Source organism: Haloplanus sp. XH21 (assembly GCF_023276355.1).
In the GTDB taxonomy this organism is placed as follows: Archaea; Halobacteriota; Halobacteria; order Halobacteriales; family Haloferacaceae; genus Haloplanus; species Haloplanus halobius.
In genome coordinates this window covers 1832542-2532274 of the sequence record NZ_JALLPL010000001.1, presented here as the reverse complement: position 1 = coordinate 2532274, position 699733 = coordinate 1832542, and the positions used below count along the sequence as shown (strand labels likewise).

Annotated in this window: 742 protein-coding genes, 10 tRNA genes and 15 pseudogenes (1 of these 767 cut by a window edge); 405 read left to right on the top strand and 362 right to left on the bottom strand. The window is 66.7% G+C overall.

What is annotated here, in order from left to right; translation table 11 throughout:
- On the bottom strand, nucleotides 1–390 hold a 390-nt coding region (locus MXB53_RS13395; RefSeq protein WP_345779713.1), incomplete at its 3' end, for a radical SAM protein.
- A gap of 98 nt (nucleotides 391–488) precedes the next feature.
- Between MXB53_RS13395 and MXB53_RS13390 the strand changes: the two genes are divergently transcribed.
- From MXB53_RS13390 to MXB53_RS13375, 4 genes and pseudogenes are all read left to right on the top strand, one after another.
- Nucleotides 489–1070 carry a cysteine hydrolase family protein gene (locus MXB53_RS13390; RefSeq protein ID WP_248898043.1) on the top strand — a complete coding sequence of 194 codons (582 nt, stop codon included), beginning with the start codon at nucleotides 489–491 and terminating at the stop codon, nucleotides 1068–1070.
- Nucleotides 1071–1151: 81 nt separating this feature from the next.
- Nucleotides 1152–1580: a CopG family ribbon-helix-helix protein gene (locus MXB53_RS13385; RefSeq protein WP_248898042.1), complete on the top strand. Its 429-nt coding sequence runs from the start codon at nucleotides 1152–1154 to the stop codon at nucleotides 1578–1580.
- A 53-nt stretch (nucleotides 1581–1633) separates the two neighbouring features.
- Nucleotides 1634–2531 (top strand): annotated as a pseudogene (locus MXB53_RS13380) (MBL fold metallo-hydrolase); the annotation flags it as partial.
- A 269-nt stretch (nucleotides 2532–2800) separates the two neighbouring features.
- Nucleotides 2801–2931 (top strand): annotated as a pseudogene (locus MXB53_RS13375) (ISH3 family transposase); the annotation flags it as partial.
- Between the two features lie 300 nt (nucleotides 2932–3231).
- Here the strand turns inward: MXB53_RS13375 and MXB53_RS13370 are convergent.
- The 4 genes from MXB53_RS13370 to MXB53_RS13355 all read right to left on the bottom strand — a co-directional run bounded on the left by MXB53_RS13370 (nucleotide 3232) and on the right by MXB53_RS13355 (nucleotide 7479).
- Nucleotides 3232–4524: a TRAP transporter large permease gene (locus MXB53_RS13370; RefSeq protein WP_248898041.1), complete on the bottom strand. Its 1293-nt coding sequence runs from the start codon at nucleotides 4522–4524 to the stop codon at nucleotides 3232–3234.
- A gap of 2 nt (nucleotides 4525–4526) precedes the next feature.
- Nucleotides 4527–5093 (bottom strand): TRAP transporter small permease, encoded by a 567-nt coding sequence (locus MXB53_RS13365; protein ID WP_248898040.1) that lies wholly within the window; start codon nucleotides 5091–5093, stop codon nucleotides 4527–4529.
- Nucleotides 5094–5095: 2 nt separating this feature from the next.
- A complete protein-coding gene (locus MXB53_RS13360) occupies nucleotides 5096–6322 on the bottom strand; it encodes a TRAP transporter substrate-binding protein (protein ID WP_248898039.1) in 1227 nt (408 codons plus the stop codon).
- A 98-nt stretch (nucleotides 6323–6420) separates the two neighbouring features.
- Entirely contained in the window at nucleotides 6421–7479 is a 1059-nt protein-coding gene (locus tag MXB53_RS13355; protein ID WP_248898038.1) for an SDR family NAD(P)-dependent oxidoreductase, read from the bottom strand.
- A gap of 30 nt (nucleotides 7480–7509) precedes the next feature.
- Between MXB53_RS13355 and MXB53_RS13350 the strand changes: the two genes are divergently transcribed.
- On the top strand, nucleotides 7510–8742 hold the full coding sequence (locus MXB53_RS13350; protein ID WP_248898037.1) for an MBL fold metallo-hydrolase: 1233 nt from the start codon (nucleotides 7510–7512) through the stop codon (nucleotides 8740–8742).
- Nucleotides 8743–8745: 3 nt separating this feature from the next.
- On the opposite strand, the gene MXB53_RS13345 is transcribed toward MXB53_RS13350, so the two are convergent.
- Nucleotides 8746–9552 (bottom strand): DUF7839 domain-containing protein, encoded by an 807-nt coding sequence (locus tag MXB53_RS13345; RefSeq protein WP_248898036.1) that lies wholly within the window; start codon nucleotides 9550–9552, stop codon nucleotides 8746–8748.
- A gap of 138 nt (nucleotides 9553–9690) precedes the next feature.
- On the opposite strand from MXB53_RS13345, the gene cbiT reads away from it, so the two are divergent.
- Genes cbiT through MXB53_RS13285 form a run of 12 tightly spaced genes read left to right on the top strand, consistent with a single transcriptional unit; the run spans nucleotide 9691 to nucleotide 19206 of the window.
- Nucleotides 9691–10245: a precorrin-6Y C5,15-methyltransferase (decarboxylating) subunit CbiT gene (gene cbiT / locus MXB53_RS13340; RefSeq protein WP_248898035.1), complete on the top strand. Its 555-nt coding sequence runs from the start codon at nucleotides 9691–9693 to the stop codon at nucleotides 10243–10245.
- Entirely contained in the window at nucleotides 10242–11057 is an 816-nt protein-coding gene (locus tag MXB53_RS13335) for a cobalt-factor II C(20)-methyltransferase (RefSeq protein WP_248898034.1), read from the top strand. Before cbiT ends, MXB53_RS13335 begins: the two co-directional genes overlap by 4 nt.
- Nucleotides 11054–11917 (top strand): cobalt-precorrin-4/precorrin-4 C(11)-methyltransferase, encoded by an 864-nt coding sequence (locus tag MXB53_RS13330; protein WP_248898033.1) that lies wholly within the window; start codon nucleotides 11054–11056, stop codon nucleotides 11915–11917. The genes MXB53_RS13335 and MXB53_RS13330 overlap by 4 nt, the downstream gene beginning before the upstream one ends.
- 2 nt (nucleotides 11918–11919) lie before the next feature.
- Nucleotides 11920–12897 (top strand): cobalt-precorrin 5A hydrolase, encoded by a 978-nt coding sequence (gene cbiG / locus MXB53_RS13325; RefSeq protein ID WP_248898032.1) that lies wholly within the window; start codon nucleotides 11920–11922, stop codon nucleotides 12895–12897.
- Nucleotides 12894–13814, top strand: a complete 921-nt coding sequence (locus tag MXB53_RS13320) for a precorrin-3B C(17)-methyltransferase (RefSeq protein WP_248898031.1) — start codon at nucleotides 12894–12896, stop codon at nucleotides 13812–13814. Before cbiG ends, MXB53_RS13320 begins: the two co-directional genes overlap by 4 nt.
- 2 nt (nucleotides 13815–13816) lie before the next feature.
- Nucleotides 13817–14812: a precorrin-3B C(17)-methyltransferase gene (gene cobJ / locus MXB53_RS13315; RefSeq protein ID WP_248898030.1), complete on the top strand. Its 996-nt coding sequence runs from the start codon at nucleotides 13817–13819 to the stop codon at nucleotides 14810–14812.
- On the top strand, nucleotides 14809–15042 hold the full coding sequence (locus MXB53_RS13310) for a ferredoxin (protein WP_345779729.1): 234 nt from the start codon (nucleotides 14809–14811) through the stop codon (nucleotides 15040–15042). Before cobJ ends, MXB53_RS13310 begins: the two co-directional genes overlap by 4 nt.
- Nucleotides 15039–15704 (top strand): cobalamin biosynthesis protein, encoded by a 666-nt coding sequence (locus MXB53_RS13305; RefSeq protein ID WP_248898028.1) that lies wholly within the window; start codon nucleotides 15039–15041, stop codon nucleotides 15702–15704. Before MXB53_RS13310 ends, MXB53_RS13305 begins: the two co-directional genes overlap by 4 nt.
- Complete coding sequence (locus MXB53_RS13300; protein WP_248898027.1) at nucleotides 15701–16951, top strand: CbiX/SirB N-terminal domain-containing protein; 1251 nt, start codon at nucleotides 15701–15703, stop codon at nucleotides 16949–16951. Before MXB53_RS13305 ends, MXB53_RS13300 begins: the two co-directional genes overlap by 4 nt.
- Nucleotides 16952–16953: 2 nt before the next feature.
- Nucleotides 16954–17325, top strand: coding sequence for a DUF3209 family protein (locus tag MXB53_RS13295; RefSeq protein WP_248898026.1), 372 nt, complete (start codon nucleotides 16954–16956; stop codon nucleotides 17323–17325).
- A gap of 60 nt (nucleotides 17326–17385) precedes the next feature.
- Complete coding sequence (locus MXB53_RS13290; RefSeq protein WP_425601209.1) at nucleotides 17386–18654, top strand: outer membrane protein assembly factor BamB family protein; 1269 nt, start codon at nucleotides 17386–17388, stop codon at nucleotides 18652–18654.
- Nucleotides 18655–18675: 21 nt separating this feature from the next.
- Complete coding sequence (locus MXB53_RS13285; protein ID WP_248898024.1) at nucleotides 18676–19206, top strand: OsmC family protein; 531 nt, start codon at nucleotides 18676–18678, stop codon at nucleotides 19204–19206.
- Here the strand turns inward: MXB53_RS13285 and MXB53_RS13280 are convergent.
- From MXB53_RS13280 to MXB53_RS13270, 3 genes are read right to left on the bottom strand one after another with little or no spacing between them, the layout of a single operon-like run.
- Nucleotides 19203–19925 carry a CbtA family protein gene (locus MXB53_RS13280; RefSeq protein WP_248898023.1) on the bottom strand — a complete coding sequence of 241 codons (723 nt, stop codon included), beginning with the start codon at nucleotides 19923–19925 and terminating at the stop codon, nucleotides 19203–19205. The genes MXB53_RS13285 and MXB53_RS13280 overlap by 4 nt on opposite strands.
- Nucleotides 19925–20113 (bottom strand): CbtB domain-containing protein, encoded by a 189-nt coding sequence (locus tag MXB53_RS13275; RefSeq protein ID WP_248898022.1) that lies wholly within the window; start codon nucleotides 20111–20113, stop codon nucleotides 19925–19927. Before MXB53_RS13275 ends, MXB53_RS13280 begins: the two co-directional genes overlap by 1 nt.
- 57 nt (nucleotides 20114–20170) lie before the next feature.
- Complete coding sequence (locus tag MXB53_RS13270; protein ID WP_248898021.1) at nucleotides 20171–22297, bottom strand: VWA domain-containing protein; 2127 nt, start codon at nucleotides 22295–22297, stop codon at nucleotides 20171–20173.
- A 34-nt stretch (nucleotides 22298–22331) separates the two neighbouring features.
- On the opposite strand from MXB53_RS13270, the gene cobN reads away from it, so the two are divergent.
- Genes cobN through MXB53_RS13255 form a run of 3 tightly spaced genes read left to right on the top strand, consistent with a single transcriptional unit; the run spans nucleotide 22332 to nucleotide 27775 of the window.
- Nucleotides 22332–26279, top strand: a complete 3948-nt coding sequence (cobN, locus tag MXB53_RS13265; protein WP_248898020.1) for a cobaltochelatase subunit CobN — start codon at nucleotides 22332–22334, stop codon at nucleotides 26277–26279.
- 54 nt (nucleotides 26280–26333) lie between these two features.
- The gene (locus MXB53_RS13260) at nucleotides 26334–27011 is read left to right on the top strand and encodes a precorrin-8X methylmutase (protein ID WP_248898019.1); all 678 of its coding nucleotides are present in this window, start codon (nucleotides 26334–26336) and stop codon (nucleotides 27009–27011) included.
- Entirely contained in the window at nucleotides 27008–27775 is a 768-nt protein-coding gene (locus MXB53_RS13255) for a cobalt-precorrin-7 (C(5))-methyltransferase (RefSeq protein ID WP_248898018.1), read from the top strand. The genes MXB53_RS13260 and MXB53_RS13255 overlap by 4 nt, the downstream gene beginning before the upstream one ends.
- A 15-nt stretch (nucleotides 27776–27790) precedes the next feature.
- Here MXB53_RS13255 and MXB53_RS13250 read toward each other — a convergent pair whose 3' ends face one another.
- Entirely contained in the window at nucleotides 27791–28579 is a 789-nt protein-coding gene (locus MXB53_RS13250; protein ID WP_248898017.1) for a CbiX/SirB N-terminal domain-containing protein, read from the bottom strand.
- A 216-nt stretch (nucleotides 28580–28795) separates the two neighbouring features.
- On the opposite strand from MXB53_RS13250, the gene MXB53_RS13245 reads away from it, so the two are divergent.
- On the top strand, nucleotides 28796–30094 hold the full coding sequence (locus MXB53_RS13245) for a cobyrinic acid a,c-diamide synthase (RefSeq protein ID WP_248898016.1): 1299 nt from the start codon (nucleotides 28796–28798) through the stop codon (nucleotides 30092–30094).
- Here MXB53_RS13245 and MXB53_RS13240 read toward each other — a convergent pair.
- Entirely contained in the window at nucleotides 30091–30366 is a 276-nt protein-coding gene (locus tag MXB53_RS13240; protein WP_248898015.1) for a WNWW family protein, read from the bottom strand. The two genes, MXB53_RS13245 and MXB53_RS13240, sit on opposite strands and share 4 nt — an antisense overlap.
- Complete coding sequence (locus MXB53_RS13235; RefSeq protein ID WP_248898014.1) at nucleotides 30366–31397, bottom strand: zinc metalloprotease; 1032 nt, start codon at nucleotides 31395–31397, stop codon at nucleotides 30366–30368. Before MXB53_RS13235 ends, MXB53_RS13240 begins: the two co-directional genes overlap by 1 nt.
- An 86-nt stretch (nucleotides 31398–31483) precedes the next feature.
- On the opposite strand from MXB53_RS13235, the gene MXB53_RS13230 reads away from it, so the two are divergent.
- Both MXB53_RS13230 and MXB53_RS13225 read left to right on the top strand, forming a co-directional pair.
- Nucleotides 31484–31864 carry a 30S ribosomal protein S6e gene (locus tag MXB53_RS13230; RefSeq protein ID WP_248898013.1) on the top strand — a complete coding sequence of 127 codons (381 nt, stop codon included), beginning with the start codon at nucleotides 31484–31486 and terminating at the stop codon, nucleotides 31862–31864.
- A gap of 2 nt (nucleotides 31865–31866) precedes the next feature.
- Nucleotides 31867–32295 carry a DUF7112 family protein gene (locus MXB53_RS13225; protein WP_248898012.1) on the top strand — a complete coding sequence of 143 codons (429 nt, stop codon included), beginning with the start codon at nucleotides 31867–31869 and terminating at the stop codon, nucleotides 32293–32295.
- A gap of 84 nt (nucleotides 32296–32379) precedes the next feature.
- Here MXB53_RS13225 and MXB53_RS13220 read toward each other — a convergent pair whose 3' ends face one another.
- A complete protein-coding gene (locus tag MXB53_RS13220) occupies nucleotides 32380–33369 on the bottom strand; it encodes a hypothetical protein (RefSeq protein ID WP_248898011.1) in 990 nt (329 codons plus the stop codon).
- 110 nt (nucleotides 33370–33479) lie between these two features.
- On the opposite strand from MXB53_RS13220, the gene MXB53_RS13215 reads away from it, so the two are divergent.
- Nucleotides 33480–33896 (top strand): DUF5807 family protein, encoded by a 417-nt coding sequence (locus MXB53_RS13215; RefSeq protein ID WP_248898010.1) that lies wholly within the window; start codon nucleotides 33480–33482, stop codon nucleotides 33894–33896.
- An 80-nt stretch (nucleotides 33897–33976) separates the two neighbouring features.
- On the opposite strand, the gene MXB53_RS13210 is transcribed toward MXB53_RS13215, so the two are convergent.
- The gene (locus tag MXB53_RS13210) at nucleotides 33977–35164 is read right to left on the bottom strand and encodes a DHH family phosphoesterase (RefSeq protein WP_248898009.1); all 1188 of its coding nucleotides are present in this window, start codon (nucleotides 35162–35164) and stop codon (nucleotides 33977–33979) included.
- A gap of 108 nt (nucleotides 35165–35272) precedes the next feature.
- A complete protein-coding gene (locus MXB53_RS13205; RefSeq protein WP_248898008.1) occupies nucleotides 35273–35728 on the bottom strand; it encodes a universal stress protein in 456 nt (151 codons plus the stop codon).
- 84 nt (nucleotides 35729–35812) lie between these two features.
- On the opposite strand from MXB53_RS13205, the gene MXB53_RS13200 reads away from it, so the two are divergent.
- Nucleotides 35813–36265 carry a universal stress protein gene (locus tag MXB53_RS13200; RefSeq protein ID WP_248898007.1) on the top strand — a complete coding sequence of 151 codons (453 nt, stop codon included), beginning with the start codon at nucleotides 35813–35815 and terminating at the stop codon, nucleotides 36263–36265.
- Between the two features lie 36 nt (nucleotides 36266–36301).
- Here MXB53_RS13200 and MXB53_RS13195 read toward each other — a convergent pair whose 3' ends face one another.
- Nucleotides 36302–36838, bottom strand: a complete 537-nt coding sequence (locus MXB53_RS13195) for a GNAT family N-acetyltransferase (protein ID WP_248898006.1) — start codon at nucleotides 36836–36838, stop codon at nucleotides 36302–36304.
- Complete coding sequence (locus MXB53_RS13190) at nucleotides 36835–37203, bottom strand: universal stress protein (RefSeq protein WP_248898005.1); 369 nt, start codon at nucleotides 37201–37203, stop codon at nucleotides 36835–36837. Before MXB53_RS13190 ends, MXB53_RS13195 begins: the two co-directional genes overlap by 4 nt.
- A gap of 78 nt (nucleotides 37204–37281) precedes the next feature.
- Here MXB53_RS13190 and MXB53_RS13185 point away from each other — a divergent pair, with 78 nt between their 5' ends.
- Nucleotides 37282–37878, top strand: a complete 597-nt coding sequence (locus tag MXB53_RS13185) for a DUF5806 family protein (protein WP_425601208.1) — start codon at nucleotides 37282–37284, stop codon at nucleotides 37876–37878.
- On the opposite strand, the gene MXB53_RS13180 is transcribed toward MXB53_RS13185, so the two are convergent.
- Nucleotides 37875–39173: a dihydroorotase gene (locus tag MXB53_RS13180; protein ID WP_248898004.1), complete on the bottom strand. Its 1299-nt coding sequence runs from the start codon at nucleotides 39171–39173 to the stop codon at nucleotides 37875–37877. The genes MXB53_RS13185 and MXB53_RS13180 overlap by 4 nt on opposite strands.
- Before the next feature lie 165 nt (nucleotides 39174–39338).
- On the opposite strand from MXB53_RS13180, the gene MXB53_RS13175 reads away from it, so the two are divergent.
- Both MXB53_RS13175 and MXB53_RS13170 read left to right on the top strand, forming a co-directional pair.
- Entirely contained in the window at nucleotides 39339–40151 is an 813-nt protein-coding gene (locus tag MXB53_RS13175) for a DUF8155 domain-containing protein (protein WP_248898003.1), read from the top strand.
- Between the two features lie 86 nt (nucleotides 40152–40237).
- Nucleotides 40238–40909 (top strand): DUF7119 family protein, encoded by a 672-nt coding sequence (locus MXB53_RS13170; RefSeq protein WP_248898002.1) that lies wholly within the window; start codon nucleotides 40238–40240, stop codon nucleotides 40907–40909.
- 3 nt (nucleotides 40910–40912) lie between these two features.
- On the opposite strand, the gene MXB53_RS13165 is transcribed toward MXB53_RS13170, so the two are convergent.
- A complete protein-coding gene (locus MXB53_RS13165; RefSeq protein ID WP_248898001.1) occupies nucleotides 40913–42457 on the bottom strand; it encodes a hypothetical protein in 1545 nt (514 codons plus the stop codon).
- Between the two features lie 129 nt (nucleotides 42458–42586).
- Here MXB53_RS13165 and MXB53_RS13160 point away from each other — a divergent pair.
- A tRNA-Lys gene (locus MXB53_RS13160) sits at nucleotides 42587–42697 on the top strand.
- Between the two features lie 115 nt (nucleotides 42698–42812).
- Here MXB53_RS13160 and MXB53_RS13155 read toward each other — a convergent pair.
- Nucleotides 42813–43286 (bottom strand): deoxyuridine 5'-triphosphate nucleotidohydrolase, encoded by a 474-nt coding sequence (locus MXB53_RS13155; RefSeq protein WP_425601221.1) that lies wholly within the window; start codon nucleotides 43284–43286, stop codon nucleotides 42813–42815.
- Between the two features lie 156 nt (nucleotides 43287–43442).
- Here MXB53_RS13155 and MXB53_RS13150 point away from each other — a divergent pair, with 156 nt between their 5' ends.
- From MXB53_RS13150 to MXB53_RS13120, 7 genes are all read left to right on the top strand, one after another.
- Nucleotides 43443–45419 (top strand): aconitate hydratase, encoded by a 1977-nt coding sequence (locus tag MXB53_RS13150; protein WP_248897999.1) that lies wholly within the window; start codon nucleotides 43443–43445, stop codon nucleotides 45417–45419.
- Between the two features lie 191 nt (nucleotides 45420–45610).
- Nucleotides 45611–46102: a ribosomal protein S18-alanine N-acetyltransferase gene (rimI, locus tag MXB53_RS13145; protein WP_248897998.1), complete on the top strand. Its 492-nt coding sequence runs from the start codon at nucleotides 45611–45613 to the stop codon at nucleotides 46100–46102.
- Nucleotides 46103–46223: 121 nt separating this feature from the next.
- Nucleotides 46224–46634, top strand: a complete 411-nt coding sequence (locus MXB53_RS13140) for a DUF5810 domain-containing protein (RefSeq protein ID WP_248897997.1) — start codon at nucleotides 46224–46226, stop codon at nucleotides 46632–46634.
- Between the two features lie 25 nt (nucleotides 46635–46659).
- Entirely contained in the window at nucleotides 46660–47073 is a 414-nt protein-coding gene (locus MXB53_RS13135; protein WP_248897996.1) for a DUF5809 family protein, read from the top strand.
- Nucleotides 47074–47194: 121 nt separating this feature from the next.
- Nucleotides 47195–47572 (top strand): hypothetical protein, encoded by a 378-nt coding sequence (locus tag MXB53_RS13130; RefSeq protein WP_248897995.1) that lies wholly within the window; start codon nucleotides 47195–47197, stop codon nucleotides 47570–47572.
- A complete protein-coding gene (locus tag MXB53_RS13125) occupies nucleotides 47569–48099 on the top strand; it encodes an NUDIX hydrolase (protein ID WP_248897994.1) in 531 nt (176 codons plus the stop codon). The genes MXB53_RS13130 and MXB53_RS13125 overlap by 4 nt, the downstream gene beginning before the upstream one ends.
- A gap of 158 nt (nucleotides 48100–48257) precedes the next feature.
- Nucleotides 48258–50222, top strand: coding sequence for an aconitate hydratase (locus MXB53_RS13120; RefSeq protein ID WP_248897993.1), 1965 nt, complete (start codon nucleotides 48258–48260; stop codon nucleotides 50220–50222).
- Between the two features lie 6 nt (nucleotides 50223–50228).
- On the opposite strand, the gene MXB53_RS13115 is transcribed toward MXB53_RS13120, so the two are convergent.
- The 3 genes from MXB53_RS13115 to MXB53_RS13105 form a co-directional block, all read right to left on the bottom strand.
- Nucleotides 50229–50486, bottom strand: a complete 258-nt coding sequence (locus MXB53_RS13115; RefSeq protein ID WP_248897992.1) for a hypothetical protein — start codon at nucleotides 50484–50486, stop codon at nucleotides 50229–50231.
- Nucleotides 50487–50527: 41 nt separating this feature from the next.
- Complete coding sequence (locus tag MXB53_RS13110; protein WP_248897991.1) at nucleotides 50528–50758, bottom strand: DUF2061 domain-containing protein; 231 nt, start codon at nucleotides 50756–50758, stop codon at nucleotides 50528–50530.
- 115 nt (nucleotides 50759–50873) lie between these two features.
- Nucleotides 50874–52490 (bottom strand): thiamine pyrophosphate-requiring protein, encoded by a 1617-nt coding sequence (locus MXB53_RS13105; protein WP_248897990.1) that lies wholly within the window; start codon nucleotides 52488–52490, stop codon nucleotides 50874–50876.
- A gap of 108 nt (nucleotides 52491–52598) precedes the next feature.
- On the opposite strand from MXB53_RS13105, the gene ddh reads away from it, so the two are divergent.
- Nucleotides 52599–53537 carry a D-2-hydroxyacid dehydrogenase gene (gene ddh / locus MXB53_RS13100; RefSeq protein ID WP_248897989.1) on the top strand — a complete coding sequence of 313 codons (939 nt, stop codon included), beginning with the start codon at nucleotides 52599–52601 and terminating at the stop codon, nucleotides 53535–53537.
- Between the two features lie 132 nt (nucleotides 53538–53669).
- Nucleotides 53670–55082, top strand: coding sequence for an MATE family efflux transporter (locus tag MXB53_RS13095; RefSeq protein WP_248897988.1), 1413 nt, complete (start codon nucleotides 53670–53672; stop codon nucleotides 55080–55082).
- Here the strand turns inward: MXB53_RS13095 and MXB53_RS13090 are convergent, their stop codons facing one another.
- From MXB53_RS13090 to MXB53_RS13080, 3 genes are all read right to left on the bottom strand, one after another.
- Entirely contained in the window at nucleotides 55083–55784 is a 702-nt protein-coding gene (locus MXB53_RS13090) for a TenA family protein (RefSeq protein WP_248897987.1), read from the bottom strand.
- 125 nt (nucleotides 55785–55909) lie between these two features.
- Entirely contained in the window at nucleotides 55910–57094 is a 1185-nt protein-coding gene (locus MXB53_RS13085; protein ID WP_248897986.1) for an MFS transporter, read from the bottom strand.
- A gap of 151 nt (nucleotides 57095–57245) precedes the next feature.
- Complete coding sequence (locus tag MXB53_RS13080) at nucleotides 57246–57413, bottom strand: hypothetical protein (protein WP_248897985.1); 168 nt, start codon at nucleotides 57411–57413, stop codon at nucleotides 57246–57248.
- 96 nt (nucleotides 57414–57509) lie between these two features.
- On the opposite strand from MXB53_RS13080, the gene MXB53_RS13075 reads away from it, so the two are divergent.
- Complete coding sequence (locus tag MXB53_RS13075; RefSeq protein WP_248897984.1) at nucleotides 57510–57800, top strand: hypothetical protein; 291 nt, start codon at nucleotides 57510–57512, stop codon at nucleotides 57798–57800.
- A gap of 7 nt (nucleotides 57801–57807) precedes the next feature.
- Here MXB53_RS13075 and MXB53_RS13070 read toward each other — a convergent pair whose 3' ends face one another.
- The 3 genes from MXB53_RS13070 to MXB53_RS13060 all read right to left on the bottom strand — a co-directional run bounded on the left by MXB53_RS13070 (nucleotide 57808) and on the right by MXB53_RS13060 (nucleotide 59071).
- Nucleotides 57808–58074, bottom strand: coding sequence for a hypothetical protein (locus MXB53_RS13070; protein ID WP_248897983.1), 267 nt, complete (start codon nucleotides 58072–58074; stop codon nucleotides 57808–57810).
- A gap of 9 nt (nucleotides 58075–58083) precedes the next feature.
- Nucleotides 58084–58518 (bottom strand): ribbon-helix-helix domain-containing protein, encoded by a 435-nt coding sequence (locus MXB53_RS13065; protein WP_248897982.1) that lies wholly within the window; start codon nucleotides 58516–58518, stop codon nucleotides 58084–58086.
- Between the two features lie 109 nt (nucleotides 58519–58627).
- Nucleotides 58628–59071: a transporter gene (locus tag MXB53_RS13060; RefSeq protein WP_248897981.1), complete on the bottom strand. Its 444-nt coding sequence runs from the start codon at nucleotides 59069–59071 to the stop codon at nucleotides 58628–58630.
- 88 nt (nucleotides 59072–59159) lie between these two features.
- Here MXB53_RS13060 and MXB53_RS13055 point away from each other — a divergent pair.
- A tRNA-Ser gene (locus MXB53_RS13055) sits at nucleotides 59160–59244 on the top strand.
- A 1-nt stretch (nucleotide 59245) separates the two neighbouring features.
- Here MXB53_RS13055 and MXB53_RS13050 read toward each other — a convergent pair.
- The gene (locus MXB53_RS13050; protein WP_248897980.1) at nucleotides 59246–59752 is read right to left on the bottom strand and encodes an OsmC family protein; all 507 of its coding nucleotides are present in this window, start codon (nucleotides 59750–59752) and stop codon (nucleotides 59246–59248) included.
- A gap of 80 nt (nucleotides 59753–59832) precedes the next feature.
- On the opposite strand from MXB53_RS13050, the gene MXB53_RS13045 reads away from it, so the two are divergent.
- Nucleotides 59833–60948: a DUF373 family protein gene (locus MXB53_RS13045; RefSeq protein WP_248897979.1), complete on the top strand. Its 1116-nt coding sequence runs from the start codon at nucleotides 59833–59835 to the stop codon at nucleotides 60946–60948.
- On the opposite strand, the gene MXB53_RS13040 is transcribed toward MXB53_RS13045, so the two are convergent.
- Both MXB53_RS13040 and MXB53_RS13035 read right to left on the bottom strand, forming a co-directional pair.
- Entirely contained in the window at nucleotides 60945–61787 is an 843-nt protein-coding gene (locus tag MXB53_RS13040) for a polyprenyl synthetase family protein (protein ID WP_248897978.1), read from the bottom strand. The two genes, MXB53_RS13045 and MXB53_RS13040, sit on opposite strands and share 4 nt — an antisense overlap.
- Before the next feature lie 51 nt (nucleotides 61788–61838).
- Complete coding sequence (locus tag MXB53_RS13035) at nucleotides 61839–62966, bottom strand: helix-turn-helix transcriptional regulator (RefSeq protein ID WP_248897977.1); 1128 nt, start codon at nucleotides 62964–62966, stop codon at nucleotides 61839–61841.
- A 128-nt stretch (nucleotides 62967–63094) separates the two neighbouring features.
- Here MXB53_RS13035 and MXB53_RS13030 point away from each other — a divergent pair, with 128 nt between their 5' ends.
- Both MXB53_RS13030 and MXB53_RS13025 read left to right on the top strand, forming a co-directional pair.
- The gene (locus MXB53_RS13030) at nucleotides 63095–64396 is read left to right on the top strand and encodes a DUF7096 domain-containing protein (protein ID WP_248897976.1); all 1302 of its coding nucleotides are present in this window, start codon (nucleotides 63095–63097) and stop codon (nucleotides 64394–64396) included.
- A 40-nt stretch (nucleotides 64397–64436) separates the two neighbouring features.
- A complete protein-coding gene (locus tag MXB53_RS13025) occupies nucleotides 64437–64886 on the top strand; it encodes a type IV pilin (protein ID WP_248897975.1) in 450 nt (149 codons plus the stop codon).
- Nucleotides 64887–64923: 37 nt separating this feature from the next.
- On the opposite strand, the gene MXB53_RS13020 is transcribed toward MXB53_RS13025, so the two are convergent.
- The 4 genes from MXB53_RS13020 to MXB53_RS13005 all read right to left on the bottom strand — a co-directional run bounded on the left by MXB53_RS13020 (nucleotide 64924) and on the right by MXB53_RS13005 (nucleotide 66399).
- A complete protein-coding gene (locus MXB53_RS13020) occupies nucleotides 64924–65544 on the bottom strand; it encodes a methyltransferase domain-containing protein (protein ID WP_248897974.1) in 621 nt (206 codons plus the stop codon).
- A 54-nt stretch (nucleotides 65545–65598) separates the two neighbouring features.
- Nucleotides 65599–65787 (bottom strand): hypothetical protein, encoded by a 189-nt coding sequence (locus MXB53_RS13015; RefSeq protein WP_248897973.1) that lies wholly within the window; start codon nucleotides 65785–65787, stop codon nucleotides 65599–65601.
- A complete protein-coding gene (locus MXB53_RS13010) occupies nucleotides 65784–65933 on the bottom strand; it encodes a hypothetical protein (protein ID WP_248897972.1) in 150 nt (49 codons plus the stop codon). Before MXB53_RS13010 ends, MXB53_RS13015 begins: the two co-directional genes overlap by 4 nt.
- A 199-nt stretch (nucleotides 65934–66132) precedes the next feature.
- Entirely contained in the window at nucleotides 66133–66399 is a 267-nt protein-coding gene (locus tag MXB53_RS13005; protein ID WP_248897971.1) for a thioredoxin family protein, read from the bottom strand.
- A 106-nt stretch (nucleotides 66400–66505) separates the two neighbouring features.
- Between MXB53_RS13005 and MXB53_RS13000 the strand changes: the two genes are divergently transcribed.
- From MXB53_RS13000 to hisE, 3 genes are all read left to right on the top strand, one after another.
- Nucleotides 66506–66670, top strand: a complete 165-nt coding sequence (locus MXB53_RS13000) for a preprotein translocase subunit Sec61beta (RefSeq protein ID WP_248897970.1) — start codon at nucleotides 66506–66508, stop codon at nucleotides 66668–66670.
- Nucleotides 66667–67266 (top strand): pyridoxal 5'-phosphate synthase glutaminase subunit PdxT, encoded by a 600-nt coding sequence (gene pdxT, locus MXB53_RS12995; protein WP_248897969.1) that lies wholly within the window; start codon nucleotides 66667–66669, stop codon nucleotides 67264–67266. Before MXB53_RS13000 ends, pdxT begins: the two co-directional genes overlap by 4 nt.
- Nucleotides 67267–67338: 72 nt before the next feature.
- On the top strand, nucleotides 67339–67638 hold the full coding sequence (gene hisE / locus MXB53_RS12990; protein WP_248897968.1) for a phosphoribosyl-ATP diphosphatase: 300 nt from the start codon (nucleotides 67339–67341) through the stop codon (nucleotides 67636–67638).
- On the opposite strand, the gene npdG is transcribed toward hisE, so the two are convergent.
- The 5 genes from npdG to MXB53_RS12965 all read right to left on the bottom strand — a co-directional run bounded on the left by npdG (nucleotide 67635) and on the right by MXB53_RS12965 (nucleotide 70817).
- The gene (npdG, locus tag MXB53_RS12985; RefSeq protein WP_248897967.1) at nucleotides 67635–68303 is read right to left on the bottom strand and encodes an NADPH-dependent F420 reductase; all 669 of its coding nucleotides are present in this window, start codon (nucleotides 68301–68303) and stop codon (nucleotides 67635–67637) included. The two genes, hisE and npdG, sit on opposite strands and share 4 nt — an antisense overlap.
- 42 nt (nucleotides 68304–68345) lie before the next feature.
- Nucleotides 68346–68540 carry a DUF7534 family protein gene (locus MXB53_RS12980; protein ID WP_248897966.1) on the bottom strand — a complete coding sequence of 65 codons (195 nt, stop codon included), beginning with the start codon at nucleotides 68538–68540 and terminating at the stop codon, nucleotides 68346–68348.
- Entirely contained in the window at nucleotides 68537–69403 is an 867-nt protein-coding gene (locus MXB53_RS12975) for a TIGR01548 family HAD-type hydrolase (protein WP_248897965.1), read from the bottom strand. The genes MXB53_RS12980 and MXB53_RS12975 overlap by 4 nt, the downstream gene beginning before the upstream one ends.
- A gap of 35 nt (nucleotides 69404–69438) precedes the next feature.
- Nucleotides 69439–69801, bottom strand: coding sequence for a VOC family protein (locus tag MXB53_RS12970; RefSeq protein ID WP_248897964.1), 363 nt, complete (start codon nucleotides 69799–69801; stop codon nucleotides 69439–69441).
- A 602-nt stretch (nucleotides 69802–70403) separates the two neighbouring features.
- On the bottom strand, nucleotides 70404–70817 hold the full coding sequence (locus MXB53_RS12965) for a UPF0146 family protein (protein WP_248897963.1): 414 nt from the start codon (nucleotides 70815–70817) through the stop codon (nucleotides 70404–70406).
- 39 nt (nucleotides 70818–70856) lie between these two features.
- On the opposite strand from MXB53_RS12965, the gene MXB53_RS12960 reads away from it, so the two are divergent.
- Nucleotides 70857–71378, top strand: a complete 522-nt coding sequence (locus MXB53_RS12960; RefSeq protein ID WP_248897962.1) for an archaemetzincin family Zn-dependent metalloprotease — start codon at nucleotides 70857–70859, stop codon at nucleotides 71376–71378.
- Here the strand turns inward: MXB53_RS12960 and MXB53_RS12955 are convergent.
- Nucleotides 71375–71827: a YbhB/YbcL family Raf kinase inhibitor-like protein gene (locus MXB53_RS12955; RefSeq protein WP_248897961.1), complete on the bottom strand. Its 453-nt coding sequence runs from the start codon at nucleotides 71825–71827 to the stop codon at nucleotides 71375–71377. The two genes, MXB53_RS12960 and MXB53_RS12955, sit on opposite strands and share 4 nt — an antisense overlap.
- 85 nt (nucleotides 71828–71912) lie before the next feature.
- Here MXB53_RS12955 and hmgA point away from each other — a divergent pair, with 85 nt between their 5' ends.
- Entirely contained in the window at nucleotides 71913–73124 is a 1212-nt protein-coding gene (hmgA, locus tag MXB53_RS12950; protein WP_248897960.1) for a hydroxymethylglutaryl-CoA reductase (NADPH), read from the top strand.
- Here the strand turns inward: hmgA and MXB53_RS12945 are convergent, their stop codons facing one another.
- Complete coding sequence (locus MXB53_RS12945; protein ID WP_248897959.1) at nucleotides 73125–73649, bottom strand: DUF5817 domain-containing protein; 525 nt, start codon at nucleotides 73647–73649, stop codon at nucleotides 73125–73127. It abuts the gene before it with no gap.
- A gap of 38 nt (nucleotides 73650–73687) precedes the next feature.
- The gene (locus MXB53_RS12940; protein ID WP_248897958.1) at nucleotides 73688–74464 is read right to left on the bottom strand and encodes a helix-turn-helix transcriptional regulator; all 777 of its coding nucleotides are present in this window, start codon (nucleotides 74462–74464) and stop codon (nucleotides 73688–73690) included.
- A gap of 187 nt (nucleotides 74465–74651) precedes the next feature.
- On the opposite strand from MXB53_RS12940, the gene MXB53_RS12935 reads away from it, so the two are divergent.
- On the top strand, nucleotides 74652–75545 hold the full coding sequence (locus MXB53_RS12935) for a winged helix-turn-helix domain-containing protein (RefSeq protein ID WP_248897957.1): 894 nt from the start codon (nucleotides 74652–74654) through the stop codon (nucleotides 75543–75545).
- 82 nt (nucleotides 75546–75627) lie between these two features.
- Here MXB53_RS12935 and MXB53_RS12930 read toward each other — a convergent pair whose 3' ends face one another.
- Nucleotides 75628–75801 (bottom strand): hypothetical protein, encoded by a 174-nt coding sequence (locus MXB53_RS12930; RefSeq protein ID WP_248897956.1) that lies wholly within the window; start codon nucleotides 75799–75801, stop codon nucleotides 75628–75630.
- A gap of 85 nt (nucleotides 75802–75886) precedes the next feature.
- Here MXB53_RS12930 and MXB53_RS12925 point away from each other — a divergent pair, with 85 nt between their 5' ends.
- On the top strand, nucleotides 75887–76207 hold the full coding sequence (locus MXB53_RS12925; RefSeq protein WP_248897955.1) for a thiamine-binding protein: 321 nt from the start codon (nucleotides 75887–75889) through the stop codon (nucleotides 76205–76207).
- A gap of 5 nt (nucleotides 76208–76212) precedes the next feature.
- Here MXB53_RS12925 and MXB53_RS12920 read toward each other — a convergent pair whose 3' ends face one another.
- The 3 genes from MXB53_RS12920 to nasA are packed head-to-tail and all read right to left on the bottom strand — an operon-like array spanning nucleotide 76213 to nucleotide 79837.
- A complete protein-coding gene (locus MXB53_RS12920) occupies nucleotides 76213–76380 on the bottom strand; it encodes a hypothetical protein (protein WP_248897954.1) in 168 nt (55 codons plus the stop codon).
- Entirely contained in the window at nucleotides 76380–77729 is a 1350-nt protein-coding gene (locus tag MXB53_RS12915) for an MFS transporter (RefSeq protein ID WP_248897953.1), read from the bottom strand. The genes MXB53_RS12920 and MXB53_RS12915 overlap by 1 nt, the downstream gene beginning before the upstream one ends.
- A complete protein-coding gene (gene nasA / locus MXB53_RS12910) occupies nucleotides 77726–79837 on the bottom strand; it encodes an assimilatory nitrate reductase NasA (protein ID WP_248897952.1) in 2112 nt (703 codons plus the stop codon). Before nasA ends, MXB53_RS12915 begins: the two co-directional genes overlap by 4 nt.
- 386 nt (nucleotides 79838–80223) lie before the next feature.
- On the opposite strand from nasA, the gene mch reads away from it, so the two are divergent.
- From mch to MXB53_RS12895, 3 genes are all read left to right on the top strand, one after another.
- Nucleotides 80224–81156 carry a methenyltetrahydromethanopterin cyclohydrolase gene (mch, locus tag MXB53_RS12905; RefSeq protein WP_248897951.1) on the top strand — a complete coding sequence of 311 codons (933 nt, stop codon included), beginning with the start codon at nucleotides 80224–80226 and terminating at the stop codon, nucleotides 81154–81156.
- A complete protein-coding gene (locus MXB53_RS12900) occupies nucleotides 81153–81650 on the top strand; it encodes a double winged helix-containing putative transcriptional regulator (RefSeq protein ID WP_248897950.1) in 498 nt (165 codons plus the stop codon). Before mch ends, MXB53_RS12900 begins: the two co-directional genes overlap by 4 nt.
- 66 nt (nucleotides 81651–81716) lie before the next feature.
- On the top strand, nucleotides 81717–82241 hold the full coding sequence (locus tag MXB53_RS12895) for a DUF8056 family protein (RefSeq protein ID WP_248897949.1): 525 nt from the start codon (nucleotides 81717–81719) through the stop codon (nucleotides 82239–82241).
- A gap of 6 nt (nucleotides 82242–82247) precedes the next feature.
- Here the strand turns inward: MXB53_RS12895 and MXB53_RS12890 are convergent, their stop codons facing one another.
- Nucleotides 82248–82745 carry a hypothetical protein gene (locus tag MXB53_RS12890; RefSeq protein WP_248897948.1) on the bottom strand — a complete coding sequence of 166 codons (498 nt, stop codon included), beginning with the start codon at nucleotides 82743–82745 and terminating at the stop codon, nucleotides 82248–82250.
- An 80-nt stretch (nucleotides 82746–82825) separates the two neighbouring features.
- On the opposite strand from MXB53_RS12890, the gene MXB53_RS12885 reads away from it, so the two are divergent.
- The 4 genes from MXB53_RS12885 (at nucleotide 82826) to MXB53_RS12870 (ending at nucleotide 86476) form a co-directional block, all read left to right on the top strand.
- Complete coding sequence (locus tag MXB53_RS12885) at nucleotides 82826–83425, top strand: hypothetical protein (protein ID WP_248897947.1); 600 nt, start codon at nucleotides 82826–82828, stop codon at nucleotides 83423–83425.
- A gap of 46 nt (nucleotides 83426–83471) precedes the next feature.
- Complete coding sequence (locus MXB53_RS12880) at nucleotides 83472–83951, top strand: DUF5812 family protein (RefSeq protein ID WP_248897946.1); 480 nt, start codon at nucleotides 83472–83474, stop codon at nucleotides 83949–83951.
- Nucleotides 83952–84044: 93 nt separating this feature from the next.
- Complete coding sequence (gene secF / locus MXB53_RS12875; RefSeq protein WP_248897945.1) at nucleotides 84045–84920, top strand: protein translocase subunit SecF; 876 nt, start codon at nucleotides 84045–84047, stop codon at nucleotides 84918–84920.
- Nucleotides 84920–86476 (top strand): preprotein translocase subunit SecD, encoded by a 1557-nt coding sequence (locus MXB53_RS12870; RefSeq protein WP_248897944.1) that lies wholly within the window; start codon nucleotides 84920–84922, stop codon nucleotides 86474–86476. Before secF ends, MXB53_RS12870 begins: the two co-directional genes overlap by 1 nt.
- Nucleotides 86477–86491: 15 nt before the next feature.
- On the opposite strand, the gene rnhB is transcribed toward MXB53_RS12870, so the two are convergent.
- A complete protein-coding gene (gene rnhB / locus MXB53_RS12865) occupies nucleotides 86492–87130 on the bottom strand; it encodes a ribonuclease HII (protein WP_248897943.1) in 639 nt (212 codons plus the stop codon).
- 260 nt (nucleotides 87131–87390) lie between these two features.
- Between rnhB and MXB53_RS12860 the strand changes: the two genes are divergently transcribed.
- Nucleotides 87391–88200, top strand: coding sequence for an alpha/beta fold hydrolase (locus MXB53_RS12860; protein ID WP_248897942.1), 810 nt, complete (start codon nucleotides 87391–87393; stop codon nucleotides 88198–88200).
- Between the two features lie 4 nt (nucleotides 88201–88204).
- Here the strand turns inward: MXB53_RS12860 and msrA are convergent, their stop codons facing one another.
- From msrA to MXB53_RS12845, 3 genes are all read right to left on the bottom strand, one after another.
- Nucleotides 88205–88747, bottom strand: coding sequence for a peptide-methionine (S)-S-oxide reductase MsrA (gene msrA / locus MXB53_RS12855; RefSeq protein ID WP_248897941.1), 543 nt, complete (start codon nucleotides 88745–88747; stop codon nucleotides 88205–88207).
- A 53-nt stretch (nucleotides 88748–88800) separates the two neighbouring features.
- The gene (locus tag MXB53_RS12850; protein WP_248897940.1) at nucleotides 88801–90081 is read right to left on the bottom strand and encodes a tRNA pseudouridine(54/55) synthase Pus10; all 1281 of its coding nucleotides are present in this window, start codon (nucleotides 90079–90081) and stop codon (nucleotides 88801–88803) included.
- A gap of 120 nt (nucleotides 90082–90201) precedes the next feature.
- Nucleotides 90202–90813 (bottom strand): DUF4112 domain-containing protein, encoded by a 612-nt coding sequence (locus MXB53_RS12845; protein WP_248897939.1) that lies wholly within the window; start codon nucleotides 90811–90813, stop codon nucleotides 90202–90204.
- Between MXB53_RS12845 and MXB53_RS12840 the strand changes: the two genes are divergently transcribed.
- Complete coding sequence (locus MXB53_RS12840; protein WP_248897938.1) at nucleotides 90800–91813, top strand: phosphoribosylaminoimidazolesuccinocarboxamide synthase; 1014 nt, start codon at nucleotides 90800–90802, stop codon at nucleotides 91811–91813. The genes MXB53_RS12845 and MXB53_RS12840 overlap by 14 nt on opposite strands.
- Before the next feature lie 27 nt (nucleotides 91814–91840).
- On the opposite strand, the gene MXB53_RS12835 is transcribed toward MXB53_RS12840, so the two are convergent.
- Nucleotides 91841–91999, bottom strand: a complete 159-nt coding sequence (locus MXB53_RS12835) for a hypothetical protein (protein WP_248897937.1) — start codon at nucleotides 91997–91999, stop codon at nucleotides 91841–91843.
- Nucleotides 92000–92039: 40 nt separating this feature from the next.
- Here MXB53_RS12835 and purS point away from each other — a divergent pair, with 40 nt between their 5' ends.
- Complete coding sequence (gene purS / locus MXB53_RS12830; protein WP_248897936.1) at nucleotides 92040–92291, top strand: phosphoribosylformylglycinamidine synthase subunit PurS; 252 nt, start codon at nucleotides 92040–92042, stop codon at nucleotides 92289–92291.
- Nucleotides 92288–92980 (top strand): phosphoribosylformylglycinamidine synthase I, encoded by a 693-nt coding sequence (gene purQ / locus MXB53_RS12825; protein ID WP_248897935.1) that lies wholly within the window; start codon nucleotides 92288–92290, stop codon nucleotides 92978–92980. The genes purS and purQ overlap by 4 nt, the downstream gene beginning before the upstream one ends.
- On the opposite strand, the gene MXB53_RS12820 is transcribed toward purQ, so the two are convergent.
- Nucleotides 92977–95082, bottom strand: coding sequence for a hypothetical protein (locus tag MXB53_RS12820; RefSeq protein ID WP_248897934.1), 2106 nt, complete (start codon nucleotides 95080–95082; stop codon nucleotides 92977–92979). The genes purQ and MXB53_RS12820 overlap by 4 nt on opposite strands.
- Before the next feature lie 121 nt (nucleotides 95083–95203).
- The gene (locus tag MXB53_RS12815) at nucleotides 95204–96274 is read right to left on the bottom strand and encodes an archaeosine biosynthesis radical SAM protein RaSEA (protein ID WP_248897933.1); all 1071 of its coding nucleotides are present in this window, start codon (nucleotides 96272–96274) and stop codon (nucleotides 95204–95206) included.
- Between the two features lie 190 nt (nucleotides 96275–96464).
- On the opposite strand from MXB53_RS12815, the gene MXB53_RS12810 reads away from it, so the two are divergent.
- The gene (locus tag MXB53_RS12810; protein ID WP_248897932.1) at nucleotides 96465–98399 is read left to right on the top strand and encodes an aldehyde ferredoxin oxidoreductase family protein; all 1935 of its coding nucleotides are present in this window, start codon (nucleotides 96465–96467) and stop codon (nucleotides 98397–98399) included.
- Between the two features lie 51 nt (nucleotides 98400–98450).
- Here the strand turns inward: MXB53_RS12810 and MXB53_RS12805 are convergent, their stop codons facing one another.
- Nucleotides 98451–99008, bottom strand: coding sequence for an NUDIX hydrolase (locus MXB53_RS12805; RefSeq protein WP_248897931.1), 558 nt, complete (start codon nucleotides 99006–99008; stop codon nucleotides 98451–98453).
- Between the two features lie 44 nt (nucleotides 99009–99052).
- The gene (locus tag MXB53_RS12800; protein ID WP_248897930.1) at nucleotides 99053–100300 is read right to left on the bottom strand and encodes an arylsulfotransferase family protein; all 1248 of its coding nucleotides are present in this window, start codon (nucleotides 100298–100300) and stop codon (nucleotides 99053–99055) included.
- A gap of 109 nt (nucleotides 100301–100409) precedes the next feature.
- Here MXB53_RS12800 and MXB53_RS12795 point away from each other — a divergent pair, with 109 nt between their 5' ends.
- Both MXB53_RS12795 and MXB53_RS12790 read left to right on the top strand, forming a co-directional pair.
- On the top strand, nucleotides 100410–101339 hold the full coding sequence (locus MXB53_RS12795) for a cell division protein CdpA domain-containing protein (RefSeq protein WP_248897929.1): 930 nt from the start codon (nucleotides 100410–100412) through the stop codon (nucleotides 101337–101339).
- A 194-nt stretch (nucleotides 101340–101533) separates the two neighbouring features.
- Nucleotides 101534–102568 (top strand): cell division protein FtsA, encoded by a 1035-nt coding sequence (locus tag MXB53_RS12790; RefSeq protein WP_248897928.1) that lies wholly within the window; start codon nucleotides 101534–101536, stop codon nucleotides 102566–102568.
- Here MXB53_RS12790 and MXB53_RS12785 read toward each other — a convergent pair.
- The 6 genes from MXB53_RS12785 to MXB53_RS12760 all read right to left on the bottom strand — a co-directional run bounded on the left by MXB53_RS12785 (nucleotide 102544) and on the right by MXB53_RS12760 (nucleotide 106898).
- Nucleotides 102544–103008 (bottom strand): hypothetical protein, encoded by a 465-nt coding sequence (locus tag MXB53_RS12785; RefSeq protein WP_248897927.1) that lies wholly within the window; start codon nucleotides 103006–103008, stop codon nucleotides 102544–102546. The two genes, MXB53_RS12790 and MXB53_RS12785, sit on opposite strands and share 25 nt — an antisense overlap.
- A 212-nt stretch (nucleotides 103009–103220) precedes the next feature.
- A complete protein-coding gene (fer, locus tag MXB53_RS12780) occupies nucleotides 103221–103859 on the bottom strand; it encodes a ferredoxin Fer (RefSeq protein WP_248897926.1) in 639 nt (212 codons plus the stop codon).
- 278 nt (nucleotides 103860–104137) lie between these two features.
- Nucleotides 104138–104210: transfer RNA gene (locus MXB53_RS12775), tRNA-Pro, on the bottom strand.
- A gap of 199 nt (nucleotides 104211–104409) precedes the next feature.
- On the bottom strand, nucleotides 104410–105006 hold the full coding sequence (trmY, locus tag MXB53_RS12770; RefSeq protein WP_248897925.1) for a tRNA (pseudouridine(54)-N(1))-methyltransferase TrmY: 597 nt from the start codon (nucleotides 105004–105006) through the stop codon (nucleotides 104410–104412).
- 180 nt (nucleotides 105007–105186) lie between these two features.
- Nucleotides 105187–105954, bottom strand: a complete 768-nt coding sequence (locus tag MXB53_RS12765) for an ABC transporter permease (RefSeq protein ID WP_248897924.1) — start codon at nucleotides 105952–105954, stop codon at nucleotides 105187–105189.
- Nucleotides 105951–106898 (bottom strand): ABC transporter ATP-binding protein, encoded by a 948-nt coding sequence (locus MXB53_RS12760; RefSeq protein ID WP_248897923.1) that lies wholly within the window; start codon nucleotides 106896–106898, stop codon nucleotides 105951–105953. Before MXB53_RS12760 ends, MXB53_RS12765 begins: the two co-directional genes overlap by 4 nt.
- A gap of 234 nt (nucleotides 106899–107132) precedes the next feature.
- On the opposite strand from MXB53_RS12760, the gene MXB53_RS12755 reads away from it, so the two are divergent.
- Together MXB53_RS12755 and aceA are read left to right on the top strand one after the other, a co-directional pair.
- Complete coding sequence (locus tag MXB53_RS12755; RefSeq protein ID WP_248897922.1) at nucleotides 107133–107363, top strand: hypothetical protein; 231 nt, start codon at nucleotides 107133–107135, stop codon at nucleotides 107361–107363.
- Entirely contained in the window at nucleotides 107360–108421 is a 1062-nt protein-coding gene (gene aceA, locus MXB53_RS12750) for an isocitrate lyase (protein WP_248897921.1), read from the top strand. Before MXB53_RS12755 ends, aceA begins: the two co-directional genes overlap by 4 nt.
- 18 nt (nucleotides 108422–108439) lie before the next feature.
- Here aceA and MXB53_RS12745 read toward each other — a convergent pair whose 3' ends face one another.
- The 12 genes from MXB53_RS12745 to MXB53_RS12690 form a co-directional block, all read right to left on the bottom strand.
- Nucleotides 108440–108778 carry an AzlD domain-containing protein gene (locus tag MXB53_RS12745; protein ID WP_248897920.1) on the bottom strand — a complete coding sequence of 113 codons (339 nt, stop codon included), beginning with the start codon at nucleotides 108776–108778 and terminating at the stop codon, nucleotides 108440–108442.
- Nucleotides 108775–109467 (bottom strand): AzlC family ABC transporter permease, encoded by a 693-nt coding sequence (locus tag MXB53_RS12740; protein ID WP_248897919.1) that lies wholly within the window; start codon nucleotides 109465–109467, stop codon nucleotides 108775–108777. The genes MXB53_RS12745 and MXB53_RS12740 overlap by 4 nt, the downstream gene beginning before the upstream one ends.
- A gap of 39 nt (nucleotides 109468–109506) precedes the next feature.
- The gene (locus MXB53_RS12735; protein WP_248897918.1) at nucleotides 109507–110139 is read right to left on the bottom strand and encodes an alpha/beta hydrolase; all 633 of its coding nucleotides are present in this window, start codon (nucleotides 110137–110139) and stop codon (nucleotides 109507–109509) included.
- A gap of 63 nt (nucleotides 110140–110202) precedes the next feature.
- Complete coding sequence (locus MXB53_RS12730) at nucleotides 110203–110592, bottom strand: DUF8048 family protein (protein ID WP_248897917.1); 390 nt, start codon at nucleotides 110590–110592, stop codon at nucleotides 110203–110205.
- Nucleotides 110589–110858, bottom strand: a complete 270-nt coding sequence (locus MXB53_RS12725) for a MoaD-like domain-containing protein (RefSeq protein ID WP_248897916.1) — start codon at nucleotides 110856–110858, stop codon at nucleotides 110589–110591. The genes MXB53_RS12730 and MXB53_RS12725 overlap by 4 nt, the downstream gene beginning before the upstream one ends.
- Nucleotides 110855–111139 (bottom strand): ubiquitin-like small modifier protein 1, encoded by a 285-nt coding sequence (locus tag MXB53_RS12720; RefSeq protein ID WP_248897915.1) that lies wholly within the window; start codon nucleotides 111137–111139, stop codon nucleotides 110855–110857. The genes MXB53_RS12725 and MXB53_RS12720 overlap by 4 nt, the downstream gene beginning before the upstream one ends.
- Before the next feature lie 58 nt (nucleotides 111140–111197).
- Complete coding sequence (locus MXB53_RS12715) at nucleotides 111198–111584, bottom strand: DUF7971 family protein (RefSeq protein ID WP_248897914.1); 387 nt, start codon at nucleotides 111582–111584, stop codon at nucleotides 111198–111200.
- Between the two features lie 40 nt (nucleotides 111585–111624).
- Complete coding sequence (locus MXB53_RS12710) at nucleotides 111625–111804, bottom strand: hypothetical protein (protein WP_248897913.1); 180 nt, start codon at nucleotides 111802–111804, stop codon at nucleotides 111625–111627.
- Nucleotides 111801–113618 (bottom strand): aldehyde ferredoxin oxidoreductase family protein, encoded by a 1818-nt coding sequence (locus tag MXB53_RS12705; RefSeq protein WP_248897912.1) that lies wholly within the window; start codon nucleotides 113616–113618, stop codon nucleotides 111801–111803. The genes MXB53_RS12710 and MXB53_RS12705 overlap by 4 nt, the downstream gene beginning before the upstream one ends.
- Nucleotides 113619–113643: 25 nt before the next feature.
- Nucleotides 113644–115401 (bottom strand): archaeosine synthase subunit alpha, encoded by a 1758-nt coding sequence (arcS, locus tag MXB53_RS12700; protein WP_248897911.1) that lies wholly within the window; start codon nucleotides 115399–115401, stop codon nucleotides 113644–113646.
- A 102-nt stretch (nucleotides 115402–115503) separates the two neighbouring features.
- Complete coding sequence (tgtA, locus tag MXB53_RS12695) at nucleotides 115504–116985, bottom strand: tRNA guanosine(15) transglycosylase TgtA (protein WP_248897910.1); 1482 nt, start codon at nucleotides 116983–116985, stop codon at nucleotides 115504–115506.
- A gap of 126 nt (nucleotides 116986–117111) precedes the next feature.
- Nucleotides 117112–117924, bottom strand: a complete 813-nt coding sequence (locus tag MXB53_RS12690) for a CPBP family intramembrane glutamic endopeptidase (RefSeq protein ID WP_248897909.1) — start codon at nucleotides 117922–117924, stop codon at nucleotides 117112–117114.
- 86 nt (nucleotides 117925–118010) lie between these two features.
- Here MXB53_RS12690 and pepF point away from each other — a divergent pair, with 86 nt between their 5' ends.
- From pepF to MXB53_RS12675, 3 genes are all read left to right on the top strand, one after another.
- Nucleotides 118011–119804 carry an oligoendopeptidase F gene (gene pepF / locus MXB53_RS12685; protein WP_248897908.1) on the top strand — a complete coding sequence of 598 codons (1794 nt, stop codon included), beginning with the start codon at nucleotides 118011–118013 and terminating at the stop codon, nucleotides 119802–119804.
- A 77-nt stretch (nucleotides 119805–119881) separates the two neighbouring features.
- The gene (gene pan2 / locus MXB53_RS12680) at nucleotides 119882–121111 is read left to right on the top strand and encodes a proteasome-activating nucleotidase Pan2 (protein ID WP_248897907.1); all 1230 of its coding nucleotides are present in this window, start codon (nucleotides 119882–119884) and stop codon (nucleotides 121109–121111) included.
- Between the two features lie 78 nt (nucleotides 121112–121189).
- The gene (locus MXB53_RS12675) at nucleotides 121190–121573 is read left to right on the top strand and encodes a DUF5811 family protein (protein ID WP_248898116.1); all 384 of its coding nucleotides are present in this window, start codon (nucleotides 121190–121192) and stop codon (nucleotides 121571–121573) included.
- Here the strand turns inward: MXB53_RS12675 and MXB53_RS12670 are convergent.
- Nucleotides 121554–121787, bottom strand: coding sequence for a DUF8015 family protein (locus MXB53_RS12670; protein WP_248897906.1), 234 nt, complete (start codon nucleotides 121785–121787; stop codon nucleotides 121554–121556). The genes MXB53_RS12675 and MXB53_RS12670 overlap by 20 nt on opposite strands.
- Nucleotides 121788–121920: 133 nt before the next feature.
- Nucleotides 121921–123723: a translation initiation factor IF-2 gene (gene infB, locus MXB53_RS12665; RefSeq protein WP_248897905.1), complete on the bottom strand. Its 1803-nt coding sequence runs from the start codon at nucleotides 123721–123723 to the stop codon at nucleotides 121921–121923.
- A gap of 127 nt (nucleotides 123724–123850) precedes the next feature.
- Between infB and MXB53_RS12660 the strand changes: the two genes are divergently transcribed.
- On the top strand, nucleotides 123851–124096 hold the full coding sequence (locus MXB53_RS12660; RefSeq protein WP_248897904.1) for a PRC-barrel domain-containing protein: 246 nt from the start codon (nucleotides 123851–123853) through the stop codon (nucleotides 124094–124096).
- A complete protein-coding gene (locus MXB53_RS12655; RefSeq protein WP_248897903.1) occupies nucleotides 124097–124555 on the top strand; it encodes an NOB1 family endonuclease in 459 nt (152 codons plus the stop codon).
- Here the strand turns inward: MXB53_RS12655 and MXB53_RS12650 are convergent.
- Nucleotides 124552–124746 (bottom strand): hypothetical protein, encoded by a 195-nt coding sequence (locus tag MXB53_RS12650; RefSeq protein ID WP_248897902.1) that lies wholly within the window; start codon nucleotides 124744–124746, stop codon nucleotides 124552–124554. The genes MXB53_RS12655 and MXB53_RS12650 overlap by 4 nt on opposite strands.
- 83 nt (nucleotides 124747–124829) lie before the next feature.
- Between MXB53_RS12650 and MXB53_RS12645 the strand changes: the two genes are divergently transcribed.
- The gene (locus MXB53_RS12645) at nucleotides 124830–125030 is read left to right on the top strand and encodes an HVO_0649 family zinc finger protein (protein ID WP_248897901.1); all 201 of its coding nucleotides are present in this window, start codon (nucleotides 124830–124832) and stop codon (nucleotides 125028–125030) included.
- Here MXB53_RS12645 and MXB53_RS12640 read toward each other — a convergent pair.
- The 7 genes from MXB53_RS12640 to MXB53_RS12610 all read right to left on the bottom strand — a co-directional run bounded on the left by MXB53_RS12640 (nucleotide 125027) and on the right by MXB53_RS12610 (nucleotide 130843).
- Nucleotides 125027–126934 (bottom strand): DUF2070 family protein, encoded by a 1908-nt coding sequence (locus tag MXB53_RS12640; protein ID WP_248897900.1) that lies wholly within the window; start codon nucleotides 126932–126934, stop codon nucleotides 125027–125029. The genes MXB53_RS12645 and MXB53_RS12640 overlap by 4 nt on opposite strands.
- Nucleotides 126935–126976: 42 nt before the next feature.
- A complete protein-coding gene (locus MXB53_RS12635; RefSeq protein ID WP_248897899.1) occupies nucleotides 126977–127525 on the bottom strand; it encodes a GMP synthase subunit A in 549 nt (182 codons plus the stop codon).
- A gap of 129 nt (nucleotides 127526–127654) precedes the next feature.
- Nucleotides 127655–128179: a DUF7097 family protein gene (locus MXB53_RS12630; RefSeq protein WP_248897898.1), complete on the bottom strand. Its 525-nt coding sequence runs from the start codon at nucleotides 128177–128179 to the stop codon at nucleotides 127655–127657.
- 38 nt (nucleotides 128180–128217) lie between these two features.
- On the bottom strand, nucleotides 128218–129363 hold the full coding sequence (locus tag MXB53_RS12625) for a multicopper oxidase domain-containing protein (protein ID WP_248897897.1): 1146 nt from the start codon (nucleotides 129361–129363) through the stop codon (nucleotides 128218–128220).
- Between the two features lie 86 nt (nucleotides 129364–129449).
- Nucleotides 129450–129617 (bottom strand): DUF8143 family protein, encoded by a 168-nt coding sequence (locus MXB53_RS12620; protein WP_248897896.1) that lies wholly within the window; start codon nucleotides 129615–129617, stop codon nucleotides 129450–129452.
- On the bottom strand, nucleotides 129618–129827 hold the full coding sequence (locus MXB53_RS12615) for a zinc ribbon domain-containing protein (protein WP_248897895.1): 210 nt from the start codon (nucleotides 129825–129827) through the stop codon (nucleotides 129618–129620). It lies immediately after the preceding gene.
- Between the two features lie 95 nt (nucleotides 129828–129922).
- Complete coding sequence (locus MXB53_RS12610) at nucleotides 129923–130843, bottom strand: hypothetical protein (RefSeq protein WP_248897894.1); 921 nt, start codon at nucleotides 130841–130843, stop codon at nucleotides 129923–129925.
- Nucleotides 130844–131012: 169 nt separating this feature from the next.
- Between MXB53_RS12610 and MXB53_RS12605 the strand changes: the two genes are divergently transcribed.
- From MXB53_RS12605 to MXB53_RS12595, 3 genes are read left to right on the top strand one after another with little or no spacing between them, the layout of a single operon-like run.
- Entirely contained in the window at nucleotides 131013–131720 is a 708-nt protein-coding gene (locus MXB53_RS12605) for a hypothetical protein (RefSeq protein WP_248897893.1), read from the top strand.
- Nucleotides 131721–131727: 7 nt separating this feature from the next.
- Nucleotides 131728–132075 (top strand): DUF192 domain-containing protein, encoded by a 348-nt coding sequence (locus MXB53_RS12600; protein ID WP_248897892.1) that lies wholly within the window; start codon nucleotides 131728–131730, stop codon nucleotides 132073–132075.
- A 42-nt stretch (nucleotides 132076–132117) separates the two neighbouring features.
- Nucleotides 132118–132456, top strand: a complete 339-nt coding sequence (locus MXB53_RS12595; protein WP_248897891.1) for a cupin domain-containing protein — start codon at nucleotides 132118–132120, stop codon at nucleotides 132454–132456.
- 86 nt (nucleotides 132457–132542) lie between these two features.
- Here MXB53_RS12595 and lysS read toward each other — a convergent pair whose 3' ends face one another.
- Together lysS and pyrH are read right to left on the bottom strand one after the other, a co-directional pair.
- A complete protein-coding gene (gene lysS, locus MXB53_RS12590) occupies nucleotides 132543–134153 on the bottom strand; it encodes a lysine--tRNA ligase (RefSeq protein ID WP_248897890.1) in 1611 nt (536 codons plus the stop codon).
- Entirely contained in the window at nucleotides 134150–134866 is a 717-nt protein-coding gene (gene pyrH / locus MXB53_RS12585) for a UMP kinase (protein ID WP_248897889.1), read from the bottom strand. The genes lysS and pyrH overlap by 4 nt, the downstream gene beginning before the upstream one ends.
- Before the next feature lie 132 nt (nucleotides 134867–134998).
- Between pyrH and MXB53_RS12580 the strand changes: the two genes are divergently transcribed.
- The 3 genes from MXB53_RS12580 (at nucleotide 134999) to MXB53_RS12570 (ending at nucleotide 137493) form a co-directional block, all read left to right on the top strand.
- Entirely contained in the window at nucleotides 134999–135781 is a 783-nt protein-coding gene (locus MXB53_RS12580) for a molybdopterin synthase (RefSeq protein WP_248897888.1), read from the top strand.
- Between the two features lie 223 nt (nucleotides 135782–136004).
- Nucleotides 136005–136259 (top strand): DUF7123 family protein, encoded by a 255-nt coding sequence (locus MXB53_RS12575; protein ID WP_248897887.1) that lies wholly within the window; start codon nucleotides 136005–136007, stop codon nucleotides 136257–136259.
- A gap of 106 nt (nucleotides 136260–136365) precedes the next feature.
- Complete coding sequence (locus MXB53_RS12570; RefSeq protein WP_248897886.1) at nucleotides 136366–137493, top strand: site-2 protease family protein; 1128 nt, start codon at nucleotides 136366–136368, stop codon at nucleotides 137491–137493.
- On the opposite strand, the gene thiL is transcribed toward MXB53_RS12570, so the two are convergent.
- Complete coding sequence (gene thiL, locus MXB53_RS12565) at nucleotides 137490–138359, bottom strand: thiamine-phosphate kinase (protein ID WP_248897885.1); 870 nt, start codon at nucleotides 138357–138359, stop codon at nucleotides 137490–137492. The two genes, MXB53_RS12570 and thiL, sit on opposite strands and share 4 nt — an antisense overlap.
- A gap of 75 nt (nucleotides 138360–138434) precedes the next feature.
- On the opposite strand from thiL, the gene MXB53_RS12560 reads away from it, so the two are divergent.
- From MXB53_RS12560 to yqeC, 5 genes are all read left to right on the top strand, one after another.
- Nucleotides 138435–139472, top strand: coding sequence for a lysylphosphatidylglycerol synthase transmembrane domain-containing protein (locus MXB53_RS12560; RefSeq protein WP_248897884.1), 1038 nt, complete (start codon nucleotides 138435–138437; stop codon nucleotides 139470–139472).
- A 60-nt stretch (nucleotides 139473–139532) separates the two neighbouring features.
- Nucleotides 139533–139988 carry a 30S ribosomal protein S19e gene (locus tag MXB53_RS12555; protein ID WP_248897883.1) on the top strand — a complete coding sequence of 152 codons (456 nt, stop codon included), beginning with the start codon at nucleotides 139533–139535 and terminating at the stop codon, nucleotides 139986–139988.
- A 122-nt stretch (nucleotides 139989–140110) separates the two neighbouring features.
- Nucleotides 140111–140470: a DNA-binding protein gene (locus MXB53_RS12550; RefSeq protein WP_248897882.1), complete on the top strand. Its 360-nt coding sequence runs from the start codon at nucleotides 140111–140113 to the stop codon at nucleotides 140468–140470.
- Nucleotides 140471–141097 carry a DUF7411 family protein gene (locus MXB53_RS12545; RefSeq protein ID WP_248897881.1) on the top strand — a complete coding sequence of 209 codons (627 nt, stop codon included), beginning with the start codon at nucleotides 140471–140473 and terminating at the stop codon, nucleotides 141095–141097.
- A 20-nt stretch (nucleotides 141098–141117) separates the two neighbouring features.
- Complete coding sequence (gene yqeC / locus MXB53_RS12540) at nucleotides 141118–141846, top strand: selenium cofactor biosynthesis protein YqeC (RefSeq protein WP_248897880.1); 729 nt, start codon at nucleotides 141118–141120, stop codon at nucleotides 141844–141846.
- On the opposite strand, the gene mobA is transcribed toward yqeC, so the two are convergent.
- From mobA to hisS, 3 genes are read right to left on the bottom strand one after another with little or no spacing between them, the layout of a single operon-like run.
- Complete coding sequence (gene mobA / locus MXB53_RS12535; protein WP_248897879.1) at nucleotides 141843–142460, bottom strand: molybdenum cofactor guanylyltransferase; 618 nt, start codon at nucleotides 142458–142460, stop codon at nucleotides 141843–141845. The genes yqeC and mobA overlap by 4 nt on opposite strands.
- Nucleotides 142461–142498: 38 nt before the next feature.
- A complete protein-coding gene (gene truA / locus MXB53_RS12530) occupies nucleotides 142499–143296 on the bottom strand; it encodes a tRNA pseudouridine(38-40) synthase TruA (RefSeq protein ID WP_248897878.1) in 798 nt (265 codons plus the stop codon).
- Nucleotides 143297–143347: 51 nt separating this feature from the next.
- Nucleotides 143348–144649, bottom strand: a complete 1302-nt coding sequence (hisS, locus tag MXB53_RS12525; RefSeq protein WP_248897877.1) for a histidine--tRNA ligase — start codon at nucleotides 144647–144649, stop codon at nucleotides 143348–143350.
- Nucleotides 144650–144759: 110 nt separating this feature from the next.
- On the opposite strand from hisS, the gene MXB53_RS12520 reads away from it, so the two are divergent.
- The 4 genes from MXB53_RS12520 to MXB53_RS12505 all read left to right on the top strand — a co-directional run bounded on the left by MXB53_RS12520 (nucleotide 144760) and on the right by MXB53_RS12505 (nucleotide 148813).
- On the top strand, nucleotides 144760–145716 hold the full coding sequence (locus tag MXB53_RS12520) for an AEC family transporter (protein WP_248897876.1): 957 nt from the start codon (nucleotides 144760–144762) through the stop codon (nucleotides 145714–145716).
- 73 nt (nucleotides 145717–145789) lie between these two features.
- Nucleotides 145790–146506, top strand: a complete 717-nt coding sequence (locus tag MXB53_RS12515) for a hypothetical protein (protein ID WP_345779728.1) — start codon at nucleotides 145790–145792, stop codon at nucleotides 146504–146506.
- A 49-nt stretch (nucleotides 146507–146555) separates the two neighbouring features.
- On the top strand, nucleotides 146556–147842 hold the full coding sequence (locus MXB53_RS12510) for a glucose-6-phosphate isomerase (RefSeq protein ID WP_248897874.1): 1287 nt from the start codon (nucleotides 146556–146558) through the stop codon (nucleotides 147840–147842).
- 29 nt (nucleotides 147843–147871) lie between these two features.
- A complete protein-coding gene (locus MXB53_RS12505) occupies nucleotides 147872–148813 on the top strand; it encodes a CPBP family intramembrane glutamic endopeptidase (RefSeq protein WP_248897873.1) in 942 nt (313 codons plus the stop codon).
- Nucleotides 148814–148817: 4 nt separating this feature from the next.
- On the opposite strand, the gene MXB53_RS12500 is transcribed toward MXB53_RS12505, so the two are convergent.
- On the bottom strand, nucleotides 148818–149792 hold the full coding sequence (locus tag MXB53_RS12500) for a hypothetical protein (RefSeq protein WP_248897872.1): 975 nt from the start codon (nucleotides 149790–149792) through the stop codon (nucleotides 148818–148820).
- 95 nt (nucleotides 149793–149887) lie between these two features.
- Between MXB53_RS12500 and MXB53_RS12495 the strand changes: the two genes are divergently transcribed.
- Nucleotides 149888–150457, top strand: a complete 570-nt coding sequence (locus tag MXB53_RS12495; RefSeq protein ID WP_248897871.1) for an NUDIX hydrolase — start codon at nucleotides 149888–149890, stop codon at nucleotides 150455–150457.
- A complete protein-coding gene (locus MXB53_RS12490) occupies nucleotides 150444–150881 on the top strand; it encodes a desampylase (protein WP_248897870.1) in 438 nt (145 codons plus the stop codon). The genes MXB53_RS12495 and MXB53_RS12490 overlap by 14 nt, the downstream gene beginning before the upstream one ends.
- On the opposite strand, the gene MXB53_RS12485 is transcribed toward MXB53_RS12490, so the two are convergent.
- From MXB53_RS12485 to MXB53_RS12465, 5 genes are all read right to left on the bottom strand, one after another.
- On the bottom strand, nucleotides 150857–151864 hold the full coding sequence (locus MXB53_RS12485; protein WP_248897869.1) for an AIR synthase family protein: 1008 nt from the start codon (nucleotides 151862–151864) through the stop codon (nucleotides 150857–150859). The two genes, MXB53_RS12490 and MXB53_RS12485, sit on opposite strands and share 25 nt — an antisense overlap.
- A 37-nt stretch (nucleotides 151865–151901) precedes the next feature.
- Nucleotides 151902–152270, bottom strand: a complete 369-nt coding sequence (locus MXB53_RS12480; protein WP_248897868.1) for a DUF7522 family protein — start codon at nucleotides 152268–152270, stop codon at nucleotides 151902–151904.
- A 50-nt stretch (nucleotides 152271–152320) separates the two neighbouring features.
- Nucleotides 152321–153283 (bottom strand): MFS transporter, encoded by a 963-nt coding sequence (locus MXB53_RS12475; protein WP_248897867.1) that lies wholly within the window; start codon nucleotides 153281–153283, stop codon nucleotides 152321–152323.
- Nucleotides 153284–153423: 140 nt separating this feature from the next.
- The gene (locus MXB53_RS12470; protein WP_248897866.1) at nucleotides 153424–154323 is read right to left on the bottom strand and encodes an alpha/beta fold hydrolase; all 900 of its coding nucleotides are present in this window, start codon (nucleotides 154321–154323) and stop codon (nucleotides 153424–153426) included.
- A 42-nt stretch (nucleotides 154324–154365) separates the two neighbouring features.
- Complete coding sequence (locus MXB53_RS12465; protein WP_248897865.1) at nucleotides 154366–154875, bottom strand: phosphate-starvation-inducible PsiE family protein; 510 nt, start codon at nucleotides 154873–154875, stop codon at nucleotides 154366–154368.
- 564 nt (nucleotides 154876–155439) lie between these two features.
- On the opposite strand from MXB53_RS12465, the gene yciH reads away from it, so the two are divergent.
- Entirely contained in the window at nucleotides 155440–155733 is a 294-nt protein-coding gene (yciH, locus tag MXB53_RS12460) for a stress response translation initiation inhibitor YciH (RefSeq protein ID WP_248897864.1), read from the top strand.
- A gap of 33 nt (nucleotides 155734–155766) precedes the next feature.
- On the opposite strand, the gene MXB53_RS12455 is transcribed toward yciH, so the two are convergent.
- From MXB53_RS12455 to MXB53_RS12445, 3 genes are read right to left on the bottom strand one after another with little or no spacing between them, the layout of a single operon-like run.
- A complete protein-coding gene (locus MXB53_RS12455; RefSeq protein WP_248897863.1) occupies nucleotides 155767–156132 on the bottom strand; it encodes a rhodanese-like domain-containing protein in 366 nt (121 codons plus the stop codon).
- Between the two features lie 46 nt (nucleotides 156133–156178).
- On the bottom strand, nucleotides 156179–157351 hold the full coding sequence (locus MXB53_RS12450; RefSeq protein ID WP_248897862.1) for an antitoxin VapB family protein: 1173 nt from the start codon (nucleotides 157349–157351) through the stop codon (nucleotides 156179–156181).
- A 58-nt stretch (nucleotides 157352–157409) separates the two neighbouring features.
- On the bottom strand, nucleotides 157410–158711 hold the full coding sequence (locus tag MXB53_RS12445; protein WP_248897861.1) for an ABC transporter substrate-binding protein: 1302 nt from the start codon (nucleotides 158709–158711) through the stop codon (nucleotides 157410–157412).
- A gap of 262 nt (nucleotides 158712–158973) precedes the next feature.
- On the opposite strand from MXB53_RS12445, the gene MXB53_RS12440 reads away from it, so the two are divergent.
- The 5 genes from MXB53_RS12440 to MXB53_RS12420 all read left to right on the top strand — a co-directional run bounded on the left by MXB53_RS12440 (nucleotide 158974) and on the right by MXB53_RS12420 (nucleotide 166132).
- The gene (locus MXB53_RS12440) at nucleotides 158974–160398 is read left to right on the top strand and encodes a branched-chain amino acid ABC transporter permease (protein ID WP_248897860.1); all 1425 of its coding nucleotides are present in this window, start codon (nucleotides 158974–158976) and stop codon (nucleotides 160396–160398) included.
- Between the two features lies 1 nt (nucleotide 160399).
- Complete coding sequence (locus tag MXB53_RS12435) at nucleotides 160400–162085, top strand: branched-chain amino acid ABC transporter permease (protein WP_248897859.1); 1686 nt, start codon at nucleotides 160400–160402, stop codon at nucleotides 162083–162085.
- Nucleotides 162082–163050, top strand: a complete 969-nt coding sequence (locus MXB53_RS12430; RefSeq protein ID WP_248897858.1) for an ABC transporter ATP-binding protein — start codon at nucleotides 162082–162084, stop codon at nucleotides 163048–163050. The genes MXB53_RS12435 and MXB53_RS12430 overlap by 4 nt, the downstream gene beginning before the upstream one ends.
- A gap of 14 nt (nucleotides 163051–163064) precedes the next feature.
- Entirely contained in the window at nucleotides 163065–163775 is a 711-nt protein-coding gene (locus MXB53_RS12425; protein ID WP_248897857.1) for an ABC transporter ATP-binding protein, read from the top strand.
- Between the two features lie 143 nt (nucleotides 163776–163918).
- The gene (locus MXB53_RS12420) at nucleotides 163919–166132 is read left to right on the top strand and encodes a type II/IV secretion system ATPase subunit (protein WP_248897856.1); all 2214 of its coding nucleotides are present in this window, start codon (nucleotides 163919–163921) and stop codon (nucleotides 166130–166132) included.
- A gap of 45 nt (nucleotides 166133–166177) precedes the next feature.
- On the opposite strand, the gene MXB53_RS12415 is transcribed toward MXB53_RS12420, so the two are convergent.
- Nucleotides 166178–166951 carry a phytanoyl-CoA dioxygenase family protein gene (locus MXB53_RS12415; protein WP_248897855.1) on the bottom strand — a complete coding sequence of 258 codons (774 nt, stop codon included), beginning with the start codon at nucleotides 166949–166951 and terminating at the stop codon, nucleotides 166178–166180.
- Between the two features lie 37 nt (nucleotides 166952–166988).
- Nucleotides 166989–167395, bottom strand: a pseudogene (locus MXB53_RS15830) (PIN domain-containing protein); the annotation flags it as partial.
- A gap of 478 nt (nucleotides 167396–167873) precedes the next feature.
- Here MXB53_RS15830 and MXB53_RS12405 point away from each other — a divergent pair.
- Together MXB53_RS12405 and MXB53_RS12400 are read left to right on the top strand one after the other, a co-directional pair.
- Nucleotides 167874–169229 carry an APC family permease gene (locus MXB53_RS12405; protein ID WP_248897854.1) on the top strand — a complete coding sequence of 452 codons (1356 nt, stop codon included), beginning with the start codon at nucleotides 167874–167876 and terminating at the stop codon, nucleotides 169227–169229.
- Nucleotides 169230–169525: 296 nt separating this feature from the next.
- Nucleotides 169526–170782, top strand: coding sequence for an RNA-guided endonuclease InsQ/TnpB family protein (locus tag MXB53_RS12400; RefSeq protein ID WP_248897853.1), 1257 nt, complete (start codon nucleotides 169526–169528; stop codon nucleotides 170780–170782).
- 210 nt (nucleotides 170783–170992) lie between these two features.
- Here MXB53_RS12400 and MXB53_RS12395 read toward each other — a convergent pair whose 3' ends face one another.
- From MXB53_RS12395 to MXB53_RS12380, 4 genes are all read right to left on the bottom strand, one after another.
- Nucleotides 170993–171520 (bottom strand): hypothetical protein, encoded by a 528-nt coding sequence (locus MXB53_RS12395; protein WP_248897852.1) that lies wholly within the window; start codon nucleotides 171518–171520, stop codon nucleotides 170993–170995.
- A 125-nt stretch (nucleotides 171521–171645) separates the two neighbouring features.
- Nucleotides 171646–172383: a DUF4396 domain-containing protein gene (locus MXB53_RS12390; protein ID WP_248897851.1), complete on the bottom strand. Its 738-nt coding sequence runs from the start codon at nucleotides 172381–172383 to the stop codon at nucleotides 171646–171648.
- Nucleotides 172384–172588: 205 nt separating this feature from the next.
- Entirely contained in the window at nucleotides 172589–173077 is a 489-nt protein-coding gene (locus MXB53_RS12385; RefSeq protein WP_248897850.1) for a FlaD/FlaE family flagellar protein, read from the bottom strand.
- Between the two features lie 22 nt (nucleotides 173078–173099).
- Nucleotides 173100–174806, bottom strand: coding sequence for a sensor histidine kinase (locus MXB53_RS12380; RefSeq protein ID WP_248897849.1), 1707 nt, complete (start codon nucleotides 174804–174806; stop codon nucleotides 173100–173102).
- A 101-nt stretch (nucleotides 174807–174907) separates the two neighbouring features.
- On the opposite strand from MXB53_RS12380, the gene MXB53_RS12375 reads away from it, so the two are divergent.
- From MXB53_RS12375 to crcB, 9 genes are all read left to right on the top strand, one after another.
- Nucleotides 174908–175543 (top strand): IS6 family transposase, encoded by a 636-nt coding sequence (locus MXB53_RS12375; protein ID WP_248897848.1) that lies wholly within the window; start codon nucleotides 174908–174910, stop codon nucleotides 175541–175543.
- 52 nt (nucleotides 175544–175595) lie between these two features.
- Nucleotides 175596–177602 carry a type II secretion system F family protein gene (locus tag MXB53_RS12370; protein ID WP_425601207.1) on the top strand — a complete coding sequence of 669 codons (2007 nt, stop codon included), beginning with the start codon at nucleotides 175596–175598 and terminating at the stop codon, nucleotides 177600–177602.
- Nucleotides 177599–178300 carry a DUF7289 family protein gene (locus tag MXB53_RS12365; RefSeq protein WP_248897847.1) on the top strand — a complete coding sequence of 234 codons (702 nt, stop codon included), beginning with the start codon at nucleotides 177599–177601 and terminating at the stop codon, nucleotides 178298–178300. Before MXB53_RS12370 ends, MXB53_RS12365 begins: the two co-directional genes overlap by 4 nt.
- Nucleotides 178297–178734 carry a DUF7266 family protein gene (locus tag MXB53_RS12360; RefSeq protein WP_248897846.1) on the top strand — a complete coding sequence of 146 codons (438 nt, stop codon included), beginning with the start codon at nucleotides 178297–178299 and terminating at the stop codon, nucleotides 178732–178734. Before MXB53_RS12365 ends, MXB53_RS12360 begins: the two co-directional genes overlap by 4 nt.
- On the top strand, nucleotides 178731–179399 hold the full coding sequence (locus tag MXB53_RS12355) for a DUF7263 family protein (protein WP_248897845.1): 669 nt from the start codon (nucleotides 178731–178733) through the stop codon (nucleotides 179397–179399). Before MXB53_RS12360 ends, MXB53_RS12355 begins: the two co-directional genes overlap by 4 nt.
- The gene (locus MXB53_RS12350; RefSeq protein ID WP_248897844.1) at nucleotides 179392–179796 is read left to right on the top strand and encodes a DUF7262 family protein; all 405 of its coding nucleotides are present in this window, start codon (nucleotides 179392–179394) and stop codon (nucleotides 179794–179796) included. Before MXB53_RS12355 ends, MXB53_RS12350 begins: the two co-directional genes overlap by 8 nt.
- Complete coding sequence (locus MXB53_RS12345) at nucleotides 179793–180341, top strand: DUF7261 family protein (protein ID WP_248897843.1); 549 nt, start codon at nucleotides 179793–179795, stop codon at nucleotides 180339–180341. The genes MXB53_RS12350 and MXB53_RS12345 overlap by 4 nt, the downstream gene beginning before the upstream one ends.
- 64 nt (nucleotides 180342–180405) lie before the next feature.
- Entirely contained in the window at nucleotides 180406–180816 is a 411-nt protein-coding gene (locus tag MXB53_RS12340; protein WP_248897842.1) for a fluoride efflux transporter FluC, read from the top strand.
- Nucleotides 180809–181162: a fluoride efflux transporter CrcB gene (crcB, locus tag MXB53_RS12335; protein ID WP_248897841.1), complete on the top strand. Its 354-nt coding sequence runs from the start codon at nucleotides 180809–180811 to the stop codon at nucleotides 181160–181162. The genes MXB53_RS12340 and crcB overlap by 8 nt, the downstream gene beginning before the upstream one ends.
- 20 nt (nucleotides 181163–181182) lie before the next feature.
- Here the strand turns inward: crcB and MXB53_RS12330 are convergent, their stop codons facing one another.
- Both MXB53_RS12330 and MXB53_RS12325 read right to left on the bottom strand, forming a co-directional pair.
- Nucleotides 181183–181617, bottom strand: coding sequence for a PIN domain-containing protein (locus MXB53_RS12330; RefSeq protein WP_248897840.1), 435 nt, complete (start codon nucleotides 181615–181617; stop codon nucleotides 181183–181185).
- The gene (locus MXB53_RS12325; protein WP_248897839.1) at nucleotides 181618–181869 is read right to left on the bottom strand and encodes an AbrB/MazE/SpoVT family DNA-binding domain-containing protein; all 252 of its coding nucleotides are present in this window, start codon (nucleotides 181867–181869) and stop codon (nucleotides 181618–181620) included.
- 130 nt (nucleotides 181870–181999) lie between these two features.
- On the opposite strand from MXB53_RS12325, the gene MXB53_RS12320 reads away from it, so the two are divergent.
- Together MXB53_RS12320 and MXB53_RS12315 are read left to right on the top strand one after the other, a co-directional pair.
- Nucleotides 182000–182554 carry a DUF1684 domain-containing protein gene (locus tag MXB53_RS12320; protein ID WP_248897838.1) on the top strand — a complete coding sequence of 185 codons (555 nt, stop codon included), beginning with the start codon at nucleotides 182000–182002 and terminating at the stop codon, nucleotides 182552–182554.
- 89 nt (nucleotides 182555–182643) lie between these two features.
- A pseudogene (locus MXB53_RS12315) lies at nucleotides 182644–182997 on the top strand (CBS domain-containing protein); the annotation flags it as partial.
- Nucleotides 182998–183062: 65 nt separating this feature from the next.
- Here MXB53_RS12315 and MXB53_RS12310 read toward each other — a convergent pair.
- On the bottom strand, nucleotides 183063–184124 hold the full coding sequence (locus MXB53_RS12310) for an isocitrate/isopropylmalate dehydrogenase family protein (protein ID WP_248897837.1): 1062 nt from the start codon (nucleotides 184122–184124) through the stop codon (nucleotides 183063–183065).
- Between the two features lie 135 nt (nucleotides 184125–184259).
- Nucleotides 184260–185399 (bottom strand): MBL fold metallo-hydrolase, encoded by a 1140-nt coding sequence (locus MXB53_RS12305; RefSeq protein WP_248897836.1) that lies wholly within the window; start codon nucleotides 185397–185399, stop codon nucleotides 184260–184262.
- Between the two features lie 54 nt (nucleotides 185400–185453).
- Here MXB53_RS12305 and MXB53_RS12300 point away from each other — a divergent pair, with 54 nt between their 5' ends.
- From MXB53_RS12300 to MXB53_RS12275, 7 genes are all read left to right on the top strand, one after another.
- Nucleotides 185454–186119 (top strand): ferritin family protein, encoded by a 666-nt coding sequence (locus MXB53_RS12300; protein WP_248897835.1) that lies wholly within the window; start codon nucleotides 185454–185456, stop codon nucleotides 186117–186119.
- Nucleotides 186120–186633: 514 nt separating this feature from the next.
- Nucleotides 186634–188817 (top strand): PAS domain S-box protein, encoded by a 2184-nt coding sequence (locus MXB53_RS12295; protein WP_248897834.1) that lies wholly within the window; start codon nucleotides 186634–186636, stop codon nucleotides 188815–188817.
- Entirely contained in the window at nucleotides 188777–189715 is a 939-nt protein-coding gene (locus MXB53_RS12290; RefSeq protein WP_248897833.1) for a sensor histidine kinase, read from the top strand. The genes MXB53_RS12295 and MXB53_RS12290 overlap by 41 nt, the downstream gene beginning before the upstream one ends.
- A gap of 86 nt (nucleotides 189716–189801) precedes the next feature.
- A complete protein-coding gene (locus tag MXB53_RS12285; RefSeq protein WP_248897832.1) occupies nucleotides 189802–190422 on the top strand; it encodes a response regulator in 621 nt (206 codons plus the stop codon).
- On the top strand, nucleotides 190419–191081 hold the full coding sequence (locus MXB53_RS12280; protein ID WP_248897831.1) for an RAD55 family ATPase: 663 nt from the start codon (nucleotides 190419–190421) through the stop codon (nucleotides 191079–191081). The genes MXB53_RS12285 and MXB53_RS12280 overlap by 4 nt, the downstream gene beginning before the upstream one ends.
- A 290-nt stretch (nucleotides 191082–191371) precedes the next feature.
- Nucleotides 191372–191494, top strand: coding sequence for a hypothetical protein (locus tag MXB53_RS15665; RefSeq protein ID WP_283102264.1), 123 nt, complete (start codon nucleotides 191372–191374; stop codon nucleotides 191492–191494).
- A 274-nt stretch (nucleotides 191495–191768) separates the two neighbouring features.
- A complete protein-coding gene (locus tag MXB53_RS12275; protein ID WP_248897830.1) occupies nucleotides 191769–193172 on the top strand; it encodes a cryptochrome/photolyase family protein in 1404 nt (467 codons plus the stop codon).
- Here the strand turns inward: MXB53_RS12275 and MXB53_RS12270 are convergent.
- Complete coding sequence (locus MXB53_RS12270; protein ID WP_248897829.1) at nucleotides 193169–193486, bottom strand: AzlD family protein; 318 nt, start codon at nucleotides 193484–193486, stop codon at nucleotides 193169–193171. The two genes, MXB53_RS12275 and MXB53_RS12270, sit on opposite strands and share 4 nt — an antisense overlap.
- Nucleotides 193476–194195 (bottom strand): AzlC family ABC transporter permease, encoded by a 720-nt coding sequence (locus MXB53_RS12265; RefSeq protein ID WP_248897828.1) that lies wholly within the window; start codon nucleotides 194193–194195, stop codon nucleotides 193476–193478. Before MXB53_RS12265 ends, MXB53_RS12270 begins: the two co-directional genes overlap by 11 nt.
- A gap of 90 nt (nucleotides 194196–194285) precedes the next feature.
- On the opposite strand from MXB53_RS12265, the gene MXB53_RS12260 reads away from it, so the two are divergent.
- The gene (locus MXB53_RS12260) at nucleotides 194286–194495 is read left to right on the top strand and encodes a DUF8149 family protein (RefSeq protein ID WP_248897827.1); all 210 of its coding nucleotides are present in this window, start codon (nucleotides 194286–194288) and stop codon (nucleotides 194493–194495) included.
- Between the two features lie 262 nt (nucleotides 194496–194757).
- Nucleotides 194758–195261, top strand: coding sequence for a halocyanin domain-containing protein (locus tag MXB53_RS12255; protein ID WP_425601220.1), 504 nt, complete (start codon nucleotides 194758–194760; stop codon nucleotides 195259–195261).
- An 85-nt stretch (nucleotides 195262–195346) separates the two neighbouring features.
- Here MXB53_RS12255 and MXB53_RS12250 read toward each other — a convergent pair whose 3' ends face one another.
- From MXB53_RS12250 to MXB53_RS12240, 3 genes are read right to left on the bottom strand one after another with little or no spacing between them, the layout of a single operon-like run.
- Nucleotides 195347–195976 (bottom strand): DsbA family oxidoreductase, encoded by a 630-nt coding sequence (locus MXB53_RS12250; protein ID WP_248897826.1) that lies wholly within the window; start codon nucleotides 195974–195976, stop codon nucleotides 195347–195349.
- A 49-nt stretch (nucleotides 195977–196025) separates the two neighbouring features.
- Complete coding sequence (locus tag MXB53_RS12245; protein ID WP_248897825.1) at nucleotides 196026–196223, bottom strand: DUF8015 family protein; 198 nt, start codon at nucleotides 196221–196223, stop codon at nucleotides 196026–196028.
- Between the two features lie 52 nt (nucleotides 196224–196275).
- Nucleotides 196276–196506, bottom strand: coding sequence for a DUF2249 domain-containing protein (locus MXB53_RS12240; RefSeq protein ID WP_248897824.1), 231 nt, complete (start codon nucleotides 196504–196506; stop codon nucleotides 196276–196278).
- Nucleotides 196507–196618: 112 nt separating this feature from the next.
- Between MXB53_RS12240 and MXB53_RS12235 the strand changes: the two genes are divergently transcribed.
- Both MXB53_RS12235 and MXB53_RS12230 read left to right on the top strand, forming a co-directional pair.
- The gene (locus MXB53_RS12235) at nucleotides 196619–197092 is read left to right on the top strand and encodes a molybdopterin-dependent oxidoreductase (RefSeq protein WP_248897823.1); all 474 of its coding nucleotides are present in this window, start codon (nucleotides 196619–196621) and stop codon (nucleotides 197090–197092) included.
- A gap of 42 nt (nucleotides 197093–197134) precedes the next feature.
- Entirely contained in the window at nucleotides 197135–197389 is a 255-nt protein-coding gene (locus MXB53_RS12230; protein WP_248897822.1) for a hypothetical protein, read from the top strand.
- Nucleotides 197390–197472: 83 nt separating this feature from the next.
- Here MXB53_RS12230 and MXB53_RS12225 read toward each other — a convergent pair whose 3' ends face one another.
- Genes MXB53_RS12225 through MXB53_RS12175 form a run of 11 tightly spaced genes read right to left on the bottom strand, consistent with a single transcriptional unit; the run spans nucleotide 197473 to nucleotide 206603 of the window.
- Nucleotides 197473–198009 carry a DUF8054 family protein gene (locus tag MXB53_RS12225; protein WP_248897821.1) on the bottom strand — a complete coding sequence of 179 codons (537 nt, stop codon included), beginning with the start codon at nucleotides 198007–198009 and terminating at the stop codon, nucleotides 197473–197475.
- A complete protein-coding gene (locus tag MXB53_RS12220) occupies nucleotides 198006–198779 on the bottom strand; it encodes a nucleotide-binding protein (protein ID WP_248897820.1) in 774 nt (257 codons plus the stop codon). Before MXB53_RS12220 ends, MXB53_RS12225 begins: the two co-directional genes overlap by 4 nt.
- Before the next feature lie 48 nt (nucleotides 198780–198827).
- Nucleotides 198828–200366 (bottom strand): cobyric acid synthase, encoded by a 1539-nt coding sequence (locus MXB53_RS12215; protein WP_248897819.1) that lies wholly within the window; start codon nucleotides 200364–200366, stop codon nucleotides 198828–198830.
- 3 nt (nucleotides 200367–200369) lie between these two features.
- A complete protein-coding gene (locus MXB53_RS12210; RefSeq protein ID WP_248897818.1) occupies nucleotides 200370–201011 on the bottom strand; it encodes a cob(I)yrinic acid a,c-diamide adenosyltransferase in 642 nt (213 codons plus the stop codon).
- Nucleotides 201012–201039: 28 nt separating this feature from the next.
- Complete coding sequence (locus MXB53_RS12205; RefSeq protein WP_248897817.1) at nucleotides 201040–201786, bottom strand: adenosylcobinamide amidohydrolase; 747 nt, start codon at nucleotides 201784–201786, stop codon at nucleotides 201040–201042.
- Complete coding sequence (locus MXB53_RS12200; protein WP_248897816.1) at nucleotides 201786–202796, bottom strand: threonine-phosphate decarboxylase; 1011 nt, start codon at nucleotides 202794–202796, stop codon at nucleotides 201786–201788. Before MXB53_RS12200 ends, MXB53_RS12205 begins: the two co-directional genes overlap by 1 nt.
- Entirely contained in the window at nucleotides 202786–203775 is a 990-nt protein-coding gene (locus MXB53_RS12195; RefSeq protein ID WP_248897815.1) for a nicotinate-nucleotide--dimethylbenzimidazole phosphoribosyltransferase, read from the bottom strand. Before MXB53_RS12195 ends, MXB53_RS12200 begins: the two co-directional genes overlap by 11 nt.
- Nucleotides 203772–204326 (bottom strand): NTP transferase domain-containing protein, encoded by a 555-nt coding sequence (locus tag MXB53_RS12190; protein ID WP_248897814.1) that lies wholly within the window; start codon nucleotides 204324–204326, stop codon nucleotides 203772–203774. Before MXB53_RS12190 ends, MXB53_RS12195 begins: the two co-directional genes overlap by 4 nt.
- Complete coding sequence (cobS, locus tag MXB53_RS12185; RefSeq protein ID WP_248897813.1) at nucleotides 204311–205096, bottom strand: adenosylcobinamide-GDP ribazoletransferase; 786 nt, start codon at nucleotides 205094–205096, stop codon at nucleotides 204311–204313. The genes MXB53_RS12190 and cobS overlap by 16 nt, the downstream gene beginning before the upstream one ends.
- Complete coding sequence (cbiB, locus tag MXB53_RS12180; protein WP_248897812.1) at nucleotides 205054–205977, bottom strand: adenosylcobinamide-phosphate synthase CbiB; 924 nt, start codon at nucleotides 205975–205977, stop codon at nucleotides 205054–205056. Before cbiB ends, cobS begins: the two co-directional genes overlap by 43 nt.
- The gene (locus MXB53_RS12175) at nucleotides 205968–206603 is read right to left on the bottom strand and encodes an HAD family hydrolase (protein WP_248897811.1); all 636 of its coding nucleotides are present in this window, start codon (nucleotides 206601–206603) and stop codon (nucleotides 205968–205970) included. Before MXB53_RS12175 ends, cbiB begins: the two co-directional genes overlap by 10 nt.
- Nucleotides 206604–206738: 135 nt before the next feature.
- Here MXB53_RS12175 and MXB53_RS12170 point away from each other — a divergent pair, with 135 nt between their 5' ends.
- From MXB53_RS12170 to ftsZ (MXB53_RS12160), 3 genes are all read left to right on the top strand, one after another.
- The gene (locus MXB53_RS12170; RefSeq protein ID WP_248897810.1) at nucleotides 206739–207248 is read left to right on the top strand and encodes a double zinc ribbon domain-containing protein; all 510 of its coding nucleotides are present in this window, start codon (nucleotides 206739–206741) and stop codon (nucleotides 207246–207248) included.
- Nucleotides 207249–207452: 204 nt separating this feature from the next.
- Complete coding sequence (locus MXB53_RS12165) at nucleotides 207453–207635, top strand: ribbon-helix-helix domain-containing protein (protein ID WP_248897809.1); 183 nt, start codon at nucleotides 207453–207455, stop codon at nucleotides 207633–207635.
- Nucleotides 207636–207637: 2 nt separating this feature from the next.
- Nucleotides 207638–208810 (top strand): cell division protein FtsZ, encoded by a 1173-nt coding sequence (gene ftsZ, locus MXB53_RS12160; RefSeq protein WP_248897808.1) that lies wholly within the window; start codon nucleotides 207638–207640, stop codon nucleotides 208808–208810.
- A gap of 28 nt (nucleotides 208811–208838) precedes the next feature.
- Here ftsZ (MXB53_RS12160) and ncsA read toward each other — a convergent pair whose 3' ends face one another.
- Complete coding sequence (gene ncsA / locus MXB53_RS12155) at nucleotides 208839–209807, bottom strand: tRNA 2-thiolation protein NcsA (RefSeq protein ID WP_248897807.1); 969 nt, start codon at nucleotides 209805–209807, stop codon at nucleotides 208839–208841.
- Between the two features lie 164 nt (nucleotides 209808–209971).
- Between ncsA and MXB53_RS12150 the strand changes: the two genes are divergently transcribed.
- The gene (locus MXB53_RS12150) at nucleotides 209972–210631 is read left to right on the top strand and encodes a DUF7095 family protein (protein WP_248897806.1); all 660 of its coding nucleotides are present in this window, start codon (nucleotides 209972–209974) and stop codon (nucleotides 210629–210631) included.
- A 108-nt stretch (nucleotides 210632–210739) separates the two neighbouring features.
- On the opposite strand, the gene MXB53_RS12145 is transcribed toward MXB53_RS12150, so the two are convergent.
- From MXB53_RS12145 to MXB53_RS12135, 3 genes are all read right to left on the bottom strand, one after another.
- Nucleotides 210740–211540 (bottom strand): class I SAM-dependent methyltransferase, encoded by an 801-nt coding sequence (locus tag MXB53_RS12145; RefSeq protein ID WP_248897805.1) that lies wholly within the window; start codon nucleotides 211538–211540, stop codon nucleotides 210740–210742.
- Nucleotides 211541–211569: 29 nt separating this feature from the next.
- Complete coding sequence (locus MXB53_RS12140; protein WP_248897804.1) at nucleotides 211570–212703, bottom strand: endonuclease/exonuclease/phosphatase family protein; 1134 nt, start codon at nucleotides 212701–212703, stop codon at nucleotides 211570–211572.
- A gap of 143 nt (nucleotides 212704–212846) precedes the next feature.
- The gene (locus tag MXB53_RS12135) at nucleotides 212847–213674 is read right to left on the bottom strand and encodes a deoxyribonuclease IV (RefSeq protein ID WP_248897803.1); all 828 of its coding nucleotides are present in this window, start codon (nucleotides 213672–213674) and stop codon (nucleotides 212847–212849) included.
- Between the two features lie 149 nt (nucleotides 213675–213823).
- On the opposite strand from MXB53_RS12135, the gene MXB53_RS12130 reads away from it, so the two are divergent.
- A complete protein-coding gene (locus MXB53_RS12130; RefSeq protein ID WP_248897802.1) occupies nucleotides 213824–214360 on the top strand; it encodes a redoxin domain-containing protein in 537 nt (178 codons plus the stop codon).
- On the opposite strand, the gene MXB53_RS12125 is transcribed toward MXB53_RS12130, so the two are convergent.
- On the bottom strand, nucleotides 214354–215178 hold the full coding sequence (locus MXB53_RS12125; RefSeq protein WP_248897801.1) for a lipoate--protein ligase family protein: 825 nt from the start codon (nucleotides 215176–215178) through the stop codon (nucleotides 214354–214356). The two genes, MXB53_RS12130 and MXB53_RS12125, sit on opposite strands and share 7 nt — an antisense overlap.
- Nucleotides 215179–215383: 205 nt before the next feature.
- Here MXB53_RS12125 and MXB53_RS12120 point away from each other — a divergent pair, with 205 nt between their 5' ends.
- The 17 genes from MXB53_RS12120 (at nucleotide 215384) to MXB53_RS12040 (ending at nucleotide 236160) form a co-directional block, all read left to right on the top strand.
- The gene (locus MXB53_RS12120) at nucleotides 215384–216238 is read left to right on the top strand and encodes an ABC transporter permease (protein WP_248897800.1); all 855 of its coding nucleotides are present in this window, start codon (nucleotides 215384–215386) and stop codon (nucleotides 216236–216238) included.
- A 2-nt stretch (nucleotides 216239–216240) separates the two neighbouring features.
- Nucleotides 216241–217296, top strand: a complete 1056-nt coding sequence (locus MXB53_RS12115; protein ID WP_248897799.1) for an ABC transporter ATP-binding protein — start codon at nucleotides 216241–216243, stop codon at nucleotides 217294–217296.
- A gap of 1 nt (nucleotide 217297) precedes the next feature.
- On the top strand, nucleotides 217298–218593 hold the full coding sequence (locus MXB53_RS12110) for an oligopeptide/dipeptide ABC transporter ATP-binding protein (protein ID WP_248897798.1): 1296 nt from the start codon (nucleotides 217298–217300) through the stop codon (nucleotides 218591–218593).
- A 117-nt stretch (nucleotides 218594–218710) separates the two neighbouring features.
- Nucleotides 218711–219685, top strand: a complete 975-nt coding sequence (locus MXB53_RS12105; RefSeq protein WP_248897797.1) for an ABC transporter permease — start codon at nucleotides 218711–218713, stop codon at nucleotides 219683–219685.
- Nucleotides 219686–219794: 109 nt separating this feature from the next.
- Nucleotides 219795–221603, top strand: a complete 1809-nt coding sequence (locus MXB53_RS12100; RefSeq protein WP_248897796.1) for an ABC transporter substrate-binding protein — start codon at nucleotides 219795–219797, stop codon at nucleotides 221601–221603.
- 70 nt (nucleotides 221604–221673) lie between these two features.
- Entirely contained in the window at nucleotides 221674–223185 is a 1512-nt protein-coding gene (locus MXB53_RS12095; protein ID WP_248898113.1) for an amidase, read from the top strand.
- 35 nt (nucleotides 223186–223220) lie between these two features.
- Nucleotides 223221–223940: a TlpA family protein disulfide reductase gene (locus tag MXB53_RS12090; protein WP_248897795.1), complete on the top strand. Its 720-nt coding sequence runs from the start codon at nucleotides 223221–223223 to the stop codon at nucleotides 223938–223940.
- Nucleotides 223941–223998: 58 nt separating this feature from the next.
- On the top strand, nucleotides 223999–225240 hold the full coding sequence (locus MXB53_RS12085; protein ID WP_248897794.1) for a Zn-dependent hydrolase: 1242 nt from the start codon (nucleotides 223999–224001) through the stop codon (nucleotides 225238–225240).
- Between the two features lie 157 nt (nucleotides 225241–225397).
- Nucleotides 225398–226555 carry a PstS family phosphate ABC transporter substrate-binding protein gene (locus MXB53_RS12080; protein ID WP_248897793.1) on the top strand — a complete coding sequence of 386 codons (1158 nt, stop codon included), beginning with the start codon at nucleotides 225398–225400 and terminating at the stop codon, nucleotides 226553–226555.
- A gap of 39 nt (nucleotides 226556–226594) precedes the next feature.
- Nucleotides 226595–227695 (top strand): phosphate ABC transporter permease subunit PstC, encoded by a 1101-nt coding sequence (pstC, locus tag MXB53_RS12075; protein WP_248897792.1) that lies wholly within the window; start codon nucleotides 226595–226597, stop codon nucleotides 227693–227695.
- Nucleotides 227692–229293, top strand: coding sequence for a phosphate ABC transporter permease PstA (gene pstA / locus MXB53_RS12070; RefSeq protein ID WP_248897791.1), 1602 nt, complete (start codon nucleotides 227692–227694; stop codon nucleotides 229291–229293). Before pstC ends, pstA begins: the two co-directional genes overlap by 4 nt.
- The gene (gene pstB, locus MXB53_RS12065; protein WP_248897790.1) at nucleotides 229286–230194 is read left to right on the top strand and encodes a phosphate ABC transporter ATP-binding protein PstB; all 909 of its coding nucleotides are present in this window, start codon (nucleotides 229286–229288) and stop codon (nucleotides 230192–230194) included. Before pstA ends, pstB begins: the two co-directional genes overlap by 8 nt.
- A gap of 2 nt (nucleotides 230195–230196) precedes the next feature.
- Nucleotides 230197–230874, top strand: coding sequence for a phosphate signaling complex protein PhoU (phoU, locus tag MXB53_RS12060; RefSeq protein ID WP_345779711.1), 678 nt, complete (start codon nucleotides 230197–230199; stop codon nucleotides 230872–230874).
- A gap of 106 nt (nucleotides 230875–230980) precedes the next feature.
- Nucleotides 230981–231901: a serine/threonine-protein kinase RIO2 gene (locus MXB53_RS12055; protein WP_248897789.1), complete on the top strand. Its 921-nt coding sequence runs from the start codon at nucleotides 230981–230983 to the stop codon at nucleotides 231899–231901.
- A 129-nt stretch (nucleotides 231902–232030) separates the two neighbouring features.
- On the top strand, nucleotides 232031–232621 hold the full coding sequence (locus MXB53_RS12050; protein WP_248897788.1) for a 50S ribosomal protein L15e: 591 nt from the start codon (nucleotides 232031–232033) through the stop codon (nucleotides 232619–232621).
- 144 nt (nucleotides 232622–232765) lie between these two features.
- Nucleotides 232766–234622: an aldehyde ferredoxin oxidoreductase family protein gene (locus MXB53_RS12045; RefSeq protein WP_248897787.1), complete on the top strand. Its 1857-nt coding sequence runs from the start codon at nucleotides 232766–232768 to the stop codon at nucleotides 234620–234622.
- A 17-nt stretch (nucleotides 234623–234639) separates the two neighbouring features.
- Nucleotides 234640–236160, top strand: coding sequence for a hypothetical protein (locus MXB53_RS12040; RefSeq protein ID WP_248897786.1), 1521 nt, complete (start codon nucleotides 234640–234642; stop codon nucleotides 236158–236160).
- On the opposite strand, the gene MXB53_RS12035 is transcribed toward MXB53_RS12040, so the two are convergent.
- Entirely contained in the window at nucleotides 236154–236558 is a 405-nt protein-coding gene (locus MXB53_RS12035) for a hypothetical protein (protein ID WP_248897785.1), read from the bottom strand. The genes MXB53_RS12040 and MXB53_RS12035 overlap by 7 nt on opposite strands.
- Before the next feature lie 100 nt (nucleotides 236559–236658).
- On the opposite strand from MXB53_RS12035, the gene ubaA reads away from it, so the two are divergent.
- Nucleotides 236659–237471: an SAMP-activating enzyme E1 gene (gene ubaA / locus MXB53_RS12030; RefSeq protein WP_248897784.1), complete on the top strand. Its 813-nt coding sequence runs from the start codon at nucleotides 236659–236661 to the stop codon at nucleotides 237469–237471.
- A gap of 54 nt (nucleotides 237472–237525) precedes the next feature.
- Nucleotides 237526–237598: transfer RNA gene (locus tag MXB53_RS12025), tRNA-Pro, on the top strand.
- Between the two features lie 870 nt (nucleotides 237599–238468).
- Here the strand turns inward: MXB53_RS12025 and MXB53_RS12020 are convergent.
- The 6 genes and pseudogenes from MXB53_RS12020 to MXB53_RS11995 form a co-directional block, all read right to left on the bottom strand.
- Entirely contained in the window at nucleotides 238469–239209 is a 741-nt protein-coding gene (locus tag MXB53_RS12020) for a type II toxin-antitoxin system death-on-curing family toxin (protein ID WP_248897783.1), read from the bottom strand.
- A gap of 547 nt (nucleotides 239210–239756) precedes the next feature.
- A complete protein-coding gene (locus MXB53_RS12015; protein WP_248897782.1) occupies nucleotides 239757–240644 on the bottom strand; it encodes a hypothetical protein in 888 nt (295 codons plus the stop codon).
- A 1-nt stretch (nucleotide 240645) separates the two neighbouring features.
- Entirely contained in the window at nucleotides 240646–240912 is a 267-nt protein-coding gene (locus MXB53_RS12010; RefSeq protein ID WP_248897781.1) for a winged helix-turn-helix domain-containing protein, read from the bottom strand.
- A 232-nt stretch (nucleotides 240913–241144) separates the two neighbouring features.
- Nucleotides 241145–241312, bottom strand: a pseudogene (locus MXB53_RS12005) (helix-turn-helix domain-containing protein); the annotation flags it as partial.
- Nucleotides 241313–241590: 278 nt separating this feature from the next.
- Nucleotides 241591–242111, bottom strand: a pseudogene (locus MXB53_RS12000) (DUF7983 family protein).
- On the bottom strand, nucleotides 242048–242521 hold the full coding sequence (locus MXB53_RS11995) for a DUF7983 family protein (RefSeq protein WP_248897778.1): 474 nt from the start codon (nucleotides 242519–242521) through the stop codon (nucleotides 242048–242050). The pseudogene MXB53_RS12000 and the gene MXB53_RS11995 overlap by 64 nt, the downstream one beginning before the upstream one ends.
- A 133-nt stretch (nucleotides 242522–242654) precedes the next feature.
- Between MXB53_RS11995 and MXB53_RS11990 the strand changes: the two genes are divergently transcribed.
- Entirely contained in the window at nucleotides 242655–243251 is a 597-nt protein-coding gene (locus MXB53_RS11990) for a DUF8173 domain-containing protein (protein WP_248897777.1), read from the top strand.
- An 85-nt stretch (nucleotides 243252–243336) separates the two neighbouring features.
- On the opposite strand, the gene MXB53_RS11985 is transcribed toward MXB53_RS11990, so the two are convergent.
- Complete coding sequence (locus MXB53_RS11985) at nucleotides 243337–243981, bottom strand: hypothetical protein (protein ID WP_248897776.1); 645 nt, start codon at nucleotides 243979–243981, stop codon at nucleotides 243337–243339.
- A 118-nt stretch (nucleotides 243982–244099) separates the two neighbouring features.
- On the opposite strand from MXB53_RS11985, the gene MXB53_RS11980 reads away from it, so the two are divergent.
- Both MXB53_RS11980 and eno read left to right on the top strand, forming a co-directional pair.
- Entirely contained in the window at nucleotides 244100–245125 is a 1026-nt protein-coding gene (locus MXB53_RS11980) for a phosphotransferase family protein (protein WP_248897775.1), read from the top strand.
- Entirely contained in the window at nucleotides 245122–246399 is a 1278-nt protein-coding gene (gene eno / locus MXB53_RS11975; protein ID WP_248897774.1) for a phosphopyruvate hydratase, read from the top strand. The genes MXB53_RS11980 and eno overlap by 4 nt, the downstream gene beginning before the upstream one ends.
- A 7-nt stretch (nucleotides 246400–246406) precedes the next feature.
- Here eno and MXB53_RS11970 read toward each other — a convergent pair whose 3' ends face one another.
- A complete protein-coding gene (locus MXB53_RS11970) occupies nucleotides 246407–246763 on the bottom strand; it encodes a Cdc6/Cdc18 family protein (protein ID WP_248897773.1) in 357 nt (118 codons plus the stop codon).
- Between the two features lie 190 nt (nucleotides 246764–246953).
- On the opposite strand from MXB53_RS11970, the gene MXB53_RS11965 reads away from it, so the two are divergent.
- Nucleotides 246954–247148, top strand: coding sequence for a cold-shock protein (locus MXB53_RS11965; protein WP_049935367.1), 195 nt, complete (start codon nucleotides 246954–246956; stop codon nucleotides 247146–247148).
- A gap of 253 nt (nucleotides 247149–247401) precedes the next feature.
- A complete protein-coding gene (locus tag MXB53_RS11960) occupies nucleotides 247402–247968 on the top strand; it encodes a DUF7504 family protein (RefSeq protein ID WP_248897772.1) in 567 nt (188 codons plus the stop codon).
- A gap of 4 nt (nucleotides 247969–247972) precedes the next feature.
- Here the strand turns inward: MXB53_RS11960 and MXB53_RS11955 are convergent, their stop codons facing one another.
- Together MXB53_RS11955 and MXB53_RS11950 are read right to left on the bottom strand one after the other, a co-directional pair.
- Complete coding sequence (locus MXB53_RS11955) at nucleotides 247973–248209, bottom strand: hypothetical protein (protein WP_248897771.1); 237 nt, start codon at nucleotides 248207–248209, stop codon at nucleotides 247973–247975.
- Between the two features lies 1 nt (nucleotide 248210).
- On the bottom strand, nucleotides 248211–249035 hold the full coding sequence (locus tag MXB53_RS11950) for a M48 family metallopeptidase (RefSeq protein WP_425601206.1): 825 nt from the start codon (nucleotides 249033–249035) through the stop codon (nucleotides 248211–248213).
- A gap of 124 nt (nucleotides 249036–249159) precedes the next feature.
- Between MXB53_RS11950 and MXB53_RS11945 the strand changes: the two genes are divergently transcribed.
- Genes MXB53_RS11945 through MXB53_RS11935 form a run of 3 tightly spaced genes read left to right on the top strand, consistent with a single transcriptional unit; the run spans nucleotide 249160 to nucleotide 253906 of the window.
- Nucleotides 249160–249489, top strand: a complete 330-nt coding sequence (locus MXB53_RS11945) for a DUF7518 family protein (RefSeq protein WP_248897770.1) — start codon at nucleotides 249160–249162, stop codon at nucleotides 249487–249489.
- 15 nt (nucleotides 249490–249504) lie between these two features.
- The gene (smc, locus tag MXB53_RS11940; protein ID WP_248897769.1) at nucleotides 249505–253083 is read left to right on the top strand and encodes a chromosome segregation protein SMC; all 3579 of its coding nucleotides are present in this window, start codon (nucleotides 249505–249507) and stop codon (nucleotides 253081–253083) included.
- Nucleotides 253076–253906, top strand: coding sequence for a segregation and condensation protein A (locus tag MXB53_RS11935; RefSeq protein ID WP_248897768.1), 831 nt, complete (start codon nucleotides 253076–253078; stop codon nucleotides 253904–253906). The genes smc and MXB53_RS11935 overlap by 8 nt, the downstream gene beginning before the upstream one ends.
- A gap of 66 nt (nucleotides 253907–253972) precedes the next feature.
- On the opposite strand, the gene MXB53_RS11930 is transcribed toward MXB53_RS11935, so the two are convergent.
- Both MXB53_RS11930 and MXB53_RS11925 read right to left on the bottom strand, forming a co-directional pair.
- Complete coding sequence (locus MXB53_RS11930; protein ID WP_248897767.1) at nucleotides 253973–254932, bottom strand: AEC family transporter; 960 nt, start codon at nucleotides 254930–254932, stop codon at nucleotides 253973–253975.
- A gap of 60 nt (nucleotides 254933–254992) precedes the next feature.
- The gene (locus MXB53_RS11925) at nucleotides 254993–255685 is read right to left on the bottom strand and encodes a phosphoribosyltransferase (protein WP_248897766.1); all 693 of its coding nucleotides are present in this window, start codon (nucleotides 255683–255685) and stop codon (nucleotides 254993–254995) included.
- 230 nt (nucleotides 255686–255915) lie between these two features.
- Between MXB53_RS11925 and MXB53_RS11920 the strand changes: the two genes are divergently transcribed.
- From MXB53_RS11920 to MXB53_RS11905, 4 genes are all read left to right on the top strand, one after another.
- Complete coding sequence (locus tag MXB53_RS11920; protein ID WP_248897765.1) at nucleotides 255916–256815, top strand: PhzF family phenazine biosynthesis protein; 900 nt, start codon at nucleotides 255916–255918, stop codon at nucleotides 256813–256815.
- 132 nt (nucleotides 256816–256947) lie between these two features.
- Nucleotides 256948–259215 (top strand): phosphoenolpyruvate synthase, encoded by a 2268-nt coding sequence (ppsA, locus tag MXB53_RS11915; protein ID WP_248897764.1) that lies wholly within the window; start codon nucleotides 256948–256950, stop codon nucleotides 259213–259215.
- 53 nt (nucleotides 259216–259268) lie between these two features.
- Nucleotides 259269–260345 carry a tyrosine decarboxylase MfnA gene (gene mfnA, locus MXB53_RS11910; RefSeq protein WP_248897763.1) on the top strand — a complete coding sequence of 359 codons (1077 nt, stop codon included), beginning with the start codon at nucleotides 259269–259271 and terminating at the stop codon, nucleotides 260343–260345.
- Nucleotides 260346–260380: 35 nt separating this feature from the next.
- Nucleotides 260381–260947 (top strand): YqaA family protein, encoded by a 567-nt coding sequence (locus MXB53_RS11905; protein WP_248897762.1) that lies wholly within the window; start codon nucleotides 260381–260383, stop codon nucleotides 260945–260947.
- Between the two features lie 6 nt (nucleotides 260948–260953).
- On the opposite strand, the gene MXB53_RS11900 is transcribed toward MXB53_RS11905, so the two are convergent.
- Both MXB53_RS11900 and MXB53_RS11895 read right to left on the bottom strand, forming a co-directional pair.
- Complete coding sequence (locus MXB53_RS11900) at nucleotides 260954–261922, bottom strand: glutathione S-transferase family protein (RefSeq protein WP_248897761.1); 969 nt, start codon at nucleotides 261920–261922, stop codon at nucleotides 260954–260956.
- A gap of 103 nt (nucleotides 261923–262025) precedes the next feature.
- A complete protein-coding gene (locus MXB53_RS11895) occupies nucleotides 262026–262457 on the bottom strand; it encodes an acyl-CoA thioesterase (protein WP_248897760.1) in 432 nt (143 codons plus the stop codon).
- A gap of 124 nt (nucleotides 262458–262581) precedes the next feature.
- Here MXB53_RS11895 and MXB53_RS11890 point away from each other — a divergent pair, with 124 nt between their 5' ends.
- The gene (locus tag MXB53_RS11890; protein WP_248897759.1) at nucleotides 262582–263508 is read left to right on the top strand and encodes a sulfide-dependent adenosine diphosphate thiazole synthase; all 927 of its coding nucleotides are present in this window, start codon (nucleotides 262582–262584) and stop codon (nucleotides 263506–263508) included.
- 21 nt (nucleotides 263509–263529) lie between these two features.
- Nucleotides 263530–264291: a DUF7001 family protein gene (locus tag MXB53_RS11885; RefSeq protein WP_248897758.1), complete on the top strand. Its 762-nt coding sequence runs from the start codon at nucleotides 263530–263532 to the stop codon at nucleotides 264289–264291.
- Between the two features lie 33 nt (nucleotides 264292–264324).
- Here MXB53_RS11885 and MXB53_RS11880 read toward each other — a convergent pair whose 3' ends face one another.
- Both MXB53_RS11880 and dcd read right to left on the bottom strand, forming a co-directional pair.
- The gene (locus MXB53_RS11880; protein WP_248897757.1) at nucleotides 264325–265263 is read right to left on the bottom strand and encodes a thiamine-phosphate synthase family protein; all 939 of its coding nucleotides are present in this window, start codon (nucleotides 265261–265263) and stop codon (nucleotides 264325–264327) included.
- Complete coding sequence (gene dcd / locus MXB53_RS11875; RefSeq protein ID WP_248897756.1) at nucleotides 265260–265841, bottom strand: dCTP deaminase; 582 nt, start codon at nucleotides 265839–265841, stop codon at nucleotides 265260–265262. Before dcd ends, MXB53_RS11880 begins: the two co-directional genes overlap by 4 nt.
- A 148-nt stretch (nucleotides 265842–265989) precedes the next feature.
- Here dcd and citZ point away from each other — a divergent pair, with 148 nt between their 5' ends.
- The 6 genes from citZ to MXB53_RS11845 all read left to right on the top strand — a co-directional run bounded on the left by citZ (nucleotide 265990) and on the right by MXB53_RS11845 (nucleotide 269820).
- A complete protein-coding gene (gene citZ, locus MXB53_RS11870; RefSeq protein ID WP_248897755.1) occupies nucleotides 265990–267126 on the top strand; it encodes a citrate synthase in 1137 nt (378 codons plus the stop codon).
- A 38-nt stretch (nucleotides 267127–267164) separates the two neighbouring features.
- Nucleotides 267165–267620, top strand: coding sequence for a gamma-glutamylcyclotransferase family protein (locus MXB53_RS11865; RefSeq protein WP_248897754.1), 456 nt, complete (start codon nucleotides 267165–267167; stop codon nucleotides 267618–267620).
- Nucleotides 267621–267810: 190 nt separating this feature from the next.
- A complete protein-coding gene (gene ilvA / locus MXB53_RS11860) occupies nucleotides 267811–269040 on the top strand; it encodes a threonine ammonia-lyase (protein ID WP_248897753.1) in 1230 nt (409 codons plus the stop codon).
- Between the two features lie 63 nt (nucleotides 269041–269103).
- Entirely contained in the window at nucleotides 269104–269484 is a 381-nt protein-coding gene (locus MXB53_RS11855) for a Rid family detoxifying hydrolase (RefSeq protein WP_248897752.1), read from the top strand.
- Between the two features lie 19 nt (nucleotides 269485–269503).
- The gene (locus MXB53_RS11850) at nucleotides 269504–269710 is read left to right on the top strand and encodes a DUF7981 family protein (protein WP_248897751.1); all 207 of its coding nucleotides are present in this window, start codon (nucleotides 269504–269506) and stop codon (nucleotides 269708–269710) included.
- 28 nt (nucleotides 269711–269738) lie between these two features.
- Nucleotides 269739–269820 (top strand) — tRNA-Ser (locus MXB53_RS11845).
- Nucleotides 269821–269945: 125 nt separating this feature from the next.
- Here the strand turns inward: MXB53_RS11845 and MXB53_RS11840 are convergent.
- Nucleotides 269946–270137 (bottom strand): hypothetical protein, encoded by a 192-nt coding sequence (locus tag MXB53_RS11840; protein ID WP_248897750.1) that lies wholly within the window; start codon nucleotides 270135–270137, stop codon nucleotides 269946–269948.
- A 111-nt stretch (nucleotides 270138–270248) separates the two neighbouring features.
- Here MXB53_RS11840 and MXB53_RS11835 point away from each other — a divergent pair, with 111 nt between their 5' ends.
- The 4 genes from MXB53_RS11835 (at nucleotide 270249) to MXB53_RS11820 (ending at nucleotide 273810) form a co-directional block, all read left to right on the top strand.
- Nucleotides 270249–270419: a hypothetical protein gene (locus MXB53_RS11835; RefSeq protein WP_248897749.1), complete on the top strand. Its 171-nt coding sequence runs from the start codon at nucleotides 270249–270251 to the stop codon at nucleotides 270417–270419.
- Between the two features lie 42 nt (nucleotides 270420–270461).
- On the top strand, nucleotides 270462–270857 hold the full coding sequence (locus MXB53_RS11830; protein ID WP_425601205.1) for a DUF7383 domain-containing protein: 396 nt from the start codon (nucleotides 270462–270464) through the stop codon (nucleotides 270855–270857).
- A gap of 376 nt (nucleotides 270858–271233) precedes the next feature.
- Complete coding sequence (gene thsB, locus MXB53_RS11825) at nucleotides 271234–272865, top strand: thermosome subunit beta (protein WP_248898109.1); 1632 nt, start codon at nucleotides 271234–271236, stop codon at nucleotides 272863–272865.
- 84 nt (nucleotides 272866–272949) lie between these two features.
- Nucleotides 272950–273810 (top strand): hypothetical protein, encoded by an 861-nt coding sequence (locus MXB53_RS11820; RefSeq protein WP_248897748.1) that lies wholly within the window; start codon nucleotides 272950–272952, stop codon nucleotides 273808–273810.
- Here MXB53_RS11820 and leuS read toward each other — a convergent pair.
- From leuS to hisH, 4 genes are all read right to left on the bottom strand, one after another.
- On the bottom strand, nucleotides 273798–276671 hold the full coding sequence (gene leuS, locus MXB53_RS11815) for a leucine--tRNA ligase (RefSeq protein WP_248897747.1): 2874 nt from the start codon (nucleotides 276669–276671) through the stop codon (nucleotides 273798–273800). The two genes, MXB53_RS11820 and leuS, sit on opposite strands and share 13 nt — an antisense overlap.
- Nucleotides 276672–276818: 147 nt before the next feature.
- Entirely contained in the window at nucleotides 276819–277226 is a 408-nt protein-coding gene (hsp14, locus tag MXB53_RS11810; protein ID WP_248897746.1) for an archaeal heat shock protein Hsp14, read from the bottom strand.
- A gap of 160 nt (nucleotides 277227–277386) precedes the next feature.
- Nucleotides 277387–278190 (bottom strand): prephenate dehydratase, encoded by an 804-nt coding sequence (gene pheA / locus MXB53_RS11805; RefSeq protein ID WP_248897745.1) that lies wholly within the window; start codon nucleotides 278188–278190, stop codon nucleotides 277387–277389.
- A gap of 51 nt (nucleotides 278191–278241) precedes the next feature.
- A complete protein-coding gene (gene hisH, locus MXB53_RS11800) occupies nucleotides 278242–278946 on the bottom strand; it encodes an imidazole glycerol phosphate synthase subunit HisH (RefSeq protein WP_248897744.1) in 705 nt (234 codons plus the stop codon).
- Nucleotides 278947–279069: 123 nt separating this feature from the next.
- On the opposite strand from hisH, the gene solA reads away from it, so the two are divergent.
- Nucleotides 279070–280218, top strand: coding sequence for an N-methyl-L-tryptophan oxidase (gene solA / locus MXB53_RS11795; protein WP_248897743.1), 1149 nt, complete (start codon nucleotides 279070–279072; stop codon nucleotides 280216–280218).
- Here the strand turns inward: solA and MXB53_RS11790 are convergent.
- The 3 genes from MXB53_RS11790 to MXB53_RS11780 are packed head-to-tail and all read right to left on the bottom strand — an operon-like array spanning nucleotide 280212 to nucleotide 281570.
- Complete coding sequence (locus MXB53_RS11790; RefSeq protein ID WP_248897742.1) at nucleotides 280212–280802, bottom strand: uracil-DNA glycosylase; 591 nt, start codon at nucleotides 280800–280802, stop codon at nucleotides 280212–280214. The genes solA and MXB53_RS11790 overlap by 7 nt on opposite strands.
- A 25-nt stretch (nucleotides 280803–280827) precedes the next feature.
- On the bottom strand, nucleotides 280828–281397 hold the full coding sequence (locus MXB53_RS11785) for an endonuclease dU (RefSeq protein ID WP_248897741.1): 570 nt from the start codon (nucleotides 281395–281397) through the stop codon (nucleotides 280828–280830).
- Nucleotides 281394–281570: a DUF5786 family protein gene (locus MXB53_RS11780; protein WP_248897740.1), complete on the bottom strand. Its 177-nt coding sequence runs from the start codon at nucleotides 281568–281570 to the stop codon at nucleotides 281394–281396. Before MXB53_RS11780 ends, MXB53_RS11785 begins: the two co-directional genes overlap by 4 nt.
- A gap of 103 nt (nucleotides 281571–281673) precedes the next feature.
- On the opposite strand from MXB53_RS11780, the gene MXB53_RS11775 reads away from it, so the two are divergent.
- Nucleotides 281674–282288 (top strand): MBL fold metallo-hydrolase, encoded by a 615-nt coding sequence (locus MXB53_RS11775; RefSeq protein ID WP_248897739.1) that lies wholly within the window; start codon nucleotides 281674–281676, stop codon nucleotides 282286–282288.
- Nucleotides 282289–282473: 185 nt separating this feature from the next.
- On the opposite strand, the gene MXB53_RS11770 is transcribed toward MXB53_RS11775, so the two are convergent.
- Nucleotides 282474–282623 carry a 50S ribosomal protein L40e gene (locus MXB53_RS11770; protein WP_248897738.1) on the bottom strand — a complete coding sequence of 50 codons (150 nt, stop codon included), beginning with the start codon at nucleotides 282621–282623 and terminating at the stop codon, nucleotides 282474–282476.
- 101 nt (nucleotides 282624–282724) lie between these two features.
- On the opposite strand from MXB53_RS11770, the gene MXB53_RS11765 reads away from it, so the two are divergent.
- On the top strand, nucleotides 282725–283189 hold the full coding sequence (locus MXB53_RS11765) for a TRAM domain-containing protein (RefSeq protein ID WP_248897737.1): 465 nt from the start codon (nucleotides 282725–282727) through the stop codon (nucleotides 283187–283189).
- 75 nt (nucleotides 283190–283264) lie between these two features.
- A complete protein-coding gene (locus tag MXB53_RS11760) occupies nucleotides 283265–283729 on the top strand; it encodes a Tfx family DNA-binding protein (RefSeq protein WP_248897736.1) in 465 nt (154 codons plus the stop codon).
- A gap of 11 nt (nucleotides 283730–283740) precedes the next feature.
- Here MXB53_RS11760 and MXB53_RS11755 read toward each other — a convergent pair whose 3' ends face one another.
- Nucleotides 283741–284775, bottom strand: coding sequence for a mannose-1-phosphate guanylyltransferase (locus MXB53_RS11755; RefSeq protein WP_248897735.1), 1035 nt, complete (start codon nucleotides 284773–284775; stop codon nucleotides 283741–283743).
- A 205-nt stretch (nucleotides 284776–284980) separates the two neighbouring features.
- The gene (locus tag MXB53_RS11750; protein ID WP_248897734.1) at nucleotides 284981–285253 is read right to left on the bottom strand and encodes a DUF7091 family protein; all 273 of its coding nucleotides are present in this window, start codon (nucleotides 285251–285253) and stop codon (nucleotides 284981–284983) included.
- A gap of 190 nt (nucleotides 285254–285443) precedes the next feature.
- On the opposite strand from MXB53_RS11750, the gene MXB53_RS11745 reads away from it, so the two are divergent.
- The 3 genes from MXB53_RS11745 to MXB53_RS11735 are packed head-to-tail and all read left to right on the top strand — an operon-like array spanning nucleotide 285444 to nucleotide 287454.
- Entirely contained in the window at nucleotides 285444–286373 is a 930-nt protein-coding gene (locus MXB53_RS11745) for a replication factor A (RefSeq protein ID WP_248897733.1), read from the top strand.
- A gap of 1 nt (nucleotide 286374) precedes the next feature.
- Nucleotides 286375–286995 carry an RPA family protein gene (locus tag MXB53_RS11740; protein WP_248897732.1) on the top strand — a complete coding sequence of 207 codons (621 nt, stop codon included), beginning with the start codon at nucleotides 286375–286377 and terminating at the stop codon, nucleotides 286993–286995.
- Nucleotides 286996–287052: 57 nt separating this feature from the next.
- Nucleotides 287053–287454, top strand: a complete 402-nt coding sequence (locus tag MXB53_RS11735; RefSeq protein ID WP_248897731.1) for a DUF8146 domain-containing protein — start codon at nucleotides 287053–287055, stop codon at nucleotides 287452–287454.
- On the opposite strand, the gene MXB53_RS11730 is transcribed toward MXB53_RS11735, so the two are convergent.
- Entirely contained in the window at nucleotides 287446–287901 is a 456-nt protein-coding gene (locus MXB53_RS11730) for a DUF5814 domain-containing protein (RefSeq protein WP_248897730.1), read from the bottom strand. The two genes, MXB53_RS11735 and MXB53_RS11730, sit on opposite strands and share 9 nt — an antisense overlap.
- 117 nt (nucleotides 287902–288018) lie before the next feature.
- On the opposite strand from MXB53_RS11730, the gene MXB53_RS11725 reads away from it, so the two are divergent.
- Nucleotides 288019–288090, top strand: a tRNA-His gene (locus MXB53_RS11725).
- Between the two features lie 125 nt (nucleotides 288091–288215).
- On the opposite strand, the gene MXB53_RS11720 is transcribed toward MXB53_RS11725, so the two are convergent.
- Both MXB53_RS11720 and MXB53_RS11715 read right to left on the bottom strand, forming a co-directional pair.
- Complete coding sequence (locus MXB53_RS11720; RefSeq protein WP_248897729.1) at nucleotides 288216–288959, bottom strand: PIN domain-containing protein; 744 nt, start codon at nucleotides 288957–288959, stop codon at nucleotides 288216–288218.
- Nucleotides 288960–289225: 266 nt separating this feature from the next.
- Nucleotides 289226–290113 carry a DUF8172 family protein gene (locus MXB53_RS11715; RefSeq protein ID WP_486606375.1) on the bottom strand — a complete coding sequence of 296 codons (888 nt, stop codon included), beginning with the start codon at nucleotides 290111–290113 and terminating at the stop codon, nucleotides 289226–289228.
- 920 nt (nucleotides 290114–291033) lie between these two features.
- Here MXB53_RS11715 and MXB53_RS11710 point away from each other — a divergent pair.
- Nucleotides 291034–292158: an AI-2E family transporter gene (locus MXB53_RS11710; RefSeq protein WP_248897727.1), complete on the top strand. Its 1125-nt coding sequence runs from the start codon at nucleotides 291034–291036 to the stop codon at nucleotides 292156–292158.
- A 30-nt stretch (nucleotides 292159–292188) separates the two neighbouring features.
- On the opposite strand, the gene MXB53_RS11705 is transcribed toward MXB53_RS11710, so the two are convergent.
- Nucleotides 292189–293376, bottom strand: coding sequence for a CBS domain-containing protein (locus MXB53_RS11705; protein WP_248897726.1), 1188 nt, complete (start codon nucleotides 293374–293376; stop codon nucleotides 292189–292191).
- Between the two features lie 101 nt (nucleotides 293377–293477).
- On the opposite strand from MXB53_RS11705, the gene MXB53_RS11700 reads away from it, so the two are divergent.
- A complete protein-coding gene (locus tag MXB53_RS11700; protein ID WP_248897725.1) occupies nucleotides 293478–293855 on the top strand; it encodes a cupin domain-containing protein in 378 nt (125 codons plus the stop codon).
- Nucleotides 293856–294074: 219 nt separating this feature from the next.
- Nucleotides 294075–296129: a DEAD/DEAH box helicase gene (locus tag MXB53_RS11695; protein WP_248897724.1), complete on the top strand. Its 2055-nt coding sequence runs from the start codon at nucleotides 294075–294077 to the stop codon at nucleotides 296127–296129.
- Nucleotides 296130–296210: 81 nt separating this feature from the next.
- On the opposite strand, the gene MXB53_RS11690 is transcribed toward MXB53_RS11695, so the two are convergent.
- Entirely contained in the window at nucleotides 296211–296609 is a 399-nt protein-coding gene (locus MXB53_RS11690) for an acyl-CoA thioesterase (RefSeq protein WP_248897723.1), read from the bottom strand.
- An 81-nt stretch (nucleotides 296610–296690) separates the two neighbouring features.
- On the opposite strand from MXB53_RS11690, the gene MXB53_RS11685 reads away from it, so the two are divergent.
- Nucleotides 296691–297644, top strand: coding sequence for a 3-hydroxyacyl-CoA dehydrogenase family protein (locus tag MXB53_RS11685; RefSeq protein ID WP_248897722.1), 954 nt, complete (start codon nucleotides 296691–296693; stop codon nucleotides 297642–297644).
- Nucleotides 297645–297653: 9 nt separating this feature from the next.
- Here MXB53_RS11685 and MXB53_RS11680 read toward each other — a convergent pair whose 3' ends face one another.
- Together MXB53_RS11680 and MXB53_RS11675 are read right to left on the bottom strand one after the other, a co-directional pair.
- Nucleotides 297654–297848 carry a DUF7511 domain-containing protein gene (locus MXB53_RS11680; RefSeq protein WP_248897721.1) on the bottom strand — a complete coding sequence of 65 codons (195 nt, stop codon included), beginning with the start codon at nucleotides 297846–297848 and terminating at the stop codon, nucleotides 297654–297656.
- 113 nt (nucleotides 297849–297961) lie between these two features.
- The gene (locus tag MXB53_RS11675; RefSeq protein WP_248897720.1) at nucleotides 297962–298609 is read right to left on the bottom strand and encodes a type IV pilin domain-containing protein; all 648 of its coding nucleotides are present in this window, start codon (nucleotides 298607–298609) and stop codon (nucleotides 297962–297964) included.
- Nucleotides 298610–298804: 195 nt separating this feature from the next.
- On the opposite strand from MXB53_RS11675, the gene MXB53_RS11670 reads away from it, so the two are divergent.
- The 6 genes from MXB53_RS11670 (at nucleotide 298805) to aspS (ending at nucleotide 307187) form a co-directional block, all read left to right on the top strand.
- A complete protein-coding gene (locus tag MXB53_RS11670; protein ID WP_345779710.1) occupies nucleotides 298805–299731 on the top strand; it encodes a DUF7972 family membrane protein in 927 nt (308 codons plus the stop codon).
- A gap of 52 nt (nucleotides 299732–299783) precedes the next feature.
- Entirely contained in the window at nucleotides 299784–301280 is a 1497-nt protein-coding gene (gatB, locus tag MXB53_RS11665; RefSeq protein ID WP_248897719.1) for an Asp-tRNA(Asn)/Glu-tRNA(Gln) amidotransferase subunit GatB, read from the top strand.
- Between the two features lie 100 nt (nucleotides 301281–301380).
- Complete coding sequence (locus tag MXB53_RS11660; protein WP_248897718.1) at nucleotides 301381–303897, top strand: DNA topoisomerase I; 2517 nt, start codon at nucleotides 301381–301383, stop codon at nucleotides 303895–303897.
- 60 nt (nucleotides 303898–303957) lie between these two features.
- Nucleotides 303958–304671 carry a phosphoglycerol geranylgeranyltransferase gene (locus tag MXB53_RS11655; RefSeq protein ID WP_248897717.1) on the top strand — a complete coding sequence of 238 codons (714 nt, stop codon included), beginning with the start codon at nucleotides 303958–303960 and terminating at the stop codon, nucleotides 304669–304671.
- Between the two features lie 50 nt (nucleotides 304672–304721).
- Nucleotides 304722–305822, top strand: coding sequence for a mandelate racemase/muconate lactonizing enzyme family protein (locus MXB53_RS11650; protein WP_248897715.1), 1101 nt, complete (start codon nucleotides 304722–304724; stop codon nucleotides 305820–305822).
- Between the two features lie 63 nt (nucleotides 305823–305885).
- Nucleotides 305886–307187 (top strand): aspartate--tRNA(Asn) ligase, encoded by a 1302-nt coding sequence (aspS, locus tag MXB53_RS11645; protein WP_248897713.1) that lies wholly within the window; start codon nucleotides 305886–305888, stop codon nucleotides 307185–307187.
- Nucleotides 307188–307825: 638 nt separating this feature from the next.
- Here the strand turns inward: aspS and MXB53_RS11640 are convergent.
- The gene (locus MXB53_RS11640; protein WP_248897712.1) at nucleotides 307826–308404 is read right to left on the bottom strand and encodes an LURP-one-related/scramblase family protein; all 579 of its coding nucleotides are present in this window, start codon (nucleotides 308402–308404) and stop codon (nucleotides 307826–307828) included.
- Between the two features lie 106 nt (nucleotides 308405–308510).
- Between MXB53_RS11640 and MXB53_RS11635 the strand changes: the two genes are divergently transcribed.
- The gene (locus MXB53_RS11635; protein WP_248897711.1) at nucleotides 308511–309386 is read left to right on the top strand and encodes a pantoate kinase; all 876 of its coding nucleotides are present in this window, start codon (nucleotides 308511–308513) and stop codon (nucleotides 309384–309386) included.
- Between the two features lie 37 nt (nucleotides 309387–309423).
- Nucleotides 309424–310173, top strand: a complete 750-nt coding sequence (locus MXB53_RS11630; RefSeq protein ID WP_248897710.1) for a 4-phosphopantoate--beta-alanine ligase — start codon at nucleotides 309424–309426, stop codon at nucleotides 310171–310173.
- A gap of 223 nt (nucleotides 310174–310396) precedes the next feature.
- Here MXB53_RS11630 and MXB53_RS11625 read toward each other — a convergent pair whose 3' ends face one another.
- Nucleotides 310397–310567 (bottom strand): hypothetical protein, encoded by a 171-nt coding sequence (locus tag MXB53_RS11625; protein WP_248897709.1) that lies wholly within the window; start codon nucleotides 310565–310567, stop codon nucleotides 310397–310399.
- 9 nt (nucleotides 310568–310576) lie between these two features.
- Here MXB53_RS11625 and MXB53_RS11620 point away from each other — a divergent pair, with 9 nt between their 5' ends.
- The 13 genes from MXB53_RS11620 to MXB53_RS11560 all read left to right on the top strand — a co-directional run bounded on the left by MXB53_RS11620 (nucleotide 310577) and on the right by MXB53_RS11560 (nucleotide 322783).
- Nucleotides 310577–311323 (top strand): class I SAM-dependent methyltransferase, encoded by a 747-nt coding sequence (locus MXB53_RS11620; protein WP_248897707.1) that lies wholly within the window; start codon nucleotides 310577–310579, stop codon nucleotides 311321–311323.
- 55 nt (nucleotides 311324–311378) lie between these two features.
- On the top strand, nucleotides 311379–313439 hold the full coding sequence (metG, locus tag MXB53_RS11615) for a methionine--tRNA ligase (RefSeq protein WP_248897706.1): 2061 nt from the start codon (nucleotides 311379–311381) through the stop codon (nucleotides 313437–313439).
- A 49-nt stretch (nucleotides 313440–313488) separates the two neighbouring features.
- Nucleotides 313489–315243, top strand: a complete 1755-nt coding sequence (gene pyk / locus MXB53_RS11610; RefSeq protein ID WP_248897705.1) for a pyruvate kinase — start codon at nucleotides 313489–313491, stop codon at nucleotides 315241–315243.
- 47 nt (nucleotides 315244–315290) lie between these two features.
- Nucleotides 315291–315485 (top strand): DUF7312 domain-containing protein, encoded by a 195-nt coding sequence (locus MXB53_RS11605; RefSeq protein WP_248897704.1) that lies wholly within the window; start codon nucleotides 315291–315293, stop codon nucleotides 315483–315485.
- Between the two features lie 53 nt (nucleotides 315486–315538).
- The gene (locus tag MXB53_RS11600) at nucleotides 315539–316108 is read left to right on the top strand and encodes an NfeD family protein (RefSeq protein WP_248897703.1); all 570 of its coding nucleotides are present in this window, start codon (nucleotides 315539–315541) and stop codon (nucleotides 316106–316108) included.
- A 141-nt stretch (nucleotides 316109–316249) separates the two neighbouring features.
- The gene (locus tag MXB53_RS11595) at nucleotides 316250–316771 is read left to right on the top strand and encodes a transcription factor (RefSeq protein WP_248897702.1); all 522 of its coding nucleotides are present in this window, start codon (nucleotides 316250–316252) and stop codon (nucleotides 316769–316771) included.
- Entirely contained in the window at nucleotides 316771–317436 is a 666-nt protein-coding gene (locus tag MXB53_RS11590) for a DUF2110 family protein (RefSeq protein WP_248897700.1), read from the top strand. Before MXB53_RS11595 ends, MXB53_RS11590 begins: the two co-directional genes overlap by 1 nt.
- A 3-nt stretch (nucleotides 317437–317439) precedes the next feature.
- A complete protein-coding gene (locus MXB53_RS11585) occupies nucleotides 317440–318231 on the top strand; it encodes a DUF5803 family protein (RefSeq protein WP_248897699.1) in 792 nt (263 codons plus the stop codon).
- A 53-nt stretch (nucleotides 318232–318284) separates the two neighbouring features.
- The gene (locus MXB53_RS11580; RefSeq protein ID WP_248897698.1) at nucleotides 318285–318971 is read left to right on the top strand and encodes a competence/damage-inducible protein A; all 687 of its coding nucleotides are present in this window, start codon (nucleotides 318285–318287) and stop codon (nucleotides 318969–318971) included.
- Between the two features lie 49 nt (nucleotides 318972–319020).
- A complete protein-coding gene (locus MXB53_RS11575) occupies nucleotides 319021–319656 on the top strand; it encodes a metal-dependent hydrolase (protein WP_248897697.1) in 636 nt (211 codons plus the stop codon).
- A gap of 64 nt (nucleotides 319657–319720) precedes the next feature.
- On the top strand, nucleotides 319721–320401 hold the full coding sequence (locus tag MXB53_RS11570; protein WP_248897696.1) for a DUF2238 domain-containing protein: 681 nt from the start codon (nucleotides 319721–319723) through the stop codon (nucleotides 320399–320401).
- A gap of 211 nt (nucleotides 320402–320612) precedes the next feature.
- The gene (locus tag MXB53_RS11565; RefSeq protein ID WP_248897695.1) at nucleotides 320613–321671 is read left to right on the top strand and encodes an ATP-NAD kinase family protein; all 1059 of its coding nucleotides are present in this window, start codon (nucleotides 320613–320615) and stop codon (nucleotides 321669–321671) included.
- Nucleotides 321672–321751: 80 nt separating this feature from the next.
- Nucleotides 321752–322783 carry a phosphate signaling complex PhoU family protein gene (locus MXB53_RS11560; protein WP_248897693.1) on the top strand — a complete coding sequence of 344 codons (1032 nt, stop codon included), beginning with the start codon at nucleotides 321752–321754 and terminating at the stop codon, nucleotides 322781–322783.
- A gap of 3 nt (nucleotides 322784–322786) precedes the next feature.
- Here MXB53_RS11560 and MXB53_RS11555 read toward each other — a convergent pair whose 3' ends face one another.
- The gene (locus tag MXB53_RS11555; protein ID WP_248897692.1) at nucleotides 322787–323986 is read right to left on the bottom strand and encodes an LEA/WHy family protein; all 1200 of its coding nucleotides are present in this window, start codon (nucleotides 323984–323986) and stop codon (nucleotides 322787–322789) included.
- Between the two features lie 104 nt (nucleotides 323987–324090).
- On the opposite strand from MXB53_RS11555, the gene MXB53_RS11550 reads away from it, so the two are divergent.
- Entirely contained in the window at nucleotides 324091–325167 is a 1077-nt protein-coding gene (locus MXB53_RS11550) for a phytoene/squalene synthase family protein (protein ID WP_248897690.1), read from the top strand.
- 7 nt (nucleotides 325168–325174) lie between these two features.
- Here the strand turns inward: MXB53_RS11550 and MXB53_RS11545 are convergent, their stop codons facing one another.
- The gene (locus MXB53_RS11545; RefSeq protein ID WP_248897689.1) at nucleotides 325175–325474 is read right to left on the bottom strand and encodes a DUF7410 domain-containing protein; all 300 of its coding nucleotides are present in this window, start codon (nucleotides 325472–325474) and stop codon (nucleotides 325175–325177) included.
- The gene (locus MXB53_RS11540; protein WP_248897688.1) at nucleotides 325471–326859 is read right to left on the bottom strand and encodes a hypothetical protein; all 1389 of its coding nucleotides are present in this window, start codon (nucleotides 326857–326859) and stop codon (nucleotides 325471–325473) included. The genes MXB53_RS11545 and MXB53_RS11540 overlap by 4 nt, the downstream gene beginning before the upstream one ends.
- 99 nt (nucleotides 326860–326958) lie before the next feature.
- Here MXB53_RS11540 and MXB53_RS11535 point away from each other — a divergent pair, with 99 nt between their 5' ends.
- From MXB53_RS11535 to MXB53_RS11520, 4 genes are all read left to right on the top strand, one after another.
- On the top strand, nucleotides 326959–327813 hold the full coding sequence (locus MXB53_RS11535) for a cytochrome c oxidase subunit 3 (protein ID WP_248897686.1): 855 nt from the start codon (nucleotides 326959–326961) through the stop codon (nucleotides 327811–327813).
- An 89-nt stretch (nucleotides 327814–327902) separates the two neighbouring features.
- Nucleotides 327903–328130, top strand: a complete 228-nt coding sequence (locus tag MXB53_RS11530; protein ID WP_283102261.1) for a DUF7385 family protein — start codon at nucleotides 327903–327905, stop codon at nucleotides 328128–328130.
- 131 nt (nucleotides 328131–328261) lie between these two features.
- Entirely contained in the window at nucleotides 328262–328483 is a 222-nt protein-coding gene (locus MXB53_RS11525; protein ID WP_248897683.1) for a CDGSH iron-sulfur domain-containing protein, read from the top strand.
- Nucleotides 328484–328692: 209 nt separating this feature from the next.
- Entirely contained in the window at nucleotides 328693–330618 is a 1926-nt protein-coding gene (locus tag MXB53_RS11520) for a DUF7527 domain-containing protein (protein WP_248897681.1), read from the top strand.
- On the opposite strand, the gene MXB53_RS11515 is transcribed toward MXB53_RS11520, so the two are convergent.
- Nucleotides 330615–330920, bottom strand: coding sequence for a hypothetical protein (locus MXB53_RS11515; RefSeq protein WP_248897679.1), 306 nt, complete (start codon nucleotides 330918–330920; stop codon nucleotides 330615–330617). The two genes, MXB53_RS11520 and MXB53_RS11515, sit on opposite strands and share 4 nt — an antisense overlap.
- A gap of 230 nt (nucleotides 330921–331150) precedes the next feature.
- On the opposite strand from MXB53_RS11515, the gene MXB53_RS11510 reads away from it, so the two are divergent.
- Entirely contained in the window at nucleotides 331151–332482 is a 1332-nt protein-coding gene (locus MXB53_RS11510; RefSeq protein ID WP_248897677.1) for an adenylosuccinate synthase, read from the top strand.
- A 107-nt stretch (nucleotides 332483–332589) separates the two neighbouring features.
- Nucleotides 332590–332724: a DUF7128 family protein gene (locus MXB53_RS15660; RefSeq protein ID WP_283102260.1), complete on the top strand. Its 135-nt coding sequence runs from the start codon at nucleotides 332590–332592 to the stop codon at nucleotides 332722–332724.
- Here the strand turns inward: MXB53_RS15660 and MXB53_RS11505 are convergent, their stop codons facing one another.
- Complete coding sequence (locus tag MXB53_RS11505) at nucleotides 332725–333156, bottom strand: DUF5796 family protein (protein ID WP_248897676.1); 432 nt, start codon at nucleotides 333154–333156, stop codon at nucleotides 332725–332727.
- Between the two features lie 65 nt (nucleotides 333157–333221).
- Nucleotides 333222–334436, bottom strand: a complete 1215-nt coding sequence (gene pan1 / locus MXB53_RS11500; RefSeq protein WP_248897674.1) for a proteasome-activating nucleotidase Pan1 — start codon at nucleotides 334434–334436, stop codon at nucleotides 333222–333224.
- Nucleotides 334437–334572: 136 nt separating this feature from the next.
- Between pan1 and MXB53_RS11495 the strand changes: the two genes are divergently transcribed.
- The 4 genes from MXB53_RS11495 to rad50 are packed head-to-tail and all read left to right on the top strand — an operon-like array spanning nucleotide 334573 to nucleotide 339062.
- A complete protein-coding gene (locus tag MXB53_RS11495) occupies nucleotides 334573–334833 on the top strand; it encodes a MarR family transcriptional regulator (protein WP_248897673.1) in 261 nt (86 codons plus the stop codon).
- 25 nt (nucleotides 334834–334858) lie between these two features.
- Nucleotides 334859–335182: a DUF7966 family protein gene (locus MXB53_RS11490; RefSeq protein ID WP_248897672.1), complete on the top strand. Its 324-nt coding sequence runs from the start codon at nucleotides 334859–334861 to the stop codon at nucleotides 335180–335182.
- Complete coding sequence (gene mre11 / locus MXB53_RS11485; RefSeq protein WP_248897670.1) at nucleotides 335179–336402, top strand: DNA double-strand break repair protein Mre11; 1224 nt, start codon at nucleotides 335179–335181, stop codon at nucleotides 336400–336402. The genes MXB53_RS11490 and mre11 overlap by 4 nt, the downstream gene beginning before the upstream one ends.
- Entirely contained in the window at nucleotides 336399–339062 is a 2664-nt protein-coding gene (gene rad50, locus MXB53_RS11480) for a DNA double-strand break repair ATPase Rad50 (RefSeq protein ID WP_248897669.1), read from the top strand. The genes mre11 and rad50 overlap by 4 nt, the downstream gene beginning before the upstream one ends.
- Here the strand turns inward: rad50 and MXB53_RS11475 are convergent.
- The 3 genes from MXB53_RS11475 to MXB53_RS11465 are packed head-to-tail and all read right to left on the bottom strand — an operon-like array spanning nucleotide 339059 to nucleotide 340089.
- On the bottom strand, nucleotides 339059–339496 hold the full coding sequence (locus tag MXB53_RS11475) for a DUF7346 family protein (protein WP_248897668.1): 438 nt from the start codon (nucleotides 339494–339496) through the stop codon (nucleotides 339059–339061). The genes rad50 and MXB53_RS11475 overlap by 4 nt on opposite strands.
- A gap of 25 nt (nucleotides 339497–339521) precedes the next feature.
- The gene (locus MXB53_RS11470) at nucleotides 339522–339866 is read right to left on the bottom strand and encodes a DUF7322 domain-containing protein (protein WP_248897666.1); all 345 of its coding nucleotides are present in this window, start codon (nucleotides 339864–339866) and stop codon (nucleotides 339522–339524) included.
- Between the two features lie 46 nt (nucleotides 339867–339912).
- Nucleotides 339913–340089: a DUF7331 family protein gene (locus MXB53_RS11465; protein ID WP_425601219.1), complete on the bottom strand. Its 177-nt coding sequence runs from the start codon at nucleotides 340087–340089 to the stop codon at nucleotides 339913–339915.
- Between the two features lie 107 nt (nucleotides 340090–340196).
- Here MXB53_RS11465 and MXB53_RS11460 point away from each other — a divergent pair, with 107 nt between their 5' ends.
- The 9 genes from MXB53_RS11460 (at nucleotide 340197) to MXB53_RS11420 (ending at nucleotide 352782) form a co-directional block, all read left to right on the top strand.
- Nucleotides 340197–345374 (top strand): DNA polymerase domain-containing protein, encoded by a 5178-nt coding sequence (locus MXB53_RS11460; RefSeq protein ID WP_248897664.1) that lies wholly within the window; start codon nucleotides 340197–340199, stop codon nucleotides 345372–345374.
- Nucleotides 345375–345487: 113 nt separating this feature from the next.
- Nucleotides 345488–346417, top strand: a complete 930-nt coding sequence (locus MXB53_RS11455) for an ABC transporter ATP-binding protein (protein ID WP_248897663.1) — start codon at nucleotides 345488–345490, stop codon at nucleotides 346415–346417.
- Nucleotides 346418–346443: 26 nt separating this feature from the next.
- Nucleotides 346444–347874 (top strand): Fe-S cluster assembly protein SufB, encoded by a 1431-nt coding sequence (gene sufB / locus MXB53_RS11450; protein ID WP_248897661.1) that lies wholly within the window; start codon nucleotides 346444–346446, stop codon nucleotides 347872–347874.
- A 2-nt stretch (nucleotides 347875–347876) separates the two neighbouring features.
- Nucleotides 347877–349088, top strand: coding sequence for a Fe-S cluster assembly protein SufD (sufD, locus tag MXB53_RS11445; protein ID WP_248897660.1), 1212 nt, complete (start codon nucleotides 347877–347879; stop codon nucleotides 349086–349088).
- Between the two features lie 103 nt (nucleotides 349089–349191).
- On the top strand, nucleotides 349192–349686 hold the full coding sequence (locus MXB53_RS11440; protein ID WP_248897659.1) for a ferritin family protein: 495 nt from the start codon (nucleotides 349192–349194) through the stop codon (nucleotides 349684–349686).
- Nucleotides 349687–349688: 2 nt separating this feature from the next.
- Nucleotides 349689–350123 carry a metal-dependent transcriptional regulator gene (locus tag MXB53_RS11435; protein WP_248897658.1) on the top strand — a complete coding sequence of 145 codons (435 nt, stop codon included), beginning with the start codon at nucleotides 349689–349691 and terminating at the stop codon, nucleotides 350121–350123.
- 77 nt (nucleotides 350124–350200) lie between these two features.
- Nucleotides 350201–350303, top strand: a tRNA-Gln gene (locus MXB53_RS11430).
- A 172-nt stretch (nucleotides 350304–350475) separates the two neighbouring features.
- Nucleotides 350476–351654, top strand: a complete 1179-nt coding sequence (locus MXB53_RS11425; protein ID WP_248897657.1) for a tubulin/FtsZ family protein — start codon at nucleotides 350476–350478, stop codon at nucleotides 351652–351654.
- 3 nt (nucleotides 351655–351657) lie between these two features.
- The gene (locus MXB53_RS11420; RefSeq protein ID WP_248897656.1) at nucleotides 351658–352782 is read left to right on the top strand and encodes a tubulin/FtsZ family protein; all 1125 of its coding nucleotides are present in this window, start codon (nucleotides 351658–351660) and stop codon (nucleotides 352780–352782) included.
- A gap of 30 nt (nucleotides 352783–352812) precedes the next feature.
- On the opposite strand, the gene MXB53_RS11415 is transcribed toward MXB53_RS11420, so the two are convergent.
- The 4 genes from MXB53_RS11415 to MXB53_RS11400 form a co-directional block, all read right to left on the bottom strand.
- Nucleotides 352813–353544, bottom strand: coding sequence for a hypothetical protein (locus tag MXB53_RS11415; RefSeq protein ID WP_248897655.1), 732 nt, complete (start codon nucleotides 353542–353544; stop codon nucleotides 352813–352815).
- 60 nt (nucleotides 353545–353604) lie between these two features.
- Nucleotides 353605–354000 carry a DCC1-like thiol-disulfide oxidoreductase family protein gene (locus MXB53_RS11410; RefSeq protein ID WP_248897654.1) on the bottom strand — a complete coding sequence of 132 codons (396 nt, stop codon included), beginning with the start codon at nucleotides 353998–354000 and terminating at the stop codon, nucleotides 353605–353607.
- A 161-nt stretch (nucleotides 354001–354161) separates the two neighbouring features.
- Nucleotides 354162–355202, bottom strand: a complete 1041-nt coding sequence (locus MXB53_RS11405) for a DICT sensory domain-containing protein (RefSeq protein WP_248897652.1) — start codon at nucleotides 355200–355202, stop codon at nucleotides 354162–354164.
- Between the two features lie 81 nt (nucleotides 355203–355283).
- A complete protein-coding gene (locus MXB53_RS11400) occupies nucleotides 355284–356579 on the bottom strand; it encodes a M28 family peptidase (protein WP_248897650.1) in 1296 nt (431 codons plus the stop codon).
- A gap of 175 nt (nucleotides 356580–356754) precedes the next feature.
- Here MXB53_RS11400 and MXB53_RS11395 point away from each other — a divergent pair, with 175 nt between their 5' ends.
- Together MXB53_RS11395 and MXB53_RS11390 are read left to right on the top strand one after the other, a co-directional pair.
- A complete protein-coding gene (locus MXB53_RS11395; protein WP_248897649.1) occupies nucleotides 356755–357921 on the top strand; it encodes a thiolase domain-containing protein in 1167 nt (388 codons plus the stop codon).
- Nucleotides 357918–358292 carry a Zn-ribbon domain-containing OB-fold protein gene (locus tag MXB53_RS11390; RefSeq protein WP_248897647.1) on the top strand — a complete coding sequence of 125 codons (375 nt, stop codon included), beginning with the start codon at nucleotides 357918–357920 and terminating at the stop codon, nucleotides 358290–358292. Before MXB53_RS11395 ends, MXB53_RS11390 begins: the two co-directional genes overlap by 4 nt.
- Here the strand turns inward: MXB53_RS11390 and MXB53_RS11385 are convergent.
- From MXB53_RS11385 to MXB53_RS11375, 3 genes are all read right to left on the bottom strand, one after another.
- On the bottom strand, nucleotides 358285–359211 hold the full coding sequence (locus MXB53_RS11385) for an alpha/beta fold hydrolase (protein WP_248897645.1): 927 nt from the start codon (nucleotides 359209–359211) through the stop codon (nucleotides 358285–358287). The two genes, MXB53_RS11390 and MXB53_RS11385, sit on opposite strands and share 8 nt — an antisense overlap.
- Before the next feature lie 130 nt (nucleotides 359212–359341).
- Nucleotides 359342–360388, bottom strand: a complete 1047-nt coding sequence (gene meaB / locus MXB53_RS11380; RefSeq protein WP_248897643.1) for a methylmalonyl Co-A mutase-associated GTPase MeaB — start codon at nucleotides 360386–360388, stop codon at nucleotides 359342–359344.
- Nucleotides 360385–360801: a cobalamin B12-binding domain-containing protein gene (locus MXB53_RS11375; RefSeq protein ID WP_248897641.1), complete on the bottom strand. Its 417-nt coding sequence runs from the start codon at nucleotides 360799–360801 to the stop codon at nucleotides 360385–360387. The genes meaB and MXB53_RS11375 overlap by 4 nt, the downstream gene beginning before the upstream one ends.
- Nucleotides 360802–360997: 196 nt before the next feature.
- Between MXB53_RS11375 and MXB53_RS11370 the strand changes: the two genes are divergently transcribed.
- A complete protein-coding gene (locus MXB53_RS11370) occupies nucleotides 360998–361408 on the top strand; it encodes a hypothetical protein (protein ID WP_248897639.1) in 411 nt (136 codons plus the stop codon).
- A 6-nt stretch (nucleotides 361409–361414) separates the two neighbouring features.
- Here MXB53_RS11370 and MXB53_RS11365 read toward each other — a convergent pair whose 3' ends face one another.
- The 8 genes from MXB53_RS11365 to MXB53_RS11330 form a co-directional block, all read right to left on the bottom strand.
- Entirely contained in the window at nucleotides 361415–363259 is a 1845-nt protein-coding gene (locus MXB53_RS11365; protein ID WP_248897638.1) for a S9 family peptidase, read from the bottom strand.
- Between the two features lie 37 nt (nucleotides 363260–363296).
- Nucleotides 363297–363557, bottom strand: coding sequence for an MTH865 family protein (locus MXB53_RS11360; RefSeq protein ID WP_248897637.1), 261 nt, complete (start codon nucleotides 363555–363557; stop codon nucleotides 363297–363299).
- 121 nt (nucleotides 363558–363678) lie between these two features.
- Nucleotides 363679–364740 carry a glycosyltransferase gene (locus MXB53_RS11355; protein WP_248897636.1) on the bottom strand — a complete coding sequence of 354 codons (1062 nt, stop codon included), beginning with the start codon at nucleotides 364738–364740 and terminating at the stop codon, nucleotides 363679–363681.
- 179 nt (nucleotides 364741–364919) lie between these two features.
- Nucleotides 364920–365537 carry a DUF420 domain-containing protein gene (locus MXB53_RS11350; RefSeq protein WP_248897635.1) on the bottom strand — a complete coding sequence of 206 codons (618 nt, stop codon included), beginning with the start codon at nucleotides 365535–365537 and terminating at the stop codon, nucleotides 364920–364922.
- A 157-nt stretch (nucleotides 365538–365694) separates the two neighbouring features.
- Complete coding sequence (locus MXB53_RS11345) at nucleotides 365695–366105, bottom strand: response regulator (protein ID WP_248897633.1); 411 nt, start codon at nucleotides 366103–366105, stop codon at nucleotides 365695–365697.
- Between the two features lie 106 nt (nucleotides 366106–366211).
- Entirely contained in the window at nucleotides 366212–366739 is a 528-nt protein-coding gene (locus MXB53_RS11340; RefSeq protein ID WP_248897631.1) for a redoxin domain-containing protein, read from the bottom strand.
- 199 nt (nucleotides 366740–366938) lie between these two features.
- Nucleotides 366939–367982, bottom strand: a complete 1044-nt coding sequence (locus tag MXB53_RS11335; RefSeq protein WP_248897628.1) for a PAS domain-containing sensor histidine kinase — start codon at nucleotides 367980–367982, stop codon at nucleotides 366939–366941.
- A gap of 89 nt (nucleotides 367983–368071) precedes the next feature.
- Nucleotides 368072–368251 (bottom strand): hypothetical protein, encoded by a 180-nt coding sequence (locus MXB53_RS11330; RefSeq protein WP_248897627.1) that lies wholly within the window; start codon nucleotides 368249–368251, stop codon nucleotides 368072–368074.
- Nucleotides 368252–368468: 217 nt separating this feature from the next.
- Here MXB53_RS11330 and MXB53_RS11325 point away from each other — a divergent pair, with 217 nt between their 5' ends.
- The gene (locus MXB53_RS11325; protein ID WP_248897625.1) at nucleotides 368469–369125 is read left to right on the top strand and encodes a helix-turn-helix domain-containing protein; all 657 of its coding nucleotides are present in this window, start codon (nucleotides 368469–368471) and stop codon (nucleotides 369123–369125) included.
- Nucleotides 369126–369263: 138 nt separating this feature from the next.
- Here MXB53_RS11325 and MXB53_RS11320 read toward each other — a convergent pair whose 3' ends face one another.
- Nucleotides 369264–370313 (bottom strand): NAD(P)-dependent glycerol-1-phosphate dehydrogenase, encoded by a 1050-nt coding sequence (locus MXB53_RS11320; protein ID WP_248897624.1) that lies wholly within the window; start codon nucleotides 370311–370313, stop codon nucleotides 369264–369266.
- A gap of 109 nt (nucleotides 370314–370422) precedes the next feature.
- Here MXB53_RS11320 and aroA point away from each other — a divergent pair, with 109 nt between their 5' ends.
- From aroA to MXB53_RS11280, 9 genes are all read left to right on the top strand, one after another.
- Nucleotides 370423–371718, top strand: a complete 1296-nt coding sequence (gene aroA, locus MXB53_RS11315; protein ID WP_248897623.1) for a 3-phosphoshikimate 1-carboxyvinyltransferase — start codon at nucleotides 370423–370425, stop codon at nucleotides 371716–371718.
- The gene (gene aroC, locus MXB53_RS11310) at nucleotides 371708–372871 is read left to right on the top strand and encodes a chorismate synthase (protein WP_248897621.1); all 1164 of its coding nucleotides are present in this window, start codon (nucleotides 371708–371710) and stop codon (nucleotides 372869–372871) included. Before aroA ends, aroC begins: the two co-directional genes overlap by 11 nt.
- A 51-nt stretch (nucleotides 372872–372922) precedes the next feature.
- Complete coding sequence (locus tag MXB53_RS15820) at nucleotides 372923–373060, top strand: globin domain-containing protein (protein ID WP_345779709.1); 138 nt, start codon at nucleotides 372923–372925, stop codon at nucleotides 373058–373060.
- Between the two features lie 23 nt (nucleotides 373061–373083).
- Complete coding sequence (locus MXB53_RS15815; RefSeq protein ID WP_345779708.1) at nucleotides 373084–373365, top strand: group I truncated hemoglobin; 282 nt, start codon at nucleotides 373084–373086, stop codon at nucleotides 373363–373365.
- Between the two features lie 211 nt (nucleotides 373366–373576).
- Entirely contained in the window at nucleotides 373577–375463 is a 1887-nt protein-coding gene (locus MXB53_RS11300) for a 2-oxoacid:acceptor oxidoreductase subunit alpha (RefSeq protein ID WP_248897619.1), read from the top strand.
- Between the two features lie 3 nt (nucleotides 375464–375466).
- The gene (locus MXB53_RS11295) at nucleotides 375467–376405 is read left to right on the top strand and encodes a thiamine pyrophosphate-dependent enzyme (protein ID WP_248897617.1); all 939 of its coding nucleotides are present in this window, start codon (nucleotides 375467–375469) and stop codon (nucleotides 376403–376405) included.
- 93 nt (nucleotides 376406–376498) lie between these two features.
- Nucleotides 376499–376927, top strand: a complete 429-nt coding sequence (lrpA1, locus tag MXB53_RS11290; RefSeq protein ID WP_248897615.1) for an HTH-type transcriptional regulator LrpA1 — start codon at nucleotides 376499–376501, stop codon at nucleotides 376925–376927.
- A gap of 45 nt (nucleotides 376928–376972) precedes the next feature.
- Complete coding sequence (gene dinB, locus MXB53_RS11285; protein WP_248897613.1) at nucleotides 376973–378241, top strand: DNA polymerase IV; 1269 nt, start codon at nucleotides 376973–376975, stop codon at nucleotides 378239–378241.
- A 67-nt stretch (nucleotides 378242–378308) separates the two neighbouring features.
- Nucleotides 378309–380219 (top strand): ATP-binding protein, encoded by a 1911-nt coding sequence (locus MXB53_RS11280; RefSeq protein WP_248897611.1) that lies wholly within the window; start codon nucleotides 378309–378311, stop codon nucleotides 380217–380219.
- Here MXB53_RS11280 and tpiA read toward each other — a convergent pair.
- The 9 genes from tpiA to MXB53_RS11235 all read right to left on the bottom strand — a co-directional run bounded on the left by tpiA (nucleotide 380216) and on the right by MXB53_RS11235 (nucleotide 387930).
- Entirely contained in the window at nucleotides 380216–380860 is a 645-nt protein-coding gene (gene tpiA / locus MXB53_RS11275; protein ID WP_248897609.1) for a triose-phosphate isomerase, read from the bottom strand. The genes MXB53_RS11280 and tpiA overlap by 4 nt on opposite strands.
- 31 nt (nucleotides 380861–380891) lie before the next feature.
- Entirely contained in the window at nucleotides 380892–381989 is a 1098-nt protein-coding gene (locus MXB53_RS11270; RefSeq protein WP_248897607.1) for a carbon-nitrogen hydrolase family protein, read from the bottom strand.
- Nucleotides 381990–382023: 34 nt separating this feature from the next.
- Nucleotides 382024–382557 carry a multiprotein bridging factor aMBF1 gene (locus MXB53_RS11265; protein ID WP_248897605.1) on the bottom strand — a complete coding sequence of 178 codons (534 nt, stop codon included), beginning with the start codon at nucleotides 382555–382557 and terminating at the stop codon, nucleotides 382024–382026.
- A gap of 44 nt (nucleotides 382558–382601) precedes the next feature.
- Nucleotides 382602–383201: a CDP-alcohol phosphatidyltransferase family protein gene (locus tag MXB53_RS11260; RefSeq protein WP_248897601.1), complete on the bottom strand. Its 600-nt coding sequence runs from the start codon at nucleotides 383199–383201 to the stop codon at nucleotides 382602–382604.
- A complete protein-coding gene (locus tag MXB53_RS11255) occupies nucleotides 383198–383716 on the bottom strand; it encodes an adenylate kinase family protein (protein WP_248897599.1) in 519 nt (172 codons plus the stop codon). The genes MXB53_RS11260 and MXB53_RS11255 overlap by 4 nt, the downstream gene beginning before the upstream one ends.
- Nucleotides 383713–384795, bottom strand: coding sequence for a histidinol-phosphate transaminase (gene hisC / locus MXB53_RS11250; RefSeq protein ID WP_248897597.1), 1083 nt, complete (start codon nucleotides 384793–384795; stop codon nucleotides 383713–383715). The genes MXB53_RS11255 and hisC overlap by 4 nt, the downstream gene beginning before the upstream one ends.
- Before the next feature lie 144 nt (nucleotides 384796–384939).
- Complete coding sequence (locus MXB53_RS11245) at nucleotides 384940–386565, bottom strand: GMC family oxidoreductase (protein ID WP_425601218.1); 1626 nt, start codon at nucleotides 386563–386565, stop codon at nucleotides 384940–384942.
- Between the two features lies 1 nt (nucleotide 386566).
- The gene (locus MXB53_RS11240; RefSeq protein ID WP_248897595.1) at nucleotides 386567–387106 is read right to left on the bottom strand and encodes a gluconate 2-dehydrogenase subunit 3 family protein; all 540 of its coding nucleotides are present in this window, start codon (nucleotides 387104–387106) and stop codon (nucleotides 386567–386569) included.
- A gap of 92 nt (nucleotides 387107–387198) precedes the next feature.
- Complete coding sequence (locus MXB53_RS11235) at nucleotides 387199–387930, bottom strand: fumarylacetoacetate hydrolase family protein (protein WP_248897594.1); 732 nt, start codon at nucleotides 387928–387930, stop codon at nucleotides 387199–387201.
- A gap of 101 nt (nucleotides 387931–388031) precedes the next feature.
- Between MXB53_RS11235 and MXB53_RS11230 the strand changes: the two genes are divergently transcribed.
- Nucleotides 388032–388766 (top strand): metal-dependent hydrolase, encoded by a 735-nt coding sequence (locus MXB53_RS11230; RefSeq protein WP_248897593.1) that lies wholly within the window; start codon nucleotides 388032–388034, stop codon nucleotides 388764–388766.
- A gap of 52 nt (nucleotides 388767–388818) precedes the next feature.
- Entirely contained in the window at nucleotides 388819–389217 is a 399-nt protein-coding gene (locus MXB53_RS11225) for an OsmC family protein (RefSeq protein WP_248897592.1), read from the top strand.
- Between the two features lie 2 nt (nucleotides 389218–389219).
- On the opposite strand, the gene MXB53_RS11220 is transcribed toward MXB53_RS11225, so the two are convergent.
- Nucleotides 389220–389369, bottom strand: coding sequence for a hypothetical protein (locus tag MXB53_RS11220; RefSeq protein WP_248897591.1), 150 nt, complete (start codon nucleotides 389367–389369; stop codon nucleotides 389220–389222).
- 224 nt (nucleotides 389370–389593) lie between these two features.
- Between MXB53_RS11220 and MXB53_RS11215 the strand changes: the two are divergent.
- A pseudogene (locus MXB53_RS11215) lies at nucleotides 389594–390220 on the top strand (APC family permease); the annotation flags it as partial.
- 2 nt (nucleotides 390221–390222) lie between these two features.
- Nucleotides 390223–390876: a potassium channel family protein gene (locus MXB53_RS11210; protein ID WP_248897588.1), complete on the top strand. Its 654-nt coding sequence runs from the start codon at nucleotides 390223–390225 to the stop codon at nucleotides 390874–390876.
- Here the strand turns inward: MXB53_RS11210 and MXB53_RS11205 are convergent.
- Nucleotides 390873–391649, bottom strand: coding sequence for an HAD-IIA family hydrolase (locus tag MXB53_RS11205; RefSeq protein ID WP_248897587.1), 777 nt, complete (start codon nucleotides 391647–391649; stop codon nucleotides 390873–390875). The two genes, MXB53_RS11210 and MXB53_RS11205, sit on opposite strands and share 4 nt — an antisense overlap.
- Nucleotides 391650–391741: 92 nt before the next feature.
- On the opposite strand from MXB53_RS11205, the gene MXB53_RS11200 reads away from it, so the two are divergent.
- The gene (locus MXB53_RS11200) at nucleotides 391742–392515 is read left to right on the top strand and encodes a GTP cyclohydrolase III (protein ID WP_248897585.1); all 774 of its coding nucleotides are present in this window, start codon (nucleotides 391742–391744) and stop codon (nucleotides 392513–392515) included.
- Between the two features lie 6 nt (nucleotides 392516–392521).
- On the opposite strand, the gene MXB53_RS11195 is transcribed toward MXB53_RS11200, so the two are convergent.
- From MXB53_RS11195 to MXB53_RS11180, 4 genes are all read right to left on the bottom strand, one after another.
- The gene (locus MXB53_RS11195; RefSeq protein WP_248897584.1) at nucleotides 392522–393685 is read right to left on the bottom strand and encodes a pyridoxal-phosphate-dependent aminotransferase family protein; all 1164 of its coding nucleotides are present in this window, start codon (nucleotides 393683–393685) and stop codon (nucleotides 392522–392524) included.
- A gap of 154 nt (nucleotides 393686–393839) precedes the next feature.
- Nucleotides 393840–394265 carry a DUF7475 family protein gene (locus MXB53_RS11190; protein ID WP_248897582.1) on the bottom strand — a complete coding sequence of 142 codons (426 nt, stop codon included), beginning with the start codon at nucleotides 394263–394265 and terminating at the stop codon, nucleotides 393840–393842.
- Between the two features lie 69 nt (nucleotides 394266–394334).
- Entirely contained in the window at nucleotides 394335–394910 is a 576-nt protein-coding gene (locus tag MXB53_RS11185; RefSeq protein ID WP_248897581.1) for a response regulator, read from the bottom strand.
- Between the two features lie 99 nt (nucleotides 394911–395009).
- Nucleotides 395010–395174, bottom strand: a complete 165-nt coding sequence (locus MXB53_RS11180; protein WP_248897580.1) for a hypothetical protein — start codon at nucleotides 395172–395174, stop codon at nucleotides 395010–395012.
- A gap of 145 nt (nucleotides 395175–395319) precedes the next feature.
- On the opposite strand from MXB53_RS11180, the gene MXB53_RS11175 reads away from it, so the two are divergent.
- From MXB53_RS11175 to MXB53_RS11160, 4 genes are all read left to right on the top strand, one after another.
- Nucleotides 395320–395541 (top strand): DUF5795 family protein, encoded by a 222-nt coding sequence (locus MXB53_RS11175; protein ID WP_248897578.1) that lies wholly within the window; start codon nucleotides 395320–395322, stop codon nucleotides 395539–395541.
- A gap of 40 nt (nucleotides 395542–395581) precedes the next feature.
- A tRNA-Trp gene (locus MXB53_RS11170) sits at nucleotides 395582–395758 on the top strand.
- 218 nt (nucleotides 395759–395976) lie between these two features.
- Complete coding sequence (locus MXB53_RS11165; protein ID WP_248897576.1) at nucleotides 395977–396342, top strand: hypothetical protein; 366 nt, start codon at nucleotides 395977–395979, stop codon at nucleotides 396340–396342.
- Complete coding sequence (locus MXB53_RS11160; RefSeq protein ID WP_248897574.1) at nucleotides 396339–397574, top strand: hypothetical protein; 1236 nt, start codon at nucleotides 396339–396341, stop codon at nucleotides 397572–397574. Before MXB53_RS11165 ends, MXB53_RS11160 begins: the two co-directional genes overlap by 4 nt.
- Before the next feature lie 91 nt (nucleotides 397575–397665).
- Here MXB53_RS11160 and MXB53_RS15970 read toward each other — a convergent pair.
- A pseudogene (locus tag MXB53_RS15970) lies at nucleotides 397666–398193 on the bottom strand (helicase HerA domain-containing protein); the annotation flags it as partial.
- Between the two features lie 1000 nt (nucleotides 398194–399193).
- Between MXB53_RS15970 and MXB53_RS15965 the strand changes: the two are divergent.
- Complete coding sequence (locus MXB53_RS15965; protein ID WP_425601204.1) at nucleotides 399194–399436, top strand: DUF7386 family protein; 243 nt, start codon at nucleotides 399194–399196, stop codon at nucleotides 399434–399436.
- Nucleotides 399437–400091: 655 nt separating this feature from the next.
- Here the strand turns inward: MXB53_RS15965 and MXB53_RS11155 are convergent.
- The 3 genes from MXB53_RS11155 to MXB53_RS11145 all read right to left on the bottom strand — a co-directional run bounded on the left by MXB53_RS11155 (nucleotide 400092) and on the right by MXB53_RS11145 (nucleotide 401401).
- Complete coding sequence (locus MXB53_RS11155; protein WP_248897573.1) at nucleotides 400092–400625, bottom strand: restriction endonuclease; 534 nt, start codon at nucleotides 400623–400625, stop codon at nucleotides 400092–400094.
- A 267-nt stretch (nucleotides 400626–400892) separates the two neighbouring features.
- Nucleotides 400893–401138, bottom strand: a complete 246-nt coding sequence (locus tag MXB53_RS11150) for a type II toxin-antitoxin system HicA family toxin (protein WP_248897572.1) — start codon at nucleotides 401136–401138, stop codon at nucleotides 400893–400895.
- Between the two features lie 2 nt (nucleotides 401139–401140).
- Complete coding sequence (locus tag MXB53_RS11145; RefSeq protein WP_248897571.1) at nucleotides 401141–401401, bottom strand: type II toxin-antitoxin system HicB family antitoxin; 261 nt, start codon at nucleotides 401399–401401, stop codon at nucleotides 401141–401143.
- 350 nt (nucleotides 401402–401751) lie between these two features.
- On the opposite strand from MXB53_RS11145, the gene MXB53_RS11140 reads away from it, so the two are divergent.
- On the top strand, nucleotides 401752–401991 hold the full coding sequence (locus tag MXB53_RS11140; RefSeq protein WP_248897570.1) for a hypothetical protein: 240 nt from the start codon (nucleotides 401752–401754) through the stop codon (nucleotides 401989–401991).
- Nucleotides 401992–402076: 85 nt separating this feature from the next.
- Nucleotides 402077–403477 (top strand): DUF7289 family protein, encoded by a 1401-nt coding sequence (locus MXB53_RS11135; RefSeq protein WP_248897569.1) that lies wholly within the window; start codon nucleotides 402077–402079, stop codon nucleotides 403475–403477.
- Nucleotides 403478–403501: 24 nt separating this feature from the next.
- On the opposite strand, the gene MXB53_RS11130 is transcribed toward MXB53_RS11135, so the two are convergent.
- The 7 genes and pseudogenes from MXB53_RS11130 to MXB53_RS11100 form a co-directional block, all read right to left on the bottom strand.
- Nucleotides 403502–404218, bottom strand: a complete 717-nt coding sequence (locus MXB53_RS11130) for a DUF7289 family protein (RefSeq protein WP_248897568.1) — start codon at nucleotides 404216–404218, stop codon at nucleotides 403502–403504.
- The gene (locus MXB53_RS11125) at nucleotides 404215–404694 is read right to left on the bottom strand and encodes a DUF7266 family protein (RefSeq protein ID WP_248897567.1); all 480 of its coding nucleotides are present in this window, start codon (nucleotides 404692–404694) and stop codon (nucleotides 404215–404217) included. The genes MXB53_RS11130 and MXB53_RS11125 overlap by 4 nt, the downstream gene beginning before the upstream one ends.
- Nucleotides 404684–406093, bottom strand: coding sequence for a DUF7261 family protein (locus tag MXB53_RS11120; RefSeq protein ID WP_248897566.1), 1410 nt, complete (start codon nucleotides 406091–406093; stop codon nucleotides 404684–404686). The genes MXB53_RS11125 and MXB53_RS11120 overlap by 11 nt, the downstream gene beginning before the upstream one ends.
- Complete coding sequence (locus MXB53_RS11115) at nucleotides 406081–406689, bottom strand: DUF7288 family protein (RefSeq protein WP_248897565.1); 609 nt, start codon at nucleotides 406687–406689, stop codon at nucleotides 406081–406083. Before MXB53_RS11115 ends, MXB53_RS11120 begins: the two co-directional genes overlap by 13 nt.
- Before the next feature lies 1 nt (nucleotide 406690).
- Complete coding sequence (locus MXB53_RS11110) at nucleotides 406691–407179, bottom strand: DUF7287 family protein (RefSeq protein ID WP_248897564.1); 489 nt, start codon at nucleotides 407177–407179, stop codon at nucleotides 406691–406693.
- Nucleotides 407176–409203: a type II secretion system F family protein gene (locus MXB53_RS11105; protein WP_248897562.1), complete on the bottom strand. Its 2028-nt coding sequence runs from the start codon at nucleotides 409201–409203 to the stop codon at nucleotides 407176–407178. Before MXB53_RS11105 ends, MXB53_RS11110 begins: the two co-directional genes overlap by 4 nt.
- 13 nt (nucleotides 409204–409216) lie before the next feature.
- Nucleotides 409217–411799 (bottom strand): annotated as a pseudogene (locus tag MXB53_RS11100) (type II/IV secretion system ATPase subunit); the annotation flags it as partial.
- Nucleotides 411800–412102: 303 nt separating this feature from the next.
- On the opposite strand from MXB53_RS11100, the gene MXB53_RS11095 reads away from it, so the two are divergent.
- Nucleotides 412103–412621, top strand: coding sequence for a cupredoxin domain-containing protein (locus MXB53_RS11095; RefSeq protein WP_248897559.1), 519 nt, complete (start codon nucleotides 412103–412105; stop codon nucleotides 412619–412621).
- Between the two features lie 142 nt (nucleotides 412622–412763).
- Here MXB53_RS11095 and tatA read toward each other — a convergent pair whose 3' ends face one another.
- On the bottom strand, nucleotides 412764–413051 hold the full coding sequence (gene tatA / locus MXB53_RS11090; protein ID WP_248897556.1) for a twin-arginine translocase TatA/TatE family subunit: 288 nt from the start codon (nucleotides 413049–413051) through the stop codon (nucleotides 412764–412766).
- 194 nt (nucleotides 413052–413245) lie between these two features.
- Between tatA and MXB53_RS11085 the strand changes: the two genes are divergently transcribed.
- Nucleotides 413246–413722, top strand: coding sequence for a redoxin domain-containing protein (locus MXB53_RS11085; RefSeq protein ID WP_248897554.1), 477 nt, complete (start codon nucleotides 413246–413248; stop codon nucleotides 413720–413722).
- A 125-nt stretch (nucleotides 413723–413847) separates the two neighbouring features.
- A complete protein-coding gene (locus MXB53_RS11080) occupies nucleotides 413848–414669 on the top strand; it encodes an HD domain-containing protein (protein ID WP_248897551.1) in 822 nt (273 codons plus the stop codon).
- On the opposite strand, the gene MXB53_RS11075 is transcribed toward MXB53_RS11080, so the two are convergent.
- The 3 genes from MXB53_RS11075 to MXB53_RS11065 all read right to left on the bottom strand — a co-directional run bounded on the left by MXB53_RS11075 (nucleotide 414666) and on the right by MXB53_RS11065 (nucleotide 416160).
- The gene (locus MXB53_RS11075) at nucleotides 414666–415565 is read right to left on the bottom strand and encodes a mechanosensitive ion channel family protein (RefSeq protein WP_248897549.1); all 900 of its coding nucleotides are present in this window, start codon (nucleotides 415563–415565) and stop codon (nucleotides 414666–414668) included. The two genes, MXB53_RS11080 and MXB53_RS11075, sit on opposite strands and share 4 nt — an antisense overlap.
- Entirely contained in the window at nucleotides 415562–415810 is a 249-nt protein-coding gene (locus tag MXB53_RS11070) for a YhbY family RNA-binding protein (protein ID WP_248897547.1), read from the bottom strand. Before MXB53_RS11070 ends, MXB53_RS11075 begins: the two co-directional genes overlap by 4 nt.
- A gap of 74 nt (nucleotides 415811–415884) precedes the next feature.
- Nucleotides 415885–416160: a ribonuclease P protein component 4 gene (locus MXB53_RS11065; RefSeq protein WP_248897546.1), complete on the bottom strand. Its 276-nt coding sequence runs from the start codon at nucleotides 416158–416160 to the stop codon at nucleotides 415885–415887.
- Between the two features lie 81 nt (nucleotides 416161–416241).
- Here MXB53_RS11065 and MXB53_RS11060 point away from each other — a divergent pair, with 81 nt between their 5' ends.
- Both MXB53_RS11060 and MXB53_RS11055 read left to right on the top strand, forming a co-directional pair.
- Nucleotides 416242–417294, top strand: a complete 1053-nt coding sequence (locus MXB53_RS11060; RefSeq protein WP_248897544.1) for a glycosyltransferase family 4 protein — start codon at nucleotides 416242–416244, stop codon at nucleotides 417292–417294.
- Between the two features lie 24 nt (nucleotides 417295–417318).
- On the top strand, nucleotides 417319–418434 hold the full coding sequence (locus tag MXB53_RS11055; RefSeq protein ID WP_248897542.1) for a glycosyltransferase family 4 protein: 1116 nt from the start codon (nucleotides 417319–417321) through the stop codon (nucleotides 418432–418434).
- 28 nt (nucleotides 418435–418462) lie between these two features.
- Here the strand turns inward: MXB53_RS11055 and MXB53_RS11050 are convergent, their stop codons facing one another.
- Nucleotides 418463–418861, bottom strand: coding sequence for a hypothetical protein (locus MXB53_RS11050; RefSeq protein ID WP_248897540.1), 399 nt, complete (start codon nucleotides 418859–418861; stop codon nucleotides 418463–418465).
- 137 nt (nucleotides 418862–418998) lie between these two features.
- On the opposite strand from MXB53_RS11050, the gene MXB53_RS11045 reads away from it, so the two are divergent.
- A complete protein-coding gene (locus tag MXB53_RS11045) occupies nucleotides 418999–419313 on the top strand; it encodes a hypothetical protein (RefSeq protein ID WP_248897539.1) in 315 nt (104 codons plus the stop codon).
- A gap of 30 nt (nucleotides 419314–419343) precedes the next feature.
- Here MXB53_RS11045 and MXB53_RS11040 read toward each other — a convergent pair whose 3' ends face one another.
- Nucleotides 419344–420108: a DUF2797 domain-containing protein gene (locus tag MXB53_RS11040; protein ID WP_248897538.1), complete on the bottom strand. Its 765-nt coding sequence runs from the start codon at nucleotides 420106–420108 to the stop codon at nucleotides 419344–419346.
- 20 nt (nucleotides 420109–420128) lie between these two features.
- Nucleotides 420129–421058 carry an NAD-dependent epimerase/dehydratase family protein gene (locus tag MXB53_RS11035; RefSeq protein WP_248897537.1) on the bottom strand — a complete coding sequence of 310 codons (930 nt, stop codon included), beginning with the start codon at nucleotides 421056–421058 and terminating at the stop codon, nucleotides 420129–420131.
- A gap of 85 nt (nucleotides 421059–421143) precedes the next feature.
- Between MXB53_RS11035 and MXB53_RS11030 the strand changes: the two genes are divergently transcribed.
- Together MXB53_RS11030 and MXB53_RS11025 are read left to right on the top strand one after the other, a co-directional pair.
- Nucleotides 421144–421674, top strand: a complete 531-nt coding sequence (locus MXB53_RS11030; RefSeq protein ID WP_248897535.1) for a tRNA (cytidine(56)-2'-O)-methyltransferase — start codon at nucleotides 421144–421146, stop codon at nucleotides 421672–421674.
- A 71-nt stretch (nucleotides 421675–421745) separates the two neighbouring features.
- Entirely contained in the window at nucleotides 421746–423800 is a 2055-nt protein-coding gene (locus MXB53_RS11025) for an archaea-specific SMC-related protein (protein WP_248897533.1), read from the top strand.
- Between the two features lie 503 nt (nucleotides 423801–424303).
- On the opposite strand, the gene MXB53_RS11020 is transcribed toward MXB53_RS11025, so the two are convergent.
- Nucleotides 424304–424939 carry an IS6 family transposase gene (locus MXB53_RS11020; RefSeq protein ID WP_248897531.1) on the bottom strand — a complete coding sequence of 212 codons (636 nt, stop codon included), beginning with the start codon at nucleotides 424937–424939 and terminating at the stop codon, nucleotides 424304–424306.
- Between the two features lie 102 nt (nucleotides 424940–425041).
- On the opposite strand from MXB53_RS11020, the gene rdfA reads away from it, so the two are divergent.
- Nucleotides 425042–425644, top strand: a complete 603-nt coding sequence (gene rdfA / locus MXB53_RS11015; protein ID WP_248897530.1) for a rod-determining factor RdfA — start codon at nucleotides 425042–425044, stop codon at nucleotides 425642–425644.
- Here rdfA and MXB53_RS11010 read toward each other — a convergent pair.
- A complete protein-coding gene (locus MXB53_RS11010) occupies nucleotides 425632–427023 on the bottom strand; it encodes an APC family permease (RefSeq protein WP_248897529.1) in 1392 nt (463 codons plus the stop codon). The genes rdfA and MXB53_RS11010 overlap by 13 nt on opposite strands.
- A gap of 612 nt (nucleotides 427024–427635) precedes the next feature.
- On the opposite strand from MXB53_RS11010, the gene MXB53_RS11005 reads away from it, so the two are divergent.
- Entirely contained in the window at nucleotides 427636–429183 is a 1548-nt protein-coding gene (locus MXB53_RS11005; protein ID WP_248897528.1) for an ammonium transporter, read from the top strand.
- Nucleotides 429184–429348: 165 nt separating this feature from the next.
- On the opposite strand, the gene MXB53_RS11000 is transcribed toward MXB53_RS11005, so the two are convergent.
- Nucleotides 429349–429840 (bottom strand): hypothetical protein, encoded by a 492-nt coding sequence (locus MXB53_RS11000; protein ID WP_248897526.1) that lies wholly within the window; start codon nucleotides 429838–429840, stop codon nucleotides 429349–429351.
- A gap of 466 nt (nucleotides 429841–430306) precedes the next feature.
- Here MXB53_RS11000 and MXB53_RS10995 point away from each other — a divergent pair, with 466 nt between their 5' ends.
- Nucleotides 430307–432307 carry a primary-amine oxidase gene (locus tag MXB53_RS10995; RefSeq protein WP_248897525.1) on the top strand — a complete coding sequence of 667 codons (2001 nt, stop codon included), beginning with the start codon at nucleotides 430307–430309 and terminating at the stop codon, nucleotides 432305–432307.
- A gap of 412 nt (nucleotides 432308–432719) precedes the next feature.
- Here MXB53_RS10995 and MXB53_RS10990 read toward each other — a convergent pair.
- Nucleotides 432720–433352, bottom strand: a pseudogene (locus MXB53_RS10990) (IS6 family transposase).
- A 66-nt stretch (nucleotides 433353–433418) separates the two neighbouring features.
- Nucleotides 433419–434052, bottom strand: a pseudogene (locus MXB53_RS10985) (IS6 family transposase).
- A 101-nt stretch (nucleotides 434053–434153) separates the two neighbouring features.
- Between MXB53_RS10985 and MXB53_RS10980 the strand changes: the two are divergent.
- Nucleotides 434154–435308, top strand: a complete 1155-nt coding sequence (locus MXB53_RS10980) for an SPFH domain-containing protein (protein WP_248897523.1) — start codon at nucleotides 434154–434156, stop codon at nucleotides 435306–435308.
- Nucleotides 435309–435327: 19 nt separating this feature from the next.
- Here the strand turns inward: MXB53_RS10980 and MXB53_RS10975 are convergent, their stop codons facing one another.
- The 3 genes from MXB53_RS10975 to MXB53_RS10965 are packed head-to-tail and all read right to left on the bottom strand — an operon-like array spanning nucleotide 435328 to nucleotide 438348.
- Nucleotides 435328–436185 carry a hypothetical protein gene (locus MXB53_RS10975; protein ID WP_248897522.1) on the bottom strand — a complete coding sequence of 286 codons (858 nt, stop codon included), beginning with the start codon at nucleotides 436183–436185 and terminating at the stop codon, nucleotides 435328–435330.
- On the bottom strand, nucleotides 436182–437612 hold the full coding sequence (locus tag MXB53_RS10970) for a hypothetical protein (RefSeq protein ID WP_248897520.1): 1431 nt from the start codon (nucleotides 437610–437612) through the stop codon (nucleotides 436182–436184). Before MXB53_RS10970 ends, MXB53_RS10975 begins: the two co-directional genes overlap by 4 nt.
- A complete protein-coding gene (locus MXB53_RS10965) occupies nucleotides 437605–438348 on the bottom strand; it encodes an ABC transporter ATP-binding protein (protein ID WP_248897518.1) in 744 nt (247 codons plus the stop codon). Before MXB53_RS10965 ends, MXB53_RS10970 begins: the two co-directional genes overlap by 8 nt.
- Nucleotides 438349–438493: 145 nt before the next feature.
- Here MXB53_RS10965 and MXB53_RS10960 point away from each other — a divergent pair, with 145 nt between their 5' ends.
- Nucleotides 438494–439522, top strand: coding sequence for an LLM class flavin-dependent oxidoreductase (locus tag MXB53_RS10960; RefSeq protein WP_248897517.1), 1029 nt, complete (start codon nucleotides 438494–438496; stop codon nucleotides 439520–439522).
- Between the two features lie 85 nt (nucleotides 439523–439607).
- On the top strand, nucleotides 439608–440234 hold the full coding sequence (locus MXB53_RS10955; protein WP_248897515.1) for a winged helix-turn-helix transcriptional regulator: 627 nt from the start codon (nucleotides 439608–439610) through the stop codon (nucleotides 440232–440234).
- A 10-nt stretch (nucleotides 440235–440244) separates the two neighbouring features.
- On the opposite strand, the gene MXB53_RS10950 is transcribed toward MXB53_RS10955, so the two are convergent.
- Nucleotides 440245–440481 (bottom strand): DUF7123 family protein, encoded by a 237-nt coding sequence (locus tag MXB53_RS10950; protein ID WP_248897513.1) that lies wholly within the window; start codon nucleotides 440479–440481, stop codon nucleotides 440245–440247.
- Nucleotides 440482–440727: 246 nt separating this feature from the next.
- Between MXB53_RS10950 and MXB53_RS10945 the strand changes: the two genes are divergently transcribed.
- Nucleotides 440728–442080 (top strand): alkaline phosphatase family protein, encoded by a 1353-nt coding sequence (locus MXB53_RS10945; RefSeq protein ID WP_248897511.1) that lies wholly within the window; start codon nucleotides 440728–440730, stop codon nucleotides 442078–442080.
- Between the two features lie 3 nt (nucleotides 442081–442083).
- On the opposite strand, the gene MXB53_RS10940 is transcribed toward MXB53_RS10945, so the two are convergent.
- The gene (locus MXB53_RS10940) at nucleotides 442084–443163 is read right to left on the bottom strand and encodes a tubulin/FtsZ family protein (RefSeq protein ID WP_248897510.1); all 1080 of its coding nucleotides are present in this window, start codon (nucleotides 443161–443163) and stop codon (nucleotides 442084–442086) included.
- A gap of 93 nt (nucleotides 443164–443256) precedes the next feature.
- Here MXB53_RS10940 and MXB53_RS10935 point away from each other — a divergent pair, with 93 nt between their 5' ends.
- The 12 genes from MXB53_RS10935 to MXB53_RS10880 all read left to right on the top strand — a co-directional run bounded on the left by MXB53_RS10935 (nucleotide 443257) and on the right by MXB53_RS10880 (nucleotide 456511).
- Entirely contained in the window at nucleotides 443257–443844 is a 588-nt protein-coding gene (locus tag MXB53_RS10935) for a DUF7310 family coiled-coil domain-containing protein (protein ID WP_248897509.1), read from the top strand.
- The gene (locus MXB53_RS10930) at nucleotides 443841–444293 is read left to right on the top strand and encodes a DUF7311 family protein (protein ID WP_248897508.1); all 453 of its coding nucleotides are present in this window, start codon (nucleotides 443841–443843) and stop codon (nucleotides 444291–444293) included. Before MXB53_RS10935 ends, MXB53_RS10930 begins: the two co-directional genes overlap by 4 nt.
- Nucleotides 444290–446251: a type II/IV secretion system ATPase subunit gene (locus tag MXB53_RS10925; RefSeq protein ID WP_248897506.1), complete on the top strand. Its 1962-nt coding sequence runs from the start codon at nucleotides 444290–444292 to the stop codon at nucleotides 446249–446251. Before MXB53_RS10930 ends, MXB53_RS10925 begins: the two co-directional genes overlap by 4 nt.
- A gap of 2 nt (nucleotides 446252–446253) precedes the next feature.
- The gene (locus MXB53_RS10920) at nucleotides 446254–447960 is read left to right on the top strand and encodes a type II secretion system protein (RefSeq protein WP_248897504.1); all 1707 of its coding nucleotides are present in this window, start codon (nucleotides 446254–446256) and stop codon (nucleotides 447958–447960) included.
- Between the two features lie 39 nt (nucleotides 447961–447999).
- Entirely contained in the window at nucleotides 448000–448467 is a 468-nt protein-coding gene (locus MXB53_RS10915; RefSeq protein ID WP_248897502.1) for a DUF7283 family protein, read from the top strand.
- Nucleotides 448448–448840, top strand: a complete 393-nt coding sequence (locus MXB53_RS10910) for a DUF7285 family protein (protein WP_248897500.1) — start codon at nucleotides 448448–448450, stop codon at nucleotides 448838–448840. Before MXB53_RS10915 ends, MXB53_RS10910 begins: the two co-directional genes overlap by 20 nt.
- Nucleotides 448837–449670 (top strand): DUF7284 family protein, encoded by an 834-nt coding sequence (locus MXB53_RS10905; protein WP_248897498.1) that lies wholly within the window; start codon nucleotides 448837–448839, stop codon nucleotides 449668–449670. Before MXB53_RS10910 ends, MXB53_RS10905 begins: the two co-directional genes overlap by 4 nt.
- The gene (locus MXB53_RS10900) at nucleotides 449667–452711 is read left to right on the top strand and encodes a DUF7286 family protein (protein WP_248897496.1); all 3045 of its coding nucleotides are present in this window, start codon (nucleotides 449667–449669) and stop codon (nucleotides 452709–452711) included. Before MXB53_RS10905 ends, MXB53_RS10900 begins: the two co-directional genes overlap by 4 nt.
- Nucleotides 452712–452743: 32 nt before the next feature.
- Nucleotides 452744–453175, top strand: coding sequence for a DUF5791 family protein (locus MXB53_RS10895; protein ID WP_248897494.1), 432 nt, complete (start codon nucleotides 452744–452746; stop codon nucleotides 453173–453175).
- A 6-nt stretch (nucleotides 453176–453181) separates the two neighbouring features.
- Nucleotides 453182–454063, top strand: coding sequence for an SDR family oxidoreductase (locus MXB53_RS10890; protein WP_248897492.1), 882 nt, complete (start codon nucleotides 453182–453184; stop codon nucleotides 454061–454063).
- A gap of 75 nt (nucleotides 454064–454138) precedes the next feature.
- Nucleotides 454139–455296, top strand: coding sequence for a DHH family phosphoesterase (locus MXB53_RS10885; RefSeq protein ID WP_248897491.1), 1158 nt, complete (start codon nucleotides 454139–454141; stop codon nucleotides 455294–455296).
- A gap of 126 nt (nucleotides 455297–455422) precedes the next feature.
- Nucleotides 455423–456511: an aldo/keto reductase gene (locus MXB53_RS10880; protein WP_248897490.1), complete on the top strand. Its 1089-nt coding sequence runs from the start codon at nucleotides 455423–455425 to the stop codon at nucleotides 456509–456511.
- A 139-nt stretch (nucleotides 456512–456650) separates the two neighbouring features.
- Here MXB53_RS10880 and MXB53_RS10875 read toward each other — a convergent pair whose 3' ends face one another.
- The gene (locus MXB53_RS10875) at nucleotides 456651–456821 is read right to left on the bottom strand and encodes an HVO_0758 family zinc finger protein (RefSeq protein WP_169719026.1); all 171 of its coding nucleotides are present in this window, start codon (nucleotides 456819–456821) and stop codon (nucleotides 456651–456653) included.
- A 90-nt stretch (nucleotides 456822–456911) separates the two neighbouring features.
- Between MXB53_RS10875 and MXB53_RS10870 the strand changes: the two genes are divergently transcribed.
- Genes MXB53_RS10870 through MXB53_RS10860 form a run of 3 tightly spaced genes read left to right on the top strand, consistent with a single transcriptional unit; the run spans nucleotide 456912 to nucleotide 459140 of the window.
- On the top strand, nucleotides 456912–458003 hold the full coding sequence (locus MXB53_RS10870) for a glycosyltransferase family protein (protein WP_248897489.1): 1092 nt from the start codon (nucleotides 456912–456914) through the stop codon (nucleotides 458001–458003).
- Nucleotides 458000–458488, top strand: coding sequence for a DUF7109 family protein (locus MXB53_RS10865; RefSeq protein ID WP_283102259.1), 489 nt, complete (start codon nucleotides 458000–458002; stop codon nucleotides 458486–458488). Before MXB53_RS10870 ends, MXB53_RS10865 begins: the two co-directional genes overlap by 4 nt.
- Nucleotides 458489–458540: 52 nt before the next feature.
- Nucleotides 458541–459140: an NUDIX hydrolase gene (locus MXB53_RS10860; protein ID WP_248897488.1), complete on the top strand. Its 600-nt coding sequence runs from the start codon at nucleotides 458541–458543 to the stop codon at nucleotides 459138–459140.
- Between the two features lie 7 nt (nucleotides 459141–459147).
- Here the strand turns inward: MXB53_RS10860 and MXB53_RS10855 are convergent, their stop codons facing one another.
- Entirely contained in the window at nucleotides 459148–459597 is a 450-nt protein-coding gene (locus MXB53_RS10855; RefSeq protein WP_248897487.1) for an Hsp20/alpha crystallin family protein, read from the bottom strand.
- Entirely contained in the window at nucleotides 459594–459752 is a 159-nt protein-coding gene (locus tag MXB53_RS10850; RefSeq protein ID WP_248897485.1) for a DUF7559 family protein, read from the bottom strand. The genes MXB53_RS10855 and MXB53_RS10850 overlap by 4 nt, the downstream gene beginning before the upstream one ends.
- Nucleotides 459753–459844: 92 nt before the next feature.
- Here MXB53_RS10850 and MXB53_RS10845 point away from each other — a divergent pair, with 92 nt between their 5' ends.
- Nucleotides 459845–461566, top strand: coding sequence for a radical SAM protein (locus tag MXB53_RS10845; RefSeq protein ID WP_248897483.1), 1722 nt, complete (start codon nucleotides 459845–459847; stop codon nucleotides 461564–461566).
- On the opposite strand, the gene MXB53_RS10840 is transcribed toward MXB53_RS10845, so the two are convergent.
- The 9 genes from MXB53_RS10840 to trpC are packed head-to-tail and all read right to left on the bottom strand — an operon-like array spanning nucleotide 461563 to nucleotide 469355.
- The gene (locus tag MXB53_RS10840; protein WP_248897481.1) at nucleotides 461563–462540 is read right to left on the bottom strand and encodes a hypothetical protein; all 978 of its coding nucleotides are present in this window, start codon (nucleotides 462538–462540) and stop codon (nucleotides 461563–461565) included. The genes MXB53_RS10845 and MXB53_RS10840 overlap by 4 nt on opposite strands.
- Nucleotides 462541–462576: 36 nt before the next feature.
- Complete coding sequence (locus tag MXB53_RS10835) at nucleotides 462577–462975, bottom strand: TRAM domain-containing protein (protein WP_248897479.1); 399 nt, start codon at nucleotides 462973–462975, stop codon at nucleotides 462577–462579.
- A gap of 52 nt (nucleotides 462976–463027) precedes the next feature.
- Nucleotides 463028–463678 (bottom strand): YkgJ family cysteine cluster protein, encoded by a 651-nt coding sequence (locus MXB53_RS10830; RefSeq protein ID WP_248897477.1) that lies wholly within the window; start codon nucleotides 463676–463678, stop codon nucleotides 463028–463030.
- A gap of 47 nt (nucleotides 463679–463725) precedes the next feature.
- Complete coding sequence (locus MXB53_RS10825) at nucleotides 463726–464481, bottom strand: MBL fold metallo-hydrolase (RefSeq protein WP_248897475.1); 756 nt, start codon at nucleotides 464479–464481, stop codon at nucleotides 463726–463728.
- Nucleotides 464481–465656, bottom strand: coding sequence for a 3-dehydroquinate synthase II (locus MXB53_RS10820; RefSeq protein WP_248897473.1), 1176 nt, complete (start codon nucleotides 465654–465656; stop codon nucleotides 464481–464483). Before MXB53_RS10820 ends, MXB53_RS10825 begins: the two co-directional genes overlap by 1 nt.
- Nucleotides 465657–465701: 45 nt before the next feature.
- Nucleotides 465702–466493, bottom strand: a complete 792-nt coding sequence (locus tag MXB53_RS10815) for a 2-amino-3,7-dideoxy-D-threo-hept-6-ulosonate synthase (protein WP_248897472.1) — start codon at nucleotides 466491–466493, stop codon at nucleotides 465702–465704.
- Nucleotides 466494–466522: 29 nt separating this feature from the next.
- Nucleotides 466523–467356, bottom strand: coding sequence for a tryptophan synthase subunit alpha (trpA, locus tag MXB53_RS10810; protein ID WP_248897470.1), 834 nt, complete (start codon nucleotides 467354–467356; stop codon nucleotides 466523–466525).
- Complete coding sequence (trpB, locus tag MXB53_RS10805; protein WP_248897468.1) at nucleotides 467353–468603, bottom strand: tryptophan synthase subunit beta; 1251 nt, start codon at nucleotides 468601–468603, stop codon at nucleotides 467353–467355. Before trpB ends, trpA begins: the two co-directional genes overlap by 4 nt.
- Nucleotides 468600–469355 (bottom strand): indole-3-glycerol phosphate synthase, encoded by a 756-nt coding sequence (gene trpC / locus MXB53_RS10800; protein ID WP_248897466.1) that lies wholly within the window; start codon nucleotides 469353–469355, stop codon nucleotides 468600–468602. The genes trpB and trpC overlap by 4 nt, the downstream gene beginning before the upstream one ends.
- A 90-nt stretch (nucleotides 469356–469445) precedes the next feature.
- Between trpC and MXB53_RS10795 the strand changes: the two genes are divergently transcribed.
- On the top strand, nucleotides 469446–469892 hold the full coding sequence (locus MXB53_RS10795) for an MGMT family protein (RefSeq protein WP_248897465.1): 447 nt from the start codon (nucleotides 469446–469448) through the stop codon (nucleotides 469890–469892).
- 9 nt (nucleotides 469893–469901) lie between these two features.
- On the opposite strand, the gene MXB53_RS10790 is transcribed toward MXB53_RS10795, so the two are convergent.
- Both MXB53_RS10790 and lonB read right to left on the bottom strand, forming a co-directional pair.
- Nucleotides 469902–470669, bottom strand: a complete 768-nt coding sequence (locus tag MXB53_RS10790; RefSeq protein ID WP_345779707.1) for a CPBP family intramembrane glutamic endopeptidase — start codon at nucleotides 470667–470669, stop codon at nucleotides 469902–469904.
- A gap of 54 nt (nucleotides 470670–470723) precedes the next feature.
- On the bottom strand, nucleotides 470724–472838 hold the full coding sequence (gene lonB / locus MXB53_RS10785; RefSeq protein WP_248897463.1) for an ATP-dependent protease LonB: 2115 nt from the start codon (nucleotides 472836–472838) through the stop codon (nucleotides 470724–470726).
- Nucleotides 472839–473005: 167 nt separating this feature from the next.
- Here lonB and MXB53_RS10780 point away from each other — a divergent pair, with 167 nt between their 5' ends.
- The gene (locus MXB53_RS10780; protein WP_248897462.1) at nucleotides 473006–473521 is read left to right on the top strand and encodes a nicotinamide-nucleotide adenylyltransferase; all 516 of its coding nucleotides are present in this window, start codon (nucleotides 473006–473008) and stop codon (nucleotides 473519–473521) included.
- Nucleotides 473518–474303: an SAM hydrolase/SAM-dependent halogenase family protein gene (locus tag MXB53_RS10775; protein ID WP_248897460.1), complete on the top strand. Its 786-nt coding sequence runs from the start codon at nucleotides 473518–473520 to the stop codon at nucleotides 474301–474303. Before MXB53_RS10780 ends, MXB53_RS10775 begins: the two co-directional genes overlap by 4 nt.
- On the opposite strand, the gene MXB53_RS10770 is transcribed toward MXB53_RS10775, so the two are convergent.
- Nucleotides 474288–475190, bottom strand: coding sequence for a glycosyltransferase family 2 protein (locus tag MXB53_RS10770; protein WP_248897458.1), 903 nt, complete (start codon nucleotides 475188–475190; stop codon nucleotides 474288–474290). The genes MXB53_RS10775 and MXB53_RS10770 overlap by 16 nt on opposite strands.
- Before the next feature lie 38 nt (nucleotides 475191–475228).
- Nucleotides 475229–475933 (bottom strand): class I SAM-dependent methyltransferase, encoded by a 705-nt coding sequence (locus MXB53_RS10765; protein WP_248897456.1) that lies wholly within the window; start codon nucleotides 475931–475933, stop codon nucleotides 475229–475231.
- A gap of 146 nt (nucleotides 475934–476079) precedes the next feature.
- On the opposite strand from MXB53_RS10765, the gene MXB53_RS10760 reads away from it, so the two are divergent.
- On the top strand, nucleotides 476080–476352 hold the full coding sequence (locus MXB53_RS10760) for a winged helix-turn-helix domain-containing protein (RefSeq protein WP_248897455.1): 273 nt from the start codon (nucleotides 476080–476082) through the stop codon (nucleotides 476350–476352).
- A gap of 6 nt (nucleotides 476353–476358) precedes the next feature.
- Here the strand turns inward: MXB53_RS10760 and MXB53_RS10755 are convergent, their stop codons facing one another.
- The 3 genes from MXB53_RS10755 to MXB53_RS10745 are packed head-to-tail and all read right to left on the bottom strand — an operon-like array spanning nucleotide 476359 to nucleotide 478506.
- Nucleotides 476359–476727, bottom strand: coding sequence for a DUF7575 domain-containing protein (locus MXB53_RS10755; RefSeq protein ID WP_248897453.1), 369 nt, complete (start codon nucleotides 476725–476727; stop codon nucleotides 476359–476361).
- Between the two features lie 27 nt (nucleotides 476728–476754).
- The gene (locus MXB53_RS10750) at nucleotides 476755–477438 is read right to left on the bottom strand and encodes a type I 3-dehydroquinate dehydratase (RefSeq protein ID WP_248897451.1); all 684 of its coding nucleotides are present in this window, start codon (nucleotides 477436–477438) and stop codon (nucleotides 476755–476757) included.
- Nucleotides 477439–477441: 3 nt separating this feature from the next.
- Nucleotides 477442–478506, bottom strand: coding sequence for a DNA-methyltransferase (locus MXB53_RS10745; RefSeq protein ID WP_248897449.1), 1065 nt, complete (start codon nucleotides 478504–478506; stop codon nucleotides 477442–477444).
- Nucleotides 478507–478589: 83 nt separating this feature from the next.
- Between MXB53_RS10745 and MXB53_RS10740 the strand changes: the two genes are divergently transcribed.
- The gene (locus MXB53_RS10740; RefSeq protein ID WP_248898107.1) at nucleotides 478590–479342 is read left to right on the top strand and encodes a helical backbone metal receptor; all 753 of its coding nucleotides are present in this window, start codon (nucleotides 478590–478592) and stop codon (nucleotides 479340–479342) included.
- Nucleotides 479343–479412: 70 nt separating this feature from the next.
- On the opposite strand, the gene MXB53_RS10735 is transcribed toward MXB53_RS10740, so the two are convergent.
- Complete coding sequence (locus MXB53_RS10735; protein WP_248897447.1) at nucleotides 479413–481248, bottom strand: flippase-like domain-containing protein; 1836 nt, start codon at nucleotides 481246–481248, stop codon at nucleotides 479413–479415.
- Between the two features lie 87 nt (nucleotides 481249–481335).
- On the opposite strand from MXB53_RS10735, the gene MXB53_RS10730 reads away from it, so the two are divergent.
- The 4 genes from MXB53_RS10730 to MXB53_RS10715 are packed head-to-tail and all read left to right on the top strand — an operon-like array spanning nucleotide 481336 to nucleotide 484522.
- Nucleotides 481336–481869: a CNNM domain-containing protein gene (locus MXB53_RS10730; protein WP_345779726.1), complete on the top strand. Its 534-nt coding sequence runs from the start codon at nucleotides 481336–481338 to the stop codon at nucleotides 481867–481869.
- Nucleotides 481870–481890: 21 nt separating this feature from the next.
- Entirely contained in the window at nucleotides 481891–482334 is a 444-nt protein-coding gene (locus tag MXB53_RS10725) for a DUF5788 family protein (protein WP_248897443.1), read from the top strand.
- Complete coding sequence (gene polX, locus MXB53_RS10720) at nucleotides 482331–484088, top strand: DNA polymerase/3'-5' exonuclease PolX (RefSeq protein ID WP_248897441.1); 1758 nt, start codon at nucleotides 482331–482333, stop codon at nucleotides 484086–484088. Before MXB53_RS10725 ends, polX begins: the two co-directional genes overlap by 4 nt.
- Nucleotides 484088–484522: a DUF5615 family PIN-like protein gene (locus MXB53_RS10715; protein WP_248897439.1), complete on the top strand. Its 435-nt coding sequence runs from the start codon at nucleotides 484088–484090 to the stop codon at nucleotides 484520–484522. The genes polX and MXB53_RS10715 overlap by 1 nt, the downstream gene beginning before the upstream one ends.
- On the opposite strand, the gene MXB53_RS10710 is transcribed toward MXB53_RS10715, so the two are convergent.
- Nucleotides 484523–485428 carry a cell division protein CdpA domain-containing protein gene (locus MXB53_RS10710; protein WP_248897438.1) on the bottom strand — a complete coding sequence of 302 codons (906 nt, stop codon included), beginning with the start codon at nucleotides 485426–485428 and terminating at the stop codon, nucleotides 484523–484525.
- A gap of 112 nt (nucleotides 485429–485540) precedes the next feature.
- On the opposite strand from MXB53_RS10710, the gene MXB53_RS10705 reads away from it, so the two are divergent.
- The 4 genes from MXB53_RS10705 (at nucleotide 485541) to MXB53_RS10690 (ending at nucleotide 487121) form a co-directional block, all read left to right on the top strand.
- The gene (locus MXB53_RS10705; protein ID WP_248897436.1) at nucleotides 485541–485840 is read left to right on the top strand and encodes a DUF5789 family protein; all 300 of its coding nucleotides are present in this window, start codon (nucleotides 485541–485543) and stop codon (nucleotides 485838–485840) included.
- A gap of 88 nt (nucleotides 485841–485928) precedes the next feature.
- Nucleotides 485929–486351, top strand: coding sequence for a universal stress protein (locus MXB53_RS10700; protein WP_248897434.1), 423 nt, complete (start codon nucleotides 485929–485931; stop codon nucleotides 486349–486351).
- A 60-nt stretch (nucleotides 486352–486411) separates the two neighbouring features.
- Complete coding sequence (locus tag MXB53_RS10695; RefSeq protein WP_248897432.1) at nucleotides 486412–486852, top strand: DUF302 domain-containing protein; 441 nt, start codon at nucleotides 486412–486414, stop codon at nucleotides 486850–486852.
- Nucleotides 486853–486896: 44 nt separating this feature from the next.
- Nucleotides 486897–487121 carry a hypothetical protein gene (locus MXB53_RS10690; RefSeq protein ID WP_248897430.1) on the top strand — a complete coding sequence of 75 codons (225 nt, stop codon included), beginning with the start codon at nucleotides 486897–486899 and terminating at the stop codon, nucleotides 487119–487121.
- Here MXB53_RS10690 and nreA read toward each other — a convergent pair.
- Entirely contained in the window at nucleotides 487118–488368 is a 1251-nt protein-coding gene (gene nreA, locus MXB53_RS10685) for a DNA repair protein NreA (RefSeq protein WP_248897428.1), read from the bottom strand. The genes MXB53_RS10690 and nreA overlap by 4 nt on opposite strands.
- Nucleotides 488369–488424: 56 nt before the next feature.
- Complete coding sequence (locus tag MXB53_RS10680) at nucleotides 488425–489390, bottom strand: transcription initiation factor IIB (RefSeq protein ID WP_248897426.1); 966 nt, start codon at nucleotides 489388–489390, stop codon at nucleotides 488425–488427.
- Between the two features lie 171 nt (nucleotides 489391–489561).
- Here MXB53_RS10680 and rnhA point away from each other — a divergent pair, with 171 nt between their 5' ends.
- Together rnhA and MXB53_RS10670 are read left to right on the top strand one after the other, a co-directional pair.
- Nucleotides 489562–490155: a ribonuclease HI gene (gene rnhA / locus MXB53_RS10675; RefSeq protein WP_248897424.1), complete on the top strand. Its 594-nt coding sequence runs from the start codon at nucleotides 489562–489564 to the stop codon at nucleotides 490153–490155.
- Nucleotides 490148–490708 carry a DUF7108 family protein gene (locus tag MXB53_RS10670; RefSeq protein ID WP_248897422.1) on the top strand — a complete coding sequence of 187 codons (561 nt, stop codon included), beginning with the start codon at nucleotides 490148–490150 and terminating at the stop codon, nucleotides 490706–490708. The genes rnhA and MXB53_RS10670 overlap by 8 nt, the downstream gene beginning before the upstream one ends.
- Here the strand turns inward: MXB53_RS10670 and MXB53_RS10665 are convergent.
- Nucleotides 490692–491048 (bottom strand): PadR family transcriptional regulator, encoded by a 357-nt coding sequence (locus MXB53_RS10665; RefSeq protein ID WP_248897420.1) that lies wholly within the window; start codon nucleotides 491046–491048, stop codon nucleotides 490692–490694. The genes MXB53_RS10670 and MXB53_RS10665 overlap by 17 nt on opposite strands.
- Before the next feature lie 378 nt (nucleotides 491049–491426).
- On the opposite strand from MXB53_RS10665, the gene MXB53_RS10660 reads away from it, so the two are divergent.
- Entirely contained in the window at nucleotides 491427–491960 is a 534-nt protein-coding gene (locus MXB53_RS10660; protein ID WP_248897418.1) for an inorganic diphosphatase, read from the top strand.
- Between the two features lie 158 nt (nucleotides 491961–492118).
- Here the strand turns inward: MXB53_RS10660 and MXB53_RS10655 are convergent, their stop codons facing one another.
- Together MXB53_RS10655 and MXB53_RS10650 are read right to left on the bottom strand one after the other, a co-directional pair.
- Nucleotides 492119–492304, bottom strand: coding sequence for a DUF5786 family protein (locus tag MXB53_RS10655; RefSeq protein WP_248897417.1), 186 nt, complete (start codon nucleotides 492302–492304; stop codon nucleotides 492119–492121).
- 53 nt (nucleotides 492305–492357) lie between these two features.
- Complete coding sequence (locus MXB53_RS10650; RefSeq protein ID WP_248898106.1) at nucleotides 492358–492879, bottom strand: nicotinamide-nucleotide adenylyltransferase; 522 nt, start codon at nucleotides 492877–492879, stop codon at nucleotides 492358–492360.
- Nucleotides 492880–493261: 382 nt separating this feature from the next.
- Between MXB53_RS10650 and MXB53_RS10645 the strand changes: the two genes are divergently transcribed.
- The 4 genes from MXB53_RS10645 to gltB all read left to right on the top strand — a co-directional run bounded on the left by MXB53_RS10645 (nucleotide 493262) and on the right by gltB (nucleotide 501347).
- A complete protein-coding gene (locus tag MXB53_RS10645; RefSeq protein WP_248897415.1) occupies nucleotides 493262–494212 on the top strand; it encodes a rhomboid family intramembrane serine protease in 951 nt (316 codons plus the stop codon).
- Nucleotide 494213: 1 nt separating this feature from the next.
- Complete coding sequence (locus MXB53_RS10640; RefSeq protein WP_248897413.1) at nucleotides 494214–494978, top strand: endonuclease V; 765 nt, start codon at nucleotides 494214–494216, stop codon at nucleotides 494976–494978.
- Nucleotides 494979–495023: 45 nt separating this feature from the next.
- Nucleotides 495024–496496 carry a proline--tRNA ligase gene (gene proS / locus MXB53_RS10635; protein WP_248897412.1) on the top strand — a complete coding sequence of 491 codons (1473 nt, stop codon included), beginning with the start codon at nucleotides 495024–495026 and terminating at the stop codon, nucleotides 496494–496496.
- 318 nt (nucleotides 496497–496814) lie between these two features.
- Nucleotides 496815–501347 carry a glutamate synthase large subunit gene (gene gltB, locus MXB53_RS10630; protein ID WP_248897411.1) on the top strand — a complete coding sequence of 1511 codons (4533 nt, stop codon included), beginning with the start codon at nucleotides 496815–496817 and terminating at the stop codon, nucleotides 501345–501347.
- 84 nt (nucleotides 501348–501431) lie between these two features.
- Here the strand turns inward: gltB and MXB53_RS10625 are convergent, their stop codons facing one another.
- Together MXB53_RS10625 and MXB53_RS10620 are read right to left on the bottom strand one after the other, a co-directional pair.
- Nucleotides 501432–502136: an HD domain-containing protein gene (locus tag MXB53_RS10625; RefSeq protein ID WP_248897409.1), complete on the bottom strand. Its 705-nt coding sequence runs from the start codon at nucleotides 502134–502136 to the stop codon at nucleotides 501432–501434.
- 119 nt (nucleotides 502137–502255) lie between these two features.
- Nucleotides 502256–502459 carry a hypothetical protein gene (locus MXB53_RS10620; RefSeq protein ID WP_248897407.1) on the bottom strand — a complete coding sequence of 68 codons (204 nt, stop codon included), beginning with the start codon at nucleotides 502457–502459 and terminating at the stop codon, nucleotides 502256–502258.
- 251 nt (nucleotides 502460–502710) lie between these two features.
- Here MXB53_RS10620 and MXB53_RS10615 point away from each other — a divergent pair, with 251 nt between their 5' ends.
- Nucleotides 502711–503184 (top strand): GbsR/MarR family transcriptional regulator, encoded by a 474-nt coding sequence (locus tag MXB53_RS10615; protein WP_283102374.1) that lies wholly within the window; start codon nucleotides 502711–502713, stop codon nucleotides 503182–503184.
- A gap of 81 nt (nucleotides 503185–503265) precedes the next feature.
- On the opposite strand, the gene MXB53_RS10610 is transcribed toward MXB53_RS10615, so the two are convergent.
- Together MXB53_RS10610 and MXB53_RS10605 are read right to left on the bottom strand one after the other, a co-directional pair.
- Nucleotides 503266–503817, bottom strand: coding sequence for a hypothetical protein (locus MXB53_RS10610; protein WP_248897404.1), 552 nt, complete (start codon nucleotides 503815–503817; stop codon nucleotides 503266–503268).
- A 52-nt stretch (nucleotides 503818–503869) separates the two neighbouring features.
- Nucleotides 503870–504274, bottom strand: a complete 405-nt coding sequence (locus MXB53_RS10605; RefSeq protein WP_248897403.1) for a VanZ family protein — start codon at nucleotides 504272–504274, stop codon at nucleotides 503870–503872.
- An 82-nt stretch (nucleotides 504275–504356) separates the two neighbouring features.
- On the opposite strand from MXB53_RS10605, the gene MXB53_RS10600 reads away from it, so the two are divergent.
- Nucleotides 504357–505223 (top strand): SDR family oxidoreductase, encoded by an 867-nt coding sequence (locus MXB53_RS10600; RefSeq protein WP_248897401.1) that lies wholly within the window; start codon nucleotides 504357–504359, stop codon nucleotides 505221–505223.
- Nucleotides 505224–505365: 142 nt separating this feature from the next.
- Entirely contained in the window at nucleotides 505366–505875 is a 510-nt protein-coding gene (locus tag MXB53_RS10595) for a metal-dependent hydrolase (protein ID WP_248897399.1), read from the top strand.
- On the opposite strand, the gene MXB53_RS10590 is transcribed toward MXB53_RS10595, so the two are convergent.
- The 8 genes from MXB53_RS10590 to MXB53_RS10555 all read right to left on the bottom strand — a co-directional run bounded on the left by MXB53_RS10590 (nucleotide 505872) and on the right by MXB53_RS10555 (nucleotide 512786).
- Nucleotides 505872–506606 carry a PHP-associated domain-containing protein gene (locus MXB53_RS10590; RefSeq protein ID WP_248898105.1) on the bottom strand — a complete coding sequence of 245 codons (735 nt, stop codon included), beginning with the start codon at nucleotides 506604–506606 and terminating at the stop codon, nucleotides 505872–505874. The genes MXB53_RS10595 and MXB53_RS10590 overlap by 4 nt on opposite strands.
- 129 nt (nucleotides 506607–506735) lie before the next feature.
- Nucleotides 506736–507173 (bottom strand): transcription elongation factor Spt5, encoded by a 438-nt coding sequence (locus MXB53_RS10585; protein WP_248897397.1) that lies wholly within the window; start codon nucleotides 507171–507173, stop codon nucleotides 506736–506738.
- Nucleotide 507174: 1 nt separating this feature from the next.
- On the bottom strand, nucleotides 507175–507348 hold the full coding sequence (locus MXB53_RS10580) for a protein translocase SEC61 complex subunit gamma (protein ID WP_248897396.1): 174 nt from the start codon (nucleotides 507346–507348) through the stop codon (nucleotides 507175–507177).
- A gap of 133 nt (nucleotides 507349–507481) precedes the next feature.
- Nucleotides 507482–508630 (bottom strand): cell division protein FtsZ, encoded by a 1149-nt coding sequence (gene ftsZ / locus MXB53_RS10575; protein ID WP_248897394.1) that lies wholly within the window; start codon nucleotides 508628–508630, stop codon nucleotides 507482–507484.
- 125 nt (nucleotides 508631–508755) lie between these two features.
- Nucleotides 508756–510123: a D-aminoacyl-tRNA deacylase gene (locus MXB53_RS10570; protein WP_248897393.1), complete on the bottom strand. Its 1368-nt coding sequence runs from the start codon at nucleotides 510121–510123 to the stop codon at nucleotides 508756–508758.
- Between the two features lie 61 nt (nucleotides 510124–510184).
- Nucleotides 510185–511027 (bottom strand): universal stress protein, encoded by an 843-nt coding sequence (locus tag MXB53_RS10565; RefSeq protein ID WP_248897391.1) that lies wholly within the window; start codon nucleotides 511025–511027, stop codon nucleotides 510185–510187.
- On the bottom strand, nucleotides 511017–512345 hold the full coding sequence (locus tag MXB53_RS10560; protein WP_248897390.1) for a sodium:calcium antiporter: 1329 nt from the start codon (nucleotides 512343–512345) through the stop codon (nucleotides 511017–511019). Before MXB53_RS10560 ends, MXB53_RS10565 begins: the two co-directional genes overlap by 11 nt.
- A 240-nt stretch (nucleotides 512346–512585) precedes the next feature.
- The gene (locus tag MXB53_RS10555; RefSeq protein WP_248897388.1) at nucleotides 512586–512786 is read right to left on the bottom strand and encodes an HVO_2922 family protein; all 201 of its coding nucleotides are present in this window, start codon (nucleotides 512784–512786) and stop codon (nucleotides 512586–512588) included.
- 97 nt (nucleotides 512787–512883) lie between these two features.
- Between MXB53_RS10555 and MXB53_RS10550 the strand changes: the two genes are divergently transcribed.
- From MXB53_RS10550 to MXB53_RS10540, 3 genes are all read left to right on the top strand, one after another.
- Entirely contained in the window at nucleotides 512884–513702 is an 819-nt protein-coding gene (locus MXB53_RS10550; protein WP_248898104.1) for a shikimate dehydrogenase, read from the top strand.
- A gap of 130 nt (nucleotides 513703–513832) precedes the next feature.
- Entirely contained in the window at nucleotides 513833–514354 is a 522-nt protein-coding gene (locus MXB53_RS10545; protein ID WP_248897387.1) for a helix-hairpin-helix domain-containing protein, read from the top strand.
- A 146-nt stretch (nucleotides 514355–514500) separates the two neighbouring features.
- On the top strand, nucleotides 514501–514929 hold the full coding sequence (locus MXB53_RS10540; protein ID WP_283102257.1) for a Rieske (2Fe-2S) protein: 429 nt from the start codon (nucleotides 514501–514503) through the stop codon (nucleotides 514927–514929).
- On the opposite strand, the gene MXB53_RS10535 is transcribed toward MXB53_RS10540, so the two are convergent.
- The 4 genes from MXB53_RS10535 to MXB53_RS10520 form a co-directional block, all read right to left on the bottom strand.
- The gene (locus tag MXB53_RS10535) at nucleotides 514926–515150 is read right to left on the bottom strand and encodes a hypothetical protein (RefSeq protein WP_248897385.1); all 225 of its coding nucleotides are present in this window, start codon (nucleotides 515148–515150) and stop codon (nucleotides 514926–514928) included. The genes MXB53_RS10540 and MXB53_RS10535 overlap by 4 nt on opposite strands.
- 176 nt (nucleotides 515151–515326) lie before the next feature.
- Nucleotides 515327–515401 (bottom strand) — tRNA-Met (locus MXB53_RS10530).
- 166 nt (nucleotides 515402–515567) lie between these two features.
- A complete protein-coding gene (locus MXB53_RS10525; protein WP_248897384.1) occupies nucleotides 515568–516032 on the bottom strand; it encodes a GtrA family protein in 465 nt (154 codons plus the stop codon).
- Nucleotides 516029–516799, bottom strand: coding sequence for a glycosyltransferase (locus MXB53_RS10520; protein WP_248897383.1), 771 nt, complete (start codon nucleotides 516797–516799; stop codon nucleotides 516029–516031). The genes MXB53_RS10525 and MXB53_RS10520 overlap by 4 nt, the downstream gene beginning before the upstream one ends.
- A 93-nt stretch (nucleotides 516800–516892) precedes the next feature.
- Between MXB53_RS10520 and MXB53_RS10515 the strand changes: the two genes are divergently transcribed.
- Nucleotides 516893–519202, top strand: a complete 2310-nt coding sequence (locus MXB53_RS10515; RefSeq protein ID WP_248897382.1) for a DUF2298 domain-containing protein — start codon at nucleotides 516893–516895, stop codon at nucleotides 519200–519202.
- Here the strand turns inward: MXB53_RS10515 and MXB53_RS10510 are convergent.
- Nucleotides 519199–519456, bottom strand: a complete 258-nt coding sequence (locus MXB53_RS10510) for an HAH_0734 family protein (RefSeq protein ID WP_248897380.1) — start codon at nucleotides 519454–519456, stop codon at nucleotides 519199–519201. The two genes, MXB53_RS10515 and MXB53_RS10510, sit on opposite strands and share 4 nt — an antisense overlap.
- 167 nt (nucleotides 519457–519623) lie before the next feature.
- Between MXB53_RS10510 and MXB53_RS10505 the strand changes: the two genes are divergently transcribed.
- Genes MXB53_RS10505 through MXB53_RS10480 form a run of 6 tightly spaced genes read left to right on the top strand, consistent with a single transcriptional unit; the run spans nucleotide 519624 to nucleotide 522452 of the window.
- Nucleotides 519624–519905 carry a 50S ribosomal protein L44e gene (locus MXB53_RS10505; RefSeq protein ID WP_248897379.1) on the top strand — a complete coding sequence of 94 codons (282 nt, stop codon included), beginning with the start codon at nucleotides 519624–519626 and terminating at the stop codon, nucleotides 519903–519905.
- A complete protein-coding gene (locus tag MXB53_RS10500; RefSeq protein ID WP_248897378.1) occupies nucleotides 519902–520075 on the top strand; it encodes a 30S ribosomal protein S27e in 174 nt (57 codons plus the stop codon). Before MXB53_RS10505 ends, MXB53_RS10500 begins: the two co-directional genes overlap by 4 nt.
- A gap of 5 nt (nucleotides 520076–520080) precedes the next feature.
- Complete coding sequence (locus MXB53_RS10495) at nucleotides 520081–520881, top strand: translation initiation factor IF-2 subunit alpha (protein WP_248897377.1); 801 nt, start codon at nucleotides 520081–520083, stop codon at nucleotides 520879–520881.
- A complete protein-coding gene (locus MXB53_RS10490; protein ID WP_248897375.1) occupies nucleotides 520878–521060 on the top strand; it encodes an RNA-protein complex protein Nop10 in 183 nt (60 codons plus the stop codon). The genes MXB53_RS10495 and MXB53_RS10490 overlap by 4 nt, the downstream gene beginning before the upstream one ends.
- Before the next feature lie 5 nt (nucleotides 521061–521065).
- Nucleotides 521066–521824: a proteasome assembly chaperone family protein gene (locus MXB53_RS10485; protein WP_248897373.1), complete on the top strand. Its 759-nt coding sequence runs from the start codon at nucleotides 521066–521068 to the stop codon at nucleotides 521822–521824.
- Nucleotides 521825–521867: 43 nt separating this feature from the next.
- Entirely contained in the window at nucleotides 521868–522452 is a 585-nt protein-coding gene (locus MXB53_RS10480; RefSeq protein ID WP_248897371.1) for a J domain-containing protein, read from the top strand.
- Between the two features lie 114 nt (nucleotides 522453–522566).
- Here MXB53_RS10480 and MXB53_RS10475 read toward each other — a convergent pair whose 3' ends face one another.
- A complete protein-coding gene (locus MXB53_RS10475; RefSeq protein ID WP_248897369.1) occupies nucleotides 522567–523868 on the bottom strand; it encodes an NAD(P)/FAD-dependent oxidoreductase in 1302 nt (433 codons plus the stop codon).
- Between the two features lie 71 nt (nucleotides 523869–523939).
- Between MXB53_RS10475 and MXB53_RS10470 the strand changes: the two genes are divergently transcribed.
- From MXB53_RS10470 to MXB53_RS10415, 12 genes are all read left to right on the top strand, one after another.
- On the top strand, nucleotides 523940–525112 hold the full coding sequence (locus MXB53_RS10470) for a pyridoxal-phosphate dependent enzyme (protein WP_248897367.1): 1173 nt from the start codon (nucleotides 523940–523942) through the stop codon (nucleotides 525110–525112).
- A 71-nt stretch (nucleotides 525113–525183) separates the two neighbouring features.
- On the top strand, nucleotides 525184–525858 hold the full coding sequence (locus MXB53_RS10465; RefSeq protein WP_248897365.1) for a metal-dependent transcriptional regulator: 675 nt from the start codon (nucleotides 525184–525186) through the stop codon (nucleotides 525856–525858).
- Entirely contained in the window at nucleotides 525855–526565 is a 711-nt protein-coding gene (locus MXB53_RS10460) for a TMEM165/GDT1 family protein (RefSeq protein ID WP_248897364.1), read from the top strand. Before MXB53_RS10465 ends, MXB53_RS10460 begins: the two co-directional genes overlap by 4 nt.
- Nucleotides 526566–526674: 109 nt before the next feature.
- Entirely contained in the window at nucleotides 526675–527295 is a 621-nt protein-coding gene (locus MXB53_RS10455; protein WP_248898102.1) for a LysE family translocator, read from the top strand.
- Nucleotides 527296–527349: 54 nt separating this feature from the next.
- On the top strand, nucleotides 527350–528519 hold the full coding sequence (locus tag MXB53_RS10450) for a M24 family metallopeptidase (protein ID WP_248897362.1): 1170 nt from the start codon (nucleotides 527350–527352) through the stop codon (nucleotides 528517–528519).
- A gap of 39 nt (nucleotides 528520–528558) precedes the next feature.
- Nucleotides 528559–529728 carry an MFS transporter gene (locus MXB53_RS10445; RefSeq protein WP_248897360.1) on the top strand — a complete coding sequence of 390 codons (1170 nt, stop codon included), beginning with the start codon at nucleotides 528559–528561 and terminating at the stop codon, nucleotides 529726–529728.
- 75 nt (nucleotides 529729–529803) lie between these two features.
- Complete coding sequence (locus MXB53_RS10440; RefSeq protein WP_248897358.1) at nucleotides 529804–529998, top strand: hypothetical protein; 195 nt, start codon at nucleotides 529804–529806, stop codon at nucleotides 529996–529998.
- 86 nt (nucleotides 529999–530084) lie between these two features.
- On the top strand, nucleotides 530085–530813 hold the full coding sequence (locus tag MXB53_RS10435; RefSeq protein WP_248897356.1) for a prephenate dehydrogenase/arogenate dehydrogenase family protein: 729 nt from the start codon (nucleotides 530085–530087) through the stop codon (nucleotides 530811–530813).
- A gap of 19 nt (nucleotides 530814–530832) precedes the next feature.
- A complete protein-coding gene (locus MXB53_RS10430; RefSeq protein WP_248897354.1) occupies nucleotides 530833–532224 on the top strand; it encodes a small ribosomal subunit Rsm22 family protein in 1392 nt (463 codons plus the stop codon).
- A 44-nt stretch (nucleotides 532225–532268) separates the two neighbouring features.
- Entirely contained in the window at nucleotides 532269–533057 is a 789-nt protein-coding gene (gene surE, locus MXB53_RS10425; RefSeq protein WP_248897352.1) for a 5'/3'-nucleotidase SurE, read from the top strand.
- Between the two features lie 66 nt (nucleotides 533058–533123).
- Nucleotides 533124–533753, top strand: coding sequence for a hypothetical protein (locus MXB53_RS10420; RefSeq protein ID WP_248897350.1), 630 nt, complete (start codon nucleotides 533124–533126; stop codon nucleotides 533751–533753).
- A gap of 82 nt (nucleotides 533754–533835) precedes the next feature.
- Nucleotides 533836–534813 carry an arsenic resistance protein gene (locus MXB53_RS10415; protein ID WP_248897348.1) on the top strand — a complete coding sequence of 326 codons (978 nt, stop codon included), beginning with the start codon at nucleotides 533836–533838 and terminating at the stop codon, nucleotides 534811–534813.
- A gap of 99 nt (nucleotides 534814–534912) precedes the next feature.
- Here the strand turns inward: MXB53_RS10415 and MXB53_RS10410 are convergent, their stop codons facing one another.
- From MXB53_RS10410 to MXB53_RS10400, 3 genes are all read right to left on the bottom strand, one after another.
- Nucleotides 534913–537297 (bottom strand): DUF2309 domain-containing protein, encoded by a 2385-nt coding sequence (locus MXB53_RS10410; protein ID WP_248897346.1) that lies wholly within the window; start codon nucleotides 537295–537297, stop codon nucleotides 534913–534915.
- The gene (locus MXB53_RS10405) at nucleotides 537287–538771 is read right to left on the bottom strand and encodes a proton-conducting transporter transmembrane domain-containing protein (protein WP_248897345.1); all 1485 of its coding nucleotides are present in this window, start codon (nucleotides 538769–538771) and stop codon (nucleotides 537287–537289) included. The genes MXB53_RS10410 and MXB53_RS10405 overlap by 11 nt, the downstream gene beginning before the upstream one ends.
- A 207-nt stretch (nucleotides 538772–538978) precedes the next feature.
- The gene (locus MXB53_RS10400; protein WP_248897344.1) at nucleotides 538979–539440 is read right to left on the bottom strand and encodes an Lrp/AsnC family transcriptional regulator; all 462 of its coding nucleotides are present in this window, start codon (nucleotides 539438–539440) and stop codon (nucleotides 538979–538981) included.
- A gap of 103 nt (nucleotides 539441–539543) precedes the next feature.
- On the opposite strand from MXB53_RS10400, the gene MXB53_RS10395 reads away from it, so the two are divergent.
- Together MXB53_RS10395 and MXB53_RS10390 are read left to right on the top strand one after the other, a co-directional pair.
- Nucleotides 539544–539810 (top strand): AbrB/MazE/SpoVT family DNA-binding domain-containing protein, encoded by a 267-nt coding sequence (locus MXB53_RS10395; protein WP_248897342.1) that lies wholly within the window; start codon nucleotides 539544–539546, stop codon nucleotides 539808–539810.
- Nucleotides 539811–539813: 3 nt separating this feature from the next.
- Nucleotides 539814–540167 carry a type II toxin-antitoxin system PemK/MazF family toxin gene (locus MXB53_RS10390; protein WP_248897341.1) on the top strand — a complete coding sequence of 118 codons (354 nt, stop codon included), beginning with the start codon at nucleotides 539814–539816 and terminating at the stop codon, nucleotides 540165–540167.
- On the opposite strand, the gene MXB53_RS10385 is transcribed toward MXB53_RS10390, so the two are convergent.
- The 4 genes from MXB53_RS10385 to MXB53_RS10370 are packed head-to-tail and all read right to left on the bottom strand — an operon-like array spanning nucleotide 540164 to nucleotide 543031.
- Entirely contained in the window at nucleotides 540164–540451 is a 288-nt protein-coding gene (locus tag MXB53_RS10385; protein WP_248897339.1) for a chorismate mutase, read from the bottom strand. The two genes, MXB53_RS10390 and MXB53_RS10385, sit on opposite strands and share 4 nt — an antisense overlap.
- Entirely contained in the window at nucleotides 540448–541314 is an 867-nt protein-coding gene (locus tag MXB53_RS10380; protein WP_248897337.1) for a shikimate kinase, read from the bottom strand. Before MXB53_RS10380 ends, MXB53_RS10385 begins: the two co-directional genes overlap by 4 nt.
- A gap of 39 nt (nucleotides 541315–541353) precedes the next feature.
- Nucleotides 541354–541836: a hypothetical protein gene (locus MXB53_RS10375; protein WP_248897336.1), complete on the bottom strand. Its 483-nt coding sequence runs from the start codon at nucleotides 541834–541836 to the stop codon at nucleotides 541354–541356.
- 1 nt (nucleotide 541837) lies between these two features.
- Entirely contained in the window at nucleotides 541838–543031 is a 1194-nt protein-coding gene (locus tag MXB53_RS10370) for a hypothetical protein (RefSeq protein ID WP_248897334.1), read from the bottom strand.
- A gap of 86 nt (nucleotides 543032–543117) precedes the next feature.
- Here MXB53_RS10370 and nth point away from each other — a divergent pair, with 86 nt between their 5' ends.
- Complete coding sequence (nth, locus tag MXB53_RS10365; RefSeq protein WP_248897333.1) at nucleotides 543118–543804, top strand: endonuclease III; 687 nt, start codon at nucleotides 543118–543120, stop codon at nucleotides 543802–543804.
- Here nth and MXB53_RS10360 read toward each other — a convergent pair.
- Entirely contained in the window at nucleotides 543801–544280 is a 480-nt protein-coding gene (locus MXB53_RS10360) for a DUF7321 family protein (protein ID WP_248897332.1), read from the bottom strand. The two genes, nth and MXB53_RS10360, sit on opposite strands and share 4 nt — an antisense overlap.
- A gap of 89 nt (nucleotides 544281–544369) precedes the next feature.
- Here MXB53_RS10360 and MXB53_RS10355 point away from each other — a divergent pair, with 89 nt between their 5' ends.
- Genes MXB53_RS10355 through MXB53_RS10325 form a run of 7 tightly spaced genes read left to right on the top strand, consistent with a single transcriptional unit; the run spans nucleotide 544370 to nucleotide 548572 of the window.
- Nucleotides 544370–545215, top strand: coding sequence for a DUF7319 domain-containing protein (locus MXB53_RS10355; RefSeq protein WP_248897330.1), 846 nt, complete (start codon nucleotides 544370–544372; stop codon nucleotides 545213–545215).
- Between the two features lie 56 nt (nucleotides 545216–545271).
- Nucleotides 545272–545910: a halocyanin domain-containing protein gene (locus MXB53_RS10350; protein WP_248897328.1), complete on the top strand. Its 639-nt coding sequence runs from the start codon at nucleotides 545272–545274 to the stop codon at nucleotides 545908–545910.
- Nucleotide 545911: 1 nt separating this feature from the next.
- Nucleotides 545912–546298: a DUF7318 family protein gene (locus tag MXB53_RS10345; protein ID WP_248897326.1), complete on the top strand. Its 387-nt coding sequence runs from the start codon at nucleotides 545912–545914 to the stop codon at nucleotides 546296–546298.
- Nucleotides 546299–546301: 3 nt separating this feature from the next.
- Nucleotides 546302–547096: a cytochrome b gene (locus tag MXB53_RS10340; RefSeq protein ID WP_248897324.1), complete on the top strand. Its 795-nt coding sequence runs from the start codon at nucleotides 546302–546304 to the stop codon at nucleotides 547094–547096.
- A 2-nt stretch (nucleotides 547097–547098) separates the two neighbouring features.
- On the top strand, nucleotides 547099–547869 hold the full coding sequence (locus MXB53_RS10335; RefSeq protein ID WP_248897322.1) for a cytochrome b family protein: 771 nt from the start codon (nucleotides 547099–547101) through the stop codon (nucleotides 547867–547869).
- A gap of 9 nt (nucleotides 547870–547878) precedes the next feature.
- The gene (locus MXB53_RS10330) at nucleotides 547879–548301 is read left to right on the top strand and encodes a DUF7315 family membrane protein (RefSeq protein WP_248897321.1); all 423 of its coding nucleotides are present in this window, start codon (nucleotides 547879–547881) and stop codon (nucleotides 548299–548301) included.
- Complete coding sequence (locus MXB53_RS10325) at nucleotides 548294–548572, top strand: DUF7314 family protein (RefSeq protein ID WP_248897319.1); 279 nt, start codon at nucleotides 548294–548296, stop codon at nucleotides 548570–548572. The genes MXB53_RS10330 and MXB53_RS10325 overlap by 8 nt, the downstream gene beginning before the upstream one ends.
- Before the next feature lie 137 nt (nucleotides 548573–548709).
- Here MXB53_RS10325 and MXB53_RS10320 read toward each other — a convergent pair whose 3' ends face one another.
- Both MXB53_RS10320 and MXB53_RS10315 read right to left on the bottom strand, forming a co-directional pair.
- On the bottom strand, nucleotides 548710–549150 hold the full coding sequence (locus MXB53_RS10320) for a DUF7313 family protein (RefSeq protein ID WP_248897317.1): 441 nt from the start codon (nucleotides 549148–549150) through the stop codon (nucleotides 548710–548712).
- Nucleotides 549151–549174: 24 nt separating this feature from the next.
- On the bottom strand, nucleotides 549175–549906 hold the full coding sequence (locus MXB53_RS10315; RefSeq protein ID WP_248897315.1) for an NAD(+)/NADH kinase: 732 nt from the start codon (nucleotides 549904–549906) through the stop codon (nucleotides 549175–549177).
- A gap of 118 nt (nucleotides 549907–550024) precedes the next feature.
- Between MXB53_RS10315 and MXB53_RS10310 the strand changes: the two genes are divergently transcribed.
- A complete protein-coding gene (locus tag MXB53_RS10310; protein ID WP_248897313.1) occupies nucleotides 550025–551122 on the top strand; it encodes a pyridoxal phosphate-dependent aminotransferase in 1098 nt (365 codons plus the stop codon).
- Here MXB53_RS10310 and MXB53_RS10305 read toward each other — a convergent pair.
- A complete protein-coding gene (locus tag MXB53_RS10305; RefSeq protein ID WP_248897311.1) occupies nucleotides 551119–551451 on the bottom strand; it encodes a DUF7979 domain-containing protein in 333 nt (110 codons plus the stop codon). The genes MXB53_RS10310 and MXB53_RS10305 overlap by 4 nt on opposite strands.
- Nucleotides 551452–551530: 79 nt before the next feature.
- Between MXB53_RS10305 and MXB53_RS10300 the strand changes: the two genes are divergently transcribed.
- Entirely contained in the window at nucleotides 551531–552634 is a 1104-nt protein-coding gene (locus MXB53_RS10300; protein WP_248897310.1) for an ArsA family ATPase, read from the top strand.
- Here the strand turns inward: MXB53_RS10300 and MXB53_RS10295 are convergent.
- Nucleotides 552626–553450: an SDR family oxidoreductase gene (locus tag MXB53_RS10295; protein WP_248897308.1), complete on the bottom strand. Its 825-nt coding sequence runs from the start codon at nucleotides 553448–553450 to the stop codon at nucleotides 552626–552628. The genes MXB53_RS10300 and MXB53_RS10295 overlap by 9 nt on opposite strands.
- A 37-nt stretch (nucleotides 553451–553487) precedes the next feature.
- The gene (locus MXB53_RS10290; protein WP_248897306.1) at nucleotides 553488–553967 is read right to left on the bottom strand and encodes a DUF7984 family protein; all 480 of its coding nucleotides are present in this window, start codon (nucleotides 553965–553967) and stop codon (nucleotides 553488–553490) included.
- Nucleotides 553968–554211: 244 nt separating this feature from the next.
- Here MXB53_RS10290 and MXB53_RS10285 point away from each other — a divergent pair, with 244 nt between their 5' ends.
- Nucleotides 554212–556137 carry a beta-CASP ribonuclease aCPSF1 gene (locus tag MXB53_RS10285; RefSeq protein WP_248897304.1) on the top strand — a complete coding sequence of 642 codons (1926 nt, stop codon included), beginning with the start codon at nucleotides 554212–554214 and terminating at the stop codon, nucleotides 556135–556137.
- Here MXB53_RS10285 and MXB53_RS10280 read toward each other — a convergent pair.
- From MXB53_RS10280 to MXB53_RS10270, 3 genes are all read right to left on the bottom strand, one after another.
- Nucleotides 556130–556933: an endonuclease III domain-containing protein gene (locus MXB53_RS10280; RefSeq protein ID WP_248897302.1), complete on the bottom strand. Its 804-nt coding sequence runs from the start codon at nucleotides 556931–556933 to the stop codon at nucleotides 556130–556132. The genes MXB53_RS10285 and MXB53_RS10280 overlap by 8 nt on opposite strands.
- Before the next feature lie 36 nt (nucleotides 556934–556969).
- Entirely contained in the window at nucleotides 556970–557383 is a 414-nt protein-coding gene (locus MXB53_RS10275; protein WP_248897300.1) for a DUF371 domain-containing protein, read from the bottom strand.
- A gap of 139 nt (nucleotides 557384–557522) precedes the next feature.
- On the bottom strand, nucleotides 557523–557678 hold the full coding sequence (locus tag MXB53_RS10270) for a hypothetical protein (protein WP_248897299.1): 156 nt from the start codon (nucleotides 557676–557678) through the stop codon (nucleotides 557523–557525).
- 324 nt (nucleotides 557679–558002) lie between these two features.
- On the opposite strand from MXB53_RS10270, the gene MXB53_RS10265 reads away from it, so the two are divergent.
- The 3 genes from MXB53_RS10265 (at nucleotide 558003) to MXB53_RS10255 (ending at nucleotide 561307) form a co-directional block, all read left to right on the top strand.
- The gene (locus tag MXB53_RS10265; RefSeq protein WP_248897297.1) at nucleotides 558003–558926 is read left to right on the top strand and encodes a coiled-coil protein; all 924 of its coding nucleotides are present in this window, start codon (nucleotides 558003–558005) and stop codon (nucleotides 558924–558926) included.
- 131 nt (nucleotides 558927–559057) lie between these two features.
- Entirely contained in the window at nucleotides 559058–560056 is a 999-nt protein-coding gene (sppA, locus tag MXB53_RS10260) for a signal peptide peptidase SppA (protein ID WP_248897295.1), read from the top strand.
- A 126-nt stretch (nucleotides 560057–560182) separates the two neighbouring features.
- Nucleotides 560183–561307: a DUF373 family protein gene (locus tag MXB53_RS10255; RefSeq protein ID WP_248897293.1), complete on the top strand. Its 1125-nt coding sequence runs from the start codon at nucleotides 560183–560185 to the stop codon at nucleotides 561305–561307.
- On the opposite strand, the gene MXB53_RS10250 is transcribed toward MXB53_RS10255, so the two are convergent.
- The 5 genes from MXB53_RS10250 to MXB53_RS10230 all read right to left on the bottom strand — a co-directional run bounded on the left by MXB53_RS10250 (nucleotide 561308) and on the right by MXB53_RS10230 (nucleotide 567457).
- Nucleotides 561308–562111 carry an aldo/keto reductase gene (locus MXB53_RS10250; RefSeq protein ID WP_248897291.1) on the bottom strand — a complete coding sequence of 268 codons (804 nt, stop codon included), beginning with the start codon at nucleotides 562109–562111 and terminating at the stop codon, nucleotides 561308–561310.
- Nucleotides 562112–562167: 56 nt separating this feature from the next.
- On the bottom strand, nucleotides 562168–563403 hold the full coding sequence (locus tag MXB53_RS10245) for a digeranylgeranylglycerophospholipid reductase (RefSeq protein ID WP_248897290.1): 1236 nt from the start codon (nucleotides 563401–563403) through the stop codon (nucleotides 562168–562170).
- 50 nt (nucleotides 563404–563453) lie between these two features.
- The gene (locus tag MXB53_RS10240) at nucleotides 563454–564686 is read right to left on the bottom strand and encodes an MFS transporter (protein ID WP_248897288.1); all 1233 of its coding nucleotides are present in this window, start codon (nucleotides 564684–564686) and stop codon (nucleotides 563454–563456) included.
- Between the two features lie 144 nt (nucleotides 564687–564830).
- A complete protein-coding gene (locus MXB53_RS10235) occupies nucleotides 564831–565694 on the bottom strand; it encodes a 2-oxoacid:ferredoxin oxidoreductase subunit beta (protein WP_248897286.1) in 864 nt (287 codons plus the stop codon).
- Nucleotides 565691–567457 carry a 2-oxoacid:acceptor oxidoreductase subunit alpha gene (locus MXB53_RS10230; protein WP_248897284.1) on the bottom strand — a complete coding sequence of 589 codons (1767 nt, stop codon included), beginning with the start codon at nucleotides 567455–567457 and terminating at the stop codon, nucleotides 565691–565693. The genes MXB53_RS10235 and MXB53_RS10230 overlap by 4 nt, the downstream gene beginning before the upstream one ends.
- A 213-nt stretch (nucleotides 567458–567670) precedes the next feature.
- Here MXB53_RS10230 and acs point away from each other — a divergent pair, with 213 nt between their 5' ends.
- Nucleotides 567671–569665, top strand: a complete 1995-nt coding sequence (gene acs / locus MXB53_RS10225) for an acetate--CoA ligase (RefSeq protein ID WP_248897283.1) — start codon at nucleotides 567671–567673, stop codon at nucleotides 569663–569665.
- A gap of 217 nt (nucleotides 569666–569882) precedes the next feature.
- Here acs and MXB53_RS10220 read toward each other — a convergent pair whose 3' ends face one another.
- Both MXB53_RS10220 and MXB53_RS10215 read right to left on the bottom strand, forming a co-directional pair.
- Nucleotides 569883–571364 (bottom strand): sodium:solute symporter family transporter, encoded by a 1482-nt coding sequence (locus tag MXB53_RS10220; protein ID WP_248897281.1) that lies wholly within the window; start codon nucleotides 571362–571364, stop codon nucleotides 569883–569885.
- 157 nt (nucleotides 571365–571521) lie between these two features.
- On the bottom strand, nucleotides 571522–572277 hold the full coding sequence (locus MXB53_RS10215) for a GNAT family N-acetyltransferase (RefSeq protein ID WP_248897279.1): 756 nt from the start codon (nucleotides 572275–572277) through the stop codon (nucleotides 571522–571524).
- 87 nt (nucleotides 572278–572364) lie between these two features.
- On the opposite strand from MXB53_RS10215, the gene MXB53_RS10210 reads away from it, so the two are divergent.
- The 7 genes from MXB53_RS10210 (at nucleotide 572365) to MXB53_RS10180 (ending at nucleotide 578787) form a co-directional block, all read left to right on the top strand.
- Nucleotides 572365–573036 (top strand): haloacid dehalogenase type II, encoded by a 672-nt coding sequence (locus tag MXB53_RS10210; protein ID WP_248897277.1) that lies wholly within the window; start codon nucleotides 572365–572367, stop codon nucleotides 573034–573036.
- A gap of 81 nt (nucleotides 573037–573117) precedes the next feature.
- Nucleotides 573118–574473, top strand: coding sequence for a substrate-binding protein (locus tag MXB53_RS10205; RefSeq protein ID WP_345779705.1), 1356 nt, complete (start codon nucleotides 573118–573120; stop codon nucleotides 574471–574473).
- A 119-nt stretch (nucleotides 574474–574592) separates the two neighbouring features.
- The gene (locus MXB53_RS10200; protein WP_248897273.1) at nucleotides 574593–575534 is read left to right on the top strand and encodes a branched-chain amino acid ABC transporter permease; all 942 of its coding nucleotides are present in this window, start codon (nucleotides 574593–574595) and stop codon (nucleotides 575532–575534) included.
- Nucleotides 575531–576616 (top strand): branched-chain amino acid ABC transporter permease, encoded by a 1086-nt coding sequence (locus MXB53_RS10195; protein ID WP_425601203.1) that lies wholly within the window; start codon nucleotides 575531–575533, stop codon nucleotides 576614–576616. The genes MXB53_RS10200 and MXB53_RS10195 overlap by 4 nt, the downstream gene beginning before the upstream one ends.
- Nucleotides 576616–577374, top strand: a complete 759-nt coding sequence (locus tag MXB53_RS10190) for an ABC transporter ATP-binding protein (RefSeq protein WP_248897272.1) — start codon at nucleotides 576616–576618, stop codon at nucleotides 577372–577374. The genes MXB53_RS10195 and MXB53_RS10190 overlap by 1 nt, the downstream gene beginning before the upstream one ends.
- Nucleotides 577371–578114, top strand: a complete 744-nt coding sequence (locus MXB53_RS10185; RefSeq protein ID WP_248897270.1) for an ABC transporter ATP-binding protein — start codon at nucleotides 577371–577373, stop codon at nucleotides 578112–578114. The genes MXB53_RS10190 and MXB53_RS10185 overlap by 4 nt, the downstream gene beginning before the upstream one ends.
- A gap of 1 nt (nucleotide 578115) precedes the next feature.
- Nucleotides 578116–578787 (top strand): thioredoxin family protein, encoded by a 672-nt coding sequence (locus MXB53_RS10180; RefSeq protein ID WP_248897268.1) that lies wholly within the window; start codon nucleotides 578116–578118, stop codon nucleotides 578785–578787.
- On the opposite strand, the gene MXB53_RS10175 is transcribed toward MXB53_RS10180, so the two are convergent.
- The 6 genes from MXB53_RS10175 to MXB53_RS10150 all read right to left on the bottom strand — a co-directional run bounded on the left by MXB53_RS10175 (nucleotide 578781) and on the right by MXB53_RS10150 (nucleotide 582813).
- On the bottom strand, nucleotides 578781–579179 hold the full coding sequence (locus tag MXB53_RS10175) for a universal stress protein (RefSeq protein ID WP_248897265.1): 399 nt from the start codon (nucleotides 579177–579179) through the stop codon (nucleotides 578781–578783). The genes MXB53_RS10180 and MXB53_RS10175 overlap by 7 nt on opposite strands.
- A gap of 33 nt (nucleotides 579180–579212) precedes the next feature.
- Nucleotides 579213–579470, bottom strand: a complete 258-nt coding sequence (locus tag MXB53_RS10170; protein WP_248897263.1) for a DUF7520 family protein — start codon at nucleotides 579468–579470, stop codon at nucleotides 579213–579215.
- A 311-nt stretch (nucleotides 579471–579781) separates the two neighbouring features.
- Nucleotides 579782–581482, bottom strand: a complete 1701-nt coding sequence (locus MXB53_RS10165; protein WP_248898100.1) for a cbb3-type cytochrome c oxidase subunit I — start codon at nucleotides 581480–581482, stop codon at nucleotides 579782–579784.
- Nucleotides 581483–581706: 224 nt separating this feature from the next.
- Nucleotides 581707–582000 carry a DUF6684 family protein gene (locus tag MXB53_RS10160; RefSeq protein ID WP_248897260.1) on the bottom strand — a complete coding sequence of 98 codons (294 nt, stop codon included), beginning with the start codon at nucleotides 581998–582000 and terminating at the stop codon, nucleotides 581707–581709.
- Between the two features lie 47 nt (nucleotides 582001–582047).
- On the bottom strand, nucleotides 582048–582410 hold the full coding sequence (locus tag MXB53_RS10155; RefSeq protein WP_248897258.1) for a DUF7541 family protein: 363 nt from the start codon (nucleotides 582408–582410) through the stop codon (nucleotides 582048–582050).
- 199 nt (nucleotides 582411–582609) lie between these two features.
- On the bottom strand, nucleotides 582610–582813 hold the full coding sequence (locus MXB53_RS10150) for a VNG_1110C family protein (RefSeq protein WP_248897257.1): 204 nt from the start codon (nucleotides 582811–582813) through the stop codon (nucleotides 582610–582612).
- A gap of 112 nt (nucleotides 582814–582925) precedes the next feature.
- Here MXB53_RS10150 and MXB53_RS10145 point away from each other — a divergent pair, with 112 nt between their 5' ends.
- From MXB53_RS10145 to MXB53_RS10125, 5 genes are all read left to right on the top strand, one after another.
- Nucleotides 582926–584038 (top strand): OBG GTPase family GTP-binding protein, encoded by a 1113-nt coding sequence (locus MXB53_RS10145; protein WP_248897255.1) that lies wholly within the window; start codon nucleotides 582926–582928, stop codon nucleotides 584036–584038.
- Nucleotide 584039: 1 nt separating this feature from the next.
- On the top strand, nucleotides 584040–584456 hold the full coding sequence (locus MXB53_RS10140; RefSeq protein WP_248897253.1) for a TIGR04206 family protein: 417 nt from the start codon (nucleotides 584040–584042) through the stop codon (nucleotides 584454–584456).
- Between the two features lie 125 nt (nucleotides 584457–584581).
- Nucleotides 584582–585367, top strand: a complete 786-nt coding sequence (locus tag MXB53_RS10135; protein WP_248897251.1) for a VOC family protein — start codon at nucleotides 584582–584584, stop codon at nucleotides 585365–585367.
- 82 nt (nucleotides 585368–585449) lie between these two features.
- Nucleotides 585450–585986: a helix-turn-helix domain-containing protein gene (locus MXB53_RS10130; protein ID WP_248897249.1), complete on the top strand. Its 537-nt coding sequence runs from the start codon at nucleotides 585450–585452 to the stop codon at nucleotides 585984–585986.
- A gap of 121 nt (nucleotides 585987–586107) precedes the next feature.
- Nucleotides 586108–587310 (top strand): alanyl-tRNA editing protein, encoded by a 1203-nt coding sequence (locus MXB53_RS10125; protein WP_248897247.1) that lies wholly within the window; start codon nucleotides 586108–586110, stop codon nucleotides 587308–587310.
- A gap of 95 nt (nucleotides 587311–587405) precedes the next feature.
- Here the strand turns inward: MXB53_RS10125 and cysE are convergent, their stop codons facing one another.
- Together cysE and MXB53_RS10115 are read right to left on the bottom strand one after the other, a co-directional pair.
- Complete coding sequence (gene cysE / locus MXB53_RS10120; RefSeq protein WP_248897245.1) at nucleotides 587406–588029, bottom strand: serine O-acetyltransferase; 624 nt, start codon at nucleotides 588027–588029, stop codon at nucleotides 587406–587408.
- Nucleotides 588013–588216 carry a hypothetical protein gene (locus MXB53_RS10115; RefSeq protein WP_248897243.1) on the bottom strand — a complete coding sequence of 68 codons (204 nt, stop codon included), beginning with the start codon at nucleotides 588214–588216 and terminating at the stop codon, nucleotides 588013–588015. Before MXB53_RS10115 ends, cysE begins: the two co-directional genes overlap by 17 nt.
- A 97-nt stretch (nucleotides 588217–588313) precedes the next feature.
- On the opposite strand from MXB53_RS10115, the gene MXB53_RS10110 reads away from it, so the two are divergent.
- From MXB53_RS10110 to idsA3, 3 genes are all read left to right on the top strand, one after another.
- Nucleotides 588314–588865, top strand: coding sequence for an HAD family hydrolase (locus MXB53_RS10110; RefSeq protein ID WP_248897241.1), 552 nt, complete (start codon nucleotides 588314–588316; stop codon nucleotides 588863–588865).
- A 206-nt stretch (nucleotides 588866–589071) separates the two neighbouring features.
- Entirely contained in the window at nucleotides 589072–590424 is a 1353-nt protein-coding gene (locus MXB53_RS10105) for a ribonuclease J (protein ID WP_248897238.1), read from the top strand.
- Nucleotides 590421–591467, top strand: a complete 1047-nt coding sequence (idsA3, locus tag MXB53_RS10100; protein ID WP_248897237.1) for a geranylfarnesyl diphosphate synthase — start codon at nucleotides 590421–590423, stop codon at nucleotides 591465–591467. Before MXB53_RS10105 ends, idsA3 begins: the two co-directional genes overlap by 4 nt.
- A 38-nt stretch (nucleotides 591468–591505) precedes the next feature.
- Here idsA3 and MXB53_RS10095 read toward each other — a convergent pair whose 3' ends face one another.
- From MXB53_RS10095 to MXB53_RS10070, 6 genes are all read right to left on the bottom strand, one after another.
- Nucleotides 591506–592456 carry a metal-dependent hydrolase gene (locus tag MXB53_RS10095; protein WP_248897236.1) on the bottom strand — a complete coding sequence of 317 codons (951 nt, stop codon included), beginning with the start codon at nucleotides 592454–592456 and terminating at the stop codon, nucleotides 591506–591508.
- A 79-nt stretch (nucleotides 592457–592535) separates the two neighbouring features.
- Nucleotides 592536–593087 (bottom strand): mechanosensitive ion channel domain-containing protein, encoded by a 552-nt coding sequence (locus MXB53_RS10090; protein ID WP_248897235.1) that lies wholly within the window; start codon nucleotides 593085–593087, stop codon nucleotides 592536–592538.
- A 43-nt stretch (nucleotides 593088–593130) separates the two neighbouring features.
- Nucleotides 593131–593463 carry a DUF7116 family protein gene (locus MXB53_RS10085; RefSeq protein WP_248897234.1) on the bottom strand — a complete coding sequence of 111 codons (333 nt, stop codon included), beginning with the start codon at nucleotides 593461–593463 and terminating at the stop codon, nucleotides 593131–593133.
- Between the two features lie 156 nt (nucleotides 593464–593619).
- Nucleotides 593620–593985 (bottom strand): HesB/IscA family protein, encoded by a 366-nt coding sequence (locus MXB53_RS10080; RefSeq protein ID WP_248897233.1) that lies wholly within the window; start codon nucleotides 593983–593985, stop codon nucleotides 593620–593622.
- A gap of 53 nt (nucleotides 593986–594038) precedes the next feature.
- Nucleotides 594039–595307, bottom strand: coding sequence for a histidinol dehydrogenase (hisD, locus tag MXB53_RS10075; RefSeq protein WP_248897232.1), 1269 nt, complete (start codon nucleotides 595305–595307; stop codon nucleotides 594039–594041).
- A gap of 84 nt (nucleotides 595308–595391) precedes the next feature.
- Nucleotides 595392–595655, bottom strand: a complete 264-nt coding sequence (locus tag MXB53_RS10070) for a DUF8028 family protein (protein WP_248897231.1) — start codon at nucleotides 595653–595655, stop codon at nucleotides 595392–595394.
- Nucleotides 595656–595944: 289 nt separating this feature from the next.
- On the opposite strand from MXB53_RS10070, the gene MXB53_RS10065 reads away from it, so the two are divergent.
- Nucleotides 595945–597042 (top strand): putative sulfate/molybdate transporter, encoded by a 1098-nt coding sequence (locus MXB53_RS10065; RefSeq protein ID WP_248897230.1) that lies wholly within the window; start codon nucleotides 595945–595947, stop codon nucleotides 597040–597042.
- Here MXB53_RS10065 and ggt read toward each other — a convergent pair.
- Together ggt and eif1A are read right to left on the bottom strand one after the other, a co-directional pair.
- Nucleotides 597039–598661, bottom strand: coding sequence for a gamma-glutamyltransferase (gene ggt, locus MXB53_RS10060; RefSeq protein ID WP_248897229.1), 1623 nt, complete (start codon nucleotides 598659–598661; stop codon nucleotides 597039–597041). The genes MXB53_RS10065 and ggt overlap by 4 nt on opposite strands.
- A 112-nt stretch (nucleotides 598662–598773) precedes the next feature.
- Nucleotides 598774–599058: a translation initiation factor eIF-1A gene (eif1A, locus tag MXB53_RS10055; protein ID WP_248897228.1), complete on the bottom strand. Its 285-nt coding sequence runs from the start codon at nucleotides 599056–599058 to the stop codon at nucleotides 598774–598776.
- A gap of 99 nt (nucleotides 599059–599157) precedes the next feature.
- Here eif1A and MXB53_RS10050 point away from each other — a divergent pair, with 99 nt between their 5' ends.
- Nucleotides 599158–600180 (top strand): alcohol dehydrogenase catalytic domain-containing protein, encoded by a 1023-nt coding sequence (locus tag MXB53_RS10050; protein WP_248897227.1) that lies wholly within the window; start codon nucleotides 599158–599160, stop codon nucleotides 600178–600180.
- Nucleotides 600181–600233: 53 nt separating this feature from the next.
- Here MXB53_RS10050 and MXB53_RS10045 read toward each other — a convergent pair whose 3' ends face one another.
- Both MXB53_RS10045 and MXB53_RS10040 read right to left on the bottom strand, forming a co-directional pair.
- The gene (locus tag MXB53_RS10045; protein WP_248897226.1) at nucleotides 600234–601892 is read right to left on the bottom strand and encodes a potassium channel family protein; all 1659 of its coding nucleotides are present in this window, start codon (nucleotides 601890–601892) and stop codon (nucleotides 600234–600236) included.
- Nucleotides 601893–601895: 3 nt separating this feature from the next.
- A complete protein-coding gene (locus MXB53_RS10040) occupies nucleotides 601896–603209 on the bottom strand; it encodes an MFS transporter (RefSeq protein ID WP_248897225.1) in 1314 nt (437 codons plus the stop codon).
- An 81-nt stretch (nucleotides 603210–603290) separates the two neighbouring features.
- Between MXB53_RS10040 and MXB53_RS10035 the strand changes: the two genes are divergently transcribed.
- Complete coding sequence (locus MXB53_RS10035; RefSeq protein ID WP_248897224.1) at nucleotides 603291–604295, top strand: sodium:calcium antiporter; 1005 nt, start codon at nucleotides 603291–603293, stop codon at nucleotides 604293–604295.
- Nucleotides 604296–604297: 2 nt separating this feature from the next.
- Here MXB53_RS10035 and MXB53_RS10030 read toward each other — a convergent pair whose 3' ends face one another.
- Entirely contained in the window at nucleotides 604298–605362 is a 1065-nt protein-coding gene (locus MXB53_RS10030) for a hypothetical protein (protein WP_248897223.1), read from the bottom strand.
- Nucleotides 605363–605423: 61 nt separating this feature from the next.
- Nucleotides 605424–607265, bottom strand: coding sequence for a formate/nitrite transporter family protein (locus MXB53_RS10025; protein ID WP_248897222.1), 1842 nt, complete (start codon nucleotides 607263–607265; stop codon nucleotides 605424–605426).
- A 93-nt stretch (nucleotides 607266–607358) separates the two neighbouring features.
- Here MXB53_RS10025 and MXB53_RS10020 point away from each other — a divergent pair, with 93 nt between their 5' ends.
- Complete coding sequence (locus MXB53_RS10020; RefSeq protein ID WP_248897221.1) at nucleotides 607359–608744, top strand: cytochrome P450; 1386 nt, start codon at nucleotides 607359–607361, stop codon at nucleotides 608742–608744.
- Here the strand turns inward: MXB53_RS10020 and MXB53_RS10015 are convergent.
- Nucleotides 608741–611311 (bottom strand): heavy metal translocating P-type ATPase, encoded by a 2571-nt coding sequence (locus tag MXB53_RS10015; protein ID WP_248897220.1) that lies wholly within the window; start codon nucleotides 611309–611311, stop codon nucleotides 608741–608743. The two genes, MXB53_RS10020 and MXB53_RS10015, sit on opposite strands and share 4 nt — an antisense overlap.
- 393 nt (nucleotides 611312–611704) lie before the next feature.
- Here MXB53_RS10015 and MXB53_RS10010 point away from each other — a divergent pair, with 393 nt between their 5' ends.
- Both MXB53_RS10010 and MXB53_RS10005 read left to right on the top strand, forming a co-directional pair.
- Nucleotides 611705–612079, top strand: coding sequence for a hypothetical protein (locus tag MXB53_RS10010; RefSeq protein WP_248897219.1), 375 nt, complete (start codon nucleotides 611705–611707; stop codon nucleotides 612077–612079).
- 3 nt (nucleotides 612080–612082) lie between these two features.
- Nucleotides 612083–612412, top strand: coding sequence for a hypothetical protein (locus MXB53_RS10005; RefSeq protein ID WP_248897218.1), 330 nt, complete (start codon nucleotides 612083–612085; stop codon nucleotides 612410–612412).
- Nucleotides 612413–612778: 366 nt separating this feature from the next.
- Here MXB53_RS10005 and MXB53_RS10000 read toward each other — a convergent pair whose 3' ends face one another.
- Nucleotides 612779–614149, bottom strand: coding sequence for an NAD(P)/FAD-dependent oxidoreductase (locus MXB53_RS10000; RefSeq protein ID WP_248897217.1), 1371 nt, complete (start codon nucleotides 614147–614149; stop codon nucleotides 612779–612781).
- 109 nt (nucleotides 614150–614258) lie between these two features.
- On the opposite strand from MXB53_RS10000, the gene MXB53_RS09995 reads away from it, so the two are divergent.
- On the top strand, nucleotides 614259–615227 hold the full coding sequence (locus MXB53_RS09995; protein WP_248897216.1) for a D-2-hydroxyacid dehydrogenase: 969 nt from the start codon (nucleotides 614259–614261) through the stop codon (nucleotides 615225–615227).
- Nucleotides 615228–615328: 101 nt separating this feature from the next.
- Here the strand turns inward: MXB53_RS09995 and MXB53_RS09990 are convergent, their stop codons facing one another.
- On the bottom strand, nucleotides 615329–616051 hold the full coding sequence (locus MXB53_RS09990) for a fumarylacetoacetate hydrolase family protein (protein ID WP_248897215.1): 723 nt from the start codon (nucleotides 616049–616051) through the stop codon (nucleotides 615329–615331).
- A 162-nt stretch (nucleotides 616052–616213) separates the two neighbouring features.
- On the opposite strand from MXB53_RS09990, the gene MXB53_RS09985 reads away from it, so the two are divergent.
- Together MXB53_RS09985 and epsC are read left to right on the top strand one after the other, a co-directional pair.
- Nucleotides 616214–617926: a glutamate--tRNA ligase gene (locus MXB53_RS09985; protein WP_248897214.1), complete on the top strand. Its 1713-nt coding sequence runs from the start codon at nucleotides 616214–616216 to the stop codon at nucleotides 617924–617926.
- A 161-nt stretch (nucleotides 617927–618087) separates the two neighbouring features.
- Nucleotides 618088–618960, top strand: a complete 873-nt coding sequence (epsC, locus tag MXB53_RS09980; RefSeq protein ID WP_248897213.1) for a serine O-acetyltransferase EpsC — start codon at nucleotides 618088–618090, stop codon at nucleotides 618958–618960.
- Nucleotides 618961–618992: 32 nt separating this feature from the next.
- Here the strand turns inward: epsC and MXB53_RS09975 are convergent.
- Nucleotides 618993–619136 (bottom strand): annotated as a pseudogene (locus MXB53_RS09975) (NADP-dependent oxidoreductase); the annotation flags it as partial.
- A gap of 75 nt (nucleotides 619137–619211) precedes the next feature.
- Here MXB53_RS09975 and MXB53_RS09970 point away from each other — a divergent pair.
- The 4 genes from MXB53_RS09970 to MXB53_RS09955 all read left to right on the top strand — a co-directional run bounded on the left by MXB53_RS09970 (nucleotide 619212) and on the right by MXB53_RS09955 (nucleotide 623617).
- On the top strand, nucleotides 619212–620528 hold the full coding sequence (locus MXB53_RS09970; RefSeq protein ID WP_248897212.1) for an aminotransferase family protein: 1317 nt from the start codon (nucleotides 619212–619214) through the stop codon (nucleotides 620526–620528).
- 50 nt (nucleotides 620529–620578) lie between these two features.
- Entirely contained in the window at nucleotides 620579–622255 is a 1677-nt protein-coding gene (locus MXB53_RS09965; RefSeq protein WP_248897211.1) for an aldehyde ferredoxin oxidoreductase family protein, read from the top strand.
- A gap of 207 nt (nucleotides 622256–622462) precedes the next feature.
- Nucleotides 622463–622792 (top strand): 4Fe-4S dicluster domain-containing protein, encoded by a 330-nt coding sequence (locus MXB53_RS09960; protein ID WP_248897210.1) that lies wholly within the window; start codon nucleotides 622463–622465, stop codon nucleotides 622790–622792.
- A gap of 75 nt (nucleotides 622793–622867) precedes the next feature.
- Nucleotides 622868–623617, top strand: a complete 750-nt coding sequence (locus MXB53_RS09955; protein WP_248897209.1) for a GNAT family N-acetyltransferase — start codon at nucleotides 622868–622870, stop codon at nucleotides 623615–623617.
- A gap of 137 nt (nucleotides 623618–623754) precedes the next feature.
- On the opposite strand, the gene MXB53_RS09950 is transcribed toward MXB53_RS09955, so the two are convergent.
- Complete coding sequence (locus MXB53_RS09950) at nucleotides 623755–626346, bottom strand: tRNA(Met) cytidine acetyltransferase TmcA domain-containing protein (protein ID WP_248897208.1); 2592 nt, start codon at nucleotides 626344–626346, stop codon at nucleotides 623755–623757.
- A gap of 84 nt (nucleotides 626347–626430) precedes the next feature.
- Between MXB53_RS09950 and MXB53_RS09945 the strand changes: the two genes are divergently transcribed.
- From MXB53_RS09945 to ndk, 5 genes are all read left to right on the top strand, one after another.
- Nucleotides 626431–627363, top strand: a complete 933-nt coding sequence (locus MXB53_RS09945) for a ring-cleaving dioxygenase (protein WP_248897207.1) — start codon at nucleotides 626431–626433, stop codon at nucleotides 627361–627363.
- 172 nt (nucleotides 627364–627535) lie between these two features.
- Nucleotides 627536–627898, top strand: a complete 363-nt coding sequence (rpl7ae, locus tag MXB53_RS09940; RefSeq protein ID WP_049936844.1) for a 50S ribosomal protein L7Ae — start codon at nucleotides 627536–627538, stop codon at nucleotides 627896–627898.
- 6 nt (nucleotides 627899–627904) lie between these two features.
- Nucleotides 627905–628129, top strand: coding sequence for a 30S ribosomal protein S28e (locus MXB53_RS09935; protein ID WP_248897206.1), 225 nt, complete (start codon nucleotides 627905–627907; stop codon nucleotides 628127–628129).
- The gene (locus MXB53_RS09930; RefSeq protein ID WP_248897205.1) at nucleotides 628129–628320 is read left to right on the top strand and encodes a 50S ribosomal protein L24e; all 192 of its coding nucleotides are present in this window, start codon (nucleotides 628129–628131) and stop codon (nucleotides 628318–628320) included. Before MXB53_RS09935 ends, MXB53_RS09930 begins: the two co-directional genes overlap by 1 nt.
- A complete protein-coding gene (gene ndk, locus MXB53_RS09925; RefSeq protein WP_248897204.1) occupies nucleotides 628317–628781 on the top strand; it encodes a nucleoside-diphosphate kinase in 465 nt (154 codons plus the stop codon). Before MXB53_RS09930 ends, ndk begins: the two co-directional genes overlap by 4 nt.
- A gap of 124 nt (nucleotides 628782–628905) precedes the next feature.
- Here ndk and MXB53_RS09920 read toward each other — a convergent pair whose 3' ends face one another.
- Entirely contained in the window at nucleotides 628906–629691 is a 786-nt protein-coding gene (locus tag MXB53_RS09920) for a TrmB family transcriptional regulator (RefSeq protein WP_248897203.1), read from the bottom strand.
- Between the two features lie 236 nt (nucleotides 629692–629927).
- On the opposite strand from MXB53_RS09920, the gene MXB53_RS09915 reads away from it, so the two are divergent.
- From MXB53_RS09915 to MXB53_RS09895, 4 genes and pseudogenes are all read left to right on the top strand, one after another.
- Complete coding sequence (locus tag MXB53_RS09915; protein ID WP_248897202.1) at nucleotides 629928–631871, top strand: primary-amine oxidase; 1944 nt, start codon at nucleotides 629928–629930, stop codon at nucleotides 631869–631871.
- A gap of 1 nt (nucleotide 631872) precedes the next feature.
- Nucleotides 631873–633550 (top strand): annotated as a pseudogene (locus tag MXB53_RS09910) (ammonium transporter).
- Between the two features lie 12 nt (nucleotides 633551–633562).
- Nucleotides 633563–634282 carry a hypothetical protein gene (locus MXB53_RS09900; protein WP_248897199.1) on the top strand — a complete coding sequence of 240 codons (720 nt, stop codon included), beginning with the start codon at nucleotides 633563–633565 and terminating at the stop codon, nucleotides 634280–634282.
- Nucleotides 634283–634303: 21 nt separating this feature from the next.
- A pseudogene (locus tag MXB53_RS09895) lies at nucleotides 634304–635319 on the top strand (RNA-guided endonuclease InsQ/TnpB family protein); the annotation flags it as partial.
- 145 nt (nucleotides 635320–635464) lie between these two features.
- Here the strand turns inward: MXB53_RS09895 and MXB53_RS09890 are convergent.
- The 7 genes from MXB53_RS09890 to MXB53_RS09860 are packed head-to-tail and all read right to left on the bottom strand — an operon-like array spanning nucleotide 635465 to nucleotide 641724.
- Nucleotides 635465–636529 carry a methionine synthase gene (locus MXB53_RS09890; protein ID WP_248897198.1) on the bottom strand — a complete coding sequence of 355 codons (1065 nt, stop codon included), beginning with the start codon at nucleotides 636527–636529 and terminating at the stop codon, nucleotides 635465–635467.
- On the bottom strand, nucleotides 636526–637518 hold the full coding sequence (locus MXB53_RS09885; protein ID WP_248897197.1) for a 5-methyltetrahydropteroyltriglutamate--homocysteine methyltransferase: 993 nt from the start codon (nucleotides 637516–637518) through the stop codon (nucleotides 636526–636528). Before MXB53_RS09885 ends, MXB53_RS09890 begins: the two co-directional genes overlap by 4 nt.
- A gap of 58 nt (nucleotides 637519–637576) precedes the next feature.
- Nucleotides 637577–638170, bottom strand: coding sequence for a HemK2/MTQ2 family protein methyltransferase (locus tag MXB53_RS09880; RefSeq protein WP_345779704.1), 594 nt, complete (start codon nucleotides 638168–638170; stop codon nucleotides 637577–637579).
- Nucleotides 638163–639281: a mechanosensitive ion channel family protein gene (locus MXB53_RS09875; protein ID WP_248897196.1), complete on the bottom strand. Its 1119-nt coding sequence runs from the start codon at nucleotides 639279–639281 to the stop codon at nucleotides 638163–638165. Before MXB53_RS09875 ends, MXB53_RS09880 begins: the two co-directional genes overlap by 8 nt.
- Complete coding sequence (locus MXB53_RS09870) at nucleotides 639274–640128, bottom strand: 16S ribosomal RNA methyltransferase A (protein ID WP_248897195.1); 855 nt, start codon at nucleotides 640126–640128, stop codon at nucleotides 639274–639276. The genes MXB53_RS09875 and MXB53_RS09870 overlap by 8 nt, the downstream gene beginning before the upstream one ends.
- Nucleotides 640129–640188: 60 nt before the next feature.
- Nucleotides 640189–640797 (bottom strand): DUF655 domain-containing protein, encoded by a 609-nt coding sequence (locus tag MXB53_RS09865; protein WP_248897194.1) that lies wholly within the window; start codon nucleotides 640795–640797, stop codon nucleotides 640189–640191.
- Between the two features lie 54 nt (nucleotides 640798–640851).
- Nucleotides 640852–641724 (bottom strand): hypothetical protein, encoded by an 873-nt coding sequence (locus tag MXB53_RS09860; protein ID WP_248897193.1) that lies wholly within the window; start codon nucleotides 641722–641724, stop codon nucleotides 640852–640854.
- Between the two features lie 112 nt (nucleotides 641725–641836).
- Between MXB53_RS09860 and mvaD the strand changes: the two genes are divergently transcribed.
- Together mvaD and MXB53_RS09850 are read left to right on the top strand one after the other, a co-directional pair.
- Entirely contained in the window at nucleotides 641837–642802 is a 966-nt protein-coding gene (gene mvaD / locus MXB53_RS09855; RefSeq protein ID WP_248897192.1) for a phosphomevalonate decarboxylase MvaD, read from the top strand.
- Between the two features lie 51 nt (nucleotides 642803–642853).
- Entirely contained in the window at nucleotides 642854–643984 is a 1131-nt protein-coding gene (locus tag MXB53_RS09850; protein ID WP_248897191.1) for an NAD(P)/FAD-dependent oxidoreductase, read from the top strand.
- A gap of 89 nt (nucleotides 643985–644073) precedes the next feature.
- On the opposite strand, the gene MXB53_RS09845 is transcribed toward MXB53_RS09850, so the two are convergent.
- The gene (locus MXB53_RS09845; RefSeq protein WP_248897190.1) at nucleotides 644074–644847 is read right to left on the bottom strand and encodes a BtpA/SgcQ family protein; all 774 of its coding nucleotides are present in this window, start codon (nucleotides 644845–644847) and stop codon (nucleotides 644074–644076) included.
- Nucleotides 644848–645066: 219 nt separating this feature from the next.
- On the opposite strand from MXB53_RS09845, the gene MXB53_RS09840 reads away from it, so the two are divergent.
- Nucleotides 645067–645732, top strand: a complete 666-nt coding sequence (locus MXB53_RS09840) for an RAD55 family ATPase (RefSeq protein ID WP_248897189.1) — start codon at nucleotides 645067–645069, stop codon at nucleotides 645730–645732.
- Here the strand turns inward: MXB53_RS09840 and MXB53_RS09835 are convergent.
- Both MXB53_RS09835 and MXB53_RS09830 read right to left on the bottom strand, forming a co-directional pair.
- Nucleotides 645729–647438 carry a hydantoinase B/oxoprolinase family protein gene (locus MXB53_RS09835; RefSeq protein ID WP_248897188.1) on the bottom strand — a complete coding sequence of 570 codons (1710 nt, stop codon included), beginning with the start codon at nucleotides 647436–647438 and terminating at the stop codon, nucleotides 645729–645731. The genes MXB53_RS09840 and MXB53_RS09835 overlap by 4 nt on opposite strands.
- Nucleotides 647435–649468: a hydantoinase/oxoprolinase family protein gene (locus tag MXB53_RS09830; RefSeq protein ID WP_248897187.1), complete on the bottom strand. Its 2034-nt coding sequence runs from the start codon at nucleotides 649466–649468 to the stop codon at nucleotides 647435–647437. The genes MXB53_RS09835 and MXB53_RS09830 overlap by 4 nt, the downstream gene beginning before the upstream one ends.
- Nucleotides 649469–649555: 87 nt before the next feature.
- Between MXB53_RS09830 and MXB53_RS09825 the strand changes: the two genes are divergently transcribed.
- From MXB53_RS09825 to MXB53_RS09815, 3 genes are read left to right on the top strand one after another with little or no spacing between them, the layout of a single operon-like run.
- Complete coding sequence (locus tag MXB53_RS09825) at nucleotides 649556–649930, top strand: YlbF/YmcA family competence regulator (RefSeq protein ID WP_248897186.1); 375 nt, start codon at nucleotides 649556–649558, stop codon at nucleotides 649928–649930.
- A gap of 39 nt (nucleotides 649931–649969) precedes the next feature.
- A complete protein-coding gene (locus MXB53_RS09820; protein ID WP_248897185.1) occupies nucleotides 649970–650596 on the top strand; it encodes a MinD/ParA family ATP-binding protein in 627 nt (208 codons plus the stop codon).
- A gap of 21 nt (nucleotides 650597–650617) precedes the next feature.
- Nucleotides 650618–651241 carry an RAD55 family ATPase gene (locus MXB53_RS09815; RefSeq protein ID WP_248897184.1) on the top strand — a complete coding sequence of 208 codons (624 nt, stop codon included), beginning with the start codon at nucleotides 650618–650620 and terminating at the stop codon, nucleotides 651239–651241.
- A gap of 3 nt (nucleotides 651242–651244) precedes the next feature.
- Here MXB53_RS09815 and MXB53_RS09810 read toward each other — a convergent pair whose 3' ends face one another.
- Nucleotides 651245–651505: a DUF8049 family protein gene (locus tag MXB53_RS09810; protein WP_248897183.1), complete on the bottom strand. Its 261-nt coding sequence runs from the start codon at nucleotides 651503–651505 to the stop codon at nucleotides 651245–651247.
- Between the two features lie 46 nt (nucleotides 651506–651551).
- Nucleotides 651552–652532 carry an FKBP-type peptidyl-prolyl cis-trans isomerase gene (locus MXB53_RS09805; protein WP_248897182.1) on the bottom strand — a complete coding sequence of 327 codons (981 nt, stop codon included), beginning with the start codon at nucleotides 652530–652532 and terminating at the stop codon, nucleotides 651552–651554.
- A 94-nt stretch (nucleotides 652533–652626) separates the two neighbouring features.
- Between MXB53_RS09805 and cyaB the strand changes: the two genes are divergently transcribed.
- The 6 genes from cyaB (at nucleotide 652627) to MXB53_RS09775 (ending at nucleotide 657369) form a co-directional block, all read left to right on the top strand.
- A complete protein-coding gene (gene cyaB / locus MXB53_RS09800) occupies nucleotides 652627–653160 on the top strand; it encodes a class IV adenylate cyclase (RefSeq protein WP_248897181.1) in 534 nt (177 codons plus the stop codon).
- A gap of 83 nt (nucleotides 653161–653243) precedes the next feature.
- A complete protein-coding gene (locus MXB53_RS09795; protein ID WP_248897180.1) occupies nucleotides 653244–654464 on the top strand; it encodes a methionine adenosyltransferase in 1221 nt (406 codons plus the stop codon).
- 76 nt (nucleotides 654465–654540) lie between these two features.
- Entirely contained in the window at nucleotides 654541–655734 is a 1194-nt protein-coding gene (locus MXB53_RS09790) for a tRNA sulfurtransferase (protein ID WP_248897179.1), read from the top strand.
- Nucleotides 655735–655757: 23 nt separating this feature from the next.
- Nucleotides 655758–656222 carry a DUF5804 family protein gene (locus MXB53_RS09785; protein WP_248897178.1) on the top strand — a complete coding sequence of 155 codons (465 nt, stop codon included), beginning with the start codon at nucleotides 655758–655760 and terminating at the stop codon, nucleotides 656220–656222.
- A 275-nt stretch (nucleotides 656223–656497) separates the two neighbouring features.
- Nucleotides 656498–656851, top strand: a complete 354-nt coding sequence (locus tag MXB53_RS09780; RefSeq protein WP_248897177.1) for a zinc-ribbon domain-containing protein — start codon at nucleotides 656498–656500, stop codon at nucleotides 656849–656851.
- Between the two features lie 5 nt (nucleotides 656852–656856).
- A complete protein-coding gene (locus tag MXB53_RS09775) occupies nucleotides 656857–657369 on the top strand; it encodes a hypothetical protein (RefSeq protein WP_248897176.1) in 513 nt (170 codons plus the stop codon).
- 136 nt (nucleotides 657370–657505) lie between these two features.
- On the opposite strand, the gene MXB53_RS09770 is transcribed toward MXB53_RS09775, so the two are convergent.
- Together MXB53_RS09770 and ligA are read right to left on the bottom strand one after the other, a co-directional pair.
- Nucleotides 657506–658402 carry a PLP-dependent cysteine synthase family protein gene (locus tag MXB53_RS09770; protein WP_248897175.1) on the bottom strand — a complete coding sequence of 299 codons (897 nt, stop codon included), beginning with the start codon at nucleotides 658400–658402 and terminating at the stop codon, nucleotides 657506–657508.
- Between the two features lie 39 nt (nucleotides 658403–658441).
- Entirely contained in the window at nucleotides 658442–660481 is a 2040-nt protein-coding gene (ligA, locus tag MXB53_RS09765; RefSeq protein ID WP_248897174.1) for an NAD-dependent DNA ligase LigA, read from the bottom strand.
- Nucleotides 660482–660568: 87 nt separating this feature from the next.
- On the opposite strand from ligA, the gene MXB53_RS09760 reads away from it, so the two are divergent.
- Nucleotides 660569–660949 (top strand): thioredoxin family protein, encoded by a 381-nt coding sequence (locus tag MXB53_RS09760; protein ID WP_248897173.1) that lies wholly within the window; start codon nucleotides 660569–660571, stop codon nucleotides 660947–660949.
- A 66-nt stretch (nucleotides 660950–661015) separates the two neighbouring features.
- Here the strand turns inward: MXB53_RS09760 and MXB53_RS09755 are convergent, their stop codons facing one another.
- Nucleotides 661016–663196 (bottom strand): thioredoxin domain-containing protein, encoded by a 2181-nt coding sequence (locus MXB53_RS09755; RefSeq protein ID WP_248897172.1) that lies wholly within the window; start codon nucleotides 663194–663196, stop codon nucleotides 661016–661018.
- A 109-nt stretch (nucleotides 663197–663305) separates the two neighbouring features.
- Between MXB53_RS09755 and MXB53_RS09750 the strand changes: the two genes are divergently transcribed.
- The 3 genes from MXB53_RS09750 to MXB53_RS09740 are packed head-to-tail and all read left to right on the top strand — an operon-like array spanning nucleotide 663306 to nucleotide 667602.
- Entirely contained in the window at nucleotides 663306–664391 is a 1086-nt protein-coding gene (locus MXB53_RS09750; RefSeq protein WP_248897171.1) for an ATP-binding protein, read from the top strand.
- 41 nt (nucleotides 664392–664432) lie between these two features.
- Nucleotides 664433–665284 (top strand): aldo/keto reductase, encoded by an 852-nt coding sequence (locus MXB53_RS09745; RefSeq protein WP_248897170.1) that lies wholly within the window; start codon nucleotides 664433–664435, stop codon nucleotides 665282–665284.
- Nucleotides 665285–665322: 38 nt separating this feature from the next.
- Nucleotides 665323–667602: a hybrid sensor histidine kinase/response regulator gene (locus MXB53_RS09740; RefSeq protein WP_345779703.1), complete on the top strand. Its 2280-nt coding sequence runs from the start codon at nucleotides 665323–665325 to the stop codon at nucleotides 667600–667602.
- A gap of 24 nt (nucleotides 667603–667626) precedes the next feature.
- Here the strand turns inward: MXB53_RS09740 and MXB53_RS09735 are convergent, their stop codons facing one another.
- Nucleotides 667627–668943: a phosphoribosylamine--glycine ligase gene (locus MXB53_RS09735; protein WP_248897168.1), complete on the bottom strand. Its 1317-nt coding sequence runs from the start codon at nucleotides 668941–668943 to the stop codon at nucleotides 667627–667629.
- A gap of 40 nt (nucleotides 668944–668983) precedes the next feature.
- A complete protein-coding gene (locus MXB53_RS09730; RefSeq protein WP_248897167.1) occupies nucleotides 668984–669226 on the bottom strand; it encodes a hypothetical protein in 243 nt (80 codons plus the stop codon).
- A gap of 70 nt (nucleotides 669227–669296) precedes the next feature.
- On the opposite strand from MXB53_RS09730, the gene MXB53_RS09725 reads away from it, so the two are divergent.
- Entirely contained in the window at nucleotides 669297–670907 is a 1611-nt protein-coding gene (locus tag MXB53_RS09725) for a phospholipase D-like domain-containing protein (protein WP_345779702.1), read from the top strand.
- Here the strand turns inward: MXB53_RS09725 and han are convergent.
- Nucleotides 670904–672811 carry a Hef-associated nuclease gene (gene han, locus MXB53_RS09720; RefSeq protein WP_248897166.1) on the bottom strand — a complete coding sequence of 636 codons (1908 nt, stop codon included), beginning with the start codon at nucleotides 672809–672811 and terminating at the stop codon, nucleotides 670904–670906. The two genes, MXB53_RS09725 and han, sit on opposite strands and share 4 nt — an antisense overlap.
- 257 nt (nucleotides 672812–673068) lie before the next feature.
- Here han and MXB53_RS09715 point away from each other — a divergent pair, with 257 nt between their 5' ends.
- Nucleotides 673069–673497: an FAD synthase family protein gene (locus tag MXB53_RS09715; RefSeq protein ID WP_248897165.1), complete on the top strand. Its 429-nt coding sequence runs from the start codon at nucleotides 673069–673071 to the stop codon at nucleotides 673495–673497.
- 31 nt (nucleotides 673498–673528) lie between these two features.
- On the opposite strand, the gene coxB is transcribed toward MXB53_RS09715, so the two are convergent.
- Nucleotides 673529–674329: a cytochrome c oxidase subunit II gene (coxB, locus tag MXB53_RS09710; protein WP_248897164.1), complete on the bottom strand. Its 801-nt coding sequence runs from the start codon at nucleotides 674327–674329 to the stop codon at nucleotides 673529–673531.
- Nucleotides 674330–674519: 190 nt separating this feature from the next.
- On the opposite strand from coxB, the gene cyoE reads away from it, so the two are divergent.
- From cyoE to MXB53_RS09695, 3 genes and pseudogenes are all read left to right on the top strand, one after another.
- Nucleotides 674520–675869 (top strand): heme o synthase, encoded by a 1350-nt coding sequence (gene cyoE, locus MXB53_RS09705; protein WP_248898097.1) that lies wholly within the window; start codon nucleotides 674520–674522, stop codon nucleotides 675867–675869.
- Between the two features lie 75 nt (nucleotides 675870–675944).
- The gene (locus MXB53_RS09700; RefSeq protein ID WP_248897163.1) at nucleotides 675945–676787 is read left to right on the top strand and encodes a deoxyribonuclease IV; all 843 of its coding nucleotides are present in this window, start codon (nucleotides 675945–675947) and stop codon (nucleotides 676785–676787) included.
- Nucleotides 676788–676832: 45 nt separating this feature from the next.
- Nucleotides 676833–677365 (top strand): annotated as a pseudogene (locus MXB53_RS09695) (dienelactone hydrolase family protein).
- A 10-nt stretch (nucleotides 677366–677375) separates the two neighbouring features.
- Here the strand turns inward: MXB53_RS09695 and MXB53_RS09690 are convergent.
- Nucleotides 677376–677813, bottom strand: a complete 438-nt coding sequence (locus MXB53_RS09690) for a universal stress protein (protein WP_248897162.1) — start codon at nucleotides 677811–677813, stop codon at nucleotides 677376–677378.
- Between the two features lie 99 nt (nucleotides 677814–677912).
- On the opposite strand from MXB53_RS09690, the gene MXB53_RS09685 reads away from it, so the two are divergent.
- Entirely contained in the window at nucleotides 677913–678377 is a 465-nt protein-coding gene (locus MXB53_RS09685) for a PUA domain-containing protein (protein WP_248897161.1), read from the top strand.
- Here the strand turns inward: MXB53_RS09685 and MXB53_RS09680 are convergent.
- The 4 genes from MXB53_RS09680 to MXB53_RS09665 form a co-directional block, all read right to left on the bottom strand.
- Entirely contained in the window at nucleotides 678374–679351 is a 978-nt protein-coding gene (locus MXB53_RS09680; RefSeq protein ID WP_248897160.1) for a presenilin family intramembrane aspartyl protease PSH, read from the bottom strand. The genes MXB53_RS09685 and MXB53_RS09680 overlap by 4 nt on opposite strands.
- A 76-nt stretch (nucleotides 679352–679427) precedes the next feature.
- Entirely contained in the window at nucleotides 679428–679652 is a 225-nt protein-coding gene (locus MXB53_RS09675; protein WP_248897159.1) for an H/ACA ribonucleoprotein complex subunit GAR1, read from the bottom strand.
- Entirely contained in the window at nucleotides 679652–679930 is a 279-nt protein-coding gene (gene srp19, locus MXB53_RS09670; RefSeq protein ID WP_248897158.1) for a signal recognition particle subunit SRP19, read from the bottom strand. The genes MXB53_RS09675 and srp19 overlap by 1 nt, the downstream gene beginning before the upstream one ends.
- Before the next feature lie 60 nt (nucleotides 679931–679990).
- Entirely contained in the window at nucleotides 679991–681091 is a 1101-nt protein-coding gene (locus MXB53_RS09665) for a PGF-CTERM-anchored ABC transporter substrate-binding protein (RefSeq protein ID WP_248897157.1), read from the bottom strand.
- 61 nt (nucleotides 681092–681152) lie between these two features.
- Between MXB53_RS09665 and btuC the strand changes: the two genes are divergently transcribed.
- The 4 genes from btuC (at nucleotide 681153) to MXB53_RS09645 (ending at nucleotide 684636) form a co-directional block, all read left to right on the top strand.
- Nucleotides 681153–682163 (top strand): vitamin B12 ABC transporter permease BtuC, encoded by a 1011-nt coding sequence (btuC, locus tag MXB53_RS09660; protein ID WP_248898096.1) that lies wholly within the window; start codon nucleotides 681153–681155, stop codon nucleotides 682161–682163.
- Nucleotides 682160–683458 carry an ATP-binding cassette domain-containing protein gene (locus MXB53_RS09655; RefSeq protein WP_248897156.1) on the top strand — a complete coding sequence of 433 codons (1299 nt, stop codon included), beginning with the start codon at nucleotides 682160–682162 and terminating at the stop codon, nucleotides 683456–683458. The genes btuC and MXB53_RS09655 overlap by 4 nt, the downstream gene beginning before the upstream one ends.
- Before the next feature lie 52 nt (nucleotides 683459–683510).
- Entirely contained in the window at nucleotides 683511–684509 is a 999-nt protein-coding gene (locus tag MXB53_RS09650; protein WP_248897155.1) for a class I SAM-dependent methyltransferase, read from the top strand.
- Nucleotides 684510–684563: 54 nt separating this feature from the next.
- Nucleotides 684564–684636: transfer RNA gene (locus tag MXB53_RS09645), tRNA-Thr, on the top strand.
- Nucleotides 684637–685541: 905 nt separating this feature from the next.
- Here the strand turns inward: MXB53_RS09645 and MXB53_RS09640 are convergent.
- Nucleotides 685542–685928, bottom strand: coding sequence for a DUF7522 family protein (locus MXB53_RS09640; protein ID WP_248897154.1), 387 nt, complete (start codon nucleotides 685926–685928; stop codon nucleotides 685542–685544).
- 985 nt (nucleotides 685929–686913) lie between these two features.
- On the opposite strand from MXB53_RS09640, the gene MXB53_RS09635 reads away from it, so the two are divergent.
- Together MXB53_RS09635 and MXB53_RS09630 are read left to right on the top strand one after the other, a co-directional pair.
- On the top strand, nucleotides 686914–688053 hold the full coding sequence (locus MXB53_RS09635) for a glycosyltransferase family 4 protein (protein WP_248897153.1): 1140 nt from the start codon (nucleotides 686914–686916) through the stop codon (nucleotides 688051–688053).
- Nucleotides 688054–688165: 112 nt separating this feature from the next.
- Entirely contained in the window at nucleotides 688166–689170 is a 1005-nt protein-coding gene (locus MXB53_RS09630; protein WP_345779701.1) for a zinc-binding dehydrogenase, read from the top strand.
- A 15-nt stretch (nucleotides 689171–689185) separates the two neighbouring features.
- Here the strand turns inward: MXB53_RS09630 and MXB53_RS09625 are convergent, their stop codons facing one another.
- The 3 genes from MXB53_RS09625 to MXB53_RS09615 all read right to left on the bottom strand — a co-directional run bounded on the left by MXB53_RS09625 (nucleotide 689186) and on the right by MXB53_RS09615 (nucleotide 691176).
- The gene (locus MXB53_RS09625) at nucleotides 689186–689734 is read right to left on the bottom strand and encodes a metal-dependent hydrolase (RefSeq protein WP_248897151.1); all 549 of its coding nucleotides are present in this window, start codon (nucleotides 689732–689734) and stop codon (nucleotides 689186–689188) included.
- A gap of 6 nt (nucleotides 689735–689740) precedes the next feature.
- Nucleotides 689741–690829, bottom strand: a complete 1089-nt coding sequence (locus MXB53_RS09620) for a DUF1616 domain-containing protein (protein ID WP_248897150.1) — start codon at nucleotides 690827–690829, stop codon at nucleotides 689741–689743.
- Nucleotides 690830–690906: 77 nt separating this feature from the next.
- Nucleotides 690907–691176 (bottom strand): DUF8044 family membrane protein, encoded by a 270-nt coding sequence (locus tag MXB53_RS09615; RefSeq protein WP_248897149.1) that lies wholly within the window; start codon nucleotides 691174–691176, stop codon nucleotides 690907–690909.
- 151 nt (nucleotides 691177–691327) lie between these two features.
- Here MXB53_RS09615 and MXB53_RS09610 point away from each other — a divergent pair, with 151 nt between their 5' ends.
- Nucleotides 691328–693661, top strand: coding sequence for a PGF-pre-PGF domain-containing protein (locus MXB53_RS09610; RefSeq protein WP_248897148.1), 2334 nt, complete (start codon nucleotides 691328–691330; stop codon nucleotides 693659–693661).
- 30 nt (nucleotides 693662–693691) lie between these two features.
- Here MXB53_RS09610 and MXB53_RS09605 read toward each other — a convergent pair whose 3' ends face one another.
- Genes MXB53_RS09605 through MXB53_RS09590 form a run of 4 tightly spaced genes read right to left on the bottom strand, consistent with a single transcriptional unit; the run spans nucleotide 693692 to nucleotide 699055 of the window.
- Nucleotides 693692–694918, bottom strand: a complete 1227-nt coding sequence (locus MXB53_RS09605; RefSeq protein WP_248897147.1) for an ABC transporter permease — start codon at nucleotides 694916–694918, stop codon at nucleotides 693692–693694.
- Complete coding sequence (locus tag MXB53_RS09600; RefSeq protein WP_248897146.1) at nucleotides 694915–696168, bottom strand: ABC transporter permease; 1254 nt, start codon at nucleotides 696166–696168, stop codon at nucleotides 694915–694917. Before MXB53_RS09600 ends, MXB53_RS09605 begins: the two co-directional genes overlap by 4 nt.
- Entirely contained in the window at nucleotides 696169–696894 is a 726-nt protein-coding gene (locus MXB53_RS09595) for an ABC transporter ATP-binding protein (RefSeq protein ID WP_248897145.1), read from the bottom strand.
- 46 nt (nucleotides 696895–696940) lie between these two features.
- Nucleotides 696941–699055, bottom strand: a complete 2115-nt coding sequence (locus tag MXB53_RS09590; protein WP_248897144.1) for a DUF4129 domain-containing protein — start codon at nucleotides 699053–699055, stop codon at nucleotides 696941–696943.
- 62 nt (nucleotides 699056–699117) lie between these two features.
- On the opposite strand from MXB53_RS09590, the gene MXB53_RS09585 reads away from it, so the two are divergent.
- Nucleotides 699118–699733, top strand: partial view of a DUF58 domain-containing protein gene (locus MXB53_RS09585; protein ID WP_248897143.1) — the 5' portion only. 917 nt of this gene lie beyond the right edge of the window; 616 of the gene's 1533 nt are visible here — the first part of the coding sequence; it begins with the start codon at nucleotides 699118–699120; its stop codon lies beyond the right edge, outside the window.

Here is a 699733-nt window from a genome sequence, read left to right as displayed (position 1 = left end):
CTCCAGCGGCGGGTGGAAGCGAATCTCGTCGAGTCCCGCTTCCGAGAGGCGGCGCATGTTCTCCCGGCCGCCCGTGATGCCGGTGTAGAGATGCGTGTGGTGGTCCTCACCGAACTCGTCTTTCAACAGGGAGAGGTAATGACAGGTCCGGTCCAGCGCCTCCTGGGGTTCGCCGCCCGTGATGGAGGTGCCGAGGGCGTCCATCCGGTGGGCCTCGGTCAACACGTCCTCGTCGGACTCGACCTGGCGTTCGTTGGCGTAGACGGTGTCGACGTTCTTGCGATTCTCTCCGAGCGGGCAGTAAAAGCAGTCACGCTGGTCGCAGTAGCCGTAGACGAACAGCACCATCTTTCCGCCCTTGGCGCACTGTTCACAGCCCTTCGAGATCATTCGTTGTCGGTACCAGAACGCCGAGGCGGGAAAAGCCGTCGGTACGGGCCGAAGCGACGGAACCAATCGTTTACGGCCATCGACGGCTAGGCCCGAGTATGCCGTACGATCCGGACCGGACGGCGGTGATCGTCGTCGACATGCAGAACGGGTTCTGTCACCCCGACGGGAGTCTCTACGCCCCGCCGAGCGAGGCGGCCATCGACGCGGTGACGACGCTCGTCGATCGCGCTCACAGAGCGGGCGCGCGCGTGGTGTACACCCGCGACGTCCACCCGCCCGAGCAGTTCGACGACACCCACTACTACGACGAGTTCGACCGCTGGGGGGAACACGTCCTCGAAGGGTCGTGGGAGGCCGAACTCGTCGACGACCTCGACGTGCGCCCCACTGACCACGTCGTCGAGAAACACACGTACGACGCTTTCCACGGGACGGAACTCGACGGCTGGCTCTCGGCCCGCGGCATCGACGACCTGCTCATCTGCGGGACGCTCGCCAACGTCTGTGTCCTCCACACCGCGGGGAGCGCGGGCCTCCGGGACTACCGTCCCGTCCTCGTCACCGACGCCATCGGCTACGTCGAGGAGGACCACCACGAGTACGCCGTCGACCACGCCGACTGGCTGTTCGGCGAGACGACGACCGGCGAGGCGGTCGAGTTCCTGCCCGACTGCTGAGAGGGCGTCCCGCCCCGGCGAGAACCACTGCTAGCGGCGACGATAGTAATCCTTAATATCTGAATCCGGTTGAGTTAATACATGACGGTCGTCAGCGTCTCGATGCCCGAGGAGTTGGTGGAACGGATCGACGCCTTCGCGTCGGAACACGGCTACACGGGCCGGAGCGAAGTCGTCCGCGAGGCGTCCCGCAACCTGCTCGGCGAGTTCGAGAACAAGCGTCTCGAGGACCGTGACCTCATGGCCGTCGTGACGGTCATCTTCGACTACGAGACGACGAGCGTCGAGGAGCGCATGATGGGGCTTCGCCACGACTACGAGGGCCTCGTCGCCGCCAACTTCCACAGCCACGTCGGGAGCCACTACTGCATGGAACTGTTCGTCCTCGAGGGCCAACTCCAGACCATCTCGACGTTCGTCGGCAAGATCCGGGCGACCCAGGACACGCTCAGCGTCGACTACTCCGTGATGCCCGTCGACGAGTTCGGCCCGTTCACGTCGCCCGAGTGACGGCGCAATCCGAACCAACGGAGCCAAACGCCCCGGCCGACTAGTCGCCGCCAATGGATATCCGGTTTCTCGGCGGCGCGCGCGAGGTCGGTCGGAGCGCCCCTCCTCGTCAACGACCGCCTTCTCCTCGATTACGGCCTGCTGACCGGCAACCCGCCACAGTTTCCGGTGTCGACGCCGTCCCCCGAGGCCGTCGTCGTCTCGCACGGCCATCTCGACCACGTCAGCACGGTGCCGTCGCTGCTCTCGGGCGACGACTGGCCGCCGATCCACTGGACGCCGCCGACACAGGAACTCGCGCTCACGCTCGCGCGCGACACGCTGAAACTCCACGGCGGGTCGTACAACTGCCCGTTCACCGCGAACGACATCAAACGCGTCTCCGAAGTCTCGGAGACCCACGGCTACCGGGAGACGTTCGAGGCCGCGGGTCACGACATCACCTTCTTCAACGCCGGCCACATCCCGGGGAGCGCACACGTCCTCGTCGACGACGGAGAAACCTGCCTCCTCTACACCGGCGACTTCCACACAGGGAACCAGCGCCTCGTCGCGGGGACGACCGCCTGCCCCGACGCGGATGTCGTCATCTGTGAGAGCACCTACAGCGACGTCGACCACGCGGACCGGTCGGCCGTCGAAGCGCGCTTCGCCGAGAGCGTCAAGACGACGCTGTGGGAGGGCGGGACGGTCGTCGTCCCTGCGTTTGCTATCGGCCGCACCCAGGAGATGCTGCTCATCTGTGCCGAACACGACATCCCGTGTTACGTCGACGGGATGGGGAAAGGGGTCACCGAGATGCTCCGTCGCCACCCCGAGTTCGTCCGCGACGCCGACGCCCTCCGACGGGCGAAGTCACACGCCCGATTCGCCACTGGCCGCGACGGGCAGCGCAAGCGCATCACCGACCAGAAGGCGGCGATCATCACCACCCGCGGGATGCTCGGTGGTGCAGATATACTATTACTTCAATTCGCCAAAATCGTGGGAGGGCGTTGCGATAGACTCTTACTGATAATCTCTCTTATAAGGGATTTTGAGGGTGTTTATGAGTCAGAAATAAATCGGCGAAAGGGGATTCTCAGCGTTTTCGAACCGCGTTCTCAATGCCACATAAGCCGACACAACCGTCTGGAACAGCTCGTGTATAGTCTCTTCCCGGATTTGGTGAAAGTACTATCAAATATCCTATATAGATGAGGGCTAGCATGCAAGATACAGAGGATGAGTTCACGTTCAAGACGTTCTGTGATTGGGTCCGTAACGAGCTGGAAGAAGGGTTACGACGCCGGTGGAAGTCAAAGCGAGCGGAGTTGGTGTGCCAGCGTCACAGGCAGCGGCCGCGGGCTGACCGGAGTCAGCCCACGGCCTGTCCGTTGGGCGGTGAGCAACAGCTGTCGGCAGATACCGTCGAGATGCGGTCTACCTCGTCTGTTCGGAACAATGAATTGGACCTGCCTTGATCGACTCCGCGATAGCAGCAGAGACTGACCGTCAAATCATACAGAAGTGACTATTTTGTGGTGTTCAGGCAGCTCTCTCTTGACTCGTTCGGGAAGTAACGAACATTCGTTTGTAGACGCTCTACATCGCGAAAACGTGTTGTGAGCTTATCGGTGCGTGCTCGCAGCGGGGAAAGAAGTGGTGCCCGTCAGACGGGCGAGAGAACGTTGAGTCCAGGGAAGAGGAAAAAGAGTAGCCAGACTCCGATCAACAGCAGGAGATACGGGACAGCAGCGACCGCGACGCGCATGTACTCCTGGTCGGTCAGTTCGCTGATGACGAAGAGGTTCAATCCGTACGGCGGGGTGATGAACCCGATAGCGTCGCTCATCATGAACACGACGCCCCATGTGATAGGATGCAGCCCGAGCGTTCCGGTGGCGATGGGGGCCAACAGCGGGGCGGTGATAATCATGTTCGGAAGCGACGCGAGCACCGAGCCGGTTAACAGCATCAGTGCCACCATCGCCAAGATGATGAGCCACTCCGTAGGGAGGCCGGTGATGAGGCCGGCAACGACCTCCTGGACGCCCTCGTAGGAGAGGTTCTGCTGGACCATCACCGACATCACGTACAGCGGGACAGTGATACCGGTCAGGGTGACACCTTGCTGGAGTGCGTTGACGACCTGACTGCGGTCGCCGAGTCGGCCGGTGAGGGCGCCGGTCACGAGGATGTACGTGAAGGCGATGCCAGCCGACTCCGAAGGGGTGAACAGACCGGCGAGGACGCCACCGACGAGCAGTGCGACAGTGACGAAGGCGTGTTTGGCCCGCCACGCCGCCCGCACGACGCGGGTCGCCTCGAAGTCGAAGTCCCCGACGCCGTAGCCGTTCTTGTGGGCCGTGTAACTACAGTACCCCGAGAGGACAAGCAACATCCCGATACCGGGGACGATGCCCGCCATGAACAGGTTCGTCACCGACACGTCGAAGGTGACGCCGTAGATGATAAAGAGGACGCTCGGCGGAATGATGATACCGACCGTGCCGCCGGAGGCGACCGTCGCCGCGGCGAAGGTGTCGGAGTACCCCTCCTCCCGCAGTTCGTCGTACAGTGCCTCGCCGACGGAAGCGGTCGTCGCCTCGTTCGACCCGGTGATCGCCGAGAACACGCCGGCCGTGTAGATAGCAGTGTTGCCGATAGTGCCCGGCAGCCAGCCGGCGACAGCGTTGGTGAACTCGACGATATCCTCGGAGATGCCGAACTCGTTGATGAGCGAGCCGACGATGACGAAAAGCGGGATAGCGACCCACGGGAAGGAGTTCAGCGACTCGTAGGCCACGATGGGCATGTTGATCGGCGGGAACAGCGTGTGCGTGATTGCATAGCCCAGCGCCCACACGCCAAACACGAGCAGGATGCGCACGCCAAGGAGGAACAGGACCACGGCGAGAATCGTCAGCGCGATGAGGATGTTCCCCTCGAGGAAACTCAACATCGTCACTCACCCCCGAGATCACTGCCGGTCAGCAACTCCTCACCGGCGCGGTACTTGCGGGTCACGATAACGAACTGCTGGAGGGTCCGGATGAACACGAGCGCGAACCCCACGGTGACGGAGAGATAGAGGAGATACTCCGGAATCGAGGTTCCGGTAATCGTGGTGCCCGACCGGACGAACTGCTCGATGTAGCGCAGAGAGTACTGAACGATGACGCCCGAGAGCGACAACCAGAGCAGCCACTCGATACAGTAGACGCCGTAGACGCCCCATCGAGGGAGCCATTTGATGACGGCCGAAAACCGGATGTGATCGTCAGAGCGAACGAGACTCGCCGTCGACAGCCACGCCGCCCAGACGAACAGCCCGATAATGACCTCCTGAAGCCAGACGAACGAGTAGGCGTCGAACAGGAGGCGGCTGAGAATCTTGTAGACGACGAGCACGGCATAGAGGAGAATAAACCCCATAGCGAGATACGATTCGAGATTCTTCTCCAGGTCGCGGAGCCGCGACAGGTGTCGCTGGGGAAGCGGTGCTGACTCTGAATCGAGAAGTGGGGACATACTTAGATTTCGTCGAGGTGGTCATCCCACCAAGACGTGAGGGTGAAGTCCGCAGTCGATTCGGGAGCCGAAGAACTCCGAGTCAGTTCGTAGATACTGTCCGCGAAGTCCCGCGCCGCGTCGGGACCGCCCAGCAGGGTACCGGCCTGCTCGAAGGTCTTGCTGTAGAGGTCGGAGTTCCGCTTGTAGGCGGTGTCGTCTTTCCACTGCTCGAGTTCGCTTTCGGACAGAACGTTGACCTTGATATTGCTTTTCCCGTAGTCCGTTCCATCGGGCGGCTCTTGGACGGCGCCAGCGCGGTCGGTGATGATCTCCTCGGTGTTGTGGATGAGTTCTTCTGTAACCCGTTCGCTCTCCTGAGCGACGAGCGACCGGTGCTCGTCGGGGAGGCTCTTGAGCCAGTCGACTTTGGCCCAACTCATCTCGATGCCGAGCGACCAGTTGTTCAGCACAGTCTGGTCGAGCGAGGGAAGCATTCCGTAGGCGGCGGCGTTCGTCAGCCACGTCTCCATACCGCCGATGAGGCCCGATTTGAGCCCCTGAATGGCGTCACCCCAGCTGACCTTGACAGGGCTGCCGCCCCACTCGGTGATTGCCTTCGCGGGAATTCGAGAGACAGTCCGGCGAATGTCCATTCCCTCTATCTGGTCGGGCGTGGTGACACGCTCCCCGTCGGCCTGTTTCGCACCGGACTGGCCGATGTGGATGACCCGATGCTGGGCCGGATAGCCGATGAACGGAACGTAGTTGTACTGCTTGGCGAAGGGGACCCAGAACTGCTTCCACGCCGTCTCGCTGAAGATGCCATACGAGAGCGCGGCGCGGTTGTCCGGCGGGAACAGGTACGGCAGCGCCCAGATGTTGTTCTCCGGCGAGAACTTCGTCGTGTTCCCGACCGAGGTCGTGCCCGCCTGGACGATATCGTTGCGTATCTTCCCGATGCAGTCCGACTCGCCACAGACCTGCGAGTCGCCGATGATGTCCATTTTCACGTCGCCGTCGGACTTCTCCGTCAGTCGGTCAGCGAGCGTCCAAGCACCGTACGGGTCAACGCTGCCCATGCCGTTGGCGCTCTCGGAGCCGACAGTCCCGTACTTGAACGTGCTTAGGGACTCCCCGCCTCCATTTCTGATGCCGCTGAGACAGCCGGCGAGACCAACAGTACCTGCGACACCGATACCGCTGAGATACCTCCGTCGGGAGATACCCGTCGCTGTTGTGTTAGACACGGTCGATTTCCATCGGCTGAGCCTCAAGAAAGCCGTGGTTTCTCGCGATATCGGTCCCCGTGAACGAGTCACGCGAGCCGCAAAAACGGCCCGGAAGCTCAGAGACGGATGCCGCCGTCGACGACGAGCGTCTGGCCGGTCATCGCAGACGTCGTGGCGAAGGTCCGGACGGCCTCGGCTACCTCGTCGGGGTCGACCAGACGGTCCAGCGGTGAGATGTCCCGCACGTCGGGGCGTCGCTCCTCCGCAAACATCTCCGTCTTGACCGGCCCCGGTGCGACGGCGTTCGTGCGGATACCGTCCTTGGTGTACTGTTTCGCCAGCGACTTCGTGAGGCCGAGAAGACCGCTCTTCGACGCGCCGTAGGCCACGTCGGTCGGACTCCCGTCCGTCCCGGCGGTCGAGGAGATGTTGACAATCCGTCCCTCACCCTGTTCGCGCATGGCAGGCAGGACGGCACGGGTACAGTAGACCGCTCCTTCGAGGTTGACACGGAGGGTCTGTTGAATCGTCTCGTCGTCGGCCTCTTCGAGCGGTGTCTCGTGCAACACGGCGGCGTTGTTGACGAGGACGTCGATAGCGCCGAGTTGCTCGCGTACGTCCTCGACCATCGCCGTGACCGCGTCGGGGTCGCTGATGTCACACTGAGCGACGAGAGCGTCCTGCCCCTGGTCTCGGACGTCGGCCGCGACGGCCTCGGCGCTCTCCCGGTCGCTGTTGTAGTGGACGGCCACGTCGTGGTCCGCCCCGAGGTTCCGTGCCGTCGCGCTTCCGATGCCGCCGCTGGCGCCAGTGACGAGTGCAGTACGCGTCATCGTCGGTCGTTCGGGTCGAAGACGGAAAACAGTCCACGGATCGAGCGCGTCGAAACAGGAGTCGGCGGCTTGCTCCTCTTCCTCTTCGCTTCCGCCGGCCGGACCGCCGCTGCCGGTCGGACCGACCGAGAAGTCGAACTCGTGTTCGGCTTCGGTCTCGAAGCAGTCGAGGATGTCACGGAGCGGCTGGGCGTACCGCTGGAGGTCGTTGGCTCGCTCGGTGACCTCGTTCAGTTCCGCAGCCTGTTCCTCGGCGGCCGCGGAGACGTTGTCGGTCTTGGACTGGGTTTCCTCGCTTGGACAGATAGCAGTAAGTAGGTTTCTACGACTATTCCGACGCATCCAAACAGTCCCAAAGCATAGCCATCTCAAATGGATATTCGGTTTCTGGGTGGGGCTGAGGAAATTGGGCGTAGTGCTGTTCTCGTCAACGGTTCTCTCCTGCTTGATTTCGGAATGAAGAGTGCTACCCCACCCCAGTTCCCTGTCGCATCACCCAGCCCCGACGCAGTCGTCGCCAGTCACGGCCATCTCGATCATGTCGGAGCGATTCCGTCGCTCCTCTCGGGTGATGATCGACCACCGATTCATTGGATGTCACCCACGCGCGAGCTCGCGCTCACGCTCGCTCGTGATACGCTCAAACTCCATGGCGGTACGTACAACTGTCCGTTCACTGAGGAAGAAATTAAACGCGTCACCCAGGTTTCCGAAACACACGGCTACCGTGAAACATTCGAAGCGGCAGATCACCAGGTCACCTTCTATAACGCCGGCCACATCCCCGGGAGCGCACATGTGCTGATTGACGATGGGGACACACGACTACTGTACACGGGCGACTTTCACACCGAGGATCAGCGACTCGTCGCAGGAGCGACCGCACGTCCTGCCGCAGACGTTGTTGTCTGTGAGAGCACGTATTCCGATGTCACGCACGGAAATAGAGAGGATCTGGAAGAGCAGTTTGCCACGAGTGTCAGAACGACCTTGTGGGAGGGTGGTACGGTTGTCATTCCTGCCTTTGCAATCGGGCGTACGCAGGAGATGATGCTGATCTGTGAGGCGAACGACATTCCCTGTTACGTCGACGGGATGGGCAAGCAGGTGACTGAGACGCTTCGCCAGTATCCGGCCTTCCTCCGTGATGGGGAGGCCCTTCGGCGAGCAAAGTCACATGCTCGATTCGTCACCGGGAGAGATGGGCAACGGGAACGGATTGCCGAAAAGAATGTGGCTATCATCACCACCAGCGGGATGCTCTCCGGCGGCCCCGCCATGACGTACATCCCCGCCGTTCGGGCGAACCCGATAAACAAGATCACGATGACGGGGTATCAGGTCGAGGGGACGCCCGGGCGCAACCTGCTGGAGCGTGGGCGGGCGGAAATCGACGGTCGGGTGATGCCCGTCAGCGCACAGGTCGAACAGTACGACTTCTCCGCGCACGCCGACTGCGAGGGGGTCCTCGATCTCCTCGGGTCCTACCGGGACGCCGAGATACTGGTCAACCACGGCGACCGCTGTGTGGCGTTCGCCGAGGAACTCGCTGCCGACGGCTTCGACGCGTCCGCGCCCGACCTGGGCGAGACGGTCACGGTGTAGCCGCTACTCGGCCGTGTCGACGACTTCGTAGTTGATGTTGCCCTCGCGGAGGCGGTCCAGGTGGGTCGAGAGTTCGTCCGAAACGGCGAGGAGGAGGACGTCGAGGCCGCGTGCCGCGGCCTCTTGGACGGCCCGTGGCGTGCCGAACCGGAGATCGGGGTCGACCCCGGCCGCCTGCGCGGCCGCGAGCGCTTCGGTTCCCGCCGTCGCCAGGAGGTCGGCTTCGGCGACGTGGTCGGTGATCGTCTCGGTCGAGACGGCGTCGCTCCCGCCGTCCTGCACGCGGGGAATCGACACGGCGGTCACGCGGCCGAGGTCGTAGTCGAGGACGCCCTCGAAGTCGGTGACGCCAACGTCGCGGCCGGACGCCGCGTCGGTGACCGCAACTGCGGTTGTGCTCCCGGCGGCGCCGGGGGTCGCCCGAAGGACGCCGTCGCGCATCGACAGCGAGACGGCGTCGCCCTCCGATATCGGCGCCGTCGCGAGCGCGGTCTCGATTTCGACCTGTCCGATCACGTCCTCCGAGACGTGGGTGACGAACTCCCGGAGTTCGTCCGTCTGCCCGATGAGCCAGTCGACGCCCTCCTTGGTGACTTCGTATCGACCGCGGCCGGGGCTCCGGACGTACCCCTCCTCGATGAGGTCCTGCAGGTAGTCGCTCACCGCCTGGGCGGTGATGCCGATGTCGTCCGCGATTTCCTGCTGACTGACGGCCGGTTGTCGCTCCGCGATGCCAACCAGGATCTGATACCGCGTCGCCGAGCGTTTGCTTCGGAGGACGCCCGACCCGCCGTCGGCGTTCTCTGCCATCGTTCCCACTCCGGACCCGGTACTCAAGTATCTTTACCATAATCCCGGTGCAGTTGCGCTTTCTCGGCCAAATCAGAAAGCACACTTTCTCTAAAACAACCAAAATTGTTTTACGTTCTACGGGAGTTGTGTCTCACGATGTCCCGCGTAGCGCTCCCTCACGACGCGAAGGCCGGACCGACCAAAGCGGAGGTGCGGGCCGTCCTCCTAAGCAAACTCGACTTGCGGCCCGACGACCACTTCGTCGAGGTCGGCCCGTGCACCGGCGCCGTCACCGTCGAGGCGGCGCGTCGTGCCGGGCGCGTCACCGCCGTCGAACGCAAGCCCGACCGCCTGTCGGTCGCCCGGAAGAACCTCGACGCGAACGACGTGACGACGCCCGTCGACCTCCGGGAAGCGGAGGCTCCCGAGGGCCTGCCCGACGACGCCGACGCCCTGTTTCTGGGCGGCAGTCGCAACTACGCCGCCGTCCTCGACCACGCCGTCGAGACGGGCGTGGACCGCGTCGTGATGAACGTCTCCCGCCTCGAAGTCGCTGGCGAGGCGACCCGCGCGTTCCGCGACCGCGACCTCCTCGACGAGGTGGTGCAGTTCCAGGTGAGTCACGGCTACGACCTCGCGGGCGCGACGAGTTTCGACTCGGACAATCCGGTGTACATGCTCGTCGGCGGCGTCGACGGAGGTGCCCAATGACGCTCTACGGCGTCGGCCTCGGTCCCGGCGAGAGCGACCTGGTGACGGTGCGCGGCAAGCGCATCCTCGAAGACGCGGACGTGGTGTACTCCCCCGGCCGCCTCTCCCGCGCCGTTGCGACGAAACACGTCCCCGAGGACCGCATCGGCGACCTGGATTTCCCGATGACGCGCGACGAGGACGAACTCCGGCGGGCGTGGAAGGCGGCCGCTGCCGAAATCGCGCCGCGGGCCCGCGACGGCACCGTCGCCTTCGTCACCCTCGGCGACCCCAACGTCTACTCGACCTTCGGCCATCTGCGCCGGACGCTCGACGCCTTCCACCCCGACGTGGACCTCGACGTCGTGCCCGGCGTGAGCGCCGTCACCGCTTTCGCCACCGCGCTGGGCGTCGAAGTCGCCGCGGGGTCGAGTCTCGCCCTGCGCGAGGCCGCCCGCGGTGCCGCGCCGACCGGTCCCGACCGGATGATTCTGTTCAAGGTGACCGACGTGCCCGCGACCCACGAGGCCTTGGTCGACGCCGGCTACGACGTGCAGTACGGCCGTCGCCTGTTCATGGAACAGGGGAAGACGGTCGTGACCGACGACCCGACCGACCTCGAAGACAGGGATTACTACACGCTGGCCTACGCGGAGAAACGCGACCTGGAGTCGACCCCCGCCACCGCCGCCTTCGACGCCGCGGAGTCGGAGACGGTGACCGACGGCGGCGAACGCGTCGACGACGAGGACCACCCCGTCGACCCCATCGCCTGGGAACTCGCCGAGGGCGAGGCCTGTGGCGACGTGGTGCCCGAGGTGCCCCCGCGATGACCGACACCGACCCGCAGGCGGCCATCGACGCCGAGACGGCGGCCCGCGGCCACACTCGCGACGACCGGGTGTACGACCGCACGGCCGGCGACGGCGAGGGGATTCCCTTCATCGGCGCCGGTCCCGGCGACCCCGGATTGCTCACCGTCACCGGCCGCGAACTCGTCGAGGACGCCGACCTCGTGGTCCACGCGGGGTCGCTCGTCAACAGCGAACTCCTCGACCAGTACTGCGCCGACGCCGAACAGGTGTCGAGCGTCGGGCGGGACCTGGAAGAACTCGTTCCGCTCATGCGCGACGCCTACGAGGACGGCCGGACCGTCGTCCGCCTCCACAGCGGCGACCCGGCCATCTACGGCGCAGCGTTGGAGCAGATGGACGCCCTCGAACACGAGGGCGTGCCGACGTACATCGTCCCTGGCGTCACCTCCGCGTTCGCCGCGAGCGCGACGCTGCGGACCCAACTCACCCTCAACGGCGTCGCCAACCACGTCGCCTTCACCCGGCCACAGGGGAAGACGCTCGACCCCGAGGAGGACCACATCTCCGACTTCGTGGGCATGGGCGACGTGACCACCTGCATCTATCTCGGGACCCACGCCGTCGGCGAGACGATGGACCGCCTCCTCGACGCGGGCCACGACCCCGAGACGCCGGTGACGGTCATCTACCACGCTTCCTGGCCCGACGAGGACATCATCGAGGGGACGATTGCCACCATCGGCGACCGGGTGGCCGAGGCGGGCTACCGCGCCTCGGCGATGGTCATCATCGGCGAGGCGGTCGGCGACGGCGGCTACGAGCGCTCCTATCTCTACGGCGACTGGGCGAACGGCAGCGACGCGGAGGCGGACGACTAACCATGAGTACGGACAACTCCACGGACGGCGACGACTCGGGCGGCCACTGCGCGACGCCGGATTCCGACGGCGAGGTGGCCGAAGAAATCGCGATCATCAGTTTCGGCCGCAAACTCGACACGGCCGAGGAGATCAAGGCCGGCATCGGTGCGGGCTACGACACGGTCGACATCATCGAGTACCACGGCGACGTCTTCGCCGAACACTGGGGCGAGTACGACTGCTTCGTCGGCCTCATGGCCTCCGGCATCGCGATGCGGAAGACGGCGCCCCTCCTCGACGACAAGTGGGACGACCCCGCCATCGTCGTCGTCGACGAGGAACTGACGTGGGCCATCCCCATCACGGGCGGCCACCACGGCGCGAACCAGGTGGCGAACGACCTGGCCGAACTCGGCGCCGTGCCCGCGATGACGACGGCCAGCGAGGCGGCGGGCAAACAGGGCGTCGAGAGCAAGGCCAAAGCCCTCGACACCCACGTCGTCAACGGCGATTCGACGGTCGCGACCAACCTCGCCGTACTGAACGAGAACCTCGGCCCCGTCGCCCGCCTCGACGGTCCCCGCGCCGTCCTCGTCGGCGACGACGTGACCGTCCTCAAGCGCAACGGCGACGAGGGCGTCGTCCTCGGTACCGGCACGGTGTCGGGCGTCGACGCCGACCAGGTTCGCGACGCCTGGGACGCCGCCCTCGCCGACTGCGGGCTGACCCTCGACGACGTGGACTTCGTCGCCACGGGCACCCGCAAGGAGGGCGAGGAAGGGTTGTACGAGGCGGCCCAAGAGGCGGACCTCGGCGTCGTCCTCTTCGAAAAGGCGACCCTGGAGGAGTTCGAGGGACCGTCGCCCTCGCGCTCGAAGGAACTCATCGGCTGGCCGGGCATCGCGGAGGCGTCGGCCATCGCCGGCGGCCGCGACCACGATCTCCTGCGGGAGAAGGAACGCTTCGACGACGCGGTGACCGTGGCGGTGGGGCGATGAGCGGTGTCGAGGCGGACGCTGACGCTGACGACCTGGGAACCCTCTACGTCGTCGGCATCGGTCCCGGCCTCCCCCACGCGATGACCCAGCGCGCGAAAGACGTCATCGCCACCGCGGACTGCGTCATCGCGTCGAACCTCTACCAGGAGTTCCTCCGCCGCGACGGCACCATCCCGCCGGAGGACGCGGTTGCTGACGGCGGGAGCGAGGCGGCGGCGCAGTCCGTCGAGAGCACCCACACCGACGCCGAGGGCCACGTCGCCGTCCGGCCGAACGGCCACCGCCAGGAAATCGTTCGGTCGTCGATGGGCCAACAGATCGAACTCGCGCGCGAGGCGTTCGAGCGGGTGCGCGCGGGCGAAGACGTCGTTCACGTCTCCGGCGGCGATCCGAACGTCTACGGCAAGAGCGACTTGCTCTACCTGATGGCCGACGAAGACGGGGCGACGGACATCCCCCTCGAAATCGTTCCGGGCGTCACGGCGGCCCTCGGCGGCGCGGCCAACGTGGGCGCGCCCCTTTCGAACGACTTCTGCACCGTCTCGCTGTCCGATAAGTGGCGGGGCTGGGACGAAATCGAGGAGAAACTCCGCGCGGCCGCCATCAGCGGCTTCGTCATCGTCCTCTACAACTGCTGGCGGGACTACGAACGCGCCATCGGGGTTATCCGGGAGGAGCGCGCCGACGACGTGCCCATCGCCATCGTCAACGACGCTGGCCGCGGGTCGGCCGGCCGCAACCGCGAGGACGAGACGGAGACCATCACCACCCTGGACCGGGCGACCGACCACGACGACGAGGTGGGGGGCATGGGCACCTCCATCATCGTCGGCAATCACGAGACCCGAGTCTGGGAGAACGACCACGGCAAACACCTCGTCACCCCGCGCGGCGGGCGTGACGTCGACGACTTCTAACCATGAGCACGGACGACACCATCGACACTGAGACGGAATCGAACTGTGGCGCGTCGACCACAGAGACCGAAACGGAGTCCAAATGTGGCGCATCGACAACGGAGACCGAAACGGAATCGAAGTGCGGGGCCTCCACCTCGACGACGAGCGATTCGCCCTCGTCGTCCTGCGGCGGCGGATCGACCGAGAAACAGGTCGAATCGACCGTCAACGACTTCGACGCCGACCCCGGTCGCTTGGTCGCCATCGGCCTCGGTCCCGGGCAACCGGAGGGAATGACCCAGCGCGCCCGCGGGGCGTTGCTGGACGCCGAACACATCGTCGGCTACACCACCTACGTCGACCTCCTGCCCGACGAGGTGACCGAGTCGGCGGACGAACTGTACGACACGCCGATGTGTGGCGAAGTCTCGCGGACCGAGGAGGCCATCGACCGCGCCCTCGCCGGCAACGACGTGGCCATCATCGGGAGCGGCGATCCGAACGTCTACGCGCTTGCGGGCCTCGCGCTCGAAATCCTCGAATCCAAAGGCGCGACGGCGTCGATGGTCGACTTCGAGGTGGTGCCGGGCGTGCCCGCCGCGCAGTCCTGTGGCGCCCGCCTCGGCGCCCCCCTCGTGAACGACACCGTGAGCATCTCGCTGTCGGATCACCTGACCTCGATGCCGACCATCGAGTCCCGCCTCCACGCCGCCGCCAAGGAGAGCTTCACCATCTCGATTTACAACCCTTGGAGTCGGAAGCGCCGCGAGAACTTCCAGAAATGCTGTGAGATCCTGCTGGAACACCGGGACCCGGAGACGCCGGTCGGCATCGTCCACGGCGCGGGCCGCGAGGACGAGACGACCGAAATCGTCGACCTGGGCGAGTTGGAGGACCTCGGCGAGACCGACCTCATCGACATGACGACGACCATCATCGTCGGCAACGAGGACACCTACGTTTGGGACGACCGCATGGTCACGCCGCGGGGCTACGAGAGCAAGTACGACTACTGATGACCCGCTATCAGATCCATCTCGACCGCGGGGCCTGCGAGGGCATCTTCGCCTGTCTCGTCCGTGACGACCGATTCGTGGAGGCCGACGACGGCCTCGCGACGGTCGAAGGCGCGACGGGCGAGGCGACGGTCACCGTCGACTGCGACGACGACCGACTCGCCGACGCCCGCGACGCGGCCGCGGCCTGTCCGGTCGACGCCATCACGGTCGAGGAGGGGAAGCCGTGACGACCACGCTCGACCCCCCCTCGGACCTGCTCGCCGGCCATCCCGAGACGGCGTACTTCTGGGGCCGTGTCGTCGGCGACGGCGAACTGACCGCCGACTGCGTGACCGTGCGGACGAACGACGAGACAGCGGCGGAGCGCCTCGCGGCCATCGCGGGCGCCCAGGCCATCGACGAGCGCATCGTCGAACGCGACTACGCCCACGACACCTCCATCACGCGCGCCGAAGAGGAGTTCACCGTGCAGGTGTTCGGCGACCTGGCGGAGCGTGCGAGCGCCGCCTTCGGCCTACCCATCGACGGCGACCCCGGCGGCTACCGCTTCGACACCTTCGACGACCACCGCCGCCAACTCCTCCGCGGCTTGCTCGAAGGCTGTGGCACCGTCTGTTTCAAGTCCTCGTCGGACGCGGTGGGCATCTCATTCGTCCACGACGACCGTCGCCTCCTCGAACGCATCGACGCCCTGCTCTCGGCCATCCCCGTCGACGCGCCGACCGGCGAGGTGTCGGAGAGTTCCTCCGGTGGCTACTGGTTCAGCGTCGCCGATGCTGCGGCTTCTGACCTCGGCCCGTGGCTCTACGAGGACAGCGAGGAGAGCGGCCTGTTCGCCCCGTCGCGGCGCGCGAAACTCCTGCGGAGCCTGGACCGCATCGACGCATGAGCGGGCGCACAGACGATTCGACGAACGCGATACCGACCGACGGCCCCGCCGCCCTCGACGACGAGGCGGTGTTGCTCGTCGGCCACGGATCGCGCCGCGAGAAATCGAACGAGCAGGTGCGCACGCTCGCGACGGCGCTGGAGGACCGCCTCGGCGTCCCCGTCGACGCCGGCTTTCTCGAACTCGCGGAGCCGTCGATTCCCGAGGCCATCGGTGGCCTCGCGCCCGCCGTCTCCGCCATCACCGTCGTCCATCTCTCGCTCTTTGCGGCCAGCCACGTCAAGAACGACGTGCCCCTCGCCGTCGAACGGGCGCGGGCGACCCACCCCGAACTCACCATTCAGAACGGGTCGCATCTCGGCATCCATCCGGCCATCGTGGACCTCCTCGACGACCGGGCGGCCGCCGTCGAGGCCGAGCTGGGGGTCGACCGCGCCACTGACGACGTGGCCGTCGTCCTCTGTGCCCGGGGATCGAGCGACCCCGACGCCAACGCCGACGTGGCGAAACTCGCCCGCCTGCTCGCGGAGGGCCGCGAGTTTTCGACCGTCCAACCGGCCTTCATCGGCGTCACCGAACCCCGCCTCGACGAGCGCCTGCACGCCGTCGCCAAGCGCCGCCCTGATGCCGTCGCCGTCCTCCCGTACATGCTCGGCGACGGCGTGCTGACGGGGCGCATCCGCGACGGTGCCGCCGAGTTCGACGACGACTACCCCTACGTCGACGCGGGCGCGGGCGACCCGCTCGGCACCGACTCCCGCCTGCTTGACGTTCTCGGCGACCGCTGGCAGGCCGCCCGCACCGACAGCGTGGATATGTCCTGTGACACCTGCAAGTACAAGGTGGAACTCGACGGCTACGAGGAGGACGTGGGCGGCGCGCGGGCGATGCTCCGCGCGCTCACCCATCAGGAGACCCACGCCGACCGCGAGAACGTCGACGACGACCCGCACGTCCACGACGCCCCCGCAAAACACGTCGCGGTCTGTACGAACCAGACGTGCGCGGCCGACGGCGCGCCCGCCGTCCTCGAACGCCTCCGCCAGGCCGCGCGCGACTCCGACGCCTGCGACGCCCGCATCACCCGGTCGTCGTGTCTCGGGCGCTGTGGCGACGGCCCGATGGTGGCCGTCTACCCCGACGGCGTCTGGTACGGCGGCGTCGACGCCGCCGACGCCGAACGCATCGTCGGCGACCACCTCGACCGCGACCGAATCGTTTCCGAACTCGTCGATCAAACCCTGTAACCATGACCTGTCACGAAATCGAAGCACTCCGACTCGGACTGATGAACGTCCTCGGCACCGAGGACCGAAGCGCGCGCGAACACGCCGAAACCGAACTCGAGGGGCATCTCGACGGCCCCATCGAGGCGCTGGCCGAGGCCGACTCGCTCGCCGAAATCGAGCGCCACCTCGACGCCGCGCTGGTCGACCTCGAGGCCGAAATCGCCGACGCCGACGAGACGGCCCCCGAATACGACTATCTCCGCGGGCGCCTCGTCGCCGTCCGCGACGCCGAGCGGGCGGTCCACCGCCTTACTGCGCAGGGCGAGGACGTCCTCGCCGGCCTCGGCGAGACCCACGACCTCCTGCACGAGGCGTTCCCGGTGGATGAATGAGACGGATTATTGTAACTGTTCACCGGCGGTTCGACGAACCGTCCCAGCGGCCCACCGGTAATGACTTACAATAAACCGTCTGAGTCCGTGACCGACGCCGTCGACCTCGGATCGATCGATTCCGCCGGGTCGCGCCACGCCGGGCAGCGGTCGGCCGTCGCCCTCGCCGACGACGTGATCGTCGCCGGCCGCGCCGACGGCGACTGCCTCGGAGTCGATCCGTCGACGCTCGCCGAGCGCTGGCGTGCGTGCTGTGCCCGCGAGTCGACGAGCGTCGTGTCGGCCGCTCCCTTCGCGGGCGGCGTCCTCGTCGGCGAGCGAAGCCCGTGCGGTGCGGTTCGACTGCACGACGCCGACACCGGGGCGGTGCGGTGGCGTCACGACACCAGCGAAACGGTCGGCGCTCCCACCCGCGACACCCGCTTCTTCCTCCCCTATGTCGCCGACATCGTGGTGGGAGGCGACTACGCGTACGTCGCCGCACGGCGGTACGAACGCGCCGGCGACGCCGGCGGCGAGCGAGCGTTCGAGAGCGTCGTCTTGGCGCTCGCCCCCGATGGACGGGTGGCCTGGCGCTACCGAACCGACGCCTCGCCCATCGCCCTCGCCACCGACGCCGACCGGGTCGCCGTCGCCTACAATCGGTGTCCGGGCGACCACGACGCGGGCCTGGTCGTCCTCGACGCGGCGACGGGCGCGGAACGACAGTGCTGGAACCCGCCTACGACCGATGCCCTCGAACGCTCCGGCGACCGACGGGTGGGCGACGTGTCCTTTCTCTCCGACGGCCTCGCCGTCACCAGCCACGCCGACTTCCGCGGCTACCGTCTCGACCGCGGCGGCGACGTGCGCTGGCGCGTGGATCTGGCGACGCCGACGGTGGTCGGGGACGAGACGCGGTACGCCTATCCGAATCACGTCCACGCGACGCCGGCGGGCGTCGTCTTCGTCACGGGCAACACCTACGCCGTCGAGGGACGGGAAACCGAGGGCACGCACGACCGCGCGACGGCGGCCTTCGGCTACGCGGCCGACGGCGACCAGCGGTGGTCGGCGTCGCTCGGCGGGTTCGCGACCGGTCTCGTCGCGACGGCGGATCGGGTCGCCATCCCCGTCGCGCAGGGGTTTCGCACCCGTGATCCCGAGGTTCACGGCGTCCGCATCGCCGACGTCGCGGCGGGCGATATCCGCCACGTCGCCACCGACGGAATCACCACGGCCGTCGCGGCCGCTGACGGGCGGGTCGCGGCCATTGAGGAACCCGTTCGCTACCACGACAACGGGGAGCGACGCGGCGCCTACCGCCTGCACGTCACAACCACTAACTGAGCCTCCCTCCTCTGCCGTTTCATGTCCGTCGTCGACACGACGCTACAGGAGCGGCTGAACAGACGCATCGAGGGGTTGCGAAACGCGAGGAAGCTCAAATCCGGTCACCCGAGCGTCGACACCGAGACGATTCGCAACTATCACGCCCGCGCCAGAGCGGACGGCTTCGTCTTCGACGCCGACGAACCCGTTTCCAAGATCGGTGGCACCGGCACCGCCCCGCGACCACTGCGCTACTTCCTCGCCGGCTTCGCCTTCTGTCTTCAGGCGCAGTACGTCCGTAACGCTATCCGCATGGGGATCGGGCTCGACGAACTCGCGGTCGATGTCGACAGCGAGATCGACCGCCGGGGCGGCCTCGGCTTTCTGGACGACCCCGCGTCGTTCGAGGAGATAGCGTACACGACCACGATTCGGACCGACGCGTCCCGAGACGACGTTCGCGACCTCGTTCGGGCCGCCGAGGCCTGCTGTTACGTTCACGGGACGCTCTCGAAGGCGCTCGATCTGGACGGAACGACGGTCGTCAACGGGACGCCGCTGGAGAACTAATCCGTCGTCGCCGTGGGCGTCCGCGCCCGCCGGCGTTCCGCTCGCCCTCGGCGGTGAAGCCACGCGTGGGTGACCGCGAGGACGGCCCAAAGCGTCACCTGCCCGAAGACGACCACGCCGCGGAACGCGGCGGTGAGCTCGGGCGAGACGGCGCCGGTCGGGGCCGTCGACGCGGGCACGAGCGTCGCCACCAGCACGACGCCGACGAACGGCGCGGCCGCCGCGACGACGCCCTCGCGCCGTCCGTATCGGTCGCTCGCGCGGTGATACGCCGCTCCCGCGAGCAGGCAGGCGAGGAGGCCCGCGACCATCATCCCGCCGTAGACGAGCAGACGCGTCCGCGTCGGCAGGGTCGCCTCGACGCCGGGCACGGCGGGCGGGAGGGCGAGCCACGGTGCGCCCGAGGCGGTGACGAAGCCAGCGGCGGCGAGGAGGTAGCTCCGAACGCCGCCGTCGGCGGGGATCGCCGGTTCGAGGACGAAGAAGGCGACCCCGAAGACGGCGCCGGCGAGCACGCCCCAGAGGACGCCGCCGCCGACGCTTACGAGCGTCGTGAGCGACGGCCCGGTGTGACCGCCGGCGCCGTGGGCGTGTGCTCCCTCGACCACCGCGTCGGCGTGGGCGACGACGGGATTCCCGACGAACGCCATGAACAGGCCGAACGCGAGGCCGGCGACAGCCCCCGCTTTCAGGCCGCGCGCGAGGTGCGCGGTGAGCATCAGTGACAGGTGACGCCCGCCGCGTGACGGAAGTTGTGGAGCGAGTCGTGAACCATCGGATCCTGCATGAACAGCAGCAGGAACCCCAGCGCGGCCACGAGGGCAACCCCCGCGGCGACCCGCGCCGGCGTCAGTTCGATGCGTGCGTGTTCGATCCGACCGTGGACCGAGTCGTTGGCGGCCGCCATACTAAAACACAGTTGGAACAGGAAAAGTATGGTTGTAAAACTTTCGCTCCGGCGAAACTACGGTTTATTTGCGGCGCCCGCCGCGGCGTCGATGGCGTCGGCCGACAGCGCGTCGAGGGGGACGTGGTACCCGTCCGTTCGCTCGACGAGTTCCGGGACGACGCCGGCGCGGGTATCCTCCCCCGCGTCGACGACGACGACGCGCGCCCCGAGGGCGGCCAGGCGGTCCGCGGCCTGCCGGGTCGCCGCGAGCGGACTCCCGTCGGCGACGTTCGCCCGGCCGTCGGTGACACAGACGACGACGCTCGCGGCCGGATCCGCGTGCTCGATGACGTCGCTCGCCGTCTGTAGCCCGGCCGGCAGCGGCGTCCGGTCGCCCGTCGGGAGGTCCTTCAGGTGTCGCGCCGCGAGGGTGACGCTGTCCGTCGGCGGGAGCAACACGTCCGCGCCCTCGCCCGCGAAGGCGACGAACCCGACCCGGTCGCGCTGCTGGTAGCTGTCTTCGAGCAGTTCGAGCACCGTCCCTTTCGCCGCCCGCATCGCGCGGCGCATCGACGCGCTCGCGTCCACCGCGAAGACGACGAGCGTCGACGCCTCCGCCGCCCGCACCGACTGTCGCAGGTCCCGCGATTCGACCCCGTCGCCGCCCCGAGCGGCGGCCGCCCGCACCGACGCCGCGGCGTCGACGCTCCGATCCGCCGCCGCTCGCTGAGTTCGGACGCGCGGACCGGCGCCGTCCGTCCCGGCCCGCGCCCCTGCTCGCCCCGTTCCGTCCGCGTCGTCGTCGGCCGTCATCTCGGGGAGCGACGGGGCGCGACTCTCACCCACGTCCGCCCGGCGTTCGCCGGGGACGAGGGGCGTGGCCTCGTCGTCCGCGCCGTCGTCGGGTTCGTCGCGGGACTCGTCGCCCTCTCCGTCGCTTCGGTCACCGGCTCCGTCGTCGGGTTCGTCGTTCCCCCCGTCACTGGCGGGCGACGGCGCGTTGCCGGCCGGTCGCTCGTCGCCCTCGTCGTCGCCGTCCGGTTCCGGAGCGCCGCCGTCGGCGGCGTCGTCGGGCTCGCCGTCCTCGCTCGCGGTGCCGTCACCGCCTTCGGCCTCCGACTCGCCGTCCGCCCCGTCGCTGTCGCCGTCGCTCCCCGCCTCGTCGTCCGCGGCGTCGTTCCCGTCCTCGAAGTGGTCGTCGACGACCGATTCGGGGTCCGGTGCGTCCTCGAACGGCCGGGACTGGAGGCGGTGGGGCAGGGCGAGCTCTGCCGCCCGGCGCACGTCCGATTCGATGACCGTCGGGCGGTCGTCGAGGGCGGCGAAGGTTCGGGCGGCCCGCGCCATCGCGATGTCCGCGCGGTGTCCCTCGACGCCGGCGTCACGGCAGCACTCCGCGATGTCGCGGGTGAACGCGGGCGGTAGGTTCACGTCGGCCAGACGCTTCCGCGCCGTCCGGAGACGTTCGCCGTGCTCCCCGTCTTCGGGACCGCTTCCCTCGTTCCGTCCGAGCGCCTGGTCGATGATTTCGACGCGCTGATCCAGGTCCGCACACCCCGTCACCGTCGCCTGGAGGGCGAAGCGGTCCCGGAGCTGCGGCCGCAGGTCGCCTTCCTCGGGGTTCATCGTCCCGATGAGCGTGAACGCCGCGGGGTGGGCGACGCTCACGCCGTCGCGTTCGACGCGGTTGACCCCGCTCGCGGCCGCATCGAGCAACACGTCGACGAGGTGGTCGTCCAGCAGGTTCACCTCGTCCACGTAGAGGATGCCGCGGTTGGCCCGCGCGAGGAGGCCGGGATCGAACTCGTAGTCGCCGTCGAGGGCGTCGGCAACGGAGAGCGTCCCGACGACGCGTTCCCGCGTCGCGCCGAGGGGGAGCGTCACGAGCGGAACGGGCCGCTCGGCGGTCGGCGGATCCGACCGCTCCCGACAGGTCTCACACTGCCGAGCTGGGTCGTCGGGCGGACAGCCGTAGGGACAGTCGGCGACGACCCGCTGGTCGGGGAGCAGGTCCGCGAGCGCCCGGACGGCCGTCGATTTCGCCGTCCCCTTCTCGCCGCGGACGAGGAGGCCATCGAGGGCGTCGTTCGCCGCCACTGCGAGTAAAGCGTGCTTGAGCTCGCGCTGCCCGACGATATCGCCGAAATCGCCCCCCTCACCCCGGATTCCCCAAGGGTTTTTGCCCCCGGCGTTCGCAACCATGATTGCAGTAACTCAACAGAGGTTTAACAACGTTATGCCTACCATCGGCCTGTACACTGCGACGGAGAACGAACTGGGGGCGGTCCAACGCGCCGCGAGCGACGTCGACGCCGACCTGATTGCCCGGTCCGAGAGCGACCTGGACGACGAGGCGGCAATCGAGGCGTTCGTCGACGCCGTCGAGGACGCCACGGCGGTCGTCCTGTGGCTCCACGGCTCCGAGGAGAGCATGCCCGGCTACGACCGCGTCGTGGACCGCCTCGACGCCGCCGGCGTCCCCCTCGTCGTCAAGTCCACCGGCGACGCCTACGCCGTGGAGGACACCACCGTCTCGCCGGACCACCGCGACAAAGTATACGAGTATCTGGACCGCGGCGGCGCCAGCAACGTCGCCAACTGCGTCCGGTTTCTGGTCGACACCTACTCGTCCGCCGACCGCGCCCACGACGACCCCGTCGCGCTGCCCACGGAGGGCGTCTATCACCCCGACCACCCCGGAGCCACGTACGACGAACTCGTGGCCACGTTCGACCCCGCGACCCCCACCGTCGCGGTCTGGTTCTACGAATCCCACTGGACCCACGAGAACACCCGCTACGTCGACGCGCAGGTGCGCGCCATCGAGGCCGAGGGCGCCGACGCCCTCCCCATCTTCTGTAACCCCGCGACCGACACCGAGGAACAGGAGGACGCGGAGTGGGTCACGGATACCTGGCTCCTGGACGACGGCGACCCCGTCGTCGACGCCGTGCTCTCCTCGTTCATGTTCTCCCTGTCGATGGAGGAACGCGGTCGGGCCGCGGACGACGAGGGCGACTCGGCCGAAGACGTCTTCCTGGATCGCCTCGGCGTGCCCGTCCTCCAGACGGTGACGACGATGCGCTCTCGCTCCCGCTACGCCGCCAGCGACACCGGCGTCATGGGCTTCGAACTCGCGCTCTCCATCGCGCTCCCGGAGTTCGACGGCAACGTCATCACCCACCCCATCAGCGGGAAGGAACGAACCGACGACGACGCCGGCATCGGCACCGCACCGAAGCAGCATTTTCCCGTCGACGACCGGGTGGACCACGCCGCCCGCCTCGCCGTCAACTGGGCGCGCCTGCGTCACACCCCCAACGAGGAGAAACGGGTCGCCGTCGTCCTCCACAACTACCCGCCGAGCGACGACGGCATCGGCACCGCCTTCGGCCTCGACACGCCCGAGAGCACGGTGAATCTCTTGGAGGAACTCGGGAGTCGAGGCTACGACCTGGGCGAGGCGCCACGCGCCTCGGATGGGTCGAGCGGGGAGAGTCGCGACCCGCGAGACGGCGGCAAAACGCCACCCGACGGCGCCACCCTCATCGACCGTCTCACCGCCCAACTCACCCTCGACGACCGCTGGGTCGCTCCAGAGGACGTGCGCGACCTGAGCGTCGACACCGTCTCTCCCGGCCAGTACCGCGACTGGTTCGACGGCGTGAACCAGGGCCTCCGCGAGAACGTGATCGAGGAGTGGGGCGACCCGCCGGACCGCCCATTCGCCATCCCCGGCGTCGAGTTCGGGAACGTCCTCGTCACCGTCCAGCCGCCCCGCGGCTTCGGGATGGATCCCTCGAAGGTGTACCACGACTCCGACCTCCAGCCACCCCACGACTACGTGGCCTTCTACGCGTGGCTCCGCCACTCCTTCGACGCCGACGCCGTCGTCCACCTCGGCACGCACGGCTCGCTCGAATGGCTCCCCGGCAAGACCGTCGGTCTCGACGGCGCGAGCGCGCCCGACGGCCTCGTCGACGACCTGCCCAACGTCTACCCCTACATCGTCAACAACCCCGGCGAGGGGACGCAGGCCAAGCGCCGGTCCTACGCCGCCATCGTCGACTACCTCACCCCCGTCATGGGTAACGCGGGGACGTACGACGACCTGGCCGAACTCGAAGAACTCGCCGACCGCTACCGGGAGGCGGGGATGGAGGACGCCCGCACCGACGACGGCGAGGCGCTCGAAGCCATGATCCGCGAGGCGGTCGACGAGCTCGACCTCGCGCTCGAACTCGGTATCGAGGGCACGGTCGACGAGCAAGCCGACGTGCGCGGCCCCGACGCCGCGGGGTCGACGCTCGCCGAAGGGGACGTGACGGGCGACGACCTCCCTATCGACGAACTCGTCGAGCGGATTCACGCCTACCTGACCGACGTGAAGACGACCCAGATCCGCCTGGGTCTGCACACGATGGGCGAACCGCCAATCGACGACCGCCTCGTGGAGTATCTGGTCGCGCTCACGCGCCTGGAGAACCCGGGCGCGCCGAGCCTCCGCGAGAGCGTCGCTGGCGTCCTCGGCGTCGACTACGAGCGCATGCTCGACGAACCGGGCACCGACGACGAGGACCTGGGCATGACCTACGCCCAGGCCGCCGACGCGGTGTACGAGACGAGTCGCGAACTGGTCGAGACGCTCGCCGAACACGGCTTCGACGTGCCCGAATCGGAGCGCGACGCCGGCCCCCATGACGAGGTGAACATGAACCTCCTCGTCGTCGACATCGACCCCCTCGGCGACGCGCGGGCGAAGTCCGGCGCCCACGACGACCTGCGGACCGTCCTCGCGTACATCTGCGAGGAGGCGGCCCCCCGCGTCGCCGGCGCGGAGACGGAGATTCCCCGGACGGCCGACGCCCTGAACGGCGAGTACGTCCCGCCCGGCGGGAGCGGCGCGCCCACTCGCGGCGGCGTCGACCTGTTGCCGACGGGACGAAACTTCTACACGCTCGACCCCCGCAAAGTGCCCGCGAAAAGCGCGTGGCAGGTCGGTCGCGAGGTGGCCGACGGGGTGGCGGAGCGCCACCGAGACGAAGAAGGTGAGTACCCCGAGGAAATCGGCGTCGTCGCGTGGGGCACCCCCACCGTTCGCACCCGGGGCGAGACGGTCGCGCAGGTGCTCGCGCTGATGGGCGTCGAACCCGAGTGGACCGACGCGGGCCGCGTCGACGACGTGACGCCCATTCCGCTGGAGGAACTCGACCGCCCCCGCATCGACGTGACGACGCGCGTCTCCGGCCTCTTCCGCGACGCCTTTCCGCAGGCCGCGAGCGTGATTCACGACGCCGTCGACGCCGTCGTCGCTCTCGACGAACCCCACGCCATGAACTACGTGAAAAAGCACGTCGAGGAGGAGCAAGACGAACTGGTCGCGGAGGGGATGGACCCCGACGACGCCGAGACGGCGGCGTCCCACCGCGTCTTCACCACCCGTCCCGGCGGCTACGGCGCGGGGACGAACAAGGCCGTCGACGAGGGCAACTGGGACGACAAGTCCGATCTTGCCGACGTCTACGTCCAGTGGGGCGGCTACGCCCTCGGCTCCCGCGGCCGCGTCTCGGAGGCCCACGACGCCTTCGAGCGCCGCCTCGGCACCGTCGAGGCGACGGTGAAAATCGAGGACACCGCCGAACAGGACGAGTTCGACTCCTCCGACTGGTACGCCTTCCACGGCGGGTTCATCACCGCCGTCACGGAGGTGTCGGGGAGCGAACCGGCCTCCTACGTCGGCGACTCCTCGGACCCCGACCACGTCGACGTCTACACCAACGAGGAGAAGGTGCGCAAGGCGATGCGCGCCCGCGTCCTCAACCCGAACTGGCTGGACAGCATGGCGGAACACGGCTACAAGGGCGCGGGCGACCTCTCGACGACCGTCGATGTCGCCCTCGGCTGGGACGCCACGACGGGCGTCGTCAGCGACCACCTCTGGGATGAAGTCGCCGAGAAGTACGCCTTCGACGCCGACCGTCAGGAGTGGCTTCGGGACGTGAACCCGTGGGCGCTCGCGAGCATCACGGACACCTTGCTGGAGGCCATCGACCGCGACCTCTGGGACGCCGACGAGGAAACCGAGGACCGCCTGCGCGACCTCAACCTGCGCGTCGACGGCGACCTGGAGGCGCGTGCGACGGCCGATTCCGACGCTGCGGAGGTGGCGAGCGATGACGACTGAGGTCGGGCGTCGCGTGTCGTCTGCCGTTACGCGTCGTCATCGGGAGGGAGAGCGATGACGACTGAGGAGTACGCCGACCTCGGCGCCACCACCGAGAACGCGATGGAGATCGCGGAGACGAGCATGGACCGCGTCCACGAACTCGTCCCCCAGGAGACGCTGGCCGACCGCATCCGGGCGAAGTCGGTCCACGCCACCGGCGACCCCGAGTTCCAGCACCTGATTCGCTTCACCGGCGACACCGACGACGACCCCGTCCGCGCCGGCGCCCGGGCCGTCCTCGACGAGCGCCCCATCGTCACCGACATCACGATGGTGAAAGCGGGTATCACCGGCCGCGGTCACGACTGCCCGGTGCGGAAGGCCATCGGCAACGGGAGCGAGTTGGCCGCGGAGACGGGGATGACCCGCACCGCGGCCTCGGTGCTCGAACTCGACCGCGAGGGCGTCTACGACGACGCCATCGCCGTCGTCGGCAACGCCCCCACGGCCGCCCTCGCCCTCGCGGACTGCATCGAAGACGGCACGCGCCCGGCCGTCGTCGTCGCCACGCCCGTTGGCTTCGTCAAGGCCGCCGAGAGCCGGAAGCGCCTGCGCGCCGTCGCCAGCGAGCACGGCGTGCCGACGGTGACGAACGTGGGTCGCCGCGGCGGGAGCGGCCTGGCCGCCGGCCTGACGAACGAACTCGTCCACGTCGCCAGCGACGTCCGGAACGGCGAGGTCGACCGGTGACCGTCGACCTCGATTCCGGGCCGGATCCCGCGGATATCGCGGCGGCGGACCCGGAAGCCGCTACCGACGCCACGCCCGTCTACGCCGTCGGCGTCGGCCCCGGCAACCCCGAGTATCTGACGCCGCGGGCGCGGCGCGCGATTCGGGAGGCCGACGCCGTCGTCGGCTTCGAGACGGTGGTCGATGTCGCTCGCGGAGCCGTTTCGACTGATGCTGACTGGCTCACCTGTGGCTACGCGGACGAGGCCGAGACGCTCGATACCTTCGCCGACCGGGTCGCTACGGGCGACACGGGGACGGCCGTCCTCATGGGCGACCCCAACCATTCGGGCTACCAGTTCGTCGGGAAAGTGCAGGCCGCCGTCGACGCGCCGGTGCAGGTGATCCCCGGCATCTCCTCGCTCCAGGTGGCCGCGAGTCGCGCCCGGACGCCGATGGAGGCGACGACGTTCGTCACGCTCCACAAGAGCGGGTCGCTCGATGCGGACCTCGACCGCCTGCGCGCAGACGTGGGTGACCGCCACCTGCTCGTCCTGCCCCGACCCTACGACTGGATGCCCGGCGATATCGCCGCCGATTTGCTTGACGCCGGCGCAACACCCAGGACGACGGCGTTGGTGCTGGAACGGTTGACCCACGACGACGAGGCCATCACGCGCACGACGCTCGGCGACCTGGCGACGCACGCGGGCGGCGCCGACCCGTCGGACACGCCCTTCTCGGACCTGTCGGTGTTCGCGGTTCGGCGCGACGGGTCGGAGTAATGGGGCGGCGATAATTCAGTCGTCCAGCCCCTCGCCGTCCGTGGCGAGCGGCGTCCGCGACTGCGTGAGCGTCGACTCGAACGTGGTCGGCGTGCCGTCGTCGGCCGTCGCCAACACGCGCTGGCGGGCCACCTCGGCTTCGAGCGCGTCGGTCACGTGGGCGTGGGTGCCGAGCGGATCGGCGTACTCGATGCCGCCGCGGTCGAGTTCGAGTTTTGCCGGAATCTCTCGTTCGGTCGCGTCGCTCCGCGTGACGAACAGCGGGACGGCGACGGTCCGATCCCCCGTCACGTTGTACCGGACGCATTCGACGGCGGGGTTCTGGAGGAGGAAGCACGTCCGCACCTCGCCGTAGGCCGTCCGCTCGCGCAGGCGATCGGCGTGATACTCGACCGCCTGCCGGTGGTACGGCTGTGAACTGTTGCCGAAACCGATCAGAACGAGCGACGCCGACGCCGCCGGGGGCACCTGTGCCGCCGCTCGCTGCTCCACGACGCCCGTCACGGCCGGACTCCGCCCGACCGGTTCGCCGTAATGGACCGTCCCCGGGACGTACGACAATGCCGCGGGGATATCCTCGGTCGTCTCGTAACTGTGTGCGAGGCACATCGGGAGAGCGTAGACGCGGTCGGCCGACAGCGCCGACAGGGACTCGCGCAGTTCGCGAATCGGTTCGTGCTCGTACGTCGCCGTCCGCACGGCGTCGGCGACGCCCCGCTCTCGCAACCGTCGCGCGTGGGTCTCCAACACGTCCTCGGTGTTCTCCGCCCGCCGTCCGACGAGCAGGACTGTTTCGCGTGTCATCTGTATGTTCCCGGTTGAACTCAATTTCCATTGAGTTAGAAAAACCGGGCTTGAGTTAGCGCACACTGCCGACCGACAAATAAGTTCGGGAAGCGGGCACTCCCCTCCCGGCACCAGCAGGTAGATGTGCCCCCAGCACCCACGTCGACCCGTGATACCGACGCGAGCGACCGTCGATGGACTGCCCGCTCGACCGCACCGCGACCGGAGGGTGGCGTGAGAGGCGTCGTCCTCGCGGGGACGCGGTCGGGCGTCGGCAAGACCGTCGCGACCCTCGCCGTCATTCGGGCGCTCGAAGCCGACGGAGCGACGGTCCAGCCGGCGAAGGCCGGCCCGGACTTCATCGACCCGAGCCACCACGAAGCCGTCGCCGGCCGGCCCTCCCGCACGCTCGACGTGTGGCTGGAAGGCGTCGACGGCGTCCGCCGCAACTACTATCGGAGCGACGCCGACGTCTGCGTCGTCGAGGGCGTGATGGGGCTGTACGACGGTGACGGCTCCAGCACCGCCGCCGTCGCCGAGGCGCTCGACCTCCCCGTCGTGCTCGTCGTCGACGCCAAGGCCGGGATGGAGAGCGTCGCCGCCACGGCGCTCGGCTTCGAGCGCTACGCCGCCGAGGCGGGGCGCGACATCGACGTCGCGGGCGTCCTCGCTCAGCGCGCCCACGGCGGCCGCCACGCCGACGGCATCCGCGAGGCCCTTTCCGACGGCCTCGACTACTTCGGCCGGATCCCGCCCCAGGGCGACCTGGAGATACCGGACCGCCACCTCGGTCTCCACATGGGCGCTGAGGCACCCCTCGACGACGATGCGCTCGACGCGGCGGCGGAGACGATACGGACCGACCGGCTTCGCGACGTCGCCCGCGAACCGCCTCGTGTTGCCGTCCCCGACCCAGGACCGGCGACCGGCGGCCGCCTCGCCGTCGCCCGCGACGACGCCTTTCGCTTCTGCTACCCGGCGACCCTGGAACGCCTCCGCGCCCGCGCCGACGTGACGACCTTTGCCCCCACCGCCGGCGACGACCTGCCCGACTGCGACGGCGTCTATCTGCCGGGCGGCTACCCCGAACTCCACGGCGCGGCCCTCGCGGGCAGTCCCGCGCTGGCGACGCTCGCCAACCGCGCGAGCGACGGCCTGCCCGTCCTCGGCGAGTGTGGCGGGCTGATGGCGCTCTCGCGGTCGCTGACGACCGCCGACGGCGACACCCACGCGATGGCGGGTGTCCTCCCCGCGGACGTGCGGATGCACGACCGCTACCAGGCGCTCGACCACGTCGAACTCCACGCCCGGACCGACACCCTCACCGCGGCGGGCGGCGAGACGCGGCGCGGCCACGAGTTCCACTACTCCAGCGCGGATGTCGACGCCGACGCCCGCTTCGCGTTCGACGTCGTCCGCGGCGACGGCATCGCTGATGGTCAGGACGGACTCACCGCCCACCGGACGCTCGGCACCTACGCCCATCTTCACGCCGAGAGCGGGGCGTTCGACGCCTTCCTCGACGCCCTCTAGTCGTAGCGACGCACCTGGAATTCCGTGTAGCCACCGTCGTAGGCGATCTCCAGCGCCCCCAGCCACCAGTTCCAGCGCTCGGCGAGCGACGACCCCTCGGGGGCGTCCCGCAGTTCCGCGACGAGGGCGTCGACCGCCGGCGGTTCGCCGCGGTCGGCCGTGAGACGGCCGGAGTCGGCCAGGTCGCGCGCCGCCCGGACCACCGCGCGTCGCTCGCCCTCGCTCGCCGCGAACGTCCGTTCGAGTTCGGCTTCGAGGCGCGCCTCGTCCACTACGCCCACCACGCGCTCCGGCGTTCGCGGTAACTCGCGTCCTGGAACGGCGGCGGTTTCTCGCCGTCGGGTTCAGCGCCGAAGACGTGCGCCAGCCAGTAGCCGACGTGCCAGCCCACCGCCTCCGTGTCGAGGCCGACGAGTCTGATCTCGACGCGGGTGTACTCCTCGATGGCGCCGTCGCCGTCGGGGTCGGTGCCGTACGTGCTCACGCAGGAACCGCTCGACGCGCGGCAGTCGGGCGTCGCGCCGAACAGGATCCGCACCTCGGCGTCGGCGTCGACCCGGTCGAACGTGAGATTCGTCGGCATCCCCGGCGGGTCGTCCTCGTAGTACGTCAGCGCGTGGTCGACCTGCCGGTCGGCGCCCGCGGGGTCCGCGGCGTCTTCGGCGGCGACGTGGACGGTGAAGTTGCCGTCGGGCCACGGGAACGCCCGTTCGGTCGCGTTCGGTTGCGGTTCGGTGTAGAGGACCGACGACGCCTGCATCACGTCACGCGGCGGGTCGTCGTGCCCCAGCCCCAGGGTGTGCCCGAGTTCGTGTTTCGTCACCAGCACCGTCGACTCGTTCGAGAGCCCGGTTTTCACCCACACCGTCTCCGGGCGGTCGATCATCCGCGAGTCCGTGATCCGTGGCGCACATCCCACCGCGTCCCGGGTCCCGCCACAGTCCGGAATCCGGTCGGTGAACGCCACCACGAGGTCGGGGTCCGGGGCGTCCGGGCGCACCTCGTAGCGCACCGGGAAGCCGAGATACCGCTCGTTGGCTTCCCAGAAGGCCGCCGCCTCGCGCACCAGCGATGCGAACGCCAGCTCGCGCGTTCCCTCGTTGCGGACGGCGACCACGATCGGTTCGGTCCCCCAGGGGTTCGATCCCGGCACGGCCGTCGACTCCGTTGCGGGCCGCTCCCCCGATGCCGTCGCGGGTGTCGCCGTCGGCGACGCCGGTTCGCCCGACGTTCCGGGCTCTATCGGCGTCACGCAGCCCGCGAGCACCACCAGACAGACGAGTGCGAGGGCGCGGCCGTTCATGCCTGGCCTGGGTGGCGAGCGCGGAAAAGCGGTTTCCCACGCTCTCTTTCGACGTGCTTTTTATCGGCGGCCGTCTGATTCACGCCATGGCAGACTTCAAGGTCGTCGTTTCGGACCCGGAGACGGGTCGCACTGCGCAAGTCGAAGTCGACGGACAGGACGCAAACCGGTTTCTCGGACGCGAACTCGGCGACGAGGTCGACGGCGAGGCCGTCAGTCTCGACGGCACCACGCTCGAACTGACCGGCGGGTCGGACACCGCCGGCCGCCCCCTGCGATCGGACATCACCGGCGCGGGCCTCAAGAAAGTCCTCCTCGAGGACGGCGTCGGCTACCAGCCCTCCCGCGACGGCGAGCGAAAGCGCGTCACCGTCCGCGGCCGCGAGATCAGCGAGGAAGTCGTCCAGATCAACGCCAAGGTGACGAGCGGCGACGCCGACTTCGATGCCCTCTCCGACGAAGAGTAATCGTGACTGACCGCGTCGCCAGCGATGGGGACGGGGTGACGACGTACCGCGCCCGCATCGCCCGCAGCGGCGGGACTCGCCGCCCCTGTCTTCGCCTCCCCGACGGCGTGGCGGTCGAGGGCGGCGACATCGTCCGTCTCGTCCTCGACGGCGACGAGTATCACGCGCGCATCGAGGCCGACGCCGACGGGTTCGTCGTTCGCGGCGCGTACGACAACCGCCGCCTCGCGCGGGCCGACCGCGAGGGGACGAACCGCCTGGTCGACTGGGTCCGCAGCACCGACCGCGAGACCGGACAGAGCGTCGAGTTCGACGAGGTGACGCCGGGCTATCTCTACGGCGTTCGCATCCCCGGCAAGCGCGCGGTGTACTCCGTCACCCGGCAGCCCGACTCGTCGCTCACGTCCATCGCCGAGGATCTGGACGGCTAATACGGATTATTGTAACTGTTCACCGGTGGTTCGTTAACCCGTCCCAGCGAATCACCGGTGCTGACTTACAATAATCCGTATAAGTTACTCCCCGTCGAGGATCGGCTGCACCGCCCGTATCTCCTCTACGACCGTCTCGTTTTCGCGGAGCGCCGCCCGCGCCCGGTCGCGGTTCCGGTCGGCCGCGTCCGACCGCCCCTCCGTCATCGCGACGGCGGCGTCGTGAAGGCGCTGGCTCCCTGCCTGGAGCGCGTCGACCACGTCCGTGACCTGCGCGCCGAACGTCCGGAAGGCCGCCGTCCACGCTTCGTCCAGGTGGGCGGCCGCCGAGCCGAAGTCCTCGACGGCCAGCCGGAACTCGTGGGTCGCGTCGTCGAACGCCTCCTCACGCCAGGCCGTCCATCCCGCCCCGAGCGCGGACGTGCCCGACAGCACCGACAGCAGCACGCTCGAGAGATCCCAGAGTTGGCGGTCCTCCGCTCCGAACTGGGTCCGTTTCGACCGAACCGTCGCTTCGTCGAGGGCGTCGAGCACGCTCGCGACGGCCGCCGGATCCTGCGCGGTCACGATGTCTGCGTGGGCGTTCGATTCCTCGAGGACACGCTCGACTGGGGAGCGTTCGGTTCGAGTGGGGTCCATCTCGTCCCGATAGACCACCCGACGGAGGTCGGCCAGCGCGTCCGCCGCGCGTCTGAGGTCGTGCTGGAGGGTGGCGCTTTCACGCAGGAACACCGACGCCGCCGCGAGTTGATCGAGCGTCTGTTGCTGGCCGCCGCTGGCGTTTCGTCGACCCTTCCGAATCGCCTCGTTCGCCGCCCGACACGCGTTCACGACGGGTTCCGGCGTGAACGCCCCCTCGCTCGTGGCGGTGATGTCGAGGAGGGTCGCGCCCGGCCCGGCGTGTTCGACGTAGGCCGACAGGGCGTCTCGCAGGTGGCGGCGGGCGGTCGAGATGGCAGCATCGGTATCGGAATGATCCGTTCCGGTCGGGGTGGCTGTCGAGTCGTCGGGGGCGTTGCATCCGGCGAGGACCGTGGCGACGCCAGCGAGCAGCGAACGGCGGGAGGGCGACATGACCGTGGGTGGCACGGGCGCGTTGATAGGCGTTTGGTCCGGAGGCGGTCCCGACGCCCCACTCGACCCCGAAACGACCGTCATTTAGGGCTCGACCACCTGCAACCCGTATGACTGAACTCGACGCGTTCCTCGCCGGCGACCGACTCGACCACGTTGCGCTCTTTCTCACCGACGGCTACCTCGACGACGAGGGTACCCTCGCGGACCACGGGTTCGAGGTCGACGGTGGCGTCGTCCTCGTCGTGCCCGGCGAGGAGGGACGTCGCCTCTTTTCGGCCGGCACCGGCATGGATGCGATGGAGTTCGCGAAGAAAGCGATGGACGTCGAGGGCGACATCGACCACGAGTTGACCGGCGGTGCGTGCCCCGACTGTGGCGCCGCCCCGACGTACGTCCTCGCGTTCGCCGAGGCACAGAACGAAGAAGTAGGCGGTATCTACGCCGAGGGCGACGTGATCCACGCCTACGCGGCCTGTCCCGACGGGACCGCGTTCTCCGACCGCTGGGTCGTCGGCGAGGCCTAATACGGTTTATTGGAAGTCAGTACCGGTAGTTCGCTTGACCGTCCCAGCGAACTACCGGTACACAGTTACGATAATCCCTATCACTCGTCGCCGTCGGCCGCCTCTTCCCCCGTCAGTCGCTCGAACGCCGCGAGGATCACCTGTCGCGTCGCGTACCCCTCCGACGACCAGTGGTGGGCGTAGTCGAGCATGTCGTCGTAGATGTCGGGCTTACAGCCCGCAGCGCGGGGGTGGCCCCCGCCGTTCACCTGTCCGGCCACCTCGTGACACCGCTCGAAGCCCTCGCTGCCGCGGATGCTCGCGCTGCCCGCGGGCTTGACGATGACGGCGGCGTCGGCCCCCTGTTCCCGGAGCGCCTCGGCCACCTCGTTCTGTGAACACCGGCCGTAGGTCACGCCGACGGTCCAGGGACCGACCGACTGCATCGACGCGCGGTCGACCGCCGCTTCGATCAACTGCTCTTTCTCCACGCGGCGGTGGTCGAGGAAGTCGACGACGGGATCGGGAAGGGCCGGGCCGTACTGTCCGACGACCGTGACGTACTCCTCGGCGCTCGCCCAGTGGGCGTAGTCCGCCAGGTCGTCGCTGCGGGGGTCCTCCTTGATCCAGAGGTCGTGATCCCGGGTGACCGACGCGAGCGCCGTCAGATGCTCGGGGAAGTCGTACTCGAGGGAGCGCAGCGCCACGTCGACCGTACACTCCTCGTCGGACTCGCCGACGACCAGGTCGACGCCGGCCGCGCGGACCGCGGCCGCGACATCGTCGTCCCACTGGTGGTGATCGAACCACTCGACCCTCGCCGCCCGGTCGATCAGATCCTCGACGATGGGCACGACGGTGTCGTCGTCGGGACAGAGGTCACAGACGTAGACATCGACGCCCGGATCGGCGTACTTCGCGACGCGTTCGAGGGCGTCGGTTAGCGAATGCGGACTCGCCGTGACGAGGCCGACCGGCGACTCCTCGCGGTCCTCGTTCTCGTCGTCCTCGCCGTCGCCGGCTTCGGGCGCCACCCGCGCCGCGAGCGACTCCTCGAACGGGGCGATGTCGAGGGCGGCGTCGTACATCTCGCGAACGAGCGCGGCACAGCCGAGGCCGTCGGCGTCGCCGTCGGCGACGACCACCGCCTCCGCGCCTTCGATGGCCTCGCGGGCGCGCCGGTCGGCGTACTCCTCGTCCAGCGAGTCGGGATAGAAAAAGCCCGCCCCGGGCAGTCGCGACTTCCGCGAGAGCGAGAGGCCGTCGTCGTCGATGAGATCGTCGTCCATACCGGCCGCAGGGTGGCCGTCCCGAAGTATCTCGCGGTTCGGCGCGTCGTCCGGATCATCGTCTCTGTTTATCGGTGATCTACCGGTCAACAGGGACAATAAACCGTCTCAGGCCGCCGCGGTCTCGGCGTCGCGTTCGCCCTCGTCGAGTTGGCGCACGGTCAACACGGGCACCGGACAGGTGCGGACGACGCGTTCGGCGACGCTCCCGACGAGAAACCGGTTCTCGCCGTGGCGACCGCGGGTCCCCATCGCCACCATGTCGGCGTCGTGTTCCAGCGCGTACTCCCGGATCTTCGTCGCCGGTCGTCCCTCGCGGACGGCCGTCGTCACCGAGCGGTCGGTGGTCGCCGCCACCTCCTCCAACGCCGTCCGGCCCGACTCGTCGAGCGCGCTCCGCATCTCGTCGCGGACCTGCTCGGGGGAGGCCTCGATCTCTCCGCGGTCGACCACGTAAAGCGCGTGAACCGCCGCGTCGAACCGACCGGCGAGGTCGAGCGCGACTGCCACCGCTCGGCTGGCGCTCTCCGATCCGTCAGTCGCGATGACGATGGTGTCGAACATGCGCCTGGATTCGGGCGGTCGAGGCATAAACCCGGTGTCCGATCGGGGGTGCGTTTTTTGCCCGTGGCCCGCCCACGGTCGCTCATGACCGATCCGCTCTCGCCGTCGCTCGTCCTCGTCCCCGTGGATGGGAGCGAGGAGTCGCTCTCGGCCGTCGAGTACGCGGCGGCTATCGCCGAGGAGTACGACGCGGCGGTCCACGCGCTCTACGTCGTCAGCGAGGATCTCGCCCGCGCCATCGACACCGGCGCCGTCGACGACGCGACGCTCGCGGCCGACACCGAGGCGTTTCTGGACGCGGTCAACGAGACCGTCGGCGACGCCGATGTCCCGCTCTCGATGTCGATGACCTACGGCTTCTCCACCGCCCGTCTCTCCCGCCATCCGGGGAGCGTCGTCCTCGACACCGCCGAGGATCTCGATGCCGACTTCGTGGTCGTCCCGCGCGAACCCGTCTCGGGGTCGGACGAGGAAGTCCTCGCGAAGGCCGCTGAGTACGTCCTGCTGTACGCGAGCCAGCCCGTCCTCTCCGTCTGATGGGGAGTCGATCCCCGACCGGGGCTCAAACCGGCGTTACTGCAGGCGTAGCGTCATCTCGTGTTCGAAGCTTTCGGCGTCGCTCGTCCGGAAGCCGACCTTCTCGTAGAGGCGGATCGCGGCGTCGTTCCAGCGCTCGACCGTGAGCCACACCCGTTCGACACACTCGTCCTGGCCGGCGCCCAGCAGCGTCTCGAGGAGGTGGGTACCGATGCCCGCGTGCTGGTAGTCCTGGAGGACAAAGATGGCGAGTTCCGCAGTGCCCTCCGGCTCGTCGGGAACGAGCGTCGCGTGTCCGACGACGGCGTCCTCGTGTTCGGCGACGACGTTGACGGTTTCCGGGCCGGTGATCGAGCCCAGCCAGTCGGCGATCCGCTCCGGATCGGTCGGCGGGATGCCCTGGGCGCGGTCGGCGGGGTCGAACGCCTCGTACATCGCCGCCAGCGCGTCGCGATCCGCCGCGTCGTCGTACCGCCGGACCGTGATCGTCCGTCCCTCGCGGTCCTCGAACGTCTGCGGCGGCGAGGGGAACTCGTCTGCGGGTTCGTTCGGGTAGGTTTTGTCGTCCGTCATCTGACGAGCGTTACCGAGACGTGGGAGTTCAGCAGGACGAACTCCGCGATGCTCCCGAGTTTGATCTTGCCCATCGGACTCGTCTCCCCGCCGCCGAGGACGATCCGGTCGAACCCCTCCTGCTCGGCCAGTTCGACCAGCCGACTCCGCGGGTCGCCGTCGAGATACCGGATCGTTGCCGACACGCCCGCCTCGTCGAGGACCGCCTGCGCCCGCCGTTCGATCTCCTCGGGCGTCGTCTCGGTCGCCGGATTCTGGAGGATCGCGACCGTCAGATCGTCGCCCGTCTCGGCAGCGCGGTCGACCGTGCGCTCGAGTGCGCGCAACGAGTCGTCGCTCCCGCCGATACCCAGCAGTAGTCTCATTGGCGTGGCCGTCGGGCGCGCGGGGCAAAAAGGTACGCGGCCGCCGTCAGACGCCCGCCCGACGCCGACGGAACGCTTTTGCACCGGCGCCCGGAACAGCGGGACATGAGCGACGACTCCACGGCCTCGGGTGACGGCGCCGATCGCGCGGACTCGGCCACCGAGTCGGACGCCGTCCCCCCGGACGTGCGCAAATACGAGCGGTTCAAGAAGATGGACGGCGCGGCGTACGACCGCGTCAACTCCTTCCTCCGCGACCGCACCTACATCACGGCCCGCGAGTGGGCCATCGCCCGCCTCTGTGTCGACTTCCGCACCGAGACGGGGGTCGAGATGACCAAGATCGGCGAGAACCTGCCCCGACTCGTCCCCTTCATGACCGACACCTACTCGCCGCAGGCGGTCAACCAGGCCCGCTCCGCCTTCGAGGAGAAGGTGCAGAAAGCCGGGGCAACGTTCCTCTACGGCGCAATGTCCGGCTTCTTCACCGCCGAGGAACTCGACGAGATGATGTACGAAGTGACCGAAACCGCGAAGTTCCTCCTCGAAGTCGAGGGTGTCGACCTCTCGGTCGCCGAGGAACTCGACGCCGAGGACCGCGTCTCCGAGGTCATGCGCGAGGTCCGCGAGTCCAGCGAGGAACTCCGCGACGACCTGGACGCGGACGCCGACTAGCGCACGTTCTCGCCGTCGACCTCGCGAACCGCATCCATCCCACCGTCGTAGACGCGCTCGCCCCGTCCCATCGTCCACTCCGGGAAAACGCCGTCCCGCCCCGCGAACGGCGTCCACCCGCATTTCGAATGCAGGAGCGACTCCTCGACCGCACGGGTCTGTTCTAGGTCGTAGAGGGCGAGGTCGGCGTGCATCCCCTCCTCGATCCGGCCTTTCCGGTCGAGGTCGAAGGCGTCGGCGGGCGCCGACGCCGTCAGTTCCCGCACGCGTTCGACCGTCAACGGGCCGGACCGCGTCTCGGCCAGCAGGAGGGGCACCATGGTCTCGACGCCGGGGACGCCGCTGGGTGCGTCCCAGAGCGTCGTCTCCTTCTCCGAGCGCGTGTGGGGGGCGTGGTCCGTCGCGATCATGTCGACCGCGCCGTCGATCACGCGGTCGTAGAGCGCGGTTCGCCGTTTCTCGCTCCGGAGCGGCGGGTTCATCCGCCCGAATGTGCCCAACTCGTCGAGGTCCGCCCGCGAGAGCAGGAGGTGGTGAGGGGTCACTTCGCAGGTCACCGTGTCGGGCGCATCAGCCACGATGTCGACCGCTTCGGGCGTGCTCGTGTGGGCGATGTGGAGACGCGCGTCCAGATCAGCCCCGGTTTCGACGGCGCGCTCGACCGCCGCAATCTCCGCCTCCGCCGTGCGGTACGCACTCCAGGCGTCCGCGTCCGCCTCCGCGCCCGTTCCACCGCCGCGCCCCGACTCGCGAACGCTCGAATCGAACCGTGTGGCGTCCTCCGCGTGGACGGTTACCGCGACGCCCTTCTCCGTCGCCCGGGCGACGGCGTCCTCGAACAGGTCACCGTCGATGCCCATGTCGCCCGTGGAGTCGGCAAGGAACACCTCGCCCAGCGCGAAGAGAGGCCGGTCGAACAGCGCCTCCGGGTCCCAGTCGGCGGTGACGCCGCCGTTGATGCCGTAGTCGATGACCGACGCTTCGGCGAGGCGTTCCTTCCGGCCGTAGGCCGCGCCGGTCGTCGTCGGCGGGTCGGTGTTCGGCTGATCGACGACGGTCGTCACGCCGCCCGCCGCGGCGCTTCGTGATCCCGTCTCCCACGTCTCCTTGTGCGATGCCCCCGGCTCTCGGAAGTGGGTGTGAACGTCGATGGCGCCGGGCAACAGGAGGCGTTCCCGGGCGTTGACCGTGCGGCCGTCGACGGCGAGGTCGGTTCCGACGGCGGCGATGCGTTCCCCGTCGATCCGGACATCACGCACCCGACCGTCGGCCAGCGTCGCGTTCCTGACGAGCATACGTCATCTGCGGGCTTGCGCGTCGTAAGTGTCCCGTTCCCCCTCGCGGGGGCGAGTATATTACCATCGGCTGTAACTGTACGGCCGATTCGGCATCCCAGCGTGCCGAAGCGTTCCACGGACTTACAGCCGGCAGTATAAGCCGCTCCGGCCGAACGACCGGGTATGGTCACGGTCCCGGCGGCGGTGCTCTCGCAGTTCCGGCGCTTCTCCCGGTACAACTCCCCGTACCCCGCCCACGACTGCGGCCGTGCGATCGATCTCTATCCCGAGACCGACCGCGCCGTCGCCCCCGTCGCCGGCGAGGTACTCGACGTTCGGCGCGTGCGTGCGCCGCCGCGACCGTACGCCGCCGACACGGACCACCTCATCCTGATCGACGCCGGCGCGCACGTCGCCCGGATCCTCCACGTCGACCCCGACGTTGCGCCCGGCGATGTGGTCGGCGTCGGTGAGCCGCTCGGCGAACTGGTCCGCTCGGGGTTTTTCGCACCCTGGGTCGATCACCACGTCCACCTCGGCTTTCGATCGCCGGACGCGAACCCCTATCGAGCCACCGGATCGCTGCCCGTCGAGGTCGCCGTCGACGTGCGCCCGCTATCATGGGACGGCACCGGTGTCGTCCGCGAGGTAGGCGAGACGTTCGTCGTTCTCGACGAACCGAGCCATCCGAATCCCGGTGCGTGGGCGGGCGTCGCCGCAGGCCCGAACCTCGTCCTCGATGGCGGCTGTCCCCACTACGACGGTGGGGGCGTTCTCCCCGCTATCGACGGCCCCGTTTCCGTCGCCGGGACGCGTGTCGGCGTCGCCGACGGTGGCGTCGTGGCGTGGGATCCGATCGAACTCCGGGCGAACGGCACGCCCGTCCGTGGCCTCTCGCTTTTCGCCACTCGCGACGCCACCGGTGTGAAACTCGTCTGTCCCGGTCACGACTTCGCCGTCGGTGCCCGGATCGACGTGACGATCCGTCGCGTGTGAATAAATCTCAGTGCCGTCGTCCGGTTCGATCGCTGTCATGCACGCACGAGACACCCTTTTGACGCTCCTCCACGTACCGGGCCGTAATGAGCGACGAGTCTGGTTCGGACGGCCGTCCCGCCGACCGAGAGTCACCGGTCGGCGAACCCGTCGTCCGCGCCGACCCGGCGGTGACGGGTGAACGGGCGGACGAAGCCGTCGGCTTCGACCCGGACGACCCCGAGAGCGTCCAGCTCGCGGCCGAGACGGTGCGCTCCTTTGCGGAGAACACCGTCGGCTCCGAGGACCACGTCTACATGCTCCGGGGCGCGGCGGCGTGTGCCGCCCTCGTTCGGGGCGTCGGGTCGTACAAAGCAGCGGCCGAACGCGCCGGCGGCGACGTCTCCGTCGCCTTCATCCGGAAGTGGGCGCGGGTCCACGACTTGCCGCAGGCGATTCGCCGGCACGTCGCCCGCGGCACCATCGCGCCGACGGCGGCGAAACACATCGCGCGCGTCTCGGGCGACGACCGCTACGCGCTGGCGTGGGCGACGCTCGAACACGACCTCACGGTGCGCGAGATTCGTCGCCTCGCCAGCGAGGTGGGCGACGGCACCACCGTCGAAGACGCCCTCGCCGAACGCGGCCACACCTTCGGCGAGATGTCGGTGACGCTGCCACCCGCGCAGTACATCGAACTCCGCCGCCGGGCGTCCATCGAGAACACCGATCCGGATGATCTGTTGGCGGCGGCGCTCGAGGACTTTTTGGACGCGTGACCGTCACAGACTAGCGACCAGATCCCAGTTCATTTCGTCTTTCTGTAGCTCTGACAGAATTCTGGTAGGGGAATCGACATCCCACGTTCGAACGTAGTCGTTTCGCCGAAGGCGGCGAGGGGCGTCACGGTCTGCGTGTGCTCGGAATGTCGTTCCGTGCTTGTCAGCACGCTCCCCAATCCGCGTGATGAGATCGATATCCGACGCCGTTCCTTTCGAGAGATAGATGATGTTGTCTGATTTAATGTCGATATCCACGGCTTCGAACAGACGTTCGTCAAAACAGTCTGCTTTCCGCTGAGCGAAGATGTCGATGCAGTGGTCGGTCTGCGGGACGATCCGTCTGGCCGTCGCCTCGTTCACTTGCTCTCTGGCCTCCAAACTGATGCTGGTGATGAAGTGTGGTGGACCTTGCTCAGCATCGAGCAACGGCTCGTACTCGTTGGTCAGATACACGTCGCGAGAGCAGAGGTCGAACCAGATCCACTCCTCATTCATCTCAGTAATCTGATACGGTCGGAACGTCCGTTGTGCAGCCTGTACCTTCTCAAAGATGTACTTTGCCTCAGGCGTATTTTCGAACCGCCCCCGGTTTTTCGCTGTAGAGTCCGTTTCGATGTCGAATTTCCCCGAACACTTCCGTTCGAAGTGACGACGGAAGTTGTCGATCCCCATCTCATCCGACATTTGTTCTTCGAGTTCGTCATGAATGAGTGGTCGTGGCGGGTTGATATAGACACAGGAGCTGACCTCATTTCCCTGCGAAAAGAAGACGGGACTCTGTGGTAAGATACGAACTGCCTGATCCAACACTGCCGCCGTTCCTTTCGCGGCCAAGTGCCTTTCTTGGTCTCCGTAGAGCGCCTGGCGCCCGTAGGAAAGTGACTCCCCACTATCCTCTCTCGTACGTAGTATCGTCCCGCCTTCGGTTATGATTGCGTCAGGGTCGTATGTCGTATGTATCTCTGTGCCTTGATCGTGTAGGTTCCATCCCGTTATCACGACGACAGTGTGATCCTCGACGAACGCGTCGAAGTTGGCCTGCTCATCGGGGCTGAGACGCTCTTGGTCGACCGTCCCGTGTGACGTGAGTACGACATCATACAATTTCGATTCTTCACCGATACGGGTACGATACATGTCGAGACACCGTGAGCCGAGACGCTGAAGTGCGTCGTACGCCAGACTCGGTAATATCGGGTCAAGTCCTGCGAACACCGGTTCGAGATAAAACTGATCCCACGACGAGTAGGCGACTGGGTCGCCATCTATCGAAAGCATCATGCTCCCGTCGAGGTCGTAGTGTGTTGCCCCGTCATCTTCGACGACGAGTTCGGGCTTGATGTCTCGCCGTCCCGTGTCCGAAAATGATTCTAGACGTGATTCGAAAAACTGTTCGAACAGGGAGGCTCGGCGGGCATCGTTGGTGAGATCCCACTCCCGAGTCTCGATACCTGTCGTTTTCGCGATCTCTAAAATATCCTCTCGGAGCTGATTTAGCTGGCGGTTGGGTCCCTCCCCGAATGCATGTAACGTAATCCCCGTCATACCCCTCGTCGACGAATGCCACAGTAGGGTGATAAATCCTGCTAGTGTGGTAATATTGATGTATCGATTGCTGGCCCGCCAGCGAACTCATCGTAACTGTTTATTACCCTGCCGACAACCTTCATACGAGGGCCGGTAGCTCAGTCAGGCAGAGCGTCTGGCTTTTAACGTGGCCGCCCACGCAAGCGGGAGGTTGCGGAAGTTACCAGACGGTCGGGGGTTCAACTCCCTCCCGGCCCGCTTCTGCGAGGAACGAACGTGACGAGCGAAGCGGTTACGGAGGAGTTGAACGAGAGACCGCCGAGCGGTAGCGAGGCGTTCGCGTTGTTCGACTCCCTCCCGGTCCAACTTCTCCCTACTCCACGTTCTCCCCCTGATAACTCCCGTCGTACGTCCCCTCGTGATCGGCTTCCGCGAAGACCAACTGCGCCACCCGCGCATCCGGTTCGATCTCCACGGGGTGGTGGACGACCAGCAGTCCCTCGCCGCGGCCCTCGTAGCCGGCGTCCCAGACGGCGGTGTGGAGCATGCAGCCGTTGCGCATGAGCGACGACCGGGGGTAGACGAAGCCGACGTGCCCCTCGGGGATGTGGACGGTTTCGCCGTATCGCAGGACGTAGCCGCCGGGGTCGAGGACGTAGGCGTCGCCGTCGGGCTGGATTTCTTCGCGGTCACCGATTCGCTTGTCGTCGCGGCCGATCCGGCCGCGCTCGGTGATTTCGAACACCGCGTCGGCGGTCAAGTCGACGCCGTTCGGCTGTACCTGGTCGGCGGTAGTCGGAGAGAGATGGTCGGCGACGAACGGTCCGGAACGGAACATATCCGCCACTCGCCAGCGGCTCACAAAACCGTGACGGTCGTTATTCCGATGTGACGTGAATGCCGAGGAGACGGCCCAAGACGCCGACAGACGCCGATACTGATTCACCAGCGCATCGCCAAAGGCACGGGATTTATGTCCGTCGGCGAGCGATGACCGGACGTTATGGGACAGACGCTCACGGAAAAGATCCTCGACGACCACCTCGTCGAGGGCGAACTCGATCCCGGCGAGGAGATCGGGATCGAGATCGACCAGGTGCTGACACAGGACACGACGGGGACGATGGTGTGGCTGCAGTTCGAGGCGCTCGAACTCGACGAGGTCCAGACCGAACTCGCCGCCCAGTACTGTGACCACCAGACCTACCAGTTCGACTTCAAGAACACCGACGACCACCGGTTCCTCCGCTCGGCCGCGGGCACCTACGGCGCGTACTTCTCCCGCCCCGGCAACGGCATCTGCCACAACGTCCACAAGGAGAACTTCGCCGCGCCGGGCAAGACGATGCTCGGCTCGGACTCCCACACGCCGACGCCGGGTGGCCTTGGCGAACTCGCCATCGGGGCGGGTGGCCTCGACGTCGCCGTCGCGATGGGCGGCGGCCCTTACTTCGTCGAGATGCCGGAAGTCGTCAACGTCCGTCTGGAGGGCGAACTCCCCGACTGGGCCTCCGCGAAGGACGTCATCCTCGAGATGCTCCGCCGCCTCTCCGTGAAGGGTGGCGTCGGCAAGGTGTTCGAGTACACGGGGCCGGGCGTCGAGAGCCTCTCCGTTCCCGAACGCACCACCATCACGAACATGGGGACGGAGCTCGGTGCGACCACCTCCATCTTCCCAACCGACGAGCGCACGAAGGAGTATCTCGACCGGCAGGGCCGCGGCGACGAGTTCGTCGACCTGTCGCCGGACGAGGACGCCGAGTACGCCGACGAAATCGTCGTCGACCTCTCCGACCTCGAACCGCTCATCTCCGCGCCGTCGATGCCGGACAACGTCGTGCCCGTTCGCGAAGTCGCCGGCGAAAACGTCGAACAGGTCATCATCGGTTCCTGTACCAACGGCGGCTACGAGGACATTCTCCCCGCCGCGAAGATGGTCGAGGGACGCGAGATCAAGAAGGATCTCGAAATGATCGTCGCGCCCGGCTCGAAACAGGCCGGCGAACTCCTCGCTCGCGAGGGCTGGACCGCCGAGATGATGGCCGCCGGCGTCAACGTCTCCGAGTCGACGTGTGGCCCCTGCATCGGCATCGGCCACGTCCCCGCCTCCGACTCCGTCTCGCTGCGAACCTTCAACCGCAACTTCGAGGGTCGCTCCGGCATCGAGAACGACTCCGTCTACCTCTGCTCGCCGCAGGTAGCCGCCGCCGCAGCGCTCGCGGGCGAGATCGTCGACCCGCGTGACCTGGCCGCGGAACTCGGCGACCTGGAACCGCCGGGTGTCGAACTCCCCGACCGCTACGACGGCTCCAAGGCCGACATCATCGAACCCGAGAACGCAGTCGACGACGAACTCATCAAGGGCCCGAACATCGGTGATGTCCCTCTCAAGGATCCCCTCGGCGCCGATGTCGGCGGCGAGACGCTCCTGAAGATGGGCGACAACATCACGACCGACCACATCATCCCGGCCACCTCGGACATCCTGAAATACCGGTCGAACATCGACAAACTGTCCGAGTTCACCCTCTCCCGCGTCGACGAGTCCTTCGCCGACCGCGCCAAGGAGACGGAGCGCAGCGTCCTCGTGGCCGGCGAGAACTACGGTCAGGGCTCCTCGCGTGAACACGCCGCGATGTGCCCGATGTATCTCGGCGTCGAGGCCGTTCTCGCGCAGTCCTTCGCCCGCATCCACAAGGCGAACCTCTACAACTTCGGTCTCCTGCCGCTGGTCATCGACGAGGAGACCTACGACCGCATCGAGGAAGGCGACGACATCGAAGTCGTCGACGATGTCGCCGAGGCCGTCGCGGCCGGCGCCGAGGAGTTCACCATCCGCGTCAACGGCGACTGGGAGGCGACGGCCGCCTTCGACGCCTCCGAGCGCGAGCGCGAAATCCTCGCCGCGGGCGGGAAACTCACGCTCACGAAACAGCAGTACGAAGAGGAGTCCGGCGGCGCGACCCCCGCAGACGACTGATCGGGCTTCTCGTCACTGTTGGGAGATTCGCGCCGGGACGGTCCGGCACGAATCTCTCGTGACTTCCGCTATGAGACGGCCCGGTGTCCCGGCGGCCGCCGTTCGCCGGAACCAACCGTCCGTACGACCGCCGACACCTCCGTGTCGGCCGTTGTCCGAGGGCTTTTGCGTCTTTCCGCCGTAGTCACCGTGTGGACGGTCCGACGCCCCCTGCCAACGTCACCATCCGCGAGGCTCGACAGTCGGATCTCTCGTCGGTCGTGCGCATCGAACGCGACTCGTTCGGGCAGCCCTGGCCGTACACCGCCTTCGAGCGCTTTCTCGACGACCCCGGTTTTCTGGTCGCCGCTCGCGACGGCGGCGTCGTCGGCTACGTCGTCGGCGACGTGACGCCCAACTTCGGGCGCGACATCGGTCACATCAAGGATCTGGCCGTCGCGCCGCCGGCACGCCGCCACGGTATCGGCCGCGCGCTGCTCGTGCGGTCGCTCGTCACGCTCGCCGTCGACGGCGCCCAACTCGTGAAACTGGAGGTGCGCGAGGGAAACGACGCCGCTCAGGCGCTATACCGCGATATTGGATTCGAGACGGCCCGGCGTGTCTCCCAGTACTACCGCGACGGCGAGGACGCTCTGGTGATGGTGCTGGATGTCCACGCGTGGCGCGAGAACGACGGTTCGTAGCCGCGAAACGTTTCAGACGGATCGTTGTCACTGTGTCCCGGCGGTTCGCCGACCTCTCTTGGCGAACCACCGGCACTGACTTACAATAAACCGTATCAGACACGGGGGTCTACACGGACACATGGGATACGCCTGCCCCGTCTGCGAGACGCCGCAACGCGACGCCGAGCATCTCGCGAACCACCTCGCCTTCACCGCGATGCTCCACGGCGACGCCCACGAGGAGTGGTTAGCGGAGCATGCCCCGGGGTGGGACGAGGACGGCGCCGACGAGCTGGCACCGGTCGTCGCCGAACACGCGACTGAGACGACCTACGACGAGGTGTTCGACGATACGGTGCCGCGAGAGCGGGAAAGTCACGAGCAGGGCCACGGCCACGGTCACGACCCCGCTCCCACTCGCGCCGACGCCCCCCTCGACACCGGAGAACTCGACGCCGACGCCCGTCGCGCCCTAGCGGAGGCCCGCGAGATGACCGAGGCGATGTTGAGCGAGGGCGACGCGGACGCCGACGGCAACGAAAAGGAGTAAATCGCTGTCGGCACGAGAGGCGTGTATGGAAACCGAGGGCGTATTCGATCCCGAGACGCTCGACGCCGCCCGCGAAGCCTACGAATCGGTCGGGCCGGCGGCCCAGACGGTCGTTCGCGAGGTAGCGACCGCGATGGAGTTCGATCGCGAGGAGTACCACGACCGGGTGACGAGCGATGTCGTGGAGACGGCACGCGAGGCGCTCTTTGCCTCGTTGCTCGTCGTCCACGTCGCCGACCGCGACGAGTTCGACGCCTGGCGATCGGCGGCCGATGTCGAGGTGACGACCTTCGGCAGTCCGGATGTCGACCGCGTCGTCTGGCACGTCGCGCCCTTCGCTGACGCCGCCGTCGCCGCCACGTTCCAGGCGGAGCGCGACGCGGCGATCGCGACCCTTCGACGCCAGGCGTTCGGCCACCTCTACAGCGACCGGCTCTGATACTGTCGGCTGTAACTGTTTCAGGATATCCGCCATCTCGGGGTGACGGATATCTTGATTGACTTACAGCCGGCAGTATAAGCGGCGAAACCGGTTTATTCACCCCTCACCAACCCCCGCTGTGCGACGGATCACGCGCCGTGCCCTCCTGGCGTTCGCTGCCGTCTGTCTGTGCTTGCTCGCGCTCGGCGCCCTCCCCTCGCTCCTGGGATCCGGCGACCCCTACTATCTGACGGCGACGCCCACCGACGCCGAGGGGCCGGCGGTGAACGCGACGGAGCTTTCGGAGCGACGCTACCCCTATCTCACCGCCGCCATCGAGACGGGACGGTCCGACCCCTACCGCACTGGCTCGGTCGGCCTGAAGGAGGCGTTCACCCACTCGCCGTTCGACGAACGCGACGGCCTCGTCGCGCGCAATCCCGAGGCGCGCCACGATGGCGGTATCGTCGTCGCGTCCGATGACAGCCGGTATCTGGTGGCGGTGAGACGCGCGTGACCGACGACTGGACCGTCCTCGAATCGGTCACGGAGTACGAGACGGGGTGGTACACCGGCGGCTACGACTTGGTCGAACAGCCGGACGGCTCGACCAAGCGCTACTACTGGGCGGAACTCTCGCCCGCCGTAGTCGTCGTCGCCGCCGTCGACGATCAGGTGCTCTTCGTCGAGCAGTTCCGGCCGACGATCCGCGAGACGCATCTCGAACTTCCGGCGGGCATCGCCGAGGACGGCGAGTCGTTCACCGCCGCAGCGGCGCGCGAGCTCCGGGAGGAGACTGGCTTCGCTCCCGACTCGACCGCGCTCCTCCAGGAGTTCTGGGCGTGCACCGGTGTGTTGCGACACCGGCGCGGCATCGTCTTCGCGGAGGGATTGACGCCCACCGACCGCGACCTCGACGGCAACGAGTTCCTCACGCCCAGGCCCGTCTCCGTCGCGGACGCTCTCGACGTGGCGCGGCGCGCGCCCGCCAACGATGCCACCATCGAGGGACTGTTGCTCGCGCGTGAAGCGGGCGTCCTCTGATACGGATTATTGTAACTGAGTACCGGTGGTTCGCCGACCTCTCTTGGCGAACCACCGGTACTGACTACAATAATCATGAGGGCGCGCCGTCCGTCGACTCCGCCGGTGGGAAACGGTTATATAACGCAGTACGCAAGCCACGACAGAGGATTTCCACTATGGGACAGACACTCACGGAGAAGATCATCGCGGACCATCTCGTCGACGGTGAAATCGAAACGGGCGCGGAGGTCGGCATCGATGTCGATCAGGTCATCGCCCACGACCTGACGGGGACGATGGCGTGGCTACAGTTCGAGGCGCTCGGCCTCGACGAGGTACAGGTCGAGGTCGCCGGCCAGCACTGCGACCACCAGACCTACCAGCCGGATTATAAGGTGTCGGACGACCACCGCTTTCTGCGGTCGGCGGCGGGCAAATACGGGGCGTACTTCGCTCGGCCGGGGACCGGCATTCTCCACCAGGTCCACAAGGAGAACTTCACCGCGCCGGGCAAGACGCTCCTCGGTGCGGACTCACACACGCCGACGGCGGGCGGTCTGGGCTGTCTTGGCATCGGTACCGGCGGCCTCGACGTCGCCACCGCGATGGGCGGCGCGCCGTTCTATCTCGACGTGCCCGAAGTCGTCAACGTGCGACTGGAGGGCGAACTTTCGGAGTGGACGACCGCGAAAGACGTCATCCTCGAGATGCTGCGGCGGTTCTCGGTCAAGGCGGGCGTCGGCAAGGTGTTCGAATACACCGGGCCGGGCGTCGAGAGCCTCTCCGCCCCCGAACGCACCACTATCGCGAACATGGGGACGGAACTCGGCGCGACCACCTCCATCTTCCCCACCGACGAGCGCACGAAGGAGTTCTTCGAGCGCCTTGGCCGCCCGGGGGATTACGTCGAACTGCAGCCGGACGACGACGCCGAATACGACGACGAAATCGTCATCGACCTCTCCGAAATCGAACCGCTCATCGCGTGCCCGTCGATGCCCGACAACGTCGTCCCGGTCCGCGAGGTCGCGGGCACGAGCGTCGACCAGGTGCTCGTCGGCTCCTGTACCAACGGCGCCTACGAGGACATCCTCCCGGTCGCCAAGATGCTCGACGGGCGCGAGGTGGCCAAACACACCGAGACCATCATCGCCCCGGCGTCGAAGCAGGCCTCCGAGATGCTGGCCCGCGACGGTTACACGGCCGAGCTGATGGCCGCGGGCGTCAACGTCTCCGAGGCGACGTGTGGCGCCTGTATCGGCGCTGGCCACGTCCCCGCCAGCGACTCCGTGAGCGTCCGCACGTTCAACCGCAACTTCGAGGGGCGCTCCGGGATGGAGGAGGACGCGGTCTATCTCTGCTCGCCGGAAGTCGCCGCCGCCACCGCGCTCGCGGGCGAAATCGTCGACCCGCGGGATCTGCCCGACGACCTCGCAGACCTCGAAGCGCCCGGTTTCGAGATGCCCGAGCGATACATCGGCGCCAGCGAGTCCGACCTCATCATGCCCGACGAGGCCGTCGACGACGAACTCGTCAAGGGGCCGAACATCGACGAGGTGCCGCTCAAAGAGCCGATGGGCGCCGATCTCGACGGCCCCGCGCTGCTGAAGATGCCCGACAACATCACGACCGACCACATCATCCCGGCGACTCAGGAGGTGTCGGTCTACCGCTCGAACGTCCCCAAACTCTCGGAGTTTACGCTGAAACGTGTCGACGAGACGTTCGCCCAGCGGGCGATGGAGTCGGACGGCGGCTTCCTCGTCGCCGGCGAGAACTACGGCCAGGGCTCCTCGCGTGAACACGCCGCGCTCTGCCCGATGTATCTCGGTATCCACGGCGTTCTCGCGCAGTCGTTCGCCCGCATCCACAAGTCCAACCTCATCAACTTCGGGCTCCTGCCCCTGGTCATCGACGAGGAGACCTCCGACCGTATCGACCAGGGCGACGATGTCGAACTCGTCGAGGACGCGGCTGCGGCCGTCGCGGATGGCAAAGAAACGCTCACCATCCGCGTCAACGACGACTGGGAGGCGACGGTTCGTCTCGAGGCCAACGAGCGCCAGCGGGAACTGCTCACCAGCGGCGGGAAACTCCCGCACACGCGCGAGCAGTTCGCCCAGGCGACCGAAGAGGCCTGACCCGGCCTACGCCAGCAGGTCGTCGTCGCAGTCGGCACAGACGTCGAGGTCGTTGACCGACCGGGTGGCGGGGTTTTCGCCGCAGAGTTCACACCGGTCGTCCGTTTCGACCGCGTGTTCGACGGGGTCGCTCTCGGCGCCTCTGCCTGTTGCGCCCTCCGCCACCTGCTCGTGTGGGAGCGACGGCCCACGGATCCGGGTGGCGTAGATGACGAGGCCGAGGAGCGCGAGCGATCCGACGAGAAAGCCCAGTTCGAAGGCCATCGGTCGTCATACGCGCTCGATGCCTGTTAGCGTTTCCCACGCTACGCCCCCGGAAGGCCCCATCCGATCCGGTCCCAGAGCCGTTCGTAGGCGTAGTACGTGCCCGTCTTGGCGACGTTGGCGACGAGGCCGATGCTCGCGGCCTCGCCCACGTCGCCGACGACGAACCACGCCACGACGACGGTGACGACCACCATCAGCACGCGGTAACAGAGCGTCTTCACGAGGGCGCGGGAGCGCGCCTGGCGTGGCCGGCCGACGCTCGGACACATGGTCGGCGAGACGACCGCCAGTCACGTAAATGTAACTGCAAACAGTATCGACAGACAGTGTTTGTAACCCAAATAGGTTATTCCGTACCCGAAACAGCGGCGGCCCGACGGATCGTTACTCTTCGAGGTCGGGGCGGGACAGCTCGGTGTACTTGGCGGTGATGAACTCCAGCAGCACCGGCGTTCCTTCCTTGGTCTTCTCGACGGCGCGTTCGATGGCAGGCCCGACTTCCTCGGGGTCCTCGACGCGTTCGCCGTAGCCGCCCATCGACTCGGCGAAGTCGGCGTAGTGACCCGAGAACGGCGTGTCGTAGCTCGCCATCTCGAAGTTGTTCAGCACGATTTCGAGGACGGGGATGTCCTCGCGGACGGCCGTCTCGAAGTCCATGCCGACCATGCCGATGGCGCCGTCGCCCATGACGTGGACGCAGGTCTTCTCGGGCTTGGAGAGTTTCGCGCCCATCATGAGACCGAGACCGTAGCCGAGCTGCGTCGTCTTGCCCCAGCCCAGATAGGAGAGCGGCTCGGTCACGTTGAAGAAGGGGGCCATGAAGTCACGCGCGTTGCCGGCGTCGGCCGTGGCGACGACTTCGTCCTTGTCGAGGGTCTGATCGAGTTCGTGGACGACCCGATAGGGGTTGATGGGCGTCTCGTCCGACGTGAGCACGTCGTCCCAGTCGTCGAGCCACTCCGCTTCGATCGCCGCGATTTCGGTGGTCACGTCGTCGTACCGGCCGAAGTCGCGGTCGTCGATGCGCCCCTCGATTTCGTCGATGAGGGCCTCGAGCGTGAGTTTGGCGTCGCCGATGACGGCGAGGTCGGACTTGTAATCCTTGTCGACGTCGCCGGGGTCGTTCGTCGAGTGGATGAGGGTGTTGTCCTCCGTCGGCGGCGTGATGCCGTACGCCGTCTTGGTGAAGCTACAGCCGATGCCGAACAGCACGTCCGCCTCGTGGATGAAGTGGTTGAGCTGTCGGGGTTCGCTCTTCGACCCGGCCCCGAGCGAGAGTGGGTGGTCCTCGGGGAACGCGCTCTTGCCGTTGAGCGTGGTGGCCACCGGCGCTTCCAGCAGTTCGGCGAGTTCCTTCAGCGGCTCCCACGCCTTCGCGTAGTGGACGCCCTGGCCGGCGTTGATGACGGGCAAGTCGGCGTCGAGCAGTGCGTCGGCGGCCGCTTCGACGGCTTCGGGATCCGGTGCCGTCCGCGTCGACGACGTGGTTTCGTAGTCGATATCGCCGACTTCCTGCTGGAACACGTCCTTCGGAATCTCGACGAGTCCGGGGCGCTGACGACCGTTGCGGGCGGACTGGAACGCCCGCCGGATCGTCTCCTCGACAGCGTCGGGGTCGGTCAGTTGTTCGGTCGTCTTCGTGACGTGCTGGTAGTTGATGAGCGAACTGAACTTGGGGTCGGTGTTCGTCTTCGCTCGGGAGTAGCCCGCCGGAAGCGCGACGATGGGCGCCGACTCGGCGTAGGCCTGGGCGATGCCGCCCACGGAGTTCTCGGTGCCGGGACCGTGCTGACAGGCGAAGGCCTCGACCTGATCGCCGGAGGTGATACGGGCGATGCCGTCGAGCATGTGGGCGCCGGTGCGCTCCTGCCGGACGACGATAGATCGAATGCCTGCATCTTCGGCTGCGTTTTCGTCAAACAGCGGATTGCTCGGGAATCCTATCAGGTGTTCTACACCTTCTTCGGCCAGGATTTCCGCGATGGCGTCTGTTACGTTCATCCTATCGACGTACATGCCCCCCCGGGGTTGTAAAGGTAAGGACAGACACCTAATGATCGCTCGTCATCTGTCGAAAAGTTGAATAACCAGAGACGGGTTTGCCGAGACATGCCCGAGAGACCAACGCTCGAACGACTCTGCGTCCACGAGTCGGTCGCCAACAAGATCCCGAAAGACGAGTTCGCCGACGCCTTCGCCGAACTCGACGTGCCGGTCGAGATCGTGGGCGACGACGAGGAGTTCGACGAGACGGACGCCGTTGCCTCGTTCCGCCCCCGTGACGCCTTCCTCGACGCCGGGTGGGTTCACTGCATCCGCGCCGGCTACGACGAGTTCGACACCGACGCCTACGAGGCGGCGGGCGTCCCCCTCACCAACAGCACGGGGATCCACGACACCACCGTCGGCGAAATCGCCGTCGGCTACATGGTGTCGCTCGCGCGGATGCTCCACATCTACCGCGACCACCAGAACGAGAACGACTGGTACGAACCGCCGTACGAACGCCCGTTCACCGTGGAGAACAAACGCCTCTGTGTCGTCGGCCTCGGCACCCTCGGCCAGGGCATCGCCCAGCGCGCCGACGCCCTCGGCATGGATGTCGTTGGCGTTCGCCGCTCCGACGAGCCCGTCGACGGCGTCTCCGAACTCTACCACCCCGACGACCTCCACGAGGCCATCGAAGACGCGCGCTTCGTCGCCATCGCCGTTCCCCACACCCCCGAGACCGAGGGGATGTTCTCCACCGAGGAGTTCGACCTGATGCGCGACGACGCCTACCTCATCAACGTCGCGCGCGGCCCCATCGCCGACGAGGACGCCCTCATCGACGCCCTCGACGCCGGCGACATCGCGGGCGCCGGCCTCGACGTGTTCGAGACCGAACCACTCCCGGAGGACAACCCGCTCTGGGACTTCGAGGAGGTCATCATCTCCCCGCATCGTGGCTCCGCGACCAACCGCTACCACCTCGACATCGCCGACCTGGTGAAAGAGATTTTCCACCAGTACCAGGGCGGCGAGGAACTCCGTAACCGCGTCGCGTGACGGCGTGACGGCGTGACGTAAGCCGATTCTACCCATCGTAGCTACTGACCGACGGCGGCCGATACACGGTTCCGACAGTCCGCTTCACTCGGTTTCGCAAGCTACTATACCCGGTGACCGCTACGTCGGCCGATGGCTGGCCGCCTCCGAGACGCCCTCGCCGGTGCTCTCGACCGCGCCGGCGTCATCGACCGACTGCGCTTCCACGAAACCCTCGACCTGGCGTGGCCCCGGATCGTTACCGGTCTCGCCATCATGTCCAAGAGCACGGTCGACCTGGCGATGGTTGGGTGGGACGTGGGCGCGGCGGCCGTCGCCGGCCTCGCCTTTGCCAACGCCTACTGGCAGGTCGGGAAGTATCTCGGTATCGGCCTCGCGGGCGGAACGGTCACCCTCGTCTCGCAGGCCTACGGCGCCGAGGCCTACGACCGGGCGAGCGCGATCGTCGCCGTCAGCCTCGTCGTCGCCCTCGCCATCGCCGCGCCCATCGTCGCCGTCTACGCCGCGTTCGCACCCACCCTCGTCGCCGTCCTCGGCTCCACGCCCGAACCCCTCGGCCACGCAGCGACGTATCTCGCCCTCGTCGCGCCGGCGCTCCTGTTCGAGTACCCCAACCTGATCGCCAGTCGCACCTACGCCGGCGTCGGCGACACCCTGACGCCGATGTGGATTCGCGCCGGCGGCGCCGCCCTCAACATCGTCCTTTCGGCGACGCTCATCTTCGGCTACGGTCTCGGTGTCGCGGGCGCCGCTCTCGGCACCACCCTCTCGACGGGCGTCGTCGCTCTCGTCTTCGTCTGGGGCCTCGCCGGCCGGTCGTACGCCGGCCGGGGCGCGTGCCCCGTCGCCGTGTCGCGGGCGACGACTCGGCTTGCCGACGTGCCGGCGCTTGCCCACCGACTGCTCGCCGTCTCCGCACCCCTGATGGCCCGCCGCACCGCCGAGATGCTCGTCGCCTTCCCGCTGGTCGCCATCGCGGCCACCTTCGGGCCAGCCGTGGTCGCCGCCTACGAGGTGGCTCGGCGCGTGCGGACGCTCCTCGACAGTTTCTCCTGGGGCTTCTCCATCGCCGCCAGCACGCTCGTCGGCCAATCGCTCGGCGCCGACGACGTGACCGCCGCCGAGGGCTACGCCCGCGCCATCATCCGCCTCTCGGCGACGGTGTACGTCGTCGCGGCCGCGGTCGTGCTCCTCCTCGCGCCCTGGATCGCAGGGCTGTTCGTCGCCGACCCGGCCGTCGTCTCGGTGGCGACGCCCTTCGTCGCTGCGGCCGCCGTGAGCGTCGTCTTCCTCGGCGTCGACGGCTCCGCGACGGGAACGCTCCGCGGCGCGGGCGACACCCGCTACCCCTTCGTCACGTCGCTGTTCGGCCGCTACGCCTGTGCGCTCCCCGTCGCGGTCCTCGGCCTCGTCACCGCGCTCGGTCCCGGCGTCCTGATGGCTGCGCTCGTCGTCGAGACGCTCGTCCCCGCCGGGTTGAACGTCGCCCGCGTCCGGTCGAACCGCTGGCAGGCCATCGGCCGCGCACACGTCGCCGCCGACTGATCAGGCTTCGTCGTACGCGGCGTCGAAGAAGGCCCGTTCCAGTTCGACCGTCCGCCGGAAGAGGGCGTCGAGGCGGCGCTGTCGGCGCGGCGAGACGACCGTCCCTTCCCGGTCGAGTTCGGCCCGAAGCCAGTCGACAAAGGAAACGAAATCGGGGTTGGCGTGGAGATCCACCCACTCCGCGAGATAGAACCGGTCGGGCAGAGGCTGTTCGACGGCCGTCGCCCACGTCTCGTACACCCACTCGGCGGGCACCAGGACGGCGAGCGTCTCGGCGTACCCGCCCTCGCGCCCGGCGCGTTCGAGCAGGTCGAGCAGCGCGCGCGTCGCGGGCGTCGTCCGCGGTGCCTCGTCCATCGAAACACCGAGAGCGTCGAACGAGCGCCCGAAGTAGTCGTTCTCCTCGTCGGTGAGCGTCCGCAAGAAGTCGGTGAGTCGAGCCTTCGCGGCCATCGACGGCGCCTCGCCGACGGCGTGGCCGAACGTCCCCACGAGCGTCTCGACGACGGCGTAGTCCTGGCGCAGATACCGCTCGAAAACGGCGTCGTCGACCGTTCCAGCCTCGAATTCGCGGACGAAGCGGTGCTCGACTGCCTCGCGCCAGTCCGGTTCGGACCGGTCACGAAGCCACTCGGTCAGTCGCGCCTCGTCGCGGCCGTCGGCGTACTGGTCGAACGTCGCCGGCGTCTCGGTGTTGGGCATACGGCCCGTTCGTCGGCCGATCAACATATGTGTTCGCCGTGACGGCGCCGACTCATACTGCCAGCTGTCCGTCGATACAGCCACTCGGCGTGGTGACTATCTTGGAACAGGTGCCGCCGCCGGTATCATACGCCTTCGCTGAGGGTGTCGACGTCGAGTCGGAGGAAGGCGGGGATCGTCGCCGCCACCACCGCCAGTTCGAGGCAGCCGACGAGGAGAAACGCCGTCGGATAGCCGTACGCATCGGCGGCGAACCCGCCGACGAGGATGCCGGCGAGAAAGCCCAGACTGCCGAAGATGTTGAACCCCGCCATCGCGACGCCCCGCTGTGACGGGTCTGCGAGGTCCGTCACGAGCGCCATCGTCGCCGGGACCATGAGCGCGCCGAGGACGCCGACGAGCACCATCGACGCCTGTGCGGCCCGGACCGTCGGCACGGCGCCGACGAGGATCACGGCACCGCCGTACAGCGTTGACCCCGCCACGATGGGGAGGGTCCGTCCGATCCGGTCAGAGACGACGCCGAAGGGGTACTGCAGGAGGGCGAAGGGAGCGAAAAACAGCGCCAGCGTCAGTCCGGTCGCGGCCGGACTCAACCCGAAGATCGTCCGGAAATACAGCGTGCCGACGAGAGAGAAGAATCCGGCAGTCAGGCGGTCGACGAAGCCGAACACGTACGGGAGGCCGAGTTCCGGCGTGCGACGGAGGCCGTCGAACGGCGACCGCGTTCGTTCCCGGACCTCGATTCCCTCGCCGACGACGAACGGGACGACGGCGGCGACGGCGACGAAGAGGCCGCTCGCCACGGCCAACGGAACCAATGCCCCGAGTTCGTAGAGGACGCCCCCGAGCGGCGCGCCCGTCGCCGTCCCGAGACCGATGGCGATGCCGGCGGCGCCCATGTTCCGCCCGTGTGAGCCCTCCAGGTCCATGAGCATCGTCATCGCGAGCGAGAACGCCCCGACCGTCGCCCCGCCCTGCAGGACGCGAAGCGCGAGGACGACCCCGAACGAGGGCTCTCCGAACGTCGGCAGGAGGGCGAGCGACGCGTAGCCCAGGCCGCCGAGGAGGGCGCCCGCCGCGACGAAGGGCACCCGCCGCCCGGCGGCGTCGCTCGCGGCCCCCCAGGGGATGGCGAAGGCGACGAACGCGGCGAACTCGGCCGTCAGAAACCACATGCTCCCGTCGAGTGCCGTGCCGGCACCGAGGGCGGCGACGAGCGTATCGATGCCGGGATAGAGGAGTACCTGCGCGAGCAAGACGACGTACACGACGGCCGCGAGCGCCACGCGGCTACGAGTTCTGGACACGACTCGATCCTGTTACGAGCGCAGGCTCCCACTCCTTACTGTCTTTCGGGGCACCGTCATCGAACTCCGGATGATCGAGACATCCGCACTCTCGGAGACCACTCGTGTCGTCCGTCACGGGCGGGAGACGGCACGCAGAACGTCTCGGCGGTTACTGCGTCGGTTCGACCGTTAGATCGCTGGCGATCCAGCCGTCCGTGTTACCGGATTCGATGAAGACCGTTCGACCGGGACAGCTCTCGCAGACCGACACCGTCGGCGTCTCGGGCGGCGACGGCTCCCCTTCGTCGTCCGCTTGTGACCGCGTTCCGGTTGGCATTGCAAGTGTTTAGGGGGACCTAAAATAAAAAGGATCCGGTTCCGATCATCCGTGCCGACCGCGACGCCTTTGTATCCGGCCGTGATTGGTCGGCGCATGTATCGAGACGTGTTGGGCTGGCTCGGCGCCCTCCTCGGCGTGACGATACTCGTACCGATCCTCCTCTATCTGATCACCGGCGCGGCCGTCGGCTTTCTCGTCTCCTGCGGTGGCGGTCCCGAGGCGACCATGGTCGTCGGTGCGTCGGGGTCGGAGAGTCTGGAACTCTCCTGTTCCGCCGTCCGGACGCTGGTGAAGACGGGCGTCGCCGTCGGTGGCAGCCTCGCCGCTACCGTCGGCGTTGCCCTCGTCGCCGTCGCTGACATTCTGCGCACCTCCTACCGCTAACGTCTCCTCACTCCAGCAGGACGTGATCGGAGTCACAGGCCGGACAGAGGCGAGAAATCTCGCCCGACCCCTCGGTGAAGCCGGAGTCACAGCGGATGCAGGTCCGTTCGCGGCGGCGGCCCACGACGGTCCCGTCGGCGGTGGCGTCGTGGGCGTCCGGTGTGCGCCGCCGGCACCGATCACAGATTCGGGTGAGTCGTCCCGCACGCTCGGTGAACTGGGTGTTGCATCTGACGCAGGTCCGCTCCCGCGAGGCGTCGATGGGGGTGGGCATCCGGCCGCGTTACTCGGCGTCCCCCGACTGTGGGTGGTGGGACTGTTCCGGCAGCGCGTCCGCGTCCGCCCGATACAGGCGAAGGATCTCTTCGAGGAGGATGGCGTGTCGGTCGCCCGCCGTGTACTGGTGGTCGATGAAATCCTCGGCGTCGGCGAACTTGCCTCGGAGGGCGAACTTCCGAACCAGCGCGACGGACTCCGGAAACGGCGGGTGCTCCGTCTCCTCGTCGGTACCAAGCCGCCGCTCGCCGTCCGGCATCACCTCCGCTTTGATCTGCTCGTAATCGATGGTTTCCGGGTCGTAGTCGTCGAGGACCTGATTCAGAACGTAGTCCGTAGAGAAGCGATAGAACTCGGATTTGCTCTCGAATCGGCCGTCATCGACGAGCGATTCGATCTCCCTCACGACCGATTCGGGAAAACGGACCGTACTCTTGACCATACGGATGGTAGTCCACGTGAAGGATATTATACTTTTGTCAGACGATATATCCGTTCCTCACCTGGCTGTATATTAGCTGCGCCCGGTCGAATCTCTCCCGCGATCCCGCTCAGAGCAGGATGCCGCCGAGAACGAGCAGGCCGATGGCGGCGACGCTCGCGGCCTGGAAAAACGGCGTCGCGTTCCGCGCCGGCCCCCGCACCTGCCGATTGTTGAGGCCGTCGGCGAGCCGTCCCGACCCGACTTCGACCAGTCCGGTCAGCGCGAGCCACAGCAGCACCATCCCGATGACGAGATGGCCACGGCTCGACCCCACGAGCGTCTCGGACGTGTATCGCGCCGCCGCGAGGTGGCCACCGGTGAGAAACAGCACCAGCGACGCGATCCGCGAGCCGAGTCGGAACCGGCCGATCAGGTCGGTGAGAGGTCCGGCGTCGAACCCCCCGTCTCGCGCGGTCGGCAACACCCCGAATGCGACGAAGATGACGCTTCCGGCCCACAACCCCGCGAACAGCAGATGGATCGCGTTGACTGCCGTGTCGATGGTCGCCATGCTTCCCGCTGGGTCTCCGCCGACTTCAATCCGCGGGACAGCGGGGAACCGAAACCGATTAAACTCCCGCACTCCCAGTTCGAACTGAGCCGAGGTAGCCTAGCCCGGCCAAGGCGGTTGCTTCGAGAGCAACTGTCCGTCAGGACACATGAGTTCAAATCTCATCCTCGGCGCTCATCCTTCGAACGTCCACTCGGGAGTTACGTCCGGCGACTCGACGAGCGTCCGGTAGACCACGCAGTAGCGCTCGGTCGCGTCCCGGATCGACGCCGCCGTCTCGGGGTCCAGATCCCCCGAAAGCGTCACGTCGAGGCGGATGTCCTGAAAGCCGACGGGCACGTCTGCGACGCCCATCGTCCCCCGGAGGTCCAGGTCGCCCTCGACGGCGACCGACACCGCGGCGTCGACGCCGAAGTTCTCGATGACTGCCTGCGCGGTCAGTTGTGCACACGCCGCCAGCGCCCCCAACAGCAGGTCGCCCGAACAGGCCGCAGTCCCCGACCCGCCGGCCCCCTCGTGGAGTTCGGCTTCGTACATCGCTTCGCCGACCTCGACGCTACAGGCCGTCGCGTCCGCGGCTTCGGCGCCCGTCGCCGTCAAGGTGATCTGTGCCGCCTCGGGATCGGCCTCGTACGTCTCTTTCAGCGGCGCCTGTGTCTCGCGGAGGTCACTGTCTGTCATGCGCTCCCATACGTCGTGGGCCGCAAAAGCGTTCGGGGGGCTCCCGAAAGCAAAAATAGTCAGCGGACCTACGTCCTGTCGTGCTCCTGGTGCTCTGTGTCGACCTCGACGACGACCTCGGCCGTAAGACCGGTCTCGAGACGCCGGTCGTCGGCCGCGACGCCGTGAGGGACGCCGCCGTCGCCCTCGCGACGGCCGATCCCGAGGACTCCGACGTGAACGTCATGTTCCAGGGGTTGCACGTCCTCGACGACCTCCGCGAATCCGACTCCGAGGAGGTGGAGGTGGCCGCCGTCACCGGACTCCAGGGGAGCGAGGTGCGGGCCACCCGCGCTGTCGGCGACGAAATCGATACGGTGCTCGCGGGCCTCTCGACCGGCGAACCCGTGCGCGCCGTCGTCATCACCGACGGCGCACAGGACGAATCCGTCTTGCCCGTCATCCGGTCGCGAGTCCCCATCGACAGCGTCCGTCGCGTGGTCGTTCGGCAGGCCCAGAACCTGGAATCCATGTACTACACCATGAAGCAGGTGCTGGCCGACCCGGAGACGCGGGGGACGATTCTCGTCCCGCTCGGCATCCTCCTGTTGATCTACCCTTTCGTCACCATCGCGACGTTCTTCGACGTGCCCGGCGCGGCCGTCCTCGGCCTCATCTCCGCGCTCCTCGGGCTCTACACCCTCTTCCGAGGGCTCGGCCTCGAGTCGACCGTCGACGAGGTAGCCGACCGCGTTCGGAACCTGCTCTACGCCGGCCGCGTGACGATCATCACCTACGTCGTCGCGGCGGCGCTGTTGATCGTCGGCGGCGCGGAAGGCGTCAGTACGCTCGAAACCGTCGAGGCGAGCGTCGATGGCTCTCCCTCGGCGGTGACGATGATCGCTGCCCTCGTCAACGGTGCGATCCGGTGGTTCGCGGCGGCGGGCATCACCAGTAGCCTGGGCCAGGTGACCGACGAGTATCTCGCCGACCGGTTCAAATGGCGGTATCTGAACGCCCCGTTTTACGTCATCGCCATCGCGGTCGTGCTCCACGCCGTCTCGGGATTCCTCCTGCCGCCCGTGCCGGCCGTGACGGCGTTCACCCTCACTGAACTCGCGGTGGCGCTCACCGCCGGGACGCTGCTGGGCGTCCTCAGCACGCTCACCTTCGCCGTCGCGGAGTCGCGGTATCCGACGGGCGTCGACCCGACCTAGCGCTCGCGGACGACGACGAACTCCGCGAGGTCTTCGAGATACTCCATCGCGTCGACGTCACCGGTTTCGGCGGCCGACAGCGCGGAGAGCGCCCGCTCCGATTCGCGTCGCGCGCGCTCGTTCGCCGCCTCGGGTGAGAGATCCGTCACCTGCACCACCGACGGGCGGTCCATCTCGGCGTCCTGCCCCGTCGGCTTGCCGAGATCCGCCGCCTCAGCCGTCGCATCGAGCACGTCGTCCCGGATCTGGAAGGCGACGCCGACCCGTTCCGCGTAGTCGCCGAGCGATTCGACGGTGAACGCGTCGGCGCCGCCCGCGACCGCGCCGAGTTCCGCCGCCGCTCGGAAGAGCACGCCCGTCTTCCGGCGGGCGAGTTCCATGTACTCCGCCTCCGACGTCGGCTGGGAGACGAGTTCCGTCGCCTCACCCTCGCCGAGTTCGACCATCGCTTCGGCGACGATTCGCATCGCGCGCTCGTTGCCGGAAAAGAGGGCGAACGCCTCGCCGAGGAGACCGTCACTGGCGACGATGGCTGGGCCGTAGCCGAACGCCGCCCACGCGCTCGGGGTGCCGCGGCGCACGTCGGATCGGTCGATGATGTCGTCGATCACCAGCGACGCGTTGTGAACGAGTTCGACGCCGACCGCGAAATCGACGGCGTCGGCCGGGTCGCCGCCGACGGCCTCGCAGGTCAACACCGTCACCGCCGGCCTGACCCGCTTGCCGCCCGCGAGCGCGACGTGTTCGAGTTCCGCCTGCAGCTCCGGCGGTTCGACCGCCTCGATGATCGACTCCAGCCGGTCGTTCACGAGGCCGACCCGACGGTCCAGATACTCCATCGGCCGGTGGAAGGGACGGGCGAGGCAAGTACGTGACGCTATCTGCCGGATCTACGACTCGTCCTCCTCGGCCAGGGAGATGAGGTTCTCCCGCCCGAGGCGGAGCTTTTCGATCCGGTCCTCGTCGGCCATCGTCGAGAGCAACTGGGACACTTTGGCGTCGGACCACCCGGTCTCGCGAACGATCTGTCCCTGCTTCATCCGCCCGCCGTTCCGTTCGAGGAGGTGTTCGACCCGCTCCTCGTCCGAGAGTAACGACGGATCGACCGCGGATTCGGTCTCTTCCGCCTCTCCGGACGCTTCTTCGGCCACGTCTCCGGTCGCTTCCTCCGTCGCCTCGGCCGCTGCGCCGCCCTCGGTCTCTCGGGGTTCGTCCGTCGTGGGCGATGGGACCACCTCGGTATCGACACCCCGTCGGCGGGCGTAGATGGCGGCGGCGACGAGCCCGAGACCGACCAGGAGCGCGCCGCCGATCAACGACCACGGCGGCTCCTGTTCGGTCGCCGTCTGCTGGTACGAGACCGAGAGCGGCTCCTCGAACGTGTGGGGGCCGTCGATGACGACCGAGCCGTTATCGAGGCCGAACCGTGTATCCGTCACCTGGTACTCGTCGGGCGTCTCGATGATCAGCCGCTGTGACGGACCGATCGAAGAGAGCCAGGTCCGGTTGCCGGGCATCAACACCGAGTCCTGCACCTCGAAGCCGTTCTCGGTGTCCGTCACGAAGTTCGTCCACGTGAACGAGAGGCTGATCACGCCCGTGCCGTTCCGGACGGTCGCGTTGCGGTCGGTGTTCCGTATCGACATCTCGCGGGCCGTCGACTCGCTCGCTTCGGCCGCCAGCGCTCGGAAGAAGTCGGCGTCGAGGCCGACATCAGTGTCCCCGTCCTCGAACGACCGTCCGTAGCGATCGAACGCTTGGCGATCGGTCTCCGACGAGAGGTTGTATCTGATCGAGACGGTCCACCGGGCGTCGCCGCCGGGATCGGGAGCGATGTAGATTTCGGTGAGACGGGGCTCGTCGATGCTCGCGACGGGTCCATTCAGGGTGAGGCGGTCGGCGGTCGCGGACGGGTCGGTCTCGGGGCCGACGGCATCACTGCCGTCGACGGCCGCTACCGCGGGGACGATCCCGCTGATGAGGACCAGAAGGGCGAGGAGGGACGCGGCAATCCGCATTACTTCGTGGATCTCGATGAGACGGGAAAACGCTTTCCATCGGTACAGAGCCCCTGTCGGGCGGTGAGCGGGCGTCAGACGCAGCCGGAAGGCGGGGTTTTAGTACCAGGCGACTGTACCGTCGGCCGATGAGAGCCCTCCCCGTCATCGTTGCCACCCTCCTCCTTCTCTCGGCTGCGGTGGTCGGACCGGTCGGCGGACTCCCCGTCGACCGCGGTACGTCTCCTCAGGCCGTTACCGAGCCGAGCGACGCCGTCGCACAGACCGAGGGTAATCGGACACCGCTCCAACAGATCAACGTCCTCGGCGTCCCGTCGGAGTCGGTCGATCGGTCGTCGGTCGACGAACAGTACGTCGATCTCGGCTCCGGCGTCGGTCTCTCCGCCGACGCGACGACGGAGCGACTCCGGACGCTCGCGATGGTCGAACGCATCGAGGCGGCGAACACGACCGACATGCGCCGTGCCCGCCTCCAGACGGCGCTCCGTGATCTCGAAGCCGCGGTCGACGACCTCGACCAGCAACAGATCCGGGCTATCCGAGCGTACAATCGTGGTGAGCACACCGAGAAGGAGTTGCTCGTCTCGCTCGTCCGCATCCGGAACACCGCCGACGAACTCGGCGAACGCCGCAGTCGGCTCGAACAACTGGCCGCGGAGACGCCCCGTTTCGAGATCGACCGCGGTCGTCTGGCCTCGATCGGGAACCGACTCTCGGCGTTCACCGGGCCGGTCCGCGCCCACGCCGCGTCGGTACTCCGTGGCGAGGCCGGCCCTCACCGCTTCTATCTCGCGACCGGTCCACAGAGCGTCACGCTCACCACCATCGTCGACGACGCGTACCTTCGCGAGGCGTACCGCGGTGACCTCCGGAACGGCGCCGGCGACCCGATCGAACTCGAAACGGCGCTCGATATCGTCGCGACGAGCTACCCCGTGATCTGGAACACGACCCGCGAACAGACGCAGGTGTTCGGCGGCGGCGAGACGTATCCCGTCCGCATCGCCCACGGGCGCGGAGATCTGACCGCCTTCGTCGACAGTAACGCCCGCGTCGTCTACGCCGAACACCAGCGCCGGCCGCTCGATACGATGGTCGTCGACCGCCGAGTCGAGCGATCGAACGGTGACCTCCATCTCACTGTGAACCACACGTACCCCGGCGGCCCGGTTCAGGCGCAGGTCGACACCGATTCTCCGTCCGATGTATCCATCTCGATGACGGCGGGGCCGGGAGCGGCGACCCCGATCGGCACCACCGGCGACGACGGCACTCTCTGGACGCTCTCGCCCAACCGGCAGTATACGATCACGGCCGCTGATGGCGACCGGAACGTCAGCGCCGTCGTCCCCGTCGGTACACCCCCGCTGGTGGTGGCCCCGGAGCGGAACGCCTCTGACTCGACACCAACGCCGACGCCCGAGGGCTGATCGAACCGACGTTTATCAGGCATGACGCGCCACCGACCCCATGGTCGACCGCGCTGCCATCGCTGGTTCGACCGCGATGGGGCTGTCCATCGTCGTCGCACTCGGCCTCGCCGTCGCGACGGTCACGCTCGGCGTCCTCCCCACGGCGCCCGGGCTCACCGCTGCGACGCTCGCCGTCGACGGGGATCGAATCGTGCTCACCCACCGCGCCGGCGATGCGGTCGGCGTGCGCCGGCTCGACGTGGTCGTTCGTGTCGGGGGTGAGTCACTCGCCCACCAGCCGCCGGTACCGTTTTTCTCCGCTCGCGGGTTCCGTCCCGGACCGACCGGCCCGTTCAACGCCGCCGCGGACCCGATCTGGGATCCCGGCGAGCGGGCCTCGATTCGGGTCGCGTCGACCAACCGGCCGTCGCTCCGGGCCGGCGCGAACGTCACCGTCGAACTCCGGTACGATGGCCGGCGGCTCCTGGTGCTTTCGGCGACCGCCTGAACGGTGTCCGGCGAGCCGTAACTCCCGACAGACCCGGTTACTCCGGCACGCGAGCCAGCGATGTGATGGCGATTTCGGGGTTGTACGACGGCCCCATCGTCACGTGGTTCACGTCCTCGAATCCAGCCTCGCTGAACATCCGGTCCGCCTCCTCGGCGTCGTAAAAGAGCATGATGGCGTCGGCGATTCGCTGGAAGACGGAACTGCTCGGATAGTTGGGGCCGACAACGAGTACGCTGCCACCGGGCTTGACGACGCGCCGGAGTTCGGTGAGGGCGTCCACGGGGTTGGGCCAGTACTCGATCGATCCCGACGACCAGACGGCGTCGAAACTGTTCTCGGCGAACGGGAGGCGTTCGGCGTCGCTGCGGTAGAAGTTCACGCGACCGGTCCGACCGAACTTCTCGAACGCCTTTGCCATCTGGTGGGCGCTCTGGTCGAGACCATGCACGTCGTCGGTGTACTGCAGGAGGCCTTCGGTCCCGAATCCGGTCCCGCAGCCGACATCGAGAACCCGGTCGCCGGCGTCGAGATCGAGAAGTTCGAGCGCTTCCGCGCGCATCTCCTCGTTCCAGATGAACGGGTTGATCCGGTCGTACACCGTCGAGAGGTACTTGTAAAACAGCCGCGCCCGCGACTTGTCTTCGAGGAGACCCATTTAAACCCCGATTGGGGAGCGACCGGCATAACGATGGGGATTCGTGGCCGACCGCTACCGCACCGCGTCGAGTGACACCGCTGTCGGCCGGTCTACGGTCAACCATTCCGTGGTACAGCGCTCTGTCTCCGGGGTGAACACCGTCAGCGTCGACGGGTTCGACGGCTCGTCGTACCGGTACGCCAGCTCGAACTGCGCGGTGGACGACACCGCCGGCTGTGGCGTCTCCGCTGGCTCGCTCATCGCGTCCCCGAACAGCGGACGCAGTGGGTCCCGTCGGCACCGATGCCGTCTCGCGGTACGCGCTCTCCACACCCGGGACACCGGATGCGGCCGCGAACGTACTCCGTGTGGGATTCGATGGTCGAACGTTGGGATGATTTGCTCATACAAGACCATACGTGTGATAATTTAAAAATATTCTGGTCAACTAATGTCATCTCACCCGAATAATATCTTATATCTTACTCCTATTCCTGAAATATCTCACGATCGTAAACAAACACCGTCAGCGAAGCTGGCGCTGGTGGCGATGACGACGAAAGGTGACTGGCGGTCTGCGGGCGGTGCGGCAGCGATGACGCCCGATCAGGCGCTCGCTTTCTCGATGGCGGCTTCGAGGTCCGGCCGCTGGGTGACACCGACGAACCGGTCGACGATGCCGTTGTCGTTCTCGACGACGACCGTCGGCAGGGACTGTACCTGGTACTCGTTGGCGGTGTCCTGGTCCTCGTCGACGTCGATCTTCTCGAACTCGACGCTCCCGTAGTCGGCTTCCAGCTCCTCGAGGATCGGGTCCTGTGCGTCGCACGGTCCACACCAGTCGGCGTAGAAATCGAGCAATCGAACGGTCATTATCCGTCTCCCGCATACCGGAGCGGGGCGCATAAGCGTTTGCCAACCGGCGACGCCAAACCGGGGAGCGAAACGTTTAGGCGGCCCAAGCGCCCAGCCTTCGGGTATGAGTGGAAGTCAGGGCGGCGGCGGACTGATGTCGAGTGCGGGTCTCGTCCGCTATTTCGACGCGGAAGACCGCAACGCCATCCGGATCGATCCCCGAACTATCGTCGCGTTCGGCGTGCTCTTCGGCGTGTTGGTGCAGGTGCTGAACGTCGTCTCGCTGTGACGGGCACGGGCCACCGCATCGGCGTCGTCGCCGTGCAGGGCAACGTCCGCGAACACGTCGCGGCCATCGAACGAGCCGCGCCCGACGGCGTCACCGTCGTCGAAATCCGCGAGTCGGGAGTCGTCCCCGACTGCGACGCGCTCGTTCTCCCCGGCGGCGAGTCGACGACCATCTCCCGCCTGCTCCGAACCGAAGGGATCGACGCGGAGATCGTCGCCCACGCCGACGCCGGCAAACCGATTCTCGCGACGTGTGCCGGCCTCATCGTCGCCTCGCGGGACGCCCGCGACGACCGCGTCGAGACGCTCGATCTGGTCGACGCCGTGGTCGACCGCAACGCCTTCGGCCGGCAGGTCGACAGTTTCGAGGCGCCCCTCGACGTGGCCGGTCTGGACGACCCGTTTCATGCCGTCTTCATCCGCGCCCCCGCCGTCGATGAAGTCGCCCCCGATGTCGACGTGGTAGCGACGTGGGAGGACCGCCCCGTGGCCGTGCGTGACGGCTCCATCACCGCCACCTCGTTCCACCCCGAACTCACGGACGACGCGCGTATTCATCGCCTCGCGCTGTTCGATCGACTCCCCGCGACGGCGTAGCGACAGGCCCTTGCCCCCGCCGTCCCTTTCCCGTCCCATGCAGCAGATTCGACACCCGGCGGTGGTCGACGCGTGACAGACGCCGAGACGGACGCCGTTCTCGATGCCCTCTTCGCGACCATCGAGGACCGCCGCGACCGACTCCCGGAGGACTCCTACACGGCCGCCCTGTTCACCCACGAGAAAGGCGAGAACGCCGTGCTGGAGAAGATCGGCGAGGAATCGACCGAGGCGATCCTCGCGGCCAAAGACGACGCGAGCGAAGAACTGATCGCCGAGTCGGCCGATCTCGTCTACCACCTGCTCGTCCTGCTGGCGATGCACGACCTGACGGTCGACGACCTGCGGGACGAACTCGAAGGGCGCTTCTAGTCGAACCGGACGCCCAGGTCGTGCATCCCCTCGTTGTGCATCGCGACGTTGATAAGCAGCGGCGTCAGCGCCTCGATTTCGGGGGCGTTTGCGAGGCCGCCGGCGTCGAGCGGTCGGAGGCCGTCGATACCGTCCGCCAGGAGCCGGACCGTCTCCTTCGCGTCCGGATCGTCGGCGACGAGCAGCGTGTCGATGCCGAGGTCCGCGTCCAGATCGGCCAGCCGACCGGCCGCGAGGTTGTGGAACGCCCCCACGACGGACACGTCCGCGGGTGCGGCGTCGACGGCCAGTTCCGTCACGCTCCCGGCGCTGGGGCGGTGGTAGTGGAAGCCGTCGTCGTCGCGTTGCATCCCCGTCGCGGGCGTGACGAGGATGTCCTCGTCGTCGAGGTTGTCGGCCACCGCCTCGACCGTGTCGCTGACGTGGTAGGCGGGCACCGCGAGAACGATCACCTGCGCCCGATCGGCCGCCATCGCGTTGTCGAACCCGTTGATCTTCCGGTCGACGCCGCGACTCGACAGCTCCGTCTCGTACTCCTCGGCCTTGGCTCGGGCGCGGTCCGGATCGCGAGAGCCGATGACGACCTCGTGGTCCGTGTGGAAGGCCCACCGGAGGGCGAGGCCCTCGCCGATCTCCCCGGTCCCGCCGAGTAATGCGATTCGCATGGTCGGACTGCGAACGCCCGAGAGGTAAGCCTTGCGCGACCGCTACTCGGTCTCGCTTCGGGCGATCCAGTACGCGAGGATCAGGGCGACGACGACGCCGGGCACGAGTCGGAACACCTGCGTGACCGGGTCCGGCGGGGCGCGGACCGCGGTGACGACCACGACGACCGCCACCAGCACGCTGGCGACGACGGCGAACCGGCGCCAGCGCGGCGGGGCATCGGCACCGGCGCTCACGGTTGCTCCAGCAGGTCGGGCAGGGCGTTCACGTCGTCGACGACGGCCGCCGCGCCGGCCCCGCGGAAGGCCCGTCGCCCCGATTCCCCCGTCAGGCCGCCGGTGAGCACGCCCACGCCGCGATAAGTTCGGTCCGGATCCGCGTTGGCGGCGTTGGTCGCCGTCCGCACGTCGTCGAGGGTGTCGCCCGCGAAGACCACCCGGGTCGCGTCCAGACGCTCGGCCAGCGTCACCAGCGCCCGCGGATGGGGTTTGCCCTCCTCCCAGTCGTCCATCGTGAACCGGTGGGCGTCGGGGACGGTCAGACCGACCCGCGAGAGCGCGATGTCCGCCTCGGTGGCCGGCCGCCCCGTCAACACGCCGACCGCGAACCGCTCGGTGAGGGCGTCGAGCGTCGCCGGATCGATGAGGACCGGTTCGTCGTGGATATACCCCGGCGACTCCAGCGGCGGCTCTCCACCCTCCAGCTCCCGATACAGATCCGTCCCGAGGTAGAGCGCCTGAAACACGTCTCGCAGCCGTTCGGGGTCCCAGCGGTCGAACACGGCGTCGTCGTCGACGGGCGCCTCGCGCACGACGGCTTCGGCGGCGTCGAGGCCGCCGCCCGCCTCGGCGATGGCGTCAGTCAGGGTCGCCACGTCGGCGTCGTAGCCGGCGTCGCGGGCGAGGACGTACAGCGCTGCGGCGTACGTGAGTTCCCAGTCGTTGTTGAAGCCGCCGGCGTCCTTGAACGCCTGCACCGCGTCGTCGTCGACCGTCCGCCCGTACACTCGGCCGATGGACTCGACGATGGCTCGGCGGTAGGAGTCCGCCACGTCCACTAACACGCCGTCGATGTCGAGAACGACCGCGTCCGCCTCCATACCACGGTGGCCGCGTCGCCGGGCCAAGTGCCTTTCTATAGCTCCTCGATCAGGTGGACGGTGTAGCCGTCGGGGTCGGTGAGCGCCGCGAGGCGGCGGTTCACTCGTTCCAGCGTCGCGGGTTCGCGCTCGACGGTGACGCCGTACTCCGACACGGCCGTCTCGACGGTGGCGTCCACGTCGTCGGCCGCGATGGCGATGTGGTCGATGCCCGCCGGGTCGGGCACCGCGTCGACGACGCGGAACTGGAGTTCGCCGGGGCCGGCGCCTGTCACGTAGTAGTTCCGGACGCCGTGCTGTTCGTACTCGCGGGAGCGTTCGAGGCCGAGGAGGTCCTCGTAGAACTCGCGGGTCGCGTCGAGGTCAGTCACTTCGATGGCCGTGTGGAGAACGTCCATGCTCCGAGTTGTGCGCGGCCGGACTATAAAGGTCGGCGGCGCCGCTGCGGTAACGTTTAGATAAGCTAGGAGATCTGAAACCACCTCGAAAGCCCCGACTCGCTGGAGTCGGGGGCCTCGCTGCGCGCGCTCGCTTCGCTCGCGTGCTTACGTCGGCCACCTTCCTCCAGCGAGTCGCCCCTTTCAGTCCCGCCCGCATCGGCTGGCCAATCGGCCGCCGCTGGGCGGGACTGAAAGGGGCCGGCGTCTCGGCGAACCCGGACGACGCAAGCACCGCAACGCAGTGAGGAGCGCAGCGAGTCCCGGGAGCCGAGACGCCGGGGGCTTTCGAGGTGTATTCAATTCAATCGCCCTAATTTGAACCGTATCGTCGCTACTCCGCGTTCCGCGTGCTGATGTCCTCGGCGATCCGCCCGCCCGGATACCGGAGTACGCCGCTCTCGACTTCGTAGACGTAGCCGTGGACCGTCGCGTCGACGCGGGCGTGGTGGTGCCACGCCCCGGTTCGTGCTCGTGGCCGTGATCGTGTTCGCTGTCCGGCGTATGCGGCCGTAGGATGGGAGCTGTTTCGTCGTTGAGCCGTCGGCGACGCTCGCTGCCCGCTATCTGCGACGCGGGGCGAGATAGAGCGTCTCGCCGCCGACCGTCTCGCGCTCGACGGGCAGGACCGGCTCCTCGAAGCCGAGAGTGGTGAAGAGGAAGTCCGCGTCGGCGGCGTGAGCGACGTCGCGGGCCGGTCGCTGGAGTTCGGCCGGCAGGTTCAGGCCGTAGACGGCGTCCACGTCGTACGGCGCGCCGGGGTGGCCGCCGTCGAGGGCGTCGCGGCGGGCCACGATGTCGTCGCGAACGAACGTGACCGACTTGGGAACGGGAGCGTCGAACACGTCGGTCGCGGTCACCTCGCTCCCGGCGTCGACGAGGGCGGCCGCCACCTCCGGGCGGCGGCCGACACCCACCTCGAGGAGGCGGTCGTAGGCGGCGAGTCGGGCGGCGAGTTCGGTGCGCGTGGCCGTCACGTCGGGATATTTATAGCGGGGCCGTGCTTAACTTCTCGCATGCTCGTCGACATCGTGCCGATCGGGGACGTGCCGGCACAGGTGAAACGCGAGGCCTCTGCCGGGTTGCGGTCGGTTTATGACTGCGACGTGACGGTCCACGACACCCAGACCATCCCCAACGGCGCGTTCGACCGGAACCGGAACCAGTACCGCGCCGAGGAGTTCATCGAACTCGCCAGCCGGGTCGGTCGCGGAGAGAAAAACATCGGCATCACCTCCGAGGACCTCTACTATCGCCGCCGAAACTACGTGTTCGGCCTCGCGTATCTCAACGGTAACGGCTCCGTCGTCTCCACGCACCGCCTGCAGACCTCCTCCGACGGTGGCATCTCCTCGAAGCCCCAGAGCGAGGTGTTCGCCGACCGGGTTCGCAAGGAGATCATTCACGAGATCGGCCACACCGTCGGCCTCGAACACTGCGACAACGAGCGCTGCGTGATGAGTTTCTCCCCGACCGTCCGCGAAGTCGACAAGAAAGAACAGAACCTCTGTGGCTCCTGCGACCGGACGCTGTTTTAGGGCGCGTACGTGCCTTCGTACGCCGCCGTCTCGATCACGTGGTCGTCCATCTCGCGTTCGACGCGGTCGAGTCCCGCGCCCCGCGGCGCGTCGAGGTCATCGTCGAGCGCGAACAGGCGGAACCGGTAGGTGTGCTCCCGGTCCGGGGGGTTCGGGCCGCCGTAGCCCACCTCGCCGTAGTCGTTCTCACCCTCGACGGCGGTCGCCGTGTCGGTCGACCAGTCCTCCGGGATGCGCTTTCGCGACGGTTCGACGTTCCACACGAGCCAGTGCAGCCACACCTTGCCGGCGGGTTCGACTGCGTCGGGGTCGTCGACGACGAGCACCAGTGACTCGGCGTCGTCCGGGACGCCCGAAATCTCGAGCGGCGGGTTGACGTTGCGCTCGGTGTAGCCGTACGCCTCGGGGATCGGTGCGCCGTCCTGAAACGCGGGGCTCGACAGGTCCATAGTCGATGATCGGGCGCAGGCGAGTTGACGTTTGGGGCGGAATCCAACGGCAACGCTTAGGCGGCGGGGAGCCAAGCACACGGGCATGACCGACGCGAACGCTCTCGTCCAGCGGGTTCGGGACGGCGACCTCTCACTGCACGAACTCGAAGACCACGCCGACGCCGACACGGCCGCGACCGCTCGGCGACGGCTCGTCGAATCCGACGCCGACGCCGCCCTCGATGCCGTCGGCTCCTACGGTTTCCCGGCCGAGCGCGCCGACGCCAACATCGAGAACATGGTCGGTGCGGCCCAGATCCCGATGGGCGTCGCCGGTCCCGTCACCGTCCACGGCGGCGCCGTCGATGGGGAGCGCTACCTCCCGATGGCGACGACCGAGGGCGCGCTGCTCGCGAGCGTCAACCGTGGCTGTTCCGTGCTCGACGACGCTGGCGGGGCGACGGCCCGCGTCACCAAGTCGGGGATGACCCGCGCGCCCGTCTTCCGCGTCGGCGACGTTGCCGAGGCCGAGGCGCTCGTCGAGTGGGTGCGCGACAACGAAGCGTCGCTGCGGGCGGCCGCCGAGGACACCACGAGCCACGGCGAACTCGACGCCGTCGTGCCCTACGTCGTCGGCGACTCGGTCTTCCTCCGTTTCCGCTACGACACCAAGGACGCGATGGGGATGAACATGGCCACCATCGCCACCCGCGCGGCCGCCGAGGTGGTCGAAGCCGAGACGACGGCCGAACTGATCGCGCTCTCGGGCAACCTCTGTGCGGACAAGAAGCCCGCGGCGATCAACGCCGTCGAGGGTCGGGGCCGGAGCGTCAGCGCGGACGTGACCATCCCCCGTGATGTCGTCGAGGAGCGCCTGCATACGACCCCCGAGGCCGTCGCCGAGGTGAACACACGCAAGAATCTCGTCGGCAGCGCCAAGGCGGGCAGTCTCGGCTTCAACGCCCACGTCGCCAACGTCGTCGCCGCCGTCTTCCTCGCGACCGGGCAGGACGCCGCCCAGGTGGTCGAGGGATCGAACGCCATCACCACCGCTGAAGTGCGCGAGGACGGCCTCTACATGAGCGTCTCGCTCGCCTCCCTCGAAGTGGGTACCGTCGGCGGCGGGACGAAACTCCCGACCCAGAGCGAGGCTCTCTCCCTGATGGGCGTCGCCGGCGGCGGCGATCCGCCGGGATCGAACGCCGACGCCCTGGCCGAATGCATCGCCGTCGGCGCCCTCGCCGGCGAACTCTCCTTGCTCTCGGCGCTCGGCTCCCGGCATCTCTCCTCGGCCCACGAATCGCTCGGCCGGTAGCTACAGGAGTCGATAGGTGCCGCCGGCGTCGGTGGCCTCGCCCCGTCGCACCAGCCGAGCGAGCAGGTCCGCGGCGGCGTCGGCGGGGACGCCGTGATCGGTGGCGTAGTCGACGACGGCCGCCTCGTCTGGGGCGTCGAGCGCGCGGAGCGCCTCGCGGACGATTTCGGGGCGGCTCGATCCGCCGCTGTCGGTCGAGCACTCGCCCGCCGCCGCGGCGGCGTCCGCGTCGATCCCGGCGGCGTCGAGATACTCGTCGTCGTCGACGACCGGCTCGTCGGTGTCGGCTTCCATCTCGGCGACGGTGGGCGTCGATTCGAAGGCGTCCGTCGCGCCGGCACGCTCCGCGAGCATGGCGGCGCGCGCCTCGCGGGCCGTCTCTCGGTCGTCTGCGGTGAACTGGCGCTTCAGTCGCTCCGTCCGGTGTTGGGTTCCACACTGGGGACAGGTCGCCGTCTCGGCCGTCTCGGGATCCGTGAGCAGCCAGAGCGCATTACACCCGGTACAGCCGACCACCGCGTACATGGCCGGGCGTTGCGCGCTGTCGGTAATGAACCCGTCGGCTACTCGAGCGGCGTCGCGGCGGCGAGCGCTGCTTCGAACCGCCGGTCCGCCCAGTCGACGAGCGCCGACTGCTCGCCGTCGATCAGGGTGTGTGGCATCCCGTCGGGTTCCATCGACCCGACGAAGGCGTGTCCGTCGGCGAGACCGAACGGGATTCGGACGCCGTCGGAGTTGGCGTACACGTCGACGCTCGGCGCGTCGAGCAGCGTTTCGAACTGCTCGCAGTACGCTTCGGTGTACTGCTCCGGCGTTGGCCGACCGTCCGCCAGCACGAGCGTCACTGAGGGCGGAGAGCGTTCGGCCGTGGCCCGCTCGACGAACTGCGAGACGCTGTCGCGGAGGAGAAACGGGGCACACTCCCGGATCCGCGACGCGTCCGTTCGGAGTTCCAGCAGTCGATCAGTCGGCGCGGTCGGATCGCCGGTCGGATCGACCAGGTTCGACCCGTTCAGCTCTCCGATGCCGAGGTCGAACGCCGAGGCCGGCGTGCGTTCGAGAAAGGGGCGGAACCGCTCGGCGATGCGTTCGTTCTCCCGGCACCGCTCGTACGCCGACAGGATCGCCACCCCGAGCGACGTGAGTTCGTACGTGCCGTCGACCGACTGCACCCATCCACGGGACTCCATCGTCCCGAGCGTCCGCTTCAGGGTGCGGCGTGAGACGGACGCCCGATCCTCGAGCGCTCGGATCGACAGTCGGCCGTGGTCCCGGAGCGCGGTCAGCGTCGCCGGCCGGGTGGTCGATCCGACCAGATACTCGAGCGCGGTGTCCGACATCTCTCGAACGTGACTGGAACTGCCTGCCGTGTAAAACCAGCGCGTGGACCGAGCGTCAGCCCCCGTCGTGACCGTGTGGTCGCCCGTCCCGTCGGTGAGGTGTCCGGGGTCCGGACCGGATCTCTGATCGCCGCGACGCAGCCGCCACGACAAAGCGTATTTGTGCCTCGGCGACACGTTCGGTATCGTGGAGGACTCCGAGAGCCTGCGTCCGGACGACGCCTTCACGCTTCTGGCCGACCGGACGCGAATCAAGATCATCCGTGCGCTGGGCGACGCCTCGACGCCCGGCGTCGCGGAGACGCTCCCCTTCTCCGAGTTACGACGCCGGGCCGACATCTCGGGGAGCGGGCGGTTCAACTACCATCTGAAACGGCTGCTTGGACAGTTCGTCGAGGAGACGGAGGAGGGGTATCGGTTGAGCTATTCGGGCGTCCGGGCGTACCAGGCGATGCAAGCCGGCACGTTCACCGACTGCGTCCGGATCGACCCGTTCGAACTCGACGGCTCGTGTCACGTCTGCGGCGCGTCACAGGAGGCGGCCTACCACGACAGCCTCTTTCGGGTGCGCTGTTCGGCCGCGGAGTGTGACGCCGTGTTCTACCGCTACTTCTGCCCGCCGAGCAGCCTGAGCGACCGTCCGACTGCGGGCGTGCTCCGGGCTGCAAACCAGCGCATTCGGCGCGACATCGCGTCGATGGCGCGGCGAGTCTGTCCCTGGTGTTCCGGTAACCTGTCCGCGCGTGTCCTCCCGCCCGACGAGGAGATGCCCCAGCGGGACAACCCCGCCATCGAACACCGCGTGCTGCACGCCTGTGACACCTGTGACGGCTCGGTCTACACCCGCCTCGGCGACCTGTTCGTCTCCCACCCCGCCGTGGTCGCGTTCTTCTACGACCGCGGCGTCGATGTCACCCGTCGCCACATCTGGACGCTGCCGTTCGCCGCTTCCGACCGACGGACGACCGTCACCGACGCCGAGCCCTGGCGGGCTATCGTCCGGATCGACTGCGACGGCGACACGTTGACGCTCCGCGTCGACGACGAGCCTTCGGTGGTCGACGCCGAGACGGGTGGCTGAGGCCGCGTGGCATCATTCGGGCCGTCGTGCCCGTTCGTACCCGAATCCCACGGCAGTCGGACATGACTCCCCGCAGTCCATCTCAGTCGAGTCGGCAGACAGCCCCCTGGGTTAGCCCTTCCTCCTCGATGTGCGCCGCGAGACAGCCATAGTTGCAGAACTGCCCGGCGGGAACGCGCTCGCCGTCCGCCGTCGCTTCGACGTACACCGGGTCGTGGGCGGTCACGTCACAGCCACAGTACGTACAGGACGCCATGCGTGACGGACGGGCCGTCTCACGCCTAAGGGTTCGGCGTCTGACCGGACGCAACGCACATCCCCCGGCGGCTCTCTCCCCGCCTATGACCGTCGTTGCACTCCTCAGCGTCGCGCCCGTTCGCAAGGGAAGCCTGGCCGAAGATGTTGCCGACGCCGTCGCCGCCCTCGATGCCTTCGACGTGAGTTACGAAACCAACCCGATGGGCACCGTCATCGAAGCCGACGACATCGGGACGCTCTTCGACGCCGTCGAGGCGGCCCACCGCGCGGTGGACGCCGACCGCGTGAGTACGGCCCTGAAGATAGACGACAAACGCGCGAGCGACGCGCCCGCCGCCGAGAAAGTCGAGGGCGTCGAGGACGCGCTGGGGCGGCCGGCGCGCGGGTCGCCCGACGAGGACTGATCCTCTCAGTGCGCCAGGAAGCCGGCCTGTCCCGTGAACGCCAGATAGAGCGAGAACGCCGTCACAAGGATGGCGATGCCCATCTCGGCGTAGAGGATGACCTTCCCCCACCGGTACCAGTCGTCGTGGCCGGGGTCGTCGGGGGTGCCGGCCGTCGGCGTGCCGCCGCCCATCAGTCGTCACCTCCCGGTGCGGCGGTCGTCTCCCGTCCGAGCCACCGACGCGCGGAGCCGATGCCGTGTTCGCGCGGGTCGTCCTCGTGGCGCATCGCCCAGACGTAAAAGAGGATGATCGGGACGAAACAGCCCAGCGCGACGACCGCATATCCTGTGTGGATGTTGGGCACGTAGCCGTAGACGAGGGGGTAGACGATGCCACCGCTGGTGGAGACGCCGCCGATGAACCCCGAGGCGGTGCCCGGGCGGTCCTCGAAGAGAACGGGAACGATGGCGAAGACCCCGCCGGTGCCGAAACTCACCGTGACGCCGAAGACGGCGAGGACGACGACGGAGGCCGGCAGGATGCCGGCGAGGCCGACGAGCGTCAGCGCGATCATCGTGAGCGTGATGAGGATGAGCGCGGTCATCAGCCAGTGGACGCGCGGCGAGTAGTCCTGCGTCGTCGAGAGCAGGGGGTACGGCGTCCAGCCCTTGCGCTGCCAGAGGTCGGACATGTAGCCGGAGAAGGGACGGAAGAGCGAGGCGTTGAACGACTGGACGGCCGCGAACGTCCCCGCGGCGGTCTGGATGGCCGCGGTTCCGGTGAAGCCGAGGTCGGCAATCGCGCCGTCGAAGCCCTGCGCGTAGTAACTCGGCAGCCAGGAGTTCATCGCGATTTCGAGGCCGAAGGACATGGCGTACGCGAGCATGAGACCGATGGCAGCGTAGCGCGTCCAGACGAACAGCGTGTCGCCGAGCGAGGTGTTCTGCCTGGCCGTTTCGGCGGTTTCGAGATCTTTGGCTGGCTCGCCCCGCCACTGGTACACCGCGGCGATGACCAGCGCGACGATCCCGAGATGCAGGAAGGCGTCGGAGAAGTTCGTGCCGTAGATGCGGGGCAGGAGGAGCGCACCGACACCGGCGCCGACGTTGCCGGTGCCCGCGTACAGCCCCTCCGCGGTACCGATTTCGTGCTCGTCGAACCACTGCGCGACGTGCTGGATGCCGACGACGAAACTGATGCCCGCGCTCGCGACGACTAGGCGCTCGATGAACAGCACCTGGAAGTCGGAGAGAAAGCCGATGCCGGAGGCGTACGCCGAGGCGATGCTGACGAGGCCCGAGTACGTGAGGATGATGGTGAAGACGTTGTGGGCCCCGACGCGGTCGGCGGCCCACCCGGCGAGGACGCGTCCGGGTGGCGCGAGCCAGATGGCCGAACTCGCCAGCAACGCGAGCTGGCCCGTGGTGAGGCCGTAGAACTCGCCGATGCTCGGGCTGAACGCCGCCGTCGAGAACCAGAGAAGGAACGCCCAGAAGAAGGCGACCGTGGCGAGCACCAGTTGCTCGATTTTGTTCGTCATGGGTGCTGTGGCGGTCGTTCGCGCTCGAAGGCGGGAGTCTCCGCCGCCGCAGAGGGGGCGACGAGACGCACCGCACACTGCTTGAAGTTCGGCTCATCGGAGCGCGGGTCGGTCGCGGGATGGGTCAGGTCGTTCGTCGCGGGGTGGTGGATCGGCAGCCAGACCATCCCGGTTGGAATCGCGTCGTCCACGACGACGCGGGCGACGGCGCGGCCCCGCCGCGACTCGACGCAGGCGTGGAGTTCGTCGGCCTCGTTCGGCTCCACCGCCGAGCGATGTGCCTCGACCGTGGCAGGATGTATGCGTGCGACGAGCGTCCCTGGTTCCGCCGGCGAGGACCGAGAACGGACGCCCGTGTTGTAGCCGTCTGCCTCGCGGGCCGTCGTGAGCACCAGTGGATAGTCGTCGTCGGTGGCCTCCGGCAGGGGTCGTCCCGTCCCGCCGCTGAACCGCGCCCGCCCCGAAGGCGTCGGGAACGACCAGTCGCCGTCGGCTTCGTGATACCGATAGCCGGCGCTGGTGTCGGCGTCGGGCGCCGGCCACCGCACCGCGAGTTCCTCGTCGAGACGGTCGTGACTGATGCCCGAGCAGTCGGCGTCGGTGCCCGCCGTCAGCGACGCGAACTCGTCGAAGACGGCGGCGGGGTCGGCCGTCGGGTCGAACAGGCCGTCGACGAGGACGTTCCCCAGCGTCGTGATGATGCCGAGGTCGGTCCGGACGCCGCGGGGCAGGTCGCTCGCGGGCCGCACCCGCGAGACGGTGCGCTCCATGTTCATCGCGGTGCCGTTCGACTCGCCCCACGTCGCCGCCGGCAACACCACGTCGGCGTGTTCGACCGTCTCGGTCCGGAACGCGTCCTGCACGACGAGGAAGGCGTCGTCGAGGCGGTCGGCGATGTCGGTGGCGTCGGGCATCCCCGCGACGGGGTTGGTGGCGACGGCGTACACCGCCTCCACCGGGCCGTCGTCGATGGCGTCGACGATGCCGACGGGACCGGGGCCGGCGTCGTCGGGCAGGCGGTCGACGGGCACGTCCCAGGCGTCGGCGACGGTCGCCCGTTCGTCGGGGTCCTCGAAGTCGCGGTGGCCGGGCCAGGTTCCTTTCGAGGAACAGACCCGCGTCCCCATCGAGTTGGCCTGTCCCGTCAGCGAGAACGGGCCGCTGCCGGGGCCGAGATTGCCCGTGGCGAGACAGAGGTCGATGAGCGCGCCCGCGGTGTCGGTCCCTTGGACGCTCTGGTTGACGCCCATGCCCCAGTAGATGAGGGTGTCCGTCGACAGCGTCTCCGCGAGGCGCTCGACATCCGCCATCGAGACGCCCGCGCGTTCGGCCGCCGTCTCTGCGTCGGGCAGGCCCGCCACGAGGTCGTCGAATCCGGTCGTCGCCCGGTCGACGAACGCCTCGTCGACGCCGTCCGTCGCCACGACGTGGGCCAGCACCGCCCGAGCGAGGTCTAGGTCGCCGCCGGGGTCGACGGCGACGTGATGGTCGGCCGCCCGCGCGGTCTTGGTCTCGACCGGATCCACCACGATCAGGTCGCCGTCCTCGGCGCTGCTGGTGATCCACCGGCACATGACGGGATGGGCGACCGCCGGGTTGGCGCCCCAGACGACGTGGCCATCCGCCTCGGGGATGTCCTCGTAGGTGGGCGGTGGGGCGTCGCTCCCGAAGGCGTCGTAGTACGCCGTGACGGCGCTGGCCATGCAGAGCGTCGTGTTGGCGTCGTAATACCGAGTGCCGACGCCGCCGCGGGCCAACTTCCCGAGCGCGTACGCCGCCTCGTTGGTCTGCTGGCCGCTGCCGAGGACGGCCACGGCATCCGGGTCCGCGTCCATCGCCGCCCCGAGGCCGCGCTGGGCCTCGAACAGCGCCGTATCCCAGGTGGTCTTCTGCAGTTCGCCGTCACGCCGGACCATCGGCCGCGTGAGCCACTCGCCGTCGGGGTCGGCCGTCTCGCTGACGCCGCGCTGACACGCCATTCCGCGGTTGACGGGGTGGTTGGCGTTGCCACGCACGGTATCGATGCCGTAGCCGATGTCGACGCCGCGCTGGATCAGGCCACAGCCCACCGCACAGCGCATGCACGTCGTCGGAACCGGATCGGTCATCGCGTCACCTCGACTCGCGTCGGTGCGCCGTGCGCTCGGCGACAACTGACTGAACGTTCACTGAAATGGCGACCTATCGCAGTAATATTGGGTATCATGGTCGTATACTGGTGTTTCTCAGCCACAGGCTGAAGATGACTGGACACCACTAACGCAAAAATGTTGTGTGTTCGTTCGTATTCTATTCTGAGAGATTAGTGGAAATACGATGAATGAGATGGGATTTAGGGCCTCTCTCTTCTCCTATTGGGCGCATTTCCGACCGAATATGTGTAGGCATCCCCAGCGAACCCTCGGGCGGCGTGGTCGTCGACGCGTCTCGCTGCCGGTGGGCGGGTCGCGCCCGACCGGCAACCCATTTAACCGAAACCGCCTAACCCCCGTGCATGGAGAGTCTCAACCGGATGGCCGTCGAACTCGTCGACGAGGCGATCGACTTCGCGGGCGAACTCAACGTCGACGTGATCGAACTCGAGTCGGGCGCGACGGTCCTGGATTTCGGCGTTTCGGCGGCGGGGGGCATCGAGGCAGGATTACTACTCGCGGAGATCCAGACGGCGGGCCTGGCGACGATTCAGACCCGGATGGATCGGGTAGCGGGAACGCCCTTCCCGCACGTCGAACTCACGACGGACAAACCGGCGCTCTCCCTGCTCTGTTCGCAGAAGGCGGGCTGGGAGCTCGTCGCCGAGGGCGTCGACGGTCTCGGCTCCGGCCCCGCGCGGGCGCTCGTCGGTGAAGAACACGAGTTCGAGGTCGTCGGCTACTACGACGAGTTCGATCTCACGGTGCTGACCGTCGAAGCGGAGACGCTTCCCGGTGATCCTGCCGCCGAGCAGGTGGCCGACCGCGCCGGCGTCGCCCCCAGCGGCGTGTTCCTGCCCACCTACGCCACGGGATCGATGGCCGGAAGCGTCAGCGCCGCCGCCCGCGCCCCCGAACTCGCGCTCTTCCGCCTGTTCGAACTCGGCTACGATCCGACGGACGTGGTGTCGGCGGCCGGGAGCGCCCCCGTCGCGCCCGTGAGTCACGACGAGGGCGTGGCGATGGGCCGCACCAACGACGCGCTGGCTTACGGCGGCGAGGTCTACCTCCAGGTGCGCGAGGACTTCGACCGGTTCGACGAGGTTCCCTCGACCGCCGCCGCGGAGTACGACACGCCCTTCGAGCAGGTGTTCGAGGACGCCGACTGGGACTTCTACGAGGTGCCCGAGTCGGTGTTCGCGCCCGCGAAAGTGACCATCGATGTCATCGACGGCCCGACCTACGCGCTCGGGGAGACGAACCACGACCTGCTGGCCGAGTCGTTCGGGCTGTGAAGTTCAAACTCGTCCCGCCCGTGCCGGACGAGTTCGCCTTCGTCGAGCGCGCGCAGCGCGCCGTGCCGCTGGTTCCCGGGACCGAAGACGACTGCTGCGCCCGCCTCATGGACCGCCTCGATATTCCGAGTCGTGACGTGGCGCGGACGTGGCTCACCTTCCTCCGGGCGCTCGAACTCGCCGAGGAGACGCCCTCGGGGTTCCGACGGACGGACACCGAGGCGACGGGCAAGCAGTGCCGCGAGACGCTTCTCGATCGCGTGTTCGGCGCTGCGGCCGTCCGCGACGCCCTCCGCGACGCCGCCGATCCGCTGACCGTCGACGAAGCCTTCGCGGCCGTCCGCGAGACGGTCCCCGTCTGGGAGCGCCACAAGAACCCCTCACGGTGGGAGGGTATCTGGCACGAACGCGTCGGCCACCTGCTCGACTGGTTGGTCTTGCTCGATGTCGCCGAACGCGTCGACGCCGATCCGGCCCGGTACGCGCTCAGGTGAGACGCGTCGCCGACGGATCGACCCGAACCCGCGCCCGTTAACACGCCGCGACGACTATCCCCTCCGATGGCAGACGACTACGGCGGGCTGCTCGGCGCGTTTCCGTACGCCTTCCGCGCGAGCGACTCCTGGCTGTTCCGGTCGTACGTCCTCTGTGGCGGGCTGCTCGCGGTGGCGGTCGGGTTTCTCTTTCTCGCCGCCGTCGTGAGCGTCATCGCGGCGACGACGGGCGGTCGAGGCGGCAGCCTCACCCTCTCGCGGTCGTTTTTCGCCGTGGTCGGCCTCCTCGTCGTCGCGCCGCTGGTCGCGCCCGTCCTGTTCGTCGCGCGCCGTCACCGGCGCCGGGAGTCGCGGACCGACGGCCAGTACGACGCCGCGCTTGCGGCCGCGGGCTACCTGTTCGTCGCGTCCCTCTACGTCGGCCTCGTCGTCTCCGTGCCGCCCGCCCAGCAGACGACGCCCGTCGGCGTGCTCGCGCCCGTCGTCGCCACGCTCTACGCCCTGCCGCAGGTCGCCGGCGTCGGGCCGCCGCTGCTCGCCGCCGTCGTCGTCTACGCGGTCCACCGCTGGCTGGAACGGGGCGACGGATAACCCGCGTCACCGCCGCCCGCTGTCGATGTCCTTGTACCACTCGGTGAGCCGGGAGAGTCGGCTCCGCGTGATGTCGGCGGTCACCTCGTCGCGCAACTCGACCGCGCGACGGGCGTGGCGGTACAGCCGCTCCGGGTCGTGATCCCGCCCCTCGCGTCGCCGCTCCAGTTCCGCCGTCACCAGCCGTGTGGCCTCGTAGAACTCGTACACCGACTCGATTTCCTTCGACGTGAGTTTGCTCATCCGCGCGGGGTCCGCGTCGAGAACGTCCGGTGACAGGCTCACCAGGGCCTCCTCGACGTCGGTGACCGTACACTCCCCGCTGCCCTCGTCGAGGAGATCATCCAGCGTCTCGGCCACGTGGTCGACTTCGTGGATCAGCGATCGCCGGAATCGGTCGCGCTCGACCCGCCGCTGGTTCCAGTTGAGAAAGGCGGAGCTGAACATGGCGATTCCGGCCCCGATGAGCACGTTGATCGTCGCCGAGTCGAGCCCCGGAATCATATTGATGGGTTGTCAACTGTCCGCTTAAAACCACGCCCGGCACCGAACCGCTATACGCCTGGCGCGGCGACGTTCGAGGCGTGATAGCCGTCATCCGTCGCGCGCTCGCCGCGGTGCTTTCGGGCGTCGCCGCGTCGTTCGGTTTGCTCCATGCGTACGGCCTGCCGTTCGACTGGAACTGCGGCCCCTCGGCCCGGTGGTGGGAGTCGGTTCGGCGTCGCCTTTCCCGGATCGCCGGGAGGTTTGACGACCGGGCCGGTCCCCGTCCCGTCACCGACGCGGAGTTCGCGGGATCGACCGACCGCTCTCTCGCCGCGTTCGAGCGACGCCTCTGGCGTACGGGGTTCGTTCGCAACCCGCTCTCGCGGCTGAAGACCCGCGGCGGCCGTCCGGAAGCGGGGTCGTGGGCCTACCGCGACTCGCCGCTCGCGCGCCGACAGCTGCACCTCATGCTGTTCGCCCGCGACGACGGCGGCGTGGATGTCTACGCCCACGAGGAGCCGTCGAGCGTCAACCCCGCCCTCGCCGCGACGCATTTCGCGGGACGCGGACAGTCGGTGGCGGCGGGCGTCGAACGGGCTCGCGCCCGCTTTTCGCTGGATGCGGGCGACGCAGCCGTCGATCCCGTCGATGGTCCCTGGGACGCCCAACCGGATGTCGACGGCGTGCCCCGCCGGTGATCCTGACGACGAAACCCGGAAATCCCTCGATCGCCTACCCCCTCGTATGACCGACGAGAAGACGGGCACGTTTCTGGTGACGGCGGCCGACGACGACGACTCGGCCGTCCTCACCGACATCGACAGCGGGCAGGTACACACGCTCGCCGACAACGCGGCGGCGGTGACGGTCGGCGAGGCCATCGAGGGGACGCTGGAACCGGAGCCCCCGCTCGAGGTCGCGTGGCGGCTGAGCGACGTGACCGAGCGCTGGGCCATCAGCGTCGAGGAGAGCGACGAGTCGCCGACGACGCTCGCCAGGGAGTTGGCGGCCGACCAGAGCGTCGGCGAACTCACCCGTCGCGAACGGGCGGGCACCGGCGAGGTGCACGTGCTGACGGTACCCGAAGGGGAGACGGACGCCGCCGTCGCGGATGTCCTCGACGACACGGAGAGCGTCCGTTCGCGTGCGGCCCGCCTCGGCGTCGACCGGGTGGTCGTCCGCTCCGCGCCAGGCGTCGTGAGTGTCCGGTATCTGCCATCGTAGCCGCTGTCTCGGGCGTGTGTCGGCGCGGCCGCCCTGACCGGCCGCTCGGCGGACATACAAAGGCTTAGTAGGCATCGGGGTGGACCGGCGGGCATGGTAGCGTTCGAAGTGCCGGAGATTGACTACACCCGGTACACGAATCGCCAGCTTGCGGCCGTCCCGCTCGCGGTGCTCGCCGTTGCCCTCCTGATCATCGGCGGGTGGTACGTCGCGACCGGCGCACCGGTCGATCCCGGCGTCGATTTCACCGGCGGCGCGGAGATACGGGTCGCCATCGACGCACCGGATGGTGAAGCGCGCGACCGAATCCAGCAGACGTTCGATCCGGCGCCCGAATCCATTCGGAACGTCCCCTCGGACGATACGTACATCCTGACGTTCCAGACCGACGAGGCGGGGGTGTCAGCGCTCGAAGAGCAGGCCCGCTCCGCGGGCTTCGAGGTCCAGTCGAGCTACACCGTCTCCGCGAACTTCGGGTCGCGGACCCAGACGCTCGCGCTCTACGGCGTCGCCTTCGCCTTCTTCGGGATGAGCGCGCTCGTCTTCCTCATGTTCCGCACGTTCGTCCCCTCCATCGCCGTCGTCATCTCCGCGTTCTCGGACATCGTGGTACCCGTGGCGCTGATGAACCTGCTCGGCATCGAACTCACGCTCGGCACCGTCGCCGCGCTCCTGATGATCATCGGGTACAGCGTCGACTCCGACATCCTGCTCAACAACCATATCCTCAGGCGGTCGGGCGGGTTCTACGAGTCGACCCACCGCGCGATGCGGACCGGCGTGACGATGACGCTCACCTCACTCTCGGCGATGATCGTCATGACCATCGTGGCGACGCTGTTCGGCATCCAACTGCTCGCCGCCATCGGGACGGTCCTGACGTTCGGACTCGCGACTGACCTCATGAACACCTACATGCTCAATCTCAGTCTCCTCCGCTGGTACAAGTACGAGGGGGTGGCGAACTGATGGGCGCCTTCCGTGACAACTGGCGAGTCATCCTGCTGGTCGTCGTCCTCTGTGCTAGCCTCTTCGCGCTGTTCTCGCCCACGATGGGCGACAGCGGGGCGTCGACTCCAGGGCTCGACAGTAGCGGCGTGACGAACCTCCAGTACGGACTCCAGCTTTCGGGCGGAACCCGGATCCGGGCGCCGCTCGTCGGCGTCACCGCCGAAGGCGTCGAGTTCGCGGGGACGGAGCCGCCACAGATCGAGCGCGATGTCGCTTCGGAACTGGACAACGTGTCCGTCGCCGATGTCATCGTCCGGCCCTCGGAAGAGGGGTCCGGCACGGTCGAAGTGACCACCGACGGTGTCTCGCCCGAACAGCTCGGGACCGCGCTCGACGGCGCCGGCTACACCTACGGCGAGACGCGGGACGGCGTCACCGAGGAGACGCGCACCCAGACCGTCGAAATCCTCTCGAACAAGATCAACGAAGCGGGCCTCTCGGGCGGGACGGTACAGCAGATCCAGACCCCGACGGGTGAGAACTACATCCTCGTCGAGGTGCCCGACGAGAACCGCCAGGAGGTCGTCGACCTGGTGAACCAGCGCGGGACCGTCCGCGTCGACGCCTACTACCCGACGAACGGCGACTACAGCCAGACGACGGTGCTGGAGCGTGACGACTTCCAGAGCATCGGGACCGCCCAACAGGGCGGTGAGGGACAACTGCCGCACGTCCCGGTCGTGGTCCGCGAGGATGTCGCCCCGCAGTTCCAGCAGCGCATGGTCGAAACCGGCCTGGCGTCACAGGGCGGCTCCCGGTGTCGCTACGAGGCGGCCCCCAACCAGACCGATCCGTGTCTACTCCTGATCGTCGACGGCCAGGTGGTCAACTCGTTCGGCATGAGTCCGGACCTGGCCGCCAGCATGCAAGGCGAGTCGTGGGCGCAGGACCCGCGGTTCGTCCTCCAGACGCAGAACTTCAGCGGCGCCCGTGACGTGGCGGTCAACCTGCGTGCCGGTGCGCTGCCCGCCGCCCTCGACCTCGGCCCGGACGGTGAGGGGACTTCCTCGTACATCGCCCCCAGTCAGGGCCAGCAGTTCCGCACGAACTCGCTGATCACGGGGATCATCGCCGTCCTCGCCGTCGCCGGCGTCGTCTTCCTCCGCTACGGTGAGATGGAAGTCGCCGTACCGATGATCGTCACCGCGCTCTCGGAGGTCATCATCCTGCTCGGCTTCGCGGCGGGCATCGGCTACCCGCTCGACCTCTCGGTCATCGCCGGCTTCATCGCCGTCATCGGGACGGGGGTGGACGACCTCATCATCATCGCCGACGAGGTGATGGCCCAAGGCGACGTGAACAGTCGCCGCGTGTTCCAGTCCCGGTTCAGGAAAGCGTTCTGGGTCATCGGCGCCGCCGCCGCCACGACCATCATCGCGATGAGCCCGCTCGCCGTCCTCTCACTCGGGGACCTGCAGGGCTTCGCCATCTTCACCATCCTCGGCGTGATCGTGGGGGTTCTCCTCACGCGGCCGGCGTACGGGGACATCCTCCGCGCGCTGCTGACGCGGTAACCCTGCGCGCTTTTCTTAAAATTCGCTGAGCGACGACTGTTCTGCCGCTGCCAGCACATCGTCACACGTCGCCCACGACGCCCGCGCACACGCCGGCAAGTCGCCGTGGTCGCGGACGTAGTCGGCCAGAAATTCGCGGGTCCGCTCGTCGCTCGGATAGCCGCTCCCGACGTCGCCGTATCGCTCGCTCAGTGCGTCGATGCGCGCGTCGCGTTCCACTTTGGCGATGACGCTCGCCGCCGCGACGTGAGCGTACTGCTCGTCCGCGCGGTGTTCGGCCCGCACGTCGACGGCCGCCTCCACGGCCTCGCTGACGCGCCGGCCGAACCGAGCGGCGTCCACGTCGCCCGCGTCGACGAGCACCGTGTCGCTAGCCGCCGCGACGGTGGTGACCGCCTCGGCCTGGCCGGCGACGGTCAGGCCGTTCATGTCCGTCTCGGGATCGTCGATGCGTGCCGGTGTTACCACCGCGACGCCGACATCGACGGCGTCGCTGTCGCGGAGGCGGTCGGCCAGCGTCTCACGCCGCTTGGCGCTGAGACGCTTCGAGTCGTCGACGCCGTCGGGAATCGCTTCCTCCGGCGCTCGGACCGCGGCCGCGACCATCGGCCCGAGCACCGGTCCCTTGCCCGCCTCGTCGGCACCGATGTCCATACCCGCAGGTGGCGAGGGGGCGTCAAAGCCGTTCGGGTCGAAAAATCAGTCAGTCCGCGGGAGCGACGAACGTCGGCGTCTCGGCCCCGTTCGCCTCGTCGTCCGACTCCGCCTCACGCTCCCGGCGAGCGATCAGTTCGATCGGCTTGTGTTGGTGACACACTGGCGTTCACCCCACGAAAGTTGTTCCCGAACCGGAATAAGTGTTGGGTGAGTGACGCCCCTGTCCCTCAAGTGGGCCGCGACCCAACGGTGACCGAATGGCCCGAATCGAAGTCGACGAGGCTGTCGAGTTGTACGTCCAGGACATCGGCGATGGCGAGCCGATCGTCTTCGTTCACGGGTGGCCCCTGAGCCACCGGATGTTCGAGTCCCAGTATCACCACCTCGTCGACGCGGGCTTTCGCTGCATCGGCGTCGACCTGCGAGGCTTCGGCGAGTCGGACAAGCCCGACGGCGACTACGGCTACGACACGTTTGCCGACGACCTGAACGCTGTCTTCGAGGCGCTCGATATCGACGGCGCGACGCTCGTCGGCTTCTCGATGGGCGGCGGTGTCGTCACCCGATATATGGGTCGCCACGACGAGGCCCACGTCGACCGCCTCGCCCTCCTCGGCGCCGCCAGTCCCTGTCTGATCGAACGGCCCGACTTCCCGCAGGGACTTCCCGAGGGGTCGCTGGACGAACTCATTCAGGGCGCCCGTCTCGACCGCCCGGGCCTGAACGCCCAGATCGGTGAGATGCTCTTCCACCAAGAGCAGAGCGAGGAACTGAAACGGTACCTCTGGACCATCGGCATGAACGCGGCCCACCACGCCACCGTCGCCGCGGCCGAAACCTTCCGCGACGCCGATCTTCGGGACGACATGGCGTCGATCACCGTCCCGACGCTCGTCTGTCACGGGACCCACGACGAAATCGTTCCGTTCGACGTGGCGGCGCCGGTGCTCCGCGACGGGATCGAGGACGCCGACCTCGTCCGGTTCGAGGAGAGCGGGCACGGACTCACCGAGGACGAGACGGCGAAACTCAACCGGGAACTGACGGCGTTCGCCGGCGGCGCGTAGCGCCTCACTCCCCCGCCACGCGGTCGGCGAACTGCTCGCGAACCTTCTGCAGCTTCGGTCGGATCTGCACCTGGCAGTACGCCCGTTCCGGGTTGTTCTCGTAGTAGTTCTGGTGGTGAGCCTCGGCGGAATAGAACGTCTCCAGCGGTTCGAGTTCGGTGACGATGGGGTCGTCGTACGCGTCGCTCAGGCGCTCCATGACCGCCTCGGCCGTCGCCCGTTGCTCCGCGTCGTGGTAGAAGATGGCCGAGCGGTACTGCGACCCCACGTCCGGCCCTTGCCGGTCTTTCGTCGTCGGGTCGTGGAGCGCGAAGAACACCTCGAGCAGGTCGTCGTAGCCGATGATGCTGGGGGCGTACTCGATCTGTACTGCCTCGGCGTGGCCCGTTTCGCCGGAACAGACCGCCTCGTAACTCGGGTCGGCCACGTCGCCGCCGCAGTAGCCGGAGGTGACGGCGTGGACGCCGGCGAGTTCCTCGAACGGCGCTTCGAGACACCAGAAACAGCCACCGGCGAGCGTCGCGGTGGCGTGGTCGTCGTCGGACATGGGGCGACGTAGGGGTCGGAGGCGTATGTACTCCGTGACCGCTCGCAACTACGCTACCGGAAGTACGCCTCGTCCTCGAACGCCTCGTCTTCGCCCTCCACCGCCAGCACGTCGAGCGCGGTGACGCGGGCGTCGACACCGAGCAGGCCGGCCAGACTCGGCTCGGTCCGGTCGTCGTCACCGGAGACAAGTTCCTTGATGTAGAGGCCGCCAGCGCCATGGATCTCGACAGTCGCGTGCTGCGGGTCCTCGAGGACGCCCGACGCGGCGTACACCTCGCGGGTCCGCGTCAGGTTCGCCCGCCGGTGGTCGACGCGCTGTGGCGTGTACTGCTCGACCGTTGCGCCGTCGAGTTCGTCGAGGGCGGCGTCCAACTCGTCGGCCTCGACTGCCGCGCCGAACTCGACGGCGGCGCGGTACACCTTGCTCGCGTCCAGGCGTTTCACGCGCTCCACCATGTCGTAGGTGGCGAGTCGCAGGCCCTCCACTTCGACGGCGCCGTCGGCGAAGGCGTTCACGTCCGACTCCAGACGCTCGATGTCGACGTCGCGGCGACGCGGCTCTTTCACCTCGACGACGAACGGCCGGCCGGTGCCGAGCATCCGCGCGTCGACGTCCTCGCGGCCCGCGCCGTGGAAGACCGCGTCGACGCCGTCCATCACGTCCTCGACGACCGGGGCGATCAGGCCCTCGACGCTCCGGTCGTAGAGATAGCCCGTGCCGCCGCAGTGATCGCAGGGGACGCCGCCCTGGCGTCCGCTCCCGTCGCATTCGCGACAGGGCCACTCCGTCTGCGGGATGTCGCGTTCGAGTTTCCTGTAGCGGCCGTAGACGAACGCGGAGTTGACCGTCGTCTCGACGCGGTCGTCGGCCAGATCGAGGACGAACTGGATGTCGGGCCGCTCGAAGTCCACTGCGGCGCCGGTCAGGTCGCCGATGCGCTTGCCGACCTCGCGGTTGAACTCCGCCTTGAACGGTTCGCCGGTGTCGGCGTCACGATCGGTCTCCTCGCGAAGCAGACGCTCGTTCTCCTCGATCAGGGGCGGCGTCCGGGTGCCGACCTGGTACGTTTCGAACTCCACGTCCTCGACGGCCGCGGCGGCGCGCGTGGCCCAGTCGTCGAACTCGGCACACCGACCTTCACACACCCAGCAGTCCGCGTCGTCGACGGGGTCGAAGTCGTCGTCATCGTCGAGGGCGGCGGCGACCCGGAGCGACCGCCCGCGCTCGGCGTTGGTCAGTCCGAAACTCCGGTCGGCGAAGACACGGCCGAGGCACGCGTCACACACCGGCCCGGTCGCGGCGAGGCGCCGCGTGTCATCGAGGAGGCTCATACTGCCAGACGGGGGCGCTCGCGTAACTGCCTTACTATCATCCGGTTTATTGTAAGTCAGTACCGGTGGGTCGCCGATCCGTCTTGGCGACCCACCGGGAGACGGTTACAATACTCCGTCTCAGACCCGACCCAGAAGCCACCACGCGAGGCTGCCGACGGCGGCCGCGGCGATCAGTCCGAGGAAGCCGGCGGCGACCCCGAGCCGCCACAGATATCGACGGTCGGCCGCCGCCGACGCGGGATCCGCGAGTCGTGTATCGAGAAGACGCACTGCCCGCAAGTTCGCCTTCCAGTAGGCGTCGAACACGTCGCCCGCGACGGGGACGGCACCCACGGCGGCGTCGATCCAGAAGACGACCGCGATGCGCGCCAGCGTCGCCCGCGGGACGCCCGTTCGGGCGGCGATGGCGAGGACGTAGACCGCGACGGCGGCACCGAGCGCGTCGCCGACGACGGGGAGGAGACCGACGACCGGTTCGACGCCGATGCGGTACGTGGTCCCCGGGACCCGAATCGAGTCGTCGAGCAGGTGGCTCACGTCCCGGAGTCGCTGGAGGTCGGCCGCCGTGGTGGCGTCGAGCGCGATCCCTCCATCGGCGTCCGGTGCACGAGCGGTCGGCGGGCGGGTCACGGTCGGGCCACGGTCGCTGACGTGAAAGCCTCGGGGGTGAGAGCGAACTGAAAGGTTCTTGCCGACGGCGCGCGCGTTCGCCACTATGACCAGCGTCAAGGAGTTTCGCGTCGAGCGCGAACCCACGGCGACGGCGACGGGGCGTGGACGCTTTGCCTTCACCGACGACTACTCCGTCTTCGACTGGGGGGCGATGCCCGATCAGATCCCGGCGAAGGGGCGCAGCCTCTGCACGATGGGGGCGTTCAACTTCGAACGCCTCGAAGCCGAGGGCGTGCCGACCCACTACCGCGGCGTGGGTCCGGGCGCGGTGTCGCTGAGCGAAGTCGACGACCCTCCCCGTGAACTCGCCATCGACCTCGTACAGGTGCCGGACCTGCCCTTCGCGGACGGCACGTACGACTACGACGCCTACCACGACGCCGCGGGCGACAACTATCTGGTGCCGCTGGAAATCGTCTTCCGCAACACGGTCCCCGTCGGGTCGAGTCTCCGCACGCGCGGCCAGCCGAGCGACTACGGCCTCGACGGCGACGAGTGGCCCGACGAACCGGTCGCCCTGCCCGAACCGGTCGTGGAGTTCTCGACGAAATACGAGGAGCAGGACCGATATCTCGACCGCACCGAAGCCGACCGCATCGCGGGCACGGCGTCCATCGACGCCCTCGAGTCGCTGGCGCGGGAGGTGAACCGCGTCGTCACCGACCGGGCCGAAGAGACCGGGTTCGTCCACGAGGACGGCAAGATCGAATGCCTCTACGACGACGGCACGGTGAAGGTGGCCGACGTGGTCGGAACCTTCGACGAGAACCGCTTCGCCTACGACGGCCAGGAGGTGTCCAAGGAGGTGGTGCGCCAGTACTACAAACACGCCCATCCCGAGTGGGTCGAGGCCGTGAGCGAGGCGAAAGCCGAGGCCGACCGACGGGACGTGGCCGACTGGCGCGCGCTCTGTGATGTCGACCCCGCCCCCCTGCCGCCGTCGGTCGTCACGGCCGTCTCGGAGATGTACACCGCCGGGACGAACGCCTACACCGGGGAGCCCTGGTTCGACGCGCCGTCGATCGAGGCGGCGGTCGACGCCGTGCGCGACCTCTGAGTACGGCAGCAGCGACAGGAGGAGCAGCTACCAGGGGAGGTTCGCGAGCAGGTGCGTCGTGAACCGGTAGAGCGCGATCGCGACGAAAAACGCCAGGAGCGCGAGGAAGGCATGATGGCCCCGGTCCAACGTGCCGACGACGTACTGTCGGCAGGCGGTGTGGGCCGATATATCGCGCGGAGTCACTCCAAAACGGCTTTGCCCCGGGGCCACGGACGGTCGACCGATGACGGCATACACCGCGACGGTCACGGTGCGACTCAAGCGGGGCGTCCTCGACCCCGAGGCCGAGACGACCCAGCGCGCGCTCGAACGACTCGGGTTCGAACTCGAGGATCTCCGCTCGACCGACCGCTTCGAAATCGACCTCGACGCCGACTCGGAGGACGAGGCCGCCGACCGCGCCGAGGAGATGGCCGAACGACTGCTCGCGAACCCGACCATCCACGATTACGAGGTCGAGGTCGAAGAGCGATGACCGTCGCGGTGCTCCAGTTCGGCGGGAGTAACTGCGACCGCGACTCCGTGCGCGCGCTCTCGCACCTCGGCATCGACGCCGAACGCGTCTGGTACGAGGACGGCCTGCCGGACGGCACGACGGGCGTCATGCTCCCCGGCGGGTTCTCCTACGGCGACTATCTCCGCGCCGGCGCGATGGCCGCCCGAACTCCCGTCCTCGAATCGGTCCGCGAGGCGGCGGCCGACGGCGTCCCCGTCCTCGGCGTCTGCAACGGCGCCCAGATCGGCTGCGAGGCGGGGCTCACCCCCGGCGCCTTCACCACCAACCGGAGCGCCCGCTTCCAGTGCGAGCGGGTTCACGTCCGCGTGGAGACGACTGACTCGCCCTGGACTGCCGGGTTCGAAGAGGGCGACGTGCTCGAACTCCCCATCGCCCACGGCGAGGGACGATTCGAAGCCGACGACGACACCTACGACCGCCTCGTCGACGAGGATCGGATCCTGCTTCGCTACTGCGACGCCGACGGTGCGGTCACGGACGTGGCTAACCCCAACGGCTCGCGGGGATCGGTCGCGGGCATCCTCGGCGAGCGCCGGACGGTCGCGGTGATGATGCCACACCCCGAACGCGCGACGCTGCCCGATCTCGACGGCACGGACGGCGCGGGCCTGCTCCGCGGGTTCGAGGCGTCGCCAGCGACGGTTTAGAGTTTTTCCGCCGCGATGGCCTGATTCGTCCGGCGTCGAGCCTCCCGAAACTGCCGATCGGTGGCCGCCGCGTGTGGATCGGGCACCGTCTCCCGCAGCGACTCGAAGCGCTCGATCGCGCGGTCGAGGTTCGCTGACAGCGCCTCCAATGCTTGGTCTGCCCCGCCCCGATCACCGACCTCGGCCCGTTCGGCCGCCCGTCCCGCCGCGCCGCTGACCGCTTCGAGTGCGCGGAGCAGGCCGCCGAGCGTCTGGGTCGTTCCGCCGCCGTTCCCTTCCGCACCGACCGTCCCGAGGCGGTCGGTCGTCTCCCCCGTCAGCGTTGCCACGAACGACGCGAGCGACGCCTTCCCCGTCCGCGGGCGGTCGATGCGCACGGGCGCGGTGTCGGACGGGTTGACGCGGAAGGCGCCGACGGCGTCGTCGACGTCGCGGACCTCCGTCGTGTACGCGCCCTCGCGATGGACGTAAACCGCGTCCGGGCCGTCCATCGGCGCCTCGTACAGCCGGCCGCCGAAGTCGTCGTCGACGGCCAGCGCCGTCAGGTCGGCCTCGGTGCCCTCGGCGTCGACTTCGAGTTTGACCGCGTCCGCTACCGGCGTCATCGCGATCTCCCCGTCGACGCCGGCGAGCGTGGCCGTGCTACCGCCCCCATCGGTCGTCTCCTCGACGGTCACTGGTTCCTCGTGTGGCGCGACTCCCGCGCCGTTCACGGTCAGGCGGTGCTCGCCCGCCTCGACGCCCCGGAGCATCGTCACGCCGCGGAACGTCGGCGCGGCGACCGGATCGCTCCGCAGGAGGGCGAACAGTTCGACCGAGGGGCTGGTTGTCTCCACGCCGCCGCCGTCGGGAGCGTCGTCGGACGCCAGCGTCTCGCTCACCGTGGCGACGAGGTCGTTGAGCGGTCCCGGGGGCGCGATGGCGTCGTAGCGGTCGGCGAGCGCCGCGCGGTGGGCGGGTTCGGTGATGTCGGCCGCCGGATCGTCGTACCGATCCTGTTGCCACGGCGTCCCCGCCGTCGTGATGTGGCTGGCGACGGCGTCTTCGGCGAACTGCGGGACGGCGAACTCGAAACTCAACTGCGGGCCGGTGAACGACGCGATGTCTTCGAGTTCGCTCGTCGGCACGAGGTCGTAGTCGACATCGGCGTCGGGGTTCGACCGACTGGCGTGATCGAAGACGGTCCCCGTCTCGCGGGTCGGGAGATCCGACGGCGGCGAGGAAAGGTCCTCGAACGACCGGACCGTGAGCGCCTCCGCCACCAGCGTCTCCCGGTCGACCGCGGGGAGTCGCTCGTGTTCGTAGATTGGTTGTCCGTCGAGTTCGGGGACGACATAGGGGAATCGGAGTCCCTCGTCGCGGGGGAGGCCGTACGCCGCCGGCAGGTCGGTCAGCGCCTCGATCCCCTCCAGCGCCCGGTTCGTGATGTCGGCCGGCAGGGTACCCAGCGGCAACCGCTGGAAGTCGTTCGGCCGGTCGTTCAGGGAGAGTGCGCTGGAGTGGGAGCCGAGTTCGGAGAGGATTCGCGGCACGCGCGAGGGGTCCGGGTCGAGATGCTCGTTGTTCGGCACGCGCGCTGAATGCGAGCTCGCGACGTACAGCTGTGGCTCGCCCGACTCGGTGTCGACGAAGGCGTGCAACACCTCCCAGTCGTGCCAGTGGAAGTTAGTGGTGAACTGATCGAACGCGGAGTAGTACCAGAACTGGGCGACGGCGAGCGGCGAGTCGACGTATTCCACGACGTGGTAGAACACCGTGGGGTCGGGCGGCGACCCGGCTTCGGCGTGCCGGCGGGTGTAGCCGTCGAAGGCGTCGAAGCCATCGACGATCGTCTCGCCGTCGCGGTCGCTGGCGTAGGGTCGCGGATCGGTCGGAAACCAGCGCTCGGCGCTGTCGAAGACGAGCGTCGGCGCGAACCGCTCGGCCAGTCGGCGGGCCGTCTCGGCGTCCGGCGTCTGCGTCCGGGTCGTCTCACCGTCCGGTGTCCCACCGTCACCCGGTCCCTCGGACGCCGAACATCCGGCGAGCGACGCCGTCCCGGTTCCGGCGAGCGCGGCGAGCAGGGCGCGGCGGCGAACGTCGGGATCAGCGTCGGGCGGCATCCGACTCACCCCCCTGGGCGGATGGCGCGGCGATCCATACCGCCACAGCGGTGACTGGTGGCGTGAACGACAGCGACATGCTCGTGTCTATGCTGGTGAGCGGAAAGGCTTTGTGGCGCGGTTAGCGCGCGAGCGGCATCGCGTAACTCGTCTCCTCGTCGATGACCGTCTCCCACGTCGCCTCGCAGTCACAGGTCACCTGCTCGAACACCGACGGGTCCTGGCGGAGGCTGAAGTCCTTGATCGCCCGCTCGACCTGCTCGTCGCAGTCGCCGCAGTTGTGGGGGCCGCGCTCGCTCCCGCCACCGACGGGGTCCGAGACGACGATGGCGTCGGCGTCGGCCGTGCGTTCGAGCACGTCGGCGACCGACCAGAGCCACGGCGGGCGGTAGCCGCCCTCGAAGTACAGGTCGTCGACCATGGTGTACCGCTGGACGTTACAGGGGTTCATCGAGACGGTGTGGCAGTACTCGGCACACTTCCGGACGGAGGCGACCATGTCCTCGACGGCCTCGGACTCCGAGAGGAAGGGCGGTTTCATCAGGAGATACGCCTTCACGCCCGCGCCGGCGGCTTCGGCTTCCTCCGTCGCTGCCACGAAGTCCTCGAAGTCGAAGTACTTGTTCACGCTGTCGTGGCGCACGCGGTCGGTGGCCGTCTCCAGCCCCACCGCCACGTCGGTCGTGAGCCCGTGGTCGGTGAAGTCGGCGAGTTTCTCGCGGTCGACGAAATCGGGAAGGGATTCGACGACGATGCGGTCGCGGTCGGCGAACGTCTCCGCGATGGCGGCGCGGGTCTCCGCGCCGACCTCGCGCTCGTCGAGGAACGAGCCGGAGGTGTATATCTTGATCAGACCGCTCTGCTCGTCGGCGTTCTCGCGTTCGTGCGCGAGGCAGGCCTCGATCTGATCCATGAGCGCATCGTGGGGGACCGAGCCGCCCTCGACGGATTCGGCGACGTAGCCACACATGGTACAGCCGCCGGCGCGCGCCCAGCGACAGCCGCCGGTGTTGAGGATGATGGTCAGCGACTGGTAGACGCCATCGGGCGTGTTGTCCTCGTCGATCCACACCCGCGTCGGCTCGTGGGGGTCGTACGTCTTGTCCTTGCGGGACCGAATCTCCCGCATCACCTGGTTGTGGGCGTCCATGCCCTTCCCCTGTTCGTACACTTCGGGGCTTGGCTGACTCATTGCCGGTGGTAGCCGACCGACGCGTAAAGCGGCTTCGGGGTGGCGTCGGACGTGGCGACTCCGCGCCGTGCGTTCGTGACACCTTTTCGTCACCCTCTCCGCCCCGATCAGACCGACGTAACTTTATCCGGTTACATCGCCGGAGCAACGACTAACAGCGTGGAGGTGCATCTAACTAACGTACGTTACCATGACAGACTTAGGTGGATTCAGAGATCACGTAGCGCACGTGGACCTCGGTTCGGGAGACGTCTCCTATCAGGGCGTCGACGACGAGGACGCGAAGAAATACATCGGCGGACGCGGCCTGGGCGTGAAGTACGTCTTCGACGCCGGGACGGACGTGGACCCGCTCGGTCCCGACAACCGGCTCGTCTTCATGAACGGCCCCCTGACCGGGTCGCAGGCCGTCATGAGTGGCCGCATCGCCATCTGTACGAAGTCCCCGCTCACGGGCACCGTCACTGACTCCCATCACGGTGGCTGGTCGGGAGCGCGACTCAAGTGGGCCGGCTTCGACGGCCTCGTCTTCGACGGCCAGGCCGACGACCCCGTCTACGCCGTCGTCGAGGACGGCGAGGTCGAACTCCGCGACGCCTCTCACGTCTGGGGCAAGGGCGTCCACGAGACCCGCGAAATCCTCGAGGAAGAGGTCGACGGGTCCTACGGCAAGAACCTCTCGCACATGGCCATCGGTCCGGCCGGCGAGAACGAGGTTCGCTACTCCTGCATCGTCAACGAGGACGACCGCGTCTCGGGCCGCGGTGGCACCGGCTGCGTGATGGGCAACAAGGGCCTCAAGGCCGTCATCGTGAAAGCGGGGACGGATATGCCCAAGCCCGCCGACTCCGACACGTTCGGCGAGGGCGCCCGTCAGGCCATGAAGGTCATTCAGGAGTCCGATGTCACCGCGCCCAACGAGGGCGCGCTCTCGATGTACGGCACCAACGTGCTCATGAACATCACGGAGGAGATGGACGCTCACCCGACCAAGAACGGGCAGTACACGTCCTCCTTCGCGATGAACGAGGCAGAGGGGACGGACATCGAGGCAGAGCGCATCAGCGGCGAGAACGTTCGCGAGAACATCCTCGTCGACGAGCCGACCTGTCACTCCTGCCCCGTCGCCTGTAAGAAGGAAGTCGAGGTCAACTACAAGCACAAGGGCCAGGACATGAACGTCCGGATGGAGTCCTACGAGTACGAGAGCGCGTGGGCTCTCGGCACCAACTCGGCGAACGACGACCGAGACGCCATCGCGGTCATGATCGACCGCTGTAACGACATGGGCATCGACACCATCGACATGGGGAACATCTTCGCCATGTCGATGGAGATGACCGAGAAGGGCAAACTCGACGACCTGGACGAGAACGTCGACTGGGGCGACGAGGAACACATGATCGACCTCATCGAAGAGGTCGGTCACCGCGACGGCGAACTCGCGGACCTGCTCGCCAAAGGCGTCAAGCGCATCGCCGAGGAGCAGGGCGCCCACGACTGCCGTCTCGACGTCAAGGGCCAGACCATCGCCGCCTACGACCCCCGTGCGATGAAGGGGATGGGCATCGGCTACGCGACGTCGAATCGCGGTGCCTGCCACCTGCGCGGCTACACGCCGGCTGCCGAGGTTCTCGGCATCCCGGAGAAGGTCGATCCCTACGAGTGGGAGGGCAAGGGCGAGCTGTGCGCCACCTTCCAGGACCTGCACGCCATCTCGGACTCGTTCGACATCTGCAAGTTCAACGCGTTCGCAGAGGGCATCGAGGAGTACATCAAGCAGTACAACGGCATGACCGGCCGTGACCTTACGGAAGACGAGCTCATGACGGCTGGTGAGCGCGTCTACAACCTCGAGCGCTACTACAACAACCTCGTCGGCTTCGACGGCTCGGACGACACGCTTCCGGGTCGGTTCGTCGAAGGCGACGACGAGGCCATCCCCGGCCAGCGCGGCTCCGAGGGTGAGCTGTGCGAACTCGACGAGATGAAAGACGAGTACTACAGCCACCGTGGCTGGGAAGACGGCGTCGTCACCGACGACACGCTCCAACGGCTCGACATCGACATCGGCCCCGGCACCGGCGTCTCCGGCTCCGGCGGTCAGGCTCCGGCAGACGACTAAAGCAGTCCGCAGTCCCGCAACTCCTCCGTTTTTTCACCCACGTAGCGACCGCTATCGCTCCTGTTCGTCGGTCCGGAGTTCGTACCCCGTCACGGCCCCGACAGTCCGCCCGTCGCGGATGTCGTCGTCGAGGACGGCCGCCAGCACGTCGTCGTACTCGGCCGTCGTGACGCGGATACTCTCGTTGAAATCAAGTTCCTGCGTGCCGGTCGGGGCACAATCGTGGGCAACGAAGTGGTGATGGACGGTGTTGGCGATGCCGTTGGTGGGTTCGGCGGTGAACAGGTGGGTGACGCTCCCGGCGTCGTACCCCGTCTCCTCGGCGAGTTCGCGTCGCGCCGCCGCGTCGAGCGACGCGTCGTCGGGTTCGACCGACCCCGCCGGAAGCCCGCGGTTCACCCGCCCGACCGCCTGTCGCCACTCCTCGATGAGGACCACCTCGCCCTCGGGAGTGAACGGTAACACGACGACTGCGGCAGGTTCGTCGACGTAGTGGTAGTCGGTTTCGGTGCCGTCGGGCAACGCCACGTCGTCGCGACGGACATCGAATCCGGGACAGGTGTAGTCGATGGTCGAGTCGACCGTTTCCCAGCGCAGGTCGTCGTCCATACCGGCCGTGGGGTCCGGGGTCGCAAAAGCGCCTCGGCGCGGCGTCAGGCGCCGTCGCTGCGGTGCCGCCACCGGTAGACGCCTCCCGTCACGACCAGTGCGAGGGAGACGAGCGTGGTGAAGAGGTGGAGTTCGCCGACCCAGCGCGGGAGGCGAACGGCGGCGCTGACGAGACGGAGCAAGGGCGTGAGTAGCGGGACCCGACCGCCAGTGTCGACGCCGGCAGTGTCCGCATCACCATAGGTCGGCCCGCCGACGGGTTCGCCGACCGGCAGCCGGTCGGCCTCGTACGGCAGGGCGCGGTAGTCGAACTGGTGCTCCCAGATGACGCGACCGGATTCGTTGACCTCGACGAGGCGGGCGTTCCGCGTGTCCGTGACCAGCGTGTTACCGTTGGGGAGCCGGTCGGCGTCACGCGGCCAGTCGAACCGCTGGCCGCCGGCACCGCGCAACACCCAGGCGGGTTCCCAGTTCCCCGACTCGGTGCGGTGGAGTTCGACCACGCGGTGGTTCTCGCTGTCCGCGACCAGCACGGCGCCGTCACCGAGCCACTGGGGGTTGTGCTGGTGGTTGAGCACGGCAGGGTCGCCGTCCTCGTTGATCACCTCGACGACGCCCGTGCCGCGTTCGAGGATCAGCAACTGGTTCGCGTTGCGCACGGACACGAGGAAGCGCCCGTCGCCGATGCGGTCCACGTCGTTGATGTGGAGCCAGTCGGTCGTGGTCGGGTCGTCGGGTGCGTCGTAGCGCGTGCTCGCTTTCCACTCCCAGATCACCTCGCCGTCCTCGACGATGACGATCCGTTCGTGCTCCATGTCCGCGAGGACGAACCCGCCGCCGGGAAGCGGCTCCACGTCATGAACCTCGCTGGCGACGCGGTTACGGACCGGGAAGGACCATTCGTACGCTACCTCGGGCGAGGGATCGGGGTCGATGATCCGGAAGCCGGTCCGGTAACACGGTGAGTCATAGGAGCCGCAGTCCTCGTAGCCGTCGGCCATGTAGCCGGCAAGCACCGAGCCGTTGTCGAGTTGGGTGACGTCGAAGTAGACGGGGGCGGAGGACTCGCGCCAGGTTTCTTCGCCGTCCTCGATCAGCCTGACGGAGCCGCCGTCGTGGTAGCTGCCGACGCCTTGAACACCCACGAGCAGCCGTCGCGTGTCGTCGTCGGCCGTCCCGTCGGTTCCACCGGTCTCGGCCGGTGCCAGCGCGGCGCCGAGGGCGGCGGTGAGGAGAAAGCAGAGACAGCCGAGTGCAACAAGGGCGGTGCCGCGATCGACCCGGAAGGACATTCGTACGTGGGCGGTCGGCCAGTCCGAGTATAAGCCTTCGGATACGGCGTCAGACCCGCGTCAGACGGGGCGCCAACAGTCATGTGGGATGAGCCTGTAAGGGTCACTAATGAGCATGGACGGCACGCCCGACAACGTCCTCTTCGAGTGGTACGGTCGATACATCGGCGACCCCGAGACGGAGACGGACGTCTATCTCGGGTTCGCGCTCTTTTTCGGGGGGATCGCCCTCGGCGCCGTCGGCATCGCCGTCTTTCTCCTGTCCGCGGTCGTCAGCGGGCCGAACGGCACGGCCTTCGCCCTCCGTGAGGTGGCCGTCGTCGCCTCCGCCGGCGGCTTTCCGATCCTGTTGCTCGGCATCGTCGTCCTCCTGCCGGGCGATCAGCGGATGACCTACGCCGCACTCGGCGGGCTCGCGGTGTGTCTGCTCGCCGTCGCGGCGTTCGTCTCGGTGTATCCGATGAACTGGAACGTCTCGCGGTCGCCGGACTACAGCGCACGGATCATCGCTATCTACGCCGTCGGACTCGTCGCCGTCGTCGGCGCGACGGGGGCGGCGCTGGTCGGCCATCAGGTGGAGCGGGCGGCGCCGGGCACGTCCGCCGGTAGCGGTAGTGGCGGAGCGACCGGCAGCGCCGATGGGGCGGCGTCCGGCGGCGGTGCGACGAACACCGTCTCCGACGAACAGGTGCGCCGCGACATCGACGAGGCGATGGCCGACACCGAGCTCTCCTGGGGTGGGGTCAACCGGAAAAACACCAAGCGCCTCGATCTCAACACCGACGCCGATGTGGAGGTCGACCGCGAGTCCTTCGAGAACGCCGAGGCGACGACCGTCCGGTCGTCCGGCAACGACGTCGACGACGCGCTGTCGAACCTGCGGAAACTCCAGGGTCGCGAACAGCAGACGGACGCCTCGACGGGCGTCGACGACCAGACCGCGGCGCTGACCGAACTCCGACAGCAACAGGAGGCCGAGGAGATCGCGACCGACGACGAGAGCCTGCTCGACCGGGCGAAGGGGATGTTCTCTCGCTGAGACGGTTATCGAACTGTGTCCCGGTGGTCCGACGGGCCGCCTTGACGAACCACCGGTCATGGCTTCACGCGTCGCCCACCGCCGTCTTCCGATTCAACAACCGCCGTTTTCGACCGTCTGACGGGCGTCAGACCTAGGTAATCAGTCGGACACTTTGGCGAACGTTTATGATGACGACTGAGTATCACACGCGTATGGCAAAAGGCCTAGACGTCGGCACCATGAATCTCATCTCGGCACAGCAGGAGGGTTCGGAGACCGTTTTCGTCCAACAGCGGAACTCCTTCGTCGAAATCGAGTACTCCGACATGGCGGAGCAGATGCTCTCCCGGAGCGATGTCCTCCACATTCGCAAGGACGACAAGGTGTACGTCGTCGGCGACGACGCCCTCAACTTCGCGAACATCTTCAACGAGGAGACGCGCCGCCCGATGCAACACGGCATCCTCTCCTCGGAGGAGTCCTCCGCGATTCCGATGATCAAGCTCATCACCGAACAGGTCGTTGGCCAGCCGAACCATCCCGGCGAGCGCCTCTATTTCTCTAGTCCTGCCGATCCCATCGACTCCGAACTCTCGACGCTGTACCACGAGAAGACGCTCGAGTCGATGCTCGGCGACATGGGGTACGAGACCGAACCCATCAACGAGGGGATGGCGGTCATCTACTCCGAACTCGCCAACCAGAACTTCACCGGCCTCGGCGTCTCCTTCGGCGCGGGCATGACCAACGTCTGCCTGTCCTACTACGCCGTCCCCGTCATGAAGTTCTCCATCGCCCGCGGTGGCGACTGGATCGACGAGCAGGCCGCCCAGGCGACGGGCACCCCCGTCGACAAGGTCACCTCCATCAAGGAGGACGACTTCGAACTCGACTTCCGCACGGACGTGGGCGGCGTCGAGGGCGCGCTCGCCATCTACTACGAGAATCTGCTCGACTACGTCATCGAGAACATCGCGCGCGAAGTCGACGAGGAGGATGTCGAGGAAGGCCTCGACGTGCCCGTCGTCGTCACCGGCGGGACGTCCAGTCCCCGCGGCTTCGAGAAACTGTTCGAGGACCACCTCCGCGACGCGTCGATTCCGTTCTCCATCAGCGACGTTCAGAGCGTGGACGAACCGCTCTACAGCGTCGCCCGGGGTGCCTTGGTCGCCGCACGCTCCGACGAGGAGCAAGAACAAGAAGAGGACGGCAGTCGCCAGACTCAGGAATCGCCCGCCGAGGACTGAGACTGCGACTGCGGGCGTGACGCCGACTGCTCGGCGGCCTCCGGTTCGGTCCCCGCTGTCGATTCGCCGTCGGCCGCTTCTGCCGTCTCGTCTTCGTCGCTCGTTTCCTCTTTCTCATCGCTCGTTTCGTCTCCCGCCGACGCCTCGTCCGTCGTTCCCACCTGTCGCTCCCGAAACCGTCGGAGGGCGTCGTCCCACGTCTCCTCTGCCGCGGCGTCGCCCGGCCGTGAGAGCGGCGGTTGCAGTTCGACGCGTGGATCCTCGTCGGTGCCGTGTGCCCGATAAAATCGACGGAGGGCGTCGTCCCAGGATTCGACGTGACGGGAATCGCCCCGGTGTTCGGCCGGGATGCCGACGTAGCCGCAGTCCTCACAGACGGACGCTTCCTGGCCGTCCAGGGCGTACGTGGTGAGCGTGCCACCACACTGCGGACAGTCCATACCCCCGGGTTTCTGCCCCATCTATTTAGCCTTCCCCCCGTCGTTCGGCTTCGTGGGGTCCTCGCCGGCGTCAGCGCGACGCTGCTCGCCGTCCTCGTGACTGCACTGGTCGCCCGCCGCCGCTAAGGGTCAGACGGTTTATCGCACGTCAGTACCGGTGGTTCGCCGAAACAGTCCGGCGAACCACCGGTAAACAGGGACAGTAATCCGTATCAGTCGTCCGACCGCGCCCGCTCGAAGCGGTAGGGCGGCAGCCGGAGTTCGTCCAGTCCCGGCATCTCCTTGACGTTGTAGACCACGTTCATCTCCTCCGTCGTCGGCCCGCCGAGACAGGAGAGACGGATGCCGCGGTCGTACATCTCCGTCGACAGAATGTGGTCCGCGGGCATCGTCATCTCGCCTTCGACGACGGCGACGGCGCAGTTCGCACACGCTCCGCCTCGGCAGGCGAAGGGCCACGCGAACCCCCTGTTCTCGGCCGCTTCGAGCAGCGTCTCGCCGGGCTCGACCCGGAACTCGCCGTAGTCTGTGGGATCGAGATCCGCGCTGGCGGCGTTCTCGAACAGGTCCGCGTCGTCGAGCGTCCAGCCGTAATCGTCGAGGACGGCGTAGTTGAGGTAGGTGACGCGGGTGCCGACCGGGCGACTTCGCTCCCGTTCGCGTCCGCGTTCGGCGTCGCCGTCGCTCCGTCCCGCCTCGATTGCTTCGTAGGCCTGCTTGACCAGTTGGAACTCGCGGACCGACCCACCCTGGTCCGGATGCGTCTCCATCACTCGACGGCGGTAGGCCTTGTCGACCGCTGCGTCGTCCGCGTCGGGATCGATTCCGAGAACTTCGAACGGAGCGTCCACACCGGATGGTAGGGGGTGAGACGGTTAAATTCTCTTCCGGGGGTGTGGCTCAGGCGGTAACGTGCGGGAAACGTGGGCCGGCACGAATTTGAACCCGGACGAGACGTTCCGGGTCGCTCCCTTCGATCGCTTCCCAGGCGTGCGACTGTCATCCCCCGCTCGCTTCGTCGCCGGCCTGCGGCCGGCTTCCAGCGGGACCTTCGGTCCCGCACTGCTCGCGGGGACGCGGTTACGGCCACCCGAAGGCCGTTGCTCACGGTGTAAGAATGCGGGAAAAGTGGGCCGGCACGAATTTGAATCGTGGTTACGGCCACCCGAAGGCCGAAGGATACCAAGCTACCCCACCGGCCCGCGTCTGAATGAACGCCAGCGCCGAGTTTAACAGTTGTGATTCACCGAGAATCGGCCGGCCTGTCGCACGTCAGTTTCGGCGGTCGGAGACCGCGGGGACACAGTAACCGATCCGTCTCATAGGGTTTATTCGAAGCCGTCAGAGATTTTCGCGGGGACCGTATCCGCGAGAATCTCTGGACAGTTACGAGAATCCCTATCAGTACGTCTGGAACCCCTCGGTGTCGAGGTAGTTGTGCGCGACGGTGATGGCGTGGTCGGCGTGGAGCGCCCGCGGACCGAGGCGCACGCGGAGGTCCGATCGCTCGGTCAGCAGGTCGGCTTCCTGCGCTGTGAAGTCGTGGTGATCGGAGAGGACGAACACGGGATCACTGGGTGGCTCGCGGTCGACCACAGGCGCCCCTGCCTCGTGGAGGTGAACGAGCGTCGTCTCGTCGCCGAGAGCGTCCAGCGTGGCCTCGAAGCCCCGGCGGCGGATCGACACCCCGGGGCTGGATTCGACGGGCTGGTGGCCGATGGCGTCGTCGCGGCGCTCCAGCGCGCCCCGAACCAGCGCGGCCGTGCTTCGCTCGTCGGGATTGAGTCGTCGCAGGTCGCTCCCGTCGAAGGTTACAGTGAACGCGTCGTCGAGGACGAGATGGACGCGCGCGTCCTTCCGGATGTCGTGCGAGAGGAAGAAGGCCGACGTGACACACCGACAGAGGACGTCGAGGCGGCCGGCGCCGCTGGCGAGGTCGTCGAGCGCGAACTCGGGAGTCGTGGGCACGTCATGACCGATGACGACGAACTGGCGCATAGGTGGTGTGATACGGTTTATCGTAAGTCAGTACCGGTGGTTCGCCGAAACAGTCCGGCGAACCACCGGTAAACAGGGACAATAGTCCGTATGAGACACGACGGTTCGTCGGGCGTACGACGGGACGAATAGGTAAACAGGGACAATAGTCCGTATGAGACGGTCTCCGTCTTGGGCCTTTTACTCCGTCAGGCCGTACCCCCGCTTGAACAGCAGAAAGTCGACCAGCAGGACGACCGCGGCGGCGGCGGACAGCACGACCAGCGATCGGTTCGGGTCGATTTCGGTCACGCCGATCATCCCGTATCGGACGCCGTTGACCATGTAGACCATCGGGTTCAACAGCGAGACGGTTCGCCACGTCGGGGGCAGGATTTCGAGCGAGTAGAACACCGCACCGAAGAAGACCAGCGGGCGGAGGATGAACTGGTTCAGCACGGTGAGGTAGTCGAAGTCGTCGGCCCAGAGGCCGCCGATGATGCCGAGACCGCCGAATAGCGTCGTGATGACGAGGAGGAACGCGACGAGATACAGGGGGTGTGAGAGCGGCACCGAGGTGAAGATGAGACCCACACCGACGATGAGCGACGCCGTGACGATGCCTCTCGTCGCACTCGCGATGACGTAGGACGCGACCATGTTGAAATTCGACATTGGCGTGACGATGACGGCGTCGATGTAGTTGTTCCAGCGACCGTGGAAGATGGAGAAGGAGGCGTTCTCGAAGGCGTCGGAGATGGCCCCGAGGACGACCAGTCCGGGGAGAACGAACTGGATGTAACTCACGCCCGCGATCGACCCGATCCGGCTTCCGAGGATCACGCCGAACACGGCGAAGTAGAGCGTGTTCGTGATGATCGGCGGTAGGAACGTGTTGTACGGCCGCCTGACGAACCGCAGAATCTCCCGGCGGACCAGCGTCTTCAACTGGACGGTGCTCCGACTCATGCTTCGCCTCCGTCGGCGACGGACGACCCGTTTCGCGTCATCTCGACGAACACCTCTTCGAGCGACGTGCGCGACACGTCCAGGTCGACGATTTCGTAGCCCGCGCCGTCGAGTTCGCGCACCAGATCAGGCGCGACGAGGCCGCCGCGGGACGCCGAGATGACGAGACGGCCGTCTTCGACGCTGACCGAATCGACCTTCCCGTTGGTGGCGATGTCGGGCGGCGAGGTGAGCGGTTCGCGGAAGGTGACCGTGATGCGGTCGGTGCCGCGGTCCATGAGTTCGTCGGGCGTGCTCACCGTGGCGACCCGCCCCTGGTCGAGGATCGCCACTTCGTCACAGAGGCGTTCGGCCTCCTCGATGTAGTGGGTGGTGAGGAGGATGGTCGTCCCGCCCTCGTTCAGATCGGTGATGAGGTCCCAGAGGTCGTGGCGGAGTTGCACGTCGACGCCGGCGGTCGGTTCGTCGAGGATGAGCAGGTCGGGATCGGTGACGAGCGCTCGCGCGATGAGGAAGCGTCGCTTCATCCCGCCGGAGAGCCAGTCGAAACGGGTGTCGCGTTTCTCGTAGATACCCACCTGTTTCAGCGCCTCGTCGGCGCGTTCGCGGGCCTCGTCGGCGGGAATTCCGTGATAGCCCGCCTTGTGTTCCAGCACCTCGCGGATGGGGAAAAACCGGTCCACGTTGAACTCCTGGGGCGCGAGGCCGATGCGGTCGCGCGCCTCACGGTAGTCGGTCTCCACATCGTGGTCGAACACGCGCGCCTCGCCGCCGCTCTTCCGGACCAGGCCGACGAGGATGTTGATGAACGTCGTCTTGCCCGCGCCGTTGGGGCCGAGCAGACCGAAGAAACTCCCCTCGGGGACCGTCAGCGACACCCCGTCCAGCGCGGTCACGTCGCCGTATTCCTTCCTGAGGTCGTCGATCTCTATCGCGGCTACCATCTACCTGTAGCTAGTGTTGAACGGGATTAAGGTCCGTGAAGTGGCGTCGGTTCGTGGGTCACGATACCACGACACACATAATGCCCTTAAACTGAATTAACGAATATTATCATTATCAATCATTAACTTTATCCACCCTCCTGCCATCCTGCCGGATGCAATGCACGTACGCACCCATCGCCCCGCGGCGAACAGGACCGGCAGACGACCGACTCGCGACACCCCACCAACGACATGGACCCCACGACCCAACGCGAATACGACGACGAACTAGCACAGCAAGCCCCTCTCGTCCCCGACCTCGGGCGCACCGACGGCCGGCGGACGATGACCGACGGCAGTGGGCTGCGGACGGATCTCACGACACAGCGCACATACGACGACGAACTGGCACAGGAGGCCCCGCTCGTTCCCGACCTCGGCCGCCCGAACAGCAACGGACCCGACACGGCGGGAGACCGATGAGACCCGACGAACTCGACCCCGATCCGATGACGCGGGACGTCGACAACCCCGCGGCGCGCGAGTTCCGGGACCGACTGAACGACCAGCAGTTCGTGTTCGCGCCCGGCCTCTATCACGCCCTCGACGCTCGTCTCGCCGAGATGACGGGCCACGACGCCGTCTACATGAGCGGCTACTCGACCGTCCTCGGTCAGTTCGGCTTCCCCGACCTGGAGATGGTGACGATGACCGAGATGGTCGAGAACGCAAAGCGGATCGCCGAAGCGACGACCCTGCCCGTCGTCGCGGACTGTGACACCGGCTACGGCGGCATCCACAACGTCCGGCGCGCCGTCCGCGAGTACGAGAAGGCCGGCGTCGCGGCGATTCACATCGAGGACCAGACGACGCCAAAGCGGTGTGGCCACATCGCGGGCAAGCAGATCGTCTCCCGCGAGGACGCCGAGGCCCGCTTTCGCGCCGCCGTCGACGCCAAACAGTGCGAGGACACCGTCATCATCGCCCGCACCGACGCCTACGGGTCGGCCAACGGCGACTGGGACGAACACCTGGAGCGCGGGCGCCTCTACGCCGACGCCGGTGTCGACCTGGTCTGGCCGGAGATGCCCGACCCCTCGCGCGAGGACGCCGTCGAGTACGCCGAGACCATCCACGAGACCCACCCCGATCTGGATCTCGCGTTCAACTACTCCTCGTCGTTCGCGTGGTCGGAGGAGGACGACCCGCTGACGTTCGCGGAACTGGGTGACCTCGGCTACAAGTACATCTTCATCACCCTCTTCGGCCTCCATTCGGGCGCCCACGCCGTCTACGAGGACTTCGCGGCGCTCGCCGAGGAGGACGAACGCGCACAGTTCGACCTCGAAGACCGTTATCTCGGCCACCCGACGGAGAGTCACCACGAACTCTCCTTCGTCGACCGGTTCCAGGACATCGAGGCCGAATTCGACCCCGAGGCCCGTCGTCGGATGCAGGAGTCCGATGGCTTCAGCGAGGACGAACGCGATCCCATCTCGACCGACGAGGAGGGTGAGGCGCCGACGCCGAACGACGACTGACCGCGCCGCTTTTTTTCGTTACAGCAGCGCGCCGACCGCCCAGAGCGTCAGCATCCCCGCTACGATGGTCGCGAACATGTCCTCGGTCCGCCAGGCGACGACGCCCGCCACGAGGCCGGCGGCGATCCGGCCGTCGACGAGCGTCGCGGTGACCGTCGGTCCCGGTTGTACTACCGCGGGCGCCACGAGCGCCGCCAGCACCGCCGCCGGAACGAACCGGAGTGCGTGTTCGAGCCGGGGCGGCATGCCGTCGATACGCCCGGACAGGTAGATGAACGAGTAGCGGATGCAGAACGTGAGCACGCCGACCACGAGGACCACCCCCCAGATCGACAGCGGGCCGTAGTCCGTCGTCACGCCGCCGACCCCCTGTCGGCGAGCAGTCCGGCGAGGACGCCTGCGATCGCCCCGAGCAGAAGACCGAGATTCAGCGGGAGCCCAGCCCCGGCGACGGCGACGCCGCCCCCGACGAGGGCCGCCACCAGGTGCGGCCGGTCGGTCAGTCGCGGCACGAGCAAGGCGAGGAAGACGAGCGGGACGGCGAAGCCGACGTTCCACCCCGGGGGGATGCCTGCACCGAGGACGATTCCCGCGACGGTCGCAGCCTGCCAGACCGCCCAGATCGCTCCCGCGGCGCCGAGATAGTACCAGCGACGGTCCGTCTCGCTCTCGGCGACGAACTCGTCGATCGCCAGAGCGTAGGACATGTCCGTGAGGAAGTAGGCACACGTGGCGCGCCACCGGCGCTGTAGCGACTCGAAATACGGCGCGATCGACGCCGAGTACATCGACATCCGGAGGTTGATGACGGTGGCTGTGAGGACGACCACCGCGAGCGGGGCGTCCTCGGCGAGCAACTCGACGGCGGCGAGTTGTGACGCGCCCGCGAAGACGACGAGGGAGAGGCCCATGGCCTGCAGCGGCGACAGGCCCGCGTCGATGGCCGCGACGCCGGTCACGAGACCGAACGGGAGTAAGCCCAGAAGGAGGGGGAGCATCGACCGCACCCCGTCGACGAAGTCGGTCGGCACCCGGAAGCCGCGCATACCACACCCTGTAGCGTCGCCGGGCAACGACCTTTCGGTTTACAGGTCCTCGACCAGCGAAGCGACGAACGCGATCTCGTCCTCGTTGACCGTATGCCCCATCCCCTCGTAGATGCGCTCGGTCACGTCGGCGTCGAGGCGGTCGTACACGGTCGTCGACGCGTGGACCCGTTCTTCGGGAATGTGCGGGTCGACGTCGCTACAGCCGAAGAAGGCGGGCGTCCCGTCCAGCGACCCCGTGTAGTCGTCCGGATCGACGCTATCGCCGATGAGCCCGCCACTCAGGGCGACGATGCCACCGTAGCGGGTCGGGTTTCGGGCGGCGAACTCGCTGGCGAGACAGGCGCCCTGCGAGAACCCCAACAGCGCCGTCCGTTCCGTCGGAATCCCGGCGTCGGCGGCCCGGTCGAGCGTCGCTTCGACTTTCCCGAGCGCGCTGGACAGGTGTGGTTCGTTGTCCGCGACGGGCGCGAGAAACGAGTTCGGATACCACTCGTTGTTCGCGGCCTGCGGCGCGAGAAACGCCACGCCGGGCCGGTGGAACTCGCTCGCCATCCCGAGGATGCTCCGCGCGCTCGCGCCCCGTCCGTGGAGCAGGACGACCGCGGCGTCGGCGGCCGACGGATCGGTGCCCGCGGTCATGACTGGTTCGTCCGCGTGGACGTCGCTCATGGCTGCCTCCTCGTCGCGTCGAGCGGGTGTTCGTTCACGCACTCACCAGGACCCCTGACGACTTCAATCCCGCGTCGGCGTCTCCCGGCCGATGACGGCGGCCTCACGGATCTCCAGGGCCGTTTCGAACTCCTCGCGCCGGTCGGTTTCGGAGCCGATCCGGCGCAGTTGCTGGGCGTGTGTCCGGGCCACGGCGTCACGTTCCCGACGACTCAGGCCGAGACGGTCGCCGACCGTCGCCCAGTGGTCGGTCGGCACCAGGAACACCTCCCGCTCGTCGGTGGCGGCGACGCGTTCGAACTCCTGGCGGTAGGTGTCGAGGCGGTCGCCGAGGTCGGCCTGCACCTGTCGCAGCACCGAAGACAGAGTGCTCGGCCCCACGCTGGCCTTCGCGGCCGAGAGCATGAACACCTGGCCGTCGATCGGCGTCTCCGACGCACCGGCCACGCTCATCCTCCAGCGCGCATCGCTTTCTGTGCGAAGCGCTCGATGAGCGGGTCGAGCACGTCGGGATCGCCCTCGAAGACGAAGTCGATCTGGGTCAGCGACATCGAGGGCCCGACCGTCATGGTCTGCTCGGAGAGCGTCGCCTCCCAGCCCTCGCCCTCGACGTGGTCGTCGTCGACCTGCTCGCCACCCAGCGTTTCGAGATACTGGATCGCCAGGCGTTTCGAGATACCGCGAAACGAGCGCTCGCGGCGGACCCACTCGTCACTCATGCGCCACCAGCTACCGGCGGGAACACCGACAGCGTGTCGCCGTCTTCCATCACGGTGTCAGTGCCCTCCATATGCAACACTTCGCGCCCGTTTTTCAGAATGTTGAGATTCGGCTGTAGGCCGCCCTCGTCGTCGAGGATTTGTCCTTCGAGACCGCCGTATTCGGATTCGAGGGTCGCAAGGACCTCTCCGACGGTCGCGCCATCCTCGAACTCGTGTTCGAGCGTCTTCTGGCCGACCGCTTCGCGGAACGTGGCGAAAAACCGCAGTTCCAGATCCATGTCTCCTATTGCGGGCGCGGGCGTAAAAAGTCACGCGACACAGTGTGTCGATTGCGTCCTACCGGTCGCGCAGACGGATGCCGTCCTCGACGGTCCGGTAGTTGCGCTCGCGGTCGAGTCGTTCCGCGACCCAGCCGACCTCCTGGATCTGCATGATGAGGTCAGCCTGCAGGTTTCGCCACGCGATGGCGTAGATGGGCGACTGTCCCCACGCGCGGAGTTCGGGAACGAACTCGTCGTACTGTTCGAGCTGGTCCTCGAGGCGTTCGAGCGCGTCGACGACGCCCTGTGCGGCCTGGCTCTCGTCATCGGCGGCCTCGACGGCCTGATTGAGGCGTGCTTCGAGACCGGCGACGGCGCGCTGCATGTCCTGCTTGGCCGCCTCGTCCTCCTCCGGGAGCGATTCGAGAATCTGCTTCGGGACGCCAAGATCGAACTCGTCCATACCGTCGGGTAGCCAGCGAGCGGTAAAAGGCTCCCGAACGCTACCCGAGAAAGTCGCGCAACTCGGCGGCACACGATCGACAGAGCAACACCTGGAGTTCGCCCTCGGCGTCGAGCAGATCCAGCGCGCCGTAGACGTGGCCGGGTTCGATGGTTGTCCCACACCGATAACAGGGGTGCGGGCGGGACGGGTTCGACCCCGTCGTGGCGTCCTCGGTCATCGGTCGGGTCGGTCGCGTCGACGGTTCCGGTCGACGCCGCCGGCCGGTTCGGGTGGCGCGTCGTCGTCGTCGAGCGGCGTCTCGTCGTCGACGACCTCTGATAAGCCCAGTCGGTCGACCGTCCGGCGGGTCGGGATGCCGTCGGTCGACCAGCCACGCGCCAGGTAGTAGCCGTCGAGCATCGCGTCGAACGCGTCGCGGTCGATGGCCCGCCCCTCCGCGGGGCCGTCGGGCATCGGCGTCTCGAAGACGTCCGGCAGCGAGTCGTCCGCGCGGTCGAACCCCTCGCGGACGTTGAACAGCCGAACGAGCGTCCAGACGCGTTCGCCGAGCGTCGCCAGCGTCTCGCGGTCGTACTCGAGGCCGACCGCCCGTAGCCACTCCACGCCGAGGTCCTCCCACATGGTCTCGCCGGCGAAGTCGTCGACGACGAGACTCCAGAGCACGGCGCGGGCGTTCTGTGCCCCGATCACCGTGGTGACACGGTCCGCGGTGGTCCAGGCGTCGCGCTCGAACGCTTCCTGTTCGACCGGTCGGGCGCGGCGGTGACAGCCACCCCGGTCGCTGGTGGCGTACGCCAGGGCCATGCCGGCTGCGCCCCGCGGATCGTACGCCGGTAGTTCCATCGATTTGACCGTCGGCACGCCCTCGTCGTCCGCCGTGTCGGCGGCGTCCACGCCGTCGGCGAGCGCGTCGCCCAGGTCGGACGAGCGCGCCGCGATGGCGTTGAGCAGGTCGGCCGCGGCGTCGGCGTCGCCGAACGAGAGGGACGACTCGTCCGTCCGCATCGCCCACGCCACGGCGTTGCCGGCGCTGATGACGTCCATCCCGAGGCGGTCACAGCGCGCGCCGAGACGCGCCACGTCGTCGAAGTCGTCGATGCCCAGGCCCGCGCCGAGCGACATCAGGCCGCCGCCGCGGGGGACCGTCTCGCCGTCGTCGGTGTCGACGCGGAACCCGCCCGGCACCGCGTCGTCCGCGTTCTCCCGTCCGGTGGCGGCCTCGCGGACCGCCTCGACGCCGATGTCGCCGGCGTCCTCGAACGAGCCACCCTGCCATCCCCGGGTGGACAGGACGCCCACTTCGTTGGCGAAGTCGACGCTCTCGACCGTCTCGCCAGCGGCCTGCCAGCGGCCGGTGTCGTCGTCGCGATACGCGTCGTCGTAGCGGTCGCGGAGCGCGGCCAGATCGGCCGACTGGTCCGGTGGGTCGCCGCTGACGGCGACGGCTTTCAGGCGCTTTGCCCCCATCACCGCGCCGGCTCCGCCGCGCCCGGCGTGGTGGTCGCCGCCGTCGGACGCGATCGTCGCGTACGCGACCTGATTCTCGCCGGCAGGGCCGATACAGGCGACCGATCCGTCGAGGGCGTCGTCGACGGCGGCGGTGTCCGCGCCCCACAGATCGCTCGCGTCCGAGAGGGTCGCCGTGCCGTCCGCGACGGTGAGCGTCAGGGGGTGGTCGGCCGCGCCCTGAATGAGCAGGCCGAACGCCTCCGGGAGGGCACCGGCGAGGGCGTCGGCGAACGATCCGCCGCTGTAGGAGTCGAGAAAGGTCCCCGTCAGCGGCGACTTGGTGACGGCGGCGTATCGCGACTCTCCGGGGAGATAGCCCGAGAGCGGGCCGAGCAGGAGGGCAAGGCGGTTGTCGGGGCCGAGCGGGTCAGTCCCGGCGTCGAGTTCCTCGTAGAGGTATCTCGCGCCGAGGCCCTTGCCGCCCAGGAAGTCCCGTCGCCACGCGGCGGGCACGCGCTCCCGTTCGACGGTCTCCGCGGAGAGATCCACCCGGATCACGTCGCGACGGACGGGCGATGACATCGCCCGACGTAGTTGGGAGACGGTGTTAAGCGTTGTCCTCGCCCGCGACGTGTCGCATTTCGACGGCGACGCCACGGCTGCTCTCGCGCATCTCCGGGCCGCTCATCTCCGCCCGTCCCACGCCGAAGGCAGATGGCCCGGAGACGACCACCTCGTCGCCGACGCGGATGTCGCTGTCGGCGTCAGTGATTCCGGGCGCGAGGACGCTCCCGTGGGGGACGAACGCGTCGATGTCGACCCGCTTGGTCGGCGCGTCGCTCTCGACCCAGTGGCGGGCGCCTTCGAGCGTGAAGGAGAGGACGCCGTACTGGGGCACCTGCGCCGCGAGCTGCGTGTCGTTCTCGTCCCGTGCTTGGAGTTTGGGGTGGCGGCTCGTCGTCCGCAGGTCCGGAAACAGGTCGTCGCCCGCGCCATCGCCGAACTGGTAGTCCGCGATGGCCCGAATCGTGTTGTGCTGGCGCTCGCGTTTCGAGTATTTGAGCTCGCCCTCCAGTGCCCCGGCGAGGTTCGACAGCGACGCGCTGGTGGTGGGGTGGTCCTCGACGGTGTACTCGAAGGGCACGTCCACCTGCGCTTCGACCCGTTCGCAGATGTCGCGGTAGCCCTCGCCGGGGACGTGGGCGATGACGCGCGGGTAGTCGTTGCGCTCCAGATACCGTTCGAGCACCGCGGCGACGAACGCCTTCTCGCCTTCGGTCCAGTTGCCCGTCACGACCGCGTCGTAATGCTGGGCGGGGTAGGTACACTCCAGTTCCTGCGGGACGACGCCGATGGGCGAGGTCATGGAGGCGAGGTGGCCGCGGTACTGGATGGCGCGGTGGAACTGCGCGTGACTCTGGGAGTCGCTGTAGGGTTTGCGCGCGGAACACGGCACCAGCACCAGCGGGTTCGAGAACCGGTTGCGGTACCGCGAGGTGACCCGGTCGGCGAAGCGCTGGATTTCGACCCGGCTGAGGGTGTCCTCGCTCGCGGCGCTGAGTTCCACGTCCCGGACGACCGGCGTCCGCTGTTCGAGGTAGGCGTACTCCTGGTCGAACTCGCGGAAGGTGGCGGTCAGCCAGTTCTCGTGGCGGGCCTGGCCCTCCAGGTAGTCGCGCAAGCGCCCCCGTCGGATGCGAGTGCGCACCGTCGACAGCGCCGCCCGGAGCGCCGCGACGTTGTGTTCGACGCAGTCCTCGCGGGTGAACTCCTCGATGGGCGGGTCCGAGGGGAAGGCGTCGGGGAGTTCGGCGAGCTCGTCGAGGTGGTACTCGCCCTCGGTCGTACAGTAGATGCCCTGCCGGCCCTTGACGCGAGCGAGTTTGGTGTCGACGAGGTCCGCCCCCGCCGAGACGAGCGTCGCGACGTTCGCGGGCGTGGCGACGCCGGCGAGATAGAGCGCGGTGTCGGCCGGAATCGCTTCCCGGACGGCGATCATCTCGTCGCGGAAGGACTCGCCGTGGCCGACGACCCCCGACGCGGTGGAGAGCACGTACGCGTCACAGCCGTGGTCGTCGGCCGCCGCCGCCGTCACGACGCCCGCGCTCGGGTGGTCGACGTCGGGGTAGTCGACCGCGAAGGACTCCTGGACCGTCGGATCGGTGCCCGCCGGGAACGACCGGTGAGGGAGCACGGTCAACTCGGCGTCGCTCCCGTCGGGCATCTCCCGGTCGGTGTTCCAGAGGCTGCCGGCGTCGACGACGAACTCGTCGGCGAGCGCCGGTGTCGTCACGGGGTCGCGCAGGCGGAGTTCGCCCAGGCGTGCGGCCCCGTCACGCCCGTGGACTTCGAAATACTCGGTCATGCCCCACTCTCGTCGTGGACGCCGAACTATGTTGCGTTCCGCGTCGGCGGGGCCGCGGTGACAGGGTGGTCGCGTCGGCGCGATGCTACGCCCGCCCGGCCCCTAGTCCGCTCGCTCGTGCAGCGCGTCGAGGGTCACGCCGGGCGGGACGAGCGCCAGCGCCGACGCGGGCCAGTCGTCGTGTGAGAGCGTCACGTCCGTCTCGGGGTGGGTCTCGACGAGTCGGGCGACGCCGCGCGCCGCCGCCTCGTAGGCCGCGTCGTCGAGGCGATCCGGGAGTTCGGCGGTGAGGGGGTAGGTTTCGGAGAGCGCGCGCGGCGCGGGGCCGAAGGGAGGGAGCACGCGCCACGTGGCGTCGAACTGATCGGCCGAGGGCGATGCGCCTTCGGTCAGGAGCAGGCTGTCGGGCGTCTCCAGGCGATCGAGGCGGTCCTGGTGTCGGCGCACCTCGGGCCGGCGCGCGCTCTCGGCCGAACAGTAGAAAAACGACCCTTTCGACGCGGGGTCGGCCCGTTCCAACTGGTCGGCGTGATCCAGCAGCGCGCGGTAGCCGTCGAGCATCGCGGGATGGTTCCGGGCTCGCGTCTCGACGAGTTCGAGCAGGTTGCCCGCACGGATGGCCTGCTTGATCCGACGCATCTCGCCGAAGGAGACGTGGAGGTTGTGTTCGGCCAGCAGGCGTTCCCGTTCCGCGTCGGACTCTGCGCGGATGCCGGCGGGCGTCCATTCCGTACAGATCGGGCACTCACAGGGGAAGTATTCGAGATCAGCGAGATGCTTCGTGCCGTGGACGGTGAGATAGCGGTCGTCGCGGGCGTAGATGGCGTAGGCGGCGGAGTCGAAGAGGTCACAGCCCATCGCAACGGCGAGGGCGAACATCATGGGGTGACCGGCGCCGAAGAGGTGGACGGGTGCGTCGGCGCCGAGGCCGCGTTTGGCGGCCGCAACGATGTCGACCACGTCGGCGTAGCGGTAGTCGTTCATCAGGGGGACGACGGCGCCGACGGGAAAGACGTCGAGGTCGGTCGCGTCGGCGTGGCGGGCAGCCGCCTCCCGCAGGTCGAGGTTGGTCGAGCCCTGGATCGGCGCGTTGACGAGCATCTCGCCCGTCTCGACGGTTTCGGCGTCGGCGAGCGCCTGCTCGGTCGTTTCGAGGTCCGCTTCGGCCGTCTCGCGGGTCGCGTCCGGTGGCGTGGGCACGTCCACCGGCGTCGCCACGTCGGAGCCGATGGCGTGCTGGAACTCCAGGATTTCCTCGGTCGTCACGTCGATGTCGCCGTACTCGGCCAGTTGGAAGGAGCCGGAGTCGGTGACGATGGCGCCCGAGAAGTCGAGCATGTCGTGGAGACCCTCCGCGAGCGCCCGTTCGCGCAGGTCGTCGGTGCCGCGGATGATGTAGGCGTTGGTGATGAGCATCTCGGCGCCGAACTCGGCTTCGAGACGGGCGGGCGACACCGTCCGAATGTTCGGGTTGATGACGGGGAGCAACGCCGGCGTCTCGACGGTCCGGCCGGCGCGGGGGACGGTCAGCTCCCCGATACGGCCGAGGGCGTCGCCGTCCCGTAGCTCGAAGCACTCGCGCATACGCTCGCCTTTTCGGGGCGCGGCGGTAAGGGTTCCGTTCCCCTCATACGGTTTATTGTCAGCCAGTACCGGTGGGTCGCTGGACCGCCCCAGCGACCCACCGGTAAACAGTTACAATAATCCGGATCAGACCGGGACGGCGCTCAGACCCTCGACGAGGAGGTGGCTTGTCGTCGCCGACTCGTCGGGGAAGGCCCCGGACTCGCTCAGTTGGATCGCGAGGTAGGTGATCGCGAACAGCGTCGCGTTGTACGCGCCGTGGACCAGCGCGGGCACGACGAGGTTGTCGGTCAGTTCGTAGACGGCACCGAACACGAGTGCGGGGAAAAAGAGCACCGTCACGGTGACGAGGCGCCCGCCCGCGCCGCCCGTCAGCGCGATGTAGTGAATGGCGGCGAAGATGGCGCTGGCCAGCACTACGCCCGGGATGGCGTCGAACGACTCCCGGAGTCGACTCTGGACGATGCCGCGAAAGAGCAGTTCCTCACCGGGGCCGATGAGGAGAAACGAGGCGGGAATCAGCCACAACAGGACGCTCGCGTCGGCGCCGATGATCTGTGAGACCTGATTCTCGCCCGCGGGGACGCTCGTGATGGTGATGACGACCGCTCCGCTGATGGCGGCCACGATGGCCGCCGCGTAGCCAGCGACGATGACGAGGAGGTCGCGCAGATTCGGCACGCGAACGCCGAGGTCATCGAGGGCCCAGCCGTGGACAGTGAGATAGCCGAGGGCGACGCCACCGAAGGCGAGGCCTTGCATCGCCACGAGCGAGACGACGAGAAACCGGGCCGGCGAGAGGTCGACGCCGACCGTAGCGAGGAGTCGCAGGAGGACGTACACCAGCGCGAGGCCGACGCCGAGGCCGACGGCGGACACCACTAGGGCGACGACGACGGCCCGAAGGTGGGCCGTCGTCCGTTCGTCGAGCGGGGACATACGCGTCCCTGCGTCCGGGCGTCGGAAAACCCTTCCTGCCACCGCGAGTACGAACCCTTACGGTACCCCCACGCCAACGCCCGCCGATGAGTTCGGTTCCCGAACGGAGCGAGATCGACGCCGAGCACAAGTGGGCGCTGGAGAGCATCTTCGCGAGCGACGAGGAGTGGGACGACGCCTTCGAGGACGTCCGCGATCGGGTGAACGACCTGTCGGCCTATGAGGGCCGGGTCACCGAAAGCGCCGAGACCCTCCTCGAACTGCTCGAACTCCGCGCGGACCTCCTGCGGGACGTATCGACGGTGTCGACCTACGCCAACCTGCGGAGTAGCGAGGACACCCGCAATCAGGAGTACCAGGCCATGTCGGCCCGGGCGGAGTCGCTCGCGGCCGACGCCCGGAGCGCGGCGAGTTTCGTCGAACCCGAACTGCAGGAACTCGACGAGGCGGACATCGAGGCGTTCGTCGAGCGTGAACCCGCGCTGGCCGAATACGAGCACTACTTCGACGATGTCCTCCGGCAGAAGCCGCACACGCGCTCGAAGGAAATCGAGGAGTTGCTGGCGGACCTTTCCGATGTGACCGACGCCGCCAGCGACGTGTACAGCATGCTCTCGAACGCGGACATGGAGTTCCCGACGGTCGAAGATCCCGAGGGCGAACCCGTCGAGATCTCGCTGGGCAACTTCACGAAACTCCAGAAGCGGCCGAACCGCGCCTTCCGGCGCGAGGTCCACGAGGCCTTCTACGACCGCTGGGACGACGTGCGAAACAGCGTGGGGACGGCGCTGAAAAAGAGCGTCACGGCCGACGTGAAACTCGCCCGTGCCCGAAACTACGACACCGCCCGCGAGGCGGCGCTCGACGGCCCGAACGTCCCCGTCGACGTTTACGACACGCTGCTTGAGACGGTGCGTGACAACCTCGACTACCTCCACCGCCACGCCGACCTGAAGGCGACGGCGCTCGGCGTCGATGACCTGCAGATGTGGGATCTCTACGCACCGATGGCGGCCGGCGACCCGCCGGAGATTCCGTACGAGCAGGCCGTCGATCACGTCGTCGAGGCGGTCGCCCCCCTGGGCGACGCCTATCAGGAGCGGATGGCCGAGGGTCTCGACTCCCGCTGGGTCGACGTGTACGAAAACCGCGGCAAGCGCTCGGGTGCGTTCTCCGCGGGCACCTACGACACCCAGCCGTTCATCCTGATGAACTACCAGGACGACGTGGCATCGATGTTCACGCTGGCCCACGAACTCGGCCACTCCATGCATTCGGAGCTGACCAACGAGGCCCAGCCCTGGCAGTACAGCAGTTACGACATCTTCGTCGCCGAGGTGGCGAGCACGGTCAACGAGACGCTGCTCACCCACCACCTCCTGGACACGATCGACGACGAGGCCGTCCGCCGGCACGTCCTCGACGAGTATCTGGAGCGCTTCCGGTCGACGCTGTTCCGGCAGACCATGTTCGCCGACTTCGAGTTGCGGATTCACGACATCGTGGAGGACGGCGGTGCGCTCACCCCGGACCGCTTCGACGACATCTACGGCGACCTGAAGGAGACGTACTACGAACCGGCAACCGTCGACGAGCGCATCGCCCGCGAGTGGATGCGGATTCCGCATTTCTACTACGGGTACTACGTCTACCAGTACAGCACGGGTCTCAGCGCGGCGACGGCCATCGTCGAGCGCATTCGCGAGGAGGGCGACCCCGCGGCCGCGGAGTACCGCGAGGCCCTTCGCATGGGCGGGAGCGCCTACCCCCTCGGTGTGCTCGAAACGGCAGGCGTCGATATGACGACGGCCGCACCCATCGAGGACGCCCTCGGCGTGTACGGCGCGTATCTCGACGAGATGGCGACGCTGGTCGAATAGGCCCGTTCCCCCCACGCGACCGGAGGGTTCGGAGACCCAAAGGCACATTTACGCCCACGCCATAGCAAGTGTAACCAATGTCACGGAGTCCGTCGCTCCCGGACCGTCCACGGCTCGACCTCGACCCCGAAATGTCCGATGCGGAGCGTCTCGACGCCATCCGCCAGCATTACGAGCGCATGGTCCGCGTCAACGAGGAACTCGAAGAGCGACTCGACGAGACCGACGAGCGCCGCGATGAGCTCATGGAGGAGGTCGACCACCTCAAACGGCGCAATGAGGTGCTGAAGACGTCCTCGCTGTACATCGCCACCGTCGAAGAGGTCGCCGACGAGGGCACGATCATCAAACAGCACGGCAACAACCAGGAGGTCCTGACGGAACCGTCGCCCCGCATCCGGAAGGAACTCTCGGCGGGCGACCGCGTCGCCGTCAACGACTCCTTCAGCGTCCAGACCGTCCTCGACGACGAGACCGACTCCCGCGCCCAGGCCATGGAGGTCGAGGAGTCGCCCGAGGTCACCTACGACGACATCGGCGGCATCGACGAGCAGGTGCGCGAAGTGCGCGAGGCCGTCGAGGACCCGCTGCTGACGCCGGAACTGTTCGAGGAAGTCGGCGTCGACCCGCCCTCGGGCGTCCTCCTGCACGGCCCGCCGGGTACCGGGAAGACGATGCTCGCCAAAGCGGTCGCCAATGAAACCGACGCCACCTTCATCAAGATGGCCGGCTCGGAGCTGGTGCGGAAGTTCATCGGCGAGGGCTCGCGGCTGGTGCGTGACCTGTTCGAACTCGCAGAGGAACGCCAGCCCGCGGTCATCTTCATCGACGAAATCGACGCCGTCGCGGCCAAGCGGACGGACTCGAAGACCTCCGGCGACGCCGAAGTCCAGCGGACGATGATGCAGTTGCTCTCGGAGATGGACGGCTTCGACGACCGCGGCGAAATCCGCATCATGGCGGCGACCAACCGCTTCGACATGCTCGACGAGGCCATCCTCCGCCCCGGCCGGTTCGACCGCCTCATCGAAGTGCCCAAGCCGAACGTCGAGGGTCGCGCACAGATCCTCCGCATCCACACCCGCGACATGAACGTCGACGACGACGTGGACTTCGAGGCGCTGGCCGACGACCTCCCCGAGTACAGCGGGGCCGACCTCGCGTCGCTGGCCACCGAGGCCGGGATGTTCGCCATCCGCGACGACCGCACCGAGGTCCGGATGACCGACTTCCTCGACGCCAAGGCGAAGATCGAGGACAACGAGGATTCGGGGCCCGTGATGGCCTTCACCGACTACCAGTACTGATCGGGACCGCTCCCGTGTGACGGGGTCACACGCTCCGACGGCTTTTTACCCGGTGTCCGCGTACCGTTGATGACTCGGATGAATGGAAACACGCCGTACGGAGGCGCACCCGGAGTAGTCGACGCCGGAAAGCCGTCGACCGACGTCGAACTCACACAGGACCAACGTCAGGCCCTCCAGCGTGCCGTGTCGGGAATCGTCTCCCGAACCCGGTCGTATCTGCCCGACAGCTACACCGTCGGTTCGGAGCTGTCCTACGGTTCGAATGGGCCGACGGCGACCGTCGCCGTCCGTCCGCCGGCCGGCCACCCCGTGAGCGCGGGGTTCACGCCCGACCTCGACGACCTCGAATCGGGGCTTGAGGCCGACGAACGCGACGAAGTCGCGCGGGGACTGGCGGCGAGCGCCGCCCTCCAAGTGATGGACGCCGTCGGCGACGGCATCACGCCGACCGCTCGGTAACCGCGGCCGGCGCGGCCGCCGAAATCGCATAGAGGAAGAGCAACGCCGCGGGGAGACTGCCGATTCCGACGCCGAGCGTGACTGGTGTTCCTGTGAGTACCGATCCGATCACCCCACAGAGCAACGGCAACGGCAACAGGAGCAGTACCAGGTCGTCCCGAGTGGGGGCCGTCGGTAGGACAGTACTGTCGCTGGGGGTCGTTTGCACGCTCATCGTACTCACCTCGGTGGATATTCTCGATTATTGGACTAAAACGTTTTCCCGAGCGTACGTGGCTCGTCCACCGAACCCCAAGGAAACGTCTCTGAATAATATGGGTCTGTTACCGGAAGATGGATACCGGGACTTACTTCCCCCAGAACGGATCCCGCCGCCGGTGCTTATCGAGGAACCCCTTGAGGGCTTCGAGTTCGTCGGTCGGAATCTCGTCGTGGAGCTCCTGTTCCAGAATCTTGGCGTGTTTCTCGGGCAGGTCGACCCAGAGTTCATCGCCTTCCTCGATCTGTCGGCCGACGGTCGGCCCATCGATGGCGACACTGACGCGTTCGCCCGCTCTCGCCTCGTCCACGTCGTCGCCCTGTTTCTGGATGCCGCTGAGTTGGCCGACGCGCGTGAACTCGTTGCCGTCGAAGTAGCCGACGTGGCTGTTGTTCTGGAGCGTCCCCGAGAGTATCTCGACGCCGACGACGGCGGGGTCGGACTGGCGGAAGACGTGGTCGTCGAGGATATGGAAGCGCGCGGGACGGACGATTTTGTCGAGAACCGTCTCCTGCTGGGCGCGTTCGCGCTCCTCGACGAACGCCTCGTAATCCTCGATGAGTTTGTAGATGACGTCGTCGCTGAACAGGCGGACATCGCTCTCCTCCAGTTCCCGCTCGGCGTTCGGGAGGACGTCGACGTTGAAGCCGAGGATGACCTTGTGGTCGTCCTCGGCGGCGGTGCTCGCGACGGCCACGTCACGCGGGGCGACGTCCCCGACTTCGGCGCGGAGAATCGGCACTTCGGCCTCGACGAGGGCGTTCGCCATCGCCTCCAGACTACCCAGGGTGTCGGCTTTCACGACGACGCCCTGCTCTTCGGTTTCGACCTGGATCTCCGCGAGTTCGGACTCCACCTCGGCGATGACGTCCTCGCGGGGGCGGTCGCGAACGACGCGGACGGGCGCCCCGGCCATCGCGTCGGCGAGGTCGGGCGCGGCGATTTTCACCCCGGCCGCGGCGGCGACCGACTCCACCCGCTCGAACTGCTTTTCGGTGCGGATCTCGGCGAGCGGTTTCGGCTGGAGTAGCGCGCGCACCTCGGTGACGATGGGTTCTTGCATCCCGCCGACGACGATTTCGTCGCCCTCGCGGACGGTCCCGTCGTACATCACTACGTCGAGGGTGGTGCCGAACCCCTTCTCGTCCTTGACTTCGAGGACCGTCCCCGCGCCCGGTCCCTCCACGTCGATGGCCATCTGGTCTTTCATGTACCGCTGGGAGAGGCCCATCAACACGGTCAGCAGGTCGGGGACGCCCTCACCAGTCATCGCGGAGACGGGGACGACGCCGACGTTCTCCTGGAAGTCCTGGACGCGCCAGTAGAGGTCGGCCGAGAAGCCGCCGTCGGAGAGTTGGCCGATGATTTCGTAGAGGTTCTCGTCGAGGCGGGAGCGCGCGCGGTCGCTCTGGGCGTCGTAGGTCGACTGGATGGGTTCGCCCTCCTGGGGGTTCCAGCCGGGTGTCGTGTCGATCTTGTTCGCCGCGACGACGAAGGGGGTCCCCGTCCGACGGAGGATGTCGAGGGCCTCGTCGGTCTGGGGCTGGAAGCCGTCGTTCACGTCGACGACGAGGATGGCGATGTCCGCGAGCGCACCGCCGCGCGAGCGCAGCGTCGAGAACGAGTGGTGACCGGGGGTGTCGATGAAGAGCAGGCCGGGCAGGTCGAAGTCGTCGGGATCGACGAGACTTCCGGCGATGCCGGAGATGGTGTCGAGCGGGACTGCCGTGGCGCCGATGTGCTGGGTGATGGCGCCGGCCTCCCCCTCGCTGACCGCCGACCCGCGGATCTTATCGAGCAAGCTAGTCTTCCCGTGGTCGACGTGCCCGAGCACGGCGACGATGGGGGTGCGAAGCGCCTCAGACCGATCGCGTGTATCCGAATCTGACATGATATCCCCCGGCAGAAGTTTTCGTATCCTCGAACAGCCGTGGACCGAAGTTAAGTCTTTCAACATACCGTCGCTCGCCACGGCCGACCCCGTGGCGTTTAAGGGCATGCCCGCGAATATCGTTCGTATGGTCGACGTACTCGCCGAAAACCTCTCCGGCAAGTCCGTGATGGGATCGGACGGAACCGAGCTCGGAATGCTGTACAACATCACGATGAACGTGAAATCGGGATCGCTGAATGACCTGCTCGTCTCGCCGAACGAGGAGTTCTCCGCCAGCGACTCCCAGTTCCAGCAGGACGATCAGGGGCAGCTTCACGTCCCCGTGTCACGCGTGCAGGCAGTGAAAGACTACATCGTTATCGACCGGTAGATGCACGTTCTCGACTCTTCTGCGTTCATTCACGAGTATCACACCTCCTCGCAGATGGCCTCGATCCCCTCGGTCAAGGAGGAACTCGAAGACGAGAGCGAGTATCGCTTCGACGCGATGGAGGGCGCGGGGATGCATATCCACATCCCGGCGGACAACACCATCGAGACCATTGAGCGCGCCGCGATCGAGACGGGCGACAGCGAGGAACTCTCCGGGACCGACGTGCGCCTGGTCGCCGCCGCGTTTGAACTCGACGGCACGCTCGTCACCGACGACTACGCGATGCAGAACGTCGCGGAGCATCTCGGCGTCGTCGTCGAAGTGATCGCCCGCGAGGGCATCGCCGAACAGCGAGACTGGCGGTTCCAGTGCCAGGGCTGTGGGCGCGAGTTCGACGAACATCGCGACCGCTGTCCCATCTGCGGCAGCGACCTCTCGCGGAAGAACCCCGCCTAGAGCGCCAGAGCGGCCACCGTCCGCTCCGCCGTCGCCGTGTCGCCCCCGTCGGGAACGACGATGGGGTGATCGACGACCGCCAGCGGCGCGATTGCTTCGAACCGCCCAGTGTCGTGCCGGCTCCCCCGTGTCGCCGAGTGCGTCGACCATTGCCACCGTGTCGATCGTGCGGGCGTCGGCGATGTCACCACACGGTATCAGAACTCTCGTGCTCGCGGCTGCTCGGTGGCTGTGTGCGAAAGAGTTAACTCGCGACCGTGGTAATAGTTACCGCATGTCTATCACGCCCCGCTCCGGATCGACCCCGTTCGGGCGGCTTCGCACCCACTACGAGGAGTCCCGCGCCGTCTGTCCGGCGTGTGGCTACGAGGACGAGGGTGGCGAGTGGCGGGTGTCCACTACCGGACGGCGCGTCGAGTACCGCCACCGGTGTCCGAGCTGTGACGCGGTCGACCGTCGCGAACTGCGGCTCTAGGTGACGAAGAAGATCAGCACGCTCACCGCCATCGCGACCAGGATGAGGACCGCGGCGAGCGCACCGCCCATCGAGACGACGGCGTTGGCGTGACTGGCGAGCGTCTCCGTGCGATCGTTGCCGAACACCGTCACCGTCGTGCGTTCGGTTGCCATCCCCGCCGACACCGGTTCGCGGTCGTCGACGGCCTCGTCGACGAGACGTTCGATGACTGCGAGGAAGTCGTCGTGATCGATGGCTGCGCCCACCTGGTTGTCCGCCTCGACGGTGTTGACGATGTGGGTGTCGGTGGTCATCACCTCGGCGACGTCGATGTCGCTGTCGGTGGTTACGGCGTCGACGATCCGTCCTCGGAGCCCCGGCACCATGTTGTTGCCGTCGACGAGGATGTACGCTGTCCGCTGGTCTGCCACGTCGACGACGGCGACGCGGACGCCGAGCGGGCCGATGCCGTCGAGCGCGTCCCACTTCGTCCGGTCCCAGGCGACGCCCAGCTGGATGTCCCCCTGCGGGGCCTCGGCCAGTCGCCGTCCGGTCTCCCGCCCGGCGGTGATCATGTCGAACGCGCGCTGACTGCCGGGCGTGACGTGGCCGAGATCTTCGCCCTGCAGGCCGTTGTTGGAGTTGTGGGCGTCGACGAGGAGGACATCGTCGAGGCCGGTCGTCCGCGCTTCGGTAGCCACCGAGAGACCGACGCCGTACTCCACGTCGTCGGCGAAGCCGGGGGCGTAGGTGGCGACGAGGAGGGCGTTGCCGCCGAACGCCTGTCCGAGCATCGTCGCTTCACCGGACTGCGTGCGGGCGCTCCGGGTCGCTTCGTCGGTGTACGTCAGTCGCTTCTGTGCCGCGTCGATGGCGTCGAGGATGGCATCGACCTCGCGCTCGGTGACGAGATTGAAGTCGTGACCCGCCGTGGCGTGGGGCGGGAAGACGAGGCCATCGGTGTGTTCGGCGACCCGGACGGGGAAGTTGCCGCCGCCGATTTCGCCCATCGGCCCGGGGTGGATCATCGGCAGGACGAACCGCGCTTTCTGCGTGCCGTCCGGTCGACGGAAGGCGAGCACGGTCACGGGAACGATGGCCTCCTCGCCGAGTTTCTCGAAGAAGTCCTCGAGTTCCCGCGAGCCCTCGGCGACGTGGCCGACGAATCCGCGGATGAAATCGAGGACGGAGACCCCGAGGCTGCGCTGCCAGGGCCGGTCGATCACGCGGATGAACACGTAGACGCCGCCGGCGTAGACGACACACATGATCGCGAGCAACTGGAAGTGGCTGGCGTCGATGACCCAGAGTTCCGGCGGGGCCTCGGAGGCGCGCGAGAGATACGGCGTCAGATAGGCGTCGACGAGGGGGCCGCCGAGTTCCAGGAACCGGACGGTGCCGCTGTAGACGAACAGAAACACCGCCGAGACGACCGTCTGGAGACTGGCCGGCACGGCGGCGATCAGGAGTGACGACTGCGACACCGCCATGACCACGAGCAGTCGGAAGGCGAAGATGGACGCGAGCGCGATGATCAGCGCGTCGTAGACGAACGTCTGTCCCAGCGGAGTGAGCAGGGAGACGATGCCCGCGGCGGTGACGATGGCGACGATGATGAGTTCACAGAGCAGCGCCAGCAGCGACGACCGGTTGGGCGTGAGTTTCCCGCCGACGAAACGATCGACGCCGGTGGTTCCGATGGAGGCGATGACCGTCGGCAGGCCGATGAAGAAGATGCCCTGCCAGGCGTCACGGCCCAAGATGAGGAGGTTGCGCCAGGTGGGCGACGTGGTGCCGGAGTCGAAGGCCGCGATGCCCGCCATCGCCGCGATGACGAGCGCGAAGCCGAGGCTGGCGTACCAGCTCGGGGCGGTGAAGATGTACCGTGAGAGCCCCGCGAGATCGGACTGGGTCGCCGTCATTCGCTCACCTCGACACAGCGCGGTGTGGTAAAGCCATCCGTTTCACCGACAGCAGTCGATGAAGTTCTCGAACAGTTCGTCGCCTTCCGCCGTATGGGCGACTTCGGGGTGCCACTGGACGCCGTACAGCGCTCGATCGGTGTCGCTCATCGCTTCGATGTCACAGACATCGCTCGTCGCCGTTCGCGCAAAGTCCGTGGGGAGCGTCGTCACCTCGTCGGCGTGACTCGCCCACACGCGGGTCTCGGGGGCGAGCGAGCCGACGACCGGATCGTCGGCGTCCGTGATCGCCACGTCAACGTCGGCGTAGCCGCCGTAGTCGCCGGGGCTCACTGCGCCGTCCAGTTCGGTCGCCATGATCTGCATGCCGAGACAGATGCCGAGCACCGGCACGTCCATGTCGAGATACTCGGCGCAGCGGCCGATGCGGTCCATGTCGGGGCCGCCGGAGAGGACGAGGCCATCCACGTCGAGGTCGGCCGGCGGCGTGGTGTTGTCGACGATTTCGGTGTCCACGCCCGCGTCTCGGAGCGCCCGGCGCTCCAGATGCGTGAACTGGCCGTGGTTGTCGACGACGACGATGCGGGTCATTACGCCGTCGTAGTCCGGTAGCGCCTAAAAGCGAATCGGAAGCGTCTCGGACGGAGTATCGTCGGTCAGTCCCGGCGGTTCGCCGGGAAGGTCAGGCGAATCACCGGCAAACAGTTACAATACTCCGTATCACTCCGCGCGCCCGTCGCGCTCCGCGGCCGTCTGAAACCCCAACTCCGCCTGTTCCTTGCTCCGGCGCGCCTCGCGGGCTTCCAATGCCGCCGTGTCGGGCGTCGCGTCGTCGTCGATTCGGGCCCGGCCGGCGTGGACTTTCGCGTGACACCACCGACACAGCGCGACCGTTATCTCGTGGGTCGTCTCCCCGTCCGTCGTCTCCGCGGATCCATACGACAGGTGATGCTCCTCCAGCAGCGGCCGGGTGTCGTCGTGGGCCATCCGCACCTCTTCGAGGCCGCACCGGCGACATTCACGACCGTCGGTCGTCGAGCGATACTGTGGGCAGTCGCGCCAGTCGCCGTCGGCGGCGACGCAGTCGTAGTCCTCGGCGCGGCGTTCGGCCGCGAACGCGGGGTCGTCGCCGTCGCGCTCCAGGGCGTATCGACACCGGCCGTCGGACGTGAGATGGTCACACCGGCCGGCGTGGGCGTAGGGGTCGTCCACGCCGACTGGGGTGCCCGTTGGCGTCCGCTCCATGCCTGCCGGTGGGGCGTCCTCCGTGATGAACCCGACGGCTACCCCTCGTAGCCCGCGTACTCCATCAACTGCGCGAAGATGTCCGAATCCATCACCGACTCGTAGACGATGCCGCCGACCATCCCGCCGGGGTAGGAGTTCCCGTTCATCGCGTGGCTCACCTTGTGGCAGTGCATGAGGTAGATGCCGGGGTCGGCGTCGGCCTCGAACTCGATCGTCTTGCGCTCGGCGGGCGCCAGGTCGAGGATGTCCTCCTCGTACTGCGCCACGTCCGGAATCCGCGAGCCGTCCTTCTCGACCACCCGGAAGCGATGGTTGTGCGTGTGGATGGGGTGGTTCATGTAGCCGTTGTTGGCGAAGTGAATGCGAACGGTGTCGCCCTGTGAGACGAGCACCGGCGACCCGTCTTCGGGGTGGAGCGTGCGGGGTGCCGCCCGGCCGTTGATGGTGAAGACATCGGGCTGGCGGTTCCGCGGACTGTAGCTCACGTCCTCGCCCGCCATCTGCCGGTTGAGCCGGGAGTCCCAGTCTTTCACCGTCATGAACAGCTCCTGATCCGCGGGCTTGTACCCTTCGGGGTCGACACGGAAGATGCCGTACATCCCCATGTCGATGTGCCGGTGGGTCTGGTAGTGGCAGTGGTAGAGGTGGGTCCCCGGGACGTTCGCGGGGATTTCGTAGGTGTGTTCCTCGCCGGGCATCACCGTGATGCCCGTCGTGGTCGGCACGCCGTCGTTCTCCCACGTCTTGCGAACGCCGTGGAAGTGGACGGTGTGGGGCATGTCGGCGTTCGTGTTGTCGAGGGTCACCTCGATGTCCTCGCCCTCCGTCGTGCGGATGATGGGGCCGGGGACGCTCGGCTGGCGGTCGTCGGCCTGCCACGCCCAGACCCGCGGCAGTTCGACGGGGCCGCCCATCGACTCGCCCGGGTGGACCGGAAGCGAGGAGGTGACTGCCCGGAGCGTCACCTGATTCCCCTGCTCGGGAACGTCGACGATCTGTGGCTTCCCCGACAGCGGGAGACTGCTGGCGGTCTGCTGGGCCGCCGTCGCCGCCATCTGGGAATCCTCCTGTGCTCTCGGAGCGACACAGCCAGCGAGTCCGACCGTGCCCGCCGCGCCAGTCGCCTTCACGAACTGCCGACGTGAGAGCGTCGTTCCGGGGGCACCAATTTGGTCTGTCATGGTACCTTATCGTAGGGGGCAGGGGTAGAAGCGTGCCTCGGGGGTTCTCATCCGGTGAAAACGGTTCTCACCCCGCGAGAATCACCTCACCGTCGGTCGCGTTCGTCGATGTCTCGGCGCGCGGTTCGTTCGGCTTCCTCCCGGTCCATCACCGTCCGATCCTCGTGTTCGGCCCGCACCAGCCAGTAGAGGACGAGCGGTGCCGCGAGGCCGACGAGGAGCACGAGGACGAGCAGGCCGCCGGCCCCGGGCATTCACCCGAGGAAGACGTCGACGATGTCGCTCCCCGCCGATCCGGTGTCCCGGTAGAGTTCCGAGTAGCCGCAGTTGGTACACGACACCACCTGGAAGGAGTTGGTCTGGATGTCGAACATCTTGCTGAGACCGCCACCGGTCGTGGAGATCTTCCCGACATCGGTCTCGGTGTGGCCGCATTTCGGACAGCCGCGGTCATCGGAGTCCATACGCGCCGATGATCGTGAACGAAGAAAACTATCCCGAAGACTGAAACGAGCGCTTGTGAGAGCCGATCACACGGTCCGGGTCGTTGGCTCCGTCGTCACGAGTACTGGTCGTAGATGGTCTCCGCTTCGGCGGCGTGACTCGAGGCCAGGTTCAGGAGGTCGTCGATGACGTCCTCGAAGGATCCTGCCCGCTCCGGGAGGTCACTAGACCGTTCGTCGAGACGGTCCTCCACGTCGCTCAACACTTCGTAGGCGCGGTCGGCCGTATCGGCCGCTTCGTCGGTGCGGTTGTCGTCGATGTCGTCGCGCGCATCGACGATCATCGAGAGACCGTTTCGAAGGTCGGTGGCGTCGTCACCGACCGCGGAGAGGATGTCCGCCTCGTCGGTCAGTTGCGCCACCTTCCCGTCATACTCGTCCTCGCTGATCGCGTCCGTCACCGACGCGCTCGCGATGTCCATCTCCTCTTGGAGAGTTTCCGTCGGTTCCGACACCTCCTCGGCGGCGGTTTCGACCCGGTCGATGTCGTCTTCGGCGTCCTGCAGGTCGTTGTCGTCCATGTGGGTGTGCGCCTCGGTGAGGGCGTCGTGTCCATCGATGAGCCACGACTGGGCGTCGGTCGCCAACGTGAGGAACCGCTGCATCGTATCGAGCGACTGGACGGTCGTTCGTTGCTCCTCCGTCGACGCGGCGGCGTCGGCGTCGGCGAGTGCCCGTTGTACCCGGTCTAGCCGCAAGAGCACGTCACGCGCCCGGAACGTCTGGGTTTCGGCCGTTATCGACAGGAGGTCGTCGGTGACGCCGCCCGTGAAGATGTAGACGGCCTCGGTGAGTCGGTCCTGTGCGGTGTCGATGTGCTGGGCCGCCTCGGGCGATGCCGCGGGTTCGGGCGTCGCCGTCGGCTCTGGCGTTTCGGTCGGGGTCGCTGTCGCCGTGGCGGTCGGTTGGCTCCGCTGGCCACCGAAACAGCCGGCCACGAGAGGGGTCAGGGCGGCGAGGTACGTCCGTCGATACATACCCGTTGTAGATATGTTACTCCAGTAAAGCGTATCGATATTGTCAGACGCACGTGAGACGAAACCCCGGCGGTATAGGTCGTCTCCGCTGCCCCCGTGCGACGTGCGTCAGACACGTATCAAATTCTGATGAAAACATATAGGTCGGCGTCGCCGCACACGTCTTGATATGCCCCTCCGGAATCCGCGCACGGTGGCCGCGCTCGTGGCCACGTTGCTCGTCGCCAACGCCGTGTGGAACCTCCTTCTCAACACGCTTCTCGTCCGGTCCGGACTCGCGGCCGCCGTCCGAGTCACCTACGATGTGGCCCTTCCGCTCTCGGGGCCACAGGCCGTCGCCGGCCTTGCGCTTTCGACAGTCGCCACCATCGCGCTGTTCACCGCGCTTGCCCGCACGTTCTCGTCCGACGCCTTCGGCGGCGCGGCGCCGTCGCTCGACACCGCTCTCGTCTACGGTCGGGCCCTCGTCGTCGCCGTCGGCGGGACTGTCGCCGTCGCACTCGGCCTCGTCGCCCTCGTCGTCCCGGGTCTGGTCGTCGCCCTCCACCTGCCGCTGGTGTTCGTTTCCGTCGCCGTCGACGGCGACTCGGTCGGACAGGCCGTCGACGGCGTCTGGGAACGGATGCGCGGTCACCGTGCCCGCGTCACGGCCGTCGGCCTCGCCGTCGTGGCGATCCCCCTTGCCCTCGCCGTCATCGCCACGCTGACGACCCTGCTCACGCCGGTGGCCGAACTCGCCGTCGGCGTCGTCATCACGACGCTCGCGGCCACCGTCGGCCTCGCCGTGTTCACCGCCATCGCTGAATCGCTCGGCGGTACCAGCGCCGGGTCGTCGCGGACGGGGCGTCTCGCGTCCGGCACGTCACGCCAGCTCTGACGGCCGGATGTCCCGAGTCGTCCACCGGCATGACGGCGACCAACGCACGCTGGCGACCGACGTGTCCGTTGCAGATTCTTTACTCTCGCGGGCACGCGGCCTCATGTTCCGCCGCTCGTTCCCCGCGGGATCGGCGCTCGTCTTCCGCTTCGACGGCGGTGCCCCGCGGGCGCTCCACATGGTCGGCGTCCCCTTCGACATCGACGCGATCTGGCTTCGCGGCGGCCGCGTCGAGCGGGTCGCCCGCCTGTCGGCGTGGACCGGTCTCGGGCGCGCGCCGGCCGACACCGTGATCGAACTCCCCGCCGGCGCCGCCGCCGCGGTTTCCGAAGGCGACGTCGTGCGGATCGAGTGAACGGGACCGATATTTATGTCGCCCCGGGTCGCGGGGAGAGATATGGAGATCAGTTCGACCGACGACCCCGCGACCGTCGAGGCCGTGCCGGACGTCCACCTCTCGCAGCTGGTCGCAGGGGACCGGATCAGCGTCCAGGGGTATACGATCGACGCGGGCGCGACGGTGCCCGAACACAGTCATTCACACGAACAGGCCGGCTTCGCCACTCGCGGCGAAGCGGTGTTTCTGATCGGTGGCGAGGAGCGCGTCGTGTCGGCGGGCGATGCCTACGTCATCCCGGGCGAGGAACCCCACGCCGTGGAAAATCGCGGCGACGAACCCTTCGAGGGGGTCGACGTGTTCAGCCCGCCACGGACCGATCCGGACTGGCAGGACTGAGACGGGGTATAAGCCATGCCTGGTGGGACGCCGGACCGTCTTGGCGACCCACTGGAACACAGTACAATACTCCGTATGAGCGGCGCCTATCCCTCGCGCCGGAGTCGCGTCACGACGAACGCCTCGTCGAGTTCGCCGAGGAACTCCCCGAGCCGCGGGCCTTCGGTGTCGTCGAAAAAGAGCCGGTAGCCCGCGGCGAAGAAGTCGCCGATGTCGATGTCGTGCTCGCGAGCGGTCTCGTAGATCTGTCCCTGAATCTCCTCGCCGCCGTGACCCTCGGCGACGAACGCCGCGAGGTCGTCGAGCGCCGCGGCGACGTCGTCGTCGAAGTCGACATCTGGGAGGTCGGCCTGCAGGCGGTAGTTGTAGGCGTTGTCCATGCGCTCGGCCCACGTTCGCGCGCGTTCGACGCGTTTCAGCGCCTCTTCGACCGCCCATTCGGGCGTGTCGTCGTCGAAAAAGCCCTGGTTGCGCGCCATCCGGATCCGGAGGTCGCGGTCGTCCGTCATCCCCAGCACTGCGGCGAAGGTGTAGGGCAGGCGGACGCGCTCCGCGCGCACCTCGTCGACGACGAACGGGTACGCGCGGTCGGCGAGGGGCTTCAGGTCGGGGTCGGACTCCTCGCCAAAATACACCCGCTCGAAGCGGTCGAACTCGTCGACCAGGAGGTCGATGCGCTCCGTGTCGAAGTCCTTCGCGCGCTTGGGGTTGCGCACGAAGAAGTAGCGCAACACCTCGGGTTCGAGCAGGTCGAGCACCTCGTCGACGGTGATGACGTTGCCGGCCGACGAGGAGAGGGGTTCGCCGTCGAGGGTGAACCACTCGTACACCATCGGCACCGGGGGCTGGATGTCGAGCACCCGCTCGGCGATTTCCTTCCCGCTCGGCCACGACCCCTCGGCGTGGTCCTTGCCGAACGGTTCGAAGTCGACGCCGAGCACTTTCCACTGGGCCGGCCATTCGAACCGCCAGGGGAGTTTGCCCTCGCGGAGCGTCGCCGTCCCCTCGTGTCCGCAGCCTTCGATATGCTCGCCGCCGGCGTCGAGGCCGGAACACCGGTAGTCGACGGTGCCGGCGTCGAGGTCGATATCACGCACGTCCTGCGTGAGACGGCCACACGCCGAACACTGGGGCATGAAGGGGACGTAGTCGTCGCCGACGCCGTCCTGGTAGTCGGATAGTACGTTGCGTGCGAGCGTCGTCTTCGCCAGCACCTCGCGCGTCACGGCCTCGAACTCGCCCGATTCGTAGAGGTCGGTGTTCGACACCAGTTCGATGGGGACGCCGACGGCCTCGGCGCTTCGCTCGAGCAGATTCGTGAAGTGAGCGCCGTAGGAGTCGGCCTCGCCGAAGGGGTCCGGGATATCCGTGTAGGGCGTCCCGAGGTTGCGTCCCAGCGCACCGGCGTCCACCTCGCCCAGGCCGACGAGGTTCCAGTCGTCGTCGGCGAGCGTCTGTGGCACGCCCCGCAGGGCGTCCCGGTCGTCGCTCGTGAACACCTGGCGAACCTCGTGGCCGCGGTCACGCAGGACGGCGGCGACGAAGTAGCCACGCATGATCTCGTTGAAGTGGCCGAGATGCGGGACGCCGGAGGGCGAGACTCCACCCTTGATGACGATCGGGTCGTCGGGGTCGCGCGCCTCGATCTCGTCCGCGATGTCGTCCGCCCAGAAGGCGTTGTGCGTGTCGTCGCTCATCGGTCCCAGCGCTCGGGGTCGCCGTCCGCACCGAGGGGAACGATGTCGGTGCCGGTGTGATCGCCGTGCAGGACGGCCTCCGCGATCCGGTCGGGGTCGGTCCCGTCGAGGACGATCGTCCGCATCCCCGATCGCTCGATGAGTTTCGCCGCCAGCAGGTCGACGGGGGCAGAGGCGCCGGCGCCGCGGCTCATGGGTGCGACGAGATCCACCAGTTCCGTGCCCGTGAGCCGATCGTACTGCTCGGCGGTGGGGTCCCCGTCGGGGTCGGCGCTGAACACGCCGTCGACGCTCGTGGCGTAGACGAGGAGGTCCGCGTCGACGTATTCGGCGAGCGCAGCGGCGACGGCGTCGGTCGTCTGGCCGGGCATCGCCCCGCCCATCACGGGCACGTCGCCGCGGCGCAACGCCTCGCCTGCACCCTCGTAGTCGTGGGGTGGCGACGGTGCGGCCAGGCCGTCCAGGGCCGCGATGAGCAGACGCGCGTTGATGCGCGTCACGTCGATTCCGATGTGGTCCAACTGGACTTCGTTGGCGCCGAGGTCCCGCGCGATCCCGATGTAGTCGCGGGCGACGCCGCCCCCGCCGACCACCGCGCCAACCTCACACCCCTCGCCGACGATGCGTTCGACCGCCGCGGCGTGGCCATCGACGCGGCCAGCGTCGAGGTCCGGCGCGAGGACGCTCCCGCCGATAGAGATAACAACTCGCATTGGCGTCGGATAGCCGCGATGCCGGCTTAAGGGTTGTCAAGCGGGCGACCGTGCGTGACTCGCCCGCGTGGCTCTCGCTCCCATTCGCCCCATCGAGTCACAGTTAAGGGTCCGCGCCCGCGTTCTCGGTGTATGAAGACGCTCAATCTCGCCGGTCCCGGCGCCGTCGACCTCGCCGACCGACTCGTGCCCGCGCTCGACGGCCGGGTCGCCACTGTCGAGTCCCTCCCGGAGACCGCCACCCGCGACACCGATGCGGGCGCGGCCTACGGTCTCTCGACGGATGGCTCCTGGATCGGCGCCGGCGACGGCCAGTCGCTCGACGACCTGCTTGACTCCCTGGCTCCCTCGTACGACTACGCCCTCACCATCGGCTTCGACGACGCTCGCCTCCCGACGGTCACACTCGGCGGTGTCGACCCCGTCGGGACGGTCGTCTACGCTGCCGACGACGCGGAGACCGCCGACACCGACGCCATCCTCGATGCCTTCGCCGATGTCGAGCCGCTGGTCACGCTCGAATCGCTCGTCCAACGGGCGAAGGCGTCATCGCTGGCGGAACGCTCCGGCGCCATCGCCACCTTCACCGGGCGCGTCAGGGAGAAGGAATCCCCCAACGACGAGCCGACGACCCACTTGGAGTTCGAGAAGTACGAGGACGTCGCCGCTGACCGCATGCGAGCGATCCGCTCCGAACTCGAGGACCGCGACGGCGTCTTCGAGGTGCTCATGCACCACCGCACCGGCGTCATCACCAGCGGCGAGGACATCGTGTTCGTCGTCGTCCTCGCCGGTCACCGCGAGGAGGCCTTCCGCACCGTCGAGGACGGCATCAACCGCCTCAAAGACGAGGTGCCGATATTCAAAAAGGAGTCGACGAGCGACGAGGAGTTCTGGATTCACGAACAGTCCTGAACCGGGTTCGGCGGATAAAACCGAGTCAATAGCCTCTATTTTCATCTCCAATTTCTATCCTGAATAAATATCTAATAGTGCCCTATAAAATGTCTAAAGGATTCGTGAACTGTTCTGAAGGACTACCAAAACGAAGCGAATCGGTAAAACTGCCCGAACTGCTCCGAACGTTCCCCCCTTTATAACATCGTCCGGGGCATACGGTTGGGTGAGGAGAACTCAAATGAGCGCAACCGCTGACCCCTCCACTGATGCGGACGACAGTTCGTCGAAAGAGGAGCAGCTCAAGCAGTACCTGCTCTCGAAGGCGCAGGACGGCGAACTCTACTTCAAAAGCAAGTTCATCGCGGACGAAGTCGGTCTCTCCCCCAAGGAGATCGGCGCCCTGATGGTCAAGCTCCGCGATTCGGCTTCCGACCTCACCATCGAGAAATGGTCGTACACGAGCGCGACCACGTGGCGGATCGAACCCGCGTAACCCCGGTCGACTACTGGTCCCCGCGCGCTACGTAGACCGGCTTCCTCACGTTCCCCCGGTTCGCTGTCACGGAGTTTATAACCGCCGAGCGGCGTACGTACTGCTAATGGACGGAGTCGACGGTCCGCCGTCTGACGCCCTCGAAGCGGTGTTTTACGTCCGCGATACGGTCCGTGACGGGGACCGGCTGCGGTACTACGGCGAGCCACTGGTTCCCCGGAGCTCGTTGCTCGACGAACTCCGGGAGCCGTTCCACCGTGCGGGCTACCGTCTCGACCTGGAACAGGGCCGCGAGCCGTACGAAACGGTCGTCGTCGCGACGCCGGCCGACGGCCGCATCGACGGCATCCCGTGGACGAACATCGCCCTGTTCGTGGCGACGGTCGTCTCGACGCTGCTAGTTGGCTCCGTCGCGTGGTATTACACCCCGCCGTCGGAACTCGCGCAGACCCCGCTGCTCGCGCTCCGGGCGTGGCCCTTCACCGCGGCCATCCTCGGCGTGCTGACGACCCACGAGCTCGGCCACTACGTCGCCGGCCGATACCACGGCGTCGACGTCTCCCTGCCCTATCTCATCCCGTTTATCGTCCCCTTCGGCACGCTCGGGGCGATCATCCGCATGCGCGGTCGGATGCCCGACCGCAAGACGCTGTTCGACATCGGCGTCGCCGGCCCGCTGAGCGGGCTCGTCGCCACCGTCGTCGTGACGGCCATCGGCCTCTCGCTCGATCCGATGACGCTGCCCGCCCGCGTCGTCGAGTCGTCGGGGCAGGTCATCGTCTTCAACAACCCGCCGCTACTCGATCTCGTCGCGACGGCGCTCGGGCAGCCCACGAGCTACGCCGACCCGACGAAGACCGTCCACCCCGTCATCATCGGTGGCTGGGTCGGGATGTTCTTCACCGTGCTTAACCTGCTCCCCGTCGGCCAACTCGACGGCGGGCACATGGTTCGCGCGATGCTCGGCCACCGGCAGGAGACGCTGGCGTCGCTGGTGCCGCTCGCGCTCTTCGGCCTCGCGGGGTATCTCCACTACGTGCGGAACCTCGGGTTCAACGAATCCGTCGGCCTCTGGGCCTTCTGGGGCGTGTTCGCCACGTTCATCGCGTACAAGGGTCCCGCGACTCCCGTCGACGAGTCGCCGCTGGGCTGGAAACGACAGGCGCTTGGCCTCGTCACGTTCGGCCTCGGCGCGCTCTGTTTCCTGCTGGTGCCGATCCAGCTGCTCGGCTAGTGGGTGTAGCCGCGGTCCGGTAGCGGATCGCCGTCGGCGACGACGCCCGCGTCCGTCACCGTGCCGATGCGGGTGATCGGGACCGAGACCGCCTCGCGTTTCTCGGCCAGCGCCGCCTCCGGCACCGTGAACACGAGTTCGAAGTCCTCGCCGAAGAAGGCCGCCAGCTCACGCCGCTCGTCGCGATCGCTCGCCACGGCGTCGACGCTCGGGTCGACCGGGAGCCGGTCCCACGCGACCTCGAATCCGCAGTCGCTCGCCGCGGCGAGCTGGTGGAGCGAGCGGGCGAGGCCGTCCGAGGAGTCCATCATGGCCGTCGCGACGCCGCGGAGTTCCTGCCCCGCCGCCACACGGGGCACGAACCGGAAGAGGTCGTTACCGCGCTCGGCGTTCCCGCGCTCGAACTCCTGGATCGCGGCGCCGCTCCGGCCGAGCGTGCCGGTCACGCAGACCGCCTCGCCGGGCGACGCGCCGGACCGATACACCGGCTCGTCGACCGCACCCACGACGCTGCCGGCGACGGTGAACTCGTCGTGGCTGTCGAGATCTCCGCCCACGTATCGAGCGTCGACCCGCTCGCAGACGTCGCTCGCGCCGTCGACGAACGCCCGAACCTCGTCAGGATCGAACGTCGGCGCGCCGTAGGCGGCGACCGCGGCCGTGGCCGTGGCCCCCATCGCCGCCACGTCGGACAGCGACGCACCGATCGTTCGCCACCCCGCGGTGTACCGCGTCGTCCCGGACGGGAAATCCGTCCGCTCGTGGAGCATGTCGGTCGTCACTACCAGTCCGTCGATAACCGCCGCATCGTCGCCCGCGCCACCGACCCGGTCGGCGAGCAGATCGAGCGCGCGCCGTTCGTCCATGCTCGGCGTTCACCGCGACGAGGAAAAACGGTGCCGATCGGTGGGTTAATGCGTCGGCTCCCCCACCGCCGGACTATGGTCCGCGGACGCCTGCGTGCGACGATCCTCGGGTTCGCCGGCGCGGCCGTCGTGTTCGCGATCCTGTTTTCGGTCGCCGGCGTCGACGAGCTCATCACGCATCTCGTCACTGCCGACCTCCGCCTCGTCACGCTCGTCTTTCTCGCCACGCTCGGCTGGCTGGCGGCGTGGGGGTTCGCGCTCCGGATCGTCCTCGGCGTCCTCGGCGTCTCGCTGTCGGTCTCGGAGGCGTTTTTCATCTTCACCGCGGCGATGTTTTCGAACAACGTCACGCCGTTCGGTCAGGCGGGCGGTGAGCCGATCACGGCCCTGCTCATCTCCCGCGTGACCGACACCGAATACGAGCGCGGACTCGCCGCCATCGCCAGCGTCGACACGCTCAACTTCGTCCCGTCGATCACCATCGCGCTCGTCGGCGTCGGCTACTTCGTCACCGAGGCCACGCTCGGGACGAGCCGCCGACTCGAACTCGCGCTCGTCGCGGTGGCCGTCCTGGCCATCGGCGTCCCCACCATCGTCTATCTCGGCTGGACCCATCGGTATCGCCTCGAAGCCCGACTCGTGGGCGTCGTGACGCCGGTAATCCGCCGGCTGGCGACGCACCTGCCTCGCATCCCCGTGCCCACCGTCGGCGGGATCGAACGCCGCATCAACGGCTTCTTTCGCGCCATCGAGCGGGTGGCGACCAACCCCCGCGGCCTCGCGCTCGCGCTCGCACTCTCCGCCGCCGGCTGGTTCTTCCAGATGCTCGGTCTCTGGCTCGCCTTTCGGGCCATCGGAACGCCGATTCCGCTGTCGGTCGCCCTCTTCGTCGTCCCCATCGGCGCCATCGCGGGCGTGACGCCGCTTCCCGGCGGCGCCGGCGGCATCGAGAGCGTCCTCGTCGTCCTGCTCGTCGCGGCCCCGCTACCCGGCGTCTCCGAGTCCATCGCCATCGCCGCCGTCGTCGTCTTCCGGGGCATGGTGTACTGGACGCCGACCATTCTCGGCGGCCTCGTCACCGGCGTCGTCAGCGTCCGCGCTCGGGGCGCGTAGTCGGTCCCGGCCGAACCCAATACGATGGGTTTAAACGCCGTCCGCGGGAACCGTGAGCCAATGGTAACCCTCTACGACGTGCCGGCCGACGCGCTCATCGACGCGCTCGCCGACCGGCTCGACGATCGCATCGAGGAGCCCGACTGGGCGAACTACACCAAGACCAGTTCGAGCAAGGAACTCCCGCCCCAGCAGGAGGACTTCTGGGCGGTTCGCGCGGCGAGCCTGCTCCGGAAAGTCGCCGTCGACGGCCCCGTGGGTGTCGACCGCCTCTCGACGGCGTACGGCGACAGCAAACAGGGCTCGACGCGCTATCGCGTCGCGCCCTCGCACGCCGAACCCGGCAGCAAGAACATCATCCGAACGATCCTCCAGCAGCTCGAAGACGAGGATCTGATCTCGGTCGCCCAGGGCGAGGGTCGCGTCGCCACTCCCGAGGGTCGCAGTCTCCTCGACGAGGTCGCCGCGGATGTCCTCGACGAACTCGATCGGCCGGAACTCGAGAAGTACGCCTAATACTGTCGGCTATAAGTTGATCACGAGATTCCCCATCCAAGATGCGAATATCTCGGAACAGTTACAGCCGACAGTATAACCCTCCGAAATCGTTTTCACCGTTTCACCGCTAAATTACACGCATGAGCGGAAGCCCTGACGACGAACGAATCGAAGAGCTTCGACAACAGAAGATGGAAGAGCTGCGAGAGCAGGCCCAGGACGGCGGTGCTGGCGGCCAAAGCGACGAATCCCAGCAGGCCGCCCACCAGCAGGCCGAGGCCCAGAAGGAAGCGCTCCTGAAACAGCATCTCACGGACGGCGCGCGCCAGCGTCTCAACGCGGTCCAGATGTCGAAACCCGACGTGGCCGACAAGGTCGAACAACAGATCCTCGCGCTCGCCCAGAGCGGCCGCATCCAGGACCGCATCGACGAGGAACAGATGCGCAAACTGCTGAAGGAACTCACCCCCGACAAGAGCTTCGACATCCAGCGACGGTAGATGGACGCCGCCCTCCTCTACAGCGGCGGGAAGGATTCGACGCTCGCAGCCCTCTGTCTCGACCGGTTTTACGACGTGACCCTCGTCACCGGCACGTTCGGCGTGACCGACGACTGGCGACACGCCCGCCGCGGGGCCGACCGCCTCGGACTGCCTTTTCGGACGCTGGATCTCGACCCGTCCGTCGCCGCCGAGGCCGTCGACCGCATGATTGTGGACGGCTACCCGCGCAACGGCATCCAGACCGTCCACGACCACGCCCTCGAACGCGTCGCCGACCTCGACGTAGCGGCTGTCGCCGACGGCACCCGCCGTGACGACCGCGTGCCGACGGTCTCGCGGGCGGACGCCCAGAGCCTCGAGGACCGCCGCGGCGTCGACTACCTCGCCCCGCTCGCCGGATTCGGCCGGCGGGCCGTGGACCGCCTCGCGGACATCCACCTCGATGTCGAGACCGGCCCGAGCGAGGCGGTCCCGCGCGCCGACTACGAGGCCGAACTCCGGGCGCTCCTCGCCGACGACGACCGCGACGGCGCCAGCGTCGAGTCGATTTTCCCGGCACACGACCAGTCGGTCGTCCGTGGCGTCGACCGGCCGGCGCCGTTCGGCGTCGATACGCCGAAGTGAGTGGACGCCGAAGCCGGCGCATGAACCTCATCGAAGCGCTGTCCGCCGACAGGGAGATGGTCTGTGTCGTCGGCGCCGGCGGCAAGAAGACGACGCTGTACGCGCTCGCCAACCGACTCGACCGCGCCGTCGTGACGGCGACGGTTCGCATCCCTATCTTCGACGACCAGGTCGCGAACGTGGCCGTGACCCGCGACCCGGTGGGCGCCATCCGGTCGGCGTCGGGATCGTCGTGGCCGCTCGGCCTCGTCCCCGAACGCGAGCGCGACGACCGCTATCTCGGCTACGACCGGGAGACGGTCACGGCCATCCGCGCGACGCCCGGCGTCGGAACGGTGCTGGTGAAAGCCGACGGGGCCCGCACGCGGCTGCTGAAGGCGCCGAACGAACGCGAACCGCAGGTGCCGGCGACGGCCGACACCGTCATCCCCATCGCGAGCGCGAAGGTCGTCGGCAACCCGCTCGCGGACGACCACGTCCACCGGCCCGAACGCGTCGCCGAACTCACGGGACTCGACATCGGCGACCCCATCGGCGCCGACGACGTGGCTGCCGTCCTCGCGAGTCGGCTGGGCGGGCGCAAGCGCGTCCCGCCGACGGCGACGGTCGTCCCGCTGGTGAACATGGTCGACGACGACGGCCTGGCGGCGACGGGACGGGACATCGCCGCCGCCGTTCACGACCGCGCCGACGTGCCGCGGGTGGTGCTCGCTCGGATGGCCGGCCCCGAACTCGTCGACGTGGTTTAGCCGTCGAGTCGGCGGGCGGCGTCCTCGAAGTCCTGGCGCGTGTTGCAGTTCTCGAACGTGCGCGGGTGGCCGTGTTCGCGCACTTCCTCGGCGTCGACGACGACGAAATCCAGGTCGAAGAGCGGCGCGACGATGCGCTCCTTGCCCGCCTCCAGCGCCGCCTCGCAGGCGTCGGCCATCGCGGCCGCCCGGTAGACGGCGTGGGTGGTCTCGAACCACTGGTCCGGGCGCGGGACGGCGGCGTCGTGCCCCGCCGCGCGCTCGAACAGGTAGTCCACGAAGTCGCTGTCGACGAAGGGCATGTCGCAGGCGACGACGAAGGCGTACTCGGTCTCGACGGCGCGGAGTCCCGTCGCCATGCCGGCCATCGGCCCCTCGTCGGGGTAGTCGTCTTCGGCGAACGCGACGGGGAGCGACACGCCGTCGAGCGCGTCGGTGATCGCGGCGCGCTGGGCGGGGCGACAGTTGATCACCACGCCGTCGACGGCCGGTGCGATCCGATCGACCACTCGGCGAATCATCGGCGTACCGGCGAGGTCGGCGACCGCCTTGTCCTCGTCGCCGAACCGCGTCGACCGGCCCCCGGCGAGCACCACGGCAGTACGTTCGGCCATACCGCTCGTTACACCGGCGCCCGGGAAGTACCCCGCGATTAGCGTTCCTGCACGCCGTCGGTTAGGTCGCTGGTGACGCGTGCGGCCACCCGGGCGTCGACGCGCCGCTCGGCGAAGACGGCCCGCGCGCTCGCCGCGGCGTCGGGGTTGCGGGCGAAGTCGACCTCCGGATACGTCACGTCTGCGAGAAGGAGAGGCGTCGCCGACGCGGTTGCCACGCCCGCCGCGCCGTCGAGCGGATCGGGTCCGAGGACGCGCCCGATCCGATCGGCGCCGCTCTCGCCGGCTCCGACCGCCCGGACCAGCGCGACGATGCGCCGGACCATGTGCCGGGCGAACCCGCCCGCGCTGATCGTCACCACGAGGAAGTCGCCGTCGCGGTGGCAGTCGGTGTCGAGGCGGCGGACCGTCCCCGTGTCGTCGGTCGTCAGGTTGTGGAAGTCGTGTTCACCAGCGAGTCGGTCGAGCGCCGCGCGAGCGCGCTCGTCGTCGATGTTGGGCGCATAGAGGTGATAGCGGTAGGTCCGCCGGGTCGCGTCGTGGGTGGCGTGGAAGTCGGCCGCCACGTCGGCGCTGGCCCAGGCCCGGACCGTCCCGGGGAGCGTCCCGTTCAGCGCGGCGGGCGTGAGCCAGTCCGGCGCCTCGAAGGCGACGGTCTGTGCGAGGGCGGAGACGCCCGCGTCGGTGCGTCCGGCGGCGGCGTAGCCGGGCGGCGGGCTCTCGACATCCAACTCGCGGAGCGCGTCGAACAGCGCGTCCTCGACGGTCGGCACGTCGGGTTGGCGCTGAAACCCCGAGTATGGGCGGCCGTCGTACGCAAGGCGAAAGGCGCGCATCGACGGCTCTCGGGCGGTGTGACAGTTAAAATCGCGGAAACGAGGAAGTGGTTACTCGGCGAAGTCGTCGTACGTCGGCCGGTCCCGGTCTCCCGGGAACTCGTCGACGGGGGCCGTGGTCTGGTCGCCGCTTTCCATCTCCTTGATCGTCACTTCGCCGTTCTCCAGGTCGCGTTCGCCGACGATGACGACCGTCTCGGCGTTGACGCCGTCGGCGTAGGACATCTGCGCGCCGAAACTCCGGTCGGCGACGTCGCTCTCGACGACGTGGCCGTTCTCGCGGAGGTCACGCGCCACCCGCGCCGCAGTAGACCGGGTGTCACCCACGGAGAGGACGTAGTAATCCGTCGACAGCGCCTCCTCGGGCCAGACCCCCGCGCGTTCGAGCAAGAGACCGAGGGTGGCGTGGCCGGGCGCGACGCCGACGGCGGGGGTCGGCTGGCCGCCGTAACTCTCGATCAGGTCGTCGTAGCGGCCGCCGCCGAAGACGGCCCGGGACACCTCGCCCTGCGTGTCGAAACATTCGAAGACGGTGCCAGTGTAGTAGTCGAGTCCCCGCGCCGTCTCCAGGGAGACGGTGCAGTACTCGCGGACGCCGAAGTCGGCGGCGGCGTCGAGGACGGCCTGCAGGTTCGCGACGGCGTCGGCCACCTCGTCGGTGCCGGCGAACGCGACCAGGTCGTCCAGATCGTCCGTTGCGAGCAACTCGTCGAACTCCTCGGCCTGGTCGTAAGAGAGGCCCGCGTCGGCCAGGAGGTCGTAGTAGGCGGCCGCGTCGATTTTCTCGGATTTGTCGACGGCGCGGATGGCGTCGCGCACGTCCACGTCGGCGTCGAACGCGCGCAGCAGGCCGCCGAGGATGTCGCGGTGGGAGACGCGAAACTCGAAGTCCTCGCCCGACAGCCCCAGGTTCGTGAGTGAATCCGCGGCGAACGCCAGGATTTCGGCGTCGGCCGCGGGTTCGGCCGATCCGAAGATGTCCACGTTCGTCTGGTAGAACTCACGAAAGCGCCCCTGCTGGACCTGTTCGTACCGCCAGAACGGCCGGGTCGACATCCACTTGATCGGCTTCTGTAGCTCCTGGCCCTTGGCGACGACCATCCGCGCCACCGTCGGCGTCAGTTCGGGCGTCATGGCGACGTGCCGGCCGCCTCTGTCCTCGAAGGCGTACAGTTCCTCGACGATCTCCTCGCCGCTCTTGTCCGTGTAGAGGTCGACGGATTCGAGCGCCGGCGTGCCGATTTCGCGGAAGCCGTACTGCCGGGCCGTCTCCTCTAGCACGTCGGTAACCGCCCGGCGGGCGGCCATCTCTTCGGGGTAGAAATCGCGGAACCCCTTGAGTCGGTCGTACATACCGCGTCGTTGGCGCAGGCCGCGCTTGAAACCTGTCCTTCGTCCTTTTGGGTATCGGAAGATACTGCTCCCATACGGACAGTCAGGCCAGCGGCCGACGACGCGAGGATATGTCCCTCGTCTCCGCGTTCACCTCGGCCGTCCTGCCTATCATCGCCGTGATGGGCCTCGGTTATCTCCTCGCATCGGTGCTCGACATCAGCGTCGACCCACTGAACGACGTCGCGCTCTATCTCTTCTTGCCGGCGCTCGTCTTTCATAGCATCGTCACGACGACGCTGAGTGGGAGCACCGTCGTCCGACTCCTCGCCGGCGTCTGTCTGTTCGTCGTCGGGATGATGGTGGTTGCCGAGATCGCGGACCGCGTCCTCGGGGTCCCGGAACCCTACCGGAGCGCGGATGTCCTCGCCGGCGCGCTGCCGAACGCGGGCTTTTACGGCATCCCTCTCGCCGAATTCGCCTTCGGCGATGTCGGCCGGACGACCGCCGTCGTCTACATGACTGCGCAGGCGTTTCTCATGTACACGCTCGGCGTCTACGTCGCCTCCCGCGGCGGCGGCGAGGCGGGTATCGACGCCATCAAGGAGATATTCCGCCTGCCGCTCGTCTACGCCGTCGCCGCGGCCGGCGTCGTTCGCGTTCTCGGCGTCGCGCCACCGACTGGTGGCACGTTCATGTCCACCGTCAGCCTCGTCGGCAACGCCGCAATCCCGCTGATGCTCGTCGTCGTGGGCGTCCAGTTGTACGGGTTGCAGGCCGGCAACATTCGCCGAGTGATCCGGCCGTCGATCATCAAACTCTTCGTTGCGCCGGCGGTCGGCGTCGCCGTTGCGCTCGGCCTCGGCACCTTCGGTGACGTGGAAGTCGCCCGCGTGTTCGTTCTGCTCTGTGCCACGCCCGTTGCCCTCATCCCGCTCGCGCTCACGCTCACGTACAGCGATGTCGACGAACGCGAGGGGCTGTCGGCCTCCGAGTATCTCACCATGACGATCTTCGTCACGACACTCGCGAGCGTCCCCGTGTTGACCGTGCTCATCACCGTCCTGCGGTCCGGCGTCGTGTTGTGACGGACCAACGTTTTTGCGTTTCGCCCGATCGGTACTGACCATGTCGTCGACGATCCGCGGTACGATTCGAGGGATGGGCCGCCGGGCCAACCCGGCGTTCGCGGTCGGTGCGGTCGTGATCCCTCTCGCCGCACTGGGGTACGCACTGCTCGCCGCATCGGTCGTTCACCACACCTACGTCCACGTGATGGCTGGGGTGTTGTGGACGGGCATCGACCTCTTCATGGCCATCGTGCTCGGGCCGGTGCTCGGTGGGCTGTCGGTCGAGGAGCGCGCCAGCGTCTTCCGCCTGTTCACGCCCAAGATGGCGTTCCTGATGCCGTCGCTGGCTGCGGTCACCATCGGCGGCGGTGTCACGCTCGCCGAGCGCATGGGCGTCTTCCCCCACGCGCAGCCCTGGATCGCGCTCCTGGTGCTCGCCACCACGGTCCCGGCGCTGCTCTGTATCGGGTGGCAGTTCGACGCGTTCGACGACCCGCGCTGGTGGATCGCCTTCGCCGTGGCCCTCCTCGGCGGCGGTGCCTACCTCGCGACCACCGCCCCCGCGTTCGGCATGACGAGTCCGACCATCCTCGTCGCGCTCGCGATCGTCGTCGTGCTCTCCGTGCTGGGATTCGGCGTCCTGTTGCCCGGCGAGGTGCGCATCTACCTCCAGCTCGCTTCTCCAAATCCTGACTCGAACGTCATCAGCCGCATCGGCATGCGCAACGCGCGGCTGAGCGGCCTTCAGGGGCTCTTCCAGCTCGCCATCGTCGTCGTGATGGTGTATCTTCGCTGGGGCGGGGTGTGAGCGCGACGGGACGGAAAACGGTTTCACCGCCCGCGACGCGCCTTCGGGTATGCACGTCGACATCGGCAACGCGCTCGACGCCGAGCCCCGACTGACGCGGGCGGCACTGGAACGACTCGACGAGCGCGTCGCCGACGCCCACGACCGAATCGAACGCGGCCGCGCCGACGCCGCGCACGGCTACGCGGCGCTGAACCTCCCCGACACCGTCGACCCCGACGCCATCCGCGCGGCCGTCGACCGGTTCGACGACCCCGCGGCCGTCCTCACCGTCGGCATCGGCGGGAGCGCGCTCGGCGCCGCGACGCTCACGGACGCCCTCGGCGGCGACATCGACGCCTACGTCCTCGACAACGTCGATCCCGCGGGCGTCGACGCCCTGCTCGATTCCCTGCCGCTCTCGGAGACGGTCGTCCACGTCGTCTCCCGGTCGGGCACCACCGCCGAGACGCTTGCGAACTTCCTCGTCGTCCGGGAGACGATGGCCGACGCCGGCGTCGACTGGACCGAGCGCACCATCGTCACGACCGGCCCGGAGGGGAACCTCCGCGCGCTCGCGGAAACTCACGACCTGCCCGCCCTCGACGTTCCCGCCGGCGTTCCGGGGCGATTCTCGGCGCTCTCGACGGTCGCCCTCCCCGTGGCGGCGCTCGCGGGCCACGACCTCGACGCGCTGCTCGCCGGCGCGCGCGACGAGGCCGACCGGCTCGCAGGATCGCTGTTCGACTCGCCCGCCTACGCCTACGGCGCCACCTGCTACGCGCTGGAACGCCGGGGCGCGGGGGTCAACGCGATGATGCCCTACGCCGAGTCGCTGGACTCGTTCGCGGAGTGGTTCGCCCAGCTCTGGGCCGAGAGTCTGGGCAAAGACGCCATCGGCCAGACGCCGGTCCGCGCGCTCGGCGCGACCGACCAGCACTCCCAGTTGCAGCTCTACCGTGCCGGCCCGCGGGACAAACTCGTGACGCTCGTCCGCCCCCGGGAGCGTCCCGATCGGTCGATTCCGGAGACCGACCTCGAGGGCCTGTCGTATCTGGGCGGCGGGAGTCTCGGCGCCCTGATCGACGCCGAGTTCGAGGCGACGGAGGCGAGTCTCGCCGCTGCGAACTGCCCGAACGTCCGGATCGAGATCGACTGCGTCGACGAACGAGGCGTGGGCGAACTCCTCTACGGCATGGAGGCGGCGTGCGTGCTGTACGGCGAACTCGCCGGCGTCGAGACGTTCACCCAGCCGGCGGTGGAGTGGGGCAAACGCGCTGCGCGCGGCCTCCTGGGCGGCGGCGACTTCGAAGAGGCCGCCGCGGTGGGTGAGAAACGCAGCCTCGTCATCGACTGATACTTACTTCCGGGGCGACTTGCGGCGGTATGGTCACCGACCTCCTCGTCCCCGCGGCGATGCTCCACCTGCTCGGGGGACTGGTGCTCGCGGCGCTGGTCCATCAGGACGCGTCGCTCCGGGGAAGCGATCGACCGCTCCTCCCCGCCGTCGCCGTGTTCGTCACCGGTCTCGTCGGCGCCGTGGGGTACTACCTCCTCCGCGAGCGGATCGGCTCGCTCTCGCCCGATGCGAGCCACGTCCGTGCCCCGATCGGTACGCGGCTGGTCGACCTCGTTCGGAGCGTCCTCCTCGTCGTCGGCGTGTTCCTTTCGGCCATCGCGGTCACCGGCCTCGGCGCCAGCGCTCTCGTCGCCGCGGGCGTCGTCGCGCAGGGCTCGCTCGACTACCGGGTGGCAGCGACCGTCCTCCAGTTCGTCGGCTTCGGCGTCGGTGTCGGCGGCTACCTCGCCGTCACGCGCGACTGGGACCTCGTCGAGGTGCGCCTGCCGACGCTCCGCCAGATCGGCCTGATCGCCGTCGGCGTCGTCGTGCTGGTGGCCGCGCAGATCGTTCTCGTCCGCCTGCTGGCGGTTTTCAGCATCGAGTCGGCCCAGAACCAGGTCGTCTCCACCGGGCAACAGAACCCTCGCTACTTCCTCTATATGATCCCCGTCACCATCCTGCTCGTCGGTCCCTTCGAGGAACTCGTTTTCCGGGGCGGCGTGCAGGGTATCCTCCGACGGACGTGGGGCCCGTCGGTCGCCATCGTCGTCGCGAGCGTCCTGTTCGGCTTCGTCCACTGGGTCGCGCTCACCGGGAGCAGCAGCGGCGCCAAGGTGACCTACGTCGCCATCGCGGCCATCCTCGGCCTCGTGCTCGGCTATCTGTACGAACGAAGCCGCAACCTCGTCGTCCCGGCGGTCGTTCACGGCCTCTACAACGCCGTCCTGTTCGGCGCGCAGTACGTGTCGGCGACCGGCGCGGCCTGAGCGATTACCGGATTTCGATATTCAACTCGTCGAACTGCGTCTGCAGTAGCCGTTCCACCTCGCCCCAGTCGACGGGTGGTTCGAGGTCGTCGACCGCCGCCTCGAACGACGCCACCGTGTCGGCCACCGCCGTCCACGAGTCGTCGAACCCGTCGATGCTCTCGGCCGTCTCGTCGAGACGCGCCGAACACTGCGCGTGGCGCTCCTCGAGCGAGTCGAGCTGCGCCCCGAGGGCGGCCAGTTCGTCCCCGTAGTCGCCCTCCTGCCGGTCGAGCCACGATTCGAGCTCCGCGAGGTCGGTTCGCAGTTCCGCGAAGACGGCGCTCATGACCTGCTGGAGATGATACGCGGCCAGCCACCAGTCGAACCGCTGGTCGGCGTCGCCGGTGCCGGCCTCGATCCGGTCGAGGAGCGCGTCGGTGTTGTCGAGATACTGGTCGAAGCCGCCGAGTTCCGTCTCGAACTCCTCGACTCTGGCGTCGGGGTCGTGGAGCCACGATTCGAACGCCGACAGCTCTTGCTCGACGTGATGGAGGCCGTGGTCGACCTCGTGGAGCGCCTGTTCACCCCGGGCGAGGCGCTTCGCGCCCCGGTAGAACGCCACGGGGGAGTCCGGTTCGGTCGGCGTCTCGTCGAGTCGGTCCGCCGCGGCCGACAGGTCCGCTCGCATCGCGGTGAATCGATCCTCGTGCTCGTCGACTCGGGCCTGAACCTGGTTGCTGTCGCGGTCTGTGGCGTCGAGTGACGCCAGGATCGACCGAAGGCGCTCCTCGCTTGCGGCCACCTCGTCGCTCACAGACTGGTGTTCCTGTCGACACTCTCGGCGCCAGGCCGCGAACGCGTCCGGCGTGAGTCGGCCCCCCTCCGTGCGCTTCTCGATGGCCGTCAACACGCCGTCGTCGACGTCCATGTCGTCCCGTTGCTCGACTCGCTCCCGGACGGTCGCCACGTCGACGCCCCCGTCTCGCTCGTCACTCATTGGCCGCCGTTCGGGCGTGGCACATTTAGATGATTCGAGGCCACGCTCGACCGGTCATCGAAGACACCATTAGCCTCCTGTCCGATACAGTTCCCATGAGTGCGAACGAGGGCAGCGACGCGGAGCCAGCCCACCCGAACGCCGAACAGGAAGTCATCGCGGTCGATGCCCAGGACCAAGAACAGGGAACCGTCAACCGTCTCGATGCCCACACGGGCGACGGCGTCCGCCACCGCGCGTTCACTGCCCTCGTCTTCGACGGGGACGGCCGCGTGCTCTTGGCACAGCGTGCGCCCGACAAGCGCCTCTGGGACACCCACTGGGACGGCACCGTCGCCTCCCACCCCCGACCGGGACAGGGACAGAAGGAAGCCACTCGGGAGCGCCTCGTCGACGAACTCGGCGTCACCCCCGACCAGTACAACGACCTCCGGATCACGGACAAGTTCGAGTACAAGCGGTATTACGAGAACGCGGGCCTGGAGTGGGAGGTCTGTGCCGTCCTGCAATGCACGCTCGACGAGGTCGACCTCGCGCCCGACGAAGAGGAGGTCGCCGGCCGCCTCTGGGCCGACTACGACCACCTCCACCAGCATCCGGCGTGGTACCGGCAGCTGCGCCTGTGCCCCTGGTTCGAGATCGCGATGCGCCGTGACTTCGACTGAGTCGCTCCGGCTCACGCCGCCCGCCCGCGACGCCCTCCTCGACCACGCCCGCGAGGGGGCAGATCGGGCGCCGCCCGCGGAAGTGTGCGGCGTCCTCGCCGGCACCCGTGGCCCCCCGGACCGCGTGACCGAGACGCGCCGCGTCGAGAACGTCGCCTCGACCCCCCGGTCGCGGTACGAACTCGATCCCGAGGCGACGATGGCCGCCATCGACGACGTCGAGGCGGCGGGAACGGATGTCGTCGGTTTCTATCACTCCCACCCCGAGAGCGACCCCGTGCCGAGCGCTACCGACCACGAACGGGCGACGTGGGAGGGCTACGTCTACGTCATCGTCTCGCCACCCGATTCGATCCGTGCCTACCGCTACACCGGCGAGGGGTTCGACCCCCTCCCGGTTCAGGTGGACGAAAGCCGCGAGTAAGCTGCCCACGACGCGTCGGTGCCCGGATGTGAGATCCGGTCGCCGTCGACGATCACCCCGTCGCCGTCGGTGACCTGCCCGACCCGCGCGACGGGCGTTCCGCACTCCCGGAGTGCCGTCACCACTCGGTCGGTCCCCGCGGGGTCGACCGCCAGCACGAGCGATCCGGAGGTCGTCGCCGTCCAGGGATCGATGTCCAGCGCCGCACACGTCTCCCGGACGCCGGGGCGGACCGGCACCCGGTCCCGTTCGATCTCGAACCGGACGCCGGCGCTCGTCGCCATCTCGACGAACGCGCCGTAGAGACCGCCCTCGGTGGCGTCGTGCATCGCCGTCACCGAGCCTGCGGCCGCGGCCGTCATGGCATCGCGGACGCACCGCGCCTCGTCCACCCGCTCCTGGGCCGTCGCGAGCGTCTCGGCCGGGAGCGGGACGGCGTCCGGAAACAGCGTCGTCAACAGGCCAGTCGTCTCGACCGCTGGGCCCTTGGTCACGACGAGGTCGTCGCCGGGGCGGGCGCCGTCCGGACGAATCACGTCGCTCGCGTCGCCGACGGCGAGGGCCGTCGCGCCGCCGACCCAGGGGAACGAACAGCCCTCGTAGCGCGCCGTGTGGCCGGTGACGACGCTCACGCCCAGGTCCCGCGCCTCCTCGTGCATCGCCGTCCAGACGGTAGCGAAGGCGTCGTCGGTCATCGACGGCGGGAGCGCAAAGGAGATGGCGAGATGCGAGGGTGGCAGGCCGCTGACCGCCACGTCCGCGAGGACGATGTCGAGCGCGAACCGGCCGGCGCGGGCGAAGCCGAGGTCCGGGAGGATGGAGACGGGGTCGGTCGCGATGGCGAGCGTCCGGTCACCGATGTCGAGCAGGCCGAAATCGATGCCCGGCGTCGGCCCGAGACGCACGTCCTCTCGATCGGCGCCGAGGTGGGGACGGACGTGGGTCTCGAAGAAGGTGCGGTCGATCTTTCCGAGATCCGGCATACGGTTGCTCGGTGCGCGCCGCGCAAAGGCGTGACGGCTACGACAACCGTGACTTGCACGTCGAGGCGAACGAGTTGAGCGGGATGGGGGCGTCGGAGTCGACGCTGACGAACAGGCCGGTGAACTCCCCGGCGGTGAAATGAAAGGCGGTCAGCTCCTCGAACCGGTGTACCGAACAGTGTAGCGGCCCGGCGCTGAAGAGGTCTTCCAGGCGGTCGCGGCCGATTCCCTGTAACACGAGGTCTTCGTGCAGTTCCTCCGCCACGTCCGGGAGACGGGGCCTGATGTCGTCGCGGACGTAGAACGCGTCGTATCCATCGGCATCGTACTCGGCGACGACCCGGAGACCGGCGTCGACATCCTCACGGAGCGCGGTCACGAACTCCTCTCGGTCTTCGACGAGCATGGGGAGATCAGTTCCTACGATCCGGACCGATAAAATACCACTCACTCATATCACATATTGTCGGGGCGGGCGCCGCGTCCCGCGAACAGCGCACAGCCGGCGCCGACGGCGACGGCGCCGACGACGGCGGCGACGTGGAGCGACGGCGCCAGCGCGACGCCCGCGAGGCCGGCCCCGGTAGCGAGCGTCCCGACGAGCAGCGGGACGCGCCGGGTGTCGAAGGCGGCCGTCAGGCGACCGACCTGCGTGCTCCCGACCGAACTCGCGACGCTGGCGAGCGCCACCAGCGCGCCCGCCGCGCCGGGCGTTCCGTCCAGCAGCCGAACCATGACGATCGAGTTGTACGTCAGAAAGCCGAACCAGAGAAAGGAGGGCACGGCGCGCCCGAGCAACGCAAGGCCGACGCGGGGCGTGCGCACGAGCCGGCCGAGACGCCGAACGTCGACGCCGCGCTCGGCCGAGGCGCCCGTCGCCGACTCCTCGAAGCCGAAATGGACGACGACGGCCGCCGGCAGGCCGAGCGCGAACAGGTAGAAGGGGTACTGCCAGGCGAGCGAGACGAGGAGGCCGGCGAGAAAGGGGAAGACGGCGAGCGAGAGGCCGACTGTCGTGAACCGGAGTCCCTGGGCCGTCGCCTCGCGGTCGCCAGCGAAGAGATCCCCCGTTGCCGCGATGAGGACGGGCGCGATGCCGGTGTAGCCGATGCCTTGGCGGAGACGGAGGGCGACGGTGAGCCGGAAATCGGCCGTGAACGCGAGCGCGCTCCCCGCCGCGCCGAAGAGCGCCAGCCCCGCGGTCAACACCGGCTTGCGCCCGTACTGGTCCGACACCATCCCCACTAGCGGGATGGCGACGATGGCGGGCGCCGTGAACGCCGCCATCACGAGACCGATGCGCGCCTCGCTCACGCCGTAGACGCCGAGCAGCGTATCGAGCAGGGGCGACACCAGCGCGGCGCCCATCGGCGAGACGACGCTGCCGAGCAACACGACTCTGAACCGTGGATCGGACACTACGTCGGCGTTTTCGCCGACAAATCGGGCTGCGAATCCCCCGTCGAGCGCAGTCGACGGGTGGATTTTACCTTGTCGTCTCGCCGGCGATCTCGGCGTTGTCATCCGGGTCGCAAGCGTCGCCAGTTACACTCCCCGTCTCACCCGCTCCGTTCTGCCCGCTCGAACTGCTCTTGAAGGTGGTCGCTGACCTGTTCGGGAAACTCATGGTGGATCCAGTGGGTCGCCGCGTCGAGCAGGACCGACCGCCCCCTCCGACAGTACGCGACGCTCTCGCGGGCCATCGACTGCCGAAGAAAGCGGTCCCGTGCCCCCCAGAGGACGAGCGTCGGCGGCGTCACGGGATCGGTCCGCTCCGGTGGCGGATATCGGCCGACTGCCCGATACCAGTGCAGCGTCGCGGTGAGCGCGCCGGGTTTTCGCCACGCCGCCCGGTAGCGGTCGAAGTCGCGATCGTCGAACGTATCCGGTCGACTCGACTCGCGCATCGTTCGCTCGAAGAGCCGCCAGTCGGTCGCCCGCACGACGAGTTCCGGCACGACGGGAAGCTGCACGCCCGCCATGTACCAACTCCGCCGGCGCTGGTCCCAGGACCGACGGAGCGTCCGTGCCATCACGGTCGGATGCGGGACGTTCACCGCGGTCAGCGTCGCGACCCGGTCGGCGTGATCGAGCGCGACCCACCAGGCGACGGCCGCGCCCCAGTCGTGACCGACGACGTGTGCCGTCTCGATGCTCTCGGCGTCGAGCAGCCCCGTCACGTCGGCGGCGAGTTCCGGCAGACGATAGGCGGCGACGCCGCTCGGCTTCTCGCTGTCGTTGTAGCCCCGCTGGTCCGGCACGAGGACGCGATAGCCCGCGTCGGCGAGGCGGCGCGCCACGTCACTCCACCCGTACCAGAACTCGGGAAAGCCGTGTAACAGGACCACCGGCGGTCCGTCCGCGGGACCCAGTCGGACGACGTGCAGACGGACGCCGTTCGTCTCGACGGTGGTCGATTCACCCTCCGACGGCTGGGCACGGGCGGGGTCGCGAGCCATGTCACCCGGTACGCCCACACGCACAAAAGCGCAGAGTCCCGCTCACTCGCCGAGGCGGGCGCCGTACCCCCGCTCGACCAGAAGCAGGCCAACGAGCCCGAAGATGAGGATGGTGTAGGCAACGGCGGCAAACAGCGCGTCCTGAGCGGAGGCGTACTCGCCCGTCCGGAAGATGATCGTCTTCCGGACCATCGCGATGACACCGGTGTAGATGACGAGTCGGACGATTCGTCGCGTCTCGCTCTCCTCGGTGTACGCGATGACCGTCTCGTACACCTCGACGATGATGAGGAGGAGGAGGCCGGTGTCGATGAAGCCGATGACGACCAGCGGGTCGGTGATACTGCCGCCGCGCACGGCGGCGATGATCTGGAGTAGCAGGTCGGCGACGCCGATGGCAAAGAGGAGGGCGAAGACGGCCGCCGCGACCAGTTCCACTGCGTAGACGAAGCGGTTCGTCACGTCGGCGAAGCGGCTCGCCGCGAACGGCGTCGACCGCCTGTTGAGTGATGGGCCCTCGTCCGACTGCTCGTCGGCGTCGTCGTCCGTCATCTATCCTCCGAATCGGTCTGCCCACTGATCGCCGGACTGCGACCAGAGCTTCGATGACGGACACCGGCCACGATACGTCCCCAGTGTCGGAACACGTCCGTCCATATATGGGCTCCCACCAATAACGTGACGGCACACGGTCCGTCGGCGCGGCCGCGCAGCGGGCGACTCGACCGCCCGCGCATCCCGAGCTGTTCACTAGCCCCGTCGAGTACTTTCACCCGTAAATCATGTTTCCCTTCTTCTTGGACGAGATACCGGAAATCCCGCGGTGTGACCCGGAAATAAGACGGTTGTGTAGTGGTCCGACCGCGGATGGTGGGTTGTGAGCGAGGGGTGGGATTCGTCGCGGTCGGAGCTGGAGTCGTTGCAGAAGTTGGTTGATCCGGATTTGCCGATGAGATGGATTACTCGGACGGTTTTGCAGGCTCAGAAGGTGTAGTCTGACCCGTTCATTTTTTGGTTGTGCTCCTGTTAGACGTAGCTGGTAATGCGAAGCAACCGGATTTCGGTTGAGAGGAGCGCGGCATTCATGACCACCGCTGTAAGACATGCGGGGATATCATGAGTGAAGTCTGCTCGACGTGCGGGCTCCCTGAGGAACTCTGCGTCTGCGAAGACGTCGCCAAGGAGTCTCAGGAGATCAACATCCGCATCGACGAGCGCCGCTACGGGAAGGAAGTAACGATCATCGAAGGGTTCGATCCGAAAGACGTCGACATGGACAGCCTGTCGTCGGACCTGAAGTCAAAGTTCGCCTGCGGTGGGACCGTCGAAGACGGCGCGATCGAACTCCAGGGGAACCATCTCGGCCGCGTGGAGGATTTCCTCCGCGAGAAAGGGTTCAACGTCGCGTGATCGACATCTGACTGCCCGTCCGTCGAGTGTTTTCTAGAACGGTGATTCGGGGGTTTCGCCCCCGTCAGCGGCCTCCGTCTCGTCGTTCGCCATCAACTCCCCCGACCACGCGTCGAGCCCACCAGCCATGCTCTCGACGCGTGCGTCACCCGTTCCCTCGTAGGAGTTGATGAGGCGCGCCGCCTGGACGCTCGCCTTGCCGTGTGGACAGACCGTGACGATGTGGTCCGCGTCGGCGAACTCGCCGATACGGTCCGGCAGTTCTCCGAACGGAACGTTCTCGCTGCCCGGGATGTGGCCTCGAGCGAACGCGCCGGGGGAGCGGATATCGATGATTCGTGGCTGCTCGTCGCTCTCCAGCAACCGTTCGACCTCCTCCGCAGAGATTTCGTCGTCCATACCCCTCCTAACGCCCGTCGGGTGAATAAGCCTCCGGGTTCGTCCGTTAACCGGTCCTGCAGACCGCGGTCGGCACTCGTTCTCGCCGCTCGACCGGATCCGCGGGCAGGCGCGTTTCCGGCAGGTCGGCATCGGTCGCCGTCCACAGCAACGTCGCGTCGTTCCGATCTGCGTACTCCGCCGCGGACACCGCGGTCACTCGCGTCACGGTGAGCGTGCGGTCATCGAGCAGGAGGCGGTCCAGGTGTGCGATGCCGTCGGGCACCGCATCGCCGATCACCAGGAGATGCGCCCCGGCTCCGACGGGCTGATCCGCCATCGCGACCCCGTCGAGGCCGGCCTCGCGAACCCGCTCGACGAGTTCGGACAACGTCGCGTCGACGGCCTCGAGCGCCCGTCGCAGGCGGTCGACGCCCGCCGGTGCCGACTCCTCCCTGTCGAACAGCGACAGCAACGAGTCCGTGCCCGCATCGGGGGGACGCGTCCCGATCCGGAAGGGGTACGGCGTTCCGTCAACCACCACCGCGTCAGCGCCCGCGACGGCGTCCGGCGGCGTCGAGGCGGCGCCGTGGACCGACAGCGGGAGTTCGCGGTCCCAGTCCGGACGGACGGTCTGGACGCCGACGAACGTCGCGCCCGCGTCTCGGAACGCCTCGATCAGAGTTTCGAGGTCGACGGTGGCCAGCGTCTCGTCCAGGAGCCGTTCGATCACGTCGCTGTAACTCTCTTCGGGACCGAGACGGCGCCCTAGGCGGTCGGCGACCGATCCCTCGACCCAGAGCATCGACGGATCCTCGAAGAGGTCGTCCGGGTACGGCGGTGGCTGGGTGCGTTTGATCGTCGCTTCGGCCGCGTCGATTTTCTCGCGAGCGCGGTCGTGATACGCCGCGACGATGGTCCGCGAGAGCGGATCCCCGTCGGTCGCGCGACCGATGGCCCAAATGTAGAGGCCGATCGCATCGAACGTGAGGCGGTCGGCGCCCTCGTGGACCAGGTTGCGCAACACCCAGGTCTGAGCCTCGCGCTTGGAGAGCGTGGTCTCGGCCACCAACTCGTCGACGTACTCGCCGTACAACTGCTCGAGCGTGTAGCAGAACTCCTCGATCTGATCGCGGGTGACGTTCTCGGGGAGTGGATCGACGCGCGTAAAATCCAGCGCCGACCCGATGGCGTTCAGTTTCGTCGACGGATGCCAGCGGGTCTCCAGCTCGACGGGCATACGATGGAGTCGCCCCGGCGCCTCATAGGGGTTGCCCCGAGGCGGGACCGCGACCGAATCAGATCCGTCCCTCGAAGTACGAGAGCGGGACCTCCTCGGCCAACTGCGCTTCGCCATCTTGCACCTGCAGGATGCGATACGGTACGACGGGTTCGAGGTTTTCGTTCAGATCGACGGAGCCGGACGCGCCGTTGTAGTCGATGGCCTCGTCGTTGCCGAGGGCGTCCTTGCCAGCCTGGAACTCCGCGACCGAGACGGTGGTGTCCCCGTTGTTCGGCCGGGAGACGCTCCGGATGTTCTCGGCGATCCCCGTGCCGCTGGCCTCACCCGCTGCCTCCATCGCGAAGCCCATGAGATACGTCGCGTCGTAGGCGTGGGGGGCGAACTGCGTGATGTTTTCCTGGCCGCCCATGTTCTCCTGGAACGTCTCACTGTTGGCCGTCTGGGGCGACGTGATGTACATCCCCTCGACGATGTCGGAAAGATCCGACAGCAGCTCCGGCGACAGGATCGCCTCGGCGCCGACCCACTCGCCGCCGTAGCCGCCCTGGTTCCACTGCTGGAGGATAGTGCGGCCGTTACCGGGGTACATCACGGCGCCGACGGCGTCGGGGTCACCCTCAAACACGGCGTCCAGCGTCGACGTGTAGTCGCTGGTCGCCTGGGAGTAGGCCACCATGTTCAGCGTCTCGCCGTTGAAGCTCTCGCTCGCGGCCTCCGCCAGCCCCTGTCCGTAGGGGTTGTCCACGTAGAGGAACGACGCGGACGACGCCTCGATCGACTGGTTCAGCACGCGCGCCATCACCAGCGCCTGCTGGACGTCGTTTGGCGAGGTCCGCCCGTAGTATTTGACGCCGTTGCTCTCGTTGACCCCTGCCGTCGCCAGCGCCGGCGAGGTGTTGCCGTTGGACACTTCCATCACTTGATTGTCGCGGGCGATCGGAGCGAGCGTCGTCCCGATCCCGCTGGAGTACGGCCCGACGAGGCCGACGATACCCTCCTGGTTGATCATCGTCCGGAACTTCTGGGCCGCCCGCGACGGACTCCCCTCCGTGTCGCGGTTGATCGGTTCGATCTGTCGGCCGCCGAGAACGCCCCCGGTGGCGTTGATCTCCTCGACGGCGAGGTTGAACGCCTGCTGGTGGCCGCCACCGTACGCGCTGTTCGTCCCGGTAATCGGGAAGATCGAGCCGAGGGCGATGGACTCGCCACCGTCGCCGCCGCTTTCGGTCGGCGTGTCCGTGGCGCCGTCGCCCCCGCCGTTCCCCTCTTGCTGTGAACAGCCGGCGAGCGAGATGATCCCCGCCGTACCGGTCGCTCCGAGTCCTTTCAGCACGTCCCGTCGACTACGTTCTGACATGACGTTACCCCTGTTATTTCTTGACATAAATTAATCTATTGTCGAGAACAGTGTACAAACCGAGTGGATATAGGAAAAAATATGTACAAAAGGTCTCCTGTTGGCACTATCGACACCGCCTGTGAGCTAACTCATCCGATGTATTCTCACTCCGCCGACAAAAATTGGAGGGGCCAGATGGGGTATCGGACTGCCGCCGAAATCAACACGATCGATTCAACGCCACCGAAATGATATTAACCATTGTCTGTCATCCACAACCATGGCCGCCGAGACGGGATTACTAAACGCCATCACTACCGGCGTCGTCACCGGCAGTATCGTCGCGCTCGGTGCTACCGGTCTTGCCCTGGTGTACGATATCGCCGAGGTACCCAACTTCGCACACGGCGATCTGTTGACACTCGGGGCGTACGCTGCATTGCTCGTGAACAAACCCGACACCGTCCCACTGTTCGAGTTGCTTGCGACCGGGCCACAGCAGGTCGGACTCGCGGGCTCGGCCTTTCTCTTCGTGCTCTCCGCGGGCGGGGTCCTCGGCACGATCTATCACCTCGGCGGGATGCAGGCGCTCAAAGGCAGTTGGTGGGGCGTCGACGTCTCCGCCGGCGTCGCGCTCGGAGTGCATGGCGCCGTCGCGGCGCTGGTGGGTGCGGCCGTCGTGGTCGGCGCGCCCGCGTTCGAGGCCGCGCTCCTGTTTTCGTTCGTCCTCCTCGGTGCCATCGTTCCACTCCTCGAATCGTTCATCTTCCGCAAGTTCCGCGAGAAGGACGTCGAACTCGCCTTGATGCTGATCGTCTCGTTGGCGGTCGCGTTCGTCGTCCGATTCGGCATTCAGACCATCTTCGGCGGCGAGATCCGATACTACACCGTCGAGACGACAGTCCCCTTCCTCGGTGGACAACTGGATTTCACGCTCGCGAAGTTCTTCGACCTGTTTCTGACCGACAGCGGTCTCCTCGTCAGTATTCAGGAGACCAGGGGCGGCACGTCCCGCCAACTGCTCGTGATGCAGTACTCGTGGCTCGAACTCGGCGTCGTGGCCGTCGCGACGGCGGCTCTGGCGTACGTCGCTCACCGCCGCCGGCGGAGCACCTCGGGCGTCGTCGGCCCCCGTCTGGCGGCCGCCCTCGTCGGCGTCGCCGGGCTCGCCCTCGGCGGCGCGGCCTTCTGGGGCGGCGCTAGCGGCGTCCCCGACACCGCGATCGCCGCGACGCGCATCCGAACCTCGCCTCTGCGACTCGGTATCATCGTCCTCGCCTTGCTCATGATGTCGGCGCTGCATTACCTGTTGCAGGCGACGACGCTCGGCAAGGCGATGCGCGCCACCAGCGACAACCGCCAACTCGCGATGGTCCGGGGGATCAACACCCGCCAGGTGATGATGTCGGTCTGGATCATCTCCGGCCTCTTTGCCGCCATTGGCGGCGTCATGCTCGGCTTCCTGTTCAGTTCGATCACCATCAACCTCGGCTTCAACCTCCTGCTCGCCATGTTCGCGGGGGTCATCCTCGGCGGCATCTCCGTCTACGGCGCCATCCTCGGCAGTTACGTCGTCGGCCTTGCGATGGAGATCGGCATCTTCGCCATTCCCGGCCTCAGCGCAACCTACCGTATTCCCGTTGCGTTCGTGATCCTGCTGCTTGTGTTGCTCGTCAAACCCGAAGGCATCGTGGGGGGACGCTGAGATGGCTGTCTCCGACGTCGTCATCTCGTTCATGCTGTTGGTGTCGATATACGGCATCCTGTCGCTGGGGCTGAACGTCAAATACGGCCACACCGGGCTGCTCGATTTCGGCCACGTCGGGTTCTACCTCATCGGTGCGTACACCGCGGCGCTGTTCGTCCTCGGTCCCGACGACCCCACCGATTTCACTGCCTACGTCATCGGGCTCGGTGACATCCCTCTCATCGGGACGTGGCCCGTCGCCATCCTCGCCGCGACGCTTCTGGCCGGCCTCATCGGCGGCCTGGTCGCCCTGCCGACCATCCGGTTGCGCGAGGACTACCTCGCCATCACGGTCCTCGGCGTCTCGGTCATCTTCCAGCGCATCATCCAGTCGGAGACGTGGCTGGCGAACGGCCCGGACGCACTCCGTGGCTACAGCCCGCCGATTCAGGATCTGTTCCCGCTGGCGATGGAGACGCCCGTCGGTGCGTTGCTCGTCGGTCTCATCGTTGCCGTCGTGTGGGCTGTCACTACCGGCGCGCTGGGCCGTCTCCGGCACGCCGACACGCGTTGGCCGCTCGATCCGCTGTACCGCGTCACCACGTTCGGTCTCGCCCGCCTCCACCGCCGAGACGACGCTTTTGGGTCACTCTCGGCCGTTAGCACGCTCGCGGGCGCCGTCGTCGGCCTGGGTGCGACCGCGTTGCTGGCCGCGCTCTCGCCCCTGCTCGCCGTGGGCGTCGTCGGCTCGCTGTACACCTGGATCGTCGCGGTTGTGGCCGTCGACCACTACTACGGCGATCTCGGGCGCCGCGAGTGGGCGGCCGGCGTCGCGCTCGGCACGGGCCTGCTGGTCGCGCTCCTCCCGCTCCCCGTCGTCCAGTCGATCGGTCTCAAGATCGCCCTGACGCTCGGCCTCTTGGCCGCGCTCGTGGCGGCCTACTACTACGCCGCCACCCGAATCGACTGGTTCGCCGCCGTCAAACTCACGCTCGTCGGCGTCGGCGCGCTTTGGTTCGTCTCGCTCTGGTACTTCCTGCTCCCGCTGCTCGGCCCCCTCGGCCGAGGTGATGTCGCCGCCGCGCTCGGCACCCTGTTTCAGAACGTCGTCTGGATGCTCCAGTTCGGCGGCGATGTCGGCGTCGACTACGTCCTGGTGTTCATCGGTGAACTCACGGTCAAGGTGGACTACTCACGGTTCCAGTTGGCGGGCTTTGTCCTCTGTCTCGCGGCGCTGTACTACGTGCTCGAACTCGCGGTGCAGTCGCCGTTCGGGCGCGTCCTCCGCGCCGTCCGCAACGACGAAACCGTCGTGAAATCGCTCGGCAAGGATCCCTTCGTCTACAAGATCCAGAGTATGGTCATCGGCTCGGCGCTCGGTGGCTTCGCGGGCGCGCTCTGGGCCATGTACGCCCAGGGGCTCACCTTCACGACGTTCGCTCCTCGGGTCACGTTCATCGCCCTCCTCATCATGTTCCTCGGGGGCGCCGGCAACAACAAGGGGATGGTGCTCGGTGCGGGCATCTTCTGGGCGTTCCAGCAGGCGACGACGCAGTTGGCCTCGTTTTTCCCGCCCGCCATCCGCGTCAACATTCAGGCGTTCCGACTCGTCGTCGTCGGCGTACTCTTCTTGCTCGTCCTCTACTACGTCCCCGAGGGGTTACTTGGCCGCGAGGAACGCACGGCAGAGGAGGTGGAGGGATGAGCGCCATCGTCGAAGTCGAGGATCTGCGCAAGACCTTCGGCGGTATCGTCGCCGTCGACGGGGCCACCTTCGACATCGAGGAGGGCGCCATCACGGGGCTCATCGGCCCGAACGGCGCGGGCAAGACGACGACGTTCAACCTCATCAGCGGCTTCTACGAACCCGACGGCGGGACGATCCGATACGACGGGCGCGACCTGCAGGACATCATGCGTCCCCACCGTGATGAGAAACTCATCTGGGGCGGCGCCAGCGGCATCACGATCGGCGCCCTCGGCGGCATCGTCGGGCTCGGCCCCCTCGGACTGAGCGCGGTGCCGGCGCTCGGCGCCACCGTCGCCGGCGCAGGGGTGGGCGTCGGCGGCTATCTCGCCAAACAGCGAGCGACACAGCGCCGCCCCGGTCACACCAACAGCCGACCGTTCATGCTCGCCCGCGAGGGCCTGGTTCGCACTTTCCAGCTCACGCGGGAACTCGGCGAGATGACGGCGCTCGAGAACCTGCTGTTGGCGCCACAGAATCAGGCCGGCGAGAACCTGGCGAACACCTGGTTCCGGCGCGACGCCGTCCACGAGGAAGAGGCGGCCGTCCGCGAGCGCGCCGAGGAGATGCTCGAACTCTTAGAGATCGATCACCTGCGCGACGAACCCGCGGCGAACCTCTCGGGTGGCCAGCGCAAGCTCCTGGAGCTGGGCCGGGTGTTGATGCTGGACCCTCGCGTGATCCTGCTCGATGAACCGGTCGCCGGCGTCAACCCCGCGCTGACGGAGAAGTTGATGGCTCGGATCGAGACGCTCCGCGGCGAGGGGTACACCTTCTGTATCGTCGAACACGACATGGAGGTGATCATGGACCTCTCCGATACGATCATCGTGATGAACGAGGGGCAGAAACTCGTCGAGGGCACGCCGGACGAGATACGGAACAACGAGGCGGTCATCGACGCCTACCTGGGGGTCGACTGAGGGGGAATCCACTCATGGCACTACTGGAAGCACACGCTGTCGTTTCGGGGTACGGAGACGCGGAGATACTGCACGGCGTCGATCTCGCCGTCGAGGACCGGGAGATCGTCACCATCATCGGCCCGAACGGCGCCGGCAAATCGACGATGATGAAAGCGATCTACGGCCTCATCGACTGCTGGGAGGGTTCGATCGTCTTCGACGGCGAGGACATCACTGATCTCCGGGCGGATCAGGTGACCGAACGCGGGATGTGTTACGTCCCCCAGCGTGAGAACATCTTTCCGACGCTGACCGTCCAAGAGAACCTGGAGATGGGGGCGTACATCGAAGACGAGGTGACGGAGGCCGACTTCCAAGCCGTCTGGGATCGCTTCCCTTTCCTCGAGGAACGACGGAATCAGCGCGCCGAGGCGATGTCCGGCGGTCAACAGCAGATGTTGGCGCTCTCCTCCGCGCTGATGATCGACCCCGACCTCCTGCTGGTGGACGAACCCTCCGCCGGGCTTGCGCCCGACCTCGTCGACGACATGTTCGACCGACTGGTCGAGATCCGCGACGAGACCGACACGGCCATCCTGATGGTCGAACAGAACGCGCGCAAAGCGTTGCGCACCTCCGACCGAGGCTACGTCCTCGATATGGGTGAGAACCGCTTCGAGGGCACCGGCGACGAACTGCTGGAGAGCGAGGACGTGGCCGAACTGTATCTCGGCGGGGCGTAATCCTGGGCTGTCACGCACGTCCAACCGGGTTACGACGATCTCACCGAAAGCGTGCTGCGGCCACCCGTCTCCTCGCGCCCCGAGTATTATCAGTGATAGCGGGACACTAACGGCTATGTCGCTGCTCGGGAGTGGGTCCTGACATGAGTGACGAATCGACGCCGTCGGTCGGCGGGACGGCATCGTCCGCTGCTGACTCGGTTCCGGCGCCGCGGCCGCCCGACCACCGAGACGCCTGGTACGCGCCGGCCGTCGTGGCCCAGTACGAGGTGTCGCCGGGTGTGATCGCGACGATTCGTGAGGGAGACGGCGGCTTCACCTACGAACTCCGCGAACCGGGTCTTGGCCCGCGGGACCGCGCTGCGATGGAGCGCATCCGCGACCATTTCACGGTCGTCAACCGACGCCGGCCGCTCACGCGTGAGGGGGCCGCCGAACGCGCCGCAGCGGGATTCGAACCGAAATACCGGCGGGCGCTCGATCGCCTCGTCGACGCCTCGCCCGCCGCGTGGCGACGACTCACCTACCACGCGCTCTGTGAACTCCGTCTGCTCGAAGCGTCGACGCCGCTGGCCCTCGACGACCGGATCGAAGTGGTGGACATCGGCCGCGACGACGCCCGCGTGGTCGTCCATACCGAGAACTACGCGCCCGCCGAGACCGACTTCGACGCGGACGCCCGCTTCGTCGACCGGGTCGCGGGCGAGCGTCTGCGGCGATACACCGTCGATTTCGCGGGATTCGACGTCGACGTCGTCGTCTACCGCGAGCATCTGCTCGGGAGCGATCAGTTCTCGACGAAATACGCCGTCCTCGAACCCGACCTGCTCCCGGGCGACCAGCAGCTCATCGAGGAGTGCAAAGAACGGATTTGGGAGGCAAACGTCGAGGACGTGGTCGAGGACCGCCACGCGTTCGTCCGTGATCGTGCCCGACAGTTCCTCTCTCGCCGACTCACGGCACGGAACACGCGGGCCTGGGTCGCGGCGACGAAGTATCGGGTGACGACCGCGCTGGCCGAATACGGACTGGCGGTGCCGCCGGTCGACAGCCGCTACGCCACCGACCGCCTCGACGACCTCGTGTACTACGTCCTTCGGGACTACGTGGGGCACGGCGTCCTGACGATACCCATCCGCGACCCGTCGCTGGAGGACATCGAGGCCAACCGCGTCGACGAGCGCGTGAAGGTGATTCCGCGCGCCGACGAACTCCCCGTCGGCCGGGTGCCCACCAACCTCTCGTTTGACGACGAGACGGCGTTCATCAACGTCGTAACGCAACTCGCCGCGAGCGACGGCACGGAACTCAGCGCGAGTCGGCCGAGCGCGAAGGTGAACCTCGATCTGCCCGGCGTGGCGGAAACCATCCGCTGTGCCGTTGCGCTCCCCGTTATCTCCGAGGGCGGGCCACACGTCTCCATCCGCAAACAGGCCGCCGACGCCATGACGCCGGTCGATCTGATCGACCGTGACGCCATCTCGACCGAACTCGTCACGCTCCTCTGGCTCCTGTACGAACACCAGGGCGTCGTCCTCTTCTCCGGGCCGACCGGCGTGGGCAAGACGACGCTGATGAACGCCCACATGCCATTCATCCCCTACGACGACCGCCCCGTCTCCATCGACGAGGGGAGTCGCGAGGTGCGCCTCCCTCACGAGACGGGTATCTCGCTCACCACCCGAGACCACGAGAACGAGTACAAGCGAGTGACGATGGCCCGGCTGATGACCGAGACCAACTACCTGAATCCCGACGTGGAGGTCATCGCCGAAATCAACACGCCAGCGTCGTTCCAGACGTTCGGCGAGACGCTCAATACGGGCCATGGCGTCATCGGCACCACCCACGCCGAGAACGTCGAGACGCTCATCAACCGCGTCATCGAGCAGGGCATCGCCCCCTATCTCCTGCGCGAACTCGACCTCGTGGTCTTCCCGCACCACGTCGACGGCGACCGCTACGTCGCCGAGGCGGTCGAACTCCTGAGCGAGGGGGAGTACGAGGCCCTCGACGCCGGGACGCTTCCGTCCGGCGCCGTCGAGAAGGGCGATCAGACCCTCTACTGGAACGTGATCGCCCGCCGCGACACCGGCGGGCAGTTCAGCCTCGACTACGCTCACCCCCATCTCGACGACGGCCACCGAGCGCTCGGCCTCCGACTCTTTCATCGACTGGCCGAGGCGACGGACCGTGAGGTCGAGGACGTGGAAGCGGAGTTCCACCGCAAACACCGCTACGTCCAGTATCTGGTTCAGGAGGATATCACTGATTTCGACCGGCTGTTCGGCTTCGTCTCCGATCTGCGCACCGACGAGGCAGCGACGGTCGAGCGCGCCCGAAGCGAGGGCGTGTGACGACGCGACGACGAGGCGGGGCCGTCTGACCGAGGACCCCCCGTCTCAGACGCAGCCAGGGAACTCGTCGCCGGCAATGTGCAGGCTCTCGACCCACTCGGGCGGTTGGTCGTCGGTGAAGCGCGAGCGCGAGCGCATGTACGAGAGGATGAACGCGCGCCGCCACTGCTCGGTGGTGTTCGGTGCGGTGTAGTGGGGGAGAAGACAGTGCTGGAAGAGGACGCTACCGGGCTCCATCGGTAGGGCGACGGTGTCGTCGAGTCCGTACTCCCGTTCGGTGATGGTGATGTCCGTATCGTACTCGATGGCCTCGTGGCCGATCAGACCGTCCGTGTGCGCCCCCGGCACGACGCGCATACAGCCGTTGTCCGTCGTCGCCTCGTCGAGCGCGATCCAGACGGTGACGTGGTCCCTCGGCTGGATCGGATAGTAGGCGGCGTCCTGGTGGAACTTCTTCTCGCTCCCGACCTGGGGCGGCTTCAGCATGGCCGCGCTACGGAGGAGATCGATGTTCGGTCCCTGGAGTTGCTCGATCACCGCGAGAATGTCCTCGTGGTGGGCGAGGTCAGCGAATACGTCGTCTTCGCGGGCCAGCCCGACGCCCTCGAACTTTCGGACTGGCTCGCCCTCGTGCTCGAACGCGTCGGGCTTGATGTCGGGTTCGAGCATCCGGTCGAACTGCGTCTCCGTGCGTTCGCCGGTGACGTACTCGCGGATGCGATCGGTGATCCGCTCGACTTCCGGGTCCGAGAGCAGGTCCTCGACGACGACGTATCCGTCCTGCTGGTACTGTTCGAACTGACTGTCGCTGAGCTCCATACCACTGCGTGGTAATTTCCGGTGATAAGTACTGTGCTAGCGTCTCGGCCGCTCGTCCCGCGGGTTTGTCGGTCGGTAAGAGAACAACGTAGCCGGCCTGCCCGGTGTCGAGTAGTTGGGCAGCAAGCCCAACGAGTGCCGTGTCCGCTTTCTCGGTGATGTCCCCGTCGCGTCGGGTAAGGGCTGCAATAAGCGCCGGCGTAATCGTCCAGATCTCACCGTCCGTCGAGCGCGTGAGTGCAATCGACTCAACGTCGTATTCGTATGGGCGTTTCTACGGGGGTTCTCCACTCAACCCGCTGTTTCGAGATTTTGGACGTAGTCGTAGGCAGTCCCTTGCGGGATATCGAGTTCGTCGATGATTCCGGAAACGGTGATCGGACCGTATTGCAAGATATGGGTATACAGTCGAGCGAGTGCCGGTGTGTCGAGAAGGTCGGCCACCGTCTGGAGCCGCTGAAGTGGTGGTCCGTCCGGGAGGGTGGCTGTGAACCGCTGGTGCCAGCTCCGCCACCGCGTCGACTGGGCTGGGATCGTCTCGAAACGCAACTGCTCGCAGAGTTCAGAACGGTGGTTAAGATACTCCACGAGCGCTGTTTCGCACTCCTATCCGTGGAGTTCCTTCAGTCCGAACACTCGAAAGGGGGTGTCATCTGGTAGCGCGTCGAGCCCGCATAATATATACTGGCCACTCGACGTACGGCTGTTGGGCGACTCGTCGAAAGACAGTGCGTTGTGACTCACAAGTCGAAGCCACTATGAGATGCTGGCCACGACACGCGAACGAATCCGTCTAACTGGCCAGGATAGGTGTCTCTATCAGAGTGGACCCTCTCGATCATCTGCCTCAACAGGCGAAGGGTTCACGCCTCGCAAGCCGCTATAACCTAGAAAGGAGGGGAGTGAATGGAGCTCGATAGCTATGGCTGACAGCCTCGGACTGAAAGAGAGTATCTCAATGGCACTCGGCGGCATGATCGGAGGTGGCATCTACGCCGTTCTTGGTGTGGTGGCAAACATAACGATGTCCGCCATTTGGCTCGCATTTCTCGCCGCCGGAATCGTCGCGATGTGTGCGGGCTACTCGTTCAACAAGCTCAACAGTCTCACGGACAACCGGGGCGGCTCTGTGACGTTTGTCCAGTGTTATCTCGGTAGCTCCACTCTAGCTGGAATCGTCGGCTGGACGCTCCTGTTCGGCTACATCGGCTCAATGGCGATGTACGCCTTCGCCTTCGGTGAGTTCACAGCCGCCTTTGACGTCATCCCGAGACGCGTTCTGGCGGTCCCGACCAGACCGCTCATCTCGGTCTTGGCGGTAGCCGGGTTCGTCGGCCTCAACCTTCTCGGGTCGCGGACTACTGGAGCCGCAGAAAACGTCCTTGTCGCACTGAAGGTCGGCATTCTCGTCGTGTTCGGTGTTCTCGGGCTGGTGTATGCGTTCGGAGTCAGTGGTACGCAGTTCGAGTATGGTCTCAGCCATTTTGGTGGGTTCGATCCCCTCATGGCGGCGGCCATCTCGTTTGTGGCGTTCCAGGGGTGGCAGCTCCTGTACTACGACCAAGAGAGCATCGAGAATCCCGCCGATACCATCCGGACGGCCGTGTATATCTCCATCTCGGTCGCCGTTGCAATTTACATTCTCGTGGGAATGGTGACGGTGAACCTCGTTCCGCAGGCGCTCACATCCCACCCACACGTCGCGCTGAAGGATGCCGCCTCACTGATGATGCAGCCCTACGGGCTGGCACACGTCGGAGCGGTCATCCTTGCGCTGTCGGCGTTGTTTTCGACAGGGAGCGCTATCAACGCGACTCTGTTCTCGTCGGCGCATTTCGCCAAGGGAATGCTCGGTGACGGCCTACTCCCCGATCAGCTCGGGAGTTCGGATGCTGACGGCAGTCCCGAGCGGACAGTCCTCGTACTGGGTGCCATCACTGGGGCGTTTACGTGGTTCGGGGGACTCGGTGCTATCACCTCGTTCGCATCGCTATCATTCATCCTCGTTTTCGGGTCAATGAGCTACCTCGCGTTCCGCCAGCGTGATCACGACGAGGTGAACGCTGTCATCCCCGCAATCGGAACAGTCGGTGCCCTGGCGTTTTTCCCGCTAATGATGTACAACCTCTACACTCGCGAGGCAAACACGTTCTATATAGTGCTCGGTATCGCCGTCGTCGTGCTTGCCGTTGAACTCCTCTACTTCGAGCGCGACACCATTGAGGAGGAAGTCAAAGAGTTCGAGCCAGATCTCGAAGCTGTCGACGAGAGCAACTGATCTGTCCGTTCACCGTCTTCTCAAGATGAAGACGCGCGATACGTTCCGCAACCTCCTTTACCGAGGTCCTCCCTCGCTTCGCTCGGTCAACCGTTGATGCCAAAAACCGGACGCTTCCTCCGGTCGAGTCCGGAGACCCGCTCGCTTCGCTCGCGGATGCGACGTTCAACTGAAGCGGTAGCGCGGAGTCCCCTTCCTCAAGGAGCGACCGAAGGGAGCGAGTAGGGAGGAGAGGAGCGCGTTCGTATCAGTGACAACCACCTGCTTATAAGTAGCCTCTGGTATACATTGAAAGAGTGGCGGACGACTATGTGCGTCGGACGGCAATCACTCGCCTCTCGGTAGATGACGAGCAACGCGAGTTGCTTGAGGAAACCATCTCTGCGTGGAAGCGTGGTTGCCAAATCGCTACGGATATGGCGTGGAACGTCTGCAACGCCAAGAGCGACGTACAACCCCTCGCCTACGACGACGTGCGCGAGCAAACCGACCTCGGAAGCCAACACGCGATCCTCGCCACTCACCAAGCCGCCCAAGCCATCACCGGCTGTATCGAACGCAAGTCCAACGGCAAGAAGATTAGCAAGCCCACGTTCACCGCACCAACGGTGAAATATGACACCCGGACGATGACGTTGTTCGACGACGATACAGTGTCACTCTCTACAACGGAGAGTCGCGTCCGGTGTGACCTTGCCCTCCCTGACGCCGACGACGGCTACCAACGGCAGTACCTCGACTCCGAGGAGTGGAGCGTCACGGAAAGTACGCTCACCGCCCGCGACGGCGACTACTTTTTGCATATCGGCTTCCGCCGACACAAGAACGATACCGAACGGAACATCGCCGAGGACGGAGCGGTTCTCGGGGTTGACCTCGGTATCGAAAACCTCGCCGTCACCAGCACCGCCTACTTTTTCAGCGGGCGAGAGTTGACCCACGATCTCCGTGAGTTCGAGAAGGTACGCGCCGGACTCCAACAGACCAGAACGCGAAGTGCCCATCGCACGCTCGAACAGTCGAATGGCCGTGAACGTCGCTACGTCCGTGACGTACTCCACCGAGCATCGAACGCCATCGTGGATGAAGCACTCCGATACGGGTGCGACGTAATCGCGTTCGAGGATTTGACTTACATCCGTGACCGAACGAGTGCGTCGTGGGGTCACAAGTGGGCGTTCCGAACGCTGTACGAGCAGGTGGAATACAAGGCCGAAGCAGTCGGCATTGCAGTTACACAAGTGGGTTCGGCGTACACGTCGAAACGATGCGCCGAGTGCGGCTTTACAGCAGACGAGAATCGCCCAACTCGCAACGACTTCCAGTGTCAGAAGTGCGAGTCGGAAGCGAACGCGGACTACAACGCGGCGAAAAACATCGGGATGCGGTACGTCCGTCGAGGCCAACAGTCGTCTCGGCGGACGGGCAACAGTCAGCTTGCCCTGAAGTCTGGAACAGTGACGCCGAGTGACGGATTTACCGCCCACCCAGACGGGTTCGAGGCCGAGTTCATGGACAAGCCACACCCTCCACGAGCGAACCCGTCAGGGTGAGCGAAGTAGGGTGGGGTAGTTGACGGGCAGATCGGTTCTACCGGGGAAGCGAACTCTTCAAGATGATCAACAAGCCGATCGACCAACTCGAAAACACTGGGTCAGGCTGGGGCTCCAGCCGACAGTTCCTGCGCTAACCACGCTCGATAGCACCGATCTGCCCCTCGCGTGGCCGACCAACTCCGGGTGGAGAAGCTCGACAGAGCCGAATCAGCGGGCTCGATCCTGCGCCTCTACCAGTTCCGCGTTTTCGACGTAGCCGGTTTCGCTGTTTCCTTTCCGCAACTGTAGCGTCTGACCCGGGAGTTCGTCGGAGCTCGGCACGCTGCCGGTGTCTTGGGGTGCAGACACGGCCGTGACGTTCTCGTACGTGAGCATCCGCCGAAGTACCACGTCGTCGTCTCGCTCCATGCGCTCCCACTCGTCGAGTTCGAGGTCGTCGACATTGAAGTAGGACTGCTTGTCCGTTTCCGGGTCGACATCCGTTCCCGACCGAACGACATCGTTGGCGTCGGCTTCGCTGTATTGGTGTAGGTGAACTAACACGGGTGACGATTCGCCCCCGAGACAGATATGTTGCTGGCCAAAGTCATTTGGCTGGAGCGCTCGCTCGCTGACGCGATCGGAGACGACTTTCGTCGGCCAACTCGTCGGGTGCATGACGACCGACATGAGGTGCGCCAACTCGACCCCCGCTGCGGACATCGCCGCGGCGAGACACAGTCCAACGCCGAACACCTATTGTAGCCCTTGTGAGTCATCGCACACCGGTTCGCCAGACAGCGTGCGATCCGTGTGCACACCGTTCCAAACGCTACTATAGGGACAGTAGACCGTCTTTCACACCTCAGGGTCGAACACGGTTAATCGGTTGTCTGTACCTGAGCAGTAGTCTGATCCCCCATCTCGGCAGGGTTTTTCATCCCTTCCTTGACTCCGAACTTGACGAGAGCGACGTTCACGGGAAATGCAGCGATAAAGCCCAGCGAGAGCGAGAACGCAAGTGCCATCCAGAAGAGGATGTCTCCCATGTGGGCCTGCGAGGCTAGCAGGAGGTCTGCACCGATAGCGACGATCTCCATAATCGTGATCGACGGCGTCTCAGAGTAGAATGCATCTGCTACTGCGTCTCGAAAGGCCACACCCTCCTGCAGTAGTGGCCCAACGGTGAGTGCAAATCCGAACAAGTAGGCAAATCCGAAGGTGATGGCTGCGACCCAGCCAACGGCCAGCGCGAGAACTCCTTGGGCGAGTGTGACACCGACGACTTCGCCAGCACCACAGCCAGAGTAACAGTGTGCAGTCGATCGAACGCCGCGACGCCACAGGGAGTCCTGGCTGATCTGGGTTCGGCCAGCGTACCAGTAGAGGGTTAGTCCGAACGGCCCAGAGTAGAGAACTACTAACGTCCACACGCCTTTCATCAGTGATGGGAGCGCCTGGTTGCGCTTATTGATATCCCACCATAAGGTGGAAACAGACACACCGACTAGAGCCAACCACATGCCGAGAACCGCCGGATTCGACAGGATTGGCACCAGTATTTCACGCACTGGCTCGAACGCGCGTTCGATCTGAGTGATGAGCTGAGTGAGTGGCATTGTTGTGGGTTAGAGATAGTCTGCGACAAGGGACAGTTGCTGCTCAGAGACTTGAAGTCTGTCGCTATAGTCGCGTTTGGACCTGTGTGCACACCTGATCGAGGCGGCAGACGGACAGGGGTGCGATGACTCACAACGAGCACCAGCTACTCCGTCGTTCGACCGTCGAGATGCCTCGCCTGGCTGACTCCGCTCGCCACCCGTTCTACCCGTTGTTCCGAGCAGCGATCCCGAGTAACCGAATGATGTACCCGAAGCTCAGGAGGTGATCCGCTCGGTCGAGCGACTCGTCGCCCGGTTGGAGCGCGGCAGCCGCATCGTCGATCCGGTCGAGGAACGTCGCCGCCGCGTCTTCGCCGATCCAGCCGAGTGCCCGATAGCGGCCGATAGCCGACTTGGCCTCCGCCTCTCCCGCCGTCGTCACTAGATAGGCGATCCAGTCGCGACCGATCCGTCGCGCTTCGGGGACGTTCGGGAACGTGGGGAGATACGGCCGCTCACCGAGCACCGCTGGATCGACGCCGCCCACGGCGACCAGCCGCTCGCACTGTTCGTGCGTGGGCTCGTCCGGGGTGGCCGACCGGTACTTTGACCCCGCCGCGCGCGGGAGAGTCACGTCAGTCTCGGCGTCGGCATCGTCCATCCCGGCGACCGACCGAAGCTCCTGCACGTCATAGTCGGCCGGGTCAATCATACGGGTATGTCGTCAGCGGTGTCTAAGATTCTTCGGAATGAGACCCGTTCGTCGACTCGACGCCCCGGAACTCGAAGCGAGCGCCGTCCGCCTCGCGTTCGGTCACCGAGACCGTCCAGCCGTGAGCCTCCGCGATGCTCCGGACGATACTGAGGCCGAGTCCGGTCCCCTCGTCGGTCGTCGAGTAGCCCGTCTCGAGCACTCGCTCTCGCTCCGCTTCGGGGATGCCCGGGCCGTCGTCCGCGACGTAGAAGCCGTCGTCGCACCGACCGACGGTGACCGCCACGCCCTCGTCGCCGGCACCGGCACCGCCGCGTCGGAACTCCGGTCCCGCCGTGCGCCGGTCGTTCGTGGAACTGTGTTCGGCGCTGTCGCCGGACTGTGTCCGGTTGTTTGTCGAACTGTGTTCGACACTGTTCCGAAACAGGTTCTCGAACAGCTGTGCGAGCCGACTCTCGTCGGCTCGGATCCGGCCCAGATCGCCGTCGATCCGGAGGGTCGCACCCCCGGTGTCCGTCGTCGCCCACGCCCGTTCGGCGACTGCTTCGAGGTCGACGGCGGTGAGCGAGGTCACCACCTGGCCGCTCCGTGCCAGGGTGAGCACGTCCTCGATCAGTTCGTTCATGCGGTCGAGCGCGTTCGCCGCCCGTTCGAGATGCTCGTCCTCGCCGGTCTCGCGGGCGAGTTCGAGCGAGCCCTGTGCGACGTTCAGGGGATTGCGAAGGTCGTGGCTGACGACGCTGGCGAACTCGTCGAGTTGTTCGTTCTGCCGGGCGAGTTCCCGCTCGCGCTCGGCGAGCTGTTGCCGCGCGCGGATCGAATCGATGGCGTGCCCGATGCTCTCGCCGAGTTCCCCGAGCGCCGTCCGTTCGCGGTCGTCGAACGCGTTCACGCGGTTGGCGTAGATGCTGAGGAAGCCGTACACGTCCTCGGCGCCGACCAGTGGGACGACGGCGACCGATTCGACGCCCTTGCGCTCGAATAAGTCCCACCACGGCTCCATGTCGGGCTCTGCGAACACGTCTTGGACGCACTGCATCTCGCTGGTGCGGATGGCTTGGCCACCGGCGCCCTGCCCCAGTGGATCGTCCGGATCCACGCTAATCTCGAGGGAGTCGATGTAGTCACTGTCGTGTCCCGCCCACGCGACCGGGTCGACGACCGCCGTCTCCGGCAGGTAGCGCCCGATCCACGCGCTGTCGTAGAGCGGCGACTGCGTGAGACGAGCGCAGACCGCCTGTTCGAGCTCGGATCGCTCCGTCGCGTCGACGACCTCCTGGGTCGCGATGCGTAGCGTGTCGTTGATCCGGCTCAACTGATCGGCCCGCAGTCGCTGGTGTCGCTCGCGGGCGTTGTAGACGCCGACCACGAGGCCGACGAACGCGCCGAGCGTCCCCGCGTTGGCGATGGTTTGGGGCATTCCCCGTGCCAACTGCCCGCGAAGGAGCGCGTCGGCGAAGAGCGGTATCGTGGCGACGCCAAGCGTCACGGCGCCGCCGACCGCCCACAGCAGCGCCCGCTCCGCGAACTGCTCGGGGACGATTTCGCCGCGATAGACCGCTGCGCCGATGCCGACGATGAGGAGGGCGAAGCCAAGCGGCGCCAGAGCCTCGACCACCAGAAGCGCCGGCATCGATAACACACGCACGGCTGTCGACAGGTGTACCGCGGCGAATATCGCGCCGATACCCATCAGTATCGAGCCGCTCGTCCGTGCCGACAGTCCCACCACAAGTTAACTCCGCCCTGTTGGCTAAAATACCTGTGCGTTGCAGTAGGTAGTGTTCAGATACGGATTGAAAGGTGAGGCGTAGCGTTTTCAAAGTGTCTATGCCAGAAAGCGCTAGCCTCAACGGTTGTATCGACCGGATCGAGTTAGGTTTTGTGGAACGAGAGGCAACACCGCGGCTGTTGATGAAGCTCAGTATTCAGCTCCATCTTGCTGGATTATTCCTTTCAAATACTGTCTCTATTCTTGAGATATTCGGTGTTGATCGGGCACGATCCACCGTTCACAACTGGGTTCACAAGGCCGATCTACAGCCCGAAGAAGGCCGAAGCCCGGATCACGTTGCGGTCGATGAAACCGTGATCCGACTCAACGACGAGCAGTATTGGCTGTACGCCGCGGTCGATCCAGAGACGAACGAATTACACCATACAAAGCTTGAACCGACGAGAACTAACGCTATCGCTTATTCATTTTTCCACGAATTTCGGGAGAAACACGACGTTGACGATGCCGTGTTTCTCGTCGATGGCGCGGCACCACTCAGCAATGCTTGCCGTCGGCACGCCCTCGATTTCAGATACGAACGCCACGGGAACCGCAACAGCGTCGAACGTGTCTTCCGTGAGATAAAACGCAGAACTGCCAGTTTCTCGAACTGTTTCAGCAACGCCGAAGCAAAAACTGCAAACGAGTGGCTCAGATCCTTCGCCTTCGCATGGAATCAGCTAATCTGAACAGCACCTTGCAGTATCAGCTTCGAGAACTGTCGTCCAGTATTTATATACCATGGGGCGGCACCCCCTATCATGTTCGACGTGCGAGGGAGGGCACGTGACCGACGATCGCCCCGACACTGACGGCGCAGCGGCCGACGGCGGGAGTTCGATCGGAACGGAATCGGTCGGATCTCCCGAATATTCCCGGTCGGCGAAATACGCGCCCACCCTCGACCGGGTGCTGTACGCGCTGTTTGCGCGTCACGCCGACGACCCGTCTCACGCCCGGGACCGAAAACGCTACCGTGGGACCGATCTCAGGCTCAGCTTCGATGTCTATCTCGCCCGCGTGTATGGGCTTTCCTGGCTCGTCGCGTTCGCTGTTGCACTGCCGATCGCCGCCCTCGCGACGGTCGCCGAATCCCTTCCGACGGCGGCCGATATTGGTGCTTCTCTCGCCCCGATCGCACGGACCGGGCTCCCGGTGCCACCGATCGTGGTCGCCGTCGCCGTGATCGGTATCGTCACCGCCGGGATCGCGAAGGCGACGACCGTGTGGGTCGGCGGACAGTATCTGCGCTGGCTGGCGAACGCTCGCCGGACCGACATCGAGCGCACGCTTCCCGGTGCGGCCCGGTATCTGCACGTCCTCTCGTCGGGGAGCGACGACCACCGGACGATGCTCCGGAAGGTCGCGGCGACCGACGCCTATGGAGCGACCGCGGTATCGGTGCGCAAGGCGCTGAACACCGCATCGCTCACCGGCAGTCTCCACGAGGGACTTCGGCGCATCGCCCGTGATACCCCCTCTCGGGAGTTGCTTGCGCCCTTTCTCCTGAAGTTCAGCGAACACGCCCAGCAAGGCGAGGCGGAACTCGCGAACTACCTCCGCATGGAGAGCCGAATGCTCGCCCACCGGCAAGACCGGGCACGACAGCGCGCTGCCGGTCTCCTCGAACTCCTCTCGGAGGTGTTCATGGTGTTGCTGGTGTTGCCCTCGCTTCTGGTGATCGTCCTGACGGTACTCGCGATCATCTCGCCATCGCTCTCACAGCCGGTCGTGACGCCGTTCGGTGCGACGACGCCTCGCGCCATCGTCGTCTACACCAGTGCCGCGTTCGTCGTGGGCCTCGGCATCGGTGCGAGCGTCGTCGTCAGCGGGCTCCGACCGCCCGGTCAGACCGTCCACTACCGGCGACCCCAGGGCGCGCTCGCGACGCTCGCGACGGCCACCCAGAACCCGGCGAGCGCCGCCGTGGTCGCGACCGTTCCGGCGCTCGCTGCCGTCGTCGCGCTGCAGGTCCTCGGCTATCCGCTGGCCGACATCGCGCTCCTCGGCTACGTCGCCTACGCGCTTCCGGTCGGCGTCGTCGGTATCCGCCGTGCCCGCCTCGACGACGCCAAGGACCGCGAGATCAAGGACTTCGTTCACGCGGTCTCCGGCCACGTCAATCTGGGTCGTCCCTTTCCTCGTGCAGTCGAACACGTCGCTCGAGACGTCGATTTCGGCCCACTCGATCCCGATGTCGCGGACCTCGCGCTCAACCTGAGTTTCACGTCGCCCGAGACCGGTCCCGACGAGAACGTCCGCACCGCGGCGCTCGAACGGTTCGTCGACAGTGTGGGCACGCCGCTGGCCGAACAGACCGTCGGTCTGGTGACGGGTGCCCTCGACTCCGGGAGCGATGCGGGGACGGTCTTCGAGACGCTCCAGACCGAAATCGGTCGGCTCTACCACGAGAAGCGGGAGCTTCGGGCGAACCTCCTCGCCTACGTCGCCGTCGGGTGGACGACGGCGCTGCTCGTGGTCGGTATCGCCGTCGCCGTCGGCATCCACGTCTTCGATGGCTTCGAACAACTCGCCACGGTTCGCGGCACCGACGGCTACGTCATCGACGCAGCGGCGATCGATCTCGCCCGCGACCGATACCGTCTCTACGTGGTCACGCAGGCGACGATGCTGGCGTCGGGGTGGTTCGCCGGCACCGCTAGCCGCGGGCGATACGAGGCGCTGTTGCACTCCGGCGCGCTCGTCGCCATCTGCCACGCCGTCTTCGCGGGGGCGGGAATGATATGAGCGACCGAGCGCAGTCGGCGGTGATCGGCGTCGCCGTCCTGCTTGCGGTGACGGTCGTGAGCGTCGCGGCGCTGACGGTGACGGTCGGCTCTCTCGTCGACCGGAGTGCCGACACGGCGGAGGCCCGGGCCGCCGCCACGTCGATGAACGACGCACTCGCGACCGACCGGAGCGGGCCACACGAACGCCAGTTCGCCCTGCACAGTGGCCGACTCCGCACCGTCGACCGGACGGTCAGACTCCTCCAGGGTTCGGAGCCAGTGGTTGAGCAGTCGGTCGGCGGTCTCGTGTACGCCGACTCTAACTATCGCGTTCGCGCCGTCGCCGGCGCGACGGTCAGCGACACCGGCGGCGGCGGGCGTCTCCACACGGCGCCGTCAATTTCGATCCGAGACCGAACCCTGTTCGTCGGCCTCCCTCGCCTCGGTGCCGATGCCGTCGCCGTCGGTGGGAAGACGACGGTGACGCTGCGGACGAACCTCACCCACACCCGTCAGCAGTTCTCGGGCGGTGGCTACGCGCTCGCCGTCGAAACACGGGCGCCCGGCGTCTGGGAGCGCCACTTCGAAGCGCTGGGTGCGACGACGACGCGTCGTTCGTTCGACGACGATGGCGTCGCCAGCGTCGTTGCCCGGTTCCCGTCGGTTCGAACCGTCCACGTCTTCGTCCACGACCTGCGACTGGAGGTGGGCCGGTGACGGACCGCGCTCTCGCGCCCGTCGTCGGGAAGAGCCTCGAAGCCGTGATCGTCCTCCTCTACGTCGCGGCGCTGGTCACGACCCTCCACGGCGGGGTGCTGCCGGACTACCGGACGGCGACTGCGTCGGAACTGAGCGATCGCACCCTCGCCTCGGCCGCCGAGCGGATCGAAACCGCGTTGCCGCCGCGGGGAACCGCCGTCGACGTGACTCGCCGCGTCGACCTCCCCGCGACGATCGATCGGGCGACGTATCGGATCACGGCCGACGACGGCGTACTCGTTCTCGACCATCCCGACGACGACCTCTCCGGGCGTCTCGATCTGACGCTGCCGTCGCGCGTCGTCACCGTCGACGGCACCTGGGAGAGTGACGACCGAACCGTCCTGCGTATCCGGGGCACTGCGACCCGAATCCGGGTGATTCTCGCGTGAGAGGGCAGGCCAACCTGTCCGCGCTCGTGGTCGCGCTCACGCTCCTGACCGGGGCGACGGTCGTCGGCGTCACCATCGCCGACGCGTCGCTGGCGTCGGCCGACCGTGATCCGACGGAGCAACGCGCGGCGAACGCGGTCGCCGACCGACTGATCGCGGCGGACGCCCCGACGACGCTGCGCGCGAACACGCTTGACGCCGCCGTCATCGAGACACTGAACGCGAGCCGTCTCGTCGCTCTCGTGCCGAGCGCCGCGGCCGGTACGTTTCGGGTGGCGCTCGATGGGACGACCCTCGTCGAACGCGGCGAACCGGGCACGGGCACGACCGTCCGGCGCGGGGTCCTCGTCGCGTCTCGGATGTCGGCGGGCTCCACGATGAACCTCTCGCAGGGGGCGACCGAGCAGGTCCCCTCCCGCGTCGATCGAGTGGCGGTCTCCATCGATCCGGGACCGAACACCACTGTCAGGACCGTCTACGCGAACGGCCGCGTGGTACTCCACGACGACGCCGGTCTCGCCACGACCGCGGCTGTCCACCTGTCTCGGTACGAACCGACGACGATCCGAGTCGACGCGAGCCAGAACGCGACCGGCGAGGTCCGTCTGACTTACCGCCGGGTCCGTGTCGACGAGCGAACGCTGGTGGTGACCGTCGATGCCTAGAGGACAGCTCTCGCTCTCCATCGTCGAGGCCGCCGTGGGCGTCCTGCTCGTAGTCGGCGTAGCCGCCGGATTCGCCATCGGTGTGTCGCCGCCGCCAGCGGCGGAGCCCCAACTCGACTCGCTGGCGCGCGACACCGGGACCGTTCTCGCCACCGATCCCGCCGACACCGGTCGTGGGCCGTGGGTGATCGCCCTCACCCACTCCGACGACTCGTTTGCGCGGGTTCGCGATTCGGTCCGCGAGCGGACGGCGCAGCTCTTGCCCGGTGACGTCGCCTTCCGAATTCGGACGCCCCACGGAACCGTCGGCTATCCGCGCCCGCCGACCGTCGCCGTCGGCACCACGACCATCCCGACGCGACACGGTCCGGTCACCGTCCGGGTGTGGTACGGATGACACGTCGTCGCCGCGGCCAACTCGTCTTGCTCGCGGCCGCCATCGTCGTCACCGCACTGGTGCCGATGCTCTTGGCGTACGCCCAACTCGGTGCCTACACTGGGACGGCCGACGTGAGTGCCGAGCGCACGACGCTCACCGACGCCAAACGAACCCTCGAACGATCCGTCGGCGACGCGGCCGTGACGCTGTCGAACGGGACCGAGGTCAGCCGGCACGCCGCCCTGGCCACGGCGACGGGAGAACATCTGCGTCCCGCGCTCGATAGCCTCGAATCGACCGGCACTTCGCGTGGCGTGACCGTCGCTGTCGACCGCAACGCGACCGCGGCGCGGGAGTGGGTGACGGCAGCCTGTCCTCGCGGCCCTGACCGCGTGTTCGGCGACTGCATCGTCACCGACGGCGTCGTCACGCAGACGCGCGCGAACTCGACGGCCCTTGTCGCCGTCGCGGTCGACGTCCGGATTCAGGGCCCCGACGGCACCGCGCGGGCGACGTTCGTCGTGCGCGGCGTCCGCGGGGCGGTGGCGGATCGGGCGGGGTAACACTGCATCGCCCCATCCGGAACCAGTATCACCCTGGGGTGTGACCGACGTTTCGTATCGCCGCATGCGCTCCCGCCTCCTTCGACCACTTCAGACGGGCCTGCTCATCGCCGTCGGCGGCGCCGGCGGGGCGGCGCTCCGCTACGCCGTCGGCACCGCCCTGCCGGGCCTCGGTGGCACCCTCCTCGCGAACGTGACGGGGAGTTTCCTCCTCGCTGTCCTCCTCTACGACGCGCTCTACACCGACGCCCTCGCCGAACGGACGCGCGTCCTCTTCGGCACGGGGTTTCTCTCCTCGTACACGACGTACAGTACCTTCGCCGTCGAGACGACGGGCGCTCCGCTCTGGGTTGGTTTCCTCTACGTCCTCGGGAGTTACGCGCTCGGCATTGGGGCCGTCCTCGTCGGTCGACGGGTCGTGATGACCGTCATGGGCGCCGATGCCGGCGACGGGGGAGGGACGATCGATGACTGATCCCGTCCATCTGGTCGCCATCGGCGGCGTCGTCGGCGCCCTCCTTCGACACGCCGTGAGCGTCGCCGTCGACCGCGAGTCGTTCCCCGCGGGGACGCTGACGGTGAACGTCGTCGGCAGTTTCGCCCTCGGCCTGCTCACGGCCCTGAACCCTGGCCCGGACGCGACGGCACTGATCGGTATCGGCGTCTGTGGATCGTTCACCACATTCTCCTCGTTTGCCGTCGACGTCGTCCGTCTGTGGGAGGCGGGCGAGCGGCGGACGGCCGTCGGTTACGCCCTCGCCAATCTGCTCGGCGCGCTCGGGGCGATCGTCGTCGCGGGGTGGCTCGCGGCGCTTGTCTGAGGCGACGGTCGTCACCCGCGTCAGTTCGGACTGTAGGGGTCCGTCGCCGTGTCGAGTCGCGACACGTCCTCGATGATGTCGAAGTCGTCGTCGAACGCGTACAGGTAGCCGAGCCCCTCGGTTTGCATATACGCGATGACGCAGGCATCCACGAAGGAGAGTGGCTCGTGTCGGCGGAAGAGCGCCTTGCCTGCCGTGCGGGCGTCGGCACTGAGCGAGTCGATGTGGAAGCGGGCGTTCTCCTCGATGCGGTCGAGGAGGTCGACGGCGGCGTCGTGGCTGGCGTGCGTGACGAGGCCGTTGAGCGTTTCCGCCAGGACGTAGTCGAGGACGACCGCTTCCGGGAGCGACCCGTCGTCGATACCGCGGAGTACGGGGAGTGCGGCGTCGTGCGAGCTATCCGGCCGGTACGCGGCGGCAAAGAGACCCGTCGTATCGACGAGCGCGCGGGGCATTCACTCGGTGTCGACGCCCCAGGCGTCGTGGTCGTTCGTCACGTCGGTCGTCGCCGCGCCGCCGTAGCCGTCGAACTCAGCGAACGTCCCCGCCTCCTGTTGGACGACGTGGACGCGGACGCTCCCGTCGTCTTCGAGCTGCCACCGGAGCTGATCGCCGTCGTCGATGTCGAGTTCGCGCCGGATCCGGGCGGGGATGTTCGCTTGATTCCCCGACACCGTGCTTTCGGCGTCGATGCCGTCGCTGCTCATGGTCGCCGGTAGGGGACGCGCCATGAAAAGCCTAGTGTGCCGTCACACTACCATCGGTACGTGGGTATGCACACACCGTGGTGGGCGGCGCAATCGAGGCGTTCAACCGTCCCGCGCCGCTACGATCGGTATGAGCGAGACGCCCGACGACTACGCCGACCGCCTGCGCGACAACCGCGCCGAGAAAGACCGCGTCTTCGCCGAGGCGCGCCACTCCCCGCTCCCGCCCGAGGAGCGCGACGACTTCGACGGCCTCGACTACTTCGATCCCGATCCCGACTACCGCGTCGAGGCAACTGTGACGGCCCACGACGACCCCGAGCCGATCGATCTGGAGACGAGCGACGACCGCACGGTCCGGTATCTCCGGGTCGTCACGTTGCGGTTCGACCTTCGGGGCGACAGCCACGAACTCCACGGCTACCGACAGGAGGGGGCAGCGGGGAGCGAGATTTTCGTTCCGTTCCGCGACAAGACGACCGGGCAACAGAGCTACCACGGCGGCCGATACATGGAACTCGAACCCGAGGGATCGCTGGCCGATGGCGACCGCATCCCGATCGATTTCAACCTGGCGTACACGCCCTTCTGTGCGTTCAGCGAGGCGTTCTCCTGTCCCCTGCCGCCCGAGGAGAACTGGCTCGACGTGGCGGTTCCGGCCGGCGAACGCGCGCCGCCGGTGTGATCTGAACGGGTCGGTTCGCATCAGAACCTGACAATTAGCCGCGGTCTATTAGTCGTTTTTCGGCGGCATGTGCTAGTGGTGTCTTTCCGATGACAGTAGTCGATCTCGCTCGAACGGACCCGGTCGCAGCGACACGCGGTGCACCGATCCCCGAGGTGGCGATGCTCATGCGCGATGAGAACGTCGGGAGCGTCGTCGTCGTCGTCGACGACGGCCGCCCCGTCGGCATCGTTACGGACCGCGACATCGCCGTCGAAGTCGCGGCCGAACCCGAGGACCCACTCGAGGTGACCGCCGAAGATGTCATGACCTCGGAGCCGGTCTCGGTCGACCGCGACACCGGCGTCATGGAACTCACACGAATCATGTCGGACAACGGCATTCGCCGCGTCCCCGTCGTCGACGACGGCGACCTCTACGGGATCGTCACGCTCGATGACCTCGACCGCCTGCTCAGCCGCGAGCGCCAGAACCTCGCCGCGGTCATCGCGGCCGAATCGCCGGCGTACTACTCCACGAGCCGGTCGGCGAGGTCCGACGCCACGACGGCCGTCGTCGCGTCCCCGCCGATATCCGGCGTTCGGGGGGCGTCGTCGTCAGCCAACTGGTCGGCAACGCCGTCCCAGAGCGCCGTCGCCACCGCGTCTTCGCCCAGGTGTTCGAACATGAGCGACCCCGAGAGCACCATCCCAAGCGGGTTGGCGATGCCCTCGCCCATGATGTCGAAAGCGCTTCCGTGGACCGGTTCGAACATCGAAGGGTAGGTCCGGTCGGGATTGATGTTCGTCGACGGCGCGAGGCCGAGGCTCCCCATGATGCCGCCCCCGATGTCGGTGAGGATGTCGCCGAAGAGGTTCGAGGCGACCACCACGTCGAACTCGTCGGGTCGGCGGACGAAGTCCATGCTCGCTGCGTCGACCAGCAGGCGTTCGACCTCCACGTCGGGGAAGTCCTCGCTCACTTCTTCGACCATCTCGTCCCAGAAGACCATGCTGTGGGCCTGGGCGTTGGATTTGGTGACGTTCGTGAGGTGCCCGTCGCGTTCGCGTGCGGCCTCGAACGCCGGGCGGACGACCGCCTCGGTGGCCTCGCGGGTGAACACCGACGCCTGGACCGCCACCTCGTTTGCGAAACCTTGGTGTTCCCGCCCGCCCACGTCGGCGTACTCGCCTTCCGTGTTCTGGCGGTAGACTACCAGGTCGATGTCGCCGCCCGCGTAGCCCCGGAGCGGGCTCTCGACGCCCTCGAAGAGATAGGAGGGGCGCTTACAGACGTGCTGGTTGAACCCCTTCGTGATGGGTAGTCGGAGGCCGCGCAGCGTGACGTGATCCGGCACCTCGGGATGACCGACGGCGCCGAGCAGGATGGCGTCGAACGACTCCAGTTGGTCCAGGCCGTCGTCGGGCATGAGCGCGCCCTCTTCGAGATATCGCTCGCTGCCCCAGTCGAACCACGTCGTCGTCACGTCGACGCCATATGTGTCCGCGACGTCGATCAGTAGCGGTTCGACCGCCTCCGTGACGCCGTTGCCAATGCCGTCGCCCGGGATGACTGCGATGTCGTACGTCATGGGGGTGCGTGTCCGCACACGGTGATAAATGGGGTGGGACTGGTCGCGTGGCGTGGAACACCGGCCGCCTCCCGTCCGTGAGTTTCGGCGGTCGCCGTGGTCGTCGACCACAGGCAATCCGGACACCGACCCGCCTCACGCCCCGACTGCGCAGTTGTTCGGTCCGAGTTCGAGTTCGAACGCCGTCTCGTCGTCGACGGACTCCTGGCCGCGGTTGATGGCGACGATGCGCGCGGCGTTGGCGGGGTCGGCACCCACCCGCGTCACGTGGTCGACGAACGTCGCCTCGTCCATCCCGAACACGGCCAGTCGGCTCCGCAGGTCACCGAGGCTGGCGACGCGCGGCCCCGGCTCCTCGACGCTCGCCTCCGTGTGGCCCGGGGCGACGAGAGTCCGGTCGGGGAACGTCTCCAGTCGCTCGGTCAAGGTGGCGTACAGCGTGCGGGCCTGGGCGTCCGGGTCGGCGTCCTCCTGCAGATCCGGGCGGGCAACGCCGTCGAGAAAGAGGCTGTCGCCCGTCAGCAACACGTCGCCGACGCGAACGCCGGTCATGCCGGTCGTGTGTCCCGGAAGTGACACGGCGGTGAGCGTCGTCTCCCCCACCGTCAGTTCGTCGCCGTCGGTGACGGTGGTGAACCGCGCCGCGTCGGCGACGCCGCGTTCGGCCGCCGCGGCCGACAGTATCGGCGTCGCGTCCGTCGTCGCGGCGAGGGTCCGAACGCCGCTCACGTGGTCAGCGTGGATATGCGTGTCGACGGCGGCGACGAGCGTCCGGTCGGCGGCGGCCGAGCGATACCGGTCGGCAAAGGCTCGGAGCGGGTCGATCACGGCCATCTCGCCGGCCGAGACGACGGCGTAGCCGAGACACCCACTCGCGGGGCGGTGGTACTGGAACACGGTGGCGCCGTCGCCGGCGTCGAGCTCCATCCGGTCGTACAGGCGCGCCCACGCCGCCATCCCGCCGTCGAGGTTCTCGGCCGCGACGCCCCCTGCCACGAGTTGGTCGGCCACCTCGGCGCTGGCCTCGCCCCGAGGACAGACCACGACTACCGGTTCCGTCAGGTCGGCGGGGAGGAGGTCGGTGATATTGTCGGTCACCCTCGCCGCCACGAACGTCATGTAGGGGACGTTGTGGAAGTCGACCGACGGCGCCTCGATGCGCCAGCGGTCGACCTCGTCGCGGTTCCGCACGTCGAGGAGGGTGACCGCCTCCCCCGCGGCGAGTCGGTGACGGAGTTCGCGGGGCGTGACGCTCCCGGCGGTGTCGGCTGTCATCACGCCAGCTACGCCCCCGACGGCGTTAAGCGTACGGCCGTTATCGCCGACAGGATGACCATCCCCGGCGCCCAACCAGCAGGTATGAACGGGGACTGGGTGGTCGACATGGTGCGGGATCGAACGGCAACGCAACTCGACCGACTCGGCTCGGAGAAAGCGCTCGTGGCGGCGACTGACGCCCGACTCGACCGGGAGCGCGTGCTTTCGGCGGCCGTCGGCGCGGAGCGTCGCGCCGCCGAGACGTTCGAGACGTGGGCGGCCGACGAATCACAGCCCGAGGCGCGGGCCGCCTTCGAGGCGGTGGCGTCTCAGGAACGCGCCCACGCCGAGCGGGTGGCGTCGCTCGCAGATGGCGCCGTCGACGCCGACACGGATCCGGACGCCCTCCACGACTATCTCCGCGGCTTGGACGGGACGCCGGAACGCGTGGCCGCGGGCCTCGTCGCCCGCCCCCTCGTGAGCGAGCGGTCGCTGTTGCAGGTGGTGAACTTCTTCGTCAACGAGGCCGACGAACGGGCGGCCGCGGTGTTCCGTGACCTGCGCGCCGAGACGGATGGGCTCGTCGACGAGGGGACGACCCTCCTCGACGCCTGCTGTGAGAGCGAGGCCGAGTGGGAGCGCGCGGTCGACGCGGCGGAACGCGCCGTCGAGACGGCCTACGAGGAGTACGCCGAGACGCTGCGCGGGATGGGCGTCGATCCCGCACCGGTCTGTTGACCGAAGGTGGTTCGACGATCGGGACCGTTGTCAGTGCGGCCCTGTTGAAATCCCCACCAGCGAACCGTTTCTGGCTGATATGTGATCGGCAATATGAGCCAAAAGAGAAGCAAATGCTGGTACTGAAATTCAGATGCATGATTGTTGGTTGTGCACGTTTCTCCGATCAGCATACTATCGTCGCGTTTGGAACTGTTTGCACACCGGATCGCAGGACTGCGCGCGATCAGGTGTGCTCTCACTCACAAAGGGTACTATAGTCCATCGGGTACTGTAACAGAGACCACGGAACCAGCCACAATGGGGCCGTTCAAGGTTTTCTCGACGTTGACATTCAAACCGAAGACGCAGTAAACATCCGAGTTAAAGAACTGGAAAGCCAAGAGAGTTCACGTAACATAACGATGGCGAATATAAAAATATTCTGTCAATAATCGCCTACTGGATAAAGAGGCCGCGTGCACCAAGGAACTTCGATAGCACCAATGGACTTAATGGTGTGGTGTGTTACTCTATGACACTGAATCCAAAAGTAATGTATCCAACAGATGACTCCATCCATATCCTTCACGTGGATGATGAGCCCGAATTTACAGAGATGGCAGCGACATTCGTCGAGCGGGAAGATGACAGATTCGACATCGAAACCGCGATAAATCCAGCAAATGGATTGGAATTACTTTCCGAAACCAACTTCGAGTGTGTGATTTCCGATTATGACATGCCAAAAACAAATGGCATCGAGTTCCTCAAATCCGTCCGAGATGAGTATCCTGATCTGCCGTTTATTCTATTCACTGGGAAAGGCTCCGAGGAAGTCGCCAGTGACGCGATTTCGGCTGGAGTTACCGATTACCTTCAGAAGGAATCTGGAACCGAGCAGTACACGATCTTAGCAAATCGAATCGCAAACGCTGTTGAAAGTAATCGTCTCGAGCGAGAAGCCAACCAAACGCGCACACAACTCCAGGCCATCTCGGAACACTCTGCGGACGCTATCGTTACCATTGATTCGGACAGTCGGATTCACTTTGCGAACCCGGCGGTTGAGGAACTTTTTGGATACACTCCTGCTGAACTCCAAGGGAAGCCACTGACGACGATTATACCAGACCGTTATCATAAACAGCACCTCACCGCCATGAGCCAGTATCTCGAGACTGGCGAACGGACGATGAACTGGTCGAACGTCGAATTTCCTGGTCGTCGTAAGGACGGGACCGAAATCCCGATTTCGGTATCATATGGTGAATTCGATCTGAATGGAAATCAGCGGTTCCTCGGAATCATGCGCGATATCTCAGAGCGCACTCAAATGGAAGCAGACCTGCGAGAGAGAGAGCAGCGATTGAGGGAGAACCAGGTCAACCTCCAGATGTACGAACGAGCGGTGGAGGGCTCTACCGATTTGCTAGCTGCTATCGACTCTGAATACAACCTCATATTCGCTAACGAACAGTACAAACGGTACCATGGTCTTTCGGTGAACGACATCGATCAACGAGCATTACCGGAGGTGTTGGGCGAACGGTGGGAGACCGAGGTCAAAGAGTACGTCGACAAAGCCCTCGACGGAGACACCGTCAAATATGAGATGGAACGGGCCGGGGCTGATGGCGACCCCCGGACACTGAATGTTCATTACTACCCGTTGCGAGACGAGGATGAGTCAATTATCGGAGTGGTCGCAGCGATGCGTGACGTTACCGAACACAAAAAGTACGAACAGGAGCGTGACCTTCAGTTCTTCAGCGAAGTGGTCGAAACCATCGGGGTCGGTGTTGGCGTTTATGACGAAAGCGGACGCTTCGAGTATGTGAATGAGGCGTACGCTGAGATACTAGGGACCGACAAAGAGACCCTCGAGAACAAGGCGGTTTGGGAGATCAATCCTGAGATCGATCCGGATCGTTTTCACGACTACTGGGCATCGTTTGAAGAAGGCGAAACACGAACCACGGAAACAGTCCACAAGTTCGACGAAACAGAGGTCCCTGTCCAAACCGTGACGACTTTTAAACAAATAAACGACACGTGGTTCCACTTTGGGACTATACAGGATATCACTGAGTCCAAGAAGCAGGAGCAACGGTTTCAGGCCTTTGTCGAACGATCGAACGATATTTTGGCTATCCTGAATCCGGATGGGACGTTCCAGTATCAGAGCCCCGCAACTGAGCGCATCTTGGGGTACGAGACCGAGGAAATGATCGGAGAAAACGCGTTTGACTTTGTTCATCCGGATGACCGTGAGAGTCTACGAGAGCAGTTTGAACAATCGTTTGCCGATCCAGACGCGAACCCAACAGTAGAGTATCGGTTCCAGCACGCCGATGGTTCCTGGCGCTGGTTGGAGTCACGCGGGAATAATCAATTCGAGAATCCCGCCGTAGAGGGGTTCGTGGTCAATAGTCGCGACATCACGGACCGCAAGGAACACGAGCAACAGCTTGCCGATTTACACGACGTTACCCGGGAGATGGTGCATGCAACTGAAGAGCAGGAGGTGTGTGAGATAGCCGTACGAGCGGCCGAAAACACCCTCGATTTCCCACTCACGGGGATATGGTTGTGTGACGAGAGCGGCGACCGGCTTGAGCCGGCAGCAACGACGGCCAGATCCAGGGAGCTATTCGGCGATCATCCCGTGTATACCGATGAAAAACAGCCTCTCTTGGCAAGCATACACCTCGGGTGAGTCGTTCGTCTTTGATGATTTGCAGGAGGAACCTGGATTGTATAATCCTGATTCCGAGGTTCGAAGTGAACTCATCACTCCTCTCGGCGCTCACGGGGTGATGAACTTGGGTGCAACGGATCCGAGCGAGTTTGACGACGACGATATCCTATTAGCAAAGCTCCTCGCAGCAAACGTCCAGGCGGCTCTCGGTCGTGCCGAACGCGAGCGTGCCCTCGAACGACAAACCGATCAGATGGAGTTCTTCAATTCGATCCTTCGGCACGACGTCCTCAATGCGATCACGGTGATCAAATCGCGTGCTGAATTCCTTACGGACGACCTCGAGGGAGAGCAGCTCCGTGACGCCGAAACCATCGTCACATGGTGTACTGACGTCAAGGACATCGTCCAAGAAGTGCGGACTGTGTTGGAAACGCTAACGGGAGAGGGCGACCCAGACCTCAATCCCGTTGAAGTAGGAACAGAACTTCGCGCTGAAGTCCAACGTGTCCGATCGACGTATCCAGATGTAATATTCAATACCACCATTCCAGACGATGTAGTAGTTATTGCAAATGACTTGCTCGGCGATGTCCTCGGGAACATCGTTACAAATGCTGTTGACCACAATGAGACAGACGGTCTCACTGTCTCAATCACAGCTGAAAAACAGGACGACTGCGCAGTTGTTCGAATCGCTGATAACGGACAGGGGGTCTCCGCCGATCGCAAGGAGATGATTTTCCGGCGAGACGAAACAGGCCATGCGAAATCCACCGGTTCAGGCTTTGGCCTCTTTTTCGTCGATGTCATGGTGAAGGAATTCAACGGAGACGTCTGGGTAGAAGATAACGCGGAGGGAGGCGCAACCTTTGTCGTGCAGATACCTCTGGCCGAACAATCTATTACTGCGTAAGTCATTTGCCGTACTTCTTGCTACCTCATCGAACTCAGTCCACGCTGAGGGAAGGTACTTTATGCTAGCGAATAACACAGACAATAATGAGCAGCGGGGACCGTCCGAGCATCCTCATTGTCGAGGACGAGCCTGATGTCGCGGAAACATATGTACGATGGCTACAGTCAGCATATGATGTCCAGGTGGCTTCGAACGGCTCAGAAGCACTCGAACAGATGGACGAGTCGGTCGACGTGGTGTTGCTCGATCGGATGTTGCCCAAAATGTCCGGTGGGGAGGTTCTCACCGAGATTCGTGATCGGGGATTCGACTGTCGTGTGGTGATGGTAACAGCAGTTGATCCTGACTTCGACATCATCGAGATGGGATTCGACGAGTACGTCTCCAAGCCACCCGAACGGGACGAGTTACGCGCGACGGTCGACCGGATGCTAGATCGCGCGTCGCTCAATAACGAACTTCAAGAGTATTACTCATTGGTCGCCCGACGGAGTGCGCTTCAGGCCGAAAAGACCCCGGACGAGCTTGAAGCGAATGACGCGTATTCTGAACTCGTCGATCAGATCGAAGCAACGCGTGAGACAGTCGATGCTGACCTCGGAGATATGTCATCGGAAACGGAGTTCGTCGGCGCCGTTCGCGAAATTATGACCGATGAGGAGTATCCCAAGGATGAAACATCAATGGAGGAGGAACGAGAATGACGGTGTACGAGATTGAAGGGGTCCTGCCGGAAGGGATGCTCGATGAGCTGCCCCACGGGACGAACTTGATGATCAGCGGCCCAGCTATGATCGGGAAGCGAGAATTAGCGATTCGCCTACTCACTGCTGGCTATGACGAAGGTGAGGGAATTTTGTGCGTGACGACGAGCCAAAATGCCGCGAGTCTCCTTACCGAACTAGAATCACAGATACCGACGTTGGATCGCGAACGCGTTGCAATCGTCGACTGTACGGGAAGCGACCATCAACAGGTGATTAAAGAGATCGCAACAGAGCGAGTGTCATCGCCGGGCGATCTGACTGGAATTAGTATCGGCACGGCGAAGCTCTTCCAGAAGTTCACCAACCAGGACATCTCGGAAGTCAGGCACGGTCTCGTTTCTGTATCAACACTCATTCAGTACCTCGATGTCGACACCGTGTTTAAATTCCTCCACATTTACACATCCCGCATCACGGATACCCAGGGCCTCGGGATTTTCACCGTAGATGGCGCGTCGCACGATCCACAGACACTCAATACGATCACGAGTGAATTCGATGGCGTTCTTGAGCTGAGGGAAGCAGAGACAGGTGAGCGGGAGATCCGCCTCAAAGGGTTAGCTGATGCATCACGTGAGTGGCACTCGTTTAGCTAACACGAACACTGACGTCACTTGTGGGTCAGCGCTCAGTTTCGGGTGACGTTGGAAGTTTAAACTCGCAAATCCGTTAAGGATGTTTCTATCGAATCGCTGAACATCGGGGCGCTATATTCAGCACACCACTTCGATCAATCTCAGAGGGTTCAACAGCTCATCAGAGCCAGAGCTGTTATGAAATTAGAATCCCCTTTGAAGTCCGTAGGAGCTGTATCCCGCTGAACTGCGCGGAGAACACCAGTATTCGGACCAGATATTTAATTAAATTTGACGTGTTAGTAGCCCCGATGCCGACCCGAGACCCGGCCGCGACCGTGTTCACTGTGGAGAACATTCTGGTCGCTGTCGTGTTGATCGCCATCTACGGTGGGGCAACTCTGACGGACTGTCGCCGGCTCCCGGGGCCCTAGTCGCTGGCTATCACCCAGACCGCCGACTCCCTCCGAGCGATGAATGTGCGCTGTGTATGCAGCAAGTCGCGTTAATATCAAAGGAATCCGATAGAACTGCTATCGACACCTTCGCAGCCCTACGTAACGGCTATTTCACCGAGAATCGTGTCTGATCAATAGGTTTCAACAGTGCTGTCAGTGCACACCTGACTCCTGGACTGCGCGCGATCAGGTATCCAAACTGATAGCGCCGCGGCCCACAGTATATGCCGGTCCGCTCCCACGTCCTCGTATGCGCCTCCACTGGCACCGGACGGACCTTCGGCCGTTCGACAACCGACCGCTCGTGACGGTCGGCGACGACCCCATCCTGCCGGTGTACGTGTTCGATCCCAATGTTCTGGCTCACGCCGCGCCGCCTCGGCTAGCCTTCATTCGCGAGAGCCTCGCCGCGCTCCGCGAGTGGTATCGCGCCCGCGAGAGCGACCTGCTGGTTGTTCGGGGCGAAGCACCGACCGAGCTCGCCCGCCTCGCCGACGCCCACGACGCGGACACCGTCTCGTGGGCGCAGGCCTACTCCGAGTTGGGTCGCCAGCGCGACGCGCGCGTGACCGAACGGCTGGCCGACGACGGCGTCGAAACGCGCGTCGTCCACGACCACCTTCACCACGAACCGGGTTCTATCACGACGAACGAGGACGAGCCCTACTCAGTCTACAGCTACTTCTGGAAGAAATGGCGGGACCGGGAGAAAGCCGACTCCCTCGCCGCGCCCGGGGCGGACCGACTGGCGAACCCATCGACCGAGACGCCACTCCCCACCCTCGACGACCTGGGGTTCGACGACCCCGAGGCCTCCACCCCCGCGGGCGGATACGAGGCGGCGCGCCACCGCCTCAACGAGTTCTGTTCGGCGCCGATCTATCGGTACGCGGAAACGCGCGACTGCCCCGCGGCCGACGGCACGTCCCGTCTCTCCCCGCACCTGGCGCACGGGACCCTCGGCGTCCGGACAGTCCACGACCACGTCATGCGCGCCCGCGAGGCGGCGCCCGACGACGAGGCGCGCGAGTCCGTCGAGACGTTCCGGAGCCAACTCGCCTGGCGGGAGTTCTACCACCACGTCCTCTATTTCAACCCCGAGGTCGTTACCGAGAACTACCGCGAGTACGAGAACGACATCGAGTGGCGCGATGACGACGAGGCGCTCGCGGCCTGGAAAGCGGGCGAGACCGGGTACCCCATCGTCGATGCTGGGATGCGCCAGTTGCGCCGCGAGGCGTTCATGCACAACCGCGTGCGGATGATCGTCGCCTCCTTTCTCACGAAGGACCTCCTGCTCGACTGGCGCGAGGGGTACGACTGGTTCCGGCGCACACTCGTCGACCACAACCCCGCGAACGACAACGGCGGGTGGCAGTGGGCGGCCTCGACGGGGACGGACGCCCAGCCCTACTTCCGCATCTTCAACCCGATGACGCAGGGCGAACGCCACGATCCCGACGCCGAATACATCCGCGAGTACGTCCCCGAACTCAGGGGCGTCGACTCCGACACCATCCACGGGTGGCACGAACTCTCGCCCGACGAACGCGTGGCGGCGGCCCCCGACTACCCCGCCCCCATCGTCGACCATAGTGAGCGCCGCGAGCAGGCGCTGGCGATGTTCGAACGCGCGCGTGGCGAGGCGGACTAACCGACGGGGGCCTGCCCGCGGAACAGCAGGAGGGCGACGACGCCGACGACCAGAGCCAGGAGGACGCTGTCGGTCCGGTGGGCGATGAGCACGACCACGCCGCCCGCGGCCCACTCCGGCGGCCCGCCGGTCGCCAGTCGCGGTGCGAGGATAGCGATGATGATGCCGCCGGGGAGGGCGCTGAGCCCCGCCTGCGCCCGGTCGGAGAGGTCGAGACGCGCCAGCAGCCAGAGGCCGCTCGCCTTGGTCGCGTAGGTGACGAGACACATCACGGCGATGACCAGCAGCGTCGTGGTCGAGAGATCAACGGCCACGCTGTCCCACCTCCGCCAGACAGGCCGCGAGGCCGCCGAGCAGGATATACCACCGACCCGGGAGCCAGTGCGCGCCCGCGACGGCGACGGCGGCGGCGACGCCCCAGGGGGCGAGCGACGACTGCCCCTCCCAGAGACCGACCGCGATCGTCAGAAACACCGCTGTCAGGACGAAATCGAGGCCGTAGCGCGCCGGGTCGCCGATGGCGTCGCCCGCGACGACGCCCGTGACGGTGGCGCCGACCCAGACCACCCAGATGGTCAGCCCACTGCCCAAGAGGAAGGCGCCGTGCCGACTCCCGTTTCGGAGCTCTCGCACCGTCAGCGCCCAGTTCTCGTCGGTGATGAAGAAGACGCTCGCGTACGCCTGTCGCGCGGAGAGCTGCCTGAACCAGGGGCGGAGCGCCGCGCCCATCAGGACGTAGCGGAGGTTGACGACCAGTGTGGTGAGAACCACCGCGGCGATCGGGACCGGCGTGTCCCAGAGTTCGATAGCGACGAGTTGGGCCGCGCCGGCCAGGACCGTCCCGCTCATCAGCGCCGCCTCGGCGACGCTCAACCCCGCGCGGTGCGCGAGGACGCCGAAGACGACGCCGTATCCGGCCACGCCCAGCGCGACCGGAAGGCACGTGACCAGTCCGTCCCACACGCCCTCGATCGAGAACGACAGGTCGTCGGTCGTCGAGTCGTCCGACTCCGTCGCGTCCATGTAGTCCAAGGTGTCGGCCGCCCGATAGTAGAGGTTCCGCTTCGTCCGCGGTCCCGCGCGTTTTTTATGACACGGCGTGAGGCTTCGCCCATGAGCGACGACGGGCCGACCGTTCCGATAACCTGTACGGAGTGTGCGACGACGACGCGAGTGCCACTGCCGGACGTGGCCGACGCGGTCGAACGCCACAACGAGCAGTTCCACGACGGCGAGCCCATCGCCGAAGTCGACCCGGCGGTCGCCGACCGGCTGGCCGACCTCGTGGCCGACGACCTGGGGCTTCTCGACGGCCCCGACTGAGACGGTTTATTGTAACTGTTTACCGGCGGTTCGCTGAGACGGTCCAGCGAATCACCGGTACTGACTTACAATAAACCGTATGAGACGTATCGCTGTGACTGGTTACCGGCGATCGCCGTCCCGTGGTCGACGACCGCCGCGCATGACTTACAACGGTCCGTACGAGACGATCGTCCGCCGCCGCGGCGCGTCGAACATATTCGTGCAAACCCTCGCTTGCCTGCGGGTCGAGACACGAGATGTGAAGATGTTCGAATCAGAGATGTCACGACGGGCGGTCGTAACGTCGACGAGTGCACTCGCGCTCACCGCACTGGCCGGCTGTAGCGGTTCGAGCGGTTCCGGTGGCGGGGGCAGCGGAAGCGGGAGTGGCGGCGACAGCGGTGGCGGAGATGGCGGGAGCGACGGCGGCGACAGCGCCGCCAGTTTCGGCGGGTGGATGGAGAACGTGGGGAACTACGAGTCCGTCGCCGACGAGACGGGCAGCGATAGCGTCACCGTCGCCGTCGGTGCGCAGGGCAACGGCGGGAACTTCGCGTTCGATCCGCCCGCGATCCGCGTCTCGGCGGGCACGACCGTCGTTTGGGCGTGGACCGGGCAGGGCGCCCAGCACAACGTCGTCGCCGAGGACGGCTCCTTCGAGAGCGACCTCTCGGCCGAGGAGGGGTTCACCTTCGAACACACGTTCTCCTCGGCCGGCACGTACCGATACGCCTGCACGCCCCACGAGACGATGGGGATGAAGGGGGTCGTAGTCGTCGAGTAGCCCCAGATGTTGCTGGTCGATGCGGTCCCCTGAGTGCGGTCGGTTTTCTGCCGTTTCGTACCCCCTCTCGAACCTGAGTCGCCGATCAGGCGCCGTCGACGAGGCGCTCTAGCTGCTCCGGCGGCACCGCGCCGCGGGCCGCGTGTCCGTCGTAGGCGAACGTCGGCACGCCCGTGACGCCCTCGCGCTGGGCGTCGCTGAACCGCTGGCGCACCTCCGCGCGTAGCGCCTCGTCGGCGAGCGCCGAGCGCACGGCGGCGGCGTCCGCGCCCGCGTCTTCGGCCAGGTCAACCAGTACGTCGGTGTCAGCGATGTCCCTCCCGTCCTCCCAGAGCGCCTCGAAGACGGCCTCGTCGAAATCCAGCCACGTCTCGTAGGGCGCGTGCTCTTTCAGGTAGAAGGAGACGATCTGCGCGGGCAGCGAGTCGGTGTCGGTCGCGATCTCCTGAGCCATGTCGACGCCGTATTTCTCCTGGAGACGGCGGACGTTCTCCTTGGCCTGGTCGTAGTACGACTCGTCTTTCCCGTCGTCGACCGAGTGGTCGATCGTCCCGTCGGGGTTGCGTTTCTCGCTTCGCAGGTCGAACGGCCGCCAGTCGATTCGCAGCGGCTCCTCGCGGGTTTCCTGGTACCGTGCGAGCGACTGCCGCCCCAGATAGCAGAACGGGCAGACGTAGTCCGAGTAGATCGCGATCTCGTCGGGTGCCGAACTCATACGCCGAGATACGCGCTGCCGACGGAAAAGGTCGCCGAGCCGAGATGGCTCACTGCGGGTAGCGAAGCAGCCCGATAGCGAGGAGACACGCCGACAGGACCGAGCCGACGCCGGCCGCGAGCGGTAACGGGACGGGGGCGACGACGCCCGCCGCAACCCCGCCGAAGAGGACGATGCCCATCGCGGCGAGCAGATAGTCGACGCTTCTCGGCACCGCGGGAGTCGGTCGCACGGTCGAGTCGCTCATTCGTGGTAATTACATCTAATTAGACCCAGGAATATCTTTCGTCTCGCCGACGCTACTGCTTCGGGAGTTTCGCCACGAACTCGTTCGGGCCCTGTCGTTCGGAGCGGTAGTTATCGGCGTCGAACGCGTCGCGTTCGGCCTGGAACTCGTAGAACAGCGGCTTCGGATCGTGGTCGTTGACGATGGTGAGCGCCTCGCCCGATTCCAGGGCGTCGAAGGCGTCGTGGATCTTCGGATGACGGTCGCTCGGCGGCACGTCGCGCAGGTCGAGTCGTTTGCCCATAGTCGGTCAACACCACCCAGCCACGAGACGTTTCACCCGAATATGTTCGACCCGGCGGCGCACGAACGTGGTCGGCCGAAGGGCTAAGGCGGTCCGTGGCTTGCTTCCACCGATGGTTGACTTCGATCCGTCAGCGGCCCCCGATTCGACCCGCCCGACGGTGACCGTCGTCGGCGCCGTCTCCAGTCCGCGATCGGTGCGCGTCACCGATCTGATGGCCATGCGCTCTGTCGCCGTCGAGGACTCGACGGCCTGCGACGGCGAGGCCCCGACGTCCCGGTGGAGCGGCGTCCCCGTCGGGACGATTCTCGACCGCGCGAGCCCGCGGTCCGGCGCCGGGCACGCCCTGGTCCGCTCGGCCGACCCCGAGTTCGCCTGCGGGTTCGCCCTCGACCGCCTGCGCGATGCCCTCCTCGCCGTCTGCGTCGACGGCGACCCCATCCCCGCTGATCGGGGCGGCCCCGTCCGGCTGATCCCGCCCGACGCCGACTGCTGGGAGCGCGTCAAACGGGTCTCGCGGATCGACGTCCTCGAACACCCGCCCGGCGACGCCGACACGGCGCGCGAGCTGGCCCTCGGCGAGTAGGGACACCGTCACGCACTTCTCCCCGCCGTGCCAGCGGCCGGTATGGTTGGGTCGCGAACCGCGACGGCCGCCGTCGGCCTCCTCGCGAGCGTCGCCGTGAGCGTCGCTGCCTGGTACTACTTCGATACCATCGTTGCCTTCCTCCTCCTGCCGTTCGTCCCCATCCTCTTCCGGCGGGAACGCGAGATGCCGACGGTTCGGACCTGTCCGGACTGCGGATTCCGCACTCGCGACCCCGCCTTCGACTACTGCCCGCGAGACGGAACGCCGTTGGAGGATGCGGCCACTGGCGACTAACCGCCGTCTCAGACGAAGTCAGTACGGTGGATTCGCCGGACTGTTTCGTAGAATTCACCGGGACACAGTTACAGCAATCCGTATCAGTCGTCGAGCGCGTCCGTCAGCCCCCACTCCTCGGCCCGGGTCTGGGCCTCCTCGCGGGCGCGTTCGCGGATGGCTTCGATCTGTGATTCGTCGTCCAGAAACGCCTCGACGGCGGCGGTGTCGTCGTGGCCGAGACGCTCGGCCGGCGCGCGGTCCCGCGTCCGCGTCACCAGTTCGCGGTCGTCGGTGAGCCGTTCGGCGGGGAGACTGGGCGACACCCGAAGGTCGTCGGCGTCGTGGGCGTCGGCCAGCGCCGAGCGGTCGAGTTCGTAGAGGTCGACGTTGTAGGGTCCCGGTCCCGACATATCGGCCAACGCGTCGGCGCCGCCGCGGTCGGTGTCGGTACAGTACGCCAGGACGGGTACGCCGTCCTCGAAGGTGACGACGCCCCGCGTTTCGTCGTCGAGCAAGACGGCGTCCTGCGGTTCGAACACGGCGTAGCCGGTCAGCTCCCGATCGAGCGCCGTCGCCAGCGCCGTCCCCGGATCGTCGACGACTCGGGATCGGCGCAGTCGGCCGCGTGGGATCCTCATACCTCGTCCGGGACGACCGCGCTCCGGAAGCGGTCGGCGACGGCCTCGCTCGCCCCGTCGCGCACGTCGAGTCGGTTCGCCGCCTCGCGAAACGCCCGCGACGCGGGGTCGTCGGGCGCGTGGGCGAGTAGCGGTTCGCCCGCCTGCCGGGCCGCTCGCGCGGCGTCGCTCTCCGGAATCACGCCCAGCGTCTCGCCGCCGAAGTAGCGGTCGGCCCGGTCGGTCACGCGGTCGATGCCGTCGTCGTCACGGACGCGATTGAACAGCGTCCCCGCCGTCTCGGTGCCGTACGAGCGGGCGTACTCCTGGACTTTCAGGCCGTCCGAGAGCGACGGGACGGTGGGCTGGAGTACGATCACCGTCCGGTCCGCGAGGACGACGGGGAGGACGGCGCTTTTCGAGCCGAGCGCCGCCGGCGAGTCCAGCAGGAGCACGTCGGTGTCGGCGGCGAGCGTCGCCACCACGTCGCGGAGACGCTCGGGGTCGGCCTCCCGAAACGCGGCCAGACTCGTTCCGCAGGGGACGACCTTCATTCCGAAGCGGTCGTAGACGGCGTCGTCGACGGCCGTCCCTTCGCCCTCGATCAGCAGGTCGTGGAGCGTCACCGCCGCGTCGTCGAGGCCGGTGTGAAAGAGCAGGTTCGCCATCCCCGTGTCGGCGTCCACGACGGTCACGTCGTATCGGTCGGCGAGCGCCATGCCGAGCGCGAGCGTACTCGTCGTCTTTCCAGTCCCGCCTTTGCCGCTCGCCACGGCGAACGCCTCGACCATCGGCAACGCGTTGCGCGCCACCCGGGTTAAACGTTCGGCCGCCGGCGCTCAAGTATCGTCCAACCCGACGACGCTCAGATCCACGTCCGCGACGAGTTCCGCGGCGCGGTCGTACGGCGAGTCGCGGTCCGCCGCGGCGGCCGGACGATCCCGCCCCGCGCTGGCGTACGTTGCGTCGACGAACGCCTCCCGGACCGCGTCGTTGGCGAACAGGCCGTGGAGGTAGGTGCCGAGCACGAGTCCCGACGCCGCCCCGAGTTCGCCCCCGTCACGGCCGTCGGGCGCGGTGAACGGCGTCGTCACCGTTCCGTCCGTGGCCACCGTCTCGCCCGCGTGAATCTCGTAACCATCGACCGACCCCGAGACGCCGGCGAGCGGGCCGTCCCCCGTGAGCTGCCACGTCGCCGGACGGACCCGTTTATTGGGCGAGAACTGCGTCACGACGGGCAGCAGGCCGAGTCCCGGAACCGCGTCGTCGTCGCCCGTTCCTTCGATATCGGCACCCTCGATGCGCTCGCCGAGGAACTGGTAGCCGCCACAGAGGCCGACGATCGGCCCGTTGACGGCGCGGAGGCGGTCGCCCAGCCCTGCCTCCCGAGCGGCCAGCAGGTCGTCGACCGTGTTCTTGGTCCCCGGGAGGACGACGGCGTCGGCCGGCCGACCGCCCAGTCCCGCGGTTCCGAGGTCGGCGTCGAGCGGCGTGTACGCCACCCGGACGCCCGGTGTCCGCGCCAACGGTTCGAGGTCGGTGACGTTCGAGACGTGGGGGAGACGCGGGACGGCGACGGTGATGGTTCGCTCCGGGGCGACGCCGTCGTCGTCGCCGACGACGCCACGCTCGCCCCGCGCCGGGAGGGCGACGCTGTCCTCTTCGGGGAGCCCCGGATCGTCGTACGGCAGAACGTCGAGGACGGGCACGCCGGTCCGCTCTTCGACGGCCTGCACGCCGTCTTCGAGCAGCGCCCGGTCGCCCCGGAACTTCGTGATGACGACGCCGGCCACCTGCTCGCGGAGGTCGTCGGGCACGAGGTCGAGCGTCCCGACGATGGCGGCGAAGACGCCGCCGCGTTCGATGTCCGCGACGAGGATGATGTCGGCGTCCGTTCGCCGCGCGGTTTCGACGTTCGAGAGGTCGCGGTGGTGGAGGTTGATCTCCGCGATGGAGCCCGCGCCCTCCGCGACGACGACGTCGTGGGCGGCGGCCAGGCGGTCGTGCGCCGTGACGACCGCTTCGCGGGCGCGGTCCCACCACTCGTCGTAATACGCGTCGGCGGCGACGGTGGCGACCGCCTCGCCGTCGACGACGAGCTGGGATTCGCCGTCGCCGCGTGGCTTGAGGAGGACGGGGTTGTGGGCCGTGGTGGGACGGACGCGGGCGGCGCGGGCCTGGGCGTACTGCGAGACGCCGATTTCGCCGAAGCCGGTGCCATCGGCCCGCGGCACGGCCCGGGCGTTGTTGGACATGTTCTGGGCCTTGAACGGCGCCACGTCGTAGTCGGCGTCGGTCAGACGCCGACAGAGCCCTGCCGCCACCGTCGACTTCCCGACGTGGCTCGCGGTGCCGGCGACGAGCAGGGTCCGGGTCACGCCTCAGAACTCCGTCCCCTTCCGGGCGCGCTGGCCCGCGTCGATGGGGTGGCGCTCCTTGCGTACCTCGCTCACCAGGTCCGCGATGTCGGCGAGGTAGTCCGGGCGTTCGTGACCACCGGTACAGACGAGTTCCAGGCCGTCGGGCTTCCGCTCCACCAGGTCGACGACGTCGTCGGGGTCGACCAGTCCCCGGTTGGCCGCGTAGAGAATTTCGTCCAGGAGCAGCATGTGGACGCCGTCGTCGGGGTCGCCGTCCAGCGAGAGCGGCGCGGAGAGGTCGGCGTCGCCCGCAGCGTCGAGCAGGTCACGGGCGCGTTCGAGGCCGCCGCGGGCCTTCGCCGCGTGGTCGTCGTCGGCGGTGCCGTCGCGGAACCCGTGCCAGCCGTAGTGGCCCGTGTGCTCGTAACTGAAGCCGTCGATCTGCTCGATGGCGGCGTACTCGCCGCGCACGTCCTCGACGCTCTCGGCGCCGCCTTTCATGAACTGGAGGAGGTGGACCCGGTAGCCGTGCCCGGCGGCGCGAACGCCCATGCCGAGGGCGGCAGTGGTCTTGCCCTTGCCGTCGCCCCACCAGGCCTGGACCAAGCCGAACGACTCGGGGGCGCGTGGTTCCGTCCGTCGCTCTCGGATGTCGTCGCGCATCGTGGCTCGAATCGACCCGGCGCGGCCTTCAATCGTCCGATCGGACCGGCGACACCGACGCCCGCTCGTCGGTGACGACGCCCGTCTCGATGTCGTAGTCGCCGTCGGGGTACCGCGACGACAGACTCGCGGCGACGGCGTCCCGGACGCAGGCCCGCGCCGCCGAGCCGACGGCCGTCGCGCTCCCGGAGAACGCCGCCCGCTCGCCCTCGGGGTCGCAGGCCGCGATCACCGCGTCGGTCGTCGTGCCGGGAATCCCCACCCGCGCGAGCAGCGTCGCCGCCTTCGCCTCGCTCGCGACGGTGAGCAGGTTCGCCAGCGCGCCCGGGGCGAGCGCTCGTGTCGTCCCCACGACGACGTTCACGGTACCGGCGTGGTGGGTGTCGGTGTCCGTCCGCGTCGCCGCGCCGTCGAGACGGGCGTCGACGGGGAGAGAGTCATCGGCCGCGTCGTCCACGCCGCCGACGGGAAGCGCGGCAGGATTCGAGACGCCCGCCGTGGCGACGGCTTCGACACACCCCAGGCGCGCACGCCTCGCGTGGCGCTGGGAGACGCCGGTCAACAGCGCCGGACTGTCGGCGTCGGCATCGAAGCCAGCGGCGGCGAGACGATCCTCCAGATAGTCGTCGAGGTCGGTCCGGGACCACCCCTCCGGGACGGTGCAGTTGTAGGCCGCGGACGCGACGGTCTGCCCGCCGTCGTGTCCGGTCGAGAGCCACCGCGTCCCCGGTCGGTGCAGTCGGCAGACGCCGTCGCGGACGGTGGCGTCGAACATCACGCCTGCAGGAGCGCGTCGATCAGTCGGTCGTTCTCGTGGGGACGGCGGACCGCGACGCGGACGTGGGAGTCGAGGCGGCGGAACGTGGTCGCGTCGCGGAGGACGATCTCCGCTCGGCGGGCGCGGTCGATCACGCGGTCCACGTCTCGGTCACCCACGTCGAGCAAGAGAAACGGCGCCTCGGAGGGATGGATGTCGAACGCCGGGGTGAGCGCCTCGCGCATGCGCTGGCGTTCGGAGCGAACCCGGTCACGCGTCTCGGCGACGAACGTGGTCTGCCGGAGGCAGTACGCCCCGACGGCGGCGGCGGGCGTCGACAGCCCCCACGCCGGCCGCGCGGTGTCGAGCCGCTCGCGGAGGTCCCCCGTCGCGACGGCCAGGCCGGCCCGGAGCCCCGGAAGCCCGAAAATCTTGGTGAGCGACCGCACGACGACGACGCCGGGTTCGCCCGCGAGCGTCGGCTGGTCGGTGAAGTCGAGAAACGCTTCGTCGACGATCAGCACCGTCCCCGCCGCCCGACACCGTTCGGCGTACGCCAGAAGGTCGTCGTGGGGGGAGGCGTCCCCAGTCGGGTTGTTGGGGTTGCACGCGACGACGACATCGTACCCCGCGGGATCCGTCGTCAACAGGTCGTCGTGGGCGACGAACGTCGGATCGACCCCCTGGAGCCGCACTTCGCGTGCGTATTCGCCGAAACTCGGCGCGGGCAACAGCGCCTCGTCGTCGGCGTCGAGTGTCACCTCGAACGCGAGACGGAGCGCGGCGATTCCCCCGGCGGCCGGTACGACGTGTAACGGTTCACAGCCGAGATACTCGCCGGCGGCGGTCCGGTAGTCGCAGTAGTCGTCGCCCGGATAGTTCGCCGAGGCGGCGTACGCCGACTCGTAGACGCCGGCGACGCCGCGTGGTCGCTCCGGATTCGTGTTCGCGCTGAAATCCAGCAGCGACGTGTCCGACGACCCGCCGTGATGTACTCGCGAGACGTCGGCCACGGCGTCAGGGTTCATGTGGATGGCCAATACGCTCCACTACCTCAAGCGTTCCGTCCGCGACAGTATCGAGGACGCCCGCTCGATTCGCGAGGAGGAGCGCGCCACCCATACCCGCGCCCTCCTTGGCCTCGCCGTCGGCGTAGCGCGCGAGGGCGTCGTCACGCCCGTCGAAGCCGGGATCCGTGACGACGAGTTCGCAGTCGAGGTCACGGCTCACTCCGTCCAGATCCACGTCGGCGGCGACGTACGTCGTCGACGCGACGGTCAGCGGTTCGGCGACGCCCGCGTGCCGAACCAGCGCCGCCGCGGCGAGCATCTGGCTCCCGCCCCCGAGCACGACCTCGGTCCCGGACTCCAGCGCGCCCGCGGTGAGGCCGGCGACGACGGCGAGTACCGGATCGCCGAGGAATCGGACGGCGAGTTCGGGCCGGTAGGCCGCGCCGCCGGGGTCGACGTCGCTCGCCTCGAAAGCGGCGTCGACGACATCCCCCTTCAGGTCCAGCGGGTTCTCGGGGAGCGACGAGGAGACGGCGGCGTCGACGCCGAGGGCGCGACAGACGCCGAGGGCGGTGGTGGTGCCGCCGGGGATGGTTTCACCGATGACGAGTTCGTCGTCGGGAAACGCCCGCCCGAGTTCGCGGGCGGCCACCCACGCCCCCGGCGCGGTGGGCACCGGGTCAGCCTCGCGCACGTCCCGTCCGGGCTTCGCGCCGACATCGACCGTCGGCGCCCCGGTCGGTTGGGCGAGGCCGGCGTCGACGACGGTCGTCTCGAACCCGACGCGCTCGCGGACCGCGCGGGTGACGGCGGCGGGCGTCGGACACCCCGTCGGACTCACGGGGACGACCGGCGACCGGACCAGGTGGCCGTATTCGACGAGTTCGGCGTCCGCGCTCGGCGTGTGTGCCATCACGTCCGGGTCGGCGCCGGCGGCGCTGATGCCGTCGATGCGGGCCGTCTTCGTCGTGCCCGCGACGAGGACGAACCGCGTCACGCGAGCGCCTCCGCGACCTGTCGATCCGCGTCGTGGTTCACGTTCACGGCGAGTCGTCGGTCGTCGCTGACGTATATGTCGTCGTCGGTTCCGGCCACGACGTTGACGCCGGTGGGTGTGAGACGCTTCCCCTCGTGTTCGACCGTCGTGTCGACGCTCACGCCGAGGCGACGCTTCAGCGCAACGGGCACCATGACCGCCAGTGACCCCTCGGCGCGGTCCAGCACCCGATTCACGGGCTCCGCGGCGAGCAGCGGGAGGTCGGCGGCGACCGTCAGCACCGGCCGCTCCACCGCCGCCAGTCCGGTGTCGAGGTCGGCGACGTAGCCGTCGCCGGAGCCGTCGATGACCGACGCGCCCATCGATTCGAGATGGTCTCGCGTCGCGGGCGCGTGCGACGAGACGACGCAGTGGACGGTCTCGACGCGGCTCGCGGCGAGCGCGTCGCGCACGCGGTCGATCATGGGAACGCCGCCCACCTCGACGAGTGGCTTCTCCCCTGCGGCGTCGAGGCGCGTCCCGCGCCCGCCACACATCACCAGAGCGTCCATACGATCACCCCCGCGTGGAGCGCGGCGATCCGGCCGCATTCGTTCGCGGCGCCGAGCGCGTCGCCCGTGACGCCGCCGAGACGGGTCGTCGCCCACCGGCCAACGAGGAGCGCGACGGCCGGGCCGGCGAGCAGTGCCGCGACCAGCGTCGGGCCGGTTCCGACGGGGGCGGCGAGGGCGGCAGGGACCGCGGCGACGACGACCGGCAACAGTGATCGCCCCTTCGCCGCCCCGACGACGGCCGAGCCGAGGCCCTCGTGGCCGGTGGAGCCGAGGGCCACGAGCGCCGCCATGCCGACCTTGGCGCTCACTTCGGCCGCGACGACGAGACGAACGGCCACCCGCGGGCCGGCGCCGGCGACGCCGAGGCCGCCGAGGGCGAGTGCGAGGAGCGCCAGGCCGATGGCGAGCGCGCCGCCGACGCCGGTCTGTGAGTCTTTCAGCACCGCGCGGCGCTCGTCGGCGGTGCCGTGGACGGCGGCGGCGTCGCCTAGGTCGGCCAGGCCGTCGACGTGCGTGACGCCCGTGACGAGGTAGAGCGTGCCGAGATACAGCGCGACGGTGGTCGGGATGGGAATGGGGAGGAGATGTGGGAGCGCAGCGATCCCGCCGACGACGTAGCCGGCGACGACGAACGCGACGGGCGTCGCGCGGAAGGCGTTCCACGCGTCTTCGCCGCCACCGACGGGCAGGCGCGTCAGAAAGGCGAGCGCGCCGCGTACGGCGGTCAGCACAGGGCGATCACCCCCGCGAGGCCGAACGCCAGCCATCCCGCTCGGGCGACGAGGGCGACGCCGCGGTCGGCGTCGGCGCGGGTGGGGAGCGCGTCGTCCGCCTGCACTCCCGACGCCCCGCCGTCGAGCGCGTACGCGCCCGGTTTCTCCAGTCGCACGCCGAGCAGGACGGCGAGCGTCGCCATCGGCCATCCGGAGTTGGGCGACGCGGGTCGTCGCGCGAGCGAGCGCGCTCCGCGGACAGCCTGGGGCTTCCCGGCGGCGACGGCGAGGAGTCCGGCGCTCACGCGGGCGGGCACCCACATGACGAGGTCGTCGAGGCGAGCCGGCGCCCACCCCATCGGCTTCGTCCGGTAGCCGAGGATCGAATCCAGCGTGTTGACGGCCTTGATCCACGCGGCGGCGCCGGCGGCGGCCGAAAGGGAGAACGGCGCGAGGAGGGCGAAGCCGGCGAGCGGGGCGACGAGTCCGTCCGCGAGGTTCTCGGCCGCGCTCTCGACGGCCGCGCTGCGAACCTGCCGGGCCGAGAGCGGGGTTGCGTCGCGGCCGGCGAGCGAGCGCAGGCGCTCCCGCGCGGCCGGGAGGTCCGTCTCGCTCGCGGCGACGACGGCCCGCGCTTCGTCGAGGAGCATCCGGCGACTGGTCGCGACGAAACAGACGAGACCGGCGACGGCGGCACCGAGAAGCGCGTGCCACTGGGCGCCGACGGCGACGCTGCCGGCCGCGACGGCGGCCGCGAGAAGCGGAACGACGAGAGCTACCCCGACGCCCGCCGCTCGGGGGTGTGTCCACGCGCGATCCAGGTGGTCGATGCCCCGGCCGAGGAGGGCAATCGGATGGAGCGCGGCGGGCGGTTCGGCGACGAGCCGGTCCAGTCCTGCGGCCATCGCGACGCTCCCGGCGGCGATCAGCGGCATAGGCCGGTCCCCCCGTCCAGTCGGTCGTGGAGGGCGGAAAGCGGCGTCTGGCACACGTCGACGAAGATGCCGTCGAGATGCTCGACCCCGCCGTCGGCCTGGGGGTCGTCGCCGACGTGGACGAGTGCCGACGCGTCACCGCCGAGTTCGGCGGCCACCGTCTCGAACGGGCGCGGATGTGGTTTGCGGAAGCCACAGGCGGCGCTCGTGACGACGGCGTCGAACGCATCACGGAGGTCGGCGCGAACGAGCGTCCGGGAGACGAGTTCGGGGACGCTGCAGTTGGAACAGAGGCCGACGGGGCCGTGGGAGCGGGCAGCGTCGAGGGCGTCCTCGACGCCCGCGCGGCGCCGCACGTCGGGGTCGAACGCGGCGACGACGGCGCGTCGGATGACGCTGTCCGACATCCTGACGCTCCGGCTCCGGAGCGCGGCGGCGACGTGTGCGGGGAGGGGAACCTCCGCGTTCTCCGGCGTTTCGAGGTGGGGCGTGCGGTAAGCGTCGCCCCAGTCGCCAGGAACGGCGACACCCCGGTCGCGAAGCTCGCGGGCGACGGCGACCGCGGGGTCGTCGGGCGTCGTCGCCGTCACGAGCGTCCCGAAGAGGTCGAACGAGACGAGGGGCACAGTCCTGCGAACGGTCGGTGCGGAGGTACTTGACCGTCGCGGTCGGTGGACCGAAACGGGGAACGGCTGACACGCGACAGACAGGCGTCAGACACCTGGAAGATTTTAAATAATAGGGGTGTGTGGCTGTGAACGATGAGCAAGATCACGTTCCGTGCCGACGATGACCTCGTCAAGCAGTTGGAGGAGTTCGACGCCTCCAAAAGCGAGGTGATGCGCGAAGCGTTGCGCACCTACCTCGACGGCACGGAACGTGACCGACCGGCGGGCGTCTCCACGGAGCTGATCGAAACGCTGCTCACCGAGTCGGCGTTTGCCCCGCGGGACCCGCCGGAGATTCACGTAAACGTCACGCTCGACGGCGACGCGACCGACCCCTCGGACGTGTCGGTCGAACGGGACGCCGAGGCGACGACGCGTAAGACGCAACCGGACCACACCGACGACGACGCGACGGACCGACAGAGCACGTGTTCCCAGTGTGGCGAGGAGATGTCTGCCGGGCACGTCTACTGTCCGAACTGCGGGGAGAAATCGGCACACCGCGTGTTCTGTGACTGCGGCGACGAGCTGCGGTCGGACTGGGCGTTCTGCCCGAGCTGCGGTCGACGGACCCCCGCTGCGGACGTGCTCGATCGGGCATAACCAATCGGACGTTTACGAAAACCGGGGTGGTTGTCTTACAACTGCCGTTAGTTTTATAAGGTATTGGTTTGTTGGTACGTTTGCGTAAGACGGCCGTCTTACAGGGACGCCGGCTTTGGGGCGCAACAGGCCCCATCATCCGGCTCAAACGTGTAAGACACACACGGAGCGTGGCTCCGTCCGTCTTACCGGGGGAATGTAAACATGGAGCGTGTGACACTACGAATTCCGAAGCAGCAGATCGAGGAGGTCGAACAGATGGTGGAGACGGGAGAGTACCCGAACCGCAGCGAAGCCATCCGATCGGCCGTCCGCGAGATGCTCAACGAACAGAGCGAGTCCCGTGACGACAAGCGCAACAGCGGCCGCAGCTGGGCGAAGGTGTAACGATGCAGGGATTCGTCCAGGACGCCATCGAACGCGAGGAGGCCGAACAGCGCGACGCAGACGAAGACGGCGACGACTTTGGCGACCCGCGTATCGTCATCGTCGGCGCCGGTGGGGCCGGTAACAACACGGTCAATCGTCTCTACAACATCGGTGTCGACGGTGCGGAGACCGTCGCGATCAACACCGACAAACAGCACCTGCAGATGATCGAGGCCGACACCAAGATCCTCGTCGGCAAGTCGCTGACGCAGGGACTCGGTGCCGGTGGCGACCCCTCGATGGGGGAGCGCGCCACCGAGATGGCCCAGGGAACGATCAAGGAAGTCCTCGGCGAGGCCGACCTCGTCTTCGTGACCGCCGGCATGGGTGGCGGGACCGGGACCGGGGCCGCGCCCGTCGTTTCCAAGATCGCCAAAGAACAGGGCGCCATCGTCGTCGGCATGGTGTCGACGCCGTTCAACGTCGAGCGCGCCCGCACGGTCAAGGCCGAAGAGGGACTCGAGAAGCTTCGCGGCGAAGCCGACTCCATCATCGTCCTCGACAACAACCGCCTGCTGGACTACGTGCCCAACCTGCCCATCGGCAAGGCGTTCTCGGTGATGGACCAGATCATCGCCGAGACGGTCAAGGGCATCAGCGAGACTATCACGCAGCCCTCGCTCATCAACCTGGACTACGCGGACATGTCCACGATCATGAACCAGGGCGGCGTCGCAGTGATGCTCGTCGGTGAAACCCAAGACAAGAACAAGACCCAGGAAGTGGTGAGCGACGCGATGAACCACCCCCTGCTCGACGTGGACTACCGCGGCGCGTCCGGCGGACTCGTCCACATCACCGGCGGTCCCGACCTCACGCTGAAAGAGGCCGAGGGCATCGCCAACAACATCACCGAACGACTGGAAGCGAGCGCCAACGTCATCTGGGGCGCTCGGATCCAGGAGGAGTACAAGGGCAAGGTCCGCGTCATGGCGATCATGACCGGCGTGCAGAGCGCCCAGGTACTCGGGCCGTCGACCCAGCGCCAGGCGGAGAAGTCCCGCAAGAGCCTCAACGGCGAGGACGTTTCGGAATTCGACGCGAGCGAGAACGCCGGCCAGGATCAGGCGTCCTGGTCCGACGGTGGTCGCGAAGAGACCGACAAGCGCAACGGCGTCGACGTCATCCGGTAACGACCCCGACGACTTTTCTTCTCGCGTCTTACACCGCTTCGATCGATTCGACGAGTCGGCATTTTCGGCAGATTCGACCGCTCGTGCTCGATCCGCAGCGCTCACACTCGCCCAGATCGCGGCTGCCGTCGCCGCCGCGGTATCGTTGAGCGGCCAGTTCGGCGAGTTCCTCGTAGCCGGCCATGATCGAGTGCCGCGTCCCGGGGTGGTTCTCCTCCATCTTCAGGAGGAGGTCCTGGATCTCGCCCCGGTAGGCCTCGCTGGCGTGGGGGCACTCCGTGATGTGGGCCGGCAGATCGGCCAGGTGAGCGTACAGCGCTACCTCCTTCTCGGGAATGTCCCTGAGCGGCTTGGCTCGGGGGACGAAGTGGACGCTGTCGGTCCGGCGGTCGAAGGGGCCGAGGCTCGCGTCGAAATGTTTGGCGATCTGTTTCAGGTCGCCCTCGAAGAAGTTCATGAGCGCCGTCTGGGCCTCGTCGTCGAGATTGTGGCCCGTGAGCAGTTTGTCCGCGTCGAGGGCCTCGGCGTACTCCTCCAGCAGGTCGCGGCGGAACACGCCGCAGTACGCACAGGCCGCCATGTTTTCGGGGTCTTTTTCCACGACATCGTCCATCCGGACGCCGAACTCCTCGGCGTACGACACCACTTCGTGTCGGAGGTCCAGTTCCTCTGTCAGCGTCTCGCAGGCATCCAGACTCTCGTCGCGATACCCCTCGATACCCTCGTGGATCGAGAGCGCGACGAGTTCGACCCGCGGGTCGCGGCCGAACGTGTCGTGGAGGATCTGTGTGAGGACGACGCTGTCCTTGCCGCCGGAGAGACCGATGACCCACGTCTGGGGGTCCTCGGGCGAGGCGTCGGCCGAGAGGAGGTCGTCCTCGCGGACGCGCCGGCGCACTCGTTTCTCGACCGAGGCGCGGAGATGCTTGTCACAGAGGTGGGCGCCGGAGTACGCCGCATGCATCACCGCGTCGCGGCCGCACTTGTCACACTCCATCGCCGCACCCTTGCCGGCCGGTCCGTATCACCGTTTCGTCTCGGTGATACTGTCGGCTGTAACTGTTTCAAGAGCTCCATCACTCCGGGGTGACGGAGTCCTTGATCGACTTACAGCCAGCAGTATGAGAAACCGTTTTGGCCGCCCGGACGAAAGGGCGGCCGATGGAGCGAGATGCGGCACTCGACCGCGTGGCGGAGATCGTCGACATCGTGGAGCGAGCCGCCAACGGCGACGCTCACCTGCCCGTTCCCGTTCGGGAGGTGTGGGTGTACGGCGACGTGGCGCTCGGTCTCGATCCGATCGACCGTCTCGATGTCTATCTCACGAAGGATCTGCACATGCGCGGCGACGCCGACCGTGAGGCCGAGTTCCGAGAGCAGTACGGCGTCGCCGGCGTCGGGAAGACCGTCGACGCGGACTGGGCGGCCGCCCATCCCGAACACCTCCGCGCCAACGACAACGGACACGCGGCGCCGGAGCGCTGTCTCGCCGCGCACCTCACCGGCGCCGACGAGCCGATTCACCTGGAGGTGTGCAACGCGTCGTTTACGGACAACGTCACCCAACGCCTGCGCGGGGCGATGGCCCGCGACGCGCCCGAACAGAGCCTCGATCCCCGCGGCGTCTGTCTGTGGGTCGACGGCCAGCGTGACGCCGACGCGATGGCGAAACTCCGCGGTGGCGAACTCGCCTTTCCGACGCTTTCCGAGGCGCTGGAGATGCTCGGACTCGACGAAGGGACGGCCGCGGAGGCCGCTGCGGCGATGCGCGAACGCCGCGCCGAGCGAACGGGTCGGACCGTCCGCGGTGACGTGGTGTAGCGAACTGGTGACACCGGCGTATCGCGAAGCGGCGTGTCACGCTGGCGCGGACCGCTTCGCGGCGGGGGTCAGCGCATGGCGACGGTGGTCGCCCCCTCCTATTTCAACTCACGCCTCGGGGACGTGTCCGACGGTCACGTCGAACGGCACCACTTCGGCCCGGCGATACGTTCCCTCACGCATCGCGTTGACCACCTCGCGGCCCATCTCCCGCCAGGCCGCCCGGAGTTCGTCGTACTCCGCGCCGACCGCTCGGCGGAGTTCGTCTTCGTGATCGGCCAGTCCCGCGCCCGTCGCCTTCCGCGTAGCGTCGCGGAGATCAGCCTCGTCGTACGGCGGTTCGATGACTTTTCGGTGGTAGTGGCGACGCGTCGTCACCCCGGTGAGGCCGGTCTGTTCGAACCACTCCGCCACCCGGTCGCCGAGAGCGACGTCGGTCCCCACGCCTTCGAGATACGCCTCGCGGACCCGCTGTTCGAGCGCCGCCTCGCGGTCGACGGTCGAATCGACGCTCACGTCTGCGTTGTCGGGTTCGATGGCGGCTACACAGTCGTCGGTGACGCGTCGGAACTCGCGGATCGTCTCGAACGGGTCCGGGAGGTTGACGAGCAGCGCCTGACACGCCACGAGGTCGAACGTCGCGTCGGGAAACGGGAGGCGGTTGGCGTCGCCCGCGACCACCGGACAGCCGAGTTCCTCGCGGGCGACGGCCAGGAGCGACGGATCGGCGTCGACACCCACCACCTCGCCGCCGCTCTCTTCGGCGAGCACCCGCGTCAACTCGCCGCTCCCGCAGCCGACGTCGAGGAGGCGGTGCCGGGTCGGCAGGTCGAGGGGGGCGAGCGCCGCCCGTGAGGACCAGAGTCCCTCACGTGTTCGGCGGAGGTAATCGGCCGAGAATCTGCGCACGCCGGCTGTACTTCGTCCATCCTCAAAAGTCAGTCGTCGTCGTGCTGCCCGCGGGCCGCAAGGGCTGCTAACACGGAGAGCGCGCCGGCCGCCACGCCGAATCCGGGCCCGGACGCGGCCGAGAGTTCCGGCGTCGCAGTCGGCGTCACCGTGATATCTGGTGTCGGAGATGTGGTGGGTGTCTCGGTCGGTGTCGCCGTTGTGACGGCTGACGCCGGCGTCAGCGTCGTCACCACCCCAGCATGGTCGGACGGCCAGAGGCGCTCATCGTCGACGGCGATCCGCGTCGCCGGATCGGCACCGACCCGGGTCGCCTCAGTCGCTCGCAGATCGCCCCGGACGAGCGTGTGGTCGACGCGTGAATCGAGCGACGGGGTTGCGTTCCGCAGGGTCGACGCGTGACAACAGGTGTTCCCGACCTCGGGCGCGGCGTCGGTGAACGCCCCGGCGAGGGCGTCGTACACGTCCGTCGTTGCGCCCGGCCCGCTGTTCAGATCGCCGACGAGGACGGTCGGATTCTCGTGGTCGTCGAGGAGTCCCTGTAGTTCGGCCGCCTGCGCCCGTCTCGCTTCGGCCGACACCGATTCGAGATGCGTGTTACAGAACGTAAGACGCGTCCCACCAACCGTCGCAGCGACGATGCCGTATCCGCGTCGTATCGTGACTGTCTGCCCGCTTCGAGTCATTGAGAACGCGGCGTCGAACGTCCCGGTAGTCGGGTCGCCCGTCGTCACTCCATCCCGCGCGAGTATCACGTCGTGGTCGGTCAGGCGAACGCCCATTCTGTCTCCGTCGACCACCGCCGGAAGTTGAAAATCAGCCGTTTTCGTGGCCGCAACGGGCCGATACGGCAGATTCCGCTCCTCGATGGCCGCCAGTAACGTCGTCCGAAAGTCGTAGCGGACGTTCGTCGCCGTCGGCGTCGACGCATCGTCTGGTTCGTCGGTGCGAACCAGAGCGACTTCCTGTAGCCCGACCAGATCGGGAGCTGTCCGTTCGAGTTCGGCCGCGATGGCATCGAGGCGACGGCTGACGTGACTGCGGTCGACCGTCGTCACGAGGTTGCCGACCGCCTCCTGAAGCGTCGTCTCATCCGTCGCCACCGCCGTCAGCAGTCGAAACAGATCGGCGCCGAGATAGCAGTTGCGCGTGGCGACGGTCACGGTCGATGCGCCATGCGCTCGGCCGGCGACTGCCGGGCTAAACGCTCCAGCCCCGAGGACGCCTACACCGGCGGCGAGAAGGTCACGCCGTGTGTGCCGGGTGGGCTGCTCGCCGTGCCGTCCGGAACGGTTCTTCGACTGCTTCATCCCCGAAGTTCGCGGACGCGGTCGATGTTCCAGGCGAAGCTTTTGCCGTTCTCGGTCGGTGTCTCCAGGACGAACGGGCAGTCCCAGAGGTCGGGATGCGTGACGATGCGGCGCATCCCCTCGACGCCGATCAGCCCCTCGCCGATGTGGGCGTGTTCGTCCTTGTTCGTCCCGCAGCCGTGTTTCGAATCGTTGAGGTGGAGACAGTGGAGGTTGTCGAGACCGACCACGTCGTCGAATTCGGCGACCGTCTCGTCGACGCCCGCCCGTGTCGAGAGGTCGTAGCCTGCGGCGAAGACGTGAGCCGTATCGAGGCAGACGCCCAGGTCGTGGCTGCTCTCCTCCAGCACCGTCGCGAGGTGTTCGAACTCGCCGCCGAGTTTCGTGCCGCTACCGGCGTCGGTTTCGATGAGGACGGTCACCCCTTCGGGGACATCGAGTTCGTCGAGCGCGCTGACGGCGTTGTCGAGGCCCGCGGCCGTCCCGGCGCCCGTATGCGCGCCGAGGTGGACGTTCACGTAGTCGATGCCGAGTTTCGCGGCGGCGTCGACTTCTCGCTGCATGCTGTCGACGGAGTTCGCCCGCAGATCCGCCTTCGGCGTACAGAGGTTGACGAGATACGAGGAGTGAATCACCCAGGGGCCGTCGAGATGGGCGGCGGTACCTTCCCGGAACGCGGCGGCTTCGCCGTCACCGACGTTCGGGTTCTGCCAGACCTGGGGGGAGTGCGTGAATATCTGGCCACAGTTTCCGCCGACGTCGCGCTGGTTATCGATCGCGTTGTCGACGCCGCCGGCGACCGAGACGTGTGCTCCGACTCGCATACTATCGACAAGGGGCAGGTGCGCAAAGGCGCTTCGACTCGGCGGGCGGCTGTATTCTATATCGCGGCATGTGGTTTATTCATGGGTTCCAGCGTCCGCGTGGCCGCCGTCAGGCAACGGTTTTTGTCCTTGCCGCTCGAAGCCGCGGTATGACGCGGGATGAACCGATCGCGGTCGGTGAGAAGGTGGCGGATGTCACGACGACGCTCGTGCGTCCGGACGGCACCGTCGAGGAGACGGCGCTGAGTGAGCTGGCTGCCGACCGGCCGGTGTTGCTCAGTTTCTACACGGTGGATTTCAGTCCCGACTGCATCGACGAGTGGTGTTCGTTCCGCGATTTCGACTGGTTCTCCAGCGGCGAACACGTCCAGGTCGTCGGATCGAGCAAATCGAGCGCGAACCTCCACCGCCGGTTCATCGACTACCTCGGACTCAACTTCCCGCTCTTTGCCGATACGGACCTCGAACTCTCCGACGCGTTCGGCGTCACGTACCGCGCGCTCGGGCTCTCGCGTCGTTCCCGACGTTCGTGTTTCCTCGTCGACGAGGACCTCACGATCCAGTATCGGTGGGTCGGCGAACACTGGCTCGATCCGACGCGTGACACGCCGCCCGTCGACGAAATTCACGAGGCGATCACGGAGCGGCTCGACGTCACCGAACCGGAGACGTTCGGCTTTCAGTAGCGCTCGCCCGGCCGGCGTCGCGTCCACTCGTCGCTCGCGTACTTCTCCGCCGCGCGCGTCCGCGCCCGTTCGAGTTCGCCGTCGGTCCAGGATCCTTCCTCGGCGTCGGCCCACGCCCGAAGCGCCCGCTCGAGGGCCGTCACCGCTTCCGAGCGGCTCCAGTCGGTGTGTTCGTCGATCGCGGTGACCCGGTCGCGAAACGTCGCGGCGTCGGCGTCGGGATCGGCGAACACGGACAGGTGGCGCTCGGGCCGCATCGAGTAGGTGAGCGAGCCGTGCTGGACGACGGCGTCGGTCCGTCGGTGCTGGGCGTTGCCGCTCACCTTCCGCTCCCCCACGACCACGTCGTGAGCGGAGTGGAGTTCGCGCAGGTAGCACGCGGGCGGGTACAGCGCGGGCCGGCCCGTCTCGGCGAACGTCGCCGGGACCCCCATCCGGTCGAAGGCGTCGAGGATCGGCGCACAGAGCTGGTGATACGACGCCATCAGATCCCCCGGGAGTTCGTCGGCCGGGGCCGTGATGGTGTAGGAGATGTCGCCGTAAGCGTCGTGGTAGATGCCGCCGCCCCCGGTCGGGCGGCGTGTGACGCCGATTCCCGCCCGCTCGCAGTGGTCCCAGTCGACGGTGGCGGGCTCCTGATGGTAGCCCAGCGAGAGGGTACTCGGATCCCAGCGGTAGACGCGGAGGGTCCGCGGCCCGCCTTCGGCGGCCGTCTCCGCCGCGATCTCGTCGAGCGCCATGTTCATCGGACCCGACCAGCGTTCCTCGCGGATCAGCCGCCACTCGTGGCCGGCGTAGGGGCCGACGCTCGCGTTCATATCGAGGGATCGGCGTCGGACGGCAAAGGGGTTTTCTCCCCCGGTCGACCATCCGAGATCACTCCGAGGACAAGACTTTTCATCTCCGTTGTGTATGGGGATTTGTATGGTACTACGTGGACTAAAGGCAGAAAATAGAAAACAAACATTCGATAATATACGAAACAATCATATAGTCAGGAATTTCACCGGTGGGGTGCGGCTGATGCTCCAGGACCGCACGACTGCGGTGTATTTCTGGATTCTCGTGTCGATCACCCTCCTTGGGGTCGTCGGCCCGGCCCTCGCACCGTACGACATCGAAGAGACGCAGTACGACGACGAGACGGGCGAAGTGCTGAGTGCGGCACCGCCTTCGCTCGATCACCCGCTCGGAACGACGTTCGCCGGCTACGACGTCCTCTCGCGACTGCTGGTGGGTGCCCGTCCGACCGTGATCACGGGCATCCTCGGGGGTGGGCTGATACTCACGATCGGAACGACGATCGGTATCACCGCCGGATACGTCGGCGGGCGGACCGAAACGTTGCTGATGCGCTTTACCGACTTCGCCTACGGCGTCCCGCTCATCCCGTTCGGAATCGTCATGATCACGTTCCTCGGGGTCGGATTCCTCTCTTCGATCCTCGTCATCGGATTGATCCTCTGGCGCGGCGGCGCGAGGGTGATCCGGGCCCAGACGTTGCAGATCAAGCAGTATCCGTTCGTGCAAGTCGCTCGGGCGACCGGCGCGAGCACGCCGCGGATCATCCTCAAACACGTCCTGCCGAACGTGGCGCCGATGGCGATTTTCTTCTTGGCGCTCGGCGTCGGCTACGCCATCATGCTCCAGGCGAGTCTGACCTTCCTCGGCGTCGCCTCCCCGTTCACTCCCTCGTGGGGGGTGATGATCCGGAACGCGTTCAACTCCGGCTACATGACCGAAGCGTGGTGGTGGTCGCTGACACCGGGGCTCCTGATCGGTATCACGGTGCTGTCGACGTTCATGTTCGGACGGGGCTACGAGGATCTCATCACGGCCGACGGGGAGTCGGTCGAAGCCGACACGGTGGCCGCGTAACCATGTCCGAGCCACTGCTCGAGGTCGAAGATCTCACGATCCAGTACGAGACCGACTCCGGTGATCTCACCGCCGTCTCCGACGCCTCGTTCAGTATCGACGAGGGGGAGTTCTTCGGGCTCGCCGGCGAGTCGGGATCCGGCAAGAGCACGACCGCCAAGGCGATCATCGGCGGCCTCGACGACAACGGACGGATCGACTCCGGCACGATCCGCTACCGCGGCGAGGAGATCCAGTCGTTCACCGACGCGCAACTCAACGAGAAACTGCGCTGGAAGGAGATTTCGTGGATCCCTCAGAGTTCGATGAACAGCCTCGATCCGCTCCAGCGGGTGAGCGAGCAGGCCCGGGAGATCGGTCGCGTACACACTGACCTCTCGAACGAGGAGATCCGCCAGAAGCTCAAGGAGATGTTCGCCGTGGTCGGACTCCAGGAGAGTCGGATCGACGACTACCCACACCAGTTCTCGGGCGGGATGCAACAGCGGGCGATCATCGCGCTCGCGCTGTTTCTCGAACCCAGCCTCGTCATCGCCGACGAACCGACGACGGCGCTAGACGTGATCATGCAGGATCAGATCTTCAAGTATCTCGACCGGATGAAAGACGACGCCGAGACGAGCCTCCTGTTGATCACCCACGACATCAGCGTTATCTTCGAGTCGTGCGACAGCGTGGCGATCATGCACGCCAGCCAGGTCGCCGAGCGTGGATCGACGACCGCGGTTCACGACAACCCTCGCCACCCGTACGCGTTCATGTTCAAGGAGGCGTTTCCGGACATCCGCGAGCCGGATCGGGAGCTAGAGGTGATCGAGGGCTACCCCCCGGAGCAGTTCGGCGCGGTGTCGGCGTGTAGCTTCGCCGACCGCTGCCCATGGGCCGTCGAGGAGTGTCGTGACAGCGCCCCGTCGCTCGATCCCGTCGGCGACGACGCCACCCACGCCGCGGCCTGTTTCCGGGCCGACGAGGCGTACGAACTGTACGAACGATACGGCGCGACCGATCCGAGCGACCTCGATGATCGGAGCGCCACACCCGTCGAGGAGAGTGACTGAGATGGCTACCGATACACCGCTACTCGAGATCGACAACCTGCAGAAATACTTCGAAGAAAGCACCAACGTCGTCGATACGCTCCTGCGGCGCGAGCCCTCGAAGATTCAGGCCGTCGACGGCGTCTCCTTCACGCTCGATGCCAACGACTCGGTCGCCGTCATCGGGGAGAGCGGGTGCGGAAAGACGACGCTCCTGCTGACGCTCATCGGTCTCCACGACATCACCGGCGGGGACGTGGTGTACAAGGGGACGCCCATGTCTTCGTTCGACGACGCGGACTGGAAGGACTACCGGAGCAACGTGCAGGTGATCTTCCAGGATCCGTTCAACTCGTTGGACCCCAAGATGACCGTCGAGGAGTCGCTGAAAGAGCCTCTGAAGATCCACGGGATCGGCAACCGCGACGAGCGAGTCAGGCAGATCCTCGAAGACGTGGAACTCCGCCCGCCGGAGGCGTATCTGAAGCGCAAGCCGGCGAACCTCAGCGGCGGCGAGAAGCAGCGGGTCGCCATCGGCCGGGCGCTGGTGTTGGAACCGGACGTGATTCTCGCCGACGAACCGGTGTCGATGCTCGACGTGTCGACGCAGGCCTCCGTCTTGCGGATGCTGAAGGGCCTCATCGACGAGTACGACACCTCGATGATCTACATCTCACACGACCTCTCGACGGTGTCGTACATCGCCGAGACGGTGAACGTGATGTATCTGGGTCGGTTCGTCGAGTCGGCGCCAACCGACCGTCTCCTCGACGATCCCAAGCATCCGTACACGGAGGCGCTCGTCTCGGCGATTCCGGTCCCGGACCCCCACTACGACCGCCCGCGGACGGACATGTCCGGAGCGCCGCGAGATCCGATCGATATCGGGGACGGCTGTCGGTTCCGTGACCGGTGTCCGAAGGTGATCCCACCGGACGACATCGACGTGGAGCAGGCCGCCTTCCGGGAGGTGATGGCGTTCCGCGAGGCGCTCGAACGGGACGACATCGCCATGGACCGCATCCGAAACCAACTCGACGGGGCTCCCGACACCGACGCGCTCGCGGCGGCCCTCGAGTCCGAGTACTTCTCGGCCGAACTGGACGGCGAGAACGAGGCGACGCTCCGAGCGGCGCTCAGATCGGTCGCCCGTGGCGACCGTGAAGCCGCCGTCGACCGACTCGCGGCGCGGTTCGAGAGCGTCTGCGAGCGAACGCCTCGCCGGACCCAGGAGGACGACGAGTGGTACGTCGCCTGCCACCAGTACTACGAACACGACCAGACATCCTCGGAGACTCATGCAATCACGACCGACTGAGTTCCGACCCGTCCCGGAGCGGGGCGGTCGGAGCCACGACGGAGACGTATCGGACGGGATGACTACCGGACCCCGCGGTAAGAGACGGCCAACGGGGGTGCGCGAGCGATGTCGTCGATGAAACGCTACGTCGCCGTCCGGGGGCTCCAGACGCTGTTCACGCTGTGGCTGGTCCTGACCGCACTGTTCGTCATGTTCCGGTCGATGCCCGGTGACTTCACCTCACAGATGGCCGTCTCGGGCGCGAGCGAGGAGTCACTCGCCGCGCTCCGTGCCCAGTGGGGGCTCGATCAACCGCTTCACGTCCAGTACTGGCGGTACATCACGAACCTCGCACAGGGGAACCTCGGCGAGTCGCCGGTCTACCGCGTCCCAGTCTGGGAGTTCGTGAAGATGCGCATCTTCAACACGTTCATCCTCGTCGCGCCCGCGATGACGTTCACGTACCTCCTTGGCGCCCTCATCGGTACGATAGCGGGGAGCAAACGCGGGAGTCGCCTCGAAAAACTGGGTCTCGTCCCCGTCATCGGCGTCGGATCGTTCCCCGCGTTTTTCATCTCCATCATCCTGATCGTGGTGTTCGCTAGCTGGCTCAACCTGTTTCCGACATCCGGGATGCTGTCCGCGGGCGGAAGCGACGCGGTAGCGTGGTGGAAGCCCTACACCTCGGCGGACTTCGGCATCCACTACGTCCTGCCCTTCGTGGCGGTCGTCTGCCGGTACCTGTTCATCCCTTCGCTCATCATGCGAACCAGCGTCGTCGAGGTGATGGGACAGGACTACACGGAGTACCACCGGCTGACCGGCCTGCCGGTCGGCAAGCGCCTCCGCCACGTCGCCAAACACGCCAGCCTCCCCGTGATCACCATCTACCCCGTGTCCCTGGCGCGGGCGCTCGGCGGCCTCGTCCTGATCGAAACGGTGTTCAACTGGCCCGGGATCGGTTTCACGCTCGTTGAGGCGGTACTCGGGCGCGACTACCCGGTCGTCCAGTTCGTCTTCTTTGTCGTCGCCGCCTTCGTCATCATCTCGAACTTCCTGATCGACCTGCTGTACGGCGTCATCGACCCTCGCATCCGGGTCGACAACTGACGCCGAACACTCTATTCCTCTGAACATAAATTAAAGAATGCCGGATCAGGCAACATGAATATTCACTTTCTCGGTAAATTTATGTACGTACGGTCTGGTTGTCCGGTGTATGGCACACGATAGCGGAACTGTGCATGAGTCGATCGATAGACGGTCAGTACTGCGGGCCATCGGTGCGGCGGGCGCCGCGAGCATCGCCGGCTGTTCGGGCGGCGACGGCTCCGGTGGTGGCGGCTCCAGCGGCGGCGACTTGGGCGAGCGGGTGCAGTCCCTCCAGATGGAGTACTGGTCTGACTACGGCGGCTTCACGACGACCCAGGAACAGATGTCGCCGATCATCAGCCAGGGCGTCAACGAACTCGGCGTCGGGATGGAGGTCGTTCCGGTGAGTATCACCACCCAACTCTCACAGATGGCCAACGACGCCAACCGGGCGAACAACATCTCCTTCACGTGGTGGGTTCCGGCGGCCGACCGGCTCGATCCGCAGGAACTGCTGAACAACATGCGGCTGGACTGGGCCGGCGCTAACGGACAGAGCAACTACTCCAACTACGCCGACTGCGAGTACACGCGTCTGCTTTTGGAACAGACTACCGCCGAGACACAGGAGGAGCGCGAGCAGGGCATCTACGAGACGATCGCCCGCATGGCGGAAGACTGTGCGATCGGCAATCTCGCGCCAGTCGCCAACATCGGTGCGTGGCGGACGGACATGGTCGAAATGGGCGGGATCGGCAACGGCGGGATCGCCCGCTCGAACGCCGAGTGGGCGTTCAAGTCAAGCACCACCAATGGCGAGGACATGGTGGTGTCGATCAACCCCATCGCGACCGAAACCTCGAACTGGATGACCCACTCCGCCGCGATGCCGGAGGCGATGTGGCAGCATATGATCCACTCGCCGATCCACAAGTACAACGAGAACTTCGAACTGACCGAACTGCTCGGCTCGGTCGACGTGGTCAGTTCACAGGAGGTCGTCGTCGAACTGTTCGAGGACGCCACGTTCACCAACGGCGATCCGATCACCGCAGAGGACGTGAAGTTCACGTTCGAGCAGATCCAGCGCGGCGGCGAGACCGGCGCCTACCCCGGCGCTGCTCCGGTCCCTTACGACGCCATCGAGACGCCCGACGAGCGGACGGTCCGGTTTACGTTCACGGAGCCGTACATCCCCTTCTCCCGCACGACGCTGATGCGGTGGGGGATCCTTCACAAGGAGTCGTTCGAGGCGGCGGGCGCGGTCGAGAACCCCGGCGACGCCCAGTTCGAGACGCCCATCGTCTCGTCGGGACCGCTGGAGGTGACCGAACTCCAGCGAGGCCAGCGCGTCGTCACGGAACCACACGACGGCCACCCGACCTACGAGGCGTCCCAGCCGATCATCTTCGAGGCCTACCGCAACGAGGAGACCATGATCACCGCGCTGGAAGCCGGCGAGTGTATGATCTCCCCGGAGATATCGCCGCCCAACGCCGAACGCGTCAACAACGAAATCGACAACGCTCAGGCCGAGTTCGCGGCCACCCACACGGCCTTCAACCTGCAGTACGCCTGTCACACCGCGCCGTGCAAGTTCACCGAGTTCCGCAAGGCGGTCGCGGCGACGGTGAACCGCCAGCAGATGATCGACGTGGCGATGGCTGGCGAAGTCGATCCCGAGATGTACCCGACGTACATTTCGCAGAATCACCCCATGTTCCCCCCGGAGGACATGCTCTACAAGCAGGCCGAGGATCCGACCGGGAACCCGGAGATGGCTCGCCAGATGCTCGAAGACGCCGGCTGGGGCTGGGACGGCGACGGCAATCTCCACTACCCGCCGGACGCCGACCTCGATCCGCTGTGGCCCGAGGGCGAGACGCCGTCGGCCGAGGACTTCCCGTGCATCGAGGATCTGGGTCTGGATCCGTAACCATGACCCACGCGACGATCCCTCGCTCATCAACGTCGCGTCGGCCGCTGGCCGCGTACCGACCGTGACCATGCGCACGCTCTCGGAGGCGGAACTGGTGGCCCTCGGCGATCGGTTCGGTATCCCGGTCGACGACGAACGCGCGGCCGACCTCACCCGGACGGTGAACGAGCTGCTCGACGGTCTCGACGCGCTCGCGCACAGCCCGCTGGTCGACGACGCGCCGTCGCCGACCGGCGCTCCTCCAGGGGAACGAACGTGGGCGGACCCCGTCGACGATCCCCACAGCGCCGTCGCGGTCGACTGCACGGTGCCGCCGTCGGCGGACGGTCACCTCGCCGGCGTCGACGTCGGCGTCAAGGACGTCGTCGCCGTCGCGGGCATTCCCATGCGCTGTGGGTCGGCGACGATGCGGGGGTTCGTCCCTGCGCGGGACGCGACGGTGGTCGACCGACTCCGGGGCGCCGGAGCGACGATAGCCGCCAAGACAGCCTGTGACGAGTTCGCGGGGAGCGCCCGGGGGACGACCGGCTACGGCCCCCCGATCACGAACCCCTACGACGACGACCGAACGGCCGGTGGCTCCTCCGGCGGGAGCGCGGTGGCAGTGGCGACCGATCGGGTCGACGCCGCCCTCGGCACTGACACCGGCGGATCGGTGCGGATCCCCGCCGCCTTCTGCGGTGTCGTCGGTTACAAACCGACCTACGGGCTAGTTCCGCTGACCGGCGTCGTCGAGAACACCTACACCCAGGATCACGTCGGGACGTTCACCGACACCGTCGCCGACGCGGCGGCCCTCCTCGGGGCGCTGGCGGGGGCGGACGACGCGGACCCGGCGAGCCTGGCAGCGGCGGGCCGCGCGGGCTACCGCGTCGGCGGCTACCGCGAGGCGGTCGCCGCCCCGTCCGAACCAGCGGGCATCCGGATCGGCGTTCTCGACGAGGGAACGGGCGAGGGCGTCGCCGACCGTGTGGCGGAGCGCACGATGGCCGCTATCGACGCCCTCGCCGACGCTGGCGTCGATGTCCGCTCCGTCTCGGTCGACTCGTTCCACGACGCCCGCCCGATCAAGAACGTGCTGAGCTTCGTCGAACTCGCGACTCACTGGCGGGACGGGGCGGCGCCGTACCGCCGTGGTGGCGTCGACGAGACGCTCCAGACCGGCTTTGCGCGGGCGCGAGCCGGCGCGGGCGGCGAGTTGGGCGACTTCTACGCCAGCAAACTGCTTGCCGGTGCGCGCGTCGTCGAGGCTCACGATGGCCGCCCGTACGTCCGCGCACAGGCGGCCCGCGAACGGCTCCGCGAGAACTTCGAGGCGGCGCTCGCCGGCGTCGACGCCCTCCTCCTGCCGACGATGCCCGACATCGCCCCGCCGGTCGACGCCGCCGCCGACTGGGAGTTCGACTACGCCCGCAACACGCGGGCGGCGAACGTCACCCGACTCCCGGCGGTGACGCTTCCGAACGGGACGGCCGCGGAACTCCCCGTCGGCCTGCAACTGGTCGGGTCGGCGTTCGACGACGCTCGACTCCTCTCCGTCGCCGCGCGCGTCGCGTCGGTGATCGGAGAGCGAACCTGAGTTCACGCTCGGGCCACGCCCCGAGCCCTTCCACGATGTCATCAACCAACGACACTCACGACACGAAGAGTACAGAGGCGACGATCGATCGACTCGTCGAGCGCGGCGTGTTCGAGGCGCCCCTCGGGGACGAGGTGCGCCCCACGGCGGCGTTCGACGACGCGGTCGAACGCTACCGACAGACGCTCACCGACGCCGACGACCGACGGACGGTGGTTGCTTCGTTGACCGACGACCCGGAGACGGCGACCGCGCTCTCGGCGGGCCAGGTGACGGATCCCGACTTCCTCGCCCGGTATCTCGCTCTCCGGGAGCGTGATCCCGACCTGTCGCCGGCCCGGGCGCTCGCGCTCGCGGCCGTGATCGGTCAGACCGACAAAGAGCGACCGCCGGCCGAGGGCGCGCCCGAGGCGTTTCTCCCCGTCGACGGCGCGGATCTCCAGCGACTCGTCGGCCTCTACGACCGGTGTGTCGTCTACGCGTGGCGGGAGGACTGCACGCCCTGCGACGCGGTGCGCGGGGACTTCGACGACTTGTTCGCCGACGGCCCGCCCGACGACCTGCTCCCGCTCGCCGTCTACGGTCCGGACTGCCCGCGCCTGCTGGATCGCGAGTTCGACGTGACGGGCGCCCCGACCATCCTGTTCACGCTGGAGGGGCGCGTCGACTCCCGGTTCGTCGGAGCGCCGACCACCGCGGGGCTTCGCGCGGAGGTAGAGACGCTCCGCGAGCGGACGCTCCCGTCGGAGCGATGACCCGCGATCCGGATGCGCCGCCACACGGAAGCCCTCACCGCTCGAATAGATGCGTCACATGAGGATCGATATCGACCGCGACCGACTCGTCGGGACGATGCGGGAACAGGCGGCGATCGGCGGTACCGAGGGAGGCGGCCTCCACCGCCTGGCGCTCTCCGACGCCGACCGGGAGGCCCGCGACTGGTTCGTCGACTGCGCGACGGCGGCCGGCCTCGACACCCGGATCGACGCTTTCGGCAACACGTTCGCGCGTCGCGAGGGCACCGACCCCGACGCCGCGCCGGTGCTCGCGGGGTCGCACCTCGACTCCCAGCCCGACGGCGGGATCTACGACGGCGCGCTCGGTGTCGTGGCGGCACTCGAACTCGTCCGGACGCTGGACGATCGCGGTATCGAGACGCGACGGCCCATCGAACTCGTCAACTGGACCAACGAGGAGGGGTCGCGCTTCCCGCCGGCGATGCAGGGCAGCGGCGTCTGGGCGGGGGCTCACGACATCGAGGAGGAGTACGCGAAGACGGACGCCGACGGGACCCGACTGGGCGACGAACTCGAGCGAATCGGGTATCGTGGTGACCACCCGGCGGAACCGCGCGAACCCTACCACGCATACCTCGAACTTCACCCCGAACAAGGACCGCACTTGGAGGAGACGGGCGCGGACGTGGGGATCGTCACCGGTATCGTCGGCCTTCGATGGGCCGAAATCACCCTCCACGGCCAGGCCAACCACTCGGGGACGACGCCGATGCAGCACCGGTCCGACGCGCTGGTCGCGGCCGCTGATGTCGTCACCGCGATCAGACGGCTTCCGGGAACGCTCGGCGAGCGGACCGTCGCCACGGTGGGTTCCCTCGACGTCCAGCCGGACTCCGTCAACGTCATCCCCGAGACGGTGACGTTCACGACCGATCTCCGCGACCCCAGCGAGGGCGTCCTCGAAACGGCCGTCGCGCGGATGGAGGCGGAGGTGGCCGCCGCGGCCGACCGCGAGGGGATCGACTACGAGGTCGAGGGGACGATGCACGCACCGAGCGTCGACTTCCCGGACCGGCCGGTCGAAGCCGTCGCCGACGCCACGGCGGACCTCGGCTACGACGGCCGGCGCATGGTCAGCGGCGCGGGACACGACGCGACACACGCAGCGTCAGTCTGCGACGCCGCGATGGTGTTTGCCGTCAGCGAGGACGGCAAGAGCCACACGGAAGACGAGTTCACGAGCTGGGCCGACTGCTACCGGTCGGCGAACGTGCTGGCGAACGCCGCCCTCGACCTCGCCGACGCCGTCGGTGAGTGAGGCGGCCCCGCTCCGTCGTCGCTGGCAACGGGGAACTATATAGTCTTCCATAGGCCTCCCAACGGCCCACGAGCGCTCGGTGTGGCACGTTGTCGTCCGTACCGGTCCGGACACCTCATATAAAGCCCCTTTGTGTCCTCCCGGAGTGTTTCTCGTGATGCCAGCCGACCCGAAACGGATGCTCGATGGCGCATCGCGGCGCAAATTCCTGGCGGTGGCCGGTATGGGTGCGGTGACGGGCCTCGCCGGCTGTGGCAGCCAGTCCGGTGACAACAGTGGACAGTCGATGGATAGCGGTGGGAGCGGTGGCTCGACCGGCTCACAGAGCACGAGCGGTGGGTCGTCGGGTAGTCTGGACACGAGCGTCCTGACCGGTGACGGCTCCTCGACGGTGTTCCCCATCACGAACACGGCGGCGAGTTACTGGAACTCCAACCCCGAGGCGGGCGACGGAGACTACTGGCCGCAGTCCTGGGCCCAGGACGAGTATGGCACGGATATGCGGCTCGCTGACTTCTTCGCCCAGGACTACGGCTACGAGGCGACGGGGCAGCGTTCGGTGCCGCCGTTCCGCGTGAGTATCGCGCTCTCACACTCCGGGACGGGCGTCGAGGGTGTCATGGAGGGTCGCGTCGACATCGGTGACTCATCCGCACCCGCCGCGGCCGAACTCGCTGGCTCGAATCCGAGCGAGGAGACGCTGAACAGCTTCACCGACCACGTCGTCGGCGTCGACGGCCAGCCCATCGTCGTCAGTCGCGAAATCGCCGACGCCGGGGTCGAGAGCATCACCATCGAGGAACTCCGCGCGATGTATCGCCAGGAGATCACCAACTGGTCCGAGGTCGGTGGTCCGGACCGCGACATCCTCGCCCTCGGTCGCGCCGAAGGCTCCGGTACTGACACTTCGTTCCGGGCCAACGTCTTCGGCGATCCGAACGCCCCCATAAGTCCCGACCAGCGCTTCGGGCAGAACCAGCAGCTCCAGCAGGCCATCGCCCAGGCCGACAACGCCATCGCGTACATCGCCCTGGCGTTCGTCGAACCCGACGGTGCGACGCCACCTGTCGACCTGGTCATCGACGGAACGACGTACTCCTACGGCGATAACCTCGGGGCGCAGGACTACCCGCTCTCGCGTGACCTCCACGCCTACACCTGGGAGGGTACCTCACGGAAGGAAGCGGCCTTCCTCAACTTCGTCCTGAGCGACTTCGGGCAGGAGAACTTCGTCCAGTCGAACAACTACTTCGCGCTCCCGCAGGACCGTCTCGAAGCCGAGCGCGAGAAAGTCGCGCCGTCGAACTTCTCGTAACCCGCCGGCGCATCCACCGGCCATCGATCTCAATTTCGCATGTTACGCTCGATCCACACACGCGCGACGCACGAACTCTCAGCAGCCGCCACGCTCGCTCGCAACTCCCGTCAGCGAACCGAGGACGGGGCGCTCCTGATGTATCTCGTCGGTGGCCTGTCGACGGCCGCCGCGTTCGGCCTGTTCCTCCAGGGATCTCAGTGGACTGCCGTCCCGATGCTCGCCTTTCTGGCGACCGTCGTCGTCGGCTGGACGCGCTATCAGGCCGAACTGGTGAAGGGACTGACCTTCCTCACGACCGTCGCGACGGTGTCGGTCCTGTCGCTCATCGTCGTCTTCCTCCTGCTGCGGTCGGCTCCCATCGTCCGCGAGATGGGGCTCTCCCTGCTGACGCGAACGAGCCAGCCTCTCTGGGGACAGAACGGGGTGTACGCGCTGACGCCGATGATGGTCGGCACGGCGGTCACGACGGTCATCGCGACGGCCATCGCGGCCCCCCTCGGCGTCGCCGGCGCCGTCTTCGTCAGCGAGATAGCGCCCGCCCGCCTCCGAGAGGTGGTCAAACCCGGCATCGAACTCATGGCCGGGATTCCCTCCATCACGTACGGCTTCATCGGACTCACCATCGTCAACCAGTATCTCTACACGGAGTTCCGGACGCCGACGATCGGCTCCTACTTCGCCGCCGGTGTCATGATCGGCATCATGGCGCTTCCGACGGTCGTCAGCGTCGCGGAGGACGCCCTCTCGACCGTCCCGGAGTCGATGAAACGCGGGTCGCTGGCGATGGGATCGACCGACTGGCAGACCACGAAAAGCGTCACCATCCCGGCGGCGATGTCCGGCGTCTCCGCTGGCGTCCTGCTCGGCGTCGGCCGGGCGATGGGCGAGACGATGGCCGCGACGGTGATGCTCTCACACACCAAAGGGTTCCCGACGCCCGTCTTCGACGTGTTCACCAACTACGGCGAGACGCTGACGACGGTCATCGCCTTCGAAGGTGGTAACGCGAGCGGAACCCACATGAGCGCGCTGTTCGCGGCCGGCGTCGTCCTCTTCGGTATGGTGATGCTTCTGAGCATCACCTCCCAGTGGATCGAGTGGCGGATGCACCGAACGCTCGAGGGTGAGAACGCGTGAGCAACGTCGAACGCACCGGACTCGTCGTCCGCGACTCGTCGATCAGTGGCGTGCTGTCGAGCGCGCTGATCGCCACCGCGGCCCTCGTCTTCATCGCGTCGTGGGCGACCATCTTCCAGTGGCTCGACGTGGGGAGCCGCTACCTCGGAGTCCGGCTGTTCGACCTGCTCGGCGGCTCCCTGTTCGTCCTCTCGGCCGGGCTGTTGGCGCTCGCGCTCGGCTCTCGGTTCGGCGGCGTGGATGGCACACCCTCCGACGACGCCGGGCTCACCGTGGCCGCCGTCGTCGGCCTGCTCTGGGCCGTCGTCGGTGGCCTCGCCGCGGCGCAGTGGGGCGGCAACGAACCGGTCGTGTGGCTCTCGGGCGCGCTCGCACTGGGCGTCCTCGGCTCGGCCACTGCCCTCTTCCCCCGCGAGGACCTCGGCTCGACGCTTCCCGTTGCCCTCCTGCTCGCAGTCCTCGGCTACGTCATCGTCGCCGGGCACATCAACGTGGGCTGGATCTGGACGCCCGGCTGGACCGACGCCGAGTTCCCCGGCTCGGAACTCGTTCCCATCCTCGTCGTCCACGGCGCGCTCCTCGGCATCTGGTGTGCCGCGAAGGCCAAGCGGGGCTACGGTGCGCAGGGGCGCCAGTACGGCGCGTACGCGCTCATCGGCATCGCCGTCTTCTCGATACTCGGCGTGCTCGCGCTCCTCATCGCGTTCATCGTCGTCCAGGGGGTAGATGTCGTGCTGACGGGAGCGAGTCTCACGGGTGGCGCGCTGTCCCTGTTCGGCGTGTCGCTCCCTTGGATCGAAGCGCCCTTTGTCACGAGCGTTCCCGGCGGCCTGTTCGTCGAGGTGCCGGGCGTCATGCCGGCTATCGTCGGCACGCTCTGGCTGGTCTTCGGCGCCGTCGCGTTCGCCGTCCCGCTCGGCGTCGGCGCCGCCGTCTTCCTCACCGAGTACGCCGAACAGGGCCGGTTCACCCAACTCGTCGAGGTAGCGACCAACGGCCTCTGGAGCACGCCGAGTATCGTCTTCGGCCTGTTCGGGCTGGCCTTCCTCGTCCCCCGCATCAGCGGCGGCAACTCCATCTTCGTCGGCCAGTTGGTGCTGGGGTTCATGCTCCTGCCGCTCGTCCTGATCACCAGCCGCGAGGCGATCAAGGCCGTCCCCGACGAACACCGCGACGCGAGCGCCGCGCTCGGCGTGAGCAAGTGGGAGACGATTCGGAGCGTCGTCATCCCGTCGGCGATGCCCGGCGTCATCACCGGCGTCATCCTCGGCGTCGGCCGCATCGCCGGTGAGACGGCACCCTTGCTCCTCGTGTTCGGCGGCGCGCCCTTCCCGAGTTCGGGACCACAGGTGCTCCAGTCGTTCCGGTTCAGCACGCGGCCGCCGTTCGTCATCAACGACGCCCTGCTCTCCCCCGCCAGCGCCCTCCCCTATCAGCTCTACTCCTCGATTACCGCCGGCGTCTTCGACCATTCCGCCTTCTCCAGTACGGAGTACGGCTGGGGGACGGCGCTCGTCTTGCTCCTCGTCGTCATCGGTCTCTACGCCGTCGGCGTCGGGAGCCGCCGCTACTTCCGGAGGAAGATACACCATGAGTAACGCACAACTCGACCGCACCGGTACCAACGCACAGGCCGCCGACCGCACGACAACCGGCGAAACCGACGAGGAGATCCGCGACGACTGGCTGACGTATTCGTTCGCGGGCGAGACGAAACTCTCGACGACCGACCTCGACGTGTATTACGGCGACGATCACGCGCTCACGGGCGTCTCGCTCGACATCCCAGCCGAGAGTGTCACGGCGCTCATCGGTCCGTCGGGCTGTGGGAAGTCGACGTTTCTCCGCTCGCTCAACCGGATGAACGACCGGATCGCGGCCGCCCGCGTCGAGGGGTCCGTCGAACTCGACGGCGAGGAGATCTACCAGGACGGCGTCGACCTGGTCGAACTCCGCAAACGCGTCGGGATGGTGTTTCAGGCGCCCAACCCGTTCCCGAAGTCGATTCGCGACAACGTCTCCTACGGCCCGCGGAAACACGGCGACATCGACAAGGGATTCCTCGCCCGCCTCCTCGGTCGCGACGACCGGGAGACTGAGGCGGAACTCGTCGAGCAGTCGCTCCGGGACGCCGCGCTCTGGGAAGAGGTCGAGGACCGCCTCGACGACAACGCGCTCGGTCTCTCCGGCGGCCAGCAACAACGGCTCTGTATCGCCCGCTGTCTCGCGACCGATCCCGACGTCATCCTGATGGACGAACCCGCGAGCGCGCTTGACCCCATCGCGACGGCGAAAATAGAGGACCTCATCGCCGACCTGGCCGAGGACTACACCGTCGTCATCGTCACACACAACATGCAGCAGGCGGCGCGCATCTCGGATCAGACCGCCGTCTTCCTGACCGGCGGCGAACTCGTCGAATACGGCGACACCGACCGCATCTTCGAGAATCCGCGGAGCCAGCGCGTCGAGGACTACATCACGGGTAAGTTCGGATAACCGTGCCCCGAGACGACTTCCAGCAGTCGCTGGCGGACTTGCGGTCCGACGTACTGTCCATGGGCGACCGCGTCGCTCAGCGCCTCGACTGCGCGCTCGACGCGCTCGAGACGGGCGACGAGGCGACTGCTCACGACGTGATCGACGGCGACGACGCGATCAACGAGACGTATCTCGACCTCGAATCGGTGTGTATCGGCCTGTTCGCCCGCCAACAACCCGTCGCGAGCGACCTGCGGTTCGTCGCCGCGTCCTTCAAGATCCTCACCGATATCGAACGCGTCGGCGACCTCGCCACCAATCTCGCCAAGTACGCCCTCGCGGTAGAGTCCGACCGCGCCCAGTTCGAGTCGGTCGATATCGCGCCGATCGGCGATCTCGCCCGTGAACTGTTCGCCGACGCGCTGACCGCGTACCGCACGGACGACCCGGCGCTGTGCCGTGAAATCGCCGCCCGCGACGACGAGCTCGACTCGCTGTGTCAGCGCGCCAGCGAGCAAGTGATGCGCGACTTGATCGAACGCGAGACCGGCGACTCGTGGGCGGTCGAGCGGTCCCTGGACGACATCTCCCGACTCCTGCTCACCGTCCGGGACCTCGAACGCGTCGGCGACCACGCCGTCAACGTCGCCGCACGGACGCTCTACGCGGTCGAGAGCGACGCGACGCTCGTCTACTGAGTCGTCGACATCGATTTCAGCGTGCCACCGTCCAATTCTCTATCGCTACATACGATTTATCTCGCCGACGCGGGGGGCTTTTGACCCTCGCCCGTCAACGTGTCGTATGGTCAAGAACGTCGCCGGCGTGGTCGCCGAACTCGACGCCGAGGACTTCTATCTCCTCTCCGGCGTCGAGCAGGGGATGCGGTTCAGCGAGTGGGTCAACCGCTCGAAGCTGCCCGACTACGCCAACCTGACGTCCGAGGAGGTGGACTACCGGTTGGATCGGTGTATGAAACGGGATCTGATCCAGCGCCGGACCATGCAGTACGAGGGCTACCAGCTCACCTTCGAGGGGTACGACGTGCTCGCTCTTCACACATTTGCCGAGCGAGACACCGTCGAGGGCGTGGGCGCCCCCCTCGGCGTCGGCAAGGAGAGCGACGTGTACGAGGCCCAGTCCTACCGGCCGCTGGCGCTGAAGTTCCACCGCGAGGGCTACACCAACTTCCGCGAGGTGAACAAGGAACGCGAGTACACCGCCGACCACCACCACGTCTCCTGGCTCTACACCGCTCGCAAGGCCGCCGAACGGGAGTACGACGCGCTCGAAACGCTCTACCCCGACGTGTCGGTGCCGCGTCCCATCGACCACAACCGCCACGCCATCGTGATGACGAAGTTCGACGGCGTGGAACTCGAGCGGGCGAAACTCGACGACGAGCAGGTGGTCGCCGTCCTCGATCTGGCGCTCCGTGAAGCGGCCGACGCCTACGACGCCGGCCTGGTTCACGCCGACCTCAGCGAACACAACGTCGCCGTCGCGGAGTCGGGAATCACCATCTTCGACTGGCCGCAGTCGGTGTCGACCGAGCACGAGAACGCCGGCGAGCTGCTCGAGCGCGACATCTCGAACCTCGTGGGCTTTTTCGCCCGGAAACACCCGCAGATCGTCCCCGACGTGGAGACGACGAAGGTCGCCCGCGCCGTCGAGAGCGGCGAGTTCGAGACGGTCCGCGAGTTCGCCGCGAGTCGAAGTGCTTAACCCCAACAACGGGGTACTGTCGACAACTCGCTGGTAGACGGGCCCCAGCGGGCACCCGACTCGTCGGGACGACATGTGGCCCGCCGGCCTCGCCGGCGCGGCTGAATCGCAAGCGCCCGTGGGTAAACCATGGCACGAAGCTTCTACTCGCACATCCGAGACGCGTGGCAGGACCCCGGTGACGGGGACCTCGCCGAACTGCAGTGGCAACGAAAACAGGACTGGCGCGAACAGGGCGCCATCGAACGCATCGAGCGCCCCACTCGCCTCGATAAGGCCCGCAACCTGGGCTACAAGGCCAAACAGGGCATCGTCGTGACGCGGACCTCCGTCCGGAAGGGCGGCGCCCGCAAGCGGCGGTTCAAGGCCGGTCGACGCTCGAAGCGGCAGGGCGTCAACCGCATCGGCCGCCGCAAGAGCATCCAGCGCATCGCCGAGGAGCGCACCTCGCGGAAATACCCCAACCTCCGCGTGCTCAACTCCTACTGGGTCGGTGAAGACGGCTCCCAGAAGTGGCACGAAGTGATCCTCGTCGACCCGCACCACCCGGCCATCGAGGCCGACGACGACCTGAACTGGATCTGCGACGATTCGCACCGTGGCCGTGCGTTCCGTGGCAAGACCAGTGCCGGGCAGAAGGGCCGCGGTCAGCAGAAACGTGGCAAGGGCACGGAGCACACCCGGCCCAGCATCGGCGGCGACCGGCGCCGCGGCAAGTAACGTTCTTTTTCGCTTTTTCTCGGCGGTTAGTCGTGGCTCTCGTGTGATCGAATAAATCGCATGTCGCGATATCGAATGGGCGGCTGGTTCGTGACGATATTCCGACCGACAAACGATTTGTGCCCGGAGCGTCGAACGTCGCGTATGTCAGACCTGCCACCCGTCTACGGCGGCCGGATTCTCCACGTCCACCTCGACGAGGGGGAGAGCGAGATCGAGGAGATAGCCCCCGAAGACGCCCGGCGCTTCCTCGGCGGCAACGGGTTCGCGGCGAAAGCGGTCCACGACCACGTGCCCGCCGACGCGGGCCCGTTCGACCCCGAAAACGTCGTCGCGTTCGCCGTCGGCCCGATGAACGGGACGCCGTTCCAGTCGACGAGTCGGGGCGTCGTCGGCTTCGTCAGCCCGCAGACGAACGGCTTCTTCGACAGCACCTTCGGGGGCACTTTCCCCCGCGCCCAGAAGACGACGGGCTTCGAGATGGTCGTCCTCCACGGCGCCGCCGCCGACCTCTCCTACGTCCACGTCGACGAAGACGGCGCGCGCGTCGAGAGCGCGCCCGACACGGCGGGACTCGACACCTACGAGGCGTGCGCGGAAGTCGAGTCGCTGGCGGCCGACGACGCCGACAACGATGTCCACGTCATCGCCACCGGCCCCGCGGGCGAGAACCAGGTGCGCTTTGCCTGCCTGCTTCACGACTCCGAGATGCGCGAAGGGGTGGCCGGCCGCGGCGGTGCCGGCGCCGTCCTCGGGTCGAAAAACGTGAAGGCGGTGGCGATCGAGGAGGGCGAGTTCGATCCCGATCCCGCTGCGGACGGCGACCTGCGCGACCTGGTCGGTGAGCGGATGGGCCCGTTGATGGCCGAAACCGAGATGCTCCAGAACTACGGCACCAGCGGCCTGGTCAATCCGATCAACGAGATGGGGAAACTCGGCCGGCGGAACAACCGGGTCGAACAGGCGCCCGACGAGAAAGCCGAGGCCATCAGCGGCGAGCGCCTGCGCGCGGAGTACGTCACCGAGGACACGACGTGTGCCAACTGCGCCGTGGCGTGTGGGAAACACGTCGCCGTCGAGAGCGAGGGCATCACCGAGGCGAAGATTCCGGAGTTCGAGAGCCTGTTCGGTACCGCGACCATGACCGACGTGTTCGACATCGAGCGTGTGATGAAGGCCAACGACCTCTGTGATCGTCTGGGGATGGACACCATCTCCTGGGGCGTCTCCGTCGCCTTCGCCCGTGAGTGTTACGACGAGGGCCTTCTCACCGATGACGACTCGCCACACCTCGCCTTCGGCGATGCCGACGGTCTCGTGGAACTCGCCCGGCGGACCGCCCACCGCGAGGGGTTCGGCGACCGCCTCGCCGAGGGGTCGTTCCGCCTCGCGAGCGACCTCGCCGACGAGGCCGAGCGGTACCTCCACGGCGTCAAGGGCCTGGAGTTCGCCGCCCACTCCCCCCGCGGCCTCAAGGGGATGAGCATCGGCTACGCCACCGCGACGCGCGGTGGCTCCCATCACGACACCCGGCCCACGCTCCAGTACGAGGGCGAACACAGCGAGACGACCGAGGGAACCCCCGCGTTCGCCGCGCGAACCCAGCATTTCACCGCGCTCGGCGACTCGCTCACGCAGTGCCGGTTCGTCAGCGAGGCCGGCTGGGGCAAGCGCGTCACCGACCGCTACCGCGACGCCATCAATGCGGCGACCGGCTGGGACCTCTCGACCGACGAGGTCGAACGCATCGGCGAGCGGGTCTACAACCTCGAACGCCTCATCAACGTCGAGCGCGGCGTCGCCAGCCGCGAGACCGACACCCTCTCGCATCGCGTGCTACACGAACCGATTCCCGAGGGGCCGGCCGAGGGGATGTACTGCCCACCCGAGGAACTCGACCGGATGCTCGACGAGTACTATGACTTCCGCGGTTGGGACGACGACGGCGTGCCGACGGCCGAACGCCTCGCGGACCTTGATCTGGGCGCGCTCGCGGAGTGAACTCGGAGGCTTCGAACGTGTCCGCTCTCCGCTCGGCAGCCCGTGCCACGCTGAACAGCCCCCGTCTGCTCGCACTCGCCGCGCTCGCTGCTATCGCCGAGACGGCGATTCGGATAGGGGCCACGCTGGCCGAATCGATTCCGCTCGCTATCCTCTGGCCGCCGATCAGCGTCGTCGTCCTCGGTCTCGTTGCACCGAACGTTCGGGCTGCACTCCCGCCGGCAGTCCGCCCCGACGATGTCGGGCGCCCGGCGCTTCCGGTGCTTCTCGCCGTCGCCGTGGGCGGCCACGCGCTCGCCCTCGCCGTCGGTACGACCGCCTTCCTGCTTCTCGACACTCCCGTCCGGGTGGCGCTGTACTGGCTGGGCTACGGCGACGCGCTCACGACGCTCTCGGTACAGGTCGGTGGGGCCATCATCGGTGTCGCGGTCGGCACCCTCCTCGGCTGGGTCGTCGTCGCCCCCGCCGTCGGTCGCGTCGTCGCTGGCGAGTCACCAAGTCGTGCCCTCGGCGCGGCGCTGGCGGGCGCCGACGCGTCGCCCCGAACCGTCGCGAGGCTGCTCGCGGTCCATCTCGCCTTCGCGGGCTTGCTCGCGGTCGCCGTCGCGACGGCGATTCGCTCTGGACGCCTCGTCGGCCTCGTACTCGGTGGCGCCATCGCCGTTCTCGTCTCGGCGTTCGCGCTCGCGCTTCTCGCTGCCCGGGCGATCGCGGCCGCACCCGCCGACGCGTCGTCGCCCGACTGGCGTCGTGTCGTGCTGGTGGTCGTCCTCCTCGTCGCCGCTGGCACGGCGGTCGGTGGCGTGCGGGCGGCGGAGCTCCGTCCGACCGCGACTCACTCGGCGTCGCTCCCCGACGACCCCGACACCGCCTACGCGACGGCACACGAGAACACGCTCCGCGCCGACCACCGCTACCGTGTCGCCGTACTCGCCCCCGACGCCGACCCGTTCGTCGTCGAGCATCGGATCGACCGGACGGACCGCCAGTACCGACAGTCGACTGCCGGTCGGGCGCACGGGCCCGCCGTGTACGCGTCGGCGGGCACGGGGTCGCCGCCGACTCGCGGTCTCGACGCCGTCGCTCTCGGGTCGCGTACCGTGGGGTCGGACGAACGCCCCGTCCGGGCGGCGCCGGACTACGTCTCGTGGGCTGACCGCTACGACTGGGCTCCCGGCGGCGGACTCCAGCCGCCGGTATCCGGTGTCGACGGGTGGCGCGTCGTCGAGCGCGGTGACGACCGACTCGTCCTCGAACTCACCGACTCCGAGGCGGTGTTCGCGGCCACACAGCCGAACGCGCCGGACCGGCTCTCGAACGTGAGCGCCGCGCGCATCCGCGCCGTTATCGACCGCGAGAGCGCGACGCTCGAACGAATCGACGTTCGGTTCGACGGGACGGTCACGTCGAACGGGGACCCGACTCGTATTGCCTCGCGCGTCCGCCACGAGTTCACCGTTGGCGTCGACGTGAAGCGCCCGCTGGCCCTCGGTACGCCGTGGCCGGGTGAACTCGTCTGGCGGGTGCTCGTCTACTGATTGGCACTCGCCCCGGTGCGGTAGCCGACGACGAGCCACGTTCCGATGGCGACGAGGGCGGCGACGACGACGAACACCCAAAACGCGGCCCACGCTCCCGCGCCGACGCTGCCGGTGTAGACGCCGATAGCCACACCAGCCACGCCCGCGACGATGAAGGGCGCGAGAAAGGGCCAGTCGGACCACCGGCCGCCAGCGTTGCGGTATTCGACGGCGTAGCCCCAGATATTGCCGACGGTAAACTGGAAGACGACGAGGCCGAGGAGGCCGGATAGGACGGCTCGGAAGCCGGTTGCGACCGTCAGCGCATCCGCACGCAGGAGCGAGACGATGGTTCCGGCGACGAAGACGGCGAGCATCAGGGCGTGCCACGGTCGGAGACGGTCACGGAGGGCCATGTGTCACGCTCTCGCGTCGGCCCCCCAAGAACGTGGCGCCCTCGCGCTTCGCGCACCGAGACGGCACGGATTTATCCTCCTCGACCACGGAGATGCTGGTATGAGTGGGCTCTCGCTCGACGCCACGCAACTGGACCGCTACTCGCGACACATCATCATGGACGAGGTCGGGCCGGAAGGGCAGAAACGCCTCCTCGATTCGAGCGCCCTCGTCGTCGGTGCCGGCGGTCTGGGCGCCCCCGTCATCCAGTATCTCGCGGCCGCGGGCGTCGGCCGCATCGGCGTCGTCGACGACGACGTGGTCGAGCGGTCGAACCTCCAGCGCCAGGTGATCCACGGCGACGCGGATGTCGGCCGCCCCAAAGTCGAGAGCGCGAAGGACTTCGTGGCGACGCTCAACCCCGACGTCGACGTCGAGACCTACGAGACGCGACTCGACCGGACCAACGCCGACCTGCTCGAGGACTACGACGTCGTCGTCGACGCCTCGGACAACTTCCCGACGCGCTATCTGGTCAACGACACCTGTCGCCTCGCCGGTATCCCCGTCTGCCACGGCGCTATCTACAAGTTCGAGGGGCAGGTCACAACGCTCCACCCCGACGGCCCCTGTTACCGCTGCCTGTTCCGCGAGGCGCCCGAACCCGGCACCGTCCCCGACTGCGCGACGACGGGCGTCCTCGGCGTGCTGCCTGGCACCGTCGGCTGTATTCAGGCCACCGAGGCCGTGAAGGTCCTCCTCGACGCCGGCGACCCCCTCGTCGGGCGGATGCTCTTCTACGACGCGATGGACATGAGTTTCGACCCCGTGCCCTACGCCGAGGACCCGGACTGCCCGGTCTGTGGCGAGGACCCCATCGACTCCATCGCGGAGATCGAGTACACCGACGGCTGTGGGATCAGCGCCGACTGAAGCGAACGAACGGAACGAAATCCTTTAGCGCCGGGCCGCTACACATATAGATGCGGGACCGTGGGTTAGCCTGGTATACTTCGGGCCTTGGGTGCCCGTGACCCCGGTTCAAATCCGGGCGGTCCCACTCCGTTATACGGTCGAAATACCAGACGGCGAGAACCCGCTTAAGTCAGGAAGGTGAGCGGCTGTGAGTCGGAGCGAACGCCCTCAGACTCCTACCCGCTCGTAGTCTGCTATTTCTGTGGCTTGCCGAGTCCTCGCGACAGTCGCGACGACTGTCCCGCGCGGAACGAGGAGTATATCGCCCGTGGGACGGCACTGCTCGACCTGCGGTGCCCGTCTCGTCACGACCACCTCCCGCGGTGGCATCCCTCGCCGGACCTGTCCTGACTGCAACGGGGGCGGTGAGCACCGAGCGCGTCGGTGGCTTCTCGACCTCAACCTTCCCGACGACTTCGAGACGTCCACGTCGTGCCACGTGCTCGCGACGAGGAGACGCACATCGAGCCCGCTCAACCGCGCCGAGTAGCGACCCACCACGCGGTGGGTTTCGGACGGTCCGGCTGTGGGGCATTGTCGGTGGTCGAACGTGCTGGAGCGTCCGACGCTTGCACGTTTCTCCTGAAGGAGCTAGAAACTTATCCGAACTGGAGGGATGTTTTCGAACGAGGTACAGGAATGGGGACAAAGAAAGGCAGGTTGGTTATAGACGTGCCCTGGGAACGGCAAGAACCACTCACGCTACACCGTCAGTGACGAAATAAAGAAATTATTCTTCGGCCAGATCTTCGTAGATCTTCTTGTGGTTCTCGCTACTCCGGTCATATGCGGCTAATGCTCGAACCATCTTCGATTGTTCTTCGTCCAAGAGCTCACTTGTTGCTGACATGGTTGAATCACCGGTCTCTCCGACCGCTTCCCTGCGTAACCGGTTAGGCAACCGGACATAGCAAGGCGATGTTTAATTAGTTTATGGGTGATACCGGCCCCCATTTCAACTTTCTTCAAGAGGTTCGCCTTGATCTTCTATGACCTCCGATAATAGATCGCGTATTTCGGTGAGGGTTTCCGTCCAATTCTCTTCCAATTCTCCGATGAAATCTAACACGCCTTCGGGAAGCTCTTCCTCAAATTCATCCCTAAATTCGAGGAATTCTGCGACCATTTCATCTACATCACGAATATGCTGCATGAACTCTTCAGGTGAAACCTGGTCCGGATTGTTACGCACCTCCTGAAGAAAAGCTTCGGACTGCTCAATTACGTTCTTTCGCCATCTCGTGAGATGTATCAACCGAACCACCTCAGTTGGCACCCTCTCATGATCTTCGGGTAAAGCGATCTCCTCAAAATAGTCTGCAACCTCTTCTTGGTCGACCATTCGCTCCATCACAGCAAATAGTTTGAGTATTGCCTTAATTTCCTCACCATAGTCGAAATAATATCCGTTGAGGGCATAGAATGTCCAAGTCGTGTTGAGTGCAGTTCTCTTATTCCCATCTGCAAAAGAGTGATTCGCTGACAGGAGGCGGAGCAACATAACGGCTTTCTCGTGGAGTGTTTCGGGGACTTGGCCGAAGTGGCCGTGTTCGATGCAATTCAATGCATAATTTACTGTACCGTCATTTAGTATACCAGGCTCAGCGTCATCATCTTCCTCGATAATATCTTCGTGTATTGACATTATATCATCCTTAGTGGGGTAGAAAACATCGTGATTAGAATCCGGGCCCATACTGTCACTAACTCCTTGCTAACACTTCAAATCATACGAATTACCGGGGTTGAGCCCGGACTAGTCATGGAGTGGGATAGTTGGGGGGCTGGAAGAATTCCGCGAGCACGATCTCGGCGCGTACAGCCTCGAAGTGCAGGGGCGTGGGATGGAAAAAGTCGCGTGGCTGTAGTCCCTGAGAACCAACGTTTTAGTCGCTCGGCTTTCAACCACAGGCTGCTTCCAACGTCGGTGGGCCGTTCTTCGCATTTTATCGCATCCGGGGTATCGGCGTAAAAGCGTTGGTTCAACCCCTGAGTAATCCAACGTGTAAATTCTTGTTGCTGAGTAATTGCTATCGTAGGGCTTCATGAGGCCGAAAAATGCCGCTCACATCTGCATACTATATTTCTGATATATGTTATTGAAGTCACCTGAACCCCGTCCCAACCCAGGTCACAATCGGCGGTGGATATGGACGACATCGTCCGTGAGAGGCGATGTTGATCCGTTCTAGGTGTACGATCTAGAAACGTTCTAGACGAGATCGACAATCTATCTAGTCGGACTACTCTTCCCTATTTTCTCCTGCAACTTTCTTGTGGCCCTCTATGAGCAGGTTCTTGATGATTAGATCCGTCTTATTTGGCCAAGAAGGGGTAGTTGAATCAAAAGAGATTGGTCGTTCTGCATTTCCCTCAAGTCCTATTCTAAATAGATGTCTAAATGAAAAATCTTCCTTCGATAACTCGCCCTCTGCCGATGAATCAACTCTCGTTAGATCGATATCTAAGTCAAGGATTTCAAACTCTCTCGTATTCCCAGCAAGGTCATCAAATCCAACACTAAGACGAAGCTCTAAGCGAGTCGCTCCGCGCTTATATACAGAGTAGGCAAAATCATTAACATATCCACCTAGCTCCGAGTTAGTATGTATTGTAACAGGTGTCCTATATATGCGAGATTCGCCGGGTTTCAAAGCACTAGATAAATTTCTGTGGGGGTCTGTCTCTCCCGTATCTGAACTCTCAACCTCCATCTGTCTGAAGACCGGTTCAATCTCTACCCCTTCATAATCAACAGCCCCTTCAATTCCCAAATGAGGATTAATACCAACACCGTTTCCGACGTTCTCTAATGAGACAGTTACCGCATTCTCAGAAAGGTCACCAACACTACTCAAAGCAAAGGGATAAAAGGCATCAATATCGATTTGTGGCAGTTGATTCGTTTCCATCAACTTCTCTTGTGTCTCCATTATTTCTACCTGCTTCTCCTGGATATCTGTCTGTCTGAAATACAGCAGGACTAGAAATAGAGTTAACATCCCAGAAATCGTTGCAGATACTAATTCAACAGAAATCACTCCAAAATATGCCGAGGCTAGCAAACCAGCCACTAAAACGCTGAGTCCGAGAGTTCTCCACTTTTCTGACTCTAGTATTTGAGAAACCATATTATCCAAATCCAGCCCACCATCCGGGCCGTACCTTATCCGGCGGCCGAACAGCTGGCAACGGCCGCTGTAACTCCGCATCCACGTCCCCATCCAGATACATCTCGCCCCACGACGTGAGTTCGTACTCATCGTCGAGGCCGAGGTCGCGCAGATAGACGTCGACGAACCCCGCGTTCGCCAGGACGCGACACCGGCGTTCGATCCGGCGTCGGTCGGCTTCGACATCCTGCTCGAAGGCGATCTCCCACGCGGTCGCCGTCGGCACCGAGTTAAGTATCCGGTCGGCGGTATTCATCCAGCATCCTCTTCTACAAATCTGTCACTCATCCACGTACAGACAGTTTTCCTGTCCGCTCGCAAAAATGTGTGGAAAACTCGCACGGAGAAATCTGAAGCAAGTAGCGAAACAATCGTCGTTCAACGCCGGTTAACGTATTCCCGATAATCACTCCATATCACGACGGCGAAGGAGGCACACGACCCCGTCGCCAACCCACCTACTCCTCAAACAACGAGGCCAACAGACGATGCTCCGCCTTCCGAAGATGCGCATGCAACGTCGGAGGGGCGATATCAAGCGCCGCTGCAACCTCTTCGGCGGTGCTCGTCCGCGGCCACTGGAAGTAGCCGGCCCAGAACGCGGTTTCGAACACCTCCCGCTGCCGTCGCCGCACAGTCACCAGCCGATGACGCCAGCAATACGCCCGGACAGACGGTAGCGTCTACAACCCAAACAGAACCAGCAACCCCGTCGGAAAATCCACCACCGGCTAGTCATCCCGAGCTATCAGCGGCAGAAAACCCCCCGTCTTGCAGTCGGTCAACGATTGCCTCGCTTGGGGGCGGCTCCGTGGCACACCTCTATTCTTCATAATCAATCAGTAACGTATACGAATTAGCCCAACACACTTCGGGAGCCCCCAGACGCCGATCCCGCTCTCTGTCACGCTGAGAGCGCCTCGTCGAGTCGCGCTTCGAGATCGCGCAGATCCTCGCGGAGTTCCTCGCGTTTGTCGCCGTCGAGTTCCTCGATTCGCTCCGCGAGCCTCTCTAATCGCGCGTACTTCTCCTCTTCTTCGACGCCCGTCTTCTGGATGTACACCTGCTCGTCGCGGTCGTACACCTCGTCTTCGTCGAGAGCCGTCACGGCGAGGACGATCTCGAGTTTGTCCTGATCGACACCGAGCACCCAGTCACGCGGGATCCCGTGGTCGTCCAGGGCGTCGAAGACGGTCGCCGTGTCCTTCGGTTGCCGGTACTCTCGGGTCGTCCGTCGCACCGTTCCGAACCGGCCGTGTTGCTCTTGCTCCGGACCAAGCCGGGAGAGCAGCACGTCTCGCACCGCCTGTCGGTGTCATCCGCCTCGTGTTGCACGTCCGAGAGGAGGACGTACAGATCTGTCACCGTATCCGTACCGAGCGCCGCCGGATCGGAGTCCTCGATGTTCTCCAGAACGTCCGCCAACAGCAATGCGTCGTCGTGGAGGCGTTCCGGTCGCGTCGGGCCGCCGCCGGCGATACGAGATACGGACTCTCCTCGCGACCTTCGGATTCGGGCACCGAGACGATCTCGTCCTCCTGCACCGCATACGTCGGAAGCAACGTCAGGACGGTCACGTATGGCTCGACGCGGGGCGGGAGGTCGGTGATGGTGAGGCCGTGTTCCGCGATCCGGTCGCCGAGGAGTTCGAACTGACTCGCCCAGAGCGTGCGCTTCTCGTGGCTGTCATCGAACTGAACCGAGAGCCGGTCCGTCCCGATCTCTCCGATTCGGAACGGGCGATCCGACAGCGGCGTCACCAGTTGCGTGCCTCGTTCGAGGGCGGCACACCGGTCCTGGACGGTCTCCCATCGGTCACCATTGCTGGCGCTCATGTTCTCGTCACCAACGGATCCGGGTCGCAAAAGTATGCGCCCGAGATAGATGGGATTCGGCGGCGAGAGTACGACCTTGCGTGTCCTCGCGCTACCACAACCCATTACTCCCTCCCCTCCAACCTGTCACGCGATGCCCTCCACTCGCTTGCCCGCCCGCACGCGAAGCGCCGTCGCTATCGCCCTCGCAGTAATCGTCACCGTCGTCCTCGCTCCCCGGTCGTTCACGGGCGTCGCAGTCGCCCAGTCGTCGATGGGGTCCGAACTCTCCCTCGGCGCTCGCCTCGGCATTCGATTCGGCGTCGTCCTCGTCATCAACCTCGTTCTCGGCGGGGCGCTGTACGCGCTCGCGCCCGATTACGCCGAGGAGATGGTGACCGCCATCCGCGACGACATGGGTGGCGCCTTCCTCTGGGGGATTCTCCTCGGCATCGGCCTCCCCATCGCCCTGGTGTTGCTGGCGATAACCATCATCGGCCTGCTCATCACCATCCCGGGGCTGCTCGCGCTGTTCGTCGTCGGCCTGATCGGCAACGCGGTCACCATCCTCTGGATCGGGGGCTCCCTGACCAGCGCCGAGGAACTCGACCTCTCGGCCGTCGGCGTCGGCTCGCTGGCGCTCGCGGTGCTCGCCGCGATACCGATTCTCGGGAATCTCGCCACGACGGCGCTGGGCTTTTTCGGCCTCGGCGTCGTCGGCCGCGATGTCTACACGTCGTGGCGAGAGTAGCTACAGCCCTTGCTGGCGACTCGTGGGACGGTCACCAGCGTCGTCGCCGACGGCCACGCCGAGGTGTCCCGACCGGTCAGGTCATTCAGTCCTGCGCGGAACGCAGGTGGGGATTCCCCTCGACGACGGCGTTGCCGATCCGTCGTGGGTCGGCACCCCCCTCGGCGTCGAACGCCTCGAACGCGGTGACGAACTCGCGGGCGCGTTCGCGCGGTGCGCCCTCGGTGATGGCCTCGACGATCGGATCGCCGTCGTCGAGGAGGCGAAGCCGGGATTCGGGGGCGGTCGGCGCCGTCGTCGTCACGCGCAGGTCGCCCTCGCGGTCGAAGACGGCGCCCCCCGGCGCGGGAGTGTGACTCCACGCGTCCGGGAACTCGAGCCCCGTGTGCAGGTCGGCCAGGAAGGTCTCGAAGACATCTTCGCAGTGCCGACAGAGCAGATACGTCCCCTGAGAGACCACGCGGTCGTCGACGATGCTCGCGAGGTCGATCCGTCCCGTCCCGTCGGTCGGTTCGGCACAGAAGCTACAGGCGTCGGCCGACGGGTCACGCGGCTCCCAGTGTCGCGTGAGGTCGACGACTTCCGGTCGACAGTCGGCACAGACGAACGCCGTCGTCGGGAGCGTCACGTCGGGACCGGTGGTGTTTCGACAGTCGATCCGGCCGTGGCGGCGGTCCGGTGACGGCCGGAAGTGGGTCCCGCAGACGTGACAGCGTCTGATGGGAGACATGCGTACTCCTCGCTCCGTGACGGAGATAACCGTTTCCCGCTCGTCGAACGCCCGTCTGACGGCCACCGACGTGGCGTCGGGAGCAACGATGAAGTAGCCGGGGGGTGCGTGACTGTGTATGCCAGACGAAGCTCCCGAGTTCACGCCCGCTGACGCCGTGGCCCACCTCCAGCGTCACGGCGTCGTCCCGCAGGGCGCCTCGCCGACGGCCCGATCGCTCGGCGGTGGCGTCTCCAACCACGTCTATCAGGTCACCTGGGACGACGACTGCGTGGTCGTCAAGCGTCCGCTGCCGAACCTGGACGTCGAGGACGACTGGCCGGCCGACGTCGACCGCGTCCACAACGAGGCGGCGGCGATCCGCACCTACGACGCGGTCCTCACCGGTGCGGCCGTGAACGTCCGCGTGCCGCGCGTGGTCAGCGAGACGGACGACCACGTCGTCGCCATCGAATGCGCGCCCGAGGGGGCCACGATGTGGAAACGGGAGCTGCTCGACGGGCGCGTCGACGCCGCCGTCGCCGAGGCAGTGGGCGAGGCCCTGGGCGCGGTCCACGACGCCGCGGCCGACGACCCCGATGTCCGGGAGGCGTTCGCCAGCAAACGCCCGTTCGATCAGTTGCGCATCGATCCGTACCACCGCGCGACGGCCGAGCGCAACCCCGACGTGGCCGACGCCATCCACGCCGAAATCGACCGGATCATGGACGTCTCCCGAACCCTCGTCCACGGCGACTACAGCCCGAAGAACGTCCTCGTCGACCGCTCGGACGGGACCGTCCCCTGGATCCTGGATTTCGAGGTGGCCCACTGGGGCGACCCCGCCTTCGACACCGCGTTCATGTGCAACCACCTCTACATCAAGTCGATGCACAATCAGGAGCAACACGCGGCCTACGCCGACGCCGCCGACCGGTTCTGGGACGCCTACGACCGCGCGGTGGACTGGGATATCGAGGCCGAAACGGTCGGCGAACTCGCGGTGTTGATGCTCGCGCGCGCCGACGGCAAATCCCCCGTCGAATACGTCGACGCGGCGACGGCCGACGCGCTTCGCCGCGTCGCCAAGCGAACGCTCCGGGGCGACGCGGCGACGCTCGCCGAGTTCGCGGCGCTGACCCGCGAGGAGGCGGCGACGCTATGACCCGGATCGTGTCGGTCGAGGCGTGGGAAGTGCTCGACTCGCGGGGCGACCCGACGGTTCGCGTCCGGGTCGACACCGGCGACGGGAACGGTCGGTTCACCGTCCCTGCGGGCGCGAGCACGGGCGCTCACGAGGCGGTCGAGCGCCGGGACGGCGGCGACCGATACGGCGGCCGTGGGGTGCGCGAGGCGGTCGCGGCGGTGACGGAGGAACTCGCGCCGGTCGTCACGGGGCGACCGGTGACGGATCAGGCGGGCATCGACGAGGCGCTCGTCGATCACGACGGTACCGACGACCTGTCGCGTCTCGGCGCCAACGCCGTCCTCGGCGTCTCGGGCGCCGTCGCCCACGCCGCGGCCGACGCCGCCGACCGGCCACTCTACGAATCGCTGGCGCCCGAATCGGGGCCGGGAGCGATGCCGCTCCCCATGGTCAACATCTTGAGCGGCGGCCTTCACGCCGCCGCCGGCCCGTCGATTCAGGACTTCCTCGTCGTCCCCGCGGGCGCGGAGACGTACCCCGAGGCGCTGGAGACGGTGTGGGCGGTGCGGCGCGCGGCCGCCGACCGCATCGCCGACGGCGAGCATCCACCGCCGGTCGCCGACGAGGGCGGGTTCATCCCCGCCGTGCCCGACGCAGCGGCGGCCTTCGACCTGCTTGCTGGCGCCGTCCGCGACGCCGGCTTCGAGCCCGCGCCCGACGACGTGGCCTTCGCCGTCGACGTGGCGGCGACCCACTTCTACGACCCGGCACGTGACCGATACACGCTCGGCGGCGAGACGCTCGACCGCGAGGCGATGGTCGACCGCGTGGCCCGATGGGTCGATGACTACCCCGTCGTCTCCGTCGAGGATCCCCTCGCCGAGGACGACTGGACGGGGTGGACGCGGCTGGCCGACCGCGTCGGTGACCGCGTGCAACTCCTCGGTGACGACCTGCTGGCGACGAACCCGGACCGTCTGGGGCGGGCTATCGACGCCAGCGCGGCCAACGCCGCCCTCATCAAGCCGAACCAGGCGGGGACGATGACGCGAGCGCGGCGCGTGCTCGAACGCGCGCAGGCAGCCGGGTGGTCGCCGGTGGTCTCCGCTCGTTCCGGGGAGACCTGTGACGCCACCATCGCCGACCTTGCGGTCGGTCTCGACGCCGGACAGATCAAAATCGGGTCGCTCGCCCGCTCGGAACGTCTCGCGAAGTACAACCGACTCCTCGGCATCGACCGCGCATACGACGGCGGCTTCGCGGGAGGCGAGGCGCTCGCGGGCGGCTGGTGACCGTCGGTTACCGATCGAGCCGGTCGAGCACCCCTTCGAGGCGGTCGTCGTCTCCGAACGCGTCGCGCAGCGCCGCGGCGTCGAACTGTGGTTCGTACGTGGGTCGGCCCTTGCCGACGGGCGAGCCGCTCGCGGCGTCGCCTGCGACGAGGCCGTCGGCGTCGAGTTCGTTGAGTGCCCGCGAGACGTCGGCCTCGGAGACGCCGCCCACCACGTCGGCGCCGACGGCGTCGAGGTGGTCGTCACACGCGCGGGTGATGTCTCCCGCGTGGGACGGCGTCTCGTCCGCCCGGTCGAGCCGCGAGAGGGTGATCAGCGTGAGTCGGTGCACCAGCGTCGTCGATTCGAGCGCTCGGTCGGCCATCGTCGGGTTCCCCGTTAGTTACGGATTAGTGTAACTGTTTTCCGGTGAGTCGCCGAACCGTCTTGACGACTCACCGGTAATGACTTACACTAATCCGTAAGTGTCCGAACTGGTACTCTTTGCCTCGCGCTCCCGTGGGTCGGAGACTCACGGAAGCCTTATCCCTCACTGGGACCTTGATCTATTCGCAATGGCAACTGGTACGGTTGATTTCTTCAACGACACTGGCGGTTACGGCTTTATCGAGACTGAGGACGCGGACGACGACGTTTTCTTCCACATGGAAGACGTGGGCGGCCCGGACCTCGAGGAAGGACAGGAACTTGAATTCGAGATCGAGGACTCCCCCAAGGGTCCCCGCGCGACGAACGTCGTTCGCCTCTAAGGCGACGGCATTTACTCGTAAACTACACTCACTTTTTACCGAAATCACGTCCCTGAGCGACGGCTGTTCGCCGCGCCGTACTACGATCGTCCCCGTGTCACGAGCGTCGCTCTCGGGGTGACCGTATCGACGCACGCCCGGCAGTATCAGGCCTGAGAATAGGGACCGCATCTTCAAAGCCTTCGATCACGTCCCTCCAGTGAGGTACACAATCCCATGGAATATGGCATCGGTCGTGTGAGGTGATGGGCAGATGGCGACGGCCCTCCCGGTGAGAACCCTCCACCTGACCGACGGCGAGACGGCGATTCACGCCCAGCAGTGCGTCCACGCCGCGCCGGCGTCGGACGCGTCGGCGCTCATCGTCGTCGCCTTTGCGGGGTCGCCCGTTCGCTGGTTGGATCAGTGGCGGGCCGCGGCCGACACCGATCCCGACCGGGTGACGGTCGTTCTCGTCGACGCCGCGTCGTGGCTCAACGGTGATCCCGGTGAGCGTCTCCGGGCGGTGGCACACCCCGACGCTGACGTGCGCGTCGAGACGGTGGCCTCCCCCGGCAACCTCACCGATATCGGCGTTACACTGACCGAGGTACTCGACGCCCACGAGGAGGAAGAGCCCCACCTCTGTTTCCAGTCCGTGACGGTTCTCCTGCAGTACGCGTCGGCGAAAGAAGTCTGTCAGTTTCTCCACGTCCTCGGCGGTCACCTCGACCAGTTCGGCGCGACGGGCCATTTCCACCTCCACGAGGGGGCCCACGACGAGGAGACCGTCGAGATGTTGCGATCGGTCCACGACCGGATCCGACACGATCCGTCGTGAGCGGTCAGCCGAGCGCAACCGTGGCGAAGTAGAGTCCGGCGAGCAGACATCCGACGCCGAGCGCCTGGATCACGCGTCGCCAGCGCGCCGGCAGGTCACGGTCGGCACCGTAGTCGCCGCCCCGACCCGGTGGCCCGCGACCGATCGTCTGCGTTCTGGCCACGGCCTCCGGGGCGAGGATACAGAGCGCACCGATCAGGACGCCGAGAACGGCGGCCGCGACGATCCGGGGGTCTGCCATCCTAGCCTCGCAGGCGCTCGATGCGTTTCTCCATCGGCGGATGCGTGGCGAACAGGCGAGCGAGGCCGCCCCCGTCGCCGAAGATACACAGCGCGTTCACCTGCGAATCGATCTCGGTGTCCTGGCTTCGTTCGGCGCTTCGACTGATCTTTTCCAGCGCGCGCGCCAGCGGTTCACCGCTCCCGATCTCTTCGGCGGCGTCACTGTCGGCGACGTACTCCCGGTAGCGGGAGATGGCGAAGACGAACACCATCACCAGCATCTGGGTGATCTGGCCGACGACGATAGCCAAGAAGAGGTCGGCGAGGTCGTTGTCGCCCGTCAGCAGGACGACCCACTGTGCGACGATGGCGACGATGGAGGCCACGCCCTGGCCGAGCACCATCATCACCACGTCCCGATTGCGGATGTGGGCGAGTTCGTGTGCGAGGACGCCCTCGACTTCGTCGGGTTCCAGCACCCGCAGGAGTTCCTCACTCACGACGACGGTTCCCGCGCCCTTCCGACCGACGGCGAACGCGTTCGGCACGCCCATCCGGGCGATCATGAGACGAGGTTTGTCGATGCCCATGTCGCGGGAGAGCGACTCGACGCGGCGGTGGATGTCCGAGTACTGGTCCTCGGGGAGGTCTTCGGCGCCGACGCTTCGGAGCGCCATCCACTTTCCGATCTTGTACTGGACGCCGACGAAGGCGACGCTCCCCAGCAGTACGAGTCCGAGCGGCCAGTCGAAGACGCCCATCACGACGACCGCCGCAACGGCGTAGAACGCGAACAGCATCGATCCGGCGATTGCCATCCGCGCTTTGAGTCCGACGTGGCGCATACCCCATCCTGTGCCGTCGCGACACTAAGGCCCGGCGGTTCCCACGCGGTTCGGGAGCGGATCCCTACGCAAAGTGGTGCATGTCTGACGTAGCTTTATACGTCCGGGCCTGTCTCATACGGGCATGAGCAACAGGGTGGAGGAGCTCGAATCACAGGTCGCGGAACTGCAGGCCGCCGTCGACGGCCTCACCGAGGAACTCGTCGAAACGCGTGAACGGCTCCGACAGCTCGAAGCCGACGACGGCGTCGACAATACGCGAACCCCCGATCGCCGTGAGTCGGTCGAGCCGGACCACGCCGAAGTCGAACACGCGTCCGACTCCGACCCCGAGGCCGACCCTGCCTCGGCGGAGGCTGAGGCCGACACCGAGGTCGACGCCGAGGCCGAGGCTGAGGCCGAGGCCGAGACTGAGGACGACGACTCGGACGGGAACGACATCATCGTCGCCTGAGCGGGGCACAGCCCCATGCACATCTCCGAGCTCGTCCTCGACGACTTCAAGAGCTTCGGCCGAAAGACGCGCATCCCGTTTTACGAGGACTTCACCGTCATCACCGGCCCCAACGGCTCCGGCAAGAGCAACATCATCGACGCCGTGCTCTTTGCCTTGGGCCTAGCCCGTACCCGCGGCATCCGCGCCGAGAAACTCACGGACCTCATCTACAACCCCGGCCACGAGGACGAAGACGACCGGTCGGGGCCGCGCGAGGCCAGCGTCACCGTCGTCCTCGACAACAGTGACGGCACCCTCGACCGGTCGCAGGTGGTCAACGCCGCCGGTACCGAGGACGTGGGCGACGTGGACGAGATCGCGGTCAAGCGCCGCGTGAAAGAGACCGAGGACAACTACTACTCCTACTACTACCTCAACGAGCGCTCGGTCAACCTCTCGGACATCCGTGATCTGCTCGCGCAGGCGGGCGTGACGCCCGAGGGCTACAACGTCGTCATGCAGGGCGACGTGACCGAGATCATCAACATGTCGCCGGCACAGCGCCGCGGCATCATCGACGAAATCGCCGGCGTCGCGGAGTTCGACGCCAAGAAGGAGGACGCCTACGAGGAACTCGAAACCGTCGAGGACCGCATCGAGGAGGCAGACCTCCGCATCGGGGAGAAAGAGGACCGTCTCGATCAACTCGAAGACGAACGCGAGACGGCCCTCGAATACCAGTCGCTCCGCGAGGAGAAAGAGGAGTACGAGAGCTATCTGAAGGCCGCCGAACTGGAGGAGAAGCGCGCGGCCGTCGAGCGCACCGAGAAGCGCATCGAGGCGAAAGAGCAGGAGCTCGCCGACCGGCAGTCGACGCTCGAGGAACGACGGGAGGCCGTCGAGGAGCTAGAGGACGAACTGTCGTCGCTCACCCGCGAAATCGAGCGCAAGGGCGAGGACGAGCAGCTCCGAATCAAGGGCGAAATCGAGGAGATCAAGGGCGAAATCGGTCGGCTCGAAGCGACCATCGAGAGCGAGGAAGAGAAGATCGAGACGGCCGAACAGGAGCGACGCGAGGCGTTCGTCACGCTCGACCGCAAGACCGAGGAACTCGACGACCTCGAAGACGAGATCCGCTCGATCAAAGTCGAGAAGGCGTCGGTCAAAAGCGACATCGAGGCCAAGGAGACCGACCTCGCCGACGTCGAAGAAGAGATCGAGAACGTCGACACGGCGTTCGACGAACTCAAGGCCGAACTCGCCGAGCGAAAGGAGGCTTTGGAGGAGCGCAAGACCGAGCGCAACGACGCCCAGCGCGAGAAGGATCGCCTGCTCGACGAGGCCCGGCGTCGGTCGAACCGCATCAGCGAGGCCCAGGAAGAGTTGGAGGCCGCCCACGAACGCGTCCCCGAACTCAAGGCCGAACTCTCGGACCTGCGGGGCGAACTCGACCGCGCGGAGAAAAACCGCGAGAAGATCGACGCGGCCATCGAAGACCTCCGCGCCGAGAAGGCCGACCTGCAGGACGACATCGACGACATCGAGGACGACCTGCGGGCGAAACAGAACGAGTACGCGGAACTGGAGGCGCGCGCCGACCGCGACGGCGACGACTCCTGGCCGCGCTCGGTGACGACGGCGCTGAACGCCGGCATCGACGGCGTCCACGGCGCGGTCGGCCAACTCGGCAGCGTCGACGCCGAGTACGCCACCGCCTGCGAAACGGCGGCCGGCGGCCGCCTCGCGAACGTCGTCGTCGACGACGACGGCGTGGGATCGGCGTGTATCGACCACCTCAAAACCCGGAACGCCGGACGGGCCACCTTCCTCCCCATCACGGAGATGGATCGCCGCGGCCTCCCCTCGAAGCCGTCACATTCGGGCGTCGTCGACTTCGCACGCAACCTCGTCGACTACGACGACCGCTACGCCGGCGTCTTCTCCTACGTCCTCGGATCGACGCTCGTCGTCGAGGACATGGACACTGCGCGGGACCTGATGGGCGACTACCGCCTCGTCACGCTCGACGGCGACCTGGTGGAGAAAAGCGGCGCGATGACCGGCGGGTCGGGCGGTGGCTCCCGCTACTCGTTCACCAAGAGCGGAAAGGGCAAACTCGAGCGTCTCGCGGAGGAAATCGAGAGCCTGGAGGACGACCGCCGGGCCGTCCGCGAGGAGATGCGCGAGGTGGAGTCGCAACTGGACGACGCCCGCGATCGCAAGGCGGACGCGACCGACCGCGTGCGCGAGGTGGAGTCCGAGATCGAGGATGTCGAGGCCGATCTCGACGAGACGGACGCGGAGATCGAGTCGTTGGAGTCCGAACTCGAGGACCTCCGATCCGAGCGCGACGAGGTCGACGCGGAGATGAACGACCTCGAGGAGCGCATCACCGACCTCGACACCGAAATCGCGGAACTGGAGGCCGAGATCGCGGACCTGGAGGACGAACTCGCGGACTCGCGGGTGCCCGAACTCACGGATCGGAAGGAGTCGATCGAGGACGACATCGCGGACCTCGAAGACCGGATGGACGACCTTGACGCCCGTCTCAACGAGACGCAACTGGAGGTCGAATACGCCGAAGACGCCATCGACGACCTCGAATCGACGATCGAGGACGCCAAAGCGCGCAAGGCCGAGTCCCAGGAACGCATCGAGGAGCTGGAGGCCGACATCGCGGACCGCGAGGACACCCTCGACGAAAAGCGGGCGGCCATCGAGGACCTGGAGGACGAACTCGCGGATCTGAAAGCGGAACGCGCGGACCTCCAGGACGACCTGCGCGAGGCGAAAGAGGCCCGCGACGAGCAGCGAGAGCGGGTGGCCGACGTGGAGTCGGCGCTCGACGACCTGCGCGAGGAGGCCGAACGGCTGGAGTGGGAGATCGACGAACTCGAAAACGAGGTCGGCGACTACGACCCCGACGACATCCCCGACCACGACGAGGTGGAGGAGAACGTCGAGCGCCTGGAAGCCGAGATGGAAGAGCTAGAGCCGGTCAACATGCTCGCCATCGACGAGTACGACGAGGTCGAGGCGGCTCTGGACGACCTTCAGGAGCGTCGGGACACGCTCGTCGAGGAACGTGACGCCATCCAGGAACGCATCGAGGGGTACGAAGCGCAGAAGCAAGAGACGTTCATGGCGGCGTTCAACGACATCGACGCCCACTTCCAGGACATCTTCGAGCGCCTCTCGGCGGGGACGGGCGAGTTGCACCTCGAAAACGAGGCCGACCCCTTCGACGGCGGCTTGACCATGAAGGCCGAACCGGGCGACAAACCGATCCAGCGCCTCGACGCCATGAGCGGCGGCGAGAAGTCGCTGACGGCGCTCGCCTTCATCTTCGCCATCCAGCGTCACAACCCCGCGCCTTTCTACGCGCTGGACGAGGTGGACGCCTTCCTCGACGCCGCCAACGCCGAACGCGTCGGCGAGATGGTTCACGACCTGGCGGGCGAGGCGCAGTTCGTCGTCGTCTCGCACCGCTCCGCGCTGCTCGACCGATCGGAGCGCGCCATCGGCGTCACCATGCAGGGCGACAACGTGAGTGCCGTGACGGGGATCCGCCTCGACGACGACGATCAGGAGGTGGCCGCGGATGACTGAGTACGTCCCCGACGACGTCGACCTCCCCGGCAGTGACGACGACGAGGTCGAACCCGTTGAACTGCTGGTGCAGTTGGCCGAGGACGGCGAAATCGATCCCTGGGACATCGACATCGTCGACGTGACCGACGCCTTCCTCGACCGACTGGACGAGACGGACCTCCGCACGTCGGGGCGGGCGCTGTTCTACGCGAGCGTCCTCCTGCGGATGAAAAGCGACGAGTTGCTGGACGACGGGACCGAGGAACCGGAACCCGAACCCTGGGAAGTGGCGATGGAGGGTGGCGAGCCGCCGGCGATGGACGGCCACGATCCCATCGACGCCCTCGAATCCGAACTCGACCGGCGTCTGGACCGCAAACACGCGCGCGGATCGCCGGAGACCCTCTCGGATCTGGTCCACGAACTCCGGGAAGCAGAGCGGGATTCGTGGTGGAAGGAGTCCCGCTCGTACGACACCTCCGAGTCGCCGCAGGGGTACGACAGGGGCACACAGACCCTCGACTACCACGCGGCGGGCGACCCGCGCGACGACGGCGAACCGACGGAGGGCGACGTGACCGACACCACCCACACCGAGGACATCGAGACCACCATCGAGGCGGTGCGGGAGACGATCAGCACCCACTACGACGCCGGCCGCGCCGAGGTGTTGTTCGCCGAGGTGCGCGAGGCCGGCGGGGCGCCGGTCGATACGTTCCTCGCTCTGCTCTTTCTGGCCAACCGAGGGACGATCAGGCTCCGACAGGACGACCTCTTCGGCGACCTGTGGATCCGCGATCCGTCGGCGCCGACGGCGGGCGACGAAGCGATTGCGGACTGAGAGGGATCGGCCTCGTCGATCAATACTTGTCCTCGTCGGGCAGAGCGACGAGCATCGTCGCTCCGCCTACACGAGCAGCCCCGCTTCCAGCGCCGCGATCAGCAGCGTCAACACCGGGATGCTCAGCAGCGTCGTGACGAGAACGGCCGTGCTGACGTATTCGGCGACTGAGAGGCCGTCGCCGACCGATTCGCCGCCGAACTCGACGACGAGCAACAGGGGCGTGATGGCCGCGGGCGTGGCGCATTCGAGGACGAACGTGCGCGCGACGGTGGGGTTCTCGAATCCGACGAAGAGGGCGACGCCGACACCGACCGCGGGCGCGACGGCCATCTTCAGGACCGCTGCGGTGCCGACTTCCGAGAGCGCCGCGCCGTAGTCGGTGTCGGCGAGTTGGATGCCGAGTATCAGGAGCATCAGGGGGATGGAGGCGTTGCCGACGAGGCCGAGCGTCTGCATCGCGGTGCCGTCGGCGGGGGGGACGATCCCGAGCAGTCGGGCGAGAACGGCGGCGGCGACAGCGTACACGAGCGGGATTTCGAGCGCGCGCTTCATCCCTTGTAACCCACGGGAGCCGCCGCCGCGCTGGGCCACGTAGACGCCGACGGTGTAGACGATGATCGACTGCACGGTGAGATAGAGGACGGCCGTGCTCCGGCCGTCGGCGCCGAAGGCGAACTCCGAGAGTGGGATACCGTAGTTGCCGGAGTTGGGGAAGGCGCTCACGAGGACGAGCGCGCTCAAAATCGGCTCGCTCTGTCCGGTGAGGCGGCCGACGCCCTCCGCGATGACGATCATCACCAGCATATACATGGCCGTGGCGGCGCCGATGCGCACCAGCGTCGACTCCGCGAGCGTCGCCGTCGCGATGCTGTGGAAGACGAGCGACGGCACGAGGACGTACACCGTGACGGTGTTCAGCGGGCCGATGGCGACTTCGCGGCGACGGCCGAGGACGAACCCCACGCCGGCGAGCGTGATGATCGGGAGGATGGCCGTCGCGAAGATGGAGAACAGCGAACTCACGCCGTGCCCTCCGTCGACGGTCGATGATCGCGTGCCATGGGGGTGTTTACAGCGGGCACGCTACGCCAGACGCCAAGCGTCGGTGCTTACGGGTTCGATCACGTCGCGACGCACCATCTCCGTGAGGACTTCGTCGAGGCGGTCCGGTTGGGCGATCTCCATCTCGATGCGCTGGATATCGTGGAAGGCGGCGAGATACTGGCGGATGTCCTCGCTCGTGAACGTCTCGTCGTCGGCCTGCTCCATGACGCCGGAAACGAGGTCGATCATGTCCTCGATGAAGTTCCAAGGGTAGACGATCCACGCCCACTCCTCCAGACGCTCGCCGACGAAGTCGGGTTCGAACTCGCTCGTGTGGAGGAGTTGGAGGGTCGCCGTCCGCACGGTGCTGGGGTCGCGGTCCTCGACGTACTCGGCGGCGTGGCGGAGGGACTCGCCCGTGTCGGCGATGTCGTCGACGATCAACACGTCCTTGCCTTCGACGCTCCCTTCGGGCATCGGATACCGCACCTCGGGGTCGCTCCCCTTCGCGGCCGTGCCCACGTAATGTTCCATCTTGAGGCTGGTGAGGTCGTCGAGACCGAGGAAGTCACAGCAGCAGCGCCCGGCGAACCAGCCGCCGCGGGCGAGGGCGACGATCACGTCGGGGTCGAACTCAGCGTCCCGAACGTCGTCGGCGACGCTCCGACAGAGGCCGTAGATGTACTCCCAGTTGGTGATGGTACAGGTAAAATCGTCCGGGAGATCGCTCATGGCTGCGATTCGGGTGGCCGAGAGGTAAGGGCTTACGGGTTCATACTGCCGGCTGTAACTGTTCGGACCGATTCGCACTCCGTGGTGCCGAATCGGTCCACGGACTTACAGCCGTTAGTATAAGTCAATCAATATCTCCGTCACTCGTGATGACGGGTCTTTTGAAACAGTTACAGCCGACTATCAGCTCGACCCACAACGTCTTACTCCCCGCCGCACAGGTCGATGGCATGGAGACGCGCCGGACGCTACTGATCGACGCGTTCACGGACGAACCGCTCGCCGGCAACGCCGCGGGCGTCGTCCCCGACGCCGCCGACCTCGCCGACGAACAGATGCAGGCCATCGCGCGCGAACTCAACGCGAGCGAGACGGCCTTTCTCACCACTGACGCCGCCGACGAGGTGACCCGCCGAATCCGCTATTTCACGCCGACCCAGGAGGTCGACCTCTGTGGCCACGCCACCATCGCCAGCCTCGCCGTTCTCGACGAGGAGGGCGTCCTCGACGGCGAGGGGCGACTGCGGACGAACGCGGGCGTTCTCGACGTGGAGATGGCGGACGGCGTGGCGTGGATGGAGCAGGACGACCCAGCCGTCGAGGTCATCAACCTCGATTACGACCGCGCGGGCGAGGCACTGGGGATCGATCCGGCGGCCCTGCGCGACGTTGGTGCGGATCTGCCCGCCGCGGTGGCGACGACCGGCCTGCCCTTCCTGATGGTGCCGGTGAACTTCCTCGAACATCTGGGGGGTGCCGAGCCGGACATGGGCGCGCTGGCGACGCTGGCCGACGATCACGGCGCGACGGGGGTCTACGCCTTCACCTTCGACGCGCTGGACGCGGCGTCGACGCTCCACGCGCGGATGTTCGCGCCGGGGGCGGGCGTGCCGGAGGACCCCGTCACCGGGACGGCGGCGGGGGCCTGCGGGGCGTATCTCCGGACCGTCGAGGCCTTCGACGACCTGCCCGACGAGATGCGGTTCGAACAGGGGCATTTCGTCGACCGGCCGGGTCTGGTTCGGGTTCGCGTCGGCGACGGCGTGCGCGTGGGCGGGCGAGCGGTGACCGCCCTGAACGGATCGCTGGTGGTCCCGCCGGTCGCGGACGACGATATCGTCGAGGCCTGAGTACGCACTCCGCGTCGCTCGTCGGGCACGGCGGAGCCGGGTGGTGAGCGCCGTGAGCTCGCTCGATTCGATGGCCGTAGTTGCGCGGTTCGAAACCTTCTTTGTCACGCTGGTGGGAGTCGTGCGTACGAAATGGCTGTAGCTTGGCTGGAGGACGTACGGGCTACCGACCTGGGGACAGTCGGTGGCAAGGCGGCTTCGCTCGGCGAACTCACGGAGGCTGGACTGCCAGTGCCACCGGGGTTCGTCGTAACGGCCGGCACTTATCGAACCTTTATCGAGGAGGCCGGCATCGACGAGGAACTGTTCGAGGCTGTCGATGTCGACAGTGAGGACTCGGCAGCGCTCGAGGCGGGGCACGACCGCGCCCACGAACTCATCATGGAGACGGAGGTCCCCGAATCGGTACGCGAGGAAATCCTCGAAGCGTACCGATCGATGGGTGACGGCGACGCGTTCGTCGCGGTGCGGTCGTCCGCGACCGCGGAGGACCTCCCGGACGCCTCCTTCGCGGGCCAGCAGGAGACGTTCCTCAACGTCACCGAGGAGGATCTCATCGAACGGGTCAAGGAGTGCTGGGCGTCGCTGTTCTCCCAGCGCGCTATCTACTACCGCAACCAGAAGGGCTTCCCGCACGACGAGGTCGACATCGCGGTCGTCGTCCAGCAGATGGTCGACGCCCAGAAAAGCGGCGTGATGTTCACCAGTCACCCGTCGACCGGCGATCCGCGCATCATCATCGAGGCCGCGTGGGGTCTCGGCGAGGCGGTCGTCTCGGGCGCGGTCTCCCCGGACAACTACGTCGTCGACCGAGAGACGAACGAAATCGAGCAGCTGACCGTCGCGACGAAGAAGGTGATGCACGTCAAAGACGAGGAGACGGGCCAAACCGTCGAGCGCGAGGTCCCCGAGGACAAACGGGACGAGCAAGTGCTCACGCAGGCCGAAGTCGACCGCTTGGTCGAACTCGGCGAGAAGGTCGAGGACCACTACGGCGAACCGCAGGACGTGGAGTGGGCCGTCGTCGACGGCGAGGTGTACATGCTGCAGTCGCGCCCGATCACGACCATCGACGAGGGCGAGGCTGAGGCGGCCGACGAGAGCGAGAGCGAGGAGACCGGCTCTTCCGAGCAGTTGCTCTCGGGGCTCGGCGCCAGTCCCGGCATCGCGGCCGGCGAGGTCCGCATCGTTACGAAACTCGATCATCTGGACCAGGTGAGCGAAGGCGATGTCATCGTCACCGAGATGACCATGCCGGACATGGTCCCGGCGATGAAGCGCGCGGCCGCCATCGTCACTGACGAGGGCGGGATGACCTCCCACGCCGCCATCGTCTCGCGCGAACTCGGCGTCCCCGCGGTCGTCGGCTCCGGTGGCGCTACCCGAACGCTCGAAAACGGGCAGGTCGTCACCGTCGACGGCAAGATGGGGACGGTCCGGGAGGGCCGCGAGGTGGAGACCGAACCGTCGGTCGACACTGGCGGCGAAACTGCGCCCGTCTCGAAGCCGAAACCGGTGACGGCGACGGAGGTGAAGGTGAACGTCTCCATCCCCGACGCCGCACAGCGGGCCGCCGACACGGGTGCGGACGGCGTTGGCCTCCTACGCATCGAACACCTCGTGCTCTCGCTCGGCAAGACGCCCGAGCGATACATCCGTGACGAGGGCGCCGAGGCCTACGTCGAGGAACTCATGGACGGCGTTCGCGAGGTGGCCGAGGCGTTCTACCCCCGGCCGGTTCGCGTGCGCACCCTCGACGCCCCCACCGACGAGTTCCGACAGCTCGAGGGCGGCGACGAGGAACCCAACGAGCACAACCCGATGCTGGGCTACCGCGGTATCCGCCGCAGTCTCGACCGGCCGGAGGTGTTCGAACACGAACTGGAGGCGTTCAAACGTCTCTACGACATGGGCTATGACAACCTCGAAATCATGTTCCCGCTGGTCACCGACGGCGACGATACCGCTGCGGCCCGCAACCACATGGAGGCGGTCGGCATCGACTCCGAGAAGCGGAACTGGGGCGTCATGATCGAGACGCCGGCCAGCGCGCGCGGCGTCGAGGACATCATCGCGGAGGGCGTCGACTTCGTCTCCTTCGGCACGAACGACCTCACGCAGTACGTGCTGGCGGTCGACCGCAACAACGAACACGTCTCCGACCGGTTCGACGAACTCCACCCGGCCGTCCTCGACATCATGGGTGACACCATCGACGCCTGTCGGGAGGCCGGCGTCGACACGAGCATCTGCGGGCAGGCCGGCTCGCATCCCCAGATGGTCGACTTCCTCGTCCGGAAAGGCATCACCTCGATCAGCGCCAACATCGACGCGGTGCAGGACGTGCTGACCGAGGTCGAACGCGTCGAGGAGCGTCTCATCCTCGACGCGGTGCGGTAGCGGCAGTCCCTTCTTCCGGAACGGCTAAACCGCCTCGCGGCCACGCTCTGCCTATGGAGCAGGCGGTTCCCACACCGCAGTCGTTCGACCGCGTTCTCTCCAGTATGTGCACGCGCCCGCATCCGGCCGCCCGCGAGGCGGCCGAGCGGTTTCTCGCGACCAATCCCGGTGATCCCGACACCTACCGCGCGGTCGCCGCGCTCGAGAACGATGTCGTCGGCGTACTGGGCGAGATAACCGGTCTCGCGGAGCCACACGGCTACGTTGCGAGCGGCGGGACCGAGGCGAACATCCAGGCGGTCCGGGCGGCGCGCAACCGCGCCGCCACCGACGATCCGAACGTCGTCGCTCCCGAGAGCGTCCACTTCAGTTTTCATAAGGCGGCCGACGTGTTGGGCGTCGACCTTCGAACCGCGCCCGTGGACGCCGACGGGCGGGCCGCCCCCGACGCGATGGCGACGCTGGCCGACGCCGACACCGTCGCCGTCGTCGGCGTCGCGGGCACCACGGAGTACGGCCGCGTCGATCCCATCCCGGCGCTCGCGGAGCTGGCCGCCGACGTGGACGCCCTCTGCCACGTCGACGCCGCGTGGGGCGGGTTCGCGCTCCCCTTTACCGACCGCGACTGGGACTGGAACTTCGCGCACGCGCCGATTGACACGCTGACCATCGACCCGCACAAGTTGGGGCGGGCGGCGGTGCCGGCGGGTGGCTTTCTCGCCCGCGATTCGACGACGATGGACGCCCTAGCCGTCGAGACGCCGTATCTGGAGTCGATGTCGCAGGCGACGCTCACGGGCACGCGGAGCGGCGCGGGCGTCGCCAGCGCGGCGGCGGCCCTCGACGCCCTCTGGCCGGACGGCTACCGCGAGGCGTACGAGCGGGCCCAGGACAACGCGGACTGGGTGGCCACCGCCTTTGCCGACCGCGGGTTCGACGTGGTCGACCCCGTGCTTCCGCTGGTCGCCGTCGACGTGCCGACGGCGCTGTTCGACGCGCTGACCGAGCGCGGATGGCGACTCTCGCGGACCGCGTGCGGCGAACTCCGTCTCGTCTGTATGCCCCACGTCACCCGCGAGATGCTGGCGGCGTTCCTCGACGATCTCGACGACTGCCGCCGGTCGGCGTAATACCACCCGAAATCTGAAAGACTTACGTCGCCCCCATGCCAGGCAGTGGTGTGGACCCGCTTGTCACCCCTCTCGCGACGGAGTTGTTCGGCTTCGAGTGGCTGACGCGATTCGTCCGCACCGCGACGGGGTGGGGTGGGCTGGCCGTCATCTTCGTCTACTCGTTTCTCATCGCGTTCGCGCTACCGGGCGTCAGCGAAGTCGTCCTGCTGGCGCCGCTGGATCTCGGCCTCTCGACGGAGGCGCGACTGGCGGTCATCATCCTCGTCTCGGCAGTCGGCAAGGCCGCCGGCAGCGTCTTCGCCTTCCATCTCGGGCAGGAGGCCAAGGAGTCGGGACCGGTGATCGCCGCGCTCCGGCGCTCACGGTTCGACATCATCGAGTGGTCGGAACGGCGTACCGTCGACATCGCGCGCCGTTGGGGGTACGCTGGACTCGCCGTTGCGCTCTCCGTCCCGTTTTTCCCCGACACGCTCTCGATTTACGCCTTCGCCGTCCTCGAGGAGGATTACGTCCGGTTCGCCGCGGCGACGTTCGTCGGGAGCGTCGGCCGACTGCTCGTCACGCTGGGGCTGGGCGCGAGTTTCTTCGCCGTATTCTGACCCCGGCTATCGGAGTGCGTCCGGCGGACTCCCCGAGAGTTCGTCCCGATCGTGTCCCTCGGTGAAATCGATAGCTGGCCCCGTCGGGACGAGGCGTTTGGGGTTCAGGTCGGCGTGGCTCTCGTAGTAATGCCGGACGATGTGGTCCATGTTGACGGTGCGCTCGATCCCCGGCGTGGTGTAGAGGTCCTTCGTGTACCCCCAGAGGTTGTCGTACTCGTGGATGGCCCGCCGGTTGCATTTGAAGTGGACGTGGTAGACGTGATCGAACCGCACTAGCGTCGCGAACATGGCGAGGTCGGCTTCGGTGAGACGGTCGCCAGCGAGATACCGCTGGTCGGCGAGGACGCTGTCGTAGTGGTCGAGGGCGTCGAACAGGTCCGAAACGGCGCGGTCGTAGGCGGCCTGGGACTCCGCGAAGCCGGCGCGGTAGACGCCGTTGTTGATGGGGTCGTAGATGTCGTCGATAAGGCGGTCGACCTCCTCGCGGTAGCCCTCGGGATAGAGGTCGACATCGCGGGTCGCCAGGTCGTCGGCGGCGACGTCGAGCAGCCGCATGATCTCTTCGGACTCGTTGTTGACGATGGTCTCGTGCTTGCGGTCCCAGAGGACGGGGACAGTGGGACGCCCGGTGAACTCGGGATCGGCGCGGACGTAGAGTTCGCGGAGGTAGTCGGCGTCGTGGAGGGGGTCCGGGTAGGTCTCCGAGAACTCCCAACCCTGGTCGTAGCGCACGGGTTCGACCAGCGAGAGGGAGATGGCGTCGTCTAGGTCTTTCATCGCGCGCGTCATGGCGGTGCGGTGGGCCCACGGGCACGCCCGCGAGATGTAGAGGTGGTAGCGTCCCGCCTCGACGGGGAACGCTTCGTCGGGGCCGATCCGGTCGCGGAACGTCGTCTCCTGGCGCTGGAACTCGCCGTCGTCGTCGGTCGCGTAGTCCGTCCCCACCCACTCGCCGTCGACGAGGCCGCTCATCGATCGATCACCGTAGTAGTCATCATCAGTAGTACGCACTCGCTGACGAAAAGGATTGGGCGCCCGCCCCTGGACAGGGCCGAGAGCCGTCGGCGCCGGGTCGTCAGGGGGTGGCTCCGTCGACGAGGCGGGCACCGCGGTCCGTCTCCGCGACGACGCTGGGGACCTCGACCGGCTGGCCGTTCTCGTCGACGGCGACCATGGTGAACCGGGCGGCGGTCGTCGGTTCGGACTCGTCGTCCCGGGGGTCGCGGCTCTGCACGTCGACCCTGACTTCGAGGCTGCTCGTTCCGGTCTCGTAGACGTAGGCTGCCAGCTCCGCGACGTGACCGACCGGAATCGGGTTGCGGAAGTCGACGCTGCCGACGTGCGCCGTGACACACGTCTCGCTGGCGACGGTCATCGCCGCGATGGCGGCCAGTTCGTCCATCAGTCGGACCACCTCCCCGCCGTGGGCGTTCCCGTAGTTGTTCGCCTGGTTGGGTTGGATCCGTTCGGTCGATTCCACGTACGAGTCGAGTACCGGCACTGACATCGACCGATAGTGCGGCCGGGGGTCAATGAACCCACGGACCGACGCCGGCGACGGCGGGGTCTCCGACGTGAACCTGTTCGGGGTCGCAAGCTATATCAACCACCCAGTGATACTACCGAGTGGTATGTCTTCATTCGAGCAGTTCAGTCAGGTCGGCGAGGCGGACGTAACACGGGCGATCGGCCAGGAGTGGACCGAGGAGTTCATGGACTTCTCGGACTCCGACGTGCTCATCATCGGCGGTGGCCCGTCGGGGCTGATGGCGGCGAAGGAACTCTCCGAGCGCGGCGTGAAGACGATGGTCGTCGAGAAGAACAACTACCTGGGAGGGGGATTTTGGCTCGGCGGCTTCCTGATGAACAAGGTGACGGTTCGGGATCCGGCCCAGGACGTGCTGGAGGACCTCGAGGTGGATTACAAGCCCGCCCAGGATACGGAGGGCCTGTATGTCGCCAACGGACCGGAGGCGTGTTCCGGCCTCATCAAGGCCGCGTGTGACGCCGGCGCGAAGATGCAGAACATGACGGAGTTCACCGACATCGTGATCCGCGAGGACCACCGCGTCGGCGGCATCGTCATGAACTGGACGCCGGTCCACGCGCTCCCCCGCGAAATCACCTGCGTCGACCCCATCGCCGTCGAGGCGGACCTGGTCATCGACGCGACGGGTCACGACGCCGTCGCCGTCAACAAACTCGACGAGCGGAACGTCCTCGACGCGCCCGGCATCCAACACGCCAAGGAGCACAACACCGGCATGGACGAGACGGGCGACGACTCCTACGGCGCGCCCGGCCACGACTCACCCGGCCACGACTCGATGTGGGTCGGCCAGAGCGAGGACGCCATCGTCGAGCACACGGGGCTCGTTCACGACGGTCTCATCGCCACGGGGATGGCCGTCGCCACCACCTACGGCCTCCCGCGGATGGGTCCGACCTTCGGCGCCATGCTCGTTTCGGGCAAGCGCGCCGCGCAGGTCGCCATCGACGAACTCGGCGTCGAGGCCCCCGACGTGGAACTCACGTCGCGGGCGCCCGCCGACGACTGAGGGACCGCATCCACGGACACCATGGTCGAGACGGTCACGCTCTACCGAGCCCCGACGACTGCGGCGGACGCCGACGCCATCGCGGACTGGCTTCGCGACCGGGTCGACGGCGAGGTGCGGGTCCGCGACCGACTGCTTGGCGACGTCGCCACCGAGACCCTCGCCGAGGACCTGGCCGCGGCCCGCGTCACCGATCCGCACGACCCGGAGACGGGCAACACGATGCTCGGCATCGTCCGCTACGAGGAGCGGGCGCTGGCGACTCCCGAACGCGAGGGCGGCGTCGTCTACGACGGCCAGGCGGTCCAGCGGGCGCTGAACGCCCGCCTTCCCGACGCCGAGCGCGGACTGGATCACCTCCATCTCCCCTTGCTCGACCGGGTGATCGGCACTTGGGGCGCCCACGACGCCCGCTGGCACAAGCGGGTGGCCGTCCTCGGCCAACCTGCCCTCGTCTCCGTCCCCGGCCTGTACGAGGCGCCGGCCAAGCCCGAAGCCTACTACGAGGCGAAAAGCAAGCACGCGCTCATGACGGGCGACGCGCCGCCGCGTGAGGTGTTAGAGGCCGAGATCGAGGGCGACTTCCTGGTCGAGGGCGACCCGCGGACGACCGAGGCGCTGAAAGGCTACGTCCTCGCCGCCGTCGACTTCCTGGAGACGGGTACCGCGTTCTGTGACGACGAGCGGTGTCGGCTCTACGACGCCCACCGACAACCGGGCGTCGTGCAGGCTCAACTCCGCGAACCGGCGTTCTGTGCGGCTCACGACGAGCGGTACGGCTAGCCGTCGTTCGCCTCAGCCGCGCTTCGGACGCCGTCAGTTCGACAGGTCGCGCACGATGCGCGCCACGGCCGGCGCGTCCGCCGCCAGGACGTACGTGATGGGTTCGATGCCGAACCCGCCGGTCTGATAGAGGACGAAAGGCTCGTCGGGGCCGGCCGTACGGACGGCTTCGACGATGGTCGGCCGGACCGCCGGACTGCCGGTGTCGGCGTCCGCGCGCTCGTCCTGGTCGACGGCGAACTCGACCGTCGGATACCCGGCCTCACGTAGTTCCTCGATGAGGGCGGCGTCGTATCGGAGGTTCACCGCGCCGCGGACGGACTGTCCCGCCACGCGCGCCGAGAGCAACACCGAGGCGACGTGTTCGCTGACGCCGAACTCGGGGTCCGAGGGAACCGTCGCGGTCCCCCGCACGTCGAAGATGCGGCCGGGGACTGCGGCGACGTCCTCCACGTCGCTCGCGTCGGGCAGGCACTCCACGAGGTTGGAGCCGACGTTGGGCACGAGGCCGGCGAAGGTGGGCGTGTTCCGCAGGATACGCAGGCCGCGGCGCACCGACGACCGGACCTGTTCGGTCGTTCGGACGCCGCTCTCGGGGTCGTGGACGTCGAACGCCCCCTCGTAGGACCGGAGTTCGGGCATGACCTCGCGGTGACGCTCGGCCAGCAGGTCGCCGTCCTCCAGTTGTCGGATGAGCACCTCGATTTCGACGAGCGCCTGCACGCGACTCATGTCGCCGGTGGCGAGGCCTTCGCCGATCCGTTCGACGAGCGCTTCGACGCGGTCGTCGTCGCTGATGCGGTCGCTGACGGTCACCTCGCCGTGGGCGTACTTCGAGACGGCCGACTGGGAGATGCCGAGGGCGTCGGCCACCTCCCGCTGCGTGAAGCCGCGGTCGCGGAGGTCCGCCGCGAGCATCGACCGGACGGTGGGGAGAAACTCCTCGACGACGAGTTCCTCGATGAACTTCATGGTTCGAACTCGGGGTCGTCGCCGATGCGGGAGGCCTGTGGCCCCGTCTGGTCCTGGTATTTCGACCCGCGGTCGCTGCCGTACGGGCGCTCCGCGGGCGAAGACAGTTCGGTGAAGACGAGCTGTGAGACGCGCATGCCGGGCGTGAGCGCGACGGGCGCGGTGCCGAGATTCGACAGTTCGAGCGTCACCTGGCCGCGGTAGCCGGGATCGACGAAGCCCGCGGTGGCGTGGACGACGACCGCGAGGCGACCGAGCGAGGACCGTCCCTCGACGTTGGCGACCAGATCCGGCGGGACCTCGATGCGCTCTTTGGTCGTTCCGAGGACGAAATCTCCCGGATGGAGGATGAACTCGTCGCCGTCGTCGACGACGGTTTCCGAGATGTACTCGCTGACCTCCCGTTCGCGCGTGGGGTGGATGCAGGAGATGTTCGTGCGCTGGAACTCCAGAAACTCCGAGCCGAGGCGGAGGTCGACGCTGGCGGGTTGGACCTGCTGATCGATATCCTCGAGCGGGTCGATCACGAGATCGCCCTCGCGAAGGCGGGCGAGGATGTCGGTGTCCGACAGGATCATACCTAGGGCGTGACGCCGAGCGATAAAATCTCCCCGGTCGTGTGTGCGTGTCGCGTCGAACTCGGTCCGCTCACTGACTGTCCGTCGCATGACGGGTATATGAGGGAAACGGCAACGCTTTTTTGAGACGGTCCGAAACCGATAGCGTATGTCTGATGAGGTCAAGCGGGGACTGGAGGGTGTGGTGGTCTTCGAGTCTCGGCTGAGCTACATCGACGGCGACGCCGGCGAGTTGGGCTACCGCGGGTACGCCATCGAGGATTTCGCACACGAGGCGAGTTACGAGGAGGTGCTGTCGCTGCTCTGGAACGGCGAGTGGCCGTCCCGGGACGAGGCGGACGCCTTCGCCGCCCGCCTCGCCGACGAGCGAGACCTCGAGCCCGCCGTCTACGACCTCATCGAAGAACTCGCGGACCGCGGCGAAGACCCGATGGCGATGCTGCGGACGGTGACCTCCTCGCTGTCGGCCTACGATCCCGACACCGACGCCGACCCCGACGACGAGGACGCCAACCTCGCGAAGGGCTGTCGCATCACCGCGAAACTCCCGACCATCGTGGCGGCGTTCGCCCGCCTGCGCGAGGGCGACGACCCCGTCGACCCTCGGCCCGATCTGGGTCACGCCGAGAACTTCCTCTACATGCTGAACGGCGAGGAGCCGGACGATGTCGCGGCCGAGACGTTCGATACCGCGCTGGTGTTGCACGCCGATCACGGGCTGAACGCCTCGACGTTCTCCGCGATGGTCACCACCTCGACGCTCTCGGATCTGCACAGCGGCGTCACGAGCGCCATCGGCACGCTCGCGGGCGACCTCCACGGCGGCGCCAACCAGAACGTCATGGGGATGCTGCAGGAGATCGACGACAGCGAGAAAGGCCCCCGCGAGTGGGTCGACGACGCGGTCAATGACGGCAAGCGCGTCCCCGGGTTCGGCCACCGCGTCTACGATGTCCGTGACCCTCGGGCCGCCATCCTCGAGGCCTACTCCAAGCGACTCGGCGAGACCACCGGCGATCCCAAGTGGTACGACTACTCCGTCGAAATCGAGGGGTATATGGCCGAAAAGGCCGGCCTCGCACCCAACGTCGACTTCTACTCCGCGTCCATGTACTACCAGATGGGGATCCCGATGGATCTCTATACGCCCATCTTCGCGGTGTCCCGGGTCGGTGGCTGGATCGCGCACATGCTCGAACAGTACGCGGACAACCGTCTCATCCGGCCGCGTGCGCGCTACGTCGGCGAACAGGGGCGCGAGTTCGTCCCCCTCGACGAGCGATAGCCGAAAGACGGAACCCCGCGTCGCGCCCAGTGTCGGGTATGGACGTGTTCGCGTACGGGACGCTCACCCAACCCGACCGGGTCGCGTCGGTGGTGGATTCGTTCGTCTTCGTCGGCGCCGCGGTTCTGGAGGGCTGTCACCCGGTCGACGGCCGGTATCCTACGCTCGCGCCCGGCGGCGAGACGGCGGGGCGTCTCCTCCGAACGGACGACATCGACGCCCTCGACGCCTACGAGGGAATCGGCCAGGGGCTCTACGTCCGCGTTTCGGCGCCGCGCACCGACGGCGGCACGGCCGTCGTCTACGTCGGCGACCCGGCCGCGCTGGATGGGGTGGCACACCGCTCCGAACACGCCCGGGACGACGACGGCGACGTCTCGGCCCGGTCGCTGACGAACCAGGCAGCCGTCGAGTGGCCCGGTGAAGGCACATTCGCGGAGCGCGTCGAGCAGTATTTCGACTCCAGCGTCGTCGTCCGGCCCCTCCCGGCGTGACGCTCCGTCCTCGCAATACGATGGTTTCTACCGTCTCTCGCGTTCACTTTCACTTCCACCGCGCCTTCATGACGTTTATGTACTCCCCCGGGTATTGAATGAACGCACGTCACACGCGTGCATTCCCCCTTTCACACCGGTGAGCCGTCGCTATATAAACCGTTAACAGCCACCGCCGGGTACGGGTGGTATGATCTCACTCGAGGACGTGCTCGACGCCCGAGACCGGGTCGAGGGCGTGGCGCGTCACACGCCGCTTGAGTACTCACACGCCTTCTCGGAGATGACGGGCGCCGACGTGCATCTCAAACTGGAGAACTTCCAGCGCACGGGCGCGTTCAAGATCCGGGGCGCAATGAACCGTATCGAAACGCTGTCGGACGCCCAGCAGGCGGCGGGCGTCGTCACGGCGAGCGCCGGCAACCACGCCCAGGGCGTCGCGCTGGCGGCGACCCGCGCGGGGGTCGACGCGAAGATCGTCATGCCGGAGCACGCCCCCGTTTCGAAGGTGAAAGCGACCGAGCGCTACGGCGCCGAAGTCGTCCTCCACGGCACGGACTACAGCGAGGCCCAGTCGGAGGCCCACCGGATCGAACGCGAGGAGGGCCGGACCTACGTCCACGCCTTCGACGACGAGATGGTGATGGCCGGCCAGGGCACCATCGGCCTCGAAATCGTCGAGGACTGCCCGGAACTCGACACCGTCATCGTCCCCATCGGTGGCGGCGGTCTCATCTCCGGTATCGCGACGGCGGTCAAGGCCCACGACCCCGACGTTCGCGTCATCGGCGTGCAGGCCGAAGGCGCCTCCAGCGCCGCGGAGTCGCTGCAGAAAGGCGAAATCTACGAGCGCGACAGCGTCGACACCATCGCCGACGGCATCGCCACCCGCCGCATCGGTGACCGGACGTTCGAGGTCATCCAGGAACGCGTCGACGAGGTGGTGACCGTCGACGACGAGGACATCGCCATCGCGCTCACTTATCTGCTCGAACGGCACAAGGCGCTCGCGGAGGGCGCGGGGGCCATCTCGATTGCGGCGCTCCTGTCCGGCGCCATCGAGTTCGACGAGGGGGAAGTGATCGTCCCCGCGGTCTGTGGCGGCAACATCGACCTCAACGTCCTCACGACGGTCGTAATGCGTGGCCTGGTCGCGACGGGTCGGTATCTCCGCTTCCGCACCATCCTGAAAGACCAGCCCGGCGCCCTGGTCGAGCTGGGCACCATCATCGCCGAACACCGCGCGAACATCACCGCCTTCCACCACGACCGTACATCGCGGGACGTGGCGATGAACGACGCGCGCGTCGAACTCGAAGTGGAGACTCGTGGCCCGGACCACATCGACGAACTCCTCTCGGCGCTCCGGAGCCGCGGCTACGATGTCGAAATCGTCAACGGGTACCAGATGTCGGTCTGACGGCGACGGCAGGAACGGCCGTGGATGTGTACTTTTAACCCGACCCCGCGTGACGACCGGAGCGTGAAACGAACCATCAGCACCGACGACGCCCCCGCCGCGGTGGGCGCGTACAGTCAGGCGACGACGAACGGATCGCTGCTGTTCACGGCCGGGCAACTGCCGCTGACCCCGGACGGCGAACTCCTCGACGACGAGAGCGTCGCGACGCAGACCGAGCAGTCGCTGGACAACGTCATGGCCATCCTCGCCGACGAGGGGGCCGACGCGAGCGACCTGCTGAAAGTGACCATCTTTCTCGACGACATCGACGACTTCGACGAGATGAACGAGACGTACGCGACGTATTTCGACGCGGAGCCACCGGCCCGTAGCGCCGTCGAAGTCGGTAACGTCCCCAAGGGCGCGGCCCTGGAAATCGAAGCCATCGCCGACGTGGAGTGAGCGTGACGAGGGCCGCCCGATGACGCCCCGACACAAATCGAGTCTGCTCTGGGGACTCGTCGGCGCGCTCTCCTTTCTCGTGCTCGTTCAGGGGTATCGACTCCTCGTTGGTCCCCTGGAAATCGGCCTGTTCGTCGTCGGCGGCGGCGCCGTCGCCGTCGGCGCCCTGTCGGCCGGTCTGACGCATCTGTTGGCGCCGCGAATACGGGAAAACGGAAGGACTTAACAGGCGGAGCAGTTAGACACAACTGCGTGCCGGGATGGCCGAGTGGTAAGGCGCACGCCTGGAAAGCGTGTTCCCTTCAGGGATCCAGGGTTCAAATCCCTGTCCCGGCGCTTCTTATTCCGCCGCAGGTCGCTACAGTCATAGCTATCGTAGCCTTTGTCAGTCATCGCAGACCTGATCACCAGACGGCGTGCGATCAGGTGTGCAAACAGTTCCAAACGCTACTATAGCCGTATTACGACATCGCGTCGCGCGGCATCACGAGGTCACCGCCACAGCTCGGGCAGCGGGCGAGCGTGCCCGTCGTGCCGGTCGTCGTCCGGTACTCGTCGTACTCACAGTCGGTACAGACCCACTCCGCGACGTGTTTGTCGACCGGCGACGGGTCGTCCGGAACGGCGTCGGTTCGTCCGCCCTTCAGCGACATGTGGTAACGTTCCACACCCCACGGACTTAACACACACGCCGTACGGAGCGTTGCGTTCGTCTGGAATCGGAGAAAGGTTCATGTGGTGTGGGCACGTCTCACAGAGTGACAATGCCTGACACGAAAAGTGGCCGCGAGAAAAACGGGCAGAAAAAGCGCGAGCAGCTGCGCCAGCAGCTCTACGAGCAGGAACTCGAGACGCTCGGCGAAGACGCGGAACTGCCGGAACTCGACGGCGAAGAGGCCGAACTCGTGGCCAACGAACCGTCCGAGCGGTCCTGACCCGCCGGCGATCTTTTCCCTACTCCCATTCAATCGAAGGACGTGCGCGCGAACTACGCGACGATGTACGTCGGTACGCAACTCGCGCCAGCGACGCGAGAACTCGACCTGGACTGGGCGACCAACGTCGGCGATGCGACCGACCCCCAGGAGTTCGACGTTCCGACCGACGACGCCACCGACGGCTACGTCGGCATCCAGGCGTTCGATGTCGGCGAGTACGGACACGACGTTCTGATCAACGGCGACCCGATGAGCGGGTTCGATATCCCTCCCAACGAGGGCTGGCAGTACTGGGTCGATACGTTCGGCGACGCCGTCTCTCTCACCGCCGGGACCAACGATCTGGTGATCACTCGCGACACCGACACCGACGACGCCTTCGCCATCGGAACGGTCACGGTCCACTGGAAGGAACCGCCCGATTCCCGGGACTGAGCGGGAGGGCCGCAACTGTTTCGATCGTAGCCTTTGTCAGTCATCGCAGACCTGATCACCAGACGGCGTGCGATCAGGTGTGCAAACAGTTCCGAACGCTACTATAGCTTCGCACCGGGTCGGTCCGGCGCGAATCTATCGTGACTTCCGATCAGCTCTGTAACTTAAAGCACCCCGCGATCCGGAATCGCCCGCCATTCTCGGGTCGTGATAACAGTTCTCACAGAATCAGCGAACCTCCTCACGTCGGCTGTTTTTCCGCTCCCACTCTGCGTGTCGCGTCTCTCACGGCGTCTCCCGGAACACTCACTTTTATATAGAAGGACAAACAATCGTTCGGTGAACCATGAGTCAGCGTATGCAACAGGGGCAGCCGATGATCATTATGGGCGAGGACGCCCAGCGCGTCAAGGACAAGGACGCTCAGGAGTACAACATCTCGGCGGCCCGTGCAGTCGCGGAGTCGGTACGGTCGACGCTCGGCCCGAAGGGGATGGACAAGATGCTCGTCGACTCGATGGGCAGCGTCACCATCACCAACGACGGCGTGACCATCCTCCAGGAGATGGACATCGACAACCCGACGGCCGAGATGATCGTCGAAGTCGCCGAGACTCAGGAGGACGAGGCCGGCGACGGGACGACGACGGCCGTCTCCATCGCCGGGGACCTCCTCGGCAACGCCGAGGATCTCCTCGATCAGGACATCCACCCGACGGCGATCATCAAGGGCTTCCACATGGCCTCCGAGTTCGCCCGCGACGAGATCGACGACATCGCGGAGTCCGTCGACCCCAGCGACGAGCAGCTCCTCCGACGCGTCGCCGAAACCTCGATGACGGGCAAGAGCTCCGACCTCGATAAGGAACTCCTCGCACAGCTCGTCGTCGACGCGGTCCAGGCGGTCACCGTCGAGACCGAGGACGGCTCCCACGTCGTCGACCTCGAATTCGTCGAGATCGAGACGCAGACGGGTCGCTCGGCGTCCGAGTCGGAACTCCTCAACGGCGCAGTCATCGACAAAGACCCCGTCAACGACGACATGCCCGTCGAGTTCGACTCGGCGGACGTACTCCTCCTCAACGAGCCCATCGAGGTCGAAGAGACCGACGCCGACGCGCAGGTCAGCATCGACGACCCCGAACAGCTCCAGCAGTTCCTCGATAGCGAAGAGCAACAGCTCCGGGAGAAGGTCGACCAGATCGTCGCCACCGGCGCCGACGTGGTGTTCTGTCAGAAGGGCATCGACGACCTCGCACAGTACCTGCTCGCGCAGGAGGGCATCCTCGCGGTCCGCCGGACGAAGAAGTCCGACATGGGCTTCCTGCAGGAGATTCTCGGCGCCAGCATCGTCTCCGACCTCGACAGCGCCACCGGCGCCGACCTCGGCAACGGCACCATCAGCCGCGACGCCGACGCCGGCCTGTTCTACGTCGAGGGCGAGAACGTTCACGGCGTGACCCTCCTGCTCCGCGGCTCGACCGAGCACGTCGTCGAAGAGCTCGAACGCGGCATTCAGGACGCCCTCGACGTGGTTTCGGCGACCACCGCCGACGGTCGCGTCCTCGCCGGCGGCGGTGCCGTCGAAGTCGAACTCGCGAGCCGTCTGCGTGACTACGCCGACAGCGTCAGCGGCCGCGAGCAGCTCGCCGTCGAGGCCTTCGCCGACGCCGTCGAGACCGTTCCGCGCGTGCTCGCGAGCAACGCCGGTCTCGACAGTATCGACACGCTCGTCGACCTGCGCGCCGCCCACGAGGCGGGCGACGCACGCGCCGGCCTCAACGTCTTCACCGGCGACGTGGTCGACACCTACGAGGCTGGCGTCGTCGAACCCGCCCACGCCAAGGAGCAGGCGCTTACGTCGGCCACCGAGGCCGCGAACCTGGTCCTGAAAATCGACGACATCATCGCGGCCGGCGACCTCTCGACCTCCGGCGACGAGGACGAGGGCGGCCCCGGCGGCGCTGGCGGCATGGGCGGCATGGGTGGCATGGGCGGCGCGATGTGAGGTAGGCGCGCACCCACCACCGACGCCACAGGATCGCTTTCACGCGGCACAAGACCCTTATTTTAGCCCTCGATACCCGCTGCTATGCCCTCCAGCAGACGCGCCTTTCTCGCGACGGCGAGCCTCGCCGCGGCCGGAATTGCGGGGTGTGCCGACCGCGTCCCGTCCTCGTCGACGCCGACTGCCGACGGCGAGACGGCGACGCTCGGCGAATCGATTTCCGTCGACGACGCGGAGATTACCGTCGCCGAATTCGCCGTCGTTCACTCGTATCAGTATCTCAGCGCCCCGGACGCTTTCGGCGTCGAATCGGCCGGCGACGGGTGGTTCGCGTTCGTCGGCGTCACCGCACAGGGTTCGTCGCCGCCCGCCCGTGACGCCTTCACCCTGGACGTGGCCGACGAACGGATCGCCCCCGCCGACGCCGCGTTCGGTCCCGTCCGCGATCTCGCGCCAGTCGGCGACGGCGCGTATACGGCCGCAGAGACCCGCGGCTATCTGCACTTTGCCGTTCCGCACTCACCGGCGGTCGACACGGCGGCCGTCACGCTTGACGACGCTCGGTGGTCGATCCCCGCGTCGACGTTCGATCCACTCCGCGCCACGCCACCCGCGTTCGCGGTCACGTACGACGTGCCCGACGCCGTCGGCCACGACGACCCGGTTCCGATCCGTCTCGACGTGACGAACACCGGCGGCGCTGGCGTCTGTCGCGGTGCGATCAATCACCACGGCCCGATGCACGGCGGGGACGCGTTCTCCCTCTCGCTCGCCGCCGGCGCGTCGACGACCCACGAAACGACCGTCGACTATCACGTCGGCGAGAATATCGGTGACCGTCTGCAGTTCGCGGTCGTCGTCCCCGGCGAGTCCCGGTCGTTCGAGGTCAGCCTGGACGGCGACGGAACGGCGATGCCGTCCCGACCGTCTCGCTACTCGAGATAGATTGCCGGGCGGAACGGTACGGCGTCGCTGGCGCGGTCACCCGGATCCGGCGGGTTCTCGTCCTCGGCGTAGACGGCGACCGCCGCGTCGAACTCGCGTTCGAGGAAGGGGATCGCGGCTTCGTACACCGCCTGTTCGTCCAGTTCGCGCATCACGTCGACCGTCGTGTCGTCGCGGTCCCGCGTGAGTTCGACGAGTTCGCCCGCGAGGTCGTTCACCGCGTCGCCCCGCTCCCGGAGGTCCGGGTCCGACATCGCCTCGCTCATCACGGCGCCGATGTCGGGGCCGGCGCCGGCCACGGCGTCGAACACCTTCCGCTTCCAGTCGGCGGCCGCGTACACGTGGATGGTGTCGGGATCGGTTCCCATCACGTCGATGATGTCGTTGATGTCCTCCGTGAGCCGCTCGATCTGCCTCTCCTGGACCTCGGTGGGCGGGTCGATGCGGTCGGGGTCGGCCTCGGGCCAGTCGGCGTCCTCGGCCGCCGTCCCCGTCAGTTGCTCGTGGAGTTCGTTCGCGAGGAAGGGGACGAACGGCGCGAGAAGCCGCAGTCGCGTCTCCAGGGCGTGGCGGAGCGTCCATTGGGCGCCCGGACGGTCGCGGTCCGTCCGTCGGCGGTACCACCGAAGCGACTCCTCGAAGTCGTAGAAGGCGGTCTGACTCGCCGCCCGCGTCTCCGAGTTGTCCATCGCCCCCGTCACTTCGCGGACGGTGCGCTGGAGTTTCGACAGGAGCCACCGGTCGATATGCTGCAGATCCTGGTCGGCCGGGTCGTCGTCGAACGTCGAGGTCGAGTCCTCGGGGATGAGTTCCTGGGCTCGGTTCCAGAAGCGATCGAGCTGGTTGCGGACGCTCTCGACCTGGCCTGCGCGCCAGTCGTAGTCCTGCCACGGCTCCGCGGAGTTGAGCAGGAAAAAGCGGACGGTGTCGGCGCCGTAGTTCTCGATGGCTTCGCCCGGCAGGACGACGTGGCCCTTCGAGGACGACATCTTCTCGCCCTCCAGCAGACCCATGCCCATGATGACGATGCCTTCAGGCCAGTTGGCCTCGTCGAACAGTTCCGCGTGGTGGAACAGGTAGAACGTGAGGTGGTTCGAGATGAGGTCGTTCGCGGAGAAGCGGTAGTCGACGGGGTACCAGTACTGCCACTCCTCGCGCAGGTCGAGCGCGCGCGGATCGGGGTCGTCCACCGCGTCGGCGCCGTAGAAGAGCGCGTCGAAGAAGTCGCGGTCGAGGTCCTCGACGGGGATCTCGCGCAGGCGCGGCGCGAGGGTGTAGTACGCCATGTAGATGGTCGAGTCCGAGAGGGGTTCGATGACGAAGTCGTCGTCCCAGGGCAGGCGCGTCCCGAGGCCGTAGTTGCGGATGCACGGCCACTCGTTGAGCCACCCGATGGTGTGGTGGTACTCGTCGCGGGTGTTCGCCGGGATGCACTCCATGTTCTCGACGACCTGCCGCGTCCGCTCCTTCCAGTCCTCGTCGTTGTAGCTGAGGAACCAGGTGTCCTGTTCGGCCACCTCGACGTCGCCGCCACACCGGCAGACGACCTCCTCCGAGAACTCGTACATGGTGTCGAACTGGCCGGCGTCGACGCCGGCGTCGCGGTACTGCTCGCGGATGTCCTCGATGACCGCGCCTGCGAACTCGCCGTAGTCGTCGTGGAGGCGGCCCGCGTGGAACTCGCGGTTGTACAGTTCCTGGGTCACGGCCTCCAGCGCGGGGTCACCCGACGACTCGATGCCCGCCTCCTCGACGGCGTGGCGGGCGGGCACGTCGCCGTAGCCCTCGACATCGAGGATGGGGATGGGTTCGATGTCGTCGACGACCGCCGGATCGACGCCGTAGCGCGCCATGCGCTCGTCGTCGGCTTTCGCCTCCTGCAAGGCGAGGTAGTCGTCGGGGGAGTGGGCGGGCACCGACATGACCACGCCGGTCGCGTTGTCCGGATCGACGAACGTCGCCGGCAGGATGGGCACCTCGTCGCCGGTGACGGGGTTGGTGACCGACGTACCGACCAGTTCGGTGCCCGCGAACGTCTCTTCGACGGTCACGTCGTGGGCCTGCAGGCGGAGTTTCGCCGTCGCCGCTTCCGAGACCAGCCACGTCTCACCGTCGACGGTCGCCCGGACGTACGCCCCGTCGGGGTTGACGTAGGCGTTGGTTACGCCCCGCACCGTTTCGGGGCGGAGCGTCGCCATCGGCACCACCGCGTCGTCGAGGCCGAACCGGACCAGGGTGTACTCCTGGTATTCGGCGTCCTCCCCCTCCAGCAGGTCGTGGGTCGTGACCGGCTGTTCCTCGTTCGTGCAGTATTTCACGGGGTGGAGGCCCTTCTCCAGGCGCCCCCGGTCTTTCAGCGTCTCGTACTGCCAGGTGATGAACTTGGAGTAGCGGTCGTCGTTGGTGGTGAACTCGCGGCGCCAGTCGACCGACAGCCCAAGGGACTTCATCCCCTTCTTGTAATGTTCCTCGATGAAGTAGCGGGCGTAGCCCATCGGCGTCTCCAGATCCTGGAGGGTCTCCTCCGGCACGTCGTAGGTGTCTCGGAGCACCGACAGCTGTTCCTCTTCGCCTTTCTTCAGGCGTTCGACGGCGCCGATGATCGGCGTGCCGGTGACGTGCCACGCGATGGGAAAGAGCACGTTGTCGCCCTGCTGGCGGCGGTAGCGGGCGTAGACGTCCGGCACGGTGTACGTCCGGGCGTGCCCGATATGCATGCCGCCGCTGGGGTAGGGGTAGGGGACCGTGATGAAGGTCGCGTCGTCGGGGTCCTCAACCTCCTCGGGATCGGCCTCGTAGCGCCCCGTCTCGGCCCAGCGCTCCCGCCAGCGCTCCTCCACGTCCTGCGGGTCGTATTCCATATCCGGGCTCAGGAACCCCCGACCTAAAATAACTCCTATACCGCAATCGCCACGCCGCGATCGCCCCGTGTGGACGGTCGTCCGTCAGGTCCGGCGGTCACCGATCAGGGGCGGCGACCCACCGGTACACAGTTACAATAATCCGGCTCACTCGACGTCGATGTGTTGCACTGCGTCCGTCTCCGTCTCGACGGGCAGCGTCACCGTCAGGACGCCGTTCCGGTACGTCGCGGATGCGCCGTCCTCGTCGACGGTCGCCGGGAGGCGGATGGTCCGTCGCACCGACTGGTGTCGGCGCTCGCGTCGGACGTACGCCCCATCGTCCGTGGCCGTCTCCGTCTCGCTGTCGGCCCGGATCGTCAGCAGGTCGTCGTCGACGGAGACGTCGACCGACGGCGAGTCGAATCCGGGGATATCCGCCGTCACGACGAGTTCGTCGTCGCGACGGAGCACGTCGACGGGGAAGTCGGCGTCGGCGTGGCTGTGACCGCCGAAGTTCCGGCTCATGCGCTCGAACAGGTCGTCGAATTCGCTGACGTAGTTGATTGGTTGCATCTTTGTTCTCCAGCTATCCACTCGCGCTGTGAGAAGATAAAGACCGCAGGACGGCGGCTAGCAGCCCGCACGTCGGATTCATACGGTTTATCGTAAGTCATTACGGTGATTCGCCGGACTGTTTCGGCGAATCACAGGGACCCAGTTACAATAATCCGTATCAGACCACGTGTCTCGTGTCGTAGGAGCCAAGCCGTCGGACCCAGCCGTCGGCCGCGATGGATTCCACCTCTTCGACGGCGTCGCTGGCGGGGCGTTCGTACAGGCCCGCCTCGAAGTCGATGTGGAAGAGGTAATCGCCGAGGCGGTCGCCGGTCGGTCGCGACTCCACGCGTGAGAGGTTGATGTCGCGGTCGGCGAACGCCTCCAGCAGTTCCAGCAGGAGGCCCGGATAGTTGGCGTTCGGGTTGACGATTATCGTCGACTTGCCGCCGGCGTCGGAGCGCTCGTCTGCGGGCGCGATGACGAAAAACCGGGTGGCGTTGGAGCTTCGGTCCTGGATGTCCTCCGCGATGACCTCCAGGTCGTCGCCGGCGTTGTCCGGGTGGGCGATGGCGGCGACGCTGCTGTCCTCGCGGGCGTGCTCGACGCCACGGGCGGTGCTCGCGACGGCTTCGAGTTCCACGTCCGGATATTCGGCTTCGAGGAAGCCCCGACACTGCGCCAGCGCCTGCGAGTGACTCGCGACCACGTCGAACGACGGCGACTGCGCGATGAGGGCGTGCCGAATGGGCGTCACCACCTCCTCGACGACGGCCACGTCGTAGTTGGAGAGGGCGTCCAGCGTCTCGGTGACGCTCCCCTCGATGCTGTTCTCGATGGGGACGACACCACGGCGGTAGTCGCCGGCCGCGACGGCCTCGACGATGGCGGTGACCGACTCGCTGAACGTCACCTCGTCCGCAACCGCTCGCGCGGCGCGATGCGAGTAGGTGCCCGACGGGCCGAGCGTGATGGCTTCCATGGACGGTCGTTCACGGGAGCGTGGCAAAAACGCGTCGGGTCGTGCCCCGGCTTACGCCGTCGAACAGATGTCGACGAAGTTCCGCAGGATGGTCAACCCCGTCTCACCGCTCTTCTCGGGATGGAACTGGGTGCCGAAGACGGTGCCGTCCTCGTTGGCGACGACGGCGGGGAAGCGACGGCCGTGATCGGACGTGGCGACGACCGCCTCGTCGTTCTCGGGGTCGGCGTAGTAGGAGTGGACGAAGTAGGCGTACTCGCCGTCGACGGAGCCACCCTCGGGACCGGCATCGGTCCCGGGGGCGTCTGCGACGCCCGTCACGATCGGGTGCTCGCGCTCGACGGCGAGTTCGTTCCAGCCCATATGCGGGACCGTCTGCCCCTCGGCGAAGCGCACGTTCTTCCCGGGAATGAAATCGAGGCCGACGACTTCGCCCTCGCCCGCGTGATCGGCCTCCTCGCTGGTCGTCAGTAGCATCTGCATGCCGAGACAGATGCCGAAGACGGGTTGCCCGCGGTCGACGGCGTCCGCCAGGGCCTCGCGGTACGGCCCCGCGTTCTCCATCCCCTCGCGGAACGCGCCGACGCCCGGCAGGACGATGCCGTCGGCGTCGGCGAAGTCGCCCGGGTCGTCGGTGATCGTCACGTCAGCGCCGGCGCGTTCGAGGCCGCGCGTGGCCGAGCGGAGGTTGCCGAGGCCGTAGTCGACGATGACCACGTCCGCGAGCGTCTCCGACGGCGCTTCGGACAGGCTCATACCGGTGCTTCGGGAGCGGTGGTGAAGTGGGTTTCCGTTGCGGCCATCCGTCGCCAGGACTGGCGGTCGGCGCCACCAGCGCTCTCCCGGAACGTTATGTGGGCGGCGTCCGGCCACCCGACAATGACCCGCACGGAGTGTGCTGTCGTCGTCCTCGGCGTCGGCGGGATGGGCAGTGCCGCGACCTACCATCTCGCCCGCCGTGGCTGCGATGTCGTCGGCCTCGAACGGTACGACATCCCTCACGCCCAGGGGTCGTCGCACGGCGTCTCCAGGATCATCCGTCTCCCCCAGTACGAGGACCCCGCCTACGTTCCGCTCGTCCGGCGGGCGTTCGCGCTCTGGAACCGGCTCGATGCGACCCATCCCCGGCAACTGCTCCACGCGGTCGGCAGCGTCGACGTCGGCCCCGACGACGACGAGAGCGTCTACGCCGGGTCGAAACGCGCTTGCGAGGCCCACGACATCGACCACGACGAACTATCCGGAGCGGTGCTGAACGAGCGATTCCCCGGCTACGACCTCCCTCCAGAGCACCGCGCCGTCTACCAGGCTGACGGCGGGTTCCTCCACTGCGAGCAGTGTATCGTCGCCCACGTCCAGGCCGCGCACGACCACGGCGCGACGGTCCGCGCGCGCGAGACGGTCGAAAGCTGGGACGCCGACGAGACGGGCGTCACCGTCCGGACCGACCGAGGGGAGTACGTCGCCGACAGGCTGGTCGTGACTGCCGGCGCGTGGACCGGGCAGCTTCTCCCCTCGCTCTCGGGACTGTTGCAGCCCGAACGACAGGTGCTCGGCTGGTTCCAGCCCACCGAACCGGAGCGGTTCGCGCCCGAGAACTTCCCCGTGTTCGTCGCCGACGTGCCGGAGGGCCACTTCTACGGCTTCCCGACCTACGAGATTCCCGGGTTCAAGGTCGGGAAGTACCGCCACCGCGAGGAGACGGGATCACCGTCCGAACTGGCCCGCGAACCGGACCACGAGGACGAGCGGATCCTCCGGTCGTTCACGGAGCGATACTTCCCGTCGGCCGCCGGGCCGACCATGCGGCTCTCGACCTGCATGTTCACGAACACGCCGGACAGCGATTTCCTCGTCGACATCCATCCCGACCACGAGAACGTCGTCGTCGGTGCGGGCTTCTCCGGCCACGGGTTCAAGTTCGCCAGCGCTATCGGGGAGGCGCTGGCCGACCTCGCGCTCGACGGCGAGACGACGGCGCCCGTCGAACCGTTCCGTATCGACCGATTCGACGGGCGTCGTCAGTAATCGCCCAGCCGCGACTGGTCGCTCTCGCCCGCGCCAACGAGATCGGCAGCCGTCGCTACCGCCTCGTCGAACGCCTCCCGCTGGCTCCGGTCGTACAGCGTCGCCGCCGGATGCAGACAGATGACTACGCGTCGGCACTCGCCGCCGAGACGCGCCTCCACCACCGATCCCGCTTCCGACGTGACGCCCACGTCGCGGTCGAGGAGGCGCTCCCCCGGGACCTTGCCAAGGGTGACGACGACATCGGGATCGACGTGGTCGATCTCCCGGTCCAGAAACTCGGCGCAGTTGTCGAGCTCCTCGCCCCGCGGATCACGGTTCTCGGGCGGGCGACACCGGACGCAGTTGGTGATGCGCACGTCGGCGCGGACGAGGCCGGCGTCCCGGAGAGCGTCGTCGAGCACTGATCCGGACCGGCCCACGAAAGGTTCGCCCTGTTCGTCCTCGTTGGCACCGGGCGCCTCGCCGACGAACAGCAGGGCGGCGTCGTCCGGGCCGGTGCCGTTGACGATCCGACTCCGCGACTCGACGAGCGCCGGACAGCGCTCGCAGGCACACACGTCGGGACCCTGGGTATCGACCATGCACACAGGGCCGCAGGCCGGCGGCTTAAGCCTCCCCGTCCGTGCGGAACGTCCGGGCCGCCCGGGCGGCCAGTCGCGCCACTCGGAGCGGTTCGGGCCGCCCGCCGTCGACGGTGAACCCGCGAACGACCTCGGCGGCATGCTCCGGGTCAGTGCCCACCCCGCGGACGTACACCGTCTCGCCGCCCACGTCGAGTTCGTGGCGTGGCGGTTGGGCGCGATACCGCTGCAGGCGTTCCTGCAGCGCTGACCCCGAAAACTGTTCTCGGAGTGCCGGCTCCAGACCGGGGCTCGTCTCGAACGACACCGAGAGCACGGGCCGATCGACGGCGGCGTGCAGGCCGTGCAGGTCGACGACGTTGTACCACGCGGGCGCGATGCCGGCGAGCAAGAGATACTGAACGTCCGCGCGATCTGCCGTGGTGTACAGCGACGCGATGGCGTCTGTCGCGTCCGTGCCACCGATGGTACACGTGCCGAAGGCGAAGCCGTCGGCGGTTCGGTCAGCACGAACGACGGCGCCACAGAGGGTGCTCCCGTCGTCCCTCCTGGCGAACGATTCCGCGACACCGAGCGCCCGCGCGCCCGACTTCACTCGTCTTTGATGTCTTTGAGACGGTCGAGTAGTTCGTCGTTCGATGCCCCGATCTCGAATTCGACCGACCCCCGGTGGTCCGCTTCTGACGTTTCGACCCCTTCGTTGTCGTCGAGGTCGGCGTCTAACTCCTGATTCTCCTGTTCGGACTCATCGTAGCTCCCGAAGCCCATACGTGTGACTATAGGTAGCGCACGACCAAAAAACATGTGCAGCCCCCAACCGATCCAGCCGGAAGTTCCCCGTTTTATCCTTCTGCCCGACGGCGTGGGAGGTATGGACGTGATCAACGTCACGGCTGACGCGGAGCAGTTCACGTGCAACGCCTATCTGGTCACCGGCGAGCACCCGACGCTCGTCGACGCGGGGACGATGCCGGGTGTCGCCGACGTCGTCGCGGACCACGTCGACGACCTGGAACAGGTGGTCCTCACCCACCAGCACGCGGATCACGTCGGTCGGTTGGACGCGGTTCTCGACGCGTTCGACGCCGACCTCCGCGCCCACGCCGACCATCCGCGGCGGACGGCGCCCCTCGTCGACGGCGACACCGTCGAGATGGGCGACGAGGTCTTCGAGGTCGTGTACACGCCGGGCCACGCCGACGACCACGTTTCCCTCGTGAGCGACACCCGCCTGTTCAGCGGCGATGTCGTCGTCTACACCGACGGCGCGTTCGAGAACGGGAGTTTCGGCCGCACGGACAAGCCGGGACAGTCACGCGAGCGCCTCATCGAGAGTTTGCGGACGCTGTTGTCTCGGCTTCCCGACTCGGTGACGGCGATGTACGCCGGCCACGGAGACCCGTTTCACGCCGACGACGAGAGTGTTCGCGACGTGATCGATCGGGCGCTCTCGCGCGCGGAGCGACGGGAACCAAAATACGACTGATACGGTTTATTGTGAGTCAGAGGAATCATCGGAAGTCATCAGAGATTCTCACCGTGACGGGCCGGCGAGAATCTCTGGACAGTTACGATACTCCCTCTCATCACCGGTGGGTTGCTGGACTGTCCCAGCGAACCACCGGGACACAGTTACAATAATCCGTATGAACGGCGGTAACGGCGCGAAAATCAGGCGCTGCGCGGCTCTTTCGCCTTCGGCCGGAGCTTCTTGTAGCCGCATTTTCGGCACCGCTCGGCGCGCTTGGGGTTCCGCGCGTTGCACCGCATACAGATCTGTTTATCGAGCGTGCGCCGTTCCGCCTCCTCGAACTTAGCCATACCTCCCGATTCCGGGGCGACCGTCATAACGCTTGCGAGTGTCACCGAACGCGGGTCGGTACAACGCAAGCGTTTAGACGGCCGGTGGAGTAGTCGACGTTATGGCGAACTGTCCACTCGCCGACGACTGCCCCAGTTTCTCGGAGCGGATCCAGGGAATGGGGTGTCAGCACTACGGCGATCGCGGGGGTGCCGAGTGGTGTAACCACTACGATATGCCCATCTCCGACCTGAAGCAACAGCCGGTGAAACCCGGCGAGGAGCTCGTCGTCGAGGTGACCGACATCCACGAGAGTGGCGCAGGCGTCGGCCGCACCGAGGACGGCTTCATCGTCCTCGTCGACGGCACGCTCCCGCCGGCCCGGGCGCGCGTCCGCGTCGACCGCGTGAAGTCCAATCACGCGACGGCGGCGGAAGTCGAACGACTCCCGCTCGAAGACGAGGAGGGAGAGGAGGTTGAGGTCGAAGACGAGGCCGACGCCGAGAGTCAGGAGTCCGATTCGTCCGACACCGACTCCGGCCGGCCCGAGCAGTTGGGCAGTCGCGACAACTTCTGGGGCGGATAGCGTCGCTGACGCCGCGGTACCGGCGGTGGACCGGACGAAGTGGCTCTTTTATGGGCTGAGCGTATATCCCGGGTTATGGACGACGACCCGGACGCGGATTCCCTGCTCGAACGCGCTGGTTTCGACGCCGAGAAGAGTATTCTGACGCGGCGGCAGGCCGAGGTGCTGGCGCTTCGCGAACGCGACGTGCGCCAGTCCACCATCGCGGGACTGCTCGGCACCTCGCGGGCGAACGTCTCGAGCATCGAATCCAGCGCCCGGACCAACGTCGAGAAAGCGCGCGAAACCGTCGCGTTCGCCGAGGCGCTGACCGCCCCCGTCCGGGTCGAAGTCGACGAAGACACCGACCTCTACGATGTCCCCAAACTCGTCTACGACGCGTGTGACTCAGCGGGCGTCAAGGTCAACCACACGGCCCCGGATCTGATGAAAATCGTCAGCGACGAGGCCGGCGACGCAGTGCAGGGTCGCGAAGTCCAGGCACCGCTTCTGGTCGGCGTCACCACCGATGGCACCGTGCGCGTCCGACAGTCCCGATAACGCACGCCGGATTAGAACAGCTCGTCTTCTCGCAGTTTCGCTACCAGTTCCCGGACGCGCTGGGTCTCCGTCTTCGGGACGACGAGCATCCGGTCGTCGTACGCCACGACCGCGAGTCCCTCGACGCCGATCAGCGAGACGTGGACGTCGTCGCCGGCGACGACGTTGTCCGTCGCATCGAGAGCCGTGAGGTCGGCCCCGTCGGCGACGACGTTTCCGTCGCCGTCGGGCGAGACGACGCGTTCGAGCGCATCCCACGCGCCCAGGTCGTCCCACGCGACATCAAGCGGGACGACGACCGCATCCCTCGCGCGTTCGAACACCGCATGATCGACGCTCACGGGGTCGATGGCGCGGAAACCCGCTTCAGGGTCGCCGTCGTCGAGGGCGTCCACGAGCGCGGCCAGCGGCGACGCCCGCGCCGCCGACAGGAAGGCGTCGGGGGTCCACGCGAAGATACCGGCGTTCCAGTAGTAGCCGCGGTCGACGTACTGCGCCGCCGTCTCCGCGTCCGGTTTCTCGTGAAACGTCGCGACGTTGGCGTAGTCGCCGTGGTCGGTGCCGGGTTCGATGTAGCCGTAGCCCGTTTCGGGGCGGGTTGGCTCGACGCCGAACGTGACGAGCGAGTCAGTCTCGGCCGCGACGCGGGCCCCTCGACGGGCAGGCGTCTCGAAGTCGCCCGCGACGGTGTGATCGCTCGGGAGTGCGAGCACGGCGGGATCCTCAAACCGTTCGGCGATGTGGTGGGTGGCGTACGTCAGCGCCGGGCCGGTATCCTTTCCGACGGGGTCGACGACGACGGACGCCGCCGGGACGGCCTCGCGCACGGCGTCGGCGAAGGCGGGGCGCGTCGAGACGACGACATCGTCGGCGAAGCCGGCGCGGGCGACGGTGCGTTCGAGCAGGGAGTCGGCCTGGGTGTCACGCTGGCGTCGTCCCACGCCGTCCAGCGAGAGGAACTGCTTCGGGCGGTGACTCCGGCTGGCGGGATAGAGCCGCGAGCCGACGCCGCCAGCGAGTACGACCGCGACGAGCGGGCGATCCATACCCGTCCTGTGATACGGATCATTGTAACTGTTTACCGGTGGTTCGCCGGGACGATCCAGCGACCCACCGGTACTGAGAGGGAGTATCGTAACTGTCCAGATTCTCGCCGGCCCGTCACGGCGAGAATCCCTGATGACTTCCGATACTTCCTCTGACTCACAATAAACCGGATGAGGCGTTCCGGCAAAAGCGCACCGGGGCCGTCTACCACGTCTCGACGACGCCCTCGCGGACATCCTCGAGACAGCCCTCGCAGTCGGGGTGACCGGCCTCGTAACACGCGGGTCGATTCTCGCTGTCGAGGGCGACGGCGCGACGCTCGGCCTCGCGCCGACAGACGATGCGGACGCGCCCCTCGTCGTCGCGGGGGATGTCGCCCGTCTCCCGGCCCTCCTGGTAGGCCGCTCGTGCCTCGGCGTAGCGCCGGCCGGCCGACCGGAAGGTCGTCCGTACGAACTGCTGCAGCCGGTCGTCCATACGCGTCCTTGCGGCCGGAGAATCAAAGATTCGTCGGCCTCGCCGAACGGAGGTGAGGTCCGCTGCCGAATGCGGATGGCGACCGCAGTCGGCCGATTTCACTTCCGCTCCGGTCGCGGAAGTTTTTATATCATTGCGCACCAACCGACGTGTGCCTCCCCACGAGAACAAACCGGAGGCGAGTGAAACCATGACCGATTTGCATACCCACGCGGAGGACATCGTAGACCAGTTCTCGGACCACCTCGACCTGACTACCGACGAGGTCGAGGAGCGACTCGACAACCTCGTCAACGAGTACCAGGTACCCGTCGACGAGGCGCGCCGCAGCGTCGTGAACAGCTATCTCGACGAGGCGGGCCTCGAACGCGAGTCGCTCGGCCAGGGCGGTAACGCCTCGGTCGGTCTCGCCGAGATCGAGGAGGACGAACAGTGGCTGGACGTGACCGCCAAGGTCGTCGAACTCTGGGAGGCTCGGAGCGACTCCGTCGCCCAGGTCGGCCTGTTGGGCGACGAGACGGGCACCACCAAGTTCGTCGCGTTCGAATCCTCTGACCTCCCCGAACTGGAGGAGGGAGCGGTCTATCGCCTTGAGAACCTGGTGACCGACGAGTACCAGGGCAACTTCTCGGTGAAGCTCAACCGCACGACGACGATCACCGAGGTCGACGAGGAGATCGAAGTCGGGGACGACGCCGAAACCGTCGAGGGTGCGCTGGTGGACATCCAGAGCGGGAGCGGCCTCATCAAGCGGTGTCCCGAGGAGGACTGCACGCGCGTCCTCCAGAACGGACGATGTTCCGAGCACGGCGATGTCGAGGGCGAGTTCGACCTGCGGATCAAGGGCGTCCTCGACGACGGCGCCGCGGTCCACGAGGTCATCTTCGACCGCGAAAGCACCGAGGAACTCACCGGTATGTCCCTCGAGGAAGCGAAGGACATGGCGATGGACGCGCTGGATACGACCGTCGTCGCCGACGAGATGCGCGGCACCACGCTCGGCCGGTACTACCGGGTGAGTGGGCCGCAGTTCGGCCGGTACGTGCTGGTCGACGAGTTCGAACAACTGACCGGGCCGGTCGATGCCGAAGCCGCCCTCATCGAAGCGAGGTCGATCTAACATGAGCCAAGCACCTACCCGCGAAGTCGCTCGTCGCGTCTTCGCCCGCGAGTTCAACGACGCCAGTCACACGTTCAAGGAGTCCGACGACGAACGCGCCCCCGTCTACCTCCTCTTGCCGACGGGCGAACGCGCCAACCGCGTGTTCCTCGTCGGCACGCTGACGGAGAAAGAGGACGTGGGCGAGGACGACGAGTACTGGCGGGGCCGCATCGTCGACCCGACGGGGACCTTCTTCGTCTACGCCGGGCAGTATCAGCCCGACGCCGCGTCGACGCTGCGCGACCTCGAACCGCCGGCGTACGTCTCGGTCGTCGGCAAACCACGCACCTACGAGACCGACGACGGGAGCGTCAACGTCTCGGTGCGCCCCGAATCGATCACGCCGGTCGACGCCACCACCCGCGACCGCTGGGTGGTCGAGACGGCGACGCGGACGCTCGAACGCATCGACGCCTTCGAGGACGAGAGCAACGAGTACGCCCGCATGGCCCGCGAGGAGTACGACCTCTCGGTGGACGACTACCGCCAGATGGCGCTCTCCGCGCTCGAAGGCCTCGACGAGACGGACGAACTCGGCGCCGACGCCGATGCCGACGACGGCGCTCGTCCGGATCCCTAGTCGGCTCCGTCCCCTGACAAACCGTTAAGTGAGTTGGGCGACGAACTCGACGTGAGCATGGGTAACAAAAACAAAACCATCTCGTTTCGCGTCAACGAGGACGCGTTCGAGACCCTGCGCGAAATCGCCGAGGAGCGGGATCTGTCGCTCTCGGCGATGTTCCGCGATTACGTCGACATGCTCGTCGCCCACGACGGCCAGGTTCAGGTCGTCCCCGAACACGAACTCGGCTCCGCGGTCGACGACGCCGGCTTCCCGCCCACCGTCGAGGTGCCGAAAAGCTTCGTCCGCGAGCACGAACGCCTCGAACTCGAAGCTGAGCATCTCCGGGAACAACTCGACGAGCACAAACGCTACATGAACCACCTGCGCGAGCAAGTAGAGGAGGGCGACGAGGACGTCATCCATCTCGAAGACCTCGACGGCGATCAGGACGAGCAGTCCTATCGACTAGGCTGACAGGGTCCGACGGGCCTCGCGGACGCGCTTTTCCATCTCGTCGTCGCCTTCGACGGCCGCCAGCGATCCGACCGCTTCCAACCGCCGCACCGCTTGGTCCAGAAACGAGAGGATGTCGCCGGGGTAGGCGTACAGCATGTACTCGTCGGACATCACGTCGACGATGGCGTCGGGGCCGAGTCCCTGTGCGCGGAGTTCGAGCAGGTACTGGATGAACTGGCGCTCCGGATAGCCGGTGTAGAGGTCGTCCGGATCCTCACAATCGAGGAAGTCACCGGCGAAATCCAGCAGGCGGTCACGGGTGGCGTCGTCGAGTTTGGCGAGGCCGTCGCCGCTGTAGAGCACCTCCATCGTTGCGCCCTTGAACGCGCCCTTCGGGATGGATGTGTCCAGTTGGGAGACGATCTGGCGGTGGTTTTTCAGATAGATTTTGTCGGTGATGGCCACTGGTGTGGTGTAGACGGGTACCGAACTAAAACGTCTCGGCTCCGACCGTGTGTCCGTCACTCATTCTCGGCGTGAGTCGTAACCTACTTGACCGACAGCCAAGTAGCGTAAGTCGTGTCCGGGTTGGGGTAATGGCTATCCTTCAGCCTTGTGGAGGCTGAGACGCGGGTTCGATTCTCGCACCCGGACCTCTCACACTTCTCATCCGCTCTACGTCGTGTGTTTCTGACTGGTTCTGAAAGAGAAGTGACACGATGTCTAAAGTCACAAAGGCGCGGTTAGACGATGGTAAAGTAGTACCGAAACACTCGAAATCAGGAACGAGGATGCATCCGAACTGGAAGATGTTCTCGGACTCGATTTGGAGGTGATCGAACTCGAAAAGAGCGTCGGCAAGGGTCGTTGGGAACAGCCGGGGCGTCATCATCGAGAACCAATTGGCGGACTCCGACCACGATCATCTTGGGAAAGCAATCGCCTACGCCGCTGGCGTCGACGCGGATGCTCTCGAACCAGTTTCGGAAGGCGTAATCCTCCTTCAGCGAATCGAAAATCGGGTCGTCGACATCAAGATCTGCTACCTGTTGTTTCTGAACCGAGGGTGGACCCTCGTAGGCCGCTGGTTCTTCTCTGAATTGCTCTCTGGCTTCCTCAATACTCAATACGCTCTCTTTGATCCCGAGTTCGTCGGCTTTCCGATGCATGTCTCCATCTTCGGTGATGAGAATATCGGTGCGGTCCTTGAACACCGTATAGAGGAGTGCGTTGTCTACTTGCTCGTTGAAGCTATCCGCTTCAGGGACGTGGTTGCGGAACGCTGTCGATGATGGATTCGGATATGGGGGGAATCCTAATTCGGCGTAAGTTTCGATCTTCGATTCGTCCGTTTCACGCCGCTCGTCGTTCTCGTAGTTGCGGATTTCCTGTTTCGAGTGAGGATGTATCAGGATGGTGTGTCCTTCCGTCTTCAGTAGTTTCTCCAGTTCTTGCAGTGGCTCGGGAACCGTCCAGTCCCCTTCCCGTTCGATAAATACGTTCGTATCGATGAGCACATCCATCCCCTTCACCTAACTGACATCTGGTTAGAAACCGATGGATGGGACTGTAATAAACTGTTGGGCCGCCAATTTGGGGACTATAATTTTTCCAAATTCGCATCCCATAGATGGGTGTTGGGAAGATTTATCTGTTAGTGGGTCATATGCAGAACTACGATGACGCTCAGCGAAGCCGTTCACGGTGTGAACGAACGGTACAACATCCCGGAGAATGAGCGGCTACGAGAAATTGCGCGTTCGAACGCGCATCTTCAGGATTAAATCTCCTACTGCGATTCCTGATTCTCCATCCGGAGAAAATCTACGAATTCCTCCTTCGATAGTGCCTCTCGTTCTATCAGATTGTGGCTGTTTGCCCTCGCAGCAATATCTTCTACGAAGCCGATACAGTGTTGTTCATGCATGATAGCATATTTTTCCCAGGCCTCGTGATAATGCATATCCAGCTCATACTCAGATAGGGGAATATCGATTGCGTGTTTTCTGCGCACTATTTCGCAGCCCCAATCTTGGAGCGTCTTGAAATAGAGGTTATGCCTACGGACAGTCAGCAGACGCTTTGATTCTATAATGTATGGCTGAACCCAAGAGCGCCAGTCGTGTTCCTCAGTAATCGTAGCGGGCATCTTGAAGTCAGCACCCGCCGCTTCCAGGTATGCCTGTGCCATGGTTACGCCCGTCCGATGGTTCGCGTTCGGGAGAGAATGACGCAGTATCAGATTAGACATGAGGCGGCCTGCAACGTCTGATACCGACCCTTCCCAGTCTACCTGACCAATAGCATCTGGAATTTTTCCAATCTCTAATTGTTTATATATTGAAAGATTATCCCCTAACTCTTTTTCTTCTTCCTGCATCTCGGCGAGGAAATTGAGCAACCAAATTGCAATTACTCTGTTCGCAGGATCCATCTCGTCCAACTCATCGCTCAATTTTTCTGAGTCAAATTCAGCAGAGAGATCGTCTACGGTCCCAAAAGTTCCGGGCGTGTACAGGACCCAAATTTCCCCATTAGGAAGGGGATAGCCGATCACTTTCACATCTGCATCGGGATCATTAAGCCGTGATGAAAACGTAGTTGGATCAGGATCAACGCCCTCGAGCGAATAGTGGATGTCCACTGGATGGTGTTGGTGGACTACCCGATGTACCATCTTCTCGGTTGATTCCTATCTCTCTACTCGTATAACGCTTTCTTGGAAGTAAAGAATGAACATCGGGGAAGATTAGATATATGTTAGGTATTCCCCTCCCGACGGTGTCTCTCTGTCCCGGCCCGACCGTCGTAGTGTCTCTCCAGCACCTCCACAATCACGTTCATCCGATCAGAGACGACCACCTTCGGCACATCAGAACTTCGATAGTAGGAATCAAACTCTGACGAATCGCATGAGGAGACATAGTTGACGGGCACTTGTTCATGTACCCCGACTTCGTCGCCTCACAGTCGTCGATTGTGCGGTTATACAATGTACGCCTGACCGAGTCGGTGCCACCACAAATTTCGGCTGGGACTCGTCGAACTTGACCGCCTCCCTCTGAACCCGTATGTGTACGTACATACGACTCTCATCTGGCGATTTCGAATACCATTTATAACCGATATTTGAAAAACATCGATCCAAAATGAGCGATCGACTTCTCCTATGAGACAGCGAAAAAATAGTAACCCTCCCCAACCAATCAGGACTCATTCAATCTGTATTGCCTATTGGGTCTTACAGGCGGGTGTTTTATGCCAATCGTCTCATTTGTTCTGAGGTAGGAACCATCAGAACCGCGAGACGGGGATAGAATGTGGGTTGGGGTAATGGCTATCCTTCAGCCTTGGGGAGGCTGAGACGCGGGTTCGATTCTCGCACCCGGACTTTCTGAGGTACGTAGTGACGAAGAAAGTCGGAAGCCGGGAATCAAATCAGGGAACGGAGCGAGGAACGCGAGCGGCGTGACCGTGGTTCGATTCTCGCACCCGGACTTTTCGACGACGAACGTCCTCCTCTACCGATGTTCCTGGCGCCATCGGGTGCCGTGACACCACGATTTTTCACGCTCGCCTGCCCACACGCTGATTGCAATGGACGAACGCCGCGCAGTCGTCGCCCTCTTCGGTCTCGCCGTGGCCGTGGTCACCGCCTTCATCGCATACCAGTTCATCGCCGCCCTCACCGTCGCCGTGTTCCTGTACTACTCGACACGCCGGTTCTACAAGGCGCTCGGTCGGCTCCACCTCCCGGACCGGGTGCGGGCAGTGACGGTTATCTCCCTCCTCGCGCTCCCCTTGCTCCTGTTGCTCAGTTACACGCTGGTGTTGCTCGTCACCGAGACCCGCCGCTTCCTATCGACGTATGCGGTCCTCGAGGTGGCCGCGACGAACGTGCCGTGGCTGCAGGGTATCGACGACCTTCCCGCGCTCACCTTCGCCGGGATCACCGAGGCGTATCGCGCCGGGCAGTTCGACGCGCTCATCGACTTCGCGCTCGAACACGCGGCCCTCCTGACCAGCGCCATCACGGGCTTTTTCCTCAATCTGCTGATCGTCGTCGTCGTCACCTACTACCTCCTGATCGACGGCTCGACGTTCCACGAGTGGCTGCTCCGGTTCGACGACGACGCCATCGTGCGCGAGTATCTCGAAGCCGCCGACGCCGAACTCGAGGCGATCCTCTTCGGGAACCTGCTGAACGTGATCGCCATCTCGCTCATCGCCGTCGGCGCGTTCAACGGCTACAACCTTCTGGTGCCGAGGGCCGCACACGTGCCGTACCCCGCGCTGGCGGGTGTCCTCACTGGCGTCGCGAGCCTGATTCCGGTCGTCGGAATGAAGATCGTCTACGTCCCCATCGCGGCCGCGATGGCTGCTCCCGCCATCCTCGAATCCGACCCCTCGCTGTTGGGCTACGTCGCGGCCTTCCTGTTCGTGGCGATCGTCATCGTCGATACGATCCCCGATCTGGTTCTCAGACCCTATCTCAGCGGCGATCGAACCCACGTCGGCCTGTTGATGCTCGCGTACATCTTCGGCCCGGTCGTGTTCGGCTTCTACGGTCTGTTTTTCGCGCCGATACTGCTCGCCCTCGGTCTGACGTTCGCCCACACGGCGCTTCCGCGGCTGCTCGGGGGCGACCGCACCGACGCGGACGAGCGATCCGACCCCGAGCTTCCGGAGACCCAGCGCCGCCTCGACGACTTCGCTCGCTGACCGTCAGGACGTCGAGTCGCTCGGCCGTCCTCACTCGCGAGCGACGCCGGGACCGCTCGACAGCCCACCGATTCCCGCACTGGTGTCGGCCGCGCTGCCCCGCGTCTGGATGATGTCGAACGCCGTCATCAGGTCTGTTCGGGTGATGAGGCCGACGAGGTCGTCCGACTCGTCGACGACGGGAAGCCGCCCGACGCCCTCCTGTTGCATCGTCGAGAGCGCGTCCATCGCATCGGAGTCGGGCGAAATCGTCACCACGTCGGTCGCCATCACGTCCTCGACGCGGTAGGCGTCGCGCTCGACTTCGCGGACCTCGCGGGCGTCGTCGAGGGTGACCATGCCGACGAGTTCGCCCTGTCGGAGCACGGGGTAGCCCGTGTGGCGCTCGTGGAACATCCGGTCGGTGAGTTCCGAGAGCGAGGTGTCGGCCGTGACGGTCTTGAGTTCGCTCGCGGGCGTCATGATGTCGGCGACGGTGACGTCCTGGAACGCGGCCTTCATCACCGTCTGCTGGGCCTCGCTGGCGGCGCCGATGTAGATGAAGAAGGCGAGCGCCACCAGAAACAGGTTGGCGAAGATGCCGACGATGGCGAGGAAGACGGCGAACAGTTTGCCCACCTCGGCGGCGATCTGTGTGGCTCGGGCGTGGGGACGGCGGCGTGCCAGCAGCGCTCGGAGGACGCGACCCCCGTCCATCGGGAAGCCGGGGAGCATGTTGAAGACGGCGAGCGCGACGTTCGTCAGCGCGAGATACGCGAGGACGAACTGGACCGTCGGCAACGTGCCCGGGACGAGTTGCAAGCCGAGGTAGGAGAGCGCGCCGAGCGCGACGCTGACGATCGGGCCGACGACGGCGATGGTGAACTCCTGGCGCCAGTCCTCCGGCATCTCCGTGAACTGGGCGACGCCGCCGAACAGCCAGAGCGTGATCGAGTCGATCTGGTAGCCGTACTGCATGGCGACCAGCGAGTGACCGAACTCGTGGATGAGCACACAGAGGAAGAGGCCGGAGGCGGCGACCACTCCCAACAGCCACGGCGTCATGCCCGCGGTGAGCGTGTCGACGGGCATCCCCACGCCGAAGGTGTCGTTGAGGACGGCGACGAGGTTCCCCACGTCCGCGCCGATGAGCCACGCGAACAGGGGGAGAACGAGCAGGAAGGTCAGATCGAGTTTGATCGGAATGCCGAACGCGCTCCCGATGCGGATTCCGCGCATACCACGCCTTGCCTCGGGACGGACTTAACTCTTGTAAGCGTCCGGGTGACCGTCGCTCGACGACGGCAAACGCTTAGGCGTTCGCCACGCGACTGTCGACCATGAGCGAGCAGTCATCCACGCCGGTCCTCAAGCGCAGTGACGCGATCGACTACGAACCCGTCGACGCCGCCGACGGCCTCTCGAAGGGCGTCCTGCTGGACGAGTCGGATGGAACCCCGACGTTCGCCATGCGTCGATTCACCCTCGACCCGGGCGCCGAGGTGCCCAAGCACACCAACGCGGTCGAACACGAACAGTACGTGCTCTCGGGGGAGTACGTCGTCGGCATCGACGAGACGGAACACACCGTCTCCGCGGGCGATTCGCTGCTCATCCCGGCGGGCACCGTCCACTGGTATCGCAACGAGAGCGACGAACCGGGCGCGTTCATCTGTGCCGTCCCCAACGGTGACGACACCATCGAACTGGCCGACTGATAGGAATTATCGGAAGTCATCAGGGGTTCTCGCTGGGACGGCCCGGCGAGAATCTCTGGGCAGTTTCGATACTCCCTCTGATACTGCGGCTGTAACTGTTCAAGATAGCCGTCATCCCGGAGTGACGGCCATCTTGATCGACTACAGCCTGCAGTATGAACGGGTGCCGACAGCGCCGGAGTCGAACGGCTGAAATACCCGGTCCCCGTAGCCGTACGTGTGTCTCAGCAGGTCGGCCGCGTCGACACGCTCTTCGTCCACGGGCGAGACGGCGACTTCCTCGTGTCCGTCACGCGCGACGGTGACCGCGTGTTTCGCGCCATCCTCGAACTCAAGGAAACGGACGCCGGTCCCCGCCCCGCACGATTCCGCATCAAACGCGGATCGAGCGAGGAGCCACGCGATCCGAGTCAGTTCGTCGAACTCGCTCGTCGTGCCGCCCGCATCCGCATCTCACAGCAGACCGATCCCACGGACCGCGAGCGCATCCAGGCGATGCTCGACGGCTACCAACTCGACGCGCTGACGGTCCGCACCTGCCGCTACTGCGCCGCGGAAGGCGAGTTTTCGCCCATCACCGAGGACACCGCCATCAAGGCCGACCGGGACTACATCTGTCCCGACTGCGCCACGCAGGAACTCGACGGCGAACTCGCCTACGCCGGGGGGCTGACCGGCGCCGCACAGGACCGCCTCGAGGAACTCCTGCTCGAAGTGCAGGACCTCGACCGCATCAAGAACCTCCTGCAGGGCGAACTCGACCCCGACCTCACGAAGTTCGACGAAATCGGCGCGACCGTCGAGGATGTCGACCCTGTCAAGACGGCGGATCTCGACCTCCACCCGAAACTGAAGAGCCAACTCACCAGCCGGTTCGACACTCTGCTTCCCGTCCAGAGCCTCTCGGTTCGGAACGGCCTGCTCGACGGCGACGACCAGCTCGTCGTGAGCGCGACGGCGACGGGGAAGACCCTCGTCGGCGAACTCGCCGGGATCGACCGGGCGCTGAAGGGCGAGGGCAAACTCCTCTTTCTCGTTCCTCTCGTCGCGCTCGCCAACCAGAAACAGGAGAACTTCGAGGAGCGATACGGCGATCTGGTCGATGTGACCATCCGCGTCGGCGGGAGTCGCGTCAGCGACACCGGCGCGCAGTTCGACCCCTCGGCCGACGTCGTCGTCGGCACCTACGAGGGCATCGACCACGCCCTCAGGACGGGGAAGGACATGGGCGATATCGGTACCGTCGTCATCGACGAGGTGCACACGCTGAAAGAGGGCGAGCGCGGTCACCGCCTCGACGGCATGATTTCGCGGCTCAAGCATTACTGTGAGAACCGCGCGACGGGCGGAACCGACTACGCGGGCGCCCAGTGGATCTACCTCTCCGCGACGGTCGGCAACCCCGAGTGGCTGGCGAAACGCCTGCGTGCGACGCTCATCGAGTTCGAGGAGCGCCCCGTCCCCATCGAGCGCCATCTCACGTTCGCCGACGCTCAGGAGAAGACGCGCATCGAGAACCGCCTCGTCCGCCGGGAGTTCGACAGCAAGTCCTCGCAGGGCTATCGCGGGCAGACCATCATCTTCACCAACTCGCGGCGGCGCTGTCACGAGATCTCGCGCAAACTCGACTACGACGCCGCGCCCTATCACGCCGGCCTGGATTACGGCCGACGCAAGCGCGTCGAACGCCAGTTCGGGAACCAGGACCTCGCCGCCGTCGTCACGACCGCGGCGCTCGCCGCCGGCGTCGACTTCCCCGCCTCGCAGGTCATCTTCGACACGCTGGCGATGGGCATCGAGTGGCTCTCGGTCCAGGAGTTCGAGCAGATGCTCGGCCGCGCCGGTCGCCCCGACTACCACGACCGGGGCGTGGTCTACCTGCTCGTCGAACCCGACTGCGCCTACCACAACAGTATGGAGATGACCGAGGACGAGGTGGCGTTCAAACTACTGAAAGGCGAGATGGAGGACGTCCGGACGGTGTACGACCGCTCCGCCGCCGCCGAGGAGACGCTCGCGAACATCACGGTCGCGGGCAGTGGCGCCAAGCGCCTCAACGACCGGATGCTGGGGGACGTGCCGACCAAACAGGCCATCGGCAAGTTGTTGGAATGGGGATTCATCGACGGCCTCGAACCGACCGCGCTCGGCCGGGCGGTGACCCGACACTTCCTCTCGCCCGACGACGCCTTCGCTATGCTCGACTACATCAGGCGGGGAATGGATCCCTACCAGATCGTCGCGGAACTCGAACTCCGCGACGAGGAGTCGTAGGTCAGCGGGTTTCTCGGCGGTCATCGGCGATTCTCGTCGGGCGGTCCACCGAGAATCTCTGGACAGTTACGAGAATCCGTCTCAGGCCCGATACGCGTCCATCCGCCCGCGCCACGCCTCGGGGAGCGGCCGCGACGTCTCCGCCTCGGGATCGACGTACACCTGCACCGTCTCGGCGGTGGCGGCCACGCTGTCGCCTGCGCGAACCTCGTACTCGACGGTGACGCTCGACTCGCCGATGTCGCGGACGCCGAGGGCAACGGTCACCGTGTCGTCGAGGGTGATCGCGCGGTGGTAGTCGATCTCGAGCGAGACCAGCGCGGTGTCGATCTCGTCGAGGCCGACCCCGAGGACGTCGGCGTAGTAGTCGACCCGCGCTTGTTCGAGATACGTCGCGTAGACGGCGTTGTTGACGTGGCCCATCGCGTCGATGTCTCGAAACCGAACCTGGATCTCCGTCTCGTACTCGAAGTCGGCCATACCGCTGTGTGAACGACAGCCCATTTGGACCTGCCGGACCCGCAGCGGGATTTAAGCGCTTCAGGTGCGACCGTGCGGCCGATGGTAACCACCGATCCCGACACGCCGGTGACCGTCGTCGGCGCGGGCACGATGGGGCACGGCCTCGCGCTCCAGTTCGCCCGGTTCGGCGCGCCCGTGATGCTGGTCGACCACCGCCAGTCCAATCTCGACGACGCCCGCGAGGGCATCGATCAGGCGCTCGACTTCCTCGAATCGGCCGGCTGGCTCGACGCCGACCCCGGCGCCATTCGCGAGAACGTCTCCACCACGCTCGACCTCTCGGCGGGCGTCAGCGACGCCGCGTTCGTCATCGAAACCGTCTCGGAGGACCTCGACGTGAAAGAGGCGGTGTTCGAACGGGTGGCCGCGGCGGCGCCCGAAGACGCCATCCTCGCCACCAACACTTCCGGGATTCCGATCACCGACATCGGCGAGGCGGTGCCCGCGGCTGCGGACCGCGTCGTCGGCTGTCACTGGTGGAATCCGCCCTATCTCCTGCCCACCGTCGAGGTGGTCCGCGGTGAGGAGACGAGCGACGAAACCGTCGAGCGGACGGTCGCCGTCGTCGAGGCCGTCGACCGTGATCCCATCGTCGTCCAGCGCGACGTTCCGGGGTTCGTCTGGAACCGCATCCAGTTCGCCGTCCTCCGAGAGTGTACGCACCTCGTCACGGAAGGCGTCGCGTCGCTGGAGGACATCGAACGCGCCGTCCGGGACGGCTACGCCCTGCGGACCGCCGCCATCGGCCCCTTCGAAACCGCCGACCTCGGCGGTCTCGACCTGTTTCAGTCCATCGCGTCGAACCTCTACCCGCACCTGAGCGACGCGGACGCCCCGGGGGACCTGTTCGCGGAGCGTCTCGGCGCAGGCCGCGGCGGCGTCGACGATGGTGCGGGCTTTCATGAGTACGACGCCGACGCCACAAGCGTGGTCCGCCGTCGCAACGAGCGGGTGGCGGCGATTCGGCGCGCACTCGACGGCAGCAGCGACTGACCGTGACCGCTACCGCATCTCGTCGAGCCGTTCGAACGCGTCGGCGTCGGCAGTCAGCCACGTGGTGAGGCGCTCCGTCTCGGTCGCCGTCGGGGGATAGAGCGTCCGCCTGTCCGGCGTTCCCTCGTACGTAACCACGACCGACCGGAGCCGTCCGTCGGGGTCGCTTTCGCCCCTCGTATCTGCCTCGAAGGTGTTCGTCATGACCCATCCGTTCGTCGGCGACCGAGTGGCTTAGTCGCTGCTATGTGGGGTTCGTACCGGTCGGCAACGTCCCGACATCTCGCCCTGAGAATAGTTGTCAATGGAACGCCCCGTCAGTCGTCGCCGATCTCCAGCGTCCCCGTATCGCTGACGTCGCCGTTCACGTCCACGGTGACGCTGTAGTCGCCGGTTCCCGGGTTGTCGGTCGCCCGATATTCGACGATGAGCGAGTCGCCGCCCTCCAGATTGTAGTTGCCGGAGAGTTCGATCCGCAGCGTGGTGCCGCCATCCTTGATGATCACACCGTCGTCGGTCGGACAGCATTCGATGTCGCCCGTGGCCTCGGTTTCGATGGTCCCGTCGCGGTCCCCGTCGATACCGACCATCACGATGTCGTCACGCTCGCCGATGGCGCTCACGTCGGCGCTGCCGTCGGGGTATTCGATGACGACGTTGTTCAGGGAGTTGCCCGCGGTGTCGGAGTCGTCGGCGATGGTGTAGTTCACGACGTGGTTCGTGGTCGTGAGTGGGCTCTCGTTGCGCGCCCAGATGAGTTCGCTCCGGTAGCCGTCGTCACCGCCAGCGCCGGCCCCATCGCCGGGAGCAGCCTCGTCGCCGTCGGTGAGGCCCCCGACCAGTTTCCGCTCCGTGCCGAAATCAGTCATGTTGACCATCCCAGCGGCGAACATCGAGGCAAGCAGGAGAGTGATGACCACCACGAGGGTCACGCCGATGACGGTAGACACGCCACGCTCGTCCATACCACCGGTCGGCGGGGAGCAAACAAGAACGCGCGACCTAACTCTCTCACTGCGTCGGGCCGATCGACGGACCGGCCGCAGATTTTTCTGCCGGCCGCCCGCAGGGGTGGCATGGGCGATACGGCCGGTGACGACTCCTCGCAGCCGAGCGACCAGTTGCGCTCTCGGGCCGCCGAGAGCCGGACGAAACTCTGAGTGCTGATCGAAGCCGATCGCCGTCTCGTGATCGGCGGGCTGACACTCGCCGTCGCGGGGCTGCTCCTCCCCGACGCGATCGGCGCGCTCGTCGCCAGCGACTCGGTGGACACCCTGTTTCAGGCGCTGCTCACCGCGACCATCACGGGTGTGACGCTCGTCCTGACGCTCAACCAGCTCGTCCTCTCCCAGGAACTCGGTGCCGTCGGTGATCAGCGGGAGCGCATGGCCGGCGCCCTCGACTTCCGGGATGACGTGGCCGATAGCATCGGCGCGCCGGTGAGTCCTGCCCGCCCCTCGCAGTTCCTCCGGGCGCTCGTGCAGGTCGCGGCCCAGCGCGGGGCCGACCTCCGGGCCGCAGTGGACGAGGACCATCCGTCCCACGAGCAGGTGGTCGACCTCACGGACAGCCTCCGGGACAACGCCGAGGCGGTGGCGTCAGACCTCGACGGCGCGCAGTTCGGCACGTTCGCCGTGCTCTCGGCGGCGCTGAACTTCAACTACTCGTGGAATATCTTCGCCGCCCAGCGCCTCCGCGAGCGCGACGACGTGGACGGCGAGGCCGCGGCGGCGCTGGACCGCCTCATTGACGTGCTCGAACTGTTTGGCCCCGCTCGCGAGCATTTCAAGACGCTGTATTTCCAGTGGGAGCTCATCACGCTCTCGCGGGGCATCCTCACGGCGGCGCTGCCGGCGCTGCTGGTCGCCGTCTGCATGATCGCCTTCTTCGACCCTACCAGATACGCCGCGGGGCCGTTCGGTGGTGTGTTTCTGGTTCTCCTCGTCGCTGCGGCGGTGACGGCGGCGATCCTTCCCTTCCTCGTCCTCTTTGCCTACGTCCTCCGCATCGCCACGGTGACGAAACACACGCTCTCCATCGGTCCGTTCATCCTCCGCGAGACTGACCAAGTCGTCGAAGTGACGTAGTCGGGAGACGACTCCCGTTAGCCTTTAGCCACCGCCGCTGCAAGACCGCGTAATGACTGCGCAGGCGCTCCAGCAACGTGATCTCGCCGTCGTCATCGGGCTGGAGGTTCACGTTCAGCTCGAAACCGACACGAAGATCTTCTGTGGCTGTTCGACCGAGGCGGCCGACGACGAAGCCCCGAACACCCGGACCTGTCCCGTCTGTCTGGGCCTTCCGGGTGCGCTCCCCGTGCTCAACGAGGCGGCCGTCGAGGCCGCCGTCAAGATCGGCAAGGCGCTCGACGCCGATGTCGCCGAGGAGACCCGGTTCCACCGAAAGAACTACTACTACCCCGACCTGCCGAAGAACTTCCAGATCACGCAGTACGACGCCCCCATCTGTGCCGACGGCACGCTCGAAGTGAGCGTCGAGGACGAGCGCCGCGAAATCGGCATCGGCCGCGCCCACCTCGAAGAGGATCCGGGAAGTCTCCAGCACGAGGGCGGCAACATCGAGACCGCTGACTACTCCCTCGTCGACTACAACCGCGCGGGGACGCCGCTGATGGAGATCGTCACCAACCCCGACTTCCGTGGCCCGGGTGAGGTGCGCGCCTTCCTCGCCAAGTTGGAGGAGGTGCTCGAATACCTCGGCGTCTTCGACGCCTCGCGCGACGGCAGTCTCCGCATCGACGCCAACATCTCCCTCGTCCCGGACGAGGAGGTCGGCGCCAGCGGCGAGATCAGCGAGGAAGCGTTAGAAACCGCCAACCGGACCGAAGTGAAGAACATCTCGAGTCACAGGGGCGCCGAGAAGGCGCTGGCCTACGAGGTGACGCGGCAGAAGAACGCGGTCAAGCGCGGCCGCGAAATCGAGCAGGAGACGCGCCACTGGGACGAGAGCCGCGGCATCACCGTCTCGATGCGCTCGAAAGAGGCGGAGAAGGACTACCGCTACTTCCGGGAGGCGGATCTCCCGCCCCTGCAGGTGGCCGACTGGAAGGAACGGATCCCCATTCCGGAGCTCCCCGACGCGCGCCGCGAGCGCTTCCGCGAGGAGTACGGCCTCGACAGCGAGGCGGCGTCGAAACTCACCTCGACGAAGGAGGTGGCCGACTTCTTCGAGGGGGTGGCCGAACGGTTCGACCCCGACCTCGCGGCGACGTGGGTCGCCGACGACCTGCTCGGCGAACTCAACTACCGCGACATGTCGATTACGGACGTGAGCGACCGCCTCGACGAGTTCGCGCGCCTCATCGAACTCGTCGATGCGGACGAGATCACGGAGAAAAACGCCCGCGAGGTGGTCCTGCGGACGATGCTCGACGAGGGTCTCGACCCCGATACCGTGGTCGAGCGCGAGGGTCTAGGCAAGACGGCCGAGGGCGAGGTTGCCGCCGCCGTCGAGGCGGCCATCGAGGGGAACCCGGAGGCCGTCGAGGATTACCACGCGGGCGAGGAGGGGGCGCTCAACTTCCTCGTCGGCCAGGTGATGAGCGAGACGGGCGGGAGCGCCGACCCCGGCACGGTCAACGGGCTGCTCCGGGAGCGCCTGGAAGACGAGAACTGATCGCTTCGCGCGCCGGCCCGCGCGGTGTCGGGAATACCCTCGCTGTCCCCCGATTACCGGCACGAAAGTTTTAGGCGGCTACTCGACATACGACTCGTCGATGAAACGCGGCCCCGAACTGATTATCACCGAGAAGGACAACGCCGCGCGCCGCATCGCGGAGATTCTGAGCGGCGGAACTGCCGATAGCGAGCGCGTCAACGGCGTCAACGTCTACGCGTGGGGCGGCAAGCGCTGCATCGGCCTGTCCGGCCACGTCGTCGGCGTCGACTTCCCCCCCGAATACAGCGGGTGGCGCGACGTGGAACCGGTCGAACTCGTCGACGCGGAGGTCGAAAAGCGACCGACGCAGGAGCACATCGTCGCCGCCCTCCGCCAACTCGCGCGCAACGCCTCGCACATCCACATCGCGACCGACTACGACCGCGAGGGCGAACTCATCGGGAAGGAGGCCTACGAACTCGTCCACGAGGTCAACGACGAGGCGCCCGTCGACCGGGTGCGCTTTTCCTCCATCACGGACCGCGAGGTAACGGAGGCCTTCGCCGACCCGGACGACCTGGATTTCGACCTCGCGGCCGCGGGCGAAGCGCGACAGATCATCGATCTGATGTGGGGCGCGTCGCTCACGCGGTATCTCTCCCTCTCGGCGCGACAGCTCGGCGACGACTTCATCTCCGTCGGCCGGGTGCAGGGGCCGACGCTGAAACTGATCGTCGACCGCGAGCGCGAAATCGACGCGTTCGACCCCGAGGACTACTGGGAACTGTTCGCGGACCTCCGCAAGGACGATGAGGCGTTCGAGGCGCAGTACTTCTATCTCGACGACGACGGCAACGAGGCCGAACGCGTCTGGGACGGCGACCGGGCGGCGGCCGTCGCCGACGCCCTCGGTGACGCGTCCGCGGCGACGGTCGACGAGGTGCGCCGCCGCACCCGGACCGACGACCCGCCCGCGCCCTTCAACACCACGCAGTTCATCCGGGCGGCGAGCGGCATCGGACACTCCGCCCAGCAGGCGATGAGCATCGCGGAGGACCTCTACACCGCGGGTTACATCACCTACCCTCGGACGGACAACACGGTGTACCCCGAGGACCTCGACCCGCGCGACCTGCTCGACGCGCTCTCGGCCGGCCCGCGGTTCGGCGACGACGCCGACTCGCTGCTGGCGGCCGACGACATCACGCCGACGGAAGGCGACGAGGAGACCACCGACCACCCGCCCATCCACCCGACGGACGAACTCCCGTCGCCGTCCGAACTCTCCGAGGACGAGTGGGAGGTGTACGAACTCGTCGTGCGTCGGTTCCTCGCCACCGTCGCCGACGCGGCGACGTGGGAACACCTGCGGGTCGTCGCCGATGTCGACGCCGCCGAGGAGACTCACTCGCTCAAGGCGAACGGCAAGCGACTGGTCGACCCCGGCTACCACGCCGTCTACCCCTACCGCTCGACAAGCGAGAACTACGTCCCCGACGTGACGGAGGGCGAAGAACTCGCCCTCGTCGAAACGCGTCTCGAAGACAAACAGACCCAGCCACCGCGGCGGTACGGCCAGTCTCGGCTCATCGAGACGATGGAGGAGATGGGTATCGGGACGAAAGCGACCCGCCACGACGTGATCCAGAAGCTCTACGACCGGGGCTACATCGAGGGCGACCCGCCGCGCCCGACGCGGCTCGCCCGCGGCGTCGTCGAGGCGTCCGAGGAGTTCGCTGACCTCATCGTCAGCGAGGAGATGACCGCGCAGTTGGAGGCGGACATGCAGGCCATCGCCCGCGGCGAGGCGACGCTCGAAGACGTGACCGCGGAGTCCCGCGAAATCCTCCACCGCGTGTTCGATCGCCTCATGGACTCGCGCGAGGCGCTCGGCGACCACCTTCGCGACTCGCTGAAAGCCGACAAGACCGTCGGGCCGTGTCCCGACTGCGACGAGGACCTCGTCATCCGGCAGAGCCGCGACGGCTCCTACTTCATCGGCTGTGACGGCTATCCCGACTGCACATACACCCTGCCGCTCCCGTCGACGGGGAAACCCATCCTGCTCGATGAAACCTGCGGGGAGCACGGCCTCCACTCGGTGAAGATGCTCGCCGGGCGCAAGACGTTCGTCCAGGGCTGTCCGCTCTGTGCGGCCGAAGCGGCCGACGAGGAACCGGACCTCATCGTCGGGGACTGTCCCGACTGCGGCGACGAAGAGGGTGGCGAACTCGCGGTGAAGCGCCTCCGCTCCGGTGGTCGGCTCATCGGCTGTACGCGCTATCCCGACTGCGATTACTCGCTCCCGATGCCCCGCCGGGGCGACGTGGAACTCGTCGACGAGCCGTGCGAGGAGCACGGACTGCCGGGGTTGCGCATCATCTACGAGGACGAAGACCGGGAGCCGTGGGACCTCGGCTGTCCCATCTGCAACTACCGTGAGTACCAGACCCGGCAGGCGGGGTCCGACCTCGAAGCCATCGACGGCATCGGCGAGAAGACGGCCGAGAAGTTGAAAGACGCCGGAATCGAGGACGTCGCCGGGTTGAAGGCGGCCGAACCCGACTCGCTCGCGGCCGAAATCGACGGCGTGGGTGCGGAGAAAGTGCGCAACTGGCAGGCCAAGGCGGACTGAATCCGTATCACACGCCCGATTCGGACCCTTTTTACCGGTGCCGGGGGGTAGAGACGCGTAATGACTACGCCGTGGGACGAGTGGGACCACGTCCTCAAAGTCGACCCCGACAAGGAACTCGTCGAGGGCGAGACGTTCGAGGACGTCTGTGCCACTGGAACGGACGCCATCGAGATCGGCGGCACGACCGGCATGACCAAAGAGAAGATGGAGACGGTCGTGGACGCCTGCGCGAAATACGGCGTGCCACTGTATCAGGAACCGTCGAACCCGGCCGTCGTCATCGACGACGACGCGCTGGACGGCTACCTGATCCCGACCGTGTTCAACGCGGGCGACAGTTTCTGGGTCACCGGCGCCCACAAGGAGTGGGTTCGCCTCGAGAACGGCCTCGACTGGGACCGCACCCACACCGAGGCCTACATCGTGCTCAACCCCGACTCCTCGGTCGCGGAGTACACCGAGGCCGACTGCGACCAGTCGCCCGACGACGTGGCCGCCTACGCGTCCGTCGCCGAGAAACTGTTCGGTCAGGAGATCGTCTACATCGAATACTCGGGCATGCTCGGCGACCCCGAAACGGTGCAGGCCGCAAGCGACGTGCTCGACGAGGCGACCCTCTTCTACGGCGGCGGCATCGGCGACTACGACACCGCCCACGAGATGGGCCAACACGCCGACGTCGTCGTCGTCGGCGACCTGCTTCACGACGAGGGCTGTGACGCGGTTCGCGAGACGGTCGAGGGCGTCAAAGACGCCCACGGGGAGTCGTAAGGCCCCTGTCCGTCACCGGTTTTTACTCACCACCCGCTCCAAACGGGGGTATGGAAATCACCGACGTGCGGACGGTCAGCATCGAGGTTCCGCTGGAGCGACCGCTCGGCATCTCACGGGGCCGCGAGTTCGACACCCGCGGGGCAGCCTTCGTCGTCGTCGAAACCGACGCGGGGATCACGGGCATCGGTGAGGGCGTGGGGCCCGAGCCGTACATCGTCGAACGCATCGTCGAGGAGAAGTACGCGCCGCGTCTGATCGGGGAGGACCCCCTCGACATCGAGCGTCACTGGCAGGCGATGGTGACGGAGGACCTCTACAAGGACCGGGCCGGGCAAGGGATCTCCGCGGCCAGTGGGGTCGATATCGCGCTCTGGGACATCGCGGGCAAGCACCACGGCGTTCCGGTCTCGCGACTGCTCGGCGGGCCCGTCGGTGGCGACATCAAGCCGTACGCGAGCGATCTGTTCTGGCAGGACCCCGCGACGATGGCGGAGCGCGCGGCGTCGTACGTCGACCGCGGATTCGCGGGCGTCAAAACGCATCTGGGCCGTGGCCTCGACGCCGACGAGGAGCGCGTCGCCGCGATGCGGGACGCCATCGGTGACGCCGAACTCATGGTCGACGTGAACTGTGGCTACGACCGTCCGGACGCTCGCCGCGTCGGACGGATGCTCGACGACTACGACGTGTACTGGTACGAGGAACCGCTCTCGCCGTACGATGTCGAGGGGCTGGCCGAGCTGCGCGAGCGACTTGACGTACCCATCGCCGCCGGCGAGAACGAGTACACGAAGTGGGGCTTTCGCGACCTGTTCGAGGCGGGCGCCGTCGACTACGCGATGCCCGACGCGATGCGCTGTGGCGGCATCACCGAGGCGAAGAAAATCTGTGCGCTAGGGGAGGCGTTCGGGACGGTCGTCAGCCCCCACTGTTTCACCACGGGTGTCGGTCTCGCGGCGACGATGCACGTCATCGCGGCGTCGCCGGCCTGCGAGTGGTTGGAGTTCGACCCCACCGACTTCCCGGTGTACGAGTCGCTGTTCGAGACGCCGCCGACGCTCGACGACGGTCGGATGGCCGTGCCCGAGGAACCCGGACTCGGCGTTCGCCTCGACGCGGATGTCATCGACGAGTATCGCGTTGACTGACGGTCGACAGTACGACGACCGAAAACGACCGCGTTTAAGACGCGGCGCGCGATACGAAGGGGTATGCAGAACCGAACTCACGCGGCCGACGTCGCCGCCGGCGAAACGGCTACGGTCGCCGGCTGGGTCCACGAAATCCGGGACCTCGGCGGCATCGCCTTCCTGATCCTCCGGGACAAGACCGGCAAACTGCAGGTCAAATTCGAGAAAGACGAGATGGACGACGACCTCGTGGAGACGGGGCTCGGCGTCCACCGCGAGAGCGTCGTCGCCGTCACCGGCGCCGTCGAAGAGGAACCCCGCGCGCCGACGGGGCTGGAACTCGTCCCCGAGTCCGTCGACGTGCTGGCGGAGGCCGACCCCGAACTCCCTCTCGACCCCTCCGGGAAAGTCGACGCCGAACTGCCCACCCGTCTCGACAACCGCACGCTGGATCTCCGCAAGCCCGAGGTGAAGGCCATCTTCGAGATCCGGAGCGAAATCCTGCGCTCGGTGCGGGACTACTTCCGCTCGGTCGGGTCGACGGAGATCAACACGCCGAAAATCGTCGCCACGGGGACGGAGGGCGGCACGGAGCTCTTCCCGATCACCTACTTCGGCGAAGAGGCCTTCATGAACCAGTCGCCACAGCTGTTCAAACAGCTGATGGTCGGCTCCGGTCTGGAGCGGGTGTTCGAAATCGGCCCCATCTTCCGCGCCGAGGAGCACAACACGCCCCGGCACCTCAACGAGGCGACGATGATCGACTTCGAGTCGGCATTCGTCGACCACCACGAGGCGATGGACGTCTGTGAAGGGACGCTCCGCGCGGCCTACGAGGGCGTCGCCGAGAACTGCCAAGAGGAACTCGAACTCCTCGGCTACGACGACTTCGGCGTGCCCGAGGAGGAGTTCCCCCGCCTCACCTACGAGGAGGCCATCGAGCGCATCAACGCCACGGGCGAACTCGACACGCAACTCGTCTGGGGCGACGACCTGCCGACCGAGGCGGAGAAGGCGCTCGGCGACGACGTGGGCGGCCACTACTTCATCACCGACTGGCCCTCGGAGATCAAGCCGTTCTACATTCAGGACTACGAGGACGACCCGCAGCTCTCGAAGGGCTTCGACCTGATGCATCCGCGGATGGAACTCGTCTCGGGCGGGCAGCGCGAACACCGCTACGACGAACTCGTAGCCGGGTTCCAACAGCAGGGGCTCGACCCCGAGCAGTTCGACTACTACACCCGGATGTTCAAATACGGGATGCCGCCCCACGCCGGGTGGGCCTACGGTGTCGAGCGTCTCGTCATGACGATGCTCGACTTGGGCAATATCCGCGAGGCTGTGTTGTTCCCACGCGACCGACAGCGACTGAGTCCGTAGGACGAAGGCACCCGGGAGCGTGGACGCAGGGAGTGAAGCGAAGCGGAACGACCGTGTTCCCACGCGACCGACAGCGACTGAGTCCGTAGGACGAAGGCGCCCCGGGAGCGTGGACGCAGGGAGTGAAGCGAAGCGGAACGACCGTGTTCCCACGCGACCGACAGCGACTGAGTCCGTAGGACGAAGGCGCCCCGGGAGCGTGGACGCAGGGAGTGAAGCGAAGCGGAACGACCGTGTTCCCACGCGACCGACAGCGACTGAGTCCGTAGGACGAAGGCGCCCCGGGAGCGTGGACGCAGGGAGTGAAGCGAAGCGGAACGACCGTGTTCCCACGCGACCGACAGCGACTGAGTCCGTAGGACGAAGGCGCCCCGGGAGCGTGGACGCAGGGAGTGAAGCGAAGCGGAACGACCGTGTTCCCACGCGACCGACAGCGACTGAGTCCGTAGGACGAAGGCGCCCCGGGAGCGTGGACGCAGGGAGTGAAGCGAAGCGGAACGACCGTGTTCCCACGCGACCGACAGCGACTGAGTCCGTAGGACGAAGGCGCCCCGGGAGCGTGGACGCAGGGAGTGAAGCGAAGCGGAACGACCGTGTTCCCACGCGACCGACAGCGGCTGTCGCCGTGAGACGCCCCGCTAGTTCCCCTGGATCGCGTCGATGACCATCGCGGACGCGACGACGGCGTCTTTGGGGACGGTTTCGGCGTCGTCGATGACGATGCGGTACTGATCTCGGAGCGAGAACTGGCCGTCGATGGCCCCGACGTGGGTTCCCCGATGGTCGGTGATTTCGTATTTGTGCGGGATGAGTTCACCGAAGGGGAGGAGGTTCCGCGCGAGGGTCACGAGCGTGCCGCGGGAACTGATCTTCGCGACCGGTTCCTCCGTTTTCCCGTCCCGGATCGTCCAGGTGTCCCGGAAGAGAGAGAAGTCGTTGTCGAGGATGGCCATCCGCTCGCCAGTTTCGGCGTCGATGATGGCGTAGTTCCCCGCGATATCGAGGATCCCGCCCGCCTTGACGGTGAACACGGGGTCGCCGTCGGCGTCGACGAAGGGGAACTCCTCTTTCATCTTGAGCAGTTTCTGTTTGGCGCGGCAGACGAGTTCGCCGTTCTCGTCGTACGCCGCGTACTTGTTGCGGACGAGCGACTGCTTGACGGTGTACGTGTTGCCGGGCAGGTCGAGAGTGGAGAATCCGGGGCGGTCGACTGACATACACTAACTGGGTGGCGGGATGGTTTATGAATACTGGCGGCGGAGTGCGTCGGTCGCCGGGGTCGTTCCGACAGGGCTTAACGACTCCCCGTTCGTCGTCTTGCACATGAGCGAGCAGTCGCGTGGCGACCGCGCGTCGACGGCGTTCGTCCCGGGCCACGTCACCGGCTTTTTCAGCCCCTATCCGGACGACGACCCCGTCCGGGCCGGTTCACGCGGGGCGGGCCTGACGCTCTCGGACGGCGTCCGGGTGACGGTCCGGCCGGCCGAGGCTGACGCCGACCGACGGGTCACGCTCGACGGCGATCCGCTGTCGATGCCACCCGTGGAGACGGTGCTCGACGCGCTGAGCGTCGAGGGGGTGCGCGTCGTCGCCGACTCCGACCTGCCGCTCGGGACGGGGTTCGGCGTCTCGGGGGCGATGGCGCTCGGGACGGCGCTCGCCGCCAACGACTGCTTCGGCTGCGGGCGCACCGAAAACGAACTGGTGACGCTCGCTCACCGCGCCGAGGTTCGGGCGGGGACCGGCCTCGGCGACGTGGTGGCCCAGGCTCGGGGCGGCGTGCCGATCCGGCTCGATCCCGGCGCGCCGGCGCACGGCCGTCTCGACGGCGTTCCGGACCGTGCCTCCGTCGAATACCTCACGTTCGGTGACCTCTCGACGGCCGACGTGCTCGCGGGCGATATCGACCCGATCGTCCGCGCCGGCGAGACGGCGCTCTCGCAGCTCGTCGACCGGCCGACGCTCCCGGAACTGGTCGCGGCGTCGCGCGCGTTCGCCGGGGAGACGGGGCTGCTGACCGACCGACTCTCGGATGTCCTCGACGCCGTCGCCGACGCGGGGGGCGCGGCGTCGATGGTGATGCTCGGCGAGACGGCGTTCGCGCTGGACGAGGGCCTCTCGGCTGCCGGATTCGACGCCACATCCTGCCGGATCTGCGACGCCGGCGCCCATCTCGTGACCGGCGTCGACGAGTCCTAATCGCGGGTGTTTTGACCCGCTGTGGCGTACGTCGGCCATGGCCGAGGTCGAGATTCCGGACGACCACCCGCGTCACGACTCGCTGGTGACGCGCCACCGAATCGAGGCTGGCGTCGAGAAGGGGATCACCAGTCAACAGGGGCTCATCGCCCAGGGGCGCGGCGAAGCGTTCGACTATCTGCTCGGCGAGCGCACGCTCCCGTCGGCGGACGCCGCCGCCCGCGCCGCCGCCGCACATCTCTTGCTCGCCGAGCGTCCCGTCATCTCGGTGAACGGGAACGCCGCGGCGCTCGTCCCGGCGGAACTGGTCGAACTCGCCGGTGTCGTCGGTGCGGATCTGGAGGTGAACCTGTTCAATCGGACCGACGAGCGCATCCAGGCGATCGTCGATCACCTCCGCGCTCACGGCGCGGGCGAGGTGAAGGGACGGGAGGCGAACGCCCGCATTCCGAACCTGAACCACGAACGGGCGAAAGTCGACGCCGACGGCATCGCCGACGCCGACGTGGTACTCGTTCCGCTGGAAGACGGCGACCGGGCGGCAGCGCTCGCCGACTTGGGGAAGATCGAACTCGTCATCGACCTCAACCCGCTCTCTCGGTCGGCGCAGGTGGCCGACGTGCCGATCGTAGACAACATCCTGCGCGCGGTTCCGGCGATCACGGTCCACGCCCGCGACCTCGCGGACGCGCCGCGGACCGACCTGGAGCGGATCGTCGCGGAGTTCGATCCCGAGACGGCGCTGGCGGACGCGGAGCGGGCGATCCGCGGCGGGGAGTTGGTGTGAGCAGACAGTCGTCGCCGACCACCGGAACTGACTCACAACGATCCGTCTCAGGCGTCGCCGAGCGCCACCTCGATACGGTCGAATCCGGCTTCGGGTCCATGCTATTGGCGAAACTCAGACGGGGAGAGCCAGCGCCAGCCGTACCGACCCCATCGTCCGGCGCGAGGACGACGCCGTACCCCCGAGGGAGGCGTGTCGCCACGTCGAGGCTCCCCCGGCAGGTTCAGATCGGGAAGGCGTCGTACCTCTCCGTGGCTGGCTTTTGGGCCCGGTCAGCGCGGCGATACCTCGATGGGTCGGCGTAGGTGAGGCCGAGATACACCTCGTCGGCGACGACGTAGGCGTCGTGGATGGAACGAAAAAGCCGGTGGATGTATATCGTCACCGCGACCACGTCACCCCAATGCGACGACCGTACTTCTTCGGCGTCTACCACTGGCGCGAACGACTCGCCCGGATCGGGCTGTCGGCGCTGCTGCTCGTCGTCGCCGCGGTGACGTTCCGCCGCGGGAGCCGTCTGCGTCGTCTCGCCGCCGTCGCCGTCGGCGGTGGGGCGCTGTACCGCGGTGGCGACGCCGCCCGTCGTCTCCTCTCGCCGCCGCCCTGGGCGCTCGACCGGCCGAAATACGACGCGCTCGCGTCGATACTCCCCCTCGGCGACGCCGACCGGCTGCTCGATGTCGGCTGTGGCTCCGGTCGGTCGCTGGTCGGCCTCGCGCCGCACGTTTCGGCGGCCGCCCACGTCGTCGGCCTCGACGTGTTCGACGACCGGATCATCCTGGGCAACGGACCGAAACTGGCTCGACAGAACGGGGCGCGGGCCGGCATCGACGTGTCGCCCGTCGCGGGCGACGCCACGCGCCTGCCGTTCGACGACGGCGCCTTCGACGTGGTGACCGCCTGCCGGGTGACCCACGACATCCCCGTCGACGGGCGGGACGCGGCGTTCGCGGAACTCCGGCGGGTGTGCGCCGACGACGGGACGGTCGGCCTGCTGGAACTCCCCATCACGCCCGACGGCGTCGACGATCACGAAGCCTACTGGCGGGGGTGTCTGGAGGACGCTGATCTTTCGGTCGAACGCGTCGCGACCATCGACCGCCCGGCCCGCGACGGGGCGTACGTCGCCATCGCGGCGACGCCCGCCTGACGCCGCCGCACGGCGAACCGGCGGGCTTTAGGGTCTCATCCCCGACTGGACAGGTATGAGCCACGAGGAGTTCCCAACGGAGCGACCCGCGGTGGTGACCTGTGGGTTGCCGTACGCCAACGGCGACCTCCACATCGGGCACCTGCGAACGTACGTCGGCGGCGACGTCTACGCCCGCGCGCTGCGCAAACTGGGACAGGAGACGGCCTTCGTCTCGGGATCGGACATGCACGGCACGCCCGTCGCGGTCAACGCCGAGGAAGCGGGCGTCTCGCCCGAGGAGTTCGCGCTGGAGTGGCACGAAACCTACGAGGGGACGTTCCCGAAGTTCGGCGTCGAGTTCGACAACTACGGCCACACGCACGACGAGACGAACGTCGAACTGACGACCGACATCGTCCGGACGCTGGCGGAGAACGGCCACATCTACGAGAAGGAAATCATGGTGGCCTACGACCCCGCCGAGGAGCAGTCGCTGCCGGACCGCTACGTCGAGGGCACGTGTCCCTACTGTGGCGAACCCGCCCGCGGCGACGAGTGTGACGAGGGCTGTGGCCGCCACCTCGAACCCGGCGAAATCGAGGATCCGCGGAGCACCATCACGGGCAACCCGGCCGAATACCGCGAGCAGACCCACAAGTTCTTCCGCGTCTCCGCGTTCCAGGACTACCTCGCGAAGTTCATCGACCGCCTGGAGGGGACGCCGAACGCCCGCAATCAGCCCCGCGAGTGGATCGAGGGCGAACTGCGGGACTGGTGTATCACCCGGGATATGGACTGGGGCGTCGACTACCCCGACGAGGAGAGCGACCTCGTCCTCTACGTCTGGGTGGACGCCCCCATCGAGTACGTCTCCTCGACGAAACAGTACACCGACCGTGTCGGTGCCGACACCTTCGACTGGCAGGAGGCGTGGCAGGACGACGGCGACATCGTCCACGTCATCGGCCGCGACATCATCCAGCACCACACGGTGTTCTGGCCGGCGATGCTCCACGGCGTCGACTACACCGAACCCCGCGCCGTGATGGCCAGCGGGTTCATCACGCTCAACGGCAAGGGCTTCTCCACCTCCCGCAATCGGGCGGTGTGGGCCGACGAGTATCTGGACGAGGGGTTCCACCCCGACCTCCTGCGGTACTACCTCGCCACCAACGGCGGGTTCCAGCAGGACGTGGACTTCTCGTGGGAGCGCTTCCGCGAACGCGTCAACAACGAGCTCGTGGGGACGGTCGGCAACTTCGCCTACCGCTCGCTGCTCTTTGCCCACCGGGAGTTCGGCGGGACGCCGGACGCCGACCTCTCGCCGGAGGTGCGCGAGCGCATCGAGGACGCCATCGACGAGTTCACCGCGGCCGTCAACGACTACTCGGTGCGGGACGTGGGCGAGGCCGCCGTCTCGCTGGCCGCGTTCGGCAACGAGTACATCCAGCGACACGAACCGTGGCACCTCGTCGACGAGGATCCCGAACGCGCCGCGCAGGTGCTTCGCGACTGCGTCCAGATCGCGAAAGCCGTCGCCGTCCTCTTTGCCCCCGTCGCGCCCGGCACCTGCGACCGCCTCTGGTCGCAGGTCGGCGGCGAGGGGTCGGTCCACGACGTCGAGCTCGACGCGGCGCTCGAACCCCCCGCGGCCGAGTTCGACGAGCCCGACGAACTCTACGAGAAGATCGCCGAGGAGCGCGTCGAGGAACTCAACGAGAAGTTGGCGGAACGGGTGGCGGAATCGGAAGCAGCGGAAGCAGCCGAGGAAGCGGCCGAGAGCGCCGAAGCCCCCGACCTCGACCCTGTCTCCGAGGAGCGAATCGGCTTCGAGGAGTTCGAGGAACTGGACATGCGCGTCGGCGAGATCCTGGAGGCCGAAGGCATCGAGGGCGCGGACAAGCTCGCTCGCCTCGTCGTCGACATCGGCGTCGAGGAGCGACAGATCGTCGCGGGTATCAAGCAACTGCACGATCTGGACGAACTCCCGGGAACGCGGGTCGTCGTCCTGGCGAACCTGGAGAAAGCGGAACTGTTCGGCGTCGAATCCAACGGGATGGTGCTGGCGGCCGGCGAAGAGGCGGACCTGCTGACGACGCACGGCGACGCCGTGCCCGGCGAGCGGGTTCGGTAGACTGCTCCCGGCGGTCGGCTTTTTCACCTCTCCCGTCGAAAGGGCAGGCATGAGACGAGCAAAGATCGTCTGTACCCTCGGTCCCGCCTCCAACGACCGCGGGACGATCCGCGAACTCGCCGAGGCCGGGATGGCCGTCGCGCGACTCAACGCGAGTCACGGCACGCCCGAAGACCGCGCCGAAGTCATCCAGCGCATCCACGCCGTCGACGACGCCATCGACGACCCGCTCTCCTCGATGCTCGACCTCCAGGGGCCGGAGGTGCGGACGGCACCGATCGACGAACCGATCGAACTGGACACCGATTCGACGGTTCGGTTCGTCGAGGGCGACACCGCGACGCCCGAGGAGATCGGTCTCTCGTACTCGATCGACGCCGCCTCGCCGGGGGATCAGGTCCTCCTCGACGACGGGCGCATCGAGACCCGCGTCGAGTCGGTGAGCGACGGCGTGGTGACCGCGCGCGTCGTTTCTGGCGGCGAACTCGGCAGTCGCAAGGGGGTGAACACCCCCGGCGTCGACCTCGACCTCGACGTGGTGACCGAGAGCGACCGGCGCGACATCGAGGTCGCCGTGGAGAACGAGGCCGACTTCGTGGCGGCGAGTTTCGTCCGCGACGCCGACGACGTCTACGCCGTCACGGACGCCATCGAGAACGCCGGCGGCGACATTCCCGTCGTCTCGAAGATCGAACGGGCGGGCGCGGTCGACAACATCGACGACATCGTCGCGGCGTCCTACGGCGTGATGGTCGCACGCGGCGATCTCGGCGTCGAATGCCCGCTGGAACAGGTGCCGATGGTCCAGAAGCGCATCATCCACAGCGCACAGGACGCGGGCGTGCCCGTCATCACGGCGACGGAGATGCTGGACTCGATGGTCTCCTCGCGGCGGCCGACGCGGGCCGAAGCGTCGGACGTGGCGAACGCCGTCCTCGACGGGACGGACGCGGTGATGCTCTCGGGCGAGACGGCCATCGGCGACCACCCCGTTCGCGTCGTCGAAACGATGGACCGCATCGTCCGCGAGGTCGAATCGAGCGGCGAGTACGCCGAGACCCAGGAGGAACGGGTCCCGAAGGCTGCGGAGGGATCACAGACGGAGGCGCTGGCGCGAGCCGCCAGATATCTGGCGCGCGACCTGGGTGCGTCGGCCATCGTCGCCGTCTCCGAATCGGGATACACCGCGCGGGCGGCGGCGAAGTTCCGCCCACGCGTTCCCATCGTGGCGACGACGCCGCGGGATCACGTCCGGCGCCAACTCGCGCTCTCGTGGGGCGTCGACGCCCAGTACGCCGCCTACCGCGAGGATATCGACCGGATGATCGACGCGGCGGTCGACGCCGCCATCGACGCCGGCGTCGCCGAGAGCGGCGATACGGTGGTCGTCCTCTCGGGGATGATGACCGAACTGGAGGGAACCAACACCACGAACATGCTGAAAGTCCACGTCGCCTCCGAGACGGTGGCGACGGGGCGAAACGTGGTCAGCGGGTGGGTCTCCGGCCCCGTTTTCCGCTGCCCAGACGGCGATCTAACCGACGCACCGTCCGGCGCTATCGTCGCCCTTCCGTCGACCTTCGACGGCGAGTTCACGGGCGACACCGGTCGCATCGGCGGCATCATCGACGCACGGCCGGGCATGACGAGTTACGCGGCGCTCGTGGCGCGCGAACAGGGCGTCCCGATGATCAGCGGTGCCCCCTTGCCCGACGATGTCGCCGACGGGACGACGGTGACGGTGTACGCCGACCGCGGCGTCGTCTACGAGGGTGACGTGACGCCCCGCGAACACCCACGGTGAGCGACGGACTGCGACACCCATTTCACCACCCGTCGGCTAGGGGGAATATGAGCGCACGAGCCGACGAGGAGGGTGACACCGAGGAGTCTACCTGGCGGTTCGCCGTCGACGAGGTGGGCGAGGACGCCCCCGAACCGGAGACGATCGACCCCGGATCGCCGACGCTCGAAAACGCCGTGTTCGTCCTACTCGGCGTCCTCCTCACCGGTCTTATCTTCTACGCGGCGGCCGGCAGTCTGTAACGCGGCGCCGTCGGGACCGGTGATATAAGCCCCCGCGGACCGAAGCGTGGCGTATGGTCTGGATGTCCGTCCTCCAGTCGGGGGTTGAACTCGGCCCGGAGACGCTCCCGCTTCTCCTGGTTCTTGCCGGTATCGGCCTCTCCATCGCGGAGGCGATGGCGCCGGGTGCCCATTTCGCCGTTCTCGGCGTGGCGCTTCTCGGGGCGGGCATCGTCGGCCTCGTCCTGGGGGCCGGGCCGCTGGTTCTGGCGGCGCTGGTGCTCGCGTTCGGCGGCCTCGCGCTGGTGGGCTACCGGCGGTTCGACCTCTACGGCGACAGCGGCGCCGGGCAGACGAGCAACTCGTCGTCGCTGCGCGGACGGACGGGACGTGTCACCGAGCGCGTCACGACGCAGTCGGGGACGGTGAAACTCGACCGCGGCGGCTTCGATCCGAACTTCGCCGCTCGGTCGATGGACGGGGACATCCCCGTCGGCACCGAGGTCATCGTGGTCGACCCCGGCGGTGGCAACGTCCTCACGGTCGCGCCACTCGACGACATCGAGGACGACATCGACGCCGAACTCGCCGCAGGGCGGGAGGACGAGGAGGCCGAGCGCGAGCGCGAGGCCGAGCGGAACTGATAGGGATTATCGCAACTGTCCAGAGATTCTCGCCGTGACGGCCCGGCGAGAATCTCTGACGACTTCCGCTAATTCCTATGAGTGGACAGGCCCACTGGCTGACCGTGGCGTTTAAACCGCCGCCGCTCCGAACTGGACGCAATGGCTTTTGAGGAGCTGCTGAGCGATCCGGTGATCCAGAAGTACCTCCACGAACTCGTCGGACCGACGGGGATGCCGGTCGCTGCCGCGCCGCCGGACGGGGAGGTGACGGACGAGGAACTCGCCGAGGAACTCGAACTCGAACTGAACGACGTACGCCGTGCCCTGTTCATCCTCTACGAGAACGACCTCGCCAGTTACCGCCGCGTCCGCGACGAGGATTCGGGCTGGCTCACCTATCTCTGGACGTTCGAGTACGAGAACATCCCGGAGAACCTGGAGGAGGAGATGTACCGACTACTCGACGCGCTCGAAGAGCGCCTCGAATACGAGCGGACACACGAGTTCTATCTCTCGGAACCGGCGGGCATCCGCTTCGAGTTCAGCGAGGCGATGGAGTTCGACTTCCAGTGTCCGGAGACTGGCGCCCCGCTCGAACCGATGGAGAACGACGACCTCATCGAGGCGACGGAGCGACGCATCGAGGAGCTCCGCGACGAACTCAACGTGGACGTGGCCTGATGGTCGTTCTCGCAACCAAATGTTACGTCGAGGGCGACGCCCGTGACCGGGCGCTCGACGGGATGCGCTCGCTCGTCGACAACGACATCGGCGGTCTCGACGTGGACTGGGAGGTCGGCGTCCGCCACGACGACTTCGTCTCGGTCACCGTCACGGGCGACGACGCCGTCGTCGCGCGCAACCTCCTCCGTGAGGAGTGGGGTGAGATCGGGACCGGCTTCGAAGACGGCGAGACCTACGTCGGCACGCTCGAATCGTGGGACGAAAACGGGTTCGTCCTCGACGCGGGCGAACGGGTCCGGATCCCGGCCGACGAACTCGGCCTCGGCCCCGGGACGCCGTCGCAGATCCGCGACCGCTTCGGCCTGGTCCAGCACCTCCCCCTGCAGTTCACGGCGGGCGACCCGGCGCGACTGGCTGACGCCGAGCGCGACCGCCTGTTCGAGTGGACGCGTGGCAACGGCCGCCTGAACGTCAACAGCGCCACGCGGGGCGAGGTGCGCGCGACGATCAACCGCGCGGGACACGCCCGCGACATCGTCACCGTCGAACGCCTCGGCCTGCTCGAACAGAGCGTCATCTGCGCGGAGGGAACCGATCCGCCGGGACTGCTCGCCAGCGTCGGCGAGTATCTCCCCGCGGAGCTCAAATGCGTCGTCCCCTGAGCGATGCGTCGCCGCCACCTGCTCACCGTGCTGGGGCTTGCTGCGCTCATCCTCTCCGCCGGCTGTGCCGGTCTTCTCGGCGGGCAGTCCATCTCCGACGAGCAACTCGACGAGGAGCCGCCGTCGCCGTACACTTGGGACAACAGCGTCGACGCCCACATCACGATCACGGAAAACGCGCGTTTCCAGGCGGTCTACCGCCTCGATAGCGACTCGATAGAGTTGTTTCGCCGCGACGGCTTCGGCGGGCGCAACGCGATCTCCGTCTCGGCCGTTCGGTACCGGTACCCCAACGGCACGGTCATCACGGGGACCGAACTGGTCGCTCGCGGTGGGACCGTCGACCGGTCGCGCGAGCGGGTGCTGGTGAGCCTCCCCGACGACGCCGCGGGCGATGGTCGCCTTGCCGTCACCTCATCCAGCACGCCCAAGCGATTCAGCCTCCCGACCTTCGTCAACGGCTCGTACGCCGTGGTCCTGCCGCCGAACCGCCGGATCGAGGTGTTCCCCTTCGGGAAAGTCACCCCGAGCGGTTACGAGGTCGAATCCGCGGGTGATCAGCGGATCATTCGCTGGGACAACGTCGAGGCTGACGCCATCTCGGTGCAGTTCTACCTCCAGCGCGACCTCTACATCTTCGGCGCGGCGGCGGCCGTCTTGACGGTCGTCGGCATCGGCGGCGTCGCCTACTACCGGCGACGCATCGAGGCGCTGCGCAAACAGCGGGAGGAACTCGGCCTCGACGTCGAGACCGACGACGAGTTCGATGACGAACCGCCGCCGGGGATGGGTTGAGACCGACGACGCCTGTCAGGACTGTTTTCAACGTCGGCGCCCTACTACCGGGTATGCGAGTCGCGGTCGTTACCGTCGGGGACGAACTGCTGTCGGGGGATACCGTCAACACGAACGCCGCGTGGCTCTGTGACCGCCTCGACGAGCGGGGCGTCAGCGTCGAGCGCGTCACCACCGTCCCCGACCGCATCGCCGACATCGCCCGCGTGGTCAACGAGTACCGCGCGGAGTACGACGCCGTCGTCGTCACGGGCGGCGTCGGCCCGACCCACGACGACGTGACGATGGAGGGCGTCGCCGCGGCGTTCGGTCGCGACCTCATCCACAGCGAGGACGCTGCCGCGTGGATCGAGGAACACGGCGACTACGCGGCCGACGACCTCACCGACGAGACGACCCATCTGCCGGCGGGGGCGCGGATGCTTCCCAACCCCGAGGGCGTCGCCCCCGGTGCCGTCCTCGATAGCGTCTACGTCCTCCCGGGCGTCCCCGAGGAGATGAAAGCCATGTTCGCGTCCGTCGAAGCCGAGTTCGAGGGGGAGCGAACGCACGTCGCGGAGGTGCGGACGACCGAACCCGAGAGCGCGCTCCTCGACCGCGTCGAGGGCGTGCAGGAGGCGTTCGACGTGCGTGTCGGAAGCTACCCCGGCGAGGACGTTCGGCTGAAAGTGATCGCGGCCGACAGCGAAACGGCAGCCGAAGCGGCCGCGTGGCTTCGCGAGCGGGTCGACACCGCCTGATTCTCGCGGGAGCGATATACTGAAAGGGTCGTGCCGCCTTTCGACGAGTATGATGCTGCCGACACACGCCCTCGCCGGGATGCTGCTGGCCCTGCCGGTGGCGCTCGCGATGCCCGAGTTCGCGGGCGTTGCCCTCCTCGCGGGCTTTCTCGGCGGGGTGGTCCCGGACGCGGATCTGTACGCCGGCCACCGACGAACGCTCCACTACCCGGTCTACTACTCGGCGCTCGTCCCGGCCGGCGTTCTGGCGCTGGCAGTGTGGCCGTCGGTGATGACGGTCGCTCTCGCCGTGTTCCTCCTTGCGGCGGCGGCCCACAGCGTCGCCGACGTCTTCGGCGGCGGGTTGGAACTCCGTCCCTGGGAAGCCACCTCGAACCGGGCGGTGTACGACCATTACAACCGCCGTTGGGTCGCGCCTCGCCACTGGATCCGCTACGACGGCGCCCCGTCGGATCTCGCCCTATCCGTCGCGCTCGCCGCGCCGCTGCTGTTCGTCGTCGGCCCCTCGCATCGGTGGCTCGTCACCGCCGCGCTCGTCGTCGCCGTCGTGTACGCGACCGTCCGGCGGACGTTACCGTCGGTCGTCGAACGCCTCGTGGGTGGCCTCCCGACGTGGCTGCTGGCGTATCTCCCCGCGCGGTACTGCTCGCCAGACCACGTGGCTGTGACCGGGCACGAACGGTGATCCACGTCCGGTACGACGCGGCGCGGCGCTCGCTCACGACGGCGGTTCGGGATAGCGACACGCCATGATCGGGCCGGTCGGCGTCGCGGAACTGTCGTTGCCGGCGGCGATCGGTGTGACGCTGATCGAGGGGATTCGCCGACGGGACGGCGCTATCGTCGTGAACGCGGTGGCCGCCCTTCTGGCGGCGCTCACGCCCGTCCTCCTCGGAAGCGTGCTGATGGTCGACCGGACCGCCGGTTCCTGGTCGATTCTCTCCCTGTGGCTCGGCGTCGCCGGCTTCCTCCACTGTCTGGGGATGCTCGGCTGGTACGAGTCGGTGTGGTGGTGGGATCACGTGACACACACAACATCTGCGGCGCTCGTGGCTGCGTTCCTCTACGCCGGGTTCGTCGCGAGCAGTGACGCGTCGGCGCTCGCCCAGACGCTCACCGCCGGCGGGGCGACGGTGGCGGTGACGGTCGGGGCCGGCGTCCTCTGGGAACTCGTCGAACTGCTCGCCCGCGACCTCGGCGAGCGGTTCGGCGTCGACCCCGTGCTCGTTCATTACGGGTGGCGCGATACGGCCTTCGACCTCGGATTCGACGTCGTCGGCGCGGTCGGAATCGTCCTCCTCGACGTTCGGCTCTTCGTCCCGATAGCCGACCGCTTCCCGGCCGCGACCGGCGCGTTGCTCCGATGGAGCGCCGGCACGGTGTTCGTCGGCGTGGCGCTCCTCGCGGTGGTCGTCTACCGGGATCGGTGACCGCTCGGACTGGTCACCGGCCCAGGTACAGCAGCCAGACGAGCGTGATTACGAGACTGGCGAGCAGGACGGCAACGCCGGTCGCCGCGATGGGGAGCGGCTCCGCGGCCTGGAGCGGAAGCATGGACCGGCCTACTCGCGGCAGGCGCTTAAGCGTTCGTCGTGGGTCGGAGGCGGACTCCTTTTTCCTCGCCCGCCCCTACGCCACGCCATGCGACTCGGGTTCGTGGTCAATCCAATCGCCGGCATGGGCGGGCGGGTCGGCCTGAAAGGGACGGACGAGAAGGTTGCGGAGGCGCGCGCCCGGGGGGCGACGCCGCGTGCGCCGGACCGCGCCCGCCGCGCGCTCTCGGCCATCGCGACGCGTCTCCCCGAGACGACGGTTCTGACGTGGGGTGAGCCGATGGGCGCGTCGCTCGCCGCGGAGGTGGACCTCGTCTCCGAGGTGCTCGGTTCGCCCGAGGGCGAGGAGACGACGGCCGCCGACACCCGCGCCGCCGTCGCGGCGTTCGTCGACGCCGACGTCGATGTCGTCTGTTTCGTCGGCGGCGACGGCACCGCCGCGGACGTGGCCGAGGCGCTGTCGGACACCGACGTGCCGATGCTCGGCGTGCCGGCGGGCGTCAAGGTGTACTCGTCGGTGTTCGCCGTCTCGCCGGAGGACGCCGCCGAGGTCCTCGCCTCTTTCGAACGGACCGAGCGACGGGAGGTGCTCGACATCGACGAGGACGCCTACCGCGAGGGGTCGGTCGATCCGGAACTCCGCGCGGTGGTGCAGGTGCCGATCGGCGAGCAGTTGCAGTCGTCGAAACAGACCGGGAGCGGCAACGTCGAGTCGATCGCCGCGGGGTTCGTCGAGGAGATGGAACCCGGCGTCACGTACGTCCTCGGCCCCGGGAGTACGGTCGGTGCGATCAAGGACGCTCTCGGATTCGAGGGATCGCCGCTGGGCGTCGACGTGTGGCGTGACGGAGCGGTGCTCGCTCGCGACGCCTCGGAGTCCGCGATTCTCGACGCCCTCGGCGATCGCAACGTCGTCGTGGTCTCACCCATCGGCGGACAGGGGTTCATCCTCGGCCGTGGCAACCCCCAGCTCTCGCCGGCGGTCGTCCGCCAGTGCGAACTCGAAGTCGTCGCTTCTCGGACGAAACTCGACGACATCGGTCGACTCCGGGTCGACACCGACGACCCCGAACTCGACGCGGAACTCCGTGGCTGGACCCGAGTCCGGGTCGGCCGGTTCGAGCACCGCCTGATGGAAGTCGCGTAAAACCGCCCGACATCAACGGCTATCATGTGGTATAATGGTGCATAGTGAAGATTAAGGTCATCCGGAGCAGTATGTGTGATATGGAAACCCGGAAGGTACAACGGCTGGGGCCGTCCACGCTGGCGATGACGCTCCCGGCGGAGTGGGCCAAAGAGAACGACGTGGAGAAAGGCGACGAGGTGTCGCTTCGGATGGGTGGGAAGGGGACGCTGACGGTTCTCCCGGAGTCGGCGAGCACCGAGGGGGCGACGGCGACGATCCACGCCGACAACCTCGATTCGGGAGCGCTCGAACGCGCCATCGTGGCGCAGTACGTCCTCGGCCGGCGCGTCATCCACATCGAGAAGTCCGAAGGCGCGCTCGACAGCGAGCATATCAACGCCGTCTACCGGGCCGAGACCCAGTTGATGGGGCTCGGCGTGATCGAGGAGACGCCCGAGCGGATCGCCATTCGGTGTTCCGTCGACCCCGAGGACTTCACCCTCGACAATCTCCTCGAGCGACTGGAGAACACCGGCAGCACGATGCGCGGCGAGTCGGTCAAGGCGCTCGCTCACGGCAACGCCGACCTGGCCGAACGCGCCCTGAACCGCGAGCGACAGGCGAACAAGATCTTCGTCCTCCTGCTTCGCCTCATCTTCATGGCGTATCAGAACCCGAATCTCGCCCGGGCCGTCGGCCTCGAGTCGGGATTCCCGCTGATCGGCTACCGATCGGTCGCGAAGAACCTCGAACTCACCGCCGACAACGCCGAAGACATCGGTGACATCGCGCTGGACGCCAAGAACAACACGCTCGATGTCGACGGATCGACGATGCGACAGATCCGCGAGTTCAACGATCAGGTCGACGAGATCACGGCGACGGCGGTCGAAGCCGTCGTCGAACGCGACTACGACAAGGCCATCGCGGTCGGGCACATGTTCGAGGACATCAGCGACCGCGAAATGGAGTTGATCCGGAGTCTGCCGGACATGCCGAAAGTCGAACTCCTTCGCACGCGAGAGGTGCTGGTCAGCCTCCAGCAGACCGCGCAGTACGCCATGCGCAACGCCGAAATCGCGGCGAACCTCGCGCTCAACGACGAGTCCGAACACGTCACGATCGAATAGCGCCTACCGTACCGGCTGTGTCGCCGTCGACACGCCCATCGAGAGCAGGCCGCCGTCGGTCTCGGTCGGCGTCGGCGTCGCGGTTGCTGTTGCCGTCTCCGTCGATGTCGTTTCGGTGCCGTCGTCGAGCAGTCCCCCGTCGGTTTCGGTCGGTGTCGGCGTCGCGGTTCCGTCCTCGCTCGGCGTCGCCGTCCCTTCGTTCTCGCCACTCGGCGTCGGTGTCGTCGATTCAGTCCCCTCATTCGATCCGCTCGCCGTCTCGGTTTTCGACCCGAAGATGTCCGTCTCGATCGTTCGGGTGTAGGTCAGCGGATCGAGCGGGATTTCGATGGTGCCCGTCGGGAGTTCGACCTGCGCGGCGAAATCGATCCGAAGGTCGGTCGTCTGGTTGTTTTCGAGGTGGGTCACCCACCACTCGTCGATGTTGTCGTTGTTGAGTCGGGTCGTCGCGTGGATCGTTCGCGTCCCGTTCGGCGGGATCACGGCTGGGTTCTCGGTGGCGCCCGTCCCCATCTCGATGTCGTTCATGGTCGCCCGGTAGCTGAGTTCCGAGATCGGAACCGGGTACGGGTTGGGGTTGTAGACGACGAACGTCATGTTGATGTTCGTCGTCGACGAGTCGACCGTCCCCCACTCCGCGCTCGTTTCCTCGATGTAGAGGACGGGTTCACCGCCGCCCTGTTCTTCGCCGACGGGGCGGCGTTCGGTGGAGTTGAACGCCGAGATGATGTCGGTCTCGATGGTGCGGGTTACTTTCGGCGCGCCGGCCGACGCGCCGAGTGTCGAGGAGTGAACGTCGGCGCTAACAGCGAGTTCGGTTCGTTCGCCGTTGCGGATGTGGCTCACCCACCAGGGCGGGATGCGGTCGTTCGAGAGACGGGTCGTCAGCGGGATTGTGGAGTTCCCCTTCGGCAGCGAGAGGCCTTCCTTGGCGCCCGTCGCCATCCGAACTCCGTTCATGTCGATGGCGTAATCGACCCGGAGTCCGCCGAGACTGGCGCCAATGGGGTTCGGATTCCGGACGTGCAGGTCGCTTTCGACGACGGTCGTCGTGTCGTTGACGTCGCCGAACCGGTTGTCGATGCCGGACACCGACGGCTGACTGAAGAGGACGAAGGCGCCGCCGGCGAGAAGTACCACGACCACGATGCCGAGCGCGAGGATCCGCTTGGTGGACAGACGCTCGCGTAGTCGGGAGAGCATACCGGCAGGAGGGATGGGCAGCGCATACCGTTTTTGGCTTGGACCGGCCCATGTTACCCACGAGGCTTTTTAACCCCCACGGGCGTAACCCGCAATAGCTCCGAATGTCTCGACACGCAGCCAGACCTCCCGGTGACCCGGACGACCTCGAATGGTGTCACGAGGCGGTGCAGGGCGTCTCCCGAACGTTCGCGTTGACCGTCGACGTACTCGACGAACCGATGGCGTCGTACATCTGTATCGGCTACCTCCTCTGCCGCGTCCCCGACACCGTCGAGGACGCCGACCACATCCCACCGGCCGAGCAGGCGGCGCTCCTGCGCGAGTACGACCGGGCGCTCGACCCGGACGACGACACCGACGCCGCGTCGTTCCGGGCAGCCGTCGACGAGTGGCTCCCGGCCGCGGCCGACCGGAACGACGACTGGGAGGTCGTCGCCAGCACCCCGCGGGTCCTCCGCACCTTCAACGCGCTCCCCGACGACGTACAGGCGGCGGTCAGGCCGCCCGCCCGCGAACTCGTCCAGGGAATGGCGATGTTCGTCGAGCGCTACGCCGACGAAGGCGGTCTGCGCCTCCAGTCTCGGGAGGAACTGGAGGAGTACTGTTACTACGCCGCCGGCACCGTCGGCAATCTGGTCACGAATCTGGTTGCGCGTGGCGACCTCACCGGCGAGCGACGCGCCCGCCTCTACGACACCGCCGAGGAGTTCGGCCTGTTGCTCCAGCTGGTCAACGTCGCCAAGGATGTCTACGACGACTACACCGAGGAGGACAACGTCTACCTGCCCGCGGAGTGGCTGGCTGCGGAGGGCGTCCCCCAGGACGCCGTCGTCGACCCCGATCATCGGTCGGGGGCCGCGGCCGTCGTCCGGCGCACCGCTCGCCACGCCCGCTCCTTCCTCGACGACGCCCAGACGTATCTGGAGACGGTGCCGACCACCGACGGCAACACCGTCGCGGCGTGGGCTATTCCGTTCCTGCTCGCCGTCGGGACGCTCCGGGAACTCCTCGCGCGGCCCGAGGACGCCCTCTCCGACACCGGCGTGAAGATTTCGCGCCAGGAGGTGTTCGCCGTCGTCACCGAGATGACGGGCTCGGAGGCCCGCGCGACGCTCGACGAGCTCCGGGCCGACATCGCCGGACAGCCGTATCATCGGGCCAGCGGCCAGGCCGACTGACCGGTCCTCACGTCACCACGGCGTACGTGAGCAGGAAGCCGAAGTACAGCGCCACGACGCCCGCCAGCGCGAGGAGCCTGAACCGCTGGAGTCGCTCTTCTTCCGTCGCTCGCGCGTCCTCGAAGGCGTCTCGTTCTTCTGCCGACAGCGACGACGGGTGTTCCAGGCCGCGGTGGAGCGCCAGATACGTTTCGCGGGTAAACGGGCGGCCACAGTACTCACAGACGTGGGGCGTCGCCCCCGGCGGTACGTGAACGTCGTCGGCGTCCGTGCCGGCGCGGTCGGTCGGGGTGATGTCGTCGGTCATGTGGCGAGGAAGGGGGGTGCGACGTACGGTTCGGCGACGATCCAGAGGCTGAGCATCGTGTAGCCGATCATCACGGCTGTCACGCCGTACTGGCTCCGGACGGCCTGGAGGCGCGAGGGGAACACGTCGTACGCCGTCGCGTGGGCGACCCAGACGGCGAACAGGTGGCCGACGAGGACGCAGGCGAGTTCCAGACCGCCGAACCACGCTGGTAGGCCGGCGAGTTGCGGCGGCATCGCGGGCGGCGAGAGGGGCGCAGCGGCGACGGCCGCGAGCGTCGGCGAGAGGACGAGCACCGATCCGAGGTTGTGCGCGAGATGATAGCCCGCGGCGATGGGGAGCAACGAGGGGGCGAAGCGCCGAGCGAGGTACGTCGCCGAGCGGTAGGTGTCGGCGCGCCGCCGTCCGATCCGGGCGGCGGCACGGAACGCCAGGTAGAACAGCCCCGCGCCGGCGAGGTAGGTGCCGAGATAGACCACGAGCGGTGGGACACCCATCTCGACGACAGCTCGGACGCCGGCCGCCCAGGGCCCCGTCGCGACGCCGCCGTCGTACGTGGTGACGAACAGGAGCGTGACGATGAAGGCCACGTCGTCGCGCCCTTCGAGTGTCGTCTCCGGGAGCGCGCTCCCGGGGAGGCGCAGGCGCAGGCGACCGTTGTCGACGCCGAGGGGCGCGAGTCGGCCGTAGTAGCGGAAGGCCCGCGCGAGCGGGTCGACGCGCTCGAACCACTGGTCGGCGCCGAAGACGACGGCGCCGCCGAGCGTCGTCACCGTGTACGCCGCGAGCACCGCCACCAGAAGGCGCGGGTCGTCGGCAAGCGGCGTCGCGATTTCCACCCACACGAGCACGAGGAGGCCGGCGACGCTCGGCCAGGACCCCACGCTCTCGGGGTACGACCGACCGAGCGTCGGCAGCCGTTCGGCCACGGTTCGGAACGGATTGAGCGTCGGCCAGGTGTTGCCAAGGAGGTACGTCGAAGCGACGTAGCCGCCCCACCAGCCGACCCAGACGACGAGCACCGTGAGGCTTCGGACGCCGGTCGTCGGGCCGATGGCGCCGACGACGAGCGTGACGGCCACGATGCCGACGCCCGCGAGCGACGCGACGGAGCGACCGACGCGGCCCGGGTCGGGAACGTCTCGCCGCCAGTCGTGCAGGGCGTCGATGAGTCGGCGGTCGGTGACGAAACTGGCGAGGAGAAACGAGATGCCGACGACGCCGCCGCCCGTGAGCAGGAACAGCCAGGTAGGGATGGCGATCGGATCGCGTGCCGAACCGGCGAGTCCGCCGCTGTGTGCGGCCGTGACGCCGACGAACGTCGCGAGCGATAGGAGGGTCGCGGCGACGGCGACGCGGGCCTGGCCCTGCCGGTGTGAGTCCATCGGCGGGCGTTCGGGCCTCCGAAAGGAGTAGCTTCCGGAACGCCCCGACGCCGGCGACGGTTGGGAGGATTTTTGGTAGTCGAATCTCAACGGGGGGGTATGAGTACGGATCACGGCGGTGACGAACACGAACATCACCTCCCGGCCGTCGAGGACTGGCCCCGAGGGTTCGGGGAGGCAAGCTGGTGGCCGTTCATCACGGCACTGGGTGCCGGTGGCATCTATCTCGGTGCGGCCCTGTACATCGTCTCCGGTGGCGCGGAGTCGGCGATCAATCCCCTGTTCGCGCCGCTCGTCGTCGCTGCGAGCGTCGGGACGTTCCTGCTCGGCCTCTACGGCTGGCTGTATCACGCCTTCGTCGTCGAGTTCTGGTCGCGCGGGAGCGACGAGACGAGCGCGTCCGCGCTCCGCTGGGGCATGTTAGCGTTCCTCGGATCGGAAATCGCGACCTTCGGCGCGGTGTTCACGTACTACTTCTTCATCCGCGCGGGGACGTGGCCACCGCAGGAACTCCCGCATCTCACCGGCTCGCTCGTCATCATCAACACCGCGATTCTGGTGGTGTCGAGTCTGACGCTCCACTGGGCACACGTCGCGATCCGTAACGACAACCGCCGGAAGTTCCTGATGGGACTGCTGGCGACCCTGCTGCTCGGTGTGGTCTTCATCGGCGGCCAGATCTACGAGTACTACGAGTTCATCGTCCATACGGAGTTCACCGTCACGTCCGGGCTGTTCGGCTCCGCGTTCTACGGCCTGACCGGCCTCCACGGCCTCCACGTCTCGCTGGGTGGGGTGCTCCTCGCCATCGTGACGATTCGGGCGCTCGCGGGGCAGTACTCCGCCGACCGTCACGTCTCGGTCTCCACCGTCTCGATGTACTGGCACTTCGTCGACGTGGTCTGGATCTTCCTCGTCGTCGTCCTGTACGCCGGCGCGGAACTCGGCGCGTAAGCGGCCGACTTCGTTTTTCGCCGCGCTCCCGTCGACCGATGACGGGCTCGCGCCGTGGATTTATGTAGTCGCACGCGTCAGACGTGAACATGGAGGATTTCGAGCAGCTCGTGTCGTCGCTGACGCCCCGTGAGGAGAACGACGAGATCAAACTGTACCAGAACACGGTCGCCGTGGCCTGTCCCGTCTGTGACGAGCCGTTCGACGACCTCGTCGTCTGCAAGAACGAGGAGACCAGCCTGGAACAGATCGAACCGCTCGATATCTGTGTCACCGTTCACGACGGAAGCCCGCTCCTGTTCACCCACAAGCACTGATACGGTTTATTGCACGTCAGGACCGGTGATGCGCTGGGACGATCCAGCGAACCACGGGAAACAGTTACAATAATCCGTCTGACTCCCGCCGCGGCCGACAGTATAAGGCGTCCCTCCGGCTATCCCCCGGTATGGCACGAGAGGTCACGCACACCGCGACCGGACCGAAGATGCTGACGCCGGACGACATCGACGACGAACACGGCGACATCGCGATCTGTCTGTGTGGACTGAGCGAGGACTCTCCGTTCTGTGACGGTTCACACAAACGGGCCGAGGACGAAGCGTCCGACGCGCGGTACAAGTACGTCGACGGAGAGCGGCGGCGCGTCTCCCTCGACTTCGAGGAGTGAGACGGTTCCTTGTACGTCAGTACCGGTGGGTCGCCAAGACGGATCGGCGGCACCGAAAGACAGTCACAGTAATCCGTATGATACCGTCGGCCGTGCGGCAGTCAAGAGATTCGACCGGGGTGACGAACCTCTCGAAACAGTTACAGCCGGCGGTATGAGGCGGTCGCTGCCGGAAAGTATTTGCCTCGCATCCGCGCATATCTGCGCAAATGGACGGCGAGATTCTCGACGTGGTGACCGAATGGAGCACCCGCTCCGTGTCGGATGGCGTCTCCGGTCTGTACGAACTCGCTGACGCCGACTTTTCGGGCGCGGTGACCAACGGAACCGCCTGGGCGTTCGTCCTCAACGGGCGCTTCATCGGCGTCTTCGACGGGGACATCGGCGCGTTCGAGGACGACTCGCTGACGGTCTACACAGCGCCCGACATCTCGCTTCCGCTGTTGTACGCGATGCAGGCGCGCGGCGGCGAGGTCCGGGGGCAGTACTACTCCAACGAGACGCCGCTGACCGAGATCGACGAGACGCTCTCGTCGGGCAACTTCGTCGGCTACGTCGAACTCTCGGAGAACGTGCTCTCGGGGGACTACTACGTCGTCTACTACGGCGGCCAGTCGCTTCCGGTAGCGTTCGTCGGCAACAACCGGCGCCGACTCACCGGCGACGAGGCGTTCGAGCGCGCCGCCGACGAGGTGGGGATCTACTCCGTCGTCGACGCGGACGTGGAAATCATCGACCTCCCCGAGCGGCCGGAGACGGAACCGGCGGACGAGGCCGGCGCCGTCGTCGGTGGCGCGGCGGGCGACGCCGACGAGGCGGACGCCGAACCCGGTGTCGAATCGGCTGCGGCCGACGACGCCGAAGCGGCCGCCACCGTCGACGCCGATGGTTCGGAAGGCGGCTCGACCGCGCCGGATGACGACAGCGACGACGCGAGCGACGAAGAAGCCGAGTCGGGCCCGGACTGGGCGATGCCGGACGCCGCGGTCGGTGCCGATAGCGCGGCGGAGACGACCGAACCGGACACCGAAGCGGCGCCGGAGGGCGCCCCCGAAGACGGCGAACTGGCGGACGACGCGGGGGACGAAGCGCTGCAGTCGGACGAGCCTGCGGACGAGGGCCGATCGGCGGACACCGAGACTGCGACGGGCGCCGACGCGTCGGACGCGGGAGTCGAGGACGAGGACACGGAACCGGCCACGACGGCCGATGCCGACGAGAGAGAGCGGCTACAGCGCGAACTCGACGACGCTCGGTCGGCGAAACGTGACGCCGAAGCCGCGCGTGATCGGATCGCCGAGGAGCGCGACGACTACCAGGCGGAGGTCGAACGCCTGCGGGACCGGATCGAGTCACTGGAGTCGGAGATCCAGCGTCTGGAGGCCGCGGCCGACGAGTCGCCGCCGGAACACACGCTCGATCCGGCCGACGCCCTCTCCGGGACCAACCTCTTCGTCCGATACGAGGACAAGGCAGCGGGGACTCTCGACCGCGCGGCCGAGGGTCGCATCACGGCCGACGAGCTGCGCGACAACCTCCGTCTCGATCACCACACCGAGTTCGAGACGGCGGGGCTCCAGGTCGACGGACGCCCCTTCGACACCTTCCTGAAGCAGTCACCCGAACACCGCTTCGCGGAGTGGCTGCTGACGTCGCTCACCTACGAGATCCGCGAGACCGACTCGCGGGCGGGGCTCTCGAAACTCTACGAGGCCATCGAGCGCGTCGACCGGATCGATCTGGACGGCGAGGTGTCGGTGGGGGAGGACGATCCCGATGCCGAGACGACGACGGCGTCGTTCGACGTCGTGTTCCGGGACAAGATGGGCGATCCGCTGTTCGTCACGTCGCTTCAGGACAGCCGCGATCCGACGCCGGCCTCTGCGATCGAATCGCTACTCGAACGGTCGCGGTCGGTGAGTCAGTCGGAGTCGTCGTTCGCCGCCGCCTTCGTCGTGACGACGAGTTTCTTCGACGCCGACGCGATGGAGGTCGCGGTCGACGCCACCCGAGGCGGCCTGTTCAGCCGGAGTTCGCGACGGAGTTACGTGAAACTCTCGCGAAAATCGGGCTTCCACCTCTGTCTGGTCGAGGCGCGAGACGAGGACTTCTACCTGACCGTGCCGGATCTCTAGCTCTGGAGTTCGGCCGTCTCTTCGATCTTCATCGAGTCGAGTTTGTCCACGATGGCGTCGATCTTCTCGTCGAGTTCGTCGACGAAGTCCGCGGTGTCGTCCGTGGTGATCGCACCCTGGCTCGACGGTTCGATGAGGTTCTCCTCTTCGAGAACGCGGAGCGAGTATCGGACCTTGTGGTGCGGGTATCCGGTTTCGTTGGACATCTTCACGATGCCGATGGGTTCGTTCCCGATGACCATCTTCAGCACCTGCAGATGTCGTTCAAGCATATCGACTTCTTTCTCGAGCCTGTCTATCATGACACTTGTTAACTTGTCGTTGCGGGTTTTAAAAGTTGCTGTGGACGCCGGCGACTGAAAACGAACATCAGTGTATGTGGAATGAGAGTAGTTAACGCTTCGGGTCGCGGCCGATCAGACGGTCGGTCACCCCACAATCGTCCGGTCTGTGCTCGGTTCGACGGTGGATCGCTACCCACGTGAGCGTATCGTAATCGGTTTAGCAAGCCGGGCGAAACTCACGGTCGGATATGACTGTCACCATCGTCGGATCCCAGCTCGGCGACGAGGGCAAAGGCGCCCTCGTCGACCTGTGGGGTGGGAACGCCGACATCGTGGTCCGGTATCAGGGCGGGGACAACGCCGGCCACACCGTCGTCGAGAGCGGTGAGGAGTACAAACTGTCGCTGGTGCCGAGCGGTGCCGTGCGCGACAAAGTCGGCGTCCTCGGAAACGGCTGTGTCGTCAACCCGCGCACGCTGTTCGACGAGTTGGACACCCTCCGCGAGCGCGGTCTCGACCCCGACGTGCGCGTCGCGCGCCGGGCGCACGTCATCCTGCCCTACCACCGCGTCCTCGACGGCATCGAGGAGGAAGCCAAAAGCGACGACGACCTGGAAGCCGGGACCACGGGCCGCGGCATCGGCCCGACCTACGAGGACAAGGTCGGCCGGCGGGGCATCCGCGTCGGCGACCTGCTCGATCCGGACGTGCTCCGCGACCGCCTAGAGTACGTCGTCCCGCAGAAACGCGCCATCGTCGAGGACGTGTTCGGGCTGGAGGCCGGCGAGGAGTTCGACGTCGACGCGCTCCACGACGAGTTCGCCGACATCGGCCGCCGACTGCAGGAAGAGGACATGACCGTCAACGCGGGCGATTTCCTCGGGACAAAACTCGACGCGGGCGAGAACCTGCTGTTCGAGGGCGCCCAGGGCACCTCGATCGACATCGACCACGGTATCTACCCCTACGTCACGTCGTCGAACCCGACCGCGGGCGGCGCGTCGACCGGGACGGGCGTCGGCCCGACGGTCATCGGGCAGGGCGAAGTCGTCGGCATCGTGAAGGCGTATCTCTCGCGGGTCGGCACGGGACCGCTCCCGACCGAACTCGACGGCGACGACGAGGACCTGGCCGACTACATCCGCGAGAAAGGCGGCGAGTTCGGCACGGTCACCGGTCGCCCGCGCCGCATCGGCTGGCTGGACGTGCCGATGCTCCGCCACGCGGCCCGTGCCAGCGGGTTCACCGGCATCGCGGTCAACCACCTCGATGTCCTCGCCGGACTCGACGAGGTGAAAGTCGGCCACGCCTACGACCTGTACGGCGAGCGCCTGGAGACGATGCCCGCGACGACCGAGCGCTGGGCCGACTGTGACCCGATCCTGAAGGAGTTCGACCCGTGGCCGGAGGTGGACTGGACCGCCGTCGCCGACGACGGCTACGATGCGCTGCCGGACGGAGCCCGTGACTATCTCGACTATCTGAGCGAGGAAGTCGGCGCACCCATCTACGCCGTCGGCGTCGGCCCCGACCGCGCCGAGACCATCGAGCTCGCCGATCCGTTCGAGCGCGACGACTGATACGGCTCATTGTAACGGTCTTCCGGTGGGCCGCCGGGCCCGACGCCCAACCGTTCGTCCGACTATCCGGGGCAACGGTTTTACCGCCCGCTCGCGCACGTTGACCTATGGTGACCACGACCGAACGGGACGGCATGACGTGGTTCGAATGCGAAGTCTGCGGCATGCTGTTCGACGCCGAGGAAGACGCGGCCCAACACGAGGACCACTGCGACAGCGACGACCCCTCTTATCTCCAGTAGCTACGACTCGTCGACCAGTTCGTACGACTCCTCGCCCCAGTCGTCCTCGACGAAGACGAACACGCGCCCGCGAGCCACCTCCAGGTCGGCCTGAACGCGACAGCGCATCCCGTCGGGCGTCCCGACGGTGACGCCGGGGAATATTTCCTCGGTCTCTCCCTCGTCGAGGATGACGCGACCGACGCCCGTCGACTCCAGGATGTCCTCGTGGGTCTTGCGGTCGTTGACGTACATCATCACGCCCTCGGTCCCGTCGGGGTCGGTCACGAGGACGTGGACCGCTTTGCCGGGTCCCGTCGTCAACGTCTCGTCCGCCTTTTCGGGGACGCCGCGGTAGAACGTCGTCCGCCCGTCGAGATACTCGACCTGGACACCCTCCGACAGCAGTTCGACCGGGAGCGTGCTCGGCGCGACGTCGGTGCGGATGGTCATGGGTGTCCTATCGGATGGTCGGTCAAAAACGTCGCGTCACGCGCCGCAGGAAAAGAGAGCGCGGTCTAGGCGAACGCCCGGGAGGCGCTCTCGTCGACCGACTCGGTGCTGATCTTGTCCCTGGCTTCCACGAAGTCGCTCATGTAAATCTCCGTGCGGTCGTCGCGGATGGCGAACATCCCGGCCTCGGTGCAGATGGCCTTGATGTCGGCGCCGGAGGCGTCCGTGGCCATCTCGGCCAGTTCGCCGAAGTCAACGTCGTCGGCGACGTTCATGTTGCGGGTGTGGATCTGGAAGATGATCTCGCGGCCCTCGTAATCCGGTTTCGGCACCTCGATGAGGCGGTCGAACCGGCCCGGCCGGAGGATGGCGGGATCGAGCATGTCGAAGCGGTTGGTCGCCGCGATGATGCGGATGTCGCCGCGTTCCTCGAAGCCGTCCATCTCGGAGAGCAACTGCATCATCGTCCGCTGGACCTCGGCGTCGCCGGAGGTCTTCGAGTCCGTCCGTTTCGACGCGATGGCGTCGATCTCGTCGATGAAGAGGACGGCGGGCTCGTTCTCGCGAGCCACCTCGAAGAGGTCGCGAACGAGTTTCGCGCCCTCCCCGATGAACTTGTGGACGAGCTCCGAGCCGGCCATCTTGATGAAGGTGGCGTCGGTCTGGTTGGCGACCGCTTTGGCGAGCATCGTCTTCCCGGTTCCCGGCGGGCCGTGCAGGAGAACGCCCGAGGGCGGGCTGATGCCGACCTGCTCGAACATCTCGGGACTGTCGAGCGGCATCTCGACCGTCTCGCGGACCTCATTCATCTGCTCTTCGAGGCCGCCGATGTCCTCGTAGGTCACGTCGGGGCTGTGGTCGACCTGCATCACGCGGGCCCGCACGTCGGTTTCCTTGTCGAGCCGTTTCACGATGGAGAGGGAGTTGTTCACGGCGACGCGCGCGTCGGGTTCGAGCTCCGACCGCATCTCGTCGGTGACCTCGGTCAGGGCCTCCTGGTTGTTGCCGTGCTGCTTGACGATGACGCCCTCGTCGGTGAGTTCCTGAACGGTCGCGACGAACAGCGGCGACTGCTTGAGCTTCTTGTTCTCGTGAGTCAGTCGCTCGAGCTTCTGCTGGTACTTGTTGTTCTCCGCGTTGGCGTCCAGCAGTTTGTCCCGCATCTCCTCGTTTTGGCCTTCGAGAACGTCGAGCCGTTCCCGAAGCGCCTCGATTTTTTCCTGCTGCGACGTCGCCTCCTCGTCATAAGGGAGGTCGACCTCGTCCACAGTATCAGTCATTACCCTGTTTAAGGCGCTGACTCATAAGAGACTTCGGGTGGGTGCGGCGTTCGCCGTGAGCCGCGGAAGATATAACCAATAGGAATCAAAGTCGATAGCAAATATTATCACCCTGTATGTGTGATACTGGGGTAAGATGAGTACGACCGAGACAGTCTCTCGTGATGCAGGGTCGGATCGGTGGGCTGACATCCGCGACTTGCCGCCGAGTGCGAAACTCGTCGCGAAGGTGCTCGACTACAACGACACGCTGAGCCAGAGCCAGCTGGCGGAGGAGACGCTGTTGCCGCCGCGGACGGTTCGGTACGCGCTCTCCCGACTGGAGGACGAGGACGTCGTCGAATCGCGGTTCTCCTTTTCCGACGCGCGAAAGCGGCTCTACTCGCTGAAGGTTTAACGGCGATCGGGCGGCCATCCCCGCTGTGACCGACGCTGCCGACGTGCGCGCTGCGCTTCGCGCCCTGGCGACCGACGACGCTCCAGACGCTCGTCCGTCGACGATCATCGCCGACGCCGTCGCCGCGCTCGACGACGTCCACGCTGCCGCGGCCTTCGTCGACGACGGCGGTCTCCCCCGACTCCGCCGGGCTATCGAGGCGACGGACCGCGCCGGCGACGACGCGACCGCTCGTCGCGGCCGCCGGGCGCTCGCCGCCATCGAGCGGTGTCGGGGCGCCGCCGCCGACCACTTTCACTCCGGTCACGGAACGGTTTTGAGCGCCGACCGACAAGGACCGACAGAATGACACGGGTGATTCACACCGGCGACACCCACGTCGGCTACCGACAGTATCACTCGCCGGAGCGCCGGCAGGACTTCCTCGACGCGTTCGAGGCGGTGGTCGACGACGCCGTGGACGACGCGTCGGACGGTGTCGACGCCGTGGTCCACGCCGGTGACCTCTTTCACGACCGTCGCCCCGACCTGCCCGACCTCCTCGGCGTGCTCTCGGCGCTCCGCCGCCTCGACGCCGCCGGCGTTCCCTTCCTCGCCATCGTCGGCAACCACGAGGCGACCCGCGGGAGCCAGTGGCTCGACCTCTTCTCCGACCTCGGCCTCGCGACCCGCCTCGCCGACGAACCGACCGTCGTCGGCGAGACGGCCTTCTACGGGCTCGACCACGTGCCCCCCTCCCGACGCGACGAACTCGACTACGAGTTCGTGCCCCACGACGCCAACCACGCGGTGCTGGTCGCCCACGGCCTCTTCACGCCTTTCCCCCACGCTGACTGGGACACCGAGACGGTGCTCGACGCCGCGAACGTCGACTTCGACGCGCTGTTGCTCGGCGACAACCACGTCGCCGACCGTGCGCAGGTGGACGACACCTGGGTGACCTACTGCGGGTCGACCGAGCGCGCGAGCGCGGAGGAACGCGACGCCCGCGGCTACAACCTCGTGGAGTTCGGTGCCGACGCGGGCGGCGAGACGGCCGTCGACGTCCGACGCCGCTCGCTCGACACCCGGCCCTTCGTGTTCGTCGACGTCGACCTCGCCGCGGACGAAGGCGTCGACCGCGTCCGGGAGCAGGTTCGCCAGCACGACCTGGACGACGCGGTGGCGGTCGTCACCATCACCGGCGGCGGCGAGCCAGTGACGCCGGCGGCCGTCGAGGAAGCAGCCGTCGAGGAGGGCGCCCTGCTCGCCCGCGTGACGGACCACCGCGCGGTCGGGGGCGACCCGACCGACGCCGCGCCGGACGTGGAGTTCGGCGACCCCGACGCGGCCGTCCGGGAGCGCGTCCGCGAGATGGACCTCTCCGACTCCGGGCGCCACCTCGACGAGACGGTCCGCGACGACGGCCTCGCCGATTCGAACGTCCGTGATCGGGTCGCGGATTTCGTCGCCGACGCGGTCGCGGACGGCGACCTCGACGACGTCGAGACGGACGAGACTGATGACGCGGCCGGCGACGACGGCGCGGACGACCCCGACGATCAGGTTTCCATGGAGGACTTCCTATGAGATTCGAGCGGATCCGCCTGCGGAACTTCCGGCCGTACGCCGACGTGGACCTCGATCTGCGCGACGGCGTGACGGTCATCCACGGACTCAACGGCAGCGGCAAGACGTCGCTGCTGGAGGCGTGTTTCTTCGCGCTCTATGGATCACAGGCGCTCGACGGCACCCTCGACGAGGTGGTAACCAACGGCGAAGAGGAGGCGGAGATCGACCTCTGGTTCGCTCACGACGGGTCGTCGTATCATATCCACCGCCGTCTCCGGCAGTCGGGCGACCGCACGACGACCGCGGACTGCGTGCTCGAGGGGGCGGACGTGACCGTCGAGGGCGCCCGCGACGTGCGGGGGTTCGTCGCCGACCTGCTGCGGATGGACGCCGAGGCGTTCGTCAACTGCGCGTACGTGCGCCAGGGGGAGGTGAACCAGCTCATCAACGCCTCGCCGGACCAGCGCCAGGACGTCATCGACGACCTCCTGCAGCTAGGACGGCTCGAAACCTACCGGGAACGCGCCGTAGACGCCCGCCTCGGCGTCGAAGACGTGCGCTCCGAGAAGCGGGGCGAACTCCGGAGCGTCGAATCCCAGATCGAGGGGAAGGTCGAGCAGAACCTCTACGCCACCCTCGACGACCTGGAGAGCGATCTGACCGACCTCGACGAGCGGATCGAGAACTACGAACGCCAGCGCGAGAAGGCCGAACGGACGAAACAGGAGGCCGAAGCGGTCCTCGAGGAGTACGAGGACAAGCGGGCGGAGCTCGAAACGGTCGAGGAGACGATCGAGGATCTGGAGGCATCGATCCGGGAGGCCGAGAGCGAACGCGACGAGATCCAGGAGCGGATCGCCGACGTTCGCGAGCGGATCGCGACCCTGGAGTCGGCGGTCGAGGAGCGTCTGGGCCCGGCCGGACTCGACGCCGCGACGGCCGACGCTATCGAGGCGCGCCGGGCGGTCCTGGACGACCGCGAGGAGGACGACCGCGAGGCGCGAAACGAGGCGAACGCGACCGCAACGGGGCTGCGAAACCAGGCCGACAATCTGGCCGATAAGGCCGACGATCTCGCCGACCGCGCCGAGGACGCCGACGAGCGGGCCGCGGAGTTGCGCGAAGCGGCCACCGAAGCCGAGGAAGCCGCTGAGGACCACGAAAAAGCCCGCGACGAACTGGACGCGGAGGCGGCGTCGTTGACCGCCCGATTCGAAGACGCCCCCGTCGACCGCGGCGACGCGGCCGACCGACGGGACGAGTTGCGAGAGCAACGCGGCGAGGTGCGCGAGCGCGTGGCGGAACTCGAGGCCAAACTGGAGTCGGCGCGCGAACGCGTCGCGGAGGCCGAGGCGTTGCTGGAGGCCGGCAAATGTCCCGAGTGTGGCCAACCGGTCGAGGACTCGCCCCACACCGACCGCCTCGAAACCGACCGCGAGCGCGTCGACGAACTCGAGGCCGAACTGGAGTCGGCGCGCGAACGCGTCGCGGGACTCGACGACCGCATCGACGCCCTCGACGCGCTCGTCGACGCGGAGACGCGACTTGACGAACTCGAGGCCGAACGGGAGCGCCTCGACGCCCGGATCGAGGAGAAACGCGACGACGCCGCGGAGAAACGCGAGGCGGCTGACGAACGCGAAGACGAGGCGTCGGAGCTCCGCGAGCGGGCCGCCGAGGCTCGCGAGGTGGCGGCCGAGAAACGCGACGAGGCCGAGGAGGCAGCCACCCGCGTCGAGGAGTTGGAAGCTGACCTCGCCGACCTCGCCGAGACCCGCGAACACGTCGACGCGGTCGCGGAGCGACTGGACGAAATCGCCGACGCCGACGACGATATCGAGCGCCTCCGCGAGAAGGCAGCGGGTATCGCGGAGACGAACGACGAGCGCCGCGAGCGACTGGCCGAGAAGCGGACGCGTCGGGACGAACTCCGCGAGGCCGTCGACGCGGACGCCATCGAAGCCGCGCGCACGAACCGCGACGAGGCTGCGACGTATCTGGACGACGTGACGACGAAACTCGAGGAGTTGCGGGCGGAGCGCGACGAGTTGCAGACGAAAATTGGCGGGGTGCGAGCCGAGATCGAGTCGCTCGAGGCGTTACGCGAGAAGCGCGACCGCCTCGCCGACCGCGTCGATGCTCTCGACGCGCTCCACGACGAGGCGTCGCGTCTCGAAACCATGTACGGCGACCTGCGGGCGGAACTCCGCCAGCGCAACGTCGAAACGCTGGAACGCCTCCTGAACGAGACGTTCGACCTCGTCTACGGCAACGACGCCTACGCCCACCTCCGTCTCGACGGCGACTACGAACTCTCCGTGGTCCAGAAGGACGGCAGCGAACTCGACCCCGCCCAGCTGTCGGGCGGCGAGCGCGCGCTGTTCAACCTCAGCCTGCGGTGTGCCATCTACCGCCTCCTCGCGGAGGGGATCGACGGCGCGGCGCCGATGCCGCCGCTCATCCTCGACGAACCGACCGTCTTCCTCGACGCCGGTCACGTCTCACGGCTGGTCGACCTGGTCGAGGAGATGCGGACCCTCGGCGTGGCACAGATCGTCATCGTCAGCCACGACGAGGAACTCGTCGGGGCGGCCGACGACTTGGTTCGCGTCGAGAAAGACCCGCGGACGAACCGATCGACCGTCTCGCGGTCACGGCCGACCGTCGCGGAGAACTAGTCGTCCGGCTCTTCTTCGCGCAGCAGTGCGATGGCGTCCCGCGTCGTCGCCGTGGCGTCGTAGCCACGCTCGCCAGCGACGCGCGCCTCGTCGACGAGGCCGGCCGCCCGGAACTCCGCGAGCAGGCCGTGGAGGTCGCTCTCACAGAGGTCGTAGGCGTCGAGCAGCGTGCGAACGGGGAGCGGTCCGCGATCGGCCAGTTCGACGAGCAGGCCGAGCGCCCGGTCGTTCGGCGTCGCGGTGAGGACGCGCCGGACCGACGCCGGCACCCCGCCTGCGGCCGTCGTCAGCGGTGGCGCCCCGGTGTCGACCGTCAGGTCGGCGTTCGGCACGTAGCGCTCGGCGCCGGTGTCCGGATCGCGGACGAGACTCGACTCCGACGACTGCTTCACGAGCAGATACTGCTCGCCATCGTCGGTTCTGACGGTTCGCATGGTCGATCGGAACCGGGCTGGAAGGTTAGGCGTTCCGCTCGTCCGCCGGGTCATCGTCGGTGGCCTCGTCGCTCCCGAAGGCCCGACAGTGCTGGTAGACGCGAAGCCCCGTGATCGCGCCGAGACCGATGGCTGCGGCGCCGAGACTCCACTGGCCGCGGAAGTAGATGAGCATGGGGCCGAGGGCAAGCGCGAACACCGCGACGTTGGCGAGGAGCACGCTCCGCCAGAACGTCTGGACCAGTTCGGGGTCGGCGTCGTCCTCGTCGGTGTCGGTCGACGGCACCCGGGGCAGGTCGTGCTCGGGGTCACCCCAGTGGGTCTCCCACTCCGACTTGTCGGTGTCGTCCGGCCACGGATCGAGCGGCACGCTGAGAGGAAGCGAACGTGGCGGCAAAAGGGTTCGGTGTCGGCAGTTAGGCGTACTCGTGGACCGACACTGCGTTCGACGATTCGACCCACGCGAGCGGGTTCTCGGCGTCGTAGAGCACCGTCCCGTCTTCGATTTCGTACGCCTCGACGGTGTCGATACCGTCCGGATCCGGGCGATCGTCCGCACTGTCCCACCGGCCTGCGTCGACGTGGTCGGACATCGTCACGGAGTTTGGTATGGAATGGCACGGTATATGTCTTTTCGTCGTGGCAGTGTTTCCGATGTGGAGTGACGGGGTTTTTACCGGGGAGCGTCGAAGTGGGCGGCATGAATCAGGCGGATCTCTCCGAATTTTCGGGGGAGGACGACCGACCCGAGGCCGAGGCGGTCGCCGTCGCCGGGGACGCCGGGCAGTCGGTCGCCGAAGTCGTCGACACGGCGGATCTGAAGTTTCCCGACGCCGAGGGAACGATCGATCTCGCGGTCACGCAGACCGATTACACCGTCGAGCGACAGGGGGCGGAGGAGTATCCCGTCGTCCACCTGTTCGGACGGACGAGCGACGGCACGGCCGAACACGTCCGCGTTCTGGGGTTCGAGCCGTATTTCTACGCCCCGACCGAGAGCCTCGACGACGACGACCTCGACCGCGACGTCATCACGCGCACCGAGACGGGCTACGAGAGTATTCGGGGCGAGGAACTAACCAAGATCTGTACACAGACCCCGCGTGACGTCGGCCAGATCCGCGACGAGTTCGACCACTACGAGGCGGACATCCTCTTTCCCAATCGCCTGCTCATCGACAAGGACATCGGGAGCGGCGTTCGGGTGCCCGTCCGTCGACTGGAGAGCGGTGCGCTGCAGATTCCCCACGACGAACTGACGGCCGTCGAAGCCGAGGCCGACCTCCGGGTGAACACCTTCGACATCGAGGTCGACGACCGCTCGGGCTTTCCCGAGGACGGCGAGGAACCCATCGTCTGTCTCACCAGTCACGACTCCCGGCGTGACGAGTACATCACGTGGCTGTACGAGGCGCCCGATGGCGAGGGTGAGAGACCCGAGGCGCTCGAGTACGACCCCCTGAGCGACGGGATGGATGTCGAGATTCGCGCTTTCGACTCGGAGCCAGCGATGCTCGACGCCTTCCTGACGTATATCGAGGAGACGGATCCGGACATCCTCACGGGGTGGAACTTCGAGGATTTCGACGCGCCGTACTTCATCGACCGACTGGAAGTCCTCGATCCGCACGCGGATGTCGACTTGAACCCCGAACGCCTCTCGCGGGTCGACGAGGTGTGGCGAAGCGACTGGGGCGGCCCGACGATCAAGGGCCGGGTCGTTTTCGACCTGCTCTATGCCTACAAGCGCACGCAGTTCACGGAACTGGAGTCCTACCGTCTCGACGCGGTGGGCGAACAGGAACTCGGCGCGGGCAAGGAGCGATACACCGGCGACATCGGCGACCTCTGGGAGGACGACCCCCGGCGACTGCTGGAGTACAACCTCCGCGACGTGGAGCTCTGTGTCGAACTCGACCGCAAGCGCGACATCATCTCCTTCTGGGACGAGGTGCGGACGTTCGTCGGGTGTAAACTCGAGGACGCCCCGACGCCCGGCGACGCGGTGGACGTGTACGTCCTCCACAAGGTCCACGGGGACTTCGCCCTCCCCTCGAAGGGCCGGGCCGACGCTGAGGATTACGAGGGCGGCGCCGTCTTCGATCCGATCACGGGTATCAAGGAGAACGTCAGCGTCCTCGACCTGAAGTGTTTCAGCGGCGATACGGCCGTGCTGACGCCCAGCGGAGAGAGAAACATCACGGACCTGGAGGTGGGTGATCCGATCTACACGCTGAATCCGGACACGTTCGAGTGTGAGATCAAGCCGGTCGAGGAGACCCACCGGTACGAAAACACGTTCGGCGAACTCCATCACCTCTCCGGCAATACACACGACCTGAAGATCACGGAGAACCACCGGCTCCTTTACTCGGACGATCGTGGCTGGGACGACCAGCAACCCGCGGACTTCGCCGTCGACGAATTCCGCGATATTCCGGCGTACGAACGGTACGCGTTCCCCCAGCACGAACCGATGACCGGGCGGTCGCCCGAGACGTTCGCCCTGATCGACGAGGTCGACGAGGGCTACGCTGTCGTCTACTCCGACGACGACCTTCGATCGTTCAGGGCGGCGATGCCCGACGACGTTACCGACGATCTGACGCTCGTCCATGGCTCTTCGGCGACGATGGGCGTCCAGAAGGCCGTCGGCAAATATCTCATCCCCATTGCGGTGTATCGGGAGCATCGGTCCGTCGTCGACCGCCACGCGGACGACGTGTTCCTCAAATACGGAAAGCAGCACCGTGAGACGCCGCTGACCTTCGAAATGACGGACTGGCTCGAACTCCTGGGCTGGTTCGTCACTGAGGGGAGCGTCGACCGCGCTGCGGGCCGAATCACGATCCATCAAGCGGGCTCGGCGGAGCGAGAGGCGATTCGGGAGCTGTTCGACCGGATGGGGGTCAACTACAACGTCGACGAAGGCGGTGTCAACGTCTCGAACCAGTATCTCCTCGAATGGCTTGCCGGCAACTGTGGCGACGGATACGCCGCCAAGCGCCTGCCTTCGTGGGTGTTCGACCTCGATGCCGACCTGTTGTCAGTCCTCCTTGACACGATGATCCGTGGCGACGGGAGTCGGACCGACTCGGGACTCGGCAAGTTCTGGACCAAAAGCGACGATCTCAAGGACGCGATTACCGACATCGCCGTTCGCTGTGGACACAAGCCAACCGTGTCGGAGCAGTCCGACGGCACCTGGCACGTCTCCGTCGGGAAACGGGGGTCGTTCAAGAAGTCCACGAACGCGACGGTCGAAGACCACGACGGCGACGTCTACTGTGTGACCGCGGCGGACAATCACGTCATCCTCGCCGGTCGCAACGGAAACTACCAGTGGGTCGGCCAATCGCTCTATCCGATGTGCATGGTGACGATCAACGCCTCGCCGGAGACGAAAGTCGATCCCGAGGCGTACGACGACGACACCTACCACGCCCCCAATGGGACCCACTTCCGGAAGGACCCCGACGGCGTCATCCGGGAGATGGTGGACGAACTACTCGAAGAGCGGGAGCAGAAGAAAGCCCGCCGGAACGACTACGATCCGGATAGCCAGGACTACGAGCAGTATGACCGGCAGCAGCAAGCTGTCAAGGTTATTATGAACTGCTTCACGCCGGACACCGACGTGCTGACGCCTGACGGCATCCGGAACATCCGGAACCTCACGGTCGGTGACGAGGTGTACTCCATTGACCCCGAGACGATGCGCATGGAGGTGAAGCCGGTGACTGAGACCCACGCCTATCCGGACTACCGTGGTGACCTCGTCGATATCGAGACGAGCAAAATCGACTTCAGCGTCACGCCGAACCACCGGATGCTCGTTCGAAAGGACGATACGAACGGCGCGTCGTGGGACGAGTTCCGGTTCGTCGAGGCCGGCGACCTGAACGATTCCTCACACTACGAACTGCCCCACGACTGGGACGGCCCGGAGGGCGAACGTCTGGACACCGTCGACGTGACCGACCTGCTGGACGACTACGAGGTGTGGGCCAACAACGACGTTCACGGTCACACCCTCGCCGCCGAACTCGGCTGGGACCCCGACAAGATGGAAAAACAGGGGTCCGACGGAACGGGATACGTCCTCTCGGCCGCGGAGTTCGAGGAACACCGGGAGTATCTGGACGAACACTGCTCCGAGTTCTACGTCCACGCGGAACGGGGGCGAAAGTGGCTCCCCCGATTCCACGATGGCGACGACTTCCTCGACCTGTTGGCGTGGTATGTCACCGAGGGGTCGGTGTATACGTCCACCGACAAGCAGTTTGGCGAGAACTACCGTGGCTCGTCGACGACGGTCAACATCGCACAGGACGCGATCGCTGACGGCGGATCTGCTGACGATCACACCGCCATCGGCGACCTGTTGGAGCGAATGGGATTCGACTACTACGTCGACGAGAAGGGGTATCAGTTCATGTCTCGCCTACTGGGCCGGTGGCTCGAAGACGCGTGTGGTGACAGTAGTTTTGAGAAGCGAATCCCGGACCTCGTGTTCGACGCCAGCGTGGAGCAGAAAGAGCGATTCCTCGACACGCTCATCGCGGGCGACGGCGACCGGCAGGTGAACAGTTGGCGCTACACCACGTCGAGCGAGCAGTTGCGCGACGACGTGTTCCGCCTCTGTGCGCACGTTGGGGAGACCGCTAGCTACAACCACGATAGCGGATCGTGGCGCATCTACTGCACCGAAAACGCCACGAACAGTTTCCGGATGCACCGATCCGGTAGCCGGAACACCGCCGACGACGGGGCGTACTGTGTCACCGTCGAGGACAACCACACCCTGCTGGCAGGCCGGAACGGAAAGTTCCAGTTCGTCGGCCAATCGCTGTACGGCGTCCTGGGCTGGGACCGCTTCCGTCTCTACGACCGGGAGATGGGCGCGGCCGTCACCGCCACCGGGCGTGATGTCATCGAACATACGCAGTCGGCCGCCAACGATGTCGGCTACGAGGTGGCCTACGGCGACACTGACAGCGTGATGCTGGAGATGGGCGACGACGCGGCCATCGAGGACGTGCCGGACGAAATCCGAGAGGCTCATCCCGACGCCAGCGAATCGGATCTCCAGCAGATTGCGGGTGCCATCGAGACGGGCTACGAACTCGAAGAGAGCATCAACGACTCCTACGACGCCTTCGCCCGCGAGGAGCTGAATGCCCACGAGCACCGCTTCCAGATCGAGTTCGAGAAGCTCTACCGGCGCTTCTTCCAGGCGGGGAAAAAGAAGCGCTACGCCGGCCACATCGTCTGGAAGGAGGGCAAACACGTCGACGACATCGACATCACGGGCTTCGAGTACAAGCGGTCGGACATCGCGTCCATCACGAAGAAGGTCCAGCGACAGGTCATCGAGATGATCGTGACCGGCGAGGACATCGACGACATCGAGGACTACCTCTACGACGTCATCGAGGACTTCGAGGCCGGAAACGTCGACCTGAACGACGTGGGCATCCCGGGCGGTATCGGGAAGCGGTTGACGGCTTACGATACGGACACGGCGCAGGTCCGAGGGGCGAAGTACGCCAACCTCCTGCTCGGCACCAACTTCCAGCGAGGCAGCAAGCCCAAACGGCTCTATCTGAAGAAGGTCCATCCGGAGTTCTTCCGCCGGCTCGAATCGGAGGAGGGGTTCGACCCCCAGACCGACGACCTGTACGCCGCGTTCAAGCGCGACCCGGACGTGATCTGCTTCGAATACGCCGATCAGGTTCCGGACGCCTTCGAAATCGACTGGGACAAGATGCTCGAAAAGACGCTTCAGGGGCCAATCGCCCGGATTATCGAGGCGCTCGGCCTCTCGTGGGACGAAGTGAAAAGCGGGCAGCGACAGACCGGACTCGGCCAGTTCTGAAAGCCGAGTTCGATTTCTAGAAACAATAGTTCACGAACTCAAAACTCGAAGGGGGAGAATGCGTAAGCATTATGCGTGCTACACTCCACTTGTTCGGTAGGGAGTTTACCGCTATGGCAACACTACAGATCAATAATCTTCACGCGAAAGTCGCAGAAGAGGGTGGCGAGTCCATCCTCCGCGGTGTCGACCTCGAAGTCAAGTCGGGCGAGATCCACGCCCTGATGGGCCCGAACGGATCGGGCAAGTCGACGACGGCGAAGGTCATCGCCGGCCACCCCGCTTACGAGGTAACCGACGGCGGCATCACTCTCGTCCTCGACGACGGGGACGTCGCCGATATCGACGAGGAGGTTCCCGCAGAGCTGCGCGAGTGGGACCTGCTCGACCTCGAGCCGAACGAGCGCGCCGCGCTCGGTATCTTCCTCGGCTTCCAGTATCCGGCGGAGGTCGAAGGCGTCACGATGACGAACTTCCTCCGCCAGGCGCTCAACGCCAAGAACGAGGAACGCGAGGAGCTGTTCGAAGTCGAGGACGAAGACGAGGCCGACGCCGACGCGGACGAGGACGAGGACGCCGGCTACGACACCTCCCCGATGGAGGGCGCCGCAGACGAGGGCGAGATCGGCGTCGCCGAGTTCCAGCAGCTGTTGAAGGAGAAGATGGACCTGCTGGATATGGACGAGAAGTTCGCCCAGCGCTACCTCAACGCCGGCTTCTCCGGCGGTGAGAAAAAGCAAAACGAGGTGCTTCAGGCCGCCATCCTCGAGCCGTCCGTCGCCGTGCTCGACGAGATCGACTCGGGGCTGGACATCGACCGACTGCAGGATGTCTCCGAAGGGATCAACGCCCTCCGCGACGAGCAGGGGACGGGAATCCTCCAGATCACCCACTACCAGCGCATCCTCGACTACGTCGAGCCCGATCACGTGCACGTGATGATCGACGGCGAGATCGCCGAGAGCGGCGGAGCGGATCTGGCGAAGAAGCTCGAGGACGAAGGCTACGACTGGGTCCGCGAACAGGTGTACGAGACAGCGTAATACGTCTGCAGATACAACACATCATTATGAGCTCAGATCAAGACCATCTCAAAGAGACCGACACCGAGGCTCGCTTCGAGTTCAAGAAGGAGGAGCGGTCGTCGTTCCAGGCCGACAAGGGCCTCACCGAGGAGACGATCCGCGTCATCTCGGAGGACAAAGGCGAACCCGAGTGGATGCTGAAGCGGCGTCTCCGCGCGCTCGAACATTTCCAGGAGATGCCGATGCCGACCGACTGGCCCGGACAGCCGGACCTGAGCGAGGTCGACGTCGACGAAATCATCCCCTACATCCGGCCGGACGTCGAGACGCGCGAGAGCGTCGACGACTGGACGGACCTGCCGGACGACATCAAGGACACCTTCGACAAACTGGGTATTCCGGAAGCCGAGAAGAACGCCCTCTCGGGCGTCGGCGCCCAGTACGAGTCCGAAGTCGTCTACCAGAACATGCAGGAGCAGTGGGAGGAGAAAGGCGTCATCTTCTGTAACATGGACGAAGCGGTCCAGGAACACGAGGACCTGGTCCGCGAGCACTTCATGAACAAATGCGTGCCGCCGAGCGACAACAAGTTCGCGGCGCTCCACGGCGCCATCTGGTCCGGCGGGTCGTTCGTCTACGTCCCCGAGGACACCACGGTCAACATGCCCGTGCAGGCCTACTTCCGGATGAACTCGGAAGGCATGGGCCAGTTCGAGCACACCCTCATCATCGCCGAGGAGAACTCGGAGGTCCACTACATCGAGGGCTGTTCGGCGCCGAAATACTCCGCGTTCAACCTCCACTCCGGCGGCGTCGAAGTGTTCGTCGGCGAGGACGCGCACGTCCAGTACTCCACGGTGCAGAACTGGTCGAAGAACACCTACAACCTGAACACCAAGCGCGCCCTCGTCGAGGAAGACGGGCGCATGGAGTGGATTTCGGGATCCATGGGGTCGAAAGCGACGATGCTCTACCCCGCCACGATCCTCAAGGGTCGCGGTGCCTCGGACAACCACATCACCATCGCCTTCGCGGGCGAGGGCCAGAACATCGACACCGGGGCGAAGGTCTACCACAACGCGCCGGACACGAAATCGACCATCGAGTCCAAGAGTATCAGCAAGGACGGCGGCCGCACCAACTACCGCGGCCTGGTCCACATCGCCGACGGCGCGTCGAACTCCTCGACCAGCGTCGAGTGTGACGCGCTGATGTTCGACAACGAATCCACGTCGGACACCATGCCGTACATGGAGATCAACGAGTCGACCGTCGACGTGGCACACGAGGCGACCGTCGGCAAGATTGGCGACGAGGACGTGTTCTACCTCCAGTCGCGTGGACTCGACGACGACGACGCCAAGCAGATGATCGTCTCCGGGTTCATCGAGCCGATCACGGAGGAACTGCCCATCGAGTACGCGGTCGAACTCAACCGTCTCGTCGAACTCGAGATGGAGGGGAGTCTCGGATAATCATGAGTGCGCAGAAACCCGCCGGCCTTTCGGAAGCGACCGTCCACGAAATCGCCAGCAGTCGTGACGAGCCGGACTGGCTCCGCGAGACCCGTCTCGCGGCGCTGAAGGCGCTCGACGACCTGGAGATGCCCGATGTCATCCAGACGCCCGGGCGTCGGTGGACGAACCTCGACCAGCTCGACTTCAGCGAACTCGCCGACCCGCTGAACCAGGACGACGTGACCGAACGCGTCACCGACGAGGGCGTCGAGGTGCTCTCCTTCACCGAGGCGGTGACGGAGCACCCCAACCTCCTCGAGGCCAAGTTCGGTTCCGTCATCGACCCCGAAACGAACTACCTCACCGCGCTGTCGGTGGCGCTGTTCACGACGGGTACGTTCATCTACGTCCCCGAGGGTGTCGACGCGGAAGATGTCACCATCCGGACGGAGATGAACTCCCGGTCGCTGTTCAGCCACACGCTCGTGGTGACCGAGGACTCCGCCTCGGCGACCATCCTCGAACGGATCAGTACCGGCGACGACGCCGACGGCGAGCGCTACTACAGTAACCTCGTCGAAGTCGACGCGGGCGAGAACAGCTACGTGCAGTACGGCTCGCTCCAGACGCTCGACGAAGACACGTACAACGTCACGCTGAAACGCGGCGACGCGAGCACCTACTCGACCATCGACTGGATCGAGGGCAACATCGGCTCGCAACTCACCCGCTCGGACATCGAGACCGAACTCAACGGCGACAGCTCGGAGTCCCAGATCGTCGGCGCCTTCTTCGGCCACGACGACCAGCACTTCGACGTGAACGCCCGGGTCTGGCACAAGGCCGAACACACGACGGCCGACCTCGTCACCCGTGGCGTCCTCGACGACACGGCGCGCTCGGTGTACGAGGGCGTCCAGGACGTGGGCCGCGAAGCGTGGGACACCAGCTCCTACCAGCGCGAGAACACGCTGATGCTGAGCGACGACAGCGAGGCCGACGCTTCGCCGAAGCTCATCATCAACAACCACGACACCGAAGCCTCCCACTCCGCGACGGTCGGCCAGGTCGACCAGGAAGACCTGTTCTACCTGACCTCGCGGACGATTCCGGAGCGAACTGCCCGCAACATGCTCGTGGAGGGCTTCTTCGTCCCCGCCCTCGAAGAGATCGAGGTCGAGGAGCTCCGCGAGGACCTCGAAGCCGAAATCACGGCCCGTCTGCGCGACTAGACGGCCGCGCCGCAGGGAACGGCTTAAGTTCCCCTCTCCCCGAATTGTCGTATGACCGTTTCGGCCACACGGATCGACGCCGCTCGGGGGTGGCAGTGAGCCCATGAGCGTCAGCCATCGGGTCGGATCCGATCACCAGCTCGCCCGCCTCCTCCAGATCGGCATCGTCCTCGAGGAAGTCGTCGAAGCGCGGGCGCACCACCACTACCAGTCGCTCGACTCGGAGTCGGATCTCGATCCCGAGATCGAGGCGTTGCTGGCCGACGCCGCCGAGGAGTCAGCCACCCACCGCAAGCGCCTGGAGGATCTGATCGCGGATCTCGACGCGGAGAGCATCCCGTTCGAGGACATCGAGGCGCTGGTCGAGGCCCAGTACGCCCAGACCAAACCAGAGGACTTCGACGGCGTGCTCTACGACCAGCTCTGCAACGAGGAGACGGCGTACAAGTTCTACGACGACCTCGTGTCGGCGATCGAGGCCAGCGACGCGCGCTTTTCGGTGGACCGGGACCGACTGCTCGACGTGCTGCGGTCGATCCGCGAGGAGGAAGCCGAGGGCGTCGAAGAAGTGGCGACAATCATGGAGGAACGCGATTAGCGATGAACACGGCAGACCAGTATCTCAAAGCAATCTACCTGATCCAGGAGATGGAAGACGGTCCGGCATCGACCGGGGCGCTCGCGGACATGCTCGACGTGAGCCCCGCGAGCGCGAACGAGATGATCGGCAAACTCGAAGCCCGCGACCTCGCGGACCACGAGAAATACAAGGGCGTCCGTCTCACGGACGAGGGGATCGCTCGCGCCCGCGACGCGATCCAGACCTACTGTATCATCGAGCGGTTCCTCGCTAACGTCCTCGACGTGGAGGACTTCCGGGCGGAGGCCCGCGAACTCGAGGCCGTCATCGACGACACCGTGGCCGAACGCCTCGACACCATCATCAACCGCAACCCCAACTGTCCCGACTGTTTCGACGCCGAAACCGACGCGTGCCGGGAACTCGAAGTGGAGTGCGAGCGGCCGGCGAAGTAAGGGCGATACCCGCTCTCGACAGAAGGATAAGTTATTGTGCGTCGACTATCTACGTGGCGACGCCGACATGCGATAGCAGTCCCGTGGTGTAGTGGCCAATCATAACGGCCTTTGGACACGTCAGGTGCCGGCCTGCGTGGAAGACAGCCGTTGACGGCGGTTCGAATCCGCCCGGGACTATTTTCACCACTTCCATCCGATCACTCCCGCCTCACACCTCCTTGGCAACCCGATCCCGTCGCGATCCGTCGGCACTCACCGCTTGCCCTGCCGACCACGCCGTGTGGTCCGTGATAGAAGCGAAGCCTCGCAGAAGTTAAATGCCCAAGCCGGCTTGAACGAAACGATCGACATGAAGCTCGCCACAATCGGCGTCGGGAATGCCGGAAGCAAGATCGTCGACCGGATGGTCGAATTCGAGTCTCGGACCAACCGCGATCTCTGTCGGCACGTACACGCCATCAACACGGCTCGGACAGACCTTGCGAAACCCGATTACATCCCGGAAGACCGCCGGGTCCTGATCGGGGACACGAACCAGAAGGCCAAGGGCCACGGCGTCGGCGGGGACGTGGAAGTCGGGGCCGAGGTCGCCTCCGCGGACATCGACGAGATCCGCCGGGCGTTCGACGACGTGGAGATCCACGAGGTGGACGCGATCCTCGTGGTCTCCGGACTCGGCGGCGGCACCGGAAGCGGTGGCGGCCCCGTCGTCATCGACGCCCTCCAAGAGATGTACGACGAACCGGTGTACGCCCTCGGCGTCCTCCCCGGCGAGTACGAAGGCGGACGACCAGCCCTGAACGCCGCCCGATCCCTCCAGTCGTTCGTCACGAAGGTCGGCAACTTCATCGGCTTCGACAACGACGCCTGGCGGGCACGCGATCAGACCATCGAAGAGGGGTACGAGCAGATGAACCGAGAGCTGGCCGCACGGCTCGTCACCCTGCTCGCGGCGGGCGAAACCGACGAGTCGGAGGTCGCGGAGAACGCGATGGACTCCAGCGACATCATCCGCACCCTCGACACGGGTGGGGTGTCCTCTATCGGCTACGCCGCGACCCAGGTCGACAACGACGCCGCGGAAGGGCTGCTTGACCGCTGGAGCACGGACCAAGAGGGATCGCTGGAGGACGGGAGCCAAGCGACGAAGATCAAGGGCCTCGTGCGACGGGCTGTCAACTCCCGGCTCACCCTCCCGGCCGAAGTGTCGAGCGCCGACCGAGCGCTCGTCGTGCTGTCGGGACCGCCGAGCGAGTTCTCCCGCAAAGGTATCGAGAGCGCGCGCCAGTGGCTCGAACAGGAGGCTGACACGGTGGAGGTGCTCGTGGGCGACGATCCGCGACGACAGTCGTCGCAACTCGCCGCTGCGGTTCTCCTCTCGAACGTCACCGAGACGCCGCGAATCGATGCCATCCAGAACCAGGCCGTCGACGCTCAGGAGAAGATCGCCGAGCAGGAGGCCGTGCGCGAGGAGGAGATCAACGACCTGATCACCGACGACAACAACGACCTCGATCCGGTCGTCTAGCCGATGAATCTCGCACTCGTCGGAGTCGGTGAGACCGGTAGTCGAATCGTCGATCGGATCATTGAGACCGAGGCGGAGACCGGTCGGTCTTTTTCGCAGGGAGACGCCCTCGTGTGCGAGATCTCCCAGACGGCGACCGTCGAACTCAACGCCGTTCCGGAGGAACGACACGTCCTGATCGGGGATACGCATCAGCAGATCATCGAGCACGGCGTCGATGGCGATCCGGATCTCGCCGCCGAAGTCACGCGAGCCGACCTCCCCGAAATCCGCCGAGCGTTCGACTCACTCTCGATACAGGAGGCAGACGGGGTGCTCGTGGTCACCGACCTCGGGAGCGGGACCGGCAGCGGCGCCGGCTCCGTGCTCATCGAGGAACTACAGGCGACACACGACGAACCGGTGTACGCCCTCGGCGTCCTGCCGGCCGAGTCTGACGGGGGCGGGTCGGCGCTGAACGCCGCTCGTGCGCTCCGCTCGATCGTCCCCGCGGCGGAGAACATGATCACGTTCGACCACGAGACGTGGCGGAAGGACGAAGACGGCGAGTATGCGATCGACGCGCTCGCGACGCGTGTCGTGACGCTGTTCGCGGCGGGCGAGTTCGATTCGTCGACGGTCGCCGAGAACGCGGCGGATTCGAGCGACCTCATCCGGACGTTCGCGCCAGGCGGTCTCTCGTCGATCGGCTACGCCTCGACCGACGTCGAGTCGGACACGCCGGGGCTGCTTGCTCGATTGCTCCCGTGGTTCGGTGGCGGAAGTGATAGTGAGGACGACACGACCGACGCGGCGAAAGTCAAAGCACTCGTCCGGCAGGCCACTGGCGCGCGTCTCACGATGCCGTGTGAGGTGTCGAGCGCTGAACGCGCACTGGTGGTGCTCTCGGGCCCGCCGTCGGAGCTGTCCCGCCGCGGGTTCGAGAGCGCTCGCCAGTGGCTCGAACAGGAAGCCGATACCGTCGAGATTTTGGCTGGCGACGATCCCCGAGAGCAGTCGACCACCCTCGAAGCCGTCGTCCTGCTTTCGAACGTCACGGACGTTCCGCGTATCGACGCCCTCCAGAGTCAGGCTGTCGACCACAAACACGCCGCCGACGAGACGGCGGCAGCCGATGACGCGGAGTGATCTGAACGGCTGTCCCCCTCGGGGGCCCCGTCATCTGCGGTCGTGGGGGCGGATCGTATCGGCTAAGGTCACGAGAAGCCCGAGTGCCCACCCGAGCGGCACGGCGAAGCCGAACCACATCCCGACGAACGCGAACCCGGTGAGGTCGAACTGCTGGCGAATGATCGTATTGAGTCCTCCAACAGCTAGAACGTTGTCGAGGAGCCACTCCGCGAGCGACGTGCTTCCGGGGAGGACGACCGAGCCCAGCGTCGGCGAGAAGAGGGCTGCCGTGACCGGCGGTAAGAGCACGGCTGCGACCGCGAAGGGGTACCCGAGGACCAGTGTGAGCCGACGCGGTCCGTGTCGCGCGGCGACCCAACTCAGGCCGACGGACACCGTCGCGACCACGCTCGCGGCGAGGACGGCTCTGAACCCGGCTGCCGGTAGCCGGTTCCACGCGACCGCCGTCAGTCCCCCCCAGATGACGGCGACGACGCCGACGATCACGAGGATTCCGAGTCCGGCGACGACGCGGTCAATCTGTCGTCCCACGTACCGGACCCAGAACCCGAGCGCGGCGAACGGATAGACGACGCCGATCAGCACGGCGCCGACGAGACTCCACGTCCAGAAGGCGAGATGTTCGCCGGGTGACTCCGGGCGCCATCGACTCTCGGGGGGATACTCGTCTGGCGGTGAGAAGACGATCTCCCGCCAGGCCGCCAGCAGCTGTACGAGGTCGATCTTGGCGGCGGTGAGGAGATCACGTAGCGTTGCCATCACGTGTGGTATCTACTGGCGGATGCATAAAAGACAAGAAAATCCGCTGTTGCCGGCCAGTCACTCACTCCGGTCGTCGTCCGAGTCGCGTTCCGCCGGCGGCGTCTTCGAGACGATGGCTCCCAGCGTGTCCCGATTGTCCGCCGCCCAGCGATACGCCCGCTCGCGGAGGCGTTCGTAATCCTCGAACTGGCGGAGGAAGGCAACGACCGGCCCCAATTCAGCGCCGGAGTCCGTCCGGAGCAGTGCCTCCTCGATGGCGGCGCCACACGAGTACACCGTGTCGTCGGTCACGAGATGGGCACAGCGTTCGTACGACGCCGGCAGTCGGTCGCGCAGGCGATCCGAGAGTTCCGAGAAGCCGACCAGATCGAGGTCGGTCCGGTTCGCGATCAGAGCCGCCCACCACGTGCAGAACCCACAGTGGTCGTCGTACACGAGCGTTGCGTCGGACATACCCCACGCTACGCACCGGCGTCGTATCTGTCTCTCGCTCCGTCGCCGTTTTCCCTCGGGCGTGTGAACTCCCACCCGATGTCCCGTGTCCTCCGCGAGACGGCGGTGAGCGCGGCGTTCGCGCTCCTGGCTGGAGCGGCGCTGTGGCCGCCGCGAGCCGTCTACTGGACCGCCGTGTCGGCCGTCGTCGGCGACGCGGTCACGCTCGCCGTGGTCGGCGCCGCCGCCGTCGGTCTTGGCGCGGCGTTCGCCTGGGCCACGCGGATCCGGGTCCGTCCCGCCGTCGGCGGCGGCGTCGTTGCGTACGGTCTCGGGATGGCGGCCATCGAGGCGCTGCTCGCGCCCGACAGCCCCGTGCATTTCGTGCTGTACGGTGGTATCCTGGCCTGTCTCGTCGCGGGCGTGTTGCTCCGGCGGCGCATCGACGGGGATGCGGCGCGGGCGGTCGGCGCGGGTTGACGGCGCCGGTCACAGCGCCCGTTCGATGTAGCGTTGACGGCGCGAACGCGCCCCGGTTGGACCGTCCAGAGTGCCTCCCACTCGTCGTCGGCGACCCGTTCCGCGACGAGTGCGGCCGTCCGGTCGTCGTCCTCGCTGTGGTAGACGACGAACCACGAGGAGCGGAACTCGCCGTGGTAGCCCGCGTGGACGACGCCCGAGAACGACGGCGGCGGCACCCAGTCCGGCACGCCATAGACGTGGACATCGAGGCCCGTCTCCGCGAGTTGCTCGTAGACGGCTCTGGTTCCGTGCTCGTCGTCGAGGCGGAAGAGCCGCTGAAAGGACGACTGGAGGCGTCCGGAGCCCTGCTTCCAGGCCACCCGCTCGATATATCGCGAGACGATGATCAGCGGCAGTTTCTCCGAGTGCGACGCCGGATAGCCGCGGAGGCGGAAGGCCGTCTCCTCTACGTTCGCGATGACATCGGGCACCGTGGCGTCTTCGAGCGATTTCGTCCCCGTGCTGTAGAGGTCGGAGTTGACAAGCAGGATCTCGTCTTCCAGCGCCGAGAGCGGGGACGAGGCGACGACCTCGCCGCCTTCGAGCAACAGCACGAGATCCTCGTCGGCGTCAGGCAGCCGACGTTCCGCGACCATGTCGTGAATCGTCTGGGGATGCGTGCGGTTGACGACGGCCAGCGACAGGTCGCGCGCCTCGCCGCGGTCGATGAAGGCGGCTAACGATTCGGGGAGGTCCGTCATCCGAACCGGTGTCCGGTCAGCGGCAAGTTACAACTCGGCCATCGGAGCCACTGGTCGGGAGGCAATGCGATCCAGCGGATCTCAGAACGGCCAGTCGCCGGTCGCGCGCATCCCCTCGGCCAGATCCTCGCGTTCGAGGGCGTCGGCGATGGCCTCGGGCGATCGCCGCTCGATCTCCGCGCCTGCGACCTCAGAGACGAGCGACGCCACGAGGATGGCCCCCTCGCGGAGCGTCCGGCGCTCCAGTTTGTCGAGCGTGTCCGCGCGGGTGTGGCCCCAGCCGCGACCGCGTTCGTCGCCCTCGCTCGACACCAGCAGTCCGGGTACGCCCCGCGCGACGAACGGCCAGTGGTCGCTGTGTGGGTGCTGGCTCGGGCGGACGGTGACGGGGTGTCCGAGGCGGTCGGCGACGGCGTTGACGGCGGCCCCGAGGTCGTCGGCGCCGTGGGTGTGCCATTCGAGCGTCCGTCCCCGGCAGACGCCGTCGCAGTTGACGACGGCGTGGATAGACGACGACTCCACCCGGGCTGCCTCGCGTTTCGATCCGCGGAGGCCGACCTCCTCGGCGCCGAAGCAGACGATCCTGACGCGTCGGTCGAGGTCGGCCTCGCGGTCCAGCAGCGCTCGCGTGACTTCGAGCACCGTGGCCGTCCCCGCGGCGTTGTCCATGGCGCCCTCGGCGATGTCGTGGGCGTCGACGTGGCTGGTCAGATACACCGCGTCGTCGGTGTCGGGGCCGATGTCGGCGCGGACGACGCCGCTCTCGGCCATCGGGGTCGCGCAGTCGACGGAGACGGTGACGGTCTCGCCCGCGTCGCGGCGGCACAGGCGCATCCCCGTCTCCTTGCTGACGCCGACGGCGGGGATGGGTCCGAGCGGCGCGTCGTCGGTGCCGACGCTGCCGGTCGGCGCGAGACACCCGGGTACGTGGTTGCGAAAGACGAAGGCGGCGGCGCCGGCCTCGACCGCCCGGTAGTATTTCTCCCGGCGGTGGATGAACCGGTCGTAGTGGTCCGGCACCGTCGAGGAGACGACCACTACCGCGCCGTCGAGGTCGGTCTCGAAGTCCCCGGGAAGGCCGTCACCGCAGTCCACGAGCGGGCCGGTGACGGTCCCCGCCGGACTCCGGGGGAGCGCGATCGATTCGGCCTCGCCGTCGGACGTGTCGATGCCGCTCGATCCCCGGCGCCAGCCCTGGATCTCGAACGGTTCGACGTGGGCGTCGCGCGCCCCCACGTCGGCGAGGGCGTCTCGGGTCGCTTCCAGTGCTTCGCGCTCGCCCGGCCCGCCGGCCATGCGGTCGCCGATGTCGACCAGTCGCTCCAGATGGTCCCACCCCACGTCGCTCGTGAACGTCTCGCCGATCCAGCGGCTCATGGCACGTCGTGTGCCCTGCGTGGACTAACCGTTTCGGTCCGAGAGAAGCGAGGGCAGAGCGGTCGTCAAACGTCGACAGTGGTGGGGACAACTGTCGAAGTAAAACGCCCGAAAACGCGGCGTAGAGCGCCCGAATCCGGCAGGTCTTTACCCACCCATCTGCGTATGTCACTTCATGACAGGCGTACGAATCGCCGGCGTCGGAACGACGCAGTTCGGGCGGCAACCGGAGCGGACCGGCCGTGATCTGTTTGCGGAGGCCGCTCTCGCTGCGCGCACCGACGCGGGAATCGATCCCGACGACATCGAGGGGATCAACTACGGGAACTTCATGGGCGCGCTGGCCGAGCGTCAGGGCCATCAGGCCCCGCTCATGGCTGAGATGGTCGGGACGAACTGTCCGGCCACTCGCTACGAGGAGGCGTGTGCGTCGGCTGGCGTGGCGGTCCGGGAGGCCGTTCGGACCGTCCGATCCGGCGAGAGCGATGTCGTCCTCGTCGGCGGGTGTGAGCGGATGACGAACCTCTCGACGGCCGACGTGACCGAAGGACTCGCCACCGCCGCCGACGATCTCTACGAGATCCAGGCTGGAATCACCTTCCCCGGTGCGTACGCGCTGATGGCGCGGTCGTATTTCGAGCAGTTCGGCGGCTCGCGCGAGGATCTCGCCCACATCGCGGTGAAAAACCACGACAACGCGCTCCCCAACGAAACGGCCCAGTTCCACCGGGAGGTCACCGTCGAGGAGGTGCTCGACGCGCCGATGGTGTCGGATCCGATCGGCCTGCTCGACGCGTGCCCCGTCACCGACGGCGCGAGCGCGGTGGTCCTCGTCAGCGACGACTACGCCGCCGCGAACGACCTCGACGCTCCCGTCTCGATCACGGGGAGCGGCCAGGGCGGCGACAACCTCGCGCTCCAGGACCGGGAGAACCTGGCGGTCACGCCCGCGACGGAACGCGCGGCCACCGAGGCCTACGACGACGCCGGTCGGTCCCCCGCGGACATCGACGCCGTCGAGGTCCACGACTGTTTCACCATCGCCGAGGTGATGGCGCTCGAAGGGCTGGGATTCTACGACCACGGCGACGGCGTCGGTGCCGCGAAGCGTGGCGAGACGACGGCGACTGGCGAACGACCGGTCAACCTCTCGGGGGGTCTGAAGGCCAAGGGCCACCCCGTCGGCGCCACCGGCGCCAGTCAGATCGCCGAGATGACGAAACTCCTCCGCGGCGACCATCCGAACAGCGACTACGTCGACGACGCGTCGGTCGGTCTCACGCACAACGCGGGTGGGACCGTGGCGTCTGCCGTCGTTCATCTGCTGGAGGTGGACCGATGACGAACGCGGGGCACGACGACTGGCTCGACGCCATCGACGACGGGGAGGGGTACTACCTCGCCTGTCCGGAGGGCCACGGCTCGCTCCCCCCGCGCCGGGTCTGCCCCCGCTGTGGCTCGGCGGATATCGAGCAGGCTCCGCTTCCCGCGTCCGGCACCGTCGAGACGTACACCGTCTGTTACGTCGGCATCCCCGACTTCGCCGACGAGGAGCCGTACGCAACCGCCATCGCCGACTTCGACGGCGTTCGCCTGACGGGCGTCGTCCGGGGAATCGATCCCGAGGACGTGACCGTCGGTCTCACGGTCGAACCCGATGTCGGCACCAACGCGACGACCGGCGACGACCTCCTCGTGTTGCGGCCTAGGTAGCCTCGCGAACCGCGTCGACGAACGCCTCGGGATGTTCGACGTGCGGCAGGAGTTTGGTGTGATCGAAGACGACCAGCCGCGCGTCCGCCTGCTGGGCCAGATCACGCCCCCGGGAGAGGGGCGGTAGCGTCGCGTCACGTCCCCAGAGGAGCGTGACCGGCATCTCGGCCGTCCGAAGCGCCCCGCCGAGGTCCAGCGACGAGTTGCAGTGACCGGCGACGAAGGACGCGACCGCGTAGCGCGCGCCCGGTTGGTGGGCTGTGCGCCACTGGTAGTCGGTCCACGCCGGCGAGACGGCGTCGGGGTCGGCGTAGGCGTGATCCGCGTTGAAATATCGGATCGAGGGGTTCGAGACGAGGGCGTCGAACAGTACGGTTCCGACTACGGGCGACCGGAGGAGTTCCCGCAGCCACGCCTTCGGCGGTTCGGGACCGGCGACGGTCGTCGGACAGACGAGGGCGAGCGATGCGGCGTCGACGCCGGGGTCGGCCACGGCGCGGGCGGCGTACGCTCCCGCGAGCGACGAGGCGACGACTGTCGGTTCCTCGAACTCGCTCAGGAAGTCCGCGACGAAGTCCTCGTAGAGCGGCGCGGAGTAGCGAAGCGGCGGTCGGTCCGAGCGGCCGAACCCCGGAAAATCGGGGGCGACGACGTGGTGGTCTTCCGCGAGATCGTCGACCACCTGCCGGAACTCGCCGCTCGTTCCGACGGCGTTGATGCCGTGCAGGCAGACCATATCGGGGTCGTCGGGGTCGCCGGCCTCGGCGTAGGCGACATCCATGCCTCGCCAGCGATACGTCTCCTCGGTTGCGTCGAGCGCGGGTTCGAGTTCGCCGGCGGCGGAGCGAAGGAGGCGGTCACCGGCGACGGCGGCACCGCCGAGGCCGACGGCCGTGGCCGCGAGGCGTCTGAGTCTCATAGTCGTGAATCGGTCGCCGTGGACTTATACGGTGGTGACCGGTGACGGCTCATACTGTCGGCTGTAACTGGATCAAGATATTCACCTCCCCGGGGTGGCGCAATCGTTGAAAGACTCACAGCCGACAGTATCACTCCCGACGGCGCTCCACGCAGTCCGCGAGCGGGTCGATGACCCGTTCGGCGACGGTGTAGGGATCGATTTCGCGCGCCTGTACGGCGTCGACGAGGTGGTCCATCCCGCCGTGGCGGTCGAGTTCGTCCTCCAGCAGCGCCGCTGCGTCGGCCCGGAGCAGTTGGCGTATCTCTTCCGCGTAGCGGGTGCGCTCCTTGCGTTCGAGTTCGCCCGTCTCCCGGAGATGGTCGTAGTGGGCGTCGAGCGCGTCGATCAGTTCGCCGACGCCCTCGCCTTCGGTGGCGATGGTTTCGACGACGCTCGGTTCCCAGTCGTCGGTCGCCTCGGCATCGTCGGTCGCGCCGTCGTCGAACTGTATGCCGTGGTGGCCGGCACCGGCCGGTGGGGAGCCGTCGCGCATGTGGAGCATCTCCTCGATGTCCGTCACCGTCGTCGCGGCGCCGTCCATGTCGGCCTTGTTGACGACGAACACGTCGCCGATTTCGAGGATGCCCGCCTTGAGCATCTGCACGTCGTCGCCGCTGCCCGGCTGGACCAGGACGACGACGGTGTCGGCGGTCCGGACCACGTCCACCTCGTTCTGTCCGGCGCCCACCGTCTCGACGATGATGCGGTCTTTCCCGAAGGCGTCGAGCGCCGTGATGGCGTCGGCGGTGGCCGTCGAGAGGCCACCGAGTTGGCCGCGCGCGCTCATCGACCGGAAGAACACGTCCATGTCGCCGACGTTCGAGGCCATGCGGATGCGGTCCCCGAGGACGGCGCCGCCGGTGTACGGCGACGAGGGGTCGACGGCGATGACGCCGACGGTGAGCCCCGCTTCCCGATACCGCTTGGCGAGTTTGTCGACGAGCGTCGACTTGCCCGCGCCGGGACTGCCGGTGACGCCGACGACCGACGCCCCGCCCGTGTGGGCATGGAGCGCGGAGACGATGTCCCGGTAGCCGTCTTCGCGGTTCTCGATTTTCGTGATGGTGCGGGCGAGCGCTCGGTGGTCGCCGTCGAGAACGTCGTCGACGAGACGCTCCGCGTCGCCCGCGCTCATCGCTGGGGGGCGTTCTCGCGGACGAAGTCGATGGTCTCCTGCATCGGCGTCCCGGGGCCGAATATCTCGGCGACGCCCGCCGCCTTCAGATCTTCGCGGTCCTCGTCGGGGATGATCCCGCCGACGATGAGGAGGGTGTCCTCGAACGCGCCGTACTCTTTCAGCCCCTCGACCACCTTCGGCACGAGCGTGTTGTGCGCTCCAGAGAGAATCGAGATGCCGAGCACGTTCACGTCCTCCTGGACGGCCGCCTGGACGATCTCCTCCGGCGCCCGGTGGAGCCCCGAATAGATCACTTCGAAGCCGGCGTCGCGGAAGGCTCGCGAGATGACGTGGGCTCCGCGGTCGTGTCCGTCGAGACCGACCTTGGCGACGAGACACCGGACGGTTCGTTGTTCCTGCCCCGTACTCATGTGTGAGCGTTCGCCGTGCGACTGTTTGACTCTAACGGACGCCCGAATCGGCGTATCGGCGCCTACCTTTATAATGGAGCATCATGTTAACGAAAGACATGCACCGACTCAGACCGACTGTCGACACCGTGACGAGCGGGATACTGACTGTTTTCGGCGGCGCGCTGACGGCGGCCAACCACGGAGGTGACGCCACATGAGTCTCCTCGACAGCGTCCTCTCGCTGTTCGGCCTCGGTAAATCCGAATCGGCATCCACGACGCCGGAACCGGAGCCGGAGCCCGAAGTGGAGGAGGAAGAAGCGGAGGAAGAAGCGGAGGAAGGCGACGAGGCCATGCCGACGAAGGACCTCGCGGCAGCGGCGGACCCGCGACGGCGAGATGGCGAGGAGAACACGGTCGCGAACCGCGCGGCCAACCCCGCCGATCACGAAGTCGAGGAGGCCGAGGCCGAAGCGGAAGCGGAAGCGGAAGAGGAAGAGGAGGGTGACGAATCCATGCCGACGAAGGAACTCGCGGCGGCGGCGGACCCACGGCGACGAGATGGCGAGGAGAACACGGTCGCGAACCGCGCCGCCAATCCCGACGATCACGAACGGGTCACTTAGACGCGGCTAGTCCGTTTTCCCGTCGGCGAGATGCGTATCGAGGAACTCCACGATGGCCGCGTAGGCCTCGATGCGGTTCTCCAGTTTCGTGAAACCGTGGCCTTCGTCCTCGAAGATCAGTTCCCGGACGGGCACGCCGGCCTCACGGGCGCCCTCGACGATGCGGTGAGCCTCGCTCACGGGGACGCGAGGGTCGTTCTCCCCGTGGAGGACGAACAGCGGGGCCGTAATCTCCTCGACCTGGTGGATCGGACTGATGGATTCGAGGAGCTCCCGGTCCGCGTCCAGCGAGCCGTACTCGGCCTCGCGGAGTTCGCGCCGCCAGTCGCCCGTGTTTTCGAGAAACGTCACGAAGTTGGCGATACCCACGATGTCGACGCCGGCCGCCCAGATGTCGGGATATGTGGTCAGCGCGGCGAGCGTCATGAACCCGCCGTAGGAGGCGCCCATGACGGCGATGCGGTCGGGATCGACTGCCGGGTGGTCGTGGAGCCACTCGGCGCCCGCCTTCAGGTCGGCGACCGAATCCATCCGTTTTTCCACGTCGTCGAGGTGGGTGTAGGCCTTGCCGTACCCCGACGACCCCCGGACGTTCGGTTCGAACACCGCGTAGCCACGCGAGAGCAGATACTGCTTCACCCGGCCGAACGAGGGGCGGCGCTGTGATTCGGGGCCACCGTGGACGTCGACGACGACGGGCGTCTCGCCGTGGCCGGTGTCCGTCTCGGGCAGCGAGAAGAAGGCGGGAATCTCCAGCCCGTCGAAAGAGGGATACCGGACGAGTTCGGGGGCGACGAAGGTGTCACGGGGGATGCCCGCCGTCGACGCCCGGGTCCACCGCTCCACCCCACCGCTCACCACGTCGGCGACGTAGACGTTGGCGGTGTCGTCGCTCCGGGTGACGGTCAGCGCGAACCGCTCGCCCGAATCGTCGAAACTCACGCCGCCGGCGACGCTGGGCGGCAGGTCCGGCGACGGGAAGTGGTCGACCCGTCCCGGCGCGACGAGTTCCCCGACGCCGAGTTCGGTGTAGCCGTCGACGTTGCGCGAGTAGACCAGTCGGCGAGACTCGTCGTCGACGGCGACGCCATCGACGTTCCAGTCGTCGTCGGCCTCGTGGTCGTCGGCATCGGCCGCCTCGACGGTCGAGAGGTCGCCCGTCGAGAGGTCGATCCGGGCGAGCGAGAGGGTGTCCACGTCCCGGTCCGTGACGAGATACAGGTTGTCGCCGTCCGGTCCCCACGAGACGCTTTGGTAGCGCACGTCGCCGTCGTGAGGGGTGAGGTGGCGGCGCTCGCCGGTCGCCACGTCGAGGACGTAGACGTCCTGGTCGAAACTGGAGTGGGATTCGACGAGCGCGAGGCGGTCACCGCTGGGACTCCACCCGCTGACGGCGAACCAGCCGTCGCCCTCGTGGACGCGTTCGGCGTCGGCGCCCGTGTCGGTTCGGCCCTGGACGTAGATGTCGAAGACGGCGTTGTCGCGGCGGTTCGACGCGAAGGCGACGTACTCGCCGTCGGGACTCCACCCGCCGAACCGGTGTTTCGCGTCCGGGTGGCGGGTCAGGTCGGTGACGGCGCCGCTGGCGACATCGAGCCGGTAGAGCGCCTCGCGCTCGTTGCCGCCGCGGTCCATTCCGAAGACGAGTTCGGGACGTTCGGGCGACCACGAAACGAACGTGACGCGGTCGTCGAAGAAAGTCCGCTGTTCCGGCCAGGCCCCCGGGTCGTCGATCGTCCACACCTGCGGGACGCCCGTGGTGTCCATGAGGAAGGCGAGACGGTCGCCGTCCGGGCCGAAGGAGGCGCCGTACGCGCTCCGGATGTTGAGATACCGCTCGATGTCGAACATAGGGGCCGTTGGTCGGGATGACCCAAACGTGTTCCCCCTATAGCAGGTCTTCGGCTTCCAGCGCCGCGATCAGGTCATCGACGAGTTCGTCGACGGAGTCGTAGGGGAACTCCTGGTGACCGTCGAGGTTCGCTGCGAGTTCCATCGCGGAAAAGGAGACGTCGCCGGCCTCGAACCGCGTTGCCGGGCCGTTCGGGAGCGCCGGAACGAGATCCATCTGGTCGGACACGGGGAAGTCCGCGTTCTCGAACGCCGCCCGGAACTGCTCGCGGAGTTCCGCCTCTACGGTGTCGCTCATGGCCAACTGTGGGCGGATCCGGCGGAAAAGCGTTCCGAAAGCTCCAGTTGCGTTTGGAGCCGTTTGCGCACGTGATCGCCTGACTGCGCGCGATCAGGTGTGATGACTTACGAACGCTACGCTAGAGGAATCCGTAGTTTTCGATACCCCGCTCGTAACAGTCGACATAGCGGTTCAGGACGGCGTGATGGTCGTAGGACGCGTACGCCTCGTTGACGGTCCAGCGCTCCATCCCGGCTGCGGTCACGATTTCGCCCGCGAGTTCCTGGGGGCTGGTCACCAGCGCGCCGCGCGGGTCTTCCTCGACGAGTTCGTGGGCGGCCGAGTCGGCTTGATACTCGACGACGCCGACACAGCCACACGCCAGCGCGCGGAGGAGGTCGCTCGCGAACGGTTCCCAGGTGGCGGTCTGGGCGAAGACGTGTGCGCCCTTGAGGATCGGCACCTGTTCGGCGGGGTCGAGCGCCCCCAGAAACTCCACTCGGTCGTCGATTCGGAGGTCCCGAGCCATGCGCTCGGCGTCGGTTCGCGCCGGCCCGTCGCCGATGACCGCGGCGCGCCACTCCTGCTGCCGGAGTTCCGCCAGCGCCAGCAGAAACTCCTCGACGTTGGCGTGTTCGTCGAGCGAGCGGGCGTACACCATATCCGCGCGGGGATCCACGGGGGCGTCCCGAATCAGCGGCATGTCGATGCTGTCGGGGATCACCTCGATGGAGTCGGGGTCGGCGCCCCGCTCACGCACCGCAGTTTCGACGGTCTGTGACGGGACGAGGACGGCGTTTGGCGACCGGACGGCCCAGTGGTCTCGCCAGGTGCGACCGCCGTCATCGGGACTGTCCCACCACTCGGCGACGACCGGTGTCCGGCGAAGGGTCGCCGCGACGTTCGCGGCGGGCACGGCCAGCAGTGGCCGTGTGGCCACCTGGATCACGTCGGCACGGACGCCGTTGAGGACGAGCGGGAGTTTCGCGAGGAACGGCCGGGGCGCGCGCTCGGTCGTCACCCGGCGGTAGGTGACGCCTTCGTAGTCGAAGGCGGGATGGTCGCCGTCCCACCACTGCGCACAGCAGATGGTCACCTCGTGGCCGTGGGCGACCAGTCGCTCAGCGAGCGCACGCACCCGCTGAGCGTGCCAACTGGCTTCGTGCTGAGCCGTCGTCATCGTCACGAACGCGACGTGCACACGTCGACCACGCGACGGCCGTATAAAAAGTCCTTTCGTCGATCATCCGCGCTGTGAACCCGCCCGCCGGGAACCGGCGGTGCCTTGACGGATCGCACGGCCGAACCGTCGGTCATGCACGACCGCGTTCTCGCGCCGACCGACGGGAGCGACGCCCCGGTGCTCGTCGTCCCGAACGCTCACGCGCCGACCGGGAGGACGACGACAGCCTCGACGAACTCCCAGTCGTAGACGTGGTTGAGGAGGAGGTAGGTCACGACGCCGAGCGAGAGCGAGAGGATCCACGACCCCGCAGCGACGCGGCCGACGCGGGCGTGGGCCGTTTTCCGGAGTTCGGCCGGGGTGTGGGTCACGCCCAGAACCAGCGCGTAGAGGACGACCGGCACCGAGACGATAGAGAGGAGGATGTGGATCGCGAGCATCGCCAGGTAGGCGTAGTAGACGAGCGTCGGGCCGACGAACTCCTTGGTGCCGCCGCCACCGATCTTCGTCAGGTAGAGGACGAGAAAGACGAGGATGAGACCGAACCCCGTCGCCATCGCGGTGGCGTGTCTCGTCACCTCGTCGCGGCGGATCCACCGCCAGCCGGCGAGCAGGGTGAGCGTCGCAACCGTGTTGACGACGGCGATGGCGTCCGAGAGGCGATTCACCTGCTGGAGCGAGAGATCAGGAAAGATCGATCCCGGAACGACGCCGAGGAACGTGCCCACGACGAGGGTGTAGCCCACGGCCGAGAGGACGGCGGTGACCGCGGCGGGATGCTCTTTGATCGGGCCGCTGGCGCTAGCCGTTGCCATATTCGGCGGTTGGACCGCACCGGCTTGCCTCTTGCTATTGTGTCCGGTACTGGTCGCACGTCCGGCGAGCAGCGGTGAGATCGCTGAAGAGTGCACACTTTCCGTGGAGAGTATCGGCGGCCACGCTTCCCGCCGGTATGAATCTAGCAACCGTTACTCAGATACTCCGGCGCATCGTGTCTAGAAACAGTGCCTGGCCGATCGGCTTGGTGAGGTATTCCGTAACGTCGTTTTCATCCAGCGCCGAATCGGCCGTATCGGCACTGAGCACGATGACCGCTCCGTCGAAGGAGGTCTTGTCGAGTCGCTCGACGACTTCCGGGCCAGAGAGTTTCGGCATCTGACGGTCAAGCACCAGGATATCGACCGTCTCATCGAGTTGCGCTATCGCTCGCTCCCCGTTTTGGACGTCGTTCGTCTCATAGGTGTCCTCGTTCGCCAACCAGAGACAGAGCGTCTCACGAAAGTCCGCATCGTCATCAGCCACTAAGACCGTCACCTGCTGAGCATCGTGCCCCCCTGTGTCGGACTTGCTCAGACTGATCGTATGATCGTCTTCGAGCGTCATGAGTTGATAACCACTGTTCGGAATCAGCTCCTTCGAACACGAGCGGCGTCTGCCCGGGGCTCGTCGACTGATTTCACGTTACACACCGTAGGGGAAGGCCATCGTGTCACGCCACCCACTCGATGGATTCGTACAGATCGTCCAACGTGGGTTGTTCGCTGCCATCCTCGGTCCACCAAGTGTAGCGGATGGTCTGTGACGTGTCGATAGCGAATATCGCGCGTTGGCAGACGGCCGGGTGGCGTTCCCACTCGTCGTATCTCACGCCGAATTGGCCGGCGACGGAGGCCAGCCGGTCGGTCAACAACGGGAACGTCAACCCGTATTCGTCTCGAAATTGGTGGTGGGAGTAGGCGCTATCGACGGAAATACCGACGACATCGATGTTATCCGTGAACGCCAACCACTCCGCATCACGAAAGCCACAGAGCTGTTGGGTGCAGATCGGGCTGAAATCGAACGGGTAGAACGAGAGGATGAGCGCACCCTCCTCGGTGTAGTCAGCGAGGTCGAACGTGTCGATCCCGTCCTCTCCGGCACCGGGAAGTTCGAACGCTGGAGCCGGTTCGCCGACTTCTTTCGGCGTCGCACGATGCTCTCCGTCTCTATGAGGGGACGTTGAGTCCGAACTCATAGCGAACTCTCTGATCCCTCAACCGATGGCACTGGTTTCTCGACGGTCATCACACTCGGTAGTATTCGTCTACTGGTCGATACTCATTGGGGATGGTGAACAATGCCCGTTATATCACCCCTCGATTGCGGGATACGAATCCTCCGTCCCGCGCCGTCGAAATCGAGGTATGCCCGGACACGTCCACCGGAATCAAGGATCAGCCGAGCAGGTCGATACCGGTGATTTCGAACCGCGCACCACCGGTTTGCGCGTCGGCAGCGATGATGTCCCACCCGTGCGCGTTGACGATCGTCCGGACGACAGAGAGACCGTACCCGTGACCGTCGTCTCGCGTAGTGAACCCGTGATCGAAGACCTGCTCTTTGTGTTCGTCGGGGATGCCTGGCCCGTCGTTTTCGACGAAAAAGCCGGTGTCGAGCGGGCCGACGCGAACCGTTACGTCGTTCCCACCGTGCTCTACGGCGTTGTGGAAGAGGTTCTCGAACAACTCACAGAGTCTGTCGGGATCGCCGCTTACTGGCCGGGCGGTCTCGTACTGAAGGGTCGCGCCGGAGTCGGTGTTCATGCTCTGCCAGGCCGTGTCGATGATGTCGCCGATGTCGATCGGCTCCGGGTCGGTGACGACGTTTCCCTGTCGTGCCACGCGGAGTAGATCCTCGACGAGTCGTGCCATTCTGTCGGTCGTCTCGTCGATCGTCTCCAGGTGTGCCTCGTCGCCGGTTTCCTCGAACCGGATCAAATTCCCGTCAATGACGTTCAGTGGGTTTCTGAGGTCGTGCGCGAGGATGTCGGTGAACTCCTTGAGCCGGTCGTTCTGGCGTTCCAGCATTCGCTCGTACTCTTTCGTGGTCGTCGTATCCTGACTGATTGCTGCGTAGCCGTGAAACGTGTCGTTCCACAGCGGCGACAGCGTTAGCGTCCCCCAGAAAACTGAGCCGTCCGCCCGCCGGTGCCAGTGTTCGAACTCAACTGCGTCGGTCTTCGGTCCCTCGAAAAATCCCTCCGGGAGCGAGTCGGAGTCAGTCCCTTCGTCGTCGGCGAACAACATCCTCACGTGCTGGTCACGAACGACCGCCACGTCGTGTCCGTAGAGCGCCGTCGCCGGGGCGGGCCACGTGACGATGTTCCCGTCGGTATCGAGCATGAAGATCGCGTGCGTCGAGACGCCCTCGAGGAGCCGACGAGCGACAGTGTCTCTCGATTCGGGCTGCTCGCTTGAGGAATCGAGAGCATCCGTCATACACGAATATCCTGCCCCGTTCGAGAAGTCTTTCGGGATGGCGTATCATGGGATTCAAACCAGTACCCGCTGGTGTGATCATCCGAGCGTCAATCCGCCAACTCGACGACCATGACTTCCATGTCCGAGTTCGTCCCGTCGGTGCGGTATTCCCACGTCCCACGCGGATCGATGCCACTTTCGAGGGCGGCAAGGATCACCCGTCCGAGGGCAGTCTCGAAGTCCTCTGTGCTCGACATCTCGTCGTCGGAAGTGAAGTCGGTTGTCATAGTGGGGGACACGCTCAACTGCGAGACGACGTCGCTGCAGTGTGGAACTCACCGCCACACGATCAGGGGGGCCACAGTCGGGTGCCTCTGCAGTACCCACTACGCTGTCACACGGGATAACACCACCGGAAAGCATGGTGTACCATGCCCGAATCCTCGCGGAAGACACCCTCTACCGAGTCTTTAACGCAGTTGCGACGGAATGGGTACATATCTAATGAGCGTCATCGTCGAAATAACTATTTCATCTGAAGCGTTCGAGTTGGGACAGATCCTTCGGGTCGAAGAGTCGACCCAGGTCATCCTCGAAACGATGGTGCCGCTGGGGGGGAAACCCACCCCGTTCGTTCGGGTTCGGAACGACGCACGAGAGACGTTCGAACGCTCCGTCCGCGAACATCCGTCGGTCAACGAGATCCAACTCGTCAACACACACGAGGACGAAACATTGTACGCACTGGATTGGGACCCGTCGGAGGCCTCACTGTTGCGAACGATCCTCGATCTCGACGCGGCGCTGTTGAGTGCAACCGGTACCGCCGACACGTGGGGGCTCGAACTCAGATTCCCGACTCACGAGGACCTCTCGACGTTTCAGGACTACTACCTCGAAGAGGACATCGAGGTGTCGATCAAGCGCATCTACAACCCCACGAAACCCGACGCCGGACCCTGGTACGGCTTGACGCCCCCGCAGCGCGAAACGCTCACGACCGCCGTCGAGGCCGGATACTATTCGTTGCCTCGACAGATATCCACCCAGGAACTCGCGGACACGTTCGATATTTCCGACCAGGCCGTCACCGAACGCCTCCGGCGCGGCATCTCCACCCTCGTACTGAACACGCTGCTGGTCGACGAACAGGAGGACTGACCCCGGTTACTCTGTGGACGGGTGTTCGGCAGGCTGCCCTCTCTCGACTCTCCAACGGTGGTACGCAGTCCGCCATCGTCGGATAGACGTGTCACCCGTCGATCGGACGGACGACCGCACTGCGGGACCGGTGTGCGACTAAATCACGCCCGTCGTCCGGGCTGCCTCCCGCGCCGCGGCCTCGCTGATCCCGTTGCCGAGGATGGTGTACCGGTCGCGGATACGGTGCGCGGTCGTCAGCGCCTCGATGATCGTCTCGTCGTCGAAGCCGAGGTCCGCCGCGGTCGTGGGCGCGCCGATGACCGACAGCGCCTCGCGGATGTTGCGCCAGGTGCCCTCCTCGCCCTCGTGGAGGTAGGCGACGAGGATGGTGCCGACACCGACCTGGTGGCCGTGGAGGGCCTGGTCGGGCGCCATGCGGTCCAGCCGATGCGAGAAGAGGTGTTCGGCGCCGCTGGCCGGGCGCGAGGACCCCGCGATGGACATGGCGACGCCCGAGGAGACGAGCGCCTTCACGACGACCCACGCCGATTCTTCGAGGCCCTGCTTGACCGAGCCGGCGTTCTCGACCAGCATCTCGGCGGTCATCCGCGAGAGCGCGCCCGCGTACTCCGAGTACTCGACGTTCTGCAGGCGGTGGGCGAGTTTCCAGTCCGCCACGGCGGTGTAGTTGGAGACGATGTCGGCACAGCCGGCGGTGGTGAGTTCCCAGGGCGCGGCCGCGAGGACTTCGGTGTCGGCGACGACGGCGAGCGGCGGATCCGCGGCGACGCTGTGGCGCGTATCGCCCTCCGGGATGGACGACCGACCGCTGACGATGCCGTCGTGGCTGGCGGCGGTGGGGACGGAGACGAGGCCGAGGCCGCGGCGGTCGGCGACCATCTTCGCGGTGTCGATTGGCTTGCCGCCGCCGAGGCCGACCAGGTAGCCCACGTCCTCGCGCTCGGCCGTTTCGGCGATACGCTCGACGGCGTCGAAGCCCGCGGTTTCGACGGTGACGGTCACGGGATCGTCGCCCAGTTGGGCGCGTACGCGGTCGCCGACGAGGCGGTCCGGCGTCGGACTCGTGACGATCAGCGGCCGGCCGACCACGGAGAGGTCGTCGATCACGGCGCCCAACTCGTCGAGGACGTCGTGGCCGACGACCACGTTCCGGGGGAGTTTGATCCACGTCGACTTATCGAACATACCCGCACGTCTCGCGGGCGGTTGAAACAGTTTGCGTCGCGGCGGTGCGCCGAGGCCGACGGAGTGTCGCGTTCGGTACGCTGATACGGCACCCGGTCGACGGGTCGGTATGGACGTCGAACTCACGCAGTCGCGCGTCGGCGGGCGGGCGCGCGCACCGCCGTCGAAAAGCTACACGCACCGAGCCATCCTCGCGGCGGGGTACAGCGACGGCGCCGTCGTCGCGGACCCTCTCGTCAGCGCGGACACCCGGGCGACGATGCGGGCGGTCCGAGCCTTCGGCGGCGCGGTCGACCGCGCTGACGACGATCGACGCCTCGACGTCGACGGCTTCGACGGCCGGCCCACCGTCCCCGACGATGTCATCGACTGCGCCAACAGCGGCACGACGATGCGCATCGTGACGGCCTGTGCGGCGCTCGCGGACGGGTTGACCGTTCTGACGGGCGACGAATCGCTCCGCTCGCGCCCCCAGGGGCCGCTGCTCGACGCGATTCAGCAACTCGGCGGGCGCGCGGAGAGTACGCGCGGTAACGGACAGGCACCCCTCGTCGTCGGCGGCGGCGTCGACGGCGGCACGGCGTCGATACCAGGCGACGTCTCCTCGCAGTACATCACCGCGCTGTTGATGGCCGGGGCCGTGACCGAGGACGGCATCAGTATCGACCTCGAAACGGAGTTGAAGTCGGCGCCGTACGTCGACATCACGCTCGAACTGCTGGCGGCGTTCGGGATCGACGCGTCGGAAACCGAGTCGGGGTATCGCGTTCCCGGCGGCCAGCAGTACGAACGCGCCGATCCCTACCCTGTGCCCGGCGACTTCTCGTCGATGTCGTATCTGCTGGCGGCGGGCGCGGTGGCCGCAGCTGACGAAGTTGTCGTCGAGGGTGCCCAGCCGAGCGCCCAGGGCGATAGCGCCATCGTCGACGTGCTGGAGCGGATGGGCGCGGACATCTCGTGGGACCGCGGCGCGGGAGAGATTACGGTCCGACGGAGCGCGCTGTCGGGGATCGAGGTCGACGTGGGCGACACGCCGGACCTCCTGCCGACCATCGCCGTCCTCGGCGCGGTCGCCGACGGCGACACGCGCATCGTCAACTGCGAGCACGTCCGGTACAAGGAGACCGACCGTGTGAGCGCGATGGCGACGGAACTGGCAAAGATGGGGGTGTCGGTGTCCGAGAGTCAGGACACGCTGACGATCCACGGCGGCGACACCCGTCTGCAGGGGGCGACGGTCGCCGGCCACGACGACCACCGCATCGTGATGTCGCTGGCCATCGCCGGCCTGGTCGCCAAGGGGACGACGACCATCGAGGACGCCGACCACGTCGATGTCTCGTTCCCGGCGTTCTTCGACGTGCTTTATGACCTCGGAGCCGAACTGGAGCGACATGAACGGTAATCGATTCGGTCGTCTGTTCCAGCTGACGACCTACGGCGAGAGCCACGGGGACGCGATGGGCGTCGTCGTCTCCGGCTGTCCCGCCGGGGTCGAACTCTCGGAGGCGGACATCCAGCGCGACCTGGACCGGCGCAAGCCCGGCCAGTCACAGATCACGACCAGCCGCGGCGAACCCGACGAGGTGCGCATCCAGAGCGGCCTGCAGGACGGCTACACCACCGGCACGCCGCTGGGGATGGTCATCGAGAACAAGGACGCCCGCTCGGGCAAGTACGAGCCGTTCATCACGGCACCGCGCCCCAGTCACGGCGACTTCACCTACTCCGCGAAGTTCGGCACGCGCAACTGGGGCGGCGGCGGGCGCTCCTCGGCCCGGGAGACGGTGAACTGGGTGGCGGCCGGCGCCGTCGCCAAGCAGGTGCTCGACGCCTCGGACCACGACATCCAGATCAAGGCCCACGTCAACCAGATGGGTGATATCGAGGCGCCGCCGGTCACGTTCGAGGAGATCCTCGAACACAGCGAGGAGAACGAGGTGCGGTGCGCCCACCCCGAGACGGCAGCAGAGATGCGCGAGCTGGCCGACCAGTATCAGACCGAAGGCGACTCCATCGGCGGGTCCATCTACTTCGAATGTCAGGGCGTCCCCCGCGGTCTCGGCGCGCCCCGGTTCGACGGCATTCCCGCCCGGCTCGCGAAGGCCATGTACTCGATTCCGGCGGTCAACGACTTCGAGTACGGCATCGGGCGCGAGGCCCGGACGACGGCCGGCAGCGAGTACAACGAGGACTGGGAATTCGACGAGTCGGGCGATCCCGTTCCCGGGGGCAACGACCACGGCGGGATCCAGGGCGGTATCACGACCGGCCAGCCCATCTACGGCGAGGTGACGTGGCATCCGCCGGTGTCGATTCCGAAGACTCAGACGACGGTCGACTGGGAGACGGGCGAGGAGAAGGAGATTCAGGTCGTCGGCCGCCACGATCCGGTCCTGCCGCCGCGGGCCGTTCCCGTCGTCGAAGCGCTGCTCTACTGCACCGTGCTGGACTTCATGCTGCTCGGCGGGCGGATCACCCCCGACCGGATCGACGGCCGACCGGGCGAGTACGACACCGACTACCACCCGCGAAGCCCGGACAACGTCGACTCGTAGCGGGCGCGGTTCGGAACCTTCATTCCGCCCGAATCGCTCGTCGGTGACGACATGTCGTCGGAGACGCTGTACGACAGACTCGGCGGACGAGACGCCATCGAGGCCGTCGTCGACGAGTTCTCCGACCGCGTGCTGATACTGTCGGCTGTAACTGTTTCAAGCCATTCGCCGCCCCGGGTCGGCGAATAGCTGTATTGACTTCCAGCCGCAGTATGAACGACGAACGGCCCGAACCCTACTTCGAGGGCGTCGACACCGACGCCCTGCACGACCACCAGGCGACGTTCATCAGCCAGGTCGCCGGCGGCCCGGGGGAGTACGACGGCCGCAACATGGAGGCGGCCCACGCCCACCTGAACATCACCGGGGCGGACTTCGACCGCGTCGCGGAGCATCTGGACGCGAGTCTCCAGGCGTTCGACGTGCCGGAGCGCGACCGAGCGGAACTGCTCGACGCCGTGGCGGCGCTGAAACCCGACGTGGTGTCGGCGTAACGATTCCTGTTTGGCGATCTCTTCTTCGCTCGGTTTGCTGACGGTGCCGAGCGACGCCTGGCAGGGTGGATTTTCGTCGCGAACCGGGTCGAATAATCGCCCGAGGCAGTGGGATCTTACATCATTTTTGTGTGGTAATGTATAGCAAAGGCTTTAGTCGAACCGTGATCAACTTTCTCAGTAATGGCCCTCAGGGGGCCGTGATGTAAATATGACTGACCATGAACTCATGTGGCGGATCGCTGGCGGGTCGGGCGACGGTATCGCATCGACCAGCCAGAACTTCGCCAAGGCCCTGATGCGAGCGGGGCTGCACGTCTTTACGCACCGACATTATCCGTCGCGGATCCGCGGCGGCCACACGTACACCGAAGTACGCGCCGACTCGGAGCCAGTCACCTCACGAGGTGACGGATTCAACTGTCTGCTCGCGCTCGGTGACTCCTTCGCCCGGAATCCACAGGAAGGGGCCTACTACGGCGACGAGGAGATCAAGCCGCTGTCGGAGAACTTGGACGACCTCAACGAGGGTGGGGTCATCGTCTACGACACCGGTCTGCTCGACGCCGCCGACATCCCGAACTTCGAGGAGCGCGTCGAGGAGAACGACTGGCACGTCTACCCCATCAACCTCCGCGAAATCGCCCGCGAGCAGGGGCGAGAGGTGATGCGAAACACGGCAGGCGTCGGCGCCACCGCCGCGCTCCTGGGGATCGATCTCCAGTATTTCGAGGATCTGATGGCCGAGGCGATGCCCGAAGATATTCTCGAACCCAACACGGAGATCCTCCATTACACCCACGACATGGTGAAAGAGGAGTTCGAGTTCACCCACGACCTCCGCGTGCCCCAGGGCAGCCACGACGAGGAGCAGGTGTTGCTCTCGGGGAGCGACACTATCGCCTACGGCGCCATCGACGAGGGGTGTCGGTTCATCGCGGGCTACCCCATGACGCCGTGGACCGAGGTGTTCACTATCATGTCCCAGGCGCTGCCGGAGGTGGGCGGCATCTCCGAGCAGGTCGAGGACGAAATCGCGGCCGCGGCGCTCGCGCTCGGCGCCTCCCACGCCGGCGTCAAGGCGATGTCGGGATCCTCGGGCGGCGGGTTCGCGCTTATGTCCGAACCGCTCGGTCTGGCCGAGATGTCCGAGACGCCCGTCGTGCTAGTCGAGGCGATGCGCGCCGGCCCCTCGACGGGGCTACCGACCAAGCCCGAACAGGCCGACCTCGAACACGTCCTCTATACGAGTCAGGGCGACTCGAATCGGGTCGTTCTGGCGCCGGGAACGGTTGCCGAGGCCTACGAGCAGTCGCGCCTCGCGTTCCAGCTCGCCTACGGCTACAACATCCCGGTCGTCCTGCTCTACGACCAGAAGATCGGTGGCGAACTGATGAACGTGCCCGCGAGTCACTTCGACCGCGAGCCGAATCCGGACCTCGGCGCGGTGACGACCGAAGAGGAACTTGCGGACGCCCCACACGGCCCCGGCGGGAAGTTCTACCGCTACCGCTACGACGCCGAGGACGGCGTCAGCCCGCGGTCGATCCCCGGCCAGAAGGGCGGCCACTTCCTCGTAACCGGTAACGAGCACAACCAGGCCGGCCACATCGACGAGGATCCGACCAACCGCGTCACGCAGATGGAGCGCCGGATGTCGAAACTCGACGCCATCCGCGAGTTCCTCGACGACCAGTCGACGCAGACGTACATGGGTCCCGACGAGGCCGACTACGGCCTCATCACCTTCGGGAGCCAGCAGGGGACGGTCGCGGAGGCGGTCGACCGCCTCAACGACGCTGGTCACTCGGTGAAAGGCATCGGCGTGAGCGACATGATGCCCTACCCCGAGGCGGAGATGACGGAGTTCTTAGAGAGCGTCGACGAGGCGCTCGTCGTCGAGATGAACGCCTCCGGACAGTTCCGGGGGCTTACCCAGAAGGAACTCGGCCGGTTCGGCGACAAACTGTCGAGCCTCCTGAAGTACAACGGCGAACCGTTCGAGCCCGCCGAAATCGTCGCCGGGTTCGAAGCCAGCATCGACGGGGAGGATGTCCCCGGCCAGCAGACGACCTACGTACCAGCGGCAGGTGACTAACCCATGAGCGCATTCTCAGCCATCGGCGAAGACCGCGAAATCGACCGCGAAGAGTTCACTCCCACCCTCGAACCACAGGCGACGTGGTGTCCGGGCTGTGGCGACTTCGGCGTCCTGAAGGCGCTGAAACAGGCCATGCCCGAAATCGGCCGCAACCCCGACGAGGTGTTGCTGGTCACTGGCATCGGCTGCTCGGGCAAGCTCAACAGCTACTTCGAGAGCTACGGCTACCACTCCATCCACGGGCGGTCGCTCCCCATCGCGCGGGCGGCCAAGCTCGCGAACCCCGACCTCGAAGTCGTCGCCGCCGGCGGGGACGGCGACGGCTACGGCATCGGCGGGAACCACTTCATGCACACCGCTCGCGAGAACCACGACATGACCTACATCGTCTTCAACAACGAGATTTTCGGCCTGACGAAAGGGCAGACCTCGCCCACGTCGCCGAAGGGTCACAAGTCGAAGACGCAACCCCACGGCAGCGCCAAGGACCCCATCCGGCCGCTGTCGCTCGCGCTCACTTCGGGGGCGTCCTACGTCGCCCGGACCGCGGCGGTCAACCCCAATCAGGCCAAGGAAATCCTCGTCGAGGCGATGCAACACGACGGCTTCGCCCACGTGGACTTCCTCACGCAGTGTCCGACCTGGAACAAGGACGCTCGGCAGTACGTCCCCTACATCGATGTCAACGACTCCGACGACTACGACTTCGATCCGACGAACAAGGGCGACGCCGCGGACATGGCCAGCGAGGCCGAACAGGCGCTCTACGACGGCGAAGTGCTGACCGGCCGGTTCTACGTCGATTCGGACCGGCCCTCCTACCAGGAGGAGAAACAGGCCATCGGCGAGATGCCCGAGGAGCCGCTCGCGGAGCGCTACTTCGACGAGGACTACGAGTGGGAGCGCACCCACGACCTGCTGCTCGACCGGCACAAGTAGCCCGATAGACGGCTCCCGAGCGCTCCGGAGACGGACCGCGAACTGATTTTCTCCTTCGCAACATATTTTTTCCGTGGAACGAAAGGGATAGGTATGGGAACGACCGCTACGGAACGTCGCATCCTCTCCGTACTCGAGGAGGACGCGCAGGCCTCCTACGGGGAGATCGCCGAGCGGGCCGGCGTCTCGAAGCCGACCGTTCGGAAGTATATCCAGCAGATGGAAGAGGATGGCACTATCGTCGGCTACTCCGCGGAGGTCGACCCGAAAAAGCTCTCGGGGCAGTCCATCGCCATCGTCGGGATCGAAGTCGCGAGCGAGCGGTACGTCGAGGTGACGCGCACGCTCAAGGATCTCGATGCCGTCGAGGCACTCTACACCTCCTCGGGCGACCACATGCTGATGGCGGAGGTTCGGGCGCCGGACGGCGACGCCCTCGGCGACGTGATCAACGACGACATCCTGGCGCTGGAGGGCGTGACGGCGACGCATCCCTCGTTTCTGCAGGAGCGACTCAAGTAGCGGTCGAGCGGAATCTTGAGGGTCGTCCGCGACCCAGCCACACGTATGGATGCCGGCGGGACGCTCCCCGGGGCCGACGTCGACGACGCCGAGGACCGCATCGTCTGTCACGTCGACATGGACTGCTTTTACGCTTCCTGTGAGCGGCTGCGCGAGCCCGGACTGCGCGGCGAACCTGTCGTCGTCGGCATGGGCTACGAGTCCGGCGAACCCCACGGCGCCGTCGCCACGGCGAGTTACGAGGCGCGGGCGTCCGGTGTCGAGAGCGCCCAGCCCATCTCGCAGGCGCTCGACCGACTGCCGCGGATGGCACGGGCCCGCGACGACCCCGCCCTCGACGTCGACGACGCTGGCTACTACCGCCCCGTCGACCTGGAGTACTACCGCGAGGTGGCCGACCGCATCAAGGCCATCCTCCGGGAGTCGGCCGAGCGGATCCGCGAAGTGAGCGTCGACGAGGCGTATCTGGACGTGACGGAGCGGACGGCGTGGACGACGGTCGACGGCCGGACGCTCGCCGAGGGGTACGCCCGTCATCTCAAGGACCGAATCGCCCGCGAGGTCGGTGTCCCGGCGAGCGTCGGCGTCGCGCCCAACATGAGCGCCGCGAAGGTGGCGAGCGACCGCGACAAACCCGACGGACTGGTGGTGGTCGAACCCGGCGACGTGCAGGAGTTTTTTGCACCGCTCCCCGTCGAGGCCGTCCACGGCGTCGGGCCGGTGACGGCTCGGGAGTTGGGCGAGCTGGGCATCGAGACGGCGGGCGATCTCGCGGCGGCCGACCCCGGAACGCTCCGGGATCGGTTCGGCGAGCGCGGGCGCACGCTCTACGATCGCGCCCGGGGACACGACGACCGGGAGGTGACGCCGACGGGGCGACCCAAGAGCCTGGCCCGCGAGTCGGCGCTCACGGAGGCGACGGCGGCCGACGACCGCAAGCGAGAGGTCGTCGCCGGTCTCGCGGCGGACGTGGCCGACCGGGCCGCGAGCAAGGGTGCCCTGTACCGCACCATCGGCATCAAGGTGATCACCCCGCCCTACGATGTCAACACGCGGGAGCGGTCGCTCTCCGGCCCCGTCGCCGACGCCGATCTGGTTCGGGAGGTGGCGCTCGACCTCCTCGCGGAGTTCTCGGAGGAGACGGTCCGGAAACTCGGGGTGCGGGTGTCGAATCTGCAGTTCGACGCCGCGGAACAGGCGCGACTGGACGGGTGGAACGGTGCGGAGGGGACGGATTCGAGCGACGGCGAGGCGGTCTCTACGGACGCCGACGGGACCGATGGCCAGTCGTCGTTGACTGATTTCGACGCGTAGTACGACAGCCGGGAGCGGACGCGCGTCTGACGCGGAACTATGGGGGACGGGACCCTCTCACAGGCCGATGACGGAGACGGATACGGAAACGATCACGGTCGCGGACGTGAGCGACGGCCCGGGCGGCACCGCCGACGCTGACCCCGGAACGCCCGTTTCGCTCCCGGTCGTGGAACTGCTCACCGGTCGGGGGTTCGTCACGGGGAAATCCGGATCTGGCAAGTCGAACACCGCCTCGGTGCTGGTCGAGAACCTTCTCGCGAACAACTTTCCCGTTCTGGTGGTCGACACGGACGGGGAGTACTACGGTCTGAAAGAGGAGTTCGAACTTCTGCACGCGGGCGCGGACGACGAGTGTGACATCCAGGTCAGCCCGGAACACGCCGAGAAACTCGCGTCGCTGGCGCTGGAGGGCAACGTCCCGATCATCCTCGACGTGTCGGGCTATCTCGACGACAGCGAGGCGAAGGAACTCCTGTTGTCGGTCGCCCGCCACCTCTTTGCCAAGGAGAAGAAACTGAAAAAGCCGTTCCTGATGCTCGTCGAGGAGGTCCACGAGTACATCCCGGAAGGCGGCGGCCTCGACGAGACGGGGAAGATGCTGATCAAGATCGGAAAACGGGGCCGGAAACACGGCCTCGGTATCGTCGGCATCAGCCAGCGCCCCGCCGACGTGAAGAAGGACTTCATCACGCAGTGTGACTGGCTGGTGTGGCACCGCCTGACGTGGAACAACGACACGAACGTCGTGAGTCGGATCATCGACGCCGAACACGCGAACGCCGTCGAGGACCTGGGCGACGGCGAGGCGTTCCTGATGACCGACTGGAGCGAGTCGGTGCGGCGCGTGCAGTTCCACCGCAAGCGCACCTTCGACGCGGGCGCGACGCCCGGCCTCGACGACTTCGAGCGCCCGGAACTCAAGTCGGTGAGCGACGACCTCGTCTCCGACCTCCGCGAGATCAGCGACGAACAGGAGCGCCGCGAGAGCGAACTCGCCGACCTGCGCCAGGAACTCGACCGGAAGGAGGCCCGCATCGAGGAACTCGAGGCGGAACTGGCGGAGGCCCGCGACCTGTCGCGGATGGCCGACCAGTTCGCGCAGGCGATGCTCCAGAAGACGGAGGCGCCGTACCGCGGCGGCGACGGGCGGAATTTCGCGCGCGTAGAGGACCTCCCCACCGATCAGGTCGAACTCCAGGCGTACGAACCGGACGGCGAGTCCGGCGACGGCGCGGAGACGACGGCGGACGATACGGTCGACGGCGATTCGGACACCCCGGCCGACACCGTCGCGATGGCCGACGTGACGTTCGACGCTGCGGCGATGGGCGACGACGGGAGCGCGACCGAGACCGATCCCGCGTCGGCAACGGACGACGACCCGGACGCGTCCGAACGCGACGCGACGCCGGGCACCCGCGAGGCGGTCGTCGCCGATCTGCGCGCGGAGATCGCCGACCTCCCCGACATCTCACAGGAGATGCTCGCCCACTACCGGCACGAGCGCGTCGCCGATCCGGTGGACGCCCACGTCGCTGCGGGCGGAACGCCGGACCGCCCCATCGCGTACGGCCGAAACCGCCCGCTCCGGACGGCCGGGTTCGTCGAACACGTCGACGGCGACCGGTACCGGTACGCGCTCCGTGATCGAGTCGCGGCGGCCTTCGACGACCATCTCCAGGGCGACGCGCTCGATGCGGCGGTTCGAGCGGTCGAGGAAGCGTTCGTCGACGAGTCGGTGCTCGATGCCGAGGAACAGGACATCCGCGCCGCCGACGAGCGCGACGAGGTGGAAGTCGTCGACGAGGATGTCGAGGGTGACGACGGATTCGTAGACGAGGACGCCGTCTTCGTGGACGAAAACGGCGGCGCGCCGGCGTCGGCCGACGACGCGACGCGCCGACAGATGGCGTCGGGGAGCGGCGACGACGGCGACGACGATCCGCGCTCGCCCACCGACGCGGAGATCCTTTAGACGCCCGAGACGAGGGCTTCGAGCGCCGCGCGCGGATCGTCGGCCTTGGCGACGCCGCTCGCGAGGAGGACGCCACGCGCACCGAGATCCGCGGCCGCGGCCAAGTCGTCGCCCGTCGAGACGCCGGCCCCGCAGTAGACATCGACGTCGGGGTCGACCGCGTCCGCCGCGGCGACGGCCCCCTCGACGATGCCCGGATCGGCAGTGCTGACCGAGACATCGCCCCCGATGAGTTCGGGGGGTTCGACCGCCACGGCGTCCGGGTCGAGCGCTGCGACCGCACCCACCTGATCGGGATTGTTGGCACAGACGACCGTCTCGAGGTCGGCCCGCTCGGCGGCGTCGAGACCGGCGTCGATGTCGGCGAGGCGCAGGCGGCGCTCGGAGTGGTTGAGCAGGGTGCCGGTCGCGCCCGCATCGGCGACGGCCTCGGCCAGGGTGTGGCCGGTGTGGCTGCCGTGTTCGATGGGCGCGACGTGTTGGCTCCACGTCTCGACGCCGGTCGCCGCCACGCGGTCGAGATGGGCCGTCTGTGGCGCGACGGCGATGCGGACGCCGCTCGATTCGGCGACGTCGCGGGCCGCCTCGGCGACGGCGACCGGGTCGCAGGGGTACGCCTTCAGGTTGACGAGGATGAACATACGAGGGGAGGGTGACGCGGCGACAAAAAGGCTAGTCGTTCTCGACGGCGTCGGCGATGGCCTCGACGGCCTCGATGGAGACGTCGTACTCCTCGGCGAGTGACTGCGCAGTGGCGGCCGAGAGGGAGCGGCCCTCGTCGTGTCCGTGCCGATGGATCGGATCGAGGCGGTCGTCGCGCACCTCCAGGTTCACGGCGTCCCATCGGGCGTAGTGGCCCATCGCGTCGAAGTAAGCTTTGGTGGCGCGGCGCTCGTCACGGTCGAACTCCGCGGTCAGGAGCGTCTCCTCGCCGACGGCGGGGCCGGCTTTCACGATCCCGGCGGGGTTGACGAGCATGCTTCCACCGTTGCCCACACCGAAGCCGAGTTCTCCCTCCTCGAACCCCTCGGGAACGTCGTCGCTCATGTAGGCCGAACACGAGGCGACGAACGACTGGGTCTCGAAGGCGTACTCACGGACGGCAGGGTAGATGTCGCAGGTGTCGCGGGCCGCCGCCGACTCGGCGCGCGTCTTGTCGCCGGGATGTCCGTGCTGTTCCCAGAAGCCGGGCCAGACGGCGGCGTGGATCTCCTCGCCCTGTGCGCAGAGCGCCGCCTTCGACAGCGTCATGTGGTTCTCGTAACAGACGAGCCCGCCGAGTCGCCCCACGTCGGTGTCGTGGACTGCGAGGTGGGCGGGGTCGCCGCGCCCCCAGATGCTGCGCTCGTCGTGGGTGGGCATGAGTTTGCGGTGGCGACGGACCAGCTCGCCGGAGCGGTCGAAGAAAAACAGCGAGTTGTAGAGCGTCTCGCTCCCCGACCGGTCGTCGACCTCGTTGGTGCCGAGAACGAGATGGAGGTCCGCCTCGGCGACGGCGTCGCCGATGGTGGCAACGGCGTCGCTGTCGACGTGGAGGCTGTGTTCCTGCAGGTCGACCATCAGATCGGTCCAGCGGGCGATGGACGTACTTCGACGCCAGTAGGGGTACCCCGGGAAGTACGTCTCCGGAAACACCAGCACGTCGACATCGCGGTCACCGGCACGTTCGATCCACCGGCAGGTCTTGTCTAGCGTCGCCTCGCTGTCGTGATACACCGGTTCGATCTGGGCAGCGCCGAGCGTGAACGATTCGGCTACCTCTCGGGACATGCCCGAGGGTTTACGGAGCGACCGATATAGAAGTTCAGTCCTTGCGCTTGACGACGTCGCCGAGCGTGGTCGTCGTCGAGGAGCCGCCGGACCACTCGGCGTCCTCGTCGCTCGCGCCTTCGGACAGCGAGATGTCCAGTTCGGATTCGAGTTCGCGCTGGACCGCGTCGCTCGGCAGCATGTCGCCGCGTTCGAGTTTGCGGATGAGGCTCGCCTTCTCATTGAGTTCGGCGGCGAGTTCCTCCTGGCTCAGCCCGCGCTCTTCGCGGGCGTTCCGGATGCGGTCGTCGTAGTCGGCGACGATTTCATCCATATCGTCGAACATGTCGCTACGGCGCTGTGACCCGCCGCTCGTCGAACTCGACCCGCCTGACGACGAGGACGAAGACGAAGACGAAGAAGACGAGGAGGACGACGTGGAGTATTTGGTCGAGGACGAACTGCTCGACTCGGTCCGGACCTCCGTTCCGAAGTCCGCACAGTCGTCGCAGAGTTCCAGTTCCGCCCCCTCGACTTTCGTCGTCGTGAGCGACGAACTTTCGGCACCGCACATTTCACACTGGGGCATACCCGACCTAGCGGGTGGCCGGGGATAAAAGGTGCGCCCGGCGGTTAGAGGTCGTGCCACGCGCCCCAGAACCGCTGGAGCGCCGTCAGATGCCCGACGAGCGCGAAGAGGACGAGGAGCCAGCCGACGACCGGGAGGGGGCCGACCGGTTGCCCCACGACGGCGGCGACGACGCCCGTGATACCGACGAGCGCGAGGCGATCCGCGCGCCCGACCAGGCCGCCGTACTCCCGCCCCAATCCGACCGCCTGGATCTGCGTGCCGAGATACGACGTCATCAGGACGCCGGTGACGGCCAGCAGCCCCAGGCCGTAGCGGTCGATGCCCGCCGCGAGGCCGATGACGAGGACGATGTCGGCGTAGCGGTCGAGGACGTGATCGAGCAGGTCGCCGGCGCGGGAGTCGACGTTCTGCAGGCGGGCAAGCGCGCCATCCAGCAGGTCCAGCCAGCCGTTGGCGAGGACGCAAGCGGCACCGAGAACGTATCCGAGGGGCGTCGCGACGTAGAATCCGACGGCGGCGCCGACGGCGAAGCCGAACGCGAGGACGCTGACGCCGTTCGGCGTGAGACCCACTCGGTCTGCGGCCGTCGCCATCGGATCGAGGACGAGCTCCGCGATGGGCCGGAGGCGATCGAGGGTCATAGGTAGTCCATGAAGTCGACCTCGCCCGCGCTCGGATTGCGCTCGCCCTCGATGACCGCCTCAATCTCCGCGGCCACCTCGGCGGGCGTCCGGTCGGTCGTGTCGATTTCGTAGACGTGATCGGTGCCGTGGCGCTCGACCGCTTCCGAGAGGATGACGTCCAGCGCCTCGCTCTCGGCGTTCTCGCTCGCTTTCGCCTCGCTCGCACCGCGGTCACGCAGGCGTTCTTCGAGCACGTCCGGCCGGCACCGGAGGACGACCACCTCGTCGGTGTCGAGGTGGTGGGCGAGATGGGATTCGACGACGCCCGACCAGTCGCCGAGCGCCTCCCGCACGGCGTCGAGATCGGCCACCAGCGACTCCCGCTCCTCGTCGCGTTCCGTCCAGAGCCCCGCCTCTCGAATCAGGTCGTTGAGGTGGATGACTGGCGTGTCGAGCAGCGTCGTCGCCGTGGTCTTGCCCGTGCCGGGCGTGCCGGTGACGGCGACGCGGTAGTCGACGCCGTCGTCGCTCATGCCGTCACCTCCTGAAGCACGTCGTTGATGACCTCGACGGCCTCGCGCGTGCTCTCGCGGGTGCCACAGGACACGCGAACGCAGGCCGGCAGGCCGAAACTCGTGCAGTCGCGGATGATGACGCCCTGTCGCTGGGTGGCCTCGGCGACGGCGCTCGCGTCGCCCACTTCGGCGAGGACGAAGTTGCCGCCGCTCTCCCAGGTCGGCGTGTCGAGGTTCTCGCGGAGATACTCCCGCGCCCAGCGCGCGGTCTCGATCGTCGTTTCGAGGTGGTCGTCGTCGTCGAGGGCGGCGATGGCGGCCCGACAGCCAACCTCGCTGGCAGCGAAGGGCGTGTTGACGCGGGCGTAGGCGTCGGCCCACGACTCGGGGACGATGGCGTAGCCGACCCGCAGGCCGGCGAGGCCGTACGCCTTCGAGAACGTCCGGGTGACCGCGAGATTGTCGTAGGCGTCGAGGCGGTCGATGGTCGACGGGGCGTCCGTGTATTCGGCGTAGGCCTCGTCGACGACGACGAGGGTGTGATCGGCGACGGCGTCGGCCAGCGTCTCGATGTCCTCGCGAGCGAACTCCGACCCGGTGGGGTTGTGCGGCGTCGTGAGATAGACGATGCGCTCGCCGTCGTAGGCGTCGAGGACGGTGTCGGGCGTCTGGGCGAAGTCGTCCGCCTTGTCGAGGTGATACGTCGCCACCTCGCCGTGGTGGTAGCGGGCGCTCATCCGGTAGTAGGAGAAGCCGGGTTCGGGCGCGAGGATGCGGTCGCCCGGTTCGAGGAAGGCCCGCGAGAGGTAGTCAAGCGCCCCGTCAGCGCCGGGCGTCACCCACACCTGTTCCGGCGTGACGCCCCACTGGTCGGCGAGGGTGTCGCCGAGGTCGGTGTGCGAGGCCTTGGGGTAGACGCCGACGTTGGGGGCCGTCTCCCGGATGGCGTCGACGGCCGCCGGACTCGGCCCGTGGGGGTTCTCGTTCGAGGAGAGCTTCGTGAGGTCCGCGGGGTCCATCCCGAGTTCGCGGGCGACCTCCTCGGCGCCACGACCGGGGACGTACGGCGAGAGGTGCGAGAGATCGCGTGGTTGCATGGGTGGAGGATGCGGACGGTGACGCTTAAGCGTGGCCAATATAGTGGCGTTTGGAATTGTGTACACACCTGATCGCCGGACTGCGTGCGATCAGGTGTGCGCTGACTTACAAAGGCTACTAGAGGGGCGGGAAACGGGTGCCTATCAGAGCCACGCATCCAGGCGGTCGGCCAGGCGACAACTCAGCGCCGCGATCGTGAGCGTCGGGTTCATGGCGCCGCCGGTGGGGAAGACGCTGCTGCCGCCGATCCAGAGGTTGTCCAGGTCGTGCGCTCGGCAGTCGGGGGCGACCACGCTCTCGTCGGGGTCGGTGCCCATCCGTGTCGTCCCCATGTGGTGGAACGCCGGGCCGGTTTCGTCGGGGCCGACCACCCAGTCGATGTCGGCGCCGAGTTCCGCCAGGATGGCCCGCTGGACCTCGTTTGCGCGTTCGATGGCCGCCCTGGTCTCGGCCCCGACCGACCAGTGGACCTCGGGAACGGGGTTGCCGTGGTCGTCGGTCGTCGAGCGGTCGAGCGTGATGCGGTTCTCGGCGTCGGGGAACTGCTCGACGAGGCCGCCGACGGCGAGGTGGGTGCCGTACGAGTCCTGCAACGAGTCGAGCAGGGCGTCCCCCCACTCCTCGGCGTGCAGGGCGTCGATGACGGGCGACGGGCCGGCGTAGTTCAGGAATTCGAGTTTGACGCCCGGCAGGGGGTCCTCCCCGTCGTAGAGCGCGTGACACTCGCTGGTGTTGAAGCCGACGTGGTTCTGTCGCGTGGGGCGGTCGATACGGCCGCCGACGCCCGCGAAGCAGTGATCCATGAAGTGCCGCCCGACGAGGTCGGAGGAGTTGGCGAGACCGTCCGGATGTTCGTCGGAGGCGGAGAGCAGGAGGAGGCGGACGTTCTCGACGCCGCCGCAGGCGAGGACGACGGCGCGAGCCTCCTGTCGGTGTTCGTCGCCGTCGGGCGTGGCGTAGACGGCGGCCTCGACCTGCTCGCCCGCGTCGTCGTGGACGAGTCGCTGAACGGGTGCGCGGTCGATGACGCGGGCGCCGGCGGCCTCGGCCCGGGCGACGTGGCGCTCCGCGGTGTATTTGGCCCCCGAGGGACAGACCGGCTTGCAGGTGCCGTAGCCGACACACGCCGACGCGCCGTCGTGGGGTTCGGAGTTGCGCGCGTTCGGCACGGAGTGCATCGGGAGTTCGAGCGCTTCGCAGGCCTCCGCGAAGATCGAGTCGCTGTGGGAAGGCGGGAAGGCAGGGAGGGGGAAGGGTTCCTCTCGGGGCGGCGCGAAGGGGTTGTCGTCGGCGCCGGCGACGCCGAGTTCGCGCTCCGCCTCGGCGTAGTAGGGCCGCAGGTCGCCGTAGTCGATCGGCCAGTCGGCGCCGACGCCGTGGCGCGAGTCGAGTTCGAAGTCGCGCTCGTGGAGGCGCATCACCATCCCCTGCCAGTGGAGCGTCGAGCCGCCGACGCCCTTGACGCGGGCGGCGTTGAGCGGGTAGCCCTTCGGGCCGCTGGAGGTGTAGGCGTCGCGCTCGCCGCCCATGCCCCAGAGTCCATCACCGGCCGTTGGCCGGTTTTCCGCGGCGCTTTGCGCCGCGCTATCCACGCCGGGTCGGAGGTGGGCGTCGAGCTGGTCCGTGCGGTCGTCGAGGTCGAAGCGTGGGCCGGCGTCGAGGACCACCACGTCGTGCCCCGTCTCGGCGAGACGGGCGGCGACGATGGCGCCCGCGGGCCCCGCGCCGACGATGCAGATGTCCGCCCGCGCGGACGGCGATCGATCCACGTCAGCCATCGTCCTCCATTCGCGCGCGCTGATAACTCTCGGTCCCGCCGGGGTGGCCGATGGGGTTCTCGATGCCGACCAACCGACCCCCGGTCGGCGAGGCGTAGAAGGCGTAGAGGAGTTCGTTGACGACGTAGAACCGCACCCGGTCCGAGAGGTTGCCATCGGGGTTCGGGCCGGCCACGTCGACGCCGAGGTCACGGAGCAGTCGGTCACGAGTCTCGGGGTCGAGGTCGGTGAGCGGCGCGTCGAACCAGTCGCGGGCCGTCGCGTCGAGTTCGGCGACGGCGTCGAGAACGCCGGAGCGGTGTGCCGGGTCGTCGAGGCGTCCCGCGACGTACGTTTCGACGAACGGTTCGATACCCGTCGCCTCGTCGGGGTAGACCACCTGGGCGACGGCGACGAGGCTAGCGAGAGCGTCGTCGGGGACCGCCGCCTCGGTGGCCTCGCTGTCCCCGTCGTCTCGGAGCAGCGCCGTGCCGCCGACCGCCGCGCCCGTCGCCGCGAGCGCCGCGAGCGCGTCCCGTCGAGTCAGATCCATTCGGTGAGGGATTAGGCAAGCCTAAATTTATGGCTTGCCTTCTGCGGTGGCGGAGAAAAACGGCGGCGGAGGTATGCGGATCGTTGTCCGTATCAGTCGCGGCGCGCCGTGAATCGCAGCGTTTCGACGCCTTCGATCTCGACTTCGACCTCGTCGCCGTCTTCGAGGCCGCCGACGCCGGACGGCGTGCCCGTCGAAATCACGTCGCCGGGTTCGAGCGTCATGTAACTCGAGATCTCCTCGATGAGTTCCGGGACGGAGAAGATGAGTTGCGAGATGTCGGAGGACTGTTTCGTCTCGCCGTTGACGCGGAGTTGCACGTCGGCGTCGTCGGGGAGGTGTTCGGGGTCGGCCACGACGGGTCCCATCGGGGCGGCGCCGTCGAAGGCCTTGCCGCGCACCCAGTTCTGTTCCTCCTGCTGGTCGTCGCGGTTCGAGATGTCACAGACGACGGTGTAGCCGTCGATGACGCTCTCGGCGTCCGCGGCGTCGACGTTGCGGCACTGCTCGCCGATGACGATGCCGAGTTCGGCCTCCCAGTCGACCTGCTCTTTGCCTTCGGGGAGGGTGATGGTGTCTCCGTGGGCGGCGACCGTGTTCGGCGTCTTCAAGAAGAGCATCGGCCGATCCGGGACGTCGATCCCCGTCTCCTCGGCGTGATCGGCGTAGTTGATGCCGATACAGATGATCTTCGAGGGGTCCGAGGGCGAGAGCAGCGTCACCTCGTCGAGGTCGTAGGTGTCGTCGGCGAAACTGACGGCGTCGCCGTGCCACTCGCCTGACCGAACCATGCCTGCGGGATCGCGGAATCTGACGCGTCGCATGGGGTGTGGGTCACCCGCCCACGAAATAAGCCTTCCTCGTTCGGGACGCCGTCACGTAGGGGCAACTTTGACGGTGGTCTCGGGACAATTTCCGGACGACTATGGAACTCACTTGGCACGGCCACTCCACGTGGCACGTCACGGTCGACGACACGACGATGCTGATCGACCCCTTCTTCGACAACCCGAAGACTTCGCTGGACGCGTCCGACGTGCCGGCGCCGGACTACGTCCTCTTGACCCACGGCCACGCCGACCACGTCGCGGATGTCGCCGAGTTCCCCGATGCGACGGTCGTGGGCACGCCCGAACTCGTCGGCTGGGTCACCGACGAACACGGGATGGAGGACACCATCGGCATGAACCTCGGCGGCACCGTCGAGTGTGGCGACGCGTACGTGACGATGCACCGCGCGGACCACTCAAACGGCATCGCGACGGACTACGAGTACAGCGCGGGGATGCCCGCCGGCTACGTCATCAGCGATACGGTCCCCACCCAGGAGACCGACGAGGAGTCCTTCGCGTTCTACCACGCGGGCGACACCGGTCTCATGACGGAGATGCGCGACGTCATCGGGACGTATCTCGAACCCGACGCCGCGGCCCTGCCCGTCGGCGACCACTTCACGATGGGGCCAACCCAGGCCGGCATCGCGACCGACTGGCTCGACGTCGACCACGTCTTCCCGATGCATTACGACACGTTCCCGCCGATCGAAGTCGAGATCGATCAGTTCGAGCGCGAGGTGCGAGCGACCGGGTCCGACGCCGAGGTGTACGTCCTCGACGGCGACGAGTCGTTCGCCTTCGAGCGACCCTACGCCGAGAAGTAGTTCTCGGTCGAGGGATAGTATTTAGGCGCCACAGGCCGTTCCTTTCGACGGAATGAGTGACATCGAAACCATCACCGTCAGCGAGGAAGGCTTCGCGTGTGTCAATCAGGTCGGCGACTTCGAGTTCACGATCGACGCCACCGACCAGGACGGCCCGAACCCGAACGCAGCCCTCGTGGCGACCTACGCCTCCTGTTTCCTCCCGGCGTTCCGCGTCGGCGGCGAGCAGCGTGGGCACGACGATCTCGGCAAGGTACAGATCGATGCCGACGCCACGCTCGACGACGACGATGATCTCGCGTCGATCCACTTTGCGATCCACGTCGAAGCGGACATCGACGACGAGACGCTAGCCGAGATCGTCGAGCGTGCGGAGGATATCTGTCACGTCGACGCGGCGCTTCGTGACGGCCTCGCGGCCGACATCGATGTCTACGGCGACGCCTTCTAGCTCTAGCGGCGACGACCCCGGTACCACCGGTAACTCATCGCCTGCCCGTCGACGATGACGACCTCCTGGCCCTCGGTCGTCGGGTGATCGTCGTCGTCTCCGTCGTCCCCGATCGGTTCGCGGAAGACGTATGGGCTGTGGTTCGGTGCCATACGACGTGGTACTGCCTTGCACACAAATAAAGTTGCGTCAGACGGTTTATCGCGCACTTTCTTGGTCCCGCCGCCCTCGAGTCCGACAGTCGGAGGATGGTCTGCGGACATATCGGCGGCTGCCGTGACCGTGTCGAGTGGCTGTCGAAGCAGGTTTCGCCAGCATCGCCGGGAGGGAAGCCCCCGTGAGCAGCCACGGCGAGCGCTCGCCGGAGGCCAGCCTCGGCCTCCTCGACGCGACGATGATCAGCATGGGGGCGATGATCGGCGCGGGCATCTTCGTCCTGACGGGGCTTCCCCTCGTGCAAAACGGCGGGTCGATCATCGTCTTCGGCGCCGTCTTCTCGACGCTGACCGCGCTCAACGCCGTGGTCATCTCCGCCTCGCGCGTGGCGTTCTCGATGGGCCGTGAGGAGCAACTCGTCCCCTCTTTCGGCCAACTCCACCACCGCTACGGAACGCCGCTGGTCGCCATCCTCGCCAGCGGCGTGGTGATGGCCGGATCGGTGGCGTTGCCCACCCAGAGCGCCGGCAACGTCTCCAGTCTCTTCTTTCTCCTCTCCTTTATCGTCGTCAACGCCACCGTCATCAAACTCCGCCGGGAGCGACCGGATATGACCCGGCCGTACGAACTGCCGTACTACCCCATCCCGCCGCTGGTGGGCATCGGCCTCAATCTGCTCTTGACCGGCGTTCTGATCCGACATCTGTTCCGGAGCGATCCGCGGGCGCTCGTTCTCAGCGCCGGTTGGATCCTGCTCGGCGGCGTCGCCTACGTCGTCCACACGCGACTCCTGTCGACGCCGAGCGGCGACACCGACCGACCGACGACCCAACAGTCATCCGATTGACCATGACCAGTCACCTCGACATCATCATCGCGGGCGGCGGACGTGTCGGCCTTCAGGCAGCGGCGCTGCTCGACGACCGCGGGCACACCGTCACGGTGATCGACGCCGATCAGGAGCGGTGTGCGGCGCTCGCCGACGAGTATCTCGCGACCGTCGTCCAGGGTGACGCCTCGAATCCGGATATCCTCCAGCAGGCCGGCGTCGAATCCTGTGACGTGATCGCTGGGCTGACCGGCCACGCGGGGCTGAACCTGGCGGTCTGTATGGAAGCGTCGGAGCTGGCAGACGACGTCCGGACGGTCGCCCGCATCGACCACGGCCGCAAGGCGCAGTACGACCGGTTCGTCGACGCCACGGTCTTTCCCGAGCACGCCGGTGCGCGCACGGCCGTCAACGAAATCGAGGGGGAGAGCGTTCGGACGCTCGCCGACGTGACGGGCACGCTCGACATCATGGAGATCCGGATGGCCGAGGGCGCACCCGCCGCCGGGAAGGAACTGCAGGACGTTCGGTTTCCCTCCGGTACGCTCGTCGTCTCGGACGACGAGGGCGAACGCGTCGCCCGTTCGGGGACGACGCTGACGCCTAGGAACCGCTACGTCGTCGCGGTCGAACTTGGCGTCGTCGACGAGGTGTTGAACCTGCTCCGTGGCTAGAGCACCCGCCCGATGTCGCCGAGGGAGTCGAGGACGTGATCCGGCGTCACCTCGCTGTCGGCCAGGTCGTCGTCGTCGGTGACGCCGGTCCGGACCAGCGCCGTCGTCATCCCCGCGCGTTCGCCGAGGGCGATGTCGGTGTCGAGGCGGTCACCGACGACTAGACAGTCCGCGGGCGGGACACCGATCCGATCGCGGACGAGCCGGCGGGCCGGCGCCGACGGTTTGCCGAGGACGACGTCCGGCTCCCGGCCGACCACGCCCGCGACGGCGTTGATGATTGCGCCCGACCCCGGAACGTTTCCCTCGGCGGCCGGGATCACCATGTCGGGATCGGTGCCGACGATGGTGGCCTCGCCCGAACACGCCCGCAGCGCCGCCGCGAGGCGGTCGTAGTCGAACGAGCGATCGATGGAGAGGACGACGGTGTCGGCCCGTGTCCCGTCGTCGACGACCGTCAACCCGGTGTCGGTCAACTGCTCGACCAGCGCTTGCTCGCCGACGACGAACAGCGCGTCGTCGGCGTGTCGCTCGGCGAGGTAGTCGGTGGTGATCGTTCCGGCGGTGACGATTTCGTCGGGCGCGGCGTCGAAACCGGCGCGACGGAGCCGGTCAGCGTAGGCCGGCGGCCGCTTGGTCGGGTTGTTCGAGACGAACAGGCGCCGGAGGCCCGCCGATGCCAGGCGGTCGAGCCCGTCGGCAGCGCCCGGGATCGGCTCGTCGCCACGGACGACCGTCCCATCCACGTCGAGGATGGCTCCGCGATAGGACATAGCCGCCATAGGCGCGACGCGTAGTTGAACCCCGCGTTCGCGGCCGGACGGAACCAAAGAGCCATCAAGCAGCCCACCTAGCCTCCGGTACCGTGACGAACACGCAGTTGACGCTCGTTCAGATCGACAACTACGGGCCGTGGACGGTGACGCCGGAACCGCGACGCGAGATGGATCTCCAGACCCTCCAGTCTCGGCTGTTCGCCGACCTCGCCCAGTTCGTCGGCCACCGGGGTGGGTACATTTTCTTCACCCGCTTCGACAACATGGTGGCCGTGACCAACGGCCTCGATGCCGACGACCATCGGCTCCTCCAGGAGTCGACGGGGAACCGCTACCCGGTCACCGTCAGCCTCGGTATCGGCACCGATCCGAATCCGGCGGTCGCACTGGAACGAGCGACCGAACGGTTGCAGCGAGCGGGAAGCGCACAGGATCAGGAGCGCCGCGAGGTACTGTCCGGCGAGCCGATCGACGACACCACCGACGACGACGTCGCCATCGCTCACTTCGACGTGAACGACGCGACCGAGAAGTACACCGACCGACTCAACGAGTTCGACTCGTTCATCCAGATCGAACAGGGATACGCGACGCTGATGCGGTATCTCCGGGAGGAGCACGGCGGCCTCTCCTTTTTCGTCGGTGGCGACAACATCATCGCCGTCACGCCCGACTTGGACGCCGAGGCGTACCACGGCGCCATCGACCACGTCGAGCAGTCGGTCGGCGTCGATCTCAAGGTCGGCGTGGGGCGCGGCGCGACCGCTCACGACGCGGGCATCGTGGCGAAACACGCACTGGAAGAGTGTCGGCACCGACAGACGGCCGTCGAACTGCACGACGCGCCGATGGACGCCGAGTAGTCGGCGTTACGCCTCGATCGGCGGTTCGTCGACGTCGTAGTTCTGGGCTTCGAGCGCGTCTTCCATCGCCGCCAGCAGGGCAGCGACGTTCTGTCGACGAGCGGAGTAGCCCATGCAGCCGATGCGCCAGATGTCGCCTTCGAGCGCGCCGAGACCGCTCGCGATCTCGATGTCGTACTCGTCCATCAGGAAGTCGATGACGGCGGCGTCGTCGACGCCGTCAGGCACCTCGACGGAGTTCAGGCTGGGGAGCCAGTACTCCTTCTCGGCAGCGGGTTCGAGACCGAGGTCCTGCAGGCCGGCACGGAGCTCGCCGGCGACCTCGCGGTGGCGCTCCCAGCGGTTCTCCAGCCCCTCTTCGGCGACGAGACGCAGCGCCTCGCGCAGGCCGTAGAAGTTCGTCGTCGGCGCGGTGTGGTGGTAGTTGCGCTCGTCGCCCCAGTACTCCATGACGAGATCCAGGTCGAGATACCAGGAGCCGGTGTCGGTATCGCGGTTCTCGATCTTCTCGCGCGCCCGCTCGCCGATGGTGAGCGGCGTCGCGCCGGGCGTACAGGAGAGGCATTTCTGGGGGCTGCCGTAGGCGGCGTCGATGCCCCACTCGTCGATACGGAGTTCGACGCCGGACAGGGACGTGACGCAGTCGGCGATGACGAGGGCGTCGTGGTCGTGGGCGATGTCGGTCAGTTCGGGGACGTTCGGCTGGCAGACGCCCGTACTCGTCTCGGCGTGGATGAAGCCGAAGACATCGGGCTGGTGCTCGTCGAAGGCGTCGGCCACGTCCGCGGGCTGGAGGGGTTCGCCCCACGGCGCGTCGACGGTGACCACGTCGCCGCCGGCGCGGCGCGCGATCTTGCCCATCCGGTCGCCGAAGTAGCCGTTCGTGGGCACCAGCATCGTGTCGCCGGGTTCGACGATGTTGCCGATGGCCGTCTCCATCGCCGCCGTGCCCGTGCCGCTGGTCGCGAGCGTCCACTCGTTGTCCGTCTGGAACGTGTACCGGAGCAGTTCCTGGATGTCGTCCATGATCTCCAGGAAGGACGGGTCCATGTAGCCGAGCGCCTGCGTCGACATCGCTCGGAGCACGCGCGGGTCGATCATGCTCGGGCCGGGGCCCATCAGAATTCGTGACGGTGTATCGAGTTCGCTCGTCTCAGGTGGACTCCTCATGGTCGAACTGAGGGACGAGCAGGATAAAAACCTGGGTGTTCGTGGCAATATATTGTCGAAGGGCATCTTCGACGATTGCGGAATGTGACCGCCGGACACACCTCGTGGTGTCGCCGTCGGCGGATCTCTCCGATCGATAGCTGTTGTCGCTCCGTCAGGTCTCCGTATTCGTATACAGTGCGAGGGCGCTCACGACGAGCAGGACTTCCGCGGTCTTCGCGATGACCGCCATCACGTTGAGTTCACCGCCCATGTAGAACGCCGACGCGAAGCCGTCGAACCCGCCCCACAGGAAGAAGGCGACGAAGGTGACGAGGGCGTAGCCGGCGGCGACGGCGAAGAGTTCCCGCTGCCAGTATCGGGTCAGATAGATGGCGGTGCCGCCGAGAAAGCCCAGGCCGTTGAGGGCAAAGAGAATGCCGAGCGTCTGGCTGAAGCCGATCACCTGCGGGGCTAGGAACAGGTGGATCACTCCTGTCACGGCGGCCAGTACGATGGGCAGGTAGCCGAGGGAGGACTCGGGCAGGCTCACGATCGATTCTCCACCACTCGCGGTCGCTCCGGATTCGGCGCGTGCCATACATCCGAATGTCAACGTCGCGATACAAATAGCTTGGTCCGATTCTCGGTCCGTGGCGACGGCCCCTGGTTACAGATCTGCGTCTTCGAAATCGTAAAACACCGCCTCGAAATCCCCTGTTTCCATCCGGGATTCGAGTTCTTCGATCCGGTGGCGTGTGTCTTCGAACTCGTCTTTGAGGCGGCGATACTCGTCGCTCTCGGCGAGTTCCGCCTCCGTCTTGTGTGACTCCAGGGCGGCAAGTTTGGAGGCAGTGGCGAACATCTCCGCCAGCTGCTGGTCGTACTCGTCGCGTTCGAGTAGCCCGCTGACAAGCCGCTGGAGGTCTTCGCGGAAGAGCGGCTTGACCACGTAGTCGTCGAACCCCATCTCGAGGACGTCGAAATCAGGTTCGACCGCCGTCACCATCGCGACTCTGACGGAAAGGTCGCGTTCGCGGATCGTTTCGAGCACCTCGTCGCCCGAGATGCCGGGCATCAGGCGATCGAGCAACACCACGTCGATGTCTTCGTCGACCTCCTCCAGCGCTTCCTCGCCGCTCGTCGCGACACGAACGTCGTACTCCTCGGAGAGCCACTGGGCGAACAGTTCCGCCAGCTCGGTCTCGTCCTCGACGATGAGTACGCTGGGTGGTGACGAAGTCATGGGACCGCCGATTCCGTTCGGCGACGGGACGTTACGACGGGACGGTAAAAGGTATTGCTCCTCCCCGGGGAGTGCCCGGGACGGATCGCACCGCGCGGTTTAGGATTCCGCCGTCGGTCGGCGGCGTTCGAGCGTCAGCGTTCCGCAGACCGGACAGAGGTAGTGGTCGTCGTCGAACGACGACTCGCACTTCGAACAGACGTACTTCGACCCCTCGCCCGGTCCCAGGTCGAGCATTCCTTCGTAGCTGTACGGTGCAGTCACAGTTTCCACGCCCCCACGGTGTGTCTCCCGTGTACTCCCATCTCATCCGGTCGTACTATCTGCGAGTACCAAAAGTTACCGGTCACGGAGAACCCCGCCCCCCCGGGTACGCAGGGCTTACCTGTCTTCACCCCCTCCGGTTCGTATGAGCAACCGCGTCGTGCAGGGGCGGATGGTGACCGCCGAACGCCTGGCCGAACTGATCGAGGGCGAACGACCGATGGAGGCCGACGACATCGAGGACGCCGACCGCGACTGTCCCGAGTGTGGCGGTGATGTCCTCGCCGTCGCGTACATGCCCTCGGTGACGGAGCTGATCACGGGCTACAAATGCCAGGAATGCGACTGGTCTGCCGACGACCGATAACCGAAATCCCTTTACCGTCCTTCGGGTAACGACTTGTCGAGGGGTTGTGGCCAAGCCCGGCATGGCGACTGACTCCAGAGGCCACGCCCGGTGACGACACTCCAGACTGATATACCGAGCGCGCGACTGATCATCGCTGCGCGACGACGACCCTCTGGAGTACCGAGGCACGACCGGAGATATCAGTCGATCGGGGGTTCAAATCCCTCCAACCCCATACCGTCCTTAAAGACAATAGCGACGGTGAGCCGCCGATCTGCGAATACTGCGGCGGCTTCATCCCTCGCTTTCCTTACAAGTGTCCTGCGCTCGACAACGGGTGGTGTATGCCATGAGACGCCACTGCCCGACCTGCGGGACGCGTCTCATCATGACCACGTCGCGCGGAGGCCTTCCTCGCCGGACCTGCCCCGAGTGTAACGGGGGTGGCGAGCGGTGAGCACCGAGACGCCGGTCGGCGGGTATCCCGAAATCGACCTGCCCGACGACTTCGACGACTCGACGTCCTGGCAACGTGCTCGCGAGGAAGAGACGCGCGTCGAGCCGATCAACCGCGCCGAGTGGATGGTCCGCGTCGGCGACGGTGATCGTCACCGCGTCGTGTTCGGTACACGCTCGGGCCAGCCCGTCGGCGAGTGCGACTGTCTGGGTCACAACCATCACGGGTGGTGCGCCCACCTCGCCGCCATGCTGCTCGCCTACGTCCGCAACGAGATCGTCGTCGCCGACCTCGACGTCGACATCGCCGAAGAGAACGCGATGCTGTGGCGCCAGTACCGGCGCGACGGAGGGGAGGCATGAGCGGTCACTCTGGGAGCGGGAGTGAGCAACACGTTCTGCTCCCCCTTGTAACGTATCAGTCCGGAATCTCCGAGTACCGCTGCCAGAAATGCAACAGGACCGGACTCGGAGGGGTCCGGGGACCGTGCAACGGACAGCCGGAGACGGACGACGTGGACCGCGGCGAGGGGCCGCGGACGGACGGCGGTACGGACGCGGACGGTACTGACCGCTACCGGGTCGGCGACGCGCTGGCCGAGCTGCGCTCGCTCCCGAGCGAGTCCGCGGCGGTCGTCGCGCTCGACGACGCCTGGGCGCGACCAAAGCGCGGGGATGCCTTCGGTGTGGAGTACCCGACGCACGACTTTGCCGAGACAAAGCAAACCCTCTCGGCCTGCCGAGAGGTGCTCAAACCCGGTGGCTGGCTGATAGCGGACGCCGACGACTGGCTTCTCCCCCGACTTGTCAACTACCTTCGGGAGAACTGGGGAGACGCCGCGGAGACGTACCAGAACGGATATAGAAAGGTCGGCGGTGTCACGCTCACGTCGTCGAGCGGCGAGCCCGACCGGAGCACTCCCGGGATGTACGGTTCTACGGGCGGCTACCCTGTCGTCTTCGCGCACAAAGGCGAGACAGATCGCCGGTGGTCCGAGTCCGCTCGGCAGATCGCCCGCCGGCCGCAGGACCGCTACGGTTGGGGGAGCGTCAAGCCCGTCGAGCCCTACGAGGCGTGGATCGACGCGATCACCGAGCCCGGCGAGACGGTCGTCGTTCCGTGTGCTGGCACGGCGCCGGCCGCGATCGCCGCCGAGCGACTCGGACGGGAGTGGGTCGCTATCGACTGCGAGCCTGAAGCCCGCGACGCTTACCAACGGCGCCGCGAGAGCGAGCTCGCGACTGGTGAGCAGAAGCCGCTGATCACCGACGGCGGTACCGTCGAGGACGGGAGTGGGTACGGACGGGGAAACGTAAACCGCGAGTCTGCCGACGAGTTGGTGCGCGTTGTCGCTCATATCCGCGATGATCAGCCATCTCCTGAGTTTGCTCCTGTGATTTGCTACGATTGCGATAAACAGGGGTATGCAGCCTGTTGCTACGCCAGTAAACTGGAGGAGGCAACTCCAGAGACGTGGCGAACAGTCCTCGTCTGTCGGACTTGCGCCGAACTCGTTTGGCCCGTTCTTTTTTGGATCTATCTAAGGATACAATATCGTCAACAGTTGGGGGTCGAACGGTGCGGAAGTCCTTGAGATAGTTGCTGGTCTCGTCGGATAGTACCTGCTGGACGCGTAAATGTGCCACCTCGATGTTTTCTGGATCCAAAAGATCAGATCGAAGGGGTTTCACATTGTCCTCACTCGGCTGAGCACCGAATTTATAAATCGTTGTCCTCTCCCCGAGATCAGCTAAGGCTTTCTCGTCTTGCTCATTCGTGTAGGCATATTCGCCGCTGGGGTCGAACAGTAGCTGACCAACTTGTTCATTGGCCGTTTCAATCGCTGTCGCGAGAATCTTCATAGCGTTCGATTTGCCAGTTCGGGTCATTCCGAACAGAGCTGTTTTCGTCCCAATGAAATCGTCAATCGGTATCGACACAGTCGGGCGGTTATCGTCTGTATCCCAAATCTGAGTACTCGTGTACTTTACATCGCCAAGGTCAACTTGGACCTCGCTCCGATGGGATGGGTAACTCCCAACCCACGAAAGGGCCTGATCTTGGAGCTTGTAGACTATGTAGTTCCCCGCCGAGAAGACATTCTGAATATCGCACCCATATCGTAGGAGTTTGTCAACATCCGGCTCATCATCTTTCGGTGTATCGTAGTAGAATGTCCCGAGGACCTTTGCAGTCACGCCTGAGTACTGCATCTCTCGGCGTGTGAGTAGATCTGCTACGTCCTCTTCACTGGGTTTCGAGCCGTTTTGTGATGTGACAGTCTGTCGAATCGCGTCATGACGATTCGTTTTGAGGCGCGTCTCTGTCGGTAGTTCGGCCGGACCCATTACCCGTAGCAGCATTGCATGGTTTGGGTCTCCAATGAGTGGGGACTCTTCCTCACTCTCGGAGTCTACTTCCGTTCCCGGAACAGTCCACTCGTCGGTACCAGTCTCCGATTCCTCAGGATCGACAGCTTGCACCATTGGACGCGCTATTAGGAGACTATGACGGGGGAGGCCGCCGGCTTCACGTGTCCAGTAGTCGTTAACAAGCATTGAGCACTCATCATACTCCATGGAGAAGATACCGCCTACGTGCGAGCTTTCATCGATCAGATCGTTAATGGAGGGCTCACCGGAGGGCAACCCGTCAGGCATGGAACCCACTATTCAACGAAGTGTTATAATCCTAGGCTGTCTGGAATGTGAGTAGATCAACGAGTATTCGAAGCCGACGAAGCGTATAGATGGAGCTCATTACTGCAATCGATCGGAAGCTATGACACATTCGACAGAATACGACGATTTCGAACAGCATGTTCAGAATATCTTAGCAAGAGAAACTAGCTATATCTGCAAGAAACAACCCGAAGTTGGGCAGTCCGGAAATAAATGGACCGCAGACTGTGTCCTACTTGATGAGAATGGACTTCGGAAGGGGTATGTCGAAGTTAAAGAAACATCGCGCTCATCGAATCAGAGTACGTATATCAATCATATGCGGCGCGCGTACGCTGAGATGGGAGATTTCCGAAATATGGATATCCCGAAGGCAGTCGTCGTCGCAGCCAAGCGTGATTTCGGACGTATCGACTGGGACGCAATGCTTGGATCCATCGACTGTCGTCTCGTAGATGTAGATAATATTGGGCGGTTCACCCGCCAATTCAGATAGCCGAAGTTGGTGTCGACATCTTGGTGGCAGTCAGCGATGCAGTCGCGATTTCTTCACATCCACTTGATGATCCGCATATACAACACTGACGAGAGAGCCGACGGCAGCGACGACTCACCGACGAGCGATGTTCTCGACGCTGCACTCACTCATCTGATCCAGAGCGAGCAGAACCTTCGCGACGCTCGCGACGATTTCGATCCCGCGACGATTCAGCGTTTTAATACAGAAGTGGTCGCACTACAGTACCGATCCCGAATTGACTCTCGTTGGTGGTAGTATCTCTACCTACATATTAATAGATTTCAGACACGTGTCTCCCTATGGATCAGTGTCACAATACACCAGACACAAGTTTACTAGGGCTGATTAATCCTGGCAGCCCGACGCGATATCGGTATCTTCTGTGGGAAGGTGTGAAGAATTTTGTTGATATATTTTCACTCTTTTGTTTCCTCATCATGACTGCCCCAAAAGTGTGGATTTTTCTCTATTCCTCTCACTATATTCTCTGGCTTATAGGAGTAGGCTATATTACCGGGAAGATCTCTAGTTTGTTCTTTGATATTCCATGGTGGTTCGAAGCAGTCGATTCTCTCACCACGGTCATAACACTCCCCTCAAAAACTCTCGAAGTATGCTTCAGCTGCCTCGTGAGACAAGATTAGTTGCTATCTACGGTATTATGTGCGAGCGGCGCTAAGACCGGGACGCAGAATGCGATACTCGGCCAAATCAGACGGTTCGGTTTCTTATCGGCATTATTCTGATGAAGTCCCAGAGCGTCAAGGAAGATAAAGACAGGAGCAGTCATCCAACCCGCCATCGCAAGATAGGCAGCGCCATTCACCGATAATAGGGGGAATAGAGAGGGATCGATCGAAAGTGCGAACCCCGCGCCGGAGACGAGGGTCGCTAAAACCACCCATTTCACCTACCCGGTCGTCGTTGGGGATGTCGAAGTGGTAGAACTCTTCGAGTCAGAGCTTTGCTCAGTGGATGTCGATTTGGTCGGCTCCTCGTCGATCTCGCTCAGCGGCGGAGCGTATTCATCGAGCAGGTCGTGAGCACCGTGACGTTCCACCATCTCGACGAGATCGTCACCGTCGACGAGTTTGACGTTGTGTTCGCGCGCCCAATTTTTCGCGTGGGCCGTGAATCCGCTCGTCGTCACGACTACTGCAGCGTCGGCATTCGTGTCCTGTTCCTTCAGAGAATGGTACTGCTGTATCTTCGGGCGTCCGACCTTGTTGCCTGCGCTGTACCGCTTCGCCTGAATGGCGAGTCGCTGGTCAATCGTTCCCTTCTTGTCGGCAATTACGTCGATGCCCTGATCGTTGGTGTCTTGCGAAACCGACGTCGTCCAACCCTCTTTTTCCCAGAGTTCCCCGACAAAATTCTCGAAATCGTACGGGTCGATATTCTGAAGCCTCTCCTTCTTCTCTTGCTCCTCCAGCTGGGAACTCATTACCGGTGGTCCCCCACCTGGAGCATACTCTTATACTTCTGAGGTTTGACTTCCACGATGCGGGTTGGTTACCTACCCCAGCCCCTTTTGGTCATACGGCGTCAACTCGTAATCCTTTAACTTGAACCTAGAGAGTCGAATAACTAGCCCTCGGACAATTCCTCGATGGGAAGAGCGGTCGATACCGCGCTGGATGGCGGGCCTGCTCGCCGACTTCGGCGTGCGTGGAATCCGAACTGGCGTTCGAGGAGGTAAGTGAGAGACGGGTCAGCGATGCTCGTCGATCCAGCGACACCACGCGTGGAAGTCGTTAGCGCCGCACTGCTCCGCGATTTTCCGAAGCGTATCTCCTCCGATTTCGTGGCCGAGCGGGACAGTAACGTTCCGCGTCTCGCCCGTCTCAGGGTGGACATATCGGAGTTTGAGATGGCTTCCCGTTCGGTCGACCGGGCGATACCCCATCTCAGTCAACGCACTCACGATCTCTCGGCCCGCGAATCGCGTTTGAACCACAATTACTCCGCAGAATCAAACCACGGCGCGTCTGGAACCACCGTCTCGTCGGGCACGTTTTCGGGGTCGATGCCCAGCTCCCGAAGGTCCTCGTCGGTGACCGGTTCGCCAGCCTCGCCTTTGTGGAGCGCGACCGCCTCATCGAGCATCTCCAAGGCTTCCTCCCGGGTTTCGCCCTGGCTGGCGACGTTCAGCTCCTCGTCAATGGCCGACCAGACGCCCTCGTCCTCCTCGATCAGGCGGATTTCGCGGCCCGTGCTCATAGGTGGTGGTAGTGGTGGTGCGCCGATAAGTGTTCGGGGCCCGTACTACTCGGGGAACGTGTCCGTGCCCAACAGTAGATATCTGCCACGAGGCGCCACTTCCGAATAGGCTGATCACTCAACTGACCGCCGCCTAGAAAAACGGGATCAGTTGCGTAACGACGAGCCAGACCAGCGCTCCCACGACGGCCACGAACGTGAGCACGCTTATGATATCCCCGATCAGCTTGGCAGGGTCCATAGTCGAGTGACGTTCTGGACGCCAAATAATCGTTTCGGGGCGTAGAGACACTGCCCGGAACGATTCCGTGCCCCCACCTCTTTTCTCTCTCCACATCGACCCCCGACGTATGCCTGCCTCGCCCGACGACGATATCCTGACTGACCGCTCCGACGACTCGTTTTTTACCTGGTATCACCACGCGCTCGCCATCGGCTACACCGTCAGCGCCGCCGTCTCCATGTCGTCGTCGTCGCTGCCGCTCACCCAACTGGTGCTCTACACCGCCGCCTCGCTGTGTGGCGTGTATCTCGTCGTCGCGGTGCTCACCGTCATCTGGCGGCGAGTCGTCCCAGGTTTGCTCGCGTAACGAGCGGCCACCGGAGCGTCTCGCCAACTATCGCTGGCGAAAATCGGCCAGTCACCTTTTACGCGCTGACGCCGTTTCTCTGGCTATGTCGCGGTCGCGAGTCCCCTGGCTGTACCGGTTCGTTCGAGACCGGCAGGCACAGTCGGAGCCGCTCGCGGTGATTCTTCTCGTCGGGCTCACGCTCGTCGGGGCAGGAACCGTCGTTGTGTTCGGCGCGAACGCCATTGACGAATCGGCTACGTCGGTGGATGTCGCCCAGGCGGAGCACGCGATGACGCAGTTGGACTCGAAGGCGAGCCTGGTCGCGCACGGCTCGTCGGACTCCCAGCGGGTCAGCCTCCGGGAGAACGGTCGTGGGACGACCAGCGTCGATAACGACGCCGGTCGCATGACCGTTCGCATCATCAACGGCACGCACGGCAACGAGACGATTCTCAACGAGACTCTGGGTGCCGTCAGATACGATCGCGGTCGGACGACGATGGCCTACCAGGGCGGTGGCGTCTGGCGAAGCGACGGGAGCGGGAGCACGATGGTGTCGCCCCCGGAGTTCCACTACCGACAGGGGACGCTGACGCTCCCCTTGGTCCGCGTTCGAAGCGATGGCTTCACCGGCCGTTCAGCCCGGATCACACAGACCACGCCGGTCGAGGGGAAGTATCCGAACGCGTCACGATCCAACCCGCTCACGCAGGGGCGTGTCACCGTGACCGTTCAGAGCGACTACTACGAGGCGTGGGGAGCGTTTTTCGAAGATCGAACCACCGGCGACGTGACGTACGATCACGCCGAGCAGACTGCCAAGATCGAGTTACAGACCCCGTTCAAAGAGGAGTTCGACAACGTACTCTCGACGACCGATGGCGGGATCCGGGCCAACGGTGGCGATCCACCGTCGCCCTCGGAAACCGATGTCAACTACCGCTCGGCGGATAGCCGGATCGAGAGCCAGATCCAGGACTGCCGCGACTCCGACGACTGTAAGGCCTGGACGCCGGACATCGACAGTTCGGGGCGGTACTACACCGACAGCGACGTGAAAAACGACGACATCTCGATCGACACCAGTGATGGAAACGTCTCGCTCGTCGTCGACGGCTCGTTCGAACCGAACAGCGTCACCATCACCGGCGATAACACCACTACTGTGTTCGTGAAGGGCGATGTCGAATTCGGCGAGGCGAACGAGGGTGGCTCACCCGACGACTTCCGCGTGCTGGTCCACTCCGCCAGCGATGTCTCTATGGGAGGGAACGCCGTCTTCGTCGGACTGCTCTACGCGCCCGAGTCCGACATCACGCTGAACGGGAACGGGAAGATGACGGGCAGCATCATCGGCGAACAGATCACTATCAACGGCCAACCGGCCAACGACTTCACCCACGATCCATCCGTCACGAACGTCAATCTGGGTATCGGCCCCGGTGCGCCCCCGGTGCTGTACCTCCACGTATCGGTTACGACCGTGACCGTCGAGAACGGCTGACGGCGTCGTTCGCTTCCGGGCCCATCACGGACTGAACTCGACGCTCGTCGTACTCCAGACGACGTGGAGTTCATCGGTCGTGAACGTGCAGTTGACTCCTGGAGGGTCACAACTGAACCCTCGGGATTCGAGCAGTCGACGCCACGCGCCGGACCGCGGTGAATCGATGGTGACGGTCACGTTGACTGCGCTCTCGTTCGTCGCGAACGACCGCGAGTTCGGCGGGTTCTTCTGCCGTGCCCGGACCAGGACCGTGGTGTCTCCGCCCATCGCCGCTCTCCCGGTGGCGTCGACGTCGGTCAGCGGGAGGATGGTCTGTCGCTCCGACACCACCCAGTCCGGTTCGGAGCGTATCGCCGTCGCGCCCCGATCACTGCGGAGGACCGCGCCCGACGTGTAGACGATTTCGGTGTCGTCCAGTCGGTAGACGATCGGCCGCGTGTGTATCGTCACTGGTATCGCTGACACGTTCGTCGTGACGGTGATGTTGACCGGCGCTCCGAGTTCGATGTCGCCGTTCCCGAGGCGGAGTTCAGTGGTCCGGCTCGGTGCCCTGTCTCGAGACACCTCGCCGATGTTCTCGGCCAGCACGTCGAACGCCCGTTCCATATTATTGAGTTCCTCCGCGGTCCGGGCGTCGTCGAGCGACGACGTCCCCGCGACGTACACCACCCCGGTCGAGACGGCGATCAGCGCGAACACGAGCACGAAGCCGACCGTCTCGCTCTGTGCCCGATTCATGCCGACCGTACCTCCAGTGCTCCGCTGTCGAGGACGATCCGGAGGTCGCCGCCGCGAACGCTGGTCGCGTCGACCGGCGTCGTTGCGGTGAATCCGACGACTACCGAGACACCGGTCGACCCCGATTCGAGGACGAGTCTCGACGCCCCCGGATCGACCGCCACGCCGTAGGTGCTTCCCGAGACCTGGGCGGGAAGATCGACCGTGACCGACACCGCCGTCGTCCCCGACGTTTCGGCGAGGCGGTCGGCCGTCATCAGGTTCGCAGCGAGTCGCTGCCCGGCGACCTCGAGCGACGCCTGTGTCGTCACTTGCTGTCGCTCGTCGACGGTCCCGCCTGCGGCGATGAGCAGACCGCTGATGAGGATGGTCGTGAGCCCCAGGGTGAGCACGTAACTGACGGCCGTGGAGACCGCGCGCTCGTCGGCAGCGCCCGCGACCAGCGTCCTTCGGACGGAACCCTCGTCACTGCTCATCGAAGTAAAACACCTCCTCGGTGCCGTCGCTCAACACCAGCGTGACCGTCAGATCGGCCTCCGACTCGGCGTACGTCACCGTCAGCGTTCCGACCGGCTGGCTGAACCGCCCGACGCTCACCGCGACGTTGCCGGCGCCGGAATCGATGATCGCGTACTGTCCGTCAGCGGTGCTGTCCCCGACGAGGTCGTACCACTGCGTCCCGTTGGCTTCGAACGAACCACTCCGGTTCGCCGTCCCGTCCTGAATGCCCGTCTGTTGGACGCTCAATTCGGGATCGGTCCCGTTGTCGAGGGTCATGCTCGCGTTGATCGCCGTCGCGTCGACTTCGAACTGCTCGACGGTCACCCGTTCGTCGGCGGCGTTTTCGATCCGGAACCGTAGCGTGTCGCCGTCGCTTGCTTCGACGGTCGCTCCGGCGTCCTTGGCGAACACGAACGTCCGCCCCCCGGACGGTGGCGCCGGCGTCGTCTTGCCTTGGCTCCGGTAGGTCAGCTCGGCCGACTGATACGAGAGCCGCGTTTCGACGCCGTAGACGACCGGTAGCGTGTACGGCGACGTCGGATGGCTATCGAAGTTACTACTGGCGACCGTCGTCCCGTTCACGATGGCGTCGTAGGTCCCTGTCGTCCGGTTGCCGTAGACGAATCCGATCCGATACGGCGGTGACGTGCCCTCGCCGAACGACAGGGCTGGGCAGTCAACGCCGTTTACCGTGCCCGCGACTGGGTTCACTCTTGGCGGTCCCGTGACCACGTCGCTACAGATGTCCTTGTTGATCGACGAGCTCCCGTTTTTGACGGCGAGCGTGGGCGTTGAGTCGTTGTACACGTAGACGCGCCACTGATCGCCGCCGGTGCCGTTGACGACCATCCGGAACGATTCGTTCTTGGGAGTGGATGTCTGCGCCAGCCCGCCGGTCGTGTTCAGTTCGAACTGTCGCACGTCGTTCGTGCTGTCGACGAGTGTCCAGTTCGGCGCGAGCGAGTCGCTCGTTAGCTGCCGACTGGTGTCCGTCTGTCGCAGGCGCATCCCGTCGTCGAAGCCAGTCACGGTCACGTCCGTACTGGCGCCGCGCGCGAGATGTGGCTGTGCCGCCGTGACGTCGAACCGTTCGAGTCGCGCCGTGACGTTTGCCTCCACCTCGGCTCTGGTAGTGGCTTCGGCGTCGTTGTTCGCGGCCGCTTCGATCACGGGCCAGAGGTTCTCGTCGACCGTATCCCGGTGTGCCAGCGCGTCGTCAGCCCCGATGTCGGTGCCACGCGTCGCGAGGTTCTGCGTGTAGATGGCCGAGTTCAGCAGCAACACCAACGCGATGATCGTCACCGCGATAGCGAACCCCGTGACCAGGATGAGCTGTCCGCGGTCCTGATCCGATGGCGGCTTCAGATCCGCCATACGGTGATGCGCACCTCCACGACGTTGAACAGGCGGCCATCGCGCGACGCATCCGACGCGTAGAACCGGCGATCCGGGTTCGCTGCCGCCGCCGAGATGTTGCCTGCCTCCGGCGACGAGAACGTCGCATCGTCGAACAGGGTGACCTGCCGGCCGACCGTGACCGCATCGCTGCTTGGAATACCCATCCGCACCATCCACGTGCGGGTCAGACTCGCGTTCTCGCCGAAGGAGTGGACGACGACGTTGAACGCGGTTCGTCGCTCACCGAACGCGTCGTCGAGCGCCCGCCCGAAGGCGTTCGGTGGTGCGTCGGCGTACGCCGTCCCGTCGGTGGCGTTCGCCCCGTAGAACTCGCCGCGGTCCTGATTGTCTGGGGTCGTGTTCCAGTAGACGATCGCCTCCTCGAGACTACCGTTGGCGTCCGTCGTTTCGAGTACGCCGGCCGCCATGGCCCGCTCCTGGTTGCCGACGTGCTGGTTCGAGGTACTCGCCGACAGCGGCGTCACTGCCGTCGCCTGCAGCGCGAAGACGATGCCACTCAACACCAGCAGCCCCGCGACGAACGCCTCGAGTGTGTGTGCCTGGCCCCGCATGTTACCACACCTTGACCTCGAGTCGGTACGCTTCCCGGGTCGCACCCCCACCGAGATGCGTGGGGAGTGAGACGATGCGTCGTGCGACCACGACATCGTTCGACGATGGCGACGGGCCGCGAGTCAGTTCGACCCCGTCGAGCGTCTGGATATCCGAGTCGTCGTAGACCGTGACGTTCAGGTTCACGGTCGACTGGACGCCGGTCGCCCTGTGCAGGTCGGCCGTGGTGTACCGGCAGTCGCCCGGGCTATCGCCGGCGAAAAACGACGCCGTACAGGTTCCGTTCAGGATCGATGGGTTCGTCGGCTCTTCGGCGAGCGCGTCGCCGACCAACCGATCTCCGACGCGGTCGGCGATCACTGCGTTCGTCCCCGTCTCCGTCTCGAACGGCGCGAACATGGTCGGGATGAAGCCGAACGCGAAGGCGACGACCCCGAGGAAGACGCTCATTCCGATGGCGAAATCGAGTGTCGTCTGCGCGCGGCTCATCCAACCACCAGCCATGTTATCAGCGCGATGGTCTGAAGAATCACCACGAACTTGACGCCGGCCAAGAGGGTGGCCGTCCGGATGAAGCCACTGATGACGCCGGACAGGATGGCCTGGAGCGTCACGGCGTGGAAGAACAGCAGCGACATCAGTTCGATGTCGAGTCCGCCGCCGAACTGTGACTGACTGCCCCCGCCGCCACCGCTGGCCTGTTCCGTGAGCCCGGCCATCACGTCGAGGAACTGCGTCTTCAGGATGGCCATCACGCCCAGGAGCGTCAGATACGTCATCAGGATGATCGCCACCTGCATCCGGGTTCGCGACCGCCGCTCGCGCTCGATGTCGTCCTGGTTCTCGCTGGCCTGTGCGGCCGTCGTCAACACCTGCGTAATCTGACTCGACGCCTCCTGTGCCTTGCTGATGAGCTTGACCGTCCGTGCCAGCCGGGGGATGTGGTATTTGTTGTTGAACTCCACGAGCGCCTCCCGCAGGCTCATCCCGTAGTTCACCTTGGCGTAGATGACGTCGAACTCGTCGGCGAGTTTCCCCGACGACGTCTCGGCCGTGGTCTGTATCGACTCCAAGAGCGTCTGTCCCGTGTCGTTCGCGCTCGACAGTTTCCGCAGGTTGTCGGAGAGTTTGCCCGTAATCGCCGCCCGCGACCGAACGTTCCACTCGTGGAAGACGCCGAGCGGAATCAGTATCAGGTACAGCGGCACGTACACCCAGACGAACGTCCCCCAGACGGGTGCCCCGATCATCCCATCCCACGTCGTCGGTGCCGCGCCACTCCCTGCCGCGACGCCGATAGTCACCAGCGCCGCGGGCACGGTCAGTGCGAGCGTGAACAGGGGATGGTCCCGGAAGAAGTGGTGCGGGTTCCGCAGCAGTTGCTTGGTCTGGAACGTTCCCTCGCGGGATTTGATGCGGTCGAAGATGCCGAACTCGCCGACGTAGTTCTCGATCAGCCCGAGGTGGAACAGACCGTCCTGCCCGGCGCTCTGGAGGCTCTCCTCGCCGCTCCCGGGGTCCAGGTAGCCGTCGCCGGGTTCGTCCTGTTTCACCGTCGAGACCAGTACGAGGAACATCACGCCGGTGATCGGGATGAGTCCGTAGACCGTCCCGTACAGCATGACCGACTGCGCCTCGCCCAGCATGCTCATGATGACGAGGATGATGATGAGCAGGAGCGGGAACAGCGACAGTGTCATGTACATCTCGCCGAACAGTTCGAGGGTGTCGAGCGTGACCTCCTGTTGCTGTTTGGCGGTCCGCATGTGCTTGTCCTTCTTATCGGAGAGGAACGCCTGCATGTTCCCCCCGGAGTTGACGATAGAGAGCATGTCCGTCAGGAACTGCGAGAGGTCGTCGCTCGGGGTGGCGGCCGCCTGTTTCCGGATCGCGTTTCGGTAGTCGGTGCCGAAATACTCCGTCTCCTGAACGATGCTCTGGAACTCCCGGGACACCTCGCCGTAGGTGTCGTCGGCCCGCGCCATCGCCTCCAGAATCTCCAACTGGTTGAGCCCCCCGACCGACAGCGCGTACATGAACGAAATCGAGTCCGAGAGCAGCATGTTGATCTCCCGCTTTCGGGTCGACGCCCGCGAGTAGGGGATGGCAACGAGCGTGCCGAATCCGGTGAGAAAGCCGATCGAACCGGCCACGATTCCTACGAGGCCGATGGCGACGGGGACTTTCGCCTGCTCGATGATGGCGACGACCGTCTCGTTCGGAATGCGCGCCCCCGTCGATAGCAGCTCCGGTGAGAGGAGGCCGAGCGCAAAGAGGCTGTAGCCGATGAACGTGCCGAGCAACCACAGCACCAGGCCGGTCAGGACGCCGACGGCGAGCGCCCGCGACAGGTAGAGTTCGACCGTCGTCGCCATCCGCGCCTGCTCCAGTTTGGTCTCCACGTCGTCCACGAAGTCGCCGTCGTCGTCGAACAGCCACTGGTAGAGCGGGTAAAACAGGTCGCCGAGGCTGTCGACGCCCCGATCCAGACCGCCGCCGGTGTCGAGGCTCACGCTAATCCTCCTCGGCGTCGGTCACGTCGCCGAAGCCCCATTCGTCGACGTCCGCGGTGTCGTCGTCCTCGTCCGACTCCGTTTCCATCTCGGTGCCGCCGTCCGCCGCTTCGGCGCCCTCGTCCTCGTCGTCGGTCGGTTCGAACGAAATTCCTCCCTCGTCACGCTCGGACGACTCACCGAAGATCGATCCCTCGTCGATTTCCGTCCCGGCGGCCGGTTCGGTGTCCGCCTCGATAGCGTCGCTCGCGGACGCCGTGCCGTCGGATCCGGCAGCATCGGCGGGTTGGGCCGAGCCGGCGTCCGCTTCGGCCGACTCCGTGGCGTCACCCTCTTCGGCGGCGTCGGCAGGGTGGTCCGTATCCGCTTCGGACGGCGATGCCGTCACGTCCGTCGCTGCGTCCATCCCCGCGAGCGCGGAGTCGATCCCTTCGACGGCCGCCCCGTGGTAGTCCTCGAACAGTTCCGTCTCGGCCCGCTCGAGGATCCGGTTGCACTGTTCCAGCCCCTCCTCGTTCGGATCGGGACGGGGCACCATCGCCTCCTTCTCTGGGTCGATGTCGATCAGGACCGACTCCATCTCGCGGAGGTCCTCCAGGCTGCGTTCGAGCTGGTCGTTCGCCATGAGGGACATGATCGTCTCCTCGTCGTTGATGAACGCCTGGACGGTCGCCGCGACCTGGGTGTAGGTGTTGAGGCCGTTCTTGATGAGGTACGCGAGGACGGCTTTCCGTTTGAACAGCTCCTTGTCGAGCGTCGCCCGAGTCCACCCGCGGTCGAAGCGGATCTCGTCGAGCGTGTTCGAGTCGCTCATCCGCAGGAACTCGTCGGTTTCGGCCTGCCACTGGTAGACGTCCTGGACGTTGATCTCGTCGTTTTCGGCGTCGTAGAAGTTGATCTCGGTGATGTTCTTGTTCCGGCGGACCTTCCGCCCCTTGACCCGCGTCTGGGTCTGGATCGACACGAGGTCAAGCGCCGAGAACATCGTCTTCGAGACGTTGATCGGCTCGGTGGTGAACCGCTTGAGCACCTCGCCCACGGAGTCGGCGTGGAACGTCGTCAGCGTGGTGTGCCCGGTCGACATGACCTGGAAGAGCGTCCGGCCCTCCTCGCCACGGATCTCGCCCATGACGATGTATTCGGGCCGCTGCCGGAGCGCGGCTTCCAGCAGGTCGAACTCGTCGACTTCGCCCTGTTCGTCGTCGGAGAAGGAGGGCCGCGTGACCGACGCCACCCAGTTGCGCTGGGGGAGCTCGACCTCGCGGGTGTCCTCGATGGAGACGATCTTCGAGTTCGAGGGGATGAACAGGGAGACGGCGTTCAGGCTCGTCGTCTTCCCGGACGCGGTCCCGCCGGCGAAGATGAGCGACTTGTTGTTCTCGATGGCGAGCCAGAGATACGCCATCTCCTCTAAGGAGAACGTCTTCCAGTTGATGAGGTCGACCGGCGTGAACGGGACGTCTTTGAACTGGCGGATGGTGTAGTTGGTCCCGTGGTCGGAGACTTCCTTGCCGAGCGTGAGCTGGGCACGCGAGCCGTCGGGAAGGGTGGCGTCGACCTGTGGCCGGCGCTTGCTGATGCCCTTCCCCGACCGCTGGGCGAGTTTGACCACGAAGTCGTCGAGTTCGGTCTCGCCGTGGTAGATGTTGGAGATGATCTGCTCGTAGTCGCTGTGGTAGACGAAGACGGGAGAGTGGTAGCCGTCACACGAGATGTCCTCGACGTTGATGTCGTGTTTGATGGGGTCGATGCGCTCGTAGCCGATGAAGTCCCGTTTGAGGTAGTAGAGCAGTTTCTCGACCTGGTACTCCGAGAGGTCGTCGGGATCCTCGTCGAGGATCGCTGGCTCCGGGCGCGCGGAACTCCCGGAGAGTTGCTCCGTCGTCGTCTCGGTCCCCGGCTCCCAGCCGAGGCGCGAGAGCAGGCGTCCGACGGTGCCGTCTGCGTCCTCGACGCCGATCTGCGTCGCGATGGAGTCGAGCAGTCCGGCACCGGATGTCCGCGCGTAGAGGTCGTAGCGTTCGAGCAGCGAGTACGTCTCGTCGCGGATCACCTGCTCGCGTTCCTCGGGGCCGCCCGCGACGCCGACGTCGGAGTATTTGATGGCGTTCTGGAGCTTCCCCGTCAGGAACTCCCGCAGGTCGTCCTCGATGGGCGTGGTGTGGGGCTGGACGGCGTAGTATTTCTTCTCGTTTTCCTTTGTCGACTGGAAGATGATGATGAAGGCGTAGGGCTTGTTCACCCAGTAGCGGTCGATCTCCCGGAAATGTGTCTTCTTCTCCAGGGGCACGGTCTTCTCCAGATCGTACCGGTTGACGACGGTCGTCGTGCCCATCGGCGTGCCGAAGAACTCGTCTTCGTCGAGTTCGGCGTCGACGTCGACGGTCCGTTCGTCCACCACGTCATCCAACTGATCGCCGAGATCGGCCGCAAACGACAGCATGTTCTCCGTCAGGTCGGGATCGAATCCGAGTTCGTCTTCGGGGTCGAACGGCACCACCTCGCCGCTACCGTCCGTCGGCGGCTCACCGTTCTCGTCGTAGTAGAACTCCTCCTTGTAGTCCTCCCACGTCCAGCGATCCTTGACGACGGGTGTCCCTGCCTCCTTCGAACGCGAGACGGCGGCGTCGAGTCGGGTTGCCGCCGTCTCACCGGCTGCGAGTAGTTCGGACAGTGCCGCTGGATCGACCGTTTCGGACGCTCCATCGGCGGTGACCGCGCCATCGGACTCCCCGGAGCCGGAGCCCTCGGCGTCGTCGATAGCCATTGTATGGGTCAGGCGCCTCACGGACATAAACTCTGGTGGCTAATCTAGCCGGATGATAATCGGAGCCCCGTGGTCGATCCAACCTCGAATGTTTTTTGAAGGGGCCTCACTTACCGACTCCTACACCTTACCATGACATTTAGTCGCAGGACGATCGTTGCGGCCGCTGCTGGACTCGTTGGCTCACTCGCGGGCTGTTCGGGCGGTTCCGGAAGTACTGGCGACGACACGGCGACGGCGACGCCGACGGAGACGGCGACGGAAACGGCGACGCCGACTCCCTCGGGACCGCCCGAGGACGCTCCGGTTCAGTCCGTCACCGTCGAGAACAAGACGTTCATCCCGATGGTCGCGGAGGTCGACCCCGGGACCGTCGTCGAGTGGACCTACGAGGGCATCGGCTCTCACAGCGTCACGTCGCTGTCGCCGTCGAGTTCGGAAAGCGGTCGCCAGGCGTGGCACCCCGATATCGCCTCCGATTGGGAAATGAACCAGGACATCAGCAGCGAGCCAATCAGCCACTACTTCCCCGAGGAGGGTGTCTACGAGTACAAGTGTAGATACGACTACGGCCACATCGGCGGGTGTGCGGCCGTCGTCGTCGGGGACCAGGACTACGACCAGGAGATGCTGCCCTGCGAACCGCAGTAGGCTCTTTCGATTCGCCGCCTGGCGGTCTCGTTTCCGTCGATCGTTGAGCCGTGGCTCCGGGGTCAGTCGTCTCCGAACGAACGGGTACAGGGTCGGCTCACGGGCGTGTTGCAGATTGGAAAAATCGACCCGACGACCGCGTTCAGCTGCTCTTTTCGGTGTCGGTGGTCTCGTCGGCCGACGTGGTCGACGAGTCGGTCGTTGCGGACGTGTCGGTCGTCGACTCCGTCTCCGCTTCCTCGCTCCCCTCTTGCAGTTCCTCCTCGATTTCCTCGCGGCCGCGGCGGAACTCGCCCATCGCCTGACCCGTCGAGCGGGCCAGTTTGGGGATCTTGTTCGCCCCGAACAGCAAGACGAGGACGAAGAGGACGATGAGCAACTCCGGCCCGCCGGGCAACCCGGGGAACAGTGGGACGATTGGGTCGTACATCACTACGCCAGGCTAACCCGTTCGCAATTATAGGCTTTTTGGACCGGTCAGGCTCGGAAGTACGCCCCTCGGTGCGGGTTATTGTCACTGTCCACCGGTGGTTCGCCAAGACGGTCCCGCCAACCACCGGTACTGACTTACAAGAAACCGTGGGACCCACAAGACGTAATATCCACCTCCCTCGAATCGTGACTATGGTCGACATCGGCGACACCGCCCCCGACTTCACCGTCCCGCTCGCGAACGGCGACGTCGAGACGTTCACGCTGTCCGAGCATCTCGACGAGGCACCGATCGTTCTCGCCTTCTTCCCGGCCGCGTTCACCAACACCTGTACGACCGAGATGTGTACGTTCCGCGATCAGCTCTCGAACTTCGAAGACATCGGCGCGACGGTGTACGGCATCAGCGTCGACCTGCCGTACACGCTCAACGAGTTCCGGCGGCAGAACGACCTGAACTTCGGCCTGCTCAGCGACGAGCAGCGAGAACTCATCGAGGCCTACGACGTGGCGGAGGCGTGGGAGCCCCGCGACATCCGCGTCGCCCAGCGTGCGGTGTTCGTCGTCGATAGCGACGGGCGGGTCACGTATCGCTGGATCGGCGACAACCCGAAGCAGGAACCGGACTACGAGGCAGTGCGCCAGGCTGCAGCCGAGGCCGCCGACTGAGACGGATCATTGTCACTGGCTACCCGTGATTCCCGGGACCGTCTTGGCGAACCACGGATACTGGCTCACAAGAAATCGCCTGCCGAGGCAGCGCTCTTTTTCCCGGTCGGCCCCTACGACGGGGTATGAGTTCCGACGGCGGCGACAGCGACGACAGTGACAGCGGCCGGCCGTACGATCCAAACGCGGCACACTCGTTCCCCGACGAGAAACTGAACCGGATCCTCCCGACCATCGTCGACGATCCGGAGGTGAAGACGTATCTGGACGCCCAGAACGTCAACGCCGTCATGCGGAAGGGGTACAACGACCACGGGCCGAAACACATCGAAATCGTCCGGAACCGCGCGCTTCGGCTGTACGAACTGCTGAAACGCGCCGGGGTCCCGTTCAACGGCGCCTCCGAACAGGGTCTCGAGGAAGCCGACGAACCCGTCATCGTCGCCCTCGCGGCCACCCTGCACGACATCGGCCACGTCGTCCACCGCGACCAGCACGCCTACTACTCGATTCCGCTTGCAGCGGACCTGCTCGACCGGATCCTCGCCGAGTTCTACGACCGAAGCGAGGCCGTCCGGATGAAAGCCGAGACGCTGCACGCCATCCTCTGTCACCACACCGAGGAGGATCCCCTGACCCGCGAGGCCGGGGTCATCCGCGTCGCCGACGCCCTCGATATGGAGCGGGGGCGCTCGCGCATCCCCTACGAGAAAGGCGGCCGCGGCATCAACACGCTGTCGAGCCAGGCGATTCGAAACGTCACCCTGCGAGAGGGTGAAGACAAACCCGTGCTCGTCGAGATCGAGATGGTGAACGCGGCCGGCGTCTACCAGGTCGACAACTTGCTGAAGGCCAAGCTACGGGACTCGATGCTCGAAGATTACATCCGCATCGTCGCCATCAACACCAAAGAGGAGAGCGAACTGGTCGAACGGATCGAACTCTAGTCCGAGACGGTATCGGCGGTGATACCGGTGACTTCGACCTCGCCGCTGAGCGTCCGGTTCGGGTAGGGGATGTCGATACCCTCCTCGTCGAACCGCTGCTTGACCGCGGTGACGTACTCGCCGCGTGCCTTGACGAAGTCGGACCGGCTCGGGTCGTCGATCCAGACGCGCGATTTGAGCACGACCGACGAGTCACCGAGTTCGGTCAGCCGCACCGACGGCGCGGGGTCGTCGAGGAGGTCGGGGTGGGCGTGGGCCTCCTCGAGGATGATCTCGTTCGCTCGCTCGATGTCGTCGTCGTAGCCGATGCCGAAGGGGACCTGCAGCCGAAGCTGTTTCTTGGCGACCGGGTTCTTGATCACGTCGTCGGTGAGGTTCGAGTTCGGCACGGTCAGGAGTTCGTTGTCGAAGGTCCGCACCCGTGTCACGCGGAAACTGATGTCTTCGACGATGCCGGAGTTCCCGTCCCACTCGATCCAGTCGCCGATGCGGAACGGCTTGTCGGTGAAGATGAACACGCCGGCGACGAAGTTCGCGATGACGTCCTGCATCGCGAAGCCGATGGCGAGCGTCGCGGCGGCCGCTACCGTCGCGAGCGACTGCAGGAAGTTGCCGTACCCGGCAAAGCCGAAGGCGACGGCGATACCGATGAAGACGACGATGGCCAGCGCGAGCTTTCGGAGCGGCTTGCGCGCGTGCACCTCCAGTCCCCGGGCGTCCATCACTCGGTCGATGAGCGGGATGACTACCAGGCGTCCGATGAGGTAGACGATGAGCAACGCGATGACGAACGCGATTGCCGACCCGACCGACTCGGCGTACGGCACGCCGTTGTTCACGAGGAACCGTGTGATGGCTCCACCGCTGGCGTCGGCCTGGAGCGGCACCGCGCTCATCGATACAGCACCGCGGTGTTTCCGCGCGTTTCCACCACGTCGGCGTCGGTCCGGTCGGCCAACTCGTCCGCCAGCGTCTCCACGTCGGTGCCGCCCTGGGCCGACCGCAGGAACTTCACCTTCACCAGCTCGGCGCTTTTCAGCTGATCATCACATTCGTCGACGACGGGGTCGAGTCCCCCCTTGCCGACCCACACCGTCACGTCGAGGTCGTGTGCCCGCTTGCGCAGCGCTTGGGTATCCATACTCGATACTGGCGCCGAACCGGTTTGAAAGTTTATACTATCGGTTGACGGTCTCGGCGATCCGGAGCCCGGGCTCAGTCGTACGGATAACGCGCGGTCGCGCCACAGTCACACCGGACGACGACGTGCCCGTTCTGCAGGCGGACGCGGGCGTTCTTTCCGGGGACGAGATAGGTGTCACAGGCGTCGCAGGTGAACCGCCGGAAGGAGCGCGGGAGCGTGAGGCGGTTGCGCTCGGCGATGCGGCGCGCCAACCGGACGTATCGCCGGGCGCGGTCCTCGTTGTCGTTTCCGACCGCCTCCCGGGCGAGCGCTTCCAGTCGGTCGATGCGCTCCGCGGCGATGCCCATGGGCGAACCCGGCCGCGCGGTGGCAAAGGCCTTCCGACCGGCATCGGTAGCGTCAAGGCCATCACCGGGCTACCGCCGTCCGTGCGGGTGTTGAACTACCTCGAACTCGAAGGCCGACTCGACCGGAGCGGCATCGGCACCGCCGCCGCCCAGCAACGCGCCGCGCTGGCGACGACGGACGTGTCGGTGCTCACCTCGCCCTGGCAGGGTGGGTCGCCCGCCAGTGCCGTCTCGGCCACCCTTCGTGGCCGAGGGGGGTTCCGCGAGTACGACGTCGCTCACTGCAACATGATCGGTCCCGGCACCCTCGCGGTGGCCCGGCACGCCAAGCGCACCGACACGCCGCTCGTTCTCCACGCCCACGTCACCCGCGAGGACTTCGCCGAGAGTTTCCGCGGGTCGACCCACCTCGCCGGCCCGCTCGGTCGCTATCTCCGCTGGTTCTACTCGCAGGCGGACCTCGTGCTCTGTCCGAGCGCGCACACGAAGCGGGTGCTCGAAGCCTACCCCGTCGACGCACCGATCCGTCCGATCACCAACGGCGTCGATACGGCGTCGCTCGCGGGCTACGACTCCCTCCGCGAGGAGTACCGCGACCGGTTCGACCTGGATGGCCTCGTCGTCTTCTCCGTCGGCAACGTCTTCGAACGGAAGGGTCTCACCACGTTCTGCCGACTCGCCCAAGAGACCGATTACGAGTTCGCGTGGTTCGGTCCCTACGACTCCGGCCCACAGGCCTCGGAGACGGTGCGTCGCTGGACGGCGGATCCCCCCGAGAACGTCACGTTCACCGGGTGGGTCGACGACAAGCGCGGCGCCTTCGCCGCCGGCGACATCTACTGTTTCCCGACCAAGGCCGAGAACCAGGGTATCGCCGTCCTCGAGGCGATGGCCTGCGGAAAACCCGTCGTCCTCCGCGACATCCCCGTCTTCGAGGAGTTCTACACCCACGGCCACGACTGCCTGAAATGCTCGACCCGCGAGGAGTTCCGGGCGGCGCTGGACCGTCTCGCGGCCGACCCGCCCCTCCGGGAGCGCCTGGGGGCGAACGCCGAGGAGACGGCGGCCGAACACTCCCTCGAACGCGTCGGCGAGAAACTGGTCGACGCCTACGCCGAAGTCACAAGCGATTAAGCCTTCCTCGCCGAACCGACGCCAATGCGTTCGGTCGCCGCGTTCACCGACACCTATCTGCCCACCGTCAACGGCGTCACCTACACGGTCCAGGCCTGGCGCGACTGCTGGACGGAGCGCGGCGGCCGCATGGACGTGGTGTATCCACGAACCGGCGGCTACACCGCGCGCACCGGCGAGTATCCGGTTCGGAGCCTTCCGTTCCCGTTCTACCCCGGATTCCGCCTCGGTGCCCCCTGGATTCCCCGCCGGGTTCGCGATGTCGACATCGTCCACGCCCACACGCCGTTCGCCATCGGTCTCGCGGGCCTCCGCCTGGCACGAGGGAGCGACCGTCCCTTCGTCGCCTCGTATCACACCCCGACCGCCGAGTACGCGGACTACCTCGCATCCGGCGCCGCGTCCAGCCTCGAACCCGCCCTCGAACGCGTGAGCGAGCGGTACGAGCGGTGGTTCCTCGACCACGCCGACGCCGTCGTCGCGCCGAGCGAGGCCACGGCCGACCACCTCACCGACCAGGTCGGGGTGTCGACGCCCGTCACCGTCGTTCCGAACGGCATCGACACCGATCGGTTCCGCCCGGTCGACGCCGACGCCTTCCTGACACGACACGGCCTCGACGACATCGACCGCCCGCTGATCGGCTACACCGGCCGGCACGGCTACGAGAAGCGCCTGTCGGATCTGATCGACGCCGCGGCCACGCTCGACGTGACCGTCGTCTTCGGCGGCGACGGGCCGGCCCGCGAGGATCTCGAAGCGCGCGCAGCCGAGCGCGACGTGGACGCACACTTTCTCGGCTTTCTGGACCGCGACGAACTCCCCGCGTTCTACAGCGCGCTCGACGCTTTCGTCTTCCCGAGCCCCGTCGAAACGCAGGGACTCGTCGCCCTCGAAGCGAACGCCTGTGGCACCCCCGTCGTCGGCGCGGACGAGGGCGCCCTCGCCGATACCGTCGAGGACGGCGTGACGGGCTATCACTTCGAGACGGGTGACGTGGAGTCGCTTCGGCAGTCGATACGGCGGACGCTCGACGAACGGAAAGCAATCGGCGACCGGTGTCTCGACCGGCGGGGCCGACACGCCGTCTCGCGGTCGGTCGACCGCCTCGCCGATGTCTACGACCGAGTGAGTCGGTAGTTAGAGAACGCCGCCGTCTGCGCCGCGATCAGTCGTCTTCGAGCGCCTGCGCGATGCGCTGCAGCTGTCGGGTCGCGTCCCGGACCTCGTCGCGGAGCTGGCGCACTTCGCGGACGAGTTCTTCGTTGCCTGCGCTCTCTTCCTGGCCGCCGGCGCCCGGCGGGCCACCACCCATGCCGGGCGGGCCGCCGCCCATGCCACCGGGACCGCCACCGCCGCCCATCATGCCGCTCATCATCTGGGCGAAGGGGTTGCCGCCGGGACCGCCCTCGCCGCCCATCATCTCCTCGGGGCCGGGCGCTTCGCCTTCCTCTCGCTCCTCGGCGCGGCGCTCGCGGATCTCCTCGACGCGTTCGCGGAAGGATTTTTCCTCGTCACCGCTCTCCTCGCCGCCCGCGTTCTCGGCCTCGTCAGTGTCGTCTGCCATGCGCCCGAGTTCGCAACCCACGCCGAAAAGGGTTGCCGTCTCCGGTACGTTCGACATCCGAACGGATCGCCCTGCGAGCGCGGTTCGGCCGAGGGCAAACGCGCAGATTTTTATTTCCCGATGTCTCAGCGAATGGTATGGCTACCCGTGGCTCTCCGAGCGGTGACGGCGTGACGCTCCCCGACGCCGTGCCGTTCGACCTCTCGCCGCTGACACGACTGAGCTGGGAACTCGGCGCTCGCGTGGTCGACGGCGACGAATCGTCCCTGCAGAGCCGGTGGACGGGGACCGACTCGTCGTGGTCGCTGTCGCTCTTTCGCGTCACGAGTCAGACCGTCGTCATCCGCGTTCGGACGCCGATCGGCCGAGAACAGTTCTATGGCGCCGCACAGATGGACCTTTCCCGCGCACTCCCACGCCTCGACGCGTCGCCGCGCTGGCGGCGGACATAGACCGTTTCTGCGGACGGTGATCCGAGGCGGCTAGTCGAACGCACCGAGACTCGACTGGAGGTGGCGGTCGGTGCCGCCCTCGGTCACCTCGTACCCCACCAGATCCCGCAGGTCGACGGCGTAGGTGCTCCCGCCGTGGTCAAGCACGAGCAGTCGGCCCTTGGTGCCGCGGACCGTCCCCGTCGCTATCGTTTCGGCGACCGGACGGTCGGCCAGGTCGAGGCCATAACCGAGGTCGAACCGTTCGATGGGATCGAACTCGTCGAGCAGGGCGTCCCACGCGGCGTCGTCGACGGCGCGTCCGAGTCCGGCTATCTTGGCCGGGACCCGCACCCGGTCGGGGATGCGCTCGGCCAGTTCCGATTCGATTTCGCGGGCGATACGGCCGTTTTCGACCGTCCGGACGTGGGCCGCGCGGTCGGCTCCCTGTTCGCGGAGGCGGGTCTCCAGGCGCCACGCCTTCGTGACGCCCACCTTGAACGTGGCCGGCGCGAACGCGGCCAGGTAGACCGCGTGGTCGTCGAAACAGTCCATCTCGTCCTTGAGGCAGGTGCCGGTACAGCGCGCACACACCCACGTCGAGGTGTGGGCCGGACAGTGTGGCGCGTCGGCGGCCGCACAGGGGCGGTGACCGTCGTCGGTGACGACGCCCGCACAGTGGCGGTCGTCGAGGCGATACTCGATCCGCTCGCCGGGATTCAGGGCGACGTACTCCACCGTCCCGCCGTCGGCATCGGCGGCGGTATCGCTCACGAGGAGGCCACCATCGGTCGCGTCGTAGCCGACGAGTTGCACGGGTTGGATTGGGGCTGGCGCTATACGAGTTCGTCGATCAACTGCCGCGTCGCGCGGCGCACCGCTTCGTCGCTCGACTCCGGTGGCTCCCAGCCGAGCGCCGCGAGTTTCTCGATCGAGAGGCGCATCTTCGGCACGTCGCCCGTCCAGCCGCGGTCACCGCCCGTGTACTCGTAGTCCGGGTCGAGACCCATCTCCTCGCTCACGATGTCGGCGATGCGGTTGACCGAGGTGGTGGTGCGGGTGCCGAGGTTGTACGTATTGAGCGGTTGGTCGGCGTGTTCGACCACGTGACAGATGGCGTCGACGCAGTCCTCGACGTGGAGGTAGGACTTCTCCTGGCGGCCGTCGCCGAGGATGGTGAGCGTCTCCGGGTCGTCGCGGAGTTTCTCGATGAAGTCGGGGATGACGTTGCCCCGTTGATGCGGGCCGACGATGTTGGCAAAGCGGAACGTCCACGACTGGATGTCGTAGGAGTGGGCGTACGTCGAGACCAGGCCCTCGTCGGCGAGTTTGCTCGCGCCGTACTCGCTGATGGGTTCGAGGGGGGCGTAATCCTCGGGCGTCGGGCGTGGCGCCTCGCCGTAGACGGTCGACGAGGAAGTGAATACGAAGTTGTCGACGCCGACTTCGTTGGCGCGTTCGAGGAGGGTGTAGGTCATCTCGGTGTTCTCCTCGAACAGCTGGCGGGGGTCGGCGTAGTTGGTGTCGGTGTAGGCGGCGAGGTGGAAGATGGCGTCGACGTCAGCCGTGACGACTTCCGCGACGGCCTCGGGATCGGTGATGTCGGTGACGGCGAGGGTCGCGCCGTCCGGAACCCGGTCGGCTTCCCCTTTCGAGCAGTCGTCCGCGACGACGACGTCGTTGTCGGGGGCGAGGCGGGCCGCGAGGTGGGAGCCGATGAGGCCCGCGCCGCCGGTGATCACCACGCGTCGGTCGGAGAGATTCATATCCTCCCATTTCTGGGCCGGCGCAAGTGCCTTCCGGTCCGGGCGTTCCGAAAGCCGTTACCCCCTCGGTCCCGTCGGTTCACGCATGCACGACTCCGAGGTCGCGGTGTTGCGTCTGGGGCATCGGCCCGGGCGCGACGACCGGATGACGACCCACATCGGCCTGACGGCGCGGGCGCTGGGTGCCGACCGCGCCATCCTCGTCGGCGAGGCCTCCAACGCCGCCGAGACGGTGACCGACATCACTGACCGCTTCGGCGGCCCCTTCGACGTGACGGTCACCGATGCCTATCGACCCATCCTCCGCGACTGGGAGGGGGACATCGTCCATCTCACGATGTACGGCGAACCGGTCGAGGAGGTGACGCCCGACATCCGGGAGCGACACCGCACCGACCCGCTCTTGGTCGTCGTCGGCGCCGGCAAGGTCGACTTCGAGGTGTACGACCACGCCGACTGGAACGTGGGCGTCACCAACCAGCCACATTCGGAGGTGGCGGCGCTGGCGGTGTTTCTCGACCGGTTGTTCGAGGGCCGCGAACTCGACCGGGAATGGGTGGATGCGGAGCGGGAAGTGATCCCGCAAGCGACGGGGAAGCGAGTCGAGGACTGTTAACCCGGTAGAACGGTCCGAACCGGGCGAAATCGCAGAGTGGGTTTATTTACTCGGACATCATACGGGGCTTCGTGAGCGGAATCAGAGACCAATCGAGTGATGTCGCCGCCCTCTCTGCCACGAATATCGGGGGTATCGATACTGCCGACGTCGAGTTCGTTCCGGGGGTCAACGTTCTCACCGGTTCGAACGCGACGAACCGCAGTTCGCTCCTGCGAGCACTCATCGGCGCTCTCGGCGGATCGAACGTCTCTCTCAAGGCCGATGCCGAAGAGGGCGAGGCAACGCTGTCTCTCGACGGAGGGTCTCACACTCGACTGCTAACGCGGCGCGGCAGTAACGTGGCCACATCCGGCGACCCGCTACTCGAAGAAGCCGAAGTTGCCGACCTGTTCGCCTTTCTCATGGAATCGAACGAGGCCCGACGGCGGGTCGCTCACGGCGGTGATCTCCGCGAACTCATCATGTCGCCGGTCGATACCGAGGAAATTCAAAACGAAATCGACCAGCTCAAGCAGGAACGTGACGAGATCGAGACGGAAATCGCGAATATCGACGAGCGCGAGAAACGGCTTCCAGAACTCGTTCAGCGCCAGACATCGGTTCGAGAGGAGATCGAGCAACAGGAAAGCCAACTTGAAACCCTCCGCTCGGACATCGAGAAGCGAGATACGAAAACGAACGACCACGACGAAAAGAAACATCGTGTCGAGGAACGTCTCGACGAAAAACAGGAGTTGGAGTCGACACGGGAGGAAATCGAGTTCGAACTCGAAACCCAACGCGAGAGTCTGGCGTCGCTTCGGACGGAACACGACGAGATAGAATCGGAACTCGACGACGTTCCCGACGTCGCTGATAGCCGTCTGCGACAGATAGAATCTCAGCTGACGCAGGCTCGAACGCAACAGAAATCCGTCAAATCCACCGTCAATCAGCTCCAGAACATCATCCAGTTCAACGAGGAGCGATTGGAGACGGAGGAGCGGGAGGAAATTTTCAGCAACCTGCAGCGAGACGACGACGAGGGCGGTGGCTTTCTCAGTTCCTTGCGCTCACAGGGGAACGCGGATTTGCTGGGTGCGTTCCGGCGCGAGTACGAGACTGAGGGGTCGGTCACGGACCAGCTCGTCGACGACTATCAGATCCTCACCTGTTGGACGTGCGGGAGCCGAGTCAAACGGACCCGAATCCAGCAGATCATCGAGGAACTCCGAGATGTCCGTGAAGAGCAACTCGATGTGCTCGACTCCATCGAGTCCAATCTGGAGAGCCTCCAGGCAGAGAAACAGGAACTGGAACGGGCCGGAGAACGACGTGACCGACTCGAACGAGAGGCTGAACGGCTCACCCGCGAAATCGAGGACCGGCGCGAACGAATCGCGGAGTTAGAGAGCGAACACGACGCGCTCACCCAGAATATTGACGACCTGTCCGCCGACATCGACCGACTTCGTGCCGACATCAAATCACAAGAGGACGACTACAGTACGGTACTCGAACTGAAAGAGCAGGCAAAACGAGTGGAGATCGAACTCGAACAGTCACACGAACAGCTAACCGAGGTCGAAAACGAAATTGACGCTATCGAAGACCGGGTCGAACAGCGGAATCAACTCGAAACCCGCCGGTCGAGCATCCGTGATACGCTCGATGAACTCCGCCAGACCGTAGAACAGATCGAACGAGAAGCAGTCGACGAATTCAACGACCGGATGGCGGATATCCTCGGTATCCTCGACTACTCCAACATCGAGAGAATCTGGATAGAGCGGACCAACATCGAAACCGGCGGGATAGCGGAACAGCGCTCGACTCAGTTCGACCTCCACATCGTCCGGACGACGCAAGAGGGCAGTTCCTACCGCGACACCGTCGACCACCTGAGCGAAAGCGAACGGGAGGTCACCGGTCTCATCTTCGCCCTCGCAGGCTATCTCACCCACGAAGTGCACGAATCGATGCCGTTTATGGTTCTCGACTCGCTCGAAGCTATCGACTCCGAGCGTATCGCACACCTCGTCGACTACCTCTCGAAATATCCGACGTATCTCGTCGTCGCACTGCTTCCGGAAGACGCCGCGGCCCTCGACGACGACTATCGGTATCTGTCCCCGCCCTGGTGATGTCGCTCGAACGGGCTTCGAGGCCCTGTCTCAGTTCCTCGGAATCATCTCTCCGTGACAGAGATGTCGACCGGACGCTCACTGCTAAGTCCCCGTGCTCCCTCGGCAGAAGTATAAAATTTAGATATATTATCTAAATATTATGTTTTAGAAGTATAACGGCCAATCGAGTGGGCGGAATCCAGCATCAGAAATCCCTAAATTGCGCACTCAAGCATCTATAGCTCTTTTCACAGCTTGCTCCGATGAAGGATGGTCAAATTTATTAATAATTTTGAATTTGGGGCCAATATAGTATCTATATTTTTCGGAATAGGTAAAATAATTGTCGTACTATAATATTTTGGACGAAAAGTAGACTCAGTTCTCCGCTTATATATTTATATGTTGTATATGATATAACTAATTTGTATCTCTACTTCTGATATTTAATTGAGCCATCCTGTTCCCAATCGCATGTGAGACCGGGTTGCTCCACGTTGACCCTCCCACGGTGGGAGTGTTCAGATTAGCTGATTCCATGCGAAGGCAAACGCTTGCAACCAATTTTCGGCGATACTCGGTTCGACGTGACTAAACGTATTTGAAAACTGGTGTGTTCGTCGTTTTAGTTCTCTAAATACACGTTCGACGGCATTCCGATTCCCATGTGTGACATGCTGGAATCGGAGCCCGAGGCGATGGCAGGCCGCCTGCAACCAGGGTGCGCCGTCGACGAGAAAGGTCGCGTCGTCAACGAGATGTTTCTCGCGGAGTTCGGAGAGAAATATCTCGGTCAACGCCTGTGTTCTCGTCGAAAATAGCCGTACATGGAGCAGGCGATTGGTGTCGGGATCGACCGCGGCGGACAGCCAATATCGCTCGTCATTGAGTTGGATCACGGTTTCATCGACCGCAACGTGATCCGGATTGGCACCATCTGTGGGCTGTAAATCGGCCTTCTGCACCCAATTGTGAACAGTGGATCGACAGCGCTTGACACCCAAACTATCAAGAATTGAGACGGTATTCGAAAGTGATAGACCAGCCAAATGGAGTCGAATACCAAGCTTCATCGCCGGCTCGGGTGTCGCCTCTCGTTCCACAAATCCTAACTCAAAGCTGTCGCTATCACCGATGAGGCGGTCGATTTCGAGCATTGACCACTCAAAAATCGCACCGCCTCATCCTTCATCCTTATCTGAACACCGCCCCTCCCACGAACCGTATATTTATTCGTTTGACCGACGAACGGACGGTATATGTCCCCAGACGCCCGTGATTACAAGGTCGGGAGAGTTCTGGACCGATACTCTCTCGACGTCGCTCCGGAGGATTTGGTCGAACGATGGACCGGGGCGGGCAGGGAACGGACTAGTCTCCGCGAACTGGCCGACGAGATGAACAAGCGTGTGCTCAGATCGGCTCTGCTTGAGGCCGATCTCACCACCCACGACCAAGAGATAGAGGACACGTATCGGATACTAACCGACGACGACGTGAGCAACGGGATCAGGCTCCAAGAACGCCGAAAGTTGGAGCGCAATGGTGTGGATATCGATCAAGTCGAGACGGATCTCATAACATACCAAGCGATATACAATTTCCTCACGGAGTGCTATGGCGCGACGTACGAGGGGCCGTCCGACGAGGAACGAATCTCTTCGGATATCGAACGAATCGAACGCTTGATGTCCCGGCTACAGGCGGTCACAGAGAGTGATTTGGACCGACTCGAAACGACCGACCGCATCACCGTCGGTGAGTATCGGGTGTTCGTGGATGTCCAAGTGTACTGCCGGGACTGCGACTCTCAGCACTCGATCAATGAGTTACTGACGAGCGGTGGATGTCAGTGTTCGTGATGTACCCCCGAGTTAGCCGACTGCGGGTGGATACTCCGCCAGTTGAGTAGCGCCTTCGCGATGGCGAAGCCAAGAGCGAATATCGCCCCTGCGATCACGATGAGGTAGTAATCTCCTGCATAGGCTTGCCACAGCACCAGCACGATGAGACAGAGTCCGATGACGTAGAAGACCGGATGTCGCTGGAACGAACGTTCGGCGTGTGGATGAGTGATCCGGAGCTTGAGGACGAGTACGAAGACCCACGCGTACGTGAGCAACCAGACGATGGTTGCGATTCGGATCAACAACACCACGTCGGTCGAAATCAGGGGCGGCACCAGAAACACCGCTCCGGTAGCGAGGGTTGCGGGCCAGGGAGAGACGAACCGAGGATGGATCCACGCGAACGGTTTCGGCCAGGCACCCTCCCGTGCCATCGAATACAGGATTCGAGGAATCGCGGCGTAGGCGATCAGTAGGCTTCCGATAGTTGCCGCGAAGGACGCAAGCCCCGCGAGGAGGCGACCCGTCGGGCCGAACAGGGCTGCAGCGATCTCGATCTGTGGTGCGTTTCCGAGGTACATCTCGCTGTGCACTGCCGGACTGTAGGTCATGATGATACCGCTTCCCATGGTCAGTGCCATCACCAGAATCGTACAGCCGCCGATGATCATACCGCGTGGGATGTTATTTTTCGCGTCCTTGACCTCGTTTACCAGCGGTGTTGCGAACTCTAACCCGATAAACGCCCAGATACCGAGCGGTAACGCTGCAACCATCCCTTCAAGTCGATACTCCGACGGCTGTAGTAGTACCGCCGGATCGCCCACTTGATTCAGCAGATTGAATCCGCTGAACGCTGCGACACCCATCGCCATGCGGATGCTGACCATACAGACGACCAGCAGGGTCGCCGTCGTGATGGTGAGTCGGATCCCCAGCATATTGATACCCATCGCCAACAGGTTGAGCGCGATGATCCACAGAGTGACTGACCCGAGGCCCGTTGTTTGTACCATCGCGTGTGCACCCGCGGCTGTTTCGGACCCCCACACGAGTCCGAAGATGAGCCAGTACGTCGTCCCCATCCCCGTTGCCAGGAGGAACGCTTTCTGTTTTCCGGAGTCGGCGTAGCCACGGCGAGTGAAATCGAATATCTGTCCAGTCTCCGGAAAGATGGTCAGGAGCTCCGAGTACGAAAAAACGACGAGGATGTTGAGTACGAATCCGAACAGCAGCGTCACCAGATATCCGGGGCCTGCAATCCCGTACCCGTTGAAATCGCCGGAGAACGTACTCGAAGCGACGACGAGACCGATCGAAGCCGTCGCCGCACCCCACCAACCGATCCGTCCGACGAGTTTTCCGTCGGTTTCCTCCCTGTTCTTCCGTGCCATTATCTGGATATAACTCCCATACTACCGCACAAATATATTTGTTGGGGTGGCCTGATTTTTTAGTATTTGGAAAAAAACTGGAAGATATTCGGGTGATATTTAGTACCCCTACTAGCCGACCGATGACAGGGGTTCGTATCGTCTCCGCCATCCCTCGACTGATGCATGGCAACAATCGACAAATCAAGGGATAACGGCTGTACGGTTGTTATCTAAATCCCTCAATCCGGATAGAATAACAGATGTACCTTCGTTATTATATCGAGCCGAATTTCATATAAATTTACAAGTGAATCGCGGGGCCATCGTTATTTTCTCTCCGAGGAGATGTGATAGAATAATGGATGTATGTATGTTATTCTCGGCGACTATCGTGGGGTCATGGCGCTACTGGATGTTGTGTTCTAGCACGAGTTATGGGCGTGTTCGCTCATCCGGTGGTGATGAACGGCGGCAGATCTGCCCCTCGAACTCTCCGTCTTCGAGGATCCGATTTGGCTACCGGTCGAGCGATCAGAATCGGTTTCCATCGAGATGCTGTTCAGAGACAGGCTCTGAAACGGGCGATATCGGTCGTTGGAGGAATTGTTGAGTCGAGTGTTGCCTCGTACCATGGCATTTTTCCCCAAGGTTTTAGTGACCGTGGAATTCCATGAGAGTTGGCGTCCAAGTGGACTGCCTAGGAGAGATAGAGTCAGAGGGACGGTGTACCGGCGCAGAGAGGCGCTCATGACAGAGCGGAAAAAACAACAAATCGAAATAACACGCACGCTCATGGATTCGCTAACGATCCCACTGCAAGCAGAACTCGGGAGTACAGAACTCGCTATCAACCTCATCTGGGTGATGATGTGCACTTTCCTGGTGTTCATCATGCACGCAGGGTTCGCGATGTTGGAATCGGGGCAGGTCCGATCCAAGAACGTCGTGAACCAGCTCACCAAGAACATCGTGACGTGGGCGGGCGGCTTCACGTTGTATTTCCTGATTGGCCACGCAATTATCCCCGTGACTGCCGCTATCGCAACGTCTGAACCAATGCCGACACTCGCCGAGGCGTTCTACTACTGGAACGGAGCTGGTGTCGGATTCTCCGGAACAGGTGCTTCTGGCGGCCTAACCTCAACGATGTCCGATTGGATATATATCGTGTTCAACGGGGCCTTCGCGGCGACCACCGCTTCGATTGTGAGCGGGACCGTCGCCGGCCGGATGAACATCCACGGATATGCGATCCTCGGGACGATCCTCGCTGGAGTCGTCTTCCCAATCACCTTTGGCCTTCACTTCGCCGGCGGCTTCGTCTCGACACTTCCGGCTGGAGGACTCAACGACTTCGCTGGCGGTATCGTCGTTCACATGACGGGTGGTGTCGCTGCACTGACCGCCGCCTACCTCGTCGGCCCACGTATCGAAAAGTACCGGGATGATGGAACGGCACGGAAACTGCCTGGCCATTCACCAGCGTTCACCGTGTTCGGCACACTCATCCTGGCCTTCGGCTGGTTCGGCTTCAACAATGGCATGGCATCTTTCGTATTCGACTTCGGCACGACCGGTCAGACGTTCGCTACGCAGTGGCAAGACATCCCACGGGTCATGACGAACACGATTCTCGTGATGGGTGCAGGGGCGATCGGCGCAACTATAGCCAGCGTCTATCGCGATGGAGAGATCAAGTTACTCGAATCGACCAACGGATGGCTTGCTGGTCTGGTGGCCGTCTGCCCAATCGCGTTAGGTGCGACGTGGTTCGGCACGCTTGGTGTCGGCCTCCTTGCCGGCTTCCAGCTTCCGTTCGTCTCGTCATACCTTGAGAATAAAGGTATCGACGACGTGGTGGACGCAATCCCGGTCCACGGAACTGCTGCGTTCCTAGGAGGGGCTGCGTATCCCTTCGTGACGACAACTAGTGAGTTCCTATCACCGTGGTCCCTGTTCAGCCAGATCGTCGGTATGTCTATCATCGGTATCGTCACGGCGCTGATTACCGCGGCCACAATCTTCGCCATCAGGGGTGTGGGCCTCGAGCGCGCCTCTCGTGAAGGCGAACTCGGCGGCCTTGACGAACACGAGCACTCGATGGTGGCGTACCCGCAGTTCGCTCCTCTCGACGACAGCACGACCACGGCCGAGGGGTCGACCGTCGACGACGACTAATCTCTGCTGCTCGCTGTCCCCGTCTTTCCCTTTGCTCTCGGCTCTGGCACTGGTGTGTGTTCGAATGTACCGAACGCAGGTGAGTGTTCGTTCCGTCCCCGGACGCGTTGCCGCCGGCGCGCCGAGTGACCTCGCTCTGTCCGTCGACCTACCGCCAACCAAACGCTACGACTCGGACGTCGCCGAATGTTCGACGATGCCGCGAGCACCGGCGATGAACAACGCTCCGCCAGCCACGGACACGACGACAGCACGGATGGTGTCAGGCAGGCTCCCCGTCAGTACGCCGAGCGCTCCGGTCACGATGAGGATGCTCTGGATGCCCACAACGCGTGCGAGCGCCATTCGTGGGGATGCGTCGAACTCTCCGGCGTAGACCACCGCGATTTCGAACGCCGCGTGTGCCGTGAGTGCTATCGCTCCGATGACGCCGACAGCAGTTCCCGAGAGATATGCAGCAGCTAGGGCGAACCCCTCGGCTGCCCGATGAACGCCCACGCCACCGGTCGCGACGGTGAGGATCGGGTTTGCGCCTCGACGGTGAGTCATCACCATCGCGGTTCCGGCGAGGGTACTCCCGACGAGCGTCCCCACCATTCCCGATGTCGACAGGTCGACGAGTGAAGGGACGACGAGCGTCAGTCCGAGCAGCAACACCAGCGCGTGGACTCCCTGTTGCAGCCGGTTGGACCACTGTGATAGAAGTTGCCGCCCGAGTCGAGCTAACGCGACGCCCCCGGCCAACCCCCCGACTGCCGAGGCGACGAGGAGCGGCCAGAACGGAACACCAGTTTCCGCGCCGCCACTGGTGTGGGCGGCAACGGGCACTGTGTACGCGGAGACAGCCGTACAGACACTCAGTAGTGTGTGTCGGCACACACGGTGTCCGGGTCGGTGGTCGTCGGTCACACGAGCCGGCAGTTTATCGAATTGGAATATATATGTTTGGGTCACTCTCCCACGGTGGATTGCCGAATGCACCCCGACCATCTGTCTGTGGTCGGGAAGCGGGTCAGCGCTTCAACCGGAGACGAGATGCCGGTCTACAGCGATGATATATAACCCTCTCCAGAATCCCTCCCCCAAACTTTAAGTGGAGTGGTGTAATTTGCCAAGGCGAGGCATGGCACAAGCTAACGCTCCGGAGGTCGAGCATCCGCTTGACCCCCTGACGGCCAGAGAAATCGAACTGACAACAGACATCCTGCAAGACAAGGACGAAATCGACGGCGATTTCGGCTTCTTCAGCTACCAGCCCGTCGAACCGTCCAAGGAAGAATTGGCGGACCGAGACGACGGCAGTGTGGTAGAACGCGAAGTGAAGGCAGTCCTGCGGAACTTCGAGGAGCGGGAGACGTACGAAGCGGTCATCTCGTTGGTCGACGAAGCGGTCACCACCTGGAATCATCTGCCGGGTGCGATCCCGCATATTCCCGGTAAAGACGTCCGGGAAGCCGAAGAGGCAATCATCGAAGACGAAGCGTTCCGCGACGCGGCCCGCAAGCGGGGCGTCGAAAACTTCGAGTACGTAATCGTCGACCCATGGCCGGTCAACGCCAGTGAGTTCGTCCCCGACGGGTTGGAGGGGAAACGACTCGCGCGAGGACTGGCCTGGGTTGGCCGTGACGAGAAGGACAACGCGTATTCCCGGCCACTCGAAGGGATTCACGCCTTTATCGACCTCGACACCATGGAGGTTCTCGAGGTCGTCGACAACGGCGTCGTCGACGAGGAGAGTCCGCTTCCGCCCGAGCGTGCCGACTTCAGGGCGGATCAGCTCGATACCCGAGACGACTTGGAACACCTCGACGTCGTCCAGCCCGATGGTGTGAGTTGGGAGGTCGACGGTCGGGAAGTCGAGTGGCAGAACTGGTCGTTCCGCGTCGGATGGACCGACCGCGAGGGACTCGTTCTGCACGACGTTTCGTACGACGACGGCGAGGAGGACCGCAAAATTCTCCACCGCGCCGCAGCGTCGGCGATGTCCGTCCCGTACGGCGATGTCGACCCCAACCATAACTGGAAGAACGCACTCGACATCGGCGAGTTCAACATCGGTCGGATGGTGAACTCACTCTCCGAAGGCTGTGACTGCCTCGGCGTCATGCACTACTTCGACGCCGTCACCAACGACCGCGACGGCAACGTGTTGGAGATTCCCAACGCAATCTGCATGCACGAAGAGGACGACGGACTGCTGTGGAAACACACCGAAGTCCGGAAAGAGAACACGGAAGTCCGCCGTCGCCGTCGGCTGGTCGTCTCTCAGATCGCGACCGTCTACAACTACGACTATGCGTTCTACTACTACTTCTACGAAGACGGCCGAATCGAGGCCGAGATGCGGCTGACGGGTATCGACTCGAACGGCGTCGTCCCACAGGGCACGTCAGCCGAAGACACGGATGGCTTCTACGAAGTAACTGCCCCGCAGATCAAAACGTCGCTGCACCAGCACCACTTCAACTTCCGTCTCGACTTCGACATCGACGGCGAGGAGAACTCCGTCTACGAGGTCCACAACGAGCCGGTCGACGAAACAGCCTGGACTCACGAGGACTCCAACAACCCCGCCGGTCAAGGGTGGTATATGGAGGAAACACAGCTCGAAACCGAGCAGGAGGCTCGGATGGACATCGACCCGATCAACGGCCGGTACTGGCGGATCACCAACCCCAACGAGACGAACTCGTACGGCTATAACACGGGGTACAAGCTCCACCCTGGCGAGAACGTCGCGTCACCGATGCAGCCCGGATCCCCGACCATGCAACGCGCCGGATTCATCGACAATAACTTCTGGGTGACGCAGTTCGATGAGGACGAAATGTACGCAGACGGCGAGTATCCGACCCAGAACGACAGTCCTGACGGACTCCGTGAGTGGACCATGGAGGATCGAGACATCGCTGAGGAGGACCTCGTCGTGTGGTACACGCTGGGCGTCAATCACCGCACTCGACCGGAAGACTGGCCGGTTCTTCCCGTCGAAATCGGCAGCTTCGAACTCGCTCCCGAAGGGTTCTTCGACGAGAATCCGGCAATCGACGTCGCGCCGGAACCGGCTGCCTGCGACTCCGCTGCCTGCGACTCCGACTCCGAACCCGCGAGTGGCGATGACTAACCCGTTCGCCTGATCACCACGCTCCGACCCGACATGCCCGGTGCATCCGTCGAGTGCGTTCCGTCTCCCCTGGTGTAATCCGACGGATGCATTTCGGTCGAGGACGGTGGGGGGATAGCCACCGTTAATATTTCTAAGCCGATATTTTTCGTGAAGTATCTTATTTCAGTCATTATAACTAACCTCTGATTATTATATTACTTAATTATTAGCTTTGAATAATATCTTTTTCTCGATATAGGACCTCATATATACACTTTATAATAGAATATAAGAAAATATGAAATTCTGAAGTTGCCCGGTTTATTTTTAGAACATTCTCATTATGTGTTTTTATTTTACTCATGTGCGAGTCAAGAGTTACTGGTCCTTCGACAGCGCACTCACACTCGCAGACGGTGTCTGGTAGTGTTCAGATTAGCTGATTCCATGCGAAGGCGAACGCTCGAAGCCAATTTTCGACGGTGTCTGCTTCGGCGTGGCTAAAACAGTTTGAGAATTGGTTTGTTCGACGTTTTAGTTCTCAGAAGACACGTTCAACGCTGTTCCGATTATGTTTTTCGTATCTGTAATCGAGGCCGTGTCGATGGAGTGCCGCTTGCAGCCACGGTGCAGAATCGGCGAGAAAGAGCGCATCATCGATGAGATGTTTCTCGCGAAGTTCAGCAAGAAACATCTCGGTTATTGCTTGGTTTCTCGTCGGAGAGAGCTTCACGTGCAGCAAGCGGTTCGCTTTGGGATCGACTGCGGCGTACAGCCAGAACCGTTCGTCATTGATCTGGATCACAGTTTCGTCAACCGCAACGTGATCCGGATCGGCATCATCTGCGGGCTGTAAATCGGCCTTCTGCACCCAGTTGTGCACGGTAGAGCAACAGCGCTGGACACCCAAACTATCAAGAATTGAGATGGTATTCGAAAGTGATAGACCAGCCAAATGGAGTCGAATACCAAGCTTCATCGCTGACTCGGGTGTCGCCTCTCGCTCCACAAATTCTAACTCGAAGCGGTCGCTATCACCGTTGAGGCGGTCGGTTTCGAGCATAGACACTCAAAAATCGCACCGCCTCATCCTTCATCCTTATCTGAACCCCGCCGTGTCTCCTCGTGTTTAGTTTGGAGCATTGTGCCAGCGAGCGAACTCTGCAACCAGTTTTCAGCTGTTTCTGGTTCGACGTGGCTGAAACAGTTTGAAAACAAAGAGGTTCGTCGTTTTACCTCTCTAAATATACGTTCGATAGCATTCCGATTTCCGTGGCGTTCTGTCCGAAATCGGAGCCCTGCTCGGTGGAGTGCGGCTTGGAGATGTTTGGCGTCATCGACGAGAAACATGGCGGATTCGACATCGTGTTTCTCCCGCAGTTCGTTGAGAAACAATTCAGTGAGAGCGGTTGTAGTGGTCGAAAACAGACGTAGATGGAGTAATTCGTTCGTCTGTGGATTCGCGGCGGCGTACAGCCAGAACTGCTGGTCGTTGATTCGAATCACGGTTTCGTCAACCGCAACCTGATTCGGAGCCTTCCCGCTGACCGGCTGTAGATCGGCCTTCTGTACCCAATCGTGAACCGCTTTTCGAGAGCGTCGACACCCAAACTATCAAGAGCAGAGGTGGTATTCGAAAGTGATAGTCCGGCCAGATGCATCTGAATACCGAGCTTCACTGCCGGCTCGGGTGTCCGCTCTCGCTCCACAAAATCCAAATCGATCCAGTCGCTATTCCCGCTGAGGCGTGTGATTTCTGCCATAGACCAGCACAAAATCATCACGCCTCACTTTTCACGCTTAACTAAACACGAAGCCGTGTCTCGGGCGAACCCTTTTGCCGACCACACCCTAACGCGGTGCCATGGACCCCGTCACACTCCAGGCCGGCCTCCCGATCGGATCGCTGTTCGTCGGCGTCCTCGTCCTGATTCTGGCCATCGTCACCGTCTACCAGATGGTCGAGATCGTCGACGCCTACGAGAAGAAGGCGCTCACCGTCTTCGGCGAGTACCGACGGCTGCTCGAACCGGGCATCACGTTCGTCCCGCCCTTCGTCTCCCGAACGTACGCGTTCGACATGCGGACCCAGACCCTCGACGTGCCGCGTCAGGAGGCGATCACCCGCGACAACTCGCCGGTCACCGCCGACGCCGTCGTCTACATCAAAGTGATGGACGCGAAGAAGGCGTTCCTCGAAGTTGACAACTACAAGATGGCGGTGTCGAACCTCGCCCAGACGACGCTACGGGCCGTCCTCGGCGACATGGAACTCGACGACACGCTCAACAAGCGCCAGGAGATCAACGCCCGAATCCGGAAGGAGCTCGACGAACCCACCGACGAGTGGGGCGTCCGCGTCGAATCGGTCGAGGTCCGCGAGGTCAACCCCTCGCAGGACGTTCAGCAGGCGATGGAGCAACAGACCTCCGCGGAGCGCCGCCGGCGCGCCATGATCCTCGAAGCGCAGGGTGAACGGCGGAGCGCCGTCGAGACCGCTCAGGGGGAGAAGCAGTCGAACATCATCCGCGCGCAGGGGGAGAAACAGAGCCAGATCCTCGAAGCGCAGGGTGACGCGATCTCGACGGTGCTGCGCGCGAAATCCGCCGAATCGATGGGCGAACGCGCTGTCATCGAGCGCGGGATGGAGGCGCTCGAACACATCGGCGAGGGCGAGTCGACGACCTTCGTCCTGCCGCAGGAACTCACGTCGCTGCTCGGGCGGTACGGCAAGCAGTTGACCGGGAGCGACGTGCAGGAGGAGACGGAAGGCCTCGAATCCCTGGAGTTCGACGCGGAGACACGCGAACTCATCGGTCTCGACGACATCGAGGAGATCCTCGGTCAGATCGACGAGGCCGCGGAGATGGACGTCGAGGAGCTCGAACAGGAGGCCGAAGCGATCAAGACCGGCGGGACGGCCGACATCAAAAGTCCCGACGAAGTGATCGACGACGCCGACGAGAAGGAGTTCGTCGGCGGCGACACCGAACCCGAGACCGAGTCCGAATCCGAGTAATCGCCGCGATCCTCGCTTTTCACGACGTGTACCCATACCAGACGACCAGCCCGCCGAACAGGCCGAACATCACTCCGGCGTAGAGCGCGATCAGCCGACCGTCGCCCGGCGGGAGCACGATCCACAGGACCGGACCGATCGCGAGTAGCCCGAGCCCGAACGCGAGGACGATCAGTCGTTCCAGTGGGCGGAGCGGTTCTCTCTCGTCGGCTGCCGAGGACGCCGGTCGGTCCACCAGGTCCGCGACCATCGACGCCCGATCCGCCGGAACGACGACGAGTCGCGGGGCAGTCGGCGCGCCGCGGCGATACGAGAGCCAGCAGACGGCGAACGGTCCGACGGTGATCGTTCGGTGTCCGCGAACCGCGCCGAGGGGGATCTCCGTGCCGTCGACGACGAGCGTCCCGGTCTCCGGGTCGGCGTGCCCGGCCGTGGGGAAATGCGCCGCGACGACGGTCGGCACCCAGCTCGCGACGAACAGCGCTATGGGGGCGCCCGGATGCAGTCGGGCGCTTCCCAGGAGAACGGCCGCACTCAGTACGCTTCCGACCGCGAGCCAGCGGGGCGCGTATCGCTCCCGGAGCGTTTCACCGACCGCCGTCGCGAGGAGTGCCGGGACGTATCGCTGGATCAGGAGCCCGAGTATCGCGACCATGGCGACGCCGAGCGCCCGGGCGGTGTGTCCGGTCCAGAGCGCATCGGCGACGAGCCACCCCACCAGGGCGAGGGCGAGTACCGCCACACCACCCAGCAGACACGGGAAGGCGTACGCGAGCCGCCGGAGGAGCGCCGACTCATCGATGTCGAGACGCCAGCTATCCGCCGGGCTCGCGTGGGCCGTCTCGCGCCCGTCGCCCTCGTCAGGTCGCGGACTCATCGCTCCCGATACCGCGTCTCCCATCTCGGTATCGCCCGCCGATACAGCGCGACGCCGACGCCGCTGAGACCCATTCCCGCGACGGCGAGCGCGACGAGTAGCGGCGTGGCGACGGGGGCGAGCGCGAACCCCACGACCAGAATCGGGACCAGCGGGACGATCATCGCGACGCCGAAGGCCGCGAACAGCGCCGTATCGAAGAGGAACTCGTTCGGCGAGAGGCCGGTGAGATACACGGTGGTTCCGAAGATGTAGCAGGCCACGCCGACGAGGAGGATGCCCCCCACGAGCGCTTCTAGCGGGCGCGTCCCGTGCCAGCCGAGCGCGAGCGCGTAGAACCCGATTCCGACGGCGGGGCCCAACAGGAGGAACGCGCGGAACTTCGCGGTCAGAATCTCCTCGACGGACAGCGGGTGGACGAGATACGCGTCGACATCGTCGGACTGGGTGAGCCAGTTGTAGGTGGTAAAGCCGGAGAGGCCGAGGATCGTCCCGAACGACACGCCGACGGACGGCGCGACGCCCGTGATCCGGCCGGCGAGGTTGAGCAGCCCCGCCGTGACGCCGAGGAGGACGCCGGCCGAAAAGAGGACCTTCCCGAACCCGCCCGCGCTCCGGTGAACGTCGAGGAGCGTCTTCGTCGCCACTGGATCGCCGATCCGACGCCACCACCGCCGGAAGGCGGGGGCAACGGTGCGTGCTGGACGGCGCGCCGTCGGATCGAACGAGACGACGGCGAGCGCGAGTACCGCGAGGACGACGGTCGTCGCGGCGCCGATTCGCGGCAGGGTCGGCTCGAGAAACGCACCGTACGGCGTGTCGGCCACGATGTCGACTTCCGCTGCCCACAGCGCGCCGGCCGGGACGAGAATCGCGACGAGGAGGGCGACCCCCGGAACACCCCGTCTGACGATGCCGAGACCAGTGATCGTTGCGCCCATGCCGAGAACGAACGTCAGCGTCAGGGTCATCCAGAGCAGGAATGGGGTTTCGAATCCAGCGCTTCCGGTCACGCCGGCGACGGCCGCCGTCGCGCCGAGGCTGATCGGCACCAGAAAGAGCGCCGCGTAGTAGACGACGTCCTTGGCGACGAAGACGCCGAACAACTGTCGGTGAGACAGGGGCAGTGTCCGAGCAGCCCCGATCAGCAGCGTCACGTCGCCGAGGAGGCGCTGGAGGGCATCCCGTCCGACGAGGCCGAGCGTCCCCGTATGGATCCCGAAGACGAGCGCGAGGGCGTGGAGGCCGGCGAACACGGTCGTCGGGGCGGTACCGGTCGTGACGAGCGCCCACGTCGCTCCGGCGGCAATCAACGCGACCACGACGGGGAACGACGCGAAGTGGCTTCCCTGGAAGAGGCGGCCGTAGAGGCGCCACTCTTCGCGGACCATCTCGACGAAGACGCGGCGGGTTCGGCCGTCAGCCATGCAGCGCTCCGTCCCCCTCGACGGTCGCATCCACCCGATCCAGAAACACGTCGAGCAGAGTGTCGTTTTCCGGAAGGTCTCCGGGCCGAACGTCCGCAACGAGGTCGCCGCCGTACATGATACCGACGCGCGAACACAGTTCGGCCGCGACGTCCACGTCGTGGGTGGTGATGATCACCGTGTTGCCGGCGTCCCGATACGCTCGCAGGAACTGCTTGACTCGCTCCTGGACGATGGGGTCGAGATTGGCCAGGGGTTCGTCGATACAGACGGCGTCGGGTTCGTGGAAGAACGCGCCGGCGAGCATCACCTTCTGCTGTTGCCCTCGCGACAGATCCGCCGACAGCGTGTCGAGTTGCTCCAGCAGGCCGAGTCGCTGTGCCCACGTCTCGATCCTGTCGTCCACCTGTTCGTCGGGTAACTGCCGCACCGCGCCGACGAAGTCGAAATACTCCCGCGGCGTCATGAAACTCGGCGGCGACTCCTTCTCCGGGAGGATCCCCACCTGCTCGCGGACGGCCACCGGCCGGTCGACCGGATCGATACCGAGCACCGAAACGCGACCGCTGTCCGGCGTGAGCTGCCCGGTGAGCATCTCGATGACCGTGGTCTTTCCCGCCCCGTTCGGGCCGAGTAAGCCGAATAGTTCGCCAGCCTCGACGGAGAGCGAGACGCCGTCGACGGCGGTGACCGCTCCGTAGGTCTTGCGGAGGGAGTCGAGTTGGATCGCTGGCACTGGTGACCGACTACAGGGCCACACGTATAGATGGTTGTGGCGGCGACGGCCCGGACCCGCACGATCCGGGTGGGGACCGTTCGTAGATCCAACAGGGGCGCGCCGAGAGCCGAACCGTTATGAGTCGCAGTTTCCGAGTACGCTCGTGGAACTCTCCGCTGTCGACCTTTCACCGGTCCCCGCCGACGGCACCGCGACCGACGCGTACGCGAACACGGTCGAGACCGCCCAGCAGGCCGAACGGCTCGGCTACACCCGGTTCTGGGTGGCCGAACACCACGGCCGGGCGAACACGCTCGCTGGCACGACACCCGAAGTCCTGCTCGGCCATCTCGCCGCCGAAACCGACGCGATCCGACTCGGCTCCGGCGCCGTGTTGCTCAACCACTACAGCCCGTTCAAGGTCGCCGAACAGTTCGGCGCCCTGGACGCGCTTGCCCCCGGCCGGATCGACGCCGGTCTCGGGCGGGCGAACGGCTCGCCCGCCGTCGACCGCGCGCTCGGCACGACGCGTCGCGTCCCAAACCCGGACGAGGATCACGCCGAGAAGCTCGAAGCCGTCGTCAACCACCTCTACGACGACTACCCCGACGAACACGCCTACAGCGAGTTAGAGATTCCGCGCTCGGGGGCGGCGCCCCCGGTCCCGTGGGCGCTCGGATCGAGTCCGTCGAGCGCGGCCATCGCGGGCAAACTCGGCCTGCGCTACTGCGTCGCGGCGTTCATCCGCCCGCAGTTCGCGACGCGCGCGCTCGACACCTACCGCGAGCAGTTCCAGTCGTCGCGGCTCGCGGGCGGCATCGACGAGCCACAGGGCGTGGTCGCGCTGAACGCCGTCTGTGCGCCGACCGATCAGGAGGCGGCGCGGCGTCGGGCGGTGGCCGAAGCGACGTACAAACGCATGGAACGCGGCAACTTCGGCCGCCCCGACTCCGTCGAGGCGGCCGTCGACGAACTCGGTGGGATCCCCGAGCCGACGCCCGCGACGCTCGACGCCGACGAGTGGCCGCGGGCGATCTCCGGCAGCCCCGACACGCTCGCCGATCTGCTCGCGCAGCTCGCGGATCGGGTGGGCGTCGACGAAGTGATGATCCAACACACCCACGCCGACCACGACCACGCGCTCCAGTCGCACGAACTCCTGGCCGACGCGGTCGGTCTCGACCCCCGATAATCGGGCCGAACGCGACCGTTGTCGATACCCCGATTTGGCGACAGACGATACCCTTTTGCCAACACGCGGCGACTACCCAAACGAGATGCCGAACGGGGAACGGGATCGGGGCGTGGACGCCGACAAGCGGGCGACGCTGCGTCGCTTCGCTGCTTTAGGCGCGGCCACGCCCCTCGCGGGCCTCGCCGGCGACGCACGAGCGGAGACCGAGGGGAACGACGCCCGGGACGCCATCCTCGGCTACGTGGGCGCGACGCCCGGCGCGCATTTCTCGAAACTCCGCGACGACCTGAAACTCGGCACCGGCGAGACCCAACACCACCTCCGCCGTCTCCTCGACGACGGCGCGCTGGTGTCCCGGCGCGACGGCGACTACCGGCGCTTTTTCCTCGCCGACCGCTTCTCGACGTTCGAGCAGGTGGCGCTCGGCTACCTGCGCCGCGAGACGCCGCGGGGTCTGTTGTTGACGCTGCTTCGGCACCCCGATGCGACGGGGAGCGACATCGCAAGTGCCCTCGACGTCTCCCGCGCGACGGTGAGCACGGCGGCCTCCCAACTCGCCGACGCCGGGCTCCTCGCCCGGGAGGACGGCTACACGGTCGTCCGCGCCGAAACGGTCATCACGCTGCTGGTGCGGTACGCCGACTCCTTCGACGACGAGGTGGTGGCGTTCGCCGCCGACGCGTCCGAGTTCATCCAGTACGATCCGTGACCGGGCCGTATCAGGCGTCGACTTTCCAGGTCGTCCCCGAGGAGTAACCCCACTTCTCCACGTCGATGTCGAACTCCCCCGTCCGAATCGCGGTCATGTTCGCGCCGACCTCCTTCGCCGTCAGACCGAGTTCCGCCGCGATGAGCCGCGATTTGAAATACGTCTTGGTGGCGGCGTGCTCCCGGAGGTAGGCGAGGATCCGGCGCTGTTTCTCGTTCAGGTCGCTGCTGGCGGCAGTCGTGCTCATACCTCGTTCGAGGTCCGAGTCGGTAATAGGGCGTTTGGTACGTGTGGTTAACACGCTCCCGTCCCTCGATTTCACCCGAACAGGCCTCCGTCACGCGCTCCGCACGGCGGGCACGCGGTACGGTCGCCTAACCGCTTGACGGTCGATACACGTGGCCGTGCGAGCGCCCATCGGCGGTGCGTCGTAGAAAGCGACCGTTCTATCCCGAAACGAAGGTTCTTATTAGCTTCCCGGATATGCGATGGTATGGGTCTGTTCGATCGACTGCGCGGCGAGGACCATCCGCGCGTCGCGTTCGTCGGCATCGACGGGGTGCCTTTTAGTCTACTCGATGATCACCCCGAGGAGTTCCCGAACTTCGCGGCGCTCGCCGACGAGGGGAGTGCAGGGGCCATCGACAGCATCGTTCCGCCGGAGTCGAGCGCCTGTTGGCCGTCGCTCACGACGGGCGTCAACCCCGGCGAGACCGGCGTCTACGGCTTCCAGGACCGCGAAGCGGGATCGTACGACACGTACGTTCCCATGGGACAAGATGTCCAGGCACCACGCATCTGGGACCGCCTCGACGACGCCGAGCGCGCGTCGACGGTGATGAACGTCCCCGTCACGTTCCCGCCACAGCGGAACGTTCAGCGGATGGTGTCGGGCTTTCTCTCGCCGGGTGTCGATAAGGCCGCCTACCCCGACGACCTCCGCGACTATCTCCAGTCCATCGACTACGCCATCGACGTCAACGCCAAACTGGGGCACAAGGAGGACAAAACCGAGTTCATCGAGGACGCCCACGAGACCATCGACACGCGCTTCGAGGCCTTCTCGAAGTATCTCGAACAGGACGACTGGGACCTGTTTTTCGGCGTCTTCATGACCACCGACCGGGTCAACCACTTCCTGTTCAAGGACTACGAGCGCGGCGGCCCGAACAAGGAGGCATTCATGGAGTTCTACCGGAAGGTCGACGACTACATCGGCCAGATTCGGGAGATGCTCGACGACGACGTGACACTCGTCGTCGCCAGCGACCACGGGTTCACTTCCCTCGATTACGAGGTTCACTTCAACGCGTGGCTACAGGAGGAGGGGTGGCTCTCCTTCGAAGACGAGGACCACGACGACCTCACCGACATCGCGGAGGAGTCGAAGGCCTACTCGCTCATCCCCGGCCGGTTCTACATCAACCTGGAGGGGCGCGAACCCCGCGGCTCGGTCCCCGAGGCCGAGTACGACGCGACGCGTGACGAACTCAAGGCCAAACTCGAAGCGCTGGAGGGGCCGGACGGCAACCCGGTGTGTGAGCGCGTCGTCGAGAAGGAAGACGCCTTCCGCGGCGAACACGACGGTATCGCGCCCGACCTCGTCGCCATCCCGAACCACGGCTTCGACCTCAAATCCGGATTCAAGGGCCACGAGAAGGTGTTCGATGTCGGCCCCCGCAACGGGATGCACAGTTTCGACAACGCCACGCTCTACGTCGACGATCCCGCGGCCTCGATCACCGACGCGGACCTGTTCGACATCGCACCGACGATCCTCGACCTGATGGACGTCGACTACGGCCGCACCGACTTCGACGGCGGCAGTCTGCTCACGTCGAAGTAGGCGTCACAGTAGCCCGTCGATCCGGTCGTCCTGCAGCGTCGTTCCCTCGTTTTCCTCCGCCTGCTCTTCCTCTCGCGCCGCCTGCCGTGCTCGGTCGAGGAAGCCGTCCAGACGGTCGGAGTCCGCCACGCTACCGAGCAGGACCAGCGACGCCAGCTGGTCGCTCTGCCGGGGGAAGTCGCCGCCGCGGACCTCCATCGTATCCAGTTCCGTCTCCAGCCACGAGCGGGCGTGCTCGACGCCCTTCCGGGAGATGGTTTCCGGTCTGCCGGCGACGACCAGTAGCCCACGCTCCGCGCTCGTCGTATCGGGGAGGCTGAGGCCGGAGCGGACCGCTCTCCGGGTCGTGTTCGTGACGACGTTGACGGTCGATTCGGGATCGGCACCGACGGTCGCGGAGGTGTAACCGAGCGTCGCCACGCCGCCACCCCGGAGGGTGTTGATGACCTCCGAGCTGTCGACGACGGACTCGCCGACGCCCTCGCCGCCCTCGCCCGCAGCGAGCAAGAGGCCGATGCGCCGGGCGATACGCTGGTTGATGGTCTCGTAGCCGGATTCGAGGCTCTCGCCCGCCGACCGCCAAGCGTCGTTGTCGACCAGGATCGTCGCGTCGGCCTCCCGCGTCAGCGTCTTCAGCGACCGACCGGCGTTCACCTGGTAGAGCGCGCCCTCGTCGCGGCCGGGGAGGACGCCCAACCCGTAGACCGGGATGTCGTAGATGCGTTTGAGTTCCTTGACGAGGTAGGGCGCGCCGCCGCTGCCGGTGCCGCCACCGAGGCCCGCGACGACGACGATCGCCTCGGCCTGCGCGGTCACCCGGCCGTCGATGGCGCCCATCACCTCCTGGAGGTCATCTCGTATCACTTTCGTCCCCAGTTCGTTGTCGCCGCCGACCCCGTGACCGTTCACCTCGGCGGCGCCGATGAGGACGGTGTCGAGGGGGAGGGACTGGAGGTCGGAGCGAGCGCTGTTGACCGCGAGCGTCCCGCTGACGGCGCCAAAGCCGTTTCTCGCGTCGAAGTCGGACAGGGCGTCGACGATCTTGCCGCCGGCCTGCCCGACACCAATCAGGACGGACTGCATACGTCAGACATCCGTCTTGCACCCCTTCAAATCACCGACGCGGTGGCGTAGCCAACCCAGACTTTAGGTACGGTGACGGGACCACCGCGGCGTATGGCCGACGACCGACCACTCGACGATCGACTCGACGCAGTCGAACGCGCGGTCACCGACGGAGAAGCGGTGGACGGTCTCCCCGAGGCGGCTCGACTCCGGACCCGCCTCGACGAACTCGAAACGACTGTCGATGATTTCGACGACCGACTCGCGGATCTGGAGGCAGCGGTACAGGCGCTTCGGGGCTTTGCCGGCGGCGTCCGAGCGGTCGATGAATCCGTCGAGCGGCGCGCGAACGCCGCCGTCGCGCGGGTGGATCGTCTCGAAGCCGAACTTCGGGAAGCGGGAATCGTCGCGGCGGATGCCTCCGACGCGGCAACGGGCGACGACGCCCATCCTCCGACCACGAATCGTCGCCCACGCGGAACCGATCGGGCGTCGCCATCCACCGGCACCACCGCCGCGGCGACCGGTGACCCGCCCGATGGCGGGCCGTCGTCGCCGACAGCGACCCCGTCTAATGCGACGCTCGCGGAGACCGTCGCTGCTCGTGCCCGATCTGCCGACGACGCGGTCGTCGCCGACGACGAGGCCGGGGAGCCGACGGATCGCTCGCTCGCCGACCGGCTACGACGGCTCCTGTGATTCGGGTGGTCCTCGCCGTCGTGCTGACCGTCGCGTTGCTGGCGGCGGCGACGCCCGCCATCGACGAGGGTCGCCAGTCGCGGACGGCCACCCACCTCGACAGCGTCACCGACCGCATCGAACGGGCCGCGCGGTCGCTGCTCGCTCACGAGGACCCCACGCCGCCGGAGACGGTCGCCCCTCGGCGGATCGTCCGGTTTCGACTTCGGCCCCGGTCGTGGACTGCCGCCGGCGCGACGGTTCGGATCGACGGCGAACGCGACGTGATCGCGTATCGGATTCAAGGCGGTCGACCGCACCGGACGACGCTCCCGGGCGTCGATCTACGGACACCTGACGGCCCGTTCGTCTACGGTCCCGGCCGGCACCGTCTCGTCGTCTCGCTCGTTCGGGACCGCGGCGTCGGCGTCGTCTTCGCGAGGACGGAGGGCGAGATTGAAAAGCGATGACGGGACCACTCCGCCGCATGGGACTGCTGGATCGACTGCGTGACCGCACTACGGAGGACGCTACCTGTCGGTGTGAGACGGCGTTTCGATCGCCACGGCGGAGCGAGCCGGACCGCCGACCGGCGCTCGTCGTCGACGCCGACGACTGCCCCGGCGACGGTGACCTCGTCGCGGAACCGGACTGCCGGGCGACGGTCGTCGACGCACTCGCTGATCGCCGCGCCGATGCCGTTCGCGTCCGTTGCGACGGGCTGGAACGCCGCTACGACGACGGTGCCGTCGGCCTGCTCGTCGCGGCCGGACAGTTCGCCATGCGGGTCGCCGTCCACGACGAGACGCTCGCCGAGCGTGCGCGACGCGACCCGCTGGGTGCCGCCCGCGCCGCGACCGGCCGTGCCGGTCCGGTGGCGACCGTCGCGGCGACCTCGGGGCTCGCCGCGGGTGCCGATCGGATCGAGAGCGACGGCGACAGCGATAGCGGCGACTACGAATCGGCCCTCAGCGCCGCCACCGGGCCGCGGATCGCCAACGCTCGACTCGCCGCCCGGCCACCCGAGGAGGCGACGCTGATCGACCGCCGCGAACTCGACACCGGGGCGACGGTGCGACGATATCGCACCCCAACCGGCGATCACTACCTGCTCGAACCGCTCGGGTGGCGACTCGACGAGGCCGACACGGCGGCGCTGGCGGCCGCCTACGGCCGTCTCGCCGCGGCCGCCCCGGCCGACGGCGCTCAGGACACCGACCGATCGGTCACTCGCGCGCTCCGCGCGGTCGACGATACGTCGGCCGGTTCGACCGAAGCCGTCGCGCGCGTGCTCCGCAAACACACGCGTGGCCACGGCGTGCTCGACGACCTCTTTGCCGACCCCGCGGTGTCGGAGGTACTCGTCACAGCGCCGGTGACCGAGAACCCGGTTCGCGTGTCGGTCGACGGCGACCGACTTCCGACGAATATTCGCCTGACGCGGGAAGGCGCCGCCGCCCTCGCCTCGCGGTTCCGGCGCGAGAGCGGGCGGGCCTTCTCGCGGGCGACGCCGACGCTCGACGCGTCGACCGAGGGACCGTTCGGCGAGCGGATCCGTGTCGCCGGCGTCACCGACCCGGCCAGCGACGGCTACGGGTTCGTCTTCCGGACCCACGGTACCGACGCATGGACGCTCCCCGCGCTCGTCGCCAACGGGACGCTCCCACCCGATGCCGCGGCACTCTGTTCGCTGGCGGTCGAACGCGCCGCTGCCGGCCTGATCGCCGGGCCGCGCGGCGCCGGCAAGACGACGCTTCTCTCGGCGCTCCTGTGGGAACTCCCCTCGGCGACCCGGACCGTCGTCGTCGAGGACACGCCCGAACTCCCTGTGGCGACGCTCCGGGACGCCGGGCGTGACATCCAACCCGTTCGCGTCGAGAGCGGCGACGGCCCGTCGATTTCGGCCGTCGAGGCGTTGCGGACCGCCCTCCGCCTCGGCGAGGGTGCGCTGATCCTCGGTGAGGTCCGGGGCGAGGAGGCGGCGACGCTCTACGAGGCGATGCGCGTCGGCGCCGCCGGCAGTGCCGTCCTCGGGACCATCCACGGCGACGGCGCCGACGCGGTGTTCGAACGCGTCGTCACCGACCTCGGGGTGCCGGCACCGTCGTTCGCCGCGACCGATCTGCTCGTCACGCTCTCGGTCGAGGAGCGCCGCCGCGTGGCAGCGATCGAAGAGGTGCGCCACACCGACGACGGCGTCGCGTTCGAACCCCTGTTCGAACCTGGCGCGGACGGCGCTCACCCCACCGGCGTCGTGGACCGGGGGAACAGCCAGCTCGTGGCGTCGCTCGCACGCCCCGGCGAGTCCTACGCGGATGTCCTGACGGTGCTCGACGAGCGTGAATCGCTCCTTCGGGAACTCGCCCGGACGGAGCGAACCAGCCCGGACGCCGTCGACATGGCCAATCGCGAACGGGTCGGTGACTGATCGTGTCGGCGACCGAATGGCTCGCGGCCGCGTGGCCTCGTCCCGTCTCGACTGCTCCAGCGCTGGAACGGGCGACGACTCGCCTCGGGACCGACGCCGATGCGGAGACGATCGAACGGGCCGCCCGTACCGTGGCATCGGTCGCCGTCGTCGCTGCCGTCGCCATCGGCCTCGCGGTCGTGGTTCGCGGGTGGCGCGCTGCCGGCGTGCTCGTCGTCGTCTCCGGGGCGCTGGGTGGCGTCTGTACACCGACGATTGCGAACCGAAGCGTGCGGTTCGCGGCGACGATGGCTCGCACCCGTGCGCTGGGATCGGCGGCCACGCTCGTCGGCCGCGCCGCTCTCAGTCTGCGCATCGAACCCTCCATCGAGCGGGCGGCCGTCTTCGCCGCACGGACGGGACGAAGCGCGCTGGCACGGAGTCTCGGTCGACACGTCCGTCGCGCCGCGAACACGTCCCACAGCGGGTTCGACGGGTTCGCGGCCGACTGGGGTGCGCAGTTTCGGGCACTGGATCGCGCCGTCGCCAGACTGGACGCCGCGGCGTCGGCATCCGCCGACGAACGCGGCGGGCACCTCGACCGAGCCGTCGCCGCTGCGCTCCGCGGCGCCAGAGAGGACCTCTCGGCGTTCACGACCGACATCCGCGGGCCGGTCACCGGCCTGTACGCCTTCGGCGTCTTGCTACCGCTGGCGCTGGTCGCCGTCTTGCCCGCCGCGCGGGCGACTGGCGTTGCGCTCTCGTTGCCCGTGGTCGTCGCGCTCTACGACGCCGCTCTCCCGCTCGTCGTCGTCGGGGCGGGGGCGTGGCTCCTCGCCCGACGCCCGATCGCGTTTCCGCCGCCACGAATCGGTCGCGACCATCCCGACACGCCTGACAGTCGTGTGGCCGCGGTGACGGCCGGCCTCGTCGCTGCTGGGGTCGGGGGCTGGATCGTCGCTCGCGGCGTCGACGTGTGGGCTGCTCCCGTCGCCGCCGTCGGATTCGGCGTCGGAACCGCTCTCGTGGCTCGCTTCCGACCGGCCAAGCGCGTCCGCGACCGCGTGCTCGCGGTCGAAGCGGACCTTCACGATGCGCTCTATCTCGTCGGACGGCGGGTGGCGGCCGGCGACGCCGTCGAGACGGCGGTCGAAACGGCCGCGAAGAGGGTTCCCGGCACAACCGGGGCGTATCTCGAGAACGCGGTGGACCGACATCGACGGCTCGATGTCACTGTGCGCGAAGCGTTCGGTGGGATGCGTGTGGCGTCGCCGAGTCGTCGGGTCCGCGAGATGGCCGATCTGTTCGCCCTCGCGGCGACCGAAGGGCGACCCGCTGGCGAGGCGCTGGTCGCAACTGCCGAACACTTCGAGGAGATGCGGCGGATCGAACGCGAATCCCGTCGTGAACTGCGACGCGTTACCGACACCCTGGCCAACACGGCAGCCGTCTTCGGTCCACTGGTCGGGGGCGCGACGGTGGCGCTGTCCGAACGCGTTTCGCAAACCGGTGCGACGCCCCAGTTGGGCGCTGCCCCGCTTCCGACCGCCGGGCTTGGCGTCGCGGTTGGGGCGTACGTCCTCTGGCTGGCCGTTGCGCTCACCGTCCTCACGACCGGATTGACACGCGGCCTCGATCGGACGCTCGTCGGCTACCGCGTCGGTGTCTCGCTCTGTCTCGCGACCACCTGTTACTTTCTGGCCTACGTCGCCGCCGGACTGTTCCTGTGATCCCGGGGTTCAAATGGGGTGACGCGGCCACCCCGTGCCATGTTCGGCGTTCCAGTGGACGCGTGGTACGTCTGGCTCGGCCTCTCACTGGCGAGCATTGCTCTGATTGGTGTCGGCGCCGCGCTGCCGACGGCACCGCCGCCGTCCGCCGCGACCGCCGCCGAAACCGTCGATCGGACGGCGGTGACGGCTCACACTGCGGCGGCCGAACTGCCGCTCAGTGCCCGAGAGATTCGACTCACGCCGGCGGCAATCGGTCTCCGCAACGACGCCGGCACGACGCACGCGACGTTCGCGTTCGGTCCCGTGACGCCGGTGGTCGGAACGGCGGCGCTGCTCGCCGTGCTTCACGGAGCAACACCCGGCTCTCGGTTCGATTCGGGCGCGACGCTCTGCGATGCCGCGGCGAGTGCTCGCGAACGGACACCGCGCTGGCGGCGGGCCGACGACCCGCTCGTCGTCCGCCATCTCGTCTGGGAGGGGTGTGATGTCACGCTCGTCGGGTAGAGCACAAGTCGAACCGCTGGCCGCACTCGTGGTGTTAGTAGCGGTGTGTGCGGCCGTCTCGACGTACGCGATGGCTGTCGATAGCGCCATCCCGGAGCCGACTCGCGACGTCGCGGCCCCGACGCTTGAGCGCGCCGTCCGAACGCTCGCGACCGGTGGCGTCGTTCGGCCATCCCGGACGGCACGAGCGGCGCGTGCGGCGCCGTCGGGCTATCACCTCAACGTCACCGTCGCGGCGGCCGGCAAGCGGTGGCACGTTGGGCCGGCCCCGCCCGGGCGCAGCGGCGTCGATACGGCGGCCCGTTCTATCGGCGTTCGGCTGAACCCGGGGCAGATCCGTCCGGGTCGCGTCCGCGTGGAGGTGTGGCCGTGACGAGCACCGTCCTCGATGGCGTCCTCTGCCTGCTGTTGATCAGTGCTGCCGTCGTCACCGTCACGGCGGCGACGCCGAACGATCCCGTCGGCGAGGGGCGTGCCCCGAACGTGGCGGAGGCGCTCTCGACGACGACGGCGTCCGTGAACTACACGCTCGTCGCGCCGGACGGCTCACCCGCCGACTCGGCGCCCGCGACGACGCTCGACCGAACGGCCCACGGAACGCTGACCGAACTGCTCGCCCGCGCCGCGGTGGCCCGCATTGCGGTCGACGACCGACGACTCTCCCACACCCGAGACGGTCTCGGGCGGGCCGTCGTTCGCACGGTCGGCGCGGCGATACGCGCCAACCACACGCAGGTCACGGCAGTCTGGCGACCACATCCCGGGTCATCGATTACCGGACGGATCGCCGTCGGCGCTCCACCGCCACCGGGCGTCCCCGTCCACGCGGCGACGGTGACGGGACCGAGCGGGTTTCCAGCGGCACGAACCGCCGCCGACAGCCGAGCAACCCCCGCCGTCGCCAACGCCGCAGCCACAGGTGTCGTCGAGGGGTTGTTTCCGCCGACGCGAACCCGGATCGCTGCCGGGCGTGAGTCCCCCACCGCGACGCTGGTTCGCCAGCGGTACCGGCGCACCAGCCGACTGTTCGGCGTCTCCCGACGATCGAACCTGTCCGGCGGTGAGGTCGAGGCAGCCAACGATCGGCTCGCCTCGGCGATGGCGGATCGGATCGCCCGCGACGCGAGTCGGTCGAACGCGTCGATGCGACGGACAGCCGTTCGCATCGATCAGGTGCGTATCACTGTGAGGACGTGGCCGTGACCCGTCTCGCCGATGATCGGCGAGCCCGGGTGCCGTTCGCGCTTCTCGGCGTGCTCCTCCTCGTCGGTGCCTCGACGTTTGCGGCGGCGGTCGTCACCCGCGGGCCGGACCGCATCGACCGTGATGTGGACGTAGCGACGGAGCGGGTCGCCGCCGGAACCACGACCGCGGTACGATCGGCGGTCGGACAGGCTGCCCGCGACGCGGCGGCCGAACCGGTTACGACACCGGCCGACACGCCGTACGGACGCCTGCTGAGCGACGAGCAGCCCTTTCGAGACGCGCTGCGTCTCCGCATCTATCTGACCCTCCGGGAGCAACTGTCGACAACGCGCTACCGTCGTGGAGATGTCGCCGCCGTCGCGTCGCTCCCCGGCGGATCGAGTCCCGCCGACCTCCGGCGGGGGATGGATCGGATCGACATCCGGGGCGTCGAGAACGGGACGGCGATTCGCGTGACGGTCAACAACGTCACGGTCACGGCGCGAGACGGCGGAACGGCCGTCGCTCGCGAACGACACACGCCGACCGTGACCGTCTCGACGCCCGTTCTCACGCTTCACGACCGCACAGCGCAGTTCGAAACCCGGCTGAATCGCCGTCCGCTCGACGGGCCGGGGCTGGGTCGACACCTGACGGGGCGGCTCTATCCGATCGCGTGGGCGCGTGGCTACGCACAGTACCGGGGACTGCCGCTCACCAACGTCGTCACCAATCGGCACGTCGAGACATCGACCAACGGCGCCGTCCTCGCCGTGCAGCGATCGACGTTCGGCCGAAGCGATCCGACGGGCCGTCGAAGCACGCGTCGCGCGCTGCTCGAACTCGGCGTTCGCGACGTTACGGCGTCGACCGGCCTGAACGACGAGTGGGCCGATCGCGTACTCACACGCCCGAATCCGTCGGCGAACGTCTCGACGGAGATCCCGTCACACCGACCGTCGTCGCCGTCGCCGTCGCGACGCATCGACATCGACGCCGAATCGGCTTCTCGGAACGCGGCGACCGGTCTGCGGACCGACACGATGGCATCGAACCGGTCGCTCGCCGGCGTCTTTCGTGACGCCTACCGCGTCGACGCCGAACTCCGGACGCGGCGACGGCAGACCTATGACGAACCTCGTCCCGAACCGAACGCCCCTGGCGAGGAGTGGACGCTCGCCGAGACGCGCGTCTCGACCGACGCCGACGTTCAATCCAGCACGGCGTCGACGCCGACCGTGGACGGCGAGGAACGTCGATTCGACGCCTTCGCTCGGCACGTCACCCTCGACCGGCGGATCCGCTGGACCTGGAGGCGGGGGAACGACACGATGACCACCGCCGGAGCGTGGACGGAACGGTACCGTGTCGGCGTCACGTTGGTCGGCGAGTACGCACCGAACGGAACGGCTCCGGAGCGCCCGACCCGGCCGCGCTTCGAGCGTGGCGGTCCGCTCGACGGGCCGAACCTCGCCGACGTACCTGCGAAAGCCGAGACGCGACTGATCGGCCAGCAGGGCGGACGCGACGCGGTAGCCGTCGCCGTCGCTGCGGACCGCCTCGACGTGCGCGAGCGCGTCGTTCACGGCGACCGCCCAGCGGCGCTCCGGTCGTGGGTGAACGCCGATCTGACCGCGCTTCACGACCGACTCTCGAAGGTCTCCGTCGGCGTCCATGCCGGCCGAATCGCCACGTACACCGTGAACCCATCCGAACGCCTCGCGGACGAACTTCGGGACCGGCGAACCGCACTGATCGATCCGCCGGAGCAGTACGCCGGTGCGGCGGATCGGGCCCGCGTCGCGGCGCGGGCGGCGCTCGTCGACGCGACGATCCGTCGTCTCGACCGGCGAGCCGCGACTCACGAGGAGTCGCGACAGGCGTTCGCCGACGTTCTCGGGCGCGCGGGGATCGAGTCACCGCGGGCGCTCCGGCGGACCCTCGAGCAGCGTCACGTCTCGACGCCACCGTCCAACGAATCCGTTTCCGGGGCGCCGCCAGGCGGTCCGGTCACCCTGGTCCCGGAGGGATCGCCGGCGTATCTCACTGTCGCCTCGGTGGGGCACGACCGTGCGTCCGGCGTTCCGCCCGCCCGGCCGTACCACCCGCTCTCGGCGCGGAACGTCAACCTCTTCGCTGCACCGTACGGGGACGCAGCGGATGCGGTGGCCGAACCCGGGTTCGATCGTCCCTCGCGAGCCCGACTCCGGACGGCCGCTCGCACGCTACTCGCGGCCAGCGCCGTTGCGAACGGCACCGATCGCGGTTCGCGCGCGGCCCTCCAGGAGTCGGTGGCGGCGTCGATGGGGTCGATCCGTGATCGCTCGCGACGCGTCGTCCGATCACAGACGCGGCTCTCGCCGGCCGAGACGCGGGCGGCCGTCGCTGCGGGGTTCGATCAGTGGAACGGGTCTGCCCGACGGGCGATGGCCGCCAGCAACGGCTCGCTCGCAGCGGCGATCGCCACGGCCGCCGCCGCCCGCGCGTCGACACCGTCTCCCCACCGCGCCGCGCGGTTAGAGACGAGTCTCGAAACCGCTACCGATCGCACGCTTCGGACGCCGGCGGGCACCGTCGCCGAGCGCCGTGTCACCGACGCCGCCACTCGCGTCCGAGATCGCGCTCTCGAGACGGCGACACGCCGCGCCGACACCGGTCGGCTGAACGAGACGGTGAGTGCCCTTCCGGCGGGGCTACCGGTGGCACCCGTTCCGGGCTACTGGTACGCGACGGTGAACGTCTGGACGGTGTCCGTTCGGGGAGCGTACGCCCGATTCGCGCTCCGGACACGGCAAGGCGCACCGTCGCCCAGTACGGCGATCCGGTACGTCCGTGACGGATCGACCGTGCGCCTCGATGTCGACGGAGATGGGGACGCGGAGCGACTCGGGCGTGACGACCGCGTCTCGTTTCGAACGCGGACGGCGATCGCCGTCGCCGTGCCACCGAACCGTGGCGGCGTCGGTGATGTCGATGGCAACGCCGACGAACGTGCGGGGACCTGGCCCCACCCCGACTGCACCTCCTGGGTGGCGGCGGACTGCCCGGCCGCGGAGTGAAACCTTTTATCGGCGGAGCGCCCATCGAACGTATGCTCCACGACGCCGTCGACGAACCTGCATCTCTCTCACCACGACAGATCCGGGACGCCTACGAAGCCGAACTCCGTGCGGTCATCGACGCCCGCGGGATCGAAACGGTCGCAACGGACGCCGGGATCGACGCCGAGCGAGTCGCCGCGCTGGCGGAGGGGGATTCGCCGACGCTGACGCTCTCGGAGGCCGCAGCCGTTCTCGCCGTCGAACGCGATAGTCGCGATCCCGACGCCATCGTCCAGGACGTTCGTGACTACCTGTTGATGGGGATGGCGACGGGCGTCCTCGACGTCGACACCATCGCCTCGAACGTCGACCTCGACCTCTCGGGCCAGGAGATCCAGCAGGCAATCGAGGGTCGAACCCGGATGACACTCGCCGAACTCGCCGCGATCCACCGGTACGTCGCGGGCCGAAACACCAGCTGATCGCCCGTGCAGGTCGCTATCCTCGGATGTGGCTACGTCGGGATCGCGCTCGGCGTGCAGTTGACCGACGCGGGTCACGATGTCGTCGGCGTTCGACGGTCGGACGCCGGCCTCGACGCCATCGAGGCCGCCGGATTCGACGCCGTTCGCGCCGATCTGACCGATTCGGCGTCGCTATCGGCCGTCCCCGACGCGGATTGGATGGTGTACGCGGCCAGCGCGGGAGGCCGCGGCGCCGACGCGGCGCGGACGGCGTACGTCGACGGACTGCGAACGGTCGTCGAGACGCTGGGAGCGCGCCCGTCGCCGCCTGATCGCCTCGTCTACACGTCGAGTACGGGTATCTACGGCGACCACGGCGGCGACTGGGTCGACGAATCGACGGTTCCCGAACCGGCGACCGATCGCCAACGCACGCTGCTCGAAGCGGAGGAAATCGCACTCGAGGAGACGGCAGCGCGGGGGATCGACGGCACGGTCGTCCGCTTCGGCGGTCTCTACGGGCCGGATCGCTACCGGATGGACCGCTACCTCGACGGGCCGGTGACGGAGGGGTATCTCAACTCCATCCACCGCGACGACGCCGCGGGCGTCGTCGCCCATCTGCTCACGACCGACCGCGCGCGCGGCGAGGTGGTGCTCGCCGTCGACGACGACCCCGTCTCGAAATGGGCGTTCGCCGACTGGCTCGCCGAACAGTGTGGCGTCTCGCCGCCGGCAAAACAGACGGTCGCGGAGCGGGCCGCGACCGAGGGCGAGGTCAGCCGTCGGGTCCGTGCGAGCAAGCGCTGTGCCAACGACCGGCTCCACGAACTCGGCTACGACCTCCGATACCCCAGCGTTCGAGGTGGCTTTCGCCCCGCGATCGAGGCGTTTCGGGCCGACTGACGGCGCTTCATTTCGTTTTCTCACGGGAGACACAATAGGAGAATACTCTTCCCCTTCCACCGAGTCGAGAGGGGTATGTCGGTCGCCGCCGAGGAGTCCATCCGGCGGGCGGTGACGATTGCCCAGTCGTATCCGGAGCTGTTGGTAGCCCTGCTCGTCACGCTGTTCGTGTTGATCGGCGGCGGGTACCTCTTTCATAAGTTAACCCGCCCGTCGGGCGTCCGGTTCGCGTCGCTGTTGGCCGAACACGACGAAGTCTCGGTGCTGACCCACCCGAATCCGGATCCGGATGCGATGGCGTCCGCGATGGGGGTTGCCTCGCTGGCCGAACAGGTCGACACGCAGGCCACGATCCAGTTTCCGGGACAGATCCGCCACCAGGAGAACCGCGTGTTTCGGAACGTGCTCGAAGCCGACCTCGAGCCGGTCGACCGGGTCGCGGATCTCGACTCGTGGCCGGTGATACTCGTCGATCACCACCAGCCACGCGGATTCACGGGCTCCGAAACCGTCGCACCGATCGCGGTCGTCGATCACCATCCCGGAGAGGGGAGCGGCGAGGCGTTCACCGACGTCCGCACCGAGTACGGCGCCTGTTCGAGCATCGTCGCGGAGTATTTCGAGGACCTCGACGCCACGCCGGTCCCCCCCGAGAACCACGCGAGCGAGGTCGACGCCGAGTATACGGTCCCGTCGCGCGTGGCGACGGGGCTCTTTTTCGGAATTCTCACCGACACGAACCGGCTGACTGGCGGTACCGACGCCGCCGACTTCGAGGCGAGCGGTTACCTCTCGGACGGTGTCGACGAGAACCTGCTGGACCGCATCGCGAATCCGCAGGTGAGCGCCGAAGTGCTCGATGTCAAGGCACGGGCGATCCGCGAACGCGATGTCGACGGCCCCTTCGCCATCAGCGACGTGGGCGAGGTGTCGAACGTGGACGCCATTCCGCAGGCTGCGGACGAACTCATCCTGCTGGAGGGAGTGACCGCCGCCATCGTCTACGGCACCTGGAACGGCATGCTCTATCTCTCGGGTCGGTCACGCGACGACCGGGTTCACATGGGTCGATCGATGGAAACTGCACTGGACGACATCCCCGGTGCGAGCGGTGGCGGGCACGCCCGCATGGGCGGCGGTCAGATCCCGCTTGACGAGGAAGGGTTCGTCTGGCCCGCGCGTCGCGACGTGCTCGCCGACCGACTCCGGCGCGCGCTCGAAGGCAACCACTGACCTGTCGACGACACCTCCTGAGACGGCGTGTTGGAACCGTGTCCCGGCGGCTCGCCGGACCGTCTTGGCGACCCACCGGTACCGACTTACAAAACCGTATAAGCCCGGCCGCCGCGTATCCGACGCATGGCGACCGAACGCGCGACGTGGGCCTATCGGGACCGCTTCGGCGACGGCTTCGGCCGCACCTATTTCCGCCGGTTCGATCCCGGTGTCGTCTCCAGCGTCGGCCTCGGTACACGCCTCGGTGACTCGACCGATGCCGAAGACGACCGCTACGAGCGAGCGTTGCGCGCCGGGTTCAGGGGCGGCTGCAACCTCGTCGACACCGCGAGCAACTTTCGTTGCGGGCGCAGCGAGCGCGTCGTCGGGCGTGCGCTGGACCGGGCCGATGTCGACCGGGAGTCCATCGTCGTCGCCACTAGGGGCGGCTATCTCCCGTTCGACGGCGACCGGCCGGCCGATCCCGCGGGTTACATCCGCGAGCGATACGTCGAGTCCGGCCCCGTCGATCCCGACGACATCGCAGCGGGGCGTCACTGCATCGCCCCCGCTGCCATCGACGCGCTGGTCGACCGTTCGCTGGAGGCACTCGGCGTCGACACCATCGACTGCTACTACGTCCACGACCCCGAGACACAGCTCCAAGTGCGGTCGCGCGCCGACGTCTACGATCAGCTCGAAGCCTCCTTCGAGCGCTTAGAGCGGCGGGTCGCCGCCGGCAACATCGTACAGTACGGCGTGGCGACGTGGGACGCGTTTCGCGTCCCGCCGGATCACGACGCCTACCTGTCGCTCCCCGAAGTCATCGAGCGAGCGCGGCGGGCCGCGGCGTCGGTCGGTCGCGACGAGACCGGATTCGGCGCGGTTCAGCTCCCGTTCAACGTCGACATGGCGGACGCGTTCACCGTCTCACCCCACGAGTTCCGAGGCGAGCGCCGTTCCGCGCTCGATATCGCCCAGGCCCTCGGTATCGACGTGGTCGCGAGCGCCAGCCTCGCGGGTGGCGATCTGGCGTCGGGGCTGCCGCCCGTGACCGACGCGGAACTCGCCGGCGACACCCCCGCCCAGCGGGCGATCAACTTCGCGAGAAGTGCGCCCGGCGTCACCTGTGCGCTCGTGGGGACGAGCGACTCCGACCACGTCGCCGAGAACGTCGCTGCGGGGACGTTCGATCCGCTCGGAGCGCGGGCGTTCGACGCCGTCTTCGAGTGATACGGATTCGTGTAACTGTTCACCGGTGATTCGCTGAGACGGTCCAGCGAATCGCCAGTAATGACTTACGATAAACCGTATGAGTCGCCACAACGGATCGGCGACTCACCGGTAATGACTTCCAACGATCCGTATGACGCTAGCGGAGGTCCTTCCACTCGCGGCCACACTCGGGGCAGGTCCGCACCGAGAACACCTCGTCCGGATCGTCCCGCTTTTTCAGCACCTTCTCACATTCAGCGCACGTGAGCCGCTCGTAGGTGTCTTTCACGAGTTCACCGTCACGCAGCCCCTTCCGCGTCGATTTCATACCCTCTCCTTGTGCGTCCCTGTTTAAAAAACAGTCCGGCCGTCGTCGTCATCCGCGGGCTTTTGTCCGCGCCGCCCGCAGGGACCGGTGATGGAGTACGTCCAGGAACGCGTGACCACGCTCCACGATCTGACGGGTCCGCTGCCGTCGGCGCCGACGGACCGCGCGGCTGTCGTCGTGCCGATGACCGAGCGCGAATACGGCGGGCTTGCGCCGGACCGCGTTCTCTCGCAACTCGAACGGCTCGCCCCCGCGCGGGTCGTCGTCCCGCTCCGCGCGTCGGCCGATCGCGTCGGTCCCTTCGCCGACTGGCTCGACGAATTCGATCTGTCGCTGTCGGTGCTCTGGTGTAACGGCTCGCGCCTGGAGTCCCTGCTCGACGACCACGGTCTCGACGGCGAGTTCGGGAAAGGCCGGGACGTCTGGCTCGGCATCGGGCAGGCGCTCGACGAGGAGTACGTCGTCGTCCACGACGCCGACACCCAGTCGTACTCGCGGGCGGACGTGCAACGCCTACTCTTCCCGCTCGCCAACGGCTACGACTTCTCGAAGGGGTATTACGCTCGCGTCGAGAACGATCGCCTCTACGGCCGACTCTTCCGCCTGTTTTTCGCGCCGCTGGTCCGCGCGCTGAGTGACTCACGGGACGCCCCGGTGTTGCGGTATCTGGCGGCGTTCCGGTACGCGCTCGCGGGCGAGTTCGCGGTCACGACCGACCTCGCGAAGCGCCTGCGCCCCCAGCGATCCTGGGGGCTCGAAATCGGCACCCTCGGCGACGCCTTCGCGTACGCCGGGTTCGACGGGAGCGCCCAGGTCGACCTGGGGACACACGAGCACGACCACCGCGCGGTCAGCGGGCCGACCGGCCTCTCCGATATGAGCAGCCACGTCGCCCGCGCGCTCTTTCGCGTCGTCACCGATCACGGGGTCGATCCCGACTACGAGACGCTCCCCGACCGCTACCGTGAAGCGGCGCAGTCGCTCGTCCGGAGTTACGAACTCGACGCGGCGTTCAACGACCTCGACTACGACCGCGCCGACGAACTCGACCAGGTGGCGACCTACGCGGCGGCTATCGAGCCACCGGGTCCGGACCGTCGCTTGCCGACCTGGGTCGACGCCCCGCTGTCCCCCGCCGACATCGCCGAGGCCGCGACGGCCGATCTGGAGGCGGTCCGATGAGCATCCCCACCGACACGGGCGACGAACTCGCCGCTGTGGCCGACCTCTTCGGTGCGGTGACGCGAGCGGAACTCGAACGCGCCCTCGCCGAACTCGCCTTCAAACAGGGATCGGAAACGGACGATGGCGCCGTTTCCGCCGCCATCGACGCCGCTATCGAGAACTACTATCTCGTCGCCGTCGACGGGGCGGAGAGGGAAGAGGCGTTGCTCGCGGCGGGACCGGTCGCCTTCCCGACGCTCCCCGATGGGGCGGAGGATCTGCCCCACATCCTCGACATCCCCGACCGCGACCCGGACCGGACGGCCCTCGTCGCCGCCGCCGAACGACGGCTGCGCGCCGACGCGGCCCGCGCTGTCGACGCCGAGGACGCCGACCGCATCGCGCAGTTGCTGGACGTGAGCTACGACCTCGAAACCTGGGGCGGGACCGACGTGAGCGACGTCCGGCGGCGACTCGACGACGCGCGAGAGAACCACAACTGAAACGACCCCTCGGATCGTAGGTACGTCCGACACTCCGCTCGACACCATGCGCATGGATCTGCCCGCCGTCACTCGCCACACGCCCCGAACCATCGCCGACGCCGAGCGCGAAGCGGCGGTTATCGCGCCCGTCGTCGACCGCGGCGACGGCGACGCCCTCCTCTTTACGAAACGTGCGGACCATCTCGGCGAACATCCGGGGCAGATGAGTTTCCCCGGCGGCGGTCGCGAACCGAGCGATGCGGATCTGCGGGCGACGGCCCAGCGCGAGGCCGACGAGGAGATCGGTCTCCGCCCGAACGAGGCGGATATCGTGGGACAACTCGACGACATTCCGACCGTGAGCGAGTACGCCGTTCGCCCGTTCGTCGCCCGGGTGCCGGACCGCGACTACGTCCCCGACGAACGCGAGGTGGCCGAAATCGCCGTACTGCCCGTCGCCGAACTCACGGACCCGTCGAACTACGAGTCCGAGCGCCGGGACCACCCGTACTACGGCGACATCCGCCTCCATTTCTTCCACGTCGACGGCTACACGGTCTGGGGCGCGACCGGGCGGATGCTCGTCCAACTGCTCGAACTGACGACCGACTGGGAGATGCCGCCGGAGGTCGACCGGGTGGTCGACCCCGACGCCGACTACCCCGTCTGAGCGACGGTCACGCCGACTCGTCGCCGTCGTCCTCGTCCTCGTCGCCGTCTTCCGTCTGCACCGTGACATCCGTGCCCGACGCCTGCTTCGGCACTCGAACCTGTAGCGTCCCGTTCTCTTTCAGCGTTGCCGAGGCGTCACCGGCGTCGACGTCGGCGTCCGGCGGGAGACGCGCCCGGCCGTCGAGCGAGAGGCCGCGGCCGGGGAACCGCATCTCGAACCCCTCGTGGAAGTCGCGGAAGCGGTCGAGTCGCACCTGCACCTCGCCGTCGATGTAGCGCACCTGTACGTCGCTCCGGGTGACGCCCGGCGCGTCGAAGACGACGAGATACGCGCCGTCCGACTCCAGCACGTCGTAGGGGAGCGGCTTGCGCTCCTGTACCTTACTGACGCCGCGGCCGACCCGTTCGAGGACGGCCGTCGCCGCGGACTTGCCGAACTCCCGAAGCCCCGTCATAGTTCGATCGTTTCGAGACAGTCCGTTCCGCCACAGAGCGGACAGGAGAGGTCAGCGACGGTGTGATCGTCGGCGATGTCGTACGTGTAGTGGTTCTCGAACATATCGAGCTCGCAGTCATCGCTGGTGCATTTGATCTCTTTCGTGGCGGGCATGCGGCGAGATAATGCCGCGACCGGCATAAGTGGCGTGGGGGGTCGATGGGCACACGAACACGGTTTTACGCGTCGGCCGCAAACGAAGGGGTATGACCGACCCCGCCGAACTCTCCGTGACGATCGTCGACGGCTACGTCGACGAACCGGCACATTTCGGGGTCCCGCCGTACATCTCGACGTATCCCCGGTTCACCGCGGGCGCGCTCGTCGACGCCGGCGTCGCCCCCGCCAACATCGCCTACCACACCATCGACGAACTCCGCGACGACCGGATGAAGTGGGGCGACGTGGCCGACGCCGACCTCTTCATCTATCTCGGCGGCATGACCGTCCCCGGGAAATACGTCGGCGGCACGCCCGCCGAACCCGACGAGGTGCGGGAACTCGCCTGGACTGCCGACGGCACGACACTGATGGGCGGTCCCGTCCGCTTCGGCGTCGGCGACGAGAACGCCGGCGGCCAGGAGATGGAGCGCAAGGACCTCGACTACGACTTCGTCGCCAAGGGCGACGTCGAGGCGGCGGCCCACGACCTCGTCGCAAGCGGATTAGAGGGCTTCGGCGACCGCATGCGCGACAACGAAGAACTGGACCGCTGGGCCGCGAAAGGCGCGTTCGTCGTCGAGGATCATCCCAACCACCCCGACTACCTGATCGCGGAACTCGAAACCTCTCGTGGCTGTGCCTACCGGTGCTCGTTCTGTACGGAACCGCTGTACGGCGACCCCGGATTCCGCTCGGCCGAATCGGTCGTCCGGGAGGTCGAGGCGCTCTACGAGCGCGGCGTCCGCCATTTCCGTCTGGGGCGACAGGCCGACATCCTCGCGTTCGGCGGCGACGGCGAGGCGCCCAACCCCGACGCCCTCCGCCGTCTCTACGCCGGCATCCGGGAAGTGGCGCCCGACCTGGAGACGCTCCATCTCGACAACATGAACCCCGTCACCATCGTCGACTACCCGGAGCGCTCCCGCGAGGCCATCCGCATCATCGCCGAGCACAACACGGCCGGTGACACGGCGGCGTTCGGCCTCGAATCAGCCGACCCCGTGGTTCGCGAGGAGAACAACCTGCTCGTCACCGCCGACGAATGTCTCGAAGCGGTGCGCGTCGTCAACGAGGAGGCCGGCTGGCGCCCCGGCGACGACCCGAGCGACGCGCCCACCCACGGCGACGATGCGGCCGACCGCTTACCGAAGCTCCTCCCCGGTATCAACCTCGTCCACGGCCTGCAGGGGGAGCGCGAGGAGACGTTCGAGCACAACAAGCGCTTCCTCCAGCGCGTCTACGACGAGGGTCTGATGCTCCGGCGCATCAACATCCGGCAGGTGATGGCCTTCGCCGGCACCGAGATGAGCGACACCGGCGCCGACATCGCCGCCGACCACAAGAAACTCTTCAAGCAGTACAAGCGCGAGGTTCGGGAGGAAATCGACCGACCGATGCTCCGCCGGGTCGTCCCCGCGGGCACGGTGCTCCCCGACGTTCACTTGGAGTACCACCAGGACGGGAAGACCTTCGGCCGGCAATTGGGAACCTACCCCCTGCTGGTCGCCATTCCCGGCGAGCGTGAACTCGGAACGACCCTCGACGTGGCCGTCGTCGACCACGGCTTCCGCTCGGTGACGGGCGTGCCCCATCCGCTCGACCTGAACGCGGCGTCGATGGACGAACTCGCCGCGCTGCCGGGCGTCGGGCAGTCGACGGCGGGCGATATCGTCGTCAACCGGCCGTACGGATCGCTCCATGACCTCGATATCGACGCCGACCTCTCGCAGTTCGCGGCCGTCGAATCGATGGGGTCGGCCGACTAGGCGACGTACTCCGACATGCTGACCGCGTACCACTGGTTCTCGTAGTTGGCGTAGTCGATTTCTTCGGGCGCATCCTCCCCGGGCGTGGACACCACGCCGTCGCCGTCGTCGGTCACTCGCGTCACCTGTCGACCGAACAGCCGCTGCAGGTCGGCGTAGGGCTCGGAGTACGGCGCACACTCGTCGTAGCCGTCCTCGATGGCCGACTCGATGATCTCGCGTTGCGCCGCCGAGAGGTCGTGTTCATCGAGGTCGATTCCGCGGCGCTCGTGGACGTGGGCCGCGAAGTCGGCGACCGATTCCGCGACGGTCCGGGTTTCGATCCGGCGTCGCTCCATCGTCACCGTCCGTGTGTCCGTCACTTGCAGTCGGAACTCGCTCCCTCGGATGCGGACGTAGTCGTAGTTCGGATCGGGGACGAGTTCCGATCGGGCCTCCGCCTCGTCGTCGGGGTACGCGAGAGTGCCACCGATGCTGATGGCGCGTGCGCGGTCGAACCGGTCCAGTTCGCGGGTGTTCGGGTAGCCGAGTGCCGCGAACAGTGCCGCTCGGTCGACCGCTGGCAGGTCCGCGAACGCAACGCGCCGGGCGTCGGCGGGGACCGTCGCCTCGGCGTCGTAGTCGAGTGAGATGTCGTAGCCGGTCCGCTGGACGGTTTCGACGATGGATGTCTCGACGGTGAGATACGCGCCGCCCGTGGCGACGTAGTCGGCGTCCTCGAAGGGCTCCGAGCCGGTGTCGGGGACCCACAGCGTCGGGTGGGCGCCGCGGCGCGCGTCGTCGACGGCGGTGCGTTCGGGCGGCGAGAGGGTTTCGAGCGGGTCGCTGGCGGCGTCGGCGGTATCGGCGTCGCTGGTCGTCTGGAGACGGAAGTCGGTCCCGCGGGTGCAGCCACTACCGAAGCCGGGACCGAGACAGCCGGCGGTGGCGGCCAGGCCCGTCAGCCCGGCCGAGAGGAGGGCACGGCGGTGCATACGGACACCACGCGCGCCGAGCGGATGGGTTTTGTGCTAGAGGTCTTCGTCGATGATCTCGCCAACCGCGAAGTTGGACTTGACCTCGGTCACCTCTATCTTGACGCGCTCGCCGATCTCCGCGCCGGGGACGATGATGACGTAGCCCCGCTCGACGCGCGCAATGCCGTCGCCCTGCTTGCCGATGTCCTCGATTTCGACGTAGCGAATCTCGCCGACTTCGACCGGTGGTTGGGGTTCCGAGGCGGACGTCTCCGGCTCCGCGAGCTCTTCCTCTTCGGTCCGCTCGCGGGAGATGAGTGCGACTCGGTAGGTTTCGTCGGGATCGATAGAGCCCCGCTCGATCTCTCGCTGGGGTACTTCGATCACGTACGTTCCGTCTTCGGAGCGAACACGTTCGCTGAACAGACACAGCAGTTTATCTGAGATCTCCATATCGTAAACCTCGATGCGAACCTGTGGCGGCACCGGTAAAGGTGTATCGCCGCTATCGGGGGCGTCCGTCACGTGTTTTCGCGCCCTCCGAGTCGTGGACGACAACCTCGCCGGGGTCCGTGTCGACCGGCGCGTACTCGTCGCGGACGTCGATGGCCTCTTCGAGTTCCCGGATCGCCCGCTCTTTGAGTGCCGCCGCCAGGTCCTCGGCGTCGTCCCGGGAGATGTCCCGGCCTAACCCCTCGCACTCGTGGGCGCGGACCATCCCTGACTCGTCGACGGCCTCGCCCATCGGCTGACTCGTCCCGCCGAGCGCGACGCTGAACGGGTAGGTCTCACAGATGAGCGGCCGGTCGTCGTGGACCGTACACGTCCCCTCACCGTCTTCCTCGGCGTAAAAGGTGCAGTCGCCGCAGCCGTCGGTCGCCAGCGCCCACTCGAACGTCTCCCCCTCCGGCCCCTCCGACCCCTCTTCGAGGCCGTATGGCATCGGCCGTGCCACGTCCCGCCAGTCGCGGTCGGTCGACTCCTGGAGCGCCCGCACCTCGTCGGGAAACACCGTCGCCGTGTGGGGATCCTCGGCGTCCGCCTTGCAACACGCGCCACAACGGGTGCATTCGAACCCGATGGATTCGATGGCGTCGGCGAGGTCGCTCACGTCGAGGGCTTTCGCACGGCCGAGTTCGGCCTCTAGCGACTCCATACTGCCAGTGAGTGATCGAGACGCAAAACGCCGTCGTCCCGCTCGGTTCACGCCGGGCGGACGCGCCCCGTCTCGCGGTCGAACCGGACGCGCCCCTCCCGGTCGAGTTTGTCGAGGTGGGCATGGACGGTGCCCGCCGCGAGGTCACGAACGCCCGTGAGGTCGCGGTCGTACGCCGCATCGAGGACGGCCTCGACCGATTCGGCGCCCTCGTGGACGGCGCGTTCGACCCCTCGCTCGCGCTCCGCGCGGTGGGCCATGAGTCGCGTGATGGTCGCGCGGGGGTCGCCGATGACCGGCCCGTGGCCCGGAAAGAGGCGGGATGGATCGCGGGCGTACAAGCGACGGAGGGCGACGAGATACGCCCGCAGATTCCCCTCGGGCGCGGCGACGGCGACACTCCCGGTCGCGACGGCGAGGTCGCCAGAACAGATGCCGGTCTCGCCTTCGAAGGCGACGTGATCCGGCGCGTGCCCGGGCGTATCGAGGACGGTCAGGTCGCCGACGGTCGTCCCCTCGCTGAAGGTGCGGTCCGGGTCGCAGTCGGTCGCGGCGGCGAAGCGCTCCTCGCGACCGCGCCGCGCCCAGACGGTCGCGCCCGTCTCGGCGGCGTAGGTAGCGACGCCGCCGACGTGGTCGGGGTGGGCGTGCGTGATGGCGACATGGTCGACCTCGCCGTCGGCGACGGCGGCGTCGAGTTCCGGCGTGCGCCCCGCCGGGTCGACGAGGACGCCGCCGCCGAGATAGGCGTTCGTCCGGCCGCCGGGCGCCGTCGTCTCCGTCGGCACCGGAACGCGCTCCATTACTTCTCGATGATGCTCTCTTCGACCGCCTCGCCGAAGTGCCGCGCCACGTCCTCGTAGTAGACCAGCATCTCGTCGCCGGCCTCGAGGTCGGTCACGGCGGTCCGGCCCTCGTGGGTGTGGACCTTGATGGTCTCGGCGTTCTGGAGGAGTGTCTCGATGCGGTCGGTGCCGTCCTCGGTTTCGACCGCCGCCTGAATCCGGAACATGGGCCGTTTCTCGATTTTGACGCGGCCGACGACCGTCTCGCGGGTGTCGCCGTCGGTGTCGACCACCTGCACCTCGTCGCCGCTCGTGAGTTCCGAGAGGTACTGCGTCCCGCCGCCGGGCGAGCGGACGTAGGCGTGGACCGCGCCCGCGTTCACGCGGAAGGGGCGCGAGGCGACGTACGGCGATTCCGCGGTCTCGGCGTGGACGAAAAAGAGGCCCCGCGACATGGAGCCGACGAGCATCCCCTCGTCGTGTTCCATCAGCGAACTCGTATCGACGCAGACGCGGTCGGCCATGCCGGTGCGTTCGACAGCGGTCACCTCGGCGTACTGCAGATCGAGGTGTTCGCGCTCGGCGGCGTCGCGCATCTCACAGGTGGACCGGATCTCGTCGGAGTCGCCCGAATCGAGGAGGACGCCGTCGGCGCCGATTTCCAGCGTCTCGAAGGCGGTCTGGGCCTCTTCGGCGGAGGTGACGCCCGCGATCAGATCCGTCTCGTCGCCGATGCGGGCGATGAGGTTCTCCAGCGGGATGATGGTCCAGTCCTCGCCGACGACGATGGTGTAGTCGCCGTCTTGTGCGGCCGCCTCCGCGAAGGCCTCGTAGTCCTCGTCGAAGATGCGGACGTAGGCGCCCTGCGCCCGGTCGTCGTCGCGGCGGAGCGTCGAGAGGTCGGCCGATCCCGAGAAGTCCGGCGGGAGGTCGACCGTACCGTCGCCTTCGCCGTTCTTGCCGACGATGTACGCGTCCGCCGTTGCGCCGTCGGGTTCGGCGTCCTCGACGAGGTCGGCGTCGGAGCGGAACGCCGCGACGTTCACGTCGCCGAGTTCGCGTACTTGCGCTACGTCGGCCTCGTCGACGAGGACCCAGTCGACGCCGGCCTCTAGGCCCGCGGTGATGCGCTCCTTTCGCGACTCCCAGTCGCCGACGTCGCCGTCGGCCTTCAGCCACACGCTTCGTGTCATTACACGCAACTCGACGCGACGTGGCTTCAACGTGGCGGATGGGGGCTAGGCTTCGAGCAGGCCGCTCCGGGTGAGCGCCTCGTCGACGTCGGCGTCGTCGTGGAGGACGGCGGCGATGGCGCGCGTGATAGCCCCGGGATCGTCGTGCTGGAAGATGGAGCGCCCCATCGAGACGCCGGCGGCGCCGCCGTCCATCGCGCCGCGCACCATCTCGATGGTCTGGCGGTCGGTGCCGCGACTGCCGCCCGCGATGACGACGGGGAGACGCGTCCCCGCACAGACGGGGGCGAAACTGTCGCCGTCGCCGCTGTAGCCCGTTTTGACCACGTCGGCGCCGAGTTCCTCGGCGAGGCGAACGGCGTGCGCCAGCGCCTCGGGGTCGTCCTCCGCGATGTCCGGCCCGCGGGCGTACGCCATCGCCAGCGTCGGGATGCCGAGCTCCTCGGCGCGTTCGGTCACCCGCGCGAGGTCGGTCATCTGCTCGGGTTCGTACTCGGAGCCGACGTTGATGTGGAAGGAGACGGCGTCGGCGCCGGCCCGGAGCGCGGCTTCGACGGTGCCGGTCCGTCGCTTGTCGTCCTCGTCGGGACCGATGTTCGTCGAGCCGTTGAGGTGGACGATGTAGCCCGCGTCGTTTTTATGCTCGTGAACGCGTGACGCCACGCCCTTCTGTGTCAGCACAGCGTCGGCACCGCCGGCCGTCACCGCGTCGATGGTCGATTCGATGTCGACGAGCCCTTTCACAGGTCCCATCGTGACGCCGTGATCCATCGGGACGATCAGGTATCGGTCGTCCGTCGAGATGCGCCGGAGACGCGCGCGAGTTCCCGTGTTCATCAGTATGGTATTCTGTACCAGTAGCGCTTTTATGTACGTTCCGGATGCGTTCGTTCGTCCGCCCCTCGGAGCGCCCCTTCCTTGAGTTCGCGGGCCTTCGACTCCAGGCGGTTGGCCACGGTGACGGGGGGATCGCCCCGTTCGACGCCCGTCTCGATGATGTCGATGAGCGCGGAGCCGACGATGACGCCGTCGGCGCCCGCCTCGATCACTTCCTGGGCGTGCTCGCCCGTCGAGATGCCGAAGCCGACGGCCTTGGGAACGTCCCACTCCGCAATGCGGTCGAGGCTCTCGGCCGTCCGATCGGAGAGGTCGGCCCGCGCGCCGGTCGTCCCGAGACGCGCCTGGACGTAGACGTAGCCCGACACCTGGGCCATGATGTGCTCCAAGCGCTCGCCGCGGGTCGTCGGCGCGACGATAAAGATGAGGTCACAGTCGTGTTCGTCACACGCCTCGCGCAGGGGGTCGGCCTCCTCCGCGGGCAGATCGGGGACGACGAAGCCCTCGACGCCTGCCTCGGCCGCTCGGCGGACGAACGCCTCCGGCCCCGTCTCGTCGCCGAACTGGTAGATGAGGTTGTAGTAGGTCATGCAGACGATCGGCACGTCGACCGAGAGGTCCTCGACGAACTCGAAATACCGCGTCGGCGTCATCCCCGCCTCCAGGGAGCGCACGATGGCGCTCTGGATAGTCGGTCCCTCGGCGATGGGTTCGGAGAACGGCAGGCCGAGTTCGATGATGTCGGCGCCGCCCCGTTCGAGAGCCTCGACGTACGCGAGCGAGGACTCGTAGTCGGGGTCGCCCGCCGCGAGATAGGGGATGAACGCCGGGCCGCCGGCGAACGCGTCGTCGATGGAGCTCACTGGAACCCCCCCGTCGCCGCGAAGGTGTCGATGTCGGGCGCGTTCTCGATGTCACGGTCGTGGGTCTCCTCCAGCACCGTTTCGAGGTCCTTGTCGCCGCGGCCGGAGACGTTGACCACGACCACGTCGCCGAGGTCCTCGTAATGATCCTCCAGATAGCCGAGCGCGTGGGCGGATTCGAGCGCCGGAATAATGCCTTCCAACTGCGACAGGCGATGGAACCCTTCGAGCGCGCCGTCGTCGTCGACGGTGACGGCGGTCACGCGGTCCCGGTCCACGAGGGCGGCGAGTTCGGGGCCGACGCCGGCGTAGTCCAGACCCGCCGAAACGCTGTGGGACTCCATGATCTGGCCGTCCTGGTCCTGCAGGACGCGCGTCCGGGAGCCGTGGAGGACGCCCTCCGTGCCCGTCGAGAGCGTCGCCGAGTTGGGGGCGACGCCGCGTTCCTCGTCGACTTCCAGGCTGCTGCCGCCGGCCTCGACGGCGTAGAGGTCGACGTCCGCGTCGTCGACGAACTCCGCGAAGACGCCCATCGTGTTCGACCCGCCGCCGGCACAGGTGACGATGGAGTCGGGGAGGCGGCCGGCCTTCTCCTGAATCTGCTCTCGCGCCTCCTCGGAGATGACCCGCTGGAAGTCGCGGACCATCGCCGGGAACGGATGCGGCCCGACGACCGACCCGATGACGTAGTGGGTGTCCTCGACGTTGGTCGCCCAGTCGCGCATCGTCTCGCTGATGGCTTCTTTCAGCGTGCCTCGGCCCACCGTCACCGGGGTGACCTCCGCGCCGTTGAGGCGCATCCGGAAGACGTTGGGTCGCTGGCGGTTGATGTCTCGGCGACCCATGTACACCTCACAGGGCATGCCGAGGTGGGCACACGCCATCGCCGTCGCGGTGCCGTGCTGGCCCGCGCCGGTCTCCGCGATGATGCGGTCCTTGCCCATATACTTCGCCAGCAGCACCTGCCCGAGCGCGTTATTGAGTTTGTGCGCGCCGCCGTGCAGGAGGTCCTCCCGCTTGAGATAGACGTCCGTGTCGTAGCGCTCGGAGAGGCGCTGGGCGTGCTGGAGCGGCGTCGGTCGCCCGCCGAAATCGGCCAGGCGCTCCCGGAACTCGTCCATGAAGCCGTCTTCGTTCGCGAGGACGTACCGCTCGTAGGCGTCCTCCAGTTCCTCGATGGCGGGCATCAGCGCCTCGGGAACGTACTGTCCACCGTACTCGCCGAACTTGCCTGTGTCAGAACTCATGCTCTCGTAAGTCGCCGCACGTTCTCGGTCACGTCGCCGTCCATGATCGCGCTCCCGATCAGCAGGGCGTCGGCGCCCGCCGACCGCATCCGCTGGACGTCGTCGGTCGATGCGATCCCGCTCTCCGCGATGAGGGTCACGTCGTCGGGGACGTGGGGCGCCAGCGACTCGAAGGTGTCGAGGTCGACTTCGAGACGGCCCAGGTCGCGGTTGTTGACGCCGACGATCTCCGCACCGGCGTCGAGCGCCCGGTCGAGTTCGTCGCGGGTGTGGACCTCGACCAGCGGCTGGAAGCCCCGTCGCTTCGCCGCCGCGACGAGGTGCTCCAGGTCGTCCACGAACCGCGCGATCAACAGGACGAGATCCGATTCCACGAGGTCGAGTTGGGACTCCGTCACGATAAAGTCCTTGCGGAGCACCGGCACGTCGACGGCGTTGCGGACCTGCGTCAGCGCCGCGATCGACCCGCCGAAATGCTCGGGTTCGGTGAGGACCGAAATCGCCGTCGCTCCGCCCGCGACCATCGCCCGGGCGAGTTCGGCCGGGTCGTCGTCCCGCTGTCCCTCGGTCGTGGGGCTGGTCGGTTTCACCTCCGCGATGACCGGCACTCGGCCATCGGCCTCCGCGGCCGCGATGGCGTCCGTGAGGGAGCGAGGCGTCACCGACACGTGCTCGTCGCCACCTGCCCGCTCGCGGGCGGCGGTCAGAATGGACCGCACCGCCGGAGCCAGTTCTTCACCATTAGAGTCCATTGTTGTACACTGATGGTCTTATTTGGACATAAGCCTTGCGTCCCGGCCGGGACGACAACCCCTATCAGGCAACCGGTCCATCCGACTACCATGGAGGGAGTTTACGCGCGCGAGTCGTCGTATCTGGGTCGTGCAGTCCAGCTCGGCGTCGTCGGCGGTCGAGTCATCAGCGTGTCGTTTCCGGAGTCGCCGCCCGCCGACGCCGACCCCGATCATCCCTTGCTCGACCGGGTGTTCGACTACCTCGACGGCGCCGAGGACCACTTCGACGACGTGACCGTCGCGCTCACCGTTCCGACCGACCAGCGCGAGGTGCTCGAAGCCGTCCGGAACGTCCCCTACGGCGAGACGGTCGACGTCGCTCGCGTGGCGCGCCTGGCGGGGCTCGACGACGAGACCGAGGGCGATCTGGAGACGGTCCGCGCGGGGCTCCGGGCGAACCCGGTCCCGCTGTTCATCCCCGATCATCGCGTCGCCGGCCCGGGGGCGACGCCTCCTGACGTGGCCGAGCGCCTGCGAGAACTCGAATCGTCGTAGCCCGATCAGCTACCTGCTATCTCGGTCCGCGTCGCTCCCGACGAACTCCAGGGCGTTCACGAGGTAGTGAGCGATCACGACCGTCCACAGACTCCCCGTGAGGACGAACGCCGCGGCCAAGACGAACCCGAGGGCGCCGGTGACGACGACGCCGATCCATCCCTGAGCGCCGTGGCCGAGGGCGAACGCGGCGGAAGACACACCGGCCAGGAGCCACGGCGAGACGCCGAAGCCGACGGCGAACGCGCCCACCAGCACGCCCCGAAAGAGCAGCTCCTCGAACCCCGCGACGAGCGGTAAGACCACGCCGAGGAGGAGCGCCCACCCCGCCGTCGTCTCGGGGGTCATCGCCCGGCGGAGCGCCCCGGGGTCGCCGAGGTCGTAACGGTCGCTCAGCCGCGACCCAGCGACGTTGACGGCGTGGAGCGCAAGCCCGAGGGCGACGCCGGCGCCAAGCGCTACCGGCGTGAACGCGTCCGCCCCGGCTCCGAGCGCTGCCGCCGGAATCGACGCGTACCACGCGCCGACGAGCAGGAGCGCGGCGAACAGTCCCTGCGAGAGGAGGACGTTCACCAGCAGCGTCGATGTCGAGGGTGTCGACGACTCGCCCACGACGCGCTTCGAGAGGGTGGGCGGGGCGTCCGTCCCCGCAGCATACTGCTCGGTACCGGTGTGGGAAGTGCTCGTATCGATCACACCGGCGGACGCACGCGCGAGAAGTAGCAAGCCCACGACGACGACGACGACGAAGCCGGCGAAGGCCGTCCACGCGGGCATCAGTCGAGCCGTGGCGGTGCGCTCATCTGGCGTGTGAGACGAAAAGCGGTGCCCCTACTGCGGGCTGGGGCTGCTCGGTCCCTGATTGACGCTCTGTTTGTCGAGCGCCGACCCCGTGATGGTCTTGAGCCGGTCGACCAGCGAGTCCTTCTCGGGCTCGCCTTCGAGCGCCACGTCGAGCACTTCGCTGATGTGGCTGACCGGGATGATTTCGATCATCTCCTCGTACTCGTCCTCGATCATCACGTCCTGCATGTTGGACTGGGGGATAATGACTCGGTCACAGCCGGCCTTGGCCGCGGCCTCGATCTTGTGCGTGACGCCGCCGACGGGGAGCACGTCGCCCCGGACCGAGAGCGATCCGGTCATCGCGAGCGACTGGTCGACGCCGACGTCTTCGATGGCGCTGATGACCGCCGTCGCGACGGTGATGGAGGCGGAGTCGCCGTCGACGCCGCCCTCACCGGCCTGAACGAACTGGATGTGGATGTCCTTCTGGGTGATGTCCTCGTCGGAGAACTTCTTGATGATGGCGGAGACGTTGGAGACGGCCTCCTGGGCCATCTCCTTCAGCTGCCCCGTGGCGATGACTTCGCCCGGACCCTGCGAGGGCGTCACTTCGGCCATCACGGGGAGGACGATACCGGAGTCCTCGCCCATGACGGCGAGGCCGTTGACGCGGCCGGCGACGAACCCCTCGTTGACTTCCAGTTCGTAATCCTTCCGGCGCTGGATGTAGTCGTCCGCGAGCTGCTGTTCGATGCTGCGGGAGCGACCTTTCGCCTGCAGGACGTGGTCGCGAGTGGTGTTTTCGGCGTCCTCGGCACGGGCGATGTCGCCGGCGACACGCACCAGGCCACCGAGATTGCGCAGTTTGAGCGTCAGGTGGCCCTTCCGGCCGGCCCGACGCCGCGCCTCGAGGATGACCTCCTCGATGGCCTCGCCCGTGAAGTGGGGAAGGCGGCCGTCTTTCTCCACTTCCTGGGCGATGAAGCGGGCGTACTTCCGGCGCATGTCCGGGGTGTCCTCGATGGTGTCGTCCATGTACACCTCGTACCCGTAGCCCTTGATCCGCGAGCGGAGCGCGGGGTGCATGTTCTCCATCGCGTCCAGGTTCCCGGCGGCGATCATGACGAAGTCACAGGGAACGGGTTCGGTCTGGACCATCGCGCCCGAGGAGCGCTCGGACTGGCCCGTGATGCCGAACTCGCCTTCCTGAATCGCCGTCATGAGATGCTGCTGGGAGCGCACGTCGAGCGTGTTGATCTCGTCGATGAACAGCACGCCCTTGTTGGCCTTGTGGATGGCGCCCGGTTCGACCCGGTCGTGGGAGGGCGTCTCCATCCCACCGGACTGGAAGGGGTCGTGGCGGACGTCGCCGAGCAGCGCGCCGGCGTGGGCACCCGTGGCGTCCTCGAACGGCGCCGTCTGCTGGTCGGCGGTGTTGACGATGAGGTTCGGAATCATCGCGTCCGACCCACGCGAGCCGTAGCGGAAGGCGAGATAGATGATCCCGGCCGCGAGGATACCGAGCAGGATGTTCCCGGCGATGATGAGGGAGTAGCCGAGGACGATGGCGATGATGATCCACATCAAGAAGGAGCGCATCTGGTTGCGCTTCCGGGCTTCCTCCTTGTGGGCTTCGACGATCTGGTCGCCTTTCCCCGAGGGCACCGTCCGCACCTTCGGCTCGTTGCCGTCGTCGGGGTTGTGATAGACCAGCACGTCCTGTAGCTCCTCTTTGGGGAGGAGTTCGCTCATCGCCTTCGCGAGCATCGACTTGCCCGTCCCGGGCGAGCCGATCATCATGACGTGACGGCGCTGTTTGGCCGCCTTCATCACGACGTCGCGGGCGTGTTCCTGCCCGATGACCTGATCCACGAGGCGGTCGGGGACCTGAATCTCGGCGGTGGAGTCGATCTGCAGCCCACCGAGGAGGCCGTCCTCCGCGTCCTCGTCGATTTCGGCGTCGATTTCGACGTCACTCCCTAAGTCCTCGATGGACTTCTCGTCCGTATCGTCGCCGGGGCCGTCGCCGGACTCCGGCCCATCGGACGGCGTCGGGACGTTCTCCTCCCAGTCGTCGTCCTCACCGCGCTCTCGGGGCGGGTCGTCGACCCGCTCCGCCTCGTCGGCGAGGCGCTCGTCCGTGTTCGTGTCGTCGTTCATAGAACGGTTTCGTTGGTCGAACTGAAGGGGTCGGAACTGATATACTTTCTCCCCACTGTCCGCACCGCTTATGTGGAAAGATGGGGCGCTGACACGGGTGTACGCCCGTAATTCTGGATAGTCACCGACTCGTCGAATTTATAAATGCGCGCGTCCACGTCGGCACCATGCGGGGGTTCTACATCGGCCGGTTCCAGCCGTATCACGACGGTCACCACCGGATGGTCGAGGAGATCGTCTCCGAGGTCGACGAACTCGTCCTCGGTATCGGGAGCGCCGGCCACTCCCATTCGACGCACAACCCCTTCACGGCGGGCGAACGCGTCATGATGGTCACGAAAGCTCTCGCCGAGTTCGACCTCACGACCTACGCCGTGCCCATCGAGGACCTCGACCGCAACGCCGTCTGGGCAAGTCACGTCCGAAGCATGTCTCCCACCTTCGACGTCGCGTACTCCAACAACCCGCTCGTCATCCAGTTGTTCGAGGAGGCTGGCGTCGAGGTGCGGCAGTCCCCCATGTTCAACCGCGAAGTGCTCGAAGGGTCGGAACTCCGCGAGCGCATGATCGAGGGCGGCGAGTGGCGCCATCTCGTCCCCGACCCCGTGGTCGGCGTCATCGAGGAAATCGACGGTATCGAGCGCATCCAGCGCGTGAGCGAGACCGACGCCAACGACGTATGATCACGCTCGCCTCCGACTTCGGCTCGCCGTACCCGGCCGCGATGAAGGGCGTGATCCTCCGGCGAACCGACGCCCGCCTCGTCGACGTGAGTCACGACCTGCCCCGGGGGTCGGTCCGCGAATCGGCGTTCTGGCTCCGCGAGACGCTGCCGACCTTCCCCCCGGCGACACACCTCGCCGTCGTCGATCCCGGCGTCGGGACCGACCGCGGCGTCCTCGTCGCCCGCGCGGGCGAACACACGTTCGTCGGCCCAGACAACGGCCTCCTCGTGCCGGCCGTCCGTCGCATCGCCGCCGACGCTGACGCCGAGGTGACGTGGTTCCACGCCGACCCCGGTGCGCCCGAATCCACCACGTTCCACGGCCGGGACGTGTTCGCCCCGCTCGCGGCCGAGATGCACGACGCGGTTCGCGAGGGGACGCTCACCGACCACGACCGTCTGACGCGGATCGGATCGCCCGTCGACTGCCGCCTCTCCGACGCGACCGTCGACGCCGGCGAGGCCGTGGGCGAAGTCCTCGCCGTCGACGACTTCGGCAACGTCATCACGAACGTCCCCGGGGCGTTCCTCGCTGGTCACGACGCCGTGACCATCAACGGCGACCGCGTCCCCGTCGCCGAGACGTTCGCGGTCGTGGCTCCCGGCGACCCGCTGGTCACCGTCGGGAGCCACGGCTACGTCGAATGCGATGTCAACGACGGCCGCGGCGACGAACGCTTCGGTCTCGCCGTCGGGGACCGCGTCCGTCTCCGTCCCGTCGATACCTACCGCCAGTCGTAGCGGGCGACGATCCGGTCGGATCGGTCGGCGATGCCGTTGGGATTGCGGGCCGGCGACCGGTCTTTCACGCGAGCGAGGAGGCCGTCCGCCGCGCCGCGGGCGACGCCGCTGATCACGTCGCGGCCCGCGCCGATCCACTCGGTCGGTTCGAGATCGCCGCGGAGGACGTCGCGCGCGGCGGTCAGGGCGTCTCGCGCCGCTCGACTGGCCGTCCCCGTCGCCGCGGCCGGCCGAATGCCGTAGTTCTTGACGAGGCGATAGGCGAGCGACCGGAACTCCGCGCCACGGTCGTCTACCGTCACGCCGCCGTCGGCGGAGTACTCCTGCCGGACGCCCATCTCGGGCCGCCAGTCCACCTCGTAGTCGAGGCCGGCCAGTCGGTGCGCGAGGTCACGGTCCCCGCCCGTTTCGAGATACTCGTCGAAGCCGTCCAGCGCGTCGAGAACCGGGCGCCGGAAGGCCACGTTGCCGCCGTTGAAATACGTCACCTCGCGGGTGCCGACCCGCTGGTGCTCTGACTCCTCGGTCGTCATCCCCCCACCGAGGGTGCGGTGTGTCGGCCCGGTGACCACCGCTGCGGTCTCTACCCCCTCCCGAAGCCCCTCCAGCCACGACGGTTCGACCACCAGATCGTACTGCAAGAGAGCGACCACGTCGCCGGTGGCGACTTCTAGGCCGGCGTTGCGGGCGACGTTCGCCGTCCGGGTCGACACTTCGACCAGTACGTCGACGTCGTCGCGTTCGCGAATCATCCCGGTAGTGCCGTCCGTCGACGGCCCGTTGACGACGACGACCTCCGCGCCCGGGACGTGGGCGGCCAGCGCGTCGAGGCAGGCCGCGAGTCGGTCCCGACCGTTGAGGGTCGGTATCACTACCGAGAGGTCCATATCCGACCACACCGACTCCGCGAATATAACGATTCCCGTTAGACGCGCGTATCCCAGTAGGACACCGACGCGAGGTGGTCGCCCAGCGGCGTCTCACCGATAGCGGTGTCGAGACTCCGGAACGCGCCCGCGAGTCGGTTGGGGATCTTTCGGTAGAACCCGTACGGCAGGACGAAGTCGTGGCTGTCGTCGTCGAGCGTCAGATCCGCGCCGTCGACGAGGCGCTCGACTTCAGCTCGTCCGTAGAGGCGAGACCCCATCGGGAGCAGCCAGTTGTAGATGACGCGCGTGCTCCGGTCGTTGAACGTATCGAAGAAGACTTGCTCTTTCGAGACCCGGGACATCTCCGCGAGGAACTTCGCGGGAGTGTCCGCCAGGTGGAAAAAGCGCATCGCGAACACGGTGTCGAAATGATCGTCCGGAAACGGCAGTCGGGCGGCGTCCCCGCGCAGGAACTCGATGCGGTCGGCCACGCCCGCCGACCGAGCCTTCTCCCGCCCCTGGGACAGCATCGCCGAGGAGATATCCAGACCGACGACGTCTGCGCCGCGTTCGGCCAGCATGACCGTGAACCGGCCCGTACCACACGCGATTTCGAGCACCTTTCGGTCCTCGATCGGGCTCAACGCTTCGAGGACGGCCCGCTTCTCGCGGCGGTCGATCAGGCGCCCACCCCGTGAGAATCGCTTGGCGTCGTACTCCTGCGCGACCTCGTCGGCCTGATACCACTCCTCTCCTTTCACGCTAGCCGTCTTTTCGCCCGGAGATTAAAACGTACTGGATGCCGCGCCGAGCGATCCCTTTTTGTAATTAATGACATATAAGGTATCTCGTGTGTTTTCACGCATATGGAGATAACCTTTACCACTACCGACTCGGACGTTCGGGTATGAGCACCACAGCAGCGGACTCGATCGGCGATGACCGGCTGACTACCACCGAATATCGAGAACGCCTGAGCGAACTGCCGCCCAGCGCGAAACTCGTCGCGAAAGTGCTGGAAAGCGACTCGCCGCTCTCGCAAGGGCAACTCGCTGAAGAGTCGCTGCTCCCCGACCGGACGGTTCGGTACGCGCTGAACCGACTCGAGGAGTCGGACATCGTCGGCTCGCGCTACAGTTTCAAGGACGCCCGGAAACAGGTCTACTTCCTGCGAACGTAGTCGCGATCACTTCTCTTCCGACCCAGCACACCACGGACAGAAGGACAGCTCCGGGTCCAGATCACGGCCGCACGTCGGACACGACGCGGTCGTCCCCTCGGACGGTGACGACTGGGCCACGCGGTACGCATCGAGCGTGTTCAGCGCCAGCAGACCGATCACTGGCACCGTCACCTGGGGCGGGAGCGTCGCCACCGTCGCGGTCTCCGGGTCCGAAAACGTCGCGATCAGCACGAGCCCCGTCCCGATAACGAACGAGAACCACGCGAACGCGCGACCCCACTCCCGGAGGTAGGCGTGGCCCGCGCCCGCGATACCCGCGGTAGCGCCGACGACGCTGACCGCCACCGCGATCACCGCCTTCCGATTGCCCATCGGGTTCCCGTATCGGTGCGCATCCGCTTATACTCCTGGCCCAAGTCGCTCGATCAGATCCGCGAGCGTCGCCAGGTCGTACTGGCCCGGCGCCGTCGCTTCCGCGGGGTCGACCGGCGCGTACCCGATCTTCGACCCGTAGAGCGGAGCGACCGCCCGCGTGTGACGGCCTGCTTCCCCCATCGCCATCGTCGCGACCCGGTTCCCGCGCTGCGTCGCCGTATGCGTCGCCGACAGCACCGCCAGAGCGTCGCCGGGATCGGTCGCCGTCACCGCCAGTTTCCCCACGTCGCCGCGGTCGGCGGCCGTCGCCAGCAGGTCGACCAGCCGTGACTCCGGCGGGGTCCCCTCGAAGTCGTGGACCGAGGCGACGACGCTCGCGCCGTTTGCCCGCGCCGTCGTCGCCGCGGCCGCGCCGGCGTCCGTGCGGAGACTCGACAGTTCGATGTCGACCGCGCCGACCGCGTCGTGGGCACTCGCCGACTCCAGAGCCGCCAGTCGCTCCGCTTCCGCCCCGTCGGCCTCGCCGCCTTCGGCCGGATCGCGGTTCGTGGCGATCAGGGACAGGTCGCCGTCGTATTCGTTCAGTGCCGCCAGCGGCTCGGTCGCCAGATCCATCCGAAACTCGACGGCGTCGGCGTGGGGCCGCGCCGCCGGTTCGTCACCGAGGTCGGCCGTCGCCGCCGCGAGTACCAGCGAATCGAACTCCATGCTTCACTCTTCGTGAGCGTCGGTAAAGTCGTTCCCGTCGAACGGGGCGTGGTCGAGGACGTACCGCCGCCCCCCGCCTGCGGACTCCTCCGAAACCGACGCCACCGCGTAGGGGCGGATCCGTCGCTCCGCTTTCGTCACGACCGGGAAGTCGTAATACTCGGCCGCGTAGCCACCGTCCCGGTCGGCCATGGCCTCGCGGTGGCGGTCGAGACGGTCGGCGAGACGCCGGGTGGATGCCGCGGGGAGGCCGTCCACCTCGTCGTCGAGCGCCGCGAACAGGTCCTCGTCGAGGTCGTACCCCACCGAGTTCCGGGCGGCGTGCATCGCCGCGAGCGCCGTCGTTCCCGTCCCGGCGAAGGGGTCGAGCACCCGGTCGTCCCGGACCGAGAACATCCGGATCAGGCGAAGCGGAATTTCGAGCGGGAAGGCCGCGGAGCGGTCCCGGCGCTCCTCGTGGTCGGCGAGCGCCTGCTCCTCGCCCCGGATCTCCCACAGGTCGGAGAACCAGCGGTTGCGCTCCTCCCAGAAGAAGGCGCTTTCGTAGCGGCGGTCGTCGCCCGGGGGGAACGAGCGCGTCCCGCCTTTCCGGAAGAGGAGGATGTACTCGTGTTCGAGCGTGACGTAGGCGTTCGGCGGCAGCGTCCCCGACCCCATGAACTTGGTGAGACTGTTGGTCGGCTTGCGCCAGAGCACGTCCGGAAGCGGGGTCAGGCCCTCCCGACGGAGGGCGTCGACGACGCGGGCGTGGTTCGGGAACTGCTGAAACTCGCCCCCGATGGTGCGGGTCGCGTCACCGACGTTGATACAGGCGACGCCGCCCGGCGCCAGCACCCGTTCGATCTCCGCCCAGACGGCGTCGAGCTGGTCGTGCATCAGGTCGAAGGCGGCGTCGCCGTCGCCCGCCGAAAGCGCCGCCTCCACGTCGGGATCCCGGGCCGCAAACAGGTCGTCCCAGAGGTCGATCATCGGGTACGGCGGCGACGTGACGACGAGGTTCACCGACTCGTCGGCAACGTCGTCCATCGCCGCCGCATCCCCGACCCGGAGGTCGTGCGTGGTCCGCATCACCACCCTCTCTCGCTCCCCGGCAAGTATCGGTGTCGGTCTCGCCGCCCGCCGCGACGTTCATACCCGTCCGCCCCGTCGCCCTGACCATGCCCCGTCGCATCGTCTCGCTCGCACCGGCCGTCACCGCGACGCTCCGTGACCTCGGCGCTGCCGACCGCCTCGTCGGCGTCACGGCCCACTGTCCGTCGGAACTCGACGGTCACGACGTGGACCCGGCGGTCCTCGGCGGATGGCTCGACCCCGACCTCGACCGTCTGGCGTCGCTCGACGCCGATCTAATCTGTACCAGCGACGCGCTCCAGGCCGAGGTGCGGGATGCGATCCGTGACCGCGGGTTCGACGTGTATCACGCCGATCCGCGGACGCTCGACGAGGTCATCGAGGGCTTCGCTGCGCTCGGACGGGCGGTCGGCCGTCCCGACGCGGGTGAGCGCCTGGCCGCCCGGAGTCGCGCGCGCCTCGACCGTCTCCGCGACCGGACGCCGGATGACGCCCGACCCACGGTCTACTGCGAGGAGTGGGCCGACCCGCCGATGGCGGCCGGCAACTGGGTGCCCGAGGTGGTCGCCGCCGCTGGGGGGCACCACCCCTTCGTCGATCGCGGCGACCGCTCCCGAGAAGTCTCCCGTGCGGCGGTCGAGGAAGCCGCCCCCGACCACGTCGTTCTCCATCTCTGCGGGTACGGGTCACGCGTCGATCCGACGACGTTCACCGACCGCGAATGGGACATCGACCCCGCGGTCCACGCCGTCGACGACGCGCTCTTGAACCAGCCGAGTCCGAACCTGCTCGACGGCGCCGAGCGCCTCGCCGACCTGTTTTATACGGAGTAGTGTAAGTCAGTACCGGTGAGTCGCCGACCCGTCTTGGCGACTCACCGGAAGACAGTTACACGAATCCGTCTTAGGTGTCGGGTTCGGGATCGGTCTCGGCCGTCCCCGCCGTCTCGTCGACGGCGGCCGTCAGCGACACGTTGAGCGCGAGCATCGAGACGACGCCACCGATCACCGTCACGAGGTTTTTGACTGCGTGATCGAGGACGGCCGCACCGAAGGCGGTGGCGCCAGTGACGGGGGTCAGTCCCGCGACGAGGAGGGTGAAGGCCGCCTCGTAAAGCCCGATTCCGCCCGGCGAGAGCGGGAGCACTTTCGCGAGGTTGCCGACGCTCACCGCGAAAAAGCCGATGGCGACGAGCGTCGCCGGCGCGAGCGCCACCTCGAACGCCGCGAGGACGAGCACGGCGGTCACGACATCGAGCGCCCAGATGACGAGACTGCTCACGCCGACCCGCGCGAACGCCCCGCGGTCGGCCGCCACCGTCTGTACGTCGGCCACGAACCGTTCGAGCACGCTCGCTACGTAGTCGGCGTAGGAGTCCGAACTCACGCCCGTGACGACCCGCCGGATCAGGTTGCCGTCGCGGCGCGCGCTGACCGCGATGGCTGCGACGGCGACGACGGCCGCCGCCGCGACGCCGGCCGCGACGGTCAGGGCGATCCGCGCGCTCCGGGGATTGACGCCGGGGACGCCCTCGGAGACTGCCGCGACCACGTCGCCCGTCGCGCCCGTGAGCACGTAGCCGACGAGGACGGTCCCGCCGAGCACCGTGATGGTCAGGAGGTCGAAGACGCGTTCGACGGCCAGGGAGGCGAACCCGGTCGGATAGGGGATGCCGCGCCGCGCCTTCACGACGTAGGCTCGGACGGCGTCGCCGGCGCGTGCCGGGAAGACGAGGTTCCCCGTCTGGCTGATGAACACCGCGCCCGTGAGAAAGCCGAGCCGTTCGCGATAGCCGAGTTCGCGCAGGATGTCGCGGTAGCGGGCGCCCCGGAGGGGCCACGAGAGCAGGTAGACGCCACCGGCCAGCGCCACCAGTCGCAGGTCGGCGCCTTCGAGTTCCGTGAGCACCGCTTGCGGGTCGAGATACAGCGTCATCAGCGCGAGCGCGAGCGCCGTCAACAGCGCCCCGGCGCCGACGCTCACCCGCCGCGTGATGCGGGGGCTCACCGACAGCTGCCACCACAGTCTGAGGATCTGACTCCCCATGCCGAAGACGTCTCGCACCAGGTCGACCTTGGTGTCGCCCTGTGGCTCCCATTCGACGGGGAACTCGTCGACCGTCAGGCCCGCGCGCTGGGCGCGCACGAGCAGTTCCGTGTCCCAGAACCAGTGTTCGTCCTGCACGTCGTGGTGAAGGCGCTCGAACGCCTCGCGGCTGAGCGCCTTGAACCCACACTGGTGGTCGCGGAGCGGCGACCGCAACACCAACCGGACGAGGCCGTTGTACACCCGCGAGGGAACCCCCCGTTTCGCCGGGCGGTCGGCGACTCGGCCGGGCATCCAGCGCGACCCCGTGGCGACGTCGGCCTCGCCCGACCGGACCCGTTCGACCAGTTCCGCTAGGTGGCGCATGTCCGTCGCGAGGTCGGTGTCGAAGTAGACCAGCGTGTCGCCGCGAGCGGCCGAGAAGGCCCGCTCTAGCGCCCCACCGCGGCCGAGGCGTTCGTCGCTGTGGATGTGGCGAACCCGGTCGTCGTCCGCGGCGAGGCGGTCGGCGATCTCCGGTGTCCGGTCGTCACAGCCGTCTTCGGCGACGAGCACCTCGAACGTGCCCGACGGGAGAAACGTCGCGAGCGTCGAGAGCGTCGTCTCCACCGTCGCCTCGATGGTCTCCGCTTCGTTGTACGCGGGGAGGACGACGCTCACCTCAACGCCGGCGTCGTCGCCGGAACGATCCATTACCCGGGGATGGTCGTGCCCGAGACAAGAACTTTCTGTCTCGGCGTCCCTACGCTTTTGTCGCCGTTTCCCGTGTAATCTAGTGTGATACCCCTCGATTCAACTGCCGTTCGCGTGGGTGCGCTGGTCGCCTTGCTGTCGCTGAGCGCCTTCTTCTCCAGCACCGAAATCGCCATCTTCTCGCTCTCGCGGGAGTGGCTCGCCGACCGCGTCGCCACCGGCGACGACCGCGCCACGGTGTTGTCGGCGCTGCGTGACGACCCCCACCGACTCCTCGTGACGCTGCTCGTCGGCAACAACGTCGTCAACATCGCCATCTCCAGCATCCTCGCGGTGATCCTCGTCGAGTACGTCTCGGGCGGGGCGGCCGTTGCGCTGACAACCGTCGTCGCGAGTAGCGTCGTCCTCGTCTTCGGCGAGATCCTGCCGAAATCGTACGGCCTGGGCAACGCCGAGGAGTGGGCGCTCGTGGTCGCCGGCCCGGTTCGTCTCGTCCAGAAACTGCTCTGGCCAGTCGTCGTCGTCTTCGATTTCGTCACGCGACGCGCCGGCGCCGCCCTCGGTGGCGACCCCGATATCGAGGAGCCCTATACGGACGCCGACAGCGAAGGAGCGAAGTGACGACGCTCCCTACGAGGGGGCGTGAAAGAGTACGAGCGCAAGCAGCTCCTCGAACGCGTCAACCGTGAGGGGGCCACGGTCGGCGCGGACATCCCCGAGACCATCACGGTACAGAGCGAGGAGGTCGATCTCCAGGCGTTCGTCTTCGAGATCAGACGCCGGGAGACGGTGCCCCAGGGCGAGCGCGAACGCGTGGAGAACGCGAAGAAGAACCTGCGACGCGAACGCCTCGAACGTCTCGAACGGATCGAGGACGGCGAGGTGAGCTACGAGGAAGGCGAGCGACTGGTCCGGAGCATCATCGGCATCGACCGCGCGCTCACCGCTCTCGAAGGGCTCGGCCCGTCGGACCTCGAACGGGAGGCCGAGGCACAGGAGGCCGCCGACCGCAAGCGTTGGATGAAGTTCCTCCGGAAGGCGCTGGGTCACGACGACACCAGCCACAACACGCGAGGGCGGCCGTGACCCGAAACGAAGATGTCGCCGCCCGGTTCGAGGAGATGGCCGACCTGCTGGCGGCGAGAGGCGTCGAGTACAAACCGCAGAGCTACCGCCGCGCCGCCGAGAACGTTCGCGACTATCCCCGTCCCGTCGAGGAGCTGGTCGCCGAGGGACAGGACGCCGTCGAGGAGATCGACGGTGTGGGCGAGGCGCTCGCGTCGAAGATCGTCGAGTACGTCGAGACCGGGGAGATCGCGGAACTGAACGACCTTCGCGACGAACTCCCGGTCGAGATGGCCGCGCTGACGAGCGTCGAAGGCGTCGGTCCGAAGACGGTCGGCACGCTCTACGAGGCGCTCGGCATCACCACGCTCGACGAACTGGAGGCGGCCGCCGAGGCCGGCGAGATCCGCGAGGTGTCGGGGTTCGGCGCGAAAACCGAGTCGAACATCCTCGAGAACATTCCATTCGCCCGCCAGGCCCAGGAGCGCGAACTCCTGGGCGTCGCCCGTCCCGTCGCCGAGGCGCTGCTCGACCACCTCCGCGCCGCCGACCCGGTTGCCCGCGCGGAGGTCGCGGGGTCGCTCCGCCGGTGGCGCGAGACCATCGGCGACGTGGATGTCCTCGTCGCGAGCGCCGAGGGCGTCGACGCCATCGACGCCTTCCGCGACTGGGACGCCGCCGACGCCGTCATCGAATCCGGGACGACGAAAGCCAGCGTCCGGGCCCGCGGGATGCGCGTCGACTGCCGGGTGGTCGCGCCCGACGAGTTCGGCGCCGCACTCCAGTATTTCACCGGCAGCCAGGCCCACAACGTCCACCTGCGCAACATCGCCATCGAGCGCGACCTGAAGCTGAACGAGTACGGCGTCTTCGACGTGAGCGGTGTCGAGAGCGACGCCGAAAGCGACGGAGACGGCCAGCGCGTCGGCCGACGCGTCGGCGGCGAGACGGAAGCGGAGATGTACGCGGCGCTCGGCCTGCCCCACATTCCGCCGGAACTCCGCGAGGACCGGGGCGAGATCGAAGCGGCCCGCAGAGACGACCTCCCTGATCTCCTCGACACCGACGACCTCCGGGGTGACCTCCACATCCACACCGAGTGGTCGGACGGCACCGACTCCATCGCCACGATGGTCGCGGCGGCCGCGGACCGCGGCGACGACTACATCGCCATCACCGACCACGCCACGGGGCCGGGGATGGTCGGCGGCGTCGGCCTCACCGACGACCGGCTCCGCGAGCAGATGGACGCCGTCGCCGACGCTCGCGACACCGATATTCGGGTGTTCCACGGCGTCGAGGCCAACATCGACAGCGAGGGCGGCATCTCCGTCGCCGACGACCTCCTCGCAGCCCTCGACATCGTGATCGCGTCCCCCCACAGCGCCCTCGGACAGGACCCCGACGCCGCGACCGACCGACTCGTGCGCGCCGTCGAACATCCGTCGGTCGATATCCTGGGTCACCCAACGGGCCGGCGCATCAACGACCGTCCCGGGATCGATCCGGCTATCGACCGCCTCGCGGCCGCCGCGGCCGCCGCCGGGACGGCCCTGGAGATCAACGCCAACCCCCATCGCCTCGACCTGCGCGACGAGGCAGTCCGGGCCGCCGCCGAGGCCGGCGCGCGCATCGCCATCAGCACCGACGCCCACGGCACCGGCGAACTGGCGCTCCGTCGCTACGGCGTCCACACGGCCCGGCGTGGCTGGGCCGAAGCGGCCGACGTGATCAACACGCGGTCGGCCGACGCCCTCGGAGACTTCTGTCACTGATGGGTCGATTCCTGCTCGACGCGATGCTCGGCAAACTGGCGACGTATCTCCGGATGTGCGGCCACGACGCGGCCTACGCCCTCGACCGCGGCGTCGAGGCCGACGACGCCGTCCACGACCTGGCGCGTCGTGAGGAGCGGACGCTGCTCACGCGGGACGCCGACCTCGCAAGCCGAACCGACGACGCCATCCTGCTCTCCGAACGGTCGGTCGGCGCCCAGCTCGACGAACTCCGGGCGGCGGACGTGTCGCTCACCCTGCCCGAGACGCCGACGCGGTGTGGTCGGTGTAACGGACCGCTCGACCCCGTCGACGACTCGACGCCGGCGTACGCTCCGGACCCGTCGGAGACGGCGGTCTATCGGTGTCGGGACTGTGGACAGTACTTCTGGAAAGGGAGTCACTGGGACGACGTGCGGCGACGGCTGGCCTGATCAGCGCCCGCTCCAGTCCTCACAGGCGTCCATGTCGGCCATCACGCCGTCGTGGAAGCCACAGTAGGGCTGGATGCCGCGTTCGGTCCGCACGTATTCGAAGTGTTCGCAGTTGCCGCAGTACTGGTCGGCGGCGTCGGCGGTCACTTCCGTGGATTTCCAGGTTTCGTCGGTCGTGGCGCCGGCGGACGGTCCCGACGGCGATGTCGGCGACTGGGTACTCGTCTGGCCGGTGGTGCCACCAGCGTCACCGGACACCGACGCAACCTCGCGGATGTCGTCGTCGGTGGATCCGCCGTCGCTCACCTGCCCGCTGACGGTGCCGGTCGGCGTCGACGCACTCCCGCCGAGGCCGACGCTGCCTTTCGCCGACGAGCGATCGACTTCGATCACTTTCGTCTGCCCCTGGCGGGTCACGTCCATCGTGACGGTGCCGCCGGGATCGTTTCGCGTCTTGAAGTTGGCGATGCCGACGAACAGACACCAGAACGTGGTGAGCGCGCCGAGGAAGTAGACGCCGACGGTCGGGAGAGTCAGGTCGACCATCCCTGGCGCACAGCTGGCGCCGGACCACCGGCAGGGGTAGGCGTGGGCGAACAGGGCGACGCCGAGGACGGCGACGCTGGCGCCGATGCCCGCCGCGGCGCGCGTCGAGCGCTCGGCCGGCAGGACCGCCGAGATGCCGAGGAACACCGCCGGGACGCCGAGACCGGCCAGGATCCCCCCGTACTCCCGGATGTCGAAGAGGGTGGTTCCACCGCCGATCAGCAGATCGGTCGTGGCGACGACGATGCCGGCGACGACGAGGACGATGCCGACGAGGAACAGGCTCCCCCCCGCGTATATCTGCCGGAGACTCGGACCGCTCCGGTCGTCCCCGTGGTAGACCTCCCCGAGACTGGTCATAGAAAGCGCTACACAACCCACCCACAAAACCCTACGTCAGACGGGCGTGTGACGCCGCCGCCCTGCCGCGCGGTTCGAAGACGTTAACTCCCGGGCGGCAGAAACGCGCGATATGGCAGACGAGGCGGACGACGAGGCAGAAGAGGAAGGGCCAGCGGTCGAACTCGGCGAGGGGACTCCGGTGGAGGGTGCGCCGCTTGCCCGCGTGGCCTCGCGACTCACCTGGCCACAGGAAGCGAGCGCCGTCCGAGCCAAGGAAGGCGACGCCACGATCCGGACGCCGGACGGCCCGCAGACGCTCGGTTCGATTCTCGACGCCGTCGACGAGACCTACTTCGATACGCGCCAGACGTTCCTGTCGGAAATCAGGGCTGTCATCGGGACCCGCCCCGTCGCGACGGCCGAGGACTGATCAAGCGCCTCCGACGGCGGTCCCGTCGCTCTCCTTCCCGTGTAGGTCCCCAACTTAAGACTGCACGCCGTGAGGGATGGAGACGACTATGGTGGATCATGTTCTCGTCCCGACCGACGGGAGCGAGGCGGCACGGAACGCGGCACGACACGCCATCGACCTCGTCGACGACACCGGCGGCCGGGTGACGGCGCTCTACGTCATCGACATGGGCGACGCCGACTACGTGGCGGTGCCGAGCGACATCGCGGAGACCAAAGAGCGCATTCGGAAGAAAGGCGAGGAGTTCGCTGCGGAGGTCTGTGAGATGGCCCGCGAGGCGGGTGTCGACTGCGAGACGGCCGGCGTGACGGGCATCCCCGACGAGACCATCGTCGACTACGCCGTCGACAACGACATCGGCCTCATCGCGATGGGGAAATACGGCAAGCGGGATCCGGACAAGCCACTCGTCGGCAACACGGCGCGCCGCGTCGTGCAGACATCGCCCATTCCGGTGCATACGGTCTGATACCTTCCTGGCTGCTCAGCCGGAGCGACGCTTTTCCGCACGGCCCGCCTACCAGCACCGATGTCACTCCCAATCGATCCGTCGACCATCGACCCGGAAGCAGTCGGGGAACAGCGCACGACTCTGGAGATGGGCCACGAATCGGCCGTCGAACACGTCCGCGAGACGTTCGAGGCGGCGGGATTCGGGATTCCCGTGGAGTTCTCGCCGTCGGACCTGTTGAACGAGAAGGTGGACGCGGACCGCGACCCCTACTACGTGCTCGGTGCGTGCAACCCCGCGATGGCCGACCGTGTCCTCGACGCCAGCGACGGCCGGATGGGTGCGCTGTTCCCGTGTAACGTCGTCGTCTGGGAGACCGAACCGGGCGTCCAGACCGTCTACCACGTCAGCATCATGAAAATCGGGCGCCTGATCGGCCTCGCTCCCGACGACGAGGAGATGGCCGACATCGTCGCGGCGACGGGCGAGATGGTCGACGAGGCGTTCGCGGCGCTGTAGACGGGGGGCCAAAGAACCAACTGTGTCCCCTCACACGATCCCGTATGGCCCGTGATCTGACCCTCCGGAACTTCCTTCGGGACCTGAGGCTGCGGCTCGGGGCAGCGGCCGTCGTCGTCGGCATCTTCTTCGGCCTCGGCTATCTCAACCGGATAGATTTCCTCGGCGGCGTTCTCGACAGCCAGGCCGCGTTTTTCGGCGCGGCGTTTCTCCTGATCGGGATCGTGTCTCTGGTGTGGATCGGGATCCAGCGGCGCCGGGCGCGCTAAAACTCCGTCAGCGTCGTCTGCAGGCCGGCGACCATCGCGGACTTGCGACGGAGCGCCGCCATCGACGTGGGCAGGTGGTCGGCGACGCCCTGGACCGCGCCGGCGAGCGTCTCCGCCGTGGCGTGGTCGCCGTCGAAGGCGTGTCTGACGCCCTCGCGAACCTGCCAGACGCCCGCCGGCCCCCAGTAGTCGTCGGAGACGTGCCGGAGGACGAGACATTTCGCCTGTCGGCTCCGCTCGTCCAGGTGTTCGAGCACCGCCAGTCGGGCGGCGTGGTACGCGCCGGCCGTCTCCTCGACGTAGCCGGTGCGGCCCTCGTAGCCCTCGCGGTCGGCCGCCAGCCACATCCCCGCCTCGGGGTCGGGGTTCCAGACGCTCCCCGGCGCCTTCAGCTCGACGAGTTCGTACTCCCACTGGCCCGGTGCGAGGATCACCCAGTAGGCGTTGCCGAGGAACTCGTTGCGCCACACCTCCACCTCGTCGACGCTCTGTCGGTCACGGAGCGATCCGCGCAGGAACTGCCCGACGGTGTCGTCGACGGCGGTGATGGACCACCGCGTGGGGACGAGGCGGCGGTTCTCGTCCTGACCCAGCGCGCCAACCGAGAGGATGTTGTTGATGTCGTACACGTCGAACCCGCGGCGATAGAGGTAGTTGATGGCGCCTTCGGCGCGCCAGTCGTCGTCTTCGAGGGTCTTCTCGACCGGTCTGGGGACGTGAGGGTTCTCGCCGAGCGTCGCCGACCGGGCTGGGGCTCGGGGGCCGGTCGGCGTGGAGACGCCGTCGGCGTCGAAATCGACGGTGGGGTCGCCGTCGAGACCGATCTCCACGTCGACCGGGCGGTCGGCGATGGCGACTTCGCGACCGACGCCGACGAACCCGTCCCAGGTGTCGACGGCGTCGACCGGCGACGAGCGCCGGGAGTTCAGCAAACTCGTCCGCCGGCGGAACACCTCGGTCAGGTCGACGCCCTCGTCGTACCACGCGCCGCTGGTGGCAAAGCGGGCGGCGTCGCCCTCGTTGCCGACGGGCGAGAGGATACCCGTCGACACGTTCGGGTAGTTCGATTGACCGACGAAAATCGACGGGGAGACGCTCCCGACGATGGCGTCGCCGGAAACCGTCTGTTCCACCTGGTCGGCGACGGACTCCACGTGATCGAGGATAGCGTAGGACTTCTCCTTGGCGAGGCGGCGACGCTCGGCGCGTTCGTTGGCCTCGATGTCGATGAACTCGTCGAGGCGCATAGCGGTGGTAGCGCCGGACGGGATTTGATACTGTCGGCTGGAAGCCGATGGGGAACCTAACTGTGGATGCCCATCGCTTCGATCTGCTCTTGGTACCGGTTGCGGATGGTGACTTCGGTCACCTGCGCCACGTCGGCGACTTCGCGCTGGGTCTTTTTCTCGTTGCAGAGCAGGGAGGCGGCGTAGATGGCCGCCGCGGCGTAGCCGGTCGGTGATTTGCCCGATAGCAGCCCCTTCTCGGCCGTCGTCTCGATGATCTCGTTGGCTTTCGACTGCACCTCCTCCGAGAGTTCGAGTTCGGAACAGAACCGCGGGACGTACTTCTTCGGATCGACCGGCTTCATCTCCAGGCCGAGTTCCTGCGAGATGTAGCGGTAGGTGCGACCGATCTCTTTGCGCTCCACCCGCGAAACCTCGGAGATTTCCTCCAGCGAACGGGGGATGCCCTCCTTCCGGCACGCGGCGTAGAGGGCCGCGGTGGCGACGCCCTCGATGGAACGCCCGCGGATGAGGTCCTCGTTGAGCGCGCGCCGATAGATGACGGAGGCCACCTCCCGGACCGATCGTGGCACGCCAAGCGCGGAGGCCATGCGATCGATTTCGCTCAGCGCGAACTGCAGGTTGCGCTCCCCCGCGTCCTTCGTCCGGATGCGCTCTTGCCACTTGCGCAGACGGTGCATCTGCGACCGCTTTCGCGAGGAGATAGAGCGTCCGTACGCGTCCTTGTCCTTCCAGTCGATGGTCGTCGTCAACCCCTTGTCGTGCATCGTCTGGGTGGTCGGGGCTCCCACCCGCGATTTCTCCTGCCGTTCCTGGTGGTTGAACGCCCGCCACTCCGGACCGGGATCGATCTGTTCTTCCTCGATGATGAGTCCGGTTTCTTCGTGAATCAGTTCTCCGTCGGCCGTCCTGACGAGATCCTCGGGATCGAGATCGTCGAGGTCGATGTCGTCCTCCGTTTCCTGCTCGTCCTCGCCCTGCCATTGCGTCCGGTCTTCCCGCTGGCGGGTGGGCCGTGTCATCGCGTTTTTATAGTCGCATTTTCCAACTACTTAAATTATGGGCTGCATTGTCGGTGTGAATCGGCCGCTGCCGGGACTCCCGCTCACGGTCAGGAGCGGCGTCATCGACGTGTCGTCGGCCGGCGACCGTGGAACGAACGGCCTTTGAATCGCTCGCGCGAACGGACGGCAATGCCGACTATCGAGTGCGATTCCGAAGTGGCCCGGCGACGGCTCGAGGAAGCCGGCGTCGAGATCCAACCAGGCAATACGTCTCACGAGCGGTGGCGCGCGGAGCGTGGCGACGCCGTCGCCGTCGCCTACGACGACAGCGTCGTCGTTCAGGGTGCTCGGCCGACGGATCTGACTGCGCTGCTCACCGAGTCCGGCGGGCGCGCCCACGTCTACTTCGATGGCGCGAGCCGCGGGAACCCCGGTCCAGCCGCCATCGGCTGGGTCATCGTCTCCGGCGACGGCATCGTCGACGAGGGCGGCGAGACCATCGGTGAGACGACGAACAACCGCGCGGAGTACGAGGCGCTGGTGCGGGCGATCGAAGTCGCCCGCGACCACGGGTTCGACGAAGTCGACGTGCGCGGAGACTCCCAACTCATCGTCAAGCAGGTGCGCGGCGAGTGGGACGCGAACGATCCCGGTCTCCGCGAGCGACGGGTTCGGGTCCGGGAGTTGCTCACGGCGTTCGACCGCTGGTCGCTGGAGCACGTACCGCGAGAAATAAACGACCGCGCCGACGAGTTGGCGAACGAGGCGCTGGACGATGTCTGATCTCCCATCCGATCTGCAGGACGAGGCCGAACGACTGACGAGACTGGCCCGACAGTCCGCCGACGACGCCGAGGCAGCCGCCTACGAGCGTGACCGCGACGAACGACTCGCCGAATACGGCTACACTGCGCGCGTCCGCGAGGCCGACGACACGCTCGTTCTCCACCCTGCGGAGTGGCTGGAGGGCGACACCGCCCGCATCGAGCGCATCGAAGACACTGGCCGGGCGGTCGAGATATCGCTCTCCGGCCCGGGCGACCCCGACGCCTGGAGCGAGGTGGACGCCCACAACCAGGCGGTCGTCGAGGATGTCCGCGAGCGGGCGGGAGAGATCCACGCCGCGAACGCCCGTGCGTTCGCCGATTTCATGGGAAACCACTACGCCCGCCGTGTCGAGACGGCGACGACGGACGAGGTGCGGGAGTTTCTCACCGACTACTACCCCCGCAACGCGTGGCCGAGCGACGAGCAACGCGACGCGGTAGCGCAGTCGCTCGAACACGTCTTCGCCGTCACGAAAACGGAGCCGCCCGAGATTACCGCTGAGCGATGAGGTCGCGAACCGAGTCGGCGCGGTCGTCGTCGGTGACGAACTTCGAGAGGACCCACTCGAGTCGGTTGAGCACGGCGTCCTGCCCCGTCTCGGTCAGCTCGTACTGGTTCGTCCGCTTGTCGAGCTCGCTCTTCTCGACCAGATCCATCTCGACGAGATCGTCGAGGTTGGGGTACAGACGCCCGTGGTTCACCTCGGTCCCGTAGTACTCCTCGAGCTGGCGTTTGATCGCCAGGCCGTACATGGGTTCTTCGGAGAGGATGACGAGGATGTTATGCTGGAAGGCGGTGAGATCACGAACGATACCGGGATCGCTGCTGACTGTTTGTGCCTCTGACATACATAACGACATGTCATAGGGATATTTAACGCTTCTCAACTCGACCCTCAGCGGCACTCATAGCGCTCCTGCGGACAAATAATGATATCCCCAGAATTGGACATATCTCTCACCGGATCGGAGATCGTCCCGCCACTCGTGGCGCCGATGGCCCGGTCGTCCCTGTTCATCAGTTGCCCGGATGGAGGACAGGGGGGCGGTCCGGCCGGCGCGTCGTGGGTGTCACGTTCCCTCGGTGTCGGCCGTTCATGTACTTTTTCATTCGTGTTACTGGAGCCTCGCCGGCCCGTTCCGGCGCGGATCTCTCCACGGGACGAGAGTCCCGATTAGTCGCCCCGTCTCGAAAGGCCTATTTAGTGGTTCGGCCGACATATCCGCATGGTGAACCTGTGGGAAGACCTCGAACCCGGTTCGAACCCGCCCGAAACGATCACCGCCGTCGTCGAGTGTCTCAAAGGCGAGCGCAACAAGTACGAGTACGACAAGGACATTCCCGCCGTCGTCCTCGACCGCGTGCTCCACAGCAACGTCCACTACCCGTACGACTACGGGTTCATCCCGCAGTCGTACTACGACGACGAGGACCCCTTCGACGTGATGGTGCTCGTCGAGGACGCCACGTTCCCGGGCTGTGTCGTCGAGGCACGCCCCATCGCCCTCATGAAGATGGACGACGACGGTGAGCAAGACGACAAGGTCATCGCCGTCCCGACCGAGGATCCGCGGTTCGACCACCTCCAGGACCTCGACGACATCCCCCAGCAGACCATCGACGAGATCGACGAGTTCTTCTCGACGTACAAGAACCTCGAGGAAGGAAAGGAAGTCGAGACGCTGGGCTGGGAGGACAAGGCGGCCGCAAAAGGCGCCATCGAACACGCGCTGGATCTCTACGACGAGAAGTTCGCGTAATCGGGCTGCGCGCCCCGTCACCGCCGGTTATCGTCGCATTTGGAACTCGCCCGCCAGATCGCACACCGTCCGGTGGGCACGGACTGACACGATCGGAGCATCGCTGACTGCGTTCCTGTACGAGCGAAAAAACAGCGAGACGGCGGTCCGGCGGCGCGCTACTCCTCGTCGGCGTCGTCCTTGATGTCGCCCAGCTGATCGAGGAGATCGTCCGTCGACGCCTCCGTCTCGAAGGAGACTTCGCCTTCGTGTTCGTTCTCGTGGACGCTCACGCCCTCGCTGTCGTCGTCCGTGTCAACCGCCTGGTTCTGCTGTTCGGACTCGTCGTAGCTCCCAAATCCCATACCTACGCTAGGGGGTGCTCCGATTAAAAGGGTCCGATGCGCGCTTGCGCCGGTCAGTCGCCTGACGGAACGTCCGACTCCGCGATGTGGCCGAGTCGGGCGACGCCGTTGCACTCTTCGACTACCTCGACGACGCCATCCGGGACCAGTTCCCGCCACGCTCCGCTCTCGGTCATTCGCTGTCGGATTTCGGCCCCCTGGAGTTCGCCCCGGTCGAACATGGGCGACTGGCGCACTTCGACGCCCGCCTCTTCGAACAGACGGACCACAAGCGGGTTGTTCGAGTACGCGATGTCGAACGTCGGACTCATCGACTGGACGTGGCTGACCCAGACCGCGTTGCGGTTCAGGTCCTCGATGGGGACGACGTAGGTCGTCGCGTCGAGTTCGCGCAGCGATTTCGTGATCATCATGACCCGTTCGCCGGCGGTAAACGGGTTCCGTTCCGTGTGGGACTGGTCCGCGCTGCCGACGCCGACGACCACCTCGTCGATGTCGTCCGCGATCTGTTTGACGACGGCGTGGTGTCCCGAATGGTAGGGCTGGAACCGCCCGATGTAGAACCCTCGGAGCATGTCGGTCGTGGGTTCACACCGAAGCCTCATCCCTCTTCGGTCGGGGTGTGGTGAGCCACCGCGGTAGTCCGTCGCTGGCCCCGTGATTTCCACGAGTTATCTCCCCGCCACCGCGCATGAATTATGCGTATGGGTAATCTTTTGGGGCCGAGGGGCGTACATCGACGTATGAGTGACACCCCGCATCCCGGCCTCCAGCATCCGACGGTCGTTCCGGCGAACTGTGGCGAGTCGGACGACGACGCGGCTGAGACGGACGGTGCGCGCCCACCTCATCCGCGCTGACAGCCGTCAGCCGATGTCCGCCTCGGTTGCAGTGTCTCGTATCGAGCGCAGGTCGCGAACGCACCCTTTTTGCCCGCCACCCCGCTACTGATAGCTAATGGCTCAGTGCGACGTGTGTGGTCAGCACGAGAACTTGCCGTACCAGTGTGGTCGCTGCGGCGGGACGTTCTGTGCGGACCACCGTCTCCCGGAGAACCACGACTGTCCGGGGCTCGACGAGTGGAACGACCCGGACGGGGTCTTCGACAGCGGTTTCGACGACAGCGTCCGGCAGGACCGCTCCGGTGGCCTCCGTGACCGCCTCCCCTCCTTCGGCGGGTCGCTGACCGGCCGAGGCGGTGCCCTCGCTTACTTCCGGGGCAACGTCGCGTACACCCTGCTCGCGCTCATGTGGGTCGCGTTCGCGCTGCAGTATATCGTCGGGATATTCGTCGGCGACAGCGCGATGCAGACCCTCTTCGTCCTCCGCTCTGACTATCTGCTCTACGTCTGGACGTGGGTCACCTCTATCTTCGCCCACGGCGGCCTCTATCACATCGCCGGGAACAGCATCGTGCTGTACTTCTTCGGCCCCCTCGTCGAGCGCTACGTCGGCTCGAAGCGGTTCGCCGCGCTGTTCCTGGTCAGCGGCGTCCTCGCGGGCCTCGGATTCGTGGGGACGAGCATCCTCCTCACCCCGTCGGCCAGCGTGAGCGTCGTCGGCGCCAGCGGCGCCATCTTCGCCGTTCTCGGCGTTCTCACCGTTCTCAACCCCAAGCTTCGCATCTATCTCTACTTCATCATCCCCATCCCGCTCTGGCTGTTCACTATCGGCTTCGCGGCCATCTCGGTGCTGTTTTTCCTCGCGCCGAGTACCGCCTCCTCTGCGGGCCAGGGCAACGTCGCCCACCTCGCTCATCTCATCGGCCTCGTCATCGGCCTCGCGTATGGGAAACACATCAAGCGACCGCGCAACGTCCCGGACCAGTTGACCTTCGGTGGCGGCGGTGGTGGACCGGGCGGTCCGGGCGGCCCTGGCGGACCCGGCGGTCCCGGCCGGAGGCGCTGACGTGACGCCCGTCCGCCCCGAGTTCGTCCCCGACCCTTCACAGTCTCGTGCGGAGATGGAGGCGCTCCAGCGCGAGGTGGCTGACGCCGCCGAATTCACCGACGATTTCGGGTTCGACCCGGCCGCCGTCTCGCTCTCCTCTGAGACGACGCTCGGCGGTGACCGCCCCCTCGTCGCCGGCGTGGATCAGGCCTTCCTCGACGGCCGCGCGGTCAGCGCTATCGTCTGCCTGCGCGGCGGCGAAGTCGTCGAACGCACGCACGCGGTGACTGATCTCTCGATTCCATACATCCCCGGTCTGCTCTCCTTCCGGGAGGGTGGTCCCATCCTCGCGGCGTTCGAGTCGCTGGAGTCGACGCCGGATCTCGTCGTCTTCGACGGGAGCGGCCGAATCCACTACCGACAGGCAGGCCTCGCCACCCATCTCGGCGTCGTCCTCGACGTGCCGAGCATCGGCGTCGCCAAGAACCTCCTCTGTGGCCGCGTCGAGGACGCGGTGGACGAACGCCCCGAGGGCTGGCAGGCACCCGTGGTCGCCGACGACGACGTGACCGCGCCGAACGGCACCGTCATCGGCTACGCCTACCAGTCGCGACAGTACGACTCGAACCCCGTCATCAACCCGCTCTACGTCAGCCCGGGACACCGGGTCAGCGCGGAGACGACCGTCGATCTGGTCGAACGCCTCTGTGACGGTTACAAACTCCCGGAGCCGACCCGGTTGGCCGACGGGTACGCCGACGACTGCAAGACCGACCTGACGTAGCCCCGCTTCGCACGTTTTAAGCCGCATCTCCTGTAGTTCAGGGTAATGAGCGACAGTCAGGAACTCGGTATCACCGAGTCGAAAGAACACAGCACGGGCGAGTGGTACGCCGAAGTCGTCCAGAAGGCCGGACTGGCGAACTACGGCCCGGCGGGCATGAGCGGATTCATCATCACGCGCCCGCGCGGGTATGCGCTCTGGGAGCGTATCCAGAACGAACTCGACGGCCGGTTCAAAGCCACGGGCGTCCAGAACGCTTACTTCCCGATGCTCATTCCGGAGTCGTATCTGGAACGCGAGAAGGACGTGGTCGAGGGGTTCGACCCCGAGGTGGCGTGGGTCACTCACGGCGGCTACGAGGAACTCGACGAGCGCCTCGCCGTCCGCCCGACCAGCGAGAGCATCATCGCACCATATCTGAGCCAGTGGATCCGGAGCCACCGCGACCTGCCCCTGCGCGTGAACCAGTGGTGTAGCGTCGTCCGGTGGGAGGCCACCGAGACCAAGCCCTTCTTCCGCACCAAGGAGTTCCTCTGGCAGGAGGGTCACACCGCCCACGCGAGCGAGGACGACGCGTGGGACGAGACGATGACCCGCCTCGATCAGTACGAGGACCTCTACGAGGACGTGCTGGCTATTCCGGTGCTCCGCGGGAAGAAGCCGGAACACGACAAGTTCCCCGGCGCGGACACCACGACGACGGTGGAGGCGCTGATGCCCGACGGCAAGTCGGTTCAGGGCGCGACCAGCCACTATCTCGGACAGAGTTTCGCCGAGGCGTTCGACATCACCTACACCGGCGTGGACGAGGAAGAGCGGGTGGCCCACACCACGTCGTGGGGGCTCTCTTGGCGCGCACTCGGCGCGCTCATCATGACCCACAGCGACGATCAGGGGCTCGTTCTGCCGCCGACGATGGCGCCCGAACAGGTCGTCGTCGTCCCCATCTGGCAGGAGGAGACCAAAGAGGACGTCCTCGACTACGCCGAGGACGTCGCCGACGACCTCCGCGCGGCGGGTATCCGGGTCGAACTCGACGACCGCGACGGGCGCAATCCCGGCTTCAAGTTCAACGAGTGGGAGCTCAAGGGCGTCCCCCTGCGCATCGAAATCGGTCCCAACGAGGTCGCGGACGAGGAACTGACGCTCGTCCACCGGCCGGACGGCGAGACGACCGTCGCCGACCGCGAGGGACTGGTCGACACCGTCGAATCCGCGTTCGACACGGTGTACGCCAAACTCTACGCCGCCGCCGAGGACAACCTCTCCGAAAACGTCCGCGAGGCGTCGGACCGAGCGGAGATTCTCGGCACTATCGGCCAGCACGGCGGCTACGTGAAGGCGCCGTGGTGCGGTGACGAGGACTGCGAAGAGGAGATCAAGGATCAGATCGCGGCCGAAATCGTGCTCGTACCCTTCGAGGACGGCGCGGACACGGACCCCATCCACGAGGGCGAGACCTGCGCCCTCTGTGACGACGCCGCCGTCGAGACGGCCTACTTCGCGAAGTCGTACTGATACGGATCATTGTGACTGTTTACCGGTGGGTCGCTGACCGCCCGGCGACCCACCGGTACTGACTGACAATAAACCGTCTGAGGCTGTCGGCGGTCCCCGTTTCGAGATATTTGCACCCTGAGTGGCGATTATTCGTCTCGACGCACAGTCGACAGTACGCGTACCCGCCAGCTCCGACGAATCACCGGACAACGATCCTTATATATTTCTGGTGAAGTCTTCGGTAGAGTAAGTATGATATATATTACCTTGTATGTGGTTATGGTACCATTACTCTTAGAGGAACAGGCTGATAAGTGGGTATGTTGAAGGGGGGGTATGACCAAGCCGCGGAGAGACGCCCACGCCGATGAGCGGGGGCTGGCGGACCCCAGCGACGAACGATCGAACTGTGGTGTAGGTGTCGTCCTCGACCTCGACGGCGGCGACTCTCACGAGACGGTCGCCGACGGCGTCGACCTTCTCATCAACCTCGAACACCGTGGAACCACCGGCGCCGAGGAGGCGACTGGCGACGGAGCGGGGATCATGATTCAGCGCCCCGACGAGTTCTTCGAAGGCGTCGTCGACACCGACTTGCCCGAGACCTACGCCGTCGGCTCTGTGTTCATGCCCCAGGACGGCGCCGCACGCCAGGGCCTCATGACCATCTTCGAGCGGACGCTCGCCGAACACGACCTGGAAGTCTTCCACTGGCGGGACGTCCCCACCGACAACAGCGACCTCGGTCAGACGGCGCTGGACTCCGAACCCGACGTGTATCAGCCCTTCGTGCGCCCCGCCACGGACATGGACGACGACGCGTTCGACCGCGCGCTCTACGTCGCCCGCCGTGCGGTCGAAAACACCGTCGAGGACCTCGATTCGGCCGGCGCCGGACGTTTCTACATCTGCTCGCTCGACCGCAAGACGCTCGTCTACAAGGGCCTGCTCAAGGCCACGCAGCTACCGAACTACTATCCCGACCTCGTCGACGAACGCGTCAAGTCGACGCTCGTGCTGGTTCACGCGCGCTTCTCGACCAACACGCTCGGCGCGTGGCATCTCGCCCACCCCTACCGCAACATCATCCACAACGGCGAGTTCAACACCATCCGCGGCAACATCAACTGGATGCGGGCCCGCGAGACGGACCTGGAACACCCCGACTTCGGCGACGACCTGGACACGCTGAAGCCGATCATCAACGACCCCAACCAGAGCGACACCGCCTCCGTCGACAACGCGCTCGAACTCCTCGTTCAGGGTGGCCGGACGCTCCCCCACGCGCTCCGGATGCTCATTCCCGAGGCCTTCCGCAAGGACGACGAGATGAGTCAGGAGCGCAAGGACTTCTACGATTACCACGCCAGTCTCGTCGAACCGTGGGACGGCCCCGCGCTCGTGGTCGGCACCGACGGCGAGCAGATCGCCGCCGCGCTCGACCGCAACGGGCTCCGCCCCTGCCGGTACGACGTGACCGAGGACAACCGCCTCATCATGGCCAGCGAGGCCGGCGCGCTCGATATCGATCCCGCGGACATCGAGGAGCGCCACCGGCTCCAGCCCGGTCAGTTGCTCGTCGCCGACCCCGAGGAGGGACGCGTCATCCCGGACGACGAAGTGTTCGACGACCTCACCGACGAGAAGTACGGCGAGTGGGTCGAGGAGGAGCAGCGCCATCTCGACGACTCCGTCGCGACCGACTACGAACCCCGCGACGGCGTCGAGTCGCTCCGCGCCCAGCAGGTCGCCTTCGGCTACACGCACGACCAGCTCGACCACCTCATCGAACCGATGGCCAAGGACGGCAAGGATCCCGTCGGCTCGATGGGCGACGACACGCCGCTGTCGGTGCTCTCCGATTTCAACCGGCCGCTGTTCACCTACTTCAAGCAGCTGTTCGCCCAGGTGTCGAACCCGCCGATCGACTACATCCGCGAGGAACTCGTCACGAGCCTGGAGTCACGGCTCGGCCCCCAGCGCAACCTCCTCGACGAGTCGTCGGAACACGCCCGCCAACTCGTCGTCGACTCGCCGGTGCTGACCGACGCCCAGACGGCCGACATCAAGGCCCTCGACGGCGAGTTCAGTTCCGCCGTCGTCGACATGACCTACGAGGAGGATGGCGACCTGCGCACGGCCGTCGAACGACTGCGACGCGACGCCCGCGCGGCCATCGAGGATGGCGCCGACATCGTCGTGCTCTCGGACCGCAACGCGGGACCGGATCGGATTCCGATCCCCAGCCTGCTCGCGACCGGCGGCGTCCACCACGCGCTCGTCCGTAACGGCCTCCGCAACCACGCCGGTCTCGTGATCGAGTCCGGCGACCCCCGCGAGGTCCACCACCTCGCGACGCTGGTCGGCTACGGCGCCGACGCCGTCAACCCCTACCTCGCCTACCAGAGCATCACGGACATCGTCGCCGGGCCCGACGGCGCCGACGAGGAGGCGGCCATCGCCCACTACACGAAGGCGCTCGAAGACGGCCTGCTGAAGACGATGGCGAAGATGGGCATCTCCACCGTCGAGAGCTACCAGGGCGCCCAGATCTTCGAGGCCGTCGGCCTCTCCTCCGATTTCGTCGCCGAATACTTCGAGGGGACGGAAATCCGGACCGAGGGCATCGGCGTCGAGCAACTCGAAGAGGACCTGCTCACGCGCCACGATGTCGCCTACGAGGACGACCCCGACCTGGAGCGCCAGGGCGAGTACGAACACCGCTCCAACGGCATCCACCACCAGTGGAACCCCGAGACGGTCGGGACGCTCCAGCAGGCGGTCCGCTCCGGGAACTACGAGAAATACACCGAGTTCGCGGAGATGATCAACGACCAGCAGGAGAACCTGCAGACGCTCCGTGGCCTGCTCGAGTTCGACAGTGACCGCGATCCCGTTCCGCTCGACGAGGTCCAGCCGGTCCACGAGATCGTCGAGCGCTTCTCGACGGCCGCCATGTCCCTCGGGTCGCTGTCGCCAGAGGCCCACGAGACCAACTCCATCGCGATGAACCGCATCGGCGGCAAGTCCAACACGGGCGAGGGCGGCGAACCGCCCGAGCGGTTCGGCACCGAGAAGGAGTGCAACATCAAGCAGGTCGCCTCCGGCCGGTTCGGCGTCACGTCGAACTACCTCTCCTCCGCCGAGGAGATTCAGATCAAGATGGCCCAGGGCTCCAAGCCCGGCGAGGGTGGCCACCTCCCCGGAAAGAAGGTCAACGAGATGATCGCTCACGTCCGGTACTCCACGCCCGGCGTCGGCCTCATCTCGCCGCCTCCGCTCCACGACATCTACTCCATCGAGGATCTGAAACAGCTGATCCACGATCTGAAGACGGCCAACCCCGAGGCCGACATCAACGTGAAACTCGTCGCCGAGGCGGGCATCGGCACCATCGCCGCCGGCGTCGCCAAGGCCAACGCCGACGTGGTCCACATCTCGGGCCACTCCGGCGGCACCGGCGCGTCGCCGAAGACGTCCATCAAGAACGCCGGCCTCCCGTGGGAACTCGGCCTCGCCGAGGCCAACCAGATGCTCCGCGCGACGGGCCTGCGTGACCGCATCCGCGTCTCCGCCGACGGCGGGATGATGACGGGCCGCGACATCGCCGTCGCCGCCCTGCTGGGCGCCGAGGAGTACGTCTTCGGGACGGCCAGCCTCATCACCTCCGGCTGTGTGATGGCGCGCATCTGTCACACCAACAACTGCCCGACGGGCGTCGCCACGCAGGACGGCGACCTCCGCGAGCGGTTCTCCGGTCAGCCCGATCACGTCATCAACTACATGGCCTTCCTCGCCGAGGAACTGCGCGAGATTATGGCCGACCTCGGCTTCCGCACGGTCGAGGAGATGATCGGACGGCCCGACATCCTCGAACAGGTCGACACCGACCATCCGAAGGCCAAACACCTCGACCTGTCGGCCATCATCGCCGACCCCGAGGGTGGCGAGCGCCACAAGGTCCGCGACCAGAAACACGAGGACGTCATGACCCACATCGACCGCGACCTGATCGGGGCGGCGTCCGACGCCATCGAGGAGGGCGAACCCATCCACCTCCGTCGTGACATCGAAAACGGTGACCGCGCGGTGGGCGCGATGCTCTCGAACCGCATCTCGCAGCGCTACGGCGAGAGCGGGCTTCCGGAGGACACCATCTCCTGCACCTTCGACGGCATCGCCGGCCAGAGTTTCGGTGCCTTCCTCGCGGACGGCGTGACGATGGAACTCGTCGGCGCCGCCAACGACTACGTGGGCAAGGGGCTCTCCGGCGGCAAGGTCATCGTCCGAACGCCCGAGACGGCCGCCTACGAACCCGAAGAGAACATCCTCGTCGGCAACGTCTGTCTCTACGGCGCCACGCAGGGCGAACTCTACGTCAACGGCTTGGCCGGCGAGCGCTTCGCCGTCCGCAACAGTGGCGTGAAAGCCGTCGTCGAGGGCGTCGGCGACCACGGCTGCGAGTACATGACCGGCGGCGTCGTCGCCGTGCTCGGCGAGACGGGGCGGAACTTCGCGGCCGGGATGTCCGGCGGCGTCGCCTACGTCTACGACCCCGACGGCGACTTCGAGCAACGCGCCAACACCGGCATGGTGACTATCCACCACGACCTGGCGGAGTCCGACGAGGCGATGCTCCGCCGCCTCCTCGAGAACCACGTCGAATACACGGACAGCGACCGCGCGGCGGCGCTGCTCGACGACTGGGGCGCCGAAGTCCACAAGTTCACGAAAGTGATGCCCGACGCCTACGCCGAGGTCATCGCCGAGGACGGGCGAGAAGACGTGCGGACCGACCTCCCCGAACCCGCGTCGGCCGTCAGCGGCGGCGAGGTCGACGCCGGCACGGTCCAGACCGGCGACGACTGATCGAGTTATCGTACGTCAGTACCGGTGGATAGCCGATCCGTCTTGGGGGCAGTAATCCGTCTGAAGAGGGGAACCGGTGCCGCGTTACGCCGGGTCCGCGTCCGTATCCGCGTCGGTATCGTCCAGTCCCGGCACTTCTGCGTCGAGCCATTCACGGAACCAGCGCACCCGCTTCAGGCGCTGGTGGGCGATGCTCTCGGCGGCGTCGCTCTCGATCCGATCGGCGGCGTCGTGTCCGCGTTCGATGACGCGGTCGATCATCTCTCCCGCGTCCATATGCGTTCGTGATTCGTAGCCCATCCGGAGCAGCATCAACACGGTGCCGTTCGCGCCGACTTTGTCGAGGATGTCGGCCTCGATGAGACACTGCGTCTCCAGCGAGACATCGTCCAGTTCGCCCTGATAGGAGTGATCCCGGATCGCGCCCGCCACCTCGTCGACGAACGACTGTGGGTAGTCGCCGTGGGCGCGGAGGTACTCGCGGGCGACGCGTGCGCCTTCGTCCGCGTGCCGGTCCTGTTCGGCTTCGAGTTTCGCGATGTCGTGAAAGAGCGCGGCGACCCGGACCACGTCGCGGTTGGCGCCCTCTCGCTCCGCGAGGTCGGTCGCCAGGTTCACGACGTTCAGCGTGTGGTTGAAGCGGTATTCGGCGCTGTGCCACGGATACCAGCGCATCCGACCACCGTCGTCCTCGTTCTCGACGCTGGCCTCGAGATAGTCGGAGACGAACTGCTTCATGTCCGCGAACTCCTCGTCGGAGACGGCGGACTCCGTTATTTCAATCCCCACAGTCCCACCTCCGTTGTACGCGTGCGTTTCTCATTACCGAAAAAAAGGGAGTTCGACTCTTAGGCGTTACGACGGGCACGTCCTTCGGCCGCAACGGTCGGCCGAGGCCGTCTCGGCAGTCAACGAGTCCCGCCGAGACGGGCCGGCGAGCGTCTCGTGAGGGGGACGATACCCCCGAGCAGGAGGAGCGAGCCAAGCGCCAGCGCCGGATGGAGGAGGCCGAGGACCAGCGCGATCGAGAGGACGGGCACGGCGGGGCCGCCCGTGGTCAAGTCGGTGAGTCGCTCACACCGCGAGCGAGTGAGGGGCGTCGCGTGTCTCATTGAATGGCACGTCAGCGGGGGTGTTCGATCGGTTGGAGGGCGATCAGCGGTGGAGGGTACCGAAGCGTCGGGGGACCGGTGCCGTCGTTCGCCGACCGTGTGCTGAGCCGACTGTTTCGTTTGTTCGGCTCATACCGAACAAACAGACAAAACAGTTTAATAGTTACGGTCGCTCAAATGCGCGTGTGACCAACGGCGAACCGACGGGGGATGACGAGCGCGCAGCCGTTCGGGCCGACGTCATCGAATCGATGGAGCGGTCGGCGGAGGTGTACGGGTTGAGTCGGAGCGCCGGACGGGTGTACGGCGTGCTCTATTTCGCGTCGGAACCGCTCTCCATCCCCGGCCTCGTCGAAGAAACCGGGTACGCGAAATCGACGATCAGCAACGTCACACGACAGCTCACCCGGATCGGTCTGATTCGCCGTCGGTCGTCGGGCGGCGGGGGGCGACGCGTCCGGTTTGAACCCGAGACGGACCTCTGGTTCGTCGTGCAGGACGTGTTCCAGCAGTACGTCGCTCGTGAGATGGCGACGACCCGCCGGACGCTCGATCGGGCGCTCGCCCGCCTCGACGACGCCGACGGCGACGCGGCAGCGGAGGTCGAACGGATTCGTGACCTGGCGGAGACGTACGACGAGTTCGAGACGCTGCTAAACCTGACGATGGACCACTCGACGGCGGAACTGATCGACGCCATCGAACAGTACGACCGCGAGGAGTGACTGCCGTTCGTCAGCTTCGACCGTGGACGACGTTGCAGCGACGGTAACCTGTGCCGACGAACCGTCTGAGCCCGGCCGCCGTCACCAGGAGACGCGGTAGACGCAGGTGTCGTCGCCGTCCCGCCGACATCGGTCACCGCGCTCCTCGACGAACACGAAGGATTCGACCGGAGCGTACCGACGGGCAGTCGCCCGGATCAGCCCCCGATCGAACGGGCAGGGGTACGGATTCCTGCAGGTCACGCGACCGCTCCGGTCCGCCACCGCCTCGAACCGATAGAACCCGATGTCGCCGCCGCGGTGGTTGCGTTGGTAGGCGTCGTCGATCGACTGTAGACCCGCTTCGACCGACGAGACGTCGGTCGGCCACGCCGCGGCGTCCGGGATCTGCTCGCCGACGCGGTCCAGGATATGCGGTTCGAGTTCCGCCGCGAGGTCGGCAAACGTATCGAGCCAGGCTTGCTGGGGGTACCACTCGTCGGGGGAGGGATCCTCGATTCCGTGGTCCGCCAGCGCGTCGTACGCGGTCTCCCGATACGCCTCGGAAAATCGGGCGAGGGCGTCGTCGACGACCGTGATGATGGTCCGGCCGTGCACTTCCACCCCGTCGTCGAAGGCCTCGTAGGGCGCCATCACCTAGAACGTGGGTGGCGGCGGGATATAGGTTGGTGACGTTACGCTGCGGTCACCGCTCCGACGGGTCACTTCGGGGCCCGCCCAGTCGCCAGCCGACCACCGCGAGCGCCGCCCCGGCCGCGTTGACGAGTACGTCGCCGACACTGAACGTGCGGTAGGGAAGCCCCATCTGCACCAGTTCGATTCCCGCCCCGACGACCGTCGCACACGCGAACGCGCCCAGAAGCCGTCGCCAGTCGTCGCGAGCAGCTCGAAGCGCGTACGACAGTACGAGCGTCACCCCGGCGTAGCCGGCCGCGTGGAACCACGCAGACGGTGGGAGCCACCCCGTCGCCGCCGACTCGGCTCCCGGTGGTCGGACGACCGACGCCACGAGGAGCGCGCCGAGCATCGCGCCGACGAACAGCCACCGGCGTCGCGTCGCCCCCGAGGCGAGACCGCGCCACGCTGCCATACCCCGGCTACGCGGTCGTGGTGGAAAACAGTGTCCGATCCACGCACACGGTTTTATCCCTCGGCACGGACCGTGCGGACGCATGTCCACCGAAGCGTTCGAACTCACCGACCCCGAACTGACCACCGAGGACCTCCTCGTCCTCGACGACGACCACTTCGACGCCGGCACCGTCGCCGTGGTGACGGGTGCTGCGTCGGGTATCGGCCGAGCCACGGCCGTCGCCCTCGCCGCGAACGGCCTCACGGTCGTCGGGGCCGACATCGACGCGGATGGCCTCGACGAAACCGTCGATATCGCGGCCGACCTCGGAGTACCGGGCGCGATCCAGCCGGCCCCGACCGACCTCACCGACGCCGCCGCCGTCGAGGCGATGGTCGACGCGGCGGCCGAACGAGGCGACCTCCGCTACGTTGCCAACATCGCGGGGATGCAACACATCGCTTCGATCCCCGAGTTCCCGGTGGCGAAATACGACCAGCTGCTCGACGTGATGCTGCGCGGGCCCTTTCTCACCGCGAAGTTCGCGATGCCACATATCCGCTCGGCGGCCGACGGCGGGTCGGGAGCCATCGCCAACATGTCGTCGGTTCACGGACGGTACGCCACGCAGGACAAGGCCGCCTACATCACCGCGAAACACGGTCTGAACGGGGTGACACGCGCTATCGCCGCCGAGGGCGAGGGAGCGATCCGGGGCTTCTCGGTCAGCGTCGGCTACGTCCTCACGCCCCTGATGGTGAACCAGATCGAGGACACCGCCGCGGAGCGCGGAATCTCACCCAAAGAGGTCGTCGAGGACGTGATGCTCGGTCAGGCGCGAACCACGGAACTGATGACGCCGGCCGAGGTGGCGAACCTCTTCGTCTTCGGCTTCTCCAGCCACGGCAGACACCTCAACGGCGGAGATCTGCTCTGGGACGGCGGCTACACCACGACCTACGAGTGAGGGGGAGGTGCGTCGGTCCGGGCGGGCCGTCGCCATCCATCCGCTGTACGAACCGACACGGCCGACCGGCTGTCGCCCGGAGTCATACCGCCTGCCCACACGCCGACAGCCTTGTAGTGGGGGCCGACGAACCTCCAGCGGAATGAACAAAAAAGGACACGTACTCAACGCGGCGCTGTTGAGCGTCGGCCTCGGCGTCGTGCTCGTCGCGCCGACGACGCTCACCGTGTCGACCGCGCTCGCTACCGCCGAAACGGTCGCGGAACTCTCCGTCCCGGTCGTCCTCGGCGCGCTCTTTCCGGACGTAGACACCGCCTTCGGGAAACACCGCAAGACCCTGCACAACCTGTTCGTGCTCGCGCTGTTCGTCGGCTTCCCCTTCGTCTTCGACAACCTCCAGTTCGTCTGGATCGGCATCGCCACCCACTACGTCCTCGACGTGGTCGGGAGTCGGCGGGGCATCGCGCTGTTCTACCCGTTCACGAGCCAGGAGTGGGGGCTCCCGTCCGGCGTGACCACCAGCAGTAAATACGCCGACATGGTGACGGTGATCGTCACGGGCATCGAAATCGCCCTCCTCGCCGGCTTTCACTTCTACGTGCAGTCGCTCGACCAGACCGCCGGGGCGATGAACGCGGTTCTCCTCGGCTAGTAGACGGCCACGTCGTCGAACCGGCCGTCGTAAGCGATATGGCTCGGATGGGTCGGTTCGGTTCCGGAGAGAAAGAGGCGATCGACCTTCCCCCACGAGTTCTCGTAGCCGAGGTGGGCGAACTCCGCGAGGCCGCGCAGGTGGTGATCGAGCCCGGTCCGGTGGACGACCCGGCGCGGCGTCTCGGATCGCAACGCCGCCGTGAGGTCGGCCGGCGAATCGATCGCCGTCTCGAACGCCGTCCACGCTTCGCCGACCGTCCACCGGAGGTGGGCGTACGACGACCCGAACCCGGGCAGACCGGTGTCGCGGACGACGTCCCGGGCGGCCCGGTTCTGGGGTGGGAGCGCCTTCGCGTTGTACGTCTCGACGGCGTCGAACGCGTCGGGATCGGCGGCGACGTCCGCTCGCGAACAGCTCACGTTCAGCATCTCCGGATGCGGCACGAGAACCGCGGCGTCCTGCCGGTCGAGTTCGGCGAGCGCGCCGCGGAACGTGATGAAATCCGGAATCGGGTCGGTGAGACCGATGGCGAGCAGGTGGCGCCGGGCGTTCCACGGTCCGGTGAACACTTCGCGCCCGGGGACGACGAGGAGATCGTCGTCGGAGAAGCGAGCCGCCCGCTCGCGAATAGTGGGCAAGCGCGTGAAATGCGGGGCGTAGACGAGCGCGTCGAGGCCGCGGTCCTTGGCGTGTGCCACGACGTTCTCGTCGAGCGCTTTCACGTGCATGTCGACCCGCGTCGGTCCTGCCGTCGTCACAGTACTCCCTCACAGCACGTCGCAGTTAGTGGTTGCTATTCCCGAAGCTGCGTGTCGGCGACCCGACTCGATGGGCGTCGAGCCACCGCACGGACACCGCTACCGTTCCTCGGAGTCGAGCACGCGAATCTGGTCGCCGCGAACCGTGACGGGGATGGGGACCGTCGCCTCGTACAGTTCGACCGTCACCTGGTCTTTCCCCTCGTCGATGCGCTGGACGCGTGCCTTCTCGCCTTTGAACGGGCCGGCGACGAGCTCGACGATGTCGCCCTCGGCGATGCCCTCCACGTCCGGCGTCGGCGAGAGGAAATGCTCGACTTCGGTGATCGAGGACTTCCCGGGGACGATGCTCCGCGCGTGCGGAATCTCGTCCATCACGCGTTCGAGGACGGCGCTGTTGTCGGCCTCGACCATCACGTAACTCGTGAGCGAGTCGGGCGCGAGCACGGCGTGCACTTCGTCCTCCTCCCGGCTCGCGATCATGTCGGCGACGGTGCGCTCCTGGCTGGCGGTGGTCTTGACGGCGAAGATTCCCACGCTACGCACCTCCGGGGAGGAACGTCATGACGGCGAAGATGATGAACCCGAGGAGGCCGATGAGAAAGATACCAGCCCCCGCGACCTTGGCGATCTGCGAGAACTCGTTCCACGACGGCGTGCTCGCCATCTTGAGCACGCGGACGTAGCTTGCGAGGTCGTACTTGACGTCCATATCCGGTGCTACGCGAGCGGGCTTTTTCTATCTATTGATAGGCCCCGCAGCGACGGCGGTAGAGAGCGTCTGAGAAATGAGCGACGGTTCTGCCGGGGCCGACCGGCGAGACGCTCGACCGGGGTGAGATCCGCTACTCCACGTAGTCGATGTCGTCGCCGGCACCCTCCGCGGGCGCCGGTTCGTCGCCGCGACCGTAGATCTGTGGCGACTCGACGCCCGTGACGACGATCATCGTCCGCATCTTGCCCTCGAGTTCCTCGTCGATAGAGGTGCCCCAGATGATGCGGGCGTCGGGATCGATGCGGTCGTAGATCTCCTCGACGACGCCCTCGGCCTCCTCGATGGCCATGTCCGTGCCGCCGGTGACGTTGACGAGCGCGGAGTTGGCTCCGGAGATGTCGACGTCGAGTAACGGCGAGCGGAGCGCCGACCGCACCGAATCCTGCGCTTTCTGCTCGGAGTCGCTCTCGCCGAGGCCGATCATGGCGACGCCGCCTTTCTCCATGACCGTCTTCACGTCCGCGAAGTCGAGGTTGACGAGCCCCGGTTTCGTGATGAGTTCGGTGATGCCTTTCACCGAGCGCATCAGCACCTCGTCGGACACCTTGAACGCCTGCTTGACGGGGAGTTTGCCGACCGAATCCAGCAGGCGGTCGTTCGGCACGACGATGACGGTGTCGGCCACATCGCGGAGGCGTTCGAGCCCGGCTTCGGCGTTGGTGCGTCGCACTTCCCCCTCGGCGGTAAAGGGCGTCGTCACGATGGCGATGGTGAGCGCGCCGGATTCGCGGGCCGCCTCGGCGACGACCGGTGCGGATCCGGTGCCCGTGCCACCGCCAAGCCCGGCCGTCACGAACACCATGTCGGAGCCCTCGATGGCGCCGTAGATGTCCTCCTGGCTCTCGATGGCGGCCTCTTCGCCCACTTGCGGGAGCGACCCGGCGCCGCGGCCGCCGGTCTTCTCCTCGCCCATGAGGATCTTGGTGTCGGCCTCGACGTCGACGAGGTGTTGCACGTCCGTGTTGGCGGCGACGAGGTTGGCGCCTTTGATTCCCTCCTCGGCCATCCGGTTGACGGTGTTGCCGCCGGCCCCCCCACAGCCGACGACCGTGATGTCCGTCTGGAGGTCCTCCAGCACGTCCTGGAGTTCCTCGTCGGTCATCTTCCCTGATCGTTCGCTCGCGTCGGGCGTGGGCTCTCGACTGGCGTCTACCTCGGCCGTGGTCCCATCCCCCGGCTCCTCGGCATCCTCGATTGCATCCTCCACGATGGAATCCATGGTCTGTTCACGCGTTTCGAAGGCAGCCACATTATCCTTCCGCCCGTTGTCACGCGCGCGTCTGACGCCGGCCGGAATAGCGCCGCTGCTGGCGTCATGCGCGCGTCTGACGAATGTCAACATTCTTACGTTTCTGGCGGCGTGACGGCGTCGAACCGTTCGGTCTGCTCCGTCCGCACGACCGACGGCTCGATCCGCTCCCCGTCGACCTCGACGGCCTGGCCCTCCGCGAGTCGACCGAACGCCGGGCCTTCGGGCACGCCGAGCGTGCGGGCGGCCGCCGGATCGAACGTCTCCGTCCGCGCGACCACCTCGTCGTCGCGGCGGGTCACCTCGTCGTACGACTCCTCCAGGATCGACATTAGCGCGTCCGTCAGCGCCTCGGCCGCGGCGGCCGGATCGTCGGCCGCGAGCGCGACTCGCCCCCGCGGCCGCGTGCCGCCCTCCGTCGTCTCGAAGGCGACGGTGTTCGCGGCGACGGCTGCTCGCGTCGCCTCGGGGGCGACCCCGTGGGCCGCGTCGGGCAGGTCGGCGGGCAGGTCGGTGACGACGACGGCCGCGGCCGGATCGCGGTCCTCGATGGACGGGGCGATGTCGCCGAACCGCAGGCCCTCCGCCACGGTGTCGAGTTCGGCCTCGACGGCCTCCACCAGCGGAAGCGGATGGACGCCCGTCTCTTGGAGCCACGTCTCGCTCACGCTCCGGTAGCCCAGATCCGTGAGGATGTCTTCGAGCCCCGAGTGGCCGCCCTCGACGACGACGTACTCCGTCCCGCTCGCCTCGACGGCACGGCGGAGGACATCGCGGTTGGTCGCGGGGTTGCCCATCGCCTCGATGCACCAGTCGGCGGCGACGTGCCCGACCGCCCACGCCGTCTCGCGGACGATGCGGCCGAAGCGCGGCGCGTAGTGGCCGCCGCCGAAGCCCGCGACCTGTTTCTCCCGGTCGGCGTCGACGCCGCGGAGGTCGAGGACGGCCCGGGCGACGGCGCGGGCGCCCTCGGGATCCTGCCACTGGGCCTCGTCGCTCCCGAGTTCGACGAACATCGAGGGGACGCCGATGTCCGTCGGACCGTGGTGGGTACACTCCGTGCCGACCTCGTAGGCCGGCGGGGCGTGGCGGGCGAGGGCGTCGACCACCTCGTTGGCGGCGTTGGGACAGGCGCGGGCGAATTCGCCGGCTGCACCGCCGTACTCCGCCTCGCCGAAGTTACCCGTGAAATGGGCGGTCAGGAGCGCGTCCGTCTCGCCGGAGTGGCGGGAGACGACGACGAGGAGATCGGGGTCGGTGAAGGCCTCGTCCGGACGGTCGAGATGGATATGCAGGTCGTCGAACGCGCGGAGTTCGAACCCCTCGGTCCGGTAGTAGATGCCGCCGCCGTCGGCGTCGGGACGGGCGTCGTCCCGGTGTTCGGTCCACTCGGCGCAGTCGAGCAACTGCTCGCCGATGTGTTCGGAGGCGCTGTCGGCGCGGCTGACGACGATCGCGATCACGTCGGAACGCTCGCGGCCAGCCCTGAAAACGAAAACGATGTGGGACCGTCGCCGCCGATCGCTACGCCTCGGGGACGACCAGCACCGGAACGTCCAGCGAGCGAAGGACCTGCCCCGCGACGGTGCCGATCCGCTGTTTCGCGAGGTTGGACTGGCCTTCCGAGGACATGACCACGAGGTCGATCCCGTGGTCGTCGACGTACTCCTGGATCACCTCGCGGGCGGCGCCCCGCACGACCGCCCGGTGGACGTCCAGCTCCGCGCTGTCGATGTCCTCGACGAGTCGGTCGACGGCTTTCTCGCCCTCGCTTTCGAGTCGGTCGATATACTCCTCGCCGACGCCGCCGGCGTCGAACACGCCGGCCGAGGCCTGCACGTCCACCGCGTTGAGCACGTGCAGCGCCGCGTCGAAGCGCCGTGCGATGTCCGCGCCGTACGGTCCCGCGCGGTCGGCGATCTCGCTCCCGTCGGTCGTGACGAGCACGGACCCGTACTCGACACCGGTGGCGCCGGCGAGGTCCTCGTCCGGGACCGTCAACACCGGCACGTCGGTCCGGCGCAGTACGCGTTCCGTGACGCTTCCGAGGACGACCTCTGTCACGCCGGCCCGTCCGCACCGACCCATGACGATGAGGTCGTGATCACGCTCCGCGGCCCGCTCCGCGATGCGCTTTGCGGGGTTTCCCTGGAGGAGTGTGGTCTCGACGGTCGTGCCGACGGTTTCGGCCATATCGTCGACGGTGTCGAGGATCGCCTGGCCGTCGGCGTCATCGTCGCCGACGTAGATCGCCTCGCCGGTGGCCCCGTAGCGATCTGCGAGTTCGAGACCGTGTTTGGCCGCGTACTGGGCACAGGTGCTACCGTCGACCGGGATGAGGAGTCGCTCGAACATGTCAGTCGGCACCTCCGGTTTGGCCGGTGTCGTCCGAAAAGGCTTCGCTCACCGTCCCGCCCGCCTGTCTGAGCAGGCGAGCCGCCGCCTTGCGACGAGCGACGAACAGGCCGATACCCAGGACGAGGTAGACGCCCGTGAACACCAGGAGGAGTTCGTAATCCGAGATGGGGAGTTCGAGGAGTCTGCGGATGAGCAGGAACTCCGAGAGCACCTGCGTGAGGAACAGGAACAGCAACACCAGCGCCTCCCGGATCGAGATTTCGAAGTTGACCAGCAGGGCGAGCGCGAAGAAGGACTGGCCGGCTGTCAGCCAGATCTCACCCATCTGCTTCTCGTCGAACGGGAGCGCACCGTACTGGCCGAGCGCGATGGAGTACACGACGACGAGCGTCCCGATGAGCAGCGTCCACTGGTTGAGCTTCGAGGAGATGAGCGCATTGAAGCCGGCCGTCGACCGCGCCTTGTTCACTAGGTACACGACGACGATGAGTTCCGGCGACTCGGAGGCCAGCGGTGCGATCCACTGGATCATGAAGAACGAGGGGATGCCGATGTTCTGCCCGAGGCTCTCGAGTCCGTGCGCGAACGGCTCGACTGCGGTGAAGATCATGACGCCGGAGTAGACGAACAGGAGCAGGACCGTCGCGATACGGTAGGGCCGCGAGAACGACTGGAGATAGGCCGGCACGCCGACGTGTTCCTCCCCCGCTTCGACATCGCCGCGGAGGATGATGACGATGTACGCGACGTAGAGACCGACGAGGACGATCATGTCCAGGATGTCGATCCCGCCGTTGATCGGGACGATGAACGCCCAGAGCGTGGCGAGCAGCAGGAACACCATATCGAGGCCGATGTCGCGGTCGAGCGAGACCGCGTTCCGGAACATCCCCGGTCGCTGTTTCACCGCAGGGTCGTCCTCCGAGCCGTTGCGAAGGACGGTGAACAGGGCGATGCCGGCCCACCCGATCCCGATCAGGATGCGGTTCGCTCCCGTCATGTTGGCGACGGCGAGGTTTCCCGCCTCGATGCCGCGTGGGGTACCCGCGAACTGTCCTGCGTTCCAGGCGTAGAGGGCGTCGACGGCGTACTCCGGGGCGACCGCCAGCACCGCGAGGACGGCGATGGCGAACGCCCGTGGAACGTCTTTCTCGGCCGTCTCTGCCCCCCAGGCCAGGAGGAACGACGCGCCCAGGACGGAGAGACCGCTCACCGCGACCGTTGCGAGCGTCGAGAAGGCGTGCGCGTTGCCGGTCGCCCAGAGAACGGTCCAGGGAGCCGTCAGGGCGACGGCGCCGGCGACGGCGCCGAGCGCCTGTCGTCTCATCGGTCGGTCCTCCCGGTGTCGGCGGCAGTAGTTCGCAGTGTCAGAATCATTGCGGTGGTGTACCAGTGGGTAGCTCTCTCCCGGATAATAAATCACAAGTTATCCGCTAGACCCGCGAATTCGGAGGGTTAAGTGGGGGTTGGCGGCCGATACGCCATATTGGCGGCAGATGCGTAACTCGTCGGGTATAGCCCCCTTTCGGCCCCGATATCCGCCGAATAGGGCGTAGAGAGCCCGCCGTCACCGACTGCTGTCGTCGTCGACGACGACCCGCGCCTCCGGTGCGCTGTGTTTCACGCTCTCTATCCCCCGTTTCGCGCCCTGCTTGGACGCGTAGCCCTCGCCGCTGTCGGCGATGATGTTTCCGTTGGCAACGACGAGGCGCCAGCGCCACTCGTCGGCGTTATCGCGGTAGAGTTCGAACGTCGGCTCTCGCGGCATAGTCGGGGCATGTGCGCCCCGCGGGTTATAACGGTCGGATCCGCCCGCGAACGCGCAGTGTTTTATTGATGCCGGCCGTGGGCTTCCGGTGATGACGATGCACGTGTTCGGGCTGATCGGCAACCCGGTCGGTCACTCGCTGTCGCCGCCGATGCACGAGGCGGCGTACGACGAACTCGGGATGGACGCCAAATACGTCACGTTCGAGCCCGACCCCGACGCCGTCTCGCGCGCCGTCGACGGCGCGGCAGCTCTCGGCGTCGACGGGCTCAACGTCACCATCCCGTTCAAACAGGACGTCCTCGACCTGGTCGAGCCCGACGCGCTCGCGGCACGGATCGGTGCGGTCAACACCATCGATTTCTCGACCAGCCCGCCGCGGGGGTACAACACCGACGCCGCGGGCGTCCGTCGCGCGTTCGATCACCACGGCGTCTCGCTGTCGGGCGCCGAGGCCGTCGTCGTCGGCGCTGGCGGGGCCGCTCGCGCCGTCGCGTTCACCCTCGCCGACGCCTGCGAGACGGTCCACATCGCCAATCGCACGGTCGATCGGGCCGACGCCCTCGCCGCGGATGTCCGGACGGAACTCCCCGAAGCGACGGTTTCGAGCGGTGGCCTCGAGACGCTCGCCGACCGCGTCCCCGACGCCGATATCCTCGTCAACGCCACGAGCGTCGGGATGGACGAAGACGAGACGCCCGTCCCCGCCGACCACTTGCATTCGGATGTGGCCGTCCTCGACGCGGTGTACTCGCCCATCGAGACGCGACTCCTCCGTGACGCTGCCGACGCGGGGGCGACGACCATCGACGGCGGGTGGATGCTCCTGTTCCAGGGCGTCGTCGCGTTCGAGCACTGGACCGGCCGCGACGCCCCTGTCGACGCCATGAACGACGCGCTCCGATCGCGGCTCTGATACGGTTTATTGGAAGTCAGTACCGGTGGTTCGCCGGACTGTTTCGGCGAACCGCCGGTAAACAGTTACAACAATCCGTATGACGCGGCCGCGAATGTTTTTAAATATCGGGCGTTTGTACCTATCACTAATGGGACTACTGGACACGCTGCGATCGGTGCTGGGACTGGGCGAGTCGTCGGAGAATCGAGAGCGAGAGCGGGAGACGACCGTGAGTGTCGAGCACGAACCGCAGACGGAGACGGAGGACGCGGTGAAGGGAACGGAGGCAGACGAGTCGGTCGCTGCCGAGACGGAGGCAGCGGCGTCCACGGAGTCGCTCGTCGAAGAGGAGGGACCGACCGACGCCGCCGAACCCGCCGAGGCGGCCAGCCCCGACGCCGGGGACGTGGAGACCGAACTCGACACGGCCGACGCCGAATCGGAAGGCGAGACGACCGGGGAACACGAGGCCCAGGACCTCGAAGGCTCCCAACCGGAGTCCGTCGACGTGATCAAGGGTGTCGGTCCGGCGTACGCACGGCGGTTGTCCGAGGCCGGTGTCGACACGGTGGCCGAACTCGCGGCCGCGGACGCGGAGGAACTCGCCGCCGACATCGACCTCTCGCCGAAGCGGGTCGGCCGCTGGATCGACCGCGCCAAGGATCACTGATACGGTTTATTGGAAGTCATTTCCGGTGGTTCGTTGACCGTCCCAGCGAACCACCGGCAAACAGTTACAATAATCCGTATGATTCGCCGGTCGCTACCCGCCGGCCAGCGCGGCGTATAAGTCTCGGCGCCGAATACTCCGGGGCGATGGAAGTGGATTCGGACCGACGAATCACGTCGCTGGACGCCGTTCCCGCGGAGACGACCACGATTTTCACCGTCCGTCACGTCGACGCCGCCGACCCACAGGAGGCCGTCCTCGTCCGAACACCCGACGGCGAGGTGCGCGCCTGGCTGAACTACTGCCGTCACCTGCTCGACGTGCGACTCGATAAGGGCTCCGGCGCGCCGATGCGCGACGGCGAACTCGTCTGTGCCAACCACGGCGCGTACTTCGAGGCCGACACCGGCCACTGCACCTTCGGCCCCTGCGAGGGCGCCACGCTCGAAGGCGTCGACGTCGCCGTCACCGACGACGACGTGTATCTGACCGACGACGACTACGCGTTCGTCGCCGCCGGGCCGATGGATGACGGCGACGACGGGCCGTCTCCGACGTCGACGTACGAGTTCTAGCCGCGCTGCCAGACGTAGACCGCCAGGGCGAGGAAGCCGCCGGGCCCCGTCAGAAACGTGAGGCCGCCGACGGCGAGCGCCCAGAACGCCGCGTTGTCGTTACCTCGCTTCGTGGCGTCCGTGTAGACCCAGTACGACATCACGAACGGGAGCAGCATGAAAAACAGGCCGATGATCAACAACTCGGGACCGCCGGGCAGTCCGATCTGGAGGGGGACCATGGCCGTGACTGTCGCGGGGGTAGTGGATAACTTTTGGCCGGCGGTTCGTCCGTTGGAGGGAGATTTGAACTACGCGAACGGCTCGCTTCGCTCGCCGTTCTCTGGTTCAAATCTCCACGAGGCGTTTCGAGCGAACGGCTCCTCCCGATCGTCAGTCACGTCGTTCGGTCAGAAAATAGCGGGAGGTAGATTTGAACTACCGATCTCCGGGTTATGAGCCCGGCGGAATCTCCTGGCTATCCCATCCCGCTATGAGTATTCGAATCCGGTGCGAGCATTAAGGATTGTGATTCGCGTACCGTATGGCAATCAGGCCCGCGTCGTCCCCTGCGCTCATACGGGTTATCGTAGGTCAGTACCGGTGGGTCGCTGGACCGTCTTGGCGAACCGCCGGGACACAATCACAACGACCCGTATTCAGTCGCTACCGACGCGCCACGTGAACAGCCCCTCCGTGAGGTAGTTGAGCAGCATCCCACAGCCGATGCCGATGGCGTTCGCCACCGTCGGCCAGAGGTCGGCGCCCCTGACGACGAGGGTGATGTCCGTCCACGATGTCAGCACCGTTAGCACGAGAAAGCCGACGGCCAGGCCTCCGGCGCGCACGACGTGGGATTTGAGATATCTACGGCCGCGCGGGATCCAGCCGACTGCGCCGGAGTCCGCGAAGGTCCAGCGGTCGTTGATGAGGAACATGAGCGTGATGGACACCTCGGCGCCCACGGCCTTGGCCAGTTGCGGAATGACGCCGTAGCCGGCGGTCAGGATGGCGACGACGATCGTCTCGGCGGTCGCTCCTACCGCGCCGACCGAGACGAACTTCCCAAACCGAAGCCCCGAATAGAGCTCCGCCAGGTCGCCGAGCCGACCACTCCCGCTCATCGGTGGTCACGCTCGACGAGTGCGGGCGCCGAATCCCGTGGGCGGTCGAGCAGGGAGTGCAACGGGTCGTTCCGCAGGAGGCGCGCTCGGTGGCGCGCGACGAGAAGCCCCCTCGCGAGACGGAGCGTCGTCCCCACCGGCGAGACGGTGGACTCGGGACGGTCCTCCCAGACGACGGGGATCTCGACGACGCGACAGCCGACGGCGTCGGCGACGGCGATGAGTTCGATGTCCCACGCGAAGCCGGGTTCGCGGAGATGCGACCGGATCCGCGTCCAGGCGTCGTGGCTGAGCGCCTTCGCGCCACACTGGTAGTCGTGGAGGTCTACATCGAGCAGGCGGCGGGCCAGCCACGCGAACCCATCGCCGAGATACCGGCGCGCGATCGTCTGGTGTGACTGGACGGTCGCGTCGGGATGTCGGCGCGAGCCGGCGGCGAGGTCGGCGTCGCCGGCCACGACCGGCTGGATCACGTCCGCGAGGGAGGACGCCGGCGTGCTCCCGTCCGCGTCGGCGAAGGCCAACACGTCGGTCGACAGCGCCTCGAAGCCAGCGGTGATCGCGGCCCCCTTTCCCCGACGGGCCGCGGCCTCGTTGACGGTGACAGGGAGGGATTCGATACGGTCGCGGACCGCTGGCTCGGCGGCGTCGAGTTCGACGCGGATCACGGTCGGATCCACGGCTTCGTGGAGGGCATCGACGTAGGCCGCGAGTCGGTCGACGTCCGGGTGGTACGCGGGAATCACCACCCCGACGGTGCGGGTCATGGAGACTACTTTCGCCACCGCCGTAAAAAACTGAACGACTTCCCCTGCCCCACACCACAAACGGTTTAGGCGCGCTGGGCCGTCGTCCGGTCAATGGAGTACGGGCTCGTCCTCCGGTGGCTGGTTGCCTACGGCGCACTCGCCGCGCTCGGTCGCCCCCTCGCGGGCCGTCTGCTCGCGACCCTTCCCGGTCGCGGCGCCGGATTCGCGCTCCCGACTGCGCTGGTCGTCCTCGGAACGGCCATCTACTGGATCGGCCACCTCACCTTCGGCCCCGCCGCCCTCGCTGCTGCCGCTCTCGTCCTCGTCGCCCTCGCCGTCGGCGCCGCGCTGGACCGCGACGCGCTGTCCGACCGCCGCGTTCGCCTCGCCGACGCCGCGCGCCCCGACCGCACGACCGCCGAGGTGGCCGTCGTGTTCGTCGCCGCGTTCGTCCTGCTCGTCGCCGTCCGCGCCGTCGACCCCGCGGTCCATCCCCTCGGCGGCGAGAAGTTCCTCGATTTCGGCCTGCTGAAATCCCTGAATCGGGCGACGAAGCTTCCCCCCGAAGACATGTGGTTCGCCGGCGAACCCGTCGTCTACTACTACGGCGGCCACCTGCTGACGGCGGTGCTCGGCGACCTCACCTGGACCGCGCCCCGCTACGCGTACAACCTCTCACTCGCCGGGTTCTACGCGACGCTGGTGTCGGCCGCCTACGGCCTCGCCAGCGCCGTCGCCCGGGACCGCGCGGAGTCGGGACGCCTCGCCGGGCTGACCGCCGCCTTCTTCGTCGGTCTCGCCAGTAATCTCGTGACTGCCGGCCGCCTCGCCGTCGGCGCCCTGCCCTCGTCGCTTCGGACCGAGATCGCCCGGATCGTCGCCGCCCGGACCCGGTACGCCCCCGAAGAGGTCCTCGCTGGCGTCGACCCGTTTTCCTACTGGACGGCCAGCCGCGTCATCCCCGGGACGATCAACGAGTTCCCCCTGTTCGCGTGGCTGAACGGCGACCTCCACGCCCACATGATGGGGACGCCTTTCCTCCTGCTCGGCGCCGCCATCGCCTTCGCCGTCTATCGACCCCCGCCCGACCGCTTACGCCGCCGGCGACTGCTCGCGTTCGTCGCGGTACCCATCCTCGCCGGCTTCCAGGTCATCGTCGACACGTGGAGTTTCCCCTCTCTCTTCGGGCTTCTCGCGCTCGCCCTTGCGCTCGGATCGACCGATCCCTGGCCCATCCTCTCGCGCCGAGTCGCGGCGTGGCGTCACGCCCGCGACGACGGTCCAGTCGGTGAGGAACTCGGCCACCTCGGCGGCGCGCTCGCGGTCACCGTCGTCGCTGGCGTCCTCGGTGGGGCGCTCGCGCTACCCTTCCTGCTCAGTGCGAGCGGCGGCCGTGAGGTCGCCCTGCTCGCGGCCGCGGAGCGGTCGAGCCTCCCCGCGCTCCTGTTGGTCCACGGCGCCTTCCTCGCCACCTTCTACGCCTACCTGACCGATCGGCTGGCGGTCGATCGGCCCTGGCCGCTGCTCGGCGCGCTCTTGGCGCTTGGCCTACTCGCGATCACGGCGAACCTCCCCGTCGCCATCCTCGTCGGGCCGCTCATCGTCTTCGGATGGGTGGCCCACCGAACCGACCGCCCGGTCGGCTTCGAGACGGTGTTGATCGTCGCCGGCGCTGGCCTCGTCGGCATCGTCGAACTCGTGTACGTCGAGGAGTTGGCCGGCCCGCTTCGGATGAACACCGTGTTCAAGACGTACACGCAGGTGTGGGTGCTGTGGGGGACGGCCGCGGGCGTCGCGCTTCCCTCTTTCGTCCGCTGGCTCGGCGGTGTCTCGGTGCCCGGCACGCGGTCACGATGGCTGCGGGCCGGCCTCGCGCTCGCCGTCGTTCTCTCGACGGTGCCCTACGCGGGGCTCGCGCTCTCGTCACATTTCCAGGGAGCCACCGATCCGACCCTCGACGCGACGGCGTTCGTCGAACGCGAGCATCCCGACGAGGCGCCAGCTATCGCCTTCGTCGATAACCTCTCCGGGCAACCGACGCTCCTCTCCGCGCCGGCGACGGGTCGAGAACCCGAATCGGGCGGCGCCCCCGTGCCCGGGATGTACAGTTGGGAGTCGAGTCCGGCCGCGAGTCTCACGGGTGTGCCGACGGTCGCCGGGTGGCACCACGAGGTGGGGTATCGCGGCCGAGAACCGTATCTCGAGCGCGTGCGTGACGTGGACGCCGCGTACACCGGTCCGCCGGAGCGCACGGTCGCCGTCATCGAGACGTACGGCGTCGACTACGTCTGGGTCGGACCGGCGGAGCGCGCGCGCTACGGGAACGTCTCGTTCGACGGCGTCGCGGGGCTGACGCCGGTGTTCGAAAACGGCGTGGTCACGATCTATCGCGTCGATGAGGAGAGACTGGACACCGTTTAATCGCCGCGATTTTTGACGACATCGAGCGCGTCGGCGTCGATGGAGTCGACATCGAGCCAGTGGGGGACGAACCGACGCTTCTCGAAGGCCTCGCGTTCGTCCGGGGTTCCGATGGTACACCAGAGCTGGACTTCATCGGGGCCGTGGTAGTCGCCCTGGCGCTGGATCGAGAAACAGACCTGCTCGTCGCCGTCGTACTCGATGACGGCGTCCTTGCGGATGCCGGGGTCACCCCTGACGATGAGCTGTTGCATACGCCGCCGTTCGGCCAGTCCGGGCTTAATCGCTTCGATGATCCGTCGCTGGCGTCTCGTGTCACATCCAGCGGCCCGTGACCGAACCTGGAGCGACGCCGCTGCCCGACGGCGAACCAAACGGGTTTTAACGCGCGGCGCGAAAGACCGCGTAAGGTAGATTATCTATGCAGATGCCACGCCGATTCAACACGTACTGCCCGCACTGCAACGGGCATTTCGAGCACGAGGTCGAGAAAGTGCGTCGCGGTCGTGAAACGGGGATGAAGTGGATCGACCGACAGCGCGAGCGAGCCACGTCCACCATCGGGAACGCGGGCAAGTTCTCGAAGGTGCCGGGTGGCGACAAGCCGACGAAAAAGACCCACCTGAAGTACCGCTGCGCCGAATGTGGCAAGGCCCACATGCGCGAGGGATGGCGCGCGGGTCGACTGGAGTTCCAGGAATGACGGGGAACTTCGTCACCGTCGAGTGTGCGGACTGTGGTAACGAACAGACCGTCTTCGACAAGGCGTCGACGACGGTGAACTGTGCGGTCTGCGGGAGCACGCTGGCCCGCCCCACTGGCGGCCACGCCGCCTTCGAGGGTGAAGTGACCGGCACCGTCGAGGCACGCTGACGCACATGAAATACAGTGGCTGGCCCGAACCGGGCGAACTCGTCGTCGGCAAGGTGGACGAAATCACCGACTTCGGTGTCTTCGTCGACCTGGAAGAGTACGAGGACAAGCGCGGTCTCGCACACATCAGCGAAGTCGCCAGTGGCTGGATCAAGAACGTCCGCGACCACGTCCGCGAGGGACAGACGGTCGTCGCGAAGGTGCTGGACGTCGACGAGAGCTCCCAGCAGATCGATCTCTCGATCAAGGACGTCAACGAACACCAGCACAAAGAGAAGATTCAGGAGTGGAAAAACGAGCAGAAGGCCGATAAGTGGATGTCGATCGCCTTCGGCGAGGACATCGCCGACGAGCGCTACCAGGAGATAGCCGACGCCCTCCTCGAGGAGTTCGAGACCCTCTACGACGCCTTCGAATCCGCGGCCATCCACGGCGACGAGGCGCTCGATTCGGTCGACCTCGACGACGAGGCGATCGACACCATCGTCGACACGGCCCGCGAGAACGTCTCGGTGCCCTACGTCAACGTCACGGGCTACGTCGACCTCGAATGCCCGTCCAGTGACGGCGTCGACCACATCAAAGAAGCGCTGCAGGCCGCCGAAGGTGAGGGCGACGTCGGCGACGAAATCGAACTCTCGGTGTCCTACGTCGGGTCGCCGGAGTACCGCATCAAGGTCCGCGCCCCGGACTACAAGCGCGCAGAGTCGGAACTCGAAGCGAGCGCGGAGCGGGCGAGCCAGGCCATCGCCGACGCCGGCGGGACCGGGCGCTACCACCGCGAGCGCGAGACAGAGACCGAATGAAAGCCGACATCCGGGTATGTTCCGCGTGGGAGTCGGCCCACGACCGCCCGGTGTACACGCTGGGATCGACGTGTCCCGACTGCGGCGCCGAGGCGGTCAACAGCGCACCAGCGCCGTTCGACCCCGCGGATCCCTACGGTGAGTACCGACGCGCTCTTAAGCGCCGCGGCCGGGACTAAGGGGTATGGACGCTATCGAGGTCGAGACCGTTGCGGAGCCGACGCTTTCCGACCCCGTGCTCGTCGAAGGGCTTCCGGGCGTCGGTCACGTCGGGAAACTCGCCGCCGAGTATCTGATCGAGGAGTTCGACAGCGAACTCGTCCGGCGCGTCTACGCCGACGAGTTCCCGCCCCAGGTGAGCATCGACGAGGAGGGCGTCGCCGACCTGGTCTGTGCGGAGTTTTACGCCATCGAGACGGGCGGCCAGGACGTGCTCGTGCTCACCGGCGATCACCAGGCCGGGAGCAACGCCGGCCATTACCACATCACCGAGGCGTTTCTCGACGTCGCCGACTCGTTCGGCGTCGAACGCGTGTACGCGCTCGGCGGCGTGCCGACCGGCGAACTCATCGAGGAGTACCACGTCCTCGGCGCGGTGACCGACGCCGACCTGATCCCCGAACTCGAAGACGAGGGCGTCGAGTTCCGCGAGGACGAACCGGCGGGCGGTATCGTCGGCGTGAGCGGCCTCCTGCTGGGGCTTGGCTCGCGCCGCGGCCTCGACGCCACCTGTCTGATGGGCGAGACCAGCGGCTACCTGGTCGATCCGAAGAGCGCCCGCGCGGTGCTCGAAGTGCTGGAGACCGTCGTCGGATTCGATCTCGACTACGCGTCGCTGGAGGACCGCGCCGACGAGATGGAGGAGGTCGTCGGCAAGATCCAGGAGATGCAGAACCAGGGCGCCCAGATGCCCACCGACGACGAACTCCGATACATCGGCTGATCGCGGCGAGAGATTCTTTATCGCGCGCGCCGAAGCGGGGCGCGTGCTGGAGTCGTCGCCGTCCTGGTTGCTCGTGGGCGTTCTCGGCGCCGGCGTCATCACCGCCCTGATCGCTGGCCTCTTCGTCGCCGGTGATCGTCTCCTGCCGCCGCCTCCGTCGTCGACGACACACCGCGTCGACGGCACCGACAGGCGCCGAGACGAGATCAGGACCTATCTGGACACCATCGGCGAGCGGTACGTCGAGGACGCGACGGTCCGCGACGACGCCGTGGCCTTCTACCTGCCCGACCGCGACGTGGCCATCACGTTCGACCCGCAGGCGTACTTTCGCATCGAGCGCGCGGGCACCGCGGCCGTCCTCTGTGAGTACGAGATGCCCGGCCACCAGCTCGGCCGCCGGCTCCCCTTCGAGACGCCGACCCGGAACACGGCCGACAGGGAAGCGACGGGATCAGCCAGGGCGGCCTTCGCGACGCTGGGGCTGTCACCGACCGCCGACGCCGACGAGGTGAAAGCCGCCTATCGGCGCCGCGTCAAAGATGTCCACCCCGACCACGGCGGCGACAGCGAGGCGTTTCGCCGCCTTCGTGAGGCGTACACCACCGCAAAAGAGCACGCCGACTGATCGTCGGGCGAGCGATCGCTGTTCCTCCAGATTCGACACGTAGCGTGTGGCGCTAGACGTTGGGCAATCAGCCGGACGCAACTCCCGGACGGCTACGGCACGCTTTTCGCGTAGTTACCGGTCGGTCCGGATCGCTTCGGCCGCTTCACGACCGCTCCGCATCGCCCCCTGAATCGACGACCAGGCGGTGTAGTCGCCAGCGAGATACACGTCCCCCGCCGGATCACGCGCGTCGGGCAGGTCGTCGTGGATCCCCGGCGGCTGGGCGAACTGCGCGAACGGGATCCGCTCGGTGTGGACGTGTTCGAGGCCGCCGAACTGGCGCTCGGGATACCAGGATTCGAGCGCCGACTGCGTCGCCTCGGCCAGCGTGTCGTCGTCGATATCGAGGATCGCTGCGTCGCCGTCCGTTCCGGCCGCCTCGCTACTGACGAACGTGGCCGCGAGGAGCGTCCGGTCGTCGGGCGCGTACCTCGGCGCGACGGCCGAGAGGGGGGCGACCGCGTTCGGCCGGTCGCCGGCCGCGTTGAGGTGGATTTTCTTCCCTTCGTCGAGGTCCTCGCCGGGGAGGGAGAGATACTGCGTGACGGACGGTCGCGCCGCGGTCGGGATCGACTCCACGTCGGTCAACGCCCGTGCGCTCCGCGGATCGGTGGCGACGACGGCGGCGTCGACCTCGACCGTCCGCGCCGCGGTGTCGACGGTGACGGGACTGCCCTCGGCCTCGACTGCCTCGACGCGTTCGCCGAGGCGGATCGTCGCCCCCGCCTCCCGCGCCCGAGCGGCCAACTGCGCGGGGATGGCCCCCATGCCGTCGGCGGGGAGCGCCACCCGCCCCTCGCTCATCGCCTTGAACGTGTACTCGAAGACGCGTTTCGACGTCGACAGCGACCGGTCGAGCGTGATGCCGCCGTAGAACGGGGCGACGAAGTTGTCGATGTACGCCTCCGAGAATCCCCACTCGTGGAGGTAGTCGGCGATGGGGGCGTCGGGGCTCTCGAAGATGTCGGCTTCGTCGCGGCTTCCGACGTGTTGGCGCAGGGCGAGCGTCCGCAGTTTGTCGCTCGTGGTCACCTCCCGGTTGAACAGGGTGTTCGTGAGCGAGAACGGGTCCCGAAGGGGGTCCGAGAGGACCGAGCGCTCGCCGGGACGGGCGATGACGGCGCCGGGCGAGAACGATCGCAGGTCGAGCGCTCCGAGGTCGAGCTCTTGGCGGACCGCAGGATAGGCGGTGAACAGCACCTGGAAGCCACGGTCGAGCGTGAATTCGTCGCGGCGGCGGGTTCGTACGCGGCCACCGACCTCGTCGCGACGCTCGAATACGGTCACGTCCGCGCCCGCCGCCGCGAGATGCCGCGCGGCGACGAGGCCGGCCAGCCCCGCGCCAGCGACGACGACCGACGTGTCTTCGTCCATACCCGACGGTCGGGCGGCGACGACAAAGAATTCATGGACAGGGATTTGCCACTCCGGACGCAACCGCGGGCATGGCTCTCTCCGCGACGTTGCTCGGACTGGACTGTACGGCGACGGGCGAGCGATACGCCCCGGACCACACCGGTCGGAGCGACGCCGGCGCACCGCTGACGCCCGTCTACGACCGCGACGCCGTCGACGCCGGCGCGCTCCCGACTGACCCCGATTCGATGTGGGCGTACGACGCCCTCTTGCCTGTCGACGCCGCTGACGCCGTCTCGGCCGTCGAGGGGGCGACGCCCCTGCTCGACGCGCCGGAGCTCGCGGCCGACCTCGGCGTCGGGGACCTGCTGCTCAAAGACGAGGGGCGCAACCCGACAGGGACGGTGTTCGATCGCGGGCTCTCGACTGCGGTGACGATGGCGGCGCGTCACGGCACCGACCTGCTGGCGCTCGCTGCCCCGGGCGACGCCGGCCAGTCAGCGGCGGCCTACGCCGGCCGGATCGACACCGACTGTTACGTCTATCTCCCCTCGCGCGCCCCGTTCCCGAACAAGGCGATGGTGAACGTCCACGGGGCGGATATGCGCGTGATCGGCGGCCGCTACGCCGACGCCCTCGACGCACTGGAGTCGAGTCTCGAACGCGACTGGTACTCCCTCCAGGCCTTCACGACGCCGTATCGCCACGACGGCTACAAGACGCTGGCCTACGAGGTGGCGGCCGAGCGCGACTGGACCGCCCCCGACGCGGCCGTGATCGCCGTCGGGACCGGTGAGATCCTCGTCGGCATCGCACAAGGGTTCCGAGACCTGCAGGCGCTGGGCCTGACCGACCACGTCCCGCGTCTCTACGCCGTCCAACCGGACGGGTGTGCGCCGATCGTCGAGGCCCACCGCCGCGGCGACGGATCGATCGAGTCCATCGACCACCCCGACACCATCTGTGGCGAACTCGAACTGCCCGCGCCAGCAGGCGGCGCGCTCGCGCTCGACGCCATCGAGTCGAGCGACGGCGGCGCCGTCGCTGTTGCCGACGAGAACGTCTTGGAGAGCGCGGTGACGCTCACGCAGCGACTCGGAACCGAAGTGGGCGTCGTGGGCGGGGCCGCCGCCGCTGGATCGTGGGCGCTCGCGGAGGACGGGGCGTTCGGCGCCGACGAGACGGTTCTAGTGGTCAACGCCGATGCCGGCGTGAAGACGGCGGATGTCCTCCGAAGCCATCTGATGGGCCAGGGCGTCTGAACAGCCGGCGTCGCTTCTTATTTAGACACGACAGGTTTATAGATTAGACGCGTCAAAATCAGAGCAGACAGATGTTGAGCGACGCGATGGAGGACTATCTAAAGGCGATCTATCGGGTTCAGTCGGAGGACGGCTCACCGGTGTCGACCTCGGCCATCGCCGAGGAGGTGGGCAAGACGGCGCCGACGGTGACGAGCATGGTCCAGAAACTCGCGGACCGCGGGTTGCTGGAGCGCGAGAAGTACAAGGGCGTCGAACTCACGCCCGAAGGAGAGACGGTCGCGCTGGAGGTGCTCCGCCACCACCGCCTGCTCGAAGCCTATCTCGCCGAACGCCTCGACTACTCGTGGGTCGACGTCCACGAGGAGGCCGACGCACTCGAACACCACATCTCCGAGGAGTTCGAACAGCGGGTCGCGGAGGCGCTCGGCGATCCGAAAGTCGATCCCCACGGCGATCCGATCCCCGGCGCGGATCTGCGGCCACTCGAAAGCGACGAGACCGCGCCGCTGACCGACTACGACACGGGGGACCGAGTGGTCGTCAGCCGAGTCCGCGACCGGGACGAAGCCGAACTCACCTATCTCGACGAGGCGGGAATCCGGCCGGGGACCGAACTCGCCGTCGTCGACGTGGCGCCGTTCGGCATGGTGACCGTGCGGGTCGACGGCGGCGAACAGAGCCTCCCCGAATCGGTCGCGCGCACGATCCGCGTCCGGCCCGCCGAACAGGAGGCCGACGCATGACCGGGTGGCTCGAAATCCTCACGGTCGCTTTCGTCGCCCAACTCGTCGTCCTGCCGGGCGAGAAGGTGCAGTTCATCATTGCCGGGCTCTCGACCCGGTACAACCCGCTGGTGGTCGTCAGCGCCGCGGGCACCGCCTTCGCCGGCTGGACCGTGCTCGAAATCCTCTTCGGCGAGGCGCTCCAGCGCGCGCTCCCACCCGCCGTGCTGGACGCGTTCACTGCGGGCCTGTTCCTCCTCTTCGCCGTCCTCCTCTACCGATCGATGCCGGGCCGCGGCGAACCGGAACGGGTCGAAACGAGCGCGACTGACGGCGGGGTCACCTCGCTGTCCGACGACTTCCAGCCGCAGGTGTTCGGGCGGGAACTCCCGGACGCGCTCGGTGGCTTCCTCCCCATCTTCGCGATGATGGCCGCCGGCGAGTTCGGCGACAAGACCCAGCTGGTCACGATCGGACTGGCCGCCCAGTACGGTGCCCACCCCGCCATCTGGGCCGGCGAGATGCTCGCCATCATCCCGGTGAGCCTCGCGAACGCCTTCTTCTTCCATCGGTTCTCGCACCGACTCGACCTCCGGAAGGCCCACCTCTTCTCGGCGGCGTTGTTCGCCTTCTTCGCGGTCGATACGTCGCTGAGCATCGTCACCGGATTCTCCGTCTGGGAGACGGTCGTCGGCGTCGTCGCGGCGGCCATCACTGGCGCGTTCTAACGGAAGCGTTTTTCTCGCGGCACGCCACGGTGGCGACGTGCCGAGCCCCCTCCCGTCGCTCCTGGCCGGCGTCGTCTTCGGCCTCGCCCTCGCGGCGCCGCCCGGTCCCATGAACGCCGTCATCGCGTCGGAGTCGGTCACCGAAGGATTTCTGGCGGGCGTCCGCGCCGGCCTGGGCGCGATGACCGCCGACGCCGTCTTCTTCGTCTGTTCGCTGCTCGGCGTCGTGACGGTCGTCGAACGATTCCCGACGCTCCGGGCGGTGATGGTCGGCGTCGGCGGCCTCCTCATGCTGTATTTCGCCTATGGCGCGGCCGCGGAGGCGAGCGTCGGGTTCACCTCCGCCTCCGTCTCCGCCCAGACGCCCGCCCGGGCAACGACGGGCTTTCGCAAGGCGTTCCTGCTCGCGCTCACCAACCCCTATCAGATCCTGTTCTGGTTGACCATCGGCGTCGGCCTGCTCGAACCCGGGCGTCTGGACGTGCTGTCGTACACGCCCTACGTCGGGAGCGACCTCGCCGGTCTGCTGGTGGTCCGGACGGGAAGCCCCGTGCTCCTGTTCGGCTTCTTCCTCGGCATCGCGCTCTGGATCACCGGCTTTCCGCTCGCACTCCGGGCGGGCCAGCGCCGCGTCGCCGCGTTCGCGCCCGTCGTCGCCGGGATCAGTGCGCTCGTGCTCGGCGGGTTCGGCCTCCTGTTCCTGTTCGACGCCATCCGGTCGCTGACCTGATGGCAGTCCACCGCCAGCCAAGCGTATTTGCCTCCCCATCCCCCAGTCGGAGCCATGCGATCGGACCGCTCACCGCTCGACGACGCTCTCGGCGACGACCACGACGGCTATCTGGTCGACGCCGACGGCACCGATTCGACCCAGCGTTACCTCTCGGGATTCGACGCCCCCGACCCCTTCGTCACCTGCTACACGCCCGACGGCGTCCACCTCCTCGTCTCCGGACTGGAGTACGGCCGCGCGACGAAAGACGCCGACGCCGACACCGTCGCTCGGCTCTCGGCGTACGACTATCGGGATCGCGTCGCCGACGCCGGACGGGTGCGCGGCCGAGCGCGGGTGATCGCCGACTTCCTCGCCGATCGCGACGTTTCGGCGGTGGCGGTGCCCGCACGGTTCCCCCTCGGCACGGCCGACGGACTGCGCGAGGAGGGCCTCGTCGTCGACGTCGACCACGACGACGCTGTCACCCGGCTCCGCGCGGTCAAGACCGACACCGAAATCGAACACATCCGGCGCGCCCAGCGCGCGAACGAACGCGCCATGTCGGCCGCCGAATCCCTCCTCGAGTTGGCGACCGTCGAGGACGGGCTCCTCCACCGCGACGGTGAGCCCCTGACCAGCGAGGCAGTCAGGCGCGAAATCGAACTCACGCTCCTCCAGGACGGGTACGCCCTCGACGAAACCATCGTCGCCTGCGGCGCCGACGCCGCCGACCCCCACGACCGCGGCTCCGGCCCCCTGCGCGCGGGCGAGCCCATCGTGATCGATATCTTCCCCCGAGACAAGGAGACGCGGTATCACGCCGACATGACGCGGACGTTCGTCAAGGGCACGCCGAGTCCGAAGCTCCGGGAGTGGTTCGAGTTGACCGACGCGGCGAGACAGGCGGCCCTCGACGCCGTCGAACCGGGCGTCACGGGTGAGGACGTTCACGCCGCCGCCTGCGACGTCTACGAAGAGGCGGGACTCCCGACGCTCCGCAGCGATCCCGGCGCCGAGACGGGGTTCATCCACAGCACCGGCCACGGCGTCGGCCTCGACGTCCACGAACTCCCGCGGATCGCGCCCGACGGCGGCGAACTCGACCCCGGGAACGTCATCACGGTCGAACCGGGGCTGTACGACCCCGATGTCGGCGGCGTGCGCATCGAGGATCTGGTGGTCGTCACCGAGGATGGCTACGAGAATCTGACAGCGTATCCGGTCGAACTGGTCGTCTAGGATCGCAAAGCACTTGCTCGCCGTCGGCCCAGCGCCGATGTGAACTGGCGGTATCGCCACACGGTCCTCGGTCTCTGTACGCTCGCGTTCGCGTCGACGATGCTCGCGCGGCTGGTCATCAGCCCTGTCGTCCCGGATGTCACCGACGGGTTCGGGGTTTCGACCGGCGCCGTGGGGCTCGCGCTCTCGGGCATGTGGGCCGCGTACGCGTTCACGCAGTTCCCCTCCGGCATCCTGGGCGACCGCTTCGGCGAGCGACGGATCATCCTCGCCGCCGTCGGCATCACCGCGTTCGCAAGCCTGTCGCTCGCGCTCTCCCCCTCGTTTCTCACCTTCGCCGCGCTGACGGTGGTCCTCGGCGCCGGCGCAGGCCTGCATTACAGCGTCGCCACCACCCTCCTCACGAAGGAGTTCGAGGACATCGGGCGAGCGATCGGCGTCCACGTCGCCGGGGGACCGCTCGCGGGACTGATCGCGCCCGTCGTCGCCACGGCGGTCGCCGTCCGCTACGACTGGCGGGCCGCCATCGCCGTCGGCGCCGCCGTCGCCGTCCCCATCTTCGTCGCCTTCGCGTGGCGCGTCGAACCCACCCCGCCCGACCGCCCGGCGGAGTCGATGCGCGACCGGATGGCCGTCGGCCCGCTGATCGAGGTGCTCACGCGCCCGCCCATCGCGTTCACCACCGCCGTCGCCGTCCTCGGGGCCTTCTGCTGGCAGGCGACGGCCTCCTTTCTCCCGACCTTCCTCGTCGCCTTTCGGGGCCTTCCCGAGACCTACGCCGGCCTCCTCTTTTCGGCGTATTTCGTCGTCAACGGCCTCGCGCAACCGACGATCGGATGGGTGTCCGACCGCATCGGCCGCGACGGCGCGGCGACGGCGACGATGGCGCTCGGCGTCGCCGGCTACGCGCTCCTCGTCGCCGGCCCCCGCATCGCGCTCCTGCCTGCCGTCGTCCTCGTCGGCGCGGCGATGACGTGGAGCGCACCCCTCCAGTCGCGCTACTTCGACCGATTCAGCGAGTCGGAGCAAGGCGCCGCGTTCGGCCTCGTCCGCACCGCGTACATGGTCCTCGGTGCGACGGGCAGCGTCGTCACGGGCGTCCTCGCCGATGTCGCGGGATGGGAGACCGCCTACGGTCTGCTCGTCGGCGTGATGGGGCTCGGTCTGATGCTCCTGGTCGGTAATCGCATCTTCCGCCTCGGGCTCTGACGCTAGCGTCGTAGCACCGAACTCGGAGATGCGCCACGCCCGATGCTTAAGTACGAACCCACAGAGTGGGGCAGTATGGTGAACCAGCGGCTCCGTCGAGCGTTCGAGTGGATCGCCCGCCTCGTCGGTCTCACTCTCGTCGGCGTCGGTGGCTGGGTGGCGATGTCTTCGGTGCTGTACGGAATCCCGCTCATCGCGGTCGGTCTCCTGTTCGTGCTCCGCTCCACCGTGGCAGCAGAACTGCTCGATTTGGCGGCGTCGGTCGTGTAGTTCGTGGCCGTTTTCATTCCAACACTATCCCGACGCCGATCCGCCGCACCGAACCCCTTTTGAGCGGTGAGGGGGAACCCACGCGCATGGACTTGCTGGTGGTTGGCGCGGGCGAAATGGGTCGGTGGGTCGCTCGGACCGTCGCCCGTCCCGTCGCCCTCGCGGATATCGACGCGGCGGCGGCAGAGCGGGCGGCCGACGACATCGACGGGGTCAGAGCGGTCCCCACGGACACGACCGAGACGTTCGACGCCGTCTGCCTGGCCGTGCCGATTTCGGCGGTCGCCGACGCAATCGACCGCTATGCCCCTCGCGCCGAGCGAGCGATGTGCGACGTGACCGGCGTGATGGCCGCCCCGGTCGACGCCATGCGTGACGCGCTCCCTGATCACGAGCGCGTGTCGATGCATCCGCTGTTCGCCGCGTCGAACGCCCCCGGTAACGTCGCCGTCGTCGCCGACGCGCCCGGTTCCGTCACCGACGCCATTCGCGACGACCTGGCAGCCGCCGGGAACCACCTCTTCGAGACGACGGTCGCGGAACACGACGAGGCGATGGAGACGGTGCAGGCCGGCGCCCACACCGCCGTTCTCGCCTACGCGCTCGCCGCCGCCGACGTGCGCGAGGAGTTCGCGACGCCCGTCTCGGCCGCGCTCGACGACTTGGTGGAGACGGTCACCGGCGGCACGCCGCGTGTCTACCGAGAGATTCAGGAGACGTTCGAGGGCGACGACGACGTCGCCGAGGCGGCGAAGCGTGTCGCCGAGGCGGAGGGCGAGGCGTTCGACGACCTGTACCGGGAGGCGGGCGAATGACGGGCCGTGAGGAAAACGAATGATCGACCGCGAGGCCGTCCGGTCGAACGCGAAATATCTCCGGCAGGTGCGCCCCATCGACCCCGAGGAGATCAGCGAGTACGTCGGGGGCGACCCGCATCCGGCGGTCGTTCGCCGCGTCCTGCAGGAGGAGGCGTACGACCTGGGACTGTTCGAACGCGACGACGGGGCGTTCGTGCCCGCGGCGACGGAGCCGGTGTCGGCGCCGGGATGGGAGCCCGACCGGCTTCCGGACCGCTACGTCGACACGCTCGAAGACCTGCTCGTGGAGCGCTACGGCGCGAACTGGCACCGGGGCGACGCCGGTGACCGCCTACGCGAGGTGATCCGGCGGCTGAAAGCCGACTACTACGAACAGAACCCGGTCGAGTACGACGCGGAGGTGGCGCTCGGCTACGCCATCTACCACCTCCCCGACTACTACGCCGCCGTCGGCTACCCTCTCGACGATCTGGTCGAGCAGTCGTTGCTTCCGCGCCGTCTCCGCGTCCTCGATATCGGCGCCGGCGCCGGCGGCCCCGCCCTCGGTCTGTTCGAGTATCTCCCCGACGACGCCGTCGTCGACTACCACGCGGTCGAACCCAGCGCCGCGGCCGACGTACTGGAGACGATGCTCGCCGAGACCCGGCGGAACGTTCGGACGACCATCCACCGCGAGCGCATCGAGGACTTCGGGTTCGACGCCGCACCCTACGACCTCGTCCTGTGTGGGAGCGTCCTGAGCGAACTCGACGACCCCGACGCGGTCGTCGAGCAGGCACTCGCCGCCCTGGCCGACGACGGAACGCTCTTTGCCCTCTCGCCCGCCGACCTCGAAACCAGCACCGGCCTCCGGCGCATCGAGCGCGCGGTCACCGGCGACGAGGCGAACGTCTACGCGCCGACGCTGCGCCTGTGGTCTGGATTCGAACCTGCGGACCGCGGGTGGTCGTTCGACGAACGACCGCCTGTCGAGGCGCCCCGAACTCAGCGACAGCTGGACGACGCGGGCGACGACCCCGGCACCTTCCGCAACGAGACGGTGAAGTTCTCCTACGCGCTCCTGCGGACCGACGGGCAGCGGCGGGTCGGCGTGCGCGCCGACGGGTCGCGTCACGCCCGCATGGCCGACATGGAGCGTCACGTCACCGAGCGCATCGACCTGCTGGCGGTGAAACTCAGCCGCAATCTGGCCGAGGGCGGCAACCCCCTGTTCAAAATCGGCGACGGGAGCGAACGGGTCGAACACTACGCGGTGTTGACGCGGGAGTCCGGACTGAATCGCCAACTCGGCGCCGCCGACTACGGCACCGTCCTTCGGTTCGAGAACGCCCTTGCGCTCTGGAACGACGACGAGGGCGCGTACAACCTCGTCGTCGACGACGAGGCGGTCGTGGATCTGGTGGGCTAGACCGCAACCAGTGTGCCTTTTCGTCCGTCCCTCCAGAGGACGGTATGGACGAGCCACACGTCCTCCTGACGAACGACGACGGAATCGGCTCCGTCGGGTTCCGCGCGCTCTACGACGCCCTCGACGAGTTCGCCGAGGTGACTGCCGTCGCCCCCGACGGCGATCAGAGCGCCGTCGGCCGGGCGATGTCCCACGAGGTCGATGTCGAGGAACACCCGCTCGGCTACGCCATCCACGGGACGCCTGCCGACTGCACCGTCGTCGGCCTGGAGGCGCTGTGTCCGGATGTCGATATGGTCGTCGCCGGCTGTAACCGCGGGGCCAACCTCGGCGCGTACGTCCTCGGGCGATCCGGGACTGTGAGTGCCGCCGTCGAGGCGGCCTTCTTCGACGTGCCGGCCATCGCCGTCTCGCTGTACGTCCCCGGCGACGATGGCGAGTGGCAACACGCCGCCGATCAGCCGGAAGACTACCGCAACGCCACCGAAGCGGCCGCCTATCTCGTCGAACACGCGCCCCGCGCGGGCGTGTTCGAACAGGCCGAATACCTGAACGTCAACGCCCCCATCTACGAGGCGGGCGACGACCCTGCCCCCATCGAGATCACCGAACCCTCGACGCTTTACGACATGCGCGCCGAGCGCGACGGCGAGCGCATCAGCCTCACCGACAACGTCTGGGCGCGGATGCGCGAGGGGACCCTGCCGGACCCGCCGGGCACCGACCGCCGGGCCATCGTCGAGGGACGCGTCAGCGTCTCGCCACTCACGGCACCTCACACCACCCGTCACCACGAGGCGCTGGATGCGCTCGCGGAGACGTATCTGGGCTGACGATTGTGCGTCGCCGTCGAGGTGATTCGACTCCGGACTTAAGGCGTCCACGACTGTACGCCCGGTATGCACAGACGGGAGGCGCTTCGAACCGGCGCAATCGCGGGTGTCGCCGCCCTCGCGGGGTGTTTCAGTGTCCCCGACGACGACGGATTTCACGAAAGCTTCGAAGACGGCATGGGGGACTGGACCCCCGACGCCGCCATCGGTCCCGAAGTCGACGTGGACGAGTTCGAATGGACGGTCGAGGTCGACGACGCGCAGGCGGCCGGCGGCGAACGATCCCTGCGCATCTGGAACGAGGGCGACTACGACGACGGCGTGACCTGGGCCGTCCATCCCATTGCTATCGACCCCGCGCAGGCGAACGAAATCGAGGTGTCGGTGCAGTTCTGGAGCGAGTCGGAGTCGTTCAACACGATTCGCGACGCCGTCGTCCGCCTCGGTCCCGAACCCCCAGAGACCGAAGCGGACTTCCCCGACCCTGGTGTCAACACCGCCGCCCTCGACGAGACGCCGTACGGTGGCCTTCGCGAACCGCTCTGGCTCGCCGACGGGTGGCGCGAGTACGCGTTCGAGTGGACCACGCCCGACCGCTCCGCGGAGACGCTCTATCTCGCCGTCGGGACGAGCGTCATCTGGGAGGCCGACGCGACGCATTTCGTCGACGACATCACCGTCGATACCGACGAGTGACGCCGACGCCGCGTCCGGTGGCCGGAGCGCTGCTGTGGGAGAGCGGCGGTTGTTTATATCCGATGCCCGAACCGGTCCGTAGATGTCCGCACCGGACTGGCTCCGCCGACACCAGGTCGCGTTCTACGCCGTCGCCGTCATCCTGGCTATCGGCATCGGCGTCGCTCGGCCGAGCGCTGCCTCGCTGGTCGAGCGGCTGATCGATCCGGTGCTTGCCGTCCTGCTCTACGTCACGTTCCTCGACATTCCGTTCGTTCGGCTCCGCCGTGCGTTCCGGAACGGCCGGTTCATCGGGGCAGCGCTCGGCCTGAACTTCGTCGTCGTCCCCGTCGTCGTCTGGGGACTCACGCGGGCACTCCCCGACCGCCCAGCGATCCTCGTCGGGGTGTTCATGGTGCTGCTGACGCCGTGTATCGACTACGTGATCACGTTCACGGAACTCGCGGGCGGGGACGCCGAACAGATCATCGCCACGACGCCGGCGCTCATGCTGGTGCAACTCCTCTTGCTCCCGGTGTATCTGTGGCTCTTCATGGGTTCGGCAGTCGCACACATCATCGACGCCGGGCCGTTCGTCGAGGCGTTCCTGATCATCATTGCGCTCCCGCTGGCGCTCGCGTGGCTCACGGAGGCGTGGGCGGGCCGGTCCTCGACGGGCGAATCGTGGCAGGCCGCGATGGGCTGGCTCCCTATCCCGATGATGGGGGTGACGCTGTTCGTCGTCATCGCCTCGCAACTACCGCGCGTCCGGGGATCCATCGACCAGATAGCGGTCGTCGTCCCGGTGTACCTCGCCTTCCTCGTCGTCATGCCGTTGCTCGGGCCGACCGCGGCGCGGGTGCTGGGAATGGGCGTCGGGGAGAGCCGGGCGCTCGTGTTCACCGCGGTCACGCGCAACTCGCTTGTCGTGTTGCCGCTGGCGCTCGCGCTCCCCGAAGGCTATCGGATAGCCCCTGCGGTCGTCGTGACCCAGACGCTCGTCGAACTCGTCGGGATGGTCACGCTCACGCGTGTCGTTCCAGCGTGGCTCGTTCCCCGGAGCGACGACTCGGGAGCGTAGATCGCGGCGGTTGCGGCGCGAGAACCTCGTACGGATCATTTACCGGTGGTTCGGCGGACTGTTTCAGCGACCCACCGCAATGACTCACAGTAAACCGTATCAGTGGACGAGCGGCCGTGACACTCGCGGCTCCGGTTCCCACTCCAGGCCGCCCTGGTAGTGGAACGCGGCGTTGTCCTGCTCGGGGGTCACGACCGTGAGCGACATCCAGCCGTTGTCGAAGAGGGTGGCGATCTCTTCGTGGCGGCGGAGGATGTCGGTCACCCGTTCGACGGGCGCGTGGATCACGGCCGTGAGCCGGAGCGGCTGATGATACGGTTGGTCGCTGTCCACCATCAGCGACTGGAGCGGGAGCCCCGTCATGAGGTCGCCGCCGTTGCCCTGCACGACGCCGATGTTGCCGCGCGGGTTCTGGGTAACCTTGGAGCCGCTCCCGTAGACGCCGTTGTCGACGGTCGCGAAGTAGTACTGGTTGTTGATCCACTGCGTGACGACGAGCGGTCCCGTCATGATGGCTTCGAGCGCCTCGCCGTCCGGATCCGTGGTCCAGTCGTAGGAGTGCAGGAACGCCCGGCCGTCGAGGTTCTGGTCCGCGGTCAGTTCACGGGGACCGATGACGAACGACGCGTTGCCGGCCAGCCCCCACTCGGGCCGGGTTTCGGCCCAGTCGGCCGTCCGGCGCTCCGTTTCGTGAACGGCGTCGTCGCCCTCGCTGCCCGTCATCGACGCCGTGCGCTCGCTTGCGGCCGCGGCCCGTGCCTGCGAGAGGTCCTCGCGGAGGCCCTCGACGTCTTCGCGGTGGCTCCCGGGGATGTCGCCGTCGAACAGCGTGATTTCGTCGGTCGTGGTGTTGTGCTCGGCAGCGAGAAACACCGTGTCGGACGGGATGTCATAGCCCCGCTCCCGGAGAGTGGATTTGACGGCGTCGTCGTTACAGATCGTCGCGAGGACGCGCGCGTTCGGCCCGCCGGCGTTTCCGGCGCAGGCGCCGCAGTCGAGGCTGGAGGCGAACGGGTTGTTCGTCGTCTCGCTGGCGTGTCCCGTGAAGACGACCAGCCGGGCGAACTCCTCCCAGCCCATGAGTTCGAAGGCGGTTTCGGCGTAGGTGACTTTCTCCGCGAGGGACATTCCCTGTGGGAGATCATCCTCGGTATGTGCGCCGTCGTCGTGGTCGACGGCGGGCGTACAGAACTCGGCGGGAGCGGGGATCCGGTCGTCGAAGGCGCCGGCGATGTCGGCCACGACCGACGGAAGCAGCGTCCGCGTCGCCATCGCTGCGCCGTAGGCGCTCCCGCCGCCCTCGACGAAAGTGAAGGCGGCGGCGACGTTGGTCTTGAGCGTCTTGATATGCTTCCGGCCGGTCGACAGTAGCTTGCGCCACCGGTCGTGCGTCCTCTTGTCCCCGCGCTGTGCGGGTTGCGGGCGGTCGGTGATGTGGTGTTGGGGCTCGACGATCGGTGGACAGGAGTCGATCCCCACGTCGGCGTCGTACGCCTGATACCGCATCGGGATGCCGAAAAAGCCCGCGTACCCGTGGGTCTCGTACGGGCCAGCGGCCTCGACGTGCCGGCGGATGATCTCCGAGCGGGTGTCGATACAGAAGACGAGCTGTGCGGCCGGACGAGCGTCGTCCGCGGACGCGCCCGTGACCGTCCGGTCGACGCCGTCGAGCAGCCGGTCGCGGTAGCTTTTCTCCCACGCCGTCAGCCAGATTTCGGGTAGCGGGACGTCGTCGGTGTCACCGCCGTCCTCGCGCTCGTCGGGTTCGGTGGGTGCGTCCAACAGGTCAGCGAGCGTCAACCGTACCGCGAGATACTCGAGCAGCGAGATCGGATACGTCGCCTGCCACGGTCCGTTCCCGGCGGCCCGCTGTTTGATGAACCCGGTCCATCCCGGCAGTGCGGCGAACTGGTGTTCGAAGATGGCCTCCCAGCGCCCCTGCGGGGAGTCGGACAGCGCCGCTTCCAGCGCCGCCGTGGCCGTCTCGGGGAGGTCGGACGGGTCGTCACAGCCGGGTATCTCGCCGTCGTACGGGGCCAGGTCGCGCCACGCGGCGTAGAACCCCTGCTCGCGGTCCGGCATCGACCACTTCGCCTGCCCCTGATCGAGGAACCTGGCGAGCCATTTCGAGAGGATCCGGTCGACCATGTCCGTCGCGGCGTCGGCCTCGCGCGACGCTTCGGCCGTCTCCATCTCGTCGAGGAGGGTGTCCGGATCCTGTGAGATGCCGTGAGCGTCGAGCTCTGCCGTCAGCGCGGCCGGGTCGATCCGGCCCTGTTCCCAGGCCTGGCGGAAGACGGAGGGGTGTGGATAGCCTCGGCCACCGAACCGCCGTTCGGCTTCTGCGACCGCGCGGTGGAACGGCTGATCCTCGAACCCCGAGAGGGGGTTGGCCGTAACGAACGAGTGGAGCGGCCAGACCGAGCCCACGGTTTCGGCCGCGCGGTCGATGCTGTCACTGATGGTGGCTTGTTCAAGAGTCATTGTAGTCCGACTTCTGCGTGAGTATCGTCTCCGGGTGTGGCTGCGAGAGGTTGAGCAGCGCGACGTAGAGGCGCTTGTTCGACCGATGCCAGCCGAGCTCCGTCGCGACGTACGCCAGAGCGAACAGGGCACCTGCGACGAGGTGGACGGCCGTCAGTTCGGTCGGTGCCTTCGCCATCGGCGCGCCGGCGATGAGCGTCGAAATGGCGTTGAACAGCAGGCCGTAGCCGCCGATAGCGGTCAGGACGACGACCGGCACGCTGACGAGGCGGACCGCCGGTGGCAGGGTCGCGCGCCGGAGGATGTCCCGCGTCGCGTGCATGGTCGTCAGCACGACGACGAACATCAGGAAGAGCCCGCTGTTCAGTTCCGTCCCTTTGCCGGTGAGGACGGCGAACAGCACGCCACCGCCGACGGCCGTGAACAGGCTGACGACGGCGCTCGAGAGGGTCAGGCGGCCGTGATTCGCCTTCGACGGCGTCGTCTGCTCGATGGCACCACCCGACGAGAGGAACAGGTACGCCTTGTAGAAGCCGTGCAGGATGAGATGCGTCACGGCCGCGGCGAAAAAGCCCAGTCCGCACTGGAGGATCATGAAGCCCATCTGCGCGAGGGTCGAGGCGCCGAGTTCGCGCTTGATATCGGTCTGGACGAGGAGCAGCGCCTGTCCGAGCAGCGCGCTCAGGCCGCCGACGGCGACGATGCCGGACATGACGGCGGTTTCGCCGGCGAGCAAGGGGGCAAAGCGGGTCAACAGGATGCCGCCCGCGTTGACGAAGCCGGCGTGCATCAGGGCCGACGCCGGCGTGGGTGCCGTCATCGACGACAGCAGCCAGGTGTGAAACGGAAACAGCGCCGACTGGATCATCGCCGCGAGGACGAGACAGCCGATGGTGACGAGTCCGACCCCCCGGGGAACGCTCTCGACGTGTCCGAGGATGCCGGTGATGGACGTCGCGCCCGTCGTCCAGGTCAGGACGATTAGGCCGACGGCGAGCAGTCCGCTGCTGGCGAGGAAATACCGGCGGGCGCTCCTGGCCGCCGCCTGTGCCTGTGCCCAGCCGCGAACGTGCCCGATGAGCGACGCCATCAGGAGACCCATCGCCAGCCACGCCGCCGCGAACAGCGCGACGTGATCGGCCGCGGTCATCGTCATGACGACGAGCGTGAACGCGAAGATCCGGCCGTAGAACCCGTCGAGATAGCGGTCTCCCGCCATGTAGCGACGGGAGTAGCTGTGTACGATCCCGCTGAAGAACGCGACCACGACCCACATGACCGTGGTCAACCCGTCGACGACGAGCACACCCGGAATCGCCCACTCGTACTCACCGGTGACCGACAAGGCGAGCACCCCCGAACTGAGGAGAAAGAGCGCCCAGACCGCCGCGGTGGCGAGTTGGGGAACGGACGACGATGTCGGAGCGACTGTCTCGGCGAGTCGTGCGGTGTCGTTCGGTGGTTGGTCAGCCATCGTTCAGGGTTCCAGCGTGACCAGCGCGGCGTCGGAGCACTGCCGACGAACACGAACTGGTCTCTGTCACATCTTTGTAGAACAGAATGGTAATTATAGCTTTCTATACGATCAAAATGTTCCCAAAATACATTGTGAAAGAACGTTATGGTTATTGCAGATCACTTTCGCCCGGCGTTACGGGCCGAAACACCCGTCAGTAGCTCTCTACGGGGGGAAGTCGTCGAACGGCGTCGACTCGTGGCTGCGGACGAGCACTTCGTCGGCGACGGTCAGCCCCCTGTCGAGCAGTTCCTGTGCCACTGACGTGATGTCGTTGTCCGTCTCGCCGACGGCGGTCACGAGGAGGTTCTGCTCGCCCGTGACCAGTTCCTGGACGGAGACGACACCGGAGATGTCGAGGATGTCGTCGATGAGGTCGCCGCGCTCGGCGATGGAGGCCGTACAGAAGAGGAGCATGCGGAGCGGATAGCCGGATTTCTGGTAATCGACCTCGGCGCTGTATCCTTTGATGACCCCGTCCGATTCGAGTCGCTGGATGCGCTTGCGGACCGTGCTTGATGAGGCGTCGGTTCGCTCGGCTATCTCCCCGGACGAGAGGTTGCGCGCGTCCTCCTGTAGCGCGTAGAGGATCTCCCGATCGATGTCATCGAGTTCGTGATCCGCCATGCTCCCAGATTCTTCGGGCGCGCATAAGGACCTTCGGCCGGTTTGCCACAGGCACGCCGATCGAGCCGAAACCGCTTTGGGTATGAGTATGACATGAATATATATGACTCGGAGCGAGGAACGCAAAGTCGGGGAACGGGGGCAGGTTACACTCCCGAAAGAGCTTCGGGAGAAGTTCGACATCCATGGCGGTGACGAAGTACTCGTCCACGCGGAAGACGGGAAAATCACCATCGAAAAACCCGTGAGCCGCGACGAACTCGCCGAGGGATACCGACAGTACGCAGCGGCGTCCGAGTCCCTCGCTGAGGAGATGTCTGACGTGTCCCGAGAGGCCGATCGATACCTCGGTGAAGCACCGGACTGGTAGCCGATGCACGTTCGACGCGGAGACATCGTTATTGTCGATCTGGATCCCACGGAAGGATCGGAGCAGCGTGGGACCCGTCCGTGTCTCGTCGTCCAAAATGACATCGGGAACGAGAACGCTCCGACGACGATCGTCGTTCCGTTCACGACATCGAGCGGGGACAAACTGTATCCGTTCGAAGTGCCTTTTTCGGCCGACGAGTGGCCTCTCCGAGAGGATTCGGTCGCCCTCTGCAGTCAGATACGGACGGTCTCTATCGAGCACCGCATCGTGGACCGTATCGGCTCCGTTCCCGTCGACCGAATGGCGGATGTCGACTCGGCGCTCGAATACAGCCTCGGTCTGAAAGAGCTCTAGCGGCTCTCCCGCTGCTCCACCTTGTTCAACTCGATGAGCAACCGGAAAATCGCCTTCACGAGGTTCGGGTCGACGCCGAACCGCTCGGCGTACTCGCCCGCCCGCTCCATCACCGCGGCCTCCTGTGACTCGTCGGTCGTCGGCAGGTCGCGTTCGGCTTTCACGTCGGCGATGGTGCCCGCGACGTAGGTGCGTCGGGCGATGAGTTCGACGAGCTCCCGATCGATCTCCGCGATCTCGTTGCGGAGCTCCTCCAATGACATCTCCTCGGCGGGGTCGGTCATTCGATCACCTGTGCGCCGTCCGTTCGTGTTGTCGTCTCCCATGTGGTGCCCTCCCGTTGATTCCAGTCGTTCCGCACGCGCTCCAGTCCCGTCCGGTCGCCGACGGCGACCACGCTCGGTCCCGTCCCCGAGAGCGACACGCCCGTGGCGTGGGGCATCGCCTCGACGGCTGGATCGGTCGGGAAGCCGAGCGCCGCGGCGAACGCCAGTCCGTTGACGGTCATCGCTTCGCCGTAGCGGCCGTCGAGCGCCAGATCCTCGACGAGACGCGCCATCGGCGCCACGCGCTCGCACCGCTCCACGTCGGCGTCGGCGCTGAACGCCTGCGCCGCCGGCGTCCACACTAGCACGTCCCAGTCGACGGCGTCGCGTGCGAGCAGGTCGTCCGCCGTGTTGTCGGTGACGGTGACGCCCCCGAGCATGCTGGCGCTCGCGTCGTCGAACGCTCCGGTGATCGTGACGCCGGCGTCGCGGGCGGCCTGCACGCCGAGACGACAGGCGTCCTCGCGAGTCACGGCTGCGTCGTCGCCGACGGACACGTCGAGCGCCGAGAGCGTCGCGAGTACCGTCGCGTTCGCGGCCGCGCTCGAACTCTTCAACCCGGCGGCCATCGGCACGTCGCTTTCGGTGCGGACGTGACCGCCCTGTCCGTCGCCGAAGCGCTCGACGACGCGTTCGACACACCGCCGGATTAGTCGAGTGTCGCCGTCCGGCGCCTCGACGATGTCGCCGCTGACGGTCCCCGTGTCGTCGAGTTCGACCCGGGCGCGTGTCTCCGCGTCGAGCGCGAACGCCGATCCGACGCCCGTCGCGAGGGCGTTCAGGACCGTGCCCGCGCCGAGTGCCACGGCCTCGCCGTACATATCGGAATCCGGGCGGAGCGGACAGTTATGTGTGCCGATTTATCGGACGAACCGCGATCCGAGGACACCCGCGACGCCGCCAGTCGCCGCCGTCGCGACGCTTGCGAGCAAGAGCGGGCCGACGGCGCTCCCGAGCGCGTACGTCTGCTCGGTGCCCGCTCCCGACAGCGCCGAGAGGCCGAGGATCCCGAGTCCCGCCATGCAGCAAAAGCCGAGCAGCGTGCCGCCGGCGGCGACGCTGCCGGCCGTCGCCTCGTCGGCGAACCGCGACCCGGAAAGGAGCCCGAGCAGCGCGGCGACGACCGGGCCGGCGAGAAACAGCGTGACCGTCGTCTGGAAGACGGACAGCGCGACGAAGACGGGACCGAACGTCGCTGGCGCCGTGCCCGTTGCCCCCGTCACGAACTGCGTTCGCGCCCAGCCCGCGGTGACGAACCCGACGACGCCGAGTGCTGCGCCGACGACAGCGAACGTCCCGACGATGAGGGCGCCGTGTCGGCGCGCCGACGGACCGGCCGTCACGCTATCGACTCCACAGCCACGTTCGGTCCAGCGGCTCGGTCCAGTCGATACGCTCCTCCCACGCCGTCTCCGAGGGAGCGGCAACCACGACGAACGGCCCGGCCTGGATCAGGAAGGCGTACACCACGTCCCCGCCGCCCTGGTAGTAGACGCGGTGCCACCGATCGCGGCCGAACGAGTACGTCCCCTCGCGCGTGACTGACGTCTCGAACAGCGTGTCGGCCGCGGCGCTCGCCGCCTGGGCGTCGGCGTATCGCTGCACGAACAGCGACGTATGCTGGTAGTCGAGCGGTTCGAGCCCCGTCGGCTGGTTCGAGACGTTGGGAACCGCGTAACTCACGACGTACGCGAACCCGGTTCGGTCGGTCGCCTCGCTCGCGGCACCGAAATCACGCCGCTGGCGCGCCAGCAGTTCTTGGCCTTCGTTTTCGTCGCTCGCGTCGTCGCCGAACGGCTCCCGTTCGATGTATCGGGGGCCGTTGTAGGCGTAGCCCGCATAGCCCGTCGAGTGGTAGAGTTCGAACAGGCCGGGCGCCGCCTCGTCTTCGTCGTCGTCGTCATCGTCGTCTCCGTCGGGCGTCCCGTCGTGGAGGTCGCGGTACAGCGCGCTGTCGATCTGGCGGTCCGACAGGACGGTTCGGACGAAGTGATCGCTCCGGATCCCCCGGAGGTAGTCGTACAGGCGAGTGAGTTCCTCGTCGACGCGGTCGAGGTCGCCGCGGTCGCTGAACCGCTCGATCGTCGCCAGATGGGCGTCGACCTCCTCGCGCATCTGTCCCGGAATCCCGAAATGCCCGCCGAGTTCGGTGTCCGCGGTGGCGACCGCCCGGTCGGCGCTCTCTCGTACCAGGCCCAGACTGTTCGCGTCGAACTCGGCCGTGTCACGGACGCGCTGTACCGTCGCCATCGCCTGTCCCAGCACGCGCTGATACCGCTCGATCGACTCGTCGTAGTCGGTCGCGAACCATTCGATTTCGCCGTAGATGCGCCGGAGTTCCGTCGCGAGTTGCGGGTTGGCCGTCGGGGTCTCCTGTTGCTCGGGGCCGCCCGCGTCGACGGCCGTCCGATCCGCGTCAGCCAGCGCCGCGTCGCTCGCCGTCTCCGGATATCTGACGTTCGAGCCGCCGGTCGACAGACAGCCCGTGACGCTGCCCGTCGCTCCGGTTGCCAGCAACGCCCGGCGCGTCAACTCCATAGCCGCGACAAGGGCGGCGGCGGGTAAATAATGTCGGGCGACCACCAGTCGACAGACTCAACGGGACTGCACCCGACCGCTCGACTATGGGAACGCCACTGGAACCGCGCGAGCGACAGGTCGAAGAAGTGATCGACCGCCTCTCCGCGGAGTATCCTGACGCCACCATCTCGTTGCGCTACTCGAACCGGCTCGAACTGCTCGTCGCCGTCGTCCTCTCGGCGCAGTGTACCGACGAGCGGGTCAACGAGATCACCGAGGCTCTCTTCGAGACGTACACGTCGCCCGAGGACTACGCCGCGGCCGACGAGGAGGAGCTCGCGGACGACATCTACGGAATCACCTTCCACAACAGCAAGGCGGGCTATCTGAAAGGGATCGGCGAGCAACTCGTCGCGGAGCACGACGGCGAGGTGCCGGACACGATGTCGGCGCTCACCGATCTGCCCGGCGTCGGGCGGAAGACGGCCAACGTCGTCCTCCAGCACGGCCACGACGTGGTCGAGGGCATCGTCGTCGACACGCACGTCCGGCGGCTCGCCCGTCGACTCGGCCTCACGACCGAAACCACGCCCGAGGCCATCGAACCCGACCTGATGGAAGTCGTCCCCGAGTCGGAGTGGCAACAGCTCACGCATCTCTTTATCAGCCACGGTCGCGCCGTGTGTGACGCCCGGAACCCCGACTGCGGGGACTGCGTGCTCGAAGATATCTGCCCCTCCTCGAAGCTCGATTCCGATGTCGACCTCGCGAGCGGCGAGGCGTGGAGCTAACCGATATAGAGCCGGAGATAGCGCAGGACGCCGATGAGATAGGCCCCCAGCCAGAACAGGACGTAGCCGAAGACGCCGACGCGGAGGCGTCCGCGCCACGCGCCCATGTTCTCGTGGAGGTCGTTCAGGTCGATGTCCTGCTCGGGGTCGCGATAGAGATTCGCCGCGTATTTGGCCTGGAAGATGCGGACGATGCCGGTCAGCGCGAACACGAGCATCGCGTAGGCCTGGAGGCCGAGCAGGGCGTGCAGGACCGCGAGCCCGCCGAACTGGGCCGCGAGACGGGGAATCATCCACCCGACGACGGGCACCGTCGTCAACACGAGGCCGACGAAGATGTACTGCAGGTGGGTCACCAGCACCGACCACGTCACCATCTCGGCGTCGAGGACGAGCCACGCACCGTAGAGGTAGAACGGGAAACTCAGCGTCACCGCGACCCCCGCGAGCGTCGCGATCGTCGCCTCGCTTGCCATCAACTGGCGTTGGGCAACGGCGGTTAAAACCGTCCCGGCTCGCCGCCGAGGTCGGAAAGCGTATGCCGCTGTGGACCCAATCTCGGCCGATGGCTGATTCGTCACCGTCGTCGGACTCGCCCGCCGACGACGCGTCGGCCGCACCCGCTGCCGACGACGCCACCGAATCGGACGCGCTCGACGCCGAAGCGCTCGCCGAGGCGTACGACTTCGACGACTTCGGCCCGAGCGACATGGCGGCGATGAGCGCCGAGGAGTGGGAGGCGGCCTTCGATCCGGAGACGTGGATCGTCGGTCCGGCGCTACTGGACCGGGTCGAGACCGACCTCAAGAACCGCATCGCGAGTCGCGAGGTGTTCGCCGCGCTCGAACGGTTCGAGCGGGACGGCGAGGAGCATCTCGTCGCGTACTCCGACGAGGGGTACGCCATCGTCGCCCCGGACGGGAGCGTCGAGGGCCGAGGGACCGTGTTGCGCGACGTAAAACCGACCGTGGCGCTGTGTTCGATGGACTCCTACGAGGTACCCGACGCTCCCGACGATGTCTCGTTGCCCGATCCGCAGGCCGTGCCCGAGGGCACCGGCCAACTCGGCAACAACCTGTTGCAACTCATCGCCGCTGCCCAACTACTGACGGGGATCGGACTGCTCGGAATCTGGCTGTTCACCGACGCCATTCCCACGCCCGGCGGCTACGTCAACCTCGTGCCACCGCTGATGAGCGTCGTGTTCGCCGGCATCGGCGTCTTCCTCTTTGCCGTCGTCGCGAACGCGCGCCTCTCCGACCGGTTCCGGTCCGCGGAGTTCCGTGACCGGTTGCGCGCCGTCGGCGTTGACGACGGCGACCGACCGGACTTTCTTCCGCCGCTGGACGACGCCGAGGGAACGCCGCCAGCGAGCGACGAATCCGACGACTCGGCGGCTCGCCGCGACTGACACGGCTGTCGGGGAGTCGGTGGGTTTAAGCGCATTCCTTCCTCAGATTCGACCGTATGAAGAGGCGGGACTTCCTGAGAGTTGCCGGTGGGTCCGCCGCCGTCGGAACGGCCGCTGCCACGGCGACGCCAGCCGCGGCCCAGCCGTCGTTCGACGGATGGATGAGCGACGTGGGGAACTACAGCGAGGTGACCGACGCGACCGGCCAGGACGAGGTGACGGTGATGGTCGGCGCCGAGGGCAACGGCGGGGCGTTCGCGTTCGACCCGCCGGCCGTCCAGGTCGATCCCGGAACGACCGTCGTCTGGGAGTGGACCGGCGAGGGCGGTCAGCACAACGTCGTCGACGACGGCGGCGACTTCGAGAGCGACCTCACGGGCGAAGCGGGCTTCACCGTCGAGCAAACCTTCGAAGAAGAGGGCGTCACCAAGTACTACTGCTCACCCCACCAGGCCATGGGCATGAAAGGCGTCGTCGTCGTCGGGGCGATCCCCGACTCCGGCGGCGGCGGCGGTGGCGGGAGCGGAGGCGGAGGCGGCGGAGGCGAGGTCGACCTCCACGAACTCGGCGTCCCGATCCAGGCCCACTGGGTCGGTGCCGCGACCATCCTCGGCATCATCGTCTCGCTCGTGTTCACGTTCTACGTCCTGAAATACGGCGAGTCACCACACACCGGAACCGGGAGGGGAGAGTAACATGTCATCGAGTGGCAGCACCTACGGCGACATTCACCGATACGAACCGGCCCGCGAAAGCACGGCAGCGGCGATCGCCATCGTCCTCCTGACGGTCATCGAGGTGGCGTTCGTGTTCATGTTCGCCTACGGCCTCGTGAGCGGTTGGGGCCTCACCGAAATCGGGAACATGTATCTCGGCGCCATTCTGGCCGTGATCTTCGTCGATCTCGGCTTCATCCTCGCGCTGTACCGCAAGGAGTTCCTGCCCGACGTCGTCATCGTCAAGAAGCGCCGTCGCAAGTGGGAGGACCTCTACGTCCGTGAGGAAGATGCCGACGGCGAGACCATCGGCGACGGCGCGTGGGACGCCGTCAAACGCGCGGTTTACCCATACTACAAGCGATAACCCATGAGTCTGGAAAAGAAAGACGAGATGGACCACGAGGGCTGGATGGAACGACAGGACCTGACGCCCGTCGAGTCCACCTTCCTGATGGCCCTCATCTGGATGGACAAGCGGCTCCGCATCGTCGACTACCTGGAGCTGCTGGAGAACCTGTACTACAAGGTCAACCTCCAGATGCCGAAGAGTCACACCGAACAGTACGACCTCGACAACAAGTTCTGGTACTGGTATCCGCTGTACGCGCTGGGATCGTTCTCGACGCTCGCGTACGTCGTCGCGGCGGTCAGCGGGGCGTTGCTCGGGTTCTACTACGCCCCGGCACAGACCGGCGATCCCAGCACGGCTTACAACTCCATCACGTTCATCATGACGGAACTCCAGTTCGGCTACATGCTGCGCTCGATCCACCGCTGGTCGGCGCAGGTGATGGTCGCCGCCGTGTTCCTCCACATGCTCCGCGTGTACTTCACGGGCGCGTACAAGGAACCCCGCGAACTCAACTGGCTGCTCGGCATCATCCTGATCAGCCTGACGATGGTGTTCGGCTACACGGGCTACCTGCTCCCGTGGGACCAGCTGGCGTTCTGGGCCGGACAGATCGGCGTCGAGATGTCGCTCTCGATCCCGCTCGCCGGTGAGTGGGTCGCCCAACTCCTGTTCGGCGGCTTCACGCTCAGCCAGTCGACACTCCAGCGCATGTACATCATCCACGTCTTCCTGCTCCCCTTCGTCGTGACGACGCTCATCGCCATCCACATCGGTATCGTCTGGGTGCAGGGCATCGCGGAACCACACTAATCATGAGCGAGAACGACACCACTACGGACGAGGCGCGCACCGACGGCGGCGGTCCCGGCATCGTCGCCCCGGACGACGAGACGCCGACCTGGCGCGAACGCAAAGAGCGAACGACCGGTCTCTCCCGGCTCACCTACGAGTACTTCGAGCGGGCCCGCCGCGAGGACCAAGACCTCCGGTCTGAATCCGATTACGTCGAACGCGACGTGCTCGCGTTCCCGACGTGGCCCCACGAGACGGTTCGCAACCTCTCCATCGCGGCCTTCTTCACCGGGATGATCTTCTTCCTCTCGGCGACGATGCCGCCGCACATCGGCGCTCCGGCGAATCCGAGTTCGACGCCGGCGATCATCCTCCCCGACTGGTATCTCTACTGGTCGTTCGGCCTGCTGAAACTCGGCCCGCTGAACCCCGAACTCGCCATCCTCGGCGGGAGTAAACTCACGGCCGACCGCACCTACGGCGTGCTCGCGAACATCGTCGTCGTGGGCGCCATCGCTATCGTCCCCTTCCTGAACAAGGGGTCGGCGCGCCGTCCGGTCGAACAGCCGTTCTGGTCCGCCGTCGGCGTCGGCGGCGTCGTCTTCGCGTTCACCATCAGCCTGCTGGCGGTCAAGAACCTGATGCCGATGAACGTCGACCTCCTCTTCGACCTGACGTTCCTCCTGCCCGTCGTGGCCGCGTTCGTCACCTACGCCGTGCTGAAGACGATGCGCGAAGGGTACATGTACGACCTCAACCGGCGATACTACCGGCTTCGGCCGCCGAAGTAACGCCGGCTGATGGACGCTTCCGACGACGATTCGACGCGGCAGACGGCCGACGGCGACGATGCAGACAGTCCTGGCGACCAGGCTGTGCGGTCGACCGAGACGCACCGCGGACGTGACGTCGTCGTGCCGATGCGTCTCTACAAGACCGTCACCGTCTTCTCGACGCTGCTCGCCATCCTCGGGGTCGTCGTCGGGTTCGTCCTTCTCGATGCCGCGACGATCCGACTCAGTCTCCTGCGTCGTTTCGTTCTCTCGGTGCTCGAAGCCGTCGGCGTGTCGCCGCCGGCCACCGTGTTGAGCGCCGTCCTCGCCGTCGCCGGTCTCGCCGCCATCTGTTTCGGCGCCGGCGTCTACATCCTCGGGACTCGGTTCCGCGCTCGCGGAATGGGAAACCCTCAAGAGGACGCCGACGAATCCCCAGACAATGGCTGACGAATTCATCAAAGGGCTCGGCATCTTCACCGGTGCGGGCCTCGGGTGGCTCATACTCGCTGGCTGGTATCGGACGCCCGGGTTCGAGAGCACCCGACAGCTCGTGAGTCCGGTCTCCCCGAACCCCGCGAGCATGGACCTGTTCAACCTCATGGCCGTCGGGATGATGGACGCTTTGTTCTGGTTCACCCTCCTCGGCCCCCTCGCGTTCTGGGTCGTGTTGCCCGCGATCCGCGAGGCTCGCGGTGCGCTAGAGAACCGCAACGCGTAACGGCCCGAGACTCCCGTCGAGTTCTCTCTCTCTCTCTCAGTCTCGACCGCCGTGAGCCCATGGCTCCGGTACGCTCCGCGCGGCGACGCCACTTCTCGATCGGCGCGAGCCAAAAGATAGAACGCAGCCGTTCGCGGCTAGACGATGGCGCTCCAGACGGGCTGGATGAAGACGAACAGACTCTGGTAGCCGGCGTACAGCAAGGCGAGCAGCGACGCCGCCACGGCGCTTTTCGGCCGCTCGAACGTCATCTCGTTGCGGGCCTCGACCTTCCGGGATTCGAACTCGAAGAAGTCGGCCAGGAACAGGCCGACGACGAGCACCGACATCACCATCCCGCCGTGCGGTTCGACGAGGAGAAACGTGAACGACGCGAGTACGAGTACGATGGTCGTCACCGAATGCGGCGTGTACCGACTCAGTTCCGTGTCGTCCGCCTCGGCCTGTCGCTCGTGGACGGCGTGGCCCCGAATCCGTGTGAACATGTTCACCAACACCAGCGCCAGCACCACGTGCGCGATGTACGGTTCGAGCGCGTCGAGGGCGCCGACCGGGACGACGAACTGTAGCGGTTGCATACGTTGACGTGGGCCGCTAACTCATTAGAAGGTTTCCGTTCTTTGTTGGGGAGCCACCACGTCGACGGTGTCGACGCGGTCGATCCGGAGGTCGGTGTCGACCGCGACGGTTCCGTGGCGAACGCCGTCGACGAACAGCGCGACATCACCTTCCCGTTCAACCGAGAGAGTGAGGCCGGCCTCCGGATCCGCGACGCGCACCGCGGGCCGGGTGATGAAGGGTGCGACCGGGACGACCGAGACGCCGGTGTCGGCTTCGATGACCGGCCCGCCGGCGGCGGCGGCGTAGCCGTCGCTTCCCAGCGGCGTGGCGACGACGATGCCGTCGGCGCGGACCGATTCCAGCGACCGTTTCCCCGCGTCGACGGCGTATTCGGAGATACTCCCGGGAGCGACGGTCATGAGCGTCACGTCTTGAAGCGCGCGCGTGACGGTCGTCCCGTCGCGGCGAACCCCGAGGATGGGATGGGGCTCGACGTGACCATCGCCGGCGCCGACGGCCGCGAGCGCACCGACGAGCGCCGCTCGCTCGACCAGATGGCGACCGCCCTCCGCCGTTATGGGGAGAATCGGGGGCGTGGGCGGGTCCGTGGCCACCGACCGGAGGGCGTCTGCGCCGACAACGACGACGGCGTCGGCGTCACGCTCGTCGACGAGCGTCGCTCCGGCGACGCCGATGTCCGATTCCACGCCATCACCGCCGCGGACGGCGACGTTCACCGTCGCCACCTCATGTCGCGTCGCGTGCGCTCCCACGGGTCGGGGGGATGTCGGATCCGCTCCATGCGCGGTACGTTGCCCCACTGCCCTAAAAAGGTCCCACGCTTCCGGCGCGGAGCGAAAGAGGGATTTGGCGGCCGTCCACAGCACCGACATGGACTACGAGACGCCGCTTTTCTTCCACGTCATGCAGTATGCGGCCGCCGCCGACCGCGATGTCATCGACCTGGTGAGCGGTGGCCCGGACTGGGAACCACCGGAAGCCCTCCGCGACGGCCTCCGGGACTACGCCGATGTCGGCCCGGACGAGTTCCAGTACCCACCGAGCGACGGATTGCGCGAACTTCGCGAGGAGATCGCAGCCCGGCGCGGCGTCGACGTCGACCGCGTCATCGTCACGAACGGCGCGGGCGAGGCGAACTACCTGGCGATGGCCGGGGCGCTCGAACGCGACGCCGGGAACGAGATCCTGCTCACCGATCCGGTCTATCCGTACTATCCGGGGAAGGCGGCGATGCTCGGCGCCGACGTGCGCCTCGTCCCCGTCGCCGACGACGGCCATCTCGACGTGGCGGCGATGCGCGAGGCGGCGAGCGACGACACGGCGGCCATCCTGATCAACTCGCCGAACAACCCGACCGGTGCGGTGTACGACGGCGAGACGATGGCCGCGATGGGCGACCTCGCAGCCGACCACGACGCCGTCCTCATCTCCGATGAGGTGTACGACCACTACGACTTCACCGGGCGGTTCGAGAGCGCGCTATCGCTCGAGACGCCGAACCGCATCGTCACCAACTCCTTCTCGAAGTCGATGGCGGTGACCGGGCTCCGAGTGGGCTACGGCATCTTCCCGCCGGAACTGACCGAGGCCGCCCGCACGCGTCACATGCTCGTCAACGTCACCGGCGCGCGGCCGTCACAGGTCGCCGTCCTCCGGGCACTCCGCGAGACGGGACCGGCGTACTACGAGGCTTCGCGCGACCTGTTGCGGGAGCGCGTCGACACCTTCACCGACGCCCTCGACGACGCGGGCGCGGAGTACATCCGTCCCGAGGGGGGGTTCTACGTCTTCGCCCGGTTCGAGGGCTTCCCCGGGACGCTGTCGAACGTCGAGCGCCTCGTCGACGAGGCGGGCGTCGCTTGCATGCCGGGTGACACATTCGGCACGCACGACGAGTGGGTGCGCTTCGCGCTCGTCACGCCGCGAGTCGAGGCGGCGGCCAACCGGTTGGCCGACTACGAGTTCTAACAGACGACGATGCTCGCCCGGTAGTACGTCTCCTCGTAGGCGACGACGTCGATGTCGTCCCACGCGGACGCGAAGTCCTCGACGCTCCCGTTTCGCGCGCGGTGGAACGTCCGCTGCTGGGCGGCGGTGAGGTTCTCGTAGGCGACTGCCGAATCGAGATCGGCCGGCTCCTCGTCGAGTTCGTAGACCGTCAGCGCGGGCGGACAGTCCGTGTTGGCGGTCGGGGTAGGACTCGCCGGCGCTCCCCCGCCGAAACAGCCGGCGATGCCGACACAGACGACGAGGGCGACCGCGGCGCGTAGCGGCCGACTGGAGGGACTGCTTCGCATGCACGGTGCATCACACGCCCGGGTGAAGTGTCTTCCCCGGACCGACGGGTACAGGTGTCCGGACCCTCTCGCCACCGGTATGAGCGATATCGACGTCGAACCGGTCGACGAGGTCGACGAGAACGGCGACGACACGGAGGGCGACGGCCCGGAACGCGTCGACGTGCAGGCGTCCACGGACCTGCCGGCGGGGGTCGACGCGCCCGAATACGTTCTCTACGGCGGCAAGGGCGGCGTCGGCAAGACGACGATGGCGGCCGCGACGGGACTCTCCTCGGCCGCGGACGGGACCGCGACGCTCGTCGTCTCGACTGACCCCGCACACTCCCTCTCGGACACCCTCGAGACGGACATCCCGGCGACGCCGACCCGGATTCGCGAGGACACCCCCCTGTGGGCGGCCGAAATCGATCCCGAGGCAGCGATGGAAGAGGGGATGCTGGGTGCAGGCACGGGCGAGGGCGACGCACCGCTCGGCGGCCTGGGTGGACTCGGGGACGCCCTCGGCGAGGAGGGGATGGATCCGCTGATGGGCGGGTCGATGCCGGGCGCCGACGAGGCGGCCGCGATGCGACAGTTGCTCGACTATCTGGACGACCCCCGGTTCGACCGAGTCGTCGTCGACACGGCGCCGACGGGGCATACGCTCCGCCTGCTCGAACTCCCCGAGATGCTCGACTCGATGGTCGGGCGACTGCTCTCCATGCGCGAGAAGTTCTCCGGGATGATGGACGGCGTCAAGGGGATGTTCGGGGCGGGCGACGAGGGCGAGGAGCCCCCCGACTTGGACGAACTCCGGGACCGCATCGAACGCCTGCGAGCGGTGTTGCAGGATCCGTCTCGAACCGATTTCCGTGTCGTGATGGTGCCCGAGGAGATGAGCGTCGTCGAATCCGAGCGTCTCGTCGACCGCCTCCACGAGTTCTCGATTCCGGTCAACACGGTCGTCGTCAACCGCGTGATGGAGGACCCGGCGGACGTGGCCGACATCGACCCCGAATGGGTCGTAGCGCCGAACTTGGACGACTGCGAGTTCTGTCAGCGCCGGTGGGAGGTCCAACAGACCGCGCTCCGGCGCGCCACCGACCTGTTCCGCGGCCGCGACGTGAAACGCGTCCCGTTGCTGGCCGACGAGGTGCGCGGCGAGGACGCCCTCCGCGTGGTCGCGGCGTGTTTAGCGTAACCGCTCCAGCAGCGAGAACGCCCGATCGCGCAGGGCATCGGGGACGAACCGTCCGAGGACGGCCGCGCGGGCGACGGGACCGACCGGGACTCGACTCGCCGGTTTCGTCGCGCTCGCGGCGTTGAGGATGTCGTCGGCGACGCGCTCGGGCGACACCGCGCCGAGTCCCCCGCCGCCGATGGCCTGGGTGTCCTCGAACACGTCGTAGAACGCGTCGTAGGCCCCCGATCGCTCGATTCCCTCGAGTTCGCGCTCGGCGCGTTCGCTGAATCCCGTCTCGACCGGCCCGGGTTCGATCAGGACGGCGTCGATGCCGTACTCGTCGACTTCCGCTCGGAGCGCGTCGGTCATGGCTTCGAGCGCGAACTTCGATCCGCAGTACGTCCCGCCGCCGGGGAAGGAGACCCGCCCGGCCACGCTGGAGACGTTGACGATGGTGCCGTCGCGCCGCCGGCGCATGTGGGGGAGCACCGCGCGGGTCAGCCGGTGCGGGCCGTAGACGTTCACGTCGAACTGCTGCTGGACGGCGTCGACGGGGATGTCTTCGGTCGGGCCGAACTGCGCGTAGCCGGCGTTGTTGACCAGGCAGTCGATCCGTCCCTGTTCGTCCATCACCCGGTCGACGACCCGTTCCACGTCGTCGTCCTCGGTCACGTCGAGGGTGGCGATGGAACAGCCCTGTTCTCCGAGCGTCTCCACGTCGGCGGGGTTGCGGGCGGTGGCGTAGACCTCCCACCCCTCGTCGAGAAAGGCCGTGGCCGTCGCGTGGCCGATACCGGACGAACTCCCCGTGATGAGGACGGTCTTCGGTTGCACACGCGAACGTCGAACCGCCGGCAGTTAACTGTGGGCGCTACGGGTCGACCGCGAACGGGCTTTCGCCCTCCGTCCACTCCCATCCCGGGAGCCGGGTCTGGAATCCGGCGGCCAGCGCGGCGTCCAGGTCGTCCGCGCCCGCGCCGCCGTCGGTGTGGGTCGTCACGTCGGCGAAATGGAAGGTGGCCTGGGCGAGGAGCGCGAGCGGTTGCCCGCCAGCGACGGTCGCGGCGAGTTCCCGGCCGAGCACTTCGTCGACGACGAAGCCGGGGTAGTCGCCCGCGACGTCGAGGTCGCGGAGCAAGCCCACGTAGCCGGCGACGTTGACCGCGCGGTCGCCGTCCGCGAAGACGGCGCGCACCTCGTCGCGGTAGGCGTCTCGGGACACGTCGTCCACGTCGACATCGAAACAGTCGCCGAGGCGCGCTCGCGTCTCGTTGATCAGGGGGACGACCGTGGGCGCTCGCTCGTTCACCCACTCGCGTTCGGCCGCGACCACCGACGGTGTGAGTTCCATAGCGGTCGTCGGGTCGCTCTCGCCTTCGGTTTTGCGAAGGCTTTTATAACGTTGGGGTGATAGAATGACGCAAGCGGGTTTTCGCTGTCTCTTCCCGCAGCCGAGCACCTCCCGTACCCGTACATTATGCGCTCTCACGTCACGACCGCGGCACGGCCACCGACCGTCGGCAGTCGGTGTCTCCCGTCGCCCCTGACTGGGATCGAGCGCCGACGGCAAGACGGAGGGCTCTCACCCGGAACATATGAGCTCCGTAGATAAGCAACTCGAGGACCTGGAAGCAGAGATCGAAGAGGAACTACCGCCCGGTATATCGGTGTCCGACGTGAAATACGAGGGCCCCGAACTGGTCGTGTACACGCGCGATCCGAAGGAGTTCGCGAGCGACGGTGACCTGATACGGTCGCTGGCGAGCAAGCTTCGCAAGCGCATCACCGTGCGCCCGGACCCCGACGTACTGATGGACATCGAGGAGGCCCGTGAACGGATTCAGGATGTCATTCCGGAGGACGCGGGCGTTACCGACCTGGATTTCCACGCCGACACCGGCGAGGTCGTCATCGAGGCCGAGAAGCCGGGCATGGTGATCGGCCGGCACGGCTCGACCCTCCGCGAAATCACGCAGGCCATCGGGTGGACGCCCGAGGTGGTCCGGACGCCGCCCATCGAGTCCTCCACCGTCTCGAACGTCCGCAACTTCCTGAAACAGGAGCGCGAGGAACGCCGGGATATCCTCGAACGTGTCGGTCGTCAGATTCACCGCGAGGAGATGGCCGACGACCAGTGGGTGCGTATCACCACCCTGGGCTGCTGTCGCGAGGTCGGCCGCGCGAGTTTCATTCTCTCGACCGCCGAGACGCGCATCCTGATCGACTGCGGCGACAAACCCGGTGCCGAGGGCGAGGTGCCCTACCTGCAGGTGCCCGAGGCCGCCCCGCTGAACTCCATCGACGCCGTCGTGCTCACGCACGCTCACCTCGACCACTCCGCGCTCATCCCGCTACTGTTCAAGTACGGCTACGACGGTCCCATCTACTGTACGGAACCCACCCGTGATCTGATGGGGCTGCTCACCCTCGACTACCTCGACGTGGCCTCGAAGGAAGGCCGCACGCCGCCCTACGAGAGCGAGATGGTGCGCGAGGCGATCAAACACACCGTCCCGCTCGAATACGGCGACGTGACCGACATCGCGCCGGACGTGAAACTCACCTTCCACAACGCCGGTCACATCCTCGGCTCCGCCGTCTCTCACTTCCACATCGGCGACGGCCTCTACAACGTGGCGTTCTCGGGTGACATCCACTACGAGGACACGCGCCTGTTCAACGGCGCCGTCAACGACTTCCCGCGGGTCGAGACGCTCGTCCTCGAATCCACCTACGGCGGGCGCAACGACTATCAGACCGACCAGGCGGACTCCGAGCGCAACCTCCTGGAGATCATCAACGACACCTACGAACAGGACGGGAAAATCGTCATTCCGGCGTTCGCAGTCGGGCGATCCCAGGAGATCATGCTCGTCCTCGAGGAAGCGATGCGGAGCGGCAAGATCCCGCGGATGCCCGTCCACCTCGACGGGATGATCTGGGAGGCGACGGCGATTCACACCACCTACCCCGAGTATCTCCGCGACGACCTCCGGGACCGCATCTTCCACGAGGACGAGAACCCCTTCCTCGCCGAGGAGTTCAACCACATCGACGCCGGCGAGGACGAACGCCAGGAAGTCGCCGACGGCGACTCGGCCATCATCCTCTCGACGTCGGGGATGGTCACCGGCGGCCCGATCATGTCCTGGCTCCGCCATCTCGGTCCGGATCCGGACTCGACGCTCGTGTTCGTCGGCTACCAGGCCCAGGGAACCCTCGGCCGCCGCATCCAGAACGGCTGGGACGAGATTCCGATGAACGACCGCGGGCGCTCCGGGCGCGGGCGCGGCAACACGCTCTCGCTCAACATGGGCGTCGAAACCGTCGACGGCTTCTCCGGCCACGCCGACCGGCAGGGCCTCGAGAACTTCGTCAAGACGATGAATCCGCGCCCCGAGAAAGTGCTCTGTGTCCACGGCGACGAGCGCTCCGTGCAGGACCTCTCCTCGGCGCTCTATCACGACTACAACATGCGGACGTTCGCCCCGAAGAACCTCGAAACGTTCCGGTTCAAGTAGCGTCCGCGGGGTCGACGACGTCGCCCGTTTCGGGTGAGACGCCGACCCGGTCACACAGGTCCGCGAGCGGGCACGCCTCCGGACCGTCGAGACACGCTGGCTTTCGCGCCGAACAGTAGTCGCGCCCGAACTGGATCATTGCGGTGTGCCCGAATCCGCATTTCTCGGTCGGTACGGATTCTTCGAGCGCCTCGCGAACGGCCTCGTGGTCGGCGTCCGGCGGCGCCAGGCCCATCCGGCGAGCGACGCGGTGGACGTGTGTATCGACGGGGAAAACGCCGCCGCGCCCGCCGGCAAAGAGGAGGACGCAGTCCGCAGTCTTGGGGCCGACGCCACGGATCGAGAGGAGTCGATCGCGCACTGCGGCCGGGTCGCCCTTCCGGACGAAGCGGTCGAACGCCTCGCTGTCGCCGAACTCGGCGACGACTTCCTCGGCAGCCTCGCTGATGACGCGGGATTTCTGCTTGTGGAGGCCGGCCGGTTGGATGGTTTCGGCGAGTCGCTCGCGGTCGGCGTTCACCAGCGTCACGGCGAGGTCGGTGTCGGGGCCGTCGTAGCGCTGGAGCAGGGCGTCGAACGCCGGTTGGCTGGCCACGTCGCTCGTGTTCTGACTCAGCACCGTGCGGACGAGACAGGGGAAGGCGTCGCGGCCGCCGTAGGCCTTCTGCCAGTACATGTCGCCCAGTGCGTCGACGACGGCTTCGGCCCGCGTTTCGGGATCACCGGTCGGGAACTGAGTGTCGACGCCGCCGCCGTCGGTGCCGCCGCTGACGTTCTCGGCTGGTTCCTCGGGCATGGCTGATCGTTGGCGTCCGAGAGCAAAAACGCGGCGTCACTCGACGGTCAGCGTGAGCGTGAGATCGGCGCCGGCTTCGAGGGCGGCGATCAGGTCGCGGTCCAGATCAGCCGCAGCGGCGTCGGCGCCGACGGCGACGGTGCGGTCGTCGGCGTACGTGCTCGTCCGCACGACGGCGCTCCGGTCGCTCTCGAAGGTGAGGTCGGGGTGGCCGCGGGCCTGGACGCGTTCGACCGTGCCGTCGGCCTCGAGGGTCAGCGTGATGGTCGATCCCGGATCGCGGCAGGCGGCGACGAAGTCGTCGTCGAAGTCGGCCGGTGCCCGGTCGGCGTCGATGCCGACGATGCAGTCGCCGGCGGGCGTCAACCAGTCGTCGGTCGTCACTTCGAACGTGCTCTCGTGGGTCGCAGCGACGTGTTCGTGACCGTGGGCGTGGACGACCTCTCGCATGGCCTCGGATCGCCGGTCTTCACTCAAAGCGGTGCCGGTTCATACTGTCGGCTGTATCATACGGATTATTGTAACTATTTACCGGTGGTTCGCGGAGACGGTCCAGCGACCCACCGGTACTGACTTACAATAAACCGTATCAGTCCCGCACGACCGTCACGGTCACCGCGCCACAGGCGCACTCGTAGGCCCGCCGCTCGCCGGCCTCGGTCCGCAGCGTCAGCATCAGGGCGCTGTCGTCGAGGGGTCGATCACAGCCGGCCGCCTCGCACGTGCTGGTGAGGTTTTCGAGCATATCCAATCATGTTGGATGAGCTACCAAGAAGCCGAGCCAACCCCGCGGTGAAAGTGAAACTGGAGCGTCCCCGGCGTTGTTTTATATGTATTCCCGCACCTCGTGTCAACCGTTAACACGGCTGTACCCGGGGCTGTGCCACCGTTTTGCAGGGTTTCGACCACCGAAGGGTTTATACATATGTCGGCTGTACAATTTAGTACCAACACGCCTCCGGCGTTTTGGTGGCATCGCACGCAGAATGATCGGGAATTCTTATCCACGGTTGGTCGCGCGCCGATTAGTCACCAGTCTCGCCGGAGCGGTGGTATCGAGGTTTCAACAATGGTAACAACTGAAGAAGTACTCAACGAATTCGACGTCGCACCCCTCAACGAAGCGGACAACGTCGAACTCACGGACGAGCAGCTCGAAAACGACTCGAAGGGACAGCTCATCAAACTCGCCGGACAGCTCCGGGACCGACGCAACGAACTCAACCAGATGGCGTCGGAGCGCGCCTCGAAGCGCGACGACCTGAACGCCAAGACGCGCGAGAAGGTCGACGAGGCCCAGGAACACCGCGAAAAGCGGGACGAACTCAATGAGAAGGTCCAGGAACACAAAGAGAGTCGTAACGAGCTCAACGCCGAGGCCAACGAACTCTTCGATCAGGTAGAAGAGCTGAAACAGGACCTCGAGCTCGGGGACGGCAAGGATCTGGAAGAACTCGAAGAGGAAATCGAGGAGCTCGAATTTCGACAGCAGACCGAAGTCCTGAGCGCCGAGGACGAACGCGAACTCATCGAGAAGATCGAGGAGAAACGCGAGGAGTACCAGCAGCGCAAGGACAAACTCGACGACGCGAGCGAACTCGAAGACCTCGTCGAGGAGGCCGAAGAGGTCCGCTCCGAAGCGTCCCAGCACCACCAGAAGGTGACGGAACTCGCGGACAAGGCCCAAGAACACCACAACCAGATGATCGAGGCCTACCGCGAGGCCGACGAGATCCGTGACAAGGCCGACGAGATGCACGAACTCTTCGTCGAGGCCCAGGAAGCGGCCGACCGCCACCACGAGGACTTCGTCCGCGTCCAGAAGCGCCTGCGCGAACTCGACAAGGAAGAGGAAGAGGAGCAGCAGGACGAGCGCGAAGCCGAGCGCGAGGCCGCCAAGGAGGAGGCCGAGGAGATCTACCAGAAGTTCAAGGAAGGCGAAACCCTCGACACCGAGGACCTGATGAAGCTCCAGAAAACGGGGCTTCTGTAGTTCGGCGACGCTGCTGACGCGGTTTTTCTCCGGCTCGTTACGTCGACAGTCCCGACTCCGGGAGTGCCCCGACCGCACAGCCGACAGTATTTATACCGCGCCGGTCCCCACATCGCGTATGGTGAGACTGTGTGAGTGACGGCGACGACATCGGTCGACTCGTGATCGTCGGCCTGGGCGGGTTCGTCGCGGCCCTCCTCGGCATCGTGGTCTTCGTGGTCGTTCCCGGATCGTTCGCGGAACTGCTCGGCGTGCTGTTGACCGTCGGCGTCGTACTGGTCGGCACCCGTGCCGCGACCCGGATCGCCGACTCGGTGTTTCCCGACTACAACACCGCCGAGGTGGCCGTCAAGGGGCCGATCACGCGAGACGGCGGAAAGCCCGGTCCGCTCCCGGGCGGAGTCATCGGCGCCACGGCCGACGAAATCGTCGAGCAGATCGAGTGCGCAGACGAGGACGACGCCGTCGACGCCCTCCTGGTGAAACTCGACACGCCCGGCGGGGAGGTCGTCCCGAGCGACGACATCCGCCGCGCGGCGGCGGCGTTCGACGGGCCGACCATCGCGTACGCGACCGACATCTGCGCCAGCGGCGGCTACTGGATCGCCAGCGGCTGTGACGAACTCTGGGCGCGACGGCCGACGGTCGTCGGCAGCATCGGCGTCATCGGCTCGCAGGTGAATGTCTCCGAGTTGGCCGACGACCTCGGGGTCTCCTACGAGCGCTTCGCCGCCGGCAAGTACAAGGACGCCGGGATGCCGCTGAAGGAACTCTCCGAAGACGAACGGGAGTACCTGCAGGGCATCGTCGACGGCTTCTACGACGACTTCGTCGACCGCGTGGCCGAGGGCCGGGAGATGGATCCCGAGGCGATCCGCGACACCGAGGCCCGCGTCTACCTCGGCGAGGATGCTGCCGAACGGGGACTGGTCGACGAACTCGGCGACAGGGCGGCCGTGGAGGACCACGTCGCGGACCTGCTCGACACCGAGGTGTCCGTCCGCGAGTTCGCGCCCGAGCGCGGACTGGCCGATCGCCTCCGGGGTGGTGTGACGGCCGCCGTCTACGCCTTTGGCGCGGGCGTCGCGAGCGTCGTCGCCGACGAGCAGGGCTTCCGTCTCCGGTTCTGAACCGGTCTATATCGCGTTTTGGCAGTCAGCAGCGATTCGCTATTGGGTGACGAACACCCCGAGCCGGTTACAGACGACCGCATGACTGGCGAGAGATATTTATCCCCATAGGTAGTTCTCGGAACCGTGACCACGCTCGTCCTGTGTGTCGACCGTGCCGACGACATCGGCCGGACCGTCGGCGTGTCGATGCCAGTCGACGGGTGGGATGCGGTGCGGTCGCTGGTGACGGAGGTCGGCCTCGCGGACCCCGAGGATTCGACGGTCAACTGCCTGCTCGAATCGCTGCGCGTCACGCGGGACCTCCGTAGCGACGGCGAGGACGCCATGGTCGCCGTCGTCTCCGGCGCGGGTAACTCCGCCGTCGGTGCCGACCGCTCCGTCGCGGCCCAGATCGATACGCTGCTCGACCGCCACGACCCCGACTCCGCCATCGTCGTCACGGACAGCGCCGACGACGAACGACTCCTCCCCATCGTCGAGAGTCGCCTCCCCGTCGACTCGGTCGACCGGGTCGTCGTCCGACAGGCCCGCGACATCGAGTCCACGTACTACCTCCTGAAGCAGTTCCTGGCCGACGAGCAACTCCGCTCGACCGTGCTGGTTCCGCTCGGCGTCGGCCTGCTCCTCCTGCCGGTGTTGCTCGTGCGGTTCTCCGTCGGCGTCGCGCTCGCGGGCCTCGCCTCGCTGCTCGGTGCTGCGGTGTTGTACAAGGGCCTCGCCATCGACGACTACCTCGCTCGCCTGCCCGACCGGACCCGTGAGGCCCTCTACTCGGGGCAGGTGTCGGTCGTCACTTACGCCGTCGCGGGCGGCCTCACGCTCGTCGGGGGGTTCCTCGGGGTGCTCGCCGTCTCCCCCGTCGACGACAGCGTCAGCGGCGTCAGCCTCGTCCCGATCATGCAGTTTTTCTACAGCAGCATCCCGTGGCTGGCGCTGGCGGCGCTCACCGCGAGCGCCGGGCGCCTCCTCGACGAACTCATCGACGCGGATCGGGTGCCGCGGCCGTATCTGAACCTCCCGTTCGGCGTCGTCGCCCTCGGTCTCGTCGTCCGCGGCTTCGCGGGCTACTTCCTCGAGCGCGAGGGCGTCCTCACCCACCTGCAACTGTTCGGCGTGCCGATCCCGCCGACCGAACGCCTCGCGCTTTTCGTCGTCTCCGCCATCGTCGTCTCGTTGGCCGGGGTCCGGATCGCTGCGACCGTCGATGACGCGGACGACGCCGACGCCGAGACCGTCGACCGCCCGTGATCACCAGGGCGCGAAGTCGGGGTCGACGAGGCGTTTTCGCTCGTCGATGGCGTCGATCCGCGCCACGTCGTCGGCATCGAGTTCGACCGAACGCGACGCCCAGTTGTCGCGGATGTGGGTCTCGCTCGTGGCTTTCGGAATGGCCGTCACGCCCTTCTCGCGAAGCCACGCGAGCGACACCTGGGCCTCGCTGGCGTCGTGTTTCTCCGCGACCGCCTGAATCTCCGGTGAGTCGAACACTTCGCCCCGGGCCAGCGGGGAGTACGCCACGACTTCGATGTCGTTGGCGGCGCAGTGGTCGCGGAGTTCGGTCTGCGGGAGGAAGGGGTGGCATTCGATCTGGTTCGCGAAGATGGGGGCGTCGGTCACCTCGATGGCCTCGGTCACCTGATCGGGTTCGAAGTTGCTGATTCCGATGTGGTCGATTTTCCCCTCGTCGCGGAGTCGCTCGAACGCGGCGAGCGTCTCCGCGGCGTCGTAGTCGCCGGCCGGCCAGTGGACGTAGAGCAGGTCGACGTAGTCGACGCCGAGTTCGTCGAGGCTCTCCTCGGTCGACGACAGCACGTCGTCGGGCGCGAGCTGATCGATCCACACCTTCGTCGCGAGAAAGATGTCGTCGCGGGGGATGTCCGCCTGCGCGAGGCCGTCGCCGACGTGTTCTTCGTTGTCGTAGGCCTGTGCGGTGTCGATGTGGCGATAGCCCAGTTCGAGGGCGGTCGCCACTGCGTTGGCACACGCTTCCGGATCGGTGTTCTGCCACGTTCCGAGACCGAGCATCGGCGGTTCGTTCGGGGACTGAGACATATCCAATTGAAGGGCCGAGACGCCGAAAGGCGTTGGGGAAGCGTGGGTACGTGCCGCTACTCCGTCAGGCGCTCTTTCGCGAACTTGCCGAGCAGGGGGATGTCGCGGAGGTGGAGCAGACTGAGCATCGCGCGGACGTTCCCGGCGTTGGCTTTCGCCAGCAGGTCGCTGTCGGCCGCACGGAGGTCGTCCATCAGCGTATCGTACCGTTCGTTCGGCGCGAGGTAGAGCAGTTCCGTCATCAGGAGGCGTTCTCGCATCCGCGGGGCCACTTCGCTGTGCCAGAGTTTGCTGTACACCGATATCGCTTCGGCCGAGGTGTCGGGCACCTCGTTCGTGAAACAGCGGTCGGCGGTGATGGCGGCCATCCGCCCCGATTTCATCCCCTTGTGGATCCCCTCGCCCCACAGCGGATCGACGGTCGGCACAGCGTCGCCGATGGCCATGAAGCTGTCCGTGTAGAGCTTATCCGGCATCTGGATGTGGGCGGAGCCGCGGTGCTGCTGCTTGTCCGAGATGCGCTCGGCGTCGGCAAAGCGCGGGTCGGTGTCGAGCCAGTGTTCGAGATAGTCGTCGATGCTCGTGTCGTCACGGCCGTACCGGTCGTGGTTGTCGTTCTGGATGTAACAGAGACCGACCTTCGCGGTGTCGCCGCCGGTGTGGAAGACCCACGAGTAGCCGCCAGGGGCGAACTCATGATCCAGGCGGAGCATCATCGTGTTGGTGAGGTCGGCGTACTGCGGGTGATCGATGTCGACGCCCTCCATCTCCCACTCGATGCCGATGGCCTGGTGTTTGCGCTGCAGGTCGCTCACGTCCAGTGCCTTCGCGAGCGGTGCCGCGGGCCCCGTCGCGTCGACGACGATGTCGGCGTACGCTTCCTCGTCGCCCGCGTACCGGACGCCGGCGATCACGCCGTCCTCCATGATCGGGCCGTTCACTCGGGCGTCGAACCGGTAGGTCGCGCCCTCCTCGCGGCCCTTCTGCACCAGCCAGCGCTTGAACGACGCGAAATCGAGGACGGCACCGGGCTGGTGCTGGACGTAGTGGTCGTTGGGCGACTCCAGCACCACGTCGTCGGTGTAGTTCATCACGACTTCGTCCGGAACGCCGAACGAGGCCATCATCGAAGGAAACGTCCCGGCGGTCGACTTGTTGCTCTGGCGGGGGAAGCCGTCCTCCTGCTCGGCTTCGAGGACGACGACATCGTACCCCCGCTGAGCGAGGTCGCGGGCGCACTGGGCCCCGGCGGGCCCCGCGCCGGCGACAATCACGTCGAAACGGTCGGACATATACGTCGATACCGGGTGAGCGTATTCAGTCTTGCTGAACGGGGACGGAGCTACTGGTCCGACGGCCCTTCGCCGAACCGCTGAAACACGGCGCCCCAGGCGCTCATCGCGAGGGCGACGCCGCCGAGCAACAGAAAGGCGCCGTCGAACCGCCCGTAGTCGGCGAGCTGTCCGACCACGAGCGGCCCGATCGCACCGAACGCGATGTAACCCGTCCGGAGGAGGCCGAACCCGCTGCCCTGAATCTCCTCGGGGAGCGCACTGACGCCCGCGGCGTTCGCCGCGGGCATCCCGCCCAGCATACAGCTCAGGAGTACGATGACGCCGACCAGCGCGAGAAACGTCTCGGCGACGGTCAGCAGGACGAACGCAGGAACGCTGAGGCCGAGGAACGCGGTGATCGCGACCCGGTTGCCGAAGCGGTCGGCCACCGCGCCGGACAGGAACTGGATGCCGATGGCCGTCGCGAAAAAGAGGCTGAACAGCGACGCCGCCGTGCTCGGAGCCAGGCCCTTGACATCAGTGAGATACGTCGGGAGAAACCCCGTCACGCTCTGGTAGAGGAACATGTTGAGCGACAGGAGGAGGGTGACCGCGAGCACGCGGGGACTTCTGATCGCCGCCGCGACCTTCGACATCGTCTGCGTGAACGACGCCTCCGCCGTGGCCGTCGCGGCCCGACGCGGGACGAACAGCCAGAGTCCCGCGGCCGACAGGAGCAAGAGCGGCACGAGAACGCCGAAGCCACCGCGCCAGCCCAGATAGACGCTGACGAACCCAGCGGTCGCGGGGAGGACGACGTTACCGACGTTGCCGGACGCCTGGCTCACGCTGATCGCGGTCGTCTCCATCCGGTCGTACACCGCCGAGAGCACGGTGATGCGGGTGGTTCCGTAGAGGCCGGTGCTGAAGCCGAGCAGAATCGTCGCCAGCACGAACAGCGGGAGGGTCGTCGAGAGCGCGAGCGCGCCGACCCCGAGGATGGTGAACAGGACGCTCCCGCTGAGGACGACTCGTTCGCCCACTGCGTCGGCCAGCGCGCCGCCCGGGAACTGAAAGAGCGCGTACGTCGTCCAGAGGACGCCGATGAACAGGCCGGTGGTGGCGTGGCTGACACCGAACTCCGCGGTCACCTGCGGCAGGAGGGCCGGGTAGACGATGCGCACGCCGAGCGAGAGAAACCAGCCGAGCGAGACGAACAGCAGGACCCAGCCGGAGCCGTCGCGCCGAAGATCGCTGACGATGTCGGTTACCGAGGTGCCGAAGCGAGACAGCGTGGACATCGAGTGGAGGTATTTCGCTCTGGGACTTGAGTCGTTCCGTTTGTCGGGGCGGCGGCGCCGATTCATACGGTTTATTGTCAGTCAGTACCGGTGGGTCGCTGGACCGTCCCAGCGACCACCGGTAACCAGTTCCAATAATCCGTATCAGTAGAACTCGCGGACGAGATCCATCGCGTCGTCGGGGGCGCCGTTCGGGATGTCGGTCATGTCGGCGGCGACGCCGTGGCTCTCGCCGTAGGGCACCGAGTCATCGTTGCGGTAGAGGACGCCCTGGTACTCCGCGTCCCGGTCGAGGATGCGCGACCGGGCGTCGTCGTAGTCGGTCGGGTCGTGCTCCGTCTCCTCGAGGTCGACGATCTGATCGCGGAAGTAGTCGTACGTGTCGACGTCGTTGAACGTCACGCAGGGACTGAACACGTTGACGAAGCCGAAGCCGTCGTGTTCGACGGCCTGCTTGACGATGTCGGCGTGGCGCTGGGCGTCCGTCGAGAACGACTGGGCGATGAAGGTGCCGCTCGCGGCGAGGGCGAGCGCCAGGGGATTGACCGGCGGTTGCTGGGGGCCTTCCGGCGTCGTCGACGTTTCGAAGTCCTCGCGGCTGGTCGGCGAGGCCTGGCCCTTCGTCAGTCCGTAGATGCGGTTGTCCATGACCACGTAGGTCATGTCGACGTTGCGGCGGACGGCGTGGATGAAATGGCCCGCGCCGATGGAGTAGCCGTCGCCGTCGCCGCCCGCGACCATCACCTCGATGTCGGGGTTGGCGAGTTTGACGCCGGCGCCGACCGGGAGCGCGCGGCCGTGGACGCCGTGGATGGCGTACGACCGCATGTACGTCCCGATCTTGCCGGAACAGCCGATGCCGGCGACGACGAAGGTGTCGTCGGGGCTGTTGCCGGTCTCGGCTAAGGCTTTCATCATCCCGTTCATGGTGCCGAAGTCGCCACAGCCCGGACACCAGGTCGGCTGTGCGTCGGATTTGAAGTCGGTGAATCGAACGTTGGAACTCATGCAGTGGCTTCCTCCGTGTCGTCCGTCAGGACTGCGGCGATGCGCTCGGCGAGTTCGTCCGCCTTGAAGCGGACGCCGTCGTACTTGTTGATCCGGGTGACGCGCGTCAGCGTGTCGTGTTCGACGATGTCGGCGAACTGCCCCGTCGCGTTGCATTCGACGACGATGACGGTCTCGGCGGCTTCGACCGCCTCCGTCAGATCGGGGCGGGGGAAGAGATACGGCACCGAGAGATATCGCGCGTCGATCCCCTCGTCGTCGAGGAACCGCTCGGCTTCGATCAGCGCCCCCTCGTTCGACCCCCACGAGAGCACGAGCGTCTCGGCGTCGGGATCGCCGAACTCCCGGGGTTCGAACGCCTCGCGCTCCCGGGCCGTCTCGACTTTCCGGGAGCGTTTGTCAACCTGCTGGACGCGCATCTCCCGATCCTCGGTCCGGCGACCGAGTTCGTCGTGTTCGAGCCCCGTCGACATGTGAACGCCGCCCTCAGTCCCCGGCAGGGAGCGCGGGCTGATGCCGTCGTCGGTGAGCGCGTGGGGCTTGAACCGTCCTTCCTCGTCCTGCCACTCGCCGACGGTCCCCTCGTCGACGATCTTCCCGCGCTCGATCTCGACCGCGTCCATGTCGAACTCCTCGGGTGGGTACGTCTGCTCGGTGACTGCGAGCGAGAGGTCGGCGGTGAGATACACCGGGATCTGGTATTTCTCGGCGAGGTTGAACGCCTCGACGGTCTTGTGGAAACAGTCGGCGATGGTCGTCGGCGCGAGGACGAACCGCGGCACTTCCCCGTGGCCACCGTAGAGCAGGGTGTTCAGGTCGCCCTGTTCCTGCTTGGTCGGCATCCCGGTCGAGGGGCCGGAGCGCATCACGTCGACGATGACCAGCGGCGTCTCGCTGGTCGCGATCAGGCCGAACGTCTCGGTCATGAGGTCGATCCCGGGACCGGAGGTGGCGGTCATCGACCGGGCGCCCGCCCGGGCGGCGCCGAGCGCGAGGTTGATCGCGGCGAGTTCGTCCTCGGCTTGGACGACGTGGCCGCCGTAGCGCTCGACCCGTCCGGTGAGATACTCCATCACGTTGGTCGCGGGGGTGATGGGGTAGCCCGCGTAGAAGCGACAGCCTGCAGCGATGGCGCCCATACCGATGGCCTCGTCGCCGTTCAGGAGGACGTAGTTCTCGTCGGTACACTCGAGATCGTAGCCGAAGGGCTGGTCGAACTCCGATTCGACGTACTCGCGGCCCTTCCGCGCCGCCGACTTGTTGTTGTCGACGATGGCCTCGCCCTTGTCCCCGAAGCGTTTCTCCAGCGCGCTGTCGAGGTTCTCGATGGGAAAGCCGCTGACGGCACACGCGGCGCCGAGGGCGACGACGTTGCGCATGATGGCCCCGCCGGCGTCTTCGGCGAGGCTTTTCAGAGGCACGTCGAGGCCGATCACGTCCTCGGGGATCTCGACGTCCTGCATCGTCGTTCGGTCCCCATCGTAGATGATAACGCTCCCCTCGTGGAGTTCGTTCAGGTTCTCGTCGATGGTCCGCTGGGTGAGTGCGATGAGCACGTCCAGCCGGTCGACGACGCTCTGTACCTGGTCTACTGACGTGCGGACTTTGTACGCCGTGTAGCCGCCCCGAATGCGCGACGCGAAGTCTTTGGAGGTGAACACGTGCCGACCGGCCCTCGAGAGCGCCTGGGCGAAGATTTTCCCGGTGGAGTCGATGCCGTCACCGGCCTCGCCACCGATCGCCCAATTGAAGTCCGCAGGCATGCTGTGTGGTGCATATCCGCCGGCCCGCTCAAAAGCCTTCTGAATGGTTCGGGTTCCCGCAAAAACGGCGCAACGCGGCGATTTTCCGACACGACGCGCCACCGACATGACTCATCTCACGAACGTCACCGTCATCCCGTTCGGACGAGTGTCCGTACGCTACCGGCGCATGGCGTAGATTTATCACGAACGATCGGAAAATCTCCGGTGAGCATGTCCGACGACGACATCGAACTGGAGGCCCGTCTCGAGGAACAGGCGACATTCGAGCCCTCGGACGCGTTCGTCGAGCAGGCGAACGTCTCGGATCCAGACATCTACGACGAGTTCGAGGAGAACTGGCCGGAATGCTGGGAGGGGGCTGCCGACCTCCTCGACTGGGACGAGGAGTACGATCAGGTGCTCGACGACTCGAACCCGCCCTTCTACGAGTGGTTCACTGACGGTAAACTGAACGCCTCGGCCAACTGTCTCGACCGCCACCTGGAGGAGCGTGGCGACGAGGCGGCCATCGAGTGGGTCGGCGAACCCGTCACCGAGGACAACCGCACGTACACCTACGCGGAACTCCACCGCGAGGTCAACGAGGCCGCGGCTGCGCTCCGCGATCTCGGCGTCGGCGAGGACGACGTGGTGACGATGTACATGCCGATGATCCCGGAGCTCCCCATCGCGATGCTCGCGTGTGCGCGCATCGGCGCGCCACACAGCGTCGTGTTCGCCGGGTTCTCCGCCGACGCGCTGGCGACCCGGATGAACGCCGCCGACTCCGAGTATCTGGTCACCTGCGACGGCTACTACCGCCGCGGCGACCCGCTCGACCACCTCTCGAAGGCAAACGAGGGGCTCGCGGGCGTCGACCACGACGTCGAGGGCGTCGTCGTGGCCGAACGTCTGCGCGAGGGCGACGGCTTCGGACACGACTTCGCCGACAACCAGCACGCCTACGCCGACCTCGTCGCAGAACACGAGGGTGCGGAAGTGGAGCCGGTCCAGCGCGACGCCGAGGACATGCTGTTCTTGATGTACACGTCGGGGACCACCGGACAGCCGAAAGGCGTCAAACACACCACCGGCGGCTACCTCGCGTGGACGGCGTGGACCTCGCAGGCGGTCCTCGACATCAAGCCCGAGGACACCTACTTCTGCTCGGCCGACATCGGCTGGATCACCGGCCACTCCTACATCGTCTACGGGCCGCTCGCGCTCGGCACGACGACGATGATGTACGAGGGGACGCCGGACCATCCCGAACGCGACCGTCTCTGGCAGATCATCGAGGAGTACGAGGCGAACCAGCTCTACACCGCGCCGACGGCCATCCGCGCGTTCATGAAGTGGGGCGCGGAGTACCCCGACCGGTGTGACCTCTCCAGCCTCCGTCTGCTCGGGACGGTCGGCGAACCCATCAACCCCCGCGCGTGGAAGTGGTACTACAAACACATCGGCGACGAGGAGTGTCCCATCGTGGACACGTGGTGGCAGACCGAAACCGGCGGCATGATGGTCACGACGCTGCCCGGCGCCAACACGATGAAGCCGGGCAGCGCCGGGCCGCCCCTGCCGGGCGTCGACGCCACCGTCGTCGACACCAACGGCGACGATGTCGAGGCCGGCCGCGCCGGCTATCTCACCGTCAACAAGCCGTGGCCCGGGATGCTCCGCACGCTCTATAAGAACGACGAGCGGTACATCGAGGAGTACTGGTCGGAGTATTCGGACACCGACAGCTCCGACCCCGAGGACTGGGTGTACTTCCCGGAGGACGGCGCGAAACTCGACGAAGACGGTTACATCACCGTCCTCGGCCGCGTGGACGACGTGCTCAACGTCTCCGGGCACCGGCTCGGGACGATGGAGATCGAATCCGCCATCGTCGGCGTGGAAGGCGTCGCGGAGGCCGCCGTCGTCGGCGGCGATCACGACGTGAAAGGCGAGGCTGTGTACGCCTACGTCATCACCGAGGACGGCTACGACGAGACCGACGAACTGCGCGACCAAATCATCGCGGCGGTCGAGGATGCCATCGGCCCGATCGCGCGCCCCGAACGCGTCGTCTTCTCGCCCGATCTGCCCAAAACCCGGTCCGGGAAGATCATGCGGCGACTGCTCGAAGACATCGCCAACCAGGCCGAACTGGGCGACACGTCGACGCTTCGGAACCCCGACATCGTCGAGGACATCCAGGCGAAGATCGGCGGCGACTGAGACGGGTTGCTGTAACACCACGGCGATCGTCCGACTGCGGGCGATCGGTGTAGAAATGACTCACGGCGATCCGGATGAGACGGGTCGCCGTCCGTCACGTCCGAGCGCTATTTTTCGGTCCGCTCTCGCCACACGGCGAGCAGTTCGTAGACGAAGACGACGCCGACCAGGGCCAGCGACCCCCAGACCAGGACGGCGAAGCCGAGCGCCGAGAGCGTCATCGTCGCTCACCCCCCTCGTCGAGATCCTGCATCTCCTCGTCGAGTCGGTCGAGGTCGTACCGCCCGCCGCCGAGGCGCGCGGTCACCACGGCCAGCACGGTCGAGACGGCGGCCGCGCCGACGAAGGCGTTGAAGTACGACGCCGCGGGGAGCGCCGCCAGCGGGAGGACGCCCCGAGCCGGCGGGAAGAAGGCGGCGCCGACGACGAGACCGGTGGCACTGGCCAGCAACACGCCGCCGGACCACGCCCGTGGCGAGTAGAGACCGTAGAGGAGGGGGACGAACGTCGCCGCGGCGAGGAGGTCCGCCAGGAGGAACAGGGTGAGCACGGAGTAGCCCTGGGCGCCGACCACCGTCGCCGCGGCGGCGACGCCGACAGTCACCGCGCGGGCGGCGGTCGTGAGGCGGTCGTCGTCCACGTCGAGGAGGCGCGGCAGATCCGCGGTGACGACGCTCGCGATGGCGTTGAACAGGGTGTCGGCGCTGGAGACGACCAGCAGCACCGCGAGGATGGCAACCGCGACGACGGCGGGGTCGGGCAGGACTTCGGTCACGACGAGGAAAAAGGAGATGCTCGCGTCGGCGGGCGCCTCGACCAGGCCGAGACCGACGGCGATGGGGCCGAACACGCCCGCGAGAAAGACCATCGGCACGACGGCGACGGCGGCGACGAGGAAGGAGCGCCGGAGCGTCCCCGCGTCGCTCGCGGCGTAGACGCGCTGCCACCACGCCTGGTTCAGCATCTCCGCGCCGACGACGGCGACGACGACGTACGCGCCGAACTCGAGCCCCGACGCCGACCCCACCGCGAGCAGTTCGGGGGCGGTGTCGACGATGGACGCGTGGGCGGCGTCGGTGCCGCCGAGCGCGAGCAGGGTGACGACGACGCTCACGATCAGGAGCGGCAGGATGAGCACCGTCTGGACGGTGTCGGTCACGATGCTCGCTCGCAACCCGCCGTAGCCGGTGTACGCGAGGACGGTGACGCCGACGACGGTCGCGGTCTGCCAGCCGGGAACGCCGGCGATCAGCGAGAGCGCGCTCGCGATGCCCGTGAACTCGGCCGCGAGGAAGACGAACATGTAGGCGACGGACACCAGGAGGACGTAGGCGTACATCGCCGTCCCGTAGCGGGCGTAGGCGTACTCGGTGAGGCTGTGCCCCCGTGGAAGCAGGTGACGGATGCGCGGGCCGATGAGGGCGAAGGCCGCGAGGGCGAGCGCCGACCCCGCGGCGTAGCCGGCGACGGCCGTGATGCCGCCGAAGGCCGCGCCGGCCTCGGCGGGACTGAACAGGATCCACGCCCCCATACTGGAGGCGACGAGGGTGGCCGTCAGCGTCCCCCCGCCCGCCGAGTTTCGGGCCGTGATGTAGTCTTCGACCGTCTCGATGCGACCCCGCGCGTACCACGCGCCGAACGCGGCGAAGGCGAGCAACACGACCGTCAGCAGGCCGAGCAGTCGGGTGGTCGTTACCACGGTAGCGACCCTCCGATATGGTGCCAGTACATGACTGCCGGTGCGAGGTGCACCGAGTAATAGCTTGTGTTATAACTGGGTAATCGGCTCATGCGGTTTATTGTAAGTCGTGACCGGTGGGCCGCCAACCCACCGGTAGACAGTACAATAATCCGTCTCAGAGGTAGCTGGCGTCCCACCGCGTCGGCTTGCGGCGGTTCTCGCAGTCGTTACAGACGACTCGGCCCATCGTGTCCATCGAGACGGCGAAGCTATCGCAGTTGCCACAGAGGTAGCCGTAGCGCTCGGCGCGGTCTCGGTCGAGATACACCGCGTAGAATGGTCCGGTCGAGCCGCGAACGCTCTCGTCAAGGGCGACGTACACCTGCCGGCCGTCGGGCAGCGTCGTCGCCTCCGTGAGCACCTGCCGGCCACCGGTTTCGGGGAACTTCGAGAAGAGATTCTCCACGAACGGTTCGCCGCCGATTTCGACGGTGCGCTGGCCGACCTGTTCGAAGTCCTCCGTCTGGTAGAAATCGGATCCGGCCTCGTTGGCTTCGAGTACCCGGCCCTCGATGCGGGAGACGCCGTGTTCCAGCAGGCGTTGTTCGAGTTCTTCGAGGAGGCGGTCACCGATGCCGCTGCCCCGGCTCTCGGGGTCGACGTGGAGCCAGTCGATTTCGCCGACCGTGTCCCGGCGGTCGACGACGTAGCTCTGGACGAAGCCGACGACGCGGTCGCCGTCGACGGCAACGAGAAACTCCGTGTCGGGGTCGTCCAGGTCGTCGGCGAGGGTCTCCTCGTCGTACCACCGTTCGACCGCCTGTGCGATGATGTCTTCCTCCAGTGCGTGTCCGTACGACGCGGCGAGAGACCGATGGGCGACCGTCCTGATACCCTCGATATCCGTCGCCGTTGCCTCGCGGATGTCCATACCGGTGATGTGTGCGGGGGCGCTCCTTAAAGTGTCGCGGTGGGCTCGAGGGAACGAACCAAGAGGCTCGCCGCCCTCGCCTCACCCATGGCCGGACTCTGCTTCGACATGTACGGGACGCTGTGTGACACGAGTAGCGTACGCGCTCGTCTCGGCGAGGAACTCGGCGTCGCCGAGACGCTCGTCGCCGCCGTCGACGAAACCTGGCGACGCAAGCAACTGCAGTACTCCTACCAGAGCGCGCAGATGGACGACTACGAGCCGTTCTGGTCGATCACGACCCACGCCCTCGACTACGCGCTCGCCCAGTACGACCTGGACCCGGACGCTGAGACCCGAGAACGCATCCGCGACGCCTACGACCACCTCGAACCCTTCTCCGGCGCCGCCGAGACGCTCGACCGATTGTCGGCTGCCGGACACGACGTGGTGATCCTCTCGAACGGCAATCCGGAGATGCTCGAACGCCTCGCGGAGAACGCGGGGCTGCTCGCCCACGTCGACGACATCATCAGCGCCCACGCCGTCCGGACGTTCAAACCCGACCCCGCCGTCTACGAACACGCCGCCGAAACGCTCGGTCGCTCGCTCCCGGACTGTCGGCTGGTCTCCTCGAACGCGTGGGACGTCGCCGGCGCCGGCAACGCAGGAATGGCGACGACGTGGGTGAACCGGCAGCGCGATCCGCCCGAGACGATCGGTGCCGAACCTGACCGACGCGTGACGACGCTCCCCGCCGTCGCCGAAGGTCTTCGCTGACGGGTTTTTTCGAATAATCTTGCCCGATTAGATATCCTAAGAACAGAAACTATTATTAACATTGTGGCCGGCGGGTTGTGTATGGGTAGCAATGGTGGCGGTATGGAACGACGTGACGTGATCAAGGCGGCGGGCGCGGCCGGAACGGTCGGCCTCGCAGGATTGGCTGGCTGTTCCGGCGGTGGTGGCGGGGGCGGCAGTTCGGAGTACCCCGCGCTCGGCAACTACCCCGTCGAGGGTGATACGGCCACGTTCGGGTTCAACGTCCCGCAGTCCGGCCCGTACGCCTCCGAGGGGGAGGACGAACTCCGTGCGTACGAACTCGCGGTTCAGCACCTGAACAACGGCGGCGGCTGGGTCGACACGCAGTTCGACGACCTCTCCGGCGACGGCGTCCTCGACTATCAGATCGATTCGGTGACTGGCGACACGGCCACCGACGCCGACCAGGCGCGCCAGTCGGCTTCCCGGATGATTCAGCGCGACGACGTCATCATGGTCACCGGCGGGTCGTCCTCCGCCGTCGCCATCGCGGTGCAGGGGCTGTGTCAGAACGAGCGCGTGATGTTCATGGCCTGTCTCACCCACTCCAACGACACCACCGGCGTCGACTGCGCCCGGTACGGGTTCCGCGAGGTCTTCAACGCGTACATGACGGGACAGGCGCTCGCACCGGTCGTCCGCGAGGAATACGGTACGGACCTGGAGTTCTACCAGCTCTACGCTGACTACAGCTGGGGCCAGACACAGCAGGAGTCGATGAATCAGTTCCTGACCGAGACGGCGGGCTGGTCACAGGTCGACTCGGTCGCGACGCCGCTCGGCACCAGCGACTACTCGTCGTATCTCTCCCAGGCCGCGAACTCCGGCGCCGACGTGCTCGTCCTCAACCACTACGGGCTCGACGGTGCGACATCGGTCAGTCAGGCCGTCGACGCGGGCCTCGACGAGGATATGGAAATCCTCCTCCCGCTCTACAACCGACCGATGGCCGAGGCCGCCGGCGGCGCCATCGAGGGCGTCTTCGGCACCGTCGCCTGGGACTCCCAGATCGACAACACACCGTCCCAGGAGTTCACGCAGGCGTTCCAGGACGAGTACGACCGCCTTCCCTCCGGCGTGGCACAGCTCGCGTACGCCCAGACGCTCCAGTACGCTGCCGCGGCTGAGCGAGCGGGCACGTTCTACCCGCCCGAGGTCATCCGCCAACTCGAGGGCTACGAGTACGACAACATCGGCATGGGCCCCGAGACGATGCGCGCCTGCGACCACCAGGCCCAGCGCGCCGTCCCTGTCGTTCGCGGTCTGCCCGAATCCGAGCAGGAGTCGGGACAGTATTACGAACTCATCAACCTCACGAGCCGGGACGACGTCGGCTACGCCTGTGACGAAGGTCCGGCGGCCGAATGTGAACTCGGCGAGTACGGCGACGAGTAACTGACGCCGGCAACCCCGGCGGCGTTCCGTAGCGCAAGATTATAGTCGATTATGATAAAGATACACGCAGACATGCTAGTACCACTTGCATCCCGCCCTCGGGGGCGCGGGGTGAGATGATGAGTTTCCACATCGAGGCAATTACCGTCCTGCTGAACGGCCTCCAGCAGGGCGCCATCTACATCCTGCTGGCGGTGGGTCTCTCCATCATCCTCGGAACCCTGAAGTTCGTCAACTTTGCTCACGGTGCCCTCTACCTCATCGGCACCTACGCGGGCCTGTTGATCGCGCTCGAAATCAACCTGACCGGCGGCCAACTCTCGGAGTGGGGCGTCGAGACGCTCGGTCTCGGACTGGGCTACATTCCTGCGCTGATAATCGTCCCGTTCGTGGTGTTCATCGTCGGACTGGGGATGGAGCGCTGGGTCGTCGAACCGTTCAAGGACCGCCCCGACACCGACCAGATTCTCGTCACGTTCGGACTGGCCATCATCGTCCAGGAGGTGTTCAAGATCATGTTCGGCTCGAGCAGCCTCCCATTCAGCCAACCAGCGTGGGCACAGGGACCGCCGCAGATTCCCTTCCTGGCCGGCATCCCCATCTCCTCGTGGCGATACTACGTCATCGGCATCACGGCCGTGCTGGTGCTCATCGTCTACCTGCTGGTCGAGTACACCGACTTCGGCCTCATCGTCCGCGCGGGCACCCGTGACCCGGAGATGGTCGAACTGCTCGGTATCCGGCTGAGCCGACCCTACATCGTCGTCTTCGGTATCGGTGCGGCGCTCGCCGGCGTCGCCGGCGTCGTCGGTGGGCCGCTCAATCCGGTCAATCCGACCATCGGGAACGAAGTTCTCGTTCCTGCCTTCCTGACCGTCGTCATCGGCGGTGTCGGCTCCATCGCGGGCGCCGTCCTCGGCGGCATTCTATTCGGGCTCACTCAGGCCATCCTCATCGCCACATACTCCGCGTGGGCACAGGTGGGCCTCTATGCCATCGCCGCTATCGTCCTGTTGGTGCGGCCACAGGGACTGCTCGGCGAAGAGGGGGTGGCACCGTGAGCGACCAGCCCACGCCCGCCACCGATGGCGGGACCGATGAGGGCTCCATAGCCGGCATCTTTGCACCCCGTGGCAACGAGCTCCGCGTGATGGCGGCAGCGGCCGTCGTCCTCGGTCTGTTCCCCTACGTGTTCTCGCGTATGCCCGTCGTGAGCGACGTGGTACAGGGCTATCAGGGGCTCGCGACGCTCATCCTCATCTGGGGCATCTTCGCGCTCGGCTTCGACCTGCTGCTCGGCTACACCGGCCTGCTCTCGTTCGGCCACGCGGCCTTCTGGGGGTCGGCCGCTTACACTGCCGGCGTCTTCAGCCAGCACGTTTCGGGCTCCCCGATTCTGATGATGCTCGCCGGGACGACATTCGCCGTCCTGCTCGCGTGGCTGCTTGGCTTCCTGTCGCTGCGTCGGGGTGGCATCTACTTCGCCATCCTCACGCTCGCGTTCGCACAGATGATGTTCTACCTGTCCTCCTCGCCCCTGGCGTTCATCACTGGCGGGGAGAACGGCCTCACAGGCATCGAGACGGGGGACTTCCTCGGTGTCATCGCGCTCGAATCCGAACTCCCGTCCGTGCTGGGAATGCTCCTCAGCACGTGGATGTACGCCTTCGTGGCGGCCTTCACGCTCCTCTGTATCGCGCTCGGTTACCGCATCCTCAACTCGCCGTACGGGATGGTGTTCCGGGCCATCCGCGAGAACGAACAGCGCGCCGAATTCGTCGGGCTGAACGTCTGGCGATACAAGCTGATGTCGTTCATCCTGTCCGGCCTCTTCGCCGGTATCGCCGGCAGCCTCTACACCATCGACGGGTCCTACGTTCCGCTGTCGTCGCTCTACTGGACCGAGAGCGGCGAGGTGGTCATCATGACCGTCCTCGGCGGCACGGGGTCGCTGTTCGGCCCCATCGTGGGCGCCGGCATCTACCTCTACGTCGAGAACATCGTCAGCGGCTTCGAAACCATCGGGCCGTTCTGGCATCTCATTCTCGGTGTCGTCTTCGTCGTCACCATCTGGGTGTTCCCCCGCGGAGTCTGGGGATTCCTCAGCGACGTGCGGGACTACGTCACGGGAGGTGAGGACTGATGGCGCTGCTCGAAACCGAGGACCTCGTCAAGGAGTTCGGCGGCCTCGTCGCCACCGACGACGTGAACCTCACCGTCAACGAGGGCGAACGCGTCTCCATCATCGGCCCGAACGGCGCCGGCAAGTCGACGCTCATCAACCTCATCACGCGCCGTCTCGATCCGACGGCGGGCGACATCCGATTCAAGGGCGAATCCATCGTCAACCGCGACCCCCACGAGGTCGTTCAGATGGGGATCAGCAAGTCGTTCCAGACGGCGTCCATCTTCTCGGATCTCACGGTTCGAGAGAACGCCGAAATCGCGGCGCTGGCCGCCGAGCACGGCTCGTTCGGGTTCAAGTTTCTCGAACACCGCGACAGCCTCTCGGGCGTCCACCAGGTCGCGGCCGACACTCTCGACGCCGTCGGACTGCTTGATCAGGCCGACCGTACCGCATCCGACCTACCGTACGGCGACAAGCGTCGCCTCGAAATCGGTATCGCGCTGGCGGCCGAACCCGACCTCCTGCTGATGGACGAACCGACGGCGGGGATGTCGCCCGAGGAGACGGAGGCGACAGTGGACCTCGTCGAGGAAGTCAAACGCGAACTCGGTCTCACGTTCGTCCTCATCGAACACGACATGGAAATCGTCTTCAGTATTTCCGATCGCATCGTCGTGCTCAACCGCGGCCAGATCATCGCGGAGGGGACGCCGGAGGAGATACGCGGCGACTCCGACGTGCAGGAGGCGTATCTCGGAGGTGTCGACCTGTGAGTCTGCTCGACGTCGACCACATCGACGCCTACTACGGCGAGAGTCACATCCTGCGCGACCTCTCGATGACCGTCGAGGAGGGTGAAATCTGCACCCTCCTCGGTCGCAACGGGGCTGGCAAGACCACGACGCTCCGCTCCATCGCCGGCGCCGATCCGCCAACCGTTCGCAGCGGGTCGGTCCAGTTCAAAGACCAGGATATCACCGGGATGGAAGCCGACGATGTCGCCATGCAGGGCATCTCGCTGGTGCCCGAGGAGCGGCGCGTCTTCCCCAACCTCACCGTCGCGGAGAACCTCAAAATCGCGGAGGTGTCGCGCAACGCCTCGAACACCTGGCGGCGCCCGCGCACGTCGACCGGTCAGTCCATGTCCACCGAGCAGGTGTACGAGGACTTCCCTCGCCTCAGCGAGCGCAAGACACAGAAGGCGGGGACGCTCTCGGGTGGCGAACAACAGATGCTCGCCATCGCCCGCGCGCTCAAACAGAGCACTGACCTCCTCCTCCTCGACGAACCGTACGAGGGCCTCGCCCCGAAGATCGTCGAGGACGTGGAGGCAGCGATCGAGCGTATCAACGACCAGGGCGTGACGATCCTCCTCGTCGAACAGAACGCCGCGGCCGCGATCAAGATCGCGGACCGAGCGTACGTCGTCGACCAGGGAGCCGTCGTCTTCGACGGAACGGCCGACGAGCTCCGCGACGACGACGAGACCCGCGAGCGGTACCTGGGTGTCTGAGATGGCCGGCCCATCGGAAGCAGCCCTCGAGGCCGCCCTCGACCGCCTGCTCGAAACCGACGCCGTCGCAGAACGCGACGGCGGGACGCTCGTCACGACGCCCGCATTCGAATCGGCGCGCCGGGTGTACCGCGACTCCTACGCCAGCGTCGGCGACGACGCCTTCCGGCAGACGGTCGCGGACGTGTTCGGCGTCGACGAGGCGACGGCCGCCGAGCGGATCGATGACGGGGCGATCACCCGCGACGACCTGATCGCCTACCTCGCGCTCCAGTCGTTTCTCGACACCGCGGACGAACCGCTCGCGGCGATGGCGTCGCTGGTCGTCGAGCTCTCTCCCGCGTCGCCGGTGCCCGACTCGCTCACCGAACTCGACGACGAGGAGTGGCGGGCGTTTCTCGACGACCATCCCGACGCCGTCGTGACGGTGTGGCGTCACGACTGTGCGCCCTGTGAATCGCTGAAAGAAGACCTGGATTCCCTGCGCGACGCGCTTCCCGAATCGGTCGCCCTCGCGGGCGTCGACGGCGAGTCCGTCCCCGCGTTCCGCCAGGAGTTCGAGGTGGATACTGCGCCCGCGGTCTGCTGTTTCGTCGGCGGGACGCTCGACGCCGTGGTGACCGGTCGGCAGTCACCCGAGACGTACGCCGAGCAGTTCGACGGCTGTTACTGATCGGGGCTACCGGCGACCATCACCGGGCGGTCCGTGTTCAGGATCACCGACTGGGTGACGCTGCCGAACAGCGCCTTGCCCGTCGGCGACCGTTTCCGTCCGGCGACGACGATGAGGTCGGCGTCCTCCGTCTCCGCGACGTCGAGGATCTGCTCGGCGGGGTCGCCGCTCGACTCCGTCACCGACACCTCGATGTCGTGCTCTTCGAGTAGCTCCGTCGCGTCACGTACGGAGCCGAGTTGGGTCGCCGACGCCCCGCTCGGGTTGTCGGTGAAGCTGTGAATGAGTGTGACGCGTGCGCCCGATTCGGCCCCCGGAAGCTCCGCGACGGCGCGCGCACAGGCGACTGCCCGCTCCTCGTTGTCGTCGACGCCGATAATGACGTGATACATACTGGCCATTCCGAAAGCCAGGAATAAGTGTCTTTACTCTACTGCGTCCGCCTGCTGTGAGACGTAGACGACGAGCGCGAGCGGGAGTCCCAGGCCGGCGGCGACGGTCACCATCCCGAACACGGCGAACCCGAGACCGTTCGACGGAAGGGGAATCAGAAAGAACAGCCGCGGTCCGCTACCCATACGGACGTACTCGCCGAGGATGAGGCCGAGCAGCCCTGCGATACCGATGACGACGGCGTAGAGCCCCAACACGAAGCGACGACCGTCGAGACGGGAGTCGGTCACGGTCGCGATAGGGCCGCGCTCCGATTAGCCCTTTCCCTTCGGACCGATGGGCCTTTGCCGATACGCGTCCTGGCTCCGCGTATGAGCAACACCGATATCCTCGGTATCATTCTCGGCAGTGTCGCCCTGCTGATGTTCGTCACCGGAATTCTGCTAGCGACGTAATAGGGAGTGTCGTAACTGTCCAGGGATTCTCGCGGGGACGACTTCCGAGAGAATCTCTGCCGACTTCCGATACATCCTCCAAGAAACGTAGCCGTCGGCCGTCAGTGCGCGAGACGATGGACGGAAACCGGTTCCGACGACCCGTCTCAGTCGTCGGCGGCAGTCTCGTCGCCGCCGTCCGCGAGCGCCGTCTCCTGCTGGTTCTCGAACCACTGCCATTCGTTGGTGTACATGCCGTCCTCGCGGAGGTTCCAGGGATCGCCGTCCTGGACTTTCGGCCCTTCGATCCACGAGGTGACGAAGTTGTACGCCCAGATGAGTCCACCGACGAACATCAGCACGGCACCGAGCGTCGCCGCCTGGTGGGCCGTCGCGAACTGCGGCAGGTAGGTGGCGTACCGTCGAGGCATGCCGCCGTACCCGAGCACGAGCATCGCGAGGAACGTGATGTTCGAGCCGATCATCCAGAGCCAGAAGTGCCACTTGCCGAGGCGGCGCTGGTACATCCGGCCGGAGACCATGGGGAACCAGTAGTAGAGCCCGGCGAAGCCGGCGAAGGCGATGGCGCCCATGACGATGTAGTGGAAGTGCCCGACGACGTAGTACGTGTCGTGGAGCACGAGGTCGACCGGGATGGACGCGTTGAACACGCCGGTCACACCGCCGAGGATGAAGTTCGAGACGAAGCCGATACAGAACAGCATCGGCGTCGTCAGGCGGAGCTTCCCGTTCCACATCGTCGTGATCCAGTTGAACGTCTTGACGGCCGACGGGATGGCGATGGCGAGCGAGACGGCCATGAACGAGGCGCGCAGGCGTGGGTCCATGCCGGTGGCGAACATGTGGTGGGCCCAGACGCCAAAGGAGAGCACGCCGATGGCGAGCGTGGAGTAGACGACGAACTTGAACCCGAACAGCCGCCGGCCGGAGAAGCGCGGCAGGACGTAGCTGACGATGCCCATCGGAGGCAACACGAGGATGTAGACTTCGGGGTGTCCGAAGAACCAGAACAGGTGTTGCCAGAGCATGGTGCCCCCGGCCTCGATCGCGAAGAAGCTGGTTCCGAGGTTGCGGTCCAGCAGGAGCATGACGAGTGCGCTCCCGAGCAGGGGGAAGGCGAAGAGGATGAGGCCGGACTGGGTGAGGATGGTCCACGAGAAGATGTCGAGGTTGGCCCAGGTGACTTCCTCGGCGCGTTCGGTGAGGATGGTCGCGATGAAGTTGATCGACCCCATCGTCGCCGAGACGCCGGTGAGGTGGAGGCCGAGGATCATGAGGTCGACTCCGGCGTTGGCCTGATTGCCACCACCAACGCCCGCCGAAAGCGGCGTGTAGAGCGTCCAGGCGGTCTGGGCGGGGATCACGTCGCCGAGCGGGAAAAAGCCCGCCCAGATGAGGAGCGCGCCCGGCGGTAGCAGCCAGAACGCGATGGCGTTGATCCGGGGGAACGCCATGTCGTCCGCCCCGATCAACAGCGGAATGAGGTAGTTCGAGAACGCCGCGATGATGGGCGTCCCGAACAGGAACAGCATCGTGATGCCGTGGCTCGTCAGCAGCGAGTTGTAGAACGTGTTCGAGATCAGCGTCATCTCCGGATCGAGCAGTTCGATCCGCATGATCATGATCATCAATCCGCCGACGACGAAGGCGATCACGCCGTAGACGCCGTACAGCATCCCGATGTCTTTGTGGTCGACCGTCGTCAGCCAGCGACTGATGCCGGCCGGCTTCTCCTGTGAGACGTGCCCAGACTTGCCGGCCGCCCCGCCACTCCCGAGTGGTGTGTACGACCGCCAGTCTTCGATCCGCGCGAGCCACGCGGCGATGATCACGAGGAAGAGCCCCATGAGCACCGTCAACGCTAACTGTCCGGTGATCTGCATGGACGTTGGTCAGGAACCCAGGGTTAAGAAATATTCGGGTATGCGTCGGGCGATATTGGCCGCCACGCGAGGCTCTTCGAGGGGCGCTCGACACGCCCGCGTTCGGCCGTCATACTATTGTAACTGTCCACCGGTGGGTCGCCAAGGCGGGTCGGCGATCCACTGGTACTGACTTCCAATAAACCGTATCACTCCTCGTGTTCTTCGATCGGTTCGGCGCCCTCGACGGTGGCCCCGCCTGGCAGGTACACCGGATCGGTTTTCTCCGTCGTCGCGATGGCTTTCCCCGACAGGTACGTCAGGATCGCCAGGAGCACGAACGGTGCGACCAGCAGCACGTACTGGAGGATGCGCGACACCTGATCCACGCCGAAGGGGCTGTAGACGGCGTATCCGACGATGAAAAAGAGGATGATGAACAGCGGGATGAAGTTCACCGTCAGATCGAGGAGGGTGTCCCGATCGAACACTTTCGTCGCCATACCTGCTCCATAACACACCCCACTCAAATAGGTTTCTATCGCACCGATCAGGCGGCGGTCCGCCGGGGCACCAGCAGTTCACCGCCCACGCCGGCTAGCGCGAGCAGGACGCCCGCGGTGATGATCGCGTAGCCACGCGTCACGAGGCCGATGTCGGTGAACGCGAGGGCGCCTCCGACGACGAGCAAGAGGGCAGCGAAGACGACGAGCGGCCGCCATACCGTCTTCACGTAGCCCGCCTCCCGGGCCATCCCGGTCACGCTCCCACAGAACAGGAGGAGTCCGCCGACGGCGACGGCGAACACGTCGAACAGGATGCCTAGCTCCGCGATGGGGATGCCGAACGCGACGAACGGCGGCCACGGGCTGGCCATCCGATACTGGTCGCTCAGTCCCGGTTCTTCGGTCATGACGTGCCGTACGGGACCGACTGTAGAAAACGCTTCGACCCGGATATTGGGTGAGAGCCGCCGTCGCGACCGGCGCGTCGTCGACGACGCGCCCGACGACGGTGACAACGGCCGTCTCATACGGTTTATTGGAAGTCAGTACCGGTGGGTCGCTTGACCGTCCCAGCGACCCACCGGTACACAGTTACAATAATCCGTATCAGGCGACGTTGATGCCATGGCGCGCGAGCAGTCGGCCGACCGCCTTGATCTCGACCGGACTGCCGACGATCCGGCAGGTGGACTCCTCGACCGCGAAGACGGAGACGGAAAACTCCGATTCGATGTCGTCGCGCAGTCCGGACAGCGACTCGCAGGGCACCACGATCTGCGTGCTGTCTCGCAACCGCTCGGGATCCGGCATCGATGATCTACCCTAACCCACCCAGCACCTCGGTATAACCGTGTCGAAGTTCTATCACTTGGGTGGCCTGGAAAGAACAGGTTTTTCGACGCCGACGGCGGAATACGATATAATGGGTCTGGAGGAGGAGATCGAGGACCTCCGCGAGGAGATTTCCGACACGCCGTACAACAAGTCCACCGAACAGCATATCGGTCGGCTGAAGGCGAAACTCGCGGAGAAAAAGGAGAAACTCGAAAAGCAGGCCTCCTCTGGCGGCGGACAGGGGTACGCCGTCGAGAAGACGGGCGACGCCACCGTCGGTCTGGTCGGCTTTCCCAGCGTCGGCAAGTCGACGCTTCTCAACGCCCTCACGAACGCCGAGAGCGAAGTCGGCGAGTACGAGTTCACCACGCTCGACGTCAACCCCGGGATGCTCAAGCACAATGGCGCGAACATCCAGATTCTCGACGTGCCGGGGCTCATCGAGGGCGCAGCCGGCGGGCGCGGTGACGGGCAGGCGGTGCTGTCGGTCGTCCGCACCACCGACCTCGTCGTCTTCGTCCTCTCGGTGTTCGAGATTCAGCAGTACGACCGCCTGCGCGAGGAACTCTACGCCAACAAGGTGCGTCTCGACACCTCGCCACCGAACCTCTCCATCTCCAAGACGGGGAAGGGAGGGCTTCGCGTCACCAAATCGGACGACGTCAGCCTCGACGAGGAGACGATCAAGAGCGTCCTGCGCGAACACGGCTACGTCAACGCCGACGTGACCATCCGTGGCGACTGTACCATCGACGAACTCATCGACGGCATTCAGGACAACCGGGAGTATCTCCCCTCTATCGTCGCCGTCAACAAGGCCGACCTCATCGACGAGGACTACCTCCCGACGGTGAAAGACGACCTGCGCGAACACGGTCTCGACCCCGAGGAGGTCATCTTCATCAGCGCCGAGGAGGAGAGGGGTCTCGACGCCCTCAAGGAGGAAATCTGGGACGCGCTCGGTCTCATCCGGGTGTACATGGACAAGCCAGGTCGCGGCGTCGACTACGACGAACCGCTGGTCCTGCGGCGGGGCAACCACACCGTCGACGACGCCCTCCGGAACCTCGGCGGGACGCTCGACGAGCGCTTCCGCTTCGCCCGCGTCACCGGCCCGAGCGCGAAACACGACGACCAGCAGGTCGGCCGTGACCACGAACTCGAAGACGAGGACGTCCTCCGCGTCGTCGCGCGGAAGTAGCGTGCCGCCGGCCCGTCGCGTCGCCGTCGTCCTCGCTCTCCTCGCCGTCCCGTGGACCGTCCTCGCCTACGACGCGGGGCCGACGACGCTCGTCTTCGCGTGGGGGCTCGTCAATCCCGCGGCGCCGTCGGTGACGACGCTCGCGCATTTCCTCGGCCGGTACACCACCGGCCTGCCGTCGTACATCCTCGCGTGGCCGCTCTCCGTGCTCTGTTATGTGCTCGCGCTCGCGAGCGCCGTCGTCGGGGCCGTCGCGGACCGCGAGGACACTCGCGTCACTGCCGGCCTCCTCGTCTGTGCCGGCATCGCGGGGCTGTCGGTCGCCCGCGGGTTCGCGCTCCAGCCCGGCCGCGTCGCGTACCCCCTCGGTACCGCCGCCTGCTGGGGCGTCGCGTGGTACGTCTACGCGCGGGCGTGATACGGCTATTATTGTCACTGGCTATCGGTGGGTCGCCGACCTGTCTTGGCGACCACCGGTACTGACTTCCAATAAACCGTATGAGAGACGGTACGCTTTTCGGCGTTCCGGCCGTCCTCTCGCCCATGTTCGGTACGCTCGATCACGTGATGATGCGGGTCGCCGATCTCGACGCGTCGCTAAAGTGGTACCAGTCACACCTCGACTACGAGGAGAAAGACCGCTGGGAGGCCGAGGGCTTCACCAACGTCTATCTCGGCCCCGAGGGGATGCACGAGGAGGGCGCCATGTTGGAACTCACGTCCAACCACGGCGACAGCCCGGACGAGATGGGCGACGCCTGGGGCCACATCGCCGTCCGCGTCGAGGATGTCTACGACGCCTACGCGGAACTGATGGACGCGGGCGTCGAGGACTACCGCGACCCCGACTCCTGTGGCGGGAGTTACGCGTTCGTGAAAGACCCCGACGGCCACGAGGTGGAGATCGTCGAGCGCGACCACGGCGCCCGGTGGAGCCTCGATCACACCATGATCCGCGTCGAGGACGCGGACGAGGCACTCGGCTTCTGGACCCGGAAGTTCGAACACGTCCCCACGGGCCGGTGGGAGGCCGACACCTTCGCGAACTATTTCACGAAACCCGCGGACGCGCCGCCGGAAGCGATGGCGGTCGAACTCACGTACAACTACGACGGCCGTCGGTACGAACTGGGCGACGCCTGGGGCCATCTCTGTGTGCGCGTCGACGACCTCCACGACGACTGGGAGCAACTGATGGTGCGGGAGGCGCCCGACTACCGCGATCCGGCCTCGTGTGACGACCGGTACGCGTTCACGACCGACCAGGACGGCCACGAAATCGAACTCCTTGAGCGGGAAGGGTTGGCGCCGCCGCTATTTCCGGAGTGAGCGGCCCCGCCGCTAGAGCGAGCGGCCGCTGTCGGCGTAGTCGGACACGGAGTTCAAATAGGACGACCGGCTACAACGGTGTATGGCGAAATACTCTACCGGATCGGGCGGCGGTGACGGCGACGGCGACGCCTGCGAACTCTGCGGGTACGAAACGTCGAACCTGAAGCAGGCGAACGTCGCGGGCGCAAGTCTCCTGGTCTGTTCGGACTGTGCGCCACACGACGACACGGATGGGCGCGGCGGCGCTGGCTCCGACTCGCGGTCCGGGTCCGGCGGGTCCCGAACCGACGCTGACGAACCAAACCGCCGCAAGCGAGCGGCCCAAAATACTGCCCGCGTTCACGACGCGGCCCAGAGCAACACCAAGCATTGGGAGGAGGAGGGGACTGACTACGAATCCGACCGGCTGCCCTATCTCGTCTCCGACTACGGCGACCGCGTCGAAGACGCGCGACAGGCGGCGGGACTCACCGTCGAGGAACTCGCCGCCGACCTCGAAGCCGACGAGGACGATGTCCTCGCGCTCGAACAGGGGCGTGCGGCGCGGGCCGGCGTCGGCGGATCGGTCGTCCGCGCCGTCGAGAAGCGCCTCGACGTGACCCTCGTCGACGAGTGATCGGAAATTCGTCCCCGTCGATAGCGCCTCGCCGGCCCATCCCGGCGAGCGTCGCTGCTGACTGCCGATAATTCCTCCGAGAGCGAACGATTTTACGCGACCGCCGTTCGTACTGGTGGACATGCAGACGCTCGCACCCGCGGAACCCGATGTCCGGGAGTTCGAAGCCACCGTCGACGCGGTCGACGGCCGATCGGTGGCCCTCGACCGAACCTACTTCTACGCCGAGAGCGGCGGCCAACCCGCCGACCGTGGAACGATCGGTGGCGTTCCCGTCGCGGACGTACAGACCGACGGCGACGCCGTGGTCCACCGCTTGGCCGACGATCCCGCGTTCGCGCCCGGCGACACCGTCGCCGGCGTCGTCGCCGACGACTTCCGCACCTACTGTACCCGCGCCCACACCGCTAGTCACCTGCTCTACGGCGCGGGGCGTCGACTGTTCGATGACCTGGGCTACGGCGGGTTCGGCATCGACGACGAGAAGGTCCGCGTCGATTTCGCTACCTCGACCGACATCGACGACGGAGTGCTCGCCGAACTCGAACGCCTGACCAACCGCGCAGTGTGGGACTCCCGCCCCGTCTCGTGGGAGTCGGTCCCCGTCGACGAGGCGCTCGCCCGCGACGACGTGGCGTTCAACACGCAGACCGAGGAGGGCGTGATGGCCGACGCCGACACCGTCCGTCTCGTGGATATCGAGGGCTGGGACGTGGCTGCCTGTGGCGGCACACACGTCACGAACACCCGCGAAATCGGGCCGGTCGAGGTGGTCGACCGCTCGAACCCCGGCGAAGGGCTCACCCGCGTCGAGTTCGCGGTCGGCCCGCCGGCCGTCGACCGCCGTGCCGAGGTGCGACGCGCGACCCTCGGCGCGGCGCGCGAACTCGGGACGAGGATCGCCGCGCTCGACGACGCCGTCGCCGACCTCCGGGCCGAGCGCGACCAACTGGCCACGGAGTGCGAGCGATACAAGACCGAGGTGCTCGACGCCCGCCTCGCCGGTCTCCCGACGGTCGACCGCGACGGTGCCGTGTGGACGGTCGGCACCGTCGCCGACTTCGGGCCGAACGAGGTCGGCGACGCGGTCCAGGAGCGAGTCGGCGAGCGGAGCGATGTCGTCGCGGTTGTCGGCGAGGGCGGCGCGCCCTTCGTCGCCGTCGCGACGGCGGGAGAGGCGAGCGCCGACGCTGGCGATATCGTCGACGCCGTGACGGGGGCGTTCGGCGGTGGCGGTGGTGGTGGGCCGTCGTTCGCTCAGGGTGGCGGCCTCGATGCCGACGCCGACACCGTCGTCGCCGCACTTCGCGAAAACAAGGTGTGACGACGCCGGTCGTCATACGGTTTATTGTCAGTCAGTACCGGTGGGTCGATGGACCCTCCCAGCGGCCCACCGGACGGCAGTGACAATAAACCGTATCAGTCCTGCTCGCCGCCGTCACAGACGATGCGATCGATCCGCTCGGCCCCGTCGGCGTCTTGCTCGTCGGCGAGGGGCGTCGTGCCGGCGGGTCGTGCCGGGTTCCCGACGACGGTGACGCCGGGCGCGACCGGCCGAACCACGACGGCGGCGGCGCCGACGGTCGCGCCGTCGCCGACCTCGATCGGGCCGAGCACTGTCGCGTTCGCGCCGAGCATCACCTCGTCGCCGATGGTGGGGTGGCGTTTGCCATCCCGCGGAACGCGGTTGCCGAGGGTGATGCCGTGGTAGATGAGCACGTCGTCGCCGATTTCGGCGGTCGACCCGATCACGACGCCGATGCCGTGGTCGATGACACAGCGTCGGCCGATGTCGGCGGCGGGATGAATCTCGACGCCGGTCAGCAGCCGGGCGAACTGCGACAGCAAGCGCGCGGCCGTCTGGTGGCCACCCGTCCAGAGCAGGTGGGCGATCCGGTAGGTCCACAGCGCGTGCAGACCGGGATAACAGGTGAGCAACACGAGCAGACTCCCCGCAGCGGGGTCGCGTTCGCGGACGGCGGCCACGTCCTCGCTCACGCGGCGGCGGGCGGCCGCGAGCAGGCGCTCACCGCGCGCGAACATGGCCGGAGAGCCGCCCGCGGTCACCCACGAACGGGGCGACCGGCGGACGCGTTGCCGCGTGGGCCGGATACCGGGCGGACGACGCCGTCGGTCGCGTTAGAGGACGGAGACAGCAACAGCACTCCTCGCGCGGTCGGTAGCGCTCGAAGGCTATCCGCTGTCCGGAGTGACCGACGGTCGTCGGCATACGCGAGCGTATTCGATACGCCCACAAAAGCGTTCTGTCGAACGAGCGCGCCACCGGAACCGAAGCCCCCATAGTTCACCCGACGCTAGGCACCCCCGTGCAGACCGACCACGACACCGTGGTGTACGACCTCGACGGGACGCTCGTCCGCCTGGCGGTCAACTGGAACGCGGCCGCCCGGGACGCGACGGCGACGTTCGCCGACGCGGGGGTCGCCGTCGACGACGCGGACCTCTGGTCGCTGTTCGAGATGGCGCCCGAGTACGGGGTGGCCGAGGAACTGGAGGCGACGCTCGCCGCTCACGAACACCGGGGCGCGGAGCGGTCGTTCCGTCTCCCTCTCGCCGACTATGTGGCCAACCACGGTGCCCCCATCGGCGTCTGCTCGCTCAACGCCGAGGCGGCGTGTCGGCGGGCGCTGGACCGCCACGACCTGTCGTCGCACGTCGACGCCGTTGTCGGGCGGGACTCGCTGACAACGCGAAAACCCGACCCCGAACCCCTGCTGACGACGATCGCCCGTCTCGGCGGCGACCCCGACGCGGCGCTGTTCGTTGGCGACTCCGAGAGCGACGCCGTGACCGCCGACCGGGCGGGCGTCGCGTTCGCACACGTCGCCGATGTCGTCCGGGACATCGCGCAGTCGTAGGGCCGCCCGACCGCCGCGGCAACCCACGTAGTTTTTATCACCGGCGTGTGTAGCCTCCCCTACCAGCGACCCGCGGGCAAGTGTGGCCGACGCCACACGCGGGGATCAGCGACCGACGTGCTGCAAGACGCCGGGGCCGATGGCCCCCGAACCCGCCTTTGAGTGAGCACCGTGCCACAGACGTGGCGTTTCAATGCTCGGAAACCATGGAAATCGAAATCGCAACAATCGGCGGCTACGAAGAAGTCGGGCGGCAGATGACTGCCGTCCGTGCCGGTGACGACGTCGTCGTCTTCGACATGGGTCTGAACCTCTCGCAGGTGCTGATCCACGACAACGTCGAAACCGAACAGATGCACAGTCTCGACCTGATCGACATGGGCGCCATCCCGGACGACCGGGTGATGAGCGACCTCGAAGGGGACGTGCAGGCGATCGTCCCCACCCACGGTCACCTCGACCACATCGGCGCCATCTCGAAACTCGCCCACCGCTACGACGCCCCCATCGTCGCGACGCCCTTTACCATCGAACTGGTGAAACAGCAGGTCGAAGGGGAGAGCAAGTTCACGGTCGGCAACGACCTCGTGAAGATGGACGCGGGCGAAACCATGTCCATCGGCGACTCGGGCAAGGTCGATCTCGAGTTCGTGAACGTCACCCACTCGATCATCGACGCGATCAACCCCGTTCTCCACACGCCGGAAGGGGCCGTCGTTTACGGCCTCGACAAGCGGATGGACCACACGCCGGTCATCGGCGATCCCATCGACATGGAGCGGTTCCGCGAGATCGGCCGCGAGGGCGAGGGCGTCCTCGCCTACATCGAGGACTGCACCAACGCGGGCCGCAAGGGCCGCACGCCCAGCGAGTCCGTCGCCCGCAAGCATCTCCGCGACGTGATGTACTCCGTCGAGGATTACGACGGCGGCATCGTCGCGACGACGTTCAGTTCCCACATCGCCCGCGTGAGTAGTCTCGTCGAGTTCGCCGAGGACATCGGGCGCCAGCCCGTCCTGCTCGGCCGCTCGATGGAGAAGTATTCGGGCACTGCAGAACGCCTGGACTTCGTCGACTTCCCGGACGACCTGGGGATGTACGGCCACCGCAAGTCCGTCGATCGCACCTTCAAACGAATCATGAAGGAGGGCAAGGAGAACTTCCTGCCCATCGTCACGGGCCACCAGGGCGAGCCGCGCGCGATGCTCACGCGGATGGGCCGCGGCGAGACGCCGTACGAACTGGACGACGGCGACAAGGTCATCTTCTCGGCCCGGGTGATTCCGGAGCCGACGAACGAGGGCCAGCGCTACCAGTCCGAACGCCTGCTCCGCATGCAGGGCGCGCGCATCTACGACGACATCCACGTCTCGGGCCACCTGCGCCAGGAGGGGCACTACGAGATGCTCGACGCCCTCCAGCCCCAGCACGTCATCCCCGCCCACCAGGACCTCGAAGGGTTCGCGCCCTACGTCGACCTGTGTGAGAGTCAGGGCTACGCGCTGGGCCGGGACCTGCACGTCACCCGTAACGGCAACATGATCCAACTGGTCGAATGACGACTGACGCGACGGAAGAGCGGGTGCTCGCTGCGATTCGCGAGCGACGCGAACAGGTCAACGACGCCATTGAGGAGGAACTCCCGCTGGCCGAACCCGAACGGCTGTACGAAGCCTCCCGATACTTGCTGAAAGCCGGCGGCAAGCGCCTCCGGCCGACGGTGTCGTTGCTGGCCGCCGAGGCCATCGCCGACGTGCCGCCGCTCTCCGTCGACTACCGCCAGTTCCCCGCGCTCGACGGCGACGCGGTGGACGTCATGGCCGGCGCCGTGAGCATCGAGGTCATCCAGTCGTTCACCCTCATTCACGACGACATCATGGACGACGACGCGCTCCGCCGTGGGGTGCCGTCGGTCCACGAGGCCTACGATGTCGACACCGCCATCCTGGCGGGGGACACGCTCTACTCCACCGCCTTCGAGATCATGGCGGGAACGGGGGCTGCCCCCGAAAACGGGCTGGAAGCGATGCGGATGCTGGCCAACACCTGTACGCGTATCTGCGAGGGACAGGCCCTCGACGTGGAGTTCGAGCGTCGGCGGGACGTGCTCCCCGAGGAGTACATCGACATGGTCGAGTCGAAGACGGCAGTGTTGTACGGCGACGCTGCCGCGACGCCGGCCGTCCTGCTCGACGCCGCCGACGAGGTTGTCGACTCCCTCTACCGGTACGGCATCCACTCCGGGACGGCGTTCCAGATTCAGGACGACGTGCTCGACCTGACGGTTCCCTCGGCGAAGCTCGGCAAGCAGCGCGGCTCCGACCTCGTCGAGAACAAGGAGACGCTCATCACGCTGCACGCCCGCCAGCAGGGCGTCGACGTGGACGACCTGGTCGACGCCGACGACGCCGAGTCGCTCACCGACGAGGCCGTCTCGGAGGCCGTCGAGACGCTCCACGAGGCGGGCAGCATCGACTACGCCCGGGGGAAGGCCCGCGAGCTCGTCGACGAGAGCAAGGCCGACCTCGACATCCTCCCCGACAACGAGGCGCGGTCGCTGCTCGAGGACACCGCGGAGTATCTCATCTCTCGCGGATACTGACCGTCTTCGGCGGTCGTCGACCTCGGTGACGTTATTTTTCAGCCGATGACGACGTAGGCGACGGTGTACGCGAGCCACGCGACGGTGATCGCCGCGAGGCCGGTCACGAGGGCAGTCAGCCAGTCCGGCGGTTCGACGGTCGGCCCGTCGACCCGGCCGACGAACCGAACGCGGGGGAGTGCCCCGACGAGACCGACGCCGAGGACCGAGAAGACGAAGGGGTAGGACAGTTCGAGCGTCGGCGCTGGGATGAGGACGACGCTCGCGGCGTAGCCGGCGCCGAGGGTGGCGTGCGGGCCGACGGCCGTCGTCGGCCGGAGTCCAGTTGCCACGCAGACGACGGCCAGCGCCGCCCAGACGGTGGCGAGTTCGAGGCCGAACGTGGCGAGCAGGTGGAGCGTGGGGTCGGCCGCGAGTGCGATCCGGTCGCCGACCAGCGCCGCGTCGACGGGGTAGAGCATCGCCGGCGGTTCGCCGGTGAAGAGGTCGCCGAAGGGGTGCGACGCCAGGCCGATCAGCGCAGCGGCGAACACCTGCCGCGTCGTGAACCCGGTTCGGCTGGCGACGAGGTGGCCGAGAGCCACGCTCCCGACGACAAACGGGAGCGTGACGGCCGCGCCGAGCGCCCCGCTCACGAGGCCGGCGATAGCGACGAGCGAGAGGCCGAGCGGCCACGACAACCACCGGGCGGTCGGACCGGCGGTGCGGAGCGCGGCCACGACCGCTACCGCCGGCGCGAACACGAGCGAGTGAGTCACCGCGCGGTGGACGACGTTCCCCGTCGCCCAGAACGCGCTCGCGAGCGCCAGCGCGTCGCCGCCGGCGGCGCTCGCGACGCCGACGAGCGCGTACGCGATGTCGATGTCGGGGAGGGCGGCGAATCCGCCGGCGACGAGGCCGATGGTGAGGGCCCGCTCGGCGGGCCACCCGCGACGGAGCGCAACGGCTCCCACGAGGGCGAACGCGACCGCAGCGTGACCCACGAACACGGTTGCGTTTCTCGCGGCACGCGCATAAAGTGAGCGGGCGCGGTGTGAACAGGCGTCACGGCCGACATCCGACGCGCGATTACGCCTCTCCGCTGCCGACTTTCGTCCACCGGGATTCGATGTCGGCGTTGCCACGGACCACGGTGTCGTCGCCGATGTCGAAACGGGTCTTCCGGAGTTCGATGGATTTCACGACGCCTTCCATGTCGCCGACGCGGACGGTGTCGCCGGCCTCGAAATCCGGATCGCGGAGGAGGTACACCCCGGCCACGGCGTCGGCGATCATGTCGCCCGTGGCGTAGGAGATGCCGAGGGCGAGAAACCCGGCGGAGGTGCCGAGCGACGCCGCGATGCCGTCGAGGCCGACGATGGAGAGCGTCGCGAGGCCGACGCCGAACCAGAGGAAGACGGCGACGATGGTCGTCACGAACTGCCGGTAGACGGGGGATTCCCCCGGCATCGTCCGAGAGAGTGCGGTTTTCAGGCCGAAGAGGATACCTTTGACCAGGATGGCCGCCAGCACGAGAAAGACGATGCCGCTGATGAGCGTCGGGATGGCGTCCAGTAACTGATCGACGAAGTCGAGAAACGCGCGCCGAACGAGCGACGACTGGAGTGCGACGCCGAGCATACGCTACCTCGGGGTCGCTCGGTACGTAAATGTATAGGGCCGCCTACGCCACGGCGCGGTCGACGACTTCGTACTCTTCGCCGTCGACGCCGATCACGGCCCACTCGTAGTCCGGATCGATCCCGGTGAGGCGGTCACGGAGGCCCCCTGCGGCTTCCATCCACGTCACGAAACATCGGAGGCGATAGTCGGTCGTCCCGCCGTCGGCGCGCAGTTGTCGGGGCGACGACGCCTCGTCGGCGTCGAGTGCGGTCACGTGGACGGTTCGCCACTTCCGCTCGGCACGGAGGTCGGCACCGTCGCCGTCGACGGCGTATCCGAGGCGGCGGAACACGGTCCGTGCCTCTTCGACCGGTGGCATGGTAACAGGGGCCATGTACGATCCGATACGCAGTGTCGGATGATAAGTGTTACCACGATTCCAGACGCGAGAAAGCCGTGTCGGGGTGTTCATATGGTTTATTGGCAGTCAATGCCGGTGGGCCGCCGGACCGTCCCGGCGAACACCAGCAAACAGTTACAATAATCCGTATCAGGTGCGGAACGACTCGCCACAGCCGCACTCGGAGACGACGTTCGGGTTCTCGACGTGGAAGCCCTCCGCCTGGAGGCCGGATTCGTAGTCGAGGACGGACCCGCCGATGTAGTCGGCGCTGGCTGGGTCGACGAACACCCGAAGGCCGTGGTGTTCGACGATCATGTCGTCGTCCTCCGGTTCGTCGTCGAACCGCATGCCGTAGGAGAGACCGGCACAGCCGCCCTGCTGGACGAACAGCCGCAGGCCGCCGATGTCCGCGTCCATCCCCTCGCGGTCCATCAGTGCGAGGGCCTCCTCGGCCGCCTCGGTGGTCACGTCCACGCCTCGGTCGCTCGTCCCGTCGGCGCTCTCGGTGCTCATATCGCGGAATACGGCGCCGAGACTGTTAACGCTGACGGGCGCACTCCCTCCAGTCACTCGAATCGCCGGCGGACGCTCTCGGCGTGCCCGGTTAGCCCCTCCGCCTCGGCGAGCGTCGTGATGGTCTCCGAGAGGTCGTCGAGCGCCGCTCGGTCGAGGCGCTGGACGGTGGTCGACCGGAGGAAGGTTTCGACCGAGAGGCCGCCGACGCGTTTCGCCCCGCCGCCCGTCGGTAGGACGTGGTTGGTCCCCGAGGCGTAGTCGCCGGCCGCGACGGGCGTGTACGGGCCGAGAAAGACGCTCCCCGCGCTGTCGATGCGGTCAAGCAACGCCTCGTCGTCGTCGGCCTGGATCGAGAGGTGTTCGGCCGCGTACTCCTCGGCGAACAGCACCGCTTCGGGCATCGACCGCGCGAGGAACACGCCGCTCTCGTCGTTGTCGAGGGCGGCCTCCACCGTCTCCTGTCGCTCGCAGTCGGGGAGCTGGGCCGCAACCTCGTCGGCCACCGCGTCGGCGAGCGCGGGGTCGTCCGTCACCGCGACGACCGAGGTGTGGGCGTCGTGTTCGGCCTGGGCGAGCAGGTCGGCCGCGACGAAGGCCGGATCGGCCGTCTCGTCGGCGAGGACGAGCACCTCGCTCGGCCCGGCGAGGAAGTCGATGTCGACATCGCCCCGGACCTCGGCTTTGGCGGCCGTCACCCAGCGGTTCCCCGGGCCGACGATTTTCTGGACGGTGTCGACCGTCTCCGTCCCGTAGGCCATCGCGCCGACGGCCTGCGCGCCGCCGACGCTGTAGACGGCGTCGGCGCCCGCCTCGTGGATGGCCGCGAGCGTCGCGGGGTTCATCTCCTCGGCGGGCGGCGTCGCCACGACGACGTGGTCGACGCCGGCCACCTTCGCCGGAATGACGCCCATCAGCGCGCTGGAGGGGTACGCCGCCGCGCCGCCGGGGACGTAGACGCCGACCCGGGAGAGCGGGCGGAAGCGCCGCCCCAGTTCCCGGCCGTCGAAGTCGTCGCGCCAGTCGTCAGGCACCTGTCGCTCGTGGAACTCGCGCACGTTGTCGGCGGCGGTCTTGATCGCCGCCAGCAGGTCGTCGTCGACCTCCTCGTGGGCGCGTTCGGCCGCGTCCGTCACGTCCAGATTACCGACTTCGACGCCGTCGAAGTCGCGGCAGAACTCCCGCACGGCGACGTCGCCTTCGTCACGGACGCGCGCGACGATGTCGCGTACGTCCTCCCGTACCTCCTCGATGCCCGCGTCGCGCTCGAACAGCGCCGTCCGCTCCGCGGGGCCGAGGTCCTGAATCTCGCGTACGTCCATGCCCACACGTTACGCGGGTGCGTGAAAAGGGATTCCGGTCCGGGGTCCGGACCGGTCGCCGGAACTGAGATTAGACAGTCCGCCTCACTCGGGGGAGTTGTGCGAGTGGCCCACGACGAACGCAACGGCGTTCACGCCGACGAGCGCCGCGAAGCCGACGCGGTGAGTCGTCACCATTCCCGTCGCCAGCAGCGGGAGGTACGTGAATGGGAGCAGCGTCGCCACCCAGAAGGCGACGAACTGGATCGGGAGGGCGGCGATCGACGCGGCCGTCCGGAGGGTGTCCGGCAGGGCCGGAAGCGATGCGGTCGTGGCGCGGGCGAGAGGGGTTGATTCGGGGACGGACATGGTGACTGACTCCACTCACCGCTTGGAGCTACAGGATCATATAGGGGTGAAATCGTTGTACTGTCTTCAGGTGTGTTTGTCCGGCTGTCGGGCTGAGCCGACCGATTCAGGACGTTTTAAGACCGTTTTAGATTGCAGGAGAAAGTTCATAATCATATCTCTGAGAGTAATATGGATATCAGGGATTCGCCGGGGGTGCATAACGAGATCCGGTTACGATCGCGGCGTCGTGGAATAAATATCAGTTACCCGACATTTGTTTAGGCGACGATGGCGTGTCTCGATTCGAATGCGCGCATCTCTCGGGCGGTGGACGGACACGCGGTTCGACGTCGCGTGGGGCGAGGTGACGGGCGCCGTCGGCGACACGGTGACCGTGCTCCCCATCGTGGTGGCCGTCGCCGCTCTCACGGACCTCGCGCTCGGGAGCATCCTCCTCGGCTTCGCCGTCTTTCAGGTCGTCTGGGGACTCTACTACGGGCATCCGATGTCCGTCGAACCGATGAAAGCCCTCGCGGCGCTGGTCATCGCTGGCGACCTCTCGGGCGGTGAGTATCTCGCTGCGGGCCTGCTCGCGGGGGGCGTCCTGCTGCTCATCGGACAGACCCAGGCGCTCGGGCGGCTGGCGTCGTACGTCGGCGACCCCGTCATCCGCGGCATCCAGGTCGGCGTCGCGCTCATCCTCTTGCGGACGGGCGTGACGACGGGGCTGGCGAGTCCCGCGCTCGCGGCGCTGGCGGTCCTCGTCGCCCTCGGTACCGTCGCGGTGGGGTACCGGAACGCCGCGGCGCTCGCCGTGCTCGGTCTCGGTGCAGTCCTCGCCGTCAACGGCGCGGGGACGCTCACCCCGCGGGTCCCCTCAATAGCGCTTCTCGATCCGGCGTCGCTCACGCTGTCGCGGGACGCCGTCGGCGCGACCATCGGTCAGTTGGCGATGACCGTCGGCAACGCGGCCGTCGCCACCTCCCTGCTCGTCTCGGAGTATTTCGACGCCGAGGCGTCTCCCGACGACCTCTCGGCGAGTATGGGCGTGATGAACCTGCTCGCCGTCCCGCTGGGCGCCCTCCCGATGTGTCACGGGAGCGGCGGCGTCGCCGGTAAGTACGCCTTCGGCGCGCGGACCGCGATGTCGAACCTCGTCCTCGGCGGCCTCTATCTCCTGTTGGCCGTCGTCGCCGTCGACATCGTCGCCGCGTTCCCGATGGCCGTCCTCGGCGTCGTCCTCGTCCTCGTCGCGCTGGAACTCGGGCGGGCCGGCATCGCCACCGCTGATCCCCTCCTCACCGGCGTCGTCGGCGTCGTCGCCCTCCTCGCGAACGTCGGCGTCGCCTTCGGTGTCGGCATCGTCGGCTCCCACGCGCTGGCCCGACTGCGCGGTGGCGATTAAAAGCCCGCGGCGCTGCCGTCTTTACGCGGTTCGGTCGCCCCCGAGATGACGCCGTCGGCCAGCCGGGTGACTTGGCCGCCACCGAACGCCGACGAGGGCCGAACGCGCACGTCGTGCCCTCGCCGGGCGAGTTTCGGGAGGACGCCCTCCGGGAATCGGTCCTCGACGGCGAGCGATCCGCCCTCGCAGTAGCGCCACCGCGGCGCGTCGAGCGCCGCCTGCAGCGACATGTCGTAATCGAGGAGGTTCGCGAGCACCTGCAGGTGACCCTGGGGCTGCATGTAGCCGCCCATCACGCCGAACGCGGCCCAGTCGTCCCGGTCGAATCGGACCAGTCCCGGGATGAGCGTGTGGAACGGCCGCTTGCCGGGTTCGAGTCGGTTGGGGTGGTCCGGGTCGAGCGTGAACGAGCCACCCCGGTTCTGGAGCATGATCCCCGTTCCCGGCACGACGACGCCGCTTCCGAAGTGGTCGAAAATGGAGTTGATGAACGACACGATGTTGCCGTCCTCGTCGGCGACGGTCAGAAGCACCGTATCGCTGTCTTCGGGCGGAGTCCCCGGCCCGCCGATGGAGACCGATCCCGCCCGACCGCTCACCGTCGCGGCGCGCTCGGCCGCGTACGCCTTCGACGCCAGCGGCGGAACGTCCTCGTATTCGGGGTCGGTGATGTAGTGGTGGCCGTCGTGGAACGCGCGCTTGAGCGCCTCGGCGAAGTAATGGATCCGATCCGCGGAGCCGTAGGCGTACGACCCGGCGTCGAGTTCCTCCGCGATGTTGAGCGCTTCGAGCGCGATCAACCCCTGGTTGTTCGGCGGGAGTTCGTACACCTCGGCGCCGCGGTACGTCGTCGACACCGGGTCGACGTACTCCGGTTCGAACGACGCGAGGTCGGTGGCGGCGAGCAGGCCGCCTCGCTCGCGCACCGCGTTGACGATGCGGTCAGCGAGGGGGCCCTCGTAGAAGGCGGCGGGGCCGCCGGTCGCGATCGTCTGCAACGTCTCGCCGAGGTCCGGGAGTCGCATCGTCTCGCCCGTCTCGGGTGAACGACCGTCGATCAGGTACTCCTCGCGGGCGTCGCGTTCGGTGTACAGCGTCTCCGCGGCCGTCCACATGTCGGCGATCACCTCGCTGACCGGGAACCCCTCCGTGGCGTACGCGATGGCGGGATCGAGCGCCTCGGCCAGCGACCGGCGGCCGTGGTCCGCGAGCAGTCGCTCCCAGCCACGGACGGTCCCCGGCACGGTCACCGAGAGCGGTCCGGCGTGGGGCATCGTCGCCGCGTCGGGATCGATCCCCCGGCGGTCGGCGACCCGTCGCCGGACGGCCGCCGGCGTCGCGTCGGCGGGCGCGCCGCCACAACTCCGCAGCGCGCCCACGTCGCCGTCGGCGGTGCGATACAGGGCGAACACGTCGCCGCCGATGCCCGTGCTCATCGGTTCGACGACGTTCAGCGCGGCCGCCGTCGTCACCGCCGCGTCGAACGCGTTCCCGCCCGCGCGCAACGCCGCCACGCCCGCCTGCGTCGCGAGCGGCTGGCTCGTCGCCACCATCCCCTGCCCTGCGTGCACCGTCGACCGGCGCGAGTCGAACCGATCGAGATCCGGGTTCGGGTCCATGCGCCGATCCACCACGCAGGCGCACAAAGTCGTTTGGTGTGACGGGACAACACAGCCGCGGCTACGCAACTTCGTCCGCGGTCAGCGATCCGCGATAAACCGCGAAAAAGCGCTAGTCGATGTGACCTTCGCGTCGCAGCTGCTCGGCGTCCTGCCCGGAGTAGCGCCATTCGATGTTTGCCTTCTCGTCTTGCCACGACCACGGTTCGACGAGGACCACGTCGCCCTCGTTGATCCAGGTTCGGTATTTCATCCGGCCGGGGATGCGTCCCATCCGGTTCTCGCCGTCCTCACACCGCACGCGAACGTGGTTCCCGCCGTTGTGTTCGGTCACGACCGCAAACAGCTCGTCGTCGTCGGGCATCCGGAGATTCCGGCGCCCAGTCTCTTCGCTCATACCAGTAATAGGTAACCCGCACGGTTAAGTCATCGGAGACGCGCGCTAACGTTCCCCACGCCGCCGCACCTTTGACGCCGGCGGTCGAACCGAGTCGCGATGCGCGCTGCAGCCTTCACCGAACTGGTCGGACCGGACGGCGTAGATATCGTTGAGCGGTCGCGCCCCGACCCCGGCCCGACCGAGGCCGTCGTCGACGTGGCCGCGTGTTCGATCAACCACCACGACCTCTGGATCCTGAACGGCGACTCGGCGATGATCGACCCCGCCGACCTCCCCTTCGTCACCGGTCTCGATGTCGCCGGCGTCGTCAGCGAAGTCGGCGCGGCCGTCACGGGCGTCGATCCCGGCGACCGCGTCCTGCTCTGTCCTATCGAGACCTGTGGCTCCTGTCGGTTCTGCCAGGAAGGCCCGGAGAACCTCTGTGAGTCGTTCTCGTTGTACCACGGTGGTCTCGCCGAAGCGGCCTGTGTCGAGGCCGACCGCCTCATCACCGTCCCCGAGGCGGTGGATCTGACCACCGCGGCGACGCTCCCCACGGCCTATCTGACCGCGTACCACATGCTCCGTCGGGCCGACCTCGACCCCGGCGACCTGCTGTTCGTGCCGGGCGCGACGGGCGGCGTCGGCGTGGCAGCCACGCAACTCGCGGCCATCCAAGGCGTCCGGACCATCGGTACCTCGTCGTCACCGGCGAAACTCGACCGGCTGACCGACCTCGGCGCCGACCACGTCATCGAGGGGACCGACCCCGAGTGGCTCAGCGACGCCGTCGAAGATATCGGGGACCCGGACGCCGTCATCAACCACCTCGGCGGCGCCTACACCGGCCTCGGCCTCGACGTCATGGCGCGCGGGGGACGGATGGTCGTCTGCGGACGCACCGCCGGCCCCACCTCGGACATCGACATCGCGACGCTGTTTCGGGAGCACCACCGCATCATCGGCAGCACGATGGGCACCCAACACGACCTGGAACGACTGGTCGATCTGGTGGCTGCCGGCGACCTCTCGCCGGTCATCGACCGGACGTACCCCCTCTCGGAGACGGACGATGCGTTCTCCGCGATGGCCGAGCGCGACGCCCTCGGGAAACTCGTGGTCACGGTCGGCGACGACTAATAGGAATTATCGGACGTCATCATCGATTCTCGCCGTGACGGGTCGGCGAGAATCTATGGACGGTTACGAGAATCCCGATAACTCAGTAACTGCGTGAACCGGTTCGTCCCCTCGTCGGTGCCGGCGATGATGAGGACGTCGCCCTCGCGGACCCGGAACTCGGGGCCGAGGTCGGTGACGACGTCGCCGTCGCGTTCGACGCCGACGACGGTACAACCAGTGCGCGCCCGAACGTCGGCCTCGCCGAGCGTCCGGCCGACCAGCCCCGGCGCGCGGGTCCGGATCACCTCCACCTGTTTGTCCAGCGAGATCACCTCCTCGTCTTCGAGGATGGCCGAGGCGAGCATCCGGCCGCTGACCGTCGCCAGGGAGAGCACGTAGTCCGCCCCCGCGCGGTACATCTTCGGGACGTTCTCGGTGCGTTCCGCCCGGGCGATGATCTCGACCGACGGGTTCAGATCGCGCACGACGAGGATGGCGAACTCGGTGAGCGTGTCGTCGGGAATCGCGAGGATGACACTCCGGGCGTCCTCGATGTCCGCCCGCGAGAGCGCCTCGGGGTCGGTCGCGTCGCCGACGACGTCGACGCCGGGGTCGTCGTCCAGATCCATGACGGTGTGGGCGACGCCGGCCGCCGAGAGCGCGCTCGCAACGGTGGTGCCGACCTCGCCGTGACCGACGACGACGGTCCGTCCCCGTCGGAAGCGGCGTACGTCGGCGGTCGTCAGTTCCTTCAGCCGTTCGAGCTGGGTCTCCCGTCCCGTCACGAGCAACACGGTCCCGCTGTCGAGCGTCGCGGCCGGCGACGGTGGGCTCTCGAACTCGCCGCCGAACCAGGCGCCGATGATGTTGACGCCGGCGCGTTCCCGGACACCGCTCTCGGCGATGGTCCGACCGACCAGGTCGCTGCCCCGCTGGATCGGGAGTTCCGCCACCTCGAAGTCCTCTCCCACCTCGATGGCCTCGCCGAGTTCCGTCGAGATGCCCGTCGTCACCTTCGACGCGAGGCTCTCGCCGAGCAGCGCCCGGGGGGAGAGCACGTCGTCGGCGCCGGCGAGACGGTGATACTGCTCGCGTGCCGGATCGTCGACGACGCTCACCGTCCGGACGTCCTCCGCGACTTCCTTCGCGGTGAGGACGACGCTCGTGTTCACGGGGTCGGCGGCGTCGGCGACGAGACAGCGGGCCGACGAGAGACGCGCGGCTTCGAGGCCGTCGACCGACTCCGGATCGGCGTGAATCACCGTATACCCCTCCTCGTAGTGGTCTTTCGCTCGTTCACGGTCGGATTCCAGGATCAGGTGGTCGACATCCCACGAGTCGAGTTCGGAGACCAGCGTCTCACCCCGTGGCGTCAGCGTACAGATGACGACGTGGTCGTCGAGGTCGGCGCTCGCGCTCGTCGGAACGGTCGTCGAGATGGCCTGCTCGAACAGCGGGAAGACGAGCACCGGCAGCGCCAGGAAGATCAGCACCACACCGGTCAGGTCCATCACGATGACCAGGACGTTCATCTCGGGGCTCGTCCACGGCGCGTCGGATCCAAAGCCCGTGGTCGTGAACGTCTCGACGACGACCTGCAGCGCGTGGAGGAACGTGACTGGCGAGCCCTCGAAGGCGCTCATGCCGGCGTCGTACACCGTCGCGTAGCCGACCATCACCCCGCCGAGGACGACGACGTAGTAGAGCGTCCGCCGCTGCCAGGTGTCCATGGCTCATTCTGTCGAGTCGAGTGAATAAAGGGACCGCTCCGGGTCGTCGGCCGCGCGCCGTCGAACCCGCCACCGGAGCAGGGCGACGACACCCGCCCCGACGAGAACGAGGCCGCCCGCGACGCCGAACGCCCGGAGATACGCGCGGGCTGCGAGCCATCCGCCGGCGATGCTGCCGACGCCGCCCGCCGCTGCCGAGAGCGCGCTGTACACGCCGAGTGCCTCTCCGCGGACGACGGCCGGCGAGAGGCGGGTGACGAGCGTGCCCGCCGTGACGGCAATGACCGCCCACGCACAGCCGATGGCGGCGAACACGAGGGCTGCGGGGGCGAGCGCCCCGCCCGTCACCACGACGGCGGGAATCGCGACGCCACGGACGGCGAGCGCGCCGACGTGGACGAGCATCGTCTCGTAGCGCGCGGTGAGACGGGCCGACACGCCGAAGAACGCGGCCGCGCCGACGTTCAAGACGAGATAGAGGCCGAACACCGCCTGATCGCCGAAGCCGACGGCGGCGAGATAGGCGGGCAGCGGCGCGAAGAAGGCGCCGAAGCCGGCGAACACGAGGGCGATGGCGACGAAAAACAGCGCCAGGTCGGGGGTGAACCGCCGGACGAACCGCCGAGGGTGGAGTCTTCGCGGATCGACGGCTCGCGGCGTGAACGGAAAGCTCGCCCCGCGGACGCCGAACCGACTCGCCCCGCGTATCGCCCGCCGGAGTCGGTTCGGTCCCGGGCCGGTTTCCGAGTCGGCGTCGGCCGGAAGCGACCGGAGCGCGACGACGCCACCTCCGCCCGCGCTCGCCGCACAGACGAGACAGACCACGCGCTGGGCGGCTATCGACGGTATCGCCGCCACTTCTCCGGCGAGGACGACACAGAACCCGACCAGCAGGCCCAGCGCCCAGCCGATGCCCTGAATCCGGTTGAGACGGGCGATGCGGTCGCTCCACGCCGATTCGGGGGTGTCGACGACGACGAGGAGCGTGAGGACGGGCAGGGCCGCCGCGAAGGCGAACCAGAGAACGGCGTTCACCGCGACGACGACCGGTATCGATTCGACGGCCGGAACGACCGCGAGCGACACGGCCACCGCGCCGATCGCAGCGAGGATATACCGGCGACGGTGTCCGGTTCGGTCGGCGAGCCAGCCAACGCCGAGAGCGCCCGGGACGCCGGCGAACGCCGCCGCGGCCGCGAGGACGCCCAGCGTCACCGGCCCGCCGCCGAGCGCGACGACGTACAGCGGGACGACGAGCGACGCGCCGCCGAGGCCGACGGACGCGAGCCCCCAGGCGTAGAGCCACCGGTCAGACACGCTCGGTACGTCCCCCGCACGACACTTAGCCGGTTCGAATCAAGGAGTACGTCTTTGTTCACGCGTGCAGTGTGTCGGGACGTGTTCGGACTCGCTGCCGCGGCCGTGCTCGCGGTCGTTTCGACGGGCGTCATCTGGTTCGGAAGCGAACGGCTCGAAGACGCGGCCAGCCGGCTCAGCCGGCATTACGGACTCCCGGCCGCCGTTCACGGTGCCGTCGTCGTCGCCGTCGGTTCCAGTTTCCCCGAACTCAGCTCCGTCGTCATCAGTACGCTCCTCCACGGCGAGTTTTCGCTCGGCGTCGGCACCATCGTCGGGAGCGCCATCTTCAACCTCCTCGTGATCCCCGCCCTCTCCGCGCTCGTCGTCGAGGAACTCGAATCCACCCGCGACATCGTCCACAAGGACGCCCAGTTTTACATCATCAGCGTGCTCGTCCTCTTCATCACGTTCGCGCTCGGCGCGACGTACGTCCCCGGCGGGACGAACGAGGCGGCCATCCTCACGCCGACGCTCGCGCTCCTCCCGCTGGCGACTTACGGCGTCTACGTCTTCCTCCACTATCAGGACACCCAGGAGCACGTCGCTCCGAGCGTCGATATCGACCCGCTCTGGCAGTGGGGGCGGCTGGTCGTTGCACTCCTCCTCATTGCCGTCGGCGTCGAAGGTATCGTCCGGGCGGCGCTCACGTTCGGTGACTTCTTCGGCACGTCGACGTTCCTCTGGGGGCTGACGGTCATCGCCGCCGCGACCAGTCTCCCGGACGCGTTCGTCAGCGTTCGCGCCGCGCAGAGCGACGAGGACGTCACGAGCCTCACGAACGTCCTCGGCAGTAACACGTTCAACCTGCTGGTCGCCATCCCCGTTGGCGTCCTGCTCGGCGGCGCGGCCACCATCGACTTCCTCGTCGCCATCCCGATGATGTCCTTCCTGGCCTTCGCGACGCTCGTGTTCGTCGTCGTCACCCGCACCGACCTCGAACTCACGAGCGTCGAGGCGTACGCGCTCCTCGGCCTCTATGCGCTTTTCCTCCTCTGGATGGGCGCCGAAACGGTCGGTGCCGTCGATGTCGTTCGGGGGCTGTAGCCTCACAGCGATCCCGTGATGACGAGTTCGAATATGATGAAGAAGATGGGCAGCAGGATCGAACTGACGAGACGGGTGATGATACCGATCGAGAGCGGGTAGAGGTGGACGCTCTGGTAATCCTCGAACTCCCGGCGGGCACGGCGAATCTCCATCTCCAGCAACGCGTCGTCTTCGGCGGCGAGTTCGTCGTCGGGTAGGTCGTCGTCGCTGTGGAGCAGGGTGAGTCGCCGTTCCAGCTTCCGGATCCGCTCGCGGTGGGAATCGAGCATTCGCTCTCGGAGCTCCTGTGCCCGCCGATTTACCTTGTACGTGGGATAGAAGAAGTTGAGCGCCACGAGCAGGATGAAGAGCGCGACGCCGGCGTACACCACGCTCCCGTACTGGATGTGGTTCGCGATCTGAAAGGAGAGCGGGAGCGCGAGCGATCCGAGCGAGATGATGAGCGTCATGCGGATGGCGAAGGTGCCGACGGTGCTGAGTCCCCCGAGACCGTCGGGATGGAGCGGATCGATATCCAGTTCGACCCGCTCCGCGAAGGATCGGATCACGAGCACGGTGATCAACCCGCCGTGTGACCGAAGTCCCGCGATCAACAGCCAGTAACAGAAGAAGACGAGGTAGGCCGCCCGCTCGACGGGGGCGGTGATGCCCTGCGATTCGAAGTAGCTCTGGCCGATGGCGAACACCAAGAGGACGAGGACGACCCACACCAGCGCGCTCGCCCACCAGTATCGCGAGTAGAATCGGTCGTATCGGTTCGCCAGGTCCTGCAGCGTCTCCCTGTCGGCGGCGGCGGTGATGAGTTCGATGTCGTCGAAAAACTGGGGCAGCAGCCGTTCGTCGTAGTACCACACGTCGTACGGCCCGCTCACGACCATCAGGCACGCGAGCGCCTGGCCGACGAGAAACGTCAGCGACGCCTCGGCGGGGTCCACGGCGACGAGAGTGGTGACCACGGGGATCCAGCCCATCGTACAGAGGGCGGCGGCGAAGGGGTGGCCGACGTAGTCTCGCCCCCGCTCGACGAGACGACTCATCCACAGCGAGGTCTCGTTGTACTCCATTCGTTTCGCCTCCTCTCGGCACGACTTGATAAAAGTTCGATATGACCGCGGGGGTCGCCGCTTACCGATCGACCGGCTCGCGGCTGTCGGTCTGTCGTCCGAACAGCCGCTCGCGGAGACTCCGGCTCTCCTCGCGTTCGGCGAGCAGGACCGAACAGTCGATACGATCGATCACGTCGAGACGGAGCGTATCGGCCACGAGACGGGAGAGCAGGCCGCGCTCGACGGCGCCGGCGATGACCAGCGAGTTGTCGGTCGCTTCTCGGGCGATGGCGTCCTCGACGTCGCCGGAGTCGTCGACGATCAGGTCGGCGTCGTGGAGACCGTGGTCGGTCGCCCACCGCTCCAGAAACTCCTCGCCGGCCGCGCGCTCCTCCGGACTGGCGACGACGTGGAGGAGCGTGACCGCCGATCCGACGGACGTGTGAAGCGCCCGCGCGACTTCCGCCGCGAGCGCGCAGTCGGCGGAGTCGACGGTTGGCACCAGGACCCGGGAGGTGTCCAGGTCGCGGTCGCGGAGCGCCAGGAAGTCACACGGCGGCGTGCTGTGTAACTCCGTCAGCGGCCGCGCCGACCGCCCGGTGCTCCAGGGACGACTGTCGTCCCAGCCGATCATCACGAGGTCCGCGTTCTCCCGTTCCGCCACGTCGAATATCTCCTCGAAGGAGCGGTGAGAGACGATGGTCGACGTTTCGGCGTCCAGTCCGTGGTCCGCGATCTGGGTGCGCACGCCTTCGAGCAGTTCGTCGGACTCCTCGATGATCCGCTCGTGCTGTCCGAAGCCGTACCCACCCCTCGCCTCCGGCACCTGCACGACGTGGACGGGGTGGACGACCGCGTCCTCTCGTTCGCTTGCGATCAGACAGGCGAGTTCGACGAGCTGGGTCTCGGTTCGGGGGTTGGCGATCGGAACGATGACGCGGTAGGGACCGTCGGCCTCCGCCGCCAGGTGATCGCCCGTATCGACCAGTGGGACGTACGACCGGCCGCTGAGGCCGCCGAACAGCCATTCGCTCGGCGAGAGTTGTCGCTTTGCCCCTTCGAACCGTGCGGATTCGAGGCGGCGCTCCGTCGTCTGGAAGTAGTTGACGACGGTCACTAACACCACGCCGCCGATGGTGTTCCCCAGCAACACCGGGCCGACGAATCCGACGACGCCGGTCCACACCGAGAGGTCGGTGACGAACACCAGATACACCATCTCGGTGTAGGAGACGACGACGTGAAACAGGTTGCCGAGCGGAACCGACAGGAAGGCGAGATAGACGACGACGATGCGGGAGATGGTGTCGCGAGCGGCGTACTCCACCCACACCACGCCGGCGACGATGAGGCCGGCGAAGGCGGCCTTGACGAACAGCGTCTCCGGCGCCGTCTCGATCCCTTTCTGTCCGATCGAGACGGCCGCCGCCGCCGCCGAGGGGGAGAAGATGCCCCCCCACGCCAGTGCGGCCGCACCGAGGGTGCCGCCGGCGAAGTTTCCCAGCAGCACGACGACCCAGGTCCGCATCAGGGCGGGCACGCTCACGAGGCGTTCGAGCGTCAGCGCCACCGGCGGGAGCGTGTTCTCCGTGTACAGCTGGTAGCCACCGATGATGATGTAGATGAAGCCGAGCGGATACAGCAGCGCGCTCAGTACGGGATGGCCGTCGGTCGACGCCGTCAGCGAGACGTACAGCAGGAACGTGATCGTGATCGCAAACCCCGCCGCGAGCCCGGAGAAAAACAGTTCGCGGTTGCCGGCGGTTATCTCTTCGTCGGCCGCGGCGACGATGCGCTGGAACACCTCGTCGGTCGAGAATCGGTCTCTGACGACCTCGCCGACCGCGGGCGCGCCGCTCCGGGAGCTTTCGACCGCTTCACGCAACGTCTCCTCGGGATCCGGTGGTTCCTCGTCGGCCATGCTATCGCCCACCGACCGCGGGAACTAATGGTTTGAGGTATCGCTCCCGACGGGAGGGCAGACTATAACCGTCCGAAAGGGTATGCCGAACACATGTCCGAGGACACCAGAACGGGGGTGGGTGGGTCCCACGAACCGGCAGCGACCCCGCCGTTGCCACCCTATCCGTCCACCGTCGGCCATCCCCTCCTCCATACGGTCGGCTCGATGCGCGACGTGTTCGGCTTCCGGACGCGGGCGATGGCCGAACGCGACCTGGTCCGCATCAAACTGCTCGGCCCCGGCGACGTCTATCACCTCGGCCACCCCGACTACTTCGAGCGTGTCCTCCTGAACGACCGCGACAGGTTCTGCAAGTCGGAGGATTTCCGCATCGCGTTCGAGGGCGGTCTCGTCGCCGTCGAAGGCGAAACCTGGCAGCGCCAGCGCGACGTGCTTCAGCCGCTGTTCACCCGCGACAGCCTCGTCGACTACGCCGACGGAATGGCCGCACAGATCCGCCGCCGGCGCGACCACTGGGAGCCCGGCACCCGGATCGATCTCACCGCGGAGACGAGTCAGTTGAGCCTCGACGTGCTCTTTGCGACCCTGTTCGGTCACGAACTCGAACTCGGCGGCGACGAGGCGATCCGAACCGCGGCGGACCGCCTCCAGCACTGGTTCGCGCCCACCTCGTATCCGCTCCCGCAGTGGGTGCCGACGCCCGCCCGCTGGCGGTTCAAGCGCGGCAAGCGCCGTCTCCAGCGCGTCGCCACTCGTCTGCTGGAGGCGAAAGCCGACGACCCGCCGGCCGACCCCGCTGCGGCCGACGACCTCCTGTCCCTGCTGGTGGGACTCCGGGAATCCGGCGCCGCTGAGGGAGAGGCCCTGAGCGACGATCGCCTCCGCGACCAGGTGGTGACGATGATCTTCGCGGGCCACGACACCACCTCGACGGCGATCGCGTTCGCGTTCTATGCGCTCGCGACCACGCCCGACGTTCGCGATCGCTTCCACACCGAGGTGGACACCCTCTCCGGGCCGCCGACGGTCGACGACCTGGAATCGTTACCCGTCACGCGACGGATCGTCACCGAGGCGCTCCGGAAGTATCCGCCCGTCTACACCATCCCCCGCGAGGCGGCGACCGACGTGACCATCGACGGCTCCCGCGTGCCCGAAGGCGCACCCGTCTGGCTCACGGTGGATCAGGTCCACCACGACGAGCGGTTCTACGACGCGCCCGACGAGTTCCGGCCGGAGCGGTGGGACGGAGATCTCCGCGAACGGCTGCCGGATTTCGCGTACGCCCCCTTCGGCGGCGGCCCGCGGCGCTGTATCGGTCGGCAGTTCGCGCTCATGGAGGCCCAACTGGCGCTCGCGATCATCGGTCGTGAGTACGACCTCGTCCTCGACGATCCGCCCGCCGAGCCGCCGATGATCGCCGGGATGACGGCGCGGATGGCGCCCGACACCGAGTTCCGGGTCGTCGAGCGCTAGGTCTCGTCGACGGTCGCCTCGACCCGTGCGAGACGCATCGCGTTCCCCGTCACGCCGACGGTCATGCCGGCGTCGCCGGCGAGGACGGCCACCCAGATGGGGACGTAGCCGAAGGGGACCGCGAGCGCGAGACCGGCCTTCACCGCGAGGCTGGCCCAGATGTTCTGCCGGATGACGCCGTTCGCGTCGCCGGCGAGTTCGTAGAGGTAGGGGAGTTTCGAGAGGTCGTCGGCCATCAGCGCGATGTCGGCCGTTTCGAGGGCGGTGTCGGTGCCGGCGGCGCCCATCGCGACGCCGACCGTGGCGGTGGCGAGTGCGGGCGCGTCGTTGATGCCGTCGCCGACCATCGCGACGCCGCCGTCGTATTCGGCGTCCAGGTCGTCGACGGCGCGGACCTTCTCCTCGGGGAGGAGTTCCGCCCGGTAGTCGTCGACGCCGACGCGCTCCGCGATGGCCCGCGCGGTCCGTTCGTTGTCTCCCGTCAGCATCACGGTCCGTTCGACGCCGAGGTCTTTCAGGCGGGCGACGGCGGCGGCCGCCTCCGGGCGCACCTCGTCGGCGACGGCGATGATACCCTCCAACTCCGCTTCCGTTCCCACCAGCACGACGGTCTTGCCCTGGGACTGGAGCGTGGGAACGGTGTCTTCCAGGAGGTCGAGACAGTCGTTGCGGTCACAGAGCTGGCGCGCCGTCGTCGTGACGGTGCCGCCGTCGGTCGTCGCGTGGACGTGCGAGAGGTCAAAACCCAGCTCCTCGAACAGCCCCGGTTTGCCCGCGAAATGGGGCGTCCCGTCTAGCTCCGCGCGGACGCCCTTGCCGGTGATGCTCTCGAACTCGTCGATGTCGCCGCTGGCGACGCCGGCGCGGCCCGCCTCCGCGACGATGGCCTCGCCGATGGGGTGTTCGCTCCGACGTTCCAGCCCCTGTGCGCACCGCAACACGTCGTCTGCGGTGTTACCGTTCAGCGGAACCACGTCCGTGACGGTGAGTTCGCCCTTCGTGAGCGTCCCCGTCTTGTCGAACGCCACGGCGTCGACGGCGCCCATCGCTTCGAGGTGGTTGCCGCCCTTGATCAGGACGCCGTTTTTCGCGGCGCTGGTGATGCCCGAGACGACCGAGACGGGCGTCGAGATGACGAAGGCACACGGACAGGCGAGCACCAGCAGGGTCAACCCGTAGACGACCGCCGTCGGCCACGTCACGCCGAGGAGGGCAGGCGCGCCGAGCGTCGTGAAGATGGCAAAGGCGACGACGACGGGCGTGTAGTACGCCGAGAACCGCTCGACGAACTGCTCGCGTTCGGTCTTGTTCGACTGGGCGTCCTCCACCATCTCGACGATGCGGGAGATAGTGTTGTCCGTCGCCAGAGTGGTCACCTCGATTTCGAGGTAGCCCTCCTCGTTGACCGTCCCGGCGTACACCTCGTCGCCGGTCGTCTTGTCGACGGGCACGCTCTCGCCCGTGATGGGGGACTGGTCGACCGCGCTCTCGCCGTCGACGACGCGCCCGTCCATCGGGATTTTCTCGCCCGGTTTCACCACGACCACGTCGCCGATGGCGACCTCCGAGACGGGGACGGTCACGGTGTCGCCGTCGCGCTTGACGGTGGCTTCGTCCGGCGAGAGCGCCATCAGTTCGCGCAGCGAGTTGCGCGCGCGGTCCATCGAATACCGTTCGAGCAGTTCGGCGGCGCTGAAGAGGACGGCGAGCGTGGCGGCCTCGAAGTAGAGCGCCTCGCCGAAGACGATACTCGCCACCAGGGCCCCGAAGATGGCCGTCGTCATCAGGAAGTCGATGTCGAGGCTCAGGTGTCGCGCCGAAACGTAGCCGCTCCGCACGATTTCTTGCCCGCCGATGGCGATGGCGAGCAAGAAGAGCAGGTCGGCGACGAAGAGACCGGCCGCGACCGGCACGTTCGCCCCTGGAAGGACGAACTCGAAGCAGAGGCCGACGACGACGACGACGCCGCTGATCCCCGTCTTGAGCGCACGCGAACTCCGCCAGACGTCGTCGGCCGCGGCGTCGATCGGGTCGCTGCCGTCCGTTCCCGCCACGTCGTAGCCAGCGTTCTCGATGGCCGCCACGACGTCCGTCTCGGTGACGGCGTCGGCGTCGTACGTCACAACCACCGTTCCCGTCGCCGGGCGGGTGTCGTACGCCTCGATGCCGCCGAGACGGTCCAGCGCGCTGCCGACCGTGTTTGCACACGACGCACAGTCCATCCCGGGAACGTTCACGTTCGTCGTTGTACGGTCCGACGATTCGACATCGTAACCGGCCGCCTCGATGCGCTCTCGGATCGCCGCCGGACCGGTTCGCTCGCCGTCGAACGCGACGACGACCTGCCCCGTTGCCGGCCGCGAATCCACGGAATCGACGCCAGCGAGCGTACTCACGCTGCGCTCGACCGTCTCAGCACAGGAGGGGCAGTCCATCGACGGGACCGACAGCCGTACCGTCTCGTGCCCGGCCGACGCTGGCTCGTCCTCCGGGGATGGATGGCCACCAGCGCTCGCTCCCGCGCCGTCGTCCGAGGAAGCCCCACGGGTATCACCGGGCGAAGTCATTGGTCGACTCTACTCGCTGCAATATTATTAACTTGACTGCTTCGAGACGCCGTTTCTCCCCCTATCACTATTAATAAAATCCGAATTAGTTAATAATTGGATGTGGGTGGGTGGACTATCGATCCGTTCCGTGGCCGCGTGCAGTCCTCCCGACCGTGTCGTCCCAATCGAGCGGTGGTATGAGCGCAACCGTATTTCTGGAAGCACCTTTCCTGACGGGCCGTCGACGACTGGCAGGACTGCGGAGTGTTTCAGCCGAGTCGTTACTGGTGAGCGGAACGCGATAAAATCGAAGGTGTGTTGCCCGGAACACTACCGAGCGAGGATCTACTAGTGAACCCGTACTTGAAGTACTGCAGTACATTCATTACACGAGCACGCTAATTCCGCAGTATGCCCGTGAGCATCGACGAGTTCGAATCGGGTAACCTTCCGGAGGGGCCGAGCGTGCCCGAGCAGGTGGTTACGTACCTCTACACACACCGGGACGCGGCGTTCACCCGGTCGGAGATAGCGACCGCCATCGACGAGGACCCGAACACGGTCGGCACCGCACTCACGCGATTGAAGGAGCGAAACCTCGTCCGCCACCGGGGCCAGTACTGGGCAATCACAGAGGACGAACAGCGGGCCGCTGCTGCGTACGATTTACACGACATCGGCAAACGTCTCGACGACGCCGACGGCGGAATCGATTCGGAAAGGTGGGATGCTGTCGCTCCCGACCAACCGCATCCGAGCGAGCAGGATTCGAGCGCGGACGGGTAATCGATGGAGCCCGAACGCGGTGATGTCGTCAGGAGCGCCGACCCATTCAAACTCGGGACCGACCGCCAGCGGCCGTGGCTAGTCGTGAACAACAGTACCCACCCGTTTACCGACGAGCAACACGTCGCAGTCGCCATCTCCACGAAGGAGTACGACGATTCGCTCCCGCTCCGCGAGGATGTGTGGGAAGTTGGCGATGTCCCCCGCGAGTCGTTCATCTCGCCGTGGGCAGTCCATTCACCCCGTCGCGAAGATCTCGTCGCGTGGCAAGGACGGGCCACTGACGAGTTCGTAGACCGCGTCGTCGACGCGCTGGAGACGTATCTGCGCTAATTCGAACGTGTGCGCCCGGAACACTAACGTCCGGCATCATCCCTTGGCGGCGTGCCGTGTCTGCCGGCTAACCCTCGTGCCGGGCGACCGTCGGATGCGTGTGACGGCGCCACGCGCTGGCGGTGCCAGCGCTGCGGGAGGTTCGTCACCTCCCCTGTCGCGTGCCCGGGTTCGCCGCGCGGTCATCGCGCCCTAGTGGGCATGCTCGGGCGGGGACTAAAGGCACGCAGTTGCTTCTACGGCCTCGGTGGTTTAACCCCTTGCGACCGGCGACGCGGGGCCGAGTTATAGGAATTATCGTCACTGTACAGAGATTCTCTCGGGGACGGTCCCCGCGAGAATCTCTGACGACCCCGATAAACCCTATTAGTAGACGTACTCGGATTCGCGGATGCTCACGTACGACTTCCGAATCTGCCGTTTGCGCCACTTGTAGCGGGCGAGCAGTTTGATCGCGCCCCAGCCGGCCGAGAGCTTCTGGTCGTACAGCCCCTGACCGTTCTCGTCGGCCAGCATCTTCCGCGCGGTGCCGAAGATCCGGTCCCAGTCCGCGGGATTGTAGTCTCGCACCATCTCGGCCATCGTCACGTTCCGCACGATTTCGTCCTCGATGGCGTCTCTCCAGGCCGCGTTGTAGTCGGAGAGATCGCCCGATGCGGCGAGTTCGCCGGCGATGGCGCCGGTGCGGACGGCGACGTGGTCGCCGCCCTCGTGGAACGCGGAGGTGGTGCCCATCGCGCCGCCGACGACGGCGATGCCGGCGTCGACGGGCGAATCGACGGGCCGCGTCGAGGAGATGGGGTAGGTTTCGGTGCCCTTCGACTTGCCGCGGTCCTCGACGAGCGGGAAGTCCTCGGGCACGTCGTACTCGTCGCCGTACTCGTGTTCGAGGAGGCGACGGAGATACTCGCTCCCGCTCGGGACGGTGTCGTCCTCCGGGCGGAGCAGCGCGTAGGATTCGGGATCGGCGACGGACGAGTGGTCGAGGCCGATGGGCATCGTGAGACCGATCCGCGCCACGTCGTCGTCGTTCGGGAAGATCCAGGGGTAGGCCGTGTGGCCGGGAATGTACCCCCACCAGAACGTGATGGCTCCGCGCAGGTCCTCAGCGACGGCGGCCGGCAGTCTGCGATGCTCCTGATACGCGATGTGGTTGGCCGTCGTCGTGCCGAGGTGGTCGGTCACTGGCGCGGTGAGATACCGGTCGAGCACGCGGTTCGTGACGGTGCGCTGGGGCCCGTCGGCGAGCACGACGACGTCGGCGCTGATCGCGTCGCCGTCGGCGAGTTCGACCGTGTGACGCGGATCACCGTCGATCAATGTCTCGACGTCCCTGACCGAGACGCCGACGCGGTACTCGGCGCCCGCGCCCTCGGCGCGGTCACGGAGCCAGTCGTCGAAGCGCGCACGGTCGAAGGTGTAGCCGAAGGCGTCGTACGACGAGTCGATGCCCGTGCTCCGCAGGGTGCAGGACTCCGTCGGCCCGACGAACGTCGCCCGGTCGAGTTCCGAGAGGAGCACCCCATCCGGGAACTCGTCCGGGTGGATGCCCATGATGTCGACCCAGTAGTCGAGGATGCCGGCGGCGTCGGTGGAGTCCGGGCCGAGCACCGCCCGGTCTTCGCGGGGGACCCCCTTCTCCAGGACGAGTGCGGAGGCGCCGGCCTCGGCCGCCGCGTGTGCCGCGGCCGAGCCCGCGGGCCCGCCGCCGACGATAGCGACGTCGACGTGTTCCATATCCTAACCCCCAACGGGGCGAGGTATTAGAGTAGCGATTGTCGACCGCCGTCGTTCCCGACCGCGGTTTCGCCGGTAATTTATAATCGAGGCGGGTGCAGTCTCCCCCATGACCGAACCGGATATCGCCGTTCTCCGACAGAAAGTCCACGGAATGTCGCCGTCGCTGTACGGGGAGAAACTCCGCGAGCGCCTTCCCGACCACGAGATCGCCGTCGCGTCGACGCCCGAAGCGGAACGGGATCTGATCGCCGACGCGCGCGTCGCGACCGGCATCACCTTCGACAGCGACTGGCTGGAGAAGGCGTCCAACCTCGAACTGTTCGCCTGTGCGTACGCCGGAACGGGCCATCTCGACATCGCGTCGTTCGAGGAGCGGGGCATCGCCGTCACCAACGCGGCGGGCGTCCACGGGCCGAACATCTCGGAGTACGTCATCGGCACGCTCATCGCCCACGAACGCCAGTTCAAGCGCGCCTGGAAGCAACAGGAAGACGCCCACTGGGCGGCGTATCCGGTCGGCGAACTCCAGGGTAGCACCGCCGCCATCGTCGGCCTCGGCGCCATCGGAAGGGCGCTTACCGACCGTCTCCACGCCTTCGGCGTCGACACCGTCGGCGTCCGGTACACGCCGGAGAAGGGCGGCCCGACCGACGAGGTGGTCGGCTTCGACGCCGTTCACGACGCCCTCGCCGGCGCCGACTACGTGATCCTCGCCTGTCCGCTTACCGACACCACGGAGGGCCTCATCGACGCCGATGCTCTAGCGTCGATGCCGACCGACGCCTACCTCGTCAACGTCGCGCGCGGCCCCGTCGTCGACACCGACGCCTTGGTGACGGCGCTGCGTGACATCGACATCGCGGGCGCGACCCTCGACGTGACCGACCCCGAACCGCTGCCGGCGGACCACCCGCTCTGGTCGTTCGAGAACGTCCACATCACGCCACACAACGCCGGAAACACGCCGAACTACTACGACCGTCTGGCGAACATCCTCGCGGAGAACGTTCGGCTGATGGAGGAGACGGGGACGGCACAGGGCCTGACTAATCAGGTGGTCGACGGACAGCGCTGACCGCGGCGTCGATACCGGTCATACGGATTATTGTAACTGTTTACCGGTGGTTCGCGGAGGCGGTCCAGCGACCCACCGGTACTGACTTACAATAAACCGTATCAGTAGTCCGGCGGCGCGATCTCGTTCGTGAGCGTGCCGACGCCCTCGTAGGTGATTTCGACCGTGTCGCCGGGTTCGACGAGGCCGGGGTTGGCCGGGCTACCGAAGGCGATGACGTCGCCCGGGCGGAACGTGAACCGCTCGGAGAGGAACGAGACGATCTCGTAGGGGTCGAACAGCATGAGTTCGGTGTTGGACTCCTGGCGTCGCTCGCCGCTCACGTCGGTGTGCATGTCGATACCGTGAGGATCGAGGTCGGTTTCCAGCCACGGGCCCAGCGGCCCGGACCCGTCGAAGGCCTTGCGGGCCGTTCGCCCCGGCTGATCGAGGGCGTCCAGGTCGTTCATGATGGTGTAGCCGCGGATCACCTCGGGCACCTCCTCGGGGTCGAGGCGGTGACAGCGCTCGTCGACGACGGCCGCGAGTTCGCCGGCGTAGGTGAGTTCGTCGGAAAAGGTTGGATACGGCACCGGCGTCTCGTGGGGGATAACGGACGTCGGCGGCTTGATGAAGAAGGCGGGCTGGTCCGGCTTCTCGTACTCCATCTGGTCCAGCGTCTCGACGTAGTTGCGACCGACACAGTAGAGCGCCGACGGCTCACACGGCGCCACGAGGTCGCCGTCCTCGCCGACGACGTACGTCTCGTCGGCCGTCTCCACGACACCGTCGCGATACTCGCCGGCGTGAACCTCGCCGTCGACCGCGATTCGTGCGCGTTTCATACGGCCAACTCCCGGTCGACCGACAAACTCCTTGCGGATTCTCGCAGTCGTCGCGTGAAACGTCGAAACCGTTTTGTGTGGGACTTTCTAACACGCTCTGTACCCCTACCCACGGCCCCCGATCCGCGTCTGTTTTTACCCACCGGCCGGTAGTGGCCGGTAATGAACGCCGAACTGCGCGACCGCGTCGAACGAGCGGCGCGGACGCACGCACTCCTCAACGCGGTGAAATACGACAGCGACGCCGATGTCGGCGCGGTCATGGGGCCACTGATGGGCGAGAACCCCGAGTTCCGCGAGCATTCCGCCGAGATCCCCGGCATCGTCGCCGGCGTCGTCAGCGAAGTGAACGACCTCTCGGACGCCGAGCGGCGCGAGGAACTCGCGGATCTCGCCCCCGAGAAACTGGAAGAACTCGAGGCCGAGGAGCCGGAAGACGAGCATCCGCTGCCCGACCTGCCGAACGTCGGCGACGAGGGCGTAGTGATGCGGGCCGCCCCGAATCCGAACGGGCCGTGGCATCTCGGTCACGCTCGGATGCCCGCCGTCATCGGGACGTACAAGGAGCGGTACGACGGGCGGTTCATCTGCCGGTTCGACGACACCGATCCGGAGACCAAGCGCCCGGATCTCGACGCCTACGACGCCATCCTCGACGACATCGAATATCTCGGCTTCGACCCCGACGAGGTGTTGCGGGCGAGCGACCGCCTGGAGACGTACTACGACCACGCCCGCGAGTTGATCGAGCTGGGCGGCGCCTACACCTGTTCCTGTCCCCAGGAGACGTTCTCGGATCTGAAGAACGCGGGCGAGGCCTGTCCCCACCGCGACAAGGACGCCGAGACGACCCGCGAGGAGTTCGAGGCGATGATCGACGGCGAGTATTCGGCGGGCGAAAAGGTGCTCCGCGTCCGAACCGACATCACGCACAAGAACCCCGCGCTGCGGGACTGGGTGGCCTTCCGCATCATCGACACGCCCCACCCGCGGCCCGAGGCGGCCGACTACCGGTGCTGGCCCATGCTCGACTTCCAGTCGGGCATCGACGACCACCTCACCGGCGTCACCCACATCATCCGCGGCATCGACCTGCAGGACTCCGCCAAGCGCCAGCAGTTCGTCTACGACTACTTCGACTGGGAGTACCCCGAGGTCATCCACTGGGGACACGTCCAGATCGACGAGTACGACATCACCCTCTCCACTTCGACGATCAAGGAACTGATCGATTCGGGCGAACTCGACGGCTGGGACGACCCGCGCGCACCCACTCTCGCCAGCGTGCGCCGGCGCGGCATCCGCGGCGAGGCCATCGTCGACGCGATGATCGAACTCGGCACCTCGACGAGCAACGTCGAACTGTCGATGAGCGCCGTCTACGCCAACAACCGCGACCTGATCGACGACCAAGCCGACCGTTACTTCTTCGTTCGAAACGGCGTGACCCACGCCGTCGAGGGCGGGCCCGACGCCGGCCACCCGCCGGTCCACCCCGACCACGAGGAGCGCGGCCGCCGCGAGATACCTGTCCCCGGTGCCGTCGTCGTCGAACCCGCCGACGTGCCGGACGTGGGCGACCGCGTCTGGCTCAAGGGCTACGGCTGTGTCCGGCACACTGCGACGGGGTTCGAGTACGTCGGCGACGACATCACGGCCGTCCGCGAGGAGGGCGTCTCGGTCGTCCACTGGGCGCCCGCCGAGGGCGCCGTCCCCGTCCGACTGCGGACGATGGAGGGCGACGTGACCGGCGTCGCCGAACCCGCGTTCCGTGACGCGGCCGTCGACGAGGTGATCCAGTTCGAGCGCGTCGGCTTCGCTCGCGTCGATGCGGCGGCCGCCGACGAGATGGTGACCTACTTTACCCACGAGTAGGCGAGACGGGTTGCAGGCCCGTCGCACCCCGACGGCCGACCCTGCCGCAACTGTAAATCCAGACCGAGGTGGTCCCACCGGTCGGAACCGGCGATGGTTGACGATAGCAGAGGGACGAAGTGGAAGAACTACGTCCGTCGACGGCGTCAGCAGTCATACACATGGGATACGAGTACACCGGCGATGCTCACCGAGAACTCGTCGACGCCTATCGAGCAGACGAATCGCCGTTCCCGACGGACGACTCGCGGGAGTATCCGCGCCGCGATTTTCTGCGTGACGAACCACTCCTTCTCAGACAACTCCTGTTCCCCCGGTGCTGGAACGGGACGGCACTGATCGACGATCCGGCCGAAACACGGCGCCACTTGAGCACGCTCGGAGCGTGCATCCAGACGGGGATTACGGCCTACGCGAACCGTGACGCGGACGAGTTGAGCGGGGTCGTCGACCGGGCGCTCGACCGACTGCCGGCGATTCGACGCACCCTCAAGCGCGACGTCGAGGCCGCGTACAAGGGCGACCCCGCGGCGACAAGCTACTGTGAGATCATTCGGTCGTACCCGGGCTTTCATGCCATCCTCACCCACCGCGTCGCCCACCACCTCTACGAGGCGGACCACGTCCAGTACGCCCGCGAACTCGCCGAGTACGCGAAAGTCGAGACGGGGATCGACATCCATCCCGGTGCGACGCTCGGCGACCAGTTCTTCATCGACCACGGGACGGGAGTCGTGATCGGCGAGACGGCCACGGTCGGTGACTGGGTCCGGATCTACCAGAACGTGACGCTGGGGGCACTCCACTTCGAGGAAGAAGAGGGCGAGGAGCATATGCTGGCGAAAGATTACAAGCGGCATCCCGACATCGGCGATCACGTCGTCATCGGGGCCGGAAGCAACGTCCTCGGACCGGTCGATATCGGCGACCACGTGAGCATCGGGGCGAACTCCTGGGTCACCGACGACGTCCCGGACAACACGAGCGTCTTCATCGCCGATCATCCCGAGCAGGTGCGGAAACCGAACCGGTAGCTGTTGCAGATGTAGCCGTGCCACACGCGCTACTCGGCGATGTCGAGCAAGCCGAAGTACGCCGTTCGCCCGGGCATGCCGAGAACGCCGAGATAGGCCGGCAGACCAGCTACGTTCGGATCCACGGGCGCGGCGTCGAGAATCGCACACCCGGACCACGTCGCCCGACCGATGACGGTTTCCGACCGTGTTGTGCGAGAACACCGGCGTCTCGGGCGAACGTTTATTCTCCCTGTCACCAACCGGGGTGTATGGCGAACCCATCTCCAGACGCCGAACTCGATTCGGGCGCGATTCCACACTGGTACTCCGACGACGACGTCCTCTCGCTGGTCGACGGCGACGGCGTCACCGTCTACGACGACGACGGCGACGCCTATCTCGACTTCAACTCCCAGCTCTACTGCGTCAACGCCGGACACGGCGAGGAGCGCATCGTCGACGCCATCACCGCCCAGGCATCGACGATTGCGTACGTCGCCTCCTCCAAGCACAACGACGCGCGGTCGGAACTGGCCGGCCGCATCGCGGGTATCGCTCCCGGCGACCTCTCGAACGTCTTTTTCTCGGTGTCGGGCAGCGAGGCCAACGAGGCGGCGGTCCAGTTCGCCCGCGAGTACACCGACGCCCGGAAGGTGCTCACGCGCTATCGCTCCTACCACGGCGCCACGTACGGCGCGGCGTCGCTGACGGGTGACCCCGAGACGCGCAACGCGATGGAGCGATACGTTGCCACGACGGGCGCGGCGAAGTTCTGCCCGCCGGTCGCCCACCAGTCGCCGTTCGACGCCGACACGCCCGCCGAACTCGCCCGGCAGGCCGCCGACCACCTGGAGTACGTGATCCACAACGAGGGGCCGGACACCATCGCAGCCGTCCTGATGGAACCCATCGGCGGGACGAGTGGCGCGTACCCCGCGCCGGCGGACTACTGGCAGCGCGTGCGCGACATCTGTGACGAGTACGACATCCTGCTCATCGCGGACGAGGTCATCACCGGCTTCGGTCGGTGCGGCGAGTGGTTCGGTATCGACACCGAGGACGTGGTGCCGGACCTCCTCACGTTCGCGAAAGGCGTCACGAGCGCGTACGTCCCGCTCGCGGGCGTCGTAACGGGACCGGACATCGCGGCCCACCTCCGCGACACCGGCATCGACGTGGGGCAGACCTTCGCGGGCCACCCCGTGGCGTGTGCGGCGGGCGTGGCGGCTATCGACGTCTACGCCGACGGCCTCGTCGACAACGCGCGGGAGCGCGGCGACTACCTCGAAACCCGTCTGCGGGAACTCGACGCCCACGACGCCGTGGGCGACGTGCGCGGCCGGGGGCTGCTGTGGGGCGTCGAGTTTACGGATCTCGAGACCGGCGATCCCTTCCTCCACCCCTGGGTCGAATCGGGCGACAACCCCGTCGACGACGTCATCGACGCGGCGCAGGAGCGGGGCGTTCTCATCGGTGGCGGCCGTCCGCGCACGCAGCTCATCATCGCGCCGCCGCTGGCCGTGACCGACGCCGATATCGATCAAGCGGTCGATGCGCTCGACGACGCCATCGACGCGGTGTTTTAGCGCCGACGGACGGCCCACTGTTTAATACGCCGCGGCACCCGCGTTCCACCATGCTCCACCTCGAGGGACCGCTTCTCACGGTCGACGTGGGCTCGCGGCGCGTCGAAACCGAGGCGATCGACGACGTGCTGGAGACGTACATCGGCGGGCGGGGCGTCGGCACCCGTCTCGCACACGACCGGATCCCCTTCGACGCCGATCCGCTCGGCCCGGAGAACCGACTCTACTTCACCACCGGGCCGATGCAGGCGTCGACGATGAGTTTCACCGGGCGCACCTCGGCAACGGCGCTCTCGCCGCTGACCGACGGCCTGGCGTCGACCAACGCCGGCGGCTTCGTCTCCCGCAACCTCCTCGGAACGGGCAACGCCGTCGTCGAACTCGTCGGCGAGAGCGACGATCCGTTGATGGTTCACGTCCGGGACGACGGCGTCTCATTCGAGGAAGTCCCGGCCCTCGCCGGCGCGGAGGTGCCTGCCGTCACCGACTACGTGGCCGACGAACACGGCCTCGAAGCGGAACATCTGGTCTGCATCGGTCCGGCGGGCGAGAACCAGGTACGATTCGCTTCGATCATGACCAGCGAGACGCGGGCGTTCGGTCGCGGCGGCCTCGGCGCGGTGATGGGCGCGAAAAACGTCAAGGCGATAACCTTCGACGGTGATGACCTGCCCGACATCGACGTCGACGCCGAGGCGGCCACCATCCACCGCGAGGCGGCCACCAGCGACCACATCATGAAGCGCCAGGGGACGGCGAGCGTCACCGACCTCGCCAACGAGATCGGCTCGTTTCCCACGCGCTACTTCGAGGACGTTCGCTTCGAGGGGTTCGAGCAGATCAACGGCGACCGGGTCGAGGAGAAGAAGTACAAGAAAGGCACCTGTTCGCAGTGTGCCTTCGCCTGCAAGTTGCCGACGAAAGACGAGGCGGCCGGCGTCGAGACGGAGGGGCCGGAGTTCGAGACGATCATGGCCTTCGGCGGCAACTGCGAGGTGGACGACATCGTCTCCATCATGCAGTCGAACGACCTCTGTGACCGCCTGGGGATGGACACCATCTCCTGTGGCAACGCTGTGGCGGCCTACCTGAAGGCAGAGGACGCCTTCGGCGACTCGGAACTGATCCACGAGACGGTGGAAGATATCGCCCACCGCGAGGGCGACGGCGACCTGTTGGCCGAGGGCATCCACCGCTTCCACGACGCACTCGGCGTCGAGGACTGGACGGTCAAGGGGATGACCTTCTCCGCCCACGACGGCCGCACGCTCAACGGGCAGGGACTCGGCTTCGCGACGGCGAACCGCGGCGCCGACCACATGTACGCGACGTTTTACGCCTACGAATACCCGCTCGTGGACCCGGACGAGGCGTTCGAACCCGCCGGTCTCTCCGCGGCCAAGGCCCGCAAACTCGTCGAGCTGGAGAACAAGCGCGCGCTGGAGGACTGCGGCGTCGTCTGCCGGTTCTCCCGTGGGATGATGACCGAGGAGCGCTTCGAGGCGCTGTTCGACGCCGACTTCGAGGCGCTTCTCGACGTCGGTGGCCGCGTGGTCGAACTCGAACGCCACTTCAACAACCGGCGCGGGTTCGACCGTGCGGACGACGACCTGCCGTACGACCTGCCGAACTTCGAGACGGCGCTCGACGCCTACTACGACGAACGGGGCTGGACCGACGAAGGCGTCGTCCCCGATAGTGGCGAGGTAGGCGCGAGCGCGGACTGATACTCGCGGCTGTAAGTCAATCGAGATATCCGTCGTCCCGGAGTGATGGACATCTTGAAACAGTTACAGCCGGCAGTATGACGACGCGTTCGGTCACAGGTTTATAGGGAGTATCGGAAGTCGTCGGAGATTCTCGCCGGCCCCTCCCGGCGAGAATCTCCCGACAGTTACGATAACCCCTATCCGTTCGGACCGCCGAGGAGCGGTATGGCCATCGATCCGAACTTCGAACGCAGCCGCGAGAAAGTCGACGAGGAGGACGGCGTCGCCGTCTGGGGACCGGTCGACCCGCCCGAGAAACTCGGCATTCACGGCACGCACGTCGCCGTCGACTTCGACATCTGTCTCGCCGACGGCGCCTGCCTCGAGGACTGCCCCGTCGATGTCTTCGAGTGGGTGGATACGCCCGGCCACCCCGAGAGCGACATCAAGGCCCACCCGACTCACGAGGACCAGTGCATCGACTGCATGCTCTGTGTCGATGTCTGCCCCGTCGACGCCATCGACGTCGACCCGAGCCGCGCGAACCGCATCTGAACCGGTCGTTGCTCGCGTCTCGCGTGCGTGACCGCCTGACAAACCATTAAGGTCTGCCCCGTGGTATGCGGCACCATGGAACTCACGGAGCAGCTCGACTTCGACCACGAGGACCGCCGCGACATCTACGACTACGTCGAGGCACACGGGACGGTCCGGGCCGACACCGCGCGGCGGGCGCTCTCCCTCGATCCCGAGGCGTTCGGTCACCACGTTACGGTCCTCCGTCGCGACGGCTATCTCCGACGCGAGGGCGACTATCTCCGTGTGGCCTACCAGGCCGAAGACGCCGAGGAACACGCCGACGCGGACGTATCGTACACCATCAGAGCCGCGGAACAACGCGATCTGTCGGGGCTGATCGACGTCATCCGGGCCGTCGCAAAGGAGGGAACGTACATCGAGGCGGAGACGGTCGCCGATCTCCTCGATCACGAGGAGGTCGTCCTCCGGCACAACGAGGTGCAGTCGCGGATGGTCTTCGTCGCCTGCGTCGACGACGAGGTGGTCGGCTGGGTCCACCTCGACCTGCCCGAGATGGACAAGTTGGCACACACGGCCGTGTTGACGGTAGGACTCCTCCCCGATCACCGCGGCCACGGCATCGGCAGCGCGCTCCTCGACCGCGGCGTCCGCTGGGCGGGGGAGCACGACTTCGAGAAACTCTACAACAGCGTCCCGGCGACCAACGACGCGGCCATCGACTTTCTCGAATCGCGAGGCTGGGAGGTCGAAGCGATCCGCGAGGACCACTACCGCATCGACGGCGACTACGTCGACGAAGTGATGCTCGCGACGTACCTCGACGGCTATAGTAGCGATTGATACGGATTACTGTAACTGTTTACCGGTGGTTCGCTGGACCGTCCCAGCGAACCACCGGTAATGACTTACAATAAACCGTATGAAACTGTTTGCACAGCCACTCGTACGCCGTTCTTCGATCAGCTGTGCAATGACTTTCAATCGTTACTATCGTCGTACCGCCGTCGCTCCTTCTGTGCCGTGTCGGTCCCATAGCGCTCCACCAGCGGTCGCATCGCGTCGCCGAGCGCCTGCATACACTGGCGAGTCGAGACGTAGTCGAGGTCAGCGGCGACGCGCTCCCAGGTGTGGGCCTGCAACGGCTTGCGCACGAGCAGGCGCTCGGCGTCCGTCGAGAGGTCGGCGACGGGATCCGTGAGATGGGCGAGTGCCAGGTCGCGGAAGGCGCCGGGCGCGGCGTCGTAGAGTCCCGGTCCGAAGGCCGCAGCGGCGACGACGCGCCACTCGTGATCGGAGAGCGTCGGCGACGCGGTGCCGGCCTCACCCGTCGCCCGCAGCACCGCCCGCGCCACGTCGGGCGCGAGGTCCCGGAGCGCGTCACAGAGGCCGTCGCGCATCCGCCGCTTGAACCGCCGGGCGTGGCGGTCGTGGAGGGCCTGCCCGTCCGCACTCGTCGGCCGGAGCATCACGGCGGAGTACTCCCCGCTGGAGGCGTTGCGCGTCGTCGAGCAGTGGACCGTCCGGTAGCCGTTGCGCTCCCAGAAGCGGACCAGCCGCGGCGTCGCGCCGTAGCCGACGCCGAACCAGTCGACGGCGTCGTCGAACTCGTCGTGACAGGCGTCGAGCAGGCGGGAGCCGAATCCAGACGACCGGAGCGCGTGGTGGGTGGCAATGCGCAGCACGCGGTAGCCGACGGGCGCGCCGGCCGCCAGGTCGCGCAACTGACTCGTCAGCACGTCGGGGAGCATGTTGCCGCGAACGCGGGCGCCTTCGTACATCTCCGTCCGCAGCGACTCGGGGAGGCCGCCCTCGCGGGCCAGGAGGGCGACGGCGGCGACGTGGCCGTCGATCAGCAGCGCCCGACAGCGCAGGTTCGGCGCGTCGAGCAGGCGGGCGAGGTCGTCCGGTTCCGTCTGATAATGCGCGAGGACGAGGAGACCGAACGTCTCCCGGAGGAGATGTTCGTCGGCGAGCAGCGTCTCGGCGTCGAGCGCGCGGTACGTCGCGTCCGCGGGCGTCGCGTCCGCGACGACCTGATCCACGGCCGGCCGGGCGTCGAGCAGGCGGGCGAGGTCGTCCGGTTCCGTCTGATAATGCGCGAGGACGAGGAGACCGAACGTCTCCCGGAGGAGATGTTCGTCGGCGAGCAGCGTCTCGGCGTCGAGCGCGCGGTACGTCGCGTCCGCGGGCGTCGCGTCCGCGACGACCTGATCCACGGCCGGCCGGGCGTCGAGCAGGCGGGCGAGGTCGTCCGGTTCCGTCTGATAATGCGCGAGGACGAGGAGACCGAACGTCTCCCGGAGGAGATGTTCGTCGGCGAGCAGCGTCTCGGCGTCGAGCGCGCGGTACGTCGCGTCCGCGGGCGTCGCGTCCGCGACGACCTGATCCACGGCCGGCCGGGCGTCGAGCAGGAGGGCGCGAAACGCCCACACCTCGACGGGGTCACCCGCGGCGTAGCGGATTGGGTCGTCGAGGCGGGCGTCGGTCACGTCGCGGTCGCTCTCGGCCAGTCGGTCCCGGAAGCGCACGTCGAAGCCGCGGCCGGCGCCCTCGTAGCCGTGGACCGTCGTGACGAAGGCCGTCGCCGGGGCGTTCAGCAACGCGGCGAGTCGGCGGACCGGCAGCGCGGCGGCCTCGTCCACGATGACGGCGTCGGGGTCGTCGGGCAGGTCGGTGGCGGCCTCGGGGTCGCAAAACCGGACCTGGCCGCCGCTCGTGGCTCGGAGGACGTGTGCCTCGTCGTCGCGGCCGTCGTGGACGCCGAGTGCCTCCAGGAGAGCGCTAGCGCGGTCGCACACCTCGGCGGCGTTGCGGTAGGCGGGTGCGGTGACGAGGACGTCCCGGCCCTCAGCGGCGAGACTCCCCGCGGCGAGGCCGGCCGCGGCGGATTTCCCGCGGCCGCGGTCCGCCTCGACGACGACGGCGCTTCCCGGCTCTCGGAGGCGTTCGAGGGCGGCCACGGCGTCGGCTTGATCGGGCGTGAGACACGCTTCGTAGGCCTCGCGAGGAAACGCGGCGTCGACGGGGACGGCCACCGCCGGACGGGGGCGGGCCGGCGGTGGGTCGGTCAGTCCGTCGCGTTCCAGCACGCCGTCGTCGACATCGGCGATGGCGACGCCCGGATGCGTTCGGAGCGTTTCGACCAGACGGCGACGGAAGTGGCCGGTCACGTCGTCGACGGTAAACGGCGGGACGGCGAGGCGCTCGTCGGCGTCGGTACGGCGGTCCGGCCAGTCGTCGAGCGACGGCGTCACGAGGACGAAGAGGCCGCCGCCGTCGACGGCGCCGACGACGCGACCCAGCGCGTTCGCCGAGAACCCCTCGTGAGCGTCGAGGACGACGACGTCTCGGGTCCGTCCGAGGAGGCGCGTGGCGTGTTGCGGGTGGAGGCGGTCGCCGCGGCCCTCGCGGGTCGTGACGAGCGTCGCGTCGGCGTCGTCGCCGACTGCGATGGCGTCCCACGCGGCGTCGAGGCCCCGGTCGCGGTCGCCTGCCAGGACGAGGAGTCGCCGCTCGTTCGCGCGCCGGGCCTCGGCCCGAAGGTCGGCGACCGCGGCGGCGAGGTTCATGGACCGGCGTACTCCGCCGCCGACAAAGGGCCTTGCTATCCGATCGGCCCAGTCGTTAACTCGCTCCCTGGCCTATGGCGTGGTATGCCCGCCGACATTCCCGGTATTCACCACGTCACCGCCATCGGAAGCGATCCCGCGGAGAACCTGGCGTTTTACACCGAGACGCTCGGGCTCCGGCTGGTCAAGCAGAGCGTCAATCAGGACGACGTGTCGGTCTATCACCTGTTCTACGGCGACTACGGCGGGTCGCCGGGCACGAGCATGACCTTCTTCCCCTATCCCGACGCGGCGCCCGGACAGGTCGGCCGGGGACAGGCCACCACGGTCCAGTTTCTCGTCCCCGACGGCGCCATCGACTACTGGGTCGGCCGCCTCGAAAGCGAGGGCGTCGACGTCGACGACCCGCACGACCGCTTCGGTGACACGGTCGTTCCCTTCCGCGACCCCGACGGCCTCCCGCTGGAACTCGTCGGGCGGGCGGACGCCCCGGCGGGCGACCCGCCCGAGGGACCGGTCCCCGCCGAACACGCCATCCGCGGCTTCTTCGGCGTCACGCTCTCGCTGGTCGACCCTCACAGCACGGCGACGCTCCTCGAAGCGATGGGGTTCGAGGAAACGACGAGCGACGGCGGCCGGCAACGCTACGAGGCCGACGGCGACCTGGGCTACGTCGTCGACCTCCACGAGGATCCGGAGGCGCCGCGCGGGCGCCCCGGCGCGGGCACCGTCCACCACGTCGCCTTTCAGGTGACACAGGAGAATCAGGCCGAGTGGCGCGAGGTGCTCATCGATCACGGACTGCGTCCGACGGAGATCATCGACCGCAAGTGGTTCGAATCGGTGTACGCCCGGACCGACGGCGGCGTCCTCTTCGAGTACGCCACGAAGGAACCGGGCTACACCGTCGACGAAGAGATCGAGCATCTGGGCGAACGCCTCGTCCTGCCCGAATGGCTCGAAGACCGGCGCGGGGAGATCGAAGCGGGACTCCCGCCACTGACCGCCGCCGACTAACCGGTCCGGCTCGGCGCGTGTGCCCCCCTCACACGCCGTCTCGGCTTTGAAAGCGCTTTTATGGGGGCCGCTGCTATTCGGGTGTACAGCCTGTCCGGGGTTGATGATGCGCCTCGCCATCAGGGACTCAGCCTGGTGAGGTGTGCGAGCCCACGGGCGGGAGGTACAAATCATGTCAGTTTACGTCAATTTCGATGTTCCGGCGGACCTCGCCGAGAGCGCCATCGAGGCGCTCGAAGTAGCGCGAGACACAGGCAGTGTCAAGAAAGGAACGAACGAGACGACCAAGGCAGTCGAGCGCGGCAACGCCGACCTCGTCGTCATCGCGGAAGACGTCCAGCCCGAAGAGATCGTCATGCATCTGCCAGAGCTGGCGGACGAGAAGGGCATCCCCTACGTCTTCGTCGAGACGCAGGACGACGTCGGCCACGCGGCCGGCCTCGAAGTGGGTAGTGCGGCGGCGGCCATCGTCGACGCGGGCGACGCTGAGGAACAGGTCGAAGACATCGCCACCAAGGTCGAGGACCTCCGATAAGCGACCATGAGCGCCGAAGAGAGTGCCAGCGAATCGACGCCCGCCGAGGTCATCGAAATCGTTGGTAAGACCGGCATGCACGGCGAAGCCATGCAGGTCAAATGTCGCATCCAGGAGGGATCGAATCAGGGTCGAATCATCACGCGCAACGTTCTGGGCCCCGTCCGCGAGGGCGACGTGCTCCAGCTGCGCGAGACACAGCGTGACGCCGACTCCATCGGAGGACAGTAATGGTCGACACACGCACCTGCGATTACACGGGCGAAGAGATCGAACCCGGCACGGGGACGATGTACGTCAAGAAAGACGGCACCATCCTGCATTTCAAGGATTCGAAGGCCGAGAAGAACTACTTCCTCGGGCGCGAACCGCGCGACCTCGAATGGACCGAGGAAGGGCAGGCGGCCGGCGGTGAGGAATGAGCGACACCGAGCGAACCTTCGTGATGGTCAAGCCCGACGGCGTCCAACGCGGACTCATCGGTGAGATCATCTCGCGGTTCGAGGACCGCGGCCTCAAACTCGTCGGCGCGAAGTTCATGCAGATCTCCGACGACCTCGCCCACGAGCATTACGGCGAACACGAGGGCAAACCCTTCTTCGAGGGCCTCGTGGACTTCATCACCGCCGGTCCCGTGATGGCGATGGTCTGGGAAGGCCAGGACGCCACCCGGCAGGTCCGCCGCATGATGGGCGAGACCGACCCAGCCGAGTCCGACCCCGGTACCATCCGCGGCGACTTCGGTCTGGATCTCGGTCGGAACGTCATTCACGGCTCCGACCACGAGGACCCCGGCGCGAACGAACGGGAGATCGACCTCTTCTTCGACGAGGACGAACTCCAGGACTACGAGCGCGGCGACGAAACCTGGCTGTACGAGTAGTCGCCCGGGCGACCTCTCGGCGGCGTTACTATTATCGTCGGCGATGACGCGACGTTGCGGTCGGACTGCCGGGTCGAGGTGAGCCCTCGGTGCAGGCGGGCCTCGTGTCGGCTCGTTGGAGTACTCAGGCGACTGGCTCGCCGTCCTCCCACAGCAACTCGAACAGTTGCGAGAGAGTGGCGTAGAGATGCGGACTCGTGGTCGAGATGCCGACGTAGCCGTCGTCGTTCGGCGCCTTGAACGCCAGCAGGACGTTTTCGCCGTCGTAGGTGTAGAGTCGCCCCCGGATATCTTGGACGAACCGCATCACCATCAGTTCGGTCGTCCGGTCGCGAACGGCACCGTCGAGTCGACGGTCGTCGGAGATGAGCGCCCGTATCTCGACCCCTGCATCGGCCTTTCGTGCGAGGAGGTCAACGTGATGGTTGGCGATTCGTTCGAAACTCTCCGGCGTCGTTATCATGAGAATCTCCGAGGTGGCGTCCTCGGCGAGGCGTTCGAGTTTCTCGAGAATGTGGTGGCGGTTCGGATACGACCAGCTGATAGCGACCGCGTCGTCCTCAACCCCACCGTACTCCGCCTCTTCGATGGCGTCGAGGAAGTGGTCGCCGAGTCCCTGGATCTCGTCGAGTTTCCGAACGTGTTCGCGACGCTTAAAATCGCGAAACTGTGACACTGCTTGGTTCGGGTCGACCGGTCCGAACTTCTTGGGACGACCCTCTTGGATGACGACAAACCCCTTATCACTCAGCGTGTCGAGGATATCGTACACGCGAGACTGGGGGACATCCGCCAACGAAGCGACTTCCTTCGCTGTCGATGTCCCGCCCCGCAGCAGGCCGACGTACGTCGCTGCCTCGTACTCCGAGAGGCCCATCTCTTGCAGGTAGATCTCGGGCTGAGTGCTCACATATCTATTCGATGTCGACTACACTTGCGTCTTATCCCTGCAAATCCCGGTCTCCTCTGCCTGGTCGAATATAAGGGTATTATTACAGTCCTTATTTACAACTCTCGAGTGGTGAAGTAGATATACAATCTCCAATCATTTTCTATTCTTCTGTCGATGATGCCATTTGGAGAACGAAACTCGATAAAAGGAAACGTATGGATGGATAATTGCGGCGCCTGCGGGGTGATCGCGTAATGGCAGTCGACCTCGAGAAAACGGGCGTGAGTCATCCACTCGATCCACTAGCGCGCGAGGAGATTTCGGCCGCCGTCGACGTCCTCGAAGACGAATGGGATGTCGCCGACAATGCGGTCTACCACAACGTCGTCCTCGACGAACCGGACAAGGAGTTCGTCCGGGCGTTCGAAGAGGGGGACCATTTCGATCGCGAGGCGTTCATCATCGTTCGACAGGACGGCGAGACCTACGAGGCGTCGGTGTCGATTACGGGGGAAGAACTCCTCGATGTGACGCACATCGAGGACGTTCAGCCGGCGATCACGCCACCGGAGGTCGAACAGTCTGAAGAGGTCGTCATCAACGATCCGGAGTGGCAGGAGGCGGCCGCCAAGCGTGGCGTCGAAAACTTCGACCTCGCCATCGTCGACCCCTGGCCCGCGAGTGGATTCGAGCCCGACGAGTTCGACGACCGCCGACTCGTCCGCGCACTCTCATGGATCAAGACCGAAGAGGAAGACAACGGCTACGCCCGCCCCATCGAGGGTCTGTTCGCGTTCGTCGACCTCGACGAGATGGAAGTCGTGAAGATAGAGGACAATGGCGTCGTCGACGAGGACAACCCGCTCCCGCCCGAGGACGCCGACTTTCGGGCCGACCGTGTCGACACGCGAGACGACTTCAAACACCTCGACGTGGTACAGCCCGACGGCCCGGGCTTCGAGGTAGATGGACAGACCGTCGAATGGCTGGACTGGGAGTTCCAGGTCGGCTGGACGCCCCGCGAGGGGCTCGTCTTCCACGACGTCACGTTCGAGGACGAGGGCGAGAAACGGAAGGTGCTCCACCGCGCCTCAGCGTCGGAGATGGCCGTTCCGTACGGCGATAGCGATCCCAACCACTCCTGGAAGGAGGCGTTCGACATCGGCGAGTTCCACGTCGGCCGAATGGCGAACGTGCTGACCGAGGGGTGTGACTGCCTCGGCGAGATGCACTACTTCGACGTGGCGATGAACGACACGAACGGCGACCCCAAGACGCTCTCCAACGCGATCTGCATGCACGAGGAGGACGACGGCGTCCTCTGGAAGCATACGGAGTGGCGCAAGGAACACACCGAAGTCCGGCGTCGCCGCCGCCTCGTCATCTCCTTTATCGCGACCGTCTACAACTACGACTACGGGTTCTACTGGTACTTCTACCCCGATGGCTCCATCGAGGGCGAAGTCCGTCTTACGGGTATCGACTCCAACGGGGTGGTCCCGGCCGACGAGGACGCCACGGACACCAACGGCGAGTACGAGATCGTCGCCCCGCAGGTCAAGACATCCATCCACCAGCACCACTTCAACTTCCGGCTGGACTTCGACATCGACGACACACCCAACCGGGTGAAAGAGGTCCACAACGAACCCGTCGGGAGCGACCGCAAGAAGGGGTTCACGGCGAAGGAAACGGTCCTGGAGTCCGAGATGGAGGCCCGCGACGACATCGACCCCTTGGCCGGCAAGTACTGGCGGGTCGAGAGCACGGAGACGACGAACTCCTACGGCCGGCCCTGTGGCTACAAGCTGGAGCCACACACCAACGTCGACTCCCCGGCAAGGCCCAACTCCAGCACGAAGAAGCGGGCTGGGTTCATCCAGAACAATTTCTGGACCACACAGTACGACCCCGACGAGCAGTTCGCGGCCGGCGACTACCCCAACCAGAACGACGAGACGACGGGGCTGGCTGAATGGGCTGAGAAGGATCGCGACCTCGACGGCGAGGACGTGGTCTGCTGGTACACGCTCGGCGTCAACCACGTCACCCGCGCGGAGGACTGGCCGGTTCTGCCCGTCGAAATCGCGAGCTTCCACCTCAAGCCCGAGGGGTTCCTCGACAGCAACCCCTCGATCTCGCTACCGCCGGAGCCGTGTCACACCGAACACGACCTGACGTCCACGGGTGATGACTGAGATGAACGTATCCGTTCTGCAGGCCGACCCGTCGGTGATTGCCGAGGGGGTCAACCTCCTCTGGGTGATGGTCGCCACCTTCCTCGTGTTCTTCATGCACGCTGGCTTCGGCATGCTCGAATCCGGACAGGTGCGCTCGAAGAACGTCGCCAATCAGCTGACGAAGAACGTCCTTACCTGGGGCGTCGGCGTCCTCGCGTACTTCATCATCGGCGTCGGGGTCTCGGCTATCGTCGCCGGGGTCACCTCCGGCAGTGGCTTCAGCCTCGCGAGTGCCTACGCCTACTACTCCGGTGGATCGACGGCGTGGGCGAGCATCCTCTTCGGTGCCGCGTTCTCAATGGTCGCGGCCTCCATCGTCTCCGGCGCCGTCGCCGAGCGCGCGCAACTCCGTGGCTACCTCGTCTTCACCGTGCTCGTCGGGGCGCTCATCTACCCCGTCGCGACCGGCCTGACGTGGGGCGGCGGCTTCCTGGCGACGCTTGGATTCCAGGACTTCGCGGGCGCCGCCGTCGTCCATATGACCGGCGGCGTCTGTGGGCTGGTCGCGGCGTACATCGTCGGCCCCCGCGTCGACCGGTTCGACGCTGACGGCACCCCGAACGTCATCCCAGGCCACTCGCTGCCCTACGCCATCCTCGGGACGCTCATCCTCGCGTTCGGCTGGTACGGCTTCAACGTCGGCACCGCCGTCAACGTGTTCCAGGTCACCGACGCCGGCGAACTGGCGCTGGCCGACTACGCCTACGCCGGCCGCGTGGCGATCAACACCGCGCTGGTGATGGGCACCGGTAGTATCGGTGCTGCCGCCATCAGTGTCGCTCGTAGCGGCAAGGTCGACAGCCTCATGACTGCCAACGGCCTGCTCGCGGGCCTCGTTTCCGTCTGCAGCATCGCGGCCGTTGCGAGTTGGCCCGCGACGCTCGTCGTCGGCTTCATCGCCGGCGTGCAGGTCGTCCTCGTCTTCGACCTGCTGGAGAAGTTCGGCATTGACGACGTGTGTGCGGTCTTCCCCGTTCATGGCTCTGCGGGCCTCCTCAGCGCCCTCGCCTACCCGTTTGTCAACACGACCGCTGCCTTCTCGGTCTCCCAGCTGGTGACCCAGATCGTCGGTGTGATCGTGCTCGCGCTTTGGGCCGGTGTGATCACCTTCATCGTCTACGGGCTCCTGAAGGCCCTCGGCTGGGCACGGGTGAGCGAGGCACACGAACGCGAGGGGCTCGACGCCTCGGAGCACGGCATCGTGACCTACCCCGAGTTCGGCGACAACTCCGTCGGCAACACCGGCACGCCGGGTACGACTCCGGCCGATCGTCGTGAGGTGGCCGACGATGACTGAAATCGAGATGGTGATCGCGTACATCCGTCCTGACACACTCGGTGCGGTGAAACAGGCCGTCGCCGAGGCCGGCGCTCCCTCGATTACGGTGTCGAACGTCTCTGGCCGTGGCTCGCAACCCGCGAAGAAAGGGCAGTGGCGTGGCGAGGAGTACACCGTCGACCTGCACCAGAAGACCAAAGTCGAGTGTGTGGTCGCTGATGTTGCAGGCAAGGATGTGGCCGACGCCATCCGCGAGGCCGCCCACACCGGCGAACCCGGCGACGGGAAAATCTTCATCCTGCCCGTCGACAACGCCATTCAGGTCCGCACCGGGAAGGAGGGCCCCGACGCGGTCTGACCGCCGTCCCACATGCATCGTCACTCCCCGCGCCTCACCGTTGTCGGTACGGCCCTTATCGCGTCGGCGACGCCGACGATCGCCCACGGTACCGAATCGGCGGTCGCGTCCGGTCTCGTCTTTCCGGCGGTCGTTGCTGCCTCTGTCGGCGCCAGTCTAATCGGCGGCGGCTTCGTCCTTGCTGTCACGGGCCGCTTCCGGATGTCGCTCGACGGCGCGGTTCCGCTCCTCCTTGTCGGACTCGGTGGACTCTCCGTCGCGTTCGCACTCGACGAGGCAATGGCTGTGGCGGCCGTCGGTGTCGTCGCCGGCATCGGCATCGTGGTATTCGGGCGAGACGGCGGCCTCTCCGACTGTGGCGTCTGTGCGGACGCCGCCCTCGGCGCGGTGACGCTTCACCGCGCGCTCGAAGGAATCGCCCTCGCGACGCTCTACGCCGCCGACGCCGCTCTCGGTGTCGCCGGCGCGGCCGTCCTCGCTGTCCACGCCGCCGCCGAGACGGCTGCGGTGGGATCGCTATATGCGACGACCCGGCGGTACGCACTCGGTGCAGTCGGCCTCCTCCAGGTCGGATTTGTCCTCGGCGTTGTCGCCGGCTGGAACGTCGTCGGCACCATCCCCGTCGGTATCCGAGGCGGCCTGCTGGCGCTCGTGGGCGGCGTCCTTCTCGCCGCCGGTGCCCGCGAAGCCCACCGTCGCTACGCGTCGTCGTCGCGGGCAACGCCAGCGTGAGCGAGCGAGAACGTGTCATTTACCTGCGAACGCCGTCAGAACTACTTCGGAGACGGCGACGTGTGGGACACCTCCGAGTACCGAGGACGCTACAACGGCGTCGTCGGAAGTGCGACTGTCCAACAGATCACGCGCAAAAACTCGGAAGCGTGGCGGTCGTTCTTCGCCCTCAAGGAGAACGGCGAGGCTGCAAATCCACCGTCGTACTGGGGCAACGAGGAGGACGGACGCGAACTCCGCACCTACATTCGGTGCAACCAGTACACGATTCAATGGGGCAAGCGTAGCCGCCTCGAACTCCCTGTCGGGCAAGAACTAAAAGACGAATACGGACTCGGCTACCACGAACGACTCCGCCCTCGACGTTGGCGCGAATAGTCTCGTCGCCTACGACTACTGGGGACCAGTACCTCTACGACGGTCGGGAGTTGTTCGGACGGTTCCGCGAGACGACAAACGAAATCGCCCGCCTACAGTCGAAACTCCGTGAGGGACACTACTCTTCGAAACGGATTCGACGGCTGTACCGACAGCGGACGAAGCGCCGTGACCACGCACAGAACGCCTGGTGCGCGACCTCGTTGAACGGCTCTACGACGAGGGCGTGGCGACGGTGTACGTGGGCGACCTGACCGACGTGCTGGAAACGCACTTGTCGGTCAGAGTGAACGAGAAGACGCACAACTTCTGGGCGTTCAAGAAGTTCAGCCACGTCTCGCGTGTGTCTGTGAGGAGTACGGCATCAGTCTCGAAGCCGAGGCAGAAGCGTGGACAAGTCAGACTGTCCCGAGTGTGGCGACCACGTGGAGACGGTACGCCATGGAGATACGCTGACGTGTCCGTGTGGTTTCGAGGAATACGCCGACCTCACGGCGTCAGAGACGTTCCTTCGGAAAAACAGCGATTGCGAAGTTAGGCCGATGGCACGGCCCGTGCGATTCGAGTGGGACGACCACGATTAGTCGGGGAACCCACACCCTCACGAAAGTCCCAAAGAAGTGCGCACAAATCCGCAAGTTGCCTCCGTGGGTCGGTAGCCGAACTCCCAACGGAGGAATCCTCGCGCTTTAGCGCGGGGAGGATGTCAATACCTCTGGTCGCCGTCGTTCTACGCCGAGTTCGTCGTCTGGGTCGCGGTCGCTGTGACGTGGGTGCGGAACGAAAAGGAGGAGAACGCGGCCCTCAGTCCGCGCTGACTTCCGGCGCCTCGATGTCGATCTCGCCCGCGTCGAGTTCGGCCTCGATCTCGCGGGTCGCGGTGACCATGTTCTCGATCTTCTGGCGGGCGACCTCCCGCGGCAGGAGTTTCACGCCGCAGTCGGGGCTGACGGTCAGGCGCTCCGGTGGCACGACCTTGAAGCCCTGTTTGATGTTCTCCTTGATCTCCTCGACGCTCTCGACGTCCGTCGTGTGAACGTCGACGACGCCGAGCGCCAGGTCGGTGGTGAATTCGGGATCGGTGAAGACGTCGATCTGCTCGTAGTCACCGTTGCAGAGTTCCAGGTCGAACTCGTCGATGGGGTAGTCGAGCAGTTCGGGGTAGATGCGAGAGTAGTCGCCGTAACAGACGTGGAGGCCGATGCGCACGTCGTCGGGCAGACCCGCGACGATGCGTTCCAGGCATTCGCCGACGATGGCGTGATCGTCCGGCGTCGTCGCCAGCGCGGGTTCGTCGATCTGGATGTAGCGCGCGCCGGCGTCGACCAGCGCCTCGATTTCTTCGTTCACGAGGTCCGCGAGGGCGTAGGAGAGTTCGGCGTCGTCGTCGTAGGCCTCGTTGAACGACCAACTCGCCAGCGTGTAGGGGCCCGTGATGGGAACCTTGACCGGCTTGCTGGCGGCGTCTTTCGTGAACTCGAACTCGTCGACCAGCCACGACTCGGCGTACTCGACGTCGTCGACGACGGAGGGCTTATCGAAGTAGTTGTGGCCCCAGACCTTGACGGGCCCGTTGAACTCGTAGCCGTCGATGCGGTCGGCGAAGAACTCCACCATCTCGTTGCGGCGCATCTCGCCGTCGGAGACGGTGTCGAGCCCCGTTCGCTCGTGTTCGTCGACGATGACGCGGCAGGCGTCGTCGTGGGCCTCGTGGAGATGCTCGTCGGTGAACTTCGAGTCGGGGTCGTCGGCCAGGTCGGACACCCGGTTGAGCCACTTGGGCTTGGGGTAACTGCCGACGATGGAGGTGAGCAGGAAGTGTTCGTTGGCGTGGTCGTCGGGACGGAACTGCTCGCGGTTGTCGCTCATGCGTCCACCTCCGCGAGCGTCGCGGCGTCACCCAACGCGCCGAGTTTGGCCTCGAACTTGTTCACGGGCAGGTAGAACAGTTCCGTGTTGGAGGTGAGGTAGGCGAGGTCGAAGTCGGTGTGCGTGTTCTCGAGCACCCAGTCGACGCGGTCACGGATGGTTTCGGGCGACTCGACCAGCGTGTTCTGGCCGTCGACCAGGCCCATCGCGATCGCGTCTTTCGTGCCGTACTCGTTGATGTTGTAGAGCGACTCGTCGGCGTCGGTCACGAAGTCGAAGCCGATAGCGTCGACATCCGCGTCCATCAGGTGAGCGTACGTTCGCTCCGGAACCGCACCCCAGTAGGTGTGGACGACGACGTTCGCGTCCGTCGCGGCGGCCACGCGGTCGATGACCTCGCTCGCGTGTTCGTTCGCGTCGTCTGCGGGTTCGTTCTCGACCAGCGACGGTTCGAGCAGGAACAGCGTCTCGTGGGCCGGGAACTGCTCGATTTCGCCCACGAGGAAGTCGGCGATGGCGTCGAGGAAGCCGGCCTCGTCGCCGTAGAACTCGTCGGTCGCGAGGTCGGCGAGCGAGTACGGACCGGGGAGGACCGCCTGTAATTCGTCGGCGTCGGCGTCGACGCTCTCCAACTCGGCAGCCACGTCGCCCGACGCGGTGAGTTCGCCCTGCACCTGCGGATCGCGGTAGAAGTTGTTGTTGTCGTAGTAGCGGACGATGCCGCCCGTCTCGACGTTGTCGTGGACGGTCAGGGGGTGGGCGAGCATGTCGTCCCACCGGAGCTGTCCCTCGACGATGCGGTCGAGGCGGGCGTCGACCTGCGCGTCGACGACTTCGGTCCGCGCGCGCTGGTAGGCGTCGACGATTTCGCCGCCCTCGTCGCCGCTGATGAGGTCTCCTTTCTGGTGTCCCTTCAGGTCCGACAGTTCGTCTTTCGCCCAGTCGGGGAGCGGATACAGTCCCGGTGTCGTGGCGACCAGTTCGGTCATTACCGATACTTGGTAATGCCGTTGCTTAATATTTGCTAAACCTATATATGCCCATCAGTTATTCCAGACGGAGGATCGACAGCGTCTCGAAGGGGTACGACTCCTCGCGCACCGTCGAGACGGCGAACCCGTTGCGCTCGGCGCGGTCGACGACGGCGTCGAAGCCCGTCAGACTGCTGACGAGCAGGAGGACGGCACCGTCGGGACGGAGGATGCGACCCACGGTGTCGAGGAAAGGGACGATGACGGCTCGGCCGGATTCGCCACCCGACAGCGCCCGCTCCATCCAGTCCTCCCACTCGTTTTCGGGGTCGGTCGGGAGGTAGGGCGGGTTGAACGCGACGGTGTCGAAGCTGTTGGCCCGAAACGGTTCGACGAGGTTCGCCCGGACCGCGGGCACGCCTCGGTCGCGGGCCTGCCGGCAGGCCGCCGGGTTGTAGTCGCTGGCGACCACGTCGGCGTCCGTCTCGGTTGCGATGCGTTCGGCGACCCATCCCGATCCGGTGCCGACTTCCAGCGCCCGCCCGCGGGCGTGTTCGATGGCGGCCTCGGCGAGCAGTCGAGAATCCTCCGCCGGTTGATACACCGCTGTCTCCATCCCCCGGCGGTCGGCGAGGGCAGCGGTCGTGTCGTCCACGGAGTCGTTAGTCACGGGTCTGCCCGTCGCCGTCGGGCGTCGGCGCCGCCTGCGGTTCGCCGCCCGCGATAGCTAGTCCGCCCTCTTCGGTCCGCCCCATGAGTTCGCGCTGCGGGAACGGAATCTTGATTCCCTCCTCGTCGAAGGCGGCGGTAACCGCTTCGATGACCGCTGTGCGCGCCCGCCACCGCCGACGAGCGCTCGGGTTGTCGATCCAGACGCGTACCCCCAGGATGATGGCCGAATCGCCGAACCGCTTGGCCACGACCTGCGGGGTCGGCACCTGCAGGATTTCGTCCAACCCTTTCACTGCGTCGCGGGCGATCTCGGCGGCGTTCCCGGGGTTGGTGTCGTAGTCGACGCCGACCTCTACCTCGATGCGGAGGCGTCCCTTGCGCGTCCGGTTCGTTATCGGCTGGGCGTTCACCTCGTCGTTCGGAAGCATCACGTACTCCCCGTCGAACGTCTGGATGCGCGTGGTGACGACCGTGATGTCGGTGACGATGCCCTCCCGTTCGCCGATTTCGATCCAGTCACCGATCTCGAACGGCCGGGAGAACATGAGGACGAAGCCAGCGAGCACCGCCCCGAGCGTCTGTCGGGCGGCCATCCCGACGACGATGCCGAGAAAGCCAGCCCCGACGAGGAGGTTGCCCAGGTCACGCGTGAACAGGCCGACGACGACGAGAATCGCGAGCGTGTACAGCGACACCTGCGTCAGTCGGTAGACGATCTCGCGCTGGTGTTCGCTGACGGCCGATCGCTTGCCCGTGAACTCCCCGATGATCTGTCCGACGAAGCCGGTCAGCGCGTACGTCGATGCCAACACAACGATGCCGAGCAACACGCGGCCGGCGACGTCCTGCAAGCCGAGGTTCCGGTAGGAGCGCGCCAGCGGGTCGACCAGATCCCACAGGAGCACGACGGCCACGATGCCGCCCGCCGTAATCAGGGTGATGCCGGCCGACACCGCGAGCTTCGGCGCCGTGCTTTCCCCCGTGTCTTTGCGGCCCTTCCGCCACTTTCGTGCGGCGTACCGAACCAGCAGGACGACGGTGACGACGACGACCGTCGCGACGAACCGGCCGAGGAACGTCCCGCCGGTCACCGCTGAGAGATCAGCCATCGGAGCGGCCATCCCCCTCGGCGGCGAGGCTGGCGAGCGCCGCGAACTCGTCCGGAGCCAACTCGCCCGCCCGCTTCGACATGAGCGCCTCACCCGCCGCGTCGACCACCGCGTCCGGATCCTCGATCCCGGAGATGTGAACGGTGTTGCGGACGGCGTTTCGCAGCGTCTTGCGGCGCTGGGTGAACACGGCCTTCACGAACCGCAGGAAGAACTCTTCGTCCTCGACTTTGTAGTCGGGATCGCGCGGTGTCGTCCGCACGATGGCGCTGTCGACGGCCGGCGGCGGGGAGAACGCCGTCGGCGGCACCGTCTCTACCACCTCGACTTCGGCGTAATGCTGGGCGCTCACCGAGAGGCGGCCGTACTCGGCCGTATCCGGCTCGGCGGCCATCCGCTCGGCGAACTCCCGCTGGAACATGAGGACGGTCGGAATCCCGAGCGGTAGCAGTCGAAACGTGATCTCACTGGAGACGCCGTAGGGCAGATTCGAGATGCTCGCGGTCGCGTCCGGCAGATCGACCTCGAGGGCGTCGCCCTCGATCACGGTCAACCGATCGTCCGCGATGGCGGCGGCGAACTCGTCGCGGAGGAAGGCCGCGAGGTCGGGGTCGCGTTCGACGACCGTCACGCGGTCGCTCGTCGCTAGCAGACGGTCCGTGAGCGCGCCCGTGCCGCCGCCGATTTCGAGCACGTGACTCCGGTCGGCGTCCGCCGGAAGGTGGGTGGGGAGCCGGTCGAGAACGCGCTCGTCGACGAGGAAATGCTGGTCGCGGTCGGGGTTGCCACTCACCCCTGCCCGGTCGAGCAGTCGATCCGGGTCGCGCGACGCCTGTCCCGCTGTCATCGTCTTCGATAGCGCGCGACCCCGGGTAAATTTCCCGCTTCCCACGTCCCGCTCATTCGATCACTCCTCGCGCTCGACGAACGTCCGGTACTTGAGGTCCTCGTCCCGGAGCTCTTCGAGAATCCGATCGACGAGGACGCCTTTCGGATCGTGGAGTCCGGCGATGCGCTCCTCGAGGTCGTCGAAGCTCTCGAAGGGCGCGCGCTTGCGCTCGTCGAGGACATCGTTGCGGAGTTTCTTCCCGATGCCGGGAAGCAGGTTGAGCTGGTGCAGACGGAGCGTGATCGGCTGGGCGTCGTTGTAGAAGTCGACGAACCGCCGTTCGTGACGCTCGACGATGTCTTTGACCGCGTAGTCGAGTTCCGAGCGAGCGGCGTTCGACAGGTCGTCGTGGTCCACGTCGCGAACGCGCTCGACCGCCTCGCGCTCCTCCGCCGGTCCGATTACGACGCGGTCACCGATACCCACGTCGGCGTCGTCGTCGAGCGTGAGTTCGAGCAGCTGGAACTCCGATTCCCCGAGGGCGTACGCCAGCGGCGACTTCTTGTACTGCGGGCGGTCGTCGCTCGGCCGTCCGTGCGGCAAGTAGTCGAGGATCACCGCGTGGTCCGCCTCCGCTGCGGTGTCGGCGCCGCTCTCGGTGTCGGCCTCTCCGCTCTCGGAGGTCATACCAGACGTGTACGGCGACGGGATATTTAAACCGTCGGCCGTGGCGACTCCCGGCTAGCGGAAGTCGTCACCGAACTCCGCACTCCGCACCTCGCCGACGATCCGATGCTCGAACCGGTGTTCGACTCGCTTCCACGTCGGTGAGTCGCGTCCCGTCCCGTACTGCATGACGCCGACGGGCACGCGGTACGCGGCGTGGTCGACGGCGATTCCCGCCGCGTACCCCTCCTCGCCGACCGCCCGTTCGAGGACGCGGTAGTTGCCCCGTTCGTCGCCCGCCCGTGCAATCGCCTCGGCGTCGACCCCGCCCAGGTAGCCGCTGAGCGGATCGGCGTCGATGGCCTCGATCAGTTCTTGGACGTGCCCTGCTTCGGTCTCCTGCACCACCACCCAGAACCGGTCGCCGACGGCCATCGTGTAGCCGCCGCGTTCGAGGCGCGCGAAGCCGTCCGCGGTGCCGACGCGTGTCCACCCGTCGTCTCGCAGCCCCTCGACGACCGTCGCCGTGGCGAAATCGCCGCGCCCGACGGTCAGATTCGAGAGGCCGCCGGGCTGGACGTGAACGAGTTCGAACGCGTCCGAGTCGGTGTACTGCGGCGGCCCCGATCCCAGCCAGCCGTCCCGCAGGCGCCCCCGCAGCGTCTCGTCTTCGACGGCGGTCAACACGCCCGCGGCGTCGACGTAGCGCGCCCAGACGAACGTCTCGGCGGTCATCCCGGGATGGGCCGGCGTCAGTTCGAGCAGCCGGGCGAAGCCGAGCGTCTCGCCCGGGGCGGCCCGCGGCGTGGCCGTCGCTGTCGGCGTCGCTGTCGCGGTCCGGGTCGGCGTCGTGTTCGCGTCGTCCGCCCCGCCGCCACACCCGGCGACGGCGACGGCACCGGCGACGCTCAACGCTTCGAGGACGCTCCGCCGTGACACGCGCGGCATACACGCCGATGGCACCGGGGTCGCTTATATCTGATCCGCTCGCGGCTGCGACGGACGAGACGGAACGCCCGGTTCCGGGACGTTTATCCGCTCGTCCGACGCCCATCCGAGCATGAAGGCGACCGCCACGGCCCACCCGATTCAGGGATTGGTGAAATACCACGGGATGCGCGACCCGGACCTGCGCCTCCCCTACCACGACAGCATCAGCGTCTGTACGGCGCCCAGTCGGACCACCACGACCGTCGCGTTCGGCGACACCGACGAGGACACCTACCTGATCGACGGCGACCGCGTCGAGGGGCGCGGCGCGGAACGCATCGACGCCGTCGTCGACCACGTCCGCGACCTGGCCGACGTCGACGCCCCCGTCCGCCTGGAGAGCGAGAACTCCTTCGAGTCCAACGTCGGCTTCGGTTCGTCGTCGTCCGGATTCGCCGCCGCCGCGATGGCGCTGTGTGAGGCCGCCGGCCTCGACCTCTCGCGCCCCGAGATTTCGACCGTCGCCCGCCGCGGGTCGTCCTCCGCGGCCCGCGCGGTCACGGGCGCGTTCTCGCATCTCCACGCCGGTCTCAACGACGAGGACTGCCGCTCCGAGCGCATCGACACCGACCTCGAAGACGACCTGCGGGTCGTCGCCGCGCTCGTCCCTTCCTATAAGGAGACCGAACAGGCCCACGAGGAGGCCGCCGACAGCCACATGTTCCAGGCGCGGATGGCCCACATCCACGACCAGATGGTCGAGATGCAGGACGCGCTCCGTGCGGCCGACTTCGACCGCGTGTTCGAACTCGCGGAACACGACTCGCTCTCCCTCGCCGCGACGACGATGACCGGCCCCTCGGGATGGGTGTACTGGCAACCCCGCACCATCGCCGTCTTCAACACGGTGCGCGCGCTCCGGAAGGAGGACGTCCCGGTCTACTTCTCGACCGACACGGGCGCGAGCGTCTACGTCAACACCACCGCGGAGTACGTCGACCGCGTCGAATCCGCGGTCGCCGACTGCGGCGTCGAAACGCGTCTCTGGGAGGTCGGCGGCCCCGCCGAACTCCGCCCCGGCGAAGCGCTCTTCTGACGACTCCCACCGTCGGCGACACGTCCTTTGCCCTGCGGTCCAACCCTCGGTATGCGCGTCGTCGTTCTCGGCGCCGGCTACGCCGGCTTGACTCTCGCTCACCGCCTCGAATCTCGACTCCCCGACGCCGCCGACATCGTCGTCGTCGACGAGTCCGACACCCATCTCGTGCAGCACGAACTCCACCGCGTCGTCCGCCGTCCCGCCGTGGCCGACGCCATCACCGTCCCCCTCGACGACGCGCTCGACCGCGCGACGGTCCGCACGACCCGCGTCGAGGGTATCGACCGCGACGCCCGGCGCGTCCGCCTCGCCGACGGCGTCCTCGACTACGACTACGCCGCGGTCTGCCTCGGCGCCGAGACGGCGTTCTACGACCTCCCCGGCGTCGCCGACCACGGCCTGCCGCTGAAACGCCTCGACCACGCCCGGGAAATCCGTGAGGACGCCCTCGACACCTGCGAGCGCGACGGTCGGATCGTCGTCGGCGGGGCCGGCCTCTCGGGCGTCCAGGTCGCCGGCGAACTCGCGGCGCTCGCCGACGAACGCGACGCCGACGTGGACGTGACGCTGCTCGAACGCCAGGACTCGGTCGCGCCCGCCTTCCCCGAGGCGTTCCAGACCGCCGTCCGCGACGCGCTCGTCGCCGCCGGCGTCGATGTCCGAACCGATGCGCGCGTGACCGGGGCGACCGGCGAGGCCGTCGAACTCGACGACAGCGGCGTTCCCTACGACACGTTCGTCTGGACGGGCGGCATCCGCGGATCGGACGCCCTCGGCGGTGACCGCCCCGTCGTGCGCGGCGACCTCCGACTCGACGACCGCACCTTCGCGGTCGGCGACGCCGCTCGCGTCGTCGACGCCGACGGCGACGCCGTGCCCGCGAGTGCCGCGGCCGCCATCCGCGAGGCAGGGACCGTCGCCACGAACCTCGGTCGCCTCGTGCGACACGCGCTGGAAGCCGACGACGAGACCGACGGGTTCGCCCCGCGTCTCGACCCGTTTCGGTTCGACGCGCCGGGCTGGATCGTCTCCGTCGGCGACGATGCCGTCGCCACGGTCGGCCCAAAGGTGTTCACGGGCGCGCCGGCCCGAGCGATGAAAGCCACCGTCGGCGCCGGCCACCTCTCCTCCGTCGGTGAGATCACGCGTGTGGTCGAACTCGCTCGCGAGGAACTCTGATACGGATGATTGTAACCGTTCACCGGTGGTTCGCTGGCCCGTCCCAGCGGTCCACCCGTGATGACTTCCAATAAACCGTATGAGCCGACCTACGCCGCGTCGACGAGCGCCCGGACCCGCGACTCGTCGACCGGGGCCGTCGTCTCTCCGCCTCGTTTCAGCGCCGTGCCGACGATCACGCCGTCGGCGACAGCCAACGTCTCTCCGACCGTCTCGGGTGTGACGCCGCTCCCGACGTACAGCGGAACGTCCAGATCCGCACACTGCTCGGCGGCGGCGGTGAGCCGCTCCGTTGCGACGGTCTCGCCCGTTCGCTCGCCGCTGACGACGACGCCGGCGGCCAGGCCGCGGTCCACCACGTCGGCGATCGGTTCGCCGTGTCCCGCTCCGAGCGGTGCGGAGTGTTTGACGTCGGCGTCGGCGAGGATCGACACGTCCGCATCGAGGCGGTCGCGCAGGCGGAGCGTCTCGTGGGCGCGCCCCTCGATCACGCCCTGATCCGTGACCCGGGCGCCCGTGTGGACGTTGACGCGGACGAAGTCGGCGCCGGCCGCAGCGGCGATCGATATCGCCGCTCGCGCGTCGTTTCGGAGGACGTTCACGCCCACCGGGCAGTCGACTTCGCGCCGAACGGCGCCGACCAGGCGGGTCATCGACGCGACGACGTGGGCGGGCGCCTCGTCGGGGTAGAACGGCGCGTCGCCGTAGTTTTCGACGAGGAGTGCGTCGACGCCACCGTCGACGAGGGTGTGCGCGTCACGCCGTGCGCGCCGGCGGAGCGCTTCACGATCACCGTCGAACCGCGGTGCGCCGGGGAGTGGCGGCAGGTGGACCATGCCGACGATCCGGGGGAGTGCAGTCATTGCTCGGCGTTCGACCGCCGGCCACAAAAGTCTCCGACTCGGACGGACCGGTGTCCCTGTATCCCGGCGGTCACCGACCGCAGCGGTGGCGACCGTCGGAATGACGTGCAACCGTCCGTCTCGCTCAACGGATGATTTATGCCAGGTGACGCGGAACTCCACGTACGACGGTGAGAATCGCCGTAGACGCACGCTACTGACGCGGTTCCCGACGCGCACATGCCCACCCACGACGCCAGATCCCACCGCTACTCGATCGCCGACACCCTCCCGATCAGTGTCGACGATCTCGATGCCGGGATGAACGTGCTGGTGTCCGGCCCGGCGATGTCGGGCAAGCGCCGACTGGTGTTCGACCTCCTGGCACCCCCGCCCCAACCGCACGATCCGATCGTCGTGCTGACGACCGACGATCCGGCGGCGCGCGTCCGCGCTCAGTTCGAGGACCGGGGCGTTTCGGTCGATCCATCCACCGTCCGAATCGTCGACGCCTCGGGGGCACCTGGCGACGACGACCCGGTGGTCGAACGCCTCTCGTCGCCCGGCAACCTCACCGGCATGGGCGTTGGCTTTACGCGCGCCGTGGACGGCATGGGAACGCCATCGACGGCCCGCGTGGGCTTTCTCTCCATCTCGACGCTCCTCCAGTACGTCGACGATCAGCGGACGTTCTCGTTTCTGCACGTCCTCTTGCGTCGGTCGAGCGCCGCGGGCTACCTCGGCGTCTACAGCATCGATCCCACGACCCACGACGAGAAGTTCGTCAACGTCGTCACCTCGATTTTCGACGCCGTGATCGATGTCCGCGAGGTCGATGCCGAGCGCGAGGTTCGGGTGCGGGGGCTCGACAGCGTCGATCCGGTGTGGATGGCGCTTTCCAACTAGTCGTCGCTCTCCTCGCCCGGATCGAGTCCGTACACCTCCCGCACCGTCGCCGCCGACACCTTTCCGAGGCGCCAGTCGCGCAGCACGGCGGCTGGATCGCGGTCCGTGGGATCACCGAACCCGCCGCCGCCGGGCGTGCGGACGCTCACCACGTCGCCCGCGTCGAGTTCGTGTGTCGATTTGGCCGGGATCTGCACGCGGTCGTCGTCGGCCGCGCGGTCCAGATAGTCCGCGCCGGCCGCGCCCGCGTCGCCACCGGCGAGACCGTAGGGCCGGTGTCGCCGGCGGTCGGCGAGCAGGCTGAAGGCCACGCCGTCGGCCAGCACTTCGATATCCCGGCGGAGGCCGAGTCCGCCGCGGAACTCGCCGGTGCCGCCGGAGTCGTCACGGTATTCGTACCGGCGTATGCGGAGGGGATAGGCGGTCTCCAGCACCTCGGCGGGCGTATTGAGGGTGTTGCTCATGTGGGCGTGGACGCCGTCCATCCCGTCGGCGCCGGCCCGGCCGCCGTAGCCGCCGCCGACCGTCTCATAGAAGGCGAACGCGTCGCCATCGCTGTCCGTCCCGCCGAAGGTGACGCTGTTCATCGTCCCCTGGGCGGCGGCGACGGAGCGCTCGGGCGTTTCCGTCCCGAACGCCCCCAGGAGCGCGTCCGCGACGCGTTGGGATATCTCCAGGTTGCCGCCGACGACCGCCGCCGGTGGTTGTGCGTTGACGACCGTCCCTTCCGGCGCTCGGATCTCGATAGGACGGTACGTGCCCGCATTGGGCGGCACGTCCGGATCGGTCACACAGCGGATCGCGTAGTACGTCGCCGACGCCGTCACCGCGAGGGGGGCGTTGATGGGACCCGCCACCTGCTCGCTGGTCCCCTCGAAGTCGACGACGAGGGCGTCGCCGTCGACGGTCACCGCGGCGGCGATGCGGAGGTCCTCGTGGCCCCGTCCGTCGTCGTCGAGGACGTCCTCGAACCGGACCGTCCCGTCGGGCAGGTCGTCGATTTCGGCGCGCATCCGGCGCTCGGCGTAATCCTTGATCTCGTTCGTCGCCGCACGCAGTGTGTCGAGGCCGTGGCGCTCCGTCAGGTCGCGGACCCGTTCGACCGCCGTCCGGTTGGCCGCCCGTTGGGCGCGGAAATCGCCGCGGCGCTCGTCCGGCGTCCGCACGTTCGTCAGCAGGAGGTCGAACACGTCCTCGACGGGGTCGCCGCCGTCGTACAGTTTCACGGGCGGCACCCGAAGTCCCTCCTGGTAGATCTCCGTCGAATCGGCGGCGACACTGCCGGCCTGCCCCCCGCCCACGTCGGCGTGGTGGGCGCGGTTCGCGGCGACGGCGACCAGTTCCCCGTCGACGAACACGGGCGTCACGAGCGTCATGTCGGGGAGGTGGGCGCCGCCGTGGAACGGATCGTTCAGCAGGATGGCGTCGCCGTCTTTGAGTTCCGCGGGCGGGAACGCCTCGATGGCCGCGGCCACGGAGTACGGCATCGCGCCGAGGTGGACCGGGATGTTCTCGGCCTGGCTGATCATCTCCGCGGCGCCGTCGTCGCCCGCCACGTCGAACAGCGCACACGAGCAGTCCCGGCGGTCCTTGATGTTCGGCGAGTAACTCGTGCGCACGAGCGTCGCGTTCATCTCCTCGGCGACGGCGACGCAGGCGTTGCGCAACACCTCCAGCGTGACGGGGTCGATATCCTCGTCGCTCATGGCTCGATCACCACGTTGCCCAGGTCGTCGACGGTCGCTGTCGCGCCCGGCGGCACGACGGCCGTGCTCTCGACACCCTCGACGACGGCCGGACCGTCGAGGGTGGCGCCGACGCCGAGCGCCGCCCGGTCGTAGACGGGCGTCGCGCGGCGCTCGTCGTCCATCACCGTCTTCCGCGTCGTTCGGGGGACGGGATCGGTCTCCCCGCCGCAGTCCATCGATAGATCGGGCGGATCGACCAGACCGCGGGCGCGCGAGCGTATCGTCACGAGTTCGATCGGTTCGTCCGGGGAGGCGTGGCCGTATCGGCGCTCGTGGCGCTCGTGGAAGCGCTCGGCGATGGCGTCGAGGGCGTCGCCGTCGAGTTCGTCTCCTGGAACCGGCACCCGGAGGTCGAACGACTGCCCCCGATACCGGAGGTCGACGGCGCGTTCGAACCGCCGGCGCTCGGCGGGGTAGCCCTCGCCCTCGAGGCGCTCGCGGCGCTCGCGTTCCAGGCGTTCGAACCGGAGCTGGAGGTCCGCGGGGTCGACTGCTGTCCAGGGCCGGACCGCGGAGACGCCCTCCTCGTACACCACGTCGCTGATGAGGAGGCCGAGCGCGGAGAGCACGCCCGCAGAGCGGGGGACGACCACCCGCGGCACGTCGAGTTCGGCGGCGAGTTCCGCCGCGTGCAGCGGGCCGGCGCCGCCGTAGGCCACCAGCGAGAACGCCCGGGGGTCGTGCCCGCGTTCGACCGAGACGACCCGCAGGGCGCGCTCCATGTTGGCGTTGGCGACGTCGAGGATCCCCTGGGCCGCGGCCTCGACGCTCATCTCCAGCGGCTCGGCGATGGAGTCCCGGACGGCCTGGCGCACCGTCGCCTCGTCGGCGCTCCCCTCGAAGAACGCGCCGGGATCGATGCGCCCGAGCAACAGGTGGGCGTCGGTCACGGTTGGCTCCGTCCCGCCCCGGCCGTAACAGATGGGGCCGGGGTCGGCGCCGGCCGAGCGAGGGCCGACGCGGAGGCTGCCGCCCTCGTCCACCCAGGCGATGGACCCGCCCCCGGCGCCGATGGTGTGAACGTCGACCATCGGTACGGTCACGGGGTAGTCGCCGACGCTCCCCTCCGTCGAGACGACGGGGTCGCCGTCGCGGACCAGCGACACGTCACACGACGTGCCGCCCATGTCCATCGTGAGCACGTCGTCGAAGCCCGCCTCGCCGGCGACGTGTGCGGCGCCCCGAACACCCGCGGCGGGCCCCGAAAGCAAGGTGTTCACCGGGCGCTCGCGGGTGACCGACGCCGACGCGATGCCGCCGTTCGACTGCATCACGCGCAGGGGAGCGGGGACGCCCGCGTCCGCGATGCCCTCCTCCAGCCGGCCGAGATACCGGTTCATCACGGGCTTGAGCGCGGCGTTGATCGCCGTCGCGAGCGTGCGCTCGTACTCGCGAATCTCGGGCAACACCTCGCTCGACAGCGACGTCTCGCAGTCGACGCCCGCCTCGCGGAGGATCTCGCGCATCCGCCGTTCGTGGGTGTCGTCCTCGAAGGCGAACAGGAAGGTGATGGCGACGCTCTCGACATCGGCGTCGGCGACGGCGTCCGCGACGGCGCGGGCGGCGTCCTCGTCGAACGGTTCGACGATGTCGCCCCGGCGGTCGAGACGCCCGGGCACCTCGAACCGCCGGTCCCGGTCGACGACCGGTGTCGGTTTCTCCGCGTGAAGATCGTACAGATCCGGGCGCGTCTGCCGGCCGATTTCGACCGTGTCGCGGAACCCCTCGGTCGTCACCAGCGCCGTCTCGGCCCACTGTCGTTCCAGCAGGGCGTTCGTGGCGACGGTCGTCCCGTGAGCGAAGAAATCGGTCGCTGTGGGGTCGAGGTCGGCTTGCTCGCCCGCCGCGTCGAGGCCGTCGAGGACGCCCTCGTCCGGCGCGTCCGGCGTCGAGGGGACTTTCAGCATCGAGAGTCCGTCGGCGTCGGCGACGACGACGTCGGTGAACGTCCCGCCGACATCGACGCCGACCCGCGTGTCCATCTCCATACCGATGGGGCAGGATGGTGTGGGTGATAAAGCCCGGTCCCGAATCGAGACGGCAAATTGAAGCGACCGCACGCGTAACGAGAGTGCATGAGCACGACCACGTCGCAGCTGGAGGAACTCGGGACGGAACTCGGCGAAGCCATCGCCGAATCGCCCGCGTACGAGCGCTTCGAAGAGGCCAAAGCGGCCGTCGAGAACGACGCCGACGCCCAGGAGCGCATCGCGGAGGTCGAACGCCTCCGCGACGAGTTCGTCGCCGCGCGCGAGGCCGGCGAGGCCAGCCAGGAACACGTCTCGAAGCTCCAGCAGGCCCAGAACGAACTCCACGGAATGCCCGTGATGGAGGAGTATCTGAACGCTCAGGAGGCACTGCAGAACCAACTCGAAGCCGTCAACCGATCCATTTCTGCGCCGCTCGACGTCGACTTCGGCGGCGAGGCCGGCGGCTGTTGTCACGACTGATCCGGAGATTCATATCCGGAAGCGCGGCCACCCCGGCCCATGCTCGCCATCGCCGGCGGAAAGGGTGGAGTCGGCAAGACGACTACGACGCTCGGCCTGTCGGCGGCGCTCGACATCCCTGTCGTCGCCGCCGACGCCGATCCGGACATGCCGAACCTCCACGCGCTCGCAGGCGTCGGCCGCGAACCGACGCTCGCCGACATCGGTGCCGGACCCGTCGAGACGGTGGCCCAGTCCCACCCCGACGAGTCGGACGTGGCCGTCCTCCCGGCGCCACGAATCGGCATCACCGACGACGCTATCGACCGGTCGCTCACCCGGTTGGCTGCCACCGATCGACCGTCCATCGTCGACTGTCCCGGCGGGGCTGGCCCGGACGCCGCCACCCCACTTCGCCGGGCCGACGCGGCGCTCGTCGTCACCACGCTCTGTGCGCCGGCGCTCCGCGACGCCGCCAAAACGGCGGCGATGGCCCGCACGCTCGACACGCCGGTTCGGGGCGCCGTGCTGACGCGCACACGGTCGGCGCCCGCCGCCGTTACCGACCTGCTCGACTGCCCCGTGGTAGCCTCGATTCCGTCCGCGGAGCCGCCAGTGCTCCGCGACTCGGACGTTCGCGACGCGTATCGGCGGCTCGCAGACGATTTGGCCGAAGGCCTATTATGAACCGCCGTCGTACTGGACACCATGGCGGACCGTCTCCCGACGGGGATCTCCGTCCTCGACAGGCAACTCGATGGCGGAATCCCGGCGGGAAGCATCCTGCTGTTGAGCGCGGACCCAGCCAGTCAGTCGGAGTCCCTACTCTACGAAATCGCCGCCGAACGCCGGACGCTCTACATCACGACCGTCCGTTCGGAGGGAGCCGTCCGCGATGCGATCGACCGATACCGCGGCGGCCTCGACCAGTTGACGATCCGCGATGCGGGCGATTATCCGCCCATCGACAACGCCACGCGACTCGTGCGCGACCTGCCGGAGAACGCGACGCTCATCGTCGACGTGGTCGATCCGCTGGAAGAGACGGATCCGACCCGGTTCCGGAAGTTCCTCAACGAACTCCAGACGCATATGGTCAACACGGACTCGATCGCCGTGTTGCACGCGATGCACGGCGACCCGCCGACCAATCGGACCCTCACTGAGCACATGTCGGACGTGGTCTTCGACCTCCGCACCGACACCAGCGGGTCACAGATCGTCAACCGCCTGGCCGTGCCGAAGTTCCGCGGCGGCGGCGCGCTCGAAGAGACGATCAAGCTCAAACTCACCGACGGCGTCACGATCGACACCAGCCGCGACATCGCGTAGCCGTCATCCGAGCGCGTACACCGCCGCGGCGACGGTGACGACGACGGTCGCCAGCATCCAGAGGCGCGGGTTCTCGAACGCGCTCCCGGTCGATCCCTTGCCGAGAAAGAGGTAGCCGAAGTACATCGCGACTGGCGAGAGTCGGAGCAGCGGACTGGCGGCGACCCCGAACCCGTAGCGGAGCGACAGCGACAGCGCGAGGGTACAGGCCGCCGCCACGGCCGCGACCTGGAGATCCGCCGCCACCTCCTCTGGGAGATCCATACGTGATCGACGCCCGGCCGATACAAGAACGCGGTGGTGTGGGGCGCTACTCTTCGAGGTCGACGTCGCCTTCCTCGATCTCTTCGACGAGTTCATCGGCGTCGACATCGGCGTCTTCGAGGGCCTCCTCGACATCGGCGCCGCCGGCGCCACCCATGCCGCCCATCATACCGCCCATGCCACCCATCATGCCGCCCGTGCCGTCGATGGTCTCCTGGACGATGACGCGGTCGAGGCCGAGTCGGTCCATGATCTGCTGGGCGATCTGCTGTTTCTGGAAGAGCCACTGCTGGTTCATCGTCATCTGCGGGTTGGCCTCGATGTACAGCGTCTCTTTCTCGACCGTCTGGGCCTCGTATTCGGGTTCGCCCTCTTCGTCGCCTTCGACCTGGACCTCCTCTTCGACCTCGTCGGTCTCGATCCAGACTTCGGGTGCGTGGTCGAGATGCATGCCGAGCAGGCTCTTGGCCTGTTCCTCGCGGTCCTCGACGACGTCGAGGATCTCGTACTCGTATTCGAGGTCCTCGCCGGCGAGGGGGTGGTTGAAGTCGACGCGGGCGCGCCCGCCGATGATGGTCTCGACGTGACCCTGCTGGCCGTCGACGGTCACGCGAGCGCCGGGGTAGCGGTCGTCCTCGTCGATCTTGTCGGCGCTGACGGTGCGGACCTCGTCAGGGTCGAACTCGCCGAACGCGTCGGCGGCGTCGATGTGGACGGTGGACTCCTCGCCGACCTCGCGCCCGATCAGATCTTCGTCGACGTCGGGGAAGACGTGTCCCTCGCCGATGACGATGGTTCGGGGCTCGAACTCGTGGCCCTCCTCGTCGATGCCGGCTTCCTCGGCGACCTCTTGACTGGTCGTGTCGACGACCTGGTCGTCGTCGACCATGCGAACGGTGTAGTCGAGGCGGACGAAGTCCCCCTCCTGCAGCCCCGTCTCGGTTTCGGTGTCTGTCTCCGCGTCTGGGTCATCGGCCGCGTCGGCGTCGACCGGCTCGTCCGCCGATTCGGCCTGTTCGTCACTCATACACGCCACAACTCCCGTGCGACCCTTAAGAATCACGTTTCCCGTCTGTCCCGACTCGGTGGACTTTTTCGCCCCCGCACGCGACGGGTCGGCCATGTACGAAGTCGAGATGAAAGTGCGGGCGACCCACGAGGCGGTTCGCGAGCGCCTGTCGGCACTCGACGCGACCCACGTCGGCACGGTCACGCAGATCGATACCTACTACGACGCGCCCCACCGCGACTTCGGCGAGACCGACGAAGCCCTCCGTCTTCGCCGCGAGGAGCGCGACGGCGACGCCGCGACGCGGGTCACCTACAAGGGACCGCTCGTCGAGGCGGCGTCGAAAACCCGCCGGGAGCTAGAGACCGGCGTGGACGACGGCGACGAGATGAACGACATCCTGGGCGCGCTCGGCTTCGACTCCGCCGCCATCGTGGAAAAAGAGCGCGACCGGTACCGGCTCGACGGTTACACCGTCACCCTGGACACCGTCGCCGACCTCGGCGAGTTCGTCGAAATCGAGCGCGAAGCGCCCGAAGGAGACATCGAGCCGGTCCGTGAGGGTGCGGCCGCGCGACTCCGCGAACTCGGCCTCGACCCCGACGACCAGATCCGCACCTCGTATCTCGGACTCCTTCTAGAGTAGGCCGAGATTATACCCTACAGTAATACTATCGGCGCGAAAGGTTTCCGCAAGTTATAGCATCCGGCAGCGAGAACTCGGGAGCAATGACCGAACGGAACATCCGGATCGAGTCCGTCGATCGGCGCGCGGTCGAAGATCAAGAGGTGGAGATCGTCGAGCGGAAAGGGGTCGGCCATCCCGACTCCCTCTGTGACGGCATCGCCGAGAGCGTCTCGCGAGCCCTCTCGAACCTCTATCTGGAACGTGTCGGCGAGGTACTGCATTACAACACCGACGAGACGCAGTTGGCGGCGGGCAACGCCGCCCCCGCCTTCGGCGGCGGCGAAGTCATCGAACCAATCCACGTGTTGATCGTCGGCCGGGCGACCCGGCAGTACGAGGGGCCGGACGGCACCGAGTACACTCTCCCCGTCGACTCGGTGGCGCTGTCGGCTGCCCGCGACTACCTGGCCAAGACCGTCCCCGAACTCGAGTTCGGCACCGACGTGGTGGTCGATGTCCGCCTCGGAGAGGGCAGCGGCGACCTCCAAACGGTCTTCGGCGAGGACGGCGCGGCCGTGCCGATGGCCAACGACACGAGTTTCGGCGTCGCTCACGCGCCGCTCTCGGAGACCGAGCGGATCGTCCTCGACGCCGAGGAGTATCTCAACGGTCCGTACGCCGACAGCCACCCGGAACTCGGCCCCGACGTGAAGATCATGGGCAAACGCGAGGGCGACCACATCGACCTCACGGTCGCGGCCGCGATGATCGACCGCTATCTCGACGGGATGGAGGCGTACCGCGACGCGGTGGCCGACGTCCGCGAGGCCGTCACCGATCTCGCCGAGTCCCACACCGACCGGAGCGTCGCCGTCGAGGTCAACACCGCCGACGACTACGACACGGACTCCATCTACCTCACGACGACGGGGACAAGCGCCGAACAGGGTGACGACGGCTCCGTCGGCCGGGGTAACCGCGCGAACGGCCTCATCACGCCCAACCGCCCGATGAGCATGGAGGCCACCAGTGGCAAGAACCCCGTCAACCACATCGGGAAGATCTACAACCTCCTCAGTACGCGCATCGCGGCGTCGGTCGTGGACGAGGTGGACGGCATCCGCGACCTGCGGGTGCGTCTGCTCAGCCAGATCGGGCGCCCCATCGACCGCCCACACGTCGCCGACGCCTCGGTCGTCACCGAGGACGGTGTCGCCCTCGCCGACATCGAGAGCGATGTCGAGGCCATCATCGACGAGGAACTCGCCGGGGTCACCGACGTTACCCGCGACGTGATCGAGGGCGACATCCGCACGTTCTGAGACTGTCTGCGGGTCGAGCGTCTCGCCCGCGCATCGAACCACCCTAGTACTCTCGCGCCGTAGGCTGCTCGTAACCGTGGCCCCCGATACGAACCCCGCCCCCTCGCCGGATGTCGTCCTCGTGAGTTTCGGCGACATCGGCACCAAGAGCCGCGAGGTGCGCGTCAAGATGGCGCGACGCCTCCGGGACAACGTCGCTGCCCTCCTCGACGCTCGCGGCGTCGACGCCACCGTCGACCGGGAGTGGTCCCGGATCGTCGTCCACGCCGCCGACCCCGACCGGGCCGCGCAGGTCGCCGCCGACGCGATGGGCGTCGTCTGGGCGCGTCCCGCCGTCGAATGTCCGGCCGACCTCGACGCCATCCGCGCGGTCCTCGACGGCCTCGCTCGCGACGCGCCGCCGGTCGACACCTACGCCGTCCGCGCGCGCCGTAGCGGCGACGAGCACCACTTTTCCAGCCCCGACCTCGAACGCGAGGGTGGGACTGCCGTCGGCCAAGCCACCGACGCCGCGGTCGACCTGGACGACCCCGACCGCACCTACCACGTCGAGGTGCGCGACGAACGAGCACACGTCTCCCTGACGACCTACGAGGGTCCCGGCGGATTGCCGCTCGGCACGCAGGATCCCCTCGTCGCCCTCGTCAGCGGGGGGCACGACTCTCCCGTCGCGGCCTACGAGGCGATGCGCCGCGGGGCGCCCGTGATCCCGGTGTACGTCGGTCTCGGCGCCTACGGCGGCCCGGATCACGAGGCGCGGGCGGCGGCGACCGTCGACGCCCTCGCCCGCCACGCCCCGAACGTCGACTGCCGGCTCCGGGTCGTCCCCGGCGGCGACCTCGTGGCGACGCTGCTCGACGACGTGAAAGACACCCGCATGCTCTCCTGGCGGCGCGCCATCCTCCGGATCGGCGAGGCCGTCGCGGACCGCGAGGGTGCCGTCGGCGTCGTCACCGGCGAGGCGATGGGCCAGAAGTCGAGTCAGACCGCCGCCAACCTCGCGGCCACCGACGCGGCGGTCGACTGTCCCGTCCACCGCCCGCTCTTTGCCTGGGACAAACACGACATCACGGAGCGAGCGCGCGCCATCGGCACCTACGAGGACTCGTCGATCCCGGTCGGCTGTGAACGCCTCGATCCGCCCTTCCCCGAGACGCGGGCGACGCGGACCGCCGTCGAAGCCGCGGAACCCGACGGCTTCCTCGACCGCGCGGCCGCCGCCGTCGACGACCTGCGGATCGTCGGCGCGGAATCGTCGCAACCGCTTTAGGCCAGTGTATCGATGCTCCGCTCGTGACGCAGGTGTGTCTCGTCGGCGCGGACGACGTCGACCTCCGGTACGAACTGCTCTCGCGAGAGACGGCGCGGGCGGCGCTCGCGACCTACGACCTCCGCGAGCCGTTCGTGAACTCCGTCGCCGTCGACACCGTCAGCCTCGGCGCCGCAGTCTCGCTTCTGAACGATCTGAACTGGTATCTCGTCCGCTTCGTCGACTCCGCGTTCGTCCGCGAACCGAGCGTCTCGACCGACGAGTGGCTCTCTCGTGACCTGGCGAGCGCCGTCCGCGACGGCGACCTGTCGCCCGAGGCGACCGGCCGGTATCTCCGCGTGTACGGCCTCGCCGACGACCGCCTCGTCGAACCGATGAACGCCACCCGGACCGACAGCGGCGTGCCGGAGTACGACCGCCGATCCGTCGACGACACCGTCGTCGTCCGCGTGACTGAGGCCGAGTTCGATCACCCCGGTCGCGAATGACCTCAGACGGTTCGTACGTCGGTACCGATGATTCGCCAAGAGAGGTCGGTGAACCACCGGGAAACAGTTACAACGATCCGGACCTGTTGAAATCCTCAGTAAGAGACATATTCTGATCTGAGTTCGCTCAGTACAGACGAGCCACTCACCACGAACGAACGAAGCGAGCGACCGCAGCAAAAGGTCGAGACGGCTATGATCTGTCTCACAAAATCTGCTGGGCTGAACGTTACCGCTGTCCCCAGTTTTATTACCTCTGAAATAACCGCTTCTGTATGGCACTGTGTCCAGAATGCGGCAGTGAAGTGGGAGATGCGGAGGACTTTTGTCGTAATTGTGGTGCGGATGTCGGAGGTGTTGAGTCAACAGAAGAGGCGCGGATCCACCTTCGGGAAAAGGAGGAACCTGTCGTCTGCAAGAGTATCAGCTATCCATCAATGGGTGGAAACTGGATCAGGGCCCGAATGGAGGATGGCTCGAAGAGAATTTACCCCACAGAACGGCTTGAGTACATCGAGACGAGTTCCTCAGGCTCCGGAGAAATATCGGCTTTGCCCGGGAATGCCCAAGTGAAAGAAGTTGATAGTTTTGACGCACTTGGGAAACTGCTCAGTAGCTTCACTAATTGATTCTAATGAGTACGACATACTGTCCGAACTGCGGCACTGAAATTGAGTCCGGATTAAAATGTCCGGATTGCGGTATCATAGACGAACACTGCTCTTCTTGCAACACAAAATTTGACGAAGGTGATTGGTTGTGCCCCTCGTGTTCTACCGTGAGGGAACACTGTCCGGAGTGTGGCACTCCGGTTGGGGATGACGCGTGCCCCAGTTGTGGTGAAACCAAACCTGCGGAAATAAGGGCAAAAGACTATGGGCTAACTGATAAGTATTCGCCACTTCAATGGTTGGGCGCTGGAGCCATCGCATTACTTACATTTCCCGTTGGATTAGTCGTCCCCGGGTATCTATACTATAAGTGTAAAAATGGAGGAGCAATAGAACAGAGTGCTTTAGAGACGTGGACCGTTGTCCTGATGAGTATTATTGGTATCGTCGCTGTCGAGCTTGGCGGAAGGAAGGGAGCCATGATTTCGTGGGGGGCCTTCATCGCATTAATAGCCGGAATAGTTCTGTTGGTGTGACATCTCCCTCACCAACTCCGAGCGCGACCCCCCGTCTCAAAGATCAATTCGAGTCAGCCACATAGATACGACCTGATGCCTGTTTCAGTAAGTATGTGTCGCGCTAATAGGATTTCAACAGAGCCAACGATCCGTCTCAGTCGAACAGCCCGGTCGACATGTACCGCTCGCCGCTGTCCCAGAACACCGTCACGACAAGCGGGTCGTCGACGACTTCGCTGAGGCGCTCGGCGACGCGTTTCGCGCCGAGGCTCGACGCGCCGCTCGACTGCCCGACGAGGATGCCCTCTTCGCGGGCGAGGCGCCGGCACTCCTCCTCGGCGGCCGAAAGCGAGACGCTCTCCACGTCGTCGATGAGGTCGACGTCGACGTTCTCGGCGATGAAGCCCGGACCCATCCCCTGGAAATCGTCATCGCCGGGCGTGCCGGTGAGAAACTGGTTCGATTCGGGCTGGACGCCGACGACGGTCAGATCGGGGTAGGTCTCCTTGAGCCGGCGGCCCGTCCCCGAGATGGTGCCGCCGGTGCCGACGCCACAGACCAGCGCGTCGACGGGGCGGTCGGTCTGTTCGAGGATCTCCTCGCCCGTGGTTCGGTAATGCGCCTTGGGGTTGGCGGGGTTCTCGAACTGGTGCATCTGCACCATTCCCTGCTCGCGCTCGAGTTCGTCGGCGCGCTCCCGCGCTTCGGTCATCTCGCCGTCGACGAGTTCGATGTCGGCGCCGTAGGCGCGCATGATCGCCCGCCGCTCCGGCGATTTCGACTCGGGCATCACGACGGTCACGTCGTAGCCCTTGGCCGCGCCGACGACGGCAAGGCCGATGCCCGTGTTCCCGCTCGTCGGTTCGACGATGGCGTCGCCCGGTTCGAGTTCGCCCTCGCGCTCCGCCGCCTCGACCATTGCCTTCGCTGGGCGGTCCTTCGCGGAGCCACCGGGGTTTTTCGACTCGATTTTCGCCGCCACCGTCGTCTCCGGCGGGGAGTCGATGCGGACGAGCGGAGAGCCGATGGCGTCGAGAATGCTCTCGTGCATGGCCATCGGTTCGAGACCGGCGCCTAAATCGGTGATGGATCAGTCGATGCGGGCGAGGATCCGCTCCTCGAACGCCGCCGAGTCGAGCGTCTCGACGCCCTCCGCGTCGGCCTGCTCTTGCTTTCGCGTGCCCGGATTCTCGCCGACGACGAGGTAGTCCGTCGCGCCGCTGACGGAGGACGTGACGCTTGCGCCGTGGGCCTCTAGGCGCTCGGCCAGTTCCGAGCGGGTGTAACCCGGGACGCTCCCCGTGAACACGACCGTCAGGCCGTCGAGTTCGTCGCCGCCCCGCTCCCGGCGTTCGGGTTCGATGCCCGCCGCGCGCAGGCGTTCGATCATCCCCACGTTCGCCGGGTTGTCGACGTAGGCAGCGACCGATTCGGCGACTTCCGGTCCCACGTCCGCTACCGCCCGCAGGTCCTCGACGCTCGCCTCCAGGAGGTCATCGAGCGAGAACGCGGCCGCGAGCGCCCGCGCCCGCTCGGTTCCGACGTGTCGGATACCCAGCGCGTAGACGAACGACGCCAGGTCGATGTCCTTGCTCGCTTCGAGTTCGTCGAGGAGGTTCGCGGCCGACTGCTCGCCCCACCCGTCGAGCGCGGCCAGCGTCTCCTGATCCAGATCGTAGAGGTCCGCGAGCGACTCGACCAGCCCTTCCTCGACCAACTGATCCGCCGCCTGCTCGCCCAGGCCCTCGATGTCCATGGCGTCCCGCGAGCAGAAATGCTGGAGGCGCCGGCGGAGCTGGGCCGGGCACGACGCGTTCGTGCAGTAGTGGTGTTCGCCCTCCTGTACGACGCTCCCGTCACAGACGGGACAGGCGTCGGGCATCTCGAACCGCGGGCCGTCGCCCGCTTCGACCACCTCGACCACCTCGGGTATCACGTCGCCGGCGCGTTCGATCCGAACGGTCGCGCCCTCGCGCACGCCCACATCGTGGACCTGGCCGACGTTGTGCAGCGTCGCCCGACTGATGGTGACGCCCGTCACGTCGACGGGGTCGAGGAGGGCGACGGGCGTGAGTTTCCCCGTCCGGCCCACCTGGACGACGATGCGCTCGACGGTCGTCTCGCCGGTGCGGGCGGGGAACTTGTAGGCGAAGGCCCATCGGGGGTGGCGCGCCGTCGACCCCAGTTCCTCGCGGGCGCCGTAGTCGACGACTTTCGCGACGATGCCGTCGATTTCGTACTCCAGGTCGTCGCGCGCGTCGAGGAGGCGGTCCCGATAGTCGATGACGCCCTCGACATCGGCGACGATGTCCGTCTCGCCGACGCGAAAGCCCAGGTCGGTCAGCAGGTCGACGGCTGCCGTGTGGGAGTCCAGGGTCGCCGAGGTGAGGAGCACGTCGTAGACGAAGATGTCGAGCGGGCGGTCAGCGACCGTCTCGGGGTCGAGGAGGCGGAGCGTTCCCGCCGCAGCGTTCCGAGGGTTAGCGAAGGCGTCGTCGCCGCGTTCGACCCGGCGCTCGTTCAGCGCCTGAAAGCCCGAGCGAGGCATGTACACCTCGCCGCGAACGGCGAGAAAGTCCGGGGCATCGGGGAGCCGAAGGGGAACGCTTCCGATGGTCCGCACGTTCGCGGAGACGTCCTCGCCCTCGGTGCCGTCGCCGCGCGTGACCGCCCGCTCGAAGTGCCCGTCCTCGTAGACGAGTTCCACGGAGAGACCGTCGAACTTCGGCTCGGCAGCGTAGTCCACGTTGCCGACCGACTCGCGGATCCGGCGGTCGAACTCGCGGATCGTCTCGGCGTCGCCCGAGGACTGCAGGCTCAACAGCGGGGCGACGTGCTCGATCGTTTCCAGTTCGTCCAAGGGTTCGCCGCCGACGCGCTGGGTCGGCGACGTCTCGGCGTGCAGGTCGAAAGCGTCTTCGAGTCGCTGGAGGCGCTCGAACAGGGCGTCGTAGGTCCGGTCGGCGACGGCCGGGTCGTTCTCAACGTAGTACCGGTGGTCGTGATACGCGATCACCTCGCGCAGGCGCTCGACTTGCTCGCGGGCCTCCGCCTCGGTCAACTCCGACACCGGCGCGAACGACGTGTCCGGGTCGCGGAGATACGGGTTGTCGACGGGTTCCTCGACCATCCTTCGTCCGCATCCGCGGGCCCCGGATACGAATAGGTGTAGGATGGGAACGCGCCAGTTAAATCCGTGGGCGTGGTAGGCCGGCACATGACGCTAGCGACGATGGACCCCGCCGACGATTGGGAGGGAACCGAGGCCGATCTGGCCGTTCTGGGACAGGACGGCCTGACCTACCTCGTCTGGGGCGGCGACTGGTGTGGCGACTGTCAGGAGCAGCTCCCGGGCTTCGCCGCCGCCCTCGACGCCGCGGGCGTCTCCGAGGAGCAGATCGAACACTACCCGGTCGACGAGGACAAGCAGGGCGCGGGCGTCGACGAGTACGCCATCGAGTACATCCCGACCGTCGTCGTCGAGCGCGACGGGGAGGAGATCGTGCGGTTCGTCGAGGAGGAGCCGGTGACCATCGCGGAGTATCTGGCCGAGCAACTCGCCGCGGCCGACGACGCGCGGCCGAGCGCCGACGACTAATAGTATCGCTTGAAACTGTCTACACACCCACTTGTACGGAGTCCTGGATTGGGTGTGCGATGAGTTTCAAGCGCTCCTATCGTTCTCCGACAGCCACGACAGCGCCGCGTCCAGATCGGTCTGGGGCGGCGAGCAGGTGAACGACCGGCACGCGTAGGCCGTCGGCTCACCGTTCTGTGCCTCGCGGTTCGCCCAGATGGGCGGCACTTCGTCGATACCGAGAGCGTCGAGCCACGAATCGAGGTCTGCCTCCGCGGCCGGCCGGGGCGCGACGACGCCCGCGGGAAGCGGCGTCTCGGCGAGCGTCTCCCACCACGACTCGGGTATTTCGTCCGCAGCGAGCGTCAGTTCGACCGGGCCACGGGTGTGGGCGTCCGCCGCGAGCACGAGCGACGCGTGTTCGAGCGGACTGCTCCGGATGCGGTCGGCGTGGGTCGACAGGAGCGTCTCGGTGATCGACCCGAAGTCCTCGTTCGGCAGGAAGAGATCCAGATCGTCGAACAGGCTGGCCGCGGCACCGAGACTCGACGGCGTCGACTGGTCGTTCAACTCCTGGGGACGGGTCACCAGTCCCTCGCCGCTCTCGGGCGTGTAGTAGAGCGTGCCCGCCTCCGCGTCCCAGAACTCCGCCCGGATGACACGGGCGAGGTCGACGGCGAAGGCGAGATGCTCCACCTCGCCGGTGACCTGATAGCAGTCGAACGCGCCCTGCGCAAGGAAGGCGTAGTCGTCAAGGTAGCCGTCGACCTGGATATCTCCGCCCTTGTACCGCCGGGAGAGCCGTTGCGCGTCCTCGTCCCAGAGATGTTCACGGACGAAGCCGAGCGCGTCGGTCGCCGTCTCCGCGAGCGCGGGGTCGAGAACGCGCGCGCCGGCGGCGACGGCCGAAATCGCGAGGCCGTTCCATCCCGCGAGCACCTTCTCGTCGCGAGCCGGGCGGGGGCGCTCCGACCGCGCGTCGAACGCCCGCGTCCGCGCCGTCATGAGCACGCGCGCCACCGTCTCGACCGAGAGGTCGTACGCCTCGGCGAGGTCCTCGTAACTCTCGCTGACCGTGAGCACGGTCGTGCCGCCCTCGAAGTTGCCGCCGGATTCGACGCCGTATCGGTCACAGAACAGGTCGGCCGCCGTCTCGCTATCCACGCCGTCGATGGAGTCACCGGCCACCGCGTCGTCGACCTCCTCGGGCGTCCAAACGTAGAAGGCGCCCTCCGCGTCCTCGCTCCCTCCCTCGTCGCCGTCACGCCGCGACACGGGCGGCTTGCTCTGGGCGTCGAGCGTGCTGAAGAAGCCTCCGTCGGGGTGCTGGAGTTCGCGCTCGAGGAAGGCGATGGTCTCCTGAGCGATTCGGGCGTAGCGGTCGTCGCCCGCCGCCTGCGCCGCTTCGAGGTAGACGCGGGGGAGTTCCGCGTTGTCGTAGAGCATCTTCTCGAAATGGGGCACCGTCCACTCGCGGTCGGTGGCGTAGCGGTGGAAGCCGCCGCCCACGTGGTCGTAGAGGCCGCCGGTCGCCATCGCGTCGAGCGCCTCGCCCGCTACTTCGCCCGCGGCCTCGTCGCCGTCGAGCGTCGCCGCCCGGAGCAGCAGTTCGAGCCGTCGGGGCTGGGGGAACTTCGGGCCGCCGGAGCCGAACCCGCCGTGGGTGCGGTCGGCGCTCCGGATCGCCGCCGCCGTCGCCGACCCCAGCACGTCGGATTCGGGTGGTCCTCCTGGCTGGTCGGGCGTCGATTCGAGTTCGTCACGGATCGCCGCCGTCCACTGGTCGGCGCGGTTCTCTATCTCCTCGCGGTCCTCGTTCCACGAGTTCGAGATGTCTTTCAGCAGTTGCATGAAGCCGGGACGACCCCGCTGGGGTTCGCGGGGGAAGTACGTCCCCACGTAGAACGGCTTGCCCTCGGGCGTGAGGAAGACCGAGAGGGGCCAGCCGCCACCGCCCGAAACCAGTTGGCAGATGGTCTGGTAGACGCTGTCGACATCCGGGCGCTCCTCGCGGTCCACCTTGATGGGGACGAACCGCTCGTTGAGGACCGCCGCCACCTCCTCGTCCTGAAAGCTCTCGTCTTCCATCACGTGACACCAGTGGCAGGCGGCGTAGCCGACCGAGAGAAAGATCGGCACGTCGTGTTCGCGGGCGGTTTCGAGCGCTGTTTCGTCCCACGGCTGCCAGTTGACCGGGTTGTCCGCGTGTTGTTCGAGATACGGACTGGCCTCCTCGTCGAGGCGGTTCCGCTGTGTCGGCGCGGTCATGGCTCGCCGTTCGGCGTCCAGACGGGTAAACCCAGCAGAACCCTCACGACTTTCATCCTCCTCGGCCGATTCGGGCAACCGTTTTGTAGGAGGTGATTCATGCGGTAGTATGGACGTATCGGCGTGGGAACGGCGACTCGCGCCCCACGCTCCCGCGTTGCTCGCGCTCCTCGGAACCGCCGTCATCGTCGCCGGCGTCGCCCAGGTGCTCGCCGCCGGCGTCGGCGTCTTTGCTGTGGCCGGCCTCGGTCTCTGTCTCGCGCTCGCGGCCGGGCTGTTCGGACTGAGCTACTGGCTGGCCGGACGTGACCTCCGGCCCGACGACGCGTGGGCCGTGGTTCGGTGGTGTGTCGGCGGCTTCGTCGCCTTCGCCCTGCTGTCGGTGGTGACGGTCGCCATCCGCGTCGGCGAGGGTCACGCCGTCGGCGACGCCGCTCTCGTCGTCCTCGTCATGGCCGCAGGTGGCGGCGTCGGCGGCGGCGTGGCCGGCATCAACTCCATCCGTGCGAACCGCTCCGCTCGCGAGGCCGACCGCCGCCGCGACGCGCTGGTCTTTCTGAACAGCCACCTCCGGCACAACGTGTTGAACGCGACGCAGGTCATCCAGGGGTACGCCTCGCTCCTCGCCGAGCGGACCCAGGGCAACGAACAGTATCTCGAGCCGATACAGCGCCGCACCGACACCATCGCCTCGCTCATCGGTGACGTGAAACCGCTGGCCGATGTCTTCTCGGGCGACCACTCGCCGACGCCGACCGACATCTCGCCCATCATCCTCCGCGAAGTCGCGGCCGCCCGCGAGCGACACGAGGACGCCACGTTCGATGTCGACGTTTCGGCCGACGTGTACGTCATGGCGACCGACGCCGTCGCCGCCGTCTTCGCGAACCTCCTGCAGAACGCGGTCGAACACAACGACGCGGCGTCGCCGACGGTGTCGATGTGGATCGAGTCCACCACGCGCTGGGTGTCGGTCCACATCGCGGACGACGGCCCCGGAGTCCGTGAGCCGATGAAACGCCGCCTCTTCGACTCGCCCATCGAATCCGGTGAGGGCCGCGGCATCGCGCTCGTCAAGACGCTCATGAACCACTACGGCGGCGACATCGAGGCGCGCGACAACGACCCCCGTGGGACCGATGTCGTCGTCCGATTCCGCCGGCCGCCGCCGGGGAAACGGCCACCGAGCGAGTGACCGGGACTGGCTATAACTGTCTGGCTCTCGACCGGTCCCGTATGCAACCGCTCGACGAGACGTGCGACACCTTCGACATCGGCGGCGACCTGACCGTCCACCGGCTCGGCCTCGGCGCGATGCGCATCACTGGGCCGGATGTCCTCGGCGAACCGGCCGACCTCGCCGAAGCGCGCCGTGTCCTCGAGCGCGCACTCGAACTCGGTGTCGATTTCGTCGACACCGCGGACTCGTACGGCCCGGGAACGAGCGAGCGCCTGCTCCGCGAGACGATCACGCCCGCGGCGGCCGACGCCGTCGTAGCCACCAAGGGCGGCCTCCTGCGGTCGCCCGACGGCGACTGGCTCCGCCACGGCGACCCCGACTACCTCACGAACGCCGCGCTCTGTAGCTGCGACCGACTCGGCGTGGAGACGATCGACCTCTATCAGTACCACGCTCCCGACCCCGACGTACCGATCGAGGAGTCGATGGCCGCCCTAGCCGCCCTTCAGGACCGCGGCCTCGTCGAGCATATCGGCGTGAGCAACGTCTCCGTCGACCAGCTCGAACGCGCCCGCGACGTGGTGCCCATCGCGACGGTCCAGAACGAGTACAACGTCGCCGACCGCACCCACGACGACGTGCTCGCGGTGTGTGAAGACGAGGGCATCGGATTCATTCCCTACTTCCCGCTCGGAGGTGGCGACCTGGGCACGAAGGCGTCGGTACTCGACGATATCGCCGCCGCCCACGACGCCACTCGCCAACAGGTCGCGCTCGCGTGGCTGCTCGAACGCTCGCCGGTCGTCCTCCCCATCCCCGGCACGTCGAGCGTCGACCATCTCGAAGCCAACGTCGCGAGCGCGGCGCTGGATCTCACCGACGCGGAGATGGCGCGGCTCTCGGCGTGAGCGTCGTGGTGTAGTTCTTTACTCACCCTTCACTAGCTATGACCATGACCGGCGAGATCCTCGTTCTTCACGTCGACGACGATCCGGATTTCGTGACCCTGGCGGCGACGTTTCTCGAGCGGGCGGACGAGCGCATCGTCGTCGAAACGGCGACCGACGCCGACGACGGGATGGCCCTTCTGGACGACCGTGACATCGACTGTATCGTCTCGGATCACGACATGTCCGGACAGAACGGCATCGAGTTCCTCCGCGACGTGCGCGAGACGCACCCGGATCTTCCGTTCATCCTCTTCACCGGCAAAGGCTCGGAACAGGTCGCGAGCGACGCGATTTCGGCGGGCGTCACCGACTACCTCCAGAAGGAGACTGGTACCGACCAGTACGCCGTGTTGGCCAACCGGATCACGAACGCCGTCGAATCCTACCGGTCGCGGCAGGCGCTGGCCGAACGCAACCGGACGCTCCGGAAGTACGAACGCATGGTCAACTCGATGCAGGAAGCGGCGTGTATCTACGACGCCGAGGGCCGGTTCGAAATCGTCAACGAATTCACTGCCGACTGGTACGACACGACCCGTGACGCCATCCAGGGCGAACGCAGCAACCTCATCGCCTACATCCGGGAGGAGGCCGACGGCGACCCGTATCGGGAACTGCTCGACGGAGAGCGCGAGCAACTCCGCGGCGAGATCGAGCGGGACTTCCCCGATCACGGACACGCCGTGCTGGAGTATCAGCTAACCCCGCTGGACGTCGCGGGGTCAATCGAGGGCGTCGTGGGTGTCGTTCGCGACATCAGCGAGCGCAAACGCCACGAGCGCGAACTCGAACGGACGAACGCGCTGCTGTCGACGCTGTTCGACGCACTCCCCGAGGGCGTCCTTGCCGAAGACGAGTCACGTGACGTGCTAGCAGCCAACCAGCGGCTCACCGCGCTGTTCGACCTGGCCGGCTCGCCGGCGGAGCTCGTCGGATCCGACTGCGAACGGTTGGCCGAGGTCGCGAGCAAGCAGTTCGGCGACTCGGACCGGTTCGTCGACCGGATCGACGAGGTGATCGCCGACCGCGACCCCGTCGACGGCGAGACGCTGACGCTCGCCGACGGCCGGACGTTCGAGCGAACCTACCGACCGATCGAACTCCCCGACGACGCGGGCCATCTCTGGGTCTATCGCGACGTGACCGACCGGGTGACTCACGAGGGCCGCTTGGAGGCACTCAACCGGGCGACACAGCGCTTGCTGACCGCCGAAACCACCGACGAAGTCGCCGAGATCGGCGTCGACGTGGCCAAGGACATCCTCGACCTGGAGGCGAACTCGATCCACCTGTACGACGATGACGTGGGTCTGGCACCCGTCGCGGCCACCGACGCTGTCTTCGAACTCGTCGGCGAGCCGCCGACGTTTACCGGCGACGACAGCATCGCGTGGCGCGTCTATCAGGGGGGCGAATCGCTCGCAGTCGGCGATGTCCACGCCGATCCGGACCGATATCGGACGGACACGTCGGTCCAGAGCGAACTCTACTTGCCCATCGGCGAGTACGGGGTCTTGCTCGCCGGGTCGACGACCGTCGACGCGTTCGACCAGCAACAGGTCCTGCTCGGTGAGATCCTGGCCAGTAACATCGCGACAGCGTTGGAACAGGTCGATCAGACCGCGCGGCTTCGCGACCGAGAACGGGAACTCAGCCGGCAGAACGACCGTCTCGAGCAGTTCGCCAGCGTCATCTCTCACGACCTCCGGAACCCACTGAACGTGGCCGAGGGACGACTCGAACTGGCCCGCGAGACGGGCGGCGACGAGCATCTCGACGCCGTCGAACAGGCACACACCCGAATGCGGACGCTGATCGAGAACCTCCTCACGCTGGCCCGGGAGGGCGACGCCGCCATCGACCGCCACCCTGTCGATCTCGCGTCCGTCATCGAGGCGTGCTGGGGGAACGTCGACACCGCGGACGCGACGCTCACCGTCGACGTGGACCGGACCGTGTTCGCCGACGAGAGCCGCCTGAAACAGCTGTTCGAGAACCTCATTCGGAATGCGGTCGAACACGGCGGCGACGACGTGACCGTCACGGTCGGCGACCTGGACGGCGGCTTCTACGTGGCCGACGACGGCCCCGGCATCCCCGAAGACGAACGCAGTCACGTGTTCGACGCCGGCTACTCGACTCGTGAGAGCGGGCGGGGGTTCGGGCTGAGCATCGTCAAACAGATCGTCGAGGCCCACGGATGGGAGATCAGCGTCACCGAATCCGCCGACGGCGGCGCGCGATTCGAGATCACGGGCGTCGACGCCGAGCGGTGACGCCGCGCAGGCGCTCGCACACGACTAGCTCTGCGGCCCGAGATACCCCCACGCCTGCAGCCGGTCGCCGTCACCGCCGATCCACCGCTCGCCGATGTCGTCCCGGTAGTACATGTTGGGCATCACGATGTCGTCGATCCGATCGTACGCCTGCTCACGGGCGGCGTGCATCGTGTCGCCCTTGCCGGTCACGACGATCGGCATCCCGTTGTCGCCGGCCACACGCCACTGGCCGTCGATCTTCTTCGCGTCTTCGAGGTGAATGCCTTCGCGGCTCTCCGTCTCGAACACCACCGCCGCGTTCCGCGAGTTCTCGTCGTACGTCTTCTCGTCGTCGAACGGGAACGGTGGCAGGACGATTCGAACGGCGATCTGGTAGCCGTTGTGAACGTCTAACACGGGGTCGTTGCCGTGAGCGAGATCGAAGAAGAACTTGCCAGTAGATGACTCGATGGACTCTTCCTGCAGCGCGATCGTCGGGTATCCGAACCGCGGGGTGAACTCCAGCGGATAGATCCCGGTCTCGTTTACGATGCAGTTCAGATCGATGCTTCCGACGTAGCCCTCGTTGGCGAGCCAGTCTTCGAGTTTGCCGAAGGTTTCTTCGAACAATTTGTTCCGGCCCGCCCAGAACATCGACGTTCCCATCTCGCCGGTCGAGGGGCCGATATTTCCGGGAAATAATTTCTTATGCTCAAAATTAAAATTGACTTGGTCAATGAACTCATTGCCGTCGAAAAACCCGCAGACGGCGACCTCGACGCCCTCGACCTTTCGCTGCAGCTGAAACCCCTTCATGCGGTGCCCCCACGCCTTCTCGTACGCCCGAAGCACGTCGACGATGTCGCTGCCGTCGTCCTCGTTGCCGACGTAGAGCAAGCGCTTGACGTTCTGCACCTCGCCGAGGGGCTTGATCACGTACGGAGCAGGGTTCTCCTGGACGTGTTGGATCCCTGCGCCGAAGTCGTGGAAGACGTGGTGTTCGACGGTATTCACACCGTGGTCTTCGAGAACGTCCATTGCGTAGCCACGGTCTTCTTCGAGCTGGTCGGTGTTCGGCGTCCCGCCGACGACGGCTTTCCCGTCCTCGCGGAGTTCCTCAGCGAGCGCGCCAGTCCCGATGTCGGAGCCGACCCAGATGTCGTCGAAAATGATGACATCGGCCCAGTCGACTTCCGCGCGCCAATCGTCGGTCTTGGGTACGAAGCCGTCGCCGATCTCCTGATCGCTCTCGGCTTCGATGTAGTACTTCACGTCGTAGCCCTCGCGGTGGATCTGCCACGCGAGGTCGGTGATCAGCGCCGCGTCGGCAGAGACGAAGAGAAAGCGTTCCGAGCCCATACGTCACGGACACGCGACAGTGGCATAACTCTCTCGCCGATCACTCAACCAGCGTCGCGACGAACAGCAGCGAGAAGCCGAGCGCGATGCAGAACCCGCCGACGCGGCCGATCCACGTGTGTTCGCGCACCTCGGTCTGGTTGGTGTCGATCCGGTAGTCCTGAAACTCCGCGTTGTACTCCACGTAGTTCGGCATCTGGAAGAATTCGACGAACACCAGTGCGCCGCCGAGTGCGCCGAGCGCCGAGCCGAGCAGTCGGAGCGCGTTCCCTACCGCGACCATGTCAGATGGGCGGCGGTCGACGACAAAAAGCCACCGAACATTTATCTCGGATTCCGCGGCCAGACCCCCCGTGCCCGTCGTCCACAACCTTGCCGTCGTCGCCGTCCTCGTCCTCTCCCTTTCGGCGATGCCGGCCGGCGTCGCCGCTGCCGACGCCCCGGCCGCCACGTCGAGCGCCGACGCCGCCATCCGCGCTGCCGTCCCGAACCCCGTCGCCGACGGCGACGCGGGCGAGTTCGTCGTAATACGGGCGTCTCCCGGGGGCAACTGGACGCTCGACGACGGCGAGGATGTCGTCGCCGTGCCGTCGAACCGATCCGCCTCGACCGTCGCCGTCAGCGACGATCCCGCCGCGGCGCGGAACATCACCGACGCGCCGGTCGTCGGCGTGACTCACCTCTCGCTCTCGAACAGTGGTGAGCGCCTCCGCCTCCGCCGCAACGGCACTGTCGTCGATACGCTCGACTACCGCGACGCTCCGGAGGGACAGCGACTCGTCCGGGCCGATACCGGAACCGAGTGGCGTCCGGTCGGGTTCTCCCCTCGTGACGTTCACACGCACGGCCGGGCGACCGTCACCGGGTTCGTCCTCCCCGATTCGCCGGCTACGCCGGTGGCGACGCTCCGCAGTGCGCGCGAGCGCATCCTCCTAGCTGGCTATACGTTCACCAGCGAACGCGTCGCCGACGCCCTCATCGCCGCCGAGCGACGCGGCGTTACGGTTCGCGTCCTCGTCGACGGCGACCCCGTCGGCGGCCGGTCGGCCCGGGGCGCGGCCACACTCGACCGGATCGCCAACGCCGGCGTCGAGGTAGCGGTCATCGGCGGCCCACGGGCCCGCTTTAATTTCCACCATCCGAAATACGCCGTCGTCGATGACCGGGCGCTCGTCATGACCGAGAACTGGAAGCCCGCGGGCGTCGGCGGAAGGAGCAGTCGGGGCTGGGGCGTCGTCGTCGACTCGTCGGCCGTCGCCGCCGACCTCGCGGGCCTGTTCCGGATCGACACCGGGTGGACGGACGCGATCCCCTGGACGCGGTTCCGACGGGGGAAGCGATTCGACCCCGTTCCGCCAGCGAACGGGACCTATCCCTCGAACACCGAGCCGATGACGGCGACCGCCACCGACATCCAGGTGTTCACTGCACCGGGGAACGCCGAATCGGCACTCGTCGGCGTCATCGACGGCGCCACGGAGCGCGTCGACGTGATCCAGCCCTCTATCGGGCGGCGCGACGGGCCGTTGCTCGACGCGACGATCCGTGCCGCCGAGCGCGGCGCCGAGGTTCGGATCCTCCTCTCGGGCGCCTGGTACGCTGTCGAGGAGAACGCCGCCCTCGTCGACTGGCTGAACCGCATCGCCGAGCGGCGAGGGTTGCCGCTGTCGGCGCGGGTCGCCGAACCACGGGGCCGCTTCGAGAAAATCCACGCCAAGGGAGTCGTCGCCGACGACGTAGTGGTCGTCGGTAGCCTCAACTGGAACGCGAACGCGGCCACCCAGAACCGGGAGGTGGCCGTCGCCGTCCGCAGCGAGCGGCTAGCGACCTACTTCCGGGAGGTGTTCGAGGCGGACTGGAAGCAGGGGATCGACCGGACGACGTGGATCGTCGCGGCCGGTGCCCTCGCGGCGCTGGTGCTCGCCCTCGTCGTCGCCCGCAAAACGATCCGCTTCGAGCGTTAGGTGTCGAGCGCCGTCGCGCTCGACAGCGCCTCGTCGAGTTCGGCGTCGGACATTTTCTCGACCAGGCTCTCGATGACCTCGCTTCGCATCCCCTTCACGAACTTGATGGACCCGACGACGAGGTGGCCGCCACCCGAGACGCCGCCGCCAATGACCTCCTCGTCGAGTTCGGCTACCATCTCGGGGATGTCGAGACGGACGCCGTCGGACCGGAGCACGGCGAAATCGGGGCCATAGCCGATGGTGATGACCGGATCGCCCGTTTCCTGAACCTTGCGGTCGTGCAGGTTGCCGGTCGTCTTCCCGGGCGCGGGATAGGTGAACCGGTGGGCGAAGTCGTCGAGGTCGACCCGGTAGAGGTGGGCGTCGTTGTCGAGGCGTTCATGTTCGACGTGTGGGTCGAGCGCGGCGAGCTGGCGGTCGATGTCCCGTTCCGCGCGGTCGGCGAGGAAGTCCACGAGTTCCTGATGGCGGCGCTCGTCGTCGCAGTCGACGTTGAGCGCGTCGCTGACGATGGTTTCACCCTCGCTGTAGCGGAGCCAGTGGGCGGCGTAATCCAGCGCCTCGCCGATGCGGAACAGATCCTCGCGGTCGTAGCCCGCGTCGTTCGCCAACTCGATGAACGCCTCCATCGTCTCGGCTTTCGATCGGTCCGAGAGCCCCGCCACGGCGGGAACGTGCTGGAGTTCGTCGGTCATGTCGGGGTCGATCATGCGCGCGAGTTCGACACACATCATCCCGGTGGTGATGCGGTAGTCCTCGCCGTGGAGATAGGGGTTGACGTGCCCGTCGAGCAGGGGGTTCACCGCGTCCGGGTCGGGGTGGTGGTGGTCCACCACGAGAATGGGAACGTCGTAGTGAGCCAGGTTCTCGTAGGCGGGGACGTCCTCCTCCGTGCTCCCGTTGTCGAGCATGAGCAGGAGGGGGAGTTGCTGTCCGTGGCGCTCGCGGCCTTCGAGCGCGAAGTTGAGGTCACGGGTGACGTCTTCCATCTCGTAGAAGGGCGCCTTGCTCGGGAGGCGCTTGATGAGGTGTCGGGGGGCGTCCTCGTCGTCGTGGACCGTTTCGATGAAGCGTTCGAGCGCCACCTGGACGGGGAGGGAGGCGCACATCCCGTCGCCGTCGGCGTGGTGGCGGACGCGGATCGGTCGGCCTTCGAGGACGGTCCGGCGGAGTTGCTGTGCGACCGCCTCGAGATCCGGGCGGAGTTTCTCGAAGGCGTCCCACTCGACCAGCGGCTCGACATCGTGGGGCTTCGCGCGCTCGGTCAGGCCCTCGTCGACGCGTTCTGCCACGGTTTCGGCCGCCTCGCCGGTCAGGCGAGCGAGCGACTCGACTTCGATCTGGGGGCTGCCCTCGTGTTCCTCGACGGTGCCCGTGATCTGGACCGCGTCGTCGAGTTCGACGTCGGGATGGGCGCGCACTCCGGCCTCCTCGAACGCGGTACAGGCAACGATGCCGGTGGCGTCACAGCAGCGGAACACGGTCGGCCCGCCCGTCTGTTTGATCTGGGTGACGATCCCTTCGATCGTCGCCGTTTCACCGATTGAGAGGTCGCGGATCGGCGTCACAGTCGGCTGGTGGTCGACAGCGACCGTCCGGTAGTCGTCGAGGTCGGCCTCGACGAACGCCAGGTCGCCGTTCTCCTTGATCTCGTCGAGGCGGACGAGCAGGCTATCGCCGAGTTCGTACTCGTCGGAGAGGTTCGATTCGTGGACGAGTCCGGAGACGTTGTCCGAGATGTCGACGAAGACGCCGTAGGGGACGACGCCGTTGACGACGGCGTGGTAGTAGTCGCCGAGTTCGACGTCGTCGGCTGTGCAGTCGGGGGCGAGATCGTACACCACGGGACGAGCCTCGTCGGCGGCGTCGGTGCCGGAATCCCCGGCAGTCCCTGTTGTCATACTACTGTGTGATCGGCGCCCGAAGTTAAGCCTTGCAGAATACGCCGACCGTCGTCGTGTGCGTGGCCACCGTTCGCCCGTTCCCGCCATCCGGAACCCTTAGAAGGCGACGCACCCGACCGCATAGCATGCGGCTCTTCCGGTCGACATCCCCCGTCTGGACCGCCAAACGGCTGTCCGATCCCGCTCCCGGTTCGCGCGGTTCGGGCGGCGCGTCGCTCGCCCACTGCGACCCAGGAGGCGACCGATAGCCACCCATGACGACCGTCGTTGCACAGGGGACCTTCGACATCCTCCACCCCGGTCACGTCCACTACCTCTCCGACGCCGCGGCGATGGGTGACGACCTCCACGTCATCGTCGCCCGGAGTCAGAACGTCACGCACAAACCCGAACCCATCCTGCCCGACGAGCAGCGCCGGGAGATGGTCGCCGCCCTCGGCGTCGTCGACGAGGCCCACCTGGGCCACCCCGAGGACATCTTCGTTCCCATCGAGCGCATCGATCCCGACGTCATCGTTCTCGGCTACGATCAACATCACGACGAGGAGCGACTGCAGGCGGCGCTCCGGTCGCGTGGCGTGGACTGCGAACTCAGGCGCGCCTCGGCGCGGGAATCCAGCGATGACGACGAACTCTGCTCGACGGGACGGATCGTCGATCGGATCGTCGACCGTCGGTGCTGAGAAAAACGGCTCGGCCGCGTGACAGCGACGTTCAGGCCTGGATCGGCGCCTGTGTGGCCGTCACGTCGTGTGCGCGGATCTCCTCGTCGCTAACGTCGGGCTCGAGATCGCTCGATCCACTCCGTTGTTCGTCGAGATACGACTGGTACTCCTCCTGGGAGACGACCTGGATCTCGAAGTACATCTGCGAGTGGGCGACGCCACAGAACTCCGCACAGTAGCCCTGATAGGTGCCCTCTTCGAGCGCAACGGTCTTGATCACGTTCGCCTGCCCGGGCATCGCGTCCTGTTTCAGTCCGAGTTTGGGGACGTGGAACGCGTGTAACACGTCCCTGGACGTGATGTTGAAGTAGACGTCCTGTCCTTTCGGGATCACCACCGTCGGCGCGGTGCCCGACGCCTGCACCCCTTCCTCGGGGTAACTGGCTTGCCAGCCCCACTGGAAGGCGGTCATCTTGACGACCACGTCGTCGTCCTCGGGCGCGATGGTCTGTTCGTCGCTCTCGAAGGTGACGTCTTCGTTCGCGAGGACGCCATAGGAAGCCACGCCGACGAACAGCAGGATGATCGCCGTGGCGACGGTCCACGTGATCTCCAGTTTGCGGTTCTCCCGGGTCGGCTTGGCTTCGTCGGCGTCCTTGAATCGGAGCACCGTGTAGATGAGGATGCCTTCGACGAGGAGGGTGATCGGAACGGCGATCAGTAGCAATGTGTCGTTCAGCCCATAGATGAGCTCTGCAGTGGTTGACGGCTGGGCCGCTACTGGATCGGCGGCGAGGGAGAGAGCCACCACCGAGAGCAGCGACGCCAGCAGGAGGCGCGACCGTTTCATGCTCTATGGGGCGTTGGAATCATCCCCATAAATAGCTACTGATAGGGCGCACCACGGGGCCCCGTCGTTTCCCTCAGCGCGGGCGAAAAAGCGGCGGGCCTAAGTAGGGGGATTGCCAAACGCCGCCAGTGATCGAACCGTGGGTCGAGACGTAGCCGACCGATTCCCGGGCCTCCTCGCCGCGAGTGCGATGGGCGTCTATCTGCTCGTGCTCGTCGGGACCACCATCGCCGTCACCGACGCCACCCGGACGTGTGCCGCGTGGCCCGCCTGTGGCTCCGGATCGTCCCTCCCGACGACGGCCGCCGGCGCACTGGTCGTCGGCCACCGCGTCGCCGCCGTCGGCGTTGGCCTCCTCGTCCTCGCAGCCGGTATCGCCGCCTGGCGAACCGACTGCTCCCGTCGCGTCCGCGCCGCCCTCGGCGTCTCCCTCCTCTGCTATCCCGTCCAGGCCGCCCTCGGTGCGCTCGTCGCGACGACCGGGGCGACCGAAGCCCTGTCCGCTCTCCATCTCCTCGTCGGGATGGTCATCTTCGGCGGCCTCGTCGCCGCGCTCGCGTGGACGCTTGAACTCGCGACGGGCGACACCGACGAGGGGCCTGTCGCCGACCTCTCGCCGCCCGAGGCGTCCGTGGGAAGGACGGAGCGGCCCACGCTCCCCGAGGCGCCGCTCGCCCGCGCCCGCACCGTCGCCGCGGCGTATTTCCGACTCACGAAGCCACGCCTGATGTGGCTGCTCTGTCTCGTCGCCTCCGCTGGTATGGCGCTGGCCGCCGGCCCGGCGCTCGCACCCCGGACAGTCGTGTTGACGCTGCTCGGTGGCGTGCTCTCCATCGGCGCGAGCGGCACCTTCAATCACGTCTTCGAGCGTGACATCGACCGTCGGATGTCCCGCACCAGCGACCGCCCGCTCGCGACCGACATTGTGTCGGTGCGCAACGCGCTGGCGTTCGGCGCCCTGTTGACTCTGGGGTCGCTCGCCGCTTTCGCCGCCGTCAACCCGCTGGTGGCCGTCCTCGGCCTCGTCGCTATCGTCTTCTACAGCGTCATCTACACGCTCGTTCTGAAGCCGAACACGGTGCAGAACACCGTCATCGGCGGGGCCGCGGGCGCGCTCCCGGCACTGATCGGCTGGGCCGCGGTCACGGGCACCATCGGTCTCGGTGGCCTCCTGCTCGCAACCGTCATCTTCCTCTGGACGCCCGCGCACTTCTACAACCTCGCGCTGGCGTACAAGGACGACTACGCCCGCGGCGGCTTCCCGATGATGCCCGTCGTCCGCGGCGAGACGGAGACCCGGAAACACATCCTCTGGTGGCTGGGCGCGACGTTCGTCGGCGCCGGCGCTCTGGCGGCCTGGGAGTCGCTCGGGTGGCTCTACGTGTTCGTCAGCGTCGCCCTCGGCGCCGTCTTCCTGTGGGCGGTCGTCCGCCTCCATTTCGACCGCACCGAATCCGCGGCCTTCCGCGCGTTCCACGCCTCGAACGCCTATCTCGGCGCGCTGTTGTTGGCGGTCGTCGTCGACACGCTCGCGGTCTGAGTGATCACGTCGTGACCGTCCCGGGACCGCGACGGAGAGAGAAACCTTGACCCACCCCCCGTCACAAGGCGGTGTATGCTCAGAGTTGGCGCACACGTCTCGATTGCGGACGGCTACCCGGACGCGGTGGAACACGAAGGCGAACTCGGCGGCAACTGCGGGCAGATATTCGTCGGCTCGCCGCGGGGGTGGGCGGTCAGCGACGTCGATGACGCAGAAGCCGAGGCGTTTCGCGAGGCTGCGGCCGACCGCGACGTTCGCCCCTGGATCGTCCACGGCACCTACCTCATCAACCTCGCGACGCCGAAAGACGACCTGGCGGCCAAATCCCTCGACTGCCTCCAGGCCGAACTCGACGCGGCAGCGGCGCTCGACATCCCCTACTACGTCTTCCACCCCGGCGCCCACACCGGCGCCGGCGAGGAGACGGGGATCGAGAACGTCGGGAATCGGCTCTCGGATCTCGAGGTTCCGGACGGAGTGACGGTCCTGTTGGAGAACACCGCGGGCAAGGGCACCACCGTCGGCCGCCGTCTCGCCCATCTCGACGAGATGGTCGCCGTTTCGGACCACTCGTACGACGACATCGGCGTCTGTCTCGACACCTGTCACCTCTTCGCGGCGGGCTACGACTTCACCGACGATGCATCGATGGCCGACCTGATCGACGAGATTCGGGACACCGTCGGTATCGAGCACATCCACTATCTCCACCTCAACGACTCGAAACACCCGCTCGGCTCCGAGAAGGACGAACACGAACACATCGGCGAGGGCGAGATCGGCGACGAGGGGTTCCGTCGCTTCGTCACCCACGACGCTCTGTGCGAGAAACCGATGGTGCTGGAGACGCCGGTCGACGAGAAGGGGTACGCCTGGAACATCGACCGCGTGCGCGACTTGCGGACCGAGGAGTGACCGATCACCCTCGGCAGTGAAGTTCGTCCCCGGCATATGCGGGGGATGGCCGAACGCCAAGACACCGTCACCATCCCTGCCGAGGGTGCCGAACTCCCCGGCCTCCTCGACGTGCCCGACGACGCGTCGGGCGTGGTCGTCTTCGCCCACGGAAGCGGCGGACCGCGACCACGAGAACCGGTTCGACATCCCGCTACTCACGGATCGGTTGGTCGCCGCGACGGAGTGGATCCGGGGCCGGGAGTCGACGGAAGACGTCGACGTGGGCTATTTCGGCGCGAGTACGGGCGCCGCGGCGACGCTTCGGGCGGCCGCGCGCTACGGCGACGATATCGACGCCGTCGTGTCTCGCGGACATGGCCTCCGAGGTCCTCAGTGACGTGCGCGCGTCGACGCTGTTCATCGTCGGCGGCGACGACACCGACGTTCTCGAACTCAACCGCGAGGCCTACGAGCAACTCGACTGCGAGAAGGATCTCCACGTCGTCCCGGGGGCAGGTCACCTCTTCGAGGACGAGGGCGAACTCGAAGAAGTCGCCGAGGAAGCGGCCGACTGGTTCGCGCGCACGCTTCAGTGAGTCTAGGGTATCAGTCGCCCGTCTCGTCCGGGAGCGGCACGACGAGCGTGGGCACGTCGGAGAGGCGGACGACTCGTTCCGCGACGCTGCCGAGGAGATAGCGGTCGACCCCCGTCCGGCCGTGGGTGCCCATGACGACGAGGCCGATGTCGTGCTCGTCGGCGTAGTCGAGGATGGCCTGGTGGGGGGTGCCGCGGGCGACGACGCCCTCGACCGTCTCGACGCCCGCCGATTCGGCCCGCTCGATGAGGTCGTCGATGGCCTCCTGTCCCGCCGCTTCGAGGGCGTCGAGCACCGTCGCGGCCGTCGCCTCGCCGCCCGCCACGTTTTCGACCACGTAGATGGCGTGGAGCGTGGCCCCTTGGTCCGTGGCCATACGGATCGCGTGGTCGATGGCCTCGCTCGTCCCCTCGCTGCCGTCAGTCGGTACCAGGATTCGATCGTACATACCGGTGTGTTTGACGTGGACGACGTTTAGCTCCTCCCCAAATCGAGCATGACGGCCGCAGCCGAGAAGACTTTTGCGTGTGGGCGGTCGAATCGACCCATGACTCAGGAGGACCTCCCGCGGCTCCGGACTGTCGCCGACTACCAGTTCGGTGCTGGCGCGGGGGCCGCGCTCTTTCCGCCAGCCGACGATCTCACCGTGACGCGGTCGACGGGCGGTCGTCCGCGCCAGGTCCGCGCCGCCGCCGGGCGCGTCGTCTCCTACGGCACGGACGGCCGGTTCACGCTCGGCCTCGAAGGCGGCCGTCGACTGGTCGCGGCACTGGATGGGGTGCGTGCCCGCGTCGTCGTCGGGTCGGAGAGCGACCCGTTCGTCCGCGACGGCAAGAACGTCTTCGCGAAGTTCGTCCGCGATGTCGATGACGACGTGCGCCCGGACGACGAGGTGGCCGTCGTCCACCACGAGGGTGCGATCCTCGGCGTGGGCCGTGCGGAACTCGCCGCCGACGCCATGCACGACTTCGAGACGGGGATGGCGGTGAAGGTGCGCGAGGGCGCCGACTAGAGATACGCGGCGATGCCGAGCGCCTGCGTGAGCGGGATGTTCGCAAGTGCTGCCCCGAACAGGTAGCCGCCGATGGCGCCGCCGTTCAACAGAGGGAGGCCGGCGTGTGCGCGTCCCTTCATCACGGCCCAGAGCAGGGCGCCGAGCCCGAGGAACGTGCCGATCATCGCGAACAGGGCGGGGGCGTTGAGCGCGGGGAGGACGGCGATCCCGAGCGACGGCGCGGGCGAGAAGAAGGCGCCGCTCGCGACCATCACGGTGGGCATCACGGCGTCGCCGAGGCCGATGAAGAAGGCGTCGCGCTCCGTGTCGTCGGACTCGTCCCCGGCGTCGGCGTCCTCCGCATCCTCGTGCACGTCGCTCGCGCCCGAGAAGTCGTCCTCGAGCAGGGAGTACGACAGGGAGAGCGGGATCACGAGGATGACGGGGACGTGGAGATCCATCACGCCCTCCGCGAGACTGAGCATGTGCTCGGTGCCGTAGACGCTGATGGCGTCGTAGACCGCGAGCACCGACAGGAGCACGATCGCGGGCAACAGCCCGAAACTGATGCCGAACAGCGCGCCGGCGCCGATGCCCATCACGACGCCCGCGGCGTCGATGACGTACCACTCGGGGTACACCAGGAGCGCGACGGCGACGCCGACGGAAAGACCGACCGCGACGAGGTTGACGGTGCCGACGACGAGCGACGGGGCGACGACACTGAAGACGTACCACGAGACGAGCGCGCTGGAGAGGACGACCACCGCGCGCACTGCGCGCTCGAAGGCGTATTTGAACGCGGCGAGCATCAACACCGTCGCGACGAGGATGGCGGCGAAGTAGACGAGGCTGTTGGTGGGATCGGAGGGGTCCTCGACGGCCTGATACCCCGCTGCGTCGAACGGGCCGACCATCGCCACCGCGCCGACCTGAACGAGCAGGAACAGCGTGGCGGCGACGGCGATTCCCCGCATCTCGCGCGCGTTCATACCGGCCTCCGATCGCCGCGACTGTCCGGCCCCTCCGGTCGCCATGACTGTCGTTGGGTTGGCGCTCGGTGCCGACTCATCGTGCGTAGAGTTTCGTCCCCAGGAGGTCCGGGAGGCGGACGTGGTCGTCCGGCGAGACGGCGAGATAGGGGCGCTCGACGGGGCCGAACACGTCGACGACGCGCCCGACGGAGGAGAGCGACTCGTCGACGGCCATCGTGCCGATTTCGGGGGTGCCGTCGTCCGTGCGGACGATCGCCAGGCCCTGCGCAGTCTTGGTGACGGTTCCGAGGCGACGCATTAGTCCCGGAGGATGTCCACGTAGGCCGCGACGGCCTGGATGAGGTCGCTCTTCGAGGCGTCGTCTGCCCCCTTGACGAGCACGCGACCGCGGGGCTCGTACTCCCGCGGATAGGTGACGTCGCGTTCGATCACCGCGTCGTAGCCGACCTGCTGGACGGCCTCCGCGATCTCGTCGACCGTCGGATCCGGAACGGCTTCGTCTTCGGAGACGCGCCGGCCCTCGGCGCGACTCTTCGTCGCGTCCAGGTAGGCCGGCCAGATGACGTTCTCTACCATACGCCTACCCGGCGCGCCGGCCGTAATACGGTTTTGGATGGCGGCGCGCCGTCGGCGTGGTCACCGTCGCCGACGGTCGAGGGCGACCACGACGAACGACAGCAGGCCGACGACGGCGACGCCGACGCCCAGGCCGGGGGCGTCACCCGCCGTCGCGGTCGGCGTGTCGCCGGTGGTCGTGGCCACCGGTGGCTCGGCGGACGACCGCGGGACGTAACTCGATTCGCCGACGGCGTCCGGATGGACCGCCATCGCGACGGTGCGCAGCGCGCGGACGATGCTCCGTGGCGCCGGCTGATTGAGGTAGTTTACGCCGACTTCGACGGTCTGGTTCTCCTGGACTGCCGTCGTCTCTCGATAGGCCGCGGTGTCGGGGATCCCGTCCCGATCGTTGTACACGATCCAGTCGGGGTCGCGCTCGCGGACCACCTCGGGGCTGACCCGCGCGTACCCGGAGACGGCGTCGCCGACGACGTTTCGCGTCCCGGCGGTGGTCATCACGTCGCTGATGAACGTCTCGGTGCCGACGGTCCAGCCGTCGGAGAAGACGTACAGCGCGGTCGGACGGGGTTCGCCGGCGACGGCCTCGCGGACGGCCTCGACGTTCGCGTGCATCCAGGCGTTCGTCTCGGCGGCCCCGGCACAGGATCCGGTGAGGCGGCCGAGGAGCGTGGTTTGCTCGGCGACGCCGCCGATGGTCGCGGGGCTTTCGAGGGCGAAGACGGTCAGTCCCTGGTCGCGGAGCGTCGAGACGGTGTCGGGCGATATCGTCCCCGGTGCGATCACGAGGTCGGTGTCGAGCGCGATCAGGCGTTCGGTCCGAATTCCGCCCGACGCGGTGTTGACGACGGTTCGATCCTCGGCGCCGTCGAGATAGCGCGCGAACTCGGAGACGCCGACGACGCGGTTCTGCGCGCCGATTTCCCACAGCGTCTGGGCCGCGCTCGGGTTCAGGGTGGCGATGCGCTCGGGCGGTGTGGAGAGCGTGACTGCCGTGCCCGTGGCGTCGGTGCGGGTCACGGGAAACGAGCAGTCGGCAGATCGCGTCGCGTCGGTCGTCGCCGGCGTCGTTCCGGTCGCTGCCGGCGTGCTTCCCGCGACCGGGGCCACGCTGCCGACGAGGACGAGCACGAGCGCAAGGAGTACTGAGACAAGTCGCATTACCGGATTTTCGGACGGTATGCAACAAGTATTTACCTACTGCAAGCAGGCCTTCGAACCTATGCATGTGGGCGCCCGGACGGGCGCGTGGGTCAGTGGCCTGGCCGTCGCGCTCGTCGCCGTGACGCTGGCCAGCGCCACTGTCGGCCCAGTCGCTATCGGCGTCCGCAGCGTCGCGGAAATCGCCCTCTCGGCGCTGCTCGGCGGCGCTGCCGTCGCGCCGGAGAGCCACCGGACGATCGTCCTCTCGGTTCGCCTGCCCCGCATCGCGCTCGGCGCCGTCGTCGGCTTCGCGCTCGCCTCGGCGGGGACCGTGATGCAGGGATTCTTTCGGAATCCGATGGCGGATCCGTCGATTGTCGGCGTTTCGGCGGGCGCGGCGACCGGCGCAGTCGCGGCCATCGTCGCGCCCGTGCCGATCCCGCTGGCGCTCCCCGTCGCCGCCTTTCTCGGGGCACTGATCGCCGCGTTCGGCGTCTATCTGCTCGCGAGCGAGGGCGGGCGGACGCCCGTCGAGACGCTTCTCTTAGCTGGCGTCGCGGTCCAGACGTTTCTCGGCGCCGCCGTCTCCTTCCTTCTGGTGCATGCCGGGCGCGACATCCGGGAAGCGATCTACTGGCTGATGGGACATCTTCACCACAGCACGTGGTTCGAAGCGGGCGCCGCCGCCGCCATCGTCATCCCCGGCTTCCTCGCGATGCTCGTGTACGCACCCGATCTGAACGTGTTGCTGCTCGGGGAGGAGGACGCCCACTCGCTGGGGATCGAGGTCGAACGCACCAAATGCATCCTGCTGGCGGTCGCGAGCCTCCTGACCGCGGCTGCCGTCGCCGTCGCGGGCGTCATCGGCTTCGTCGGCCTGGTCGTCCCGCACATCATGCGCTTGCTCGTGGGGCCGGACCACCGCATCCTGCTCCCCACCAGCGCGCTCGCGGGCGCCTCCTTTCTCGTCGCCACCGACACCGTGGCCCGGGCCGGCGCCGCGGAACTCCCGGTCGGCATCGTCACCGCCGCGGTCGGCGCTCCGTTTTTCCTCTATCTCCTCCGCAACCGGGAGGTGCAGACGCCGTGACTGATCCCGCGATCGACATCGATGCTGTCTCCGTAGCGTTCGGCGGCGTCGATGTCCTCGAATCCGTGTCGACGACCGTCGACGAGGGGCGACTCGTCGGCCTCGTCGGGCCCAACGGCGCGGGCAAGACGACGCTGCTCCGCGTCGTCAACGGCGTGCTCACCCCCGATTCGGGAACCGTTCAGGTGTCCGGGCGGCGACTCGACCGTCTCGATTCGCGGGCGACGAGTCGGCTCGTGGCGACCGTCCCCCAGTCGACCGCGTCGACGTTCGCGTTCGACGTTCGGCGGATCGTCGCAATGGGCCGAACCCCACACGTCGACCGGTTCGAGGGTCGAACGGCGGCCGACCGCCGCGCCGTCGACGACGCGATGGAGCGAGCGTCGGTCGCCCACCTCGCCGACCGCCCCGTGACCGAGGTGAGCGGCGGCGAGCGCCAGCGCGTGTTCCTCGCTCGCGCCCTCGCCCAGGACACGCCCGTCCTCCTGCTCGACGAACCGACGTCGGATCTCGACGTGAACCACCAGGTGCGAACGCTCGAACTCGTGCGGGAGCTAGTCGACGAGGGTCGCACCGTCGTCGCCGCCATCCACGACCTAGATCTCGCGGCGCGCTACTGCGACGAACTCCGCCTCCTCTACGACGGGCGCGTGCAAGCGGCCGGGGCACCCGACGCGGTCCTCACCGACACGGCGGTCGAAGCGGCCTTCGATACGAACGCGACGGTCGCTCGCCACCCCGTCACCGGATCGGCGTCCGTGACCGCGTTCACCGGCGATGGCGACGCCTCGGGGCGCGTCCACGTCGTCGGTGGCGGCGGCAGCGCCACGCCCCTGCTCCACCGCCTCGCCGCCGCCGGGTTCGACCTCTCGGTCGGCGCCGTCGGCACTGCTGATCCCGACGCCGAGACGGCCCGCGCGCTCGACGGTGACCTGGTGACCGTCCCGCCCTACGCGCCGGTCGATGCCGAGACAGCAGACGCCGTCGCCGAGCGGATCCGCCGCGCCGACGCCGTCGTCGTCGCTGACGTGCCGCTGGCGACCGGGAACCTCCCGACTCTCACCGCCGTCGCCGACGCGGCGACGCCGACCGTCGTCGTCGACGGCCGTCCGCTCGCGGAGCGAAACACGGCCGGTGCGGCTGGCGAGCGCGTCCACGCCGCCCTCCGGACGCGCGGGACGGTCGTCGGTTCCGCCGATGTCGTCGACGCGGTCCGCCGCGCCGTGGCCCGGGCGGAGGACGCTCCCGACGATGCCGACCCACGACCCCCGACGGTCGACGACCCTCGGCCGTAGTCGCCCGGCGTCGAAGCGTCACGCTTACTCCCGCGGGTGGCGTCGCGTCCGTATGGAACGGCCGTGCGTTCGCGTCCCGCGGGAGGCCGGCGAGGAGACCCGCCAGGCTCTCGCCGCCGCCGCCCTCATCGACGAGGAGCACGAAATCGTCGTCGACGAGGGCACGCTCTATCTCCCCGTGACCGATCCCGACGCGGTCGCCGCCGAGTACGAGGTCGTCTATCGCGACGTTCCGGCTCACGACGGCCAGCGCACGCCCGCCGACATCCTCGGCTTCGATCCCTCCTACGAACGCCTCGGTGACGTGGCCATCGTCGACGAGGACGACCCCGACCGCGCGGCCACCATCGCCGACGCCATCATCGACTCCGACCTGCCCGTGCGCGCGGTGCTCAACCGCGCCTCGAAGGTGAAAGGCGAGCTCCGGATCCGCGACTGGACCGTCCTCGCGACGACCGGTGACGACCGGGACCGCCCCATCACCGAAACCGTCCACCGCGAGTACGGCTACGAGTATCTGCTCGACCTCTCGCGGGTGTACTTCTCACCCCGACTCGCAACCGAACGCCACCGCGTCACCGAACAGGTCGCGGCGGGCGAGCACGCGGTCGATATGTTCGCCGGCGTCGGCCCCTTCGTCATTCCGATGGCCGACCGCGAGGCGACCGTCGTCGGTGTCGACCTCAACCCCGCCGCCATCGACTACCTCCGCGCCAACGCCCGCCGCAACGGCGTCGCCGACCGCGTGACGGCGATCCAGGGCGACGTGCGCGAGGTCGCAGCCGACTACGCCGATTCGGCCGATCGGATCGTGATGAACCTCCCCCACAGCGCCGACGCGTTCCTCGACAGCGCCGTCACCCTCGCCGGCGACGACTGCGTGCTCCACTACTACGACATCCAGCACGAGGACGACCCCTTCGGCCCCGGCGAGCAGGCGATTCGGGCGGCGGCGACCGACTACGATGTCGAAATCGAGGCGCGACACGTCGTTCGATCCTATGCGCCCCACGAACTCAACGTCTGTCTGGACGTGCGTCTGTCCCGGTGACGGCGGGGCGTTTCGGAACCCTTATTTGAATCATTGCAGTACGGATGAGTGCGCGCCGGTGTAGCTCAGCTGGCAGAGCGATTCCTTCGTAAGGAATAGGCCGAGGGTTCAAATCCCTCCACCGGCTCTTCTGCTCGAACGACGTGAGCAGCGAAGGCCACGGGGGGATTTGAGCCAGGGAGTGAAGCGAAGCGGAACGACCGTGGTTCACAATCCCCTCCACCGGCTTAACTTCGGCTTCGCCTCGTTAATGACCGTAAACGCTCGTTAGCGGTGCTCTGACTCGAATATTTCTCTCAAGGTAGCCTCTGCTGGAGACATTTGAGTAGGTCTCACCACCCTGCTTTGCCGGGAACATTTGATTCCGTGGCGGACACGGTGCTCCGCAGTCGTGCGGTTTCAGAAAAGGAACCGGAAATCGGGGATGGCGTCGGGCAACTCGAACCCATCCAGTTGCCGTTACTCTTCCCGTGTTATTACCTCAGAAAATCCCCTATGGGGGCGGTTCGTCATTGTTCGGAACCCACTGTATCTGTCTCTGTTGAAGTTCTCTTTTTCAGACACGATTCGGATTGAAACACCCGCTCAGTAGGAGTGCCCCACCGACCTTTTGCTGCGCTCGGAGCCTTCGGCTCCTCGCTGGCAAAAGCTCGATCAAAAGCCTGCGTCGGCCCCTTCGGGGCCTCCTTGGCCCGCTCGCTCACTCCGTTCGCTCGCGGTCGATAGTTCCCCTATACTGAGCGATGAGTGGCTCAATCACCTACTGAGGCCTTCGACAGAACCGAGTTACTACCACACCCGCCGGTCCTCGATACGATTGAAGAGCTGGTGTGACCGACGAGAAATTCAGCTGCCACAATCCCGTTCTACTCACGATATGCTCACACCGATGAGTCGGGCAACCGCGGTTTCGGTTTCGTTGATCGTCTCCGCCGGAATTTCGCCGTCGTCACATCCCGAGGGGACCTCGCTCACCGTATCGACAGTGCTCACTCCTGTCACAACAGTGAGAACCCAGCAACCCCCACCCCGCTACTCGCCCCCGAACGCTTCGGTCCGCAGATACTCGAAACAGCACTCCAGATCGCCCAGTCGCACGTTTTCGGTCCGATCGATCGAGACCAGATACCCCGTCTTCGGCCGTTTCGGATGGGCTTGCACCAGCACTTGGGCGTCCTCGAAAATGTGAACCGAGCCGGTGAGCGCCCCGCATTTGAACTCCTCTTCGAGCGGTTTCGAGAGGAGTCGGTCGATGATGATCCGGTCGACGAGCGTCCGATCCTCTGCCCGCGTGTACTGCGCGCGGACGTCGTCGCGCATCCGCGTTTCGAACTTAGCGTTCCGAAACTGCGTCACTGCCCGGAGGGGGTCTCCGACCTGTCCGAAGAGTTCGTCCCAGACGGTCCCAACTGGGGTCATGCCCCGGTTTCGAGAACTGCGCGGTTAAACGCCTCGAAATGTTCTGCGCGTAACACGTATTCCGAGCGTTCGTGCGGGCGCACCGCGCTCGGTGCCTGTCACTGACGCCCGGGCGTTCGCAACCCTATCCCAATTTTCCAGTCACGGAGATTCACTCCTCGTCGAATTCGGAGGTGTCCGCAGGGGAGAACTCGGTCCCACCACAGTGCTCACATTCGGGCTCGATCTCGAATATCGGGATCGTTTGCCGATTTCCACACGATTGACACACGACATCCGGCATCACGCTCGCTCAGCACTGTAATACTATGAAGTTTTTCGAAAGCGTTCAATAACTTATAACAGAGTGTCAGATAGCGACGTCCGAGCGATAGTGTCGTTTTTGTGTTGAGAAGCCACCGACGTTCAGTGAGGGCGTGGTTCACTGATGGCGTCGATATCTACCCCTCTGTGAGCGGAAGCGAGTCTTGCACCGCGACGCGAACGGTGCGGCCGAGGGTCCCGGAACGGGAGGCCTGGATCGTAAACGAACAGTGCAGGCGGTCAGGGAGTGAGTCTACCCCGGCAGCGAACACGACGGGAACGATGATCGGGCCCTGGGTGGCGATGTTTCGGAGTTCGACCGTAGTCCGGCGGACGGATCCTCGAATATCGTCTCGTCGGGGGTAAACCCTCCCACTGACCGGGTGGTTCGACGCGCACGCGATGGTTGATCCGGCCGTCATACGACGCGGGTGGCCACAGACGGAACCGGAACCAGTCGGGCCGGTGGTCGCTGGGTGGATACCGCCAAGGAGGCGTGGATCCCCATCGCGCTCGACCGTTGTCTCCGCGTCGAGATGTTCGGGACGGTTCCGGGGGGCGGCCGCAACAGCCCGTGAGGACGGCCGCCGCTCCGATCAGGCATCGAAGCCGACGGACTCGCATCACTCACCCCCTCGCGCCACCGAAACCGTATTGGCGGGGCCACGTCTCGGCTACAGTGATGCGGGTCGCGTTCGTGAGCAACGTCGTCTATCCGTTCGTCACCGGCGGTGCCGAGAAGCGCATCCACGAGATCGGTCGTCGTCTCGCGGCCGACGGCCACGACGTTACGGTCTACGGACGCCATTTCTGGGACGGCCCGAAAGAGATGCGTCACGAGGGGATGACGCTCCGAGCGGTCGCCCCCGAGACGGAACTCTACGCTGGAGAGCGTCGGTCCATCACGGAGGCGCTCGATTTCGCGGTTCGCGCGCTGCCGACGCTCCGTCGATATCTCCGGCGCGACGACCACGATGTCGTCGTCGCCAGCGTCTTCCCGTACTTTCCGGTCTTCGCTGCGAAACTCGCCAGCCACCGTACCGACACTCCGTTGGTCACCACCTGGCACGAGGTCTGGGGCGACTACTGGGGGGAGTATCTCGGTGCGCTCGCTCCCTTCGGCAAATGCACCGAACGACTCACCGCCCGCACGCCCCAGCATCCCATCGCCATCTCCGGTGTCACCGCCGACCGCCTCGCAACTATCGGTCCCGACCGCGCCGATATCGAAATCGTCCCGAACGGGATCGACACCGAGCAGATCCGGACCGCCCCGCGTCCTGAACGGGGGTACGATGTCCTGTTCGCCGGCCGACTCGTCGAACACAAGAACGTCGACCTCCTGCTGGAGGCCTTCGACGCGGTCGCCACGGACCACGATGCCACTCTCGGCATCATCGGCGACGGCCCGGAGAAAGCCCGCCTCGAAATCCAGCGCGACGCCCTGACCCACGCCGACCGCGTCGACTTCCTGGGATTTCTCGACGACTACGAGGCCGTCCTCGGGCATATGCGCGCGACCGATGTTTTCGTCTCGCCATCGACACGCGAGGGATTCGGCCTCACGTTCGCGGAGGCCATGGCCGCCGACTGTACCGTCATCGCGGCCTCCCATCCCGACTCCGCCGCGAACGAGGTCATCGGCGACGCCGGCTTTCTGGTCACCCCTACCGCGGACCGTCTCGGCGACGCGCTCGAACGCGTTCTCGACGGTGCGCGACCCGTTGAAAGCCCCTGTGAGCGCGCCGAGAGATACGACTGGGACGCCGTCGCCGACCAGGCCGAAGACGCCTACCGGTGCGCTATCGACGGCTCGTGGTGAATCCTTCTCGTCGGAGCGGACCATTCTCACACCCAGACGTGCCGAGACAGCGTGATGGACATGACCCGGAAACACCGAGTACATCCGTCCGAGTCCCCAACTCCGATCCGAGATGCCTTCCGAGATGGATGCCTACACGATCGAGGAATTTGGCGGTCCGGACGTGTTCGAGCGGACCACGACGGCGGTCCCCGATCCCGCCCCGAACGAAATTCGGGTCGAGGTCGTTGCCTCCAGCGTCAACCCGGTCGATTACAAAGTTCGCCAGGGGCACATCCCCGACTTCGCGCCCGATTTCCCGGCGACGCTCCACTGCGATGTCGCCGGCGTCGTCGACGCGACCGGCGAGGATGTCGAGGCGTTCGAGGCGGGCGACGAGGTGTACGGAATGCCCGGCGGCGTGGGCCGACAGGGGTCGCTCGCGGACTACGTCGTCGGCCACGCGGGCACGTTCGCTCACGCCCCCGACTCGCTTTCGCTCGAGGAGAGCGCCGCGCTCCCCGTCGTCGCGCTGACCGCGTGGGAGATGCTCGCCGACAAGACCACCGTCGACATCGGCGACGACGTGCTGGTCTACGGCGCCACGGGCGGCGTCGGCCATATCGGCGTCCAACTGGCCGACTGGTTCGGGGCGACCGTAACGGCGACTGGTTCGAGCGAGGCAAAGCGTGCGCTCGCCGCGGACCTCGGCGCCGATCACACGGTCGACTACACGCAGACCGCTGTCGAATCGTACGTCGCCGACCACACGGACGGGCACGGCTTCGATGTCGTCTTCGACCCCATCGGCGACGACCACCTCAACACGTCGTTCGAGGCGGTCCGGCCCTACGGTGCAGTCGTCACGACCGAGTCGAGCGACGCCGGGGACGTGGACCTCGCACCGATGCACGCTGCCTCGTTAGAACTCGGCGTCGTCCTCGTCATTCACCCGGTGCTGGCCGGTGCCGGCCAGGAACGGATCGGCGCGGAACTTGAGACGATCGCGACGCTCGTCGACAAGGGCGTGATCGTCCCGCGTATCGACGCACGGTACGCGTTCGACGAGGTGGCGGACGCCCACCGGCACGCCGAGCGCGGCGACTTCGTCGGGAAACTGCTGCTCGTCAACGAGTAGGCTCCGGGCCGTCGATCACTCACGATACAGCCACAGCCAGTGGAGCGCGACCGTTCCGCCCGCGAGTACGACCAGCCAGAACTGGTCGTGGTGCCAGGGGGTCGCATAGATCCGCGCCAATCGCACTAGCGGCGAGATGTCGTCCGCCGGATACACCGGCGCCGGAAGCAGCGGGTACAGCAAGTACGACGCGGCGTGCCAGCGACCGTCGAGAAGCGCGACGTAAGAGTCGGCGAGCAGGTGTGACGCGTAGCCGACCGCGAACGCGACGGGACTGTACGCGACGAGCCGATGAAGGAACGATGTCGATGCGGGATCCGTGGCGACGCGCCGTCGCACCAGTACGAGCAGGAGCAGCCACAGACACAGCACGAACACCGAATGCCCGAGCGACCGCCCGCTGGGGAGTACCCGGAGGAACACCAGCGGCTTATCGACGAGGTCCGGTAGCTGACTGGCGACCAGCAGGGGGACGAGGGAGAGCCGGGACGGGTGTCGTCTGGTCGCCGCGGCGACGCTGACATACGAGAGATACGCGACGGCGGCGTGACCCAGCGGGAGCATCTGGGGTTATCGACCGTGGAAGACTGCTGTGTCGCTCGCTGTACCGTGAACCGGGCCGAGTCGCTGGGCGTCCGGACTGGAGACGTTTACCCACAGATGCACTTCGCGGTAGGCGTTCTCCGTCGACGGCGCCGCTGGCGGTGGACCACGGTAGAGCAGATAGACGAGGCGGAGCCGCTCGCCCGTCATCGGCGGTTCGATCGTATGCTGCCGGTGCCAGGTCTCGTTGTCGGCCACCCGGGCGTCGAACCGGCGGAGCTCCCGTTGCTCCTGGACCTGCACCGTCGTCTCGTTCGAGCCGGTTTCGTTCACGACGAGCGCCCGCTGAAGAGCTACCACGACGGTGTACTCCGTCGCCTCGTGTTCGTGGTTACCGATGCCGACGACCAGCGACGCCGGTTGGCCTCGCGTGAGGTCTGTCGGGTAGTCGTCGGCCACGAGTTCGCCGCCCTCGCTCTCGGTGAGCAGGTAGAGTTCGCTGAACGCTTCCCCCTGTTTCGGGACGGCGACCGCGTAGCCGACGCTCCCGGCCGCCAGCAGGACGCTGCAGACGAGCAGGACGTTGAGCGCGCCGTCCCTGCGCGACTCGGCGGTCGTCAGGTCGGTCCAACCGGCCGCTATCGCTCCCCGTACGTCGACCGTGAAGCGCTGGGCGGCCGGCACGGACTGGCGTCGCCGCGCGGCGACCGCAAGCGCTACCAGACAGAACAGGAGCAGCGCCGCCATGACCGGTCCCAGCCGGATGCCGAAGGGCGTGAAATTGAGTATCAACCCGAGCAGCGGCACGATGGCGATGCTCGTCCCGAAGGCGAGCGCCACGCGTTCGATCCCGTCGATCCCGCGTTCTGCCGCGTCGTCGCCGGTATCGTCGGGTGCCGTTCCGACCTCCGGAAAGAGGGCCGCGACGAACAGATATCCCGGCACGAACAACACGAGCGGTAACGCGAGTGCGGGGCGGAGCAGCGTCGTCCGGACGACTGGGAGTGCGACGACGGCCGTCGCGATGACGAGGTATCCAGCGACTAGTTGGAGATCCTGGGGGAGCCGTCGTACGCTCCCCGGTACGAGAATCCGCCACGCTCGCGTCCGATCCATTGCTTGTCTGCAGATTCGACTGGATCGGTTAAACCCCACCGGTCCATCAGGCGCCGCTCGTCGTGTCGTCGGCAGTGTCAGGAATTCGCGAGAATCGTGGCGATGCGGCGGGCGACGATGTAACCGAACCCGAGCAAGCCGAGCAGGAGAACCCACCTGAGACGGCGTCGCCACGCGGGCGTCGTCGAGAACGGCGCGGTCAACTCCGTCACGACGAGGGCGCTGATGAGCGAGAGTACGAAAAACAGTTCGAGCGAGAAGGCGCCCAACAGGACGAGAACGAGGACGCTGGCGACCATCAGCCCCGTCTGCGCGTAGACGAACCGCAGGCGTCGAGGCGTCGCCATACACGGATCCCTACGACGACGGCCTCATTAGTAGCATCGGAACGGGGGCGGGAGGGCAGGCCACGAGATGGGCACTCGTACATGTTCGATCATGAGGATTCTGTGTCAACCAGTGATAACCACTATAATCCTGGGAGTAAGTCAAGTACACATGTCTATTCAGACAAGGGGGTTAGCGATCATCCTGGCGGCGTTGATGGTGGTCAGCGTCGCCGCGGTTCCGGTTAGCGGGAATCCACCGAGTAGTATTCCCGATGACCAGACGTTCGAAGCCAGTAGTAGTGTCGATGTATGGGAACGCTCGGCGCTGACGCTCCGTACCGACTTCGAGGGCGCAGCGACCGAAGTGCCGAACGCCGAGTTCAGGGGTGCGCTCGGTACCGAGGAGACGAGTCTCAACAAGGATCCCGTCGGCGTCGTGAACGCCGGCGAACAGGTGACCGTCGAGTTCGACCAGGGTCTCACCAACTCGAACGCGCTGGACGGCGCTGAGGTCGAACTCATCGCCGCGCGTGTCACGGGAAGCGGGAGCGGAGACGTTCCGAACGACTTCTCGAGCGCGATGGATCTGGTGTCGATGGACAACGCGAACGAGAACGCCACCTTCGAGGAAGTCGTCGCCTCGCGTGGCCTCGGCAGCGACGGCGCGACGACGTTCACGTTCACGCCGGACACGCCCGGTCACTACGTCCTCTTCGTCGCCGCCACCGGCGGTGGACAGGGGTTCTCGGTCGACTCGAACGGCGACATCTCGACCGACAGCCAGGTGACGGTCGTCGGCATGGACCAGCTCACGGCCCAGCGGGGCCCGGCGAGCGTCGATCGGCCGGCCACCGTGGCACCGGGTGAGGACATCACGTTCGATGTCGACACGAGCGAGCACTTCGATCAGAACGACGTGACACACGTCGTCGCCGTGTACAACGAGGACACGTTCACCGATATCGGTCAGACGGAGTTCGTGATGACGGTCCAAGACGGCGAGATCAACCGTGATCTGAACCTCAGCGAGGACAGTACGCTGGAACATTCGATCGACGACACGGTGGGGGTAGCCGATGTCGAGGATGGGATCAGCGTGAACGGTATCGACCTCACTGACGGGCGCGTCGCCCGCTCCGTGGACCTGGCGAACGTCATCGATTTCGCCGCTGAGGACATCGGCGCGAACCCGCCCAACACCGACTCGACGGGCGACACGACGCTCTACGCGTCCGTCGAAGGGCAGGCGAGTGACCCGCCACAGCAGGAGGTGACGGTCGAAACGCTCGGCAACTGGTCCGAGGGAACCTACCGCTACGTCTACATCGGGACGCTCGAGAGCAACGAGTCGGCCGTCAGTACGGCCACTGGAACGATATCGGTTCAGGAACCGGTCGCGAGCGAGACCGTCGATTTCTCCGGCAATCAGGTGACTATCACGCCGCCGTCTAACGGCGTCGTGACGGAGATCACGATCAACTACGGACCCAACAATCAGAAGAGCGGTCGCGCGTCGATCAAGGAGCTGGATCGCAAACCCGGTCGCGTGCCCGATCCGCCGGGTCGGCAATCGTCCTGGTATTTCGACATCACCAGTGAACAGCCTGATCCCGGTGAGAACGCGACCGTCACCACGACGGTCCAAAAGAGCGCGCTGAACGGTATCGCGCCGGGCAACGTCCAGATGCTTCGGTACAACGAGGAGACCGAGAGCTGGGAAAGGCTCTCCACGTCTCTCGAAGACGAGACTGACTCCACCATCACCGTCGAGTTCGAAACGCCAGGATTCTCCCTGTTCGCCCTCGGTGAACGGACGACTGACGGCGACGGCGGTGACGGCGATACCGGCGGTGGTGGCGGGGGCGGTGGTGGCGGAGGCGGCGGAGGCGGCGGTGCCGGCTTCGCGGCTATCTCCACGAACTTCAATCCCGCTATCAGTAACGCCCAGGCCGTCCAGCGCATCTCGATCACTGTCGAGGGCACCACGACGGACGAGGCAACGGTGAGCGAACTGCAGACGTTCCCGGCCGATGTCGCTCAGGTGCCCGGAACCTCCGTTACTGGTCTCGATATCACTGTGCCCGAGTCGGTTCGTGGCTCGCCCGGATCGTTCGAGGTGACGGTCGACCGCGACGTTGACCCCGCCGATATCCAGGTGTACAAGTACGATCCGGCTGCTGGTGCGTGGGATTCGGTCACGACCACCGTTCAGTCGACGACAGACGAGGATGTCGTCATCGAGGTCTCGGTCGACAGCTTCTCGCTGTTCGCCATCTCGACCCAGCAGGCACAGATGACCGGAACGCCGGTCGGTACGACGACGCCGAGCGGCGGAACCGCGACGCCGACTGATACGGCAACCCCGACCGGTCCCGGAACGCAGACCGCGACCGGAACGGCGACGCCGGCCGAAACGACCGAGGGACTACTCCCCGGATTCGGTCCCATCGTCGCGCTCGTTGCGCTGGTGACGACCGGCCTCCTCCTCCGGCGGCGCGACTAACCGTAGACGCCCGTCTTTTTCCGCCCGACATCACGACCGCAGCAGTTCGAGTGGCTGCATGCGCCAGAGATAGACGCCAGCCAGCGCGCCGCTCAGCAAGCTCATCGCCAGTGCGATCCCTCCACCGACCAGGAGGATCTGTGGCGTCAGCCGAACGACGTTCTCGAAGCCGACGAGCGTGCCGATGATGTGGTTCAAACCCGTGGCCAGCGGGAGGGCACAGGCCAGTCCCAGCCCACCGCCGAGGAGTCCGATGCACAGCGTCTGGACGAGTGCGGTCAGCGTGAGCGTCGTCGTCGACGTGCCGAGCGATTTCAGGGCCGCGTAGACGCGGGCCTGCTGGATCAACATCGACAGGAGCGCGTTGAGCGTGAGCGCGATTCCGGCGAGGATCGCGAGCGCGACGAGGCTCGTCCCGCCCGCCAGCACGACGGCCTGCCGTTCGACCGTCGCCCGGAGCTGTTCCCGATTCGTCCGGACGGTGTACTGCGGATAGGTTCGCTCGAGATCGTGCTGGACGGCCGTCACTGACGCCGACTCCGTCGTCGTGATCGTGATGAGCGTCGCCGGATCGCTGCTCGTCTTGCCCGTGATCTCCTGTAACTCGCTGAGCGGCATCGAGACCGTCGGCACGCCCAGGAACTGCGATCCGGTCGGGGAGATGCCGACGACGACGAAGCGGTGTCGGTCGGCGGCGGTGATCGTCCCCCCGACGTGCAGCGAGTCACCGACGCCGATATCGAACAGCGAGGCGGTCCGGCGGTCAATCAACACTTCGTGAGTCATCGGCCCCGTGTAGTTGCCGTCCGCGTAGTGTGGGTCGCCCGGGAAGCCACGCCCGCTAGTGACGCTCAGGCCGCTGCTTCGCGGGACGCCGAGCGCGGCGATCGTGCGGTATTCGCTCCCGTTCGGACTGGCGTAGACGGTTTGAAAGAGGAGCGTCCCGACCGTCGCGACGTCCTCTCGGCCCCGGAGTTCGTCGGCGACGCGGTGTGAATCGCGGATCGAATTCTGGACGCCGCCGACCGTTCCTGGCGCGAACTCGACCGGACCGCCGGTGATCCAGAGGTCCCGATCGGCCGAATCGAACTTCTCCTGACCCGTCTGGACGACGCCGAGGCCGGTGGCTGCCAGCAGCGTGGCCGCCAGCACGGCGATCGCGACGCCGATCACCGAGAGAGTCGTTCGCATCCGCGCGTGGGTGAGCTGGGCCGCGGCGATGCCCACGACTGCTCGGAGGCGCGTGAGCACGATCACGCACGCAACCCTCCCGTCGGCGACACCCGGCGGAGCAGCCAGATCGGATACGGCACCGATACTACGCCGATCAGCGCCGCGGTCAAAAGTCCGTACCCGAGGAGGAGCGGCCGAAACAGCGCCACGGCGGGGAGACCGGCGACGGTGGAAAGCAGCGCGTTCGTCGCGTAGATCCCTCCAACGCCGAGGCCGACGCCGACGGCGCCACCGAGCAGACAGAGCGTGACGGTTTCGACCGCGACGAGGAGCATCAGCGACCGGTCAGAGTAGCCGATCGCCGACAGCACGGCCAGCGTCTCGCGGTCTCGGGACACTTCGAGTCCCATCATCGTCGCGGTGAACAGCACGCCCACCGCGAACGCGACGACGAACGCCGCGATGCCCATCGCGATGGGGAGGCTGGTCGTCGAGGCGTCGCCGGCGGTGATCCCCGATCGGGCCACGACGCTCGTCCGCGGGTACAGCGTTTCGAGATCCGAACGGACGCTCCGGTCGTCGGTGCTGACGAGGATCTGATCGGCGATGTCGCCCTCCTGGGCGCCGGTCACCGCCTGGAGTTCGCTGAGGTGGACGATCGCGACTGGCGTCGCGCCGATACCCGTCGTCAGATCCGCGTCCGCGACGGCGCTCACCCGGAACCGCTGATCGGCAGACGCCTGCGACAGGGCGAGACGGTCGCCGGCGTCGCCGTCGAGCGCCGTCGCCGTCGCCTGGCTGGCGACGAGTTCGCCGGTCCACTCCCCGTCGTACTCGCCGTCGGCGTAGTAGGGATCCCCCGCGGTGAGTGGCTGTGTAGGCAGGTTGGCGATCCGCGGGCGCGAGTCAGTGGGGACGACGACGCCGACAAGCAGCACGTACGTCTCCCTGTCGGTGTCCAGGTTACGCACGGAGACGATCTGTAACAGTACCGGCGTCGCGTAGTCGACCCGACGGTCCCCTTGGAGTTGCTGGGTGAGCTGGTGTGTCGAGCCCAGCCGCGGACCGTCGGTCGAGACGGCGATCGTACTCAGGTCGCCGCCCTCCGGAACGATCCAGTAATCCACGCCGTCGGCCTGGACGGCCGTCTGTGAGGACAGTCCCAGAGCGACGCCCGTCACCGTCGTCATCAACATGATGGCGATAGCGACTCCGAGGAGCGTGAGCGCGAGACGGCGGGAACCGGGACCGCCGAGTTGGCCGACTACCCGCCGTACGGCGAATCCCGAGAGCTGCCACACCCGGCGACAGCCGGCGCGGAGGCGTCCCGACATCTACGTCGTATCCTCGATCCGCTTTCCGTCCCGGAGTCGGATCACGCGGTCGGTTCGGTCGAGCGCCTGTGTGTCATGCGAAGCGAGGACGACGGCCCGATCGGACGCGACCCGTTCGAACGCATCGAGGACGCTCGCGCCGGTCGTGGTGTCCAGTTCGCCCGTCGGCTCGTCCGCGACGAGGACATCCGGATCGGTCGCGAGAGCGCGCGCGATCGCGACCCGTTGCTGTTCGCCGCCGCTCAGCGCACCGGGTTTGTGGTGCGCCCGATCCTGCAGGTCGAGGTCCGCGAGCAGCCGCTCTGCGCGTTCGCGGCGCTCTTTCCGTGGAACGCCCTGTTCTATCAGGGGCACTGCGACGTTCGCTCGCGCGGAGAGGGCGGGCAGGAGATGGAAGCGCTGGAACACGATCCCAACGTGATCGAGTCGGAGACGGGCCCGAGCGCTTCGCGAACGCTCGGCCGGATCGACGCCGGCGAGCGTGACGCGGCCGGACGTGGGCGTGTCGAGCGCCGACAGGAGGTGGAGGAGCGTCGACTTTCCGCTGCCGGACGGCCCGGCGACCCCGACGAACTCGCCGTAGTCGACCCGCAGGGAGACGTTGTTGAGCGCGGTGACCGTCTGTGCGCGCCCGCGCCCGAACCACCCCGTTTCCCCGCGGACGTATTCGCGAGAAACCCCCTGGCACGTGATAGCCGGCGTCTCAGGGTCGCTCCGTGGACTCATCGAATAGTCGTGACACGGCGCTGGCGACAATTAAAGATAGCTGTCGTCAGGCGTCGAACGCCGCTGCGAAATACTCGAGCAGTTCGTCGATTCGCTCGTCTGAAAGCGGGCGGTCGGTGTACGCCGCCTGTTCGTACAGCTCCGTCAGCTCCTGAAATCTCGCGAACCGCTCCGCTGAGCGGTCGTCGGCCTGCTCGCGGCACGCTGCGTGGAACTCCCAGTACGTCATCGACGCGTGGTCGTCGAGCCCCATGTCGCCGGCTAGCTCGTTTCGCACGGCGATGTACCCGAGACGGGTAGCGTCCCGCGGCGCGTCGGCGACGGCCGCCCGTGCCGACTCGAGCATCGACAGGGGGTCCGGCGGCGCCGACTGAGCCGAGCGCGGCGCCGACGAATCCACCTCGGCGCGTGCCGGATCGGCCGCCGGCGCGGTGTCGCTCGCGGTCCGGCGGCGAGTGAGAACGACGGCCCCGCCGAGAAGGGCCACCGCACCGGCGAGTAACCCCCACGCTCGGGCCGGCACGCCGTAACCGAACACGCCCGGTGGTGCGAACGACGGCAACGTGACCGCCGCCGTCGTCCGCGCCGTCGAGAGATGTGTCGACGCCCCGTCGAACGCCGCCGTGACCGCGACGTCCGCGCTGTCGATTCCGGGCTGGTCTGCCACGAGCGTGAGGTTTCCAGCGAACCGACCGTTGTCGTCCGTTCGGAACCAGCCGAGCGTCCGATCTCCGGTGGAAACGGTCACCGTCCGTCCGGCCAGCGGCTCACCCGACTCTCGGCGGAGCGTTCCCGTGAGGCGCATCGTCCGCGAGTCGGTGCGCTCGGCGGACAGCGTGAGCGTCGTTGGGATGTCGCCGACGGTGATGCGCTCCGTCCGCTGACTCCGCGCGACGGCCTGGTCCGTCGTGGTCACGACGACGGTCGCGTCGGTCTCCCCCGCCGGCACCGAGAGCGGCGGGCTGGCGGTGAGGTTGAACCCACCGCTCGCGTTCGTCCGTCCGGTCGCAACCTGAGTCTCACCGATTCGGAGTGCAACCGGTACGCCCTCGACACCCCGCGCATCGACCAGTACGCGCCCCAAGGCCCGCTCCATCGTCCCGTTCGCCACGGTTTCGGGCGTGGTCCGCAGCCGAACCGTCGACGCCCGCTGGACGACCGAGACGTTGGTCGTGGCCGTCTCACCGAGATAACCTGCCGTCGCGTTCGGCACGTAACGGACCTGTACCGTCTGTGGTCCCTGTTTGAGGACGGTCGGTCGATGCCGTAGCGTGAACTGCCCGTTGCGATCCGTCTGGACGGTCGTGTTGTGCGCTTCCGAGCCTATCACGACGGTCCGATTCGCTAGCTGCTCGCCGTCGGCACTCCGCAACTCCCCGCACAGAATGAAGGGACGGGTCGGCGAGCCGTGCGGCCGCACCGCGGTCACCGTCAGCGTCGTTTCGGTGTACGAGGAGGTGCGTGCCGTCTGCGTGATGCGGCTTGCTCTGTCGAGACTCTGGTTGATCTGTCGCTGTGCCAACTCGGCCTGCGATTCGTTGACTCGTTCGAGGTTGCCGTAGGCCTCGCGAAGCTCGTCGGCGCTCGCGTTGATTTCTTCGAACTCCGCGGAGAGTCGCCGTGCTGCTTCCCGGGCGCGCGTTTCGTTCTGACTGGCGCGGGCCTGCTGGTACTCGGTGTACAGCTCCTGGAACTCCTCGGCGTTCCGTATCGTCTCGCGCTGCTCGGTGCCGGCCTCGCGGTAGGCCGCGGCGATTTCGTCGTCGCTGGTGTTCTCGGTGGCCTCCGCGATCTCCGTCAGCCGGATCACGTCGGTCTGATAGTCCGAGCCGAGTTGGCTCTCCGCCGTCGTGAAGTCCTCCTCACGGAGTTCGCTCGCGCTGACGTTGAGTCGAACGCCGAGCGACCGTGCGAGTTCGAGTCCCGTCCGATCGAGCGCGACGGTGGACCGCTCGATGGTGTCTGGATCGCGGTGGCGGACGACCGGATCGGAACGGTTGCCGTCGTCCGGGACCGCGGTGACGTTCGCCGCTCCGGACGGCGTCGCATCGGAAGTGGACTGGAGGGGCGAGATGCCGGCGACGGAGGCCGCCGCCACGAGTAAGACCGCCGCACTGACGGTGGCCGCGACGAGAAGATACCGTTCAGTCCGGCGGCGCATTACGCACTGCTAGACTCGCAGGGATTAATATACGCACGGTCTCTGGCACTAACCAGTCGAGGATGCGTGGAACCGCGCGGTACTGGGAGGGTGTCGGTATCGGCGCGCTAGTCGCCGCTGGAGCGCTCGTCTTCGCCCGGCCGCTCCTGCTCGTCGGCGCCGTCGGCGTCTGGACGTGGCTCCTGTTGCACCAACTCCGGTTCGCCCACTACACGGCCCTCGTTACCGATGACCTCACGCTCGGTCAGACGGTGAGCGAGTCCGTGATCACGGCCGGTGATACGGTTACGATCCGACTGGCAGCCGACTGCGCCGACGCCGCGCCGTGTCCCCTTCGTCTCACCTCGCTGCCGCCGCTCGCCGCCACCGCCCAGTCTCCGTCGGGCCGGACCGCCCGCCTCGACGCCGGCGCGCACCACGCCGAGGCCGCGTACGACGCGACGATGGACGTCGCCGGGCGGACGGCGCCGCGTGGCGTCGAACTCCGCCTGCGTGACTCGCAGGGCCTGTTCGTCCACACCTGGGAACGGACGGACGACGACTGCCGCCCGACCATCGACGTGCGTCCATATGGCCCGCGAAACATCCACGTCGGCAGCGGGCGGGAGTCGCTCGGACGTGGCTACGGCGAACACGAGACGGAACACAGCGGCGGCGGCATCGAACCCCTCGAACTGC

What these genes read in the sequence shown, in the direction of transcription:
- MXB53_RS13390 (WP_248898043.1), top strand. Translation starts at nt 489, where the DNA reads ATGCCGTACGATCCGGACCGGACGGCGGTGATCGTCGTCGACATGCAG.
- MXB53_RS13385 (WP_248898042.1), top strand. Translation starts at nt 1,152, where the DNA reads ATGACGGTCGTCAGCGTCTCGATGCCCGAGGAGTTGGTGGAACGGATC.
- MXB53_RS13370 (WP_248898041.1), bottom strand. Translation starts at nt 4,524, where the DNA reads ATGTTGAGTTTCCTCGAGGGGAACATCCTCATCGCGCTGACGATTCTC.
- MXB53_RS13365 (WP_248898040.1), bottom strand. Translation starts at nt 5,093, where the DNA reads ATGTCCCCACTTCTCGATTCAGAGTCAGCACCGCTTCCCCAGCGACAC.
- MXB53_RS13355 (WP_248898038.1), bottom strand. Translation starts at nt 7,479, where the DNA reads ATGCGTCGGAATAGTCGTAGAAACCTACTTACTGCTATCTGTCCAAGC.
- MXB53_RS13350 (WP_248898037.1), top strand. Translation starts at nt 7,510, where the DNA reads ATGGATATTCGGTTTCTGGGTGGGGCTGAGGAAATTGGGCGTAGTGCT.
- MXB53_RS13345 (WP_248898036.1), bottom strand. Translation starts at nt 9,552, where the DNA reads ATGGCAGAGAACGCCGACGGCGGGTCGGGCGTCCTCCGAAGCAAACGC.
- cbiT (WP_248898035.1), top strand. Translation starts at nt 9,691, where the DNA reads ATGTCCCGCGTAGCGCTCCCTCACGACGCGAAGGCCGGACCGACCAAA.
- MXB53_RS13335 (WP_248898034.1), top strand. Translation starts at nt 10,242, where the DNA reads ATGACGCTCTACGGCGTCGGCCTCGGTCCCGGCGAGAGCGACCTGGTG.
- MXB53_RS13330 (WP_248898033.1), top strand. Translation starts at nt 11,054, where the DNA reads ATGACCGACACCGACCCGCAGGCGGCCATCGACGCCGAGACGGCGGCC.
- cbiG (WP_248898032.1), top strand. Translation starts at nt 11,920, where the DNA reads ATGAGTACGGACAACTCCACGGACGGCGACGACTCGGGCGGCCACTGC.
- MXB53_RS13320 (WP_248898031.1), top strand. Translation starts at nt 12,894, where the DNA reads ATGAGCGGTGTCGAGGCGGACGCTGACGCTGACGACCTGGGAACCCTC.
- cobJ (WP_248898030.1), top strand. Translation starts at nt 13,817, where the DNA reads ATGAGCACGGACGACACCATCGACACTGAGACGGAATCGAACTGTGGC.
- MXB53_RS13300 (WP_248898027.1), top strand. Translation starts at nt 15,701, where the DNA reads ATGAGCGGGCGCACAGACGATTCGACGAACGCGATACCGACCGACGGC.
- MXB53_RS13295 (WP_248898026.1), top strand. Translation starts at nt 16,954, where the DNA reads ATGACCTGTCACGAAATCGAAGCACTCCGACTCGGACTGATGAACGTC.
- MXB53_RS13290 (WP_425601209.1), top strand. Translation starts at nt 17,386, where the DNA reads ATGACTTACAATAAACCGTCTGAGTCCGTGACCGACGCCGTCGACCTC.
- MXB53_RS13285 (WP_248898024.1), top strand. Translation starts at nt 18,676, where the DNA reads ATGTCCGTCGTCGACACGACGCTACAGGAGCGGCTGAACAGACGCATC.
- MXB53_RS13280 (WP_248898023.1), bottom strand. Translation starts at nt 19,925, where the DNA reads ATGCTCACCGCGCACCTCGCGCGCGGCCTGAAAGCGGGGGCTGTCGCC.
- MXB53_RS13275 (WP_248898022.1), bottom strand. Translation starts at nt 20,113, where the DNA reads ATGGCGGCCGCCAACGACTCGGTCCACGGTCGGATCGAACACGCACGC.
- MXB53_RS13270 (WP_248898021.1), bottom strand. Translation starts at nt 22,297, where the DNA reads ATGGTTGCGAACGCCGGGGGCAAAAACCCTTGGGGAATCCGGGGTGAG.
- cobN (WP_248898020.1), top strand. Translation starts at nt 22,332, where the DNA reads ATGCCTACCATCGGCCTGTACACTGCGACGGAGAACGAACTGGGGGCG.
- MXB53_RS13260 (WP_248898019.1), top strand. Translation starts at nt 26,334, where the DNA reads ATGACGACTGAGGAGTACGCCGACCTCGGCGCCACCACCGAGAACGCG.
- MXB53_RS13250 (WP_248898017.1), bottom strand. Translation starts at nt 28,579, where the DNA reads ATGACACGCGAAACAGTCCTGCTCGTCGGACGGCGGGCGGAGAACACC.
- MXB53_RS13235 (WP_248898014.1), bottom strand. Translation starts at nt 31,397, where the DNA reads ATGAACGGCCGCGCCCTCGCACTCGTCTGTCTGGTGGTGCTCGCGGGC.
- MXB53_RS13230 (WP_248898013.1), top strand. Translation starts at nt 31,484, where the DNA reads ATGGCAGACTTCAAGGTCGTCGTTTCGGACCCGGAGACGGGTCGCACT.
- MXB53_RS13220 (WP_248898011.1), bottom strand. Translation starts at nt 33,369, where the DNA reads ATGTCGCCCTCCCGCCGTTCGCTGCTCGCTGGCGTCGCCACGGTCCTC.
- MXB53_RS13215 (WP_248898010.1), top strand. Translation starts at nt 33,480, where the DNA reads ATGACTGAACTCGACGCGTTCCTCGCCGGCGACCGACTCGACCACGTT.
- MXB53_RS13210 (WP_248898009.1), bottom strand. Translation starts at nt 35,164, where the DNA reads ATGGACGACGATCTCATCGACGACGACGGCCTCTCGCTCTCGCGGAAG.
- MXB53_RS13205 (WP_248898008.1), bottom strand. Translation starts at nt 35,728, where the DNA reads ATGTTCGACACCATCGTCATCGCGACTGACGGATCGGAGAGCGCCAGC.
- MXB53_RS13200 (WP_248898007.1), top strand. Translation starts at nt 35,813, where the DNA reads ATGACCGATCCGCTCTCGCCGTCGCTCGTCCTCGTCCCCGTGGATGGG.
- MXB53_RS13195 (WP_248898006.1), bottom strand. Translation starts at nt 36,838, where the DNA reads ATGACGGACGACAAAACCTACCCGAACGAACCCGCAGACGAGTTCCCC.
- MXB53_RS13190 (WP_248898005.1), bottom strand. Translation starts at nt 37,203, where the DNA reads ATGAGACTACTGCTGGGTATCGGCGGGAGCGACGACTCGTTGCGCGCA.
- MXB53_RS13180 (WP_248898004.1), bottom strand. Translation starts at nt 39,173, where the DNA reads ATGCTCGTCAGGAACGCGACGCTGGCCGACGGTCGGGTGCGTGATGTC.
- MXB53_RS13175 (WP_248898003.1), top strand. Translation starts at nt 39,339, where the DNA reads ATGGTCACGGTCCCGGCGGCGGTGCTCTCGCAGTTCCGGCGCTTCTCC.
- MXB53_RS13170 (WP_248898002.1), top strand. Translation starts at nt 40,238, where the DNA reads ATGAGCGACGAGTCTGGTTCGGACGGCCGTCCCGCCGACCGAGAGTCA.
- MXB53_RS13165 (WP_248898001.1), bottom strand. Translation starts at nt 42,457, where the DNA reads ATGACGGGGATTACGTTACATGCATTCGGGGAGGGACCCAACCGCCAG.
- MXB53_RS13150 (WP_248897999.1), top strand. Translation starts at nt 43,443, where the DNA reads ATGGGACAGACGCTCACGGAAAAGATCCTCGACGACCACCTCGTCGAG.
- MXB53_RS13140 (WP_248897997.1), top strand. Translation starts at nt 46,224, where the DNA reads ATGGGATACGCCTGCCCCGTCTGCGAGACGCCGCAACGCGACGCCGAG.
- MXB53_RS13135 (WP_248897996.1), top strand. Translation starts at nt 46,660, where the DNA reads ATGGAAACCGAGGGCGTATTCGATCCCGAGACGCTCGACGCCGCCCGC.
- MXB53_RS13120 (WP_248897993.1), top strand. Translation starts at nt 48,258, where the DNA reads ATGGGACAGACACTCACGGAGAAGATCATCGCGGACCATCTCGTCGAC.
- MXB53_RS13115 (WP_248897992.1), bottom strand. Translation starts at nt 50,486, where the DNA reads ATGGCCTTCGAACTGGGCTTTCTCGTCGGATCGCTCGCGCTCCTCGGC.
- MXB53_RS13110 (WP_248897991.1), bottom strand. Translation starts at nt 50,758, where the DNA reads ATGTGTCCGAGCGTCGGCCGGCCACGCCAGGCGCGCTCCCGCGCCCTC.
- MXB53_RS13105 (WP_248897990.1), bottom strand. Translation starts at nt 52,490, where the DNA reads ATGAACGTAACAGACGCCATCGCGGAAATCCTGGCCGAAGAAGGTGTA.
- ddh (WP_248897989.1), top strand. Translation starts at nt 52,599, where the DNA reads ATGCCCGAGAGACCAACGCTCGAACGACTCTGCGTCCACGAGTCGGTC.
- MXB53_RS13095 (WP_248897988.1), top strand. Translation starts at nt 53,670, where the DNA reads ATGGCTGGCCGCCTCCGAGACGCCCTCGCCGGTGCTCTCGACCGCGCC.
- MXB53_RS13090 (WP_248897987.1), bottom strand. Translation starts at nt 55,784, where the DNA reads ATGCCCAACACCGAGACGCCGGCGACGTTCGACCAGTACGCCGACGGC.
- MXB53_RS13080 (WP_248897985.1), bottom strand. Translation starts at nt 57,413, where the DNA reads ATGCCAACCGGAACGCGGTCACAAGCGGACGACGAAGGGGAGCCGTCG.
- MXB53_RS13075 (WP_248897984.1), top strand. Translation starts at nt 57,510, where the DNA reads ATGTATCGAGACGTGTTGGGCTGGCTCGGCGCCCTCCTCGGCGTGACG.
- MXB53_RS13070 (WP_248897983.1), bottom strand. Translation starts at nt 58,074, where the DNA reads ATGCCCACCCCCATCGACGCCTCGCGGGAGCGGACCTGCGTCAGATGC.
- MXB53_RS13065 (WP_248897982.1), bottom strand. Translation starts at nt 58,518, where the DNA reads ATGGTCAAGAGTACGGTCCGTTTTCCCGAATCGGTCGTGAGGGAGATC.
- MXB53_RS13060 (WP_248897981.1), bottom strand. Translation starts at nt 59,071, where the DNA reads ATGGCGACCATCGACACGGCAGTCAACGCGATCCATCTGCTGTTCGCG.
- MXB53_RS13050 (WP_248897980.1), bottom strand. Translation starts at nt 59,752, where the DNA reads ATGACAGACAGTGACCTCCGCGAGACACAGGCGCCGCTGAAAGAGACG.
- MXB53_RS13040 (WP_248897978.1), bottom strand. Translation starts at nt 61,787, where the DNA reads ATGGAGTATCTGGACCGTCGGGTCGGCCTCGTGAACGACCGGCTGGAG.
- MXB53_RS13035 (WP_248897977.1), bottom strand. Translation starts at nt 62,966, where the DNA reads ATGCGGATTGCCGCGTCCCTCCTCGCCCTTCTGGTCCTCATCAGCGGG.
- MXB53_RS13030 (WP_248897976.1), top strand. Translation starts at nt 63,095, where the DNA reads ATGAGAGCCCTCCCCGTCATCGTTGCCACCCTCCTCCTTCTCTCGGCT.
- MXB53_RS13025 (WP_248897975.1), top strand. Translation starts at nt 64,437, where the DNA reads ATGGTCGACCGCGCTGCCATCGCTGGTTCGACCGCGATGGGGCTGTCC.
- MXB53_RS13020 (WP_248897974.1), bottom strand. Translation starts at nt 65,544, where the DNA reads ATGGGTCTCCTCGAAGACAAGTCGCGGGCGCGGCTGTTTTACAAGTAC.
- MXB53_RS13015 (WP_248897973.1), bottom strand. Translation starts at nt 65,787, where the DNA reads ATGAGCGAGCCAGCGGAGACGCCACAGCCGGCGGTGTCGTCCACCGCG.
- MXB53_RS13010 (WP_248897972.1), bottom strand. Translation starts at nt 65,933, where the DNA reads ATGAGCAAATCATCCCAACGTTCGACCATCGAATCCCACACGGAGTAC.
- MXB53_RS13005 (WP_248897971.1), bottom strand. Translation starts at nt 66,399, where the DNA reads ATGACCGTTCGATTGCTCGATTTCTACGCCGACTGGTGTGGACCGTGC.
- MXB53_RS13000 (WP_248897970.1), top strand. Translation starts at nt 66,506, where the DNA reads ATGAGTGGAAGTCAGGGCGGCGGCGGACTGATGTCGAGTGCGGGTCTC.
- npdG (WP_248897967.1), bottom strand. Translation starts at nt 68,303, where the DNA reads ATGCGAATCGCATTACTCGGCGGGACCGGGGAGATCGGCGAGGGCCTC.
- MXB53_RS12975 (WP_248897965.1), bottom strand. Translation starts at nt 69,403, where the DNA reads ATGGAGGCGGACGCGGTCGTTCTCGACATCGACGGCGTGTTAGTGGAC.
- MXB53_RS12970 (WP_248897964.1), bottom strand. Translation starts at nt 69,801, where the DNA reads ATGGACGTTCTCCACACGGCCATCGAAGTGACTGACCTCGACGCGACC.
- MXB53_RS12960 (WP_248897962.1), top strand. Translation starts at nt 70,857, where the DNA reads ATGCTCGTCGACATCGTGCCGATCGGGGACGTGCCGGCACAGGTGAAA.
- MXB53_RS12955 (WP_248897961.1), bottom strand. Translation starts at nt 71,827, where the DNA reads ATGGACCTGTCGAGCCCCGCGTTTCAGGACGGCGCACCGATCCCCGAG.
- hmgA (WP_248897960.1), top strand. Translation starts at nt 71,913, where the DNA reads ATGACCGACGCGAACGCTCTCGTCCAGCGGGTTCGGGACGGCGACCTC.
- MXB53_RS12945 (WP_248897959.1), bottom strand. Translation starts at nt 73,649, where the DNA reads ATGTACGCGGTGGTCGGCTGTACCGGGTGTAATGCGCTCTGGCTGCTC.
- MXB53_RS12940 (WP_248897958.1), bottom strand. Translation starts at nt 74,464, where the DNA reads ATGTCGGACACCGCGCTCGAGTATCTGGTCGGATCGACCACCCGGCCG.
- MXB53_RS12930 (WP_248897956.1), bottom strand. Translation starts at nt 75,801, where the DNA reads ATGGCGTCCTGTACGTACTGTGGCTGTGACGTGACCGCCCACGACCCG.
- MXB53_RS12925 (WP_248897955.1), top strand. Translation starts at nt 75,887, where the DNA reads ATGACCGTCGTTGCACTCCTCAGCGTCGCGCCCGTTCGCAAGGGAAGC.
- MXB53_RS12920 (WP_248897954.1), bottom strand. Translation starts at nt 76,380, where the DNA reads ATGGGCGGCGGCACGCCGACGGCCGGCACCCCCGACGACCCCGGCCAC.
- MXB53_RS12915 (WP_248897953.1), bottom strand. Translation starts at nt 77,729, where the DNA reads ATGACGAACAAAATCGAGCAACTGGTGCTCGCCACGGTCGCCTTCTTC.
- nasA (WP_248897952.1), bottom strand. Translation starts at nt 79,837, where the DNA reads ATGACCGATCCGGTTCCGACGACGTGCATGCGCTGTGCGGTGGGCTGT.
- mch (WP_248897951.1), top strand. Translation starts at nt 80,224, where the DNA reads ATGGAGAGTCTCAACCGGATGGCCGTCGAACTCGTCGACGAGGCGATC.
- MXB53_RS12895 (WP_248897949.1), top strand. Translation starts at nt 81,717, where the DNA reads ATGGCAGACGACTACGGCGGGCTGCTCGGCGCGTTTCCGTACGCCTTC.
- MXB53_RS12890 (WP_248897948.1), bottom strand. Translation starts at nt 82,745, where the DNA reads ATGATTCCGGGGCTCGACTCGGCGACGATCAACGTGCTCATCGGGGCC.
- MXB53_RS12880 (WP_248897946.1), top strand. Translation starts at nt 83,472, where the DNA reads ATGACCGACGAGAAGACGGGCACGTTTCTGGTGACGGCGGCCGACGAC.
- secF (WP_248897945.1), top strand. Translation starts at nt 84,045, where the DNA reads ATGGTAGCGTTCGAAGTGCCGGAGATTGACTACACCCGGTACACGAAT.
- MXB53_RS12870 (WP_248897944.1), top strand. Translation starts at nt 84,920, where the DNA reads ATGGGCGCCTTCCGTGACAACTGGCGAGTCATCCTGCTGGTCGTCGTC.
- rnhB (WP_248897943.1), bottom strand. Translation starts at nt 87,130, where the DNA reads ATGGACATCGGTGCCGACGAGGCGGGCAAGGGACCGGTGCTCGGGCCG.
- MXB53_RS12860 (WP_248897942.1), top strand. Translation starts at nt 87,391, where the DNA reads ATGGCCCGAATCGAAGTCGACGAGGCTGTCGAGTTGTACGTCCAGGAC.
- msrA (WP_248897941.1), bottom strand. Translation starts at nt 88,747, where the DNA reads ATGTCCGACGACGACCACGCCACCGCGACGCTCGCCGGTGGCTGTTTC.
- MXB53_RS12850 (WP_248897940.1), bottom strand. Translation starts at nt 90,081, where the DNA reads ATGAGCCTCCTCGATGACACGCGGCGCCTCGCCGCGACCGGGCCGGTG.
- MXB53_RS12840 (WP_248897938.1), top strand. Translation starts at nt 90,800, where the DNA reads ATGACCAGCGTCAAGGAGTTTCGCGTCGAGCGCGAACCCACGGCGACG.
- purS (WP_248897936.1), top strand. Translation starts at nt 92,040, where the DNA reads ATGACGGCATACACCGCGACGGTCACGGTGCGACTCAAGCGGGGCGTC.
- purQ (WP_248897935.1), top strand. Translation starts at nt 92,288, where the DNA reads ATGACCGTCGCGGTGCTCCAGTTCGGCGGGAGTAACTGCGACCGCGAC.
- MXB53_RS12820 (WP_248897934.1), bottom strand. Translation starts at nt 95,082, where the DNA reads ATGCCGCCCGACGCTGATCCCGACGTTCGCCGCCGCGCCCTGCTCGCC.
- MXB53_RS12815 (WP_248897933.1), bottom strand. Translation starts at nt 96,274, where the DNA reads ATGAGTCAGCCAAGCCCCGAAGTGTACGAACAGGGGAAGGGCATGGAC.
- MXB53_RS12810 (WP_248897932.1), top strand. Translation starts at nt 96,465, where the DNA reads ATGACAGACTTAGGTGGATTCAGAGATCACGTAGCGCACGTGGACCTC.
- MXB53_RS12805 (WP_248897931.1), bottom strand. Translation starts at nt 99,008, where the DNA reads ATGGACGACGACCTGCGCTGGGAAACGGTCGACTCGACCATCGACTAC.
- MXB53_RS12800 (WP_248897930.1), bottom strand. Translation starts at nt 100,300, where the DNA reads ATGTCCTTCCGGGTCGATCGCGGCACCGCCCTTGTTGCACTCGGCTGT.
- MXB53_RS12795 (WP_248897929.1), top strand. Translation starts at nt 100,410, where the DNA reads ATGAGCATGGACGGCACGCCCGACAACGTCCTCTTCGAGTGGTACGGT.
- MXB53_RS12790 (WP_248897928.1), top strand. Translation starts at nt 101,534, where the DNA reads ATGGCAAAAGGCCTAGACGTCGGCACCATGAATCTCATCTCGGCACAG.
- MXB53_RS12785 (WP_248897927.1), bottom strand. Translation starts at nt 103,008, where the DNA reads ATGGACTGTCCGCAGTGTGGTGGCACGCTCACCACGTACGCCCTGGAC.
- trmY (WP_248897925.1), bottom strand. Translation starts at nt 105,006, where the DNA reads ATGCGCCAGTTCGTCGTCATCGGTCATGACGTGCCCACGACTCCCGAG.
- MXB53_RS12765 (WP_248897924.1), bottom strand. Translation starts at nt 105,954, where the DNA reads ATGAGTCGGAGCACCGTCCAGTTGAAGACGCTGGTCCGCCGGGAGATT.
- MXB53_RS12760 (WP_248897923.1), bottom strand. Translation starts at nt 106,898, where the DNA reads ATGGTAGCCGCGATAGAGATCGACGACCTCAGGAAGGAATACGGCGAC.
- MXB53_RS12755 (WP_248897922.1), top strand. Translation starts at nt 107,133, where the DNA reads ATGGACCCCACGACCCAACGCGAATACGACGACGAACTAGCACAGCAA.
- aceA (WP_248897921.1), top strand. Translation starts at nt 107,360, where the DNA reads ATGAGACCCGACGAACTCGACCCCGATCCGATGACGCGGGACGTCGAC.
- MXB53_RS12740 (WP_248897919.1), bottom strand. Translation starts at nt 109,467, where the DNA reads ATGCGCGGCTTCCGGGTGCCGACCGACTTCGTCGACGGGGTGCGGTCG.
- MXB53_RS12735 (WP_248897918.1), bottom strand. Translation starts at nt 110,139, where the DNA reads ATGAGCGACGTCCACGCGGACGAACCAGTCATGACCGCGGGCACCGAT.
- MXB53_RS12730 (WP_248897917.1), bottom strand. Translation starts at nt 110,592, where the DNA reads ATGAGCGTGGCCGGTGCGTCGGAGACGCCGATCGACGGCCAGGTGTTC.
- MXB53_RS12725 (WP_248897916.1), bottom strand. Translation starts at nt 110,858, where the DNA reads ATGAGTGACGAGTGGGTCCGCCGCGAGCGCTCGTTTCGCGGTATCTCG.
- MXB53_RS12720 (WP_248897915.1), bottom strand. Translation starts at nt 111,139, where the DNA reads ATGGATCTGGAACTGCGGTTTTTCGCCACGTTCCGCGAAGCGGTCGGC.
- MXB53_RS12715 (WP_248897914.1), bottom strand. Translation starts at nt 111,584, where the DNA reads ATGGACGAGTTCGATCTTGGCGTCCCGAAGCAGATTCTCGAATCGCTC.
- MXB53_RS12710 (WP_248897913.1), bottom strand. Translation starts at nt 111,804, where the DNA reads ATGACCGAGGACGCCACGACGGGGTCGAACCCGTCCCGCCCGCACCCC.
- MXB53_RS12705 (WP_248897912.1), bottom strand. Translation starts at nt 113,618, where the DNA reads ATGTCATCGCCCGTCCGTCGCGACGTGATCCGGGTGGATCTCTCCGCG.
- arcS (WP_248897911.1), bottom strand. Translation starts at nt 115,401, where the DNA reads ATGACCGAGTATTTCGAAGTCCACGGGCGTGACGGGGCCGCACGCCTG.
- tgtA (WP_248897910.1), bottom strand. Translation starts at nt 116,985, where the DNA reads ATGCGCGAGTGCTTCGAGCTACGGGACGGCGACGCCCTCGGCCGTATC.
- MXB53_RS12690 (WP_248897909.1), bottom strand. Translation starts at nt 117,924, where the DNA reads ATGTCCCCGCTCGACGAACGGACGACGGCCCACCTTCGGGCCGTCGTC.
- pepF (WP_248897908.1), top strand. Translation starts at nt 118,011, where the DNA reads ATGAGTTCGGTTCCCGAACGGAGCGAGATCGACGCCGAGCACAAGTGG.
- pan2 (WP_248897907.1), top strand. Translation starts at nt 119,882, where the DNA reads ATGTCACGGAGTCCGTCGCTCCCGGACCGTCCACGGCTCGACCTCGAC.
- MXB53_RS12675 (WP_248898116.1), top strand. Translation starts at nt 121,190, where the DNA reads ATGAATGGAAACACGCCGTACGGAGGCGCACCCGGAGTAGTCGACGCC.
- MXB53_RS12670 (WP_248897906.1), bottom strand. Translation starts at nt 121,787, where the DNA reads ATGAGCGTGCAAACGACCCCCAGCGACAGTACTGTCCTACCGACGGCC.
- infB (WP_248897905.1), bottom strand. Translation starts at nt 123,723, where the DNA reads ATGTCAGATTCGGATACACGCGATCGGTCTGAGGCGCTTCGCACCCCC.
- MXB53_RS12660 (WP_248897904.1), top strand. Translation starts at nt 123,851, where the DNA reads ATGGTCGACGTACTCGCCGAAAACCTCTCCGGCAAGTCCGTGATGGGA.
- MXB53_RS12655 (WP_248897903.1), top strand. Translation starts at nt 124,097, where the DNA reads ATGCACGTTCTCGACTCTTCTGCGTTCATTCACGAGTATCACACCTCC.
- MXB53_RS12645 (WP_248897901.1), top strand. Translation starts at nt 124,830, where the DNA reads ATGTCTATCACGCCCCGCTCCGGATCGACCCCGTTCGGGCGGCTTCGC.
- MXB53_RS12640 (WP_248897900.1), bottom strand. Translation starts at nt 126,934, where the DNA reads ATGACGGCGACCCAGTCCGATCTCGCGGGGCTCTCACGGTACATCTTC.
- MXB53_RS12635 (WP_248897899.1), bottom strand. Translation starts at nt 127,525, where the DNA reads ATGACCCGCATCGTCGTCGTCGACAACCACGGCCAGTTCACGCATCTG.
- MXB53_RS12630 (WP_248897898.1), bottom strand. Translation starts at nt 128,179, where the DNA reads ATGGAGCGGACGCCAACGGGCACCCCAGTCGGCGTGGACGACCCCTAC.
- MXB53_RS12625 (WP_248897897.1), bottom strand. Translation starts at nt 129,363, where the DNA reads ATGACAGACCAAATTGGTGCCCCCGGAACGACGCTCTCACGTCGGCAG.
- MXB53_RS12620 (WP_248897896.1), bottom strand. Translation starts at nt 129,617, where the DNA reads ATGCCCGGGGCCGGCGGCCTGCTCGTCCTCGTGCTCCTCGTCGGCCTC.
- MXB53_RS12615 (WP_248897895.1), bottom strand. Translation starts at nt 129,827, where the DNA reads ATGGACTCCGATGACCGCGGCTGTCCGAAATGCGGCCACACCGAGACC.
- MXB53_RS12610 (WP_248897894.1), bottom strand. Translation starts at nt 130,843, where the DNA reads ATGTATCGACGGACGTACCTCGCCGCCCTGACCCCTCTCGTGGCCGGC.
- MXB53_RS12605 (WP_248897893.1), top strand. Translation starts at nt 131,013, where the DNA reads ATGCCCCTCCGGAATCCGCGCACGGTGGCCGCGCTCGTGGCCACGTTG.
- MXB53_RS12600 (WP_248897892.1), top strand. Translation starts at nt 131,728, where the DNA reads ATGTCCCGAGTCGTCCACCGGCATGACGGCGACCAACGCACGCTGGCG.
- MXB53_RS12595 (WP_248897891.1), top strand. Translation starts at nt 132,118, where the DNA reads ATGGAGATCAGTTCGACCGACGACCCCGCGACCGTCGAGGCCGTGCCG.
- lysS (WP_248897890.1), bottom strand. Translation starts at nt 134,153, where the DNA reads ATGAGCGACGACACGCACAACGCCTTCTGGGCGGACGACATCGCGGAC.
- pyrH (WP_248897889.1), bottom strand. Translation starts at nt 134,866, where the DNA reads ATGCGAGTTGTTATCTCTATCGGCGGGAGCGTCCTCGCGCCGGACCTC.
- MXB53_RS12580 (WP_248897888.1), top strand. Translation starts at nt 134,999, where the DNA reads ATGAAGACGCTCAATCTCGCCGGTCCCGGCGCCGTCGACCTCGCCGAC.
- MXB53_RS12575 (WP_248897887.1), top strand. Translation starts at nt 136,005, where the DNA reads ATGAGCGCAACCGCTGACCCCTCCACTGATGCGGACGACAGTTCGTCG.
- MXB53_RS12570 (WP_248897886.1), top strand. Translation starts at nt 136,366, where the DNA reads ATGGACGGAGTCGACGGTCCGCCGTCTGACGCCCTCGAAGCGGTGTTT.
- thiL (WP_248897885.1), bottom strand. Translation starts at nt 138,359, where the DNA reads ATGGACGAACGGCGCGCGCTCGATCTGCTCGCCGACCGGGTCGGTGGC.
- MXB53_RS12560 (WP_248897884.1), top strand. Translation starts at nt 138,435, where the DNA reads ATGGTCCGCGGACGCCTGCGTGCGACGATCCTCGGGTTCGCCGGCGCG.
- MXB53_RS12555 (WP_248897883.1), top strand. Translation starts at nt 139,533, where the DNA reads ATGGTAACCCTCTACGACGTGCCGGCCGACGCGCTCATCGACGCGCTC.
- MXB53_RS12550 (WP_248897882.1), top strand. Translation starts at nt 140,111, where the DNA reads ATGAGCGGAAGCCCTGACGACGAACGAATCGAAGAGCTTCGACAACAG.
- MXB53_RS12545 (WP_248897881.1), top strand. Translation starts at nt 140,471, where the DNA reads ATGGACGCCGCCCTCCTCTACAGCGGCGGGAAGGATTCGACGCTCGCA.
- yqeC (WP_248897880.1), top strand. Translation starts at nt 141,118, where the DNA reads ATGAACCTCATCGAAGCGCTGTCCGCCGACAGGGAGATGGTCTGTGTC.
- mobA (WP_248897879.1), bottom strand. Translation starts at nt 142,460, where the DNA reads ATGGCCGAACGTACTGCCGTGGTGCTCGCCGGGGGCCGGTCGACGCGG.
- truA (WP_248897878.1), bottom strand. Translation starts at nt 143,296, where the DNA reads ATGCGCGCCTTTCGCCTTGCGTACGACGGCCGCCCATACTCGGGGTTT.
- hisS (WP_248897877.1), bottom strand. Translation starts at nt 144,649, where the DNA reads ATGTACGACCGACTCAAGGGGTTCCGCGATTTCTACCCCGAAGAGATG.
- MXB53_RS12520 (WP_248897876.1), top strand. Translation starts at nt 144,760, where the DNA reads ATGTCCCTCGTCTCCGCGTTCACCTCGGCCGTCCTGCCTATCATCGCC.
- MXB53_RS12515 (WP_345779728.1), top strand. Translation starts at nt 145,790, where the DNA reads ATGGGCCGCCGGGCCAACCCGGCGTTCGCGGTCGGTGCGGTCGTGATC.
- MXB53_RS12510 (WP_248897874.1), top strand. Translation starts at nt 146,556, where the DNA reads ATGCACGTCGACATCGGCAACGCGCTCGACGCCGAGCCCCGACTGACG.
- MXB53_RS12505 (WP_248897873.1), top strand. Translation starts at nt 147,872, where the DNA reads ATGGTCACCGACCTCCTCGTCCCCGCGGCGATGCTCCACCTGCTCGGG.
- MXB53_RS12500 (WP_248897872.1), bottom strand. Translation starts at nt 149,792, where the DNA reads ATGAGTGACGAGCGAGACGGGGGCGTCGACGTGGCGACCGTCCGGGAG.
- MXB53_RS12495 (WP_248897871.1), top strand. Translation starts at nt 149,888, where the DNA reads ATGAGTGCGAACGAGGGCAGCGACGCGGAGCCAGCCCACCCGAACGCC.
- MXB53_RS12485 (WP_248897869.1), bottom strand. Translation starts at nt 151,864, where the DNA reads ATGCCGGATCTCGGAAAGATCGACCGCACCTTCTTCGAGACCCACGTC.
- MXB53_RS12480 (WP_248897868.1), bottom strand. Translation starts at nt 152,270, where the DNA reads ATGCTCGTCGAAGACCGAGAGGAGTTCGTGACCGCGCTCCGTGAGGAT.
- MXB53_RS12470 (WP_248897866.1), bottom strand. Translation starts at nt 154,323, where the DNA reads ATGGCTCGCGACCCCGCCCGTGCCCAGCCGTCGGAGGGTGAATCGACC.
- MXB53_RS12465 (WP_248897865.1), bottom strand. Translation starts at nt 154,875, where the DNA reads ATGACGGACGACGACGCCGACGAGCAGTCGGACGAGGGCCCATCACTC.
- yciH (WP_248897864.1), top strand. Translation starts at nt 155,440, where the DNA reads ATGAGTGAAGTCTGCTCGACGTGCGGGCTCCCTGAGGAACTCTGCGTC.
- MXB53_RS12455 (WP_248897863.1), bottom strand. Translation starts at nt 156,132, where the DNA reads ATGGACGACGAAATCTCTGCGGAGGAGGTCGAACGGTTGCTGGAGAGC.
- MXB53_RS12450 (WP_248897862.1), bottom strand. Translation starts at nt 157,351, where the DNA reads ATGCCCGTCGAGCTGGAGACCCGCTGGCATCCGTCGACGAAACTGAAC.
- MXB53_RS12445 (WP_248897861.1), bottom strand. Translation starts at nt 158,711, where the DNA reads ATGTCAGAACGTAGTCGACGGGACGTGCTGAAAGGACTCGGAGCGACC.
- MXB53_RS12440 (WP_248897860.1), top strand. Translation starts at nt 158,974, where the DNA reads ATGGCCGCCGAGACGGGATTACTAAACGCCATCACTACCGGCGTCGTC.
- MXB53_RS12435 (WP_248897859.1), top strand. Translation starts at nt 160,400, where the DNA reads ATGGCTGTCTCCGACGTCGTCATCTCGTTCATGCTGTTGGTGTCGATA.
- MXB53_RS12430 (WP_248897858.1), top strand. Translation starts at nt 162,082, where the DNA reads ATGAGCGCCATCGTCGAAGTCGAGGATCTGCGCAAGACCTTCGGCGGT.
- MXB53_RS12425 (WP_248897857.1), top strand. Translation starts at nt 163,065, where the DNA reads ATGGCACTACTGGAAGCACACGCTGTCGTTTCGGGGTACGGAGACGCG.
- MXB53_RS12420 (WP_248897856.1), top strand. Translation starts at nt 163,919, where the DNA reads ATGAGTGACGAATCGACGCCGTCGGTCGGCGGGACGGCATCGTCCGCT.
- MXB53_RS12415 (WP_248897855.1), bottom strand. Translation starts at nt 166,951, where the DNA reads ATGGAGCTCAGCGACAGTCAGTTCGAACAGTACCAGCAGGACGGATAC.
- MXB53_RS12405 (WP_248897854.1), top strand. Translation starts at nt 167,874, where the DNA reads ATGGCTGACAGCCTCGGACTGAAAGAGAGTATCTCAATGGCACTCGGC.
- MXB53_RS12390 (WP_248897851.1), bottom strand. Translation starts at nt 172,383, where the DNA reads ATGCCACTCACTCAGCTCATCACTCAGATCGAACGCGCGTTCGAGCCA.
- MXB53_RS12385 (WP_248897850.1), bottom strand. Translation starts at nt 173,077, where the DNA reads ATGATTGACCCGGCCGACTATGACGTGCAGGAGCTTCGGTCGGTCGCC.
- MXB53_RS12375 (WP_248897848.1), top strand. Translation starts at nt 174,908, where the DNA reads ATGCCAGAAAGCGCTAGCCTCAACGGTTGTATCGACCGGATCGAGTTA.
- MXB53_RS12370 (WP_425601207.1), top strand. Translation starts at nt 175,596, where the DNA reads ATGGGGCGGCACCCCCTATCATGTTCGACGTGCGAGGGAGGGCACGTG.
- MXB53_RS12365 (WP_248897847.1), top strand. Translation starts at nt 177,599, where the DNA reads ATGAGCGACCGAGCGCAGTCGGCGGTGATCGGCGTCGCCGTCCTGCTT.
- MXB53_RS12350 (WP_248897844.1), top strand. Translation starts at nt 179,392, where the DNA reads ATGCCTAGAGGACAGCTCTCGCTCTCCATCGTCGAGGCCGCCGTGGGC.
- MXB53_RS12345 (WP_248897843.1), top strand. Translation starts at nt 179,793, where the DNA reads ATGACACGTCGTCGCCGCGGCCAACTCGTCTTGCTCGCGGCCGCCATC.
- MXB53_RS12340 (WP_248897842.1), top strand. Translation starts at nt 180,406, where the DNA reads ATGCGCTCCCGCCTCCTTCGACCACTTCAGACGGGCCTGCTCATCGCC.
- crcB (WP_248897841.1), top strand. Translation starts at nt 180,809, where the DNA reads ATGACTGATCCCGTCCATCTGGTCGCCATCGGCGGCGTCGTCGGCGCC.
- MXB53_RS12330 (WP_248897840.1), bottom strand. Translation starts at nt 181,617, where the DNA reads ATGCCCCGCGCGCTCGTCGATACGACGGGTCTCTTTGCCGCCGCGTAC.
- MXB53_RS12325 (WP_248897839.1), bottom strand. Translation starts at nt 181,869, where the DNA reads ATGAGCAGCGACGGCATCGACGCCGAAAGCACGGTGTCGGGGAATCAA.
- MXB53_RS12320 (WP_248897838.1), top strand. Translation starts at nt 182,000, where the DNA reads ATGAGCGAGACGCCCGACGACTACGCCGACCGCCTGCGCGACAACCGC.
- MXB53_RS12310 (WP_248897837.1), bottom strand. Translation starts at nt 184,124, where the DNA reads ATGACGTACGACATCGCAGTCATCCCGGGCGACGGCATTGGCAACGGC.
- MXB53_RS12305 (WP_248897836.1), bottom strand. Translation starts at nt 185,399, where the DNA reads ATGACAGCCGACACCGCCGGGAGCGTCACGCCCCGCGAACTCCGTCAC.
- MXB53_RS12300 (WP_248897835.1), top strand. Translation starts at nt 185,454, where the DNA reads ATGACCATCCCCGGCGCCCAACCAGCAGGTATGAACGGGGACTGGGTG.
- MXB53_RS12295 (WP_248897834.1), top strand. Translation starts at nt 186,634, where the DNA reads ATGACACTGAATCCAAAAGTAATGTATCCAACAGATGACTCCATCCAT.
- MXB53_RS12290 (WP_248897833.1), top strand. Translation starts at nt 188,777, where the DNA reads ATGAAAAACAGCCTCTCTTGGCAAGCATACACCTCGGGTGAGTCGTTC.
- MXB53_RS12285 (WP_248897832.1), top strand. Translation starts at nt 189,802, where the DNA reads ATGAGCAGCGGGGACCGTCCGAGCATCCTCATTGTCGAGGACGAGCCT.
- MXB53_RS12280 (WP_248897831.1), top strand. Translation starts at nt 190,419, where the DNA reads ATGACGGTGTACGAGATTGAAGGGGTCCTGCCGGAAGGGATGCTCGAT.
- MXB53_RS15665 (WP_283102264.1), top strand. Translation starts at nt 191,372, where the DNA reads ATGCCGACCCGAGACCCGGCCGCGACCGTGTTCACTGTGGAGAACATT.
- MXB53_RS12275 (WP_248897830.1), top strand. Translation starts at nt 191,769, where the DNA reads ATGCGCCTCCACTGGCACCGGACGGACCTTCGGCCGTTCGACAACCGA.
- MXB53_RS12265 (WP_248897828.1), bottom strand. Translation starts at nt 194,195, where the DNA reads ATGGACGCGACGGAGTCGGACGACTCGACGACCGACGACCTGTCGTTC.
- MXB53_RS12260 (WP_248897827.1), top strand. Translation starts at nt 194,286, where the DNA reads ATGAGCGACGACGGGCCGACCGTTCCGATAACCTGTACGGAGTGTGCG.
- MXB53_RS12255 (WP_425601220.1), top strand. Translation starts at nt 194,758, where the DNA reads ATGTCACGACGGGCGGTCGTAACGTCGACGAGTGCACTCGCGCTCACC.
- MXB53_RS12250 (WP_248897826.1), bottom strand. Translation starts at nt 195,976, where the DNA reads ATGAGTTCGGCACCCGACGAGATCGCGATCTACTCGGACTACGTCTGC.
- MXB53_RS12245 (WP_248897825.1), bottom strand. Translation starts at nt 196,223, where the DNA reads ATGAGCGACTCGACCGTGCGACCGACTCCCGCGGTGCCGAGAAGCGTC.
- MXB53_RS12240 (WP_248897824.1), bottom strand. Translation starts at nt 196,506, where the DNA reads ATGGGCAAACGACTCGACCTGCGCGACGTGCCGCCGAGCGACCGTCAT.
- MXB53_RS12235 (WP_248897823.1), top strand. Translation starts at nt 196,619, where the DNA reads ATGGTTGACTTCGATCCGTCAGCGGCCCCCGATTCGACCCGCCCGACG.
- MXB53_RS12230 (WP_248897822.1), top strand. Translation starts at nt 197,135, where the DNA reads ATGGTTGGGTCGCGAACCGCGACGGCCGCCGTCGGCCTCCTCGCGAGC.
- MXB53_RS12225 (WP_248897821.1), bottom strand. Translation starts at nt 198,009, where the DNA reads ATGAGGATCCCACGCGGCCGACTGCGCCGATCCCGAGTCGTCGACGAT.
- MXB53_RS12220 (WP_248897820.1), bottom strand. Translation starts at nt 198,779, where the DNA reads ATGGTCGAGGCGTTCGCCGTGGCGAGCGGCAAAGGCGGGACTGGAAAG.
- MXB53_RS12210 (WP_248897818.1), bottom strand. Translation starts at nt 201,011, where the DNA reads ATGCGCGACGACATCCGAGAGCGACGGACGGAACCACGCGCCCCCGAG.
- MXB53_RS12205 (WP_248897817.1), bottom strand. Translation starts at nt 201,786, where the DNA reads ATGTTCGACGCCACCGTCCGCGACGGCGTCTGCCGACTGCACCGACCG.
- MXB53_RS12200 (WP_248897816.1), bottom strand. Translation starts at nt 202,796, where the DNA reads ATGAACCCTGACGCCGTGGCCGACGTCTCGCGAGTACATCACGGCGGG.
- MXB53_RS12190 (WP_248897814.1), bottom strand. Translation starts at nt 204,326, where the DNA reads ATGGACGCTCTGGTGATGTGTGGCGGGCGCGGGACGCGCCTCGACGCC.
- cobS (WP_248897813.1), bottom strand. Translation starts at nt 205,096, where the DNA reads ATGGCTGGCGTTCGGCCTCGCGGGGGTGATCGCCCTGTGCTGACCGCC.
- cbiB (WP_248897812.1), bottom strand. Translation starts at nt 205,977, where the DNA reads ATGCCGCTGATCGCCGCCGGGAGCGTCGCGATGGCCGCAGGACTGGAC.
- MXB53_RS12170 (WP_248897810.1), top strand. Translation starts at nt 206,739, where the DNA reads ATGAGCAAGATCACGTTCCGTGCCGACGATGACCTCGTCAAGCAGTTG.
- MXB53_RS12165 (WP_248897809.1), top strand. Translation starts at nt 207,453, where the DNA reads ATGGAGCGTGTGACACTACGAATTCCGAAGCAGCAGATCGAGGAGGTC.
- ftsZ (WP_248897808.1), top strand. Translation starts at nt 207,638, where the DNA reads ATGCAGGGATTCGTCCAGGACGCCATCGAACGCGAGGAGGCCGAACAG.
- ncsA (WP_248897807.1), bottom strand. Translation starts at nt 209,807, where the DNA reads ATGGAGTGTGACAAGTGCGGCCGCGACGCGGTGATGCATGCGGCGTAC.
- MXB53_RS12150 (WP_248897806.1), top strand. Translation starts at nt 209,972, where the DNA reads ATGGAGCGAGATGCGGCACTCGACCGCGTGGCGGAGATCGTCGACATC.
- MXB53_RS12135 (WP_248897803.1), bottom strand. Translation starts at nt 213,674, where the DNA reads ATGCGAGTCGGAGCACACGTCTCGGTCGCCGGCGGCGTCGACAACGCG.
- MXB53_RS12130 (WP_248897802.1), top strand. Translation starts at nt 213,824, where the DNA reads ATGACGCGGGATGAACCGATCGCGGTCGGTGAGAAGGTGGCGGATGTC.
- MXB53_RS12125 (WP_248897801.1), bottom strand. Translation starts at nt 215,178, where the DNA reads ATGAACGCGAGCGTCGGCCCCTACGCCGGCCACGAGTGGCGGCTGATC.
- MXB53_RS12120 (WP_248897800.1), top strand. Translation starts at nt 215,384, where the DNA reads ATGCTCCAGGACCGCACGACTGCGGTGTATTTCTGGATTCTCGTGTCG.
- MXB53_RS12115 (WP_248897799.1), top strand. Translation starts at nt 216,241, where the DNA reads ATGTCCGAGCCACTGCTCGAGGTCGAAGATCTCACGATCCAGTACGAG.
- MXB53_RS12110 (WP_248897798.1), top strand. Translation starts at nt 217,298, where the DNA reads ATGGCTACCGATACACCGCTACTCGAGATCGACAACCTGCAGAAATAC.
- MXB53_RS12105 (WP_248897797.1), top strand. Translation starts at nt 218,711, where the DNA reads ATGAAACGCTACGTCGCCGTCCGGGGGCTCCAGACGCTGTTCACGCTG.
- MXB53_RS12100 (WP_248897796.1), top strand. Translation starts at nt 219,795, where the DNA reads ATGGCACACGATAGCGGAACTGTGCATGAGTCGATCGATAGACGGTCA.
- MXB53_RS12095 (WP_248898113.1), top strand. Translation starts at nt 221,674, where the DNA reads ATGCGCACGCTCTCGGAGGCGGAACTGGTGGCCCTCGGCGATCGGTTC.
- MXB53_RS12090 (WP_248897795.1), top strand. Translation starts at nt 223,221, where the DNA reads ATGTCATCAACCAACGACACTCACGACACGAAGAGTACAGAGGCGACG.
- MXB53_RS12085 (WP_248897794.1), top strand. Translation starts at nt 223,999, where the DNA reads ATGAGGATCGATATCGACCGCGACCGACTCGTCGGGACGATGCGGGAA.
- MXB53_RS12080 (WP_248897793.1), top strand. Translation starts at nt 225,398, where the DNA reads ATGCCAGCCGACCCGAAACGGATGCTCGATGGCGCATCGCGGCGCAAA.
- pstC (WP_248897792.1), top strand. Translation starts at nt 226,595, where the DNA reads ATGTTACGCTCGATCCACACACGCGCGACGCACGAACTCTCAGCAGCC.
- pstB (WP_248897790.1), top strand. Translation starts at nt 229,286, where the DNA reads ATGAGTAACGCACAACTCGACCGCACCGGTACCAACGCACAGGCCGCC.
- MXB53_RS12055 (WP_248897789.1), top strand. Translation starts at nt 230,981, where the DNA reads ATGGTCAAGAACGTCGCCGGCGTGGTCGCCGAACTCGACGCCGAGGAC.
- MXB53_RS12050 (WP_248897788.1), top strand. Translation starts at nt 232,031, where the DNA reads ATGGCACGAAGCTTCTACTCGCACATCCGAGACGCGTGGCAGGACCCC.
- MXB53_RS12045 (WP_248897787.1), top strand. Translation starts at nt 232,766, where the DNA reads ATGTCAGACCTGCCACCCGTCTACGGCGGCCGGATTCTCCACGTCCAC.
- MXB53_RS12035 (WP_248897785.1), bottom strand. Translation starts at nt 236,558, where the DNA reads ATGGCCCTCCGTGACCGTCTCCGACCGTGGCACGCCCTGATGCTCGCC.
- ubaA (WP_248897784.1), top strand. Translation starts at nt 236,659, where the DNA reads ATGAGTGGGCTCTCGCTCGACGCCACGCAACTGGACCGCTACTCGCGA.
- MXB53_RS12020 (WP_248897783.1), bottom strand. Translation starts at nt 239,209, where the DNA reads ATGGGCCCGGATTCTAATCACGATGTTTTCTACCCCACTAAGGATGAT.
- MXB53_RS12015 (WP_248897782.1), bottom strand. Translation starts at nt 240,644, where the DNA reads ATGGTTTCTCAAATACTAGAGTCAGAAAAGTGGAGAACTCTCGGACTC.
- MXB53_RS11995 (WP_248897778.1), bottom strand. Translation starts at nt 242,521, where the DNA reads ATGAGCGCCAGCAATGGTGACCGATGGGAGACCGTCCAGGACCGGTGT.
- MXB53_RS11990 (WP_248897777.1), top strand. Translation starts at nt 242,655, where the DNA reads ATGCCCTCCACTCGCTTGCCCGCCCGCACGCGAAGCGCCGTCGCTATC.
- MXB53_RS11985 (WP_248897776.1), bottom strand. Translation starts at nt 243,981, where the DNA reads ATGTCTCCCATCAGACGCTGTCACGTCTGCGGGACCCACTTCCGGCCG.
- MXB53_RS11980 (WP_248897775.1), top strand. Translation starts at nt 244,100, where the DNA reads ATGCCAGACGAAGCTCCCGAGTTCACGCCCGCTGACGCCGTGGCCCAC.
- eno (WP_248897774.1), top strand. Translation starts at nt 245,122, where the DNA reads ATGACCCGGATCGTGTCGGTCGAGGCGTGGGAAGTGCTCGACTCGCGG.
- MXB53_RS11970 (WP_248897773.1), bottom strand. Translation starts at nt 246,763, where the DNA reads ATGGCCGACCGAGCGCTCGAATCGACGACGCTGGTGCACCGACTCACG.
- MXB53_RS11965 (WP_049935367.1), top strand. Translation starts at nt 246,954, where the DNA reads ATGGCAACTGGTACGGTTGATTTCTTCAACGACACTGGCGGTTACGGC.
- MXB53_RS11960 (WP_248897772.1), top strand. Translation starts at nt 247,402, where the DNA reads ATGGCGACGGCCCTCCCGGTGAGAACCCTCCACCTGACCGACGGCGAG.
- MXB53_RS11955 (WP_248897771.1), bottom strand. Translation starts at nt 248,209, where the DNA reads ATGGCAGACCCCCGGATCGTCGCGGCCGCCGTTCTCGGCGTCCTGATC.
- MXB53_RS11950 (WP_425601206.1), bottom strand. Translation starts at nt 249,035, where the DNA reads ATGCGCCACGTCGGACTCAAAGCGCGGATGGCAATCGCCGGATCGATG.
- MXB53_RS11945 (WP_248897770.1), top strand. Translation starts at nt 249,160, where the DNA reads ATGAGCAACAGGGTGGAGGAGCTCGAATCACAGGTCGCGGAACTGCAG.
- smc (WP_248897769.1), top strand. Translation starts at nt 249,505, where the DNA reads ATGCACATCTCCGAGCTCGTCCTCGACGACTTCAAGAGCTTCGGCCGA.
- MXB53_RS11935 (WP_248897768.1), top strand. Translation starts at nt 253,076, where the DNA reads ATGACTGAGTACGTCCCCGACGACGTCGACCTCCCCGGCAGTGACGAC.
- MXB53_RS11925 (WP_248897766.1), bottom strand. Translation starts at nt 255,685, where the DNA reads ATGAGCGATCTCCCGGACGATTTTACCTGTACCATCACCAACTGGGAG.
- MXB53_RS11920 (WP_248897765.1), top strand. Translation starts at nt 255,916, where the DNA reads ATGGAGACGCGCCGGACGCTACTGATCGACGCGTTCACGGACGAACCG.
- ppsA (WP_248897764.1), top strand. Translation starts at nt 256,948, where the DNA reads ATGGCTGTAGCTTGGCTGGAGGACGTACGGGCTACCGACCTGGGGACA.
- mfnA (WP_248897763.1), top strand. Translation starts at nt 259,269, where the DNA reads ATGGAGCAGGCGGTTCCCACACCGCAGTCGTTCGACCGCGTTCTCTCC.
- MXB53_RS11905 (WP_248897762.1), top strand. Translation starts at nt 260,381, where the DNA reads ATGCCAGGCAGTGGTGTGGACCCGCTTGTCACCCCTCTCGCGACGGAG.
- MXB53_RS11900 (WP_248897761.1), bottom strand. Translation starts at nt 261,922, where the DNA reads ATGAGCGGCCTCGTCGACGGCGAGTGGGTGGGGACGGACTACGCGACC.
- MXB53_RS11895 (WP_248897760.1), bottom strand. Translation starts at nt 262,457, where the DNA reads ATGTCAGTGCCGGTACTCGACTCGTACGTGGAATCGACCGAACGGATC.
- MXB53_RS11890 (WP_248897759.1), top strand. Translation starts at nt 262,582, where the DNA reads ATGTCTTCATTCGAGCAGTTCAGTCAGGTCGGCGAGGCGGACGTAACA.
- MXB53_RS11885 (WP_248897758.1), top strand. Translation starts at nt 263,530, where the DNA reads ATGGTCGAGACGGTCACGCTCTACCGAGCCCCGACGACTGCGGCGGAC.
- MXB53_RS11880 (WP_248897757.1), bottom strand. Translation starts at nt 265,263, where the DNA reads ATGAAGTTCATCGAGGAACTCGTCGTCGAGGAGTTTCTCCCCACCGTC.
- dcd (WP_248897756.1), bottom strand. Translation starts at nt 265,841, where the DNA reads ATGATCCTGTCGGACACCGACATCCTCGCCCGCCTTCGCGAGGGCGAT.
- citZ (WP_248897755.1), top strand. Translation starts at nt 265,990, where the DNA reads ATGTCTGATGAGGTCAAGCGGGGACTGGAGGGTGTGGTGGTCTTCGAG.
- MXB53_RS11865 (WP_248897754.1), top strand. Translation starts at nt 267,165, where the DNA reads ATGGACGTGTTCGCGTACGGGACGCTCACCCAACCCGACCGGGTCGCG.
- ilvA (WP_248897753.1), top strand. Translation starts at nt 267,811, where the DNA reads ATGATCTCACTCGAGGACGTGCTCGACGCCCGAGACCGGGTCGAGGGC.
- MXB53_RS11850 (WP_248897751.1), top strand. Translation starts at nt 269,504, where the DNA reads ATGACGCCCCGACACAAATCGAGTCTGCTCTGGGGACTCGTCGGCGCG.
- MXB53_RS11840 (WP_248897750.1), bottom strand. Translation starts at nt 270,137, where the DNA reads ATGTCGCTGAAGGGCGGACGAACCGACGCCGTTCCGGACGACCCGTCG.
- MXB53_RS11835 (WP_248897749.1), top strand. Translation starts at nt 270,249, where the DNA reads ATGCCTGACACGAAAAGTGGCCGCGAGAAAAACGGGCAGAAAAAGCGC.
- thsB (WP_248898109.1), top strand. Translation starts at nt 271,234, where the DNA reads ATGATCATTATGGGCGAGGACGCCCAGCGCGTCAAGGACAAGGACGCT.
- MXB53_RS11820 (WP_248897748.1), top strand. Translation starts at nt 272,950, where the DNA reads ATGCCCTCCAGCAGACGCGCCTTTCTCGCGACGGCGAGCCTCGCCGCG.
- leuS (WP_248897747.1), bottom strand. Translation starts at nt 276,671, where the DNA reads ATGGAATACGACCCGCAGGACGTGGAGGAGCGCTGGCGGGAGCGCTGG.
- hsp14 (WP_248897746.1), bottom strand. Translation starts at nt 277,226, where the DNA reads ATGCAACCAATCAACTACGTCAGCGAATTCGACGACCTGTTCGAGCGC.
- pheA (WP_248897745.1), bottom strand. Translation starts at nt 278,190, where the DNA reads ATGGAAGCCATCACGCTCGGCCCGTCGGGCACCTACTCGCATCGCGCC.
- hisH (WP_248897744.1), bottom strand. Translation starts at nt 278,946, where the DNA reads ATGAGCCTGTCCGAAGCGCCGTCGGAGACGCTCGCGGACGTGGTCATC.
- solA (WP_248897743.1), top strand. Translation starts at nt 279,070, where the DNA reads ATGACCCGCACGGAGTGTGCTGTCGTCGTCCTCGGCGTCGGCGGGATG.
- MXB53_RS11790 (WP_248897742.1), bottom strand. Translation starts at nt 280,802, where the DNA reads ATGGTCGATACCCAGGGTCCCGACGTGTGTGCCTGCGAGCGCTGTCCG.
- MXB53_RS11780 (WP_248897740.1), bottom strand. Translation starts at nt 281,570, where the DNA reads ATGGGCTTCGGGAGCTACGATGAGTCCGAACAGGAGAATCAGGAGTTA.
- MXB53_RS11775 (WP_248897739.1), top strand. Translation starts at nt 281,674, where the DNA reads ATGGACGTGATCAACGTCACGGCTGACGCGGAGCAGTTCACGTGCAAC.
- MXB53_RS11770 (WP_248897738.1), bottom strand. Translation starts at nt 282,623, where the DNA reads ATGGCTAAGTTCGAGGAGGCGGAACGGCGCACGCTCGATAAACAGATC.
- MXB53_RS11765 (WP_248897737.1), top strand. Translation starts at nt 282,725, where the DNA reads ATGGCGAACTGTCCACTCGCCGACGACTGCCCCAGTTTCTCGGAGCGG.
- MXB53_RS11760 (WP_248897736.1), top strand. Translation starts at nt 283,265, where the DNA reads ATGGACGACGACCCGGACGCGGATTCCCTGCTCGAACGCGCTGGTTTC.
- MXB53_RS11755 (WP_248897735.1), bottom strand. Translation starts at nt 284,775, where the DNA reads ATGGATCGCCCGCTCGTCGCGGTCGTACTCGCTGGCGGCGTCGGCTCG.
- MXB53_RS11750 (WP_248897734.1), bottom strand. Translation starts at nt 285,253, where the DNA reads ATGGACGACCGGCTGCAGCAGTTCGTACGGACGACCTTCCGGTCGGCC.
- MXB53_RS11745 (WP_248897733.1), top strand. Translation starts at nt 285,444, where the DNA reads ATGACCGATTTGCATACCCACGCGGAGGACATCGTAGACCAGTTCTCG.
- MXB53_RS11740 (WP_248897732.1), top strand. Translation starts at nt 286,375, where the DNA reads ATGAGCCAAGCACCTACCCGCGAAGTCGCTCGTCGCGTCTTCGCCCGC.
- MXB53_RS11735 (WP_248897731.1), top strand. Translation starts at nt 287,053, where the DNA reads ATGGGTAACAAAAACAAAACCATCTCGTTTCGCGTCAACGAGGACGCG.
- MXB53_RS11720 (WP_248897729.1), bottom strand. Translation starts at nt 288,959, where the DNA reads ATGGATGTGCTCATCGATACGAACGTATTTATCGAACGGGAAGGGGAC.
- MXB53_RS11715 (WP_486606375.1), bottom strand. Translation starts at nt 290,113, where the DNA reads ATGGTACATCGGGTAGTCCACCAACACCATCCAGTGGACATCCACTAT.
- MXB53_RS11710 (WP_248897727.1), top strand. Translation starts at nt 291,034, where the DNA reads ATGGACGAACGCCGCGCAGTCGTCGCCCTCTTCGGTCTCGCCGTGGCC.
- MXB53_RS11705 (WP_248897726.1), bottom strand. Translation starts at nt 293,376, where the DNA reads ATGCGCGGAATCCGCATCGGGAGCGCGTTCGGCATTCCGATCAAACTC.
- MXB53_RS11700 (WP_248897725.1), top strand. Translation starts at nt 293,478, where the DNA reads ATGAGCGAGCAGTCATCCACGCCGGTCCTCAAGCGCAGTGACGCGATC.
- MXB53_RS11690 (WP_248897723.1), bottom strand. Translation starts at nt 296,609, where the DNA reads ATGGCCGACTTCGAGTACGAGACGGAGATCCAGGTTCGGTTTCGAGAC.
- MXB53_RS11685 (WP_248897722.1), top strand. Translation starts at nt 296,691, where the DNA reads ATGGTAACCACCGATCCCGACACGCCGGTGACCGTCGTCGGCGCGGGC.
- MXB53_RS11680 (WP_248897721.1), bottom strand. Translation starts at nt 297,848, where the DNA reads ATGACGAACACCTTCGAGGCAGATACGAGGGGCGAAAGCGACCCCGAC.
- MXB53_RS11675 (WP_248897720.1), bottom strand. Translation starts at nt 298,609, where the DNA reads ATGGACGAGCGTGGCGTGTCTACCGTCATCGGCGTGACCCTCGTGGTG.
- gatB (WP_248897719.1), top strand. Translation starts at nt 299,784, where the DNA reads ATGACTGCGCAGGCGCTCCAGCAACGTGATCTCGCCGTCGTCATCGGG.
- MXB53_RS11660 (WP_248897718.1), top strand. Translation starts at nt 301,381, where the DNA reads ATGAAACGCGGCCCCGAACTGATTATCACCGAGAAGGACAACGCCGCG.
- MXB53_RS11655 (WP_248897717.1), top strand. Translation starts at nt 303,958, where the DNA reads ATGACTACGCCGTGGGACGAGTGGGACCACGTCCTCAAAGTCGACCCC.
- MXB53_RS11650 (WP_248897715.1), top strand. Translation starts at nt 304,722, where the DNA reads ATGGAAATCACCGACGTGCGGACGGTCAGCATCGAGGTTCCGCTGGAG.
- aspS (WP_248897713.1), top strand. Translation starts at nt 305,886, where the DNA reads ATGCAGAACCGAACTCACGCGGCCGACGTCGCCGCCGGCGAAACGGCT.
- MXB53_RS11640 (WP_248897712.1), bottom strand. Translation starts at nt 308,404, where the DNA reads ATGTCAGTCGACCGCCCCGGATTCTCCACTCTCGACCTGCCCGGCAAC.
- MXB53_RS11635 (WP_248897711.1), top strand. Translation starts at nt 308,511, where the DNA reads ATGAGCGAGCAGTCGCGTGGCGACCGCGCGTCGACGGCGTTCGTCCCG.
- MXB53_RS11630 (WP_248897710.1), top strand. Translation starts at nt 309,424, where the DNA reads ATGGCCGAGGTCGAGATTCCGGACGACCACCCGCGTCACGACTCGCTG.
- MXB53_RS11620 (WP_248897707.1), top strand. Translation starts at nt 310,577, where the DNA reads ATGCGACGACCGTACTTCTTCGGCGTCTACCACTGGCGCGAACGACTC.
- metG (WP_248897706.1), top strand. Translation starts at nt 311,379, where the DNA reads ATGAGCCACGAGGAGTTCCCAACGGAGCGACCCGCGGTGGTGACCTGT.
- pyk (WP_248897705.1), top strand. Translation starts at nt 313,489, where the DNA reads ATGAGACGAGCAAAGATCGTCTGTACCCTCGGTCCCGCCTCCAACGAC.
- MXB53_RS11605 (WP_248897704.1), top strand. Translation starts at nt 315,291, where the DNA reads ATGAGCGCACGAGCCGACGAGGAGGGTGACACCGAGGAGTCTACCTGG.
- MXB53_RS11600 (WP_248897703.1), top strand. Translation starts at nt 315,539, where the DNA reads ATGGTCTGGATGTCCGTCCTCCAGTCGGGGGTTGAACTCGGCCCGGAG.
- MXB53_RS11595 (WP_248897702.1), top strand. Translation starts at nt 316,250, where the DNA reads ATGGCTTTTGAGGAGCTGCTGAGCGATCCGGTGATCCAGAAGTACCTC.
- MXB53_RS11590 (WP_248897700.1), top strand. Translation starts at nt 316,771, where the DNA reads ATGGTCGTTCTCGCAACCAAATGTTACGTCGAGGGCGACGCCCGTGAC.
- MXB53_RS11585 (WP_248897699.1), top strand. Translation starts at nt 317,440, where the DNA reads ATGCGTCGCCGCCACCTGCTCACCGTGCTGGGGCTTGCTGCGCTCATC.
- MXB53_RS11580 (WP_248897698.1), top strand. Translation starts at nt 318,285, where the DNA reads ATGCGAGTCGCGGTCGTTACCGTCGGGGACGAACTGCTGTCGGGGGAT.
- MXB53_RS11575 (WP_248897697.1), top strand. Translation starts at nt 319,021, where the DNA reads ATGATGCTGCCGACACACGCCCTCGCCGGGATGCTGCTGGCCCTGCCG.
- MXB53_RS11570 (WP_248897696.1), top strand. Translation starts at nt 319,721, where the DNA reads ATGATCGGGCCGGTCGGCGTCGCGGAACTGTCGTTGCCGGCGGCGATC.
- MXB53_RS11565 (WP_248897695.1), top strand. Translation starts at nt 320,613, where the DNA reads ATGCGACTCGGGTTCGTGGTCAATCCAATCGCCGGCATGGGCGGGCGG.
- MXB53_RS11560 (WP_248897693.1), top strand. Translation starts at nt 321,752, where the DNA reads ATGGAAACCCGGAAGGTACAACGGCTGGGGCCGTCCACGCTGGCGATG.
- MXB53_RS11555 (WP_248897692.1), bottom strand. Translation starts at nt 323,986, where the DNA reads ATGCTCTCCCGACTACGCGAGCGTCTGTCCACCAAGCGGATCCTCGCG.
- MXB53_RS11550 (WP_248897690.1), top strand. Translation starts at nt 324,091, where the DNA reads ATGTCTCGACACGCAGCCAGACCTCCCGGTGACCCGGACGACCTCGAA.
- MXB53_RS11545 (WP_248897689.1), bottom strand. Translation starts at nt 325,474, where the DNA reads ATGACCGACGACATCACCCCGACCGACCGCGCCGGCACGGACGCCGAC.
- MXB53_RS11540 (WP_248897688.1), bottom strand. Translation starts at nt 326,859, where the DNA reads ATGGACTCACACCGGCAGGGCCAGGCCCGCGTCGCCGTCGCCGCGACC.
- MXB53_RS11535 (WP_248897686.1), top strand. Translation starts at nt 326,959, where the DNA reads ATGAGTACGGATCACGGCGGTGACGAACACGAACATCACCTCCCGGCC.
- MXB53_RS11530 (WP_283102261.1), top strand. Translation starts at nt 327,903, where the DNA reads ATGGAGGATTTCGAGCAGCTCGTGTCGTCGCTGACGCCCCGTGAGGAG.
- MXB53_RS11525 (WP_248897683.1), top strand. Translation starts at nt 328,262, where the DNA reads ATGGCACGAGAGGTCACGCACACCGCGACCGGACCGAAGATGCTGACG.
- MXB53_RS11520 (WP_248897681.1), top strand. Translation starts at nt 328,693, where the DNA reads ATGGACGGCGAGATTCTCGACGTGGTGACCGAATGGAGCACCCGCTCC.
- MXB53_RS11515 (WP_248897679.1), bottom strand. Translation starts at nt 330,920, where the DNA reads ATGATAGACAGGCTCGAGAAAGAAGTCGATATGCTTGAACGACATCTG.
- MXB53_RS11510 (WP_248897677.1), top strand. Translation starts at nt 331,151, where the DNA reads ATGACTGTCACCATCGTCGGATCCCAGCTCGGCGACGAGGGCAAAGGC.
- MXB53_RS15660 (WP_283102260.1), top strand. Translation starts at nt 332,590, where the DNA reads ATGGTGACCACGACCGAACGGGACGGCATGACGTGGTTCGAATGCGAA.
- MXB53_RS11505 (WP_248897676.1), bottom strand. Translation starts at nt 333,156, where the DNA reads ATGACCATCCGCACCGACGTCGCGCCGAGCACGCTCCCGGTCGAACTG.
- pan1 (WP_248897674.1), bottom strand. Translation starts at nt 334,436, where the DNA reads ATGACTGATACTGTGGACGAGGTCGACCTCCCTTATGACGAGGAGGCG.
- MXB53_RS11495 (WP_248897673.1), top strand. Translation starts at nt 334,573, where the DNA reads ATGAGTACGACCGAGACAGTCTCTCGTGATGCAGGGTCGGATCGGTGG.
- mre11 (WP_248897670.1), top strand. Translation starts at nt 335,179, where the DNA reads ATGACACGGGTGATTCACACCGGCGACACCCACGTCGGCTACCGACAG.
- rad50 (WP_248897669.1), top strand. Translation starts at nt 336,399, where the DNA reads ATGAGATTCGAGCGGATCCGCCTGCGGAACTTCCGGCCGTACGCCGAC.
- MXB53_RS11475 (WP_248897668.1), bottom strand. Translation starts at nt 339,496, where the DNA reads ATGCGAACCGTCAGAACCGACGATGGCGAGCAGTATCTGCTCGTGAAG.
- MXB53_RS11465 (WP_425601219.1), bottom strand. Translation starts at nt 340,089, where the DNA reads ATGTCCGACCACGTCGACGCAGGCCGGTGGGACAGTGCGGACGATCGC.
- MXB53_RS11460 (WP_248897664.1), top strand. Translation starts at nt 340,197, where the DNA reads ATGAATCAGGCGGATCTCTCCGAATTTTCGGGGGAGGACGACCGACCC.
- MXB53_RS11455 (WP_248897663.1), top strand. Translation starts at nt 345,488, where the DNA reads ATGGCAACACTACAGATCAATAATCTTCACGCGAAAGTCGCAGAAGAG.
- sufB (WP_248897661.1), top strand. Translation starts at nt 346,444, where the DNA reads ATGAGCTCAGATCAAGACCATCTCAAAGAGACCGACACCGAGGCTCGC.
- sufD (WP_248897660.1), top strand. Translation starts at nt 347,877, where the DNA reads ATGAGTGCGCAGAAACCCGCCGGCCTTTCGGAAGCGACCGTCCACGAA.
- MXB53_RS11440 (WP_248897659.1), top strand. Translation starts at nt 349,192, where the DNA reads ATGAGCGTCAGCCATCGGGTCGGATCCGATCACCAGCTCGCCCGCCTC.
- MXB53_RS11435 (WP_248897658.1), top strand. Translation starts at nt 349,689, where the DNA reads ATGAACACGGCAGACCAGTATCTCAAAGCAATCTACCTGATCCAGGAG.
- MXB53_RS11425 (WP_248897657.1), top strand. Translation starts at nt 350,476, where the DNA reads ATGAAGCTCGCCACAATCGGCGTCGGGAATGCCGGAAGCAAGATCGTC.
- MXB53_RS11420 (WP_248897656.1), top strand. Translation starts at nt 351,658, where the DNA reads ATGAATCTCGCACTCGTCGGAGTCGGTGAGACCGGTAGTCGAATCGTC.
- MXB53_RS11415 (WP_248897655.1), bottom strand. Translation starts at nt 353,544, where the DNA reads ATGGCAACGCTACGTGATCTCCTCACCGCCGCCAAGATCGACCTCGTA.
- MXB53_RS11410 (WP_248897654.1), bottom strand. Translation starts at nt 354,000, where the DNA reads ATGTCCGACGCAACGCTCGTGTACGACGACCACTGTGGGTTCTGCACG.
- MXB53_RS11405 (WP_248897652.1), bottom strand. Translation starts at nt 355,202, where the DNA reads ATGACGGACCTCCCCGAATCGTTAGCCGCCTTCATCGACCGCGGCGAG.
- MXB53_RS11400 (WP_248897650.1), bottom strand. Translation starts at nt 356,579, where the DNA reads ATGAGCCGCTGGATCGGCGAGACGTTCACGAGCGACGTGGGGTGGGAC.
- MXB53_RS11395 (WP_248897649.1), top strand. Translation starts at nt 356,755, where the DNA reads ATGACAGGCGTACGAATCGCCGGCGTCGGAACGACGCAGTTCGGGCGG.
- MXB53_RS11390 (WP_248897647.1), top strand. Translation starts at nt 357,918, where the DNA reads ATGACGAACGCGGGGCACGACGACTGGCTCGACGCCATCGACGACGGG.
- MXB53_RS11385 (WP_248897645.1), bottom strand. Translation starts at nt 359,211, where the DNA reads ATGAGACTCAGACGCCTCGCGGCCACGGCCGTCGGCCTCGGCGGTGCC.
- meaB (WP_248897643.1), bottom strand. Translation starts at nt 360,388, where the DNA reads ATGAGCGCGGGCGACGCGGAGCGTCTCGTCGACGACGTTCTCGACGGC.
- MXB53_RS11375 (WP_248897641.1), bottom strand. Translation starts at nt 360,801, where the DNA reads ATGAGTACGGGGCAGGAACAACGAACCGTCCGGTGTCTCGTCGCCAAG.
- MXB53_RS11370 (WP_248897639.1), top strand. Translation starts at nt 360,998, where the DNA reads ATGAGTCTCCTCGACAGCGTCCTCTCGCTGTTCGGCCTCGGTAAATCC.
- MXB53_RS11365 (WP_248897638.1), bottom strand. Translation starts at nt 363,259, where the DNA reads ATGTTCGACATCGAGCGGTATCTCAACATCCGGAGCGCGTACGGCGCC.
- MXB53_RS11360 (WP_248897637.1), bottom strand. Translation starts at nt 363,557, where the DNA reads ATGAGCGACACCGTAGAGGCGGAACTCCGCGAGCAGTTCCGGGCGGCG.
- MXB53_RS11350 (WP_248897635.1), bottom strand. Translation starts at nt 365,537, where the DNA reads ATGGCAACGGCTAGCGCCAGCGGCCCGATCAAAGAGCATCCCGCCGCG.
- MXB53_RS11345 (WP_248897633.1), bottom strand. Translation starts at nt 366,105, where the DNA reads ATGACGCTCGAAGACGATCATACGATCAGTCTGAGCAAGTCCGACACA.
- MXB53_RS11340 (WP_248897631.1), bottom strand. Translation starts at nt 366,739, where the DNA reads ATGAGTTCGGACTCAACGTCCCCTCATAGAGACGGAGAGCATCGTGCG.
- MXB53_RS11335 (WP_248897628.1), bottom strand. Translation starts at nt 367,982, where the DNA reads ATGACGGATGCTCTCGATTCCTCAAGCGAGCAGCCCGAATCGAGAGAC.
- MXB53_RS11330 (WP_248897627.1), bottom strand. Translation starts at nt 368,251, where the DNA reads ATGACAACCGACTTCACTTCCGACGACGAGATGTCGAGCACAGAGGAC.
- MXB53_RS11325 (WP_248897625.1), top strand. Translation starts at nt 368,469, where the DNA reads ATGAGCGTCATCGTCGAAATAACTATTTCATCTGAAGCGTTCGAGTTG.
- MXB53_RS11320 (WP_248897624.1), bottom strand. Translation starts at nt 370,313, where the DNA reads ATGTTCGATAAGTCGACGTGGATCAAACTCCCCCGGAACGTGGTCGTC.
- aroA (WP_248897623.1), top strand. Translation starts at nt 370,423, where the DNA reads ATGGACGTCGAACTCACGCAGTCGCGCGTCGGCGGGCGGGCGCGCGCA.
- aroC (WP_248897621.1), top strand. Translation starts at nt 371,708, where the DNA reads ATGAACGGTAATCGATTCGGTCGTCTGTTCCAGCTGACGACCTACGGC.
- MXB53_RS15820 (WP_345779709.1), top strand. Translation starts at nt 372,923, where the DNA reads ATGTCGTCGGAGACGCTGTACGACAGACTCGGCGGACGAGACGCCATC.
- MXB53_RS15815 (WP_345779708.1), top strand. Translation starts at nt 373,084, where the DNA reads ATGAACGACGAACGGCCCGAACCCTACTTCGAGGGCGTCGACACCGAC.
- MXB53_RS11300 (WP_248897619.1), top strand. Translation starts at nt 373,577, where the DNA reads ATGACTGACCATGAACTCATGTGGCGGATCGCTGGCGGGTCGGGCGAC.
- MXB53_RS11295 (WP_248897617.1), top strand. Translation starts at nt 375,467, where the DNA reads ATGAGCGCATTCTCAGCCATCGGCGAAGACCGCGAAATCGACCGCGAA.
- lrpA1 (WP_248897615.1), top strand. Translation starts at nt 376,499, where the DNA reads ATGGGAACGACCGCTACGGAACGTCGCATCCTCTCCGTACTCGAGGAG.
- dinB (WP_248897613.1), top strand. Translation starts at nt 376,973, where the DNA reads ATGGATGCCGGCGGGACGCTCCCCGGGGCCGACGTCGACGACGCCGAG.
- MXB53_RS11280 (WP_248897611.1), top strand. Translation starts at nt 378,309, where the DNA reads ATGACGGAGACGGATACGGAAACGATCACGGTCGCGGACGTGAGCGAC.
- tpiA (WP_248897609.1), bottom strand. Translation starts at nt 380,860, where the DNA reads ATGTTCATCCTCGTCAACCTGAAGGCGTACCCCTGCGACCCGGTCGCC.
- MXB53_RS11270 (WP_248897607.1), bottom strand. Translation starts at nt 381,989, where the DNA reads ATGTCCCGAGAGGTAGCCGAATCGTTCACGCTCGGCGCTGCCCAGATC.
- MXB53_RS11265 (WP_248897605.1), bottom strand. Translation starts at nt 382,557, where the DNA reads ATGCCCCAGTGTGAAATGTGCGGTGCCGAAAGTTCGTCGCTCACGACG.
- MXB53_RS11260 (WP_248897601.1), bottom strand. Translation starts at nt 383,201, where the DNA reads ATGACCCTCGATCGCCTCCGGCCCATCGCGGAGCTCGTCCTCGATCCG.
- MXB53_RS11255 (WP_248897599.1), bottom strand. Translation starts at nt 383,716, where the DNA reads ATGAGCGACGACGGCGTCGACTACCGCGTCGCCGTCACCGGCACGCCC.
- hisC (WP_248897597.1), bottom strand. Translation starts at nt 384,795, where the DNA reads ATGCAACCACGCGATCTCTCGCACCTCTCGCCGTACGTCCCCGGTCGT.
- MXB53_RS11240 (WP_248897595.1), bottom strand. Translation starts at nt 387,106, where the DNA reads ATGGATCTGACTCGACGGGACGCGCTCGCGGCGCTCGCGGCGACGGGC.
- MXB53_RS11235 (WP_248897594.1), bottom strand. Translation starts at nt 387,930, where the DNA reads ATGCGACGCGTCAGATTCCGCGATCCCGCAGGCATGGTTCGGTCAGGC.
- MXB53_RS11230 (WP_248897593.1), top strand. Translation starts at nt 388,032, where the DNA reads ATGGAACTCACTTGGCACGGCCACTCCACGTGGCACGTCACGGTCGAC.
- MXB53_RS11225 (WP_248897592.1), top strand. Translation starts at nt 388,819, where the DNA reads ATGAGTGACATCGAAACCATCACCGTCAGCGAGGAAGGCTTCGCGTGT.
- MXB53_RS11220 (WP_248897591.1), bottom strand. Translation starts at nt 389,369, where the DNA reads ATGGCACCGAACCACAGCCCATACGTCTTCCGCGAACCGATCGGGGAC.
- MXB53_RS11210 (WP_248897588.1), top strand. Translation starts at nt 390,223, where the DNA reads ATGACCAGTCACCTCGACATCATCATCGCGGGCGGCGGACGTGTCGGC.
- MXB53_RS11205 (WP_248897587.1), bottom strand. Translation starts at nt 391,649, where the DNA reads ATGTCCTATCGCGGAGCCATCCTCGACGTGGATGGGACGGTCGTCCGT.
- MXB53_RS11195 (WP_248897584.1), bottom strand. Translation starts at nt 393,685, where the DNA reads ATGAGGAGTCCACCTGAGACGAGCGAACTCGATACACCGTCACGAATT.
- MXB53_RS11190 (WP_248897582.1), bottom strand. Translation starts at nt 394,265, where the DNA reads ATGGCACGCGCCGAATCCGGAGCGACCGCGAGTGGTGGAGAATCGATC.
- MXB53_RS11185 (WP_248897581.1), bottom strand. Translation starts at nt 394,910, where the DNA reads ATGACTTCGTCACCACCCAGCGTACTCATCGTCGAGGACGAGACCGAG.
- MXB53_RS11175 (WP_248897578.1), top strand. Translation starts at nt 395,320, where the DNA reads ATGAGCAACCGCGTCGTGCAGGGGCGGATGGTGACCGCCGAACGCCTG.
- MXB53_RS11160 (WP_248897574.1), top strand. Translation starts at nt 396,339, where the DNA reads ATGAGCGGTCACTCTGGGAGCGGGAGTGAGCAACACGTTCTGCTCCCC.
- MXB53_RS15965 (WP_425601204.1), top strand. Translation starts at nt 399,194, where the DNA reads ATGCAGTCGCGATTTCTTCACATCCACTTGATGATCCGCATATACAAC.
- MXB53_RS11155 (WP_248897573.1), bottom strand. Translation starts at nt 400,625, where the DNA reads ATGAGTTCCCAGCTGGAGGAGCAAGAGAAGAAGGAGAGGCTTCAGAAT.
- MXB53_RS11145 (WP_248897571.1), bottom strand. Translation starts at nt 401,401, where the DNA reads ATGAGCACGGGCCGCGAAATCCGCCTGATCGAGGAGGACGAGGGCGTC.
- MXB53_RS11140 (WP_248897570.1), top strand. Translation starts at nt 401,752, where the DNA reads ATGCCTGCCTCGCCCGACGACGATATCCTGACTGACCGCTCCGACGAC.
- MXB53_RS11135 (WP_248897569.1), top strand. Translation starts at nt 402,077, where the DNA reads ATGTCGCGGTCGCGAGTCCCCTGGCTGTACCGGTTCGTTCGAGACCGG.
- MXB53_RS11130 (WP_248897568.1), bottom strand. Translation starts at nt 404,218, where the DNA reads ATGAATCGGGCACAGAGCGAGACGGTCGGCTTCGTGCTCGTGTTCGCG.
- MXB53_RS11125 (WP_248897567.1), bottom strand. Translation starts at nt 404,694, where the DNA reads ATGAGCAGTGACGAGGGTTCCGTCCGAAGGACGCTGGTCGCGGGCGCT.
- MXB53_RS11120 (WP_248897566.1), bottom strand. Translation starts at nt 406,093, where the DNA reads ATGGCGGATCTGAAGCCGCCATCGGATCAGGACCGCGGACAGCTCATC.
- MXB53_RS11115 (WP_248897565.1), bottom strand. Translation starts at nt 406,689, where the DNA reads ATGCGGGGCCAGGCACACACACTCGAGGCGTTCGTCGCGGGGCTGCTG.
- MXB53_RS11110 (WP_248897564.1), bottom strand. Translation starts at nt 407,179, where the DNA reads ATGAGCCGCGCGCAGACGACACTCGATTTCGCCATCGGAATGAGCGTC.
- MXB53_RS11095 (WP_248897559.1), top strand. Translation starts at nt 412,103, where the DNA reads ATGACATTTAGTCGCAGGACGATCGTTGCGGCCGCTGCTGGACTCGTT.
- tatA (WP_248897556.1), bottom strand. Translation starts at nt 413,051, where the DNA reads ATGTACGACCCAATCGTCCCACTGTTCCCCGGGTTGCCCGGCGGGCCG.
- MXB53_RS11085 (WP_248897554.1), top strand. Translation starts at nt 413,246, where the DNA reads ATGGTCGACATCGGCGACACCGCCCCCGACTTCACCGTCCCGCTCGCG.
- MXB53_RS11080 (WP_248897551.1), top strand. Translation starts at nt 413,848, where the DNA reads ATGAGTTCCGACGGCGGCGACAGCGACGACAGTGACAGCGGCCGGCCG.
- MXB53_RS11075 (WP_248897549.1), bottom strand. Translation starts at nt 415,565, where the DNA reads ATGAGCGCGGTGCCGCTCCAGGCCGACGCCAGCGGTGGAGCCATCACA.
- MXB53_RS11070 (WP_248897547.1), bottom strand. Translation starts at nt 415,810, where the DNA reads ATGGATACCCAAGCGCTGCGCAAGCGGGCACACGACCTCGACGTGACG.
- MXB53_RS11065 (WP_248897546.1), bottom strand. Translation starts at nt 416,160, where the DNA reads ATGGGCATCGCCGCGGAGCGCATCGACCGACTGGAAGCGCTCGCCCGG.
- MXB53_RS11055 (WP_248897542.1), top strand. Translation starts at nt 417,319, where the DNA reads ATGCGTTCGGTCGCCGCGTTCACCGACACCTATCTGCCCACCGTCAAC.
- MXB53_RS11050 (WP_248897540.1), bottom strand. Translation starts at nt 418,861, where the DNA reads ATGGCAGACGACACTGACGAGGCCGAGAACGCGGGCGGCGAGGAGAGC.
- MXB53_RS11045 (WP_248897539.1), top strand. Translation starts at nt 418,999, where the DNA reads ATGGCTACCCGTGGCTCTCCGAGCGGTGACGGCGTGACGCTCCCCGAC.
- MXB53_RS11035 (WP_248897537.1), bottom strand. Translation starts at nt 421,058, where the DNA reads ATGAATCTCTCCGACCGACGCGTGGTGATCACCGGCGGCGCGGGCCTC.
- MXB53_RS11030 (WP_248897535.1), top strand. Translation starts at nt 421,144, where the DNA reads ATGCACGACTCCGAGGTCGCGGTGTTGCGTCTGGGGCATCGGCCCGGG.
- MXB53_RS11020 (WP_248897531.1), bottom strand. Translation starts at nt 424,939, where the DNA reads ATGCTCGAAATCGACCGCCTCATCGGTGATAGCGACAGCTTTGAGTTA.
- rdfA (WP_248897530.1), top strand. Translation starts at nt 425,042, where the DNA reads ATGTCCCCAGACGCCCGTGATTACAAGGTCGGGAGAGTTCTGGACCGA.
- MXB53_RS11010 (WP_248897529.1), bottom strand. Translation starts at nt 427,023, where the DNA reads ATGGCACGGAAGAACAGGGAGGAAACCGACGGAAAACTCGTCGGACGG.
- MXB53_RS11005 (WP_248897528.1), top strand. Translation starts at nt 427,636, where the DNA reads ATGGCATTTTTCCCCAAGGTTTTAGTGACCGTGGAATTCCATGAGAGT.
- MXB53_RS10995 (WP_248897525.1), top strand. Translation starts at nt 430,307, where the DNA reads ATGGCACAAGCTAACGCTCCGGAGGTCGAGCATCCGCTTGACCCCCTG.
- MXB53_RS10980 (WP_248897523.1), top strand. Translation starts at nt 434,154, where the DNA reads ATGGACCCCGTCACACTCCAGGCCGGCCTCCCGATCGGATCGCTGTTC.
- MXB53_RS10975 (WP_248897522.1), bottom strand. Translation starts at nt 436,185, where the DNA reads ATGAGTCCGCGACCTGACGAGGGCGACGGGCGCGAGACGGCCCACGCG.
- MXB53_RS10970 (WP_248897520.1), bottom strand. Translation starts at nt 437,612, where the DNA reads ATGGCTGACGGCCGAACCCGCCGCGTCTTCGTCGAGATGGTCCGCGAA.
- MXB53_RS10955 (WP_248897515.1), top strand. Translation starts at nt 439,608, where the DNA reads ATGCCGAACGGGGAACGGGATCGGGGCGTGGACGCCGACAAGCGGGCG.
- MXB53_RS10950 (WP_248897513.1), bottom strand. Translation starts at nt 440,481, where the DNA reads ATGAGCACGACTGCCGCCAGCAGCGACCTGAACGAGAAACAGCGCCGG.
- MXB53_RS10945 (WP_248897511.1), top strand. Translation starts at nt 440,728, where the DNA reads ATGGGTCTGTTCGATCGACTGCGCGGCGAGGACCATCCGCGCGTCGCG.
- MXB53_RS10940 (WP_248897510.1), bottom strand. Translation starts at nt 443,163, where the DNA reads ATGCAGTCCGTCCTGATTGGTGTCGGGCAGGCCGGCGGCAAGATCGTC.
- MXB53_RS10935 (WP_248897509.1), top strand. Translation starts at nt 443,257, where the DNA reads ATGGCCGACGACCGACCACTCGACGATCGACTCGACGCAGTCGAACGC.
- MXB53_RS10925 (WP_248897506.1), top strand. Translation starts at nt 444,290, where the DNA reads ATGACGGGACCACTCCGCCGCATGGGACTGCTGGATCGACTGCGTGAC.
- MXB53_RS10915 (WP_248897502.1), top strand. Translation starts at nt 448,000, where the DNA reads ATGTTCGGCGTTCCAGTGGACGCGTGGTACGTCTGGCTCGGCCTCTCA.
- MXB53_RS10910 (WP_248897500.1), top strand. Translation starts at nt 448,448, where the DNA reads ATGTCACGCTCGTCGGGTAGAGCACAAGTCGAACCGCTGGCCGCACTC.
- MXB53_RS10895 (WP_248897494.1), top strand. Translation starts at nt 452,744, where the DNA reads ATGCTCCACGACGCCGTCGACGAACCTGCATCTCTCTCACCACGACAG.
- MXB53_RS10885 (WP_248897491.1), top strand. Translation starts at nt 454,139, where the DNA reads ATGTCGGTCGCCGCCGAGGAGTCCATCCGGCGGGCGGTGACGATTGCC.
- MXB53_RS10880 (WP_248897490.1), top strand. Translation starts at nt 455,423, where the DNA reads ATGGCGACCGAACGCGCGACGTGGGCCTATCGGGACCGCTTCGGCGAC.
- MXB53_RS10875 (WP_169719026.1), bottom strand. Translation starts at nt 456,821, where the DNA reads ATGAAATCGACGCGGAAGGGGCTGCGTGACGGTGAACTCGTGAAAGAC.
- MXB53_RS10870 (WP_248897489.1), top strand. Translation starts at nt 456,912, where the DNA reads ATGGAGTACGTCCAGGAACGCGTGACCACGCTCCACGATCTGACGGGT.
- MXB53_RS10865 (WP_283102259.1), top strand. Translation starts at nt 458,000, where the DNA reads ATGAGCATCCCCACCGACACGGGCGACGAACTCGCCGCTGTGGCCGAC.
- MXB53_RS10860 (WP_248897488.1), top strand. Translation starts at nt 458,541, where the DNA reads ATGGATCTGCCCGCCGTCACTCGCCACACGCCCCGAACCATCGCCGAC.
- MXB53_RS10855 (WP_248897487.1), bottom strand. Translation starts at nt 459,597, where the DNA reads ATGACGGGGCTTCGGGAGTTCGGCAAGTCCGCGGCGACGGCCGTCCTC.
- MXB53_RS10850 (WP_248897485.1), bottom strand. Translation starts at nt 459,752, where the DNA reads ATGCCCGCCACGAAAGAGATCAAATGCACCAGCGATGACTGCGAGCTC.
- MXB53_RS10845 (WP_248897483.1), top strand. Translation starts at nt 459,845, where the DNA reads ATGACCGACCCCGCCGAACTCTCCGTGACGATCGTCGACGGCTACGTC.
- MXB53_RS10840 (WP_248897481.1), bottom strand. Translation starts at nt 462,540, where the DNA reads ATGCACCGCCGTGCCCTCCTCTCGGCCGGGCTGACGGGCCTGGCCGCC.
- MXB53_RS10835 (WP_248897479.1), bottom strand. Translation starts at nt 462,975, where the DNA reads ATGGAGATCTCAGATAAACTGCTGTGTCTGTTCAGCGAACGTGTTCGC.
- MXB53_RS10830 (WP_248897477.1), bottom strand. Translation starts at nt 463,678, where the DNA reads ATGGAGTCGCTAGAGGCCGAACTCGGCCGTGCGAAAGCCCTCGACGTG.
- MXB53_RS10825 (WP_248897475.1), bottom strand. Translation starts at nt 464,481, where the DNA reads ATGGAGCGCGTTCCGGTGCCGACGGAGACGACGGCGCCCGGCGGCCGG.
- MXB53_RS10820 (WP_248897473.1), bottom strand. Translation starts at nt 465,656, where the DNA reads ATGACACGAAGCGTGTGGCTGAAGGCCGACGGCGACGTCGGCGACTGG.
- MXB53_RS10815 (WP_248897472.1), bottom strand. Translation starts at nt 466,493, where the DNA reads ATGAACACGGGAACTCGCGCGCGTCTCCGGCGCATCTCGACGGACGAC.
- trpB (WP_248897468.1), bottom strand. Translation starts at nt 468,603, where the DNA reads ATGAGTTCTGACACAGGCAAGTTCGGCGAGTACGGTGGACAGTACGTT.
- trpC (WP_248897466.1), bottom strand. Translation starts at nt 469,355, where the DNA reads ATGGACTCTAATGGTGAAGAACTGGCTCCGGCGGTGCGGTCCATTCTG.
- MXB53_RS10795 (WP_248897465.1), top strand. Translation starts at nt 469,446, where the DNA reads ATGGAGGGAGTTTACGCGCGCGAGTCGTCGTATCTGGGTCGTGCAGTC.
- MXB53_RS10790 (WP_345779707.1), bottom strand. Translation starts at nt 470,669, where the DNA reads ATGCCCGCGTGGACGGCCTTCGCCGGCTTCGTCGTCGTCGTCGTCGTG.
- lonB (WP_248897463.1), bottom strand. Translation starts at nt 472,838, where the DNA reads ATGAACGACGACACGAACACGGACGAGCGCCTCGCCGACGAGGCGGAG.
- MXB53_RS10780 (WP_248897462.1), top strand. Translation starts at nt 473,006, where the DNA reads ATGCGGGGGTTCTACATCGGCCGGTTCCAGCCGTATCACGACGGTCAC.
- MXB53_RS10775 (WP_248897460.1), top strand. Translation starts at nt 473,518, where the DNA reads ATGATCACGCTCGCCTCCGACTTCGGCTCGCCGTACCCGGCCGCGATG.
- MXB53_RS10770 (WP_248897458.1), bottom strand. Translation starts at nt 475,190, where the DNA reads ATGGACCTCTCGGTAGTGATACCGACCCTCAACGGTCGGGACCGACTC.
- MXB53_RS10760 (WP_248897455.1), top strand. Translation starts at nt 476,080, where the DNA reads ATGAGCACCACAGCAGCGGACTCGATCGGCGATGACCGGCTGACTACC.
- MXB53_RS10755 (WP_248897453.1), bottom strand. Translation starts at nt 476,727, where the DNA reads ATGGGCAATCGGAAGGCGGTGATCGCGGTGGCGGTCAGCGTCGTCGGC.
- MXB53_RS10750 (WP_248897451.1), bottom strand. Translation starts at nt 477,438, where the DNA reads ATGGAGTTCGATTCGCTGGTACTCGCGGCGGCGACGGCCGACCTCGGT.
- MXB53_RS10745 (WP_248897449.1), bottom strand. Translation starts at nt 478,506, where the DNA reads ATGCGGACCACGCACGACCTCCGGGTCGGGGATGCGGCGGCGATGGAC.
- MXB53_RS10735 (WP_248897447.1), bottom strand. Translation starts at nt 481,248, where the DNA reads ATGGATCGTTCCGGCGACGACGCCGGCGTTGAGGTGAGCGTCGTCCTC.
- MXB53_RS10715 (WP_248897439.1), top strand. Translation starts at nt 484,088, where the DNA reads ATGGGTCGATTCCTGCTCGACGCGATGCTCGGCAAACTGGCGACGTAT.
- MXB53_RS10710 (WP_248897438.1), bottom strand. Translation starts at nt 485,428, where the DNA reads ATGACCAGTCTCGGGGAGGTCTACCACGGGGACGACCGGAGCGGTCCG.
- MXB53_RS10705 (WP_248897436.1), top strand. Translation starts at nt 485,541, where the DNA reads ATGGCAGACGAGGCGGACGACGAGGCAGAAGAGGAAGGGCCAGCGGTC.
- MXB53_RS10700 (WP_248897434.1), top strand. Translation starts at nt 485,929, where the DNA reads ATGGTGGATCATGTTCTCGTCCCGACCGACGGGAGCGAGGCGGCACGG.
- MXB53_RS10695 (WP_248897432.1), top strand. Translation starts at nt 486,412, where the DNA reads ATGTCACTCCCAATCGATCCGTCGACCATCGACCCGGAAGCAGTCGGG.
- MXB53_RS10690 (WP_248897430.1), top strand. Translation starts at nt 486,897, where the DNA reads ATGGCCCGTGATCTGACCCTCCGGAACTTCCTTCGGGACCTGAGGCTG.
- nreA (WP_248897428.1), bottom strand. Translation starts at nt 488,368, where the DNA reads ATGCGCCTCGACGAGTTCATCGACATCGAGGCCAACGAACGCGCCGAG.
- MXB53_RS10680 (WP_248897426.1), bottom strand. Translation starts at nt 489,390, where the DNA reads ATGACACGGCCCACCCGCCAGCGGGAAGACCGGACGCAATGGCAGGGC.
- rnhA (WP_248897424.1), top strand. Translation starts at nt 489,562, where the DNA reads ATGCCGACTATCGAGTGCGATTCCGAAGTGGCCCGGCGACGGCTCGAG.
- MXB53_RS10670 (WP_248897422.1), top strand. Translation starts at nt 490,148, where the DNA reads ATGTCTGATCTCCCATCCGATCTGCAGGACGAGGCCGAACGACTGACG.
- MXB53_RS10665 (WP_248897420.1), bottom strand. Translation starts at nt 491,048, where the DNA reads ATGTCAGAGGCACAAACAGTCAGCAGCGATCCCGGTATCGTTCGTGAT.
- MXB53_RS10660 (WP_248897418.1), top strand. Translation starts at nt 491,427, where the DNA reads ATGGTGAACCTGTGGGAAGACCTCGAACCCGGTTCGAACCCGCCCGAA.
- MXB53_RS10655 (WP_248897417.1), bottom strand. Translation starts at nt 492,304, where the DNA reads ATGGGATTTGGGAGCTACGACGAGTCCGAACAGCAGAACCAGGCGGTT.
- MXB53_RS10650 (WP_248898106.1), bottom strand. Translation starts at nt 492,879, where the DNA reads ATGCTCCGAGGGTTCTACATCGGGCGGTTCCAGCCCTACCATTCGGGA.
- MXB53_RS10645 (WP_248897415.1), top strand. Translation starts at nt 493,262, where the DNA reads ATGGCTCAGTGCGACGTGTGTGGTCAGCACGAGAACTTGCCGTACCAG.
- proS (WP_248897412.1), top strand. Translation starts at nt 495,024, where the DNA reads ATGAGCGACAGTCAGGAACTCGGTATCACCGAGTCGAAAGAACACAGC.
- gltB (WP_248897411.1), top strand. Translation starts at nt 496,815, where the DNA reads ATGACCAAGCCGCGGAGAGACGCCCACGCCGATGAGCGGGGGCTGGCG.
- MXB53_RS10620 (WP_248897407.1), bottom strand. Translation starts at nt 502,459, where the DNA reads ATGAGACACGCGACGCCCCTCACTCGCTCGCGGTGTGAGCGACTCACC.
- MXB53_RS10615 (WP_283102374.1), top strand. Translation starts at nt 502,711, where the DNA reads ATGGAGCGGTCGGCGGAGGTGTACGGGTTGAGTCGGAGCGCCGGACGG.
- MXB53_RS10610 (WP_248897404.1), bottom strand. Translation starts at nt 503,817, where the DNA reads ATGGCGCCCTACGAGGCCTTCGACGACGGGGTGGAAGTGCACGGCCGG.
- MXB53_RS10605 (WP_248897403.1), bottom strand. Translation starts at nt 504,274, where the DNA reads ATGGCAGCGTGGCGCGGTCTCGCCTCGGGGGCGACGCGACGCCGGTGG.
- MXB53_RS10600 (WP_248897401.1), top strand. Translation starts at nt 504,357, where the DNA reads ATGTCCACCGAAGCGTTCGAACTCACCGACCCCGAACTGACCACCGAG.
- MXB53_RS10595 (WP_248897399.1), top strand. Translation starts at nt 505,366, where the DNA reads ATGAACAAAAAAGGACACGTACTCAACGCGGCGCTGTTGAGCGTCGGC.
- MXB53_RS10590 (WP_248898105.1), bottom strand. Translation starts at nt 506,606, where the DNA reads ATGCACGTGAAAGCGCTCGACGAGAACGTCGTGGCACACGCCAAGGAC.
- MXB53_RS10580 (WP_248897396.1), bottom strand. Translation starts at nt 507,348, where the DNA reads ATGGACGTCAAGTACGACCTCGCAAGCTACGTCCGCGTGCTCAAGATG.
- ftsZ (WP_248897394.1), bottom strand. Translation starts at nt 508,630, where the DNA reads ATGGATTCCATCGTGGAGGATGCAATCGAGGATGCCGAGGAGCCGGGG.
- MXB53_RS10560 (WP_248897390.1), bottom strand. Translation starts at nt 512,345, where the DNA reads ATGAGACGACAGGCGCTCGGCGCCGTCGCCGGCGCCGTCGCCCTGACG.
- MXB53_RS10555 (WP_248897388.1), bottom strand. Translation starts at nt 512,786, where the DNA reads ATGCCGCGAGAGCCGACGTTCGAACTCTACCGCGATAACGCCGACGAG.
- MXB53_RS10550 (WP_248898104.1), top strand. Translation starts at nt 512,884, where the DNA reads ATGCACGTGTTCGGGCTGATCGGCAACCCGGTCGGTCACTCGCTGTCG.
- MXB53_RS10545 (WP_248897387.1), top strand. Translation starts at nt 513,833, where the DNA reads ATGGGACTACTGGACACGCTGCGATCGGTGCTGGGACTGGGCGAGTCG.
- MXB53_RS10540 (WP_283102257.1), top strand. Translation starts at nt 514,501, where the DNA reads ATGGAAGTGGATTCGGACCGACGAATCACGTCGCTGGACGCCGTTCCC.
- MXB53_RS10535 (WP_248897385.1), bottom strand. Translation starts at nt 515,150, where the DNA reads ATGGTCCCCCTCCAGATCGGACTGCCCGGCGGTCCCGAGTTGTTGATC.
- MXB53_RS10525 (WP_248897384.1), bottom strand. Translation starts at nt 516,032, where the DNA reads ATGAGCGGGAGTGGTCGGCTCGGCGACCTGGCGGAGCTCTATTCGGGG.
- MXB53_RS10520 (WP_248897383.1), bottom strand. Translation starts at nt 516,799, where the DNA reads ATGACCCGCACCGTCGGGGTGGTGATTCCCGCGTACCACCCGGACGTC.
- MXB53_RS10515 (WP_248897382.1), top strand. Translation starts at nt 516,893, where the DNA reads ATGGAGTACGGGCTCGTCCTCCGGTGGCTGGTTGCCTACGGCGCACTC.
- MXB53_RS10510 (WP_248897380.1), bottom strand. Translation starts at nt 519,456, where the DNA reads ATGCAACAGCTCATCGTCAGGGGTGACCCCGGCATCCGCAAGGACGCC.
- MXB53_RS10505 (WP_248897379.1), top strand. Translation starts at nt 519,624, where the DNA reads ATGCAGATGCCACGCCGATTCAACACGTACTGCCCGCACTGCAACGGG.
- MXB53_RS10500 (WP_248897378.1), top strand. Translation starts at nt 519,902, where the DNA reads ATGACGGGGAACTTCGTCACCGTCGAGTGTGCGGACTGTGGTAACGAA.
- MXB53_RS10495 (WP_248897377.1), top strand. Translation starts at nt 520,081, where the DNA reads ATGAAATACAGTGGCTGGCCCGAACCGGGCGAACTCGTCGTCGGCAAG.
- MXB53_RS10490 (WP_248897375.1), top strand. Translation starts at nt 520,878, where the DNA reads ATGAAAGCCGACATCCGGGTATGTTCCGCGTGGGAGTCGGCCCACGAC.
- MXB53_RS10485 (WP_248897373.1), top strand. Translation starts at nt 521,066, where the DNA reads ATGGACGCTATCGAGGTCGAGACCGTTGCGGAGCCGACGCTTTCCGAC.
- MXB53_RS10475 (WP_248897369.1), bottom strand. Translation starts at nt 523,868, where the DNA reads ATGGACGAAGACACGTCGGTCGTCGTCGCTGGCGCGGGGCTGGCCGGC.
- MXB53_RS10470 (WP_248897367.1), top strand. Translation starts at nt 523,940, where the DNA reads ATGGCTCTCTCCGCGACGTTGCTCGGACTGGACTGTACGGCGACGGGC.
- MXB53_RS10465 (WP_248897365.1), top strand. Translation starts at nt 525,184, where the DNA reads ATGTTGAGCGACGCGATGGAGGACTATCTAAAGGCGATCTATCGGGTT.
- MXB53_RS10460 (WP_248897364.1), top strand. Translation starts at nt 525,855, where the DNA reads ATGACCGGGTGGCTCGAAATCCTCACGGTCGCTTTCGTCGCCCAACTC.
- MXB53_RS10455 (WP_248898102.1), top strand. Translation starts at nt 526,675, where the DNA reads ATGAACGCCGTCATCGCGTCGGAGTCGGTCACCGAAGGATTTCTGGCG.
- MXB53_RS10450 (WP_248897362.1), top strand. Translation starts at nt 527,350, where the DNA reads ATGCGATCGGACCGCTCACCGCTCGACGACGCTCTCGGCGACGACCAC.
- MXB53_RS10440 (WP_248897358.1), top strand. Translation starts at nt 529,804, where the DNA reads ATGGTGAACCAGCGGCTCCGTCGAGCGTTCGAGTGGATCGCCCGCCTC.
- MXB53_RS10435 (WP_248897356.1), top strand. Translation starts at nt 530,085, where the DNA reads ATGGACTTGCTGGTGGTTGGCGCGGGCGAAATGGGTCGGTGGGTCGCT.
- MXB53_RS10430 (WP_248897354.1), top strand. Translation starts at nt 530,833, where the DNA reads ATGATCGACCGCGAGGCCGTCCGGTCGAACGCGAAATATCTCCGGCAG.
- surE (WP_248897352.1), top strand. Translation starts at nt 532,269, where the DNA reads ATGGACGAGCCACACGTCCTCCTGACGAACGACGACGGAATCGGCTCC.
- MXB53_RS10420 (WP_248897350.1), top strand. Translation starts at nt 533,124, where the DNA reads ATGCACAGACGGGAGGCGCTTCGAACCGGCGCAATCGCGGGTGTCGCC.
- MXB53_RS10415 (WP_248897348.1), top strand. Translation starts at nt 533,836, where the DNA reads ATGTCCGCACCGGACTGGCTCCGCCGACACCAGGTCGCGTTCTACGCC.
- MXB53_RS10410 (WP_248897346.1), bottom strand. Translation starts at nt 537,297, where the DNA reads ATGACTCTTGAACAAGCCACCATCAGTGACAGCATCGACCGCGCGGCC.
- MXB53_RS10405 (WP_248897345.1), bottom strand. Translation starts at nt 538,771, where the DNA reads ATGGCTGACCAACCACCGAACGACACCGCACGACTCGCCGAGACAGTC.
- MXB53_RS10400 (WP_248897344.1), bottom strand. Translation starts at nt 539,440, where the DNA reads ATGGCGGATCACGAACTCGATGACATCGATCGGGAGATCCTCTACGCG.
- MXB53_RS10395 (WP_248897342.1), top strand. Translation starts at nt 539,544, where the DNA reads ATGACTCGGAGCGAGGAACGCAAAGTCGGGGAACGGGGGCAGGTTACA.
- MXB53_RS10390 (WP_248897341.1), top strand. Translation starts at nt 539,814, where the DNA reads ATGCACGTTCGACGCGGAGACATCGTTATTGTCGATCTGGATCCCACG.
- MXB53_RS10385 (WP_248897339.1), bottom strand. Translation starts at nt 540,451, where the DNA reads ATGACCGACCCCGCCGAGGAGATGTCATTGGAGGAGCTCCGCAACGAG.
- MXB53_RS10380 (WP_248897337.1), bottom strand. Translation starts at nt 541,314, where the DNA reads ATGTACGGCGAGGCCGTGGCACTCGGCGCGGGCACGGTCCTGAACGCC.
- MXB53_RS10370 (WP_248897334.1), bottom strand. Translation starts at nt 543,031, where the DNA reads ATGGAGTTGACGCGCCGGGCGTTGCTGGCAACCGGAGCGACGGGCAGC.
- nth (WP_248897333.1), top strand. Translation starts at nt 543,118, where the DNA reads ATGGGAACGCCACTGGAACCGCGCGAGCGACAGGTCGAAGAAGTGATC.
- MXB53_RS10360 (WP_248897332.1), bottom strand. Translation starts at nt 544,280, where the DNA reads ATGGCAAGCGAGGCGACGATCGCGACGCTCGCGGGGGTCGCGGTGACG.
- MXB53_RS10355 (WP_248897330.1), top strand. Translation starts at nt 544,370, where the DNA reads ATGGCTGATTCGTCACCGTCGTCGGACTCGCCCGCCGACGACGCGTCG.
- MXB53_RS10350 (WP_248897328.1), top strand. Translation starts at nt 545,272, where the DNA reads ATGAAGAGGCGGGACTTCCTGAGAGTTGCCGGTGGGTCCGCCGCCGTC.
- MXB53_RS10345 (WP_248897326.1), top strand. Translation starts at nt 545,912, where the DNA reads ATGTCATCGAGTGGCAGCACCTACGGCGACATTCACCGATACGAACCG.
- MXB53_RS10340 (WP_248897324.1), top strand. Translation starts at nt 546,302, where the DNA reads ATGAGTCTGGAAAAGAAAGACGAGATGGACCACGAGGGCTGGATGGAA.
- MXB53_RS10335 (WP_248897322.1), top strand. Translation starts at nt 547,099, where the DNA reads ATGAGCGAGAACGACACCACTACGGACGAGGCGCGCACCGACGGCGGC.
- MXB53_RS10330 (WP_248897321.1), top strand. Translation starts at nt 547,879, where the DNA reads ATGGACGCTTCCGACGACGATTCGACGCGGCAGACGGCCGACGGCGAC.
- MXB53_RS10325 (WP_248897319.1), top strand. Translation starts at nt 548,294, where the DNA reads ATGGCTGACGAATTCATCAAAGGGCTCGGCATCTTCACCGGTGCGGGC.
- MXB53_RS10320 (WP_248897317.1), bottom strand. Translation starts at nt 549,150, where the DNA reads ATGCAACCGCTACAGTTCGTCGTCCCGGTCGGCGCCCTCGACGCGCTC.
- MXB53_RS10310 (WP_248897313.1), top strand. Translation starts at nt 550,025, where the DNA reads ATGGACTACGAGACGCCGCTTTTCTTCCACGTCATGCAGTATGCGGCC.
- MXB53_RS10305 (WP_248897311.1), bottom strand. Translation starts at nt 551,451, where the DNA reads ATGCGAAGCAGTCCCTCCAGTCGGCCGCTACGCGCCGCGGTCGCCCTC.
- MXB53_RS10300 (WP_248897310.1), top strand. Translation starts at nt 551,531, where the DNA reads ATGAGCGATATCGACGTCGAACCGGTCGACGAGGTCGACGAGAACGGC.
- MXB53_RS10290 (WP_248897306.1), bottom strand. Translation starts at nt 553,967, where the DNA reads ATGGAACTCACACCGTCGGTGGTCGCGGCCGAACGCGAGTGGGTGAAC.
- MXB53_RS10285 (WP_248897304.1), top strand. Translation starts at nt 554,212, where the DNA reads ATGAGCTCCGTAGATAAGCAACTCGAGGACCTGGAAGCAGAGATCGAA.
- MXB53_RS10280 (WP_248897302.1), bottom strand. Translation starts at nt 556,933, where the DNA reads ATGCCCGAGGAACCAGCCGAGAACGTCAGCGGCGGCACCGACGGCGGC.
- MXB53_RS10275 (WP_248897300.1), bottom strand. Translation starts at nt 557,383, where the DNA reads ATGCGAGAGGTCGTCCACGCCCACGGTCACGAACACGTCGCTGCGACC.
- MXB53_RS10270 (WP_248897299.1), bottom strand. Translation starts at nt 557,678, where the DNA reads ATGCTCGAAAACCTCACCAGCACGTGCGAGGCGGCCGGCTGTGATCGA.
- MXB53_RS10265 (WP_248897297.1), top strand. Translation starts at nt 558,003, where the DNA reads ATGGTAACAACTGAAGAAGTACTCAACGAATTCGACGTCGCACCCCTC.
- MXB53_RS10250 (WP_248897291.1), bottom strand. Translation starts at nt 562,111, where the DNA reads ATGTCTCAGTCCCCGAACGAACCGCCGATGCTCGGTCTCGGAACGTGG.
- MXB53_RS10245 (WP_248897290.1), bottom strand. Translation starts at nt 563,403, where the DNA reads ATGTCCGACCGTTTCGACGTGATTGTCGCCGGCGCGGGGCCCGCCGGG.
- MXB53_RS10240 (WP_248897288.1), bottom strand. Translation starts at nt 564,686, where the DNA reads ATGTCCACGCTGTCTCGCTTCGGCACCTCGGTAACCGACATCGTCAGC.
- MXB53_RS10235 (WP_248897286.1), bottom strand. Translation starts at nt 565,694, where the DNA reads ATGAGTTCCAACGTTCGATTCACCGACTTCAAATCCGACGCACAGCCG.
- MXB53_RS10230 (WP_248897284.1), bottom strand. Translation starts at nt 567,457, where the DNA reads ATGCCTGCGGACTTCAATTGGGCGATCGGTGGCGAGGCCGGTGACGGC.
- acs (WP_248897283.1), top strand. Translation starts at nt 567,671, where the DNA reads ATGTCCGACGACGACATCGAACTGGAGGCCCGTCTCGAGGAACAGGCG.
- MXB53_RS10215 (WP_248897279.1), bottom strand. Translation starts at nt 572,277, where the DNA reads ATGGACATCCGCGAGGCAACGGCGACGGATATCGAGGGTATCAGGACG.
- MXB53_RS10210 (WP_248897277.1), top strand. Translation starts at nt 572,365, where the DNA reads ATGGCCGGACTCTGCTTCGACATGTACGGGACGCTGTGTGACACGAGT.
- MXB53_RS10205 (WP_345779705.1), top strand. Translation starts at nt 573,118, where the DNA reads ATGGGTAGCAATGGTGGCGGTATGGAACGACGTGACGTGATCAAGGCG.
- MXB53_RS10200 (WP_248897273.1), top strand. Translation starts at nt 574,593, where the DNA reads ATGAGTTTCCACATCGAGGCAATTACCGTCCTGCTGAACGGCCTCCAG.
- MXB53_RS10190 (WP_248897272.1), top strand. Translation starts at nt 576,616, where the DNA reads ATGGCGCTGCTCGAAACCGAGGACCTCGTCAAGGAGTTCGGCGGCCTC.
- MXB53_RS10180 (WP_248897268.1), top strand. Translation starts at nt 578,116, where the DNA reads ATGGCCGGCCCATCGGAAGCAGCCCTCGAGGCCGCCCTCGACCGCCTG.
- MXB53_RS10175 (WP_248897265.1), bottom strand. Translation starts at nt 579,179, where the DNA reads ATGTATCACGTCATTATCGGCGTCGACGACAACGAGGAGCGGGCAGTC.
- MXB53_RS10165 (WP_248898100.1), bottom strand. Translation starts at nt 581,482, where the DNA reads ATGGGGCTCTTCCTCGTGATCATCGCCGCGTGGCTCGCGCGGATCGAA.
- MXB53_RS10160 (WP_248897260.1), bottom strand. Translation starts at nt 582,000, where the DNA reads ATGGCGACGAAAGTGTTCGATCGGGACACCCTCCTCGATCTGACGGTG.
- MXB53_RS10155 (WP_248897258.1), bottom strand. Translation starts at nt 582,410, where the DNA reads ATGACCGAAGAACCGGGACTGAGCGACCAGTATCGGATGGCCAGCCCG.
- MXB53_RS10150 (WP_248897257.1), bottom strand. Translation starts at nt 582,813, where the DNA reads ATGCCGGATCCCGAGCGGTTGCGAGACAGCACGCAGATCGTGGTGCCC.
- MXB53_RS10145 (WP_248897255.1), top strand. Translation starts at nt 582,926, where the DNA reads ATGGGTCTGGAGGAGGAGATCGAGGACCTCCGCGAGGAGATTTCCGAC.
- MXB53_RS10135 (WP_248897251.1), top strand. Translation starts at nt 584,582, where the DNA reads ATGTTCGGTACGCTCGATCACGTGATGATGCGGGTCGCCGATCTCGAC.
- MXB53_RS10130 (WP_248897249.1), top strand. Translation starts at nt 585,450, where the DNA reads ATGGCGAAATACTCTACCGGATCGGGCGGCGGTGACGGCGACGGCGAC.
- MXB53_RS10125 (WP_248897247.1), top strand. Translation starts at nt 586,108, where the DNA reads ATGCAGACGCTCGCACCCGCGGAACCCGATGTCCGGGAGTTCGAAGCC.
- cysE (WP_248897245.1), bottom strand. Translation starts at nt 588,029, where the DNA reads ATGTTCGCGCGCGGTGAGCGCCTGCTCGCGGCCGCCCGCCGCCGCGTG.
- MXB53_RS10115 (WP_248897243.1), bottom strand. Translation starts at nt 588,216, where the DNA reads ATGCCGACGACCGTCGGTCACTCCGGACAGCGGATAGCCTTCGAGCGC.
- MXB53_RS10105 (WP_248897238.1), top strand. Translation starts at nt 589,072, where the DNA reads ATGGAAATCGAAATCGCAACAATCGGCGGCTACGAAGAAGTCGGGCGG.
- idsA3 (WP_248897237.1), top strand. Translation starts at nt 590,421, where the DNA reads ATGACGACTGACGCGACGGAAGAGCGGGTGCTCGCTGCGATTCGCGAG.
- MXB53_RS10090 (WP_248897235.1), bottom strand. Translation starts at nt 593,087, where the DNA reads ATGCTCGGCGTCGCACTCCAGTCGTCGCTCGTTCGGCGCGCGTTTCTC.
- MXB53_RS10085 (WP_248897234.1), bottom strand. Translation starts at nt 593,463, where the DNA reads ATGGCCCCTGTTACCATGCCACCGGTCGAAGAGGCACGGACCGTGTTC.
- MXB53_RS10080 (WP_248897233.1), bottom strand. Translation starts at nt 593,985, where the DNA reads ATGAGCACCGAGAGCGCCGACGGGACGAGCGACCGAGGCGTGGACGTG.
- hisD (WP_248897232.1), bottom strand. Translation starts at nt 595,307, where the DNA reads ATGGACGTACGCGAGATTCAGGACCTCGGCCCCGCGGAGCGGACGGCG.
- MXB53_RS10070 (WP_248897231.1), bottom strand. Translation starts at nt 595,655, where the DNA reads ATGTCCGTCCCCGAATCAACCCCTCTCGCCCGCGCCACGACCGCATCG.
- MXB53_RS10065 (WP_248897230.1), top strand. Translation starts at nt 595,945, where the DNA reads ATGCGCGCATCTCTCGGGCGGTGGACGGACACGCGGTTCGACGTCGCG.
- ggt (WP_248897229.1), bottom strand. Translation starts at nt 598,661, where the DNA reads ATGGACCCGAACCCGGATCTCGATCGGTTCGACTCGCGCCGGTCGACG.
- eif1A (WP_248897228.1), bottom strand. Translation starts at nt 599,058, where the DNA reads ATGAGCGAAGAGACTGGGCGCCGGAATCTCCGGATGCCCGACGACGAC.
- MXB53_RS10050 (WP_248897227.1), top strand. Translation starts at nt 599,158, where the DNA reads ATGCGCGCTGCAGCCTTCACCGAACTGGTCGGACCGGACGGCGTAGAT.
- MXB53_RS10045 (WP_248897226.1), bottom strand. Translation starts at nt 601,892, where the DNA reads ATGGACACCTGGCAGCGGCGGACGCTCTACTACGTCGTCGTCCTCGGC.
- MXB53_RS10030 (WP_248897223.1), bottom strand. Translation starts at nt 605,362, where the DNA reads ATGGAGTACAACGAGACCTCGCTGTGGATGAGTCGTCTCGTCGAGCGG.
- MXB53_RS10025 (WP_248897222.1), bottom strand. Translation starts at nt 607,265, where the DNA reads ATGGCCGACGAGGAACCACCGGATCCCGAGGAGACGTTGCGTGAAGCG.
- MXB53_RS10020 (WP_248897221.1), top strand. Translation starts at nt 607,359, where the DNA reads ATGTCCGAGGACACCAGAACGGGGGTGGGTGGGTCCCACGAACCGGCA.
- MXB53_RS10015 (WP_248897220.1), bottom strand. Translation starts at nt 611,311, where the DNA reads ATGACTTCGCCCGGTGATACCCGTGGGGCTTCCTCGGACGACGGCGCG.
- MXB53_RS10010 (WP_248897219.1), top strand. Translation starts at nt 611,705, where the DNA reads ATGCCCGTGAGCATCGACGAGTTCGAATCGGGTAACCTTCCGGAGGGG.
- MXB53_RS10005 (WP_248897218.1), top strand. Translation starts at nt 612,083, where the DNA reads ATGGAGCCCGAACGCGGTGATGTCGTCAGGAGCGCCGACCCATTCAAA.
- MXB53_RS10000 (WP_248897217.1), bottom strand. Translation starts at nt 614,149, where the DNA reads ATGGAACACGTCGACGTCGCTATCGTCGGCGGCGGGCCCGCGGGCTCG.
- MXB53_RS09995 (WP_248897216.1), top strand. Translation starts at nt 614,259, where the DNA reads ATGACCGAACCGGATATCGCCGTTCTCCGACAGAAAGTCCACGGAATG.
- MXB53_RS09990 (WP_248897215.1), bottom strand. Translation starts at nt 616,051, where the DNA reads ATGAAACGCGCACGAATCGCGGTCGACGGCGAGGTTCACGCCGGCGAG.
- MXB53_RS09985 (WP_248897214.1), top strand. Translation starts at nt 616,214, where the DNA reads ATGAACGCCGAACTGCGCGACCGCGTCGAACGAGCGGCGCGGACGCAC.
- epsC (WP_248897213.1), top strand. Translation starts at nt 618,088, where the DNA reads ATGGGATACGAGTACACCGGCGATGCTCACCGAGAACTCGTCGACGCC.
- MXB53_RS09970 (WP_248897212.1), top strand. Translation starts at nt 619,212, where the DNA reads ATGGCGAACCCATCTCCAGACGCCGAACTCGATTCGGGCGCGATTCCA.
- MXB53_RS09965 (WP_248897211.1), top strand. Translation starts at nt 620,579, where the DNA reads ATGCTCCACCTCGAGGGACCGCTTCTCACGGTCGACGTGGGCTCGCGG.
- MXB53_RS09960 (WP_248897210.1), top strand. Translation starts at nt 622,463, where the DNA reads ATGGCCATCGATCCGAACTTCGAACGCAGCCGCGAGAAAGTCGACGAG.
- MXB53_RS09955 (WP_248897209.1), top strand. Translation starts at nt 622,868, where the DNA reads ATGGAACTCACGGAGCAGCTCGACTTCGACCACGAGGACCGCCGCGAC.
- MXB53_RS09950 (WP_248897208.1), bottom strand. Translation starts at nt 626,346, where the DNA reads ATGAACCTCGCCGCCGCGGTCGCCGACCTTCGGGCCGAGGCCCGGCGC.
- MXB53_RS09945 (WP_248897207.1), top strand. Translation starts at nt 626,431, where the DNA reads ATGCCCGCCGACATTCCCGGTATTCACCACGTCACCGCCATCGGAAGC.
- rpl7ae (WP_049936844.1), top strand. Translation starts at nt 627,536, where the DNA reads ATGTCAGTTTACGTCAATTTCGATGTTCCGGCGGACCTCGCCGAGAGC.
- MXB53_RS09935 (WP_248897206.1), top strand. Translation starts at nt 627,905, where the DNA reads ATGAGCGCCGAAGAGAGTGCCAGCGAATCGACGCCCGCCGAGGTCATC.
- MXB53_RS09930 (WP_248897205.1), top strand. Translation starts at nt 628,129, where the DNA reads ATGGTCGACACACGCACCTGCGATTACACGGGCGAAGAGATCGAACCC.
- ndk (WP_248897204.1), top strand. Translation starts at nt 628,317, where the DNA reads ATGAGCGACACCGAGCGAACCTTCGTGATGGTCAAGCCCGACGGCGTC.
- MXB53_RS09915 (WP_248897202.1), top strand. Translation starts at nt 629,928, where the DNA reads ATGGCAGTCGACCTCGAGAAAACGGGCGTGAGTCATCCACTCGATCCA.
- MXB53_RS09900 (WP_248897199.1), top strand. Translation starts at nt 633,563, where the DNA reads ATGCATCGTCACTCCCCGCGCCTCACCGTTGTCGGTACGGCCCTTATC.
- MXB53_RS09890 (WP_248897198.1), bottom strand. Translation starts at nt 636,529, where the DNA reads ATGAGCGACAACCGCGAGCAGTTCCGTCCCGACGACCACGCCAACGAA.
- MXB53_RS09885 (WP_248897197.1), bottom strand. Translation starts at nt 637,518, where the DNA reads ATGACCGAACTGGTCGCCACGACACCGGGACTGTATCCGCTCCCCGAC.
- MXB53_RS09875 (WP_248897196.1), bottom strand. Translation starts at nt 639,281, where the DNA reads ATGGCTGATCTCTCAGCGGTGACCGGCGGGACGTTCCTCGGCCGGTTC.
- MXB53_RS09870 (WP_248897195.1), bottom strand. Translation starts at nt 640,128, where the DNA reads ATGACAGCGGGACAGGCGTCGCGCGACCCGGATCGACTGCTCGACCGG.
- MXB53_RS09865 (WP_248897194.1), bottom strand. Translation starts at nt 640,797, where the DNA reads ATGACCTCCGAGAGCGGAGAGGCCGACACCGAGAGCGGCGCCGACACC.
- MXB53_RS09860 (WP_248897193.1), bottom strand. Translation starts at nt 641,724, where the DNA reads ATGCCGCGCGTGTCACGGCGGAGCGTCCTCGAAGCGTTGAGCGTCGCC.
- mvaD (WP_248897192.1), top strand. Translation starts at nt 641,837, where the DNA reads ATGAAGGCGACCGCCACGGCCCACCCGATTCAGGGATTGGTGAAATAC.
- MXB53_RS09850 (WP_248897191.1), top strand. Translation starts at nt 642,854, where the DNA reads ATGCGCGTCGTCGTTCTCGGCGCCGGCTACGCCGGCTTGACTCTCGCT.
- MXB53_RS09845 (WP_248897190.1), bottom strand. Translation starts at nt 644,847, where the DNA reads ATGACTGCACTCCCCCGGATCGTCGGCATGGTCCACCTGCCGCCACTC.
- MXB53_RS09840 (WP_248897189.1), top strand. Translation starts at nt 645,067, where the DNA reads ATGCCCACCCACGACGCCAGATCCCACCGCTACTCGATCGCCGACACC.
- MXB53_RS09835 (WP_248897188.1), bottom strand. Translation starts at nt 647,438, where the DNA reads ATGAGCGACGAGGATATCGACCCCGTCACGCTGGAGGTGTTGCGCAAC.
- MXB53_RS09830 (WP_248897187.1), bottom strand. Translation starts at nt 649,468, where the DNA reads ATGGAGATGGACACGCGGGTCGGCGTCGATGTCGGCGGGACGTTCACC.
- MXB53_RS09825 (WP_248897186.1), top strand. Translation starts at nt 649,556, where the DNA reads ATGAGCACGACCACGTCGCAGCTGGAGGAACTCGGGACGGAACTCGGC.
- MXB53_RS09820 (WP_248897185.1), top strand. Translation starts at nt 649,970, where the DNA reads ATGCTCGCCATCGCCGGCGGAAAGGGTGGAGTCGGCAAGACGACTACG.
- MXB53_RS09815 (WP_248897184.1), top strand. Translation starts at nt 650,618, where the DNA reads ATGGCGGACCGTCTCCCGACGGGGATCTCCGTCCTCGACAGGCAACTC.
- MXB53_RS09810 (WP_248897183.1), bottom strand. Translation starts at nt 651,505, where the DNA reads ATGGATCTCCCAGAGGAGGTGGCGGCGGATCTCCAGGTCGCGGCCGTG.
- MXB53_RS09805 (WP_248897182.1), bottom strand. Translation starts at nt 652,532, where the DNA reads ATGAGTGACGAACAGGCCGAATCGGCGGACGAGCCGGTCGACGCCGAC.
- cyaB (WP_248897181.1), top strand. Translation starts at nt 652,627, where the DNA reads ATGTACGAAGTCGAGATGAAAGTGCGGGCGACCCACGAGGCGGTTCGC.
- MXB53_RS09795 (WP_248897180.1), top strand. Translation starts at nt 653,244, where the DNA reads ATGACCGAACGGAACATCCGGATCGAGTCCGTCGATCGGCGCGCGGTC.
- MXB53_RS09780 (WP_248897177.1), top strand. Translation starts at nt 656,498, where the DNA reads ATGGCACTGTGTCCAGAATGCGGCAGTGAAGTGGGAGATGCGGAGGAC.
- MXB53_RS09775 (WP_248897176.1), top strand. Translation starts at nt 656,857, where the DNA reads ATGAGTACGACATACTGTCCGAACTGCGGCACTGAAATTGAGTCCGGA.
- MXB53_RS09770 (WP_248897175.1), bottom strand. Translation starts at nt 658,402, where the DNA reads ATGCACGAGAGCATTCTCGACGCCATCGGCTCTCCGCTCGTCCGCATC.
- ligA (WP_248897174.1), bottom strand. Translation starts at nt 660,481, where the DNA reads ATGGTCGAGGAACCCGTCGACAACCCGTATCTCCGCGACCCGGACACG.
- MXB53_RS09760 (WP_248897173.1), top strand. Translation starts at nt 660,569, where the DNA reads ATGACGCTAGCGACGATGGACCCCGCCGACGATTGGGAGGGAACCGAG.
- MXB53_RS09755 (WP_248897172.1), bottom strand. Translation starts at nt 663,196, where the DNA reads ATGACCGCGCCGACACAGCGGAACCGCCTCGACGAGGAGGCCAGTCCG.
- MXB53_RS09750 (WP_248897171.1), top strand. Translation starts at nt 663,306, where the DNA reads ATGGACGTATCGGCGTGGGAACGGCGACTCGCGCCCCACGCTCCCGCG.
- MXB53_RS09745 (WP_248897170.1), top strand. Translation starts at nt 664,433, where the DNA reads ATGCAACCGCTCGACGAGACGTGCGACACCTTCGACATCGGCGGCGAC.
- MXB53_RS09740 (WP_345779703.1), top strand. Translation starts at nt 665,323, where the DNA reads ATGACCATGACCGGCGAGATCCTCGTTCTTCACGTCGACGACGATCCG.
- MXB53_RS09735 (WP_248897168.1), bottom strand. Translation starts at nt 668,943, where the DNA reads ATGGGCTCGGAACGCTTTCTCTTCGTCTCTGCCGACGCGGCGCTGATC.
- MXB53_RS09730 (WP_248897167.1), bottom strand. Translation starts at nt 669,226, where the DNA reads ATGGTCGCGGTAGGGAACGCGCTCCGACTGCTCGGCTCGGCGCTCGGC.
- han (WP_248897166.1), bottom strand. Translation starts at nt 672,811, where the DNA reads ATGACAACAGGGACTGCCGGGGATTCCGGCACCGACGCCGCCGACGAG.
- MXB53_RS09715 (WP_248897165.1), top strand. Translation starts at nt 673,069, where the DNA reads ATGACGACCGTCGTTGCACAGGGGACCTTCGACATCCTCCACCCCGGT.
- coxB (WP_248897164.1), bottom strand. Translation starts at nt 674,329, where the DNA reads ATGAAACGGTCGCGCCTCCTGCTGGCGTCGCTGCTCTCGGTGGTGGCT.
- cyoE (WP_248898097.1), top strand. Translation starts at nt 674,520, where the DNA reads ATGGGCGTCTATCTGCTCGTGCTCGTCGGGACCACCATCGCCGTCACC.
- MXB53_RS09700 (WP_248897163.1), top strand. Translation starts at nt 675,945, where the DNA reads ATGCTCAGAGTTGGCGCACACGTCTCGATTGCGGACGGCTACCCGGAC.
- MXB53_RS09690 (WP_248897162.1), bottom strand. Translation starts at nt 677,813, where the DNA reads ATGTACGATCGAATCCTGGTACCGACTGACGGCAGCGAGGGGACGAGC.
- MXB53_RS09685 (WP_248897161.1), top strand. Translation starts at nt 677,913, where the DNA reads ATGACTCAGGAGGACCTCCCGCGGCTCCGGACTGTCGCCGACTACCAG.
- MXB53_RS09680 (WP_248897160.1), bottom strand. Translation starts at nt 679,351, where the DNA reads ATGAACGCGCGCGAGATGCGGGGAATCGCCGTCGCCGCCACGCTGTTC.
- MXB53_RS09675 (WP_248897159.1), bottom strand. Translation starts at nt 679,652, where the DNA reads ATGCGTCGCCTCGGAACCGTCACCAAGACTGCGCAGGGCCTGGCGATC.
- srp19 (WP_248897158.1), bottom strand. Translation starts at nt 679,930, where the DNA reads ATGGTAGAGAACGTCATCTGGCCGGCCTACCTGGACGCGACGAAGAGT.
- MXB53_RS09665 (WP_248897157.1), bottom strand. Translation starts at nt 681,091, where the DNA reads ATGCGACTTGTCTCAGTACTCCTTGCGCTCGTGCTCGTCCTCGTCGGC.
- btuC (WP_248898096.1), top strand. Translation starts at nt 681,153, where the DNA reads ATGCATGTGGGCGCCCGGACGGGCGCGTGGGTCAGTGGCCTGGCCGTC.
- MXB53_RS09650 (WP_248897155.1), top strand. Translation starts at nt 683,511, where the DNA reads ATGGAACGGCCGTGCGTTCGCGTCCCGCGGGAGGCCGGCGAGGAGACC.
- MXB53_RS09640 (WP_248897154.1), bottom strand. Translation starts at nt 685,928, where the DNA reads ATGACCCCAGTTGGGACCGTCTGGGACGAACTCTTCGGACAGGTCGGA.
- MXB53_RS09635 (WP_248897153.1), top strand. Translation starts at nt 686,914, where the DNA reads ATGCGGGTCGCGTTCGTGAGCAACGTCGTCTATCCGTTCGTCACCGGC.
- MXB53_RS09630 (WP_345779701.1), top strand. Translation starts at nt 688,166, where the DNA reads ATGCCTTCCGAGATGGATGCCTACACGATCGAGGAATTTGGCGGTCCG.
- MXB53_RS09625 (WP_248897151.1), bottom strand. Translation starts at nt 689,734, where the DNA reads ATGCTCCCGCTGGGTCACGCCGCCGTCGCGTATCTCTCGTATGTCAGC.
- MXB53_RS09620 (WP_248897150.1), bottom strand. Translation starts at nt 690,829, where the DNA reads ATGGATCGGACGCGAGCGTGGCGGATTCTCGTACCGGGGAGCGTACGA.
- MXB53_RS09615 (WP_248897149.1), bottom strand. Translation starts at nt 691,176, where the DNA reads ATGGCGACGCCTCGACGCCTGCGGTTCGTCTACGCGCAGACGGGGCTG.
- MXB53_RS09610 (WP_248897148.1), top strand. Translation starts at nt 691,328, where the DNA reads ATGTCTATTCAGACAAGGGGGTTAGCGATCATCCTGGCGGCGTTGATG.
- MXB53_RS09600 (WP_248897146.1), bottom strand. Translation starts at nt 696,168, where the DNA reads ATGTCGGGACGCCTCCGCGCCGGCTGTCGCCGGGTGTGGCAGCTCTCG.
- MXB53_RS09595 (WP_248897145.1), bottom strand. Translation starts at nt 696,894, where the DNA reads ATGAGTCCACGGAGCGACCCTGAGACGCCGGCTATCACGTGCCAGGGG.
- MXB53_RS09590 (WP_248897144.1), bottom strand. Translation starts at nt 699,055, where the DNA reads ATGCGCCGCCGGACTGAACGGTATCTTCTCGTCGCGGCCACCGTCAGT.